Raw genomic sequence first — 779,916 nt, 5'->3', positions numbered from 1 at the left:
TGCACCCTCGCAAACTTTTTCTAATCTGATTAAAACACAAAAGACCCGTAAGAGGGCACTTTTTTCAAAGTGTCTATCTTACGGGTCACAGTTCATCTTACCAGGAAGCGGTCGTAATTTAAACGGATCTTTTCAGCTTACTCTTCAATCGGAATCCAGCCGGGAAACGACTCGAACCCCTCCCACATCGGCTCGGGGATTTCTAATTCTTCTATATCACAGGAAGATATCTTTTGCCGAATAGTCTCTTCTTGCCCATTTTGTATTTTTGTCACCCAATCCGGGTCAAGAATCAGTGCACGCCCAACTGCTACAAGCGGAATTCCTTTGTCTATCGCCTCAACAACCTGATCTGCCTTCTTGATGGAACCGACACCGATCAAAGGCATCTTATGGCCAATTCGCTCTTGAAGACGTTCAAGAACCGGTTGGGTCTCATTCTCATTGCGAATGGATTCTCGCCAAATTTCATTCAGAGAGAGATGGATATAGTCCAAATTTTTTCCACCCAATTGATCAACCAACTGGAACGTATCCTCTAGCGTAATCCCCGGCTCTTCTAGTTCTTCTGGAGAAATGCGATAACCGACAACAAATGGTTTACTGGAATGTTGCTTAACATTATCAAGGACAGACTCGACAACTGCCTTTACTTTAATGAACTGACGGGCAGGATATCATAACAATTGGCTAGCTGAATGAATTAATTTATTTGACGGATTGTAATATGAAGTGCGACACCTACTGGAAATAAATAAAAAAGGGCCCATGGCCGGATTCGTGTAGAATGAAGGTTCCTACACCACATTCACACAAGGATAATCCACCATGAGCTACACACATCTTAGCATAATCGAGCGCAGCAAGCTAGAAATCCTCCACCAGCAGGGGAAAAGTGCCAGGGTCATTGCCAGTGAATTGGGCAGGCATCATGCCACCATTTGCCGAGAACTCCGTCGAAACGAAACGCAGAAGCCCTATCGTGCCGAGCGATCTCAGGAGAATTATGTCCAGCGACGTAAGTCCTCCATCTCTGCCGGGAAATGGACACCGCAGCAGTTGCTCCTTATTGAAGAAAAGCTTCAAGCCACGTGGTCTCCCGAACAGATCGTAGAACGGCTCCGTCAAGATAATCAATCACAGACCACGAAAATGCTTGGGGTGGAGAACCGCTCACGAATCCTTTACAGAGGAATTGTCGCACTTGGTTTGACAATCCATCAATTATAATATTATAGATCTATTCACTGACCTAGATAAAATGGAATTTATTAACCTGACCTACCCGTTAGCTAAATGACTTAGAGAACAAAAGAATTTAGCTAAATGATTTTATAATCGGAAATTGGTACAAGTTCTTGTCCTTGGCTCGGGACACGAACTTGTACCGATAAAATAAAAAAGCCGCTAAAATAGCGACTTTAATGGGACTATGTTCTTATCCCTCGACAACACATGTTAACTCTTCTTCATAACTGTACATTCACTGTCTCCCCTTCCATAATCTCCAAGAAATTCTAGGTTTCTGTTTATTCCAATCGCAATTCTTGAAATTAAGTACTTTATCTCTAGCGTGACATTTTTATTATGTATTTTGATACTAAGAAAGTCTAATCTACATTTGTTTAATAGTTAGATATGCATCTAATCGGTTATCGGAATATGTTCTTGTCCATTCCGGTAATCGGTACAAGTTCTTGTCCTTCGACAAATTTGCATTTGAATTGTTCCATTTTTTTAGTGAAAAAACGCTGGGTATGACCAGCGTCAACAAATTATCACTTCACTCTTTCGGAAATATTTTCACTTATTTCTTCAGGATTATCAACACCAATGATCAACTTTGATATTTCGAACTTACCAACTTTAAAGTTATTCAAATCTAAATGAAGAGTTTTAAGCTCATTTTCAAAAAAGTGTAGTTGATAACCACCATTTGATCTAAATAACCCATTTCTCATTTCTCCTAATAAAGCACCATATAGTTTAAAAGCATTTGGTATCGGTCTACCTGTTGTTATTCCTTTGATTGAAGAGTATGGAATTTGCAACCCTTTATCTAATTTTAAAAAGGGTGAGTTTCCAAAGTCGATATTTACGTAGGTTTCCATTAGTTGAATTTTACGTTCCATATTTTGATTCCCCCATTTTCTTTTCAAATAATCCATTTATTTCGCAACCCATAATTACATATAATACCACAAAAACCTATTTTGTTCATGAAAGACTAAGCACTGCCCTCCGCCCCTTCGCGGGTTACGTCCTCCTTTTTATATTTCATTTCCAATCACCTAATAAAGAACCTACGCGTGTAGCATGTAGTGCTTAGACAGGGTAGCTTGCATTGTTTTTTCCTCTATATCAGTTCCAGATACCTCAAACTTACCTTGTTCCAGAGAATTAACCCAATATCCGCCAATTTTTGGATTCCACACTAGAAATAAAATATTTCATTACCTTCTTGCATTGGTGTGTAATCTTCATAATTCATTCTAATGCTACCCTCTTTATCTTCGATCACATAGGAAGGTTCAAATGTTACAAGCTCTGAATCGATCTCCTGTTTTGTAGAATCCTTATATACTTGGGTTACTTTCACCTTAGTTTCGGTTCTGCCTGAAGGCCCCCACTCGAAATTTTCAATGACATTTTTGCTTTCACCAGTTGCAATAACTCTAACTACAGTGTCTTATTGAGATTCTGCATCATCTGCGTTTGTGAAAATTGCATGGTTGGCTTCGATTTTATCTGTACGCACTACATTACCTGATTTCATCCAATGGTCGCCAGAGTGTGCCGGTGCATTCTCAAAATGATTTAAGCCGAGTATATGACCGATTTCATGTCCAGCATTCATGTATCTTCCGACTGCCCCCAGCCACTTGTCCAACCGGCATTTATTTGTTTGTAAAGGTAATACAAAAAGGATCGTCAGCATTTCTGCAACGATCTCTAATGTCAGCCCGCTAGTTGAAATCAGCAGCTGATCAATTTTGATGCCTTCTTAACTTTTATTAAGCTAACGTCACATGCTTAAAAAATATTTATCGAAGTATCCACTATGGTTTACAGTTATATGGTGTTTGACTGCCTTAACTGTATTTTTAACTTTGCTGTTTTGGAAAAACGGTTTAATAATTCTCCTTTCAGTGATTGTTTTATATGTGGCTAACGGATTTCGGGCGTGGAATAGTGATCGGAAATTATCTCTTGTATCGTTTGTATTGGCATTCGTTTTCTCTTATATCTTTTATCGGTTTTTGACTTTGTAGACGCTGTAGAAAAGGAATATGGCTTCCCGCCAAAAATTGCCGGAAACTGTGATGGTCGGTAGAAAGGCTTCTGTTTTCTGGATATTTGAATATCCTGCCTGTTAGCTAAAAAAGCTGCTGATACTTTTATCAACTGTTTTCTTTGTATCATTGAGTTATCGTTTCCCGTTGGTTTAACGAGTTTTAATAATTTCTTGCCAGTTAGGAGGCAAGTCATAATCCCTAATGTGCTTATACTCAAGAACCACTATTAATCCGGAGTTATCTATACTAAACCTCATCGAGTCGAGTCCAACATCCAAATGAGGTCCAACGTACGGGATTGTTTTAACCTGAACTTCAATATGTGAAGGATGATATTTAACGTCTACATCAGTTCCATCCAAAAAAGGCGTAAACGAAGGTGATACAGTTAATTTATTTTTGTAATAGTGGTTAATCTGTTCCTGTATTTTTGGAGCTAACAAAGTAAGTACAAGCAGTTTCAATTGTTCATCGTTTGGCTTTGCACAAACGGGCTGGATTGCCATCAAGAAAATGATGACTGTTAGCAATGATCCGATAAAACTTTTCATTTCTAAAACCCTCATCTTCAGCATTTTTAAGGGTAGTTTCCACTAAATAAAGTGAATTTATAATGCTACCCTGCCCGTTAGTTGAACAAAGGCAGCCGATCACGTTGATCATCTGCTTTGTTGGTTTTATTGAGCTATCGTTTCCCGTTATTTTAATGAAAAAATAGCCTCTCACTTGAACGAATTCATTACGTCACATTATGTTTTTATCATTCAAATATTCAATTAAGGCACTTAAATCATACTTAGGCAGCTCTAATATGAATGATAGTCCGATAAAACAAAAAAAGCCGCTAAAAAAATAGCGACTTTCAACGGAATATGTTATTTCCCCTAGAGAATTATCAAAATACACTAGTCACGATAATATGGTCATAACTCCTTTATTGTTTTGCTCTCAATTTTGGATTTTGATATTAACTGTTCTACAGAGTCATATCTAAGTTGAACTTCTTCATTTTGTTTAACGCAATACCATCCATCTTCATTATAACTGATTAAGAACAGCGGTATATAGACGCGTTTTGCGTTCAATCAACGTCGCTACGCAGCCCTTACTTTTCCCACGACCCGATAATACGACGGTATCCAGTTCCCAGTGCCCAAACGTTTCACGGGAACGGACTTCTTTCGGACGATCTGAAATGGTTCTGCCAATGGCGAATTTACTGTGAGTTTCTGCGGGTTTCTGACGCTTCCCTTTGTGACGGAGAACCTGTAATGTGCCTTGAACCAGGCGTCCTGCGTAGATCCAGCGATAGATGGTTTTAAAGGAGACCGCAGGTAGGCGATCGGCGAGGAAACGTTCTGTGATTTGTTCTGGAGACCACGTTACTGCCAGTTTTTCCTCTAGTAGAGCAGCCAAGGCGTCTGACCATTTACCGGGAGATACCGAAGCCTTACGACGTTCCTGATAAGCATTCTGGTGGATTCTCCTTGTGTGAATGTGGTGTAGGAACCTTCATTCTACACGAATCCGGCCATGGGCCCTTTTTTATTTATTTCCAGTAGGTGTCGCACTTCATATTACAATCCGTTCTGCATATAAAAACCCATCGTTTTGAATAAAATTGTTCAAAACGATGGGTTTCTTTTGTTTTTTAAAAATTGTTTTTATTAAAAAGTTTGTTCTGGAGTCACCATTTAAATTTCTGGTTCAAAGGCCAGTCTATCGCCCTCCGTATTTGGTTTGTTCACCCCCAAATTGCGACGAACTTCCAATTCAGGTGATTCCGCTAACTTAACAACTAACGCCGCAACACTCTTACGTGAAACTTCTGTCCCTTTAAATGGCTCATTCTTTTGAGTAATCTCATAGTCAATTTCATCATAATCCGTGAGCCAGGCAGCCCTTAACACTGTATAGTCAAGGTCTGGAGCCTCAATAATATCAACTGACTTTCGGTATGGGCCTAAATATTGACCGATTGTCCGCTTATTCCATTCACCAAACTCCCCTGGGATTTCCTCATAAATTCCAAGCGAAGTGATAAAAATTAAGCGTTTCACTCCAGTCGCACCCATTGCTTCAACAATATTTTTGGCTTGTTCTTCTAAGTCTCCATTTAGATTAGCATACACGACATCCTGTCCAACCATTGCTTTTTTTAATGCCTCAAAATCTAGAACATCACCTTCAATTACTCGTACACGATCGGAATCAAGGTGGTTTAATCTGCTAGAGTTACGCAAATAAAGTGAAAGTTGGACATCAGTTTCGTTTAGAAATAATTCAATTGCATAACGTGCAATTTGACCGCTTGCTCCTAAAATCAATACATTACTCAAATTCAAAACTTCCTTTCATATCTTTTATAAAAATTATAAATAAGGTAGTAATTCTACAGCCACATTATTAGTTACAGACTTAATGAATCACTTCAATTGAGTCATTGACTCAAAAAACATCTTGCTTTAAAAATAAACTTCAGCTAATTTTATTCTTCGATCATAAACCATGGTCCAGAAGCTTGGATGACACCCCAAAGTTTTTCCGGAAGCTCAAGCTCACTAACCTTGGAAGCCTTTATAGTAGTTTGAATTTCGGACTCTTGTCCACTTTGAACTTTTTCAACCCAGTCTGGTTCTGTAATTAACGCGTGTCCGATCACTGCTAGGTTAAGCCCTTTATCTAATCCTTTTGCAACATCATCCGGCGTTACCATAGAACCCGCAGCCAGTACGGGAACCCGGCTATTTACATGTTCAACGATCAACTCTAGATACGTTTTTTTATCTTGGCTATCGACTGGCTTTGAAGAAAGAGCATCAGCTAGTGAAGCATGTACATAATCAACACCCGCTTCAATCAGTCGGTCAATCAATACATAAGAGTCCTTCATTCTTAAACCGCCTTCTTGATGTTCGTCAGGAGAGATTCGGTAGCCCAAAATAAATGGTTCTGTAGCATGGTTTTCGATGACGTTTTTCATTTCCTTAATCACGGCTAGTGGGAAACGTAGGCGGTTTTCAAGTGATCCTCCCCATTGATCCTCACGTCTGTTGAAGAAAGGAGAGAAAAAGTTTTGAAGCAAAAATCCGTGCGCACCATGGATTTCAACGCCATCAAACCCTGCTTCAATGGCTCTTCTTGTTGTTTCTCCAAACGCATGAATCACTTCCAATATTTCATCGTGCGAAAGTTCTCTTGGCATAACGGAAGGAGCAAATCCAGTTGCTTCCGTCTCTACTGCGCTGGAACTAACCAGATCCCCATTTGGTGTAAGATCCGGCAGTGCTTTGTTGCCTGCGTGGAAAATTTGAAGTACCACAGGGGCTCCACCGCTTTTCGCTGCATCCGCCAATTTACGTAAACTTGGGATGAATCTATCGTCATATGCTGCAAATTCATTTGTAAAACCTATTCCATTAGGTTGGACATGCGTACATCCTGTTATGACTAGACCCACGCCTTTTACTCTTCTTTTGTAATATTTCACTTCATCATCTGAGATGGTGTAATCATCATTACTTGCCCAAGTAGTCATAGGCGCCATTACAACTCGATTTCTAAGGGTAATTCCATTTTTGAATGTGAAGGATGCAAACAAATTTTTATAATTTGTATTCATTTTCAAACCTCTTTCTAATTTTTTATAAGCTTTATTAATAGTTGTCTGAACTTAAAGCGTTTATTCTTATTCCAAATTTATCACCAAAAAAACATCTATGTTTCTTATTTGATAACTGCGAAACGAAGAAGTTAATTTCCAGTTGATGGGCGTTCACAACATTGGTAGAATAAAATCATAAAGTATTCGAGTAACTCGAAGTCAATAGCATGGAGGTGCGAAATTTGAGTCAGACATTACATGAACCAAAATATACGGTAAAAGATGTATCTGAAATAACTGGACTTACAAAACATACGATCCGTTATTATGATGACCAACAATTGATACCTTTCGTTTCAAGAGACGGCAGAAATAATCGTTTATTTTCTGACCATGATCTGGATTGGTTACGAATGGTGCACTCCTTTCGTATTTCAGGATTGCCAATTTCAGAAGTCAAACATTACATTGCTATGTGTTTGCAAGGTGATAAGACGATTCCTGAAAGGGCTGAGCTTGTTGCAAAACAAGAAAAACAACTAGAATCGAAGATCTATGAGTACAACCTTCAATTAAAACACATCAAAGAGAAGAAGGCTTACTACAACAGTGTCTTATCTGGTCAATTGAACGATACCTGGAATCCTGTTAACAGTAACCCAGAATGCGGAGAAAAATATGATATTCCAGAACATATCAAATCAGCATCAAAAGTTCATGTTTGACCTTAAATGTGAGTCTAAGGCTTCGTGTGCACACGAAGTCAATTTTTTTTATTTGATTGATGGGTATTGTACTAACCTGCCCGTTAGTTTAATGAATTGAAGGGCAAGATGCCGATTAGATACACGCCTAATCGGCAATAGGAACATGTTCTTGTCCATTCCGGCAATCGGTACAAGTTCTTGTCCTCAGTAAGGGACAAGAACTTAGTTCCTTAAAACAAAAAAGCCGCTAAATAAGCGACTTTGAATGGAACAATGTTCTTGTCCCGCGACATCTTTTCAGATTAACGGCTTTCAAAAATTCAATTTTTTCACAAATCGATAAGGTCAGTTGCTCTTTCTCAATTTATTAACATTTGGCGCATCCCATCCAACTAGCAAATGGCCATTGTAACACCTTATAAGTTTATTGATCTCTCTATACCTGTTAGAGGTATTCCTATTACCAAAGGTTCAACTGCACCTCATGTAACCTTGTATTAGGATAGCCGATGAATCGACCATACTATATCCGTACTGAATCCAATGGGTAGACCATCAGCTTCGTAATATAACTCGACTTGATCACCTGCCTGCAGCTCTACATCACCGGTTAACGTCACCGTCGCACTACCTAGTACAGTTCTCATTGTTAAAATTAACGCTATATTAACGTCAAGGAAAGGCATATAACCTTTTATTAAATCAATATTGCCATTCTTCTTTACAGTAAAAACCGGATCAATGCCTCTTCCTATGCTTACACTGATTGGCGCGTCAATCTTATAATTAACAGTTGCATGTATGGAATATCTACCAGTGTCCGGTGCCGTAAATATCCCTGTAGCAGGATTAAATGTAGGGCTTCCATAATATGGAGACGCCTCGTTCCAATTCGAAAATAGCGTGCTACTATTGATTGAGTATGTCGTACCGGTAACAGAAAATCCTTCCGAGGTAAAAGAAGTCCCCGCTGGGCCTGGATCTCCCTGCGGTCCCGCCAGACCTGCTGGACCTTGTGCTCCTGCTGACCCTGGATCTCCTTGCGGCCCTACCGGACCTTGTGCTCCTACTGGCCCTGGATCTCCTTGCGGCCCTACCGGACCTTGTGCTCCTACTGGCCCTGGATCTCCTTGCGGCCCTACCGGACCTTGTGCTCCTGCTGGCCCTGGATTTCCTTGCGGTCCCACGTGGCCTTGTGGTCCTGCTGGCCCCGAAGCTCCTTGTGCTCCAACTGGTCCAGTCGCTCCGGTATCGCCTTTATCTCCCTTGGCTACATCGCCTGTAGAATTCTGCGATTCTTCGACAACCGATTGCAAAGTACTAATGATTATGGTTTTAATGGTGGGATTCCATACTACTTTTGCTCCGAATAGTTCCGCAATAAAACGTACTGGTACCATAACCCGGTTCTGAATGATCTTAGCAGGTTGATCGAGTACCACCTTCTCCTCTACATCACCGATTTTAACGCTGGCAGTCGGGTTTCTAATAATTAGAACACCCAATGCATCTCCTTTAAAAACCGTTATGGTTTGTGTAGAACTATTCCAGTTAAGAGACACACCGAGCGATTCTTCAAGGACCCTTAAAGGAATAAGTGTGGTTCCTTTATGGACAACGGGTTTAACGTCACTCTGGACTACACTATCATTAACAATAATAGAGATCTCATCTATTTGGCCAACTGGAGCCGCCTGAGCAGCAGAAACCACAAACAACGTCATTACAAGCACAAATACAATAGATAATTTCAATCTTCTTATCACTTAACTTTCCCCCATATTAATGAATTTTTATCCCTTAATCCCGGTTGCGATCATCTGCAGAATTCGAGCCCTGCGATTTCAACTAAAGCTCCAAACAACGGATAGAACGTTCCTCATTATCTTCGAGCAACAAAAGAATCCTATCATTCCCCACGTAGACATTGTAGACAAAATTATAGAAGTTGTAGTCATACGAAAGTAGTACGCTGCCCTGAAAAAACGATCGTTCGGGTATACGCCGTATATAGGGTTTGAATAAATTCAAAATTATGAGACTCACTACTCAGACTTAGATATACAACTAATAGGCAATCGGATAAAACAAGTGACTCATTCAATCGGGCTTACTGCTACTTCCTATGCAGATCCATTTACCGTTGCCCGACAGATGGCTTCTCTAGATAAAATTAGTAAAGGACGTGCATGATGGAATGCCATCACTTCGAATCCGGGAGGATTAGCAAATTATAGCCGCATCCATCTTTCAAAAGCAGATTTGTATCCTATGAAAAAAGAGTTTTTAGAGATTGTTGAAGGCCTATGGAATTTCTATGAGGATGATTGAAATGTGGCTTTTATATCGCCACCTAACTTCCATCATAATGCTGTTTAGATAACTACCTAATCCGAAATGACACAATGTTCTTGTCCTTTTCGGCAAAGGAACCAAGAAGCCGCTATGATAGCGACTTTGAATGGAACAATGTTCTTGTCCCGCGACACTGCCTCACGTACTGGTTCAATCTCAAAAGCACGCATCAATAGTAGAGCCATGAGCTGGCGCTTGATGCTTTCATTGGGATGAAAAGAACCGTCTGGATATCCTGTAATCATCCCTTGACTTGCTAATTCCTCAAACATTTCTTTTGCCCAATGTCCTGAAATATCGTCAAAAGTTACAACGGGTAGTTCAGATTGTGGCTTAAGATGACCTCCTATCACTTGACTCCATCTAGACATTATAGTCTCATCACAGGATATTTAAGTCCTACTAAAGTAGTACACCATAAAAGTTTGGTACATAAATTAATCGGACCCATTTTTGTGCATTTCTAAGACTTCTTCCTTTCTACAATATGGAATGACCAAAGAACTCGAGTTGTCGTCTGTTTGAAAACAAACAAAGAAGCGGCCCTTTCAGGCTCGCTTCCTTGTTTGTCACTCTATTAATTTCAACTCTCTAGCACGTACGACAGCTTGTCCCCGCCGTTTTACACCCAACTTGCCGTATATTCTAGAACTATGTGTCTTGACCGTCGTCTCTGCTATACCAAAGAGATTAGCAATCTCCCTGTTCGACAAGCCTTTTGCAATCGCTTTAATAATTTCCGTTTCACGTTCAGTCAGCGGTTCAGTCAGCCCCGGTTGTATGAGACAAGGCACCACGGACAAAGCGTTACTGTCAAAAGCCTTCGGGAATGTTGTATCCGCAGTTTCGTCTTCCAGCATCTTGAGATAAATGATCCGTGTCGCAATAAGCTCCATCATCTGAACATCCCTCTTTGTAAACACACCCGACATCTGTCGATTTTCCAAGTATAGTAGATAGGAAGCTTGTTTTCCCGGAACATCGATTGACATGCACAGAATCGACCTCTGTTTTTTTGCTGCAATATAAGCATCCCTCACCCAAAAACTCTGAAGCGCGTCATGCAGAATTAGCGGTTTCGCCGTCATCGCTGTATGACGTAAGACGCTCTCCGCATACAGGTCGGCTTCTTTTTCCTTATCAGTCCAGTAAGAAGAGTTAGCTTCAATAATGAACTCATTATTTTGACGCTTCAACAACAGACCACGCTCTGCTCCGGTTTGTCTTAGAGCCGTTTTTAAGAGATTTAACCTCCAGTCTGCCTTACTCGTCTGTGCTAACCCATTAATGATTCGTTGTAAAAGCTCGAATTGCTCTTCGCTCTTCGAGCCTTCACCTATCTTGGGGCCGTTCTGCCAAGCTAACTCTGTGATGGTTTGAGTCATATGTGCTCGCTCCTGTAATACTGGACCCTCATAACGTTTGTAAACCGGGTCCAGCAATTCAGCGTGTCTGCTTCTAATTTGAGTTACTTTGGAGGTGATTCCCCATTCGGCGTATGCCGCACAAGCATCCATCATCGTAATTGCCGCTCCGGATCGGCTAAGCAGATCATCTTGATAACATACAGCAAGCCGTTCGCAAGCAATGGCTTCGAGCAATACGTATTTTTCTGTTCTCGCTCGCTTAATTGCAGCCGTATATTGATTCATGGCGCCAAACGAATTCCCTGCAATTTGTTCACTTTCTGCTTTGATTAGCAAATATGCGGAGGACTTACTGTCTAGAAATCCTCGCCAACTCTTCATCAATCGCAATTGCGCGCGTATGGTCTTCCGAATCCGCTTACGATCCTCCCTATTCGTCTCAAAATAAAATCCAGCTAATGCCAAACTCTCGTAAACACGTTGTTTACGAACTCGCATCCAATCCAAATGAAATTCGTTTACCCTTCCTCGTTGCGACCAATACAGCGCTTCCCTGTACCTGCCCGACAGCAACGCCACCTCAAGCCGACAACCGCAACTATAGTTGTCTTCGCCCCGGTGATCCAACTCACTGTCAGTCGACACCAGTGGAATAGAAACAAAACTGTCGATCAAAGAATCGTCTTGCAGCACTGCTGTGTAACTACTCGTCAGCAGCATCATTTCCAGTATCTTGTCGTCGGCAATCTGTCGCATGTTCTCCTCAAAGTATCGGAGCAATTCATTTATGACATATGCATTCCCATGATTACCCATAACACAAAAAATTAAGGCAGAATTAGCAAAGTCATGATCGCCTGCTTCCATCCCTTGACGCATCGCATTGAACAAGACAACAGAAGATTCCAAAGGACTGTCCATTTGCTTGATCATTCCGCTCAGAAAAGTAAAAACATGCTTTTTCCTCAATGTAGAGGTGTTCGCAATTTGCAGAAACACCCCCTCAGCAATCGAAGTCGCTCGAGCAAAGCTCGGAAATGTCCTTTGCACAATCAGCTCATATCCTCCGATCATTGATGCTAACGACTCATTCACCCCTTTATGCAACCCATAACGAATAAATGGGGCATACAATTCCAGTAGCGATCGTGCATCGTGTGTAAGTAATGGAAGAAACAACAGCTCCATTAAATGGCATAATTCCTCATAATCCTCGTCAAGTGGGTTGGACAGCAGAAGGTGCTTCTCCCGTTTTCGATGTAAGAGGACCGCGGTCGAGGCCATTTCCTTGGCGATAGACAACAGGGAACTCTTCTTCCCAAGCTTCCAGCCGTACGAGCCTAGCGCCTCCATTCCAAATTGAACCGCAGTCTCATTGTCCACGAATGCATGAAATTGTATCAAAGGTGCCCAGATTTTGAGTCGCTCCGATCGGCTCAGTCGATCGCTGCTTTGGTTCAAGTCCACCAACAGTTCTTTCGCCCGTGCGCTATTGCCACCCATATACTCCGTCCAAGCTAATACCAACTGCAACTCGACATCGAGTATACCTGGTACTTCCGCCTTGCATATTGCCAGCAGATGAAGCCCATTTTCTGCATAATACTTCCCTTTTGCATAGCGCGCCGCTGCCAACGCCTCTTGTCCCGCTTGAAGATTGTACTCAATCAATTGCTTCGTTTCTTGGTCTGATAATGCCGAAGCTGCCAAGTTCAGATGATCAATCGCTGTTCTTGACAGGTCATCGTGTGACTCCTGAGTGCGATCCAGTAGGAACCGTCCAATTACCCGGTGTCGGTGGATATTGCGTCCTGAATCGAAAGCATATACCATTCGGTGAATGAATTCATGGGCAAACACATAGATCAAATCCTGTTCATCTTCTTGCTCTGCTTCGTCTTCCCGATAAATAAACCCTTCAGCTTCCGCCTCTTGAAGATTAAGGAATACCATATCCACTGATATGCCGCACACTTCGGCCAAGAGTGTTAACTGAAATACCGGACCAATTGCGGCAGCCATAGCCAAGAACTCCTTACGATCTTCCTTGAGCTTGGAGAAGCCTACCTCCAGCAAACTCAGATGTTCTTTCGATCTGCCTAGTTGCCGGGTTATTTCAGAGTCCCATACCCACTGACGTCGTCTTTCGTCAAAACGTAGTCTGTTCTCCTTTATCCATCCCTCCAGCAAGAGACGAACCGAGCCAGGATTACCACCTGTCTGATCGTGGACAGACCGCGCCAGAAGTTGAATGCGACCGGATTTCTCATATAGAGCATCAGAGATCAGCTGCCTCACATCCTCATAAGCCAGCGGTGGCAGAGTCACTTGTTCCTCTGGATTGGCACGGCATCTATAGGTTAACCATGCCAGCAAATCCTCTTGATCAAAATTCGCTACATCCCCCGTGGAAGTGATCAACTCCTCCGTACGATAAGCCCCTATTAGGAATAACCCATGCGCTTTTTGTGATAATGCAAGTTCACGAATTACCTCTTGTGTACCATTGTCGACCCACTGCAGATTGTCCATAAATAAAACAAACGGTGGCTTGCATTCAGCCATACAACAGATCAAGTCTGGCAGAAGTTCTTCAAACCGTTCCCAGACCTTCGCATCGTCCGAGATATGTGCTACCTTCGCATCGTTGTCGAACAACAGCTTGGCCTCAGGCCAGCAGGATACGATTACCTGCATTTCTGGACCGAAACCGGCTTGTAGTTTGGCTTTCAGACGTGTAATGATTTCAATCGGCTCACTCCACAGTTGATAGACCCATTCCCGCATTCCCTGAAGGATCGGCCCACATCGAATATTTTTTTGGGAAAGTTCCACTTTCATAGTGATCATCCGGCCACCATGTCGAACGACGTTTTGTTCGATTCTATGGACAAGCGCCGTTTTACCCGTTCCTTCTTTGCCTATCACCCAACGAAAGGCATTCATTCCTTGAAAAGCCTGCTCCAGCCCAGCCTCCATTTGCACCACTTCGGCACTACGTCCATACCACGATTCGGATAGGGAAAGCGTACGGATTTTATCTAAACGTCCCACTTCCAATGGCTTAAACGCTCCATCGTTATCCATCATCATATTCTGATACAATTTCAGATCTTCAAGCACCCCATATATACTCTGATAACGCTCCACCTGTGATTTGGCAAGTAATTTCATCAGTATAGCTTGCAGTGTTTCGTCTAAACTCGGTCGAATATCGGATAAAGATTGAGGTACCTTGCGGGTATGTACGGTACCCCAGTCTTCATCATTGTCAGCATGAAAAGGCAAATGTCCGGTTAACAACTCATAGAGAATAACCCCTAATGCGTAAAGATCACTGCGTTCATTCGGCACCAGATTGAATCGTGCAAATTGCTCGGGAGAACGATAAGCTGCATGACTTTCCGTATGCCAGGATACTTGAGCTGTTTTCCCCTCCCACTGCACGCTGATATGGTCAGGGCTAAGGTATCCAATTATCCTATTCCGCTCGTGTTCACGATGCACCATTTCTGCAAGTATAATAGACAGTTCAATGAACACCGCCAACTCTAAAGGGGACTGCGTTATGTACTCTCTTAAAATCTTAATAATGATGCACACCTATCTGAGTTATATTTGCGTTTCGTGAAAAGGATATTTTTGAATTTAATAATAATTTCGGCTGGATGAGATCGATTTATAAACCTAAAATAATCTTAATCCATGATGCATTTAGAGTCTAGCCACCGATATATATGCTATATATTTGCGAATGGCAAATGGTGGAATAAATAACCGCAAATATAAGTCGTTTTTTTCCTCTACGCATATATGCAGAAATAGAGATGAGCTGCGGCTTAAGAATAGCTGTCTCTATAAATTAAATCATCTTGTACAGAATGAAAAAAATAAAGAGCACCTGATTAGGTGCTCTCTAGTAACCACTATTGCGTTGCAAGTAAATCCTCTACATTGACGTTGGAAGAGGCTTGAATATCGCCATACGTCCAGAACCATTCGGCAACGTCGTTCCACTTAATGGTACTTCCCTCAATTGGCTCGCGACCTAGAAGCTTATTTAGAATAACAACGGCCTCTGCTCTTGTTAAAGGTGAATTAGGATCTTAAAAATGACTGTGCCGAAACTAGCCAATAACACTCATCTAATTTAGCTATTATCTATGGTAATCTGCTTTTATCACGCGCGTTGATTTCCATCATCTAACTGTTTAAATAGTCATCTAATCCGAAATGACACACTGTTCTTGTCCTGCGACATTTTACTACTTTTCAAGATCCCCATCACAGAGCCCACTAGTAAACTTTTCAACAAAAGTTATATTTAGCATAGTTTTACTAGTGCGTCTCTGATCAAACCATCGCAGTAAAAAAGAAGGATTCTGTCGAAGTGTTAACGTTTTGCACGGTAACGCAATCCATCTACAAGAAGAGAAACAATATTTTTCGCATGCGCTATATCACCGTTGTCTACTCCCGTACAGAGACTTGCTACCGCCCACAACAATTCATCTGGTGTAATCTTGGCACGTACTTCATCTGCAGCTGTTGCTGTTTCAATCAAAGTCTTCAGAGCTGGACTTAATTCCTCTACAAAACAAAGTGGACGCACTGATCGAAGCCGAATAGCAGCAGCTGGACATTCCTTCGGTGGCCAAACGGCGGGCAATCTCTTGGGATTGCGAGTCCTCGACCCAGAAACTAAGAAGGACGTGGACCTGTTTGACTCGCGCATCAAAGCGGGCGTGCTGTTTGCCACCGCTGGACAAGGTGGCGACAGCCTGACGACGTTCGCGGCCGAGAATATGCCGCACTTGAACGTGAGCTTCACGCACATGATCACACCCACACTTGTGATCGTCGGGGACCAGGACTATACCCCGCAAAAGTATCAGTTGACCGTCCGCGGCCCGGAATGGATGTCCGACCCCTACTTCTTAAGCCCAGGGGCCGAGAGCCTGCTCACCCTATTCGGTGCAGAACACTCACTTAGCGGAATCCCGGGTTATGAAGTTACGGAAACAACAGATGAAAATCCAGAACATGTCGCCTTAATTCAGCTGGTCTCATGGGCTTATCTTTGTCATGCGCTCGATATTGAACATGACAGCTGGACGGCAGTTCAAAAGGCTTTATCAGAAGATCCAAATCCAATCGGTCGAATTGAATCCAAGTAAACTTTCATAAGATCTAGATATGCTCCTTTACCCACCTCTCACTGGTAAAGGAGCTTTTACGTATATACTCAAAGGACAATTTACAGTGAGGGAGGTATGAAATCATTTCTTTCTGAATCCCATATGTGCAGCAAAATTTGCTCCATATATGATCGAGTTGGTGTTAGCCGCCATAATCGTTATATTGCGTCCTACAAGACTTACAAAATCAAGATAATCATCTAATAGGTAATCGGAATATGTTCTTGTCCATTTCGGCAATCGGTACAAGTTCATGTCCTCGGCTCGGGACACGAACTTGTACCGATAACATAAAAAAGCCGCTAAAATAGCGACTTCAATGGGACCATGTTTTTGTCCCTCGACAACAAAGACTGAATTTTTTTAAAGTTCCCTACTTTCATGCAATTATGCCCTTTAGTCTTTATTTAACTGAGCAGAGTTAGAACTTGATCTGTTGGTCCCCTTTCTTGCAGTACAATTTTATTTATTATCCTCAAATTTATGTGGCTCTTTAACAAAACTTTTTAAAATAAATCCACACGTTATACAAATTACATGAGTAACATCTGATCCTAATGTTAGCATCTTTTTCATAGGATATACCCTAGCTTCGCCGTGCGACTTGCCCTCCCCTAATTTTGTTCCTCCACATTCAGGACAACATTCTTCGTTTCTCATCTCGAACCTCCTTCAATGAAATTAATCTTATCATTGCTTCTATATAGACCATATGTAACTTTCTATTATCAACGTAAAGCCTATTTTTTTGTAAAAGGCTATTAGATCAACGTGTGAAATCGTATCATCTGAAACTATACCATCAGTAATATGAGTCACACCTTCTTTAATACCGATTTCAATTAGACTGTCACGAAACAAAGGAACTACCTTGAAAAATGTGCTACAACCCAACGGATCGCTACTATTTCTATAGGCGTCAGTTAGTACTCCTGCAAGGTTATCCCCTTCCTTCTTCAAAATAGAAAATTAACTTATAGCAGCTTGCTAAGCGGTAATAAGGCATGATGCATATGTCCTGCCATATGGTATTGGTATTTACGAACTTCTAAACGAAGATACTTCAGTCGTATAAGAGACACCCGTTAATTCCCAGAATTCTTGCCCATCTAGTTGATAACCAATATAACATGGATCTCCAAGTTGTATCTTAGTTACATTTTCTGACGGAATTACTACGTAAGAATTATCTTTTGTTTCTTTCGAAAACGAATCCATTATATGCACACTCCTTGTTTGATTAATGAAACTATCATTTTATTCTTTTATTAATGTGGCTGAAAGGGTTCTCTTGTTTATTGTTTGGTAACTTTGTGTCATTGTACATCTGCATTATATCTATAAATGAATTAACAGGCAAAATAACGATTAGATAAACGCCTATCGCAATGAAAACATGTTCTTGTCCCGCGAAATAAACAGCTCCCTTTCTTTCACTTCTGTGTTTTATTTTGCATTCCTCGGTCCGTCCTGTTGCAAACTTTATGCCGTGTTCTTTATCTGATAAGCCACATACCACGGAAATGTCTGGGCTGGAGGATGAAAAAAGAAGCTGCAACAAAAGGTCCGAGTAACGCCAAACCTCTTGATGCAGCTTCTTTTGTATTTCAACTCGCTTTGCACAGCGAATTCATAATCACTTTAAGCCTTGCGAAGCATTTGTCTCTCGCTTAGCTGTGAAAGCATATCCTTCGTCATGGCCTTCAGGTCGTAGCGGGCATGAAATCCCCATTCTGTTTTCGCTGCCGTCGAATCAATGGAATGCGGCCAGCTATCGGCAATTGCCTGTCTCTTCGGATCAACGTCATAATCGAGGATAAAGCCGGGAAACTCATCCCGAATCGCTGCAGCAATCGCCTCCGGATCCACGCTCATTGCGGTGACATTAAATGAATTTCGGTGTATCAACCGGGAAGAATCCGCTTCCATCAATTCGATGATAGCGTTCAGGGCATCCGGCATATACATCATGTCCATGTTTGAGTCCTTAGCGATATAAGATGTATACCGTCCAGCCGTCACAGCTGCGTAATAAATTTCCACGGCGTAATCCGTCGTTCCTCCGCCGGGAGGCGTCATATAAGATATTAAACCCGGGAATCGCAGCCCCCTAGTATCCAGGCCGTATTTGTGAAAATAATAATCACAAAGCAGTTCGCCGGACACTTTGTTCACGCCGTACATCGTATTGGGCCTCTGGATCGTATCCTGCGGGGTATTGTCTTTCGGAGTCGAAGGACCAAAAGATCCAATAGAGCTTGGAGTGAAAAATTGGCAGCCGAGCTCCCTGGATATTTCAAGTGCATTCATCAATCCGCCCATATTCAAATTCCAGGCAAGCAGCGGTTTCTCCTCTGCGGTAGCCGACAGCAGAGCAGCCAAATGGATGACGGTATCAACTTCGTACCGCTTGGCGATTTCGAACATCGCCTTATCATTCGTCACGTCCAGCAGCTCGAATGGCCCGGATCGGGTAATTTCGTGGGCTGATGACCTGAGATCCGTAGCAACGACGTGATCCGCACCATAGATTTCACGTAATTTAACAACTAACTCAGAACCAATTTGGCCCAGTGCTCCGGTCACCAAAATCTTGTTCATAAGACATTCCTCCCGAAATATACTCCCGCGAATGCAGCTAAATCAGCTTCATTTCCTTGCCAACTTTCTCATAAACGGAGATCACCTGGTCGAGCATCTCCTTGGTATGGGCAGCTGTCGGCATGTTGCGTATTCTTCCGGTTCCTTTCGGGACCGTCGGAAACACGATTGCCTTGGCGTAAACGCCTTCTTCATAGAGCCGTTTGCTGAACTGTTGGGTGGTTACTTCATCGCCAATGATACAAGGTGTGATCGGCGTTTCGCTTTGGCCCACATTATATCCAAGCCGGCTCAAGCCGTTTTTCAAATCATTGCCGTTCTCCCACAGCTTCTCGATCAACTCTTTGTCATTCATCAAAATGTCGACAGAAGCGCTGCAAGAAGCGATTGCAGCCGGAGGTAGCGATGTCGAGAACAGAAACGGACGGCTTCTCAGCTTCAACCATTCAATCAGTTGTTTTTTACCCGCCACATAACCGCCGACAACGCCGATCGCTTTGGAAAGAGTACCAATTTGAAAGTCAATGCGGTCGGACAATCCAAAATGCTTCACGGTTCCCGCACCTGCTCCGAGAACGCCCGAACCGTGGGCATCATCCACATAAGTAATCAGATCGAATTCTTCTGCTATTTTCACGATTTCGGGCAGCTTTGCTATATCACCATCCATGGAGAAAACCCCGTCGGTGATGACCATAATTTTACGGTACTGACCGGATTCCTTGGCATCTTTCGCCTGCTGTCTTAAATCATTCATATCCGAATGCTTAAAGCGAATCACCTTGGCTCTCGACAGGCGGCAGCCATCAATAATCGAAGCGTGGTTCAGCTCATCTGATAAAATCGCATCATGCTGGTCCATTACCGCGGATATAGCAGCCATATTGCAGTTAAATCCCGATTGATACACGATAACGGCTTCCGTTTTTTTGAAACGGGCCAGTTTTTCTTCAAGCTCAATATGAAGATCCATCGTACCATTAATTGTTCTCACAGCCCCTGCGCCTGCCCCGTATGTCTGCGACGCCTTAACTGAAGCATCAATCACGCGGTGATCTGTTGCAAGTCCCAAATAGTTATTGGAAGACAAATTGATTAGGGACTTTCCGTCGATACGAATAACAGGACCATTTGCACCCTGCAGCGTATCGATGACGTTATATAGACCTTTAGTCTTTAGATCTTCGATGTTCGAACTTAAAAATTGGTCCAATGCTTGACTTGACATCCCATTCCCTCCTCGATATACGTATGTCCTCGTACAGGAGACATAAGAATTCTCCAAAAAAACCTGTTATAAAAGGGATTAAACTAATTTCAATGTATCATCTTTTTTATTTATTGTACACATGTGGCGGACAAAAAAATAAAAATATCCGCACAAAAACATAGCGCGTTCTAAAAGGAGCCTCCACTTCTACTTAGACATTCATCTAATCAGAAATCGGATCATGTTCTTGTCCATTACGGTAATCGGTTTAAGTTCTTGTCCCTCGACACGCAATAAACTTTTTGATTATCTTCTTTCATCGTAATTATTAGGCCGAAATGATTTTATACTATTTATACACTAGCCAGCTTTCATGTTAAACTATCCTGCCCGTTAGTTTAACTTCGCCCTCGATTTGCGCATCTACTTTAATTTCTCATTCTAAGTATGGAATGGCAAACTCCGACCTGATGTTATCCTGATGGACCTGTACTTGCCAATAATGGACGGCATTGAAGCCAGTCGCCTCATATCGGAAGCGTATCCGGATACACGAATCATCATTTTGACCAGTTTTTCCGACCGCAGTCATATCGTACCGGCCCTTCAGGCAGGAGTTATAGAGAGGGGAGTCTTAAGAGGCTTTCCAAACGTAGCATGATGATCCTTGTTTGCGACTTTAGTAATAAATAAAACGACCGTTTCCAGGTAGAATCTGAGAAACGGTCGCAGCTTAAATAATTTTGAATAAAAATTTATATATGGGCTACGTAATGTATTTAATCTCAATGACATCCATAATTTCAATTGGAATATCTCAAAATATGGCTTTTTTGCTCAACAAGAAAGATTTCACTATGTAAAGATTTCATGTGGATTTGATTTTAATAACAGCTCATACTTTTTCTGTAATCCCCACAACTTCATTTAACCAAAGGATCTTTTCCATATCGCTCATTATCTTTAATCACTCAAAAGAGATCACCACTCTCACTTAGATATTCATCAAATCGGAAAGACAAATAACCTTGGCACTGTAGTTCTTTTTAGGACTCTTGACAACTTTCTTCCAGCCCCACTCATTTACATACCCTAACTCTTTAATTTTCTGGGCAGTCTCTTTAAATGGTATAATATCCCTTGTGAGGTGATTTGATGAACAAGATTTTAGCGATCTCGATTTTGGGAATGGGTTTAACAGGTGCTGTTTTAATCATCTCAATTGCTCTGTTGTTTAACCCTCCAATAGGAAATGTGTTGAAGATGGTTACTGCTGCTTCAACATTATCTTTTATTATATTTGCTGTTTCGGCTTTGGTATTTCGTCAGCGATTAGATAATGAAAAAAGAGAGTAATATATTTATACTTCCTCGATTTAGGACGAATGATACCCAGTAGCAATCCTAACAATGTTTCTACTCAAGAAAAAAAGCATCTCCTTCAGGAGATGCCTTTTTTCTGCTTATCTTCAGAAAATAATGAAATATATCTCCTCCAACATGCATTCTCCCCTACAAGCACCCATGCCAGAAAATAGAATCTTCTGTTTTAAGATATATAGAGTTTGTTTCTATTGAGCTGTGTCCGGCTCTAACCTCAAATATCTTACTAATGTCCTTGATCATCTCATCAATCTGATCGATTCGCCTAACATTCTCCGATTCATTTTCTTCAAGCTCTCTGGAACGTTTCCCGTTAGCGTAACGATGGATCAATACTTTTCGAGTTCCTTCTCTAAATCATTTAGTAGCACTTGAATCTCAAGAACTGCAGAATTATCTCTGTTCCAAAAGATCGACAGCTTATGCTGATCCTCCACCATATTGGGTAACCAGTCACTAATGAACTCGTCTAATGAGATACAATGTGCTTTATAATTTAACCATTCTTCATAAGCACAGTACTCTGCAAACTCTTTCCTAGGCCAGAATGAAATAAGCAATCTCTCGTTATCATCTGAAGACATTGCCCAACCGTCATCATACAACCCCCAAATTTCTTCTGAATCAGTAACCTTCTTTATAAAATATTCATATCGAATATTCGCAGGGAGTTTAATAACAGCTTCAAACTCTTTCGAGGTTATCGAATTCATTTGCGACCTCCTTGTTAGAACTTTAAATTAAATATACCACGCTAATCTGCCCGTTAGCTTAATGAATTAGCAGGCAGAGATCGAATAGATATACTTCTAATCGGCAATCGGATCATGTTCTTGTCCATTACGGTAATCGGGACAAAAACTTGTCCAAGTTCCCTACTCTCCTCCTGTTTTGTTGGAAATTTATATTAATATGATGCAAAATATCTGACAGAGCATTGCCTAATCTGTACTGATTAATAGACTCATTCTTTGAAAGAATGAAGATACATGTATCTTCATCAAAATAATACTGAACATAAGTGCTTATCCCAAGGTGATCTCCCCCATGGGAGTACCGATCGAAATTCATCTCCGAAATTATAAATAAACAACCTCATTTATGTTGCTCTTTAAAAAAATCCATCATCAAATAAGAATAACTAAAAGAGTCCGCCTAATAATTAGGTGGACTCTTACTCCTATTTCCCGTATAACTTTTGGGAAGTGATTCTTTTTTGAGTAACTACTGATAAATGCAGACTGGATATTGAGTTTAAAAATGCTGAGATGAAGAGGTTCACGGTATGGCAACAGCCAAGTACCGAGGTCTATTTCGTATGCGAATACAGACATATCTCACAGCATTTGTTGTGAATGTGAAACGAATGGTAAAGCTAGTCGAGCAAAAGCAGTCTTTGGCATTTTAAATAAATCAACAAAGCTTATGACTAAGACAAAATTCCTTTTACAAACAATGAGACACTGTGCTTGTAGAAATCTTCCTCGGTGACGAGTTGGGACTGATATTGCCCGTGAATCAGCTCGCTCATCTGAAATCCGTAGCACATCGAGAGAAAAGACATGGCGGCAAGGGGCTCATCCTGTCTGGCTATAACTTTTTTCTTCTGCAGGCGTTCAAAATATTCAACCAGCAAGGAGTGCAGCTTCACCGGTGGATCGGCCAGCACTCTGTCCAATTCGGGAAACATTCCTTTGTCGCGGATGCCAATCAAAATGATGTCCGCATTTTTATGGAAAAACAATCGGTACTGCTGACTTACATTCAGCAAATCGACTTCCGGATTATCGGTCGCGTCCTCTTTTAACAGCTTCTCAAATTGCGGAATATCCGAATGTCTTTCAATGATGGCTTCCAATATGCCTTGCTTGCTTCCAAATTGCCGGAAAATCGTAGATTCATTGACTTTAGCTTCCGTTGCAATGGCTTTGGTGCTTACTCCACGATAGCCATTCTTTTTGATGAGCCTTGTCGCGGCTTCAATGATTCTGTCTGAAGTTTGCATTGTATTTCTCCTTTTGCATATGTTAAACCTATTCTACTACAAGTTTTGTATATGCAGCAGGGTAGGGGTTCATTATTTTCATAACGTTTATTTAAGGTAAATCGCATCTCTTTTCCCAGCGGCTTGGTTCCGTAATCTTGACACGATCAGGCACCAATTGCGTGAGCGTGCCTAATTTATCAAATGTAATCTGGATTCGGTCAGAGGGCAACAGCCATTCTTCGGTCTCGATTGCGCAGCAATCCGGTATCGTCCCCATTCCTATAATCGTGCCCGGGAGTGGCGTGAAAACTTTGAGAACCTCCTCCATCACATTTGCAGGGTGTGCAGAATACTCGGATGTGCTTCCCTTCCAGTGCAGTCTCGCCCCGATATGTACATCCACATCCAATGCCAGCGGGTTGTCGATTTCATCCGGCGTTACCAGAAATGGTCCTATTCCTTTGCTCCGATCGAAATCTTTGCAGCGCGTCGGTCCGGTCATCGCCTGGAAATCCGGCCACTTCACATCGCGGACAGTACTGTCGTTAAAAATAACATAACCTGCAATGCAGTTCCCCTTCCCTGTAACAAAAGCCAGCTCCGGTTCGATATCCAGGTAGGAAGAGTACGAAGGCCAATGAATTGTATCCCCATCGCCAATTAATGCATTATGGTTACACTTGTAATAACTGAAAGTTACTTTATTCAGATCTTGCTGGAATTTTTCGGAAATTTTACGTGTGAGCTCTTCTCTTTCCGGCCCTCTATATTCTCTTTGCAGCAGATTTACGCCAGCATTTCTCAGATGTCTCGGCGTTAGCCCGAAATCGATAAGCGCAGCCGGATTCGGAACCGGCGGTAGCAGGGTTACCGCTGCAATCGGGCTGATTTCATTTTCATTGAATTGATGCAACTGTTCGATAGCATATTGCATCATTTCCTTAGCGGCATCATCACTTGCCGGCAAATAATGAAGATAGCTGTCCATACTTTCAAGACTGTCAACGAATGTTCCCTGATTTTTCATGATTGCGGCAAAAGACACGACAAATTTCTCGTTTATTACAAGCCCAAACAACGGTTCCTGGGATGTATTGGTTTGAAAGGTTACTAGTTTCATGGTTAAGCGCCTCCATCCATGTAGTGTGATGTTGTTCTGTTACTATCATATTGCATAGAACGAATGCATGCAAGTGCATGCTTGCATTTCTGTTTTCCATTCTCTACAATAAGACATAGTCAGTATGCCTTACCCCAAAACAAATACGCAAAGGAGAATTTTCATGAAGTATGGACGTGTTATTCAAAAACCTCGTGTTAAATTTATTGAAGTCGCAGATGGCGTTTTTGCCGGTATTTCGCCGTATCGCGGCATCAGTTGGGCCAATGCCGGGTTTATCAACAAGGGTGAAGGGCTGGTGTATGACACGTTCTTCGATTTGTTCCATGCGCGGGAAATGAGAGAGGCTTTTATGGAAGTAAGCAACGGCGGCTCTCCCGCATATGTGGTGAACTCGCACTATAACAGCGACCATGCCTGGGGAAACAAAGTGTTTGAAGATGCTTGCATTATTATGCACAAGGAAGCCTCCAGAGAGCGCCTCACCGAAAATATCGCCTGGATGGACAGCGTCATTAGAAGAGGAAAGGATTCTACGGAATCTACTCCGGGCGAGCGGTTTTTTGCAGCGGAATTTGAAGGATTCGACCTGGAAGGCGTAGAATGGTTGCTCCCGAATATTGAGATAAAGGACGATATAAACATCCGTCTTGGCGATACGGAAGTAATGATTTACAATGTTGCTCCGGCCCACTCTGACAGTGACTTGCTGATGTGGATGCCAAAAGAAAAAGTGCTGTTCGCCGGCGATGTGGTGTTTAACGGGTGTACGGCATACAGCGAAGAGGGAACCCTCAATTGGGTTAAAGTGCTTGACCGCATTATTGATGAAATTAAACCCGAAATCGTTATTCCAGGACATGGCGCCATCTGCGGCCTGGACTTCGTGAAGGAGCAGAGAGACTACCTCCTGAACCTGATCAGCGAGTTCAACAAGCATTACAATGACGAAATTGATGCCTTGTCCCTGACCAAGCAAATTGATATTTCCCGCTTCCTTCATTGGATTCAGCCAGAACGCTTGTATGTTACAGTGGACATCCTATTGAAAAGCAAACGAGGGTTACCACCCCTTCCAATTTGGAACGAGGTGCCTGCTAAGCTGGAAGACATGAAAGTTTTTTTGGCCGGAAAATATGGTAATCAAATCAAGCCATGGGACCCTATGAGTGTTTGGCAAGAATGAATAGCAATTGATGCTAGCCTACGAAAAACAAAAAACGGCCCTGTCGCAAACGATGCGAACAGCGGCCGTTTTTTTGAATTGTTCCACGGAATTAAAATGGGTGCTTAAAAACCGATAATGAAGAAAAATGGAGTTGGACTTATGACTTACTAGTAGAACTCTTTTAAAACGATATAACCAAAATTTGATGTTAAGTATATTTCTCTTCTTTATCCGATAATCTAATAACACAAAGATCTATCCATAATTCAAAGCAGTTTTTAAAGATGTTACCATTATATGATAGAGTACCGCATCCAGCAGCTGCAATGCTATTTTACCGTTTTCAGCCGTTTGAACGACGTCGTTTTCTCTTCTCGGTACGAGCTCAATTAAATCTCTGATTGCGACTTCATCGTCAATGACAAGTATCTTCTTCAAGTGCACCCCTTCTAGCCTTGCTCCCCAGCTTGAATCATAATTTAGCTTCATCTTAGCACAGACACTTTAGATTCCTTCACCAACTGGAAGTTGAGGTATATTCCATTGAGCCCAACATAACTTGTAATAAACCCGAAGAAAGGAGAACAATCCATGGATCTGCTCTGGGTACTCATTGTTGGTGGACTTATTGGCTGGTTAAGCGGCAACTTGATTGGGCGGGACGTACCAGGCGGTGTACTTGGGAACATTATTGCGGGTTTTATCGGTTCCTGGTTAGGTACGGAATTGCTGGGACCAAGGGGGCCGGTGATTGGCGGATTTCATATTATTCCCGCCATCGTTGGCTCGATTATTGCCCTGCTCATCTTCTTCGCTCTGGCACGCGGCGGAGCCTTCCGAAGACGTTAACAAAGAGAGGCGGAAACCGATACCGTCGTTCATTAGATATTTTTATAAAGATGCTGCCAGGGCATAAAGGTACAGGATAAACAAAAAAGGACCGAAAGCAATCATCGATGGAAGATGAACACTTACGGGTCCTTTTTTTTATTTTTGTACTAATTTCATCCATTCTTTCAGTGCCTGAACAACCTGCTGAAGCTGTTCCTGACCTGTAACCTTAGGCGCGCTGTCTCCCTTTTGCATCCGGTAGGAGCCAAGTTGACCATGGTTGCCACCCTTTATACTCACGAATGTCGTGTTTTTCGGAAGATTGGTTTTGGCTTTTTTCCACGCTTCCCTGTTCAGAACACCATCATTACTTGATGTCACTCCTCAGTCAGGTTGGGAACTTTATGTCTTTCTACATTTTTATTTTTCTATATATTCCCGATTACATGAGCGTTTCTATTCCAAATTCTTTATAATTTTCCCAGGAACACCTGCAGCAATCGTATTGGGTGGAACGTCCTTGGTGACCACTGCACCTGCAGCAACGATAGAATTTTCTCCGATCGTAACCCCAGGCATGATCATCGTGCCTGCACCAAGCCAAGCGTTTTTCTTGATGACTATTGGAGTAGATATCGTGGAGCGTCTTTCAGCTGGTTCCAGCGGGTGGTTAATGGTAATCAGGTTAACTTTTGGACCTATCAATACGTTATCTTCGAGGGTTATCCCACCTCTGTCCATAAAAGTACAAGCATGATTGATAAACACATTTCTTCCCACTCTGATATTCTTGCCAAAATCCGTGTAAAAAGGAGGAAGAAGTCCAAACGATTCATCCACCTCTACTCCCGTTAATTTCGAAAACAATCCTCTGACTTCTTTCGCTTCATGATATGAGTTGTTTAATTGCATTGTAATTTTCTGTGCTTCAACAATAAGATCATGAATTTTATAATACTCCGGGTCATTTAAAGAAATTAACTCGCCATTTTTATCTCGTTCAAGAATGTCTTTGGGTTTCATTTCACTTTACTCCTTTTCCATATAGATAAACTAATCAGTAGTCTTCCTTCTCTAGATAACTTCACCTCTGGAAACATTCCTGCGGTTTATTCTGCAAGCGACCAGGTGACTTGTACATGCCCTGAACCAAGCGTAGCTGCCAAATTAGACGGATCGTCAACACTTCCGAGTAGTACATACCCGCCATAAGAATTGGAGAAAGTCTGATAAAAAAGCACCAAAGTGTTTCCGGACCAGGACATAATTTCACCGGCATGAATGGTTTCAGGGCGTTCGGTAGATGCAGCAGGAAGCTCCTCGGGCAGATCATTATACTTTTCTAGCCCATTCAGTTCTTTCATTTGGATGGTCATCGGAAATTGCGCTATCAGGGCTTGTGTCGTTTCATTGTTATTTAAAGTTGCTGTAAACGTGCTGCCGCCAACAATAATATGGATGGGAATCACGCTGTTTTCCTCCGTCTGATGATCTACTGTTTCAGCCGTTACCTCCAGATTTTACGAATCCTCTCCATTCGAACCGGTTCAGGGTTGTCTCTGCCGCAATGTAGTCGTTTAGTCAAACGCGATTTTGATCGTTTACACGACATGTGTATAATATTATATTGAATCTAGGCACTTACAATCGTTAAATGATCTGTGTTTGTCGATTATTCTACAAAATCCCCTGAATTGACTATTAACTAAGAGAGCTTGGTGTAAATTCGTGCCTAAAATAGATCGAAGAATACTCAAATCACAGGAAGCAATAAAAAAGGCCGTCATTGAATTGATGTCAGAAAAGAATTTCGATTCCATTACGATCCAGGAGATTTCCAACAGGGCAAATGTTCACAGGGCAACCATCTACCTGCATTACACAGATAAATTTGATCTGCTGGATAAACTGATTGAAGAGCATATTAACAACATGAAGGACATCAACCAATATGCATGTGAAATGGAGTGGAGTGAAGCGAATCTGGTCTATTTCGAATACTTTGAGCGCAATTATTTATTCTTTTCAACGATGTTGGCGAGTAAAGGAGCTCCTTCTTTTCGTGCCCGGTTCCTTGAGTTTCTTATTGAAGAATATAAAGGTGAAGTAAATATGAACGAAGAAAGAAACCAGGGATTGGATGAATTGATTGTGGGCTCCTTTATGGGAACAGCTTTTGTAGGAATAGTGGAATGGTGGATCACGAACGGGATGCCGTATCCACCTCATGTCATGGCAAACCAGGTTGGGGTCTTGCTTGAGAGGGTTGTATAAGAGGGATATCAAACGAACGAAACAAAAAAGCTGCTAATTCAGCAGCTCCAGGCTATCGAGACATTCTCGGCAGCTTGAGCCCTGTTTAGCAGAGAGGTTTTATCCGTGCCTATTCAATATGATTATACTCCTCGAAATCGTAATTCGTTCATCATGGCAAGCAAAGTCAATTTGAAACTAGTCGTATTTACAACAAATATCCCAACGGACACCAGACTCTATACCCTTGCGCAGAACCCATGGCATAATCCACGCCCCCATTAAAATGAACCAGGCCCGCTCGAAGTCCATCCGACATTCCCACCAGATCAAGCTTGGTATCCACCTGTAGCCCTGTCGTCATGAGGTAACGTTGAGATAGCGTATTGCCAGCCCGGAAAAAGCCACTTTCCTTGATAGGTCTGAATCCCTTCAGTCGCAAATGTCCCGGCTGTTCAGCGAGAGACCAGTAATCCGCCCATAAAATACCATTGTCCATCTGGTGTATGCCTTCCCCTTTATAACAATTCACATATACTCTGAATACTCCTTCATGATATTGAATGGAAACGCCTGCAAGCGATCATATGCCGGTTTCGTTTTATCCAGCTTGCTCTGATTTCGAATATCATAATCCAGCGATCCACTGGGACGGTTCCTGAAGTCCTCGAACGCACTCGCCCATGGCTCTGCACCAATGGCAACCTTCTCCTGCATTAGCTTCAGCGCATCACCAGTGAAACCCACGGAAGGATGTACGAATCCTGACGGGCTTACCGTCTCCAAGATTGCTGGCTGGGTATGGATAACCGAATCATCGGCGGCCACCCTGCCGGGAACGTAACTTATAACCGCACAGATGCTTACGACCAACACACGAATAACCATCCATTTAACAAGGTTATAGCACTACTTCATTTCTATTGCCTCCTGATTCGCTTAAATGTAGAATTCATCATTATTGCCTCTGGATTTTCTGCTGTCTTCTCCTTTCCTTTGGGATATTTTTCTTCATGAAGCGTAAATAAAATCCGGTCTGAAGTGAACCCAAATTTCAATAAAAAAAGTAGGTGAAAACTATTTTTTTCATAAATAAATCATCGACAGGCACCATACGAATAGATTTTTGCAAATATAAAAGACCGTTTCCCGAAAGAATACGGGAAAACGGTCATAGTTAAAAAGTATCTTTTTCCCTGTCTATTAACAGGCATATGAACATACTAGAAATCAAGGGCATCAGATATTCAGAGAATCGCTCCTCCTAAGTAAGGGAATATAACTTTAGCTTTGTTTTATAATCCTCCCTCGTCACCTTGCTCCTCCTGCACAATTCGAGCAATGTGAATCATCAAATATAATAATTCCTCGTTCGATATGGAGATATCCAGCATGTTTTGTACGTAGGTTTTGATCATCTCCGCGCATTTGTATTCAAGCGGATGCTCCTTCGCCATGTGTTGAAATATAAAATCTTTCGCCGAATTGCCCAGACGCCCTTCTTGTAAACGCTGGATGAAGAATTGCAAATGTGTGACGAGTCTCACATAATGGATGGAATTTTTGTTCAATTGTATATCAAAGGTGTATTGAATCAGGTTAAAAATATCTTTTAACATCTTAACGGATTGCATCGTGCGCTCCATATTCTGCTCATGTGTTTGGGCATTCACGAAATGAAAAGCGATATTACCTGCTTCTTCTTCCGGCAGTTCAATGCCCAGTTCTAGATTCAGCATCTGAACGGATTCAACCCCCAGTTCGAACTCGACAGGATGAAACCTCTGGATCTCCCATAACATGCGATTCTGTAATGCTACCCCTTTTTTCCATCGCTCAATAGCAAACGACAAGTGATCCATAAGCGTAAAGAAGATTTGATCGTCAAGAGACAGCTTTTCTTTGGCATTGGAAATCAGTTTGTTTATGACATTCACATGTTTTTCTGGCATGTTTTCGATGGTTCGTACGTAAGCCTGGGCAGACGGATTATTTTGCAGAATGAATCGTTTCTGGATGTGCTCCTCATCGAGTCGCTCGCCGACTTTGCCTTTGAATGCCAAGCCTTTTCCCATGACAATCATTTCTTGTCCCTGTTCATCTTTGGTCAGAAGCAAGCTGTTATTCAATATTTTGATTACTCTCATGCATTCATCACGATCCTTTATTCTTTCGTGACCGCCTGATCCGAGTTTCCGATACATCTGCCATTCTGTTTAATGACCTCCTGATACCACGAGAAGCTTTTCTTCTTCAAGCGCTTCAAGTCTTTCAGATCCTGTTCACCGCGGTTTACATAGATCATGCCGTAACGTTTCCCATAACCTTGATGAGTGCTTACCACGTCAATCACGGACCAAGGGCAATAACCAATCACATCTACCCCATCCGTTAGAGCCAGTCTGACCTGTTCCAGGTGTTTCTTAATAAAATCAATCCGGTACGTATCGTTAATGGTGTGATCTGCCTCCAGTACATCCGGAGCACCTATACCATTTTCCGTAATTAGAATCGGGAGACCATATCGTTCACATACCTTACGTAATGTTAGCCTCAGGCCAACCGGGTCAATGACCCAGCCATATTTTGTTTTTTCGGTATAAGGATTCTCCGCGGCCCGGTATACTCCCTGCTCGCCAAGCATGATTTGCTGATCACCCGCACGAGCTGTAACATCCGACGCATTGCCCGTACTGGCGGCAATGGTTGCCGTCGAATAATAATTGATTGCTACCAGATCGGGGCGGCCAGACCGGATATCATCCATGTCACCCTGCTCAATAACCGGCTCAATGCCACGTTCATGTAAATAACTCCAGAATAATGGGTTATACCGTCCCCATACTGATAAGTCGAGAAAACCCCATCCGCGAATCGTCTCCCAGTTATGTGCAGCGATTGCATCTGCTGGTCTGGAGGTTGCCTGGTACATGGAAGTCATGTTCAATGCAGGACCGATCTTGCCTTGCGGGAGCATGTCATGAAATAGTCGCATCGTTCTGCCTTGAGCCACAAACATGTGATGATTTTGCTGATACAGTTCCTTACTGGAAGGCAAACGTCCGCCCTTCGGTGTGCCAATGGCTCCCGGATGAAGAATCATCGTATTTTGCTCATTAATGGTCAACCAATATTTCACTTTATGCCCGTAATGCTCAAACAAGATACGCCCGTACTCGACAAAAGCATCGATCGTTTCCCGGTTGTTCCATCCTCCCGTTTTCTCAAGCTCGTAAGGTAAGTCGAAATGGTACATGGTCACAATGGGTTCGATACCATGGAGCAGCAATTCGTCAATCAATTGGTGATAGTAATTGAGTCCTTTTTCATTAACAGCTCCTGTGCCCGAAGGCAAGATTCGAGTCCATGCAATCGAAAAACGATATGCTTTGAGGCCCAGCTCTGCAAAAAGCTTCACGTCTTCTCTGAATCGGTGATAGTGGTCGCTCGCTACTGTGAAATCGGCGGTTCCGGCCGGATGATCACACATATCGATGACGGACAGACCTTTGCCATCTTCGTTCCAGGCTCCCTCCACTTGATAAGCAGAGGTAGAGCCTCCCCACAGAAATTCATTGGGGAACGGTTTGATGTGTTGATATAACATCTCAAGCACTCCTTCATTTTAATGTTTATGACGGACCGTATTAAGCTTGTTATGAAAGGTGGATAATAGTCGCTCCAACCTCCACAGGACTCTGCTGCTCCAGCTTAATATCCGGGAAACGATCCGAATTGGCGATAATGATCGGGGTTATAACTTCATATCCTTCCGCCTTGATGGCATCGATATCGAAGCTGATCAACAAGTCACCCCGTTGTACCCGATCCCCCACTTTAATGGAAGAGTTGAAATGTCTCCCCTTCAGGTTGACGGTATCCACTCCAATATGAATGAGTACCTCTTCTCCATCATAACCATTTAATTTGACCGCATGTTTGGAGTCCATGAAAGCCGTAACTTCACCTGTGATTGGTGCATACAGTTCTCCTTTTGCAGGGATAATTGCAGCGCCTTTACCCAGCAATCCCAAAGAGAAAACATCGTCTGGTACACGGTCCAGATGGACTAATTCCCCTTGCATCGGGCTGGCGATCGTAAGTGGGCGTAATTCATTTTGGCTCGGTACATTTGCATTTGTTGTTGCAACAGACTGCGTGCCGGCCGTGTTGTCTTTAACAGGCTGCCCGGAAAGCATCTTGTCATCGTTAACATTGGAATTGCCTTCTTCTTCATCGTCTACTGGATCTTCAAAACCAATGATCCATGTCAGGGCAAAGGTAACGATAAAAGCAATCAGACAAGTCACAATAGCATGAACGATGTTCATCGGATTGCTGCCAATGAAGGCAGGTAACGCGGCAAGCCCTGGAGAAACGAAGGCATAACGTACTAATCCGGTCAGACCAGCGTATATCCCTGCTACGCCACCACCAATCATTGCGGCAATTAAGGGTTTCTTCAGTTTCAGTGTTACACCGTACAAGGAGGGTTCCGTGATGCCCAGCACAGCGGTGAAACCGGATGAAGCAGCGAGCTGTTTCAGTTTTTTGTTTTTGGTTTTTAATGCTACAGCAAGCGTAGCCCCACCTTGAGCAATATTGGACGCTAGCATTCCCGGACCGTTGATCATTTCATATCCATTTTTGGTCAGTTGGCTAGTTGCAATCGGCGTCATCGCCCATGCAGTGCCTGTCACGATCAGGAACGGTTGCAAAGTTCCCATTAACAAAGGAATCAGCCAACTGGCTCTGGCATTAATCGCTTCTGCACCCAGCGCAACCAGATCATTCAGGTACGTTCCGAAAGGCCCGATCGCCACCAATGCAAGAGGTGCTGTAATCAATAGCACAATCATCGGTTTCGTGAAAAATTTGATCATTGAGGGCGATACTCGATCCGCGAAACGTTCAATATAAGACATGAGCCAAACGACAATAATAATTGGCAGCACGGAACCTGCGTAATCGGTTAGTCGAACTGGAACACCGATGAAAAACACGTCTTTTCCTTCCGCCATCAGGGCGCTCCATCCCGGGTGTAACAAAACACCAGCAACGGTCATCGCCAGAATTGGACTTGTTTCGAACTTAATGGAAGCTCCATAAGCCAGCAGAATAGGCATGAAATAAAACGCCGCATCCGCAATGGTGTTAAGGATGTAATAGTTTTGGCTTTCTGTAGTTACGAGGCCTGTCAGCACAAGTACGGCTAATATCGCTTTGATCATACCCGCGCCAATAATTGCCGGTATTACCGGAGTAAATGTCGTCGAGATTACGCTTATGAATCTGGAAATCCAGCTCTGTTTCTGCTTTGGTCCGTTATTTTTGCCGGAATCTGATTTGGACTCCGCACTTTGGGTTGCTGAACCCATCTGCTGAGTGATAACTCGGTAGACCTGCTGCACCTCATTGCCCACGACAACCTGGTATTGTCCACCATTGTTCACAACGGTAATGACACCTGGAAGAGCTTTGAGTTTTTCTGTCTCCGCTTTGGAGATATCGTACAGTTCGAACCGAAGTCGGGTTGCGCAGTGCGTAAGCCGAGCAATATTATCCTTCTTTCCAACCAATTCCGTAATCTCTTGTCCCAACTTGCGATAATCCATACCTTTGCCTCATTTCTGAAATTGGATATAAAAAAGACCAAAACGATATGCCTCCCCCTACTCACATAAGGAAAATGCAAAATCATTTTGGTCATGCCTGCTTTACCAGTAACAGCCAAACACTGCTAATATTCAATTCATTATTGATGTAAACGTTTACTGGATCATAATATCACACAACAATTTAGTTAGCAATCACTTTATTCGACATTTTTCTTTATACCTATTAACAGGAACGAGAGCCGAATGACCCGAAGCGTGAATATGATGTTAGCTGATGGATACGCCTTCTTTGAACTACTTACTTACACTTTCCCCCTTAATCAACTTCTTAAAAGCAGTGTATTCTTTATTAGATCTTATAAAATTTAATATCTCATTGGCACACTCACTCGATCTCATTATTTCAGTATTAAATTCAAGATCATATTCATTAAAGCAATACACGTTATCGTATTGTGAATTTGCTAAACCAATCTCCCTGTCTCCTCTAAGTTGTTCTCTTCTAGCAAGTTCTTCCTTTGAACATTTAACTTCTACGAATATGACAGAGTGATCTGATAATAATTCAATACAAGTATTGAACCATTTGTCATTACCTATAACAGAATCTACAATTACGTTGTTTCCCATCGCAGAAAATAGTTTTATTGTCGAGTAGTATAATGAAATCAACGGATCTGCAAGAATTTGATTTACTACTTGTCCATCCTCTGCACCATTTGCTTCCATACTCGGATATGTGCTATTAATGAAATCTTTATAACTATGAAATAGTCCATTAATAAAATTATCAAATGATAAATGTTGAAATGGGATATCACTTTGAGTTAATAATTCATTAGATATGCTTGTCTTTCCAGAACTTGAAGTACCATTAAGAAGAACTATAATCCCTGGCTTCAATAGAATCCACCTTTCATCATTTTATTTTTGCGTATCTTTCAGCTAATACTGAACTTCATGAATTATCCATTTTAAAGTATTCGCGAAGTTATTGAACAATCCTGCCCGTTAGTTTAATGAATTGACAGGCAAACTAATGATTAGATATAACCCTAATCAGCAATAGGACCAAGTTCTTGTCCCAAGTCAAGGACAAAAACTTGTACCGATAAAACAAAAAAGCCGCTATAATAGCGACTTTAATGGGAATATATTCTTGTCCTTCGACACTTACCCTTTATGTATACAGCTCCAATTACGTGGAAAGTTGCCAGACTATTCCTCATTCCGCGCTAACGGAGAACGTTAGTCAAAACGACAACAGCGGCAGTCTAAGACTTTATTTATCAAGTCTTGGTCCGCCGCTGCTTCTTTTAATTGATCAGTCCAATTCTTTATTTCAACCGAACATTTAGTGTTATCTATATTGTGCTGCTCTAGACAGTTTTGGACCCTATCCCATACTGAAAGTACTTAGGGGTGCAATGGACATGCAATTCAATTCCCGCACTAGCAGCAATTTGCTCAATCTCTTTATCGCCAAAGAAATTCTTCACTATAGTAGCATGATCACCATTATTAAGCTTCCGAACCATCGTTTGCCCAGATGTCCCCACTACATGAGACTCACGGGTTCCTGCTACTTCTCGATCATCGATAAAGAACATTTTCCCTCCGGGCTTCAAACAGCGTGATACCATGGTGAAGAAGCTCGCCAGTCTCTCTCTGGGTAAATGAGATATCCAAAAAGTAAAAGCAACTGAATCGTATAACTGATCCGGAGACCAACTGAAAAGATCTGCAATGATCGTTCTTACATTGGGTTCAGATACTACCGGATTATGCGAAAGCATTTCTTCGGAACCGTCTACAAGGGTCAATATAAGGGCTTCTTTTAAGAACAGACTACTCCAAGTGCCAGTCCCCGCCGCAAGTTCAAGAAAGTCACCATGAAAATGTTCAGCTTTAAAAGCATTCTTAATCGTACTGATCTCATCGAACCAGATTTGGTTAGCTTCGTCTCCTTGATTAAATGTGCCTCGACGGTACCACCAGTCATCATACTCTGGAGCTCGTTCTTTATAATATTTCAACTGATCTTGAAGCTGCTGATCTGTCACACTTTCGTACGAAGCACCGTTGGTTTCCTTGCTGTTCATGCAAACATCCTTCCCTTCTCCCATCCGGAATTCAGATTCCTACATAGTAAAACCGTTCAATTGGAAGCAAGCACTTCTGGTTCGCGTTTGAGCCGTTCTCAAGTAACGGAAACGAATTATCCAGAACACTCTCTTGCTTCAATTCCCTGCATTAATACTCTGTGTAGCATTGTTAATATTATAATCATAGATACAACAATTATATGATACATCAACTTTAAAACTTGAAACTTTTTATTCTAAAATCATTATGTAATTCGCATTCAATATAGATGATCTAACGTTGTTTCTTTAGGGAAGGATTTCGTGGCTACTTGTCGAAGTAATATAGACAATGATTCAGACAGGCAGGGGAATTTAATGGACTATAAAGCATCCATTCAAGAGATCGAAACCGCACTCCTGTGCTTTTATCTCGCCAGATGATCTACATCATGATACTATTTAGATAATTAACTAAACCGAAATGACACAATGTTCTTGTCCTCACCTTGGGACAAGAACTTGATTCCTTAAAACAAAAAAACTGCTATAATAGCGACTTTGAAAGGAATAATGTTTGTGCGCCGCGACAATAACCCTTAAAGACCGTTCACCCGAGTATCGGATGAGCGGTCTTTTTATTTTACTTCTTGTACTGATTGCCGTGTAAATCCCCACTTCTCGGTTTAAGGATCATCGATTGCATTTCTTATTTAGCATTTTCATGTTGATAAGGACATTTGCATTTATTAAAGAACGGTTCTTTTTATTTAAAAGTTAATACTCAATGCTGCTGGATGAACTGCGCTCATCAAAGTTGTATTTGAATGCAACATGGAAGAAGACTGATCCTTCATCTGCTCAATTGATTTTCATTTGGTAACTGACAACTTGATCAGAGAACTGGCTAGCGATTTTCATTGGTAATATTTACTTATTAAACTGTGTTCTCTTCTTTGTTAAAGTGGATAAGCATTATCAAGACAAAGATGGGAGTTTTAATAGACATGAACGTTCTCACTAAATCCATCATTGGTCTGCTTTGCGCGACGACACTAGCGGGCACGTATTTCAGTTATACGGAGCATCAGGATAATCGACAATGGGAGCAGCAACAACAGCGCAATACGCAATACTCGTCGCATATGCAATCGATCTACTTGGGCAATTTCGACTATGCGCTTGCGGAGTCCCTTGCGGCACCTACGTTTGCAGATCGGCAAGCAGCACTTCAATCTGCGATTGAAAATGCCAATCTTATATTGCAATTAATAAGGAGTGCATCCGCTACAACGAACATTCAATCTTGGCCAGCGTATGAATCGTTTATCACGAACGGCAGTCGCTACTTGGCCTATCCCGCCAGCGAGAAGGAAATTTCGCTTAACCAGAATCAATTAGAACAAATTCAGCGTCTGAGAAAGTTCGCGAGGACCGCCCTACCGTATCTTGATCTGATGAGAGAGAAAGGTGACGGCACCTCTTTATCGGATATAGAACGGATCTCGACCGAAATGGAAGAGGCCTTGTCTCAACTCGACTCGGTGTCCACGTACGGTAATAAAGCCTTTAACGAGTTCCTGTACAATCAGAATCCTTACGCACCTCCGAAGCCAGGAACCGTTTTCGCCGGTGAAACCACTTATAAGGCTACGGAGCTTGCGGCCAAAGCAAAAATCTTTATGGGCGAAGCTTGGAATACAGGAGCAGGTAAGCAAATCGTCAACATGGTCTCAGGCGGGAGCAGCCCCCAATTAGGAGAAGTCATGGATTTCAAGTTATCAGACACCGCTGGAAAACCAACCAGCACCTATATTGCAACACTGAGTAAAAGCGGACACGTGCTCCAAGTGACACGCGACGCCTCGACCTCCGAAGAAGAAGCTGTGGAGCAATCGATGAACTTAAAGCAGGCTATCTCGGTAGCAGACACCTGGATGGCGCGTTGGTCTGACGAACGTCTGACAATAGTAGCAAAAGAAATAAAAAACACCTCAATTCATATCACTTATATTCCGGTTCGGGAGCAAGTTTCCATTCCGCAGATGCAAGTTTTATGGGAGTTTGATCGCCGTACTGGTGCGTTAAAGAGCTTTAATGCGTATAATTATTTTTACAATTACAATAAAACCTTTCCACTTCACCCGAAACTGACAGCGAAGCAAGCCTTTGAGAAGCTCGGACCAAAAGTAAACGTCTCGGGTAAGCCAAAGCTGGAGATCCACAACAGCAAGCTTGTATACGCATTTTCTGTCACTGGAATCGAAGGCGTTTCTCACGTATACATAAACGCCCTCACAGGCGCTTACGAAGACATCGATTACAGCTTATAACCACAACAAAACTAGGCAACCCCACGTACACCTCGCTGCGGGCAGCCTAGATTTTTGCGTGCCGATGTGGGGCCACCACAATTCAACTATTCTATCCGTTAGTTGAATAAAAAGCAGCAGATCACATTGGTCAGTTGCTTTCTTGGTTTTATTAAGCTAACGTTTTCCCGTTGTTTCAATAAGACCAGCATCGCATATTTGAAAACTGGTAAGATTTCAGCTCGATGCCACCAAGTGCTAACAGACCTAGTTTATTGAACGGTGTTGATTTTAGGTTGTGTTATGTCTTATTAATTGAAACACTTTTAACAGTTTAGTTAGTACTATCAGTTACTGAGTAAGCCGTTTTAAATGCGAGTATATTTGCACAAATACTATAGCCAACCCTGCCATCAGTAGCCCCAGCACCTCAACAAATGATAAATTACGATGTAAGAAGAGAACATCTAATACAGTGACCTCCAATAGCATCAAATTGTTGATCAGACTATTTTCATAGGCTCTTAAGTGCTTTTGACTCCAAGTCCATAAGGAGAATGCAAATGAACCATTTATGATCCCCAGCCAAAGTAGAATACCGATAAGTGGCCAAGAGAAGCTCGGTAACCCTTCAAATAATAGTCCTATTATTAACATACCAAAGGCACCAATCGACATAGGAATGAGAACAAGATCTCCCGGCTTTGCTCTGCCGTTTTTTAGTAAGTGCCTCGTAAAGGCCAAATGGATAGCATATCCAGCACAAGAAGCAAGTATTAATACAATTCCGCTAAAATGGCTTTTCCCAAAATCCCAAGGGAAATAGAAAACAACAATTCCAGCAAGTGCAGCCATTATACCTATAAATGATGAGCGACCACGTAACTCTCTAAGCCAAAAAACGTCGAGTATAAGTAAAGCTGCAGTATTACCAACGGAGAGTATCATACTCGTTTGTGTTGGTGTTATAAACATTTGGCCAGCGTACTGTAGTCCCTGTGCCATTAGATATCCGGTTACTCCAAGAATAACCAAATAATAGGGTCGTAATTTGATACGTGCATTTCCCTTTTGAGTATCCGGTTTTGGCATGATCATAGTTCGATTCACCAGAATCAACCGAATTAGCAGCAATGTAATTGCAGAAACAGTGTATCGTAATCCAGCTAATGTAAAAGGTCCAATATTATGCTGAAACGCAAACTTATTCAAGATATAAGAAGTCGACCAGAGCAAAGTGACCAATACGGCTGCACCAATGGCGAGAAAATAACGATCTTTGACTGTACCTACACGACTTGAGTCTTCCTTAGTCAATAGAGACACCTCTTGCTTCGTGAGAAATGAGCCATTCTTTGATACACTCCGTTGCCTTTGCTAAAGCCTGCCGATGATGATCATTAATTTCAATAGTGGGTGATCCTTTTTCAGCAATGGTTAAACCGCTAGGCAACTCAAAAATGCGAGAATAACCACTCGCTAGCTCACCACGTGGACTGAACGCAATTCTTCCTTCTAACTTTCCATATGTAACTGAACTACTACCATCCGGGAAACGGATTACGATTACACTCATAAATCGTGCGTCACGAAGTGGAGGGTTATGTACATGTTTTAATTTTTCAAGCAATTTTAAACTTCGATCATCATCTGTACCTGGAGCCCACCGGGCAGTACGAACACCAGGCTCTCCATCCAAAACACTTACACATAACCCTGAGTCTTCCGCAACTACTATCCTATTCGATGCTAGCTGTACTGCACTGGCCTTCAAAAGCGCGTTTTCTTCAAAAGTTACTCCGGTCTCGTCAACTTCGTTCACTTCACCTGAAAATAACGCCCTGGTTTGGATCGGTAATTCCATTAGTCCTTCCTTAAGCCATTTTATTTTCCTCGTGTTCCAAGTGGCTAAGACAATTTCCATAACGTTCTCCTCCTATTTAGCTACACTTATAGTTCGTATGTTATGATTGTAGTTAAAAAAAGGGAAATAAAAAGAGTATACTTTTTAATTGGAAACTTCCCCTTTTTATTGTGGAGGTGAATCTTTTGCAGTTATCGGAACATTTCTTCAATCTCAAGAACTTATTTGGTAAGCTCGAAGCGCAAATTTCACAGAAGACGACATTACAGGAGCTCGGCACAGTATGGAACTGTACACCACGAAATGTAAAGTGGATCATCCGTCGTTTGTGTGCGGCTGGGTGGATCGCATGGTCCCCAGGTCGCGGACGAGGTAATCGCTCAACGTTGACTATATTAACTTCGGAAGCCGAGGTAGCACTTGCACTTGCCCAGGAAGCAACGAATAAAGGAAGATTTCATGATGGAATAAGATTTCTTGAAGAGCATGACGTAGACGATGCAATACGTGGTCGTTTTGTACAATGGCTGGAAGGACAGTATGGTTACCGAGTAGATAAGAATGAGAATTATCAACTTGATACGCTGCGTCTACCCTTTTACCGTAGTATGACTAATTTAGATCCGATTTTCACACTTCGGCGCACGGAGTGGCATATGGCTCGCCAACTCTTTGATACGCTTCTTACCGAGGATGACAACAGCGGAGTCCTCCCTCATTTGGCTTATTACTGGGAGACTGACGAAACTGGATGTATATGGACTTTTTACATACGTAAAGGGGTACTTTTTCACGATAATACTGAACTGCATGCTAAGGATATTGTCTATACAATTAAACGTTTAACGTCTACAGATTTTGGACGAACGGAATGGACTGAGCTTCCATTGGATAATATCCAAGCGCAGGGCCCTTACTGTGTTGAATTTAGACTTAAACGACCTTATCATCTTTTATTACAACTGCTCGCTTCTCCGCGGGCTTCGATCCTCCCCCTTTCTTCCGCAGAACGTATGCTTGGGGATTTTGCACGTCTTCCAATTGGAAGTGGACCGTTCCGAGTGATTGAGAATGATAACTCCCAAATTGTTCTCGAGGCCTTTCCTTCTTATTTCTCGGGACGAGCTCAACTCGACCGGATTGAACTGTGGATCATAGCAGAGACACGTTATCGTCCATTGCCGCTAAAGGAAATAGCAGGAGAAACCCTCCCTTATATTCACCCTTTTCAACTTCACACACGGAACAATCATCCGCCTGATATTAAACAAGTAGAAACGGGATGCACATATATGACATTTCAACTGAACAAGCCGGGACCTTTGGAATCTAACGATTTTCGACATTGGCTTTGTCGTGCGGCCAACCCACACCGCATGAATGTTGGTCTCAATAATCATACCTATTCCCCTGCGTACAGTTTTTTTCCCAATTGGAGCATAATAACCGAACAAATGTTAAAGCGTGAATATATGAATGATGGCCCCAGCTATTTTAATACTGAACCAGATCCTCTTAATGCACCTCCCTTTCATCCAGAGCAACCACTATCAATTCTGACTTATCATATACTGGGTGATTCCTTGGAGCGAAATGCTCGCTGGTTTAGCGAACAATGCGCTGAATATGGAATAAAGATTAACGTGGAGGTTCGAGATTATGAAGATTTTATTCGTCCGGAGATTATCGATGCCGCGGATCTTGTATTAGCTAACGCTGTTGTTAATGATAATTCGGTAATTTCTTTCTTACGTCTTATGTTTGACGATCGTCACGTCATACGTAGGCATCTATCCCCTGAGATTTATGAACATCTAATCATAAGATTACGCAAGATCGAAAATGAGCTTGAAGCAAACAAACGGATCCGAATGACTCAGGAAACAGAACAATGGCTTAAAGATAAATTGGCTATATCCTTTTTGTACCATCTAGATCAGTTTACTTACTATGACAATCGTTTAATAGGAATGCAAACAAACGCTTATGGTTGGGCAGATTTTTATAGACTTGCGTTACGACCGTCCAAGCACTAATGATTTTTCCATATCCAGGAGTAGTAAACTTGGGAGGTTTTGATTTAGGTACCTTCAATCGTTAATCTGAATAAGTTCCCATCCTCGTTTCGAGACAGGAACTTATTCAGATAAATAAAATGGTGACTTTATATCAAATATCAAACACAGTCTCCTTTCTATACGGATAAGCATATCAACAACCTTCGAGTTATCATCTGATTTAATGGTGAAAGACTTAAGCAATTGATTTTCTATCGCAAAGTAAATTTTCTACTAAACTAAAATATCACAAAAAATTTAAGCAAGATCAAGAACACCCTAGAAACTTCCTTTTATTCAACTAACCTACCCGTTAGCTTCATGAAACAGATGAAGAATCTTATTAACATTAATACCATGTTCTTAACCTTTTCAACAATGAACTAGTTCTTTGGCTTTGGTCGAAAAAACCTAGTTCCTGAAATGAAAAAATCGTTATTCAAGCGAAGTCTGATAATCGTATGCTTTTATCTAGTCACATGATCTCCATCGAGTTCTATTTAGATAATAACCTAATCCGAAATGACACATTGTTCTTGTCCTCAGCTTGGGACAAGAACTTGATTTCTTAAAACAAAAAAGCCGCTATAATAGCGACTTTGTATGGAACAATGTTTTTGTCCCGCAACATCTCTGTTTGCCATTTCATTTCTATGGCTTTCATCTTTAATTCCACCGGATAACTCACTCTGAGGTTTTCATTAAAAAACACCTCCAAGATGATCTCCCTATCTTACGACAAGGTTTCATTCTCTTGAAGGTGTTTTATTTGTCTCACGTTATGTGATCAGTCCATCCGCTTCGTTGGTCTGTCACTGCTTTTCTATATAACATACATATTCCTAATGAATATAATTGCAATTAAGTAAGTACGGTCATCGCCTCTCTTGTAAATGGAAGCAGATCATCGGTACGTCCTTCTTGAATTTTCTTAGCCCATTCAGGGTCGACCAGAAGAGCACGCCCTACAGCAACCAAATCAAACTCATCATTCTGAAGTCGTTGTACCAATCCATCGATACCGACGTTACTTGCACCTTTACCTTCTGTGAACAGACTTGTAAAGTCACCATCAAGACCAATCGAACCAACGGTGATTGTCGGTTTGCCAGTCAGTTTTTTGGTCCATCCTGCAAAATTCAGATCAGAACCTTCGAATTCCGGCTCCCAGAAACGTCGTGTGGAACAGTGGAAGATATCGACTCCAGCTTGAACCAACGGTGCGAGAAGCTGCTCCAGTAATGCCGGTGTTTCAGCCAATTTAGCCTGATAATCATCTGTCTTCCACTGAGATAAACGCAGTACAATTGGGAAGTCCGGTCCAACTACTTCACGGCAAGCCTCAATCACTTCAACTGCAAAACGTGTGCGAGCCATCATATCTCCACCGTAACGATCCGTACGAGAGTTGGTTTTCTCATACAGGAATTGGTCGATCAGATAGCCGTGTGCTCCATGGATTTCAACACCATCGAACCCAACGCGTTTCGCTTCTGAGGCTGCTTTTGCGAATTCCTGAACGATTGTAGCAATCTCAGCTTCCGAATAATCATTAACATGACCTTTGGCTCCCATATGCCAGATCTGTGGAATAATTCGACCGCCAGCTTCATGTACTTCAGATACAACATGTGCCCAGCCATGCATTGCAGCTTCGCCATAAAAGTGCGGCACATTAGCTTGATTGGATGCATCCGGATGATTAATTATTGTCCCTTCTGTCACAATAAGCCCCACTGCGTTCTCTGCTCTGCGGCGGTAATAGCCAGCAACATTCGAACCCGGGATACCGTCCGGAGAAAACTGACGCGTCATCGGCGCCATCACGATCCGATTGGATAACTTCAAGTGACCTAACTCTATAGGTTGGAACAATGCTTCTACGGATTGAGAAAAATTCATAATAACCTCCACATATTTAGTTTTATATAGTTGACCTAGGAGATGTTAAACAGCAACCAGCCTGTTTAACAGCTAGACGTTACTTCCAAATGATTTTTATCGAAAAGCCCCACCTCCTTCAAGGTTTCATGGTGTATTAATCCGCCTTCAATTATTTTTGACTTCATAGTCAAGAATTTCACAAAAAAAAGATCAAGACATGATCATGCCAAATGAAGTACGCAGAACCGTCTCGATCTGTTCACGGGATGAACCTGATTTCTCCATAACTCTCACACCAAGAATGGTGTTATTTAGATAAGATGCAAGCTCTATACTCGTATACCGGTTGGAAATTAACTGTTGTTTCTGGCCACTACTTATGATCTTCTCTAATACCAGTTGAATCTCTTCTGCCATGAGTTCAGCTTCGCGTGTGATTTGCTCGTCATCTGTTCCGAATTCGAGTGATGCATTCACAATTAGACACCCTTGGCAGCCAGTTTCATCGTCTAAAAGGGAATATCGTAAGGCATCCAGTTTATCACCGGGAGACGAATCCAGGGCTTCAATCTCCTTCAGTTTCGCTATAACCTGTTCACGGTAAAGTGCCAGCGCCTTCAGGAACAACGATCGCTTGTCTTTAAAAACACAGTACAAACTTTGCTTTTTGACTCCTGTAGTACGCGTAAGGTCCTCATAAGAAGTTGCTTTGAAGCCTTGATTCCAGAACACTTCCATAGACTGGTGTAATACACGATCGACATCAAATTCTCTTGGTCTGCTCATGGGATTAATATATCAGTTATTGACCATGCAGTCAATAACTGATCATCTTCCATCCTAATCTCTAAGGAAATTTCCTCCAGGTCTCTTGAATGCGGTCTAACTCTTCCGGTAAGCAACCTTGTGAAAAGCATTGATGTATCGAAACAGTGCCTCACCATCATCAGGCACATGCGTGCTTCTATCCAGTGGCAGCATCATTGCCTGATACGGCTCCGGCACCATTCTATATTGATGGACATAGGAGGTCAGGATGAACCCGTTACGTTGCCAGAACTGAATGCGTTCCTGATGAGCCTCCGTTGTCCCGGACTCCGCCTCGATAATCATACCTTTGATCTCGTGTTCCCTTAACGCCCAGGCTCTGAGCTGCTCTAGCATCCAGGTCCCTATGCCCAACCCGCGCAGCTTCTGATTAACCGCGAGGTAATCGATGATCAGGATGCGGTCCGCAGCCTGCCCCTCCAGTCCAGTAACAGCCATCGCAACCACTTCTCCATGATGCACGCCCGTGTGTAAATAACCAATCCCCCGGTCAAGCATACTGCGCAGAATCGCTTTTGTCTTAGCACCGCTTTGAAAAGCCTCGTGATAGATTCGCTCCATCCGCGCCCACAATGCTTCATCCCACTCCTCTATAGTAGTAAACTCTAATTCCAGCATCTCATTCGCCTCCAGATTTCTATCATAACAATTTCCGCCTCTGCTAATAACACTGTTAAACGTTTGTAGAAGGGACTCTACTGTCTAGTTCTTTTATAAATGAATCAAAGAAAAAGCAGAGTACACCACTTGTACGCTGCTTTTTACTCGCTTTATCAGCTTACACCGAATTCAAGACATGTAAGAGATATTCCTTCCGATTTAATGGATTATGATCGTATCTTGTACATGATGGCACTTCACCATCGAAGGGCTCATAGCCATAAAATTCGGATAGCAATACACCTTCACCTTGGGTCCAACCCGGAAGTTGGTTCTTGAATGACTGAATATTCTTAATCGGGATCATGCCATATATCATAAATACCTGGTCATTCTGAATCGGATCCTGATAGGTTGAAGAGGCTTGAGTTAGTTTAAATAAAATCCTACTTAGATAATTAGCAGGAACCTCTAATTCGAACCGATGAATGGGTTCATAAATTTGAGTAGTTGCCTCAGCTAGTGCTCTCATTAGCACAAGAGGCGTTAATTTTCGAAAATCACTAGCTGTACTAACTGCACTTGCATAGGCGGTATCCGTAAGTGTCACGATTAGATCGCGAACTTCCCAACCATATAGTCCTTGCTTAAGCGTCTCATAGACGGTTTCTTCAATTGCCTTATGAAACGATAAAGGTAGGGAGCCAAGCTCTACTTCTAGATGATATTCAATACCGGTTGAACGAGGATTCGGATCAATACGAAAGCCTATAGTACTATAAAATGGGTTTCCCTTGTCTCCCATTCTCTCAACTGCCTCCCCTGTAAAGATAGGCTTTTCAATATAAATAGGCTGTGTCACAAGAAATTCGATATCGATTTGAGCGTCTTTTTTCAGTTGATCCCGAATCACTTCTTTTTGAATTTCACCATAAAGATGAATAGATAGCTCCCTTTGAAGAGAATTCTGTTTGATATGAATAAATGGATCCTGTTCGGCTAATTTTTTCAATGCTCTGAATAAATGAATGGTCTCGTTTTCGTCAGAGGCTTTGATCGTTGTTACTAAACTAGGCGGCGAGAACAGAGTTTCAGTCGTTTCATTGGAAGGAACACCGATATCATCGCCAACCTGACAGTCTGTTAACCCCATAATCTTTACGATATCTCCACTTGCAGCAATTGTTCCATCTGTTGTTTTTCCAGAAAAGAAGTGTTTCAACCCCGTGACCTTGTTGGTAAATTTAATAATTTCTCCTGTTTGATTCATCCGATAATAGGAAAGACTCTCACGTATCTTGATTTCACCAGAGAAAACTCGTACGTAAGCAATCTTTTCGTCGTTTTTCCCACGTTCAATTTTAAAAATTCTCCCTCTTGTAAAAGGAGTATTTTCATGATGAACGGAAGAATGGCAATTCTGTATGGCTGTAATCAAATGGGGAATGCCCTCACCAGTAATTGCCGAACCAAATAGCACCGGATAAAGCTGTGCTTGCTTGAACTGTTCTAGAAACTCCAATTCAAAGTCAACGGGGGCTACGTCTTTAGCGCTGTAAAGATATCGTTCGAGAAAGCGTTCATTATTATCAGCTAAACGATTTGCTAGGCCCTCCATAAATTTCTGATTGTTTTCCGTGAACAATTCCATATGCGCGGCTGATGTACCGATATTATTAACAAAGCCCATTGCTAAAGCATGGGGTGTCAATTTATCATGGATCTCAGTTAGTAACGATTCGTACCTTGCACCCATACGATCTATTTTATTGATAAAAAAGATTGTAGGGATTTTCAATTTAGCAAGTGTCTTCATCAAAACTCGTGTCTGAGTTTGAATACCTTCGACAGATGAAATGACAAGGATGACTCCATCTAATACTCGTAAAGCCCTCTCAACTTCAGAGATGAACTCGGGGTGACCTGGTGTATCAATCAAATTCACTTTCACATCATTAACGGCAAAAGAAACGACAGCAGATTGAATGGTAATTCCTCGTTGTCGTTCCATTTCCATAGAATCTGTTTGCGTATTTCCTTTATCTACACTGCCGATTTCAGATATGATACCCGTTTCAAAAAGTAATCTTTCAGTTAAACTCGTCTTTCCTGCGTCTACATGCGCAAGAATCCCTATATTTATATTTCTCAATCGTTATCATCCTTTTTATTTTCATATTATTCTCCTTTTGTATAGTCATAGTATTTTTTCGCATACTATTCACGCTCCTTATATGTAATACTCTTATTATACTTTTTATGAATTTTATTACAAACCTTCAACATCAGATTCGTTATCCATCTAGATAAACTCAAAATGAAAAAGACCGTAAAGAAACTAATTCTTCACGGCCTTTTATAAGGTAGGTCAATGATTCATATAATAGTCATATAGTTGCTCGAAGTTTGTAAAACGTTTGACTTCTCTGCCCACCTTATCATACTCGTCTAGATATTCATCCATCACTTCAAGGAACTTCTCTTTCATTACTGGTAAATCACTTGCATCAAAGTACTGCATAAGATCAAATTTCTTGATCCCCTTCTCCACAGCCATTTCATCAAGATACCCTTGTGCTCCAAAGGCCGAAAGAAAGACGTAGGAAGCATCATTTGTTGTAACACTGTTCAAGATTTTATTGTAGTAGTTGCACCACAATTCTTCGTATGTTCCCCTCAGATTATCAAAGTTAGGTGCAGGTTTAACAATGAAGTTATCGCACATCGTACTATGTAACCTTGTAACGCTATTCAACATATGAAATGATGCTATTCGGATATCTTCAATGGTATGAGCTTCGATGACTGACATGTATAAGGATTCGAGATCATCAGGAACATAGCGAAACGAGCATATCTCTTCCAAATATCGCTTGATTCCTCGTTTGATACACGTGTTATTCATACTGACCAAGGCATTAACTAGATTGTACAGAACGTCGGCAGATGCATGTCGCACTGAACCGATATCTTCACCTAGCATCGTATCGCTGTATGCTTGCTTAGCCAGATCGATCCATTTTTTTGCTCGATTAAGACACGCTTCTCCTATCGGACTCGCAAGTGCATCAAGAGCTTTTTGCCTGAAGTCATTCAATTTCTCCAAATCCTCAGGTTTAACATAGTAGAGTATTTTGAGCTCGGTTAGGCTCGATACGGTGGGACTCTCTAATGTGGATTGCTCTTGTATTCTTGAATCCCATGGCGTGCAATAGATGTCATATCCAACGTCATCCAAGATGAAGCAATCGGATATTCCCCATCCCCTTTCTGTATTGTTGATAATAATCAAATCAAGATCGCTCTTCTCGTGAAAGTCCCCGGTGCTAAATGAACCCGTAAGCCCAATAATGGCGATATCGTCTAGAAAATCTCTTTTTGCGCGTTCGATAACCATGTTAATCAGCAGTTCATTTTTGCCCAGTAGCTTCTTCTTCATGATTTCGTTCATTCGTTACACCCCTTCGTATAAGCAGGCCGTTCTTCATCCCAACAACCTTAACTTGAGTTTATCGATGTAGAGGTGCGGTTACTATGTATAAGTTGATTTAATCCAACTTTGCACAAAACCCGCTAAACCGTCGATACGACCATTTAGCGGGTTTCATTAGTTCTTACTATAAACAATTTTCTTTATGCTTTCGTAGGACAAGAAATACTGACCCGCCAAATCCTCTATGCTGACTCCATTGCGAAACAAGGATTTGATCTCAGCGTTTCGAGCAGAGACCCTACTTTTGCTTTGTGTTTTCTCGCCCCATTTTAGGTGTGCCTCTTTGGGTTTGGGAATATAAATCAATTCGCCTTGAACGTATTCTTGAATGATACGTAGCAGTTCTTCGGGAAAAACAAACTCGGCATTTGAATATTTCATGAGCCTCACTCCTTATTTAATAAATCAATAAGGTGCAAAGCCAGTTAGTAGAATATTACGATTTGTCGTTGGCAATGTGATTGTCCCTAAGCTCTATGCAAAGCATTGCCATATCCTTTACTGGCTTTGCATAGAGCCATGCATATAAGAAACCTACCCCGATTGTTTTCAATAGCCTCACCTCCATACAAAATAGTTAGATTAACCAAGAAATCGCTAATGCGAATATTAAGTATCTCCGTCTTTATCCAATTCCCCAGGTAACCGATAAGTTTTGATTTAAACTTTTGAATATTATAAACAACTTATTGGTTGTCGAATAAGACCTCTGCGGTTAGTTGGATGTGTGCTCTAAAGATCTGTGTAGCACGTTCACCATCGCGGCTAAGAACTGCATCTGCTAATGCCTTATGTTCAGCGAGCCCATCGCGGACTTGCTGTTGCGGGGGGGAACAATGTCGATAAAATTCGCTCAAATCCCAAAGGTTACTGCAGATATCCAAGAGAACTGGATTCGGACATGCGGCAATAAGCTCGTAATGAAATTGACGATGAATCTCGGACCATTCTTCGCGGACAACAAGCTTTTCATTCACTTCCTTGTACTCAGCCGTTTGCGATAGCTTGTGATGCACGGCAATTACATTGGATTCCCATGTGAGATCACCATGGGCGATGGATAGGCGTAAAGCTTCGGATTCATTGATTAACCTCGCTTGTATGATGTTGTTCAGTTCTTCTTCCGACGCCGTCTTTACTGAAAATCCGTGGTTAGGATTTTGCTGTACCAGACCCTGAGTCGCCAATCGCGTCAACGCTTCGCGAACAACAGCAACTGAGACTTCGAAACCTTTAGCTAATTCCGCAACTTTTAATGGAGAACCCGGTTCATATTGTCCAGTCAAAATATCGGATTGTAGTTTCTTCCTGACATTCTCGCTTAAGGTGGACGAACCATTCCTTTTGGCCATGAAGCAGCACCTTCCTTCATACACATTATAATTCTACGTAATTGTATGTAGATAGTTTACACCGTTATCAATAAAAAACAAACATTAAATTCGATAGTGAATTATAAAAACGATTATTATTTACAGAATCGATTATTTAATGTATTATCGAAAATGAAAATAAAAGGAGGTAATTTACAATGAACAACAATCCATTTTCCAAATTGCCAGAAGTAGCAATCTTTCAATTGGAGAGTAATGACATTATGGAGGGACATCCTCTACCGACCCAGCATTATTCGGAGATGTCAACACTTGAGGGAAGTAAAGATCTCTCGCCCCATTTGAAGTGGTCAGGTGCACCCGACGGGACAAAGAGTTTTGTCGTAACTGCATATGATCTGGACGCCCCAACTGGATCGGGGTTGTGGCACTGGGCCGTTATCAACATCCCTGCCAGCGTAACCGAGCTACCTACAGGCGCAGGTGACGAGTATTCCAGCGGTTTGCCGCAAGGCTCCTTGCAACTACCGAATGATTTGAGACTTGAACGCTTTATCGGTGCAGCGCCTCCAGCGGGACACGGTCCGCATCGATATTATTTTGTCGTTCATGCGCTGGACGTCGAAAATATTAGTGTCGCCCCTAATTCCACGCCAGCTCTCCTTGGATTCACCATGCTGAGTCATACGCTGGGGAGAGCAGTTCTCATGGCAACAGGGGAAATCAAGTAAACCAAGATGTTGAAGCATAGGAAAGAATGATATGAAAAATTCCGAGTATCTTATGCGTGTTTACGATTTTTTTTGCACACAACAGGGTTTGAAAAATAAGTACTCCATGCAATGCGGAGTCAAGTACGGAGGAAGTGGTGAAGCTGAACGATCACCCACATCATCATGTATGCCCCAATTGCCAGCAGCCAATTATAATTTTGAAGCATACCGTCATTTGCGGCTGTGGGAGCAAGATTAAAAACAAAGTGAAATTTAGAATATATCCAGAAAAACTGAAAAGTCCTCATCATTGAGGACTTTTCAGTAAATTAGCGTTGACCATCTCTACCAGCGAAGTATTTAAAATATTACATTGTCGGCTTAATCAGATGAAACTTTTATCATCAAAGGAATACAGGCTCGTTATTTCATCAATACAGTTTTATCCTATAGAAATGAGGCTTTCCAATGCAAACCAATCATAGCGTTCAAAAAAATAAAGGAGAATTATTACTTGGTTTACTTGTCTTTACACTCATCATATCCGTCATGAATGCAACCATGTTTAATATTGTACTCCCTAATATCAGTAAACAATTTCAAATTTCTTCATCACAAGCGAGTTGGATCATCACAGGCTATATGATTGTGTACGCAATTGGCTCGGTAACTTACGGTAAATTGACAGACAGATACAGCTTGAAGAATTTATTGACGTTTGGCCTACTACTTTTTGCAAGTGGGTCTGTCATCGGCTTAGTGGCTAGTGAATATTGGATGGTCATTGTGGGGCGAATTGTACAGGCAGCTGGTGCATCAGTCATTCCGGCGATTTCTATGATTGTACCCGTTCGTTACTTTACATCTGAAAGGCGCGGTCGTGCATTAGGTACCGTTGCAATCGGATTTTCATTGGGTTTGGCCATTGGTCCGATCATTGCCGGCGTGGTAAGCAGTACATGGAACTGGCGGGTACTATTTGTAATCTCGCTTTTATCATTACTAACTTTGCCGATGTATCGGAAATATTTAGATGATGAAAAGGGAGTTTCCAGAAAAATGGATTATATTGGCGGAATACTTCTGGCCGGTACCATAGCCATTTTGTTACTGGCTTTAACAAACGGAAGTGTTTGGCTTGCCTTAGGCGGGATTATTATTTTCATTTTTTTCGTACTACGTATACGCTATACTCCAAACCCATTCATAAACCCGGCCATATTTCGAAACAAACCGTTTTCATTCGGTCTAATTATTACCTTCGTCATGATCGGGATTGGCTTTGCCTTTCCATTCATTACACCTCAGCTACTTTCTTCTGTACACCACTTGTCACCGGTTTTCATCGGAATAGTGATGTTGCCGTCGTCTTTAATGGCCGCGCTTTTGGGTCGACAAGGCGGTAAATTAGCAGATGATAAGGGAAATCGTTTCCTTGTGTTTACTGCAGCTGCACTTCTTATTATCGGTTTTCTCTCTTTGTCTTCAGTCGTTGGTATGTCGCCAGTATTTATAGCGATCTTTCTTATTTTTGGTGTTCTTGGTCAATCGTTCATGCAAATTGCAATGTCAAACACGGTTTCACGTACACTCTCAAAAGAGAATATCGGCGTAGGGATGGGATTATTCTCGATGGTCACTTTTATTGCTACGGCCACATCAACAGCTGTTATCGGCAAGATACTAGATTTGGGCACATCGACCATTAACTTAAATCCGATACCACAAAACAGTGCAACTTTCGTATATAGCAATATTTTCCTGACACTTCCCATTCTTATCGTTGCCGTAGCTGCATTATATTATGTCCAATTCAGGCGAACAGGTACAATGGCTAAGGACGAAAAGATGAATAGCGAACCAGTTACTTAGTCACGGTAATATGGAAATGCTAGGTCAGATCGGGTTAGATAACTTCAATAATCAAATCTAGACTGCTTAATCAAAAAATCTGCATACCAGTTCATTTAAAGTTAATATGAGACATTCTTCTTGCTGAGAATCTATAACTCTTAGGTTCTATGCTGTTAATTAGAATCACAATTATTACGGTTTCTCCGTGCTGTCTGTAACGGCAAGTTTAAAGGCCATCCTTTATGGGATGGCCCTTCCTTTTCTGGCTTTGTTAAAGTATCGTACCCGTTAACACAAAAAGTCCATATCAATATAGGGAGTGTTATTTAACAAATTTTCATAGTAGAAGCGTCGGGCTTGCTCATCCCATTCGCTCCAATCAGGAGCGTTAAAATCTCTGCTTCTATAGAACGCGGCTAATACTCTAGCTTGCCTTAAATTAATAAATAATGGGATTTTGTTTAACCAACTTTGACTCACCGTATTTTCCTTACAATAGCCGTTTAAAAAGTTGCAATAGTAACGCTTTGCAATCTCCCTCCTTACATCTCCAGACACAACCCACGGAATAGGAATTTCATAAAGTAATGGTGTAGCAATATCAGAAACAAACCAGCTATATTCCGCATCGTCATAGTCAATAATAATAGCTTTGTCCCCATCATTAAGATAATTTCCAGGGCTGATATCCCCATGAATAAGACCGTACGTATCTTTTTCCTTGGGTAGAGCGCTAACTTCAGTAATTAAACGATCAAAGTTATCGTGTAATTCTAACGGACAGTACTTCTTGAATGAGGCTAATAGGGCATTATCATTCCATTCAAAGCGTGAATGTTGGGACGAATAATGAAGTGAAAACTTATGTATTTTCCCGACCATTTGACCGATATTCTCATAAAACGTATTGCTCTCCTCGGCTATTACTGCATTTCTGCCGGGTGCTTTCTCAAAAGCTGTCACAACAAAGGACTCGTCAATGATATGAATAAAATCCCCGGATAAAGACTGAATGGGCCTCGCTACTTTCATTCCTCGTTCAGCCAGGAACATGATATAATCTAGTTCCGCTCTTGTTAATAATTCATTTCGATGTGTGACATGGGCAATTCTTAAAATAACTTCTCGATCTCCAATAACCCCGGAATAAACGAAATTTTGAAACCCATTTAATTCGAAAATGGAGTCTTCACGTATTCCAAAACATTGCGCGGACTGTCTCAATATATCTTGTGTGTATAGTCGTTTAATCTTTTTATCCATATTTAACCTCACCCCTTTACTTTTATGGTAACAAAAGGTGCTGATAGAAAATATACTGAATTTGATTCAGAATCAAACTCTACACAAAAAGCCACATCGGAAAGCTCGATGTGACTTACAAGTGAATCTATTTTTTAGAATAAAAGATTTTCTTAATGCTTTCGTAGGAAAAACCGATTTTTGTGCAATTTTTCAGGGGTCGGGACATACCATACAAACAACCGCCATTGTTTATAGAAAAGACTTTGCATGGAGCAGATTGTGGATTTTCTCACCAGTTGAAACCCTCGATCCCTCACACACATAGCGTCATTTAATCAAGTACGTTTTTCCGTGAGATACGTTCTGACAGGAGGAGCAGTATACATTGAAAATTGATTAAGTATCCCTTCCGGAGTTTGATCTATTAAGACCATATCCCGAACGTTCGGTTGCATGAAACGTTCTCGGTCCATAACATTAAACATGGATACAATGGGATCGAAGTACTGATTAACATTCAATAAACCACAAGGCTTTTGATGCAGGCCAAGCTGGCCCCAAGTAAATATCTCAAAATATTCTTCCAATGTCCCTGGCCCGCCTGGGAGTGAAATAAATCCATCTGCTAATTCAGCCATTTTGGCTTTACGTTCATGCATAGAATCGACCATAATAAGTTCAGTCAAACCTTTATGCGCAATCTCACGAGTTTGTAAAAAATGAGGAAGCACTCCAATTACACGGCCCCCTTTTTCCAACACTGCATCAGCAACTTCTCCCATGAGCCCAGTAATAGCTCCTCCGTAAATCAGAATGATTTCTCGTCTGGCTAGTTCATGACCCAGTTCTATTGCAGCTTCTTTGTAAATTGCAGACTTTCCTTCTTTGGAACCACAGAATACAGCGATTGATTTCATAGATACATTTTCTCCATTTCTTTTGTTAACTGCTTCATACTTTCTATATATTACAGGTGAAACTATGACATCTTTATGTCATAATTAGATTAAAAATTTTGGGGGATCTCCATGAAAATTGAAAGGATTCTATCGATAGTGTTACTTTTGTTAGAACGTAAAAAAGTGAGTTCCTCTGAATTAGCGAAAATGTTTGAGGTCACTCCTCGTACTATCTTTCGAGATATCGAAACTATTACCAAAGCCGGAATTCCAATCACCTCTTCCCCTGGTGTGAATGGAGGCTTCAGTATTATGGAACGTTACAAATTTGAGAAGAAGATCTTTACTCAAGCGGAGATACTAGTTTTAATACTTGGATTAAACAGTATCCATTCGACTGTTTCTAGCGACGAAGTATTGAATGCCATTGCTAAAGTGAAATCTTTGATCTCGGAAGATGAAAATCGACTGGTAGATAAACTAATAGCAATAGATCCTTCACCTTGGTTCGGAAGTACTCATGTCAAACCACCTGAATTGGGGCAAATTCGAACCGCAATTGAAGAGGACCGCTTAATTACATTTGAATATCTAGATCCTTTTGAAGGTATGACTCCTTTGGAACTCACCATTGAGCCTTGCCGATTAGTATTGAAGAATTCAGTGTGGTATATGCAAGGATTTTGTACAGATAAAGGGGGATTCCGAATGTTTAAGGTTTCCCGTATTTCTTCTCTTGTTACTCACCATGATACATTTAGGAAAAGACAAATCGAAGACGAGGTTTTAGATATTACGGAGAAAGAAATCATTCATTTAACTCTGCTTTTTGACCAATCACTTATTCCTTATATGAACGAGTACTGTGGAGAGAACAACATTCGCTTATATGAAGGTGCTAAGTGGATAGCAAAGTTCCCCTTCATTGCAAATGACCATGGATATACTCATTTACTTAGCTTTGGGGACAAATGCGAATGTATTGAGCCTGAACATGTAAGAAGCGAGTTAACCAAACGAATTGAGGGTATTCACAAAATCTATTCCACTTAAAAAAACGCATCGATTTCTTCCATAGGCACCTTTATTACGCCTTTCAATATCCCCTGCCTCGTGTTATATCGCTCTGTAAAAAAAGAAAGGCTCGCACAGGCAGGGTATTATTACTTCCCTGCCCAATACGAGCGTCTACGTCAAATTGCACTCAAACGGTTGATCCGGGTGTGTACTTTTAGCAATCGTTTCATTTCATGTAGCGATATTCTAGTAGATCCTTCAAATTTGAGATTTTCTGCAGCAGCTTCTCCCCGACATTGGTTTCCCTCACCAGCTTCCGCTCCAGTTCTTTGTCCACTAATCTTTTTACAGATAACACGTCTATTCCGTTACATAACACATCTTCTTTTGAATTAAATTTCTTATGGGCGACGAGCTGCATGCCAAAGGAATTGTACAACAAGGTGTATCCGGCAATGCCCGTTGTGGATTGATAGGCTTTGGAAAAACCGCCGTCAATCACGATCATTTTCCCGTTTGCTTTAACAGGGTTCTCTCCACGAATTTCTTTGACTGGCGTGTGGCCGTTAATGACATGTCCATGGTCCGGATTCAAATCAAACTCCAGCAAGATTTTTCGACAGATCTCTTCATTTTCACGTAAATGGTAGTAAGGATTCTTTCTCTCCTTATGTGCTTCTTTATCTTGGATAAAATACCGTTCAAAAGTGGTCATTTCTCTCTTTCCAAAGAGCGAGGAACATTCCCCTGTCCAGATGTACCATACCATATCCGTCGCCAGATCTTCTGTCTCTTCCGGGTGCGCATAGGCGTAACGTAAATAATCTTCAAAAACATCAAGCAATTGACGGCCTGCATATGTCTTGTCTTCAATCTGCATTTCTTCCATATTTCCTTCTTCATCCAAAGGAATACAGCCGTGGATTAACAAATTCCCGTTGTATTTTAAATAAAGGCTTCCCTTTTTCATGAGAAAATTCATATGTCTGGCCAGCTTTTCGGAATGCTGAACGGAGAACAGAAGCTTTTCCATCACCTGGCGTTCTTCCTCCAGCAATTGTTCAGGATTCTGCGGATTTACTGTTGCGAAACAGGTGTTTTCCAGCAGGTACGTTTTTCCGCAGATTTTAATTTCATTTTTGTCGTAATCAATCTGCTCCAGCAAAAGTCTTTCAGACATATTAAAGTATGGACGTCTCTTGATAATCGGGATTTCAAGTTTAAACTGGATCATGGCAATGGCTTGGTGAATTTTGGTGATCTGCAGAATTTCCTGCTCCGATACGTTATGGCCAGCCTGTAGCTTAGGTCTGAAGGGCGAATTGTCTTCATAGTATTTCTCCGCCAAGTTTAGCAGTGGGCGTAGATTGATTCCGTATACATCTTCAATAATGTCCAGATTGTCGTATCTGGCGCAGATCCGGATAATATTCGCAAGGCAGACCAGAGAACCTGCGTAGGCACCAATCCAGAGGACATCATGGTTCCCCCACTGAATGTCTACAGAATGGTAGTTGATTAACGTATCCATAATTTTATCGGGGTCCGGCCCCCGGTCATAGATATCTCCAACCACATGAAGATGGTCAACCACCAGGTGCTGGGTTGTATAAGCAAGGCCGATAATGAGCTTGTCCGCCTGGCCCAAGGATATAATTTGCCGATATATTTCCTCATAATAAGGATCCTTATTGTTGGTCGAATCCGTCTTGTATAGAAGCTCTTCTACAATATATACATACTGCTCCGGCAGAGCTTTACGCAATTTCGAGCGCGTATACTTGGAAGAGGCATAAGAAATAAGCTTAAGCATTTGTTCAATCGTTTGTCTATACCACTGGTTCAAAGCCTGTTTATTGCACAGCTCCCCTATAACCAGCTGTATTTTTTCTTCCGGATAATAAACCAACGCCGCAAAATCATTGATTTCTTGATCCGTCCAAACCTCCCGGAATATTTCTTTGATTTTCTCTTTGACGGTACCCGAACCGTTTCTTAGTACATGCTGAAAAGCCTGGAACTCCCCATGCAAATCACTGACAAAATGCTCGGTTCCCTTCGGGAGATTGGAGATCGCTTCAAGATTGATGATCTCTGTTATAATTTTTTCTTCCGTATCATATTTCTGGGCCAATAAATCTAGAAACTGCTCATCCAAAACAGATGTCCCCCTTCAAGGAAGTTATGTGGCATTAATTTTACAGGAAATTTCAAAGGACGACCCTTTTGAACCATAGCTAAAAAGAAAAACATTGGGTTTTTGCTAACTCGTTACCTGTATGGTTAACAATAAATATAAAATTATTTATATGGTGATTATCAGAATTGCCTTCCCACATCATACTCCAGTTTCTCATATATGAACAAATTTCATTAAAGGGATGTATTTTGGAGTTGCTCATTTAAGTCCACTGACTCACGTGTTATCCCGCTGCTTAAAACTTTTGAAAACAGGATTAGGAAGGAAGCGAGAATATGAACAACCATTCGTTAAAGGGATTAGCTCCTTGGCTTGGGACACGAACTTGCACCGATAACATAAAAAAAGCCGCTAAAATAGCGACTTCAATGGGACTATGTTCTTGTCCCCCGACAGCAGTGCCGTCTCCCTGCCCCCCATCGCGTTGCAGATTCCTTAATAATTTATTTTGCTTTCTCTAGATTTATTGAAACCATCCCATCATTATCTTCATCAATTAAAGCAACTTCAGAATCAGATATCCATTTAAGCTCACCTAGATGTCTAGCATATGCAAATTCATCTGGAAATTCTGAAATTACTTTTTCTAACAGTATTTGTGTCCCGTCTCGGTGCATAATAGAAAGATATATATCCATGCTTTCTACATTGTGTTGACAAATAACCTTAGCACTGTAGTTCTTTTTAGGACTCTTGATCACTTTCTTCCAGACCCACTCATTTACATACCCTAACTCTTCAATTTTCAGAGCAGTCTCTTTAAATGGTGTAATATCCCAATTTTTATCCAAAACCAGTTTTTCTATTCCATTCATAAGCAGTTGGAGCGTTGTTCTTTTTTTCTCCGTCTCATTTTTTACGCTGAAGTCATCCAAATTAAATTTGATTTGTACTACACAGACTCCTGAATCATTAATAATCCTCTCATCCGAAATATTTTCAACGCAATCCACAAGAATTTTCCAACAATCTTTCGTTTTTTGTTTTCCGAATAAACGTTCAAACATAGCAGTTATACAACGCGTCTCCAAACTAAATGAACGCCGTTTCCATTTCCAATTTAACTCGTAATCCTTTTTTGTCGCATCGTCATATTCGCATTTTTCTTCTTTCATTATTGATTCAACATTTTCATCATCAATTATATAAGGTAAATCTAGAACAAATGCTTTTAGATACAATACGCTCATCTCCCTCTATTTTTCCCATGGAGTTCTTGTTGATGTCTACTCATAGTATTGCCTTTTTTCCATAGTCTCATAGCATTCGCTTTCTCCCAATCGAGGGCTTCTCAGCCTGGTTGGTTTTTACTACTTTTGCTTCGTATTTTATGCTTCCTTTATTTTTATTCCATTTAAAAATCGGTCACACAAAAAAACCGTCGATCTCATTTTTAGATTATCGACAGTTTTTTGGAGCATTTTATGTAATGTTTTTGTCACCCTACAATTTATTTTTCTATTCTTACTCCATCTAGGTCTACATTTTTTTCAATGCATAATGATAATGAAAAAACCTCAGCTGAGTTAACCAAGCTGAGGTAAATAAATTAACTTTATTTAATAACTTCAACCTTTTTATCCCCTGCTGACTTCGCTACTTCTAATGTTGTTTGACCTTGAAGAGCGACTATTACGCCAGTAGCCAGCATAGAAACGATTAAAGCTGCGCTGAGGGCTTTGGAAATTTTCTTCTTGACCATAACTACACCTCCTCCGATATCTATTATGTAATAAGGACTTCACTAAATAATTACACTATTTCACTTTTTATGTTGGGTAATCCACCTGGTGATTGTATTATAACGTACTGACAATGATTGTAAAAGGGATTTTTTCCTTGTATTCAAATAAAATAAAGTATTAGACTCGGGCTATTCAACAGCATCCGCCGAGCATAGAGAGGAGACCTGAGATGATTCGCTGTAAGCCTTGATTTTATACATAAAAGGAATTAATTCTGTTAGTTCAAGGCCACTCACTCTAATTAGAGCGTCTCAACTAATTTCTGAATCTTTGAGTGGGAAATTAAATATACAGGACCCATTATTTCTATTTTGCCGTCCTTTACACGTATAGCGCTCTCCTGCTCTGCCGCGTAAACATCAATCTCTTCAGACAAGGGGAACAGGTAGCCTTGAACAAACGTGGCGTAGTCGCGTTGAGAATGAGATTCATAGGCAAAATGATCAAAGCCAATACCATCATAAATAGTACTTGTTTCAACTTCATCAGTGTTATTCAAGCTTAACCATTTTGCAGCCATGTTTAACGCACCGGCGCTGGCACCCATTATAACGGCATTGCTGTTCTTAATAACATTCGATAACTCATATTCCGCCAAAAAATCGTTCTGCAAAGCAGGATATCCACCACATAAAAAAATGACAGAAGCATTTTGAATGAATCGCCGGGCATCTTCCTTCTGCATGCGGTAATCAATGAAATGATATTCATCAAAAATAATATTAGCCTGCTTCAACCATGTCCATTCAGAAACATCATCAAAGTTAATTTGCTCACCTGTATAACCAGACGGATCAGCGCTAATCATAACAAGCGATTTTCTGTCTGTTATATCCTCATGCAACAATTTGACCAGCTTCTCTGGAAAGAAATCATTAAACCAACTGAGATAGTAGTGAGATTTCAAACTTAATTACCTCCATATGTACTATTTACATTCTTCCATTCTTAACGATAAAACATAGTATACACGCTAGAAAGACGAACGGTTTTTCAGCCATTTCGTTTACACACACTTGTACACTTTTCCTAAATCCAACTCTATATTACCATAAAATGGAATTTAAGTATGAGAAATATGCTTCCACGTTAACCTGCCCGATAGCTTAATAAGACATCATCACTCTAATATAATATTCCCGTTTTCTGATCATTTTGATGCCTTCTTCTTAGTTTTATTGAGCTAATGTTCCCCGTTAGTTCAATCATATCAACTCTGAGATAAACATTGGTGTAGCTCCATCCTCTGTATTAAAGCCCAATTTATTATAGAAATCCACTGCATAAGGATAAGAAATTAATACTTTTGTTTTACACCCTTTATATCTATCAAGCATTATATTCATCATTTCCTTACCTATACCTATACTCTGATAACTCGGATTAATAAGCATATAATGAAAATATACCGTTAAAACACCATCTGACAAAGCATTTATTAAACCAACAAGCTTTCCTCCCTCCCAAGCGGTAACAATTGAATGAGACCCTCCGATTGCTTGTAAAAGCTCGTTTGGATACTTGCCAGACTCCCATCCTACCGAAAGAAATAACTCCTGGAGTGCATCCTTAGTGATATCCTCTTTGCTTGAATCGTAATAAATACTCACCCTTATAACTTCCTTTCATAAAACTAACTACGGCACAACATCTGTTTTAAACCCCCATATTTCGATGGTTTTACAACCCGTACGAAGCCATAAAATATTACCGACAAAGCAGTTTCGGATTTATCAAAGTGAATGATCACTTTATTTACCTCAATATACTATCAAAAATATGTAGAGAAAATGGATTAACTGAAGTGGAATTTGGATTTGTTTACATTAGAGAATTCATCAGAATACTTCTTGATGCCTCTTTTATACATAGGCTATATGGTTTTATTCTCATTCTGTAAACGAAAAACATCCCTTGCTGCTTCAATGAAAGATAACATGATTGGTGAAAGCCACTTGTCTTTATGCCACAACATCTGTGTATACACCTGCAAATCAGGAATTTCCCATGGAAGGACAACAAGTTCTCCGCGTTCAATTTCAGCTTCCACGACGATTTCAGGAAGAAAGGCAATACCGATTCCAGAAATCGCACATTTTTTAATGGCTTCAGCACTTTGAAACTCTAAATACGTAATGCTATCAACGCCTTCTTTCTCGAATGACCGGTCAAACATAGTTCGATATGGACAACCCTTCTCATTGGTCAGGAACACTTCTTCATGAAAATCTTCCAATTGCAGCACAGTTCGTTTGGCGAGCGGGTGATCTGGAGCAGCTAACAATCTGAAATGTTCTTCCAGCAGCGGTTCCACGGAAAGTCCACTCGAGCGAATGGGTTCATCCAACATATAAACAATATCCGTGGTTCCCTCAAAAAGCGTTTGCTTGAGCTCTTGATTTGGAACTGAGCGAAAGATCAGACGAACTCCCGGATGTTGCGAACGAAAACGTTGAAAGACAGGCGGAAGCCGATAGGAGCAAATAACCTCATTGGCACTTATCGTTAGGGTGCCACTTAGATTTTCATTGTCATGAACAGCACTACGAGCTTCCTCCAATTTGTCAAGAACGCCTTGGGCGTGTGTTAAAAAGCGTTTACCCGCAGTTGTGAGCGCGAGTTGCTTGCCCAACCGATCAAAGAGGCGAACACCTAGCTCATCTTCCAATGCTTTAATTTGCATCGTGACGTTGGAAGGAACGTAGCTCAGCACTTCTGCTGCCCGCGTGAAATTTAATGTTGTTGCAACCGTACAAAACGTATTCAGTTGACGCAATTCCATCCGATGCTCCCCTTCCTCTTTCAATAATATTGAATACTATCTTGAATTCTATTCACTTTTATTGATGGTATCACGGCTCTATACTGAGCACAAGAGATCACAGTGAACATGTGGTTTTTCATTTTGAAGGGAGCGACTGTACGATGGACTATGAAATTTTTAATTTGGGTGATGCACTCTTACAATCAGGAGTGACGTTACCAAACGCTTTTCTTGCTTATAAAACTTACGGAAAATTAAATGGACAGAAAGATAATGTTATCGTCTATCCAACTGCTTTTGGGGATCAGCATATTCAAAATGAATGGCTAATTGGCAGCGGGATGGCATTGGATCCAGAGAAATATTTTATTATCGTTCCAAATTTGCTGGGCAATGGACTATCTTCATCTCCCAGTAACACACCTCATCCATTCGATGGGGCTAATTTTCCACAGGTAACCATCTATGACAACGTTAGATTTCAGCAGCAACTGCTGACCGAGAAATTCGGCATTCAAAAGATTGCTCTCGTCGTAGGGTGGTCCATGGGCGGCATTCAGGCATTTCAATGGGGTGCAAGTTATCCAGAGATGGTCGAACGAATTGCACCTTTCGGGGGAATCGCCAAACCTTGGCCTCACACATATGTAGTTCTGGAAGGTGTAAAAGCTTCCCTGCTATCTGCAGTCCGCTTCGACTCAAGTAAACTAAACCAATTGACTTCTACTGACATGCGCGCCGTTGGCCGGGTCTATGCAGGATGGGGACTATCGCATGCGTTTTATAGAGAAGAGCTTTATCGTGAGATGGGATTTGACACATTGGAGGATTTTGTAGCTGGTGTCTGGGAAGAGAGCTTTATGAATATGGATCCGCACAATGTTCTGTCCATGTTATGGACAGGCCAACATGCAGATATTAGTGCCAACCCTTCCTATAAGGGAGACTTTGATAAAGCACTTCAGAGCATAAAAGCTCTTGCCTGTATCATGCCGGGGAGCACGGATCTCTTCTGCACAGCGGACGACAATGAATACGAAGCTGAGCGCATACCCAACGCTACCTTTAACCCAATACAATCGAAATGGGGCCATTTTGCCGGTCGTGGAATCAACAGTACCGATAATCAATTTATTGATGACAATCTGAAGCAATTGTTGTCACATAGCGCAAAAGAATAGATCGTTACCTGTATTGGATGTCTGTCAGGCATAACAAGATCCCTATTCTTTAGCCGGTATATTTCTCTCATGAATTAACAACCTAATCTAACGTATTTGAGGTCACCAGATCCTACTGGTTCGACCTCTTCTTTTTTTTCTGTGTTTTTACTAGCTTTAACGAATTAAATGAAGTCTGAAGTTCTAGTTTTTATCCACATTGAATGATGTTAGGTTTTGTAAACAAAGAGACTGTAACCTGTCTTAAATCTTGTAAGTCAACCTTACTTTTTTTATCGTTCGCATACTTGAAGTATGTGACAAAATTCAATTAACCTTCCTATGAATAGGAACAAGTTCTTGTCCTCGGACAATTTTTTCTTCAGTTGTCATTTTAGTGGCCACATTGTTCATCGCATAGTTTAATGCTGCTTCTTGCCATCCCTCCCTAATAGTTAAGGTTCCATCCGTTGAATAACCACTTGATATCCATAATCCGCACAATCTCTGGGTTCAAATCAATAATTAATAATGCTGTTTTTTTAGGATTGAAATTCATTTTTATTCTTCCTTTCTTTTAGGCACATCCTATTCATTCGTGATTACAATTTTGCCATTTGCTGAGTTACTCTCCATTAACAGATGAGCCTCTGCTATTGCTTCTAGTTTGAACACTTTAGCAATGGGCGGAATAAGTGCATGGTCCTTTATATGATTAAATAGATCGACCAGCACCGTTTCTTTAATAACTTCACTTGTAAAAGCCGTAAAGAAAACACCTGTTGTAGAGTTTTTAGCCTTTACTTGGTTCTATGTAAAAATCCGCCAAGGAAATGTAGCGGAAATTTTTTAAAGCTTACTATATTAAACTAAGAATGCTTTAGAAATGATGACTAACAGGATGAAGAGTACTAATATTGCACCTGTGCTACTATAACCTCCACCAAACCCTCCGATATTTCCATTGCCATACTCGTATCCAACTTCACTCATATTTCTTCCCCCTCATTTTCGATATATATTAAGCTATTCAGAAATGTTTAATTTGACACGGCTAAAATGAAAGGTTTCCACAAGAGAGTTTAGTTCAATCTCTGTGTTGTTATCTTATTCACGAGATATGTTAGAATAAGAGTATCACCCTTTTTCAATTCGACAAACAAAAACTCCGCCATAGCGAGGTTTTGGAATACCAATGAAGAAAAAAAGGTGTTACTTTAAGATATGCTAATAAAAATAAGATGTGAATAATAATTATCAAGATTTTCCCTCAATTACATCTTCTTATCTTACAAACTCAAGAAAAGTTCCATCAGAGTTTCTATAACCTTTCCAATCCTCTTTCGGCACAAGTTATTTCTCGAAATCTTTATACTGACGGCTCCCGACAATGGGAACGAACGTAATTGCGCAGCTCTGTCAGAACGGCCATTTCGTAATAATGCCGGTTGATCGTTCCTCCATCATCGTAGACGTGCTTTTGCCAACGGTTTGAAATGAAATTTAGCGGTCATTTAATAAACACAGGCTGTTTTCGGCGTTCTCTACAATGAATGATTTTGTACTGAATTATTTTTTTAAACCAGCTGCATAGAATGGACCATTAACTGATATGGTCGTTAGGATACGAGCCATTTCTTGAGGAGTTTCTTTCGTACCACTTTCCAACCATTGCTGAATTACCCCTATTATTGCAGTCCCCATATAAGCAGCTAAATATTGTCCTGGAACAAGAAGATTTTCTTCTTTTACAAATGAGTTTGGATTATTTCCATAGAGTGTTTCCCACATAAATTGTTTCAATCTTGTTTGAAATGTTAAATCCCCGTTTGGACCTAACACAGCTTTCATAAATCCACCATTCAAATTTAAATACTCAAATATTGAAACGGTTAAGGAAAATGGAATTAATTTTTCAGAGTCACTTTCAAGTGCGGCAATAACACTTGGATAGTTTTGTTTTGTAATTCTGGACATATCAAGCATAATATCTTCCTCACATTTAGTCATTAAATCAAATTTGTCTTGATAGTGAGCATAAAACGTACCTCTATTAATGTTCGCCTTCGTTGTTATGTCTTTAACCGTAATTGCTTTAAAACCTTTTTCATTTATTAGTTCAACTAGTGCTTGTCGAATGGATTCTTTTGTCCGAATGACACGTAAATCAGGGTTAATATTGCGCAAGTAAATTCCTCCTAAATTTTATCCAACACAATCATTAAAGGTGTTCCGTAACCAACACATTTGGCATTTTTAATTATTGAACATAGACTTCTCCAATTTTATAATTTGAAGTGTAATAAACAACAGGTTGTTCATTTATTATAACTTATCATCTGGGAGGGGATACAGGCAAAATTTAAACGAATATAAATGCTAAGCAAAATTCGATATAAAATAAACGGAGTTTTCATGCAAAGTTGAAACCAACACATCCCCATGACACTGTATAAGGTTTGAGCAAAATAGTCGTGACTACTTCACTTATGAAAATCAAGAGATAATCATCGAAAAGGATGTTCCCCTCAAAATTCGGGATGATATTATAATATATGTAAATTTATTACATCTGGACAAGCCTGGTAAATTTCTCCCGTACCCCAAACGAGGTTTTCTAAAATGCGAATAACGTTTTGATGCACGGGGACGATATCAACTAACGAGTGAAGATTTTTAAATCAAAGAATGCAATTCAATTTTAAGGAGGAAGCAACTATGGATAAAGTAAAAGAAATGATGTTATTCAACCCATCATTCGAATATATCGATGATGGAGTAGAGCATGGTATACTGAGCAAATTTAACCCGGGTACAGCGGTGCTAAAGAAAGGCTATCAAGTAGATCAACGTTTTATGCCACTGCCGTGTGATGTGATTTTTGAAAAAGATGTACCGGTAAAACTTAGAGATGGTGTTACAATCTACACTGATGTTTTCCGCCCCTCTGGAGCAGAAAAGGTTCCTGTTATTATTTCTTGGAGTCCTTATGGAAAGGCAGCCGGCACAGCCCCAAGATACACAAATCTTTTTGGTATGATTGGTATACCTGATTCAGAACTTTCGGGTCTTCATAAGTTCGAAGGCAGTGACCCCGCTTACTGGTGCAATCATGGTTATGCAGTTTGCAATCCTGATCCGAGAGGAATTGCTCATTCTGAAGGCGATATATATATGATTGGTACACAAGAGGCTCGTGACTGCTATGATCTTATTGAATGGCTTGCAGAACAGGAATGGTGTAACGGAAAGGTCGCTACAAGCGGTACTTCGTATCTTGCATTTTCACAGTGGTTTATTGCTGCTGAGCAGCCGCCCCACCTTGCAGCAATAAATCCGGAGGAAGGCTTGGGAGATGCTTATCGTGACCTCATTCGTCGCGGTGGTATACTTGATGTAAACTTTGCATCTCGTCTGCAGGTTAACCATGTACATGCCGGTGAAGCTGTTAGGAGAGAAGATGTACATGATGAAGGACTTAAATATCCATTTGCCAACTGTGACTTATGGGAGGATAAAATTGCTAGATTCGAGAATATAACTTGCCCTGCTTATGTTGTAGCAAGTTACAGCAATACATTGCACACACCAGGCACATTTCGTGCTTGGAGAAATATGCCAAAGGAAAACAAATGGCTTCGTATCCATGACAATCAGGAATGGCCGGATTTCTACAAGGAAGAACAGCAGGAAGATCGCCTTAAATTCTTCGACCATTTCCTTAAGGGAATAGATAATGGCTGGGAGAAAACACCTGTGGTGCGGTATGCGCTTCATGATTTTGAAGGCGGTCATTACGAAGGTATAGAAGCTGAAACGTTCCCACCAGAAGGAACGGTATACAAGAAGATGTATCTTAACGGAGTTACTCGTACTCTTTCAGAAACACTTGCCCAAACAGATATACCTGCAATTTATGATAGTGAGGCATCTCCTGCACAGGCATCCTTCCTCTATAAAGCAGAGGAAAAGACAGAACTTGTCGGTTATCCTAAAGCAAAACTTTATGTTGAAGTTGATGGAAGCGATGATATGGATATACTTGTATATCTCTATAAGCTTGATAAATTCGGAAATCACCTTCAGCAGTTTGTAATTCCAAATATGACTGCAAGGATGCATGATCTAACAGACCGCGGCGGAAGTGTTTTAAGATATAAAGGAAGCAATGGTCGTCTTCGTGTATCAATGAGACACCTTGATGAAGAAAAGAGTACAAATGAAGTACCTGCATATACTTTTGATCGTGAAGAAAAACTCCACAAGGGTGAGATTGTAGAGATTGAAATTGAGATGTTCCCAATTGGAATGCTCCTTTATCCGGGAGAGCAACTTCGCTTTATTGTAAGCGCCAAGGATGAAGTCGGTGGCATAATGCCGGGTACACCTGCCGCACCACCGGTAAATCATGGTAAGCATATTATTCACTGCGGCGGACAGTATGATTCGTATTTGCAGCTCCCTTTTAGAAAATAATTTTTAGTCGTCCGTCCTTGAGAAACGCAGTCTGCATGTCCCATTGGGGGTACCTCCAACAAAACGCGAAAAACGTACGATAAATCAAACAAGCTGGAAATTCTGTACGCTAAGGAATTCCGGCTTGTTTTGTGTAAGTGCTGTGAAAGATCAACTTTTAACCTCGTAATGCTTCTTGCTTCCTTTCCCTTCATCATCCCTTCTTCGTACTGTGTATCAGACACTATGCTCCTCAACAGCACTTCTATATAGCTAAATGTGCTGTTGAGCGCCTGTTCTTGTTAAATGAGGGTTATTGGCAGGAACATTGTCACTGACGGACAGGTGGTACAAAGACTAGAGCCAATCTAGACGGATGTACCTTTTCCCCGATACTATATAACTCACAAAAGTTCATTATTAGCAGATTCCACTTATCTGGATCGATATAATTCTCCTCTCCATGGGAAGTTTTTTTATGCGATAAAAACTATAAGGATATTTTGTAGACCATCATTTAAATCACGAGTTCCAAATCGTGATAACGTTGATATATTTATGTCTTATAAATAAAAACTATAAGAACACTTAACACTCAGCTTAATAGCAGAAAATTTGCACATCAATATGTATTACCTTCATCACACATTTAAACGTGTCTCACGCATAACGATAATTGGAATATGTCATGAAAAAACATTTTGAGAAGACGAAACAATTATTGGAAAACTCAAATTACACTATAACGCGTTTTGCTGTTATTATTGGACTTTCTAGCGCTGCGCATTTCACGTCAACCATAAACATCTATAAATACCATAAAGTATCAGGAATGTCTGCGTTAAGCGATTATGTGAATGCAACTGATATGCAAGATTTACCTACGAGGCTGATGCAATCCCCTTTTTATAGTACAAGCACTGCTGAACATAAATTCTACAGCTGACAGCTCATTATTCTTCCAGTTGAGATACTCGGCATTCAGGATGCCCCGCTGACCTAGTGTAAGTGTATTCAAATTCATTTGTGGCTGCCCCATGTGATCCATTTATTTCTTGGCTTCAGCAATACCTACAGCCTGTGCTTGCTTAATACCACTACGTTCCTCTTAGGCAAGCCAGCTAAGTATCTCACAAGATCCTTAATAAGCTGCCCGATCCCCCCAACCGTTTAATGGACTTAACAAATTATTTATCCCCCTCACGGATGAAACGCTGTACAACCTCACCTTCTCGAAATTTCATCTGTATGTTGACCAGAGCTCGATTATATGTCATTTATTTTATCCCTAATTGGAAATGTCCTCGTTCAGTGAGTAAAAAATAACAAAACACTTACCATTCAATGATATATATTGCGCAATTATTTCTTTTCTTTTTTTCGTTTTTTATCATCAACTGATGTTGGATAGCTAACGTGCAAGAGTCTGGTTTAGTCAGCCTAATGCACGCCTTGTCGCCATCATATAATTGTATAAATGATCAAAAGAAGGCTGAGAACCTTGAAATAGTTACATGACCTGCGCTGTTAGCTATTACTGATGAATTAGCAATGGTAATAGGAAACCCAGATATATTCCTAAATTGAATTGTATCTCCAACAGCAAAGGACTCAACTTGAACTAAAACCAATTGACCACTTGTTGCCGTGGTTACAGCAGCAGCCAGATATGCTGTAGAATTATTTAGCGATAGCCCAATTGTTGCTCCTGGTAATGTAGCAGCTGCAAGATTTAGCACAACACTTATGTTGTACAAACCTGCATTTTGTATTGTGAAAACACTTGTTGCTGCATTATAAGTAAGTGCAGTAAATTGGTTTGGAGTAATATTTAAAATATTTGATCCAGAAGCAATTGTCTGAGGTTGAATATTACCATTAAAGTATGAGTCTACAAACGTAGGAGTTGCACCTGTTGCGCCTGTTACCCCAGTAGATCCTGTCGCACCAGTGGCGCCAGTAGCCCCTGTTCCCGTTGCACCTGAGACACCGGTTACTCCAGTAGAACCCGTCGCTCCGGTGGCTCCGATTCCCGTTGCGCCTGTCGCACCAGTTACACCTGTAGATCCTGTAGATCCTGTTGCACCAGTCGTCCCTGTTCCTGTGGCACCAGTCACACCGGTCACCCCAGTTGATCCTGTTGCACCAGTAGCTCCAGTCGTTCCTGTTCCCGTTGCACCAGTCACACCGGTTACCCCAGTTGATCCTGTTGCACCAGTAGCTCCAGTCGTTCCTGTTCCTGTGGCACCAGTCACACCGGTTACCCCTGTTGATCCTGTTGCACCAGTAGCTCCAGTCGTTCCTGTTCCCGTGGCACCAGTCACACCGGTTACACCCGTTGATCCTGTCGCACCAGTAGATCCAGTCGTTCCTGTTCCCGTGGCACCAGTCACACCGGTTACACCTGTAGATCCTATTGCGCCAGTAGATCCAGTCGTTCCTGTTCCTGTTGCACCAGTCACACCGGTTACACCTGTAGATCCTATTGCGCCCGTTATACCCGTGGTTCCGGTCGCACCCGTGCTGCCTACAGACCCTGTAGAACCTGTTACTCCTGTTGTTCCCGTTGTTCCCGTTATTCCAGGATCGCCCGTTGTACCCGTTAAACCCGTCGCGCCGGTGGCTCCTGTTACACCTGTTGATCCCGTAACTCCTGTAACTCCTGTTACACCTGTTGATCCCGTAACTCCTGTAACTCCTGTTACCCCGGTGGCGCCTGTTGCGCCGGTTACACCTGTAGATCCTGTTGTTCCCGTTATTCCAGGATCGCCCGTCGTACCCGTTAAACCCGTCGCGCCGGTAGCTCCGATTCCCGTTGCGCCTGTCGCACCAGTTACACCTGTAGATCCTGTTGCTCCAGTCGTTCCTGTTCCCGTTGCACCTGTGACACCGGTTATTCCAGTAGAGCCCGTCGCTCCCGTTGCGCCTGTCGTTCCGGTTACACCCGTAGATCCTGTTGCACCAGTAGCTCCTGTTCCGCTGGCTCCGGTGGCTCCGATTCCCGTTGCGCCTGTCGCACCAGTTATACCTGTAGATCCTATTGCGCCCGTTGTACCTGTGGTTCCGGTCGCACCCGTGCTGCCTACAGACCCTGTAGCACCTGTTGCTCCGGTTCCACCGGTATCTCCTGTTGTTCCCGTTATTCCAGGATCGCCCGTCGTACCCGTTGAACCCGTCGCGCCGGTGGCTCCAGTCATCCCTGTTCCCGTTACGCCGGTGTCTCCTGTTACACCTGTTGAACCCGTTATTCCTATTGCACCAGTAACACCAGTGGTACCTGTAGATCCCGTAACTCCTGTTACACCAGTGGCGCCAGTAGCCCCTGTTCCCGTTGCACCTGTGACACCCGTTACTCCACTAGAGCCCGTCGCTCCCGTAGATCCTGTTGCACCAGTAGCTCCAGTCGTTCCCGTTCCTGTTGTTCCTGTCGCACCGGTCACCCCAGTAATCCCCGTTACACCAGTGGCGCCAGTAGCCCCTGTTCCCGTTGCACCTGTGACACCGGTTACCCCAGTAATCCCCGTTACACCAGTGGTGCCAGTAGCCCCTGTTCCCGTTGCGCCAGTAGCTCCGGTTCCGGTGGCTCCGGTGGCTCCGATTCCCGTTGCGCCTGTCGCACCAGTTTCACCTGTAGATCCTATTGCGCCCGTTGTACCAGTGGTTCCAGTCGCACCCGTGCTGCCTACAGACCCTGTAGCACCTGTTATTCCGGTTCCACCGGTATCTCCTGTTGTTCCCGTTATTCCAGGATCGCCCGTCGTACCCGTTAAACCTGTCGCACCGGTTACTCCAGTAATCCCCGTTACACCAGTGGCGCCAGTAGCCCCTGTTCCCGCTGATCCTGTGACACCGGTTACTCCACTAGAGCCCGTCGCTCCCGTGGCTCCGGTTGCGCCTGTTGCGCCGGTTACCCCACTTGTTCCTGTTCCGGTGGCTCCGGTGGCTCCGATTCCCATTGCGCCTGTCGCACCAGTTACACCTATAGATCCTGTTGCGCCCGTTGTACCTGTGGTTCCGGTCGCACCCGTGCTGCCTACAGACCCTATAGCACCTGTTACTCCGGTTCCACCGGTATCTCCTGTTGTTCCCGTTATTCCAGGATCGCCCGTCGTACCCGTTGAACCTGTCGCACCGGTTACTCCAGTAATCCCCGTTACACCAGTGGCGCCAGTAGCCCCTGTTCCCGCTGATCCTGTGACACCGGTTACTCCACTAGAGCCCGTCGCTCCCGTGGCTCCGGTTGCGCCTGTTGCGCCGGTTACCCCACTTGTTCCTGTTCCGGTGGCTCCGGTGGCTCCGATTCCCATTGCGCCTGTCGCACCAGTTACACCTATAGATCCTGTTGCGCCCGTTGTACCTGTGGTTCCGGTCGCACCCGTGCTGCCTACAGACCCTATAGCACCTGTTACTCCGGTTCCACCGGTATCTCCTGTTGTTCCCGTTATTCCAGGATCGCCCGTCGTACCCGTTGAACCCGTCGCTCCGGTGACTCCAGTCGTTCCAGTTCCCGTTACGCCGGTGTCTCCTGTTACTCCTGCGCTTCCGATAGCTCCGGTGGCCCCTGTAATCCCAGTCACACCTGTGGTACCTGTAACTCCTGTTACCCCAGTTGCACCTGTCGGACCAGTTGCGCCAGTCGAACCCGTCGATCCAGTCGTTCCTATTCCTGTTGCACCTGATGCACCAGTGACTCCCGTTGAGCCTGTAGCCCCTGTCAATCCACTGACTCCTGTAGCTCCCGTTGTCCCGGTTGTTCCTATGGTCCCATTGGCTCCTAACAACTCTGATGATACGATACGGTGAGGCGTTACAAGCTGTCCTGAAGAATTTTTTCCCCAAACTGAAATTTCTATCTGCTGTTCTGCTAAACCACTTGTTGTAAAGACAAATTCAAATACATCCAGATCCGCAAAATAATCTTTCCTTATTGCTTGATTTGGATTTACACTAATTAATTCGAGTACATATTCCGTTCTAGTCCCGTTTAGGTAATAACCCTGAATCAAGATAATTGCATTAGTGGCCACATTTCTATTATCAATATTGATGGTCAGCTGTTGTGTTGGTCTTACACCATTGACCGGATTATTCTCAATCGGTCCAGTTGATAAAATAGTCATTATTCCCTCCCCTTTTGTACATTTTTTAGAAACAGGAGAGATATCTACATTCCTTATATACTAATACTTCTCTGACTCCTATAGACCGACAATTTTAATTGCCTGGTCTTCCTTTTCCCTGTGCCACATATTTTTGTCCATACATGGTATACTTTTATTTTTCAAGAGTGTGAACAGTTGAAGACAGTTCCGCTTATAAATTTTCTCCTGCAACATTCAAAATGCTCAATTTATTCATCCGACTCTTTGTTTATTTTTATAAACCACCAAGCGTCATTTGAAGATAACCAAAGTAGGGATGAACGCGATGGATATTAGATATTAAAGTAATCTGGCTGTTAGTTTAACTTCGCCCTCGATTGCGCATCTACTTTAATTTCTCATTCTAACTATGGAATGGCAGGTAAAATAGCAACATCTCATTGTTTGTTACGGAGCTACAATCCTCCATGACTCGTAGTAATGATACGAATAAGGAATCCATTTCTCTGTGGACTTTTTCATTTTAGCCTCAATAGTTGCAGTTCTATAGGAGTAATCTCCGGTCTGCCATTCAACAGAATATTTAACTTTGAATTTATCGAACCCTTCCCAAGTTAGAGCTCCAGCAAGTTCTGCACCATGAGCTTTCTCAATAAGCTCAGTAGCTCTTTTACCTTAGAAATGGATTACAAAGCCATTTTTAATGCGGCACTCGTATCTAATGGAGCAACTGAGTCATAAAAATGACTATTACTTGCCATAAGATTCATCGGAACCCATCCAATGCGATCATTACCAAAGAAATTATCGTTTAATTCACGAAGTTGAACATAAACTCTCTTCCGTCTAAAATTTTGACATAGGGACCAACTTTAGCAACTAGCTGCTCGCCAGTTCACCTAATAGGAGGTTTAGACATATCTATAGAATACTCAGCACGTCAGTTGAATAAAAGCAGCCAATCACAATGATCGGCTGCTTTCTTTGTTTTATTGAGCTTACGTTTCCCGTTAGCTAACTTGCTCTGGGTCATGATACTTTAGTTTTATTGAATTTTAGACAGTGCCCAAAGCTTTCATATGAATAGATGGTGACTGTATACATTTATTATTTTCGTATATAGCTTTGATTATTGATACTTCAACGATTGTAGCACTTATTCTTTCGATTCTTTTAGTGCAGTAAGACATCGCTTCTTTTAAATTCTCATCATTTAATCTGTTAGCTATGGTACAGTGAGGCATCCAGTTATTCGGAAGATACTGAGACTCAGCATTCATTCGATATTTTTCAAAGAAACTGTGATGATTATCATGAAACGTTAAAAACTCTTTGGAAGGAACAGGTGCAAGGAATAAAATCCCCGTGTTCAAGAAGGTTCCTAGCGAGCTCATTGTAATTGAAAGTTGTTTTTTAGATTCATAAAAGCAGTCAAAATCGCTTATGAATTGCTCGATATCTAGGTCAGAGTTATAACCTGCTATCGTAATGTGAGGTCGTCTATCTTGTACTTCCTCTGCATATTTGGAAAACTGCATTATTGCTCAACTCTTTCCAAACCTGCTTTATATAAAGCTCTGTATTCTGGTCAAAATGAGCAACTACTCCGAACACTTCTATAACCCCCTCAATATCTATAGCCCCTGCAATGAAGAGTATTCAACAGTAACATTGAGCAATCCTGCCCGTTAGCTTAACGAATTAACAGTCGAAAATCGATTAGATACATGCCTAAAGTTAATCGGACTATGTTCTTGTCCTTGGCTCGGGACAAGAACTTGCACCGATAAAATGAAAAAAAAACGCTAAATTAGCGACTTCTATCAACCGCTCGTTTTAATCAAAAATCCGTTCCAACTTTCTTCTTTCGTCATTTCTATCTTTCTCATTGAGATCCATGTTCAATCTTACGCATTTAGTTCCTCCATCAAAATCCGGTAGATCTCATATCAGGCTTTTTAACCCATAACCAGATATTCACCTTTGTAATTAGGTAATCTATTTTTCATTTGTTCCATCATCCATATGTATTGTTCTGGAAACATTAAGTGTTCAGAGCTTCCCTCCAAGCAACCTGATTCTTGGGCTTGTTTCCAAACCACTAAAGTCTGTATGCTCCAATAAATCATTTTCTTGGGTACCTCCGTGATTTAAATTTCTCGCCAGTCTTCCCCATATTCACGTTCTAACTCATCTTTAAATTTAAAGTATAGATCTTCAATTTCCTGATATACTTGCTCCTCTCTTAACTCCAAATCATTGTATCTAGCCTCAATCAAGTAAAATAACAGAGCCTTTTCCCTAAATTTTAAATCCATATTACATGCCTCCTTATAAAACATAGTTCTACTAAGACAAGTTTTGGATCTCTCTGAAGTACAAACACCTCATCTTCTTTGCATAATTCCATAAACAACTCCAATTGCTCTTCATATTTATTCTGAGACGGCGTTGCAAACTACATTCCCTTCTCTCTTTGTATAAAGCACCTTGCCCTCTCTCTGTTCTATAACTGAATGAACTTCAAAGATAAACTCCTTATAGCACATCGTAACGCTTTCTAGCTGAAGTGACAAACTATAGTTTTCTGTTAGCTTAACAAATCACATCAGTAAAAAAATGCTTACTTTACTAATACATATATGTTCGTGTCTCTTAATTCGCTTCCATTAACAGACAGAACTTCAGGTGGTTAAAAGCAAAATCAGTGATACCTTGTACAGCAGCTTCACATACTACCTTTCCATCACCTGGTTTAGGCATTCTAATCAGTATGGCTACAACCACGTTAATCTGCCCGTTTGCTGAATTAGGGGGTAGAAAACCGATTAGTTATGTACCTAATCAGCAATCGGATTATGTTCTTATCCCTCGACAGTTTATCATCATATTACATAAAAAAATCAAATTTCAATATTTTTCAATTGCAATAAATCGTCAAATCATGTTTTTTTTGCAGTCTTCTGAAATGTATTCTTGTCACGGTTATCGGACGTCTTGCTTCGTATGGGGATCATTTTGGACTCTTTAAATCATCATTCACCTGAGGGTGCTTACATTTTTTAGACTTATTATTGTACTCATTGATGATCCGATCAAGAAATTGAGACTGTTTGATCACTAATGGATGTGCTAAGCCGTGGTGTTTGATGAGATTATGTAACTTTTTTCTTTCAACTTCTAGTTTTATATTTGTTAAATAACGATCATTCACAGTATCACACTCCTATACTGTTATATATTATCTTTTTATGTAAAAAGTTAGAGAAAAAAATGAACATCATATTTCTTACTAAAACAGAAAAAGGCACCCATTGGGTGCCCCAAGACATTTATAAATTGTAATAGCTACCAACCTCCAGAACCATGACTGCTTGGAGAATATAGCGGTATTGGAACAGGTGGTATTTCGTCAGAAGCAAACGCACTTAATGGTACTAAAGTAATTACTAAACTCAAAATCAGCATAACTAAGGACAACTTTTTTTTCATGTTAAACCCTCCTCGTAAATCGTCATGATTGTCGTATATCTTTTTAACGAAGTCTCATCAATAAAATAACGAAACTTCTCAAACATGCATATACACCTCACCATGCATGCGGTATTGTTAATTTTAGCTGATATTGCCAAACTCTCTAGGACGTAATTAATTCCAATCCTATATGCACCTTTTTTAGTATAGTAAGAACCCACATCAGCTAAAAAATTTGCTAAACCATCGTCTATAATCTCAGCCGTGTACGTTCCCACTTGACCATTTCCCTTAATTTGATTCAATATCACCTGTTCAAAACGCTCAAGAATACTGTCTATATTAAGTTTATACATTTCAGCTGCTTTCACAATTTTGAATAGAGCTCGTAGTATTTCATTTTCATTTGAAGAGATATATTCGACATACTCTTTAAGTACACTCACTTCTCCAGACATAAGCCTATACAAGTATCTATTAGCTTTCGCCCACTCTGCAAATTGATATTTAGTAGCCTCAGCGGATTCATCTGTCTCTACAATCCAATCGTGAACCTCATAGCGAGTCACATAATTTATGGCATTCTCAAAATCATTCTTTTCTTCGGAAATCGTACCTAGAATTAGATTAGAGTAAAGAATGTAACCAAATAGAGGCTTTTCAGTTTTAGTTAGTTTTGGATTTTTATGAGTTCTTTTATGCTTTTGTTTATAAAAGTTTTCTGCTATACGACCCATTTCTTCTGCTAAGTATTTTGATTTATCCCACCTGTGCAAAGACATGAGGAGATTTATAAGGTCCTTTAATGCATCCAATTGTTCTGCCTCGCCCAACCTTTTAATAAAGGGTTCAAACTGTGCTGCGCATTCCAAATTGATCTCTTGATTATCAGTTAAAGAATTTTTAAATATCCTGTATTGGCAAGTAGCCAAACGCTCGGCATGTTGGAAGCGTTCACTTTCTGCAACCTTCTTATATATAATTAAAGCAGCTTCACTATAGTTCTTGTTATTCAGAATTTCAGCCACGTCAAATAGCATAGGTAAATAATTTAGATTGTCCATCACTATACTAACCAACTGATCAAGACAATCAAGTTTATTCAGTTCAGCACATCTATTAATTAAAGGTTTACACCTTCTCCAATCCGGTGAACTCTCATTAAAAAATTCATATATATATATTTCATATAATGCTCCAGGCTCTAATTTCATAGCTTCAGTAATTTGATCGAGGGTCCGGACAGGGACCGGAATAACCCCGTTCATAATTTTACTCAAAGAGCCTGGATTAATACCTGCTCTCTCAGCAAAATGAGAAATGACTATTTGATTATCTTTTATGTAATTATACATTTCTGATCGGATCGTCTTAATTGAAAGTTCCAAAATATACCTCCTCCCAAATTAAAAACCCAATATTTTCAATATAAACGCTTATTTAGAAATATAATGTAAAAGTTAACCATCGGTCAATAGATCGAATTCAATTTTTAATATTCTATTGACTCTCCCCGTTCAAGACAGGAACATTTCCAGCATATCCAGAGCATAAAGCTCAACGTCCACCAAATTTTTACGAGGCAAACATTTGGCCCCCCAAGTGCTTTCCATTTTTTCTTAGCGTTAGCAAAACATTCAGCCTGTGTTTGCTTAATGGAATTACTTTCCTCTTCCGTAAGCCAGCTAAGTATCTGTAGCACAAAATCCATAACAAGCTGCCCGATCCCCTCTAACACCTGGTACTTCCACTGCCATCAAGCCAGAATGGATATGTTTAGCAGTAGCTTCACGATGAACACACCAGCTCAGCCAAATAGCCCCCGGCCTTATCCTTAAAAAATCGTCGTACAGATTACGCTTCGCATCACATAATTTGCCATTGACTCGACCGTATGGACGTAACTTCTTTGGTGAAATGAACAAACTATGAATTCATCAGTTATCAGATAGAGACTCATGCTACGGCCATGAGTCTCTTATATGCACAAAAAACTGGAATTTGTCCGGTTTAAATCCCTTATATATTCCCGTAGAATTAAATTCACAACAATACAAAAATATATAAATTATCCCATATATTTATATATTTTTTTGTATGAAAGAGGGTGATACAAGAAAATTATTTGCCCAAAATAAGATCTAGGCTTTCTTATTCAGGTTGATAAAATTTCGTTTTAGAGGAGAGTGTACGTTTTGTTATTCAAATTGAAGAAGTCAATTAGTGTTCTTTTGGCCCTCCTGACTGCCCTGCCGCTGATATTAACTCCAATTCAGGCTTCGGCTGCCAGCGATGTTACTGTAAACTTGTCTTCTCAAAAGCAGCTTATCAAGGGATTTGGGGGAATCAATCATCCGGCCTGGATAGGAGATTTGACACCATCGCAAAGAGATACAGCATTTGGTAATGGACAAAATCAGCTGGGTTTTTCAATTTTGCGTGTCTATATTGATGATAATAAAAACAATTGGTATAAAGAATTGCCTACCGCAAAACGAGCGATTGAACAAGGGGCAATCGTCTTTGCGTCACCATGGAATCCTCCAAGTGATATGGTGGAGACATTCAATCGTAATGGGGACACCACGGCCAAGCGACTTAAATACGATAAATATGCTGCGTATTCACAGCATCTTAATGACTTTGTTTCTTACATGAAATCCAACGGTGTTAATCTCTATGCAATCTCCGTACAAAATGAACCGGATTATGCGCATGATTGGACGTGGTGGACGCCTCAAGAAATGCTTCGATTCATGAAAGATTATGCGGGCTCCATTACAGGAGCGAAAGTAATGGCGCCAGAATCCTTCTCCTACCTAAAAGAAATGTCAGATCCCATACTGAATGATCCTCAAGCTTTAGCAAACATGGACATTTTGGGTGCACATACGTATGGTACACAATTTAACAATTTCCCTTACCCACTTTTTAAACAAAAAGGTGCAGGAAAGGAACTTTGGATGTCAGAGGTATATTACCCTAATAGTAACGCAAACTCAGCAGATAATTGGCCAGAGGCGCTGGATGTCTCCTATCACATCCATAATGCCATGGTAGAGGCAGATTTCCAGGCTTATGTATGGTGGTATATTCGTAGACAGTACGGTCCCATGAAAGAGGATGGCACCATAAGCAAACGGGGATATAACATGGCGCATTTTTCCAAGTTTGTTCGACCAGGTTTCGTGAGAGTTGAGGCGACGAAAAATCCGGATACCCAGACGTTTATCTCTGCATACAAAGGAGACAACAAGGTGGTTATCGTAGCAATTAACCGAGGAACATCCGCTGTAAACCAAAAATTTGTATTGCAGAACGGGAACGCCTCAACCGTATCTTCCTGGATTACAGACAGCACAAGAAATCTGGCTGCCGGCTCTTCGATTAACGTCACTGGCAATTCCTTTACTGCTCAAATTCCTGCTCAGAGTGTTACTACATTCATAGCTCCATTAAAGTAGTAACAATCCCGATCAACCTACAGTTTACTTTTCATCAATATTGATGTCATCATATTAAAATTTTATTGCAAATAAACGCAAAACCCTTGAGACAACTTCCAATGATATTCAATGGGAGTTGTCTTCATATGAATGGTCAAAACCAGAACAAAAAAACAAAAGCGCTCCCCTGTCTAAAACACAATAGGAGTGCTCTTGTCTTTTTGTTCTTGTCTATTTCTTGAACATGAACTCGTTATAGGCTTTTCCTTCCACTCCTTTTAATATTGAAAAATTAATTTGGAATATTGATACAGATCGTTCTTCCATACAGGCCAATCATGTCCACCGCTTTCCTCATACCAAATATGAGGTACTTCGTGTTGTGTCAAATAACCGTGCAACTGTTCGCTGATTTGCTTGAGGTTATCTTGGTCACCGCAGGACAACCAGAGCAAACGGAGAAGCGATGACGCTTCTGATGGATTCGGGAGGAGCAACTCCGAGGCTTTGGTGTTTGGAGCTGCGGAGAACGCACCGATCCAGGCAAAATGGTTCAGATTGTTCAATCCGATATTTAAAGACTGGCCTCCGCCCATGGACAAACCTGCAATTGCCCGGTTCTCCCTTTTCGTCCGAACATGGTAATTCGATTCAATAAAAGGAATTAAATCGTGAAGTATATCGGATTCAAACGTCTCGAATGCTTTTATTTTCTCAGGATCAAACAGATCTCCCTCAGCCCTGTCGTTTGGCATTGCGCGACCATTAGGAAATACGACAATCATCGGCTCAAGCTTTTTATCGTCGTACAGATTATCGAGAATCACTTGTGGATTGGCATGATTATGCCACTCGGCTTCGTCTCCACCGATCCCATGCAAAAGGTAGAGGACGTTATACGTATACTCAATGGAATATCCGGGTGGAGTATACACCATTGTTTTGCGCGAGTTCCCAACGGTTGCCGAGAAATATTCCACCATTTCCATGTTGCCGTGTAGTATGTTTTCCCTGTACTGGTCATACCCTTCTGGTGCTGTAGTTATCATCATATTCTCCCCTTCCAACATGCTTCTTTTGTTGCTGCTAAACAGGATGTTGTGACTAATCAACATAACCAAATCCCAGAATCGTAAATCGTTTGCCCTCGTGGCCTTCAGCCATCTCAATCTCCACCGTGTGCTCTCTGGAATGCTTTTCATCGTACAGGATTACGGCATGGCAGTGTGTCCAGTTCACTTGATGCGGATCGGCTGTCTTCATCAGTGTTCCGTCCACTCTAATATTCGCGGTTCCAAAATCCGCCCTTCCGGAATCCTTGAACACCAGAATAAGGCGCTTGCTCCGGAGGATCAGCTTAAAGCTGTCTTTACCCGCTACGTTCTGCCCCGTATGCATCCAGTTATTAGGAAATAGCGGTGTACCGTGTGCATGATCATCCATCTCTGTCAGTTGCAGATCGGTATCCGTCTCCCGAAACCCACCCGCCTCAATCCGGGCGATCCTGTCGCCATTCAGACGGTCAAGCAGCTTCGTGTCAACAAAGGCATTTCCGAGCAGCGGTGGCTTTTCATTCGCGTTATCTTCCTCGTCCGGGGCGGATCGATCCGTTACGTCGAACAACCAGCCCAGACAGTCGGCCATAATATGATGTCCGGCATTGGTCGGATGGTAGATGTCTTGGAAAAATTGCTTTTTGGTAATGACATTGCCCTGTTCCTTCGTCCACTGGAATTGCTCCACCACAGCATCTTTTACACTCACCATAGGCAGATCATAATGCCAGCCAACAGGAGTCAGGCGATCCTGAAGATTCCAGTCATTCTCAAACACACTGAACAGCAAAATGACGGCTGGTTTGTTGTTAGCGCCAAGTGTCTTGAGCACCAGGCTCTCGTAACAAATGCCTTTGGTCTCATCGTCTGCATCATTGACGGCAAACTCCACAATGACAATATCAGGCTGGACTGTCCCGTCCCGCAGCACATCCCGATCATAGCGGACAATGCCCAGCTGTGAGGGCGTGCCGCCTACGCCTGCCTTGATCAGACGAATCGGACTGTCATCCGATGGAGCGAACATATGCTTGAAAATTTCATGCGAGCGATAGGCGTAACAATTCAGATGAAGAGGAACGGCGCCTGCGCCGTGGGTAATCGAGCCGCCAATGTAAGCGATGGTGACCGGCTCGCCGCGTTTTGCTTTTTCAATAGCAGCCTTCAATCTAGTGTTGTTTCCTTTGTTCAATAGAGATTTACCGATCATATCACGATAAGCCTGTGACTCGGGATCAACCGGCGGCTCATTCCCAGCTTCAGCAACCCCAACAGGGTCACACGGTGCCGTCGGACCTTCCTTTTCATTTGCCGAATCCGCTGAATTGTTGAGCATGGACATCCATCATCCTTTCCATCAACAAAGGGTTTAATTGGGTTACTGAAGCATATTATGAAGCACGCTAATAAACTTCAGGTATACTCCAAAAGCCTTGCTTAAATTTGCTAAGCCGGGCTTTTGGAGATACATCTTAATTGTTAACTGCGACAAATTTCCATTGCTGATTGGTTGCGTTTGTAAAACCGTTTTGCTGTAATTTGGCACCGTCTGCCGTTGAGGAGCCTGCGACCTCTATGGCCTTATTGCTGTTGACGTTTATAATACTCCAATAGCCATTGCCCAGATCGTTGATTTTAAAATGCTGCGCGGTGGTATTCAAATTGCTCATGAGTTGTACTGCCTCTCCGTTGTTACTTGTCCCATTACGAATGTCGATGACCTTATCGGGCGAATTTACACTCGTCAAACTGTAAATTCCACTAGCAATCTGGGTCAGGACCCACTTTTGAGGGTTGCCGCCCAGATCAGACCATTGCTGAAGCTGCAAATTGTTCTCATTTACCCCACCCGGGACATCTATAACTTTGCCCGAATGTCTAGCCACGATCTTGTAGGTTGCCCCCGGCGTCAATCCCGTTGATGGAGTGCCACCGTTCGGGTAAGACTGTGCGCGTTCATAGAACCAATCGAACAGAAAACGTCCCATCGCGCTCCGTGAAGCATCACCGTCCCATTTCAGGCCTGCCGTCGGATCGGCAAAGGAGCTTCGTTCCCCGGCATCCAAAATGAAGCCGTTCATATGTGCTGCAATGCTGACATTGCCTGCCGCGTTGAAAATGGTCTTCGTATTGTTGCCAAAACCTTCATTACTGCCGTTGAACAGATTCCAGTATTCGGAATCGCCCGGCTTCGTTTTGAACCACGTGACTTCGGTGATGTTAATCGGATATTTATCAGCCGCAGCCTTCACATTCGTATTCCACTGATCTTGCAGAATCGACATGTTGTCATGCGCTCCGTACCCCGGATACCAGTGAACGGCATAACCGTAATTGTTCAAAGGGTCTGTTAAGGGATGGCTTGCTGTCAGACTATAGAATTGGTTGTACCCCAAACCAGCGGCCCAGATAACATTATCCGCGCCTTGGCTGCGGATGGTTGAGATGATGGAGTTCTGGAAATTGCGCAGATCATTCCAGTGATCCACAAAGTCGTTCTCGCCGTTGTAGCCGCCCCAATGACCGTTAGCATACGATTTAACCGGCTCATTGATTAGCTCAAAGTGTACGTTGTCTGCGCTTTTAATTTCCGGGCGAGAAGCGAGATAACCCCAGATTTGATTGAACTTTTGCAGATTGGCTGCGGTCGTAGCTTGATCATCCTTCAATGTGAAGTCAAGTCCGAGTGTAACATAAACACCCTTTGTTTTTGCATATTGGATATAAGGGATAATGACGTTCTGCGTTACAGTTTGTACACCAGCAAAATTATAAGTGCCTGCTGCTATGTCTCCCATGTCCTCGCGGTCAATGAACAGACGAATCTGATTCATATTCCAGCCGTGGCTGCTTCCGTATTTAGGACTTGTACTTGTAAATGTATCGGTAATTTCTTTCAGATAAGCCAATGTAGCGGCATGGCGGTTGTTGCCGTTTCGACTAAGATAATAATTGCTGTTCTGGTAGGTCCAGTAGGCTCCTGAGGGCTGATGCCAGCCACTCATTACGACGGGTTGGTTACTGCTGTTCACTAGATTTTTCCCACTGACGTGAAGCTTGCCCATAGGCATGCCAACCCACGCGTCCGCGCGACCCGATCCGAGTGGCGTGATGGACAGCAGCAAAGCCAGAATGAGCATAAATTTACAGTAATTCAACATCTTCTTCAACATAATCCCTCCTGAGCTTGAATGGTGAAACGTGAAAACAGACGGCATCACCTCCTTCACTGAACTATATTGGGCTCGCCTTCGTAGCCCTTCTGATGGAGAAGCATCATCCAACGATGCCCGTGCGTTCAACACTCTCCACGAAATAACGCTGTACAAACAGGTAGATGATGATCAAAGGCAAGATGGCCAGTAAAATCCCGGTATCCTGTATCATGCTTAGATAAAAAGGATCGGCTTTGGATGCACCGTCGCTTACCTGCTGGGCCAGATTATACGGTAGCGAGGACAGCTGGGTGGACATCACTTTGCTGGACGTCAGATAGGTTGTCGTATAGAAGCTGTCATTCCATTGCCAAACGAAGGAAAATAACAGCACGGTCACAATGGACGGAATCGCATTGGGCAGCATGATGCGTGCAAAAGTGCGGCTGATGCCAGCACCATCAACGTAAGCCGCTTCCTCTACTTCCTTGGGAATACCTCTGAAAAACTGGCGGAAGATAAAAATATACAGCCCTGCCTTGAGCGAATTGGCCGTTATGGCAGTCAGAATAAACGGCCAGTACGTATTCAGCAGATTTACGGGTTTGCCAGCGATCAGCGTCATCAGTCCCATCAGATCAAAGCTCTTCAAGTTCAGGTACACCGGAATAAGAATGGTCGTTGGCGGAACCAGAATGGTCAAGATGACTCCGGCAAACAACAGATTGCTTCCTTTGAATTTCAAGCGGGCAAACCCATATCCGGCGAGCGCGCAGGAAAGCGTCGTCAAAATGGTCGTTGTTGCAGACAGTGCAAACGTATTGAGCAGCGTGGCCCAATAATCCATGACACGAATGGCCTGCTTGAAATTGTCGATGGAGAAATTTTGCGGAATCCAGACCACGACGGCCGAATACAGGTCGCTCTTATCCTTGATGGACGTCGATATTTTCTGGAAGATCGGGAACAGGATCACGAAGGAGAGCCCGGTAATCAGCGTGAACCGCACAACGGACCACAGCCAGCTTTTCCACTGCTCAAGTGAAAACAGCCTTGATATCATCAATCTGAACAACCTCCTTTCTAATCTTGATAGAAGACACGTTTGGAGAAAATAAGCGATACGATGATCAGAATTACGGCAATCGCCACGAAGTAGACCCACGCCATAGCTGAGCTCAGTCCAAAATCAAATTTGACAAAGCCAGTATCACGAATGAGCGAAGTCATGGCATTGTTGGCAAAGGAATCGACAATGGTATAGATCACGTTAACGAAAATAAGCGGGCTGACCATGGGGAACGTAATTTTCCAAAAGGCTTCATACCCCGTAGCCCCTTCCATTTTGGATGCCTCGTACAGCTGGGGCGATATGGTTTGGATGCCTGCCAAAAAGATCAGAATCTGCACGCCTGATTGACTGACGATCTGATAAATGCGATCTACGGCGCCGCTCAGATACATGACAACCCACTCGCTCAGCCCCGCGTCCAGCATCAGGTTTTCAATCTCAAATGTGCCCAGGGCACTGCCACCCGTACTGCTCTGGTTAACGGCCTCGATCAGACTGGTGCTTTCCAGCGCCATGATGACACCTGATGCCAAAATCACCGGCAGAAAAAAGATTGACCGCGCTATGGCCCGCCCCGGAAACTTCTGATTGAGAATGACGGCAAGGAACAGGCTGAATATAACGATGAGCGGCACATTGACGAATACATCCGTTATGGATCCGATCAGCGCTCGGTTGAAGCTGGTATTGACCGTCAGCGCCTGAATATAGTTGGCGAGACCTGTGAACTGGATGGATATGCCCTGCGCGTTCGCCTGAATTGAACTCAGGCTGTAGCGCAGGGAAGCCAGCAGCGGAACAAAGAAGAACAGGACAAAGCCGATAAGCCAGGGAAGCACATAGATCACTCCCCAGGCCGCCTTCTGCTGAGCATAGGTTCGGCGTCCCCACTTTCCTTTCAGTAGCGCTTTCAGAGCTGCTCACCACCTGTCACGTAACTTTTGGCTTCTACGGTTCGGCCTGCTGCCTCCACGGGGAAGTCGTTATAATTCACCAGAGCGAAGCCTCCGTTTTCGTATGTCGTTTGAAATATCCCTTCAGCCAGCTTCTCGTGTGCGACCATGTTCAGCCCGGCGAATGAACGATTGGCCTGATTGACCTCTTCATACATCTCGGCTGCCAGGTCCATCCACTGCTCGTAATGGGCGGCGTACAGATCGTCGTAATCCGTTTCCTTCACGACATGGTTCGGCGCGTTGAACCATGTGAAGTAGGGGCTTGCTCCATACTCAACAAGCTTCAACACATATTGTCTTGCATCGGTATACGTTGACAGATTGTAGGCTGCTCCGGTGTAGCTGATGCCACCGTGAACAACCAGTTGGAAGAACGGAATCTCTTCATCCTCCAGCTTGAAGTGGCTGCTGGACATCGGCGCATCCGTCAACCCCGTCACATATGGCAGCGCATAAGCATTCCCACCCTCCGCCACAAGGGGCATCCCCTGCTGTGTAATTTGCTTCAATGCCTCCGTGACAGCAACTTGCGCTCCGGTTCGGTCCAGCAGTTTTTTCGGATTCATATCGCTGTTCAGTTGCTCGGCCAGATCACGCATAGACAATCCGACTGTCTCATATGGCTGGAGTGCTTTTAGCATGTCTTCGGTCACATCACCCAGCAGGTTTGGAGAAAGGATATATGCCGGTTGTCGATCCCGGTCACGCCGCTGTCTTGCCGGGTCCATCGGATACAGAACCGCTGGCTCCTGCGTAAGTGTTCGGGAAGCTTCCGAGGAAGGCTTGAAGCCGCTCTTCGCATGCACGTTTAGGACCGCTAAATCAGGATAAAATCCGATCCCGGCCTCACGGATATAGTCGCTAAATGCCTGCATGCCTTTTCGTCCTCCCACCGCCCCGTCCACCTTAATGGAATCCGGCAAACGATGAAGGAGTCCTCCGTTGAACCAACCCGCGTAACGCACCTGAATGTTGGATACGTGTTTTTCTTTGAGCTCGGACAAGATTTGCTGCGCCTCTTCAAACGTGGTCAACGCCTCATTCGATTCGTAAGGTATACCCAGCAGGTGTTTTTGGGTGGTCATACTGCCGACAAGCTTCAGGTAAAACGGAATGCCCTTTTCTCCCTCAGCCGTTTGCTTCGCCGGAAGGCCGTCCGTCCGGGTTAAATAATTCCGGTACAGAGAGGCAAGACCGGAATAGGACGCATCCTCTGCTCCGGCAAAGGCGTAACGAACGACAAAATCGGATGCCGTCGGCTTCTTCTGGAACTTGGGCAGTGTCCGTAGCATGTCGCTCGCCTGAAGCGTCACATCACTTTTGTTCACAACGTAAAAGCTTGGATACACATTGTTGTAGCTATTCAGCTTTCCGCTGATATCCGCATTAACAAAGGCTGTAGCCGCACCTTCCTCGATGATGCCCAGGAACGCACCGCCCGAGTGAATCAGTCCGAAAACCGGCAGCCTGGCCTTTTCCTCAGTCGAGTCCACTTCACGAAGCTTCATCGTCAGGTCCGGTCCATACACGTCCTGCTGATAGGCGGGATATTGAACCTTGCCATTGTTGAAATGAATGAGTGCTCCCGAACCGTCGGGTACAAACAGGGAACCTTCTTCGTCCGCTGCACCAGCACCGAAATAATCCAGCACCGATATGCTATTGATCGGATATTGCTCGGGAAAATGAATGCCGGATGCCGGCACGCGTACGACCAGTGTTTCGTCATCCAGCTCGTATTCGATGGATAACATAAACATGCGTGGTCCGCTTTTTTCCTGCTCGATGCCATGCTCGACATTGTCCAGTTCAAGGTCCTCTGGTGTGTAACCGGCTGTCTCAAAAGCCTTGAGGGCACGCGTTAGCTGAAGTCCCTGCATCGCCTTGTCGATTCGGACGTAGACGCCTTCGTCCTTGTCCTCGGCATAGCCGGCCTTTAAGGCACGCTGCCCGGCCTTATCGAGCGCGGCAAGCAGCTTCTGCTCGAAGCGCTCCTTGCTGATTTTCACAGGCAAATCCTCTATGGAGCTCTCATTACTGCCAAACTGGTAGTTCACCCGAACGCCATTTGGCAATACTTCGTAGCTTATCTGCTGGTGGGCTACACTATCCGTATAGGAGTTAACCGAGCTGCTCTGTCCCTGACTGTTATAAAAGCTGAGCTTGGCCTGCGAAGACAGCAGGTCCTTGTTGATGCCCGCCGCAAGCGTATCCAATTTGCGCTCTTCCGGATTGCTGCGCCAGATCTGCCCGCTCTGCTTGTGAATCACCGCAATCTCGGCTGTCTCTTCCTGGATGAACAGCTGCAGCGCTTCATTCTGGGCAAGCCCGATCATGCCCGGAAGACGTGTATCGTTGAAGGATGAGGCCAGCTTCTCTCCGGGCGGCAGCGCAGGCACTTCCGCTTGTTCATCCGAGCTCGCAGACATCCTGGCTTCAGGCACAGAAGAGGGCTGACACCCGCCAAGAAGCAGGCCGAATACGAGCAGGATCGCGATCATTTTTTTAGCCACGTACAAATTCATCTCCATTCTCCTTCCTTAGCCCCGGAGTACAAGTTCCTGATAGATGGTGGCTGCAAAGGACACAATCTGCTGCACCAGACTGAAGAACAGCAGGCAGAGAAATGCCATGAAGGCCATGGCAACCAACGTCAGAAGCATGGTCAGCACCGTTTTGGCGGGTGAGTATTGATGCACCGTCATATTGCCGACAAATAACAGGTATACCGTCCAAGCCGTGGCAGCCATGTTAAAGAAATAATAAAAGGCGGTTTCCTGCCCGGAAATGATCAGACTGAGCCAAATCCAAGGAAACTGAATCAAAATCAGCGGAACCAGTGCAAAACACGTGGACATGAAAATTTCCGAGAATTTGCCCTCTCCGTCCATAAGTGTGGTGAGCGACCAGTTCGCTGTACACCAGAACAGCACCGGAACAATGACATAGACCATTTCCAGCAGGCTGTTCAATCGTTTCGGGTTATTGAAATTAACCAGGAAGCCGCTGTATTGGGCCTGAAGGATCGTTGTTATTGTCAACAAACCCAAAATGACCAATGCGATCATCAGCGTTGTTCTCTGATTTCGCTCGTATTTCAGCTCCCAATACCCGTCAAACGGATGAAATATGAGATGCAGCGGATATTGGATCAGCTGTCTACTTGATACCTGCATTCGTTGTCCCCCTTCTCTGTCTGCGAACGATGGTCACGGTTACCAGCACGGCAACAATCAGAAATAATCCCGACATGATCCATGAGAAATGCTCGCGGAGCAGCTCTTTGCGAAACAGGAGAAACGCTTTGGAATACCCTTCCCGCTCCATGCTTCGCTTAAAATATTGCGCAGATTCTGCATAATCCTTCTGACGCAGCAGCGCTTTTCCGATGCCTGCGTAGGCGTATTCAAGATTGGCATTCATATCTGCCGCTTTCGCAAAGCTTGCCGCAGATCCTTCCTCGTCTCCGTTGAAATAGCTTCGCACCGCTTCATGCAGTGTGCGTCCATATTCTGTCGTTTGAAATACGGTGATCTCGCCCAGTGCTTTGTCCAGCACAAGCATGCGGTCTCCTGCACGCTCCAGCGAAACAGGAGTGTTGAATTGTCCCAACCGGTTGCCGATGCCTCCGAACATGTGGAGCAAATATCCATCTCCGTTATAGGTAAACACTCGCCCCATCTTGGCATCAAGCACGGAATACATATCGCAGTCCCCCACGTCCACATCAACCAGCCGGGAAGGCCCTTTCTCATTGGTGTACAACAAATCCCCCTGCGGCGGATAGTAGCCTTCCCTTCTCAGGATGTCCGCGCCCTGCGCATTCAGTTTCTTAATCGGTAATCCCTTCTGGTCCCCGCTCGTTGCATAGATGAATCCTTCTTCGTCAATGTCCATATTGGTGAACTCGGTTGGTGTGAACATGACCATCTGGCTGCGCTGTTGACGGGTTGCGAATCGTTTCCAAAGATACTCCACCGGGTCGACCGATACCCTGTTGGCTCCGATAAACGAGGCAAAGGAACCGTCGGAATTAAACTCCATGAAGCCGTCAAAAACACCTTCAGCCATGACGTAAATCCGTTCGCCTTTATCCATAACAACCCGGAGCGGCTTGAATTGAAAGTCCGCTTTCAGCAGGTCGGATTGCGGCTGCTCCACAATTTTGATCAACTGCCCCTGCTCATCCAGATGAACCACCCGCTGATGATCCGAATCCGCAACGAGCAGCTGCCCATTGTCTGATACATACAATCCCTGCGGATTTTTGAAATAATCCTTCTGTCCGTCATGATCAAATGAATCGATAACTCGTCTCAGCTTCAATTCCCGATCCAGCTCGACGATTCGGCTGTTGCCCGAATCCAGCACGTAAACTCGCTCATCGGCTGTGACATGCATGTCGTTTGGTTCTTTGAATGTGCCAATCTTCAGCTCGGTGCCCGTCACTATTCGGGTCGCCTCATACGCGGCAGGAGAGCGAACCGCTTCTCCCCAGTAGGAGTAGTTGTACGCATCCGTCTGACCATCGGCAAAAGCCGTTGCCCCCGCATTTCCCAAGCACAGGAGGCAGGCAAGGCCCATCGTGAGCCATCCGCATTTTTTCCACATGTTTTTCAATATGTTGCTGCCCCCCTTCTACTCTTTCATACCGGAAGTTGCCATCGTCTGCATGACACTGCTCTGGGAGATGATGAACAGGACGATCGGCACGATCATGAGCAGAAGCGCTACCGCAGCGCCGACGCCTGCACGGGCAATTCCTCCCTGGATAATTTGACTGAGCGCATAGTGCAGTGTTTTCAGATTTTCACTGTAAATGAAGCTTCCGCCATCGGTCCCCCACAACGCCGGAAACTGTAAAATCATAAGCGTGAGCCAGGCTGGCTTCACATTGGGCATCACGATACTCCAGAATATCCGGTATTCGTTAGCCCCGTCGATTTTTGCGGCCTCCAACAGCGCATCCGGTATTTGCTCCATGAACTGCTTCATCAGGAAGAGTCCCAGGGAAAAGGCAAGCGAAGGCACAATAATGGATGCATGTGTGTTGATCCATCCTAGCCAGGACATCACCATGTAGTTCGGAATCGCCGTGACGTGTGGTGAAAACATCAGGGACAGAATGACGATGGTAAACAGCACCTTTGAACCGGGAAACCGGTATTTGGCCAGCGGGTACGCTGCTGCGGAAGCCAGCAGGATATGGCCTGCCGTTCCGAGCAGCGTAATAATCAGCGTATTCGCAATGTATCTGGATAAGGGAACCCAGGAGTTCCCCATCAGATTGATCAGGTCTGCAAAATTTTCTGTCGTCGGATTGTTCACCCAAAAGCGAGGCGGAAAAATAAACAGCTCATCCAGCGGTTTGAAGGCATTGTTAACCGTGTAGATCAGCGGCAATACCATGAATGAACCAAACAGAGCCAGCAGTGCAAACAACATCAGGCTGACGGTAAATGACCGATTCAGTTTTCTGGACATGCCGAAGACGGCGCGTACCTTGCTGGTCATGTCATTCACCTATCTTTCTCAGCATTTTTTGTGTCAGTATGTTCGTTCCGAGCATCATGGCGAACAAAACAGTCGCAATGGCGGACGCATAGCCCATCTCGAAACGGATGGTGCCATAGTCCATCAGATGTGTTACTACGGTATGTGCCGCATAGTTGACGCTTGGAAAGCCAGCCAGCGCGATGGAGATTTCGGCCACGGCGAACGAGGCTGTAATTTGCATCACTGCGCCGAACATAAGCTGCGGTCTCATGGAAGGCAGTGTAATGTACCATAGCTCCTGCCAGCGGTTTTTGATGCCATCCACAGTGCCCGCTTCAACCAGCGATCGGTCGATGGTCTGGAGGCCCGCAATAAAGGCGAGGAAGCTCGTGCCAAGGCTGAGCCACAGCTGTACGAGGATGACGATCGCCAGCACGTACTTCTCATTTGCAAGCCACAGGATTGGCTCCAGAATAACGCCGAGGCGCATCAGAAAGCCGTTCATATATCCATAGCTGTCTCCTGAAAAAATGATCAGCCAGATGAAAAAAACGTTGCCTGAAATGGAAGGCGCATAGAACACAAGCGTCATGATGGCCCGAATTTTGGGCGACAGCTCGTTGATGATCCACGCAAACAAAAAGCAGGCAATATAGCTGACTGGACCCGTAATAACGGCAAACAGCAGCGTATTTTTAAGGGCGATCAAAAAAACATCGTCGTTCAGGAACAGCCGCGAGTAATTTTGCCAGCCGACAAATCGGGGCAGCTCCAGCATATTGAAGTGAAAAAAACTGAGGCCCAGCGAGAGTCCGACCGGAATGACCGTAAACAAGAAAAAGATCAGCATAAACGGTGCCATCAGTACGTAATAGTGTCTGCTTAGGTACAAATCCCTTTTCAAAAGGGACCACCTGCTCGCCTGCCTGGCGTTGATGGCAGGCGCAGCGGGTGTCTTGGTGATTTCTGCCTGCAACCGTTACCCTCCCTTCCTTCTACTTCAGATTAAATTCCTTGCGCTTGAGCTCGATCTCATCGTCGATGTACAGAACATAATCGGACAAGGCTTCACGCGGATTCTCGTTTGCATTGACCACCTTACGGAACGCGTTGTCGAGATGTCGGCCCGTGAAATATCCACCGGGAACCTGGGGAATGCCCTCTACCCACTCCCACTGCTGCTCTAGGTTTTGATAATCCTTGACCGGCCAGGGCAACTGCTCCAATGCCTCGATGTTGGCGGTCGGATAACGCGCCGCTGCTCCCATCAGTCCCTCCATTTCCCTGCCATATTCAATCTGGGTCTGCTTGTCGGTCCACCATTTCATGAACGACCATGCAGCCTCCTTGTTCTTGGCGTTTTCCAGCATCATGACTGCACTCGTCGTGCTTGCCACCTCATGCCTTACGGAACCATCCTCCAGCTGCGTGCCCGGAACGATGGTGAAGTCCCACAGATTGCGGATCTCGGGCGCCATAACGGTCAACATGTTATAGGTTGTGTAATCCGCGATACCAAGCGGCATCTCCCCAGTACGGAAGCGGTTTGGAAAATCAGCTTTAAGCGGGAATTTGTAATTTGTATAAAATTGGGTCCACCTCTTGAACGCATCCATGGAAATTTCTGAATTCAGCGCGCTCTCCTTTTGATCTTCCGTATAGAACTCGCCATCGTTCTGGTATAGCAGCATGGCGAAGGTGGCGTTGGGTATCATGTTGGCATTGTTTGTTGTATCCTCGATTGGCAAATAGAACTCCATATTGTGCTTTTGCAGCACCGAGATGGCATTATAGACGTCCTGCCACGTTTTTGGCGGCTCCAAGCCAAGCTCGTTGAGGACATCCTTGCGATAGAACAGCATCGGAAAATGCTGCTGCTCTGGAAGAGCATATACCCCGTTGTTATAGCGGTAAGGCGTCAATCCGCTCTCGCGAAATCGGCTTGCAACCTGCTCAAAGTCCGGGAATCCGCTCAAGTCGGCTGCCGCATTACGCATCGCGTAATTGACCGGAATATCCTCGCCCATCTGCATCGCCACATCCGGGCCTTCCCCGGCCAGCGTTGCAGGCAGCAGGATGTTGGGCGGAACAAGGCGCAGCTGCACCGAAATATCGGTTTCCGGTGTAAAGGATTCATCAATCAGAGCTTTCAGCACCTGTGCCTGATCACGTCCGGTTGTAATCCATACGGTGATGGAATCCTTTTTCTGCTCCATGTTGCCGATGCTGTCATAATCCTCCGTGTAGGAAGCGACGTAGGCACCCACTTCATGCTTCATCTGTTGCAGCACAGTTGCCTCAGCCTCGGGCAGCTTCTGATCCGGTGAGGATACCAGGAGGTAATCCAGTGCTATAGGCTGTTCACGAACCGATAGAATCCATGTTCCCAACCCGCCCACGTTGATTTTGAAGGTATCCAGACGTTTGGGCACCGTTTCCGCTCTTGCCGCCATATCCTCCAGCTGCACGACCATCGCATGCAATACGGCTACCTTGTCGCTCTGCTCACCTGTCGCCTTCTCCAAATAGTCGGCAACGGAACGGAGAATGTCGGCCTGCCGCTGGAATACCTCGGTCATCTCGGGAATGCGCTGTTCAAGCTGGTAATCCCTCAAAGGATCAGGATTGTTAGAGGTAATCATCAAAATTTTGCGGTACATCTCATTCAGATCCAGCACGCTGGATTCCACCGTGCGCAGCAGCGGAGCGATATCGCCCAGCGTAACCGTCATTCGCAAGCGATGTGTTCCTTTTGAGAGCTGGAACAGGTAAGGCTCGCTTTCACCAAGAACCCGTGTCTGCCATTCGGGGCTATAGTTAAAGCGAATGCGTTCCATTTCCTTGAATGGAACCTTCCCGTCGATCATCAGACTTCGGGTGGCATAGACGCCGCGAAGCTGATCCTGTTTCACCTTGAGCGCAATCTGGTACAGGCCATCCTCCGGCACGTCTACATCCCATTCGATCCATTCGCCGGGAAGCTTCCAGTTGATGCCTCCAATGGCGTTGATCCGAATTTTGGATACATCATAGGGCTCAAGTGAAGGACTCGACCGATCCGAAATGGGGGCAAGGGTTGGTGACGATTTACTCACCGCCTGTTCTCCCTGTACCTTGAGCATGACAGCTTCCGCTGGCTTCAATCCTGCCGATTCATAAGTGGCCTGCAGCTCTGCGTAAGATGGAATGTCCTCTTCCTGGTACAGCTCGATATAATCGATCGCCATGCTTTCGCGCAGCGAGGTAAGCGACAGCTTCTGGTTTCCCTTTTCAAAATAAAACTGGTACGGCTCCTCGAAGTAACCGGCGCTGTCCTTGAATGCAGCAAGCTGCCAAACGGGCTTCTCCACCTGCCGTGGTCTGAGATCATTGCCACGATCATCCCTTCGCACGCTGTCTTCGCGGTTCCCCCATACCCTGTCAAATAGCAGCACATCGGCTCCCCTGAACGGAACCTCTCCGTTCAGGGTCAGCTTCCGCTCAATGCCGGAGCTTTTGCCCGCGACGGGATAATAATGAACGCGGATCTGGTATAAACCGCTCGCCTGTACAGGGACCTCCCAGCTGATAGTGCCGACTTCCGGGGTGATGACCGCTTTCCCGTCCAGTCCGGCATATCCATTGACAACCTCGAACTCATCTTCCGCAGCCTGAATGAAAGATTCTCCTTCGATTCTTACGGTCTGCTCCGGCTTGTCTGCGTTTGTATGCGTTGAGAGATAATGCTCATAGCTGCGTAGATCGTCTGTACCCGACACGGCTTCAAAATCCTCGCGCGCCTGAACGATGCCCGGACTGCGATCCCGCGCAGAGTAAATGCTCCATATGGAGAAGATCAATGCAATGGCGAGCAGCAGGATCAGTCCTTTTTTCTTTCGTGACCGCATGTTCCAATATGTCCCCCTTCCTTCTGGCGTGGAGCATGGTTATGGTGTGTCACTCTCCGGGGACGGTGCGTAGGGCTTTGCAACCGTTCCGGAGAGAACAGCATCATTTCTTTTGCTTGTATACCTCATCGATGGCTGCCTGGAACGGCGCCTTGTATTTTTCAATGACTGTTGAAACGGAAACACCATCGACCAGCTCGCCGTTGAAATCCCAGAAAGGCAATGACGGGAACGTATTGTGGTCAAGCACCAGCATGCCATCAGCAACCGTTCTGGCATTTTCTATGTCAGCTTCGTCCGCCAAGTGAGTCTCCAGGGTCGATTGTCCGGGGTAATCGTAGATTGAATCGATCTCATTGATTTTTTCCCAGATATACATCAATTGCTCGGGATGCTCGACTGCTTTTGGAATCGTCAGCGCCTGATATTGCGACTCGCCAGAGTGGTACGCGCTTGCACTTGGCCCTTTCGGGAAAGGCAGGAAGCCGATATCATAGTCCTGCATATCTGTTTTGAAGCCTTCGATCTCGTACATGGCGCCCGAATACATTAGCGTATTGCCCTGACGGAAGAACGTGGCCGGTTCAGTCCAATCCCCGCCTTCCGAGGCTCTGCCGACTTGCTCGGTAGCCATTTTGGAAACGAAGCTCAGTGCTTCTTTTGTTTTTGGATCATCCAGATTTTGCTTGTCACCATTGGTCAGTGAGGCTTCATTGGAATACAGCACCGGTTCAAGCAGTCCCCTTTGGGCCAATCCCCAGGTATCGAGCTTGCCGTCGTTATTGCGGTCCTTGTTTGCCTTTTTGGCTACTTCAATAAACGTATCCCAGTTCCACTGATCTTCGTCCACATATTCCTGCAACGGCTTCATACCTAGCTCCTGCATGAGCGTGCGATTATAAAAAATGCCACTTATAAATGAAGATTGATCCTCGGTAAATCCGTAGCCCCTACCTTCGTACTGCATGTATTCGTTGGTCGTTTTCTGGTTGAACACCTTTTCGTTCTTGGTATACTCATCCACGGGCCATAACAAGTCTTGCTTGGTCAGTGCCGGAATAGCGTAGCTTTTGCCCAGCCGGACAATGTCGCCCAGCGGTTCTCCCGCCATCAGGGAAGCCACGACCTTCTCCTGGTATTCGCCAAAATCAATCGAAATGTATTCGATGTCAAAGTTGTGCTTTTTCTTCAGTGCTTCCAAGTTCTCGATTCGCTGAATGTTATCCGGGTTGCTATCGGTCATTTTCATGTCCCACCAGGCAACCACCTTGATTGTTCTTCCCCCCATGTCAAAATCCATCTCCGGCGTTGATGTCTCATTCTTAGGTTCTGTTTCATTCGTAGTTTGCTCCGTCTGCGGCGCCTTCGTTTCCGGCTCTGTCTGTGCGCTGGAGCCAGGGCTGCACGCGGTAATCAACAGCATCATTACAAGGACCAGGCTCATCAGCATGTACGTTTTTTTTCTCATCGTTGTCCCCCCTGAATGTGTTTTACAGTTATCTATCAAAGTGTAGCTCTTGAATGAAAGCGCAAACAACCCGTTAAAGTAAAGAGGCTTACCCTGTCAAACTATGGGTTTTGGCAATTTGAATCCAGGTTGAAGCATTTTCGGCTTGAATTGGTAAACAAATGGTCCCTCCGCAAAGAGATGCACATTGTATGCGCTTTCTTTTATTCCCATAATGAAATTAAGACATGAGTCATACTAAGGACCGAGGGTTTTAGAGTGGTTCAGAGAGATTAAAATCAAGCGAAAGTGAGGTTTTGCTTCATGCATGACATCTTACTTGTGGACTTCAGCGGCCACACGCACGGAGAATTGCAGAAGTTGCTGCGGCGCAGCAACTCCGATCACGTCATCGGAGACTGCGTAGTCTCTGCGTGCGCCGCCTTGTCAGCTTTGGCCGGTCGAGAATTTTCTGTCGTGCTCGTGAGCACCGGGGGATTTGCTGCTGCAGGTTTGTGGTTATGCCACTATATTCGAAAGAAAAGCCAGATTCCGATCCTTTTCATGGGGGGAGGGGATCATTTCAGGCTTGTACGCAAAGCGTTAGCATATCAGGTCAGCGATTATTTGCCAGGTCCGTTCCATGCCTCCGCCCTCCTGAACAGTCTGGATCGGCTCAAGTCCAGGCTTGATTCGGAGCCCGCGAAGAGACTTCCTTCTGCCTTCAGATCGCTGGTTCATTTGGAAGGCAAGCACGTGCATTCCAGCCAAGTGATCAAGATGGTAAAAGCTTATGTGCTCGATCACCTGAGCAGTGACATTACACTAAAGAGGATTTCCGACTTGCTTCATTTTAATTGTGCGTATCTTGGTCAAAAATTCAAAATGGAAGAGAACGTGTCCTTTAATCATTATTTAATGCAGCAGCGGATGGAAAAAGCCAAGTTGCTGTTGATATCCACCAATTTGCGGATTTACGAAATTGCCAGCGAGGTTGGATATACGGATACAGACTGGTTTTATAAAAAATTCAGAGCATATACCGGGGAGACCCCCAATGTCTATCGAAAGCAAAAAACGTTCACCGCTTAGTTGTGGAGCCGCCCCTTTAGAATTCATCAAACAAAAACAAGACCTCAGGTTCATCTCACCTGAGGTCTTGCTGCTGTTCATATCTACTTCTATTTTAACGGACCAAAAGGGATTCCCGGAATTCCTGGGGAGTCATGCCTGTCACCTTTTTGAAAAAACGAGTAAAGGAATGCGCTGCCTCATAACCAACCTGGAGTGCAACCTCCCGAACCATGAGATCGCTATTCGTCAGCAGTTCCTTTGCTCTTCTAACTCGCAGCTCGTCAATAAATTCGGAGAGGTTGATGCCCATCTCCTGTTTGAAGAAACGGGAGAGATAGGATGGATTGAAATGATGAAGCTCTGCCAGCCTCACTAGGGAAAGATCTTCTTCCAGGTGCTCCTTGACGTAAGTACACAGGGAATGAATGACCGCATTCGCTCGCTCCTGCTCATCCGAGCCCTTGAAGCGTACGAGCTTGTCGGTTGCCTGATACAGCACCTGCACGGCGTCCTTCATAGATGCGTACTCGCTCAGACGAAGCAATCTGCGCTGATCGGGAATATCCTGATACAGTCCCCATCGATTGATAGTCGAATACAGATACAGCGCCAGATTATAATAGGTTTCCATCGCCCTCTCCATCGTCACATCCTGTTGAAGCAGTTCATTGGCCAGCTCTTCAAACACTTCGTAAAATTGCTGAATTCGTCCCGTTTCCAAATACCCTGACATGACCTCAATTCGGCTGCTGACCCGTGTGAGCTCCCTTTGGCCCTGATTCGGCAAAGCATCATCAAGATCGGTAAGCACCATGGAAATGCCATCACCAATCTTCATCCAATGCAGCTGCCTCAATCGCTCGTATTGCCGAGTAATGTCGTACCAGTTGCAGCTTTTCCCGCTTAACGCAAAAGCCACCGATATGCCAAGTGAAGCCATGCAGGCTTCCTGCACCAATTCGAGTATACCCTCCAGATATCGGATCAGTGAATGGCCTGGCTCTGCTTCCGGATGTTTGGGCTGAACCAGCCATACCACATCTCCATAATGGTCTGTTACGCTGGCGTGAAGGGTGTGCTCATCCATCAAGGAAGAACCGATCCTTCGCGCTGATGCCTGAATCTGTGCGCGCTCCAGGTGCAGAGGTTTATCCTTATAATCAAATCGACCCAGCACAATGTAAACAGGGGCCGAGAGATGAAGACTCATGTCTCGCCTTGCCCATTCATCCTGAATCTCACTGGAGCAACCTGCCACATATGGTGTGGAGTTCTGTAGCACGTTCCTCAAATACTCTTCCTGCTGAAGCACCTCCAGCTGACAGGTTGCCTCTTGGGACTGCTCCAGCAATTCGTGCATGCGGTGACTCTGCCGAACCTCTTGCATGACCTCCTCAACCACAGCCATGATCTTGTCATATCCTTCCGTTTTGAGTAAATAACGTACATTGGGCATTTGAAAAGCCTTGTAGGCATAATTAAAATCGCTGTAGCCGGTGAGAAAAATGACGCGGCAGTGCGACCAGTAAGCCTGGATCTGTTCTGTCAGTTCAAGACCGCTCATGCCAGGCATACGAATGTCTGTCAACACGATATCGATCCTTGAGCGTTCCATCCACGTTAATGCCTCCCTGGCTGAATAAGCCTTGCATACATCAAGCCGTTCCGGCATATGGCTTGCAAAGGTTTCGTAGAGGCTGTCCGTAATAATTTCCTCATCATCCACAATCAAAAGTCGATACATTCGCTTTCCCTTCCTTCCTTTCGGATTCGAATCGTGACCTTCAATCCCTGCAGCTCGCTTCTGGCCAAAAACAGGCCGCTTCCTTCCCCGAATGTCAGCACCAGGCGCCGATGAATATTCATGAGTCCGGTCATTTCATCCGAGCTGCCATCTTCAAGCAGACGCTCCTGAAGCGCATGAATGTGCAGGTCCGTCAACTCATGCCCGTTGTCCTCTACACTAATTTCAGCGATATTCCCCTTCATGCTGAACCGGACCCTAAGCATGCCCTGATCCGTCATTTTTTCAAGACTGTGCTCGTAAGCATTCTCAATGATTGGCTGTATGATTAACCGAGGAACACGAATCTGCTTCATATCCGGTGGCAGCTCCCCGAAGTCGGCCTGTATTCGTCTGGAAAAACGCAGCTTCTGAATTTCCGTATACACACTCGAATGGGCAGCTTCCTCCTCCAGTCTTACATGATCTGTCCCGTTTCGGGTAATGAACCTGAAATATTCACCAAGCATGTTGGCAAATTGCTCAATCCGCGCTGTATCCCCCGTTCTTGCGAGCGAATTGATAATGAAAAAGCTGTTATACAAAAAATGAGGATTAATCTGCGACTGAAGCTGCTTCAATTCGGCGCGCTGCATCATCATCGTCTTTTTGAAATCCCGATCGATAAGCAGTTGAAGCTTCTCAAGCATCTGATTGAACCGGGAGTACAGAAAGCCAAATTCATCCTTGCGCTTGTGCACGATGGGAATGTCCAGTACACCTGTCTCCATTTTTTTGAATCTTTTGACGAGCAGCAGCAGCGGAATGTGAATCAGCTTGTAGCTGGAATAGAGATAAGCCGATATCGCGACGAAGGATGTCATTGCAAACAGCCAAGCCCAATGATAGAACTTGCTTAGCGGCCTCTTCACACTTTCCTCTGGCAAATACGTTGCTACCGATAAGCCCAATGGGCCCATATGGCTCTGGCTGACATAATAGCGTGTACCCTCGACCTTCACCTGAAAGCCGCCATGATCACTATCGGTGATGTGATCACGGTAGTAAGGGAGGATAAAGTCACGCTTGGAAACGTCTGTGATAATATGGCCCGTCTTTTCCTCAATGAGGAAGGAGCCACTGTCCGGGTAAAGATTAAGCTGGGTCAGTGCATTTTGAAATTGCTCCGTATCCAGCTCGACCTGGACCGCAAACAGCGGTTCTTCTCCCTTCTTGCCAGTCAGGCGCACGGCACTCAGATTCATGGTGTCCTCCTTCACCGTAAAGCGCGCGCCTTTCCCCTGCATGCCGGAGCTAAAGTATTCATAGGAGGCTTTGTCATAATCATCGATGCCATGGGTGGCGGAGATGCTCTTGCCAATCGTGCGGATATGCACATGAACGTTCTTGATGTAAGCACTGCTGTTCTTGAACGTAGCCAGCCGCTCGGACAAATAATTCAATGTATCGCGGCGCTCTACCTGATCCATCATTCCCCACAGAATGGCGAGCCTGTTCAGCTTCCTGTCCTCAACGATGTCGAACTGCTGCAGCTCCAGCCATTCAATTTCCCGATTCAATTCATCCAGATACCGGGTAAGCCGTCTTTCTGTTGACGAGGATATTTCCTGGCTGGCATTGTCATAGCTCCAATTGTACAGATACAGGCCCAGGAGAATCAGTGGAAGAACAAAAATCAGATAGGTGATAACCAACCGGGCGAAAATGCTGCTGCGCCAGGATTGGGCAGGAAACTTAATCAACTCACTCCCCTCCATTGCTACAGGCTGGATTGTCTTTTTGCACATTTTGCATATGAAGGCACTATTGAGGAGCGGTCAGCGTTCCAGTGCTGTTTTGGTTTTGAGCCACGCATTAACCTCCGTTGTGATCTGTTCTCCGCCTAACTTGAGCCAACTCTCCACAAACTGGTCGAACTCTTCAATCGGTCTGCCGAGAATAATGTTCATGTATGCCTCAAGCTGAAGATCGTTCAGGATCATCTGACGGTCGACCATCGTTTCTGTAATCCCCCCCGTGAATTGGTCATATAAAAGCTGTCCGTTCCGCTCGTAACCATCAGCTATGCTAAATGCGCCTGTCGGTCCGTAGGTTTGATTCCAGCCCCAGCCGCTTTCGACACCTTCTGTCGCATAGGCTTCGATTCTTTTTTGAATAGCGGATGCTTCATCCTGAAGAACAGCAAGATTGCCGGAACGCTGCGCCTCCCGAATTTGCCGGTAAGCATCCAGATTTTTGGTTCCCGGAAAGGGGGTCACCGGCGATAGCATCCACACTGCCTTGGAATCGTCATTGTAGTACGTTTCATACTGTGCCTGCTCCCCCCAGTTGGTCTGCAAATGAAGATTCATAAGCTTCATCACCACTTCAGGATGAGCGTAGTCCTTTCTGACGGCGAAATATTGCCAGGTGTTGGTGCGAAGTGGCACTTTAATCTGATTGCCGGATTTAGCTACTATGGGGTAAGACTGCCAGTCCGCTGCTGCATCGTTCTCTCGGCTCGACTGAATCATGAAGGGTGTCCATTGTTCACCGTACAGCATGCCGATTTTTCCGTTTTTGATCAGTCGTACGGCCTGTGTTCCCTTCTTATAGCTGAATTCAGGGTCAAGCTGCCCCTCCAGGTACATCGTTTGCAGAACCTGCAGCGCCTCCCGGACTTCAGGCTGAATGCCGCCATAAACGAGCTTGCCATGTGCATCTTTAATCCATATATTCGGGTATGCACCATACCCTGCCATCAGACCGGCAACCCCCATGACCGGGTCCCACAGATGATTCGTTAGTGCAAGGCCGTAGGTATCCTGCTGGCCGTTGCCGTCAGGGTCTTCTTGTGTAAACGCTTTCGAAATCTCAAGTACGTCCTCCATCGTCTCAGGCGGCTGAAGTTCCAGACGTTCAAGCCAATCGGTTCTGATCCACAAGTACTGGGCTGTCTCGATGGAGGAGGCCGTTTCAGGTATCGCCATCAGCTTGCCATCGATGGTTGCCGCGTCAAAAGGCCCGCTTCCTTCCGCCTCCAATATGCTCTTCGCAAGCGGCGAAGCATACGTTGTGTACACCTCGGACAGATCCTGGATCAGCCCCGCATTGCTCAGCTGCCTTAATTGGTATGGATTTACCTTCACAACGTCCGGAATTCGACCTGCAGCGAGGGAAACACCCAGCTTCTGACCGTACATCTCTCCTTTGGCGATCCAGTCATAGCGAAGCTTAATCCCAAGCTCTTGCTCATATAACCGGGTCCAGCGATTGTCCAGCAGTGTCTCTCCCGGCAGCTGGCTGATCATCGGCTCCAGATCATCCCCGGCCTCCCTGACAAAAGATACTTCTACCGGAGAACTGTATTTTTCGAAAATGGAATGATCCCCGGATGGCTGCCCATCCACCACGGGCATGCTTTGTCCTGAATATCCGCTCGTATGGTCTGTTGGTATACATGCACTGAGCAACAGAATGACAACCCATTTTGTTTTGGTTAAAGCAGAAATACGCACATCATGCACCCCCATTCGTCTGTAATGGACAACGTTTTTTGGCAACATCAGGAATTTTAACCTTTCTGATATTATAAAAAAAGCCGCCGGCTCGGCGACTTCTATGCATGTTTGTTCTCGTCTTCCGACACGATCACATCATATTTAAAATTCGAAAAATCAGCGCTGCCCCCGGTCACTCTCGTCGAATATAAAAACAACCCGATCCGGCAGCCCATAAAATGATCCAACTTATAAATCATTTTGTGGGAAATGCCAAGCGGCTTCCACTCTGTCCCCGCCAGATAGGAGAATGTACAGTCGTCCTGATTATTCACGAAGTTGCCAAAAGCCTTGAGCGTAACTACGGATCCTGAAACAGGTATCCTGGCATACTCGGTGGCAGGCTCCGTATCAACCAGATTGCCAAATATCGATGAATCCTCGCTGTTTCTTGCCAGCATGACCAGGTAAAATTGCCCTTCAGTCTTCGTCAGCGCAATTAAACCGTATGTACCGATCAGGAAACACAAGCCTGCATAATCACCATCCTCCAGCCTGCTGCCATCCAGCGTAACGATTGCTTCACAGGCAGGACCCATTGCACGCTGCGTCAGCGTATTAACCGCAAAGGTCAGATTGGGGCTGATGTGTGCGGTTTGAATCCGATACACCCCAGGCGGGTCGGTCACCGACCAGAGCGCATCATTCGGAGTGTGATTCCATTGCCAGACATCCTTGAGCCGTACCTTTCCCTCTTTATTCACTTCGCAGTAAAAATTATCGCTGTCAACAAGAGGCCTGTATACATAATCGGGTCTTGTACTCGGCACAACGATTTCTTTTGGCGCTTCTCTGGCGAACACCGGGATATCGTTCTCAAAGTGAAGCGGAACCAGCACAGGGATGCGGCCAACCGCCCCGTTATCCTGAAACAGCATGGCGTACCAGTCGCCATCCGGTGTATCCACGATTCCGCCCTGGGCTACACCTGAATTAAAATAACCCATATCGTCGTTAAACACTTCTCCGCCAACAAATTCGTCTTCCAGGGAATCCGCCATGTAACACGCCTGTGTTCTTCGGCCGGTAGCTTGTGAAATATGAATCAGAAACACATAGTATTTTCCATTAATTTTGTAAAAATGGGCCCCCTCGTAACCGAGGAAATAAGGCTCTTTTTCTTTTACGATCATGCGCAGCACTCCACCGGGCTTGGGGCCGGACAGATCAGAGCTTAACTCGGTCAAATGAATTTCGGAATTACCATGGACCAGGTAAATTCGGTCATCTTCGTCGAAAAACAGGGAGCAATCATGATAAAAGCCTTCCACATACCGCTTGGTCCATGGACCCGAGATTGTATCGGCCGTGTACAAATATGTCTTATGGGTATCGTTTGCCACAAAAATGACATAGAACTTATGCTTGTGATATCGAAGCGACGCTGCCCACATGCCTTTGCTGTAAATTTGCCTGCCTTGCTCCAGCCGCTGCGCGGGTGTATCGTCAAGTCTGTCGTACACATGCGTAGCCACTTCCCAATGGATCAGGTCATAGGAACGCAGGATGACGCAGCCTGGCATCATATGCATGGTTGTGCTGACCATATAATACGTGTCTTCAACCCGAATCACATCTAGATCGGGATAATCAGCCCAAATAATTGGATTTGCATGCATGTTGGCCATTCTTCCTTTCTAGCTTTATTGGCCACACAATCTCAGCAGATATATTAGGCCCAAGTCTAGTTCCTTGCTTATTCAAAACTCCATTCCCTAATACTGATGCCTTGCTTGCCCAATGCTCCCCCAACCACCATATAGATGTCATGAACTCCCTGTGCATCAGTAATCCCGGTTGAATGCTCTTTCCATCGAGGTGATATGCCCGATTCAGGTGATCCACCCGATGCCGGAATCTCAAGCTGCCCAATCAGCAGTCCGTCCGGGCGATCCAGATGAAGCTCCAGCACCGCCTCCGCGCCTTCATTGGAGATTGCAGCTGTAAAGCATGCTGCCCCTTCATTGCCAAAATCAACCTTCGATAACGCAATCCAGCTGCCTCTTTCCATCTCGGTAACAACAACCTCAGAATCGGCACCAGCCGTAGGCATTGATGTACTTAATCGCTCCGTCTTCACCCCTGCGCTCCATCCCATTGTGGCAGCAGCTACCCTCTGATAAGGATTGAACAGCTTGATCTGTTCAACACCTTCATAATCGGCGGCCACCTCGTTCATACGACCATCTGCTTCGTTGAAGCTAATCTGGTTCAGATGTGTCGAACGATAACCATCAGGAACCTCCATCGCCTGTGATAACGTCTGGGCGTGATAAGCAATATACCAGTGATCCGCAAATTGAAATATGGCATGATGATTGTTGCCGCCAACGCCAAAAAAGTGACCCGGATTTCGCAGGACCGTTCCTCTGTACGTCCATGGACCCATGGGCTGGCTGCTCGTCATGTAAGCAATCTCGCCGGGTGGCGGACTGCCCTCTGGACGAATACCCTCGTCAAAGTTAGAGCAGTAGGTAAAATAATAGATATTGTTGAATTTGTGAATCCCCGCATCCTCAAACATGTACGGAGCAGGGATAACCCTCGCCCGGCCCACCACACTGGTCATATCTTCACCCAATGGCATAACTCTTGCGGTATCCGGCCTATCTGCTCTCCCTTCCGGTATGCCACCCCCAAAATAGATATAAGCTCTGTGATCATCATCTACCAGTACGGCCGGATCGAACAGCCACGTCACATCCTCAACACCCGGAGTCTCTCTGGTAATGAGCGCTTTTCCAATAGGATCTGTCCAGGGCCCGACCGGACTCGGGGCTGACAATACGCCGATGCCGCTGGCATTGTTGGAAAAATAAAGAAAGAATCGATCCTGCCCGTCAATGATCTGATGGGCAGCGGCTGGTGCCCAGGATTGAGTGGCCCATGTGGCTGCGCCTTGGGGCCCTGCCACATGAATCTCACCATGATCTGTCCAGTTAACCAAGTCGTCTGAAGAGATGACTGTTATGCGGTTAATCGAGTGGAAACTGTTTTTCTGCGGATTGCCCTCAGAATCATATTCCAGCTTATCACTCGTCATGTACAGATAGACACGCCCCTCGAACACCAGAGCATACGGATCGGCTCCAAATTTATGAGCAACCAAAGGATTTTTATTTGGTGGAAGTTTCCCTATGGCCTTACTGATCTTCACAGCAGCTATAGATGGATGATTCTGTTCCGTTTGTTCCCTCGCATTTGAAGCAGAATTGTAGTTCATCAGTCGTTCCTCCATTTGAGTTTGATATACATCTTATCGCCGCTCTGCAATTTGCCAGATCCAGGCCTAAAATGCAGGGAAACGCTTGCAATAGCAGATGCAGCATGTTAGGTTGATTACAGTTTAAGGTAAAGCTGATTACATTTTCATTGCGTATTCCGCTCTATTTATTGCGCGAAAGGACAAGGAGGTGCTATATGAACGGATCCACTGAATATTTTTACGATCCCATCCAGTCCGAGCTTTTATATCTTCATCGCGTAACTACGTATCCATTGGAAACAATCTATCATCGACATGATGCATACGAGATCTACCTTTTTATTCGCGGCAATGTCAACTTTTATGTGGAGAACCGATGTTATCATCTGGAGCCGGGAGATTTGCTTATTATGTCTCCGGAGGAAATGCATCGCGCCTTTATTTTGGATGGAACCGAATATGAACGAATTACTATCAATCTAAAAAAAACATATCTTTGTCAGTTGTCGACTTTATCAACCAATCTATCCGCATGTTTTGATCATCGTCCAAAGGGACAACAGAACATCGTTCACTTAGATGATTACCATATGAAGCAGATTTTGCATTTAACTAGCGAACTGGAGGAATTGCTTGATTCAAATGTATATGGAACGGATGTTAAAACCAATGCAGTCATTGCACAGTTGTTGGTTCTCATAAACAATTCGTTCCACAATAAGTCCTCTATACCAATCGATATCATGCCAGAGATGGTACGTAAAACAATGGATTATATTGAAGCGCACATTTCCCAGGAGATTACGCTTCGCAAGCTTGCCGAGGCATTTTATATGAACAGCACGTATATCAGCCGCCAGTTTAAAAAGCATACCGGACTAACGATCCGCTCTTACATCTTGAACCGTCGTATTGAATTGGCGAGATATTACCTATCCGGCGGGATGAGCATTACGGATGCCTGCTTCCAATCGGGGTTTCGCGATTATGCCAATTTTATTCGAACCTTCACCAAAATTACCGGAGTCTCTCCGGGCAAATATAGCAGACAAGCACAAAATATTCCTGATCCATCCTTTGCACACTATGCAGCATTAAACCCGGCAAAGGATGGTCAAAAATTAAGCGACGGATTTAAATAGCACATCCACTCTACCATAAAAATTGCGCCCCAATATAACTGATCAATTGTTGTCGCTTCATAACTTTTTTAACCATGAAAAAGCTCCTTCGTTAAACAAAATCAAGACTATCTTATAAGATAGTCTTGTTCTTATCTACTAAATGGGGATAACTATCAATAGGGTGTCTATTTCCGCTTATTATTTCATCCTTAGACATTTAAAATGCTCAATTTTTCATCCGAAAACGAGTAACAAAGCAGCACCGAACACTTCTATAACCCCCTCAATATCTATAACCCCTGCAACGAAGAGTATTCAACAACAACATTGAGCAATCCTACCCATTAGATTAACGAATTAAGAGGAAAAAATCGTTTAGATACATGCCTAATCGGTAATCGGAATATGTTCTTGTCCATTCCGGCAATCGGTACAAGTTCTTGTCCTTGGCTCGGGACACGAACTTGTACCAACCTTCATATCGTGCATTCCCTTAAAAAACGCAGTGTACAGTCCTGCAGGACCGGACCGCCGCCCACAATCGTTAGAATTTATAATTCAGTCATCGTCGTCCTGTCCTTCTCCTGTTTAGTCTTGTTTGGATTGGTTACGTTCAAGAGGCTTGTGTTGCATACAATCGTGCATAAATACCTCCGCTATGCAGCAGTTCCTCATGTGTACCCATCTCGGCAATCTCTGTACCCTCCAGCACAACGATCTGGTCGGCATGACGGACCGTCGATAGCCGATGGGCAATCACCAGTGTTGTGCGATCCTTCGATATTTCATCCAGTGCCTGTTGGATCTCTTGCTCGGTCTTGGTATCAAGCGCCGATGTCGCTTCATCCAGAATGAGGATCGGTGCATTGCGCAGAATCGCCCGTGCTATCGAAAGGCGCTGTTTCTGCCCTCCAGACAAACGCACACCGCGTTCACCAATTACCGTATCATAGCCTTGCTCCATCTGAGATATAAATCCATGTGCTTTAGCTGCTTTAGCTGCGGCAATCACATCTTTCCGGGTCGCGTCCTTCCATCCATAAGCAATATTGTCATACACCGAGCCATCAAACAGGAACGTATCCTGCAGCACCATTGAAATATTGTTACGCAGGCTGGAGAGCGTCACATCACGAATATCGATGCCATCCACTCGAATCGATCCCGCCTGCGGGTCGTAGAATCGGTTAACGAGACTGGCCAATGTCGACTTACCCACTCCTGTGGTGCCTACAAGAGCTACTGTTTTTCCATGTTCAATGGTCAGGTTCAGCCCCTCTAGTACAGGCGAACCATCTTGATAAAGAAATGTGACATCTTGAAAGGAGATCTGTCCTTGTACACGCGGCAAATGGACTGCGTTTCGCTTCTCCTTTATGTCTTCCTCTTCTTCCAGCACATCATATACCCGTTTAAGGCCAGCCGAGGCTCGCCCTGCCATTTCCACCAAGCCGGAAAAAGACTTTATCGGTTGATAAAACATACCTAGGTAGGCGATGAATCCGATGATATCAGCAATGCTTACCTCGCCTGTTGCCATCAATCTGCCGCCCAGTATCACGACAAATACAGTCCCCAGTGTGGTCACAAATGCCAACAACGGCAAAGAGGTTTCATAGAACAAACTGGCGCGTAAATAGGTCTTCGAATATTTCATAGCCAGACGAGAAACGTTGACCCGCTCCTCCTCCTGTCGATTGAAAATTTGGATTTCTTTCATGCCCGACAAATTTTCCTGCACCTTTCCAGCGATATCTCCCCGAGCTTGGGAACTCTCTCCCCACAGCGGCGACAAGTGCTTGCTTTGCCATACCGTGATTACAAGCAGCAACGGAATCGTGATCAGACTGATCAGTGCCAGCTTCACATTGATCGTCAAGAGCAGGATGCCTACTCCGATAAAGGTCAGTCCGTTAACGATAAAGTCAGGTATAGCATGGGCAATGAAAATTTCCGCTTCCATCGCATCATTCACAACGCGCCCGGTCAAGTCACCCGTCCGGCTTCGATGGAAATAGCGCAAACTCATCTGCTGATATTTGCTATACAATCTTGTTCGTAAATCCGCCACGTAATGAAGTGCGGCATAATGGTTCATATAGCCTGCCAGTGATGTTCCGATGGCTTGCAAACAGGTAGCTCCAAGTAGCAATAAACCAATCTTCAATGCTTCTGCGGCAAACTGACTGCTACCTTCGGTCGCCAATTGTGTCAACGAACGGAGCGCCCAGGGCAAATAAAACCCGGCAATTGTGGCCAGCACGACACCGACTAATCCAATGCCTAACTGCAACCAGTATTTTCGTGCGCCCAGCAAGACACGCCATGCGATTTTCATGTGGCAATCTTCTCCTTCTGCTCCTTATCATTTAAGAATCCTTGATCCGCCCCTTGGCCTCTACGCTTATCACGCAATATCTCGTACGTCACATACACTGGTCGCCCCGTTCGTGGTTCCAGCATAATTTCGGCATCGATGGCAAACACCTCACGTAGCGTCCGTGCCGTCATTACGTGCTCTGGCGAGCCATGCTCCACCACCTGACCATCACGAATCGCCACCATATAGTCGGAGAAGCGTGCTGCCAGATTCAGGTCATGCAGCACCATCACAATCGTAACCTGCTGACTGCGATTCAGTTCATAGAGCAGCTCCAGCACTTCAAGCTGATGTGCCAGGTCCAGATAGGTGGTGGGTTCATCCAGCAGGATCAGATCGGTCTGCTGGGCGAGTGCCATCGCAATCCATACGCGCTGACGTTGACCGCCAGAGAGCGTATCGACCTCGCGATGCTCAAACGCTGTAAGCTGTGTAACTGATAGGGCCCAGGCAACTACTTGCTTATCCTCTTTGGAGAGCTTGCCGAAGCCCCGTTGATGAGGAAAACGCCCATAGGCCACTAATTGACCGACCGTCAAACCGCTCGGTGCAGTAGGCGTCTGCGGCAGAATTGCCATCTGCTTGGCCACTTCTTTGGTGGACAGTGTGCAAATATCAGCACCATTCAGATAAACCGTGCCATTTTTTTGTCTTGAGCAGCCGACCGACTGCCTTTAGTACGGTTGATTTTCCGCAACCATTGGGGCCAATAATCGAGGTAATCTGTCCACGCGGAATCTGCAAATCCAGTTCTTTTACGATAAGCGTGTCATTATAGGCAATATCGATTTGTTGCGCTGTAATACTCTCCATGACGTCCTCCTAATTGGCCTTCGATAGTAAATAAAGAAAGTACGGAACACTGATGACCGTAATGACGATTCCCGTCGGCACATCTCCCCCCAGGCTAACCGTGCGCGTAATTGTGTCAGCCAGCACCACGACTAATCCACCGGTCAGGCTGGCAGCCGGAACGAGCAATTTGTGATCGGGCCCGACTAGTTTTCTTGCCATGTGCGGAGCGATCAAACCAACGAAGAAGAAGCTTCCGCCCACGGCCACACTGCCAGAGGATAAAGCAACAGCAGCGATCGACAACCCCAAAAACTGCCGCTTCACGGCAAGACCCAGTCCTTCTGCCGTCTGATTGCCCAGATGGAGGGTGTTGAGCATGCGAGACTTGTAGAAAATATAGCCGAGTAAAATGAAGACCCATGGTGCCAGTACGGAAATATAGCGCCAATCAGCGCCCCACAAGCTTCCCGCCAGCCAATGAAGCATGAAATCCATCTGCGAATCATTCAGCTTGAGTGTCAGGAAGGTGGTCAGCGCTTCATACCCGCTTCCGAGCGCGACCCCGGTTAAGATCAAACCGATTGACGAGATATCTCGCCCACGGCGATACGATAATAAGAAGATCAGTCCCGCCGCCAACAATCCACCAACAAAGGCCAATAGTGGCAGGGCAATAAAGGAGCCCTTTCCTGTCGATGCAATGAATACGACGAAGATCAGGACAAACAAACCTGATCCCGAACTAATCCCCAGTGTCCCCGGACTAGCCATGTCATTGCGCAGCAAACTCTGCATCACGACCCCAGCCGCTCCCATTCCCAGACCCACCAAGATCGACAGTGCGATTCGTGGCAAGCGAAAATCAAACACGATCAGATTTTGCTTGTCGGTGCCGTTTCCCACGAGAACATTCAACACTTCTAGCGGTGAAAGATTCATCTTGCCAGAATTCATGCTAATGACAGCAAACATAAGGATGAGCACCATAAGCACTACATTGATGATGATGCCCCGTTGCATCGTATAACGCTGCTTGATCATTCAGATTCCCTCCTTTGTCTGCGAGCCAGGAAGAGAAAGTACGGGACACCAATGATAGAAAATATAATGCCAATCGGCGTTTCGAACGGCTTATTGATCAAGCGTCCAGCCAGATCGGCTGACACGGTCAGCAACGCACCATATAGCGCAGCCGCCGGAATAATGTAACGATAATCGACACCGACCATGTATCGCACAATATGTGGGGTAATCAGACCAACAAAACCGATCGGGCCAACCACGACAACAGCCAATCCAGTCAGGACGAGCACGATAATCGTCGATAATCCCTTGACCAGTCCGCTACGAATACCGAGTCCACTTGCCACATCATCCCCCAAACTGAGCAGTGTAACAGAAGGAGATAGCGCCAGCGCCAGCAGTACACCACCAACAAATAGCGGTGAGATAATCAGCAATTCACCCCACTTGACCCCCGCTGTACTGCCTGCCGTCCAGAATGTCAATGCTCGACCCAAGTTATAATTGATCGCTAAATACTGACTGAGTGCACCAAATAGCATGGAGATGGACAGTCCTGCCAGTACCAGCCGCTGAGGCGTCATCCCGCGCTTGCCCATTGATGCGATGAAGTAAGTGATCCCGGTCGCGAGCGCTGCTCCCAGACAAGCAAACAGCATCATCTGTCCATACGAATAACCCGGCAGAAAGGCCAGGCAAAGAGCAATCGCGAATGCTGCCCCAGAACTGATCCCCATCAGCCCGGAGTCGGCCAGCGGATTGCGCGTCGTTCCCTGCATAATAGCCCCGCATACCGCAAGGCTGCACCCGACGATCAGATCGGCTACGGTACGCGGAAGACGTAGGGTTTGAATAATGTGATGCTCAGTGAGCGTTGGATCAAATCGGAAAATAGCCTCCCATGCAGTCGCTAACCTCATGTCGGCGGCGCCGAAGCTAATCGACGCCGCCGACATGAGAACCGTTAATCCAAGCCCTACCACCATGTACATGGTGAAGTTCACCGCCCCACGGCGTTTTTGTTCAGGCTTGTTTTTCATCACGTTTTCCTTTCCTTACCTACTGAAAGTCATATTTGTAAATTGGAGTACTTCTTTATACCTCGTCAAAACTCTTATTTAGCCATTGTCAGCAATTGATTTACAATATGATCAATTAATGCACTGGAAGTCATTATATCCGTGGACCAAGATAGCGATGTACCCACTGTTACGATCCGATTATGTTGCACAGCAGGTAGCGATTTCCAGACCGTATTATCAGTAGGAACTTTCGTATCTCCTATAGCGATTAGATAATCCCCTATGTAAGCAGCCAAGACCTCCATAGAGATATCTCCCCAATATTTATCTGAGTCAATAATATCAGTTTGAACTTTCGACGGTGCCTTCATTTTAAGTTCATTATAAACAAGGTCGCCAACCGCATGCTTGGCTCCAGCGATGTAGTTACTTTTATCACTGAATTCCCCCATAGTAATCGTCACGTCTGAAAGACCTGCATTCTGAAGGGCTAGCTTGGCTTCTTCGATTTTTCCGGCATAAGCACTCAAAACAGCCTTAGCCTCTTCCTGCTTGTTCAAAACATCGCCTATAAAATGTATCCGTTCTTCTGTAGTCATATCACCATAAGGGACATAAATTGTCGGGGCAATTTTGGATAAATCTTCATAATTTTCATCGCCCCATGCTAAAATGATCAGATCAGGCTCAAGAGTCATGACATCTTCCGGCTCCATAGCTACTTTAATGGAGTCTGTAATTTGGTTAGCAAAAACAGCCTCTTTCCCATCCCTTGCTGCTCTCGCCACACCTAGAGGAGTTACACCTAGAGCCACCACATCACCAACCAAATAATCGACTACAACACGCTGAGGGTTGTTAGGCACCTTAACGTCACCCTTTACTGTGGATATCGTTCTCGTCTGCGAAACTGCTTCTGAAGCTTTCGTATCCGATACTTCCGATTGTGTTGTCTGTTGTGTCTGCGCAGGGATTGGATTCACCGTTCCCCCGTTATTCGATGGCGTTCCCGACGCACATGCCGACAATAAAAACATCAAGCTCATTGCCGCCGCCAAGATCATTTCTTTACTTCTTACTTTTCCAAACATAGTTGATTCCCCTTCTCTATAAGACTGGACTAGACCCGCTAGTTCCCTCTCATAGTAAAGAAAATGAGAATGATTATCAATACCATCAACCTGCATGGATAGTGCGTTTATTTTCCGATAATCACTTGGCGTCATCTTGTAATACTTCTTAAACATCCGAAACAGATTTTTCTCATCTGTAAAACCAGTTCCTGTTGCAATCTCTTTAATGGTTGCTTCTGTATGCTTCAATTCCTGACAGGCAGCTTCAATCCTTTTCTGAATGAGGTACTCCTGTAAGCTCATCCCTTCCTTCTTTTTGAACAGCCGCGTCAATTGCCCACCACTGATCCCAAACATATCGGCAATTTCTTGAAACATAATCGGCTGCATGTAATGTTTATCGAGATATATCTTGGTAGAACAGGCTGGATCTGGCTGGAGATACCGAATCTCACCGCTCTCAAAATCTCTGTATACCCCATGAACCAATTGATATAGAAAACTTTTGGCCTGCAGCTGATCCATCGCCTTGCCGCGGTTCCAACCATTCATCAACTGTTGAAACCAATCGAGTAGCAAGATAGGATTACTTGGTGTATAACCAAACTGTTGAACGAATGGATTCACTTCCTCCAGTAATTGCTGCAGGTGCCTCTGGAAAAAAAGAGGGGATTCTGCTTTATAAAACACCATAAAGATCTTCACAATCTCCCCTTTAGGCGAAATACTGAGCAGGCTTCCTTTCCCGCCGTGAACTAAACCGAAGCGTTCCATTCCAAATGTGGTTTCATTCAGTTGAATTTGCGCTTCTCCTCCATATGCATAGATAAACATGCTACTAGGCATTTTATACTGCTCCAAAGGGGTTTGGGACGCTACATTCTGAAAGCGTACATCTATTAATGTAATGATCGAACGTGTCCAAATACGGGCCACCGTATCGATCATCTCCGGTGTAAATACCTGGCTTGCTTCTGCTTCTTCTTGCATCTATCCGCGCTCCCTTATCACACTTTTTCTATATAACAGCCATTAATTGATATTGATTATCAATATCATGATTCATGAGGTAAGTATATCATCATTAAGTGATATTGGGGGAGCAGGCAACGGACGTTATGCTTTTACAACCGAAAATGGCCACAACGGAAACTAAAAAAACTGACGCCGGTAGAGTACCGTTGCCAGTTTGCTGCCTAGGTTCTTTTTCAATATCTACAAAATGGGGAATTGGCCAGTACCAACGAGAGGACTCGAACCTCCACGGTCTCCCAAACAATTTTGAGTATTTCTCGGGTTAAGCCATTAAAAATATAGCCGTCGCAGAAATCGTCAAATGATTGGATATTACATCGAGTCAGTGCAACGACGATTCCCGTCCTATCCTTGCCTGCAGCACAATGTATAATCGTCTGACGAGGAAGCATGGCCGATAGAACCTCAATAGACCGGCAAGTTCGTGTCGCTATGAAGATGGAGAACAAAAGCCTACGTGCGGCTGCATCATTATGGACAGCAGCTGCAAGTTGCCAAAGTGCAAGGTCTATTTCCGTAGTCGGATTGTTGGGCACGCCACGTATACGGCAGTGATTTCGGAGGCACCCGCAATATGAGGAAGAAGCCTAGTATTACATTCCTGTTGCAGAGTAACAGGATATTCTTGTGACATTTTGTTTACATGTTGATCAAACTTTCGCGACAACTGCTCGATATAGTGGGAAAGTATGGATATACAAGGTCAAGCAATTATTGCACCTAAAAACAATTAAGGAGGAATTGGAATTGTCAGTTAGTTTGCAGTCGTCGGATGAATCCGACAATAAAATCGTGCCCGATCTCAAGGAAAAGCCAACACCTAAACATTCGCGTGGGGTAGGACGTCTTATCGCGCTTGATGCAGCGAGAGGTTTTGCTGTTATCGGAATGTTTTTGCAGCATTTTGCCTTAAATGAAAGGAATGCCTTCGTGTCTGGTAACACGACGCTGTTGTTTGTTCTCTGTGGCGGTATCTCCTACTCTATTATGGCTCAACGTGTGAAGGAGCGTGGAACGGATGCAACCGCTTTTCGGTCAAAAATGCTTGCTCGCGCAGTATTCATCGATCTGATCGGATATATGCTCATTCTCCTGAACACCCCTTATGGTATCATTCTTCCTGCCTACGCAGCCTTGTTCGTGCTGGCGTTAACACTGGTTTACCGTTCGACTCGCGTACTTGTGTACACCACACTTGCCTTGATGTTTTTGGCTCCACCATTCATGCTTATGGGAATGAGCATCATATCGGATTCATTTCTACTTCAAGATATTGCCGGTGGCCCGATGTCTGCTCTCGCACTTACCCCTGTTTTTGTTGCAGGAATGGCGATTGCGCGATTCAACCTCACCAACAAGCGAATAGCAATATCAATTGCGATCTGTGGTTTCATTATGCTCGTTATCGGTAAAGTACTGGGTGCTTACCTTCTTCCAGACCTAAGATTATCCTTTGAGTCGTGGCTCCTTAGTGTTCAAGGTTCAAACGCCAGCCCGCCTGACCCATATGCCATCTGGCCGCTAAATGCAGATCCGCCGCTCTGGCTAATGCTTCTACAAACAGCTCCGCATACCGCATCAACGTTCCAAACGCTTATCGGACTTGGTATAGCATTTCTGGTCGTAGGACTTATGTTTCTGGTACCGAAAAAAATGACCGTTCTCTTAACTCCTTTTGCAGCAGTAGGGCGCGTGGCCCTCACGATGTATGCTTTACAGTTTGTCGTGGTTTGGGTACTTACCCTCTTGGAAATTGATTACGGCCTAGGTGAAATCCCATTTGGTGACCTGCTCGTCATCGTGATAACAGTGGGAATCGGTTGGATTATTGCACGTTTACCCAATGGTCCACTGGAATCACTTATGCGACGTTTCGACCAGATATTCAGTTCCTCCGGCACAGCACCGACACCCAAATAAAAGTCCTAATGAATCTATCCTAAATTCTTCCGAAAAGTCCACCCTTGGGTGGGCTATTTATTATGTTCAAATAGCGTCAAACCCAGAACTACGACCGTACCTACCTTCGACCCTGTAGTCTTCAAGTCAACGTGCAAAAGAACCGGATTTATCCATAAATAACAAACGGACTAATGAGCTGTACTTGAGATGTATATCATGGAAATCTTTTTAGATCCCATTAAAAACGTCATAGGTCCCGTGATACAACGTACTCACTCAGGGAGAGTCCGCTCAGTGATACGCTTTTGGACGACATTGGAGTTTTCCTGGGGGCTTTAGCTTTTCTTTTTGAGCAATATGCAATAAACCCCACTCGAATTCAAATGGGGTTTATTACTTAATGGCGCGGTTGGGCTGTTATTGATGTGCTGAGCCCCCTTTTTCATCGGGATCTGGCTCATCGGCTTCAATAATATTCCGAACATACTCTTTTAGATCATCGCTGCTTGTTACGCTCAGTACCGCTGCTTTTCCAACATAGGTTTCCTTGAGCAACTTCATTGGCGGGATTTGTTCACTTGCCTCCACCTTGCACTTATATCCGACCGATGCCAATTGCCACATGTTGTTAACCGACAGATTTGTATCAATATACGGACTGATTTCTTCCAGTATGGACGGCAGCTTCATGATGGACGTTGTGCTTTTCATTTTTTCGACGATGGCATCGGTGAAATCACGCTGGCGCTTCGTTCGAGAATAATCGGACAGGGCATCATGACGAAAACGAACATACTGAAGTGCTGTCTTCCCGTCTAAATGCTGCTCTCCTTCTTTCAGGTTAATATCGTACTCATGCTTATCAGCGTTACTCTTATAGATCATGTCCTTCTCGACATGAAAATCAACTCCTCCTACAGCATCCACAAGTTTGATGAATCCCTGGAAGTCTGTGTACACGTAAAATTGGATCGGAATACCAAGCAACTCACTTACAGCACTCATGGCCGCCTTAGGTCCATGCGTAATCGCAGTGTTAATGCGGTTTTTTCCATAATCCGGGATATCGGTATAAGTGTCACGGAGAATAGAGAATACATGGATACGCTTATGCACAGGATCTAAGGAAATTACCATCATGCTATCAGATCTGGGAATCTCGCCTTTTTTGTTTCCGCGAGCATCTACTCCCATTAATAAAATATTGACTACCTCTGTGCCTAACCACTTCGGAGGTTCTACGACTTTCTCATCGTTTTCCATCCCCTCAAAAAAGGGGGAGTTTTCCGAAGTTTTACTTAAGCCTTCCAACCCTTTATAAATAGACAAGAAATAATAAAGCCCAAAAGCGACAAATGCAAACAGAATGATGAGTAGTATAGCTGCGATTTTTCTCTTTTTTAGCGACATGTGTTACTCCTTTTTTTCGTCTTCGTTTGTAAAATTCAACTTACTTTTCCTGCAAGCCCTGTATGAGAAGCGAAGCAAAAAATCTGCTGCCATCCGGCTTCAGGTGCACCCCGTCTTTGTAAAAATAATCTTCTTCCCCTTCGCTCGCTGCATACCAATCCAATACTTTTGCATTATCAAATTCACTAACAATATCCTTAATGTTCGAATTTACGGTATCTTGCCATCTTTTTGGAACTCGGGTTGTCATGACTAGAACCTGCTTTGTTTCCGCAAGGGATGCTAACAAACTGCGAAGTTGATCTTTTGAGAACGGACCGTTGGTTCCAAGTTCTATAATGATGTGGTCTCCCAATTTTCCTTGTGTTCTTAATTCTTCTATTACTGTTCTGGCCTGGGACATCTGTCTGCCGACCTTTCCTTCAACAGTTATTTTCGGGAGCATTTCCTTCAGGTAGGGCTCAACTCCAACAATCACAGAGTCTCCTATGACCGTAACTCCTTCCCCGCTGATTGACGCCGATTCCGAATGTTCAGCCTCTTTCGTATTCATGTCTTTCTTGGGTTGAGACTGAGTTAGGTTCGGGGCATTCTTGAATGATTCAAAGGATTTAGTATTCGTTTTCTCTTGTTCACCTTTGGAAGATGCCTGTGAGTGAAAGCCCAAATATCCCAGGGCGAAAATCAGGAGAGCAAGCCCCAACACCATATATATTTTTCTTTGTTTCATCTTTCATTTCATCCTTTCATTCATTTCTCTTGGTATGGTTATCTATGAGTTTTGTTTGAGCTGTTCAACCAGTAGAGAGGCATAATAGCGAGCTCCTTCCGGAGTTAGATGAACACCATCATGAGCAAATAACTCACTTCTGTTCTCACTGGCAGAATACCAATCAATAATTTTCACATTCTGATATTCATTTCCGACTTCTTTCAAAGCATCATTGACAGTATTCTGCCAACTTTTGGGGACCCTTGTGGTTACGAGATAAATCTGCTTGGTCTGTAAAGAATCCAGCAAAGATCGAAGTTTACTTTTGTTAAAGACTCCATTGCTTCCCAGTTCTATGATGATGTGGTCTCCTAATTGTCCTTTTGCTCGCAGTTCATCCACAACTTCTTGAGCACGCGACATCTGTCTACCAACCTTGCCGTCAACCACGATGCCGGGAAGCAACAATTTCACATATGAATCCACATCCAATGTAAGGGAATCACCAATAAGCGTGATGCCCTCCCCTTCATTGGGTGGATTGACGAATTCATCGTCATGGCTCGTTTGTTGATTGTCATCAATGAATTGCTGATTATGATTGTTGCTTGGCTGATCGTCATTTTGCACGATATTTTGAATGCTTACAGGTTGATCCAGCTCAGGTTTAACCTTGGTTGCATTGGTTATCCAGGATTGAGCGATGAAGAAGGCGATCAGCGTTACGCTCAACCCGATCATTGGTTTAAACCGATCATGACGCCAAATATCACGCCATTTCGTAAGGAAATGTCCCCTGCGAATCGGTTCTTCAATGAACTCGTACGATAAAATGGACAGCACTACAATGATGGTCAGACGCAGTAAGATCTGTGTAAATCCAAGCCCTTCACTACTCGCATCTGGTCGCATTAAGATTATGACGGGATAGTGCCAGATATAGAGGCTATAAGAATGCTTACCAAGCCAAGTCAGTGGTCGACATCCAAGGATTTTGCCCAGACGGCTGGCCGGATGTACCAACGTTGCAATAATTACCGCCGTGACCAAGGATAGATAGAGAAAACCGAACTGGTACAACGAATCATCATACTCATTCGTACGATGAATCAGTATGACTAACACGAGCAATCCTAATGCGCCGATCATATCAAGCGTTGTACGCGCTGCAGGTGAAATCTTCTCGTTCAGCTTCCAGCTCGACCATCCAACCGCCAAGGCGGCTCCAATCAGTATGGCGAAGGCCCTGGTGTCTGTCCCGTAATAAACTCTGCTGGGATCTTCTCCTGGCACATACTTTAAAGTCATGGCCATCGCCGATATGGAAGCCAATACCAAGATGCTCAACAGCAGCTTCCCACGCCGCGGTGCAAACCTTATGCCGATGAACAGTAAAATGGGCCAAGCGACGTAAAACTGTTCCTCGATGGAAAGTGACCAGAGATGTCCAAAAGGCGAAGCAGGACCAAAACTCTCAAAGTAGGAAACTTTATGAAATATGAGATACCAGTTATTCACGTAAAAAACAGAAGAGATAAAATCTCCTTTTAGTGACAGGATTCTATCAGGGTTCGTAGCCATTAACCACAACGCAACCAGAATGAGCATGCTTAACATAGCAGGCAATAGTCTGCGAAACCTTCTCATCCAAAAGTTCCAAATCGCTACGGTTTTATTCACTTTCCACTCCATTAGTAGCTGATCCGTGATCAGGTAGCCGGACAGGACAAAAAATACGCTTACTCCCAGTAATCCGCCTTGCGCCCATTTCAAATCAAAATGGTAAGCAATGACAGCCAGGACAGAAATGGCTCGTAAACCATCGATTCCAGGCATATAACGCTTCTTCGGTTGATCCAGTTTCCCACTCATTATGTTTCATTCCTTGTCTGTATATGGGCTATATCTCTTTAATTAATATAATCAGTGGATGTCGCCAAAGTTTGATCAAGATGTAAACAATTTGTCATAACAGATACATCCTTGTTGACAAAGAAAACCCTTAATACGGATAATGGTCCGTATTAAGGGTTTTTGAATGGAGTGATGCTATTCGAATTCGATAATGAATGAAGGGCCCTCTGTGGAATCATTTTGAATGGTTTTCAGATTCGCAAATATCTTGGGCCCTTGAAGAAATAAACTTGTATTTTCCGAATTCCATTTCATATTCATCGGTACAATACCATGGTAAACGGGCTCATTGTACAGCACATTTCTTCCTTGCATTTTGCCGACATAAACAACATCTTCATCTTGCAGCGAGTATGCAATAAATTTTTTGTCTGGAGAGAATTCAAATACAGTCACTCCTTCCAGAATAACGGAGAGCTCACCGTTTCGCAGATCGTATTCGTACAACGTGCTGTCACTTCCCAGAAAAGAAAACTGATCATTCCCGATCCAGGTCATCTGATTTTCTCCAATTTGGCGTTTGTACTTGGGCTCAAAGTGACCATCTATCAGTTTGCCAAGTACAATGGTTTTCTTGCCCGAATGATTGGAATCATACAGCGTAATTAATCCACTGCGGCCATCATTGGATACTTGAACGCCAAGAAGCGTTTCACCCTCTTTGAATTCATTTAGTGCGTAAGATTTGGTTACCCTAGATTTCGTGTCATAGATCCGCAGGCTGTTTTTTTCTCTTTCAGCGGCGTCCAAGATCAGATAACTTATATATTGGCTGTTGTCAGACCAGGACATGTCCTGCAAGTACTTCTGACCTTTCGAGTTGAATGTATCGATTTCCGTCTCTTTCCCATCCTTTATGGAAAGTAATTTCAAACTTGCAACGGTTCTCGTCATGCGAATATCAGCCACATGGTTACCGTCCGGCGAAAGCGCCATTCGGGTATTATTTATTTTGATCTCCGTCATGTTTTCACTTTGTTCATACGGATGGGCCAATCGTTTAAGCAAGAAACTTTCAGGCGAGCCTGCAGTCCTGAATGCACCAACAAGCGAGTCGGTTGAGGTCCAGCCCATCCAATACCCCGTATCAGCATTTTCATCTGACAAGCGATAGATATTTTTGACTTGAACCGGACTTGAGTCCTGAGGCGCTTGATCAATCTCTTCGTTGTCGTTTATAACAATGGTTTCGCTTTGTAATCCGGTGCTGCAGCCTGACATCAGAAGGAAAAACAGAACAATCATGATTAACCCCCGTCCACCACATTTAGTCATGACTGTTCCTCTCCTTTGCCGATTTTAAACGGTTAAATTCTACAGTAACTGTGGTATGGTTATCCTGGCTGACGATGGAAATTGAACCTTCCATTTCATCCACAATAGATTTAACGATACTTAACCCCAGCCCGATACTGCCCTCTTCTGAATCCTTGGGATGAGCCAGATAGAATGGTTCAAACAGCTTAGAGAGCTGTTCGGCATCGATTGGATCACTTGGATTGTAAATAATAAAACGGACTTTCCCGTCCACATGAAGACCTTTTACCACTATTTCCGAGAAGTCCAAACTATATTTGATTGCATTGTCCAGCAGATTAATGAAGAGTTGACGCATTCTGTCTTTCTGTGCCATCACATATAATTCGTTCTCAAGATTGAATGTAATTGTTTTTTTATAGCGCTGCGCACGAATAACCATCGAATCACAAACAGCCCGAAGTACAGATCCCGCTTCAACTTTTTCCAGTTCATACGCCTGACGCCGCGAAACCTCTAGGAGCTTCAATACCATCGTATGTAGACGCTTGCTCTCTTCGATGATGTGATTGGTGCCTTTTTCAAAAAACTTTGGGTCACGCTCTCCGTTGGCTTTGATTAACTCGGCATACCCTAAGATTGACGTTAAAGGGGTTTTGAGTTCATGAGTAATGTTGTCGAAGAAACGTTTTTCCTGCTCATGCAGTTCTATGAGTTGATCTCGATCCTTTCGGATGATGTTAATCTGCTGACTGATTTGATAAACCATATCATTGAAATTTTCGGCGAGCCGGCCAATTTCGTCCTTGCGTTTAAATCGGATGCGAATATCCAGATTCCCATTTTTCACCTCGGACGATGCTTGGGTAAGTTTACCAAGCGGAAGCGTGATATGTCTGGATAGAATGTATGAAAAGAGAAAGGCTGCTGCAAAAATCGCCAACGTAATGTAGAGCGTAATATCCAGAATTCGATTACTTTGTTGGAACATTAGAGTAAAATCTTTGGAAAATCGCAAAATGCCAACTTTGGACCCATCAATGACCACAGGATACGAAAACAATACAGATGTTTGGTTCTCACCGGAACGAATGGTAAATGCTGTCTTGCCGTCAATTGCTTCTTCCAAATCGTTTTTCTCCAGCAGAGTAAACGTTGACTTATCCGAAGCATATAGTAATTCGCCCTGCACAGTATATACGCCAACGCTGTTTCCGCTGGCATGCTTCAGGTTTTTTCCCAGTTCCTCGGCCATCTCTCCGAAATACAGTTCATTATTTGAAAAGTGATTAATCAGGAACGCTTGACGGACGTAAACGTTGCTGTTGTTTTTAAGCCCTACCAACTCGGTCGTAATCAAACTTTGATTGCTTGTTCGAATGAACTCCTTCACCGTTTGATTCAATATGACAAAAGAAAAGGAGAAAATTAATAGAAATCCGAGCAGAAATTTGAGGCTGATTTTACGTATCAAGCTTAATCACCTGTCTTCTTGAACTTGTATCCGATCCCAAATACAGTCACGATATATTCCATGGCTTCAAGTTTTTTACGAAGGCGCTGGATATGTGTATCGACTGTACGGGTATCCCCTGCAAAATGATATCCCCATACCACGTCAAGCAATTCGGAACGCGTAAAGGTTCTCCCTGGATTCCTGACCAGTATCATGAGCAGATCATATTCTTTAGGAGTTAAATCAACAGATTGATTGTTTTTTTTCACATCCCGTTCATTAGCATTTATTTTAACATCCTGAAAGTGAATTAATCCTTCATCTGAATCGTTTTTAACTCCGTAATTTGCTTGCTCAACGCGACGAAGAATGGTCCGGATCCGGGCTACTACCTCACGAAGATCAAAAGGTTTGGTAATGTAATCATCCGCTCCAAATTCAAGGCCAAGAACTTTATCAGTAATATCCGACTTTGCAGTAATCATGAAGATTGGTATATTAAACTCTGAGGTGACATTTTTACATATATCTAGCCCACTTTGATCAGGCAGCATCCAATCTAGAAGCAATAAATCAGGTTGAAACCAACGTATTTCACTCATTCCTGCTGCTCCATTTGTCGCAATTCGCGTTTGAAACCCTTCCAAGGATAGTCCATATGAGAGTAAGTCCGCAATGGGTGCGTCATCTTCAATGATCAAAATTTTTGCGTTATTCATTATAATCCCCGTCTCTCTGATTACTTATGTCTTTTACCTTCAAGACATCGAATCCTATGTTAACGATTTGCGTAGAAATAATCAATTCTGATTGATTATTGACTGTTTTAACTACCGTTAAATTAATGTCAGAACTTATAAGCTTTAGATAACAAGGATTTGGTTCTTTAAAACGAAAAAAGCCGCTATTTTAGCGACTTTGAAAGGAACAATGTTCTTGTCTCGCGAAAATCTTGAACTTTTATATGAAGATTGCTTCGCTATTTTATTCTACACTCTTCTTGTACTCCGCTAACATTATATCCCAGTATTCTTTATCTGAGTCTGTGATTGTTCTATGAACTCTACAGGGATTACCAAGAGCGATAACATTTTCAGGAATATTTTTGGTAACAACAGAACCAGAACCAACAATACTCCCCTTGCCAATTGTTACTCCTGGATTAATTACGACATCTCCCGCTATCCAAACATCATCCTCTATGACTACGGGTAAGGCATATTCTAATCCTGTATTCCTTACTTCTTTATCAATGGGATGAAGAGCAGTGTAAATGCTAACTCTTGGACCAATGAATACGTTATTTCCTATATCAATCGTATTAAGATCCAAGAAAATACAATTGAAATTACAGAAAAAATTGTTTCCTACATTAATATGGGACCCATGACTACAATAAAAGGGTGGCTTTACTGTATAATTCTCACCTATTCTACCAAATAGATCTTTAATTAAGTCCTTTCTTAGTGAACTTTCCTCTTCTGAGGTTTGATTAAATAATCTAGACAGATACCGCCCTTTATTTTTCATCTCTTGGATCTGATCGTCCGTTTTATATAATTTTCCCTCAAGTAACCTTTGATATTGTTTACTCACAATAAGCTCAACTCCTTGTTAAATTGTTATTTGAGTATTTCAAAACCCAAACTTCTTCCACTCTCAAACGAACTGTCTCTTTCTTCATTTCTTCGCTGTATTGATTAAAAGTTTGGCCTATCTTTGCTGCAATAATAAAAAATCTTGGCATGTCGGATTATCATACATTTTTACAATGAGTTTTTCATCTATGAATGAATAACCACTGATCTAGAAAGTTGCTTTGTAGAAGTATACATGTTTTTTCTTAACATAATAAATACCATACTGTTTTCACTTCGGTAGGAGTCGGATTTTAGTTTGCTACTGGTTACGATAAACGGGTGGCACATACTAGACCCTATTATCGGAATTATTCTGGCTTTCTACATCATGTGGGAAGCTTTTAAATTGATGAATCAAACTTTCCCGCCATTAATCGATGCTCGATTGTCTGAAACGGAAGAAGAAGGAATCTTAAGTATTATTCATTTGTTCGAGAAAGATTTCATTGAAATTCACGATTTTCGTACCCGGCAATCCGGTCCAGAAGAAAATATTGATTTTCACCTTGTAGTCCCATCTAACATGGATCTAAATGCTTCACATCGACTCTGATGAAATTGAGCAGTCCATTAAAAAAGTGTTTCATCATGCACAGGTTCTAATTCATGTGGAACGCGAGCATGAGCAAATAGCAAGCCAAACTCTAATACAATAGTAGTTATTCAGAAGAAAAAAGAATATGGAATGGCGAAAGAATAAAATTTCCTTTTCAAGTACCACTAAGTGTTAATGTGACCATCTTGCAAAGTGACTTATAAAACAAAATCCCTTCTATATTAACCCCTCAAATATATCTCCCCAAGAAAGGTTACACAGAGCCGTTCCAGAATTTCGTCAGGCGACAACCCGCGCACTTCTCTTTGAAACAAGTAAGCATCAGTCGTAAAAGCTCTAAAAACATATCTGCTCTGGACGAAGTGGCTCAATGTAACAGCCAGGGGTTAAATTTCCCTCCCATCCTTTGAAGGCCTTCTAAGAAATGTTTATACATTGGTTTACTGTCTTTAGCTCTGAATAATCTCCATTCAACACTCCTCCAGTCAAGTGGGCTACTTTGGGGAAAGCATCCAAGCATTACTCTATTTTAAGCATTGGGTTACATGGCTGGCCCCAGGTTGATCAGGGTGACATCAGACAATGTAATTGTCGTATCACTGTCTTCCGTCCCGGAAATGTTGCCCATGTCAAAAACAATTCGAGTATTCGCATAGCTTGGTTCGGTAGCTTCGAACTTGTAGGAATACTCTTGTTCCTCTGTGGACAGGTCCACTCGCTCTCCAAAAAAACCGTGCCAAGCATAGTTGGCGGGAACGTCGACCCAGCCGATGCCTAAGCCCAGTTTTCGCGCCTTATCCGCTTTGGCTTTGAAGGTAAGTTTGTAGGTATAACCTTGCTGAACGCCAAACCCTTCATTAATGACCTGTCGATCCCATGGATTGCTCCCTACTTGGCCGATTCGAGCTAGCAACTGTTGATTCGCAACACTAATTGCGAGATCTGCAGGATTGCCGTCTACATGTGTGAACCAGCCTTCGCTTCCTTTCGCAAAGTCGCCGTTCGGAATCAGATTGACAGACACCGGCTGTCCGCCCTGATCAGCACCTGGATTCACTTCAAATAAGGTCACGTTTTGGATCAACACGTCATGCGGTTTAGACAACGGATATCCCAATCCAAAGGCCAGCACGGCCTCTGAATCGGAAGTGCCTCCCATCGTAAATGTATACGCATACTGCTGCTTCTCCTCAGTCAGTTCCACCGTTTCTTCCATATACTTGGCGAATTCTCCGCCGCTCTGCGAGATCACGGCCTGCATTGATTTTGGATCGGATACGGAAGCCTCGAAGCTCAGCCGGTATGTCTTTCCGGCATTCAGCGCAAGTTGGCCTTGCTGCAATAACGCATCCCACCAATTTCCGGTTGTCACTGGCAAGGCAATGCGGATACCAGTTTGACCTTCATGCGAAGCCGTGAGGTCGGCAGGAGTCAGTTCCCAATAGGTTCGATCTGCTGCCAGCTCGCCATTCTTTAACTTATTCTGTGAAATGTCCAGCCAGTGTGTATTGTACTCATTGCCTTCAAAATTTACGTAATACTGGCTTCCCGCTTTCAGCGAAACCGGTGGTAAATACACGGTTTTGTAAGTTTGCCAGCCCCCCGTGTTTCCAAGAAGAAGATCGGCGCTTGCAATCGTCGTCCCTTGTTCATCCTTGACGCTGAAGCGAACCTTTGAATCACTCTTAGCGCTGGCTAACCGCGTGGAGAAAGTGTAAACTCCTTCGTTCGTCACATCGATCTTGTATTGCAGCAAGTCTCCTTCATCCATGTAGCTGACATGTTTGCCACCTTCATCGGAGTTTTCTATTTGTAACCCTTGCATCATCCAGGCATCTACTGCAGGAATGTGCGTGTACCCATGAATCGTTACAGGTTTACCACGTTTCGTAAGGCGAACATTGTCTACATAGACCTTGCCCGTGGAACTGCCGAATAATAGACGAAGTTCGGACATTGCTGTAGCTGTACCCTCTCCGATCACAATCTCACCGGTGTAGTTCTTCATCTCTTGCCCAAGCCGGATCTGCTGTCCTTGATGAACCTGTACGGCATGACCATCGCTGCTGGTCATGTCGATGTCCATTGTGCGAGGCACATCGGACTTGGCGTCGAACGAGAAACCATAGGTCGTGCCTGCTTCCAGTTCCATGTCCGGCTGAACCACAACTACTTGATCAGGCCGGCCATTGGTTTGCGCAACATCAACCACGAGTTGTCTTTCCATGATCGGGAATTTCAAGAAGTTGTTTACGGAGACCTGGGCTTCCGCACCCGACAGGATCTGAGTGGACCAGAATCCCAAACGGTTTTTGCCTTGATCAAACGTGCCGTTGAAGACGTAATTGCCATCCGGTAGCGCTTTTCGTTCTATCGGCAGTGGATCTGCTTCGCCAATTTCGATCAGTCTGACATTGGACACAGTCACGGAAGCGTCACTCAGTCCCAAATTGAATTCGAATCTGGCATTGTTATCCGTTCCATCCCGCATATTGAAGGTGTATTCGTACGGGTTCCAATCCGTAGTTAAGGAGAAAGATTTTTCACCGGAATAGTTCGTCCAGCTTTTTTCAAACTGAGTCACTTTGGATCGTATTACCCGGTTTGCAGATGCCTTGGCATCAAACTGCACCTTATATTTTTTATTTTTCTTCACGTAGATCGGCATTTGCGTTAGTTGCACGGAATAATTTTCGGTTCCTGCCTGCGTGATCGTAACTTTCGCAGCTTTACCTTTCTGTTCATCCTCAACGACCTCTACCTTACCAGCCCCGCTGGCATTCGTGATGAATTTCCATTGGCTCGGCACACCATCAGCACCCAAACCTTCGGCAAAGCGTTCATTATAGATCTGGTTGCCATCCGCTTGAGGTTCGCGTTGTCGTTCAGGCTCGATCGGATTCGATGTTACGTCCGGCCATTCGTTCAGGTTTTTGTACGAATACACCCGGACGAAATCCACATTCATCTTTTCTGAGACAAACTCGCTTTCTGGTGATCCCGGCCAGTCTCCGCCTACCGCCAAGTTCAGGATCAGATAGAACGGACGATCGAACGGTGCTGGGAAGGTGTAACTCTCCGGCTGGCCCGCAGCTGTCGTCTGCCAGTTATTCACCTGATGATGCAGTTTCCCGTCAACGTAGAAGCGAGTCAAACCTGGTAGCCACTCTACCTGAAAATCATGATATTCGTCTGCAAAGGACTTGCCTTCGGGCAATGTAAACTTCCCTTGATCATGACCGTGTGAACCGTCAGCCTTCACGGCATCATAGTGGAGTGTGCTGTATACTTCGTGTTCGGCCTCTTTGCCGCCGATCAACTCCATGATGTCGATCTCTCCGGATGACGGCCATCCTCCGTAATGGGCTTCCTCCGTAGGCATCATCCAGATTGCGGGCCACATGCCTTTCTGTACAGGAAGTTTGGCGCGCACAACCACTTTGCCATATGTCCAGTCGCCTTTCCCCATCGTCATCAATTTGCCCGAGGTATACTCTTTGCCGCTCTTCGACTCCCGTTTTGCCTCGATTTGCAACACGTTTCGTTCGCCATCCTTGACGACGCGTGTATTGTTCGGGCTGTAATACTGCAATTCGTTGTTGTAGACGAGCCCGGTATCCTCAACGATCCATTTGGAAGCATCCACGGAAGACCCGCTGAATTCGTCGTTCCAAACCAGTTCCCATTGTTCATTCGGAATTGTCGTTGCAGGAATCGGCTTTTCACCTGCTGGATTTCCGGGAACGGATGGCGTCTGTCCGCCCGGTATCGACGATATCGGATCATTCGACCCATTGACGGGCGTTGATGGTTTGGATGGCACAGTCTGCTCAATTTCAGGCGTCATCATCGTGTGCTGCCCTGGAGTGATTTTTTTTCCGTTAACGAGTACGTCCGTTGCATCCGCCTTCAGCAGCTTGATCTTGCCTTTTGTATTAATGCGGGTGTGCCGAGCTTTGTCCAAAATCGTAAGCGCATCGACGATGGTGTCGGAAGAAAGTTCAACCGTTGCTTTACGCAAGACAAGCATCTCTTCAACTTGACTGCCTCCTGCAATCTCCAGGTGTACTGGAACGGAAGCATTGTCGACCACGACGCGCTTCAGTTTGGAGTTGCGGATATAAATAGAGTGGCTTCCGCCGCCTTTCACGATTACGCTTCCGGTGACGGTCACACCATCCAGCGCCACGGTACCATCACCAATGACTTCAGTTAGTAACAAGTTACCGTTTACGGTTGTGTTCTTTAACGTCGCGTCGGCAGACCGAACGATTAAATTACCCTCGACCTTGGATTCATACGTACCCGGAGCGCTTATAACATCCCCAATCATAGAGGACAATAACATTGCTGCTTCTGCTCGCGTAATGTTCGACTGCGGAGTAAGTTTACCACTGTATCCGTTTACAATTTTCTCGCTGATAAAATAACTGAGTGCTTTTCTGGCATACCCTGCTACATCTGTCTCATCTTTAAAACTTGACACTACTCGTTCATCTTCCTTGCCTGTCGATAGCTGAAACGCACGATCCGCCATGACAGCAGCGTCTTGCCGGGTGATCGGTCGTTGCGGTGACAGGTGCGCTGCATCCGTTCCCTGGATGATTCCCGAACCATTTGCCCGCATTAATGCATCATAGTACCAGTCCTCTTCATAAACGTCCGAAAAAGATGCTGATCGTGGACCGCCTGCAAATCCGAATACTCGGTCCAGCATCACCACAAACTCGGCCCGGCTGATGATTTCATTAGGCTTAAATGTGCCGTCCGCATAACCACTGGTCAAAGCAAGATCTTGCATGCGCGCCACGGCAGTTTCTACCCAGTGTCCCGTCAGATCCTTATAAGCGGCGGAATGCAGGCTGTTCGCCTGCACATGTTTCGCCTCCGCTTGCTGCTGTGCGCTTTCTGCCCCGACAATTGCCGGATAAATCAGTGAAACCATCATGCTTCCTGCTACGAGACATGCCAATCCCTTTTTCAATCGTATTCCCCCTTCATCGTATTGTCATTGCCAGTCAGTGCTATTCTTTCACTGCCCCAATGACGATTCCTTTCACGAAAAAGCGTTGCAAAAATGGATAGACCAGCAAAATAGGCAATGCGCCGATAAAGATCTGTGCCGCGCGAACCGTACGCTGGGAGACGTTCTCCAGCATGGACGGGTCCACATTGATTTTACTGAGGTCTTGTTGCACGATAATCGTCTGAAGCAGCGAAGCTAGTGGATAATTTTTAACATCCGACATATAGATCATGCCGTCGAACCAGGAGTTCCATTGATACACCATGGTGAACAAGGACAGTGTGGCGATTGCCGGAAGGGACAGCGGGATGTAGACCAACACCAGAGTTTTGATATGACCCGCGCCATCCAGATAGGCCGCCTCCTCCAATTCTTTTGGCAACCCCCGAAAGAAGTTCATCATGAGTATGACATTCCACACGGACAATGCTCCCGGCAGAATAAGCGCCCAGATCGTATCCATCAAACCTAGTTTCTGGATCAGAATATAACTCGGTATAAGACCGCCGCTGAATAAAATCGTGAAAACAAAGAACCACGTGTACATCGAACGACCCTTAAAACTAATATCTTCCTTTGATAACGGAAAGGCCGTAATCAGCATAATGACCATCCCGATAATGGTAGCAATTACAGTACGTTTGACCGAGACCATCAAGGAGTTGATAAAGTTCGAATTGCCAAACGTCTTCACATAGGCATCAGTCGTAAACCCGATGGGCCAGAAGCTGACCAGATTCGAAGAGGCCGGTGCCATGCTGCTGAACGAAACAGCCAAAATATGAATGATAGGTAATATGCAGAGCAGCGATAACACTCCGAGAAAAATATAATTGGCAACACTGAATATTCGATACCCTTTTGTTTTGTAATACAAGCCCTTTTCTCCTCTCTAGAACACTCGGTAGTTAGCCAGTTTATAAGCGAGTCGGTATGAGATAATAATCAAAATGGTTGCAACCACTGATTTGAACAACCCTACCGCTGTGGCAAAACTCATCTTGCCGTTCAGGATACCGAGTCGATATACGAAGGTATCGATAATGTCTCCTTTGTCATAAACAAGTGGATTGTACAGGTTGAACACCTGATCGAATCCCGCATTCAGAATGTTTCCGATGGAGAGTGTCATAAGTACTATGGTGATCGGCATCAGCGCAGGAATGGTAATATGCAGAGTCTGCTTGAACCGGTTGGCTCCATCCACTTCTGCTGCTTCATACAGTGAGGGATTGATTCCTGCGAGAGAGGCCAAAAACACGATTGTTCCAAAGCCGAATTCTTTCCAAATATCACTAATTATAAGTGTTATGCGAAACCATGTCCCATCCCCCAGGAAAAATATCGGGTCCCCTCCCAGGGCAACAATAAGCCTGTTCACCATGCCTCCTTGCGGAGAAAGGATATCAAGCAAAATCCCGCCCAAGATAACCCAAGAGAGGAAGTGAGGCAGATAAACGAGTGTTTGGCTTACTCTTTTAAAAGCGACCAAACGGACTTCGTTTAACAAGATTGCGAAAAGAAATGGTGCGACCAATCCTGCGACAATTTTGAAAAAAGCAATGATTAAGGTGTTCCAGATTACTTGGCCGACATCGGGATATAAAAACAAATATTTAAAATTGTCCCAACCCACCCATTTGGATTCTGAAAATCCAAGGTAGGGTTTGAAATCCTGGAAAGCGATAACAATCCCGCCCATTGGTATGTACTGAAATACTACGGCCAGCAAAACCGCCGGAACGAGCATCATATGCAAGGACCAGTTTCGTTGTATATTCCAGCGCTGTTTTACCTTGATGGCCCCCCGCTTGCTCGGCGTTTCTATCGTATGTTCCTTCACCCCAACATCCCCCATGTTCTAAAAATTTATATTTTACAAGTCCCAGGAACTTGTATATTAAAATTATAGCAACGGTCATTAGCAATCTATATCCTAATATTGCAACAACGATAACAATATTTTAATGAGTTGAGGAGGTTGAACTTTGCTCACCCGCTTGAATGTCTTTACCAAAATTACGCTGCTGTTTGTGATACTGCTTATTCTGGTTCTGTTTCTCTACACATACTCCAACAGAGAAAGCGTGCGTGTTATCAAACACGAGATTCAGAACAACACCATGAATCACTTGTCAACCTTTGCCGATTCTGTAGAATCCAATATATACCAACTATCCCTCTACGGAATGTCTATCGGACAGGATTCCAGCATTCAGGAGTACCAGCGCCCGGATTACAAGGATGTCCCCTATGAACGTGTCAAAGTCGGAAGTGCCATTTTGGAAAAAATGAATCTCTACAACGCGGCCAGCAAATGGCATTCGACTATCACGTTGTATTTTCCGCGTCTGCATAAAGTGATTTCAACGGACTATTATGCATTCATCCCGTACAGGGAAGATGAATTTACAGAACCGCTCTCGAAGTCATGGACGTATACCCATAATCAGTTTGAGTGGTATACTACGGAGCCAACTACAGCGATTGGCAAGCCGGGCAAGGCCAGATTAATTACCAAAATCAGCTTCCCTGTGCGTCACTTAACTGCCATGCTGGATCAGAACAAATTAAACAACAAAGGTGATCCCTTCATGTTTCATCCTGAGTTCGGCTTAATCACCAACAGCAGCGGAAAGGACACCCTGAATGCTGTTCAGTTCAAGCTGCAAGAGGCGAATTTACAGGCAAAAGGAGGATTCACCACCAAGATGAATCAAACGGAATACTATGTCTCGTATATTCAATCCGACAGTCTGAGATGGTACTATGTAGACTATGTTCCTATGCAGCAGATCCTAAGACCGATTACGAGCAGCCGTAACCTTTTTTACGCATCAATTGCTGTTCTGATCGCCATGAGCGTTGTTGTGTTGTATGTGCTGTATCGGAGTGTGCAACTCCCACTTCTTCAATTGGTGAAAGGAACGAATCGATTGTCGACCGGAGACTTTTCCGTTCGCCTGCATCATTCCTCACGCAATGAATTCAGCCTGTTGTTTGCACGATTCAACATCATGGCACAACGAATCCAGGAGTTGATTGAGAATGTGTACGAAGAAAAACTGAGGAGTCGCGAAGCCACGCTGAAACAGCTTCAATCTCAGATTAACCCGCATTTTCTCTACAATTGCCTCTTCTACATCAAGAACATGGCCAGGATGAAAAATGAAAAAGCAGTCGTAGCCATGGCTCTGAATCTGGGCGAGTATTATCGATACATAACAAGGTCTGAGAATGATCAGGCAACGATCAAGGAAGAACTGACGATGGTCAAAAACTATCTGGAGATCCAGTCGCTAAGGTTGGAACGAATGCATTTTACAATCGACGTGCCCCATGATATTTTAGATAGGACCGTGCCCAGGTTGACGCTCCAGCCCATTATTGAGAACGCTATCATTCACGGGATTGAGCCCCGAATAGAAGACGGCGAGATCAGCATTCATGCAATTTACAAGAACGATATGTATACGATAACGGTCGAAGACAGTGGTCTTGGTATGACCGATGACCAACTCGATCAATTGAGGAGCAACCTTCACAAACCGCTCGACGGAAACATGGGTTGTGGTACCTGGAATGTCCATCAACGTTTGTATTTTCTGTATGGTGAAGGAGCAGGTCTGAATTATGAGCATTCGACCATGGGCGGAGTGAAAGTCAGCATCACATGGCACGACAATACCAACGAGTAGGTGACACTTATGTTACAGATTTTATTAGTCGACGATGAACGTTCGGTCGTGGAGACATTAGCCGAAACCATTCCATGGGAAAGCTGCGGAATCAGTGTAGTCCACGAAGCGTTATCTGGTGATGTAGCGCTGGAGATTATGGAGAATCACGACATAGATATCGTAATTACGGACATACGTATGCCGGAGATGTCTGGTATCGCCCTTATTACGGCAATCCACGAACGATGGCCGCATGTGCAGACCATCCTTTTGTCAGGATACGCCGATTTTGAATATGCGAAGCAGGCTATTGCAAAAGAAAGCTTTGATTATTTGCTGAAACCGGTGAGCGATGAAGACCTGATCGAAACCATGCAGCGTCTCGTGGACCGGATCAAGAAAAAGTGGGAAACCGCGGCGTCATACCAACGGGCATTAAATGCTTTTCAGGATAACCTGCCTTTATTGCAATCCACTATGCTTCATGAATTGCTGACGGGTAAAACCTATTCCTCAGCAGTGCTGGCAGACAAGCTCGAGCTGCTGGAACTACCCTACTCGATTGATGAAGATCTAGGTATGCTGGTCATACGTATGGAGGAATACTTGTCCGAAATGGCACACAGCGACCTCTCATTAATGGAATATGCCATATGCAATATCATTAGCGAAGTGACGCATAATCATTTTCATATCTGGCACACACGAGATGTTCATGATTATCTTGTCGTCCTGGTCAGCGTCAAACATTCCGGCGCCAAGAATTTTAACAAGGATGAGAAGCCGCAAACGCTGCTGGAGCATTATGCGGCCCAGATCCAAACGAACGTGCAGTTGTACTTGAAAGGCGCCATCTCCATCTCAGTTTCCCGATGGGGCAAGTTTCCTTACGAAATTGGAGAAATATATGAGGGTGCCGTAAGGTCCATGCGAAAGCGGATGGGTCAAACACAAGGTTTGTTCGTGACGGCTTCGGATGAAACGGATGTCCATCCACTGCCAGCAATCCGTTCTCTCTACAAGCCACCAACACTCATTAGTCTGTTGGAAGCCGGACGTTTCGACGATGTGGAACAGAAAATCGAGGTGATTTTTGAAGAGCTGCTGCATTCGGGAGAGCATCATGATATCGTGGAGACGACGATTGAAGTGTACCATGCCTTAGCCGGGGCCTTTGCATATATAATCCACAAAAACGGGAAGCAGATCTCTACCCTCCTGCCCGCTGAAACATATCGGTATTTTCAAGCACCAAGTTATGGTACCGCACAGCAGTTGAAAGACTGGTCCATCCGGACACTCCATTACATAAGCGAAGATGCTGAACAAGAGCTGAAGGACAATCACAGCACCATCGTCCGCAGTGTCAAAAGCTTTGTGGACCTGCACCTGGCTTCAGACGTATCCTTGCCAGCGATTGCAGATCATGTTCACCTGCATCCTGTTTACTTATCCAAAGTCTATAAGGCAGAGACTGGAGAAGCCCTTACAGCATATGTATATCGATTACGAATGGAAAAAGCGGCCTATTATTTGCGGACGTCAGGCGCGAAGGTATTCGAAATAGCCGATCTTGTCGGATATAACAATACTGCATATTTCATACGTGTTTTCAAAAAGTTCTATGACCTTACTCCGCAAGATTACAGGGAGAATCTACCCGTCTGAACCTAACATCGTTCCGTCCATTTGCTATCTTAGCCGCTTTTCATGACGTATCTCCAAAAAAGGCATTGCCGGAGATCTTCTCCAGCAATGCCTCTTCAATTTGTTTAGCGCGTTTACAAAAATGCGGTGTTTTATTCGTTCTTATTTTCCGCTGGTTACAGACTGATACCACTCGTTCACTTCCTGCGTGATCTGATCCCCGCCAGAAGATTTCCACTTCTCAACAAAGGAGTCAATTGCGTCAATCGAAGTTTTGCCATAGATAATTTGAGCAAACATGTCCTTCTCCATCTTGGCTAAAATATCATTGTTCATCTGCATGGTCATCGTAGGAGCGCCAGTGAACATCTGGCTGTAAACAATGTCCTTTTGATCCAAAACAATCTTGGCTGCCTCCAGCATCGGTGCCGGTACTCCAGAATTGATTTTTTTCTCGAAAGGCGTCGTGGCCTCTTCGCCGCCGGCAAGCTTCGCTAGCGTTGTCATGCTCAAATTCGGAATTCGTGCTCCGTCAAAGGTCAACGTGTATTTCTCAGGAGCATAACCGTCTGTAAGGCTTGCATCCGTAGAAGGTTTACCATCTACCATTACCCAATCATATCCTTCGGCGAAGCCATGTTCGAATTCATCACCCTCCGGCGGATTGGCATAATGATCAAACAGATAATTTTGGTACGTGAAAAATGTTTCCGGGTTCTTCATATCCTTGTTAATCAGGATCACGCCGTTACCATTAGATGTACCATGTCTGCCTGCTTTGCCCTCAGGTCCGGCCGGAATTGGATACGCCTTGTATTCAGCTTCAGGATAATTTTTCTTCACGTCCTCCAGCGGCCATGACGGCATCCAGTGAGGCCCCACGACGATACCTGCTTTGCCTGCAGTAAACTCTTCAGCAGCCTTGGTCTCATCATATACGCCCGCTTCTTCAGGAATATACCCCTTGCTCATCCAATCTTGCAATGTAGCAAGAGCCTCTTTGGCGCCTGGCGTCACCGAGCCGTATTCAAGCTTTCCGTCTGCGGTCAGGTTCCACTGATTCGGCATCGTGCCATAAGCTCCAAAAATCCAGCCTGCATCAGACATCCAAGTATTTATCCAGTTCTTGAATCCGATCGTCAGTCCGAACGTATCCTTTTTTCCGTTTCCATCCGGGTCTTTATTTGTAAACGTTTCCATAATAACCTCAAGATCACTTAATGTTTCGGGTGCCTTCAGATTAAATTTCTTCATCCAGTCTTCCCGAACCCACATGACTGGGTCTCCGTTGTAAGCATAATCCAGAATGGGAATACCGATTCGTTTACCGTCCTGCATGTAAGGATACCACACGGAAGGATCTTCATTCACAGCTGATTTCCATGCATCGCTCGCATATTTATCAAATAATTCGCCGGCATCGACAAACTTGCCGGTTTCGATCAACTCACGCACCAGATTGAACTCGCCGCGATACGAAATAATGTCTGGCATTTCTGCATTGGAAGCAAGCGACAGACGCAGCTTCGTTTCAAAAGCGTTATTGGTGGACGGAGATACCCACTGATTTTTCAGTTCAATCCCCAGCTTGTCTTTTGCCCATCGGGTATGAACGTTGTTGTCCTGATCCTCTCCCGACTTGAACTTCACATCTGGTCCCCACGGCCGCAAATATGTGATGCTCACTGGCGGATCATATTTTCCATCCTTCAATTCCAATGCAGTACTTGGTGCACTTGGCTCAGCTTCTTTGCTCGGCCCGCTGCTACTGCATCCACTCAGGACGGCTGACAACGCGAACATCCCTGCCAGCGCCAAACTACCTATTCGTTTCTTTTTGCTAGTGTCCAACCTTTGTTTCCCCCTGTCTATGTAATGTTGTTTACAGAGTACATCATAATGAATAATCGATGTATAAGCCCATACTAATATTGCAACATTTATTGCATTAATTTAGGATATTGGAAAATGGATATGAATCTTGTATAAATGCAATCCTCTTGAGATACAAAAAAAAGCAGCCTGACGAACGGCTGCTTCTTCATGTGATTCTAGTTACTCGTATATTTCACCCAATCGTATTCAGCGTAGAGCGGATTAGCCCCGTTATATGGACCAAGCCAGTCGTCAACGCCAGTTCCGTTCCATAGGTTCATCATGATTTTGCCGGGTGTAATGGGAATGTTGGACGTTGCAGTATGTTTCAGCACACCGTCCACATACCATTTGATATAACCTGGTTGCCAATCGAAAGCATACGTATGGAAGCCTTGGGACGCATCAAAGCCAAGATTAATAATCTTCTCATGACCGCCGACTCCGTTCGTATAATAATTGAATTGGACTTTCGTAGTATCTTTTCCCAGGAATTCAATATCAATTTCATCCCACTGCGTGCCATTTGCAGGCCCTGTATAGGTGAAGAAGGAAGAAACGATTCCCGTATTCTTCGCAGGCTTCATGCTCACCTCGTACAAGCCATATCCATAATTGTTGGTTGATCGATATTCCCCGCAATCGAATTTGTTGTATGCAGAACTTGTTAAGCCGAGTCTGAGTTTACCGTCACTCGTAAAATTAACATTGTTAGCCCGCCAAGTACAATTGAACATTGAACCATTGGAGTAACCGTCTGCTTTTTGCCACGTACTCGGGTTGAAGTAACTTAATGGCTCCCAGAACACATACCCGGCGAAAGCGCTTACGGAAAAGAATAAAGAAACGAATCCTGACATAATTAATGTGTACCATGCCTTTCTTTTCATCATACACCTCCATCACTGATTCCAACCTGCAAGCAATCGTTATAAGTCAATTGGCATAAGTCATTCGTGAAAATCAACTACATTAATAGCCTTTCAACTTATAAAACGCTTTCATGGTTGGTGCTTCTATTTTATATGGATCAGGATAGGCGAACTATAACAAACTTTAAAGAATGAATATTCAATTTTCAAGATAATCATTTCTACATAGATTCTTTTCAAGAACTTCTGCCCAAAATAAATATGGGTTCATTAATCAGGGCTTTCACTACTCTTTCGAAGGAATCACCGGTACCAAAAGGAATGAATCATACTTTCCACCGACATAAATGGAATGAGTTCCTTTGTTCACTGTATCGGTGTGCCCATAACCCCTTGAACCTGTTGGGTTGTCATCGATAATGAAATCGCTACCTTTTATAACCAGCACCAGACTTTCCCCACTTTTGAGGAAGACGCTTAAAGGCAATATTTCAATTTCTACCGGCACGATCTCACCTTTAGTAAGCTTCAATAATCTCTTGTGCTTCAGTACAGGCTGATATGGCGTAGATTTCACAGGATCCAGCTCTCTATGGGAAACTCTTAACCATCCACTAGCCACCCGACCGTTTTCAAGATGGTTGAAGTCAGGCAAGAATACTTCATTACCCCGTCTGTCGAATTTCTTAATGCCGACAAAAAGATTCATTCTCCATACCTTTCAGGAAATAATCGAAGAACTCCTTCTGCTGTTCCAGCGATTCACGCAAATAGTAGGTTTCCCATTCCTTGCGGCCATGAACCAGCAGCCACTTGTCTTCGGATGGAGATTGTTTAAATCCTTCAAAGGTACCGCGGTTATGCAAACCTTGGGTGGACCAGCTGGCGCAAACAAACATGGGTACCTTTATATTGGACAATTGGACTTCTCTTTCCTCCCAGTGCTCATCGAGTAACGGATGCGCTTTTTGCTCCGCTACCATTTCTTCTATGTTGTTATTTGGCCACCGGGTATGCTGCAACTTCTCGAAATCAGCTGAGAAAAGCGTCTCCGGTATTCCACCGTGGAAGTACCATTCCCGGTAGAGATCAGAAGTCCCTTCCCACGGAATAATCGCCTTCAGATGAGGCGGATTCATAGCGGCTACCCGCCATTGGGTCATGGCCAAATAGGACACCCCGTTTAGTCCCACATTGCCATCGCTCCATTCCTGAACGCCGGCCCATTCGATGACTTCATAATAATCTTGAGTTTCCGTTTTCGTCCAAGGATAGAGATCCCCTTCCGAATTGGAACTGCCACGCGTTGCGATTTTAATCAATACATAATCGTTTGGTACCCAAAAACCGGGATCAGGTGACTCAAATGGTGCATAAAGAGAGGTCACGATCGTACCTACTGTCGGCCAGACTTGACGAAAAGTTTCATATGGAGGTAAACCGTCCTTATTATATGGATCCATGCTCATGACCACCGGAAACTGCCCAGGTTTATTCGGTCGGAAAATATTGACGTATATTGTGACCTTATGCTCACTATCAAGACAAATTTGATTTAATGACAAAATGCGAAGAGGAAATTATGCTTGATTTATCCAGACTTACGAAAGAAAGCTACCCAAGTGTTATTTCCGCACTTGAAACTGATTCAGAAACGTTAATGCCATTTACCTTTACTATTTCATTTTTTGAGTATTTAAATATAAATAGCGGATTTATGAAAGCCGTGTTAGGTCCAAATGGAGATTTAACATTTCAAACCAGATTGAAAGAATTCATGTGGGAAACACTCTATGGAAACAATCCAAATGCTTTTTTAAAGGAAGAAGATTTCCTTGTTCCAGGACAATATTTAGCTGCTTATATCGGAAGTGCGATTATAGGGGTATTTCAACAATGGTTGGAAAGTGGCACAAAAGAATCTCCTCTTGAAATGGCTCGTATCCTAACAACCATTTCGGTTAATGGTCCCTTCTTCGCAGCTGGTTTAAAAAAATAATTCACCCAGAGAATCTGATTTTGACATTAATCATGGGTCGTAAGGAATGTGAATACTAACCGACAGCGCCAGGAATCAGGACTATTGTCGAATTCTTGCGAAACTAAATAACCAGCCGCCGGTAGGATTACGGCGACTGGTTACTTAAAAGAACAGTATTATATGAAACTCTACACTAATATGCCAATGATCGGCACGTAGTTGACGCTGTGTAGGGAAACTTCGAATGCAGCCAGCTTGCCTTAAACCAGGGACGGATGATTGCTCATCAACCCCTTTTAACATATCCTTCTCAGTGCTCTACTCTCAAATTCACTTTGACAGCTTTTCACCGCTTCTTACATTAAACAAACAATTCTTCTAAAGTGTGAGCAAATTCCTGCGGCTTTTGAGCATAGCCTAAATGAGCGCCTGCGATGGAGTGAATCGGTAAACCAAGTTTCTCGGATAAGTCTTTGACTACATCTTGAGGAAAGGAGCCAACGGAATCTGTTCCATTAAATAAGACAATTTTAGCTTTTTGATCGGTCAGCTTGTTGATATCGATTTTACGGCTAGTATATTGGCGAATTTCATATTTGAACCAATCAACCATTCCTTTAACCACGGGATTATCAACATTTTCAATCGAAACTGCTGGCTTAGCCATCATCTGGGTATCCATCGGAACGGTATGCATAGCTTCAGCGAATAGTTTCATGGCTGCTGCCATTCCCTCTGTTTGAAAAGTTTCAACTATTTTATCATTCATTGCTGCCCATTCTGCGGAATCAGCCAAAAATGTGTTAATAGGCGGTTCATGGAATGCAATTTTTTTAACAATATCAGCATGGTCTTGCAAGGTTTCCATTGCGACAATTGCTCCTGAACTGCTGCCTAAAATATATATAGGTTCATCACTTAGATGTTTTGCCAAAGCAGCTACATCATTAGCGTCGGTTTCAAGACGGTACGTGCTATGTGGATTGTGAGCATCTTCTGGCAACGGTGATGTTAATTCACTCTGTCCGTAGCCGCGGCGGTCATATGTTACCACAGTATATCGGCTTTGTAGAAATTTTGCGGTGCCCGTATAAATATCCCCAGTGCCATTAGCTCCCGGAATAAAGAGGAGAACAGGACCTTGGCCCACTGTTTCATAATGTAAATTGGCACCATTAACTTGTAATCTGCTCATTGGAAATCGCTCCTTTAAAAGTATTTGAAAACTATTGCTAACTCATGACATGAACTATATACTCATGGTATGAGTTGGTCAAGTCAGCAAACAAAAAAGGATGGAATTATGACAAAGAGAATTAGTTTATCAAGAGAACTTGTCCTTGAACAAGGATTAAAAATCAGCAGTGAACTGGGCTTTGATAAGCTGACCTACAACGGGTTGGCCCGTTCATTATCCATTCAGCCACAGTCGTTATATCGGTATGTAAGTAATTTGGAGGATTTAAAAAGTGGAGTTGTAGCTATCTACATAAAGGGCTTGGTCGACTTAATCTACCATGAATTATTAGCGTACTCTGGAAAAGACGCGTTACGTAAATTCGCATTATGCGTAATTTCATATTCACAATCTAAACTCACATTCCCAGAAATGGTTGGAGGACTGGCTGAATTCAGCTATACCGAAGCCGTTTCGCAACAAATGGAACATTTGCATAACATTTTAGTTGAACTTATTAAAGCCATTACAAAAGATCAATCAAAGATTGAACAAAATGAACAATTATTTCTGAGTTATGTACTTGGACATCTGCAACTCATGAATAATGGGATTGCTCCGAAAAAAGTAAATATTCAACAAAACTTTGAAGAGAACATTGAACGATTATTCTCGTTATTTTAATGGAGGCGACTTTTATTATCCTTATCTGAATTACAATTATTCCTTAAAGTTACTCATGCGGATCAGAAAGTTGGACTCCATCCTCATAGCAACAAACTATTAATGAGAAGAGTCAATGGTCCTTTATAGGAAGGAAGAATCATTACCTACTGTTCTAAAATAAAAGCACCCCAAGTGAACCACTGACTACGACAAGAGCTATCAAGAAATCAATGCAATAAAAAAGACACTGATATTTTATTCATCAGTGTCTTTTTTATGGATACTTTTCAACCAACATCATGTTTCATCGTTGAACTCAAGACTAATTCACTTTAAAGCAACTTAATTAGCTCTTCTAGCTCATCGACCAAACCTTTTGCAAGTTCAAAATTCGTATCTTTTAAAGCCAATTCTATTTTCATTTCAACAGACTTTTTCTTTTGTTCAATTTCTAGATAGTCTTCATTAAAATGACTCGCATAAATCATCTGTCTAAATTCTAGTATACTCATTTTACTAATCGTCTTGTCCTCAATAATTAAAACATAATCCATACCATTAACAACAGAATAGAAATCATGAGAAATCATGAGAATCGCACCTTTGTAGTCCTCAATAGCTTTCTCCAATGCGATTTGTGTATAGATATCTAAATGGCTTGTCGGTTCATCAAGAAGCAGTAAGTTTGCTTGACTGGCAGAAACTTTAGCCAACTGAAGCATATTTTTTTCTCCGCCAGATAACGATTCGATCTTTTGATCCAGGATTTCTCCTTCAAAGCCATAGTTTGAAAGATACGATCTAATCTCATCATAAGTTTGAAACCCGGCATCTATGAATTCATTTAGTATAGTATTCGAATCTTTTAGCATTTCGCCTTGAACCTGAGATAAATAAGCCACATTAACCTCAGCATTTATTTCAATGGAATCCTGATTATTTTTAAAGATTTCTCGGAGTAAAGTCGTTTTCCCGGTACCGTTCGGACCGATCAGGGCTACTTTATCTGTCGATTTGATCTCGAAGTTCACTTTTTCCAAAAGCAACTCGTCAAAGGAAACGCTATAATTATTAACGTTAACCACAACGGTGTCTTCCATTTCCTTATCGATACCAAAACTGATATTCGGCTGCTTGATATCGACAAATGGCTCTTTGATTCGACGTGCTTCCAATCTCTCTTGAAACTTGACTCTGGCTTTTAACGCTCTGCCTCTGGAGGCTTCCGAATTATACGTGGCAATCTCTCTAAGATTGTCGATGATGTGATCGTATCTCTCAATTTCTTCAGCTTCAGCAACCGCAATTTCTTGCAGCTCGATCTTAGTCTGAAGCAGCGAGAAGTTATAATCGATATACCGCCCATCAAACTCTTGGATCTCCGTGTTTTCAAGGTGTATAATTTTGTTGAAACAATGATTCAATAGATATCGGTTGTGTGTCACAACTAGCAGCATTCCCTTGTGGGAATTAATCAATTTTTTGAGCGCATTTAGGTTTTCAAAGTCTAAAAATACATCGGGTTCGTCCATAATCATTAAGTCTGGACGACTGAGCATTTCCTTCATCACTTGAATAAGTTTGAATTCCCCACCACTCACATCGGATATACTAAGATCCTTGAGCTTCATGAGGTTGGCCAGGTTTAGCTGCTTATTAATGGTGTTTTCGAAATTATCCCCATCCATTGCCTCGAAGGCATCCAAAGCCAATTGAACCTTTTCCAGCAGCGAATCCATATCCGACGTGGTAGCCATCTCCGCATAAATGGCTGTGATTTCATCTTGCATCTTGATGAATTCTTCTCCGATATATTCAAAAACGGTCATTTCTTTCGTTTTTTCGATTTGCAAGAACTGACTTACATACCCAATTCTGCAAGTTGGGTCTATCTCTAACTTGCCATCGAACAAATATCTTTCCGGATCCATCAGTATATCTATCAGTGTACTTTTCCCACTGCCACTTGTTCCGATAAAAGCGCAATGTTGTGCCTCTTCAAACGTAAATGAAATGTTATTATATAGTTCCTTTTGTGGAAATGAGAAGGATAAGTTATCAACTTTTATCATAGTGTTACCTTTCTTTACAACTAAAATGGTGACTATTATTAAATATATTGTCGAACACAGACTTTTAGAGTAACACTGTTTACCCCCAAGTTCAATCTATTTGTAGCCCCTTACCCTCACTTCGAAATTCTAGTACTTTCTTTAAAATGGTGACTTGTTGGACGATTCTCAGAATTAACCATTGAACTTGTACCGTAAAAACAAAAAAAGCCGCTAATTGCGACTTTCAAAGGGATCTACCTTTCCCCCGACACATGTACGTACCGGTTCCAGTCATTTATAACACTCCCTTCACTCTTTCTTTTTTTTGAAGAAATCGAACTTGATCACATAATCAAAGAGAAAGGTGATTGCAACAGCTCCAAGTGGAATCATTGCATAGGCCCAAGGCGGATTATTCGGAGCTTCACCAGGGGGTGCGTCAATTAAAATCTCAAAAAGAACAACACAGTAAATTACGGCCAAAACAATACCTGTTACGTTCCTATCTTTTTTACGCATAGCTACTTTCACCTCCCTTACTTACGTTATTCTTCCCGTTAATCGACACCATGTTCTTATCGATTCCAGCATTCGGTACAAACTCTTATCCCTTGCCATTATTTTTCAGGAAAAAAAGCCCCAATTTGGGGCTTGTTATTGAGTCACACTATTAACATATACCCCTACATATCATTTTTATAATGCAGAGGATGTACCACCATCTATGTTCACGGCAGTTCCTGTTACATAGGAGGCTGCACCCGACACAAGAAAAGCAATCACTTTTGCCGCCTCTTCTGTTTGACCTATTCTCTTGAGTGGGATACCGTGAATGGGGTTAGAAGCGAACTCCTCCCAACTCTGCTCTGGTGCTGAAGCCTTCCACATCCGCTCAATCTGATCGCTACGAATCAGACCGATGCACACGGCGTTAACACGAATATTGTCCTTGGCGAGGTCTTTGCTCATGGCCTTCGTTAGTGCAAGTCCTGCCGCCCGACTGACTGATGTTGGCAAAGATGATGCAGATGGTGTCTTCCCTACAGTCGCCGTCACATTAAGGATGGAACCGCCACCTCTTTGACGCATATGAGATACTGCTGCCTTAGAACTGTGGACTGCTCCTAACAATTTCAAATCCAGATCTGAATACCAACTTTCGCTGCTAACCTCTTCAAACGGATTAGCCGCAGCCGTTCCAGCATTGTTAATCAAAATATCCAATCCACCGAAATGCTGCACAGTCTGCTCTACCACACCTCGTACCTCTGCTTCTACTGAAATATCTGCAGAGATGACCAGTGCATCTGTCCCTGTCGTTTGCTTAATACGTTTCGCCGCAGCTTGAAGCGCCTCTTCGTTGCGGGCAACGATTGCCACCTTTGCGCCTTCCGATGCTAGAACAACTGCTGTCTCTAGTCCAATTCCTTTGCTACCGCCTGTTATTAGTGCAATTTTATCCTTTAATCCTAAATCCATTTGTATTTCCTCCCTTATTGCCTCCACTAATTGAACTAGACTGGTTATATTCAACTATCATTCCCGTTAGCGTAATCATCTTAAGTGACAAGGTCATCTTACCGTCTGGTAAACGAGGCCTATCGCTCCAGAATCAAAGGTCTTGTTTTCGATTAGCTTAAGATTGATCTTCTCCTTGAGACCTTGGAATAACGGCAATCCTTTACCGATCAGGACAGGAGAAACCGTAATTTTATACTCATCAATTAAATCAAGCTGCATAAGATGGTGTGCGAACCTAGGACTACCGAGGATGACCATATCCTTGCCTGGCTGCTGTTTGAGACTATTGATCTCTTCCTCGACATTTTCTTTCACGAGTCTGGAATTATTCCATTCAACTTTCTCCAGCGTCGTGGAAAAAACGATTTTGGCTGTGTTTTCGATCCACTCGGCATGATTCCGTTCATGCTGCGAAGCTGATGGGTTTGAAGGTACAGATGGCCAGTAACTGTGCATCATCTGATAAGTCCCACGCCCCCAAATGACAGTGTCGGCAGTACTCAGAATTTCTTTCGCGTGTTTCTCCAAATCAGCATCGTAGGAAACCCAGCCAATGTCCATTTCACCATTCGGCCCTTCTACAAAACCGTCAAGCGATGCGTGCAGAAATAGAACGAGTTTTCTCATTTTCAGTTCTCCTTTGTTCAAGAGGGATATTTACATTTTACATTTACTACATTTTACCATAATTTAAGTTGGGTTGTTTCTTATGGATTGCTAATCTCTAACCTGTCCGTTAACAAAAATAGCAGCTGAATTTGGTATTACCCCCTTTTAGTCGATAAGGGATCAAAGACATCTTTAAGATGGACTTATCTTGCCTAACGAAGGGGATAACACCAATATTGCCACTTTCAAAGTTGATCAGTTTCATATCCATCGATATTTATTCCCGACCGTAAAGTAAATTACACCATCAGTCTATTAATAACTACAACGCCTTTCGCGAGTGTAGTTCATTTATTGTGCTTGTTGTTCATCTGCATAATACCTTTCATATTCTTTAGTCAACGTGTAACGCTGTACACCTTTGCACGCATTCATCGCTTCCTTAGCGTGCTGGATAGCCAGTTCGCGCCGACCCAATTTGCGTTCTAACTCAGCAAGAAGTGCAGATAGCATCCATTGTCTTCTAATCGATTTCAGGTGCTCCCTTGCTTGCTCACTCTTCTCTTCCTCCAAAAGCAAAAACGTCTCGTAATATGTACGGTAATCTGATCTGCGCATCTGGAGTACCGCTTGCCGAACGGCAGTTATGTCCTTGCGATAAGCACCGTAAGCTGCCTGATATATCGCTTGCCTCGATTTTTTCGTCGTCTGTTTTCTAAGTTTCTCCATCGTGAACTCGACTTCATCATCCAGTCTGTTGGCAGTCACATAATAAATATAAATATAGGGCGTATGATGATTTTTACGTAAAAAAGCTTCCACACGGTCCATCCGGGTTTCCCATGCCATTGGGTATAAAACGTGAATCGTAAACGCAATAACTGTGGCGACCATCACCGTTCCTACGATAAGATAAACAGATTGTTCATTCCACAACATCACCAGCACAAATACAAATACAACGGAATAAAACGCAACATTCCACCTACTCATTCTCATCTATCATTCCCTTCAGCATCTAAATCATGAAGTATCTATTATATCAGAATTAAAACTATATATTGTATAAATTTAGGAGACAAAGATTGATATCACCAACAAAATAGAATTTCAACAGATATGGTGAAAACAAGTCTTCGATTGCCACTTCACACATTGCACTTTGGAAAATCAAATGATTTATTGCTTCATAATTATACATATCTGTTCAGGATCCTCGCGTTTAAGTGTTGCCGGGGTTTTGTATTGAAAATATAGCCACTCACTGGGATTACCTGCTACCCCTGGTGAGTACAATGCATATTTGAGAAACGTGCTTCCTGTACGCTGTGAGAACCATACGTATAGCTCGCTGTATGTAATGACAACAAAACAGGGCATCTTCAGTAGATGCCCTGTTTTGTTTCAAAAAATGGTCTTCCATTCATCACACTTGTTAAACACCCAAATTTGTTTTGTATTCAGCATTTTGCAAATGTCCGAACTGCTGAAATATTCATCCCCGTCCCAGTTTCTAAATGAGCCACTGAAACAATACAGATTCCGCTTAAGGTCCGTATTAGGTTTAGGTTCTGGGTTGAGATTAGAGTTGAGATTGGAATTGAGATTAGAGCCTGATCGAATCTCGATTCTTATTCTCCTTCATCGACATATTTCATTATCAGCTCACTGCAAATGGAGTTGGCCCAGGCGAACCAAGGTCTGGTGAATTTCCCGGGATCATTGACATCAAAACCTTCATGCATAAACCCGGTATCGGCATCTGTTGTCTCCAGCAGAACCAGCAACTGTTCCAGCTCTTCAGGGTCCTCGGTAGTCAGCCCTTGCATCGCCAAGGCAATATGCCAGATGTAATTATGCGGGGTATGCGGACTACCAATCCCCTTTGCTTTTTCACCAGCAAAATAATTGGGATTATCCTTACTCAGAATAAACCGTCGGGTGTTCAAGTACACCGGATCATCGGCCTTGCAATATCCAAGATAAGGAAGGGACAACAGGCTGGGCACATTCGCGTCGTCCATCAGATTGTAGTTGCCCATTCCGTCCGTCTCATAAGCATAGATTCGTCCATATACGGGATGCTCCGTGATCGCATACGTCTGAATGCCTTCTTCGATCTCATCCAGCAGCAGCTGGGACCGGCGGCCGATATCCTGATGTCGTAGTACATCTTTATTAATCTCCACAATATAGCGCAGAGCCACGGCAGCGAACATATTCGCCGGAACCAGATACCCGTAAGTGCAAGCATCATCGCTTGGACGGAAGCCGCTCCAGGTCATCCCGGTATAAGCTACAGGCGTGCCGCGCCCACCATAACTCAGCGTATCCGTCTCCGGGCAGTTCAATCGCTCAAACGTGTACGGAGATTGCTCGTGGCGCTGTTCTTTTGTCCACAGATCGAGGATATTCAAAACTGCTTCCTGAAAAACATCGTCGAAAATCTCAATATCGCCGGTTGCCTTCCAAAACAGATACGCCAGCTGTATCGGGTAACATAGGGAGTCGATCTCGTATTTGCGTTCCCACACCCAAGGATTATGTTCGGTAATATCGTCCTTGTGGCCGTGATTATTGCCTTCACGGTTGAACGCATTGGCATACGGGTCCAGATTAATGTAAAACATTTGCTTGCGGATTACCCCTTTGATCATATCAGCTAGCTCGGAGTCCTTCACGGCATCGCCAATATAGTGCCGCACCTGGGCAGAGGAATCTCTCAGCCACATTGCCGGTATATCTCCCGTAATTACAAAAGCCGTTCCGTCTTCAAGTTGCTGAAAGGTGGTCTCCAGCGTGTTGGGATAACAGTTCTGGAACAGCTGCGCCAGTTTGGGGCGGTGGGAAAGCTTGCTTGTTACACGTTCAATCGTCTCCTTGATAGCGGTGATGTCAGATTTCATTTCCATAATCCTCCGTTGTTAATTATTATTCTATCTATATTTGGGCTGAGCCAAACTCAGCGGTTCACGTTGTGAATAAAGACGCTACATATTCAAAAGGTTCTTATGCTCTATTCGCACTTTATATCAACCTCTGATTCTTAAATTCAGCCTCTATATCAGTTCCAGCTAAAATAGCCCGAGCAGGCTTCGATACTCCCCTTATCCGTCCAGTCATAATCTGAAATTACCCCACCCGATTTCCAGCGGGAAGGTGCCATATTGGAGAGCCAGTCCAATGGCTCAGAGACTGCTGTAGCTATAGCTGCCCGTTCAAAGGCTTCGGTGACCGCCTTGCGCTGTTCACTGCCCATGGCTTTGGGATCGGCCGACACGAAGAGCGGGGTGCCGCTGCGCGACAGAACATCCAGCCACTGTCTGTTCATTTTCCAATCCACATTGTTTGTCAATCCCACACAATCAGCGTCAACGGCATAGAGCGTGTCATGCTGAGGCATTCGGAAGGCCAAGGTGTTGATCCCCATCCGGCGAGTGCGTTCCCATTGAAGACCACTGGTATCGTCGCCGGTACGCTGAATTTCAAAGATGCCTGCCGACAAGTGGGACAGTGTGTTGCAGCCGATAATGAGCGTATCTCCAGCATTACGTTTGATCGCCTTGTACAACGCAAGAATAATCTCTGCAGATGTTCTGGAACGGTCGGCGAAATGCCAGCCGTCATCGGTAATACCCATGCCAAAGCGGCTGCCCCAACGACCAAACAGATCATAGGTTGTAAAATCATGCTTCAGCAACTTGTAGCCCCAGCCTGTATAACGGGCTACATAGTCTGCGATGGACTCCAGCACCTCCGGAATGCTGGGATCCAGAATGTAACCTTCCGGCTGTTCCGCTTTTGCTAATGGATTGTTTAGCAGCCACTCCTTGGGCGAATCCATCGTTGTCAACAGCGGGCGGAACCACATGCCAGGACGCACGCCCGTCTCTGTCATTTGCCTGGCCAGCTGTTCCATATCCGGGAACAGCTGCTCGTCCGGCAGCCATGGCTGATGGCGGCTCGCGGCAAATTTGCCCCAGTTTTTCTGCCAACCGTCGTCAATGACCATGTATGGACGATTGACAGAAGAAGTGGCCAGCGAGGACATCAGCTTGCTGTCTTCAAGAATCTGTCCATGGGAGCTGTGCCCATAGGCATAATACCAGTTGTTTCCCCCGTAGACGGGGAATTTCGGCAGCACCGGTTGCTCGCACATTACACGGCAGAACGCCTGCGTTGCCTCAAATGGTGTCTCTCCAAGCTCTCCCTTACGGCTGACCACTTCAGCCGCCTCGAGCTGGCGACCACTCAGTAGCACGCCCGTACCCCCGCATCGCACATCAAGGACCAGCGTCACCCAGTGGGCGTCGACGAACCAACAGCATAGCGAGGCAGGCCCGGTCTTCACGCCGTAACCATGCGTGATGCCGTCTTGGAGGGCCATGAAATACCAGGGCATCTCCCGGTCTGGCATAATACCCGCCCATTGCAGATCACCATAAGATCTCTCCCAGTGGTCGCCGAGCAGTCTAACATGCTCGCCGATCTCCCGGTTCCATCTCAGCGCAATCCGGCTAACCGGAGTCTGATCGGCAGATAGACTCACGCCTAGGCTTCCGGTCTGCTTACGTACCTCTACCCGGATATCCTTATCCGTATATACGCCGCTTTGTGACTCCATGCGGCTCCAGCTTTTGTCCTCCTGGACCAATACGATTTCGGGAAGTTCAATAAGATCAAGATAAGCCATACCATTCCTCACCCTTTCACAGCACCCGATGAGATGCCTTTAATAAATTGTTTCTGGAAAATCAGAAATAACACAATCATAGGTGCCGCCGACATTAAACAACCCGCCGCCACCCAGTTCATCTGCGATTGGTACTGCCCAACGAATCTGGACAAAGCCACCGTAAGATTCTGCACATCCTTGTTCTGCAAAATATAGAGCGACATGCCGTACTCGTTCCAGATACCCACCCCTTGTAGAATTACCACTGACGCCGTAATCGGCTTCAGCAGCGGCAGAATCAGCTTGAAGAAAATACCGATTCGGCTCGCACCGTCAATATAACCGGCTTCATCCAGTTCTTTGGGGATCGAACTGATAAAGCCCGTATAAAGAAAGATGGACATCGGCAGTGAGAAGGCCGTCTGAACCAGAATCGCTCCCCATAGCGTGTTCAGCGCATGCATTTTGATCAAAATCATATACAGTGGCACAATCAGCGTCAACGAAGGAATGATCATACAAGCGATAAAGGTGGTATAGATCGCTTTATTCAGTTTAGACTTGTTTCTTGACAGCGGGTATGAGGCCATAGAAGAGACCAAAATAACAAGTAGTAACGTAAAGATCGTAATAATAATATTGTTCATGAAAGCTGTGCCGAGACCCGCGCTTTTCCAAGCATCCACAAAGTTCGCAAATACAAACTCTTTCGGAATGCTGATCGTTGACTTGTAGTCGGTTACATCCTTCAGTGAGATGTTGATCATCATATAGAAAGGGATCAGCGGAATCAGGCATATAATTAGACTGACAACGGCAATGAAGATTTTCTTGACGGTATTATTCCGCTTCATCAATATTCGACCTCCCGTTTCCGCAGATTACCCAGCACAAGCAGACCGACGACACCGATAATGACGAACATAAAGTTTCCGACCGTTGTGGCATAGCCTGCATCCTGCTGCCCCGAGTAGACGGAGTACATGAACGTGGACAGGGACGAGGTTGTATATCCAGGTCCGCCATTCGTCAAAGCCATGATAATATCGAACAACTTGAGACCGCCGATAAGATTGTACACGACATTAATGGTGATGGCTGGCATAAGCAGCGGCAAGGTAATCGATCTGAACTTGGCAAAAGCAGAGGCACCATCCAGATCGGCCGCTTCATAGTAATCGGAAGATATCGACTGGAGTCCAGTCAGATAGATAATCATCGCCGGTCCAATGAACTGGAACGTATTCACAATAATGATGCTGGTTACAGAGCTGCTCCATTGATTAAGCCAGTTCTTCGGCTCTATGCCGAACCAGGAAATCACTTCATTCATCGTTCCGCCGTTATATTGGAAGAAATAGTACAAGATGTACCCCATAATGAGCGGTGAGACAATAACGGGCAAATACACGATCGTGCGGACAACGCCCCGCAGACGGAATTTCATATCCACAAACAGTGCATACAGCAGCCCGAATAAGTTCTGGAAGACGGTACTCAGAATTCCATATAAAAAGGTATTGAAAATGACAAGCCCCATATCTTTATCCGCAAACAGGCGGGCGTAATTTTTCCACCCAATAAAATTCCGTGCTTCAGAGTAACCGTTCCAGTCAGTAAATGAGATCATAATACCCTGAATGAACGGGTAGGCAATAAAAACAAAGAAAAAGATCAGTGCAGGAATGTACATCACGTTGATGCTTGACTGGGAATGTCTTATCTTTTTGAAGGTGTTCATTCGGCTTTACTCCTCCTATCTGTATTGCTTATCTTTGGCCTGAAATGAAGATACCTTCATCAGTCCCAAAGAGGGAACTTATGAAGGTACGTTATCCATCAAACCTTATTTATCGAGCAGCCGGGTATAACTATCATTCATGTCCTTGGCAAATTGATCCACGGAGTACGACCCGGTGAACAGCATTTGACCGTATTTGGAGATAGCATCCCACATTCCACTTGGCAGGAAGGCCCGGTCAAAATAAGGCACAATTCTCGCATTCTTGGAAGCTTCGTAATACGGCGTCATCTCACCCAAGTCCACATTGACATCGGTAAAGGCCGAGCGGATATTCGCTTCTTCACAGAGCTGCTTGTTGATCTCTGGCTTGGCAAAATACGCGATGTATTTCTTGGCTGCTTCCATATGCTTCGTGTTCTTCGAGATCCCCCAGGCATCAGTCTCTCCACCAACCAATACAGGCTCATCCTTATCCGAGAAGGTTGGAATTGGGAAGAATCCGATTTTCACATTGGGATTGTATTTCACTGCGGAATCCTTGATTCCAAATCCGGTGATAGCAATAAGCGCCTCATTGTTAGCAATGGCTTTGGCAGTATCGTCATTCTTGGCCGTAAGAATATCCACGTTGACATAACCCTTGGCTTTCATAGTCTGGAACAGCTCGCCAAGCGGCTTATAGTGATTCCAATCGAACGTGCCGTTCTTCAATTCTTCGCCGTAGTTATTGTTGCTGTCTGTCGTAAGCAGTGTGCTGGAGAAAAAATCTACAGCCTGGCCGATCGGCCAGCCGTCGCCACCGCCAATATGGATCGGAACTACTTTACCACCACTCTCGGTTTTAACCTTCTCACACAATGCCAGCAGCTCATCTACCGTCTTCGGCACTTGAAGATTGTATTTCTCAAACAGATCCACATTGTAAGCGATTGCAGAAGTGTCAGAATCAATCGTCATAGACAGCACCCGGCCATCCGCATCCGTTACCTGCTCTTTCAGGGAAGGAATTAAGCGGGGTACCCATTCCTCATTCGAGAGATCGGCCAGTTGGTCGCTGTACTTGCCAATGGCCCAGCCATGTGTTGACCAGATATCCGGCATCTCATCCGATGACATCTTGATCTTCAGGATGTTCTCATATTCCTTACCCGGGGCATTGAAATCAATTTTGATGCCTGGATTCTCTGCTTCGAATTGTCTCGATACTTTCTCCAGAGCGGCTGCACCTTCACCACTACGCTGGGTCCATACGGATAAAGTAATGGTATCTTCCTTACTGGAACCTCCAGATTCCTTGCTGGAGTTGGAGCTGGAACAGCCGGTAAACAGTGCGGCAACCATCGTCAGCATCATTGAAACCGCTAACATTCTTTTCAATCTTTTTCCTTTTGCCATCTGTCTGATTTCCCCTTCTGCATTTGTATTTGTAAGGCTTAATTCAATTCTAGGGCAGCCGCAACTGAATGTGCAGATAGCCAATCTACACTCCAGGTGCAAATTTCTATAATATCGGAGGGCTCACTTCGCTCGAAGCTCCGCCCTAAACTCCGAGGGGTAACTTCCACTATGCTCTTTGAACAACTTGGCAAAATGTTTGGGACTGTTAAAGCCCACTGCTGCCGCTACCTCCTGCACCTGAAGGTCATGTCCAGCCAGCAGTTCTTTGGCCTTAGCAATACGCAGGTGGGTCACATATTTGACGAAGGTGCTGCCTGTTTTTTTATGGAAAAGTGAGCTGAGATAATTGGGCGTGATACTGAAAATCTCTGCTACCCCCGCCACGCCTATATCTTCGGCATAATTCCGCTCAATGTATTCGACGACACGATCAATCATATCCGTACTGCCTTCGGTATCACGGAGCAGTTCCTTCTCTCCACGTTCGAGCAGTTGTCTCCAAGATGCAGCATCAGGTAGCGACTTTTCACGGGGGTCTGTGCCTGTAGACAACGCATTGTTGAGAAAAGATCCGGCGTGATTTCTGGCCTGAATCGGCAGGCTGTCGTACCCTTTATCCAAGAAGCTCCCGATCCCTCGGCTAAGCATGACATACCGGTAGTAATCCTTTTTCCGATAAGTGTCAGCAAGCTCCACCAGCGCTCTGGACCATTCCCTCGCTTCCTTGGATAGCGTGCCCACCAGCCCGGATAGCTCCTTCCAGCGGATTAGATCATTGCGAGCCAGCAAAGCCTTTATCAGCAAAGCAGCTTCAATAATAGCGATATGGGCCTCCAGTTCATGCAATCCGGCGCAAGGTTCGCCTGCCAAGGCATAGAATCCCAGACTACCACCACTCAAGCGTCCCAGCACCTTATTGATTTTGCTATAAGCGCTCTGCATCACCCACTGCTCCGTATGTTCATCTTCCCGGTCCCAGCCAAGCATGATTCCCACCGTACCTCCGGGTACAACGACCAGCGCAGCGCGCAGGCTCCGATTATTCAATTGCTGGACTGCGTTCTCCATCTCCGTATACCAGCCGGTAAGTTCCTCGGAATGTTGCCCCTTCTCCACATACCTGTCCAGTGCAAAAAGGATAGGCACATAGCTCAGTTGCTTCAGCTCATGTCCCTCCGGCAGCGTTCTGAGGCTCAGCGTGCGGTTAAATACAGCCGTCAAATTCTGCTTGAACGTGCTGCAGCGAACCTCGGTCTGTGCCAGCATTCGCTTCCTAATATCAGCCGTAATCAGCTCCAGTTGCTCCGGGGAGACGGGCTTGAGCAAATAATCTACCGCGCCAAGCTGTAGCGCTTTTCTGGCATATTCAAAATCAGCATAACCGCTGATCACAATCCATTGCGTCTCCGGAGACAGACCATAGGCCTGTTGAAATGCTTCAAGACCGCTCATCCGTGGCATCTTGATATCCAGGAACACCACATTCGGCTGAATCTCCCGAATCTTGTCCAGTACCTGGTGACCATTCTCCACCTCAATAATGGAGTACTCCTCCGTCAAAATTTCTTCCAGCATTTTTACCAGCCCGATCCGAACGTAGTACTCATCATCAGCTATGACGATCTTCATCGTTATCATCCTCCAGTGGAATGGTTATTGTAATTCGGGTGCCCACGTTCACCCTGCTCTGAATATTTAAATCGGCTTTCTTATAGGCATATTGAAGTCTGTTCTTCACATTGGTCAATCCCACACCCATCCATTTTGAACCTTCGGTCTGCTCCAGACCGGTGCCAGAATCCTCGATGACAATGACCACACAGCGCTGGAAATGCACAGTTTCTATACTCCCCAAGACCGTCAGTTGACCCGTTTCGCCAAGCGGCTCAATACCGTGCACAATCGCATTCTCCACCAATGGCTGAATCAGCAGTTTCGGGATTTTCATTGGTTCCGCTTCTGGGTCCAGTTGGATGGTGTATTCCAGCCGATTCTGGAATCTGAGCTTCTGTAGATAGCAGTATTGATTCAGCATCTGGAATTCTTCGTTCAGGGTTGTCCAATCGGCCTGCTCTGTCATATAACGCATCATACCAGTCAGTGACAGGATTGCTTGCTCCAGCACCTTGCTGTCGCCCAGACGGTTGATGCCAATCATTGTATTGAGCGTGTTGTATAGAAAATGAGGTTCAATCTGGGATTGCAGCGCCTTATACTCTGCGGATTGCTTGCTCAGAACTGCCCTATATTCACGATTCAACAGGTTGTTCACTTCGCTGAGCATCAAGTTGAAGGAGCTGCCAAGGATGGCTATCTCATCTCTTCCCCTCACTGGGACACGTACATTGAAATTGCCGGTCTCTACCTTGGCCATCACATTCACCATTTTTCGCAGGGGCTTCATCATACGTTGTGACAGAAGCGCCACCAGAAGTACAGAGAAAATCGAGACTAGAACATACACCCCTGTAACTGTGGCCTGCATAACATTAATTCTGTTGATATATTCCGTCTCAGAGACCATAGCCACCATGTTCCAATCCGTCTTCTCAATATGCTGGGTTGTTACACTGTACACCTCGCCGTGATCATCAATTTTGGAGGAATTGCTTTTGTTGCGGAGTTCTTTTAGCATCGTGTCCGATAACGGCTTGTTGGAATAGATCACATTGCCTTGCTCGTCGATAACGGACATAATCGAAGACACATTCAGTTTGATTTTATCCAGTATGACAGACAGCACCCGAGTATCCGCATCCGCCTTAACAACGGCGATTGGCTGTCTTGTATCCAGATCCTTGACCAACTTCACTATAGAAAAAACTTTATCTGCGGCCGGATCTGTCAGATAGTCCTGCTTATGCGAGCTGATGAATACCGTCTTGCCTTCGGCTGCTAACGCTTGTTTGTACCAGGTCTGTTCCGTAAAGGGATAGTCGCTGACCAGCCCACTATTGTTGGTGTACACAGCGAACACGGTCTTTGGAATGAAGCACACTAGCGTCCCTGTTATATCCTTACGCAAATTCTGTGTGTAATTGGGCAGGGTCGTGTTCATCGTTCTTGTGGCTTGCAGCTGCTCTAAGAGAGATACCGTCTTTCCGCTGTCAATCTTCCGAAAAGTGTTAAAAGCATCCATAATGGAATCATTCAGATAAGGCACCACGACGAGTCGCTCCAGATCCTCGATGTACGTGTTCAGGTTAATGAGCGCAGATGAAATCGTAGCCTGCGTGGCGAAATTTATATCATGGGTCATATTCTTGTTATAATAAGAGGGTACGAATAACACGAAGGCTAATGCTGGTATAAGTAATCCAATTAGCGAGATACCGATCATTTTGAAGCGGACACCGAGGCGGGGTTTCAGGGTTGGTCTCATCGTTGCACCCTCTCCGGCTGGTGATTACTCAGTTGCAGTTTTATCCAATTAGTCCTCATCTTGTTTTTCCTCCTTCATCCAGCTTGCCCACCAGGGACAGGGCTCTATTCCAGCATTATAGCAAAATAGTCATGATACTTAGGTCAGAATCTACTTCAGAAGAAACTAAACAACCGTCCCCCGGTAGACTCCGGGAGACGGCCAAAGCGTAGTAATGACATTCTAATCCTATCCTACTCGAAGGAGTTATTGCGTCGGTCCGTATACCTCAAATTCCCAAATTGAATACCCATAGATCGTAGCTCGGACAGTCCCGTACATACGAACATAACGTGCTTCCACTTCGTTAAAAGTAATCCTCTCTAAACCACCTTTGCCGTTAGTGGTGCTATAAACGTCGCTCCATTTTGCCTCCTGGTTTGGAGCATCGGCTACCTGTATGCGATAACTTTTACCGTACGCGGCTTCCCAGTACAACCTGACTTCATTGATCTTTTTAGTTTCTCCGAGATCCACATAAATCCAGCCTGGGTCCACCCCGCGCTTTGAACCAAAGCGGGTTGTTAAGTTTCCATCGGTCACATACGGTGCGGTGTTCTCAATTCCATCATTGGATGAAGCTACCGCTGGGCGATGGAGCGCCAAATTAATTAAGGGAAGCGGCTCAGTATCCTGAACCGGCTTAATCGTAACTCCGCTGTAATGCTCTTTATTTAGGAAATTCATCTCTTGTAGCGTACGAGCAGGAGTGTTGCTACCAGGCATGTAGACGTTCTCAAACGTCAGATCAGTAATCATGGCTCCTTCCAATCCTTTAATCTTGGCAAAGCTTTCCCCTGCGTCACGGACCGTAATATCTTTTACTGTGACTCCTCGAATGGGTCCCACTCCATGGTTGCCACCATTAACCGTGAACAGGGTCATCCAGGCACTATTGTCTTCGTTACTTCCACTGATGTCCTCGACATCCATTGATTCAAACCTCACATCACTAACGATTCCGGTCCCATATTTATGATGAATAGCGAAGCCCACTGCGGCTTTGTAAACGACTCCGTTTCTGAATACAATATTAGATTGATCTTGCATAACTCCTTGACCAATCTTATAACCATAACATAACGTCCACGCTATCGTATCCTTGAATAACACGTTTTGAACCGGTTCTGGATTCCCCGGCCAAGGTACTTTACCTGAAGCGATGTCTGTGTCCGCTTTCCAGGCTTTCGTAGAAAATGGATCATCCAAGGAAATACCGATCGCATTTTGTACAACTACATCCTGGGATTCGCAAATATCAATGCCGTCATTCTCGCCCATTCCCAGACTATTGAACAATTTCAAATTTGTGAAGGTCAGATCGTTAGAGCGCACCGTAACAACGGCCCAGCCAGATGATTCCCGTATAAGGATACCATCCATGACAAAATTGGAAGTGGCAATGGGAACAACCAGATTATTGATCATTCCTTTACCATTGCTAGTCTTATCATCGTGCAAGGCTTGCCCGTTGCCATCAATAGTACCCCGTCCATATATCCGAATATTTTCGGATTGAAATGCAGTTGAGATCCACCAGGTAGCCGGCCTTCCCATGGAATCCTTAAACCAGTGCTCCGTATAATCAACTGTCTTTCCTGTACCGATGAACGTTGCTCCAGGCTCCATGTAGACAGCAGTATTACTTTTTAATACCAGATTACCAATATAATAAGTTCCGGCCGGTACATAGACAATGCCCTGTTTACCGCCTCCTCGAAGGGTTCCGTATTGGCTGGCATCATTAATTGCTTGCTGAATGGAAGCCGTTCTCGTGCTTACTCCGGTTGCTGGTGTGCCTGAGGACACCACATGATATGGAGCGGATGTAACATTAAAAATGCCTTCTCCGTTTGAGGCGGGAACATCCTTCTCCATCGGATCTGCAGCGATAACCATGCGTGTTTGGCGATTATTCATTGTCACGATCAGGTATTCGTCAGATTGTGTTGTGAAGGTTATCGTCCTTCCCTCTATCTTTTCAGCTTGTATACCGAGCTTCTTTGGACTTATAGAATATTCATGTACTTTATCGGTATTTAAAATCGTTAATTCATACGTAACAGGCCCTTCCGACATGGAAAAATGAGCATAGTCGTAATCACTAAATCCTTTGACAACCGGCACAACGACCCCGTTTGCTTTTAGCGTATAATTAGCCGAGTTAGTATAGCGCACTGATGGTTGATAAGTGTGAATCGTTGCTGGTGCCAAGTGAGTTTCTTCCGCATTTTCTACTCCAGATTGGGCGTTCGAGGTAAGTGTAAAAATGGTAGCAACTAGCATTACCACCAGAGTAGAGCATAAAAATTTTCTAAACATTGTCATCACATTTGCCTCCTTTAATTTTTTGAAAGCCCTTTCAAATTAAGTTGGACTGAAATTGCAGTCCCGCCGGCATGCAATTTCTCCCAGCACAATCATTATAAACTGCATCTAAAAATCGAATAATGAGGGTAACTCCACAAAAAGGGCAGATTTCACACATTAATTATGTGAGCATCTGCCCTGAAAGGGAATCATTGATTAACACGATATGTCCTTTTATAAAGCTCAAACAGACCACTCTTCTTGCTCTTTCAAGTCATCATAACTATTCGTGGTAATGAACTTAGTCCAAAGCGAACAAAAGCATAATGAGATTGATACAAATTAATATCTGGGTCTAGGTCTCTATCCGTCCAACCGACTCTATTTTTAAAACTGTCTGGGCCAACCTTCATTGGTTCACCTTTCACATGATGGTGAGGTCCAAGCAAGTTTCTACAACTGCCGGTCAGCTCCAGCTCAATCAGATTCTCTCCTTGTTGGAGATATTCTGAAATATCTGCTTCATAGGGTTCCCATAAAAAGGTACGAACTTCTTGTCCGTTAATTGATAATCTTGTGACAATCGCATTCGGATGTGAGCCGAATTGCCATACCCGTGAAACACTGTCTTCAAAATGTATTGCAACCTTCTGCACAAGTTGAATACTGCCTGCAAAGAACGGTAATCCCTGACAACCTAGATCAGATATCAAGGAATATTGATGAGGGAGTTCTTCAAGTATAAATGGACCATCTGTATATATAACACCATGCTCGCCATTTTTATAAGGAGATTCCGATTTCACTGCAAAATGTCCAACTAGATACACGCTTTCAAGCTCCGTATCGAATTTCAGCTTATTCCCCTCAGACTCAAAACTTTGAGCACGTTCAATAGCTGCATACGTTTCAGCAGAATTCCAAAAATCCAATGTTAACCTGATGGTATTTCGACCATGCTGAAGGAACCCACTTAGATCAATTTTCTTGAAGGATACATCTCTCCACCAATCACAGCTATGAGATGCTATCTTACTGTCATTAATAAGAATTTGCGCTTTCTCTGGATTTTCCATCACCAGATGCATTTCCCGCACGATCGCAGGATCAAAGGTGATCTGAAATTCGAATTCCAATTCGACTTGAACAGGATATCCTATCTGAAGCAGTTCTTGTTGAATAAAAATAATAGGCTTAGGTTCCGACCAATCACCATTCTCCAGCCTGTACCTGCAAGTGTCCATCGTCAAGCTATTGTGATCGATATGGTCAATTTCCCATAACTCACTTAGTTCCTGAATGAACCTAGCTGAATTGTCTGTTTGGAGTAGAGTTACCTCATCCGTTTCCAGTTGACCTTTCGTCGGAACTAGTTTGATAACATAGGATTGGGTAGGATACAGAGTCATGTTCAATTTGACGCCGTTACCTACCCTGGTATAGTTAAGTGGCCTGATATCACCACTCTCCAAATCAATTAGGGACAGTATACCCCTTCGAGGGAGAGTCACCTCTACATCTGGATAACACTTTTCTCCGGAATTCACCAGGTAATAGAGATAGGAATCTTCTAACTTAAGCGTCTGGATATTGACCATGTCCGATACGATAGGTAGTCCTTCCCTGTCAACGATAGCGATCGATGGAGAAACGGTTCTGGAAACAGATTCTACCAAGGCGTTGCGATTCCAATCGAGTTTTACTGCACCATTCACTAAACGACGGATTTCTTCACCCGGTTGTCCATTGATGAGGAACGGAACGGGTTCCAATACAACTAAGCTTCCTCCATGAAATACAAACTGATGGAGCAATTTCACCGTCATCTCGCTTAAGGTCACACTCGGTGGAACGACAACAACTCGGTAACCTATCTCTCCTACAACAAAAAGATTCCCCTCTACTCTGCCATGACGTTCAATAATTCCCTCGCTTCCATAATCATGCTCGATAAACGATTGGCACAACCAGCGAGAAAGCTGTGCAAATGATTCATGATATTGCTCAACCTGTGATGAGTTAGAACCCTCCAGTTCCACCCAAGCTGTTCGAATGGGATGAAGCAGTAATACCTCAGCTTGCCGTACTCCTTCCACAAGGAGCATGGACAAACGGGCAAAGTAATCATTAAAGTGATAATAGTACCTCCACCAAGGCTGCTGATAAAACAAAGATGGTGGATAATCCCGTTTACGAAGTCCCCTCAGCGTATAAGCTTGCAAGTGTTGACACATTAGATTCATTCCATGAACAAATTGCCATTCCCCGATCCGCTTTAAATCCTGAAAGCTGACATTCCAACCGGAACAGCCGTAACTCTCCGTGATGGCTTGCTTTTTGCCCAACTGGCGAACAACGGAGCTAACTTGCTTAGGAACAACCGGCTCTTCACTCACAGAACGTCCAAGCCAGTCACAACCGGGGATTTGCAAATATTCATAGAAGAGCAGTGGATCGCCCACTGAAGTCGCTTGACTCATAAGGGTTTGCTCGTCTACAACATGACCCGTAGCTAACCATCCCCTTTGCTCGCACCACTCTCCAATTTGCTTGGCGTAGGACTCAGTAAACAAGGTGGTGACACATGACCAATAATCATACCTGACCCTGCGGCAGTCCTTCGTTTCCAAGAACAGAGCTGGAAGTACCTTACGTAGCGAATACCCGTGCTGGTTCTGAAAGGCATCTTCGAGTTCTAACGACCACGGAAGATCTCCGCGTCCAAACTGCGGTTCATCCGTGAATATTCCTTTCAACACAGAGCCGAATTGTTCACCGAACTCCGCCCAGTAAGCATTATAGGTGGAATCAATGAACGCAGCTACAGCCTTTTTGCTTAACGTGTCGATATAATAAGGATTCAACTCGTAATATACTCGAAAGTCAGGTTTGCGTGTGTCGCCAGTAGTAAGCAGATGCAATTCTTCCTCAGACTGGACATAGGAGGCAATTGTCACTCTATTCCCCCGATTAAAAGGAGCCCATTCATAAGCTAACCGCTTCTGTTGATAAGCCACTCCAAGTGCAGGCACCTTTCCGTCAGCAAAACCACTAGGCCAGCCATTTTCATCATAGAGCCATGTTTCCATCCCAAGTTCCTGACTTTTCTTGATGCAGATCTGTATGGCCTCCATCCACTCTTTGCCCATGTACGGAACAGTAAGGCCTCCCCTGGCATGTATAAAAAAACCACCGATTCCCGCACTATGCATTTCTTCGATCTGCCGTACGAGTTCATTGTGATCTAGATCGTCATTCCAAGACCAAAATGGCACCGTACGATAATCAGCAGGAGGATGTTGTAGGAGATCCCATATGGTCATTGTCTTATTCCCTCCTGTTAACCCTTCAGACATAACTGGATCAAATCATCGATATGGGCTGTTGCGAGACATTCAATCGTGTCTGCTGCACCATAATAAATCTTAACCTCACCATCATCTTCGAGTACCATTCCGCCTGGGAAGATGACATTGTTACGGAATCCTCCTTCGATCTCATAGCTAGCTTCTGGGGCCAGCAGCGGATTCTGATACATGCCGATTATTTTTTTGGGATTCTCCAAATCAAGCAGCATTAAGCCTGCTGTATACCGTTTCTGCCATGACGTTTCCCATCCGTTCTTGCCTCTTGTAGGGTCAATATCAACGGCATGAAATGTAGTAAGCCATCCCTGCTCTGTCTTGATGGGGGGAGCTGCAGGACCGATCTTATCATTGGCAAATGGTACATCTTCAACAGCAAGCAGCAAGTCAGAATTTCCCCAGTACCTCAAATCCGGGGATTCTGAAATCCACATGTCGAATCGGTCAACTCCCCCGCGGCTGTAGACTGTGAAAGGCCGTTCAAGCCTCATAAATTTTCCGCCAATCTTCTCCGGGAATAGTACCATGTTTCGCAAATCCGGTGTCGACAAACTCAGTATTTCAAATTCTTCAAAATCGTCGGTAACGGCCACACCACCGCGGATGCCATGCTGCGTGTCTACGGCAAAGCACATATAGCAGCGTCCGTCAATTACGGTAAGCCTTGGGTCATAGGCACGAATAATTTCTTGGTCATGTAGCTTAAAACACGGCTTCGGTTGCACCTCCCAATGAATTCCGTCATCGCTGAAGGCAACACCAAGATCTGTTGTATGATGAGCCTCGATCGTCTGCTGCTCCAAAGACCCATAGTCGTTTCGAAAAACCATCACATATTTCCCATTGAATTTCGTTACGCCTGCATTGAACACAAGTGCAGTGGGATATGGGACGCGAGAAGCATCTAGAATCGGGTTATTCAGATAACGTTTAATTACAGAACTTGATGCGAGTTTTCCGATATAAGGTGAATTCATTTCCATTCCTCCTGATGATGTTAAGAATACCACTAGCCCTTTAAGGAGCCCGCAGTCATTTGCATAAAGGATTTGTTAGCAAAAATATAAGCAATAAGGATCGGGAGAATGGACAGACACGCCCCCGCCATCATGAAGTGTGTCTGTGAAGCAGCGGCTATTCCGTACTTCAGATTGGCTAGTCCGACGGTCAATGTCTGCAGTTCGGGTTTACTGAGCGTAAACACAAATGGAATCAGGTATTCGTTCCACGCTCCCCGGAAGGCAAACAAGGCACACACTCCTAGCCCAGGCGTAAGCAGCGGAATAATGATTCTCCAGAATGTTCTGCCCGGAGAGCACCCATCGATGCGTGCAGCCTCATCAAGCTCTTTAGGAATTCCGTTCATGAAGCTGAGCAGGATAAAGAATGCCGAAGCATGTGTGCTGATCAGAATCAGAATTACGCCCCACAGCGTATTATGCAGATGAAGTTTAATCATCAGCTCGAATTGAGGTCGAAGAACGACTGCTCCGATCGCTACAAACATAGTAAATGCCTGGATGCTGACGTATAGTTTTTTGCCAATAAAGTCCATTCTGTTCACGACATAGGCTGCCATGGACGAGACAATTAATGTTCCTATGGTTGACGCGACGGCAACAAATACACTATTTAGTGTGTATGTTGAAAAATTAGCCTGTTTCCACGCTTCGATATAGTTGGTGAACTGCCAAATAGCTGGCAGAAAAGTCGCTCCGGCAGTAAGTTCGGCATTCGTTTTAAAGGAACCGAGCAGAGTGATAATTATAGGAAACAGCGTTAGAAATGCTACTATTAACAGAAACGCCCACAGTACGGTATTCCATGCAATTCTCATGAACGTTCCTCCCTTATTCGTTATGACTCATTCGTTTTGATCCATAAAAGTAAAGTATCGTGATGATGCCAACAATAACAGCTGTCACAAAAGCGACAGCACTACCATAGCCAAATTCTTGAATTTGTGTAGATGCCGTGGAACCCGCAGGCGGGAAAAATAATTTATATACATATAAGAACATGACATTGGTTTTTCCAATTGGCCCGCCATCAGTCATCACCATAATACTCTCATAACCTTTTAGCGCATTAATGATGGCTAGCATAATGATCATTTGCATGACAGGGCCCAGCATTGGAATGGTAATGTAACGAAATTGTTGGAATTTGTTAGCCCCATCCAGAGCAGAACTCTCGTACACATCTTCGGGAATATTTTGTAGCCCTGCTAGAAACAAAAGCATATAATTGCCTACCGCCCCCCATACAGCAACGAGGATGATCGTCAGCATGGCATAATCAACGCCCAGCCAATCTATAGCACTGCCGATCAATTTATATTTCAGAAGGAACTGATTGAGGATGCCATTATACGAGTTGAAAATGGTGAAAAATACGACCGCCATAACCGCTGTACTAATGATCGTAGGCATAAATATAATAGCTCTCAGCAGATTTCTCCCTTTAATTTTCCAATTCAGGATGACGGCCAATATCAGAGCGAGCGGTATCGATAGCAGGAGCTTGCCTCCAGCATAAACGAACGTGTTGGATACTGAATCCCAAAACTGATGATCTGTCATTACGCGTTCTAGATTTGCCAGTCCTACAAATCGTGCAGTCCCAAACCCTTTGTAATCGTAGAACATATATCTCATGGCCCACATAATCGGGTAGATGCCCAGAACAATGGTAAGAATATAGCTTGGCAAAAGAAAGCTGTATGAAAAAGCTAGATTCTTTGCTTTATTCATATCCTCTCAACTCCTTGCAATCTCTGTAAGATTTAATGAAAGGATGGAGCGTGCCCCACCCTTTTTAAACACCTCTATTTTATTTTACGTATTTTCCTGCAAGTTCCGCTGGATCGAAATCTGCAATAGGCTCGGCCTTCGCTTCTCCACTCGCAATTGCTGTATCCAAAGCAGCGTTATAACGAGTATTCAAATCGTTGATAATGGTATCCAGATTACCTCCGCTTAGAATGTACTTGACGAAGGCATCGTCAGATTTCATACCGTGTACCGGCACTGTAGGGTAGACCGGCCAGACACCGTCGTACTTGTTCGGCAGAAAACCTTCTATACCTTTAACTTCCGGTTTCGCTGCAACAGCACTTACTGAAGGGACCATGGATATGCCAAAGCCTTTCTCTTGATATTGTTGAAGAACAGATTCATTATACATATACTCCAGGAACTTCCAGGCTTCTTCCTTATTTTCTGTCTCTGAACTTATTGCCAACCATTGGCCCCCTAAGAACCCAGAAGCACCATTGAAATTTCCGTCAATGGATGGTGCAGGTGCTGCAGCCCAATCAATTTTAGCTGGAAATTGAGATTGGTAGACTCCCGCTTCAGCAGAAAAGGATAAGTACATCCCGATTTTCCCTTCAGCGAATTGGGCGCGCAATGGGTCGATATCAAGCGATTCGACACCGGGCAACATACTTCCGTCATCCTTGATTTGCTTAAATGCTTCCATGATGGGTTTAAAGCCACTATAGTCATATCGAGCTGTCTTAAAATCATAACCATATCCGCCGTAACCACTTACTTCTGCAATAACACGGGCAGATCGGCCCAAGGCACTGGAAGGATTTTTAAAATTCTGTGCGAAACCGTAGGCTCCGTTTGATTTACCCACTTGCGTAATTTTCTTGGCTGCCTCAACCAACTCATTCAGTGTAGTCGGAGGTTGTTCAATACCTGCTTTGGCGAAAAGCTCTTTGTTGTAAATCAGACGCATCGTTGTCCCATAGTTCGGCAAGCTATAGCGTTTTCCATCGAAGCTGTTCAGATCCTCCATGACAGGAAATGTATCTTTCATTTTATCTGTGAGAAACTCGTCAATTGGAGCTAGGAATCCTTTTTTATAGAAGGTCTGTATGGTGTTTTCTTTAACACGAATGACATCCGGTGGTTCTGAGGTCTGAAAAGACATATCCAGCGCTTGATCGAAATCATCTCCCTTGATAACCAGTTCCACTTCGATGTTATCCTTATTGGTTTCATTGAATTTATCGATCGTTTCTTTCACGAACTCAGAATCATGGCGGTCTCCAGTCCAGTAGGTGATCTTGGTTTTAGCCGCTGCGCTTCCTCCTTTATCTGTGGACTTAGGGCTACTGCAAGCCGCTAGGCTTCCCGTGAGCACGATACACAGTGCAGACATAAGAAATTTCTTGTTTAATTTCATTCGTATTACCTCCCCTTTTTATCTGTTATTCTCTTTCTTCTTCATTATAGTTTCTTGTAATCGTTTACATAATGCGGTAAACCACACATCAAGGGCAGGTTTTCTTATGAATCTGTCATTAAAAAACTAGCCCTGCATCCGAAACTTTCGGAAACAAGGCTATCTTTCGAGTTATGATTGATCATAGGCCAGATCCACAGGCGGACTGATCTTCCCTGTACTATATAATTTGAATTCGGATGGTGTCATATTGGTATGCTTCTTGAAAATTTCGCTAAAATAACGTCGATGCTCATACCCCAATTCCCTAGCGATCTCCTGTACCTGATAATCATTGATTAGCATTTCTTTAGCTTTTTCCATTCTTTGATGGATTACGAATCGCTGAAATGAAATATTTAGCACTTTTTTGAACAGATTCGAAAAATATCCGGGACTTAAATTGAACTGCTTTGCACATAAATCAAGTGATAAATTTAAATGCAAGTTGGCACATATATAATCCTTCGCCTGATAGATCAACTTGGTCGTTTCATCCGAACGCTCGTGCTCAATCCACGAACACGCTTCAAGACAAAGTTCTTTTACCGTATCCCGCATAATCTGAAATGTAACCACACCTGTGCGCTTTACATGGTTCCACTGCTTCTCAAGGTTCTTCACCCGATCAGGCGGAAATTGTTCTAACATGACTCGACATATCTTGGATGACAGCTCATAACAAAGGTTTTCGACTTGTTGCGGTTTGGGAAGAGGATCTCGCTGCAATAAATCATTAAAGATCTGCTCCAGAATAAGTCGGCATTTTTCTCGATTGCCCGAGCGCAAAGCCATTAAAAACTCGTGCTCCGTGGACGCAGTATAATGAAGCAAGGTTTTCTCATCATCGGATGTACTTGAATAACTGTTAACACCATTACCATCTGTATAAAAATGATAGGCCAGAGCACTTAAGGCTAGTTGATATGAATCCGGTAATTCATCGATAGATGTTACACAACTACCAATACCGATTGAGATGGTAGAGTTCGTGAATTGATAAATATTTAATCTGCATGCTTCAGAAATCTGCTCTGCGATTCTCATATCTTCACAATTGATCAGACAGATGAACCGATTTAACGCTTCACTAAAAACAACACCACTGCTAAAAGCTGTGATAGTTTCCTCCAAAATATTTCGAAGGCTGAATCTGATCAACTCCACTTCCCTTGAGGGTTGTGCTTTATATTTGTCCATAAAACGGTCTAGCTCCACAATAAAAAGATTGAAATTCTGAGGAGCAAGTTGAATGCCGAGTGTTTGCCATTTTTGAAAGGCTACGACAGCATTCGTCCTATGATGAACTAGCAAGGACAAATACTCCTGCTGCAATACAGGTAAGCTTTTTCTTACATGTTGCTTCAGTTCTATCGCCTTGCTCTGCTCCCGCCATTCTTCTTCGATCGCTGCCTTTGCTTTCAACACGACCTGAATGATTTCATCTATAGAGAATGGTTTCTTTACAAAATCAAATGCGCCTAATCGAATCGCTTGTCTCGTAAATGAGAAATCGGTATACGCGCTGAGAATGACAATTTTCGTAAAAGGAGCGTTTACGAGAATTTCTTGCGTCATGGCCAGCCCATCCTTTTTGGGCATCCGTATGTCTGTAAGAACAATATCCGGTTTGGTCTCTTGGATTAGGCGAATGCCTTCCTCCCCATCGAGTGCCGTACCAACCACTTCAATATGATGTTCTTCCCAGGGCGGCTTCTGAGAAATCATATCGACTACACTTCGAATATCATCAATGATGCATAATTTAATCCGTTGGAGTTCTTCTATCATGATTCAACTTCTCCTTCTCTAATCGGAATCCAAATGTCAGTTCTCGATCCCTTGCCAGGACTGCTGTGAAGTTCGATTCGTGCTTCTTCTCCATAAAATAGGTTGAGCCGATTCACGATATTGTTCAGAGCATAACCCTTCTTGGAGACAGGCGGCTTCAACATCGCTTGACTTACCATAGCCGCATCCATGCCTGCACCGTTATCCTCAATAATCAAATGAACCCAATTGTTTTGTCTGTCCACCTGTATATGAATCTGACCTCCAAAAGTAATGTCCTTAAAGCCGTGTTGAATGCTATTTTCCACAATTGGCTGCAAGAGAATCTTTGGCAAAAGGCTGTTCAGCACAGATTTATCAAGTACAGTAACTTCAAACACAAACAGTCCTTCATAGCATTTTTGTTGAATTAAACAATACTGCTGTGCGTGCAACAATTCATCCTGCAGCGTGTTCCAATCCTTCCCCCCACTCAAGCCAAGCTGAAACATCTGGGACAAGGAGAGAATCATCTCATTGACTTCCTCATTTTCCCCTAGAACGGATTTGCAGTAAATCGTATTAAGAGTGTTATACAAAAAGTGTGGTTCCATTTGCGCAGTTAAAGCTCTCATCTCGGCCTTACGTTTTCCGGATTCGCTCAACCTTACATCATCAATGAGTCTGTTGATTTCATCCAACATGCGATTGAATTGAAAACCGACCTGAGCTACTTCATCGGACGAACGGCTGGCAAAGCGAACATTCAGGCGGTTATTCTCTACCTCGCGCATAAGTCGTTGAAGCTTGTATAGAGGATTTAGCAACAGCGCCGTCAGTTTATTGGATAAAAGGCTAGTGAACAGCAGAAAGAAAAGCATTATATAAAGGGTTGTGCGCTTTACACCGTTCATTTGTTCAAGCAGTTTATCCTTCTGTTGAATACCGAATAAGCTCCAATCTTTGACAACTGTTGATCTTGTGTAATTGACTAGGTAATCCGTTTCATCAAAATTATGAAAGAAAGAGCCCATATTGCTCTCAGATACATTGTACAAGAAAGGTTTATCTTTCATTAGATTATGGCTGGATGACCATGAAGTTCGGATGACTTCCTCGCCATTGGAATCGATTACAAAATAGTCGCTGTCATCATTCGAAGAATGTTTGTTAACCAGTCCTATTAGTCCACTCTCATTTACATTCACGACAATGTATACATTTGTATTGGGGACATTCTCTTGAGTTCCCTTTGTAACAAATGAAATAGCACGCTTATTACCAGAAAAAAACTTATCAGAATGCCCTTTTATCCACTTTCCTCCATAATTCTCAATCATATCGAAATACATACTGGATTCATAAAAGGATTGTGTCTGAGAACGTCTTTGTGAAATAGGATAAAAATCTCCAATGGGCGTGGCAATAAGTATACTTTCGATTAGAGGTTCGTTGAAATAAACCTGTGAAAACACATATTGGAGCTCTGACAAATGCACATAGTAATTGGAGATATCATTACTCTGTACATCCAGCATCATATCTTTGAAGGCATAGCTAAAAGTCAGTGAACGAATGGAGTTGGAGATCCCCGTTAATTTATCATCCAGTATCTGAGTGGTTTTGTTTACGGTTTCTTGACTAGTCTCAAATGCATTTTTCTGGAGCTCTTTGGATGCAATCCAGTAGGTTGTCAGGCCTACCGCCCCAATTGCAAGCGTTATCATAGTTATGATGGATAAGCGAATTCTCTGTTTGAATGAACTGCTGTATATCAAACGATTGAATTTTTCAGTGATGTGCTCTGCCCAAAGTCGTCTCATAAATTCGGTATCAACCTCTCTTGTAAATAAAAGAAGTCTTGCTGAAATTAAACTTATCTATTTGCGAATCATTTTACATTAAAATATCAATTTAGCAATACATTCTTCATGTCAATACGGATTTATTAAAAATATACTGTTCCATTCGGATCATGAATTAAACAATTCCACGCTCCGGTTTAATATGTTTCAATTCTTTTGTTGCCAAGAAGAAAAAATTTATATCAACTTAAATTTATTTGACTCGCCGATATAATCATTTTACTACTAAGGGGGGCTGAGGTTTTGCCGATCAGGGAGATTTTTTGTTTAGTTCGTTTCACGCACTCAATTGGCTTAAGCCATAACAAAAAAGCCGCTATATAGCGACTTCCAATGGAATCATGTTCTTGTCTCTCGACACTTCCCTTAAACCATCGTCTGTCTAAATAATCCTTCTATTTTTGTCAACGTTGTTAGCCTTATGAATACCACATCATACGTTGGTTTAAATCACTTTAATTGTTTTAAATATTGCTCCATTACTTGTAACCACACTCTTAATTGACTCAAATGTTCTACTGAATGAGAGCCATATGGAAACAATTCAAATTGATATAGCTCTGGACTTCCAAATACATGACTAAAATTAACTTCAATTTGGTCTTTCGTAAAATTTAAACATTCATAGTAGCTCGTAATTTCTGCTTCACTATATTCATCTGGGCAGATGTAGTCGATTGCCTGTATGATTTGCTCATAATTATAATCTTCGGCTTTTACTTCAAATATGACCCTATCTTCATGTGAAAACTCACGAAACATGGTTGTCACCTACCCTAATCATTTTTTGGTGAACGTTGCTGCCTTAATGGGGGTTATATCGCAAACTTTGGGTCATAGAAAAAGAGCTAGTTGTACGTAATAGCATATCAAAATCGGTAGCCTGTTTGTAATTTATAATAGCGAGGTTACGAACTTCACCTCCGGAAAACGGCTGTCCGGTCCTTTCATTAAGATTCCGCCTTGATTCTTCAAATACATATCGAAGAAATCCAGCATATAGGCATTGATAACGGAGTTCGCTCTTTCTGGCACAATCTTTCCTGTAATGCCCAGCATATTGAAAACCGGAGAAATGAACTGTACATCGGTAAAATTCAAATGCTCTGTATTTTCGATATAGAGGATTTGTCCTCCTTCGTCGACCGTTTCGCGCATCCGTTCAAGCTCCAACTTTTTATCTTCCGTTACTTGATCATTCCACTCTCTTATTGAGCCCCTACGGTTAAGCTCTGCATCTGTATAGACCCGGTTATTTATCACCCTGTTTAATTCTTCGAAATAGCTTTCAGAGTTGATGAACAAAAACGGCTTTTGCAGATCCTCGCTTTCACGCAGTCGATACAGCCCTCCATCCAAGTCTATTCCGACCGCGATTCGTGGATCGTAAGAAGCGTCGTAGGCCGTCGCTCCGCCGATGGAATGACCGAACACCCCGATATGACCGAGATCAATCCTCCCTTTTAAAGGACTTGGAATCTGTCCAGATTGGATGAGCTCGAATTGGTCCAGCGTAAACGCCACATCGGCGGTTAACACTTTTCCCAACTTGTCGCGATTTTCTCTTCCCGTTCGGTAATCATCATCGGGAGAGAATAAGACGTTGGTTGTGCTAGTCGTGATTTGACCGTCCGGAAACTCGGTTGCAAATGTATTGTAGGTGTGATCGATCACTGCCACGATATATCCGTGACTCGCGAGATTCTCAGCTTGCGACGTATGGAGGAACCTGGACGAGCCAAAGCCGGGATTTGCAAGGATCAGCGGATATGAAGTCTGTGCCGAGGAGACCTCGGCCCCCGAATAAGCATGACTGGATACGTACTTCAAGTGCTGAAGAGTAAACTCAGGAAGGCCATAGTTCGCGGCCATATAACGTAAAATTGGAGTATCGGGAATAAAGGGAGCATACTTGCCGGTGCCAACTTTAACCGGATACCATACCTGAACCATCAACTCTCTCTTACCCTCTCTGGCTTTGTCGAAAATCTCTTCCCTATTAGTATCCACGAGATGAAAAGTTTGCGTTCCTACCTTAAATTCGCCTGTCGGTTCAGGTAGATTAAATACTGGAAAAGCATACATGAGACCCGCTGTTACGACCAGCATTACCGCTATAGCGGTATAAGCTGAACCCAACATGAATCGCGGGATTTTTTGGGGGCCTTTTTTTCTAAAATAGCTATAACCTGAAATGGCTAAAAAAAAGATCGTTATGCAATATGAGAAAAATAGCTGAACTCTGTATCCTTCCACCGTCCAATGAATGACCAATAAAAGAGTGGCGATCCCGCTTGCAACGAATAGCAGAATTCTGGGCCGTCCTTTTTTTAATAACAATGTTAATGCAAACAAGCCGATGTTTGACAATAAAAGCAACAGCTCAAACAGCCTCATCTCGATTCTCCTTTAAAAAAATTTCTATTTTCGTTTGTTCCAATATTATCCTGGCAGGTTGGCCTAAGCTATCGATTCAACTTACATCTACCTTACAATTTTGTAATTCCACCTTGCAGTACTGGAGGACTCGGAAAACGGAAATGACACAATGTTCTTGTCCTCAGCTTTGGACAAGAACTTGATTCCTTAAAACAAAAAAAGCCGCTATATAGCGACTTTGAATGGAACAATGTTCTTGCCCCGCGAAAACTGATAAATGACCTAATTGGTCTTTCAGTTTAGGGACATCGTTGTTATCCTTATAATATCGAGTTACACATTTACCTTAATTAAAAAACTTGAGAGCAATGAGCCCATTAAGCTTAAATTGAACATAAACTAATTTGTATAAATTAACTCATTATAGTACGTGTCCCATTCTCCAGTTATAAATCTAGCATTGGCTGCTTTTTCTAGACTAACAGGTGACCAAGACTCCAGTTCGGGGACTTCTTCAATCTCCGAAGCACTGGGATCTTCATTCACAACATCACCCTTATGATCTACCAACATATATCCATCTTCAGTTTCCACTTTGTACAACGGAAATGTCATGCTTGGTATTGGCCCATTTCCAATCACATTCCAGATACCATCTTCAATCCTAGAGTTTACAGTCTGTATTAAGAAAATGATGGGTTTCGAGGTGATTTCACTAACCGTTGGGTGTTCCATTGATACCAAATCATATACAATCATACAATCTGATATTCTTCCTTCAGAAACAACTTGTCCGTAACAATAACGACCCTGATTAAGTCTTATTGCGAAGATATCTCCTAACTTCAACTTAGGCACTCTTAGTCTCCCTTGCTATCTCTTTTTAGGTGAACTAATACTATATTCTTTCCACCTTTTCTCACTAATCTGAATTTGTTTATTTTGTAACACCAAAAAAAAGTTATACGAAATCCTTGTAAATGCAGAATTAAACTAGAGCTATCGTTTCCCGTTAGTTTAAAGACTTATTAGTCCTTTTGGGAGTTGGAAATTCCACAACTTGAATTTCAAATAGATCCAAAACCGCAATTATAGACAAAGCGAAACCACTGTTCCAACCCTCATCTATCCAATTTTCTTCAAATTTCTCCGTACATTCATTAATAAAATCTTGATTGATCAGGATTGAAGATGTTTCTGCCACTTCAGAGTATAGATGTTCCTTAACTCCAATAGTATCTATCGTCCATCTTAGCCCTGCCAGGAGTCCCTTATTGTAATCGCCTGTCGCGTTTTCTTGTGAAGCTATCCATTCAAGCAATTTATTTCTTCGATCTTGAGTAATTTCTACAGTAACCGTGTACATTAAATCAACTCTTTTGATGTAGTTTAACAGTCTATATAGTAAGTGTACAAAACTTTTGGAAGGATGAGGTGTTTGAATCAACTATCGTTTTTCTTTATCCAAGAACGCAACTTATCAGCATAGAGAGAGCGTTCATCTGGATCGGACTGAGAACCCTTTGACAGATAAAGTTGATCATTCATATATCTAGGATAAACATGGAGATGATAATGCCACACGTCTTGATTGCCAGCAGGCTCATTATGTTGGCGTGTAGAAATCCCATCACATCCATATGTACTTTTCATTGCAAATGCTGTGAGCTGCGCCGCGCGGTGAATTTCAACAGCGTAATCCGCAGGGAGGTCAAAGATGTTCTCGAAATGTTGATTCGGAACAACAAGAACATGTCCTTTATTGTTTGGCCACCATTTGCTCGCTATAAAAGCCGTTACCTTTTCATTCTGATAGATGATATCCCTTTGTTTTGTCCCCTGGTTAGGTCGCTCGATACCCCAAACACAACAGAATGGACATTCGTATCCTTTGGGCTCATGTGAAAATGATGCTGTCATCTTTCTCATTCCACTCCTCTCATATTTTTCCAACTAGCTATTAGGCGCAGGCAACTTTTGTTCGTTGCGTTATCCTCAACATCGGTAATCAAACTGAGCTCGCTTTTATTCCGGCATGCGTGGCTCTCTTCCCATGATAATCCGTTGAATTTAAAAGAAACGCAAGTAGTTCAGCTATCGCCAGAAATATGATTAAGCTGCAAGGTGGCACGGTAACATTAAATCATGCGAACAACATTATTGTTGAGACTGTGCCACTTGATCACCACTCCTGAATATATCCACCTTATCAAGTCTTGCCAGTAAGTTGGCAAGGCTTTTTTGTCTTGAACGTACCGTAGTTGTATCGCTTTGATTATGTAATCTTTAGATTTTCTTCAGAATTATGCTTATTAATTCCTTAGTTTTTTTCATTATGATTTCTATATCGACAAGAGAGGAGGCAAAACAATGATCAGTAATACGATCTTAGAGCTACTACATCAGTATGGATATCTGATTTTTTATTTTGCCTTCTCATTAGGGCCATTTGGCATTCCAATTCCGAATGAGATCACGATTATCAGTGGTGCCATTTTAAGTCACACGGGTGTTATCAATTCATGTATCACATACTTCTGCATTTTAACAGGACTATTAACTGCCATCACCTTTGCTTATTTTGCAGGGAAGTTATTTGGGCCCAAGACAAAACACAGATTTCAACATAATAAACACTTCGTTAAGGCTGAACTGATTCTGAATAAGAGTGGCAATTGGGCGATGTGCATCGGTTTATTCATTCCAATCGTGCGATATGTTCTCCCTCTGGTCATTGGACTGAGCGGCGTTCAGTATCGGAAATTTGCTCTCATTTCATATTCCAGTGCTTTGCTTTGGACCATAACGTATTTTACAGCGGGAATCTACTTCGGCGCTCCCATTCTATCAATGCTTCATTTATTAAAATTTTGATCGATTTTGATAACATACCATCACGTATACGGAGGAACCACAAACAATGAATTCCAATGAACCTATTTTATTTCTGAAAAGCTTTCTTCAAAGCCCAAAACATGTTGGCAGCATCATACCCAGTTCCCGGTTTCTCGCTAACAAAATGGTGAACCAAGCGCCTTGGCTTGACGTAAAAGCAGTCGCCGAACTCGGATCGGGCACAGGTGCCATCACTCGTTATATTCATCAACAGGCACAAGATTCGACCCAAGTGTTATTGTTTGAGATGAACGAGACGATGAGGAATAATCTGAAGACTGAATACCCTTCATTCCCCTGTTATCCAGATGCCTCTCGATTAGTGGAATCCATGAAGCAAGAGGGCGTTGAGCAACTGGACTGTGTATTTAGCGGGTTGCCTTTCTTCAACTTTGAGTCTGAATTGAGGAATACGTTGGTAGACCAGATCCATAAGGCGCTCAAACCCGAGGGGTTATTTATCGCCTTTCAATATTCACTTCAAATGAAAAAAACACTATCCGAAAAGTTTATCATCGAAAAGATAGAATTAGTCCCCTTGAATGTCCCTCCTGCCTTCGTTTATGTCTGTCGCAAAAAGGAAACAATTTAAACAACTCAGGCTATGGTTTACACTGATATTATCCTCTCTATAAGGATTTAAAATTTTATTTAAAACAGTCTAAAAGGAGTGTTCGATTGTGAGTACCGTTCTCATTGTTGATGATGAACCCGACATCCGTGATGTCATTCATGTCTATTTACGTAACGAAGGATATCAGGTCATTGAAGCCGCCAATGGTGAAGAAGCACTAAATATTATCAAAACTACATCGGTCCAGCTCGTTATACTGGATGTCATGATGCCCATTATGGACGGAATCAAAGCCTGCTTCAAAATAAGAGAAGTATCAACCTCTCCCATTATTATGCTATCCGCCAAAGAAGAGGACATAGATAAAATTACAGGCCTGACTACCGGGGCTGACGATTACATGGTCAAACCGTTTAATCCGTTAGAATTACTAGCTCGCGTTAAGGCTCAGCTACGACGCCAAACACTGATTGGCAAAGCAGAATTCAATTCACTTATCCTGATCAAGGACCTTGTCATTGATACAAGTAAACATTCCGTGAAGTTAAAGGAGAATGACATTCCACTAACTCCACTGGAGTTTTCCATTCTGGTGCTGCTTGCCAGCCATCCTGGACAAGTATTCAGCTCCGAGAAGATCTACGAAACCGTATGGAAAGAACCTTACGGGTATTCAGATAATACGGTTATGGTCCATATTCGCAATCTGCGAGAGAAACTGGAAGTGAATCCACGAGAACCTCAGTATATTAAAACGGTATGGGGAGTGGGTTATAAACTTGATTAGACGATTGCCACAGTTTAAAAAAAAGATACAGATTAACATCCTATATCGAATGTTGATCAGTTTATTAATTTCGTTTGTTGGCTCTGTGGGTGTAAATAATATGTTGATCATAGGAGCCGCAAAAATTAGTGAAAGATTTGAATGGCCATCACTTCTCTACATTTTCCCTTATGTTCTAACACCAATCTTCATCGTAATTTTCACGTTAATTTTTTTATTTTCCACACGAAAAATTGTACGAGATCTCATTACATTGGAGCAAGGATTGCAATTCATTTCAGAAGGAAATCTGGACTACCGGGTGCCCGTTAATCGACAAGATGAACTTGGGCGAGTCGCTTCCAACATTAATCACATGACTGAACAGTTGCAGCTGCAGATGGTTAAGGAGCGCGAGCTGGAGAAATCCAAGATGGACATGATCACGGGCATTTCACATGACCTGCGCACACCGCTTACCAGCATCATCGGCTATATTGAGCTTCTAAGAACAGAATCATTTCAAGACAAAGCAGAGTATGACCGCTTCATCCAGAACACCTATAACAAAGCAACGCATTTAAAGAAGCTGCTCGATGACTTATTTGAATACACACGTCTAACCTCAGTAGATACCCAATTGGATTTGAAAAAGGTTGACCTATATCAGCTATTGGACCAGTTGCTGTTTGAATTTGAACCTTTAGCTCAGGAGAATGGAATTCATATTGAGAAAGAGATTGGCGATTCCCCAATCATGGCCTGCGTGGATAGTTATAAGATTGCTCGGGCCATCGATAATCTTCTTATGAACGCCCTGAAGTATTCCTTGAAACCTGGTGCGATTCATATTCGAATGAGTATGCGTCATGAGTACATTATCATTAAAGTCGAAAATAAAGGTGAGCCGCTCACAATAGAGCAAAAAAGTAAGCTGTTTGATCGATTTTATAAGGTTGATTATTCAAGAAGCAGCGAAGGTATTCAAACGGGGTCTGGTTTGGGTCTTTCGATTGCAAGAAATATTGCGGAGTTACATCAGGGTACCTTAACGCTTCAACATACGCATAACGTATTTACGTTCCAGTTAAGCTTGCCTGCCAACATCAAGTGAAACATTATTGAATTCAACAATGGAGGATACCGCATTGAAAACATCCGAACCGTTTCTTTTCCTGCAAGGATTCTTAAAGAACCCCAAACGAGTAGGAAGTGTCCTGCCCAGTTCCAAATTTCTAGCCCATAAAATCGTCCAGTCTGTACAATGGGAAGAAGTTAAAACCATTGCAGAACTGGGGCCAGGAACAGGTGTTATCACACGTCTTATGAGAGCAAAATTACCGAAATCTTCAATCGTGTTTTTATTTGAGAGAGACCCCAAAATGAGGAGTAATCTGAAGAAAACATATCCTGAATTCATGTTCCATTCGAATGCATCCTATCTTTTGAAAAGGATCAATCATGAACATGTGCATCAGTTGGATAGTATCATTTGCGGACTACCATTTTTTAATTTTTCCAGAGAAATGAAACAAAACATCCTTTCACAGATGCATACAGCGCTTCGACCTGGAGGGAGGTTAGTGTTGTACCAGTACTCACTTCATATGAAGAAACGATTGGCTGATTTATTCGATATTGAGAGAATTAAATTTGTGCCCCTCAGCTTCCCTCCTGTTTTTGTCTATACTTGTCGCAAAAAGAAAGATGAAGGACACAGTGAAACGAGGGAATCAGTATACTAACCATAACCATATGAAGTGATGTGAAAAAAAATGAGAAGTCTCTCTCTCTTCAAGCTCGAAGACGATTCTGCGTTTCCGCCCGGCTCAAGCTCGATTTTGGTAAAAGCTTTTATTCACTTCTCCGGACGGGTCCAGTTTCATCTTGATTAGAGTGCCGTAGCTTCCCCGCTTGTTGGGACGCAAACGTACTGCTAAATCGCATCTCATGATGAGACAATTTAATTGAGCTTATGAAGTGTACCGTTCTTATGTTCATTGAGCAGCTTTGAGAAAAGCTTGCTAGAGTAATCAATCCTACGCTCTGGAAACTCGCCTGTAAGTATAATCTTCAACATATGAAGCAGACGTTTACCCGTTAGTTCAGTAGGCCCGAGAGACCATTGTCTAATACTGGGATATAAGTATATCAACCCAGAGTAACGAAATGCTGCCCTCAATCTTTCATAAAAATCATCATAGCTAAGTGATATACCGTTTGCAATTAATTCCTTGTAATAAATTTTGGCATCCTCAAGGTTAAAATAACTAGCCAGATCAATATAAAAGGGTGCATAATAACACCACCCGAAGTCAATAAAATAGGGTTTTCCATTGTAATAATGGATGTGGGAACCGTCTACGGATTGCAAATCTCCATGCGTAAGAGTTAGGCTTTCCTTCTCATCATACAAAGCCACCATATCACGTGCAAAAGCGTTGGCTTTTTCACGTAATAATGGCAGATACGCGCCAAATTCCCTGTAAAATTCGGGGTTCTGCTCTATAAGCGTTTGAAAATGGTCCACAGACACTTGTGTAACTAAATAACTTTCCCAATAATGACGGTCAGCATGGGGGAGCCACAGCATCTCCGAACCTCTATGCATATTAAGGGCATGGATTCTGGCTAATGCCTCCGCAACTCTTGGCGACCAGTCTACGCCAGGCGGAGGAGATTTAACACTACCCAAATCTTCTATCGCCATCCATCTAGGCTCATCTGTTTCTAGATCTAGTGAAAAAGTGGCGGGTGTGTTCTGATGGCCCTGGTCAGTTAACGTTTTCATTGCCATGCGTTCTTTTAGGGCAGCTTCTTTAAATATTACGCTCTCCTTTTGACCATTTTCATAAGTAACCTCTATACGACGTACATCCGCACCAGACCACCCACGTTCAGCATCCGTCATATACCCTTGCTCTAAATGACGGATCTTTCCACGTTGTAGTTCTTCGGCTAAACCTTGAGCAATTATGATCATATTATGTTCCAAATTAATCTACCTACCGATCTATTTAATTTAGGTTTACTCAATAGAGAATTTTTTTTTTGAAGTTCTAAGAATATCTCTAAGCAAACAGACAATCCTTTTCTATTATTTAGTGCATGGAATCATGGGAGACATGCTGCTCCTTCAGTTGATGCCCGTCGCGTGCACGAGTCTCTTGCTCCTCATTCGTCCTGCGGCCCATGAAAGGCCACCAGTTCGCTGGTCCGAACGTACGGACCATAACGGGAATGAATAGCGGCAGCATGAGCAAAGCGTATATAAACAGTCCACAAAGCACAATTGTTGCAATTTGCAGGAGTGACATTACGCCAGAAGGGAGCATCGCCGCAAACGTACCGCCCAGAATAACCGCTGCAGACATAATGACTGTTCCCATGTTTTTCATCGCTTCAAGAATAGCTTCCTGCGGCGAGAGATGGCGGTACTCCTTGAACCGATCCATCAGGAAGATACTATAATCGATGCCGAGTGCTACCAGCATGACGAAGCCGAAGAAAGGAACCGCCCAGCTGATGCCCGATTGGCCTAACAGCCGTACAAATATGACCTCTGCAATCGCCATCGAGGAATAAAAGGTAATCAGCAGTGAGGCTATCATATACAATGGCATAACGATCGACCGGAACAAAATGATCAAAATAATCGATATTCCGATCAACATCAAAATAACTGTACGCGAATAATCTTGTTTCGATATGTTGCTCAAATCGTTGTTCATGCTCGTTATACCGCCACTCGCCACCTGCGCGCCGCTATATGCAGAGCCTTGAATTGCGCGATTTACAGCCGCTTCAAGACCGTCGATTTGCGCCATTGTTTCTTGGGAGTAGGGGTTACTGCCAAATACAACATCGAACTTAGCTGTTTGACGATCCTCCGACATATACACATCAAGCGCCGTTTGGAATACCTCGTTCGCAATGGCTTCTTCCGGGATGTACCAGCCCGTCATTTGTTTATTCGGCGATCCGGCAAGGCCATTCAGGTAGCCTCCTGCCGAAGCGAGCCCATCTTTTACCTCAGTCAAGCCATCTACACTCTGATCAAGGCCGGTTGTAAGCCCGCCAAGCTGAGCATTAAGTGAAGCAAAGCCCGCTTGCAACTCTTTCTGGACATCGGTCAGCTCGTTAAATCCTTGTGTTACGCTTGGTAGCTGAGAGACGATTTGTCCTTGGCCTGTAGCGGCCTGCGCAATCCCTTTTTGCAGCTCGGACAGTCCAGCTGCCAGCTTGCCAAGACCCGCAGCCAGTGACGACTGTCCTTCTACTGCCTGTAAGAAGCCTGCATTGGCCTGCGTCATGCCAGATGAAATGCCGGCAAGCTGCTCGTTCAGCTGTTTCAATTGGCCGCTAATGCTTGAAGCTCCCACTTGCAGTTGAGCCAGTGTGCTTAGCGCTTGTTTGTAATTTGCATCGTTTTGCAGCTCTGGGTAGCTCTCTTGAAGATCTGAAAGCCCTTGCTCGACCCCTGACAAACCACTCGCAAGCTTCGCTTGGTCCGATGCAATGGCAGTGTAAGCACCTGTCAATGTTCCAAGACCTCCGCCCAGCTTATCATAGCTGGCCTGCAGCTGCTTGCTTGCGCCAGCCAACTGCTCGGCACTAGCCTGCGCTTGCTTCAGGCCTTTGCTAAGCTCGCCCGCACCAACCGTGCCGTCCTTCAAGCCTTGCTGGATTCGTTTCAAGCCATCACCAAGCTGCACAATGCCATCCTTCAGCTTATTGGTACCTAAAACGAGCTGCCCGGCGCCATCTGCTGCCTCATTTAATTTTGGTGCATTTTCATTCAAGGCGCTGCTTGCTTCTGACAGCCCATCCCCAATTTTACCTAAGCCTTCGCCGCTTTGGCCAAGGCCATCCTCCAAAGACACCACTTGATCGGAGACAAGAAATTGCTCCATAACCTCGCCTGTAGGGCGAGTAGCGCTGCGCACGGCTTTTACGCCTTGCGTATTTGCCAGTTCTCGGCTTACTTGCTCCAACGTAGCAAGCCCCTCAGGTGTATCCAGCGGCTTATCGGTTTTGACAATTACAGTTGTCGGCAGTGAATCCCCTGGGCCGAAGCTGTCTGATATGATGTTAAAAGCTTTAACCGAATCGTATTTATCGCCAATCTCGTCTAACGAATTAAAAGAGATCGTGCCTTTATAAGCTGTTAAGAACGGGACAATAATGACAGCTAATATAATGAGCGCCCATAATGGACGTTTCAAGGAAAATTTGCCGACCGCTCCCCATAGCTTGCTTGGCTTATGCTCCAAAGAACCTTTTGCCGGCCAAAACAGCTTGCTTCCGAGCAGCGCCATAAAGAACGGTACAATCGTAAATAATGCGATGAGCAAAATAGCTACGCCGACCGCAACGGCAACCGCCGAACGATAAAGCATAAACGTAGAGAAGCCAATAGCCGAAAAACCGACCAATACAGCTAATCCAGAAAACAATACGGTTTTTCCTGCTGTACGGTACGTATTGACGATCGCTTCCGTCGTATCACCGCCATTATGCTTAAGCTCTTCCTTGAAGCGGCTGATGAGCAGAATGCAATAATCGGTTCCTATACCGAACAATACGGCGACCAAAAAGATCTGCGTAAAATTAGACAACGGGAAGTCGAAGTATTCGACCAGAAAAGCAATAATGGACTGCGAAATTAAATAAGTAAATCCTACCGCTACAAGCGGCACGAACGGTGCGATGGCCGAACGGAATACTACGAACAAAATAACTAGAATAAAACCAAGTGTAATGAATTCTGTTTTCTTAAGTCCATCTTGCGAGCTTTGGAGAACGTCCTCGGAAATCAGCCAGTTACCCGTATAATAATGCTCCACTTTTACGTCCGAGATCGCCTCGTATAGGCCATTGTGTAGCTCAGAGATCTCACGGTCGCCGGCCTCGACATTCACGAGGGCAATGATGGTGTTGCCATCCTTTGATACCATCTGCTCTGCCAGCCCTTTGGTATCAAAGTGGGTCGTGACCGACAACACGCCGATCGATTTCCCATCGCTCTTAAGCTTGTTGATACCGCCCTTCACCTCTGCAAGGTCTTCAGCTGACAACCCTCCATCCTTATGGAACACAAGCACAGTTGGCATTCCGCTGCTGGTGCCAGAGCTGTCGTTCTCTCCAATGGCTTTTTCTAATTCGCGGGCTACGGTCGAGGAGTACCCATCTGGAACATTAATCTGCCCCTTTGTTCGTACCAGATCCTGCATCCCCGGTGCGGTAACCATCAGTCCCACCGTTGCAATCAGCCAAACCGCAAGTACCAGCCATCTAAACTTCAGTATTGTTCTCATTTCTAATCTCCCTCTTAATAAAGTAAAACTAAGGATTCATCATTTCCATTGCGAGTCTCTCGAAGGAAGATTAATTCCCGTTCTGTGTATTCTTTTTGTTTTTAATCAAAATTGCACTCGCGAATGTACCAATTATTAAGAAAATACCAATCAATAGTGTTACATTTTGCATACCTGAATTAAAAGCATTAAACACGAGTGACTTCATTTCATCAAAAGCTGGCATAGCTTTAAATGCTTCAGCTTGCTTGCTATCAAAAACTTGTGAACCTCCAAAAGCTCCAGCTTTATGGAAAACATCCAGCATTTGATTTCTAAACTCGGTAGGAATATTGGCTAAATTCATGATACTTGTGTTCAATGAAGCGTTATAACCTTCCGTTAATTTAATTCCAAGCATTACAACACCAAAGGAAATACCCACTTGTCTAAAGACATTTAAAATACCAGAAGCCATACCTACATACTTTTTATCAACTGAACTCATAGCAGCATTAGTAATAGGTGGATTAACTAGAGCATTGCTAATACCTAAAAGAATAAAACCAGGCATCAGATAGCTCCACTCAAACGGAGCTTTGATCATATAACGCATAACAAATATTCCGATTGCACCGATCAATAGTGCTCCACTAACTAACCAACGGTTACCAATTTTCCCCGAGATAATTCCTGCAATTGGACCAAGAACTATCGTAAAACCACTAATGAGTAACATTTTTGCACCTGTATCAAAAGCCGAGTAACCCATGTAATTTTGCATAAGAATGGTTAAATAGGTAAAGCCTCCATATAGTCCAGCACCTAATACAAAAGCTGCGATATTAGCCCCATTAAATGTCCAATTTCTAAAAATAGATAATTCAATCATCGGCTGTTCTACTTTTTTTTCGGTAATGATAAAAGCTATAAGTAAAATAAGTGATAATCCAAGTAGACTTAAAATGTGCCAATCAGTCCATGCGTAATCTCCATTCACTGACTTTTGAATTAAGGCTAAAATCATCGTAAAAATCATCGCTGTGCTGAAAATCAGTCCCCAAATATCAATTCGTCCATTTTTGTTTGTTTCACTTTCTTTAATCACAAACATTCCTAATATAATTGCTACAATCGCAACTGGAATGTTAACAAGAAAAATAGATCTCCAACCAAAAGCATCGACTAATGCTCCACCGACCAAAGGACCACCGGCAATAGCAAGCCCAACGGCACTACTCCAAATACCTAGTGCAAGTCCTCTTTGATTTTCAGGAAATGAAGAAGTAACTATCGTTAATGATAATGACATCATAGCTGCGCCACCAATTCCTTGAAATCCACGGAAGATGTTTAACCAAATATCACTGTTTGCCAATCCACTGGCTAAAGAGCCAATCATAAAAATACCCAATCCTAATAAAAAGACTTTTTTACGTCCGATAATGTCGCCTAATTTTGAAACTGGCAACAACATTGCCGCATAAACTAAAGTATAGGCATTCAACACCCATTGGAGATTTGAAAAACTCGATGAAAAAGCTTGTTGTATATCTGGTAATGCAACATTGACAATTGTAATGTCTAACATGGCCATAAATACGGTCAAACTAACCGTGGCTAGAACCCACCATTTTCTTTTTGATTGTGTCAAAATAAAAACTCCTCTCATGTATACGTGCGTACAAATGCATATATATATTAAAATGAAGAGCACTACATTATTTCGAATTCATGAGTGCTTTCATATTGTTAGATGTTATCTGAATGTCAACAGAGGAAAAGTTATAAAAGTACCCTGCAAGTTCACTTCATATTCCGATAATCCAAATCATGCATCTTTGATTGAATTAAAATAAACATCTTTATCGTGTATACGTGCGTACCAATGCATATATATATTAATATAAAAAGCACTGCATTATTGCAAATTCATGAGTGCTTTCATATTGTTAGCTGTTTGTTCAAATTTATCTACAATGAAATTGTTATTCGTTTTGTAATAAACTTCTCGCCCTTCTTTTCTCCTTTGAACGATACCAAAACGACTCATGAAGTCAAGGTGCCGAGAAATAACTGAACGATTCTGTGGAAAATATTCTGCAATACCACCGATTGTCATTTCACCATTTGCAGAAAGAAAAATTAACAACTCACTCCGCACTGGATCAAGTACCGCTCGAAAAAACTCAATATCAATATTGTCTTCTATCAGCTTTTTACATTTATTTGGATCAAGATTTAATCCCATTGCCATACCCCCTGAATTCATTATATGCATTCGTGTGCACATGTCAATGTTTTTAGAAAAATTCAATGAGCGGAATTTTATATTTCATACTCACACCTCCATAAAATCAGTCAGGGAGTCTCTCTATCTTTTGATCAGCTGTTATTCATTTTTCTTACCTACTGCTCAATCCCAGTGCTTTTCCATGGCTTCTTCACATCGAGAAAAACCATTTTTTGAATAAAACTTTACACTCTCACTACTTGGCCAAAGTATAAGAAACTCAACCTCATTTTCTTTTGACCATTTTTCCATAGCTTTATGAATTTCTGAGCCGATACCTAGATTCCTGAAAGCAGGGCGAGTATAAACATTCGTAACGTAACCGTAATAAGGATCTGGTGATTTCCCTGGCCTCGGAACTTTATGTATTAATTGCATATACATATGTGAGACAAGACTTCCACTAATCTCTGCAATCCAAATATACCAATCTCCACTTTTGATAGCTTTCACCAAGAACTCACTACAAACCTGGTTAAATTCCTCAAATGTGACCGCAGTATCCACACTTTCCTCTTCCGAGAAGTCCCAACGCATTTGAACAAGCTGAGGCACATCCTCCAATGTTGCCAAGCGAATTACCATCATACATCCCACCTTGCTTTTAAATATCTTTAAACTTCATTTTATCATATCTTTGCGCTAACCAGCCCGTTAGTTGAATGCCTCAATAGAATTAAATGCAAACATTATTTCTGCTTCACAAACCAATTCATTGTTTACCTTTGCGATGCCTGTTCCTTTGACAATCTGTCCCTTGGCTCGGGTCACTTCGAATTCCAGATGGAGTTGATCCCCTGGTTTTACTTGCTTTTTGAACCGACAATTATCAATACCAGTCAGTAACCCTATCTTATGGTTATTGCTCTCTACGTTGGACATAGCGATACCACCCACCTGTGCCAGTGCTTCTACAATCAAGACTCCAGGCATGACAGGATAATCGGGAAAGTGACCAAGGAAATAAGGTTCATTGAAAGTCACATTTTTGATTCCAACAGCTTTCTTTCCCTCAACGATTTCTAAGATTCTATCGACCAAAAGAAAGGGATATCTATGGGGAATACGCTCTTTAATTCGATTAATATCAAGCATGGATTTCCTCCTCTAATATTGGCTTATAACCATTCTAACGTCATTTGGAGAAATCAGCCATTTTTATACTAACCTGCCCCCTGACCTTTCTCTTCTTTCACCAACCCTAATCTTCCCAGCCGCTACAAAAGTCGGACATGCTCGAGTACCCGGTAATAAAGAACAAGGAAAGTCAATAAGCAATTGGACTTCTGCATTGTGGCTATGAGTATGAGAAATAACGATGCTCCTATTCCTAACAATTAACAGCTAACATAAATACCGCTTTAACAGAACGTACGTTCCTGTTATGATGTTATTATAGTGTTTTTGTTCTGGATTATATTTCTACTTAGAAAGGATACATAATATGAATTTATATAAGTTTGAATTAACGGTTAACGGATTTCTTTTACGCGTTCATTTTAGTGCATCTGAAGAAAGTGGGCTAAAATGGTGTAAACGAATTGCTTCTGAATTCCAGAGTCATGTTGCTAATTTGGAGATAAAAGTTGATATACATAAAAAGGAGAAGCAAAAGAATGCATGGGAATATCACGGAAAACCTTATTTATATGATCGAACACTGAGGAAAAAGCCGCTGACAAAGAAAAACAATGTAGCTGAATCAACTGCTGCTATGTAAAGGGAATTAAAGAGACGGAGAATTTAGCATACTGGAACATTTATTTGTTGTGTTTGAATTTCACGTTAAGTACGATACTGAAAATAAAATATTTTTATTGAAATCGAGGAATACTTTCACCATTAATATTACCTTCTCGCCAAAAGCTCAGCTCAAGCATAGTTATTTTAGGATTTAGTGTGGGCGGATTTTGGGCTATCTCTATTGCAGTTAATATACCCACAAACCCAATCTGGGTATAACGGATCGAACCCAGCTTTTTTTACAAACCCGTTCAATCAGGCCGGAAACATGCCGACAAGCAGTACGATCAGGCAAATCGTGGCTACGACTGACAGAGCCGGGATCATGATACCGATCACTCGGGTCCCAGATACCCGATCGTGGTTATGATCCATTCTTTTCCGGCAATATCCGCGTCAGTTGCTATGAACTTGATAATCTAGCCCTGTTTGCTGTCGTAAATTTTTTTCAGCAGGTCCGCAAACTGCTGTTTATCGCTTTCGGACAAACAATTCGTCATCTGAAGGCTGAACTCATCCAAAATCTGTTTCAGCATAGGTTCGAAATCTTTCGCTTTTTGCGTTGGATAAAGCAGGTAAGAACGACGATCGCGAGCATCCACTGAACGGTAAACGTACCCAGCCTCCTCTAGCTGCTTGACGCAACGCGTTGTAGTCGCTTTATCGAACTTCACTTCATTTGTGAGCTGGTCCTGGTTGAGCCCGGGATTCGACAAGATCGCCTTAAGATAACTGTGGTGCCCGCCCCCGCCGATATCAAATGGTTTTAATATACCAGCCAATTCTTTTTGGTTAATACGATGAACGTAGGACAACATTTTGCCAATCGAAGGTTTCTTCAACCCAGTACCTCCTTAAAATCTTTTGTATCCAAAAATTTTACCTCATGCAAGTTGCGTACGCAACTAACTTAAAGTATAATCAAAACCAAATTAGTTGCTAATGCAACTAATTGTTTTTGATGATAGTAAGGAGTGATTATTTAGTGAAACTGAAACTGGAAGACGAGAATCGTTTCATTACTTATCAAGATGACCCAGTTATCCAGAAAAGGCGTTGGATCATCCTGATAGTCCTGAATTTATTTACATTTATGTCGACGCTCGACGGCAGCATCGTCAATATTGCTCTGCCCGTTATCGCGAAGCGGATGGATCTGACAGTCGCTGAAGCGGAATGGATAGTCACCGCTTACCTGATGACCATTTGTGCAGCGATCCTCTTTTTCGGTAAGCTTGGAGACATTGTTGGTAAAATTAAAGTGTTCAAATGGGGTATGATTATTTTCACGCTTGGTTCCCTTCTGTGTGGGTTCAGCTTCAGCCTGCCGCTTCTCCTGGGTTCACGACTACTCCAAGCCCTGGGCGCAGCGATGACGATGGCCAACAGCCAGGGCATCATTACAGACATCTTCCCAACAACAGAACGTGGAAAAGCATTGGGATTGATCGGGACATTTGTCTCCCTTGGCAGTATAGCTGGACCGAGCCTGGGCGGTTTTATCGTATCCGGACTGGGTTGGGAGTATATATTTTTGGTGAATATTCCGGTTGGGCTGATCGCGATTGCGATTGGGTGGAAGGTACTTCCTGCTGATCGCACCAAACTGAAGGTCCGTATTGATAAGGCCGGGGGTTTGCTATTCCCTCTATTTATCATAGCTTTGTTTTCAGGTCTACTGCTCGGGCAGCAGGTCGGTTATGGAGATATGCGGATCGTCGCTGCATTAATCATCTCCGCCATTGTTTTTGTTATTTTCCTTTTCGTTGAGATTCGTAAACCAGAACCCATGCTAAAGCTTACCCTGTTTAAAAATCCGCTGTTCAGCTTAAGCATTTTATGCGGCTTTCTGGTATTTGTGGCCAACTTTTGTTTTAACATCATCGCACCGTTCTATACGCAAAGTATTTTGAATCTTACACCCTCCCATGCTGGGCTCTTGCTAATGCTGTTTCCGATTGTCATGGTGATCGTAGCTCCACTCAGTGGCGCACTATCGGACAAAATTGGTTCCGAGCTGCTCACTTTTGCAGGACTCATTGTGATGGTTATCGCTCAAGTCGGACTTGCACGACTTCATAGCGGCAGCTCTATCATTCTGGTTGGGAGTTGGATTGGTATGCTCGGTCTCGGCAGCGGTTTGTTTCAATCACCGAACAACTCGTTGGTAATGTCGAAAGTGCCCAAAACCCAGCTCGGAATTGCAGGGAGCATTAACTCGCTCGTCCGCAATATGGGCATGGTCGTGGGAATTACGGTTGCTACTACTACCCTATTTGGTGTTATGAGCAACTTGGCTGGTCGTAGGGTTACAGGACTTGTGCCGGGCCGCCCCGATCTTTTTCTATCGGGCATGCACGTGGTTTTCATGACATCCGCTTCAATATGCTTAGTAGCTGCAGTACTTACGGGTTGGAGGCTGTGGTCGGCAAAACGGACTTTACGCCGCGAACATTTACGGTCTCGATAATAATATACTGGAACTGTAAATCAACTGAGGTGCTGTTCTAGTCAAAAAAATAAATTATGTGAAAAGTAAAAATATTAATTAGTAAAATTATTTATGTACTCTTTTTTTTCGGGCATAAATTAGATTGATACGCAATCATAAATAAAGGCACTCAGTAATTGCGTGCCTTCTATGCCCGAAAGATACAATCCTTTTCACTTCTAATCTCCGCAAAATGGAAAAACCCTCTCTAATACAGCGGACCTCGTGTTAATTGTTAACCGTATTTTTTGCGCTATCGATTACCCAAGCCATGTTCAATAGATTAGGGGTTATTCCAGAAAGTTCCTCGGAATTTTGACTATAAGGTGTGCCTGAAACCAGGTTTACCTTTTTTTAGTCGGCTCCCAAGTGTTTTCAAACTGCTTTTCACATCGAAAAAGCGAATAAACTCTTCAAGGATCGTATCCAAGAAGAGTTTATTTCAGAAGATTTAACTTACAGAATCAATGTTGATGAGCATGTCGATTCAGGACGGTATATCAGTAAAGGATAAATGTCCAATTTATACTAATGGATGTGGTATATAAAGTTCTTCTAAACGGGTAATTTCTTCAGGCGTTAATTTAACCGTTAACGCCGAAACCGCATCTTCGAGATGGCTGATTTTGGTCGAACCGATTATTGGTGCTGTGACCTCTTCCTTTTGCAGCAACCATGCAAGAGCAACTTGTGCGCGCGGAATCCCTCGGTTAGCGGCAACTTCTGCTACTCTTTCAGCAACTTTGCGATCAGCTTCTTCCGTTTTAATAAACAACGCTTTTGCTATTTGGTCGTTCTCGGATCGCGAGGTCTGCTCATTCCAGTCCCGGGTTAACCGGCCTGCCGCCAAAGGCAGGTAAGGAGTGATGCCAACGCCCTCATCTTTGCAAAGGGGGAGCATTTCTCTTTCTTCTTCCCGATAAAGCAAGTTGAGTCTATTTTCCATGGAAACGAAACGTGTCCAGCCATTGCGCTCCGCGACATGATGCGCTTTCGCAAATTGCCATGCCAACATGGAGGATGCTCCGATATATCTAACCTTTCCCGCCTTAACTAAATCGTGAAGAGCCTCCATTGTCTCCTCGATTGGTGTATTAGGATCCCACCGATGGATCTGGTACAAATCGACGTAGTCCGTTCCAAGCCGTTTTAGACTGTTATCAATTTCGGTCATGATGGCTTTACGGGAAAGTCCCATTGCATTCGGACCTTTGCGCATCGGAACAAATACCTTTGTAGCAATGACGGTTTCATCACGACGGGCGAAATCCTTTAATGCACGTCCAAGAAATTCTTCACTTGTTCCATCCGAATACATATTAGCAGTACTAAAAAAATTAATGCCCATTTCGACTGCTTCTTTAATGATCGCTCTGCTGTCCTCTTCATCCAATGACCATGGGGTATTGCCGCGTTCAGGTACGCCGAAGCTCATGGTTCCAAGACTTAACTTCGAAACATCCAAACCGCTTTGTCCCAGTTTCACATATTCCATTTAATAACACACTCCTTATATTTGTAGGCGTTACGCCTTATATTATCTGTAGATCTTCTGGTGAGTCAGTACTAGAGATTAAATCACCAAAGGAACTGGCGTATCTCATTTGAGAACGTTCCCGTCGGCCTGTCTTCGCCGAGCATAGCAAGGCGCACAGGATGACGAGCAGCCTGTTGGACGGTGCCCGTGCCCTCAAAATTGTTTTAAATTCCGTTGCGATGAAGCTCCGGCATACAGCATTGACCTTAATTCCTGTGGACTCAAGTTCGATTGCGAAAGCAAGGCACCGAACACATTCGTTTCGAAAACTGTGCGTATCTCGTCGAGAGACGCGATGCTTGGGGAGCGGACCTTCCAACTTCCTCCAGTGGCCTACCTGGCAGACCTGCGGATGATATACCCGCGTTGTTAACAAGCACGTCAAGAGAGCCCAGTTCGCTGCGAATACGTGCTGAAGCAGCTGAGATGGAATCCTGATTCGTGACGTCGAGCTGTAGAGCACGAGCATCTTCACCGATACTTTTCGCTGCAGCCTCCCCTTTTTCGAGATTGCGCGAGCCGATGAGTACCGCAAAGCCTTGTGACGCGAGATCTTTCGCTATTTGAAGCCCGATTCCTTTGTTTGCCCCAGTGACCAAGGCGACAGGTTTATGCATTTTTCACTCCTTCCTTTACATCCTTTGCAGAACTTTATAATTTTCATAGGTTGACATATCAACCTAAAGACAAATTCAATTCCCTTGGTTGATATGTCAACTAACAAAACAAACTGTACCATCTTGTGGTTGACGTGTTAACCATGGTATTATATTGGCATGGATATTAATGAACTAAACGAAGACGAAATGCGACTATGGAATACATGGAAAGGCTCCTTTAAACGAGTCTTTGGCCACGTTGTAAAAGAAATGTCTGAATATACAGGACTATCAGAAGGTGATTTTGGAGTATTAGATCGTTTAGTCCAATTTGGGGATGGAAAACTTCGCCAACAGGAATTAGCTGACTCGATGGACTGGGATAAGAGCCGACTATCTCATCATCTAACGCGTATGGAAAAACGAGGTCTAGTTCTGAGAAAACCACTGGACACAGATCGCGGTGTGCAAGTCATTGTTACTCCCGTCGGAAAGTCAGCCTTGGATGAAGCCCTTCCCATAGTCTCAAAGGCAATACGCAAGTATTTTCTAGATCTATTAACTGATCAAGATATTAAGTCAATAACTGAACTGGCGGAACGAACCAAAAAAATTGACAGATCGCCTAGTAACGACTCTTCATCATGATCGCTGTTTTGGATGGCATGCACAACATATAAGTACTGCAATTGACAAGTAACGGGCCTCTCTCGCTAAAAATAGCGGAGGGGTCGGTTTAATTTTTCCAGTTGAAGTCGTATAGGTGTAATGCAGTCGAAACTTTATTGAATAATCATCAAATCAGTAATGTTATTGTTTTTTTATTTGGCACTAGTGTCCTAAAACAAGATTAGGGCAGCGCGATAGAACACATCGATAACTTCCGTAATTATCATCTTTCTATGCTTGAAGCCCAATTTTTAAAGTAAACTAGTATCTCTTCTAGATTCGTTGCTCCGCCTGCACCATGAAATACTCCATCCCTCACAATGCAGTAGAACCAATCTTCATCACTTCTCTCTTCTTCTATCGAATCAAATGGCGTATCCTCTAAATAAGTTTCCGCCAAATTGATTTCAACAGACCAACCGGGATTATCCACTGTATCAATTTTCACACCATATGAATGTTCCCAATCCCCATTACAGTTTTCATAATACCAGTTTTGAAGCCATTTTAATGTATTCATCATCTCTACCTCTTCTTTGGAATTCCATCTGGTCTAGTTAGTCTTACTACTACAGATCCGTTCAATCTCCTCAACTGGAAAAATCGTAGTTCTGCTCATCGAAACAAGATTGGTGTAGAAATCATTCATCACTACGGCTATTGGAGCGTACCGCATGATAATCTTTGCTGCTGAATCCATCAGCTCTGGCAACTCGTCGCGCTCAGCACAACGGCGTATGTAGTCTATACGTTCAGTTCGGTTTACCATGCCAACCAATGCCGTTACAAGCCAGTTCACTAACGTTGTTACCACATAACACCCATCATGAGTCTTGTTCGCTTCAAGAAAATTCAATTCGGAATCGGACAGTTCAAACCGAGAAGAGGTCGCAAGACCAAAGTCCGAAATATAAACACGGTTTCCGTCGGTTAAAACATTCTTAAAATGAAGATCGAAATGATGTAACTTGTTTGCATTCATAAAGGAGACAGCGGATCGCAGATTCAAATCCACCATGGATAGTGCTGAAGCGGCTTTACTCTCACCAATAGCAATCTGTTCGGAAAGCCAGTCGTGCAGGTTGTAGGGAATGTACTCACAGAACAGTACAACACTGTACTCGGATTGTTCAAGTGCCTCAATACGGTCACGCATTTTTGAAGTATCCCAAAACTCAACCATACGGGAAACATCGCTCAGTTCATCAGAGATTGGAGTTCGTCGTTCTGGACTTTTTAACACCCGCCAGTGGTACATTAACGGAAAACTCGCACAGTGATTTGCCAGCACCCAGTTGGTGGTCATGGTATGGGCTGCAACCTCGCGCCACACACTATAACCTGGAGAACCTATGCCGTACTGGCAATATGGAGGAAGTTTGAACACGTTTTCCGTGGACATGGCATTTTCAGTGAGCCTTTCTTTTTCCGTAAGTGGTATTATTTTCACGAAGATGGGCGTTTCCTCAATCTGCATCAAAGCCGTTGCACCACCAATGCCAGTATCAAGACCCGTAGCATCTTCTACTCGTTCTCGAAGCTGTTCATCACTGAGCAATGTTACGGTTGTGGACACGATAGCATAGCGGGTAAGGCGAGTGTCATGAGACACATAAGACTCCTTCGGTGATGATTTCATAGGGGGTATTCTCCTTTTTTCCCAGATCGGATGGCGTGAAGTATGTACATTTTGTACATTGACATAAAGTTCCCTAACTTTCTCTGATCATAGCATATTCAACGACGTTCCATTGCCCTTGCCGGTAAGCAAGTTTCATGTCTAAAGAGATTGATCCCTCGTTTGCACGATACTTACCAACCTCAATAGTCATCTCATCTACGTTGATCGATTGCTTCTGCTTTTCAATGGTTAGAAGAATGCCTTTAAGCATCGTTTTCCCCTGCTCATATAACTTTTGCTCTATTAATTGTTCATAGGTGTAGTTATAAATCTTCATGTTATATTCTTTTTGTAAGTATTCTTCAATAACTTGTTTATCAGAACTTTTCAAAATAACTCCATCTTCCCAAACCAGAGAAATGTACTCCATATCGGCATTAAGAGCTGTATCATTTGAAATCACTTCATCCAACGCTACGCGATAAGGTTCAGTAAGATCCTCCTGTGAACCTGAACTAGTCAAACTGCTGGAGCAAGCTGATGTTAGAATAATCAGTATAATGTTGAGAATAAAATATAAATATTTTACTTTTATTATAATCCTCCCCTTTAAAGTACTCACTTAAATGAACGCAATACAACTATATGATGTTGCCAAATAACGAAACAATGCTCTTGTCCCGTGACACGAAATGGTTGGGGTTCTGGATTAATTACTCTTCTACGGTCTCTCGAGTCCCCCAAATAAAAAATAAAGTGTCGAGAAAGTCCCTAAGACTTTCTCGACACTTTAAGGAACTGTGATCACAGTTCTCTAACATATATAAGCTACATCTCATTTATATAAAAATCTAATTTATTCAGTGAACGATTCGCTAACAATGATGTGTTACAATATCTGACGACTATCTTTAAGTAGAACATCGTGTGCACTACCCTCAACAATACTTGTAGAAGAAACTAAGGTTATCTTAGCATTTTTTTGTAGTTCAGAAATTGTCAGGTAACCACAATTACACATTGTTGAACGTACTATGCTTAAAGAAAGTCCAACATTATCTTCTAAACTTCCTGCATAGGGTACAAACGAATCAACTCCTTCTTCAAAAGAAAGTTTTTCGTCACCGCCTAAGTCATATCTTTGCCAATTTTTTGCCCTTGTACTTCCCTCTCCCCAATACTCCTTCATATAATTACCGTTTATATTCACTTTTTTAGTGGGGCTCTCATCAAATCGGGCAAAATATCTGCCTAACATTAGAAAATCTGCTCCCATAGCTAGCGCCAATGTAATATGATAATCGTGTACAGTACCTCCATCAGAACAAATTGGTACATAGATTCCTGTCTCATTAAAATATTCATCACGAGCCTTCGCTACCTCAATTAATGCGGTAGCTTGACCTCTCCCTATGCCTTTTTGTTCTCGTGTAATACAAATTGCACCGCCGCCAATTCCTACTTTTACAAAATCAGCACCAGCTTCGGCTAGGAAACGGAAACCTTCTTTATCAACTATATTTCCTGCCCCAATTTTTACGGTATCACCATAATTCTTCCGGACGTATTCAAGAACAATCTTTTGCCATTCTGTGAATCCTTCGGAACTGTCAATACAAAGAACATCTACTCCAGCTTGAAGTAATGCTGGAATTCGTTCAGCATAATCTCTAGTATTAATGCCTGCACCAACCATATATCTTTTTGATTCATCAATCAACTCATTCTCATTATTCTTATTAGTATTGTAATCTTTTCGAAACACCATCGAAATCAATCTTTGTTCATCATCAATGATTGGAAGACAATTTAATTTGTGTTCCCATATAATATTATTCGCTTCTTTTAATGTGGTATCTTTATTACCACAGATTATTTCTTCGAACGGTGTCATAAAATCTTTAACTTTAGTGTCTAAAGTCATCCGACTAACTCGATAATCTCTGCTAGTTACAATGCCTACTAATTCACCTCTAGAACTTCCATCAATTGTTACTGCTACAGTCGAATGATTTGTTTTCTTCTTTAACATTAACAGTTCGTCTAAAGTAGCTTCAGGAGATATATTTGAATCACTAACAACAAATCCAGCTCTATAACTTTTAACACGAGCAACCATTTGTGCCTGACTTTCAATAGATTGTGATCCGTAAATAAACGAAAGTCCACCTTCTTTTGCTAAAGATATTGCCATTGTATCATCAGAAACAGACTGCATAATTGCTGATGTCATAGGAATTTTCAAAGACATAGGAGGTTTATTTCCCTTTTTAAATTTCACTAAGGGTGTTTGTAAGCTAACATTTGCCGGTATACACTCTACAGATGAGTAACCTGGTATTAGTAAATACTCACCAAAGGTGCGCGATACTTCATTCAGATAAACTGCCATATTATTTTCCCCCTTGTTCTTGAGCTGTTTTTTCCATAAGTTTATATAGACCTTGATACAATCCCATAAGCATCTCATCATCGAAGTCAGTAAATAACTCCTCTATATACTGTTCTTCCTCCTTACCTCTTTCCAAGTAATACTTTTTACCCTCAGATGTTAAAGCAACACGTAAACTCCTTCTATCAGTTTCATCTTTTCCTACTGTAGCAAAACCTTTTTTCTCAAGAATATCTATGATTTTTTTCACATTCTGACTCGAAGTACCGACAATTTGAGCAATATCTTTTAGGTTAAGAAAGTAATCATCATAAAGAGAAATATTCCACAACACAAAAGCTTGTTTTAATGAAAGATCCTTATATCTTCTATCACCTAAAAGTTGCAAACGGTTAGACAATGTGAAAATTGATCCATAAACATAGGCTTTAGGTGTGATTTTTTTTTCCATTGGAAATTCCAATATTTCCACCTCCAAAATAGGTAACTAGTTATGTATTAAAATATCTAACCAGTTACCTTTTGTCAAGTAATTAAGAGGATACAAAACGAAAGATTTAATAAGAAAAGTGGATTTTTGCCGGCTGCCTGCGTCACTTCGTTTACTTATAATGATAGGGAATGAAGATATAATTGCATTGCTTGAAAGTGTTAAATGGTTTGGTAAAACTGTTCATTCTAATTTTTTGCTCGAATTACTTCTTAGCTAAATATCTCCAGTGTTGTTCACTCTGTACTTCAGTTCAACAAAAAAATCGCTATATAGCGACTTTAAATGGAACAATGTTCTTGTCCCTCGACTTTCCCCTTTGAACACAGTCTGTTAAACGTGTATAAATCATTGTTGTTAGCCTTATGAATACCACATCATACGTTGGTTTAATTCACTTTAATTGTTTTAAATACTGCTCCATCAATTGATTTATAAAAAAAATAGATTTTGATGCTTGCGAATATGCAAGGATCAAAATCTATTCATCTATTAGCTTAGATGATCAATACCAACTCATCTTATACTTTACTCTTTCAATCCAGCTGATATGGCTTGCCAGAACCCTGAATCTTCAGTTCCCATAGACCAGATGGAGATACCCGCGAGATTATACTTTATTGTTAAATGAGTTTTTTCCTGGATACTTGCTGCATTTTCGTACCAAACCACATGTTTTGAACCATCATCTGCCTGATAGCGGAGAGATATTGAAGACGAAGACTCATCCCATTCTGGTTTAGCGCCTGTTGAAGCAATCAAAGCAGGGATATCTTTTAAAGCTATAATATCTCCATTCTTCTTCGTTTCATTCCAATTATATCCATAAGCTGGCACTCCAATAATTACTTTTTGAAGAGGAATTTCAGATATAGTGTACTGAATGGCAGCCTCCATCCAATCTTTACCTGCTACTGGTCCAGAAGGTCCCCATGGACCATTCTGGTCATAAGTCATAACTTGAATATAATCAGCATGCTTGCCTAATTCCTTGTAATCGAAGGCACCTGACCAGCTATTAGTAGGATCATTTTCAAACTCAGCTGGAACCGATACCATTGTGAGATATCCCTTAGGTCGTAACGTTTGAGAAATCTCTCCAATAAAACTACTGAAAGCTTTACGATCCTTAGCCTCAATATTCTCAAAGTCGATATTAATACCTTTATAATGATTCGTTTTAACTAGGTTAAGAATACTCTTGATAGCCTCTTTCCTTACTTTCGAATCGCCTACAATTTTGTGAGCTAGTGCCGCATTGAAGTAATCTCCTTGCCAATTGGAAACCGCTGCAAACGTTTCGATATTTTTCTTATTAGCAAAAGAAATAGCTTCCTTGGGGGCAGAACCAACAATTTTACCCTTCGAGTCGAATGTAAATGAATCTGTGGAAACTTGAGTGAGGTAAGAATAATTAGTAATAAGAGAGTCATAAGCATTTTCATCTTGAGCATAGTATCCCAAAACTATTTTGGAGTTGGAACCCGCTGAAACATTACATGGTGATAAAAGAAAACTACTTAATATTGTGCTGATTATGGATAGATATAAAAGTTTTTTCATTACAATACACACACCTCGTATTTAGTTATTTATTAATTTATCAGTATTTATGAATTGATTAATCTCTGGCATGACGTCATACCCAATTTCCCTAACGAACGCTCGTTAAGCCACTGTAGCATAGCGTTTTTTTGAATACAATATATATAGATATAATCTCATATTATTAGTAATTCACTAAGAATTTAGGATAGACACATATAAGTGCCCCCCATTCCTTTCCATTTTGCACTCAAGAAACTAACTCTTTTTATTTTAAAATTGTAATGAAATTAACTTTATTTTCTCTTTTGCAACAATTTCACATGTTGCTCCGTTAGAGGTGCTGAATACATCCTAGGAGGAAAACATATGAACACTCGTAACAAAAAAATAGCCTTAACTTTAGCCGCAACGATTATAGCAGGAGGAGCTTTGTCATTTACTAACTTTAACAGTTCCGATGCGGCAGAACTTAATTCAACTAAGGAAATCCACATTCTTCCTATGAAGATTTCAGAGCAACTGAACAATAAATTAAAAAATGTTAAGCTCTCATATCAAATTCCGAGTATCGTTATTTTCAACAAACATCTCAGTGATAAAGAATATAAGGATTTAGAGAAGAAGATTGGCAAGTTCCACATCAAAAATACGTATAGCAAAGTTCTTGAAGGATTCTCTGCAAATCTCACAAAAAGACAAATTGAGCTATTAAATAATGTCTCATTCGTGTCTTTAATTGATTTAGATTCAAAAATTTCATTGGGTAAAGAAATTACCATAACATCGGATTTTGTTAAGAATAGCGACCAATGGTCCGCCGGATTCGCAGATTACCCCAAAAAGGATCGTTCAATCTATAAACTGAATTATTCGTTTAATTCACTACCGAAAGAAATCAATATGAATCAAAAGGGGCTATACCTGAGTGGTGTTAACCGTAGTGATGATTTATTCATGTTCGTGAAGAAAAAAATAGATAAGACATCTAAATTAAAGCCGAATCAGACCTATCTTGTAACCTTCGATTTTGATATTGCGACTAACGCAGCGAAGGATAGTATGGGTGCTGGTGGTTCTCCAGGAGAGAGTGTGTATGTAAAAGCTGGAGTAACTAAGAAAGAACCCAAATCGATTCTAAATAAGGATTATTTCTATCAAATGAATATCGATAAGGGCCAGCAGTCTCAAGAAGGAAAGGATGCTTTTGTGCTCGGAAATTTATCGAAGAGTACATCTACAGATCAAACATATGAAGTAAAAACGTTCAATAATAAAAACCGACCTTTTCTCGTGAAAACGGATGCGAAGGGAGAATTGTGGATTATCCTTGGCACGGATTCAGCATTTGAAAGCGAAACCAGTATTTATATCACAAGAACTAAAATAACCCTCAAAGAAATTTAGATTTTGAGTAAGGAGCTGTGCTAATGACAGCTCCTTTTATCTTCTTACACTCCAGACGAAAAGTCTCTTTCTTCTTTCTTCACTCCGGTTTTCAGTGTTGAGATCGTCCAAACATGATCTCTTTTTATTTGGGATCCTTACCTCCCATGGAAGAACTGCGGCAAATATTTACGGTTCTGCTCCAGCATTTCATTCAGCATCTCTTCTGATATACACACGGAATCGGTTAGCGGATGAGAGCTAAGGGCGAGCAGTGCCTTCTCCCTGCTTCCCGAGACCGCCGCTTCGATGGCCAGACTCTCATAGGTCTTCACCGCTTGAATCAGGCCAACTGCGGCATCCGGTATTCGTGTAATAGGTACCGGAACAGCTCCTTTCTTCGTTACCAGGCAATTCACTTCGATACTGACATCCTGTGGCAAAAAGTCCAGGGTATCGCCGTTCATGACGTTTAGCGTTAGAACCTCTCCGCTATCCGTATGAATCGCCTTCATTAGATTGACAGCTGCCTCGGAATAATAGGCACCTCCACGCTGCTCCAGCTGCTTCGGTTTCTCCACTAGCTCTGGCCGCTTGTAAATCTCAAACAGTTCATCCTCAAGGCGCTTGACCATCTCAGCCCTCGTCTCGCCTATGGTTGCGGCAGCCTGCTGCTCCGCCAACATCTCACGGTGAAGGTAATAATATTTCAGATAATAGGACGGAATAGCGCCAATCGCCCGAATCAGCGTAGCGTTCCAAGCAAGCTGCGGCACGTTACTGGCCGAGTAGCTCCCCCCTGTGTCCAACAACTCCTCCAGCTTGGACTCTCCATCAATCTCGATCCGACTGATCCAGTGCAGATGATTTAACCCAACAAACTCGCAATAGATGCGTTCCTCAGGCACCTGGTAGAGCGCAGACAGCCACTTGTAGGCGGCGATCGGGGAATTGCATAAACCAATGGAGCGGATGCTGGAATTCTTCATGATGGCTTCCGTTACCATTCCGGACGGATTCGTGAAATTAAGTAGCCAGGCGTCAGGACATAATAACTCCATATCCTTGCATATATCCAAAAGTACAGGTATGGTACGAAGAGCCTTCATCATTCCGCCGGCTCCGGTCGTCTCCTGCCCGAGCATTCCATATTTCAACGGGATCGTTTCGTCCCATGCTCTAGCCTCCAGCAACCCTACCCGCATCTGTGTAGATACATAATGGGCATCCTTAAGTCCTTCCTTGCGGTCCAAAGTTAAAGTAATATTAATCGGCAGTCCGCTTCGTTCAACCATTCGCTTCGCCAGCCCGCCAACAATGGTGAGTTTATGAAGGCCTTCCGGGATATCCACTAGCACGATATGCTTAACCGGAAAGCTCTCATAATGACGGATGAAACCTTCGATCAGCTCAGGGGTATAGGAAGAGCCTCCCCCAATAACAGCAACCTTTAATCCAGGGCCCATTTCACATTCCTCTCCTTTACAGCAAGTCCTTGGTGCAATTGTTCATATACAGTGGAATCTGATTTCACTCCGCTCTCATCCATTGCGAGCAGGATGGCACCCGCTGCTGGCTCAAGGTCCAAGATACGCAACCGGCATTTCGGTGCTGCTGTAGTAACCTGAGACTCGATATGCCGAACCACATAATCTCCTTCTCCACGAGTTAGCACGCTGCCGGCCAATACAACATCAAAGGAATCATTGCCCATACCTAGTTTATGAATAACTGCACTGGCGACTTTCCCCAGCTCCAAACCTTGCCTTTCCAATATTTTTCTTGCGACTTCATCCCTAGGCGCAGCCTGAAACAGCAGTTTCGCCAGCGTATGTGGTACCCTTCTTCCATCGTCCAAAAATCGGTGGTACATCTCTTCCACGGTCTCGAAGGTAAGCGCATTCAACGTAAGCGAAGTCAATGTAGTAGGCTGCTCCCTACCTTCCCATGAACGAATGACTGTCCGAAACACCTCGACGGCCAGATCACCGCCTCCGCCGAAATCGCCGAATTCATAACCGAATCCTCCGATCTGAACCTCCTCGCCTGCAACGTTAACACCATATCCATTCGTCCCGCTTCCGCATATAAGGACAACCCCATCCGTCTGCCTTGTGCCGGCTCTCATGGCAATGACAGTATCGCATACGATACGATGTTTCTTTAAACCCATTGCACCTATTATTGGACGTAAGATGCGGAAATCCGCCTCACGATCGGCTCCCGCAAGCCCGAATGTAGCGTAAGTGATATTCTCTTTGTTAAGCCCCGCCTGTGCATAAGCCTCATCAACGGCCTGGGTTATACTACTCTCTGCAATGGCAGCACCAAGCTGATGATTGCCACAGCCGCTGATTCCCCTGCCTAATATTCGTCCCGTTTCGTCCGCCACGACGGCCAATGTCTTACTACCTCCACCATCTACTCCCAAGTAATAGTTCAAGTATGATCTCTCCTATGTTTCTCGGCTAATGAAGCCGCCAGCCAAGACTCTCGGGCGAAAGCTAAAGCTTCCCGCAAAAGTCTTAACGAAAGGGCTGCTTCCAACCATAATGTTTATTTCGCAGCTGCCATTTTCGCCTTATTCTCCTGCCATCTCGCTGTTTTGTACTTCAACAACTTGTCATAACCGGATTTTTGCGCATCCGCCTCAGCCTTATCCAGAAGCGAAAGCACTTCCTGATCCGAGGTCGTGGAGCTTATCGCTTTAGCTCTAACTTGCTCATAAATCTCAAACACGCGCTGCGCAATAATGCCTTCTTCCGAATCGCTTGCAGGATCCAGATTGGCGAACTCCGTTGTGTTCATCTGCGTCTTCCATGTAATCTCCGATTGCCAGTACGTTTCAAAATTCCGCTTCTCTGGCGGAAGAGTAGACTCGAATTTCATCTTAGAATTGTCCACATAGACCGTGTTGCCGTTCCATTGAAAGTTGACCGTTGCGTTCATCAACTCATCACGACCTTTAGCGTCGCTTGTGAATTTGTCGGTGAACAGCGGCATATCCTCCTCGTCCGTTCCATCCCAATATAATCCTTCAGGACCCCACATAATCGTACGTTGGCCATCAGGACCTGTGAACCAATCCAGGAAGGCGAAGATGGCTTCTGGATCTTTGGCCGATTTCGTAATGACGCTGACATTCCAGCCCAGCTGTTTATAATCGCCAGGGAAAATCTTGTTGCGATCCAACTCGGCTTTGTGTACAGGCCATACCATGATGTAACCAGCATCCGGGTCTTGCGCTTTAAGCAGATTGTTGCCCTTGGAGCCAAACTCGGTGGGACTGGACGCTACATAAACGGCTACTTTGCCGTTTATAACCTTCTGCTCGACCTGCTCCAGCTTCTGTGTGAAGGCATCCTGAGTGACAAGTTTTTCACGGTACAGACGGCTCATATACTGCAGCAGCTCACGATAGACAGGATCCGTGAACAGGGATACGAGTTGATCCCCTTGTGGAACGGCGATCATACTGTTGAATGTATGTGGGCGATTTTCTGCAAACGCAGATACCATGATGTCCACTCCTGCAGCAGTTTGACCAACCTCCAGCGGAACGACATCTGGATACTTTGACTTCACTTGCTTCAAATAGACGTACAGATCCTCTGGTGTTTCCAGGCTCGGCGAGCCGAGTTCCTCGTAAATCTTCTTATTGACGAGATATCCTGCGTTGCCGTTTGGCTGCGTCGTATACCAGTTAGGGAACTGATATAGCTTACCGTCAGGTGAGCGAAGCAATTCGAGCGTAGACTCCCCAGCCCACTTTTTCAGATTGGGGTATTTATTCAGATAATCATCGAACGGGACCAACATTCCCTCAGAACGGAGCTTTTCGACATCCGCTCCACGATCCATCCATATAACATCCGGCAGTTCACCGGCCACGATCATGGTACTGAGTTTGTTCTTGGCGACGCCACCAGAGCTGATCGGCACGACGTCGATCTTTTTATTCTCTTTGATCCACTTCGTCGCAGCATCTTTACCCCAATCCGGCATTGTGTACCAGTCATAATGGCCGTAGAATGAGAATTCCAGCGGTTTCTCTCCCAGTACAAAGGTATCCCCCGAGACTGGGTAATTCTTCTCTTGGCTTGCAGTATTACCTCCTGAACCCGAACATCCCATTAAAGCCATGACAATGATAAGTGTGACTGACAAGCCAGAGAGAAGGTTCTTTTTCCCTTTTTTCATTATGAGTGCTCCCTTCACGATTCATCTATGGTCAAAGCAGACGCTTAAAGCCTTGGCCGGGATTTGCTTGAATTACTCCTTCAAAGAACCGATTAATACGCCCTTCACAAAATATTTCTGTACGAATGGGTAGACGCAGAGGATCGGAATGGTTGCTACCATCATCGTCGACATGGACAACGATTTGGTAGTTACGGTTTTCATCGCGCTCATCCGGCCCTGTGCAGCAGCATCCATGTTCTGCATCTGTTCCATCATGATATTGGCATTAAGTATCTGCTGAAGCTTAGTCTGAATGGGTAGAAGATCCGTGTTGGATATGTAGATACTTGGCGCAAACCAATCATTCCAGTGATACACTGCCGTAAACAGCGACAGCGTTGCAATGACCGGTCCCGATAAAGGAAGCACGATTCGGATGAATACCCCCCAGTTCGAGGAACCGTCGATACGGGCGGACTCCTCAAGCCCGGGCGGGATTCCCTTAAAGAACGTCCGGAATATAATCATATTCCACACGCTGATAATGCCTGGTATGACCATAACCCAAAAAGAGTTCATCAGACCCAGCTCCCGAATGAGCAAGTAGTTGGGTATAAGTCCACCGCTAAAGTACATCGTTATGATGCAAGTTACCATATAAAAGTTGCGACCCATCAATTCGCGTTTAGAAATGCCATAAGCTAATATGGCTGTTGCCACAATGGAGAGCAGTGTACCCAGCAGCGTTCGGAGCACCGAGATGATGAAACCGTCAATCAGTCGCTCATCCTTAAACACCACATGATAATTTTCAAGTGTGAATTCACGCGGCCAGAATGTAATGCCGCCCTGCATCGTATCTGTCCCGGAGTTAAATGAAATGGCAGCAGCGTTCCAGAACGGATATAGCGCAATAAATGTAAACAAAGCCAATAAGACGTAAATTATGCCAACAAACCATCGATCCCCATTCGACAGCCTCATGTGTATCTCTCCCCCTTCTCTCCTACCAAAGGCTGTTCCCCGATCGACGAGCCCAATAGTTGGCTCCGGACAATAACACGACGCTGATGATGGCCTTAAACAGCCCTGCCGCCGTTGCGTAGGAGTATCGGCTGTTCTGAATGCCAATTCGATATACATAGGTGTCCAGCACGTCGCTAACATCTCGCAAAACCGGATTGCCTCCCAGCAGCAATATGTCCTCAAACCCTGCATTTAGGAAATTACCGATAGCCAGAATCGAGAACACAACGATAATTGGCATAATGGATGGAATAGTGATGGAAAAAATCTGCTTCAGACGGCTCGCACCATCAATGGAAGCGGCTTCATACAGTTGGGGATTGATGCCCGCAATTGCCGCCAAATACACAATGGAGGAGAAACCAATCTCCTTCCACACATTCGTTACCGTCAAAATACTCCAAAAGTACTTTGGCTCCGACAGAAAGTTAATCGGTTCATCGATAAGACTCAGCTTCTGCAGCAGTATGTTTAGGCTGCCGTTGTCCGTAGACAAGATGGAGATCACAAAGCCCGATACGATGACCCACGACAAAAAGTGAGGCAAATAGCTGATCGTTTGAACAATTCTTTTGAAAGAATGTTTCCCTACTTCATTGAGCATCACCGCGAGAAGGATGGGGGCAGGAAAACCGATGCACAGTTTAAGCATGCCAATGACGAGAGTATTCCGCATAATGGTCCAAAACTCCGGCGTCCCGAAAAACGCGTCAAAATGTTTGAAGCCTACCCAGGGACTGTTCAGAAACCCTTTGAATAAACTGTAGTCCTGAAACGCCATCAGCACTCCGTACATGGGAATGTAGCTGAAGACCAGGATAAACATCATGGCCGGAAGCACCATAAGTTGAATATCCCATTGCTTCAGAAAGCGGTGCAGGTGACTTTTCTTAACAAGCGGCTTCGTTTTGCTGCTCATCTCCACTTGCGGCATTGGCATCTCCCCTTTTTAATTTAGTGTTAGATTTATTAACATAATTATGAGATGCTTGCCACTTCATTGTATCTCCTGCACCAGTTCATTTCTCTGCTAAAACCAGTAAAATATAGCACTATATTACTGATTTCTAGGGATTTTGCTTTTGTGAAGTCTTTGGCGTCATGCCGATGTGCTTTTTAAACAGCCGATTAAAGTTGGTCAGCGTGCGGAAGCCACATTCCAGAGCAATATCCATTACCTTCATATGGCCTCCCTCCAGCATTGTGACAGCTTGCTCCAGTCGAATATGGATCAGGTACAGCATCGGAGGCATGCCGACTGCACGTTTGAATATTTCGCTGAACCTTGAAGGACTGAGATAGACAAGAGAGGCCAGCTCCTCCAGCGTCCATGGATGGGCGAAGTTTTGTTCCATAACCATAATCACCTGACGTATTTTCTCATACTGTCTCTCACTGATGAGGTGTTGACTACCGCAAATCCCCTCTATTCGACACTCCCGATTTACTATAGTCAGAAACTGGAGTATAAGCGAATATACAACCGTAGCGTAGGAACGCTGCTCCCTCTCATGCTCCAATTGGAGTTCAAGAAGAAGTGACCGCAGTCTGTCCATGGCCGGATGATCACGGTGGATTAGATTCGTGTAATGTTTGTCTATGTCGCGGAACGGGCTGAATAGCTCCGGATCGAATCGGAGATTATGAATAAACCAGGTCGAATCGAACGTAATGACAGTCATGACAAGATCCTTCGTTTCGTAAGCGCAGTGAAGATCATTCGAATTGATGAGCAGCACATCTCCCTGCTGGAAATCAAATTTTTGACCGTTGATGATGTAGTAGCCCGTGCCGGATTTGATATAATTAATCTCCAGAACATTATGCCAATGAAGCTTTTGATAATGGATAGTCACACCAATCGTGTCGCCGATATAAACTGGATAATTCTTATTCATTTTTACCTTTTCCTTCGGAACCACTTCTTCCCTCATGATAGATGGCATTCATAACTCCCCCCACAACTTTTCTTGTAAGCGCTACCAAATACATATCTTGTAAAAAACTCTATCACCTATATTCCATTGTTGTAAATAAAAAAGCTATCCCAAGAGCCACTACTGACCCGGGACAGCTTTTTAAAAGGTCACTACAGAGTAAACTCTGTAGTGCCTTTCATATACACCTTATCGCTGCTAATTCTTCAGGACTTCAACTTCTGCCATATCGTTCAGAGTTATATTCAGATTATTTCACCTTATTTGTAAGTTTCGTTATAAATTCCATCTTTCGAACGTCAGTTGGCCGGTTTAAATTTGATCCAATCAAAATAGGCCCGTACCGGCATACCTGGGTAATTGAATTTTCCTGTCCATATTTCAGCCGGTCCCGAGCCCGACCATAGATTAACCATAATATAGCCAGGACTGGTCGGAAGTGTTCCACGTGATCCAGTCTCCGTGTGTACCAGTTTACCGTCTACATACCACTTAATGGATGATGGCGACCATTCGAACGCATAATTATGAAAATCGAGCGAGGCATCAAACCCCAGATTGATAATCGTGCTATGCTGGCCTACGCCATTCGTAAAATAATTAGTTTCCATCTTCGTCGTGTCTTTGCCCAAAATTTCAATGTCGATTTCGTCATTGGATGTGCCTGTTCCTTGCCCGGAATACGTGAATAGGCTTGTGACGAGACCGACTCCTGAAGCCGCTTTTAAACGTGCTTCAACCCGGCCATAGCCATACTTCACATGGGTCGAATATTCAGCGGAAGCATAATTTTTCCCCGAGCAACTGGCGGGACACCCAGTATTGTCAAGTCGCAGAGCCATAATTCCATTCACGAATTCCTGATTAACCGCCTTCCAGCCCACTCCGAAATCTGGACCATTAGCCCATCCATCTGAGGTATAGAACAAATTAGGATTCACGCCGTTTAAAGGTTCGTTAAAAGCAATGTCTGCCGCCGACGCTTGAATGGGTAATAGCATCGCGCATATCAGGCCACTTGCCATTAACACGGCCGACATTTTCTTTCTAAAATCCATTAACTTTTTCATGAACAACACCTCTTCCTTGGGATGTAATTAAGAAAACATAAGCACGACAAGTTTGGGATTCCGGAATGAATAATTCCACTCTGAATCCTCTTCATACTACATGTAAAAATGTAGTAAATCTCAATCATTTCAATGATTAAACTGCACTATTTAACGGTTTTTCGCATTAGCCCTTTTAGTGAAAAAGTTTACAAACACCCTATAGTTCCTTCCTGTTACGGCCTTCTTAAGCCACATTATCTAATCTTAGGTAGCGATGTGCGATAGTATTTTGCAAATATTCTCGGAAATCTGTGCAGATTGGAGTACTGTAGTGACGCTATTGCCAATGAACTCTCCTGTCGGTTAGTGAAACAAGAAGACAGCCGATCGTGATCGGCTGTCTTCTTGTTTTTTTGCTCTATCGTGTCCCGTTTGCTTAATGATGTGTGTTGCTTTATTTCTTGTATCATGTATTCAACGAATGCTAGAAAAATTTGTAAGTCAACATTACTAGTATCTACCTGTTTCTCTTTTATCTTAGTTAAGATCCATATTTCGCATCATGAGCACTTGCTCAACATTTGTTGTGAAACCTAATTTTAGCAATAGATCGTTCAGAGGTTGATTGGATTTACGCAGGTTAGATGTCCCTCGTCTGCAAACATAGTCTAACGGGGCGAACAGTTCACTGAGTGCAAGCTTATAAATCTCCTCTGCATCTTCCCGCCCAGGAAGGACCTCACATTGATAGAGCGAAATGGTTACCAATTTACCCTCATGATCAAATGTTCGCTTATACAACGCATAGCATACAGGCTCGCTATCTTGTCTAATGATTATAGATTCACCCTCCTTCATGCTAGGCCATTGTGTCTGCCAAGCGGATAAACCTCGATAGAAGTCTAGCGCATATACATCACGGGGCAATCCTTTGGTGATAGAAAAGGGATGCTCAACAGATCGCTTCAATAATTGGGGATCTATTGTACCCGTATGTTGTAAAATCATTAATCGATCCGTAATTTCATACCCCACATACTGATATAGCTTGATCGCACTCTCATTCTGGGTGAGCGCTTCAAGTAACGCAAGTTCCACGCCTTGTTCTCGGTACAACTCTAGATTTCTTAACATGAGCGCTCTGCCAATGCCCTGCCCTCTAAATGCAGGCGCAATACCTGTCCCACCGTTCCATGCCACTTTCTTTCCATCTACGTCACGAAATCCATTCATGACAAACCCTGCAGGTTCACCATCCACATAAATAGCGAGTGAATTCTCCAAGGAAAGTCCTTCGTTAACAATCCTGGTCATCAAAGCATCAATCGTCATGACCATCTGTATAAAATAGCCCTCGAATCCTAGATTCCAAATACGTACATTTTCCTCCATCGATAGCTCACTTAGTTTCCTAAACGTCATTGTCATAAGTACAAACCTCTCTTTTACTTCGTTTAATGTGATCATTTTCGTATTTTCGTCCAACCTATATGCATTCTACTTTAACCGCTCGATAATGAAAAGCAAGGGAGCCATGGTCGAGTCGACAACTAGCTCAAATCTCCATCTCAACGCTACCGGCTTCATCGCTTTTTTATACCGTTTATTGGAACTATGTTCAATAAATATCAAAATCTATCCGAAATATTGAAGAATTAACTGGTATATTGCTATAGAAAGCCCTAAAATACTCGCTTTCATCTTAGAAGGATGATTTCTTTCGCTGCGAAACAAGTAAAAGAAAACCGTAAAACGTCTTGTTTCTAATTGCTTGCTCCACCTTATTAAAAAGAAAATAATAATTATTGCGATAATTGTAATGTGTAAAGGGGGTAGAAGAATAGCAGCGTCCCCAAACTTGAATTCCATTCTACATCGTCCTCCTCATCTTTAGTACATCGCCAAATTTGATCAATATGCAAATCTTGATCCTATTCAAACTGCATATACAGCTATCTTAAGATAGATTAAGAATTAATTACAGGTTAAAGAAGGCCCCACTACATTTATTCCGAACTTCAAATTAATCTGTTGTAGTTGGACAATAGTTGATGCATGACTATTTCGGCCATATCTTCGGGGGATTCGCGTTGTTATTCTTAATCCACTGGACCAGCACACCAATCGATGAACCAACATAATGAAAAAATAAGTGAAGACAGCTTATATTTAAATGTATGGTCAGGTGCTACATCAGATCAGGAAAAGCTGCCTGTATTGGTGTACATCCATGGAGGGGCATTTAAAAACGGATCAGGTTCCATGGACTTGTACAACGGCGAAAACATGGAAAAAAAGGGAGTTGTATTCGTAACGATTAATTACCGACTCGGTATTTTCGGCTTTACGTATTGGGTAAATTTCGCCAAGAGTGGCGACCCTAACGATGATACACTACCATTTTTGGGCGCCATATGATTCTAAAACGGACCAGGTTATGACACTCGGAACGAAACTGGGAATGATCGAAATGCCTCGCAGAACATATATGAATTTCTTTGACGATTATGAGAGAAGAATCTACAATTACACCCTGTATGATCAATTCGATAAGTTTCTCAGATCCTCTGTTTTTTCTGGATACAACCTAGTTCTTGTCTCGTCTCGTATTAAGAACTTAATATTATGTAGCAAAAAGGACGGCTTCGCCGTCCCTTATGGGAACTATAATTGAAAGCAGATTCACTAGTAACCCTTCTTCTGTGCAATAATGATATAGACGGGTTGGTTAGCAACTTGTGTTGGTGGATGAATCGTATCAATAACTGTAAAACCTGCCTTAACGATTTCTTCCTCCATCTCCTTCGATGAAACCCTTGGAGCATTAGTCATCTCCGTCTTCTCTAATTCAATGCACAAAAAGATCCCTTTGTCTTTTAAAACTCTGTGGATTTCATCCAACACCAATGAAAGAGGTTGAACCTCGTGTAACGAGATTGAAGCAACAGCTTTTTCGAATCTATCGTTCTCTAATGGCATTTCTTTAAAGTTTGCAGCGGTGGTCTCAATATTGGTTATCCCTTTTTCCTTAGCTTTTAGCTCTAGATACTGTAAAATATCATTATCGTAATCAAACGCAACTACCTTTTTCACATATTTAGCAAAAGAAAAGCTTATATAACCTGTACCGGCTCCAAGATCTAATAATTCGTCCTCTTTATTAAGCTGTATAAACTTAAATAACTCCTCTGCTGGGAACCTCTCAATATTCTCCAAGTGCTCAATTTTTCTTTGTAGTTTTGGATTCATTTTTATACTCCTTGTATAATCGTATTTGTAAGAATATTTTGTTTTTTTCCAGCTGACGTCGGGATAGGTCTCAGTCCTGCCTGTGGGACTAAGGTGTCAAAAAGTTCTGCTTAGGAGATTTTCTATAGGCTTTTTAGTTCATATATTATTCTAACCACCGAAATTACATCTCTGAGCATATTACAGATATTCATTATCCCCAATAACTATAATACACGAAATAAGATTTGTAAATAACAATGTTTATCACAGCAACCCCTAATTTACCTACACTTGACTCCAGAGTTGACCTAACCCGATATTTCACACAAATTGGCAGAATCCTTCATCTCTCACCAACGATCCAAGCTGGAATGAAACATGGAGTAAGGTGCTTGCTATCGTTCTCCTCAGTCTTGTGAGTCTGTTGGGTACTCGACCATGAAGCCTAATAGCCCGTCGCTCCAATCTCGACGAAAACGTAAAAAGAAGTATCGTTTTTCGAGCATATTTAATTATTTTATCCTCATATCGCCTTGTCGCCAGAAGCTCTGCTAAAGTTAATGAATCGCGATCTGCTCATTCAGAGAACAGGCCGTTTGCGTATGACAGTCTCTTGGTAGGCGAATTTTATTGAATTTTTATCCATAAAAGAAAAATATATGATATATTTGATAAGTCACTTAAAACATATTCAGGAAAAGAGGATGTTCTATGAAAAAAGTCTTTTTATCATGTATTGCCATGCTCTTGTTTTTGATTTCATTTTCCCCTGTGACTTCCGCCGCCAGTGGAGATCGTCTGATTTATGACACGATGTATAACGTCGCCGGTGGAGGGTTAGTGTCAAACAATATCAGGTTTTCGTTTCAATTTGATAATTATGGTGATGCGCAGATCTGGGACGTCAAGGCACGCAAGATGATATGGAACAGCAAAACCAAGGACACAAGAATACATAAACTCCAGATTAATTATTTCAGCGGGAAGTTGGTTATATCAGATCCGCAAAACACACCTTATTGGACGTCGGATAACCTGGCGTGGTCTAAGACATATTACGGAACAGACAATGTGCCTGCCAATCTTAGAGGCAATGTGCTGATCATGCAAAATGACGGCAATCTGGTACTGTACAACAATGAAAATCCGGCCTTGGGCTGGTATCCTGTCTGGGCTTCCGATACAGGTGGACATTAAACACCATAACAGTACCTTGCAAATGGATTCACGCACTCATCTGTCATCATTATGTAATGTAATCTGATACTCATTAAACAGATGTTGTACACCAAAAGATCTCTTCAATAGTGAAGAGATCTTTTGATATTTCACATATAACAAACAGTCATCTTCAACTCAAAAATTCAATGATTCTCCTGCTCACTACATGGGAATACAAATTGAGGATGGGACTCTTCTTTATCCACGATTTAAATCTATTGCGCCACCCCAGACTTATAAAGATACACAGCTTTATCGCTTTCGTATCGGTATCCATATCTCGCTTCTGTATTGCAAAGAAGTAACATCCTTGTGCTCATTCCACAGGATTTCCGGTCCTTCGCTCAGCTCATAATCTGAAGAAGGAAACCACTCGGAATAGATTCTTCCCCAGATATCCTGAAGCGTGCCGGGAAAAGGACCAACGACAGTAAACACTGCCCATGTCGAGGAAGGCACTTCCAGTTGTGCCAAACCCTCAGGAGCCTTTTGGGTCGTAGCCGCACCGATATAATAATCTAGTTCCCCCTTTTCCTCCATCCGTTCCTCACTAAAATGAGCCGAAGCACTAATTAGCCCAAGCGGCTGAATATTGGATATCCTCTTAATCGTCTCAATTAATTCCGGTGTAAGACGTTGATACATCGCAGCAATGTCCGGGTTTACCCCATTGAACACGATCGGCACCCTTTTACTGATACCCACAACCCGAAAGGCCTCTTTGTCTTCAATACGGTAGTTCATTTCGCTTCCTCCTTGAATGGTCAATTGGAATGTCATTCGAGGGAAGGCCTTGAGTGATGGACCATGATTTTTCGCTTCCGAGGGCGTAACCCCATGCATGCTCTGAAAAGCTCTAGCGAAGGAATCCGGAGAAGTATATCCATATTTGAGGGCAACATCAATGATTTTACTGTCATTCCGGCTTAGTTCCAGAGCTGCCAGCGTCAAGCGCCGACGTCGGATATACTCTGACAAAGTAATGCCGCTTAGAAAGGAAAACATACGTGTAAAATGGTATTCCGAGCAGCAGGCGATTCGTGCTACCTCTTTCATATCCACAGAATCCGTTAGATTCTCCTCAATATAGCTCAAGCCCTCATTCAATCGTGCTAGTGCATTCATGATCTTTCCCTCCCTCGTTGATCTAAGCATATCAGAGCCTTTCTTCTCGTATCCGACATTCCCTGCACCATTTTGCAGGCATTCCTACTTTCATGATTTCCTGACCAGCCCCATTAAACGCCTCTCCGCTCTTGTCCAACACTGCTCAACGTCAAGTTGATGGCCCATGGCAAACCTGTATTAATTTACGTCTACTTGTTATTAGATAATATATTAAATTACTAATCGTGTCTTTTTAAAGCATTTGCAAAAAGGAGCGCCTTCAATGGGAACATGTTCTTGTCCCCCGACCAAAAAAGCCGAATGGATTGTTCTCATCCACTCAGCTTTTTTGGTGATTTTACAATAATTTGTATAAATCACTTCAATAACTCGCATGTATACTAACTGGCATCATGTAAGCCTGTCGCAACACCACTATTATTCAGAAAGTGTCGTTTCACCTGGCGCCTCATTTGCAAGCAGCTCTGAACCATCGGAATGCCGTTCGAACATAACTGCGTCAACTCTCGTATAGATCATATCCGCAGGAAGCGTTGGCGGGTCTACCGTTGTAGCAGTAACCCTGGTTAACCGGACATACTCGCTACCGTCACCCGTAAAGTCGAACGTTCCTAGATTAACCCAACCCGATGAGCCGATCGTTGCATCGATATAGGTGACCTCGGTACCCGTCTTATGCTTCACTTCCACTTTGACATTATTATCATTTCCCGTAGTATGGACGAGCTTGTAGATCGAGACTGTATATTTCCCCTCTGGAAACTGGCCTTTCCACGTTGCGGATGATCCTTGAACTGTAGAGTAACGGGACTTAACCCCAATTTTGTATCCGGCTAAATTACTTTGACTCCAAGAGCCTTCTGTCGTGTATAACCCAGTTGTATTTGTACTATCGACGATAACCGTTAGGTCCTTGATCGTGATGTTCAAAGGTGGTGTGGTTAAGGTCACTCCGTCAATCGTGACAGTAGCCCATACCTCAATGTGATCCGTGTCCCCATCGAGATTAAGAAGGGTCAACACCCCACTGCTATCCACTTCGGCCAGATCCGTACGATCAACGAAATACTGCACATCGGCCTGTGTTAAATCACCGATCAAACCGTTATCCAAATAGCCGGTTACGCTCAGCTGTGCGGTTTGAGTCATCTGCAGCTCGTTCCGATCGGACAGGATCACAGCAGACTCCAATTGCGGTATCCTGTTCGGGTCCACCCACATGATCGCATCAGCAATGACCCTGGACTTGTTGGCCTTATTGGTTAGTTCCACGTACCCACTATCGCCTGCAGCAAAAGGATAATCCCCTAGGTGCACCCAAGTACCATTCGCCGCTGACTCATCAACAGTAACCGTCTCGGAGCCCCCGCTATAATAAACAGTAAAAGAAGCATTCGTTGCCCAATTTTCACTCGCAGCGGTGATTTGCGGAATCTTGTAATACACACTGTAAGTGACACTTTCCGGCAGCTCAGGCCGCCATCTCATTTTACTTGTCGCTGCACCGGTCGTAGATTTGGCATACACATAGTTATCATAGTAATAGTTGTCAGCCGTCGTATCCCTTATCCAGACGCCTTCTGTCTCAGCCTCCGTATTATCCACAATGATAGATGAACTATCCTGCCCTTCGGGTTGGACTGGAGTTTCCGTTACCTCATCAGGCAGATAAAGTGTCCGCTTGCGGGTCTGTTTCCCCTCCGATTCCACGTAATACGTGAAGGTTTGGGATAAATCATTCACCCGTATCGACCATTCCATCGGGTATATCGTATCTGGGATGGTCGTGTACGTGGCCCCGCCATCCAGGGAATAATGGATTGTCGCTGGTTTCGTCGTTTTGGCCTGCACATAAGCATCATAGACCGTTTCGTCGGGCTTAACCATCAGCATACCTTTAACCGCATCGATTGGACTGTGGGTATCAAAGAAGTAGCTTGCATCCGATGTATCAGCCGTTCTGACCTGATGCAGCGGCACATTAATGTTAAGTCCTTCTACAATGATCGCGGTGATTCCCTTGCCTGAAACCGTCGCTTGAATGATTCCGTCACTCATAACTGCTTGCTCTGGTGTACCATTGTCGCGGATGATAGTTACGGTGTAATCCTGTGCCGGGTTGAATCCAATGATTTGTTCATTCAATTCGATCGGAGTCTGAACTTCATCTGACGATGCATTGCTTAGCCCGATGTAGAATTTATCCCCGCTCTCACCTGTTATCCAGTTCAATTGTGGATGGTTGGTCTTAATAATCCCCTTGGGCATCCAAAGCCAAACGTCCGAATTACCATAAAATTGACCTGGTTTATTCCCATAAAGGTGATATTTGAACCATAAAAAATTCGTTTCAAATACGGAAGGAAATGTAATGCTCCCGTTCGATTTTAATGATTGTTCGCTGATCAAATAATCCATCGTTTGCCCGAGCTGCCCCGGAATATGGTGATAATAGATGGATGTAGCCCCGCTTGGGCCTTCCAGAGGAAAGTCCGGTTCAAGTTGGCTAACGGCGAAGCCTTTATAGTAATAACCTGGATAACTGGAATATCGACCAATAACCGCATTATGAGCAATATCCTGCAGCAGTTTATCCCCTGTATAGAGCGACAATCTCAGCATGAATGGAGCTTCCTGAGCATTCATCCGATAATAGCCGGTTGTACTTCCTGCTTCAAACGTCAATCCGCTCGGTGAAACAAGCCAACGATCCGCTTGAACGCCTCCGGCTATATCTTCTGGAAGCTTGAGCCTAGGATATTGAAATTTACCACTTTCCGGCCAATGGAACGACTCCGCGTAATTATACGTCTCGGGCTGAGGAATCGTAACGTTACCTTCAGGGACTGGACGAGCAACGAACATGGTTGCATACCGTTTGGCTTCCTTATAAGCGGCATTCAAGTATTTGGGATCCTGAGTTTCCTCATATAGCTCCAAGATTTCCATCCACAGCTTGCTATAATAATAAATGAACTCATTTTTACTCACATCCACGGTTGCAGGCGTATCGATATATTGCAAGATATAACTATCGGCTGCATCCTTGGCAGCCTGCAAATACTGCACCTCTCCTGTCATACGATACATCATCAGGGGTTGAATGACAGGCCCCCGGTCTTTCTGGTCCGGGTCTCGCATGAGGTACTCTTCCTGTGCCAGCGCCCCAATTCCTGCCGAAGTGCCCATCATCTGATTGACGGCGGCTACGCTTGAAACATCGAACGGCAGAGTAGCCATTTTCCATAAGGAAGGCACACCGTATACTTTCTTCTGCGTCGGCGACCAACCGATACCATTTCGCGATACGCCATACTGGACGGACGGCAGTGCTCTCGTATCGTAAAGCTGGTCATCCCCAGTCAAATAGTAAGCCCCCAAAAGAACCGCATTCGAGCTTGTTCGGACGCTATCCTCGTTTTCGATATCAATAAAGCCCTTGGCACGGCTCCACCACCCGCTGGGTGACGGGACATAATTAACAGAGTCGTCCCCTTGCGGCTCAATCTTAAGTAAATCGATCATATTGAACATCGCGTCAGTAAGCGACTGATCTGACACATTTTCGCGGTATGCTGAATAACCGTACTCATTGCGAAGAACATCCGCGTAGGACTCATACAGATTGCTTTTTTGAGCGATTAGCCCCATATGAAATTGATAAGTGCTCTCTGCGGTCATTTGTGAATAAGTCCCTAATTGAGGCGCATACAAGATTGGCTGCACGCTGCCTTCGTTGTTGACCAGGCTCATGCCAAGCCGTTGTTTCGTAACGCCTCCCGTCGGTTCAAATTCAACCGGAAGCTCTGCCGAAGGTACAAATACACCATACGTTAATGGATTTCCCGAACTATCATTTTTCTCAACAAGGCTCATCGGAGCGCTCAGCTCTCTCAAGCTTGTTGATTCCACTGTACCTACCATTTTGGCATGTGACCTGAATCCATTTAACACTTCATTGATGCCCGAGACTGCCTCTGTTGTGAAGGACTGATATCCTATCACATAATTGCCGTCGCGGCGAGGCGTAAAGGCAAAGGAAACATCTGGTTTATCCCCTGCCATGGACCAGTTCACTTCAAAATCGTAATCACTGTTATGCGCAGAATCAGTTAATACCGCCGTCTGGCTGTCGGGAAAATGGACCCCGTCGAATGTAATCCAGCGTTTGTTCATCGTATCGTAGTAATTGGTTCTGCTGCCCGCATTCCCATCTAATAAAACCCATTGCTCCTCAAGTCTTTCCGATACATTATTGATTGGCGTCCAGTTTCCCGTATCCGTGTCCTTGTAAAACATGTCATGAACGATGGATTTGCCTCCATCCCATGCCGCTTCATAGAAGGTCGCTTTATAGTTCGCATTTTCGATGCTGCCTTTCTCCGTGTAACTGAGATTCGATAATGTGCGGCTCCGCAGCGGGGGCAACGGTGGTGCTTGCTGTCGGATATTCCCTTCGAACTTGACTGCATCGGCTCGTGTAATAATTGTACCCGTCGTAGGTTGCGTTCGAGTCAGCCTGACAAATTCGCTATCATTACCACTAAACTCATACTCCCCCAGATCCACCCATCCAACCGATGGACCTGACGAAGGTCTTAGATCCATAAACTTGACATCCGTTATCCCGTTATGAACAATCTCAATCTTCACATTACTATCTGCTTTATCCGCCCAATCCAGTTTATAGAATGATATTCTCGCGGTCCCTGCTTCCAAGCGCGGATTCCATGTGATAGTTCTACCTACAGCGTCTGTATATTTGGAACTGGAATTATTGTATCCCTTTACTCCTGCGCTTGTGGTCCAATAAGGAGCAGAGAACCCGTTATTGACGTTGCCTGAATCAACAGTGACGACATTATCAATTGTGAGACTTCCATCATCAATGATGATCGTCTTATGTGGTTCTTTCTGCCTTATATTCCCTTCGAACTTAACCGCATCCGCACGCGTAAGGATCGTGTTCGTGGTGCCGGTAGACCGGGTCAATTTAACGAATTCTTCACCAACTCCGGAAAAATAGTACTCTCCCAAATCAACCCAACCAGCTGGAGCGCCAGATGAGGGTCTTAAATCCATAAAGACTACATCCGTCGTTCCATTATGAACAATTTCGATTTTCACATTGCTATCAGCCTTATCCGCCCAATCCAGCTTATAGAAAGATATTTTCGCCGTTCCTGCTTCCAAGCGTGGGTTCCATGTTATCGTTCTGCCTGCTGTACTCGTATATTGGGTGCTGGAAAGATCATACCCCTTCACCCCTGTGCTTGTGGTCCAATTTGGAGCCGAATATCCATTGTTCTCGTTACCCGCATCAGGTGTCACAACATCATTAATCTTAATGCTCCCGTCATCGATGATAATGGTCTGATAAGGTAAGGTCTCCGCATAAGCAGCCCTTATTCCGATCAGGCTGGAAGGAACTACTATCGTCAACATGAAAACGATGAAGAAAAACAGCTTCCTTTTGACCATACAACTCACAGCCTCTCCTATTAATGATAACGCTTCCAAAAAAAGATTACCCTTTGCTCAAATGATCGTAAAAAAGCAATTAACCTGGTCTTCTGGCTAATCCCGCTCTGTCGTTTCTATCTTAGCATGTCACATCACCGTGAAATTTCTTTCATTTTAAGAATTTCTTATACGATTTTAAGTAAAAAAAGAAACCTACATCCTAATTGAGCGCTCATTGCAGTCAGATAGAATATAGGTCTTCCAAGTAGACCAATCAATTATAATGGCGGCTGCACCAATAGCAACTTCCCAAGCTGAATGACCGTTTGATCATACCAAGCCGGATGTTGTCGAACATGTTCCATACCTCTTTCATTGCCACTTGCCTCAAATACGGCCGCTTTGTCTGTCTTCTTGTGATCGATTTCGAAGCGAACCGTATGTTTCCCATTCGGTAGCTCCGGTAAGTAAACATATTGATTTCGATTATGATCGTTATATGAAGTGAATCGATCGATAAGAAAGGGTTCACCCTCATCCACCGTCACCTTCAATCTGCCGGAATCCGGCCCCCCAATATCGAATAATCCGATGTGGGTTCCCTCAAACTCCACTGTGATCGTCTCTCCGGGATCGACTGCTCGCCATAGACCGGGGAACAACCAATCATACTCGCGCACTAAAGCAAAATCATCAGGGGTCATGTAAGACCACCCCGCGGAAAAATGAGTAAGACTATCCAGTGGCAGCATGGTTGCATACTCCCAAGGGTTGGCCGGGACCAAAGGATCCTGCGGCAAGTGATGTTCGACTTTTCCTACGTGATCTCGAAGCTCTCTGATTTTCTCAAACGACCGGGTGATTGTATCCGTGTAAATCTGATGTCCTTCGGGAATCGTTGGATGGATCGAATCATGCGTAAAAATAACGGCTCCTGGAATAGATACGTCTGCTCTTAAGGTGAAAATGAGCTTACCTTCCAAAACCAATTGACTGACTGCTACGCCCAGATGAATCGAAGGAATGCCGTAATAGTCAGCGACTTCCTCTTGCATACGAGCGCCCTTCTGGTATTGGCCGGATTGAAATGAGGTCAAATCCCGTTCCTTAACCGTGTACACAAACAGGATATCGGTAAACCGGCTGTGCTTGCGAATCTGTCGGACAATACCTTCGATCCGCGCCTTGGATTCGGGAACTCCGCCATCATTACCAACAAATTCAACAAACACGAGATCAGGGTGATGACGCAGTACATCTTTCTCCAAACGGGCGCAGCCGAGGTCCGATCCTGTCCCATCAATGCCTGCGTTCACAGAGCGGATATCTGCATTGGGATATTGCCCTCGCAGCCAATCCGCCGTCATGACCCTGTATCCTTTAGAACGTGTATTACTGCCGCCAAAATAGACAATTGTTACTGTTTCCCCATTTTCCAACTTTTGAATGACATTAGGCAGCCCTCTTCGAGGGAAAAATTCCTTCATCGTGACTTCACCCGCCCTCACTTAGCGTTTTTAGGAGCAAAAAATTTGACAGCAAACACTTCATAATAAGGCGAACCATACGTTGCACAGAAATCAAACCGGATTCGGGTTACACCTTTTGCATGCACCTGATGTTTATTCAACGAAAGATAATTACCACGGATATTCATTTCACTCTCGGTTCCGTCTTCTAAGGTTAAGATCACATCATAATCTTGAATCAACGGCTCGATCGGATCGTCGAAATGCTCCAAGTTCAGCTGCGAATTGAAAACAAGATGGATTTCATCCAGATTCTTGGGGCTTGCAAAAGCAAATTCCAACCATTCCTGTCCTTCCGAACATTCAGAAATCCAGCCGTTCGGTAGACCATAAGGTCTGGAGAAGCCGTTGACGACATTCTCAGGGCTATACATATTTTGGGATGGCGATAGGTCTTTGAAGCAAATACTCTTATTAAGCTTCTTCAGTCTGGATGGCTCTTCTGGTCTATAATAGAAGCTCACCGCTCCAGTCATTTTCTCTTCATTGCCGTGTACGGCAAGGCTCGCCGCACCTTCCAATACGATGTAGATTTTGTCGTCAGCTGGCTTCTTGCAGCTGAGGTCCAGTGTAATCCAGTCATCGTGACCCGCTGAAACCACCAAGTTGTAGCCTTTCAGCTCGCTAGCGGGAATATAGTTTTCCTTCCGCTCCCCGCCAAACAGCTTCACTTGCAACGTTTCCGATTGCTCGGATCTATTTTTAATTTTGATCTGCACGCTTTCAGCTATGGATGTCTGAATCGGCAAGACCAAACATAACGTTTTCTCCAAGGAGATCTCTTCGGTTGGATGAAGATGTTCATAGCTTCGCTGAGACGAGGCTCGAATCGTTAATCCGTCAGCAAAATAAGGATCCATCTGCTCTTGAAGCCCTACAATCGTTTGCCCGTCTCGAAGCAGCTGCGTCTGAAGCTCATCCATATGCGCTTTGACGATGTCCGCGGGGTCTGTATCATATTTTACGCATAACGCAGCAGCTGTTCCTACTGCCTGCCCCATACAACCACAGGTTGCCATCACCCTTGTAGACCCGAAAGCCACATGGGTAGCGCTTATATTGCGGCCAGCGAACATGAGATTGGGAATATTACGTGAAAATAAGCTGCGGAAAGGGATATTATACAACCCCGGCACAAAATTCCAAGCTGTAGCCGGCCCTTCATCGTAGATGCCTTTATTCGCATGCAGATCCATATACCAGCCTCCGACGGATACAGCATCTTCGAAGTGAGTCTTTGCTGTAAGATCGTTCTGAGACAGCATGTGCTCCCCGATAAACCGTCTTGACTCCCGCTTTCCCGGAATCGGGCATACATAATCCAAGATGAGATTGTCTACATCATCAAACTCACCGCTATTTTTGATATAATCCCAGATTCCGTACACCAATTTCCGCAGTTCCAATGCGATGTCTTCATTATTCTTGATAATATCCATATGTCCGCCGTATTCCAGCCACCACAATCCGCCAAGCCCGTTGATTTTCCTTGGAAAAGACCGATGGTTTAATCCTTTTCTGATACTATCGAAAAACTCCAGCTTCGTGATATCATACGCAAAGCCAGGCCTTTTGTAAGGAACGGAATAGTTTACGTCACGGGCTTGAAACAGAATCGTATCGCCCATGGTGTAATGATCCGCCACTTCTGGAGCGAGCTCCTCCTTGTATTCATGCTTCGCTTCTCTTCCCCATCGGAAGTGAGCGCCTGCTTGGTACCCAACAATTCCATCACCGGAGCAATCGATATAGGTTGGGCTTTCAAAACGAAATTTTCTTTCGGAAGCTAATTGAAGACCCTCCACCCATTGAATTCTGCCGTTCTCCATGCCCGTTTCATGTACACATGTATTCAGAAATAGAGAAATGTTAGGCTCATCATAAACCATGTCGAGCAAGACCGTATCCGAAAGCGAAAGCATAAGCTTCTTGTTGTATAACGGATTATAATGAAAGGTCTTCAGCTTGAGTTCTTCTACCAACCCGCCCTCGCGGGCATAATAGGATGGACTATTTCCGAGATATGCCGACCCGTTGATATGAACTCTGACCTCGCTGCTTGCATTTCCCCCAAGCACCGGCCGATCATTAATAAGTGAAACCTGCAGACCTTGGCGTGCAGCTGCAATGGCAGCGCATATCCCTGCAATACCTCCACCTACGACGGTTACATCTGCTTTCATAAGCTCCATTTTGATAACCTCCATGATTAGATGCTCCTATCATGGTAATAGTTTTGGCGCCTTTTTTTTTACAGGATTTCGCGAAAAAATCATACATTTTTTGCATCCTTATTTGGATTCGTACCGTGTCATTTTTATCCGATATTGCTTAGGTGTATCACCCGTATATTCTTTAAACAGTTTGCAAAAGTAACCTTCATTGACGATGCCTACTTCCTCGCACAATTCCAATAAAGAATAATCCCTGACGTTTAACAACTCGAGAGCAAGATGGATTTTTTTACGGTTGATGTAGCTGATCACGCCTTCGCTCATTGTTTTTTTGAATAAGCTGCTAAAATACGATGGCGCTAGATTCACTTCCTCCGCAATTGCCTCCAACGTTAAGCGTTGTTTCAGGTTTTTCTCGATAAAATGCATAGCACTCATGATTTCTGCACGATGTAATAGTTGGCCCGCGTGTACGTATTCGAATGTGAAGTCACCAATATAGGCAAGCTGCTCCTGAAAAGCCATAAATTCCATGGGGAAGTCTGGGACTTCCGTGGCCATCTTGTTGCCTGATTTAAACTTTACGGTAATGTCTCTGTACAAGTCTCTAATCATTGGCGCCATGATGGACTTGTGGATTTTATGGTCCGAAATAAATTGAGACAGATCGGCAAGTGCATTCTCCAGCTCTTCCTTGGAAATCTTCCTTTTCATCCGTATAAGAAAATCAGCCAGCTTCTGCTGAAAGTCTGCTTTTTTGTCATTATCGTATTGGAACCGATGCATCGGTGTTTTTACTACTTTCTCGGTATGATAATAGAAATCCTCACTCACATTTTTAGCTTCCGTGTATGCCTGTTTGATCGATTCCCAGCCTCGGTGTGGACCACCAAAAGCGACGGATACCCTTTGATTCAGATATTGATGCAAATGAGAGACGATCTGCCTTCCCAAGGATAGGCAAGCATATTCCGTTTCCATATCACTGCGGTTATTTTCCCAGGATAGAAAGCCAATAAAACGATTATCGGACAGATCCGCAGCTACCCCACTACCACCATTCATTACCGTTTCTTCGATGATATTCGTAATCGCATATTTCAAGATGTTTTGATCTGCGGCAGCGTATTCGTTACGGAAACTTTCATACGTATTCATCTCAACGATGAAACAGCAATAGTTGGCCTGAAAGAAATGGAACTGCATGCGATTAGCAAAATCCGATGCCCGATGAGAAGGAATTTCGCCTCTGATCAGTTCGTTAAAAAATTGCTTGCGCACTCTATATTTATTTTCAAGCACGGATACGTTTAACGATTGAAATTCCGCTTCTTTTTTCTTGAACTCATTTAAAATTCCGGCTGCCTTATCCAAAGCTCGATTCAAATCCGCTTCCCTCAGCGGAACCTTTACAATGTACTCCAATACGTTGGCTTGAATCGCTCGCTGGGCGTATTCAAAGGATGAATAGGCGGTCAAAAGTATGTATTGCGTATGGGGGAGCTCCGCCTTGAGCTGCTCAATCATGGAGATTCCGTCCATTCGCGGCATAACGATATCGGATATGACGATGTCCGGCTTAAGTTTTATGATCTCCTCGATCCCATTTAGCCCATTATTCGCTTTGCCAACTAGAACAAATCGCTTATCCCTATGAGAGAGTTCATTAAAAAACAATTCCAATCTTTGAATGATCAGGTCTTCATCGTCAACAATGAAGCAGGTATAGTCTCTCACCATTATGCATCTCCTTTTTGCAATTCGGCCGGGAATAGAGCGCGTACACGGGTTATTTCCTTAGGTATGCTAATGATTTGCAGCCCGAATTGTTCTCCGTAGTGAAGTCTTATTCGGCCATGAATATTATTTAGCCCGATTCTTTTCCTTTTCACTTCCATTTCACTCGGTTCTGAGATTAAAATATGCTTTATTTTATCAGCTGGAATTCCCTCGCCTTGATCAACAACTTCTATGATGACGATACCGTCCTCCCTGTACGCATGAATCGTAATCGGTCCCTCAATTCCCCCTCCGTTATAACCATGGAAGATGCTATTCTCCACAAGAGGTTGCAGCAGCATTCGAAAAACAGGAAAATCCATTAACCCTGCTTCGATATTTTCAATCAAGTGGAAGTTTCGGTTATACCGAATGTTCTGGATCTCGATATAGTCCGCTACATTACGTAGTTCCTGACTTAAGGAAACCTTCTCTGAAGCATCGTCTATCCCGTATTCCAATAATGAAATGAGCGATCCGATCACCACATCTACTTTCTCTATTTGTCCGAGACGTATAACGTTGCTGATCGAACCAAGTGTGTTATACAGAAAATGAGGGTTAATTTGAGACTGTAGCACCTGGATTTCCAACTTCCGCTCAAGTTCATTATGAAGTTCCGCTCGCCGAATCAGTTCCACAATTTGTTGCAGCATACGATCGAATGCTCGTGAAAGATCTCCAAACTCATCATTTCGATTAATCGTTATTGTCGTTGTGAGTAAGCCTTGCTCCACTTGCTTCATTTTTGTTTTGAGTGTATAGAGTGGTTTCCTTATATATTTGGCAACCAAAAAAGAAATGATCAAACTCAAGAGAAGACCTGCCGCTAGAAGCTCAATATAATAGGTTTCCAATCTGGACAAAGCTGCTTTCAAGCGTGATTCATCGTTGATTGAGATGATGGTCCAGTTGAATTTCTCCGTCGGTTTTTTTAGAAGGGAGACCGGAATGCCATCCATGGTATGCAGTTGAAGACTTGTTTCTGTCGTATCCAGGATTTGTTCAGCTGACGTTTCCCCGATTGAAAACGTATGATCTTGAATATTCAGTAGTCCTTTATTTTCAGAAAATCCGGCAATGATTTTACCTGAAGCTGTAATCAGAGCCAGATTCATTTGTTCTTGTTTATTAATCTTGAACAAGGTTTCTTCAATGGCATTTAGATCCAAGTCAACCGCAATGGCCATTGGAAACGGAGCGCCGTTCAGATATCGAACCATCGTAACGGTCCAGCCGGAATACTTCGATTTGTAAGGTTCACTAACAAAGGTAGTCCTTCTGTTCTTGTCAGCCGCATCAAACAAAGGTGCTCTTTCAGATAAAGGTTCATCGAATATTCGAGTAGCTGTACTGCCGCCTAGAATGGATAAATCGCTTTTGATCAAATAAATATTACTGACGTAACTACTATTGAGTTCATACAGTTCTCTTAATTGCTTTTTAATCACTTCCGCATTGTCAATATTGGCTTTCACTGATGTTTCGACTGAGAAGAGAATCGTCTGGAAGGAAGAAAAATTAACAGTGAAGTACTGGTCTACCTTGTCAAGGATTTGGTTGGTGTAAAAAATGTCATTGGTTCTTATTTCCTTTTGGACATAGCGATAAGACAATTGGCTTATCAAGATGATGCACCCTAACACAAACGCAAACACGAGAAAAAATAATTTTAAAGGCAAGCTGATTCTTCTTCGCATCCATCATCTTCCTTTTAATTCTATAGTAAACTAAGAATAGCATATGATAATAAAGAGAGGGGCTACGAATAGCCACTCTCTCCGTTTATTTTACTTGATAAGGCCGGCCTCTTTAAATTGCTTGATTGCTGTTTCCTTATATTTCTGCATGTCAAACTTAGTATCCAACGTTTGGAGGAAATTGTCCCAGTTCGAAAGAGGTTCTTTGCCCGTCATAAATTTAACTAAGCTTTCATTAATGAATCGAGTTCGGTCAGCATCCAAAGTATCGTTGGGGTCTGGAGTCAATAAATTTCCGGGCAACGTTGGCCCCACATATTGCTGATTGTCCTTGAAAGCCTCCGCCGTCTTAGGATTCTGGAAGCTGAAGTACTCCGCATCATCACCACGGCGCGGCATTCTATAATGATCGACCCACAGGTACTTCTCTTTCATTTCCTTCGATAACTCGGAGGTTTTATTTTTGATCTTGCCGTCCACCACATCCCAATGAATACCTTTAATTCCGTATGCAAAGTTAGGATAAGCTTCTTCGTCTGTAAAGAGATAATTCAGCATGGACAAGATCCGAATGATTTTGTCCTTATCCGCTTTCGCGGAAATGGCCCATGAATTACCTTGGAATGATTTTCTTTCTACAATTTGATCCCCGTAAGGACCTTTCATCGGAGGAATGACGATCCATTCCGGCACCTCGCCACTAATCTCTTTCATTTTCTGCTGATAATCCGGCTCCAGCCTACGGGCATCTCTGATCATGAAGCCAACTTTACCCTTAAACATCTTTTGGTCCAACAGATCAGGTGAATTCATCGTCACCCAGTCTGGGTCTACCACGTTGGCGGCCATCATTTTGTTAATGTAAGCAAGCGCCTCTTTCATTTTGGGATCGATAAACAGAAATACCGGTTCATTATCTTTTATCTCAACGGCCGAAGGAGGATTGACACCAAACATCCACATCAAGCTATCGAAGCCATAGGTTTGCAGATTACCTTCTTTATTCATACCGCCGATAAATCCGTACGTATCGTTTTTACCATTCCCGTCCGGATCTTTCTCTGTAAAGGCTTTCATAACTTCGAACAACTCATCCGGTGTCGTTGGTACCTCCATATTCAGCTTTTTCAGCCAATCATTGCGGATGAAGAAGCTTCGACTGATACCGTTAACATTATCATAGCCTGGAACTCCAATCGTTTTTCCTTGATAGGACATTGCATCCCATGAGTCGTTGCCAAACCGTTTCTTTAATTCAGGGAATTGATCCAGATACGGTGTCAAATCCGAAAGAACGCCTTGGTCGTAATATTGCGCGAGATCAGCCCGACTCTTCAAGAAGATCAAATCTGGAATATCTCCGCCTGCAATGAGTGTATTCAGTTTGGTTGTTGCTTGCCCAGCTTGAGGAATCATCATATCCAAGTCGATGTTCATCTCTTTTTCCAACATTTGACGTTGAACATCTTCATCACGTGGAGGTACCGGAGCAGCAGCGTTGAAAGTGCCTTGGTTAAACATTGAGATTTTCATTTTGGTTGCAAACTGGCCAGACTGCCCTTGAGAATTACCCGAAGCTGTCGATGTAACTTCTTCATTTCCCCCACATCCTGACAGTAGCGTTCCCAATCCTAAGATTGCCGACAGAATAGCAAATGAAATCTTCTTACGCTGCATATTGACCTCTCCTTTGCTTGTATATTATCACGGTTTCCCCGTAATAAGTTAGGTTGGAACACTTTTAACCTTTAACGGATCCCAAGAGCACACCTTTGGTAAAATGCTTTTGTAAAAATGGGTAAACGATCAAAATCGGAATCGTAGTCACAACAACTGTAGCCATCTGCACAGCGAACGTACTTACAGCTCCGGAATTGGCGAGCGACTCAGCGCTTTGTGTTGCGACGTTAAGCAGGATGTTGCGCAAGACTACTTGAAGCGGCATGAGGTTGGAATCATTGATATAAACAATAGCATCAAAATAACTGTTCCAATGCCCCACTGCGTAAAATAAAGAAATGGTGGAAATGACGGGCAAAGACAGTGGTAAAATGATCCGCCATAACGATTGAAGTTCACTTGCACCATCAACCCTCGCTGATTCCTCAATTTCACCAGGCAATTGCTCAAAAAAGCCTTTAATGATCACCAGATTAAATGCACTAATGAGATTTGGAATAATCAATACCCACGGACTGTTTAGCAACCCTAGAGAGCGAATTAGTAGATAAGTCGGAATTAACCCCCCACTAAACATCATGGTAAACACAATGAATAGTAAAAACGGACTGCGTCCCGGCAAATATTTTTTGGATAACGGATAAGCTGCTAAGACCGTAAATAACACATTAAGAATCGTGCCTACAATCGTTCGAAACAACGTAATTTTATACGCCTGCCAGATCCCATGAGAAATGAACACTTCTTTATAGGCCAGAAAGGTAAAAGATTCTGGTATAATCACAATCCCTCTTCTTAACACTTCCGATTCTGGCGTCACGGAGACAGCAATCACATACAGAAAGGGTAGTAAGCAAAGTAGTGATAAGAAAATAAGAATCACATAAACGACGGATTGCCAGACTTTTTCCCCGATTGTCAAATTGATCATTTTAAAAACCACCTCACCAAATTTGCCCATCGAATTTTTTGGCGAGCTTATTGGCTGCCAAAACTAAACCAAATCCAATGACAGCTTTAAACAATCCTACAGCAGTAGCCAAGCCAATTTTAAGACGCTCCAACCCTTCACGGTATACCCATGTGTCGATAATGTCGATCTTCTCCTGGTTAAAGGTGTTGGCAAACATGAATATTTGGTCAAAGCCAGCATCCAGAATATGGCTTAATTTAAGAATCAGCATCAGAATAATGACTCCTCGAATGCCGGGTAAAGTGATATGCCAGAGCTGTCTCCATTTGGAAGCACCATCCATTCGAGCCGCTTCATATAAGCTTGGATCAATACCTGCTAATGCGGCGAGGTACAAAATCGCTCCCCATCCAATGTCCTTCCAAATTTCAGATGCGATGACCAGCAGTCTCCCCCAAGCAGGCTCCGTTAGAAATGAAATGGGCTGAAAACCACTTTCCTTCAAAATCATATTAAAAAGGCCATCACCTGGGGCTAATAAGGCTACCATCAATCCATATACAATGACCCAAGACAGAAAGTGGGGTAAATAAGTAATGGTTTGTACGATTTTCTTAAACCATTGGGTATGAACTTCATTGAGCAGTAAAGCAAGTAAGATGGGAGCGGAAAAACCGAACAATAGCTTATACAGCGAAATAACAATCGTATTTTTCATGATGTCCCAGAAATAAACGCCGTTCATAAAATCCGTAAAATTTTTGAATCCCACCCACGGGCTATCCCATACGCCCAAAGCCAGGTTGTAGTTTTTAAAAGCAATCAATATTCCCGCCATAGGAATGTATTTAAATACGGCAAAGTAAATTAAGGCTGGTAATAAGAGAGCATACATCACTTTATATTTTTGGATCGTCCTTATCCATGACTTCCGCTTTTTGGAGAGGGGAATGGCGTCCGCTGCCAATTTCACTTGCATATCATCACCTCGTCTTTGTTTGTATTTGTATATTAGCACCCCCCTATCGGATAAATTTCTGAAATTTCAAGAATTTCTTATAAGATATTAAGGAAGTCTGCCTTGGATCGTTCCAACAGCTCATACCGGAAAGTGGGACAAGAACTTGTATCGCTAAATAAAAAAAGCCGCTAAAATAGCGACTTTCAAGGGGAGTATGTTCTAGTCTCTCAACAAGTGTTTGGAACACAGCGAATCTTAACCAACAATAACATTGTTTTTTCAACTGTTGACTTAAAAAAAACATGCTGTTAATATTAGTTTCACAGTCTAACCGTTAGACAATGAAACTAATATCGTGAAGGAGCAATCAACTATGGATATGGATAGAAAGCAATTAGAACAACATATTGATCTGTATACTCAGAGAGCAATATCAATTTCAATCAGTATGCAATCTATTCAAAAGAATATTTCAAAAGATAGCAGTGTTACTCCAGACCAGTTTAATTTATTGAATGTCATTAATACGACTGATCATTGCACAGCCAGTTTTTTAGCTAAAGCACTTAATGTCAAAAAAAGTTCTATTACTGCTATCGTGAATCGATTAACGGATAAAGAATTAATTAAACGTGAGTACAATGAAAAAGATAAACGCGTGGTCTGGCTTGAATTAACAGAAAAAGGACAGCACATTGTGTTGGAAGAGAGACAGAAAATACTGGCTGTATTGATGCCTTTAGGAAATAAGCTCACTGTTAAAGAGCTGGAGGAATTAAACCAATATTTATCTGTGATTGATACACAATTAAATAATATAAAGAAGGATATGGTTAAAAATGAAATTTAGTATGAGGTTATACGGAGTTATTGTAGGGTTAATTACGATCTTATTGTCTTGGTCACAGTCATTTTTTATCAATTATCTTATCCCATTAGGAATCGTAGCCATGGTTGTGTCTGTAGTTAATATTCTAGTCGTTAAGAAGCACTTAAATGAAAAGATCTATCGTGCCTGGTTAGGTATCTCGGCTTTGTTTATAGCTACTGAAATCCTCTGGATGATATTTGATAAAATCGGATTATTTGTAGTTGCACAAGTTTCATTTGCAGTAACCGGGTTTGCATTAATTATTTTTGCCTTAGGCATGCATAAGAAAATGAATCGAAGTTTCAAATCATTAACGTTGAGAATTAGCAAATGGGTTCTCGTCCTTGTTTTAATGTTGGGGACATCCATATTAATATTATTTACAGCTACGCCAAAGCCAGTTGCTTTATATTTGCAAAGCAGTTCTGGAGCAGAAAATACTTACACAGCAGAACCATCTACTACCACAACTATTGATAGTAAATATCAGTTAACAACGAATATTCAATACGGAGAAAAGTATCCAAGAAGTTTTTTAAATATCATTACATCCAATGGTCAATTGGATGAAGAACGTCCAACATACTTTTATGTGCATGGCGGTGGCTTTATAGCGGGAGATTCAATCGGAGGTGATCCTAACGCAGGAGCGGCTTCAAATACAATGTTATATCATTATGAATTAATGGTTGATCATGGTTATAATGTGGTGACCATAAATTATGCTTTAGCTCCAGAATATATACACCCTACACCCATAAAACAATTATCAGAAGCGGTGCAATATATGCAGCAAAATGGCAAACAGTACGGAATTAATATGAACAATGTAATCTTTGGCGGGGGAAGCGCAGGTGGATTTATCGCTGCAGACTTTGTGACAATTCAAGCTAACCCTGAGTATGCGAAAGAAATCGATATTAATCCTGTCATAGAGCTTACGGATATCAAAGCTTTAGTATTAGAAGTACCCATTCTTGACTTTAGTCGGGGCCATAGAACCGTAACCGAAGACATCGTGACTGACTATATTTTCGCTCAATCAGGAAGTGCATACATTGGTCAGCCGGTGGTTAGCGCTGATAAAGATATCTTACAATCCTTAAATGTAATACCAAGAGCGACGAGTAATTTCCCTCCAACTTTTATAACGGATGGAAACACGGGGACATTCACAGATCAGGCTGAAGATTATTATAACCGCTTAAAAGAATTAGGGGTCAAGACAGATTTATATATTCCTGATATCCATGAGAGCAAAGAAGTTCATGGATATATGAACACGATTGATACTAAAGCAACTCGAACTTATATTCAGAGAAAATTAGCCTTCTTGGATAGTTTAGATTAATGGTGTTAGACATTTATAAACAAAAAGTCGTTGCCTACTTATCACTTAGGCAACGAATCAACATCTAGGCGTACAATCGTTAAAAGGCTCTATGGACGTAAACTCCACAAACATACCCAGCTATAGCTTGATGATATAGCTGGGTATCATTTTGTTGATCTATACTTCTCCCCAAAAAATCTCAGTTTCATAATCGAATTCAACAATACCATCTTGATTATTTTTATCAAATAAATTCCGCAGTTCTGTCATCATAGGATCGTAATTTGCATGCCCGGGTACAGGGCTGTAGGAAGATGATAGCAAACGGCCTTTCAAACCCTCGAAATCGAACTCCTGACTCATTCTGAATCGCATTTCATGCATTGAACCTTCCTTGAAAAAAGAGAGCAGAATCGTCTTAGAAATATTTTTATGATTGACTTTTTCGTAGTCGGTTCCGTATGTATGAAGCAGTTGATTGTACTCTTCACGAAATGGAGTACCGTTTGTAAGACGTGAATTCCAGATGAGTATTACTCTCCCACCTGGCCGTAAAATTCTGCGAAACTCCATTTGGGCTGCGGAGCGATCGAACCAATGAAACGCCTGAGCGCAGACAATAAAATCAACCGACTGATCAGGTAACCCAGTAGATTCTGCAGAACCTGATGTACTCTGAAATTTCGGATTACTTTCTAACATTTGCTCGGCGGCTTCCCGCATTGCCTGATTTGGCTCGACCGCGATAACATAGCTTCCGTGTTCCAGAAGTAGCTTTGAGATGATCCCAGTACCTGATCCGATGTCTGCTATGTTACTGTTCGCACGTAAACCGACGACGTCGTACAAATGGTCAATAGCCTCTTTGGGATAGCTCGGGCGGTATTTCAAATACGAATCGACCCGATTCGAAAACCGTTCTCTGTTGTTCATCGATCGTCACGCTCCCATCAATATTTTGACATCCTATATATCGGCCTCAGTAACAGCTTCAAAATCTTACTGCCCCAAAAAGCAAATACCGTCGTTCCGGTCCATGAGCTGCGCTTATCTTGGCTATATTGATCGTTGATCATATAAGTCCGAGTCGAAATAGGACTCTTCAGACCGAACTGTTCCCATTTCGCCGGATCATTCGAACCTCCGAGTTTTCTAAGCATATTCGCCGACTCATGATCTATTTTAGCCGGAATTTGCTCGAATGCTTGGGTAATTTGCGTATGAAACTCGTCGATCGGGTTACGACTGGTAATGCTCTCGAGATGGATGCTTTCGCGAATGTAAGAAACGTATGCCAGATGGTCAGCCCAGAATTCGTCGATATAAAAAAGCCGTACCCGCTGCTCTGAAGGACTCATCTTCCTCTCGCCTTTCAATATTTCGAGCCGCTCCTCGTAAAGGATTCGCCGCTGATCCTCCACCATATCCGAATAACCGTTCAATTCCCGCTGAATATCGAAGTTTTGGCCAATAATCACGCGCTGAATATGCTCGATTTTGCTGCGGAGCGCCGGATCATTCAGAACCTCGTCCTGCCTGGGGGCACGAAACAATTTATGAATGCCGAAGCGAAGCATCAACTCGTCTTCCAGGCTTATATAGAATACGGAAGCACCCGGATCACCTTGGCGGCCGGAACGCCCGCGCAACTGGTTGTCAATCCGCATGCTCTCGTTCACATATGTACCTATCACGTATAATCCGCCCAGCTTGGCAACCACTTCTGCCTGCGCTGGGTTGCCTCCACCGAGACGAATGTCGACGCCGCGCCCTGCCATATTCGTAGATACCGTTACGGCCCCGATTTCTCCCGCTTTGGCGATGATCTCGGCTTCTTTCGCATCGTTTTTCGCATTCAGAACCTGACAAGATACGCCGGCAATCGCAAGCGCCTCCGCCAGCATGTCAGACTCCTCGACGCTTGACGTACCAATAAGAATGGGGCGTCCCACCCTATGGACGGAAGAGATTTCTTGTACAAGCGCCTTATATTTGGCTTCTTTATGGGTGTAAATTCGGTGCTGGTGGTCGATCCGTATGTTTGGCTGGTTCGGCGGAATTTGCACGACCTGCAGCGCATAGATATCTTCGAATTCCATTGCTGAAGCGAGCGCCGTAGCCGTCATTCCGCAAATTCCCGAATACAGGCTAATGAAATGTTGAATGGTGATCGTACCGAGAATTCTACCACCGGCCTTCCACTGCAACCCTTCTTTCGCCACCAGTGCAGCTTGCAGCCCGTCCGGCAAATACCTGTTCTCAGCCACACGGCCGGTATGTTCTTCGATTAACTCAATTTCACCATCCCGGACGATGTAATCGACGTCTTTTTTTAATAACGCTTCCACATGCAGCGCACAATTCAATGACGTTAACAAATGACTATTATGGCTATCGTACAAATTGCCGCATCCCAGCAGCAACTCCGCTTTCGCAGCACCCGCATCATTCAAGTAAACGTTCCGCTGGAACTCGTCAAAATCGTAATGCTCTGCTGGCTGAAGCTGCCGGGCCACTTCTGCGAAAAGAATACCGTCATTCTTGGAAGCGCTCGAATCGCCACTAATGACTAGCGGCACCCGCGCTTCATCAAGAAGCAATGAATCCGCTTCGTCGACGATGACGTAGTGGAAAGGACGGTGTACGGTATCAGCTTCATTTAATGCTATTGTGTCACGCAAATAATCGAACCCTGCTTCTTTAGCCGTAACATAGGTTATATCCTTGGCGTACGCTTCCGTTTCTCCAACAGGCTCATGCCCGCTTGAACCGAGCTTACCGTTAATCCGAGGAAGCGGTAGATCGGGCCCATCCACTCCGCATCTCGATTTGCCAAGTAGTCGTTAAAAGTGAGTACATGAACGCCTTCGCCTGTCAACGCGTTGAGATAAGCAGGCATAACAGCAGAGAGTGTTTTTCCTTCACCGGTATGCTGCTCGATCAAAAATCTCTCGTGCAAAGCGATAGCAGCCATAATCTGGACATCGTAAGGCTGTAATCCGAGTGTTCTCTTCGCAGCCTCGCAGACTAACGCATAAGCATCAACAAGCAGCTCATCCAAATGCGTGCCTGATCGTGCTTCTTCTTGCAGCCGAAGGGATTCCACTTGTAGACGCTGATCTTCCCACGCTTCCAAATTCCGTTTCCTGATAAGCTCCACTTTGTCTCGATAATCTTTCAACAAACGCCGGGTATCGCGCTCCTTGAATTCACGTATCAACTTGACGACTACATTCATCGGAATTTGATTCCTCCTCAGTAGAAATAAGCGGTTCTATAGTGGCTTTTTAAGCAGCATCCATTCCGTATATCCTCATATCCCCAGTGAAAAGAAAAGACTCCTTATGGAGTCCTTCACTTCGATAGTTAATACGCCAACCCAATCATTCATTCCCGCTCTAGCTTATGAGAGACAACTTCATCACTTCTCCGATGGGAGCGGTGTAAAGAGTAGATTAACCGGCAGGTTGCTTCCTGGCGCGGCAGAGAAAAGAATCGTTACGCTCTCTCCATATGCCCCTGTGCGGTAAAGAACGCTTTGTTCACTTGAATTGCTAACAGCAACGTTACCATCGGCAATGGATACAACCTGATTGTTCACTAGAGCCACTCCTGAGTATTTCCCTCCACGAGGGTTAAATGAGATTAACGTACGCGGAGCCACATTATTCAGCGTGATTTTGTACAATACGCCAAAATTACCCGCGTTGGATGCGTCTGTGTAAGCCATTGGATCTGTTCCAACCAGATTGGGATCGCTTGCGTTATCACCCAGTGGCAGACGAGCAGGTTTGACTCCCACTAGCTGATCATACGTAATGATACGAGTCGCATTCGGGTACGTTCCACGGTTGTGCACACCGTCACGATCAAGCACAGGTAGCATTGGTAAAGTCTCGAACGGATCTTTATTTTCTTCGACGAGGATAACGTTATAGTCCAGGGAATAATCACTATAAGCATCCGAATAGAGTGAGATCACTTGTCCTTCTTTCATCGGAGTTTTATTTAGCTCGGTCAAAATCAGTTTGCTTTCTCCAGGTTGAATAACCTCTTTCTTTTGATCGGCTCTGGTCTGAATCGATTTGAACCATTTATCAATCGATAGTTTCCCAGCTACGGTAGCATACGGTGTAGGCCCAGCAAAGCCCATATTTTGTTGTTCGAATACGGCCGGATTGGGGTTGTTATTGGTTGCAATAACATACATTTTTACTCTTTTGCCTGTATTGTTAACATGATGAATCATGAAACGGGTCTGCCCTGAAGATGATTCTTTATATACGATGCCTTCCGTATTAACCGTTTCCGGACTGTTGCTGCGGATCAGCAGACTTGGCTCATCCCTGTACGTATAAGGTGCTTTTTCCATAGAAGTCACTTCGCCACCGTTGAAGGTGAATTTCTGTCCTACCGGCGTGAAGAGTAAATTGAAATCGGAAAATGAATATAATGTCTCATTGGTTATGGTTATAACTTTGGAGTACGTGTTCGTCGCGCCGTGATTGTCAGTAACGGTGAGTGTTACCGTTTTTGGACCGGGTTCAAAGAAGGCCAGCGAATTGTTTTCCCATACCGTTTTTTCAATACTGTTTTCATCATCTGTACTTTGGTCGATGTATGTTATTTTTTCGCCCATTTTATATTGTTCCTTGTCTGTAGTGAACATGGCTACAGGAGGAAGATTAGGACTCAGTACTTGAATCGTCATCGAATAGGGATCGCTCCATTGACCATTGGAATCCTGTACTTGATATGAAATCGTATATGTACCCGCTTGATCAAATGATTCCTGACGACCTGTCCAGCGTTCGTCTAGGATATCCAGACCATTTGGAGAACTGGAAGAAGTCACATAGTCCACTTTATCGCCCGCAAAAATTTCCTTTTGGGAAATCACAAAGCTTGCAACGGGTTTAGTATTGAGATTCAGCACAACCGTTTTAGCCGACTGATTCACTTTATAGGTGATGTTCAGAGCTTGAGTAATGGAAGTTAACGGCACCATGAACGTATTTTTTTGCTGATAAGCAGGGCCTTTCATTGTTCTGGACTCTCCATTTACGGTATAGACCGTGCTGTTGGTTTTGAATCGGAGCTCATTATCACCACTGATGATGATCGTTTCTTTGGTTTTATTATCGTATTTGACCCCGTATCCCACACGGTCCACCAGTGCACGGATCGCAACATAGGATACGCCGTTTTTTACAGTCATGGGCTGGCCAGCAAGATACGTTTTGCCATCCTGCTCCATTTTGTTGCTATTCATGTACAACGTCAGATTGCCGCCTGCTGCTACGGCAGAATTTCCATCAATAGATGGTTGCTCTATTTGAGCTGGCGTAGCTGGCGTTTCAACATCCTCGGGGGTTCCCTCTTGGTTTACAGGTTTCGTACTCGTTTCGTTTGTAGTCGACCCTTCGCCATCAATGGCGGATTTCTCGATATCTGTTTTGGGTGTTGCCTCAGTGCCTGTCAAAGTTCCGGTTTCTTTTCCTTTAGTGGACGGCGTATTGGTGGATGCATTATTGCTCCCTGTCTTTACTTCACTCTCAGCGATCGGCTGCTCCTGCTTCAATACCTCAACCGATTCTACTTTGGCCGTATTTACTGATGCTGTGTCATCTTGCGGTGCTGATTGCGCACTCACTGAACCGACTGCAAATGCTTGAAAAACGGCTAAAGCGGTAAAAATGGACAATTTCTTCTTCATATTCATGCTTTGTCTTTGGCTCCTTCTGCTCCCAAGTAATTGTTATCCTCTCAAAAAGTCATACTATTAGACGCTAGATTTAGGAAAAAGTTTCTAGTAAACTTGTAAATTATGGATCGTGTTCAGCTATTTTCAATGGAAATGCTATTTATTCAACAAATGAATTATAAAAGAATCATTTAAGAGTCTTCAAAAGATTACCTTTTAAGCAGCGGATAGCGCAAACGTATAAGCCTTCACTAACATTACTGGCTAACCGTAATAATACAAAAAGCCGCTATAAAATAGCGACTTTGAATTGGAACAATCGTTTTCTCCCTCGACAATTGATTTTTCTTACGTTCTTTATGCATCGATTTTACCAGCCAGAATGTACTATAATGTTCTACTTGCTAGCAAATCTAACTTAGTACTTTTCGTAGTATCTTCTGCCAGCGCTCTTGTGTGTCTGGAGATGTATATTCCAGATGATGAAGCAGGTCGCCATATGCATCGGCATTTAAATTTCGAATGACTCTGATCATCGTTTGTTCATTTTCTACGTGAGACAAAAAATGGACTAATTCATACCGCATTGATGGACTCCCTCCTCATAACCCACAACCTTGTGGACATCTGTACTCATGACATCTGTAGACAACCAAAAAAGACGTCTTTCCCCTGAAAAAGCATAGGGAAAGACGCCTCCATAATTATGCAAATTATGACGGTTCATCTAACACCTTCCTATCTCCCGTAGGTACAGCAGTGCTGTCGAAACAGGCAGGTCTCCTGGCTCCGGAATCGTCACATGGCAGCGGCCTTCCCGATTGATCTCAATCAGTGGCTAAGTAGGCTACCTGCTCCTCCGTCACAGTGGCGGGACCGCGTCGGCATCGCACCGACTTCCCTTTTAAGTTTGGCCGACAAGCAATGTTTGCGACCAGACACCTGTTCCCGATATTTAATTTGGGTATTTTAAAATCTCTTACATCTTACTCGACAACGAAAGACAAATACAAGCGTTCAATTACAAAGGAGTAAATACCACATCCTGAACACCCTTTCAATTGGCAAATAATTTAGTGAGCTTTTTGACGAACACTGTGAATGCCATGCATCTGATCAACACGCCAAACGTCAAGTTGCCTCTGCACTTCTGTCCGCACCTCGTCCAGACCTGCCTGCTTCAGCTCCTCATTAAATTTGGGCAGTACCCTGTCCACATCCACACTGCCGGTCATCAGGCTTGGATAGTACTTTTCCCAAACCATTTTTATGAGGTTGACCTGAATGGACATACTGGTTAAATTCGGCGTAAATCCGAGCAACTTCGATGTAACGTATTCCGCGTTTGCTGCTCGGTACTGATCCCACTTATCCAACGGATCGGGATATTTTCCACCGATCGTTTTGAGAATGAACCAGTTTCCTTGTGTATATTGCACACCTTCATAGCCGACTTCTGATACCGGATCATTGCCGCTGTCTCCCGAAGATTTCAGCAGCACCTGCCCGTTCTTGTCCAACGTATAATGCACACCTTCAATACCGTAATTAAACAGATTGCGGATCTCCGGGTCCGTGTTGAGCAAATTCAAAAACTTTACGCTTTCAACGGGGTGCGCTGACTTTGCGTTTATTGCCATAATCCCGCCGCGAACGGATTCCGTCGTGATTAGTGGCGGGGTCACAGGATAAGCAACAACCTTATAGCCGCGATCCTTGCTCCAGCTGTTTTCCGAAAGTGGTCCCCCTCCCGCAGATTTCCAGAAAACCCGTTCTTCGCGTTTGAGATTTTGGCTCTCCCGCAGGGCCGCGTCTTCATTGATGTAACCCTTGACGTAATAGCTGCGGAGTGTATCCAGCACCTGCCTTGCTTCCTTGGCCTCAAATATATTGATCACATGCGCGTCGGGATCCAGAGAACGCACCATGAGCGGTAGCGGTTTGTCCAGCACATATTCGTAACCGTACATGGCGAAGAAGTTCTGGGAATCCTTGTCCATCTCCATCAACTGATAGGAGGGTTCCTTTTCCTTGATCATTTGGAACAGCGGATCCAGAGATTCCAGGCTGTTGTACTTCGTAATATCAATGTCATACTTTTGGACAAGCGTCTCCGGATACATCCATTGCATGCGGACCGCAAGCTCCTTATTCGTGGGCACGCCGTAGATGCCTCCGTCTTCCATGCGAACGCCCTGCCATAGAACGGGGTCGATCGCGTCGTACATATCCTTGCCGAAGTTGGATAAGTAGCTGTCCAGTCTCAGCCATGCTCCCCGTTGAACATAGCTTGAGTAATCCGTGGTAAAAGCGATATCAAAAGGAGTTCCCGTCGAAATTAGTGTATTGATCCGGTCATTGTACTCCTGCCAACCAATCTTGATATATGTAATAGTGATTCCGATTTTTTGAGCCAACAATTCATTGATTTTATCGTTTACCATCTTCAGATCCGGATCAGAATTGCCAAGCGTATAATAAATCAGATTCACTGTGTTGATATTTTTGTCGAATTCCTCGTTCTTGCCCGATATGGAGATACACCCGGACAGAAGCAGCGTCAACATCACTGTAATCAGGATAGCCTTGATAAATGTGTTCCAGATACATGAATGTATCATTTCTGAACTACTCCTTTCTCCGCAGATCGGAAGGCGATTTGCGGAAGTAGGCTTGGAAATGCGTGTAAAAGTAGTTTAGATTGGCGTAACCGACGGAAAGCGCAATCGTCGATATCTTCTCGTTTGTAGCCTGAATACGATCTCGCGCACATAACATCCGGTAAGCCATAAGGTACTCCGAAAATTTCATCTTGGTTTCCTTCAGAAACAACTGTCCAAGATAGGTTCCGTTCATGCGAAAACGGCTCGCCAACTCTTTGAGATTAAGATTTTGATTGTATTCAGCCTTAACCATTAGCAAAATGCGGTTGGTTAGCTTGGATAAGCTGTCGTAGCGCACTTCCAATATGGGGTCTATATCACGGTGGCTCAGATTTCTTCCCTCCAGCGTACCGTTCAAATTTTCGACGATGACTCGTTCAATCAGAGCTTGAAGCTTTGCTCGCTCAACGGGTTTGAGTAGATAATCCTTAACCCCACAATGAATAGCCTCCAGGGCGTATTCGAACTCACCATAACCGCTCATCATAATATAGGTAGTCGGGAGCCCGAGCTCATTAAGCTTGTGAATGGCGTTATAGCCGCGATCCTTGCCAATGCAAACGTCAAAGATTGCTAGGTCCGGCCAAAACTCCACGGCCTTTGTTAGCGCATCCCCATAGGTTTCGCTGGTCTCGATCTGTCTGAAGCCAAGCATTTCCCAATCCAGCGTTCGCTTGATTCCTTCCAGAATTAGCGGCTCGTCATCAACGATTAGAAGTTTGTACATACGTTATGCCTCCTTCGCTATGGTTAAGGTAACTTTGACACCAGCTTCCACATTATTTTCAATTTGCATGGTAAAGCCTTTCCCATAGAAAAAATGAAGCCGTGTATAAACGTTGCGTAGGCCGATGCTCTCCGATGCCGAGTCCCCGACAAAAGACAGATTGCGGCGGATATCAGCTAATCGATCTTCCGAGATCGAGTTCCCATTGTCTACAATCTCCAATACGTATGAGTGGGCATTTTCCAATCCATTCACAACAAGCAGATTAAATTCGTGGTCCGAATGGAAGCCGTGTACGAAAAAGTTCTCGGCGAGCGGCTGCATCCAGAACTTAACGGTAGGTAAAGCCAGCAGTCCCTGGTCCACATTGATTTGATAATAGAATTTGTCCGGATATTTAAATTCCATGATCTTTAAGTATTTTTCAAGCAAAGCCAGCTCACTGCCCAACAGAATAATATCTTCGTTCTTCACGATTTCACGATATAACGAGCCCAGTGTAGCTACCGCTTCAGCCGTATCAACCGCGCGGCCCGCCAACGCAAACGATCGGATTATTTCAAGTGTATTGTACAAAAAATGAGGGTTAATTTGATTTTGAAGCGCTTTCATTTCTGTTTCCTTCTGTTTCAGTTTTAGCAAGTACTCGGTTCGAATATGTTGGTTGAGCTGATGCGTCATATCGTCGAGTTCCCTCGCGATCATTCCGTACTCATTCTTTCGATAGCGGGTCGGACTGATTGGCGTAAAATTGGCGGATTTTACACGTTGGATGGAATAGATAATTCGTTGCAGAAAACCTGCGTCTTCACGAAGATTGTATCCGATTAAAAGGAGAAAACTGACCATAGCTGCCAAGAAGATCAAGAACACGATAAGCAGCATACCGGTTTTTTGTCGGATAAGCACTGCCATGTCTACAATACTAATCAATTGGTAATCGTAAGCATTGGACGAATGGGTCACATAAAATGCGCGATTCAGCTTGCCTAACTGCATAAACCCCTTGGTACGTTCTTTTGAAGCAGCCTTTATGAATAATTCCTGGGTGGCTCTGCCTCCAACGTCCATGAGATAGACATCTCCAGCCGCGCTGACGACTCCGTTTTCGATCCATTGATTGTTCTGCACGCCTTTGAATAATACATCGCTGCTGACCAAAAAACGAAACTCACCGAGCTGGCGTGAGATTTGATTTTCGTCCAGCAGCTGCTTACGGATGACGAAACCTCTTTGGATTGTCTCTCGAAATATATCATCCGTGTTAGGCAGATTAAACAAAAAGCTCGTCGCACCGTTACTGGCGAAACGTACTACGTTGCCTCGTTCCTCGGTATGCAGACTCACCTGGATAATATCTTCCTGCCCACTGCCGAGAAAAGCTTTCACATCCTCTGGAAACGATGCGAGAGGCTGATCATAGCGGCTGTTCTGGAGTCTTCCCGTCAGATAACCTTCCGCGCTGTTGGCGAGAAAATAACGAACGTCTGCCACCAGACCGTTATTGGAGTAAACTCGCTGTAAATAGGATTCGATCCGCTCAGCATCGTTTTGAAGAATGCTTTCAACCCGGGAGAATGCATCTGCCGCTTGATTCTGAGCATTCTCTAACCACTGCTGCAGCAAAACAAATGTGGTCAATACGCTTAAAATCAGACCCATGAATAACGTAAAAATCGCGTAAGCAATAAATTTGCGGCGGTAGATTTTGATTTGAAAGAAGGAAAACATGCAGCTCTCCTTAGCAGTTGGATTATATTGAGACTTATAGTTTTACCATATAGCTATTTGTCGGACAAATCAATCCGTTATAAACTCAAATTAAATGCAAATGTCACCAGTAAGATTGGAAAGCCCGAACGGCCACAACGGCTCCGTTCGGGTTATTGTCGCAAGTCTCAAGGATTATGATTTGAAATATGCGTTGATCTGTTCTTGTGCGGCTTCCATAATCTTATCCAATCCAGCTTTCTTCAACTCTTCTATAATTTGCGGTATCTTTTTTTCCGGATCGGATGCGCCAGTGATCAGCTCATAATTGTATTTGTTCCATACAGCCTTCACATTGGCTACTTCAGTGCCGAGTTCACTAATATCCAGTGCAAAGCCAAGGATCGAAGATGAGGTGGCTGCTTCATTCAGCTTGCGGACCTGATCCCACTGATCTTCAGGTGCGCCTTTTGTGACAGCCATGTTGAAGAACGTTCCTTGTGTATAGGCCGCCAGCGGCCACGAATCCGTTTTCCGTTCAACTGTATTGTCGTTTACATAATCGAAATCGACACCCTCTTCGCCATAAGCAAGCATATTGCGCAGCTTGGGGTCGGTGTTTACCAGTTCCAGATATTTAAGCGCTTCTTCCTTGTACTTGGAGTTGGCAGAGATTGCGTTCATGGATCCCTGGATTGTGCTGGTTGTATAGATCGGACCCAGAATTTGAACCATGTCGTATTTATCAATACCCGCCGAGATCTGCCAATTCACTTCTGCACCAGGGAACGCCTGCGCACTGAAGAACGGGCGATAAGGGTCGGCCTCGATCTTGGTTGGCGCATCCGGATTGATAATGCCGTCCTTGTACCATTGATGCATGAGCTTCAGTTTTCCCTGTATATCCGGTTGTTCCAGAACAGAAACGACTGTTCGGGATTCATCTTCGGCCTTTACGCCGATCGGCTGAAAGCCGAGAGTCATATCGTCATAGTCATTAAAGAAACCGTTAATGCCCTCTCCTTGAGTCAAGGAAAGTGGATAGAACCCTTTGCCTTCACCAGCCTTGATGTCACGGAATGGCTTGTCCAGATCCTGTAGTGTCTTGATGCTGCCGAGGTCGACATTGTACTTTTGAACGAGCGCATCGTCAAACACCCAGTACTGGGTTAATGAAGAATCCTTATACGTTGGAACAGCGTAAATCTTGCCACCGACTTTCGTTCCATCCCACACCAATTCTGGGATATAGCTGTGCAAGTCCGGTACCGTACTTGGCACAAGGTCGGTAATATCCGTGAATGCGCCCATGTTGACCTGTTGACTGTATTTTCCGTTATTCGTAAACATAATGTCGAAAGCTTCACCGGAGTTTACAATCGTATTGATCTTCGTGTCCCAATCGCCCCAACTGGCAACGCGGAGATCGATTTTTACACCAATCTTCTCTGCCGTATATTCGTTTATCTTCTCAATTGCCTTATCAAAATTGGCTGGCACTTGTCCGCCGATCGTCCACCACACCAGCGTAGGTACCTCGCCGGAACCTTCGCCTGCATTCGATCCTGAGTTTTCCGCTGACGTGTTGTTTGACGCGTTATTGTTGTCTGAGCCGGAACAGCCTGTTAAACCAAAGATAGCCAGCGTTACCACTCCAATCAAAAGCGGAGTTTTCATCCATGCTTTAAACCTTGTCCTCATTCCTCTATTCCCTCCCTTAAGTTAACACGCACCGATCCTGCGAAAAAATTATGATAAACCTGAAATTTCCAGATTTATTTCGATTTATCCCTTAACTGCACCCACCGTCAAACCGGAGATAAAGTATTTCTGGAAGAAGGGGTAGGCCAGAGCAACGGGCAGTACAATAATGATCGCAACAGCCATACGTGCCGATTCTTTGGGCATGGTGGCGACAAGCTCGGCGTAGCTTATGCCCATCGTCGAGGCGTTTTTAGCCAGCGCATCAACGTTGCTCATCAGGCTGTTCAGTAGCGCCTGCAGCGAATACAAGCTTTGGTCGTCAATATACAACATCGATTGAAACCAGTCATTCCAGTACGAGAAGCAGAGAAACAGACCAATCGTCGCTAGAACTGGCAGTGAGATCGGGAGCACGATTGTGAAGAAGATGCGGAATTGACCTGCTCCGTCAATTTCAGCCGATTCGATCAGCCCGTCCGGAATGGTCGTCTTGAAAAAAGTTTTGCAGATGATTACATTAAAGGAAGAAACGGCTAAGGGTAAAATCAGCGCCCAGACTGTATTGCTTAATCCCAACATCGTCGAATTGATGTAATAGCTGGAGACAAGACCGCCGTTAAAAACCATCGGGATGAACACAATCCATGTCAAAAGTCCTTTTAGCTTAAATTGGGGACGGGACAATGCATAACCCATCGTAGTGGTGAGCAGTACGCCGATCAGCGTGCCTATTACCGTAACGAATACGGAGACTCCGAGCGCACGTACAATCATCGAGCCCTGCTTAACGATATAGTTGTAGGACTCTGCCGAGAATGCCGACGGCAGGAGTTGGTAACCGGTCTCTCGAATGGATGCTTCGCTAGACAGTGAAATAGATAGCACCACGACGATAGGGACTACGCATAACAAAGCTAAAATGATAAAGATGAGGTGAAAAAAAATGTTCGTTCCTTTGCCGACTCGGTTAAACTTTTCAAGACCGGAATCGTAGCTTGATTGTGTTGACATCTTCCTGCCTCCTCTCTAAATCAGTGCGCTTTCTGGATCAACTTTGCGAACGATCCAGTTCGCGAATAGGATCATTCCGCAGCCCAGTACAGATTGCATGAAGGCAGAAGCGGACGCCATACCGACCGTCGCGGTTTTGAGTTGTTTGTACACAAGCACATCGACCGTCGTGGTCACGTTATAGAGAGAATTGGAGTCCCGTGGCACTTGGAAGAACAAACCAAAATCCGTGGAAAAGATGCCTCCGACAGACAGGATAAACATCAGCACAATAACAAATTTCATCAAGGGCAGCGTAATATACCGTGTCTGCTGCCACTTGCTAGCGCCATCAATAACGGCCGCTTCGTAATATGTTGAATCCATGCTTGTGATTGTCGCCAAATAGACAACCATCCCGTAGCCGAGGCCCTTCCACATGTTCATAAACACAAGGAGATAAGGCCAATACGATGGTTCCATGTACCAATTTTTGGGATCCTGATTGAAATGGGTCAGAACTTGGTTGGCTATCCCTTTGTCATAGCTCAGGAATGCCCAAAGCACCGCGGAAACGACAACCCACGATAGGAAATACGGCAGAAACATCATCGTCTGATAGATCTTGGCTGCCTTGCGGCTGTGCAGCTGTCCAACCATCAATGCAAGTGACACAGGCACGATGATACCCAGAATAATAAAAATCATGTTGTAACCGATTGTATTGCGAATTACGATCCAGACGTCGTTCGAACTGAACAGGAATTCAAAGTTTTTGAACCCAATCCAGTCGCTGTTTATAACATTACTGAGAAAATTCCCGTGAATCTTGAAATTCTTAAAAGCGATAATGACACCGAACATCGGCAAGAAGCTGAACAAAATGTACCAGATTGTGGTCGGAAGCACGAGCAGCGTGAGCTCGGTGTCATGCTTGCGCCAGCGTGTTCGTACTCTTTTGCGGGTGACTTTTGCTCCCATATCATTCTTCCCTTCTTGTAGAACCTATCCTGGATTAGTTGTAATTCTATGTAAATCACCAGATAATTCCTAGATCAAAAACGTTAGATAATAGTCAAAAAACAATAGGTTTTAATATATTTAACATCGATACTGGGTGAGAGAATATAAGAAAGACCTTGAGAGTTTACCACCCTCAAGGTCTGGAACTATCTATTAACTTACGGACGAACCACAACACCATTTTTAAAATTCATCTGCGGAAAACTCCCACCTGCTATTTCATTCTCTGGAATTGCGGCTTCAATTCTTTTCAGGTCACTTTTAATAAATTGGACATCCAGAGACCGGATTGATAAAGATCGATATATTCTACGTTTAACCGTTTTAGCGTGTAGGCCAGATAATTTTTTATATGTTGAGGCCTAACATCCAGGCCGTACTTGAATCCGTCTAGCGCCACTAATGCTCCAAACTTTACAGCTAAAAAAGCCTTCTCTCTTTGGCTGCCTTTAAGTGCCTCGCCAATAAGCATTTCGTTATGTCCGCTGCTATAAAAATCAGCCGTATTTAAATGAGAAATTCCAGCATCCAACGCGGCAACCACTGCTCAAAATAATGAATAAGGGACTCGATTTCTCCACGAAACTGCTCTAAGCCCTTAAGTTTTAGATCCGTCTCAGCAAGGTGTTCACGAAGGGTCTCATCGTGAAATCGACATTATGATATCCTGGGTATCGCTTAAAGAAACAAACCAGTTTTGTAGAAGGATATTATGATGTGTAATGATTTGATCTGCAATTAAAAAGGAAGAGTCCGCAGTACTGTGACCATCTTCGGCTAAAATAACATCATATCCTAAGCTAAATGCTCTACGACATGTAGCATCAACACATATCTCAGTCTGAATTCCTGCGACAATCAGTTGATTAACGTCTAGCTGATTTAAATGTGATTCAAGGGTGGTATCTTGAAATGAATCTGGAAAGTCCTTTTCAATTTTCACATCTTGAGCGATCAAGGGTAAGGCGGGATGAAGACTCCACCCTGAGGATTTTTTTGAGGTTAGCGTCCCTAATTTCCCATTATGCTGCGTAAGTATGACTGGAATCTTACTTATGTGGGCCCACGTAATAAGTTGTTTGATATTATCTAATAATTTTTCACTGTTATGTATAAAGAGAGGATTCATAAATGATCCGATTTGTACATCTATGATCAATAATGCTGGCTTATAGATCATAACTTTCCCCTCCTCATCCTAGATACTTCTTCATTCATTCATTCTAGAGGTTAGAATTGCCCGTAAGCATAATTATATTCATCATTTTTTACACCTAATCAGTTATGAGACAAAGTTCTTGCCCTCTGTTTTGTACAAGAACTTTGTTTTGAATAAACTCTGAAATACTCATACTTCTTATGAATTCCATGCGTGTTGAGGAGGCTCAAAAAAAGCTGCTTCAAAAGTATGTCTCTATAGATATTATTGATAAGGTGTTTCCAGAGGATATCTCTAAGCAAACGTACTTGGATGGACAACTTTACAATTTGTTATTGCTTGTCCATCGAGCTATCGTAAAGGATCTTAAACCAGACCATCCTTTCATACAGCAGCAGTTGCATGGCATATTTGCAGATACTCCATTAGGTAATCTCATTTTCAATGACGAGGCAAATAACGAAGAACTGTATAAAAACGTAAAACCCTATGAGTCGGTGCCTAAGCATACTATGGATTTTTTAATAGAAGCATTTGAGGTATTAAATACGAAGAAGAATTCTTCTCTAAAGGATTAAACCGAGGGCTACATATAAAAAAGGAGAGCCGCCTTTATATAAGCAGTTCTCCTTTTTTGGATTAAACCGTTTCTTAGTGGTCCAGGAATACAAGCTGGATGAAGAACAATACCGCAAAAATGTAGAATATCGGATGAACATCCTTGCCCTTTCCGCGAAGCAGCTTGAGTACCGGATAGAAAATGAAGCCTACGCCGATGCCTGTCGCAATACTGTGCGTCAACGGAGTAAGTATGATAATCAGGAAGGCAGGAAATGTTTCTTCGAGATCCTTCCAATTGATTTTGCTGATTACGCTAATCATAAAGTAACCCACAATAATCAGTGCCGGAGAAGTGATCGCCGGGATACCTGATATCACACTAACGATAGGTGTAAAGAACAAAGTAAGAGCAAGCAGTACACTTACCGTAACCGCCGTCAGTCCTGTTCTTCCTCCTGCAGCCACCCCTGTGCTGGACTCGATATAAGCCGATGTTGGGCTTGTTCCGAGCAAAGCGCCAGTCGTAGTCCCTACAGCATCTGCCAATAGGGCGCCGCGTGAGCGCGGAAACTTACCTTCCTTCAGCAGTCCTGCTTGTTCAGCAACGCCGAGCATTGTCCCCGTCGTATCAAACAGCGTGATCAACAGGAACGTGAATATGATGGTATACAAACCATTAGAGAATACGCCTGCCAAATCCAGTTGGAAAGCCGTTGACGTGAGGCCTTGCGGCAAGGATACAATCGACTCCGGCATTTGAAATAGTCCCATGATCCAGGCAAGAACCGCTGTTACCACCATTCCGATGAACAAATAACCTTTTACATTGTAAGCCATAAGCACAACCGTGATAATCAAACCGATAATGGTCAGGTAAGTCATAGGCTCTGCCAAGTTCCCGATCGTAATCAAATTTGATTCTGAATCGGCAATAATCCCGGAATTTTGCAGGCCGACCGTTGTAATAAACAATCCAATCCCTGCTGTTATCGCGTGCTTAAGACTCGCAGGAATGGCATCAAGCAGCATGTAACGAAATGAAGTAAGCGATAAAATAATAAACAAAAGCCCTGCTATAAATACAGCTCCTAGTGCAACCTGCCAAGACACCCCATATCCAGCAACTACACTATAGGCAAAGAAAGCATTCAGACCCATGCCAGGCGCTATGACAATCGGATAATTGGACCCGATTCCCATAATCAGCGTCGCCACAATACTCGCCAACACCGTAGCAATGAATACTCCGTTAAAGTCCATTCCTGTGCTGCTGAGTATTCCTGGGTTTACGATAACTATGTATACCATTGTGAAGAAAGTCGTGATCCCTGCGATGATCTCTGTTGAAACGGTCGTACCTCTTTCTTTTAGTTTGAACCAATTATCCATGATTAAAGCCAGCCTCCAACTTTCAAATTATTCTCCAGAGCAAAAACAAAAAAAATCCTAATCATCGTAATAGGATTGTAATATTACCGCTCCTATATTCGTCATTAGGATTAAAAAGCTAAGATTCTAAACCAATGATAAGGATATTCATATCTGCTTTACCCTGATGCCCTTTCGAATTTTAATAAATATAACACTCATTGTCAATGAATTAACGTATTGTTCACAGTTATTTACGAACTATATAGAGATGACATTAAGTATTCATTCGTTTTTCCGGAATAAGTTATACTGAATTTAATTCCCAATTCGCATGTATTTGCTTAAATGTTTTTAATTACGGCGATCAAAGAAAACGCCGATATACGGCAAAAGAAGCCCATTCCTTTAATACTTATACCCATAAAACAAAAAGCCGCTGAAATAGCGACTATAAATTCGGACTATATTTTTGTCGTGGATAAAGTAAAATTCACAATAGAAAGTTCCATTGTTGTTTGATACCCCAAGCCTTCATATAAGCGAACAGCAGGCAAGTTATTTGCCAATACACCCAGATAGACATCTGGTGACAGTTTTTTACCGAGGTGTGTCAATTCACTGGTTAGGCGTTTAGCTAATCCTCTTCCTCTGTAATCTAACCTGGTAACAATGTTCCCAAGCTCTACTAGCTGAGAGTCATAAAAATGGTATCCGCCCACAGCTATGAAATCTTCACTTTCCTTAATTCCAAGAAAAGGATAATCCACTAACTCACTCCTTGTGAAAAACCTCATTTCCCCACTATGTAAAAAATCAATTACCTTAGAATAATCATTTTCATTTATCCTTTTTGCAATGTTAGATTCAAGGAGTTTCGATTCATTCTGATGTTTCATAGTTAAAAAACGTTGAGGAATTCCTTTGATGAGACCGAAGGATTGAAAAACTTCAAGGTCCCGTTGACAGAGTATCGTGCCACATACAGCACTTTCGTCAAGTTGGATCGTTTCTCTTGTAAAAGCAATGAGTTCTGGAAAAAAGATATCACGATCTTCAACTCGGAAGAAAGAAAATGCAGGAAAGGATAGTTCGCTAAAATAAGCTAATACGGCTGTAAGTTGACTATTCGTAAATTGACCAACATATTGAGCCTTATCCTTACGTTGCGTTAAATAACTATAAAAAAGCAAATTCTGTTCTGTATTAATGTGGGGCAATAATTCAAGAATTGTATCGTGAGTAAGCAATTGATGCGAAACCATTTTAACACCTCTCAAACTATAATTTCTATTCTGTTTTTTTATATTTTTTTCTTTCAACAAATACCCAGATATAGTACGTCAACCAAAATACAATAGGAACTAAGAATACATAAGCTCTCTGATTTACTGGAAGAAAATACATTATAAACAGTCCAATTATTAACATCGGTGGCATCAGGATAAAGTACTTTTTCTTATCTATGTTCATCCCTCCATTTGTTCAATATTCATAATAATAACATTCATTTATTTCTTTGATAAGATTCGCATCTGCTGCCAAAAGTAGAGTATAGTAGGCGTAGTTAAAATTATATTCTAGGAGGCTACAACCATGTCACAGGAGATCTGGATTAACCTGCCTGTCAAAGATGTTGAGAAGTCAACTGCCTTTTTCAATGAAATTGGATTCCATGCGGTGAGCGTTGGGAACGAGAGAGCCCAGCTTTCCATAGGTCAAACAACGATTTTGCTGTTCCCGGAGTCGGCGTTTGAGAAATTCACAGGTTCAAAAACAGCAGATACTTCCCATAGCGCTGAAGTAATATTTTCCATTGGCGCTGATAGCAGAGAAAAAGTAGATGCCTTTATTCAAAAAGTAGAGTCTGCCGGAGGAAGCATCTTTGGCAAACCGAGTGAAATCGACGGCTGGATGTACGGCGCAGGATTTGCCGACCTGGACGGTCACCGCTGGAACCTGCTTTACATGGATGAGAGCAAAATGCCGAAAAAATAAGTGAAAACGCCGGTTACCTGTTTAAGGTCATCGGCGTTCTAAGTACAACGCAGCTGCCGGAGCATACATGTGACGAACAAACTACAAAATGGATTGAGATGGATGAGTTACCCCGTTTGCTCTTTCTTCGACATCTCCCTCTGGGCTGTAATCAGTGTGTAGTAAATGCCCTTTTTCTCTATTAGCTCGGCATGAGAGCCAATTTCCGCAATCTTGCCTTTCTCCAGTACCATCAGCCGGTCGGCATTGCGGAGAGTTGACAGCCTGTGGGCAATCGCAATCGTTGTCCTTCCTCTCATTACCCGCTGGAGCGCCGTCTGAATGACACTTTCCGTCTCAATATCGAGTGCAGAGGTCGCTTCATCCAGAATAAGAATTGGCGGGTCATTCAGAATCGCTCTTGCAATTGCCAGACGCTGGCGCTCACCACCTGATATATTGTTCCCGTTCTCCTGAAGTAGCGTGTCGTACCCATCCGGCAGATTGATAATAAATGAATGCGCATTAGCAATCCTGGCCGCCCGGATGACTTCTTCCTCCGTCGCTTGCGGCTTAGAGTAACGGATATTATCAAGTATCGTGCCTGTGAATAGGAAGGTCTCCTGAAGCACGACACCAATCTGGGAGTGAATGTCATCCTTCTGGATGTCCCGAACGTCTACACCGTCAATTTTAATTTGACCTTCATTCACATCATAGAAGCGGGAGACGAGATTAATCAGGGTGGACTTGCCCGATCCCGAATGACCCACCAACCCAATCATTTCCCCTTTACGAATATCAAAAGACACATCCTTCAGCACCGGCTCATAGGAGTTATAGCCAAAGTACACACCGCGGAACGAAACCTCGCCATGAATCGTATGTCTCACTGTTTTATCAGTCTCCACTACCTCTGGCTGCTCGTCAATGACCGAAAAAACGCGGTCAATGGAAATCATCGCATTGGAGACCCATCTTGGCATGAACATCATCCAGGCGATCGGTCCAAACACCATGGACGCATACATGCTGAACTTGATCAGTTCACCTACATTCATCTGATTGTTCAAAATCATGTTAGAGCCAAGCAGCAACACAACATATTGGCCAAGCTGAATTAAATAATTCGTTATCGGGGCCAGCATGTTGAACAGACTCTCGGTTCTTATCGTAGCGGCAGCAAAATCACTGTTATGGGACCGGAATTTTTTGATCTCCGTGGCTTCCTTGCCGAATGCCTTGACAACCCGGATTCCGCTCAGCACATCATGCAGAAAAGAACTCCCCCGGTCGTAGATTGCCCACTGTTTTTGATACAGTTTCCAGAGCACATGTTTCCAGATGTACATATTCATGTAGGCGACAATAGGGGCAGGCAACAGCACAACACATGCCAGGCGCCAGTCAGCGCTGAAGAGTAAGCTACTAGCCGCAACCAGCAAAATCATTTGATAGATTGCTGTTGTGCATAGCTCTTGAATCAATTGCCGAATCCGGTCTGTATCCGCCGTTACCCGGTTCATTATATCTCCCGCCCGTTGAGAGGTCATGAAGCCAAGCGGCAGGCTCAGTACTCGTTCATACACCATTTTGCGCAGATCGGCGGCAATATTGGAGCTGACATTCGCCATGACCCGTGCCCGAATAATCGCCAGCAGTTCTCCGGCCACAAGTCCTCCGATCATGGCGGCAAGTGCGAGATAGAACAGCTTCATGCTCGGACTATGTCCGTCAGACGGCTGCAAGACACCGTTAATCAGAATTTCCTGAAAATAAGGTCCTGCCAGTGCAATAGCGGAAGCCGCTATCATGACAATAAGACCCATCGCCAGCGGCTTCCAATGCTGCTTCGAGACACCGAACAGCTTTTTGAACGCCGCGGACTTGCTCATGCATCTGGGGCATACACGGGTTCCTTGCACTAGTCGATCACCGCACTTAACACAGACGTTTTCCTCATCATTATTGAAAATCCGAACTTTGCGGGCTGCTGATTTATCATTCAGCACTTGTGCAATATAACCGAAGCGTGGAGCATGCTCCATGGAGGAGCGGACGAGGATACGCTTTCCCTGCTCATCTTCGGTCTCCAGCACAATATTTCCGATAAGCGGAATGACTTTGTACTCCCATGAGTCAGCAATAATACCGGTTTCCTTCGCTTGACCACGCTCGATGTAAGCCCATTTATTCTGCCCGATAACCAGAAATCCGGCCGTACGGTAGCCAAGTAGCGACAGATTAGCGGGCACACAATATTCAATGTCAGTTCCGACAGCCTGCACAGCAGCTTTCACATCCGGCTCTGCAAGCGAAAAATTCAAATCCATAGGCATTCACCATCCTTCATGTCCGCTCTAGTCAACTTGATTAACCATACATACATAGCTCTACCATCCGGTATTCCTTGTCTGTCAGCTTATTTATATTTGGGATGACAAACCGATTACCGTCCACGTCAGTGACGAGCAGTCGGTCTGGGGTTACCAGCTTGGCGTTGCCACCACCACCTCTGACTGTGAATCGGCATAGTCCGCCTGTCGTCTCTGCTTCCCAGTAGGAGTAGCCAAACTCCTCCTTCACGTTAATCAACCTGCTAATTTCTGGAGTGAAATAACGGATTTGCAGCTGCTCCTCTAACAGCTGCGCTGTCTCTTCCGTAAAATCCTCCAGACTGTGGATCATACCAATTTCCTTGTTTTCAACCGTCCGGATGGACAAATACATGCGTCTATTCGTATGAGGGAAAGAGCAATGTACATACACGACTGGATGCGTCTTTTCCCCCACCGTTACGGATAACATCCGACCTTCCGTTTTATGAAATGTTGCATTATCCTCTGTGAGATAGTGAATGTCGGCGGCATCGGACAGCGAACCGGCCACGCCCTTTTCCTCCTGTAGCTCTGTATCCTGGGCTGGAGTTGTCTTCTTCTGTGATGCAGACGAACTCATGCTTAAATCACCTCGCTTATTTTTAATGCTTCATCATGCTTTTTCACCAATTGATAATAAGCGCCCTCGGTACTCATTAGCGATTCATGTGTTCCTTCTTCCACAACCTTGCCCTGATCCATCACGACCAGATAGTCGGCATTGCGAAGCGTGGAGAGCCGATGCGCAATGGCAATCGTTGTACGTCCCTTGATAAGTTTATCCAGCGCCTCTTGGATTTGCAGCTCGGTCTCCGTATCCAGAGAAGCTGTCGCTTCATCTAGAATCAGTATTATTGGGTTATGCAGAATTGCCCTCGCAATGGAGAGGCGTTGCTTTTCACCACCTGACAGATTGTATCCGCCCGTACCCACGATCGTATCGTAGCCGTCCGGCAGCTTCTCAATAAAATCATGGGCGTTGGCTATTTTCGCCGCATGAACGATATCCATGACACTGCAATCCGGCTTGGCATAGGCAATATTTTCAGCAATACTGCCTGATAGCACGTACACATCCTGCGATACGATTCCGATATTGGAGCGCAACGATTCAGCAGCCAAATCCTTCACATTTACTCCGTCGATCGTAATTGCACCTTCATTCACATCGTATAGCCGGGAAATGAGGTTGACGAGAGTTGATTTTCCTGCTCCAGATTGTCCGACGACGCCAATCATTTGTCCTGCCTTCACCTGCAGCGTAACATTCTTCAGAATCGATTTATTCGGCTCATAGCCAAATACAACATTTGATACTTGAATATCTCCCTTCATGACTGGAATCCGAATCGCATTCTCCTTCTCCTTCACATCAGGGCTTGCGTCCACAATTTCAAATAATCGCTGCGAAGCCGTCATGCAACGCGACCACCAGCCTACAATATTGTTCATAAACTCAATGGGCCCATATAACATATACATATAATTGACAAAGGTCAGCATAAGCCCGAACGAAATTTCACCCTTGAGTATCATCCATCCTCCAAATCCCCAGATGAGCATACCGCCCATTTGAGTCAGCCCATTAAGTACTGGAAAGATCGTACCGCTCAAACGGTTATAATTTTGCTCCGAGCCGGAGAAGTTCGCATTTGCCTGCTGGAAGCGCTGCATTTCTTTGTGCTCCATGCCAAATGCCTTGAGGACCCGGACACCTTTGATCGAGTCACTAATGATGGAGTTCAATGATGATACCTGGCGGTTCATCCGCCATGATAGCCTCGACAGCTTGGGGAATACTTGGCGTGCCAGAAAAATAACAATCGGCATCGGCAAAAAACATAGCAGTGTGAGCTTCCAGTCCAATACCAGCAAAATGACGGTAATGCCGATGATATTCATTACATTCACAACAAAATAGGACAGTACATCAATGAAAAATATTTGCAGTTCAGCGGCGTCGTAATTAACTCTGGTCATCAGCTGTCCGGTCTGCTTCCGCTTGAAAAAGTTTAGTGATAAGCGCTGCATTGCAGTAAAAATGACAGATTTTATATCAAAAACAATGTTTGCGGCCAGCCTCGCATTGATGATTCCGAAGAAGACACCAAATAATAGGGATATAGTGCGAAAAATAATGACTAGCAAGATGACTAGCCCTACCTGTCCGCCAAAATATCCTTCGCCTTTTAGCGCCTGATCAAATAAGGCCGTACCCGTCAAATATGGAATGACAAGCCCAGTCACGGAATTTAAAAGCATCAACACAATAATGAGCAACAAAGAGGCTCTATAGGGCTTGGCAAACGATAGCAGCCGGAGGATCAATGCGCTTTTCTTCATGCATTTCGGGCAAATCTCTCGACCTTCTTCCGGGTAAATCCTCCCGCATTTGGGACAAGAGGCATTTGCCTCCTCATCCTCCAGTAGCTCGCTGTCCACCTCCTCCTGCTTTTTCAGCTTCGTAAAGATTGCTGCCAGCCTGGATGCTTTGCTCATCAGTCCATTCGTGAACGCCGCTATGATTCGCTCGTCTGGAGCCTTCATTACAAGCATCCCGGATGCAACAAGGTTCACAATGAAAACGGATTCAATTCCACTGATTTTCAACGTTTGAACCGACCATTTCCCCTCCTCCTGCGGATCCTGACGTGGATAACTTTTGACAGGGATCGAATAGCCTTTAAAGGTCTTTTCGTGATCCGGTTCCTTGAGACTTGTTGCAATAAGCATTTCATGCTGGGACAAGGCTATGTATGTATCGAGAAAATGCCCCTCTGGCGTACGATCACATGTCATTTCGAACAGGATATCCTTCTCCGCCCATTTCTGCTGCTGCAGCAATATTAATTTTTCTGTAGAATGAATAGTCATCAACTCCATATAAAATATCGAAACAAAATCCTTTTTTTACTAATTTTATTTTTAGAATGCTTCTATCTTATTTTCGGACCTTTACTTTGTCAACATTTTTGTTTAAAAAGTGTTGGATTCTGAATGCTCAATTCACATCGTAAATAAATTATCTTAAAAGTGCGTATTGACACTGAAATAATTGTGTATTAAAGTTACGTCATACATTTTACACTTTTATATTTAAAAAGTAACAAAGTGAATATTGATAGGTTTTTGCTGAAAGAAATGAATCTGAAGTAGACGCTCAATAATCGAGATAGAGAGGAATTTTGAAGGCTTTGTTGTTCAAAAATCAAGGGACTATGTTATATAAAGAAAGACTATCCATAAGTTCTGGATAGCCTCGTCATAGGATTCAACATTTTTAGCTGACAAAATAGAATATAAATCTCACTTCATGAATACTTAACTCACCGTTTCTTCCGTATCGATGTATCTATTTACTTTTAGTCCATTCCTCCGATACGTAAGAGCACCGATAAAGGAAAGAGAAAATCCAATTGATGCGTAGATGTAGAGCGTTTGAATACCTACAGTATCCGCTAACCAACCAGATAATAATAATGATACACCATATAGAATTGAGGTAAGTGATGATTGGGCCGCAAATAACGGTGGAAGCTCTGAAGCGGGAACGCTTGTTTGGTAAGAAGTACGTTCCGCTAAATCCTTTATGGCTTGAGAAGCCCCGATTGCGAACATGATAAAGAGTGTCACTAACGGGCTAGTAGAAAAACTGAATGCGAGTGTTAGCGCAGCAACGCATCCACTGCCCACCGCTAGCATGCCCCCTAGATTCCAGTTTCCGTTCGATAAACGGCTCATAAGAATGCTAATGAGAACGAATCCACCTAAATTGGCGCCATTCATCCATCCCCACCATACTTCACCCACATGTAGTCGTTCTCCTACGAACACGAGCAATAGCGCCCCTGCGAATGCACCTCTAAATAAGCCTTCCCATACATCCATCCATAACAAAACACGTAACTGCGGTAACCTAAAATAATTCTGCCATCCATCTTGAAGTGATCGTCTCCAAGAACCCACTAGTGTTTGGTGTGTACTGTTTCTGGTTTCGTATATCATGGAGGATGATAACCAAGCACCGCCTAATAACATTGTAGAAAGGAGCAGCACTTGACTTGCTCCAAGCCAACTGACTGTCATGGATCCGAACGCCCATCCGGTCAGAGAACATGACTGTACAATACCCACTAGCACGCTGTTCGCTTTAAGCAACGATGCTTCAGGCACGGTTAGAGCAACAAGAGAAGATCTTACTGGGCCCACTACCCCCTCCAGAATTGATATCCCAAAAACCATTCCGATCAATATAGCAATATTAGGATTGTCTTTGCCCATTAAAAACATATATATGGTGAGCAATGCCAAGCCAATAGTTTGCCCTCCAAGACTAGATGCAAGTAAGCGGTTCAAGCGCAACTTACGCATGATAAGAGGAGCCGCGATGCTGCCGATTGTCATACCAGCAACTCTAAGTAGGGGATACAAAGCCGTTACGGTAGCAGAACCAGATAGATGGTAAAGCGTGACGACAAGCGCCAAAATGTACCAGATGTCTCCTAAAGTAGATAGAGCCTGACTAAGCCAGAGTCTATGAAATGATTTTGTAAGCATTGTACTCATCCTTTTCAATATTCAGTTGTATTCAGGAAAAGGAATGAGATTCTACAATGGTCTGCCTCCGATCAGATTGAAAAAGATTTTTTTATTATAGCATTTGTTTTTGATTTTAAATAGTTTTTGTACCTACTTTATATGTTTTGAAACTAATCATGTTATGACCTTCATGATCACTCTCATTCATTGGGGATACTTCTAACTCACCTATTTGTTCAGCTAGTTCATTCTCTGAGATGATATCATTGCTTGTTATATAGACTACTTCCTTTAGATTTATCATTTTGTAATGTAAGATCTAATTGTTCTTTAAGTTCTTCCACATTATGACAAACAACTGAAGAATTCATCAACATGAGTTGTCCCCATTGATTGATATCGAATTCACCTTCATGTAGACAAAAGATAGGTTTCTTATGCGCATAAGCATAACCAATCTCCCAGCAGGTATTACTTAAATTCAAGCCATTGTTGTTTATAACAGCGACAAACATATCACATTCTTCTATCGCCTTAACAGTGAATTTGAACATTTCATCTCTACTTTTTGAGTCCAGAAATTGAGTATCTATGTCTCTATGTGGTAGATGTGTTGTTAAGAAATGTGCTTCCATAATCGTATTTAACCGTTCCAATTTCCGTCGTTCCCCAGAAGTAAGTATAGAGCCTGACAAATATACATTTTTATGCAAATATCACACGCTCCTTTTCACAGCCTTTGTCATATAGTAATTTCTATTTGAATGTTTAGAGCCAGTCCTACTGTAAATCCATCATTTTTTGAATGGTTATTAGAACGCCGTTTTCTTCATTAGATTTTGTGATGAAACTTGCTGCTTTTTTGGTGTTCTCGCAAGCATTGCTAACAGCAAAGCTGTATTTAGCAATTGCCATCAGTTCAACATCGTTCTCTCCATCACCGAACGACATCGTTTCCTCCGCAGTTACCCCCAGCATATCCTGTAATTTTTTTACCGTTTCGCCTTTATGGGTATGAAGAGCAGTAATATCGAGCCACCTGGCTTCAGAGTCGACAATGTAGATTTGGCCATTTAACGTCTGTTCCACATGTTTTCTAAGCATTGTGCTTCTGCCTTCTGTATCAAATACGGTTATTTTGATAAAATCACTATCGATTTCGGAGAAGGAATCCATTTTTATGACTTGTTCATAAGAGCCTTTAACTACGTTGTACATATCATCAGAGATAGAGGAATGTACGTATGCTGCATCGCTTGCACATACAATGATTGTCATGTGGGGATCAAAACCTTGAATTTCTTCAATGGCTCGCAGAACGAGTGTGCGATCAATGCTAAACTCTTTGACGACTTTTCCATCTTTCTTGATTCTGGCTGCGCTATCTCCAAGAATCCAGATCCCTTTTCCATGGTCACCAAACAACTTTTCTACTCGTTCACACTGTTTTCCCGTGCAGGCTACAAACGTTATTCCTTTCTTTTGCATTTCATCATGTACTTCATTAAAAAGTTCAATATCAAACGAACCTTGATTATTCAGAAATGTTCCGTCCAGATCAGTTACTACGAGTTTAATCATTTAAAATCCTCCGAGTTCAAGTTGGATTTATTATTCATCTTTATAAAGTTAACTTATTAAGTATTCATGGCAAAGCCTTTATCTATTCAAAGAGATCATTAATTGATCGAATTGGCTTCACTTCTATAGGCTGATTCGACGATTTCAAAGCCGCATATGCCCCAATCCAAATGATAACTGCTAAAATTATATATACCATAACCCTCACCTCCCGTATTTCCGTAGATCCTTCTAATGTAGCCAGCGCTTTTTGTAATCCTCTTTATAAAACAACTTTATAAAGTCAGTATGCAGCAAACCTTAATGCTCTGTCAAAGGGTAATTAAGGAATCTTCTATAGCCTCCGCCGTATGTAAAAGAAAACCTCTACATCAATGAAGAAGTCTTCAATGATATAGAGGTTTATTTCGATTTGAAAATTGGTTTTCAGGTAAATTATCTTTTATCTGACCTGAATTAATGTGCGGTATAGCCTCCATCAACAAGCAAGGTAGTACCATTCACGAAACTAGCATCATCGCTGGCTAAGAACAACACAGCTTTTGCGACTTCTTCTGGTCGTCCAAGTCTGCCCTGTGGATGAAGTGAAGTTAAATATTCTTTGCTTTTTGCATCTACGTTCTTCAAGAGAGGCGTTTCAATGTATCCAGGACATACGGCGTTAACACGGATTCCCTTACTGGCATAAGCAGTACATAAATTCTGAGTTAACAGTTTAACGCCTCCTTTTGCCGAGGCATAAGCTGTCGTTTTAGGCAATGCAACAAAGCTGTGGATTGAGCCAGCATTAACAATAACGCCGCCATTTCCTTGCTTAAGGAACTGCTCAATAGCATATTTATCGGAAAGAAATACACCTGACAAGTTAATATCGATGGTTCGTTTCCATTTATCATATGACAATACATCAGCGGCTTCGTCATCGGCAACCCCTGCATTTGCATACATAATATCCAACTTACCATATTTCTCAACGGTTTCATTAATCATGTGTTTAATATCTTCTTCTTTAGTCACATCTGTTTTGACAAATAACGTATCATGACCTTCCCCATTGAGTTCGGCAGCTAGTTCTTTACCATGTTCAGAGAAGTCAGCAATGACCACTTTTGCTCCTTCTTTTGCGAAAAGGCGAACGGTGGCTTCACCAATTCCACTAGCACCACCTGTAACAATAGCTACTTTTTCATTTAATTTCATAAGATTCAACCGCTCCATTTCTTCATAGTAAGATTCATGAACTTGTACTCCTCAATCTTACTCCTTTAATTTTGAAATACTATCCTATAAAGTTCTGTGTAATAATGGATTGTATACCCCCCATTTGTAGGGTATTTCACTTGAAGGGAACGGCTTATTATGACACAAAATTTTCATCCATATACTGAAATGACTTTTCAGGAATTTGTATTATTTTTCAAAACGCATAGCAAACAGCTCGAAGAAAACACAAATATTTACCTGATCTCGGAAGCTAACATCTCTGAGACACATCGGAACGAAACGGGAGTACTGATGAGATCCTTTTTTCAGATGTTTACTTATTCAGACTTGGATCATATGGATAATCATTATTCTTCTTATTTGGATACCTGGGTTCAATCCCAGCTAACCATTTTAAATATGGCAAGCTTACAATGGCTTCAAATTATATTGGAAAAAGCTTTAATAACACTATTAATACAACTGAAACATCAACGGATGATGGACCCGCTCATGTTCCTGTTATCTGTCTTTTCGTATCTGATGCATAGCTTTCATAAGTGGGCTGATACGGTGTCTGGTAATCATGAAACGGAGGAAAATGAAGAATTAAAAAAACTGCGTTTGCTGGACCAATTAAACCAACTCCTAGTCAGTTCTTCCGGAGCTTCAGATCTCGCCTTTATCCTGAAAAAATGTGAGAAGTATTTCAATTATAAACGCTGTGTCTTCTATGCATATGTACCTTGGTCCAACCAGTTCTATGGGGTCATTGGCGAAGAACTTCCGAAAATTCAGAGCATGAAAGGACAATTGACTGAGCAAAATCTGATCTTCAACTCTAAAAGACCGATCTATTTGAAAGACCCAAAACCTTATTTAAGGGACGAGCATATCCAGTTATTTCAGTTGTCTTCGATTATTTTTATACCGATTGCCCACGATCATCAATTGTACGGCTGGGTCACTTTTGACCAAATGGGAGAATCATTTAATTGCACAAAGGATGAGCTGGATTTGCTTGAACAAGTGGGAAAGAGAATTGGTTTGTTTTTATCCAGGAAAGAGAAGGAAAACACCGCCAAAACGATGGCCATCGCTTTAACAGAAAGGGAGTCTACCGTGCTCGAACTTCTGGCGGAAGGTTATGATAACAAGAAAATCGCTTCCTTGTTGTTCCTCAGCGAGTATACAGTAAGAGATTACGTAAGCAGCTTGATGACTAAGCTGCGTGCAAAAAATCGAACACAGGTCGTTGCCTATGCTTTTCGTTGGGGGTTATTGAGTTAGTACCTTTGAATTTAGTTCGTCAAAAAAATAAGATCACCAACATGTGTATCATGTTGGTGATCTTTTATTCATTCAGCCCTTCTTGGGTAAATGCACAATAACGTTGAATTGATCGCCGTGAATCTCGACCTTAATCTTGCCTCCATGCAACTCAACGATGCTTTTCACAATAGCCAGCCCTAGTCCCGAGCCTTCTGTCTGGCGGGATTCGTCTGCTCTTTTGAAACGTTCGAACAGTTCTTCCGCATCAAAATCAATCTCATAGGCAGAGGTGTTTTGAATTTTAAACCTTACCAGATCATCCGTCTCGTCCAGATAAATATAGATGCGGGTTCCTGGAAGCGAATATTTCTGTGCGTTGCTAATTAAATTTTCGAATACACGCCATATTTTATTACCATCCAAATTCGCATGGATCGGAAACTTGGCAATCCTCTCCCGAATTTCGAGCGACGCTTGTCCCATATGGGTGTTTGATTCTGCTATCGCTTGTGTCAATAACGTTGCCACATCGACATACTCCATATCCAGCTCTATTGTACCGCTGGCCATCTTAGAGATATCGAACAGGTCTTCAATTAATAGTTTCAGTCGAAGCGCCTTGCGTTCCAGCGTTTCAATATAGGCTCGGGTTGTTTCCGAAGGATGATTTTCTTTTTTTAATAAATCGACATAGTTGATAATTGAAGTAAGCGGAGTCTTCAAATCATGCGATACGTTGGTAATCAGTTCCGTTTTTAACCGCTCGCTTTTCATTTGATGTTCCAACGCGCTTTGATACCCGGCTTTCATATTGTTAATATAGCCGGCAAGTTCAGATAGAGAATCGTTTCCGTTATCTTGAATTGAGTTCTGAATATTCCCTTTGGCAATCTCTTTACTTCCATTGATGATGGCCATGAATCGCCCAAGCTTGGAGAGCATATAAGGAACCAGAAACAGCACAAATAGCAACAAATAAAGGATGAGCCATCCCTGTCCGTAATATGTGACTGCTTCCCAAAAACAAATGCCGGCTAAGGCGGTCAGCAGAAACATAAGAATGAGGCCAAACGTTAGTCTCCCATTTTGCAGACTGGCTCTAAAGCCGGTTCTCCAAATATGAAAATAATCTATCAACACACTGCCATCCCAGAAGGAACGTTTATTATGCGGTGCCTTAAAATAACGAAACAGTCTGGCTACCAACAAACCCAAGATAATACTGGAAAGCAATTCCCAGATGAAACGTGAAGTTGAAAATCTCAGACTCAACCCCAGGTATGAATACTCGTTTATAAGTATAAAGATCCCTATAATAACTGCGATTATGATGACAAGAAGGTCGATTCCAATCTTTCGATCTTCTTTACTTTTTCTCGATTTTGTATCCAATTCCCCATACCACCTTCAAATATTTTGGGTCTTTAGGATTGATCTCAATTTTCTCACGAATGTTTCTCACATGTACGGCAACCGTATTCTCTGAAGCAAAGACCGGTTCATTCCACACGCGCTCATAAATCTCTTCAATCGAGAAAACTCTGCCCTTGTTTTCCATTAACAACTCCAAAATTTTGTATTCCTTCGCCGTCAGTCTAACGTCCTCTCCATCCACTTCAACAGTCTTGGAGCTTTTGTTCAGCACAAGTCCTTTTACTTGAATGATCTCTTCTCCAATGGAGTGAAAGGAACCTAAATTCGTAAACCGGCGCAGCTGGGATCGGACTCTTGCGATCAGTTCCAAGGGATTAAACGGCTTCGTTATATAATCGTCAGCTCCAACATTAAGTCCCAAAATCTTGTCACTATCCTCCGATTTGGCGGAGAGCATAATGATTGGTATATTTTTATCTTCACGAATTTTAAATGTCGTCTTGATTCCATCAAGCTGCGGCATCATGAGGTCCATGATAATAAGATGAATCGTTTCTTGTTCAAGGATCTCCAGTGCCTCCACTCCGTTAGAGGCCGTAAATACGTCTACATCATTGCTTTTTAAGTAAATAACGAGAGCTTCTCGAATTTCCGGTTCATCGTCTACAACAAGAATATTATTGATCTCCATATTTCTCACCTTCATCGCGTAATTGCTCCTACAACTCTACAATACTTTCTGCGGAGGCACCAGTTATGTAAAGCGAATACATTTTTCCATTTTCGTTTCATCAGACCATCATACACAATCTACATGAAAAATCTCTGGTATAAAAACGAAGGAATTTATGAAGTTTTAATACATCGTTAGATAGTGATTGAGAACTTAATGAATCTCATGGGCAATGTTTATTCAACATGGTTATTCCCTTCGCATACGTTTATGCGTGTCGAAAAAAAGGATGAAATCGAATAGATATCATTTTCCCTCTATGCACCCTTACATTTCAATAGAAAAAAGCGGGGCATTAAGCCCCGCCAATAGTAATGTTTGTAATCCAGCCTTCAGGCGCTGGGAGAACTCCCATCTGGATACCAGTAAGAGTTTCTAGTAGTTTCTTTGAAATAGGTCCCATTTCTGACATACCACTTGGGAAATATATTTCTTTACCATGGTCATCTATTTTACCCACAGGAGAAATAACAGCTGCAGTTCCACATAAACCACATTCTGCAAAATCTTTTACCTCTTCGAAAAGAACTTCCCTTTCCTCAACTTCAAGGCCGAGATATTTCTCAGCAACGACCATTAAAGATCGTCTGGTGATGGACGGAAGAATACTTTCTGACTTAGGTGTAACAACTTTATTGTCTTTGGTTATAAAGATAAAATTGGCCCCGCCTGTTTCTTCAACCTTGGTTCTGGTTGCAGCATCCAAAAACATATTTTCATCAAATCCATTTTTTTGGGCTGTCCTTAGCGCATGAAGACTCATGGCATAATTCAACCCTGCTTTGATATGTCCTGTACCATAAGGCGCAGCACGATCATAATCACTAACACAGAGGGTAAGGGGCTTGGCTCCTCCTTTAAAATAAGGGCCTACTGGTGTAGTAAATACTCTAAACTGATACTCTTCAGAAGGTTTAATCCCAATAACAGGACCACTTCCGAATAGAGTAGGTCGTATGTATAGTGTAGCACCAGAGCCATACGGTGGTACATATGATGCATTTGCTTTTACTGTCTCGACAATAGCATCTATAAACCTATCCTTTGGAAAGGGTTGCATATGAAGTCTTATAGCGGAATCCTCCATGCGCTGTGCATTTAAATCGGGACGAAAAATAGCAATTTGTCCGTCTTGGGTGGTATAGGCTTTTAAACCTTCAAAGCATGTCTGCGCATATTGGAGAACGCCTGCCGATTCGTTGAGCACTACATTGGTATCCTCTGTTAAAATTCCATCATCCCATTTTCCTTCTATAAAATTTGAAACATATCGTTTTTCAGTCTTTCTGTAATTGAATCCGAGGTTACTCCAGTCCAAATTTTGCTTTTCCATTTTGTCACCATACCTTTATTTTATCATTTCATTTTTGAACCATTTACTGCGATACTGCCTTTTCTAAAGCTTTAGGAATTCTTCCATTTGTAAGTTACACAATTAAATTCTATTGTCAAAATAACACGTTCAAACAATTCAGGTCAATTAATAACAATAAAAAGTTGGAGTTGTTTAAGTCTTATACATATCTAACAAAATTTTATTCATTACAAGCTATAAAAAACATAAATAATAGATACAGACCTAAAGTGAGGCCACTGGCTGACAATGTTTTGACATAATGATTTTTATGTTGAGTTTCTAAATCTTTTTGAAATCGTTCGTCGGACTAACTACTTTAGTCCTTTCAGCATAGAATAATTTAATTAATTTCCTACGGGTTAACATGTTGTTCCATTCGCTCTTCTCATAAATTCTAAGCCATTGCCTCTTCTCGCAGATCATGCTCCATGAAGAGAATATCACGTTTCATTTCTTTCATGCCCTGTCTTGAAATCCGCCCTGTCTCAAACATAGATTGAATGTTGTCTCGCTCCAGTTGAATTCCGACCCGGCCCAGATCCTGCATCGACAAGTCGAACTCTCGTCGGGAGTATGTGTCCGATTCGTTTCTAGTCATACGCAGCAGTATACTTTCATATTGCAAGATCAGTGAGCTGATTGCCTCTATATCCGATTCGCCTTCTGAAAGCAGACCTTTTAGCTGCTCAATGACATAAGCCATATTTTGAATTTTGAGTCTGGTCAATTCAGCGCGTCTTTCTCGAATGCTTAGTCGGGCAGGATTCAGCATCCCGAACATTTCGACCCATTGCTTAATAGGAAAAACCTCTTTTTTATAGCGGACATCTCTTGTGCGCATAAACAACAGTTGGTTAATTCTTTTAAGGTAATTGTACGCTGTATATGGATTTACTTCTTTCTTTTCAAGAGCAAGCAACGTATTCTCTCTTTCCCATTTCATGACAGACAGACCCAAGGACCGCTGTGTCTTATCTTTCTTTTCATCTTTCCTAAGTGTTCGGATTCTGGAAGTATACATATTGATAATATGGGCGGTCGCAAGCCGGTTCTGGTCCGTGGTCAGTTCATTTAATCCGGTAACCACATTCCTCAGAATCTCAATTTTCGCCTGAATTTCGTCCTCTTCCTGCTCCGTTTGTGTTTCTTTACCTAATAAAAGCGGCAACAGATAGTTGGATGCCAGAAGAGTCCACAAGATTACTCCAGCCGCAAGGAAAATGATCAGATCTCTGGCTGGAAATGCAGTTCCATCATTCAGAAAAAACGGCAGTGACAAGGTACTCGCCAGTGTAATCGTTCCCCGGACTCCCGATAGACTGAGGATAAGCGCATTCTTCAACCGGAGTCGCCAAGGTTCGCGCGGTTTGGCACCTTCAGGATTATCCATTAGCATTGCCCAGATGAGACGCAGCCCGAGTACAGCTAAAGTCAATAATAGTGTGTACATAATGACTTTAAAATTCCCTATGTCCGGGTTACTCCAAATCGTCTGGATAATATCAGGAAGCTGTGTTCCAAGTAGTAGGAAAACCAGTCCGTTCAATACAAAGATAATGACCGACCAGGTGCTTTTGGATACAACACTCAGCTTGGCTAACTCGGGGTTCATTTTCTTGTAACCAAAAGAATGGGCGATTCCTGCGGCGACAACAGCCAGGATACCGTTGACCCCTAATTCCTCCGCAGCCATGAAAATCAAAAAAGGAGTCAGGATCTCAATCAGCATGTGGAGCGTGACATTTTCCATCCCCAATTTGCGCAACCACTTCACCACACCATATTTTACTAAGGTAAGCAGAAGGCCTAACACCACACCGCCAAGTGAAATGGCAATAAAACTGATACTGGCCGTTTTGAAAGAGAATACACCTGTGACCATTGCAGCTACAGCGAATTGAAAGGAGACCAGCCCTGATGCGTCATTTATTAACGACTCTCCCTCAAGAATTTGCATCGTCTGATGGGGGATCTTCACTTTCTGCTCCAGTGCACCCACGGCCACAGCATCGGTAGGTGCTAGTGCAGCTGCCAATGCGAAGGCTGCCGCCAGCGGGATGACCGGAAGTAACCAATTCAGGAAATATCCCATCACGGCTACCGTTACAAACACCAGATCCAGCGCTAGCAAAAGGATCGGTTTCTTCAGCTTCCAAAGCGCTTCTTTATCCGCATGCCTGCCATCATTGAATAGCAACGGGGCAATGAATAAAAGCAAAAACAACTCTGGATTTAATTTCAGTTCATAATGCAAGGGCAGCAAAGTAATTAACATCCCCAGCGCAATTTGAATAATAGGCACGGAGACCGAAGGGATAAACCGGTTTACTAAATTGGATAAAGAGACTGCCGCCAGCATCAACAAAATAAATTCAAACAATTCCAAACGTATCTTACCTCCATATTTATCTGCAATAAGCAGCTTTTCGTAAAACAGGTTTCTAACAAGAAGTCATCTTATTTTAAAATGCATTTATGAACTGTATATGAATCGCTTTGCACCTAGCCTGCCCAGAGCAATATTCTATAATCCACATAGGTATTTTTATCGGAATTGCCGATAATTTCATTAATACTTTCTAATCGAATTTTTTTTCTGGAGGTACCCCGCGCTGTTGAAAAACAAAAGCAGCCGCTTAGCGGCTGCTTCTGCATAACTACATTCATATTCAGTTCACAAAGCTATTTTATTCTATACAACATCATTAGAAATATTATGGATCATGGGAGGAACGAATATGAAAAAAAATATTCTAGTTAGCGGGGCGAGTTTCGCCGGAATTTCAACAGCCTACTGGATGAAGCAGTTTGGCTACAACGTGACCGTTGTTGAGATCGCTGAAGGTCTTAAAAAAGGCGGCACACCTGTAAATATCCGCGAAGACACCGCCGACATCGCGAAACGTATGGGGCTTCTAGACCAAATCCAGTCGAACAAAATAGACATGGAATTGATGGAATTCAAAAATTCCGATGATGTCACTGAAAGAGTCGAAATCCGTGAGCAGCTTGCAGAAGATGAATATGAAATCGAGCGAGATGTATTGCTGGATATCATGTTCGAGGCTGTCCAAGATGACGTTGAGTTTATTTTCGGAGATAGCATTACGTCATTAAAGGAAGAAAGTGATGGCGTTGAAGTAGTTTTCAAAGGAGGACAAAAGCGCTCGTATGACCTGGTATTCGGCTGTGATGGTATTCATTCGGCCGTCAGAAAATTATACTTCGGCGAGGAAGCGGAATTTTCGCATTTTCTTAAAACGTATTTCTCTATCACGATCGTGGATAAGTTGTTGATCCGGGAGAATACGACACAGATGTACAACGAGCCGGGCAAGGCGGTCATGCTGAACTCTTATAACAATAAAACCGATATCGTGCTCTGCTTTTCTTCGGAGAAGGAACTCCCTTACGACTACCGAAACGTGGAACAGCAGCGGGATATCATTTTGAATCAATTTTCCGGACTAGGCTGGCGAACGCCGGAATTGCTGGAAGAAGTGAAGAACTCAAAAACTTTTTACTTTGACAAGCTGTGCCAAATGAAAATGCCGTCGTGGACAAAAGGCAGGGTAGCCCTAGTCGGTGATGCTGGATACTGCGCCTCTCCGGCTGCTGGCATGGGTGGATCACTCGCAATAGATGGAGCGGCAGCCTTGGCTGATGCTTTCCAAAAAAACCATGGGAATTATGAACTTGCGTTCCAAGAATATAATCAGAGTTTCCGTCCTTTCATCGAGGAAGTTCAAGCAAACGCAGAAATGATGGTAGATTTTCTAGTCCCACGAACTGAAGAAGACATTCGCGAAAGAATTTCGCAAACGGCATCCATCAAGGACATATAAGGACCGATCTGTAGGATATTGAGACTATCCTTTGAGGGTATTTTTTCAGTGTGTATTTGTTGAGTTTAATGATTAGAATCAAGTTCTTGTCCTCAGTTTGGGGCAAGAACTTGACTCCTCAAACAAAAAAAACCGCTAAATTAGCGGTTTTCAATGGATGCATGCAAAGTTTATTGGTGATTTATCATATAGATCAATCCTATAAGATTACCTTTTACCTCGTATACCAAGTTAAAGGTGTAATATCCTTTTTCTTCATTGGACATATCTATAGTGAACTTGTCGGGGCTCTTTTCCCATTCGCTCACATTGATCAGTGTTTCTTTAAACGTTTTATTGTTTCTAACACTTGCTGAATAGGGGATCACTTTATTACCATCTATTCCTGTAACCAAATTTGTGACTTCAATGCTAGGGCCCGTTAGCTCTCCTACTTCAATGATTTGAGGATTTGCCAACAAGTTAGCGAGTTTGGTTAACCCTTTTAATGGCGAGAAATCCGTAATTGCATTGCCTGTGATATCTAACGTCACCAAGTTATTTGCGTACTGCAACCCCTCTAGGGATTTAACTCTTCCAGATTTACTATTAAGTGTTGTCAACTTCAGCATATCGCCAAGGGTTAGATCTCCCGTTATTCCTAGCGTTGTCTTAATAGAGTCTCTTAAATATTCATCTTGTATGACAATCGACGCAGTTAAATCAACTTCGGTTAATCCAGCTATTGCTGCCTGTAATGCCGCTAGTGCTGTATCCACTTCTTCTTGCTTAACTTCCTTATTAGCCAGGATCTCCTCGGCGGCGGATAAGCTAGCGGTGAACGCCGCAGCACTCTCCTCTGTGTACCCATCAAGATTAATCACTTTAGCATCTGTAACAACTTGTTCCAGATCTCCAGTATATAGTCTAGCCGCGTTGACAAAATGTAGCTTTGTATCTCCCCATGTGGCATGGTCAGATCCATTGCCATTTCCACCATCTGTCACGACTAATTTAAGCTCTTTCGCTCCGTTAATGTCTACTTCAATGAATTTTTGCGGATCTCTAGAGTTCATAACTCCACTGTCGAATTTCTTATCTCCATCCACATAAACCTCAAAGCTTACAGAGCCGACAGAACCATACATTTGCCGATCTACACCCACATAGGACGTGAAGTAATCATAATTCTTATCGCTTAAATCATACACAATCGTAGAGTTCGAATGTGCTCCAATGCCTCTGTCATAGATTACTTCACGATTATTCTCATCCGTTAATCTCAAAGCATGATTACTAATCGAAATATCCTTTTGCGGAGCAGCATAGCTATTTTGGGTAGAAGTCAAATCAACATCTGTCAGATACTTGTAATCCTCCATGTTAACGACAGCGATCGTACGTGTTTGCGTCACTACATTACCATCGCTATCCGCTACAGTGTAAGTGATTGGATATTCTCCAACTCGATTGAAATTCACTTGCTCTCTTCCCGTAACCACTACACTAGAAGTTAAATCCCCATCCTCAGCATCCGCGGCTTTATAATTTTCATCGATCTGGAGGGTTTGTCCTACTTTCATCGATATCGATTTCGGTATCGTAAGTGTTGGCACACTATTTAGTACAAGGAACTTTGCATCTGCAAAATCAGCATGATCAGAAGCATTTCCGTTACCTGCATTATCTACGATTAGCTTCAATTGCTGTACACCCGCAAGCGGGATTTGAACCCTTTTGGCTTCCGTACCATATTTCATCAATCCACTGTTATACACTTCTTGGCCATCTGCCAGAATACTGAACTTCACGCTAGAGTTATTCTGCTCCGGAATATTGCGATCGACACCTACGATCGTTTCAAAATAGGCGTAGTTATTATGGGCAAGATTATATACGATCTCCGAATTGGCGTGTGTTCCAATTCCCTTTTCAAACTCTTGAATTGCACCATTGACGAGTAACTTGATTGGATTGTTCGAACTGGCTTTATCTTTTCTAACCACATTATAATCTGTTTTAGCCGACTCCCAGTTCAAATCGCTTGCATAGGGGATGGCGCTGTAAACAACGATTTGTCGTATCTTTGTAATGGCATTTCCATCGCTGTCAGTCACTTTGAATTGGACTTGATACGTTCCAGACTTACCTGGATTGAAACCATTCAAGTTCACTTCAACTTGTGATGTTAAATTACCATCTTCGGCATCAAATGCTTCTACGCCCTTCAGCACATCAAACTCACTATTTAACTTCACTGTAGCCATTTCTTCAGGAACCGTTAACGTAGGTAGGCTAGCATTATTTGTGAACTTTGCATCTGCCCATACCGTGTGATCCGCTGTATTTCCATTGTGGTTCGCATCGGTTGTGACGAGCTTCACTTCTCTTGCGTCTGTTACAGGGATCTGTACAAATTCATGTTCTGTACTCGATTTGAACACATCACTGCTAAATTTCTGTTCCCCATCGACGTAGATTTCGAACGTTGCAGAGGAAGCTGCATTACCTTTCACAGCCTGATCGATACCAATATAACTCTCGAAAAAGTCATACCCTTTGCCTTCAATGTTGTACACAACTTCAGAGTTGGCATGAACACCTAACCCCTTAGTATACATTGCAGCTAGACCTTGTCTTACTAAAGTAATTGCGCTACCTGATGGTGCCTTGTCCTTCTTCAAGGAGCCCCAGCCTACACTAGCTGATGCCGTATCCAGATCGGAGGCGTACACATAATCACTTGTTACGGTTACGTGCGCCGTTTTGGTTTCGGTAGTTCCTTCATTCTTGATTTCAAAGACAACCTCATAATTTCCTTTTGTCGTGATATCCACGTTATTTGATTTTACAGCGATAGTATCGGTAAGATCTTTCCCTTGATAATTCGCTGCCTTAACGTAGCTGATTGGATCAAAAGCCTGATTCAGCTTGAGCGTAATATGCTCTTCAACCGATAGCATTGGTTTGAATGCCTTAACCTCTACCGGGCTCAGCGCATTCAATTTTTTATCATAACCAATGATCTTATAGGTATAGTTTTGAGCCATATCGACATTGGCGTCTACAAATTGGTCCGTACCCGTAAATCCAACTAAGACATTGTCCCGGTATATTTCATAACCCAGGAAATCTTCCTTGTAGGCTTTATCCATATTAAAGGTCAACGTATTCGTTTTTGCTGCTGCATTCGAGCTAATATTGATGTTGATAGGAACATTTTTATTAGCGATCCCTGTTCCTTCATAGTGGACGACTGAATTATTTAAATACCATAACTTGTTGGACGCCGGGTATTTGCTTACCTTCACTTTGGTCTCGGGATTGACTGTAAAACCGTGTCTAGCAAAAAAGCTGCTCAAATCCTGACCTAATACTTCTGACGAGAATTCTACTAAATATTGTTGTCTGGAGCTTTCCCCATTAGGAAGGGATACTTTACGATCTCGATATAGACTATTTAACTCCGCCCAGTACCCTGGATGGGCCAATTCTAATTGCCAGAATGCGCCGAGTCTCGCAAAAAGACCCTGCTGTTCCATCGCTACTTTATTTTCTTGAATAACATATTTATAAATATCCGATTCAAATGGGATGCGTGTATCTATGGAATTACGCTCTACTGACATCAACATAGGTAACATGTTATTGCTGACCTCACCATACTCCCGTTCACCTACAGCCATGCGGTGCCCGATCTCATGCGATAAACCCCAACCTGGATATACCTTGCTGAAATCTTGTAGCATCAAAGGTATGGTTTCAGCCTGAATTCCAGTATGGTCACCTGCTGCATACATCGCACCATACGGCTGCATTAATCTAATATTCTCTCGAATAAGCCTAGGATCATGGTTCTCACTGCGGCCATCTAGACCAAAGTAATCAAATAATCTATTAATCCATACATCATAACCCGTTAAGGTAGCCACAGGATTTTGACTCTTCGTAATAAACTCATTGTAGGCTTGTGTAGCCGTACCTGTAAAAATAATACGATCACTCACCATTTCAACTACGTCGATCATTTCACGGTCTTTAATGTTCGGATGGGCTGCTTTATCTGCATCTAATCTTTGTTTATAATCGTTCAAGAAAGCTACAAATTCGGCCGGATCAGAGTCCTGCGTCATCATCGGGAACCGTTCTACACCTTCAAAACGAATACGAGGCGCTTGACCTTGTTCTTCAGACGTATAAGGATTAACGATGTAGATAGGTCCACCTTTTGTTACATCATGGGCGTAAGCACTGGTTGTAGGGTTTTCAGGTACCACGATCGTATTTTTTCCAGGACGCAATTGCACCCCCTTTGCCCAGCTATTCCAAGCACCTTCTTGCTGCGAAAAGATCAATGAAGGCACTTTATCAGTAGAATCGACATCCACATATACGTTAATCGTATCGCCCGGCATGGCTACAAGTCCGGTAGGCTGGTTATTGGTGCCCATACTAAATCTTAAGTTTTGCTGGGCATGCTTCTTCATATCGCCATGTTGTTCAGCTGTAATGATCATTCCTGCGGTTTGCAGTTCACCGCTCACGATCTTTTGGGCTACATCAAGCTGAGCTTTAAACTGAGAATATAAAGGATGGGACTTTGCCTCATTTTCCAAAGCAGTTATTTTCTCTACTGTGTTAAACTCCCCGCTAACCTGACTATATGTATTATCCGTAAACAGTTTGTTCATCTTATCCGACAGAGCATCTTCTTTATAAAAAGCAAACTCAGCCGCACTCGCCCAATCTTGATTTGCCTTCTTGAAGACAAACATGATTCGCTTAAATGCTGTTGGCGCAAATTTCATTTCAACTACGTCACCTGTGGAGCCTTTATACTCCCCCGTGGATACTAACGTGAAATCATCGCCTGCATCCGTCATTGAACTGTAAATCTCAAACTCTTGAGCGAATCCTTTCCCTTTAGCTCCAGTTTGTCTAGCTGCGTACACGATTCTATTTAATGTAGTCGATTCATCCAAAAGAAGTACGACCTCATTTGTAAATGTTGAAGAATTGGGTTTACCTGTTTCCCAGTGTGTATTTATATCTCCATCAATCGCCTTATTTATGGTAGAACTTGAGTAGTTCCCCCCATTATTAGTGATTGACTTAATATGAGTAGTGTTCATTTTAAAGACATCATTATAAGCATTTAAAATGTCTTTTCCGTATAAATCAAACAGTTTAACGGATGCCACAGTGGGTACAATAGTGCCACGATCCCCTGCCTGGTTTGTCACAGTAGCATTAGAAACACTGGATAGTTGACTTGCTGCAGCATACCCTGCTTCACTTGACAGGCCAACGAGTAGTGCTGCAGATGTAGCGATTGCAATCATTTTTTTCATAATTGTTTCCTCCTGATGAATGATAGTTATGACAACTGACCTAAAATAGCGCAAAAAAAAACTACCCATAAGAGTAGTTTTATTGCACGCAAAGCTATTAAAAGATGAAGACTTCACCTTTTATAAACTTCTAAGAACAAAAAGCATCATATACTCTTTGGCAACTGGCTGACATTGTCATAAAACTTGAAACTTTAGTCCCTGTAGCTTTGCGTCCCTACGTTTCCATAGGTTTGCCTATTCAGTTGTAAGTACATTTAGACATATTATCACAGCAATACATCAATCACATGGTTAATTAGTATGATATAGGACTAGGTAATTTAAATTATTTTTTAATGATTCTTGGCAGCTAATCACGTTGATTAGCTGCCTTCTTGATTTTATTGATCTATCGTTACTCGTTAGTGCAAAGTTTTTAAACGCAAACCCACTTACAATTAAACACGCTTTTGAAGCTTGACATCACATTCTGACATATTCCCAGTGACGTATTCGATATAATTCACAGAGCCATTAAAGTTCAAATATGCTTCATAACGCATGCGGATGGCGGGTAATGTAATCCAATCCAGAACATTTTCCTTTGGAACCCAACTACATTCGCTCGTTTCATCAGAAGTCGCTAACTCTCCACCTACAGCTTTGCACACGAAATCAAACATAACCTTTGTGGGAACATCCGTCACACCGTCATACCACTTATGTATCGCTGTATTCGAAACAACATTAATTAAATGGTTAACCTCCGCGTCAATTCCACTTTCCTCTTTTATTTCACGAATCACACCATCAATCAGATTTTCTCCAACTTCAGTTATGCCACCAGGATACACCCAACCATCATCATGGGCTTTTACTAATAGGATATTTCCATTTCCATCTTCTACAATTCCACCTGATGAGACAATATGTGTCGGAAACGTCATTTCACAACCTCCAATTTCAGTAAATTTGTATATTTATTCCACAGACTCCCTGAATTGTCCTCCTTTTGTGAACATACTTGAAAGTGGCTTAAACTCAGCTTAAGCTTATTTCCCGAACAAGATCAATGTATGGAGATCGAAACTTTAGTTTTTGATATTCTAAGGACCTTAGTCGACGAGGATGGCACCATAAATCGTGAGGTATAGGCAAAATGAGCTGAACCTACACGAAATTGCAGTAAGCAAAAAGTCATTTGTATCTAAATCTGAAATTTGATTAAAATCATTAAAATTCAAAAAAGGATCTGAGATAATTTGTTTAATGTCCGAATCTTAATCTCTGGACCATCCTCCACAGTCCGCTCAATTCATTAAGTTCGTGCACGCTGTACGCGCTTAATTCCTGTTCGCAGTGAAAGCCCAAAGCAAAGAATCAGGATGATTCCGGCAACCACATAAGGGTAGTTAACATTGATATCAAACATCATTCCAGCTACTACCGGCCCGATGATATTGCCAAGGCTGGTAAAAGCGGAGTTAAGTCCAGCCAAATATCCTTGATGTTCTTTTGCGACCATGGACATTTGAGTGCTGATGGCCGGACGCAAAATATCGATGGACAAGAAGACAACGAAGGTGACCGCGAAGATCAGCCAATATTGGTGTACGAACAACGTCAACAGAACAAATACCCCGGCAAGGATCAAGCAGACTGTAATGACTGTTTTCTCACCATAACGGCTTATAATCCAACCGAAAATGGTTAACTGAATCAACGCGCCCCCAATAGAGCCGAATGTGAAAATGAAGGCAATATCCTTTGGTGTGAAGCCAAACTTATGGTCAACGAACAGACCGTATACCGCTTCATAGTTGGCAAGTCCAAAGGACATGACGAACACAATAATTAAACTGATAAAATAAGGCTCGCGGTATGTAAACCTTAACTGTTGAATTAGACTTCTTTTGGGTTCCAGATTAGGCATTGCTTTGTCGCTATTCCCATTACCCTTTACAAGGGATGAAAGAGATTCCGGCAGGACAATCATAGTAAGGATCGCAGCGATTAGACCAGCAACCCCCGCAGCATAGAACGGAACACGAATGCCGAATTCGGCAATATAGCCCCCGATGCCGGGGCCAATGATGTAGCCTGTCGAGATCGAGGCATTAATGAATCCCATTCCCTTCGCACGATCTTCCTCGGAGGTTACATCCGCCACATAAGCCATAACCGTTGGCATGATGAGTGCTCCACTAACGCCACCCATCATCCGGGATACAAAAAGCAGCAAAGCTGAGTCGGCTAACCCAAATATCACTTCAGCACAGGCGAAAACTAGCATTCCGGCGACAATCATTCGCTTGCGTCCTAAGGAATCGGATAATCGTCCCGCCAGTGGTGAGAAAATCAACTGTGTAAATGCAAAGGAAGCAGTAAGCATCCCAGCAATCGTACCGTTAATATCTAAAATAGTAATATATTGCGGTATCACTGGTATGACCAGACCGATACCAGCAAAAACTAAAAATAGGTTAAACATCAGAAGCAGCAGAGCGCCCCGATTTTTGAATAATAAAGCCATCTAAATTGTCCTCCCTAAATCAAATATTGAATATGTATGCTAAATATGTAACTTCCGCAGACGCTGATCTAACCCATTGTGAAGTGAAGAATAACCAACATATGATACCTATTTTCATTCAAAGATACTTTTTAAAGATAAATGTTTAAAAAGTGTGGAGTTAAATGTAATACACATTTTTTCCGCTGTCAATATATACTTTCTTAAATTTAATGTGTTGATCGGTGAGTGAGCCGATTCCCTCGATCAGACGTATTGGACTGACAGTCTGTAATTATTCAATGTACAGTTCAGGCTGAAAACCCCGGTCTGACCGCTCGTGACTATATAGACAGCAACCGGTTCGTCGTCCCGAATATGAGCAAACAGACGAAAAAAAAGCCGCTAAAATTAGCGACTTTTAATGTGATAATTTTTATGTCCCTCTGACATCAACTGTCTTTTTGGAACAACTCCAATTCGAGTTCAATGGTATTCAAAATAGAAATAATTCAACTAAAATATAATTCCGATAATTATAGCGGATAAAACGCTTACAAGTGTTGCGCCATATAACAGCTTCAATCCAAAGCGAGCAACAATATTCCCCTGTTTTTCATTCAGCCCTTTTACTGCACCCACGATAGTACCAATGGACCCAAAGTTAGCAAATGAGATTAGAAAAACGGAAACAATAGCTGTAGTACGGCCACTTAAACCGTCTTGAATCTTAACAAAGTCTAACATGGCAACAAATTCATTCGCAACCAGCTTCGTTGCCATGATACTCCCCGCATGAACCGCTTCATGCCATGGCACACCGATCATAAAGGCAATTGGTGCAAAGACATACCCTAGAACTCCCTGAAATGATATTCCAAATATGCCACTAAAGACCCCGTTAATTAAAGCAATGATTCCAACAAAACCAACTAACATTACCCCAACTACGATGGCTACTTTAAATCCATCCATAATATATTCGCCCAGCATTTCAAAAAACGTTTGTTTGCCCTCTTCCTTAACTTCAACGATATCTTCTTCTGCTGTAACTTCATACGGATTAATGATGGATGTAATGATAAAGCCGCCAAATAGGTTTAAAATTAATGCAGCTACTACATATTTAGGTTCCAGCATCGTCATATATGAACCAACAATGGACATCGATACCGTCGACATTGCAGATGCACATAATGTATACAAGCGATGTTTTGGCAATAATCCAAGCTGATTTTTCACAGAAATAAATACTTCATTCTGTCCTACAATTGCGGCTGCAACCGCATTATAAGATTCCAATTTGCCCATGCCATTTACTTTACTTAGCACCAGACCAATATACTTGATAATGAACGGCAGTATTTTGTAATGTTGCAGGATTCCTATTAATGCTGACATAAAAACAATTGGCATCAACACAAACAGGAAAAAGGTATGAGCTCCTTCATTGGCAATCCCACCAAAAACAAAGTTCGTTCCTTCGTTAGCATATCCAAGTAATTTCGAAAAACTATCGGCAAACCCTTTAATTAAAAATTCGCCTATACTCGTTTTTAGTATAATTAATCCCAAACCTAACTGAATAACAATCATTATGATGATTGGACGATATTTGATTTTCCGCTTATTATTACTCGCAAGCCAGGCTAGTAATAGAACAATAACCAGACCAACAACAGAAATTAGATAATGCATAATTAACCCTCCAAATTATCGATACTTTTTTTGGAATCCTCATATCGATTTGCATCTTTCCACATTAACCCTTGTTCCAAAACAATCGCCAATAGACTTCCGCAAATTAACCCATTATTCAAAATGGCTATTACAATCGGAGATAAATGGCTCGTAGCGGATGTAGGAATAAACATTAAACCCACACCAACTAAAAGAGAAACTCCGCTAACAACAAATGTTCGTTCTTCATGCAGAACCTTCTTCAATTCCTTCAGCGATAATCCAACCATCTTCACAAAGATAACGAATGTAACGGCATAGCCTATAGGCGCTGGAATACCGGATATTACGTTCATTATTGGCGGAAACAAGGATACAGAGATGACTAAGATGCATCCAATTAAAAACGATTTCCGTTCCCTCATCCCTGTTTGTTCAACATATCCCGCCGCTCCCGAAATAGGCACTGAGCCAATCGCTCCGAAACTGCCACCAATAAAATGGGTAATGCCAGAAATAAATCCGGCACGCAAATAACGCTTATGATCCAATTTCTTTTGTTTCATAACGGTCTCCATCAACCGAATAGACGCAAGCGCATTGGTTATTAACAATAGTGTTAATAGAAAGGCAGTTGTGACTGTCCCGCTATCAAATCTTGGACTTCCAAAAGGAAATAGTTTTGGCAGTTTAAATAGTGTATCCGCCGGTGAAATCACCGGCATCTTGTCGCATATGATAAACAATAAGCAGCCTATCGATATACTGATTATTACTGAAAATTGGCGCAGCAAAACAAAGCGACTGTTCCCTAACCCAAAGGTAATGCAAATCACAATCACACTCAGCACGAACACTTTAACATCTAACAAGGTGTGGCTAGACGTGATCCCCATCATACCTTTCATAAAAGAACCGCTTAATTGAAAGATCAATAAGAGCAAATATATAAAAGTGACCGTTGGCGTAAATAGACGAGCGATTTTATCCATCAGCTTAAATGCTGAGATTAGGATAAATAAAACTCCACTACAGATCATTCCCCCACTTAAAGCTTGCAGGGCAGCAATATTCGAAGAATACAATACCCCCACTAAACTTGCGTAAATAGTGAAAATGCTCCACCATAACCCTGCTGGACCTTCATGAATAGGGAATTTATGGCCGATGACGCCTTGTAAAAATCCAGCTATTCCTAAAGTAATTAGTGTGCTCTGGATGAGTCCAGAAGCCTCCATGGGTGTTAGGTTATATAAATCTGCGATAGCAATTGGCGCAGCAATTGCACCTGCGATCATAAAAATCATCCACTGCAATCCAGACAGTACTACCTTCATTTCTTTCTCACTCTCTTTTCTTACTACACCACTCTTATCGGTAGATTAGCTCTCAATGGCTGTGTTAAGAGCGATTTCGACCATTTCATAAAATGATTGTTCACTTTCTTGATGAGTTAAGTGCTCCTGTGTTAACAATTGACTACCTACTGTCAAAATAGATAGCGCTTTCACGCCATATTTAGCGGCTAACGTATATAGGGCTGTGCTTTCCATTTCAACTCCTAATACACCAAAATCCATAAACTTGTGAAGTCGATCTAAGCTCTCACGGTAGAATTCATCGGAGTTATAGATGTTGCCGACAAAGACATTTACTTGTTTAGCTTGTGCTTGTTGATACGCTTTCATTAACAATGAGAAATCTGCTGTAGGTGCATAATTACAGCCATGGAAGATCTTATCCGTCATATTACTATCTGAAGACACGGATTGGGCTATTACAATATCGCGGATATTAATTTCTTTCTGCATCGCGCCACATGTACCAATACGAATCAATTTCTTCACTTCATAATCGACAATCAATTCCGTTGCATAGATGCTCATCGATGGATTTCCCATCCCTGTCCCCTGAACTGATACCCGTATCCCCTTGTATAATCCAGTGTACCCATACATGCCTCTTACTTCGTTATAACAATTGGCCTCATCTAAAAAGTGTTCTGCTACAAATTTTGCACGTAAAGGATCTCCTGGAAGCAAAACGATGTCCGCTATTTCTCCTTTTTTCGCGCCTAAATGCCTACTCATATTTCTGCCTCCTACTCTCAATGTTGAACTCAGGCTTACCGAAATCTCTTCCGCTTGCCTTCAAGAAAATCTGTTCGGAAAGTACATTGAGCATAAGATTTTTCAGCATAACAAACTAGACCAAAATCTTACGAAGGATACGGGAAATAATTGATCAAATTATAAAAGTAATTCTTTACGAATATTGTCCAGATCTCTTTTAGACGGGATCGTAGAGATAATAACAACAGGCACGGTCTGCAATGCAACAGGGATATTACTAATGACAAAATCGATCTGATGTTGCTGCATCATTTCGTCGGAGAGCCCTTTCATTATGGAAGTATTGATGATCAGCTGATCCCCAATTTCCTTCTTGATCAAATCCGCTATGTAATGACGAATTGAAAATTCTTCTCCAATTACCAAGAAGGCCCTTTTCCTTTTATAACGTAAATTGGAACGAACAATTAAGGTTAGCTTGGTTAAATGAAAATTATTGTACAAGACGGCTGGATAAGCTTTACTCCACGTTTGCATGCAGGTTTGCAGTTCTTGATAAAGCTGTTGGCATTCCTTTTGAACATAAGCCGTTAAATTACTTTGTGAAATCATCATCCATTCAGGAATTGCATTATCGATTAATAACTTGTCAAAGAATGCGTATATCTCCAATAGAAATCGTTCTTCCATTTCCAAGTTAGGGTATACTTTGGCTAGTAGCCTTAGAAGCAGATTACCCATTTGATATTCTTCTTTGTCCTTATGCAATTCAACTTCTTTCATCGGCGTTATTTCTGATCCTTCATAATAATGATATTGGCTGAGACTGACCAGGGATTGCATAAAGTAAATTTCACTATGGGGAAAATCAATGGTAAGCTTCTCTCCAAGACTCTGGGCGAGGGTCTTCACAGGCATATAAAACATCCCCTTTTCCCAAGGGTAAGCACTTTCGTCGATTTTTACGTATTTCCCTTTAGCGACTCTTTCCACAACAATGGCCAACAAAAAGGATAATCTCCGTTTGGAATTGATAAAATACACAATATTTTTCTCATTCTCTGTATTTGTGATTAACTGATTGATATATGCAAAATCGACATTCGCAAAGGGCCATCCTGTGAACTCATACGCATCACAATATAACTTCCAATAGAAATATCGAATATTCATTTCATTCCCTTTGATCATCGGGGTTGAATATGTAATGCGTAACTTATACGCTTTTAGATCATTATTATTTAATTGCACGATCAGTTTCTTCAACGACGAGGTACTCATAAACATAACTCCGGCAAGCTCCTCCACGGACAGTCGATCCACATTCGTGAACAAAATATTCATCAGTCGATAAAAGATGGTTTGTCTGAACATTGAAGAAATCACTTCACTCATCGTCTCACTTCGTCCATCACGCCGAAGAACGATTCCCTTTCCTCTAGAAACTTCTATGGTTACCGTAGGGGGTAATTGCTTGCTGATTTCCTCTACCATTTTACGTATGGTTTTATCGGAGATACCTAAACTTTTTTCAACTTCGGCTAAGGTAAACCATCTTTGTTCCGTATCAAGCAGCGTTAATAGTTGATTAGCTAATGTAAATCCTTTATCCATGTTTCCACCCTATTTCAATGTGATTTGAATGTCATCGTGTTTTTGGCTAATGAAACGTCAATTCCCTCATAAGAAAAGAATCGGCTCTTTAATGTATTTAAATACGATCTATGATAAACCAGTGTGAATAAGCTTAAGCTATCCAATGCGTTAGTTCAATCCATATACAAGTCGACCCTTTCGGCCACACCATTGATATGATTTTCCTTTTTTATCCATGAAAAAATCCCCTCCGCTAGACAAGATTAAGTCCATCTTAACAGATGTCTTTTTTTTCTTGTCTACGAAAAGGGGATAAAAGCAATTTATATCTATAGATCTTATACTTTAATATTCAATTTGTGTTGTCTTCATAAAGATTAAGATTTCTTTCAAATTGTTCTTCTAAATGCTCTGCGTAACTGACAACTCGTGGGGATTCCAATAACCTACCTACTACACAATATAATCCAATCAAAATACATACAGATATAATGATTTCAACAATGAATGGCATCATTCTTCCATATTCTCTCCTTACCAGGTAACGTCTAAGTCAGCCCACGTTAGATTTGATTATTTGCTTGGTTATCCACTACCATTCGACTTGGTCGAAACGCATGTTTTTGTAGTAATACTCTCTGTCATGATCGGTGATTTCACGAAGGACCCTGCAGGGATTACCCACAGCGATAACATTACTAGGAATATCCTTGGTTACCACGCTTCCTGCACCGATCACACTACCCGCACCAATAGTAACTCCTGGCACAATCACAGCGCAGCTACCGATCCAAGCACCATTCTCGATGACTACCGGTAGGGCGAACATTCCACCTTCTTTGCGCTTTTCTGGATGTACTGGATGATTGGTTACAGCAATCGTGACATTCGGACCAAACATGACATCGTTTCCAATCGTGACTTTATAGTCATCGACAACAGTTAAATTAAAGTTGATATAGACGTTGTTGCCTACTGTAGTGTTTGATCCATACGACATCCGAATAGGAGGTTCCATCCAAACATTTTCACCAATACTACCGAAAAGTTGTTCCATCAGAGTCTTACGCATTTCAATATCATCGGGATGTAAGCGATTGATCTCATAACATAGTGCCTTTCCTCGTTGACGCGCCCGAGCCAGATCAGAAGCTTCCTGTGGATAATTCGCATCGTGATCCGTAAACAGTTGTCGGCTTGCCATTCGTTCTGTAATATTCATGCCTTAGTCTCCTCTGAATTTAATCTAATCTATTTATTTTAGTTGACCTTACATTCTTTGACCGTCTATTTCTTAACCTACTGGTGAAAAAGTCCTTGTAATATTATTTAGCCATTTGAATTGGCGATAACGGTAAAATGCCAATGGCAACTTAATGATCTCATCCAAACTAATGACGATATATAATACAAGGGGTGATACGTGCCAGACAAAAGCACAGAGATAACCAAGCGGCAAAATAATACCCCACATTACAATCGAATCACACCAAAAGCCAAATTTAGAGTCACCACCTGCAGTAAATATTCCTGAGATATTAGTTGCATTAATGGATTTAGCAATACAATAAAATGCACTGATATATAACATTCCATCCAAGTAGTTTTGAGAAATGACATTTAGATTTACTACGGAGAAAACAAGCGGTTTTATCAGGATAATTGTACATCCTGCTAATACTCCAAATAGTAAAGCATAAAGATTCATTCTGCTTCCCACCTGTTTTGCTTTGTCGATCTCCCCTTTACCTAGATATTTCCCAACCAATATAGATCCCCCACTAGCAATACCTCCACACAGGACAATGGTTAAATTCTTAACCACGGATGCAACAGAATTCGCTGCAACCATATCAGCACTTACATGTCCAATAATTGCGGCAGTCGCAGTTAGTGCCCCTCCCCAAACAATGTAATTGCCTTGTACAGGCATGGTGTATTTCAGGAAATCCTTTAGGAGATTGCGCTGAATTCCATCCCATATGGGAAAACGAAAACGAATCGATCCTCTCGTCACTGAGTATATAACACAGCAGCCCAACTCAATAAACCGAGCTAAAACTGTAGCAAGAGCTACCGCCATGATTGCCATTTCAGGTCTGTCTGGGAAAAGGACAAAGATACATAACGCATTAAACAAAATGTTTAACATTAAACATAGTGAACTAATCCAAGCGCTTAGTTTTGCATTTTCCATACTTCTAATCACGCTAAGATACATTTGTGAAATGCCCATTGCAAGATAAGAAAACGAATTCATCTTTAGAAATATTGAACCAAATCGAATTAATTCACTATCATTTGTAAAAAAACGCATTAACGTTTCAGGATATAAAAAAGATACTAAAAAAAACAAAATAGAGATACTAAATGAGAACAAGCAGGCCGTGCTGAGAATACGCTGTATGGTTTGTACATCCTTCTTCCCCCAATATTGTGCAGTCAAAACCCCTGCTCCCGTAGCCATTCCCATGTAAAACAATGTTAATGCGAAGGTGATTTGTCCCGCTAGCGATACGGCCGACATTGTAGATTGGCTAATCATTCCCAACATAACTACATCAGCTGATATAACTGTGGCTGAGATTAGATTTTGTAATGCAATGGGAATGACAAGCGTGATTAATTCCTTATTAAAATCTCGCGTCATAGGAGTAGTTAACTGTATGCGCTTTTTCTTTTTAACGTACATCCACTCCTCTCTGTTGGTATCCATATTATCAAGATAGGATAAATTCATTGTCCTTTCCATAAATATTGGCTATACTTTTGTCAAAATCGTATATTTATTGGAGGCACTTTGTTGGATGAAAAATTTAGAGGTATTTTCTGATTTATCGGAAAGATTGAATTATAATCTACCTGACCTACCCTTGTATGTCCGGAGAGGAAGCTTGAATGAATTTGATAATTTTGCAGCTGCCGCTCATTGGCATTCGGATGTTGAGTTCATTTACATTCTGGAAGGCTCCATGGAGTATTCTGTTAACGGACAGACCATTAAATTAGAGCAAGGAAATGGGATTTTTGTGAATAGCCATCGTTTGCATTTTGGTTTTTCTCACAGTCATTGTAATTGTTCATTTATCGTTATAGTGATCCATTCCTCTCTCATCGGGGAAGGTTCGTTCATACGAGCTTACTGGGAAGAGAAGTTTGGGCCAAACATGGATGATTTTGTATTACTAGCAGAACAGATCTCCTGGCAGCACGAGATATTGTTATCCATTCAAGCGATCTATGCTGAAATGCATAATAGCTTTGCTCCAAATCCGTTCCGCTTAACTTCTCAGGCTTTATCTTTATGTGCTGGTATTGGAGATCACTTGCAACCGAAGGTGGGAGATAGCCACGATGTGCAATTATGGACAAATATTCAGCAAATGACTCGATTCATTCATCAAAACTACGAGCAAAAAATAACTCTTGAAGACATTGCGTCCTCAGGAGCCGTTTGTCGAAGCCGCTGCTGTACTTTATTTAATAAATACGTGGGTCAAACTCCCAACAACTATCTAACTCGATACCGCCTTCATAAAAGTTGTGAGATGTTGAGGGAAACCAAAAGATCTGTGAGTGAAATCGCACTTGCCTGCGGCTTTCAAAGTGTGAGCTACTTCTCATCCCTTTTTCGCAAGCACATAGGATTAGTCCCGCTAGCATATCGAAAAAGCGACATAAATGGCTTAAGTAAAACGGAGAATTAAACCTATAAATTACTTACAGTGGACCTTTTAACAACACGATTTAAAGTTCAGTTCTGTCCCGCCAAGCAAACCAGTATCTAAAAAAAGATTTTCCACAGTTAGCGATCTTCCCTCGCGTGGGAAAAGAACTTGTAGCAATAAAACAAAAAAGCCGCTGAATTAGCGACCATCTTTATCTTTTTTTCATTTTCAACGTATCTATTCTCGGGTTAACGCGACCCTCCTTAGAATCCTTTCACGGGCTTTGCCTTTGGTGTTCTTGGTGTTCTCCCTCTTATGAGCCAGATACTTCTTCCGTTTTCAACTCACTCTTTGCGATATCGATGAAGGCAGCCATTGATGGAGAAATCCATTTCTCACGATGCCAGAGCATCTGTGCGGAAAAGGATACATCCGATAAATCCCACGGTAAAGCAACTAGTCTACCCTCTCTTAATTCTTCCTTCAAAGCCATCTCAGGTAACAGGGCTATCCCAAGACCAGCCCCAGCACATTGTTTAATTGCTTCGACACTATGAAACTCCAGTTCTGTCAAAGCATCGGCGCCTTTTTTCAATAAGGACTGGTTAAAAGGAGTGCGATAAGAACAGTTTTTTTCAGTCAACAAAAAATGCTGTTTGTGAAAGTCATCAATGATCAATGAGGAGTGCGTTGCTAACATATGATCTGGAGAAACCACCATTTTAAAATACTCATCTTTCAAAAATTCTGAATGAAGATCTTTGGCTGCAACGAATTCATCCAATACAAATATCACATCTGTAAGTCCTTCTCTTAGGCTGTTTCTAAGCTCTTGTCCGGACAAGGGACGAAACAAAAGACGAACGTCTGGGTAGTTCTCCCGGAAGCGTTTGAACAAAGCAGGAAGAAAGTATGCACAAATAACTTCGTCTGCCCCGATAGTAACCGTTCCTGTCGTTTCCCCGTGCTGACTTGATACACACTTGGCCTCTTCTACATCGTTCAGGATTTTAGTAGCATAAGGCAAGAATTGTTGGCCGGCATCCGTTAACATGACATTTTTGCCTAGTCGATCCAGCAATTTTACGCCCAACTCTTCTTCCAAGGATTTGATCTGCATGGTTATGGTAGATGGTACATAGCTCAATAGTTCAGCAGTCCGACTAAAGCTGCGTGTAGAAGCCAGAGTCCAAAAGGTTTTTAGTTGACGTATTTCCATAATCGAACACCTTCTTTGTTCAAAAAAATTGAATGTTACCTTCAAAAACGTTTCGTTGAATTGATGATAAGCGTATTGTAGAGTGAAAATCAAGTTATTACTAATTTGGTTATGAAGGAGCATCCATCAATGAAAGATTATGAAACGTATCCCCTTGGAGATCTATTGCTTCAATCTGGTCAGCAACTCCCTCAAGCATTTATTGCTTATAAGACCTACGGTACCTTAAATGCCGCAAAAAACAATGTTATTGTGTATCCGACTTGGTTTGCTGGTCTTCACACCGATAATGAATGGTTAATTGGAGAGAACAAGGCACTAGATCCTAATCGATATTTTATCATTGTGCCCAATATGTTGGGTAACGGATTATCGTCCTCTCCCAGTAATACTCCCGCTCCTTTTGATAAATCCAATTTCCCTCTCATCTCTATGTATGACAATGTACGTGCTCAACATCAACTCATGACTGAAAAATTCGGTATCAGCAAAATCAAGCTAGTTGTGGGTTGGTCTCTAGGAGCAATGCAAGTTTTTCAATGGGGAACAAGTTATCCTGAAATGGTCGAACGTATTGCACCATTTGGCGGAACGGCGAAAACGAGGCCGCTAGCACAACTGGTATTCCAGAGTATGATCGCAGCACTACAAGCGGATTCAAAATGGGAAAGAGGACTTTACAAGCAACCACCTGTTGACGGTCTCGCAGCGATGGGGAGAGTTTATGCCCCTTGGGGATTTTCAAATTCATACTATTTGGAGAGATTGTATCAATCCGAGGGATACAGCTCATTGAAACATTATGCAGAAGAATACTGGGACCAAGTATTTTTGTCCTTTGATGCGAATGACTTGATTGCCATGTTACGTACAGGAATAAGTGGAGACATTAGCGATAATCCCGTCGACCAGTACAACTTCGAACAGGCATTACGTAAAATCTCCTCTCCTGCACTCGTTATGCCGGGATCAAGTGATTTGTTTTTCACTCCAGAGGATAGTAGGTATGACGTTCAACATATGTCGAATGCTGTTTTTCAACCCATAGAATCCAATTGGGGACACTGCTTTGGAATCGGTGCAAACGAAGCGGATTCACTCGTTATAGATAGTCATCTAAAGCGATTTTTGGAATTAGGCTAATTAAATAGGGACTTTCAGTGGGACTAAAACCTTTTAATCAGCCATCATTTCATAGGGAAGTGTCTTCTTTATATAGTCTCATTGATTTTGATCAACAATTTCTTTAATACTTGCTTCTCTTCGTCGGTAAGGACTTGAATGATTTCTTCCTCCACCTTTTGGAAAGAGTCTTGAAAATCTTCAATCAGTTCAATCGCTTTTGGCAATACGTATATGTTTTTTTGCCGTTCATTATTGGCCGGGATTTTACGCTCGATTAACCCTTTTTGCTCTAGAGCTTGAAGCATACTTGTAATGCTGGCCCGACTTAGATGAAACCGATCTGCAAGATCCATTTGAATAATATGACTATTTTGGTTTTCGTAAATATAATCGATTACTTTTCCTTGTTGAGCGTTTAAGCCCAGCTCTTTTATACTCTCGTCCGCTCTTTTCTTTAACTTAAGACCGATAATCTGAAATAAATCCAGATAAGGTGTTTCCTTTCGGGATTTCATAATCTTCCCTCCTGTGATTGTTAGGAATCTAATTGTAAGTAAATAAACTATACAGCGATCCTATTGGCTTGTCAAAAAAACATTAGCTCCTTGACAGTTAGAAGACTAACAGTTATGATTCGAATTGTTCGATAAACAAACACTTGGGAGGAATTCAAATGGAGAAGGTAACTCAAAATGCTGCGTTAGAACAAGTTACAGTGATTACAAATGTACGTATCTTTGATGGGGAGCAAATCATTGCGCCTAGACATGTTGTCATTAAAGGGAAGTCTATTGTTTCAGTCGGTGGAGACCTTCCGGCGGATGCAACAATTATCGATGGAGAAAATGCGACTCTAATGCCTGGTCTGATTGATGCACATGTCCACACTTCCATCGGCGGATTACGAGATGCGCTAAAATTCGGCGTTACCACTGAACTCGAAATGAACGGTGATTTTACTAAACGAGGGCGCGAAATTCAGTTGAAAAATGTGAATGACATCGCAGATGTCCGTTCCGCTGGCACAGCAATCACCGCTCCGGGTGGACATCCGGATGAATTATTGCCGGATGGAGATGAAATACCTGAATTCGTATTAAAGGAACTAGAGAAGTTATCGGAGGAAGATCGGGAAGCAATGTTAGCCGCATACGCTCACGATCACGATGAAATACCGCAAGTGACAACCGTCGAAGAATCGAGTAAACATGTGCATACCCAAGTCGAGAATGGGGCCGACTATATTAAGATCATGATTGAAGAAGGAACGGTCATGGGTGCACCTGGCCTGCCTGTATTAAGCGATGAGATTCTAAAAAAAGCCGTGACAGAAGCCCACAAGTCCGGTAAGCTGGTTATCGCCCACGTCTTGACAGCTCTTTCATCGCAACAAGCCATCGATTTTGGAGTCGACGGTTTGGGCCACTTGTTTATCGACAGACCCGAGTACACCTCCGAGTTAGTGAAATCCATAGCAGCTTCAGGCGCTTTTGTTACACCGTGCTTGGTGTTGAATTCGTCGATTATCGGTAATCCGGCATCCGAATTGGCCAATGATCCGCGTGTTCATTCCAAATTAAATTCTGATTGGATTGATATTTTGAACTCAAGCTTCAATACGTTCCCACAAGGCAATATGGAGAACAGCTTTAAAAATGTGATGGACCTTCACCGAGCCGGAGTTGATATTCTGGTAGGGACGGATGTCGCGCCGGTTCCCGTTCCAAACCTCGGTGGCCTTGCTCATGGGGCAAGTGTCCACCACGAAATGCAACTGCTGGTGAAGGCTGGGTTCACTCCGATGGAAGCTCTTCAGTCGGCCACTTCGAAACCGGCTCGTTGCTTTGGTCTCCATGATCGCGGCCGTATTACTGAAGGTGCGCGCGCAGATCTTATTCTCGTGGACGGTGATCCAACAACTAATATTTCGGATACCTTGTCGATCAAATCCGTGTGGTTTAATGGTTCGCAGCAACTAGGTTAATCCCATTCGATCTGCCCGTATATTGGAAAACTCCGTGCTTTGGCACGGAGTTTTAAGCATTTTCCTCTTTGAAAACCGTATCCTTGCCCTGAAATGCGTATTCACTCTAGGGCTCTTCAGGATCTACAGTTATAGGTAAAAGGATACGGGTTACCGTCCTATTCACATCCATTTCACTTGTCTGGATACGGATCAATCATGCGAATCGTGCCATCCGGATTGTACGTTAACTCAGCAAACTTTACGCAGCGCTTGTAATCGACGCCGCCAGAAAGGGAACAATCGTGATAGAACAAATACCACTTTTCCCGAAATTGTACAATCGAATGATGCGTTGTCCAGCCCATGACTGGCGGCAAAATGGTACCTTGGAATGTAAACGGACCCATCGGATTGTCGCCAATGGCGTACACCAGCTTGTGCGTTGTTCCTGTGGAGTAGGACAAATAATATTTCCCGTTATATTTGTGCATCCAAGGGCCTTCAAAATATCTGCGATCCTCATCCCCAGCGGTCAGCAGCTTTCCATCCTGATCCACGATGGATAACTCCAGCGGCTCCGACACCATCGAGAGCATATCTTCACTCAGCTTTACAACTTTTGGGCCGATCGCCGGAGCATCTGGAGCAGGGCCTTCCGCATGTTCCACGTAGCTTCCTGTCTGCCATTTCTCCAACTGTCCCCCCCACAACCCGCCAAAGAACATATAAGCCTGCTCATCATCGTCTACAAACACAGCGGGGTCAATGCTGAAGCTGCCCTGAATATATTGCTCCTCCGGTTTGAACGGCCCTGTCGGTGAAGACGATGTAGCCACGCCGATGCGGAAAATGCCATCATGGTCCCGAGCCGGGAAAAACAAATAATAGGTGCCTTTTCTGTATGCGGCATCCGGAGCCCACATTTGACTGGACGCCCAAGGGACATCCTTCACATGCAGAGCTTCGCCATGGTCCGTCACGGCTGAATTCATGTCCGCCATAGAGAGTACATGATAATCCTCCATCTTGTACTGATCTCCATTGTCATTCACCGGACCGTCGTGATCCAGATCATGGGAAGGATAAATATAAATACGATCCTCGAATACATGCGCTGACGGATCAGCAGTAAATATATGGGTAACTATAGGTTGATGCGGTTTAGGTAATTCAGACATACAAATGGCTCCTTCCAATAGATATGTACTCCCAAGTATCTCTTCGAGATGCTGTGGGTTAAACGAATCGATATTGATCCGTTTCATGTCACTTGGGTACAATGATTCGCGCAACACGCTGATACGCTTCCTTTGGACGATGCAACTCATCGAACAGGAATGGCCAGTTTTTTCGCCCTCGAACAGGGAAATTGTCAAGCCAGGTGTAGTCGTCGGCAGCCCCCCAGAATGTCACAGCGCTAATATGCTCCTTATATTCGTGGAGCAGGCGGAAGATGGATTCGTATTGCTCGGCTTGCAATTCCAGCATCTCTTGCGATGGCTGAACGAGATCTGTACGTCTGTCTTCAAAGCGAAATACCGATACATCCAGTTCGGTGAGCTGAAGCTGCAGTCCAAGCTGCGCATACCGCTCAATTGCTGCGCGCATATCATCCAAGGACGGATCATACAGATTCCAGTGCGCCTGCAGACCAACGCCATGAATTGGCACGCCTTGATCGAGTAATGAACGGACGAGCCGATAGATGCGTTCCCGCTTATGTGGATCAGATTCGTTATAATCGTTGTAGAACAACAACGCTTGCGGATCTGCTTCATGCGCGAATTCAAACGCTTTGGCAATAAAATCCTCTCCGGCGATATCCAGCCATTTGGATGGGCGCAGGAATGCATTTGCATCATCCGCTTCATCGGAAATAACCTCGTTTACAACGTCCCAAGCATAGATAACGTCCTTATATCTGCCAACAACGGTCTCAATGTGCGCCTTCAATCGCTCCAGCAATACATCGCGCTCCACCAGTTCGCCAGTTTCATTCTCGAACAGCCAATCCGGAGTCTGGTTGTGCCAGACCAGCGTGTGACCTCGCAGCGCCATGCCCTGCTCTCTGGCAAAGGAAGCGATGACATCCGCATCCTCAAACGTATACCGTTCCTGCTGCGGATGCACACTGGAGAATTTCATTTCATTTTCTGCCGTCAGACTGTTGAAGTGATAGGCGAGCAATGAACGCTGGCTGTCAATCGTCTTCGGACTCACTGCTGCTCCAATGTGGAACGCATCCTTGTACAATTCCTTCAGTGAAGCCTCTTCTCGAAACGAACCCATAATTTCCCTCCTCTAAATTTCCTTCTTCGCATTGATTTATTAGCAACTGAATCAGACCGAGTACTCGAACCAATCAAAATGGGCAGGTGTGCTGCTTGCCTTACCATTGCCGGTAGCATATAGTCCGACCACCGCTCCAGTAAAGCACATTTTGTGCACAAAGTCCTCCGGTGATATGGCACGTGCCGAGCCTGAACCCAATGCTGTCCAGTTCTGTCCGTCCTCGGAACAAGTCAACCTATATTCCTTCTCTGTCGATTCGATTCGGAGCGACAGCCGCTCTGTTACAGTCTCGCTCTCGTGAACCAAGTTCGACTCTCCGCGCACCGTCAAGCGAGCAAAGAGAATGTTTCGTCCGTTCAACCGTCTTATGCCAATCTCATAGTGTGCATCCTCATCCCGGCGAACACACAATCCCGCTTCTTCTCCATCGGCAACTGGCCTGAAAGTCAGGCAGGTTGTAAAGCTGGCATGAATATGCTGCTGCCTGCGCCCAACAAACGTAATCTGACCTACGTCTCCAAGACCTCCTGCCTGACCATACAGCGTTAGGAAACCTGGTTTTTCTGTAAGCGAGCATGTTCCTTCTGTCGGGTTGCGCACATACATCCATTGCGGCCCGAGTTCTCCGTCGAATTCGTCCCTGCCGACAACGATGGAAGTATGGCTCCCGGGCAAAGAAGGTAATGTCATTGGCAATCGCTGGACCTTCATGTCCAGACTCACTATTCCTTCATTGTTGTCAATGTGGGGCCACCCCTCGTTCCAAACGACCGGGGCGATGAAGGTTTCACGTCCAAGCACACTATATCCTTCCTCTGTCAAACGCACGCCAAGGAAAACGGCCCACCAGTCCCCGTGGTGATCCTCCACCAGATCGGCATGACCCAAATACTGGATCGGATGGTCCAGATGGCGATGGGTCAGGATCGGCTCAGGATAGCGTTCAAACGGACCATAAGGTCGATCGCTTCGGCCGATGATCTCACGATGCTCCTTGGCCGTCCCGCCAGAAGCAGACATCATGTAATACAAACCATTGATTTTGTACAGATGTGGCCCTTCGGTCCATGGCCCTCCATCTCCGTGCCAGACAACTTGTGGTTCAGAGAGAGCCTCACCTGTAGCGATGTCGATCTCATACTGGATGGCATGAGAATCGTAATCGGCACCTTGTTGTGCGGTCACGTACACTTTGCCATCGTCGTCAAAAAACAGCGATGGGTCAATTCCACCGTATGGAATACGAATTGGATCAGACCAGGGGCCAGCAGGGTCGGTTGCCGTCACGTAGAAATTGCCGATGCCTCTCACATCTGTCGTAATCATGTAAAATGTACCTTCATGGTAACGCAGTGCCGGAGCATAAATGCCGTCTGAGCTTTTCCGTCCGGTCAAATCAAGCTGGCTGACCCGATCCAACACATTGCCGATTTGCTCCCAGTGAATGAGATCCCGGCTCCGAAAGATCGGCACTCCGGGAAAATACTCAAATGAACTGCAAATGAGGTAAAAAAATTCTTCAGACTTCACAATGCTGGGGTCCGGATAGAATCCAGGAAGGATTGGGTTGGCATAACAGATGGTATTAGCTTGGAGTTGCTTCATCTATTCCTTCACACTCCCTACATTAAGTCCCACAACAAAGTATTTTTGCATAAACGGATATACCAGCAGAATCGGTACCGAAGCAACAATTGTAACTGCAGCACGAATGGAAATTGGAGTTACCTGTGTTGAATGCTCCACCCCCACGCCGTTCGCAACGGAAGGATTACTGTTGGCATTCATACTGGAAGACAACAGCTTCATCAGTTCGTATTGCAGTGTGCTGAGCTCCTGACGTGATGACGTGTACAGAAAAGCATCGAACCAGGAATTCCACGCGCCGACTGCGACAAAGAGCGCAATGGTCGCCAGCACAGGCTTGCACAGTGGAAAAATAATTCTCCAGAAAATTCTGAAATCTCCTGCTCCGTCAATTTTGGCAGATTCAATCAAGCTTTCAGGGATCGTGTATATATAAGTACGAATGACGATCAGGTTAAACGCACTAATCAGCGATGGTAAAACATATACCCAGAATGAATTGATTAAGTGCAGGTCCTTCATCAGGAAGTATCCCGGAATAAGCCCTGCGTTGAAATACATGGTGAGTACAAAAATGGTCGTAATCAGCTTGCGGAAAATATAATCGCGCCGACTCAGCGTATAAGCCAGCATGGTGGTCAAGAAAATGTTTAAAACGGTGGATAGTACTGTACGTGCAACGGAAACCAAAAATGCGTTATAAATTGTGCCTGATGCAAATACGGCTTTGTAATTCTGCATGGTGAAATCGCGGGGCCACAAATATAAGCCTCCTCGAATGGTGTCATTCCCTGCATTAAACGAAACCACAATGGTGTTCAAAAATGGATACAACGTCACAATCACCAGCAGAACCATGAAGATGGTGTTAAAGGTGTTGAACAGAAACGGTTCCATGCCTCTGCCACCTGGGCGGCGTACGGAAAGTGCCGCTGTATTTCCTAAACCAGACAATGGTGTTTTTTTCGTCATTATAACAGCCTCTCTTCCCCAAGCCGCTTGGCGGTCCAATTCGCTACAAGTAACATCGTAATGCTGACCACGGTCTTGAATATTCCGCCTGCAGTTGCGAGCGAATAGTTGCCCTGTGCAATCCCGTATTTGAGCACAAAGATATCAATCGTTTCCGACCAGTCCACAACAAGTCCGTTGCCCAGCAAATACTGAACCTCAAAGCCGGCTTCCAGAATATGTCCAATCGACATAATCAGCAGGATGACAATGGTAGGCTTGATTCCTGGCAAGGTGACATTCCACATTTTTTGATATCGATTGGCTCCATCAATATCGGCTGCTTCATACTGTGCCGGGTCAATAGAGGCCATGGCCGCCAAATAAATAATGGTGCTCCATCCGACTTCTTTCCAAATATGAGAACTTGCAACAACGCCCCAGAAATACTTCCCTTCCGTCAGCCACAAGATCGGCTCGTTGATTAAGTGCAGTTTCATGAGGATATCGTTGACAATGCCGTCAGAAGCAAGCGATGTCGCTACGATGCCGGTAACGATAATCCATGATAAGAAGTGAGGAAGATAAGAGATGGTTTGTACCGTCCGCTTCCACATGATCTTCTTGATCTCATTGAGTAACAATGCCAAAACAATAGCGGTAACGAAACCCAAAATCATGTTGATGATACTCATGGCAAGCGTATTACGAAGCACGCGCAAGAAATTGTCATCCGTGAACAAAAATTGAAAATGCTTGAACCCTACCCACGTTTGCTGCGAGAAACTTCTGGCCGGTTTGTAATCCTGAAAAGCCATCGTCCAGCCCCAGACAGGCACATAAGCAAAGATGATAATGTACGCAAGCAGAGGAACAGACATCCATATGAGCTGTCTCTGTGCTTTGATATTTTGCCAAGTAATCCGCCTAATTTTCGGTTTTTTCTTCGGGCGGAGCGGCTTGGTTCCCACTACAACTTCCTCCATAATATCAGGCTCCTATCCATCTTTATATTGAAAGGAATAAAGTCCAGCGATTTGTTCTTCAAAAAAATCAGGAAGGAAGGTAGCCTTCCTTCCTGACAGCAATTTCTTATTTCACAGACCAGTTATCGATTCTCCACTGCAATACTTCATTGATTCGATCTTCATACGCTTTGATATCCAGCTTTTGAATTTCGGAAACGTATTCGCTCCATACACTGCTGAATTCAGACGGGTTAGCCAAAATCGCTTTCGGCAAATATTTGGTTGATAACTCGTTCAACTTCGTATTGGCAATCTTGGCTGGAGATCCCTCTACCACATCGACAGACCAAGCAGGGTAAGTCACCGGATTCTCTGGTGGAGCACTGAAGAAATCGACATAGCTGTTGAAACCGTAGGCCTCCAAAACTTCCTTATCAAACGGTCTCAAGCTGGCTTGATATTCTTCTGGCTGATTGCTTGCTGAAGTGGCGTTGCCATCGCTAAAGTAACCTTCCATCTTCGGTGCGGTTCCATAGAATGCATCTGCTTTGTTGGCCAGTTTCCAGGCCGCATCTGCGGCATTGTCGCGTTGTTCTTGTGTCTTCATGAAGCGGCCTTCTTCATTGACATAATAGTCTTCATCCTGAATGCCCCAAGTGAGTGTTTTCTGCCAATCTTCTTCCATCAGTTTGTCGAGCGCTTTGAGGATTTTTACAGGGTCTTTCGCACTCACGGTAATACCGAAACCATTGTTGAGATTCAATGCTGCGCGATCACGATAATAGTCTTTGGTGCTGCTGTCATACACAAGCGGGAAACCTACATAAGTGCGTTCAATTTTATCTTGCGTTATGAGTGAATCTTCCGCGCTTTGGAAATTCCAGTGTTGATCGAACATGCCGAGTACGGCCCCACTGGACAATTTGGCCATATATTGGTCGTAGTTCTGTGCAAACGCTTCCTTATCAAGCAAGCCTTGGGCATTGATTTCATTCAGCTTCTGATAGTACTTTTGGGCATAATCCTTGTCTGCAAAAATCTCCGCTTTGCCATCGTTGACGACCACTCCACCATCATTCGGATGACCGATCAAATGCTGCGGCGGATTCAGCAAGCCCCAGTTTTTCCAATCATAGTTCAATACCTCGAACCCGACTGTCGGTTTGCCGTCAATGGTTGGATACTTTTCCTTGTATTTCGCGATCAAGTCAAAGTATTCGTCCAGTGTTTTGGGCGTCGGATAACCGAACTCTTTCAACACGGCTTTTTGAATCCAAAAGGCAGGTCCGCTGTAGTACGTATCAGCCACTTCGCCGTTGTATGCACCGTAGTTTGGCAGGTAGTAAATGTGTCCATCATTCGGGTCCTTCATTTGATTCCAATACTTCTCGTAATGCTTCTTCAAATTAGGCGCGTGTTCTTCAATCAGATCTTCCAGCGGTATGACTGAACCGGCTGCCGTAAGTTTGGTATCGGCTGAGATCAGATCTGGATAGTCTCCACCGGCGATCATGACGCCGAGCTTCTGGTTTTTGTCACCAGCCAAAAATTCAAATTTGAATGTAACGCCAAGCTCATCCTTGATTTTTTTGTAGATTTTGTTGTCTGCGGTTGGCTGTTGTCCGGCCTCGTTCAGGAATACCGAGATTTCTAACGGATTGTCAGCCCCCACCTCACTTCCTTTACTGCTTTCTTCTCCGCTGCCTGAATTGCCACCTGAGCAACCTGCTAGCACAACGCTCAACGACAATAACAGTGTTGCCCCCATACGGAAGAATGATTTTTTACTGTCCCCCATAAAGCACCTCCAAAATTTGATCTCACTATATGAAAGCCCTTTCATTTGAATAATTTAATTATAAATTTACATCTCCATGGAAACTATATTCGAATTATAGCTCTTTCCGAGAAAAGCTCAGGTTTTCTTATATTCGTTAGGAGACATGCCCATGCGTTTCTCAAATTGTTTTAAAAAATGATGGTAATTGGCGTATCCAACCTTTTCCGAGACCTCGCTATTTTTGTACTGATTCATCTGTAGCAACCGACATGCCTCCTCAACCCTCAGGTTATGAAGCAGCTCATTGAAGCCGATTCCATTTTTTCGTATCAATAGTTGTCCCAAGTAGGCCGGATGCAGGAAGAAACGTTCCGATAGCATCTTAATGGTCAGTCCCTCCCGGAAATGCGCATGAATATAATCGTTGATATCCTGTACAATACCCTGTGCTTCGAAGACGCTCTCTTTAAGCAAAAACTCAAAGCAGACTCTTCCGCACGAATGCAGTATGCCAATCAAATCATCAAAGGTTAACAGTGCTTCATCCAGATCCGGGATTTCGAACGAACGGTAATTCTCTGAATCTTCTGCCATTTGCGCCCTCATGTAAGCACGAATTTCATGAAGAAGGTAAATCACAAATTTTCGGGCTTCATCCGGGTGGACCCGCATCTGTCGAAAGGATTGCTCAATAAACTCCACAGCGGACTGGTAGTTGGCGTAATCAATGAGCTGAAGTGCTCCCAGCACTCGCTCGATCAGTTCAACCTGTTGGTTATGCCTTTGAAAATCGTGGTTCTGGATATCGGCATAATCCATTATGCTGTTCTCTTCCGCTTCATAAAAAGCGTGCAGCAACGCCTTCTCTGCTGTTATGCGGGAGTTGCTGATGTGATGAAGAGAGGATTCGGTTGAGCCAATCGCCATATATGTACGAAAGCCCGCCAGACGGCGAGCCAGTGTTTCTAATTGTTTTCTAAAATTTCCGCTCGTTCTCCGAGGTCCGGGGGAAACATCGCCAAACACAATGGATACAAGAGCATTTCGCATACGAATGAAATAAATGACATGCTTGCCGTTCAGGACCTCTGAAGCAAGACTACTCCACCGGCCAAACTCTTTCTCCGATACCTGAACCAGGCATACAATCCAGGATTCAGCTGACTGGGAAAGGGACTGCATCAATTGAGTACCCTCAGCAGACAGCACTTTGCCTAATAAAGCCTGCTTCATCGTCAACATTTCCTGCTCTCTCAATGCAATCTGCCCAATATAAAGCTGCTCTTGCTCCTTCATCAGTTCCATGCCCATCATGCGAATCTCGGACTCCGCCTGTTCCTCATCCAATGGTTTTAACAGATAACCGGAAACTTTGAATTTAAGCGCTTTTCGCGCAAACTCGAAATCGCTGTACCCCGTAAGAATAATGAATTTGGTCGACCAGTTTCCTCTACGTCGCCATTCTTCAATCATCTCTAGCCCATTCATAATTGGCATTTGAATATCAACCATGACAAGATCCGGCTGTAACTCTTCCATTCGTTCCAACCCTTCCGCACCGTTGCCACACATAGCGCATACCTCAAAGCCAAGACTTTCCCATGGAATCCACAGCTGCAAGCCCTCTAGCGCCCATGGCTCGTCATCAATCAGCAGCGCTCTAAATGCCATTGTCCTTACCTCCTTCTTCACCCTGATGATCTAACAGTTGCAATGGAATTTCGAAGGAGACCTCTGTCCCTTCTCCTATTCTGCTCACCAAGTTAAAATCCACTTTATCGTCATAATACAATTCAAGACGGCGATATACGTTACGTATGCCAATGTTACTCCCTCCGCTCTCCTCCTTGCTCCGCATATGATACAGAACCTCTTGCAGCCGTTCCTTATCCATGCCCTTACCATTATCGGATACAACGACGCGCAGGCGTTCGCTCACAACTTCCGCTTTAATCTTCACATACCCTAACCCCTCAATAGCCTGAATTCCATGTTTGCAAGCATTCTCGGCCAACTGCTGGATACTCATTTTTGGAATTCTATACTGCCTCGCCTCTTCGCTAATATCAATGTAATATTCAAACTTGTCTCGAAAACGGAATTTTTCAATTCCCAGATACATGACCGTAAAACTCATTTCCTCTTCCAGGGTGACCACATCGTCCTTCCAATTCAACAGACGGCGAAGCAGCTTGGATAGGTCCTTGATAATATCCTTGACATCCGCATAATTGTTTTTGGTGCTGACCACCAGCAGCGCATTGAGCGTATTGAATAAAAAATGGGGATTCATCTGGCTTTGCAGCAAATTCAGTTCAGCGCGAATGCGCTCAGCCTCCTGGCTCCGCTGCTGAATTTCAAGCTTGTACACATTATTGATCAAGGAATGGATCTGAGCGGTCATCATATTGAAATTACGAATCAGATGACCTATCTCATCCTGTCCCCCATCAATGTTGATCAGATCAAATTTCTCGTTCCCCACCTTTTGCATATGTCTGGACAGACGTTTCACTCGATAATTGTATGAGCGCAGCATGACATAGATGAAGATGGAGGTAACCAAAGTAATGATACCAGCGAGCATGCCGAAATAAAGCTTCATGGAGAGCATCGCTTGTTTGACACGTGTTTCCTGAGGTACGCCAATGAGCTTCCAACCTTTCACATAGCTGGCCTTGCCAATCGCTACGATATGTAGGTCCTTGTCCGCCGCCTTGCTCGTATCAAATAACGCATAATCACTATCTACCTCACCCTGATACTTGTCATCTGTGGACACGATAATCTGATTCTTCGCGTTGACCAGATACAGGTCCAGCGAGCTTTTCTCTCTCGCAATAACGTCATAGAATCGATTAAGGTAAAAATCAATGCGCACTAACTTCTCGTAAGAGTTATCTGCGTTATAATAGTCCATTTTTTCAATCACGCTAAAATACGACGAGGTCGCCGCGCGATCATTCGCTGCCTGATCGCGATAAGCGAGTACACTTAGTGATTCCCCTGCTGCTTCCCATTGTCTGAACCAGGCACTGGCGTTCATTGAGCTGTCCAGATAATAATAATCCCCTCCAGACACAATCGTTGGATTATCTGTGTAGATGCCGATCCGCTGGATTTGATTGTTCACGGGAATATAGGAAGTCACTCGATGGCGAAGCTGTTCATCGAATGTATTGTAGAAATCCAATTGGTCTTTGTATACACGATCCATGGATTCGGACAACAGCTTGTCCGTGATTAAGGCGTGACTGACAGCGATCCCCCCGTCAATCATGGTGTGAATGTCCTTTCTCGCCCGCTCCAGCGATATTTGCAGATTCTGCTCTTCCCGCTCCTTGATTAGCCCCGACATACGATCCATGAACAAATAATTGCTTGCTATGATCGGAAGCAAAATACCGATAACATAGATCAGCATAAACTTGTAGTTCAAAGGAATATCGTTCACGATGCCGCGAAATCGAAATTTCTTAAACATGTCTTCCATCGCCATCCTTCATTCATTACTTGTCGAGTCCCAATCTATGGTTGTTTTCGATACGCGGAGGGAGCCATCCCCGTCATTCGCTTGAACTGACTTACAAAATAGTCGGCATTAGGATATCCTGAATGGACCGCAACTTCGGCTATGCTACAACAGCTCTGACGTAACAGTCTCTTCGCCTCCTCGATCCGTTTATCATTCAGATATTCCCGAAAAGACTTGCCAGTCTGCTGTCTGAAGGCTTGCCCCAGATAGTTGGCATTCATATGAAATTTCTGTGCAATCTCCTGGAGCTGCAGCTTCTCCCGAAACTCATGGTTAACATATTGCACTACACGAAAAATCGTGCTGCATTCTTTTTCTTTCCGCTGCTCCTGCAGAGCTCTCAAAGCGTTGAGACTTAATATAAGTGCATATTCCCTAAATGCAGGAAAGGAATCAATGTCAGATAAATCGCCCAACATATGTTGTAACTGCAACACAAACCTGTCTACATTCCCATCCAGCTCCTTCATTTGCTTGAGAACTCCCATTTCAAGAGCAAGCAATTGTACCCGAACATATTCTATATCCGACACAGACAGCCCTGAATCTGGACTCGCAAGCAACTCGTGTACCTCTCTCTCCAACCCATTCTCTTCACCCGTTAAAATGGTTTTAAACAGGTTACTCAACGCTTTTTGATTTACAATCGCCATGTTACTATGCCGTGGCAAATCTTGATCGCGAATAATGCCGCTTCCTTTTTGATAACGCTTCCATTTCAAAGCAGATAACGCTTTTTCAAATGCTGACCGCATAGCGACTACTCCACCTGAGTGATATCCAAATGCCACAATAATTGATCCATGACCGGAGTAAATCTCAAACAAGGTTCTCCCTAGCCTCTCAAGCCAACTCAGAGAATCTTCAATTACAGCAGCAAACACACCCATTCTTCCTTCAGCATCCATAAAAAATTCGTAGTGATGAGCGCTAGCAAAACGCTGTACCTGTGACTTTATGTCTTCATTGCAAATATCCGTTTCAATTAAAAGACAGGCCATATTCTCATGACCCTCCATTTGCAATATACTTTCCACTTCGGCTTGCAGTTCGCTGCTATCCTCCCCCTGAAACAGACGGTTGAACAAGCAATTTACATATAAAGTACGCTCATGTTGATGCAATTTCTCTGCGACAAGCTCGTTCTGAATTTTACGACTCATCTGTTCTAATACGTTTTCAATCTCAACCTCATCAATGGGTTTGAGTAAATAATCCTCCACACGCTGTTCCAGCGCTGTTTTCGCATAATCAAAGCTATCGTATCCGCTTAATATGACAAATCGCGGCGGTTTGGCTAGTTTTTGTATCGAGCGGTCAATCAGTTCAAGTCCGCTCACTGAAGGCATATGAATATCTGTAAACACCAGGTCTGGCCGAAGGTTCTCAATAATGGACCAAGCAGCGTTCCCGTTCTCAGCCTCTCCACAAATTTGAAAACCGTATTTGTTCCAATCTACCATTGTCCGCAGACCTTCCAGTACCCATGGCTCATCATCCACTAACAAAACATTCATCATTCTTGTTCCCCCCCGTTAATAGTGATGAATAATCTGCGTTTACCTTGGACAAAACATGGATCATTGTACTTTGGAAAATGTTTACCTATAGCTTTATGTACCACATTCGACGGTTATTCTGGTTCAATTCTGTCATTGTTCACCTTGAATTTGCGACTTTTATATAATCATAACATCCGAGCAAAGAATGCCAATACTTCAAACCAATATACAATAATTTTTAAAGAAAGTACTTTAATTTGAACAGTAACTCTGCTTGTATACACTCCCTGACAACTGATTTAATGTCTATGAGCAAGGATATTGATCAACTTACCAAATGGATCACGGACATAGAATCGACGAACTCCCCAAGGCTCATCCGTAAGTTCATATTCTATTGTATAACCCGCGCTTTTCATGCGTTCGTACACTACATCGACATCATCAACTTCAATTGAAAGGTCAGGTGTAGGTGTATTGGAGCCACCTTGTGTGGCGATACTTATTTGAACGTTCTCCTCTCCAAGTAATCCGTATGTTTCAATCCAACCATGATTCATCAATAAATCAAGTTCAAGCACATCCTGGTAAAAGCTTTTTGCTGCTGGAACGTTTTGTGTATTAATATTGGTGACAATTCGTTTCACCCTCATTTTCAGAACCTCGATTCAATTAGTATATTCCCCCAACGAGGAATCCTCGCCCTTATTTTACATTATCATCTAGTACCGCGTTATTCAATCGACAAAAAGACCAACCAAGGGATTCTGGCTAGCCTGATAATACAAAAGTGGGATGCATCCCTTATGAAATTATAAATTTGGTTAATAATAAGAAATTATTAAGGTGAAAACCTATGGGAGTGATTCGATGCTGGGGAATGTCATTTTTGGTTTGATTATCCCCATCTTAATCGGTGGATGGATTCTCCGTAGAAACTTCAACATCCTCTTAGCTTATTATCCGCTGGGAGTAGCCACCTCTTCTTGTTTAAACAGTGCGGGCTTCAATTTTTTCTGGAATATCCTTCCCAATACCCGTAACCAATCATATGCGGGGCTCCCTTTCGACTTAGGTATATACCCTATTGCTGGATGCCTCATGATATACATGATTCTTGAAAAAAATACGAAGTCGTGGCTAGCAATCTTAATAACCTCTTTTACATTAACGCTGATCGAATGGTTGGCTAAAGAAATGGGTAGAGTTCTTTATTTTAATGGCTGGAACATCTATTGGACTTTCTTTTCTTATTTTCTTCCTTTAGTCGTGGTGTACGGATATAGTAAAGTACTCACTCTGATGTACAACGTTTCTGATAAGAGGAGAACATAAAGTTTGGTTCTTTCCAACATAACAATTATTGCGATGCAAGAATATATCGATTCCATTTCTGTTGCCAGGGGATATCGTCCCAGAAAGGATGATGCGGCGCACAGTTAGAGCATAGAGTCATTCCCCAGAAGCCAAGTGCCATTCCTTTACGCAGCGCGTACTCTGCAATGAATTTCCCAACAGGCCCCTCTTCGAATCCCGCTAACAGCGGCGTATAACCAACATATCCTTCCCCAATAACGACCGGCAAGCCAGAATGAGCCGCCCATTCGTGAGCTTCCTCGAAGCGCATATCTGCCTTTTGCAGCATAGCCAGCTTATGTTTACTATAATTGTCGTATAAAAAAAGATCCCATTTATCCGGTTCCACCCAGTCATGCAGATAGAGCAGCCTTAACCCTACCGGATTACCTTCCATTCTCCATTCTTGGTCGCGCGGTAGCGTATACTCTTCAAATGGAGGCGCATCCTCCCGCAGGAGCGATTGGACAAATGAGCCGGGAAAAGGCGCCTGCTCATCATCAATTCCAGCCGCTTCGGTTAATTCATTCAATACCCCTTTGATATAGAGATGGAAATGTGCAACCTGTAAATTTCCCGCTACATAGGATTTGGGATAGGCTTCATTTAGTGTATAGCTTGCTGTCATCAAAATATCCGGGTGGACACTTCTAAGATAACCTACGGCCTCTTCAATATAAGGCTGCATGGCTTCCACCAGTGCTGGTACATTGGACGGGGCAATGCCTCGAGCGGTTCCAATCTCGGTCAGTTGCCCGAACTCCACCTCATTATGCAGCTCCGCGTAGACGATCTGCTTGTCGTATCCTTCCGCTTTTATATACCGGATAAGCTGATCCATGGATCTCGCAATAGCCATAAACCGCTCCTCCGGAGCTATGGCAGCCAGTTCATCGCGCAACCCGGGAAATGCCAGGAAGCTGGGGCTCTGCTGATATTCCCAAGAAGACAGGATGATATAACAGCCATGGGCCTTGGCCTGTCTGAACAACTCCAGTAAATGCGCATGTCCATCCAGCTCGGCGCCGCCCCGGCAGTTGTACCAGCGTGTCCGCTGCCCGATCTCTCCAAGACTGCCGAAGTATAATGGACCCGGCCGCTTGCCTTCCGCCGTGAACAATAAAAAGGGCATCGCACAGATTCGGATCGTATTGTAGCCCCTCTCCACTGCTTCCTTAAATCTCGCCTCAAGGTCGCTATAGGGTTCTCCCGGTAAGGTCATGGTGTACCAGGAAAAATCCCACATCGTGATGGTCAGTTTGCGCGGCAACTCCCTACGCCCTACATCCATTATCATTACACCTTCCTTTTTGTTTGTAGCAATACAGGTTTATTCTCTATAATACAGCCAAAAAATATCTCTACATCTCTTTGATGATGGAGCATTAAGGTTGAAATCCTTCGCGCAGTCGTTGGGAATACCGTCTATGAACCATTGCCCCTTGATGATTAGGCTCCATTTTCAGAGCCAACTCAAGTTCGGTTCCGGCTTCTTTGTCACGGCCAAGCCCCAGAAGTCCCAATCCCCTCATGTACCTGCAATGGATTACATTTCGCCGGTTCAAATCATCCTCAAATACCAGGAAATCCGGCAATGATACCGCAAAATAGTCCATTTTGATATCGTCAAAAATATGCTTTTCAGCATAATCAATCAGTTTATTAAAACGGCGCTTAGCTTCCTTCCTGTTACGGAGCTTTAACCAGGCCAACCCTTGGTAGAAGATCATTTCTGGCGGCTGATCGTTGTAGAACAACGCACTTGTCGGCTCGGCTAGACCCTGTGAAGCTATGGTATAACTAGCGATAGCTTCTGTTTCCCGATGCAGACCTTCGTAAGCCATGCCTAGATAATAATAAATATTATTCTCCTGAGTTCCTTCCAACTTACCTTCTCCCAGATTCAACGGATAGACTAATGCTTGTTGTAAATGCTGAACTGCTGCTTCATAATGACCGTTTTGCAGCGCTTGTTTACCAAGCTCAGTATGAGCCAACTTATATTGCCCAGTCACTTTCCCTTCTCCACCTTCCCACGGATGGAAATTGCGCAGAGACAAGGCTGCGATTGCCTCTTGATAACGTTCAAGATTGTTTAGCAGGGATACGTATTCCACATACAGATCATCTCGCTTCTCGACCAGATCTCGCCGCTCTTCAAGGAACTGGAGGCGTTTGTCTGTTGACCACGCAAGCTTCTTACGCAGCTGATCCAGTTCAAAGAAAATACGACCATCATCCGGTGCATAAGCAAAGGCCTGTTCAAGCGAAGCTAGGGCCGCTTGCGGATTGTTCTGTTTGTTGTAATAGGCCAGCCCCAAGTTGCGGTGTACCGTCGGAAAATCATCCCGCAGTTCGCGGGATTTCTCCCAGCTCGCAATCGCCTCGATAGGTCGTTTTTTGTCATAATAAAAGTTTCCGAGGTAGTAATGAGCCTTGTCGTCCTTCGGGTTAGCATGAACTGCACTTACCAGCAGCTCAAGTTCAAACAACGTGTTCGGGAAACAATAGGTTGGATTGGCCAATTGTCCCTTACGACGTGCTTCTTGAGCATGTTCATGTTGTCCGATACGTTTATATAATTCAGCCAGTGCATAATGCAGCATCGGATAGACTGAATTTTCCGGGTCCACTATTCTTTTCCCTACTGCAATGGCTTCTTCATAGAAACCGCTGTCCATATAATCTGCGATGACATTCAGATAGTTGTGGGCGTCATCTCTCATCAATTGCTGTAATTCAGTCAGAATACCTTGTGCAGCATCCTTGTCTCCCATAGCTGTATGAGCCAAAGCCAACTCATTATAAGCTCCAAAATCCGCAACATCCAATTCAAGGGTTTCAAGCGCATAGGCCTTTGCATTATCAATCAGACCAAGCTTGCGCAGCAGTGCGGCTTTCAGATTACGTGCTTTGTAGTTTCGTGAATTGCGGATGAGTGAACGTTCGATCTGCTCCAGTGCCTCGGTGTACTGGCCTTTCAGGCTGGAAATCTGAGCAAGAGAGAAGTACCCAGCATCCTGCCACGTTGCCGACCAGACCGATTTGTGGAAAGCAGTAAACGCTTCATCCAAACGGCCTTGGCCACGAAGTGCTCTTCCCAGCTGGTAGTAGGCCTCGCTCTCATATGGGTTCGGATTACGCCAGGTCAACCGCTCAATAGATTTACGGAAATACTGCTCGCTGTCTATGTATAATCCACGACGAAGTAGTAACGTTCCATAAGCTACATTTAACCGGATATCTCCGTTATCCCGCTTCAATCCTTCCAGATAGTACGCTTCAGGCTCAAACGTAGCATGCCGATATTGCTCCAGATGCTTGCCTGCCAGATACAGTTCTTCGGTCGAACGCAGTTCTTCTGGTGCTGCCAGTGGTTTAGCAGCTTCAGGAATCTGTTCAATATCTGGACGTTTCGGTTGATAGGAAATCAGCACTCTGCCTTCCCTATTTCGAACCAAAAGCTTCAGATCATGCTCCTGCTCCCCGCTCTCCAGCGGAATAACCTTCTGATATACATCTACAGGGGACAATTCAACCGTTTCCTGCAAATACCGGGTTGCCGCCCCACTCAACTCCACAACGGCATGTTCGAGTTTAGATGTTGCATATACCTTGATCACTGCCTCTCCGGCTTCAGCATCAACTTCCAGATTGATGGCTGCTTCGATGGAGGCATTTTTTACGACACCGATGTTTTTGTAAGGCATGAAATACTGGGTAAAGGTCTTCTCCTCGTAGGGCTGTAGCCAAGTGAAGTCGGGCTGATTGTCTGTGTACACTCCAGTCATAAGTTCAATGTATGGGCCATCTTCATCCGTCAATTGACGGTCCCACGCCTGACCGAACTCCCCATTCCCCCAAGTCCATTGTTTCTTGCCGGGAGAAATATGATGATTCGCCACATGCAGCAATCCGGCCTCTACGCCGTGATCATATGCGCCGACGAAATTATAATCGGATTTATAAGCCATGTACGAAGTCGGAACCGGGATGTTCTTATACCGGGAAATATCAACGCCTTCCGAGTAATCCTGTTTGTAATAAGTTCCGGTAGCAATAGGAAAACGGGAGACATCCCTTTTGCCATGATCGAATACAGCCGTTACGTCTGGTGGAAACACGGATTGTGTATATTCATTAACTGCTACGGCCGGATTTGCCCACCACAGAAAGGTCTGTGGCTCAGGTGTCCGGTTGTATAATTGAGCCTGGATCTCCAAATAGGCTTTATCCGGATAGAGTTTGAAGGCTGCAGTGACTTTTGTACCGTACATCCGGTCAATCTCACTAACCCATACTGTAGCACTGCCATCGCCAGTTACTTCGTATTTGTATTCAACCGGACCAAATGTATTAGGACGGTGATGCTGCGGCCAGTTAAATTCAATTCCTCCGGAGATCCAAGGACCAGCAAGGCCCACCAGTGCAGGCTTAATGACGCGGTTATAATAAACAAAATCATAATTGTTCGTTTTATCAAGCGCACGATAGATTCTACCGCCGATTTCCGGCATGATCTCCATACGGATATATTGATTCTCCAGAATAACCAATTTGTAATTTTTATCATGCTTCACATCCGAGATACTCTCGATCACTGGATGCGGATACACACGACCGGTGCTTCCCTGATAGACTCTTTTCTCCAGAAACATCGGATTTGGGTCAGCTTCACCCGCCTCATATGTAGGTATCAACACGCTTGTCTCCCACACTTGTACCTGACTGGATCCGGTTGGATCCGCCTCCAGCTTGTGATCCACAGCCTCATGCTTCATGTTAGAACTGCCTCCCTTGTCTTGATAGTTATACTGTATATTCTGGCAAGGAAGGTTCCAATTGACGAAATGCGGGAAGTGATGGATTATATTCTTATTCGGATTATGAATTACGGGGGTAACTGGAATGAGTCCTGACCACATACGCAAGCGTGAAGGATTTGCAGAGGAGAAGCTATATGTACTTCCTGAATACTGGATGAAAGAACTGGAACAAGAAGAACTAACCTCTACCTTATTTATTACGGACATCGGCTATTTCCCCAACGCTCACTATCATTTCAGGGAGCGTCTGGAGGGCAGCCCCTCGCATATTTTCATCTTTTGCGAAGCGGGAGAAGGATGGGTTGAGTTGAATCATGGAGAGCGATTAATCATGCAGCAAGGAGATATGATGATAATCCCACCCGAAACTGCACATCGTTACGGGGCAATGCAGGAGAATCCATGGAGTATCTACTGGTTTCATTTCAAAGGCAGCCATTCGAATCGATTGGTGAAGATGTTTGGTTTATCTAACGCCACACTCGCTTTATCCCCAAGCGGCAAGGCCCGTTTAATGGAATGGTTCCTACCTACCTATGAAATGCTGGCCGAGCGGACATATGCCCTGACTACCCATGTACATGTGGCCCAAACTACTAGACAGTTGCTCTCCGGGATTGGCTTAAATGCCGTCAAATCGGCACAAGAGAAGAAACGTGAAACTTATCTGGAACAGGCCATTCAATACATGAATGTACATATGAGTGGCTCTATTTCTCTTACGGAGTTGGCTAATCATGTCGGGGTGTCGAAACAGCATCTGATCTTTCTGTTTAAATCTGAAACGGGCGTCGCTCCGATCGAATATTTTCTACAGCTCAAAATTCAGCGGGCAGGTCATCTTCTGGATCTTACCGAATTGAGTATTAAGGAAGTCAGCTATGCAGTGGGCATTAGTGATCCCTATTATTTCTCCAGGCTCTTCAAGAAGATATCGGGATTCTCCCCTTCCAGCTACCGGAAGATCCCGAAAGGCTAGCCTTTCAAAAGTTCTTTGCCGTCTTTCCTTCATTACCATAATAAAAAACCGTTGAGTCTTTAAATTAAAGATCAACGGTTTTTTATATCTAATAGGATCAATCCCTCATATTCTCAATTAAAAGTTAGCATCAGACTGAGCATGCTGAGGTGTGTGATGCGATATTTTTTTAACGAGTAGGAAGTACGTAAGAATCGCAACGAGACTGGTCATTAATAAAGTGAGTCCAAGTGGGACGGCAGTGTCTTCACCTGCGATACCAACCAGAGGAGCAACCAGCGCGCCTAAAAGGAAAGGAACAACTCCGAGTAGCGCTGCTGCACTTCCAGCCATCTTGGCTTGGCTCTCCATCGCAAGCGGAAATGCTGCAGTAGACGTAATACCTATGGAGCAAACAAAGAAGAACAATGGAATGACCAATGCGAACAGCGGGCCATGAACTATGGTTACCACCAAAGCTGCAACGCTTGCCGCTAGAGCAAGCCACAGTCCAGATAATAGAAGAGTCTGCTCAGGTATACGTTGTGCTAACCGACCCACAATTTGGGAACCGATGATCAAGCTGATCCCGTTCGAAGCAAACAATATAGCAAATACAGTTGGTGTGACTCCATAAATATTTTGGTAAATAAATGGTGTTCCTGCTACATATGCAAATACCCCAGCCGTCATGATTCCCTGTGCAAGCATATAGCCGACAAACTTGCGGTCACGTAGTAGCGTTCTGTAATTGCCCAACTGTTGTTTGAAGTTGGGAGCCATACGTCGTTCAGGTGGGTTAGACTCCTTCAAGCCCCACTTTGTCATTATTAATAAGAAAACGCCCAAAAATGAGAGTGAGATAAACACTCCAATCCATGTCGTGAATGAAAGAATGCCACTTCCAGCGATCGGTGCTGCCAAAGGCCCTAAATTCCCTACAAGCAACAGCAAAGAGAAGAATTTAGTGAGTTCATGTCCACTGTACAGGTCTCTAGCTATCGCGCGAGAAATAACAATTCCTGCTGAAGCCGCAAACCCTTGAGTGAACCGAAACAAAATCAATAGTCCGATATTAGGAGCAAAAGCGCACGCCAAGGAGCAAATAATATAGGCTGCCATGGAGATTAACAACGGTTTACGTCTACCGTGAGCATCACTCAAAGGACCCATAACGAGCTGCCCCACACCTAGACCTAATAAACAAGCAGTAAGACTAAACTGAACAAGCGATGCACTTGTATTGAAATTCTTTGCAATCTCAGGAAAAGCCGGTAAATACATATCAATAGTAAATGGGCCTAATGTTGAAAACAAACCCAGCAACAATGCCAGGCCAAATACATTCCAATTATTACTCTTTATCATTGTTGATTAAATCTCCAATTCATTACGTAATTTAGTTTATTTGAATCGTCATTACAATCCATTTAGCGTTACCTATCCCCCGTTCACACCCCACATCTATGATCCTAACAAATTGTAACTGCCCTACTCCAGAAAAGCCACTTATTTTTCTTTCCTATTCGGAGTATAAGACATAGAGTTAACTGTAAGTCAATAGTTCGTTTAAAAGCAATCATAAAACCCCCTACTAGAGCAAATTATAGTTTTGCTTTAGTAGGGGGTTTTAGACTATTCATGCAACTCGTGTTCCGCATTAGTATATCAATGCATCAGCCTTGCAGTTTCCTAAGGATTTAGTGCACAATGAGCACTGGGCATTTCGATAACTGTGAAACCTTGTGGCTGACACTTCCAAGCATCATTTCTTTTATGCCACTTAGCCCCCGGCTACCAATAATAATAAGTTGCTGCTCAGTATCCTTAGCATATTTTAATATTTCATGTGAAGGATCTCCCTTAAGATGAACTGTTTCTGAGTTAATCCCCGCAGATTTTAATTTGGATTTGGCGTGTTGCAACTGTTCCAGACTCGCTTTCTTCATTTCGTTCAATATTTCTTCCAAGAAATTCTCTGGTAAATAGGTCATACCACTCGATACATATTCCTGGCTAACATTAACCAAGGTAACTTGGCTTTGTTTGTCTCGGGCTATTTCAACGGTTGCATTGAGAAGTTTGTTCGTTATTCCAGCTTGATCAATTGCCACAATAATTTTGTCAAACATAGTTATCGTCCTTTCCGTGGCAGCTCGTAACGACTTCCGCTACCTACAAAACGGTTTCTTGCTGCTCCCATTCCGGCTAACAAAAGTAAGACCGAAGCGCCCAGCAGAATGAAAAGTGGCATATCCCAACTATTTGTCGCATCATGCAGATATCCAATAAGGGCAGGACCAATTGCGGCAAGAAGATATCCGATCGATTGCGCCATGCCAGACAATTCCGCTGCTTGATGCGCATTTTCAGTGCGTAACCCAAAAAACATCATGGATAAACTAAAGGCGAAACCTACACCAATTCCCAGTATTATGATCCACAATAATATAATATTGGAGCTTCCGTAAAGAAGCCCGAGTGTTCCCGTCAAAAGCAAAATGGTTGTGATAACCACTAACAAACGTTGGCTAGACATGCGCCCAGCAATAACAGGAACAATAAATGTAAATGGAAGCAGTGCTAACTGCATTATCGAGAGGTACCAACCTGATTGGGTTGAATCAATTCCTTGCTGCTTTAAAATTTCAGGTAACCATGCGATCAACACATAGAAAACCATGGACTGTATACCCATAAATAAGGTTACCTGCCATGCAAGAGGAGACCGCCAAACATTCACATCGTTGCTGGCCCTCTGCTGACTGGTCGTGACTGTTTGCTTCAATTGATTTCTTAATTGGGGTAACCAACAGAGAATGGCTACAAAACTTAGAATCCCCCATATTCCTAATGCTCCCTGCCATTTTAGACCTGCGTTCACAGCTAGCGGTACACTGATTCCTGATGCAATGGCTCCACATAAACACATTGAAACGGAGTAAAGACCTGTCATAGAGCCAATTTTATTGGGGAAATCCCTTTTGATTATACTTGGCAATAATACATTACATATGGCAATTGCAAATCCTAGAATTACTGTTCCAATATACAGATTAGCTGCACCAGATAAAGAACGTATTACAATGCCAATTGTCAAAAAGATTAGGGCAAGCAAAATGATACGTTCAACCCCATACTTTCGGCCTAATTTCGGTACTAGAGGCGATAATAAAGCAAAGGCTAGCAAGGGTAAAGTCGTTATCAAGCCCGCTAATGTATTTGAAATATGAACGTCATCCCTTATTAGACTCACTAAAGGACCGACTGATGTTAAGGGAGTACGTAAATTAGCAGCAATAAAAATAATGCCGAGAATGATAAACCCTATAGAGGAAGGTAGGGCTTTTGTATTTTGATTGTTCAGCATTCTTCAATTCTCCTTCCTGAAATCACAGGTATTATTTGTTCCCTGTTGATTGTAAAAATGGTGCAATAATTATCCGCGCGGACAATAAAAGTATAGTATAGTATATAATTATTTACAATAAGTATTTTATAATATAATTAAATTGTCTAAAAAAACAAAAATACAACTCTGAATTCCGGTGATGGAATTCGGAGTTGTATTCATAAGTGGAATTTGCGACTTTTAGAAACCATACTTCAAGGCTATATGCAGCACGGTTTCACTATTCGTATGATTGGTATAAGAGTGTGGAGAATCAGCACGGAAACTAATCGTATCGTATTGATTCAAGATGTGAATCTCTCCATTGACTTGAATTTCAATGGATCCCGTCATTACGGTCGCAATTTCAGTTGTATTCACATGATGTCCTTCAGGGTGGTAGGAGCTATTGGGCTGTAAGTAAGCCCGACACATTTCAATATCGCTGCTAGCGTTTTTAAACACGGGTTCAATAACCCAATTTTTTTGTTCATTAGAAAACCGCAGTCCTTCGCCTGCTCGATACAAACTTACAGGGTCTTCTGATTTGAACAAAGCCATGAGTGGTAAAGATATGCCTTTTGAGATTTTCCATATCATCGCCAAAGTTGGATTTGTCTCGCCACGTTCAATATTTCCCAGAGTAAGTTTGCTTACGCCTGTCAATTCCGCTAAGTCGTCTAAGCTCATGTTGTTTTCTTTTCTGTACCTTTTCAAGGCAGCGCCAATTTGTAATACAAGTTGTTTGGATTCGTCGACTTCTTCCATTAGATATTCACCTCAACAAAAAAGCAGTTATAAGCTAGTATATCGTTTATCTAGATTCTTTTCCATACGATTAGAGTTCAGAAGAAGAAGGCGAGATTTCGGCCAATCATTTATTTGTGGATGCTAGCTGCGGAACACGGGTGCCGTCATCTATAAGAATCATATAGTCGAATTTCAAACACTTCTGCCCGATCGCCACCGTGCGTTTCCTTAATGATCACCCTAATCCGTTTTGATTGGATCGGATTCTCAAGACGATGAATCTTTTTGCGAGTAAGGTTATGGCTATCACCAGCAAAACGTTCCCATTCCCCATTAATATATGCCTGCACCTCGTAGCTCTTAACCAACTCGGGAATGATCAGAAACGGTGTCTCGTGATGATGCAAATTGATCAAATCCTCATTAACATCGTCATTAAAGGTAAGGTGAATTTCCCGAATATCCACTGGTTCTGGAAGCTTGACTTCAATCCATTCTTCACGGCCATTAGTGATGGGCTCCGATATCCACAACTGTGGACCGCTAAACGGGCGGACATAGCCGTTGATGACTTTATCAGGTGAATACGCGCCAGTCTCAACTGCAAAACAGAATGGCTTTCGGACAAGTCGCTTCATCGACCATTCGATAATGGGCTGATTCGGCTGATGATCCTCCAGATCAGAGCTGACTATTGGCTTGACTCCCCGCTCAAACGCGAGGACACCGCTGATCGGAACAGCTGATGTATAGAGACTGGCTGCTTCATTCGCACGAACAATGATAAATACATTAGAAGGATCCCCTCCAAACATTGCACTGTCTGCAGGCACATCCAACCATTGATTTTCACCTGCATCGACCTGGATATGCAAAGCTTGCTTGAAGTTTGCCGGTACATAATTCTCAGGGCGACCTGTATCCCATAGTTCTATAGTGAGACTTGTAGCCTCACGGGCAGAGACCAACAGCGTAAATCCCTCAATTCCACCCTCGGTCGGGAACAGCCATCCAACATCAGTGACCAGCCGGTATTCCTCGGAAGGTTCGTTGATCAAAATTCGGGTCATCATGCTTGAAGCCGTGATGATCCCCTTTCTCGCAATGTCAGCAGAATCCATATTTCTCAGTCCTATAATTGAGGCATCGGTCCGTAACATCGTTTGCTGCAATTCGGTTAAATGCTGCTCACGCAGCTCACGAGGCGTAACGCCTTTGATTACCGACAAGGCAGCGCCTACACCTGCCGCTTCTCCCATTACCGCACAAGTTGCCATGACGCGGGTTGTTCCGAATGCAACATGCGATGCACTGATATTACGTCCCGCAAACAGCAGATTGCTGACATTGCGGGAGTACAGACATCCAAACGGAATATGATAAATGCCATCCGCATGCAGATGCTTGGAGCCGCTCTCGCTTGCATACATCCCTTGTGGGGGATGCAGGTCGATGGACCAACCACCAAAGGCGACCCGGTCTTCGAATGGACGTTGAGAGATAACATCATTTTGCGTCAGAATCGTATCACCAAGGAAGCGGCGGTATTCGCGTTTGCCTGGAATCGAGCCTACCCATTCCAACGTCATCTCCTCGGCCTGAAACTTGCCGGAGTTCTTAATATAATCCCAGATGCCATAAATAACAGACCATAACTCATCCCGAATCTGCTCATTCTCATGTACCGTATCCAGCTCGCCGCCCCATTCAATCCACCAGTAATGACAGCCAGAATCTCCACTGCGGATCACACGCTTTAGCGGAATTGGGGTTGTCGTAATGTCTTTAGCAAACGATGGAGCTACAAACCGGACCGGTTTTCCGGTATCTTTCGTATAGAACAACAGTGTGCTGCCAAGCGTAATATCATCAGCAACTTCCGGTGCCCATTCTTCCCCGAACTCATGACGGGCTTCACGGCCAATCCGGTATGCTGCTCCAGCGAGAAATCCGACGAGTCCGTCACCTGTACAGTCAAGAAAGATCTTACTTTCAAACGTAATCTCACGCTCGGAGCCCATCATCCAGCCTTTCACGCTACGAATTATCCTTGCATCTTTCTCACCGTCTGCTTCTACTTCTCTAACATCCGTATTCATAAATAGAGTCAGATTAGGTTCGGCTCTTACCGCCTCCAGCAAAGTAACGTCCCACAAATAGGGGTTGCCTTCCGGATTCCGTTGTTGATTCTGAATGAACAATTCACCCATAATACCGGTCTCCCGGGCATAACGATTCACGCCATGCCCCGTTGCACCGCATACCCATACACGTACCTCGGAGCTGGAATTGCCGCCAAGTACAGGACGATTATGCACGAGGGCAACCTTTTGACCTAATCTTGCCGCTGCAATAGCGGCACAAATCCCGGAAAGTCCTCCGCCAATGACCGTAACATCGAATAATAGTTTCTCGCGTCTCATTATATAAGCCTCCTTTGAATTAGCCTTTTACAGCTGAACTGGATACACCTTGAATAATATATTTCTGACCAAGCAGAAAGATTAAAATCATAGGGATAATCGCTGCGGAAGAAGCTGCCATCATTCCGTTATAATCAACGTTGTTTTCCAGAACGAAATTTTGTAGACCAAGCGGAATCGTATAAAGCTTTGGACTCTGCAGGAAAACCAGAGCATTCTCATAATCATTCCACTGCCAGGAAAAATCGATAATCGCAAACGTTGCAAGCGCTGGTTTGGCTAACGGTAACACCAGCTTGAAGAAAATTCGAAAATGACCCGCACCATCGAGTAATGCAGATTCTGTAATCTCGTTCGGTATACTGAGAAAGAATTGACGGAGCATAAATACGCCAAATATCGAGAACATGGCTGGCAGAATTAATGCCCAATGCGTGTTATAAATATGAAGCCAGTTAAACAGGATAAACTTCGGAACAAAAACGACTTGAGGAGGAATCATCATCATGGATAGATACACGATGAAGAGGGTATTACGTCCTTTAAATTCCGTACGGGCGAAGCCATAAGCAGCAAAGGCCGACAAAAAAACGGCACCTACTGTACCAATCACGGCAATCTTAATTGAGTTCAAATAATAAGGGAGAAAGTTATAGTTTCCCGTCCAGATTCGCTTATGGCTGGTCCAGTCCAGCTTCGAAGGAAGCCATTGGCGGAATACTTCACTTGGGGTCTGGAAGGAAGTACTGAGCATCCATAAAAAAGGGACAATCATAAACAACCCTGCAATCAGCATAAGGATCGTGACAGAAAGCTTAACCGAGCGTGTCTTCGTTGTTCTAAACATAGAGCCAGCTCCTCTCTAGTAATGGACCCAGCGTTTTTGGCCGACCCATTGGATAATGGTAATGACAAGAATAACCGCAAACAGGAACCAGGAAATGGTTGATGCATAGCCCATCTCATAATAGCTAAATGCCGTTTTGTAGACGAACAGCGACAGAATCGTAGTGCTTCCGCTTGGGCCGCCGCCCGTAATCGCTTGGATAAGAGAGAATGATTTGACTGTCATAATCAGCCCCGTAATCAATAGCATAAATGTCGTTGGACTAACAAGTGGCCATACAATCCTCCATGTAATAGTCACTTTCCCTGCCCCGTCGATACGCGCCGCTTCAAGTTGCTCGGTCGAAATCTCTTGCAGAGCTGCCAAATAGATAATCATGTTGTAACCTAACATAAACCAGATTTGCACGACGTCAATGGCATACATTGCCGAACTCGAATCGGCGAACCAACCCGGAGGCGATACAATGCCGATAAAGCGAAGTACTTCATTAATTGGCCCCTGGGACGGCTGGAACAGCAGCATCCATACAAAAGCAACAGCAACACCGCTTGAGATATATGGCAGGAAGAACATGCCTCTAAGCAATCCTTTCAAATACACGCTCCGGTTAAGCACAAGAGCAACGAGAAATGCAATTGCTAATGAGACCGGAACGGACATCAGGAATATGATCGTATATTTGATTGAAGCATAGAACTGATCATCACCAAAAAGGCGTTGGATATTATCTAATCCGGTGAACGTCCAATTCGGATTGGCGAATTGATAGTCCGTGAACATCATAAAGAAGGAGTACAAGGCAGGCAGAATAAAAAATGCCAGGATACCGAGCATATTAGGCAAAATAAATATGTAGCCCACCCAGCCTTGTTTCCGAATCCAGCTGTTCCTTTTCACAGAAAACGCCGCCTTTCTTCTCGTATGAAACTTTTTAAATACAGCAAAGAGAGAAGACGGAAGCGAAGAATCCTTCTTCTCTCTTAAGGATATTGTCAATATTCGATTATTCGATTATTTGATTATTTGATATATTCCTGATGGCGTTTGGCCATATTCTTAAGCGTTGTATCAATATCCTGCTCATTCAGGAAGTATTTCTCATATTCTTCCTTGCGGGCATCCAGCGCTTGCTGCGGTACATTCAGCTGGAATGATGGGAACTCACCGAACACAACGCTATTCATCGACTCTGTATCGTATTTGTCTTCAACACCTTTGAGCAGCAGGTCCATCGCCTGCTTGTTATCAACGCTCTTCGAGGATGGAAGGCGCCCTCCACTTGCCATCGGCAACATTCCGCCGTCCGCATACCACTTTGCGAACTTCCATGCCGCATCCTGATGTTTGGATTTTGCGTTAACGGAGAGCATATCACCTAAACCACCAGCATACTTATAATCCTTCTGATCGGCAGATACTTTCGGAATTGTAGCGAATGCGATTTTGAAGTCATGTGGAAAATCCTTCAGGTTATTGGCGTTGCGGAAAATAAATTCTCCTGCGGCTAACATAGCTGCTTCCCCTTTAAGAAACATTGTGTCTACCGGCATCTTGCTTGTTACTTGTTCTCCATATTCGGGCGTCGATTTGTCCACAAACATCATGTCATGTACGATTTGAAGCTGCTTTTTCCAAAGATCATTATTAAAGTTAGATGTTCCTTCCGCCGTGGTTACCCCAAGACCCGCTATGGTACCGTCAATTGCGGCGGTAAAGGCAGCATCATGCTGCATAAGACCGTACACATTTGATTTTGTTAGCGCTTTCGCATATTCTCTCAAGTCATCCCATGTCCAATCAACGGGAGGAATCGGAAGACCGGCTTCATCCAGCATGCTTTTGTTAAGCCAGATGAATAACATGTTTTTCTTTGTCGGAATGCCATAATACTTATCCCCGATTTTCCATTGAGCGGCGTCTACCCCCATTTGCTCGTCGATGTTGTAATCTGTTCGGCTGCTCAGATCCAAAGCGACTCCTGCATCAACACGTTTCTGTAAACGGTTAAGCGTGTAGTTGACGAACAAGTCTGCGTCCTGACCCGTCATGAGCGCCGTATCCAGCTTTAGGTTACCGGGGTCATCATTTACATAACGGAAGTACTCGACCTGAATGTCGGGATTTTCTTTGTTCCAGCTGTCAATCACTTCTTGAGGTCCAGCCTCGGCAGGAACAGCTCCCCAAAGCGTGAGGTTGATGGTCTCACCGGCATTTTGATTTGCCGATCCTGCACTCGCTCCCTCGTTGTTAGCCCCTCCGCACGCGCTGAGCATCGAAGCTGTCAAAGTCGTAATCAAAGCTGCCTTTAACCAATTTCTATATTTCATTTACAGTCCCCCTTATCGAGTTGATAAGCTGCTTGCTACGTCTTTAACTTTATCACCAGACTGACATTGGGGGTATGAACGGTGTTTGGATATTCATAGAACGATTTTTTGTTCTTTCCGGTATTCGTTCGGGGTCAACCCACACCACCGCTTGAATATTTTAATGAAATAATTGTCGTTCTCGAAGCCTACCAACCTGCCAACTTCACTCACCGTTTTCTCCGTCTCTGTCAGCAGCATTTTCGCTGCTTGAACGCGGCGGTTCTGAATAAAATGCGTCATCGTGATCCCCATCTTTTTCTTAAATAAGTCACTGACATAACTGGCATCCATGCGAACATATTCAGCCAATCTCTTTAATGTCACATCCTCGGCGAAATGCCCCTCAATGTAGGTAATCATTCGGTTCAGCTCTGGATGATCTGTTGGTTCTTGGGTAGTCTTATCCGGGAACCATTTATCTGCCAAGCGAAGCTTATCCATTCTTGTCAGCTCTCCGGCTACTTTGTCCATGGTTTGCTTCAGTTCCTTCAAATCCAGAGAAAGTTTCATCAAATAACCTGAAGCCCCGTATTCCAATGCTTGTCTGGCATACTCGAATTCACTTACTGCCGTCAACATAACGAATCGGCATTCATGTCCTTCCTTTCTCGTGAGCTGGAGTAAACGGATGCCATCCATTAGCGGCATGAAAATGTCGGAAATGACAACATCAGGCTGCAGTTCCCGAATCAACTGCAAACCTTCCTCGCCATTTACCGCCTCACCGATAATTTCAAACGGAATATTCGCCTTTGTAAACAATTTGCGCAAGCTTGCTCTTGCGTACTGTTCATCTTCAACGATCAATGTGCGCCACAATGGTGCTCCCCTCCTTCAAATAGGGTTTGGATAACAATAATGGGAAATGCATGATGACCTGCGTCCCTTCGTCCGTCGACTCTATCCGAAGTCCTGTTGGCTGGTTCTTAAACATAAGCTCCAAACTCTCGCGAAGGTTCTGTACACCAATGCTTTTTCGTTTCCGGTAGGACTGATTCGCCTGGGATTTTTTCATTCCTATGCCATTATCCGCGACCTCCAAAATAAGCAGAGAGTGGTGGCTTGATGCACGAATGTCGATCTGCCCCTCAAGCTGTGTTTGTCCAAACCCGTGAATCAATGAATTTTCTACCAGCGGCTGTAGACAAAATTTCGGAATCAACGCATACTCCAGATCTCTGGAAACTTCATAGTGGAGCTCGATGCCATGTCCAAACCGTTTCCGTTGGATATCCATATAGGATTCAATTAGCACAATTTCCTCCTTCAGAAGAATAAGATCAACCTCCAAATTCAGCGTAGTTTCTAATATTTTTCCTAGCGATACACAAATCTCGTAAATCTCATCTTCATCCTTATCCAGTGCAATGCTCTTGATTGTATTCAGCGTATTCAGCAAAAAATGAGGGTTCATCTGACCAAGCAACACCTGAAATCGGACAAACTGCTTTTGCCGCTCCTCAAGCTTTAACTGTTCCAATAGATTATTGATGTCTGCGATCATGAAATTGAAGCTTCGGGTTAGGGCCAGCAATTCACCTTTACCTTGTTCCGGCAGCTTTGTCTTCAAATTCAATTTTACGGTTGTCTCCATCTTTCGTTGAAGATGCTTTAAAGGACCGGTAACGGTTGAGGAAATGAAGTAAGTCAGCAACACAAACAGCAGCAGGATGGCCCCATATACGGTATAGAACCTCAGCTTCTGTTTGTTCACTTCTTCAAATAACAAGGACAAGGGAATCTTTTTCACAAGATATCCGTCAAGCTCTTGAATTTTGTTATAGGTATACATCATATGATTGTTCACAATGGATTGGGAGGAGGTATCCTGTCCCTTGCTTTGACTTGCTGCTGTTATGGCAGATGACACGGTAGAGGGTATGTTCTGCCCCGACTTGGATTGGAGCATAATATTCCCATATCCATCCATTAGAAAATAGGCTCCTTCGCTATCGCTGCCGAATGTATTTCCCTCCGTTTTTTCCTGAAACCATGCTTCATAATCGATACTAAAACGTCCATAAGCAAATGGTTTTAGTCCGTCGTCACGCAGCACTTCGTAAAGGCTCAGCATCCGATTTCCTTTTCTCTCACGAACGCCAGTCGTCAAATCATTGGATTTCCATACGTACCGCTGTCCCTCAGTCCTCTTCAGCTCCTGTACCCAAGGCTCGGAACTGATGTGGGCATAATTCAGAGAATTCTCTGGCGTATACGAAGTGTAAGCGTTTCCTTTTAAATCGATCAATGTGTAGAATACGGTAGCTCCTGTAAGGAAAAAGCTGTTTTCAATACTAGCGAATTTATTTTCCACAATCCGCTTTCGATGGATAGCATCATATAATTCCGGCTTCTGCATCACTTCCCGGAGGACAGAATCCTGATCCAGCAGCATCCCAGTCTTCATCACAAGACTCATCAAATCAATAAGATCGGCTTTGATGCCTTCGAGTTGCTTGACGTTAATGTCCGAAGCATCCCGCTGGAGCATAACTTCCGTTTCTCGGAAGTTGTAGAGAACTAATATGGCTATAGGCGTCAGGAGGAATAACAGAAACGAAAATAGTATTCGGTGTTTAAACGTGCCTGGCTTTATTCGTCGCAGCCATCTGGTCAACATGTTTATTGCTCAGCCCTCCCCTCGGTGTATACCTCCCAATTTACTGAACATTATGGGAGATCGCAACAGTAAAATGTAAGCGCTCATATAAGAAGTTGGGAATCTCCTCTTTCCTATGGATAAAAAAACGACAGCCAAATAATTGACTGTCGTTAAGTTGATGCTATTTCCGAATCGACTTGAAGGACTCCGTCTGCTGTGTAATACCTTTCTCTGCCGCAAAGCGCTCGATGCTGGATGCGCCGAAGAATCCATCGATGCCCTTCGTTCTCTCAATGACATAGGCCGCATCCTCCGGCTCTGCAATGGGTCCACCGTGGCAAATAATCATGATCTCCGGGTTCACAGCCCGCCCTGCTTCAATAATAGCTTCAATTCGTTGTACACAGTCGTCCAGGGTCAGTGCTGTTTTTGCACCAATGGAACCCTTGGTCGTCAACCCCATGTGCGCAACCAAAATGTCAGCCCCCGCCTCCGCCATAGCTTTTGCCTGAGCAGGATCAAAAACATACGGCGTAGTCAGCAAATCCAATTCATGGGCGATACGGATCATTTCAACCTCCAGGTCGTACCCCATACCGGTTTCCTCCAGGTTTTGTCTGAACACCCCATCAATCAAACCAACGGTTGGGAAGTTTTGAACTCCGCTGAAGCCCTGCTCCTTCAGCTGCTTCAGGTATACCTCCATTATTCGGAAAGGGTCGGTGCCGCACACCCCTGCCAGAACAGGCGTATGTTTGACGACGGGCAGCACCTCGGCTCCCATCTCAACGACGATTTGATTGGCATCTCCATAGGAGAGCAGGCCCGCCAGCGAGCCGCGGCCCGCCATTCTGTACCGACCGGAATTGTATACGATTAACATATCTGCTCCGCCCGCTTCACTGCTCTTGGCCGTAATGCCTGTACCTGCCCCGACACCTAGTAGAATTTTACCCTGCTTTACCTCTCCCTTAAATTTGTCCATAATTTCTGATCTGTTCAGCTTATTCATTTCGATATCCTCCTTTTTGGATTGATTAGAAATTTGATGTCATGAGAGCGATCAGCTTTTGTGCTGCGGCTTCTGCAAAGGCTGGATCGTTGATGGCGCAATCCATTTCAATCACTTCAACAATTGAGCGATCGACATGCTGGCGCAGGGTATCAAACAACATCCGGTCCTCCTCCGGTCCGTAGAAAGGCTCCCCCTCCACATCAATTGCGGATACGCCTCTAAGCGGTAGCATTAGCACGGTGCGTTCCTTTGCCATGTTCAGCTTCTCCGCAAGCTTCCTGCCGATCTGCTCATTCTCTTCCACTGTGGTTCTCATCAGGGTTACCGTCGGATTATGCTGATAAAACGTATGATCCTTGAATTTCTCCGGTACAGTATCGCTCGGCCCAAAATTGCACATATCCAAGGCGCCCACCGAGACTACCTGCGGAATGCGATTGTGGCCTGCAGCCTCTAAGCGATTCGGCCCCGCATTTAAGACACCGCCGATGATTTCATCCGCCCACTCCGTCGTGGTCAAGTCCAATACCCCTTCAATGAAGCCTGCTTCAATCAACGCCTCCATCGACTGCCCTCCGATGCCCGTAGCGTGGAACACAAGCACCTCATAGCCCCGCTCCTCCAAATATTTTCTTGCCGCTGTCACACATGGTGTTGTCACTCCGAACATCGTGGCTGCAACCAGCGGCTTCTTATCCGGTTTGTGCGTATGCTCAAACTTGAGCATGCCCGCCATCGCAAATAATGCATTTGTAAATATTTTCGTAGAAATGGAGTTCAATCCGGCTACATCCACCACAGACGGAATCATGACAATATCACTCGTGCCTACGTATGGAGCTGTGTTTCCAGAAGCAACGGTTGATACCATCACCTTAGGGACTCCAATCGGCAGAGCTCTCATGGCAGGTGTGACCAGTGAGGTCCCACCAGTGCCACCAAAGGAAATGATTCCGTCAAATTTACCTTGTTTGTACAACTGTGGCACCAGCTTCTTCAAGCCTATGGACAAAACCTCTGTAGCCAAAGCCCGATCCTTCTTTGCCGCAAGTTCTTCTATGACCATGCCTGCGGCGTGGGCGACTTCCTGATTGGACACATCCGGAACAAAGGATGGTTCAAATACACCTGTATGAATCATCAAAGTCCCCAACCCAAGCTCCTCTGCAATGCTCTTGATGTAAAGGTATTCATCACCCTTTGTGTCAAATGTTCCAATGATTGCGACGGTCTTCATTCCACGGCCTCCTCGTATGACTCTTTAGAAACCAAGCTCGATCGCAGGTAGCACGCTGATTTTTTTTGCTAACAGAAAAACCAGTACGATCGTTATAGCTTCATCATACTGGTCCTGTTTATTTATGAAAACGCTTTTAAGTTCTATGTTTTTGTGTTTAGGTTAGATCTGTACTTTTTGGGAGAGCAGCCCTTAAGCTTTTTAAACATTTTGCTGAATTGTGCGTAATTGGGATACCCTACCATCTCAGCCACCTCGGATAATTGAAGCTGCGGCGCATGAAGAAGCGTGACGGCTTTATTGATGCGGAAGCTCACCAGATAGGTCTGAAAGCTGCAGCCAACCTCCTTTTTAAACAAACTGCTCAAGTAGCTGCGGGAAACATGAGCAACCTTGGCCAGATCCGAAAAAACAATTTCACTACTGTAGTTTTGCGCCACATACTCTTTGACAAACTCAACGTAATCATAATGCTGGGTGATGCCTTTCAGCATTTTGACCATAAAATCGTCCTCATCCAGTTTACCCAGGCGTTTAAAATCGCGTGTAATTGCCGTAATCGACTTCTCGGAAGGAATTCGTTCAAATGCAGACCCGCCAATATAGCCCATAATGTCTGTGTTGTCGCTATACATGTACTGGACATCGACCGGCGTCTTTACCGGACCGCCATAAATCATCTTGATCAAATCCGGCTTAAGCTGATTGCAGGTATCAAAAATACGCAGTGCCTTTGATTTGGCGGCCTCCAAGGATACAACCTTCCGTGCACCCAATAACCCGCCTTCGGTTAGGCCAAGATGAGCACAGATTACATCTGCCCCCGCTTCAATCATCTGGGCAGCCTGAAGCTCATCAAATACGAACGCCACCGTAAACAAATCCTGTCGATGGGCCAGACGTATGGCCTCAACCTCGACGTCATAACGAATCCCGTCTTCCTCCAGAGCCTCTCTGAATAATCCGTCGATCAAGCCGACCGTAGGATAGTTGTTGACTCCAGAAAACCCTCTCCTCTTGATTCCCTCTATATAATCAGTCATTTCTATGGTTGGATCATTTGCATTCAGTCCAAAGAGTACGGGAGAATGCCTCACCAGCGGCACAATTTCTCTTGACGCAAAATCCATCACCATATCATTACTGTTGCAAAATGGAAGAAAACCGGCAAGAGAGCTCCTCCCCATCTGGCGAAACTTGCCGGAGTTCAGCATTAATATAAAATCCGCTCCACTCTGAGCTGCATACTTGGCTGTAATCCCCGTGCCTGTCGAGACACCGATGATGTGATTTCCCTCGTACAGCTGTGATTGAAGACGCTCCAGTATGACTGTTCTGTTCAAACTCCATCCGCTCCTCATCACAATTTACCAATTGTAGTTTTTGTTCCTCAATATTATTATTGTACATCATTCCATATAGCTCATTCCCTCCTTCCTCGATCCGTTTGGTTAAAAGGCATCAAAAAAAGCCGATTTCCCAGTTGGGAAATCGACCTTAGACATGCTCTTGATATTATTGTGTGACAATGATCGGACCATTTTTAGTAAGGATAATCGTATGTTCCACTTGAGCTACATAGCTTTTTTCTGTAGCAAAGGTCCATTCGTCTTCTTTTTGATACACTTGTTCTTCTAAAGTTGAGATAAATGGTTCGAATGCAATAACCATGCCTTCTTTTAATAACTCATCATCCGATGTATCGTTATAATTATAAATATGGTCAGGTGCTTCGTGTATGTTACGTCCAACACCATGTCCTGTAAGGTTTTTAATAACGGTTAATCCATGCTGTTTTGCTGTTAGGAATACCGCTTTTCCGATGCCGCTTTTTTTGGAACCAGGTTTTGCTTTTTTAAGACCTGCTTCAAATGCTAGTTTAGCAACGTCGCATATTTTCGTTAACACTTCTTCTCCTTCGCCTACTACAAACGAGATTCCTGTATCAGCGAAATAACTGTTCTTCGAGCCAGAGACATCTATGTTGACTAGATCTCCTTCTTGAATAACCCGTTGCCCCGGAATACCATGTGCTACTTCTTCATTAACACTAATGCAAGTATAGCCAGGAAAATTATATGCACTTTTTGGAGCTGAGACTGCGCCTTCTTTCTCAAAAAGCTCTCCAGCTATATCATCAAGTTCCTTCGTCGTTATGCCAGGAACTGTTCTTTGCACCAATTCATCTCTGATAAAGGCAACAATTCTGCCAATTTCCTTCAAACCATTAAAGTCTTCCTCTGTTTTTGCAATCATTGTTTTCTGACCTCACTATCTTTTATCATCAATTAAATGTATAAGCTGAAACAACCAATTAGATAATCATATCCAAATGGTCAAAGCTTCGCAACTTTTTTTATCAATAACACCTTGACACTAAAAAAAGAAAAGCCCCTTCCGTCTTCAAAGGGGCTGAATATTGCATTATACCTCTTGTTCTTCGGCCTGACTAGGCGGAGCCATCAGACCTTTGACGGCACCCATAAACGGATGGATGGATTTGATCATGCCGTAGCCCATTTTCATGACCGGCATGAATTGCTGGATCATGCCGAATATCCGCATTCCGCCGCCAAGCATACCGCCAGCCGAAGCCGCACCGCCAAGCCCGCCAAACAGCGAACCCATCATCGGTAGAAAGGACGAAACCTGCGCACGCGACACTGTGCGCGAACGGGTAGACGGCTTGCGCGTACCATTCACCCGTTTCCGGTTCTGAGAACGACCGCTCTTGCTGGGTGCAACCTTTCGCTTGGAACGCTGGGAACTGTCCCCTGTGGTCGCCGTGCGCGATATTTTTCCTCCCCCGGTAAGCACCACGCCTCCGCTATTCACGTCAGAAATGTAACCGATATACGTTTCACCACTATGAAGAGTCACGCAGACGGGCCGGGCCTTATACCGCTTTGCCTTTAGGCGTATTTCGTTGGTTTTAGCCATTGAATTTCACCTCGCTCTACTGAATCTACTTCAGTTTACGCGATAAGTGGACTGCTTGCCTGTGCGAATGGGACATCTGTGCGGTATTCGCTATAGGTCAATTCATCAATTTAAGTGATACGACTGGAAATATAAATGCAAGATCATTGAGCGCAACCAATCTAAACCTTCGCCTTCTCCTCTTCCGCCATCGACCGGATGTAGAAAGCACCCAGCACCGAGCAGAGCAGGAATGAGAAGAAAGCAATCGCTGCGGCTTGTTCACGCTCCTGGAAAACGCTGAATACCTGCTGCATGGAGACACCAAGCATCTGCGGAGAGTTGGCTCCGATCAGATAGGGTGCAGTGAACGAGCCGATGACCCCCATGAAGACAAAGGTCAGGGCAACAAGAAATGTCTTGTACGACAGCGGGAAAATAAACCGGGTAAATAGCGTCAGTCTGCCTACACCCACGTCCTTTGCACTCTCAATGATCGATGAAGGAATGCCCGACAGCGCGGAACTGAGCAGCATCGTCGTAAATGGAATGTTGAACCACAGGTTGGCGATGATGATTCCTTTCTCGTCAAAGATGATGCGTGGCAGCGTAATCCCGACCACCTCAAGCATACGGGCGAGCCAGCCATGATTGCCAAGCAAATTGATCAGACCGTAAGTTGCAATAACACCAGGGATAAACAGCGGAATCATGTACGTTTTACGAATCAGATTGACGATCGGCCCCTGGTTGAAGCGCATATAGATCGCCAGGGTGTAGCTGATCAAGATTACGGCAACACACGTAATGGCAGTGACCCGAAGTGTAAATACGATATTGCTGCGCATCCCCTTATCTGTGAACAGATAGGTATAGCGGCTCAGATCGTATCCACCCGAGCCGTTGCTCAGGCTCATGATGAAGGATTGAACAATCGGGATAATGACAACGATCAACAGGATGGCGAAGGAGGGGAGCACCATCGCCAGGCCTGTGATCGACTGTCTGGCTTCCTTACTCATTTCGCGGCAACGTCGCTCTGCCAGCGTTTGTTAATTTCCGTGCCCAGATCCCCGATGTTGAACGTACGGAAGCCTTCGGCCACACCGTCGAACTTATTCTGCATTTCCTGTGACATATTGGAGAGCTCAATGCCCGGGAAGCCATTCATTTTGTCAACGATCACTTCCTGCGCTTCAGGGGACAGAACAAAGTTCAGGAATTCATTGATCGCTTGCTTCTTGTCCGACTCCTGGTTGACCATCAGGTACGTTGGTCCGCCGTTGAAGCCTGGCGTGATCTGCTGCATCTTAATTGTATCCGGCAACAAACCTTCGTTCAGCTGCTGCAACACCATGTCGGACCAGGCCGGAATTAAGGACACTTCGCCATTCATCAACAGATCCAGCGTGCCCTGGTTTTTCTTCGGATAGATGCCCTGCCCATAGACATACGGTCCGATTTCTTTGAGCGTGTCAAAACCGCCATCCCACTTCTCCATGATCGCCGGATCGGAGTTGTGGATGTCCTCTTCCGGCAGGTCCTTGTAGACAATCGTCTGCACGAACGAGCTGCCGGAACCACCCGTTGACGGGTCATTGTAGGCGAACTGCTCGGGATTGGCTTTGATCCACTGCAACAGCTCGTCCAGCGTAGTTGGCGGATTGGAGATTTTGCTGCTGTCATAGGCTAGAACCACGGCGGACGAACGATACGGAACAGCGAAGTTGTCCACATCCTTCATCGTGTCTGTGTTGACTTTGCTCAGGTTAGGAATGTCCTTCTCGTTCAGTTGCTCCCAAATTCCATCCTTGGTGCCTTGCGCAACGGAGGTGATTCCGTCCTCATACAAGTCGATGTCTCCTGAGCCCTTACCGGCTTTCTTGGCGGCCACGATCCGGTCGTAGGTCGGCTCAGCACCAGTACCGGACGGGATATAGACCAGATTCACGTCTATATTCGGATGCTGTTTCTCAAACATTGGCTCCAGCGAATCCCACAGATCCTTGACGTTCTGAGAGCCCGTAAAGTAGAAGTTAAATTTCACCTGATCGCTTGATGCAGCAGCGTTCCCCCCGGTGGTGGTTGTACTTTTTATCTCACTTCCGTTTCCACACCCGGCCAGCAATGACATTGATAATCCCACAACAGTCAACAATGATAAAAATGGCTTTTTCATACGCATATCATTCATCCTCCTCAGTTCGATTCATCGACCGGGAATCCGGTCATTTTCGAGATCGAGACGCCGACGTCTTTTCCTACCTGCAGTTGCTCAACGAATTCCTTGTTCAGAAAAGCACGTATAATGCCGAATTCCACCAGTTCCACGGTAACTTCGGCGTAATGGCCAAGAATCATGACCTGCTTGACCTTGCCCGCCAAAGTACCTTCACCCATCATAGTACTGCTCACCTGTACGTCTTCTGGTCGGACCGCAGCTGTCACCTGTCCACTTAACCCCTTCTCGTTGGGCAGGCGAAGATGTGCAATCCGGATGCTCTCCCCTTCCGCCACCCCCTTAAGGAAATTCATTTTGCCGATAAAACCGGCGACGTATAATGAAGCGGGCTCATCGTAAATCTGCTGCGGATGAGCAATTTGCTCGATGCGCCCGTGATTCATGACGATAATGCGGTCGGACAACGACAGTGCTTCTTCCTGATCATGCGTGACAAAGACCATTGTCAGCCCGGTCTTCATTTGGATCTCACGCAGCTCCTCGCGCATTTCGTGCCGCAGCTTGGCGTCCAGCGCCGAGAAAGGCTCGTCCAATAGCAGTACCGCCGGATTCAGCAGCAGAGACCGAGCCAGCGCAACCCGCTGCTGCTGTCCTCCCGAAAGCTCGGCCGGATATTTCTTCTCAAAACCCGACAGTCGGACCAGCTTGAGCGCATCCTCGACCGCTGTGCGGATCTCTTCCTTCGGCATTTTGCGGATCTTCAGGCCGAAGGCCAGATTGTCGTATACCGACATATGCGACCATAAGTTATAGCTCTGGAACACCATCGAGGTCGGCCGTTTCTCCGGTGGCAGTTGAATGACACTTTTGCCCTCGATCAGGATGTCACCGGAGTCCGGTTCGAGAAACCCGCCGATGCTCCGTAATACGGTAGTTTTCCCGCATCCGGAGGGACCAAGAAGGGTGACCAGCTCGCCTTTTTCAATATCGATGTTGATGCCGCTGACCCCGTCACCCGTTTTGTAACGTTTGGCTAACTCTCGTACAGACAACTGCATACTTCTGCCTCCCCTTGCTTCGGTATATTGACCGAAATATTTTTATTTCATTTGAAAACCACTCGCCAGCACGTCCGCGCTCACCAGCCGCTGAGCTGCCACTAGCAAAATAATAGTAGGCAGCGTCAGGATGATCGAGAATACGGCTCCGGCGCTGCTCGGAAAGTCGGAAATAATGGAGTACATGACGATTGGCATTGTTTTGTAATCGGGAATACCAACCAGGAACGTGCCCTGCGCTTCGTCGAGCGAATTGAGGAACGTGAAGATCGAAGCGACCATGATGCCGGGCATCGCCATTGGCAGGGTGATGCTGCGGAACACTTTGAACGGGCTTGCCCCAACGTCCCGCGCCGATTCTTCCTGCGCCCGGTGCACGTTGCGAAAGGCGGAGGTCGGAATCCAGGTCATGAACATCAACACATTAATCATATGGATAAGCACAACGCCGAGCAGCGTATTCATCAGTCCAATCCGGTAGAAAAGAACCGCAATGGAAACATACAACCCCATTTTCGGAAAAGCATGCGTCAGCAGGAACGAGAACAGGAACATCCGCTTCAGCGGAAACTGGAGTCTTGCGAAGGCATACGCTGCTGGGATGCAGACGACGATGGACAGCAGGGTCACCAGAGTAGCAATAAGGAACGACAGTGAGATCGACGAGACAATATCGTCCTTCGCCAGTACGAACTCCCACCATTTGAAGCCCCATACCTGGGGCAGAATATCCGGATAATTCCACTTTTCACTAAAGGCAAGCACTAGCAGGTTGACCAGCGGACCCGCGAAAAAAATGGCGAACACGGTCAGCAACACAAATTCGATTATTCTTCTCGGACCTACGTGTTTCCAGTACCAAGACATGTTCCGTCCTCCCTTCCATTTGTCGATTGACGAACAATCACTTCGCTTTCGTATTCAATCAGGCGCGGCACGCTCCCCTCGCCGCAAATCAGGCGATCCAGAATCGATACCGCGTCTCGGCCAATACCAGATGCATCCACGCTGACGGTAGTCAGCGATGGGTGGTACATGCCAGCCACTTCGGTATTGTCGTAGCCCATAACGGATACTTCCTCCGGAACGCGGACTCCACGCTCCAGAAGCACCTTCATCGCACCCAGTGCAAGCATGTCATTTGTACTGAACAGAGCGCTGTATCGTCCCTCCCGGAATGTCACATAATGCTCCTCCATCAACTTCCGACCGGAATCGAAGCTCGATTCCGATGACTCGACAACGGTAAATCCGTCCTGTTCAGAACTAACGCCGAGGGACTCCAGCCTTTTTCGGAAGCCCTCCAATCGCAGCGAGTGGCTCCGATGTTCGCCCGGTCCAGCGATGATAAAGAATTTGCGGTGTCCGCAGTCATATAAATGCTGTGCCGCCCGTTCTCCACCGGCTTCATCGTTGCTCACGAGATGCACGACGTCCGGATCTTCCGTCGATCCGTTGACCATCAGATAAGGGATATTGAAGTTTTTGACGTAATCGATGACGTTCTTCTGCAGCCGGCTGACCAGGATGAGTCCATCCACCCGCTGTTCCAGCATATAATCAGTGGAGCGCAGCGACATTTCCCTATCGGTCTTCAGAAAAATTGAGTAGCCCATCTCTTCAGCGGACATCAGTATCTCGTCAATGATTCTGCCATACAGCGTGTGGGACACGATCGGCAGCCTGTCACGGAAAACGATGACTCCGATGTTGTACGTGCGCTTGGCGACCATCGCTCGGGCGACGGCGCTCGGCTTGTAGCGAAGCTGCTCGACCGCCTTGAGAACGCGATCCCGGACTTCAGGACTCGCATATCCGTTTCCGGAGATAACCCGAGAAGCAGTCGATTTCGATACACCAGCCAGTTGAGCCAGCTCCCGCAAACTATGATTCAGCTTATTGTCCAATCCCTATTCTCCTTTGCAAAATCCGTCTCTTCCCGGACGGCAATTAGCTTCGCCGGATCACGGGTTGTTATCGAGTCGACGCCCAACTGTGCAAGTCGCCGCATATCGTCCGCCTCTGAAACCGTCCAGACGTAGATAGCCAGACCGCTCCGCTGCACAGCTTCCATAAGTTCTGGCTGAACGACCTGATACGGCACGTTAATCCCAAAGCAGCCGGCTTCGCGAGCATCTGCACACGCCTGGAACACTGCCTCGTCGTAGCTCAGACTGCCGAAGCTTTGCTTGTTCACATTAAGAAGCCTGCGTATGCTTGGAGCGTAACGACTAGCTTTAACCGCTGACCCGTAATCGCAGCCACTGAGAAACACCATCTCCGCCATACCCATCCGATTCACCAGAGCTGAGACCGGCTCCAGAGCGCTGTCTGTTTTGATATCAAGGTTCATCACTTTACCGGCTGCGCGTATCTGCTCAAGCACATCCTGAAGTGTTGGAATAGGCGATAGTCTAGCGGTGTTCAACTCCTTCAGTGTCATTTCTGCAAGACTGCCGCAGCTTCCATCTGCCAAAGTGATATTGTCATCGTGGGCAAGCACCGGCACATGGTCCCGAGTCGAACGGATATCGTCTTCGTAAATATCTACGCCAAGTGTTAGGGCTGCCTGAAGTGACTCGAAAGAATGATCAGGATGGCCCATACAGCCAGTATGGGCTGTGATCAGCGGGAATTTGTTCATCGCGGGTATCCTCCTTCTTCGAAATAGATCGCGTTGGTAAAGGCGATCAGTACATGGACTCCTCGTACGGTTCCCCACAGCTCGGCACGAATCCAACTGCGGGGGATTTCTGGAGCGGACTCCCTCAGTTGGGCTTCAAATTGCATCATCTGTTCGTCCGATGAAGACGGAACTTCAAGATTAAGCTCCTCGCCCAGATTGGAACATAGCTTCAATCTGCAGACCTGCTTCTGTAGCGACCAGAGTCCGGAACGGACCGAGAAGTCCAGCATCAAGTTCGCCCGGACCGGATCCTCTGCAGCTTCCCGTCTCTCGACTACCGTTGGAACGGTAGAGCCGATTGCATACAATGCATCTCCAGCTTCCAGCGTCAAGGTCAGCAGAGGACCTATCGTTACCGACGCGCGCCCTTCCCGCAGCGCTTGGATAAGCGTTTCTTCATGGAGCGAAAGGGCTGTCGAGCCTCCGTTCCCCGCCACTGCGTCGTCCTCAATCCCGAGATAAGTAACTGAGATCGGATCGTCTGTCTCGCCCTGCGCATGCCAGTCCCTGCCTGAAGTGGCTGCAATCCGATATCCTTCGTTCAGCTTGTGAGTCCACAGATCAAAAGCTCGCCGATTGTTCGTCTGAATGGAAGGGAACGTGCCGGACCAGACTTCGATGTAATCGACAGCGGACCAGTTCCCAATCTCGTATTCCCAGAAGCAACCGGTACAGGCAGGACTGCCGATTCGGAAGGGATGAGCAAGCCCGGCGATTCCACCGAGTCGATGCACGTTCTCGATCCCCGCATCAATTCCATCCCGATTCGCTTGACGCCAGTCGGCAAAAGCGCTAAGTCCTATCGTCACCATATGACCGTAAAAAGTTGTCCACTCCATACCGGGAATGATTCGTAGTCCGTACCTCTGCTCGATTTCCGCTTTGCCGCTCAAGCCGGACATCGTGTTGTGATCGGTCAGCGCGATGGCGTCGAAGCCCAGATTGGCTGCTCCCGCTGCCAGTTCTCCCAGCGTCTGACTGCCATCGCTGTGCAGCGTATGTGTATGCAGTTCACAGGCGAACCACTTCATATCGAGTCCTCCTCTGTCGTCCAGACTTCCAGCCGATAAGTGCACGTATCGGTCACGATGCAATGCAGGCTTAATGTGACGCTCCAGGGCCCCGGAACCAGCTCACCCGCCATAAGGCCGGGAGAAGCTTCTCTCTCCGATACATATAGATCCTGCACCTCGTCTTGGCGGTGGCACGCCCCTCGGTATCCGCGAGCATCGTCCAGCGAGAGTGTGATCAGATTTTTCAGAGGGAGATGCCGATCAGCATTGGCAATCGCGTATTCCCGATGTTCCGGCAAAATGTATAGATCGTAACTTTCCTCGAGCAGCCGTAGCGCATTCTCCCGATTCTCAAGCGTCTTCGGCGTATATTGTAATCGCAGGTTCAGCTTCACGCAGCCCTCTTCCAACTCAAAAGGAATGTGGATATGTGTTTTGGAATCCTCCGGAGATGCGTATCCTTGTAGATCCAGCAGCTTCATTGCGGCGCACCACCTTTCATTAATCCGTTATCTTCATGACTTACGTTATGCACGTTTTGCTGAATGTGGGACCGTTCCCACATCTAATACTTATGTTACGGGTTAAAAATCAGGTCCATATCTGCATCGTGTTAATATTCTGTAAATGCAAAAAAGACCGAACTTCTATTAAAAGAAGACCGGTCTTTGTATTTTTTTATCGCTAGATTGTTTTCGCACTGCATACAAGTGGCAGCACATAAAATTTCTCTTGAATGGATTCTTAAAATCGATTGATTGAAAATGGAGAAATGTTATGTTCCGTTTTCCCTGATATAATCAAATCACTTAAAATCTGTCCAACTACACTACTAAATTTAAAGCCATGTCCTGAGAAACCTGATGCAATGGCAACGTTTGGATAGTTAGGATGTGTATCTATAATGAAATCTTCGTCAGGAGTCATTGTATACATACACGTTTTACCGAACTTCAATTCTTGTGCTGAGGGCATATAGTGTTGCAAAAATTGTTTTAAATCTGTCGTGTCTTCCTCTAGTTCACCAAATTCCAGGATGGCTTCATCTGGATTGATTGTATCTCCTCCATCATGTCGGCCTAATTTTAATCCGGAACCATCAATGCTTGGGAAACCATAATAATGTCCGTGAGATGTTTCAAACGAAAAGGCTGGGAACTCCTTATGATTATATAAATCATCTTTAGTATCAAACCAGGCAAATGTTTTTCTTATAGGATTAAGAGGAAGATTTAGATCCAACATGGAAAGGAGACTTCCTGACCAGGCCCCTGCTGAAACTACTAACGCATTAGCACTAAAAGTATGATCTTCGGTCTTGATGGTAACTCTTTTATCATGAACCATAATTTCTTTTACTTTACTATTGGTTATGATGGTAGCTCCGTTTTGCTCTGCGAGTTCTCGATATGCTTCAATGCATTCCTCACATTTCAACACTCCTGAGGTTGGTTCGTAGCAACCAATGTAATTGTTCGGTAAATTGATGCCTGGCCAGCGCTTATTTACTTCATTGGAATCTAAAATCTCAAGTGGTAATGAATAGGTTTTTGAGCTTGAAATGATATTTTGGATAAAATCTGTTTTCTCGTAACCCACGTTTATAACCCCAGTAGGGAGAAATAATTGTTTTCCCGACACTTTCTCTAAGTCATTCCATAATTCTTGAGCCTTGAGTGCCAACGGAACATAATTTTCACCTTCACCATACGCGTGCCGAATGATTCTTGTCTCTCCGTGATGACTGCCTTTGTTATGGGGCGGGTTAAAGGAATCTATTAATAGTGTACTTTTCCCACTCTTGGATAAAAAATAACCCGCCGCCATCCCCATTGAACCTGCTCCTATTACAATTACGTCATAATGCATTGCAAGTTGCCTCCTTGTAAGAAATCCCCATGTAACTTAAGTATTAAGTATGGCTAGTATTCTTCTATATTACTAATGATATTAACACTTAACAATTGCGCTATCCTGGACATGATACCCAAGTCATAATAAAAAAACCGCATAACAATGCGGTTTTCTTAGATTCGTAAATTTACTATTACTGAGCCGTTAAAATCAGCGGTCCATCCGAGGTGATTGCGATCGTATGCTCATATTGTGCCGACAACTTGCCGTCGGCCGTTCTCGCCGTCCACTGATCGTCGTCGATCCTGATACGGAACGTTCCTTCGTTGATCATCGGTTCAATCGTAAACACCATGCCTTCTTTTAATCGAATGCCTTTGCCGGCTACGCCGATATGCTCATAGGTCGGTTCCTCATGCAGGCTCCGCCCAATCCCGTGTGCCAACAGATCACGTACCACCGAGTACCCATGCGCTTCCGCATGCTTTTGAATCGCCGACGTTATGTCGCCGAGCCGGCCTCCGGGTATAGCCCGAGCAATTCCCAGATCCAAGCATTCCTTTGTCACCTTCATTAACTTTTGCACTTCCGGCCGAATATTGCCTACCGCATAGCACACACACGAATCGCCGAACCATCCCCCGTATTCCACGACGATGTCGAGTTTTAGCAAGTCTCCATCCATGATTACCCGTTTCGAAGGAATGCCGTGGGCCACCACATCGTTGATCGAAATGCAGGTTTCGGCGGGGAAACCATTATAGCCTTTCGTAAACTGCTTGCCACCCAGCTTGGTGATGTGCCTGGCAACAAAATCATTGATTTCTAGTGTGGTGATGCCAGGCTCGATTAGTTTGGTCACCTCGCGGTAACAGTCCGCAACGATTTGGCTCGCCGGCTTCATTTCTTCAATTTCCCTAGGTGATTTTATAATGATCATCTTTTGTATATTCACTCCTTAGGCATCCTATAATTTTAAAAACCCGACGATATCCCCTGCCTCCTCGTGCAGCTTTTCGCGACGCAGCGAAAGCGAGGCGCACCCAACCAAGGCAGCCATCAGCATTTCCGCGCGCTGTAGCCGATACGGCTGCTCCGCCGCGTTTCCGCCGGAAGCATCATCCTCGTCTGCCGCACGCCCGGTGTCCACCAGCGCAGCAAACGTCGAGAGCACCTCATCTTGAAAAGCAGCCATAAGCTTGGTCGAGCGTGCTTCAGGTAGCGAGGCAAACCCCTCAAGAGCCAGCTTATACAGCAGGTATATGGCGTGGTCCTCCGCCCAAAGCTGCAGCAACTGGACGCTGGCTGCCGCGACGGGGCCAAGTTCTGCGGAAGCGGTCGTTTCGTAGTTTCCGCTTTGGGAATCCGCGACAGCAAAGTTTCCGGTATTCGCCGCAGAAGCAAAGGCGAGGAGCCCATTCGCTGGCTCATCCCCCGAATTCGAAGCGTGTGGGGCTGCCGGTGCTCCCCCGGCCCGCTCCAACGCATCCCACAGCAGATCGTGGAGCAAATCGCCTTTATTACTGTAATAATGGTATACCGTGCCATATCCGAGTCCCGCCTCAATGGCCACATCTCGGATTTCGAGTAAAGACCCTTTATTCAAAAACACATCGGCAGCGGCTTTACGAATTTGCGCCAGGCGCCGCAGCCGGATCTCTTCGTTTTGTTCTTTTGTGCGTGGAGTCATCTCGTCCGCTCACCTCTTTTATTTTTGACCTACTCTTATGTCAATATAAAACATTAGCTTGCAAATAACAAGAATTAGCTGGAGGATTACGGAAAAACAGACATACTAAGCGGGTGCCCCGGCTTAATATGTCTGTTACTTAACGAGTATATAGCTTTACCACAACATAATGACAAAGCCTTTTAACACTTCGTTCTTGTCCTTCCAAATTAATTCGCGCCATTTTACCCCTTTGATTAGCCGTTGAATGTTACTCTAACCAAAATACATTTGGATACCATTGCTTTGCAGATGGGATTACCAGGCGTACACGCCTTGCTCATTCAAGAATTCGCCGTTATGATGTTTGCCATCTGTCGCATAACCCACGATAATCGCAGCAGCTGCCTCTTTTGATTTACCGCCTTCAGCATTTCCGTTGAGGTCTGTTGATGTGAATCCAGGCGTTACCGCAAATACTTGAGCCCTGCTGCTTTTAAGTTCATAAGCCATCGAAACTGTCATAGCATTGTTGGCCGTTTTGGATGAGTTATAATCGAATGCGTTTAAAGCAAATCCAGCATTTTGCATATGATCCAGAGAAGCCATGTCGGTCGATACATTAACGATTGTGCCTTCGTTATCTTTGATTAACGGGAACAAACGCTGGTTCAGACGAAAGGTTCCGAAAAAGTTGACTTCAAAAGCGCTCCTCAGATTCTCTTCTTTGGTATCCGTAAAAGAACGGGCGAAAGCACCCGGCATACCCGCATTATTGATCAAAAGTGTTAAGTACGGATAATCCTTGGCAATCATATCGGCTGCCCTTTCGATAGTTTCCAAGTCACTCATGTCAATTTGCACAAATTCTATGTCTAACCCCTCAGAAGTTAACTCGGTAACAGCTGCTTCGCCCCGTTCAACGCTGCGTGCACCAAGGACGACTTTCCAGCCGGCTTGTCCTAACTGCTTAACGATTTCGAATCCGATTCCTTTATTTGCTCCAGTTACAAAAGCGGTCTTCTTCATGTGAATCCTCTTTTCTCTAATTTGATTTCATTAACAATACATAAGTTACTATGCTACACTTAGTGTAGGTCAACTATAAATTTTGATAAAAAAGAGGGTTAACATGTTAACGATTGGAGAAGTAGCGAAGAAAGTCGATATCGCTATCGGGGCGATACGCTTTTACGAAAGAAAGGGCCTGTTGAAGCCTGCTGCGCGAAGTGAGCAGAATAACCGTCTTTACACGGAAGATGATCTGAACTGGCTGGTTTTTATCAAATGTCTTCGCGAAACCGGGATGAGTGTGGAGGATATCAAAACGTATTATGACAAAGTAAATGAAGGAACCTCGACTCTGCCGGAAAGAACCAAACTGATTCAAGATCAAAGGCAAAAGTTGCTGGAAGATATCGAGGAGAAAAAAGCGCAGCTCGTTCATTTGGATCACAAATTGGAGCGCTATTATCGCGGAGAAAATTATTAAGATAAGTCTTTTCCTAAAGACAAAACTTTTGAATTTCATGTAATTAGAACGTTGAACCCAAAAAAGGCAGACGATCACGTTTGATCGTCTGCCTTCTTCATTTTATTTAGCTATAGTTCGCATAAGCTAAAGTTTCAACATCGATGAAACTATTGTTTAAATAGGTTGACAATGAGAATTGTTATCAATAATGTGGAGTGAGTTACTATCGAAATGAGGTACACAACGTGAAAATAGATGTGAATCAGTTAGCAGAACATTTTGCACACATTCCTTTTCAAGTAGAGGGAATATATAGATATGCTACAAATCCAGGAGTGAATCACGCTGACTATACCGACTCTTTTCCTGGATTTGTGTTTCCCCTTACAGGAAAGATACAATTTCAATTTAATGGAACACCTTATATTCTTTCGCCAGGAAAAGTGGTGCATGGTGGTGCAAAAATGAAATTGGATGAAAAAACGTTTGATAACTCCAACTGGGAATATATCCTTGTTTTATACCGTATATGTAGCTCAGAACTAGAAGAGTCAAGCTTTTCCCATCAGCATTTTGAATTATCAACGGGACAATCCCCACGTCTTATCGAATTAATTATGCAGCTTTGGCATGTGTATAATCAGCGTGGAGGCATTTCAAAATTTCAGACTGAAATGCTGTTTCGCGATGTGCTGAACGAAGCCTTAATAAGTGTGTCGAATAGGCAAATGAGTAGTGAATCACATACTTTATTCGAACGGGTATCTAATTATATTCATGAATACTACTATCATGGCCTTACCATAACATCGCTCGCAGAACAATATAACGTTAATCGAAATCGACTTTCTTACGTATTCAAAAAACATGCAGGGATGGGCCCGGCAGAATATCTATTAAAATACCGTATAAACATGGCACAAAAAATGCTATTTACAAGTGATGTGCCAGTACAGCAAATTGCACAAGCGGTTGGAATTGCTGACCCTTTTTATTTCAGTAAAGTGTTCAAGAAACAATTTGGCTTTTCTCCTACTGAATATCGACGGAAGTTCATCAATAATCCATGCTAACTTCAACAGGCATCCATTTTAAAGCAAAAATTAAATCAGTATACTTATGGCAGACCAAGAAAAACATCATCATGTCTTGAGTTGCGTATGCAGCATTGTATCGAAAGTGAAAAATAAGGAGGGCTTACTATCCATCATCAAGCGATTAAACTAAGCGAGGAACTATCTAAAATAAAAGATAATTGGTCACCCCAATTAATTGGTGAAATGAATGACTATCAATTTAAAATTGTTAAGATTGCTGGCGATTATGAATGGCATGTTCATCCCGAAACCGATAAGTTATTTTTCGTGATTGAAGGCGAGATGATCATTGATTTTCGTGATGGTCAGGTGAGAATTTCCAAGGATGAGATGTTTATTGTCCCGAGGGGACTTGAGATCAAACCCTCCGCCGAAAAGGAATGTCATATCATGTTGATGGAACCTAAAAGTGAAGGCAACACTGGCGGGACTGAGTCCGCATAAATACCCTACTACGTTTCATCGAACGGACATTGTAATAAACGAATCTAAGCCCCTTCAGCAATGAAGGGGCTTTTGCTTTTTAAGATAACACATGTCACTAAACAGTTGAATGGTTTTATTAACAAACCGATTTTAAATAAATAGATTATGATTTGCATGAGCTGCCTGCCCCAGATAGTAGCCCACTCCACCGATGTTAACCGAATCCATTAATTCTTCACGCTGAATCCCCATTAAATCCATGGACATCTGGCAAGCGACAAACTCAACTCCCTGCGCAGTTGCGGTCTGCATCAGTTCTTCCAGAGAAGCAACATTATTATTCTTCATAATGCCTCGAATAATCTTTGGGCCAACTCCAAGCATATTCATTTTGGACATGCCTAGCTTGTGGCTGCCGCGCGGTAACATCATGTCAAACATGCGGCCAATCATTGTTTTGGATACAGGCTGTGGCTGATGCTTACGGATAATATTCAATCCCCAGAAAGTGAAGAACATGGTTACTTTACGTCCACTTGCTGCTGCCCCATTTGCAATAATAAGAGAAGCAATCGCTTTATCTAGATCACCACTGAAGACAACCAGCGTGCTCGCAGGCTCCTCTTTAGGAGTTTCCATAGCTGACGATGCGGTCTGCGCAGTATTTTTGGCAATTACAGCTTCAATAGTACCGCTTTGGGATCGTTCCAAGTGTAGAAGTGAGGAACCAGACATCGTTGCCCATGCTTTCACATCTTCATAAAATCCTGGATCGGAAGCTTTCACCCGTAGAGTCTCTCCATTCGATAGTTGATCCATTTTCTGCTTGAGTTGTATCAGCGGACCGGGACAACTTAAACCGCACACGTTCAACTCATTATCAATACGCTGTGGCTCTGTAAAGATTGGATTGGAGAGCTCTGCTTCCTTTACAGCATGTTTCGGATTGTTGTTCTGACCCTGTCCATCATTATTATCATGGTTTCCGGTAGAAATTGGAGCAGGCCGAAATTGTGCTTGGCGGTATGTTTTATAACCTCCACTCAGATTTTTCACATTAAAGCCATGCTGACGCAAAATCTGCGAAGCTGTATATCCACGCAGACCAACCTGGCAGTATACCCAAATATCTTTGGTTGAGTCTAATTCATCTAATCGCTGACGAAGCTCATCCACTGAAATATTTATGGAGTCCGGAATATTCCCATTGCGATGCTCCAGCTCACTGCGTACATCCAGCAATATCGACTGCTCCGGCTGGCGTTCAGTTAGCTGATCATAGGTGAACGTTTCAACACGTCCAGCCGTAATATTTTCAGCTGCATAACCAGCCATATTAACTGGATCTTTCGCAGAGGAATACGGTGGCGCGTAACTCAACTCAAGCTCTGATAAATCACTGATGTGACCCCCAAAATGAATGGCTACAGCTATGTCATCAACCCGTTTATCCACACCGTCATAACCAATTGCTTGTGCACCTAAAATTTTACCTACCGGAGTAAACAGCAGTTTAAGTGTAATCGCGCTGGAACCCGGATAATACGATGCATGAGATGCAGGATGCACAATTACAGTTCGATAATCGATGCCGAGACGTTTTAGTGTTTTCTCATTACTACCTGTAGTTGCTCCGGTCATTCCAAACACTTTAATAATTGCCGTTCCTTGTGTTCCTTTGTAGATGGAACTTAGTCCGGCGATTTGATCTGCAACAATTCGTCCCTGTTTGTTGGCAGGTCCAGCAAGCGGAATAGCTGTCTTTGTGCCATGAATGGTTTCAGTTACTTCGATGGCATCGCCAACAGCATAGATATGTGGCACACTGCTTTCGAGTGCTTCGTTGACCATAATATGTCCACGTGTTCCTAGGGAAACTCCGCTATTTCTCAGAAAAGCTGTATCTGGAGTTACTCCTATCGCAAGAATAATTAGGTCAGCTGTCAGAACACGACCATCTGCAAGCTCAACACCAATTCCCTGCTCAAGTGCCTGAAAGCTCTGAACCCGCTGGGAAAACAACAGCTTCACCCCATTTTGCTCCATTTCCTGTGCCAATGCTGCTGCCAACTCAGCATCAAATGGTGTGAGCAGCTGACCATTACCCTCTACCAACGTTACATCTAATCCGGCTTCCTTCAAATTTTCCGCCATTTCAACACCAATAAATCCCCCGCCTATAACAATCGATGATATGTTGTTAGAAGAACTTATTTGTTCCTTGATGCGATCAATATCTGGAATGCTGCGCACTGTATAAATCAGTGGATTATCCGTACCCGGCAGATCGGGAATAATTGGCTTGGCACCTGGTGACAAAATCAATTCGTCATAGCTTTCTTCATATTGACCGCGCTCCTGGCTTTGTACCTGAACTGTACGAGTATGCGGATCAATAGCGACGACCTCACTTCGCGTACGCACATCAATATTAAATCGATCGACCATACCTTTGGGAGTTTGTACTAGCAAACGCTCTCGATCCTCGATCGAGCCACCAATATAATAAGGTAAGCCGCAATTGGCAAACGATATATAGGGTCCTTTTTCAAATATGATAATTTCGGCATGTTCATCCAGGCGGCGCAGACGGGCAGCTGCTGATGCACCACCCGCTACTCCGCCCACAATCAGTACTTTTTTACTCATGATTCACAATCTTCCTCTCCAAACAAAATAGGTATCATCTGTTCAATCCGTTGGTCGGCAAGCACGTAATTTACTTCAAGGCCATTGCGCTCAGTCGTTACAATACCTGCACTGCGTAGCTTCTGCAAATGCTGGGACACTGTTGATTGGGGAAGGTCTAGACACTCCTGCATATATGAAACATTACATTTCTTTTTTCGCATCAACCCGCGCACAATGCACAGACGAATTGGATGAGATAGAGCTTTCAGTAGATTAGCAGGTTCATCGAACTGTTTTAAATTAGTGCTATCAAAAGCTTCTGTATTCAAAAATACCCCTCCTGAATCGTTATATCGTAATATTACGATATTTGAATTGGGATGTCAAAATATTTTCATCTTATGCTCATGGCCCTATAAAATTTTAACCAACAAATTTATAAGGCAGCTGAACGTATTCAATCAATAATCAATTAAGTAAAGTATTTCTTTTAATATGTTAATCCTAAAATTAATACCTGAGGATACATAAAAATATTCCTTATATCTAGAAGCTGATTTCCCCCTCTTACTCTCCCCAATCTGTTAGTCACATCTAACATATAGGGGTTTATTTAATACGTCCACTTCAAAAATCGGTGCGTTCTTCCATGTCGCCCCCTACTTCTCTTCTAACTAAGTCGACCTTCATTAAAACAACAATCCCAACAGTTTTATCGAGTTTTAGTCCCAGCTAGTGTAATTCAGTTTAAGTAACAATTCTCGAATGAAAACATATCAATCACGTTTACTATGTCCCATCAATATGTTATATAACACCCATGGCTAAAATAAACATCTCCATACTAAATCCGATCATACTAATAGAATGGCTTCTCTCCACAATGTGTCGTCCTCTGTTTATATGACTTAAGCCGCTCGGCTTATACACGAATTTAACGTTTTTTCCCCACTAAAATCTAGAATAAATATAAGAAAACAAAATCATTTTTCGGAGGCACTTTTCTTTGTCTTCAAGTGTTATAGGGATAAAAGGTCAAGGAGGTGTTGGCATCGCCGCAGGAATACATTAACTCAGAAGAAGTGGAAACGCTTATCTCCAACATTCAACAAGGAAATACAAACGAATATGAAGCGATCATCAAGATATTTCAACAGCCGATTTTCCGCTATTGCTACCGTTTGCTGGGCAACAGACAAGACGCTGAAGACGCCGTACAGGATGTATTGGTCAAAGCCTATCAATCGCTGCATCAATACAAGAAAGAGAATCATTTTTCGGCTTGGCTGTATCGGATCGCCTATCATCATTGCCTGAATCTGCTGCGAAGACGCCGTATTTATCTTAATGTATTGAAGATTATTTCCTTAGAATCCGTTGTAATAAGCTACGAACAGGAGCTGGATAATATATTGTACAAGCCTCTATGGGCTGCAGCACTGTCTCGATTATCACTGGAGGAACGAAACTTGCTTATACTTCGGGTTTTTGAAGACAAGACTTTCGCGGAGATCGGCACCATTTTGAAGGTCAACCCTAATGCGCTTGTAAAGAGAATGAAACGGATCCAGCAGAAGATTCGGAAATCCATGAAATTGAAGGAGGAATTCGTTTGGAACGAAACAGAGTTGCCCATGAATACCAAGATTTAAAACAAGCATTGAGCAACGAGAGGATGCCTGAAATCGACGTCACCTGCCAGGTAATGCGCAGAATCTCTTTAATTGAAAGCCGCCGTCATTCGGTCTTGAAAAAAACAACGAGAAGCACAGCTGCAATGGGTGGTATGCTCGCCCTCATTTTGCTAATCTCAGTCAGCGCTTATGCCGCTTCGGAATACATCCAGCTCTTTACTCGTGACGGGGTCGTTAAGGTCCAACATGTTGCTTCGGATGAACCTGCTACTGGCACGGCAAACGTATATGATTATTCTGCTGCCCAGGTACAGGACTTTGCTAAGCCGGGGGAATTAATCGCTTTTTTTGTGAAAAGCGACAGAATTTCAGAAATTACAGAGCTTGGACTACGTTTTGAGTATAAAGAACAGCAAATAACTTCGTACTCCGACTTCTTGAAGGAAATCAAACGTACAGGAGCTCCTAACCTGCCTCTAACCGCCATGGGCTATTCCTTCGAGTACGGAAAGATAAACCCAAAATTTCCAACAATTGATGTGCAAAAGGAAGACTCCTATTACCAGAAAGTATATAGTGATCTTAGAGTTCAAGCTGCCAAATCTTCTTCAGAGCAAAAGGTGTTCATGAAGACCGTACCATGGTCAGAGCCTTTAAGCATTAGCGGAATATATTCAAAAGGAAAGGCCCATATCGGAATTTCTGTCATCCTCATGAATGGAGGAAATATGGTTGTAGAGCAGGAGAAAGAGAATTCAACGGACAAAATTTTAGTCGCCGGAACGGAAGTTGTCTATAACAGTATGAAAAAAAATGCCGTAAGTTATCATTACCTAAACTGGTACAATGAAGAGCAAGATGCATATTACACACTTTCCAGCTTTGGGGACAAAGAATTAACCAAAGCACAATTTTTACAATTGGCCGGAGAGTTACTAAGAAAAGGAACATCATAAGAAAGCCGATAAACACACAGAAGCTGTTGTGTTTATCGGCTTTTTTAACTACCCTTATATTATGAATGAATAATTCCCAATCTTCGGAATCAATATAAAATTAAAGACCTGATAAGAAAGAACGTACACAAAACACCCAGCAATAAAAACATCATTGCTGACTGACGTTCATTCTTCCACAATCGAATTGTATTAGCAATATTTAAAATTACCAATGCAAGCATATTAATTCTAGTATTCATTTCAAAAAAATTAATACACAGTAGAATAAATACCACTATCCCGACAAAAAGAAACCATATCGGTATATTCTTAGTAAGCCGTTTAATCATTTCATTCCCCTTTTAAAATTTATATTCTATCTCTAATAGGGTATTCTTCAACTTTATTGAAATACCTTTATAATTTTAAAAAAGTAGGAATCGTAGGTGTCCACGCTTTTTACGAAGATTTTTTACGCTACAGCCTCAAAACTCTTCCAAAACCTTGGATTTGTCCCCATGAATTTTCTCCAGATGTTCTTCTCCCCAATATCACAAATGATCTAGCGCGGGTTTTAAGCCCCATCCGTAGGCCGTTAACTCATACTCCACTTTGGGTGGGATTTCTTTATAAACCTTTCGTGCATTCTTTTCTAAACGTCTTAATTGAGCGTTCAGCATTTTTTGCGTAATATCAGGTATTAGCGCCATACTCATTGAAAAATTCACTCTTACTGTGGATGTTAAATAAACTTAAATAAACTTTTTCCACATATGACACTGTGTCATTTTTATTGTTGACTTGTGACACAAGTGTCATATATAATTCATTAATCAGCAATTGTGACACGGTGTCACTTATTAGGATTGGAGGATCATATTTGCCCAAAAAAACATTTTTTCACTTATCGAAAGATAAACAGGACACGTTAATTCAATGTGCTAAAAGGGAATTTTCTCGAGTTCCATTACACGAAGCATCTATTGCCAATATCATCAAAGACGCGGGGATCTCTAGAGGAAGTTTTTATCAATACTTTGAGGAAAAAGAGGATCTGTATTATTACCTGTTGAACCAGTCCTCACAAAAAAATAGTGACCGATTTATCGCAGCTTTAAAGGAGAACAACGGAGATATATTCGAAGCTTTTATCGATTCATTTCAATTTATGATTCAGAATCACACTAATCAAGAACACAAAAACTTTTTTAGAAATGCCTTTTTAAATATGAATTATAAAACGGAAAAAACATTTACGAAGAACATTTATGAAGAAAATCGGGATAGCCATCTTTTACCTATCATTGGGTTAATGAATACGGAAACTTTAAATATACAAGGGGACCGAGAATTGCAACATATTTTAAAAATCATTATAGCTGTAACCTTTGATAACCTTATTCAAATATTCGTAAAAGATTTAACCTATGATGAAGCTTTAAAAAATTATGGTGAGCAGATGGAACTGCTAAAAAAAGGATTTAAAAAAATTTAAATAAATAGATGTTTATACACAAATATTTAAACGACTAAGGGATTAAATGAAGTGTAAAAAAGGAGAAAAGACATATATGGATTCAGCTTTACAAGAAAAAAAACCACCCTATTTAATGATTGCGATTCTTTTTATTGGTGCATTTGTTTCATTTCTAAATAACTCGCTCTTAAATGTAGCGCTGCCATCCATCATGGTGGATTTGAACATTAAAGATTATTCCACGATCCAGTGGCTTTCTACTGGCTATATGCTGGTCAGTGGTATATTGATTCCGGCGTCAGCATTTTTATTAACACGTTTCTCCAATAGAAGTTTGTTTATTACTTCCATGACCATCTTCACTTTAGGTACGGCCATAGCAGCCGTTGCACCAAACTTTGGCATATTGCTTACAGGAAGAATGGTTCAAGCAGCAGGCTCTTCAGTAATGGGACCACTGTTAATGAATATTATGCTGGTAAGTTTCCCACGCGAAAAACGCGGAACAGCAATGGGTATTTTCGGATTAGTTATGATTACAGCCCCTGCAATCGGGCCAACATTATCAGGTTTCATTGTAGAATATTATGACTGGCGCTTGCTTTTCGAAATGATTTTACCGTTAGCCGTCATTAGTTTACTATTAGGGATTTGGAAATCCAAAAATATAATGCAGCAAAACAAAAATGCAACACTGGACTATTTCTCGATCATATTATCTTCCATTGGTTTTGGTGGTTTGTTATATGGGTTTAGTTCTGCAAGTTCAGATGGCTGGACAGATCAAGTTGTCTTAATCACTTTAATCGTCGGAGCTATTGCTCTGATCTCCTTCGTTGTCCGTCAATTGAAAATGGAGACGCCATTATTGGATTTACGGGTTTACAAGTATCCGATGTTTGCCCTTGGCTCTGTTATTGCGATTGTAAACGCAGTGGCGATGTTCTCCGGAATGATTTTAACACCGGCATACGTACAAAACGTAAGAGGTATTACACCACTTGATTCAGGTTTAATGATGTTGCCTGGTGCGATAATCATGGGGATTATGTCACCTATTACAGGTAGACTATTTGATAAATACGGCCCACGTGTTCTTGGCGTAATCGGACTTACGATTACAGCGATCTCAACGTACATGTTGGCAAACCTACAAATCGACTCGACTCACACTTATATTATCCTTGTGTACACTCTGCGTATGTTTGGTATGGCAATGGTGATGATGCCTATTATGACAAACGGCCTAAATCAATTGCCAACACGCTTAAATCCACATGGTACAGCTGTCAACAATACAGCTCAGCAAGTGTCCGGTTCGATTGGTACGGCTATTCTGATTACGATTATGAACTCGGTGACAAAAACAAAAGCTGAAGATTTAATGACTGGTGTTGATCCAACAACTTTGACAGCAGCCAATAAAGCTTTATTAACCCAAGAAGCGTTACTAGCCGGAATTCAATATTCATTCTATATCGCACTTGGAATTAACATTGTTGCATTAATATTAGTTTTCTTCATTAAACGTGCGGAAGTAAGTGATGAACCTGTCGAGGCTTTAAAAAATCAGCAGGGTAACACTAAAACTAAAACCGCAGTAAATTAATTAAAAGCATTTGATCAAAAAAAATACAGACAATATCAAAGAAATATAATAACTAGGGGCCTACTATCTTAAGGATAGCAGGCTCCATTTTCTTTTCTCTAAACTTACATGTTATGTATGTTTTCAATCCAATAGACCGGGTATATATTCATCAATGATTTGTTCATTGGGGAGGTTAGATAAATATGTTTATGGAATTAACCATCAAACTAGTGATTAGCTTTTTTGGGCTACGGGCCATCACTTTTATTACAGGTAGAAAAACCGAACGATCATTAGAAATACCACTAAACGATAAGAAACCTGTAGCCGTTTAATAGGCTACAAGTTTCTTATACTTAAAAAATGTTAGGATTACTTCTTAAGAAAGTATAATTCCTTGTAGAGAGTTTTTCTTGGGTTTCAATACTTAACCTCAATCATCAAGTCTGCTCCCTTGCCTAAAACCTGTACCTCTTTCACTATTTCTTGGCCGTTTGGAACAATAACTGGACTCAATAGTTCATATCCAGCCTTCTTGATTAAAGGAATATCAAACTCAAGCAGCACTTGACCTTGTACGACACGATCTCCGGTTTGTACATGAGCAGTAAATCCTTCACCTTTTAAAGATACCGTGTTCATGCCGACATGAATTAGAATTTGAACACCAGAATCGTGCTCAAGAATGAGTGCATGCTTGCTCTTCTCCATGATATGGGCAATCTTACCCGAAAATGGCGCTGTCACTTTTCCTTCGGAAGGTTCAACTGCAAATCCGTCGCCCAACGCTCTGCTGGAAAAAGCTTCGTCTTCTACCTCATCCAAAGAACGAGTTGTACCTTGAATTGGGGAAAAAATCTCCAGTGTATGTTCTTGTTTTCTTTTAAATCCAAACATGTTGTTTCCTCTTTTCCTTTGCAGAAGTCTGCCTCTAATCCCATTACTGTCTTCAATCTTCTAAATGCTCACCGTTACTTTTGATACAATTTTGATACCAATAAAATGAATCCTTTTTATACCGTTTATTCGTACCCTGTCCACGGTCATCCCGGTCAACGTAGATTACACCGTAACGCTTCCTCATTTCGATCGTACCACAGGAAACAATATCAATAATCCCCCACATCGTGTAGCCGATTAATTCAACTCCATCAATAATAGCCTCTTTCATTTGTTTGAAATGTTCCTTGAGATAGTCAATTCGGTAAGAATCATGAATTTCGCCTTCATTCAATTCATCAAGGGCACCTATTCCATTTTCCGCAATGAAGATGGGCAGTTGATAACGATCGTACATTTGGTTTAAAGAAACCCTCAGACCAATCGGGTCAATTTGCCAGCCCCAATCACTTGCTTTTAGATACGGATTTTTGTTTCCTGTCACTAGGTTCCCGCCGGTTCGATCCCAGTTTTTATCGGTTGTCGCTACCATGGACATATAGTAAGAAAAACTCAGGAAATCAACAGTGTATTCCCGCAAAATATTATCGTCATCCGCTTCTTTATGGATATTGATGTCGTTGTCATTAAAGTAACGTTCCATATAAGCGGGATACTTGCCTCGCGCCATAATATCCGTATAAAAATAGTTGGCATATTGTTCATCTAAAATAGACTGCATTACGTCTTCCGGCTTACAGGTCGCAGGATAAGTCGTGAAACGGGCAATCATGCCGCCTACCTTAGAGCCCGGGATGATCTCGTGTGCCAGCTTAACGGTTAGGGCATTCGCTATGAATTGGTGATGTAGACATTGGTAAATTGCATTTTCATAGTCTTCTTCCTGATCTTTTATCAAGCACACACCGTTATAGGGGTTAAACTTGCCGGCATTGATCTCATTGAATGGCAGCCAATAATCCACCCGATCTCCCAGTCTTTCGAACAGCACTCTGGCATATCGCAAGTAAAATTCGATGGTTTGCCGGTTTTTCCAGCCGCCGTATTTCGTAACCAAGTTAACCGGAATATTGTAATGCAGGATTGTGGCAAAGACTTTCATTCCTCTTTTGCGACATTCATCAAACAAATCAATGTAAAACTGTATACCTGTCTCATTCGGCTCTGCATCATCACCGTTAGGAAAGATTCGAGCCCAGTTAATGGATGTCCGGAAGATTTTTAATCCTAATTCTTCCATCAATCTTAAATCCTCTTTATAGTTGCTGTAAAAATCAATTCCCCAGCGAAATGGGTAATGAGTCATATCTTTGTCCAATAATGCTTGCTTGAACCGCTCACCAGTCATGTTGATGTTACGATGATGGTCACGCTCCTCTTTGGTCCAGTTGCTGTCAAAATAACGCAAGTCTTGGGTATCCAAACCTTTTCCGATCACGTCATAGGCACCGTCCGCTTGGGATGCTGAAATTGCCCCGCCCCATAAGAAATCTTCCGAAAATCCTGTTCTCATATTCATATCCTCCAATCAATATTTACATTTTTCTATTTTTGAATGGGGTTTAATCAGAACCCTCATCCTTATCATATAAAGACTTAAGGTGATGGAACAATGTCAAAAGATCAAATAAAAATAACAAAAAGTAAGATTGTAATTCTAATGTTTAGTGTTTAGATTTTTTCAACAGTACGGTTGTTAAGAAGTAGGACAGGATAAAACTGATGATAGCGCCGATAATTGCATACACAAGATTCATCGCATGATTTGGATCTGCAAAAATGGGTAGAGTCAGTAATCCAGTCGGAGCAAGCGCCAGTCTCTTAACTCCCATAAGGCCAACAAACAATCCACTAATTCCTCCGGCAACCAGTACGGCATAAAATGGTTTTTTCAGCTTGAGATTCACCCCGTAAATGGCAGGCTCTGTTACGCCGAGGAGAGCGGTAAAAGCCGCGGAGTTAGCCAATACTTTAAAATCCGGATCATTCTTGACGTGTCTGGCCACCGCAAATGCAGCTGCGCCTTGTGCAACGTTAGCCACCAGAAATCCGGCGCCAATCATATCGAACCCATAGGTTGTAATGGATTGAATGACAATGGGTATGGTAACAGCGTAATGCATACCCAGCATGATAAATACCGGCCCGAAAATACCAAAAATGAAAGGTGAAATCCACACGAGATGGTTATTCAAAAAATTGATTCCCACTGCAACATATGTTCCAACGATGTTACCTAGTGGAGCTATAAAAATTAGGGCAACCGGTGCCATTACAAGTAAAGTGATTAACGGTTTCATAAAGAAACGAACTGATTTTGGGGTTACCCGATCCGCAAACCGTTCAACATAAGAAGCAGCCCAAATCACCAAAATAATCGGGATAACGGATGAACCATAGCTTACCAAGGATACGGGTATCCCCAAAAAGTAAACAGGGTCTTTGGCTTCTACCATAGCCACAAAACTCGGGTGTAATAGAACGCCGCCTAAGGACACAGCCATCATTGGATTCATCTTAAATTTGTTTGCTGCCGAGAATGCCAGCATAACCGGCAGGAAATAAAAAGCCGCATCTGTAACAAAGTTAAGAATGGCATAGGTTTGTGTTTCTTTGGACATAAGATGAGTCATCGTTACAATGATGAGAAGCGTTTTGAGCATTGCAGCCCCAGTGATAGCAGGCAGTATGGGCGTGAAAATCCCAGAAATCGTACCCAACAAACGCGAAATGACAGACTCTTTTCTTGCAGAGACGTTTGAATCTTCGGTTTTGATCTCTTCCTGGTCAGAAGTGTTATCGCTTAACAATGGAACGATCTCATTGTATATTCGCGCCACCTCTTGTCCTACGATAACTTGGAACTGTCCACCGCTGTTAACCACTCCAAGGACACCAGGAATCGCCTTCATCTTCTCTTGATCTGCCTTAGCTGAATCTTGAAGCGTAAAACGTAATCTTGTAGCGCAATGCGTTAACTGGTTGACATTCTCTCTGCCCCCGATTTCTTTTATGATGTTACTTCCTGTACGCTTGTAGTCCATATCTTCTTCCCCCTATTCCCTGACTTAATATCACTTTTCAATTTGCGGAAAATGTATGACCAGTGATACACTTAAATTGTAAAAGGCTTTGGAAGCGGTAACAATATCATAAAGAAAGCTATACTATATCAAAAGGTAAGGTTGGGTGATATGGACTATAACCAATTGGATTTTTTTCTAAAATCATACACCGATAGTGAAAAAAAGTATTTGGCTAATCCGGATGCGGTAAGCCCGATCTACCAAGATATGATTCAGGTAGATGTCCGGGGGCATATGGTCTATCGCTTTAAACCTCTAAATGTCATTGAAACCGGAATCGCCATTAGTAAGGACTCTCGCTTTACTAGCGTTCCTCTTTACGTTCATACCAATGTCAATATGAACTATATATACTCAGGAGAATGCACGTATGTGGTGGATGATAAAACCATAACGTTAAAGGAGGGTGATGTTTGTGTTTTTGATAAAGACGTTATTCGTATGAAAAACAAGATCGGGGAAAACGATCTTGTCATCAATATCAGTATGAGTGACCAATTTTTATCAAGTAATTTCCTCAGCCGATTAGCTAAACAAAGCATTGTATCCAACCTAATCCTTTCAGCCATATCCAACAGTCAAAATCATGATAACTTTCTGATCTTCCGTACTAAAGGTAACCATAAAATTAAACGTTTGTTTGCCGATTTGCTTTGTGAGTATTATGACTTGCGTATGTACTCAAGTGAGATTATCAATTCGTATCTGGTGATTATTTTTACAGAGCTACTGCGTATATATCAGGATGATTCCGAAAATCAGAAAATTCAGTTATCCAACGATTCTTCAGGCAATATAGTGGATATCCTGCGTTATATTGAAAAGGAATATTTGAACTGCACCTTAACGTCATTATCTAAACAGTTTGGTTATCATCCGAAATACCTTTCATATCTTATCAAGGAAAAATCGGGAAAGAATTTCAAAGAACTTCAGGTTTCTTTGAAATTGAAGTTAGCTTGTTATTACTTGGCTAATACTTCATTATCGATTCAAGAAATTGCAGAGAAGGTTCAAATCAGCAACCTGAATTCGTTTTATCAAAAATTCGGAGTGACTTACAATATGACGCCAAAAGCTTATCGCCAGGCTCATAGTTAACCGATTTGGAGAGAAACGTATGAGACCACATCATTAGCTATGGTCTATGCATCCTATTCTTGCCCATGAATTTAAAATGTAATAAAAAAGCCGCTGATCTGTTCAGACCAGCGGTGGTACCCTTTGCTTTTTGCGTTATGTTTAACAGCAGTTTGAACCTCCATTAATGACTCGCGTTAATCTCTTGCCACCACATCACTCTCTAGACTTCAGTCCACTTCTTTAAACTGTCATAACTAACGGCTTCTTTGGGTTCCCACGGTATAATCACGGTGTGGTTATTCGAAGCTTTCTAAATCTTCTTAATCCATTCCCGCTCAGCTATTGCTCCCTCTAAGTATTGGATCCATAATGTTAAGTTGCAGGAAAGCTCTGTTTGTGTTATCTGCCTGTTTCAGCGAACGTCTTCATGCGCTCCCCAATCTGGTCACGAACCCTTTGGAATACAGCCCATCTCTCTTCTTCTGTACCTTGTGCTTTCGCGGGATCATCGAATCCCCAGTGTTCTCGCTTCACTTGTGGAGGGGTCATTGGACATTTATCTGCCGCATCCCCGCATAATGTGACGACGAAATCTGCACTGTTCAGTAGCTCGGAGTCAATGATGTCCGAAGTTTGGCTCGAAATATCAATACCTACTTCGTTCATCGCTTCCACAGCTTTTGGATTCAAACCGTGTGCTTCGATTCCTGCGCTATAAATGTTCCAGTCCTCACTCAGGTATTTCTTAGCCCAACCTTCAGCCATTTGGCTCCGACACGAGTTGCCTGTGCGTAGGAAATAAAGTGTTTTTTTGCTCATGTTCATCATCATTACTTGCAATTTGCAAATAAATTTCGAGTTATCGACTAGAATGATGCAAAGCGCTTCTCTGTTTTTTCTAATGCTTTCGTTCTAACTTCTAGTGTACGACCATCCATACCAGCATAGTTATACCATTTCAACTTGTGAAACCCCATTTTCCGAAATGTACCACGAAATAGTATTTTAGTTATGGGATTACCAAATATCCATCTATAGAAGAACCCTGGAGTGGCCATTACTGTTAATAGCGATACTCCCTTAAGCTTTTTTAACTGGCTAACAAAGGGCCTACCTTTTTTAGGTTCCTCATAAATGATTCCTTTGGCAAACACTTTATCCAAAAAGCCTTTCGTTGATGCAGGCATCGCTTCCCACCATATTGGGAAAATAAAGATTATATGATCCGCTGCAAGCAATCTTTTTTGATAATCTTTTACCAGAGGATCAAGGGTTTTCTTTTGTCTCCACGCCGAGAGTTCTGCCCCTGACATCACAGGATTAAATCCATCTGCGTGCAAGTCAATGAGATCTACGTTGTGTCCACTGGATTGAAGCCCTCTAGTAACCGAAGCCAATAATGCTGCTGAATAGCTTCTATGATGAGGAACATTCTCAGAAGAATTAGCTGTGTAAGGATGGTCAAATATAATAAGCACTTTCATAGGACTCTTTTTCCTCCTGTTATTCACAAATAATAGCGTCTTTGATGTTGCTAAAGAACATCTGTTCCCAGAGACCTTCCTGCTGATGTACCTCTTGCTTCCCATTCTCATTGACGGTCAACTTAACTGTCCCTATACTACGAACGTATGTTGGATTTATTTTCAAGACTTTTACAGCCACACGCATCGGTAAAGAAAGCTTCATGCCCTCCAATAGAGAACTTGCAACGATATCCGCTTCCCGATGATACTCAATTTGATAAGAAGTGTTATTGCCAGAGGACTGAATAAATTTCAATTGGTTATCCATGAATTTCTTTGTAAAGGGATGCTTAATCGTATCCGTTCGTTCTATCCTCGTGTTCTCCTCACGATCTTCCAGAATCACACCGTCTTTAGCAATCATGATGATAGGCATGCGTGTATAACCATACTTTTTCTCCGCAATGATATCGCAAGATATCACGGTATACGGTCCAATATTAGCACGGCACCAGTACCAATGGTTGATGAGCTTGTTCATTTCTGCGTTTCCCCAATTATGATCGTGATATCCGTTACCAACTAATTCACGGCGTTGTCCATTTACAGTAAGTACGGCCTCCAGATCGGCAGAAGGCTGGGCAACGAACCATGCAAAGAAGTCCTTTTGTTTTTCTCCAAAAAATATATGTCCTGTTTTAGGTCTCCACATGGGCACGATAGATTTCATGGTACAGCGATATTCAATGTCATCGTCAACGAAATGGATTATATAATCCCCATTGGAGTATTGGATACTACTTCTATCAATTTTCACATCACATGTTTCTTTGGAAGCGCGGATTGTACTACCTTTCTCTTCGGATATTTTTTTCGAAATGTTTCTACCATCCGGCATCGTCAGATCAAACCTTATTGTTGGGCATGCCTCACCTTTGAGGTCTAACTCATACTTCGTGTAGAACACGACCACAATCTTAGTACCATCTGTAAATTCGGCGTCAAAATACCACCACTCATAACTACCTGCTTGACCATCTGTTCTCATACCATCTTCCCAATTGGCAGGTTCTTTATTAATCCCTAATCTTTTGTAATCTTCATAGGTATGTGCTAAAGTCACTACCTTGTTCATCCTAAATTCCTCCGCTTCCCATTAGTGTCACACTTGTGTAACTTGTTGGGTTCGATTATAATTGGATGTCTATAAAGCAGTCAATACGTGTGACAGAGGTTACACATTAGAGGTGATTTGTGACATGTCTACTCGCGTTAATCCTATTGCTCAACGATCAAAGAAATGGTTATGTGATGCTTTAATTGAACTTTTACAGGAAAAACCCTATAGCGCAATCACGATAACAGAGATGTGTGATAAAGCCGGTCTAGTAAGAAAAACCTTTTACCGCAACTTCACATCCAAGGAATCTGTACTCGTCGAAATCATTGATTTAATGTTTCAGGATTTTTTTGAATATATTAGTGATCAAAACTTAGGGCCTCATGAAATGCCCCTTGCCTATTTCACATTTTGGGAGAAACATAACGTTTTTCTGCACATTTTAATCGAAAATCAATTATTTGGACTTCTTAACGACCAATACGTTCTTTACTTGGAAGCGATGGAGCATATCATAGGTACTAAGCATGAGTACCATAGCGAAATTGAAAAAGATTATATGAGAACGATGGTGGCTGCGGGGTTATGGAGCATATTAAAAAAGTGGATAATACGCGGTTGTACGGAGTCAAAAGAAGAAATGGCCAAAATGACACTTGATTTTTTTGATATAGAGTGAAACTTATATTTAGGTTAGACCATACTCTAACTAAGAACTAAACATAGATTATAGAAAGAGATATCAACAAAATGTCAATTTATCTTCATACTATTACGACAATCCTTTGACTTGTCTGTGACAATAGTCACGTTCTTATGATAATTCTGATATATTAGTACATGAGTGAGATGAATGATCTTGATCGTAATGTTATGAGTAGATAACTACCATCATTACTGTATGGATATTAGGAGGAATAAGATTGTGTTATTGGCGATATTAAGTATAGTTATGGTCGTACTTTTTACAGCATTCATTGTTCTTAAAACGTATAAGCGAAAAGAAAAACTTACAGGTATGCCTGGCATGATGATCGCTATGACCATTGGCATGATGTCCAGCCTTGTACTTGGTGTACAATTAGGCATTGTGTTTCCTCGTGATTTAACAGTCCCATCCATTGCCGCCATATTGTTTGGCTTGGGAGCCGGATACTTCACAGGCAAACCTATCAGCATATTGGCAACTTTGGATGGTATGTTGGCAGGAATCATGGGTGGCATGATGGGCGCAATGCTCGGGGTAATGATTGGTCCGTCCTATATCATGATGATATTTGTTGACATCCTATTCATTTTTATTTTGAGCGTTGCTCTTCAATTGTCGAATCAAGAAACGGATACTAGCGCTAAAACAAATAAAAGTGGAATTGGTGTGCCGTTTATTGGAGGTATACTCACTGTAGCTTTTGGAATTGTAGCTGTGGGTGCAACGTTATTTTACCAATTCCAACCGAATGATACATCGGCAATTAAATTACAAGAATCACAGAGTGAGCAAGCTAATTCTGTTCAAGAAAATTCAGGATATCAGATTGTTTCTGTCGACGTAAAATCAGATGGTTTTAGTCAAGAAAATATTAAAGTAAAAGCTGGCGTTCCGACGAAAATAAATTTTATAAAACATTCAGGTTATACATGTATAAGAAGTGTTCAGTCTAAAGATTTAGGAATAGATGTGTATCTTGAAAAAGGAGACAACTTCATTACCCTAAAAGATCTGAAACCTGGAACGTACAACTTCAATTGTGGCATGTACATGTATTATGGAACGATCACCGTAGTATAAGCGAGAAATGTAGGATCATGTTAGGGAACTTTATGTCAGTTAATCATGACATAACGTTCCCTATTTAAATTGCTTTTGTTGACCTTTATATAACAAAAAAACCGCCAGCGAAAGCCAGCGGAAATTCTAAGCTTAATATTAAACTAAGAATGCTTTGGAGATGATAACCAACAGAATAAACAATACCAGAATTGCACCAACGGACGTGAAGCCACCGTATCCTCCACCAAGTCCGCCTACATTTCCATATCCAACTTCGCTCATGTTTCTTCCCCCTCTTTTGTGGTATGTGTTAGATTATTCAGGATTTGTTAATTTGACAAGGCTAAAAACAAAAAAGGCTACTGCTCCCTCTTCCCTTTCAACCGTAAGATTTTTGTAAGAATGAATTAATAAAAAATCAGGATTCACACTCTAGAATGAAGATAAATCAGTTGATATCATTCATATCTATGAGGAGGACAATAATGAGTTTAACGAGAGAATTAGGTAGCTTCAAGAAGTACATAGTAGGGTTCATGGCATTATGGATTGTGTTAGCATGCGCTACAGGTACCGGTTATGCAAGCATTGAACCTGCGACAAGGCAGACGTTAGCGCTTGAGCATGCGACGATTGTAGATGTAAGGTCCGGAAAGTTAGCCAGCGATCAGACCATTATCATTAAGGATAACAAGATCAGTTACATTGGAAGTAGCAGTCAAACGGCCATTCCCGATTACGCGCAAGTACGGAATGCTAAGGCCCAATACATCATTCCCGGTCTGTGGGACATGCATGTCCATCTGGAAGATAACTATAAAGACGCTTTTCCTCTCTTTCTGGCTAATGGTGTAACCGGAGTAAGGGAGATGGGCGCGGCGCTGACAAACGTCGATATATGGAAAACGAGTATTCAAGCCGGGATGCCTGCACCACGTCTTTTCTATGCAGGTTCGACTCTAAATGGAGATCCTGCTGACGAAGCCCCACACATGTTCTACCTGAGCACAGAGGAACAAGCGCGGGAAGCTGTACGTCTCAATGTGGCAAAAGGCGCGGATCATATCAAAGTGTACTCTTGGTTGCCGCGTCCTCTGTTTCTAGCAGTCATGGATGAAGCCCAAAAATACGGTTTGCCAGTTGTCGGTCATTTGCCGGTAGAGGTTCGAGCCAGCGAAGCCGTTCAGCTAGGATTTAAGAGCATAGAGCACCTACACGGGTTGTTTATTGCCACTTCGAGCATCGAGGATGAACTTTTCAAACATGCCGACATGAGTGATTTGCTTGGTTATTCGCTCGCAGAGGTCGAGGCTTCCCAATCTTATGATTCAGTAAAGGCTAACAAGCTGTTCCGCAAATTCAAAGAAAAAGGTGTCTGGCCTGTACCGACCATGGTTACCTATTTGAATATGGCCAAAACCGAAATCGATCCGCGGTCCAAATACGTACCGACGGCCGTGCAGAAGCAATGGGCCGAAGTGATTCGCGCAACCCCTCCCGAACAAACGGAATTAATGGAGGCCATCAATTCCCTAACGCCAGGCATGGTCAAAAAGTTAAATGATGCTGGCGTGCCTATGCTTGCAGGCACCGATTCCAGTTACGAAATGACTAACTTTATATACGGCATTTCCTTGCACGATGAACTTGAATTGCTAGTTAAAAGCGGCCTCACCCCACTCCAGGCCTTGCAGTCAGCAACGTTGAATCCGGCACGATATTTGGAAAGAGAGCAGGAACTGGGCACCGTAGAAAAAGGAAAACTTGCCGATCTCGTAATTCTTGATAAGAATCCGTTAGAGGATATCCGAAATACGACAAGCATCTCAGCCGTTATCTTGGATGGGAAACTGATGGAGAAACAAACTTTGGACCATGCAGTTCAAACCTATCCCGTGATAAAAGTGGCCGATGTGAAAGAGGAAACGCAATAATCTGGGTCTTCTGCCAATAAAAACATCCTTCATTAATCATTAATGCGGACAAGCCCTTCTCTTCCCGAATATGAAGAGGAAGGGCCTTATCCTGTTTCGATACTTTGATCATATTAAAATGAAAACGACAGCCCAGTAAATTACTGTTCTGCCGTTAAAATAAACATGATATTTATCGGATCATGGTAATCAAGCAAGCGCATGTGCCCTTACAAGTTCAGATCATCTGCAAGTGCTTCAACTCCTGTGAAGATAGAATCGCCGTAACCCCAGAAGTTGTTGAAATCGATAACGTAAATTTTCTTGTTTTTAATCGCGTTAATACTTTGCAATTGCTTGTTGGCTAGCAGCTTTTCAATCGTTTGTTCTGGATCAATACCGCCGGCATATTTCGAAATAATCATGGCATCTGGATTGATCTCGATTAGCTTCTCCAAACTGAGGGTGCCTTCTTCGTTAATCAGCATATTATGCATATTGATTAATGACATTGCACTTTCAATAAATGTGTCTCCATTTCCGTTGTACACTCCAATGGTTCCATCACCATTATCAAAGAAAGATGCATAATTGATCGTTTCAGCGCTTGCTCGAGCCGATAACGCTTTCTCACGTGCTTTGAGCTGATCGATATATGCCGCTGCATTCGCTTGTACGTTAAATATTTTACCTAGCTCAGTGATATCCTGATATAGATTATCTAATTTTGCGTCAGTAACACTGGTACTTTGTACAAATGTTTTGATATTCATCTCATTCAGACTGTTTACAGTGCCAACGCCCCAATCAGCATCTTCAAACAATCCCCCGCGCCCCATAATCAGATCAGGTGAAGCACCTATGGTCACTTCTTTACCTACATAACCTTCAGATAACACAGGAATTTTTTTGAAATCTTCAGCAATATCATCAGGTACATTGCCAAACAACGCCGCTACGCCAACAATCTTGTCAGTCAAACCAAGACGAATCAATAACTCTGCTGCACCTTGTGTATTGGCAACTACTCGTTCAGGTGCCTTATCAAAGGTTTGTTCCTTTGCCACCCAGGTGCCGTTTTCAGTTGTATAGTTTGACACAACAAATGGGTACGTTGTTTGAGCTGCGCCTGTAGCATCCGCATCCGTTTTTTGCTCATCTGTTGAAGCATTCGTAGCGGTATCCGTCACTGCTCCCTGTGAGCTAGTGTTTGCATCTTTGCTGCTGCCATTACTACTGGAGCAAGCTGCAAGCACAAAAACAAGTGCAGTAATTAAACAAAGGATTGCTCCTTTTTTCACTCGTAAAAACATTCAAAATCTCTCCCTTTTCCTTTTTCTTTTTGGCCATTATGTATCATAGTCATTGTCAGTATACAGCAAATGTCGAACTACGTAAATGAGAATGATAACTATTATCATATAAAGAAGTTGCGATTTATAGAGCCCCACATTCCATTGGTGAAATTTCCACGACAGATCAACTATCCATGCCCTCGAGATCTTCCGTTTCTAGTAGCACATCCAGATAAAACAAAAAAAGCCGCTATAATAGCGACTTTCAATGGAGCCCTAACCGATTGTGCCAGTCGGAACGTGCCGTCTTCGAACCTTCTACTCATCCGTTCGTTACATTGCCGCTGATATTAAACATTAATTGTATTGACGAATATCAGGCGGTACATAAGTACTTATAAAAGTGTTAATTTCGTCTAAAGAATCTGTAACAAGTATCTTTTGTCTATCTGTTTTCGTTAAGAAACCTTCTTCGACCATTTTGTCATAGAATTGGCCAATCAGATCATAATATCCGTTCACATTGTAGAAGATGCATGGATTGACATGCTGCCCAATTCTCCCCCACGAAATGACCTCTGTAATTTCTTCAAGTGTCCCTGGTCCACCTGGAATTGCAATATAGCAGTCTGCAAGTTCAATCATTTTAGCTTTTCTCTCATGCATATTAGACACAATAATGATTTTGTTAAGCTGCTCATGGGCCAGTTCTCTCGCTTGCAAAAAGGTGGGTATAACCCCAGTAACAATGCCACTACGTTGAATCACAGTATCAGCGAGTACTCCCATTAATCCTGCTTTTCCGCCACCATAGACTAGTTCATGTTCCTGGTCAACAATCCAGTTACCTATCTGAACGGCAGCTTTCTCGTAAATAGCGTTGTTACCTTTACTTGCACCACAATATACCGCAATCCGTTTCAATTCAATTCCCCCGTCCATAGTAAATTAGCCGCGCCAACTGCTTACATCACATTGACCATATTCATTATCCCCCACAGCCACCACCGTGCCGTCTGATTTAATGCCAAGAGTATGAGCACAACCCGCAGCTACCGCCACAATATCACACCAGCCCCCTACATTGCACTGTTCATGCTTATTCAACCCCACAGCCACAACCGTACCGTCCGATTTAAGGCCAATGGTATGATTACTTCCTACCGCTATCGCCGTAATATTACCCCAGTCGCTTGTATCGCATTGGCCATGTTTATTCCTACCCACGGCAACCGCCTTACCGTCCGATGTAAGCCCCACGGTATGAAGATACCCTGCCGCTACTTCGACAATGTCGCTCCAACCGCTTACTTCACATTGGCCATACTGATTATTGCCCACAATCGTCACCGTTCCGTCTGATTTAAGTCCGACGGTATGCCAGTCACCCGCCGCTACCGCCACCATATCACGCCAGCTGCTTACATCGCATTCGCCTTCATTATTTCGTCCCACTGCAATCACTGTGCCGTCTGATTTAAGACCAACGGTACGACGCCACCCCGCAGCAATTGCTACAATATCGTGCCAGTCGTTGACTTCGCATTGATCGTGTATATTCCAACCCACAGCCACTACAGTGCCCCGAGACGTTAGGCCGATAGTATGCGCATTACCCGTGTTCGTTGCCATGTGAACATTACCAGCAGCTACCGCCACCATATCGCGCCAACCGTTTACATCACATTGTCCAACTTTATGATCACCCACTGCCGTCACCGTTCCGTCCGATCTAAGACCAATGGTATGACGTCGCCCCGCCGCTATGGCGGTATATTTAGGGCGCTTCACCTTTAATGCCGCTTCAATCGACGAAATGTAATCCATCTTTTACCTCCTTAAAATAAATTACCAGAACCCCGTTGGAGTATGAATATTATTTTTTTACATCTTACTCTACAATAAATAGTAAATACAACGATTAGAAAGGTCAAAAAAACCGTTAACTCTTTTCAGAATTAACGGTTTGGAAATCGTACCCTATTTTAATTTAGCCGGTGGAATACTTTGCGGGTTATTAAACACATTTTTCGGATCATATTTCGCTTTTACTTTTCTCAATCTGGCATAGTTCTTGCCATAATAGGTCGGCCCTGGATTTTTAATACCTTGGTCTGGTACGTTAATGTAGGACCCTACAATATAAGGTTGCAATTTCTTTCTCGTGTTCCGAGTCAAAGCAATATTTTTAGCTGCACGCGATGGCTTCACCCATGAGCTGTTCCATTCCACATAAAATTCAGCTCTTCGCCAATAAAACGCAGTGGCTTGAGGAGCGACTCGACTTACAGCACCGCCCCAGTTAAGGAAATAGAAACCGGCTGGTGTACCTTCCTCTGCATTTTCCAGAAACTCACGCATGACTTTGAAGGCTTTATCCGGGAATGGCTGTCTACCAAAGCCACTGGAAAACTGGTTGCTGTACCTTTGAGTGAGTACAGGATCTGGGGCTAGCAAAAACTTCGTGGCTGCCCTGTATGGCAGGTACAGAATGCTTTTTTTGGTAGGCGTTCCTACGCTAAGAATGGGTTCCAACTGACGGAGGGCTTCACTCTTCGAACCGAGGTATACCCCTATCATGCTAACATTTCCGCCTTTTTTGGGACCAACACTTAATTCACTTCCCAGCTTGGTACTGGCATTAGGCGCCCATACTTGCCATTTCTTCACGACTTTTTCGAACTGATTCCATGGCCATGTGATACTAAATACAGTAGCTTTGGCTGGAGAGCGCCGCACCTTGAATTTATATTTAGTGTATACACCGAAGTTACCGCCTCCGCCGCCACGTGTAGCCCACAGAAGATCGGAATTTTTCTTTTTGTTCGCCCGAATAATCCGCCCTTTAGCGTCAACCATTTCGAGCTCGATTAGATTATCACAGATGAGACCCGTTGTCCTTTGCAGTGGACCAATTCCACCACCAGGTGTTATTCCACCAATTCCAACCGTTGGACTGTCACCAAATGGGGCCATATATCCTTGTCGAGCCAACGTATCCACGATTCTTCCTACCCGATTACCTGTCTCCACGACGGCCGTTCCGCTTTTTTTGTTTAATTTGATTCTCTTCATTTCGCTAACGTCGATGACAATACCACCATTGACCTGTGACAGGTTGGGCTCTAAAGCGTGCCTCCCACTTCTCGGACGAATAGGGACCTTATTTTGACGCGCCCATCTTATGGCATTGGCTACATCCTGTGTTTTTTGAGCAAATACAAAAACTTTAGGGAATCTGTCCGTATGCGGATCCCAGTTCTTCCGAGCCACTTCATATCCAGGGTCACCTTTAAACACCACTCGCCCTGTAAGCTTAACTTTGGAAATCACGTATCTATCCAACTCCTTAGTTATGAAAACACATAATTTTCATTAACAAATTAGGCTGACTCCATATAACCTATGAAGGGGAATCATGTTGTGTTTGGGCGTATAAAAAAAGAAAAATATCGGATCACGAGCAACCTACGCTCAGATCCGATATTTTCGAATGAAATCATTTTTCCTTATGCAATCACTTTAGTTGAAGCTTGAAGACATCTCCCGCTTCACCACCAAAGACGATAAAACCACCTTCGGGAAGCAGCGTTGATTGTTGATTGGTTGCTTTCGAGAATTGAACCACTTCACCTTTATCGTTATATACCGCATAACCTCCACTCTCCGGAGAATCCACGGTTAACGTTTTGTTCGCTGATCTGGAGTCGATGGCATACCACCGAGCTTGACCGTTTGAAGGGATGGTGGTGATGCCTTTTTTCCCACCGAAGATTGGTGTGATGGCTTCCTCCGCAATATACTCCTGTCCATCCTGAGTTAAGTACTCCGCTTCGTTCTTCGTACGGAAATGCAGATCGAAAGCATCTCTTCCGTTCATCACAGGAATCTGGGCAACATTCTCTGCATTATCCGGATCTACAATTTGTGTGCCATTCGCATAACCGTTCTCCACATCTACGGTCAGGTTTTTGATCAGCATCGATGGCACCAGATAGAAGATCGACGTTATCTTTTCATCCAGCGCGTAATATTTCGAGCCGTTTCTAGCCTTCCATTTCTCTTTCGATGCTGTATCCAGTGAATTATTTTCCAATTTTTGATAATCATATGTGTTCATGACCGTTTGGCCTAATCCAGGCAGCGTGATATTCGCCTGAACTTTAAAATATACCTTGTCGTTGCTTTCTTTCTCGAAGCTGACCTTCACACTTCCATCGTTACTCGTAAATTCCCCTTCACCTGTGTACACGTAATTCTGCTCCGGGATAAGTCCTCCCTGCATAGCCGGAAGTGCGATCTCGCCATTCTTAACCTCTATATCAAGGGTTGAACCTACCGTACCATAGTGGCCTGAATACGCCGTTAATTCCGATGGCATCGTTGTTTTGACAGGTGGTGAGAAAGTTTGTTCAGGCTCTATCTCGTCGATGATGCCTTGATCCTGAAGAACCTCCAGCAGAACTTTAGTGGCAAACATCTGATTATAGATAGAAGACCCGCCCGAAGATAGGACCGCTATTGATATATCATGTTCCGGTATAGTGATTAATGAGGCATGATACATCATGGTGTCTCCACCTTTGGCAAGTGCGGTAATGCCATAATCGCTGAACGGTGCTAGTGCTACAGCATCCCATCCGAGACCATAGTTGAAGGTATTTCTCTCTTCGGACACCCATATTCCCCGACGATATTCATGATTTTGCATGGACTCTGCTGCTGATTTGGACAGAATATCCGGTTTGTTTCCTATCAACACTTCAGCGAACTTGCTTAATTCTTCTGCAGTCGAGTAGACTCCACCTGCACCGATGATATTGGCATTTTCGACAGGCAGTTTCGTTTCAAACGAAGGCCAATAGGTTTCCGATAATTGTTTTCTATCAAAAGAATCAAGCGGTGTCTTGGTTGCTTGCAGCTGTAACGGCTCACTGATGAACTTGGCAATAAATTCGCTGTAGCTCAATCCACTCACACTTTCAACCAATATCTCAAGCAACTGAAAGCCATCATTGCAATAGACGGAAAAGGCCCCCGGGTTTGATTTCAATTTCTCTGACTTTAGTTTGAGCAGTAATTCATCATGATTGCGGGTATCGGTATCGTCAAATAACATACTGTTTCCATAATGGGTGCCATAAAGCCCGGAGGAATGGTTCATGAGCATTCGTGGGGTTATTTGGGTATACCGGGCGTCTGCCATTTCAAAATCTTTAATATAGGAAGTGAGGGGCTGATCCAGATCCACTTTACCGGAATCCACCAGCATCATGGTGGCAGCCGTGACAACCATTTTGCTAACGGAGCCTATTCCAAACATGGTATTCTTGTCGACTGGTGTCTTGGATGCTTTATCCTGGAATCCAACACTGTCGGACAAAATGATCTTCCCTTCATCCATGATCGCATATTGTAAACCTGTAACACCATAATTCTTCACCATCTCTGTGGCGAGTCGCCCAGCCTGATCTTCAATCGCTCCCATCTTGTTCGTCTCTGCACTGACATCTGTCATCGGAATGACTACAAGTACAGCCGTACATAGCATACTGATTAGTTTCTTCATGATAATAACTTCCTCCCTTATGATACTGCTCATATAATTACATTCATCATATCTGGGAAGAAGCATATAGAACGATAACGAACCCTGAATGGAAAAAAACAATCCCCGAACGGTATGATCAGTGACTGTTCATGTCAAAAGGAAGAACGACCATGTTATTAAATGTCCGATGATGATTCTCGATACTCATATGTCCGCCATACTTGTCGCACATTCTCGATATATTGGTTAAGCCGATCCCATGGAACTCGGGATTGGGCTTCTCACTCTTGAGGTGAGTCAATTTTTGCTCCACATGATTTAGAATCTGGATTACGAGTGCAGACGCCGTGGAGTGAATTGCAACCAGGATATACCTGTCTTCGGCATGTCTAACTTTCTTGGAAGCTTCGATGGCATTATCCAACATATTGCCGAGCACAACGCACAGATCATAACGATCGATATGGAGATGTTGTGAATGGAGTTGAATACGGGTGTCGACTTTGATCCCATTTGCCTTCCCCACGGCGATGGTATTCGTAACAAGGGCATCGATAACAAGATTGCCGGAGTTCACCCGCTGGTACGCTCCTTCAATCTTATTCAATGTGAGTTTAATATGCTCACCTGCGGCATCAAGCTTGTTTTGCTTGATACACTCTTCAATGTACAGGAACTGCTGATTGGTATCATGGATGATGCTTTTCACGTTTTTGAAACTGTGCACTGTCTTTTCATAGTTGGCATCCTGATAGTCCATCTGACGCTGTAGTTGAACATTTTCATGTGCGAGCTGAACCTTTTCCACCATATTATCGAATACATAAACAATGAACACATTGAGAAAAAGAGAGCCCAGCACGGAAACGACGTAATATATATTTTTTTCACTATAAGTCGAAGCCACATTGATCTGATAGATCGTAATGGTGGGTACGATCAGAAACAAGAAATAATAACGATATTGCACAGCGAAACTTCTCCGTTTGGCAATCAAACGCACAATCTGGATAACAATGAACATGATACTGCAACCAAGCAACATCACTTTGGAGAACACCCAGTGATAATCCACGTTGAAATGATCCCATATGCTGTAATCCGTGGAATCGATCGCACTCATAATATATACGGCAATGTAATTTACCGTTGTGAGCAGTACTGCATAGAGGATGGTAAAAGCAAGTTTTATGATGAATTCCACCTCATAGGATTGTGCCAGGCTGAAGATGAATAACAATGCAAAAACGGATGAAACGACAGGTGAAAATGAAGATACCAAATAGAAATACCCGAGTACAACAAATACAATGAAATAGATTGCTCTATATGGCTTTCGTCTGGACTTGCCCAGCACGGAATTGAAATAAAAATTCACCTGAAATGCCATAAGTAAAGGAACGACGAAGACGGACAAGATTACATACATATCCATATCACTGAATCCTCATGATCATATATTTGGTATAAGCATCCTTGACTTCCTTTACTTTGGAGCGGCCTATAGGCAATTCCGTACCATTTAACATGATGACTTGAGTACCCGCAAACTTCTGAACATGCATCAGGTTGATAATAATCGATCGATGAATTTGCAAGAAACCATGATCTTTCAAAGCGGTAGCGTAACCGGATAAGATGCCTTTGCTCTCATGCGAATTTTCCTGAGTCACCAATTTTAATTTGTTCTTGATCGTCAAACTCTTCATGACCTCAATCCAGAGAATATCATCGTATTTCAATAGAAGCTCTTCATAGTCTGATTTAATCAGTACATACTTTTTGTCCAGCGCTATAAAATATTGGCACAGCTTAATCATTTTCTCCTCGAAGATATCCGGCAGGATTGGTTTGATCAGATATTGAAAAGTAACCACATCAAAACTCTCCACCATATACTCGGGGTAGCTGGTCAGAAACATGATTTGCACATCCAGATACTTCATATTCCTGATTTCTTTGGCTGTCTGGATTCCGTTCATTCCGCTCATCTCCACATCCATAATGAGGATATGAAACGTGTCTCCAACGTTTTTATAATGTGAGACGAGCTGCTCACCGGATGCAAATAATGTAATTTGAAAATCAATATTCGTTTTTAGAGATAAGGAGATAAGCATCGTTTTTACAAGTTCTCTTTGGTTCTCCTCGTCATCACAGATTGCAACATTGAACATGTTTGAACATCCGCCTTTCATCGACATCGATGCTGAATTTCACTCTCAAATATACTATTTTATCACAGGTTTAAGAGCGAGATTCGGATGAAACGCATGATTCAGACCCTAAAGCGCAACAAAGCCGATCAATTTTCTCATTGATCGGCTTTTCTTGATATCTATTCCTACTTCATTCAGGCTCAATACTCATATACAGCGTTGTGTAAAATCATAACACTACTTTAAAACTACTGTTCTATTTACGCTTACCAACCGCGGTTGGACATGCGCTCTTCTGGAGCCAATTTAGAAATTTCAATGCCTTTCATAGGGGCACCCAAGTTTTTGGATACTTCAGCAATCAGTTTGTAATCCGTGTAATGTGTTGTAGCTTCAACGATTGCACGAGCGAATTTCTCAGGGTTATCTGATTTGAAAATACCTGATCCTACAAACACACCGTCTGCTCCCAGATGCATCATTAGTGCTGCGTCTGCCGGAGTGGCTACACCGCCTGCTGCAAAGTTAACGACTGGAAGTTTTCCATTTTCATGAACATCGCGCAGTAATTCATAAGCTACGCCCAGATTCTTGGCTTCAGCGTACAACTCATCCTTAGACATGTTTTTCACTTTGCGGATCTGGCTGTTAATCAGACGCATATGACGAACTGCCTCAACAATGTTGCCCGTTCCAGGCTCACCTTTTGTACGAATCATCGAAGCACCTTCGCCAATACGACGCAGAGCTTCTCCCAAATCTTTGGCTCCACATACAAAAGGTACAGTGAATTCATGTTTATCGATATGGAATACTTCGTCTGCAGGCGTAAGAACTTCACTTTCATCGAGATAGTCCACACCTAGGGATTCAAGTACTTTGGCTTCTATGTAATGACCGATACGAGCCTTGGCCATAACCGGAATAGACACAACCTTCATAACCTCTTCCACGATGGTTGGGTCTGCCATGCGAGCTACACCACCGGCTGCGCGAATATCGGAGGGTACCCGTTCAAGAGCCATAACAGCTGTTGCCCCTGCTGCTTCAGCAATTTTAGCTTGTTCTGCATTCATAACGTCCATGATGACGCCGCCCTTTTGCATCTCAGCCATTCCTCTTTTTACACGATCTGTACCTGTTTGCATAATTGTAGTCCTCCTAATTAAATTTATTGTTTCACTTCAACCTATGATTTAGTATAGAATGAGAATGGACAACTAAAAAGATCCAATAATTTCGGTTTTTATTGTACCACTTCTAAATTAACCTCTGGAGGGCATATGCAATTTCATGTAGCTTACAGTTCATATTTGAACCGAAAATATACCAAGATGAAGGCTCTCTATCATGCAATTCGTGATGCTATTCATGAAGGTAATCTGGTGCATGGCGAGAAGTTACCATCTACGAGAGAGTTAGCTGCGACGTATCACATTTCCCGAGGCACAGTGAATCAGGTATACGATACGTTGACTGCTCAAGGTTACATTCATTCAGAGCATGGAAGAGGAACCTTTGTTGCTTATCAGTTGGATTTAAGTAATGATGCGTCCACCGTGAAAGCTTGCGCTCATCACTTATCAGCCTGGGGGAATCGTATTCAGCAGTTTGAACAGCATACAACTCAAAGGAATTCACAAACCAATGCACAAACAAGTAATTCCAGAATAGAAAGCGACGAAGTTATTGATTTTAGCAAATACCAGCCTGATTTCTCCAAATTCCCTTACGATGAATGGAACAATCGATTGTATGCTGAGATACGAAATCGAGAGCATCACATAGAAACAACCTCTGCTCTTGTTAGTTCAACAGGAGAGCCGAAATTGCGAGAAGCCATTGCTGCCTACCTTCGGCGGATGCGGGGGATTCAAGTCGATGCGGATCATATTGCAGTGACTGCAGGCTCTATGCAAGCTATAGCTCTACTCACTCAATTACTTGCAGATCCCGGGGATCATGTAGTGACGGAGAGTCCTTGTTATATCGGGATTTCTCAAGCCATTTTGGCTGCAGGTGCAACGTTGATTGAAGCCAATCTCGATGGTCAAGGCGTTGTTCCCCAAAACTGGGAAGCACGTATGTTGTTTGTCACGCCGTCCCGACAATTCCCTACTGGCGAAATGCTCAGCCTTGAACGCAGACAAACATTGCTGGACTGGGCACATCGTCATGATGCCATGATTGTCGAGGATGATTATGATAGTGAATTCCGATATCGCGGAATGCATGTTGAACCGCTGAAAACATTGGATAAAGCGGGGCGCGTAATCTACCTGGGTAGCTTCACGAAAACCTTGCCTTTGGAAGTACGGCTTGGTTATGTGGTTCTCCCCCCTACTTTGGCAGACACCTTTAGAAAGGCACAGGCATTATACGAGCCAAGACCCGTCAATCTGATCGAGCAGCGGGCGTTAGCCGCATTTATGACAAGCGGCCAATATGAGCGTCATCTGCGCAGGATGAATCGTTTATACAGTCGCAAATTTCATCTGTTACTCAAACTTTTGAACCAGCAACTCTCAACATGGTTTGATTGGGTGGAAAATGAAGCCGGTCTGCATGTGTTTGGCTGGTGGCGAGGTGATGCGTCCACTTATGAAGTCTTTCGTTCGTCGGCTAGATCAGAAGGGGTTGTATACGCAGAAGTCAGCAGTTCAACGTCTGACGGTACGAAGTATGGTATCTATTTATCATTTGCACATTTGTCAGATGTTCAATTACAGAAAGGCGTATCCAAATTAAAAAATGCCGTCACAGCTCCATTGTGAGGTACTCTCTCTCGTCTCTATCTCGAATTTCAAAACGGAACAACAAAAATCCCCTCTTTTGTACAGGAAGATTCCACAATCATGGAATCTCTATTGACCTGTTCACCCTGAGGGGATTTATTGGCTAATGCGAGGGCTATGGTTGATGCATCGCACTTTTTATTTAATTATTTATTGAACGTAACCTTCTCCGAACCACCTTCAAGAATGATTGACGTGTCTCTCGGTTTTGTTTCCGCGATTTTGCGGCCACTTCTATACGAGTACAGTACACCAGCCTGTTTGCGAACAGCCTCATATTCGTTCTCTGCTTCAAGAACGATGAAGTTGGCAGGTTTTCCTACTTCAATGCCGTATACATCCTCGATATGCAACGTTCTTGCGCTGTTTTTCGTAATGAGATCGACCGAATTTACGATTTGATCATAACCCAGCAACTGCGAAGCATGAATACCCATATGCAGTACTTGGAGCATGTTGCCCGTCCCTAGCGGATACCATGGATCGAAAATGTCATCATGACCGAAGCACACGTTAAGACCAGCTTCCTGCAGTTCTTTGACGCGAGTCAGACCTCTTCTTTTTGGATACGTGTCGAAGCGCCCTTGCAGGTGAATGTTGACCAACGGATTGGAGACGAAATTGAGGTCAGCCATCTTCAGCAATCTGAACAATTTGTACGTATATGCGTCATTATAAGACCCCATCGCCGTCGTGTGGCTTGCTGTTGTACGAGAGCCCAGTCCGCGTTCGTAGGCTTCCTTGGCAACGACTTCCACGAAGCGGGATTGCTCGTCATCGATCTCGTCGCAATGGATGTCGATCAAACGGTCGTATTTTTCAGCAAGGTCAAAAGCAACCTTCATCGAATCGACGCCGTATTCTCTCGTGAATTCGAAGTGCGGAATGCCGCCGACCACGTCAACGCCCATTTTCAGTGACTCTTCCAGCAGTTCTGCACCGTTTGGATAGGAATGAATACCTTCCTGTGGGAAAGCCACAAGCTGAATGTCGATGTATGGTGCCATCTCTTCTTTTACTTCAAGCATCGCTTTGACTGCAGTCAAGGTTGGGTCTGTAACGTCCACATGTGTCCGCACATGTTGGATTCCTTGCGCCATTTGCCATTTCAGTGCTGTTTTGGAGCGAGTTTTAACATCTTCATGTGTCAAGAATGCTTTACGTTCCGACCAACGCTGGATGCCTTCAAACAGCGTCCCACTCAAATTCCACTCCGGCTCGCCAGCCGTTAACGTTGTATCCAGATGGATGTGAGGCTCAATGAACGGTGGCAATACAAGTGAACCGTTGACGTCAAGTACTTCCTCATTTGCAGTGGCTTGTAGCTCCTGCGTAATTTGTTCGAACTTCCCGTCTTTTACAACGATATTCCATAGACCTTCTTTACCCCGCAATTTTGCGTTCTGTATAATCATTCATTTTCCCCTTTTCTTTAATGGATTCTTTGTTAGGAACGATCAGCATCAATACGATGTAGGCCACTGCCGTACCGATCAGTGCATTCAGTGGTGTTACGCCTGGAGCCAACTGAGCAAACGCAACGCCGATGGCCCAAGCCACCATTGCTACCCAGTTTACAGTTTTGAAACTCATCTCAGCAAACGGTTTATAGTTTCTGCGCTTCACGAAGAAGTAGTCTGCGATGATGATGGCCCCAATGGACGGTACTGCCGCGCCCAGCACATTCAGAAAGCTGACGAAATTGTTGTACATCCACATGGCAAATACTGTACCCACAATGCCGTTTACGATGACGAAGAACTTTTTCGAAATTTTAGTGATGTTGGCAAAACCCAATCCGGAGGCGTACAAGGCGTTATCGTTGGTTGTCCAGATATTGAGTCCAAGAACGATAATCGCAGGAATGAGCAGGCCTTGCAGGAACATGACCTCTGAGATATCAGCCAGGTTATATGCCATTGCACCAACTGCCCCGAACAGGAACATAAGCGAGTTCCCAAGGAAGAAGGCAATAACCGTTGCGGTAACCGCCTGCTTGGACGTCCGGGAAAACCGAGCAAAATCGGGCGTCAACGTTCCGCCACTAATGAATGAACCGATACAAATGGTCAATGCTGCTGCCGCGGTGAGTGTCTCTGTCGGCGTGTAATCGAGCAATCCTTGCAGACCTCCCAGCGAGCCTGCACCTTCGAACATGGAGTAACCGCCGAGAATGGCAATTGCCGGTACCGCGATATAACCCAAGATGACGAGCGATTTCATACCGAAGATGGCTGATGCCGTCATAGCAAGACCAAACAGGATAATCAGCAGGTACACGTTCCAATCCATTGCTTTGGCAACCGGAATCGCGAACATGGCCACGCCTACCCCGAACCATCCGACCTGTGTGAAGCCGAGCAGGAACGATGGCAGGTACGATCCTTTCGCACCAAACGCATATTTAGCAAGTAAATGTGTGGAAAGGCCTGTCTTGGCAGCGATATGCGCCAGTGCTCCTGTATAGATACCGAGCACCAGATTGCCCGCAAGTACGATGCCAATGAATTCCATGAACGTCAAACTGACTCCAAGCGTACCCCCTGCCAACATACTCGCCGAGAAGAAGGTGAAACCCAACATTACGGATAACGTCTTCCAAAAATGATTTCTCTGCGTTTTTGGCACCTCTTGCCATGAAAACTCTTGATCTTGTTTGCTCATCAGAATACCTCCAGCTTAAAGTGTATCTGATACCAAAAAAAAGCAGAAAAAAGAGGCTACTCGTCAAGTTACACACTGACAAGTAGCCTCTTTTTACATCATAATCCGCGCGAAGACGCAGAGCATCCCTGAGGAGATATGCCCTGATTCACGCGTGATTATAAAATCCGCTGCCCTTGCCAGCCTCTCTGGACTGAATTAAAGGTACCAGTATTCAATTACATTTATTATTTTAGAAAACGCCGCAGATGTCAATGTCATTATTATCCAAATGTTATGAATCCCTTCTACAGTAAGCTTTTTTATACTTCTTTATCTTTTAAATGAACTAGGATTTATTAATAAAATCAAAGACCACGTAGTTTCCTTCAGAAGGGTTAACGTGGTCTTTTATCATTATCTATACCTTAGCTATACTGCAGTCTGTCCTTGTACCAGACGTCGGGAATCATATCACGTTCCAGTTCCAACAATTCATGAATGATCTTGTCCGCGTCACTGATGGAACTCACGAGTGGATCAGTGAGCATCGCCCTTCTCAGCTTCTCGTAGCTCTGCTCCAGAACAGCTTCGACCGTCAGCTCATGTGTATCCAGTACAAGTTCTTGCATTCCTCTTACTCCACGCGGCATCTCGCCTACATGAACTGGCTTAACTCCGTCCATTCCCACATCGCACAGCACTTCCAGGAACGAATCGGCATTCATATTGGTTACCGCGCCTTGATTAAGCGTATTGATGAAAAACTTCTTCCCCAAATTCCCTACCATGTTCTCAATGATATCAGTCGCATGGTCTGGCCCAAAGGTGCTCATGTAATCGGCAATCGGGATGTTCCCCGCAAGAAAGTCATCCACCTGACGCCACATTTCGTCGTGACGCTGATACCTGTCCTCTGTCTCCCAGATGGATAATGGCGGAATTGCGTCTGTAGTCTTACCCAGACCTTGCCAATACCGAACGTATTCCTTCGTATGAGCCGTGCAAGTGGGGATGATTCCAAAAATATCATACAGTTCGTAGGTAATCGCATCGTTAAAAATAGCTTTTGCTCCGCGATCACCGCCGTTGTTCTCATCACCTGCCATTTTGCGCATGGCTTCCGCGATTAGGGGCATCACATTTTCCCCTTCGAATTCCGCTTTAAGCAGCCAAGTGAAATGATTGACGCCAGCGATGCGGAAATCGAATTTCTGGTCGATCTCATTGGTGAACTCGTCTGTCTTTTCGATGATTCCAGCTCTTACAGCGTAATAGGCTTTCTTATGCGGCATATGATGACTATCGCACAGGGCAAACGATTTTAACTTCGGCGCATAGCGATGTAATGCGATGCCATGAACGGTAGACGGGTTAATATAATTAATTACCCAGGCATCAGGACATAGCTCTTCAATGTCTCTGGCGCATTCCATAATAACCGGAAGCTCTCTCATTGCCCTAAAAATTCCGCCGGGGCCAATCGTATCGCCGGAACACATACGAATGCCATACTTTAGAGAGACTTGGCAGTCAATTCCCCGATATTTGACTGATTGCTCTGCAAAGCTAAGCACAACGAAGTCAGCTCCCGGAAGCACTTGTCTTCTGTCCACCGAGCCCTCAATCTTTAAGGATACATTGTTTTCCCGGGCGACCCTCTCTGCAAGTGTTACCATTTTCGAGAGCCGCTCCTCGTCCGTATCCACTAAAGCTAAAGTTCCCTGGTTCAAGTATGGTGAGTGAACCATCTGCCAGATGGACTGACGACCGAAAAACAGGCTGCCCGCCCCAATAACAACTACCTTTGGATGCTGTGTGTTTGTAGCATTCATCAATAACCCTCCTCGTAACGATATAAGTTCATTATAGGTGAGTGGGCTGGAATCGGAATGTGTGATAGTTTTCAAAACATGTCATATGGTACGATAGATAACAAGAGATAAAGCCTTGGTTATATTAGTGATAAATCGAAGGATGTCATAAAGTGGAGAGAGATGAGTTGAATTAGATGCATGCAGGGACTGTAAATATGAGTATAATCGATGAACTTTCGGAGTACATCACACTTCGCATGAGCTCTTATTTGGAACAAACTCACGATAGCAATTGGATGGAGCACAAGTCTCATTCCGATTATGATCTGTGGTTCATTACAGCAGGCTCCGTCCAGATCACCATCGATGGAATCGCGCATACAGCGGACCAGGGTGACGTGGTGTTTTTTTATCCGGATATGCCCTATATTGCTTCTACGACTGGAGAGCTGTGCCGATTCATATACATGCACTTTGATTTCAGCATTGCCGAGCAAAAGCGAATTCTAGGCGAGTTTCAACTGCCGGGCATCGTACCTGGCAACCTGGTTCGGGAGGAATCAACACTGTTCACCTCGTCCTATCGAAGGTTCAAGCAGGACAGCGGCGCTTCCGGAAGTCCACTCTATTTGAAGGCTTCCCTGCTTCTCGTCATTGCAAAAATTTTGGAGCTTCACGGGCAAGGTCTGTATAACGGTGAATTTCTAAAAGACCAAAAACCGAGGAAAACGGAAGGAAGTCTGGAGGTTCTACAGAACGTCTTCCCCTACGTGGATGCGAATCTGCACCGTGTCATCCGAGTTAGCGAGCTTGCGGCCATTGCCGGTGTCTCTGAGAAATATTTCATTTCTTTGTTCAAGAAAATTCTGGGCATTACGCCGGGACAGTACATCAATCAAATCAAGATGAACCGGGCACGTGACTATCTGTATGAGAAAAAATATACGGTCCAGCAAATTGCCGGATTTCTGGGCTATCCCGATCCCTTCACCTTTTCCAAAGCATTTAAAAAATTTTACAACGTGCCTCCTTCCAAATTTGAATAGAGTGCCATAGCTAAACGAAGAGGCAACCGGTCTATGCCGGCTGCCTCTTCGTTTAGTCACTGGTTATTCATGCTTCAGGTGTATGTCACTTCAGCGGTCCTCATAACGTAAAGGGTGCTTCACTCGAATACATGTCATGGAAAAATCCCCTGTACGGTATATCCTCTTCCAGACATTTAATGAGATACAACACTTCTTCGTTATCCTCCGGTTCTTCGCCCGTATGCTGCATTTCCTCCAATTGACCTAGGATATTCTCCAAAAGGGTAACTTGAATAAATAAAGGCAGCTTCTCCGACATCGAATCTTCGATCTTGGTTTCGGAAGTATAACCAGCGAGGGCGGTTTCAAAATAATCATGCATGAACGCTTTGCGTTTACCAGCGTCAGGTTCGAATTGTATCCAGCCCACACCGTGTGTCCATAGATCTGCTAGATCATACATATACCAACCGAAGCATGAATTATCGAAATCATACACCGTGATCTGACCGGTATCAAAATCGATCGAGTAATTCCCATCGTTATAATCGAAATGGATCATTCCGAATGTTTCCTGGTTTGTATCCAAACCTTTTAAAGTATTCAGCAGTTCGAACATCTTCTCCTTAAGCAGCGAGAATGATTCAGGTATCAAGTTGTTGATATATTCACCTTTGTAATTATCAAAAAAATGATGCCGGCGATGGACGGGTACATAGCTTTTGGATAGCTGATGCATTTTGCCCAGAACTTTGCCGCTATTATAATAGTATTCGGTAAGTGGAACACCTTCTCGGTACTGATAATTATTTTCTACCAGCAACTTTCCCTTGGCCTTGTTAAACAGGCTGACAAAAAACGTATGATGATCATAAGTGATCTCTTCTAACAGACTGCCCTTCTTGGAACTCACTACATTCGAAACGCTGGCTCCATGATCAAACAGATACTGGACATATTCCAGCTCGGCAATGTAATCTTCCCGCTTTCTGTCAGGCAAAAAAGACACTCGGAGAATTAGCGATTCATACCCCTCTTGCTCACAGGTATAAACGACATTTCGCCCACCCTCATGAGGTGGAATAAGCTGGATGTTGTAACCCTCCAGATCGAACAACTCCGATACCAATGCCAGTACATGCGTATTGCTGATGTTAACAGCTTCGTTAAAGTTAATAATAATCTCCTCCAGTAAACATTGATGGGACGGTTTCCCGCACTGCAATGTCCACAAAAGGAATCCCCATGCCGCAAATATCCTTCTGTGAACCTAAAGCACAATCACCTTGTTAGTCATTGAAATTCGCTCCTTTTTGTTCAGATGTATATATCTTAACCTAAAATTCCAGATTCTTCTATTGTTTTTGTTAATACTGCCGCCACGTAATAATATCGAATCAAAATATCTGGGTCGTTGTCATTGGGCCATGAGTAAAAAAAGATTTGGTGAAAAGTAAAAAAAGTGCACAACCCACTTTTATCATTTCTCCGCTTTAACCCAAAAGTAAAAAAACATGTGGATTCTCGTCAATAACCTTTATATCCCGTTCTCCCTTTCTCGTTTAGACTATTTTCAAGAAAACGTATTCAAATATGACGCTTAAGGGGGAAAGGAAATGAACAAGAAAACCAAGACTTTAATGTTGTCTTTATGCCTGTCGACCTTATTGGTCGCCGCCTGTACAAATGGAAGCAGCACCGAGAAAAGTACATCCAATACCGATTCGGATGCCAACGAGGGCGGAATAACAACCATCCACACCGTAACGTCAGAATATACTTCTGCCAAATATCCAAAGGGCGATGATATCACAAATAATGTGTGGATTAAGCGATACAAAGAGCAGTTTAATATCGATGTCAAAACAGACTGGGTCAGCGATGAGTATGATACCAAATTGAATTTGGCTATAGCATCGAATGATCTCCCCGACGTGTTTAGGGTTAATCCATCACAATTAAGGCAGCTAGTCGAAGCAGATATGGTAATGGACCTTACCGATGTCTTTGAACAACACGCTTCAGAACGTCTCAAAGGCTATATGGAAACGGATGCGGATAGCTATGAGTCTGGTAAAAAGGACGGCAAACTGTACGGGATACCGCAGATGCACTGGGGATTAATTGAACAACCCGATTTCATCTGGATTCGGAACGATTGGAAAGAAGAACTGGGTCTCCAAGATCCGAAATCGGTGGAAGACATCAAGAACATTGCACTGAAATTTATGGAAAAGCACGGCGGATATGGCATAGCAGTAGATCAATCACTCGATTACCTCAACCTGCTCGCCATTGCATGGAATGCGCATCCAGATATGTGGATGGAGGATAACAGTGGGAAATTAGTGTATGGCTCAGTCCAGCCTGAGATGAAGAATGCACTGGCTGAGTGGTCGGAATGGTACAAGCAAGGTATCATTGATCCGGAATTTGCAATCAAAGACTTTAATGCGATGAACGCGGATATCGTAGCCGGCAAAGTGGGCGTACAGCCTTATTACCAGTGGTGGGGTTATAATCCTGGCGTTGATACAGTAGCCAATCTGGGTAAAGACGCGATCTTTTATCCGTATATCATCCCTACCATTGATGGTAAGGAAGCGAAACAATCCATCTTCTTCGCCAACAACAATTATATTGTCATGAAAAAGGGATTTAAGAGCCCTCAAGAAGTGATTAAGATTTTGAATGACTATGCTTATATCGTTGATGAAGGCAATGGTAAGGAATCCAAAGAAACACTATCCGCTTTGCTCGACAATGATATTGCCCATGTGGTCGGGGCGTTCCGTGTACTTAATCCGAATTCAGATTACGAGCAGTTCGAGGCTGTATCAGCAGCCCTTCAATCCGAGGATACCAGTGGGCTCACAACTTCGGGAATGTGGCAGAAATATAACAACAGCGTTGAGTTTATGAAGAATGCAACACCGGGAGCAGTTGGTGATTATCTGCAACAGGGTGCTCCAAAGAATGCGTATGGTCTGGCTAAGAAAGTACTCGATAGCGAGAACTACACAAAGACGGCGCTATGGGGTGTTTCACCGGAGGTGCTATCAAGTTACGGTACAACGCTGGATGATATTCTGACAGAAGGCTTCACCAAGATCATCATGGGTAGTGAACGTATCGATTATTTCGATGTTGTCGTCCAGAATTGGCGAGCGGCCGGAGGCGATGAAGCAACCCAGGCAGTTAATGATGCCTACGGAAAATAATAATGCGGTTGCCAAGAACGGAGGAATATGAATGCTGAGAAAATGGAAGCAGCAGAGTCCCTACCATCTCATGTTGATCCCAAGCCTAGTCTTGGTCTTCATCTTTAGCTACATCCCTTTTTATGGGCTTATTATTGCATTTCAAAAATACAATCCGGGTCTCGGCTTTAACTCTCCATGGGTTGGATGGGACAATTTTTCCCATGTATTTAGTCAGCCAAACTTCGTAAGAACCATCTGGAATACACTGTATATGTCCGTCTTTAAGATTATCGGGGGCATTATCGTGCCTGTTATTTTCGCATTACTGCTTAACGAAGTGCTGAACAGTGGTGTCAAACGTACATTTCAAACCCTGGTTTATATTCCGAACTTTCTGTCTTGGGTCATTATGGCTGGCATCATGCTGGATATACTTAGCTCCGATGGCATCATCAACACATTTCTAGGCGTATTCGGGATTGCACCTATCTCTTTTCTGGGCACACCGTCCATATTCCCATGGACGATGATCGTGAGTGATATCTGGAAAGGCTTCGGATTCGGCACGGTTGTATATCTAGCAGCCCTGACCAGTATTGACCCTGGTCTATATGAGGCTGCGGTAATTGATGGAGCCAAACGATGGAAGCAGACCATCTACATCACTTTGCCCCTCCTCATGCCAACGATTGTCTTAATGACTGTGTTGTCACTTGGTAACGTCCTCAATGCCGGATTCGATCAAATCTATAACCTGTATTCCCCTGTCGTGTATCAGACGGGAGATATTATTGATACCTATGTATACCGTCTGGGAATTCAGCAGGCACAGTATTCGATTGGTACGGCTGTCGGATTATTTAAATCCATCATTTCCAGTGTTCTCGTTGCCGTATCGTATTTCCTGGCTTACAGGGTAGCCGGCTATCGTATCTTCTAAGGAGGAACGTTCATTATGATCTATGATAAAAGTATGAGCAGGCGTTTGTTCCATATCCTAAACTACATGATATTGCTTCTAATCTCCCTACTCTGCATTCTCCCATTTATCAACCTGTTGGCTGTATCATTCAGTAGCAGTTCCGCTGTATCCGCGGGCAGTGTTACGTTCTGGCCAGTTGAATTCACAACTAAGGCTTATGAATTTGCATTATCTGGAGGGTCATTTTTCTCCTCTCTCTGGGTGGCGATCCAACGAACCGTTCTCGGTACGTTTGTAAATCTGGTTCTGATCGTGCTCACCGCCTATCCACTATCCAAATCCAAACAAAAATTGATGGGCCGTAATATCTATATGGGATTTTTCATTGTGACCATGTTATTTAGCGGAGGATTAATTCCTACCTATCTGGTGGTCGTCAAAATGGGCTTGATTGATTCGATTTGGTCTCTGATCCTGCCCGGAGCTCTGCCCGTATTTAGTATGATTATTCTTATGAATTTCATTAGAGGTTTGCCGGAGGAGATAGAAGAATCAGCGATCATCGACGGTGCAGGGCCTGTGCAGGTATTGCTTCGTATTCTACTGCCGCTCCTCAAGCCCGCTCTCGCTACGGTCGGTTTGTTCAGTATCGTCGGCCATTGGAATTCATGGTTCGATGGCATTATCTATATGAACAATCCAGCCAATTATCCATTACAAAGCTACCTACAGACCCTGCTGCAGAGCTTTGAGCAAATCATGCTGAAATCCGGCTCCGATTACACTCAACTGTTATCGATGATGAACGCCAGAACTGGACGCGCTGCTCAAATGTTCTTGGGTGCCATTCCGATTTTGCTCGTTTATCCGTTCTTGCAGAAATACTTTACCAAGGGTTTGGTACTCGGTAGTGTCAAAGGATAACCAAAAGAGCTTGCAGTTAATCCTGCAAGCTCTTTGCGTGTGTTTAACCTACGAAATATACTTGGAATCGTTCTAACATTGTAAACGTTTGCATGATAATTTCTATGACTACAGTGTTTCTTTGATGGCAGGTAGCAGAATGGTAAAAGTCGTACCTTCTCCAATCTGACTAGCCACCTGTATTCCATAAGGCTTGCCAAAATGAAGTTGAATACGCCGCTGCACATTATGCAGGCCGATGCCTGTTCCTTTGTCTGCTTCGAGCTTATCTTCCATAAAGTTCTGGATCGTATGTTGATCCATACCAATGCCATTATCGCAGACTTCAATCACAATATCTCTGCCCCGTGATTGAATCCGAATGGTAATGACTCCGTCTTCTTCAAGTTCGGCCAGACCGTGAAAGATTGCATTCTCCACAATGGGCTGCAGAATCATTTTGGGCATACGATAATCGAGCAGTCTATCCTCAATCTCATATTTCATTTGAATACAGTCGTAGTACCTGACATTCTGGATCGTCACGTAATTCGCTATATTATCTATTTCTTCACGAATCGTTACGAGGGTTCCATCGGATCTAGTTGCATAACGAAGCATCGAGATTAATGCATCGGTCATTTCCACGATTTTGTCAGCCTGCTGCATGGAGGCGATCCATTTCACTGAACCCAGAGTATTATACAGAAAATGAGGCTTGATCTGGTCGTGAAGCGCACGCATCTCGGCCTTTGCCTTCTCTATTTCTTCCTGTTGCATCCGCTCAACCATACGCTTCAATTCATGTGACATCTTGTTAAATCGAACTGATAAGTGCCCAATCTCATCGCGAGAACGAATATGTTCAACTTGTTCAAACTGCCCCTTCTCGACCAACGAGATATTGCGCAGCAGCTTCTTGATGGGGGTGGTGATGACATGAGATAGAAAAATCGAAATAATGGCAGCAAAAAGAACCAGGACAATGGACAGTGTCACCAGATTATGCCCTAATATTTTGCCGTCGGCAGTCAGCTCATCCAAAGGCATGTATAAGTAAGTAGTCCATTTCTGCTGACTAAGTGGACTGGTCACCACAACATTTAATGATTCGGGAGGACGAACGTTGTCCCGGAACAATGTACCGATTAAGCGGTCATCTACATTATAAACAATTTTGTCATTCTCATCGACAATCATGAACCTGGAACGTAGCCCTTCCTGCAAGTTACGATTAACGATTTCGATGAACTTTATATCAATGCTGACGACAATCACGCCTAGCAGTTCCCCGCTAGCCACATCATGAATTTTACGAGCGTGTGACACTGCCAGAATTTTATTCTCCAATTGCTCATCGATTCGGGTTGTCAACGTGATGGTTCGATCATTATCATGCATGAACTTTTTAAACCACAATTCGTTCGCCACTTTGAAGTCCGGGTCAATAGGCTGGTTAGGACTGACGAAGAGATCTTGTCCCCCGTTCAAATTATAGAGGTAGATGGAAAATACGCGATCCTTCATCATGATATAATTCATCAAAATATTGTATGCGGCAATCTCATTTTGTTCATCACCCTCTCGCAGGAAATCCTGGATCGGAAAGCTTCCTTCATGGGTTGCAGATAAATTATCGCTAAGTCCATTACTGGCAAGCAGTGTGATCTTCTCAATCTCCTTTAGGAACTCGTCAATGCGAATATTCGTCTGCTTGGCCAGATCGTTGAGCAGATTTGTATAATTCTGTGCCAGTAATCGCTCAGAAGAGTAATACGAACTAATCGTCATCACAAGTACTGGAAGAATGATGACAGTTATACATATCACCATGATTTTGTACTTGATTGGTAAGAGCCGGGCATGCTTCATATGCTGCACCTCTATTCACGGATTACATGAGTCCCTGCTGTCGATCTCGATATTCCTCAGGAGTGAATCCTACCGATTTTTTGAAAATCTTACTGAAGTACGTGTAATTATGGTAGCCCACCTTGTCAGCGATTTCATATACTCTCAGTTCCCTGCTCAATAGGTAAGCCTTGGCATGTTCAATCCGAACTCGTGTCAGGTATGCGATGAAGTTCTCTCCTTTTTCCTGCTTAAACAATCGGCTAAGATACGAAGGATTGACACTGATCTGGCTAGCAATACTATGCAACGAAATATCCTCAGCATAATACTTGTCCATTAACTCAATGGCGAGGTCTGTGTAGGAACGTTCCTGCATGATCTGGGAATCGGTTTTAAAGTAATACGCGATATGAGCCAGCATATCTTGGTGAATATCCTCCCAATACTCTCCTCTCAAAACGATTTCGTAAGGCGATCTCTCGGTAAATGAAAGCTTGCCTCTTTCAGTAACTCGTGAGAGATGGGAGTGTATGGTTTCCATCACCATGATATATTGCTTGCGAATACTGCTCTCATCTGCTCGTTGCACCTCCAGATCAGAGCGAATTTCTTCAAGGAATTCCTCCGCCTTTTTGTTATCTTTACTCACCCATAATTTGAGGAAATCTCGTTCTTGCTCCGGACTGAGCATTCCATTCACTTCTCTCCGAGCTGGAGCTTGAATCACGTCCGCGTAGTACAGTATCTGGTTGCTGCCTTTAAAGAAACTTTGCCTTAGGGCGAACTCCACTTCTCGACATGCCTGTCTTATGCCATGGAAATCGGAAACGATTGTACTTACACCCGCTGAGAGTGACAGATTCATAAAATCTTTGATTGAAGACAGAAGCTTATTACATAGTTTGTTTAGATCAGCTTGTACAGACTCACTCCCAGGAAGAACATTGACAATAACCCAATATTCAGAGGAGCTTTCCACGAAAATCTCTTTCTCCCATTTGGATGGAATGATCTCTTCCATAATATTCAGAATAGAGAATCGAAGTAGTTTTTCCCCCTTCTCGACATATTTCCTCTTCGCTTCCTCGTAATAGTCCACAATAAACTGGATGACGACCAACTTGTCTGATCGTATACGGAAATGCATTTCTTCAGCTTTGGGAACCATATCCTTTTCATTTATGAATCCGCTTACAAAATCTTGGAAAAAGCTATCCTTTAGATGTCTCAGGCTCTTGAAATAGTCGTGTGTCATAAATGGTACGTTGGTCTTAGTGTCACGTTCACTTATTAATTTCTCTTCAATGGTGATAAGAAGATCAACTAGAGAGGTTTCTGTAATCTCACTTTTAATCAAGTAGTCTACAGCCCCAAGCTTCAGTGCCTCTTTTACATAATGGAATTCGTCAAAATTGCTCAGGATGACATATTTACAGGTTTTCAATAAACAAGATGCCTCTTGTATGAGCTCTAACCCATCCATGATCGGCATCTTGATATCGGTAATAATTAGATCAGGGGTCACTTCTAGCGCGAGTTCCAACGCTTCCTTCCCGTTCCCCGCTTCTCCCGCAACATAGAAATTGTAGTCTTCCCAGTTTAGCATGGAACGAATTCCAACCCGCATGAGCAGTTCATCCTCTACGATCATCAGTTTATACATGAGCATCCTCCAACATGAACCATTTTCACTATTTTACCATTAAACCGTTTATTGCAAAGATGTCTAGCCGCCCTATTAATTGTGATTTCTAATCAAATGGATGTCCCTTTCGTTTTTGTTCTCAACAGATGTATCCTATGATAAACTTGGATTGCTTAATGATGTAAATGAAAAAAGATAATTCAGAGGAGATGTCACTTGGGATTGAATGCAGAACAATTTGATTATATTTCAGAGACAGAACGGTTAATAATAAGACCTTTAAAGAAAGACGACTATGAAAATTGGTTAAATGCATTTGAAAACCGTTTTCCCTCCCAACACCGAAACGATAAAGGGAAAATGGATATGACTGAATGTACACCGGATTGGTTTCATCATCTTGTAGATCGACATCAAGAGTTAGCGCGTACAGATGCCGTTTATGTATTTGGTGTATTTAGAAAGGAAGATGGTACACATCTGGGTATGATTGATATTGCGACTTTAGCAAGAGCGGATTTTCAATGGGCAAGCTTCGGATATACCATCCATAATCAGTATTGGAGAAAAGGCTACGGCAAAGAAGCCGTGAATGAAGCTCTTCTTATTGCATTTGAACAACTGAAATTCCACCGTATAGAAGCCCATATTAATATGGATAATATACCTTCTATGAAACTTGCGGAAAGTGTAGGCATGGAATTTGAATGTGTTCGCAAAGGTTTCATACACGAAAACGATGAGTGGACAGATCATTTGGTTTATTATAAGAATTTCAATAAATCAATTCCAACCGTTGATTAAGAAGAGCGAACAAAGCACTGGTGTGCCCTGTTCGCTCTTCTCCTTGTCTTCATATTACTGTCTTCGTCTTATTCGGCCCAATGTTTTTTCGTATCTGACCAATTAGCTGGTTGCTTACCTTCTATCGCTTCCTTATGAACACTTGACTGTTATCTCAGTATCTAAGATAATTACAGTTTGACTAAAAAATTCCTTACAAGAAGATCATTCATTTGGAAGAGGGGCGATCGTTATGAATTGGTTAAATGAACTCTATACGATAAATAAGCGGGAATCGAAAAGGGAAATCGAACGTTCTTTGGTTAACGCCATCTTCCGAATCTATGATCGGTTCCCTCGAATTGGTCTTAGAGAGCGAATCGGGCAGCAAGAAATGTCTCTCGATATAGCCGAAGCTTATATCCACGGGCATAACGCCATGATTGAAGCTGGTGTTGGAATCGGTAAGTCTTTTGGCTACCTGATACCGAGCCTGCTCATGAATCAAATGTCCCAGAAACCGGTCATTATAGCTACATCCTCCATTCAGCTTTCGGAACAGATACATAAAGATTTAAGAGTCATTGGTAGCAGGTTGGGCTTCACAACAGTTCGCTCTGTCGTTGGGAAAGGTATGGGGCAGTATGCGTGCCGAAGTAGGGCCGCGGAATGGAGCAGGCCTGATAATCCGAACTCCTCACTGTCTACCCTTGCCCAGCGCATTTTAGATTTTGAAATTGATGAAAGAGCGGATATTAAAGCTGGAATTAGTGATGCCGAATGGTCCAACTTTTCCGTAAATGATTGCAAATTTGAACGTTGCCATCATAAAAATGCGTGCTTGTTTTACGATATGAGAGCTAAATTAAATGCAAAGGCTCATGAGATTGATTTTATTATTGTGAACCAGGACCTGCTCATACGGGATTTGATGAAGAAAAAAGAAGGAACCAAGAGTATCATCTCAGAACAGCCGGCTCTGATCGTCATTGATGAAGCGCATAATCTGGAAGCAAAAGTTCGAGATGCCAGAACGCTTGAGTTCACTTATCGGGGAATCAGCCGCATTCTGGATAATACTGTACAGCTTCTAACGAAGCAGTCCGGGGATAAAAGTCTCTTCTCACAATCCAAGCTTATAAAAAAATGTATTGAACGCATCTTCCAACAGATAAATGCGGATCTGCTCCACCATGCCAAGCAGGATAGCGACCGTATAAAAGTGTCGGAGATCAAAGGAATACCGTTATATCAAGTCTCAAACGATTTGAAAGATCTCAGTCTTCGCCTTTCCATTTTGACCTCCCGCCACGAGCGGGAGATTGATGACGCTTTCGAAGCCATAAACGGGCTTATTACCCTCATCCATGTTTTGGCTGAAATAGAGGATAACTATCTCATATGGGCAAGCAGTCCCTTGGGAGTAGCCACGATCAGCATCTGTCCCAAAGATATAAGCCAATTTCTGAAGTATGCTTTATTTAATGGCAAAGCGCCTGTTATCCTAACGTCGGCAACGCTGTGCCAAGGCGGGGATACGCTGGAGGAACAATACTCTTATTTGACGCAGTCCCTCGGTTATAAGGGTGATTTTATGGATCGAAAATCCTCCTCTTTTGATTACACCAACCATACCATGATGTACATCTCGAACGTAGTCCCATATTACCACCATGACCAGCGCGAAGACTATCTTGAAGCAGCCTACAACGAATTGGTTCAACTCTGTGATTTAACACAAGGAAGAACGATCGTCCTTTTTTCAGCAAAGGAAGACATGAAATACATTCATAAGAAGCTGATTTCAAGGCCTGATGAATATACATGGGCAGTTCATATTCAGAAAGAAGGATCTTCCCAGGACAGTGTTATCACCGAATTCAGGAAAAGCAAAGGTGTGCTCCTGGGTACAGGTGTATTCTGGGAAGGCGTGAATATCGAGGGTTCTGACCTGTCACAGGTCATTATTTTCCGGCTGCCCTTCCCTGTTCCTTCGGACCCTATTTATGAATATAAGGCATCTGTAACGAAGAATTCGTTCATGGAGGTGTTTGTACCGGATATGCTTCTCCGGTTAAGGCAAGGAACGGGACGCTTGATTCGCAGTGAAACGGATCTTGGCATACTCAGCATACTAGACTCCCGTCTCAGCGCAGCGGCAAAAAAGAATTATCGGGAACAGGTGCTGGACACACTACCATTCAAAGAAGTGACTGAGGATTTTTCGATTTTGGAGAAATTTGTTCAACAAAAAGGGATACGACGTACGGATTGAATGTGGAACAGCCCAACCATAAAACTGTGCAAATCACATGAAATCGGCCCTTCCGCCCATAAAGCGGAGGGCCCAATTTCAATGCTGGAAGTAAGATATATGCTACAATATATTCCAGAGCTATGAATCCCAAAGGAGGCATTTACATGGTTGAAAGACCTACTACAGCGGAATATGCAGCTTTTTATGAAGGTTACATCCGGCTTATTCCTGAAGGAAATATCATCGAAAGGTTAGAGCAGCAGGCCAACATCGTACAAACTTTGCTTTCTTCATTAACAGAGGAGCAAGCAAATTATCGTTACGCCGAAGGCAAATGGAGCGTGAAGGAGGTCATCGGCCACCTTTTGGATAACGAACGCATCATGAGCAGTCGATTGCTTCGCATCGCCAGAGGTGACAAAGCGAATCATCCTGGCTACGATCAGGACGTGCTTATGCAGAGCCAACCCTTCAATGCGTATACCGCAGCCGATCTGAACGAAGAATATGCCGTCACACGCCGCTCAACCATTCTTATGCTCCGTCGCCTCACACCAGAAGCTTGGCTCTGTAGAGGGATCGTCAGTGATAATCCTGCTTCAGCTCGATCGATCGCATTTGTTATGGCTGGACATGAGCTCCACCATTTGTCAGTACTTCGCGATCGCTATTCGCTGGATGTGAAATTATAATCACTACTAAATGATTGCTCTGGCTTCTTCTACCATTTGATTAATGATATCGCTTGCAGATTGGTTATCTGTTAACATTCTCGTTCCCTGACCTGCCCAAAGGGCCATATACTCGGGATTATTTTGCTTAGCAGAAGCATTCCTGATCTCGCGAGTTAATGTATTTTGGGTAGGAAAGGTTAGCGGCTTAATACTGGATGCTTCCCAATGCTGTATAAAGTCGTTCTTGATGCCACGCGCTGGCCGTCCAGAAAAGGCATTTGTAATTACAGTGCTTTCCTCTGTGCTATCAAGCAACACACGTTTATATACCTCATGTGCACCAGACTCAACTGATGTCAAGAAACGAGTCCCCATTTGCACCCCTTGTGCTCCCAAAGCAAGTGAAGCCACCAGCCCTCTACCATCCATAATTCCGCCTGCCGCAAGGACTGGAATATGAACATGATCTACAATTTGTGGGACAAGTGCCATGGTTCCGATATTTGCTCCACTGAGCTGAGATGATATATCAAAAGTTCCTCGATGCCCTCCTGCTTCACTACCTTGAGCAACAATGACATCACATCCGCGCATCTCCGCTTGAATAGCTTCCTCTACCGTGGTGACCTTACTCATAATTTTGATGCCTAACGATTTTGCCTTCTGCATATGATGCTCGGAAAGTAATCCAAACGTTGTACTAATAATCGGAACTTTTTCGTCCAACAAGATGTCAAACTGTTCTTCAAAATGATTGGGTGTACGTATTTCATCTTGAGCACGCTGCTTCACACCCAAGAATTCTCGAATCGGGGTCAACTCTTCGTTTACCGCATCAAAATTCGTATAATGATCCGGTCCAACATGAGCAAAAATATTTACGGCAAACGGTGCTTGCGTCCGTTTTTTAATCTCGTGTATGGTGCCTCTTAGTTCCTCAGGACTCATATACGCAGCGCCTAACGTCCCTAACCCACCTGCATTAGAAACCGCAGCGACTAGGGGTGCCATGTTTGCAATACCGGCCATCCCCGCAAGAACGATTGGATAACGAATATTGAAGCTTTCACAGAGCTTATTGTTTAATTGAATAGACATCGAGGTTTCCTCCCCATCAATTCAGATTCCATTCTTTATAGTTTACATCGAGTTTATCCATCTTGTATAATCCGTAAATCAGATGTTACATATCATGATTTCAGATAGATTGTTTTCTAAAGGAGGGTCAACTTGGAAATTCACTTACTGGAAATTTTCATTCAAACCGTTCATGAAGGAAGTATTTCCAAAACAGCGAAAAAACTAAATTATGCTCAGTCCAATGTTACAAACAAAATTCAACAGTTAGAGGCGGATCTTCAGACCGCATTATTTTACCGTCACAAAAAGGGAGTTACACTTACTCCTTCAGGACAAATTTTAGTCGGTTACGCCGAAAAGATTCTACATACCATTAACGAAGCCAAAGCCGCAGTAGGAAGCAGCTCCATTCCTTCAGGTCCTCTGGTTATCGGTTCTATGGAAACAACTGCAGCGGTCCGGCTGCCTTCCGTGTTCGCGCAATATCATTTGAAATATCCGAATGTTGATTTCTCTTTAGTTACAGGGCCAACAGAAAAGCTGCTTCATGGAGTTCTGCATTATGAACTGCATGGAGCTTTTGTTTCCGGTCCGATAGAACACGCAGATCTCACGCAGGACAAAGTCATCAATGAGAAACTTGTTCTTGTCACTTCACCCAAACATCCCTTGATACAATCGATCCATGATTTACAAAATCATACGATGCTGGTTTTTCCCAAAGGATGTTCATACCGAGCCAAACTTAACACTCTCCTGCAAGAAGAAGGATTATTGCCTGTGAAATTAATGGAATTTGGAACCCTCGAAACGATAATTGCTTGTGTTAGTGCTGGTATGGGTATTACTTTACTGCCTTATTCCATCATTGCGGATTATGAAGTCCGTGACAAGGTAACCTGCCACTCCTTACCGGAGAAGTATTCTTCAGTAACGACCATGTTTATTAAACGAAAAGACACCCTCATTACACCGGCGCTATCTGCTTTTTTAGATGAAACCAAGAAAGAGATTCTCCAAAGCTAGTTGCACAGATAAAACAAAAAAAGCCGCTAATACAGCGACTTTCAATGGGGCTATGCTCAGCTTCTTCCACATGCACTTTTGCCCACTTCAATACTCTCTCTTGATTACAAAAAATGAGCCCCGAATGGTTCCAGCTAACTTAGATTTCTGTCTGGCAAACTTAAACTTGCCTTCTAACTCCGCTGGAACTTCCATCCCCTCAGAAAGCTTAAAACCCACGGCCCGCTTCTTAGGGTCATCCACCGTATACATGACATTGAGTCCAAGACCATCTTCATAAAAGACGTAGGAGAATCGAATGTTTTCCACTTGAAAAGCTGATGTTTCCAAGGGCTTGGCTGCAAACTCAATATCACGTTCTTCCTTCAAAATTCGTGTTACATAGTCAAGGGTGTCCTGACTTTCGCTAGCAGGAACAACCGTAAATTCATGCTTATATTTGTTCATAAAATAACGGGCTTCATTTGCACGCAAACCTGCAAGCGCTGCTGCTACTGGTGAGGACTCTAGACCGACTGTAGACACATTTTTAAAATCAACGATATATGACATTCCGATCTCTCCTTTACCTTATTTCCTAACAACAGGAATCCATATTTCACCAAATAACAAGCCGTTTTGTTGTCCCATCTCAACCGTAGTATTTGGCCCACCAACATATGCATAATTCGTTTCCGCTGGTAGAACTTGTCCGAATGCAACGCCAGTAAGGTTATTACTCAACTCATCAGATGTTGTCCCTTCCCCTTTAACGACCAGGTATTCTCCCTTGGGGAATTGGATTACTCTGGTTGCTTCTGGCAGTGTTTCTTCTGTCATGACGCCCGCATAATGCATCATCTTGTTATTCACCGCTTCGTTCACGGCAAAAATATAGTCATTTGTCGCTATAGCTTTTAAAGCATCCAGGCTTCCATCTTCTTTCACAGCCGACCAAAAATCCACCTTTTCTTTGTTAATACCAGCAAAGTCGGTGTAGTGGCTCTTAAGCTCAGTTCCTATACCTAAAACGATAAAGCTGTCTTTTTCCTCAATATTGTAATTACTCATTCCTAACACCGTCCTCTTTAAATTTATCAATGGATTTGTCTTTTCACTTGATGGGTTTATAATAACCTTAAATCATGTCAAATTATGATACTGTTTAGGGGGACCCATGAAAAAAGTTGAACGGATCAATATCATCATGAGGTATATCAATAACCGCGCCCACTTTACCATTTCCGAAATCATGCGGGAATTTAACATCTCTCGTTCGACCGCTATTCGAGATATCCGAGAAATTGAAGCTATGGGTATGCCGCTTGTCGCTGAAGTTGGGAGGGATGGGGGTTATTTTGTCATGAACAACTCTGTCCTGCCTACGGTCCGCTTTACGGATAATGAAATCAAAGCTCTTTTTCTCGCCTTTATGGCAACCCGAAATCAACAACTTCCTTATCTGAAGAGTCGTCAAACTTTAACCGAAAAGTTACTGGGCCTCATCTCCGAAAATCAGCAAGATGACCTTGTTCTTTTAAATCAAATATTGCTTTTTGAAGGAACCAACCCCCATAATCCCGACTTGCTTGATCTGTCAGACCTGCCCCACCCTATGTTGGAAAAACTCATACAGCTTCTTCTTATAGAGAACTATCTGTTGGTTACCGTCCAAGAAGAGATGGAAATAAAGTCTTATCCCATTTATCTTTTGCACCTTTATCGTGAAAAAAGCCTATGGCTCATTGAAGGCTTTGACTTAGAGGAAGAAAAGAGACGGATTTTATCTGTCGATAATCTCACCCATATAGAATTATTCCCTGTGAAAAAAAAGTTAAGTAAGAAAAAGATTTTAGAACAACTAAGTAAGCAGGAGGAAATGATTAACCTTGTCCTTGAACTGGGTCCAAAAGCGATTGGCCAATTCAAGAAATACCATCCTTTAAAGCTTTCACTTTCTTATACGAACCCTTACCAAACCACAGCCGTTATAAAGACCTTCATCAATGTTCATCATGCAGAAGAATTAACCGAAATAACCAATTGGTTACTTTTCTTAGGTGGAGATATCAAGATCAAGGAGATGCCAGAAGAAATCTTAGCAGGTGTACAAGAGAGATTAAGCTTTTATTGCCCGTAAGTAGTGGATAGTTAATACCAAATAACTTTGAGCATGGCCGTGTTTTTATTATCTGCTGTTTCTACTGAGATCTACTATGGGACATTATCCCAATTCCCCTAAGCTTTAAGGTAACAATTTAGCGATAAAAAAAACGCATTGAGGAATTATATCCTCAACACGTTTTCTTGGCGATCTACATACTCGGTTATATCATCTGTTATTGTTAAGCTCTTCAAAGAACTTAATATTAGTCTCGAAATTAGGCACAGTTTGAGATTCTTCAGCTTGTTTGACTAATCTTACAACCATATCATTATAAGGTGTTGAGATTTGTTTGCCTGAAGCTGAGCGCGGAACTACTCCATTGATATAATCAATTTCGGTCTTCCGTTGCTTTTCGAGATCCTGTAGCATGCTTGCTTTTAACAGTCTGGACGACTCCATGAGAACCCGAAGTGTTTTAATTCGTTCCGGGATATCCTCTTCACTTTGTATTTCCAAAGATTCAATATCAAAGCCACTCATCGTGGCAAATTTCACACCATTTGCGTGTCCAACTTTGATCGTTTCATCGGCAATAAGGACGGCACTCACAATACTAATATCATGGTCAAGCACGACACCATATTCCACATTTAGTGATGCAGATAGGCCGCTAAAAGCATTGTTAATAAGCAATTTAGACCACTTCGTGCCCACCAGATTATCGGAAATATGTGTTCCACCCACAAGGTCTAGTATAGATTTGATCTGTTGAATTCTTTCGGTTGTTTCACCATTTAATTCACCAATTTGAAAAGCATACTGCTTAAAGCGGCTAAACTCTGTTGTAAGTCTTGATACTCCTGGTTCAATAAACGTAGCACCAAATTCAACAGATCCGGCAATTACCCGTTCTCGGCCAACAATGGAAGCCACCTTCTCTTCAGGGATACCGTTCTGCAAGGAAAGCACAACACTTTGGTCGTTTAAAAACGGCAACAGATCTTGAAGGACAGACTCGTTATATAGCTGTTTAGTTAAAAGCAAGATTAAATCATATGTTCCTGACATATCCTCAGGAGTAATGGCAGTCACCTTTGCCTGGAAATCCGTAGTGCCAGTAATTTGGGCCCCTGTCTGGTTTAATGCATCAACATGTGCTTGATAGACATCGATCAACTCTACATTTTGTCCGCCGGCAGCAATATATGCACCAGCGATGGTTCCTAAGGAACCTGCTCCTAAAATTGCAATTCTCATATGGAATTCCCCTACCTTTTATGTTTGATTGCTTTTAATGACGTTTATTTTTCATCAGCTAAATAATCATATATAACTGTTGGAGAAGGCAGCGAAAGCTCTGTTATGATATGGGAAGCTGAAACAACCTCAAGTACAGGCAAATCTGCCATTGGCGCAAGAGCATGAGCGAATAGCTCCAGTCTTGCAGGACCTGACCAGGCGCCCTGAATTTTAATATCCGTAATTTGGCTCCGTACCAATTCACAGATTCTTGGATATCCGTCATAATCAGGCATCTTTTTCAGCATATAATTTGGTTTAACAATCTCTTGTAGCGCCTCCGAATGATCAAGCGGAAAATGCTTATATCCCATAGTCGCGGTAGCCACTCTCAAAGAGCCATAATCCATAAGTCCAACCAATGTGTCGGAATCTACATACAAACTGGGTTTACCCATTTTTTTAGGATAGGCTCCTATTTCCCTGCCTGATGCGATTGCAGGAAAACTGTCTACGTACATTGCGTGGAGATAATCTCCTTCCTCCCCTTCAAAGTTAACAGGTATCACCTGTCCACACTCTGTATAGGAACCAAGGCCTGTTACATCCGGCATTTTCATAATCTCAAACCTTACAAGCGGAGAGGTAACTTCCAATGGCTCCGGAACGATTTTTCTTAAGCGTTCCAGATCGGTTCTATATAAAATGTTCAAGTATTCGCGATTATAGAAACGATATGGTCCCAAAGGAAATGCCCCTGCATCCAGCGGAGTTGTAAATTGCTTAATCACTTCTTCCTTTCTCATCTGAACGACACCTTCCGATCTCTAATTTCTTCATTCTGTTGTCTGATTTCTCTACCGAAATGATGATTACAAAACCCATTTTACATCTCAATTTACATTTAATCTAATACATGATAATATATAAACTCATTTATTATAATAAATATAAGAGGTGCACTATAGTGGAGCTGCTTCAGTTGAAATACTTTCAGACCGTCGCTTATATAGAACATATATCTAAGGCTGCCGAACAATTAAATATTGCTCAGCCTTCTTTAAGCCTGACGATAAAGAGACTTGAGGATGAATTGGGTACAACCTTATTTGACCGGAAAGGAAGAAATATTCAATTGAATGTATCCGGAAAAATCCTCTTGAAACATGTCAACAGGATTTTCACCGAAATTGAAAATGCAAGAATGGAAATACAAACGCAGGATAACGAAATGGCCCATACCATCAAAATATCGATTTCAAATCCCAGATTCCTATCAGGACTGATCACCAGGTATATTACCCAGTGTCCGGATACCAATATACAACAGGGACTTGGAGCTAGAAATGACATCCTTGCAAGCTTAAAAAAAGGGGATATTGATTTGGGGATCGCAGGTCCACCTATAGCGGACGATGAGATTGAGAGTTGTGTCCTTATTAATGAAGATATCGTGCTGGTTTTACCTTCCACACACAAGTTTGCGACAAAATCTGAAATTTCGTTAAGCAAAGTCGCCGATGAATCTTTTATTTCCCTTGCTAATAATGAGGAATATAGCTTTTTTACAACCGAGCTTTGCAAAAAAGCAGGATTCACTCCCAAGAATATATTCGAGGTGGACTCTCATTTACTCGCGGAGATTATTAAGGTCAATCAGGGTATCTCGTTAATCCCTATCTCGGTCTGTAGAAAGTTGGATTTGAATTACGTCAGAATCGCAGATATTAATCCCACCTATCCAGTGGGGCTATCTTGGGTGAAGGATAGACATTTATCCTCCTCCACCAGAAATTTCCGGGACTTTATTATTGCATATTTTAATGATCATTATGCATTGTACAAAGTTTAAAAAACTACATATTCGGAGCATTCTGTGACTTTTTGCGACTTGAAATTAGTCATTGGTTTTCATCTAAAATGCAGTAAAATATCGTTCACTGATTGTTCAGCGGACTGCTCCGAACTATCCAGCCAAAATCCGATTTGAGGCGTTTCCTTCAAAAAGTCTGAATACAAATTCTCTACCGTGAAGCCAGTGTACCCCACTTTTCCTCTTGATTTTTCACGCTCTTTTACCACTTCTACCTTCGGACACAGCACAACTAACTGAACCGGGTAATCCTTTAACTGCTCCATCATATAGACTAATTCCGCGCCGTAGTAATTATCCTGCAAAACAACAGAAAAACCATTCTCATAATAGGTTTTTGCGGCATTTGCGGCTAACTGATAACGCAAATATAATTGACGGAATGCTTCTTCCGACGGTTCAGCGGACATGTCTTCGCGGCCGGATACAATCATGCGACGGAATATATCACCACGCAGATGCACGGCTTTTCCCAGCTTGGAAGCCAGCAGCTCCGACACTGTTGACTTACCAGAAGCCATTACGCCTGTAATTAAGTAGATCGCTTTTTCCATAACTAAATACCTCCTTCTTATCATAAAAAGAGACCGGCCTATACAAAGAAGAAACATTCAACAGAATTAAGATATGGGTTCTTAGACATATTTATTTATCATGGCATTTAGAAACTCTCGAAATTCTTCAACATATGCTTTAGGTTCTATGATTTCCAAATCCGTTCCAAAGCTAGCTAAAAACCGGAATCCAAAGTGGTTTTGCGGCATATCTATTTCGGCTATAAGCAGTTCGGAATTGTGAGCCTTAATCCTTTTTTGACCGTATCTTTCAATAAATTGATCTTTTATTCGATGTGAGATCAATACTTTAATTGTAATTAGATTCGGTTGATAATATTGCTCTGTTTTCTGTTCAGTCATATAATCTCTAGCAATAAATGTTTTAATATCGATATTCAGATTATCCGTTCTGGACAGTTTAAACGTTCGATACTCCATTCGATCTAAACAAAACCCCTTCAAATACCAACTCATTTCACTAAAATGAAGTTGGTATGGCTCGACCCGTCTCTGTGACTTGACCCCACTTTGATCTATATAATCGAATGTAAGTAACCTTCCTTGCTCTATTGCTTCCTGACAGGTCTTTAAGATTTGGACAATTTCAGGACGACCATCCCAATTATAAAAAGACAGTTGAATTGTACCTCCCGAAATCGTTGAACCTATCATCGATTCAATCTTTTTAAGCGTTGATTCTACTTCGTCACTAAAGAGAATTTTCCCTAATCCGCCCAGTGCAGTTAGTATATTTTCTAAATCATTGCTACTTAGAAGTCGTTTGTCTATTTTGTATTCATCCATAATCCCATATCCACCGTTCACTCCATTTATAGAATAAATGGGAATGTTAGATAATCCAAGTGTTTCCATATCACGTAGAATCGTTCTTTTGGACACATTGAATAATTTTGCAAATTCGGTAGCTGATACGACATTCTTTTGCAGCAAGATCATTATGATCGATATTAATCTTTCAATTTTGTTCATGATAGTCCTCTTTAGGTAAATAAATTTCGAATATAGCTATAATAGGTGACAATCTAGCTGTCACCTATTATAGCTTACACTTCATGTATTACAAGAAGGAGGTTTTATCATGTCAGTTATTGCATATTTAAATTTTGATGGGAACACAGAACAGGTCATCGCGTTTTACTCAGAAGCTTTAAACGCAAGTAAGGTGAAAAAAGTGAAATTCAAGGATTTTTCACAAGATCCAAACTATCCATTGCCAGAAAATGAGTTGAATATGATTATGGAGTCATCGTTAGAATTCGCTGGTGGGAAAATAATGATGTCGGATGTTCTTCCTTCGATGAAGAATGTAACGGGTGAGCTGGTTAAAGGTAACAATGTAATCATTAGTATCATTATTGATGATAAACAGGCAATGAAAAACTACTTTACTAATTTGTCTGAAGGCGGCTATGTGATCATGTCATTATCAGAGATGCCTTGGTCTTCCTGCTTCGGAATGTTGGTTGATAAATTTGGTATCGTTTGGAAGTTTAATCGCGACGCTAACACATTCCTGGATAGCGTAATTTCTAATGCTACTTAACGAACTGCTTCCAGCAAAGTCAAAAAGCGAATTGAGATCTTGGTTTCAAGAACATTGCCTGACTGAAAATTCTTGCTGGATCGTTGTGAGTATGAAATCAACACCAGGTACGCTGCTATATCTGGATGCTGTTGAAGAAGCCTTGTGTTTTGGATGGATTGATGGACAAAAAAAGAAAATTTCCCAGACTCAATTAGCTCAAAGGTTATCTCCTCGAAGCAAAAAAAGTTCGTGGACTGAATTGAATAAAGAACGAGCCCGTCGCCTTGAATCGTTGGGATTAATGACAGATGAAGGTCGAAAGGCTCTCCCTGATCTCAGTTACGAATCATTTAAAATTGACCCTATTATTGAGCAGAGGTTGAAAGAGGACACGGATGTGTATCAGAATTTTGCGGCATTCCCAGATCTTTATAAAAGAATTCGAATCGACACCATCCAAAGCTATAAAACTCAACCTGAGTTATTTAACAAAAGATTAGATAAGTTTATAGCAAACACCAAACAAAATAAAATGTATGGTAATTGGAATGACAATGGGCGCCTATACAACCAAAACACCTCACCTTGAATATTCAAGGTGAGGTGTTTAACCTGTTAATTGCCTGTCTTTTTCTTCTCAGATTCGGGATAGCGGTCACCCACAATTTGGATCTTGCTAATCTCATCATTAATTGTCATCAATTCCTGCTCGGTGAAGACAATATCAGATGCTGCAACATTTTCTGAGATTCTACTGACATTTGTTGTGCCTGGGATAGGTACAATAGAGGGTTTCTGAGCAAGAATCCATGCTAGTGCAATTTGCGCTGTGGTTACATTTTTCTTCTCAGCCAGTTTGTTTAGGTACTGAACAACCACCTGATTTGCTTCCATCGCTTCCTTTGTAAACCGCGGAAGCTCGCCCCTGTTGTCGTTCTCCGTGAATGAAGCATTCTTGTCTAATTTCCCGGTAAGAAATCCACGACCCAAGGGACTATAAGCTACCAATCCGATCCCCAACTCATCTAGTACGGGAAAAATGTCTCTTTCAAGCTCTCGCCACCACATCGAGTATTCACTTTCCACTGCCGTCAGTGGTTCAACGTTATGCGCACGACGAATCGTTGTAGCGCTCGCCTCTGACAAACCCCAGTGGAGAATCTTACCTTCTTTTTTCAGCTTTTGCATCGTCAACGCCACATCTTCAATTGGAACCTTTGGATCAACACGGTGGATGTAGTATAAATCGATATAATCTGTTTTTAATCTTTTTAATGATCCTTCAACCGAACGAATAATGGATTCTGGTCGGCTGTCCAGTTCATTTGTTGTGCTAGCAATCTTATGGCCTCCTTTCGTTGCAATCTGTACCTTATGCCGATGCCCTGTGAGCGCTTCACCAACAAGCTCCTCATTGGTGTATGGCCCATAAACCTCCGCTGTATCAAACATCGTGATGCCAGCATCAATAGCTGAGTGTACAACGGATATCATTTCACCCCGGTCTTTTGCCGGTCCCCGATGGTAGTTCAGCCCCATACATCCAAATCCAACTTCAGAGGTTTCCAAACCGTTGACTCCCAACATTCTTTTCTTCATCATCGTTTCCTTTCTTAACCGTTTTTTTTATCAGGCTTATAAATTTGTTTAAGAGTATCTACTCCTATGGTAATTTCCAAAGTGAAAGATTTCTAATACCTATGATGAATGTTTTATCATGCCTAATATGTATCGTATAATAATCTGTAAGTTATCCATTAGTGGACTTATGGAAGGATGATTAGAATGGATATTCGTGTTTTGAAGTATTTTTTAACTGTGGCTAACGTAGGCAATATAACAAAAGCAGCAGAAATCCTTCACATTACACAACCAACACTAAGCCGACAGCTTATGGATCTTGAAGAAGAGATGGGTTCTCGTTTGTTTGTACGGGGCAAGAGGCAAATTACGCTGACCGATAGCGGGCTACTTTTTCAACAACGGGTAAAAGAAATTATTTCCCTTCTAGATAAGACAGAAAGAGATCTGGCAGAACAAAAAGATTTGATTGGTGGCGTTGTTTCTATTGGATGTGTTGAGTCCGCCGTTTCTAGAGCGTTGCCAGAATTATTAGAGGAATTCTCCAATCGGCACCCTAGGGTACAATATGAATTGTACAGCGCAGATGGAGATGACATTAGAGAGAAACTTGATCGAGGAAATATCGATATCGGTATATTTTTGGAACCAATTGAAGCTGTAAAGTATGAATATATTCGATTACCCTATGAGGAAAAGTGGGGGATTCTGATGAGACGTGATGATCCTCTTGCTCAGAAAAAATTTATTGGTATTGAAGATATTCTTGCTTTACCCTTAATTCCGCCCCGACGTACAATTGTACAAAATGAGATTGCAAGCTGGCTTGGAGTTGAGAATGATAGCCTGTCAATTTTTGCAACACATAATTTACTGACGAATGCTATGCTGTTGGTAGAACGGAAACTTGGATATGCCATTTGTGTGAGTGGATCTTATACGATCCGGGAAAGTAGTCGTACTTGTTTTGTTCCATTTGAACCTGAACGAACCACTAGTCATGTACTCGCTTGGAAAAAGAATAAAATATTCAGTTCAGCTACTGCACACTTTATTCAGTTTATAAAAGATACCTATCAAACTTAATCTCCATGATTATTTAAATAACCCAAAGCCCACGTTCTGCTCCAACTTGAGCAATACGTGGGCTTTTACGATCTTAATTTTATCTGAACAGTTAGGTGACCTTCTCCGGTATTTTTGGATTCAGCATCAAGTCATCTCCCTAATCCTAAATGTTCATCAATCGCTAGCTTCGCCTTACTTGCCCAGGCTGTTCCAGAACGCTTGGAAGGCACCTTTCTCGATTTCGAAGAATACCGGTACATTGCCGTAACGCACCAGACCTTCCCCAAACAGAACTAATTGGACCTGCGTCTTATCTTCGAGCGTCAGGTAGATGATCTTGCGATTTTCCTGCCCGTAAAGGCGCTCCTCCAGTTCAGGGCTTGTTGCTATCGGTTTAGCCGCGTAAAGCGCTGAGATAAAGCTGTTAAGCGATTTGTCCGCTGCGAGCGGCTGCAGCTGCTGCAAGCCGTTGTTCCAGCTGGCGAAGGTCTCCCACTGCGCCGAAGTGACGTTGCCTTCGAGATGAAGCTTGCCGATAAGGTCTTCGCCGCTGCCGATAGTGATGCCGTTGCTCTGGTCAAACAGTTGGGCATATACCTGACCATCGATCTCGGTGTAAGACATGATACGGAAATTCGTGTCGTAGCCGTTGACCGCATAGATGTCCGCTTCTCCAATGTTGGAGGAAAGCTCCGTGTACTCACCCTTGTCGCTCAGCTCATGAATGCCCCCTGTTGTAGTACCGAGCTTCTCGCCTCGCAGGGCAAGCGCATCCGTACCGTCAAGCGATGTAGCAGACTGTGTATAGACGTTGCCCTGATAAACCACCAGTTGAAGCATATCGGCCTTCACGCCGTTCTTTGAATCCGGCAGCTCTGTCTTCGGAATCACCACAGGGTCGAATGATGCGCCCGGAGTGACCTGTGCCACCTGCGTCGCTGGCGCGGCCGGTCCGCTCACTTGCTGCCATATGCTTGGCGCCGCGAGTACAACACTGGCAGCAATGACGACGCTCGCTGCAATATATAGAGGTTTTCGCTGGCGCTTTTGTTCATGGCGTTGTGCGTTCAAGGTTTGCTCTATCCGTTTTTTCATTTGGTCATTTGTTTTCATATGGTCCACCGCTTTCTTATAATTTCGTTTGAATTGTTCCTCGTTCATTGGGGTTCTTCTCCTTCCAGCTCCAGTTTTAACAGCTGTCTTCCCCGCTTCAATCGCATCTTCACTGCAGACTCGCTGATCTGCAGAATCTCGCCGATTTCCCGGATCGGATAATCTTCGTAATAGTACAAATGAACCACCGATCTATACTTGACGGGCAGTGACAACACGAGTTCGATCAGTGCCTGATCTTCGGGGTCGTCTGTCGTAAGGGGATCTGCTCCCTCCAACTTGACCTCCCGTTTGCGCCAGCCTCTGCCTAATAAGGATTTACAATGATTGGTGATGACCCGGATCAACCATGCTTTCTGATGTTCTGCATCGTTGAATGTAGGGGCTTTTTCCATTAACTTGATGAAGGTATCCTGAGTGGCTTCCTCCGCGTCCTCTCTCCTGCCGAGGTGCACCATGGCAATCCGGAACAGCGTATCCGCGTAAGTCTCATAGACTTTCATCATATGATCTCCCCGTTGGGGCATTGATCGCTGCATGGTTGTTCTGCCCTCCTTTATATCTCTAACACTCTCAAGGACGGCATTTGGTCACATTTTGTTGTAAATTTAATATTTAGATATTTTTCAAACGAGTGACCAGATCAACCTCTTGTTCTCAAGGACGGATATAGATTTGTAAGATAAAACAATAAAAAGCCGCTAAAATAGCGACTTTGACGAATAAAATCCAATTGGGATTCATCATATAGCGAGCCTTTTGGCCACAATTAAACTTACGGAAATTTAGACAGACAAAAAGCCGTCATTATGACGGCTTACACGATTTAACGCATCTATGGTAGTTACAGCAATAACAGAAAGCGTGTTAAATACTTCTATGGATTACACTTTTGGTCACTGCTGCCTCAAAAATGGTCTCAATCAGTACAAGTACTCTGTGAACTTCATCATTCTTAATTGCAATTTCAGATTTCCCTTCGAGTACAGAGACGAAATTTTCATAGAAGCTTTGCTCCTCCAAATCCAGCTTTTCAATCGCAAACTTTAGTGTGGACTGTTCGGACGGCGGTGCCATCGTTTTGGTCAATCCCTGCCCCGCTTTGATAGGTTTCGGCTCTATATGAGCAACATCCGGATTTCGAGTGATAATCTCTCCACTTAAATCCCAGTCCCTAATCACTGCTGTACCTTCCGTTCCTTTGAGATACCATCTCGGTAACTTCACATAATTGGTCGTTCCCACTTCAATAAGTGCCGTAAGGCCATCTTTAAATGTTATATAACTCGTAAAGCCATCATCCACTTCGGTTCCCAAAATATAACTTAAATTAGCCGCTACACTTTCGATTTGGCTATCTGTAATCCGTAGCAGTTGGTCCAGCAAATGCACGCCCCAATCCAGCAGCATACCTCCACCGTAATCCTTCAGCTGGCGCCAGTCGCCAGGAATGCCATTGGCTCCTTGAACCCGAGATTCCAAATGGAACAGCTCGCCCAATGTCTTTTTATCGATGATGTCCTTGGCAGTCCGGAAATCTTCATCCCAGCGACGATTTTGATGAACCGTAAAGACAAGTTTCTCCTCGTTCGCTACCTTGACAATATCATTAAAATCCTTGCTGGTTATTGTAACCGGTTTTTCGCAAATGACATGTTTACCCGCCTGCAGAGCTTGAATTGCTATATCTTTGTGAACATCATTAGGTGTAGCAATCAAAACGATATCCACCAGCTCATCTGTCAGAACAGCATCCAGACTTGCGTATGTTTTATAGCCGGCTTCCTTTCCCAATTCCATCCGATATTCAACAGTATCGTATACCCCGATTACGGAAATCTGTGATACAGGATCAATTAACTGGCAATGATAGCTGCCCATCCCCCCAAAGCCAACAATTGCTATATTATAAATTCGGTTATTCATCTTCATCGTCCTTTCCCTTTTTGAATATGCCTACATGTTAGATTTCTCACAGCAAACTTTATGTAAAAAAGATGAGTGGCTGCGACCTTGATTTATGCAAGATGTATAGCACCTCAACTTGTTTAATACCCTTATCATACAAGTCTCATAAAAGACTATCTTCCTATTTTCTTGCTGTTTTATTCCCGGATATTGTCATGCGATACTTTAAAGGCGATGTCCCCGTCGCTTCCTTGAAGAAGTGATGAAATGTCTTAACGCTATTGAATCCGGCTTGCTCTGCTATTTCGGTAATCGAATAGTTTTCATTGAGCAAAATCCATTTCGCTTTATTAAGTCGATATTCATTTAGAAAAGTTACGAAGGTCATTCCTGTATTTTTCTTAAAAAACTTAGTGAAATAATAAGGACTGAACCCTATATAGTCGGCAACGTCTTTTAGTATAATTGATTCCTGGTAATGGCTTTCTACATATTCAAAAATTCGTTCCAGCTTTAATAGCATTTCTTTGGTCGGAGTTAGGATATTTTCCGAGATTTGTGGTCGATGTTTCTCATTCCCCCTTGGTACTTCTCTTAGAATAAAAGCCAACATTTCATAAAGTTTGGCCTTGATCATATATGCATAGCCCTCTTTGCGCTCGTAATCTTCTGTGCTTATGTTTTGAAGAAGAGGAAGAAGCTTGTTTGCCGTTTCACGAGGCCAGTTCCTGCTGGATTGCTCTATTTGAGTAAAAATGTCACGAAGCGATCGATCATCGTAAATTAGTGTGGATACGTCTTGGAACAGGCTCAGATCAAATTGAATAACAATTCGCTCACTATCAGGGGATGACAAAAAAAAGTGGACGTCACCGCCATTAATGAATTGGACTTCCCCCTGCTTCAGACGGATTACCTTGTCATTCAACCCCAAATCCAGGCTTCCCTGGGTAACATAAATAATTTCAATTTCCTTGTGCCAGTGAGGATAACAGAGCACATCTCCTTTATGAATAAAGCTTCGAAATGGGAGTCTTTTGTCAAGTTCCGGGATTTCTAGATATAAACTCATGTACGCTAGCTGTCCTCCTTATATGTGTTGCATTCAATAATATATCTTGTAATCGTTTTCATAAAAACTTCCTGTGCAAATTCCTTCTGTTCATTCTCTGTAGATCCTAATAATAATTCAAAAGGATATGTTTATAAATGTTTTTCTCATAAGAATTGTTGCTGAGTAGCCCTGCGTCATCAAGTCGATTTTGAAGGTAACGGTGCAATATAAGATTAACAATAAGCCTTATCAAAAACCGCACATCCGATATCCTGATGTACGGTTTTTTTGCATTCTAATTTTCTTGTTCCTTTATCACCTGATCAATTCCCGACAAAATCAGCTTCAAGCCGAACTCAAACGCTCCGTCGCTCCCCATCATCTCAAACAACCCGCCCTTGTGCATTCGCCGGAACAGTCCTGCTTCCGTCTCGCTCATGGAGTCCAGTAGCTGGATCATCTCCCCGCCCGGAAGCTCTCCCTGGTTCTTAATCATTACGGAGACCGTGCGCTGGTGCTCATAATTATCCAGAACAAAGAAGAAAACATAGTTCACAAGCGTAAGAACGGCTTGCAATTTCTGCTCTTGCTCAAGTGGCGTAGATTCCATACAGAGCAGCATACGGTTGGTGAAGCGAATCATGTCCGGCTCATGGGGCAGCGTCTGCATCATAAGCTGCGTGGAGCAGGGATACCGGCGGAGTACACTCCGTATCGATATCGCAAGGCCCTCCATTTGCACCTTCCAGTCCCCGTCGGATTGGAATTCATTCAGGATCATTTTCGATATCTGGTTGGCCAGATGCTGGTAGAGATGCTGCTTGCTCTTAAAGTACCAGTACAGAGAAGGAGCCTGAATACCCAGCCGATCGGCCAATCGCCTCATACTGAATTTCTCAATGCCTTCATCCCCAAGAAGCTCCCAAGAAGCTTCCAAAATCTTATCCTCCGAAATCTGAGGCTGTTGTTTTTTCATCCATATCCGCCCTTTTATCTAACAGTGTAAGATTATGCTTTACAGGTTCATAAGTTCATGATAACATCTAACACTGTAAGGCACAAACTAACACTGTTAGATTGAAAATTGGAATATCGTTCGAATTTCAAATCATTTCAATAAAAAAATGAAGAAAGTAGTGACTCACACATGGATGCAGAAAACCTCCATTATTTTGAAAAAGCACCGATCGCAAAAGCCATAGCTCACTTCGCTGTACCGATGATGTTAGGCACGTCGATGAGTGTCATCTATTCTATCCTTAACGCCTATTTCCTTGGTACATTAGGCAATACTGCCATGTTAACTGCACTCGCTCTAACCTTACCGTTATTCGCGGTGATTATGGCCCTCGGCAACTTGATTGGTATGGGTAGCGGTACATTTATCTCCCGTTTGTTAGGAGAAAAAAGATATGATGACCTAAAACATGTTTCCTCATTCGCCTTTTACAGCAGTTTAGTTCTTGGTCTTATCGTAATAGCCATCGGCCTCCCGCTGATCGATCCAATCGTTCATAGCTTGGGAGCAACGGCTGAATCCTTCGGATTCACAAAAGACTATGTCACGATTATGCTTATCGGTTCACCATTCGTCATATTATTCTTCACGCTGGAGAACATCGTGCGCTCGGAGGGTGCGGCAATCACTTCCATGATCGGTATGATTCTTAGCGTGGTTGTAAATATTATTCTTGATGCGATTGTCATCTTCATCTTCCATTGGGGTGTAATCGGCGTTGCTTCTGCAACGGTCATTTCTAACTTGGTTGCCAGTGTTTTTTACGCATACCATATGGGATATAAAAGCCAATTCTTGACTGTCTCCGTAAAATGGTTTAAGGCTTCCAAGGAAATTATGAGTAATGTTTTCAAAATCGGAGTTCCCGTCTTTATCATGAGTATCTTCTTGGGTGCAATGTCGCTCATTTTGAACCATTTTCTTGTCGAATATGGAGATCAGGCCATAGCGGGGTACGGAATTTCATCACGTTTGTTGCAATTTCCTGAGTTTATTCTGATGGGCTTATGCGAGGGAGTTGTGCCGTTGATTGCCTTCTCTTTTACAGCAAATAAATTACGCATGAAGCATACCATTGGATTTACGATCAAAACGATTGTTGCGTTAGCTGTTGTGTTCGGCGTTGTCGTCTATTTGATTTCCGATCACTTAATTGGTTTATTTACGAATGACCCGCAATTAATTGAAATGGGTAGCTACATTCTACATGTGACGTTCCTATCCTTGTTCATTACAGGAATGACCTCGTTGTTTGTGGGGATCTTCCAAGCAACAGCGCAAGGAACCGCCGCGTTTGTTATGTCAGTCATTCAAGGAATTACTTTGATTCCTGTACTCTATATCGCCAACCGATTGAATGGCTTCCATGGGGTTGTATGGTCACTCGTCATTGCGGATCTCGTCGCGTTCCTTGTTGGAGCTATCATGCTGTATATTCTGCGCAACAAATTGCAGCCAGATTTAGAGAATCTAGTACATTAGAAAACAGTTAATAAGCTTTCCACCTAATCAACGAAATACTAATCAAAATAAGAAAACCGTTCCTCTTGTCTAGGAACGGATTTCTTTTTTATGTGTTTTACTCAATTACGCTGCAATCAGCCAGAACTTCCGGTTTATAACGCATGCTGTCCGATTCTGTGATGGGACGAATGACTCTGCAGGGTACACCCGCTGCAAAAGAGCCTTCAGGGATATCTTGGGTTACTACACTTCCAGCGCCAATGACGCATCCGTCTCCAATGGTAACACCGCCGCATACGGTGACGTTAGCCGAAATCCAAACATCATTTCCGATGGTGACAGGTTTAGCATAACAGAGCGACTTAGGTTCCCCATTTTGGTCCAGCATTTGTCGACGTTCTGAAGCAATGAATGGGTGAACCGGTGTAACAATGGTCACATTAGGTCCAAAGCTGACGTGATCACCAATGGTAACCTTAGCATCATCCTGGACGGTCAGATTGTAGTTCGCAAAAAAGTGGTTACCGATTTCTGTGTGAACGCCATAATGAAAGAAAATGGGGCCTTGTATAAAACAACGCTCTCCTTTTCGACCCAGAATCTGCATGAGTAATGATTCGCGTTCCTCCGTTTGATCCTCAAAAGTACGACTGTATTGACTACTTAAATTGTGAGAGCGAAGCTTAATAGCCTTAAGGTCAGCATGGCCGGGACTAAATAAGATCCCATTAAAAATTCGTTCTTCTTCAGTCATGTTATCAACTCCTGTTATGATTACTTCGATACATGAATCAACCTAAAACTTTGTACAATACCTTTATAATGAATATTTATAAAGTGTATAAAAAGCATCCTACGAAATCAACTACAAAACAAGTGTATTTATCCACACCATTTCTGTCAATGAATACTCGGAGGCTTTTCGTTCTTCCCAAAAAGTTTATTTTCCCTACAAACTGATTCCCTTTTCATTTCGTACTTTGTCCGGTGTTACATCATTTCCATCTGGATCAAGTATGGTAAGCACTGAAAAAGTGTTTAGAACTTGCCCACGAATTTCCCGTAAATAGTCTTCTCGTAATACTTGTTGTTCAACTCGTTCCGCATTGGTCAAACCTTCTTCACGCTCTTTTTTCGCCAATTCATTAATGCGACCTAAATGTTTAATCATCCTTTTCCTCTCCTTCTTTACAATTAATCTTACTGGTAGTCTAGCACCGAAATGCATACATTGCACCTATTTATTAGATAACGCCGGGAAATATGGAACCACTTCCTCCCCTAATTCTTGAATCACCTCGTCAACCGGACGTGTTCCATATTTCAAGTTGAATGCAAGATGATTCACACCGATTCCTTTTAAAGCATTGAGGTATTCAATTAAAAATTTATATCCGCTCCTAAACCCTAAGTGAATAGGAGTTGGATCTTCATCTGGATTTTCTGATAAATCGATATATAAAGACTGATTAAAAGGCTTAAATTCATCCGTTAATGTACGCCATTGTTGAATAAGTGATGCTTGATCAATGATATTTCGTGGGTAATACAGCCAGCCATCACTGTGTTTTGCTATCCATTCCGGTGTCTGCGAAGAATGGTCTGTTACTAAAATTGGAATATCCTTTAACTCCGGTTTGGGTAACAAATCGCCACCCTGAAGGTTAAGGCTTGGTGAATGAATTACCGGGAAATCTTCATTCCAGACTTTTCTCATGACTTGCAAAGATTCTTGAAATAATTCACCACGTTGTTCTCGCTCCACTGAAAACGCTGAAAACTCGCTAGGGCGATCCCCCGTAGCAACGCCCAGCACAAGACGTTTTCCGGAAATTCGATCAACAGAAGCTGCCGCTTTTGCTACATGTAACGGATGGCGTAGTGTGGTGATCATACTTCCGGTACCCAATGAAATCTTTTTCGTATGAGCTGCTAAGAATCCAAGAAAAACCCATGGATCATATATTTGTCCCACATCCCCAAAGCTTGGAACATTTAAAGGAACATCTCTAACGAATAAGGAAGCAAAGCGCGCTTCTTCTGCCTTTTTCGCCAATTGCATTTGTTGCTCTAACTGCATCTCTGGGATACTACCCTTATAAGACTCTATTGGAAAATATATCCCGAGCGTAAGTTGGTCTTCTTTAAACATGTTTGTATAGCCCAGATGTGATTCAAATTTATTCATTTCCTGACCTCCGCATAAATATCCAATATTCATTTGCAAAGGCAATGATAAACCATATAACCTTCAGAAAATAGTACGCACAATTTTGTTCTATAGGATAAAATTTGTGATATTGTATACTTTTTTATACCAAACGGGAACTGTCACGTTCGACAGTCCCCGTCTCCTATTTACTGCTTGCCTTGAAGCTCCTCATGCCATTCCTGTTTGAGCTCACTCCAATGTGCTCGTTTTTCCAGTGCAGCCTGAAAATCACTCCAAGCCTGTTCAAATTGTGAGTCATCCTTAGCCATAATCAGCTTGGCTTTATACTCTTTTCGCACATTATCAAGTTCAGGCAAATATTTCTCCCATAAGCCACCCGGTTTGGCCTTCACCATATCGTAGTTTTCAGCAACCCGGGTCCCACCCATTTTGCCAATCTTTTCGGTGAATTCGATCGTTTTGAATCTTCCTTTCGGATCAGTAACCCCATAATTCCACCATGGGTACCAGTCATTACTATAGGAAGATGCCGCATAAAGCTCTGGCGTCGTGCTTGCCTTCTTCGCTTGATCTCCAGAGTCATGCAACGCTTTATATTTCTCGTCCGTGTACACCCATTTTCCTAACGGTTTATCCACCCAATCCCAGAACACTCCTGGCGGACCTTCGTTCACAACCTGCTGCTGTTCGGGCTTAGGCTGTAGTGTGTAATCGAAGAAAGCAAGAATGGAATCGAGATTTTTAGTATTTTTATTGATAAAAACGTCATTGGCAGGATAAGGATTGATAATCTGATTAGCGCCAATCTCACTCACGCCATCCACTTTCGGATAGGGAATGACATCATAGTACCATGCCGGATCGGTTGGCCCATCGAGAACCTCCCATAACTGGGCGTCCATATTAAAGAACCCACCTGCATTCATGGCTACACGTCCAGATTTGTTTTTCTCTTTGTAGCGCTCCTTCTTGTCTGTAATCGCTTCGTGATCCAGAAGCCCTTCCCGGAACATGTGGTTCATCCATTGGTAAGCCGCTTTATAATGTGGATTGTCATAGATAAACTGAAAGTCATTACCTTGCTTCTCTACTGGAATGACGCCACCCGCTGTGCTGACCGTAACGCCAAATGTACTTAGGATGACATTTTCATCGCTTGCGTCAGAGAGAAAACTAAGGGGAATCAACGGTTTCCCGTTTTCATCTTTCTGTTTAGCCGACAATCTCAAATACTTCTCTATACCGTCCAACGATTTCAGATCATCCATCGTCATGCCGGTTTTCTCCAGTACATCTGTACGGACAAACCAGCCGTAGGAAGCCCAACCGGGCCAAGGATCATCGGGATTTTGATCAAACCATGTCGGAATGGAATAGATATGTCCGTCCGAAGCTTTCATCTGATCCAGATAGATTTTCGGAATGGAGGCCAATCCAGGATATTTATCCGGCATATCGAAGTATTGCTCCAGCGGAAGAACGCTGCCCGAACGCGTCATCGCAGTGGTCACGACATCACTACGTGAGAACAGAGCTGCATCATCAAAACCACCAGTATTCAATTTCAGGTTCAGCTCTGTCATTACATCGCCCTGCGTAGCCTCCAGCCGAACGTCTATGCCCGGCTCCTTTTCTTTCCAATACATTTGGACCATACTTTGGTTATTAATTGTTGCATTCCATCCCAGCCATAGCTTAAAGGAATTTGCAGAACTGCTGCCACTCTCCGTACTACTGCTTGAGCATGCCGTTATCCCAAACATCAGTAGAGCCAAGGATAATAGCGCCAGCTTTCTTCCCTTTTGTTGACGTAAACTCATCACATGCGTCCCCCTCGGTTATTTTGAAATTGTATAGGATTAGAAAACCCATTCTGTTACTTCATTTTTCATTGGGTTATCCTTTTACTGAGCCGATAAGCACACCTTTTACAAAATACTTTTGCAGGAATGGGTACACACACAAGATCGGAAGCGCGCTTACCATGACTGTCGCCATTTTGATGGACATGAGTGTAACGTTAGAGAGCATGGTGCCCCGGGCAAGCGCTTCCTGATTATTGTTGGATCCGAGGACAGTCGAGATATCCTGGGCAGACAGCAGTTGTTGCAAAAACGTTTGAACCGGAATCAGATTCTGATCTGAAACATAAAATGCGCCAGAAAACCAGTCATTCCAGTGCCCCACTGCAGTAAAAAGGCCAATGGCTGCAAGCATGGGTTTCGAAAGCGGCATAATAATAACGAAGAGAATGCGGACAGGATTGGCGCCATCAATCTCAGCCGATTCGATCAGTGCTTCCGGAATCCCCTGGATGAATTTCATCATCACAAACATATTCCACGCCGAGAAAGCGGACGGAATGATATACACCCAGAATGAGTTTAATAATGACAAGTGATTAAGCTGGATATACAAAGGGATTAATCCGCCACTAAACAGCATCGTAATCAGCACGTATCCCAGGAGGGATTTCCTGAAAGGAAGCTGCCGATAGGACAAGCCATAAGCCGCCAGTAGTGTGATGAGTAAGCCGACAAAAGTGCCTACGATCGTTCGGGATATCGTAATTAAGTAAGCATGTTGAATAACCGAATTCCCAAGCACAACCTCATAATTGTACAAAGTAAACTCCCTAGGCCACAGATAGACACCGCCTTTTGCCGCATCGCTGCCAACGTTTAAGGAAACGGCAAGCATATACGTGAATGGATAGATTACCGAGATACAGAGAAGTGCCAATAGAAACACAATAATTGTCTGGCCCACCCGTTCCCTCATAGAAGTTCTCATATTACCAAAGCCCCTCTCCGTTGAACTTTCGCGCCATCTGATTGGTGCATAGTACCAACACCAGACTGATGACCGAAGAAAGGAGACCCACTGCAGTGGCCATTCCAAAATAACCTTGCTGCAAGCCATTTCGTAAAATATATGTGTCTAGCACATCTGCGACTGGCTGATTGGCCGGATTCATCAGAGGATAGATTTGATCCATGCCTACTGCTATCAGTCCAGGCATACTGAGAATCAACACGATAGAGATGGTCGGCATTATACCCGGCAGTGTAATGTTGCGAATTTGTGCAAGCCGTCCTGCTCCTTCTACCCTAGCGGCTTCATAGAGCTGCGGGTCAATCGTTGTAATTGCCGCCAGATACAAGATTGTATTCCAGCCGACCTCCTTCCATAGACCGCTCACTACGATCATGGGCCGGAACCACTCCGTGGATCCCAAGAAAAAGATTGAATCTCCCCCGAGCTTCTCTATCAACTGATTGACCAATCCGCCGTCCAACGTCAGCAGGGATTGCAGAATGTAAGCCACCACGATCCACGAAAAGAAATGCGGAAGATAACTTACGGATTGGACAAACCGCTTGTATTTGTTGTTTTTCACCTCATTGATGAGCAATGCCAAAATAATAGGAGCTGGAAATCCGAACACAAACTTGAGAATCGCGATGTAAATTGTATTCTTCACCACAATCCAGAACTGTTCATCTTGCAAAAATGAGAAGTTTTCCAAACCAACCCATGCACTACTCCACATCGTGCTGCCGATGTGAAAATCCTTGAATGCCACCTGGATGCCCACCATCGGAATGTAGCTGAAGAGAAGCAGTAGGATTGCACCAGGTAGAATCATTACATATTGCCAACGGTATTTTGCCAGTCGTTCAATCATTTAACCACCTCTGCCATCAGTATAGAGATCAATTGAAAGCGGTAACATATAATAACGATCGGATATCTATCGATTGGATTGGCAATATCAGAAAAGGCGAAGTAACAACTTACAAATCAAATACACTGCGTACGATTAGCTGTGATTGCAGTTCTTCAAGGGATGCCGGTTTGTTGAGATCATCTTTCTTCAGAGAAATGGTCCTTCTTTCACCTGCTGACAAGTCAAAATAATTGTTACTGAAAATACCGTCTAATTCACTGAAATCCAGCTCCACAAACCGTGCAAAAGCTTTCGAATCAACCGTTATAACAAAATGATCCTCTTCTTCTGTCATCGTGGTCTCAATCGCAGGATCAATAAAACCAAAATGCTTTGGCTTCACAAATAATACTGTACCTTCGCTGACAACTTCACCATCCACCACAAAGGAAAACTGTAAATACGTATTCCGTTTCTTAGCAGTTGTATCAAGCATCACAGTGAAATCAAGCTGTTCAAATAATGATGTTGATAACGCTTTCAAATCAATCACTTTTGAAGAAGCTACGATTTCATTGGATTGCGAATCCATGAGCCTCCATTTCAATTCTCCTTTTACAGCACTCCTACTCTCATTCGACACGTGAAGTTCTACCTTCGAACCATCTTCCTGAGCCGATACAAGAACAGGTGCGAAAAAGCGTTTGGCTGCATAATGCAGTGCTTTCCAGCGACCAAAGTAATCGATACTGGACCAGGAAGCAACAGGCCAGCAATCATTCAATTGCCAGTACAGTGCACCCATACAGCGTCCACGATGTCTGCGCCAATGCTCTACCCCACATGAGATACCTTCAGCCTGAATGAGCTGTGAAGCGTATAACAGGGAATTGAAATCTTGTGGCAAGCGATACGTCTCCCCGATGTAATACAGAATTTTCTCATTGCCCGTACCATTCTTCTGATGAGATTCCATGACCGGTGAGAAGATATTGCGGTCTTCCGGCAACGTAAATGTCTCTATGGTCTTGTGATTCGGAAAGGATTGCAATCCGAATTCGGACATGTAGCGCGGGAACAATGTGCGGAATTCGGTAAAAGGTTTCTTGCCATGCCACACATCCCAGTAATGCATGTCTCCGTAATTTTCATCGTTCGGATTGTCAAAGCTGCCTTTGGATGAAGGTGAAGCTAACCAGTAGAACGTGTTCGGATCATATTCCTTCGCAATAGCCGGAAGTAATACCTCATATTGCTTAATATAGTCTGCTTGTAACTGTAAGGATGTTTTCTTCGCCCAGTCCCATTCAACCCAAGCCATCTCCTGCTCATTGTTTCCACACCAGATTCCTAATGAGGCATGATGACGCAAGCGTTTCATGTTATCGATGGTCTCTTTAGTAATCGATTGCTTAAATTCCTCAGTCAGTTCATATACCCCGCAGGCATACATCAAGTCCTGCCATACAATCAAGCCGTATTCGTCGCACAAATCATAGAAGTAATTCTCCGGATAATGTCCCCCACCCCAGACACGAATTGTATTGAAATGGGCTTGCGCACAGCTCTTGATCAATCGTTCTGTCCGATCTGGGTTACAGCGCGGCAAGATGTTATCTTCCGGAATATAGTCAGCACCCATCGAGAAAAAAGATACACCGTTCACTTCGAATTCGAAGGACTCACCCCACTGATCCTGCTCTTGCTTCACAGTTAATGTTCTCAGTCCAATGCGCTTATCATCACGATCCAGCTCCACGTCTTGTTCTATAAGCGCAACGCTCAGCTGATACAATGGCTGTTTGCCCAGACCATTCGGCCACCATAACTCGGGATGGTCCACTTCAATCCAGATATGATGATCCCCATCATTCACGACAGACGTGCATCCTTTCAACGTCTCCCCGGATGGTGTATCTAATGTGACCATGATCTCACGCTCTGCTTGGACCCAACTAGATGCCCTTACGCGAACATCTAAGGTTACCTTACCTTCGCTATGCATCTGTGTAATGTAGACATCTTCCAAACGGGCATGATCATAGCCTTGAATGGAGATATTCCGCCAGATTCCCAAATCAGGTAATTGTGGACCCCAGTCCCAACCGAACATGGAGTGTGCTTTACGCAAATGGGAGATTCCTTCTACTGCATCACTGCAGTTAATCAACGGGCGCTCGGCTTGTTTACGCAGTACATACTCCACAGGGGAACGAAGAATAATGTGTATGGTATTTTCACCTTGTTTGATAAAGGAGGTAATATCGATTTCATAAGTACTATGCATATTACTTACATTCGCGATATTCATTCCATTCAGAAACAATTCGCCAATCGTATCCAACCCTTCACATAACAGGATGATCCGGTCATGCTTGAGATCCGCTTCGCTTACTTCAAAAGAGTGTTTGTATTCATAATCATAATTGCACAGTTCAAGTGCCACCCGCTCTTGCTCGCGGTAGTAAGGGTCTTCCATTTGTCCAGCTTGTAGCAAATCATTAAAGACCGAACCTGGAACCGTAGCCGGAAGCCATTCGGCATGATCCACTCTCTTCATTTGCCACCTGCCATTGAGATCGATAAGCAACATTTGTGATACCTCCTGATGTCTTTGTAATCTATTTCATTCTATCAAGAGGCCTCCATACTTTCTTATGTTGTGTTCACGGAATTCGTGTGCTATTTTGACATTAACAATAATTGGAGAGGTTAGAGCCATGATCAAATACACAGCGTCTACTCACATCCATCACGACCTGCTCGTAGATCCGTTCTGGGTCGATTCCTTATCGAAAGTATCACCCGAGCATACCCATGACTTTTACGAGTTCTTCATTCTAAGTGAAGGGCAGTGCCAACATATCGTCAATGGAACAACCCAGCATTTAAGGCCGGGCTGCCTTGTCTTTATTCGACCGCATGATATTCACCGTTATGAGCCGGAAGGCACTCAGGACTGCCGTTTTCTGAATAGCCCGTGTCGATCCGCAGTAATAGATGAAGCTTTGGCCTACTTGAATGAACAGAAGTATGCGCAAGGACTCTTGCAGGCTCCCGTTCCCCAGATTGCCATGTTATCTCAGTTAGAAATGACAGAGATGGTTCGAAGCTTTGAACGGATTATGATGCTCTCCACAGTGGATAAGAAGAAGGCTCGCGTATACGCAAAAGGGCTGATTATTCAGATTTTTACGCAGCATTTCTTTGAGTTGGATACCATTGAACAACCCATTCTCCCGCTGTGGCTTGAGCATGCGATCTCCAAAATGCAGCTGAAAGAAAACATGATTCGTGGTCTTCATGCGCTCTATGAATTGTCAGGTCGAAGCGTTGGTCATGTGAACCGTGCCTTTCGTCAATATCTGAATCAGACACCAACAGAGTATATTAATCAGCTTCGGCTGAATGTAGCCAAAAACTTGCTGCTCACGACTGAGATTCGCGTGCTTGAGATTGCACTGGAAGCGGGATTTGAGAACGTCAGCCACTTCTACCATCAGTTCAAAAAATACTATAATCAAGCTCCGCTAGATTTCCGTAAAAACGCGACAATGAATAAGGAATCGCTGCTGCCATAAGGATTCAAAGCATCCATGTAGTGGTATCTACGGCATCCCATCCCATCACATCCGTACTCAAAACTCAAAAAAAGCTCTCCCTATATGGCAGGGAGAGCAGAGTACACACAAAGCAACTTATGCGAAGTATTTATATTGGCGATTGGCGACACGAACCCCTCCGAGCATTTGATCTATTTCTCTCACTTCGAGGTTTGGTGCAGCTAGAAGGATATTGTTGCCGTCCTTTCCTTTCAGACACGCTGGGCCGCAGGGAAGCCAAACGAGATTACAGCTCCTCCCTCCTTACGGTTGGTGGCCTGAATCAGCCCGCCGCAGCGTTCCACAATGGCCCGGGCAATCGCCAGACCCAGTCCGGAATCACCATCTTTTCCTTTGACAAAACGGTGGAATAAGGTGGGCAGCAGCTCCTGCGGAAAGCCGGGACCGTCATCCGAGACGGATAGCGCGATCTTCCCTTTTTCCAAGTTCGCAGTGATGTGAATTTCTTCTTTGGCGTATCTTGCGGCATTCGTCACGACGTTGAGCAGTGCCTGCAGCAGTTTATCCTGATCAGCCATGATGAACAGCTCTTTATTCTCCGGACAAGCGATATGGAGTGTAAGTCCTTTCTTTACAAGCAGCGGATTGACACGTTCGGATGTTTCCGTCAACAATTCGTTCAGACTGACCTTGGAAGGTTTGAAGATATCCTCTTCACTATCCAGCTTCGCAAGCAGCGTCATTTCGGTCACAATCTTGCCTAATCTACCGCTCTCCCCCAGGATCACGTCCAACCCTTTACGAACGTTCTCACCTTCAAAGATTCCATCTCGAATGCCCTCCGCATAGCCTGCAATGGACATCAGAGGGGTCTTCAGCTCATGAGAAGCATTCTGGAAAAACTGCTTCTGCACCTCATTGAACCTGTTCAGTTCGCCAGCCATCTCGTATACCGTCTGTGCCACAGCTCCAATCTCACCGCCAGCCTTGACCAGCTGCACATCCGTGAAATGACGTTGTTTGACCTTCTTAAGTTCCTGCTTCAGATTCATCAATGGCTGAATCAGCCTTTTCGTAATAAACAAACTGAGCAGGAACATAATGGCTCCAACGATACAGATCACCAGGATGAGACGCCCCAGAAGCGCCTGTTCAATTGCTTTGATCTTGCTCATGGGCGTCAACAGAGTCAGGGTTCCTTGGGGGATGGGACTGACATCCATCACATAACGCCCATCCGTTCCCTTCCACAGATCCTTGATGCTGGACGAAGTGACCGCTGTGTATTTCGACAAGTTTGCTGGTACAGCTTCAGTCAATGTGTTACTGCTCGCTATTCCGGTTGTACCACTCACAGACAAAGTCCCTGACAGTACATTTCCGTTAAAATCAGTGACAAAGGCTTCAACATCCGCAGGAATGAGTGTTGAAGGAGCACTCGTAACTTCTCCCGTTACCAACTGGACGGACTGCATACCCGTAATATTCGAATTAGGCGGCATCGTGACCGCAGCTCCAGTGGAAAGTACAGGACTCATTGTGAGATCCCCCGTTTTCGTTATAGAAGCGGACATCGCCGCACTTAACGTCTTGAGATCATTCTTCTCTGTCCCAATGAAATGATCCAGCAGCACATAATGAAGTAAAACGGCCGTGACGGAGAGGATCAGAACCAGTGACAATCCGAACGCAAGGTTAATTTGATGAACAAGTTTCATATTAAACTTCACTCCGATCTGTACGCATACGATACCCGTGTCCCCACACCGACTCGACGGGAAGTTCCTCAATTTTTTTGCGAATCCGCTTAATTAAATGATCCACGGCACGGTCACTGCCAAAATAATCTTCTCCCCAGACAAAACTGAGCAGCTCGTCCCTCGTAAACGCACGATTCGGATGTTCAGCCAGTACCTTGAGCATGGTGAACTCTTTGCTGGTCAGGTCCACTTCTTCCCCTCTCCATATGGCCCGCCTCTCTTCCAACATTAATTGAAGATCACCGGTATCGATTCTTGGCGTCGCAGCTTCGCTTACAACAGCTCTTTCTTCCGCACCGGTAAGTCTAATCCAACGTTCCAGCTGCCGCTTGATGCGGGCTACCAGCTCACGGGGGCTGAAAGGCTTCACTAGATAATCGTCACTGCCTAGCTCAAGGCCAAGTATTTTGTCCACCTCATTATCCTTCGCCGAGATCATAATAATGGGTACCTCTCCTTCATTACGGATGCGTTTGCACAATTCATAGCCATCCATTCCGGGCAGCATAATATCCATCACCCACATGCTCGGCGGACTTATTCTATATAAAGACCAGGCATCCTCGGCATTAGCAAGGCCTATCGTTCGATAGTTCTCTTTGTGCAAATAAGCTTGAATCAGTGTGCGTATATTCTCGTCATCATCTACAACCGCGATGAGGTAATCGTTATTCATGAACGGGGCCTCCTGTACTTTTCTCTATAGTGAGTATACCAAAGGTATATATATGGGAAGAGCTTTGCCATTGTTTTTCCACAATTACACCAATATTGTGCCACACTCCTTCGGTAAATTGATAACTGTAAGACAAACCAAACCATAAGGAGTGTTACGAAATGAACTACAGTTTTAAATTCAGAAATGTTGCCCTGTCCGCCCTGCTGCTCACTGCGATCTCCGCACCGATTGTCGCGAATGCCGACAGCGCCGCTAACGCAAATGCTGTTACAAATGGAACTGCTACCTTGAAAGAAGCTAAATCCGCCATTGCGACCTTTACATTGGCTAATCCGGTGGAGCAGGCCAAAAAGTACGCGCCAGAAACAGTAAGCGAATGGGAAAAAACGCTAGCCCGTTACAATAAACTGCTTTCACAAAACTATACATCCCAAGTAATGGCCACTTTGGTTGCTGTTGACGTAGACTCTGACGAATGGAAGAAAGTTTCCGAGAACGCCAAACCAGGTGAGATCAAAGAAATGCAGGCCTTAAAGGTTGAGGAAGGCAAACTTACCCCAGTTGAGAGTGTAAAAGCCGAAAAATTACCTAATTCCGAAAATAAGAACACCTTGTCTTTCTCCATTACCACAAGCAGTTCGGATCTGAAAGGATTAGTTGAGAATGCAGAATCTGGAGTGGCAATTGCCGTCAGCCCTCTGAATCTTGACGAAAAATCAACCGGAACAACAAGCGCGGTTATAGCAAATGCTGAAAGTCTTCAATTTAGCGGTACTACAGCTGCCAGTGCATTCTTCTTAGCACAAAGTAATTTGAATAATGCTGTAACAGCTAAGGACGAAGCGGCAATCAAGACTTCCCTTGCCGACCTTCTGAAGCAATACAAAGCGCAAATTACTGAGCTAGAGGCAGCTCAAGAGTAGGTTTAAATACATTTCAGCTTTAACTACATCATTAAGCAAAAACGCCAAATCTTACACGAACTAAAAGACCGAACGCCAACAACCAGCAAGCCTCCACATGGAAGCCTGCTGGTTGTTGTTTTGTTGGCTATAAGCTATATCTGCTACGTGTTATCTACTGCCTGCCCTGATCTTAAATGAGTCAGGGCTTTTGCTCTTCGGTTTATTTTTCGTTAACCCGGGTAACTACAAATGGCTCGTTCAACGCCTGCAGAGCTGCGGCCATATCTTCAGCTGAAAGTCTGCTGCCAGCCGAAATATGATATTGAAACTCATAGAAGCCGCCCAAGGTCGCTTTGAAATTCGTTTCCCAATAATTTGTCATCAGCCAGGCATAGGCTTCCGGTTGAGCGTCAGGTGCTTGCTGGGTGTGGACCTTTCTGGTCCCGTAATCCAGCGTTCCCCATTGTACGAGAGGTGTGTCCGGGACAGCAAGCAGCAGACTGCGGTCATGATCCCGCCAGGCAATGCCCGACTGTACAGCGGAATAATCCAGGCAAGTTCCCGGAATCTGATCCTTCCAGGGGCGAACGAGGCCTCCTGGCTTGTCGGCAAACAGGGTAACCGGCCCAGTGCCTCCCGGGTTGAACGGCAGGGCCAGATAAACGTTCTCCGGATTCCAGATGCTCTCTTTATGGAACCGCGCCGAAATATCCATCCGGTTTTGACGGGTATAGATCCGCAAGTGTAGTGAAAAATAGGCGATACCCTTGAGCTGATAACCAAGCTCAACGGTAGCATACAGCGGTCCATTATCCACCGCTCGCACGGAGATAAGCTGACCAACCGAACGCTCCACGTTCAAGCCTTTACGGTTGCGTCCCATTTTGGAACGGACGCTCCATACCTGAGATGCATCCGCAGGGTTCGCCGGATTGGTCACCTCATAGATGGGTGTAAATGCCCCATACAGATCATCCGCTTTCAACAGTTCGCGTCCTGTCTCCTTATCGATCCACGACACAATGCCGCGCTCTTTCGACCAAGTCAAGCGTACAAAAGGGGACTCCAGCCCAGTTTGGCAAACGGAGATCGGCGCTTGCTGTCCGCCTGTCGTTAAGGAATACATATCCTCCATATCGTACACCTGGTCAGCGCCGATCAGCTTTGAATTGGAGGTTGACGTTAAGGAAGAATGACTCTTCTGCGCTGCCAGGAGTGGGCGCAGAATCAGTATGCAGCTCTCCATGCCTTGGAGTTTAAGCTCCGCAATAATCGTCTGCGGGTGGCTTGACTGCTGGATCAGCACCTGTCCCGTGTCCTCACGGATTACTTCTACTCCGTTTAATAGCTCATCCGGTTCCCATCCTTCAAGCTTCAACTGAACCAACTCGGTTACCTCCCGCTCCGAGAGATTCGTTACCTTGAAGCGATAAGGACGCCCCGGGTACAAGGTGGCGGCATTATCGGCAAGCAGCACCTGATCTAGCGCGCGGTAAGCAAGCTTGCTTGCCTCTGCAGCGTGAGCTGTCTTGCGAACCTCAAGCATCTGCACATTTTTGTGCCACGGTTCATAAACAGAGGAGTGATACCCCCAAGTGTGTTCGGCATAAAGAGTAAGCGCCTGCTCTACAGCCTCGATTTCCTGGAGACTAACACTTTTCTGTTCAGGGTCGAGCTTTTCCACCTTGCGAAGTGTCCGCTGTGCGTCACGGTAAATCTGAGTGTGCATCGGTGTGGAGCTTACACCGTCCGACCACCAGTCAGGCCAATCCCCTTTATGCACAGGCAGACCATCCGTCCCTTCCTCCTTCAAGCGGGCAAAAAAGCCACTCAACGTACTCATCTCCACGGAAATCCCCTCGCCGTTTTGACGGTTCCATGCATCGATCCATTCCATGATTGCGCTATTGGGCGATCCGTTGTCTGTGGGCAATCCGGACAGCATCATCGGCACGAAATCGTATGGATACTGCTCCGCCTCAAGCTGGGCCAAGTACCGGTGGATGCGAATATTGGCGATTTGATTATGAATGTTCGCTGTTTCCACAAGTCTGTGGCCGAATTCATCACGAATCATGTATTTGCCAAGCGCACCAGGACAGAAACCAAGCTCGTTGCCAAGCATGTAGTGGTCTCCATTCCAGACCAGCAGGCGTTCCCCACTTGGAGCTTCCCACCAGAAAGGGGACTGCTTGCGGCCCAGCGCATACATGCCGTGATGAGTATGTATACAGCTGAATAAATGTCCGATTCCGTTATTTAGCAGGCTATCGGCATATCCCCAGCTGTAGCCATTGATATCCGCCGTCATCGCACTGTCTATTGGGTGACCGATAGATTTGGTATATGTCTGAGCTTTGCTGTGTATTTTGTTCAACAACTGTAGGTCGGGCAGCTCAGTCATATTCAAATACGTGCCGGAGAGCTCGATATCGCCGCGCCGCACGGCATCAGCAAATGCAACTTTTTCCTCGTCTCGAGCCTGCTTCAGGAATTGCTCCACAGCCCAGAAGGTCTCACAGGTCCAACGGAACCCTTTCCACTCGGGGTTTACACCGTTATGGGCATCATTAACAATACGCAGCGCCTGACGGATAAAATCGATATGATATTGTTCAATCTTCTCCTGCCGGTCAGTATAACCAATGTCAGTATGGGAATGGTGAATGACATATATTTTCCATTTCCGTTTAAGCGTCGGGATGGCGGCCTGTTTGATTTGTTGTTCGAGTGTCATCTTTTTTTCTCCTTTATTGGTGGATTAGGTACCTTTTACGAGTTGGAAAATCCCGTGGAACACATGCTCTTGCATTTGTTTCTCATTATGCTGAGAAATCTTCTCGGGCAAGAGCGCTTCCGAAAGCGCGCCGCCAAATAGATCATGGGTTTCGGCAATTTGTCCCCCCAGGATCAGACGAGCGGGGCGAAACTCTGCCACGTACGGACGCAACATTTCCCCAAGCCGCTGGCCGTAAAGCTGCCATACACGGATGGCGGAGGAATTTCCCTGTCTGGCCGCTATGGCCAGATGGTACACGTCCTCTCCCTGCCTTCGAGCATCATGGCTATCTGCCAAGGCCAAAATCCCTCGGCTTCCGAACAGATCATCCACGGTTCCTCCGTTGTATTGCTCGGCATACAACATGCCTGAGTCGGGAATTCCCCATTTTCCACTGACAATGGACCGGTTCTCAACGAAAGCGGAGCCAAGACCCGTTCCCAATGTAAGGCAAAGCAATCTGTCCTGTGGAAAAAGCCTGCTGACCCCCAGAGCGAACAGGGCAGCATCATTGCCAAAACGAATATCTGCGGCGGCAAGCTGGGTCATCCATGTAGGAGCAGTGGGCTCCGCTGCAAGCGCCGTTAATTCACACCGCAGCAGTGTTTTTAGATTGAATTCATAAAGCTGCTCGTATTTATTCAATCCCTGGATACGGGAAACGCCAATGTCGTATTCAAAAGGGCCGGGGAAAGCAAAACCGATGTGAAAATTGGCAAAAGTGCCCCGGGTCCCTTTATCGGTACTTAGCCTCTCCATGTAGGCGACGTATGCCGCGGCAAGCTCCTGGATCACGCCAGCCAGATTGGAGGCGATTTCATACGCGCTACTGTCGGAGTGCGATGACCTTTTGACATAAAGTTGTGGTAGAAGATTCCCGTCACTCAGTACAACGGCACCCTTCAAAAAGGTCCCCCCGGCATCAATGGCAATCGTTACGTCAGGGTTCATAAAGGTTCACCAGATTTCCAGTGATGCGGAAGCAGAGGCGTGTTCCAGTCTGGGGAAACCTGTGCCCGGATCAGAGTGCACGATCGGTCACCCAGAGACTCCAGACGGAAACCTCCGACGGAGGCAGGAACGATATACGCTTCCGCGTACCCCCACTCCACAGCCGCTGCCTCATCATCCAGCGGAGTCAGCCGCACACGATCGCCTTCTACGAGGTTGAACATAACAAACTCTCCAGCCGTGTCGTCGATCCACTCTCCGTCCAGTTTTAATCTTTTGATCTGAAAAAGCAGATCCTCCCGTTCGCCCAGCAGCTCTTCCTTGCTGTCTCCCTGTACCCGGCTTTCCTTTGGAACCGCTATCAACTGCTTCTGAACGTATTCCGTGTCAAACTGTTCCTGCATGTTGGCTCTGGCATGATCGCCGTTGATCGGACGCGGCCGCCCGTCTCTGTCTAGCCGCAAATGGTCGTATATTTTGAAGGTAAACCACCAGGTTGTCGAAGAGATCTCCAGCACCAGATTGTTTTTGCCCGAAAAATGTACGGCTCCCGGCGGGATCAGAAACAGGTCACCCTTATTCGCATCCCAAATATTCACATATTCTGGGATCTTCAGCGGTTGTCCCAAGGTGTGGGCCGATTCAACCGCCTGAAGCAGCTCCTCCCCGGTTGTACCCTCTGTGAAACCCAGTCCCACAAAAGGTTTGGTGCCTTCCTTCTGTTCCATAATGTAATAGGATTCCTGCTGCGTCATCGTTTCGTTGAAGCTCTGCTCGATGTAAGCCTGCTGGGGGTGGACCTGCAAAGACAGATGATCCCCGTCAATCGTATCGAGATAATCAAACCGGATCGGAAAATAGTCGCCAAACAGTTGCACATTGCGCTCGCCCATAATTGCTTCTGGATGAGCAGACAGTAATAGCGGGAAAGGAAGCTCCACTATAAAATCCCGATAACCGATTAATATCGTGTTTTCCGGTGCGATAGGTTCAAACCCCCATGCGCAGTTATTCCAATCCTTAGGTAGGTCGCATAGTTCTTTTAAATACTGTCCGCCCCAAATCCCCGGTGCAAAAAACGGCTTTACTCGAAAAGGCTGCTGGGCTGTTGAAGCCAAAAGTCGGCGCAGCATAGGAACGGTGACCAAAATGGGTCGTTCCCGGTTGTTCGTATCCACGTAGTAGTCAAAGTCATACAAGTGGCGTTTGCGATATTCCTCCCAGACGGGCCACTCCAGAAACAAGGCCTGTTTATAGGTTTCGACCGTATCCAGGCAAGGACCTAACCCCAGAGACCCCATCCCCTGCTGATGCAGTTTCTGCTGTGCTTCTCTCGATAAGTCGCAAAATAGAGAAACGTTCGTTAAACCTGATGCTGTAGAAAGGAAACCAGAGCCAGGCCCAAAGGTCACAACGATGGGGGCTAACTGATCTACGTTCGGCGACTGGGCCTCTGCATGTTCAGCGGAATGATAAAGCCGAAGTTGATCGTCTACATCACTGAGCCAGACCGACTGTGCACGTGGTCGGAAATAATCCTTAACGCTGACGTCCGAGGCTACAACGCCAAAAGCACGGTTATCCGTCAGATAAGGGTGAAACTGCTGAAGCAAATCTGCAGAAGACTTTAAATAATCAGCGCTGTCAATCTCAATTAAAGCCCTGCTCTCTAGGTGGCAGCGCGACCGAAGTATTTCCAGACATTCGCTGAATGCGGCACCATGCGTACCGTCAATGACCATATAAAAAGGAAGCAAATCATTCTGTACACATTCGGGCCAAATTAGATCAAGCCATTCTTCATACGCATTCCAGATCCCCGGTTCTGCCTCTTGGTCGGGCTGAAGCTGAATGAAATTAATTGGGTTGGTTTGAAAGGCCAAAGGGGCTATTCGGGGCATGTTTAAAACCTCCAACTCTATATCGATTTATGTTCATCATTGTATAGGGAGTTGGAGGTGCTGTCTTTAAACGATCAAGCTGTGTTTTTGTACAATCAGGACATTCGGGGTGGGTAATGCATTTTGCCAGAGCGGCCTTCGGCAAACTGATTGCGTCGGAATTTGGCCGGGGAAACACCAAGCTCGCGGGTGAATATCCGGGTAAAATAATGCACGGATTGGAACCCGCACTGGATGGCGATATCTTTAATTGGTGTCTGTTCATTTAACAACAGCCCAGCGGCTTGCCGCACGCGCCGTTCCTGAATGTAATGAACGAAGGACTGCCCCAGATTTTCCTGAAACAATCGGGTCAGGTGACGGGATGAAATGTGGAGGTGCCTTGACACCGTCATAAGCGTAAGCTCATTGATCAGATTATCATCAATGTACCGTTTGGCCTGTCGGAACAACGTATTTGGTTCCACGGGCTGCTCTCCCGTGTCAGCCGAGTCTGTTCGAGTCGGAACGTGCAAATCTGCTATCGATAACAACAGAGAAGCGGAAATTTGCTTTACAGCAAGAGGAAGGGTTGCCCCAGGCTGGTCGAAAGAAGTAATGAGCGCTTGCCATAAATGGCCAGTTGGCGTAAGGTCCGCTTGCTGGGCTACGCTTTGTCCAAGCTCGGCAAGGCGACGGAAGGATTCAGTATAATAAGCATCTGTGTGGGTCTCATCCAGTTCGAAAGCCACATAAGAAAGCGTCAATCCGGTCTGGCTGCGGATTTGATGCCATACGCCCGGAAGAGATAGAAATGCTGTTCCTTTATTTAAAGCATAATGCTGGTTTTGTTCTATGTAGCTTCCTTCACCGTCTACCACATAACAAGCCTCAAAAAAGGAATGCCGGTGGAAGGCATTGTCGAAATGATCGGGCATGAATCCCCAATACAAAATGGACAATGAAAGCCCTGTTTGCTCCACTTTTGTAATATAACGATTGCATATTTGATTGGCCCGGCGGAAGCTGGCTTCGATGGTCATGGCGTTCCTCTCCCTTCAAGCTCTCATTATACGTTTGCATGGCAAAAAGGCAAACCGGAAGTCGGTCTGCCTCTTTGAATATTTTTCAACTAGGTAAATCAGATGATGCTCTTTTCACAATACGTTAATAATCTGCTAAATAAAACTGCTGCCTCAGCCCGGGTCAGATTACGTTTCGGATTAAGCTTGTGATCTGGTGTTCCTTGAATGAGTTCAAGCTCAATGCAAATCGCTAATGCTTCCCTGGACCAGATTCCAGCCTTATCCGCATCTTTGTATTTAGACAGTACCATTTGCGTTGTATCGGAGACTTCTGGCAACCTCCCTTTCATCTCAAGGGTTCTTACTATTATAACGGCCATCTCTTCACGGTTTAAGGGTTTCATAGGTTCAAATAAATTACCCGCATACCCCTTAAACAAACCTGCATCCGCCACAGCACGAACATCATCCTTATACCACTTATCTTCGGTTACATCTTTAAATGATGATGACCCTTCAGCCTTAAGACCAAATGCTCGGGTTAACATCGCTGCAATTTCAGAACGGTTTATCGTCAGATCTGGAGCAAATTTCTGATCATTCATGCCCTTGATAATCCCTTTGCTCACAAGAGCTTCAATTTCCTTGCTTGCCCAGTGTCCAACCGTATCGAGAAATGCTTTGGGTTTGGTGTTACCCGTATCCGGCTTAGCTCCAGTTTGGTTATCCTGATCAGACCCATTATTTGTTCCTGTACCAGGATTAGGCTTGGTATCGGGTTTCGTACCAGTGCTTGGATTTGATCCGGTGTCTGGGTTTGATCCTGTTCCTGGATTTGTACCCGGATTGCTGTTGTCTTTCGCCTTTACTTTGACAGTCGCAATCGCTTTAATGTCCGTCCCATTGACCGCGCCTTTCACCTGAAAAGTACCTGCCTGTGCATAAAGGGAAGGATCAATCGCTTCCCATACAACGGTAGCATTCTCAGTCGTATCATTACTCAATGTCACAGTCACTTGCGAAGGCAATATCGGTGTAGAACCAGCTTCCGTTTCAACCTGTACATTCTCAATAGATACGATATTAACTTCCGATTCTGATTTAATGTAGAAATCATCCAGAATGAAGGCGTAATCAGAAGTAGGGCCTCCAGCGCCTTTGGATACCATTTTGAAAATAACTTGGTAATCGTTTTGAGCACCTGTTGTGAATTTTTTCTGGAAGCGAATATAACCCCCATCTTCACCCGCTTTATTACCCGGATTAGGTAGCGTGCTCAGTGTTTCCTTCAGCACAATTTCACCAGTGGAGCGTGATTGTACAGAAACCTCATAACCAGCATACTTTTCTAAGGTGTAAATAAAGCCTAAGTCATATTCTGTGTTTGGTTCCATTTTCACGCTGGATTCATTCGTTTTTATTAATTTACCAACATCGGTTTCATTAACTTTCAACGAATTCTCACCATCCAGAACCCAGGTCATTACAGGACCAACCTTGTTCTCAGATGCGGATACAACGGGATTGTTATCCTGTTTATTACTTTGATCGGTTGCAATATGAATTTGCCTATCCCCACCACCGTACTCAAAAGGACCCCAGCCTTCGTACACATTTTCAAAATCCTCATATACAACATAGCTCTTATTCGTAGGGTCTTTCTCTACAGTTGTATGTTTCCAAATTCGCACATCATCAAATTGAACAGTACCCGCTCCCGGATCAGCTACAAGCTTAACTGTCGCGGAATTAATGCCTGCTGGAACCTTGAATTCAACATTCATTCTTTGCCATTTGGTGTCCACGTACTTGAAGGATGATTTATGGATGCCATCCTGACCTGTCACATGATTGGAATAGGTTTGACCATTAATCGTGACCTGAAGCGAGGATTCCCTCCCCTTTTCAGTCTGTGTCCACACTCCGACGGTGTAATCCTGACCAGGCTGCAATCCGGTAATCTCCTGTGAGATTACACCTGAATTACTACCGACCTCTGCGTATCTGTTCCAATTCGATTTGTTCATTTCTTTAGTGATATCGTATTCTGTATCCCCTTGAACAGTCTTGATTGTAATGTTTGCTGGATCATCGACTGTCCATGAACCTGGAACATTGAACTTCTCTGAATTGAAGGCAAAATCCTTGATCAAACTGCCTTCTCCCCAATTCCCTGCATTAGGCACCAAAGTCAGGGCATCAGCAGTTGCTGGATACAATACATAAGGCGTATTTTTCTTTGCCTTCGTAATCGTAAGAGATTCATTCCGAGCGACCAGCGTATCCACCAGAACTTTACCTTGTTGGGTCAATTCGTACATATTAAACTGTTTCACATCTTTAAATTCATCCGTCAACTGCCAAGTGGTAGAGTTACCTGTTGTGTTCCAATGGTACAGCTTCGCACCATCGTTAACACCCAAGATTTGATTAGCTTTGATATCCCAAACCCATGGAATTAACGAGTTAGCCTCACCTGTATGGCGCACTGATTCATCGGTAGTCGTTCCGGTATCTTTCCAAGAAGAGATCAGCTTGCCATTCTTGGTAAGCTCAATCATACCAGTGGATTTATTTCTCTTAGAGACGACATTATTATCAAAAGTTACTTGGTCCTCTTCATATTTCAGTACACCGAAATGCTGTATATACTTCGTCGGCAATACTTCATTGAAGAATACTGTTACACCCTGCTGTACGTCTGGCTTAGAATCGCCCCAAGTGGTCACACCAGGGATTTTTTGTCCTTTAAATAAAGCATTCCCTACAAAAATATCGAGATTGTTCTTCACCATTCTAGAAAGGATACTCTTGTTCCCTTTATTGGGATATCCTAAATCCGGACCCCAGTGAACGAAATCCACACCTGGTTCAATCGGACCTGAGAATTCTGTTCCTACTTTGACTCCAAGACCATTGGCATATTGCAACAATTTATAGGCATTGTAGTCATTGCCGGTATACACGTCTACATAATAGAAATCTAACGCAGGATCATTAGGGTCGTTGGCGTCCTTCGTGAGATTATATAGATTGGTTAACCGTGATTTCAGTTCACCACTCAGGACATCCTTCGTTTGATCTACATAATAAGCCGTATCGATCCAATCCCAACCTTTGGAGAGCTTATCTGTCTTCGGTCCATTAGCTGTAGCCCCAGTTAAATTGGAGTAATCCAGTTCGTTGGCATCGAGATGATATTCGGTTGCATTCAAATGTACGCCGACGTGAAGGTTGTACTTATCCCCCTCATCGATCAAATAATTGAAATCATCCAATCCACCTTGTCGTACACCAATATTAGAGTAGGAAGGAATATCATCATCATGCCCTTCCGCCTGATACCCCTTATGCAGAATCATCTGTCCAAAACCGTCTGTAAAATTGTACAGAACTTTCCCCGTATCCAAACTGTTCAAGAACGGATCATTGGCTTGACTCGCAAAGTTGAAAGCAATGTACATCATATTGTTCTTCATATCCTGTGCGCCAAATGGCTCATTGTAAATTTCCGTTCGGTAAGCAACAGCCGCATCTTGCCAATCTGTCTTTTCGTCGTTATTGCGTTCCCCAGTGACGACCACTTCATACCATGGCAACTCTTCAGTCTCACTACTTTGAAGATGTCGATACGTCCAACTGCCTGGCTTCACCGTTATTTTATTGACAAGCGGTTTTTTCTCTGTGGTGATTATCAATTTATTGCCACCACTCATGACGTTGTCCTCTGCCGATGTTGCCAAGCCATCTCCACTCACCATAACCATCGTTACACCGGTCGTACCGCTTTGCTTCATAAGAGACATATCGTCAACCAGTTCCTCTGAGACTCCGTGCCACTCCCCGTTTGACTTACTCCATGCATACGATGCATCTTTCATTGAACTATTCACATGGATCAGAGCGTTGTTCATTTGAATCGAACGCACTAAGAAATCCGGGCCGTCGGAAATTTTATCAATTTCAAATCGCACTACATTGTTCGCCTTTGCCTCGAGATGTCCATCAATCACAACGCCGATCTCATCAAACGTCATCGTGTACTGATATGTGCTAGCACTGTCTTTCTTCGATACTGTACGCGGTACATAATCCTTATTATTAATCTTCACGCTATTCGTTTGCTCCACGTCGGCCTGTAGCGTGTGATGATTCACTTGATACTCTACAATGCCTGGAAAATCTTTATATACAGTAACGGTCATACCATCATTCTCAATCGTATCTGTCTCTTGCGCCAGTTTCAGCTTAGGTAGCGACTCAAGTTCGACCATTTTGAGGTTTCTCACCGTCATTTGTTTGGTTCCATACCATGAACGAAGACCAAACCAACCCGGCACAACAGCCATCGATTCTTCAGATATCGAACCCATATCTGTTGCTACGCCATCAGGACCCGTAATGTTGAGACTAACCGTTGTTCCCACCAAACGAAGCTCAATATGATAATTTGTATTGGCCTTTATCTGATACGTATTGGGAAAGGCTATCTCATTCCCGTTACTTGTTGTGACCTTCCACTTCCCATTAATATCATGAACGACACCTACATATTTGTCAGCTGCCGAACCTCTCACGATAAAACCATAACGGCCACCATCTGCTCCAGCGGAAACATTGGTGTTAAATTCAAAAATGATTGCCTGATCAGCGAATTTAGGGCTATCCTTATCCACGGCTAATGAAACCCCTGGCATGTTCAATCGGATTTGGCTGTCTCCATTGGCGAGAACCTCTGGTTTACTGTTATCAAGAGGACCCCAGTTCTGCGCATTATAATCTGGTGCATACACCCGAACCTCTTCTGCAGTGATCGCGTCTATCTTGGCTTGAATCGCATGGGTCACAGAATTGTAGATGCCAAATGAACCTGGTGTATATCCAGTTACATTCACACTGCCAGCCCTAATTCCATTCACGTAAAGGCCTAGCTCGTTCTCGATCATTTCTACACGTAGCGTGTAATCTTTGCCAGAAGCAAGTGCAGTAGTAGCACCAATCGCAAAGGCATCATTACTGCCTTCCAGCTTGTATTTCCAATTCCCCGGACTTTCTTCGTAAATCACGATATTTCCAAGTGTAATCCCAGTAGCTCCATCCGACTGCATTTTCACTTGATATATGCCGTTGGCTACTGGTGTTACATCCTTATTGATAGCAGCCGTTCCAGCATCCAACATCCCTTGCAAATATCCACTAGAAACTTGCGGCGTATCCTTGAAGCCTTCCCAATTTACGATTGAATCACCTTCATAGTACTCTTCATATCTCAGCTTGCCAACATGGGATGAAGACGTATTCATATCAAGGAATTCTTCAGTAAAAACAACATTATCAATATAAATGTAATTCTGCGCAACTACCCCAAAAGACCCTTCCCCGAGTTGCTGCCCTGTCGGTAAGTTTGCTTGCAATGTAGCGCCATTAATACTTAAGATCACAGAATGATCAGAGTATTGAAGTCCAACTTTGTTCCAGGTATTAGGTAAAGGATTGAATTCCATCGCATCAGAAATGACAAAGTCAGTGCTGGTCCCATCCTTATTCAACAATACCCATTTCGTGCCTTCATATTTCACAATAGCACCATCGCCTATAACAAATCCGATATCCGATGTTGCTGGCTTCACATTCAACATATATGTGGCGCTTTGCAAGGACGGTGCATCCAAGTTCATTACATTGTCTTTGATATTGGATAGTCTCAATACCCGATTACTGCCTTCTGTAATAATAGTAGAATCAGCACCAGTCCAAGTACCTTTAATTCCATCCTCAAAATCATTACTGTATTGTGCAATTTGTTTGGGTTCAATGATCTCATTCGTATATTGTACATTGTCGATTTGTAGCTCTACAGTGCTTCTAATGCGAAGTCCGAAACGCCCAGCTGCTTCAGAATACTGTTCAAACGTAATGTCGCCAATCCGCTTTTTATTCAAAAAAACCGTTATTTTCTTACCATTAAAATTAAACATGAGATTGTTCCAACGCCCTTGAATCGGATAAGGAATCTCTTGCTTATCTCCCCAGCCCGTATTGGACTCCGGTATCCAACTGCTCGGATCAACCCCGAGTTCATTGAAAATACTTGCTGAATCATTCATTCTGAAACCAAAAGCAAATCCTTGTCCGCTAACCAATTTGTCCGGATTTACCAGTTTGAAATCTAATGAAAGAGTTCCTTGTTGAATTCGTGGCGAATCCAGATCCACACCTCGTTCGCTAGATCCTTTTTTAAGGGAGAGAACTTTATTGCCCGTAATATCCGTCACGACCGTTGCTTTCAGCCCCGACCAATGGGGTGTATAATTGGGGTCTTCATAATCTTGAACATAATTAACAATGTTTGAAGGCTTCTCCCTCGTGCCCACACCTTCAATTCTCACACTCTTGATGGCAATCTCTCCTGTAGCATAGCGCTTATACAGCCCGACTTGACCTAATCCAGACAACGAACTCAATAAATCAGTATTCTTATTGTAATAAGTCACGTCGTCTACAATGATCAGAAGCTTCATACCATTAAAGCCGATCTGAATGTGATAATCTGTGTCCATTTTTAGTTCTGGTCCGTCAAATGTTTCCCACTTACTTGTACCATCCGGACTCTGAATAACCCAGGTTGTGCCGGCATCATAACGAATAGCTATGCCTTGGTTACTATCATTAGATCCTAGAACAAATCCAATATTGCTTTGATTTGTGCTGGTATACCGCATCGTTGTATCTATGACTCCGCCGGAGAGCCAAGGAGCCTTATCCCATGTTGCTATAGCTCCACTGCCACCCAGATTGTTAATCGTTACTGTCAATCCATTGTTTACTGAAGTATTTCCATTTCCTTTGACGAAAGTCATGGCTTCCGGTTCCATAGACTGATAGTTATTCATATAAGAAACAACCTCTTGATTACTTGGAACATTATTTTTTAATTCTGCCAAGAATGTATCTATATCTACATTTCCTGTTGTTTCCTTACTCTTTTCAAACACCGTGATTGCAACTTCAGCTTTAATACTCGTTCCCTCTACAGATCCCTTTACGGTAAATGTCCCTACCTGCGCATAGTCAGAAGATTCAATTGGATCCCAGCTCACCATGACTTCTGCGGTAGTGCTGTCACTGTATACTGCCTGTATTACCGATGGAATTGATGGCTGCTCATCAACGTATGTTTCAACCTTAATCGGGGGGATGCTCTCGATCGTTTTTTCCTGTGGCTCAATTGGCAATTCACCAAATTCTCCTGAAATAGCATAAGCAGTATTGCTAGGGAGTACCATCAACTGACTTGAAGCAACCAATAAAACCATCATCCAAATCCATAATTTGAATATCATTTTATTATTTTTTTTCCGCATCAAATCATTCCTCCTACAATAGAATGCTGGATTTTTTATATTTCGTACCACTTGATCTCATTTGCATCCAGCTTCAGTGAGAAGCTGGAGCCATCACCGCGGTAAACGACTGTTTCCTGTGGCTCATACGTATTATTCACGACGCAGAATTTGTCCTTTTCCACATAAGCATGAACCTCAACATTATAGTTCTCACTGAACCAGCTGTTCAGCTCCTGATCGCTGTGGGCGCTCCAGAGGATCGCACGGTACAGCAAGCGGCTATTCTCGAAGCAATATGGTAAACCGCTTATATATACGCTTCGCCCGTCGCCGAATTCGTTCACCGCAAGTTGAACTTCCTTGTCCGTTTGACGGAGAATCGTAGTATCTTCAAGGGCAAAAATATTTTTTTTGCCTTCTCCAAAGTTGATTTCCTTGCTTCCATCCGGATTGATTTTACAATCTGCCGTAATGAAATGTTCATGCTCATCCCAGTTATATTTATCATAACCCAGCGTAAAGCCACGTTCTTCCTCTACACCGAGGATGTTGGCCAGTTGGAAAAAGCGCCCATTCGCCTGATGCGCTGTGGGTTCGCCAACACCGATAAATCCACCGCCTTCATAAACAAACCTTTTTACGGCGGTAACAATATCCGTATCCAGCCACCATTCTCCACCCGTATAGGCCGTATCTGCATCTCCGACGTTTAATATGACGTCAATATCATCTAAAACGGAAGGATTTTCTTTGATATCGTCGAAGCTGATGAAGCTCACTTCGAAAGGTGCACCAGAGAGAGCTTCAATAATACCGGCATAACTGTAATTTTGCTTGTAATAAAGTGCATGATGGACCATATGGTTCCCCCAGGCCCGCATTTTGCCCCAACAGTTGAGCACGGCTACTGACTTGACGCAATACGGCGAGGTTCCCTGTACATTGTCATAGAGCGTACGGAACTCATCCGTAACGCTTTCTACATAATCAATAAACTCGGGAAAATCAAGGGCTAGCTTAAGATATCCGCCGTAGCCGATCCGATCGATCGGTTTGCGGAGAATCGCACGTCGCGCGGTGACCCAATTTACTTTGGCTTCCTTTACGGGGTCCCCGCCTGTATGAAAGGTATCCGGGAAAAAGTAAGGTAAGAAACGGCCTTCCGTATATTGCACGCCCGGGATATCGCTGATCAGCCTTAGTGTTGAACCGTTTCCTACACTGCCAACTACGGCATCCAGACCGATTGATGCAAATTCCTCCATGAAAGGCTCTGTGCCGATCCAATGATCACCCAGGAACATCATGGCCTCCTTACCACATTCGTGGGTAATATCGACCATTTCTTTGGCAAGGCTCGCCACTTCCCGACGCTGGAATGCTTGAAAATCACGGAACTCTTTCGTAGGTATTCGATAGGTGTTATTGTAGTATCCTTGGTCGATAATAAATTCAGGTCTGAACCTGTACCCGATCTCTTCCTCAAACTGTTCGAGGATATAAGGGCTAACTGAGGCTGAATAGCCGTACCAGTCCACATATTTTTCACGAGCGAGCTCATCAAAAACCAAGGTGAATTGGTGGAAGAAGGTTGTATAGCGAATCACATTGACATAAGGATGATCTTCGATAAACTTGCGAATTCGCTCCATCGTATACTTACGAGTCTTCGGTTGACGAACATCAAAGGTAATTTGATGCTCGACATCTTTCCATTCATTGGTGACCGCATTGTACATATGAACCGGATCCCACATAATATAAGCCAAAAAACTAACGGTATAGTCATGGAACGGCTGGGTTGTGATGGTGACATCGCCGATTTTGTCGTCATAGCTCCATTGTTCGGTCGGAACGACCTCTCCGGTTGTACGATCGATGACTTCCCACCAGCGCTGAATATCGTCGCGACAATTCACTTTGAGCATGTCGGGATAAATCCCCTTCATAAGGGAAATGGAAATGCTTTGGCCTTCAGCCGTATGAATGGGAGTCATCAAATACATTTGTTGAATCTCTTCAGGGTTGGCATTAGCCCATACGTTATCCTTACGGGTTGTATAATAAGTGGAATAGACCTTGGCATCGATATCCCGCAGTTCGGCGGGAAAGTCAGTTCCATCACAATCACGTACAGCGTCGGCTCCCCAGCGTTTCATGATCTCCAGGGTTTGCGGAATAACGTCTAAATCAGTAGGGATCGTTACACGTCCTCTTTTTGTACTCATGGTTGAAAACTCCTCTATTTATATTTTCGGTTATATAGCCATAGCAGACCGATCAGCATAGCGAGCCCAAGCAACATGAGACCTAGTCCGGGAGCTCCAATGTTCTTTTGGCCGACAATGACCAATCCGATACCGACGATAAAAACAATCAGCATCAACAAATTACGCAAATAATTCTTTGTAGAGTCTTCCATCATCGCACCTTATCCTTTCAGCCCGCCCATCGTCATACCTTGGGTTAGCTTTTTTTGTACCAGAATATATATAATCAAGGTTGGAAGCATGACCAGCACCAGACCTGCATACATCTGACCATACTGAACTGCGGATTTTTGCGCCGCCATCAGGTTCATTAAGCCGACAGGTAATGTCTTCAGGGTCGGTTTGGTTAGGAGCGTCATAGAGATAATATATTCGTTCCAGTAGGACAGGAAATTGAACAGAATAACCGTTACGATACTGGGTTTGGCCATAGGCATAATGACTTGCACCATAGTACGAAAATAGCCAGCACCGTCCACCGAGGCCGCTTCCTCAAATTCTTTGGGCAGCGATTTAAAATATCCCGACATGAGATAGATCGTAAATGGCAGTGCCATCGCAGCATAAACCACCGCGAGAACAAACAGGTTGTTCAGCAAAAAAGGGTGTCCCAGTATGCCGCGGAGCATCTTGTCGCCGTTATTAAGCATCAGAAAGATAGGAACAATGATATAGTTTACATTAATAAACAAACCCGCCATAAACATCATATTCCAGAATCCGTTCCCTCTAAATTTAAAACGAGAAAGTACATAGGACGCAGGCAATGCCACAATAAGTAGAAGCACCAGTGCGATTACCGTCACCAATACGGAATTGAGCATAAAAGAACCCATTTTTGCCTTGAGCCATGCATCAGCAAAGTTCTGTAAATGCATCCCGGCTGGTAGTGCCCAGGGACTGCCGTAAAACTCACTGTCTTGTTTGATGGAGGCCATGAATGCCCATAGAACAGGGATGAGGATGAGAATAGCTAAAGCGATCAGTATCACGTAAATGAAGCCTTTATATAATTTGTCGCTAACACCTCTCCGTGAGCGGTTGTTTGTATTCATCTTATTCCCTCCTAAAATTCCAAATGCTCTCGTCTGGTAACTGCGTTTAGTATCCCAGCAAGCGCAAACGAGAACAGGAACACAATTACACCGATGGCCATCCCATAGCCATAAGAGGAATTAGTATAAGCTTCTTTATACATATAACTGAGGAACACTTCGGTGGCACCGTCTGGACCGCCGCTTGTCATCGTCATCACGAACAAGAAACTCATGTTAATCGTACTGATGATGAAAAAGGTGAGCGTCGTCCGTATGTTCGTCCAGATTAACGGAATGGTTATCTGGAAAAACTGAGCCATTCGCCCTGCCCCCTCAAGTCCTGCCGATTCATATAAGCTCTCTGGAATGTTGGCCATACTAGCCATATACATCACCATGTAATAGCCGATGGCCTGCCAGATCATAGCGCCTGCAAGACTAAAAATAACCATTTTCTGATCTCCTAGCCATAGGACAGGCTCTGCTTGTAACCCTCGAAATAGCTTTAACAATGAATTCAAAAGCCCACTGTTCGGATCGTAAATTGCTGAGAAGATTGCACTGATGACAACCACAGACAGAATGTTAGGAATATAGAAGATTACGCGTAAAACATTTTGCCCTTTGAGTTTTTCACGTGTGAGCATCGATGCAAACAGAAGTGCCAGAGCAAAGGTCACGATTGTAACCAGAACAATGAGCAGAACACTATTTTGAAAGGTCTGATAAAACTTATCGCTATGAAACAGTCTATTGAAATTCTGCAAACCTACGAAGGTTTTGTTATCGGTATAGCCGCCCCACTTGTACAATGACATCCGAAAGACATCGATCGTAGGAATAAGTAAGAAAATTGCAAAAAGGAGGACGGCGGGTGCTAGACAGAAGAAGATAAAACGTCCTCTTCCTTTTTTCATATCCATGGCTTTCTCTCTCCTCCCAAAGGTCAGATCATGGTGGTCAGCCCAGGTCGCCCGCCATGATCCTGATACATTCTCAAGGCCCTCGGCCTCTTTATTATTTCAATGCTCCCCGCAAGGCGTCGCTTGCTTTAATGATTCCCTCAACCCACTGTTGCTGTGTTTTAGCACCTGTGACAAGGGAGTCAATGGAAGCAAACACTGCATCCGATATATTCACCCCTTCGACAGGGTCTGTTGTTGCAAATGCACCCATAGCAGCCTTTGCCCCATTGTCATAGATGCTGTAGAAAAGCATGTTGTCTCCATCCAATTTGTCGGACATACCTTTGATCGGTTGAATCGCGCCAACCTTTGCAAAAATGGCTGCTGCCTCATCGGAATAAAGATAAGCAATAAATTGTTTTGCCAGATCTGCGTTTTCCGCTTTGGCAGGAATCCAAATTTGTTCGAAGAAGGTATACGAATAACGGTCGCCACCGTCTTTTATTGCCGGAAGAGCTGTGAAGCCCCATTTGAAGCCTTCTGCTCGCGGAGCTTTGCTCATTTCGCCAACGACCCAAGTACCGTTAGGCATGAAGAGTGCTTTATTGTCCAGAATCAGTTGTTGGTTTTTGGTAAAGTTATCTTTGTTGGCATTTGCGGGAACCGTTTTTTCGGTGTAAGTAGCCAGTTTACCGATCAGTTCAACCGTTTGTTGAGCTTCTGGGGTTTGCCAAATGCCTTCGTTGTAATGCGTCACTTTAGTGAAGAAATCCGCGCTGCCCACCTCGTTGAGCAAAGCATAGAAGAAAGAGTCAAAGTAACCTGACGTCGGATAAGCAAATAGTGAAATACCCTCGGCTTTAGCTTGATCACCTAGAGCCCACATTTCGTCCCAAGTCGTAGGAACTTTCCAACCTTTTTGTTCAAATAAACCCTCGTTATAAAACAAACCGGTAGGGCTGTAGAACATAGGCATGAGATAGGTCTTTCCATCGTTATACGGATTCGTGATCGTTGTATCAGTGAAGCCTGGAATCAGCTTATCCTTGACGGTTACACTTTCGCCGGGTATGGTCATGGACAGCACATCTGAAAGGTCAGTTAGGTTATTATCTTTGACAAAGGTTTCAGTCAAGCCCTTCGGCTGGCCCGTTGCCAAATGGATAACATCAGGAAACTCACCAGATTTCATGCCGGGTCCAATGACATCTTCAATATTTTTGTCAATCGTCGTTTCGACTTTCACGCCAGGGTTGGCGCTTTCGAAGGCAGCCGTAATTTCTTTCCATACATCAGCCCCGTAAGCGGTTTCCAAAGCAGCTAGCTTAAGAGTACGTTGTTCCGTAGATGTTGCCGAGTTCGTGCCGGTTGAATCCTTTGTTGAATTAGAGCCATTTTCAGAAGAGCTGCCGCAGGCTGCCAAGCTAAGAGTCAATGCTGCCGTGATCGCAAGGCTAAGAATTTTTTTCATAAATCCATTCCCCCTATATTTAGTGATCATACGTAACCGCTTACATTCTTTCTCGCCCTTTTAATTTATCTTAACGGCCTCTTTATATCTACATACATGTTGTCGTTGATTTTATATATCTTGCTAATATAATAAATTTATAAATTAACAATTTTTTCACAACATAAAACGTTGAAATTGGTTTAACTGTAGTTCACTAAATGAGATTGAGGAAAGGACGGACTGCAGATGGGAAATGTACGCTATTGGCTTCCCGGAAAGGGACGTGGAGAGATTCCCGCAAAGCTAATCTATGTTAGCACTTCCATTTATGAAGGAGATTGGTTCAGCATTCGTCATTCTCATAACTTCGCGGAGCTGTTTTATGTCCGAAGTGGACGAGGGAATTTCATCGTAGAGGATGAGATTTTTTCGGTGCAGCAGGACGATCTTGTCATCGTGAACCCGAACGTAGAGCATACCGAAGTATCCATTGGGAGTGACCCTTTGGAGTATGTAGTGCTTGGGGTTGAGGGGATGAGTTTTGATTTTGGAAAGCAAAGTGGAACCCGTAATCATGAAATTATCAATTATTCAAAACAGAGGAATGAACTCTTGTTGTATTTCAACGCTATGCTCTCGGAAACCGAAAACAAGAATGAGAACTATGAGGACGTCTGTCAAAACTTACTTGAGATTGTAATCATTAGTTTAATGCGAAGATCTGGTCATCCCTTCTCTGTTGTAACCACGCAAAGGGCTGACAAGATATGCAGTCGGATTAAGCGACATATTGACTCGAACTATGCGGAGGAAATCTCGCTCCACTCTCTGGCAGAAAAGGCGCATATCAGCAAATATTATCTGGCACATACTTTTGCTAAATATTACGGTATGTCACCTATTAATTATCTCAATGAGGTCAGGATTCGTGCGAGCAAGGAGCTACTAGAAACCACAGATCTTTCCATTGCTCAAGTTGCGGAATCCACTGGTTTTTCCTCTCAAAGCTACTTCTCACAAAATTTCCGCCGGTGCTGTGGCCTAACTCCAAGCGGTTATCGTCTTCAGACAAAAAAATGAGCTCAAATTAATCGCCAACTAGGTAACTTCTAATGCAACTATATGCTTGTCTCCCTAGAGCAAAAAAGTCCGATTGCGCTCAGTATCAGCAATCGGACTTCTTGTATTATGAATTATTGTTCAGCTAATTTCAGGAAATACTCTGAAGCCAAACGAACAGCCAGAATACTCGCACTATTGAGGGAATTATCAAAGATAACAACATGGTTATTTTTTACTGCCTCCAGTGAGTTCCACACCTTCGAAGTTTCCTTTTCCTTAACGGCTGCCTTTGCGACATCAATATCATGCTGGACAATAATATAATCGGGATTCATGTCGTATAGTCCCTCCAGCGTAAGCGCCTCGCCACCCTCAGGATATCCCTTCGGTGCCAATAATCCAAAGCCTGCAGTTTGATTGTAGTACATTGTATTTTTAGATCCTTGAGCAATAAAATTAGCTTTTCCATCAACCCGTAACAAGGCAAAGGTCTTATCCTCAAGAGTACCTAAATGTTCTTTCGTTTGTGCTATCATTTCTTGGGTTTCCTTAATCAATTGTTCTGCGAGCTCTTCTTTTCCAACAACCTCAGCGAGGAGCATCGTTGTTTTTTCCCAGGTATCGGTGTAGTCGATTAAGATGACTGGAGCAATCTTGTTCAACTCATCATAGATGGTATCCACAGACCCCTTAAAGGTTACAATCACATCAGGCTGGGCCTCAATAATCTTTTCCAAATTCGCTGAGTCGCTACCCAAATCAATAATATCAGTAGACCCGGCGTAAGGCTGTAAAGTTGCAAACTTCTCCATCGCTTCCGAAGCGCTTATTGATGCGATTGGAGGTGTATCCAGAGCAAAAAAGTAATCTAAGTATAATGGATGCAGCACCGCTATACGCTCTGGTCGTTTCTCAAGCATCACCCCATTATCGCTGGCATCCTCAATGGTTCTTGGCCATCCTTCACCCTCGATCTTGCTGGCCTCAGGAGTAACTGCAACGGGCGTTTCGGAGCAACCAGCCAGTATCCCCCCTGCAAGTAAAATTACAGTTAAAATCAATCCAGTTAGTCTTTTCATATGTCCTCCCCAATTACTGTGTATGCAGTGTTTTATGAATTTCCTAAATGATCTCGCAACGTTTCCCCGGTATATTCACTTCTGAACAGACCTCTTTCAACTAACTTTGGAATCAGCTTTTCAAAAAATATTTCCATCGATTTTTCTGAACCGCCTGGCAGGGCGATGAATCCATCAATAGCACCAGCCTCAACCCGCTCAATAATATCATTCATTACAGTCTCGACTGTTCCCACAGATACCCAATGGGCAGATCCGACAACCTCAGGCCGATTCAGGATATCTTTTACTGTAGGCTGATATTTTGTAATATAACGGCGCAACAGCTCAGCATGTGTGCGACTGCGAACAGCCTGATCAGGATCAGGCAGCATATCCTCGGTTACGCGTTGATCTAAGGGGAAACTGCTTAAATCAAGACCCATCAACGATTTCAAAGATCCGTGTCTGCGCTCAAGACTTAAATGGGCATGAGCAGCCTTATGTAATTCAAGCGCTTCTTCGTGCGTATCGGCCAGGAAAAAAAATAACCCCGGCAAAACTTTAATCGTGTTCGGATCGCGCCCATGTTCTACAGCTCTTTTTCTCAAATCACTTCGCAATTCCACGCCCGATTCAAGATCCGGCATTGCCGCAAAAATAGCATCCGCTACGGAAGAAGCAAAATTCCGTCCAATATCCGAAGCACCAGCTTGAAACAGAGGAATGGTTCCCGATGGATGAGAAGGTAAAGTGAGTGGCCCTTTTACATTGAAAAATTCACCGGAATGATGAATAGCAGTCACTTTTTCCTTATCTGAAAACATGCCTGACTCACGGTCAATAACAATAGCCTCATTCGGAAAACTATCCCAAAGCTTGCATACCACTTCCGTAAATTCTATTGCCTTTGCATACCGTTCTTCCGGTGATGGCATTGGCGAATTCCCGAAATTATCGGCGCCTTCAATAGAAGTGACAATATTCCACCCGGCACGCCCATTACTTAGCCAGTTTAAGGACTGAAGCTGCCGGGCAACAACATAAGGCGGATTAAACGTGGTAGAAATGGTCGTAACGAGTCCGATGCGGTTGGTTTCACGAGCTATTGCTGCAAAAAACAAAGTAGGATCTGTGCTGCCGAAATTGGAAGAATCGCCTAACATCTGCGGGCTAATATACAGATAATCAGCTCTGAAAAGAAAATCGAGCTTAGAGTTCTCCGCCATTTTTGCCCAATGAATATAATAGTCAATGGTTCCTGTCTGCTCTACTCCGCTATCCGGGTGCCGCCAACCGTCACCTTTATTCCATGTTGCATTTAAGGACAATCCAATACATAGTTGTCTGTTTGAAGTCATTTCTACCAACCTTTCTTATTTCTTATCATTGTTTTGCTCTAGAAAGCCCTCCGGACAAATTTTGCCCCCACCAAATAATAATGATTCTCATTATCAAAACAAAGTTTAGCAAGGATTCAAGCAAATTTAAATACACAAGTTACAAATTCGATATGCACAATTATCTAAACTATGGTTGGACGGCAAAAGGTCTGGTTCTTGCCCCACGACAAAACAAAAAAAGCCGCATCAATGCGACTTTATCTTTCAACACTCTAACTTGTGTCATTTGTACTGCTTCCACCCTATTGTCTCGGTTCCGATTCGACCTCTAAATTAGTCTTATAATCAAAGTAACTCCAGAGCTTTCAACAAGGCATACTCACTAGAGGTGGCACCTATTTGAGAAAAATGTGCATTCGGAAACATTGGCGCCAAATGATGATATCCAGGAAGTACTTGCAATTCGATCAAAACACCGTCAAAGGCAAGTTGTTTGGCAAATAATAAGGTTTCATCTATGAACAAATCAATGCTGCCTATGCTCATATAAGTGGGAGGTAAACCGGCAAGAGATTTTGCACGCGCTGGCACGTAATATTCACTTGTTTCCTCTTGTCCGGGTTCGTGACCTAAGACAGATTTCCAGCCGAAATAATTGCTTTTTTTGGTCCAAACAAACTCGCCGGCATAAGGATGGTCTGGCAAAATACTTGTACGGTCATCGAGCATTGGGCTGCGCAGTCTTAGATGATGGATGTCGAATTCCTTCTGGTCGCGAATGTACAGGGCTAACCCCGCTGCTAATCCACTACCGGCGCTGCTGCCTGCAAGAGCGACTTTTTCGGTATCTATCCCTAATTCCTCGGCATGCTCGATGCACCATTTCAGGCCGGAATAACAATCCTGTAATTGACTTGGCTGAATATGTTCTGGCGCTAGCCGATAGTAAACAGATACACAGCAAAAACCATGTTGCACAGCCAGTGCCGCATTGCTTTGGCGTTCACCGACCGGACTGCCCATAACCATTCCCCCACCATGAATCGAATAATATAACGGCAACTTACTGTTCTTTGGTTGGCGGGGTTTAATAATTTCGATACGAATATCAGGACCGCCAAAATAACTTGGCACCGCCCTTTCTTCGAATGTGACTGGAAACAGCTGCGTTACATCGATTTGCTGCATCATTTTTGTTTGACTTTTCCGTGCTTCCATTAGTGTGGCAGCGGAAAGATCGGTGGCTGGTATTAAATCAATTGCACTTATTATCTCCTGATCGATCAGATGTCTGCTTCTGCTTTTTGGTTCATTCATATTTACTGTTTCCTCGCTCTCTTAATTATGTCCAATGAAGTACTGCTCTCTCCAATGGTCCAGTATTCCCGATTTGAATCCAGATCAAAAGTTACATTTTCTCTCACTGTATCGACTCCTCTTCTGCCTAATCCTATTGTAAAGAGTGCAATAAGCTATTTAAATGAAAACAATAAGTTAGAATCGTTTTTGACATAAAAAACACTGATGAATTTCTTCATCAGTGCCGTGTACTACTTATTTTTGGAATAAACAATTTTCTTAATGGTTTCAACAGAGAGAAAGTAGTCCTTAGCAAGTTGCTCAATGCTGCTATTACTCTTAAAGGCTTGTCTAATAGTGGCATTTCGGTGATCTAACCATTGCCTTCCGCCACTCAAACTTCCCCAATGATTATATTCCTTTTCCTGTTTTGGGATGTAAATCGTCTCTCCCTGGACATACTCTTGAATCATTATTATTAACTTTTCGGGCAATATTTTTTTAGCGTTTGTATATTTCACTCTGCTTCACTCCTTATTTCTGAAAATAAGGTGCAAAGCCAAAATATTAGATAAGCTTATTTAGCGTTAGAAAAGATTTAACCCCATGCAAAGTAACGCTTCTCCAATACTGGCTTTGCACAAGTGAAGCAAGTCACAGACAATCTTAACAGATTCTCCATCAGTAAAGCACCTCCCTTTTACGTTGCCAGTATAGCATATTTCTAATTACTTCGGACCATCTCATGAACAATAGTTAGTCGCTCCTATGGATATATTTGATTAACTTAACCTTACGTGTATCGATGTCGAATGTAATAAACTCCTTCGCATTTGGAGGATTGTGTGGACTAAACCATAACTTGGTTGCGGCTTCTGAATTTTTTGATAATACTGAGTAATCGCCATTTGTATGGACGGATTAAGTAACGTCAAAGATACCCTTACCTATCAAGTTTCCCAATGGTTGATTTTTTTAACACAAGTCAACGACAAGTCGCTTGGGAGTTGATTTTATAAACCGTATAATCATAAGCAGAGGTGACGTTAATGAACGAAATTAATTTAGCATCGATCCTTGTAGCAAAACGCAGAGAAAAAGGATTAACACAGGATGCGGTTGCTGCATTTATCGGTGTTTCCAAAGCGTCTGTTTCCAAGTGGGAAACGGGACAAAGCTATCCTGACATTACATTTCTACCACGGCTTGCGGCCTATTTTAACATTAGCATTGATGAATTGATGGGTTATTCCCCGCAAATGGAGCAGTCGGACATCGCAAAGCTTTACACCCGACTGGCCAATGATTTTGCTGCCCTTCCTTTTGATGAGGTAATCGCTGAATGTACGGCGATCATCAAAAAATATTACGCCTGCTTTCCGCTTTTATTGCAAATGGTTAAGCTGTACACAAATCACTTCACGCTGGCGAGAACACAAGAGCAAAAAGAGACTCTTCTTAACGAAAGCGTGACCCTGTGTGAACGGATTCAGGGCGAAAGTGGCGATATGCACCTTTCCAACGATGCGATTTTGTATCAGTCGGTTTGTCATCTTGCGTTAAGGAGCCCTCAGCCTGTCTTAGATTTACTTGGGGAGACTGTCCGGCCCGTGATGCCAAAGGGCGTGTTAATTTCACAGGCATATCAGCTTATGGGCAACATCGGCAAAGCCAAAGAAACCTTGCAGGTTGAACTGTATCAGCACGTAATGGCAGTCTTTCAAGGGCTACTGAACGTCCTGCAATTAAATATTGAACATATTGAAAAAGCCGAGGAAGCTTTTCTGAGAGCGTCCGAATTTGCACGGATTTTTGATATGAAACGGCTAAATCCCAACAATGTCATTCTGCTTTACGCACTAGGCGCTCATCTATATTGCGTGAACAAATCACCCGAAAAATCGATTGAACTACTTGAAAAATATGTGGAAACCTGCGTGGAAGGATTCTTTCCTTTTGAGCTCCGTGGAGATTCCTTTTTTGATCTGATTGATCCGTGGCTGAAAGATTTCGACGTCGCCGCTCCCCGCAGCGAGCAGGTTATAAAGAATAGCATGATGAGGGATGTGCTGATGAATCCAGCATTCGATTCTTTACGTGAAGTTCCCGAATATCAACGACTAGTTCAGAAAATGAATCATTTTTTAGAAGAAAAATGTTAATTGGAGGTTATGGGAATGAACGAAAAACTAATCATTGGCAAAGAAACGAATTATCCTCTAAATGGAATTTTGTCACTGCCGGAGGATTGCTCATCAAAAGTTCCGGCAGTGGTACTAGTACATGGCTCTGGCCCTGCAGATATGGATGAAAAGGTGGGGAATAACTTCCCTTTTAAAGACCTCGCAGAAGGGTTGTCAGACAAAGGAATCGCCGTGCTGCGATATGACAAAAGAACATTCGTCTATGGAAAAGAAATGAAAAACGATACCGGCTTATCTGTTAAAGAAGAAACGATTGAAGATGCTATCCTCGCAGCAGATTTATTGCGCAAAGACCCACGTATTGATACCAACCAAATATTCATTATAGGTCATAGTTTAGGCGGGATGTTAGCTCCACGAATTGATGCAGAAGGTGGACATTTTGCTGGGATCATTATTATGGGTGGGTCTCCACGCAAGTTAGAAGAGATTCTAATGGATCAAAACAACGATGTTTTAGACTCATTAAATAAGTTTTTGAAAATGATTGCGAAGAAACAAATAGCAGCACTATCAGCTAAGTTTGATAAAATTTATAAATTAAGTGATGAAGAAGCGAAATCAACTGTGGTTTTGGGGAAATATTCTAGAGCCTTCTACTTCAAAGAGATGGGAGAACATCCCTCCATTAATTACCTTAACGTATTAGATAAACCCGTACTCATTTTGCAAGGAGATCAAGATTTCCATGTATCCGTAGACAAAGATTTTAAGGTTTACAAAGACCTATTGGGTGAAAAACCAAACGTAACGTTTAAACTTTATCCCAACTTAAATCATTTATTTATGCCAGCTGTTTATGGAGAAATATTAAAAATGAAAAAAGAGTACAAAGTTGCACAGCATGTAGATAAGAACGTGATCAATGACATTTCCGAATGGATTCATTCAATTTAGGAAAAAGCCATCAATAATCAGTAACTGACTGATTTCTTCAATACTTCTATACTTTCCTGAAGGAACGATTGATTTCTTTCAACTCCTCTGTTTTTACACCAAACAACGGCACTGAAAGCATCATAGAAATTATAAAACGGCAATACGATTTCGAGATTTAACATGTTCCGAATGGTTTGATAACCTTCGAAGTACGGGGACTTCGTTCTCGGGTTTACTTCCCAAATATATCTATTGATTTTAGTAAAGTCTATTTCAGAGGAGCCACCCCGAGCACTCTCAAAATCAATAATGCCAGTAACCTTGTTACCATTCACCAATATATTTCCAGGTCGAAAATCCATATGTACAAAACAGGGTCCGTCAGGATCAGGTAAAGCAGAGAACACGCCATCAAAATGAAGAATACATCGTTCATACAATGCTGGTTCGAGGAGCTCTTTGCAGGGCTCTTTCCACTTTTCAAAATTATTTTTGATATGTAGTCTCCAATTATTTTGGTCAAGAATATTAAATCCATCGTTTGAATGGTATCCATATCCTGGAGTTTTTACCTCATGAAGCATTGCATGATATACACCCATTTGAAAAGATAGCTTTTCATCCATATTTTCTGTACAAGGCACCCCTTGAATTGCAGAGAGAAGCAATGCTCCAGTATTACTTTCATCCCCATACCAAATGTCCAATACCTTAGGAACAGGTATGACGTCCTTCAATATTTCAAGCATCTGAAATTCGCGAAATAGCTTATCCTTGTTATATGGAATCTTAACATATACGTCTTCTCCACTAAGAAGAGTAAGTTTATATACATCAGAACTAAATGATTCCGGAACATTTTCAATATTCAAGACATTCAATTTCAGCTTTTCTATAACGTTTAGAATGGAACTCATGTGGCACCTCCTTTATTTGCGTTCTAATATAAATCAGCGAGCCCTTTTGATGTGGCTCGCTGATTTTATGGGCTCTTATATTAACATATTTATCCTGGAGTTGGCTAAAGAAATTACAGAAAAAGCGGATATAATGCTGCTAAACAGCGATCAATTCTTTACTTTTTCAAGCTTTCCATGAAATCGTGCAGTGCGTTGGATACCCACTTCTTCGGATGAAGAACGAGCTGAATTTCGAGTTGAAGCTCTGCATGTTCAAGGGGTAACACTTTCAGCTCCCCCCGCTCGATTTCTTCCATTACAGCCATTTGCGGCAGAATCGAAATACCCTCACCTGACTTAATACTTCTTTTGATCGCTTCCGGATTGCCAAGTTCCAGACCGATCCGATAAGGGATTGAATTTGCGCGAAGCACTCTTTCAAGCAGCTGCCTGTAATTACAGGTATCTTCAGGCATAATCCATTCCATATCCTTTAGATCATTCAATTCAATCTGCGTTTTGGCGATCAGCGGATGCTGCGGATGGACGATCAGCAAAAGCGGTTCTTGGCGAATGGTAATCCACTGCAAAGCCGGATCGCTCGAATCATCTGCGAGAATAAGCCCAATATCAGCTTCACCCTCCCTAACCTGATGTAAAATCAACCCCTCACGATTCGTATGCAGTCGTATGTTTAGATCCGGGTATTCCTTACGGGTGGCTTGCATATATGGAGGTAAAAAGTAAGAAGCGATAGAGTCCATCGTACCGATCGTTAAGGAGCCACCACCCTGCTTCGCCATTTTTTCCTTGGACTGCTCAAACAATTCCAACATCTGTCCGGCAAGCTTGAACAGCTCTTCCCCGGCAGAAGTCAGACGAATCTTGTTATTGCTATAGCGTTCAAACAGTTTGACTTGATATGCTTTTTCCAGCTTCTGAATTTGCGTAGTAACACTGGATTGTGCATAACCCAGCACCTCTGCGGCTCTGGTGAAGCTCTCGCGAATTGCGACTTCTCTGAACGTCTGAAGATAGATTAAATCCAACTTGCTCACCTCATCGAAAATATTGATGACAACTATCATTTGTTATAGGTAACTGTGATGCTGGTTCCTATGTTACATTAGTTTCAATATAACGGGAAGAGGTAGTTGATTATGATGAACGAACAACATGTTCAAGGAATTTATATACCGGTAATTGCCCCTTTTTCGGACGACAACAAACTCGACATTGAATCGTATCGCAAATATGTTACCCATCTTGCCAAACACGACATTCAGGGATTGGTCGTAAACGGCACGACTGGAGAATCTCCGACTGTCTCCTGGGATGAAGTAAAGCTAATGGTCGAAGTAACGAAAGAGATTTTGATAAGTCTGAACAAATCCATCCCCCTCGTCGTGGGAACAGGAACGAATGACACCTATTCGACGGTTCATCGGACCGAAATGGCCGCTGAATTAGGAGCAGATGCTGCTCTGGTGGTCACTCCTTATTACAACAGACCGACGCAAGAAGGAATTCTAGAGCATTTCTCCAACGCATCCCGGACAGGATTGCCGATTCTAGTCTATGAGATTCCGGCTCGAACCGGTAGTCGCATGACCTTGGATACAATGAGAAAAGTCATGGATCTGGATGGGGTTATTGGCCTGAAGGACAGCACTGGCGGTTTGGATCTGCTGCTCGCGCTAACCCAATATGAGACGAAGCCTGTACTTTGCGGCGAGGATGCGTATTTCCATGCGATGCTATGTCAAGGTGCCGCAGGTGGGATGGTGGCCTCTGCCAATATTCATACCCAACGGTATGTGGACGTGTATCAACGCTTTGTATCTGGTGACGTGAATGCATCAAGAGACAGCTTTAAGCAACTGCAACCGCTGATTAGTGACGTGTTTGCAGAGCCTGCTCCAGCCTCGATCAAATGGTGGCTGGCTCAGCAACAGCTGATTGCTTCTGCAAAACTGCGTCTGCCGCTGACTGTCGCATCGGAAAAAGCAAAACAAAGGTTGTCGGATACACTCGCAGAGATGGTCGTACCTTCTTAAACAAGCGCATATCTTGCTACGATTTATGTATATATCCAGTCTGATTTATTGAGACATCATGGAATGAAAATCAAAAAACAACCAGTATGGATAACATCTATACTGGTTGTTTTAATTTTAAACAGAGGTCTCCAGACGGAGAACGAGATATTGCCAATTCATCATTCATCAGGGAATGCTGATCATTACTTTGAATATTAAAAGTAATCCGAAAAGTAAGGCGCCTGCTGCTCAATAGCATCTTCTAACAAATCAAGCGTTTCTGGATCACATTTAATACGGCCAATCTTATGCAAATACTCAGGACGCTTATAACCTAACAACATGGTCGTCATGGTTTGGATACTTATGCTATCTTCACTACGTCGACTTTGACTCCGAATTACTCTTCCGCTTCCATTCGGTTCAATCTGTAGAGTAAATGTGCCTTGATTCCATGACAGCAAAGGATCTTGCAACGTAAACGTCCACTCTCTATCCATCGCTGCGGGTTTGAACGGATATTTTGAGATAAATTGCTCAATGTCCACGATCCGTGCCATAAAGTAAGGCGAAATGGTTTCCTTAATATCCGCATCTTCCAGCAAAAAGGCAAGCTGTTCATCGGTATGAATATTGCCTACCACTTTAGATATCATTGAAAAATGTGCACTAATGAAATTCCACAGTCCACTTCGTGCCTCTTCATGAATGAAGATCATATCTTTGACGTGGAACACTTCTTCTTCAATCCAATATAAAATGTAGCCATCCGGTTGACCGTCTTCTCCATAATAGACAGCTGCAGTTAAATCATCTGAATCCCATCGCCAATACTCACTCCACGCAAGTTCTTTCCGCAGCATGGCTCCATGGGTTTGCATTGAAAAGCGTTCATAAGCCACCTTCACATCTTCGCTGTCGGGTTCGACACGTGCCACATCGCCAGGAACAGGTTTGTTTTTGGGCAATTGGAAGTCTTGAACCTCAAACACGATTTTATCAGAAATGATCTCCCATCCTTTACGGCGATAATACGGTATGGAGTAAGGATACAAGTAAGAAATGGATTGTTTCTGTTCACGCATATTGGTGAGAGCTTGCAGCAGCAGTTTATTCATTAAACCTTGACCCGAATATTCAGGAAAAGTCCCCACACCAGTGACGCCACCCATAGCGTATGTTTCGTTAAATATTCGAACTTCAAATGGATATATGGATACCTGAGAAATCAGTTTTTCTCCATCGAACCATCCAAGTACATCTGCTTGTTGTAAGACAGGTGATTTTTCATGGAGAATTTCGCTTTCTTTCCAGCCATGTTTGTGAAGATCATTATGAGTGACCTGAAATACATAGCGTAACAGTTGACTATATTGTTCTAAATGTGATAAGTCTACTTTTTTCATTTTTAAATTTTGCTTACGATGCATGCCAGTTATTCTCCCTTGGTTTTAAATTATATTATTTACCAATTGCTGCAGAATAATGCTGGCTCTGATCTAGATCAAGATAATTATTAAGATCTTGTTTTTACCTCTCTAAGTTTCCCTGTCGAATCTCTAAGGATAATATCCAGAAACTTATGTGCTGCATTATGTGAGAAGCTGAGCTTAAGATTCATATCTGACTCCAGTGTTGCTTTAGAGCTATATGCAAACATTTTTTTCTCGTAGTGCTCTAAAGCCGTTTTTAGATCGCTGTGATTAGCAAGAGATAAGCCTAACTCAGCTGCATCAAGCATGGCAATATTCGCTCCTTTTCCTGCAAATGGAGACATTAAATGCGCAGAATCTCCTATGAGAGTGACCCCGTCCTTATGCTTCCAGCTGTGGTCGATTGGCAACATATAGATTCTACGAGGCAACATCTCGCCATCAGAATAGCGAATGTAATTTTTCAAGTCATCACTCCAATCGGATAATAATTGGAGCAGAGATTCTTTTGCCATTGTTGGTTGTTCAAATTTAATACCGCAATTATCCAGCCATTCTTTTTCAATCCTGAAAGCCAAATAAACTCGGATGCGGCCGTCACCATTAAGCTGAGCCATAATCGCTTTTTGATCTTGGAATGCAAACATACTCCCTTTCCCGTTGAATTCAGCTAAATCCTGGTGAATTTCATCAACATTTGATATCCCCATCTCAACCGCGCTTATTCCCGTATAGATCGGCTGCACATCCGAGAGAAACTCGCGAACTCTTGAAAAGGCACCGTCAGCACCAACAACAAGATCAACAAGTTCTGTGTGCTCATTCTCAAAATGCAACTCAAGCTGACCGTTTTCTAGTGAATTTATACTTTTTAGGTGATGGCCCCATTTTATTGTGTTTGGTTCAATAGAATCCAATAACAATTTGCGAAGTACGCCACGATCTATCTCAGGTCTATGGTTATCTTCGGGACCTGATATTTCGTCCCAATAGACTTTTCCGGTTTTATCCAGAAGCCGTAAGTCCTGGCCTTCATAACGAGCATTCACTTCGAATTCTTGTATCAGTCCAGCTACCTCCAATGCATATTGACCTGACTCAGGATGCATATCAAGTGTGCCGCCTTGTTGACGAGAGTTGGAGGATGGTTCACGCTCATATACAGTAGCTTTCATTCCATTTTGCTGCAGAATTCGAGCAAGCGTTAATCCGGAAGGACCTCCACCAATGATAGCAATACGGGCATTTTTATTTGACATACGAAAATCTCCCTTCAATCATATTAATAGTTAAGATAAATGAAATACCATCAAACGTATTATTATTTACCTGTAAACAATAATAATTGATAAAGATTATCATTGTCAAATGTTAACGTGATAATATCTATATCTTAGAATACTAACTTTTGTTTGAAAAAGTCATGCTAGGATTAAGCGAAATGGGCATTTTGTCTACACATTCGATCTGAAGTTGATAAAATTATCGCTATGGTTCCTTTATCCAATTTAAATGCTACTCATGTGATCATAAAATATTTCAAATTATAATCTATTTTATTGTAAACTAGTTAACTAAATTACATGAACGAAAATGCTATTCACAATCCGTTTAAAACACATTATGTCTTCTGCTTATAAAAAATCCAGACATGTGTTGATCTTCTCATTTGGGACAAGATTTCGTACCAACAAAACAAAAAAAAGCCGCTAAAATAGCGACTTTCAATGGATCCATCTTATTGCCTCGCACCAAGTAATTAATTTTTTAAGTCCAATGTAAATCCTTCCAGCTCTTCTTCAGCTTCATGCATCAGATCCAACAACTGATCTGCGTACTCTCCAAGAGACTTCCGACTTGCCTCAAAATCAATCCACTGAATGGTAAGTGGCATAGGAAGAAATCCAGTTAGGCAATCCCATAATGCGTCCAAATTCCGCCCATACGTTTGACCTAACTCAAGACTGGTCTGAAGGACATCATGTAACTCTTCTTTTCCATGAATGTCCTTTCCATTGATGACTACTGTCTTCATATGATCACCCTTTCTCTATTCGATTTGCTCGAACGTACGATAATGATCGGTTGTTTTATAGATTAATCCATCATTGGAGTATAAAATCCGATCACTGCCCCGCGTTCCTCCCGAATAGTTAATATCTGCTTCGTACCAAGTCCTTCCTTTTTTCTTGGGCAACAGCCCTTCTCGATTTTGAAATACGTCACCGCCAATGCTTTTGCCTGGAGCCACTTTTTCCAAATTACCTTTACTAGGCTCCCATCCTAATTCTCTAGCTTCTTTCTTGGTTATATAATTTTCCGGGAGTTCATTATGCTCCGAAATATACTTGGCTACTTCATCAAATTGCGTTAGAGTTGCATTCTCTTGAGATGAGCCATTTAATGAAACCGTTTCGAGTGAGCAGCCTGTAAACAGGATGGTCGCCAGAATAAAAAGTAAAGCACCTAACCACTTTTTTACAACCATTGATTTTGATCTCCTTCTGAAAAATTAGCATCCTCCCTATCATAACATGTTCCTTTCGTATACTCCTCTTTATATTCGTTTCTCGCGGCTTTCAGCCATCCCAACAGAAAAAGGCTGGAGCAGGGATATCCCCGCTCCAACCTTTACTATGCTTGCCTGCTTACGGCTCAATTCCCCAAACCAGTTGACCGTTGATATAGCCGGTAACCTGTTCATGGTTTGCGAACTGAGTACTCGATGCCTTAAACGAGTAATCGTTAGCCTGGTTGTAATTGGACCAGTTATTTTTGGAGAACCGTGCTTGAATTTCTGCGCTTTGTCCGGCATTAAGCGTTCCGGCAGAACTCGTAAAACCAACTTCCAAAACATAATCCGCTCCGGCAACTGGCGTTGCCAATTTAACGAATTTGCTGGTTACATTTGCACTTCCGATACTGGCCCAGTCAGACCAAAAACTCTGTGCTTCTTCCCCGTCGATCGTATAGTAATACCGGAGCTTTACATCACTTAACTGAATCGCCGAATTACCGGTATTGACCACTTTGAATTTAGGTGAGATTCCGTTGGTGGACGCACTTGTATTGCCGTTAAAGGCTTGGATCGTCAAATTCCCAGAGGGTACAGAAACACTGCTGTCCACTACGTTTACTGTTAGAACAGCGTTATTTCCTCCATTAAAATGAAACGTTATCGTATTTTGGCTTAGCGGCAGCGTGGAAAGGTAGGATTTGCGCAGAACGATGGCATTGCTTGATGCCGTATAATCCTGGCCTGATACAAGTGTATAATTCCCATTCGTTATGCTTGTAAGCTGTCTTCCGTTTAAGGTAAGAGTCAAGGAAACATCCTGTGCTAGATTCGCTGCTTTATCAAATGTTGCATTCACGGGCGAAATTACAGCGCTTGTGCTTGGTGTTGAATCAACAATTTTAACTTTTAATACAGGATCTTGCCCTTGATTAAAATCAAAAACGATGGAATGTTCGCCAACCGGCAGTCCGGCTAAGAATTCTTTTTTCAGCAGTAACGTACTTCCGCTTAACGTATAATCCTGATTTGCAGTCAATGCAGAGGTACCTATCCGTAGACCGGTTAACGTATTACCGTTAAAGTTCACGGTTATGGCCTTGTCGCTTGGATTGGGCGTGTGTTTGTCAAATTCAACGGTTGTAGGTGTGAGGGACGCGTTTGATGTTGGATTGTTAACCTTCAAATTAGGCAGTTCATCCAGCGTAATGACATAATCGCTTTGATAAAGCGTTTTCAGAGTTGCCGGATAATTAAAGGATGAACTCATGAGATGCTCGCCGTACCACGGGCAGAAGTAGAGCCATCCTGATTTTTCCTCTGTCAGATTCTGTACACTTGGGACGGTATCATTCTCCGTCATGGCCACCATTTTCTTGCCGCCCGTTAAATCAACCAGTTGATAGAAGATCGAGGTAATGGCATCCTCATTCGGTACGCCGGACAACCCGTCAGTGCGGTTGTAGATCGTATTGTATTTATCATAACCGACAATATCTACCTGATCGTCACCAGGGTACCATGCAGGAGAAGTGTTATATACGTAGCTGTTGTAAGTCCAAATCAAGTTGTGCAAACCGTATGTCTCTGTAAGTTCAGTGTAGAGCATATCCCACAGTTGTTTGTACACATCTGCACCTGCGGAAGCCCACCAGAACCAGGCGCCTTCTCCATTTAACCCACCGTTGCCCTCCGCCTCATGATAAGGACGGAAAAGAACGGGCACATTGTTATCTTGCAGAATCAACAGTTGTTCCGCCAGATCATCAATCGTACTCATTACGTATAGATATTCTTTCGTACCAGGAATTACGGCGTTGGCTGTATTAAAATTGGTTTCTGTTGGTTTATAAGTAGCCTCTTTCCAATCCACATGGTCACCAAGCTGGTAGGTCGTGAAATTTCGGGGTACATTAATATGCCAGGAAGCTGTCGCAATTCCATCCCGATTATTCACCCAATCGATCATTCGATCGGTTGTGCCGTCTTCCCATCCGTAGAGCGGATTATAGTTCATAAAATCAAATCCACGGATAGCCGGATACTTTCCGGTTAAATTATGAATCCAATCAAACTCCAACTCCGTATTGCCATCGTTTCCACCACCGTATATCTCCTGTTGACCTGAGATAATATGATTGCCATAAACCTCCGTTAAATAATTCATCAGAAGTTGTGTTTCCGGTGTGGCTTGGGAATCAGTAAGGACAGGCTGAACATCCAGGGGATCAAGATTGGCATAGTCCACAGTGAAGGTGTCAAAATAAGCGAAGCCCCAACCAGCCTTCAATTGAATCGTGTTACTTCCTTGATTCAGCTTCTGATAACCAAAATTGAAATCAGACCATGTTGTTGTGTATGGCAGCATATACGAGCCCTTGGTAACGCCATTAACGGATAAATATTGAAGTCGGCCGTCAGCACTAAGCTCCTGCATGTATCGGGTGGAAATTGCATACATGCCTGTTTCGGGGACAGTCACAGTGAAGGTTATCGTGCCGGAATTCTGCATCCAGACAAATCCACTTCCAGAAAATCCGGGCTTGGGTTGTCCGTAAATTTCTGTCGTCACTTGAAGATCGGAGGAAAGTAAAGCGTTTTCGCTTTCGATCGTAAAAAGTGGTGAATCTGCATGAACGGGTACTGTCATCAATCCAAGAAGCAGAGTCAATGCCAGCATTAATACGCCTGTCTTTTTGAGCAAAATCATCATCATCATCTTCCTTCCCTTTTTAAAATATGATAAAGAATGATCCCTCTGTTTACTCATGATGGCGCTTTCATTGTAAACATAGCATATGTATCAAGTTTTGCAAATATATGGACGAAAAAAAGCCGCAATTTGCGGCTTTCAATATGTTCATCCATTCATTTTCGGAAAATTTAATCCTCTTATTGGGCGGTGTATCCACCATCCACGATTAGACTATTTCCTGTCATATAGGATGAATCGTCGCTAGCTAGGAACAGTACGGCTTTGGCCATTTCATCTGCTTGACCAAGCCGCTTCATTGGTGTTGCCGAAGAAAGAGCCTGTTTGCTCTCTTCTGGAATAATCGGTGTATCGATGAAGCCTGGGCAAAGTGCGTTCACCCGAATATTTTTCTCAGCATACTCCAGCGCGAGTGAACGAGTCAGATTCACAACGCCACCTTTTGCTGCATTGTAGGCTGCAGAACCAGGTGAACCAACCCATCCGTACATGGAAGCCGTGTTGACGATAGTCCCTCCGCCAATTTTGAGCATTTCTCGGATTGCTTCACGCGCGACCAAGAATACGCCGTCCAGATCTACATTCACCGTATTGCGCCATTCAGCATATTCAAGCTCATGCGAAGGATGAACACGCCCGATTCCTGCATTGTTAAATACGATATCCACTTTACCGAAAACCTCTACGGTTTTTTTGAAAATCTCAGCAACCTCTTGCTCACTCGTGATGTTCGCTTTAATAAACAGAGCGTCAGCTTTAAGCGCTTTCAGTTCTTGCTCAAACGCCTTACCTTTTTCTTCATTCAGGTCCACCAAGACCACTTTGGCTCCTTCTGAAACGAATAAGCGTGCTGTCGCTGCGCCGATTCCGGATGCCCCTCCCGTAATAATTGCCACTTTGTCTTGAAGTTTGCCCATGATTAAATCCTCCAGTATACTATTTTGAATAGCACCTATTTGCATATGTGCTATATGACGTTTACAAACATAATTGTATGCTTAAAATTGTAACAATCCAATCATTAAGATACGATGATATGTCTACTACATAGACACTTGGTGAAACAATGTCTATTTTTATAGGAGTTTTTATGTATGAATGATGAACAAATTTTGAAATCTCAACAGCGCAATCGAACAGAAAAGCATCTTAAAAGCGCTCTGATCCAACTCATTAAGAAAAAAGGCTATCATGCCATCTCTGTCAAAGACATCGTTGATCAGGCAGGTTATAATCGCAGTACTTTTTACTTACACTACCAAGATAAATTCGTGCTCGCCGAAGAATTGTTGAATACGAAGCTCGAAGGTTTGAGACTCGCCGTAGGCAAGCCATATTCGCATGGTCAAAAGGTCTACACCAACAAGCTTAATTTTGAATCCTTTCAAATCATCGATTATATCTATGAAAACCGAGACTTCTTCGAACTGATTCGATATGGTGATACGTTACCTGGTCTGCATACAGGTTTTCCTCAGACAATCCTGAAAATCTATGAGGAGCAGTTTATCTTCGAGACGATCAACGATTCCCCCGTTAACATGGAGTATTTTAAGTACTATACGGCTTACGGTTTTTTTGGAATATTGAACAATTGGATATTAAGCGATTTTCGTGAATCACGTGATATGTTTATCAAGAACGTAATCGAACTATCTAAAACACATATTCATTCTTTTCATTATGTGGGGGACAATTAGTTAAATTTCATTTAGAGACAAAGAAGAGGAATCGTATCCTCCACTCTTTGTCTTTTTTTGTCTTTCCCCCTCTTTTTCTTATGGAATTTATTGAATGATTATTTCTCAATTTTCTTATCTATAAATTTGCCTCTTGAGTAAATTTGCACAATGAGCAAATTAAAGTTATGATAATTTCGAGTAAATACTAGGGAGTTGAGTGAATACCAAATGAAAACAATCTACTATCGAGAGAGTTATTTTCTCCAGAAGCATGCATGTGGAGGTGTACGTATCTGATGGCCAAGCAAACCCTGCGACATTTAAAAAAAGAAGCTACTGAAAAAGCGCTAGCGACTACAGCATTTGAACTAGCACTTGAACATGGGTTGGACGGTTTTGTTGTCGAAGATATCGTGCAAAAAGCCGGTTATTCCAGAAGAACTTTCGCAAACTATTTCACATGCAAGGAAGAAGCAGTAGCCATTGGAGCTACTTCAGTTAATAACACAACTGAGTTTGAGAATTTGATCACCAAAATTCCACCAAATGCCTCTTTGCTTGACATTTTGTATCAACTAATCCAGATGCAGCTTACAGCAGACCTTATAGGAAGATTGCGTGAACTTCTGTTACTTTCCCAAAAATATCCTGTTCTCGAACCGCATTTCCTTGGAGTAGTACACCAAATGCAGACGACTGCTCAAGAGACATTATTAGACTTATCAAACGGGAATGATGACGAGGTATATACTTATCTACTTATTAACGCGGCCTACGGAACCATTCTTCCATTAATTGACGGAAGACTTAATGTGCTGTTACCAGGACAAAACATAAGTGACCACCAAAGAACTGGGGCTGTATCGTTCGATGAGTTTTTAGAAAACATGTTTGGTCACTTGCGCAAAGGATTCTAATACAGCAGCAATCCATATTCACCATAGAGGGAGTGTAAAACAAAGATATGTCTACATTATTATATAGAGTGGGGAAAACCGCTTTTCGCAAACCGGGGTACTTTATACTCGGATGGATTTTAATTTTAGGAATTGTCGTCTCGATGATCAGTGTGAATGGTGTGCATATCAGTTCCGAAATGAAGATTGAAGGCACAGAATCTCAAAAAGTTCTGGACCAGTTAGCCAAAGAATTACCTGCGGCCTCAGGCGGTCAAGGGAGTGTTGTGTTTGAAGCACCTCCAAACGAGCGTCTAGATACGCCAGAACGATTGGCAGCAATCACAAAGGGTGTTAATGATGTTTACGGGATAAAAGATGTGATTAACCCTGCAGATTATGCTGCTGAAGCCAGCGGATCAACTGCTGAGATGGCTCAGGCTTCCAATACAGAGCAGTCTGCAACAGTGGCTGCTCCCTCCTATGGTCCTCTGATGGTGGATGGTGTTCCTGTGCCGGGTGTTCTTCTCTCTCCCGACGGCAGAATCGCTTTGTTCCAATTTCAGTTTACCATTGAGCAGTCTGCTATCACGCAGGATGTTTTTGACTCCGTAATAGATTCCGTCATGACTGTTGAGAAAGGAACCAATATTACGGTCCTACCAGGCGAAACACTAAAAACCGTATCCATCGGTGTAGGATCCGCCGAAATCGTTGGACTTGTTATTGCCGCGGTTGTTTTGCTGGCCACACTTGGGTCCGTTGTAGCGGCAGGACTGCCTCTTGTAACTGCACTTCTTGGTGTCGGCATCGGAGTGGGCGGAGCATTCTCCATTTCCAAATTCATTGAAATGCCTAGTGTCACTTCGGTTTTGGCTCTTATGGTTGGACTAGCAGTTGGAATCGATTACGCTCTATTTATTGTAAATCGTCAACGCCGGATGATTATTGATCAACGTCTGAGTGCACAAGAAGCTGCTGCCAGAGCTATTGGTACATCGGGCAGTGCTGTATTTTTTGCAGGTTTGACGGTTATCGTAGCTCTATGCGGTATGCTAGTAATCGGTCTTACGTTCTTATCGACAATGGCGTTGGTAGCTGCTGCAACCGTGCTCATCAACGTATTTGTGGCCTTAACCCTTTTACCGGCGCTGCTCGGGTTGGTGGGTGAGCGTATCTGTTCGCCTAAAGCTCGTGAGAAAAGCGCCAAGTCTAACAAAGCGGCTGGTCGAGGCGCAGCTGACAGATGGGTTAAATTCGTTATCAAGTATCGTTGGGCCACAATTGTCGCCATCATCGTACTTCTTGGTGTCGCAGCAATTCCGATTACAAAAATGGAGATGGGCATTCCTGGAGCTGCTTCAGCGAATCTGGACACGACTGCAAGACAAAGTTATGAAGCAATTTCCGAAGGCTTTGGAGAAGGCTTTAACGGACCACTTATTCTGGTCGCCGAGCCCAAGGATTCTTCAACGCAGGTCTCTCCCGAACTCGTAGGTAATCTTGTGAAAGAGCTTCAAAGTCAAAAGAATGTTGCGCAGGTTTCACCTTTAGGCATGACTGAGGATATGGCTATTTTTAGTCTGATTCCTGAAACTGGCCCTAATGATAAAACCACCAAAAACCTGGTAAATGATTTACGTTCTTCTGAGTCGAGTATTGCACAGACGTATGACGTTAAACTTGGAGTTACCGGATTCACTGCCGTAAATATCGATATGTCGACTAAGCTGGCAGAGGTATTCCCTGTATATGTAGGAATTATTATTCTGTTGTCCCTTATCATTCTACTCTTGGTATTTCGTTCAATCATCGTGCCAATCAAAGCAACCATCGGCTTTCTTCTTAGTATTCTTGCTACGTTCGGAATCACGACAGCTGTGTTTCAGTGGGGCTGGCTCCACTCTCTCTTCGGCTTCGATACAGGTGGTCCGCTGCTAAGCTTTATGCCGATCATTGTTACGGGTATCCTTTATGGACTCGCAATGGATTATCAGGTTTTCCTTGTCAGCTCCATGCGGGAATCGTATGTTCATGGTCATCGGGGGACTGAATCCGTCGTTCACGGGTACAAACAAGTGAGTCGTGTCGTAGTTGGAGCCGCTGTAATTATGGTTTCTGTTTTTGCAGGGTTTATTTTCACGGATGATGTCATGATCAAACAAATTGGATTTACGTTAGCTGTAGGAATCTTGATCGATGCCTTCATTATTCGAATGGGATTGGTCCCGGCCATCATGGCTATTTTCGGGAATAAAGCGTGGGCGCTTCCGAAATGGCTGGACCGTATTCTGCCAAACCTTGATGTCGAAGGCGAGAAACTGATTGCTTCACTCAATGCTAAAGATAACGAACATCACAAGTCTTGATGCGGCAAATTATTTAGATTTGAATTCCTTTGGATGAAAAATAAGAAACAGCGACCACGTTCTGGTTACTGTTTCTTATTTTTTTTCATATTAATTTAGCTTAATGGATCTGGAGTTCCGCCACCAACATGATGGAAGCTTAGTTCCTGAAGTACTGCCTCTTGGTCACTTTCGGTGATTTCAACAATAACACCCCGAATTTTGATCGCAGGGATACGAATAATTGCCTTATGACCTATATGCTGCCCTTCATAAATGGTCACAGGTCGTCTTGACTTTTGAGTAATGATGTCAATCTTGAAGCTTCGTATATTTTCACCAGATGTAAGATCCTCTTGGATGATAACGTGGTCGATTAACTGGGGCACCTCTGTCTCGTAAACCCACGATTTTTCAGATCTTCTGCATTGCTCAATTGTTGCAAATGGACGTTCGAAACGGCGAATTTCCGAACCGAATTCCAACAGTCTCTCTACATCTTTCTCCGGAAGCAGACCGTTGCGATTCGGTCCAATATTCAGGAGCAGGTTTGCACCCCGGCCAACGGAATGATAATAAATGCCCATAAGTTCTTCCGTACTTTTCAGGGTAAGTTCATTGCTATCGCTATAAAACCAATCTCCCCTTATTTGGACGTCACATTCCGCTGGCAGCCATAGGTGTTCAAGCAATTGCTCTTTCTTTTCCGTCATAATTGAAAACTCCGTTGAGTCAACTTCATTCCAGCATGGAATAGGTGCAATACCATCCTCATTCCCAACCCACCGAAAGTCGGGGTCACCCATATTAAAAATTAAAATATGAGGCTGCAAGCGGCGAATTTCATCAATAATACGTTTCCAATCATATGAATGTGCCTCAGAGCCACAACCGTCAAACCACAGAATATCGATGTCGCCATATTGCGTGAGCAACTCTGTGATTTGATTGACGAAATAATCGTCGTAGGCCTTCGCATCTTGGGTGTAAAAGTCAGCTGAACCATCATACGGTGAATAGTACAAGCCTGGTTTCATATCATATTTTCGGCAAGCATCAACAAATTCGCGTATGACATCCCCTTGCCCACCCTTCCACTGAGAAGCCGCCACACTAAATCGACTGTAGTCGGAAGGCCAATTGGAAAAGCCGTCATGGTGCTTCGCAGTTAACACAGCATAGTTCATTCCGGCTTCTTTGGCCGACCGGATCCACTGCTCACAGTCTAAGTCAACAGGATTGAAAGCAGCCGGATCCATCTGCCTTTCATCGAAATCGACATATCCTTCATAAAAGGTGCGAAGTCCGAAATGAAGAAACAATCCAAATTCCCATTTTTGAAAAGCAAGTTGTTTGGCTGATGGCGTTAATTTTTGAACAAGATTCATATGATCACACCTTTCTCATCCCATTGTTTAATACAGCTGTTCATTCTGTTTGTCCGTTCTCAATCTCATATAATCGATCGTAGTCCTCGATATTAAAACTGTATAATTGCATGGCCGTTTTGCCAGAGGAGGGTGCAAGCTCTCTCGGATGATCGAATCGAAATACTCGCTGGAGAATCTTTTCAACCTGCTCTTCCTGTCCATTCTGCTTTGCTATCTGCATATATTCATAATCGCGGATGCCTCGCTGCAGCCACTTATAACGTAGTGAAAGCAGCGGTTTGCCCCTTTTTCCCGGGTAAACGAAATTGGTATCCCCAGCCTTCCAAATCATAGGACGATAGGAAAGCCTCTCCAGAGGTTTATCGGGCCACACGGTATAATTCCACCGTAGAAAGCCATCCAATTTCAGCTTTTCTGCGAGCCAAGGGATCACCCGAGACTCAATTGACGGCGAACTGAGGAACGTGTTGGGTTTCTCTGGCGAGCAGCAAACGTAAAACGTAAATGTCCCCTTCACTTCTTTTCTTAGCTGCTCTAGCTGTTCATACTCTTCTGCAGCACAGTCAAGCACAGGCACATAATCAACGATTCCTTTAATATGTTTACGAATAAATTCGGTATGATTGATTGCTGCTTTATAGAGGAATGATGGCGCCATCTCGCGTAAGCATGCTAAACTTTCCTCAAATAAGCAGATATCAGCCGGTTCATCCGCAACAACACGAACGCGGTCAATCCACTTTTTCGAGATAAAATGCTGCTCTAATGCCACTACATAAGCGCTAAGATCTGATTTATTTCGGATAAACTTATAGCTCCCGGTTTCTTCATCATAATAGCGGACGCGAATGGCATCGGGGTAATCATCCACAACTCCCCCAAACCCTTCATCCTCATGCTTCCAAATATTGATCAAGCCGAATACTTCTATTTCTTTGCATATTCCGTGCTTCTCTCCTATCTCAACATACCGATCCAAGTGCGTAAAATCATAGTCAAATCGACCGTCGCTCCGTCTCACGATTTGAACGATACTGTATTCATTCAAGTCGGATGGCTCAGCATCGATAAATGATCGTTGTCCGCTCCATGGCTCCTCTGAAACAACAAGCGTCAACGCCTTTTGTCCGAGCTGAGATAAGCTGTGAAGATACGAATCAAGAAGCGTAAAATGTTCATCGGTCCAATAGGAAACATCATATTTTCTTGCAATATTACAGTTATGCTGCCACAAGTCCAAAACGAAAGTATAATTTTGAGGCTCTGGCAGCACTTGTTCACTGATCGTTAAACGAAACGTCAGTTCTTTCTCCAAAACCTCATCCTCGAACATCGTATGCGTGTAGAATTTCAGCTTGCCTTCATATTGACCGCTTACAACGGAATCATCGGCATGAAGCTCCACCCACAAAGGTTGGATCTGACGCTTCCTAAGCCATTGATAGGGTTCATCCAGCAGAACATCTGAAGTCATAACGCGATTATCGTCCTCAATTAACCCGATTAGCTGAAGATCGATCTTGCAGGGAGCATCCGTTTCCACCTCACAGCGCACGATTTTGATCGGCCCGCCCTTCCATAACAATGCATCCCGGTTAATCGTAACGAGCATATCCTCTTGATCTGAGCTGACCAATGCCTGGAAGGCGGCGCTGTCATTTTTACAGCAGCGAAGTTCCAAGTGTTTCACCTGCGTGTCTTCACGTCCCTGATTCCACCAATTGGACGACCACATATACTTATAGAACATGTTTTGCAAACCACAGTTCACTTTAAACTGCACCTCCGAGTCTAATCTGAAATCCTCCAGGTCCTCCTCCAGGTCAGACTTGAAGGTAGAATTATTTAGGGGAAATTTCGAATTATTTCGTATCAATTGCCTTCTGGTAAATTTCTATATACTGACCAAGCTGCAGACCATCCAGACCTTTTACATAAGAATCCCATTCTTTCTCGATGTCCTTGCTGCCCGTAATGAACTGAGCCATGTTTGACTTGACGTAATCTCGGATTGATGTTTTTAGTTGAGCCGCAACCTGAGTGTCTTCCAATGCTATGAATACGCTGGATGGATAATTCTCCTTCGATTGGAACGGCTCATATTTGGCTGATTCACGCTTCAGACGAACCTCGTAAGCGCCTTCAGCAAGCGGATCCTGCAGAGCTGCCCATGAGTCACGATACTGGTATGTGCGGAGGGACGGTCCAAGCTGATCCCAGCGATCATTATACGTAATTTTGGTTTCACCATCAGAAATAATTGCATAAGTTGCCGGTTTGCCGTCCATACCCAGCTCGCCATCCTCCGCTTTGCGCCATCCTTCACCTTCTGGACCATGCTCTTGATTCACAATGGCTTCTTCTGTATATAAATAGTCGGCCAAACGGATTGCGGCAATTTTCTGTTCATCAGTCGCTTTGTTCGTAATGGCCATTTGCGACACACTTACTCCCGCAAAGTATCCTGCTTGCTGCACACCGTTCGGTCCTTTAAGGGGAGGCACGGTGACATACTCTTTATGACGCGGGTGTTTGTCATCTGGGCTGTGGGCGTAACTGATTAGAGCGGTTGTAATGCTGCCAATCACATTCGCGTCTTGACGGTTGCCCAACTGCTGGATGGCATCGGAGTTCTGTGTGAATGATGCTGGATCGATCAGGCCTTCCGTATAGAGCTTGTTCAGGTACAATAATCCCTGCTTCCATTCTTCCTTATTGGCGACGAAATCCACTTTGCCGTCCTTTACCTGGAGAAAAGTCCCGTTGTCTTTGTCCACCTGATCGTCGATGATAAACGAATTCATCAAGAAGGAAGCGACGTTCCCTGCCCACATGTCGTCAGCGCCGGTAAGCGGAATTTCGTCTTTTATACCATTACCGTTCGGATCATTTTCTTTAAAAGCTTTTAGCACTTCATAAAACTCGTCCGTTGTTGACGGCATCTTCAACCCAAGCTTATCCAGCCAGGACTGATTGATCCATAGCTTCTGTGCATAGTTGCAGTGATAGCACTCGTTCACTTGCGGAAGTGCATATATGTTGCCGTCCGGTGAAGTGATAGAGCTTTCCAGGTACGGCAGTTCAGCCATTGCTTTTTTGAAGTTAGGCGCATATTTATCAATCAAGTCGTTCAGTGGAATAAACACACCCTCTTTGCCGTACTTCATCTGCTCTTCTTTGGTTAAGGTCCCATGCAAAATTACTTCAGGATAATCACCGCTTGCCAGCATCAATTGTTTACGGTCGTTTAGTGCTTTTTCAGGTACAAGATCCCATTTTATTTGAATATTCGTCTTGTCCTGGAGGTATTTCGTGAATGTATTGGTTTCCATATTCTCTATGACGGCGTACTGCGGAGCAAACATTTTGATCGTCATGGGCGTATTGACAATCGGATATTCTCCAACGGGCGTAAACACGTCGCTTGCTTCTGGTGCACTCGCAGAAGGTGTATTCGTAGTTGTGCTCGAATCCCCGCTACAGGCGCTCAAGACGAGTGATAAACAGAGTGCAGCTCCGAGGACGCAAGAGAATGACTTTTTCCATGTTTTCATAGTTATGACCCCTCCCATTTATCGAACATTAATTTCAATTACGGAAGCATTCTATCTGGTCTTCAACCCCTCACCCCCTTAAATGCTGGTTGAGCTACCTCCCCGTCACTATCCTTTTAATGAACCGATCATGACACCTTTAACAAAGTGCTTCTGCACGAACGGATAAATGATCAGGACAGGTGCACTTGCGACAACGATAAGTGAATATTTAAGCAAGTCCTTCAATCCTTGCTGCGCCAACATCTGATCAACATTGGTCACCATAGTCGGATCGATCGAGTTTAGAATAAGAATGTTACGCAACACGATCTGTAACGGGAACAAATCTGGAGATTTCAGGAAAATCAATGCATCGAAGTAAGCATTCCAGTGGCCCACAGCATACATCAACGTCAGCACAGCCAAAATGGGTTTGGAGAGCGGAATTACCATACTGGTAATGAACCGGATGTCACTACAGCCATCGAGTTCGGCAGCTTCCGCAATTTCCTCGGGAATCGTGGTCTGAAAAAAGGTCCGAGCGACAATCACTTGAAACACCGCCATGGCTCCTGGCAAAATCATCGCCCAACGTGTATCGAGGATATGAAGGTTTTTTACTACGAGATATAAGGGGATAAGCCCTCCTTCGAACATCATCGTGATGACTAGAAGGACCATGATGAAATTACGGCCGTAGAACGTTTTTCTGGCGAGCGGATAAGCAAGCATAACAGTCAAAGCAACGTTGACTGCTGTACCTATGACTGTATAATAGAGCGAGTTCAAGTAACCGAAAACGATTTGTGGATTTCGAAACACCGCTTTATAGCCTTCCAGCGTAAAGTCGACGGGTAACAGCCACACCTTGCCGGATACGACGGCTTGCGGTGAGCTAAACGATGATGAAATGATAAAGATGAGCGGAAAAAGGACGACAATCGTCACTACGCTCAAAAAAGCATAGACACCGAGTAGAAACAAACGATCACCATACGATTCCCGAATCCTTGACGCTTTGAACATATTTGTTCCTCCTTTCTGCTGATTTGCTGCTACCATAAACTCGAATTGGATAATTTCTTGGCAATGTAGTTAACGCTCACAAGAAGAATCAGATTGATGATCGAGTTGAAGAAACCGATTGCAGTCGAAAAGCTGAAGCTGGAGCTGAGCAGTCCCACCTTATACACATAGGTAGAAATGACTTCAGAAGTGCTGATGTTTAGGGGATTTTGCATCAAATATACTTTTTCGAAGCCAACTTTCATGAAATTCCCTAAATTCAATATGAGCAGAATGACGGATACAGGGATAAGGCTCGGTAAGTCAATATTAATAATTTTCTGCATCCGGGACGCACCATCCACTTTTGCCGATTCATATAGTTCAGGATTGACTCCTGCCAAAGCTGCAATGTAGATAATCGCACCATAACCTGAAAATTGCCATACATCCGACCAGACATAAATCGATTTGAACAAGCTCGGAATTCCCATGAAATTTGTATTTTCAATGCCTAGTAGTTGTGTGAACTTGCTAATAATCCCAACACTTGGCGACAAAGTTACGATGAGAATAGAAACCATGATAACGGTTGAAATAAAGTAAGGCGCGTAGGTGATCATTTGTACACTGCTTTTGAAAAAACCGTTACGAATTTCATTTAATGCAAGTGCCAATAGAATCGGAGCAGGAAAACCAACAAGCAAACCGTACATATTAATGCCAAGCGTGTTCTTCAAATACAGCCAAAAGTTCGGTGATTCAAAAAATTGTTCGAAATATTTCAGTCCGACCCATGGGCTACCCCAAATACCTTGGATGACGTTGTACTCTTTGAAAGCAATGACAACGCCAGACATAGGTATATACTTGAAAATGACCAAATACAGCAACGGCAGAAATACGACCAAGTATAACTGCCAGTGACGCTTCATTTTTTTCCCAATGAAGCGTAATGATGATTTGCTGTCAGGCAATGCCGGTTCATGTGGCTGGCCTTGCATTGAAGTTTCGGGTTTCCTGATTCTCTTTTGCATGCTTGACATATGCTCCTTCTCCTTTCGTTCGATCTGATTGTTTGCGCTTACATTCTACATAGTAAAGTAGGATAACGAGGTGCAGCAAGAAACAATAATCGTTAACTTAACCGTCTTCGCATGGCCTGAAAATGCGCAGCAGCTCCGGTGTTTAGCCGGAGCTGCTGCATGAAATACATTATGAAACTGCTGGGTAAGCAGGCGTAGCAAACCATTTTCAACCAGTTAACCAAATTCAACCGATCTGTCTGCGTGCTGCTTCTTCGCGGAATTCGCTTGGGGAGTAGCCTACCACTTTCTTAAACACACGGCTGAATGAGATCGCGCTTGTATAACCTACCTTCTCAGCTACCTCCTGCATGGAACCTTGTGTTTCCGTGAGCAAGCGCTTTGCGGCCTGCAGGCGGATGTCAATCAAGAAGTCGACGAATTTCTGTCCGGTCTCTTCCCTGAACAGCTTGCTTACATATTTCCCATTAATGTTAAAGATTGAACTGAGATATTCAAGCGACATGTTCGGATTGGCATACTCCTCTTCGATCATTTTCCGCATATCTCGAATGGTAGCTGCATGCAGACGCCTGTTTTGCGCTTCCTTTAAATCTGTGAAAAAGCTGTTCAACACGCTCAAAGATTCTTCCCGCATTTGCTCGAGTGAATGGCACTCATCTATGATTTTACTGAGCCTTGGTAACCCATCTCGCATCCATATTTCTTGGACCTCTTTTGTCATCCCGGAGATTTCCAATCCCAAATAGTAAATAAAATAGTTCATCAGATTTGTAATTTCATCTTTCGTTAACAATCCTAGCTTCATTTCATTCATGAGCTTGTCATACTTCGTCTTCCATTCGTCCTCAAGAAGTCTGAACGACTGGATGATGGATCGAATTACGTTTAATTGTGAGAACACCTCAACCTGACCGTGATTTGCGATGTGTTCGCTAGTAATGAGCCTGTTTTCTCCTAACACTATTTTATATTTAAGCGCCCTAAGCGCCTCTTTATAAGAATTTGCGACGCTGGAAAGCTCTTCAACCTGCTCACCGATACCTACCGTTACCGTAAACTTCAGATTTTCCTGTACCCACACACGAACGCTCTCGAAAAGTTTGAGTGTTATGGAAGTACTTGCTTCCTCCTCGCTGTCCATAATTACCATGACGCTTAGCTGAAATGCCGAAGTCCACTCTGACCAAAGCGCGAGCCCATATTTTGGAGCAAGCTCCTGAATAACACTGCGTAGCGCGAATTTAAGAAGGTTTTGGTCTCTGCGGGAGTATTGGCAGCAAAAATCACTGTATTTATCCATTTCGATCACAAGTACGACTTGTTTATTAAACGAGTATGGAAGCTGAAGACTGTTTGTTTCTCCTATCCATTCCTCATGGGTTAAACCCATGTCACCTTCAATGAGTTGGTGGAACAAGTACCTTTTTCGCAGATGCAGATCTTCATCGTGCTTTTGCTGATACTGATTCGATTGCTCAATAATATTGGACAAGGCCGATTCGATGAAGGAAAATTCATCTCCCAACTCCTTGGACAAAGGGAGACGGTAACCTCGGATACGCGCCACAATCTGTTCCAGCGGTCTTGAATTGCGTCTGGTAACATAGAGCAGCCATACAAAACCACCTCCGATCGTCACGATACCGATGATAAACCAGACATTATATAATGAAGAGATTACATGGAACAACTTGCCATTTATAAGTCCACTTTGGTAGGACCATCCGGTATAGCTCGATACATAATTGGAGAAAATCTTTGATTGCTCTTTAGAATGCAAGTCACTAAACAAATCGTTTCCCGCGGCGTCCCGAATTCCGATAAAGCTTGTTTTTGAATCGTATAGGTCAGCAATACTGTTCTGCAACGAATCAGTGGCCACATTGACGACGATCATGCCTTTCTTGCCCGTAATAAATGGCGCTCCCCGTACCAAACTAACGACAGGCTTACTCCCTTTTGTAGAAAACTGCTCGAAGGTTCTTATGCCCGACCATTGCTTGGGTGCGAGCGGATCCATAGCCTTTTTAATAAATGGCTCGTCTCTGTAGTTGCTAAGTTGATCACTTGTCGCATTACTGAGCACGAAATTGTCTTCATAACGCACAAAATAGATCGAATCAATCATGGGGTAATAGGATATCATATCCTGCATTTTTTTAACTGCGCTTATGTTGATGAAAATGTTATTCTTCTCTTCATTATTGAAGAAATCAATCAACTGCTTATTATTTATGGTTTCCGACATTATCATATTGTCTATCGCCTTCAGGGAAGTATCGATCAGACGCATCGCCTGTAATGATAGCATTTTGTTGGCGTTAAGCGCCTCCTTACGGCTTTGTTCGCTTAATATCTGAAAAAAAACAAAAAACGTAAACGTGATCACGACAATAAAAATCGGCATATAAGAAAACAGCAATCGATTAAATAACGTTTTCCTCATATCCAGCCCCCAATTTTTTAAACGGAATGATATATATTTACATATTGTACACGCTTACATCTGAAGACGTCCATACAATACGGCATGTCCACCCCTCAACAGTATGTAGATTAATCGCCTCTTTTTTTAGCCATACAAAAATGCACCCCCTAGAATTTCATCGGCCAAACCCAGGGGTTTTTCCAATGTCTATTCTAAGGGGTGCATTTCACTCAACAGTAAGAGTCATTCTCTTAACTGTCTAACTGGAAGGGATGGCTGACCTTCTTTACCCTCCCGAACCGGTAGGGTTCACACTCACTAAGATGCGGTCGATATCTGGGGCATAACCCGTGGGCTGTGAGAACAGCAACGTATTGGACCCCGCCTGCAGATGTACTGTCGTCTCCTGTGAAGCCACTGTTGTCCAAGCGCCGGAACTTGGGAAGCTGAGCGATGTACCAGCCGCTCCATTTACACTTAATATGGCGGAGCGGCTCGCTTCACCATTCAAGTACTGGATCATCAATTTGTAGTTGCCTGCTGACGGCACGGTTACACTATTAAACTTCAGCGTGCCGCTACCGTTGCCTAAATAACCCACCTTTGCCCCACCTGAGCAAGTCGTGCAGTTCGCAATGACCGCTGAACCTGCTAACGTGTTTCCCGCTGCCTCTGCCTCATAGGTGCTAACACCTGAATTCGGAGGTGTGACTGGCGTCACGGGCGGGTCAGCCAGTAAAGTAGAAGTCGTAGCACTCCCAGAAACGTGGAAACCGGACAGTGTTAGCCAGCCATTTAGGTTCGCGTCCTGACGCGTGTTCGCAAAACGAATGGTCTTGCCGCCGGTGAGTGGATTGACAATCCGCATGACTAACCTGTAATCCCCTGCGGGAAGGTTGTGATTCGCACTATACGAGAAGGAATAGTCCGTGTCTCCAGGCAAGATGCTTTTCAGATTCCACGATTTTGTGCCAAGCGACTTAACCCATGTGTCGGAGGAATTCAGTACGCCGAACTCGACCTCCCAATTGTAGTAAAACGGAGCAACGCCCTTGTTCTGGAGTTTGACGTTGACTTGCAGTGAGGACGCCGATGAATCACTCAGCTGCACCGATGAATTGTACAGCGTATAACCAAGCATTTTATGAGCTCGCAGCGCATTAAGCTTAGCCGTCTCGTCAGGCAAAGAATTTTTGTACACACGATCGTACATTAGCCAAGAGGCGTGTGTCGTTTCGACTGAGGTCTGGAAGTCTTCACCGTTTTGGTTGGGCCAGTGCTGCCAAAAACTCGTATCCTGCTGGAGGGGTGGGTATAATTCGCCACCAATCGGATGAGTCTTCCAGATGTTCTGCAGGCCGTTCTGCGTAATCAAACTCCAGAATCCCCAGTCATTTGCGAACAACGTTTCGTACGAAAAAGAATCATCATGGTAGCCGAAAGCGTTTTTCAAATCTGCTGTACTCGCCGAATAAGGATACCTGGCCAGTACCTGGGTCTTCTGGAATGCGCTCTTGAATGCCGAAAGCAGTCCGTCACGGTTACTCTGGTTCATCTCCCAATTCGTTGGGTCTGTATTGTAGGGCCATGTATGCCACTCTCCCCAAAATCCGTATAATCCTGTTGTCAGGAAGCCAATCCGAGGATCGCCATCATAGCGGGCCCCAAGTGCGGTGACGAACTGTCGCAAAGCCTGATTCAGATTTGCGTCGTTCCAGTCGGGGGCCAGACTGTGAGTGGATGTATCATGATTGCCGTTCTGATCATAATCTCGGGTCATAAGCCCGCCATTAATTAGAAACTGCGGAATACCGCTTGTACGCCCCGGGTAGTCAACGTAGACACGGAAAGCCGCCTGGTTGCCCCGACTAGCGATATCATTTAGATAGGCATCCAGCGGTGCCCAGTTGTATGTGTTCCAATCCGTCATCAGGTCACGAAGTGAAACGTAGAACCATTCCATGCTGTGCGGAAAACTGTTGTTCGGATCAACACTTTCCGAGGGAAGCTTGGAGAAGGGTAAAAAGCCCTTCAGTGGATTTAGCTCCAGCCCTGCTTTGTTCGGGTCATAGGTTTGGGCTTGCCACTCCCCTGACGCATAGGCATGGTTGGGCTTGAAGTTCATAAACATTATTGAACCAAGTAGACAAAAGACGACCATCATCAATCCTAGCCTTGCAAGCCTTGCATTCGACATTGCATCTTTCACTCCTGTTCGCATGAGATTAACTATTAAATATGGCAACGAACTTGCTCGCCAGTCTCACTCACCCCCTCTCCAGCTTAAAACTCCACGCATGAACGAGAACACACCTCGTCTCTACTTGATGCAAAAAGCTTAGTAAACGTGGTGGTACGCTCAATCCATTTTCACAGATTACATCGGCGTAATTCAAAAAATCATCCCTTACTGGCACTGAAGGCGACACCCTCAATAAACCGCCGTTGGAAAATAAAAAACAGTATGAGCATCGGAATAACGGCCATGAACGCCCCAGCCATCAATACAGGATAATCCGTACCGAACATGGAGACAAGTGTGGCAAGGCCTGCCGACAGCGTTAATTTTTCCGGTGAGCTGTTGATGATAAGTGGCCACTGTAGTTCATTCCATGACCAGAGTAGTTGGATGATGACGACTGCAACCAGTGCTGACTTGACAAGCGGCAGCATGATGTAGCGAAAGATTTGGAACGGATTGCATCCGTCGAGCACTGCCGCCTCCTCCAATTCTTTGGAGATGCCGAGGAAAAACTGGCGCAGCAAAAAGGTAGCAAATGGGCTGACGAGCGAAGTGATCCAAAGTGCGGTCGTCGTATTCACCAAGCCAAGTTTGCTCATCATCAAATATTGCGGGGTATAGAACACCGGGTTGGGAATCATCATGACCGAAATGATCAGAAAAAAACACAGACCTCTACCCGGAAAGCGAATGCGTGCAAATGCAAAGGCCGCCATCGCGCTGAAGACGACAGGGAATAATGTCTTCATGAACGCAGCCATCAGCGTATTCGCATAATAATGCAAGAAGGCCGATTGCCTAAGGGCGTCTATATAGCCTCGCAAGCTCGGCTCGGCAGGTAATATCGTAATCGGAATCTGGGTCGCCTCCGTCGTCGTCTTGAGCGACGTAAGAATCATCCAGAGAAATGGAAGCACCATGACGGCTGCGCCAGCGATCAGAACCAAATGAATAATTAGGTTGCTTCTATGCTTCGAAGAGACAACTCTGCTCACTTTCGTACCTCCTCAATCGTAAATCACCCATTTTTTTTGCAGCATGAACTGGATACCCGTCAAAACCAGGTTGATCACCAGCAAAATGTTGACAATCGCTGCTCCATAGTTCTGATCGTAATAGATAAATGAATTTTGGTAATAAGCGTATACAAGAGAACGCACGGCCGGTAGCGCAACGTTCGTTTTACCGATAATCAGATAGATACTGTCAAAAATTTGTGTGGCACCGATCACAAGCACGATCGACGTAAAAAATAGTGTTGGTGTTAATAGCGGAAGCGTGATGGAACGAAACTTGCGAAAGCCGACAGCGCCATCAATCTCAGCCGCCTCATACAGAGTACGTGGAATGCCTTGAAGCCCAGCTAGGATCAGCAACATGTTAAAGCCAATCGCTCCCCAAACACCGACCATGACAAGAGCATACATGGCGAACCGATTGTCAGAGATCCACGCGATGTGTGTGCCGAGTACAGAGTTTAGTAGTCCGTAATCCTGAGCGAAAATAATGACCCACACCATAGCAGCCGCGGCCGCCATCGTAACCTGCGGTAGAAAATAAATGACCCGGTAGACAGCCTGACCCTTGATCTTAGCGTTCAGCAGTACGGCGAAGAACGTCGAAAGTATAATCGTCGTAGGTACAAACAGCACAACATAAAGTATCGTATTACGTAGATTTTGCCAGAACTCTTCGTCCATAAATAATCTCTCGTAGTTGGCCCAACCGACCCAGTGGTTGACAAGGCCGAAGTTTTCGGACTTCAGGAAGCTCAGATAGATGGAATAGACTGCTGGCCAGCTCCAGAAAACGAGCGTTCCGATCAATGTCGGAGCGATCATCATATAAGCCCATATATATCTGCTTTTCGAATGCATTGCCTTCACCTCATTTGTGCCATAGGTATTCCGTTAACCGGAATACCATCGACAATTTTGCCTGACGTAGGGCGCTTACTTTGCGTCCTCAATCGTCTGATTCATCATTTCCGCCACTTTCTTGGCACCTTCTTCGATTGAAATGGCGCCGCCCCATGCCTGTGACATGATTTCTGCTTCTTTCGAGAACCAGACTGGGTACGATTTTGAACCACTCGGGTACGGAGTAGCGTCCGCAGCCTGATCAATAAATACCTGCAGGTTCAAATCGGGATTGTTCTTCACCCATGCGTCTTGCGTATTATTGAATGCCGGAATCGCGGCACCCATCTCTGCCGTGATCTCAGCGGCCTCCTTGGAGCCGAGGAATTTCAGGAACTGCCATGCTTCATCCTTGTGCTTACCCTTTGTAGACATGACGTTGCCGATGCCATTAATGATATTGCCACGCTTGACCTTCCCCTTCGGCAGGGGTGCCCAGTCGTACTTTCCTTTGATAATTTCACTACTCGCCAGATTGCCGTTGTCCCAGGACCCGTCGAAAATCATCGCGAGCTTGCCGGACTTGAACATTTCGACCGAATCCGTGTCGGTCATCTGCTGGTGCGTCGGCGAAGCCTTGTCAAGAATCATCTGGTAACGGGCCTTTAGTGCCTCAATCGAAGCCAATTCGTCATAGCCGGATTTGGTCATGTCGTCATTTAAAATAAAACCACCGTTCGCTAACATGTCGTTCCAGTAGCCCGCTTGGGTGTCCAGCTTTGCGCCAAAACCGTAAATGCCCTTGTCTGGCTGACTTAGCTGTTTGGCGACTTCAGCAAGCTTGGCATAATCCCATGTATCGTCTGGATAAGGAATGTTCGCCTGATCGAACAGCTCCTTGTTGTAGGCCAGACCAATGGTATCGAAGTCCTTTGGAATACCGTATTTTTGACCGTCCATCGTATAGATGGAGACGAGGTTGGACGCGTAGTTGTTCAGATCGATTTCATTGGCCTGCACTTTGTCCGTGATCGGCTCGAGGAACTGGCCTTCTGCGTACTTCATAAACTGACCGCCATGCATCCAGAATACATCAGGCAGCATTCCCGCTGGCGCTGCGGCGGACATCTTCGTCCAATATTCGCCCCAAGGAATAGCATCAACTTTCACCTTGATATTCGGGTACTGCTCAGTGAACGCATCGGCGATCGCCTCCATTGCCGGCTGCTGGTTTTTGTCCCAGATCGTATAAGAGATCGTAACGTTCTTCTGGGCACCACCGTCGGTAGCCCCGCCCCCGTCGTTAGAACTATTACAGCCCGCCATCAACGAGACAAGAAGTAAGCTGGCGATCCCTGCTGCCATTTTTTTTCTTATATTCATCATCAAACTCCCCTCGACTTTTCTTAAAAATGAAGTTGTACTCTTATGTCCAGCAATCATGCTCCAAAAGCTGGAGGACGGAAAAAATGCGCGTTTTTTCCGTCAGTCGATCGTCGTGAGCTCTTGACGTTCTCATCATAAATCAGGAAAAATCCGGTTTAAATGCCCAGATTTTAAGATTCAAACCACATTTTTAAGATCCCCTTCCCAACTGCGGATGATCTCTGCATAATAAAACGCGTACCTAAATTCAAACGATTGGGGCAAATCATCCACAAGATTTTGTCCGCAATTCCAAAGGAGAATTCTCCCATGAATAATATCTCAATCACCCGGTTGCCCGGTGAGTACTGGTGGGGCGGTGTGATCAACGATGGCAGCTCCATGCCGTTTGGCCAGACAACATATACGAGGGATTTGCGTGTGACGGATGACAATCAGGCCTCGCCTTTGCTGCTCTCCAATAAAGGCAGATATATTTGGAGCGAGGAACCGTTTGCTTTCCATGTGGACGGGAATGGACTCTCGGTCTTTGATAACGCAGGTGAAGTCGTCGTGGAAGAGGAACATAGCTCCCTGCAGGGAGCATACCGTCATGTTGCTGGCACACACTTCCCTCCTTCCAAGCAAATGCCCTACGCTCTCGTCTTCACAGCCCCGCAGTACTGTACCTGGGTCGAGATGTTCTATAACCCCACGCAGGACAGAATTATCCGTTATGCAGAATCAATTCTAGCGAACGGGCTACCGCCCGGCGTCCTCATTATCGACGACAATTGGATGATGGATTATGGCATGTGGGACTTTGACAAGCACAGGTTCCCGAATCCCCGGGAGATGATCGATACGCTTCATGGCATGGGTTTCAAGGTGATGCTCTGGATGTGCCCATACGTAAGTGCGGACTGCACCATGTTTAAGGAATTGCGGGCGGGTGATCTGCTTCTAATAGGCGTGGACAACGCGCCAATCATCCGACATTGGTGGAATGGGTACAGCGCAGTTGTGGATTATACGAAGGAGGAAGGTGCGGCCTGGTTCAAGCGGCAGATGGATCGTCTGATCACTGATTACGGTGTTGATGGTTTTAAGCTTGACGCCGGCGAGCCGTTCTTGCCGGGCGGAGCGGACACGACCCAGCCCGTTGCATGGACTCGTCCCCTGCGTCAGCTTGAAGACTGCGAAGCATATGCTAATCTCGGAGTTGGCTACTCGCTGGTTGAGTTGCGGATGTGTTGGAAACTCGGTGGCCAGGGACTCATCCAGCGCCAGCGGGACAAGACACATACGTGGGACGCCACTGGGCTCAGCGGACTCATACCCAACGCGATTGCTCAGGGACTGCTTGGTTACGCATTTAACTGCCCCGATATGATCGGCGGCGGTATGGACGGCGATATCAACTCCCCGGAATTTCACTTTGACAGCGAATTGTTCATACGGTATACCCAGTGTGCCGCACTGTTCCCTGTGATGCAGTTTTCCATGGCACCCTGGCGCGTGCTGAAAGGTGAGGAGCTAACCTGGTGCCTTGACGCTGTACAGCTAAGATCCGAGCTTGGTCCCGAACTTCTGGCGCTTGCTCGCCAAGCCACTGCAGACGGTTTACCGATACTGCGCAGCTTGGAGTTCGAATATCCCGACTGCGGCTATGAGCTCGTAAATGACCAGTTTCTCCTCGGACAGAATCTGCTCGTTGCGCCAGTTGTCGTCAAGGGCCTGACATCCAGAAACGTGGTTTTTCCTGAAGGTCAATGGCAGGACGAGGATGGAAATATCATCAACGGGCCTACCGAACTTCAAGTTGATGCGCCCCTCTCACGTTTGCCTTGGTATCGCAAAATCCAATAGGAGGTATGTATATCTCCATGAAAAAATAAAGCTGGCTCTGATTGGCGCAAACGCCCGAGGGCTGCCTAGCTATGCTCCCTATTTACTCGCCCATTCGGACGAGGCCGAATTCGTAGCAGTCGCCTCCGCTCAGGCCTCGCTTGACAGCCATCTGATGGCATTCGCTGCCGAGGTGTCAAGGCTGAGGCAGGGATTAGTCGTCGAGATGAGCGAATTCAAGGCAACGATTCTGGCGTCTTCAGCCTGCAATTGACAAAGGAACAGTTCTGCTCAGATAATAAAAAGGTTGAAGATACGTCAACCGTAACAAGTGAAAACTGACTGGGGGATTTAAGCATGTATGAGCTACTAATTGTTGATGATCATGCTCATCTCGTGGACAGTCTCGAACGCACCATGCCGTGGGAAGCGCTCGGCATTGGCAAGGTTCACAAGGCTTTCTCTGGCGAAGAGGCACTCGAACATTGCAAGAGCTATCCCGTCGATATTATCATCACCGATATTCGAATGCCCGGGATCTCCGGCCTGGAGCTGATCGAGCATATAAAAAAATACGACAAACACTTCAAAAGCATCCTGCTATCCGGCTACGGCGAATGGGACTACGCACAGGAGGCGATCAGACAACAGGTGGATGGTTATCTGCTCAAGCCAGTCGACCAAAGAGAGCTGGCCGACATGCTGCGCCAACTTACGGAAGCGCTTCATCTGGAATGGGACGAACGGGGAAAACAGGTGAAGGCAATGAGCATGCTCAGCGAACATATGCCATTGTTTCGAGAAAAGCTGCTTATGGATCTGCTTCAAGGTAGGAAGCTTGCTCCCAAGCTTCTCGAAGAAAAAATGGCTTATTATCGGCTGCCGTTCTGTCCGAGCGACGAAACTGCAATATGCCTCCTACGCATTGAATCGTCTGCTGAGGAGTTGAACTGGAAGGACCAGTCCCTGCTCTCCTCGGCCGTCGCAAATATCGCTGAGGAAACCTTCTCGGAATTGTTTCATGTCTGGCACGGGCGTGATGCGTACGAGCATGAAGTCTTCGTTCTCAAGGTACGGGAAGAGTCATGGCTAGCGCGGGAGAAGGAGCCGGAGCTTAATCGGCAGCGATCCCTCGAACATTTGGCGGCCAGGCTGCAGCAGCACGTCAGACACTTTCTCAAAAGCAGCATTTCAATCGTCGTGAGCCACTGGCAGGTCATGGCTCATGGCCTGCGTGAAACTTACCAGGACGCACTGGCTATACTCACCCGCCATCTTGGCGGTGAGACGGACCTCTTAATCCGCCTGCAGGACGCCTTAGTGCCGGAAAAGCCCTACCGAGTCCATAGTCTTTACGAGTCACCCACGTTGATCCAGTTGTTCGAAATTTACCAGTGGGAGGCGATCTCTGCCAAGTGGGACGCCATTTTCCTTGAGGTGACAAACAAACGAATGGATTCACGGGAAACGCTCCTTGAGCTCTATTATCACGCGATGGGCGCCTTCAGCTTTTTTGCCCACAAAAACGGACTCAGCCTGCTTGAGATCATCCCTCCAGAGCTGGAAAAGGCCTCTGAAGCCAACCGTTTCCGCCATATGTACCAGCTTCAGGATTGGATAGTACTCACGCTCGAGCGATTGCGGGAGATGACCAAAAGCGAATGGAACAATGAGCAAGTAGCGCTCATCCGTAAGGTCCAGCAGTTCATCACAGCGCATCTCGCGGACGCCACGCTGCAGACGGCAGCGGATCACGTCGGCCTGCATCCCGCGTATCTGTCCGCTCTGTTCAAAAGCAAGGCAAGCGAAAATATTAGCGAATATTTGTACAAAGTGCGCATGCAGCGCGCGCGGGAAATCCTTATCGAGCAACCAGAACTCAAGGTTAGCGACGTTGCGACGGCAATCGGCTACCATAAGCCGCAGTACTTCATCAAGTTGTTCAAAGAGCATTGTGGACTGACACCGCAAGACTTCCGTCATCAATCCTCCTGACCGAACGGGGACATTATAATGAAACTAACCATTTTCACAAAAATTGTACTTGTCATCTTTCTACTGCTCGTCTCTACCCTGCTTCTGTACTATCTGACCAATCGCTCCAGCGTGCGGCTCATCAAGCAGGAAATTCAAAGAGTGAAATTGAATGAGCTTACTTTCCTGGCCGGAGACATCGACAACAATCTGTCCAAAGTATCGTCCTTTAGCGATTTTCTCGTACTCGACAAAGATGTGCGATTGCTTGCGACTCCTTCCTTTCTGGAAGGAGATTTTGAGCTGAACAAGTTGAAACTGCGGGTATCGGACAAGTTGAACCTGTTGCATGCCCTGAACAACTGGAACGCCGAATTTATGGTGATTTACGATGAGGATAGTTCATCTTTCTCCTCCACGTCCTCTTCGTCAAAGTTAAGCGAACTGTACCTGGAGACGCACTTCCGTCCGTTCTGGCAGTATGAGCAGACGGGCGATGGCACGTATTTGACGTATTATTTGGCGCATCCGTACACCTTCCGCTTTGATCCGGAGGAAGTGTCTTATGTCGTCAGGGCCAAGATCGACACCAAAAATGTACTCGCCTACTTGGACCGCGCCAAGGGAACGAACGACAACAGCACAATCTTGTTGTCTACGGCCGGGGATGTGCTTGCAAGCGACACAGGGAAGCTTCCTTTCATCCGTGAATTGACAAGCCGACTTGAAGTTGGTAAAGAACTGAGTGGTAACCGACTTATTAAACTGAACGGTGAGCAATACCTCGTTAATTTCACTGCTCTGAGTAACTTTAAAGATTGGTACATCGCCGACTATACCCCGATCAGTGAGGTGCTCAATCCGATCTATGCCAACCAGCGTCTCTACTACTTCTCTAGCGTTTTCCTACTTCTGTTCAGTATCCTGCTCGCCCTGCTGTTATACCGGGACGTGCAGATTCCGATACGTAAACTGCTCTGGGGCGTGAGGAAAATCACATCCGGTCAATATTCCATCAAGCTCCACCAAGAGAGCAATGACGAATTCATGTATTTGTTTGAGCGCTTCAACGAAATGTCCAAAGAGATCAAAGAATTAATTGAAAGGGTTTACATGGAACAGATACGCTCCAAAGAAGCAAAGCTTCGGCAGCTCCAATCCCAGATCCAGCCGCACTTCCTGTACAACTCGCTTGCATTTATCAAGAGTATGACCGAGCTTGATGAGAAGCAGGCCGTCATTGACATGTCTATAAGCTTAAGCCGTTATTTCCGGCAAACGATCAAGTTCGAGAACACGTATACAACGGTGCGGGATGAGCTTGAGCTCGTCCGGTTATACCTGACGATCCAGAGCCTTCAGATGGACCGCTTCGTTTTCATCATTGATGTCGAAGAGCAGCTCCTCGATATACAGGTGCCGCGACTGCTTCTACAACCGCTCGCGGAAAATGCCATTCTGCACGGCATTGAGGCGCTGCGCATGGTTGGTGACATCCGAATTCGTGGCTATTCCAACGGTGAATATTGTGAGCTTATTGTGGCGGATAACGGCTGTGGTGTCGAGCCCGGTCGACTCGACACGCTTCGTAATGCAATCTACTACGGCGCGGACGCCAATACTGCGTGGGCGCTTCACAATGTATATGAGCGGATGAGAGCGATGCTCGGCTCAGAGGCCGATATGGAGCTGGCTAATGGAGAACTGGGTGGACTTCAGGTGACGTTGCGCTGGAAAGTGGTCCGTGAACAGGAGGTAACAGAGATATGTTAATCTGGAAATGGTTGAGGCAGACAGGTCTGTTTGGCCTCGCGATCATCTTGTTTCTAGTCGTTATGATTTTCTCGTTTATCTTTTGGGAAGATCCAACGGCACCCTCCCAACTACTGAAGAAAGAAAACACTTCTGTCAGGCCTGCCCCTTCGTTCATCGGTGGAAAATATGAGTCTCCCGTCGTCTTGACGACCGTTGGGCATCTGTACCCGGACATCGAGTTCAAAAACGGTGAGGATCTGCAAAACAACGTACTGAGCCGACTGTTTGAGGACAAGCTTGGCATCAAGGTCAATTACCTCTGGACGACGACTGGTGATGAGGATGTCTACATCAATAAACTGAACACCTTGATCGCGACCGGTCAGTCCCTTCCCGACATCGTCACATTCAAGGGTGGACAAAATATGTATCCACTGCTGCGCTCCGGTGCCTTCCGCGACGTAGGAGAGTTGTTCGAGCAGTATGCCTCACCCAAGTGGAAGGCAGCCATGGCGCAGGCACCCGAGTCGTGGGAGCGGTACATGATCAACGGCAAAAAAATGGCGATACCAATCCTCGACGGCAAGATGAATTCGAACGAGGTATTGTACATTCGTCAGGATTGGCTTGATAAGCTTGGTCTGAAGGCGCCCACCACCCTCGAAGAGATGGAATCCGTCATGGATGCGTTCGTTCATCTAGATCCGGACGGCAATGGTAAAGACGACACCTATGGACTTAGCATCAGCTTGAAAAATTCGTTTTTCACCTGGATGTCGGATGCGGGATTTGTATTTGGGGCTTATGGGGAGATGCCGGATATATGGAGCACAGACCCGGACGGGATGCTGTCTTACGGTACGGTCCAACCAAGTGTTCGGCAAGGTCTAACGACGTTAAAACGCTGGATGGAGCGAGGCTACATACCAAAGGATGCTGAGATTCTCGATGAGGTCCAAGCGACGGAATCATGGAAGCTTGGCAAGACAGGCATGATTGTGGCGCCGCTGTGGGCGGCCGGATGGCCGCTAGGGAACGTAACTGCGAACGTACCGGACGCCCGGTTCGAGGCATACCCGATCCCCGTCGGGCCGAGCGGCTTATCTGGTACGCGTGGCACACCACCAGAGTATGGGGCAATTGCTATCAACGCAGATATGGCGAATCCCGAGATTTTTTTCAACTATATGAACTTTGTTTATGACAACTTCATTGATCCTCCTGCTGGCTCACCGTATCGCTGGGGTATCGCTGAAGGCTACGACTACGGCTATGAGGATGGCAAGGTGACATTTCTGGAAAGCCAGGTTCCGGGCGGTTTTGCAGACCCCCAGAAGTATCTCTTAAGCCTGTCTCTCCCCTCTGTGCCTAACCTGCTCAGTGAATCGATTGCTCGCATCAACAGCGGTGTATCCGATCAGACCTCATATGACATTAAAAACAAGCTACTCCGTACACCTCAAGAGCTGAAGGGCTGGCAAATCGTTGAAAGCAATCCCTCCGTCTACAAAACAGATGCCTTCACAGGTGCACCTACGCATACGATGGAAAAGATCGGTGACGCCCTTGACGAGTTACTGCATGACGCGATGCTCAAAATCGTATACGGGCAGGAGCCGTTGTCAAGCTTCGATCTCGTCGTCGCTAGATGGCACAAACTAGGTGGCGATAAGATCACTGAAGAGGTGAACAACTGGTACACATCGCTGGAAAAAATCAATCAATAATCGTTGTTTTCTGTGGGTTATTTAAAAATTGAAAGGATCAGATAAAAACATGGCGCACAATGTAAGTTGTACGCCATGTTTGATGAAATATTAAATTAATGCAGCTCTGAAATGATGGGATAGATTGGGCTTCTCAGATTGAAATTGTAGTTCAGGTCTACAATCCCTACGACTTCGTTGTTATCATATAGATCTAACATGAAGCCTGCCATTTCTTTGGCAGTGTGGTATTTAGACATGTTTGCTTTGTAATCAAATTCTTCTGTGTCTAATGATTTCTTCACGAATTCCGTTTCCGTAATTGCTGGAGCCAGTACTTTTGCTTTTAATTTTGCCCCTTTTATTTCAAGTTCTTTGGCAAGCCCTTCTGTGAAGGCACTCACGTAATATTTCGATGCCGAATACGCAACACTCCCAACAGCGATGGCATATCCAAGTGCGGATGCAACGTTAATTAACTGAGTTCCCTCTACGTCTGCGTAATCTCGCACATACAGTGTGGAAAGGATCGTTAGGGACTCAATGTTCACACGCAGCATCGTTTCAACTTTCTCCAAATTCTGTTCTGCTACAAAAGAACCTTCACCGAGCCCCGCATTGTTAATCCAAGTCTCAATTTGGTATTTCTTAAGCGTGTTATAAAGTGTGTATGCCTGTCTTGTATCCGAAAGATCACTTGTATGAACAATAACATCTACTGTAGCATCAATATTCTGAATTGCTGATTTGAGTTCTTCTAATTTGTCCACTCTTCTAGCGACCAGGATTAAGTTTTTGCCACGTGCAGCAAATGCCAATGCTGTCTCATATCCAATCCCTGAACTTGCACCCGTAATAACAGTATATTTCATCCTATTTTCTCCTTATCAACATGTATTTTATATAGATAAGCTTTCAAAATAATTTTAGAACGATCGTTCTTGATATTGCAAAAAAAAAGTTAGATCTAACTTGCTATTTAGAATATCATTTCTAGAACGAACAGTAAAGAATTATTTTCTGACTACTATATAATGATGTTTGAACAGGGAACTATGAGTTTTGCCAGACATGCGATACAAGTTCTTTATAACGTTAACAGAATAAGAACCTGTATCACTAAAACAAATCAGCCTTCGTGGAGACAACTCCCTCTTTGCCATCCAAGCTATAACTCCACTTTCAATCTAAAACGGATAATGTCATATCCATAATATTTGTTAATTTTTGCTGATCCGTAGTGGTCTTAACCAACGTACGTATGCCCACCCATGCATTCATCAAATAATGAGAAATAACTACAGGATCAATGTTAGCCTTGATTTCACCCTTTTGCTGGCCTTCCAGAACAAGGTTTCTCAAGAATTCCTCTGTTCGCAAGTAACTCTCATTAACCAAGGATGCAACTTCAGGATCCAATACGCCCAGTTCTACGCCTGAGTTTACAAGAAAACATCCTAAAGGTTGTCCTTCATTTCTTATTGTTGACTCAAACAATGCTCGAATGATCTCTTTGATTGGTTTTTGTGTATCAATCAGAAAGCTCATTTTGTTGGTCTGCTTCGTTTCATATCGTTCAAGAGCTTTCATAAAGAGAGCATGCTTATCCCCAAATGTATCATAGATACTTCTGCGGTGAATGCCCATAAACCCTACCAAATCCTGCATTGAAGTTTTCTCATATCCTTGGGCCCAGAACAATTGTATGGCTTTATCTAATACTTCATTAACTTCAAATTCTTTGGATCTTGCCATCCTCATCACCTCGAATAATCATTATACATTGGAGTGAACCATCGGCAAACTAAAATGAACAAGTGCATAGATTACAGGGATGACATGCGCAAAAGAAGATTTATTTTTTCACAACGTCATCCATGGCTTGAACAGCTAATTCGAATGCCTTGATTCTTCTTCTTAAAAGCGTCTTTTGAGGGCTGCCCGCTTTGGACTTATTATAACTGTTCTCAAGTGATGGGAATAATCCAATCAGAACATTTCGAGCTCCTGCTAACTCTTCGTTGGTGTACTGATGAGCTTTTTGATTCCAGGCCATTTCCAGCATAGCCAAACCGACGTATAAGGCGTTAAGTCGTTTCTTTAATAAAGTAGTGTTATTCCCTTTCTGAGTCAAATTAGTCAAGGCGTTTTCGGATTTGCGTATGGTCGATTGGAAAGCTTGAATGGATAGCAATTGTTCTTCCTCTGATACATTTTCCATGTAGTGCTAACCTCTCCTTTTCTCATGCATACAACTAATTTACATTTCCCGCGAGGTGCGATCAATAATATAACGGGCAAAAACTACCGCAGGTTTCAATGTTAACTGTCTTTTTCACCGTAGCAGATGGATAAATTAAAAATCCCGCCCTAGACATTTTGTCCAGAACGGGACGTACTTGTTGAATTAATCGTTTGCGTTTTCCTTGGTCAACAGCTTCAATTCAGCAGGGATTGATTTTTCTACCTGCTTGCCGCCCAGTACATCCAGAGCAGCTTGCACCGCCAGCTGGCCAATCAGTACTGGCTGCTGAGCTACTGTTGCTGTCAACTTTCCGTCCTTAATGGATTTGATCGCATCATCATTGCCGTCAAATCCAATCACGGGAATGTCTTTACCAGAACTTTGGATCGCTTCGATCGCCCCCAATGCCATCTCGTCATTATGGGCAAATACAGCCTGCACGTCAGGATTGCCCTGCAGCAGATTCTCCATTACATTCAAACCTTTGGAGCGATCAAAATCGGCAGATTGCTTCGCAACCACATTAAGTTTTTGGTCAGCAATCTCGTGGAAACCTTTCCCCCGCTCTCTTGTTGCGGAAGCTCCGGGTACACCCTCAAGTTCAATCACTTTTGCTCCCTCGCCAAGCTGTTTTACGAAATATTCCGCCGCCATTTGTCCACCTTTGACGTTATCGGATGCGACCAATGCTGCCACGTCGCCTTTGTCTGCGGAACGGTCCAATGTAATTACTGGAATACCCACGCTATTGGCCGATTGAACAGCCGTTGAGATTGCCGCCGAATCCGCAGGGTTAATCAGCAGAGCATCCACGCCCTGTTGAATCAGGTCGTCCACATCATTGGTTTGTTTGGCTGAATCATTTTGAGCATCAACCACGATGACCTGAATTCCTTGTTTTTTGGCTTCTGCAACGACTCCGTCCTTGAGGGAAACAAAGAAGGGATTATTCAACGTAGAAACTGACAGGCCGATTTTTTTCTGTCCATTGCTTCCGGCAGAGTCGGGCTTAGCCCAACCCGGAGGCTCCAAAGAGCATCCTGCAAGAACGATCATCATTACGCTTACAAGCAATATGGTTAGTTTTTTCATATTCGCTTCTCTCCTTAAGCCGTTTTCTTGCGGTCCAGCAGGACAGCGATGGCAATAACGACACCTTTTACAACCATTTGATAAAACGAGTTCACTCCGAGCAGGTTCAAACCATTGTTCAACACGCCGATAATCAGGACCCCAATCAATGTACCGACGATCCGTCCTCTACCACCTGATAGGCTTGTTCCACCCAGAACAACAGCTGCAATGGCGTCCAGTTCATATGAAGTACCTGCCGTTGGCTGCGCAGAATTCAGACGGGAAGTCAGGATCGCGCCTGCCAGCGCTGACAGCATACCTACCAGGGAGTAAATCATGATTTTCACACGATGCACTTTAATACCTGAGATAATAGACGCTTTCTCATTGCCACCAAGCGCGTACGTTTTACGGCCGAAAGAAGTTTTGTGCAAAATCGTCCACAGAATTACGAAAGTAATGAGCATTGTGATTGCTGGAACCGGTATGCCTAGCATATAACCACGACCGAACAGTTGGAACAGCAGGCTATCGCCCAATCCGGTAATCGGATTACCGTTCGTATATACCAGCGTCAATCCACGGAACACCGTCATCGTCGCCAATGTAGCAATAAACGGAGCCATCTTGCCTTTTGTTATCATGAGTCCGTTCACCATACCCATGACACCGCCGAGCGCAACCCCGATAATGATCGACAGAATCGGATCCAGGCCAGATAGCATCATATTGGCTACAAAGGCGCTAGATAAAGCCAGAATGGAGCCCACCGACAAGTCGATGCCGCCTGTCAGAATGACAAATGTCATGCCAAAGGCAATCAGCGCGTTAATCGAAACCTGACGCAATAGATTTAATATGTTAAGCGGTTCCAAAAAGCTTGGATTTAATACCGATACGATGATAATCAGAATGATCAGTCCAAGCAACGGACCTAATTTCTGTGTTAGATTCGTCAAGCGGAAACCGCTTTTGGCGGGTTGGTTTTCCTGCAAAGTTGTCATATCATTGTCCCCCTGTAGCCAATGTCATAATGTTTTCCTGTGTTGCCTCTTCTTTTGCCAGTTCACCACTAATGCGTCCCTCATGCACAACCGCGATTCGATCGCTCATGCCAAGCACTTCAGGCAGTTCGGAAGATACCATAATGATGGCAACTCCGCGGTCAGTCAGCTCGTTCATCAACTGATAAATCTCTCGCTTGGCTCCAACATCCACACCGCGTGTCGGCTCATCCAGGATGAGCACACTTGGGCCAATGCCGACCCATTTGGCGATAACCACCTTCTGTTGGTTGCCCCCTGACAGGTTTCGTACCGCTGTTTCGGATGATTGTGTCTTAATTTGCAAACGTTTGATGAGCGTATCTACGAATTCCTGTTCTTTCTGGGTCGAGATGAACCCCTTACTTGAGAAGCTGAACAGATTAGGTAAGGCCATATTCTCACGAATGGAGAAATCTAATACCAAACCTTCATCTTTCCGGTCTTCCGTAATAAATCCAATTCCATGTTTAACCGCGTCGGCAGGCTTCCGAATATGAGCCTTTTTGCCTCGAATCATAATTTCGCCACCGTCCAGAGGCTCCAAACCGAAAATCGACCGCATGATCTCTGTCCGTCCCGAACCCATCAGCCCGGAGAACCCGAGGATCTCGCCTGCTCTCACCGTAAAGTTGATATTTTGGAACAATCCTTTGCTGCTTGCGTTCCTTACTTCCAGGACCACTTCACCATACGAAGGATTGCGTGCCGGATATCGTTCCGTAAGTTCCCGTCCGACCATCTTCCGCACAACTTCGTCAAAACTGGTCTCCGGGATCGCCTTGGTATCTACCGTTTTACCGTCACGCATGATCGTAATCCGGTCGCAAATGGTGAAAATCTCCTCCATCCGGTGCGAGATATATACGATGGAAACTCCATTTTCCTTAAGCGAAGTGATCACGCCGAACAACTTCTGAATCTCCCGCTCCGTAAGCGCCGCCGTGGGCTCATCCATGATGATTACTTTGGCGTCGGTCATCAGTGCTTTGGCAATTTCAATCATTTGCTGCTGACCGACAGAACATTCCCCGGCAGGACGATCCAGCGGAATCTGTACGGAAAGCTTGGCAAACTGCTCAGTGGCAAGCGCTTTCATTTGTCTTGAATTCAGCAATCCAAAAGACGAAGTTATTTCCTTACCTATGAAGAGATTATCAAGCACCGTCATTTCCGGCCAAACGTTTAACTCTTGGTGGATAAAAGCAAGCCCCATCTTCTCAGCTTCCTTCGGATTGGCAAAATAGGTTTCTTTGCCGTCAATGGAGATGGTTCCCTGATCCCGCCCATGAAGACCGATCAAAATGTTCATTAGCGTGGATTTTCCAGCCCCGTTCTCTCCCATCAGGGCATGAACCTCGCCTTCCTTTAGTTCGAAATCCACCCCGCTTAGCACTTGGTTGGTGCCAAAAGCTTTATATATGTCTTGCATCTGAATATGCATGATACCGTCCCCCTTTTAACCGAAAATGACGCCCGATTGTAAAATGCAATTGGCATACGGCGTAGCTTCGCCCGTACGAATGACCACTTTGGCATTCCGGGTCAACGCCTTGAATTGTTCATGATTAATGGAAACGTCAATGGCTTCATCGCCAAATTTCTCGGTAATAAACTGCATAGCTTCTGGATTCCCTGCCTTGATTTCTGTTGCCAAAATCACTTTCTCAACGACCATATCGTCCGCAATAAGCTCCACGATCTCTTGAAAACTCGGTGTTCCCAGTTTCAAGGACAAATCGATTTTGGGGACCCCTTCTGGAACCGGAAGGCCAGCATCCGCGATGACAATCATGTCCGTGTGACCCAAATCAGACAACACCTTCGAAATGTGACTGTTCAATATTCCCAGCTTCTTCATTTCAGGCTTTCCTCCACTTCATCCCGTGTCGGCATGCCTCCTTGTGCCCCAAACTTGGTCACGGATAGCGATGCAGCCCGGTTGGCGAATCTAATGCTGTCTTGTAGCGGTTTGCCTTCAGCCAAAGCCACCGCAAATGCGGCGTTAAACGTATCACCCGCTCCGGTTGTATCCACTGGTTCCACCTTATAAGTAGGTACAACGATTTCCTGTTCGCCGTCAAAATATCTAACTCCGTTGCTGCCCTCCGTAATAAACAACTTGTTTGGATATTTGCGCAGCGCTTCTGCCGGAGTCATGCCCTGAAACAATATCTCGGCCTCATGCTCGTTCGGCGTGATATAAGCAGCTTTGTCGATGACCTCATCCGGTACTTTTCTCGCTGGAGCTGGATTCAATAACAGCGGAGTTCCGCTTTGGGCGCAAATCTCGCTGACACGAACAACGGTTTCCTCCGGGATTTCCTGCTGAATCAATACAATATCGGCGCGGTGGATCACTTCTGCCGCTTCATCGACATAGGCTGGTGTAACTTCACGATTTGCCGCTTCAACCACCACGATACTATTATCACCTTCAGCCAGCACGATATGAGCCGTACCACTCTCCATATGTGTAACCGGTTTCACATTCTGCGTATTTACACCATTTGCTTTGAAATTATTTAAAATGGATGTACCAAAAGTGTCATCACCCACCCGGCCGATCATGGAAACGTCGGCCCCCAGCCTTGCGGCAGCAACTGCCTGATTTGCTCCTTTGCCGCCAGGAACTGTTTTGAAGCTGTCGCCAAGGACGGTTTCACCCGCCCCCGGCCGCCTTGCAGAAGTAACAACCAAATCCATGGAGCTGCTGCCAATTACGCATATTTTAGCCATCTGAATTCACCTTTCTTGTTGTGCCCCGTTCAATGAAACTGACCGGAAGCTGTATGTGTTTGTTTTCGATTGGAGCTTGTTCCACCAGTTTGATAAGCAAACCGGCAGCTTCCCTTCCCATCTCATATGCCGGTTGGCGAATGGTCGACAATGCTGGTGATAGCAGGCTGCTCATCGGGATATCGTCGAAGCCGATAATTTGCATATCCTCCGGAACTTTTTTACCGATGCGCAATGCCTCGTGCAGTACCGCCATAGCTGCGATGTCATTACTTGCAATGACTCCGTCTGTATCGCCGTACTTGCTAAAAAGCTCATCCGCCCATAACCCAACATCGTTAAAGGAAAAGGATGTCGTTTGGATTACGCGGTAATCCAGACCAGCTTGACGTATGCTCTCGATTGCGCCTTCAAAACGATCCTGCGCAGGCTTGATATGTGCCGGTCCCTGCATAACCGTAATTCGTCGACTTCCACGCTTGATGATCTCCCGTGCAGCCAGACGTCCGCCCTCTCTGCCATCCGCAAATACGGAGGGACTGTCCAGAGGTGTTCTGTCAAGAAACACCACGGGAATTTTCAAGTTCTCATATATTGAAGAATGAGGGTAATTCGTTGAAGAGATTACGCCGACTACATTATTCTGGATAAAAGTCTGGATGTAATCCTTTTCCTTCTGTTCATCCTCATCACTATTTCCGAAAATCAATCTGAAATCCTGCTCCTGCATCCGGTCCTCTACGCCGCGTGCAAGCTGCGGAAAGTAAGGGTTTGCAATATCGGGTAACAGCAGGCCAATCAATTTGGACTTACGCTTGTATAAAGAGCGGGCCACCTCATTGGGAGAGAAGTTAAGCTGCTTGACCGCCTCCTCCACTTTCTTACGAGTGTCCGCATGAACATAACCTCTTTCATTAATGACCCTTGATACAGTGGCAACTGAAACGCCAGCCAATTTAGCTACATCTTTTATTGTTGTCATGAACGTTCACTCCTATGTGTGTAACCGGTTACAGATATGAAAATATCATATTTTATTAAGTTTGACAATCCTTTTGTTACTGGAAATTTATCCAAGTCACCAGAAAGAGACCTGATTACACTTGCTTTATTATGCCCTAGCATCTTCATAAAATGACTACTTGCCTTGAATTCAACTTATCCATTAGAGTAGATATTGGAGGTGTACATCATTGAAATTTAACGAGTATGTTATAGGCGAGACCTATAGAACAGAGTCTATTCAATTGTCAAAGAAAGATATTATTGATTTTGCAAAAATATATGACCCTCAATATATGCATATAGATGAGGCAAAAGCCAAAGAAGGACGCTTCGGCAGCCTCATTGCTTCGGGTATGCAGACGATGAGCACGTCCTTCAAACTTTGGGTGGAACTCGGGATATATGGAGAAGATGTTATCGCAGGAACCGGCATGAATAACATAAAGTTTATCAAACCTGTGTTTCCAGATGATGAAATCAATGTTCTATCCGAAGTGATTGAATTGGCTCCAAGAAGAAGCAGGGGTGGAATTGTTACCGTGCTGCTCACTACTTTTAATCAAAATAATGAGAAGGTTTTTCAGGCAGAATTAAGTGCTCTGATTAGCAACTGAATTTGTACAATTCGTTTCCGTTGTTGACTTTGAAAACAAAAACGATCGCACATCAGGTCTGATGCGCGATCACTGCTGTACAATCTCAATTCGTGTATCATTTACAATATTTCGATATATCCTTCTGTTCCATGTACCCGAATTCGCTGCCCATCTTTTATTCGATGAGTTGCCTTCTCCACTCCGACAATGGCTGGCAAGCCATATTCACGCGCAATCACAGCTCCATGGGTCATCAGTCCACCCACTTCGGTAACTAGGCCTTTTATAGAAACAAATAATGGTGTCCAGCTCGGATCAGTATAGGGAGTCACTAGTATATCTCCATCTTCCAGATCCGCATCTTCAATATTGAAGATGACACGTGCACGGCCCTCTATCACTCCGGAAGAAACAGGCAGGCCGACAATGGCTTCGGCTGGCATATTTTCACGTTTATACTGACCTGTAATGATTTCACCATCAGACGTGAGCACGCGAGGTGGAGTTAGCTTTTCATAGATTTTATAATTGTCTTTCCGTTGGGTAATGATCTTCTCATCCAGTTTATTGGTGCGTACAACTTCACGAAGTTCTTCAAAAGTGAGAAGGTATATATCCTCTTTTTCGGCAATAACACCGGCTTGTGCAAGTCGTTCGGCTTCTTTCAATAAAGCCTGTTTATATACGAAGTAACGATTGATCATGCCGTATTTGGGATATTCCCGATAACCGATGAAGTTGCGAACTAGGTCAATCATTCGTTTCGTTTCCTTGGCTTTTTGTTCACCATCAGGCAATAGCTTCAATCGATCCAATATTTCCTGTTCTTTCTTCAATGCTTCCTGTCGTCCCTGCTCAAATTTTCGTTTGCTTGCATTAGGCTTAAAGTTTCTGATGTTACCCAGAATCAACGGTACAAGTGTAATGGGTTTTTCAATCCAACGGGTTCTGGTCAGATCGATTTCTCCGGCACATCGCATTCCGTATTTGTCCAGATAATCCTGGATCGCTTCCCTTGTTTCCTGTCCACCCTCAACCTTAACCAGTTCATCCATAAAGTCATCCTCTTTCACTTGCTGTAAATAAGCAATGACTTCAGGATACGGACGAATCACATCTGCAACATCCAGTAATGCCAGACCCATTTCCGAAGTGATATTGTTAGGTACAGATTGAGACAGCGTATCTGCTGCATTTTTCTCACCCAACCACTCTTTCATGTTTTCATTGATCCATGCTGAAGCATTCATGGCAGTCATAAATACATTTGAACTTCGTGGGTCAGATAGAAATCTCTTCAATTCTTGCAGATCTTCAAGGATAAAATCAAACAAATCCAATCCAGACTTATTTTGGATGTTACGTTTTAGCTCTTCTACTGAGGCTTGATTGCTTGTAATCAATTCAAAGACGATAGTCGATTCATTTTCAATATGTGCTTGAAAACCCTCAGACGCGCTCGGTTTATGGTGATTACGCGGAGTTGGTGCTGGATGATCAACAGGTAACGATTTTATGAAATTCCCGCGCTCGATTACAGTTGTAAGTGCGTCCTTAAGGAGCGGATCGGATTGTCCCATGGTATTTATGAAGTTTTCTCTCATGACAGGCGAAGCTAGCCTAGGCGTAATATCAACAAACAATCTTCCACCAGCTATACGCATGGGTGCCGGAGTCGTTAATAGAAAGAAAGATAAGCCCAGCGGTTTCATGGGATCAGTCATCATTTGTTGATGACCCACAGATAGGTACACATGATTTTCTTGGTCACTCGCTTCAGGGATCGGGTATAACGTTGTGATTGGCCGACTTTGGACAATATAAAACATATCATCCGCCAAACACCATTCAATATCTTGCGGGAAACCAAAATGAGCTTCGATCTGTCTTCCTATCCGTGCCAGTTCTAAAATTTGTTGATCGTTAAGTGTTTGCGTCTTTTGCAGCACGGGATCGATCTGATGTGTATACGTTCCACCTTCTTTCCGTCCATAGATACCCAACGTTTTGACGGCTATCCTCTTATCGACAATTTCACCTTCCCGGACTTTATAACAATCAGCAGATACCAATCCGGACACCAGCGCCTCACCAAGTCCAAAACTGGCGTCGATAGAAAGCAGTTTCCGGTTGGATGTGATCGGATCAGCCGTAAATAAAATCCCTGAAGCCGTTGGGAATACCATCTTTTGAATGATAACGGACAAATAAACCTGACCATGGTCAAATCCATTTTGCATACGGTAAATTACCGCGCGATCGGTAAACAGGGAAGCCCAACATTTGCTGATATGATGCATAATTGATTCTTTCCCAATGATATTTAAGTAGGTGTCTTGTTGACCCGCAAAAGAGGCATGTGGTAAATCTTCAGCGGTCGCACTGGAACGCACTGCATACGCATGGCCCTCTCCAAATGTGGAGAGATAATGAGCAACTTCTTTTTCAACATCGACTGGAATGTCTACGCCCAGAATAAGTTCCCTGATCTTCCTGCTGATTTCACCAATTTGCTCTCGTTCTTCTACTTTCAACAAGGTTAATTGATCCAGTAAAGCATGATACATTTCATTTTGTTCAATGGCTTTCTGATATCCAACGGTTGTAACACAAAATCCTTCAGGGACGTAAATTCCTTCAATCTTTGATAACTTCGCTAGATTTAATCCTTTTCCACCAACGAGTGCAAGCTGCAATTTTTCCATTTCCTGAAACCCGATAACCAAAGAACTCATTCCGAATCTCCCCTAACCAATAAATTGAGAAAAAAACATTTGACAAAGAGTTTACCGCCATGATAAGATTTAAATATAAGATAAGATATTTATGTCTTCGATGTCAAAAGAAATGTAATCTGATTATATCATTGTGTTTGTTTATATACAATATCGAAGAACTTGGGATAATTACCCAGGTTCTTTTTTGATTCAAATAATATTAATCCCTATAGAAACATGGCTCTCCTCAACCAGATCACTGTCGTGAACATGTTATGTACCACAGATGTTGAAGCCAACAGAAAAAGCAACCTGCCCTCAAATGAGGTTGGGCTGCTTTTTTTCAGTAATCGCCTTTTTAAGACAGTAAACATTTCAACAGGGTAACAAGATCTCAATTTTCGTACCTTGCCGCACTTTGGATTGTACATGAATTTCTCCGCCGTGTGCTTCCACGATCGTTTTGGCGATACTCATCCCTAGTCCAGAACCTGCCGTCGATTCCTCTGTATTTGTTCCCCGATAATAACGATTGAACAAATGCTGCAGCGTTTCCTCATCCATCCCTTTCCCATTATCAAATACGCGTATACATGCCTTATTGTTCATTCTGCCGATGGAGACGGTGACGTTAACGCCTGGCGGGTTATGCTTCACGGCGTTGGACAGCAAGTTATCCATTAACCGCAGCAGCCAGGTTTCATCAGCCTGTACCCACAAGGGACGCTCCTCCCCAACATAGTGAAACTGGTATTCAGACAGCGTAGCGTCATTGACATACTTCAGCACGGAGCAGCGCACCAGTTCAACCAAATCGATTTTCCGAATCTCCATAATCGAATCGCCCTGCTTAAGCTGATGAATCATGGAAAAGTCAGAGATCAGCTCAAGCATATAATCCCCTTTTTCCCGGATCGTCGCCCCCATGGTACGCATCTCTTCTCGGCTCCATTGTTCCGGTAAACTCTCCAGCATATATCCATACCCTTGAATGGTGGACAGAGGTGTGCGCAGATCATGTGAAATTCCTGACATCCATTCTCTTTGATCTTTCTCCAGCCGCTCGCGCTCCTTCTCGGTTTGGGCCAATTGATCAGCCATTTGGTAGAAGGATTCAATGACTTCCTTATAGAGCCTGTATCGGTTTCGCATCGTGCCATTGGAGCGGAATATCTTGCGTTTGTCCTTGGCGGTAAGTACCTGATCATACTGCCCCCGCCCCATACGTTCGAACCAGCCTGCGAACAAAATCAGCGGCTGACCGTAACGGTAGCCATGCCAAATCGATAAGGGTACTGCCAAGAGAAGAGCTAGACCTGCAAACCACATAAGTCTGCGCGTTGCCGTATCCATCGCTGGATGTTTCAAAGGGCCACCCGCTGGATTGGGCGTATAAAGAATCCAGGTCATTCCACTACGCTGGTCCCGATGGGCGACTATATTGGTATCATAGTTGCTGGGCGATTGCTGGATTGCCAGAATGTCCAGTGGACGGTACCCCTTCTGCAAATACGTTCCATCACCGATGGCTTGTTCGGTATGACCCGTGGAATTAATTACCTGGAGATAACTACCGGTTTCACGCAGTCGCTGATCCAGAAAGGAAAGCTTTTCGCTAGATACCATGCCTTGCTGCCCGTATTCGTCGAACCAGGCCTTGAGCTGATTAAGGTCAGAACTTTGGTAGCCAAGGATATACAGAACCGGCACATTAAAGGCAAAGTTCAGATGAGTTTGAACAGCATACGTCCCAAGTGTCCGTGTCTCCTGAATATCGAGCAGTTGGGCGATAGAGTATGATGGCGACAGCCCATCATGCGTATCTGTATTTACTTCGTAAATGACCCCTCCTTCGGCATTTACAACCTGCATCCACATTCCTTTTTCCTCAATGAGCTTATCCCACTTGGGGGAGATTTGAATGGTCCCGTCTTTTGAAGAAGCTTCTTGAGCAATCAGTTGTAAGGCACCCACCGGAAAGTTCCGGCGCAACTCACTATTGGTCGTGTTTTGAAAGAATATAATGCAAGCAATGAGAGTAATCGCCAGAATGATCAGGGCATAAAAGATCAATTGATACGTGAAGTGAAATGTCATGCGCTGTTGTATCTTCATTGCTCCTGAAACTCCTTTGACAGCTTGTAGCCGAGCCCGCGTACTGTCAGCAGCAGCTTTGGATTTCCTGGATCGATCTCGATCTTCTCTCGTATGCGCCGAATATGTACCATTACCGTCGAGTCATCTCCCTGTCCGTTGATCCCCCACACCTGATCGTAGAGCTGTGTTTTGGAAAATACGACTCCCGGAAACTTGCAGAAATGCAGTAGCAGATGGAAAACCTGTGCAGGACAAGGGACAGGTTGTCCCTCCACGATTAACTCGCCCTCCGCCTCATTCACGGTGAAGCGTCCGAATCGGTAAACCCCTGGTTCAGGGCGTTTCAACTGACTCACAGTTGGAGCTTCAGGCTCTAAACGGCGTATGCGCGCCTGAATTCTTGCAGCTACCTCCAAAGGATTGAAGGGCTTGGTAATATAATCGTCCCCGCCCATGGCGAATCCTCTCAGCACATCGAGATCGGATGCCTTAGCCGTCAGAAACAAAATATGCGGATTTCCGTATTCACGGAGCTTGGAACAAAGCTCCAGACCACTCCCGTCCGGGAGCGTGATGTCGAGCAGGACAATATCCGGGGCAACACGCTGTACCAGATCGAGAGCTTCCGCACAGGTGGAAGCATCGTACAGCTGATGAAACCCAGCCCTTCGAAGCACCATTTGCAGCATGGTGACTATCGAGGGTTCGTCGTCGACAATTGCAATTTTAATATCCGTTTGATTGGTCATCGTTTTCACCCATTTCATAGTAGCATACTCACATTAACAGAACCTAAACGGCTTGGGCAAACTTAAACGATTGTTCAGCAACTCGTTTAGGCTCTGTTTCAGTAACGCTGTTAGCATAGGAAATGAGAAATCTGATTCGCGACAAATCTATTTTATTTTAGGAGGAAAACATTTGATTATTACAACAACAGCTATAGTTGAAGGTTCCCCGGTTAGACAGTATATCGGCGTTGCAACCGGTGAAGTCATCATCGCAGCTAATGTCGGGAGAGACTTTCTCGCTTCATTTAGAGATCTTGTAGGCGGCCGTTCTCGTACCTATGAGAACAAGCTAAGAGAAGCAAGAGACGCTGCCTTTGAAGAAATGACCGAGCAAGCCGCACAGATGGGAGCCAATGCCGTAATCGGTGTGGATCTGAACTACGAAGTTGTTCGTCAAGGTATGCTCATGGTCGCAGTCAGCGGAACGGCAGTTATAATCTAAACTTCAACGGCATTATCGCGCTGTCCTAAAATAATCCTCACGCTTTATCAATTCACAATAAGGAGCTTACATGCAAATGAAAAAAATCACGGCTTCAATTCTGTCCTTATGTTTACTTACCTCAGGGCTTTCCTCCGTTCATGCAACAGAAAAAGTGATATCCGTATTATTAAATGGCGAGTCAACCCAGTTCAGTCAATCCTCAGCGATCGTAGACAAAGGGGTAACTCTCGTCCCCTCAATCATTTTTCACAACGTTAATTATATCTCTTAGTCTTGTTATGAAACGGGATTTCATTTTTTTGTTACAGCTACTCGCAGTTTGTGATATGGTCAGTGAGGTGCGATCAGCCCGTACACATTTACATATCATGCGAGGAGAAGATTGAAAGTGAATGAAATAAAAGCATTGGAGAACCCGAACAAGTTTAGTAATCCTTTATTTGTGACACTAGTTGCAAGTTTATGTTGCTTGTTATGGGGGAGTGCCTACCCGTTTATTAAGCTTGGATATAGTGCTTTTGATATCTTGACAGAAGATATTCCATCCAAATTTGTATTTGCGGGTTATCGATTTATTTTAGCAGGATTACTGCTTCTATTCCTGTTTCGTGTCATTAGTAAACGGAAATTTGAACTGTCTGGACGACAATTTTCAAGCTTAATATTGCTTGGCATGTTCCAAACGGGTCTGCAGTATATGTTTTTTTATGTGGGTGTAGCCAATACGACAGGTGTCAAAGGTTCGATTATGAATGCGACAACGACCTTTTTCAGTGTTGTTCTAGCTCATTTTTTATATAAAAATGATAAACTGAGCAAAAATAAAATAGTCGGCTGTTTGCTAGGATTTATTGGCGTAATTATTGTAAATTTCCACTCCAATCTGCTGGAATTCTCCTTCTCTCTCACAGGTGAAGGTTTCGTTATTATGGCGGCTCTTATTTTTTCCATTACGGCCATCTATGCAAAGCACTTGACAGGCTCCATCGACGTCCTCGTTATTACTGGAGTTAGCTTGTTTGTCGGCGGACTGGCACTCACCATACTGGGACTCCTGCTTGGCGGCCGGGTTACACATTTTACACTCGAATCAACGGGTATCTTGATTTATTTAGTTTTACTTTCATCAGCTGCATTCTGCTTATGGAATCTACTTCTGAAATACAACAAAGTGGGGAAAGTATCTGTGTATAACTTCCTTATCCCTGTCTTTGGTGCATTGCTATCGGCTTTGTTTTTGGGAGAAACGATTTTGGAATTCAAAAACCTAATTGCATTGCTCTTTGTATCCATCGGTATTTATATGGTTAATCGCGTAACCTCTCGAAAGTTCTCAAATACCCTGGAACCTTAGTTCAAAAAGAAAAGGAAAAAATAATAACAGGGGCGCGACATTGCTCGCGTCCCTGTTTGTTTCCAATTGTACGAATACTCAACATCAAATCGTTGAATTAAGCAAATATCTCGTCAGATTCCACTCCCGCATTACAAACAGGAGTAAACGACATTACGCAAGCGGCGATGAACATAAGGCTCCTGATTGTTCAGCAGATGCTGCGCATACATGACCGTGAGTTCAGAATCCGGATCAATGATGGCCATGCAGCCGGCAGCACCACTCCATCCAAATTCACCAAGTGGGCTTAACGAACCGCTGCCCGCTTTGGAGATATGCGTGCGTACACCCAGCCCATAACTATACCCTCCCATATGATCCCAGGAGTAATCATCACGGGTCAGATCGTTCAGATGGTCTGTGCGCATCAGCTCAATTGATGCCTGTGACAGAATGCGCACGCCTTGCGGACTGGTCCCGCGTCCAGTCAGAGCGTTCAGGAACAGTGCATAATCGCTAACGGTGGACAACAACCCGGCACCGCCGCTCTCCAAATCCGTGCCTACCCGGAATCCGTTTCCGTCCATTCGTACGGCTTTTTCAAGCTCATTATTGTAAGCATACTGCGGAATCAGGCGGGTCTGCTGTTCCTCGTTCAGGTCGAATCCCGTATCGTTCATACCTAGCGGTCCGATAATTTCTTCTTGCAGATATTTACCAAAACGTCTACCACTCACAACCTCCACCAAAGCTCCGAGCACATCGTGACACATGCTATAGTTCCAATGCGTACCTGGCTCAAACAGAAGTGGTTCCTTGGCGAGCGCTTTCGCAAATTCTCTTGTCGGTAATGTTCCGTTGGTGCTCTTCACAGCTTCCTGAATGCTTGGCGAGCCAACATCATAGGAGAACCCGGCAGTCATCGTAAACAAGTCACGTACTGTAATCGCCATTGTCGCTTTTTCCAATCTGACCTCGCCGCTCGATAATGTTTTCTTCACCGCCATCTCGGCATATTCCGGCAGATAGTCAGATAACGGATCGCTCAGCAGCATTTGCCCTCTCTCTACAAGTTGAAGCGCTGCCACACAGGTCATAATTTTCGTCATGGAGTAGAGATTGAAGATCGCCCCATCGCCGATGGGCGTTTGCTCCTCCAGATTAGCGTAACCATTCCGGTAACGGAAAACGGTATCATTTTGATGCATCACAAGGACCTCTGCCCACGGAATTCTCCATGATGTGATGCGATCAATAAATGAAGCAAGCGGTTTAAAGTCCATATTTCCCCGTCCTTCTATGTAGAATCGTTATCAATACACATAGTGGATCTGTGTTCATGCACATGGCCCACATAGTATTAATATACGACCATTCACATGCATTGACCATATCTAATAGTAAGCAACGTTTAAACAATCTGTACATTTTTTAGGATCGGTACGATTACTAGAGTGTCTTGACCATGATAAAATCGATTTGTTCCTCGTCCCCCATGTAAAAAGAGTGTGCGCCAGTCTGAACAAACCCCATCTTCTTGTAAAAAGCAATGGCATTGTCATTCTTTTCCCATACGCCAAGCCAGACTTCCTTCTTTTTGTGCTCCAATGCGGTCTCCATCGCTTTATTTAGCAGATATTTACCCAGTCCATGCATTTGGAATTTTTTCCTGATATAAATTCTCTCAATTTCTAGTGAAGCATCACTCATTTGTTCGGATTGGGCGCCCTCTCTGTTCACCTTTAGATATCCGGCAAGTTCCTTATTGTAGTAGACGAAAAAGATGTCTAAGCAGCTATTAGACAGTTCATCTTCCAACTGTTTAGCGTTAAATGCTCTTTCCAGATAGGCTCTCATATTGTCAGGGGAATTCTGATCTTTGAATGTATCGTTGAATGTTTCTATACTTATTTCTTGTAGTTTTTGTAAATCCTCGCGACTGCATGCTCTTATTTCCACTGTCATTGTGATGTATCTCTCCTTATATGAATCAATTACTTATTTGAAAACGCTTCAGTTTTTTTGTTGCAAATACAACATTTATTATGTTCTTAATCTACTCTAATTTTGTAGAGTTTGCAACATAAATTAAGTGAGACGAAACAGGTTGAAATACAAGGCAACTCAAAAACGTTTTGTACATACTATCTTGACGTTTATTTACAATCCACACCTCTATGTTTATTAATGAACAAATTTAATGAATCTAACAATTGATTCTACGATTCTCTCTTATATAATAATAGATAGATGTTCATTATTGTATTAATGTAAATTTAATTACACATCAAAGTAATACTACAGTAATGAATAATATTCACTTTTCCCCCTGCAATCCATTCATGTCGAAAGGAGATGCTACGATGGACAGACCCTATACGATTTGTCATATGCTTAGTTCAATAGATGGCAAAATTATCGGCGATTTTCTGGAAGATGATCGGTCAACCTACTTCATTAAAGAGTATGAACGTATCCATGACCGCTACGAGTGTAATGCTTGGATGTGCGGACGAGTCACGATGCAAGAACATTTTGCACATGAATATATTCCTCCACCCAATCAAGAGAAGCAGTCCCCGATTCCTCGAACGGATTATGTTGCGCAGCAAGACATTGGAACTTATGCCATCGCCGTAGATCCACACGGCAAATTGGCTTGGACCCATAACTATATATCCGAAGAGAATGGCAACAGAAAAAAGGATCACATTATTGAGGTGCTGACTGAACAAGTGCCCGATGCTTATCTCGCATATCTACAGGAATTGGGCATCTCTTATATCTTTGGTGGAACGAAAGAGCTGAACGTTGTGACGGTTGTAAAAAAATTGAAAGCATTGTTCTCCATCGATCGATTACTGCTTGAAGGCGGGGGTTTATTAAATGGTTCTTTCCTGAATGAAAGTTTGATCGATGAGTTAAGTCTCGTATTCGTTCCTTTTGCAGAGGCAAGCTCTCCGGCTTGGACCATCTTTGAGAAAGGTTCAAGTTCCAAAGAAACCTTCCCCGTTCATTTTGAATTGATAAGAGTCGAACAAATGGAACATAACGGATTGTGGATGACTTATCGAGTAGAAGGAAATTCTAAATAACTCTCAACCGAATTACGAATGGAGGATCACATAGCTATGGAAAAAAAACAAACTGCTGGAAGAGATATATTAGGTGAGTTTGCCCCGAAATTTGCAGAGTTGAATGATGATATTCTGTTTGGCCAGGTATGGTCAAGAGTAGAAGAATTATCTAGTCGTGATCGCAGTATGATTACCGTCTCTGCACTTATTGCCGGTGGAAATTTCGAACAATTAACCCCACACCTTCACAAAGCAAAGGAAAATGGAGTAACTCGTAATGAAGTGTCTGAAATGATTACTCATCTTTCCTTCTATGTGGGCTGGCCGAAGGCATGGTCTGCGTTCAATATTGCAAAAGATATTTATAAATAAAAAAGAAAGTAGGGAACCATTATGACAAACGAACATTTGAGTAACAGCACCATCTTCCCACTCGGAAAGAAAGTAGAAGCCAATTTTATTGGAGATGCGTATCTGGAGATGGTCTTTACAGATGAAACTCCACTTAACACTAGCATTGGAAATGTCACTTTCGCGCCAGGAGCACGCAATAATTGGCATTCGCATGCTGTAGGTCAAGTGTTACTTGTTACAGGTGGTGAAGGCTGGTACCAGGAAGAAGGTAAACCCGCACGATTGCTTAAAACCGGAGATGTTGTAAATATTCCTCCTAACGTGAAGCACTGGCATGGGGCAACAGCCGATAGTTGGTTTGTGCATTTGGCTATGACACCTGGACAAACCGAATGGTTAGAACCTGTGAATGATGAGTGGTACAACGCGCTCTAAGGAAAGAATCTGATCCAAATGAAAGGAATGAACTGAATATGTCTAATATTGAGGGTAAAGTTATAATTCTTACGGGAGCATCCAGTGGAATTGGAGAAGCTACCGCGAAAGTTCTTGCTTCAAAAGGTGCCAAACTGGTATTAGCAGCTCGTCGGGAAGAGCGTTTAGTACAATTACAAAAAGAAATTCAGAACAATGGCGGTCACGCTATTATCAAACCAACAGATGTGACTTCGCAAACTCAAATGGAAGACTTGGCTAAGTATGCACTAAGCGAATTTGGTAAAATCGATGTTCTAATCAACAATGCAGGAATCATGCCTCAAGCCTTTCTTTTCAAGAAAAAAATTGATGAATGGGACAACATGATCGATGTAAACATTAAAGGTGTCCTCTATGCTATTGCAGCGGTTCTTCCGTCCATGAGAGAACAGAAATCGGGTCATATTTTGAACCTTTCCTCTGTTGCTGGACATAACATATATCCGGGTGGAACTGTATACTGTGGAACAAAGCATGCCGTTACAGCAATCTCCGAAGGCTTGCGTCAGGAAGAAGCCATGAGCGGCACCAATATCAGAGTCACCAATATTTCTCCAGGCGCTGTCACAAGCGAGTTACTGGAAACGACAAGTGATCCTGAGTCCAAAGCAGGTTTAGATGAGTTCTACAAATCCGCTATTGATGCCGATAACATCGCACGTGCAATCGCATTTGCAATTGAGCAACCATCGGATGTAGCAATTAACGAAATGATCATTCGCCCAACGGTTCAAGTCGGTTAATGGTATTAATTTACTCAAAAAAAGGAACGAATGCAAGCTTCTTATCGAGGCTGCTTCGTTCCTTTTTTATAGTATACACTTACAATTTTCGAGCTGTCACTATAGGCTGGTAATAACCTGTGTCCGCAGGGAAATGCCACTCTACATCCATAAAACCAGTCGCCCTTAATACGTTGTTCATCTCTTCTCGCAACAATGCTCTGTACGGTGTGCTATTATGTTTTGTTTTCCATTCACCATTCATTTCTTGCACAATAAATTGGTTTGTCGTATACGTTTTCCCATCGTCGGCCCAGTCCCATACCTGAAAAACAACCCTCTTCCCCTTATCTAAAACACGCGGCTGCGTGGTTGATGGTCTCTCTTTTACCAATGCATCATAGTCTCTTATAGTAGCAATGAACAAGCCATTCCGATTAAGCTTTGTATATATATTTTGAAAGGCCTTATGTAAATCTCCGTCTGTAAGTAGATGTGGAATAGCATTGTCTGCGGATAGAACGATATCAAAAACTCCCGTTAGATCTGTATCCAACGAGCGAAAGTCGGCTACCCCAAAGTTTATGTTAACTCCGCGAGATGCGGCTTCTTTCTCAGCTCTTTTTACGGAATCAGGACTTACGTCAGTCGCACTTACGTTATACCCGTATTTCGCCAGTCCGATTGCTTGTGTACCTATACCACATGAACAATCCAAAAGTGAAAGGGTCTGGGTAGTAGAATGAGTCAACTTGGATTGGATGACTTGATCGAGAATCTGCGCTTGCTGTAAAATGGATTGATTCCAATCCCCCTCAAATGGTCATATTTCATGCTCATTACATTACCATACTTGGAACGATTCTGCCCGTTAGTTAAGATGCCTTTTTTTTGATTATATTCAGAAGTCCAAGCATACTAGTAACCTTTGAATATATTATCCTATCCCACTCATTAGGAGGTAGATTCAATGACAACTTTTCTTGATGCAAGAACATCGCAAAACGCAAGTTTGGCTAACTCGATTGCTATTCCGATTCTGGTAATCAACGCGCCGCAATTGTTTGGACAAATTGGTCTTCAAACAGCAGGTGCAGGTACTAACCCTAGAGTTCAATTTAAAGGAACGGTTTCTGTACAATTACCATTAGCTCTTGTCGGAATAACGATCACCATTGTAAGAGGTACCTTGTCGACTGACCCTGTAATTTACTCAGCAACTTCAACATTTGATTTGAGTCTTTTGGCTCCTCAAATCATTACGTTCTCTGCGGATGATTTCAATCCGCCAATTACCCCTCAATTGACATACACTGCATTCGTAAGCTCCAACTTGCTGGGTACGATCCGTGTAGGTCCTGAGAACTTTGATGGATTCGTCGTTTCAGACTAATACGACAGCTCCTCTTTCTAATCCTTTCACTCAGTCTCCTTCATCATAAAAGAAGAAAATCCAATCGCAATGTTATGAGCGATTGGATTTTCTAATTTCTAGGTATAGATCAAATGGTAAATGTCTTTACCGACAACTTTAAAACAATTTAAATTGTGCTAGTGTCAATTACGAATCTGTACTTCACATCAGAAGCTAATACACGTTTGTATGCTTCGTCAATTTGGTCAGCTGAAATGACTTCGATCATAGGAACAATACTATGTTCTGCACAGAAATCAAGCATTTCCTGAGTCTCACGGATGCCACCGATCATTGAACCAGCAAATGAACGACGGTGACCGATGAGGGACATCACATTTACTGCCAACGGCTCCCCAGGAGCACCCACATTAACCAACGTGCCATCCAGAGTGAGCAGTGAGAAGTATGCATTGATGTCGATATTTGCACTTACCGTGTTAATAATCAGATCAAAAGACCCGGCGAGTTTTTTGAACGTATCTGGTTCACTTGTGGCATAGTAATGATCTGCCCCGAATTGCAAACCATCCTCTTTTTTCTTCAATGATTGTGACAGAACAGTTACTTCTGCCCCCATCGCATGTGCAATTTTGACAGCCATATGACCCAGACCGCCCAGACCTACAACCGCTACTTTTTTACCTGGTCCAGCTCCCCAATGATTCAACGGCGAGTATGTTGTAATACCTGCACATAGAAGAGGTGCAGCGACATCCAGCTCGATGTTATCCGGAATACGAACGATGAACTCCTCAGTTACAACGATGTGAGTGGAGTATCCACCTTGTGTAGGTTCGCCGTACTTATCAACACCCGCGTAGGTGGGAACATTTCCTTTGAGACAATACTGCTCTTCGCCTTGGCGGCAGTTCTCACATTCGCCACAGGAGTCCACCATGCATCCAACTCCTACTCGGTCACCAACTTTGTACTTTGAAACTTCGGCTCCCACATCTGTAACAATTCCTGCGATCTCATGTCCAGGTACGAGCGGATAGTTTACGGGGCCCCATTCGCCGTGAGCAGTATGGATGTCAGAATGGCAAATGCCGGCATATTTAATCTCGATCAGGACATCGTGCAAATCCAAATCGCGTCGTTTAATCTCAGCCGCCCGGAATGATTGGTGCGGACCGTCAACAGCTCGTGCTTTAGCAGTTATCATCATAAAACCTCCTAAGATTGTCATTCTTCCTTTTCTCTTGCAAAACTATCTTAATCCCTCTAGTTAACTCTAGGTCAAATGTCTTTTGAAATTTTGACATCCTGCAGCCTGCGTGGTAGAATCCCAAAAGATAATCCTAGAGTTAGCTCGAAGTCTATATTAGTACGAAAAGGGGAAAATAAATGACGTATTCAATTAGCGAGGTTGCTAAAGAATTGAATTTAACCGTATATACATTGCGCTACTATGACAAGGAAGGACTCATGCCCTTTGTAGAGCGTACCCCTGGCGGAGCACGAAACTTCAAAGAATCAGACATCGATTTTTTAAAGATCATTCAATGTCTGAAAGCTACCGGGATGCCGATCAAGGATATCAAAGATTTTATTGCATGGTGTTCCGAGGGGGACTCCACCTTGCAGGAGCGATATGACATGTTCACCGAACGCAAGGCCAGTGTAGAAGCGCAAATGGAAGAACTTAGAAAGACCATGGAAGTTATTGAACATAAACGTGCATATTACAGGACTGCTCTCGATGCTGGAACGGAAGAGATTCATCAAAGCAAGAGAATGGGAAATTTCATTGCTAACTAATTACGTTATATTTAACTCACAAAAAAAGAGCCTAAACGTCTATAGACGTTTAGGCTCTTTTTGCTCAATCCACTTCAGCAATGACGTTTTCCTGTTAATAACCCATATCCTTTAATATTTTGGATAATGTGCGCAAACGCTCGCCAATCATTTCATCGTCATCACTCAGAGCTTGGCTGAACAGCTTAATATCTTCATTTATTCTCTCATTGTCCGTACAGATCTCCACGGACATTGCATCCCCTTGCAGGCCAACACGATCGATGACAGGCTGCTCTGGGTCATATAAATTCTCATATCTATAGGCCTCGCGAAAATGTTCCAAAGACCGACAGATCAGAATGGACAAATCCAGCACGCGATGGAGAGGCAGTTCCTCAGATTGTCTGGACCACTTTTCTCCAGTGTATCTCCATACTTTCGCTGAAATATCAACCTTTCCTCTATCGTTCCACTGGGCCAATCCCAGGGAAAGACCTTTTGCGTCCGTGTTTCCGGCCATTCGGCCATCAACCTTTTCATAATTATCCGAGACGATAACAGGTTTATGTTTTAACGTTGTAGGTATTTTCAATTACATTCCCTCATTCCGTTTACCTTTTTACTAATTTACTAAACGACGGTTTCATCTTATCTTGATTTTCACTGTTAGTCAAATTCGTTTCCTGTTACATTATTTTAATTCTGTGGAGGTCTATTATAGCCCTTGTCTCCGTAAGGTTGTAACTTCTGAAGCCACGGCTTCAGGATTTGTTTTTGTTCCCAACGTATATCCGTCACCTTATCGATGTCCTTCTGTTCCAGTACCTCATAAGTGAATGCGTCTTCTCCGAATTCTCTCCACTCTTTTTGTAACTCGGCATTTGCAAATCTTCCTTGATCCAGTTGCATCTGCAGCGTAAACCATTTGTTTTTCAAGTTGGGATAGCTGTCGATATAGATTTTACCGTTTTCTTTGTTTTTAATTTGGGCTACACCCATGTATGTCTTGATCTGCTTGTATTCCTCCAGTAGCTCCCTGCGCTTATTCATATCCATATCTCTCTCTCCTTATCGTTTCGATTCCCTTTCCGTCATGATGATGGAGTTTCCTCGGCTTTACTTCTCCTTTCAATGACAATAGGGAGCAATAGTAGCGCACCAATAATCACAAAAACACCACTCGCTATAAATACACTTAGCAGGGAAAACGTATCCTTGAGATATCCTGAAGTAAGCATGCCAATCACCATCATTCCCATAAAAATCGGCATGATCGCTCCAGATACCCGGCCAATAAATGCCCCTTCCGTATTCCGCACAAGAAGCGTCTGAATTCCCCCCTGAATACACGGGAAGAACAAACCGCTGATGACGAGCAGAATAATGGTTAACCAAATTTGTGTTGATGCGCCCATTCCAACCGTACAGATCGCACTAACAAGTAAGCCGACTAAAAGCAATAACTGTGGTTTTACTTTTTTAGCGATCGCCATGATCACAGCACCTCCGACCAACATGGCCGCCCCATTCGCCATCACCAGCCATTGTAAGAACTCTTTGTCCTGACCCAAATTTTCAATGACAAGAAAGAGCTGAAGCGGTTGAGTTAGTCCTGATGCCAAACCAACTGCCGAGAAGGTTAATCCAAGTGTTCTTAAGGATTTATTCGCCCCGATATAACGCAGGCCATCCGTGAGCTCTTTAAGGAAGCCGCCACTATTACCTGATTTCTCCTCCTCTACATCTCGGGGAAGCGATAATAATACGAGCGAAGAGCCCAGAAACATAACTGCTGTCAGGATGAGGGATACGTTAATGCCAAACTTAATGAAAATAAACGTGCCGATGACCGGCCCCAAAACCATAAAAACAGCAACAAGCGTTTGCGACATGGCCATGACACCCTGCAATTGTTCGGCTGGTACATGCCGTTTGTACAGTTTCATCGCCGAAGGCTGAGAAAACTGTGACAAGCTGGCAGAAACGAATGATCCAATCAGAAGTGCAATCCAGCCACCATTCATGACCGCAAGCAATACAACACCAACGGACAAACCTGAGAATAAATCGCTCCATACCATTGTTTTTTTCGGCCGCCATCGGTCGGCAAAGGTACCGCCAATCAGGCCAAATATAAAGATCGGTGAGAATTCCGCTACGGAAATCAGTGAAATATCAACGGGATTATTATGCGTCAATTCTGAAACATAAAGAAGAACGGCATAATTCCGGATCCAGATTCCGAGCTGCAATAGAACTCGGGAAAGGATAATTGTTCGAACATATGGATTGGCAAACATTTTAATACCCCATATCCTTTAAGATTTTTGCTAACGTTCGCAGCCGTTCCCTATTCATTCCATCATAAAGCAACGGCTTCTTTCATTTCCCCCTCCTATCCATCAACTTTTTATTTAGTAATTTACTAAATTACTAATTTACTAAATCACGGCTTCATTCTATACAGAATATCTTCCTTCGTCAATCGTTTTTTGAATACTTTCTTTTCACTTCTGTTTTTGAACAATAAAATGATGGATGGGAAAAGGGTGCTGTTCATCTCATTTCTACTGTAATTTTTGGGCAAGAAATGTATCCAAAAAAACAAAAAAGCCACTAAAATTAGCGGCTTTCCGTGCTCGAACATGTATGATTATGTCGTTTCAATTTGCTACCTCAATGAAAATTCACACTTATAGAGCGAAGAAGCAGCCTTCAGGATTTACTAATTAGTACTTGGAATCGAGTAGTCTACTATAGGAGCGGTGGCTGCTTCCGGTTTCAATTGAATGGATCGCTGGCAGATCGCTGTGATCCCAAAAGCCATCAGAGCTAGGATCACAGCTACTGGTGGTACCCACTTCACACCCCCTAAACTGACAGCAAGTCCGCCAACTCCGGAACCGATGGCTATCCCCACATTTGCCGCCACGGGCAGCAGCGTGGACGCGAACGGTCTGGAATTTGGCGCGATCGCTCCGGAGACGTCGAACAGATAGAGCTGGGACGCTGCGCTCATGGATGATGACAGGCAACCGATCAGGAACAGGAACGCCAAGCCCAGCCACAGATGAGACACAGTGAAGCTGAGTCCCAAAAAGATTGCAGCTTGAATGACGAAAAGCCACTTGAGCTTGGGCAAGAAATCTCCTTTGGCTATTTTGGCACCAATCCAATTGCTTAGTATGCTGCAGGCACCGTATATGAGGAGTACAGCGCTAATCCAACGTGTAGGTATACCCATGGACTGTCTCAGTAACGGAGTGATATACGTAAAGATCACAAAAATACAACTGTTTCCAAGAACCGGAATCAAGCAGGCCAGCAATATACGCGGCTTCATAAATAGCGCCATCTGATCACTGAATGAACCGGCAATGGTCGTAGTTTGTCGCGGAAGAATCTGGAACATGAATATGAATGGTACGACCCCGATGCATGCTGTAACAACAAACGTCATGGACCAGTTCAGATGCTGTCCAATGAAGGTTCCGAGCGGGACGCCAAGCACATTGGCGATGGAAAAGCCGCCCAGTATCCACGCTATCGCTTCCCCTCTTCGTTCCCGGTTAACTGCGTCGCTTGCAATCGAGATCGAAAGCGATATCGTAAGTCCGCATGCAACAGCTGAAACGATCCGAATAACCATCAAGGAATAGAACGTCGTTGAGAACATGGTAAGTACGTTTAAGGCAAGCACGACTGCAAACCCAATTAAAATGGAGTTTCTTCGAGGAATTTTGGCCAAGAAAGCAACAGCAAACGGTGTTCCGATCGCATAGGCAATGGCGAAGCCCGATACGAGCGCACCTGCGGCAGCCAACGATACTTTCAGATAGGTTTCGATTTCCTTCAATACGCCTACAATCACATATTCGGTTGTTCCCAATACAAAGCTAACTAAGGTAAGTGTTAAAATAAGTAAATTTTCTCTTTTTCTAGTCAAAAATAAGCCCTCACAATTCTCTCTAATGTTGCAAGCGTTTCATTTTCTTAAATAGATTCCATTCTTAACAAATTTTGCTTTCACATCCCTTCAATTCGATATATAGTACATATTATTGAATAGTGAAATTGTACTGTTAGACATGCTAGGCGACAATCAAGGTTGTTGTGATCTTCATCCAAAACATTATGTATGTTGTCATTTCACCACAGAATCTTGAAGGGAAGACATTAATGAATACACGCCATGAGCCCCACCGACTACATGAAGATCAAGATTGCATTATTATTTATGTAGGGAAGTTGGCAGACAATCCGCATTGGAGTTTTCCGACCCACAAACATGACGATTTGCATGAGATTATTTACGTTAATGAGGGTCAGGGTTCGTTCACGATTGATGGGACAAAGCACTCAGCCAGAAAGGGAGATCTTCTTGTATATAACAAAGGAACACTTCACGAGGAAAAATCCGACCCGGAATTCCCTTTATCCACCTTTTATTGCGGCTTTCGTTTCAAAGAGGGTACCCGTGCCAACAACGATTGGATTATTCCTCCCGGTAGCGAGCCAGTTGTTCGTGCCAATCGTTATTCGGAAGAGATCCGTTCGTTAATGCAGACCATGTTCAATGAATTTTCAATCCGGGAAGAAGGATATGACTCTATTTCCCATCATCTGCTGAATGCCGTTCTGCTCATTATCGATCGCATGTCTCACCATCAGCGCACAGCTAGTGAGATCGTTCGGAATAATACCCTCGCTGAAAGCATCAAAGACTATTTGGATACGAACTATCGTCAAAATATTAAGCTGAAGGACTTGGCGGACCAATTCCATATCGACTTCTACTACTTGATCCATATGTATAAAAATTGCTACGGTACCTCCCCCTACCATTACCTCATTCAGCGAAGAATGGGAGAAGCGACCCGATTGTTGGTTTCGACCAAGAAAAAAGTATGGGAAATCTCCAAGTTGGTCGGGTACGAGAACCCAAACTACTTTACAATTTTATTTACCAAAACGGTGGGTGAATCTCCGAGAAGTTTCCGCAAAAGATATCAAAAGGACATGTTTGGGGACCCTTCCAACTAAAAAAACAGGTAGCCCGAGGGCTACCTGTCCTGTCATACGTCAAGAAGAGACTATGTCCATGTTTACCGGCAAGTTCTTTTATATGCCGCTTATGTTTTATACTTGACCCACTTCGCTAGGGGCTTCGTCTGGTTCAACGTGAACATGAACTGTGTACACATCATGTTCTCTTAACAACTGGTCTTCTACATTTGTTGAAATATCATGAGCCTTCTGAAGATCCAAATCCGATCGTACAAGAATTACCACATCGACAACGGCATTATTACCGTAATTCCGGGCTCTTAAGTCTTTAACCGCCTCAACGCCATCTACATTGGCAATTGTACTCCTGTATTCCTTGATGAGCTCTTCATCAAATCCATCTGTAAGATGGTGTGTTGCTTCACGAAAAATGTCCCAAGCGGTTTTACATATTAGAAAGCCCACTGCTACAGCTGTTAATGGGTCGAGCCATGGCAGGCCGAATTGGGAACCAATAATCCCTATAACTGTCCCTATACTAACCCAGGCATCCGAGATATTGTCTTTTGCAGCTGCCATAACCGCCTGGCTCTTGATCTTCAAAGCAAGTCTTTTATTATATCTGTAAACCAGATACATCACAGCGGCACAGAAAATGCCTGTCCATGCTGCGATGATGTCTGGAGATTCGCTTTTCCCCTGGAATACGGATGTAATAGCTTCGTATAACACTTGAAGCCCTACTGCCATCATTATAAAAGAAGCAACCAGTGAGGCAACGGTCTCTGCTTTCCAGTGTCCGTATGTATGATCTTTATCAGCTGGACGCTGAGCAAGTCTCAGACCGATAAGAACCGCGATCGAAGCTATAATATCGGTAGCATTGTTTAACCCATCGGCTTTTAAAGCTTCTGAATTAGACATATAACCGATCATCATTTTAATTGCAGTCAAACAAATATAAGCAATAATACTGATGATTGCTCCCTTTTCACCCAATTTTAAGTTGTCGTACTTTATTTGCTCCACGAAACGTAATCCCCCTGATTCCAACTGTTTTCTAGCACTTTACGATGGTATCATCACGGTGTTGTGTGGGTCTAGAGAAACGTTTTGAACCAAGTAAAACAATGTCTGTACAACGAAAGAGTTTGACCTCGGCCAAAAAAAGTTGCGATAAGTAAACTTTTAGATATTGTGAATCGCCCCCCTTATCCACTCACAATGCTCCTCTTCACTTCGGTCTGCCCTACCTTTTCCGCCATATTGCTTGACTCTGGTATCGTACCAGGGTTTATCGTTGGTTTATAACAAATATGGCTTTACAAATCAGGAGTGGATTAAGTTGATGTTACAAAAACGCTTTGATCAAGTATTTGAAATTATGAAGCAGTCGTTTCCCGAAGCTGAATATCGGGAATATTCAGAACAGAAGAAGTTGCTTTCCCATTCATGCTACCGCCTTCTCACAGAGGAAAATGAACAGAATGAAGTGACTGGCTTTCTCGCAGGCTGGGAGTTCGAGTCGTTCAGATATATAGAGCATTTGGCTGTTTCTCCGAACATTCGTGGAGGCGGCATAGGCAAGCGGTTAATGGAACGTTTCATGAAGCAGACCGCCAAGCCGGTTATATTAGAAGTTGAATTGCCAGAAGATGAGATGAAGCGGAGAAGGATCGGATTTTACGAGCGCCTGGGATTCTGCTTGGGAGATCATTCTTATGTTCAGCCGCCTCTTCGTGCTGTCGGGCAGGAAACCCTCTTATTAAAGATCATGAGTTATCCAGCAAAGTTGAACCCAACACAATTTGAAATGGTGAAAAAAATGCTGTATAAGGAAGTGTATGGCGCGCCTTCAGCATACGCGCACGCATCTAATAATTAAGTGTAAACGAGGAAGAAAACCGATGAAAAACGATTATAAAATCAATGAAATTTCGAAGCTTTACGGAATAGGTGTTGACGCGCTGCGTTATTACGAAAAATTAGGGTTGCTGGTGCCTCGGCGGGACGGAAACGGGTATCGTCTGTATAGCCTTCAAGATATGTATAAACTGAATATCATCCGGGACCTGCGCCAGTTGGATTTTACCATGCAACAGATCAAAGCTTATTTGGATCAGCAAAGTGTCGAAAATACGCTTGAATTGTTATTGACTGAACAGGAACTGATTAAGGAACAAATTGCAAAGCTTAAAACTACGCAGCGTATTATTCAAGGCAGAATCAAGGTATTGACTGACGCAAGCAAAATTCAGACAGGAGTTTTCTCCATCAAAACGTATCCCGACCGGCCGTGTCTGCAACTCAATACACGCATAACTAGGGATGAGGAGATGGATTATGCAATTAAGAAGCTGCATCAAAAGCATAAAAGTCACATTCCGGACTTTGGAAACCAATTATATGGTGCATCCGTGTCCCTTGAGGAACTAAAGCATGGTGTGAGGGATGTTTTTAACTCCGTCTTCTTTATCTTTAATCCTGACGAAGCCGGAAAGATCGATTACGATTACAACCTGCCAGCTGGTGAGTATCTATCCCTTTTTTATCGGGGTAACTACCGTCAAAGTTATGAAAAAATGCTTGAGGTCGTTGCACATGCCAACGAAAAAGGGCTCCGTGTAATGGGTGATCCTTTTGAGATTTATGAAATTGATAATCGTGATACGATCATTACCGAGCAATTTCTGACTGAAATACAGTTGAGGATTTGCAAAGAATGATAAATTTCAAAGGGTAGAAGTTATTGAAGTTATTGGATCGGAATTGACACTATAACTTCTACTTTAAAACAAAAAAAAGCCGCTATATTAGCGACTTTTTGTATGTTATATGCTTTTCTATGCGACAGTAACTCATACTCATTTTAGTGATTAGTGAATATCTTTCTTTTTGAAATTTCCGCCCTTAACTTCTGCTACATCGTAAACTACAATAAAAGCATTGGGATCAATTTCGTGTATGATATCCTTGATTTTGCTTTCTTCCATACGGTTGATTACACAGGTAATTTCTTTAAATTGTTCATTGGTATAACCGCCGTAGGCATCGGTATAAGTTGCTCCACGACCTAACCGGTCACGAATGGTTTCGACCATGATCTCCGGTTGATTGGTGATAATTTTAAAGGTTTTGGAGCCGCTCAAACCTTCTTCAACAATATGTATCACTTTGGAAGCGATGTAATAAGCAAGTGCGGACAGGATCGCCCCTTGAAGACCAAATACAGTTGACACGACAATAAAGACAAACATGTTCAAGAATAAGATTAGATCACTGGTTCCAAAAGGTAATTTTCGTGAAAGCAGGACAGCCAACATATCGATTCCATCCAATGCCCCACCATTACGCAACGCCAAACCCATACCAAAACCGATGATAATCCCGCCCACAACGGTAATTAACAATGTATCCCCTTGAATAATCGTGGGTACATGGTGCATAAGGCTTGTACCCACAGCTAGCGAGGCAATACCGATAATGGAATAAATAGCAAAGCTCTTACCTATTTGTTTGTAGCCTAACCATACAAATGGAATGTTGATGATACCAATCAGCATCCCTAACGGTAAACCAAACAGTTGTGAGCCAACGATACTAAGACCTGTCACACCACCGTCTGATACATTATTTGGAATTAATACAGCTTCCAGGCCATATGAGGTGATAAAAGCCCCAATCATAATCAATAAAACTTTGGAGATGATTTTCAGTTTGTTCGATTTTTGCACGTTCCTTTGATTCATTCCTTTTCCCCCTTGATGAACAACCATAAAAAATAGTCTATAACAAAATTCACTATTTTGGCAATAGATCCTCATATATGTAACCACTGAATTCGCTCTGCTCGTTTCTTCGATCAGATTACATTATTTCCCGATTAATGCTCGATATGCCGTAATTTTATTCTCCAGCATCTGATCTGCTGCGTGAAGTGTGTGCATCTGCTGTTGAATCGCCTCTTTGTGCTCTTCCAGCAATTTCAAACGCTCTGCAGCCGTATGCTCACCTTCCTGAAATAACGATGCGTACTTTTTGATGATAGCGATCGGCATTTGAGTCTCTTTTAGTTTGATTACAAATTGCAGCCATTTCAGGTGCGATTCATTGTAGCGTCTGTCTCCACTAGCATCACGGAGCGGTACGATAATCTGCTCCTTCTCATAATAACGCAATGTGTGGGTACTGATACCGAGTAGTTCAGCCACTTCACCGATCGTGTGCATGGTGATCCTCCCTTCTATATTCCGCTTGACTTAGAGTAAGCTCTAATCAGTATAATCAACTCGTACTCATATCACAATAAATAATGAACCGAAAATCCAGGAGGAATATCTATGAAGTATACAGTGATTACCGGTGCCAGTTCGGGCATTGGCTATGAAGCAGCTTTGGCTTTTGCGGCTCGCGGCAAACATTTGATCCTGGCTGCACGCAGAACCGACGAATTGGAGAAGTTAAAATCAAAAGTAAGTGAAATTGATCCTGATCTGGACATTGTCATTCGCACGGTGGATCTGTCCATCGCTGCCAATGTCCATGCATTCTATGAAAGTCTCCATCATTACTCTATCGAGACATGGATTAACAACGCAGGGTTCGGAAATTTTGCTTCGGTTGGTGAACAACATCTACCTAAAATCGAACAAATGCTTCATCTGAATATAGAAGCATTAACCATTCTTTCTTCCCTGTATGTGCGTGATTATGCAGAGGTTGAGGGCACACAGATCATTAACATCTCCTCTGGAGGTGGATATACGATCGTGCCGGATGCAGTAACCTACTGTGCAACAAAGTTCTATGTAAGTGCCTTTACGGAAGGGCTCGCACATGAATTAAAAGGCAAGCATGCTGCAATGCAAGCGAAAGTGCTCGCGCCCGCTGCAACGGAAACGGAATTTGCGGAACGTGCTTTTGATCTGGACCAGTTCAAATATGAGGGCCGTGTTCCCCAATTTCATACAGCAGAACAAATGGCTGGATTCTTGCTTGAATTATATGACAGCGAAAGCGTCGTCGGTATTGTAAATGGATTGACCTATGAGTTTGAATTGAAAGAACCGATCTTTCCGTATGCCGCAAGAGCAGCCTCGAAACCCAACGATTAATCATAAAAACAGCCGTTAACCCATCCTATGTGAAACGTCAAAAGGGAACCTGTGATCAGGTTCCCTTTTGCTCTTGCTATATCTATAAAAGTATTAAGCCAATCTCATTTTGAAGTCCTGATAGCCGAACTCACGAACCACTTCGCAATCGCCATCTTTTCTTTTCACTGCGATGGCTGGCAGCGGCATGCCGTTAAATGTATTGGTTTTGACCATGGAGTAGATCGCCATGTCCTCAAATACCAATCTGTCACCCGTTTTGAGCGGTTGATCAAATGAATAATCTCCGATCACATCACCTGACAGGCAAGTTTGTCCCCCCAGACGATACAGATGGGCTTTCTCCCCTGCTTCTCCCGAACCGATAAGCGGCGGGCGATACGGCATTTCCAGCACGTCTGGCATGTGGCATGTGGCCGAGGTATCCAGAATGGCAATGTCCATACCGTTCTTGTGGAAATCGAGCACAGACGTCACCAGGAAGCCCGCGTTCAGCGCAACCGCTTCGCCAGGCTCCAGATATACCTCCAGGCCATATTTTTCCTGCATGCGTTTGATGCAAGCTTCCAGTCTTGGAATGTCATAATCCTCGCGTGTGATGTGGTGTCCACCGCCGAAGTTGATCCATTCCATTTGTGGCAGCCATTGTCCAAACTTCTCTTCTACCGCATTCAGCGTCGTTTCCAGATCATCTGAATTTTGCTGGCACAACGTATGGAAATGCAGTCCGGAGACTCCTTCCAACAGCTCTGCACGGAAATCCTCTTGTTTGGCACCAAAACGGGAACCAGGAGCACATGGATCGTAAATCTCATGCCCCTCCTGAGTAGAGCATTCAGGGTTAATACGCAGGCCTACTTTTCGACCAGCCTGAAGCGCTTTGCCCTTGAATTTCTCCAGTTGGGAGAAAGAATTGAAGATAATATGATCTGAAATCGAAAGGATTTCATCGATCTCATCTTCGCGATAGGCCGGGGCAAAGACATGATTCTCTTTGCCCATCTCCTCATGACCCAGGCGGGCTTCATACAGCCCGCTTGCCGTTGCACCACTCAAATATTCTCCAATGAGCGGATACATCGTGGTCATGGAAAATGCTTTCTGAGCCAGCACGATTTTGGCTCCTGTACGTTGCATGACACCGTTCAGGATTTTGAGATTTCTTTCGATAAGTCCTTCGTCAACAACAAAACATGGTGTCGGTAATTGCTCAAACCGCATCTTAACGAACAAGCTCCGATTCTTTGGCTTCTTCTGGCAGTTCGTCAACGAGTACTGGGTTGAAGTCTTCAACCCATGGGAGACCCCATTTGTTCAACTCTTCCATGAATGGATCTGGGTTGAACTCTTCAACGTTGTATACGCCTGGTTTGTTCCATTTACCAGTCATCACCATTGCTGCACCAATCATGGCTGGAACACCTGTTGTGTAAGAGATGGCTTGGGAACCCACTTCTTTGTAGCACTCTTGGTGATCACAAATGTTGTAAACGTAGTACGTTTTATCTTTGCCGTCTTTTTTACCTTTGAAAATGCAGCCGATGTTCGTTTTGCCCACAGTACGTGGTCCAAGGGACGCCGGATCTGGCAGTACCGCCTTCAGGAATTGCAGCGGAATGATTTGTTTGCCTTCGTATTCGATAGGTTCGATCGAAGTCATGCCCACATTTTCAAGTGCTTTCAAGTGCGTAAGGTAGCTTTGACCAAATGTCATGAAGAAACGGATGCGTTTCAGACCAGGCATGTTTTTAGCCAGGGACTCCAGCTCTTCATGATAAAGCAGGTACATGTCTTTCTCGCCAACTTCTTTGAAGTCATAGACACGTTTAATTTCCATTGGTTTCGTTTCGATCCATTCACCTTTTTCCCAGTATCTTCCGTTAGCCGAAACTTCGCGGATGTTGATTTCAGGGTTGAAGTTGGTTGCGAACGGATAGCCGTGATCTCCACCATTGCAGTCGAGAATGTCAATATATTCAATCTCGTCAAAGTAATGTTTCAGAGCATAAGCAGAGAATACACCAGTAACACCTGGGTCAAATCCACTGCCAAGCAGAGCTGTAATTCCCGCTTTTTCAAAGCGCTCTTTGTAATCCCATTGCCATTTGTATTCGAATTTTGCCGTATCTTCCGGCTCATAGTTCGCTGTATCCATGTAGTTCGTTTTCGTTGCAAGGCAAGCATCCATGATTGTCAGGTCTTGGTAAGGCAATGCCAGGTTCATGACGAGATCCGGTTTAACTTCGTTGATGAGGGCGATCAATTCGTCAACGTTGTCGGCATCCACTTGAGCTGTCGTAATTTTTGTTTTGCCGCCGTCCAGCTTGGCTTTAAGATCGTCACATTTGGATTTCGTACGACTTGCGATGCAGATTTCCTCGAATACTTCGCTGTTTTGAACGCATTTATGAACTGCTACTGAAGCTACGCCGCCGGCGCCGATGATTAGTGCTTTTCCCATTTTCCATTCTCCTAACCCAATATGAATTTTTTTTAAAATTAACTTCATTATTTTTCTCATTTTTCAACTTTTCGCCCGTTCTGAACCAACAAAAAAAGCAAGGTGAAAAATGCCCCAAACGCGCATCATCACACTTGCTTGTCGATATACATCATTAAAAAGACGCAAAGTTCCCATAACTAAAAAAGTTCAAAAGAACTCCTCTAGCGGAAAGCTTCTTCATGTATATCAATATCAGATCAGAGTCTATATAGCAAATAATTCGCCTTTACCACTCTTATTGACCGTTTCACAAGTTGATGTGCAGATGCACTGGTTGTAAAGTAACCAACTTATAAAATTTGAGCTTTTAACTCAATCAATAAGGCAACATAAGTTGCCAATCGGCGTTTGACCCGGCTGTCCGTATGGCCTTAACTTCCTTAAGAGAAGTGGTCAAAAATTATCTGCTGGAAAGACCTGATTTATGTTGATATATCTGCTTTCCAAAATCACAGGTCTTACAATATCAGATACATTGAAAAAAATCAAGCGATCTCTAAAAATTTATTTATTCATCATTTTGGAACACACATTTCGCTCATAAATATACTTGATTATTGTGGCGAATATTTCGCCTCAGAATGCCATTTTGAAACGCCTAAATCTAAAGGTTTCATAGCCCAAATCGTTCATTACAAATTTAATTTTTGATCGGAAACCATCCTGGAGTACTGATTATTTTTTTCCACAAATGATCAGAAATCCCTAATTGGCCCTGATCATTTAAAGTTATCTCCTTACGAATTTCACTTTCCCTGCCTTGTGCTATTTTTCCAACCCAATTCGGATCGATAATGAGTTCTCGTCCAAGTGCTATAAATGGGACACCAGATTGTAACGCTCTAAGGGCCTCGTCCGGTGTTTTGATTCCACCTACGCCGATAACAGGCACTCTTTGGCCCACGAGCTCATAAATGATTTCCATTCTGGAGCGATTGTCCTCTACTCCCCGTCTGGGCTTTGACCAAAAGTCCATTAAAGAAACATGCAAATAATCCAAATTTTTATTGGCGAGTGCATCCACCAATTTTAGTGTATCGGCCATCGTAATACCAGGTGTCATTTCTTCTTCTGGTGAACAGCGATATCCGACAAGAAACGGCCGTTTGGCGTGTTGATTCACCACTTTTTTTACTTCTTCTACAATAGCGAGCGGAAACGCCATTCGTTTGTCCACACTTCCTCCCCAACGATCATCACGTCGGTTCGTGTATGGTGAAAAAAATTGTTGAATAAGAAATCGATTGGCCCCGTGAATCTCTACCCCGTCAAAACCAGCCTCGATTGCCCTACGTGTGCTAGCCCCAAACGCATGTATCATCTCTAAAATCTCCTGCTCCTCAAGTGCTCTGGGCATCACACTCAACCCTTCTTTAGCAACGGCGCTCGCACTTACGATCTCGCTGTCTGGTACCACTTCCGGCAGACTTTCACGCCCCCCATGAAAGATTTGCAGAATAGCTTTTGCTCCGCCCTTCTTAATTGCTATTGCCAGGCGTTGTAGGCTTGGGATCATCTCATCACGATCTGCTGCCAGTTCTCCACCAAATACCGTGCCATTAGGTGCGACTAATGTACTCCCTGTGACAGCCATGCCAACACCATTTGAACGACTTTCGTAATACGCGAGCATCGCCTCAGACAGCGTACCGTCTTGCTGAGAGTAAGAAATTGTCATTGGTGCAAGAACGACACGGTTCTTTACTTCGACTCCATTCTTGAAAAGAAACGACTCCATTAGCGGTTGATATTTTGAGTTCATAGAATTCCACTCCTTAGTTAGTTTTATAATTTCACATTCGTTCGTGTTTGCTGCTTGTCTCCTCCTTCCCTTGCAGGACATATGTTATTTGTTGAAGTCGGCTCAAAGTCAAGACATGAATTCAAATGTCGTTTTATCAAGGTTAAAGACTTGACTTGGAGCCGACTCCAAGATGTACAATACCCCCAAGTCTCAATTTCCGGAGGTGCGGAATGATAACCGAGCAAACGTTCACGATAAAACAGACCGCGGAGCTAACTGGATTTTCCGAGGACACGATTCGTTATTACGAAAAGATTCAATTGCTTCGTCAGGCGGACAGGAAGGACAATGGGCATCGCGTCTACCACCAGCAGGACATCCATACGATCAAATTGATAGGCTGCCTTAAAAAAACGGGTATTTCTCTGGAGGCCATGAAGCCATTCTTGAAGCTCTCCACTAATGCTGACCCCACAGAATACGATGAGTTGGTGGAGGAATTAAGGAGCCAAAGGAATAATATTCTCGGGCAAATCTCATCCCTTCAGCAAATCGTTGATTTTATTGATATCAAGTTGGAGGAAGGTAGGCCACAGCCAGACTGCTCCGATCAAAGTTTAGACAACGTTCTAGAAGAACGCGACGAGAAAACGAACATAAAACCCATTTCAGTTGCAGAAATGAATTATTTCTCTGGAACAGCTGCGAAAATGGGTAAGATCCCAAGTTTAATTAGATAAAAAAACGCATCTAAAAATGCGAATTAAAGGATAATATGTACTGTAATTCTTGCACTAACCACAACAAACAGAGCTCAGAATTAATGAGCTCTGTTTGTTGTTTGAATATTTTTGTCTCCGAATGAGCAATTCACGTATATCTTATTCTCTTACCCTCCAACTTCTCCGATCATTTGCCGCTCGATCTTCTTCATCTCATAAAAATAACCTTTTTGCTGCATTAACTCCGTATAGGAGCCTGCTTCCACTACCCTTCCCTGTTCCATCACCACAATCCGATCCATCTCTTCCAGGCCAGTAAGCCGATGACAGATCAGTAGAAACGTATCCTCGGCTGCTTGTGCATAGAGATGTTTCATCACACGTTCTTCTGTAACGTAATCCAGTGAGGAAGTAGGTTCGTCGAGAAGCCATAATCGTCCCTTGCGAAGCATGGCCCGTGCCAGAGCCAGCCTCTGCTTCTCACCGTCCGACAGGTTTTCCCCTTTTTCATAGACTACATCAGTCAATGATGTATTGGGCAGTTGCACTTTTGCTAGCACATCCAATAGTTGCTCGTCCGAATGTTCATCATCATTCAACAGCAGGTTATCCCGGATCGTTCCCCGGAAGAAATGACTTTGCTGCAAGACAACATTGGCCGTTTGCCAAATGCTCGCCTCATCCAGTTCCTTCACCGAAATGTCATTTAATCGGATCTCCCCTGTTGTAGGCGTTCGCAGTTTAAGCAGCAGTTCAATAATCGTTGATTTGCCTGATCCGCTCGGTCCGACAATCGCCGTTTTGGAGCCGGGTAAAATATGCATTGAAATGTCCTTTAACGCCGGTCTCCACTCCCCTTCATATTGAAACGTAACATTGGAGAGATCAAGCGAAACAGCCTGATTGCCAGATAACGCGCCTTTTGGCTGCGTAGACACAGACTGCCTATCAGAGGTCTGTATGGTTTCCGTCAGTCGCTTGGCTGCGTGTTCGCTATCCTGCTTATACAAAGGTAATGTCGCCATTGCCGCAGCCTCTTCGAAAACGGTTAGTGAGGCCATAACCAGCATTGCAAGAAACACGCCAGCAAGCGCTCCATCCATAATCAGATAAGCACCAAGTGTCAGCACGCCCCAGGAAATAAGGAACGTAACCAAAGCATGCATGGATTGCCCACGCAGTAGGTGTCCGGCAGCCCGTTGCTGCTGGACCGTCAACGCAGCAGAAGCCTGCTGCAGCTGTTGCTCCCGTTGAGCCAGTTGTCCGTAAACTTTCAAATCCCGGAACCCATACAATACTTCGGTGACTTCTGTGGAAAGCAGCGCCCGCTGCTCGCGAACGTGTCCATGTATTTTCCGCTGCCCAAGCAAAACCAGTCCTGGTACAACCAACGCCGTTATGAGCATACCTAATACAAACAGCCCCGCAATCCAGAATGAAAAAGCAGAAGTAAACAACACTGTCGCCAAAAAGACCATGACAACAATGATCGGTGGGTAAGCGACGCGCAAAAAATAATGTTGCAGGCTCTCCACATCCCCAACAATGCGGGCTAGCAGGTCTCCACTTCGCTTTTTGTTCAATATACCCGGCGTCAAAGGAATGAGTCGGGCAAAAAAGGATGTACGCAAACGGCTAAGCATGGAGAACGTCGCCCTGTGGGAATACAAGCGCTCTCCGTATCGGCTCGCCGCCCGAAGCAGTCCAAGCAGCTTGACCAGCGAGGTGAGTACAATTAAGGTGTACAGCGGTGGCGCAAAGACCGTTTGCGAAATCAGATATCCGCTCGCCGAGAAGAGGGCCACTCCTGCTATCCCGGCAATAAACCCACCTAGAATGGAAAGGATGATATCCTTGCGCTCCTGAATCATGGCTTTGGACAAAATCGCTAGCTCATTCATGCCAAGCCCCCCTTTCGTTGAACATCAATCATCTCGGCATACTGGGGTAGACGCGCCATAAGCTCTTCATGGCGTCCCGTATCCACTAACACACCATCGTCCATAAACAATATGCGATCGGCATGTTGAATCGTATATAATCGGTGAGCCACTGTAATCATCGTCGCGGTATCTGCCAATGTGGCAATGGAACGTTGCAGTATCTGCTCCGTGCGCAAATCCAGTCCCACCGTAGGCTCATCAAACAATATGATGGAAGGCCGCTTCAAAAAAGCTCTTGCCAAAGCAAGTCGTTGCTTTTCCCCACCAGACAGTCCTCGACCTCCTTCACCAACCAAGGTATCGAAGCCATGCTCCAATTGGGCAGCAACTTCAGCAAGCCCGGCATCCTCTGCCGCCTGCTCAATTTCAGTCCTGGACACGTTCCGGCCCGCACCAATCGCAATGTTCTCAGCAAATGTACCTGCAAAAATATACGGATGCTGTGTAATGTAGCTCACATGTTCGAACCATCCAGCCTCATCATATTCGGATAGGGGTTGTCCATTTACCAGTACCTCTCCTGATTCTGGCTTCAGCAAACCCGCAATGAGATGGAGCAACGTCGTTTTTCCTGAGCCGCTTTTGCCGACAATGGCAATGTGTTCTCCCGGATCAAGCTGTGCTCGACCAGTCTCAAGGTCGAATGATTCGGGCGCATAATGAAATCGGAGATGGTTCAATATAATGGACGGCGGCATCGAACCGTCATTGGAACGGTGCATTTGTAATATCCCTATCCCGTTTTCCCTTTCAATCCGCTCCATGTTAACGACCTCGTCAATTCCATCGGATGTACCTAATCCTTCTTTGCTATCTGCCGATTGGTTCTCCCCAGCCGTTTCCTCAAGCATCTGCTCTACCTTACGAACCGCTCCCATACTTGTTCGCCCGCTGTGAAAAGCTGTTCCCGTATTTTTCAACAGACTGTAGAACTCGGGAACGAGCAGCAGCACGAGAAACGCGGTGTGGAACGACATCGATTTGAATACAAGCAGCTGGATTGCTAGTTCAAGAGCGACGATACCGATGCTTAGCATTACAATCGATTCCAGCATGAACGTATTGGTAAACGCAATCCGCAAAATGCCCATCGTGGCATCACGGTACCCCAGGCTGGTGCGTTCAATCTCCTGCTGCTGACGGTGAGCCCGTCCAAATATTTTCAACGAAACCAGCCCTTGAAGAGAGTCCAGAAACGTACCGGAAAACTCGGCCAGCTGCGCATATTTCTCCTCTGATTTGTTCTTCGTCTTCAGTCCTACCAAAATCATGAACAAGGGGATAAACGGGGCCGTAAACAGCATAATAAAGCCTGAATTGGCATGCTGCATAAACGTTACCACCAAAATCAGAATTGGAATGATGGCAGCCTCCATCATGCGTGGCATATACAGACTGAAATAACTGTCAGCCTCATCCACAGCATCCAGAGCAACACTGACCTTTCCGCCTGTTTGTCCACGAAGGGTTGATGGCATCGACGCATGGGTCAAATTTTTCAGCACGGCTGCCCGCATATTCGTCTTGGCACTGGAAGCCATATGCAAACCAACTTTTCCGTTCCCATAAGACAACCCTGTACGTACGACCATGACAGCCATGAGTATCCCGAGCAGCATGACGACCGACGAAAGGGAAGCCTTCTCCACGAAAATCCGTTGTACTGCTTCAGCAAGCAGCGCAGCCTGACTTACAATCGCTGCACCCAGCGCAAGTGAAATCACTGCAAGGAGCACGAGTCGTTTTCGTTGCCCAGACATTTGTTGAGAGATCAGGCTTGTTTTCCTCTTCATGTAAGCTCTCCTCCTTTCTATGAACCTGTGAGATTACTCCCTTACATCGCATAATGAATTCAATTTATTTTTTTCCCTTTACATAATCCGCATCAAACAGAAACAGTTTGAAAACCAGAATCAAGGAAGGAATCAACATACACATGCCACCAATAAACACAACAACCAGTGCGAAGCCCATCGCTGGTGAGGTTACACTGTTTTGAATTGTAATGAACGGATCAAGGATATAAGGATATTGACCAATTCCGTAAGCGAAAAAGGCACAGAAAAATTGCAGCATGATACATATAAACGCTAATCCGTAGCGGCGTCCGTTATAGATCAGCCACATCGCAATCATGAAGAAGGCAACGGAAAGCGCAAGTAGCCACCATAAATCCATCATATTTTGAAAATGTCGCTCATTGTGCTGTCCCAAATAAATAAATGCAGTCAGTGCGATGATAATCGTCGGTGTGCTCCAGAACAGGGCATAGGTCCGTACCAGCTTCAATGCAGAGTGATCCTCTGCCCGCGATGCATAAAAGGCTAGAAATGAGCTGCTAATGAACAATACGGACACAATCGCCAGTCCAACAATGCTCCATGATAACGGATTGGTAAACAGCGTCCAGTAATCCAGAGAAACCGTCGAACCCTGCTTCACGATAAAACCACCTTCAGACAGCGTTAGCGCCACTGATAGCGAAGCTGGAATCAGCAATCCCGAAGCTCCATATAGAAACAGATACACGATGTTATTTTTGGAACCATAGTTCTCAAAGGCATAAAACGACCCACGAATGGCGAGCAAAATGACCGCAATGCTTCCCGGTACGAGCAGCGCTGATCCGTAATAATACGCCGTGTCTGGAAAGAATCCAACGATGCCAATATAGAAAAAGACAAAAAATACATTCGTAATCTCCCATACCGGTGATAAATAACGGGAGATCAGACGATTAATCAGGTGATCCTGTTTCGTCAAGCGTGCATAAAAGGCAAAGAAACCCGCCCCGAAATCAATGGAGGCAACAATTAAATAGCCATACAAGAACAGCCAGAGTACCGAAATGCCAATCAGTTCGTAACTCATGCAAGCTCACCCTTTTCTGTAGACGGATTGCGCTTCTCCTTCATCCATTTCTCCATCTCGACTTCTGCCGGATTATTGTTGAATAAACGTCTTAGTACGAGAACACACATCACTCCCAGAACGATGTAGAGCATCAGGAAGAAGAAAAAGATCATTCTGATGTTGGGTGATGAAGTGGCAGCTTCCTCCACACGCATATATCCCCGAATAATCCACGGCTGTCGTCCCAGTTCAGCATAGAACCAGCCCAGCTCAACTCCGAGAAAAGCCATCGGTGCGCCTAGCGCTATGATCCCAAGCAGCCACTTATTCAGCTCATTGCGCTTTTTCCAAAATACAAACAGGAAATACAGAACTGAAATAGCCAGCAGCGTAAATCCGATTCCGGCCATTAAATCAAACAGGTAGTGAACGAGCAGCGGCGGCCATTCGTCCTCCGGGAACTCCTCCAGTCCGGTAACCTCTGCATTAAAGTCACTAAAGGCCAGGAAGCTGAGCAGTTTCGGCAAGTGAAGAGCTCCTATAATTTCATGCTCTGCATTCAGCCATCCCAATAAAATCAAATCTGCGCCACTTTCTGTCTCAAAATGCCATTCTGCCGCTGCAAGTTTCTCCGGCTGATGCTCGGCCAAAAACTTGGCGGACACATCTCCCGCTAACGTGTTCAGTAAGCCGAACAGTAGAACCACCGCCATCATGAGATTCAAGGCTTTTTTGTGGTATGCAGATGCCCCTTTTCTCAGCAGCGAGAAGGCTGCAATTCCGGCTAACAGGGCAGCTCCTGTCAAATATGCTGAGCTTAATACATGAAACACCTTGGAAAACGTCGCCGTATTCAGCATCGCCTCCACTGGGTTAACCGCTGTGAATTGGCCTGCTTCCATGACAAAGCCTCCAGGCTGGTTCATGAAGCCGTTCACCGTCGTAATAAACACAGCCGACATGCCTGCTCCCGTGACGATTGGAATCGTCAGCAGCCAGTGAATGTATGGATTTTTGAATCGATCCCACGTATACAAATAAATGCCCAGAAAGATCGCTTCAAAAAAGAACGCAAACACCTCCATGAATAACGGAAGTGCAATGACATTGCCTGCCAGTTTCATAAAATTCGGCCACACCAGGGCCAGTTGCAGTGAAATCGCTGTACCGGTCACCACACCAACCGCCACAGAAATGACAAACCCTCTTGACCACCTCTTCGCCATCAGTGTGTAATGGGGGTCCTTCTTGCGAATCCCCATGAATTCTGCAATTGCGATCATTAGAGGTATACCGACGCCAAGTGTCGCAAAAATAGCGTGGAAGCCCAGCGTCATACCTGTCACCAGCTTGCTCCACATCACCGTATCGATTGCCATTGTTTACTGCCTCCTTTCAAACTCTGTTCGATTTTCGTACTGATTTGAATCTTTTAATTATTAGGTCAGTCAGCCCTTGGACTGCGTTCTTTATCAGGTTGATAGAAGCCCCACTAGACTGGTTCAGAGTTTATCTACAAACCGTTCCTCCATCGTTGTATGTACAAAGAGAATTTTTTCACAAAGTAAGTGACGAAGGAGCTTTACCACACCATCATTGTGCATTGCTACACATAGTTATTGGACTGAGCATGGGTTGGCGAGCTGTGTTTTACCTGATACTGAAGGGCCAAAGTACTTAACAGGACCTAATAGTTAAAATTATTATATCTTTGTGAATTAGCAATTCAATCACTGACACGTCTTCGTCCCTAAATGTTCAAGAAAGGATCAACTCTTTCTGACAACTCGGTGAAAAGCATAAAAAGCACCCAAAGGGGCTATTGATTCATTAGGCACAACCGTGGTATTGCGATTTTCAATTCTACTATGCTTGCAAGATGTTCGGGAAAAATAAAACAAAAGAAGCCGCTCGTATAGTGAGCGACTTCTCGACTTTTTTTGTTCATAAGTCTGCAAAGCTTCAATTCCGTTGCTGTACGGTCTCCTCCAGCCATTGCTGCAAAGGAATATCCTTGGTCAACTCACCGAGCAGAATGTGACTAAATATACCTTCCTGGTCTATGATCATGGTCGCTGGCAACCCGGTGATACGATACAGGCCAGAGACCTTTCCGGTCACATCAATGATAATAGGGAAATCGAATTGCTGTTTCTCCATAAATTCACGAATGGTGCCCTTCGCTTCCCCCACGTTGACAAACAGGGTCTCTACATCGTTTTGATATGTCTGAGCAATCTGCTTAATCATTGGCATTTCCCTCACACAGGGCGTACACCATGAAGCCCAGAAGTTAATCATGACGACTTTGCCCCGATAATCGGAGAGCTTCACCTGTTCTCCGTCTGAATTAACCGCAGTGAATTCAGGAGCAGTTGCACCGGCTTCAATGGCACCGGTTATTTTGGGCTCGGATGATGAAGTCCCCTGGTAAATTGCCCACACAGCGGTCAGTAAAGCAGCCATTCCAATCAGGATAGTAAGCAAACTTCTCATTTTCGCACTCATTTTTTTACTCTTTTTTTCCAATAAATTCACCTTCATTTTAAGCCAAGACTATGATGAAATGCAGCATGAAGCGACCCGAACTGTTGACGAAAGTCCTCAGTAGAGCCATCTCCCACATTACGTCCTTGGTTCATAAAAACAATGTGATCGGCAACATCATCTGCGATCTCAAGCAGGTGGGTGGAGAACACGACCATATGCCCTTCCTCCTTGATCTGTTTTATCAGATTTGCAAACTCCTGCATCCAGAAGGGGTCCAGTCCATTCGTCGGCTCATCCATGATCAGCAGTGGAGGCTTGGACAGCAGAGCCTGGGCAAATAACACACGCTGCCGCATACCTTTGGAAAAGGTCGTGACCCGTTTCTTTTTTTGATCGGCCAAGCCTACCATGGTTAGCACTTCCGTTACTCGCGCTTTAGGCACTTTCCTTAACGCCGCCCAGAACTGGAGCGCCTCCTCTGCCGTCAAACCCTGGTTGAAATGATAATCATCCGGCATATATCCGATCTGTTCCGAATATCGCTTTCGTTCTTTGGACCAGCGCATCTTGTTTACAATGATTTCACCCGAGGTAGGTTGAAGAATACCTGCAAGCATACGCAGAACGGTGCTTTTTCCGGCCCCATTTCCGCCGCATAAGGCAAGCACATGACCGGAAGAAACGCGAAAGGATATATCTTCAACAATCTGTTGTTTTTTTATGGATTTACACAGTCCAACAATCTCTGTTTCCACGTTATCCATGGGAACGTCCCCTTTCCCATATCCCGTATACTGCCACGATAGAACATGTAATCCACAGCAGACATATCCCCATAAAGATCCAGCTCCCGCTCGATGGATGTACCCAATCTACCCACTGATAATATTCAGGTCCCAGTATCGAGCCCCCGCCAAGTTTGATCACCACAAACAAACGTACCAACTCAGCCGGATTGATGAAGGTTAGAACGGTGAGTAAGGGTTTTACCCACTGATAAGGCATAAGTCCTAGCATGGAGATTAGAAGCGTGGGCCACCCGATCACAGCAAAAAACCAAACGGATACCGATATCGTTAACGCTTGCCAGCGATTTTTGGATAACGAACCGATGAACAGTGCAATAGTCAGAAATAGCAACACCAGTCCGCAGGAGAATACCAGAAACAAAAGATATGTCTTAACATCTAAAGGGCTACCCACCCATCCGCTAAGAAGTCCCATCAGGCCATATCCGAATGTAACTATCGTCATTAATACAACCGACAGCCCCAGATATTTGCCAACAATAAAAGACATCGTGCCAATGGGGTAAGTGGACAACAACTGCCAGCTGCCCTCTTCCTTTTCAGAAGTCAACGAGAACGAGCCCAGAAAGAGGGTCATCAGCGGCAACAGATAAAGAATAAGATTTAACATGGAACCTGTAGTCCCAGAGTATCCTGCTACAAAATTCTGAGAATTGATGATTAACAAACTCAGACTAAACACGCAGAAAAGAATCAAAAATGAATATGACCATGGGTTGCGAAATCCCATTTTCATTTCTCGTCGAACGACTTGTACCATATCTCCCATCATGCATCACCATCTTCATTGGTCATTACTTGTGGCCTGATTCTTCCGTTGATTCGCTTTCCCCATGTGTTTCTTCATGCATGCCTTCACCCATCCCCTCTTCGGAATGCCCATGCTCACCCATCATATCCATCGTCTCTGTGTTTTGTTTCCAGTCGTGGGAGGCAAGGTCTTCAGCGGTCATGATCGTTCCTACACCCTGCTCGGCAACAAAAGCTTCGGCAGATGGTTTATCCTTGAAATTGAGGATGCCGTAAGCCATCGGTGTACGCAGTGAAGCATCGTATACATAAGTAGCTTTGCTGTACTCAATCCATTCCTTGTCATTATAATCACGAACAAAATCCATTCCGATGTTATCTGTTCCGTTCTCTTCTTTCCACTGATGCATACAACCAATGTCATCAAATTTATAATTTTTACCGTCTTTCGTGGTAAGCTGCGTGGCATAGGCATCATCTTTCACCTGCATTTTGCAAATGGCACAGATATCCACGTCTTCATTGATAGGCAATGCCTCGTATTTTTTTCCGCAAGCTGTTAATAACAGCACCCCAAAGAGAAGCACCATAACTGTTTTCCAATGTGTTTTCATTCTCATTTTCGTAATACCCCCATATTGATCATAATAAAAGTGGCCAGGCCCAGCAGAATGCATCCGATGATCCAAACCCCGGTTATCTCTTTGACCACTTGTGTACCTACCTTCGTCGTCTGTGATACCGCTTCCATGCTCATTAATGGCGATCTGTCGCTTGTCCACTCTGCCTTGCCTTCCGTAAACAAGTTGCTCATAAAGATCATGCCTGGAGATTGAAAGAAAAGCTGATAGGCCGAATTCCGGTTGACCACTTGCTCATAAAAAGGATTAATTCCATAGGACAGTTCACTAATTCCATCATCGTTCAGGTCAAGACCTTGAAAGGAATCCCAGAAGTTTTCCTTCATCTCATTGTTCCGGCTGTCCATCGCTGAAGCTTCAATCACATTCGAAACAAATTGGTTTCTGGTAAACTGATTATCCTCCGCAAGAACGAGCTGAATTCCGATGAAATTCCGGAGCACCGCATTGCCGCGAATTTGATTTCCTGAGGATTCAGCAATGTTCATGCCAACACGGTTACCTTCCACGACATTGTTATGAACCGAGGATTGCTGTACGTCATACAACAAAATCCCTTGTGAATGCACATTTTCGTTCTGTTTGCGAAAAGAGTTTCCCGATACGACCGTATTCTTGACGCCCATGACCATGGCTCCGGTACTGTTGTTCTCTCCCACATTGTCCACAACAGAAGAGCCATCGATATACATACAATGAATGCCATACCTGGTATGTAACAGCGTGTTAGCCTTAACCGTAAGATTGCGACTGTTCTCCAGATATATACCATCCCGCATGCCCGTAATTTTGTTGTCTTCGATGTGGGTACGATGGGAATTGTACAGATCAATGCCATTCCCCTTTTGACCACTGGAAGCAGACTCCGGTCCAGCCCATGAAATAGTATTGCTATGTATGAGACCATCGACAGAACCCCGCAGCACGATTCCAAAACTTTGACTCTGAATATCCAGGCCCGTGATCTCTACTCGATCTCCTTCAACCTGAATCGCTGCAGTGGGTTCATTTGTTAAGTGTCGTACCGTGAAACCCTGCAATGTCACTCCATCTGAACGAATGGTAATGGTGGATTCAGCATCCGTATTCAATACCAATACGGATGAGTCCCCTCGAATGGATATATTCTTGTCTATACTTACGGGACCAGAATAAATACCCGTCTCAAGTACAAGCACTTCTCCAGGTCTAGAACCATCAATGATTGGCTGGAGTGGAATAGCATCTTTGGTTTCAGGAGCAGCATTTGCAGTGTCCAGCGGGTAAGATAGCGGGATCAACAGTATCCCTATAAGCAGCAATATGCTCAGGACAATCCGTTCGCGAAACATCATAACCTCCTTCATGAAACACACTGCTCATAGTGTACATAAAAACAAATTTTTACCATATAGCTCAAGCTAGCTATAGAGCTGGACGTTTTGTGTCCAAATTGTGAGGTCATTGTGGTAAAAGTAGAAAAATCACATCCACTTAACATGAAAATAGAAAGAACACACGGATATAGTAAAAAAAGCTTATTACAGACGATTATGGTCTGTAATAAGCCCTTGCTCCAATGCGTAACGTGTCAGTTGAACACGATTTTGAACCTGCAGTTTTTGCAAAATGTTTTTTAAATGATTCTTGACGGTATACTCTGAAATTGTATAATTCACAGCGATTTCTTTGTTCGTCCATCCTGCAGCCACGCCATACAGAATATCCTTTTCCCTTGTCGTTAGTGGAACGTCAGGTTCTTTTTTCTCCGTGAGTGAGACATCCTTCAGGATTTGGTAAGCCACCTCGCGGCTCAATGGAGCTTCTTCTGTAACGATGGAATGAAGATATTCCAGCCACATGGAGGGTTCAAGGTTTTTGAGCAGATAACCCTGAGCTCCCCGTTTCAACGCTTCCAGAAGGTGTAGTACATCATCCGAGACGGTAATCATGACAATTTTCACATAAGGAAACGCCAATTTGATCCGCTGTGTTGCTTCAAGACCGTTCATAATTGGCATCTGAATGTCCATGAGGATTAGATCGGGAAGCCACTGTTCTGTATAATCAATCGCTTGTTGACCGTCCGACACGACGCCAATCACTTCGAAGCTGGGGTCCATGGATAAAATTTCACATATGGCTTCTCTCGCATGAGCGTGATCGTCTACAACAAGTACGCGAGTATGACTCATAACATCTCACCATCCTTTGAAAATTCGACAACAGTAAGCTGCTGCTCCCTTCGGAATTGCATGTTATAGTTCAGCTCATTCATCCGCTCTCTCATGATTTTCAGTCCATATCGATCCTTTCGTTCAAAGGGATTCATCTCAAATCCTTTTCCATTATCTCGAATCGTGATATTCCAGCACTTCTTGTGCCCATTTCCCTGAATCCATCCTTGGGATGCAGATGCATGCTTTTGAATATTAAAAAGAGCTTCCCGAATACAAGCGAGCAGTTCTACTTTCTCTTTGTCAGTAAATGCATCATCCGGGATGCTCCAATCCAGTTCGATTCGGACGGGGATATCTTTGGCAATTCTTCGAATTTGACCAAGTAGTGTGACCGATTCGTTCGTAGTGAAGGTATTGTCAACGTTAGGATCATAACGTAAATCGGCAATGGCCTGACGCACATAACGATTGACTTCATGAACCGTTTTCTTGATCGAATACACATCGTCCAACTGTTGATCCAACTTGGCTTGTTCCTCTAAACGCCCCACTTTTACCGATAATAAAAAAAGGGATTGGGCGATTCCATCATGGAGTTCCTTGGCCATCTTTTCACGAGATTCCAATGCGGCTTTGGCTTCACGCTCATGCTCCAGCTCTTTTTGAATACGTTCCAAAATCAGAAACAGCCGAGTTAACAACGTTATACTCACGACATATACAATGACAGGCGTAAGCCAGTTGCCCAAATTCATTGATATGTAGGGGAGCAGAAACTGATGTCGTACATACTCCCACAGTCCAACGGTCAAGGTGGGAATGAGCAAGATCATCCACTTGATTTGTTTGTAAGACATATTCTCCTCCTGAACTGCAAGATAAGAATCAGTGAGGCAAACGAAGAATATAACCGAACCCCCACAGGGTTTGAATCAGATCTTCCCGATTCGGCACATACTCGGATAGTTTGTCACGCAACCGTTTCACATGGGTATCTACAGTCCGATAATCCAGATCTTCCTCATGCTCCACTTTCCAAACAATTCTCAGCAAATCCTGCCTAGAGAATGCGATTTCCGAGTGTGTCGCCAGATGATAAAGCAAATCAAATTCTTTGGGAGTCATATGAATCTCCTCTTGTCCTACTGTGACTCTACGGGAAGTTGGATTGATTAGAATGGAGGAAATCAACACCTCGCTCGCTGAATGATCTTTTGGCGCAGGTTCGATTAATCCGTTATAACGAGCCATCATAGTTTTAATACGTAGCACAACCTCCCTCGGACTGAATGGTTTCATGACAAAGTCATCCGCCCCTGCTTTGAAAGCTTCAAGCCGATCAGTTTCTTCTGACTTGGCTGTCAGAAACATGACGGGTATGCTTAAGTTGGTCCTAAGATAATGGCATATTTCAATTCCCTTAATATCGGGAAGAATCCAATCGAGAATGATCAAGGCATAAGAACCGTGATGAAGCTGCCCAAGGGCTTGCCAGCCTAGCGAAGCCTCCTCAACGATAAATTGTTCTTTCTCCAAATACATGCGAAGAAGTCTTCGGACCCGTTCATCATCATCTACAATCAATATTCTATTTTGCTGCAGGGTCCCGTTCATGTCTTACCTCCAAATCTTTGCGATATTCTGGTTATTTTCTTAGTTTCTCTTTGTAAAGCCTCAAGCCAGTGAGTGAACTTGATGTAATCAGCATACCTTCAACGTACTCAAAAGGCATGACTCCATAGAGCCATGCCTTTAATAATCTATCTCTGAATTGTAGACAATGTATGAACGATTATGTCCAGGCTTATTTCTTGCCAGTGACGGCTGCTACCACATCGTCTGCCACCTTGCCGTCTGCAATTGGGCCGGACATCATCCAATGTCTGGCTGACACTTTGAACACATGGTTGTCCTTCACAGCAGGCATCGTTTTCCATACATGAAGTTTCTCAACTTCCGTTGCAACGGCACTGTTTTCATTGAACTCTTCTTCCGTGCTAATCGATCCTCCGTAGATGGCAAACACATAATCAGCTCCAATAGAAGGCAGCTTCTCTAGAGATGTCGTGACTCCCCAATCGTCCTTAGTATCCTTCTGGAATGCTGCAACGCTTTCGTCTGGATTTAACCCCAATTCAGTGTAGATAAGTGGAGCGAAGCTCGGAAAGAACACCTGCAGATCCTTGTCCGATGGACGCATGAAGACAACTGTTTTGTCCGGGCCCACAGCCGAAATGATATCTTCCTTGGCCTGTTTCAGTTTGTCGGTGTTCGCCTGAAGCACCTCCTGTGCTTTATCTTCCAAGCCCGTTGCCTTTCCTATTTCCACAATGGTTTTCTCCCAATCATCCGGTGAATAGGCAATGGTTGGCGCAATCTTGCTCAGTTCCTCATACGCTTTGTCATCAATGGCGTTTCGCTGAACCACGATAAGATCGGGCTGGGTTGCCAGAATGGCTTCCAGATTCGGATTGAAATCCGCATTTCCAGCGAGCGGAATGTTCAGTGCTTTGAGCTGGTCATCCAAGTAGTAGCCATCAAAGTCGTATGCATAGACCATCGGTACACCCAGGGACAATGTAAGATCCTCCAGACCAAATACGGCAACACGTTTTGGATGCAGCGGAACTTCCGTTTTGCCCATGGCATGTTCGATGACCTGAGTCTGAAGCTCTTCGGCAGTTTGAGTCGCTGCGCTTGCGTTTGTCTTGGTCGTTTCTGTTGTGGCTTGCTCCCCTGCTGTATTTGTTTTATTTCCGCAGGCAACAACCATAAGTGAAAGAACCAATAGCAGGAGCGTCAATCCTGCAAATCCGCGTTTCCTTCCATGTGTAGCCTTTTTTGAACGATCTCTTCTAAAGAGATCATTATTTTCTGTGTGAGACATGAGTTCCCCTCCGCATTTCTGTATTGAGAATGATTATCACATGATGATTATACAGATGTTCCTCAGCGAAGAAAATAGAAGAAGATGTCTACTTTCGCCCATTACCGGGCACTAAATAGCAAGTTTACTTCCTGAAGCAGAAGTTCATGCCGATTGGCTGTATGTTCCAGGATCGGTTCGCTTAACCAATGTCCTCCCTGTGTCAGATAGACTTGTCGGTTTCGTACGGCATGCAGCTGTTTCCAGCTTTCCACATGTTGAAGCCTCTCCCACACCATCAGGGAATGATGGTCCTTCATAACACTAACGATGATGACGTCCGCATCGAATGCAGCAAGCTGTTCGGCTTCCACGTATCTGGTAAATTCGATCTGATCCACACCCGAAGCCGCGGCAATCTTCAAATCGTCATAAAATACGGTTCCTGCTCTTCTACCCCAGATCTGAATGCCCCGGGGAGACACACTTAATGCGATTAGCTTACCTTGCTGAAACGAATGAGGAATATAATGAAGAACCGTTTCCACCTTTTCCTCATATCGAAGAAGCCATCTTTCACTTTCATTCTCCCGATCCAAAAAACGGGCCGTTCGCCGCAGATGTTGCCGCCAATCCTCTCCGTGCCAACTTAGAAACAACACCGGTGCGATGTGCCGCAGCTTCTCTTTCTCCTCTTCGGGGATCATCTCGTCCAATGCAACAATCCGGTCTGGCCTGGCCCGCATCAATGCTTTGAGGTTGAAATCATAGTCGTGGCTGAGTGCTACCTTGACATCATAACGATATTTCCGACGGTAATCATCTGTCCAAAACTGATCAATGGGCGCTGCGAAGGGGATGATTTGCAGGGTCAGCAGATGCCCGATATTGGGCCAGCTGTACGCGGCTGTTTTGCATTTCCTGTTCGCAATATATGTACGAGGTGGTAATCCCACCTGCTTTTTGAATTGACTGCTGAAATAGTGTTGGTCCTTGAAACCTGCCAACAGAGCAATGTCCTTCAGCGGTTGTCCTGCTTCCATCAGACGCTTGGCCTCGTTGGTGCGAATCTCTGCCAGATAGTCCATCGAACTCTGACCGAACTTCTCTTTGAATGATCTCATGAAATAATAGCGGCTCATGCCCGCTTCATCGGCCAGGTTCTCGACTGTGATTGTATCCTGATAGTGATGCAGCATGTATTTCCGTGCTCTCTCGAGTGCGTTCTCGTGTTGGTTCTGCTTCTTGAACAGAAGATGCAGCAGGTCCTGGAAACCTGCTTGGCTTGCGAAACGATCTGTTGAATCACCGGTATGCCAGTAACAGACGATTTTTTCGCAAAGTTGCTGCACCTGTGCATCTGGAAACGTGATTGACCTACCAAGCTCCGTCAACAAATGCTCAAAGGACACCTTCTGTCCTTCATATGGAATGATGCCGATATGAATCCGGTATATGATCTGCTCTCCATCCGTTAAATAAACGGTCTCGACCCGTTGGCCTGGTAATACTAAATGGGCACTATTTGGAACGAACGGATGCGGTATGCCATCAATGACGATTTTGCCGTGACGATTTGTAGCAACAAGAATGACATGATCTGGTGTTTCTTCGTATACCAAACGATAGGCCTTGTCGACCGAATCCTTGAATACGTTCTTTAATCCATACCATACGAGATCTGCTGCTGTCTGTCCTTCACCCTCTGGGTGATTTTGTTGTAAATGTGTCATCATAGCGCATCCCTCTTTTCGAATCTTCTTCAAAATTCTAAATGATAACAATTCTCAATGTCAATCATAATTCTCTCATGCACCAAATATCGTGTCTTCGAATATAGATATCTACTAAGCCACAAATTTTTTAAACCTAGTAATAGAGCCCATTCATCCGGTTTTTCACAAAATTGATACCGATAAGCATTTGACAAAGCTATATATTGATATAAAATTAAGAAATAGATCTATATATAGTGTTTGTTTTTGATCACCTTTCATTTGTCAAGGAGGATATGATAGTGCTAATTGTGTATGATTCTATAACCGGGAATGTTAAGAGGTTTATTTCCAAGCTTCAACTGCCGGCTGTTCAGATTCAGAATCAAATGACGATTGATGAACCGTACGTACTTGTGACATATACAACAGGTTTTGGACAGATACCTGATAAGGTGTCTTCTTTTTTGCAAAAAAACTCTAAATACCTGATTGGCGTGGCCGCCAGCGGTAACCGTAACTGGGGTGAGCGTTTTGCCAAAAGTGCAGATTTGATCTCTGCATCTTATAACGTCCCGGTTATCAGTAAATTTGAATTATCGGGTTCCAAGAAAGACGTGGAGTATTTTGAACAGGAGGTGAGCCGCATTGCGACATATTGAATTAAATAACATGCTGCTAAAGCGTGACTCTGATGGCTTCTTCCAGTTACATAAGGATAAAGATGCTGTAGAGGAGTTTATGAAAGAAATCAAAAATAAAAGCATGGCGTTTGCCAACATTGATGATCAAGTCAAATTCATGATTGAACATGATTATTACGAGGATTTCTATGCTTCCTATACAGCTGACCAAGTTAGAACCGTATTTGAAATTACGCGTGGCTATCAATATACCTTTCCTTCCTATATGGCAGCTTCTAAATTCTATACTGATTATGCATTGAGAACATATGACCGCAAAACATACCTTGAGCAATATGCGGATCGAGTAGCAGCCGTAGCACTTCATCTGGGTCAAGGACACTTTGATACGGCTTGTTTGCTGTCTCGTTCTATGATGGAACAGCGTCTTCAACCGGCAACCCCTACTTTTCTAAATGCGGGAAAAAGTCGGCGCGGTGAACTGGTTTCTTGCTTCCTGCTTGAAATGGATGATTCACTGAACTCCATAAACTATGTACTAAACACTTGTATGCAGTTATCCAAAATCGGTGGTGGAGTGGCTGTCAACCTGTCGAAGTTGCGTGCTCGTGGTGAAGTCATTAAAGGGGTTGAAGGTGCTGCTAAAGGCATCACGCCTGTTCTCAAGCTGATGGAAGATGGATTCTCCTACGCTGATCAGATGGGTCAACGTAAGGGGTCTGGTGCAGCATACTATAATATTTTCGGTTGGGACGTTATGGAACTGCTGGATAGCAAAAAGATTAATGCGGATGAGAAAATCCGGCTGAAAACTCTCTCTATCGGACTTATTGTCCCTAATCGTTTCTATAAGCTGGCTCAAGATAATGAGCCCCTGTACCTCTTCGCACCTTATAGTGTCTACAAGGCGTATGGAACACATTTGGATGATATGGATCTGGACGTGATGTATGATACCTTGCTGGCTGACGACCGCGTGAAGAAGAAAAAATCGCTCAGCGCACGGGATATGCTGACCAAAATAGCGATGACTCAACTTGAATCCGGTTATCCCTACATCATTAATAAAACCAATGCCAATCAAGCACATGCCTTGAAAAACGTAGGACAAGTCAAAATGTCGAATCTTTGCACAGAGATTTTCCAACTCCAGGAAACTTCTGAAATTACAGATTATGGTCAACCGGATATTATCCGCAAAGATATCAGCTGCAACCTGGCCTCCCTCAATATTGTTAATGTTATGGAGAGTGGCAAGATCAAGGAATCCGTTCATGAGGGTATGATCGCACTGACCTCCGTCAGCGACATGACGCATGTTGCCAATGCTCCCGGTGTGGCAAAAGCCAATTCCGAAATGCATTCCGTTGGCTTGGGTGCCATGAACCTGCACGGTTACTTAGCCAAAAACAGGATTGCTTATGAAAGCTCAGAGGCCAAAGATTTTGTACGTACCTTCTTTATGACCATGAATTATCATTCTCTGGAGAAAAGTATGGAGTTTGCAGAGCAAACGGGTCAACGGTTCTATGGATTCGAGCAATCGGACTATGCGACTGGGGTATATTTTGATCGTTATGTGACTACGGATTACCGTCCCACCACATCGAAAGTACAAGAATTGTTTAACGGCATTGCTGTTCCGTCTCCCGAGGATTGGAACCAGCTTAAGTCTAAAGTGATGAAAAATGGCCTCTATCATGCCTATCGCATGGCTATTGCTCCAACGGCCAGCATCTCTTATATCCAAAACGCAACATCCAGTGTAATGCCCATCGTGGAACAAATTGAGACACGGACCTATGCCAATTCAACCACGTATTATCCAATGCCCTATTTGCAAAAGGATAATGTCTTCTATTACAAGTCAGCGTATCAAATGGATCAATTCAAGGTAATTGATTTGATTGCGGAGATTCAGCCGCATGTGGATCAAGGCATCTCAACCATTCTGCATGTAAACAGTGATGTATCCACGCGGGAGTTGGCTCGCTGCTACCTGTATGCTGCTCATAAAGGGTTGAAATCTCTGTATTATACAAGAACCAACAAGCTGACGATGGAAGAATGCATTGCTTGTTCAATATAAATAATTTCCCTTTAGGGTATTACGATTGGAGTTTGATATACCATGCCGGCAACTCAAGCTGTGAACTGGAATCGAGCGGATGATGATTTCACACTGATGTTCTGGAATCAGAATATTATGCAATTTTGGACCGATGACGAGATTCCTTTATCCGATGATAAAATGAGCTGGGGCATGCTCAGTGATATAGAAAAAGACGCTTATATGAAAGTTTTGGGAGGCTTAACCCTTCTGGATACGATCCAGGGCGGTGTAGGTATGCCGCAGATTATGGAGCATGTCGATGGACTGCAACGCAAAGCCGTACTTAGTTTTATGGCGATGATGGAACAAATTCATGCGAAATCATACAGTAGTATTTTCACCACATTGGCATCAACCGAAGAAATTGACAGTGTATTTAAATGGGTGGAAGAAAATCCATATCTGCAAACCAAAGCGACGATTATACGTCAGTATTACATGAATATTGAAACTTCAAAAGATCTGTATATGGCAATGGCTGCCTCCGTTCTTTTGGAAAGTTATTTGTTCTACAGTGGATTTTTCTATCCACTCTATTTAGCCGGACAAGGCAAACTTACATGCAGTGGTGAGATCATTGATCTGATTCTGCGGGATGAAAGTATTCACGGTGTATATGTGGGGGTGTTGGCCCAGGAAATATACGCAAGCTTTGATGAAACGCAGCGGAACGATGTGTATCAAGGTTTGGTTGATCTAGTACAGCTTCTTCATCAGAATGAATTGCAATATACGAAGGAATTATATACGCCCATTCATTTGACCGAAGAAGTGGAAACCTTCCTGCGTTATAACGCAAACAAAGCGATGATGAACCTCGGGTTTGAACCATTATTTGATGACGAGGAAGTCAACCCGATTGTATTAAATGGAATCAGTACACATACCAAACAGCACGACTTTTTCTCTAAAAAAGGCAACGGGTATATCCGTACTCTGAATGTAGAACCTCTGACGGATGATGATTTCAAGTTTGAATAAGTCATAAAGAATCATAGTAAGGCTGCTAACGTCTAGCCTATGAATATAAATCAAGAAGGCTGTTCCTCCCAGAGGAATAGCCTTCTTGATTTACTTTTCGAGCAATGAAATCAGTCTTTGCAGCAGAACAGGCTCTTCCTTGCGGAATTGTTCCAACCGAAGTCTTACCTTCGCAAACACGGCCTTGTCTTCACGAATTTCATGACGGATGTATTGATCCCTTAGCTTCATTGCCCTAGTGGTTATATCCTGATAACCATTCACAAGTTCTTCGTCGTAAGGGATTATCCCCTCATCTATCAAGTAGGTAATCCGTTCACTCATCATTTTTTTGTGCTCCCAGAGCACATGAAGATGCCTCACATCGTTACGGTCACCGAGACGAGGATCGTTGCTCTCTACTGCATCATAGTACATTTGCAAATAGTCGTAAACGTCAATTCCGAAAGCCTGTTCGTCATCAGGAATGTAATTAATGCGATTCAGATGAGTCTCTCCGTTCAGGTAATCATGCAGTTGGTCGAGTGCTACGATTCTATCGAAAGGATAAGGAGAATGCGGCTCGTATTTGTAAAAATAAGTGTGATGATCCGCGGTGAGTCCCTCTCTGAGCAGATATCTCATGGAATGGACAGCATCCAGGAACTCCGTGAACGGAATCTGTACATTGCGGTAAACTCCCGTATGGTCGAACATAGAAGCATCAAAGAAACGTTTGTCCCAATCGAAACCGTACAGAAAAAGATGATGAGGAAACGGTTCCTGCTGATAGGCCGCCGCTGGCGGTAGCTTGGCTTCGTCCAAAAACACGACGCAATAATAGCCGCTGCGAATCTGATCCGCGAAAAAATGGGGCCAGGCGTCCAGCGCCAAATGCTCCAGAATCGTATAATTCACAGAGCAAGTGAGTAGAAATGGATTATTGAAATTCAGTTCGTTGGGTTTGCCCCGAAAAAAATCGATATAAAACTGTCTGCCATCCTCCAGAAAGGTTTTCTTGCAGGACAACTGAATGAAATTGCTGTAATACCAAGGAATCGTTTCCTCATGTGCACTGGTAATCGAAAGCGTGTAAGCCCACCGCAGAAATCCTTTAAGCGGCGGATTTAACACGGGCAGCTGAACAGCATTCATTCTTTCTCCCCCTTAACTACTTGCACTACTATATCCCTTCACAGCCTGTTTCCAGAGCAATCGTATTACTGTGAAGAGTATAATTGAAGCGACCAGCGCCAGTCCTGTATAGAGCCAGCTGAGCTGTCCTAGCAGAAACATTGGTCCGAAATTGGTAATCAGGAACAGCGGAATGACAAAGGTACCGATCCGCCGGACCCAAGTTGGGTATATGGCCATTGGAAAATTGTTGGCGTCCCAGGCGGAATGAGCAATCTCCGATGCAGAGCCCGTCTGAACGAACCGAAATGACAGCAATGCAGGGATAATCATTAGACAATATGTGATGATAACGGAGACAAATAACAACAACATAAACCCGGCTAGCTGGAGAAACGTCAGGGGGATGTCCATGGCATGCCAGCCAATACCAATCATGACGAAACCAACTAAAATATCGGGGATTGGAAGCGCCAGATCGACATAACGCAAAGAAGCCATGAATTGAAGAGAAACCGGCTTCGTTAACATTAGATCAAGTGAGCCGTCCTTAATATATTCCGGAATTTTCGTGAAATTGGTGAAAAACAGACCCACATACATTCCTGTCACCACGGTGTGCATGCCTATAAATAGAAGCAGCCCTTCTGGCGGTATGCCGTCGACGTGAAGATCGGTTCGGAACACAACCAGTACATATAACAGTTTGGCGAGCAGGTAGACGGATTCCACCAGCAGGCTCATCATGAAATTACCCCGAAACTCCATCTGGGCAATGAGACAATTTTTGATGAACATGCCATACAAATGTGCGTATTTTCTCATGGCTCTAAACATATGGAATCTCCGCTACCCCCCAACCGCTGAATATTTCTTCATGGATATGCGCCACGTTAGACGGGATAGCCATAAGAACAGGAGTATCCACCCCATCTGGATGAGCAATCCTTGATACATCGCCGCCACTTCCGTTTTGCCACTGAGCACATTGACCGGAAAATAAATGGTATACGGAAACGGCGTGTACTGAAGTGCCTCCACTATCGAATCCCCGAAAATCTCCAACGGAAACATACCTCCGCTCAGAATATTCACGAGCAGACTCGTAATGACGAAAAAATAAGAGATTTCATTTAGATAAAAAGCACTTGCACAGATGCAATAAGAGATCAAGAAATTGAGCAATAGCGCCCCCGACAACGTAACGACGAACAAGATTAGCCGTATGACCTGGAACTCAAGCACACCACCGGCAGATGATATCCAGATAATCCCGACAAGCAGCACAGCTGTAACGCCGTAATAGATCGCCTTCTGTCCGAAAAAGGATACTAGCCGATATCCGAAGTAACTAACCGGTTTGATCAAATACTTGTTGAGACCGCCGTTCTTGATGTCATCGACAATCTGGTGCTCGAACTGGGTAGCGATCAGCTTGGAAACCAAGCCCGCCAAGATCGTATACAAAATAATTTGATTATATGAATACGAGAATAGCGCCGTTTCGCCGGAATGTTGGTACACCGCTGTCCATATAAAATACTGGACAAGAATCGGAAACGCGGCTCCGAGAAGACCGAGAAAGAAGTGAAATCGGTATTCCATCGATTGCTGCACACCCATCGAAAATACAGCCGTATACAATTTGCGTCCATTCATCCGACGGATTCCTTTTGGTAGAGCATCGATATACTCTCCTCGATCGGCACATCCTCAATCGTCCAGTCAACGATTGGAAACGAATCGAGCATAGCACGCGACACTTCTTTTAGACGGTGTTTGGGCAGTTCCAGAACAACGCTGTAGTCGTCTGCGCTGATCATTTTTCCGAATTTGGCCAGCCGCTGCTCGGCAACCGGTTCCGAGAACTGCAACTTTACAATTTTGTGCTCGCCAAACAGATCATTAATCTTATGAAGATCTCCGTCATACAGAAGACTTCCTTCGTTAATAATGATTGTCCGTTTGCACAGGTCCTCCACGTCCTTCATGTAATGGCTCGTCAGCAGGATCGTGGCGCCAAACTGCTCATTATAGTATTTCAGAAATTCCCGCACCCTCTTCTGAGAGGGGAAATCCAGGCCGATCGTTGGCTCGTCAAGATACAGCAGCTTTGGTCGGTGGATCAGAGCTGCGATTAGCTCCATTTTCATACGTTCACCCAAGGACAGCCTGCGAACCTGTACATCCAGCAAGTCTTGCACATCAAGCATCTCTGATAGTTCGGCAAGACTTCGACGATAGAGATCATCCTCGACGTCATATATACATTTGTTCAAATAAATCGAATCGCTGGCAGGAAGGTCCCACCAAAGTTGATTTTTCTGACCCATTACAATGGAGAACAGCCGTTTGAATTCGTTCTTTCGCTCCCAAGGTACATAGCCAAGTACGTCGGCTTCTCCGCTTGTGGGATATAGAATGCCCGACAACATTTTGAGCGTTGTGGTTTTACCTGCTCCGTTCGGACCCAGAAATCCAACGCACTCTCCAGGGCCGATATCGAAGGAAACGGATTTAACCGCTTCCTTGACAAGTGATTTGCGAGCAAATAAGTTTTTCAGTGAATGTTTGAGTCCTGCTTCTTTCCGGTAATATACGAACGATTTGTGCAGTTCCCGTACACGGATAAAGTCCATCCCCGCTCCTCCTGAATGATTGCATGTTTTCCCTTATTGGCAGCTTAAAGTTAAAGCGATTAAACTCCATTGTTATACAGAAGCACGCATTTGGAGCAAATCGGTGTCAGACCGCAGGCCAGAATCTCGCGTTGTTTTCGCAGATCCTCACCGTGGAAAATATCGGCCACACTTTCTTCGTATAAATTACCGACACTGAATTCCGGAAAAAATTTGCATGGATTGACCTTACCGTCTGGCATCACGTCCATCCGGTTCGAGATCGAGAAACACTTGGTCCGATTCATGGCTGGCTTTTCGCTACCTCGAATAAAACCTTCTACCTCTTCGGGCTCCAGCGCAGGCTGATAGCGGATACGTACATTCCACACTCGTGAATTAACTCGTTTAAATTCCTCGATTAATGTGTCAAAACGGTCAGGTGAGATGTGAAACGTGAAAGAGTGCCAGCTATTCTTGTGGTCACTCGCAAAGCGGGAGGCAAGGTGCGGAAAGTGCGCATCAAAGTAGGTGTCCATTTTTTCCGCCGTATCGGAAGGGATGTACCATGGGAAGCAGAAGTACACGGAATCAACGCCCAGCTCTTCAAAGAATTCCATCAAGCTATACAGCTGATCGACCATCTGGTCATTTACTGTCAGGGCTACGGACACTTTGCCTTTGTACAAGCCCTGCTTTTGCAGATCCAACAGCAGCTGTATGGCGTGAATCACTTTTTTGAAAGTGCCTTTACCCCGAATCGCGTCATTCTCCTTCTCGAATCCTTCCAGGCTGACCAGCATGACTAAATTTTTAGACATTTTCAAAATGGAATCCAGCTTTTGTTCAATGAGAATCGCGTTTGTGCAAATGGTCGTATGCCGGTCTTCCTTAGCCAGCAGTTCTGCCAGTTCATCGAACTTAGAGTAAAATAGCGGTTCTCCGCCCCACAGGAATACACGTGATTTGCGTTCTCTCGTTTCGGCGAGCAGTTTCTCCACGACGGGAATCTCGATTTCGTCTCTCTTCACTTCACTGGCAAAGCCGTGATGGAAGCCATCTGGATTCCATTCAAAGCAATGCTTGCAGCGCAGGTTACAGCCGTTATTAAGCTTGATTCCGATCTCATAAGGCACGGGTGCGGCATACGTCGGGTCCTCCCGGCGTTTCCTTCCCGTTTCCGCGAGTGGAACGAGGGTTCTTTTCATATTTTGGAATGTCAGCTTATCAAACGTAACTGCTGTTTTCGGCTGCATGCGTTTTCCTCCCCAAATGATTGATTTTTGATCGTTGTTCCAGTAAACGTTCGTACATTTCTTCGAGATGTTGTTCCGAGTAATCTAGGGCTTTCCATTCCGCAAATCGGATACCGAAACCACAGGATTCCCAATACTTTGAATTCTGAAGCTCATGGTCACCAAACGGCTCTAACATGACAAAAGGTATTCCGTAGGACAACGAATCGTTCAGTGTCGCTCCTCCGGGCTTGCTGATAATGGCAGCGCAATTTCGCATCAGATCCGTGTAAGCAGAGTAATCACGGAGCGGAATTTCCCGAAGAATGCCCTCTTCACGAACATATCGGTTCATTGGTGGAAACGAATGCCGCCCCTGGGCATCCCGACTCCACGGATTCCATGAAACCTCTGTTCCGAAGTAGCGTGTGCTCCCATCGTCCTCCTCCACCTCGGAAGGATCGTAGACGATCACATCCAGCAGGTAACCAAATTGACGAAGCTCTGCAATCGTTGACGCGTATGTTCCTATCCCCCAGCCGCCGCCATGGATCAGAATGCGCCTGTCACGCTGTGCATAAGCCAGGAGCTCCTTTTCATCTGAGGCAATATAGAAGTCTGGAGACAACCTTGAAGGCTCGTAAAGCCAAACGTTCTCGTAGTCCGGATACAAGGACTTGTGTACCTTAAACGATGGCGTATCGCACACATCCAAGCGGATCAGTTGAATATCCAAAGGCTTGTGCGCAATGGCTTTGTACCTCTGCAGGATCGGAAGCCAAAAACCGGTAAACACAACAAAATGAGATACCCCATCACGTATCCAGGAGTCCAACAGGAACTGGACTTCCGCTTCATTCAGGGAAGAGTCTACAGGCTTGGCCAGTTTATGCCCCATAAGGGCAACGGAGAAATCGGCATGAAATGCTTTTTTGGTGGAATTAATCTTGCACCTGATTTCTTCATGATACAGGTTCTCCAGAACGTGAACGTCCGTTCTAACACCTCTATCTTGCAGGTACGTGTTTAGATGCATAGCCGGAATGTATGCACCAAGCGAATTGCCCGACGCAAGCAGGGTAACCGAAGATGAATTCATGCGCAGCCTCCGCATTCCAGAATTAGTTGTACACTTTAATGGACAAGTCAGCGAGTACCTGCCTCAGACTTATGATCAGTTCATTACGATGTTCGTCATCACGGCCCACGACCGAGATATACAATCGTCCCTTCGGCATACCCCGATGGCTCTGGATTCCCTCGGATATACGCCGAGAGGTCAGAATATCATTCACCATTACGGTGTTAGATGAAATAGGCATAATTCCGTACTCACCTTGCCCTTTGAATAGAAGACCGGATACATGCAAAGCGTCCAGCAAACTTCCAAACGTAAAGCCTTCAGGTAGACCGAGAGACAGAAAGGTAAGCAGGCCGCTATGGCCGTACGTTTCCCAGCCTTTATCGAGATATGCATTAATGAGACCCATGGACTTGCGTGCGTTAATCTCGACAATGGGTACGATATCGCCGCCCTCCAAAATCATGGAGTCGAAACACACGAAGCCGTGGTATCCATCCTCGAATAATACCCGAAGTGCCTTTTCCATCGTGTCAAAATAACCTGCGTGCTCCAGCAGAAGGAGCAAAGCCTCATCTGCTCTAATAGACCCGCCGTAATTCTGCTGCTGATTCAGCATACGCTGAACCGAAAGGAAATCCCTCTCACCGCTCTTATGAATGAACCAATGTGAGCTGAAATCGATCTCTTTTCTCAGCAGTGGTTCCAACAGGAATTGCGAGCGCAATCCTCTTCTCTCCTGCTTATCCAGATGCTCTGCTATCCTTCGCTGCATGGCTTCATTTTCAATGAGCATATTGCCCTTGCCGGAAACACCGAATGGATCTTTCAGCAAATACGCCCCTCGCTTCAGTAACGTATTTCCGACAGCCTGTACTTCTACTACATTGTTCACTTCTGTGCCATAACACTTTTCCCCGATCCTGGTCAGCAGTCGGTTGGAGTAAAATTTGGAATTTACATACTTAACCGTCTCAAGGTCGGGCAAAGACCCCAACGACCCTTCGGCACGCAGGTACTCCTCCGTATCAGCCGTAATGGCATAAGGAGAGAGCTGTTTTACGTTGTGGGTCAACATCGCTTCACGCTGTTGATCGTCTGAAGCAAGACTGAACATGCACTGCTTAAAAACGTCCGGTTCGGGTAAGGAACTCTGTTCATCGTTCAAATCAAAGTGGTAACGGCTATGAAAGGAAAAACCTAACCCGTTCAGATACTCGTACAGCTTTGGATCAATTTTGCAGCGGGTGTAGAGGATATCATCAGGCCCACAAAATGGAAATAACAGCTCGTCCATACACAGGACAATGGATTCCCTGTCCTTATCAGGCATAGCAGGTAGCTTGGACAAGTCCGAATCCCTCCACCGCGTTTCGGGATCAAACGTCCCCATAACGATCGTTGGAATTACCCCGGCCTCACTTCTGGACATCTTCGTACAATGATTGCTCTTGAGACTGGCAGCTTTTCAGAAAGGTTATAAATGTGTCGATCGATTGGAGATGCTCGTAATCGAATTCGTCATAGTCAATGATTACGTTTAACTGATCCTCGACTTTGAGCATAAACTGGATCATTTGCAGAGAATCGAGACCAATATCGTTATTCAGTTCCGTTGCTGGGGATAGGGATTGGCGTAGTTCCGGTTGGTCTTCTTTGATAGCGCACAAAATATCTACAATTTTATCGTACATGACTACACTCCTTTAAAGTGATAATTGTGTGAGGTACAACCGAAATTATTACGCTTACATATGCATTCAAATCAAACCTAAATTCGGTTTTGATTTCTCCTCCCTCTTCCAAAGTTACAATTATTATCTTTATAATGACATTTTATGTCAAGGGATAAAAACCTATGATATTCTACTCATAACAGGGCTTCTACCAACTAAAAAATCGCTAAATATAAGGGTTTTCCCGGGTCTGCCCTCCTCATTTCGTTTTAGACGATTTTCTCCCTTTGATAAGATCAAGACAAATTGTTAAAATTTATGTACTAACGTTAGAACCCATCCATTTAATAGAAAATGAGGCGAGAACATGATTGAAATTACGATTGAACTGGTTCGTCAATTAGTCGATAGTCAATTTCCGAAATGGAGAGGCTTAACGATAACACCCGTAGAAAAAAGCGGGCACGATAACCGCACCTATCGATTGGGAGACGAAATGACAATTCGTTTACCCAGTCATGAACGTTACGCCTCTGCTGTAGAAAAAGAACTGACGTGGCTTCCAGTTTTCAAGCCTCTTCTGTCCTTGCCCATTCCAGCTCCCATTGCAAAAGGTGAACCTTCGGACGACTATCCCCTTCCCTGGTCGATCAACCAATGGATCGCAGGCGAGACCGTCACGCATACCAACGTAATCGACCTAAGCGTTTTTGCAGAAGACCTCGCTAAATTTCTGAGAGAACTCGAAGCCATTGATGCTAGTTACGGCATACCCGCAGGCATTCAAAATTTTCATCGCGGCGGGAACTTAGCGGTTTACGATACAGATACAAGGACTGTCATTGGAAAGGTATCCGGCGAATACGATCCAAAGCTTATGACTGAAATATGGGAGCTTGCCCTGGCAACGAAATATCAAGCGGCACCGTTATGGCTCCATGGTGATGTTGCGGTAGGTAATCTGCTCGTGCAAGATGGACGACTATGCGGAGTCATTGATTTTGGAACTATGGGCGCGGGCGATCCTTCTAGTGATCTTGTGATGGCATGGAACTTTTTTGATGATGTAAGTCGTGATATATTCTTAAGCTCCATGAATGTTGACCAAGATACGGTTAATCGTGCCCGTGGCTGGGCTTTGTGGAAAGCACTCATCTCCTACCATTGGAATGAACCAGGCTCGGAAGCCTCGAATTGGGGAAAGCATGTCATAGATGTCATTATTCGTGACTATAAATCGCTCTAAGCATATGAGCCAACCAAAACCCTATGCAGGGCGCACAGCCCTGCATAGGGTTTTCTTTCTGCTTATCCGTAGGTTTGTTTTGCATTTTATTTTATCCATGCCATTTATCCTCGAAATCATCTGGCAATATTAATTGCAAATCAGTGTTGACATGAAGCCGAGGATAAGGAAGTTCGTTATAACGAGCTGGTGAGATGGTGTAATGGAGATGCAGGTATGTACAGGGGAGCGTAAATTGATTTTTCTATTGTGAATTTTTCATATGTTGAAATAATAATATAGTGTACGAAGACAGGTGCAGGTGAGTTAACGTTTTAAGCTACACGATTAAATTTCCCCTTAATTCTTGGATGGAAATCTGGCGAAAGCACCCCCTCCCTATGGAGATAGCCAGTTCTCTTTTATTGTTGCGAATTTTTCATATAATGAAAATATAAGGTTGTTGCGAATAAAAAAAGCCGCCTTTGAGGCGACTTTAGGATAATCACGCTATTTTTATAGCTGAAAGAATTAAGTTCGTCCAGTCCAGTCAGCTCCCGCAATTTCTTTCCAACGTTCTCTAATCTCGTCATATAACTCCTTACTCCCTTGGCGACAAGATCGGCATTTTGCTGCCAACGGTTAGGTTTTGCTGTACCCACAATCGCCGTGTCTACCCCTTCTGTACTGAGCGTAAAACGTAATGCGGTTTCAACGGCTGCTTGTGCATCTTCGCCCAGAAAACCATACCCAAGTTCGCTCAAGCGTTTCCAATATACAAAGGCATATGCTTCTTCCGGAAGCGAGTCATACGTCCATGCCGCATTGGCAATGGGGCGTTTGGCAATAACACCCATATTTCTCTTTCTCGCTTCTGGCAACGTCAGATCAATGGCTTCCTGATCAGCAATGTTCAGCGAGGTTTCCAAGCTGTCGAACACGCCTGTCTGAATCGCATAAAGAGCATCCGTCGTATCGCCGCTATATCCAATAAATCTCGTTTTCCCAGCTTCCTTGGCTCGTTGCAGCACTTCAATGACCGCTCCTTGCCGAAGTACTTCTTCAGAGCAACTATGAAGATGGATTACATCAACGTATTCCGTTTTTAGTCGTCTAAGACTACAGTCAATCGTTTGCTCTAATACTTTGGCGTCCCAATCTGGGCCATCTACCCCAGCGGCATGTCCACATTTGGTAAACAAATAATAATCGTCTCTGCGATGTGATAGCACATCTCCAATTAACTCTTCACTATCCCCATAACATTCAGCCGTGTCAATGACGTTTAACCCTGCATCCAACGCACTGTTAAGCAATGTTTCTACATCTGCTTTGGATACGTTCTTGCCGATCTCCGCCCCACCAAACCCAAGTGTACTTACTTTCATTCCAGTGTTTCCGTAATTACGCAGTTCCATGGATCATTTCCTCCAAGCTTCGTGAATTTGGTTACAGATAATGAAAGTACATATAGTACAAATTAGTCTTCGGTATGTATTACCCTTATGTTGGGTATTACACCCACTTGTTCATCTTACTTTATTTCCTCCAACACGGATACATCCGTTGAATCAGGTTACGAAGAACTGACTCGGGTTCCCCAGTTCAGGATGAAATTTCTCACGAAAGCGGCCTCCCGTGTATTCCCCTATGATTTTCCGCCAGAATGCTTGAGCAATGACATTGTTGCGAACCTGGGTTACTTTCCACCTTCCCGGAAAACGTTCAAACAGCTCATAAGCTGCCCGGGTACCCACTCCACTACGCCGGTATTTCTGCATTACAAAAAACTCGGTCAAATAATAGTCATTATCTTTGCTGCCTGGTTCGCAACGTTCTACTAATGCAAACCCGGCGGGTGCCTCATCACTCGTAATCAAAAAAGGAAACTTACGGTCTTCCTCTGACCAAAAAGCGTCCAATCCGGGATACTCCGGGAAAACACCGTTACTATCCACATCAATATTCAAATATTTAGTAAAATCATATAGATAAAATTGCATTAAGTGCCGAATCACCTGACTGCGTTCCCGGGGAACCAGCTCTATTTTTATATTCATCCGGTTCACCTCCTCTGCTCTACTTATAACTCATACTTTAAAGCTTTACACCGCCAAGGGCAAGGAAGCATGAATCTGCTTATTCCGGTTCGGAGAACAGACTGTGACGATTTAAATATGGTAAAATAGGATATAGCATATTTTAGAAATTATTTTATCATGGGGGTGCCGAACTTGACCAATGTGCAAAAAGAGATTGACCGACGCAAGCTGGATGACAAACTACCTTCCATGCCTTGGTTCGTTCAGCAATTCATTGACTATAAATTACCCGACTTATCTCCTTCTACTTTGCTTGAATATTTAAGAGATTATGAAGCCTTCTTTGGCTGGTTACGCGCAGAAGGATTATCCGAGGCAAGCTCTAATAAGGAAGTTACATTGCTTGAACTGGAAGTCCTTCGAATGGAATCAGTGACATCATATCGATTATTTTTGGCCACCAAGCGTGAAGGAGCCAACTCCAGAATCACGGTTTCCCGTAAACTTTCTTCTCTGCGTTCGCTCTTTCATTATTTAAGTCAGATTGCAGAAGACGAAGATTTCTACCCCCTGCTGAAACGAAACATTATGGCGAAAATTGAGATCAAACGTACCCATAAACCCAAAGATACAGCAGCCAAACTAAAGGGTAAACTTCTGGAAGAAGAAGAGTTACTGGAGTTTATCGGATACATCCTTGAAGGATATGCCGTGGATATGGAAAAGAACAAACAGGCGATTTACTCACACGAGCTAAACAAAGAACGGGATGCCTGTATCGCCAGCCTCATTCTGAATTCGGGTTTGCGTGTATCTGAAGTGGTGAACCTGAACGTGGATGATCTGGATCTCAACAATAAGCTGCTGTATGTATATCGCAAAGGTAATAATGATGAGACATTTAAGACGCCCGTGTATTTTAGAGAACAAGCCAAGGATGAACTCGCAACTTATATCAATCTGCGCCAGTCACGTTACCGCACACCCAAACGGGAAAAAGGGTTGTTTATCGCTCTTCGCAATGGAGATTCCGAAGGAAGTCGGATGACCAAACGGGCCATACAGGCCATGATCATGAAGTACGCCAAACAATTTGGCAAACCGTATCTGACAGTGCATAAATTACGCCATTCTTTTGCGACCGACTATTATTTGCAAAATGATATCTATAAAACAAAAGAACAGCTTGGACATGCTTCTACGGAAACAACCGAAATTTACGCGCACCTCACGGATAAAACGATGTCTGAAGCAATTGAACGTCGTACAGACGATGGGATGTAGCCTATTTATACACCTCAGCAAGCCGATTCGTTTAGATTCGTTAGATTCGTTAGATTCGTTAGATTCTTTACAAGGTAACTTAAAAAAAGCGATTCTTTCAGGAGAATGTCCTGCAAGGATCGCTTCTTCATATTTATTGCTTTGTAAAATTAATGAAAACATACTCTTTTCCTTACATTTCATATCATCAAGTTTATATAATAATTATTTCGTCATAATTTTCTTTTCTCTTCATGACCCTCAAGCGAAACCAGCCATCTTGCTATATCCTGTGTTTCATGGACAGAATGCCAAACGAGGCCCTCTCTTTCCTCCATACATTCACTCTTGTCATGCGTCAGCCATGAAACAATCCCGACCACATCCTGTAATGTCTGGATCAGAGAAAAGTCTTTTTCTTCACGGACCATGACTAATTTGGGATATGGCGCTTGTTTGTATCCCTCAATGAGAATCCAGTCGTACGCTGACAGATATTTTATCATGTCTTCCAGCGGCGTCGCTTGTCTTTCAATGAGTGCAGTACGTTTCTCCGACATGACAACGACTGCATCGGCTCCTGCTTGAGCAAAGCTGTAGGAATCGGTTCCTTCGTGATCCATCTCAAAATGATCATGTCCATCATGTTTTATTACAGCCACTCTTCGTCCAGCAGAGGTAAGGTACCTCGTAAGCGCAGCAATTAAGGTGCTTTTGCCTGTGTTCTTATATCCAACAATCTGCATGATATGTGGTGAAGTGCTGCTTGTTTCAGCCATGTATGACCTACCTGACATGACCTGTGGGAAGTCTGAGAATTCGAACCTGTTCACCTGCAGGAATACCCTTTTTCTCGGGTGGAACAACGATCAGGCAATCGCTATCTTTAATGGTGATCATAACACTGGATTCATCCACACGTGCGGCAGAAGGCTTAGCATACACCATTCCGTTACGTATCTCTGTCCGTCCGCGTACAAATCGCGTGAAATTGTTGACCTTTGTATAGTCATCATCCAATATGGCTGTCCATTCCTCCAAATATGGATGAGCATCAGCCTGCATCGTACGAATCGTTGGCCGAACAAACAATCCAAAGCCGACAAAACAAGCCCCCGGATTGCCAGAAAGCGCAAATAGCAGCTTGTCATTAACCACAGCAGCCGTCGTAACACTGCCGGGACGCATAGTCACTTTGTTAAACAGCATCTCCATATTCCCTTCCCGAACCAGGTCACCCATAATATCATAATCTCCTACGGATACCCCACCTGTTGTGACCACCATATCATTATGTTCAAGCGCTTCTGCAAGCTTCGTACGTGCCGTATCCACATCATCTGCAATCGAACCATACATAACCGGCTCGCCCCCCGCTTCAACGACCAGAGAACGAAGCATATAGCTGTTACTGTTCCGAATACGCCCGGGTTGCAACGGCTCGTCCACTTCCAACAGTTCTGTACCTGTTGCAAAAATGGCTACCTTGGGGCGTTTGTATACAGGCACTTGGCCTAAGCCGAATGTTGCCAGCACGGATTGTTCACCTGCCTGAATGATCGTTCCTGCCTCAAGCAGCAATTGCCCCTCATGAACTTCCAATCCAATTGGCGTAATGTTGGCCTCCGGCTGAATCTGGCGCTTCAGGGCAATCCATTGTTCCCCATGCTCTTCTTTACTTTCAGTCATCTCCATCATAACAACAGCATCTGCACCTTCCGGCACCTGAGCTCCTGTCATGATCCGAGCAGCTGTACCAGATGTAATCGTAAGATCCGATGTATACCCGCAAGGAATTTCATCAATGATACGGAGCCAAATCTGCTGTTCGCTGGATGCTTCAATCGTATCCGAACTTAAAATCGCGAACCCATCCATTCCGGAACGACGAAAGAATGGGTAAGGATGGGGAGCATGAATTGTCTCAGCAAGCGTTCGACCATGTGCTTGCTCAAGTGTTACTTTTTCTATTGAACCCGAACTGACATGAGCAGCAACTTTCGCCTGCGCGTCCGGCACCTGTATAGCTTTACGGATAAATTTCGCAGTCGTCATATCCGTTAAATGTGTATTTATTTTCAATGGTGATAGAACCTCCCTGAGTCATTTGTTCATATTAAAAAGTGTAGCCCGAAAGCCAGGTCATGACAAGTACTCTCCTACACCCCATTCACATGAAAGACGAATACACAGACCATAATATGTAAGAGAAAAGGAGCTGACCTTGATGAACCAACGATGCGAATTATGTGGAAGGGAGCCTGTCGAGACAACAGTCCACCACCTGACACCAAAGGAAATGGGCGGAACGCACATGCCTACTGCCGATCTCTGTATCCCTTGCCACAAACAAATTCATTCTCTGTATACCAATCGCGATATTATAGCCTTAGGTTTAACTGAGATACAGGCCCTAAGGCAAGATGAGCGCATCGCTCCTTATATCCGCTGGATTCGCAAACAACCAGCCACAACCATTCCTCGTGTTCGAAAGTCCCATCATGTCCGCAAATCGTAAAACAAAAAGAACAGCCTCCAAGGTCATTTTCAGTGGCATAGCTCGCTCCACCTTACCTTTTCACTGTTCTTCTGCGAATGATTTAATATTGCGGGCCCCATTCAAGAGATGTGCTACCTACGCCTCATGATTCGGCCACCGCCAACCCTCGTTTTGGGCTTTTTATAAGAGCTCTTGGGTGAATCAAACAATCCTCCAAGACCGCCACTGCTTTTATTACGATCAATTGTGCCTTTGCTTTGTTCCTTATTTCGGCTGAATAATCCTCCACCGGACCCTACGCTCGAATCCTTATCGCTGCCACGCCGGGTAATTGACCCTTTTCGGTCAACGGTAATCGGTGGAGCAGCCTTTTTATCGCTGCTCGTCGGTGTCCGATAGGAGCCTTCCCTTGGTTTGTACGTGTCCTTGTTTGTATACCCGCGATACGTACCGGACCCACTACCCCCAAAAGAATCAAACAAACTTCCGATTAATGTTGCGGTTAAGTAACCTTGCAAAAAGGACGAATCATAATTCTGCCGAACATATTCTTTGGAATCCACTTCAACCAAGGTGTCTTCCGCTTTATTCGGGTCTTGCTGCAAATGATAATACTGGTCCTGATATACCAGGAACATCCGCTCTGTATTTTCCGCCGAGATCTGATCCGGCTTCCGCTGTTCAGATAATTCCTGAGCGACCTCTGGAACGGTACGATCGGCAGCTCGGTACACATAGGATGTCGTGTTACCACTGCCGCTGACCGATTCAAGCGGATATGTGTCCTGAACGGAAGGTGCTCCGCACGCGGACAGCAGCGACATCACAAGGCTGAGGACCAGCATTAATTTTAATCCATGTGCCAAGCGCTTTTTCATTGGAACCTCTCCTAGCTCGAACGAATCACTTTGATATCCGCAGGAAGAATGGACTCACCCTCATACAGCGTAAATCTTCTGTCTTGCCACTCCACACGCAAAAGCATGTTATCATCAGACTGATATTGCCATACTAATTGTTCCCCAGCCTGACCATAGGGTGTCCTGCCTGCAGTGGTTACCATTCCTCCGTATTCTTCCTCCAGATGATACGCACGTCCATCCAGATCCAGCAATGTGGGCACCTCATCCGGTGCATCGAGACGGCCATCAATGGGTGTATAGAGGGCATACCGGGTCATTTCCCGTTCTTCAATATGCAAATGTCGGATTGCCGTACCATCCTGCAACGTGAGGACAGCCGCATTCCGTGCTCGATGATGTACCCGCCCAACCACTTCATAGGTGACCAGCGAAACCTCACAGATATCACCTGGTGCCAGCTGAAGCATTGTTTTCTCTGCCTTAGGCGGTTCAGGTTTGGCCATTATTCCTTTAATCCGTTTCCACACACTCATGCCCATTACTCCTGTTCTTTATCTTATAAACAAGCTGCAATAATTAATGCGCCCACGATATGTAGTGCACCCGAGAACAAACCGTAACCTGTCTTGCCCTGCTGTATTCCCGTATCCAGATCCAGGTTGGCCCATCTCCGAATCATAAAGTGAACCACACTCTCCAGAATTAGCAAAATGATAAATGAAACAACGGATACCAGCAACGCTTCTCCAAGATGACCCGCTGTCGAAATGGAGGTGGCGAGTACATATCCCTGAGCAAACAGCTTCATAACCATACGTGTTGTAACGGCCATATTGCCTGCCTTCACTTCGGCAAAATCCTTATACTTCGTGAACAAAGAATCCACATACATTAAGACAAACAGCAAAACCGAACCCGATAACGTCCAGACCAGCATTGCCAAAATGTTCAAATCCATTTACATAGCCCCCACATCTCAACATGAACCGCAATTAAAAGCGAAGGAGAAACGCTGGTCTCTCCTCCGCTGGTGCCCCTGCTTGCTTACAAGGTTTTAGTTCTTATTTTCGTATTGCTTCATCAGTGCTGCCAGTTCATCCTCAACAGCCTGATCTTTGCCCAGCTTCTCAAACTCATCATCCAGCGATTTTCCTTTGGACGACATCTCATTGCTGGCTTCGGCCTGTGCTTCCATCTGCATCATTTTTTCTTCCATACGCTTCATGCCGGCACTTGCAGTGTCGGAGCCAAATCCGTTCAGCGCCTTGTTGATTTCGGTTTGAGCTTTTGCAGCGTTGTAGCGCGCAACCAATGTTTCACGTTTGTTTTTCATTTGCGTCAATTGTTTGCGCATTTCGTCCAGCTTGCCACGAAGGTTATCGGCAGAAGCCTTGTTTTGATCGTAGCTTGTTTTGTATTCGGCCATCTTCTCTTCAGCGACTTTTTTCTCTTCCAGTGCCCGACGGGCCAAATCCATATTCTGTGCACGCGCTGCTGTATGTGCTTGCTCCTCACGTTTCTTCACGAGAGCTTCCTGTTCTTCGAACAGCTGCTTGAATTTCTTCTCAATAGCGATCTGTGCAGCAACAGCTTTCTCCGCATCTTCCAGATCTTCCTGCATATCTCGGATATATTGATCCGTCATCTTGATCGGATCTTCTGCCTTGTCAATAATAGAGTTAATGTTAGACATCGTTAAATCGCGCAATCGTTTGAAAATGGACATTATGGTATTCCTCCTAGTCGATAGTTCATCCTTGTATATAAACATACATACGTGGCAATGTTCTACTCGTTTCAATTTTAACAAAAAAAATCATAAAAAACGATTTTAGCCTACTTAGCGTCCATCGAACTATTGAATCAGTTGACTAGTTTGGCAGAGCTCTTCATCAAGCAGCTTCTCTGCAGTCTGTACAATCTCATCAATCTGCATGCGCGTAATTGCATCAAAGTGAATCCCCATAATCACGGTCACGGTTACTTTTAAATGTAGGGCGGCCTTACGTGCGAGCCTTTCACACAGCTCTTGCTCTTTATGCCCCGGAATATGCATCGTAGCCCCGCTTACCCGCTCACGGTCCGGATAAAATGTCGCTACTGCTCCAATATGTGATCTGCCTCCAGTTACCATAAACACCTTGTCTTCCCCTGCCTCAATCACCTGTAAACGAACGGAATTTAAGTCGTATGTACTCATCCTGCTCCACCTGTCCTTTTCTATATATATATGGTGGAATTATGGCTCCGATTTAATAAATCAGCAATGAAACATCTCACATTATGCATAAATACGGATGGCCCCGGGCATACCAAAGAGAACGCAATTTGGGAAAAGGAGGCACTAACATGCGTATACGCCTCATAATGTTATCCATCATGGTCATTCTTCTGGGAGGAAGTTACGCTCCTGCTCAGTTATGGGCTTCTTCAAGCCCGCAAACCGAACCTGCTTCGAAGTCTGATTCTTCCGAAGAAGAACAGTTGACTCTGGGACAGCTCAGACAGAAATATGCGGATACGTTCAAAACCAATGGCCCCTCAACAAAAAAGGTCGCTCTGACTTTTGATGACGTACCTGATCCACGGTTCACCCCGCAGGTGTTGGATATTCTAAAAAAATACAAGGTGCGGGCTACGTTTTTCATTGTGGGACATCGCGCTGAGAAACATCCGGATTTAGTGAAACGCATGGTAAAGGAAGGGCATATTGTTGGCAATCACAGCTACAATCACCCGGAGTTCAGTAAGCTGTCTATGAATGCATTTCGCAAACAAATCTTACATACCGGGGATATTATTCGGAATCTGGCGGGCTACACTCCCAAAATGATTCGTCCACCTTATGGCGACATTAATGAGCAACAGCTGCAATGGGCGGCCAAACAACATTACAGCATTGTGAATTGGAACGTCGATTCCCTGGACTGGAAGGGCCTCTCCAAAGAGGAAGTCAAACAAAACATCCTGTCGGCCGTTAAACCAGGTTCCATTGTTCTGCAACATGCAGGAGGCGGTGTCGGATCGAAGCTGAGTGGTACCATCGAGGCGTTGCCTGAAGTTATCGAGGAATTGCGAAACCGCGGGTACGAGCTGGTGACTTTGGACGAAATGCTGGAACTGCCAAAGGGTAAATAGATTTAGAATACGGCAGTCGGATATTCAAAAGGGTGTCCTTCATTCACATTATCGTGATTGGAGAACACCCTTTATTGTTTAATTTAGATTTAGTTGGAGTCACATATGATGATGTGCAGCTACGCTTTGATTTTATTTCAAAATGTAAAGTTCAACATCCTGAATACCAAATGTGCTCACGGATTGCTTGCTGCCAGGAATAAAGATATCGATCTTGTGACCTTTAATGGCACTACCCACATCACGAGCCGTTGCTACAAATGCCTGTTTTGGCAGTCCTGGATGTGTATGACCTGTCACCAGTACCTTTGTACCCAATGGAATGATACTTGGGTCTACTGCAATGGTACCCAATTCAAGCGGATTACCGAAGTAATCCACGGCACCCCATCCTCCATTTTCGGAAGCGTCTGCGGAGTATGCTGTTGCTTTGACGTCGACAGCTTTGCTGTAATCAAACGTTTTACCCCAGGCTTGTACAACTTTACTATCTGCATTAACGTCAAGGCTTGCGGCAGTTACCGTTTTGGCCTCCGTTTTAGCTGCTGCAGCAGAAGCTGTGTTCGTTGTTTTACCAGGGATCGTAATTTTCAAACCACCATAAATGTTGTAAGCTGAAATGTCATTGTTAGCTTTAATAAGAGCGTTAAGTCCAACTCCATATTGTTTGGATAAGGTGTAGAAGGTATCCCCCTCTTTGGCCACATGAACTGAATCAGCATGAGCCGGAACGGCCTGAATGAGCATTGCTGCTGTCAGCAAAGCTGTTGCTGTTTTGGCTATACGTTTCTTGTTAATCATGGTCTTCCTCCCTCATTATGCCTGCGAAGTTAGTTGTCGGATTCGGATGGAGGAAACCACCCTATAGGTTCAATTACATTAATAATTTATGTAGCCCTAATTCACCCCAAGCCGTGTGCAAATGATTCTTCCCCAAGCACACTCTGCATCGTTACATCCCCCACACTCCCAACTCCGGAAGTTTCGGCAGGAACAAATATATCACAACTTTGTAACCAAGAGTCGTAGTAAATGTTACCATCTGGCTAATTCACTTCAATATTTTTGCTGAATTCAAGCGACTTTTTCAAAAAAATGTCTATTTGAGCTTATATCGTTGATGACAGAAACGTTACTTTTTATGTAAATCCGTGCGTATTTACACGCAACAAAACAATCCCTGCCGGCAGGTCGCCGACAGGGATGTATGAGGGAATAAGAATTCTCATCCACAGTATATACTTTACATTTACATGCAATTAATCCTAATGATTACTCGGATGGATTAGAGCACTTTAGCAAGGAAGTCACGTGTACGTGCATGCTTGGGCTCACCAAACACTTCAGCAGGCGTTCCTTCTTCTACAATAACCCCGCCATCCATGAACAGGATGCGGTCCCCTACTTCGCGTGCGAAGCCCATCTCATGCGTTACAATAACCATAGTCATGCCGCCCTCTGCAAGCCGCTTCATGACATCCAGTACTTCACCGACCATTTCAGGGTCCAGTGCTGAAGTAGGCTCGTCAAACAGCATGACATGCGGCTGCATCGCAAGCGCTCTTGCAATAGCGATCCGTTGTTTCTGTCCACCGGACAGCTGATTTGGATAAGCGTCTTTTTTGTCAGACAGGCCCACCGTCTTCAGCAAATCTGCGCAGATTTGTTCCGCTTCCTGTGCAGATTGTTTTTTCACTTTAATGGGAGCAATCGTAATGTTCTGCTGCACCGTTTTGTGCGGGAACAGATTGAAATGCTGGAATACCATCCCCATTTTTTCACGAGTTGCATTAATGTTGTGTTTAGGGTCAGTGATCGAAACTCCCTCAAAGTCAATCTCACCGGAAGTAGGCTGCTCCAATAAGTTAAGACAGCGCAAAAAGGTACTTTTCCCCGATCCGGACGGACCGATGACCACGACAACCTCGCCTTTGCCAATTGTTACGTTAATGCCCTTGAGCACATCGTTATTTCCATATGATTTGTGTAATTGTCTAACGTCTATCACTTGCACTCAACTTCCTTTCCAGTCGACCCAGCAGCTTGGACAAAATGAACGTCAGCACAAAGTAAATGGCCGCTGCAATCAGGAATGGATTCATTCCTTGGTACGTAATGTTTTTGACTACACTTGCCTGGTACATAATGTCCACCATACCAATAACCGAGATGATGGAGGATTCCTTGATAATGGTCACGAATTCATTACCGATCGCCGGCAACACCGCTTTGAACGCTTGTGGAAGCACAATGAAGCGCATTGCCGCACCTCTACCCATTCCCAGGGAACGAGCTGCTTCCAACTGGCCTCGATCCACACCCTGTATACCAGCGCGGAAAATCTCGGCAAGATAGGCACCACTATTAATGGATAGTGTGATAATCCCCGCCTGAAGCGGCGTGAAATTAATCCCCAACGTTAGAGCAAGACCGTAATAGATAATCATCAACTGAACCAGCATTGGTGTACCACGAATAACTTCAACGTAAGCTGTTCCGATCCAACGCAGAATTGAAACGTCATGCAGACGTAACAGACAGATGATCAAACCGATAATTACCCCGAATATTACACCGAGTGCAGACAGTAAGAGGGTGTAACCTACGCCTGTTGCATAAAAGCTTTTGTATTCCCAGAACACTTGAAAAATGTTTTGATCTTTTTTCACCTTGTCTGCCATCAACTGGCTTGCCTCGGTAACCAATTGATCGATTTTATTTTCGCTTTTCAGACGTTCGAGCGTTCCGTTCACTGCATTCAGCAATTCCGTATTGCCCTTACGAATCCCGATTGCCGCTTCGGCCTGCTCTTCATCCGGAATAGCCGGTGCTAATCCAATCACATCATCCAGATACCCGGCAGCCACCGTATCTTCAACGATCGCAGCATTTACACGATTGGTCTGCAATTGCAGCACGATATCAGATATTTTATCAAGTGCTGTCAGTTTTGCGCCTGGGATTCCCTGGCCAATCGTTTCCTGAATGGAGCCTTTTTGAACACCAATTTTTTCATTTTCCAGATCAGCCATGGTTGGATATTTATCTTTATCCGCATTGCGAATCATGATGACTTGCTTTGATTTATAATAGGTATCGGAGAAGTCAATGCTTTGTCTACGATCATCTGTTGGCGTCATTCCCGAGATGACCATATCCACACGACCACTCTGCAACGCAGGAAGAAGTCCGTCAAAACCCATATCCTCTATTACAAGTTCTGCGCCAAGATCGACAGCAATTTCTTTAGCAATCGAAATATCAAATCCGACAATTTGGTCTTTACCTTCAATCACTTTATGGAATTCATATGGTGCAAAATCGGCACTTGTACCGAGCACCAGCTTTTTACTGCCTGAATTGCTTGTAGTTCCCGTTGCCAACGCAACAGGTGCAACCGTAGTAAGCAAGACCACAAGAGCTAGCAGCATCATGGTGTAACGACTAATCAATTTCAACCCTGTTCTCCCCTTATAATACTTTGTATGCTTTCTGTTGTTGATGCCTGAGTCATTATAAATTAGAATGCATGATTATGCAATGAATTTCGACATTACAAATCCTGACTAGTTTCTGAAAAATAACCGCAACTATGATATAATTATTGAATTATTTTCATTTTTGCTTAAGGAGTCCACCATGACACATACCAAAACACAAATTTTAACTGTAATTGATCAATATGCTTCCCGTTTTAAAGAGATTTCATCATACATTGGTGCCAATCCGGAACTTGGTAACGAAGAATATCTCGCCTCTGCTCGGTTAAAAGAAGAACTTGCCTACCACGGTTTTTCCGTAGAAGCTCCTGTTCTTGGCTTAGACACCGCATTCATCGGTACGTATGCTGCATCCAAATCAGGTCCAACTATTGCCCTGTTATGTGAATACGACGCACTTCCGGAAATCGGTCATGCTTGTGGACACCATCTAATCTGCATGATGAGCCTCGGAGCTGCGGTAGGTCTGAAGTCCATACTGGATGAGGTGGGCGGAACATTAAAAGTATTCGGTACACCAGCGGAAGAAACGCGTGGCGCTAAAGTTCCTATGGCTGAAGCAGGGTTATTTGATGACTGTGATGTCGCGCTAATGGCTCACCCTTACTACGCCTATGAGAAATCTGGAAGCTCCCTGGCTATTGATGCCGTACAATTTGAATTCCATGGGAAATCTTCACATGCTGCTGCAAGTCCACATGAAGGCATTAATGCCCTAGATGCGGTGATCCAGACATTTAATGGCATTAATGCGTTCCGACAACAAGTGAAAAGCACGGTTCGTATTCACGGTGTTATCAATAGCGGAGGACAGGCAGCCAATATCATTCCTGACTATGCTTCAGCCCAATTCTATGTACGTGCCTCGACGAGAAAAGAGTTGAATATTCTCACTCAACGCGTAATTCAGATCGCGGAAGGTTCTGCTCTGCAAACCGGATGCCGGCTTGTTACATCTAATTATGAGACTTCCTATGATGAGATGGTCACGAATGAATCATTATCTGCTGCTTTTAGTACTAATCTGCTTGAACTCGGCATTTCTCAAGAGGAGATCGTGAGTGGGAACGACCATGGTTCTATGGATATTGGTAACGTATCCTTGCGTTGTCCTGCGATCCATCCTTATATCCGTGTTGTGGACGAAGTTCATACGCTTCATTCCATTGAATTCCGTGATCTGGCGCTTCAGGAACGGGCCCTGGATGGTATGATCCTTGGAGCCAAGGCACTTGCTGCAACTGCTTATGATGTTCTTACACAGCCTGAATTGCTGCAAACCATTCAAACAGAGTTTAAGCAAGCAAGTCGCTAAGTTTTTCGCAAAATGCTGCGTCTTAACAGTAGGGTGTTCTGCAGGACCTGCATTTGGGGTCTTAAGGAGCGCCCTTTTTGTTATCATAAATACGTATATACGGACACAAGCTGGAAATGCTGTGAAAAGAAAACGTTGAAAAATGTTGAAATTTTTACATTTAGCGGCTGTACTTATGGTTCACATGCTGTCTAACTTGGTTATTTATAGCTATAACTTTATCTTAAGTTCAGGAGGTGTTGTCATGCTGCTCGAAGCGATGTACCACGTTCCCCGCGATAAATGGGCTTATGCTTATAATCCCTCGACGATTCACCTGCGTGTACGAACGAAGAGAGACGATGTACAATATGTGACTGCACTGACTGGTGATAAATACGATTGGAATGGAACCTATAAGGAAATTCAATTGGAGAAAGCGGCTTCCGACAGTATGTTTGATTATTGGGAAACGGCAGTTAAGCCCAAATTCAAGCGTCTGACTTACATCTTCCGTATCACCGCAGGTACCGAAAATATATATCTGGCTGATAACGGAATTCATTATGCTCCCCCGTACCCTACAGGAGGATATTATGAATTTTCCTACATTCATGAAATCGATGTATTTAAGGTTCCCGAATGGGCCAAAGAAGCCGTGTTCTACCAAATCATGACCGAAAGGTTTGCTAATGGCAATCCCGACCTGAACCCTGAAGGAACCCAGGAATGGGGTGGCCGACCTGAACTGGATAACTACTTTGGCGGAGACCTGCAAGGTGTGCTCAATCACCTGGACGATCTGACTAAACTCGGTGTTAATGCCATTTACTTTACCCCGCTGTTCCAAGCAAACTCCTACCATAAATACGATACCGTTGATTATAAAAAAGTAGATCCTCATTTCGGGGATAATGAAATGCTCAAAAAAGTAGCAGAACAATGTCATCGCCGCGGAATCCGTGTCATGCTTGACGCGGTTTTTAACCATTGCAGTGAAGACTTCCCTCCTTTTCAGGATGTCCTGAAGTATGGAAAAAACTCCAAATATGCAGACTGGTTTCATATCAATGAATATCCGGTACAGATTAAGGATGGTATCCCTACCTACGATACATTTGGGTTTTATGGCAATATGCCCAAGTTCAACACCGCCAATCCCGAAGTAAAAGACTATTTGCTTGATGTGGCTGAATATTGGATCAAGGAGATTAAACTCGACGGTTGGCGACTCGATGTTGCGAATGAAGTGGATAACCATTTTTGGCGCGATTTCCGCAAAGTGGTCAAAACCGCCAATCCGGAAGCCTATATTGTAGGCGAAGTTTGGAGTGATTCCCTGACCTGGCTCATGGGAGATCAATTTGATTCCGTAATGAACTACCCTTTTGCTGACAAGGTGCTTGAGTTCTTCTGTGGTTCGATGGATGGTTATAACTTCGCTAACGAGATGGGATCACTCATTATGCGTTACCCGCAACAGACGAATGAAGTCATCTTCAACATGCTGTGCAGTCATGATACCCCACGTTTGCTTACTCGGGCTGGAGAAGACAAACGCAGATTAAAATTATCGGTTGTGTTTCTTTTCACTTATATTGGTACACCCTGTATATTCTATGGGGATGAGGTTGGTATACGCGGAGAGAGTGACCCGGATTGCCGTAAATGCATGCAATGGGATCCTGCCAAGCAAGATCAGGAGCTTTATGACTTCTACCGCCTGATGATTGATTTGCGGAAAAGTAATGAAGCTCTGCGTAAAGGTCGCTTCCGTTTTTTGAAGGCGGATCACAATGATCCATGCATCATTTATGAACGTATGGATGACACTCTTCACTTCACAGTGTGGATGAACAATACTCCGCAAGAACGTACCCTGTCACATCCGATGGAAACCAAGGACTGGAAGGATGCACTAACCGAAGATGCTGTTGTTCCCACCAATGGAATGATGAATATTAAACTTGATCCTTACGGATACCGTATTTTGTATAGACAATTGGAACCGAGTTAACTAATTTCCAGAAAACTCCTGAAATATTGAATAACTCTTTAATAATCATTGGATTCTTCAGGAGTTTTCTAACGAAAAACTGAACTAAAGCTATAACTTCGTCGTTTTTAAATCTCCTTTTGCATCTATAGTTATTCTCCATCGTGTAGAATTCGGACCAAGCATGACAATTTCATTTACTAATTGATATAACGTTCCATTATTATCTTTAACCAGATCAACCACTACGTTTTTCCCATTTGTAAAAGGACTTGCGCCAAAGAGATAACGTCCCGTCGCACTTGCCGCAACCATCAGCATGTTATCTCTTATGATGTTTCCCTCCACCGTATTATTAACAATATCCAGATGCACTGCCCACCATGTCCCCTCATATTTTAAACGATTTCCAGTTATGATATTGTTCGAGCCACGTAATTGTATACATGTACCTTTTCCTGCAACTGAATTATGAGAAAAGGTACAATCATTATGCAAACTGACCATTCGGTCAGGATTGGTCGTCTCAAAGCCAGGCTCAATGATGTTGCTTGATGCAATCACTCCATTGGCAATATCCATGGCTATGCCCGCTTGGGCAATGTAATTACCTTTTACGATAATATGACCATCCGCGACAATTCCCCAGCGTTTTCCTCTTGGAATGATGATGTTGTCAGATATAATTCCGATGTCCATGCCTTCTGCACCTGTACTGGTTTTAGCTTCAATGGCAGCAGTAGCACTTGGTCTTAAAATGGTGTCGATCAGGTTGCCCTGGATTACAAACAAATGGTTGCTCAGACCGTTGGGATTGTATCGGGAGGGAAAGAAAGATACCGAAATGACAGAAGTGATTTTGATATCCTTAAAGACATTGGAGGTTACAAAGGCACCTTCGAAACCGATAAGCCCCACGCCAAATGCTGTTCCATTCAGGCTGTTTCCATGTATATGCAGATTTTTGGCTCCAGTCTCGCCACCCTCATTGTTACAGGTAATCCCGCCGCCTACTGAAGGCATATTACTCACTTGTTGTCCGCCTGAAAAAGCAGCATAATCTGGATCACTGGATAATACAGGAGTGTGCAGAAAGTTATCGGTGATCGAAACATGCCATGTTCCCTTGACCAGAATGCCATCCCCAAGATATCGGTAACAGTCATTCTCACGAATCACCACAAAAACCAAATGACTCCGAACTGCAATCGGTTCTTCTCCCAAGTGATGAAGTTTATTGTTTCTTATCACGACATTTCGGGCGGGATTGTCTTGACTGCTGGAACCATTGACTCCAATGCCATCGGTAAATTTACTAATATCGTTATTTTGCAACAATACATTGCTTGAATTCTCGATGTATAAACCTGTCTTGTTTTTACTCCAAGCTGCTTGAGTCGTACGAACCAAAGTCACGCCACTAATCTCTACATGATTGCTTCCTTCAATTCGGATTCCCTGATCCGAAACCTCCAATATTGCTCCTGGCAACGCCTTGATGATGACAGATCTTCCACTAAACGTATAGAACCAGCCCGCCTTGATTACTTTATAGTGCCCTGGCGTAAATAATAAAACATCACCATCCTGTGCCGAGTCAAAAAAAGCTTTGATCTGGGCTGTCTGATCGCTTCCATCTCCCGGAGCAAAACTCCTCACATCAATAAGGCTGCCCGTCAGCGTGGATTGCACAGCGGCGATATTCCCCATGATCTGGCCAAACATTTCATTCATTTTAACGGCATTATACCCGTCGGTACTGCTTAAAGCCTGCAAATTAGGATTGTAAGTAGAGGTAAAATTAATGTAGTTGTTCATTTTAAATTAAATTCGCCTCCTCCTTATGATCGTACAAAAAAGCCGCAGTACGAATATACTGCGGCTCATTTGTGCAAATCTATTTCACAGATTCAAGCATTATGCGTCGATAAATATCCATATACTCTTCAGCTGAGACGTTCCAGCTGTAATCTCCGCTCATTGCATTTTTCACGATCTTTTTCCAGTGCTCTGGCTGATGGTAAAATTCTTCAGCACGGCGAATGGTGTTCATCATATCATGGGCGTTAAAGCTGGTGAAAGAGAATCCATTCCCCTCACCGCTGAATTCATTGTATGCCTGCACCGTATCGTTCAGACCCCCTGTTTCCCGGACAAGTGGTACACTGCCATAACGGAGTGCAAGCAACTGGCTAATACCACATGGCTCGAACCTTGATGGCATCAAGAACAGATCGCTGCCGGCATAGAAACGGCGGGATAACCCATCATTGAAGGTGATCTGAGCAGACATTTTCAGCGGATAACGATTCGCTGCCTCACGGAACCAGTGCTCATAAGCCGGATCCCCGGTACCCAATACTGCGAATTGAATGTCGTCATAGTACAATAATTCATCCAATACACGACATACCAGATCCAAACCTTTGGAATCCACAAGCCTTGTAACCATCACCATAAGTGGAGCATCCGGACGTACAGGCAATCCTAATTCCTTTTGCAGCTCGATCTTGTTCTCGATTTTCTTGGACAGGCTGGTTCTGTATTTAACCGCAATTTTATTGTCCGCTGCCGGGTTGTAACTCTTGGTATCAATACCGTTGACAATCCCACTGAAACGATCGCCCAATGAACTGAGCAATCCATCCAGACCATAGCCATAATAGGAGGTTTGTACTTCCTTGGCGTAAGTAGGACTGACGGTCGTTACATGATCCGCAAAAACGATTCCTGCCTTAAGGAAATTGACATTTCCATAATATTCTGCCCCGTCCACCGTGAAATACCGATCATCCAGCTCAAGCAAATCACTGAACAAATCATGTGGAAACACACCTTGATATAACAGGTTATGTATCGTAAAAACGGTTTTCATCTCACTATAAAAAGGATCATGAGCAAAGTGAGCCTCCAGTAGTAAAGGAATCATACCCGCGTGCCAATCGTGACTGTGCAGCACATCCGGCTTGAATTCAATTTGTGGCAACACCTCAAGAACAGCACGATTGAAGAAGGCAAAACGCTCCCCGTCATCCATATACCCATACACGCCATCCCGTCCAAAATAGTATTCATTGTCTACAAAGTAGACAGGAATCCCGTCATGAACCAGCATCTCTATTCCACAATAAGGTCTGCGCCAACCAAGAGGAACATCTGTCGTGATCACAGGCTCCATCGCCTCTTTATACTCATCCGGGATGCCCTTGTATTTGGGTAAAATGACACGAACATCTGCCCCACTCTTCTTTAGTGCCTGTGGTAATGCACCGATGACGTCAGCAAGGCCTCCTGTTTTGATAAATGGATGTACTTCAGCAGCAGCAAATAGAATATTCATGCCTTCGTCCTCCTTTTGGGTTTAACTGTAGTGCTTTCTTTTGTTTTACTGGTTTTAGTGGTACTGGCTTTTGCTCTGACGGATTGAACTTCAAGGGGCAGTGCATCCGTTTTCCGACGTGTGTTCTTTTTTAAAATAACTACACTTAGCGGTGGCAAAACAACTTCCAGACTATGTGGTTGCCCATGAAAAGGAATCTTTTCTGTAGTAAGCTGCATATCATTGATAATGCCTGATCCGCCGTAATCGGAATGATCACTGTTCAGTACTTCGGTATACATACCGGGACGCATGACACCAATCCGGTAACGCTCCCGCTTGACTGGCTGAAAGTTAATGAGCACAAGGAGTGTATCCGCAGATTTTTTTCCTTTGCGCACATATGAAATGACACTTTGGTCCTGATCATCCGGAGTGATCCATTCATAACCGTCAAAGGAATGATCAAGCTCCCACAAAGCTTTTTCGCCCAAGTATAGCTCGGACAGATCCCGTTCAAACTTGTGGAGTTTACGGTGACTGTCATAGTTCAGCAAAAACCAGTCCAGTTGATCTTCATCTTTCCATTCGATAAACTGGCCGAATTCTCCACCCATAAACAGCAGTTTCTTGCCTGGGAATGTCATAAAGTACCCCATGAAGGCACGCATGCCGGCAAACTTCTGCTCGTATGTTCCTGGCATCTTGTCTAGGAGCGACTTTTTGCCATGAACGACCTCGTCATGAGACAGAGGAAGCACGTAATTTTCAGCAAAGGAGTATACGACTGGGAATGTCAGCAAATGATGTTTGGAAGGACGTTCGTGAAAATCCGATTCCATGTAATCAAGTGTATCGTTCATCCAACCCATGTTCCATTTGTAGTTGAACCCTAATCCACCCTGATCTACTGGCGAAGTAACCATCGGCCATGCACTGGATTCTTCTGCCATCATCAGAGCATAGGGAAAGTACTTGAAGATCGTTTCATTCAACTGCTGCAAAAAAGCAACAGCTTCCTTGTTTTCCAGGCCACCTTCGTTATTCGTTCGGTATTGTCCTGGCTGCTTTTCGAAATCCAACTTAAGCATACTGGTTACCGCATCGACCCGAAGTCCGTCGAAATGGAACATCTCCATCCAATACAACGCATTAGAGATCAAAAACGAACGAATTTCAGGTTTAGAGTAGTCAAAGCTGAGTGTGCCCCAGCCTGGTCTCTCTGCTAACAGTGGATCTGCATATTCATACAAGGGCGTTCCATCAAACAAACGCAAGCCATGAGCATCCTTCGCAAAATGTGCGGGGACCCAATCGAGCAAAACGCCTATTCCTGCCTGATGTAGAGTATCAACTAGATACATCAGATCTTTAGGCTGCCCGTAACGGCTGGTTGGCGCAAAAAATCCTGTGTTTTGATACCCCCACGATAGGTCGTAAGGATGTTCACTTAGTGGCATCATCTCAACATGGGTATATTTCATTTCCAATAAATAAGGAACAAGCAAGTCCGCAAGTTCACGATAACTGTAGAGTGTGCCGTCCTCTTTCCGTTTCCAGGTTCCAGCATGCATTTCATAAATATGTAGAGGTTTGTTATAAACGCCTCGTTGTTTGCGTCTCCACGCGCCATCATTCCATTTGTAACCTTCGATGGAGCTAGTGACCGATGCCGTACGCGGACGAACTTCAGCCTGGAAAGCATAAGGGTCAGCTTTAAGCAATTCGGTACCCTCTTCCGTTAATATACGGAATTTGTATAATGTTCCTTCACTGATTTCCGGAATAAAACGACTCCAAAATCCAGAATCGGGTATCTTATATAAAGGTTCCTGTTCACCTTTCCATCCATTACGGTCTAAAGCCAGGCCTACTTCTGTGGCATTCGGAGCCCACACGGTAAAACGATACCCCTGACGATGATCTTCGATCGCAGGCTGTGCGCCCATTATTCGATAACTGTGATGAAGGTTTCCTTCATGAAACAAATAAATGTGCTCCGGCGAAATTTCCGGGTTTGTTAACGGTTGAATGGCCAAGAGATCACCTTCTTCTCCAGAAAATAGATATAACATTAACCATTACCCCATTCTAGCCAAGTTGAAAAGAAAAATGCGGTGTGTAAAAAAATGTTGTAATTTTTCAGGATTTTTACAGTATACATCGTTTCAATAGCTCCGCATTGCGTTTATGTATGTACTACACTGGACAAATATCTTGGGAGGGAAACGATTATGTTTAATAAAGATTGCATCGCTATGCTGTTGGCGGGAGGAGAAGGGAAGCGATTAGCCCCTTTAACCTCAAGTATCGCAAAACCCGCTGTACCGTTTGGCGGGCACTACCGGATTATCGATTTTCCTCTCAGCAACTGCGTAAACTCAGGCATCGACACTGTAGGTGTTCTGACGCAGTATCAAGCTGATTCATTACATGATCACATTGGTGGAGGAGAACCTTGGGGACATGGTACTTCAAGTGAGGCAGGAATTTCCTTACTTCCATCTTATCATACAGGAAATGACGAATACTTGGGAACCGCGGATGCTATTTATAAAAATATTGACTATATTGACCAACAAAACCCCGAAAATGTTCTAATTTTGTCGGGTGACCATATCTATCATATGAATTATCGTGAAATGCTGGAAGCTCATACAGCGAATGAAGCGGTAGCGACGATCTCCGTTATGGAGGTTCCTTGGGAGGAAGCCCATCGCTTCGGCATTATGGCAGCGGATGAGAATCTGAGAGTTACCGAGTTTGCCGAGAAACCGGCCGAACCGAAAAGTAATTTGGCTTCCATGGGCATTTACATGTTCAAATGGGAATATCTGAAGCGCCACTTGCTCGAAGATGCCGCTAATCCGGAATCCAGCCATGACTTCGGTAAAGATGTGATTCCTCAAATGTTGAATGAGAATACCCCTCTTTTCGTATATAACTTCAATGGTTATTGGAAAGACGTGGGTACCGTGAAGAGTTTATGGGATGCGCACATGGATCTGCTTCATAACGATGAAGACTGGAGCCTGCAAAAAGAAGACTGGCCAATGTTTACTCGTGACTGGAGAACTAAACCAAGTGCATACAAAGCACGTAATACACGTGCTGAGCTCCTGCACTCCATGATCCATGAATCCTGCTCCATTGATGGCCGGGCTGAACGTTCTGTTATTTTCTGCGGAGCCGAAGTTGGTAAAGGTTCTGAAGTTAAAGACAGCGTGATTATGCCAAATGCACGGGTAGGTCGCGGTGTTCACATCGAACGCGCCATCATTGGCGAAGGTGCCATTATTAAAGACGGTGCCATTGTCAAAGGTACGGCGGATGAAATCGTGGTTGTCGGACCAAATGAGATTGTCTCCGCCAAACCGGCTGTACGTACACAACCTGTACGCATGCTGAAAGATGTTTATGAAAAAAGTGGGCGTCTGCGCGCTGGTGAACTTTCTTCATAAGCTAAAGAAAAGGCGAGCCATATATGGCTCGCCTTTTTGGTGCGAAAACAATATTTATGCAAAAATTCAATTTTTTTTCGGATCAGACTCACCTTGAGTTAACTTCGTATCGAGAGTCACTTCGGCTTCATCATTCTGCATTATGGATTCCTCCACCGTCTCTTCCTCCGGTAAAGCTGGTAATGTCACCGTAACAGTTGTTCCCGTTCCGAGTTCACTTTGCATGATAATTGTTCCCTCATGCAGTTCTACCAGTTCCTGCGTAATAGCAAGCCCGAGCCCTGTTCCACCATTCTGGTGATTGACCTGGAAGAAGCGATCACGCACCTTGATTAAATGCTCTTCACTGATACCAATACCCGTATCCTGCACAGCAGCTATAATCTGCCCGTCTTCTTCTTTGACCGATAAAAAGATCCATGAATTCTCATGGGAGAATTTGATCGCATTGTCTACAATGTTCAGGAAGACTTGTTTTAGTCTGTTACCATCCCCAAAAACATTGAAAGCACGATTTTCATCGCTTTCCAACTTGAGATGTATCTGTTTTTGCTCAGCTTTTGCCCAAACATTCAACATAGTTTCCTGAACAATCTCACGAATGCTGACGGTCCCTTTCACCAACTTCATCTGATTTTGCTGCAATTTGGAGAAATCGAGCATCTCTTCTACGAGTCCGATCAGACGCTCCGTTTCTTTAGAGATAATACTCATTCCAATCCTCGTTTCATCCGGATCGTATCCACCGGAGTCCAGCGTCTCACTCCACCCTTTAATACTGGTCAGGGGCGTTCGCAATTCATGAGAAATGGAAGAAATAAAATCGTCTTTGATCTGATTGCTGCGCACAATTTCATGTGCCATAAAATTCAGAGTGGATGCCAGTTCGCCTAATTCATGTTTGTAGTTGCCCTTAACTCTCACATCCAGACGTCCTCGGGCCATCTGAGCGGACACTGCCGTAATATTGTTAATCGGTCGTACAATGGAATTGGCCATACCTATACTAATAATCAAGACAATTGCCAGTACGCCAACACCTACTGCAATCGCAAGCATCCCCATGAACAATAACTTGGAATTCACATTTTCGAGCGATGTTAGGTATCGAATAACATACGTATTTTCGCCGCCTAGATCAAACTTGTGGGAAACGGCCATGACCTGCTCTCCCGTGGCGGGTTGTCTGCCTACCCAACGTCCCATACCGCCATTTAACGCCTGTTGAATATCACTCGTTTGCAGAACGGCACGGTCAGATTCAAATGCAGTCGAACTCGCTAACACATGACCGTTCAGATCCAGAATCTCAAGTTCTGTATTAGATAATTCCAAATTAACAAGTAGTCTGGACAGGTTATTTCCATCTTCCGAATTACTCTCACGAGCTAGAGGCTCAAAAAAATCCTTCGAATTGGAGATATGGGTACTGATTGTATTGTAGATACTCTCATAATAATATCGTTGCACCGCCAGCATAAATACGAATTCCACCAACAGCAGAGCCAGAAAAACTACAATGAAGTAATGTAGTACAATCTGTCGTGTGATGCCTTTTTTGATCATTGATCCCGGCCCTTCCATTTGTAACCGTGACCCCATACAGTCTGCAGGTATTCAGGTTCGGAAGGATTGTTCTCAATTTTCTGGCGCAAGCGGCGAATATTTACGTCCACGATTTTGGGATCACCCATATACTCTTTGCCCCATACGTGATCCAGCAGTACATCTCGACTAAGCGGTGTGTTTTCCTTTTCCAAGAAAAATTGAATCAAGGAAAATTCGGTTGGTGTTAACTCAATTAATTCATTTTGTTTCTTAAATTGCTTGGAGATTAGATCCAGCGAGAACGGCCCTGATTGGAACGTTACCTTTGCAGCCGTCTCCCGGTGAACATTGACTCGGCGCAACAAAGATTGTATACGTGCAATCAGCTCGGTTGGACTAAACGGCTTACTTACGTGATCGTCCGCGCCAACGGAAAGCGCATATACCTTGTCCTGCTCCTGTACTTTGGCTGTGAGGAAAATAATTCCCAGACGTTCATTCGTTTCACGAATACGACGACACACTTCAAATCCGTCAATTCCAGGAACCATAACATCCAGCAAAGCCAAGTCGATATCTGGTACGGATTGTAAAATGCGAAGCGCCTCGTGTCCATCTCCCGCTTCAAGCACTTCAAACCCGTTTCTTTTCAAATTAATAACAATAAAACTGCGGATGGATTCTTCATCCTCTAGAATAAGTACTTTACTCATTAAGTTCTTCCTTTCTATTCAGTTGCGGTATATTGTCAAGCAATCCATCATCGGCATCCAGTTGTGCACCGCGGGAAGCAATGACCCGATCGTTCGTTCGGGTAATCTCTTTCCAACTTTTGCCTTTTTCCTGTTCCCACTGAGAAAGCGTGAAATATTTTATTTCACCTACGGTTTCATCCGTATCAATCATTTTAAAACGAATGTATTTTTCTTTTTCCGATTTGGTATCAATGGTAATCTTCCCATACCACTCTGCCTTCAGATTCAAGTGGAATAAGTCAGCATCATCCCGATATTGGAATGAGACAAATTTCTTATCATCCTTGCCATCCCATTGATAAAAGGTATAGAACCACATCCGGGAATCAAATACGTAATGTTCCCAGCCTTTAGGCGTTTCCTTCAAGCCAAACTCAATAATACCATCATTGTCGACATCACCGCTTAAAATTTTGTCATCTCTGTAGGTTTGATCAGGCGATTTAAAAGCATTCACTAACTTGTTATCTTTTACGTATATGATCTGTGAGAATGTACTACGGTCATCCAGCTCTGAATCCAGTACAATACCCACTTTATCTTTGGCAATCTGACCACCGAGAGCATTATATATCTCTTTCACAGTATAGTCCGTCTGCATTCTGTCAACTTCCTTGAAACTTCCTTCGTCGTACTGATACAACGCAATAGATGCAAATCCGCTATTGTTCAGGGATACGATTGCGAAATCATTTTTCTTGTCCCCGTTTAGATCGAGGGTGTTCCCTTGAACATCATCTATAATATATTGATTATACGGAACACCACCCAACACTTGTTCAAGTGCTCCAGCTTTATAAGAATAAGCAGTTAATGCTTTCTGTTCTTGTAAACTTACACCCAAGATAATATCCGGATTCCCATCATTGGTAATGTCCAAAACTTTGAACGATTGCAGTTCATTCCCCGGAACATCAAATGTCAACTTCTTAACCCATGAATCCCCCTGCTCTTCCAACAACATTCCATGAATTCGCACGTTCTCATTCGGGGTCTCATAGAAAACGATGGCTTCCCGAGTACCATCTCCGTTTAGGTCTTCAACACGAATCATACTGGTATTATTCATGTCTTTGGGGCGAATCAATTTGCTTTCGGGTGGCTGTTCCCGCTGAACCACATTTAATAATTTTTCCTTGTCTGTAGACATCATTGGTTTTCTCATCAAACCCTTAGGATCGCTTATGACAGTACATCCGCTAAGGACTGAACCGAGCAAGATACTTACTGCTCCCCCCGCTAACAGGCGCCCCCACCGTGAATTAAGCAAATTCATCACTCTTTTCAATAGTTTAAATCATATTTTTTTCTTGCTGTGTCAACCGACGTCCACGTATATCAAAAGCAATCTTGCCTTCTGCAAGACCCCAGATGCGGGTCGCATGTTTCTCTGCCATCTCAATCGGCAATACTGCAATTACGGTAGCCCGTTCCTCTTCGCACAATTTGCGCAGTGTTTCCAGCACCGTATCTGCGGTATGAGGATCAAGTCCGATGACAGGTTCATCCGCCAAAACAACTTTGGCGCCATGCGCCAGCGCTCGGGCAATCGCAACACGCTGCTTCTCGCCACCGCTGAGTTTCTCTGCCGTCTGGTGTGCTTTATCCAGCAATCCGAGCCCTTCCAGATAATCCATCGCACCCATATAATCATCGGAACGAACCATACCTGTTACCATTCTCCATAGAGGAGTTTGACCAGAACGACCGATCAATACATTTTTCAAAGCTGTACGTCTCGGATACAATTGCGGATTCTGTTCCAAGTATGCCCATTCCCGTTTAATTTTCCGTTTTCCAGACCAACCTTCTTTTATAATCTCGGCGCCGTCCACCGTAAATCGACCACTGTCCCATTTTTCCATCATAGCAAGGCATTTAAGCAGCATGCTTTTTCCGCTGCCACTTGAGCCCACTACACCAATCATTTCTCCCTGTTGCATATCGAATCGTATATCCCGCAGAATCGGAACCCGGTCCGCTCCAACGGATTTGCTTAAACCCTCAACTCTGATCATCGCGATGTCTCCTCTTGTCCATGTTTTTCCCTACTACTAGTGTACTCGGAAATGGACATCAATTTCCATGCGAACACCAGCTTCTATTTTACCACAGATTCGAGCATAGGTTTACGACGAAATAATACACCTGCTGCACCAAAAAGAAGATACATGAATCCAAGCAAAATAAACATGCTTCCTGGTGAAATCCAGTTAATCACTTGCCCACCCAGATTCGGTCCAATGATGCTTCCAATTGTAAAATGAAATGAGGCCACCACGTTCGCTGCAGGCAGCAGCGCTTTTGGCAAAATATCTGCGGCATAGGCCAGGCCAAGCGAGAAAAATGAACCTACCAGACCTCCTGCTATGGTCAACAGCACAAGTGTCCACCAGAAATGTGTGCCGGCCACAGGAACCAGCATGAAGATGATACCTCCTGTAATACCAGCAAACATTAACGTTTGCTTTCGACCATAACGGTCACTCAACATACCTAGAGGTAATTGCAGAAACAGACCACCTATTCCGACAAAAGGCAGCAAGGACGATATCTGATTGGCATCCAAACCAATACGTAGCCCGTATACCGGAAAATTGCTGTTCATCCCGGCTTCCATGTAGCCATACAATAACGCAGGCAACAGCGCATACCATGCCCAGGCCAAGCTGCGACGGAAACGGCGTTCAGGCAGTTGTCCATGTTCGGCCTTTTCCGGCTTCGTATCGGGAAGCTTCATTAATACAAGCATAAGTACCGCAGCCATACATACGAATAATACCCAGAATGGAACGGCATCCCCAAACCCGAGCAGCTTGATTCCCAATGGGCCAATACTAAATCCTAAACCATAGGACATACCATATAAAGAGATGTAACGTCCGCGTTTTTCGGGTGCGGTCACCAGTAGTACCCATAACTGGGCAGAATAATGGAGTGCACTATCACCGATTCCGACAACGAGACGCAAAATAAACCAAATTTTGATATTCGGAAAATAAGGAAATAGAATCAGGGGAATCATGACAAATAACAGTCCGCCGATAATCAGCTTTTTGAAACCAATAGCTCCCAGCAGTCGTTCCGCCACCAAGGTCATGGCAAAAGAACCAACGTACAATGCGGCTGCATTCAATCCGTTCAAACCCGGCGAGACTCCTTTTTGCTCCAAGAAAATGGAGAGCACCGGCAATAAAAGTCCCTGGCTGATCCCCGCAACAACAATAACGGTAATCAGAATGAGATAGTTTGATGTAGAATGTGATAATTTGGGGGTGGTTATAGATGACACAAAATCATTCCTCCTGCAAGCATACAAAGAAAAATCGCCATCACTGACGACCTTTCGCATGTTATAACTATTCTATTGATCATGTATGGTTACGCCAGGCGTTTTGCCCTGGACTTGAACATTATAGTGGACAACGCCCTGCAAAACAAGCCATAATAGTACTTAAGTCGCTGCGTACATTTAGATGTGACGGGAGGATTCTGCATCATATGGCTTATCATGTTAAAATCGATGTTTCACCGATATATGAAATGCTCAACAGCTTTTTGGTATATGTAACGAAGAAGTGGATTCAACATCTGGATGTTGGCCCTGAATGGATCATTGAGGTGGAAGGCAAACTAAGTTCCAATGTTCGAGCAGCGCTCGCACCTGCTGCCACCTGGCCTTTTGATGACTTTGATGTATTATTTGCATGGGCGGCCTATCGGAACACTTCTAATGAGAATATTGATTTTCTGGATATGCTTGCTGGACTAACAGCCGAAGAGCTGTTCGCACGCGTATCTGTTCTGCTACCCCATCTTACAATAGAAGAATCTACACGTATTCGGGATAGCTATGTGCCACTTTTGCGACTCTGGGATCAGCATTACTGCCAGAATATGAGTGAGGATTATCGTACCTGGCTGGAGGAAGACGCTGAAGAGAAACGCGTACTGCTTGAAAAAATGGGGCCTGAACTCCTTATTGAATACGCTACTGCGGGTGTTCTGGTTGAACCGATGCCTGGACTGGATGAAGTTATCCTGTTTCCAACCGTCCACAACCGCCCCATTAATATGTACTGCTTCTATGAGGGCATGATGATCATGCAGTATCCTGTAGACGCACCCGAAGAGGATGAAGACCAACCACCAACCTGTCTGCTTCGTTTCACACATGCCCTGGCTGATCCGGAAAGACTCCGTCTTCTACGCTACGTGTCAGGTGAACCGAAGTCACTCGCTGAGATGTGTGAGGAGCTGGGTAAAGACGAGGATATGGTTAAAGATCAGGTTATGGCACTGCGCATCGCCGGACTGCTGCGAACCCATCTGCTCGGCAGTAATCGCAAGGAGAAATACAGTATTCGACCAGATGGCGTATCTGAATTGAATATGTTCCTGGAATCTTATATTCGCATATAAAATATGAACAACTGTGCTGCTGCTGCAAGGAGTGAATTGGATATGAAAATAATAAAACAACATATTTTGTTTGATCTAGATGATACACTCGTGTATTGCAATAAATATTTCAACCTAGTGCTTGGTGAATTCTTCGAGAATATGCAGGAGTGGTTTGATGGACATGCCCTAACGGTTCAACAAATTAGGGAGAAACAGCTGGAGATTGATGTAACCGGGGTCAACAAACTGGGATTTGCAAGTCACCATTTCCCGCAATCCCTTATTGATACCTACCGTTACTTCTCCCAGAAGTTCTCAAAGCCAACCTCTCATCAAGAAGAGTCTTACCTCACCAAATTGGGAATGAGTGTTTATGACCAAGAGGTTGAACCTTATCCTCATATGGTCGAAACGCTGGAGAATCTTAAATCAGCTGGACATGCCCTCTACCTGTATACAGGTGGAGAAACCGTAATTCAGCAGCGGAAGATTGACCAGATGAAGCTCTCGGCTTATTTCGATGACCGGATCTATATTCGGCAACATAAGAACATTGAAGCGCTCGAAGGCATTCTTTCAACTGGACCGTTTGAACGTCGTGCAACTTGGATGATTGGAAACTCACTGCGCACAGACATCATGCCAGCAGTGACGGCCGGCATCCATAGCATATATATCAAACAGCCGAACGAATGGCAATACAACATGGTGGAGCTTCAACCTAATCCAGAGACATCGATGTATACCATTACTGCCCTGGAAGAGGTACCGAAGGTCATCCATGAAAATATACAACAGCAGCAACAAAAAAGGACCCTTGGATAAGGGTCCTTTTCTTATTTAATTATAATAGGATTTGGCGCTGGTATATCAGCCTTCACGTTCTTCTTTCTGCTTTTACATCCAATACACCTATGCATCCTGCTTTTCCGCAGATAGCTTACCTGTTACCTTATCTTGCAAAATAATACGTGCCTTCACCGTACTTCCGTCTTTTCGTTTAAAAGCCAGTACTTGAGTACTTCCCTTTTCAATTAACGCTTTTAACATCGTACTGGTGATTTTCTTGCCGACGTACTCTTTCCATATGACAAAGCCGCAGCCTTCCTTAAACCTTGTACAGCCATAACCTTTTTTTCCTTCAATAATCTGACCGGTGCAACCCGGTGATGGACAGGATGCCAGCGTTTCACGAACGCTCGGTTGACTGGAAGTCGAAGTTCGCGTTTGTGCCGTTGCATTCGCAACACTGCCAGTTCTGGATGACGCTCCCGACGTTTGACGTGAAGGCTTCGAACCTACAATGGTACTTGAGCCAGTACCTGATGTCTTGGTAGAAGTAGTTCTAGTGCTGGTTCTCTGGGTTTTGGCTCCTTTGCCTTTACCCCGTCCCCCACGTGTGTCTTCCCCAAAAGCATCCGCTGGTGCGGGTGCCTGCACACGTACTTTATCAATAATGGACATCGTAAATTTTTTGACATTCTCCATAAACTTGTCCTGGCCCGCTTCACCTTTGGAAATTTGGTACAGTCTTCTTTCCCATTGGCCCGTCATTTCAGGAGAAGTTAACAGATCTACGCCTGCCTTACGAATTAGCTCGATAGCTGTCCGACCCTTCAACGTCAGTTGCATCTTTTTACCCTGCATCGTAATGTAACCCACGTTTTTGAGTCGTTCGATCGTTGCCGCACGAGTCGCAGGTGTACCCAGTCCACTGTCCTTCATTGCATCACGTAGCTCTTCATTCTCGATCTGTTTCCCTGCACTCTCCATTGCTTTTAGCAACGTTCCCTCAGTATAACTCTTGGGAGGCTGTGTCGCCTTCTCCTTGAATTCACTCTTGGTACATTGAACAGGCAATTCAGGTTGAACGGCAAAGGCCTTGTCCGTCCATTCCTCTGCTTCCTCTTCTTCGTTGCTATTTTTCTTTGTCTTTTTCTTGCCTGTCTGCTCCTGATCCGAAGTTCCCAGTACCACCTTCCACCCCAGTGACAGCAGTTCTTTCACAGATGTCTTGAACTGGTGCTTCTCAACGTCAGTGAGCACGGTATGCTGCTTATACTCTGCTGGCGGATAGAAATGAGATAAGAAACGTCTTACGATCAGATCATAGATATTCTGTTCATCCTTGGATAACGTACCCGGTCGTTTCAATGTAGGCAAAATCGCATGGTGATCCTCAACTCTGGATGGGTTACATACACCCTTGTTACCTTTATGAACAAGTTCAGGTTTCGCTCCTTGCGCCAGTTCACTATAAGGTCCATTTTTAAGCAGATTCAGCGTTTTGTGCATACCTTCAATATTCTGTTCCGTAACATAGTTTGAATTGGTCCGTGGATAAGAGATCACTTTATGTTTCTCGTAAAGCGCCTGTGCAATATCCAACGTTTTCTTCGCTCCATATCCATACTTGGCATTTGCTTCACGCTGCAAAAGGGTCAGATCATACAAGCGGTATGGATACTCCTTGGTCTGTTTTGCTTCGTACTTGGTAATTTGTCCCGTCTTCCCCTTCACACTGGTCGCAATCGATTCAGCAATGGCGGGGTCGGATAGCTTGTCCCCTTGACGTAATCCCCTGTACTCCACTCCTTCTTGACGAAACCATGCGGCTACTTCATAAAAGGTCTGGGACTGGAACGCTTCAATCTCGATTTCCCGATCATAGATCAAGGCCAGTACCGGAGTCTGCACCCGGCCTACAGAGAGCAAGGCATTATGTCGAGTAGTGAAAGCCCGGGATGCATTCATGCCAATCAGCCAATCCGCTTCACTACGAGCCCTGGCAGCATGGGTCAAATTCTCAAATTCCGAGGCATCTTTCAAACCGTCAAAACCACGTTTAATACTCTCAGCGGTCAGGTCCGATATCCACAGACGTTTGACAGGCTGACGCAGCTTCAACTGTTGTTGAATTAAGGCAAAAATATACTGTCCCTCTCGCCCTGCATCACAAGCATTAACGATGGCCGATGCCCTTTTTGCAAGTTCTCCGATCATTTTCAGTTGATCTTTCGTTCTGGGGTTGGGTACAATCTTGAACTGATCCGGAATGATCGGCAGGTCGCCGATATTCCAGCGCTTGTACTTTGAATCATAGGCATCCGGTTCAGCAAGTCCCAATAGATGACCAATCGCCCAGGTGATAATGTAATGCTCACCTTCCAAATAATTGCGATTGTTCTTGGCTCTTGGTTCTATGACGGCGGCAATGGTTCGGCCCATGTCGGGCTTTTCCGCAATAACCAGTGTCTTCATCCGTCCATCTCTCCTCCTTCACCGTCCAGATGACGGCAAAAAGGGGCCTTCCGCCCACGGAAGCCCCTTGCTTCTGAAACTTATTATATCAGATTTTGGTTGCGGGAGCATCCTCCCCATTGGATTTACCCTGCTGCCTGTTCATTCAAAGCCTGCTTCGCTCTGCACTCTTTGCATACGCCCTGAAAATCAAGACGATGGTCTGTAACGGCAAAGCCGTACTGACGCTCGATTTGTTGTTCCAAACGAAGCAAGCCATCCTCCATGATCTCTTCTACAGTGCCACACTCTGTGCAAATCAAATGATGATGGTGATGTGAGCCATCCGTACTTCGCAGGTCGAAGCGCGCAGCACCGTCCCCAAAGTTAATCTTTTCTACGACCTGTAGGTCACTAAGCAGTTCAAGCGTACGATATACCGTAGCCAAGCCAATCTCGGGGAATTGTTCCTTGACTAGCAGAAATACTTCCTCTGCGCTAAAATGATCCTTCTCATGCTCAAGTAACACACGTACCGTAACTTCTCGTTGCTGTGTCAGCTTATACCCTTTTGCAACCAACTGTTTTTTAATGTCATCAATCTGTTCTGAAATGGATTTGTCCCGGTTACTTGCCATAAAGATTGCACCTCCGGATATTATAATTTCACAATTCGTGTAGTTTTTAATTAAGTGTCATTACGTTTCTTATTTATAATCATTATAATGTAATAATAAATCTTTATGAGATAAAAAGCAATGCTATACCTCACAGTTGTCTAAAATAATTGTAGCTGAACGTCTCATGTTATCTTAAAAACAACAAAAAACCCCCGCTAATTGCGAGAGTTTTATTGAATCAGTTATATATTTTATTAAAAAATTGCAAATCCATATCCATATGCGGCTCATTATTCTTTATACGAGAACTGTAGCACCCATCAAGTATTTGTCCACTTCACGGGCAGCTTCACGGCCTTCATTAATTGCCCATACAACCAGACTTTGACCACGACGCATGTCACCTGCTGCAAATACTTTATCCACATTGGTATTGTATTTTCCGTAACGCGCCTTAACATTGGTACGACGGTCTGTTGCAAGTCCGAGTTGCTCCACAAGAGTCTGTTCCGGTCCGTCAAAACCGATAGCAATCATGGCCATTTGAGCTGGGAAGACGCGCTCTGTACCCGGAATCGGCTGATAGATCTTACGTCCCGTCTCATCTACAATACGCTCGATTTGAACGGTGTGAAGTTCTTTGAGATTACCCTCGTCGTCACCCACAAATTTGGTCGTCATGATGGAGAACTCACGCGGATCGTCACCGAACAATGCTTTCGCTTCTTCCTGTGCATAATCAAGAGTATATACGTTCGGGAATTGTGGCCAAGGGTTGTTAATGCGATCACGTTCCATAGGAGCCTGAGTATGTGTACCAAATTGTGTAATGCTTCGACAACCATGACGAAGTGATGTAGCTACACAGTCGGAACCTGTATCCCCGCCACCGATGACGATAACATCCTTGTCCTGTGCTGACAGGTAGTTACCATCCTCAAGGTTGGAGTCCAGGTAACTTTTGATGCTGCCATTCAGGAAATCCATGGCGTAATGTACGCCTTTCAAGTCACTGCCTTCAATGTTAAACTCACGTGGTTTGGTTGCACCGCCGCACAGGACAACCGCATCATAATCATCCACCAGTTGCTGCGCAGCAATATCTTTACCGATCTCCGTGTTTGTTACAAATTGAATGCCTTCTGCTTCCAACAAATCAACACGACGCTGAACGACGTTTTTGTCCAATTTCATCGTAGGGATACCATACATCAGCAAACCGCCGACACGGTCGGAGCGCTCGTATACCGTTACCGAGTGACCTGCTTTATTTAACTGAGCTGCTGTAGCCAGTCCTGCTGGACCTGAACCTACAACTGCTACACGTTTACCCGTACGTTTCTCCGGTGGCTGGGGAACTACCCATCCTTCTTCAAAACCCTTTTCAATAATGGCTTCTTCAATCGTTTTGATGGTTACAGGTTCACCGATCAGTCCCACTGTGCATGAACCTTCACAAGGAGCAGGACAGACACGACCTGTAAACTCAGGGAAATTATTCGTTTTGTGCAGACGATCAAGCGCCTCTCTCCACAAACCACGATACACCAGATTATTCCATTCTGGAATCAGGTTATGCACAGGGCAGCCCGACGTTCCGCCAGTCATATCTATACCTGTATGGCAATACGGGGTACCACAATCCATGCATCGTGCACCTTGTGTTCTGAGCTCTTCTTCAGCCATATGTTTATGAAACTCTTCCCAATCCTTAACCCGCTCCGCTGGTTGGCGGTCCGCAGGCAGCTGCCGTTTGTATTCCATAAATCCAGTAGGTGTAGACATCTTACGTTTTCCCCCATCCGTTCTTGTCTTAATCCCTTCATCTGCATGGTTCTATATGAAATGGATTACTCATGTTTGAGTTTTTGTATATTGTATCACAAAATCTTCTCGAAGATATTTCAATTATAGTAGCACTTTGCATGCTGAATATTAAATGGATTATCCGAATAATTATTTGTATTTTATACATCATATCGTCCAAGTCTACCCATGGTCAATACCCTTAAAATGGTTATTTCTAAGGTTTGGCTGTACAAAACCAGGCGTTTAATTGATGAAAAAACGGACGAAACGTCATTTAAATGTGAGGTAATTTGTCATTAAAAACAACAATTTATGCTGTTTTAGGCTTCCAAATCCGAACAATAACTGATTTTAGGGCTTTACAACGGTGAATTCCCACAATTTTTATACTTTTTTACCACAGAGTGATTAAGGGGATATGTATTGCATTCATTTTTTCGTTATTTTTACGTCATATTTATGTCATTTATATGTTAATTCGTATTTATTTCATTCTATTTCTAAAAGAAAAGACGCTGTTCACGAATATTTCGCAAATCAGCGCCCCTATACTTCGTAAATAGCATATGTTTGGGCTCTTCTACTTCATCTTATGACCCTTTTACCGTTTTCGTTCGTAGAACTCAAACGTATATGCATAAACATTTTTTTCATCTTGCTCGCCTTCGATCTGTTCTGTTAGATCCCACTCCGACCAATCCACATCCGGGAAAAAAGTATCCCCCTCAAAATTCTCATGGATTTTGGTCACCACCAGACGATCTGCGAGCGGCAAAAACTCACGATAGACCTGGGAACCGCCAATGACGCAGAGCTCTTCGCCTTTTGTAACTTCCAGACCCTCTTCAATCGTATGCACCACTTCAGCCTGATTCGCTTGGTAGTTCAGATCTCTTGTTACAACAATATTCCGACGTTGCGGAAGCGGCTTGCCTCCAAAGGACTCCCATGTGTTACGTCCCATAATAATCGTTTTGTTCAACGTACGTTGCTTGAAAAAGGCCATATCTTTAGGCAAACGCCACGGAATGGAATTATTCAATCCAATGACACCATTCTCGCCCATCGCCCATACAAGTTCAATGCTCAAGATTTCACACTCCTTCAATCCGTGTCTGTTTATACGGCAATCGGGGCTTTAATACCCGGATGATGCTGATAGTTCTCAAACTCAAAATCATCAAACGTATAATCGAAAATGGAATCCGGCTTGCGCTTGATTACCAATTTAGGCAACGCGAACGGTTCACGCTCCAACTGCGTTTTCACTTGTTCCACATGGTTTGAGTAGATATGAACGTCCCCACCGGACCAGATGAACTCTCCCACTTCAAGATCACACTGCTGCGCAATCATATGTGTCAGCAGCGCATAGCTGGCAATGTTAAATGGCAACCCGAGGAACGTATCTACAGAACGCATGGTAAGCATACACGATAGTTTACCCTCAGCCACATAGAACTGAAACGCGAAATGACAAGGAGGCAATTTCATGTTGTTAATCTCCGCCACATTCCAGGCACTAACGAGGTGACGCCGTGAATCTGGATTATTCTTGATCGAATCAATAACGGCAGCAATCTGATCGATCTTCTCCCCGTTTGGTGCTTCCCAAGTACGCCATTGTGATCCATATACCGGACCTAGGTCGCCATTTTCGTCAGCCCAATCGTCCCAGATCTTCACGCCGTTTTCCTTGAGATAGGATATATTCGTATCCCCGCTCAAAAACCACAACAACTCATGAATGACTGATTTCAGATGGATTCGCTTAGTTGTTACCAGCGGGAACCCTTCGGATAGGTCGTATCTGAGCTGTCTGCCAAATACCGACTGTGTTCCAGTTCCGGTGCGATCTCCCTTATGCACGCCAGTATCCAAGATATCCTGTAATAAATCGAGATAGTTTTTCAAATTATATTCCCCTCGCACTTCTAATTTCATAGCAATAAAAACAAACAAGAACATTCACACAACTGGTGTTTGCTCCAATTTGCCTTATTTTTAAAAAAACAGCATCGACCTAAGCCCTCCGCTGTCATATTGGTTGTTACAGTGTACCACATTAAGCTTCTGATTGCATGGTGCTTAATTGATTTAAGTGCTACTGAACCTCATTAATTCATGTCATTAACAGGCTCTCTCTTTAGGTGTTCACATAAAAAAAGGGACAGACAACGCTGTAACACGTTATCCATCCCTTCTTGATTTACGTATAATGCCGGACGAATCCGAAGCTTAGACGATATTAGCGGGAAATGATGTGGATCGGATGACCCATAACCAGTTCCGCAGCTTCCATCACGATTTCACCCAAAGTAGGGTGAGCGTGAATAGTCAGCGCCAAATCTTCCAGAGTAGCACCCATTTCAATTGCGAGACCAAGCTCAGCAATCAGGTTGGAAGCTTCCAGACCTACGATTTGGCAACCCAACACGAGGCCGCTTTCTTCGTCAGCAACGATTTTCACGAAGCCTTCAGCGTGGTTCAAAGATACAGCACGGCCATTACCCGCATATGGGAATTTGCCAGCTTTTACTTTGTAGCCTTTTTCTTTAGCTTCTTTCTCAGTGTAACCTACGCTGGAGCACTCAGGATCTGTGAACACAACTGCAGGCATACATTTGTAGTCAACTACAGATGGTTGTCCTGCGATCGCTTCAGCAGCCACTTTACCTTCATAAGAAGCTTTGTGGGCAAGTGCCAGACCGGATACGATATCACCGATTGCAAAGATGTGAGGAATGCTAGTACGGCCTTGGTGATCAACTTTAACGAATCCACGCTCGTCAACGTCTACGCCAATCAGGTCCAGACCAAGCTCTCCGTCTGTATTTGGACGACGTCCTACAGTAACCAGCAGGTAATCTGCAGTTACTTCTTTGGATTCACCATTTACGGAATATTTAACAGTTACATCTTTATCCGTTTGCTCAGCACTTTCAGCTTTTGCACCCGTTACGATTTCGATGCCTGTTTTCTTCATGTTTTTAGCTACGAGGCTAGTCATGTCTTTATCGAAACCTGGCAGTACAGTATCCAAACCTTCGATGATTGTTACTTTAGCACCGAATTTAGAGTACATTTGGCCAAGCTCAGCACCGATATAACCGCCACCGATAACGATCATGCTTTTTGGAACTTCAGGCAAGTTCAGAGCTTCTGTAGAAGACAGAATGCGTCCGCCAAACGGGAAAGGTTTCAACTCGATTGGACGGGAACCTGTTGCAATGATTGCATTTTTAAATTTGTAACGTGGTGACTCGTGATCGTTGAATACACGAGCTTCGTTTTCGTTGATGAACATGCACTCACCGTTGAAAACTTCAACTTTGTTGCCTTTGAGCAAACCAGCTACGCCGCCAGTCATTTTCTTAACAACGCCGTTTTTGAATTCTTGAGTTTTGCTGAAGTCCACTTTTACGTTCTCTGCAGAGATACCAAAAGCTTCGCCATGCAATGCAGACTCATATTGGTGTGCAGCCGAGATCAGGGCTTTGGATGGAATACATCCGCGGTTCAAACAAACGCCGCCCAGTTCGGATTTGTCTACGATCAATACGCTTTGGCCCAGTTGAGCAGCACGGATGGCAGCTACATAGCCACCAGGACCCGCACCAATTACTAATGTGTCGATATTGAGAGAAGCGTCGCCTACTACCATATCTTACACCTCCATAACAAGCAGCTCAGGGTTAGCGAGCAGCTGTTTAATGTAGTTCATAAAGTTTTGTGCTGTTGCGCCATCGATGATACGGTGGTCGAAGCTCAGGGAAAGAGCCATTACAGGTGCTGCAACTACTTCGCCATTTTTGATAACGGCTTTTTCGCTGATGCGTCCAGTTCCGAGAATTGCAACTTCTGGGAAGTTGATGATTGGAGTAAAGAACATACCGCCAGCAGAACCAATGTTACTGATGGAGATTGTGCTTCCTCTCATTTCGTTCGCGCTCAATTTGCCATCGCGGCCACGAGCTGCCAGATCACGAATGGAATCAGCGATCATCCAGATGGATTTACGATCAGCATCTTTGATAACAGGAACGATCAAGCCGTTGTCTGTATCTGTAGCGATACCGATGTTGTAGTATTTTTTGTATACAATTTCATTAGCTTCTTCATCGATCATAGCGTTCAATGCTGGGAACTCACGGGAAGCTGCAACCAGAGCTTTAACGATGAATGGCAGATAAGTTACTTTTGTACCTTTTTTCTCAGCGATAGGTTTCATGCGAGTACGGAAAGCAACCAGTTCAGTTACGTCCACTTCGTCCATGATTGTAACGTGAGGTGCTGTGTAAGCTGATTTAACCATCGCATTGGAGATCGCTTTACGGATACCTTTGAATGGTACGCGCTCTTCTTCCACACGTTGATCAGCTGCAGCTGCTGCTGGTGCTGCGGATTTTTTCTCTTCTTGAGCCGGAGCTTCGGAAGATGCCACTGCGGAAGAACCGCCACCGTTTTTGAAGGATTCAACATCTTCTTTAGTAACTTTACCATTGTTGCCAGTACCGTTAACTTGAGCGATGTCTACGCCTTGTTCGCGAGCAAATTTACGCACGCTTGGTGTTGCCAGAACGTCCTTGGCAGGTACTGCCGGAACGCTGTTGTTTCCGCCTTCTTTAGCTGCATCCGAGCTGGAAGCTGCTGCTGAAGAACCGCTTGTGTCAGCTCCGCCTTGAGCTGCATCTTTTTCTTGATCGTCTGCAGGAGCGTCGTCTTGCTCAGGAAGCTCGCCTTCAGCATCGATGATTGCAACAACTTCGCCAACGTGGCAAACTTGGCCATCTTTTGCGAATACTTCTGTTACTGTGCCGTTAACCGGACAAGGTACTTCAACGACCGCTTTGTCATTCTGTACTTCCATGATGATGTCGTCGTCAGTTACTTTGTCACCGACTTTGATGTGCATCTTGATGATTTCGCCTTCGTGAAGGCCTTCGCCCAGTTCAGGGAATTTGTATTCAAATTTAGCCAACTGAAAAACCTCCTTGATTATGTCTCAATCCTGAAAACAACCCTTAACTCCAAGAAACAACCGTTACTGCTAGTGCAATAAACTGTTACTCAAGGGGCTAATGGCTGTTTACAGTGCAGCTTGCGCTGCGGTGTGGATCACCATACTGCGCCTTGCGGCATGTCAGATGATTAAATTAGAAATTTACGACTTTGTTAACCGCAGCAACGATACGTGCTGGGTTAGGAAGCCATGTATCTTCGATTTGTGCAAATGGATATACAGTATCCGGACCAGCTACACGCAGAACCGGTGCTTCCAAGTGCAGGATTGCTTTTTCATTGATTTGGGCAATGACTTCAGCTGCAACACCTGCGCTCTTTTGAGCTTCCTGTACAACAATTGCACGGTTTGTTTTCTTAATGGAAGCAACGATAGTATCGATGTCGATTGGGCTAACCGTACGAAGGTCGATAACTTCAACTTTGATTCCTTGTTTTTCGAGTTCTTCTGCTGCTTTCACAGAAGTGTGAACCATCATACCGTAAGTAACGATAGTTACATCAGAACCTTCACGAACAACGTTCGCTTTACCCAGCTCAACTGTGTAATCTTCTTCAGGTACTTCTGCACGGAATGCATGGTACAAGTTCAAGTGCTCCATGAAGAATACAGGGTCGTTATCGCGAATAGAAGCGATCATCAGACCTTTTGCATCGTAAGGGTTAGAAGGTACTACCACTTTAATACCCGGAGTTTGCGTAAGCAAACCTTCGAGGGAATCTGTGTGCAATTCTGCCGCTTTTACACCGCCACCGAATGGTGTACGGAATACGATTGGAGAATTATATTTACCGCCGGAGCGGAAACGCATACGAGCTGCTTGAACTACCATTTGGTCAAGGGCTTCGAAGATAAAACCAACGAATTGGATCTCGGCAACCGGACGGAAACCTTGAACACCCAAACCAACAGCCAGACCGCCAATAGCGGACTCAGCGAGTGGAGTATCAAATACACGCTCTTCGCCAAACTCTTTTTGCAGACCTTCCGTTACACGGAAAACGCCGCCTACATTACCTACGTCTTCACCGAAAAGCAGAACGTTAGGATCACGTTTCAACTCAACGCGAAGCGCATCACGGATTGCTTCTTTCATGTTCATTTGTGCCATTTGCTTCATTTCCTCCTTAAACATTGACAGTTCACATTTGAATTCATACATGTATACCGGGACACCGGAACCCGTCCCGGATGTTTATGCTTTATCGGAAAAAACTTATTGGAAATCAGCTTTTTGCTCTTCCAAGTGCTTAGGCGTTTGTTCGAACATGCTGTCGATCAAGCCTGAAATCGTCATTTTCTCGGTTTTTTCCGCTTTTTTGATCTCTTCGTTCACTTTTGCTTTTGCTTCTTCTTTCACACGTGCTGTATCTTCTTCAGTCCACAGACCTTTTTTCTCCAGATATTTAGCAAAACGTGCGATTGGATCTTTAGCATTCCATTCAGCCTCTTCTTCTTTTGTACGATACTTGGAAGCATCGTCAGAAAGGGAGTGAGGACGGAAACGGTAAGTTACTGCTTCGATCAGAGTTGCGCCTTCGCCGTTACGACCACGTTCAGCAGCTTCCTGAACCGCTTTGATAACTGCGAAGATGTCCATACCATCAATTTTAACACCTTTGATACCTGCTGCTACCGCTTTGTGAGCGATGGACAGAGCTGCCGTTTGTTTAGCAAAAGGAGTTGTGATGGCATAACCATTGTTTTGTACAAAGAAAATAACAGGCAATTTGTAAACACCAGCGTAGTTCAGACCTTCATAGAAGTCACCTTCTGAAGAACCACCATCACCTGTGTACGTAATTACAACTTGTTTTTGTTTCTTCAATTTGTAACCCATAGCAATACCCATTGCGTGCAGGATTTGTGCACCAATGATGATTTGCGGCATCAATACATTAACGCCATCCGGAATTTGTCCACCATGTTGGTGTCCACGGGAGTACAGGAACGCTTGATAAAGAGGAAGTCCATGCCACACGAGTTGCGGAATGTCACGATAGCCAGGACATACAAAGTCTTCTTTTTCAATTGCAAATTCACTACCAACCATTGTAGCTTCTTGACCAGATACTGGAGCATAGAAACCAAGACGACCTTGACGGCCCAGGTTTACTGCACGGTCATCCCAAGTACGGGTAAATACCATGCGATACATAATTTCTTTTAATTGATCGTCGGAAAGCTTAGGCATCATGTCTTTGTTAACGATTTCGCCGTCAGGAGACAGCACGGACAGAGCTTCTACATCCTCCGTATATACTTCATAAGGAACCTTGCTCATTTTTTTCTTCACCTCAACAAAAAATTTGAATATCAAGTTCCGCTGTTATAATATTATTATACACCTGTTTCACTGCATACGTCAAAGATATCCGTAATTTTTTTATGTTTCCTTCCGGATTGTATGTATAACAGGGGCTTAATATTGGTATAACAGCATAATACATGTTTGCGTATTTGACCTATCCCCGCACAAGGTTAATCTTACCGTATTGCGCGGTCGAATGCAAAAATTAACCGAGAAAGGTGACGTTTTATGACGGATTCCCGCTATTTGAAACGCACGATTGTAAAGGAAGAGATTGAGAGCCGCTATCTCGGAGAGAAGCGCACATTACGAATTTATCTTCCCCCAGGCTATAACGAATTGTTATCTTACCCTGTCGTATATTGTCAGGACGGTGAAGAATTTTTCAACTTTGGACGTATCGCCACCACTGCCAACCGCATCATTCTCGACGAGGGAGCCGAACCTTTCATTATAGTAGGAGTTCAGGTTGACGTGTCTGTAAGAACTCAGGAATACGCCCCTTTCGGCGATCGGTTCAAGGCGTATACCTCATGCTTCGCTGAAGAGATTATTCCCTATGTAGAAGAGAAATATCCTGTGCGCCGCTCTCCGCAGGAACGTGTTCTTGCCGGAGACTCACTGGGTGGCAGCGTTTCACTTCATCTTGCTCTACTCTATCCAGACCTGTTTACACGTGTCATCAGCATGTCTGGGGCTTACTACTCCGCTTCCCAGGAGATCTACGCTGCAGCTGAAGACTTGTCCTGGTTATCGATCTGGATGATTGTTGGTTTGCAGGAGACTGCCTTTGAAGCCGATACCGGCACATATGATTTTGTTCAATTGAACCGGGATACCCGTGATTTGCTCGAAAAACGAGGTGCGCTTGTCTCCTATCAGGAGAAAGACGGGCATCACCAATGGGGATTCTGGCAGAACGAGCTGCCGGAAGCATTGCTTTACTTTCTTCAAGAAAATTAATTGGATTATTGAACAGGCGGCTGAAATGCCGCTTTTGTTTTACATTCATGGTACCGCTTACATGAACGTTCAAAAAAGAAGCAGGCTCACCTGCTTGTCCGTTCCAGCTTCTTCTCTTGTATCACACAAGTCATTCCTAGAGAACATCACCGATTGTTATATCAAAGAATGTTCCTTCTCAATCCGATCCATCAACACGTCGCAGCCTGCATCAACCAGCCTGTATACTTCTTCAAAATTCCCTGTATAATACGGGTCGGGTACTTCACGGAGCGTCTCGTTCGGCAGCAGATCCATCATCTTGATAATTTCCGCATCCTCACCACCTGTTACACTTTTTACGTTAGCTGCGTTGGAATCATCCATGCATATAATGTAATCAAAATGTGTGAAGTCCGCACTCGCAAATTGTCTTGCCGCCATGTTGGCATAAGAAATTTGATATGAATCCAGCAATGATCGTGTCCCCTCATGCGGAGGTTTGGCAACATGCCAGTCTCCTGTACCTGCTGAGTCCACTGAAATCTGCTGATCAAGTCCTCTTTCACTCACTTTATGACGGAGGACAGCCTCAGCCATTGGTGAGCGGCATATGTTGCCCAAACATACAAACAAAACGTTAATCATGTTATTCCCCCTTACTCAAGGTGCGGTTAAGTGGCGCTGGTGTTGTCTGAGGTTTCACACTCTCCGTTTGTACCAGAGAACGACGAGGCAGCTTCCATTTATAATGAACAGAACACATTCGGAAGAACACAACTGCGGCGAAACATATTAACAGCCCAACGTTGGTTGTGAACCATCCCATACCTATGGCAAAACCAGCTGTTATTGCCCACACGGCATAAATTTCATCACGCAGTACCAATGGCTTCCTGCCAGCCAGCAGATCACGAATGATTCCTCCGCCTATACCGGTCATCACTGCGGCTACAATAACCGCACTAATGGGATGTCCCATATTGGCTGCGTATAACGCCCCTTGAATCGCAAATGCTGCAAGTCCAATCGCATCGAACAGCGCTTCTGTCCGCTTCCAGTGACCAATCCACTTAAGAGGTAGTACGAAAGCAATCGCTACAGATATAAGGGCGAGCATAATCAGCATTCCCTGGCTCCACAGCATCGTTACGGGTACACCAATGAGAACATTACGAATGACTCCGCCTCCAAATGCGGTCACGAGTCCCAGTACCAGCACACCTAAAATATCATATTCCTCTTCCATTGCCACGAAAGCTCCGGACATTGCAAATGCAATGGTACCTATAATGCTGAATACTTCAAAAATGTGCAAGTCCAACCTGTTCAAACCTCACTTTTCAAGTCATCTCCATGTTGCTCTACCCATTGTATCCGCGCATGCCGAAATTGTGCAACCACATTTTGTGGATTATACTGGTTTTGTGAATGATTTTTGCATCATTCTAACACCTTAATTAGAAGTGAATTGTTTCTTTATTGATTAGGAAGGATGAAATAGAATGACTAAGAAACGAATTGTTATTTTTACAGGGGGAAACCTCTCTCCTCAATTTCTAAAAGAAATCGGTAAGGATGACATCATTATCGCAGCTGATCGTGGGGCGTTGTTCTTAATAGAACATGGGATTCAACCACATATCGCAGTAGGTGATTTTGATTCCATTACCGAGCAGGAACGGGAGAAGGTACGAGATAACAGCGAACGGATAATCACCTGTGATCCTGTGCATAAGGATTTGACCGATACCGAGATGGCATTTGAAACAGCATTGGATCTTGAGCCTACTGACATTCTTATGTTGGGCGCAACGGGCACACGCATGGATCATACACTGGCTAACGTACATATTATGGTCCGCGCTATGCAGCATCATATTTCCTGTACTCTGCAGGATGAACACAATTATATGATGCTAACGACCTCCGAAGCTTTTGTGGAAGACCGCGGATATGAGTACATCTCCCTGCTCCCACTTACTAATGAAGTAACAGGTATCACACTGGAAGGTTTCATGTACCCGCTAGATCAAGCTACTATACGCATGGGACAATCTTTGGGGATTAGCAACAAACTGCTCGGAAAGTCTGGCACCGTCTCTATTGATAGTGGGTTATTACTCATTATTCAGAGCAAAGATTAACCTTCTGCCTATACTTATTACGTTTTTGTAACCTATGATTTTGATTAAAAATAAGAGTATAAAACAACAAAGACCCTTGAATATCAAGGGTCTTTGTTGTTTTTGTAACATTCGAGCTTCGTCAATGATTAATTTTTTGACATTTTTAATGGTATTTTAATAAACAAACCCAAACCGTTGCGGCCCTAGGGAGAATCAGGTTCCATCCAATTTCTAGGCTGTTACAAAGCTGTTATACTCGCTCTAGCAACTAAACGAAAACGAATTTTGGAGGTACTCACATGAAAACAAACATCTTTGTCCAAAAGGCCGTAACCGTCGGGTTGTGCGCTACTCTAGGTTTTGGAGCTGTATTAATGACTAATGCACCTGTCGCACAGGCAGCAAGCGCTTCTGTATCCACAGGACAACAAATCGTGAACTATGGTAAAACCTTTACAGGAACTCCATATAAATTTGGTGCGTCAACTTCTACAACCAAAAATTTTGACTGCTCTTCTTTTATGAAATACATCTTCAAAAAGTATGGTGTAGACCTGCCACGTACATCCGTTAAGCAATCCCAAGAAGGTGTAGCTGTTTCCAAAGCTAATCTGCAAGTGGGAGATCTGGTCTTCTTCTCCAGCGGTAGTCGCTCTACAGGCTCCAATATTACTCACGTAGGCGTATATGCAGGCGACGGAAAAGTTCTGCACACGTACGGATCACCAGGTGTAACTCTCTCCGACTTGAACTCGGGGAACTGGAAAAAAACATATATTAAAGCTCGCCGCGTACTGTAGCTCATATTTTAAAGATAACGAAGCGAGTGGGGCCGGATCTGATGATCCGGTCCTTTTTATATTTACCCAATGAAGTTCTCTCTCCAAACAGGAGTTATGTGGAAAACACACACTGAGTTCTTTGAGACGACCTCTTTTATTGGGTATGAAGCATATAACCGATGCCACGAACGGTATGAATTAATTTGACACTCCTCCCCTTATCCACCTTCACTCGTAAATGTTTGATATATACATCCACCACATTGGTATCCATTGCAAAATCATACCCCCATACTTCCCTCAAAATAACGCTCCGGGGACACGCCTCATTCACATGACGAGCCAAAAATTCCAGCAATTCGTATTCCTTCGGAGTTAATACCAGATATTCGCCTGCACGACTTACACGACGTGAACGCAGATTGACCTTGAGGTCATGTACTACAATGACTTCTTCATCTTCCTGTGAAGCATGCGAGAACACACGTAAAAGATTCCGTATTCTGGCCATCATCACATTACCGTGAATAGGTGCTTCCATCACATCATTAGCGCCGTAATCGAGTAATTCCACAATCAATTCAGGCGATATCTTGGGAGTTATCACAAGTAATGGGGAGGTGACACCTACGTGCACAAAAGACTCTAGTCCATTTTTCAGGGTATCTTCATGACATCCTTCATTCATTAATATGATCATATTGAGATTCGTGAGTGTTAGTTCAGAAATACGGTTCAGATCTGTCCATTCCATTTGCTCCACTTGGTACCCTTCTGCACACAGTATGCCTTGAATAAAAGAAACCAGATCGCCCCTGCCAACCAGTAATATGGATGTTTTCATTTTTTTCACCCGGCCTGTCTTATACGCTGCTACATTTGTTGGTAAAAACTACACTTGGTCTCCTTATACATACTTGTGACCACTGTGCTTCGCAGCATTGTTGTATGTTTATCATGCCGTAAAATGAAAAAGTCCATTCCCGGAAGGAACGGACTCGGAACATTCATTTGATTTTTCTCTAACCAAAGTACCGGTGAACCAGCGTACGCGCCTCTGCCGTGTCTTTTGTTCCATGAACAAGGACGCGACCATCCTGAAAAATGACCATCCTGTGTGCTCCCGTTGTAAAAGAAACCAAGAATGCATTAGCCTCCACTTGGCCTTCTTCCAGCTTGCCGAGGCGTTCAGCCGTATGCTGTAAATCCAGATTCATTCGCCGTGAAGGGCGAATCTGTACCGTATCCCTACCACATAATACGTCTGTTTTTTCCAGGTTTGAGGCAGAGAGGTATGGATAGTTAGCCTTTACCCCGCAGGAAGGACAATCTTCTTTTCGGGCACCGTCGACGTTAATGGATATGTATTCATTTCTCCACACATCGAATGATAACAACTTGCGTCTCAGTGCACCTGAATTACCACTGAGAAGCTTCATTGCTTCGGCAGTCTGATTAGCCGTAACCATCTGCACCGCCTGAGGGATTATGCCTGACGTATCACAGGTATCCCCACCTAACGGAACCTCACCCAACAAGCAGTTTAAACAAGGCGTTTCTCCAGGCAGAAACGTGTAGGTAATTCCATAACTGCCCACACATCCGCCATAAATCCACGGAATACGATACTTCTGAGACATATCATTTATTAATAGCCGGGTATCAAAATTATCTGTTGCATCCATGATCAAGTCTGCGTTCTGAACCAGTTCTTCCAGTTCATCTACTCTGACGTCCATCACTTTGCCTACAACCTCAACGTTAGAATTAATGTCAGATAGGCGCTTCTTCGCTGCCATCGCTTTGGGTATTCGTTGAATGGCGTCTTGCTCAATATATAATTGCTGTCGCTGTAGGTTGCTCCACTCCACATAGTCACGATCTGCAATAGTAATATGGCCAATTCCTGAACGTACCAATGTTTCCGCAATACCCGTACCAAGCGCGCCCGCTCCAACAATTAATACTTTGCTGTTATTCAATCTATGCTGACCTTCCTTACCGATAGGTGCATACCGTTCCTGTCTGGAATAGCGGTCTCCCTGTTCAGAAGATCGTGTCTGATTAGTCATGTATGAACCATTCCTTCCGCCGGACTACTCGCTGCCGCATAGCGCTTAACGGGAATCATGCCTGCCTCATAAGCCAGTCTGCCTGCTTCAACCCCCATTCGCATTGCCTTCGCCATCTTCACCGGATCTCCGGATCCGGAGACAGCCGTATTCAACAATACACCGTCAGCTCCCAGCTCCATCGCATGAGCAGCATCTTTAGGTGCTCGAAGTCCTGCATCCACAATAACAGGAACGACGGCTTGTTCAATAATAATCTCCAGATTATAGGGATTAATAATTCCTCTCCCCGCCCCTATGGGTGAAGCCCCAGGCATAACAGCATGTACGCCGAGTAGTTGCAATCGCTTGGCCAGAATAACATCGTCCGAGATATAAGGCAGTACCGTAAAGCCCTTTTCAAGCAAGATCTCGCAAGCTTTATAGGTTTCAATTGGGTCAGGAAGTAATGTGATTCCATCCCCGATAACTTCTACTTTTATCATATCACAAAGTCCTGAAGCCCGAGCTAGTTCAGCGATTCGCACAGCTTCCTCTGCTGTTGCAGCACCCGCTGTATTGGGAAGCAGGGTATACCTTTTCAAGTCCAGTGTGTCCAGAAAGTGCTGTTTGTTCCGATCTTCCAGATTCAAACGCCGAACCGCGAACGTTAATACATCCGTACCTGAAGCCTCAACCGCCTGACTCTGCACTTCCAAGTCCGAAAATTTGCCTGTACCCAGCAGCAATCTAGATTCAAACGTATAATTTCCAATCCTCAGCATAATTCAACCGCCTCCCACAAAATGTACAATTTCAATTCGGTCTCCGTCTCTTAACGCCGTCGTTTCATGATATTCCCGCGTTAAAATTTGACGATTCAATTCAACCACGACGGTTTTTACTTGCAAATTAAATGAATGGAGCAATTTGTCTACACGATTTAAGCTATCTTCAATTTGCATGGTTTGTCCGTTGACAATGATGTTCACAGCAACATCTCCTTTCTGTTCAAACGTTCTGGACTAAGGTCCTGAATCCCCAGCTCTTCAGAGGTTTTACCACAAATCAAGTCAGCCATGAGGCTGGCTGTAATCGCACTAAGTAATATGCCGTTACGATAATGTCCAAAAGCAGCGAATAAACCAGGAACACTTTCACAAGCCCCTATATACGGAATTCCATCCGGAGTCGAAGGACGTACACCAGCCCAGGCTCGGATAAAATGTGCTTCCTTCATGCCAGGTACCCAGTTTGTTGCAGCTGCGAGCAGCTTCTGAATGCCTTGTACCGAAACTTTCATGTCTGTTCTTCCAGGAAGGCTTGTTGCACCGATCCATACTTCTCCATTGGCTTTGGGAACAATATATATATCCTCTGCATACACCGTTTTGTCTGGCCTGTACCCGGCATGGTGGGGAGAAAATTGCACGGCTGCAATCTCCCCCTTTACTGGTAAAACAGGCGATTTCAGACCCACATGTCTCATCAATTCTTCACCATGTAACCCTGTAGCAATAATGACATTTCTCGATGTCATCGTTCCTATTGAAGTCTCGATCCCTTGCACTCCATTCACATCAGTATGCAAACGGACATCCTGTACACCTTCCATCACCCTTGCACCCATGGCTTGAGCCGATCTGACATAAGCCTGCGTTAAGTTGACAGGAAGAACCTCGCTCTCGGAAGGTCTGTGAAATGCTCCATACGTATCCCTGTTTAACCATGAAGCTTCCTGTTGGACAGAAATACGATCCCACCAAATATGTTCTGTAGATAAGGTAGACGATCTACGATCATTCTTGTAACTGCTGACCTCACTGTATGAACGAAAAGGAGTAATAAATCCATGCTGTTGCAGCCCCATTTCCACTCCGCTAAGCGAACTGATCCGTTCCTTCTGCTCATGAAGCAAAGCTCTGCTCTGCCTTGCAAGCTTTGCCATTACAGCATGAGTGAATTCCTCACTATCAGCAGCAAGCATGCCTGCGGCTGCACAGGAAGTTCCCCCAGCGATCCGCGCCCGCTCAACCAGAAGAACGTCATGGCCTCGAGTAGCGAGTTCACATGCGATGGCACATCCGATAACTCCTCCACCTACAATAATGGTTTCTGCATGAAGCTTGCCTCCAACTTCCGCTCCAACTTTACTTCCCGAAACTATTCCTGGATGATAGCCTGAACGATTCCTGCTTCGACTTCTTGCTTCCTCTCTCAAGATCTTCATCTCCTTGGTCCGGCGTACTTGTCTGAATCCGTGATCGCCTGTCGCAATGAAGCGGCAGCTACTTCCGGCTTATCGGTCGTCCAAATCGTTGAAATTACAGCGGCTCCTCTAGCACCAGCAGTTCGAATGGCAGCAATATTCTCATGACTAATCCCGCCAATCGCGATCACGGGAATCGAAACATTAGAGCATACCTCAGCTAACGCACTTAGCCCTCTGGGTTCGCAATTCGGTTTACTATTTGAAGCATAGACATGCCCATAAAAGAGATAATCCGCTCCCTGTTCTTCTGCAACTTTTGCTTCTTCCAGAGAATGAACCGATATGCCTACGCGCAGCCGATCGACTCTCCTCAACTCATCCTTATCATAGCTGCGAGTAACTGCTTGACCCCAATGCACACCACCAATTGAAGCATATTGATCCAGCTGATCTGAGCCATTCATAATGATTCGGTCAGATGGAACACCTTGTGTTTTTAGACCTTGCGCCCAATACATCTGTTCTTCAAGGGTCAGCTTTTTTTCCCGAATGTGGATATAATCGACCCACCGCCATATACCCTTAGCAATATTCAGAAAAGAGCCCAAGTCTCCTGTACCTGGTGAAACCACATGCAGTTCGAATGATCTTGTTATTACATGTTCGTGGAAGATTACCGTCCTATTCGCCCTCCTCTTGCATGATTTAAGCTGATATACAACAACAAAAAAGCCACTCCCGTAGGGGAGTGGCCACGAATTTAAAATTCATGGATCAACTGAATGACTGTCGCATGCAATTACTCTATACATAACGCACAACAACTATAGAAACCATCCATAGTCGCAACGCTGTATACATAGAACTGCATGATTCATCTTGCAGGCAATATCGCAAAGTCAACGATAAAGCTCTTTGTCATTAGCTGAAACGCGCCACTTCCCTACGCTGGTATGATCCAGATCAGGTACAAAGGGTCCGGAATCGCATTCTTCCATCTCAGCCGCATCGTGCGGCCCCCCTAGTGTTCATATGAAGCTGTAGCCTATGTTACCATAGACACCTTTTTTTGTCACCGTACATTTCCATGAATTACGTTGTTCACCATTGCTGAAGTCATGTAGTTAACGAAGTTGCTGTTTCTGGTGCAAAGAATTTCGTAGAAACTATTGTTTGTCGGACCAAGCTTCAACATCCCACGTTTTGGTTACCCAACCTTCATAAAATTCAGGTTCATGGGATACGAGCAGCACGGTACCCTTGAATTCCTGCAGGGCACGTTTCAGCTCTGCTTTAGCGGTTACATCCAAATGGTTTGTAGGCTCATCGAACAAAATCCAGTTACTTTCACGCATCAGAAGCTTACATAAACGAACCTTGGCTTGTTCACCACCACTAAGCGCGTTAAGCGGGCGGGTGATATGCTCATTTTTTAATCCACAACGTGCGAGATGGCCCCGGACTTCATTCTGTGTCAGATGAGAAAACTCATTCCACACATCTTCGATCGGGGTAATATTACCTGCACGTACTTCCTGTTCGAAATAGGCTGTTTCCAGATAGTCCCCCAAGAAAGTCTTACCGCTAATTGGTGGGATTTTCCCCAAGATCGTCTTGAGCAGTGTGGATTTACCTACACCGTTACATCCAACAATGGCAATTTTCTCGCCACGCTCAATAGTCATCGTCATTTTAGGCAATAATGCATATGAATATCCGATTTCAAAATCAATACCCTCAAAGACGGTTTTACTACTCGCCCGGGCATCCTTGAATTTGAATGTGGGTTTGGCCGCTTCGTCTGGACGATCAATCCGTTCAATCTTGCCGAGCTGCTTCTCACGGCTCTTGGCACGACCGGAAGTGGAAGCGCGGGCTTTGTTCCGCTGAATGAAATCTTCCTGCTTCTTGATAAACTCTTGCTGTTTCTCATAAGCATCAATATGTTGCGCCTTATTCATGTCGGCCATTTCAAGGAATTTGTTATAGTTCGCTGCATAACGCGTCAACTTGGCAAATTCCAGATGATAAATAACGTTAACGACCTCATTCATAAACTCTGTATCATGCGAAATCAGAATAAACGCATACGGGTAATCCTTCAGGTAACGCGTCAGCCATTCAATGTGTTCCACATCGAGATAGTTCGTCGGCTCATCCAACAAAAGAGCTGTGGGTTTCTCCAGTAAAAGCTTGGCAAGCAATACCTTCGTACGCTGACCACCACTAAGCGCGGCCACATCACGATCTAGACCGATGGCGGACAATCCAAGTCCATTCGCCATCTCTTCCACTTTCACATCGATCAGATAAAAATCACCTTGCTCCAATTGCTCTTGAATGTCACCCATTTCTTCCAGCAACAATTCGAGCTTGTCCGGATCGGCGTCTGCCATCTGATCCGTAATAGACATCATTTCTTTTTCCAACTCAAGCAAGGGCAGGAACGCATCCTTAAGCACATCACGAATCGTTTTTCCAGGCGTGAGCTTGGTATGCTGATCCAGATATCCATAACGAACTTTTGGGGTCCATTCGACCTTCCCTTCGTCCTTTAACAATTTCCCGGTAAGAATGTTCATCAGTGTGGACTTACCCACACCATTTGCACCAACAAGACCTACACGCTCTCCGGCAAGTAAACGAAAAGATACATTTTTAAATAACGTGCGGTCTCCAAAATTGTGACTCACGTTCTCTACTGACAATAAACTCATAAGATGAGGTTGCTCCTATCTATTGGACATTACTATCGTTCCGAAACCCTATTTTAGCACAGGTGTCGCCTTTTCTGAAAGTAATGTAAACATCTCATGCAACCTCGCTTTTATATTACAAACAAACTGCCTTTAATTTATGGAACAGTTATACTCAAAATAACCTTGTGCTGCCGCTTGTTTGGCATTTGTAAACACTTCTTCGGCTCTGTAACCATTGCTACATGTGGAAGGGTAATAGTATTTAATTCCACTTACAGGATCAACTCCGCCAACGATCGCTGTTTTCTTCACCAGTCTGCCACCACCAATGGCATAATTGTTAATCTTTTGGTTACCTACAGGTATTCCCTGAATAAACGCCATCAGCCCCGTATCATTAATCGAATTGTACCAGTCTTCCTGAGAAATCAAAGGCATGGTAAAGGTGTAGGAAACGCCATTCCTTCTTGCAAACTCATTATGCCGGTTAATAACATCTGCCAAATCTTCCTGCACACTTGTCACGATTCGGCCTCGTCTGACCTGCTCAAACGTCTCGGCATTCTGAAGCAGAGGGATTTGTGTGCTGGAGGCCAGTTCTTTCTGGAAACCCTCAACCCACATGCCCAAGCCTGCATCATAGGCATACACATACCCATCGAGTGTGAAGTTAATACTGCTACCATTTGAATCAGAATATGTATAGGGCTTTTTAGGACTCCAAACTTGCCGGAATGAATCTTCAAGATCACCCGTCATCTCAGTTTCGTTCGCCAAAATATAATAACCATCATAATCCAGCACGACCATTGCAGGAATGTAATTAAACATGGCCCGTATAGCAGCAGGATCATCCTGAATCCCCATATTTAGCGCCAGTGTTTGGGTAAAGGTAGTCAAGGCAAGCTCTTTGTCCGCTTTTACAAATTTGGTCGAATCATACCCTGCTTCATCGTCTTGCTTCTCATTTTGATGCATCACAGCCCCTGCATCCAGTACAGCAGTCTGAAGTGCCATCTTATATCGATTGCTTAAATATTGTGCCTCTTGGGCATTGTCTGTATTATGAGAAATAACCCAGAATATAGGTAAAAAGATAAGCACAAACACAATAGAAAGATCAGTAATCTTCATTGAGCACCATACCCCCATATGTGGTAAACACGGCTGCAGCCTGTGCAGACCCGTTCAACCACTCACGAATCAACATGGCAGGTGTGCGATTGGTATTTTTGACGGTTACAGTGAAGAAATCCCCCATTGCCAGTGTATATCTGCGCCCAGGATCGTCTAAAGCTAGCACACCGGACGAAGGAAACAGCTTTGCTTTAATTTGGGCTGAATAATAGCCATCTTGTACAGTTTCATAGGTGCCAGAAAATGTGCTCTGATCCATCGGATCTGAGTAATGAGGAACATATTTTTTGTGCAAATGCTCCATGGAAATCTCATAGGCATTCCCCGTTCGGGCCATCTGTTCTTCGAATTCTGTATACATGACAGGGGAAATGTATCCCTTTGTTCTGACTGCATCAACAAAACGGGTAACCGTCTGAACAACGGTCATGCGTGCCATGTCATCCTGTCGATCTGCAGTCTCTGCTGCCGGATATACATAAAGCAAAATCACTGCCAGCAAAACAGCAAGCAGCTTGGATGCAGCGTTAATCAAGGTGTACTGGCCTCCTTCCAAAATGCAATCTTCAGCAGTTCGCCAGCCTCACTTCTTATGAACTCGGGTCTATACGAAGCAGCAAGCTGGACAGGAATGGTTCCTCTTCTGTTTACAAGGGGATCAATGACATATGCAATCCCGTCCACCTCCACGCTGACCGTTGTCCCTGTCATTTGCCTCACAGTGTGCAACACTTCCGCACCACTATAACGGATTGGCTCACTTATACGCAGAGTGGTATTAAGCCGTCCTTCCATATCTGCTGTCGTCTGCACCAAGTGATTCAAAACGTCTGATAGAACCCGAACATTCTGCTGCCCATACAGGCAGGCTGTCACAAATAGGACAACCGCCGTACAGAACAACATGAGCTGCTGTGTATTCTGGGACATGTTAAACCAACTCCTGTCAGGATTGCTGGAAAATAAGCCCTCTTACCACATTGGATCTGTCTTTTACGATAATTGCTTTGAATTTACCACTTGGATTGACATATTGGTTGTCTTTTTCACTCATAGTTTGATTAATAATCCCTACTTTATCATCTGGAGAAATCACTGAACCGTAATCTGCATTATTGAGATCCTGGGATATGTTCAACTGATTGCCATACCATTGACCTCCCTTGTTTTTACCTGTAATAACTTGAATACCGAACTGATCCTTGTCCGCATATTTACGCAACGCGTTTGTGACTTGTGATCCACTAATGGTTGTTCCGTCATACACGGTAAATGCAGCTTGGGACAACTCGGTCTGAATATCGGCAAAATTGTTCTGTGCCGTTTTGGTTGCCTCCTGAGCCGAAATAAACAATAGAACCACAATCGTAATAAGGGCGATGGTCAGAAAGATGCCTGCTGCCACCTTTAAAGCGCTTGATGCATTGTTCATGATAAATCCTCCTATTTCGTTTTTAATTTATTTCAGACTGTGACGTACATGGTCGTTACAGTTTCTGAATCTGTTCATAATAAATGTTCATTTGCAGGAAACTCATGCCTACCAGCGGAATGACCAGATAGAGGAAGATCAGGGCATACATCGGTGTAAACCCGATCATTCTTCCCCATGATGCTTTAACATCAATCATCTTGGTGTATTCCTGCTTCCGTTGTTCAAAATAAAAGGCCATCATACTATCCAGATCATCAAATGCCTCTCGAATCGAAATTTTCCCAAGTGCAAGTTGCAGTTTTTCAACCAAACGCTGAAATTCAGGCAGACCTGCATCTTCTTTCAATTGTTCAAGTGCATGCTCCGGCCCATGTTCAAAGTGCAACAGACATTTTTGCAGTGGTCTTTTGAAAATAACAGCAAAGCGATTGAGCCATTCCAGTATTTCCTCTACAGACATACGGTCCATCTCTCGCAAGATTGAGATAACCGTCTGAAACTGATAGATTTCATGCCTCATGTCCATGCTTCTCATCTTGCGCTGGAACATCATGAGCCAGATCGGCATGTGATAACCCGCTAAACCTATCATCATTGCAATAATTAACTCCCACCAGTGGAGATATTGCTTGTTGTAACCTTCCAGCTTCTGCAGGATGCGTGCGATAGTTTCAGTCTGTGCATCATGCTCCAGTGGAACGGGATTTACGGACTGCAATGCATTGGATATCTCATCAAAAGTTGCTCCTCGCTTCATTTCGATGCGCTCGAGTACAGCTTGATCCAAGCTTGTCTTCTCGGTAGCCTGCTTCAACTCCGCCTCTCCCATCGCGCCAAACATCCGGTCATCTCTCACAGGATCATGTAAAATATGATTTCGTTCAACCTGATGCAGCAGAAAGACACATCCAATGGTCAGGACAAAACAACTTACAAATAACATCAGCCTTCGTATCGCCAGCCATTCATATTTCAGTTCCGAGCTACTTTCCCGCATCAGTCTTACGGTTTGACTGTAATTGGTACTGCCAGGTTTGGCCACGAACAACATCGCGACTTTACGAATGAACGTCTGCCTGTATAGAAACTGATCGATTCTGGAGTGTTTGCGCCCTGTCCGATAGCGGGTTTCATCATATTGCTGAAGTCTTTGCAAAAGCAGGTAGGCAAGTATGATAATGACATAGATCGATATTTTGGTTACAAACCCGATTTTGCTGCGATAAAATTCATCCATAGTCGGAAAACTTCCTCTGGCCCAACGTTCGATTGGAGCTGTGAATAGAACGGGGGCTAGGGCGATGATATTCAACCCTTTTAACAGATAGTCCAATTTGTCCCGCCGCAAAATCTCCAGATGAATTTCCTGTGTCAGATTCCCCAAGCCTTTCAAGTAAATCGAACCCTGTGCTCTATCTTTATCCCCGAACTCCATCACCATATATGAAATACCGGCAAAACCTTTAAGAAAGCGATTTGGCGCAATCTCATAGTACCGTTCCAAAGCTTCGTTCGGATCCGGAGAAGTCAATGCTTCATAGATCAACAGCACTTGCTCGGCAGCCTCTCCTTTACCTGTTTCCGCTGCTTCATAAAGTGCCTCCTCTACCATTCCATGCTGATGATACCGATGTCTCACGTCGGCAAACAGGTCCAGCATCTGTACCAAAAGTCGCTTCTCCATACGATTCAGACACATATCCAGTACAAGGCTGTTTAGAACTACAGCGCAGAGTACCGACAATATAACAAAGGCGATACCCGGCTGCATAAGGAAAAGGATTACACTGATACTCCCGTATCCTCCGAAGATAATTAGAACCACGTTCATAGTCATTCGTCTTAATGCTGGTTCGTCGCCTACATGCCGGAATGAGATTCGTTTCTGTACTTGTAAAATATAAGCAGAGAATAGCGGCACTTTCATGCCCCACCGATAAGACTGTAACAGGACCGATCCCCACCGCAGCGTACGAGTGCCGTTTAGCGTAGCGATCCCGATAGATTTACTTGCATTGTCTCCTCCTCTGTGACGTAACAGGTTCAGTACAAGTAGCGTGATTATCAGGCCACCTGCACATATCCCCAACACCAACAGAAGAGCTATCTTAACGGTCATAGGTATCACCCCAATGTTGCTTGATGAACTGTTCGAACAGCGCAGCGTCCTGCAGTGTCATCTGATCCCGCATATCCGTAATGCTTCCTATGGAGATCGGAGCTGTGATGACGTAATTGCCATCCTTGTACTCGATCACATTGCGAAACGTAAATCCCGCCCGTTCCTCCACGCTATCCCCTTTATTCGCACGTGGCAGACACTCCGTAATTCGTTCGATATATCTTCGTCCCTCTGCGTCCTTTTTCATATGTACATCGAAATTAATGACACTTACTACTTGCTCCTCGGCAATATGTTCATGTTGGAACATACCTGTTTTGAGCAGTGAATTACGGAGGGAGAAAACCAAATCACGAAACGTTTTGGCATGATGGGTAAACAGGGTGAACAGACTGGCAACCTGGGACATCTGAATCATCCATGCGGCTACTTCGTCACTTGCGACCTCACCGAGAATATTTACAGTACCATCCGTCTTTTTCTGTAAGTCCAGTCCCTGTTGACCTGAGATGTGCTCCGTCTCCCGGAAGCTTAGTATGTTACGCCGACTGTATATACGCCGAAGCTGTAACTCGAAAGCCATCTCCTGTACACGCAGGGTATACGAAGCGTAAATATGCTTCACCATTGCCATAAGTAGTGTCGTTTTACCCGATCCCTGTGCTCCTGTTACAGCTGTGATTCGACTACCTTTCATCAAATATTGCAGCAAAGTGATTGGCAGATCTGCGTTGTTACCAGTAATCAACTGTTCCAGTGAAGCATTGGGAATATCAAATTTCCGGACAAAGAATGCCCATGATTCGGCAAAGGGAGGACGCACAACAACGACACGTGATCCATCCTTCATCTCGTTCACCTTGTATCCATTTGCTTCCGAAAGCTGTCCCGGATAGTTGTATTTATAAATATTTTGACATACCCTCTTCAGTTCACGGATATTGCCAAACGACAGGAAGGACAGATGAATGGACTTACCTTTATAGAAAATCCAGACACTTTCCATTCCAGTAAGTGGTTCTTCAAGGGGAGCATCTTCAAGTCCATCCGTGAGCAGATCATTCCACGAAGCTGGCTGCCGTAGCCCCATATCCTGAAGTGCATCCAACATGCCACTTACACCACCACTAACGCCATCTATTCGTTGATCTCTTATTTCATCAACCACCGAGAAGCCTTTGTAATGCTGGTAGATGCGTTGAACAATGATATCCGTTTTTTCTCTGAAGCCAAGCTCTCTATACTCACACTCAAACACATATCGGATGTCCTCCTCGGAGATATAGTAACTTCCTCCGTCGTCTGCACCTTCACTCAGCCTCAATCTGCCAAGATCATAAGTGTCAATCATGCGTGACAAGGCATCGACACCAAATTGCTGCCGGTATAGATAAAACACGATTTCGAATTGATCCTGAACCGTCAGTAACTCAGCTTCTCCAAAATATATGACCTCATCGATATTTGACTTATTCAGTCCTATACTGCGGGTAAGCAGATCACCTATCAGGTTTTTGACATACGTTTTATCACTGATGCTTCCTGATACACAACCTTTAAGCGCCTTGCGCATCTCGGCACGCTGATTGATTCTTCGGCGATATTCTTCTTCATGCAATCCTGCATCAGCAAGTTGACTATGACTAAGCTCATGAAGCGAGTTCTTTACTTTCTCTGTCAGCACTTCAATCGTGAAGGATTCGCGCTCAGGAGCACGGTTATTTTTTTCACGATGGGAAGCTCTGTATTTGAACCAAACATACGCAAGACATAACAGCAAAATTAAAATTAACCATAGGGTATTCCAGAGCATCAGATGTTCAGGCTCCCCTTTCCAGCCTTTTTAGTACGGTACGCATCCCTGCTCCATCCATAATAAGACGAGCGAGTTCAGCCATACTTGCGGCAAAGCTCCCTTTACGAATATCTTTATTGTTGCTCAGACCTTCCAATTGCAAGTACGCAGCCGCATCACGACGATTGAAGGCATCCAGAAATCCGGTGGTATAAGGCAACACTGATATCGAGCCTTTGTATCGAAAACGCCGACGAATATTGGTGATGGTTGCGCGTGAATGAGGATCATACTTATTCAGCACGATGTGCAGTTTCTGATCACTCATGCTCTCGGGTCTGATTTTTTCAAAAAAATACTCCAGATCCCTCATATTTTGATTCAGGTTCACCACAACATAGTCAGCTTGATCCAGCAGAACCTGGTCACAAGTGCCTGCGCGATCTGCATCGAGAAGAACCAGATCATAATATTCATTGGCTACGTGCAGCAGCCTTTTTAATGTCTCCACATGCTCTTCTGTTGAACGTTCCAATCGATTAATTCTGCCAGTCAACAAATCCAGACGGTCATTGAGGAGCGGCTTGGTATAATCCCTCAAATTATGCTTGTTCAGACTCCCGCTGATATGCAGCCGTTCCACAGCATCCCATCCCCCCTCCTCGAATGTAAATACGGATCCCGTGTCCTCTATTTCTTTAGGTGGAAGGGCAGCTTCTGTGCTGCTCCCGACTGGACCTGTATTTACAAGCAAAATTCTTGTCCTATATTGAAGGGCCATCGCATAGGCGCCGATCAACGCACTTGAGGTGCTGCCTGTTCCTGCAAAAGGACTCCAAAACGTAATGGTGCTCATGCCCTCATCCTTTCTGCTTCTTTAATGGCCCGGCGACTCTGGACATTTTCCCATCCGGTCAACTGCTCCACTAACCTGCATAACGATTTTTTATAGTTCCGTGATAACGGCCCCAGACGTATCCGACGATGATGCTCGTTTTCCAGTTTGACTGCTGCAGTCAGTTCATCCCAAGGCAACATCAGCGATTCTCCTATCCATACAAATGGACTACCTTCCAGATACGCCCACAAATATCGAGCTTCCAGTTTGCAATCAACGGCATTAATCAAAATGCGCTGAAATGGTAGTTCTGCTGGTAGGGACTGTTCTTCAAGCAACCGCTTGAGCCAGCCTTTGCCCCGTTCCAGATTGTAACGTTCATAATCACTGACCCAGACACGGATATCTGCCGTGAGCCATAGATCACGTGACGCAAAGTGTGATGTTTCCATGTCGTAAAGGACGTAATCATAACTTTCCAATTTCTCGCCACTCGCTTCAAGATGACTCTCAACCGCTGTTGAAGTTACGAACTGACATGCGATATCAAAACCTTCAAATTCTGTAATACGCAGAGATTGCTGACTTTCCCCAACGCCGTATCCATATTTCTGCTGTAATGTTCCATCAACAAGCAAGACACGTTTACCGGAGGACGCCAGTATTTTGCAAAGGTACAGCATCAGGTCATTCTTCTCGCATAACCCAGCAAAGATCCATGTTTGCATAGCTATCGAATCTCCTTTTAATTTCTTTTAAACGTTGTTACATGAATAATAAATGGTTTTTCCTGCTTTTTACTCCCCGCCCGTCAGCAAGCTTTTCTGCTCATCCGCACTTGAAGCAGATGCTGAAGAATCATTGCTCCCTGTACCCGTCGTTCCGCCGCTACCAGAACCATCATTCCAGATGACCCCATCAGTAGATGAAGAGTTATTCGCTCCAGGGCGACTATTGTATGAAACGGAGGACTGTGCAACGTCCTGCTCCACACCTTGGGAGGGCGCTGAGATGGATGCGGCGAGTGAGCTTTCTAACGAACTCCGTACTTGCCGCGCTAACTCCACTTCAGCCCGACGTACAAGATTAGGATCACTCTCCAGCAGTTTTAACACTTCATTGTTAGCAGGGTATGTCGGAATCGCTGGTGTCTGGAACTGTGGTTCTACATAGGTTAAGGCATAGATTGAAGCTTTATGTAAATAGGCATCTACAATTGCACTTGAAAGGGAAAGGATCTCCTCCTCCGTCATCGTAATCCATAGTGTAGCTGCATTTAATCTTTGGACTTTCTTTTTGGACAGGAGAATGTAGTCTTGACCCGTTGGAAACTGAATACGAATATCAATGATGTCTCCCTTAGCAAGTGAAGAAGGTAATAACACAACCTGTAGTTCACGATTCCTTAGATCCGGCGGTGCCGGGGTATCTTCATACACCATTTCAGTTGTAATGGCTGTTCCCTTTTTTAATTCTATTTTCGCCACTTGACCATCCATCTGCTTGGAGCTGGACCAAAGATTCCTTGGTGCCTGTGCATCCGGAACGGCTATGAGTTTGATATCCTCGGGCAATATCGACTCTCCTGCTTCAACATCCCGTATTGTCACCCATCCCTGTGCCCCCGAGTTCCATTGTTGCATCAATTCAGCTTCTTTTTGTTCGTAGGCTGATGAGTATCGGGCCTCCACTTCAGACCTCGTATCACTCATGGTTTTGACATTGTAAATGACATATGCCCCAAACAACAAACCGATTGCTCCTGCTCCCGTCAATCCAGCGTAAATCAGTTGGCGGCTTTGTTTTCTTAATTTAGACAAAAGAGGCTCTCCTTTCGCAATCTCTTCTAATCATTTACTCTTTTTCTTGCAAAGAAAGAACGTTTCTTGGGTAGCTGCCCCATCATATGAGTCAGAATATGAGCAAAAACCTTATCCATCTGCGGTTCCCGATCAAAGGGATCGATATGTAAAGGCAGACCGTAGACACTGGAAGTGTCCAACGTTTTGCGCATGCGCTGAACTGCGTCAGCTGCTGCGAGTGGCAGGCAGTAGATCCATTTGTCTCTCGGGTACCGGTTGTGTGAACGGACAAAAGATCCAATCTCAGCTTGTCTCCATTCGGCACCGGAACCTATAACAATGGGCAAGTCAGCTCTGAGAAATTCTTCAAGCCGGTTCTGATCCTGACCACTGCCCAGATCCATCACAATGAACTGATAGCTGCCTCCCAATAAAGACAGGATGTCTGCACGTCCCGATTGTTTCCAGTAATGTACACCATCCACTGCAAACTGTCTGCCTGCTGGCACGGGTTTACCTGCATGCGCGACTTGTTGAATCCGTGCAAACGATTGGGAACGTGGCGACATCTCGATTATAGCCACTTTGAAGTTCTGCCGCTCCAGATAGTGACTGATGGCTATGGCCGTATGCGTAACCCCAACTCCGGATGATGCCCCCGTCAAAGCGATCACTCTAGTCCCTCCGCTTATCGTCACCGTCGTTTCTGAACCACCAGCCGCTATTCCCGGTCTGCGCAGCAGCTCCTTACGAACTTCATCAGCCGATTGAAAGCGCTCATTCGGGTTCAGTCGCAACAACCTTCTCGCAACGGGAATATAGGTACGTGGAACATCACTGCGAATGGAGCTCTCAACTCCCTGAATCCATTCCGTATACACTCCACAAGTCATGAGATAGAGTAGCAATGCTCCAAGCCCGTACAGGTCAGAACGCGCATCAGTCTGTCCTGAACCATATTGTTCTGGTGCAGCGAAGCCGGCCGTTCCCAATTTAACCGTATCATCGACTCTTTGTGCTTTATAGCTCCGCGCTATTCCAAAATCAATCAGTCTCACTTCATGTTCCGGTGTAATCATAATGTTGGATGGTTTCAAATCCCGATAGATGACAGGTGGGTCCAGATTGTGCAAATAACCTAATACATCCAGCAGCTGAAGCACAAACTCCGTCATATGTTCAAGCGGAATCTTCCCCCGACATTGCTTGAAATAGTCACTAAGTGTCAATCCCTCAATGTACTCCATAACAAGATAGGTATACCCCAGCTCATCCGGTACAAAAAAATCTACGATTTGCGGTAATCTGGGATGCCTCAGAGATGTAAGAAGAGCAGCTTCTGACTCCATACTGCCTTCGTATGGCATCGCCGTCACGCTTTCTTTGATCGCCCAGGTTTTGCCTGGCAACTTCAAATCCTCTGCTTCATATACATGACTCATTCCACCCGAACCGAGAATGGACACAATACGGTACCTTCCCCCCAGCAGGCTTCCACGCTCGAGCCTAGCCGGATGTCTCATATAGACTCCTCCTTGTGTGCATAACAAAAAAGGGAAAGCTTCACCGAAGCGGAACAGACCGGATATCCGGACTCTTCACTTCGGGATGCTTTCCCTCAACTTGTTATGGTTAATATTGGTATCATTATAGTATAGGCAATAAGGTATTGTAAAGCATAAAGTTTAATGCCTTTAATAACTTAATACTTAATCATATATAGCGTGATTTCTTCACGGTTGTGAAACAACTGTTTGGAACGCTGAATCTGCATCCGGGAGCGCTCAAATGTATCGATGACTTCTTTAATCAAAGCGAGCGGCTTCTTATGCAATAACTTCACCGTTACAACCGCTGTTCCCCCTGATTGAAGACTGTATAACAGATCCGATATAAGACGGCTCATCAGCTTGGGGCTCCAGCTCATATCACATACGAGCAGATCGAATTCCCCTTCGCGGAAACGTACATCACCGGCATTTTTTTTCAAAAAGGTCAGTTTGGGCGATTCCAGCAGGGTCGCATCCATCTTGGCCGGATCAACAGCTGTAACTTCAAGCCCGCGCTCAAGCAGGAAAGAGGTCCATCCACCTGGTGCAGCACCGATGTCCAATGCTTTGTGAAAAGAAGTAAAGTCGATGCCAAATGTCTGCTCCGCTTCAAGCAATTTGAATTTGGCGCGGGAGATTTGCCCCTCTTCCTTCTGAAAACGAACTGCTCCGCCACTCCAGTCCGATAGATTTTGATCAGGTCTGGATACACCGGCATAAAACATGTCATCTGTTACGAAGACAGATATAACATGATCCGCATCACGAACAACCCACTCACACCCAAGATCATCCAGCTTCTCAGTCAATAGCTGTTTCAAAGAAGCAGCGTTCTCCTGCCAGAAGGCACCTTCGGTTTTACGAACTTGTAATGTAACTTTAGTGCCTGTTAACTCCGTATGGTTCAACACAAATGAAATCAATTTTTCCATTGCTTGCGCTGAATCTTCCGTATTTTCCTGAAATTGAACAGGTTGAATATGACGTAAAAACGTCGGGCTTTCTTCCAAAAGCTTGATCGCTACCTCTTCTTCCGCAATCGGAAGACCGGCAAGCAGAATCTCACCTGGTACGAGTACCGTGCTCTTTACTGCCCCGAACGTACGGCGCAATTCCTCCTGAGCATAGGGCGCAAAACCATGATTGGCTGTGCAAATAAAACGGGAGAAGTCTCCTTCACCCCAAGATGACTGTGTACTCAAAATGTGTTACCCTCCAGAACGTACGCGAATCCAGGGACGTCCATCATCCCACTGGATATCAACCGGAACATCGTACGTATGCTTAATTGTATCTTGTGTTAAAACTTCATGTTTGGGCCCTGCCGCAGCAATACGACCATCGCGGATCAAGGCCACGTGTGTGAACAAAGGTACGATCTCTTCGACGTGATGAGTCACATAAACGACAGTGATATTTCGCTTACGGAGTCGATCAATTTCGGCCAACATTTTCTCGCGTTCATACAGATCGAGTCCGGCACAAGGCTCGTCCATAATCAGCAATTTGGGATCTGCCATCAATGAACGAGCCAGCATTACTTTTTTGCGTTCCCCTTGAGAAAGGGTGCCGAGCGGATGATTAGCCAGTTTTGCAAAGCCCATTTCATCAAGCAGGTTCAATGCTTTGGCCTTCACATCATCCGGGATCGTTTGATAGAAACGCAAAAAAGCATAAGCTCCTGTTGCGACAACTTCCCACACCGGATCTCGAGGTGTCAGTTTCTCAATCAATGTCTGACTGATATAACCAATTTCTTTCCGAACCTCCCGCACGTCACATTGACCATACAGATTGCCCAATACTTCAATGCGCCCCTGACTTGGAAACATATATCCATTCATCATTTCCAGCAACGTTGTTTTACCTGAACCATTACGCCCAAGAATCACCCAATGCTCGCCTTCTTTAACATGCAGATCGACGTCAGCCAGAATCTGATTGTCTTCGCGTCTAAGAGAGACATGCTCCATCGAGATTACACTCATTTTAGCACCGCCTTTCGGATTTCCCCTAACAGATGCTCGACAGAGTTCATCCGATAGACCATTCTGGGCACATCATGTTCTCCATCAAACAGCATAACCGCAGGCACGCTCGAAATCTGAAACTGCTGCACTAGATCCGGGATATCGTGAATATTCATCTCGGTCAAAATCCCTTCGGGCAGCAAATGTTCGGCGATCTCAAGCATTCGACGTGCTGCTGCGCAGGTTCCGCATAGCGGGGTAAAGATAAATACAGCCTGAGGCATGCCTTCCCATACACCACGCATTAACATTTTCGTTGTAATTGGCTTCATCAGCTTTCTTCTCCCGCAGCAACACGCAGCATAACCTCACCCGACATCGGACCATTATGGACGGTAACAGAGTCTGGTTTATTGCTGTACAACAATTCGTACATCTGACGTTTGCCATACATGCTGGACGTGTGCAAATAGATCTGGCGTGGAAACAAACCTTCCCGGACGATCGAAGCAGCAACTTCTCCGCCATTCGGTGAATCTGGACCCAGTTCAAAATCCAGGGATAGAATGTCCACGTCACCTTCTCTAAGCAGCATCAGGCATTCTTCTGCATTGGTAGCCAGAACAAACCCTTTCGGACATGCCCGGTAATCATCCAAAAAAACATGCATTACAATCGCTCCTCTCCCATTTAAAGCCAGGAACGCATGAGTTCAATGTCACCACGTTGTGTTCCATCTTCGCCTGATTCTGTTTCCAGGACAACTACCGCTTGCTGAAATTCAGGCGCACATAACAGTTCCTGCATGGCTTTTTTCCCTATATAACCCTGTCCAATCCGTGCATGTCTGTCCTTGCATGAACCGGAAGGATATTTCGAATCATTAAAGTGAACAGCCGCAAGAGCATCCCAGTATCCCAGCAGTCTGCCTTTCTCCAGCATGGATGCCTCATTGCCTGACGTCCACATGCCTGAAGCAAAAGCATGACACGTGTCAAAACAAAAAGCAATATGTTCAGGATACCGGCTTAGCTTACGAATCTGTATCAACTCTTCCATCGTCGTACCCATGGGACCATGATCCCCAGCCTGATTTTCAAGCAGAACCTTAGCCTGTCCATCCCAATCTGCTAAAGCGGCATCCAGACAGGATATGAGATTCTGATACCCTTCAAGTGGTTCATTACTCTTGAGATGTCCAAAATGGACTACAGTCCCTACTGAACCGCAGGCATCTGCAATATGCAGATCATTTTGTATCGATGCGATGGTTGCATGAAAACCTGCCTCTCCTCGGGTTTTGCCCAAAGCCGGATTCGTAGGATAGGGTGAGTGAGCAATGGAAGATATCCCCTGCTTCTCACACCAATCCCGACACTGTTCAGCATCTTTGAGGTCCAGTTCTTTCAAGCCAAGGCTCCGCGGGTTCTTCGGAAAATATTGAAATGCCGTAGCCCCCATCTCATATGCTCGCTTGGCTGCCTGAAGAAATCCACCTCTGGTGCTGACATGTGCCCCGATTCCACTTTTAAGCCTCATGCTGGCAATCCGGACAGAAGAAAGCCTTCTTGCCCGTAATTTCCACGCGCGCTATCGTTCCCCCACAACGAGGGCAAGTTTCCCCTTCACGATCATACACTCGGCACTGCTCGTCAAAACTTCCCGTCTTGGTATCTCCCTGCATCAACGGCATTTCCATATAACCGCCTTCCGAGGCAGCTTCCCGCAACACGGATTGCACAGAATGGTACAAACGTGCTGTGAGTTCAGACGAAGCAGCAATATTTTGCGTCTTGGAGCTTGGTCTCAGGCCTGCTGCAAATGCAATCTCATCCGAATAACAATTTCCGATGCCTGCAATAATGTGTTGATTGACCAGTGTAGTTTTGAGTGTACCCCGGCGTCCTTTCAAAAGGGCAGCAAAACGTTCTGCATTCATGCGCCGATCAAGAGGTTCAGGTCCAAGGTCAGACATGGCCTCTTCCGTCTCTTTGGAAGTAAGCAGATGCAGATATCCTAAACGGAGCCCAATAAAGAATAAAGTATATTCTCCAAACTGAATTTCCACTTGAGTGGAACGATCAGGGCGTTCAGCTTCTGTACCCCAGAAAATCATTCCGCCCAGCATAAGGTGCAGCACAAGCCGCTTGCCATTAGCCAGATGAAAAATCAAATGTTTGGCCCGGCGCTCTACAAATATGATACGATTGCCTGTCAGTTCACGGGTGAACACATCAGGATCCGTATTAATCGACTTTTCACGGTTAACCACCACACCTGTAATCGGCAAATCGAGTATTTTTTCGGACAGCAAGGTCCGGTAGTTTTCCATTTCCGGCAATTCCGGCATCGTACATCTACCCCTTCTTGGATGCTTGGCTTGTCGTCTGCGACAGCCACTCAATCAGTTTATGCAAATCTTCAAACACATGATCAGGACGAACCTTGGTCGCCTGGATGTGGCTATCCATATTGTCCCGTGTCGTTATTCCAGTAAGAACCAGCAGGGTCTCGCAACCCGCAGCTGCTCCTGCCGCAATATCTGTACGCATATTGTCTCCGATTACAGCAACTTCATCAGACTTTAAGTTCAATCGGCTAATAGCCGACTTCATAATAATACTTGACGGTTTGCCAATGACGGTAGGATGAACTCCGGTTGCTGCTTCTATCGCTGCCCCAATCGTCCCCGCTCCCGGCGTAAGCCCATCATCAGAAGGTAGCTGCAAATCAGGATTGGTCATGACAGATTTAGAACCGCCATTGATCCAGCGAAGCGCTTTGGTCAATTTATGATAGGAAAATTCACGATCAATTCCTTGTATAACGTAATCAGGTTCATCATCTGTTAGTGTAAGCCCTGCAGCTTCTATCGCTTGCAACAGCCCTTCTTCTCCGATACAAGCCACTTTCGCACCCGGAGACTCTTGGGCCACGTATTCCGCAGCCGCCACCGCAGAAGTACATACCTGAGATGCATCGGCGGGGATACCCATCCCGTTCAGATGATCTGCCACACCTTGCGGTGTACGAGAAGAATTATTAGTCACAAACAAATAAGGCATGCCTTGTTCATTCAATGTCTGAATAAGCTTATCGGCTCCTTCGATACGATGTCTGCCATGATAGAGCGTACCATCCAGGTCGATCAGATAGGCCTTAATCATATACAGCACTTCCTTTCTTTATTCCATTAACATTTCATGTCCTTAACCATTTGCATCGAACTTCAATGCTAACCTATGTATACAGTACATAAAAATGGCTTGCTCGCATCTGCACGCAACACGTCGAACCGAATCGAGCACGGACGTATAGCCCCGCGCGTCTTCTGTACAAGCTTGTCATTTCCTGCGCTTTCCCGGAAAATAATTGAATCATTTCCCTGCTCATATTGCCCATCCTACACGCTTTCCGGCCAGATTGCAAAAGGGACCTCGGGAGTAACTTCCCCTCAGTCCCGTGCAATTAACGGCTTGTTCTCCCGTCTTGTTTGGCTGTACTGTTTCGCACATCCACCATTAGGATTCGCTCTTACGGTGAACAACTGGAATCAGCTCATGTTCAATCGCAAGTTTCGTATTTGGGAATATCAACTGCGCTTCTTCCAGAAGTGGCTGCAACTGATCCTCATCTTTGTAGCGAGAGCTAAAATGGGTCATGATCAGCTGTCCTGCATCTGCCGCTCTCGCCGCCTCAGCCGCTTGCTGCGAAGTACTATGATAGTACTCATGAGCCGTATCAGCCAAATCATGCAGAAACGTGGCTTCGTGTACAAGAACATCCGCATTTAGTGCAAGTGGCTGTACATTATCACATGGGCGCGTATCTCCCAAGATGGTAATGACCATCCCTCGCTTGGGTGCACCCAACACATCTTCTGGGCGAAGGAAGTCCCCGTTGTCGAGGGTAATCGTTTCTCCCCGCTTCAAGCGACCAAATAGCGGCCCCGGCTTCAAGCCATACTCAGCCAGTTTTGCAGGGTCCAAGCTGCCTGGACGATCCTTTTCGGTAATCCGATACCCGTAACTGTCGATACGATGTTCCAGCAACGCAGATTCCACAATGAAGCTCTCATCTTCGAAAAGCACTCCGCCTGTATGTTCTACAATGCTTAGATCATAGTTTAGACGTGACTGGCTCAGCTCCATGGTTGTCATGATCATTCGTTCAGTTCCTGGCGGACCATACACCGTTAACGGTGTAGTGCCACCCTGATATGCTCTGCTGGAGAGCAGACCTGGAAGTCCAAATACATGATCTCCATGTAAATGGGTGATAAATATTTTCTCCAATTTGCTCAATTTAAGCGGAGAACTTAAAATCTGATGCTGGGTTCCTTCCCCGCAGTCAAACAACCACAATGCTCTGCGCTCATCCAACATGCGCAGCCCTATGGAAGTTACATTCCGCTGAAGCGTAGGTACACCAGCGTTAGTTCCCAGGAAATATAGTTCCATCTGGATCGCACCTCTTTCTGCTGCCAGCAAAAAGCCTCCGACAATGCGGAGGGCTTTGCCTGACCTTTTACTTTTAAGCCTTCTCCACGTTAAAATACTTCGCTTGCGGATGGCTGAATACCATCGCCGATACGGATGCTTCAGGTTCCATCATGAAACCTTCAGTCAGTTCCACACCAATATCCTCAGGCTGTAACAACTTAAACAGTGGCCCTTGGTCTTCCAAATCGGGACAGGCCGGATATCCAAATGATACCCTGATTCCCTGATAGCGTGCTCCATGACGTTGCTTCATGGTCATCTGTGCTGAATCCGGAAATCCCCAGATATCTCTCATCATATGATGAACCCGCTCAGCTAATCCCTCTGCTACTTCAAGCGCTACGGATTGCAGAGCATGTGAGCGAAGATAATCACCTTGCTCCTTCCAAGCTGTCGATAACTCCCGTACACCGTGCCCAGCCGTTACGACCATGAAACCAACGTAATCCATTTGTCCAGATTCCACTGGCTTCAAGAAATCGGACAGACACAGGTATGGTTCAACTTTTTGACGAGGGAACGTAAATGTATGCAAGATATTACTTGTATTCTCCGGGTCATAGATGATGACGCTGTTACCACTGGACTGAGCCGGGAAGAAACGATACATCGCATGCGCCTGAATAATCCCGTCACGAACAGCTTCCTGCATAATATCATCCACTACCGCTTTCAGGTCAGTGGCTTTCCGATCACCCGAAGCAAGTAGCTGCTCTACTGAGCCACGCAAACCAAGATGGTGACCTAGCAACATCTGCATGTTCACATACGGTAATATGTGTGATAGCGGATAGTTCCGCATAACATGTCGCTCCAGATCCGGTGGAACGAGAACCGGGTTGTCTATTGCGATATCCGAACGCTCTACCCGAGTTAGCTCGGGAAGGGATTTAACAGTTTCTGCGCCAGCTGCGTCAGCCTCTTTTTCAGCGTCCATCTCCAACTGCATCACTTCTCGAGTGCTTGGGTTCATCAGCTTGTTGGCCAAATCCAGTCCGTCCATCGCATCTTTTGCATATACAACCATGCCGTTATATTCCGGGCGTATACGATTCTTGGTGAATTTGCGTGTCAATGCCGCTCCACCAACCATAATAGGTACATCAATTCCTGCTGTGCGTAAGTCCTGAGCTGTAAGAATCATCTGTTGCGCCGATTTTACCAACAGACCGGATAGACCGATCGCATCGACTTTCTCTTCTCTGTATGCCTCAATAATTCGCTCTGGTGGTACTTTTATACCCAAATTAATGATCCGGTAACCGTTATTGGAAAGGATGATCTCCACCAGGTTTTTGCCGATGTCGTGTACGTCGCCCTTAACCGTTGCTAGAATAATCTTTCCTTTAACTGACGTCTCATTCTTCTCCATGAACTGTTCCAAATATGCTACCGAAGCCTTCATAACTTCCGCGCTCTGAAGCACTTCTGCTACGATCAGCTCATTATTGTTAAACAGTCGCCCTACTTCTTCCATGCCCCGCATCAACGGGCCATTGATTACTTCAAGGGCTTTATATTTGGCGAGTGCCTGCTCCAGATCGGGCAGCAAACCTTCTTTGCTTCCTTCAACAACATACGATGCGAGACGTTCTTCCAACGACAGGTTCGAAATCTTTTCTTTTTTCTCAACCTTTTTGTTACGGAACGCCGCTACGAAGGCAGCTAGTGTTTCGTCATTCGTATTATATAACAGCTCTTCCGAGAGTCTGCGCTCTTCTGCCGGAATGGATGCATAACGCTCTAGCTTCTCTGTGTTAACGATGGCATAATCGAGACCTGCTTTGGTACACTCATATAAAAATACAGAGTTTAGCACTTCACGCCCTGCTTCAGGCAATCCAAATGAAATGTTACTGATTCCCAGTATCGTATGACATTCAGGCATCGCTTCTTTAATGACACGAATACCTTCGATTGTTTCTTTGGCCGAACCGATATACTGTTCATCGCCCGTCCCTACTGGAAACACCAGGGTATCAAAAATCAGGTCTTCGGCTTTTAATCCATATTTGTTCACCAGCAAATCGTAAGACCGCTTGGCTACCTCCAGCTTGTCCTCACGACTAATGGCTTGACCGCGTTCATCAATCGTTCCGACAACGACAGCACCGCCGTATTTATGCAACAACGGAGTGACCAGCTCGAACTTTTCCTCGCCGTCCTCAAGGTTAATGGAGTTAATTATCGCTTTACCCTGAGAGTATTGCAGTGCAAGGTCGATGACGGCTGCATCTGTCGTATCGATCATAAGTGGCACCTTTACTTTTTTGACAACAAGTTCAAGGAACTTCTCCATGTCTTCGGCTTCTTCACGGTCCGGGTCTTGAACACAAACGTCGACAACATGTGCCCCATTTTTCACCTGAGCCCGAGCAATTTCCGAAGCTTCTTCATATTTCCCTTCAACAATAAGACGCTTGAACTTCCGTGATCCAAGTACGTTTGTACGTTCCCCAACCATGTAAGGGCGATTGTCCTGTTCAACGTAGACTGGATCAATTCCCGACAATGCTGGTGGATGTGTTCCGTTCATTTCTCTTGGAGGGTACTTGGCGAGTGCATCCCGCATTGCCCGAATATGTGCAGGTGTTGTTCCACAACAGCCACCCGCGATGTTCAACCAGCCCTGTTCGGCAAAAGCACCGATCTTCTGAGCAAGCGATTCAGGCGATTCATGGTAATTACCGTTTTCATCCGGAAGCCCTGCATTTGGATAACAACTTACTGCAACTGAAGCCATCCCGGAAAGCGAGCGAATATGGTCACGCATGAATTCCGGACCTGTAGCACAGTTTAGTCCCACTGAAATTGGGTTAAGGTGTTCTAGGGATATATAAAAAGACTCAATGTTCTGACCAGCGAGGGTTGTACCCATCGGTTCGATCGTTCCTGAGATCATCAAAGGAAGCTTGATACCACTTTGTTCGAATGCCTGTTGAATTCCAATGCTACCTGCTTTTACATTAAGCGTATCTTGTGAGGTTTCGAGCAGCAGCGCATCAACGCCTCCCTCAATTAAAGCAAGCGCTTGCTCAAAATAACTGTCGATGAGCTCTTGAAAAGTTACTCCGCCTGTTACTGACAGCGTTTTGGTTGTAGGTCCCATGGCACCTACCACATAACGTGGAGACTCCGGTGTCGAAAATCGATCCACGGCTGCTTTTGCAATTCTGGCAGCTTCGAGATTAATTTCACGTGCACGGTCCTGAATGTCATATTCAGCAAGTACAACAGAAGTTGCACCAAACGTATTTGTTTCAATTAAGTCAGCACCGGCTTCCAGATATTCCTCATGAATACGCTGGATTAGCTCTGGACGTGTAAGTACAAGCATTTCATTACAACCATCCAGGTCTTCTCCGCCAAAATCTGCGCCTGTGAGATCTACTTGTTGAATCATGGTCCCCATTGCACCGTCGAGGATCAATATTCGTTGTTTTAATGCATCATGTAGGCTAAGCTTATCCAATATCGTCACCTCCGCAAAACGTTAAATCTTAGTTTAACAGAAACTAACTTAATGTGAAAGATCGGGTTTGATCAGTCCCCTGGCGGTTTTTATGAAGGTAGAATGAATTTGTGAATCGACAAAAATAGCGAAATCCGATATAATAGCAATTAAACCAAGTGGAAAAGAGGGAAAGAACATGGCTGAAATTGTAATCCGAAATACGAACGAACGTATCACTGGAGACGAAAATGTTCGAAATTTCTTAAACAAATATGAAGTACTATTTGAAAAATGGGACGCGTCCAAATTAAACACGGATCTGCAAAACAACTTTGGACTCACCGATGAACAAAAAGAAGAAGTACTAAACACATTTGACTATGAAATCAGAGACTTGGCTGCACGTCGCGGGTACCAAATCTGGGATGTAATCACGCTGTCTGAACAAACACCAGATATTGAAGAGAAGCTTGCAAAATTCGAAGAGATTCATACTCATGCTGAAGATGAGATCCGTGCTATTGTAGCCGGCAAAGGAATCTTTGTCATCAAAGCTACAGATGATGTAGGTTACTTTAATGTAGAATTGTCTCCTGGAGACGTTATCTCGGTACCTGAGAACACCCCACACTTCTTCACTTTGATGGAGAACAAACAAATCATTGCCGTGCGTCTGTTTATTGAAAAAGATGGCTGGATCGCAGATCCTTACCCAGATCCAACGTTTATCAAACAAGCCTAATAAGCAAATTCTATTATTTGCTCAACAAACCCCTGTTCAATTCGAACAGGGGTTTCTGCATATTCAGATAGTATACAACATTAGATGTTCTATATAAAATAATGTGGATATTTTGCCTTCATCTTCTCTTGTTCAACAACAACTAGTCTGAGATGAGCTTCCATAACCTCAACAGCTCGCTCGGTTTCACGTTCCGTGATAAGTCGGTATATTTCTTTATGTTGTGAAATAATAACCTCTGCATCGGAATCTTCAGACAAGCGTAATAAACGAAGGCGATTAAAGGGAATATTGAGCTGCTGTAGCATTTTCCAACTTCTCATTTTTCCTGTGCCTTGAAACAATATCTGATGAAACTCTTCATCCAGTTCAAAAAGCCGATAGAAATTATTTTTCCCTATACATACTTCCTGCATGGCAATATTGGTTTCAAGTCTGAATCTGAATTCTTCCGGAAAAGAAGCACAAGCCAGAGTGACAATTTCCTTCTCCATCTTTTCTCTCATAAACCGGCCTTCTTCAACATGCTCCAGATTAATATGGGAGACAATAGTTCCACTCTGTGGAATGATATCCAGTAATTCTTCCTCGGCAAGCTTCATGAAAGCTTCACGTACTGGCGTTCTGCTTACTTGCAATTCATCCGCAATTTCCTTCTCGGAAATCTTGGTACCAGGCTCAAGTTCAAGGTGCAGAATTCGTTCCTTTATCAGATTGTATGAATAAGCCCGGGTCGAACCTCTAATCTTTTGATTAAGTGACATTCCTTAACCTCTTCCTCTCAGCCATATTCATCCATCTTAGCACAATTTGCCGCTCCACTAAAATTCCCTCAGTGAAACGGCAATGGGCAAATTTCAGTTTACAACTATTGTTGCTTGTTTTCTTTGTACTTCTTATACGTGTCATTGGAAAGCTGCATATACTGAGGCAAGCCTTGGCTCTCCAGCTCTTTTACAAATGCATCAAACTCAGAAAGTTTGCGTTCTCCCAAAATGAATTTAAGCGTATTTTGATCCGAAAAATCCTTAAGCGGTGTGCTAAGCAGTGTCACCTGTTCACGATCGATATCCGAGTAAGGAATTGGCGGCTCCGCAGGAACCACTTCTTTGATATCTTTCATGTCTTGCTGGAATTTCAGTTCTTCCTCACTAAACATGGAGTGCAACAAATCTGTGGTTCCTCCATAGGCAAACACACCACCGGAGAATCCATAGTCGATGCGCAAGTCCTTTGTGCCTTTTGGATTCAATCCGTTATAGTTCACATCTTCGGCCAACTTACGAACGCCATCCTGTTTGGTGAAGGTTTCGCCTTCTACACCCCATTTGGCAAATTCTTGACCTTCATCACTATAGTATAACCAGTCAATAAATTGCATGGTTGCTTTGAAATTCTCGTTGTCTTTAATTTTCCCGGAAATCATGACACCGTTTTCAAGTCTGGAGCCAGACATCAATTGACCTTTTGGACCACCAGGAACTGTAATTTTGGCGATAGAGAAATTTCCTTCTCCCAACGTTTTGTTCATGTCATTTCGATGAAGCACTACCGTTTGCGAGTTACCATTAATAATGAAGGATTTTCCAGAAACAAACTTTTGAATAGCCTGGTCATCGTCCTGGGTGAAGCTTTCCTTATCCAGCAGCCCCTCCGATACAAGCTTGTTAAAGTAAGTTAACATTTCCTTGTATTCCGGCGTAGTCGAAGTGTATACAAATTCATCCTGATCTTCTTTATACGTTAAACCATTGCCAAATCCCCACCCAGCTTTCGTTCCAAAACTGGTAGCAGCAATATTCAATGTACTGTTAAATTGGAAACGATCTGAGAACGGAACGGAATCTGGATAGATTTCTTTTAGCTTTTTGGCGGCATCATACAATTCGTCCCATGTCTTTGGAATGGCAATGTTATTTTTCTCAAAAATATCAGTTCTCACAATAAGGGTGTAGTCCGGCCAAACCTCTTCATGTAAACCTGGGAGTACATAATATTTCCCATCTTCTTGTCGAAGACCCTCAAGTTCATCCTGAAGTCCCCATTTCTCAACCTTATCTTTGAAATTGGGCATCAAATCAACATAATCACTCACTGGCAAAATCGCACCAGAGGATACAAAAGCAGATTCTTCACCCGGATAGGTTTTCGGAATAACCAGAGGGGCATCTCCAGAGCTGATCAGAAGGGATCTTTTCTGGGGATAGTCACTCATCGGAACGATGGTAGGCTCCAGCGTGACTCCGGTTTTTTCCGTGATTTTTTGGAACAGGAGCCAATCCTTTTTGTACGGGTATGCTGGCTGGTCGCTGTACAGAATAGATAGATTAAATGGTTCAGCGGCTTTGAAGGTCTCTCCTACACCATAGGATTCCATGGCCCCCTTGGATTCTGGTTCAACTTTCTCTCCACCAGCACCGCTGCTACATGCTGCCAGAACGACACTCATCATTGTTGCCAATACCATCTTGCCTACAAGCTTACGTGGTCTATGTTTCATTCATTTCTCCCCCTGCATGTGGTTTAGATTGGCCTTACAATCAAGATGTTGAACTATATCGGGTTAGGATTACTGTTTAACAGATCCCAACATGATACCGGTTACAAAGTATCTTTGAACAAATGGATAAATCGTTAAAATAGGCAAAATGGTGAGTACCATCGTGACCGATTTGATATTTGCAGAAATTTGAGTCAGATTATCCGCTGAAGCACCAGCCGAAGCACCTCCCGTTGCACCTGCAATCATGTTGCGCAAGTAGATCGTAACGGGAAATAGTTCCTTTTTGTCGAGATACAGGAAGGCAGGAAACCAGGAGTTCCAGTGTCCCACAGCGTAAAACAGAACCATAGTTGCCATGACAGCTTTACTCAACGGTAGAATGATCCGTAACAAAATGCCATACGTATTCAAACCGTCAATGGCTGCCGCTTCCTCAAGCTCCTCAGGCATGTTTTCGAAAAATGATTTCATAATTAACATGTTATAAATGCTGATTGCACCAGGCACAACCAGTGCCCACATCGTGTTATTGAAGCCCAGAGAGTTAATCAGGACATAGTTAGGAATCAAGCCGCCACTGAAAAACATCGTGAACACGGCGAACATCGTCAAAAATTTTCGTCCCATCAATCTTTTCTTGGATAGGGCATAAGCGAAGATGGTCGTCATGAACATGGAAATCAAAGTACCTACAACGGTATATATAATTGTGTTTTTATAGTTGGTCCAGAACATGCTGTCGCGAGAGATGGTCTTGTAGGTTTCTACATTAAATCCTCTTGGGATAATGCTTACCTTGCCTGAATTGATATAAGCCTCGCTACTGAAAGATTGGGCCACGACATTCAGAAACGGATAGAGCGTGATGAATACCACAAGCAGCAAAAAGATAGCATTGAAAACTTTAAATACTTTGTATGATTTTGATTCCAGCATATTGCTCCTCCTTTACCACAAGCTTCGTTGTGTCAGTCTGCGTGAAATGGCATTAACCGAGAATACCAGGATCAGTCCAATAATGGATTCGAACAAACCAATGGCGGTAGCATAGCTGAAATTGCTCGACTGCAAACCTACCCGGTACAGATAAGTAGAAATCACGTCAGATGTCTCGTAGATCAGCGGATTGTAAAGGAGCAAGATTTTCTCAAATCCAACCGCGAGGAAATTACCCATATTCAAAATCAGCAATGTAACGATCGTTGGCAAAATGCCCGGTATGGTTATATGGAGGGTTTGCTTCCAACGGTTCGCACCATCGATCCGTGCAGCCTCATACAAAGAATCATCAATTGTTGTCAATGCAGCTAAATATAGAATGGCTCCCCACCCCATACCTTGCCAAACCTCAGAGGTGATATAGATTGTTCTGAACCATTCCGCACGCTGCATGAAAGGAATGCTATCTCCAGTAAAGAATGAAACCATTCCGTTAATGGAGCCATTAACTGCCGTTAATTGCAGAATCATTCCGGCAACGATGACGATGGACAAGAAGTGCGGAAGATAAGATGCGGTCTGCACAAACTTTTTGAAACGTTTGCTTTTCACCTCATTCAGCAGCAATGCAAAAATAATCGGAACTGGGAAGGTGAAAAGTAACGCAAGTCCACCAAGCATAAGTGTGTTCCCAAATACTTTCCAAAAGGTTGGGTCTTGAATGAACATCTGAAAATACCTGAATCCAACCCATGTCTCTCCAAAAATACTGCCTCCCGGTACAAATCGTCTAAATGCGATTACATTACCGAGCATGGGCCCATATTTGAAAATAATAAGATAGATAATTGGAAGAATTAACAGTGAGTACAGCTGCCAATCTTTGCGAAGCAGAGCTGTAACAGTTCTTAACCTGCTTTCTTTACGTAAAGATGTCATCGTTAGCGTGGTTTTAGCGGTTTCCGACTCCATATGTTATTTCACTCCGATCCTAAGCTTGATAAAATAAAAGCGCTTTCGATCAATTCTTATCATCTCTTCTTTTTGTAGAAGACAAGTAATCAGATGAACTTCACCCCCACCAGTAGAATAAAACAAAACAAATAATGTAAGCGATATCAATTATGGAGATCACTAGAGACACATATTGGTTAAGATGCTTACCCTCATTTTCTTACTAACCACTTCATGTTGTATTTCCAGAACTAAATGGTTACTTCGATTATGTAAAGCGCTTACAAACAATGTGAAAATTATAGCGAATAACTCCCGCTTCCACTTCATTCAAGTAAGTCAACAGATATTCGCTACATTCATTCGCATACTAGTCATACTAGTATGTTAGTTATATTCTAAATCAGCAGTTCTATAATTTCAATAACTTTTAATAAAAAATTTCATCTTTTGTTATTACGGTATAGTTCAAGCTGTCCCAACACAAAAAAAACATTGTTAGGTTTTATGGATAAAATACATCTCATAAAACCTAACAATGTTTGAGTAGTACACTAAAAATACGATTTATGATGCACTCATTGAGAATTCAGCAATGATTCGTTCCAATTCGGATAAATGCTTGATTTGATGGTCAGGCACATACGATTCGCTATTCACTTTATTCTCACGGTTAATCCAAACAGATTGAATACCTGCAGACAATGCTCCACGAATATCAGTCGTAAGCTTATCTCCAACCATCATACTCTCCTCAGGTTGCACTCCCAGCTTACTCAATGCGTGCTCGAAGATCGAAGGATCAGGTTTGCCTTTACCGAACGAACCCGAGATAATAATTTCGTCAAAAAAAGGAGCCAATTCAGGAACGCCATCAAGCTTCTCTTGTTGTAAAGCAGGACATCCGTTGGTTAAAAGCAAAAGCTTGAACTTCCCTTGTAGATGACTCAACGTTTCCATCGTTTCTTCATAGACATGGGGTCTTGATCTCCGCTCCGCCCCAAATTGTATGGCGAGTTGTTCCGCCAGATCTTCACGATCAACACCCAACTTTAACAAGCCACGACGCCATGACTCTTTACGATATGCGGGTGCAAGCTGCTCCAACTGGCGAAACTCCGGCTGATCCCCACCCGTGAAGTTAGCCCAAAGACCTTCAAACGGGTTAATCCCAATCATTTTGGTAAACGAAAAAGTTTCATAAGACTCATACAGATTACGTGCCTCATTACGAACAGCTTCTTCAAGGTCTTCGGGTTTAACGCCCGTCTCTTGAGCTGCGATCAAGCAAGTCTCATGAAAGGCCTCTCGAACACTGCGCTCATCCCACAGTAAAGTATCATCTAGGTCGAACAAAATCGCTTTTAACGCCATTTCGGTCATCTTCCCCTTTATGCAAAATTACTTTTTCTCGTATGTTTCCACGGTGATCTGATGTGCTTTGGCGAATTTCAGAAGACGTTCAGTAATTGCATCAGTATCATAACGATTCAGTAGTTTGGTAAATACCCATCTCTTACCTCGTGCATTATGCTCAATCACAACCGTACCTGGCTCAATTCTGAATTTCACGATATCGTCGACTCCAATTGAACGCTCACGGTTCCCTTTTGTCGTCAAAATCCGGTTACTTCCTATTTTGACATAAGGACGACGGAGCATGAAGATGACTGCCAAAAATACATACAGCAACAAGGTCACCCAGTCCCAAGTGGTCATCGGAGCTTTGACAAGAAATGTACTCATAAAGAGGTACAGGAATGCTAGTCCGATCAGAAAAATAGGAAACAGAAGACTGCGTCCTTTAAATACGTCCTCACCTGGTGTGCCAGAAACCGGTTTACCGCTTTTTTTACGTTGCTGATTCAACTGCTTAGAATTTTTTCGAACCGTTCTCTCGAACGAACGCGACATGAGAATCCCCCTTAGATGTTCTTTGTATCGGCTTACATAACTGCAAACCAACATTTCCCCTATAATTTGCAACCTCTAGATAACAGGAAAAAACCTAAATATCATAATGATATCATTAGGTTTCCTTAATGTTTGAGTTTGCCTTGGTGGCCTTGATCGTTCTCATCATCTACAATTTCAATCGTATCCAGTTGTTGTCTGAAATTGCTTCGAATGTTATTCAAATAGATTTCTCTAAGTTTGGCACGTTCAGCGAGCTCTTCCTCTGTCAATCCAGTGGATTTTTGCTTACGGGCCAATTCATTAATACGTGCTACCAGACTATCTATATCCAAGCTTGTCCCCTCCAAAAATACAAAGTCATATTAACTTTGACATGTTAAGGGCAGCTTGTCAAGCTGACACGCATTAGCGCGTGTGGATATGCAGCTTTAATCTGTGAATTGAGGCAGTATTAAGACTTGCCCCACCTGTATTGAAGTTGAATGAAGTTGATTCACTTTCTTGATTGCTTCTATATATACACGTGTATCCATTGTTTCAGGTTTGTGATCCAATGATATACTCCATAGCGTATCTCCTTGTGAAACTGCCATCTTCCCCCCAGGCAACAGATCGTTCTCATTGCCAGCGAACACAGTCAATACTGTACTACATCCAACCAGTATAATTAAGCTTACGATTATTAATTTCAAGACCCAAGTTGGGACATTACCTTTTGCAAAAACCTTTTTAAAATTCCTTATGTTAGTTTCAACCACTTCTGAATGCACCGGTTCGTAAATACTTTGATAAGTAGAATATCTCATTAAATATCGACCTCCAAACATTTGTTCCCATCTGTTGAAATCAATATAACACGAACACATGTTTTGTACAATAACTTTTTAGAACAATTGTTCGCTTTTTTGTTGATCCTACATTCTATTATCTTTCTTCTATTGTATTGGAATTGTCATTTGCAGTATTTGATTAGACTAAAAGAAAATTTTCATCTTAATTTGCAAAAAAACATTGATTTTATGGCATTTTATTTAGAACTTATGTTTGTACGAACGGAGGTTCTATGTTATAATTTTCCCAAACGTTACTAAAATGGGGTTGATACGGTATGTCGAAGATATCCAGCAGGCAACAGGCTATTCTGGAGTTTATACGCAATGAAGTCCGGTTGAAGGGGTATCCTCCTTCCGTACGCGAAATTGGTGAAGCCGTTGGGTTGGCTTCCAGCTCTACAGTACATGGACATCTGGATCGTTTGGAGAAGAAAGGTCTGATTAGACGTGACCCAACCAAACCAAGAGCCATTGAACTTCTCAGCCAGGAAGAGTCAGAGCATTCACATCAGTTTGCTCACAGCGTTGCTCGCATTCCTGTCGTGGGTAAAGTTACTGCAGGGGTTCCGATCACAGCAACAGAAAATATCGAAGATTACTTCCCTCTTCCTACGCATTATGTAGGCGAACAGAAAGTATTTATGCTTTCGGTCGTGGGAGACAGTATGGTTGAAGCAGGCATTGTTAACGGAGACTATGTTATCGTACGTCAGCAGCAAACTGCAGATAACGGCGATATCGTAGTAGCCATGACTGAAGACGATGAAGCAACGGTTAAAACGTTCTACAAAGAGAAAGATCATATTCGTCTTCAACCGGAAAATTCGACTTTTGAACCGTTGCGTTTGAAACACGTTAGCATCCTGGGCAAAGTCATTGGCCTTTTCCGTGATATTCATTAATATGTATTGAAGTTGTACAGAGCTCTCACAATAAGATACATAAAGAGGTTGTCCCGTTCAACGGGACAACCTCTTTTTTCTTATACAACTTATATTGTTCTACGTTAGTAGATTATTCGCTGCGTTTAAGAATGCTTTTATGATGAGAAAACACATCAAAACTCTGTTGACCATGGTAGGAACCCATTCCACTTTCTCCTACGCCGCCAAACGGAAGATAATGTGATGTCATATGAGACAATGTATCATTAATGCAACCACCACCAAAAGATACTTGATTCAGAACCTGATTCTGCAGATCCTCATCCTGAGTGAAGAGATATAATGCCAGTGGTTTTGGACGACGAACAATCTCATCTAGCATGGGATCGAGGTCGGTATACTTAAATACAGGAAGAATTGGACCAAAGATCTCTTCTTGCATCACTGGGGATTTCCAATCCAATTCCCCGAGAACTGTTGGTTCAATGAGCAGCTGATCACGTTCAGAACGTCCACCGATCATTGCTTTGCCATCTTGGAGTAACACCGATAAACGATCAAAGTTACGTGCGTTGACAATGTGCGGGAAATCAGCATTTCTCATCACATCGTCTCCAAATTTGTCTTGAATTTCTGCACCGATCAATTCCAATAATTTGTCATGTACTTCCTCGTGCACAAGCAAATAGTCTGGAGCGACACAGGTTTGCCCAGCATTCAGGAATTTACCGCGCACAATGCGCTGAGCTGCCAGCTTCAAATCTGCATCCTGGTGGACAATGACCGGACTCTTACCACCTAGTTCTAACGTAACTGGAGTCAAATGCTCAGCAGCTGCCTTCATAACAATGCGGCCAACACCTGTACTGCCTGTAAAGAAAATATAATCAAACTTTTCTTTCAACAATGCCGTACTCGTCTCGACTTCCCCTTCCATAACTGCCAGGTACTCACTAGGAAATATCTCATGAATCAAATCATAAGTCAGACGTGACACGGCTGGGGTTAATTCAGACGGCTTAATAATGGCACAGTTACCCGCAGCAATGGCTCCAATTAGAGGGCCGAAAGCCAGTTGGAACGGATAGTTCCATGGTGCAATAATAAGAGCAACTCCATAAGGTTCAGGATAAATTAAGCTTGTTCCATCAGGTATAGCAGAATTTGTAGGCACAGGTTTTGGTGTAGCCCATTCCTCCAAATGTTCCAATGCAAAATCTAGTTCACCCAACACGATCCGAATCTCAGAGCCATAAGCCTCTGTTTCAGATTTATTTAGATCCGCACGAAGTGCGTCAAGAATACGTTGCTGATATTTCTCAATTCCCTGTCTTAATTGCTGAAGAGCACGAATACGGTACTCAATAGACTTAGTCTGACCTGTATAAAAAAATGTCCGCTGTGCGGCAACCAGTTGCTTCTCTTGTTCCATATTAACATCTCCAATTAATTGTTCAAAATTTAATTTCTAAAAACATAAATGAATTATAACGCAATTATATGAAACTATCAACATATAGATACTGTAAAAATAGAGCAAACAATTAAAACATACTCTCGCTTCAACGATATGATCATAATTTAATTAACCATTCTGGTTCTTATTGACTACATAAAAAGCCTTAACACTAATATGCCAAAACTTATGCTACGAATGCCAGCTTCCTCTTTACATTCTTATTCCAGTCCCCGTTTTAGTCCAACATGATGTATCCATCCTTCCAAATGGTGGGCACGTGTTCTGTCTATATTTTCTCTTCCTGAATTTTTTCTTCATTATATACACTTTGAGGGAGGATACTTACTGACATCTCTTTATCAGAATAGGATTGACAAAAAAAGAGGTCATTGTTATAATCGCCCTCATATCTTAAGGAAGGATGATTCAGATGATTCGTCGTCTAAAAAAACTAAAGAATGTGGCTACCGCATCACGCTTCTAAGTTACTCAGAAATAAAACTTAGAAGCGAGGAAACTAAAATGAATATAAACCAATTTAATCACTGGTCTGAAATTAAGTATTTAAAAGATATTGTAACCAATCCATTAATCGAAGTTGGCGATTACTCCTATTACTCTGGTTATTACGATAACAATTCTTCTTTTGAAGATGGATGCGTGAGATATTTATGGGGAGATGAAAAATCGAGGAGCTTATTCAACCCCATTGAGGAATTTGGATGGCAAATAGATCGATTGATTATTGGTAATTATGTATGTATCGCAGCCGGTGTCGTTATTCTTATGGGAGGAAATAACAATCATCATGCGGAGTGGATCACAGTTTATCCGTTCGCTGATCAAATTAGCCATTCCTTCTCACCCAAGGGAGATACCATTATAGAAAGCGATGCATGGATCGGCATGAATGCAATGATTATGCCTGGTGTCACCATTGGTGAAGGTGCGATTGTTGCAGCAGGCTCAGTTGTAACAAAAGATGTCGCCCCTTACACGATAGTTGGTGGAAATCCTGCAAAAGAGGTAAAGAAGCGTTTCTCAGAAAAAGAAATCATGAAGTTAAAAAAAATGCGCTGGTTTGATTGGAAGAGAGAATCAATTGAAGCAGTCACTCACTTACTTTCTAGTTCTTCTATTGATGAGTTATATGAGTACTATTTATCAGAAATTAAGGACTGAGCTCCTATAGACATAAAGCTAGGTAGAATAATATTCTACCTAGCTTTTTTTATATCTCCTTGCCCATATAAAGAAAAACCCCTCAGCGCTAGAGCGCCAAGGGATTCAGCTATTAGTACAACGTGATATATTGATCGCGTTCCCATTGGTGGACTTGTGTACGATACATATCCCACTCAATTTCTTTCAGCTCATAGAAGTGAGCCAGGGCGTGGTCGCCAAGAGCATCACAGATGACTTCGCTGCGGATCAATTCGTTCAATGCTTCTTTCAGGTCAGCCGGCAAGCTTGGAATGCCTTCTTCCACGCGCTCTTCTTCTGACATGATGTAGATGTTACGGTCAATCGGAGCTGGCAAGGACAGCTCACGTTTGATTCCATCCAAACCTGCTTTCAGCAAAACAGCCAAGGCAAGGTAAGGGTTCGCAGCCGGATCCGGGTTACGTACTTCAACACGTGTGCTCAGACCACGGGAAGCTGGAATACGGATCATTGGACTACGGTTACTAGCAGACCAAGCTACATAACAAGGTGCTTCGTAACCTGGTACAAGACGTTTGTATGAGTTCACAGTTGGGTTCGTAATTGCTGCAAACGCACGCGCATGCTTCAAAGTTCCAGCCATGAAGTGACGTGCAGTTTTGCTCAGACCCAGCTCGTCCGACTCGTCTACGAATGCGTTCACTTTGCCTTGGAACAAGGATTGGTTACAGTGCATACCGGAACCGTTCATACCAAACAGTGGTTTCGGCATAAAGGTAGCATGTAGACCATGCTGACGTGCAATCGTTTTAACAACGAGTTTGAACGTTTGGATCTGGTCTGCTGCTTTTAGAGCATCAGCATATTTAAAGTCGATCTCATGCTGACCTGGAGCTACCTCATGGTGGGAAGCTTCGATCTCAAAGCCCATTTCTTCAAGTGTGATAACAATGTCACGACGACAGTTTTCACCAAGATCCGTAGGCGCTAGGTCGAAATATCCACCTTGGTCATTCAGTTCGTTAGTCGGGTTTCCTTTTTCGTCTGTTTTGAACAAGAAGAACTCTGGTTCAGGACCGACGTTGAAGGAAGTGAATCCCATTTCTTCGGCTTCTTTCAGGTTTCGTTTCAAGATGCCACGCGGATCTCCTGGAAACGGATTACCATCCGGAAGATATACGTCGCAAATCAGTCGAGCAACACGGTTCTCGGCTACCCAAGGGAAAATCAGCCAAGAATCGAGATCCGGATAGAGGTACATGTCGGACTCTTCAATACGCACATAACCTTCAATGGAAGATCCATCAAACATCATTTTATTGTCCAGAGCCTTAGTAAGCTGGCTCACAGGGATCTCAACGTTTTTGATTGCTCCAAGCAAATCGGTAAATTGCAAACGAATGAATCGTACATTTTCTTCTTTTGAGATACGTAGTATGTCTTCTTTAGTAAAACTCACGATACCCTCTCCCTTTCTTCTCTGCGTATTTGGCTTGCCTGTTATATTTGTACATTAGAATATTGCATGGGTCAAGGAGTCCTCCTACCCAAAAGCAGGATTTCCCCTGACTTACGAGGTTATACGAACTTATTTTTTATTAAAGAAACGGGAAAGCTCTCCCTGGATGAGAGATACTTGTCCAGGTCTCTTACCTGACACCAGTTGTTGTTTAAGCAGACGGTGTAATTGGGAGTCCGATAGTTCTCTACGTTTCACTTCCGTATCAGCTGTAATAACAGTCGCTTCTTCTGACTCTTTAGATACAGGATTCATCACTTGTTTAATGCCTGCGATGTTAACTCCTTTTTCAATCAGAGCCTTGATTTCCAGCAATCGTTCTACGTCATTGAAAGAGAACAAACGCTGATTACCTGACGTTCTCGCAGGAACAATCAAACTGTGCTGCTCATAATAACGAATCTGACGCGCGGACAGATCCGTAAGTTTCATTACAATACCTATCGGGAATAAGGCCATATTTCTGCGAATTTCGTCACCCATCATTCATCAACCTTCCAGTCATCTATTCTTCACTCTATTGTACATTTAGTTATTACTAAGTGTCAATGATGTGTTAGATAAACTCACAATAATTTGCGTTCTTTCATGGTCTGTAATGACATCAAAACGCCATATTTAACATGAGAGTACGTTAAACCGCCCTGCATATAGCCAATAAAAGGCTCACGGATAGGCGCATCTGCAGATAATTCAAGGCTTCCACCCTGTATAAACGTACCTGCCGCCATGATGACAGGGTGCTCGTAACCCGGCATGTCCCAAGGTTCAGGAACTACATGGCTATCTACTGCAGCAGCCCGCTGTATCCCTTGAACAAAGGCAATTAAATGCTCGGCCGAACTGAATTGAACAGCCTGAATCAGATCTGTTCGCATTTCGTTCCATGCCGGTTTGGTTACAAATCCTGATGCAGCAAACATCGCCGCAGCGAATGTGCTCCCTTTAATGGCCTGTCCTACAATTGTCGGAGCCATGTAAAGTCCTTGGTAGATGCCACGAGTTGTTCCCAACATCGCGCCAACCTCACCGCCAATTCCAGGAGCAGTCAAACGATAGGCAGCCAATTGCACGTACTTTTCCTTCCCGCATATGTATCCACCGGTTTCCGCTAGACCTCCACCGGGATTTTTAATCAGTGAACCTGCCATCAGGTCTACCCCGATTTCAGTCGGTTCACGTTCCTCCGTGAATTCACCATAACAGTTATCCACAAATACGATGACATCTTCCTTGATCGCCTTTACACGTGCAACCATATCAGCGATTTCTTCAATACAGAAGGAAGATCTCCAATCATATCCTCTGGAGCGTTGAATACCAATGACTTTTGTCGCTGCATTGATACTTTTCTCTACCGCCGCCCAATCTACTCCGCCATCTTCTAACAGAGCCGTCTCTTGATAGCCAATTCCGAAATCCCGTAATGATCCTGTTCCATCACCAGGCTTGCCAATGACTTTATGCAATGTGTCATAGGGCTTACCCGTAATGTACAACAACTCGTCACCTGGACGAAGTACACCGAACAAAGCTGTAGCAATAGTATGTGTACCTGATGCAAAATGGGGACGCACCAATGCCGCCTCTGCACCAAACACATCGGCATACACTTCATCAAGCACCTCACGCCCGCGATCGTTATAAGCGTACCCCGTTGAACCCGCAAAGTGAAAATCACTGACTTTTCTACGCTGAAAAGCATTGATTACTTTCCATTGGTTATGATCGGTGATCCGGTCAATCTGTTGCAATTGCCCCTCAATCTGACGTTCAACCTGTCGTTGAAGTTCAATAATCTCTGAATCAAAGCTTGCCATCTTGCTTCATTCCCCTTCATAGCACGAATCTGACGTCAAACATCAATTATCGTGTCAACTTATCATACAAATATGTCATCGATGTTACAGTTGTATGAAATCTTCAAGTAAATAACCGAATTTCTCATATTCGCCTTTTTGCAGTTCCACTTCATAAATTACATCATTATCTTCAAATGTGGTCTCAACAACATCGCCTATTTTGTAAAGTACAGATGTAAGATCCCCACGCTCAGCCGGAATACGGAACCGTTTGGTAGCGCCAGTCAATTCAGCCTGGATAAGCTCACGAATTTTCAGCAAGTCATCTGCATCTAGAGCGCTCACTTTGATATGTTCTTTATCCAAAGGAAGCATCTCAAGCTGCTCCGGTGTACAAGCATCCTTTTTGTTATACAATACCAATTGAGGCTTGTCCCCTGAACCCAGTTGCTGCAAAATCGTGTGTACAGTTCTCATCTGGTCTTCACGCATTGCAGATGATGCATCGACCACATGTAATATAAGGTCCGCTTCATTCACTTCCTCCAGCGTTGCCCGGAAAGCCGCAATCAGATCATGAGGAAGGTTTTGTATAAACCCAACCGTATCTGTGAGTACGATTTCTTTACCACTTGGCAGTTCCATCGTCCGTGAGGTTGGATCCAGTGTGGCAAACAGCTGGTCTTGAATATACACATCTGCGGCCGTTAATTGTTTAAGCAAGGTGGATTTACCCGCATTCGTATAACCTACAAGGGCTACCTGAACGATCCCCGTCTTCTTGCGACGTTCCCGGTGCAGCTTGCGATGACGTGTCACTTCTTCCAAATGACGCTTCAAGTCATCTATGCGGCCACGAATATGTCGACGATCCGTCTCCAGTTTACTTTCACCTGGACCCCGCGTTCCAATTCCGCCACCAAGTCTGGACAAATTCTTTCCGTGACCCGACAAACGTGGTAACAAATAGCTCAACTGAGCCAACTCAACCTGGATAATACCTTCTCTTGTGTTGGCGCGCTGCGCAAAGATATCCAAAATCAGCTGGGTGCGGTCAATAATTTTGAGATCCAACGCTTCTTCCAGGTTACGAACTTGAGCACCGGACAGCTCCTGGTCAAAAATAGCTGTTGTTGCTCCCATTTCCTCAGCCACTGCACGAAGTTCTTCCACTTTCCCCTTACCAATGAACCATTTGGTGTCCCGGGTTTTCAGGTTCTGTGACAATACACTCAGCACTTCCACGCCTGCCGTCTCGGCCAGTTTTACCAACTCCTCAAGGGAGTACTCCGGGTTAATACCCGAACGTTTGACCTCATCGGTAACCAGACTCACCAACACGGCGCGATCCTTCTTCACCATATCTGTATCATGTGTTCCATTTGTCATCGTGTATATTCACTCCTTCTATTACGTTTCCGCATATATTCTGTGCCACCATGGTTCCATGGCATGCTTTAAGCCGAACCGGTTAACCCGGCCGGCTGCGTTAAAAATTATATTATCGCTTACTTTTGCTCAAACTTCAAATCCTCTGTGCGGATGGTCATCAGCTCTAGTTTTCCCGGATTTCCCTGGGTATACTGTTCCAATAGTCGAACTGCCTGATGGCGAATCGATCGTTCAATGGCATTTCGGACATATCGGGCATTGCTGAACGCATGAAGAGATTCATTTTTTTCCTGAAGCAGATGCTGCTTTAGTTTGAGTATGGTCTGTGGCATGAGAATATAGTCACGTTCCTTAGCCATAATCTCGGAGATTTGAATCAATTGATCAATGCTATAGTCCGGAAATTCAACCTGGATCGGAAAACGGGAAGGTAATCCGGGATTCGTCTGCAGAAAAAAATCAATCTCTTCCGAGTATCCCGCCAAGATGAGGATAAATTGATTCTTATTATCTTCCATTGACTTCACAAGTGTGTCGATAGCTTCCTTCCCAAAATCCTTCTCGCCCCCGCGAGCCAGACTGTACGCCTCATCAATAAATAAGATTCCACCCAATGCCTTTTTGACCAAATCCCTCGTTTTTTGTGCCGTATGCCCGATGTATTCCCCGACCAAGTCTGCACGTTCCACTTCAATCAAATGACCCTTACTCAATACACCCATCTTCTGAAACAGCTTCGCAACGATTCGTGCTACCGTTGTTTTTCCCGTTCCCGGATTGCCTTTGAAAATCATATGATACACGTGCGCCCCACTTATCAGTCCAGCTTCGGTACGCATTTGGGCAATCTGTAAGAAAGCATAGATTTCAAATACTAAATCCTTGATATTTTCGAGTCCAACCAGCTGCTCCAATTCACCTTGAATCTCCTGAAAATGCGCATGTTTGGCTAATCCTTTTGCCGCTTGTATTGCCGTCTCTTCTTCTTTGACCAGCATCTGAGGTTCCTGGTTACGCAAAACAACATTAATTTGTCTGGATGGTCTGCCTCCCGGTTGTCCTCCTGCAGCCATGACCCGTCCGTTCATTCGCCATCACCTCTATTTTATCGGGCTGAACTCTCCTGATTATTAATGTATTCTATCAGGTGCTCTAATATTAGAAGGATGGCGAAGAATTCTGCGACTTTTCCATGACTTAAATCTGAATATTTTTTCTGAACTCCCCATTCTCAAACAAGGATTGTCTATGCTTCAAAGACAGTTGGAAATAAGGAAACACATGAGCATCAATGGCATGCAACAATTCCTTGGCTGTCCGGTTAGCCAGATCATAATCCCCCGTCGTAATGTGCTTACGTGAAAGAGCATCTTCAAGTTCATCCTCGTCCAGCAAAAATATTTCTCCATCCTTCAGGACAACGACATCCAGATACAGATCATCAAACCACGGAACACCCTGATCGGTTATGCCCTGGCTGCGGCATGTATCAATGTACCATTCAACGATCCGCTCCTGATCGTCAAACATGGCCGTAACCACAAAATGCTCGCCCTTCGGATAATACTGCAACCAGGAATAACCTTTATCCGCAATGCAAAATGTACTTCCTCCATAGGTTTTCCACAAAGGCTCTTTCAAATCTTGTATCGTATACAACGTAATGTAACCCGTAAAAATTTTGGATTGAACGAACCGGCATGTAAATTGTCGGTTCGTAATCCGGCGCCAGTTCGCGCGGTCCCCGAATTTCCGTTTCATACGAACCCCTCTTTGCCGACCACAGGTCCGTGACCTGCTGATATTGGTGAACAGCGAATAACGTCCGCATTACCGATTCCACAAGTGCCTGAATCCGCTTTGCACAACGTATTACGAATAGTTACAGCTTACCATATTTAAGTTATACACTCAAAATCAAGCTTTGCCCCATCTATTAGAGAGTTATGGTTCCACTCCAATGGTTATACAAACCAAAAAACCTGCTTCCCCAATATGAGGGAGCAGGTTTTAGGTTGTAATGATTTAATGCGCCTTATTCTTGTTAACCGCCAGTTCCAGTTTGAGAATCTGTCGGTGCATTCGTTTCTCCATTGTTGCCGTTGTTTCCACTATCTGGTGGCGCGACCACTTCGCCCGGTGTCGTCACAGATCCATCATTGGAACCCTCACCCGTACCTCCAGGTTCTGTTGTTCCCTGTCCAGGCGGTGTGTTTCCTTCTCCGGTCTGTCCGTTCCCTTGACCTGTCCCGCCGTTGTTTCCGTTGTTTCCATTATTGCCGTTACCATTGTTGCCATTTTCATTTCCGTTGCCATTGTTACCCTCAGAACTTCCATTCCCCGGCGAACCGTTGTCTGGATTTTCTGTTCCAGGCTGTTCTGTGCCCGGTTCCGTCCCTGGCTCCGTGCCCGTATCTGGCTGTTCCGGTTCCAATTCCTCCGCTTCAATCATCAGCGATATGATGTTGGACGGATCAGTCTCCAGTCCCGTAGCTGAATCAACAGCTGTCACATAGTATTCGTAGGTGAGACCCGGGAGTGCACCTAGATCCTGCGCACTGGTCGAACCAACCGCATCTAATAGATGGGTGAACTGTCCCTCAGATGTCTCTTTTCTGTAAATCCGATACTGTGTCGAGGAATCTCCTGTTGCAGTCCAATTCAACGATACAGTTTGCGTAGATGAATCATACGCACCATTCAAACCACTCACTGAAAGTGTTGGTTTCTCTGGTTCTTTCTCCGGTGGAGGTGTCTGGGCTCCTGCTGGAGCTTTGAAGTCCTTCACAGGAACTCCTTTTAACGCATCCCCCATAACTTTGGCAAAGAACGCCGCTGATAGCTTACTGCTATTCTTAAGCATATGGGTTGCATCAGGATTGTCGTAACCCATCCATACTGCAGCAGTCCATTCTGGCGTGTATCCGACGAACCAAACATCACGGTTGGCACTGTTGCCGGAGATACCACTTTGAACAGTTCCCGTCTTACCAGCAACTGGTCGATCCAGACGTGCTGAACGACCTGTACCGTCATTCACAACATTTTGCAGCATCTTAGTCAGGGAATAAGCATTTTGCTCACTCATGACACGTGTTGTTTCCGATTTATCGTGTTTATAGGTCGTTTTCCCCGCGCTATCCTTAATTTCCTTAATGGAATACGCCTGCTGGTACTCACCGAGATTGGCGAATGCACTATAGGCTTGCGCCATTTCCAGTGTATTCGTACCTTTGCTAAGACCACCCAGTGCAATCGCCAGGTTTTTGTCTTCATCCGTAAGTTGGATACCTACGCTTTTTGCAAACTGAACACCTGTATTCACACCAATTTTGTTTAGGAGCCATACTGCCGGGATATTCTCCGATTTTGTAATGGCATCCGTCATACTAATGGTTGAAGAATAACCATGCAAGTTACCCGGACAGTAATTCCCGAAGCATTGCTTTTCATTACTGAGAGCTGAGTTTGCATTGTAATTACCTGATTCAAGAGCCGGTGCATAAGTCACAATCGGTTTAAATGCCGATCCAGGCTGTCTGCGGCTCTGTGTTACCCGGCTGTAGCCTTTTGTTTGATAATCCCGTCCGCCCATCAAGGCGACGAGACTGCCATTTTCATGGTTCATAATTACCATGGAACCTTGAACTGGCTGATCGTCTTTACTTGACTCAAACAAACTGTCATCCGAGAAAGCACTTTCCATGGCTGTTTGAGCCTGAGCATCCATCGTCGTGTAAATTTTGTACCCGCCGATATTCAGATCATCCTCCGTTTTACCAGTCACTTTTTCCGCTTCACGAAGAACATAGTCGATAAAGGCTTGATACTTTTGATCTTTCTCAGGCGGTGTATAGTCATAGTCTACTTCTTTGGCTTCATCCATTTCCGCCTTGGTGATGTAACCTTGCTCGTACATCAGCTGCAATACCACAGCACGTCGTGCCTTGGAATCGTTGGGATTGCTCAGCGGGTTATAGGCAGAAGGCCCTTTAGGCATCGCTGCCAATGTGGCAATTTGCCAGATCTTCAACTCATTAAGGTCAGACACTCCAAAATAAAATTCAGACGCAGCCTTAATTCCATAACGCTGATGACCGAAGAAAATCCGGTTCAGATACATCGTCAGAATTTCGTCTTTTGAGTACTTGCGCTCCAATGCCATTGCAATGGAAACCTCTGTCGCTTTACGGAAGAAGGTCTTGTCACGGGACAAGAACATATTTTTCGCAAGCTGCTGAGTCAGCGTACTGCCACCCTCCACCATGGAGCGGGCCATGACGTCTTTAACCGCTGCACGTCCGATGGACCAGATATCCACGCCCTGATGCTCGTAGAATCGTTTGTCCTCCGTAGCAACAAAAGCTTCCTTTACTAGATCCGGAATATCTTCTTCATTGACCGGCTCCAGCTTTTGAATGGACAACTCGCCCATTAACTGTCCGTTACGATCATATACTTTTGAAGTTTCATTGATTGTTGTTTTGTCCTTGTTGGCTTTGAGCAGATTTTCCCCACTCACCATAATAAATAAATATCCACCCAGTGCACAAAATATGGCGATTGCCATGGTGAAAAACAGTGTCCATCCAACGCGTTTACCCGTAATTTTTTTCTTTTTAGAGGTCTTTGGCTTCGCTTTTTTGGTTGACTTGTTATTGCTGTTGCGATTGTTAGACCTCGACAACGGATCGTTTGGCATGTTACCTCCTGACTCCCTTTCAGTTGCATAATTTCTATTCGACTACTGGCTCAAACTCCTATAGAGCTTATTTTGCCCGGAATGAAAAGAACAACCCTTATTCAGGTTGCTCTGTTTCGATTCCTATACATGTAGACGAAATGGTTGATAAAAAGGTTTCGTAATTTTTTAAGCTTCGCCGCTATTATCTTGCTGCATCAGCGATACGCTGCGTTGCGGCGTGAACGTGGAGATGGCGTGCTTGTAGACCATTTGCTGGCGTCCGTCGCTGTCAATGACGATCGTAAAATTGTCAAATGCCTTGATCGTTCCGCGGATTTGAAAGCCATTGGTCAGATAGACCGTAGCTGGAATGTTTTCTTTCCGCAGTTGGTTCAAGAACGTATCTTGGATGTTGATGGACTTGTTCATTAGCCGTACCCCCATTGGTTCATTTGAATTCGTGTTATAAGTAATATTCAATATCGCTGAGTAGCTTTCGTGCTATTATATCATGAACGGATTCATATAATCCACAAAAACCCCTTGCCTGCTATTTTGCACCTATGCCTGAGCTTCGCTTGCAACTAGAAGACTTATCCATTATACACCGCTTGTCAGAATTGCAAAAGAGGGACAAATTCTACCTTTTTCCACGTTTCCCTTCTACTTTTCTGGATCTGTATATGTTCTCCCTTCTTCTCTGGCTAACGTCATATTTTTCCGATTTTTTCTATCATGGATTAAGAGTTTGAGGTATGTATTGGTATTGATGAGAACAATAATTAACCAAATTAAGGCGACAAGACCTCCAATGGCAAAACCAATTCCAAATAATCCTGAGAAAAAGAGATATAAACTCGCTACTCCGCTCGGTTCTGCACTCATAAAATCTCCCCCTTCACCTTACAAACAAAATCAAATGGCCTGTCATGTGAATTCATTTTAATATTTATGTTATTTTTTTACAATGCATTTCTTTGCTTAAATCTACATAGAACTCCGAATATTCCCTCTTTTAATAACATCATTTCATATAAAAAAATAAAAACCTCTACCTTTTATTTCTAAAAGATAGAGGTTCTAAAGTCCTAATCGTTGGCAAATTCCAACTTCTATATTCAGTCAAACTTACGTTTGATCATCTCACATACATGGGCATAATTCCCTGCAAAATCTTCGGTATCCGTCATATCCACCCATTCAATGTCTTTCATATGCCGGAACCAGGACAATTGCCGCTTGGCAAAACGACGTGTATCCCTTTTCAGCCACTCTACCGCAGCCTCCCAGCTTACTTCACCCTGAAGATAAGCCGCAATTTCCTTATAACCGAGCCCCTGCATGGAGATATGTCCTCTCGCTACGCCGCGCTCAAGTAAAGACTTGACCTCATCTACCAAACCCTGCTCGATCATAAGATCAATTCGCTCTTCCACTCGGGCATACAGTTTCTGACGATCCATTGTCAAACCCACAATAAGCAGGTCATATGGAGACTCTTTCTTCTGGGAAGCCAGCTGCTCGGACAACTTCTCACCTGTAAGGTGATAGATCTCCAGTGCACGAACAATTCGGCGCTGGTCATTCGGATGCAGTCGTTCTGCGCTAACCGGATCAATGACCCTCAGCTTATCATGTAACGCCTGCGGGCCATGTTGCTCTGCATAACGGAACTGTTCATCCCGGAACGCTTCATCTGAGCCGCTGTCCGAGAATTGAAAGCCGTAACATACCGATTCTACATACAGACCGGTGCCACCAACAATAAAAGGCAACTTGCCGCGCTCATGGATTTCCCCAATCAGACGTGTGCAGCTCTCCTGAAATTCCGCCACGGAATAGGGGTATTCCGGTTCATGGATGTCGATGAGGTGATGAGGCACACCCTTCATTTCATCACGAGTAATTTTGGCCGTCCCGATATCCATTTCGCGATATACCTGCATGGAATCCCCCGAAACAATCTCACAATTGAACGCCTGTGCAAGCTCAATACTCATTCTTGTTTTGCCTACCGCTGTTGGTCCAACCAGCACAAGCAGCTTCGGTTTAACTTCCGCTTTCAACATTAATCACTCCGTACAGTGTTTTTGCATTGCCCCGGTCATGTACTTCAAAACCGAGTCTTGTGAACTCCGCGCTGCCGCGCTTCTCTTTCATAACTACCCGCTTGCGAGCAACTCTTTTCGCTTCAATAATGCTCTGTTCATCCAGTGCATTTGGATTCGCATAATCTCGCAAAGGCTGAATGGCGCTTGAATCGAGCATTGGTTCACGGAACATCGGATCAAAATATACCGTGTCACAGCTTCGGTCTGGCAAGGAACGCAGCAAATCGAGATGATTCGCATGCCGCAGCTCAATGCGCCGGAAAGCTTCGTTTACCGCAGGCTTAATACTCTCGTACTGAGACATGCCTTCTACTAATAACGTGTACAGCGGCAGGGAACTTTCACAGGCGATGACCCGACCACTTTTGCCTACAGCAACCGAGAATACCAGTGCATCGGTGCCCAATCCTGCTGTACAATCGATAACGGTATCCCCTTCAAGGATTGCCCCCGCGTCCAGCAGCGGATCAGCTTCTCCTTTTAACACACGTTTGGCCCGAACAAATCCCATACTGGGGTGAAACTCAAGCAGCGGTGAATCCGGACGAAACAAACGAACTTTACCCTGAAGCACAACTATAATCTCATCAATCTCATAATGTGCAATCATTGCAGGTAAAGACATCCTTTTGCGTGGTACATAGGTTCCTCCCGTTGTTTCCGCAAGGTTTCGTGCACGTTCCACAAGGTGGCCTGCTTCCTTTTCACCGGTTGTAATATACATAACTTCCTCCTAAATAGCTACATGACCCGTTTAAACAATTTCTCCAGATCATAGGTTGAAAATGACACCACAATCGGTCTCCCATGTGGACAAGTATACGGTTGACGGCAAGAACCAAGACGCTGAATCAACACTTCCGCCTCCTGATCCGTCAATTTCTGATTGGCTTTGATGGATGCCTTGCAAGAGCACATGATCGACGCCGCTTCTCGCATCTTGGCAACATCAATACTACGTTCACTCAGCACCCATTCAGACATCTCTTCAATAATGTCTTTCTCATCCCCCTTGGGGAACCAGAACGGGTGGGAACGCACCCGGAAAGTCTGCCCGCCGAAATGTTCCAAATAGACACCTGCCTGCTCGAACCAAGCCAGTCTTGTTTTGAGCTTTTCCGTCTCGGATGGTGTGAACTCCAGTGTAATGGGCAGCAGCAACTCCTGCGAAGCCTGAGCCGGATTGCCAAACTGCTCGTAATAATACTCATAATTCACCCGTTCATGGGCTGCATGCTGATCAATCAGATATAGACCATCTTGATTTTGTGCAATCAAGTACGTCCCGTGGTGCTGCCCAATCAGGCTTAGTTCAGGAAACGCAGGCATAGAAACATCCGATTTAACGGCAGATGCCAGCCTTGCCGGGTCAGGTAAACTTGGAGCTTTCCAGCTCCGCTCTCCTTTTGCAGCCACCGCAGACGGATTATAAGATGAACGCCCTTCTCTAACCGGAGAATTCATCGAATTGGAACGATACGCAGAAGTCGGAGCCTTTGAAGTCGATAGCCCCTTATCTTCAGTTGAAGGTAAGGCATCTTGCGCAGCACGATCTGTAGCAGCACCGGTACTTCCACTCACAGCAGAAGCTGAATCGCTATGGGAATTTTCGTCATCACTATAATTACGCTTCAGAACATTAGATCCTGAGTCCCCGCTCACCATACCAAATGGATCATAGGATGGTGATATCTCGGGTGGAGCTTCAGGCAACGGCAGCGTCTGACCCTCACCGTTTCCATCAGGCTCTGATTGCACATCAGCCGGAGCCACATCAGCTGGGGCATCCAGATCATCGTCCTCTGAAGTCATTTTAGCGAGTCCAGTATTTTTCCCTAATGGACCCTGTTGCCCATACCCTGCGGATTCCGTTTCCTCCTTTAGAGGACCTCTAGGGAACAGGAACTGTTCCTGGATAAAGGAACTGTTATCTCCACGTCTGATTTGCTGCTTGGTTACCTGTGGAATGAGCACTTCCTTCCGCAAAATTCCACGCAGTGTCGTTTCCACAAACTCATACAGCTCCGCTTCCTTGCTGAAACGAACCTCCAGCTTCGCCGGATGCACGTTCACATCGACCAGGGATGGATGCATTTCCAATTGCACCACAACAAGTGGGAACCGATTAATGGGCAGCAACGTATGATACGCCTTCAGAATAGCCTGGTTGAGCCCGTAATTCCGAATAAAGCGTCCATTCACAATGGTCGACATACCGCCACGATTGGCACGAGTCCATTCCGGCAAACTGATCAGCCCGCTCACTCGATAGTCCAGACTCTCTCCCTGAATGGGGAGCATCGCTTTGGCGGCACTAGTACCATAGATCGCTGCAACCACTTGCAGCAGATCCCCATTGCCCAGCGTCTGAAGCAGTGTATTTTCATTATGACGCAGCGTGAACGAGATGTTAGGATGAGACATTGCCATACGATAGAGAACATCCGAGATATGTCCCAGCTCGGTCTGGATCGTTTTCATATATTTAAGCCTGGCTGGCGTATTGAAAAATAGTTCTTTCACCTCAAAGTCCGTGCCTTGGGGTGAGGTTTCATCCTCATGTGAGAGAAGTTTGCCTCCCTCAATCAAGATTCGTCTTCCTCGCCCATCATTCCCGCTGGCCGATAACACCTCCACTTTGGAGACAGCGGCAATACTCGCCAAGGCCTCTCCCCGGAATCCAAGACTTGTGATCTGGAACAAATCGCGGCCATGAACTATTTTACTAGTTGCATGACGATAGAAGGCCTTTTCCATATCTTCCGGCTCGATACCGGAACCATTGTCTTTGACCCGAATACGAAGCAATCCGCCCTCTTCCACCGTAACATCAATCTTGGAGGCGCCTGCATCCACCGAGTTTTCGAGCAGCTCCTTAACGACTGAAGCAGGCCGTTCGACCACCTCACCTGCTGCAATCTGGTTGGCAATATGTTCATCAAGCACATGAATTTTCGCCACAGGTTTTCCCCTCCCCTATACTCAGGATAATTGCTGTGCCTTCAATTTGAGATCATTCAGTATTTGCATCGCCTGAAGCGGTGTCATGTTCATTACATCAATATCCTTCATATTACGAATAAACTCCCGAGCAGGCTTGTCAAGGGCAACTACCTCCGTTTTCGGAGTTACACTTGGCTCTTCATCTCCAAAGATGGACAATTGAACCACATCAGCATATTTGGAGACTGCCTGCTGCTTGCCATTTTGTTTTTTGTCCTGTTGTTTCTGTACTGGAGCTTCAGTCGCAGCAGTGAGTTCGACAGGTTCTGTAGATTCCTGCTCCCAAATCAACGATGAATGATCTGTGGACTGGAACTCTGCACCGACTCGAGCATGATCACCCGATTGCTGCTTGTCATTCCCGGCAAATTCGCTGCCAACCGCAACCTGAGCCGCCGCATGCTCGAAACCGTGCAGCAAGCCATTCGCCCGCTCAATGATACTGTCCGGCAGTCCTGCAAGCCGTGCACAATAGATCCCGTAGCTGCTGCTGGCAGCCCCGGCAATCAATTTACGCAGGAAATTGACCTTGTCCCCGCTCTCCTGAACGGCCATGGAGTAATTCGCCAACTTGTCCAAACTCTCTTCCAGATGAGCAAGCTCATGGAAATGAGTTGATACCAGCGCTTTGCACCCAATGATATCGTGCACATATTCAATGACAGACTGGGCAATCGCCATTCCCTCACTGGTAGACGTTCCCCGACCCAACTCATCAATAATAATCAGACTGCGTGGTGTTGCTTTATCCGTCATGACCTGAATGTCGGCCATCTCCACCATAAACGTACTTTGTCCACCAATGAGATCGTCTGCCGCACCAATCCGTGTGAAAATACGATCCATAATCGGTACTTCAGCTTGTCCTGCCGGCACGAAACAGCCGATCTGAGCCAGAATCGAAATCAGCGCCACCTGCCGCATATACGTACTTTTCCCCGCCATATTCGGACCGGTAATCAGCAGAATTCGCGCCTCTTCCTTCTGCATAGCAGTATTGTTGGCAATGAAAGCCCCATCTCGCATTACTGCTTCAACCACCGGATGGCGCCCCTGTTCCACGACCAGATCGTAACCATCGGTCAATGTAGGCCGTACAAAATTGCGCTCTGCACTGATGACAGCAAAGGATTGATACACATCAATCTCCGCCACCAGTTCAGCCAGTTTTTGCAACCTGGCGATCTCCTGATTAAGCCGTTCCCGCAGTTCCGCGAACAAGCCGTACTCAATATCGACCATCTTGTCCTGAGCTTCCAGAATCAGCGTCTCTTTTTCTTTCAGCTCCGGTGTAATATAACGCTCAGCATTCGCAAGGGTTTGTTTCCGCTCGTAACGGCCTTCTGGCAGAGAAGCCAGGTTCGACTTGGTAATTTCAATATAGTACCCAAATACTTTGTTGTAGCCAATTTTCAGCGAGCGAATGCCGGTCGCTTCACGCTCTCTGGCTTCTAGTTCAGCAATCCACTGCTTGCCATTCACCGAGGCTTCCCGAAGCTCATCCAGCCGCTCGTGGTATCCTTCACGAATTAAGCCACCATCACGCACGGACACAGGCGGCTCATCAACGATAGCCTGACCAATTGCATCTCGCAGATCACTGCAATCATCCATAATGCCAGCAATGTGCTGTAGCGTCGTGGAAGGCGAGCCTGCACAATACTGACGAAGCCCCGGAATTTTGTCTAGTGACAGCTTCAGTGCATTCAGATCCCGACCGTTGGCATTACCAAAGGCAATTCGTCCCACCAGACGTTCCAGATCGTAGATGTCTTTGAGTTCTGCACGCAGATCTTCCCGCAATATAAACTGGTTATACAGCGTATCTACCGCTTCCAGACGTTCATTGATTTTCCCTTTTTGCAGCAAGGGTTTATCAACCCAGCGACGCAGCATGCGGGCACCCATAGACGTTTCTGTGCGGTCCAGCAGCCAGAGCAGCGATCCTTTTTTCGAACGTTCACGTACTGTTTCCACCAGTTCCAGGTTACGCCGAGTAAAGGGGTCCAGAATCATAAAGTGATCCGGCTCATACGTTGAAACCTGTGTCAATTGTCCAAGTGAACGTTTCTGTGTCTCACTTAAATAGGAGAAAAGACGCGCTATACAGGCTTGACGTTCAGGCTCCAGACGTGCCCATATCGCTTCGCCGAATTGCTGACGCACCAAATCTTCCTTGCTCTTCGTCCATGGTGTGTATACCACAGGCCGACCAATTGGAGATGCCTGGGTAGCCACCGTATCCAGCAACGCAGCATCCCCCACCAGTTCCGAAGGTTCATAGATCCCGATCTCATCCTTGAGCCACTCTTGCGAATATGGAACAGAGGTTACGTAGAGCTCTCCTGTGGACAAGTCACAGGCAGCCAGTGCAAGTGTGTTCTGATTCCCTGTCAGGCAAACCATATAGTTGTTGGACTTGTCCCCTAATGTCTTGCCTTCCATTACCGTTCCGGGTGTAATAACTCGTACAATTTCACGCCGCACCATGCCTTTGGTTACCGTTGGATCTTCCATCTGTTCGCAGATGGCTACTTTGTATCCTTTTTCAATCAAGCGCTGTATGTAATTGTCAGCCGAATGATAAGGCACACCGCACATCGGGATTTTATCTTCTCCCCCTCCTGCGCGTGCTGTTAATGTAATCTCTAGCTCACGGGAAGCATTAACCGCATCCTCAAAGAACAATTCATAGAAATCACCTAATCTAAAAAAAAGAAAAGCGTCCTGCGCTTCGGCCTTCACTTGCAAATATTGTTGAATCATTGGCGTATACTGAGCCATGAGTATCCTCCATCCGTTCCAATGTTGTCAGGAAGAGAAGCTGTCTCGGAAGGAACAATAAGGCGGTCAGGCACCTTATTCGTGCCACCGCCTCATGTTTCGGCTTCCGCCGCTTCCCTCACAGGTTGCTGTTCCATTTCTTCCGTAACGATGATTAAAATCGACTTATTTCTCATTATACCAAAAAAGTGCCCACTCTTCATGAACCTGCTCGAATATTCCAGAGTTTACGTATATCCCGACTCTCGTCCCATGTTCTACCCTGTCTTAGCTGGCTAATTAATGGAGCGGCGTAACGTTCATAACGCTCATAACCGTCCATTTGCGTCAGGTCATCCAGCAGTGCCGGAATATGCGCCTGCATTACCTCACGGTTTCCTTCATAAAAAGCAGTATGAATAGCAGCCTTCGCCAAAGGACGTTGACGCAGCTGATGATAACCTCTCGCGATAAGACCAGCTAGAGCAACAACACCTTTGGCAACCAGAGGAGATACCAGAAAACTGGGTAACGTGCGGTATTCAAATCCACCGTAAGATTTCAGTCGAAAATCCCCCAATGCCCCATAACGTGGACGCCGGCCTGAACCTCGTGGGTCCTGAAGAACGGCAAGCGGCAATGCTAGATAATTGTCAAATGCGCGCAGCAGTTCCCCGTTTAGTGTAACGCCACTGAAATGGATATGTCCGCCGAGCGGCAATCCGCGCTGGGGCATTCCCCCTGCCTGCCAGATCAGCGAGTGATCACTAATACTGCGGGAAGCGGCCGCAAAGGCTCTCATCAGATGAGCCAACAACTCACGCGGCTCAGAGCTGGGGGCAGGTCGCAGTTCGGCTACAGGATATATTCGCCGTCCATTAATCGTCACGGAATCACACCCGGCTACGCCTGTTCGTTCGAGAAATCTGGAGGCGGGCACGATTTTGGATTCTGGCATTTGCACAAGTAGGAATTCAGGGTCCATTCCAAGTATGGGGGCTGCATTACGATGCCGCTCTTCATCCAGTTCGGACTGAAGCTGTTTCCAGCCTGCACGGTACATGGCAGAGAGATCTGTCATGCCCTTCCATGGCCTTGGGTCAATCGAGATGACAGAACAACCGCTCTTTCCTGATGCTTCCAGTCTTACAGCGCCGTGATCCAGTCCAACCGTATACAATGTTTTGGTGGCAAGCCGTTCAATACGTTTGAATAACGTTGATGCTGCTTCACGATCCAGCACACTTTCTTGCGCTCCACCCATGCCACTGGTGTCCCTACGTTTGATGCGAATCGCTTGAAGACAGCATATCTCTACATCATAACGTACACGCAGACCCAACTCCCGGTCACGCCTGTCCTGCGAAGCCAGCACTTCAATCCCGGATCGTTTCAGGCGATCTGCTCGTTCACGAGGGAGCATGCGTTCATATCGGCGCACCGCCTCCTCGGCCTCATCTATCACATTCATCCTGTCCCTCCTCCCAATTCTCGCCCAAAATGAAAAAAGAGGGCTTACGCCCTCTTCACTGCCGCTTGCGGCGCATATGATACCTTAAGTTTATGAATCCAGATCGCTGAGCTTACAGCTCATCGTCAAGCAGGTCGGGATCGAGATCGTCATAATCTCCATCACCACTGCCGAAGTCATAATCCTTGTCTTCATAATCTCCACAGCCATCCGTGCACACTTTCACACAAACTTTGGTCTCGGCGACCAGTTCAACAGCGAATTCCCGTTCTACCCGGATAATTACGCTGCCTCCACCTGCCGACACCGTGGCTTCCACACAGCTCGGTTCCTGCGTTGCATCCGCAGATACCTCTACAGTGGCGGCCCGGTGTTTCGGGTCCAGATAGGACAAAGGCACATGTTCTACATACGACACCGTTTCTTTGGCTACATCCGTCTGTGAATTTTTGTCATAGGAATACCAAATGTTGATATCGTAAGTACCAATAACTTCAATTCCGTCCCCCGCTGATACGGCTTCATATTGGTGGTTGATAATCCAAGCCCCCAAAATACTGGTCGGACCATGTGGCGGAGTCACGGTATGTGTTACGGTAGAGAACTTACGACCTTTCCCGCAGATCGCCTTCGTGATGATCTCTCTACATTGATGTTTATGACTCAATGACATCTTTAAACCTCCTCCATACAATCATTCTTTACAAGTGTATGCAGGGCATCCGTCTAGGGTGACAACTATTTTCTATTATTCATTTGTAGATTGGGACCGGTCCGATACCGGAGACGGAGCTTTGTCCTTCTTGGCTATTTTCAGATACAGCGCGAGTTCCCGGCACAGCTGGAGAATAGCTGAACGAATCTCGAATTCTTCCCTTGTATCCGGCAACTCCATTCGCTTGAATTCTTCTTGCACATCTGCGAGAAGTTTTTCTGTACGTCCGGTGTAAGATTCAGTGAGTACATCCTGACTGAGCTGGTCGAACAGCTCCGATACCATTTCCGCATGCGGCATCTTCTGATAGATCTGGGATACCAGATGCATCATATGCTGGATGGAATCCAATTGCGTTTTGCGCATATAAAAGTAAACACTCCATCCCTCGTTCGGATGGATGACCTGATTCTCCAATGAACGTTTGGCTGCTTCAATGCCGCCCAGTACAGCTTTGTCAGCTTCGATCAGTTCTTTCCCTGCCCACACTTCATTCGGATTACGTAGCGTAGCTGCAAACTCCTTAAAGATAACCGAGAATAACTCATCAATTCTTTTGCGAATACGCAGCATCTGCGGGTCCGCAGCCGGCATATACGCCAGATTGACAACCATCGCGGAACCGAGACCAATCAGCAACAGCCCAATTTGGACCAAAACCACATGTACGTCCATTTCACCGCCGCCAAATACCCGGAACACCACGACAGAACCCGTCACAATGCCTTCTTTAAATCCGGCCCGAACGATAACCGGAAATGCAATTAGTATGTAGAACGCCAGCACCCAATAATGGAAGCCAAGAAAGTGAAAAAGTACACTTGCAAATAAAAGCCCCACTACGGAAGCGAAAAATCTCGCAGATATGGTGCGAATACTTCTTTTCCGTGTCACATCAACGCCGAGTATGGCTAACAAGCCCGCCGATGTTGGTCCGGGCAAGCCGCACCAGTCCGCAATCAGCACGGCCATCAGCGCGGCTATTGCGGTTTTAATTACCCTAAAACCCATTAACTCCCTCTCCTCTAAGCTGCAAAAATGTCAAAGCCAGCGAGCCATACCTATCCAAGTGAGCGCTTGTCCAATGCCTGACAGCGTGTATCGTCATATATCATATCCCTAGTATTACACATCCTGCCAAAAACCATTTCTTATCTAATCAAAAGAATCATTCAGGAAGAACCGCATTTCGGAATTAGCTGCTACAGTCATAAACGGCATCAACCGACATGCATATGCATGTCGGTCTCAATAACGCGCCCCGGATGAGGGACGCTGGCAATTTGATTGATGCGACAGAAGCCTCTAGGCCCTCTTCTCCAATCGTCGCATTCATTCCGGACTGCGCGGAATATTCGTAATAGTATGGTACTTGATTTTTCGGGTTCGGGCAACGTGACACCTCTTGTGAAATTGTATACATATCATGAAGCATTCTATTTTGCACACGCATGTTTTGTAGAATTACCTGCGTCCTGCCAGCAGCTTGCGTTCTACATATACAACGAGCTGGTACATCGCTGTAGCTACAGCCGCAATAATCAACAGGCTCGATAAAACAAGGGTAAAGTTAAACACTTGAAATCCGTAGATGATCAGATAGCCCAATCCCTGCTTGGCGACCAGAAATTCACCCACGATTACACCGACCCAGGCCATGCCCACATTTACTTTTAAGGTAGAGACAATGGCAGGAAAGGAAGCGGGTAATACGACTTTGCTGAAAATCTCGGAGCGATCACCACCAAACGTACGGATAACCTTAATATAGTTCTGATCTACTTCATTAAAACTGTTATACACGACAAGTGTAGTAATAATGACCGTGATTGACAAAGTCGTCATGACAATGGCCGTAAATCCTGCACCAAACATGACGATAAAGATTGGACCCAGCGCTACTTTGGGCATGCTGTTGAACACAACCATATAAGGATCAAGCACTTTGGACAAAAAAGGAGACCACCAGATCAGAACCGCAAGCAGTGTTCCGACGAGTGTCCCCAGCAAAAAGCCGACTGCCGTTTCCCCTACGGTTACCCCAACATGCGCCCATAGTTCTCCACTGACGATGTCCTTCCAGATCTGATTGAAAATTTTGCTGGGATAACTGAACAAAAGCACATCAATCCAGCGCAGCCTTCCCGCCAGTTCCCACAGCAAAAACATAAACACCAACATGGACAGCTGCACCGTCAGCACTTTATGTCGCCATCTGGCAACCTGCTGAATATGACTTTGGTGCAGCTGTCTCATCCAATCATCACGCATTTCCTGCTTCTGGTTCGTCTGATTCACCCGTTCTTCTCACCTCCACCGGACTGATCCAATTCACTCCATAACGCCTGAAACAGCTCATTGAACCCTGGCTGCTCCCTCGCGTGAAAAGGCTGTGCGTTCCGCAGATCTTCGGGAATGATAAACTCCTTCCGAATGCGCCCCGGATTACGATCAAGCACAATGACGCGGTCACTGACAGCGATAGCTTCGGACAGATCATGGGTGACAAGCACCGAAGTTTTGCCGGATTTCTTCAGTGTGTCTGAGACCAGATCCTCCAGCTGCAGCTTGGTTTGATAATCGAGTGCGGAAAAGGGTTCATCCAGCAACAGTATTCCCGGATCCGTAGCCAGTGTACGTACCAAAGCCACCCGTTGCCTCATGCCCCCGGATAATTCGGAAGGATACTGGCTTTCGGTGCCAGCTAGACCCATACCTGCCAGCAGCTCACGTGTGCGCTCGCGACTCTCGTCATTGAGCCCACCTGTCAATTCAAGTCCGATCAGGACATTATCCAAAATGGTACGCCATGGAAACAGATAATCCTGTTGCAGCATATAACCATTCTGGGCGGACGGACCTTCGATACGTTTACCTTTAACCTTGACCTCGCCTGCGGTCGGTGTGAGCAGCCCGGCGATGATCGACAGCAATGTCGTTTTACCACATCCGCTTGGGCCAACAAGACTAACGAACTCTCCTTGCTCGACCTGAAGATTCAAATTTTCGATAACCAGAGATGCTTCACGCTCGCTGACATAGACTTGCGAAATCCCTTCCAGTTTGATCACCGTTTCGGATTCAGGCATACATGCTCACGTCCTTTCCTGAATACCTGGTTACTTCGCTGATGCTGCTTGTTCTGCATAGGAATTATCCACAATCGTTTGAGAATCCACACGCTGTTTCAGTTCTCCCGCAGCACTCATGACGTCTAGCAAGTTATTCCATTCGTCCTCATCAATGATTGGATCGGTTGCATATGTGCCCTGTTCCTTGTAACGGTTCACACTGCTTACCAGAATGGCTGGATCAATATCTTTGAAATAAGGCTTGATGACTTCAGCGATCTCTTCAGCGGTGTGGGAATCCACCCAAGCTTGGGCTTTGTGCAAGCCGTTAGTGAACTTCTGAACGATGTCCTTGTTGTCATTAATATAGCTTTGTTTGGTCATGAAGACCGTATAAGGCAGATGACCACTTTCCGTTCCAAACGAGGCTACAACCTTGCCGCGACCCTCTTTCTCAAAAATGGACGCCTGAGGTTCAAACAGCTGCACGTAATCCCCCGTACCTGAAGCAAATGCAGAAGCGATGTTGGCAAAATCCACATTTTGAATCAGTTCCAGATCATTCTGCGGATCAATGCCATGTTTTTTCAGCGTGAATTCGCCTGCCATTTGAGGCATGCCGCCTTTTCTTTGTCCGAGAAATGTACTCTGTTTCAATTGATCCCAATTAAAGTCACCTTCAGGATTGCGGGCAAACAGAAACGTTCCGTCCGTCTGTGTAAGCTGGGCAAAGTTAATGACCGGATCTTCTGCGCCTTGTTGATAGACATAAATAGACGTCTCTGCTCCGACCAATGCGATATCTACTGAGCCTGCAAGCAATGCGGCCATCGTTTTGTCTCCACCAGCCGTCGTCTGAATGTCCACTTCAATCCCCTGTTCCTCAAAAAAACCTTGGGCCACGGCCACATACTCCGGAGCGTAAAACACAGAACGTGTGACCTCACCAATCGTAATTTTGGTTTCATCCTTATCTTTATTGCAGCTGGTGAGAGCCACGATGATAATGAGCAAAATGACGATGGCCCGGATGAACCAGGGCGTGTATTTCATGATATTTCCCTCCTTCACTGGTTTCAGCTGTTCTCTCTACTATGGATATGCTGATGCCCAGCAAAAGGTTAAGAACTTGCATGCAAAAGAAGAGCCGGGCAATGATGCCCCGCTCTTCAAGAATTTGATAATAATGTTATAGCTGTCTACAGCTTGTAAATCTCAGCATATTTCGCTTCCAGATAATCGGCCAAATAGTCTGGGTTCAACTCTTCACCCGTTACGGCCACAATCAGTTCGGAAGGTGTACGGCTTTTGCCATAACGATAAATTTTGTCAGTCAACCATTCCTTGATGGGAATCAGGTTACCTTCGGCAATATGGGCATCGAACTCAGGCATTTCTTTGCGCAATGTATGTAGAATCTGTGCAGCATACATATTGCCGAGCGAGTAAGAAGCAAAGTAACCAAAGTCACCACCCGACCAGTGAACATCCTGAAGCACACCCATACCATCATTCGGCGGCACAATGCCAAGATATTCCTTGTATTTTGCATTCCAAGTCTCCGGCAGGTCCTTGACTTCCAGACCTTCGTTAAACAGCATTTTCTCAATTTCATAACGAATGATGATGTGCAAATTGTACGTCAGCTCATCGGCTTCAATCCGGATCAGAGAGCTTTCAACCCGGTTAATTGCCCGGTAAAAGTCTTCCAGCCCAACCTCGTTTAATTGAGGGAAGTGCTGTTGCAAATCTTTATAATAACGCGTCCAGAATGCAAGACTGCGGCCAATCATATTTTCCCAAAGACGCGACTGGGATTCGTGGATACCCATGGACGTTCCTTCGGCAAGAAGAGTACCAGCCAGGCTATCGTCAATATTTTGCTCATACAGAGCGTGTCCGCCTTCGTGTAGTGAACTGAAGACCGCACTCGTCACATCATCCTGCAAATAATTCGTCGTGATCCGCACATCACCTGGATTCAGGCCCGTTGCGAACGGATGAACACTCTCATCGAGTCTTCCGGCTTCAAAGTCATAACCCATTTGTCCCAGAATAAACAGACTGAATTTCTCCTGTTGATCCTTGTCAAACAGCTGGTTCAAGAACTCCGTGTTCGGCTTGTTCGCCGAAGCATTGATCTTCTCTTGCAGCGGAACCAAACGGGCTTTGAGACGGGCAAATACCGCATCCACCTTTTCTACAGTCAGTTCCGGTTCATACATGTCCAGAAGGGTATCATAACGAGTATCTTTCACACCCCAATAGTCAATGAACTCTTGTTTGAGCTTCACAATATCGGTGAGGTAGGGCGAAAAACCTGCAAAATCACTGTTATGCTTGGCATCTTCCCAAGCCGTTTCTGATTTTGCGGTAAGTACGGTATACGCTTGTACTTTTTCTGGTGGTACGGACTGACTGCGATTATATTCTTTCTGGCAATCTTCCACCTGACGACGGTCGATATCTTCCAGCTGTTCCAGCACGGCTGGATTTGTTAATGTATCCAGGTAGGATTTCATCTCAGCTGAGGTTTGCAGTTTGAATGCTTCGGTTGACAGCATTCCCAGTGTTTCCGAACGTGTCGGGACACCTTTTTTGGGCGCACCTGTGCGCAGATCCCAGTGAAGCAAACCAATGGCTTCATGATAACTCTTGATTTTGCGAGCCAGATTACGGAAGGATTCCAGCTGTTCCTGTGTGTGTTGTTCCATTGTTAACGTTCACCTCTTCAAAAAAATGTTGGTTTCCCTATTGATGATACTTTTTGCAATGCGTATAATCAACTTTTAACAGATGCAAATTGCATTATTCCTCCAAACCGAGGAATAATGCAATTTGCTGACCGTGGTATAATAAAAATACCAAAGGGCGTAGGACAAGCTGCATTTGATGCAAGTGGCCGTGCTCATCGTATTGGATAACAGGAGGCAATAGACATGAACAACATTCAAGAGATTCTGGCTTACAACAAATCATTTGTCGAGACTAAAGAATACGAAAAGTATACGGCAGGCAAGTTTCCAACCAAAAAGATGGTCATCATCACTTGTATGGACACTCGTCTGGTGGAAATGCTGCCCAAGGCCATGAACCTGAAGAATGGCGATGTGAAAATCATCAAAAACGCTGGCGCAATCATTTCTCAACCTTTCGGGTCTGTTATGCGTAGTGTTCTCGTCGCCATCTATGAGCTTGGTGCCGACGAAGTACTGGTTGTTGGACACACGGAATGCGGTATGGCTTCCCTACACGCAGAGACCATGATTGGACATATGGTTGAACGGGGTGTATCTGAGGAAGTCATGAGCACACTGGAGAACTCCGGCATACGTTTACAAAAGTGGCTACGCGGGTTTGACAGCGTTGAAGAAGGGGTAAAACATACTGTGGAAGTGATCAAGAAACATCCATTGCTTCCACCTACTGTACCCGTTCACGGCATGGTCATCGACTCCTACACAGGTGAACTTGATCTTGTCGCAGATGGGTATGGGCAATAGACATCTCTCTAAATGGTTTTGGGTGCGGACCTCGAGGTCCGCACTCTTTTTTTGTCTAAATTGAGGCAGTTGTTCTGTCAGGTTGTCAAACCATACAGTTTCAGTGTACACTTTTATGAAAGCGGTCAAAGAAAGCAATTTTTATTGTTTTTGCTGGCCCAGCCCTAATATTAAGGAGACATGTGCATGAACATACTTTCCTACGGATTGCTCGGGCTTCTTACCCGCGAGGAGTCATCAGGTTATGATCTAATGCTGAAGATCCAGCCGCATTGGCAGGCTAAGCACAGTCAGATCTATCCGCTCCTCTCCAAAATGGAAAACGATGAGCTTTTAGCCTCCCGCTGGGTGCAACAGTCTGACAAACCAGACAAGAAAATGTATGCAGTCACGGAGAAAGGTATTGAAAAACTGCTGGGATGGATGATCACTCCCGTTACCGCTCCGGTTACGCGTGACGAGTTCAATCTGCGCATTTTATGTGTCGGCATTGCAGAAGACGGAAGCATGAGACGCATTCTGAATGAGCGCAAAAACTGGTTCATGGAACGCATCCGTTATTTCGAGGATTTGAAGTCCCGTATCCCTCAGGATAATCTGCGAGTAGGCAGTCGGGAATTCGGAAGTTACATTCTGGTACAAAAAGGGTTAATGAACGCACAAACGGGCATCGAATGGTGTAACTGGGTAACCCAATTACTCGATGGTCAGGCGGCAATTCAGGACCCTTGTCCAAGTATTTCAGAAAAATAAACAAAATTTGAAACGTTCCTGTAAGTTGACCGTATTACTTGAGTAAGGCCCATTTTTGGGCGAATCAAACAAATTAATCGGGGGGTTACGATCTTTACAATGAAGAAAAAATTCGGAATTAAACATCTCATGATGGTTTTCATGGCCTTTACATTACTGTTTGCAACAGTTGGAGTTGCGAATCCGGATTCTGCTGATGCTAGACGTGGTGGCGGTTTCAAATCGGGAACAAAAAGCTATACCAACACACCTAAGAAATCCGATTCCAACAGCAATGTGAGCAAATCTAATACGAATAATAACTCCAATGGAGCAGCTACAACGAACCGTGGCGGATTCTTCGGCGGTGGCGGTGGATTTATGAAAGGTATGATGCTAGGTGGTCTTGCTGGCATGATGTTCGGCGGATTGTTCGGTGGCATGGGCGCTCTGGGTAACATTCTTGGATTGCTCGTAAACGTAGCTGCAATTATGCTGATCGTGATGCTCGCGATGGCCCTGTTCAGAGCCATTACGAATCGTCGTAAACCAGCAGCAGATGGTCGTTATGACCGCAAAAATGATCGTGATGATGATGACCGTAACAGAAACGGACGGTACTAATCTCTATGGTTCTGAGCATGGATGAAATTGTCAACGCGATCTGTATTCACATGGCTGAACGCAAGGGTGTTCGCCCAACCGATGTCAATGTGGAACTGAGCTGGGAAGAAGATACGGGATATTCCGCAGAAGTCTGGATTCAAGGCCGCAGTCAGTATCTGGTCGAATCCAACATGATTGAAGCGATCCTGCGCTATCTGCACAGTGAATACGACATTCGGGCTTACCGTGAGAATGTAAGACTGGATCTGGATGAAGAGATCACAGCGATTGTGAATCAATAAATGAATAACTAATAAGCCATTTGCGGATGGAATATAAAAAGGACCGTCTCCATGATGTCATTGACATGATTGGAGACGGTCCTTTTTTGTGTTCCTTGGGAAGATGAAACCTTTGCATCTACCTTCCCAAGATTCATAATGTAATCTTATGGCTACTTCAATTTCACCAGACTGTAGTTTTTCTTGCCTTTACGGATAATGATGAATTTACCACCGATTGCGTGCTCTGCAGAGACCGTGAATTCCAGTTCCGTAACTTTCTCACCATTCATGGAAATGGCCCCTTTGGTGACATCCTCACGCGCCTGACGTTTGGATGGCTCCAGGCCAAGATCCACGAGCCAGTCTACAATATTTTTTGCTTCACCATCGGTTTCGAAGGTCGGCATTTCTTTAAAGCCCTGCTCGATTTCGTCAGCTGTAAGGGAACGAATGTCTCCGCTGAAGAGTGCTGCGGTAATGCGTTTCGCCTGCTCCAGCATGTCGTCGCCGTGAACAAATTTCGTCATTTCTTCACCGAGTGCCTTTTGTGCTTCACGCTTGTGGGGCTCCGTTTCTACCTTTTCAGCCAAAGCTTCAATTTCTTCTTTGCTTAGGAATGTGAAGTATTTAAGGTATTTGATTACATCACGGTCATCCGTGTTCGCCCAGAACTGGTAGAATTCGAATGGAGTCGTCTTATTCGCATCAAGCCAGATGGACCCGCCTGCGGATTTACCGAATTTCGTTCCGTCGGATTTGAGCATCAGCGGGATCGTCAGACCGTAAGCTTTAGCTTCTGGCCCTTCTTTTTTACGGATCAGGTCCAGACCGCTTGTAATGTTGCCCCATTGATCGGAACCGCCGATTTGCAGCTGTACATCCTCATGTTGGAACAGGTGCAGGTAATCGAGCGATTGGAGAATCTGGTAGGAGAACTCGGTAAACGAAATTCCATCTTCCAGTCTGCTCGCAACCACATCTTTGGCTAGCATCGTGTTGAGGTTAAAGTTCTTACCGTAGTCACGCAAAAATTCAATCACATTGATTTTGTGTGTCCAGTCGTAGTTATTGACCATACGTACCTGATTGTCGCCATCCGTTACGAAAAGCTTTTTCATTTGTGCAGTCAGAGCATCTACATTGGCTTGTACCTCTTCCAACGTTTGCAGGGAACGTTCCGATTGACGACCACTTGGATCACCAATCGTTCCTGTTGCCCCACCAATCAGAATGACTGGACGGTGCCCAGCGAGTTGGAAACGTTTCAGCATCATGAACGGAATCAAATGTCCGATGTGCATGCTGTCTCCTGTAGGGTCAACTCCGCAATACAATGAAACCGACGTGGTCTCTGTCAGCTCACGCAGACCCTCCGCATCTGTCTGTTGATTAATGGCGTCGCGCCATTCTAGTTCATCAATAATATTCAAAACAAACAACCCCTTCTCTATGCATTAGTATTAGGCCATGATCTACGTTAATTCACAAGGAGCTAAGCCGGGCGAGGCTTTTTTGGACACAAAAAAATCGCCGCCTTGTCTTCAATAGACATAGGGACGATTATCATAACCGTGGTACCACCCAACTTGCACAGACAACAACTCACACGCTGTCCATACCGCTTTCAGCAAAATATCGTTTGCCATTCCGCTTGGCATTACCCAAGTACTCCAGAGTGTAATTCGCAGCCCTTGTATGTATCAGGTTCCATCAACCCCTGACTTTCTGTAACAGGGACAAAGCCGCTACTGCGCTCTATCAACGTAATTCATGTATTCAATTTATAGCCAGTATAGCCGAACGTTAATATCATTGCAAGGCCAAGTATTTAATCTTTATATAGAGCAACAGATGAATGCCTACGCCAAAGTTTATAAAGACATCTTGTTCAACTTCTCGTGGTAATATGCATAAGCCTTTTCTGCAATCTGATCTTCATTGTTCCAAAATTGCTGATCCAGCACATCAAGATGTTGCTCCTCCTCTACTGTTAGAAACGTAGGAATATCCCACAGTTCAGCAAGTCTTTCATCCTCTCCCAAATGCTTAATGCAGCCATATGCTGACTTTATGATGTCCATTACTTGAGTCGCACCAATGGTATGTAATGCCTGCAACGCGTATAGGTATACCTCTTCGCCCCAGTTGCAGAAAAATTGAACAAAACCACCGTTAAAGACGTCCATCTCTAGCAGCCATAAAGCAGCAATTTCCTGTTCATTCGTTGTTAACGCAGCCCAGCCCTGAGCGGATTCATTCTTTTTCCCCACAAAGGTTAACGCATATTCATACCACACATCATTAATATCCTGTTCACTCATGTCAATCACCTCTCTTTTCTTGGTTCCAGCCTCTCCAGATCTTGCCTTTTACCCGTCTGATGCCAATACAAGTAAGGATCTCCAAGCTGTTGGAAAGCCTTCTCAACACTTTGGGTCAATTCTTGCGTCACTACGTTTGTGTAATTCAAGTGTGTCTGTTTATTATTCACACCATATCGTTTCAGCAATTCCACATGCGCTGCCGTAAAAATGATATCCTCCAGCAGCCAGTAGATTACTTCTTCCGTCTGTTCCATTCTTTTTTCCAACATGACCATGCCACGCTCGTATATACGAACTATATATGCATCATTTTCAATCTCTACATATGGAACTCCTTCCCCTTTAAAGCTCTCAAACAAGCGGTTAACATAGTCCTCAATCTGCTGCCTGCGGAAGGATGTCCGCTCAAGCAACTGAAAAAGAGTTTTTGCAATCTCTGTTTTGCTTAGTATGTTGGACATAAAATCTCCTTTTGACATGATAATGAAAAAGCTGCCAATGGCAGCCTCTTCATAACAAGTTTTCAATCAGGTTCCACAGAAAGTCCGGTAGGAGGTATCGCACTGCGTAGGCAGTTCCGCGTACTCAGCTTGTTCGGTAGAATGTGCAAACGGGTTTGAAAGAACAGCAAGAAGTTTCTCCATCACACTAAGATCTCCGTGATTCTCCGCTCGGTCCAGTGCTTCTTCCACCCGATGATTACGAGGAATCACCGCTGGGTTGCTAGTTCTCATCAATTGCTGCGATTCTTCCTTCCCTTCCTGCTGTCTGCCTAATCTTGCCTGGCGACGCTCATTCCACTCCGCAAACTCTGAAGTATCGAATAAAGGAGCTCCGTTGAGCGTATCAAAGGTCAGTGCGAGAAACGTATTTGTGTAATCTGCACTATGCTTCTCCATCAATTCAAGAAGATCCCTGATTAGCGCTTCATCCTCAGCCTCTTCATTAAACAAGCCCAGCTTGCTCCGCATTCCCGAGAGCCAGTGGTGGTGATACAATTCAGAGAATTGTGCAATCGCATCCTGAGCGATTTGTACAGCCTGTTCTTCATCCTCATGCAGCAGTGGCAGAAGCGTCTCGGCAAACCGAGCCAGATTCCAGCCGCCAATATACGGTTGATTTCCATATGCATACCGACCTTGCGTGTCAATGGAGCTAAATACCGTCGCTGGATTGTAGGCATCCATAAACGCACACGGCCCATAATCGATAGTTTCACCACTGATGGCCATATTATCTGTATTCATTACGCCATGAATGAAACCAACCTGTTGCCACTTGGCGATAAGTGAAGCCTGTCGACGAATGACTTCCTGAAGTAACTGGAGATAGCGATTATCGGCTTCGGCAATATCGGGAAAATGCCGTTTCAGTGTATAGTCAGCCAATGCTCTGAGCTCATCAATCGATCCCCATCTGGCTGCGTATTGGAAGGTTGCTACACGTAAATGACTTGAAGCCACCCGAGTCAGGATTGCACCAGGTCGCTCTGTTTCGCGTGTAATGTTTTCTCCAGTAGATACAACCGCCAGACTTCGCGTTGTTGGAATACCCAGTGCATACATCGCTTCACTAATAATATATTCACGCAGCATTGGCCCAACAGCAGCACGTCCATCGCCTCCGCGAGAATATGGGGTTCTTCCCGAACCTTTCAGCTGGATATCCACTCGCTCGCCTTGTGGCGTGATCTGTTCTCCCAGCAGCAAAGCCCGTCCATCACCAAGCATGTTAAAATTACCGAATTGATGACCCGCATAGGCCTGAGCGAGAGGCTCGGCACCTTCCGGAATCAGGTTACCTGCAAACACCTCCGCTCCTTCATCACTGTTAAGAGCCTCAGCATTCAGCCCCAGGCTGGCTGCAAGCGATGTATTGAAGATGATCAACTTCGGTGATTGAACAGGTACCGCACCCTGATTTGTAAAAAAGGTCTGTGGCAAACGTCCATAACTGTTGTCGAAGTGCCACCCTTTTTTCAGCGTTTCTTGTTGCATGTGATCACAACTCCTTTTCTGTAACCAAGCGATATCAGGATATCCCTTCGTTTTATTTTAGCCTTGTGAACCAATGCTCATTTATGTAGTCGCATGGAAATTCAACGGAAAGAACATGTAGCATGTTCATGATGAAACTTTAGCATATTTATATCCCTTTTGCATTCATCCTGCTGTAACTTTCATACCCGGGACACCGTTTAGAGATCAAGGGGTGATCAAATTGAGAAAATACATCTATTGGATTGGGTCTATAACACTTTTGTTTATGTGCCTTACGGGTTGTTCAGCGGACAACATACAATCAAAGGGAAATCAGGTTATCGTTCAACAACCGGTTGAGAGCTCCAATCAATATACCCTGTATAGAAAAATTACCGATCCAGCACAGGTGCAAGCCATCAGGAACATCACCGCCTCTATCCCGTCGAACAATACTATAGCGGATATGGTGCGACCTCCGGATTATAAATTCTTTTTCGAGAAAAAGAACACAGATTTCTCAGATAAAAGTGTCATCTATAACCTCTGGATCAGTCCCCATCAGGATCAGGTTGAAATAATCATTGAAAGTAAACCTACTTATGTTCAATTAACTAAGAAGAAATCTGCAAAACTTTTCGAACTCATCACAGGTGAAAAGCTTCCGGGGTATGTTGAGTAAAAATATCCAATTGTACTCTGCAGTTCACCCAAAATAAAGACCCAAGAGGTTCATTGACAAGGGGAGTCATTCCGATCATTCCACCTCAACCAATACATCTTGGGTCTGTTCCATTTATTCAGATCGCATACCTGTTACAAGACAATCTTAAGTATGTGCTTCTTGAGCTTGTACAGGCTGTACGGGCAGACTCTCTTTTTTAAATCCGAGGTTAAAGAAAACATTGAGCAGGATGGCACACAGACTGCCTGTGATAATACCATCACCAACAATAATGCGGATACTTTGAGGCAGCTGGGCAAACAGATCCGGCACAGCCGTGACGCCAAGACCGAGTGAAACCGAACAAGCAACGATTAACAGATTGGATTGCTTGCTGAAATCCACATGTTGCAGCATTTTAATCCCGGATGAGACTACCATGCCGAACAGAACAACCGTTGCCCCGCCGAGTACCGCGCTGGGAATAATCGTTGCGAATGCCGCAACTTTGGGGATCAGTCCAAGAAAAATCAGAATACCTCCGGCTGCAACAACCACATTGGTCGTTTTCACTTTGGAGAGCTGAACCAAACCGACATTCTGAGCAAATGTGTTATACGGAAAAGCATTGAAGATACCACCAAGTACAAATGCCAGACCTTCTGCGCGGTATCCTCGTGCCAAATCCTTTTCGTTAATCGGTTGATCACAGATTTTGCTCAAGGCCATAAACACACCTGTAGATTCGATAATGACAACTGTGCCGACAATAATCATGGTAATGATCGGACCGATTTCGAAGGTAGGCCATCCAAAGTAAAAGGGCTGGGGCAAATGAAACCAAGAGGCTTCCTGTACAGAGCTGAAATTCACTTTCCCCATGATGGCAGCGACGAGGGTACCCACAATAATACCGAGGAGAACTGCGAGGGATTTGACAAAGCCGCGAGCATATCGATTCAGCACCAGAATGAAGAGCAATACCCCGAATGAGAGCGCCAGATTGTCCAGACTTCCGAAATTCTCACTGTTTGCTCCACCTGCCATGTTCTTGATGCCTGTTGGAATTAACGCCAGACCAATAATGGTTACGACTGTTCCAATCACAACGGGAGGAAACAGTTTGACGATTTTACTAAAGAAAACAGCACATATAACGATGAATATCCCTGCTGCTATGATGGAACCGTAAATGGCCGGAATTCCATATTGTGATCCAATCGCAATCATGGGAGTCACAGCAACAAATGAGCTTCCAAGAACCGCTGGCAAGCCAATCCCCAAATACTTCCCTTTACGTGCTTGAAGCCATGTCGCGATACCACAGGTTAACAGGTCAATCGATACCAGATACGCCAATTGTTCCGCAGTCAGGTTTAACGCTCTTCCCACAAGCAGCGGAACCAAAATGGCCCCGGCATACATCGCCAATACGTGCTGAATTCCCAGTGAAAAAATCCTCATTCTCTTGGTTTCTCTCATCCCTACCTGCCCCCTGTAATTTAGAATCACTTTACCGCTGCAAAAATCATGTTATGTTGATTCACATTATATAAACAATTGCGGGAAGTTCCATGATCCATAACATAGAATTGTTGCAGGTTATAAAGAGACCTCATTATATTGGGCATTTTGTACAAAAAAGGGATGAGCACAGCTTCTTTTAACGTTATATTACCTCACATGAAATCCCGAAACACCTTTACTTCTCCCGATCATCCCCATCGAAAAACGTAAAAAGGCCAGCCAGAAAATTCTGGCTAACCTAATCATTTCAGAGCCACCGGCAGGGCGACTTCTTATGCGTATTATATTATGGACAATGAGCAAACTCAGATCGGATAATCGACCACAATTACATTCTCTACCCACTCATTCAGGGAGGCTACAAATGCCTGATGTGCAGGATGCGGCCCATAAGCACGCAGTGCTTCCTGATCTTCAAATGTCACTCTCAGGCCAAGTGTGAAGCCCTGAATATGATCCGTCTCCTCTGTTACATTAATACCTGCGGTGAGATCCACAATTCCAGGAATCTGTTCCTGTAACGCGAGCAATTGAGCTACCAATTCTTGCTGTTTGACCGTAGTGATTTTATCGTTCAATTTGAATGCGACCAAATGTTCATACATTATCTTTTCACCTCATTCCTTTAACGAGTAGTGATTTAGCTTTTTAATACCCTGCTCTGAACATGATGCAGAAGTTTCTGAAGCCAGATTATATCGCTCTGAATGGAGTGGTACGCGTGATCTCGCATCAACAACAGTGCATCTTTCAGATCCTCCTGCACATCAATCTCCTGAGGTGTATGAGATTCAATATATTCCAGCCTCTTATTCATCTTCTCAATAATATCCTCAATCAAATACGCGATCTTCTGATTATCCACCTTATCCAAATGGACCAACGCAGCGTATAAGGACTGTACATTCGTAAACTTCTGGAACACCTTATATATGCTCTGTTCAAGGGACTGACGTCCTTTTTCGGTAATTCCATATGTCGTTTTGTCTGGTCGATTTTCACTCTGAATTGTTTCTACCTTCTCAATAAGACCCTTCTTCAGCAACACTTCAAAATTATAATAAATGGTGCCTTCGGTAATCTTGGCATCCGTTTGATCCAGATGTTTCCCAATTCGCTTCTTAATATCATAGGGATAATAATTCCCTTCACTTAGTGCACCGAGTATAAATATTTGAATCGACATGTGACTGCCCCCATTCTGCTAATCGAAGGGCATAGCTTCTTCTTCATCGCCTACCCTCATATCTTCTATTTTATATCATAACGGGCTGTTGTACAGACTCCTGTGTGGTACTAGTTTGCTTGGCTTTTTTGAAATGATGAATGGCTGTATTGATAACAAAGGCTCCCACACCAACCAATGCCAGCCCAACAGCATAATGCACCGTTCGTCCCCCACCGAAGAGAATATTGTAATCCAGATGCGTTGAATAGAACATCGGTGTGATTTGACTTACGAATTTGAAATATCCTGGCATCATCTCCGGTGACATGGACGTCCCGTTTGCAATGGATTGGCTGAGTACGAATATCATATTGATCAGCATTCCGCCTTGACCCAGAAGCATGATAAAGATACTTGTAAACTCAATCGACACAAACAACTGCAAACTATGCACCATCCACAGTTTCAAAAACGCTTCCACGCCATACCCTTGCACCATAAAATAAATGCCTATCCCTACAAGTGGAGCAAGGATGGAAACAAGCAGGTTGACTCCTCGCATTGCAAAGAATGCTTTCCATTTCCCCATCTGTCCTTGCAGTTGTTTCATTCCGCCAATGCTTTGCATCGCATAGATCATGGCTCCAACATAGAGCGCCATGGTGATAAACATCGGTGCCATCTGATTTTGCATGCCTGCTGGTTGCGGGTTGCTCAGAACGATGTCGGATGATACTTTGTCCATGGTCGATTCCACAATCTGTTTCGATTGCTCCGCAGGAACCTGCATACTGCTCAGTACACCCTCGAAGCTCTGTGCCTGAACCTGAGCACCGATCTGCGCAGTGATTTGAGCAGCTACATTTTTCATTGAACTGGTGATCGTTGTTGGGTTCGATTCATTAATCAGGTACTGGAGCTGAGCTTTACCGCCCTGTTCAGACAGTTTCTCCGTAAAATCACCCGGTATACGTATGATCATATGAATATCCCGATCTTCAAGCCCTGTCTTTGCCTGTTGCAATGATTCGTTGGTTACTACCTTAAATGGCAACTGTTCTTGCAATTTTTGTACAAATTCAGTACCGGATTGCTGGTCCTCGTTGACAATGGCCACCGTAAGATTGGTTACATTTTTAGGGATTGCACTATATCCCGACATAAAAACGGTCAACATTACAATCTGATAAAAAACGATCATGAATATGCCTGCCTTGACTCCGCCGTGCTTCAGTATGTTCTTCACTCTTTACTCCACCTTGTTGTTTTAATTTAACTACTTGAATTAAAGTACTCTTATTTGTTATATTTGTCAATGAGACCAACCAAGGAGGCGAAACGAATGACGAAGAGCTCTATTATTTCTCTGTCAGAAATCACGAATTTCCAATCGAAAGAAGAAGAATTCAGTCCCTACCGTTGGTATCGCAGCATGTTGAATCAGGAACCTGTCATCTACAATGAAGAGACCGATTCCTGGCATGTATTCAAGTATGATCTTGTCAAAACCGTGCTTAATGATCACGAGCACTTCTCCAGTGTGAGAAAAAGATCAATTGTGAACGTCGGATATTCAAGTGAAGAAAAAGGTGCGGACAGTGAGCATCACATGCCGGACAAGCTGGATATTCACAATGTAGATCCGCCGGATCATCGCAAGCGGAGATCATTGCTGGCAAGTGCGTTTACACCGAGAAGTCTCAAGCTTTGGGAACCGAGAATAGAGGCAGTGGCCGAAGAGCTAATTAAAGAGTTTGAGCATCAATCAGAAGTGGACATTGTTGAAGCTTATACGAGCATGTTTCCTGTCATTATCATGTCTGACCTGCTTGGCGTTCCCTCCAAAGATCGTCATTTGTTCAAGGGTTGGGTGGACACCATGTTTATGCCCACTACCGATGCCACCTTTGATCAAATTAACGACATGAAAAAGATTGCCGGCGAAGAATATTTTAAATACTTGTATCCCTTCGTTGTGTCCAAAAGATCCAATCTGGGAGAAGATATCATATCCGACCTGATCCAGGTGGAAGTGGATGGCGAGCACTTTACGGATGAAGAGATTGTGCGAACCACCATGTTTATTCTGGGTGCTGGCATAGAAACAACAAGCAACCTGCTGGCCAACTCGTTCTATGCCCTTCTGTATGATCAACCGGAATTGTATGCCGAACTCAGGGATAATCTTGAGCTTGTTTCAGCCGCCGTAGAGGAAATGCTGAGATATCGCTTTCACATCAGCAAAATGGACCGGATGGTCAAAGAGGATAACGATCTGCTTGGTGTTAAACTGAAAAAGGGAGACGCTATCGTAGCGTGGATGAGTGCAGCCAATATGGATGAGAACATGTTCGAAGACCCGTTTACCTTAAATATTCATCGATCGAACAATAATAAACAGCTTGCATTTGGTTTTGGTACTCACTTCTGTCTGGGGGCACCACTGGCGCGTCTGGAGGCCAAAATTGTACTGACCACATTTCTAAAAACCTTCACCAGCATTGAACCCGTGGAAGGATTCAATCTGGAAGAAAATCTGACCGCTTCTGCGGCCGGACAATCTTTAACGACCCTTCCGCTGAAGCTATATACGTAAATTCATCTGACGTAAATTCATTTATGAATTGATAATCTTCACTATATTTTCGATGGATAAAATCAAAACAAAAAGAGCAGATCTCATCTGCTCTTTCTTTCTACATTCGTTAATTCAGTAAACCTGTTCCATTCATCATAAATGGCACCACTCGCTCAGCCAATTCAGCCGGGGATTCCTGTCGCTCACCTGAAGCACTTGCTACGTTGCTATAACAATAATTTAGGTTCAAATTAATATTGTTATCCGTTAAATGAGCTATAATTGAACCAAAATACTCGTCATCCATCTAGTTAGGGACAGCGGGTATTTTGGTTTTTTACATGTTTGAACAAAACAGAGCGAGCAATATCGTCCAAGAAAGTTCCTTCTTTTCATATTATAATGACATTTAACTTACCAGAAAGAAGGTGCAGCAGGTGACTCGCGAAGTGCGAACCGTCGTGTTCGATACCGATTTACAGCTCGAAGCCTATCAATTCGAAGGCATTATGCAGAAATTCCCCAATCATTTTCATGACTATTACGTCATTGGATTTATTGAGCAAGGCAAGCGCCATCTCGTATGTAATAACGAAGAATATATCCTGAACACTGGAGACATGATTATTTTTAATCCGCATGATCCCCATGCCTGCGAACAGGTGGACGGCAGAACTCTGGATTATCGCTGCATCAACATTCAACCTGAGGTCATGCGCCAATATGTACTGGAAATTACCGGACAAGATTATTTGCCACGGTTTACTTCCCCTGTTCTCTATCAGAGCGAACATGTTACTTCTTTGCATGAGCTGCATCAGATGATCTTGGAAGAGCAAGCTGACTTTCACAAAGAAGAACTGCTGCTCTTTCTGCTGGAACAGCTGATGAGAGAATATGCCGATGCCGAACCGCCCATTTCCGCCCAGGACGTCACCATCGAGATTAGACTCATATGCGAGTACATAGAGACTCATTATATGGAGAGCATTACGCTGAACCAATTAGTCGAGTTAACAGGGCTGAGCAAGTACCATCTATTGCGTTTGTTCACTCGTCAAAAAGGGATATCTCCCTACCGCTACCTGGAAACAATTCGCATCAATCAGGCCAAACGGCTATTGGAACAAGGCCAGCTCCCGATTGAGGTTGCAGCGCAGACCGGTTTCAGTGACCAGAGTCACTTTACGAATTTTTTCAAAAAGCTAATTGGCTTGACCCCCAAGCAATACAGACGCATCTTCAACCATGAAGTGGATCCAAAGCGCACAGCGGATGATCTGTCATGACAGGTCAGAACAAAATTTCCACTGGACACCTGCTAGCCTTACTTACGATCCTGATCTGGGGAACAACGTTTATCTCCACCAAGGTGCTGCTGATCGATTTCACGCCGGTGGAGATTCTCTTTTTCCGTTTCGTGATTGGCTATGTGGTGCTCTTCCTGATCTATCCGCAGTTAATGCGAATTACCTCACTCCGAGAAGAAATGCTGTTTATCGTTGCTGGATTATGCGGGGTTACGTTATATTTTCTCATTGAAAATATTGCACTGGTGTACACCTTAGCTTCCAATGTAGGTGTTATTGTTTCGATTGCCCCTTTCTTTACCGCAGTCCTTGCACATTTCTTCCTGGATGGAGAGAGATTGCAAAAGCGGTTTATCTTGGGCTTCGCCATTGCCTTGTCTGGCATTATCCTTATTGGATTCAACGGCAGTTTCATTCTGCAACTGAATCCCCTGGGGGATCTGCTCGCTTTCGTGGCACCTGCTGTATGGGCGATCTACTCTGTTCTCATGCGCAAAATAGGTGAACTTCCCTATCACACCATCGGTGCTACACGCAAAGTATTCTTTTATGGACTATTATTCATGCTGCCGGCTTTGTTCCTGTTCGAATTCCACTTCGATCTCGGGCGCTTCGCCAACATGACCAACCTCTCGAACCTTCTCTTTCTCGGACTGGGTGCCTCGGCCTTATGTTTTGTAACCTGGAACCGGGCAGTGAGTCTGCTGGGAGCCGTCAAAACAAGTGTGTACATTTATTTGGTGCCTGTCATTACTGTCGTCGCTTCTGCACTGATTCTACATGAACGGATTACCTGGATAACGCTGCTTGGCGCTCTATTAACGTTGCTCGGATCATTTATTTCAGAGAAGAAAGTACACAGAAAAGACCACCGTAGTACGTTGCCAGAACTTGAATAGTATATGGTTTCATCGTCCAAAACTCAAAGAAAGGCATTAATCCATTACGGATTAGTGCCTCTTCATTTTGCCAGGACATTGAGCAGATACAACTTTCTAATTCAACATGGACAGAAGATTCTCCAGCTCCTGCTTCTCCAGATGTCTCCATTGTCCACGTTCCAGTCCATCCAGCGTAACATTCATAATTCGGATGCGCTCCAGCTTGAGCACTCTGTATCCCAAGGCTTTGCACATTCTGCGGATTTGTAGATTAAGCCCCTGAGTCAAAATGATACGAAATACGTTCTCACTATGCTTATATACCTCACACGGTTTCGTCACCACATTCATAATCTCAACACCTTGCGACATCGCCCGTACGAATTCGTCTGTCACTGGTTTATCTACGGTTACTACGTATTCCTTGTCGTGGTTATGCTCCGAACGCATCATCTTGTTCACAATGTCCCCGTCGTTCGTCAGAAAAATTAATCCCTCGGACGCCTTATCCAGCCTGCCAATCGCAAAGATACGCGAGGGATAATTCACATACTGAATGATGTTTCCCTCCACCTGTTCTGCTGCGGTGCAGACAATGCCGATGGGTTTATTCAGAGCAAGGTACACAGGCTCGCGATCATTGTAAGAAATCTCCTGGCCATCAATGAGCACGATATCCTCGGGCTCCACGTCCGCTCCTTTTTCACATACCTTACCATTAATCGTAATGCGCCCGGCTGCAATTAATCGGTTCGTTTCCCTGCGGGAGCAGTATCCCGTTTCACTTATGTATTTGTTAATTCGCATGCTCCACCACCACTTTGTTCAATAGGTTAGTGCCTTGTACTGATTTTCATCACACATCATCTCACTTATAATGAAACGAAGCAAATGAATTGTTATTCGGAGGTACATAGGTAATCCAAAATAAACTATGGAAAGGAGTTAACCATGGACAAAAAGTGTATGAGAGTCCTTAAAAAGTTATATTTTCACGCCAATGGTGATTATGACAGAGCACGTGAAGTAATGATCTATCAAACGGATACACTAACTCCTGCCGAACAAGATCTACTGACTTCAGTGGGCTGGGTGGCTAATGATCTCGAGATGGTCCACCATGATGATATCATTCAACGACTAATCGCTTTCCAGCAGAATGAACGTCTATCCTGGTCAACGATTACCCAAGCATTTATTGCAGGTGTCGGGGGCAGTTATCCTCGAGGCATATCTACGCTCGCAAGCTACCATATGATGATTCACTCAGAGCCACATGCTTACGAAGAGACTGAACAGTTCCTGGCTTGCAGAGTTTGCGGTTTCAGTCATAGCGATGAGAGCTGGAAGAATCTATCCAATATCCGTTACGCCCTTCACCAGGGTTATGATTACAGTGGCACAAGCGTAGGTGCATACGCCGATCTGACAGAGTTTGTCACCATACTTGAGCAAGGACCAATTAAACCGACTCCCGAGGATATCACCACATTCAATCAACTGCTTCGCATGCTGGATCAGGCTGAAGACGAAGAGTCTCCGGGGAAATTTGAGAAACGACTCACTGCAGAGAAATTAGTCAAAGGACACGCCGGGATTCGCCGAAGTATTCTTCAAGCGCTGTCCAGAGTAGGTGTACTGCCCAATCAGGTTCTCTCCCTCAGTACAGACCATTGGACCAACAACGAGCATATCCTGAACGGTGAGTTGCTGCTTAATAATACCAAAGGCCGCTCTGATATGGAGATGCCTTGGGCTGGCTGGCAAGGTAAACTAGGCGTCGATTGGGACAAAGCACGCAAGCTGTTTGGAAATGCGATTCAAGTCAAAGACTGAACGGTCAGCCCGTCATAATTAATGTGTTGTCCGTTTAAACAGCTTAATCCAGACACAAAGAGGAGTTTACCATGCACAAAGTTAACCAGCTTTCAATTGACCCTGATGTTCTGAACCAGAATACTGGCATATGGATTGGCGGAGAAATCGCATATGTTACAGATTGGCCGCTTAATCAGGAGAGCCAACCCTTGTTGCATCTGTTCTCCATTGATTGCAATACACTTTTACAACAGATGCATGTCCCTTCGTTGCCACCCGGGAAGTACATTTCGGTCTTCTCCACCTATTCCGCTTCGGAATACTTTTTGGACCAGGTAACCTATACGGGGGATGAGCTGGAATGGAAGGAGAATATTCTCGCTGGATGTACATATGTATCCGTATCTTCAGAGCCACTAACTTCCGTATGTCCCATTCAATCCATTCCTTTATGCGGAGTAGGATTGACGGAAGTAGAGATCGAGGAACAGGATTTCCCTGCCTTTTCATTTTTCTCTTCCATGCTACCAAACGGTGTGAACGGAATTAGCCATTTGTTAGAGGACTATCAATTCGTTGGTCAGATTTATTCCGGGGATTTCCCCCATCTCTATCAGGATATACTGGGACTTTCCGATGCAAACGGATATTTGTTATTACGAACTGGCCCTGCGACTGCTCAGGCACCCTTGGATGGAATTTTCTTTGTGCAAACTGCTTAGTGGGACGACAGCTTAAGTTAAATCATATTCGGATTAATGTTTCCGAACGTCAAGAAGTTTCCTGTCTATTACAGATAAGGAAACTTTTTTTGCTTCGACACGAAATCGTTTTAGGTTGAACATTGTGTGAGAAAGATCATTCATTCGTCAAAAGTTAACATTATTTTACAATAAAAAGCATGTACAATTGCATAATTATGGTATAAGTTATATACGAAAGAAACATTATTTACATAATATAAAATTTATATCCATCTTAGGAGGACAACTTATGAGAAGAATTTTCGCTTTAAGCTGCGGTTTTTATCTGTTAATCGGCATAACCAGCGTTGTACTCGGTGCACTTCTACCCGTTTTATTGACACATTATGAGCGTGGTTATAGTGATGGCGGATTTTTGTTGTTTCTGCAGTTCCTCGGTTTTCTTGTCGGGGTGCTCGTTGCTCCTTCCATGACTGCCCGCATCGGCAGAAAATCCATGTTAACCATCGCACTGATCTGTATTGTGGCCGCCTATGCCGTTCTCGGATTCTTGCCATCCTGGACAGTTGTTCTTCTTCTAACCATTATTGTCGGGTTTGGGTCTGGTATCATTGAGCCCTCCGTTGGTGCGTTTACGATAGAATTTACGGAAAATCAGAAAGCAGTAGCAATGTCCAAGCTTGATGTGTACTTTGCCCTCGGAGCACTTCTCATTCCGGCAGTCGCTGCCTTATACATTTGGCTGGATCTTTGGCATCTTACGTTTTATACCGTTTCCGCGTTATCCCTTATTCTCATGCTGTTATGGGTGACCATGCCCACCTCCGCCGCTTCTTATCTGAAACAAGCTGGTGAAAACACCGTTGGACATGCAACGGGCAGGGCCCAGTATTCCAGAAAACATATGGGGCTGCTCACCATCTTCGTCATCTTTTTCTTCGTTTACATGGGTCTGGAGTTAGGCCTGATGAACTTCCTGCCTTCCATCCTGGTCGAACGATTGCAGTTACAGGAGTCTGTCGCTTCACTCAGCGTATCCATCCTATGGATTGCCATGATTATCGGTCGTCTTTTTTCCGGAAAAATTGCTGAAGCTGTCAACTACATGCCTTTCCTGATCTGGAGTACGGTAGGTACACTTCTGTTCGCCGTTGCCATGGTGTTCGTTACGGGCCAATGGGCAACATACCTGCTAATCTTCGGAACCGGATTGTTCATGTCAGGGCTGTTCTGTATTGCACTGGTCTATGCCAACATTTTGATTCCGGGCATGACTGAGCGCACAACCAGCATCCTGATTGCATCAGGGGGTATCGGCGGCGCCATTCTGCAGTATGTAACCGGATGGAGCATGAGTGCATGGCCTGTAGTGAACACGATCTGGATTTTGGCCGGATTTTGTCTGATTTTGCTACTCACTCTCGTACTCTCTCATCTCTGGAATGTAAGGAACAGCGCCGTAAGTGGAACTCTCGCACATCAGAGTAAAGAGATTTAAACGTTGCTTCTTGAGAGGGGTGATGCCCGCGTAATCCGGAATTATTGATCTTCGTTCAGGCTAGTACATTACATTTATGGAGGGAATCGTATGCAAACCTTAACCAAAAACCGTTTCAGAACCGGACAAGGGATTAAGTTGATTGACGATGCAGGCGTTGAATATCTGGATGGTGTGTCCGGTACGTTCAACCTGTCACTGGGCTACAATCACCCGCATGTCGTGAGCAAAATTCAGGAACAAGTCGGCAATCTGACGCATATGTCTTCCTCCTTCACAGAACCGTATGTGGATGAAGTGCTCGATCATCTGATTGAATATGCTCCAAACGACATTAATGCCGGATGGATGCGGGATATTACGGGCTCAACCGCCAATGAATGTGCCACCAAAATTGCACAGAAATACACGCAATCCACAGACATTATCAGCCTGTACCTGTCCCATCATGGTCAGACCCAGTTTGCAACAGGGATTTCGGGAAATGCCTTCCGGCGGAAACGGTTTCCAAATTCGGCTGTTGCCAACTCCGTTCATGTGCCTGCACCATACTGCTATCGTTGCCCATTCAAATCCTCAAGCGGAGACTGCGGATATCAATGCGTTGAAGCTATCTCCGATGCCATAGAATATGCGAGTTCCGGCTCAGTCGCCTGCATGATTATTGAACCGATCCTCGGCAATGGCGGCAATATCATTCCTCCTGCTGGTTATTTCAAGCGCCTGCGTAAACTGTGTGATGAGTACAATATCATTCTTATTGCCGACGAAGTACAGACGGGAATCGGACGTACCGGGTATATGTTTGCCAGCGAACTGTTCGATATCCAGCCTGACATGATTACCCTTGCCAAAGGTCTCGGTGGTATCGGTGTGCCTGTTGCTGCGGTATTGATGCAGTCCCGATTAAATGTACTGGAAAAGCATGAACATTCCTTCACCTCAGGAAGCAATCTGATCTCTGTAACCGCAGCCAAATCTACCCTGGAGGTTGTATCCGAACCCGGATTCCTGGATGACGTGAAACGCAAAGGTGAAATTTTAGGTGGATTACTGCAAGATTTGGCCATGAAATATCCAAGCATTGGTGAAGCTCGCGGAGTTGGCCTGATGTGGGGATTGGAAATGGTGGGTGACAATAACGAACCGGATACGGATAAAACCAACGCCATTATCGACCGTGCCTTCACGGATGAGCATCTGATTTTAAGAGGATCACGTTACGGCTTCGGGAACGTAGTTAAGGTCAGACCATCGCTTACCACAACAGAAGATGAGTTGGTTGAAATTGTAGAGCGACTCGATTCAGTACTTGCCAGCGTCCATTAAAACATTTCAATGCCATTGCTCGAAGTGGTAGTTTCGGTTACGAATCGTTCTTCTGATCGCTGTTATCCCCGGATTTTATTTGATTTCCCTTTTCCGAGGGAAAAATCCGTTGATAGCGTATGCTTCCGAAGCAGCTTTCTTTCAGAAAGCTTTAAGGCGAACGCTCCGCTTCTCCAGAATCGATTTCGTCTCCTTCACTACTTACGTATCTTGTCAGAAACTGTTTTTAAAATGAATCGCTATAGTTACATTTCATATTATTATAAGGAGGTTTTAACATGTTAGCATTGGTATACAAATCGGCTTGGGATGTAGTGCTTGAGGAACGGCCTGTTCCAGAAATCGCAAGAGACAATCAGGTGCTGGTTCGAATCCGGGCAACGGGTGTGTGCGGTACCGACCTTGGTATTGTTAGCGGTAAATATCATGCGGTTCCTTCCGTTATTCTGGGTCATGAGTCTGCCGGGGAAGTCATTGCCGTGGGCTCTGCTGTAACGACACTGCAACCGGGCGACCGGGTTGTCATCGATCCTACCTATTATTGCGGGCAATGCGACATGTGCAGAACAGGCAGACAAAATCACTGCACACATAAGTCGGTTACAGAGACAGGTGTGAGTGCTGACGGTACATTTACGGATTATTATGTAACCGAGGATCGCTTTTTGTATAAATTGAAGGACCATGTGAGCTATGAAGAAGCGACCTTGACTGAACCACTGAGCTGCATGCTTACAGGCATTAATCAGATCCATCTGCTGCCGAATTTTAGAACGATTATCCTCGGCGCAGGGCCGATTGGTATTCTATACAGCTACGCCCTCGCTTCCAAAGGTGTCACTGGCTGTCTCGTCGACATCTCCGAAGAACGCCTGGCTATTGCAGGTTCGATTGCACCGGATCGCTGGGAGGTTCATTCATCCTTTGAAAATGCGATAGAGTCGCTGGCACCAACAACTAATCAGGTTGATATGATTGTGGATACGACAGGCGTTGTCGGCACACAAGTGCTCTCGCAACTCGCCAGCGGCGGTTATCTCATGCTGGTCGGTCTGAGAGATGGAAACACATCGTTCAATCCCAAGGAAGTTGTGGACCGCAGTCTGAAAATCATTGGCTCCATCGACTCCCTGGGTACATTCGCAACAGCACATTACATGATTGAGCAACAGATTATCCCGGCGAAAAAAATTATCACCCATTCGTTCCCGTTGGAGGATTACGAAGAGGCATTCCGCACGCTCGGCTGCGATATTCAGGGGCGCACACTTCAAGCTTCTTCACATGCCATCAAAGTGGTGCTGCAATCCAGCGGCTCCAGTATCTAATGTAGCAAGTTAATCATGATTGAGATAAATTAGAGATAATTGCTTACAGAATCCTGGAGGAGGAATACAACATGGTAGCAAACAAGGAGTTTGACGGGCTGGGAGAGTCGAAGGATGACAGCATTCAGGCAGTCATTTTTGACATGGATGGCGTACTGATTGACAGCGAACCGATTTATTTCGAGATTGAGCGCAGCTCTTTTGCCCATTTTGGCGCAAAGATGACGGAGGAAGAACATCACACCTATGTTGGAGTTACGCTGGAATCGATGTGGCGGCAAGTGTTGGACAAGCACCAGTTGACGGCTACCGTGGAAGAAGCCCTCGCCTACCATCAACATAATGTGATGCAGACGATGCTGGCTCACCCGAAGCTGACAGCCATACCTTCCGTAGAACGCTGGTTAAGCTGGCTGCATGAGCAGCACATTCCGATAGCCGTTGCTTCTTCATCTCCACGTGCACTGATCGATCTGATCATGGACAAGACCGGACTTGGAAAATACTTTGAGGTCCGAATGACAGGTGAGGAAGTCACGAACGGCAAACCGGCTCCGGATATTTTTCTGACTACAGCTGAAATGATTGGAGCATCCCCTTCGAACTGTCTTGTCATTGAGGATTCGCGCAATGGTGTTCAGGCCGCCAAAAGTGCAGGCATGCGCTGCATCGGATACCGTAATCCGGGATCAGGTGACCAGGACTTATCCAAAGCCGATCTTCAGATTTCCAATTACGATGAGTTATGGACGCTCAAGGATACACTTCCGTTGGAAGGCAGATCGCCAAGCTTGTCGGAAATAAACTAAGACGAAAATAAATAACCCAAACGGCTTCAATTCAATGGAATTGGAGCCGTTTGGGTTTTGCTTGCTGCAAATTTAACGCGAGAACGCAAACTCAAATATCGTCTAGACCGAAATATCCAGACTTCCACCCAAATTAGGATGAGGAGCCGGAACCGACTTTAACATTTCTGTTAGTTGTTGACCTTGCTGCTCTGCCATGTCTTTCGACATTGACATAACTTGCAAGCTCGCCGACTGCGCCACTGAGACTTGACTCATAGCCATTGATAATGCTGCAATATCCATGTTCTGCACTCCTTTCGTTTTCTGGTCAATAGGCATACCTATTTTATATCGGTCAGGTGGGAGGAAATATGTAATTCTCTCCTTCATGTCCATCAGCTTAACATTCGCCCCACCCTAAATCCCCCCGAAGATGCTATAGCAATACAAAACATCAACCAATACGTATATGTTAAAATCATGGGGGAGGGTTGTTTATGAACGGAAAAAAATTTGTTATCCTTTTATCAGTCATCGCCGGACTTTGCGTCGGGTTATTTGGTGGATTTATCTACTGGGCCTTGTCCGGAGTCTAGAACATTTCTATGAAAAAGAGTCCCTAACCCAAGTATTTTAATACCCCCTCCGTTTCCTTCGCTCTCAGGGTTACTTTGGCTAATAACTGTTCCGGCTGCTGAAAATCCTCTTTGATCTCTGCCATCATTTCCTTCAACATCTCTTCCAGTTGCGCTAGTGTAGTCTCTTTAGGTAAAATCCGAGTTCTTGCGATCTCATGTTTACGAAACGAATCATCGTACGATGGAACTGTTTCCTGACCGAATGCACTTATTTCTAGCTCAACTTTTATTCCTTCCGACATTGGTTTCACCTCTTCCCACTCATTTGAAGTTGATTAGGACTCAATCAATCCATATTTCACAAAACTGTGGTACAAACCATCTTCTTCGATAGTCCCAGTTATATCATCTGCAATGGCTTTGAGACCTGGCTTGGCATTGCCCATCGCAATCCCTACAGCACAGTACTCCAGCATTTCCGCATCATTCATGCCGTCCCCAATGGCGAGTGTATCTTCACGTGACATACCCAGATGCTCCAATAAATCTGCAATAGCAATGGCTTTATGAATGCCCGGGATCATCAGTTCACCGCTCCCTTCACCGAAGATGGGCACTGTGCACTGAATGACTTCAAATTTGCCTTCGAACTCCTGCTTGATTCGATTGAACGGAATCGTAGAGCTTTCCAGAAAACAAACTTTGTTTACGTCGTCCTTGTATAAATCGGCTTCACCATATGTCAAACCAGCAATAAACGGATGTGGCTTTTGTTCTTTTTTCGCTCTGGCACCGGGATCATTCTCTACATCCCCATAAATGCGACGTTCCAGATGAGATTGAAGATTGGCGCTGGCGTACAAAGCCGAATTGGATTCGAGGTAGAAGTCAATCTGGTGTTCATTGAAAAAATCGACCATATGTCGTACATCTTCTGCCGTTACCCTTTTGTGATACAGCACATCCTGACCGAATTCAATATATCCACCACCAGCACCGATCAGACCGTCAAATCCTACGTCCCAAATAGAATCATAGATTTCCGCCTTCGATCGTCCTGTACATAAATAAAGCAGATGTCCATTTTCACGTGCCTGTTTGCATGCCTGTTGTGCGGAAACCGGAATGTTGCCGTCATCATCTACCAATGTGCCATCAATATCTATAAAAACAATCTTTCGATTCGTTGTACTCATCTCGTATCCCCCATTAAAGTAATCCAAACGCATCAACCTATATTCCCCTTCAGTATCCGCAGTTCGTACATCAAAGTAATCATAGTCATAATCACTTATTTTATAGCAATTTGTCCATATGCACCGTCTGCCAATCATCGTCCTGCTCCACTACAACCACATATCCCTGACGTTTCCAGAAATCCACGGCACCAGGCAAAAAGCGATGTGTATGCAAATACAAGGTTGTGTAGTGCAGCTCTGCCAACACTTTCTCCAGTTCTCTTACGAGGAGTGAACCGATACCGTATCTGCGATATTTAGAATCCACATAACATTTTACAATTTCGGCGGCAGACTGCTCAGGATATTGTCCATTCACAGCTTCGATACGCCCATCATAAGGCAGGATACCGATGGAACCCACGATCTCATTTTCTTCCGTGACCGCAACTAGAAAGACAGTAACGGCTGAATCCAGATAATGTTCTTTGAATTGCTCCAGATCTACAGGTAATTCCTCATGATCCAGCATTGGAAATACTTCTTTGCGTACACGCATGGCAAAATCAATTGCATCTTTCATTTGGTGCTCTTGAATAGCTATCACTCTCGGGACCGCCTGAAGCTGTGTCACAAAATCCACATTCCTTATTCTTAGATTCGAGCCCGTTTCAGCTCCGTATACGAACCCAACGAAACGCAAGTTCGCTCTCTGCTTACAATTCTACCGAAATAAACTCTTCCTATCAATCTATCTAAACTCCTAACCAAAATAGCAGAAAGCCCGCGCGATTTGATAGGGTTCGCATACGATAAGGCGTGTCATCAATCAAATTCGAGGGGGAAGAACATATGTGGTTATCGCTTGGAATGTCTGCTGCAGCTCTGCTGGCAATTGGGTTCGTCTATCGTTATGTGGAAGATAAACTTGCCGCCAAAAAGTTTTATCCCCACGCACCCAAGCAGCTGTTAATCAAGTTCAAGGAAGGTACGACAGCTGACGAGATGCACACTCTGCATAAAAAAGCAAAATGCAACGTAGCCGAAACGTATGAAGATCTGGGCTGGTATCGCCTTGAATCAAGAAAGAAAATGCAACGTATGTTAAAACACTACAAGGATCATGTGCTCATTGAGCACGCTGAACCTAACTACTACCTTCAGGCATCGTTTACACCAAATGACCCGTTTTTCCCTTACCAATACAACTTGCAAAAAATCAATGCTCCTGCTGCCTGGGATATTTCCCAAAGTAACACTTCGGTGAAAATCGCGATCATTGACACTGGTGTGCAATTAAACCACCCAGAGCTCGCTGGCAAGCTCCTTCCCGGATACGATTACGTTGATTATGATAATATTCCCGAAGACGGTAACGGACACGGTACCCATGTAGCTGGAATTGCGGCTTCTATAACCAATAACGGAGTTGGCATTGCAGGTGCGGCACCACTCGCTTCGATTGTCCCGCTGCGTGTGTTGGATAACAATGGACAAGGTACAACGGGTAACGTCGGAAACGGACTTGTTTATGCGGCCAACAACGGTATTCAAGTCGTTAACCTGAGTCTCGGTGGACCAACGGGAGAAGCCTTTCTTCAGGCTGCCGTGCAATATGCATGGGATCGCGGCGCTGTCATTATCGCGGCAGCAGGTAATGATAATACTTCGTATCCGATTGTACCTGCATCTTATCCCAATGTCATTGCGGTAGCTTCAACCAATCCTTCCGACCTCAAATCGAATTTCTCAAACTATGGATCGTGGGTAGATATGGCTGCACCAGGTGATACCATTCTGTCCACATACCTGGGCGGCTCTTATGCCTATCTAAGCGGAACGTCCATGGCCGCTCCTCATGTAGCGGGAGTGGCTGCATTGCTGGCTTCCCGTGGGAAAACTAATGCGCAGATTCGTGATGCCTTATGCTTCGCATCCGATCCCGTATCCGGCTCTGGTGTCTACTGGACATATGGGCGACTGAATGCCTATCAGAGTCTGCAAGTGCCATAACACAATTACATTCACTCCTAATGGCATAGATCATCGCTATTTGCATTTCTCACGAATAAAGAAATCAAAAAAACCATGGGGCTTCATCGAAGCTCCATGGTTTAAATAAGTTTATTTGGTTCTACACTTTTGCTGCCCATATTTCGATTTCAATTTTAATTTCGGGTAGACCTAACTCCGTAATATATCCAATTGTCATCGCAGGATAATCCTGACTGAATAATTGTCCCCACTCAGCGTATAAGAAATCCCAATCGATTTTCTCCGTCGCCCATACGTTAACTTTGATAATATGGTCAGCATCTAAATGCTCGGATTCGAGTACTCTTTTAATATTATTGAATGTATTCGTGACTTGCTCATTCAGACTGTCCGGAAAGTGTCCCCTACGATCTGCTCCAATTTGACCCGATGTCACGAATAACTCTGCATTCCTCGGAATTCTTGTAATATGCGTGTACTGTCCTACAGGAGCTGGCATATTAGCTGGATTTTTTCTAGTAATTTTGTCGGTTTTCATGTTGATTACCTCGTCATTCTTAAGATTTTTCTGCGATATTCCCTAGTTTTCTTCCTCATTTGGGCACACTTCTCCCTTGGAATAGATTCTAGAAAAAGACAGCAGTGGAGTATCCATATCCCGGAGATATAAACGCAAGTGATTTTTTCTTCATGATTGGATGCTCCTCCCTTCTTAAGTGACAAGATTCTCTTGATCTTTTCATTATATATATGAAACAAATTATGAGTCAAATTCATCCCTCATAAGCAAAGAGCAATCCCGTGTCAACGAGACTGCTCTTTGTAATATTCGAAAGGGACTACACCTGGAGTTAAAAATATTGCGCTCCATTATTGGCAATAACCTCTTTGTACCAATGGAAACTTTTCTTTTTCACTCTGCGAAGTGAGCCGCTTCCATCATTGTTCCGGTCTACATAAATGTAACCGTAACGTTTTTTCATCTCCCCTGTACCCGCGCTGACCAGATCAATCGGTCCCCAGCTCGTGTAACCCAGAAGCTCAACCCCATCCTGAATGGCTTCAGCCATCTCGGCAAAATGACGATTCAGATAATCAATGCGGTAATCGTCTTCAACGATGTCATTGTCTAGTAAAACATCCGTTGCACCAAGCCCATTTTCCACAATAAACAATGGTTTGCCATAGCGATCATACAGCTGGTTACAGGTAATTCGAAGACCCTTCGGATCAATCGTCCAGCCCCATTCGGAAGCTTGAAGATACGGGTTCTTCACTGAACCAAACACATTACCTTCGGTCGAATCCTTCAAAATCTCCGGATCGGTACTTGTACAGCGGCTGGCGTAATAACTGAATCCGATATAATCGACTGTATTCTGCATGAGAATATCTGCATCTTCCGGCTGCATATCAATCACAATTTCGTGTTCTCTGAAGAAACGCTTCGTATACCCAGGATACGCTCCTTTGGACTGAACATCGATAAAGAAGAACGACTCCCGATCCTGCTCCATGGCTTTCCATACATCGTCTGGATTGGAAGTGTACGGATAAACCATGCCTGCTGCCAGCATGCAACCAATCTGTGCACCTGGAATGATCTCGTGACAGGCTTTCACAGCCAAAGCACTAGCAACCAATTCATGATGCGCTGCCTGATAGAGAACCTGCCCTTTATTCTCACCTTCCTGGAGAACAATACCCGCTCCAATGTACGGAAGATGCAGCAGCATATTGATTTCATTAAACGTCATCCAGTATTTCACCTTGTCCTTGTAACGATCGAACAATGTCTTGGCATAAGTCTCAAAGAAACCAATCATCTTACGGTTCTTCCACCCGCCATACGTTTCGACCAGATGTACAGGGACATCAAAGTGACAGATTGTGACCACAGGTTCAATATTGTACTTCAATAATTCGTCGAAGACATCATCGTAAAACTGCAATCCCGCCTCGTTCGGCTCAGCGTCATCGCCATTAGGGAAAATCCGTGCCCAGGCTACTGAGAGCCTGAAGCACTTGAATCCCATTTCCGCAAATAGTGCGATATCTTCTTTGTATCGATGATAGAAATCAATCGCTTCATGCGAAGGATAAAACTCGCCATCTTTGGGCTCATATGAATTGAGATTTCCCAAAGCAATCGGGAAGCGATTAGCCCCCGTGGGGATCAGGTCAACCGTAGTTAACCCTTTGCCACCTTCAAGATAGGCTCCTTCAAGCTGGTTCGCGGCCGTTGCTCCTCCCCATAGAAAATTCTCCGGGAAGGCTGTTAATTTTTCATACATTCACGTCTACCTCCTATCCATAATGAACGTTCATTTAACCGAGCACTGTAAGCAATTTGTCTTTCTCTTTCACAGATGCATCCTTCGTGCCTACTACATCCAGATAATTGGACGTGTTCGTAATAATAATCGGTGTAACCGTCTCATATCCGGCATCCTTGATCGCTTGCAGATCAAATTCCATGATCAGATCGCCCACATTAACGCGGTCGCCATCTTTTACATGAGCTGTGAAATGCTGACCTTTCAATTGCACCGTATCCTGTCCGATATGAATCAGCATCTCAACACCATCATCAGTGACAAGTCCAATGGCGTGTTTGGTGCGATATACCGTTTGTACGACACCCATGATTGGAGATACGACTCTGCCGCTGGTTGGACGAATCGCAATCCCTTTACCCATATGCTCTCCTGCAAAGGTAACATCATTGATCTCTTTCAGTTCAACCACTTCACCAGCCATTGGGCTGAAAATTTCATATCTGTTGTTCGGGTTTGGATCAAGTACAGGTGTTGGCGCTGGAACTGCGTCTGCTTTGTCTTTGAAACCAACAACATACGTAAGAACAAAACCAAGGATGAACGCAACCGCTGTAGCTACAAGAGCCATGTAGAACCCGGAATCAACGCCTGTTTTTGAGTTGATGAAGGTCGGATAGCCGAATACGCCAAGTCCGCCAAACATGTACATTTTCGATCCGAATAATCCTAGAATTCCGCCTCCAATACCACCTGCGATACAGCTCATGATAAATGGTTTTTTCAGGGGAAGTGTCACACCATAGATGGCTGGCTCAGTTACACCGAAGATCCCCGAGATGAAAGCTGGAATACTTAATGATTTCAATTTGGCATTCTTGGTTTTTAACATAACAGCGAGTACTGCACCAATTTGGGCAAAGGAAGCGGCGAAAGACATCGCAACCACTGGGTCAGAACCGGACGTACTCAGGTTCAGAAGCATGACTGGTACGAGTCCCCAGTGAAGACCAAACAATACAAACACTTGCCACAAACCGCCAATGACCAAACCTGTAACGAGTGGGCTTAATTCATAGATGCCTGTTGCTCCCGCACCAATCAATTGACCTGCCCATGTGGATATTGGACCAATTACAAGGAATGTTGCAGGAACGATAACCAGCAGTGTGAAGAATGGAACCAGGAACGTACTAACCACTTTAGGAATAACATTTTTGAAGAATCTCTCTATTTTCACTGCAAAGAATGTAGCGATAATGATCGGAATAACTGATGATGAGTAATTCATCAGGATTACAGGAATACCCAAGAACGTAATGTGAATTGGTGATTCAAATAATGTACCTGCGAACAACGTATACAGTGGATCACCCGCAGTCAAACCGGACAGCGTAGGATATACGAGTGTAGCTCCAATCGCCATACCGAGGAACGGTGAGCCGCCAAATTTTTTGATGGCCGTATAACCCAGGAATACCGGGAAGAAGTAGAACAGACAATCGCCCGTTGCATTCAGCAGATGGTACGTACCTGATGTGTCCGCTATCCATCCGAAGGACAAAAACATGGCTGTAAAACCTTTGATCATCCCCGTCGCAGCCAGCAGTCCAAGCAGCGGAGTGAAGACACCAGAAATCATATCAATAAAGCGACTAAACAAACTTCCCTTGTTACCAGAACTTTCCTGCTCTTCTGGAACCTGGCCCTCAGCAGGCAGATTACCAGCTTTTACAACGGCTTTATATACATCCGGCACTTCATTGCCGATTACGACCTGATATTGTCCACCACTCTGCATGACGGTAATGACACCCGGCAGATTTTTAAGTTCTTCCGTTTTAGCAACGCTTTCATCTTTGAGTTTAAAGCGCAATCTCGTTACGCAATGGAATACACTGTTTACGTTTTTAGCTCCGCCTACACCAGACAAGATGTCTTTGGCCAGTTGATCGTAGTTCATAGTAATTCTCCCTCTCTAAGTAGACTCCCGATGCTTGTGAAACAAAGAAAACCTGAACTACTGAACATACACAACGCACCGAAAAATCCGGAAACAAGTCGTGATATTCAGCAATTCAGGTTTTGCCCTTAACGGTTGCAACCCTGTAAGGCTGTACACAGCGATATTCAGTTGTAGCATTAACAACTTCATCTTAAAGTAAGTTGCAACCCATCTTTACGGACCCAGAGTGGTCGGAAGTATCGGAATTGCCTGATTGAACAGTTACAATCCGATTGATGTATGCGCTTACTTTATGGATTCATAATATAATAACTTCTAATCTTTTGCAAGCGTTTTTTTAAGAATCTTTATTTTGTAATATCGTTACTCTGAAGTGGCATGCACCACACGCTCAATATGAATGGTTAAATACATCATTTCTTCGTTAGTCAGTTGATACGTGTAGTTATTTTCAATGAATTTTCTAATCTTCTCCGAGCACTTGTGCGCTTCAGGATACTTTTTCTGAATCATCTCGAATAACTCATCGTCGTTGTTGCTCTTATAATGCTTGCCTTTTACCAGCCGTTGGGCGAAAAACTTCAGATGAGTCACAAATCGATAATAATTCAATGAGTTCTCGTCAAAGTCCATTTTGAAATGATATTTGATGATCGTCAAAATCTCCTGCATGACCTGAGTCATGCTTCGGATGTTAGGCATCTCTTCGTTAAGTGCTGCATTTACAAAATGAAGTGCCATAAACCCCGCCTCATCTTCCGGCAAAAGCACACCAAACTGATCACAAATCATATTTAACGCTTCCAGCCCTACCTCATATTCGTCCTTGTAGAGTTGCTTGGTCTCCCACAGCAGTCCATTACGGATGGGCAGATTGTTACGATAACGTTCAATGGCAAAATGAATATGATCCGTCAGATGCAGATAGATACTCTCGTTTAGCTTTTTCCCAAGCTTCAGCTTGGCATAGGCAATAATCTCTTCAGACACTTTCATGTATTCCAGTGGTATGCTCGCGATTAATGCCTTGAAATTTTCCTGAATATTTTCATTCTGTAAAGTAAATATCTTATCAATATGCTGCTCCGACACCTCATCGCCGGCTCGCTTCTGAAAAGCAATTCCCCGGCCAATAACGATGACTTCACGTTCATCTTTAATCGCAACTACAGCATTATTGTTTAACACCTTCTCGATCTTCACTTTATCCACTCCAATATACAGAAAAAGGCAAACCGTGCCTTCCATGAGGTCACTGGCCTTGCCCATTTCACTTCAATGTTAACTATATGTGCGTTCATGGTATTACATTTTTCTACATTGTGCAACAAAAAAATCGATGATGCTTTCCACCTAAAAAAACACTTTCTGATTGCATAAATGAATCTGTTTATCTGCTTTGTATTTTTTTCTGTTTGCGAATAATCATTCTGTATCTATCTACCTTCCCATTATAAGCACTCCCTTAGCATGACGCCTTATCCAGGGAATTATACTTGCACCCAGAGCTCCAGATCCAGAATTTCAATACCTGTCTGTATTAGATCTGTATCATTCAGCCTACTCCTCGCCTTCCACTTCGTCCATTAATAAACCAAAATTTATAGATACGTTCATGAACATTTTCGCGCCAGTTCAGATAAAAAGTGCTTGCACTTATTCACTATATTTTGGCTAATATGCTTCTTGAAATTCTGTTGAATTCGGATCATAAATAAACAAAAAAGCCCTCCTTAGAGGAGGACTTAATGTGTCCGAATGATGAAAAATTGCATACAAAAAAAATTAATTATCATTATTTCGTCACGCTTTTCTCACTTTTTTGCAGACATATATCATCTCTCGAATCCATTGGCACCCTATTTTTCCCTTTTCGTGTAGTCGGTTCATCATGATTTATTCTTTTTACTTTCCTTCTCCAGCTCTGCTTCGATTCTTCGATTAATGATCTTCAACTGGTCCGAATCCAAGTGTTCGATATCCGTTAACTGTTTATCGATCTGGTACTCTTCCGCTTCACCCTTGTGCATCAATCCCAGATGATGCTTGATGGAATGAATATCCTCGCGCATACTCATGGTCTGACGATAATTGTCTGCAACAAGTGCAAAGATAATAGCGCCTGCCAGAATCGTACCATATGGGATCAGAAGACACAGAACAAATCCTACTATTAAAGCCAAAATGATATACATGCTTTTCCCCTCCACTTTCAATTACAGTTTGAATCGTTCTTGGATCAGGTGCGCCACGTCTTTCGGGCTCTTGTCGGTGTTATTAATCCGAATATATTGCTCATACGTAATTTCTCCGGGCTCAGAGTTCAATCGATTTTTCTCCATGCTCGAAAGCAAATCCTTCTCTGACCATTCGACATTACGCTTCGTTGCTTTGTGCAGCAGCCGATGTGGACTCCTGTTACGCTCCAGTCGTTCCGTCGGATCAGCCTCCAGTTCAACATAACATACCTCTGCACCTCTGGACTCAAACAACGCGCTGACTTTGCGAATGTACTCCCAATCCTCTTTCATATCAAATGCCCACACAAATGTAAAAATCAAACCGGGCAGCTCGCTCTTCGCCACTTCTTCAAAAATCTCCTGACGGAACAGATTAACAAGTCTCTTTCCTTGAGGTGTACCATAACTGAAATAAGGGGACACCAGTTCAATCGTCATATGATTGTGAAACAATTTCAGATCGGTGATCTTCTCCAATTCCTGACCCACCGTCATTTTCCCTACAGCCTGTGGACCAAAAATAATGATGAACTTCATTCCACCACTCCTGACATTAACAACATGTATTCCATTAATTGAATTTTATGGACATTAGCCCATAATAACGCCTCTTCGACAAATAAAAAAGAGATTTCAAGTCACCCGCTGAATGTTCAGGGCTTGAAATCTCTTTTTCGGTTTTACTTTATATTCATCGTTACACAGTCTGCCCAACGTTAACGTCCGATCAGAACCCATCCCCACTTCATTCGACGAAGTCCCATGGCAATAATCCATGAGAGCAAAATCGCCACAACATAAGACAGCATAATACCAAGACTGAAGTGTGGGGCGAGTTCCACGGTGAGTTCTCTTCTCCAGAACAAGAGCACTAACGGGTGTATTAAGAATACACCAAACGCCACCGTACCCAAAGAGTTCAGAATGCGAGTTGTCCGATTAGATCCATTCTGTTTCCATGCACCTATTCGTTCACATACGATCAGTAAGAGTAAGCAGGCTGAGAGAGTAAACAGATTACGGAATAGAAATAGCAACGTATAGGTTAGCGCCGGAGTTGCGGCGAAAGCCGTTTTTATATAAGTATTACCGTAAATAAACACTGCTCCTCCGCTCAACAATGCAGCAATCAGCACATAACGGTACGAGAACAATTTCTTCAAAGCCGCATCGAAGTTCAACCCAATCCATGCACCGAATCCAATAACAATTAGGTAACTGGGCAGCAAACTCCCCATCCGTGAGAAATGAAACTGCAAATGCAACGCGTAAAAAACAGCCTGCGCAGCAATAAAGAACAAAGGTAAATATCGATTAAACAAACGATAACGTGTTAACGATAGAAGTAGTGGAAACACCACATAAAATTGCAAAATAATCAGAAAAAAATATAAATGCGTGTGTGCAGTACCGGTTAACAATTGCTCCGAGAACTGCTTCATATGTGCCAGAGGCTCTTTGCCTGCTAGCCATTGTTTGACGATAAAATAAATGAGTGACCAGGCCAGATAAGGCACAAAAACATAAAATAATCGCTTTTTATAAAAAGCGGGCATCCAGCCCTTTTCCTTCATCTTGGAGCTGTAATTGTAGAACAACACCAATGAGGACAGAAACAAAAATGCAGGTACGGCGAATTGCAAAAAGCTGTTCCAAAAATAATAAAAGTTATGATCCAACGTGTGCTTGGGATAATGTGCAACTGCTGTTGAAGTCGCATGAATGGCGACCACTGCCATAATTGCAAAAGCACGATAGAGATCCAGATACTCAATACGCCGGGGCCGATTAACCGGTTGATTCATAATAAAACCTCACTTATGCCTGATAGGATGATAGTTTCCGGCCGCAATCCAGATTCTAACCTTTATTTTAATCAGCAGACGTGGGTATTACAATCATGATCTATATTATTTTGTTAAATTACAACAAGATTCAGCATTATTCGACATTAGCTATTTACCTATCCAGAACCGCTCAACGATATTCCCGTCAGGTTCTACATAGTCTTGATCCTGGATGCCCCCGTTACGAAGAATAACTCTTCTGGATGCCTCATTATGTGCGTCACATACGACTAATACTTTGGGAATCCCAAGATCTTTGGTAATTTCCAAGGAAAGCTTGAGGATCTCTGCACCGTATCCGTTTTGCCTCTCGCCTGGACGAATTCCATAACCAATATGCCCTCCGCTATGGAACAGCTTCTCATTCAATTCATGTCGTATATTTACGGCTCCAACAACTCGATCACTCTCCGTCACGAGCCAGTATGTACTGTCCCTAACCCAGCCCTCAGGAATATCGATGCCTTGTTCACTGCGTTCCAAAAAAGCTAACATCTCTTCAAAAGGATAAGGTTCTTTCGAAATGACCCACGGCACCATCGATTCTCCGCATGCAACCCAATCTTCATAAAATGCTGCATACGTTTCTTTATATTCAGCTGAAGGTTTGACTAGTCTAACTTTCTCTTTGCTCATTCTAAATACGTCCTCCTTACTCATATTGATATTGCTATGCTCCTTCACCCTAATATACTAATTCACAGTCATGATGCTCCCAGACGTCGAACAGATTACCGTCCAGATCCTCGAATGTAAAGAACTTTCCGTATTTGCCCTCATCACTAACTTTGCCAACACGAACTTGACTAGCAGTGAGTTCAGTATGGAGTTTAACGATATCGTCTGTAAAAAAGGTGATGACCCATCTCTTCTTCTGCTTCACTTGAAATACGGCTCTGGATTCATGATCACTTTCAATCAGATCGAGAATTGGTCTATTGTCTCTAAAGAGGCTGATATAGCCTTCTCTTGGCTGTCTAATATTAAATCCAAAATGGTTCACGAACCATGCTGCTGACTGCTCTACATTTGTTACAGGAATGACATTGTAGGCAATACCTAGAATTTTTCCAGTCGTCAACTTTATCTTTCTCCCTTCATTGCATTAATATTGTGGTCTTCGTATCAAAATGAAGAAAAATTTCTCTGTCCAAGTAAAAAAAAGAGAACCTGCGTGTGCAGATCCTCTACTCGGTCCAGCTTTCGCTATTATATTAGTTCACGATCCTGCTTGCTTATTCCTCTAATGCACACTAGTTATACTGATTCCACCTGTTGTGCGTGCACTTCCTGATCTGCTTTAATTACCTTGTATGTGAATTGATAGCTTCCTGATCCCAGAGCAATTCGTACATCTGATCCCTGCGTTTGAATTTCGTGAATGTCCGCTACTTGGTCCACAGCTTTTCCGTTCTCCAGGACCGTCTGCACATCTGCTCCAGGAAGAAGGACCGTGCCTGTCGTATTGGCAGGAATGGTCACACGAACCTCCATCTCGTTATTATCGCGGCGATACCAGTTGGATGTGACAGAACCGTACATGGTCTCGAAACTCGCTTCGACCCACTCCAGTCCTGGTCCTGGTTTGGGCTCGATGTGTACGATGCGGAACCCGGGCTGTTGCTCATCTGTGTTAATTCCGGCAACATAACGATATAACCACTCCCCTATGGCACCGTAAGCATAATGGTTGAAGGAATTCATGTCTGCACTCCACAGACTGCCATCCTCCCTGATTCCGTCCCAATGCTCCCAAACCGTAGTTGCACCTTGTGTCACTTGATATAACCAGGATGGATAGTCTTCCTGAAAGAGCAGCGTATAGGCCAGATCATGATTTCCCGTATCACTCAATACCGGATTCAGATAAGGTGTTCCAACAAATCCGGTGGTTAAGTGGTTTCCAGCGTCCGCAACCAGTTTTCCCAACTGATCAATGGTACGTTTCCGAGCTGCAGAATCCAATAGGTCAAAATGCAAAGCAAGTACATGGGCAGTCTGAGTGGGAACTGCAAGTTTGCCCGCAGGTGTCACAAATTCATCTTGAAAGGCAGCAACAATGTTGTCATGCAGATTATCAAAATAAGTTACATCTTCCGCTTGCCCTAACACCTCAGCCGCCTTCCGTGTTAGAGAAACAGAATAGGCGTAGAATGCAGTTGCTACGAAATCCTTATCTGTAGCCCCAATATAGCTGTCCGGCTTGGAATCCAGCCCGAGCCAATCCCCGAAGTGGAAGCCAGTATTCCACAAGTAAGGATTCTCTCCTTGAGCATGAATGTAATTAATCCAGCGCTTCATGCTGTCATATTGCTCGGCCAACAGCCTGACATCACCGTACATCTCGTAGATCGTCCATGGACAGATCACCGCGGCATCCCCCCAGGCAGCGGAAGAATGATTCGTATCCCCCCATCCGTCTGACGTGGAACTTCTCAAATCAGGAACGTAGAAAGGAATGCCTCCATCCTCCCCCTGATCCGCCTGCAGATCCCTCAGCCATTTGGTGAAAAAAGGCGCCGTATTCATCAGGTATGAGGATGTTCGTATAAACATCTGCGCGTCTCCCGTCCAACCCAGCCGCTCATCACGCTGCGGACAATCTGTCGGTACGTCAACGAAATTCCCTTTTTGCCCCCACAATATATTGTGATGAAGCTGATTCACGAGTGGACTGGAGCTTTTGAAATCACCGGTTCGCTCCATATTGGAATGCATAACTACACCTGTGAAATCCTCGAGCCGAATCTCGTCTGGGAATCCAATCAACTTCACATAACGGAATCCCTGAAATGTGAAACGTGGCTCGTACGTCTCCACTCCACCGCCTTTTAGGGTATAACGAATGCACTGCGTTGCACCACGCAGGTTGTCAGTGTAGAAATTACCCTGATGATCCAATATCTCGGCATGTAGCAACTCAACCGTATGCCCCGTTTCACCCTGAATTCTGAATCTCACCCAACCGACCATATTCTGTCCCATATCCAGCACACGTTCTCCCAGTGGAGTTGTAAGCAAGGCGATAGGTTTAATTTGCTCTATTGGCGTTACGGGAACGTTCTCTTGTGCAATAATAATCTCCTTCGAGTAATCCAGCACACGTACTGGCGACCATTGGACTGAGGATGAATCCTGCCAATCAGATTCCATACGTGCATCATACGTTTCACCCATATAAATGTCCGAGCTGCGAATGGCGCTGCGGGAACTCTTCCAGTTTCGATTCGAAATAATATGTTCTTCTGAACCATCGGTATAATGAATATGAAGTTCCAGCAGCAAGCCTGCGTTCGTACCGTATATCTCCTGCTTTTTCTCCCATCCCAAATGTCCTTTGTACCAGCCATCTCCCAGATAAGCACCGAGTATATTCTGTCCATTCTGAAGCTGATCGGTAACATCATAAACCTGATATTGCAACCGCTTACTATAACTGGTCCAGCCCGGGGTGAAGTACGCTTCGCCCACTCGCTGATTATTCAGATGAAGTTCGTACAATCCAAGTGCAGTCACATATATTCTTGCCGAAGCTACAGGCTTTTTCAATTCAAACGAGGTACGCAGTCGTGGGCAAGACTCATCCTGCTGAGAGGAAGGATCGACTGTGATCCACTCCGCCTGCCAGGCATCTTCACTACCCATGAATCCCGTCTCGAAATACGCTGTCTCCGACCAGTCTGATTCATCTCCTGCACGTTCCCAGGCACGAATGCGATAATAGTAGCGGGTTCGTGCTTCGGGCACCCAGTGCTCCAGTTCAACATGAATGGACTGATCAGAGCTTTTTTTGCCGGAATCCCACTCCATCTGAGCAAAATCTTCCGTCCGTGACAACTGAATTTGATAATCTGACTGTACACAATTTCTGTGATCGGATTGCAAATGCCAGCTTAATCTGGGTGACGTGATATCTAGTCCAATCGGATTTACTCTATACTCACAACGCAGATGACTTATGGTCAACATCAGAGAAACATCCCTTTCCATCGTGGTTTCCAATTCAAGGTTACGATATAATTATATCGATTCTGTGATCGGAAATACCCGGTAATGAGGACAGTTTAACCCGGTTATCTGGTCATTCCAACTAAGGAGGCTATTCCGTGAATCCAACCATTCAGCTGTTCAAGAGTGAATCCTTTTTCCAGAATAATCTGAAGCTGTTCGTGAACCGATGTTCCGAGGATTTTATGGTTCCCTTTCACGCACACGAGTTTGTTGAGTATAGTTATGTGGCAGAAGGAAAGGGCTTTCATCACATTGGTGACGATATTATTCCGGTACACAAAGGGATGTTATTTGTCATTCCAGTCGGCGTTCCTCATGTATTCCGCCCAGCTACTGCGAATGTATCAGAGCATCCACTCATTATCTATAACTGTCTGTTCAATTCCGAACTGATCCACACCCTGTCCATTATTATTCAGGAGCAGGAGATTCGAAACCATCTGACAGACCTGGAAAAGAATCGGGTTCCTTATGTATCCATCACAGATTACAGCCAACGGATGGAAGAATTAATGGTAAAACTGTACCGCGAATCTGCCGTTCCGGGAATCGGCTCTTCCACGATCCTGTATACGCTTGTTAGCCAACTCGTCGTGACGACTTACAGACAGATCCATCAAGCTACCTGCAAAGAGAAGGAAAATGCGACTGATATGGAACATATCCTTCATTACCTGGACCAACATGTTAACGAACGAATCCGTCTAAGCGAACTGGTGAGTATTTCTGGTTGGAGCGAAAGACATATTGGGCGCATGTTCGTGACCCATACCGGGCGGACATTTGGTGCTTATCTACAACATTTGCGCATACAAAAAAGCTGTGAATTGCTGAAGAATTCACAACATAAAGTCAGTTTAATTGCTGAACTTGTAGGTTACCGGGATGTAGATTCATTTTACGCTGTCTTTAAACGAATTACGGGAGAAACCCCGCAGAGCTATCGCAGGAACTTCAGAACTGAACCATTGAATTAAGTGTTCCTGCCTTCCGTTCCTTTTCCAGGAATCATCTCTGTAGCGAATCAAGCTTGCTATCTGCATGTTCTGTTTCAAGCAGACGATCTACATAAGCCTTTGCACCTTTCCAAGAGGTCATTAACGGAAACTGATGCTGCTCCCGTTCGTTTATATTCCAAGGATGAGGGATACAGATGACTTTTTTTCCGTCATTCATCGCGGGTATCAGATTATGTGCTCCATCATCAATTAACAGATCGAAGTTAATCAAGTTTTTCCGTTTACAGGTTATAAACTGTTCTGGAGATATGTATGGCATGTGCTTCTGAAGCCAATTCCACTTCTCCACAACCGTTTTGGGCTCAGCCGCCGTTAGGATTAGCAGATCATAGGCTTGATGGAGCTTTTCCACCTCTTCTACTACATATTCATCGTAAATCTCCAGTTCCTCAAACAGCCCTGGCCGACCGTAAAATACATCATGTGTACATTCCGGATGGCGCATATGGGATGTGTCCCAATGTATCATATCCTCATATCGCAGCGGATGGGTTGGGAAGTTGATGTTGTTATGATAGATGGCTCGCTTGACCAGATGACATATGGTGTCATCCATATCTACAGCAATAATAGGTTTCTTCATCTTTATCCCCTCCAATAGGATCACAGTATATCATCATCGTTGTAACAGCGCTATCCTTTTTGAGCTCAAAATAAAAAGCGGCCCCTGCGCCGCAATAACTGCTGCGCAAGGACTGCCCCCGAAATCAACCCAAATCTTCGCCATTCGTAGCGATGACGTTCTGATACCAACCAAAGCTCTTTTTCTTATAGCGATTCAATGTGCCTTGTCCGTTGTCGTCCTGATCGACGTAGATTACGCCATAACGCTTGGACATTTCCGAAGTGGACGCACTGATGATATCAATCGCACCCCAGTTGGTATAACCCATAAGGTCTACCCCATCCATGACTGCTTCTTTCATTTGTGTAATATGTTTTCTCAGATAATCTATCCGATAATCATCATTAATGGAACCATCGGCCTCTACGGTATCCTTGGCCCCAAGTCCGTTTTCCACGACAAACAATGGCAATTGATAACGATCATACAGCTCTTTTAGCGCCACACGAAGTCCGATCGGATCAAGCTGCCAGCCCCATTCTGTACGCTCCAGGTTCGGGTTCTTAATCGTGCTGTACAGGTTGCCTCCAGTTACCCCATATTCCTCCGGATTCACTGCGGATACCAGCGATGTGTAATAGCTGAACGAGATGAAATCAACCGTATGCTCTTTCATGATCGCTTCGTCTCCTGCTTCCATCGCAATGGAAATGTCATGTTCAGCCCAATAACGAGCCATAAAGGTTGGATAACTTCCTCGCACTTGTACATCAGTATGCAGCAGGTTCAGCTGATTATCGATCTGAGCTTGCAATACATCCTCCGGCTTCGACGTGGCCGGGTAGTGAATCATGCGCGCAAGCATACAGCCAATCTGGAAGTCCGGGTTAATCTGACGCGCCTTCTGCGTTACCAGACTGCTGGCAACAAACTGATGGTGAAGTGCTTGATAGGAAGCTTGCATCACATTATCGACACGATCTTCAATGATGCCTCCACCCGTGAATGGCTCAATAATGGTTGTGTTGATCTCATTAAACGTCAGCCAGTATTTCACCTTGTCTTTGTAGCGATTCATTACGGTCTCGGCGTATTTTACAAAATGTCCGATAACTTCCCGACCTGCCCAGCCGTTGTACTTCAATACCAATGACATCGGCATTTCATAGTGAGAGAGCGTCACGAGAGGTTCGATATTGTGTTTACGCAATTCGTCGAATACTTCATCATAGAAACGCAATCCTTCTTCATTCGGCTCTGCGTCGTACCCGTTCGGGAAAATACGCGGCCAGTTGATGGAAAGACGGAATGTCTTGAAGCCCAGCTCGGCGAATAACGCAATGTCCTCTTTGAAGCGGTGATAGAAATCAATACCGTAACGCTTCGGGTATCCCTTCGCACTGTGGTGAGCCATCGCTTTCTCAACCGTTGCACTGGTCACGTGCATCAGTTCTCTAAGGTTGGTGTAATCCTTTTTCTCAAAATAAGGAACCATATCCGCTGTGGACCAACCTTTGCCCCCTGCATCAAATCCACCTTCAGCCTGGTTGGCAGCAATTGCGCCGCCCCACAAAAAACCTTCTGGAAACCCTTGTCGATTGATCATGCGTATCTCTCCTCTTCTTATTGATGTCGTCTATTTCTTCTTAAGTTCGTCTTTAGACTTTAAATTTCAGCTTTCAATACTTCTTCACCGATTGTAATTGCACCCAATTTCACAGGCAGAACCTGCTTGTAATCTGCTGTATTCGTAACGACCATCGCCGTTGTAATGTCATATTCCTTGGAGATTTGATCAAGTTCAAACGTGAGTAACTTATCTCCGGCCTGTACACGTGCTCCCGTAGCGACATGGGCCTCAAAATACTGACCGCGCAGTTTCACAGTGTTGATCCCCACATGGATCAGAAGCTCCATTCCGTTATCACTGCGGACCACGATCGCATGTTTCGTTTTGAACACATTCATGATGGTACCTGTAACTGGTGACACCAGTTCGCCAACCGTTGGAACAAATGCCACACCTTTACCCATCAATTCATCGCCAAACGTTGGATCATTAACTTCTTTGAGTGCAATCGCTTTACCCGTCATCGGTGCGATGGCTACCGCATCACTTGTTGGTGTTGGAGCCCCCATATCGTCCACGTTCACAGTTGCAGCATTGTTGGAAGGTGCTGCCGCTGGTGTCGTAGAAGCGCCTGGTGAGAATTGAGCCAATGCCTCGGCATCGCCCTCTTCTTCCTTGATCCCGAACACAGTTGACATAATTGCACCCACGACAAAGGCAAGAATCATACCGCCAAAGGAGTACCAGAAGGTTTGTCCGATCAGGGATGGCAGACCCGGGAGACCACCGTTACCTGCAAGCACATAAGCTTTGGCTCCAAAAGCAAGCGCGAATCCGCCACCCACTGCACTACCAATCATCGCAGCGGCAAACGGTTTTTTATATTTCATGTTTACGCCGTACATGGCTGGCTCGGTTACACCCATCAGAGCTGTGAAGCTGGTGGACAATGCAACGGTTTTAAGCTTTTTGTCTTTTGCACGGAAGAATACGCCTAACGTCGCTCCTGCCTGTCCCATATTGGAGATGAACGTCAGTGGCAAGAATTTATCGAAGCCTAATGTAGCAATATTGCTCAGGATGATCGGTACGAGCGCATAGTGCATACCTGTCATAATAATGAGCGCCATCGCGCCGCCCAGAACAATCCCTGCAATTAATCCGCCTTCGTTCAGCAGCCAGTTAATACCACCGGACAAGCCGCTACCTACAAATGTTCCCAGTGGACCGATCGCAATCAGTGTTACCGGAACCATAACAAGCAAGGTAATCAGTGGCACAAGCAGCAACTTCAATGCTGCTGGAATAACGCGGTCAACCCATTTCTCAACATAAGACATCAGCCATACGGCAAGCAAAATCGGAATAACCGATGAGGCATAGCTGACAGCCGTTACCGGAATACCAATAAACGCAACCGATTCACCGCTGGATAGCAATGCGCCCATATCGGGATACATCAGCGCAGTACTTAGCGCAATGGCTACAAACGGATTACTGCCGAATTTACGAGCGGCACTAACTGCGATTAGCAGCGGAAGGAAGTAGAATACGCCATCCCCAATGGCGGAAAGGATACGGTACGTGTCAGTGCCTGCTGACATCCACTCCAGGGATACGAATAATGCAAGCAATCCCTTGAGCATACCCGCAGCTGTAATCGCTGGAAGCATTGGTGCAAAGACACCCGCAATCGTCTCAAAAATATTAAGAATTACATTTTTACTTTTTTCCGGTTTAGGCTGTTTATTTTCTGTACTTTGCTGTATTGCCGGATGTTCCTTCACCATAGCATCAAATACTTTGGACACATCATTCCCGATAATCACCTGGAATTGATCTCCTGAGATATTTGTTCCCATGACTTTATCCAGTTTCTTGAGTGAATTATTATCCACTTTATCGTTATTTTTCAGATCAAATCTCAGTCGTGTGACGCAATGATACACTGAGTTGATATTGTTTGTTCCCCCAACGGCTTTGATGATTTCCTGTGCCGTTTCCTGATGTTTCATGATCATTTCCTCCTCATTTTTCCAATAAAAAATACCCGAACAAATAGCCACGTCTTCTACGTGTCATTCATTCGGGTATTGCCTGATTGAACAGTAACAAGCCCATTTGATATTTAGTTAGGTTCTGGTTCATGTGCTGATATTTCATTGGTCACGCTTCGATTTCATTAACCGCTCCAGATGAAGGGTCAGATACAACTGTTCCGAATGCGTCATATCATACTGATAGTTCTTATGGATAAAAGTCTCAATCTTGCCGATACATTTGAAGGTTTCGGGATAGTTTTTCCGTACAACCTCGTATAAATACTCCTCCGCATCGTCATGTGACGAGTGGGTAATTACCCGTTGGCAGAAATACTTCAAATGAGTAATGAAACGGAAATAGTTGACGCTATCTTCATCCAATTCGACATTGAAGTGATATTTGATAATGTTCATGATCTCTTGAAGCAGCTGCATCAAATGAGTAACATCGTTCATGGAATCATTGACTTCCGCATTGATGAAATGCAGCGCTATGTTGCATATTTCATCCTTGGGAAACTCCACTTCCAGTCTTTCCTTCAGCAAGGTGAGCGCTTCCCGGGCCACGTCGAACTCGGCCTTGTAGAAATGCTGTACTTCCCAGGAGAGTGGATTGCGTGTAATCATTCCCTTTTCCAGACGCTGGACAGCAAAATGAATGTGATCAGACAGTGAAACATAAATCCCGTCACTGATGGTTTTGTTCAATTGCGTACGTGCCAGTGTCACAATATCATCTGTCGCCTGCAGAATTTCAATCGGCACTTCCGTGACGATGGACTTGAACTTCTCATAGATCGATGCATCCTGAAGCCGGAATACTTTCTCAATCCGTTCTTCATCAATCTCATCGCCTGCCTTGAACTTAAACCCGATACCCCGGCCGAGGATCAGCAGTTCCTGGTTTTTGTCATCCACGGTACTGACAATATTGTTATTAAATATCTGTTTAATAATCATTATGGACCCACCTGTTTTTTTTGAGGATTAAAAAAGGGCAAAACCAAAATAGAAATAATAAAATCATTTCCATAGTGGTTTTGCCCGCATTACCGGTAACAAGCCTCGGATATAATCTATCACAACCTGAAAACGGTGTCAACCCAAAATGCTACCACTGCTATTTCACTTCATCTTGCTTTCAAGAAATATTTCCCTACAGTTCCACGGGTGAGGGGTATGCAGTCTTAATATGTACATGTTGATACAGAAACAAACTGGAGAAGTCTTCTACTCAACGTGGGAATGTTTTCTTTTCACGGTAACTCATCTGACTTGAGCACAAATAGGAGCCCTTCTTCCGAAGGGCTCACTGTTACTCATATCGCTAATTATTGTTGGAACGTCACATTAATCTGTACAATCTCCGAACGACTGCTAGTGCGAATCGGAGGTCCCCAGAAGCCAAATCCAGAGGTTACGATGGAGTGCATGGAGCCCTTTTGCAGATAACCCCAATCATTCTCGTAGATGGCCTGTGTAATAAACTGAGCGGGTGCGATCTGACCACGATGGGTGTGACCAGACACAACCAAATCTACGTTGTTCTGTTCCGCAATATCCAAATCATAAGGCTGGTGATCCATCATGAGCACAGGCTTACTCAAGTCGGTATCCTGCATCAACGTCGCTACTTCTGCACGATCCTTCTCTGTCCGGTCTTTCCGTCCAATCAGCGTAATCTTATCGTCCAATGTAATTTTATCATCATACAGAACTTGCATATTACTCTTCTCCAGAGCAGCAATCAAATCCTCGATCGGACCATTATACTTGTCGTGATTGCCCAGTGAGGCGTACACCCCGTAAGGAGCCTGAATGTCGCTAATAATATCCGCAATCCCACTCTTGAGATACATATCCAGGTTATCATCGATAATATCACCAGGATACAGCACCAAATCCGGCTTCAGTGCGTTAATTTCTTCCACCATGCGTTTAGCGTGAGCAGGGCCGGACAGCAGGCCAAAGTGCATATCCGCAGCCATCACAATGTTGAGGCTGTCGACACCTTCCACTTTTTTATCAATCTGAATGCTGTATTGTCTTACGACTGGACTATAGGCGTTATAGATACCGTAGCCCAACGTGGACAGCAAGAGCACGAGAGTGACCACCCCTGCCCATTTATGAGCGTAATGTCTTGGAATACGGGTTAGTCTAAGCAACCAAAGCGTTAGATGAACCACGGGCAGAATTAATAATAGCAGAGAAAAGATTGCAAGCCAGTATGAACCAATAACACTCAGGAAGGAAATACTTCCAAACAACCTTGCCAGTATGAAAGAAATTGAAAGGAATACGAGCGCAACGATGTAAAACCAACGAAATCTCGCAGATACAACCGGCTTCATCCAGCTCCATCCGCTCCGTCCTATGTAAAACACTAATAAACCGTACACTACCAAAAACAAGATGCCTGCAAGTACGAACATGCCTCCGTTAACCTCCACGTCAATAAGTTGATCGCTGAATTTTCTCTTAACCAAATTCCAGTCCATCTGCACAAGTATAACGTAGTTAAAGGGGTGAGGACATCTGTTTCCATTCCTCAGATGCGTACAATTTATTACAATTTGGAATACTTAAATTTCAATCATATATTAGGCGATACATCGACCCATAGCCTGTCATCTGAATAAAAAAGCATTCCTGCGTCCGCTCATGACTAACTAACATCATGAACGAGCACAGGAATGCTGAATGATCTCGAATTACATATTACTCGTTGGTGTCCATCCATTGGAAGTGGAATGAACCTTCTTTGTCCACACGTTTGAATGTGTGAGCGCCAAAGTAGTCACGTTGTGCTTGCAACAGGTTCGCAGGCAAACGTTCAGTGCGGTAGCTGTCATAGTAAGACAACGCGCTGGAGAATCCAGGAACTGGAATTCCTTGAGTTACCGCAGCTGCAACGACTTCACGCCATGCACCTTGGTAGGATTCAACAATGTTTTGGAAGTATGGGTCCAGAAGCAGGTTTTTCAATTCTGCATCCTTGTCATATGCTTCTTTGATGTTTTGCAGGAACTGCGAACGGATGATACAGCCACCGCGGAAGATCATGGCGATGTTGCCGTATTTCAGATCCCAGCCATATTCCTCTGAAGCTGCACGCATTTGAGCAAAACCTTGTGCGTAAGATACGATTTTACTTGCAAACAGCGCTTTGCGCACATTTTCGATGAACGCTTTTTTGTCGCCAGAGAATGCTTCAGTTGCTGGTCCGTTCAAAATTTTGCTTGCTGCTACGCGTTCGTCTTTCATTGCAGACAGGAAACGGGAGAATACGGATTCCGTAATCATGGACAATGGTACGCCGAGATCCAGCGCGCTTTGGCTCGTCCATTTGCCTGTTCCTTTTTGTCCAGCTGCATCCAGAATGACATCAACCATTGGTTTGCCGGTTTCCGGATCGTATTTGGAGAAGATGTCTGCCGTGATTTCAATCAGGTAGCTATCCAGCTCGCCTTGGTTCCATTCAGAGAAGATTGCATGCAATTCTTCAACGGACACATTCAGAACGGATTTGAGTAAGTGATATGCTTCACCGATCAACTGCATATCCCCATATTCGATACCGTTGTGCACCATTTTCACATAGTGTCCGGCACCGTCTGGTCCGATATAAGTGCTGCAAGCATCGTCGCCTACTTTAGCGGAAATGGCTGTCAGAATGGGTTCAACGAGCGCATACGCACTTTCTTGTCCGCCTGGCATGATTGCCGGGCCTTTCAGAGCGCCTTCTTCCCCACCGGATACACCTGCACCGATGAAGCGGAAGCCTTTGGCTTCCAGATCTTTGCTGCGGCGTTGGGTGTCAGGGAAGTATGCGTTACCTCCATCAATGATGATGTCGCCTTCGTCCAAGTGTGGCAGCAGTTGTTCAATAGTAGCGTCCGTTGCTTTACCTGCTTGAACCATGATCAGGATTTTGCGTGGGGATTTCAGGGAAGCTACGAACTCTTCAATCGTAAATGCGCCTGTCAGGTTTTTGCCTTCGGCTTCTTTGAGAAGATCGTTCGTTTTCTCCGGGGAACGGTTAAATACCGATACCGAGAATCCTTTGCTTTCAATATTAAGGGCAAGGTTCTTACCCATTACTGCAAGTCCGATGACACCGATCTGTTGTTTACTCATTATGTCCTCCCAATACTCTTTATATATAGTAGGTTAAATTCGAGATCAACAATCCTTTATTACTGAACTGTTTTTTTCCAGTCTGCTGCGAATTTCTCCATGCCTTGATCTGTCAGCGGGTGTTTGGAGATTTGTTCAATGACGGAGAATGGAACAGTAGCAATATGTGCTCCTGCCATTGCTACACGTGTAACGTGGTCCGGATGTCTTACAGAAGCCGCAATAATCTGTGCATCCAGGTTATGTGTACGGAACAGCTCAGCAATTTTGGCAACCAATTGTACGCCATCTTCGGAGATGTCATCGAGACGTCCCAGGAACGGGGATACATATGTTGCACCGGCACGAGCAGCAAGCAGCGCCTGGTTCACTGTGAAGATCAACGTTACGTTGGTTTTCACACCTTTTTTAGTCAGGTAACGGCAAGCTTCCAGTCCTGCAAGTGTCATTGGCAGCTTGATTGTGATGTTTTTGTCGTTGTTATTGATTTTGATCAGTTCGTCTGCTTGAGCAATCATCTCTTCAGCTGTGATCGCATCTGGTGTTACTTCCGCAGATACGGATTCAACTTCAGGTACTTCACGCAAAATCTCTTCAATACGGTCTTCGAATTTCACGCCTTCTTTGGCTACCAGAGAAGGATTCGTTGTTACACCAGACAGGACGCCGATTTTGTATGCTTTTTTGATGTCTACCAAGTTTGCTGTATCGATGAAAAATTTCATATTCAATTACCTCCAAGGGATGTGTTTTATTGTTTTTTTATGTTACAGATTTGCATTAACAGCCAAAGGAACTTCAATATCATCTTCAGCCTGCTGATCGGCAGGTTGGTCAAACCACCAGTGGTGCCCTTCTGCAGCGAGCATCTCATCCGACTCTGCTGGTCCATAACTTCCAGCCGGGTACAGATGAAGCGGGAGCAAATTCTCCTGGAATGCATCCAGAATAGGTTGTACCCAAGCCCAAGACAGTTCTACTTCATCCCAATGGGCAAAGAACGTTGGATCACCATGCAATGCGTCATGAATCAAGTTCTCATAAGCCTCGGCCAGATCCTCACGATCTGGTGACAGATCGATATGAACAGGTTTGAACTCCCCTTTGTTTTGCGGGTCGCTGGCATTCAGCTGCAGCGTCATGCTCTGGTCAGGACTCATCTCAATCACAAGCAGGTTCGGTTTGGAACCGTTAACCACGTTAGCCTGTCCAGATGGTTCCTTGAATTCGATGACGATGCGAGTTGATTTTTCCTTCATTCGTTTACCGGTACGGATATAGAAAGGTACTCCGCGCCAGAAGAAGTCATCAATCTGCAATTTGGCAGCAATAAAGGTATCATTCATCGTATTCTCGGCAACACCCGGTTCAGCTGCATAACCGCTAACGGATTTACCTTGAATGTTTCCTGCAGCATACTGTCCGCGAATGACACTTGCACCCACGTTTTGCTTTTGCAGTGGCTGAATCGATTCCATAATGTGTTTTTTCTTCAAACCGACTTTTTCCGTGGTGCTGTTATATGGAAGCTGGATCGCCATCATCATAAGCAATTGCAGCATATGATTCTGGAACATGTCACGCACGGCGCCTACATGATCATAATAGGATGCCCGTTCTTCCACGCCAACAGTCTCATTAGCGGTGATCTGCACATTGGAGATATAACGGTTGTTCCACAAAGCCTTCATGATCGGATTGCTTTGATGCAAGGTTTCAAGACGCTGCACCATCGGTTTTCCCAAATAGTGGTCAATCCGATAAATTTCTTCTTCTGTGAACGCCTCGCTTAATTTGCGATTGAGATCACGAGCCGATTGTAGATCATGTCCAAATGGCTTTTCGATCACAAGGCGTTTCCAGCCCTCAGTTGATCCAAGTCCACTACCCTGAATGTTCTCTGCAATGGGTTCGAAGAATTCTGGACCAACCGAAAGGTAGAACAGACGATTGGATGGAATGCCAAGTTCAGCCTCTCTTTGTTCCACTAAATTTAACAGCTCTATATAATCTTCCTTATGGCTTATATTCAATACACTATAACGGAAAGACTGCACAAATGATTTCACAACTTCAGGATCAGCAGGGCGTCTGGAAAATTCATTTAATGATTTTTCAACTTGTGCCTGAAAGAATTCATCAGACCATTCTCTGCGTCCTAAGCCAATCAGCGAGAAGGATTCCGGAAGTTTCTGCTCAATGTATAAATTATATAAGGCTGGATATATTTTTCTTTTGGCTAAATCGCCAGTCGCACCAAATAAAATAATGCTCGTTGGTTCCATCTCACTATTCTCCTTCCAAGTAACTCTGGTTTCTTTGCTGTAGTTACACTATAATACGTTTCATAGCCATACAAGTAATTAATATATTTCACAGGAGCTATAGACGATATCTATGACAACAAATTATGAATTATATAAGGTATTTTATTGGGCTGCCAAAACAGGAAGTTTGACCCAAGCCGCCAAAGCGCTATATATTACTCAACCAAGTGTCAGCCACGCCATCAAACAGTTGGAAGAAAGCTTTGGTCTCACGTTGTTTTACCGGAATTCCAAGGGAGTCGCGTTAACACAGGAAGGTGTGAGTTTGTATTCCTATATTGAACAATCCCAGATTCTGATCTCGCTGGCCGAGGAGAAAATGGCTGCATTGAAGAGTTTAGACAACGGAGAGCTAAGGATTGGTGGCAGTGATTCGCTGTTCAAGCATTACATGCTTTCCTATCTGGAAGAATTCCATGTGCTCTACCCTAACATCAAGCTGCATCTAAGTCATGGGACAACGCCGGAAGTCATCACGTTTTTGAAAGAAGGCAAAATTGATTTGGGTGTTGTACGGATGCCCATCGTTGATCCGCAACTTGAGGTCAGGGAAAGTATCCAGCTCAAAGACTGCTTTGTCGCGGGCGAACGTTATGCTCAACTGAAGGATAAAGTTATGACATTGGAAATGCTGCTGGAGCATCAACTGATTCTTTTCTCCAGAAACAGCCGGGTTCGAATGGCAATTACGGAGCTTTTTAACAGCTATGGCTACACGCTCAAACCTGAGATTGAGGTCGGCAGTGTGGATTTGTTAATCGAATTTGCACGTAGGGGATTGGGCATATCGTATGTCACCCGTGAATTTATTTCCAAAGAGCTGGAAGAAGGCTCTCTCTTCGAAATTCAGCTGGATGTAGCCCTGCCCCCTTCACATGTTGGCATCATGACAAAGCGTAATATGCCAATTTCACTTGCAGCCAACCGGTTTATGGATCTGATTTTCAAGGCGGATTAAGATTCGTCGGTCTACTGGTCTACAAAAAAATGCCTCGTCACCCCAAAAGGATGATGAAGCACTTTTTTTGCTATATTCATTTTTCTAAGTAGACAACCTACCAATTCTCATCTTAATTCAAGTTCTCTCAATCTGCTCTCAATTCTCTCAGGAATCATAGTAAACAGTTGCTGCCAAGGCATGAATAGACTCGGCTCAAGCAAAAACTCCTCAAACTCCATAGAGGGAACAAACGCCTTGGTCTGCAGAAAACTCCGCACGCTGGCGTCAATTTCTTCATTGGTCTGGAAATAACCTTTGAACATCTCGTTCACGAGCAGTCCGTCACAACCCGCATTGGCGCCTGCTGCACTATACAAATCCGGCAACAATTCAAACACCACAGGGATTGGAGAAAAAGCATGTTTGCCTGGCTGCGAGTATAGACACACATGGCGTCCAACCACATTAACTCGATCCTTCAACAATCCCCGAAGTACTCTGCCATGGAAGCTGGCTTCACAATCCACGACTTCACCGTCATAGCCCACATATATCCACACATGCTCCATTTCGTACAAATGCCCTATTTCATAATCCCACCAAATCGAAAATTCAATTACATATTGGACCGCCTCAACCGGAAAATGAATTTCCCGCTGGAATGACGGTGAAGGTCCTGATTGATCCAGAATGGAAACGCCTACAAAATCAGGGTAAAAGGGTTCATTTCGATCAAACATCAATACAGGTGCATAGCTCATCGCGGTTTCCAGCATTTCCTGCTCAGTCATGGTCATGGATCGTCCCTCCACATTCTTTGAGTGCTACTACTGTAACAAGCCAATGTTATGCCTATCTTAACAGAGAATTCGGAATGTGTTAATTGGAACAAAATATAAGCCCGTAATCGGAAAATTTTCCGGTCACGGGCCTGAAATCGGTCATTTGATAGGGAACGAGATAACTTTATCCCTTTGAGTTTTTGGATGATTTAGAAGCTTTGATCGCCTGATCGGAAACAGAATCCACACATCCAATCGGCGGTCCCAAAATAGCGTCATTTTTGATGGATGCCACTGCCGTCCTGTACGCCTCCTCATCAATACAGTATGCACGATGGGCAACTTCAGGCGGTGTTGCAGCCAGGAAGTCAGCCCCCAGCACAATGTCCGGTGTAGGTTGGTCAAAAATCGTCAACAAGTGCACATCATCGGTCTCCGCCACAAACCAGTGAAACCATCCTTGAGGGAATATCGAAACCTGACCTGGCTTCAAGTGATAACTTATCCGCTCCCGCTTGAACGGATCGTAGACAGAGGTGGTAATTTCCCCGTTGATCAGAACGACCATCTCGGTGACATTTGTATGCCAGTGTGGCTGCACAATAATTCCTTTGCTCATGTGTACATTAAAGAAACCATTTTTGATCGTAGGAAGCTGCGGTCCAAATAACTGGGTAATATAATTGCGCGAATCACGCTGATAATTCAACACCGCTGTCGAATCGGCCGCCAACTGAACATTCGGGGCTTGTAGAATCGGATTAGTCATACCGCTGTTTCCTCCTTGTAGGCGTACATCTCATTGTTGTACTGTATGCGCTAATTAGCGGAGATAATACCGAGGACACGGTTCCAATGCAATTTTTATCCGACCGTGTAACTTCATTTGTCAATTAGGTGAAGATCATCCACTCGTAAGTAGAACACAAAAACACCCTTTTCCTGTTAAAGGGACTGCACCCCTTTTGTGAGACAGGGATCAAAACACCTTGCAAGTTAAGTAGCTAGTCTTCGGAAATCCATCGGAGACTGGTTATTTAGTTTTGTTTGAATCCGAATTGAGTTATAGTAAGTAATGTAGTTTCGAACGGTCTGTTCAACGATGGCCGTCGTTGTAGACATCAGATCTTCGAGGTAGAACGTTTCAGACTTTAGTGTGGAATGAAACGACTCTATGGGGGCATTATCAGCGGGCGTTCCTTTTCGGGACATGCTCATGATAATGCCCTTTCCCTTTACTACAGCCTGGTAATTCTGGGACGTGTACACGCTACCTTGGTCGCTATGGAGCAGCATATTGCTTCGCTCTGGAAGTTGATTCAATGTATCCAGAACTAAGCATGTGTCCTGCTTGTCCGCTATACTGTAAGCGACAATTTCTCCGTTGTACAGATCCAAAATGCTTGAAAGGTACAACATTTTGTTACCAAACGGCAAATACGTAATGTCAGTCACCAATTTTTGCAACGGAGCTTCTGCATGAAATTTTCGTTTAAGCAGATGTTCCGCTGGTTGTGCCGGTTGCCCAGTCGTTTTTCGCTTCTTGATCCTCACTCGGCATTGTAATCCCTCGCACTGCATGATTCGCTGAACTCTCTTGTGATTAATTGGACCTTCTGATCGAAGTAAGGCAGTGATCTTTCGATACCCATACCGAAACTTGTGTTGAGTGCAAAGTTGGATGACTTTCTCCACTGTTGGATCTGGGCGCTTCCTCTCAACGGCTGCCTTCCAGCGGTAGTAGGTCGCACGAACAATTCCAAGCCATGTACAAGCCTCAGATATAGTTACTTCTTCTCGAATGGATTCAATCCAGGCGATGACGACCTCAGCTTCCACCTCCGTTCCAATTCCTTGTACTTTTTTAGCAGTTCCAATTGTTGCTTCAGGAAACGGTTTTCTGCTTTAACTTTTTCGAGCTCTGTGGAGTGTCCTGGGCCTTTTCCATAGCTATATTGCTTGCCTACGGGTTGCTCCAGGCGATGAACTTCTCCTTTTCGATACCACCTCATCCACGTTTTCAGCTGTGATTCATTCCGTATCCCCAGCTTCTCCATAACTTCTTTTACGGGTACTTCTGCTAATCTCATTTCTATGGCTTTCATCTTTAGTTCCACGGGATAACTCACTCTAGTTGCCAATGCAAAAACACCTCCAAGATGATCTCCTTATCTTACGACAAGGTTTCATTCACTTGAAGGTGTTTTAATTTGTCTCTCGTTATGGGGTCAGTTCCTAAAACAGGTCTGGGGCGTTAAGTGTTTTATCTATAGGCTTGGCTTATATTAAGCAAGGCCAGGGTATCTTCCCCCTGCGGCAAATCCTTTGGGAGATATCCGTTCAATCTCAGCCCATTCATCATTGGTGAAAGAAACGTGCAAGGCACCAAGATTCTCATGAACTCTCTCCAAACTGCGAGTACCAGGAATCGGAACGATATGTTCTCCCTTTTCGAGTAACCAGGCGAGTGCAAGCTGAGAAGCAGTGCATTCTTTTTGCATAGCCAGTTCTTGGATCAGGCGCACCACCTCCAGATTTTTCTCGAAATTCTCACCCTGGAAACGTGGATAATGACGACGATAATCGTCCTCTGGCAGATCGTCTATCGATCGGATCTGACCAGTTAAGAAGCCGCGCCCTAATGGACTATAGGGTACGAGCCCAATGTTCAACTCGCTGAGCAATGGCAATATCTCATCTTCGAGCTCACGACTCCACAATGAATACTCCGTTTGGAGTGCTGTGATGGGGTGAACGGCATTCGCACGACGAATAGTCACTGCAGACGCTTCAGACAGACCTATATAACGGATCTTTCCCTGCTGTACCAGATCGGCAAGTGTTCCCACCGTTTCCTCAATGGGAGTATTGGGATCAGGGCGATGTTGATAATAGAGATCTATATAATCCATGCCCAGGTTGTACAGACTGGCATCTACTGATTTTTTGATATACGCCGGATCTCCCTTGGGCCCCTGGGTATGTGTTATACCGAACTTGGTCGCTACAATAGCATCGGCTCTTCGCCCTTTGAGCGCGCGCCCAAGCAATTTTTCGTTGCCTCCAAATCGCTGCTTTTCATATTCACCGTACAGATCAGCTGTATCGAACATCGTTACTCCCGCATCCAGTGCACCCTGGATTGTATGAACGGATTCTTGGTTGTCTGGCATCATCATCACGCCCAGCCCAAGCCCGGATACCTGCAATTTATCGCTTCCCAACGTTCTTGTCTTAATCATGTGGTTCCCTCTTTTCGTTAATAAATAGAAAGATATTGAACTTGTATTCATTCTATTTCACGAACAAAGACCCAACCACAGTCTGTTTATGCTAGTACTAGAATTACCACCCTGATCGTTATTGTCACTCCACAACGGGGATGTACACACAACAATGAATACCTGACTGTTCGTTAAGATTGCTCATGGAAAAGATATCATAGGCATGGGCAATACCATCCGTCCGATCTGTTGTCTCGAGAAAGATCCGGTTGACTTTTTTCTGTTTAATCTGGTGCAGGCTCCAAATATTTTGAAAATCCGTGCTGTCTTCGATCAATTGTTGAACTATCTGGTAAAACTCAGGTTCACCCGGGTACTTGTCATAGTACGTACGAAACACCGCTACCGAATGCCGTGCAAATTCATCCCAATTATGCATACGTTCCCGGAGCGTTGCATCTAGAAATAACATTCGCATCATGACACGGTCGTTCACGTTCATCGAGGAAAAGTCAAAAAGCTTCTCATTCGCTGCCTCATTCCATGCAAGTACTTCAGACCTTTCATTCGTAATAAATGAAGGGTATGCAAGTTGACTAATGATACTCTGCCATCCCCCTTCGAGATGTGAATAGGAGGCAGGGAATTCATGCTCTGCATTGGGGTCCCATAAACGAAATAGGTGTCCCTTCTCTTCCTCACTTAACTGGAGTGCACCCGCTATACTTTCCATAACCTCTCTAGACGAGTTAACCTCTCTCCCCTGCTCAAGCCACGTATAATAAGTTGCACTGACACCCGCAAGCACGGCAACTTCCTCACGTCTTAATCCCGGCGTTCTGCGTTGTCCATACGATCCGGTGATCCCTGCTTGCTCTGGCTGAATCCGGCTCCTCCGAGATTTCAAAAATTCACCTAGTGTTTTACTTCGGCTAATACCAGTAGTCATGAATAACCTCCCTTAGATATTCAGATTTCTATGAATTCAAATACGGCTCTATCCAAAATGGATGTGATTGAACGCCTTTGATATAATTCTTTTATCATCATTTTGCAAAATCCTTAGTTTACAAGAAGCTTAGCATTGATTTATGCAGAACGAAAGGAGCACAACATGGTCCCAACGATCGGAGACATTTACTGTGTATACGTCGAAAGTTTACAACATTATGCTGCCTGCCAGGTAACTGATCTGAAAGAAACCGGGAGTAAGGGGTCCCGCCAGCTTGCCGCAATCCTGCAATTGGACTGGACAGGAGATCAGCCGCCCGATGAAACGGAACTTCTGGATATGAAACCGTTGAGCTGCAATTACTATTTTTGGAAAGGCAATTGGGATCACAGCTTCGTGAATGCTGAGGTTCCAACGCATTATGTTCTTGCAGGTAATCGGGCTCCACTCATAACGGAAGAAACCCGAAGTTATAGCGCAGGATGGCAGATCGGAGAGAGTCTGTATCGGCAACATCAATGGGATGCCATCGATGAATCACGAAGGGAACACTTCAAACAAGCTGCCGAAGACTATAGTGAAATTCCACTAGGTGATGCAATGGTGAGAAAAAATACCAGTATCCTGCGCAACTTCAGACCAACTTCTGCCGAGGATGTCGTCGCACTAGTCCAGTTTCCTTGTCTTACACATATCGAAATGTGTGGATATACGGAAGACATTATTCCTTTTTTGGAGCAGAATCCCTTTATATATGAACTTCATATTCATGAACATGGACAAACCGCGCTGGATTTAAGCAAAACACATCTAACCAAACTTGTGCTGGATATGAACCGTGTGAACAGCTTGACTCTTCATTCCAGGATCGAGTTTTTAAGCTTTATGGGAGACGTGTCCCCTGACTTGCATGTGAATGCTTATGAAGAAGGCCACCAAATGACGTTGAATGTAGCAGCGACCGTACCTCAGATTACAGCGTTATCTCGGCTTGGAGGTTTGTATGTTCGAGATATTACGGAGCTTGATTTGCAGCCTGTTGTACATACTTATCCTGAGCTTTCAGAATTAAGATTGTGGGGAAAACCCGGCAACGTAAGCAATATACAGTCAATTCAGCAATTGACCTCTTTGCAGACCTTATCCATGAACGATCTTTTTGGATTTAAAGGAGAAGATTTCCCTGGCCCCGAGCAGCTTCCCGAACTAAGTACACTCAGGCTGACCAGCCTTCCCTCAGACGCCGCCAAAACCATTAAGGCAAACTATAAAAAGGCAGCTCAAACCCGAATCGATCTGGAGATTGGCAAACCACGCAAACCGGAATGGCTCGCAGAGAATCTAACGAACCCTTTTCGAGACTGGGACGTACGGGATCATATAAAGTCTGCTCATGCCAAGAAGGCAGCGCAACTGTACAAACAATGTCTCAAGGAAATTCGCCAGCTGGCTCAAAGTCAGATAAGCAACGAATTTATCCAGAAGCAGCTATCTTCTATGGTTGAAACCTACACGCAAACCTTCAACAAAATGGATTCCAAAACTGGCTTTATTGAAACGATTGAACGTGAGGAAATCTATGTTGTGCTTGCGAGCTTGCTTGATCAATTGGAACAGGAACTTGGCAATGAGCGTACTATTAAAGTTAACCGTGAGGCGTTATATGAGGTGTTTGATCAGTTGAGGGATTTCTAATTTGTATTGCAAATTCTAATCAATCGAACAAGAAATACAAGAAAAAAACCAGGTTCATTAGAATCTGGCTCTTTCTTGTTAATTTACATATACATCAATGATTGAATATTTAATAATTGCATTATCCAAACTTAGTTACATTTGATCGAAGAATTCTGTGATCCGCTTACCCGGGTCAGCTAGAAACTCAGGGAACGTGCATATATTTCCATGCTCCTGATGTTCAATATCAGCGTAACCAATCATTTTTTTGCTGGGATTCCAGACGATCAGAATATGGGAGTACTGCTCCACGTCAGAGGATATGCGCAGCAGTTTCTGTCTGCCCAGCTTCATTTCTACGGTATCGATCAGATGGAAGAATTCGATGTATCCCACGCCGGACGGATTGTCCGGCAAGTCGATTCTGCGGGGACCTTCCGTTAGAAAACGGATTAATGCATCAGGCAGTTTGTACGATTTGAGCACATGCAATTTATTGCTCAAATTGTGAAATTCTTGCGGTTCATGAGATTTCAAATACTCTGCCATTTCTGCGTTCTTCTGACTAATCGCAATCGTGTATGCTCGTTCCCCGTCCTTCTCCTGAATGGTTACATCCGCCCCATGTTCCACTAGGAATTTAACCATCTTCATATTATTGTTGCGAGCCGCTACCGTAAGCGGTGTGGCCTTATAGGGATACACCATATCAGGTTCATTATAGTTAATATCTACACCCTCATCCAGCAAGTACTGAATGGTTTGCAGATCGTGGTCTGACACTGCTCTTCGCAGTGTTTTTCCTCCGTATTTTCGAATATCCAATCCTAGTTCTTTCACAACGGCTATATTCTTTTTGTTACCGTAATAGGCTTCATCATATGCATTCGACTTCACCTTGCTCAAACCGTTCAATTTGGCACCCTTCTGATGCAGATATCGGATGATTTCTTCCCCGCCATATCTGACCGCCTTAAGGATCGCTGGATTATCCTTTACATTCAAGTTTACTCCGTTATCCACCAAAAGCTTGACCACTGGAAGTTGATTGGTAATAAGGGCAATATCCAATGGCGTAAATGCTATGTATTTGCTGAGCGTAATCTCTTTTTCGAGATCCATGCCCTGTTTAATGAATTCTTCTACAGCGATAACGTCTCCCTTGTAAATCGCCATGGCGTGATCAGGCAACGTTTCAAACGTACCTTGGTTTCCGATTTTGAACAAAAGGTGTAACCTCCCTCTGGTTAATATCTACACGACTATAATCCTTTTTTTCATACTCTTTGCTATTAGTATACCTGCTGCAACTTGAATAAATAGTGATAAAACAGATAATCTCCAGTCTATCAGCGTCAAAAGCGGCGATAAAATCATGCTCATTTTGAGAGAAGAATCTAATTTGCCTCTGATATGTAACTCACCATTACTCCATACTGATATAATCGCAAATAAAAACATAACACCAAGCGAAATTGTGATAAATAAAGTTCCTAAATAGAATTGATTCAATACACTAGTTTCTAACGTTGCAAGTAAAATGAACCATATAGTAACAAAGAACATAATGAAAATAATCAGAATAGGTTTAAAGGGTCTGTATAGACGAAAAACAGAATCGAACGAATCTTCTGAGGCATCCTGAGATTCTATTCTATTTTTTTGTCTATCTAGCTTTCTGGTCTCAATTTTCATAAAACTCATTAATGTTACCAAGATGGAGGTATCTCTCCGAGAATAATAATCCCTTATTAACTCTCGAATATCCTCTGAGAAATATGAACTGCATTCTCCAAATTTGTCATATAAACTCTGTGTTGCTCCTGAATGATTTTCTTGAGATAACACTTTAGCTATCGCGGCTTCAACTTTAGTATACGACTCCATTTTCTTTTGGATATGAGCCAGTTTGTTCTTGTTATCCGATTCAATATTGACTTTAAACTCTTTGTATAACCATATAATGACTGTACATACCACTGTCGAAGCCAGGGACCATCCCGGATTCGCTTGAAAATAACTTAATACATCCTGAAGCATTTGACACCACACCTTTATTACAATATTTTTTGATTTGTTCAACACATTTGTATCCATACTACACTACTGAACTAAGCTGTCCTATGATTCAAAACATTTCTATTTAGCTGTAAATTTCTTATTTTCTCTCGATACTAAACGACACGTTGCACAATAGATCCTTCCGGTTAAGATTTAACGTAATATTATAAATCCCCCTTTTAAACTTTTGCTCCTTTCTTGGATATTGTATATGATTTGTAGAAATTTGGGAGGATATATTTAATATTTTCATATGCTACTAAAGCCTTTCAAACAAACCAGCCCCGAAACATAAAATTCCGGGGCAAGCATCCTCCTTTAAACTACACCAACTCAATCAATCATGCGCTAAATTTGTTGGGTCTGTTGGCACAATATCAATCCCCTTCTCTAACCCCTTAATGGATTTAAGTTGAGAAGTGATGGCTGCAATAGCGATAACAAATACTCCTGCAATAATAAACAACAACGCAATGCCTCTTCCCGGACCAACGCCGATATATGATCCTACGGTCGAAGCTAGTGCTCCACCTTCCACCAAAAGCGGGTTGAAGACACGGTCTGCCAAAAAAACTGCGAGACTATAGGATACAATAAAACCCAATTGCGATAATATGCCGATGATTCCCCACACCCTGCCTTGCTTCTCGTTGGATATGTTATTACGCACTAATACATCTGCACTCATATTGACAAAAGGCAGGGAGGCCAAAAACAGGAAACCTGCAAAGATAATGATAAAAATATTGGTGGAAAATCCCAAGAGGGAGAATGATATTCCGGACATAACCAGACCCAGAACAAGTATTTTTGAATATTTTTTACTCTTGGTGAACATGCCAATGCACAGGCTGCTAATCAGCATACCGATCGCGCTCATAGATAGAAACGTGCCAAGCATCCTTGAATCCGAAAATGATAAGATCATAGGACCAATGAGTGTCTCAAGAAATCCAAGATAAAACGTGATGATTGAAATAATAATGACGAGCAGAAGCACGCCTTTATTCGTCGTGACTTCAATCCAGCCATCGTTTAGCTCAACAAGCCAAGGCTTCCTCTCATCATCGCTTCGCGCTGCTTTATTGCTTTTCCGGATAACAAGCACCGCTAGAATGGCAACCATATACGTCAACATATTAATGACCAGAATGACTTCAATGGTTGTTATACTGAGCAGAATTCCCGCTATAATGGGCGAAAATAGAAACTTGGATGATTCAGCTAGCTGCATCAGGCCGCTGCCCTTTGAATATTGATCTTTATCGAGTAAATCGGTGGCTGAAGCCTTATAGGCTGGACTTTGAATAGCCGAGAACACGGAACAGAAAGTGACGCCAACATAGAGATACCATAGTTCAATATTTCCGATCAGGATCATGATCCAGATAAAAACGAGACCACCGGCAGAACCAAGATCACCTATGACCATCATCATGCGCCGGTCAAAACGATCTGCAAGGACTCCACCTATAGGACGCAACAAGATATTAGGCAAAAAGGTAAACAGTGTAATCAGCGCCACAGCTGTCGCCATATGGGTTTTCTCAAATGCGTACACTCCAAGGGAGAATGCCGTCATTCCGATCCCCATTGTAGATATGAGCTGTCCGAACCATACCATCAGAAATTTGCCAAATGACTTGTTCTCCATCTGTTTCATTGGATATACCCCTCTCCAATTAACCGTGTTAGAACCCGTGATCCGTTAGCCATTTACCTAAGCTACTCTCTCTCGCTTTAAGGTCATGCTGTTTGTTAAACTTGCCCATGGTACGATCTGCCATCAGTTTGCCGTCCATCATGAATAAAACCCGTTCAGATCGAGCTGCCACTTTGACGTCATGGGTAACAATTAATATCGTTGTTCCAGAAACATTAATGTCTCCAAGAATATCCATGATTTCATTGGTTGAACGTGAATTCAGTGCTCCCGTGGGTTCGTCGCCAAACAGAATATCAGGCTGATTGATCAGTGCCCTGCAGATGGCGATCCGTTGCAATTGCCCACCCGACGCCTGAGTGATATTGTGGTTGGCCAGTTCATTAATTCCCATTTTTTTCATCAAATTGAGTGCTCGTGTATTAATGGAATCTCTACTGCTTTTTTTGGCCAGATAAGCAGACAGAATGATATTGTCGAGTAGATTCAGACTTTTCAACAGATGTATGTTCTGAAATATAAATCCCATCTTGTTCAAGCGAAGCTGTGCCAATTCTTTTTCCGAGAAATCCGAAATTATCTTGCCAGCAAAATAAACACTCCCGCTACTTACCTGATCCATGCCGCTGACATTGTATAGCAAGGTTGATTTTCCTGATCCCGACGGACCCATAATCGAGACAAATTCGCCCTTCTTCAATTGAAAATTAATATCCTTCAAAATAGGATGCTTCTCACGCTCACCAGTACTGTACGATTTGTTCACGTTTTTGGCTTCCAGGATTATAGTCATGGTTGTCCCCCTATTCGATAATCATTTTGGAAATGCTGGATTCTTTGATGGATTGAATACTGATTAGAGCGGTACAGATAATCGTTGCTGCCAGCAGCAGCGGACAAAGTACGTACGCCTGTAGCGGGTCAATGACAAAAAACATATGAGACGCTCCGAAAGAAGCCATTATTGCACTGATCAACCACTCGCCTGCAGTATTCGATAGCACGGTTCCTACAAAGACGCCAACACCCAAAACAATAAGGGACATTGATACATATTTGAATTTAATTGTGGAGATGGAAAATCCCAGACTTCTGAAAATCGCGATATCACCGCTGTCCTTTGCGACAAGCATTTTCAGGAATAATGATGTAATCAAGATCGTAACCAATACTGCTACAACAAGCGCCAACACCGTAACCAGCTTAAGCTGATGAATCGTTCCTCCGAGTGTTTGATATAAGTAGCCTTTTAAATCGGTCACCTTTGCAGGTGAGAACGCTTGCTCATATTCCGCAATTTTATCTGAAATCTTACTACCGTCATCTTTCAAATCCAAACTTACGACATACCAGAGCACGCGATCCTTGTTATAGGGCAGCCGTGCTTTGGCAGTCTTTCCACCATTGGTCACATCCTGATATACACCACTCACAGTCATAGTTTTCTCCTGTCCATTTACGATCAGTACCAGGGTATCTCCCGTCTTCTTCTCCATGTCTTTACTGTTCGCATCAGACAAAGCAATTTCATTTTCATTTTTCGGTGCCGCGCCATTCACGTAAGACAAAGGAAAAACATTAAAGTCACCTGTCTCTACGCTTAAATGATCGTAGCTACCTTCACTGTTCAACACTTTGAATTGACTTGTGACAAGAGGTGAGTATCGAAGTACATTCTTATCCTTTTGAACATAATCAATTAATTCAGCGTAACGCTGTTCGATATCTTCAGAGTGCCTCAGATCAATACGCATATCGCTTTGACCTACACCCATGTAAGAAATGAAACTAGGAGCTTGTAACGTATGGAGGAAATTTATAGGTACGATCATAATAAATGAACTTATAATAAACACAAACAACAGCAAACGGAACATTTTCATTCGTTGGATGACTTCTTTTAAGCCTAGAAAAACTGGAACCGATAACCACCGATTTTGGGACAGGCTTAGTCTGTTGTGACTTATTTTCGTCTCACCCATACTGCCCGAACGTAATGCCTCAACAGCTGAAATGTGATTAAAACGCCGAAGCACACGGTTGCAGAAAAATACAACGATGGCAAAAATTAAGACAGCTGCAAACAATGTTATGCCGTAGTGCAACCATGTCTTGGGAGCCGCCCCCATGTAGAGCAACATATTGGACATGAACAAACGGTTAACCCATAGTGATGCTAGAAATCCTACGATAGAGCCCAATCCTGCCATAACAACATATTTACTCAAGTAAAGTTTCTTAATATCACGCTCGGATATGCCGATAGCTTTCATGACGCTAATCTCTCGATAATCTTCTTCAATGGTTGCGAGCATGGTGAAACGAATGCAGAGTACAGCGATCACAATCAAGATCAAACTGACCAGAATGACTACAGCTGCGACTACCCCGTCGGTCAACGCATTCAACATCTGAAACAGATTGTAGTTCACAATAGGACCAGCGTTCGGCAAACTCGTATTTTGATAGGCTTGGGTAAAGTCGCTAATCATCTTGGAATCTCTAAGTCGAAATTCAATCAGATACTCCGACTCTCCCGTATTTTGTTTCAAGGTTTGGAATTCACTCTGACTGATGACAAAACGTTTGGAGTGAATGATCGATGGATTCATTTGAGCATCACGTACAAATTCCACAATCTTGTATGTTCTGCTGAAAGAATCATCTTTAATATGAATACGGTCACCAATGCTCAATTTCTTCTGCTGCAAGTAATAAACGGGAACCGCAATTTCTCCATCATTCACCCGCACAATCTCACTATCCAGATTCAGCAGAAAATCAAAATCCTGATTTTGTACAACAAAATCAAGATCCATAATGCTGTTTTTCTCGGCCTCCGCTCCAAAAAACAAATGAGAACCGTCAATGTTAATCATTTCTACGATCTGGTGTTTATCTACCATCTCATTGTCCTGTGCCCATTCATTCACTTTCATTTTATCCAGTTTACCTGCGTGCATTTGCACAACATGAGGCGTCTTGGATTCTGTAAATAAATAGTGAATTGAATTGGTTAACTCCATAATCATTCGTGTACCTGAAGAAACAAGTAAAGCCGCTAGTAAAATAAAAACAAATAGAGCGATGTTGATTCCTTTTTTCCTAAAAAGATCATTTCTCAACATACGTAATAGCATGAATAACACTAGCTCCTTTGTATGGAACACTACTTTGGAATAATCAGGTACACTTTATGTAATTACTTTTACCGATATGTCCAACCCTACTGACCAAAGCTCATGTTCCTCTTTTTCTGTAAAATAACCCCATTTATTATGTGACCCGATTGTATCAATAAATATGAACAACTAAATCAGTCTGCGGTCCAGTTCTTACTAATTCCTAAGTCTGAGGTGGATGGATTGAGAACTTATTTATTCATATGCTAAGATAATGATTCAAACCTTTTTCTAATCAACACTCACTTTATGGGATAAGTCCCAAATAAGAAAGGACACTATGAATCCTTCATCCATACCATCCATATTGCATCGAATCATCCCACCGCTGGATCTGCGCAGTTGCTTAGTCAGCGTGCGTGATGAGATCATATACGAACACTACCGTAATCAAGAAGCAGCTACCCATATTGCCAAAATCAATTCCTGTACCAAAAGTGTGCTGTCCGCGCTCATCTGTATTGCTATGGATCAAGGGGTGCTGCCTGAGGCTGACACGCCGATCTCCACCTTTTTCCCTGAGCTGGTATCAGACTCTGACCCCCGCAAACCTGAAATAACGTTAGAGCAGTTATTAACCATGACAGCTGGATTCAACTGGGAGGAATTCGGAGGACAGAATTCATTTCCGCGTATGACGCGTACGGATTACTGGGTGAAGTTTGCGTTGGAGCAACACTTAAGTCATGTGCCAGGTACATATATGGAATACAATTCAGGGGTATCACAGATATTGTCTGCCATCCTCATGCAAAGTACAGGTATGTCCGTAGCTGGGTTCGCGGAACGTTACTTATTTGGCCCGTTGGGGATTCAACAGTATGAATGGGAAAGTGACCCACAAGGTGTACATACCGGGGGGTTCGGTTTAAAGATGTTACCGCAAGATTTACTGAAATTCGGACAACTGTTTTTGCAGCAGGGCATGTGGAACGGGCAGTCGTTGATTTCGAGTGATCTTGTTACCCGCTCTACAAAACCTGCCATTACGGTTACACCACCCAATCATGGCAGTTACGCTTGGCATTGGTGGGTAGATGCCTATACCAACGAAACTTCTGAAGCTGAGGTTACAGAACAGCTCGCCCCCATACTCCACTATTACTACGCCCGTGGATTTGGTGGTCAATTTGTATATATCGTCCCGACTCTGGAACTCGTTGCTGTGCTCACCAATGACAAACGAAAAAAGGAAAAACCTCCACTGGATGTGTTCCCCAAACGGATTGCTCCTGAACTGTTAAAATGCTTGTAGCTTTCTTCGTTTTCATTTAATGGGCAATAAATAACCCCCAACCGTTAGGGAGTTTTCCCGAATAGTTGAGGGTTATTTGATTCGGCTTTATTAGAACCAGACATGCCAGGTTTTAGATTATCGCAAGCCTTGCAGATCAGCCTCTGAACTTCCGACCTCCGTCTTTCTATCACGGTAAGATCTGGTATTAATTAGATAGTATAACGTTGCGTAGATCGTAAGAATAAACGTGCCAAAGAACATACAGAAAGCCAGCGATGGACGACTTACACTCTCATGCATAAGTTCAACCAGCGTCTCTCGATTGGTTAACGCATCCCAGCTGTTCAAGCGATATACACGTCCCAGCAGAACACCGTAACTCCCCAGTGCACAACCCGCTAGCACAAATATCCATGAAAACCATCGTCCCAGTTTGTGATGGATCACTTCCTGAAGCTGATACATCGAAAGAAATCCGAGCAATAAACCCGCCCAAACGAACATCAAAACCACAATTAAGTCATACCAGTACTTGTAGTCCAATCCATTGCCTCCGCCATAATAGCGGGAACTGCGTGCCGTCAGGTGGACAAGATCCGTTACAATGTAGGAAGAGTTCGGGAAGAACAATAGCCAGAGCAGTCCGCTTGCAACGGCAAACCATGTTGCCCCTTTCCATTTAACATGGCTAAAGCCATAGGCCACATATGAAAACACAAAAGGAATCCAGCCCAAAAACAGATTCCAGATAAGGAAGCGAAAATAGCGCTGATCCAGCCAATCCGCAGCTGCGTAATACAAACCTAGAGTCACCACTGTGACCACACTAAGGAAAATAAATACTTTGATATAATTCAGTTTTCTCAATGATATTTACCTCACTTGATCCAATGAAATACATTCAGTTCCGAAAATAACGTATAATCTCTTCCTTGTTCTTTTCCACACGCAGATTCAGTCCACGTTTATCCTTTAACCCATATTGCTGTAGTTCATGTCCCGGATCAAGCACCAACGGTTTTGTTACTACATCCTCCAACAAGTTCATTGTCAGTTGATAGGCTTCACGCAGCTTATCCACCGGAATAATCGATTCATATCGCTTGATCAACTCAATCAGACGTTCCGCATACACTAGACGCACCATACTGTCCGCACTCATCAGTTGTCTTGATGCGAATGCTGTGACTGCAGCAATAATCAGCGGATTTGCATGATATCTGGAAATCGACGTAAGCTCATCAACCGCGTCCCAATTCATGATGGATAATTCAGAGATTAACTGACCTATTCTTTCTTCCATCCATGTCTGCTCCAGCTCTTGCGGCACATCCCATTGTTTATATTCTGCATAAACACCACCACGATGCATCTGAACAGCGCTCCCATAATGTTTAACGAATAACGCTTTGGGAACACTCCAATCGGTTTCCATCCAACCACCACCATACCTGTCTCTATTTTCGCTTATAACCAGCACACATTACATAAATTCACTGTTGAAGACCATACTAGGATCATACCATTTCCCAAAGGAGAATCAAATTCACAATGAATCCAAATTCAATGCAGCCTCCAAACCGAATACAACCTGCTAACAACACAAATTCAGACTTCACCCCCTACTTGAACCATGGCGGGCATGAAATGTTCGATATGCATGAAATTCTGTCAGGAGCCATCAACGTATTGGATCAATACATGATCTTCAGGACGTTTGTACAAGATACTGAACTTCTTCATATTCTTGATCGTCAATACAACTTCATGTTATCCCAATATAATCTGACTGCAGAATGTTTCTCAACTGGGCACAAGCCTCATCACGAGACTGCAACCTACATGATTCCGAACATCGTGCAACCTGTGTATGGCCTCAAGCCGTCCGCTCCGAAAAAGCCAAATCAATCCCTTTCGGATGTCAAAGATGCAGGCATCAGCGGTCATATGCTGGGATTAATCAAGTCTCACGCCTCTTTGCTGGCTATGTCTGCACCTGAAATTACGAATGGCGCCGTACGCCGGGTCATCGCTTCGCAGGTTCAACAGTTTATCGAGATGGCTTACGAAATTTTCACGTATCAAAATCAACATGCCTACTATCAAGTGCCTCAACTCAGTGCAAATGATACCACACAGATGCTTCAGGCCTACGTTCCAGCAAACGGCACACCTCAGATGCCAATCAACAATAAACCACCTCTCCATTAATTTAAAATAAGCTTAATCAACAAAGAACAGTATCTACAACCCACTCAAGGTTGAAAGATGCTGTTCTTTGTTATTTCCAGAATCATCTAATGTTTGCAGCATGTCTTGAATAACACATTTTATTTTAAAAAAATTCTACCTTGATTCGATTACCAGAAACTGGTTTAATCAGAATGTGGTCACAATTACTCATTATGTAACATGGGAGGTTTTTGAATGCGATTGAATCCATTGATTAAACTTGGTTTTCTAGCCATTACATTAAGCTTTACGGCCATCTTTGCAACTCTGATAACATCCCAAACTACATTGGCTGCACCTGTCCCAGCTTCCAAAGCGGTATATCATCAATTTCAAATGTATTCAAAAAATGCAGTGAAATCCACGCCCAGCCTGGTTCAGGCACGTAAATATCTATTGAATCATATCGATGAAGTCGGACCTTGGCAGGCTACCTTGATGACCCTTCAACTGGAGAATTTGCAAAAGATCAGACTGGCTGACTTGGATCAAAAAATGTATACGGAACTGTTTCAAAGCGTTCTCTATGAAGCCCATTCCAACATAGGTTATGAACAAAAGCTTACATATAGCAGTCTGCTCAAAGTGATTAAAGATCCGTCCGTTCGCAAGCTCTTGCAGGAAGCTTCCGATCTGGGATTCAAACTGGAAACTAGTGAAGGTCTATACTATCCCATCATCAATTATGAGATGTCCAAAAAGTTTCAGCCCTACGTGAAACCTGACATTGTTGCTTACATTGATATTATGGCTGCGGAATCCAACCAGCCCACAACTTCCGATGCGGCCTTTATCATAACCTGGGATGAACTCATCCGGCGTACTCTAGAGAAGGAAGCTTTCCTGAACAACTTCCCAAGCTCTAATCGTACGTCAGCAGTTAAGAATTCACTTTACGTTGGTTACCTGTTTTATGGAAGTGATAATTCTCCCGCCTATGACTGGTACACGGAAGAAGAAATTCGTACTATCGATCCAGAAGTGAAAAAAGCATATGAAAAGGCTGTGGCAAATAGGGAGACTAACACGAAGAGTGTACTTCTGGATACAGTGGAGAAGATTTTGCATCTACTCGATAAGAGTAATGACGAACTTACCCCAGAAATCAAAGAAATCACTGACCATGTTGAAAGCCTGTTTGCCAATGATTAATAAATATAACCAGTCCAAAGTGGATGTTGTTAGTTCACAATAAAATCAGGTACAATCTCAAAGCTAAAAAGAAGCGGCACTCCTCTTTACAGGATGTGCCGCTTTAACATGCCTTGTACCCTTCTTATTCCATTCCAGAATAGTATTATCTCGATACCGATGTAAGTTTGTCTGGATTCACAACGAGATAGAACCCCTCAATTCGCTCTCCAAGAGAGTCCAGTTCCAAACACAGAACTTCGGACAACTGTCCGTTTTCCAGTAACACAAGGTGTTGTTCTCCGTTGATAAATGTGGGCACCCACTCGCGTTTTCGCAATCGGGTAAGCACCCGGCGAGAGGTCAACAAGGCAAGTACACCCTTACGAACCCTCAACGTTCTCATGACCGTATGCACACGTCCACCGCCATCTGCCGTAAATATCGGTTGTTCAGCAAGCAGCTCCAGCATCTCGGAGACATCATAATTCAGAAAAGCCGTTGTAAAACGAGCCAACAATTGCTCTTTTGCAGCATAATCTGCAGAACTCTGTTCCAACGCCGGAAGTCTATCGGGAAGCTTGCGTCTGGCCCGGCTAAAGATCTGACGGCAGTTGCTCTCTGATTTGCCCAGCCAATCCGCTATTTCCGTATATTCATACTGAAAAGCCTCACGAAGTACAAAAACGGCACGCTCTATTGGGGAAAGCTGTTCCAGCATAACCAGATAAGCGTAGGAAATCATCTCCTTCTGCTGCACGGTTTCTTCCGGAATGTTACCCATTTTACCGTCACTCATCGGCTCGGGAAGCCATTCTCCAACATAACTTTCCCTTTGATTGCGGGCAGAGTTTAGCAGATTCAGACTCCGGTTTACGATTAGTTTAGCAATATAGGACTTGGCATTACGGATATCATCAAGAGACTTGCTCTGAAGCTCTGCAAAACAATCCTGCACAATATCTTCAGCCTCCACAACACTGCCAAGCATGCGGTAAGCAATGGAAAAGGCATAGGCTTTGTAACGAATATACAATTCACCAACTTCCAGAGAAGACACTTCTGGCTCATTGGTGAGGGAATTGAATTTCATGAGAATGGCCTCCTCTGGCAGATGGTCGAATGTTTACTTAATTAAAGCAGCCTGGATACATCCCTGTTGTAATGGCAATCCGGTTCCAGCTATTAATCGTGTTGATCGCCATGATCAGATCCACCAGTTCGGCCTCACTGAAATGTTCTCTAACTTTTTCATACAATTCAAGTGGTACGCCTTGTTCCGAAATTAGTGTTACGGCTTCAGCCAGCTCCAGCATAACACGTTCTTTTTCCGTAAACAAAGGCACCTCGCGCCACACGCTCAGCAGCAAAATGTGATCGGCATAATCTCCAAGCTTCAACAGATCTTTAGCATGCATATCAAGACAGAACGCACAACCATTGATTTGGGATACACGGATTTTCAGTAGCTCATATAACGGTTTGTCTTCAAACTGACCTGAAATGTGCTGCTCCAATGCCATCATTGCTTTGAAAGCACCCTGATTAGCCACTCTATAATTCACTCTTAAACTCATTGCATTCGCCTCCGTATTTTGGTCTACAACCTTAAGACAAACCAAGGCTCACATCTGTGACATTATTCTATAAAAAATTTCTTCAGCATATTCAGGCACAGAATATAGCTCGATTAACAATGAAGTAATTAATCTGCGTGGAGCATAACCGACATGAATATAGTTCACGTAAAGCGTTATGTATAAACAGGGTTTTCCGTATTTATGTTAGCTGTTTGATGTTTTGTTTGTGATTTTGAACAAATAATCATTATACATATTGATACACGAAACAAAAGAGTAGTAACATACGGCTACAAAGTAAACTTTCCTGACATAAACAAATGAACGATTCATATCCTAGCAAGGAGTGACTTCCATGATAACTTCCAATTCCAATCCTCAACTTACATCTGAACTGCCTCGCGGCTGCACGTTCTCCGCTGAAGACTGGCATGTATTATCTCAATATTGGTATCCGATTGCTCAGGCAAGCGAAGTGACAGATAAGCCACTTGCCGCTCAATTGCTTGATGTCCGTTTGGTCCTGTATCGCAGCAACGACAAGGTCGTAGTTGCTAAAGATCTTTGTTTTCACCGTGGTGCACCGCTTAGTAAAGGTTGGGTAGAAAATGGGGAAATTGTCTGCCCATATCATGGTTTCCGTTACAACTGTGAGGGCAAATGTACCGCCGTACCTGCACACCCTAGCTCCAAAATCTCTCCCAAACTGAAACTTATCGTATATCCTGCGGTTGAACGTTATGGCCTGATCTGGACTTCACTCGCCGGTACCGACGAGCAGATTCCCGCATTCCCGGGATGGGATGATCCAGATTATATTAATATCCTGCCCCCGAACTTTGATATCGCAGGTTCAGCAGGACGTCAGATGGAAGGATTTCTGGATGTATCCCATTTTGCCTACGTGCATACCGAGACGTTCGGCGACCGGAACAACACCGAAGTGCCCCAATACAAAGTAAAACGCGAAGGCAATGAACTGCTTGCCGAATACTGGAGTTCTGTCAGCAACTATGGCAAAGGTCAGGATAATGTAGCACCCGAAGGTTTTCAGTGGCTGCGTGAATTCCGCGTATTTCCACCATTCGCCGCATCACTTACGGTTCACTTCCCGGAGAACGATAAGTTGAACATTCTGAACTGTGCCTCTCCCATCTCAACACATTTTACGCGGTTGTTCTGTCCGATTACCCGTAACTTTGACAAGGATGCTCCGATTGAAGATACAATTAAGTTTAACTTGCAAGTATTTGAGGAAGATCGGGAAATGGTGGAATCACAGAAGCCAGAGGATTTGCCACTGGATCTCCATGCAGAAGCGCACATTCCCGCAGACCGTACCTCTATCGCTTATCGTCAGTTATTGACAGAGCTTGGTTTGGGACGGAATTACACATCATAAATTGAAAACAAATGGACAAAAAAAGAAGCGTTTCCACGAACGCTTCTTTTTTGTATAATTGCTACACTTTCACTCGTGACAATGTACTGGGTTTTACCCCATTTAAATGCCTTATATCGTTCACTTACCCTTGATTATTCGTGTTCACGGGAGGTTCTGTATAATACGGACAGCCTGGTTCGTGAATAATGCGAGGATCAACCCATGTTCCCCAATATGGAAGTCGATTCACATAAGGCTGCACGTTGGGATGGCTATTCGAGTTAGGCATGTTGGTGCTCGGGGAAACTTGAGTAACACAGTCCACTGGCGGACCAACGATTACCGTTTTTTGAATTGGAGCAAGCGTTTCCTTCACCTTGTTCTCATCCAGACAATACGTATGGGCCAGAACACTCGCAGGTGTCAGTCGTAAAATATCCGAACCAAATATGGCTTCAGGAACCGGGGCATCGAAGATAGCCAGCAGATGAGTCTGATCTACCGTTGCAATTTCATAGTGCCACCAGCCTTGCGGAACATTCGCTACTTGACCCGGTGTGATCGTAAAATTCAACAACTCTTTGGTAAACGGGTTAATAAGGGAAACGACCGCTGAACCACTGATACAATACACCAGCTCGGATGCATTCTGATGAATATGAGGATCAACCACATTGCCCGTGCTAAGAAAAATGTCCAGCAAGGATACGTTACCCAATGTGTTTAATTGCTGAATGGAGAGAACATTAATATAGTTATTTCCGTCTTTTTGGAAGAAAGAATTCTGGTTCACGTCAGCTGTAAATTGGGTGGTAGGTGAGGTGAAGTCCATATAAGAGGTTGCCAAAATAAAACGCCTGCCCTTCGCTCTCGGTTTAGGTGATAACCTATAACGCCAGCTTATGCTCTGGGCTTCTATGCGTGAGCCCATTTCTGAGGTAGGGTTACGACACAGCTACCAAATCATATCCCCCTTCACCCATACCACGTTCTATTAAGCCCTCTGTGTCACTCCATTGCATCGCAGCATAGGCTAATATCATCAATCAAACACTGGAGGCATGCATCATGGCATACGGACCTGGTTCAGTTCCTATCCCGCCAACTGCGGGTTATCCTTACCCTTATTATCCACCGCCACCCTATCCATACCCCTACCCTTATCCATATCCCTATCCACCCATCGTACCTTTTCCGCTGCCCTTTCCCATCGGACATATCGGAGGCCCAGGATGGCATGGCGGTTACCCGGGTGGTCCGCACGGTCCATTCCCTGGAGGCGGCTATCCGGGCGGACCACATGGCGGAGGACCTGGCGGAGGTTTCCACGGCCATCGTTTCTAATGGTAAAATAGCAATGCAGGAGCTGCTATCGGCAGCTCCTGTCCTTGTTCAACTTTCTTTTAAAATATCCAATGATGCCCTTCTGTTGAACAGATTCTACCTGCTCAATACTCAATCTCATCCATAATCTTCAGATTACGGTTGGACACTTCCAGCAAGTCTGTAAATGTCTCAGACACATAATAAACAAAGTCCGGATCATGCACATACATAATCACTTGCCCGTAGGTTCCTTTCTCTGTCGGATCAAAATCAAGCATCAAATACAGCGAGCCTCCCGCCATCGTTGCAAAAGGAATCCACTCTTTATGGAATAAGTAGGGCTTAATCTCCGGGTCCAGTTTGCTGATCTCTGCCGCGGAATAATACTCGTCCAACTTCTCATCTACTTCACAGAAGTATTGTTTGGTTTCCCGAATTTCCTTCAAAGACATCAGATAAAACGGATTACATTCCTCTGCCTCCGCATCACCCGGATACAAGATATGAAATGCATAACCACTGCCGTCTTTACGCTTATAGAAGGAACGGAAATCCTCCGGCAGCCGGACGCCATGCTCCGTTTCAAATGCGGTTAGACTGTGCTCAGAAGCACCCTCCCGATGCTGGTATTCCTCGTATAACTGCCGAATTTCATCATCTTTGATTTTTTCGTTCAGGAGCTCATTCAACTCTTCAAACAAATCATTCCATTTTGCATTAGCCTCAGGTGTCATACACATCCCTCCCTTTTCAACTCTTCTCTACTCGTTCCCGCACATATTCCTGATATCCCCAGAACGCCTCTTCTTCCCCTCCGTCTTCGATCAGAACCATAACAGCGTAGGAAAACAGATCCAGCCACCGTTCCATCAATGCAATCTGTTCATTTGAGATCAATTTATTACTCTGCAACATTCCTTCAGGTTCGACGGCCCATGCACGTCCAAGGTGGGTAATTCCCCATAGTGAAGCCATAATTTCACGATCCAGCGTAGATTGTTTTAGTTCAGGAGCCAAAACATGCAAGATTTCCATGAGTTCATGAAAATTTTCTTCATTCAGGTTACCGCGAACGGGGCGCAAGCTACCAAGAAAACCGGTTTCCATTGTCGAATGATTCAGATCATCGTAGGCAAAGGCATGACATTTCAACAAAATTACTGCTTCTTCACGCTTCATTTCAACCTCCACTTTACCCATCCTTACTTTATCCAATCTTAATCTTCAAACATTGGTGTTTACCAACGTAAAGGTTCTTCTCCACGCCATAACACGTAGCGCTCAATTTCACGGAGGGTGCCTGTGCCTATGCCATACTCATCCATCTGATCAGAGCTCAGATCAAGAATATGCAGCATGCCCCCGAACGTACCGACTGCAAGCTTGGACTGGTCAGGAGAGGTCGCCAAGGAGTAGATGGTGCTGCCTACAAAGTGTCTCCACACTTCCTGCCCATCACCATTCACACAATATAAATATCCGTATGCGTCACCAAGCACCATGCCTGCATCCAATTCCACTGCAGCGTATACACGGGCATTCTCATCCATTACAGGCCAATCTTCCTTACTTTCATTCCCATCGATCGTTTCCAGCTGAACTTGTATTGTAGCACCGTTATAAAAGTGACATGCATTAAACCATACCTTCAAACTGTCTGCGGTGAATACCGCATAGTGAGGATAGCTGGATTCAGGATAAAGCGAATATGTCTTATTCTGTTTGCGATCCAGAACCATATGGTTACTGACCTGGCTGCCGTAGGCAATCCAGCGACCGTCACGTGAGACTGCTGCATGACCCATATCAATCTGCGTATCTTCCAACTCGTATTCTTCGATCTCTGCAGGATCTGGGTGCAGCAGGGATACCTTGTCTTGCTCTACCAGGTAGATTCCATAATTGGAGAAGATAAGAACGGATTTCCCATCATTGAATGGAATGAGTCCTTCAAGTGTGCGTTCCGGATCCTCACAGTCAGCAAGGGATTCGATGCGTGGCAAAGCCTTCTGGATACTGGATTGGATATCTTCCCAGCGATACACCGCAAGCTCTTGTCCTTCCAGATGGCGATCTAGTTGTCTGATGATACGAATACCTTCTGATCCGGCCAGCGCAAAGTCACCACCATTTGGCGAACAACCTGCGAAGGTATATTGAGAGAAAGGCAACCATCCATCTTGATCAGCCGTATATACACAGCCATTCTCCGTGAAGGTGGCGGTTGAGAATACAATTGTTTCTGCGTTCAGATAACCAACCACCCGAACGGCCTGCATGGAAGATTGAAAATGTTCATTCAATGGCCATGTTGCAGCAGGCAGCTCAAGCCGAAGCCGTTCCAAATCCCCTTGAAGATTGGCTTGCTTCACCATATTCCACACTTCAGTACTAATCGAGACTCTACCATCCACCTCCAGCTCCGATTCGTTCACTTGCTCTCCTGCCATGCTTCTGCGCACAAACGCATTAACATCTCTTGCATATCGTTTGCCTTCACTTCGCCACGTTTCTGCAATATTTTCTTTCAACCAATTCAATTGTTATTCCTCCACTCCGCCTCTATTGATGACTGTACAATGATTTGCCAGCAAAAATTGATCCAGATCGTCCTGCATCATGATTTGATTTAGTTCACCTTTTCCAGAAACCGAGCCGTTGGTATCGCCATATCACTGAGACTTGCATAGATAGATCATTTAATGTTGAATCAGGACTTTCAATGACAAGATAATCGTCGAGGACGATGACCAACTCACCGATTAATCGATTACGCTCATTTAGTAATGCCGTAATTGCAGGGTTTAATGATAGCGAAGGTCCTTTTTCAAGCTCTATTGTTCGGCCAAACCTGTTGTTTACCGATAGTACACACAGCGCTACTTTTATAGATCCATCTTAAGGTCCACACCTTTTTTTGCTTCCTCTGCTCTTGGTCCAATTGGTTTCGCGGCATACGATAACAAACCAGCAACAGTTACCCCGATAAGCACGACAATTAAGGCGCGAAGCAACCCCACAGATTCCCCTATAACTCCCAAAATAGGCGGACCTACAAGGAAAGCAAAGTAACCGACCGTTGTAACAGCCCCCACCCTGGCAGCGACTCCACGGGGATCGTCTCCTGCCGCTGACAGACCCACTGGAAATCCAAATGCCGCACCAAGTCCCCATAATACAACGCCGATGGCAGCAATCGCATAGCTTTTTCCCGATATTACAATGAGTAATCCTATGATTGCAAACAGCGCGGATGCACGCAGGACAACAACTCTTCCGAATCGGTCAAGTAACCTATCGCCTACTGCACGACCAATCGTCATAGCGGCTACAAACAGACCATATGCAAACGATCCTGTGGCCGGCGTGACATTATAGCCATCCACTATAACGATCGGAAGCCAGTCGTTCGCAGATCCTTCCGCAAATGCCATTCCCAAAACAACGATACCGATAAGGATTGTTCGCGGCTCTTTCCATACAGCCATGCGCTCCCTTGTAGTCAAGGGCGGTTCGTCAATATCGGCCATGTTATCCCGCCCTGTTCCAACAGGCACTATACGATACAAATAAACAACCGACACGACGACGACGATTGCGACAAACGCCAGATGAAGAAGGACAGGAATATCGCTTTTGATCGCAAGTGATCCGGTAATAGCGCCTAAAAAAGAGCCTACGCTAAACGCAGCATGAAATCCAGTCAAGAGCGATTTTTTGGCTGCATGCTCGACTGCCGTACCCTCCACATTCATTGCTACATCGCATATTCCAATCCCGAAACCGAATATTGCCAATCCCAAAAACACAATGATCCCTTCCGAAAGCCATGAGCCGCCTATACCCACAGTTCCAAGTCCAATGGCACCGACTGTCAATCCTGTTACCATGACAAAGCGCCCTCCATAGCGGGCAATAAGATGGCTTGCGCTAAGCAGCCCGAGTATGGAACCTGCTGCCAGCCCGAAAATAATCCAGCCCATCTCGGTCGTTGAAGCGCCCAAAGTATCCCGGATTGTGGGTGTTCGCGATATCCATGATGCAAAAGCGAATCCAGACAGAGCAAAAAAGAAATAGATGGCGATACGCCATAAATGAATTTGTCGGCTGTTTAGTAAATGCGCCATACAAGTCTCCTTAAGAAATCAATTTGATAATCGTCCGTCATGAATTAGGCGACCATGCTTCTGGCCGCCGCTCTCTCTATATTTCACTATGTCACTGGGTTGAAGCAGTAATTATATGTTCATAAATTTTTCTCATTATTTACATTTACCCATGCTCCTGTTTCGTTACTTTCTAGGATTGCGTCAGTAATACACATCGATAAATGTCCTTCTTCAAATGTGGAAAAATTAGCCTTATCCCTCGACGGGTCCTTCCCATCACGAATATAAGAATAGAAATTGAGCATCATGTTTTTAAGTGCATCCGGCCAGCCTTCGTTATGACCTCCGGGGTAATGAATCGAGGAGCGAGCTTCCGGTGCAAATAGCGAGGGATCTGCCAAGAGTACTTCGTTCGCGTGATCTCGATGGCCTATCCATAACTTTTCTGGCTCTTCCTGGTTCCAATGAACCGACTTTTTGCTGCCATTCAGTTCAAAGCTTAATCGATTTTTCCGGCCGGCACTTACCTGAGAGACCGTAAAGACCCCTTTGCTGCCGTCATCAAACCTAATGAGGACTGAGGCATAATCTTCCGTCTGGATCGGAATATCTTCATATGCTCCAGCTTCTTGTGTCTGGTTCTCATAGGTTGCCAAGTGCTGCTTTGCTTTCTTCCTGACGGGTATGATCGTTGCTAAATCACCAAATACTTCTACGATTTTCTTCCCTGTCACATATTGGACCGTATCACACCAATGGGACCCAATATCCGCTACCGCCCTAGACTTACCGCCTACTTCAGGAGCCAACCTCCAATTGTAATCCGTTTCGAAGAGCAGCCAATCCTGCAGGTAGCTACCGTGAATGAGATTTATCCTCCCTAGTTCCTTGTGCTCAACCATAGACGCTAATTGCCTAAGAATAGGGAATTGTCTGTAGTTAAAATTGACGCCGTGTACGATTCCACGTTCTTTAACTAAGTTCAGCAGTTCTGCCGATTCTACACTAGATACCGCCAATGGCTTTTCGGAAAGAACATGCTTACCAGCAAAAATGATATCCTTATTTATTTGATAATGAAGATGATTCGGCGTACAATTATGTACCACACGTATCTCCTCATCCCGAAGCATATCCTTATAATCTCCATAAGCTTTAGGGATGTTTAGCAAGGCGGCTTTCTTCTCCGCGCTGCTCTGATCTGTTTCAGATAGCGCTACCACATCGACAAAGCCAAGTCTTCGGATCGCTTCGATATGTGAAGGGCCTATAAAGCCGGTGCCTATGATCCCTACTTTTATTTTCTCCATTCGAATTGCCCCCATTCCCTTTTCTCGACTTTTATCTATCAATGTAAACGTTTAGACTTTTCTCCCTGTCATAAATATTACTTTAATGCATCGATAATCATTTTGAAAATAGCCAAGTCTTCCTTGTAGTCTTCTGGTGTTGTTTTCGGTGTTAAGTCTTTAGTGATTACATCGTATAGATATTGAAGCTCTAACGTATACGGATCTGTTAAAGTAGGTCTGATCACAGATTCCGTATACGTTTCACCTACAGTTTCGTTCACAAATATTTTTACGGGCAAATGCCGAATATAAGGTGTATCGTATTGAACTCTAACGGATTTACTGTCTGCATACACTTCCAAGTGGGCATCGAAGCGTCCTTGCCCGTCAATACCGGTTTCGAAAGTGACAGCGAATTGCTCGTAATCCAGGATAGCGCTGAGAAAAAGGTTTCCGTTGTTCGTCATTTTTGCCCCGACGACGCCTCTTGGCATCCCAAGGGTTTCCCGCATCAAAGACAGATCATGACTAGATAGACCACAAAGAAAACGATATAAACTGAAATAAGGGGATCTGGCATCTAGCCCAGTCGCTTCTTTTACTAATCGTTCTGCTCGATCCAGTTTATCAGCTTTCAATACCTCTGGGATATCGTCAAAAGATACAACATGGCTTGTTGGCTTCACAAAATATCCGTTCGGACCGATGATATCCCTGACTCTCGCATATTGAATTTTGCCAATGCCCCCGATTTGCTTCGCTGCCTCCAGGAAGGATGCCGAGTAACGTCTCATGTAGCCGACCAATACCTTTACGTTGTTTTTGTTTTGCGCTTCAATAATGGCATCCGCTTCCGCTTCGGTAAGGCACATTGGTTTTTCAATCAATACATGCTTGTTGTTGTTAGCTGCTGCGATCGCACACTCTGCATGATACTCATCGCTGTTCAGAACGAATACGACATCCAGATCAGCCTGCTTTACTAGCTGCGCAGCATCCGTATACAGATTCCTCACTCTATACTTTTCTCCTAGATACGTGACAAGCTTAGGGGAGATATCGCATAAAGCCGCAATCCGGTATTGATGGGGAAGTGATTCTAGTACGGGGAGATGGATAACCTGTGCAACTTCTCCAAGACCGATAATACCAACATTTAAAATTTTCTGTTCCATGATTGATACTCTCCTTTAAGTTTAATTCTTCTATGTTTATGTTTTTAGCCTTTTACGGAACCTGCTGCGGAACCATATGCCATGTATTTCTGGACGAAAAATAAGAAGATAAGCACCGGCAGTGTCGACAAGGAGGCGGCAGCGGTTAAGCTTCCCCATTCAGTGGAGTTTTGCTGCATAAACAGCTGCAAACCTACTGGTACCGTCATCAGACTTTCTTTTTTGACGAACGTATTTACGATTAAATAGTCGTTCCAAGAGAATAGGATGGAGAAAATGGATACTGCAGCAATGCCGGGGCCTGAAATAGGCAACACAATTTTGGAGAAGGTGATCCAACGGCTGCAGCCGTCCATCCAGGCGGCTTCTTCAATTTCTTTAGGAATGGTGTCGAAAAAACCTTTGAACATCAGTACCGAGAATGGTAAATTTGCAGCTGATTGAATGATGATGACTGATGTCAGCGTATTGTTCAGATGCAAAGACCGAAAGGTGATAAACAATGGTAACAGCACCAATATGATCGGGAACATCTGAAGCAGCAGAAGCAGAACGGAAAATGTTCCGGAAATAAATGTGCGGAATCGGGATATAGCATAACCGGCCAAGGCTCCGATGATGATTGTTAACACTAAGGAAATGGCGGTTACATATACACTGTTGCCGAACTGCTGCCAGAAGGCGGATTTCTCATTCACGAATTGATAATTATCTAGCGTCCAATGTACTGGAAGCAATTTGTTCGAAATCATAATTTCCGAGTTGGATTTGAATGAATTCAAAACCATCGTAATGATAGGAAGATTAGCAACAAGGGAAGCGAGGATGAGAATTAGAAAAACAAGACTGTACGTAAATCTTTTGGTCATATAAATCCCCCTATTCGCCTTTTTTCTGAACTCTTAATAAGATGAAGGCAAGGGCCATTAAGACAATCAAGCTAAAAATGGCAAGTACAGCTCCTATACCGACCGAATCCTTGACAAAGGCGTATTTGTAGCTCATAAGGATCAAATTTTGCGAAGCGTCAATCGGTCCCCCACCGGTTAACAAATAAAGAACGTCGAAATCGTTGAAGCTCCAAATACTCATCAAAATCCAACATACGAAGCTTACAGTTTTCAGTTGCGGAAGCGTAATGCTTAAGAATGAACGCCATTTCCCGGCACCATCAATGCTTGCAGCCTCATACAAATCGTGACTGATCGTTTGTAAAGCGGCTAGCAAAGATACCATCATGAACGGGTAACTTCTCCAAATCTTAACCATAACGACGGAAAATACAGCCCACTTTTCATCGCTTAGAAATAAGATGGGCTCTATACCCAAGGATTGAAGGAAAGTATTTACGATACTTGACTGGCTGCCAATCATCCACCGCCACCCTACCATGGATACGACGGAGGAAAGCACCCAGGGAATGAGCAAAGCTACACGAAAAATTCCTTTTCCCAGGATATTGAGATTAAGAAGCAGTGCCAAGAATAGCCCTATAACATAACTTCCGATAACTGAGAAGAGCGTAAACCAGAAACTAAAGGAAAACGCGTGCCACAGTTCATCCATTTTCAGTACTTTAAGATAATTAGTAAATCCAATAAACGATCCCGGTTTTAATAGAGTCCCATCTTTAAAACTATACAAAATACCGGAGATAAATGGATAGATATTAACCAACACAATAAACAGTATCGCTGGGAACAAGAATCGAATTTGTAACCACTTAACTCCTTGTTCGTTATTCATATCGTAACCTACTTTCTTGAGGCACGTAATGAATGTCCATGTGACATCCCCGCCTGCTTCCTGTTGTGATTACTTTTCCTTCATTATTTCTTTAATCTTCGTTGTCGTTTCTTGCATGGATTCTTTGATCGGTCTGCCGCTAATGATCTTCTGAACCAATTGGCTCATCGAGCCATCCCCCTCAATTTGGTTAAGCTCCGAGAATCCGCTTGTGTACTTACTCCCTGTAATTTTCATGATCGGCAAATATTTTTCTGTAATCATTTTAAGGTTGGCATTATTGTTCCAATATGGGTCTTTTGTGGAAGATGTCTTTGCCGGGAAGCCGCCCGCATTCCCTTCCGTCCACAAAGTCTTGTTGTTCTCGGACCACCACTTAAGGAAAATCTTCGCTTCATTAGGATGCTTGCTTTGCTTGTAGATCATAATATTGTTGATCCAGCCCAGCGTCTGCTTATCGCCATGCGGTCCGGCAAGAGGCTCGAGAACTCCCAGCTCATCTTTGAGATCAGGGAAGTTATCCGAGAAGCCTGAGGTAGCAATATATACTGCAGCATGACCGGTACCAAACTCTTTGATCGCATCTGCTTCTTTCATTCCTACCATTGCGGGATTGATGGACCCGTCTTTAACCAAATCTGATATGAATTGATTGGCTTCAACATTCCGATCGTTCATCATATCCACTTTTTTATCTGCCGTGAACAAGCTTCCACCATTATTTAGCATGAGAGTGAACATCCCCTGGATACCGGTTGAATCATTTCCAGGCAACGAAAGACCATAGTTACCGTTTCCGGATACTTTCTTCAAGGCTACTCTTAATTCATCCCAAGTTTTCGGCAGGTTAGTAATACCGAATTTCTCGAAGATGTCTTTCCGATACCAGGGTACTCGAATATCGATCATCCAAGGGAGCGCAACATAGTGACCATTATATTTTAGAGCTTCTACGCTTCCTGGAGCATAATCATCCAACTTGCCCGCTTTCTTCAAGTCCTCAATGACATCGTCAATCGGAAGAATCTCATTGGAATCCATAAACTGAAATGCCTGATAGCCAGCGCCCGTGCTAATATCCGGTGGAGATCCAACAGCAATCGCGTTCGCGAAAGTTTGATACCAGTTTGACCAAGGTGTCGATTGATACGTCACTTTAATATTCGGATTTTCACTATTAAATTTCTCAACAAGCTTCTTACCCGTATCAGCATAGCCGGTTGGTCCCCAGACCATATCCCAGAATGTTATCTCGACAGGCTTCGTAGTGGCCGTGCCTGTTCCAGCTTTGGAAGCAGAGTAATCCGCCTTAGACTCACTTCCGTTCGAACTTGAGCAAGCTGCAAGCAATACAACAAGAGCGGTTGTCATCAATACACTGAAACTTTTCTTAACCATTCTCAGTCCCCCTAAAGTGAATTTGTACAAAACATATTTGATTGACATTGAACGACAAGCCGCAATTCATTCCATTACTTCATATGTTCACCTCCAGTCTAAGTAAAATATATTTTATAATGTAAACGTTAAGACTTTTCCTGATTCTAATCTGATTCACTAGATATGCGAACCGACAACATATAGACAGGCTTACATGGCATTATCCGTGTGAATTAAAGGATTGTTAATGATTGAATTATTGAATTTAATGTAAACGTTATTACAATGGCTTTAAAATAAAATCCATTGATTTGAAATCGCTTTCAATAATGGATTCAGTGTACCTTTTTTGTATAGGTAAAAGATAAACCTTGCAATTCAACTTGTCAAGTTTTTTTGGGGGGACCGCAGCTTTGACGGATAACAAGCTCCATTGGAAATGATATATTCTTTTGAAGGTACCTTTCGATTGGATTTTCAATTTGCTCTAACAGTATATCGACTGCTGTGGCGGCCATTTCTTCAATGGGTTGTTTGACCGTGGTCAAAGCCGGACGATATAAGCCAGCCATGTCAATGTCATCGAATCCAACAACTGCCTTATCTGAAGGCACGTCTAATCCTAGCTCATCAAGCGCTTTAATGGCTCCGATTGCGATTAAATCATTAGAGCAAAATAAACCACTAAATTCCTTGTTCTCCAGCACGAGTTGCCGAACACATTGATAGCCATATTGACTGAAATTTCGAACATGATCCTTCCTGTTGCTGATAATTAAATCCTCATTAACAGCCATATTATTAAGCATTAAAGCATTACGATATCCCAATTCCCTTTCAATACCGGTAGAAAGCGATCCGATAAAAGCTATTTGTTTGTGTCCGAGGCGAATTAAATGTTCAACGGCCTCGATTGAGCTAGTTAGATCATCCCCCGTAATAGAGGTAATATTATTCTTAACGGACGAAAAGGAAACGATCGGGATGTCTTGTTTGATAAATCGCTCCAAATATTCGCTAATATCCTCCTCCATATTTTTCGTAAGCGTCCCGGCAATTAAACCATCCACCTTGCGCTCAAGAAAAGTACTGAGACAAGGATTATCGCTTTCTGATTCATAATAGGATGTGCTCACAATCAATGTATAACCCTTTTTCAACAGTTTTCTTTGTATGAATTCTGCTAACTTAGCCCAGTACTCATTTGAAAGAACAGGAACAACCATACCAATTGTTCTTGTTTTTTTATTGATCATCGTTCTTGCCGCTTGGTCCGGCACGTAATTCAATTTATCAATGGCTCGTTGGATTTTCTCTCGGGTTTCTTTTTTCACCCGGTCTTTTCCATTGACAACCCGAGAAACGGTCGCAATAGACACATTGGCTTCTTTTGCGACATCTTTAATTGTCTTTGTCATCTTTTTTTCCCCTAATGTATAAACGTTTACATAAATATTACACACTACAATTCACTTGTCAATAAACTAGAGCTATAGTCTTGATTTATATGGACTGGACTGGCGGTAACCACTTCGTATAAAATCGATTTACAAATTAAGTTTTGAAGCACTTTTTACAAACCGGTCTGAGCTCTGGCATCCTCCGCGAGCTCCGATTCATCCAGTTGCTCTCCTGCCATGCCTCTGCGTACAAATGCATTGACATCTTTTGCGTATCGTTTGCCTTCAATTCGCCACGTTTCTGCAATATTTTCTTTCAACCAATTCAATTGTTATTCCTCCACTCCGCCTCTATTGATGACTGTACAATGATTTGCCAGCAAAAATTGATCCAGATCGTGATCCCTTGCACCTTCCGTCCCGTGCATCTCTTCATAGAAAAGCGCAATTTCCCTGCCGTTCGCATAATTAAAACGTAAATATCCACCCATGGAGACCATAAAAAGCTTACATGTGTACTCATTTTCCATCACTGCATCCCACTTGAATTTACTCTTACACAAATCGGCCAGTTCTTTCATGGAGCCTTCACGTTCAACGTTAACCAAATGGTAGAACGTGTGGTTTCGCAGCTCGTTCCACGGTTCAAAATACGCCGGGGTCAGCGGTTTATCCTGATGGTAATATCCGCAATAGATCCGGTCCAATGTCTCTCCAAAGTCAGCTTCTGAGCAAGTCCACAAGATAATATGCTCATCATGACGCGGGAGCCATAACAATCCCTTCACCTCTGGATGAATCGCCAGGAAATCACCATCCACCGAACTGCCGATACTGATGCACTCCTGAAGCTGATCCTGGGTAACCGGTGTATCCTCCGTGTGCATCCAAAAATCATATTCAGCAAAAGGTTTCAATACCTCCTGGTCCGGCCGCTGCACATTCATCCAGCCCGTATACGTGCCTTCCCCGTATTGTTCCAGCCATTGGCGATATGACGCAGGTAACGAGGTAGAATGCTGTTCTTCAAAATGATCCAGTTCCTTAGCCGGTATGGGCTTCAACGCACGAGTTACTATATACATTCACGACATCTCCCTACGATCGTTTCGTTCAATTCACCAGTCATTCAACCGGTCAGCAAATTCAACTAGCCTAAGCCAGTTCTTCCTGCACAATTTCGGTTATTACGCCTTTGCGGTTTACAATGCGTATGGCAAATGCATCATAGCCGTCACGTTTCACCTGCTCAAAATCCATGCGCTCTCCCGTAATTAATTCGAAGGTTCCATCTTCACCCACATCTTCCCCGAACTCATCATCCCACGGCACGTTGTAAAAGGCAGATAGTTGTACTTCAAATATATCTTCCCCTTCGACGTCCAGGTAGGGCCGTAGAGGCCTGTTATTCAGGTCTTCCTCCGGATATGTCTCACACAGCATGGCATCATAACCGTATTTGGCTGAATCGATGAGTAGGTAACGTTCCCCAGTTACGGTATGCTCTGCATATACAATGAGCGGTGTCGAATCATGCCAGGTTATCAGATCATCTTCGGTTAAGTCACCATAATAAAAAATATGGAACTTGTCATGTCCGTCGCTCGTCTGCAACTTGCCTTTCCATTCGACTTCATGAGTCTGAACATCCGAAATCTCCCGAACCAAACCTTCCAAATATGTAGGTCCTTTATGTACACCGAATAAATTCATCATCTCGCCTCCGCTTTATTCATTCGAATAGTTACGACTTTATGTTCTTCATCCACATCCAGCTTCATATCGATGTCTAACTTATCATGGAACAAAGCCGTAACGTTGATATAAGGATCACGAGCAGCTTCACTGCCTCCATTGCTAGAACGACTCATCCCCTGATGAATAATGGATTGTACCAGCTGTCCATCCCCTTTTCCAGTATTTTGATAAGTATAAATCACCTCTTTGTCCTTATTATAAAAATTCAACACCGTTGTAAAATCTTTGGCATTGGTATATTGCTTTTCGGATTTTACATATTCATTTTCTGTGGATTGATAGCTCACTGTACCCGCCAGATAGGGATTATCTTCACTGGGTCGAACATCAAACTCCTGATAAGCGATGTGAAAAAGGTATTGAATATGATTCATATCTACACGGAATATAATTGCCTGTTGTCTTCCTCCTTGTCCATGGCAGCGAAACTGTTGATGAGCGGCCAGGCTTCATAGGATCTTCCATTCACGTCGACAGCAAGAGCATAGTCAAAATTGTTCTTGGCATTGTACTGATATTCCGTCTCTTGCACTGCATCATGACAATCGCTAAAAGCAATCACTCAGCATTTCCCAGTTGTTCTACCTAAAATTATATGTAACTCCAGTGCTTAGCACAAGAAAACACAACGTAAAAAAGAGCACCTTACTCCAGATCATCATCTGAAAGGTACTCTTTCCCCTATTAAATTGAATGAATCAAAGGTCAAGCAAAAGGGATACAAGCAATCCCATCGAAGCGATAAAGCCTACTACTGGCCCACCTTCTTCGAACGCTTCCGGCATCATGGTGGAGCAGATCATTGCAATAATGCCTCCTCCGGCAAATGCCCCAATAGCCGCGGCCATCTCATCAGGAAGCTGCTCCAGGAACAGGTATCCTCCCAATGCTGCAAGTGCAGAGATGATCAGTACACCCAGCCACAAGAGAATAATCTTGGAGCGGGAGTATTTATTGCGTTGAAGTCCAACCGTACTGGACAGACCCTCCGGAATATTACTCACAAAGATAGAAACAACCAACACAACACTGACACCGTTCCCGGCGAGTAGACTGGCCCCCAGCATGATTGATTCGGGAATAGCATCCATGACCGTCCCTGCAAAAATACCAAGTCCGCTCTGGCTGGAATCTCCGTTCCCGGTGTTTTCCGAACGCTTGCGCCCTGCTCCCCCTTTACTGGAAATGAGCAAATCGAATAGCGTGTACACTACGGCCCCTGAGGTAAATCCAATTGCCGTCGGCACAATCCCCCCATCATTCAGGGCGTCCCCAATCAATTCAAATGCGGCTGCACCAATCAGGGTCCCTGTACCAAAAGCCATGATCCAGCCAATAACTCGTTTCGGAATTTTCAGAAACAGCGCAGCAAGTGCTCCTAAGACAACAGCCGAGGCGGAGATGCCGCCCCACATGAATGCAGTCCACATCCGGGATGACCCCTCTCATGTTCATATATGATCTATCACTCCATTAACCGGAGCATAGAGAACAAAAACAGGGGACATGACCAGATTAATATAAAACCGCTAACTTTAAACCATCATTTTGCGTAGTGAAGATATATATCTTGAACGAATGACGAAGAAATAGAAGGTCTGTGCCAGCAGAAATGCACCAAACACGGTTAATACCGGAACAGTATAATTCGTAATACCGAATTCAGTCAGAAACGGCTTAACAACAACGAGCGTTTCAACAATTGAGATCAGGATTGGGAAGAAAAAGAGAACCGCGATCTGAATTGTGGATGATCGTTTCATCTCCTGAAAACTGAGACCCATTTTAGACAAGGAATGCACCATTTTCCCATCTGCCTCCAGATCCGTGTGTAGCCTGAAATAGAGAAAGCTCGCTGAGGAGATCGAGAAGATCAGTCCAATGAATATCCCCAAAAAGGTGAAGAGTGCCGTTGTCTGTCTGAATTCTTCGAAGTCAGCGTATCGCGTCGTGAAAAAGCCCGAAAAATCTTTATCATTAGAGTTATTCCTAATGATTTCATCCATGCCCGCCAGCCGATCGCTTACCATCACTTCAGATGATTGCCGATCGGGCACCGATCCCCCCCATGAAGGGATATGATAAAGATATTTACCGGAAACAGCATCTTTGTCCAATTGTCCGGCAAGAGCCTTAAACTCTTCATCACTTACAATAACTAGGGCTGATGTATACAGAAGACCGTTGAATTCCGGTTCATTTTCAGTATATTTAATATCGAATGTAACAGGCCCTGAATTCATATCCAGCGTTAACTGATCGCCCTTGGCATAGGAACGAAATCTTTCTTCATGTCGAGGCTTCTCCACATTGCGTGAATCAATGAATATACTGGAATGAGCTGAGAGCTTATAGGTCGGTTTGTTCTGGATTGTGTTGAACTGGTTGAAATCACTTAGAGACATCACACTGATGCCGCTATCATCCGTACTTGTCCAAAAATATTCCAGATAAGCGTTCTGATATTGAAGACCCGCAGCGTCAAGAACCTCATTGACGGGTGCCATGTTAGGTTCTTCCGATGCACTGTACACGTTATAACGAATCGGAAAATGATTGTCTCTAAATACTTGTCGATTCTGTTGATCCAGCGACAAAATGACCACTGCACTCATGGAAGCAATCGCAATAACCACCGTCACCATAAACAGCATGCGTGCGTTATCTTTTATTTTGTAACTCATCTCGGAAATCCATAGCAAGCGTGTACCATGCCACACCCGTTTGCGGTTACGTTTCAACAGACGAATGGCCAGCACGGAAAGCTGCGAGTAGAAAAAATACGTACCTGCAATGCCTGTCACAGCAGCGATCAGAATACTCTCACTCGACAAACTGCCGTATAGCGCAATGAATCCCGTAGCGAGAAACGCAAGCCCAAAAATAGAGAATACCCATGATGCTTTAGGTTCCTTTTTGGGTTTGCTCGTGCCCGTTAGCAGCTCCAATGCGCGCTTATTTCCGATAAAGATCAGTGTGAACAGGGAAATGCAAAAGAACAGTACTAAAAAAGCAATCACTGTAATCAACATGGCCTTTACCGGGAAATAAAAAGGCAGGTCTTCCATACCGATAAATCGGGTGGTTAACATCAGGAACAGCTTGGATAATAACATGCCTCCACCTATTCCAGCCACAATGGACAGACATCCGATAAACATATTTTCCAGAATGACCAGTCTTCGAATCTGTCCTGGTTCCGCGCCCAAGATGGTTAAAATACCGAATTCCTTGTTCCGTGATTTCAGAAATGCACTAATGGAATACATAACAAAGAAGATCGCGAAAACGTATACGATGACGGAGGCAACCTGCATTCCCGCTGCCGTAGTCTTACCAATCGGCAATTTCTCAACAAACGGATGATAGATAAACATCGCATACGCGAAGAATATCATGACCATGAATGCACTACTTAGGAAAAAGGCGATGTACGCTCGCCCGTTTCGGCGAATGTTGTTAAAGGCGAACTGAGGAAAGCTCATGCGAATTCCCTCCCCAGAAGGATAATGTATCAATAATCCGTTGAAAGAACGTCTGTCGGTTATCGCCACGATGCACTTCGGCTGCGAGCTTGCCATCCTTGATAAACACAATCCGATGACAATAACTTGCTGCAAGCGGATCATGTGTGACCAGCATAATGGTTGTTTTCTCTTGCTGGTTGATCTGTTCAAGCGATTCCATTACCGCTTGAGATGACGTGGAGTCCAGCGCACCCGTCGGTTCATCGGCCAGTACAATGGATGGCATGTTAATCATAGCTCTTGCAATGGCTGTTCGCTGCCTCTGTCCGCCCGAGATTTCATAGACGCGTTTATCCAGAATGTGATCAATTCCAAGCTGAGTGGTAATCCGATCGAGTCTGCTCTCCATCTCCTTCAGCTTGACCTTGTCCAGCGTCAACGGAAGTACTATATTTTCAGCAACGGTCAAGGTATCGAGCAGATTAAAATCCTGAAATACAAATCCGAGTTCCCGACGTCGGAACATGGCGAGTTCTTTCTTTTTCATATCAAACGGATCCATGCCATTAATCAGCACCTTGCCTGAACTTGGCTCATCAATGGTCGAGACCATATTGAGCAACGTCGTTTTCCCACTGCCCGATGGTCCCATAATCCCTACAAATTCACCCTGCTTGATGGTCAGATGAATATCACTAAGGGCTTGAGTCTGCACTTTGCCCTGATACACTTTGTTTAGTGCCGAAACTTGCAACATTTCCATGGTGTTTCCCCTCCAAATAAACTATGCTTTCTTTTCATATCCTTATCCTAAACGACCTCATACAACCCTGCTATCGATTTACCTTAAACTTTCCTTACACAGCGTTTAAGGTTATGTTCCCCCTTCTTCCTATTCCATAAAAAAAAGCACCTCGCCCATAGGCAAAGCACTTCTATTTTCGATTCATCCAGCTGAATCGGACCAATGTTCCTTCATCGGGTTTGGAGAACAATTCTATCTGGTTACCCAAACGTGTACTGATCTCACGGACCAGATATAGTCCCATACCTGTAGATTCATGATACTGTCTTCCCCGCTCTCCGGTGAAGTAAGGATTAAACACACGCTGAATATCTTCAGCCGATATGCCGATACCCTGATCCTGAATATCTAATACGATTCGTTCTTCTTCAATATAGCCAGTAATCATCACTTTTTTACCTGCTTTGCTATCAGAGTAATTAACGGCATTGGTCAAAATCTGGGTAAACATGAACCGCAGCCATTTGGAGTCACTGTAGACATGAAGGTCGTTATCCATTCGGATATCCGGCGTAATTCCTCTGCGAATAAACAAACGTCGATTCTCAGCTACGCTGCTTCGAACCACCTCGGGTAGAGACAGAAGCTCTACGCGAAAATCCCCTTCGAACTGTTCCAGACGTGAAGAATGAAGTACCATTTCCAACCCTTTGCGCATTTTATCCAGCTCATCCTGTATACTGCCAGCAGTTTTATCATCATCCACATCTTCCAGGGTCAACTGAATAATGGACAAGGGTGTCTTCATCTGATGGACCCAACGGTTCATGAATACAACCTGCTGCTCACTATGCATGCGCAATTGCCCCATCTCATTCTGACGGTTACGCTCCAGTTCATGCATCAATTCCTGTAAAGAATTAGCCACAGGGGCATTACCAAGTGATTGGAAAGGCTCCTGTACCAGCCGTTGTGACTGCTGGAGCACACGGTAATATGGATGAAGCTGGAAATAACGTACGGTCAGATACACGAGCAATACAACTGTACTGAGAAACATGCCATAAAGAACAATCCTCATGGGGCGATCCTCACCTGAAAGCCAATATACACTTGGGACAAGCAGCATTTGCAGCAAATAAAATCCGATGAGGGGTAGCTGATCTCTTAAGAACAGTTTCATTGTCGGTCCTCTTGGACAGGTGACTCCAAATCAAGCAATCGGTAGCCCGCTCCGCGAACGGTTTCCAAAACCTCTTCTGCCCCCAGATCCTTCAGCTTACGGCGAACACGTGTAATGTACACATTCAACGTATTATCATCAATAAAATGCTGACCTTCCCACATCAGTTCGAGCAAACGTTCCCGGCCCACCACCCGACCGGCCTTGGCCATCAGCGCTTCGACCAATATGGATTCCTTCTGAGTCAGCTCTACGGAAAGACCATCGAACTCCAGTACATATCTTTCGGGGTACAGCAGCATAGAGCCATTTTTCACTTTCATTTCTGGTTGAACAGCTGCATACATCCCATATGCTCTACGCAGGTGACTACGAACTTTAGCAAGTACGACCTCGTATTGAAAAGGCTTCGTAATATAATCATCCGCCCCATGTTCCAGCGCCATAACCTGATCCATGCCACTGTCACGAGCCGAAATAAATAGAATGGGACATATGGAATGCGAACGGATCTGTCTACACCAGTAGTAGCCATCAAATTGAGGCAGATTTACATCCATTAATACCAAATCCGGACCGATCTGCATGAATTCATCCAGAACATGACGGAAATCTGCCACAATCTGCACTTGAAAACCATTTCGGATCAGATATTCACCCAGCAATCCTGCGAGCTTGGCATCATCTTCAACCAGCAATATCGATTGCATCGTCAACCTTCTTTCCGTTCACTGACATATCTTATACATCTAGTTTACCATTCTAGTCAAAAACGGATTGGAAATAAAGGATTAGACCACCAAACGTCCACGTTTCTCTGCCAAGCCAATAGTCGCTTCCACTCCGGAATTAAATTCAAGAAAGTCCTGTTCTACCCCGTCACTGAAAATAACGCCGTCCTCCGGCATCTGGGAGACAATCTGCAAAGGCTGTTTCGGATGAATCTGTCCAAACACCAGATTGGCTGCAGTCGTCCGGCTGGGGAAGGGTTCACGTACTGTAAAATACAGATAAGGCGCATCCCAGCCAAAGTGATTCATGTCGCTCATGCTCTCCTGTGCAGAAGCAGTCGCAGCGATATGTGCTTCTGAATAACCTTTCCCTCTAGGGTTCGAGTTTGAATGTGAGCTTCTGCTGTCTCTATCGGAGATGAACGCTTCACCCGATTGGATGTGCTGCCATGCTTCCGAGCCCACGACTCCAGCAGCACCTGCCAGCACACTTTTGAACCAGCCCGTCGATCCCATTCCCGTGGATACAATCACTCCGCTGGAGGATTGTTGTTCTACCGATGAACCCATGCGAACTTCATAACGAGCAGATACATGCGTCTTTCGGCCAATGAACAGATCGTTGACGCCATAGAGATATTGCCCATCATTCAGCTCCACTTTGGCCAGAGTCACTTCTTTCAGAGAGCGACGTTTACGAATAACATCGGGAATAATGAAGCTCAGATCCTCTACCGTAAATGGCAGCAATACCCCATCCCAACGCATGGGGTCAGGATTAACACCAATGAGCGGCTGCTCGGTTACATACTTGAGCGTATTGGCAACAAGACCGTCCTGTCCAATCACTACCACAATGTCCTGTGCTCCAAAAATAAAGTTGGGCACATGTTCCCGATCAATGGTCTGAACCCGGCCCAGTTGGCTGAGCTCCTTCTGAGCTTGCTGCACGGAATGATGATAACGTCTGTCCTCCTCCAGGTAATCACTGAAGTCTGCTCCCAAGCGTTCGATATAGAACTGCGCTTGTTGGACCGTATTATAGCGGACCACCAATTCTTCCAGCCTCGTTCTGCGTTTGACCAGAATCAACTTGTATTCGGTCATCGGTTCTCCTCCAGTAATGTGTGCGGCTACAGTCTGGCTTGCCTTCCCAAGTCTCATCGTGCCCGACCTCCCTGCTGCTCTCTTGTCGGTGGATTCATCAATCCATGCAGCAGATCCGGCGAAATGTTAAGCTGTCCAATTTTCCCGGCATTCTCAGCCAGCTCCTGGAATGCAAGGGCAATCAGTTTATCCGAGTTCATACCCATGTTCGCCATCGCCTGTAGCACGCTAGGTTCCACCTCTTGTAACGAGTTCATCACGGCAGCAATTTCATAGGCTTTGGCATCAGCTTCGGCATTCTGATTGGCAATCGTCAATTCAATAAGCTGTTGTTTCCGTTCCTCCATCGCCGTATTGAATTGGAGTTGTTCCTGTTCCATCTCATTTTGTTTCTGTTTCACCGAACGCTCGGCATGTAATTGCGTTTCTCGAATCTGCTGTTTTTTCGTCTCTACGGCAATTTCCGTGTTCAGTTCGTTCTCCTTCACTTTCCGCTCCTGTTCAATGGATGCGTTGCGACGTACATACAGCGCTTCGTCGGCCTGGCGTAAAATCTCTTCCCGCGCTTGTGCTTCCAGTGCACGCATCGTCTCTTTATTGGGCAAAATGGCCAGAATGGACAGACTCATCAGCTCTACGCCCAATTTCTCCAGTTCCTCACTCTGCACCACTTCCCGTTTCATGCTGCTAGCCAGCCGTTCGCTCGATTGAATGGCTTCCTTCAGGGGCATTTGCTCCAGATGTTTTTTGGTCAGCACTTTGGCGGTCGTAATCACACGTTGATCCAACTTGCCAGGATCGTCGGAAATATATCTATTTTTGCGCAAATTGTACGTGTAGTTCAAGCTTTGGGTGATTTTCATATAATCAACGATACGATAGCTCAGTTGACCCTGAACCGTAACGGTTTGATAATCGGCTGTTATTTCTTCGAACATAAAGGGCACATCCACCGAAGATACAGGCAGAACCACCACCGATGTCGTCGGCTCATAATAGTAGAAAGACAAACCCACACCTTGACGCTGCACCTGCCCATTCTTCACTTTCATTACGTACTCACTGGGTTGAAACTTCACGAATCGGAATCCAAACATCACTCATTCCCCATTTCTTAATATTGTCGTTTTGATATTATCGAAATGATAACAAATGAATTCGATATTGTCAATGTGACATTAACAACTTTTTTTGCTTTTATATAATAAAAGACCTACCTTAGGCAGAAGCCTTAAAGCAGGTCGATTTTCTATAATTATAGTCAGTAATGACAACTCATTATGGGTTAAGTTATGCGAGGCGCTAGCCTAACATTAGAAGTCACCACGTTGTTAAACAACGTTCATCATTTATTTGTTTTGTTCAGCGCTCTTCAAGATCAGATCAACAAACAAATCAATCTGGGCTGTAATGGCGATCGGATCATATCGATAGAATGTGTCAAAATCATTCTCGAAGAACCGGTGATTCTTCACCGCATCTAGACCATTCCATACTTTGGACTGTTTGAATTCCTTCAGTGCTTCGCCTTTTTTCTCAGGATCGTACACCGTCATGAACATGTAATCCGTAGCGTATTCAGGCAGTACTTCGAGCGATAGCTGCACGGTCTGATTGTCTTTACTCACTTTGCTCGGCATTTTCAGCTTCAAAGCATTGTATACAACTTGCCCGCCCCGGCCTGCGTTGTCGCCAAAGATCCACAGATCCCCTTTGTCCGTCAACTCGTATAATCCAACGGTTGTATTTTCGTCCACGATACCTTTCAGCTTCTCGCGTCCCTCTTCCGCCTTTTTCTCATAATCGGCAATGAACGCCTTCGCCTGATCAGGTTGACCCATTAAATCACCAAACAGCTCAACTGTCTTGTAGATATCTGTGGCTGTACCATATGGGATATGCACAGTTGGTGCAATTTTGGACAGTTCCTCGTAGTTATCATCATACATCACAACGATCAAGTCAGGCTGTAATTCCAGCGTCTTCTCCACGTTCACCGGATAACCCACGTCTGTGGTGTCTTTCAGCTTGTCCTTAATGAACGGATTATCAAAGGCACTTGGCTCCACACCAATCAGATTACCGCCTACAGACAGAATTTCGCCCCCGTAGTAATCGGTCACGATGCGTTTCGGATGTGCAGGAATGGTAACCGTCCCTTTATCCGTCTCATATTCACGTGTTTCACTTTCCGCTGATTCATTCTGAGCTGTATCGGTTCCAGTGGATTCCTGATTCTCACTCGTCTGTCCTGAGCCGCTCCCCGTTTCATCCGTTGTCTTTCCTGCATTTCCGCAGCCCGCAAGAACTAGCGTAAACACAATGAATAACGTGCAGATGGAAAGAATCGATTTGGATTTAAACATAAACATGATGCCCCCTATAATTCATTGCTTTTTGTGATAATGGTAATCATTATCATTTGAATCATAGCAGAATTGATTACTAACTGTCTACCATTTTAATTGAAATCCATAAACATAGGGATCGAGCCAGAAAGACCCGATCCCTATACATATATACACTTAGAATTTATAAATCTGCTCCAGCATTCTGGCTACAGCGACCGCCCCCTGTGCACGGTTGGCATGCTGTTTTGGCGCAAACGTGCCATCCGCCATTCCTCTAAGTAGACCTTGCTCCTGCATGGATGCAACAGCTTGTTTTGCATATTCAGCGATATCTGCGTTGTCATTAAATGTGGTGCTGTTGGGTGTTGAATCAACGGCTGTACTGGTGTTCTGCTTCATGACCTGTATCGCACGGTTTAACATCACCGCCATGTCCTCGCGGGTGATACGTTCATTGGCTGCAAACGATCCGTCTGCTCTGCCTTGCACGATTCCCATCTCCAGACCAAGGCGTACGGAATCTGTATACCACTGATCATTCTTCACATCCGTTAGAGCTGAAATGGATGTATCCGGCAAACGTGATTCGCCAATCCCCTTCATGATCATTTGCAGAAATTGTGCTCGTGTCAGCTCTGCTTGCGGACTGAATCGGGTATCTGTCATGCCTGAAATGATTCCTTTGCCATACAAATTCTGAACCTCTTTAATGGCCCAGGAGTAGGATTGTAAGTCATTCAACGGCACCTGCACTTCAGTAATCACGAAACGGCCTGATTGAAGCGGCTTGAAAGCCAGACTTTGGGTCATTTCATCATATTGAGTAAAGGTTACTGGTTTCATTTCACCATTTGCCAAAAGGGATTGGATAACCAGTACAACGTCTTCTGCATTTGAATGTTGAACATTCGACATCGCAATTTCAATGGATCTATCAGTCCACTGTAACGGCTGCCCGTTCAACAATAGATCCACACTGACCACGTTGCGGTTACCGATGGTTTTCTTTTGCGCTTCAGACAGATTGGCTGTGGAGTCTTCGACCAGAATGACATCCATTGTAACTCCATCTTCATTACGAGCATCCTTCAATACACTTAACGAGATGCGGACAGATGTCTGCTTCATGATCAGCTCCAGCGACTGTAATGCCTGAGTACGTGCCCATTCCTGAAGTTGGTTTGCATTGAGCCGGAAGGTCGCAGCCTTTGTATCCTTAGGAACATCTGCAATCAAGGTGAGCTTTTTGCTGCCTGCTCCCATTCCGTCAATCGTTTGAGACAACTGCTTCATATCAGGTTGAATCACATAGGAGCCCGCTCCGGTGCTTGTACCTTTGAATGTAATGGAACCACTTTCTCCTGGATTACCGGATTCAACAGGTGGCGTTACAGAAGGATTGCCGGGATTCTGCGATGACCCAGGCGTGGAAGGCTGTGCAGGTTGACCGGGCTGTGACGGCTGACCCGTAGTCGACTCTTGCCGTACAAGCTGACTAACCGCCTCTTTCAACGCGTTATCTGCAGCACTGATTTCCTGTGCACTGGCTTCTGTATCATCCATAAGCACACGGGCAAACGACAATGCCTGTGCAAACACATTCCAGCTTGCGGCCGTGTAATCATTTTGATGCAGCTTCGCAGCGGAATCCACTGTAGTTCCCAAGGCAGATTTGTCCGCCGGGAACATGCCATAAGCTTCAAAATCCATAAAGCCTACCCACTGAGAACCAGCGGTAATGGTCAGTTTAATATAACGCGCCTCCGTGCCTGCGGGCAGGATATGTCTTGGACTGGTGGATACAACCACATCACTTGTTGTATCTACGACTTTGACAAAATTCTTGTTATCATTGGATACTTCGATCTTGTATTTAATGCCTCCACTCCACATGGACATTTCCAACTTACGGATCACAGCGGTCGCCCCCAGATCCACTTGCCACCAACTATCCACACTTTGGTCTGTTCCCCATGAAGTAGTGGGGTCACTGTCAATCGCTCCCCCAGGTGAGTTGTCTTTTCCACCACCAGTACCGGCACTGCTTGATGCAGTAGCTGTTTTACCTGCTGTTAATGCCTCCAGCAAAACAAGGTTGTTATTGGCTTTTTGAAGTGTTGTCAGAGCCCCCTGCACTTCGGATTGTACGGCATCCTGCTTGTCTCTGACCGTGATTGCCGTTAACAATACCGCTTTCAGGTTTGCCCAGCTTCGCTGAGTATACGAAGATTCGGTCAGCTGCTGGATTTCACCGATAAACTGTGTCAGCTCAGTTTTGTCTACGTTGGACAACCCATGGATGGCTGCTTCCACTTGTTTTGCTGCTGTATTCACTTCGGTCTGGGTAGCTCTTGGATCTGTCATAACCTGTTCTGCACGAGTAAGAGCCTTGGTCAGAACAGCCCATGTTGCAGCAGACCAATCTGCTTGTTTATATGTTTTGGCTTCGGCAATGATTGCCTCGAGACCGTTCCGATTCGCCGCTATAACATCAAGCTGCTGCATAACCTCATGAAGAGTGGCAGTCGCAGCGTCCGTATCCTGTTGGGTTATACCACCAGATGTATACGCCAATTTGTACGTATTCTCAGCTGCTGCAATGGCTGGAGCGAGTGTGGTCCAGCTTTCAGATGTAAAATCACTGGATTCCAGCGCCTTTGCATGCGTAATGGCTGCCGACAAATCTTTCCGATCTGCGGGCAGAATGTCTAAACCACGTTTGTACACATCCAGCGATGGCAGGGCACGCCCTTCATACGAGTAACCGCCATTAGCCGGATATTCGTCATAATCAAACATGGCGTGATTCTCCCATGCGTCTCCCTCGGAAGCAATCCAGCCTACATTGGCCGCAATCCATGCAGGCTCCCAATAGAAGAAACCCGCTCCCTTCTGATCCGGAACTTGTGAGATCATGTCCATGATGCCTGCAATCGCATCGTATTGTCCCTGCACGGTTGCCGGGAAGGTAGCACCTCCCACATTCAGCGTTTCCGGGTTGCCAATAATATTGCCGTGAGCGTCCCCGTTTTTATACGAGAATGGATATGACGTTTCAGCAATAATGACTTCTTTTCCATATTTCGCGGATACCTCATTCATCGTTTTGCGCACATCTGCGAATGTTCCGTGCCAGAATGGATAATAGGACAGCCCGATAATATCGTACTGCAGCCCCTTTTTCTGCAATTCGCCGAAGTACCAGTCAAATGTATCCGCTTTGCCCCCTTCAGCCAGATGGATCATAATTTTGACCTGATCACCTCCAGGGACATCCCGTACGCCGTCCACACCGCGCTGAAGCAAAGCTACATTTTCATCAAAATTGACGTTACTCTTCAATCCGTTTAACACGCCACTGTTAATTTCGTTACCGATCTGAACCATGTCGGGCATCGCGCCCGCATCCTTCATCTCGCTTACCACTTCACGCGTGTAATCATAGACAGCGTTCTTCAATTCGTCGAATGAAAAGTTTTCCCAGGCCTTTGGACGAAGCTGTTGGCCCGGATGTGCCCATTCATCAGAATAATGGAAGTCGAGCAGGACCTTCATGCCTTTTGCCTTTACCCGCTGGGCCAGACGAATCACATCTTCCTTGTCGTTGTACCCATTGGATTTCTGTGGATCATTCCACAGTCGAAGCCGCACATAGTTCACGCCACGGTCTTTGAGAATATCGAGCAGATCGCGCTCAGCTCCATTGCTGTCCAGATAATAACCTCCATTATCCTCAATGGCTGTTAACGTGGAAATATCCACCCCTCTGACAAAATCACTGCGATATCCTTCTACCGTAACGGTAGCTTCAGGTTGAATGGGAGCTCCATATATATCACCTGTAACGGTAAAGCTGCCTGCTGATGCATATTTTGAAGGATTAATTTCCTCCCATGCAACCGGGACAAGACCCGATTTCCCGTTCCCGTAATGTGCCATGACTTCATTAGGCAGAACTGGGGCAATCCGACTTACGGTTGTTACGTTGACTGCATCATAACTTGCGATTCCTGCCGGGTCACGACCTTCTTCCTCTCCCCAGATTTGAAGCTCGGATATAGCAGACCATTTTCCTGATTCACCGTAGAAAGGAATCCTGACTCTGACATAACGGACCCCCTCTTCCTGAAAATCAAGATCGACCTTTTGTTTAGCTGTGACATTGTTACTGTAATCAGCTACAACGGTCCAATTCGCCTGGTCCATGGATGTCTCGACGACAAATTGCACAATAACGTCATCCTTCCACAATACTTCGGCTCCAGTTAAGCGGTGGGCGCTGAGCAAGTCAATCATCACCCATTGTGGCTGATCAACTGTTGTTCCAGTGCTCGCACTCCAATACGTATCTCCTTTGCCATCCACCGCTTTTTCTTTATTGCCCCCCCATTGTAGATCCTCCGAGCTGACCGTAACCGCCTTATTCAGCGCAACGTTTACTTTCGCCGCTGCCGCTGCGGGCCGAACTACCAGACCCAAATCGCAGAACAACATCAATAATACGAGACAGCCACTTATGTATCTTTTGTGCACGCTTGATCTCCCCCTAATCGTATTTGGTTCAACTTGAACAATGAATGTTGTAAATCATTATTATTGTAAGCGCTTTACATTAATCGAGGACACGGTATTATGCCAAGGAAACAGCAGTTATTTTAACACATCGAATGGTAATTCCTTGCTCACTGTGGATCGATTCCCATTCCTAACAAAAAAAACTGTCCCTCTGCCTGATTAGACAGATTGGAACAGATTTTAGCCTTACTATATGCTTACTTGCTGAGCTTCAGCTCCAGTTGAACCTGAATGTCATTTTCAGTAGAAAGGACCACCGAATGTGGATTCTCCATACCAAAATCTTCAAAGGTAACAATCGTTGTGGCGGACAACAACACCTGGTCATTTTCATAAGCGGCTTTTACGTCAAACGTTACCTCTTTCTCAATCCCTTTTACCGTTAGGGTTCCGTTCATTTTAAAATCTACGGTCTGCCCTGCCGGCCATTCCGTGGGTACACCTTCAAATGAGGTAGCCTTAAATGTAGCTTGTGGATAAGTACTTGCATCGAAGAAATCAGCCCCCTTCACATGTCCATCCCGCTGGCTATTGCCTGAATCAATGTCACTCATCTCAATCTGTCCATCCGCCTTCATCTGGGACGCATCGTCTACATTAAGGGTCAGGTTACCACTCACCTGCTCGTCGGCAAAATTGACGGTTTCCTGTGATGTCGTTACCGAGAAATATACTTTTGAACCTTCGCTGATGCTCCATTCTCCATTCAGTTGCTCTGCTCGCGCTGCATCGTTGGATACGCTTGTACCACTGTCCGATCCGGCTTCCGTTGTGGACGCGGCGGTACTGGCAGGAAGCACCTGTTCAATCTCAACGTTATTGCCCAGGTAACTGTTTGCGAAATAATACCCTCCGCCTCCAAGAATAACAATTGCTGCCGCCCCTGAGATCATCCATGTTTTTGTCTTTTTATTCATCTCTATTTTCCTCCAATGGGTAACTGTATAAGTTGGTTATTTATCAACATCTTAACAGCCCAATGTGTCAGGATGACGTCAAGAAATGACATACAACGCATTTTTTTCTGAAAATAATTGCCTCATTGGCATTGTGCTTCCGCTCATGTAAAATCAGTACACAAGCTTCTGAAGTGAAAGGAGACACCTTCTTGAAATCCATACTCATCGTCGAAGATGAACAAGCTATCGCCCGTGTGCTGGCTGCCTATCTTCGAAAAGCGGGATTCGATGTTCGTCATGCAGCGGATGGACCCACTGCTTTAACTCAATTTGATGCGGATGTTCCTTCCTTGGTTTTGCTGGATGTGATGCTGCCCGGAATGGACGGTTGGGATCTGCTGCGAATCATCCGCGAAAAAAGTGCTTGTCCCGTCATCATGCTAACCGCACTGGATGATATTCAGGACCGACTGAATGGGCTGAATGCCGGTGCTGACGATTATATGAGCAAACCCTTTGTGCCCGAGGAAGTGGTCGCCAGAGTCAATGCTGTGCTTCGCCGCAACCCACACTGGACAGCCGAAGGTGAGGGCAAACGTTACTTTGGCAATCTGGTCATTGACCTGGCTGCCAAACAGGTACTTTTGAACGGCGCCGAGGTTGCACTGACACCACGTGATTTGTCCCTGCTCCTGTTTCTATCGGAATACCCCAACCGCACATTTACCCGAGACCATCTGATCGAACAGGTATGGGGCATGGACTATGACGGAAGTGATCGGGCTGTGGACCTGTCGATCAAACGGCTGCGTCAGGCGTTATCTCACTGGCTACCGGAAACGGGAGAAATCCGGACTTTACGGGGAATGGGGTATCAATTTTGGATCGCCAACTAAAACGAAATACACCGAAACGTAAAACATCCATTCTGTCTTACTGGACGCTTCGTTATTTTCTAATCCTCTGCATCGGCTTTACCATTATTGTTGCAGGGGCACTTTACTGGATCAGAACCACTTCCATTGAGAAAGGTCTCAAAACGGCCCAACTATTAGGTCTGGAAATCGCCGAGAAGGTAACTGGCACAGAAAACAAACTGTATATTCCCCCGGATCTTGACAGACTGGCGGACAAACGTACCAAGCTTTTCAATACAGATAATTATTTTTGTATTATGGTGCTCGACAACAATAATCAATTGATCTATTCCAAACCAAAAATGACGCAGCAGGATGTGTATTATCGGCTGTCTGACGACCTGCGCGAACCAAGAAACAATAAATTCGCCGGGGTTACGGTTAACGTCACAGATGACGATCAGACGCTCGGTAAAGTGTGGGTCATGCAATCCAAAAAGTCCATTGCATACAATCCGGAAACGATGCTGGTGGTGTGCATCCTGTTCGTTGCTTTAATTCTGTGTGGTTGGTTTACCATCTACCTCCTGTCCCGCAAGCTCTCCAGGCCTATTCGCCAGGTCGCCCATGCCGCGGAGCAGATTCGAAACGGAAACTATGAAGTCAATTTGGATCTGAATACACGGGAACGGGAGATGAATGAACTCGTCGAATCTTTTCGCGAGATGTCCATTCGTTTACAGCAATTGGAGGAATGGCGTGCCCTGTCACTTGCTGGGGTAACCCATGAATTGAAAACACCAGTAACGTCCATTAAAGGACTTGTGATGGCTGTCCGGGACGATATCGTCAGTCCGGAGGAAGCAAAGGAATTTCTCGACATCGCACTCAAAGAATCCGAACGTATGGAACGAATGGTCGCTGACCTGCTGGATTACAATGCGATGAGCGCTGGAAGTGTTGCTATTCGTCGGGAACGCATAGATCTGAATTTGCTGGTGGGTGAGATTATCTATCAGTGGAAAATCGCTTATGAGGACAAGTCTCCCGAAATTGAATTGCATACACCTTCGGGTACGCTCTATACCATCGGTGATACCCTTCGGATTCAGCAGATCATTGTCAACCTGCTCAATAACGGACTGCAAGCAGCCGCTTCCGACCATGCTGCCGTCTTTCATATCCGTTTGCGTGCGGAGGAGGACAACCTGTTTGTTAATGTGCAGGATAACGGTACGGGTATCACCAAAGACGATCAACCCAAGATCTTCGAACGTTTCTACCGTGGCGAGATCAAAAAACGCCGTACCCGTGGACTAGGTCTGGGACTGACCTATAGCCGCTTGCTTGCTCGAGCCCAGGGAGGGGAGCTGTCCCTGACCTCCAGCAGTCCTGAAGGCAGCCTTTTCACCTTAACTTTGCCACGATGGTCTGGTCCTGAAAAAACAGAGATAGAACCATCTTACCGCGCAACGGCTAACGCTTAGCAGGACACGATGTCTGCATGTCATAAACGGGCTTTCTTCATCTGCCAAAGAACCATGAGCAAACGGCCCAAGTAAATTGCTGAAATATCGAATAGCCCGACATTCCTTCATAGGAACCGGGCTATTCATTATGTGAGAGTGTTTGCTGATATTCATATACAAGCTATGTGGCCAGTACCCGCGGCTTATATTCTGCATACGCATCATTAATGAATTGCTCATGTAATGGGATGTTGGCAATAATGGCTTTCCGTTTAGCTTTTAAGACAATCTGCTCTACATCGGCATAACTGCATCCTGTGAGGCGTTCACACGTGAATTCTTCCAGTCGGCTCTCCTGCTCAAACTGCCCCATCAACTTGCTAATATATAATCTACGGCTCGATTCATCCGGCATCCCATAAGTCATTTTGGTATCAAATCGCCGCCATATCGCATGATCCAGCTGGGTCTCCAGATTCGTAGCAGCAACCAGAATGCTGTCTCCTTCGAATTCGTCCAGGCATTGCAACAATGTATTGACGACACGAGCCATCTCTTTAACCTCATCATTACTTTCACGCGTACGACCTACGGCATCAAATTCATCTAGAAATAGCACACAGGGGTTAGCCCGTGCATATTCGAATAGTTTACGGACATTGCTTCCCGTCTCCCCAAGGTGGCTGTGTATAATGGCATCGAGTCTTACAAGAACCAGGGGAAGCTGAAGTCGGTGTGCAAGATGAAAAGCAGTTAATGTTTTGCCTGTACCCGGAGGACCAAACATCACCATTTTGTTCGGCATTGGCACATCATGTTCTGCAAACTGATCTTTCATACCGAGAATCGTAATAAACTCCTCCACAACCCGTTCATTGTCTGCGGAGAATACAATATGCTTTGCCTTGCGTCCACACTCTTTCGGTGAATAAAAAGAGGCCATATCGATGCCTTTCGCTCGGGGTATCCGGTTTACATGGTTGGTTTTGCTCATCGTTGATCGTTCTCCTTCTTCTATGTCTCAGGGGATCATCCAAGTTAAATGCTATCGATTCATTCTCCTCCATATTTAACGATCTTTTAATCGTAATTATTACTATTAAATAATAACATAAGACGGCCTCTTTGCAAAGTTTCCGTGACTTGTCCATCATTTTGCGTAAGGTCCCGTCCAATTTGTTGCAAGAGGAAGCAAAATTTGCTATTCTAAATATGCATCGTTGTGTATAACGCAAAAAAGCCCTCTATTTACTCGAGAGAGCACAAAATTTTTCCAGATTTGCAAGCGGCAACTTGCCATTTCCGGAAGTTCTTTTATACCAACGAATGTAATCCAATCAAAGCGAGGTTATCAATCATGGCAAAAGACGTATTATGTGAGGTAAATTCATGTCGTCACTGGGCTCAAGAGAACAAATGTAACGCATCTTCAATCTACATCGTGAGTCACAGTTCCAAAAAAGTAAGTGAATCCGCTGAAACGGATTGCAAAACATTTGAAGTAAAATAAAAATTCAATTTGTACAAGCTAAAGGAACCCTTGTGGTTCCTTTTTCTTTTTCTATTGTAACAAGAATGATAATTATTATCAAGCTCTTTTCTGCAAAATCTGAACTCCCCTCTCTACATGCACATTGGACTGCCTATTAACGTACACTACGAGAGCAGTCAAACTGCCCATGAACGAATAGATCATAGAGGTGAGTAACGATGCCCGTAAAAAGTGGCAAACAGTATATCGAACGTATCGATGTCCAGACAGTCCCCTGCTGGTACAAAGGAGAGCTTATTACCGGAAAACGTTCTGAACATTTTGCGTTTGCAGGTTTGATGGAAACACAAGCGAAGTTGTACGATCTTCAGTCTGATCCACATCTAATCGATACGATGACTTATGCATCTCCTGCTGACGGAAAACCAGTAGGTATGTCCTTTCTGCCTCCAACCAGCGCAGATGACTTGCGCAGACGCCGAGAAGCAATGAATATTTGGTCAGGGACTCACCATGGTTTTTTGGGACGATCACCCGATTATATGAACACAGCAATTATGGCCTTTTATACTGGGGCAGATATTCTTGAAGAAGTATCGCCACAATACGCTGAAAATTTGAGAAACTACTATGCCTACTGCCGTGATAATGATATTACCCTCTCCCATGCCTTTATCCAGCCTCATGCCAGTAAAATTTCAGGACTATTGGACGCGACCGAAGATGCCATTGCCGCCAAAGTGGTTGATCGCACTGAAGAAGGTCTGATCATTAATGGTGCATTCATGATGGCCACTCAGGCCGCCACGTCAGACGAAATCCTGGTGTATCCTTCCCCTTCACCGGCACCGTTCGAAGATGAAAATCCGTTCGCCTTTGCCTTTGCTGTACCGAATGACTTGCCTGGAATTAGCCTGATCTGCCGGGATACCTACGCAGCCGAATCTAATTTCAACTATCCACTCAGTTCCAGATATGAAGAGATGGACAACATCGTCATTTTTGATCATGTGCTTGTTCCTCATGAACGGATATTCTTCGCAGGTAATGAGGAAATGTCTGGCCGCCTCTTTAGCGGAAGCCATTTTCACATTCACGCAGGACATCAGGTCGTATGTAGGTATATTGCTAAAACGGAATTTGTTCTGGGCACCATTCAGTTACTCGCTGACACGCTCGACCAAGCTGCTGAAACGCATGTGGTAGAGAAAACAGCCAGGGTACTCGCCGGTCTTGAAACGTTAAAAGCACTGGCTCTGGCAGCAGAAGCCGGTGCTATGGCAGATGGACGGGGATTTATAATACCTGCCTCCAAACCGTTAATGGCAGCAAACCTTTTATTTCCCAAACTGTATCCAGAGATGATTGAAATTTTGCAGCTCTTGGGTTCCAGCGGCGTAATTATGGTGCCTCAGGAAGAAGAATTCCGCTCCGAAATCGCGCCGCATCTGGATACGTACCTGAGAGGAACCGACATGGTATCTCAGGAACGCACAGCATTGTTCCGCCTAATCTGGGAGCTTGGAGCAGGATCATTCGGAGGCAGACAGACCCAGTTCGAACGGTTCTTTTTTGGCAACACGATCACTGTGTCGAATCGGATGTATTCAGCAAGCTCAGCAGATCAATCGTATCGTCAGCTCGTTCGTAATTTTATTGCCAAGACCGGCAAATAAGAATGAGGGATGATCCCCTCGTTTAAACCAGATGGTCGTAGACCGTCATCAGTTCAGAGGCTGGTCTGCCTGCGTCGGTGTCCCGAAGTGCAGACTGGTCTCCGTAACCGATGTGGAATACACCCAATACCTTTTCCTCACGCGTTAAACCCATCAAATTCATAAACACGGGATGCTGTTGATAATCATTGATCTTCCAGACGGCATTCAAACCTTGTTCCGCTGCCAGGATGCAAAAACGTTTGCTCCAGGCTTTTGCAGGCAATAAATGGTCCTCCCTGGCACTTGAAGGGGCGACAACAACCAGATGTGCCGGAATAGCTTCTGTATATTGATATGTAGCCCAGTCCCCGTAACGATCTGCCAAATGTGGTGGGTAACTCTGTCTGACCGCCTCCAGATACAGTTGACGTCCTTCACTCGCGAACAACATAAACCGCCAAGGCTCTGAACTCATCACATATAAAGATGGATCTGCTTCATCCAGCAACCGTCTTATAACCAACTGTGGTACAGGCAACGGGCTGAATTCACAAGTTCCTGTACGTTTCTTGCCTCTTGCTGCATCTTGTCTCAAACCGGTAGACATGGCTCATCCCTCCTTAATCTGCACGATATATCACAGCATCCCTTGTCATTCTTTACATCAACCAGTTTTTTTTCGGTTCAGTCTCACTTCTCCACCGATCGACCTCTTCATGTACTCTGGCTTTGTCCTGAACCGTAAATTGATCAGATTCCACCTTCTCTGCGCTCGGAATGCTGTCACGAATCAGTCGAATATAATCCATCGAACGGATAAGTGATTGTCGTCCCGGGATATATCGAATCTTGCGACCTTCAAGCAAACAATAGATTTCGATCATGCCTGGCAGCTTGCCAAATGCTTCCCAGCAGAACACGCTCACCATATGCTGGAACGCCTCAACCACGTTTGGATCATGGACAACCATATATTTTTGGATGAGAAGCGAATCCCAGCCCTCTGGCTGCCAGGCCGCCTGGAAGATCATGGACAGATGCATCGACAAGGTAGGAAGCTCCGTTCGCCATTGTTCAAACAGAATGGTCGGATGCTTCAGATCATCGTTCATGGCAATTGCAAGGGATAATTCATCGGTAATTTTGTTTTTTATATCCCAGTAATGAAGTACTGATTCGAATCCGGTTGCCTTTCTAGGCCACCACTTTTCGAGTAAATACTGTACAGGCACCTCTTTGCGGACTTCCGGGTCCATACTGTAAAAAGCATTAACTGCATGGCTGACTGCATATTGTACACGGTGTCTCCATTGCAGCGGAGAGCGCTGTTCAGCCTCCGGTTCCGGGCGGATGAACCGATGCGGGCTGCGCAGCATCTCTTCCAATCTGTAATCTTCAAGCAGCCGTACCGGGGCGTCTGACATTCCCGGCTGCAGAGCTGCCTGAACATTATGTCTTAACATGAGTTCTTAGGACACCTGTAATCCGGCAGCAGCAAAACGTTTGCCAAAGTCACGGCACGTGTCCTTCTCCTGCTCCATCGGACTGTATTCAATCTTCAGCATCTCTGGAGATACCTCCGCCCCACGTTCCACCAGCTTCGCTGCCGCGAGATCTACGGCTCCGCAGTACTGCTCGTAAGAAGTATCCCCGCTTCCGAACACCGCTGCCCGTTTGCCACTCAGATCAAGCTCATCCAGCTCTTCGTAAAAATCGAGGAATTCATCCGGCAGTTCACCGTCTCCCCACGTGTATACTCCAATGAGAAACCCGTCATAATCAAGCACATCAGCTGCATTGCAATCCGTTACGGACTTGAGATCCACTTCATGCCCACCTTGTTTAATTCCTTCGACGATCAGTTCCGCAATCTCTTCCGTATTTCCTGTCATACTTGCATAAGCCACTAACAATTTAGCCATCTATTTTTCCCTCACTTTTTATTGATCATGTCATACTGTTCCTGAAGAAGTAACATTTGAATTTATCAAAATCATATGTGATAATGATTATCATTGTCAAATTAAATTTTCAATCGGTTTCCATTTCAGTATATGGTGATGGACCAAATTCAACACCATATTAGGCACTGCACCCTTTCAGGCGCCTACCACAACTGGCGTACAGGCCCTTTTTTGTTGTACAATAGTATCCAAATGACTTTTGAAGGATGGATAAATCATTATGTACGTAGCAAAGAACTGGAAGGACTATGAAGTAATCGATACAGGAGGCGGCGAAAAGCTGGAGCGTTGGGGCGATGTGATTTTGCGTAGACCCGATCCACAGATCATTTGGCCCCTTGAAAAAGAAACCAATGAATGGCGCCAGGTTCACGGCCATTATCACCGCAGTTCTTCGGGCGGCGGCAGCTGGGATATGAAAAAACCGATCCCGGAACGCTGGACCATCGGATATGAGAACCTGAAATTTCATATTAAACCAACCAGCTTCAAACATACCGGTCTGTTTCCTGAACAAGCAGCCAACTGGAGCTGGATGATGGATAAAATTGCTGGGGCAGGTCGTCCCATCTCTGTACTAAACCTGTTTGCCTATACAGGCGGTGCAACAGTTGCTGCAGCTTATGCGGGAGCTTCAGTTGTGCACGTGGATGCAGCTAAAGGCATGGTACAGTGGGCCAAAGAGAATGTTCAATTATCTGGCCTCGCGGATCGTCCTGTTCGTTTCATTACAGATGATGTATTCAAATTTGTACAGCGCGAACAACGTCGCGGCAATCGGTATGACGCGATTATTATGGACCCGCCTTCCTATGGCCGCGGCCCTAACGGAGAGACATGGAAGCTGGAAGAGAACCTCTACCCTTTCCTGAAATCGTGCATGGAAATTTTGTCGGATAACCCATTATTCATGCTGGTCAATTCCTATACAACCGGTATTTCGTCTACAGTTCTGCGCAACATGCTGACAATGACGATGTCTGCCCAATACGGCGGTCAAATTACAGCTGGTGAAATTGGTCTTCCAATTACCCGTAGTGGTCTGGATCTGCCATGCGGCATCTTAGGCCGCTGGGAGTCCTGATGATGTCCGAACATTCGCAAACAACGGGAAATATTCCGATTCTGTTTGAGGACAATCACTTGTTAGGCATTACGAAACCGGTCAATGTACCTACCCAGGAAGATGCATCAGGTGATCCGGATTTGCTTACACTGCTGAAACAGGATTTGAAAGAACGCTATAACAAACCTGGCAACGTTTATCTCGGATTAGTACATCGTCTTGACCGCCCCGTTGGTGGTGCGATGATTTTTGCCAAAACATCGAAGGCGGCTTCAAGATTATCCGAGACGGTTCGGGGACGTCATTTCCGCAAAATATATGCGGCTGTTGTACATGGCAAGCTGTCTGCACAGCACGGGACGTTAAAACACACGCTGCTGAAAGATGCGCGTACCAATACCGTCACCGTTGTGCCTAAGGGTACAGCTGGTGGTAAAGATGCTGTTTTGGATTACCGGGTCATCGGCGAAACCGACCGTTACAGTCTGGTTCACATCGAACTGCACACAGGCAGATCTCATCAGATTCGGGTCCAAATGAAAGAGATGGGCTGCCCCCTGTTTGGAGATCAAAAGTACGGTGCAGGTGTGAATAAGCCTGGACAACAAATTGCTCTCTGGTCTGCCATTGCTGCTTTTCCCCACCCGGTAACGAAGGAAGAAATTGTCCTTCAGTCCCTGCCTCCCCGTGAATTCCCATGGGCAGAGTGGCCGGCTGCTGTGTATGACAAAACCTTTAAAGCAGAACATTAATTGATATATTAAAATAATCATTCACAGGATCAGGTCAAATCTGACCGTAAACCGTGTCATCCAGATTCCTTATCTGAATGACACGGTTTTTTACTTAAATGGAAAGGAAGACATACTACTATGACACCTTTTACGAAACAGGTCGTCGCCATCATCGCAGCAATCCCTGAGGGAAAAGTCATGACCTATGGACAGATTGCCGCTCATGCAGGCAGCCCGAGAGCTGCCCGACAGGTTGTGCGCATTCTGCACTCCATGAGCCGGAAGGAGCGGCTTCCCTGGCACCGCGTCGTCAATGCCAAAGGTCTGATAGCCATTCCCGACGAGCATTCACGCCTGATGCAGGAGACGGAGCTTATTAGCGAGGGTGTTGAATTTCAGATGGATGGGAGTATCAACCTCAAACTCTTCGGTCATGATCCTGGTCCTACCTTCCTCCTTGATCTATCGACAGATGAAGAATAACGTCCAAACAAGGCATAACAAAAAGAGAGTTCAAGCAGTGTGATCTGCCTGAACTCTCTTTTGTATCTATAAGACTTTTATTGAATGAATAATAACAGTAATCTAAGTTGATTTATGCTGTTGCATTCACTTTCTGTTGCTCAGTTGTTACATGTTCAGTAGCCGGTTTTGTTTTACGGATGAAGAAGGCCAGAACCAGAGCAACGACTGTCATTGCGGTCGCTATAATAAAAGCATAGTTTACCCCGTAGATGGTTGCATCTGCGGTAGCACGAAGCATTGCAGCCTTATCATCTGTAGCGATTTGGCCTGTAGCCAAGGTATCTGCCAGATGGGATTTCAACTTGCTACTCATAATCGTAACGAGAATCGCTGTACCAATCGCACCCGCAACCGTACGCAGTGTGTTGGACATCGCTGTACCATGCGCATTCAGACGCTGTGG

656 protein-coding genes, 9 pseudogenes, 4 riboswitches and 1 other annotated feature (1 of these 670 cut by a window edge) are annotated in these 779,916 nt (G+C 44.1%); of the genes and pseudogenes, 151 read left to right on the top strand and 514 right to left on the bottom strand.

Annotated features, from left to right (window positions below):
* Positions 1–137 precede the first annotated feature (137 nt).
* The gene (locus CRO25_RS05835) at positions 138–659 is read right to left on the bottom strand and encodes a hypothetical protein (RefSeq protein ID WP_079693609.1); all 522 of its coding nucleotides are present in this window, start codon (positions 657–659) and stop codon (positions 138–140) included.
* Between the two features lie 169 nt (positions 660–828).
* Here CRO25_RS05835 and CRO25_RS05830 point away from each other — a divergent pair, with 169 nt between their 5' ends.
* Positions 829–1,230 carry a helix-turn-helix domain-containing protein gene (locus CRO25_RS05830; protein WP_256863528.1) on the top strand — a complete coding sequence of 134 codons (402 nt, stop codon included), beginning with the start codon at positions 829–831 and terminating at the stop codon, positions 1,228–1,230.
* Positions 1,231–1,778: 548 nt separating this feature from the next.
* Here CRO25_RS05830 and CRO25_RS05825 read toward each other — a convergent pair.
* From CRO25_RS05825 to CRO25_RS05800, 7 genes are all read right to left on the bottom strand, one after another.
* The gene (locus tag CRO25_RS05825) at positions 1,779–2,132 is read right to left on the bottom strand and encodes a hypothetical protein (RefSeq protein WP_063563786.1); all 354 of its coding nucleotides are present in this window, start codon (positions 2,130–2,132) and stop codon (positions 1,779–1,781) included.
* A gap of 302 nt (positions 2,133–2,434) precedes the next feature.
* On the bottom strand, positions 2,435–2,599 hold the full coding sequence (locus tag CRO25_RS33230) for a hypothetical protein (protein WP_179132060.1): 165 nt from the start codon (positions 2,597–2,599) through the stop codon (positions 2,435–2,437).
* Positions 2,600–2,689: 90 nt separating this feature from the next.
* On the bottom strand, positions 2,690–2,938 hold the full coding sequence (locus CRO25_RS33225; protein WP_079693610.1) for a hypothetical protein: 249 nt from the start codon (positions 2,936–2,938) through the stop codon (positions 2,690–2,692).
* A 507-nt stretch (positions 2,939–3,445) separates the two neighbouring features.
* On the bottom strand, positions 3,446–3,847 hold the full coding sequence (locus CRO25_RS05815; protein ID WP_256863529.1) for a DUF3888 domain-containing protein: 402 nt from the start codon (positions 3,845–3,847) through the stop codon (positions 3,446–3,448).
* 487 nt (positions 3,848–4,334) lie between these two features.
* Entirely contained in the window at positions 4,335–4,778 is a 444-nt protein-coding gene (locus CRO25_RS05810) for an IS30 family transposase (protein WP_373560306.1), read from the bottom strand.
* Between the two features lie 212 nt (positions 4,779–4,990).
* A complete protein-coding gene (locus CRO25_RS05805) occupies positions 4,991–5,635 on the bottom strand; it encodes an SDR family oxidoreductase (RefSeq protein ID WP_079693611.1) in 645 nt (214 codons plus the stop codon).
* Between the two features lie 149 nt (positions 5,636–5,784).
* Positions 5,785–6,918, bottom strand: a complete 1,134-nt coding sequence (locus tag CRO25_RS05800) for an NADH-dependent flavin oxidoreductase (RefSeq protein WP_079693612.1) — start codon at positions 6,916–6,918, stop codon at positions 5,785–5,787.
* Positions 6,919–7,142: 224 nt separating this feature from the next.
* Between CRO25_RS05800 and CRO25_RS05795 the strand changes: the two genes are divergently transcribed.
* Positions 7,143–7,625 (top strand): MerR family transcriptional regulator, encoded by a 483-nt coding sequence (locus tag CRO25_RS05795; RefSeq protein ID WP_072732985.1) that lies wholly within the window; start codon positions 7,143–7,145, stop codon positions 7,623–7,625.
* A gap of 479 nt (positions 7,626–8,104) precedes the next feature.
* Here CRO25_RS05795 and CRO25_RS05790 read toward each other — a convergent pair whose 3' ends face one another.
* From CRO25_RS05790 to CRO25_RS33220, 4 genes are all read right to left on the bottom strand, one after another.
* On the bottom strand, positions 8,105–9,373 hold the full coding sequence (locus CRO25_RS05790) for a stalk domain-containing protein (RefSeq protein WP_079693614.1): 1,269 nt from the start codon (positions 9,371–9,373) through the stop codon (positions 8,105–8,107).
* Between the two features lie 621 nt (positions 9,374–9,994).
* Positions 9,995–10,333: an S-layer homology domain-containing protein gene (locus tag CRO25_RS05780; protein ID WP_063563779.1), complete on the bottom strand. Its 339-nt coding sequence runs from the start codon at positions 10,331–10,333 to the stop codon at positions 9,995–9,997.
* Between the two features lie 198 nt (positions 10,334–10,531).
* On the bottom strand, positions 10,532–14,776 hold the full coding sequence (locus CRO25_RS05775; RefSeq protein WP_179132061.1) for a BREX system ATP-binding domain-containing protein: 4,245 nt from the start codon (positions 14,774–14,776) through the stop codon (positions 10,532–10,534).
* A 946-nt stretch (positions 14,777–15,722) separates the two neighbouring features.
* Complete coding sequence (locus CRO25_RS33220) at positions 15,723–15,941, bottom strand: hypothetical protein (protein ID WP_179132057.1); 219 nt, start codon at positions 15,939–15,941, stop codon at positions 15,723–15,725.
* Positions 15,942–16,002: 61 nt separating this feature from the next.
* On the opposite strand from CRO25_RS33220, the gene CRO25_RS05770 reads away from it, so the two are divergent.
* The gene (locus CRO25_RS05770) at positions 16,003–16,506 is read left to right on the top strand and encodes a hypothetical protein (RefSeq protein WP_197521399.1); all 504 of its coding nucleotides are present in this window, start codon (positions 16,003–16,005) and stop codon (positions 16,504–16,506) included.
* A gap of 483 nt (positions 16,507–16,989) precedes the next feature.
* Here CRO25_RS05770 and CRO25_RS05765 read toward each other — a convergent pair whose 3' ends face one another.
* From CRO25_RS05765 to CRO25_RS05745, 3 genes are all read right to left on the bottom strand, one after another.
* Entirely contained in the window at positions 16,990–17,187 is a 198-nt protein-coding gene (locus CRO25_RS05765; protein ID WP_063567440.1) for a hypothetical protein, read from the bottom strand.
* Between the two features lie 981 nt (positions 17,188–18,168).
* Positions 18,169–19,128 (bottom strand): L-threonine 3-dehydrogenase, encoded by a 960-nt coding sequence (locus CRO25_RS05750; RefSeq protein WP_079693617.1) that lies wholly within the window; start codon positions 19,126–19,128, stop codon positions 18,169–18,171.
* Positions 19,129–19,165: 37 nt separating this feature from the next.
* Positions 19,166–20,356, bottom strand: coding sequence for a glycine C-acetyltransferase (locus CRO25_RS05745; protein WP_079693618.1), 1,191 nt, complete (start codon positions 20,354–20,356; stop codon positions 19,166–19,168).
* 451 nt (positions 20,357–20,807) lie between these two features.
* On the opposite strand from CRO25_RS05745, the pseudogene CRO25_RS05740 reads away from it, so the two are divergent.
* Both CRO25_RS05740 and CRO25_RS05735 read left to right on the top strand, forming a co-directional pair.
* A pseudogene (locus CRO25_RS05740) lies at positions 20,808–20,999 on the top strand (response regulator); the annotation flags it as partial.
* Positions 21,000–21,493: 494 nt separating this feature from the next.
* Entirely contained in the window at positions 21,494–21,694 is a 201-nt protein-coding gene (locus CRO25_RS05735) for a hypothetical protein (protein WP_063567445.1), read from the top strand.
* 356 nt (positions 21,695–22,050) lie between these two features.
* Here the strand turns inward: CRO25_RS05735 and CRO25_RS05725 are convergent, their stop codons facing one another.
* Entirely contained in the window at positions 22,051–22,434 is a 384-nt protein-coding gene (locus tag CRO25_RS05725) for a DUF2750 domain-containing protein (protein WP_079693620.1), read from the bottom strand.
* A gap of 534 nt (positions 22,435–22,968) precedes the next feature.
* Here CRO25_RS05725 and CRO25_RS33800 point away from each other — a divergent pair.
* Positions 22,969–23,129, top strand: a pseudogene (locus CRO25_RS33800) (transposase); the annotation flags it as partial.
* Between the two features lie 21 nt (positions 23,130–23,150).
* Here CRO25_RS33800 and CRO25_RS05710 read toward each other — a convergent pair.
* On the bottom strand, positions 23,151–23,726 hold the full coding sequence (locus tag CRO25_RS05710; RefSeq protein ID WP_079693622.1) for a TetR/AcrR family transcriptional regulator: 576 nt from the start codon (positions 23,724–23,726) through the stop codon (positions 23,151–23,153).
* Positions 23,727–23,817: 91 nt separating this feature from the next.
* Entirely contained in the window at positions 23,818–24,828 is a 1,011-nt protein-coding gene (locus CRO25_RS05705; protein WP_079693623.1) for a fumarylacetoacetate hydrolase family protein, read from the bottom strand.
* A 163-nt stretch (positions 24,829–24,991) separates the two neighbouring features.
* On the opposite strand from CRO25_RS05705, the gene CRO25_RS05700 reads away from it, so the two are divergent.
* Positions 24,992–26,014, top strand: coding sequence for an MBL fold metallo-hydrolase (locus CRO25_RS05700; protein WP_079693624.1), 1,023 nt, complete (start codon positions 24,992–24,994; stop codon positions 26,012–26,014).
* Between the two features lie 237 nt (positions 26,015–26,251).
* Here CRO25_RS05700 and CRO25_RS33795 read toward each other — a convergent pair whose 3' ends face one another.
* On the bottom strand, positions 26,252–26,485 hold the full coding sequence (locus CRO25_RS33795) for a response regulator transcription factor (protein ID WP_257018530.1): 234 nt from the start codon (positions 26,483–26,485) through the stop codon (positions 26,252–26,254).
* Between the two features lie 102 nt (positions 26,486–26,587).
* Here CRO25_RS33795 and CRO25_RS05690 point away from each other — a divergent pair, with 102 nt between their 5' ends.
* Positions 26,588–26,845 carry a GlsB/YeaQ/YmgE family stress response membrane protein gene (locus CRO25_RS05690; RefSeq protein WP_024630063.1) on the top strand — a complete coding sequence of 86 codons (258 nt, stop codon included), beginning with the start codon at positions 26,588–26,590 and terminating at the stop codon, positions 26,843–26,845.
* Between the two features lie 138 nt (positions 26,846–26,983).
* Here the strand turns inward: CRO25_RS05690 and CRO25_RS05685 are convergent, their stop codons facing one another.
* From CRO25_RS05685 to CRO25_RS05675, 3 genes are all read right to left on the bottom strand, one after another.
* Positions 26,984–27,208, bottom strand: a complete 225-nt coding sequence (locus CRO25_RS05685) for an alpha/beta hydrolase (RefSeq protein ID WP_079693625.1) — start codon at positions 27,206–27,208, stop codon at positions 26,984–26,986.
* 75 nt (positions 27,209–27,283) lie between these two features.
* The gene (locus tag CRO25_RS05680; protein WP_079693626.1) at positions 27,284–27,850 is read right to left on the bottom strand and encodes a sugar O-acetyltransferase; all 567 of its coding nucleotides are present in this window, start codon (positions 27,848–27,850) and stop codon (positions 27,284–27,286) included.
* An 86-nt stretch (positions 27,851–27,936) separates the two neighbouring features.
* Entirely contained in the window at positions 27,937–28,296 is a 360-nt protein-coding gene (locus CRO25_RS05675; protein ID WP_079693627.1) for a cyclophilin-like fold protein, read from the bottom strand.
* A gap of 259 nt (positions 28,297–28,555) precedes the next feature.
* Between CRO25_RS05675 and CRO25_RS05670 the strand changes: the two genes are divergently transcribed.
* Entirely contained in the window at positions 28,556–29,101 is a 546-nt protein-coding gene (locus CRO25_RS05670) for a TetR/AcrR family transcriptional regulator (protein WP_063567455.1), read from the top strand.
* Between the two features lie 187 nt (positions 29,102–29,288).
* Here CRO25_RS05670 and CRO25_RS05665 read toward each other — a convergent pair whose 3' ends face one another.
* The 7 genes from CRO25_RS05665 to CRO25_RS05635 form a co-directional block, all read right to left on the bottom strand.
* Positions 29,289–29,579 (bottom strand): hypothetical protein, encoded by a 291-nt coding sequence (locus tag CRO25_RS05665; RefSeq protein WP_143806487.1) that lies wholly within the window; start codon positions 29,577–29,579, stop codon positions 29,289–29,291.
* A gap of 29 nt (positions 29,580–29,608) precedes the next feature.
* The gene (locus tag CRO25_RS05660) at positions 29,609–29,968 is read right to left on the bottom strand and encodes a hypothetical protein (protein ID WP_143806488.1); all 360 of its coding nucleotides are present in this window, start codon (positions 29,966–29,968) and stop codon (positions 29,609–29,611) included.
* Between the two features lie 407 nt (positions 29,969–30,375).
* Complete coding sequence (licT, locus tag CRO25_RS05655) at positions 30,376–31,227, bottom strand: BglG family transcription antiterminator LicT (protein WP_064640837.1); 852 nt, start codon at positions 31,225–31,227, stop codon at positions 30,376–30,378.
* 17 nt (positions 31,228–31,244) lie between these two features.
* Positions 31,245–32,687, bottom strand: coding sequence for a glycoside hydrolase family 1 protein (locus tag CRO25_RS05650; protein ID WP_079693629.1), 1,443 nt, complete (start codon positions 32,685–32,687; stop codon positions 31,245–31,247).
* A gap of 49 nt (positions 32,688–32,736) precedes the next feature.
* Positions 32,737–34,695, bottom strand: a complete 1,959-nt coding sequence (locus tag CRO25_RS05645) for a beta-glucoside-specific PTS transporter subunit IIABC (RefSeq protein ID WP_079693630.1) — start codon at positions 34,693–34,695, stop codon at positions 32,737–32,739.
* A 297-nt stretch (positions 34,696–34,992) separates the two neighbouring features.
* Positions 34,993–35,601, bottom strand: a complete 609-nt coding sequence (locus CRO25_RS05640) for a chloramphenicol phosphotransferase CPT family protein (protein WP_079693631.1) — start codon at positions 35,599–35,601, stop codon at positions 34,993–34,995.
* A gap of 476 nt (positions 35,602–36,077) precedes the next feature.
* Positions 36,078–36,800 (bottom strand): class I SAM-dependent methyltransferase, encoded by a 723-nt coding sequence (locus tag CRO25_RS05635; protein WP_161490639.1) that lies wholly within the window; start codon positions 36,798–36,800, stop codon positions 36,078–36,080.
* A gap of 989 nt (positions 36,801–37,789) precedes the next feature.
* Between CRO25_RS05635 and CRO25_RS05630 the strand changes: the two genes are divergently transcribed.
* The gene (locus CRO25_RS05630; protein ID WP_079693633.1) at positions 37,790–39,115 is read left to right on the top strand and encodes a hypothetical protein; all 1,326 of its coding nucleotides are present in this window, start codon (positions 37,790–37,792) and stop codon (positions 39,113–39,115) included.
* Between the two features lie 330 nt (positions 39,116–39,445).
* On the opposite strand, the gene CRO25_RS05625 is transcribed toward CRO25_RS05630, so the two are convergent.
* Entirely contained in the window at positions 39,446–40,411 is a 966-nt protein-coding gene (locus CRO25_RS05625; RefSeq protein WP_244552084.1) for a DMT family transporter, read from the bottom strand.
* Positions 40,404–41,018, bottom strand: coding sequence for a non-canonical purine NTP pyrophosphatase (locus tag CRO25_RS05620; protein ID WP_079693634.1), 615 nt, complete (start codon positions 41,016–41,018; stop codon positions 40,404–40,406). The genes CRO25_RS05625 and CRO25_RS05620 overlap by 8 nt, the downstream gene beginning before the upstream one ends.
* A gap of 125 nt (positions 41,019–41,143) precedes the next feature.
* Between CRO25_RS05620 and CRO25_RS05615 the strand changes: the two genes are divergently transcribed.
* Positions 41,144–42,994 carry an ABC transporter substrate-binding protein gene (locus tag CRO25_RS05615; protein WP_143806489.1) on the top strand — a complete coding sequence of 617 codons (1,851 nt, stop codon included), beginning with the start codon at positions 41,144–41,146 and terminating at the stop codon, positions 42,992–42,994.
* An 882-nt stretch (positions 42,995–43,876) separates the two neighbouring features.
* Here the strand turns inward: CRO25_RS05615 and CRO25_RS05610 are convergent.
* The 7 genes from CRO25_RS05610 to CRO25_RS05580 all read right to left on the bottom strand — a co-directional run bounded on the left by CRO25_RS05610 (position 43,877) and on the right by CRO25_RS05580 (position 51,172).
* A complete protein-coding gene (locus tag CRO25_RS05610; RefSeq protein WP_179132062.1) occupies positions 43,877–44,917 on the bottom strand; it encodes an NADH:flavin oxidoreductase in 1,041 nt (346 codons plus the stop codon).
* A gap of 192 nt (positions 44,918–45,109) precedes the next feature.
* A complete protein-coding gene (locus tag CRO25_RS05605; protein WP_079693636.1) occupies positions 45,110–45,685 on the bottom strand; it encodes a TetR/AcrR family transcriptional regulator in 576 nt (191 codons plus the stop codon).
* Between the two features lie 96 nt (positions 45,686–45,781).
* Positions 45,782–46,345: a GNAT family N-acetyltransferase gene (locus CRO25_RS05600; protein WP_079693637.1), complete on the bottom strand. Its 564-nt coding sequence runs from the start codon at positions 46,343–46,345 to the stop codon at positions 45,782–45,784.
* A 160-nt stretch (positions 46,346–46,505) separates the two neighbouring features.
* A complete protein-coding gene (locus CRO25_RS05595; protein WP_218670764.1) occupies positions 46,506–48,479 on the bottom strand; it encodes a translation factor GTPase family protein in 1,974 nt (657 codons plus the stop codon).
* A 216-nt stretch (positions 48,480–48,695) separates the two neighbouring features.
* Positions 48,696–49,778, bottom strand: coding sequence for a nucleotidyltransferase domain-containing protein (locus tag CRO25_RS05590; protein ID WP_079693638.1), 1,083 nt, complete (start codon positions 49,776–49,778; stop codon positions 48,696–48,698).
* 156 nt (positions 49,779–49,934) lie between these two features.
* On the bottom strand, positions 49,935–50,201 hold the full coding sequence (locus CRO25_RS05585; RefSeq protein WP_079693639.1) for a CD3324 family protein: 267 nt from the start codon (positions 50,199–50,201) through the stop codon (positions 49,935–49,937).
* Positions 50,202–50,506: 305 nt separating this feature from the next.
* Positions 50,507–51,172, bottom strand: a complete 666-nt coding sequence (locus tag CRO25_RS05580; RefSeq protein WP_063567471.1) for a GntR family transcriptional regulator — start codon at positions 51,170–51,172, stop codon at positions 50,507–50,509.
* A 179-nt stretch (positions 51,173–51,351) separates the two neighbouring features.
* On the opposite strand from CRO25_RS05580, the gene CRO25_RS05575 reads away from it, so the two are divergent.
* Together CRO25_RS05575 and CRO25_RS05565 are read left to right on the top strand one after the other, a co-directional pair.
* Positions 51,352–51,885: a YbhB/YbcL family Raf kinase inhibitor-like protein gene (locus tag CRO25_RS05575; RefSeq protein WP_079693640.1), complete on the top strand. Its 534-nt coding sequence runs from the start codon at positions 51,352–51,354 to the stop codon at positions 51,883–51,885.
* 450 nt (positions 51,886–52,335) lie between these two features.
* Positions 52,336–53,739: an MFS transporter gene (locus tag CRO25_RS05565; RefSeq protein ID WP_079693642.1), complete on the top strand. Its 1,404-nt coding sequence runs from the start codon at positions 52,336–52,338 to the stop codon at positions 53,737–53,739.
* Between the two features lie 270 nt (positions 53,740–54,009).
* On the opposite strand, the gene CRO25_RS05560 is transcribed toward CRO25_RS05565, so the two are convergent.
* Together CRO25_RS05560 and CRO25_RS05555 are read right to left on the bottom strand one after the other, a co-directional pair.
* Positions 54,010–54,984 carry a phosphotransferase enzyme family protein gene (locus CRO25_RS05560; protein WP_079693643.1) on the bottom strand — a complete coding sequence of 325 codons (975 nt, stop codon included), beginning with the start codon at positions 54,982–54,984 and terminating at the stop codon, positions 54,010–54,012.
* A 317-nt stretch (positions 54,985–55,301) separates the two neighbouring features.
* Positions 55,302–55,883, bottom strand: coding sequence for a TIGR00730 family Rossman fold protein (locus tag CRO25_RS05555; protein WP_072733013.1), 582 nt, complete (start codon positions 55,881–55,883; stop codon positions 55,302–55,304).
* Positions 55,884–55,994: 111 nt separating this feature from the next.
* Between CRO25_RS05555 and CRO25_RS05550 the strand changes: the two genes are divergently transcribed.
* Entirely contained in the window at positions 55,995–56,918 is a 924-nt protein-coding gene (locus CRO25_RS05550; protein WP_079693644.1) for a YafY family protein, read from the top strand.
* A gap of 190 nt (positions 56,919–57,108) precedes the next feature.
* Here CRO25_RS05550 and CRO25_RS05545 read toward each other — a convergent pair whose 3' ends face one another.
* From CRO25_RS05545 to CRO25_RS05525, 6 genes are all read right to left on the bottom strand, one after another.
* Positions 57,109–59,040, bottom strand: a complete 1,932-nt coding sequence (locus CRO25_RS05545) for a fructose-1,6-bisphosphatase (RefSeq protein WP_079693645.1) — start codon at positions 59,038–59,040, stop codon at positions 57,109–57,111.
* A 485-nt stretch (positions 59,041–59,525) separates the two neighbouring features.
* Positions 59,526–60,263, bottom strand: a complete 738-nt coding sequence (locus tag CRO25_RS05540; RefSeq protein ID WP_079693646.1) for a hypothetical protein — start codon at positions 60,261–60,263, stop codon at positions 59,526–59,528.
* A 374-nt stretch (positions 60,264–60,637) separates the two neighbouring features.
* Entirely contained in the window at positions 60,638–60,784 is a 147-nt protein-coding gene (locus CRO25_RS33215) for a hypothetical protein (RefSeq protein WP_179132063.1), read from the bottom strand.
* 284 nt (positions 60,785–61,068) lie between these two features.
* Complete coding sequence (locus tag CRO25_RS05535) at positions 61,069–61,734, bottom strand: Type 1 glutamine amidotransferase-like domain-containing protein (protein ID WP_079693647.1); 666 nt, start codon at positions 61,732–61,734, stop codon at positions 61,069–61,071.
* Between the two features lie 298 nt (positions 61,735–62,032).
* Positions 62,033–62,437 carry a GNAT family N-acetyltransferase gene (locus tag CRO25_RS05530; protein ID WP_072733020.1) on the bottom strand — a complete coding sequence of 135 codons (405 nt, stop codon included), beginning with the start codon at positions 62,435–62,437 and terminating at the stop codon, positions 62,033–62,035.
* A 263-nt stretch (positions 62,438–62,700) separates the two neighbouring features.
* Positions 62,701–63,609: a LysR family transcriptional regulator gene (locus CRO25_RS05525; RefSeq protein ID WP_079693648.1), complete on the bottom strand. Its 909-nt coding sequence runs from the start codon at positions 63,607–63,609 to the stop codon at positions 62,701–62,703.
* A 143-nt stretch (positions 63,610–63,752) separates the two neighbouring features.
* On the opposite strand from CRO25_RS05525, the gene CRO25_RS05520 reads away from it, so the two are divergent.
* A complete protein-coding gene (locus CRO25_RS05520; protein ID WP_079693649.1) occupies positions 63,753–64,772 on the top strand; it encodes an alpha/beta fold hydrolase in 1,020 nt (339 codons plus the stop codon).
* A gap of 567 nt (positions 64,773–65,339) precedes the next feature.
* Here the strand turns inward: CRO25_RS05520 and CRO25_RS34260 are convergent.
* The 3 genes and pseudogenes from CRO25_RS34260 to CRO25_RS05495 all read right to left on the bottom strand — a co-directional run.
* Positions 65,340–65,516: pseudogene (locus CRO25_RS34260) on the bottom strand (zinc-binding dehydrogenase); the annotation flags it as partial.
* A 99-nt stretch (positions 65,517–65,615) separates the two neighbouring features.
* Complete coding sequence (locus CRO25_RS05505; protein ID WP_079693651.1) at positions 65,616–65,744, bottom strand: sporulation protein YjcZ; 129 nt, start codon at positions 65,742–65,744, stop codon at positions 65,616–65,618.
* Between the two features lie 576 nt (positions 65,745–66,320).
* On the bottom strand, positions 66,321–66,938 hold the full coding sequence (locus tag CRO25_RS05495) for a TetR/AcrR family transcriptional regulator (RefSeq protein WP_079693652.1): 618 nt from the start codon (positions 66,936–66,938) through the stop codon (positions 66,321–66,323).
* 531 nt (positions 66,939–67,469) lie between these two features.
* Between CRO25_RS05495 and CRO25_RS05490 the strand changes: the two genes are divergently transcribed.
* Both CRO25_RS05490 and CRO25_RS34255 read left to right on the top strand, forming a co-directional pair.
* Positions 67,470–69,227 (top strand): CocE/NonD family hydrolase, encoded by a 1,758-nt coding sequence (locus tag CRO25_RS05490; protein ID WP_079693653.1) that lies wholly within the window; start codon positions 67,470–67,472, stop codon positions 69,225–69,227.
* Between the two features lie 378 nt (positions 69,228–69,605).
* Positions 69,606–69,779, top strand: coding sequence for an Ada metal-binding domain-containing protein (locus tag CRO25_RS34255; protein ID WP_079694253.1), 174 nt, complete (start codon positions 69,606–69,608; stop codon positions 69,777–69,779).
* Between the two features lie 908 nt (positions 69,780–70,687).
* On the opposite strand, the gene CRO25_RS34125 is transcribed toward CRO25_RS34255, so the two are convergent.
* From CRO25_RS34125 to CRO25_RS05465, 6 genes are all read right to left on the bottom strand, one after another.
* Positions 70,688–74,326: a collagen-like protein gene (locus CRO25_RS34125; protein WP_079693654.1), complete on the bottom strand. Its 3,639-nt coding sequence runs from the start codon at positions 74,324–74,326 to the stop codon at positions 70,688–70,690.
* 1,037 nt (positions 74,327–75,363) lie between these two features.
* Positions 75,364–75,846: a 2'-5' RNA ligase family protein gene (locus CRO25_RS05475; RefSeq protein WP_079693655.1), complete on the bottom strand. Its 483-nt coding sequence runs from the start codon at positions 75,844–75,846 to the stop codon at positions 75,364–75,366.
* Positions 75,847–76,458: 612 nt separating this feature from the next.
* Positions 76,459–76,626 carry a hypothetical protein gene (locus tag CRO25_RS33210; protein WP_161490661.1) on the bottom strand — a complete coding sequence of 56 codons (168 nt, stop codon included), beginning with the start codon at positions 76,624–76,626 and terminating at the stop codon, positions 76,459–76,461.
* Positions 76,627–77,321: 695 nt separating this feature from the next.
* Entirely contained in the window at positions 77,322–77,522 is a 201-nt protein-coding gene (locus CRO25_RS05470) for an aspartyl-phosphate phosphatase Spo0E family protein (protein ID WP_063567974.1), read from the bottom strand.
* 134 nt (positions 77,523–77,656) lie between these two features.
* Complete coding sequence (locus tag CRO25_RS33205) at positions 77,657–77,800, bottom strand: hypothetical protein (protein WP_157258438.1); 144 nt, start codon at positions 77,798–77,800, stop codon at positions 77,657–77,659.
* The gene (locus tag CRO25_RS05465; protein WP_256863533.1) at positions 77,797–79,170 is read right to left on the bottom strand and encodes an XRE family transcriptional regulator; all 1,374 of its coding nucleotides are present in this window, start codon (positions 79,168–79,170) and stop codon (positions 77,797–77,799) included. Before CRO25_RS05465 ends, CRO25_RS33205 begins: the two co-directional genes overlap by 4 nt.
* Positions 79,171–79,977: 807 nt before the next feature.
* Here CRO25_RS05465 and CRO25_RS05455 point away from each other — a divergent pair.
* Positions 79,978–81,246, top strand: a complete 1,269-nt coding sequence (locus tag CRO25_RS05455) for a glucuronoxylanase (protein WP_079693657.1) — start codon at positions 79,978–79,980, stop codon at positions 81,244–81,246.
* A gap of 260 nt (positions 81,247–81,506) precedes the next feature.
* Here the strand turns inward: CRO25_RS05455 and CRO25_RS05450 are convergent, their stop codons facing one another.
* The 12 genes from CRO25_RS05450 to CRO25_RS05395 form a co-directional block, all read right to left on the bottom strand.
* On the bottom strand, positions 81,507–82,277 hold the full coding sequence (locus CRO25_RS05450; protein ID WP_079694255.1) for an esterase family protein: 771 nt from the start codon (positions 82,275–82,277) through the stop codon (positions 81,507–81,509).
* Between the two features lie 55 nt (positions 82,278–82,332).
* On the bottom strand, positions 82,333–83,619 hold the full coding sequence (locus CRO25_RS05445; protein ID WP_079693658.1) for an SGNH/GDSL hydrolase family protein: 1,287 nt from the start codon (positions 83,617–83,619) through the stop codon (positions 82,333–82,335).
* Between the two features lie 136 nt (positions 83,620–83,755).
* Positions 83,756–85,444 carry an RICIN domain-containing protein gene (locus CRO25_RS05440; RefSeq protein ID WP_256863582.1) on the bottom strand — a complete coding sequence of 563 codons (1,689 nt, stop codon included), beginning with the start codon at positions 85,442–85,444 and terminating at the stop codon, positions 83,756–83,758.
* 115 nt (positions 85,445–85,559) lie between these two features.
* On the bottom strand, positions 85,560–86,501 hold the full coding sequence (locus CRO25_RS05435) for a carbohydrate ABC transporter permease (protein WP_079693659.1): 942 nt from the start codon (positions 86,499–86,501) through the stop codon (positions 85,560–85,562).
* 20 nt (positions 86,502–86,521) lie between these two features.
* On the bottom strand, positions 86,522–87,424 hold the full coding sequence (locus CRO25_RS05430; RefSeq protein ID WP_079693660.1) for a carbohydrate ABC transporter permease: 903 nt from the start codon (positions 87,422–87,424) through the stop codon (positions 86,522–86,524).
* Entirely contained in the window at positions 87,421–89,979 is a 2,559-nt protein-coding gene (locus tag CRO25_RS05425) for a DUF5696 domain-containing protein (protein ID WP_306454207.1), read from the bottom strand. The genes CRO25_RS05430 and CRO25_RS05425 overlap by 4 nt, the downstream gene beginning before the upstream one ends.
* Before the next feature lie 27 nt (positions 89,980–90,006).
* Positions 90,007–90,642: a Yip1 family protein gene (locus CRO25_RS05420; protein ID WP_072733035.1), complete on the bottom strand. Its 636-nt coding sequence runs from the start codon at positions 90,640–90,642 to the stop codon at positions 90,007–90,009.
* Positions 90,626–92,077, bottom strand: coding sequence for an SMP-30/gluconolactonase/LRE family protein (locus CRO25_RS05415; protein ID WP_372828747.1), 1,452 nt, complete (start codon positions 92,075–92,077; stop codon positions 90,626–90,628). The genes CRO25_RS05420 and CRO25_RS05415 overlap by 17 nt, the downstream gene beginning before the upstream one ends.
* A 27-nt stretch (positions 92,078–92,104) precedes the next feature.
* Complete coding sequence (locus tag CRO25_RS05410) at positions 92,105–92,980, bottom strand: carbohydrate ABC transporter permease (RefSeq protein ID WP_079693663.1); 876 nt, start codon at positions 92,978–92,980, stop codon at positions 92,105–92,107.
* A gap of 1 nt (position 92,981) precedes the next feature.
* Positions 92,982–93,938, bottom strand: a complete 957-nt coding sequence (locus CRO25_RS05405; RefSeq protein ID WP_072733036.1) for a carbohydrate ABC transporter permease — start codon at positions 93,936–93,938, stop codon at positions 92,982–92,984.
* 19 nt (positions 93,939–93,957) lie between these two features.
* Positions 93,958–96,849, bottom strand: a complete 2,892-nt coding sequence (locus CRO25_RS05400) for an extracellular solute-binding protein (protein ID WP_079693664.1) — start codon at positions 96,847–96,849, stop codon at positions 93,958–93,960.
* A 103-nt stretch (positions 96,850–96,952) separates the two neighbouring features.
* A complete protein-coding gene (locus CRO25_RS05395; RefSeq protein ID WP_079693665.1) occupies positions 96,953–98,317 on the bottom strand; it encodes an extracellular solute-binding protein in 1,365 nt (454 codons plus the stop codon).
* A gap of 303 nt (positions 98,318–98,620) precedes the next feature.
* Here CRO25_RS05395 and CRO25_RS05390 point away from each other — a divergent pair, with 303 nt between their 5' ends.
* Positions 98,621–99,388: a helix-turn-helix domain-containing protein gene (locus CRO25_RS05390; RefSeq protein ID WP_079693666.1), complete on the top strand. Its 768-nt coding sequence runs from the start codon at positions 98,621–98,623 to the stop codon at positions 99,386–99,388.
* Between the two features lie 94 nt (positions 99,389–99,482).
* Here the strand turns inward: CRO25_RS05390 and CRO25_RS05385 are convergent, their stop codons facing one another.
* From CRO25_RS05385 to CRO25_RS05365, 5 genes are all read right to left on the bottom strand, one after another.
* Positions 99,483–101,114, bottom strand: a complete 1,632-nt coding sequence (locus tag CRO25_RS05385; RefSeq protein WP_079693667.1) for a response regulator — start codon at positions 101,112–101,114, stop codon at positions 99,483–99,485.
* Positions 101,099–102,856 carry a sensor histidine kinase gene (locus tag CRO25_RS05380; protein WP_079693668.1) on the bottom strand — a complete coding sequence of 586 codons (1,758 nt, stop codon included), beginning with the start codon at positions 102,854–102,856 and terminating at the stop codon, positions 101,099–101,101. The genes CRO25_RS05385 and CRO25_RS05380 overlap by 16 nt, the downstream gene beginning before the upstream one ends.
* Positions 102,857–102,931: 75 nt before the next feature.
* Positions 102,932–104,512: an extracellular solute-binding protein gene (locus tag CRO25_RS05375; RefSeq protein ID WP_079694257.1), complete on the bottom strand. Its 1,581-nt coding sequence runs from the start codon at positions 104,510–104,512 to the stop codon at positions 102,932–102,934.
* A 200-nt stretch (positions 104,513–104,712) separates the two neighbouring features.
* On the bottom strand, positions 104,713–106,272 hold the full coding sequence (locus CRO25_RS05370; RefSeq protein WP_079693669.1) for a glycoside hydrolase 43 family protein: 1,560 nt from the start codon (positions 106,270–106,272) through the stop codon (positions 104,713–104,715).
* A gap of 77 nt (positions 106,273–106,349) precedes the next feature.
* The gene (locus tag CRO25_RS05365; protein ID WP_079693670.1) at positions 106,350–107,876 is read right to left on the bottom strand and encodes a glycoside hydrolase family 43 protein; all 1,527 of its coding nucleotides are present in this window, start codon (positions 107,874–107,876) and stop codon (positions 106,350–106,352) included.
* Positions 107,877–108,073: 197 nt separating this feature from the next.
* Here CRO25_RS05365 and CRO25_RS05360 point away from each other — a divergent pair, with 197 nt between their 5' ends.
* Positions 108,074–109,000: an AraC family transcriptional regulator gene (locus CRO25_RS05360; RefSeq protein WP_079693671.1), complete on the top strand. Its 927-nt coding sequence runs from the start codon at positions 108,074–108,076 to the stop codon at positions 108,998–109,000.
* Between the two features lie 595 nt (positions 109,001–109,595).
* Here the strand turns inward: CRO25_RS05360 and CRO25_RS05355 are convergent.
* The 6 genes and pseudogenes from CRO25_RS05355 to CRO25_RS34250 all read right to left on the bottom strand — a co-directional run bounded on the left by CRO25_RS05355 (position 109,596) and on the right by CRO25_RS34250 (position 116,846).
* On the bottom strand, positions 109,596–111,320 hold the full coding sequence (locus CRO25_RS05355; protein ID WP_079693672.1) for an ABC transporter ATP-binding protein: 1,725 nt from the start codon (positions 111,318–111,320) through the stop codon (positions 109,596–109,598).
* A pseudogene (locus tag CRO25_RS05350) lies at positions 111,317–112,175 on the bottom strand (ABC transporter ATP-binding protein). Before CRO25_RS05350 ends, CRO25_RS05355 begins: the two are co-directional and overlap by 4 nt.
* Positions 112,176–112,184: 9 nt before the next feature.
* The gene (locus CRO25_RS05345; protein WP_079693673.1) at positions 112,185–113,198 is read right to left on the bottom strand and encodes an iron ABC transporter permease; all 1,014 of its coding nucleotides are present in this window, start codon (positions 113,196–113,198) and stop codon (positions 112,185–112,187) included.
* The gene (locus CRO25_RS05340) at positions 113,195–114,220 is read right to left on the bottom strand and encodes an iron ABC transporter permease (protein WP_063568420.1); all 1,026 of its coding nucleotides are present in this window, start codon (positions 114,218–114,220) and stop codon (positions 113,195–113,197) included. The genes CRO25_RS05345 and CRO25_RS05340 overlap by 4 nt, the downstream gene beginning before the upstream one ends.
* 74 nt (positions 114,221–114,294) lie before the next feature.
* Positions 114,295–116,265 (bottom strand): AraC family transcriptional regulator, encoded by a 1,971-nt coding sequence (locus CRO25_RS05335; RefSeq protein WP_079693674.1) that lies wholly within the window; start codon positions 116,263–116,265, stop codon positions 114,295–114,297.
* 218 nt (positions 116,266–116,483) lie between these two features.
* The gene (locus CRO25_RS34250; RefSeq protein ID WP_143806490.1) at positions 116,484–116,846 is read right to left on the bottom strand and encodes a tyrosine-protein phosphatase; all 363 of its coding nucleotides are present in this window, start codon (positions 116,844–116,846) and stop codon (positions 116,484–116,486) included.
* Positions 116,847–117,099: 253 nt separating this feature from the next.
* On the opposite strand from CRO25_RS34250, the gene CRO25_RS05325 reads away from it, so the two are divergent.
* Entirely contained in the window at positions 117,100–118,230 is a 1,131-nt protein-coding gene (locus CRO25_RS05325) for a DUF418 domain-containing protein (protein ID WP_256863583.1), read from the top strand.
* 399 nt (positions 118,231–118,629) lie between these two features.
* Here the strand turns inward: CRO25_RS05325 and CRO25_RS05320 are convergent, their stop codons facing one another.
* The 7 genes from CRO25_RS05320 to CRO25_RS05290 all read right to left on the bottom strand — a co-directional run bounded on the left by CRO25_RS05320 (position 118,630) and on the right by CRO25_RS05290 (position 126,557).
* Positions 118,630–119,622 carry an LCP family protein gene (locus tag CRO25_RS05320; protein ID WP_079693677.1) on the bottom strand — a complete coding sequence of 331 codons (993 nt, stop codon included), beginning with the start codon at positions 119,620–119,622 and terminating at the stop codon, positions 118,630–118,632.
* A 40-nt stretch (positions 119,623–119,662) separates the two neighbouring features.
* The gene (locus CRO25_RS05315; RefSeq protein WP_079693678.1) at positions 119,663–120,352 is read right to left on the bottom strand and encodes a hypothetical protein; all 690 of its coding nucleotides are present in this window, start codon (positions 120,350–120,352) and stop codon (positions 119,663–119,665) included.
* Positions 120,353–120,394: 42 nt separating this feature from the next.
* Entirely contained in the window at positions 120,395–122,206 is a 1,812-nt protein-coding gene (locus CRO25_RS05310; RefSeq protein WP_079693679.1) for an acyltransferase family protein, read from the bottom strand.
* A 177-nt stretch (positions 122,207–122,383) separates the two neighbouring features.
* The gene (locus CRO25_RS05305) at positions 122,384–123,523 is read right to left on the bottom strand and encodes a hypothetical protein (RefSeq protein WP_079693680.1); all 1,140 of its coding nucleotides are present in this window, start codon (positions 123,521–123,523) and stop codon (positions 122,384–122,386) included.
* Positions 123,516–124,979, bottom strand: a complete 1,464-nt coding sequence (locus CRO25_RS05300) for a HAMP domain-containing sensor histidine kinase (protein ID WP_079693681.1) — start codon at positions 124,977–124,979, stop codon at positions 123,516–123,518. Before CRO25_RS05300 ends, CRO25_RS05305 begins: the two co-directional genes overlap by 8 nt.
* A 2-nt stretch (positions 124,980–124,981) precedes the next feature.
* Positions 124,982–125,680 (bottom strand): response regulator transcription factor, encoded by a 699-nt coding sequence (locus CRO25_RS05295; RefSeq protein ID WP_079693682.1) that lies wholly within the window; start codon positions 125,678–125,680, stop codon positions 124,982–124,984.
* 265 nt (positions 125,681–125,945) lie between these two features.
* Positions 125,946–126,557, bottom strand: coding sequence for a sugar O-acetyltransferase (locus CRO25_RS05290; RefSeq protein ID WP_218670765.1), 612 nt, complete (start codon positions 126,555–126,557; stop codon positions 125,946–125,948).
* A gap of 393 nt (positions 126,558–126,950) precedes the next feature.
* On the opposite strand from CRO25_RS05290, the gene CRO25_RS34245 reads away from it, so the two are divergent.
* Entirely contained in the window at positions 126,951–127,154 is a 204-nt protein-coding gene (locus CRO25_RS34245) for a cation transporter dimerization domain-containing protein (RefSeq protein ID WP_372828748.1), read from the top strand.
* Positions 127,155–127,698: 544 nt separating this feature from the next.
* Here the strand turns inward: CRO25_RS34245 and CRO25_RS05280 are convergent.
* From CRO25_RS05280 to CRO25_RS05270, 3 genes are read right to left on the bottom strand one after another with little or no spacing between them, the layout of a single operon-like run.
* Entirely contained in the window at positions 127,699–132,141 is a 4,443-nt protein-coding gene (locus tag CRO25_RS05280; protein ID WP_079693683.1) for a carbohydrate binding domain-containing protein, read from the bottom strand.
* A 40-nt stretch (positions 132,142–132,181) separates the two neighbouring features.
* Positions 132,182–133,060, bottom strand: coding sequence for a carbohydrate ABC transporter permease (locus CRO25_RS05275; protein ID WP_063563774.1), 879 nt, complete (start codon positions 133,058–133,060; stop codon positions 132,182–132,184).
* Between the two features lie 15 nt (positions 133,061–133,075).
* Positions 133,076–134,041, bottom strand: a complete 966-nt coding sequence (locus CRO25_RS05270; protein ID WP_079693684.1) for a sugar ABC transporter permease — start codon at positions 134,039–134,041, stop codon at positions 133,076–133,078.
* 130 nt (positions 134,042–134,171) lie between these two features.
* Here CRO25_RS05270 and CRO25_RS05265 point away from each other — a divergent pair, with 130 nt between their 5' ends.
* Both CRO25_RS05265 and CRO25_RS05260 read left to right on the top strand, forming a co-directional pair.
* A complete protein-coding gene (locus tag CRO25_RS05265; RefSeq protein ID WP_079693685.1) occupies positions 134,172–135,881 on the top strand; it encodes a sensor histidine kinase in 1,710 nt (569 codons plus the stop codon).
* Positions 135,882–135,890: 9 nt separating this feature from the next.
* Positions 135,891–137,531: a response regulator gene (locus CRO25_RS05260; RefSeq protein WP_079693686.1), complete on the top strand. Its 1,641-nt coding sequence runs from the start codon at positions 135,891–135,893 to the stop codon at positions 137,529–137,531.
* A 141-nt stretch (positions 137,532–137,672) separates the two neighbouring features.
* Here the strand turns inward: CRO25_RS05260 and CRO25_RS05255 are convergent, their stop codons facing one another.
* From CRO25_RS05255 to CRO25_RS05245, 3 genes and pseudogenes are all read right to left on the bottom strand, one after another.
* Positions 137,673–139,361 carry an extracellular solute-binding protein gene (locus tag CRO25_RS05255; protein WP_079693687.1) on the bottom strand — a complete coding sequence of 563 codons (1,689 nt, stop codon included), beginning with the start codon at positions 139,359–139,361 and terminating at the stop codon, positions 137,673–137,675.
* Between the two features lie 200 nt (positions 139,362–139,561).
* The gene (locus tag CRO25_RS05250; protein ID WP_063563771.1) at positions 139,562–140,275 is read right to left on the bottom strand and encodes a glycoside hydrolase family 16 protein; all 714 of its coding nucleotides are present in this window, start codon (positions 140,273–140,275) and stop codon (positions 139,562–139,564) included.
* Between the two features lie 268 nt (positions 140,276–140,543).
* Positions 140,544–141,777, bottom strand: a pseudogene (locus CRO25_RS05245) (CocE/NonD family hydrolase); the annotation flags it as partial.
* A gap of 62 nt (positions 141,778–141,839) precedes the next feature.
* Here CRO25_RS05245 and CRO25_RS05240 point away from each other — a divergent pair.
* Positions 141,840–142,256, top strand: coding sequence for a TetR-like C-terminal domain-containing protein (locus CRO25_RS05240; RefSeq protein ID WP_256863534.1), 417 nt, complete (start codon positions 141,840–141,842; stop codon positions 142,254–142,256).
* 343 nt (positions 142,257–142,599) lie between these two features.
* Here the strand turns inward: CRO25_RS05240 and CRO25_RS05235 are convergent, their stop codons facing one another.
* Positions 142,600–143,433: an alpha/beta fold hydrolase gene (locus CRO25_RS05235; RefSeq protein WP_079693689.1), complete on the bottom strand. Its 834-nt coding sequence runs from the start codon at positions 143,431–143,433 to the stop codon at positions 142,600–142,602.
* Positions 143,434–143,502: 69 nt separating this feature from the next.
* Between CRO25_RS05235 and CRO25_RS05230 the strand changes: the two genes are divergently transcribed.
* Positions 143,503–144,099, top strand: coding sequence for a TetR/AcrR family transcriptional regulator (locus CRO25_RS05230; protein WP_143813178.1), 597 nt, complete (start codon positions 143,503–143,505; stop codon positions 144,097–144,099).
* Between the two features lie 314 nt (positions 144,100–144,413).
* Here the strand turns inward: CRO25_RS05230 and CRO25_RS05225 are convergent, their stop codons facing one another.
* From CRO25_RS05225 to CRO25_RS05105, 25 genes are all read right to left on the bottom strand, one after another.
* Positions 144,414–146,153 carry an ABC-F family ATP-binding cassette domain-containing protein gene (locus CRO25_RS05225; RefSeq protein WP_079693690.1) on the bottom strand — a complete coding sequence of 580 codons (1,740 nt, stop codon included), beginning with the start codon at positions 146,151–146,153 and terminating at the stop codon, positions 144,414–144,416.
* A 291-nt stretch (positions 146,154–146,444) separates the two neighbouring features.
* The gene (locus CRO25_RS05220) at positions 146,445–146,654 is read right to left on the bottom strand and encodes a hypothetical protein (protein ID WP_063563765.1); all 210 of its coding nucleotides are present in this window, start codon (positions 146,652–146,654) and stop codon (positions 146,445–146,447) included.
* Positions 146,655–146,831: 177 nt separating this feature from the next.
* Complete coding sequence (locus CRO25_RS05215) at positions 146,832–147,614, bottom strand: SDR family NAD(P)-dependent oxidoreductase (protein WP_079693691.1); 783 nt, start codon at positions 147,612–147,614, stop codon at positions 146,832–146,834.
* 93 nt (positions 147,615–147,707) lie between these two features.
* Positions 147,708–148,283 carry a dihydrofolate reductase family protein gene (locus tag CRO25_RS05210; RefSeq protein WP_064637762.1) on the bottom strand — a complete coding sequence of 192 codons (576 nt, stop codon included), beginning with the start codon at positions 148,281–148,283 and terminating at the stop codon, positions 147,708–147,710.
* 333 nt (positions 148,284–148,616) lie between these two features.
* Entirely contained in the window at positions 148,617–149,258 is a 642-nt protein-coding gene (locus tag CRO25_RS05205) for a hypothetical protein (protein ID WP_143806491.1), read from the bottom strand.
* A gap of 638 nt (positions 149,259–149,896) precedes the next feature.
* Positions 149,897–151,171: a glycoside hydrolase family 125 protein gene (locus CRO25_RS05200; protein ID WP_079693693.1), complete on the bottom strand. Its 1,275-nt coding sequence runs from the start codon at positions 151,169–151,171 to the stop codon at positions 149,897–149,899.
* Positions 151,172–151,329: 158 nt separating this feature from the next.
* Positions 151,330–152,958: an alpha-galactosidase gene (locus tag CRO25_RS05195; RefSeq protein ID WP_090806720.1), complete on the bottom strand. Its 1,629-nt coding sequence runs from the start codon at positions 152,956–152,958 to the stop codon at positions 151,330–151,332.
* Positions 152,959–152,966: 8 nt separating this feature from the next.
* A complete protein-coding gene (locus CRO25_RS05190) occupies positions 152,967–153,794 on the bottom strand; it encodes a carbohydrate ABC transporter permease (RefSeq protein ID WP_079693694.1) in 828 nt (275 codons plus the stop codon).
* Entirely contained in the window at positions 153,794–154,681 is an 888-nt protein-coding gene (locus CRO25_RS05185) for a carbohydrate ABC transporter permease (RefSeq protein ID WP_063563759.1), read from the bottom strand. The genes CRO25_RS05190 and CRO25_RS05185 overlap by 1 nt, the downstream gene beginning before the upstream one ends.
* 105 nt (positions 154,682–154,786) lie before the next feature.
* Entirely contained in the window at positions 154,787–156,052 is a 1,266-nt protein-coding gene (locus CRO25_RS05180; protein WP_218843439.1) for an ABC transporter substrate-binding protein, read from the bottom strand.
* A gap of 150 nt (positions 156,053–156,202) precedes the next feature.
* The gene (locus CRO25_RS05175; RefSeq protein ID WP_179132064.1) at positions 156,203–157,711 is read right to left on the bottom strand and encodes a response regulator; all 1,509 of its coding nucleotides are present in this window, start codon (positions 157,709–157,711) and stop codon (positions 156,203–156,205) included.
* Positions 157,692–159,464: a sensor histidine kinase gene (locus CRO25_RS05170; RefSeq protein WP_072733064.1), complete on the bottom strand. Its 1,773-nt coding sequence runs from the start codon at positions 159,462–159,464 to the stop codon at positions 157,692–157,694. The genes CRO25_RS05175 and CRO25_RS05170 overlap by 20 nt, the downstream gene beginning before the upstream one ends.
* A gap of 246 nt (positions 159,465–159,710) precedes the next feature.
* Entirely contained in the window at positions 159,711–161,831 is a 2,121-nt protein-coding gene (locus CRO25_RS05165; RefSeq protein WP_256863535.1) for a discoidin domain-containing protein, read from the bottom strand.
* Positions 161,832–162,082: 251 nt separating this feature from the next.
* Positions 162,083–165,136 (bottom strand): glycosyl hydrolase, encoded by a 3,054-nt coding sequence (locus CRO25_RS05160; RefSeq protein ID WP_179132065.1) that lies wholly within the window; start codon positions 165,134–165,136, stop codon positions 162,083–162,085.
* Positions 165,137–165,153: 17 nt separating this feature from the next.
* Complete coding sequence (locus CRO25_RS05155) at positions 165,154–166,155, bottom strand: glycoside hydrolase family 130 protein (protein ID WP_079693698.1); 1,002 nt, start codon at positions 166,153–166,155, stop codon at positions 165,154–165,156.
* A 32-nt stretch (positions 166,156–166,187) separates the two neighbouring features.
* The gene (locus CRO25_RS05150; protein ID WP_063563753.1) at positions 166,188–167,015 is read right to left on the bottom strand and encodes a carbohydrate ABC transporter permease; all 828 of its coding nucleotides are present in this window, start codon (positions 167,013–167,015) and stop codon (positions 166,188–166,190) included.
* A gap of 13 nt (positions 167,016–167,028) precedes the next feature.
* Positions 167,029–167,931: a carbohydrate ABC transporter permease gene (locus CRO25_RS05145; RefSeq protein ID WP_063563752.1), complete on the bottom strand. Its 903-nt coding sequence runs from the start codon at positions 167,929–167,931 to the stop codon at positions 167,029–167,031.
* 79 nt (positions 167,932–168,010) lie between these two features.
* Positions 168,011–169,375, bottom strand: coding sequence for an ABC transporter substrate-binding protein (locus CRO25_RS05140; RefSeq protein ID WP_079693699.1), 1,365 nt, complete (start codon positions 169,373–169,375; stop codon positions 168,011–168,013).
* 171 nt (positions 169,376–169,546) lie between these two features.
* Positions 169,547–171,205 carry a response regulator gene (locus CRO25_RS05135; protein WP_079693700.1) on the bottom strand — a complete coding sequence of 553 codons (1,659 nt, stop codon included), beginning with the start codon at positions 171,203–171,205 and terminating at the stop codon, positions 169,547–169,549.
* A complete protein-coding gene (locus tag CRO25_RS05130; RefSeq protein ID WP_179132066.1) occupies positions 171,202–173,007 on the bottom strand; it encodes a sensor histidine kinase in 1,806 nt (601 codons plus the stop codon). The genes CRO25_RS05135 and CRO25_RS05130 overlap by 4 nt, the downstream gene beginning before the upstream one ends.
* 492 nt (positions 173,008–173,499) lie before the next feature.
* Positions 173,500–173,811: a hypothetical protein gene (locus CRO25_RS05125; protein ID WP_079693701.1), complete on the bottom strand. Its 312-nt coding sequence runs from the start codon at positions 173,809–173,811 to the stop codon at positions 173,500–173,502.
* Between the two features lie 132 nt (positions 173,812–173,943).
* The gene (locus CRO25_RS05120; RefSeq protein ID WP_079693702.1) at positions 173,944–175,446 is read right to left on the bottom strand and encodes a dienelactone hydrolase; all 1,503 of its coding nucleotides are present in this window, start codon (positions 175,444–175,446) and stop codon (positions 173,944–173,946) included.
* Positions 175,447–175,827: 381 nt separating this feature from the next.
* Positions 175,828–176,286 (bottom strand): Imm26 family immunity protein, encoded by a 459-nt coding sequence (locus CRO25_RS05115; protein ID WP_079693703.1) that lies wholly within the window; start codon positions 176,284–176,286, stop codon positions 175,828–175,830.
* Positions 176,287–176,440: 154 nt separating this feature from the next.
* Positions 176,441–176,794 carry a hypothetical protein gene (locus CRO25_RS05110; protein WP_079693704.1) on the bottom strand — a complete coding sequence of 118 codons (354 nt, stop codon included), beginning with the start codon at positions 176,792–176,794 and terminating at the stop codon, positions 176,441–176,443.
* Between the two features lie 77 nt (positions 176,795–176,871).
* Positions 176,872–177,357, bottom strand: a complete 486-nt coding sequence (locus tag CRO25_RS05105) for an HIT family protein (protein ID WP_256863536.1) — start codon at positions 177,355–177,357, stop codon at positions 176,872–176,874.
* Positions 177,358–177,798: 441 nt separating this feature from the next.
* Here CRO25_RS05105 and CRO25_RS05100 point away from each other — a divergent pair, with 441 nt between their 5' ends.
* The 5 genes from CRO25_RS05100 to CRO25_RS05080 all read left to right on the top strand — a co-directional run bounded on the left by CRO25_RS05100 (position 177,799) and on the right by CRO25_RS05080 (position 181,408).
* Positions 177,799–178,302 carry a DedA family protein gene (locus CRO25_RS05100; protein WP_079693706.1) on the top strand — a complete coding sequence of 168 codons (504 nt, stop codon included), beginning with the start codon at positions 177,799–177,801 and terminating at the stop codon, positions 178,300–178,302.
* A 46-nt stretch (positions 178,303–178,348) separates the two neighbouring features.
* On the top strand, positions 178,349–178,915 hold the full coding sequence (locus CRO25_RS05095) for a class I SAM-dependent methyltransferase (RefSeq protein WP_072733075.1): 567 nt from the start codon (positions 178,349–178,351) through the stop codon (positions 178,913–178,915).
* Between the two features lie 88 nt (positions 178,916–179,003).
* Positions 179,004–179,684 carry a response regulator transcription factor gene (locus CRO25_RS05090; protein WP_079693707.1) on the top strand — a complete coding sequence of 227 codons (681 nt, stop codon included), beginning with the start codon at positions 179,004–179,006 and terminating at the stop codon, positions 179,682–179,684.
* Complete coding sequence (locus CRO25_RS05085) at positions 179,671–180,777, top strand: cell wall metabolism sensor histidine kinase WalK (protein ID WP_079693708.1); 1,107 nt, start codon at positions 179,671–179,673, stop codon at positions 180,775–180,777. Before CRO25_RS05090 ends, CRO25_RS05085 begins: the two co-directional genes overlap by 14 nt.
* Before the next feature lie 34 nt (positions 180,778–180,811).
* Complete coding sequence (locus CRO25_RS05080; protein ID WP_256863537.1) at positions 180,812–181,408, top strand: class I SAM-dependent methyltransferase; 597 nt, start codon at positions 180,812–180,814, stop codon at positions 181,406–181,408.
* 218 nt (positions 181,409–181,626) lie between these two features.
* Here the strand turns inward: CRO25_RS05080 and CRO25_RS05075 are convergent, their stop codons facing one another.
* The 6 genes from CRO25_RS05075 to fabZ all read right to left on the bottom strand — a co-directional run bounded on the left by CRO25_RS05075 (position 181,627) and on the right by fabZ (position 189,347).
* On the bottom strand, positions 181,627–182,646 hold the full coding sequence (locus CRO25_RS05075) for a phosphotransferase (protein WP_143806493.1): 1,020 nt from the start codon (positions 182,644–182,646) through the stop codon (positions 181,627–181,629).
* A gap of 118 nt (positions 182,647–182,764) precedes the next feature.
* A complete protein-coding gene (locus CRO25_RS05070; protein WP_079693710.1) occupies positions 182,765–185,980 on the bottom strand; it encodes an efflux RND transporter permease subunit in 3,216 nt (1,071 codons plus the stop codon).
* A gap of 70 nt (positions 185,981–186,050) precedes the next feature.
* Positions 186,051–187,613 (bottom strand): MFS transporter, encoded by a 1,563-nt coding sequence (locus tag CRO25_RS05065; RefSeq protein ID WP_079693711.1) that lies wholly within the window; start codon positions 187,611–187,613, stop codon positions 186,051–186,053.
* A 267-nt stretch (positions 187,614–187,880) separates the two neighbouring features.
* Complete coding sequence (locus tag CRO25_RS05060; RefSeq protein WP_064637734.1) at positions 187,881–188,210, bottom strand: helix-turn-helix transcriptional regulator; 330 nt, start codon at positions 188,208–188,210, stop codon at positions 187,881–187,883.
* Positions 188,211–188,375: 165 nt separating this feature from the next.
* Positions 188,376–188,837, bottom strand: a complete 462-nt coding sequence (locus CRO25_RS05055; RefSeq protein WP_256863538.1) for a GNAT family N-acetyltransferase — start codon at positions 188,835–188,837, stop codon at positions 188,376–188,378.
* 69 nt (positions 188,838–188,906) lie between these two features.
* The gene (gene fabZ / locus CRO25_RS05050; protein WP_079693713.1) at positions 188,907–189,347 is read right to left on the bottom strand and encodes a 3-hydroxyacyl-ACP dehydratase FabZ; all 441 of its coding nucleotides are present in this window, start codon (positions 189,345–189,347) and stop codon (positions 188,907–188,909) included.
* Between the two features lie 349 nt (positions 189,348–189,696).
* On the opposite strand from fabZ, the gene CRO25_RS05045 reads away from it, so the two are divergent.
* Positions 189,697–189,972 carry a hypothetical protein gene (locus CRO25_RS05045; RefSeq protein WP_063563735.1) on the top strand — a complete coding sequence of 92 codons (276 nt, stop codon included), beginning with the start codon at positions 189,697–189,699 and terminating at the stop codon, positions 189,970–189,972.
* 442 nt (positions 189,973–190,414) lie between these two features.
* Here CRO25_RS05045 and CRO25_RS05040 read toward each other — a convergent pair whose 3' ends face one another.
* Positions 190,415–190,837, bottom strand: a complete 423-nt coding sequence (locus tag CRO25_RS05040; RefSeq protein WP_079693714.1) for a MarR family winged helix-turn-helix transcriptional regulator — start codon at positions 190,835–190,837, stop codon at positions 190,415–190,417.
* A gap of 119 nt (positions 190,838–190,956) precedes the next feature.
* Here CRO25_RS05040 and CRO25_RS05035 point away from each other — a divergent pair, with 119 nt between their 5' ends.
* Positions 190,957–192,465, top strand: coding sequence for an MFS transporter (locus CRO25_RS05035; protein WP_079693715.1), 1,509 nt, complete (start codon positions 190,957–190,959; stop codon positions 192,463–192,465).
* Positions 192,466–193,009: 544 nt separating this feature from the next.
* Here CRO25_RS05035 and CRO25_RS05030 read toward each other — a convergent pair.
* Both CRO25_RS05030 and CRO25_RS05025 read right to left on the bottom strand, forming a co-directional pair.
* Positions 193,010–193,981, bottom strand: coding sequence for an aldo/keto reductase (locus tag CRO25_RS05030; RefSeq protein WP_079693716.1), 972 nt, complete (start codon positions 193,979–193,981; stop codon positions 193,010–193,012).
* Positions 193,982–194,244: 263 nt separating this feature from the next.
* The gene (locus CRO25_RS05025) at positions 194,245–194,640 is read right to left on the bottom strand and encodes an SDR family NAD(P)-dependent oxidoreductase (RefSeq protein WP_256863539.1); all 396 of its coding nucleotides are present in this window, start codon (positions 194,638–194,640) and stop codon (positions 194,245–194,247) included.
* A gap of 159 nt (positions 194,641–194,799) precedes the next feature.
* Between CRO25_RS05025 and CRO25_RS05020 the strand changes: the two genes are divergently transcribed.
* The gene (locus CRO25_RS05020; RefSeq protein ID WP_079693717.1) at positions 194,800–195,270 is read left to right on the top strand and encodes a MarR family winged helix-turn-helix transcriptional regulator; all 471 of its coding nucleotides are present in this window, start codon (positions 194,800–194,802) and stop codon (positions 195,268–195,270) included.
* 244 nt (positions 195,271–195,514) lie between these two features.
* On the opposite strand, the gene CRO25_RS05015 is transcribed toward CRO25_RS05020, so the two are convergent.
* The 6 genes from CRO25_RS05015 to CRO25_RS04990 form a co-directional block, all read right to left on the bottom strand.
* Positions 195,515–195,811 carry an immunity 53 family protein gene (locus CRO25_RS05015; protein ID WP_064637725.1) on the bottom strand — a complete coding sequence of 99 codons (297 nt, stop codon included), beginning with the start codon at positions 195,809–195,811 and terminating at the stop codon, positions 195,515–195,517.
* Positions 195,812–195,844: 33 nt separating this feature from the next.
* The gene (locus CRO25_RS05010; RefSeq protein ID WP_079693718.1) at positions 195,845–196,930 is read right to left on the bottom strand and encodes a protein kinase; all 1,086 of its coding nucleotides are present in this window, start codon (positions 196,928–196,930) and stop codon (positions 195,845–195,847) included.
* Positions 196,931–197,003: 73 nt separating this feature from the next.
* Positions 197,004–197,384, bottom strand: coding sequence for a hypothetical protein (locus tag CRO25_RS05005; RefSeq protein WP_079693719.1), 381 nt, complete (start codon positions 197,382–197,384; stop codon positions 197,004–197,006).
* 417 nt (positions 197,385–197,801) lie between these two features.
* Positions 197,802–199,304, bottom strand: coding sequence for an IMP dehydrogenase (locus CRO25_RS05000; protein ID WP_079693720.1), 1,503 nt, complete (start codon positions 199,302–199,304; stop codon positions 197,802–197,804).
* A gap of 1 nt (position 199,305) precedes the next feature.
* The gene (locus CRO25_RS04995; protein WP_079693721.1) at positions 199,306–199,767 is read right to left on the bottom strand and encodes a MarR family winged helix-turn-helix transcriptional regulator; all 462 of its coding nucleotides are present in this window, start codon (positions 199,765–199,767) and stop codon (positions 199,306–199,308) included.
* Between the two features lie 555 nt (positions 199,768–200,322).
* Complete coding sequence (locus CRO25_RS04990) at positions 200,323–201,357, bottom strand: glycosyl hydrolase family 18 protein (RefSeq protein WP_079693722.1); 1,035 nt, start codon at positions 201,355–201,357, stop codon at positions 200,323–200,325.
* A gap of 351 nt (positions 201,358–201,708) precedes the next feature.
* Between CRO25_RS04990 and CRO25_RS04985 the strand changes: the two genes are divergently transcribed.
* Complete coding sequence (locus CRO25_RS04985; protein WP_079693723.1) at positions 201,709–202,746, top strand: hypothetical protein; 1,038 nt, start codon at positions 201,709–201,711, stop codon at positions 202,744–202,746.
* Between the two features lie 137 nt (positions 202,747–202,883).
* On the opposite strand, the gene CRO25_RS04980 is transcribed toward CRO25_RS04985, so the two are convergent.
* The 8 genes from CRO25_RS04980 to CRO25_RS04945 form a co-directional block, all read right to left on the bottom strand.
* Positions 202,884–204,191, bottom strand: coding sequence for a 6-phospho-beta-glucosidase (locus tag CRO25_RS04980; protein WP_079693724.1), 1,308 nt, complete (start codon positions 204,189–204,191; stop codon positions 202,884–202,886).
* Positions 204,176–205,168 (bottom strand): N-acetylglucosamine kinase, encoded by a 993-nt coding sequence (locus CRO25_RS04975; RefSeq protein WP_079693725.1) that lies wholly within the window; start codon positions 205,166–205,168, stop codon positions 204,176–204,178. Before CRO25_RS04975 ends, CRO25_RS04980 begins: the two co-directional genes overlap by 16 nt.
* 113 nt (positions 205,169–205,281) lie before the next feature.
* Complete coding sequence (locus CRO25_RS04970) at positions 205,282–206,925, bottom strand: extracellular solute-binding protein (RefSeq protein WP_079693726.1); 1,644 nt, start codon at positions 206,923–206,925, stop codon at positions 205,282–205,284.
* A 72-nt stretch (positions 206,926–206,997) separates the two neighbouring features.
* Complete coding sequence (locus CRO25_RS04965; RefSeq protein WP_079693727.1) at positions 206,998–207,891, bottom strand: carbohydrate ABC transporter permease; 894 nt, start codon at positions 207,889–207,891, stop codon at positions 206,998–207,000.
* A 22-nt stretch (positions 207,892–207,913) separates the two neighbouring features.
* The gene (locus CRO25_RS04960; protein ID WP_072733090.1) at positions 207,914–208,867 is read right to left on the bottom strand and encodes a sugar ABC transporter permease; all 954 of its coding nucleotides are present in this window, start codon (positions 208,865–208,867) and stop codon (positions 207,914–207,916) included.
* A 133-nt stretch (positions 208,868–209,000) separates the two neighbouring features.
* Positions 209,001–209,879 (bottom strand): AraC family transcriptional regulator, encoded by an 879-nt coding sequence (locus CRO25_RS04955; protein WP_064637708.1) that lies wholly within the window; start codon positions 209,877–209,879, stop codon positions 209,001–209,003.
* Between the two features lie 290 nt (positions 209,880–210,169).
* Positions 210,170–210,940: a glycoside hydrolase family 16 protein gene (locus CRO25_RS04950; RefSeq protein ID WP_063563719.1), complete on the bottom strand. Its 771-nt coding sequence runs from the start codon at positions 210,938–210,940 to the stop codon at positions 210,170–210,172.
* Positions 210,941–211,459: 519 nt separating this feature from the next.
* Positions 211,460–212,350, bottom strand: coding sequence for a GNAT family N-acetyltransferase (locus tag CRO25_RS04945; protein WP_179132067.1), 891 nt, complete (start codon positions 212,348–212,350; stop codon positions 211,460–211,462).
* 699 nt (positions 212,351–213,049) lie between these two features.
* Here CRO25_RS04945 and CRO25_RS04935 point away from each other — a divergent pair.
* Positions 213,050–213,340 (top strand): carboxylesterase family protein, encoded by a 291-nt coding sequence (locus tag CRO25_RS04935; RefSeq protein ID WP_079693730.1) that lies wholly within the window; start codon positions 213,050–213,052, stop codon positions 213,338–213,340.
* A gap of 267 nt (positions 213,341–213,607) precedes the next feature.
* On the opposite strand, the gene CRO25_RS04930 is transcribed toward CRO25_RS04935, so the two are convergent.
* Complete coding sequence (locus CRO25_RS04930; protein WP_079693731.1) at positions 213,608–214,171, bottom strand: class I SAM-dependent methyltransferase; 564 nt, start codon at positions 214,169–214,171, stop codon at positions 213,608–213,610.
* A 693-nt stretch (positions 214,172–214,864) separates the two neighbouring features.
* Between CRO25_RS04930 and CRO25_RS04925 the strand changes: the two genes are divergently transcribed.
* Positions 214,865–215,350, top strand: coding sequence for a hypothetical protein (locus CRO25_RS04925; protein ID WP_079693732.1), 486 nt, complete (start codon positions 214,865–214,867; stop codon positions 215,348–215,350).
* Between the two features lie 276 nt (positions 215,351–215,626).
* On the opposite strand, the gene CRO25_RS04920 is transcribed toward CRO25_RS04925, so the two are convergent.
* On the bottom strand, positions 215,627–216,499 hold the full coding sequence (locus CRO25_RS04920) for a GyrI-like domain-containing protein (protein WP_079693733.1): 873 nt from the start codon (positions 216,497–216,499) through the stop codon (positions 215,627–215,629).
* Between the two features lie 420 nt (positions 216,500–216,919).
* Entirely contained in the window at positions 216,920–221,947 is a 5,028-nt protein-coding gene (locus tag CRO25_RS04915; RefSeq protein WP_143806495.1) for a hypothetical protein, read from the bottom strand.
* Between CRO25_RS04915 and CRO25_RS33200 the strand changes: the two genes are divergently transcribed.
* Entirely contained in the window at positions 221,946–222,083 is a 138-nt protein-coding gene (locus CRO25_RS33200; RefSeq protein ID WP_179800933.1) for a hypothetical protein, read from the top strand. The two genes, CRO25_RS04915 and CRO25_RS33200, sit on opposite strands and share 2 nt — an antisense overlap.
* Before the next feature lie 160 nt (positions 222,084–222,243).
* On the opposite strand, the gene CRO25_RS04910 is transcribed toward CRO25_RS33200, so the two are convergent.
* The 7 genes from CRO25_RS04910 to CRO25_RS04880 form a co-directional block, all read right to left on the bottom strand.
* Positions 222,244–223,452 (bottom strand): SGNH/GDSL hydrolase family protein, encoded by a 1,209-nt coding sequence (locus CRO25_RS04910; protein WP_079693735.1) that lies wholly within the window; start codon positions 223,450–223,452, stop codon positions 222,244–222,246.
* Positions 223,453–223,469: 17 nt separating this feature from the next.
* Positions 223,470–225,701 carry an FAD-dependent oxidoreductase gene (locus CRO25_RS04905; protein ID WP_079693736.1) on the bottom strand — a complete coding sequence of 744 codons (2,232 nt, stop codon included), beginning with the start codon at positions 225,699–225,701 and terminating at the stop codon, positions 223,470–223,472.
* An 84-nt stretch (positions 225,702–225,785) separates the two neighbouring features.
* Positions 225,786–227,408, bottom strand: a complete 1,623-nt coding sequence (locus tag CRO25_RS04900; protein ID WP_079693737.1) for a response regulator — start codon at positions 227,406–227,408, stop codon at positions 225,786–225,788.
* Positions 227,408–229,075 carry a histidine kinase gene (locus CRO25_RS04895; protein WP_257018528.1) on the bottom strand — a complete coding sequence of 556 codons (1,668 nt, stop codon included), beginning with the start codon at positions 229,073–229,075 and terminating at the stop codon, positions 227,408–227,410. Before CRO25_RS04895 ends, CRO25_RS04900 begins: the two co-directional genes overlap by 1 nt.
* A 162-nt stretch (positions 229,076–229,237) precedes the next feature.
* Positions 229,238–230,824 carry an extracellular solute-binding protein gene (locus tag CRO25_RS04890; RefSeq protein ID WP_079693739.1) on the bottom strand — a complete coding sequence of 529 codons (1,587 nt, stop codon included), beginning with the start codon at positions 230,822–230,824 and terminating at the stop codon, positions 229,238–229,240.
* 64 nt (positions 230,825–230,888) lie between these two features.
* The gene (locus CRO25_RS04885) at positions 230,889–231,758 is read right to left on the bottom strand and encodes a carbohydrate ABC transporter permease (RefSeq protein WP_079693740.1); all 870 of its coding nucleotides are present in this window, start codon (positions 231,756–231,758) and stop codon (positions 230,889–230,891) included.
* 13 nt (positions 231,759–231,771) lie between these two features.
* On the bottom strand, positions 231,772–232,719 hold the full coding sequence (locus tag CRO25_RS04880) for a sugar ABC transporter permease (RefSeq protein WP_053781115.1): 948 nt from the start codon (positions 232,717–232,719) through the stop codon (positions 231,772–231,774).
* A gap of 355 nt (positions 232,720–233,074) precedes the next feature.
* Here CRO25_RS04880 and CRO25_RS04875 point away from each other — a divergent pair, with 355 nt between their 5' ends.
* Positions 233,075–233,551, top strand: coding sequence for a MarR family winged helix-turn-helix transcriptional regulator (locus CRO25_RS04875; protein ID WP_063563706.1), 477 nt, complete (start codon positions 233,075–233,077; stop codon positions 233,549–233,551).
* On the top strand, positions 233,541–234,923 hold the full coding sequence (locus CRO25_RS04870) for an alpha/beta hydrolase (RefSeq protein WP_079693741.1): 1,383 nt from the start codon (positions 233,541–233,543) through the stop codon (positions 234,921–234,923). The genes CRO25_RS04875 and CRO25_RS04870 overlap by 11 nt, the downstream gene beginning before the upstream one ends.
* A 159-nt stretch (positions 234,924–235,082) precedes the next feature.
* Here CRO25_RS04870 and CRO25_RS04865 read toward each other — a convergent pair whose 3' ends face one another.
* From CRO25_RS04865 to CRO25_RS04815, 12 genes and pseudogenes are all read right to left on the bottom strand, one after another.
* The gene (locus CRO25_RS04865) at positions 235,083–235,838 is read right to left on the bottom strand and encodes a class I SAM-dependent methyltransferase (protein WP_079693742.1); all 756 of its coding nucleotides are present in this window, start codon (positions 235,836–235,838) and stop codon (positions 235,083–235,085) included.
* 17 nt (positions 235,839–235,855) lie between these two features.
* Positions 235,856–238,143 (bottom strand): annotated as a pseudogene (locus tag CRO25_RS04860) (DEAD/DEAH box helicase).
* Positions 238,144–238,326: 183 nt separating this feature from the next.
* A complete protein-coding gene (locus CRO25_RS04855) occupies positions 238,327–240,627 on the bottom strand; it encodes a stalk domain-containing protein (protein WP_079693743.1) in 2,301 nt (766 codons plus the stop codon).
* A 395-nt stretch (positions 240,628–241,022) separates the two neighbouring features.
* Positions 241,023–241,196 (bottom strand): hypothetical protein, encoded by a 174-nt coding sequence (locus CRO25_RS33195; protein WP_161490550.1) that lies wholly within the window; start codon positions 241,194–241,196, stop codon positions 241,023–241,025.
* Between the two features lie 168 nt (positions 241,197–241,364).
* Positions 241,365–241,570, bottom strand: a riboswitch (cobalamin riboswitch).
* Between the two features lie 112 nt (positions 241,571–241,682).
* Positions 241,683–243,230, bottom strand: a complete 1,548-nt coding sequence (locus CRO25_RS04850) for an ABC transporter substrate-binding protein (protein WP_079693744.1) — start codon at positions 243,228–243,230, stop codon at positions 241,683–241,685.
* Between the two features lie 7 nt (positions 243,231–243,237).
* Positions 243,238–243,999, bottom strand: a complete 762-nt coding sequence (locus CRO25_RS04845) for a response regulator (RefSeq protein WP_079693745.1) — start codon at positions 243,997–243,999, stop codon at positions 243,238–243,240.
* A gap of 3 nt (positions 244,000–244,002) precedes the next feature.
* The gene (locus CRO25_RS04840) at positions 244,003–245,730 is read right to left on the bottom strand and encodes a sensor histidine kinase (RefSeq protein ID WP_079693746.1); all 1,728 of its coding nucleotides are present in this window, start codon (positions 245,728–245,730) and stop codon (positions 244,003–244,005) included.
* Between the two features lie 174 nt (positions 245,731–245,904).
* Positions 245,905–247,386, bottom strand: coding sequence for an ABC transporter substrate-binding protein (locus tag CRO25_RS04835; protein WP_097115731.1), 1,482 nt, complete (start codon positions 247,384–247,386; stop codon positions 245,905–245,907).
* Between the two features lie 108 nt (positions 247,387–247,494).
* Positions 247,495–248,424 (bottom strand): carbohydrate ABC transporter permease, encoded by a 930-nt coding sequence (locus CRO25_RS04830; RefSeq protein ID WP_079693748.1) that lies wholly within the window; start codon positions 248,422–248,424, stop codon positions 247,495–247,497.
* A 15-nt stretch (positions 248,425–248,439) separates the two neighbouring features.
* Positions 248,440–249,384, bottom strand: coding sequence for a sugar ABC transporter permease (locus tag CRO25_RS04825; RefSeq protein ID WP_063563694.1), 945 nt, complete (start codon positions 249,382–249,384; stop codon positions 248,440–248,442).
* A 292-nt stretch (positions 249,385–249,676) separates the two neighbouring features.
* The gene (locus CRO25_RS04820) at positions 249,677–249,970 is read right to left on the bottom strand and encodes an aldo/keto reductase (protein WP_256863541.1); all 294 of its coding nucleotides are present in this window, start codon (positions 249,968–249,970) and stop codon (positions 249,677–249,679) included.
* A gap of 96 nt (positions 249,971–250,066) precedes the next feature.
* Positions 250,067–250,606 (bottom strand): cysteine hydrolase family protein, encoded by a 540-nt coding sequence (locus tag CRO25_RS04815; protein ID WP_079693749.1) that lies wholly within the window; start codon positions 250,604–250,606, stop codon positions 250,067–250,069.
* A 188-nt stretch (positions 250,607–250,794) separates the two neighbouring features.
* Between CRO25_RS04815 and CRO25_RS04810 the strand changes: the two genes are divergently transcribed.
* Positions 250,795–251,163 carry a hypothetical protein gene (locus tag CRO25_RS04810; RefSeq protein WP_079693750.1) on the top strand — a complete coding sequence of 123 codons (369 nt, stop codon included), beginning with the start codon at positions 250,795–250,797 and terminating at the stop codon, positions 251,161–251,163.
* Positions 251,164–251,236: 73 nt separating this feature from the next.
* Here the strand turns inward: CRO25_RS04810 and CRO25_RS04805 are convergent, their stop codons facing one another.
* Positions 251,237–252,535 (bottom strand): NCS2 family permease, encoded by a 1,299-nt coding sequence (locus tag CRO25_RS04805; protein ID WP_063563691.1) that lies wholly within the window; start codon positions 252,533–252,535, stop codon positions 251,237–251,239.
* 443 nt (positions 252,536–252,978) lie between these two features.
* Positions 252,979–253,779, bottom strand: a complete 801-nt coding sequence (locus CRO25_RS04800; protein ID WP_079693751.1) for a GNAT family N-acetyltransferase — start codon at positions 253,777–253,779, stop codon at positions 252,979–252,981.
* Positions 253,780–254,110: 331 nt separating this feature from the next.
* Here CRO25_RS04800 and CRO25_RS04790 point away from each other — a divergent pair, with 331 nt between their 5' ends.
* Positions 254,111–254,512 (top strand): VOC family protein, encoded by a 402-nt coding sequence (locus CRO25_RS04790; RefSeq protein WP_079693753.1) that lies wholly within the window; start codon positions 254,111–254,113, stop codon positions 254,510–254,512.
* Positions 254,513–254,619: 107 nt separating this feature from the next.
* On the opposite strand, the gene CRO25_RS04785 is transcribed toward CRO25_RS04790, so the two are convergent.
* The 7 genes from CRO25_RS04785 to CRO25_RS04755 form a co-directional block, all read right to left on the bottom strand.
* Complete coding sequence (locus CRO25_RS04785) at positions 254,620–256,824, bottom strand: ABC transporter ATP-binding protein (protein ID WP_079693754.1); 2,205 nt, start codon at positions 256,822–256,824, stop codon at positions 254,620–254,622.
* A 40-nt stretch (positions 256,825–256,864) separates the two neighbouring features.
* Positions 256,865–257,449 carry a DUF1854 domain-containing protein gene (locus tag CRO25_RS04780; protein ID WP_063563686.1) on the bottom strand — a complete coding sequence of 195 codons (585 nt, stop codon included), beginning with the start codon at positions 257,447–257,449 and terminating at the stop codon, positions 256,865–256,867.
* A gap of 2 nt (positions 257,450–257,451) precedes the next feature.
* On the bottom strand, positions 257,452–259,743 hold the full coding sequence (locus CRO25_RS04775; RefSeq protein ID WP_079694262.1) for an ABC transporter ATP-binding protein: 2,292 nt from the start codon (positions 259,741–259,743) through the stop codon (positions 257,452–257,454).
* 447 nt (positions 259,744–260,190) lie between these two features.
* Entirely contained in the window at positions 260,191–261,426 is a 1,236-nt protein-coding gene (locus tag CRO25_RS04770) for an MFS transporter (protein WP_079693755.1), read from the bottom strand.
* Between the two features lie 245 nt (positions 261,427–261,671).
* A complete protein-coding gene (locus CRO25_RS04765) occupies positions 261,672–262,121 on the bottom strand; it encodes a nucleoside 2-deoxyribosyltransferase domain-containing protein (protein WP_079693756.1) in 450 nt (149 codons plus the stop codon).
* 67 nt (positions 262,122–262,188) lie between these two features.
* Positions 262,189–262,989, bottom strand: a complete 801-nt coding sequence (locus tag CRO25_RS04760) for an HAD-IIB family hydrolase (RefSeq protein ID WP_063563683.1) — start codon at positions 262,987–262,989, stop codon at positions 262,189–262,191.
* 456 nt (positions 262,990–263,445) lie between these two features.
* Positions 263,446–264,189, bottom strand: coding sequence for an SDR family NAD(P)-dependent oxidoreductase (locus CRO25_RS04755; RefSeq protein WP_064640818.1), 744 nt, complete (start codon positions 264,187–264,189; stop codon positions 263,446–263,448).
* A 159-nt stretch (positions 264,190–264,348) separates the two neighbouring features.
* Here CRO25_RS04755 and CRO25_RS04750 point away from each other — a divergent pair, with 159 nt between their 5' ends.
* Positions 264,349–265,482, top strand: coding sequence for a LuxR C-terminal-related transcriptional regulator (locus tag CRO25_RS04750; RefSeq protein WP_064637648.1), 1,134 nt, complete (start codon positions 264,349–264,351; stop codon positions 265,480–265,482).
* 72 nt (positions 265,483–265,554) lie between these two features.
* On the opposite strand, the gene CRO25_RS04745 is transcribed toward CRO25_RS04750, so the two are convergent.
* The 4 genes from CRO25_RS04745 to CRO25_RS04730 all read right to left on the bottom strand — a co-directional run bounded on the left by CRO25_RS04745 (position 265,555) and on the right by CRO25_RS04730 (position 271,314).
* Entirely contained in the window at positions 265,555–266,856 is a 1,302-nt protein-coding gene (locus tag CRO25_RS04745; RefSeq protein ID WP_072733121.1) for a sensor histidine kinase KdpD, read from the bottom strand.
* The gene (locus CRO25_RS04740; RefSeq protein WP_064640817.1) at positions 266,831–267,529 is read right to left on the bottom strand and encodes a response regulator transcription factor; all 699 of its coding nucleotides are present in this window, start codon (positions 267,527–267,529) and stop codon (positions 266,831–266,833) included. The genes CRO25_RS04745 and CRO25_RS04740 overlap by 26 nt, the downstream gene beginning before the upstream one ends.
* A gap of 337 nt (positions 267,530–267,866) precedes the next feature.
* Positions 267,867–268,904: a branched-chain amino acid aminotransferase gene (locus tag CRO25_RS04735; protein ID WP_063563680.1), complete on the bottom strand. Its 1,038-nt coding sequence runs from the start codon at positions 268,902–268,904 to the stop codon at positions 267,867–267,869.
* 418 nt (positions 268,905–269,322) lie between these two features.
* A complete protein-coding gene (locus tag CRO25_RS04730; protein WP_079693757.1) occupies positions 269,323–271,314 on the bottom strand; it encodes a Na+/H+ antiporter in 1,992 nt (663 codons plus the stop codon).
* 352 nt (positions 271,315–271,666) lie between these two features.
* On the opposite strand from CRO25_RS04730, the gene CRO25_RS04725 reads away from it, so the two are divergent.
* Positions 271,667–272,773 carry an FAD-dependent monooxygenase gene (locus CRO25_RS04725; RefSeq protein ID WP_079693758.1) on the top strand — a complete coding sequence of 369 codons (1,107 nt, stop codon included), beginning with the start codon at positions 271,667–271,669 and terminating at the stop codon, positions 272,771–272,773.
* A 170-nt stretch (positions 272,774–272,943) separates the two neighbouring features.
* On the opposite strand, the gene CRO25_RS04720 is transcribed toward CRO25_RS04725, so the two are convergent.
* The 9 genes from CRO25_RS04720 to CRO25_RS04680 all read right to left on the bottom strand — a co-directional run bounded on the left by CRO25_RS04720 (position 272,944) and on the right by CRO25_RS04680 (position 288,661).
* Positions 272,944–278,103: an NPCBM/NEW2 domain-containing protein gene (locus CRO25_RS04720; RefSeq protein WP_179132068.1), complete on the bottom strand. Its 5,160-nt coding sequence runs from the start codon at positions 278,101–278,103 to the stop codon at positions 272,944–272,946.
* Between the two features lie 156 nt (positions 278,104–278,259).
* Positions 278,260–278,351: riboswitch (cyclic di-GMP riboswitch) on the bottom strand.
* A gap of 192 nt (positions 278,352–278,543) precedes the next feature.
* The gene (locus CRO25_RS04715) at positions 278,544–279,032 is read right to left on the bottom strand and encodes an NUDIX hydrolase (protein WP_079693760.1); all 489 of its coding nucleotides are present in this window, start codon (positions 279,030–279,032) and stop codon (positions 278,544–278,546) included.
* A gap of 371 nt (positions 279,033–279,403) precedes the next feature.
* Positions 279,404–280,618: an MFS transporter gene (locus CRO25_RS04710; protein ID WP_079693761.1), complete on the bottom strand. Its 1,215-nt coding sequence runs from the start codon at positions 280,616–280,618 to the stop codon at positions 279,404–279,406.
* Positions 280,619–281,113: 495 nt separating this feature from the next.
* Positions 281,114–282,295, bottom strand: a complete 1,182-nt coding sequence (locus CRO25_RS04705; protein ID WP_063563670.1) for a NupC/NupG family nucleoside CNT transporter — start codon at positions 282,293–282,295, stop codon at positions 281,114–281,116.
* Between the two features lie 2 nt (positions 282,296–282,297).
* Complete coding sequence (locus CRO25_RS04700; RefSeq protein WP_079693762.1) at positions 282,298–283,614, bottom strand: purine/pyrimidine permease; 1,317 nt, start codon at positions 283,612–283,614, stop codon at positions 282,298–282,300.
* 45 nt (positions 283,615–283,659) lie between these two features.
* Entirely contained in the window at positions 283,660–284,367 is a 708-nt protein-coding gene (gene deoD, locus CRO25_RS04695; RefSeq protein ID WP_064637627.1) for a purine-nucleoside phosphorylase, read from the bottom strand.
* 159 nt (positions 284,368–284,526) lie between these two features.
* Positions 284,527–285,963 (bottom strand): helix-turn-helix domain-containing protein, encoded by a 1,437-nt coding sequence (locus CRO25_RS04690; protein WP_079693763.1) that lies wholly within the window; start codon positions 285,961–285,963, stop codon positions 284,527–284,529.
* A gap of 574 nt (positions 285,964–286,537) precedes the next feature.
* Complete coding sequence (locus tag CRO25_RS04685) at positions 286,538–287,167, bottom strand: DapH/DapD/GlmU-related protein (protein WP_079693764.1); 630 nt, start codon at positions 287,165–287,167, stop codon at positions 286,538–286,540.
* Positions 287,168–287,239: 72 nt separating this feature from the next.
* A complete protein-coding gene (locus CRO25_RS04680) occupies positions 287,240–288,661 on the bottom strand; it encodes an MATE family efflux transporter (protein ID WP_256863542.1) in 1,422 nt (473 codons plus the stop codon).
* 91 nt (positions 288,662–288,752) lie between these two features.
* Here CRO25_RS04680 and CRO25_RS04675 point away from each other — a divergent pair, with 91 nt between their 5' ends.
* Positions 288,753–289,652, top strand: coding sequence for an AraC family transcriptional regulator (locus CRO25_RS04675; protein ID WP_063563665.1), 900 nt, complete (start codon positions 288,753–288,755; stop codon positions 289,650–289,652).
* A 274-nt stretch (positions 289,653–289,926) separates the two neighbouring features.
* Here the strand turns inward: CRO25_RS04675 and CRO25_RS04670 are convergent, their stop codons facing one another.
* The gene (locus CRO25_RS04670) at positions 289,927–290,832 is read right to left on the bottom strand and encodes a LysR family transcriptional regulator (RefSeq protein ID WP_079693765.1); all 906 of its coding nucleotides are present in this window, start codon (positions 290,830–290,832) and stop codon (positions 289,927–289,929) included.
* A gap of 129 nt (positions 290,833–290,961) precedes the next feature.
* Here CRO25_RS04670 and CRO25_RS04665 point away from each other — a divergent pair, with 129 nt between their 5' ends.
* Positions 290,962–291,975 (top strand): alpha/beta fold hydrolase, encoded by a 1,014-nt coding sequence (locus tag CRO25_RS04665; protein ID WP_072733132.1) that lies wholly within the window; start codon positions 290,962–290,964, stop codon positions 291,973–291,975.
* A 68-nt stretch (positions 291,976–292,043) separates the two neighbouring features.
* Here CRO25_RS04665 and CRO25_RS04660 read toward each other — a convergent pair whose 3' ends face one another.
* Positions 292,044–292,472: a MarR family winged helix-turn-helix transcriptional regulator gene (locus tag CRO25_RS04660; RefSeq protein WP_063563662.1), complete on the bottom strand. Its 429-nt coding sequence runs from the start codon at positions 292,470–292,472 to the stop codon at positions 292,044–292,046.
* 158 nt (positions 292,473–292,630) lie between these two features.
* On the opposite strand from CRO25_RS04660, the gene CRO25_RS04655 reads away from it, so the two are divergent.
* Positions 292,631–293,941, top strand: a complete 1,311-nt coding sequence (locus tag CRO25_RS04655) for an amidohydrolase family protein (protein WP_079693766.1) — start codon at positions 292,631–292,633, stop codon at positions 293,939–293,941.
* A 173-nt stretch (positions 293,942–294,114) separates the two neighbouring features.
* On the opposite strand, the gene CRO25_RS04650 is transcribed toward CRO25_RS04655, so the two are convergent.
* From CRO25_RS04650 to CRO25_RS04605, 10 genes are all read right to left on the bottom strand, one after another.
* Positions 294,115–295,101 (bottom strand): glycoside hydrolase family 43 protein, encoded by a 987-nt coding sequence (locus tag CRO25_RS04650; RefSeq protein WP_063563660.1) that lies wholly within the window; start codon positions 295,099–295,101, stop codon positions 294,115–294,117.
* Between the two features lie 88 nt (positions 295,102–295,189).
* Positions 295,190–296,212 carry an endo-1,4-beta-xylanase gene (locus CRO25_RS04645; RefSeq protein ID WP_072733134.1) on the bottom strand — a complete coding sequence of 341 codons (1,023 nt, stop codon included), beginning with the start codon at positions 296,210–296,212 and terminating at the stop codon, positions 295,190–295,192.
* Between the two features lie 51 nt (positions 296,213–296,263).
* Positions 296,264–297,820 carry a glycoside hydrolase family 43 protein gene (locus CRO25_RS04640; RefSeq protein ID WP_079693767.1) on the bottom strand — a complete coding sequence of 519 codons (1,557 nt, stop codon included), beginning with the start codon at positions 297,818–297,820 and terminating at the stop codon, positions 296,264–296,266.
* Positions 297,821–298,774 carry a carbohydrate ABC transporter permease gene (locus tag CRO25_RS04635; RefSeq protein ID WP_079693768.1) on the bottom strand — a complete coding sequence of 318 codons (954 nt, stop codon included), beginning with the start codon at positions 298,772–298,774 and terminating at the stop codon, positions 297,821–297,823.
* A complete protein-coding gene (locus tag CRO25_RS04630) occupies positions 298,774–299,739 on the bottom strand; it encodes a sugar ABC transporter permease (protein WP_079693769.1) in 966 nt (321 codons plus the stop codon). Before CRO25_RS04630 ends, CRO25_RS04635 begins: the two co-directional genes overlap by 1 nt.
* 106 nt (positions 299,740–299,845) lie before the next feature.
* The gene (locus CRO25_RS04625; protein WP_079693770.1) at positions 299,846–301,519 is read right to left on the bottom strand and encodes an extracellular solute-binding protein; all 1,674 of its coding nucleotides are present in this window, start codon (positions 301,517–301,519) and stop codon (positions 299,846–299,848) included.
* 117 nt (positions 301,520–301,636) lie between these two features.
* Entirely contained in the window at positions 301,637–303,172 is a 1,536-nt protein-coding gene (locus CRO25_RS04620; protein WP_079693771.1) for a response regulator, read from the bottom strand.
* On the bottom strand, positions 303,162–304,985 hold the full coding sequence (locus CRO25_RS04615) for a sensor histidine kinase (RefSeq protein ID WP_079694264.1): 1,824 nt from the start codon (positions 304,983–304,985) through the stop codon (positions 303,162–303,164). The genes CRO25_RS04620 and CRO25_RS04615 overlap by 11 nt, the downstream gene beginning before the upstream one ends.
* Before the next feature lie 44 nt (positions 304,986–305,029).
* Positions 305,030–306,556 (bottom strand): helix-turn-helix domain-containing protein, encoded by a 1,527-nt coding sequence (locus CRO25_RS04610; protein ID WP_064637578.1) that lies wholly within the window; start codon positions 306,554–306,556, stop codon positions 305,030–305,032.
* Positions 306,557–306,837: 281 nt separating this feature from the next.
* Positions 306,838–307,191: a VOC family protein gene (locus CRO25_RS04605; protein WP_063563652.1), complete on the bottom strand. Its 354-nt coding sequence runs from the start codon at positions 307,189–307,191 to the stop codon at positions 306,838–306,840.
* A 217-nt stretch (positions 307,192–307,408) separates the two neighbouring features.
* On the opposite strand from CRO25_RS04605, the gene CRO25_RS04600 reads away from it, so the two are divergent.
* Entirely contained in the window at positions 307,409–307,873 is a 465-nt protein-coding gene (locus CRO25_RS04600; RefSeq protein WP_079693772.1) for a CBO0543 family protein, read from the top strand.
* Between the two features lie 25 nt (positions 307,874–307,898).
* Here CRO25_RS04600 and CRO25_RS04595 read toward each other — a convergent pair whose 3' ends face one another.
* Both CRO25_RS04595 and CRO25_RS04590 read right to left on the bottom strand, forming a co-directional pair.
* Positions 307,899–309,185, bottom strand: coding sequence for a cellulase-like family protein (locus tag CRO25_RS04595; RefSeq protein WP_079693773.1), 1,287 nt, complete (start codon positions 309,183–309,185; stop codon positions 307,899–307,901).
* A 94-nt stretch (positions 309,186–309,279) separates the two neighbouring features.
* Positions 309,280–312,675, bottom strand: coding sequence for a DUF5107 domain-containing protein (locus CRO25_RS04590; protein WP_079693774.1), 3,396 nt, complete (start codon positions 312,673–312,675; stop codon positions 309,280–309,282).
* A 127-nt stretch (positions 312,676–312,802) separates the two neighbouring features.
* Between CRO25_RS04590 and CRO25_RS04585 the strand changes: the two genes are divergently transcribed.
* Entirely contained in the window at positions 312,803–313,699 is an 897-nt protein-coding gene (locus CRO25_RS04585) for an AraC family transcriptional regulator (RefSeq protein ID WP_079693775.1), read from the top strand.
* 117 nt (positions 313,700–313,816) lie between these two features.
* Here CRO25_RS04585 and CRO25_RS04580 read toward each other — a convergent pair whose 3' ends face one another.
* From CRO25_RS04580 to CRO25_RS04450, 27 genes are all read right to left on the bottom strand, one after another.
* Complete coding sequence (locus CRO25_RS04580; protein WP_063563647.1) at positions 313,817–315,046, bottom strand: multidrug effflux MFS transporter; 1,230 nt, start codon at positions 315,044–315,046, stop codon at positions 313,817–313,819.
* 332 nt (positions 315,047–315,378) lie between these two features.
* Positions 315,379–315,810, bottom strand: coding sequence for a universal stress protein (locus CRO25_RS04575; protein ID WP_079693776.1), 432 nt, complete (start codon positions 315,808–315,810; stop codon positions 315,379–315,381).
* Between the two features lie 2 nt (positions 315,811–315,812).
* Positions 315,813–317,048: an MFS transporter gene (locus CRO25_RS04570; protein WP_079693777.1), complete on the bottom strand. Its 1,236-nt coding sequence runs from the start codon at positions 317,046–317,048 to the stop codon at positions 315,813–315,815.
* Between the two features lie 222 nt (positions 317,049–317,270).
* Positions 317,271–317,837, bottom strand: coding sequence for a helix-turn-helix domain-containing protein (locus tag CRO25_RS04565; protein ID WP_079693778.1), 567 nt, complete (start codon positions 317,835–317,837; stop codon positions 317,271–317,273).
* 146 nt (positions 317,838–317,983) lie between these two features.
* Positions 317,984–320,242 (bottom strand): FAD-dependent oxidoreductase, encoded by a 2,259-nt coding sequence (locus tag CRO25_RS04560; protein ID WP_079693779.1) that lies wholly within the window; start codon positions 320,240–320,242, stop codon positions 317,984–317,986.
* 19 nt (positions 320,243–320,261) lie between these two features.
* Entirely contained in the window at positions 320,262–321,089 is an 828-nt protein-coding gene (locus tag CRO25_RS04555; protein ID WP_079693780.1) for a carbohydrate ABC transporter permease, read from the bottom strand.
* Between the two features lie 15 nt (positions 321,090–321,104).
* Positions 321,105–321,989, bottom strand: a complete 885-nt coding sequence (locus CRO25_RS04550) for a carbohydrate ABC transporter permease (protein WP_079693781.1) — start codon at positions 321,987–321,989, stop codon at positions 321,105–321,107.
* A 122-nt stretch (positions 321,990–322,111) separates the two neighbouring features.
* On the bottom strand, positions 322,112–323,419 hold the full coding sequence (locus CRO25_RS04545) for an ABC transporter substrate-binding protein (protein WP_063563643.1): 1,308 nt from the start codon (positions 323,417–323,419) through the stop codon (positions 322,112–322,114).
* Between the two features lie 93 nt (positions 323,420–323,512).
* On the bottom strand, positions 323,513–324,280 hold the full coding sequence (locus tag CRO25_RS04540; RefSeq protein WP_079693782.1) for a response regulator: 768 nt from the start codon (positions 324,278–324,280) through the stop codon (positions 323,513–323,515).
* Positions 324,258–326,081, bottom strand: coding sequence for a sensor histidine kinase (locus CRO25_RS04535; RefSeq protein WP_079693783.1), 1,824 nt, complete (start codon positions 326,079–326,081; stop codon positions 324,258–324,260). The genes CRO25_RS04540 and CRO25_RS04535 overlap by 23 nt, the downstream gene beginning before the upstream one ends.
* A gap of 163 nt (positions 326,082–326,244) precedes the next feature.
* Positions 326,245–327,075, bottom strand: a complete 831-nt coding sequence (locus CRO25_RS04530) for a phosphoenolpyruvate hydrolase family protein (RefSeq protein WP_079693784.1) — start codon at positions 327,073–327,075, stop codon at positions 326,245–326,247.
* A 25-nt stretch (positions 327,076–327,100) separates the two neighbouring features.
* The gene (locus CRO25_RS04525; protein ID WP_063568304.1) at positions 327,101–328,315 is read right to left on the bottom strand and encodes a Tm-1-like ATP-binding domain-containing protein; all 1,215 of its coding nucleotides are present in this window, start codon (positions 328,313–328,315) and stop codon (positions 327,101–327,103) included.
* A gap of 143 nt (positions 328,316–328,458) precedes the next feature.
* On the bottom strand, positions 328,459–329,658 hold the full coding sequence (locus CRO25_RS04520; RefSeq protein ID WP_256863543.1) for a phosphoenolpyruvate hydrolase family protein: 1,200 nt from the start codon (positions 329,656–329,658) through the stop codon (positions 328,459–328,461).
* 172 nt (positions 329,659–329,830) lie between these two features.
* Positions 329,831–330,571, bottom strand: coding sequence for a type I methionyl aminopeptidase (gene map, locus CRO25_RS04515; protein WP_063568306.1), 741 nt, complete (start codon positions 330,569–330,571; stop codon positions 329,831–329,833).
* A gap of 168 nt (positions 330,572–330,739) precedes the next feature.
* Positions 330,740–331,255 carry a hypothetical protein gene (locus CRO25_RS04510; protein WP_079693786.1) on the bottom strand — a complete coding sequence of 172 codons (516 nt, stop codon included), beginning with the start codon at positions 331,253–331,255 and terminating at the stop codon, positions 330,740–330,742.
* A gap of 161 nt (positions 331,256–331,416) precedes the next feature.
* Positions 331,417–332,256, bottom strand: a complete 840-nt coding sequence (locus CRO25_RS04505) for an ABC transporter permease (protein WP_079693787.1) — start codon at positions 332,254–332,256, stop codon at positions 331,417–331,419.
* A complete protein-coding gene (locus CRO25_RS04500; RefSeq protein ID WP_079693788.1) occupies positions 332,253–333,419 on the bottom strand; it encodes an extracellular solute-binding protein in 1,167 nt (388 codons plus the stop codon). The genes CRO25_RS04505 and CRO25_RS04500 overlap by 4 nt, the downstream gene beginning before the upstream one ends.
* 14 nt (positions 333,420–333,433) lie before the next feature.
* A complete protein-coding gene (locus tag CRO25_RS04495; RefSeq protein WP_079693789.1) occupies positions 333,434–334,474 on the bottom strand; it encodes an ABC transporter ATP-binding protein in 1,041 nt (346 codons plus the stop codon).
* Positions 334,475–334,516: 42 nt separating this feature from the next.
* Positions 334,517–335,341: an ABC transporter permease gene (locus CRO25_RS04490; protein WP_076289304.1), complete on the bottom strand. Its 825-nt coding sequence runs from the start codon at positions 335,339–335,341 to the stop codon at positions 334,517–334,519.
* Positions 335,317–336,381 carry a LacI family DNA-binding transcriptional regulator gene (locus CRO25_RS04485; RefSeq protein WP_079693790.1) on the bottom strand — a complete coding sequence of 355 codons (1,065 nt, stop codon included), beginning with the start codon at positions 336,379–336,381 and terminating at the stop codon, positions 335,317–335,319. The genes CRO25_RS04490 and CRO25_RS04485 overlap by 25 nt, the downstream gene beginning before the upstream one ends.
* Complete coding sequence (locus tag CRO25_RS04480; protein WP_063568311.1) at positions 336,366–337,118, bottom strand: glycerophosphodiester phosphodiesterase; 753 nt, start codon at positions 337,116–337,118, stop codon at positions 336,366–336,368. Before CRO25_RS04480 ends, CRO25_RS04485 begins: the two co-directional genes overlap by 16 nt.
* A complete protein-coding gene (locus CRO25_RS04475; RefSeq protein WP_079693791.1) occupies positions 337,115–338,191 on the bottom strand; it encodes a CehA/McbA family metallohydrolase in 1,077 nt (358 codons plus the stop codon). The genes CRO25_RS04480 and CRO25_RS04475 overlap by 4 nt, the downstream gene beginning before the upstream one ends.
* Complete coding sequence (locus CRO25_RS04470) at positions 338,188–338,655, bottom strand: hypothetical protein (protein WP_079693792.1); 468 nt, start codon at positions 338,653–338,655, stop codon at positions 338,188–338,190. Before CRO25_RS04470 ends, CRO25_RS04475 begins: the two co-directional genes overlap by 4 nt.
* 262 nt (positions 338,656–338,917) lie before the next feature.
* Positions 338,918–340,042, bottom strand: a complete 1,125-nt coding sequence (gene solA / locus CRO25_RS04465) for an N-methyl-L-tryptophan oxidase (RefSeq protein ID WP_079693793.1) — start codon at positions 340,040–340,042, stop codon at positions 338,918–338,920.
* A gap of 178 nt (positions 340,043–340,220) precedes the next feature.
* Positions 340,221–340,967 carry a type I methionyl aminopeptidase gene (gene map, locus CRO25_RS04460; protein WP_079693794.1) on the bottom strand — a complete coding sequence of 249 codons (747 nt, stop codon included), beginning with the start codon at positions 340,965–340,967 and terminating at the stop codon, positions 340,221–340,223.
* Between the two features lie 27 nt (positions 340,968–340,994).
* Complete coding sequence (locus tag CRO25_RS04455; RefSeq protein WP_079693795.1) at positions 340,995–341,717, bottom strand: TetR/AcrR family transcriptional regulator; 723 nt, start codon at positions 341,715–341,717, stop codon at positions 340,995–340,997.
* Between the two features lie 297 nt (positions 341,718–342,014).
* Positions 342,015–342,725, bottom strand: a complete 711-nt coding sequence (locus CRO25_RS04450) for an SDR family NAD(P)-dependent oxidoreductase (RefSeq protein ID WP_072733155.1) — start codon at positions 342,723–342,725, stop codon at positions 342,015–342,017.
* 103 nt (positions 342,726–342,828) lie between these two features.
* Between CRO25_RS04450 and CRO25_RS04445 the strand changes: the two genes are divergently transcribed.
* The 3 genes from CRO25_RS04445 (at position 342,829) to CRO25_RS04435 (ending at position 344,711) form a co-directional block, all read left to right on the top strand.
* On the top strand, positions 342,829–343,188 hold the full coding sequence (locus CRO25_RS04445; RefSeq protein ID WP_063562626.1) for a MerR family transcriptional regulator: 360 nt from the start codon (positions 342,829–342,831) through the stop codon (positions 343,186–343,188).
* Between the two features lie 227 nt (positions 343,189–343,415).
* Complete coding sequence (locus CRO25_RS04440) at positions 343,416–344,243, top strand: AraC family transcriptional regulator (RefSeq protein ID WP_079693796.1); 828 nt, start codon at positions 343,416–343,418, stop codon at positions 344,241–344,243.
* A 129-nt stretch (positions 344,244–344,372) separates the two neighbouring features.
* Positions 344,373–344,711 (top strand): cupin domain-containing protein, encoded by a 339-nt coding sequence (locus CRO25_RS04435; protein ID WP_079693797.1) that lies wholly within the window; start codon positions 344,373–344,375, stop codon positions 344,709–344,711.
* Between the two features lie 132 nt (positions 344,712–344,843).
* Here the strand turns inward: CRO25_RS04435 and CRO25_RS04430 are convergent, their stop codons facing one another.
* On the bottom strand, positions 344,844–347,342 hold the full coding sequence (locus tag CRO25_RS04430; protein ID WP_079693798.1) for an FAD-dependent oxidoreductase: 2,499 nt from the start codon (positions 347,340–347,342) through the stop codon (positions 344,844–344,846).
* On the bottom strand, positions 347,339–347,653 hold the full coding sequence (locus tag CRO25_RS04425) for a helix-turn-helix transcriptional regulator (RefSeq protein WP_064637503.1): 315 nt from the start codon (positions 347,651–347,653) through the stop codon (positions 347,339–347,341). Before CRO25_RS04425 ends, CRO25_RS04430 begins: the two co-directional genes overlap by 4 nt.
* A gap of 717 nt (positions 347,654–348,370) precedes the next feature.
* Here CRO25_RS04425 and CRO25_RS04420 point away from each other — a divergent pair.
* Both CRO25_RS04420 and CRO25_RS04415 read left to right on the top strand, forming a co-directional pair.
* Positions 348,371–348,976, top strand: a complete 606-nt coding sequence (locus CRO25_RS04420; RefSeq protein ID WP_063562631.1) for an RNA polymerase sigma factor — start codon at positions 348,371–348,373, stop codon at positions 348,974–348,976.
* The gene (locus CRO25_RS04415) at positions 348,937–349,914 is read left to right on the top strand and encodes a hypothetical protein (RefSeq protein WP_079693799.1); all 978 of its coding nucleotides are present in this window, start codon (positions 348,937–348,939) and stop codon (positions 349,912–349,914) included. Before CRO25_RS04420 ends, CRO25_RS04415 begins: the two co-directional genes overlap by 40 nt.
* 467 nt (positions 349,915–350,381) lie before the next feature.
* On the opposite strand, the pseudogene CRO25_RS04405 reads toward CRO25_RS04415, so the two are convergent.
* Positions 350,382–350,600 (bottom strand): annotated as a pseudogene (locus CRO25_RS04405) (winged helix-turn-helix transcriptional regulator); the annotation flags it as partial.
* 176 nt (positions 350,601–350,776) lie between these two features.
* Here CRO25_RS04405 and CRO25_RS04400 point away from each other — a divergent pair.
* The 3 genes from CRO25_RS04400 to CRO25_RS33780 all read left to right on the top strand — a co-directional run bounded on the left by CRO25_RS04400 (position 350,777) and on the right by CRO25_RS33780 (position 353,299).
* The gene (locus tag CRO25_RS04400; protein WP_063562634.1) at positions 350,777–351,391 is read left to right on the top strand and encodes a TetR/AcrR family transcriptional regulator; all 615 of its coding nucleotides are present in this window, start codon (positions 350,777–350,779) and stop codon (positions 351,389–351,391) included.
* 76 nt (positions 351,392–351,467) lie between these two features.
* On the top strand, positions 351,468–352,982 hold the full coding sequence (locus tag CRO25_RS04395; RefSeq protein ID WP_063562635.1) for a DHA2 family efflux MFS transporter permease subunit: 1,515 nt from the start codon (positions 351,468–351,470) through the stop codon (positions 352,980–352,982).
* Positions 352,983–353,167: 185 nt separating this feature from the next.
* Positions 353,168–353,299 carry a hypothetical protein gene (locus CRO25_RS33780; RefSeq protein ID WP_256863544.1) on the top strand — a complete coding sequence of 44 codons (132 nt, stop codon included), beginning with the start codon at positions 353,168–353,170 and terminating at the stop codon, positions 353,297–353,299.
* 85 nt (positions 353,300–353,384) lie between these two features.
* Here CRO25_RS33780 and CRO25_RS04390 read toward each other — a convergent pair whose 3' ends face one another.
* The 3 genes from CRO25_RS04390 to CRO25_RS04380 form a co-directional block, all read right to left on the bottom strand.
* Positions 353,385–353,861, bottom strand: coding sequence for a PTS glucose transporter subunit IIA (locus CRO25_RS04390; RefSeq protein ID WP_063562636.1), 477 nt, complete (start codon positions 353,859–353,861; stop codon positions 353,385–353,387).
* A gap of 52 nt (positions 353,862–353,913) precedes the next feature.
* The gene (locus tag CRO25_RS04385; protein ID WP_079693801.1) at positions 353,914–355,377 is read right to left on the bottom strand and encodes a glycoside hydrolase family 1 protein; all 1,464 of its coding nucleotides are present in this window, start codon (positions 355,375–355,377) and stop codon (positions 353,914–353,916) included.
* A gap of 151 nt (positions 355,378–355,528) precedes the next feature.
* Positions 355,529–356,908: a PTS transporter subunit EIIC gene (locus tag CRO25_RS04380; protein WP_079693802.1), complete on the bottom strand. Its 1,380-nt coding sequence runs from the start codon at positions 356,906–356,908 to the stop codon at positions 355,529–355,531.
* 150 nt (positions 356,909–357,058) lie between these two features.
* On the opposite strand from CRO25_RS04380, the gene CRO25_RS04375 reads away from it, so the two are divergent.
* The gene (locus CRO25_RS04375; RefSeq protein WP_079693803.1) at positions 357,059–358,051 is read left to right on the top strand and encodes an AraC family transcriptional regulator; all 993 of its coding nucleotides are present in this window, start codon (positions 357,059–357,061) and stop codon (positions 358,049–358,051) included.
* A 381-nt stretch (positions 358,052–358,432) separates the two neighbouring features.
* On the opposite strand, the gene arsC is transcribed toward CRO25_RS04375, so the two are convergent.
* The 3 genes from arsC to CRO25_RS04360 are packed head-to-tail and all read right to left on the bottom strand — an operon-like array spanning position 358,433 to position 360,634.
* Positions 358,433–358,852, bottom strand: coding sequence for an arsenate reductase (thioredoxin) (gene arsC, locus CRO25_RS04370; RefSeq protein WP_079693804.1), 420 nt, complete (start codon positions 358,850–358,852; stop codon positions 358,433–358,435).
* 47 nt (positions 358,853–358,899) lie between these two features.
* A complete protein-coding gene (locus CRO25_RS04365; protein WP_079693805.1) occupies positions 358,900–359,517 on the bottom strand; it encodes an NAD(P)H-dependent oxidoreductase in 618 nt (205 codons plus the stop codon).
* A gap of 19 nt (positions 359,518–359,536) precedes the next feature.
* Complete coding sequence (locus tag CRO25_RS04360) at positions 359,537–360,634, bottom strand: lipocalin-like domain-containing protein (protein WP_079693806.1); 1,098 nt, start codon at positions 360,632–360,634, stop codon at positions 359,537–359,539.
* Between the two features lie 124 nt (positions 360,635–360,758).
* Here CRO25_RS04360 and CRO25_RS04355 point away from each other — a divergent pair, with 124 nt between their 5' ends.
* Positions 360,759–361,298 (top strand): TetR/AcrR family transcriptional regulator, encoded by a 540-nt coding sequence (locus CRO25_RS04355; RefSeq protein ID WP_064637477.1) that lies wholly within the window; start codon positions 360,759–360,761, stop codon positions 361,296–361,298.
* A 246-nt stretch (positions 361,299–361,544) separates the two neighbouring features.
* On the top strand, positions 361,545–362,408 hold the full coding sequence (locus tag CRO25_RS33775) for a cupredoxin domain-containing protein (protein WP_256863545.1): 864 nt from the start codon (positions 361,545–361,547) through the stop codon (positions 362,406–362,408).
* 138 nt (positions 362,409–362,546) lie between these two features.
* On the opposite strand, the gene CRO25_RS33665 is transcribed toward CRO25_RS33775, so the two are convergent.
* Positions 362,547–362,672 (bottom strand): hypothetical protein, encoded by a 126-nt coding sequence (locus CRO25_RS33665; protein WP_063562644.1) that lies wholly within the window; start codon positions 362,670–362,672, stop codon positions 362,547–362,549.
* Positions 362,673–362,875: 203 nt separating this feature from the next.
* On the opposite strand from CRO25_RS33665, the gene CRO25_RS04345 reads away from it, so the two are divergent.
* Entirely contained in the window at positions 362,876–364,324 is a 1,449-nt protein-coding gene (locus CRO25_RS04345; protein ID WP_179132069.1) for an amidohydrolase family protein, read from the top strand.
* A gap of 209 nt (positions 364,325–364,533) precedes the next feature.
* Here the strand turns inward: CRO25_RS04345 and CRO25_RS04340 are convergent, their stop codons facing one another.
* The 8 genes from CRO25_RS04340 to pdxS form a co-directional block, all read right to left on the bottom strand.
* The gene (locus CRO25_RS04340) at positions 364,534–365,616 is read right to left on the bottom strand and encodes an ABC transporter substrate-binding protein (protein WP_063562646.1); all 1,083 of its coding nucleotides are present in this window, start codon (positions 365,614–365,616) and stop codon (positions 364,534–364,536) included.
* Between the two features lie 339 nt (positions 365,617–365,955).
* Positions 365,956–366,540 (bottom strand): TIGR00730 family Rossman fold protein, encoded by a 585-nt coding sequence (locus tag CRO25_RS04335; protein WP_072733167.1) that lies wholly within the window; start codon positions 366,538–366,540, stop codon positions 365,956–365,958.
* 6 nt (positions 366,541–366,546) lie between these two features.
* Entirely contained in the window at positions 366,547–367,425 is an 879-nt protein-coding gene (locus tag CRO25_RS04330) for a chromosome condensation regulator (protein ID WP_063562648.1), read from the bottom strand.
* Positions 367,426–367,578: 153 nt separating this feature from the next.
* On the bottom strand, positions 367,579–368,931 hold the full coding sequence (locus tag CRO25_RS04325) for an FAD-binding oxidoreductase (RefSeq protein WP_079693808.1): 1,353 nt from the start codon (positions 368,929–368,931) through the stop codon (positions 367,579–367,581).
* A 184-nt stretch (positions 368,932–369,115) separates the two neighbouring features.
* Positions 369,116–371,167 (bottom strand): serine hydrolase, encoded by a 2,052-nt coding sequence (locus CRO25_RS04320; RefSeq protein ID WP_079693809.1) that lies wholly within the window; start codon positions 371,165–371,167, stop codon positions 369,116–369,118.
* A 118-nt stretch (positions 371,168–371,285) separates the two neighbouring features.
* A complete protein-coding gene (locus tag CRO25_RS04315; RefSeq protein ID WP_097115715.1) occupies positions 371,286–372,584 on the bottom strand; it encodes an ATP-binding protein in 1,299 nt (432 codons plus the stop codon).
* Between the two features lies 1 nt (position 372,585).
* Positions 372,586–373,326 carry a LytTR family DNA-binding domain-containing protein gene (locus tag CRO25_RS04310; protein ID WP_079693810.1) on the bottom strand — a complete coding sequence of 247 codons (741 nt, stop codon included), beginning with the start codon at positions 373,324–373,326 and terminating at the stop codon, positions 372,586–372,588.
* 248 nt (positions 373,327–373,574) lie between these two features.
* Positions 373,575–374,459, bottom strand: coding sequence for a pyridoxal 5'-phosphate synthase lyase subunit PdxS (gene pdxS, locus CRO25_RS04305; RefSeq protein ID WP_211754044.1), 885 nt, complete (start codon positions 374,457–374,459; stop codon positions 373,575–373,577).
* A gap of 132 nt (positions 374,460–374,591) precedes the next feature.
* Between pdxS and CRO25_RS04300 the strand changes: the two genes are divergently transcribed.
* The gene (locus tag CRO25_RS04300; RefSeq protein WP_079693811.1) at positions 374,592–376,082 is read left to right on the top strand and encodes a PLP-dependent aminotransferase family protein; all 1,491 of its coding nucleotides are present in this window, start codon (positions 374,592–374,594) and stop codon (positions 376,080–376,082) included.
* A gap of 167 nt (positions 376,083–376,249) precedes the next feature.
* On the opposite strand, the gene CRO25_RS04295 is transcribed toward CRO25_RS04300, so the two are convergent.
* The 3 genes from CRO25_RS04295 to CRO25_RS04285 form a co-directional block, all read right to left on the bottom strand.
* A complete protein-coding gene (locus CRO25_RS04295) occupies positions 376,250–377,518 on the bottom strand; it encodes a cytosine deaminase (RefSeq protein ID WP_079693812.1) in 1,269 nt (422 codons plus the stop codon).
* On the bottom strand, positions 377,487–378,767 hold the full coding sequence (gene codB, locus CRO25_RS04290) for a cytosine permease (protein ID WP_079693813.1): 1,281 nt from the start codon (positions 378,765–378,767) through the stop codon (positions 377,487–377,489). The genes CRO25_RS04295 and codB overlap by 32 nt, the downstream gene beginning before the upstream one ends.
* Positions 378,768–379,174: 407 nt before the next feature.
* Positions 379,175–380,581: a glycoside hydrolase family 4 gene (locus CRO25_RS04285; RefSeq protein WP_079693814.1), complete on the bottom strand. Its 1,407-nt coding sequence runs from the start codon at positions 380,579–380,581 to the stop codon at positions 379,175–379,177.
* A gap of 176 nt (positions 380,582–380,757) precedes the next feature.
* Here CRO25_RS04285 and CRO25_RS04280 point away from each other — a divergent pair, with 176 nt between their 5' ends.
* Positions 380,758–381,609: an AraC family transcriptional regulator gene (locus tag CRO25_RS04280; RefSeq protein ID WP_079693815.1), complete on the top strand. Its 852-nt coding sequence runs from the start codon at positions 380,758–380,760 to the stop codon at positions 381,607–381,609.
* 100 nt (positions 381,610–381,709) lie between these two features.
* Here the strand turns inward: CRO25_RS04280 and CRO25_RS04275 are convergent, their stop codons facing one another.
* The gene (locus CRO25_RS04275; RefSeq protein ID WP_256863548.1) at positions 381,710–382,816 is read right to left on the bottom strand and encodes a phosphotransferase enzyme family protein; all 1,107 of its coding nucleotides are present in this window, start codon (positions 382,814–382,816) and stop codon (positions 381,710–381,712) included.
* Between the two features lie 391 nt (positions 382,817–383,207).
* Here CRO25_RS04275 and CRO25_RS04270 point away from each other — a divergent pair, with 391 nt between their 5' ends.
* From CRO25_RS04270 to CRO25_RS04260, 3 genes are read left to right on the top strand one after another with little or no spacing between them, the layout of a single operon-like run.
* Positions 383,208–384,812: an extracellular solute-binding protein gene (locus CRO25_RS04270; protein WP_063562659.1), complete on the top strand. Its 1,605-nt coding sequence runs from the start codon at positions 383,208–383,210 to the stop codon at positions 384,810–384,812.
* A gap of 31 nt (positions 384,813–384,843) precedes the next feature.
* The gene (locus CRO25_RS04265; RefSeq protein ID WP_063562660.1) at positions 384,844–385,734 is read left to right on the top strand and encodes a sugar ABC transporter permease; all 891 of its coding nucleotides are present in this window, start codon (positions 384,844–384,846) and stop codon (positions 385,732–385,734) included.
* 15 nt (positions 385,735–385,749) lie between these two features.
* On the top strand, positions 385,750–386,640 hold the full coding sequence (locus CRO25_RS04260) for a carbohydrate ABC transporter permease (protein WP_063562661.1): 891 nt from the start codon (positions 385,750–385,752) through the stop codon (positions 386,638–386,640).
* A 108-nt stretch (positions 386,641–386,748) separates the two neighbouring features.
* Here CRO25_RS04260 and CRO25_RS04255 read toward each other — a convergent pair whose 3' ends face one another.
* Both CRO25_RS04255 and CRO25_RS04250 read right to left on the bottom strand, forming a co-directional pair.
* Entirely contained in the window at positions 386,749–388,491 is a 1,743-nt protein-coding gene (locus CRO25_RS04255; protein WP_072733175.1) for a sensor histidine kinase, read from the bottom strand.
* A gap of 22 nt (positions 388,492–388,513) precedes the next feature.
* The gene (locus CRO25_RS04250) at positions 388,514–390,136 is read right to left on the bottom strand and encodes a helix-turn-helix domain-containing protein (protein WP_179132070.1); all 1,623 of its coding nucleotides are present in this window, start codon (positions 390,134–390,136) and stop codon (positions 388,514–388,516) included.
* Between the two features lie 198 nt (positions 390,137–390,334).
* Between CRO25_RS04250 and CRO25_RS04245 the strand changes: the two genes are divergently transcribed.
* From CRO25_RS04245 to CRO25_RS04235, 3 genes are all read left to right on the top strand, one after another.
* The gene (locus CRO25_RS04245; RefSeq protein WP_079693817.1) at positions 390,335–390,922 is read left to right on the top strand and encodes a GNAT family N-acetyltransferase; all 588 of its coding nucleotides are present in this window, start codon (positions 390,335–390,337) and stop codon (positions 390,920–390,922) included.
* Positions 390,923–391,154: 232 nt separating this feature from the next.
* A complete protein-coding gene (locus CRO25_RS04240) occupies positions 391,155–393,176 on the top strand; it encodes an ATP-dependent DNA helicase (RefSeq protein ID WP_079693818.1) in 2,022 nt (673 codons plus the stop codon).
* 146 nt (positions 393,177–393,322) lie between these two features.
* The gene (locus tag CRO25_RS04235) at positions 393,323–393,850 is read left to right on the top strand and encodes a DinB family protein (RefSeq protein WP_063562666.1); all 528 of its coding nucleotides are present in this window, start codon (positions 393,323–393,325) and stop codon (positions 393,848–393,850) included.
* Between the two features lie 6 nt (positions 393,851–393,856).
* Here CRO25_RS04235 and CRO25_RS04230 read toward each other — a convergent pair whose 3' ends face one another.
* Positions 393,857–394,930, bottom strand: coding sequence for a nitronate monooxygenase family protein (locus CRO25_RS04230; RefSeq protein ID WP_079693819.1), 1,074 nt, complete (start codon positions 394,928–394,930; stop codon positions 393,857–393,859).
* A gap of 132 nt (positions 394,931–395,062) precedes the next feature.
* Here CRO25_RS04230 and CRO25_RS04225 point away from each other — a divergent pair, with 132 nt between their 5' ends.
* Positions 395,063–395,938 (top strand): LysR family transcriptional regulator, encoded by an 876-nt coding sequence (locus CRO25_RS04225; protein ID WP_079693820.1) that lies wholly within the window; start codon positions 395,063–395,065, stop codon positions 395,936–395,938.
* 87 nt (positions 395,939–396,025) lie between these two features.
* Here the strand turns inward: CRO25_RS04225 and CRO25_RS04220 are convergent, their stop codons facing one another.
* Together CRO25_RS04220 and CRO25_RS04215 are read right to left on the bottom strand one after the other, a co-directional pair.
* On the bottom strand, positions 396,026–396,490 hold the full coding sequence (locus CRO25_RS04220; RefSeq protein WP_064637420.1) for a hypothetical protein: 465 nt from the start codon (positions 396,488–396,490) through the stop codon (positions 396,026–396,028).
* Between the two features lie 18 nt (positions 396,491–396,508).
* On the bottom strand, positions 396,509–396,988 hold the full coding sequence (locus tag CRO25_RS04215; RefSeq protein ID WP_063562670.1) for a GyrI-like domain-containing protein: 480 nt from the start codon (positions 396,986–396,988) through the stop codon (positions 396,509–396,511).
* A gap of 106 nt (positions 396,989–397,094) precedes the next feature.
* On the opposite strand from CRO25_RS04215, the gene CRO25_RS04210 reads away from it, so the two are divergent.
* Positions 397,095–398,057 carry a YafY family protein gene (locus CRO25_RS04210; RefSeq protein WP_079693821.1) on the top strand — a complete coding sequence of 321 codons (963 nt, stop codon included), beginning with the start codon at positions 397,095–397,097 and terminating at the stop codon, positions 398,055–398,057.
* Between the two features lie 192 nt (positions 398,058–398,249).
* On the opposite strand, the gene CRO25_RS04205 is transcribed toward CRO25_RS04210, so the two are convergent.
* Together CRO25_RS04205 and CRO25_RS04200 are read right to left on the bottom strand one after the other, a co-directional pair.
* Positions 398,250–399,281 (bottom strand): ketopantoate reductase family protein, encoded by a 1,032-nt coding sequence (locus CRO25_RS04205; protein ID WP_079693822.1) that lies wholly within the window; start codon positions 399,279–399,281, stop codon positions 398,250–398,252.
* Between the two features lie 44 nt (positions 399,282–399,325).
* Complete coding sequence (locus CRO25_RS04200; protein ID WP_079693823.1) at positions 399,326–400,069, bottom strand: acetoacetate decarboxylase; 744 nt, start codon at positions 400,067–400,069, stop codon at positions 399,326–399,328.
* Positions 400,070–400,230: 161 nt separating this feature from the next.
* Here CRO25_RS04200 and CRO25_RS04195 point away from each other — a divergent pair, with 161 nt between their 5' ends.
* On the top strand, positions 400,231–401,115 hold the full coding sequence (locus CRO25_RS04195; RefSeq protein ID WP_079693824.1) for a LysR family transcriptional regulator: 885 nt from the start codon (positions 400,231–400,233) through the stop codon (positions 401,113–401,115).
* A gap of 59 nt (positions 401,116–401,174) precedes the next feature.
* Here CRO25_RS04195 and CRO25_RS04190 read toward each other — a convergent pair whose 3' ends face one another.
* Both CRO25_RS04190 and CRO25_RS04185 read right to left on the bottom strand, forming a co-directional pair.
* Complete coding sequence (locus tag CRO25_RS04190; protein WP_063562675.1) at positions 401,175–401,690, bottom strand: AAA family ATPase; 516 nt, start codon at positions 401,688–401,690, stop codon at positions 401,175–401,177.
* An 81-nt stretch (positions 401,691–401,771) separates the two neighbouring features.
* A complete protein-coding gene (locus CRO25_RS04185) occupies positions 401,772–402,683 on the bottom strand; it encodes a YafY family protein (RefSeq protein ID WP_079693825.1) in 912 nt (303 codons plus the stop codon).
* A gap of 109 nt (positions 402,684–402,792) precedes the next feature.
* On the opposite strand from CRO25_RS04185, the gene CRO25_RS04180 reads away from it, so the two are divergent.
* Together CRO25_RS04180 and CRO25_RS04175 are read left to right on the top strand one after the other, a co-directional pair.
* Positions 402,793–403,257: a VOC family protein gene (locus tag CRO25_RS04180; protein WP_079693826.1), complete on the top strand. Its 465-nt coding sequence runs from the start codon at positions 402,793–402,795 to the stop codon at positions 403,255–403,257.
* The gene (locus tag CRO25_RS04175) at positions 403,247–403,828 is read left to right on the top strand and encodes a YdeI family protein (protein WP_079693827.1); all 582 of its coding nucleotides are present in this window, start codon (positions 403,247–403,249) and stop codon (positions 403,826–403,828) included. The genes CRO25_RS04180 and CRO25_RS04175 overlap by 11 nt, the downstream gene beginning before the upstream one ends.
* A 26-nt stretch (positions 403,829–403,854) precedes the next feature.
* On the opposite strand, the gene CRO25_RS04170 is transcribed toward CRO25_RS04175, so the two are convergent.
* Complete coding sequence (locus CRO25_RS04170) at positions 403,855–404,838, bottom strand: aldo/keto reductase (RefSeq protein WP_079693828.1); 984 nt, start codon at positions 404,836–404,838, stop codon at positions 403,855–403,857.
* A gap of 186 nt (positions 404,839–405,024) precedes the next feature.
* On the opposite strand from CRO25_RS04170, the gene CRO25_RS04165 reads away from it, so the two are divergent.
* A complete protein-coding gene (locus CRO25_RS04165; RefSeq protein WP_079693829.1) occupies positions 405,025–405,906 on the top strand; it encodes a LysR family transcriptional regulator in 882 nt (293 codons plus the stop codon).
* Between the two features lie 174 nt (positions 405,907–406,080).
* Here the strand turns inward: CRO25_RS04165 and CRO25_RS04160 are convergent, their stop codons facing one another.
* From CRO25_RS04160 to CRO25_RS04140, 5 genes are all read right to left on the bottom strand, one after another.
* Complete coding sequence (locus CRO25_RS04160) at positions 406,081–407,049, bottom strand: hypothetical protein (RefSeq protein ID WP_079693830.1); 969 nt, start codon at positions 407,047–407,049, stop codon at positions 406,081–406,083.
* A complete protein-coding gene (locus CRO25_RS04155; protein WP_076289255.1) occupies positions 407,046–407,540 on the bottom strand; it encodes an RNA polymerase sigma factor in 495 nt (164 codons plus the stop codon). Before CRO25_RS04155 ends, CRO25_RS04160 begins: the two co-directional genes overlap by 4 nt.
* 328 nt (positions 407,541–407,868) lie before the next feature.
* Positions 407,869–408,933: a Gfo/Idh/MocA family protein gene (locus CRO25_RS04150; RefSeq protein ID WP_079693831.1), complete on the bottom strand. Its 1,065-nt coding sequence runs from the start codon at positions 408,931–408,933 to the stop codon at positions 407,869–407,871.
* Between the two features lie 157 nt (positions 408,934–409,090).
* The gene (locus CRO25_RS04145) at positions 409,091–409,981 is read right to left on the bottom strand and encodes a helix-turn-helix domain-containing protein (RefSeq protein ID WP_079693832.1); all 891 of its coding nucleotides are present in this window, start codon (positions 409,979–409,981) and stop codon (positions 409,091–409,093) included.
* A gap of 277 nt (positions 409,982–410,258) precedes the next feature.
* Entirely contained in the window at positions 410,259–410,939 is a 681-nt protein-coding gene (locus CRO25_RS04140) for a TetR/AcrR family transcriptional regulator (protein ID WP_079693833.1), read from the bottom strand.
* 171 nt (positions 410,940–411,110) lie between these two features.
* On the opposite strand from CRO25_RS04140, the gene CRO25_RS04135 reads away from it, so the two are divergent.
* Positions 411,111–412,463: an MATE family efflux transporter gene (locus tag CRO25_RS04135; protein WP_079693834.1), complete on the top strand. Its 1,353-nt coding sequence runs from the start codon at positions 411,111–411,113 to the stop codon at positions 412,461–412,463.
* Positions 412,464–412,560: 97 nt separating this feature from the next.
* On the opposite strand, the gene CRO25_RS04130 is transcribed toward CRO25_RS04135, so the two are convergent.
* From CRO25_RS04130 to CRO25_RS04100, 7 genes are all read right to left on the bottom strand, one after another.
* The gene (locus CRO25_RS04130; protein ID WP_079693835.1) at positions 412,561–413,199 is read right to left on the bottom strand and encodes a sugar O-acetyltransferase; all 639 of its coding nucleotides are present in this window, start codon (positions 413,197–413,199) and stop codon (positions 412,561–412,563) included.
* 195 nt (positions 413,200–413,394) lie between these two features.
* Entirely contained in the window at positions 413,395–413,616 is a 222-nt protein-coding gene (locus CRO25_RS04125; protein WP_076289250.1) for a DUF896 domain-containing protein, read from the bottom strand.
* A gap of 66 nt (positions 413,617–413,682) precedes the next feature.
* Entirely contained in the window at positions 413,683–414,633 is a 951-nt protein-coding gene (locus tag CRO25_RS04120) for an LLM class oxidoreductase (protein ID WP_079693836.1), read from the bottom strand.
* Positions 414,634–414,803: 170 nt separating this feature from the next.
* The gene (locus CRO25_RS04115) at positions 414,804–416,438 is read right to left on the bottom strand and encodes a hypothetical protein (RefSeq protein ID WP_063562692.1); all 1,635 of its coding nucleotides are present in this window, start codon (positions 416,436–416,438) and stop codon (positions 414,804–414,806) included.
* Positions 416,439–416,514: 76 nt separating this feature from the next.
* Positions 416,515–417,411, bottom strand: coding sequence for a carbohydrate ABC transporter permease (locus tag CRO25_RS04110; protein WP_063562693.1), 897 nt, complete (start codon positions 417,409–417,411; stop codon positions 416,515–416,517).
* A gap of 1 nt (position 417,412) precedes the next feature.
* The gene (locus CRO25_RS04105) at positions 417,413–418,306 is read right to left on the bottom strand and encodes a sugar ABC transporter permease (RefSeq protein ID WP_079693837.1); all 894 of its coding nucleotides are present in this window, start codon (positions 418,304–418,306) and stop codon (positions 417,413–417,415) included.
* Between the two features lie 109 nt (positions 418,307–418,415).
* Positions 418,416–420,881 carry a glycoside hydrolase family 2 protein gene (locus tag CRO25_RS04100; protein ID WP_079693838.1) on the bottom strand — a complete coding sequence of 822 codons (2,466 nt, stop codon included), beginning with the start codon at positions 420,879–420,881 and terminating at the stop codon, positions 418,416–418,418.
* A 127-nt stretch (positions 420,882–421,008) separates the two neighbouring features.
* On the opposite strand from CRO25_RS04100, the gene CRO25_RS04095 reads away from it, so the two are divergent.
* On the top strand, positions 421,009–421,869 hold the full coding sequence (locus CRO25_RS04095) for a helix-turn-helix domain-containing protein (protein ID WP_179132071.1): 861 nt from the start codon (positions 421,009–421,011) through the stop codon (positions 421,867–421,869).
* Between the two features lie 233 nt (positions 421,870–422,102).
* On the opposite strand, the gene CRO25_RS04090 is transcribed toward CRO25_RS04095, so the two are convergent.
* Positions 422,103–423,569, bottom strand: a complete 1,467-nt coding sequence (locus CRO25_RS04090) for a HAMP domain-containing sensor histidine kinase (RefSeq protein ID WP_079693840.1) — start codon at positions 423,567–423,569, stop codon at positions 422,103–422,105.
* A 1-nt stretch (position 423,570) separates the two neighbouring features.
* On the bottom strand, positions 423,571–424,287 hold the full coding sequence (locus CRO25_RS04085; RefSeq protein ID WP_072733199.1) for a response regulator transcription factor: 717 nt from the start codon (positions 424,285–424,287) through the stop codon (positions 423,571–423,573).
* A gap of 161 nt (positions 424,288–424,448) precedes the next feature.
* On the opposite strand from CRO25_RS04085, the gene CRO25_RS04080 reads away from it, so the two are divergent.
* Complete coding sequence (locus CRO25_RS04080; protein WP_072733200.1) at positions 424,449–425,213, top strand: hypothetical protein; 765 nt, start codon at positions 424,449–424,451, stop codon at positions 425,211–425,213.
* 202 nt (positions 425,214–425,415) lie between these two features.
* On the opposite strand, the gene CRO25_RS04075 is transcribed toward CRO25_RS04080, so the two are convergent.
* From CRO25_RS04075 to CRO25_RS04030, 10 genes are all read right to left on the bottom strand, one after another.
* Positions 425,416–427,932, bottom strand: coding sequence for a glycoside hydrolase family 38 C-terminal domain-containing protein (locus CRO25_RS04075; RefSeq protein ID WP_079693841.1), 2,517 nt, complete (start codon positions 427,930–427,932; stop codon positions 425,416–425,418).
* A gap of 24 nt (positions 427,933–427,956) precedes the next feature.
* On the bottom strand, positions 427,957–428,925 hold the full coding sequence (locus CRO25_RS04070; RefSeq protein WP_079693842.1) for an ROK family protein: 969 nt from the start codon (positions 428,923–428,925) through the stop codon (positions 427,957–427,959).
* A complete protein-coding gene (locus CRO25_RS04065) occupies positions 428,922–430,826 on the bottom strand; it encodes a class I mannose-6-phosphate isomerase (protein WP_097115714.1) in 1,905 nt (634 codons plus the stop codon). Before CRO25_RS04065 ends, CRO25_RS04070 begins: the two co-directional genes overlap by 4 nt.
* Before the next feature lie 95 nt (positions 430,827–430,921).
* A complete protein-coding gene (locus CRO25_RS04060) occupies positions 430,922–431,848 on the bottom strand; it encodes an AraC family transcriptional regulator (RefSeq protein WP_063562703.1) in 927 nt (308 codons plus the stop codon).
* Positions 431,849–431,946: 98 nt separating this feature from the next.
* Positions 431,947–439,194 (bottom strand): endo-alpha-N-acetylgalactosaminidase family protein, encoded by a 7,248-nt coding sequence (locus tag CRO25_RS04055; RefSeq protein ID WP_079693843.1) that lies wholly within the window; start codon positions 439,192–439,194, stop codon positions 431,947–431,949.
* Between the two features lie 35 nt (positions 439,195–439,229).
* On the bottom strand, positions 439,230–441,404 hold the full coding sequence (gene gnpA / locus CRO25_RS04050; RefSeq protein ID WP_079693844.1) for a 1,3-beta-galactosyl-N-acetylhexosamine phosphorylase: 2,175 nt from the start codon (positions 441,402–441,404) through the stop codon (positions 439,230–439,232).
* A 14-nt stretch (positions 441,405–441,418) separates the two neighbouring features.
* Positions 441,419–441,598: a hypothetical protein gene (locus CRO25_RS04045; RefSeq protein ID WP_079694269.1), complete on the bottom strand. Its 180-nt coding sequence runs from the start codon at positions 441,596–441,598 to the stop codon at positions 441,419–441,421.
* Positions 441,599–441,607: 9 nt separating this feature from the next.
* The gene (locus CRO25_RS04040) at positions 441,608–442,501 is read right to left on the bottom strand and encodes a carbohydrate ABC transporter permease (protein WP_079693845.1); all 894 of its coding nucleotides are present in this window, start codon (positions 442,499–442,501) and stop codon (positions 441,608–441,610) included.
* 11 nt (positions 442,502–442,512) lie between these two features.
* The gene (locus CRO25_RS04035; protein WP_079693846.1) at positions 442,513–443,406 is read right to left on the bottom strand and encodes a carbohydrate ABC transporter permease; all 894 of its coding nucleotides are present in this window, start codon (positions 443,404–443,406) and stop codon (positions 442,513–442,515) included.
* A 94-nt stretch (positions 443,407–443,500) separates the two neighbouring features.
* Entirely contained in the window at positions 443,501–444,859 is a 1,359-nt protein-coding gene (locus CRO25_RS04030; protein WP_079693847.1) for a carbohydrate ABC transporter substrate-binding protein, read from the bottom strand.
* Between the two features lie 228 nt (positions 444,860–445,087).
* Between CRO25_RS04030 and CRO25_RS04025 the strand changes: the two genes are divergently transcribed.
* Positions 445,088–445,921 carry an AraC family transcriptional regulator gene (locus tag CRO25_RS04025; RefSeq protein WP_079693848.1) on the top strand — a complete coding sequence of 278 codons (834 nt, stop codon included), beginning with the start codon at positions 445,088–445,090 and terminating at the stop codon, positions 445,919–445,921.
* A 113-nt stretch (positions 445,922–446,034) separates the two neighbouring features.
* Here CRO25_RS04025 and CRO25_RS04020 read toward each other — a convergent pair whose 3' ends face one another.
* The 4 genes from CRO25_RS04020 to CRO25_RS04005 all read right to left on the bottom strand — a co-directional run bounded on the left by CRO25_RS04020 (position 446,035) and on the right by CRO25_RS04005 (position 450,124).
* A complete protein-coding gene (locus tag CRO25_RS04020; RefSeq protein ID WP_079693849.1) occupies positions 446,035–446,982 on the bottom strand; it encodes an ABC transporter substrate-binding protein in 948 nt (315 codons plus the stop codon).
* 32 nt (positions 446,983–447,014) lie between these two features.
* Positions 447,015–448,322, bottom strand: coding sequence for an NtaA/DmoA family FMN-dependent monooxygenase (locus CRO25_RS04015; RefSeq protein WP_079693850.1), 1,308 nt, complete (start codon positions 448,320–448,322; stop codon positions 447,015–447,017).
* Positions 448,323–448,649: 327 nt separating this feature from the next.
* Positions 448,650–449,621 (bottom strand): alpha/beta hydrolase, encoded by a 972-nt coding sequence (locus CRO25_RS04010; RefSeq protein ID WP_079693851.1) that lies wholly within the window; start codon positions 449,619–449,621, stop codon positions 448,650–448,652.
* A gap of 233 nt (positions 449,622–449,854) precedes the next feature.
* Positions 449,855–450,124 carry a CD3324 family protein gene (locus CRO25_RS04005; RefSeq protein ID WP_079693852.1) on the bottom strand — a complete coding sequence of 90 codons (270 nt, stop codon included), beginning with the start codon at positions 450,122–450,124 and terminating at the stop codon, positions 449,855–449,857.
* A 528-nt stretch (positions 450,125–450,652) separates the two neighbouring features.
* Between CRO25_RS04005 and CRO25_RS04000 the strand changes: the two genes are divergently transcribed.
* Together CRO25_RS04000 and CRO25_RS03995 are read left to right on the top strand one after the other, a co-directional pair.
* On the top strand, positions 450,653–451,765 hold the full coding sequence (locus tag CRO25_RS04000; RefSeq protein WP_079693853.1) for a helix-turn-helix domain-containing protein: 1,113 nt from the start codon (positions 450,653–450,655) through the stop codon (positions 451,763–451,765).
* Between the two features lie 15 nt (positions 451,766–451,780).
* Complete coding sequence (locus CRO25_RS03995; RefSeq protein WP_063562715.1) at positions 451,781–452,704, top strand: S9 family peptidase; 924 nt, start codon at positions 451,781–451,783, stop codon at positions 452,702–452,704.
* Positions 452,705–452,721: 17 nt separating this feature from the next.
* Here the strand turns inward: CRO25_RS03995 and CRO25_RS03990 are convergent, their stop codons facing one another.
* Both CRO25_RS03990 and CRO25_RS03980 read right to left on the bottom strand, forming a co-directional pair.
* Entirely contained in the window at positions 452,722–453,603 is an 882-nt protein-coding gene (locus CRO25_RS03990; RefSeq protein WP_079693854.1) for a phosphotransferase family protein, read from the bottom strand.
* A 158-nt stretch (positions 453,604–453,761) separates the two neighbouring features.
* Positions 453,762–454,634 (bottom strand): LysR family transcriptional regulator, encoded by an 873-nt coding sequence (locus tag CRO25_RS03980; protein WP_072733217.1) that lies wholly within the window; start codon positions 454,632–454,634, stop codon positions 453,762–453,764.
* A gap of 111 nt (positions 454,635–454,745) precedes the next feature.
* Between CRO25_RS03980 and dapA the strand changes: the two genes are divergently transcribed.
* Positions 454,746–455,642 (top strand): 4-hydroxy-tetrahydrodipicolinate synthase, encoded by an 897-nt coding sequence (gene dapA, locus CRO25_RS03975; RefSeq protein ID WP_079693856.1) that lies wholly within the window; start codon positions 454,746–454,748, stop codon positions 455,640–455,642.
* A gap of 197 nt (positions 455,643–455,839) precedes the next feature.
* On the opposite strand, the gene eis is transcribed toward dapA, so the two are convergent.
* The 6 genes from eis to CRO25_RS03945 form a co-directional block, all read right to left on the bottom strand.
* Entirely contained in the window at positions 455,840–457,054 is a 1,215-nt protein-coding gene (gene eis, locus CRO25_RS03970) for an enhanced intracellular survival protein Eis (RefSeq protein ID WP_079693857.1), read from the bottom strand.
* A gap of 86 nt (positions 457,055–457,140) precedes the next feature.
* The gene (locus CRO25_RS03965; protein WP_079693858.1) at positions 457,141–458,316 is read right to left on the bottom strand and encodes an NAD(P)/FAD-dependent oxidoreductase; all 1,176 of its coding nucleotides are present in this window, start codon (positions 458,314–458,316) and stop codon (positions 457,141–457,143) included.
* A 500-nt stretch (positions 458,317–458,816) separates the two neighbouring features.
* Positions 458,817–459,092 (bottom strand): barstar family protein, encoded by a 276-nt coding sequence (locus tag CRO25_RS03960; protein ID WP_063562721.1) that lies wholly within the window; start codon positions 459,090–459,092, stop codon positions 458,817–458,819.
* A 15-nt stretch (positions 459,093–459,107) separates the two neighbouring features.
* Positions 459,108–459,545 carry a ribonuclease gene (locus CRO25_RS03955; RefSeq protein WP_063562722.1) on the bottom strand — a complete coding sequence of 146 codons (438 nt, stop codon included), beginning with the start codon at positions 459,543–459,545 and terminating at the stop codon, positions 459,108–459,110.
* Positions 459,546–459,705: 160 nt separating this feature from the next.
* Positions 459,706–462,285, bottom strand: coding sequence for a glycosyl hydrolase (locus CRO25_RS03950; RefSeq protein WP_079693859.1), 2,580 nt, complete (start codon positions 462,283–462,285; stop codon positions 459,706–459,708).
* 179 nt (positions 462,286–462,464) lie between these two features.
* Complete coding sequence (locus CRO25_RS03945; protein WP_063562730.1) at positions 462,465–463,202, bottom strand: SDR family NAD(P)-dependent oxidoreductase; 738 nt, start codon at positions 463,200–463,202, stop codon at positions 462,465–462,467.
* A 177-nt stretch (positions 463,203–463,379) separates the two neighbouring features.
* Here CRO25_RS03945 and CRO25_RS03940 point away from each other — a divergent pair, with 177 nt between their 5' ends.
* The 3 genes from CRO25_RS03940 (at position 463,380) to CRO25_RS03930 (ending at position 467,232) form a co-directional block, all read left to right on the top strand.
* A complete protein-coding gene (locus CRO25_RS03940) occupies positions 463,380–463,985 on the top strand; it encodes a TetR/AcrR family transcriptional regulator (protein WP_079693860.1) in 606 nt (201 codons plus the stop codon).
* A gap of 278 nt (positions 463,986–464,263) precedes the next feature.
* Positions 464,264–464,884, top strand: a complete 621-nt coding sequence (locus CRO25_RS03935; RefSeq protein WP_063562732.1) for a TetR/AcrR family transcriptional regulator — start codon at positions 464,264–464,266, stop codon at positions 464,882–464,884.
* A gap of 47 nt (positions 464,885–464,931) precedes the next feature.
* Complete coding sequence (locus CRO25_RS03930) at positions 464,932–467,232, top strand: MMPL family transporter (protein ID WP_079693861.1); 2,301 nt, start codon at positions 464,932–464,934, stop codon at positions 467,230–467,232.
* 95 nt (positions 467,233–467,327) lie between these two features.
* Here CRO25_RS03930 and CRO25_RS03925 read toward each other — a convergent pair whose 3' ends face one another.
* The 10 genes from CRO25_RS03925 to CRO25_RS03880 form a co-directional block, all read right to left on the bottom strand.
* Complete coding sequence (locus CRO25_RS03925) at positions 467,328–468,599, bottom strand: alpha-L-fucosidase (protein ID WP_079693862.1); 1,272 nt, start codon at positions 468,597–468,599, stop codon at positions 467,328–467,330.
* Between the two features lie 40 nt (positions 468,600–468,639).
* Positions 468,640–470,352 (bottom strand): DUF4091 domain-containing protein, encoded by a 1,713-nt coding sequence (locus CRO25_RS03920; RefSeq protein WP_256337897.1) that lies wholly within the window; start codon positions 470,350–470,352, stop codon positions 468,640–468,642.
* Between the two features lie 112 nt (positions 470,353–470,464).
* Entirely contained in the window at positions 470,465–472,156 is a 1,692-nt protein-coding gene (locus CRO25_RS03915) for an ABC transporter substrate-binding protein (protein ID WP_179132072.1), read from the bottom strand.
* Between the two features lie 108 nt (positions 472,157–472,264).
* On the bottom strand, positions 472,265–473,164 hold the full coding sequence (locus tag CRO25_RS03910; RefSeq protein ID WP_063562736.1) for a carbohydrate ABC transporter permease: 900 nt from the start codon (positions 473,162–473,164) through the stop codon (positions 472,265–472,267).
* 29 nt (positions 473,165–473,193) lie between these two features.
* Entirely contained in the window at positions 473,194–474,180 is a 987-nt protein-coding gene (locus CRO25_RS03905) for an ABC transporter permease (protein WP_371129236.1), read from the bottom strand.
* Between the two features lie 235 nt (positions 474,181–474,415).
* A complete protein-coding gene (locus CRO25_RS03900) occupies positions 474,416–476,638 on the bottom strand; it encodes a helix-turn-helix domain-containing protein (protein WP_072733227.1) in 2,223 nt (740 codons plus the stop codon).
* Positions 476,639–476,906: 268 nt separating this feature from the next.
* On the bottom strand, positions 476,907–478,751 hold the full coding sequence (locus CRO25_RS03895; RefSeq protein WP_179800932.1) for a DUF4832 domain-containing protein: 1,845 nt from the start codon (positions 478,749–478,751) through the stop codon (positions 476,907–476,909).
* Between the two features lie 269 nt (positions 478,752–479,020).
* The gene (locus CRO25_RS03890; RefSeq protein WP_072733229.1) at positions 479,021–479,857 is read right to left on the bottom strand and encodes a carbohydrate ABC transporter permease; all 837 of its coding nucleotides are present in this window, start codon (positions 479,855–479,857) and stop codon (positions 479,021–479,023) included.
* Positions 479,858–479,869: 12 nt separating this feature from the next.
* On the bottom strand, positions 479,870–480,739 hold the full coding sequence (locus CRO25_RS03885) for a carbohydrate ABC transporter permease (RefSeq protein WP_079693866.1): 870 nt from the start codon (positions 480,737–480,739) through the stop codon (positions 479,870–479,872).
* Between the two features lie 75 nt (positions 480,740–480,814).
* Complete coding sequence (locus CRO25_RS03880) at positions 480,815–482,104, bottom strand: sugar ABC transporter substrate-binding protein (protein ID WP_179132074.1); 1,290 nt, start codon at positions 482,102–482,104, stop codon at positions 480,815–480,817.
* 312 nt (positions 482,105–482,416) lie between these two features.
* Here CRO25_RS03880 and CRO25_RS03875 point away from each other — a divergent pair, with 312 nt between their 5' ends.
* The 4 genes from CRO25_RS03875 to CRO25_RS03860 all read left to right on the top strand — a co-directional run bounded on the left by CRO25_RS03875 (position 482,417) and on the right by CRO25_RS03860 (position 489,390).
* Entirely contained in the window at positions 482,417–483,955 is a 1,539-nt protein-coding gene (locus tag CRO25_RS03875) for a glycoside hydrolase family 31 protein (RefSeq protein WP_079693868.1), read from the top strand.
* Between the two features lie 336 nt (positions 483,956–484,291).
* On the top strand, positions 484,292–485,929 hold the full coding sequence (locus CRO25_RS03870; protein ID WP_063562743.1) for a response regulator: 1,638 nt from the start codon (positions 484,292–484,294) through the stop codon (positions 485,927–485,929).
* A gap of 18 nt (positions 485,930–485,947) precedes the next feature.
* Positions 485,948–487,681 (top strand): sensor histidine kinase, encoded by a 1,734-nt coding sequence (locus tag CRO25_RS03865; RefSeq protein WP_079693869.1) that lies wholly within the window; start codon positions 485,948–485,950, stop codon positions 487,679–487,681.
* Positions 487,675–489,390 carry an extracellular solute-binding protein gene (locus CRO25_RS03860; protein ID WP_079693870.1) on the top strand — a complete coding sequence of 572 codons (1,716 nt, stop codon included), beginning with the start codon at positions 487,675–487,677 and terminating at the stop codon, positions 489,388–489,390. The genes CRO25_RS03865 and CRO25_RS03860 overlap by 7 nt, the downstream gene beginning before the upstream one ends.
* A gap of 95 nt (positions 489,391–489,485) precedes the next feature.
* Here CRO25_RS03860 and CRO25_RS03855 read toward each other — a convergent pair whose 3' ends face one another.
* The 9 genes from CRO25_RS03855 to CRO25_RS03815 all read right to left on the bottom strand — a co-directional run bounded on the left by CRO25_RS03855 (position 489,486) and on the right by CRO25_RS03815 (position 497,452).
* Complete coding sequence (locus CRO25_RS03855) at positions 489,486–490,241, bottom strand: SDR family oxidoreductase (RefSeq protein WP_072733233.1); 756 nt, start codon at positions 490,239–490,241, stop codon at positions 489,486–489,488.
* 310 nt (positions 490,242–490,551) lie between these two features.
* Complete coding sequence (locus tag CRO25_RS03850) at positions 490,552–491,124, bottom strand: TetR/AcrR family transcriptional regulator (protein ID WP_079693871.1); 573 nt, start codon at positions 491,122–491,124, stop codon at positions 490,552–490,554.
* 100 nt (positions 491,125–491,224) lie between these two features.
* Positions 491,225–491,590: a hypothetical protein gene (locus CRO25_RS03845; protein WP_079693872.1), complete on the bottom strand. Its 366-nt coding sequence runs from the start codon at positions 491,588–491,590 to the stop codon at positions 491,225–491,227.
* 186 nt (positions 491,591–491,776) lie between these two features.
* Positions 491,777–492,706 (bottom strand): ribose ABC transporter substrate-binding protein RbsB, encoded by a 930-nt coding sequence (gene rbsB / locus CRO25_RS03840; protein ID WP_063562748.1) that lies wholly within the window; start codon positions 492,704–492,706, stop codon positions 491,777–491,779.
* A gap of 14 nt (positions 492,707–492,720) precedes the next feature.
* Positions 492,721–493,692, bottom strand: a complete 972-nt coding sequence (gene rbsC, locus CRO25_RS03835; RefSeq protein WP_063562749.1) for a ribose ABC transporter permease — start codon at positions 493,690–493,692, stop codon at positions 492,721–492,723.
* Position 493,693: 1 nt separating this feature from the next.
* Positions 493,694–495,175 (bottom strand): sugar ABC transporter ATP-binding protein, encoded by a 1,482-nt coding sequence (locus CRO25_RS03830; protein WP_079693873.1) that lies wholly within the window; start codon positions 495,173–495,175, stop codon positions 493,694–493,696.
* A gap of 15 nt (positions 495,176–495,190) precedes the next feature.
* Positions 495,191–495,592: a D-ribose pyranase gene (gene rbsD / locus CRO25_RS03825; RefSeq protein WP_072733236.1), complete on the bottom strand. Its 402-nt coding sequence runs from the start codon at positions 495,590–495,592 to the stop codon at positions 495,191–495,193.
* Positions 495,589–496,470, bottom strand: a complete 882-nt coding sequence (gene rbsK, locus CRO25_RS03820) for a ribokinase (protein ID WP_079693874.1) — start codon at positions 496,468–496,470, stop codon at positions 495,589–495,591. The genes rbsD and rbsK overlap by 4 nt, the downstream gene beginning before the upstream one ends.
* Positions 496,463–497,452 carry a LacI family DNA-binding transcriptional regulator gene (locus tag CRO25_RS03815; RefSeq protein WP_063562753.1) on the bottom strand — a complete coding sequence of 330 codons (990 nt, stop codon included), beginning with the start codon at positions 497,450–497,452 and terminating at the stop codon, positions 496,463–496,465. Before CRO25_RS03815 ends, rbsK begins: the two co-directional genes overlap by 8 nt.
* A 211-nt stretch (positions 497,453–497,663) precedes the next feature.
* Between CRO25_RS03815 and CRO25_RS03810 the strand changes: the two genes are divergently transcribed.
* Positions 497,664–498,089, top strand: a complete 426-nt coding sequence (locus tag CRO25_RS03810) for a MaoC family dehydratase (protein WP_063562754.1) — start codon at positions 497,664–497,666, stop codon at positions 498,087–498,089.
* A 101-nt stretch (positions 498,090–498,190) separates the two neighbouring features.
* Here the strand turns inward: CRO25_RS03810 and ppsA are convergent, their stop codons facing one another.
* The 3 genes from ppsA to CRO25_RS03795 form a co-directional block, all read right to left on the bottom strand.
* On the bottom strand, positions 498,191–500,806 hold the full coding sequence (gene ppsA / locus CRO25_RS03805; RefSeq protein ID WP_079693875.1) for a phosphoenolpyruvate synthase: 2,616 nt from the start codon (positions 500,804–500,806) through the stop codon (positions 498,191–498,193).
* A gap of 357 nt (positions 500,807–501,163) precedes the next feature.
* Positions 501,164–502,903 (bottom strand): HAMP domain-containing sensor histidine kinase, encoded by a 1,740-nt coding sequence (locus CRO25_RS03800; protein WP_063562756.1) that lies wholly within the window; start codon positions 502,901–502,903, stop codon positions 501,164–501,166.
* Positions 502,900–503,652 carry a response regulator transcription factor gene (locus CRO25_RS03795; RefSeq protein ID WP_240321268.1) on the bottom strand — a complete coding sequence of 251 codons (753 nt, stop codon included), beginning with the start codon at positions 503,650–503,652 and terminating at the stop codon, positions 502,900–502,902. Before CRO25_RS03795 ends, CRO25_RS03800 begins: the two co-directional genes overlap by 4 nt.
* A gap of 154 nt (positions 503,653–503,806) precedes the next feature.
* Between CRO25_RS03795 and CRO25_RS03790 the strand changes: the two genes are divergently transcribed.
* Positions 503,807–504,118 (top strand): YbjQ family protein, encoded by a 312-nt coding sequence (locus tag CRO25_RS03790; RefSeq protein WP_076289201.1) that lies wholly within the window; start codon positions 503,807–503,809, stop codon positions 504,116–504,118.
* 391 nt (positions 504,119–504,509) lie between these two features.
* Positions 504,510–505,475: a DMT family transporter gene (locus CRO25_RS03785; RefSeq protein WP_218670768.1), complete on the top strand. Its 966-nt coding sequence runs from the start codon at positions 504,510–504,512 to the stop codon at positions 505,473–505,475.
* A 131-nt stretch (positions 505,476–505,606) separates the two neighbouring features.
* Here CRO25_RS03785 and CRO25_RS03780 read toward each other — a convergent pair whose 3' ends face one another.
* A complete protein-coding gene (locus tag CRO25_RS03780; RefSeq protein ID WP_079693876.1) occupies positions 505,607–506,740 on the bottom strand; it encodes a serine hydrolase in 1,134 nt (377 codons plus the stop codon).
* Positions 506,741–506,906: 166 nt separating this feature from the next.
* On the bottom strand, positions 506,907–507,422 hold the full coding sequence (locus CRO25_RS03775) for an N-acetyltransferase (protein ID WP_079693877.1): 516 nt from the start codon (positions 507,420–507,422) through the stop codon (positions 506,907–506,909).
* Between the two features lie 398 nt (positions 507,423–507,820).
* Between CRO25_RS03775 and CRO25_RS03770 the strand changes: the two genes are divergently transcribed.
* Genes CRO25_RS03770 through CRO25_RS03755 form a run of 4 tightly spaced genes read left to right on the top strand, consistent with a single transcriptional unit; the run spans position 507,821 to position 510,108 of the window.
* On the top strand, positions 507,821–508,552 hold the full coding sequence (locus CRO25_RS03770) for a dihydrofolate reductase family protein (protein WP_072733244.1): 732 nt from the start codon (positions 507,821–507,823) through the stop codon (positions 508,550–508,552).
* Positions 508,553–508,588: 36 nt separating this feature from the next.
* Positions 508,589–508,906, top strand: coding sequence for a carboxymuconolactone decarboxylase family protein (locus CRO25_RS33770; RefSeq protein ID WP_063562761.1), 318 nt, complete (start codon positions 508,589–508,591; stop codon positions 508,904–508,906).
* Positions 508,907–508,927: 21 nt separating this feature from the next.
* Positions 508,928–509,323, top strand: coding sequence for a cupin domain-containing protein (locus CRO25_RS33765; RefSeq protein WP_079693878.1), 396 nt, complete (start codon positions 508,928–508,930; stop codon positions 509,321–509,323).
* A 38-nt stretch (positions 509,324–509,361) separates the two neighbouring features.
* The gene (locus tag CRO25_RS03755; protein WP_072733246.1) at positions 509,362–510,108 is read left to right on the top strand and encodes an SDR family oxidoreductase; all 747 of its coding nucleotides are present in this window, start codon (positions 509,362–509,364) and stop codon (positions 510,106–510,108) included.
* Between the two features lie 79 nt (positions 510,109–510,187).
* Here the strand turns inward: CRO25_RS03755 and CRO25_RS03750 are convergent, their stop codons facing one another.
* Complete coding sequence (locus tag CRO25_RS03750) at positions 510,188–510,805, bottom strand: class I SAM-dependent methyltransferase (RefSeq protein WP_240321289.1); 618 nt, start codon at positions 510,803–510,805, stop codon at positions 510,188–510,190.
* Positions 510,806–511,057: 252 nt separating this feature from the next.
* Here CRO25_RS03750 and CRO25_RS03745 point away from each other — a divergent pair, with 252 nt between their 5' ends.
* Positions 511,058–511,480: a hypothetical protein gene (locus CRO25_RS03745; protein ID WP_063562764.1), complete on the top strand. Its 423-nt coding sequence runs from the start codon at positions 511,058–511,060 to the stop codon at positions 511,478–511,480.
* A 148-nt stretch (positions 511,481–511,628) separates the two neighbouring features.
* Here the strand turns inward: CRO25_RS03745 and CRO25_RS03740 are convergent, their stop codons facing one another.
* Positions 511,629–512,669 (bottom strand): NAD(P)-dependent alcohol dehydrogenase, encoded by a 1,041-nt coding sequence (locus tag CRO25_RS03740; RefSeq protein ID WP_063562765.1) that lies wholly within the window; start codon positions 512,667–512,669, stop codon positions 511,629–511,631.
* A gap of 182 nt (positions 512,670–512,851) precedes the next feature.
* Between CRO25_RS03740 and CRO25_RS03735 the strand changes: the two genes are divergently transcribed.
* Complete coding sequence (locus CRO25_RS03735) at positions 512,852–513,265, top strand: MerR family transcriptional regulator (RefSeq protein ID WP_063562766.1); 414 nt, start codon at positions 512,852–512,854, stop codon at positions 513,263–513,265.
* Positions 513,266–513,359: 94 nt separating this feature from the next.
* Here the strand turns inward: CRO25_RS03735 and CRO25_RS03730 are convergent, their stop codons facing one another.
* The 4 genes from CRO25_RS03730 to CRO25_RS03715 all read right to left on the bottom strand — a co-directional run bounded on the left by CRO25_RS03730 (position 513,360) and on the right by CRO25_RS03715 (position 517,193).
* Positions 513,360–513,839, bottom strand: a complete 480-nt coding sequence (locus CRO25_RS03730; protein ID WP_063562767.1) for a DUF6530 family protein — start codon at positions 513,837–513,839, stop codon at positions 513,360–513,362.
* Between the two features lie 104 nt (positions 513,840–513,943).
* Positions 513,944–514,303, bottom strand: a complete 360-nt coding sequence (locus CRO25_RS03725; RefSeq protein ID WP_063562768.1) for a GIY-YIG nuclease family protein — start codon at positions 514,301–514,303, stop codon at positions 513,944–513,946.
* A 35-nt stretch (positions 514,304–514,338) separates the two neighbouring features.
* Positions 514,339–515,547 (bottom strand): MFS transporter, encoded by a 1,209-nt coding sequence (locus CRO25_RS03720; RefSeq protein WP_079693880.1) that lies wholly within the window; start codon positions 515,545–515,547, stop codon positions 514,339–514,341.
* A gap of 425 nt (positions 515,548–515,972) precedes the next feature.
* Positions 515,973–517,193, bottom strand: a complete 1,221-nt coding sequence (locus CRO25_RS03715) for an MFS transporter (RefSeq protein WP_079693881.1) — start codon at positions 517,191–517,193, stop codon at positions 515,973–515,975.
* 233 nt (positions 517,194–517,426) lie between these two features.
* On the opposite strand from CRO25_RS03715, the gene CRO25_RS03710 reads away from it, so the two are divergent.
* Positions 517,427–518,290, top strand: a complete 864-nt coding sequence (locus CRO25_RS03710; protein WP_063562771.1) for an AraC family transcriptional regulator — start codon at positions 517,427–517,429, stop codon at positions 518,288–518,290.
* 96 nt (positions 518,291–518,386) lie between these two features.
* On the opposite strand, the gene CRO25_RS03705 is transcribed toward CRO25_RS03710, so the two are convergent.
* The gene (locus tag CRO25_RS03705) at positions 518,387–519,283 is read right to left on the bottom strand and encodes a cation diffusion facilitator family transporter (protein WP_079693883.1); all 897 of its coding nucleotides are present in this window, start codon (positions 519,281–519,283) and stop codon (positions 518,387–518,389) included.
* A gap of 319 nt (positions 519,284–519,602) precedes the next feature.
* On the opposite strand from CRO25_RS03705, the gene CRO25_RS03700 reads away from it, so the two are divergent.
* Positions 519,603–520,139, top strand: coding sequence for a GNAT family N-acetyltransferase (locus tag CRO25_RS03700; protein ID WP_179132094.1), 537 nt, complete (start codon positions 519,603–519,605; stop codon positions 520,137–520,139).
* Between the two features lie 22 nt (positions 520,140–520,161).
* On the top strand, positions 520,162–520,980 hold the full coding sequence (locus CRO25_RS03695; RefSeq protein ID WP_079693885.1) for a MerR family transcriptional regulator: 819 nt from the start codon (positions 520,162–520,164) through the stop codon (positions 520,978–520,980).
* 150 nt (positions 520,981–521,130) lie between these two features.
* On the opposite strand, the gene CRO25_RS03690 is transcribed toward CRO25_RS03695, so the two are convergent.
* Both CRO25_RS03690 and CRO25_RS03685 read right to left on the bottom strand, forming a co-directional pair.
* A complete protein-coding gene (locus CRO25_RS03690; protein WP_063562775.1) occupies positions 521,131–522,003 on the bottom strand; it encodes a YitT family protein in 873 nt (290 codons plus the stop codon).
* Positions 522,004–522,126: 123 nt separating this feature from the next.
* Positions 522,127–522,483 carry a MerR family transcriptional regulator gene (locus CRO25_RS03685; protein ID WP_079693886.1) on the bottom strand — a complete coding sequence of 119 codons (357 nt, stop codon included), beginning with the start codon at positions 522,481–522,483 and terminating at the stop codon, positions 522,127–522,129.
* Between the two features lie 111 nt (positions 522,484–522,594).
* Between CRO25_RS03685 and CRO25_RS03680 the strand changes: the two genes are divergently transcribed.
* The gene (locus CRO25_RS03680) at positions 522,595–523,368 is read left to right on the top strand and encodes an SDR family oxidoreductase (protein WP_063562777.1); all 774 of its coding nucleotides are present in this window, start codon (positions 522,595–522,597) and stop codon (positions 523,366–523,368) included.
* 93 nt (positions 523,369–523,461) lie between these two features.
* Here the strand turns inward: CRO25_RS03680 and nspC are convergent, their stop codons facing one another.
* From nspC to CRO25_RS03665, 3 genes are all read right to left on the bottom strand, one after another.
* Positions 523,462–524,589: a carboxynorspermidine decarboxylase gene (gene nspC, locus CRO25_RS03675; protein WP_079693887.1), complete on the bottom strand. Its 1,128-nt coding sequence runs from the start codon at positions 524,587–524,589 to the stop codon at positions 523,462–523,464.
* A 1-nt stretch (position 524,590) separates the two neighbouring features.
* A complete protein-coding gene (locus tag CRO25_RS03670) occupies positions 524,591–525,829 on the bottom strand; it encodes a saccharopine dehydrogenase family protein (protein ID WP_063562779.1) in 1,239 nt (412 codons plus the stop codon).
* A 682-nt stretch (positions 525,830–526,511) separates the two neighbouring features.
* Positions 526,512–527,633, bottom strand: a complete 1,122-nt coding sequence (locus tag CRO25_RS03665; protein WP_079693888.1) for an NADH-dependent flavin oxidoreductase — start codon at positions 527,631–527,633, stop codon at positions 526,512–526,514.
* Between the two features lie 212 nt (positions 527,634–527,845).
* On the opposite strand from CRO25_RS03665, the gene CRO25_RS03660 reads away from it, so the two are divergent.
* A complete protein-coding gene (locus CRO25_RS03660; protein WP_079693889.1) occupies positions 527,846–528,355 on the top strand; it encodes a MerR family transcriptional regulator in 510 nt (169 codons plus the stop codon).
* Positions 528,356–528,504: 149 nt separating this feature from the next.
* On the opposite strand, the gene cydC is transcribed toward CRO25_RS03660, so the two are convergent.
* From cydC to CRO25_RS34235, 15 genes and pseudogenes are all read right to left on the bottom strand, one after another.
* Positions 528,505–530,238, bottom strand: coding sequence for a thiol reductant ABC exporter subunit CydC (cydC, locus tag CRO25_RS03655; RefSeq protein WP_079693890.1), 1,734 nt, complete (start codon positions 530,236–530,238; stop codon positions 528,505–528,507).
* A complete protein-coding gene (cydD, locus tag CRO25_RS03650) occupies positions 530,235–532,073 on the bottom strand; it encodes a thiol reductant ABC exporter subunit CydD (protein WP_079693891.1) in 1,839 nt (612 codons plus the stop codon). Before cydD ends, cydC begins: the two co-directional genes overlap by 4 nt.
* A 64-nt stretch (positions 532,074–532,137) precedes the next feature.
* Positions 532,138–533,151 carry a cytochrome d ubiquinol oxidase subunit II gene (locus tag CRO25_RS03645; protein ID WP_063562783.1) on the bottom strand — a complete coding sequence of 338 codons (1,014 nt, stop codon included), beginning with the start codon at positions 533,149–533,151 and terminating at the stop codon, positions 532,138–532,140.
* Positions 533,148–534,512: a cytochrome ubiquinol oxidase subunit I gene (locus CRO25_RS03640; RefSeq protein WP_079693892.1), complete on the bottom strand. Its 1,365-nt coding sequence runs from the start codon at positions 534,510–534,512 to the stop codon at positions 533,148–533,150. Before CRO25_RS03640 ends, CRO25_RS03645 begins: the two co-directional genes overlap by 4 nt.
* 583 nt (positions 534,513–535,095) lie before the next feature.
* Positions 535,096–535,641, bottom strand: a complete 546-nt coding sequence (locus CRO25_RS03635; protein WP_256863551.1) for a TlpA disulfide reductase family protein — start codon at positions 535,639–535,641, stop codon at positions 535,096–535,098.
* 32 nt (positions 535,642–535,673) lie between these two features.
* On the bottom strand, positions 535,674–536,387 hold the full coding sequence (ccmA, locus tag CRO25_RS03630) for a heme ABC exporter ATP-binding protein CcmA (RefSeq protein ID WP_079693894.1): 714 nt from the start codon (positions 536,385–536,387) through the stop codon (positions 535,674–535,676).
* Positions 536,380–537,201 (bottom strand): ABC transporter permease, encoded by an 822-nt coding sequence (locus CRO25_RS03625; protein ID WP_079694273.1) that lies wholly within the window; start codon positions 537,199–537,201, stop codon positions 536,380–536,382. The genes ccmA and CRO25_RS03625 overlap by 8 nt, the downstream gene beginning before the upstream one ends.
* Before the next feature lie 25 nt (positions 537,202–537,226).
* Positions 537,227–537,802 (bottom strand): nitrous oxide reductase accessory protein NosL, encoded by a 576-nt coding sequence (locus tag CRO25_RS03620; protein ID WP_256863552.1) that lies wholly within the window; start codon positions 537,800–537,802, stop codon positions 537,227–537,229.
* Positions 537,799–539,154, bottom strand: coding sequence for a nitrous oxide reductase family maturation protein NosD (locus CRO25_RS03615; protein WP_256863553.1), 1,356 nt, complete (start codon positions 539,152–539,154; stop codon positions 537,799–537,801). Before CRO25_RS03615 ends, CRO25_RS03620 begins: the two co-directional genes overlap by 4 nt.
* Before the next feature lie 189 nt (positions 539,155–539,343).
* The gene (locus CRO25_RS03610) at positions 539,344–539,997 is read right to left on the bottom strand and encodes a response regulator transcription factor (protein WP_063562787.1); all 654 of its coding nucleotides are present in this window, start codon (positions 539,995–539,997) and stop codon (positions 539,344–539,346) included.
* Complete coding sequence (locus CRO25_RS03605; RefSeq protein WP_063562788.1) at positions 539,994–540,839, bottom strand: sensor histidine kinase; 846 nt, start codon at positions 540,837–540,839, stop codon at positions 539,994–539,996. Before CRO25_RS03605 ends, CRO25_RS03610 begins: the two co-directional genes overlap by 4 nt.
* A 28-nt stretch (positions 540,840–540,867) precedes the next feature.
* Entirely contained in the window at positions 540,868–541,596 is a 729-nt protein-coding gene (locus tag CRO25_RS03600) for a response regulator transcription factor (protein WP_064637232.1), read from the bottom strand.
* Between the two features lie 190 nt (positions 541,597–541,786).
* Entirely contained in the window at positions 541,787–542,869 is a 1,083-nt protein-coding gene (locus CRO25_RS03595; protein WP_079693896.1) for an ABC transporter substrate-binding protein, read from the bottom strand.
* A 101-nt stretch (positions 542,870–542,970) separates the two neighbouring features.
* Positions 542,971–543,717, bottom strand: a complete 747-nt coding sequence (locus CRO25_RS34240) for an ABC transporter substrate-binding protein (protein ID WP_373560305.1) — start codon at positions 543,715–543,717, stop codon at positions 542,971–542,973.
* A gap of 105 nt (positions 543,718–543,822) precedes the next feature.
* Positions 543,823–544,047 (bottom strand): annotated as a pseudogene (locus CRO25_RS34235) (helix-turn-helix transcriptional regulator); the annotation flags it as partial.
* A gap of 818 nt (positions 544,048–544,865) precedes the next feature.
* Here CRO25_RS34235 and nrdI point away from each other — a divergent pair.
* From nrdI to nrdF, 3 genes are read left to right on the top strand one after another with little or no spacing between them, the layout of a single operon-like run.
* Positions 544,866–545,225, top strand: a complete 360-nt coding sequence (nrdI, locus tag CRO25_RS03585; protein WP_076289163.1) for a class Ib ribonucleoside-diphosphate reductase assembly flavoprotein NrdI — start codon at positions 544,866–544,868, stop codon at positions 545,223–545,225.
* Positions 545,212–547,296 (top strand): class 1b ribonucleoside-diphosphate reductase subunit alpha, encoded by a 2,085-nt coding sequence (gene nrdE / locus CRO25_RS03580; protein WP_079693897.1) that lies wholly within the window; start codon positions 545,212–545,214, stop codon positions 547,294–547,296. Before nrdI ends, nrdE begins: the two co-directional genes overlap by 14 nt.
* 42 nt (positions 547,297–547,338) lie before the next feature.
* Positions 547,339–548,301, top strand: a complete 963-nt coding sequence (gene nrdF / locus CRO25_RS03575) for a class 1b ribonucleoside-diphosphate reductase subunit beta (RefSeq protein WP_079693898.1) — start codon at positions 547,339–547,341, stop codon at positions 548,299–548,301.
* A 90-nt stretch (positions 548,302–548,391) separates the two neighbouring features.
* Here the strand turns inward: nrdF and CRO25_RS03570 are convergent, their stop codons facing one another.
* The 8 genes from CRO25_RS03570 to CRO25_RS03535 are packed head-to-tail and all read right to left on the bottom strand — an operon-like array spanning position 548,392 to position 556,042.
* Positions 548,392–549,435: a hypothetical protein gene (locus CRO25_RS03570; RefSeq protein WP_079693899.1), complete on the bottom strand. Its 1,044-nt coding sequence runs from the start codon at positions 549,433–549,435 to the stop codon at positions 548,392–548,394.
* A gap of 12 nt (positions 549,436–549,447) precedes the next feature.
* Positions 549,448–550,239, bottom strand: a complete 792-nt coding sequence (locus tag CRO25_RS03565) for an ABC transporter permease (RefSeq protein WP_246318102.1) — start codon at positions 550,237–550,239, stop codon at positions 549,448–549,450.
* A 24-nt stretch (positions 550,240–550,263) separates the two neighbouring features.
* The gene (locus tag CRO25_RS03560; protein WP_079693901.1) at positions 550,264–551,073 is read right to left on the bottom strand and encodes an ABC-2 family transporter protein; all 810 of its coding nucleotides are present in this window, start codon (positions 551,071–551,073) and stop codon (positions 550,264–550,266) included.
* Complete coding sequence (locus CRO25_RS03555) at positions 551,070–552,053, bottom strand: ATP-binding cassette domain-containing protein (protein ID WP_072733265.1); 984 nt, start codon at positions 552,051–552,053, stop codon at positions 551,070–551,072. Before CRO25_RS03555 ends, CRO25_RS03560 begins: the two co-directional genes overlap by 4 nt.
* Before the next feature lie 59 nt (positions 552,054–552,112).
* The gene (locus tag CRO25_RS03550; protein WP_063562798.1) at positions 552,113–553,288 is read right to left on the bottom strand and encodes a radical SAM protein; all 1,176 of its coding nucleotides are present in this window, start codon (positions 553,286–553,288) and stop codon (positions 552,113–552,115) included.
* Positions 553,260–554,366, bottom strand: a complete 1,107-nt coding sequence (locus CRO25_RS03545; RefSeq protein ID WP_079693902.1) for a hypothetical protein — start codon at positions 554,364–554,366, stop codon at positions 553,260–553,262. The genes CRO25_RS03550 and CRO25_RS03545 overlap by 29 nt, the downstream gene beginning before the upstream one ends.
* A gap of 22 nt (positions 554,367–554,388) precedes the next feature.
* A complete protein-coding gene (locus CRO25_RS03540) occupies positions 554,389–555,780 on the bottom strand; it encodes a hypothetical protein (RefSeq protein ID WP_079693903.1) in 1,392 nt (463 codons plus the stop codon).
* A complete protein-coding gene (locus CRO25_RS03535; RefSeq protein ID WP_064637210.1) occupies positions 555,767–556,042 on the bottom strand; it encodes an acyl carrier protein in 276 nt (91 codons plus the stop codon). Before CRO25_RS03535 ends, CRO25_RS03540 begins: the two co-directional genes overlap by 14 nt.
* Before the next feature lie 349 nt (positions 556,043–556,391).
* Between CRO25_RS03535 and CRO25_RS03530 the strand changes: the two genes are divergently transcribed.
* Positions 556,392–557,270: an aminoglycoside phosphotransferase family protein gene (locus CRO25_RS03530; RefSeq protein ID WP_079693904.1), complete on the top strand. Its 879-nt coding sequence runs from the start codon at positions 556,392–556,394 to the stop codon at positions 557,268–557,270.
* Between the two features lie 510 nt (positions 557,271–557,780).
* Here the strand turns inward: CRO25_RS03530 and CRO25_RS03525 are convergent.
* Positions 557,781–558,667: pseudogene (locus CRO25_RS03525) on the bottom strand (aldo/keto reductase).
* 153 nt (positions 558,668–558,820) lie between these two features.
* On the bottom strand, positions 558,821–559,309 hold the full coding sequence (locus CRO25_RS03520; RefSeq protein ID WP_079693905.1) for a GNAT family N-acetyltransferase: 489 nt from the start codon (positions 559,307–559,309) through the stop codon (positions 558,821–558,823).
* Positions 559,310–559,483: 174 nt separating this feature from the next.
* Here CRO25_RS03520 and xerS point away from each other — a divergent pair, with 174 nt between their 5' ends.
* Positions 559,484–560,575, top strand: a complete 1,092-nt coding sequence (xerS, locus tag CRO25_RS03515) for a tyrosine recombinase XerS (RefSeq protein ID WP_257018525.1) — start codon at positions 559,484–559,486, stop codon at positions 560,573–560,575.
* 212 nt (positions 560,576–560,787) lie between these two features.
* Here xerS and mobB read toward each other — a convergent pair whose 3' ends face one another.
* Complete coding sequence (mobB, locus tag CRO25_RS03510; RefSeq protein ID WP_079693906.1) at positions 560,788–561,333, bottom strand: molybdopterin-guanine dinucleotide biosynthesis protein B; 546 nt, start codon at positions 561,331–561,333, stop codon at positions 560,788–560,790.
* Between the two features lie 7 nt (positions 561,334–561,340).
* Positions 561,341–562,609, bottom strand: a complete 1,269-nt coding sequence (glp, locus tag CRO25_RS03505) for a gephyrin-like molybdotransferase Glp (RefSeq protein ID WP_079694276.1) — start codon at positions 562,607–562,609, stop codon at positions 561,341–561,343.
* 172 nt (positions 562,610–562,781) lie between these two features.
* Between glp and CRO25_RS03500 the strand changes: the two genes are divergently transcribed.
* Complete coding sequence (locus CRO25_RS03500; RefSeq protein ID WP_079693907.1) at positions 562,782–563,072, top strand: restriction endonuclease; 291 nt, start codon at positions 562,782–562,784, stop codon at positions 563,070–563,072.
* Between the two features lie 113 nt (positions 563,073–563,185).
* On the opposite strand, the gene CRO25_RS03495 is transcribed toward CRO25_RS03500, so the two are convergent.
* The 5 genes from CRO25_RS03495 to CRO25_RS03475 all read right to left on the bottom strand — a co-directional run bounded on the left by CRO25_RS03495 (position 563,186) and on the right by CRO25_RS03475 (position 566,117).
* Positions 563,186–563,932, bottom strand: coding sequence for a DUF4247 domain-containing protein (locus CRO25_RS03495; RefSeq protein WP_079693908.1), 747 nt, complete (start codon positions 563,930–563,932; stop codon positions 563,186–563,188).
* Between the two features lie 11 nt (positions 563,933–563,943).
* Entirely contained in the window at positions 563,944–564,450 is a 507-nt protein-coding gene (locus tag CRO25_RS03490) for a DUF4178 domain-containing protein (protein ID WP_079693909.1), read from the bottom strand.
* A 23-nt stretch (positions 564,451–564,473) separates the two neighbouring features.
* A complete protein-coding gene (locus CRO25_RS03485) occupies positions 564,474–564,875 on the bottom strand; it encodes a DUF350 domain-containing protein (RefSeq protein WP_063562809.1) in 402 nt (133 codons plus the stop codon).
* A gap of 96 nt (positions 564,876–564,971) precedes the next feature.
* Positions 564,972–565,643, bottom strand: a complete 672-nt coding sequence (locus CRO25_RS03480; protein ID WP_024634017.1) for a PspA/IM30 family protein — start codon at positions 565,641–565,643, stop codon at positions 564,972–564,974.
* A 129-nt stretch (positions 565,644–565,772) separates the two neighbouring features.
* Positions 565,773–566,117 carry a hypothetical protein gene (locus CRO25_RS03475; protein WP_072733274.1) on the bottom strand — a complete coding sequence of 115 codons (345 nt, stop codon included), beginning with the start codon at positions 566,115–566,117 and terminating at the stop codon, positions 565,773–565,775.
* Between the two features lie 149 nt (positions 566,118–566,266).
* Here CRO25_RS03475 and CRO25_RS03470 point away from each other — a divergent pair, with 149 nt between their 5' ends.
* Positions 566,267–567,055, top strand: coding sequence for a polysaccharide deacetylase family protein (locus CRO25_RS03470; protein ID WP_072733275.1), 789 nt, complete (start codon positions 566,267–566,269; stop codon positions 567,053–567,055).
* Between the two features lie 132 nt (positions 567,056–567,187).
* On the opposite strand, the gene CRO25_RS03465 is transcribed toward CRO25_RS03470, so the two are convergent.
* The 3 genes from CRO25_RS03465 to CRO25_RS03455 form a co-directional block, all read right to left on the bottom strand.
* Complete coding sequence (locus tag CRO25_RS03465) at positions 567,188–567,856, bottom strand: 3D domain-containing protein (RefSeq protein WP_063562812.1); 669 nt, start codon at positions 567,854–567,856, stop codon at positions 567,188–567,190.
* A 2-nt stretch (positions 567,857–567,858) separates the two neighbouring features.
* A riboswitch (cyclic di-AMP (ydaO/yuaA leader) is annotated at positions 567,859–568,055 on the bottom strand.
* 285 nt (positions 568,056–568,340) lie between these two features.
* Positions 568,341–569,063 (bottom strand): amino acid ABC transporter ATP-binding protein, encoded by a 723-nt coding sequence (locus tag CRO25_RS03460; protein ID WP_072733276.1) that lies wholly within the window; start codon positions 569,061–569,063, stop codon positions 568,341–568,343.
* A complete protein-coding gene (locus CRO25_RS03455) occupies positions 569,050–570,513 on the bottom strand; it encodes an ABC transporter substrate-binding protein/permease (RefSeq protein ID WP_079693910.1) in 1,464 nt (487 codons plus the stop codon). Before CRO25_RS03455 ends, CRO25_RS03460 begins: the two co-directional genes overlap by 14 nt.
* 181 nt (positions 570,514–570,694) lie before the next feature.
* Here CRO25_RS03455 and CRO25_RS03450 point away from each other — a divergent pair, with 181 nt between their 5' ends.
* Positions 570,695–571,870 (top strand): M20 family metallopeptidase, encoded by a 1,176-nt coding sequence (locus tag CRO25_RS03450; RefSeq protein ID WP_079693911.1) that lies wholly within the window; start codon positions 570,695–570,697, stop codon positions 571,868–571,870.
* A 244-nt stretch (positions 571,871–572,114) separates the two neighbouring features.
* Positions 572,115–573,866 carry an alpha-glycosidase gene (locus CRO25_RS03445; RefSeq protein WP_079693912.1) on the top strand — a complete coding sequence of 584 codons (1,752 nt, stop codon included), beginning with the start codon at positions 572,115–572,117 and terminating at the stop codon, positions 573,864–573,866.
* A 90-nt stretch (positions 573,867–573,956) separates the two neighbouring features.
* On the opposite strand, the gene CRO25_RS03440 is transcribed toward CRO25_RS03445, so the two are convergent.
* The 3 genes from CRO25_RS03440 to glgB form a co-directional block, all read right to left on the bottom strand.
* On the bottom strand, positions 573,957–575,663 hold the full coding sequence (locus tag CRO25_RS03440) for a right-handed parallel beta-helix repeat-containing protein (RefSeq protein WP_079693913.1): 1,707 nt from the start codon (positions 575,661–575,663) through the stop codon (positions 573,957–573,959).
* 79 nt (positions 575,664–575,742) lie between these two features.
* Complete coding sequence (gene glgA / locus CRO25_RS03435) at positions 575,743–577,185, bottom strand: glycogen synthase GlgA (RefSeq protein ID WP_079693914.1); 1,443 nt, start codon at positions 577,183–577,185, stop codon at positions 575,743–575,745.
* Entirely contained in the window at positions 577,182–579,239 is a 2,058-nt protein-coding gene (gene glgB / locus CRO25_RS03430) for a 1,4-alpha-glucan branching protein GlgB (RefSeq protein WP_256863555.1), read from the bottom strand. Before glgB ends, glgA begins: the two co-directional genes overlap by 4 nt.
* Positions 579,240–579,398: 159 nt before the next feature.
* On the opposite strand from glgB, the gene CRO25_RS03425 reads away from it, so the two are divergent.
* Positions 579,399–580,625: a glucose-1-phosphate adenylyltransferase gene (locus CRO25_RS03425; protein WP_063562819.1), complete on the top strand. Its 1,227-nt coding sequence runs from the start codon at positions 579,399–579,401 to the stop codon at positions 580,623–580,625.
* Positions 580,626–580,691: 66 nt separating this feature from the next.
* Here CRO25_RS03425 and CRO25_RS03420 read toward each other — a convergent pair whose 3' ends face one another.
* From CRO25_RS03420 to CRO25_RS03400, 5 genes are all read right to left on the bottom strand, one after another.
* Positions 580,692–582,191, bottom strand: coding sequence for a cell wall metabolism sensor histidine kinase WalK (locus CRO25_RS03420; RefSeq protein WP_079693915.1), 1,500 nt, complete (start codon positions 582,189–582,191; stop codon positions 580,692–580,694).
* The gene (locus CRO25_RS03415) at positions 582,188–582,886 is read right to left on the bottom strand and encodes a response regulator transcription factor (protein ID WP_063562821.1); all 699 of its coding nucleotides are present in this window, start codon (positions 582,884–582,886) and stop codon (positions 582,188–582,190) included. The genes CRO25_RS03420 and CRO25_RS03415 overlap by 4 nt, the downstream gene beginning before the upstream one ends.
* Positions 582,879–584,078, bottom strand: coding sequence for a hypothetical protein (locus tag CRO25_RS03410; protein ID WP_079693916.1), 1,200 nt, complete (start codon positions 584,076–584,078; stop codon positions 582,879–582,881). Before CRO25_RS03410 ends, CRO25_RS03415 begins: the two co-directional genes overlap by 8 nt.
* A 142-nt stretch (positions 584,079–584,220) precedes the next feature.
* Positions 584,221–584,946, bottom strand: a complete 726-nt coding sequence (locus CRO25_RS03405) for a phosphonate ABC transporter ATP-binding protein (RefSeq protein ID WP_079693917.1) — start codon at positions 584,944–584,946, stop codon at positions 584,221–584,223.
* 83 nt (positions 584,947–585,029) lie between these two features.
* A complete protein-coding gene (locus CRO25_RS03400) occupies positions 585,030–586,220 on the bottom strand; it encodes an MFS transporter (protein ID WP_079693918.1) in 1,191 nt (396 codons plus the stop codon).
* 209 nt (positions 586,221–586,429) lie between these two features.
* On the opposite strand from CRO25_RS03400, the gene CRO25_RS03395 reads away from it, so the two are divergent.
* A complete protein-coding gene (locus tag CRO25_RS03395; RefSeq protein WP_063562824.1) occupies positions 586,430–587,350 on the top strand; it encodes a helix-turn-helix transcriptional regulator in 921 nt (306 codons plus the stop codon).
* Between the two features lie 42 nt (positions 587,351–587,392).
* The gene (locus CRO25_RS03390) at positions 587,393–588,157 is read left to right on the top strand and encodes an HAD family hydrolase (RefSeq protein ID WP_072733280.1); all 765 of its coding nucleotides are present in this window, start codon (positions 587,393–587,395) and stop codon (positions 588,155–588,157) included.
* 87 nt (positions 588,158–588,244) lie between these two features.
* Here CRO25_RS03390 and CRO25_RS03385 read toward each other — a convergent pair whose 3' ends face one another.
* The 9 genes from CRO25_RS03385 to pdhA all read right to left on the bottom strand — a co-directional run bounded on the left by CRO25_RS03385 (position 588,245) and on the right by pdhA (position 600,308).
* Complete coding sequence (locus CRO25_RS03385) at positions 588,245–590,593, bottom strand: type IA DNA topoisomerase (RefSeq protein WP_079693919.1); 2,349 nt, start codon at positions 590,591–590,593, stop codon at positions 588,245–588,247.
* A 125-nt stretch (positions 590,594–590,718) separates the two neighbouring features.
* Positions 590,719–591,186, bottom strand: a complete 468-nt coding sequence (locus CRO25_RS03380; protein WP_024633997.1) for a Fur family transcriptional regulator — start codon at positions 591,184–591,186, stop codon at positions 590,719–590,721.
* Positions 591,187–591,489: 303 nt separating this feature from the next.
* A complete protein-coding gene (locus CRO25_RS03375; protein WP_024633996.1) occupies positions 591,490–592,977 on the bottom strand; it encodes a glutamate synthase subunit beta in 1,488 nt (495 codons plus the stop codon).
* A gap of 625 nt (positions 592,978–593,602) precedes the next feature.
* A complete protein-coding gene (locus CRO25_RS03370) occupies positions 593,603–594,091 on the bottom strand; it encodes a dihydrofolate reductase (protein WP_079693920.1) in 489 nt (162 codons plus the stop codon).
* A gap of 29 nt (positions 594,092–594,120) precedes the next feature.
* On the bottom strand, positions 594,121–594,915 hold the full coding sequence (gene thyA, locus CRO25_RS03365) for a thymidylate synthase (RefSeq protein ID WP_063562828.1): 795 nt from the start codon (positions 594,913–594,915) through the stop codon (positions 594,121–594,123).
* A 334-nt stretch (positions 594,916–595,249) separates the two neighbouring features.
* The gene (lpdA, locus tag CRO25_RS03360) at positions 595,250–596,665 is read right to left on the bottom strand and encodes a dihydrolipoyl dehydrogenase (RefSeq protein ID WP_024630356.1); all 1,416 of its coding nucleotides are present in this window, start codon (positions 596,663–596,665) and stop codon (positions 595,250–595,252) included.
* Between the two features lie 3 nt (positions 596,666–596,668).
* Positions 596,669–597,982, bottom strand: a complete 1,314-nt coding sequence (locus CRO25_RS03355; protein WP_072733282.1) for a dihydrolipoamide acetyltransferase family protein — start codon at positions 597,980–597,982, stop codon at positions 596,669–596,671.
* Between the two features lie 175 nt (positions 597,983–598,157).
* Entirely contained in the window at positions 598,158–599,135 is a 978-nt protein-coding gene (locus CRO25_RS03350; protein ID WP_072733283.1) for an alpha-ketoacid dehydrogenase subunit beta, read from the bottom strand.
* A gap of 105 nt (positions 599,136–599,240) precedes the next feature.
* The gene (gene pdhA, locus CRO25_RS03345) at positions 599,241–600,308 is read right to left on the bottom strand and encodes a pyruvate dehydrogenase (acetyl-transferring) E1 component subunit alpha (protein ID WP_053780908.1); all 1,068 of its coding nucleotides are present in this window, start codon (positions 600,306–600,308) and stop codon (positions 599,241–599,243) included.
* Positions 600,309–600,563: 255 nt separating this feature from the next.
* Here pdhA and CRO25_RS03340 point away from each other — a divergent pair, with 255 nt between their 5' ends.
* Complete coding sequence (locus CRO25_RS03340) at positions 600,564–601,298, top strand: esterase family protein (RefSeq protein ID WP_063562831.1); 735 nt, start codon at positions 600,564–600,566, stop codon at positions 601,296–601,298.
* Between the two features lie 156 nt (positions 601,299–601,454).
* Here CRO25_RS03340 and CRO25_RS03335 read toward each other — a convergent pair whose 3' ends face one another.
* Positions 601,455–601,925: a low molecular weight protein-tyrosine-phosphatase gene (locus CRO25_RS03335; RefSeq protein WP_079693921.1), complete on the bottom strand. Its 471-nt coding sequence runs from the start codon at positions 601,923–601,925 to the stop codon at positions 601,455–601,457.
* Position 601,926: 1 nt separating this feature from the next.
* Entirely contained in the window at positions 601,927–602,595 is a 669-nt protein-coding gene (locus CRO25_RS03330; protein ID WP_064640785.1) for a trimeric intracellular cation channel family protein, read from the bottom strand.
* Between the two features lie 187 nt (positions 602,596–602,782).
* Between CRO25_RS03330 and CRO25_RS03325 the strand changes: the two genes are divergently transcribed.
* Both CRO25_RS03325 and CRO25_RS03320 read left to right on the top strand, forming a co-directional pair.
* The gene (locus CRO25_RS03325; RefSeq protein WP_063562833.1) at positions 602,783–603,424 is read left to right on the top strand and encodes a thiamine diphosphokinase; all 642 of its coding nucleotides are present in this window, start codon (positions 602,783–602,785) and stop codon (positions 603,422–603,424) included.
* A 281-nt stretch (positions 603,425–603,705) separates the two neighbouring features.
* Entirely contained in the window at positions 603,706–604,206 is a 501-nt protein-coding gene (locus tag CRO25_RS03320; RefSeq protein ID WP_053780904.1) for a C40 family peptidase, read from the top strand.
* 136 nt (positions 604,207–604,342) lie between these two features.
* On the opposite strand, the gene CRO25_RS03315 is transcribed toward CRO25_RS03320, so the two are convergent.
* The 26 genes from CRO25_RS03315 to metH form a co-directional block, all read right to left on the bottom strand.
* Positions 604,343–605,032 (bottom strand): response regulator transcription factor, encoded by a 690-nt coding sequence (locus CRO25_RS03315; protein WP_064637160.1) that lies wholly within the window; start codon positions 605,030–605,032, stop codon positions 604,343–604,345.
* A 178-nt stretch (positions 605,033–605,210) separates the two neighbouring features.
* Positions 605,211–606,260 carry a ThiF family adenylyltransferase gene (locus tag CRO25_RS03310; RefSeq protein WP_079693922.1) on the bottom strand — a complete coding sequence of 350 codons (1,050 nt, stop codon included), beginning with the start codon at positions 606,258–606,260 and terminating at the stop codon, positions 605,211–605,213.
* On the bottom strand, positions 606,257–607,024 hold the full coding sequence (locus CRO25_RS03305) for a thiazole synthase (RefSeq protein ID WP_079693923.1): 768 nt from the start codon (positions 607,022–607,024) through the stop codon (positions 606,257–606,259). The genes CRO25_RS03310 and CRO25_RS03305 overlap by 4 nt, the downstream gene beginning before the upstream one ends.
* A 3-nt stretch (positions 607,025–607,027) precedes the next feature.
* Positions 607,028–607,231 carry a sulfur carrier protein ThiS gene (thiS, locus tag CRO25_RS03300; RefSeq protein WP_063562837.1) on the bottom strand — a complete coding sequence of 68 codons (204 nt, stop codon included), beginning with the start codon at positions 607,229–607,231 and terminating at the stop codon, positions 607,028–607,030.
* The gene (thiO, locus tag CRO25_RS03295; protein WP_179132075.1) at positions 607,228–608,460 is read right to left on the bottom strand and encodes a glycine oxidase ThiO; all 1,233 of its coding nucleotides are present in this window, start codon (positions 608,458–608,460) and stop codon (positions 607,228–607,230) included. Before thiO ends, thiS begins: the two co-directional genes overlap by 4 nt.
* Before the next feature lie 5 nt (positions 608,461–608,465).
* Positions 608,466–609,083 carry a thiamine phosphate synthase gene (locus CRO25_RS03290; RefSeq protein WP_179132076.1) on the bottom strand — a complete coding sequence of 206 codons (618 nt, stop codon included), beginning with the start codon at positions 609,081–609,083 and terminating at the stop codon, positions 608,466–608,468.
* A gap of 291 nt (positions 609,084–609,374) precedes the next feature.
* Positions 609,375–609,484: riboswitch (TPP riboswitch) on the bottom strand.
* Between the two features lie 133 nt (positions 609,485–609,617).
* Complete coding sequence (locus CRO25_RS03285; protein ID WP_063562839.1) at positions 609,618–611,168, bottom strand: ABC-F family ATP-binding cassette domain-containing protein; 1,551 nt, start codon at positions 611,166–611,168, stop codon at positions 609,618–609,620.
* A 132-nt stretch (positions 611,169–611,300) separates the two neighbouring features.
* A complete protein-coding gene (locus CRO25_RS03280; protein ID WP_079693926.1) occupies positions 611,301–612,284 on the bottom strand; it encodes a hypothetical protein in 984 nt (327 codons plus the stop codon).
* The gene (locus CRO25_RS03275; RefSeq protein ID WP_064637150.1) at positions 612,271–612,822 is read right to left on the bottom strand and encodes a hypothetical protein; all 552 of its coding nucleotides are present in this window, start codon (positions 612,820–612,822) and stop codon (positions 612,271–612,273) included. Before CRO25_RS03275 ends, CRO25_RS03280 begins: the two co-directional genes overlap by 14 nt.
* Positions 612,819–613,217, bottom strand: coding sequence for a hypothetical protein (locus tag CRO25_RS03270; protein ID WP_079693927.1), 399 nt, complete (start codon positions 613,215–613,217; stop codon positions 612,819–612,821). Before CRO25_RS03270 ends, CRO25_RS03275 begins: the two co-directional genes overlap by 4 nt.
* 16 nt (positions 613,218–613,233) lie before the next feature.
* The gene (locus tag CRO25_RS03265; RefSeq protein ID WP_063562843.1) at positions 613,234–613,719 is read right to left on the bottom strand and encodes a hypothetical protein; all 486 of its coding nucleotides are present in this window, start codon (positions 613,717–613,719) and stop codon (positions 613,234–613,236) included.
* 55 nt (positions 613,720–613,774) lie between these two features.
* Positions 613,775–615,841, bottom strand: coding sequence for a hypothetical protein (locus CRO25_RS03260; protein WP_063562844.1), 2,067 nt, complete (start codon positions 615,839–615,841; stop codon positions 613,775–613,777).
* Complete coding sequence (locus CRO25_RS03255) at positions 615,831–617,657, bottom strand: ATPase, T2SS/T4P/T4SS family (RefSeq protein ID WP_063562845.1); 1,827 nt, start codon at positions 617,655–617,657, stop codon at positions 615,831–615,833. The genes CRO25_RS03260 and CRO25_RS03255 overlap by 11 nt, the downstream gene beginning before the upstream one ends.
* 7 nt (positions 617,658–617,664) lie before the next feature.
* A complete protein-coding gene (locus CRO25_RS03250; RefSeq protein WP_079693928.1) occupies positions 617,665–618,495 on the bottom strand; it encodes an AAA family ATPase in 831 nt (276 codons plus the stop codon).
* Positions 618,492–619,205 (bottom strand): hypothetical protein, encoded by a 714-nt coding sequence (locus tag CRO25_RS03245; protein WP_063562847.1) that lies wholly within the window; start codon positions 619,203–619,205, stop codon positions 618,492–618,494. The genes CRO25_RS03250 and CRO25_RS03245 overlap by 4 nt, the downstream gene beginning before the upstream one ends.
* 69 nt (positions 619,206–619,274) lie before the next feature.
* Positions 619,275–620,297, bottom strand: coding sequence for an SAF domain-containing protein (locus CRO25_RS03240; protein ID WP_063562848.1), 1,023 nt, complete (start codon positions 620,295–620,297; stop codon positions 619,275–619,277).
* Positions 620,298–620,323: 26 nt separating this feature from the next.
* Positions 620,324–621,802, bottom strand: coding sequence for a serine/threonine protein kinase (locus CRO25_RS03235; RefSeq protein ID WP_079693929.1), 1,479 nt, complete (start codon positions 621,800–621,802; stop codon positions 620,324–620,326).
* Between the two features lie 179 nt (positions 621,803–621,981).
* Complete coding sequence (locus tag CRO25_RS03230; RefSeq protein WP_079693930.1) at positions 621,982–623,031, bottom strand: SAM-dependent methyltransferase; 1,050 nt, start codon at positions 623,029–623,031, stop codon at positions 621,982–621,984.
* 6 nt (positions 623,032–623,037) lie between these two features.
* Positions 623,038–623,817 carry an ABC transporter ATP-binding protein gene (locus CRO25_RS03225; protein WP_079693931.1) on the bottom strand — a complete coding sequence of 260 codons (780 nt, stop codon included), beginning with the start codon at positions 623,815–623,817 and terminating at the stop codon, positions 623,038–623,040.
* Positions 623,814–624,131, bottom strand: a complete 318-nt coding sequence (locus CRO25_RS03220; RefSeq protein WP_079693932.1) for a thioredoxin family protein — start codon at positions 624,129–624,131, stop codon at positions 623,814–623,816. The genes CRO25_RS03225 and CRO25_RS03220 overlap by 4 nt, the downstream gene beginning before the upstream one ends.
* A complete protein-coding gene (locus tag CRO25_RS03215; protein WP_063562852.1) occupies positions 624,131–624,469 on the bottom strand; it encodes a cyclic-phosphate processing receiver domain-containing protein in 339 nt (112 codons plus the stop codon). Before CRO25_RS03215 ends, CRO25_RS03220 begins: the two co-directional genes overlap by 1 nt.
* A 20-nt stretch (positions 624,470–624,489) precedes the next feature.
* Entirely contained in the window at positions 624,490–625,338 is an 849-nt protein-coding gene (locus CRO25_RS03210) for a deoxyribonuclease IV (RefSeq protein WP_079693933.1), read from the bottom strand.
* Entirely contained in the window at positions 625,328–626,149 is an 822-nt protein-coding gene (locus CRO25_RS03205) for an Fpg/Nei family DNA glycosylase (protein ID WP_063562854.1), read from the bottom strand. The genes CRO25_RS03210 and CRO25_RS03205 overlap by 11 nt, the downstream gene beginning before the upstream one ends.
* 7 nt (positions 626,150–626,156) lie before the next feature.
* Positions 626,157–626,966, bottom strand: a complete 810-nt coding sequence (locus CRO25_RS03200; RefSeq protein WP_063562855.1) for a TIGR01457 family HAD-type hydrolase — start codon at positions 626,964–626,966, stop codon at positions 626,157–626,159.
* A gap of 354 nt (positions 626,967–627,320) precedes the next feature.
* A complete protein-coding gene (gene rnz, locus CRO25_RS03195) occupies positions 627,321–628,259 on the bottom strand; it encodes a ribonuclease Z (RefSeq protein ID WP_079694278.1) in 939 nt (312 codons plus the stop codon).
* Positions 628,260–628,332: 73 nt separating this feature from the next.
* Positions 628,333–631,773: a methionine synthase gene (gene metH, locus CRO25_RS03190; protein WP_079693934.1), complete on the bottom strand. Its 3,441-nt coding sequence runs from the start codon at positions 631,771–631,773 to the stop codon at positions 628,333–628,335.
* 178 nt (positions 631,774–631,951) lie between these two features.
* On the opposite strand from metH, the gene CRO25_RS03185 reads away from it, so the two are divergent.
* Positions 631,952–632,497 carry a cupin domain-containing protein gene (locus CRO25_RS03185; RefSeq protein ID WP_079693935.1) on the top strand — a complete coding sequence of 182 codons (546 nt, stop codon included), beginning with the start codon at positions 631,952–631,954 and terminating at the stop codon, positions 632,495–632,497.
* Positions 632,498–632,586: 89 nt separating this feature from the next.
* Here CRO25_RS03185 and CRO25_RS03180 read toward each other — a convergent pair whose 3' ends face one another.
* The 8 genes from CRO25_RS03180 to CRO25_RS03145 form a co-directional block, all read right to left on the bottom strand.
* The gene (locus tag CRO25_RS03180; RefSeq protein WP_063562858.1) at positions 632,587–633,261 is read right to left on the bottom strand and encodes a GntR family transcriptional regulator; all 675 of its coding nucleotides are present in this window, start codon (positions 633,259–633,261) and stop codon (positions 632,587–632,589) included.
* 104 nt (positions 633,262–633,365) lie between these two features.
* Complete coding sequence (locus tag CRO25_RS03175; protein ID WP_072733298.1) at positions 633,366–634,997, bottom strand: extracellular solute-binding protein; 1,632 nt, start codon at positions 634,995–634,997, stop codon at positions 633,366–633,368.
* Between the two features lie 69 nt (positions 634,998–635,066).
* The gene (locus CRO25_RS03170; protein ID WP_024630394.1) at positions 635,067–635,936 is read right to left on the bottom strand and encodes a carbohydrate ABC transporter permease; all 870 of its coding nucleotides are present in this window, start codon (positions 635,934–635,936) and stop codon (positions 635,067–635,069) included.
* A gap of 12 nt (positions 635,937–635,948) precedes the next feature.
* Entirely contained in the window at positions 635,949–636,878 is a 930-nt protein-coding gene (locus CRO25_RS03165) for an ABC transporter permease (RefSeq protein ID WP_371121626.1), read from the bottom strand.
* A gap of 582 nt (positions 636,879–637,460) precedes the next feature.
* Complete coding sequence (locus CRO25_RS03160) at positions 637,461–638,267, bottom strand: HAD family hydrolase (protein WP_079693936.1); 807 nt, start codon at positions 638,265–638,267, stop codon at positions 637,461–637,463.
* Between the two features lie 27 nt (positions 638,268–638,294).
* Entirely contained in the window at positions 638,295–638,807 is a 513-nt protein-coding gene (locus tag CRO25_RS03155) for a hypothetical protein (RefSeq protein ID WP_072733301.1), read from the bottom strand.
* A gap of 125 nt (positions 638,808–638,932) precedes the next feature.
* Positions 638,933–639,142, bottom strand: coding sequence for a DUF896 domain-containing protein (locus tag CRO25_RS03150; protein WP_024630398.1), 210 nt, complete (start codon positions 639,140–639,142; stop codon positions 638,933–638,935).
* 96 nt (positions 639,143–639,238) lie between these two features.
* Positions 639,239–639,616: a LysM peptidoglycan-binding domain-containing protein gene (locus CRO25_RS03145; RefSeq protein ID WP_063562863.1), complete on the bottom strand. Its 378-nt coding sequence runs from the start codon at positions 639,614–639,616 to the stop codon at positions 639,239–639,241.
* A 302-nt stretch (positions 639,617–639,918) separates the two neighbouring features.
* On the opposite strand from CRO25_RS03145, the gene lexA reads away from it, so the two are divergent.
* Entirely contained in the window at positions 639,919–640,545 is a 627-nt protein-coding gene (lexA, locus tag CRO25_RS03140; protein WP_024630400.1) for a transcriptional repressor LexA, read from the top strand.
* 112 nt (positions 640,546–640,657) lie between these two features.
* Here the strand turns inward: lexA and CRO25_RS03135 are convergent, their stop codons facing one another.
* A complete protein-coding gene (locus CRO25_RS03135; RefSeq protein WP_079693938.1) occupies positions 640,658–641,959 on the bottom strand; it encodes an aldehyde dehydrogenase in 1,302 nt (433 codons plus the stop codon).
* Between the two features lie 549 nt (positions 641,960–642,508).
* On the opposite strand from CRO25_RS03135, the gene CRO25_RS03130 reads away from it, so the two are divergent.
* Positions 642,509–643,168: a CatB-related O-acetyltransferase gene (locus CRO25_RS03130; RefSeq protein WP_079693939.1), complete on the top strand. Its 660-nt coding sequence runs from the start codon at positions 642,509–642,511 to the stop codon at positions 643,166–643,168.
* A gap of 112 nt (positions 643,169–643,280) precedes the next feature.
* Here CRO25_RS03130 and glnA read toward each other — a convergent pair whose 3' ends face one another.
* From glnA to CRO25_RS03030, 20 genes are all read right to left on the bottom strand, one after another.
* Positions 643,281–644,609 (bottom strand): type I glutamate--ammonia ligase, encoded by a 1,329-nt coding sequence (glnA, locus tag CRO25_RS03125; RefSeq protein WP_063562869.1) that lies wholly within the window; start codon positions 644,607–644,609, stop codon positions 643,281–643,283.
* 129 nt (positions 644,610–644,738) lie between these two features.
* A complete protein-coding gene (locus CRO25_RS03120; protein ID WP_063563200.1) occupies positions 644,739–645,152 on the bottom strand; it encodes a MerR family transcriptional regulator in 414 nt (137 codons plus the stop codon).
* A gap of 83 nt (positions 645,153–645,235) precedes the next feature.
* Positions 645,236–646,489, bottom strand: a complete 1,254-nt coding sequence (locus CRO25_RS03115) for a methionine gamma-lyase family protein (RefSeq protein ID WP_079693940.1) — start codon at positions 646,487–646,489, stop codon at positions 645,236–645,238.
* 84 nt (positions 646,490–646,573) lie between these two features.
* Positions 646,574–647,860, bottom strand: a complete 1,287-nt coding sequence (hflX, locus tag CRO25_RS03110) for a GTPase HflX (RefSeq protein WP_024630468.1) — start codon at positions 647,858–647,860, stop codon at positions 646,574–646,576.
* Between the two features lie 119 nt (positions 647,861–647,979).
* Positions 647,980–648,951 (bottom strand): AAA family ATPase, encoded by a 972-nt coding sequence (locus CRO25_RS03105; RefSeq protein ID WP_024630469.1) that lies wholly within the window; start codon positions 648,949–648,951, stop codon positions 647,980–647,982.
* 109 nt (positions 648,952–649,060) lie between these two features.
* A complete protein-coding gene (locus tag CRO25_RS03100; protein WP_053780865.1) occupies positions 649,061–649,624 on the bottom strand; it encodes a DUF402 domain-containing protein in 564 nt (187 codons plus the stop codon).
* 283 nt (positions 649,625–649,907) lie between these two features.
* Positions 649,908–652,565 carry a penicillin-binding protein 1A gene (locus CRO25_RS03095; protein ID WP_079693941.1) on the bottom strand — a complete coding sequence of 886 codons (2,658 nt, stop codon included), beginning with the start codon at positions 652,563–652,565 and terminating at the stop codon, positions 649,908–649,910.
* Positions 652,566–652,733: 168 nt separating this feature from the next.
* A complete protein-coding gene (gene hfq, locus CRO25_RS03090; protein WP_017687918.1) occupies positions 652,734–652,976 on the bottom strand; it encodes an RNA chaperone Hfq in 243 nt (80 codons plus the stop codon).
* Positions 652,977–653,210: 234 nt separating this feature from the next.
* Positions 653,211–653,432, bottom strand: coding sequence for a hypothetical protein (locus CRO25_RS03085; RefSeq protein WP_079693942.1), 222 nt, complete (start codon positions 653,430–653,432; stop codon positions 653,211–653,213).
* A gap of 233 nt (positions 653,433–653,665) precedes the next feature.
* A complete protein-coding gene (gene miaA, locus CRO25_RS03080) occupies positions 653,666–654,613 on the bottom strand; it encodes a tRNA (adenosine(37)-N6)-dimethylallyltransferase MiaA (protein ID WP_371129240.1) in 948 nt (315 codons plus the stop codon).
* The gene (locus CRO25_RS03075; protein ID WP_079693943.1) at positions 654,597–655,382 is read right to left on the bottom strand and encodes a class I SAM-dependent methyltransferase; all 786 of its coding nucleotides are present in this window, start codon (positions 655,380–655,382) and stop codon (positions 654,597–654,599) included. The genes miaA and CRO25_RS03075 overlap by 17 nt, the downstream gene beginning before the upstream one ends.
* Positions 655,383–655,399: 17 nt before the next feature.
* On the bottom strand, positions 655,400–657,619 hold the full coding sequence (gene mutL, locus CRO25_RS03070; RefSeq protein WP_079693944.1) for a DNA mismatch repair endonuclease MutL: 2,220 nt from the start codon (positions 657,617–657,619) through the stop codon (positions 655,400–655,402).
* A 21-nt stretch (positions 657,620–657,640) separates the two neighbouring features.
* Positions 657,641–660,445 (bottom strand): DNA mismatch repair protein MutS, encoded by a 2,805-nt coding sequence (gene mutS / locus CRO25_RS03065; RefSeq protein WP_079693945.1) that lies wholly within the window; start codon positions 660,443–660,445, stop codon positions 657,641–657,643.
* Between the two features lie 199 nt (positions 660,446–660,644).
* Positions 660,645–661,895 (bottom strand): hypothetical protein, encoded by a 1,251-nt coding sequence (locus CRO25_RS03060; protein ID WP_256863556.1) that lies wholly within the window; start codon positions 661,893–661,895, stop codon positions 660,645–660,647.
* Positions 661,896–662,007: 112 nt separating this feature from the next.
* Positions 662,008–662,568, bottom strand: a complete 561-nt coding sequence (locus tag CRO25_RS03055; protein ID WP_053780858.1) for an outer spore coat protein CotE — start codon at positions 662,566–662,568, stop codon at positions 662,008–662,010.
* A 75-nt stretch (positions 662,569–662,643) separates the two neighbouring features.
* Positions 662,644–663,621: an aromatic acid exporter family protein gene (locus CRO25_RS03050; RefSeq protein ID WP_063563085.1), complete on the bottom strand. Its 978-nt coding sequence runs from the start codon at positions 663,619–663,621 to the stop codon at positions 662,644–662,646.
* Positions 663,622–664,074: 453 nt separating this feature from the next.
* Complete coding sequence (locus tag CRO25_RS03045) at positions 664,075–664,866, bottom strand: ABC transporter permease (protein ID WP_371129241.1); 792 nt, start codon at positions 664,864–664,866, stop codon at positions 664,075–664,077.
* Positions 664,867–664,904: 38 nt separating this feature from the next.
* Positions 664,905–665,699 carry an ABC transporter ATP-binding protein gene (locus CRO25_RS03040; protein ID WP_079693946.1) on the bottom strand — a complete coding sequence of 265 codons (795 nt, stop codon included), beginning with the start codon at positions 665,697–665,699 and terminating at the stop codon, positions 664,905–664,907.
* A 30-nt stretch (positions 665,700–665,729) separates the two neighbouring features.
* The gene (locus CRO25_RS03035) at positions 665,730–666,734 is read right to left on the bottom strand and encodes an ABC transporter substrate-binding protein (RefSeq protein WP_079693947.1); all 1,005 of its coding nucleotides are present in this window, start codon (positions 666,732–666,734) and stop codon (positions 665,730–665,732) included.
* Positions 666,735–666,880: 146 nt separating this feature from the next.
* A complete protein-coding gene (locus CRO25_RS03030; protein WP_079693948.1) occupies positions 666,881–668,395 on the bottom strand; it encodes a carboxypeptidase M32 in 1,515 nt (504 codons plus the stop codon).
* 225 nt (positions 668,396–668,620) lie between these two features.
* Here CRO25_RS03030 and CRO25_RS03025 point away from each other — a divergent pair, with 225 nt between their 5' ends.
* The 4 genes from CRO25_RS03025 to CRO25_RS03010 all read left to right on the top strand — a co-directional run bounded on the left by CRO25_RS03025 (position 668,621) and on the right by CRO25_RS03010 (position 670,824).
* Positions 668,621–669,184: a carbonic anhydrase gene (locus CRO25_RS03025; RefSeq protein WP_063563089.1), complete on the top strand. Its 564-nt coding sequence runs from the start codon at positions 668,621–668,623 to the stop codon at positions 669,182–669,184.
* Positions 669,185–669,370: 186 nt separating this feature from the next.
* Positions 669,371–669,937, top strand: a complete 567-nt coding sequence (locus CRO25_RS03020; protein ID WP_063563090.1) for a PadR family transcriptional regulator — start codon at positions 669,371–669,373, stop codon at positions 669,935–669,937.
* 99 nt (positions 669,938–670,036) lie between these two features.
* The gene (locus CRO25_RS03015; RefSeq protein WP_063563091.1) at positions 670,037–670,540 is read left to right on the top strand and encodes a hypothetical protein; all 504 of its coding nucleotides are present in this window, start codon (positions 670,037–670,039) and stop codon (positions 670,538–670,540) included.
* Positions 670,541–670,545: 5 nt separating this feature from the next.
* On the top strand, positions 670,546–670,824 hold the full coding sequence (locus tag CRO25_RS03010) for a YxcD family protein (protein WP_024630486.1): 279 nt from the start codon (positions 670,546–670,548) through the stop codon (positions 670,822–670,824).
* Between the two features lie 152 nt (positions 670,825–670,976).
* Here the strand turns inward: CRO25_RS03010 and tyrS are convergent, their stop codons facing one another.
* The 4 genes from tyrS to CRO25_RS02990 all read right to left on the bottom strand — a co-directional run bounded on the left by tyrS (position 670,977) and on the right by CRO25_RS02990 (position 675,127).
* Positions 670,977–672,236 carry a tyrosine--tRNA ligase gene (gene tyrS, locus CRO25_RS03005; RefSeq protein WP_079693949.1) on the bottom strand — a complete coding sequence of 420 codons (1,260 nt, stop codon included), beginning with the start codon at positions 672,234–672,236 and terminating at the stop codon, positions 670,977–670,979.
* A 119-nt stretch (positions 672,237–672,355) separates the two neighbouring features.
* Positions 672,356–672,577, bottom strand: a binding site (T-box leader).
* A 100-nt stretch (positions 672,578–672,677) separates the two neighbouring features.
* Complete coding sequence (locus tag CRO25_RS03000) at positions 672,678–673,127, bottom strand: DUF4375 domain-containing protein (protein ID WP_079693950.1); 450 nt, start codon at positions 673,125–673,127, stop codon at positions 672,678–672,680.
* 5 nt (positions 673,128–673,132) lie between these two features.
* Positions 673,133–673,591, bottom strand: coding sequence for an Imm63 family immunity protein (locus tag CRO25_RS02995; protein WP_179800930.1), 459 nt, complete (start codon positions 673,589–673,591; stop codon positions 673,133–673,135).
* A 66-nt stretch (positions 673,592–673,657) separates the two neighbouring features.
* Positions 673,658–675,127, bottom strand: coding sequence for a YdiU family protein (locus tag CRO25_RS02990; RefSeq protein ID WP_063563095.1), 1,470 nt, complete (start codon positions 675,125–675,127; stop codon positions 673,658–673,660).
* A gap of 223 nt (positions 675,128–675,350) precedes the next feature.
* Here CRO25_RS02990 and CRO25_RS02985 point away from each other — a divergent pair, with 223 nt between their 5' ends.
* Complete coding sequence (locus CRO25_RS02985; protein ID WP_079693952.1) at positions 675,351–675,791, top strand: hypothetical protein; 441 nt, start codon at positions 675,351–675,353, stop codon at positions 675,789–675,791.
* A gap of 147 nt (positions 675,792–675,938) precedes the next feature.
* Here the strand turns inward: CRO25_RS02985 and CRO25_RS02980 are convergent, their stop codons facing one another.
* From CRO25_RS02980 to CRO25_RS02965, 4 genes are all read right to left on the bottom strand, one after another.
* On the bottom strand, positions 675,939–677,255 hold the full coding sequence (locus CRO25_RS02980) for a nucleobase:cation symporter-2 family protein (RefSeq protein WP_063563096.1): 1,317 nt from the start codon (positions 677,253–677,255) through the stop codon (positions 675,939–675,941).
* A gap of 350 nt (positions 677,256–677,605) precedes the next feature.
* Positions 677,606–677,905: a Dabb family protein gene (locus tag CRO25_RS02975; RefSeq protein WP_079693953.1), complete on the bottom strand. Its 300-nt coding sequence runs from the start codon at positions 677,903–677,905 to the stop codon at positions 677,606–677,608.
* A 35-nt stretch (positions 677,906–677,940) separates the two neighbouring features.
* The gene (locus tag CRO25_RS02970) at positions 677,941–678,486 is read right to left on the bottom strand and encodes a PadR family transcriptional regulator (protein WP_072733332.1); all 546 of its coding nucleotides are present in this window, start codon (positions 678,484–678,486) and stop codon (positions 677,941–677,943) included.
* A gap of 70 nt (positions 678,487–678,556) precedes the next feature.
* Positions 678,557–679,714, bottom strand: coding sequence for a YhgE/Pip domain-containing protein (locus CRO25_RS02965; RefSeq protein WP_079693954.1), 1,158 nt, complete (start codon positions 679,712–679,714; stop codon positions 678,557–678,559).
* 96 nt (positions 679,715–679,810) lie between these two features.
* Between CRO25_RS02965 and CRO25_RS02960 the strand changes: the two genes are divergently transcribed.
* From CRO25_RS02960 to CRO25_RS02950, 3 genes are all read left to right on the top strand, one after another.
* The gene (locus CRO25_RS02960) at positions 679,811–681,064 is read left to right on the top strand and encodes a cytochrome P450 (protein WP_079693955.1); all 1,254 of its coding nucleotides are present in this window, start codon (positions 679,811–679,813) and stop codon (positions 681,062–681,064) included.
* Positions 681,065–681,483: 419 nt separating this feature from the next.
* Complete coding sequence (locus CRO25_RS02955) at positions 681,484–682,335, top strand: AraC family transcriptional regulator (protein ID WP_079693956.1); 852 nt, start codon at positions 681,484–681,486, stop codon at positions 682,333–682,335.
* A complete protein-coding gene (locus CRO25_RS02950; protein ID WP_063563102.1) occupies positions 682,332–683,255 on the top strand; it encodes a DMT family transporter in 924 nt (307 codons plus the stop codon). The genes CRO25_RS02955 and CRO25_RS02950 overlap by 4 nt, the downstream gene beginning before the upstream one ends.
* 96 nt (positions 683,256–683,351) lie before the next feature.
* Here CRO25_RS02950 and CRO25_RS02945 read toward each other — a convergent pair whose 3' ends face one another.
* Entirely contained in the window at positions 683,352–684,044 is a 693-nt protein-coding gene (locus CRO25_RS02945; RefSeq protein WP_079693957.1) for a pseudouridine synthase, read from the bottom strand.
* Between the two features lie 159 nt (positions 684,045–684,203).
* Here CRO25_RS02945 and CRO25_RS02940 point away from each other — a divergent pair, with 159 nt between their 5' ends.
* The 6 genes from CRO25_RS02940 to CRO25_RS02915 all read left to right on the top strand — a co-directional run bounded on the left by CRO25_RS02940 (position 684,204) and on the right by CRO25_RS02915 (position 690,723).
* Positions 684,204–685,073, top strand: coding sequence for a hypothetical protein (locus CRO25_RS02940; RefSeq protein ID WP_257018524.1), 870 nt, complete (start codon positions 684,204–684,206; stop codon positions 685,071–685,073).
* Positions 685,074–685,144: 71 nt separating this feature from the next.
* Positions 685,145–685,777, top strand: coding sequence for a hypothetical protein (locus CRO25_RS02935; RefSeq protein ID WP_079693959.1), 633 nt, complete (start codon positions 685,145–685,147; stop codon positions 685,775–685,777).
* 271 nt (positions 685,778–686,048) lie between these two features.
* Positions 686,049–687,257: a sugar MFS transporter gene (locus tag CRO25_RS02930; protein ID WP_063563106.1), complete on the top strand. Its 1,209-nt coding sequence runs from the start codon at positions 686,049–686,051 to the stop codon at positions 687,255–687,257.
* Positions 687,258–687,347: 90 nt separating this feature from the next.
* Positions 687,348–688,586 carry an aspartate aminotransferase family protein gene (locus CRO25_RS02925; RefSeq protein WP_024630502.1) on the top strand — a complete coding sequence of 413 codons (1,239 nt, stop codon included), beginning with the start codon at positions 687,348–687,350 and terminating at the stop codon, positions 688,584–688,586.
* Positions 688,587–688,864: 278 nt separating this feature from the next.
* Positions 688,865–689,914, top strand: coding sequence for a zinc-binding dehydrogenase (locus CRO25_RS02920; RefSeq protein WP_079693960.1), 1,050 nt, complete (start codon positions 688,865–688,867; stop codon positions 689,912–689,914).
* A 71-nt stretch (positions 689,915–689,985) separates the two neighbouring features.
* Entirely contained in the window at positions 689,986–690,723 is a 738-nt protein-coding gene (locus CRO25_RS02915) for an HAD family phosphatase (protein WP_079693961.1), read from the top strand.
* A gap of 102 nt (positions 690,724–690,825) precedes the next feature.
* On the opposite strand, the gene CRO25_RS02910 is transcribed toward CRO25_RS02915, so the two are convergent.
* The 4 genes from CRO25_RS02910 to CRO25_RS02895 form a co-directional block, all read right to left on the bottom strand.
* Entirely contained in the window at positions 690,826–691,008 is a 183-nt protein-coding gene (locus tag CRO25_RS02910; protein WP_024630505.1) for a YjfB family protein, read from the bottom strand.
* Positions 691,009–691,324: 316 nt separating this feature from the next.
* On the bottom strand, positions 691,325–691,585 hold the full coding sequence (locus tag CRO25_RS02905) for a hypothetical protein (RefSeq protein ID WP_079693962.1): 261 nt from the start codon (positions 691,583–691,585) through the stop codon (positions 691,325–691,327).
* Positions 691,586–691,618: 33 nt separating this feature from the next.
* Positions 691,619–692,479 (bottom strand): Cof-type HAD-IIB family hydrolase, encoded by an 861-nt coding sequence (locus CRO25_RS02900; protein ID WP_079694281.1) that lies wholly within the window; start codon positions 692,477–692,479, stop codon positions 691,619–691,621.
* A gap of 100 nt (positions 692,480–692,579) precedes the next feature.
* On the bottom strand, positions 692,580–693,068 hold the full coding sequence (locus tag CRO25_RS02895) for a GNAT family N-acetyltransferase (RefSeq protein ID WP_256863558.1): 489 nt from the start codon (positions 693,066–693,068) through the stop codon (positions 692,580–692,582).
* 245 nt (positions 693,069–693,313) lie between these two features.
* Here CRO25_RS02895 and CRO25_RS02890 point away from each other — a divergent pair, with 245 nt between their 5' ends.
* Positions 693,314–694,474, top strand: a complete 1,161-nt coding sequence (locus tag CRO25_RS02890) for a S8 family peptidase (RefSeq protein ID WP_079693963.1) — start codon at positions 693,314–693,316, stop codon at positions 694,472–694,474.
* A 121-nt stretch (positions 694,475–694,595) separates the two neighbouring features.
* On the opposite strand, the gene CRO25_RS02885 is transcribed toward CRO25_RS02890, so the two are convergent.
* From CRO25_RS02885 to CRO25_RS02840, 10 genes are all read right to left on the bottom strand, one after another.
* Positions 694,596–694,994, bottom strand: a complete 399-nt coding sequence (locus tag CRO25_RS02885) for a RidA family protein (protein ID WP_079693964.1) — start codon at positions 694,992–694,994, stop codon at positions 694,596–694,598.
* Positions 694,995–695,307: 313 nt separating this feature from the next.
* A complete protein-coding gene (locus CRO25_RS02880) occupies positions 695,308–696,750 on the bottom strand; it encodes a 6-phospho-beta-glucosidase (protein ID WP_079693965.1) in 1,443 nt (480 codons plus the stop codon).
* Between the two features lie 34 nt (positions 696,751–696,784).
* The gene (locus CRO25_RS02875; protein WP_079693966.1) at positions 696,785–698,695 is read right to left on the bottom strand and encodes a beta-glucoside-specific PTS transporter subunit IIABC; all 1,911 of its coding nucleotides are present in this window, start codon (positions 698,693–698,695) and stop codon (positions 696,785–696,787) included.
* A 366-nt stretch (positions 698,696–699,061) separates the two neighbouring features.
* Positions 699,062–699,901 carry a BglG family transcription antiterminator LicT gene (gene licT / locus CRO25_RS02870; RefSeq protein ID WP_063563219.1) on the bottom strand — a complete coding sequence of 280 codons (840 nt, stop codon included), beginning with the start codon at positions 699,899–699,901 and terminating at the stop codon, positions 699,062–699,064.
* A 686-nt stretch (positions 699,902–700,587) separates the two neighbouring features.
* Positions 700,588–700,893, bottom strand: coding sequence for a hypothetical protein (locus tag CRO25_RS02865; RefSeq protein WP_079693967.1), 306 nt, complete (start codon positions 700,891–700,893; stop codon positions 700,588–700,590).
* Positions 700,894–700,914: 21 nt separating this feature from the next.
* Positions 700,915–701,475 (bottom strand): AAA family ATPase, encoded by a 561-nt coding sequence (locus CRO25_RS02860; RefSeq protein ID WP_079693968.1) that lies wholly within the window; start codon positions 701,473–701,475, stop codon positions 700,915–700,917.
* 179 nt (positions 701,476–701,654) lie between these two features.
* Positions 701,655–702,743 (bottom strand): acyltransferase, encoded by a 1,089-nt coding sequence (locus CRO25_RS02855; RefSeq protein WP_079693969.1) that lies wholly within the window; start codon positions 702,741–702,743, stop codon positions 701,655–701,657.
* A 150-nt stretch (positions 702,744–702,893) separates the two neighbouring features.
* Positions 702,894–703,421 (bottom strand): GNAT family N-acetyltransferase, encoded by a 528-nt coding sequence (locus CRO25_RS02850; protein ID WP_079693970.1) that lies wholly within the window; start codon positions 703,419–703,421, stop codon positions 702,894–702,896.
* Positions 703,422–703,470: 49 nt separating this feature from the next.
* Positions 703,471–703,866 (bottom strand): VOC family protein, encoded by a 396-nt coding sequence (locus CRO25_RS02845; protein WP_079693971.1) that lies wholly within the window; start codon positions 703,864–703,866, stop codon positions 703,471–703,473.
* Positions 703,867–704,042: 176 nt separating this feature from the next.
* Entirely contained in the window at positions 704,043–706,754 is a 2,712-nt protein-coding gene (locus tag CRO25_RS02840) for an alpha-L-rhamnosidase (RefSeq protein WP_079693972.1), read from the bottom strand.
* Between the two features lie 137 nt (positions 706,755–706,891).
* Between CRO25_RS02840 and CRO25_RS02835 the strand changes: the two genes are divergently transcribed.
* A complete protein-coding gene (locus CRO25_RS02835) occupies positions 706,892–707,773 on the top strand; it encodes a helix-turn-helix domain-containing protein (protein ID WP_079693973.1) in 882 nt (293 codons plus the stop codon).
* A 31-nt stretch (positions 707,774–707,804) separates the two neighbouring features.
* On the opposite strand, the gene CRO25_RS02830 is transcribed toward CRO25_RS02835, so the two are convergent.
* From CRO25_RS02830 to zwf, 8 genes are all read right to left on the bottom strand, one after another.
* On the bottom strand, positions 707,805–708,398 hold the full coding sequence (locus CRO25_RS02830) for a hypothetical protein (protein WP_063563119.1): 594 nt from the start codon (positions 708,396–708,398) through the stop codon (positions 707,805–707,807).
* Between the two features lie 124 nt (positions 708,399–708,522).
* Complete coding sequence (locus CRO25_RS02825) at positions 708,523–709,986, bottom strand: glycoside hydrolase family 1 protein (RefSeq protein WP_079693974.1); 1,464 nt, start codon at positions 709,984–709,986, stop codon at positions 708,523–708,525.
* Positions 709,987–710,045: 59 nt separating this feature from the next.
* A complete protein-coding gene (locus tag CRO25_RS02820) occupies positions 710,046–711,965 on the bottom strand; it encodes a beta-glucoside-specific PTS transporter subunit IIABC (RefSeq protein WP_072733348.1) in 1,920 nt (639 codons plus the stop codon).
* 144 nt (positions 711,966–712,109) lie between these two features.
* The gene (gene licT, locus CRO25_RS02815) at positions 712,110–712,952 is read right to left on the bottom strand and encodes a BglG family transcription antiterminator LicT (RefSeq protein ID WP_079693975.1); all 843 of its coding nucleotides are present in this window, start codon (positions 712,950–712,952) and stop codon (positions 712,110–712,112) included.
* Positions 712,953–713,323: 371 nt separating this feature from the next.
* Complete coding sequence (locus CRO25_RS02810; protein WP_079693976.1) at positions 713,324–714,427, bottom strand: metallophosphoesterase; 1,104 nt, start codon at positions 714,425–714,427, stop codon at positions 713,324–713,326.
* Positions 714,428–714,713: 286 nt separating this feature from the next.
* Entirely contained in the window at positions 714,714–716,132 is a 1,419-nt protein-coding gene (gene gndA, locus CRO25_RS02805; protein WP_079693977.1) for an NADP-dependent phosphogluconate dehydrogenase, read from the bottom strand.
* A 59-nt stretch (positions 716,133–716,191) separates the two neighbouring features.
* The gene (gene fsa, locus CRO25_RS02800) at positions 716,192–716,857 is read right to left on the bottom strand and encodes a fructose-6-phosphate aldolase (protein WP_079693978.1); all 666 of its coding nucleotides are present in this window, start codon (positions 716,855–716,857) and stop codon (positions 716,192–716,194) included.
* A 42-nt stretch (positions 716,858–716,899) separates the two neighbouring features.
* On the bottom strand, positions 716,900–718,417 hold the full coding sequence (gene zwf, locus CRO25_RS02795; RefSeq protein ID WP_079693979.1) for a glucose-6-phosphate dehydrogenase: 1,518 nt from the start codon (positions 718,415–718,417) through the stop codon (positions 716,900–716,902).
* A gap of 112 nt (positions 718,418–718,529) precedes the next feature.
* Here zwf and CRO25_RS02790 point away from each other — a divergent pair, with 112 nt between their 5' ends.
* Positions 718,530–719,417 (top strand): LysR family transcriptional regulator, encoded by an 888-nt coding sequence (locus CRO25_RS02790; RefSeq protein ID WP_063563125.1) that lies wholly within the window; start codon positions 718,530–718,532, stop codon positions 719,415–719,417.
* A 107-nt stretch (positions 719,418–719,524) separates the two neighbouring features.
* Here the strand turns inward: CRO25_RS02790 and CRO25_RS02785 are convergent, their stop codons facing one another.
* The 5 genes from CRO25_RS02785 to CRO25_RS02765 form a co-directional block, all read right to left on the bottom strand.
* The gene (locus CRO25_RS02785) at positions 719,525–720,196 is read right to left on the bottom strand and encodes a hypothetical protein (RefSeq protein WP_079693980.1); all 672 of its coding nucleotides are present in this window, start codon (positions 720,194–720,196) and stop codon (positions 719,525–719,527) included.
* Positions 720,197–720,365: 169 nt separating this feature from the next.
* On the bottom strand, positions 720,366–720,950 hold the full coding sequence (locus CRO25_RS02780; protein WP_063563127.1) for a cupin domain-containing protein: 585 nt from the start codon (positions 720,948–720,950) through the stop codon (positions 720,366–720,368).
* A gap of 227 nt (positions 720,951–721,177) precedes the next feature.
* Positions 721,178–722,322 (bottom strand): IS3 family transposase gene (locus CRO25_RS02775; protein ID WP_097115712.1). Its coding sequence is split into 2 segments (ribosomal slippage): positions 721,178–722,049 and positions 722,049–722,322, totalling 1,146 coding nucleotides; the frame shifts between segments, so codons are not numbered across the junction.
* 144 nt (positions 722,323–722,466) lie between these two features.
* Positions 722,467–723,420: an aldo/keto reductase gene (locus CRO25_RS02770; protein ID WP_063563220.1), complete on the bottom strand. Its 954-nt coding sequence runs from the start codon at positions 723,418–723,420 to the stop codon at positions 722,467–722,469.
* Positions 723,421–723,547: 127 nt separating this feature from the next.
* Positions 723,548–724,354, bottom strand: coding sequence for a helix-turn-helix transcriptional regulator (locus CRO25_RS02765; RefSeq protein ID WP_072733354.1), 807 nt, complete (start codon positions 724,352–724,354; stop codon positions 723,548–723,550).
* 165 nt (positions 724,355–724,519) lie between these two features.
* Between CRO25_RS02765 and CRO25_RS02760 the strand changes: the two genes are divergently transcribed.
* The gene (locus CRO25_RS02760; protein WP_079693982.1) at positions 724,520–726,052 is read left to right on the top strand and encodes a hypothetical protein; all 1,533 of its coding nucleotides are present in this window, start codon (positions 724,520–724,522) and stop codon (positions 726,050–726,052) included.
* A gap of 135 nt (positions 726,053–726,187) precedes the next feature.
* On the opposite strand, the gene CRO25_RS02755 is transcribed toward CRO25_RS02760, so the two are convergent.
* The 5 genes from CRO25_RS02755 to CRO25_RS02735 form a co-directional block, all read right to left on the bottom strand.
* Positions 726,188–727,261 carry an ankyrin repeat domain-containing protein gene (locus tag CRO25_RS02755; RefSeq protein ID WP_079693983.1) on the bottom strand — a complete coding sequence of 358 codons (1,074 nt, stop codon included), beginning with the start codon at positions 727,259–727,261 and terminating at the stop codon, positions 726,188–726,190.
* A 27-nt stretch (positions 727,262–727,288) separates the two neighbouring features.
* Positions 727,289–728,074 (bottom strand): hypothetical protein, encoded by a 786-nt coding sequence (locus CRO25_RS02750; protein ID WP_079693984.1) that lies wholly within the window; start codon positions 728,072–728,074, stop codon positions 727,289–727,291.
* Positions 728,075–728,432: 358 nt separating this feature from the next.
* On the bottom strand, positions 728,433–729,758 hold the full coding sequence (locus CRO25_RS02745) for an MFS transporter (RefSeq protein WP_079693985.1): 1,326 nt from the start codon (positions 729,756–729,758) through the stop codon (positions 728,433–728,435).
* A gap of 28 nt (positions 729,759–729,786) precedes the next feature.
* Positions 729,787–730,551, bottom strand: a complete 765-nt coding sequence (locus CRO25_RS02740; RefSeq protein ID WP_079693986.1) for an ABC transporter ATP-binding protein — start codon at positions 730,549–730,551, stop codon at positions 729,787–729,789.
* A 10-nt stretch (positions 730,552–730,561) separates the two neighbouring features.
* A complete protein-coding gene (locus CRO25_RS02735; protein ID WP_079693987.1) occupies positions 730,562–732,898 on the bottom strand; it encodes an ABC transporter permease in 2,337 nt (778 codons plus the stop codon).
* Between the two features lie 322 nt (positions 732,899–733,220).
* Here CRO25_RS02735 and CRO25_RS02730 point away from each other — a divergent pair, with 322 nt between their 5' ends.
* On the top strand, positions 733,221–734,195 hold the full coding sequence (locus CRO25_RS02730; RefSeq protein WP_079693988.1) for a serine hydrolase: 975 nt from the start codon (positions 733,221–733,223) through the stop codon (positions 734,193–734,195).
* A 117-nt stretch (positions 734,196–734,312) separates the two neighbouring features.
* Here the strand turns inward: CRO25_RS02730 and CRO25_RS02725 are convergent, their stop codons facing one another.
* Positions 734,313–735,044 (bottom strand): DUF1361 domain-containing protein, encoded by a 732-nt coding sequence (locus CRO25_RS02725; RefSeq protein WP_079693989.1) that lies wholly within the window; start codon positions 735,042–735,044, stop codon positions 734,313–734,315.
* Between the two features lie 34 nt (positions 735,045–735,078).
* Positions 735,079–735,612: a hypothetical protein gene (locus CRO25_RS02720; RefSeq protein WP_079693990.1), complete on the bottom strand. Its 534-nt coding sequence runs from the start codon at positions 735,610–735,612 to the stop codon at positions 735,079–735,081.
* Positions 735,613–735,743: 131 nt separating this feature from the next.
* Here CRO25_RS02720 and CRO25_RS02715 point away from each other — a divergent pair, with 131 nt between their 5' ends.
* Both CRO25_RS02715 and CRO25_RS02710 read left to right on the top strand, forming a co-directional pair.
* Positions 735,744–736,388: a spore coat protein gene (locus tag CRO25_RS02715; protein ID WP_079694283.1), complete on the top strand. Its 645-nt coding sequence runs from the start codon at positions 735,744–735,746 to the stop codon at positions 736,386–736,388.
* A 216-nt stretch (positions 736,389–736,604) separates the two neighbouring features.
* Positions 736,605–737,561 carry a hypothetical protein gene (locus CRO25_RS02710; protein ID WP_079693991.1) on the top strand — a complete coding sequence of 319 codons (957 nt, stop codon included), beginning with the start codon at positions 736,605–736,607 and terminating at the stop codon, positions 737,559–737,561.
* A gap of 145 nt (positions 737,562–737,706) precedes the next feature.
* On the opposite strand, the gene CRO25_RS02705 is transcribed toward CRO25_RS02710, so the two are convergent.
* Complete coding sequence (locus CRO25_RS02705; protein WP_079693992.1) at positions 737,707–738,633, bottom strand: sigma-70 family RNA polymerase sigma factor; 927 nt, start codon at positions 738,631–738,633, stop codon at positions 737,707–737,709.
* Between the two features lie 37 nt (positions 738,634–738,670).
* Entirely contained in the window at positions 738,671–739,117 is a 447-nt protein-coding gene (locus CRO25_RS02700) for a carboxymuconolactone decarboxylase family protein (RefSeq protein ID WP_079693993.1), read from the bottom strand.
* Between the two features lie 358 nt (positions 739,118–739,475).
* On the opposite strand from CRO25_RS02700, the gene CRO25_RS02695 reads away from it, so the two are divergent.
* Positions 739,476–740,522: an aromatic ring-hydroxylating dioxygenase subunit alpha gene (locus CRO25_RS02695; RefSeq protein WP_079693994.1), complete on the top strand. Its 1,047-nt coding sequence runs from the start codon at positions 739,476–739,478 to the stop codon at positions 740,520–740,522.
* Positions 740,523–740,646: 124 nt separating this feature from the next.
* On the opposite strand, the gene CRO25_RS02690 is transcribed toward CRO25_RS02695, so the two are convergent.
* Positions 740,647–741,351 carry a cupin domain-containing protein gene (locus CRO25_RS02690; protein ID WP_063563142.1) on the bottom strand — a complete coding sequence of 235 codons (705 nt, stop codon included), beginning with the start codon at positions 741,349–741,351 and terminating at the stop codon, positions 740,647–740,649.
* 221 nt (positions 741,352–741,572) lie between these two features.
* On the opposite strand from CRO25_RS02690, the gene CRO25_RS02685 reads away from it, so the two are divergent.
* Positions 741,573–741,848, top strand: a complete 276-nt coding sequence (locus CRO25_RS02685; RefSeq protein ID WP_097115711.1) for a hypothetical protein — start codon at positions 741,573–741,575, stop codon at positions 741,846–741,848.
* A gap of 104 nt (positions 741,849–741,952) precedes the next feature.
* Here the strand turns inward: CRO25_RS02685 and CRO25_RS02680 are convergent, their stop codons facing one another.
* The 25 genes from CRO25_RS02680 to CRO25_RS02565 form a co-directional block, all read right to left on the bottom strand.
* On the bottom strand, positions 741,953–742,564 hold the full coding sequence (locus CRO25_RS02680) for an SMI1/KNR4 family protein (protein WP_079693996.1): 612 nt from the start codon (positions 742,562–742,564) through the stop codon (positions 741,953–741,955).
* Positions 742,565–742,580: 16 nt separating this feature from the next.
* Positions 742,581–743,030, bottom strand: a complete 450-nt coding sequence (locus CRO25_RS02675) for a hypothetical protein (protein WP_256863561.1) — start codon at positions 743,028–743,030, stop codon at positions 742,581–742,583.
* Positions 743,031–743,068: 38 nt separating this feature from the next.
* Complete coding sequence (locus tag CRO25_RS02670) at positions 743,069–744,370, bottom strand: hypothetical protein (protein ID WP_079693997.1); 1,302 nt, start codon at positions 744,368–744,370, stop codon at positions 743,069–743,071.
* A 345-nt stretch (positions 744,371–744,715) separates the two neighbouring features.
* Entirely contained in the window at positions 744,716–745,957 is a 1,242-nt protein-coding gene (locus tag CRO25_RS02665) for an MFS transporter (protein WP_079693998.1), read from the bottom strand.
* 119 nt (positions 745,958–746,076) lie between these two features.
* Positions 746,077–747,249 carry a Gfo/Idh/MocA family protein gene (locus CRO25_RS02660; RefSeq protein WP_079693999.1) on the bottom strand — a complete coding sequence of 391 codons (1,173 nt, stop codon included), beginning with the start codon at positions 747,247–747,249 and terminating at the stop codon, positions 746,077–746,079.
* Positions 747,250–747,326: 77 nt separating this feature from the next.
* The gene (locus CRO25_RS02655) at positions 747,327–748,406 is read right to left on the bottom strand and encodes a Gfo/Idh/MocA family protein (protein WP_079694000.1); all 1,080 of its coding nucleotides are present in this window, start codon (positions 748,404–748,406) and stop codon (positions 747,327–747,329) included.
* A 44-nt stretch (positions 748,407–748,450) separates the two neighbouring features.
* The gene (locus CRO25_RS02650; RefSeq protein ID WP_079694001.1) at positions 748,451–749,275 is read right to left on the bottom strand and encodes a carbohydrate ABC transporter permease; all 825 of its coding nucleotides are present in this window, start codon (positions 749,273–749,275) and stop codon (positions 748,451–748,453) included.
* 10 nt (positions 749,276–749,285) lie between these two features.
* Positions 749,286–750,152, bottom strand: coding sequence for a carbohydrate ABC transporter permease (locus CRO25_RS02645; protein ID WP_079694002.1), 867 nt, complete (start codon positions 750,150–750,152; stop codon positions 749,286–749,288).
* Positions 750,153–750,221: 69 nt separating this feature from the next.
* The gene (locus CRO25_RS02640) at positions 750,222–751,550 is read right to left on the bottom strand and encodes an ABC transporter substrate-binding protein (protein ID WP_218670769.1); all 1,329 of its coding nucleotides are present in this window, start codon (positions 751,548–751,550) and stop codon (positions 750,222–750,224) included.
* Between the two features lie 368 nt (positions 751,551–751,918).
* Positions 751,919–752,950, bottom strand: coding sequence for a LacI family DNA-binding transcriptional regulator (locus tag CRO25_RS02635; protein ID WP_079694004.1), 1,032 nt, complete (start codon positions 752,948–752,950; stop codon positions 751,919–751,921).
* A gap of 155 nt (positions 752,951–753,105) precedes the next feature.
* Positions 753,106–753,261 carry a hypothetical protein gene (locus CRO25_RS33190; protein ID WP_179132058.1) on the bottom strand — a complete coding sequence of 52 codons (156 nt, stop codon included), beginning with the start codon at positions 753,259–753,261 and terminating at the stop codon, positions 753,106–753,108.
* Positions 753,262–753,264: 3 nt separating this feature from the next.
* Entirely contained in the window at positions 753,265–754,017 is a 753-nt protein-coding gene (locus tag CRO25_RS02630; RefSeq protein ID WP_072733369.1) for an SMI1/KNR4 family protein, read from the bottom strand.
* A 70-nt stretch (positions 754,018–754,087) separates the two neighbouring features.
* A complete protein-coding gene (locus CRO25_RS02625; RefSeq protein ID WP_097115710.1) occupies positions 754,088–754,645 on the bottom strand; it encodes a hypothetical protein in 558 nt (185 codons plus the stop codon).
* Positions 754,645–755,064, bottom strand: coding sequence for a hypothetical protein (locus CRO25_RS02620; protein WP_079694006.1), 420 nt, complete (start codon positions 755,062–755,064; stop codon positions 754,645–754,647). Before CRO25_RS02620 ends, CRO25_RS02625 begins: the two co-directional genes overlap by 1 nt.
* Before the next feature lie 2 nt (positions 755,065–755,066).
* Positions 755,067–755,222, bottom strand: coding sequence for a hypothetical protein (locus CRO25_RS33185; protein ID WP_179800929.1), 156 nt, complete (start codon positions 755,220–755,222; stop codon positions 755,067–755,069).
* A gap of 166 nt (positions 755,223–755,388) precedes the next feature.
* Positions 755,389–756,120, bottom strand: coding sequence for a ZIP family metal transporter (locus CRO25_RS02610; protein ID WP_064636978.1), 732 nt, complete (start codon positions 756,118–756,120; stop codon positions 755,389–755,391).
* A gap of 105 nt (positions 756,121–756,225) precedes the next feature.
* The gene (locus CRO25_RS02605) at positions 756,226–758,175 is read right to left on the bottom strand and encodes an ABC transporter permease (RefSeq protein ID WP_079694008.1); all 1,950 of its coding nucleotides are present in this window, start codon (positions 758,173–758,175) and stop codon (positions 756,226–756,228) included.
* Entirely contained in the window at positions 758,150–758,920 is a 771-nt protein-coding gene (locus CRO25_RS02600) for an ABC transporter ATP-binding protein (protein WP_079694009.1), read from the bottom strand. Before CRO25_RS02600 ends, CRO25_RS02605 begins: the two co-directional genes overlap by 26 nt.
* 172 nt (positions 758,921–759,092) lie before the next feature.
* Positions 759,093–760,085, bottom strand: coding sequence for a HAMP domain-containing sensor histidine kinase (locus tag CRO25_RS02595; protein WP_079694010.1), 993 nt, complete (start codon positions 760,083–760,085; stop codon positions 759,093–759,095).
* Positions 760,082–760,795 (bottom strand): response regulator transcription factor, encoded by a 714-nt coding sequence (locus CRO25_RS02590; RefSeq protein ID WP_079694011.1) that lies wholly within the window; start codon positions 760,793–760,795, stop codon positions 760,082–760,084. Before CRO25_RS02590 ends, CRO25_RS02595 begins: the two co-directional genes overlap by 4 nt.
* Before the next feature lie 81 nt (positions 760,796–760,876).
* Complete coding sequence (locus CRO25_RS02585) at positions 760,877–761,980, bottom strand: sugar kinase (RefSeq protein ID WP_256863562.1); 1,104 nt, start codon at positions 761,978–761,980, stop codon at positions 760,877–760,879.
* Entirely contained in the window at positions 761,977–763,020 is a 1,044-nt protein-coding gene (locus tag CRO25_RS02580; RefSeq protein ID WP_079694012.1) for an SPFH domain-containing protein, read from the bottom strand. The genes CRO25_RS02585 and CRO25_RS02580 overlap by 4 nt, the downstream gene beginning before the upstream one ends.
* A 252-nt stretch (positions 763,021–763,272) precedes the next feature.
* Positions 763,273–764,289: an iron-hydroxamate ABC transporter substrate-binding protein gene (locus tag CRO25_RS02575; protein WP_063563156.1), complete on the bottom strand. Its 1,017-nt coding sequence runs from the start codon at positions 764,287–764,289 to the stop codon at positions 763,273–763,275.
* Positions 764,290–764,448: 159 nt separating this feature from the next.
* Positions 764,449–768,807, bottom strand: a complete 4,359-nt coding sequence (locus CRO25_RS02570; RefSeq protein ID WP_079694013.1) for a glycosyl hydrolase 53 family protein — start codon at positions 768,805–768,807, stop codon at positions 764,449–764,451.
* Between the two features lie 239 nt (positions 768,808–769,046).
* Positions 769,047–769,766 carry a YceI family protein gene (locus CRO25_RS02565; RefSeq protein ID WP_079694014.1) on the bottom strand — a complete coding sequence of 240 codons (720 nt, stop codon included), beginning with the start codon at positions 769,764–769,766 and terminating at the stop codon, positions 769,047–769,049.
* A gap of 191 nt (positions 769,767–769,957) precedes the next feature.
* Here CRO25_RS02565 and CRO25_RS02560 point away from each other — a divergent pair, with 191 nt between their 5' ends.
* Together CRO25_RS02560 and CRO25_RS02555 are read left to right on the top strand one after the other, a co-directional pair.
* A complete protein-coding gene (locus CRO25_RS02560; protein ID WP_079694015.1) occupies positions 769,958–770,644 on the top strand; it encodes a response regulator transcription factor in 687 nt (228 codons plus the stop codon).
* Positions 770,629–772,092 (top strand): HAMP domain-containing sensor histidine kinase, encoded by a 1,464-nt coding sequence (locus CRO25_RS02555; RefSeq protein ID WP_079694016.1) that lies wholly within the window; start codon positions 770,629–770,631, stop codon positions 772,090–772,092. Before CRO25_RS02560 ends, CRO25_RS02555 begins: the two co-directional genes overlap by 16 nt.
* A 163-nt stretch (positions 772,093–772,255) precedes the next feature.
* Here the strand turns inward: CRO25_RS02555 and CRO25_RS02550 are convergent, their stop codons facing one another.
* Positions 772,256–773,068, bottom strand: a complete 813-nt coding sequence (locus CRO25_RS02550) for an AAA family ATPase (RefSeq protein WP_072733377.1) — start codon at positions 773,066–773,068, stop codon at positions 772,256–772,258.
* A gap of 363 nt (positions 773,069–773,431) precedes the next feature.
* Here CRO25_RS02550 and CRO25_RS02545 point away from each other — a divergent pair, with 363 nt between their 5' ends.
* Both CRO25_RS02545 and CRO25_RS02540 read left to right on the top strand, forming a co-directional pair.
* Positions 773,432–773,584 (top strand): DUF1540 domain-containing protein, encoded by a 153-nt coding sequence (locus CRO25_RS02545; protein ID WP_072733378.1) that lies wholly within the window; start codon positions 773,432–773,434, stop codon positions 773,582–773,584.
* 200 nt (positions 773,585–773,784) lie between these two features.
* Positions 773,785–775,242 (top strand): 4-hydroxyphenylacetate 3-hydroxylase family protein, encoded by a 1,458-nt coding sequence (locus CRO25_RS02540; RefSeq protein ID WP_079694017.1) that lies wholly within the window; start codon positions 773,785–773,787, stop codon positions 775,240–775,242.
* 22 nt (positions 775,243–775,264) lie between these two features.
* Here the strand turns inward: CRO25_RS02540 and CRO25_RS02535 are convergent, their stop codons facing one another.
* The 3 genes from CRO25_RS02535 to CRO25_RS02525 are packed head-to-tail and all read right to left on the bottom strand — an operon-like array spanning position 775,265 to position 777,146.
* Positions 775,265–775,831 carry a nitroreductase family protein gene (locus CRO25_RS02535; RefSeq protein WP_079694018.1) on the bottom strand — a complete coding sequence of 189 codons (567 nt, stop codon included), beginning with the start codon at positions 775,829–775,831 and terminating at the stop codon, positions 775,265–775,267.
* Between the two features lie 52 nt (positions 775,832–775,883).
* The gene (locus CRO25_RS02530; RefSeq protein ID WP_063563165.1) at positions 775,884–776,687 is read right to left on the bottom strand and encodes a hypothetical protein; all 804 of its coding nucleotides are present in this window, start codon (positions 776,685–776,687) and stop codon (positions 775,884–775,886) included.
* A gap of 6 nt (positions 776,688–776,693) precedes the next feature.
* Positions 776,694–777,146, bottom strand: a complete 453-nt coding sequence (locus CRO25_RS02525; protein ID WP_064636952.1) for a flavodoxin — start codon at positions 777,144–777,146, stop codon at positions 776,694–776,696.
* A 262-nt stretch (positions 777,147–777,408) separates the two neighbouring features.
* Between CRO25_RS02525 and CRO25_RS02520 the strand changes: the two genes are divergently transcribed.
* From CRO25_RS02520 to CRO25_RS02510, 3 genes are all read left to right on the top strand, one after another.
* Positions 777,409–778,272 carry a class I SAM-dependent methyltransferase gene (locus tag CRO25_RS02520; protein ID WP_024630567.1) on the top strand — a complete coding sequence of 288 codons (864 nt, stop codon included), beginning with the start codon at positions 777,409–777,411 and terminating at the stop codon, positions 778,270–778,272.
* The gene (locus CRO25_RS02515) at positions 778,272–779,006 is read left to right on the top strand and encodes an RluA family pseudouridine synthase (protein WP_097115709.1); all 735 of its coding nucleotides are present in this window, start codon (positions 778,272–778,274) and stop codon (positions 779,004–779,006) included. Before CRO25_RS02520 ends, CRO25_RS02515 begins: the two co-directional genes overlap by 1 nt.
* Positions 779,007–779,126: 120 nt before the next feature.
* Positions 779,127–779,471 (top strand): MGMT family protein, encoded by a 345-nt coding sequence (locus CRO25_RS02510; protein ID WP_064636948.1) that lies wholly within the window; start codon positions 779,127–779,129, stop codon positions 779,469–779,471.
* Between the two features lie 112 nt (positions 779,472–779,583).
* Here CRO25_RS02510 and CRO25_RS02505 read toward each other — a convergent pair whose 3' ends face one another.
* Positions 779,584–779,916, bottom strand: the final stretch of a protein-coding gene (locus CRO25_RS02505) for a DHA2 family efflux MFS transporter permease subunit (RefSeq protein WP_063563169.1). It continues 1,179 nt past the right edge of the window; the window shows 333 of its 1,512 coding nt (coding positions 1,180–1,512); its start codon lies off the right edge, out of view; the stop codon is at positions 779,584–779,586.

Origin of the sequence: Paenibacillus sp. RU5M (genome assembly GCF_900221055.1) — a bacterium.
In the GTDB taxonomy this organism is placed as follows: Bacteria; Bacillota; Bacilli; order Paenibacillales; family Paenibacillaceae; genus Paenibacillus; species Paenibacillus marchantiae.
This window is presented reverse-complemented; position numbering and strand designations above follow the sequence as displayed.

Coding starts and splice junctions, on each gene's coding strand:
- CRO25_RS05830 (WP_256863528.1), top strand. CDS start 829: ATGAGCTACACACATCTTAGCATAATCGAGCGCAGCAAGCTAGAAATC.
- CRO25_RS05825 (WP_063563786.1), bottom strand. CDS start 2,132: ATGGAACGTAAAATTCAACTAATGGAAACCTACGTAAATATCGACTTT.
- CRO25_RS33225 (WP_079693610.1), bottom strand. CDS start 2,938: ATGCTGACGATCCTTTTTGTATTACCTTTACAAACAAATAAATGCCGG.
- CRO25_RS05815 (WP_256863529.1), bottom strand. CDS start 3,847: ATGAAAAGTTTTATCGGATCATTGCTAACAGTCATCATTTTCTTGATG.
- CRO25_RS05800 (WP_079693612.1), bottom strand. CDS start 6,918: ATGAATACAAATTATAAAAATTTGTTTGCATCCTTCACATTCAAAAAT.
- CRO25_RS05780 (WP_063563779.1), bottom strand. CDS start 10,333: ATGTCTAGATGGAGTCAAGTGATAGGAGGTCATCTTAAGCCACAATCT.
- CRO25_RS05765 (WP_063567440.1), bottom strand. CDS start 17,187: ATGAGAAACGAAGAATGTTGTCCTGAATGTGGAGGAACAAAATTAGGG.
- CRO25_RS05750 (WP_079693617.1), bottom strand. CDS start 19,128: ATGAACAAGATTTTGGTGACCGGAGCACTGGGCCAAATTGGTTCTGAG.
- CRO25_RS05745 (WP_079693618.1), bottom strand. CDS start 20,356: ATGTCAAGTCAAGCATTGGACCAATTTTTAAGTTCGAACATCGAAGAT.
- CRO25_RS05735 (WP_063567445.1), top strand. CDS start 21,494: ATGAACAAGATTTTAGCGATCTCGATTTTGGGAATGGGTTTAACAGGT.
- CRO25_RS05725 (WP_079693620.1), bottom strand. CDS start 22,434: ATGAATTCGATAACCTCGAAAGAGTTTGAAGCTGTTATTAAACTCCCT.
- CRO25_RS05710 (WP_079693622.1), bottom strand. CDS start 23,726: ATGCAAACTTCAGACAGAATCATTGAAGCCGCGACAAGGCTCATCAAA.
- CRO25_RS05705 (WP_079693623.1), bottom strand. CDS start 24,828: ATGAAACTAGTAACCTTTCAAACCAATACATCCCAGGAACCGTTGTTT.
- CRO25_RS05700 (WP_079693624.1), top strand. CDS start 24,992: ATGAAGTATGGACGTGTTATTCAAAAACCTCGTGTTAAATTTATTGAA.
- CRO25_RS33795 (WP_257018530.1), bottom strand. CDS start 26,485: ATGAAGCTAAATTATGATTCAAGCTGGGGAGCAAGGCTAGAAGGGGTG.
- CRO25_RS05690 (WP_024630063.1), top strand. CDS start 26,588: ATGGATCTGCTCTGGGTACTCATTGTTGGTGGACTTATTGGCTGGTTA.
- CRO25_RS05680 (WP_079693626.1), bottom strand. CDS start 27,850: ATGAAACCCAAAGACATTCTTGAACGAGATAAAAATGGCGAGTTAATT.
- CRO25_RS05665 (WP_143806487.1), bottom strand. CDS start 29,579: ATGGACAATGGTATTTTATGGGCGGATTACTGGTCTCTCGCTGAACAG.
- CRO25_RS05660 (WP_143806488.1), bottom strand. CDS start 29,968: ATGGTTATTCGTGTGTTGGTCGTAAGCATCTGTGCGGTTATAAGTTAC.
- licT (WP_064640837.1), bottom strand. CDS start 31,227: ATGAGAGTAATCAAAATATTGAATAACAGCTTGCTTCTGACCAAAGAT.
- CRO25_RS05650 (WP_079693629.1), bottom strand. CDS start 32,687: ATGTTATATCAACACATCAAACCGTTCCCCAATGAATTTCTGTGGGGA.
- CRO25_RS05645 (WP_079693630.1), bottom strand. CDS start 34,695: ATGGATTATCGCAAGTTGGGACAAGAGATTACGGAATTGGTTGGAAAG.
- CRO25_RS05635 (WP_161490639.1), bottom strand. CDS start 36,800: ATGAACAGCAAGGAAACCAACGGTGCTTCGTACGAAAGTGTGACAGAT.
- CRO25_RS05630 (WP_079693633.1), top strand. CDS start 37,790: ATGAACGTTCTCACTAAATCCATCATTGGTCTGCTTTGCGCGACGACA.
- CRO25_RS05620 (WP_079693634.1), bottom strand. CDS start 41,018: ATGGAAATTGTCTTAGCCACTTGGAACACGAGGAAAATAAAATGGCTT.
- CRO25_RS05610 (WP_179132062.1), bottom strand. CDS start 44,917: ATGAATTTTTCTCAATCCGTAGAAGCATTGTTCCAACCTATAGAGTTA.
- CRO25_RS05605 (WP_079693636.1), bottom strand. CDS start 45,685: ATGAGCAGACCAAGAGAATTTGATGTCGATCGTGTATTACACCAGTCT.
- CRO25_RS05600 (WP_079693637.1), bottom strand. CDS start 46,345: ATGCTGGAATTAGAGTTTACTACTATAGAGGAGTGGGATGAAGCATTG.
- CRO25_RS05590 (WP_079693638.1), bottom strand. CDS start 49,778: ATGAACGAAATCATGAAGAAGAAGCTACTGGGCAAAAATGAACTGCTG.
- CRO25_RS05585 (WP_079693639.1), bottom strand. CDS start 50,201: ATGAAATATTCAAATGCCGAGTTTGTTTTTCCCGAAGAACTGCTACGT.
- CRO25_RS05580 (WP_063567471.1), bottom strand. CDS start 51,172: ATGGCCAAAAGGAATGGTTCGTCCACCTTAAGCGAGAATGTCAGGAAG.
- CRO25_RS05575 (WP_079693640.1), top strand. CDS start 51,352: ATGAACAACAATCCATTTTCCAAATTGCCAGAAGTAGCAATCTTTCAA.
- CRO25_RS05565 (WP_079693642.1), top strand. CDS start 52,336: ATGCAAACCAATCATAGCGTTCAAAAAAATAAAGGAGAATTATTACTT.
- CRO25_RS05560 (WP_079693643.1), bottom strand. CDS start 54,984: ATGGATAAAAAGATTAAACGACTATACACACAAGATATATTGAGACAG.
- CRO25_RS05555 (WP_072733013.1), bottom strand. CDS start 55,883: ATGAAATCAATCGCTGTATTCTGTGGTTCCAAAGAAGGAAAGTCTGCA.
- CRO25_RS05550 (WP_079693644.1), top strand. CDS start 55,995: ATGAAAATTGAAAGGATTCTATCGATAGTGTTACTTTTGTTAGAACGT.
- CRO25_RS33215 (WP_179132063.1), bottom strand. CDS start 60,784: ATGGTCAAGAAGAAAATTTCCAAAGCCCTCAGCGCAGCTTTAATCGTT.
- CRO25_RS05525 (WP_079693648.1), bottom strand. CDS start 63,609: ATGGAATTGCGTCAACTGAATACGTTTTGTACGGTTGCAACAACATTA.
- CRO25_RS05520 (WP_079693649.1), top strand. CDS start 63,753: ATGGACTATGAAATTTTTAATTTGGGTGATGCACTCTTACAATCAGGA.
- CRO25_RS05505 (WP_079693651.1), bottom strand. CDS start 65,744: ATGAGTGAAGTTGGATACGAGTATGGCAATGGAAATATCGGAGGGTTT.
- CRO25_RS05490 (WP_079693653.1), top strand. CDS start 67,470: ATGGATAAAGTAAAAGAAATGATGTTATTCAACCCATCATTCGAATAT.
- CRO25_RS34125 (WP_079693654.1), bottom strand. CDS start 74,326: ATGACTATTTTATCAACTGGACCGATTGAGAATAATCCGGTCAATGGT.
- CRO25_RS05475 (WP_079693655.1), bottom strand. CDS start 75,846: ATGCAGTTTTCCAAATATGCAGAGGAAGTACAAGATAGACGACCTCAC.
- CRO25_RS33210 (WP_161490661.1), bottom strand. CDS start 76,626: ATGGATTTAAAATTTAGGGAAAAGGCTCTGTTATTTTACTTGATTGAG.
- CRO25_RS33205 (WP_157258438.1), bottom strand. CDS start 77,800: ATGAAAAAAAAGTTGTCCTTAGTTATGCTGATTTTGAGTTTAGTAATT.
- CRO25_RS05450 (WP_079694255.1), bottom strand. CDS start 82,277: ATGATAACTACAGCACCAGAAGGGTATGACCAGTACAGGGAAAACATA.
- CRO25_RS05445 (WP_079693658.1), bottom strand. CDS start 83,619: ATGCTCAACAATTCAGCGGATTCGGCAAATGAAAAGGAAGGTCCGACG.
- CRO25_RS05440 (WP_256863582.1), bottom strand. CDS start 85,444: ATGTTGAATTACTGTAAATTTATGCTCATTCTGGCTTTGCTGCTGTCC.
- CRO25_RS05435 (WP_079693659.1), bottom strand. CDS start 86,501: ATGATATCAAGGCTGTTTTCACTTGAGCAGTGGAAAAGCTGGCTGTGG.
- CRO25_RS05420 (WP_072733035.1), bottom strand. CDS start 90,642: ATGCAGGTATCAAGTAGACAGCTGATCCAATATCCGCTGCATCTCATA.
- CRO25_RS05415 (WP_372828747.1), bottom strand. CDS start 92,077: ATGTGGAAAAAATGCGGATGGCTCACGATGGGCCTTGCCTGCCTCCTG.
- CRO25_RS05410 (WP_079693663.1), bottom strand. CDS start 92,980: ATGACCAGCAAGGTACGCGCCGTCTTCGGCATGTCCAGAAAACTGAAT.
- CRO25_RS05400 (WP_079693664.1), bottom strand. CDS start 96,849: ATGCGGTCACGAAAGAAAAAAGGACTGATCCTGCTGCTCGCCATTGCA.
- CRO25_RS05395 (WP_079693665.1), bottom strand. CDS start 98,317: ATGAGAAAAAAAACGTACATGCTGATGAGCCTGGTCCTTGTAATGATG.
- CRO25_RS05390 (WP_079693666.1), top strand. CDS start 98,621: ATGCATGACATCTTACTTGTGGACTTCAGCGGCCACACGCACGGAGAA.
- CRO25_RS05385 (WP_079693667.1), bottom strand. CDS start 101,114: ATGTATCGACTTTTGATTGTGGATGATGAGGAAATTATTACGGACAGC.
- CRO25_RS05375 (WP_079694257.1), bottom strand. CDS start 104,512: ATGCCCGTGGTGGATGGGCAGCCATCCGGGGATCATTCCATTTTCGAA.
- CRO25_RS05370 (WP_079693669.1), bottom strand. CDS start 106,272: ATGCATGCAAATCCAATTATTTGGGCTGATTATCCCGATCTAGATGTG.
- CRO25_RS05365 (WP_079693670.1), bottom strand. CDS start 107,876: ATGAACTACAATTCTGCTTCAAATGCGAGGGAACAAACGGAACAGAAT.
- CRO25_RS05360 (WP_079693671.1), top strand. CDS start 108,074: ATGAACGGATCCACTGAATATTTTTACGATCCCATCCAGTCCGAGCTT.
- CRO25_RS05355 (WP_079693672.1), bottom strand. CDS start 111,320: ATGAAAATCGCATGGCGTGTCTTGCTGGGCGCACGAAAATACTGGTTG.
- CRO25_RS05345 (WP_079693673.1), bottom strand. CDS start 113,198: ATGATCAAGCAGCGTTATACGATGCAACGGGGCATCATCATCAATGTA.
- CRO25_RS05340 (WP_063568420.1), bottom strand. CDS start 114,220: ATGAAAAACAAGCCTGAACAAAAACGCCGTGGGGCGGTGAACTTCACC.
- CRO25_RS05335 (WP_079693674.1), bottom strand. CDS start 116,265: ATGCAAGAAGAAGCAGAAGCAAGCCAGGTATTTACACCGGAGATGATC.
- CRO25_RS05320 (WP_079693677.1), bottom strand. CDS start 119,622: ATGTCGCTAAAAAAGAGAAAAATCGCAGCTATACTACTCATCATTCTG.
- CRO25_RS05315 (WP_079693678.1), bottom strand. CDS start 120,352: ATGAAACAAAGAAAAATATATATGGTGTTGGGGCTTGCTCTCCTGATT.
- CRO25_RS05310 (WP_079693679.1), bottom strand. CDS start 122,206: ATGAGTGGGAAACTGGATCAACCGAAGAAGCGTTATATGCCTGGAATC.
- CRO25_RS05305 (WP_079693680.1), bottom strand. CDS start 123,523: ATGACTAAATGTGGTGGACGGGGGTTAATCATGATTGTTCTGTTTTTC.
- CRO25_RS05295 (WP_079693682.1), bottom strand. CDS start 125,680: ATGAATAACGCAAAAATTTTGATCATTGAAGATGACGCACCCATTGCG.
- CRO25_RS34245 (WP_372828748.1), top strand. CDS start 126,951: ATGAATCAAACTTTCCCGCCATTAATCGATGCTCGATTGTCTGAAACG.
- CRO25_RS05270 (WP_079693684.1), bottom strand. CDS start 134,041: ATGGGGGATGTTGGGGTGAAGGAACATACGATAGAAACGCCGAGCAAG.
- CRO25_RS05260 (WP_079693686.1), top strand. CDS start 135,891: ATGTTACAGATTTTATTAGTCGACGATGAACGTTCGGTCGTGGAGACA.
- CRO25_RS05250 (WP_063563771.1), bottom strand. CDS start 140,275: ATGAAAAGAAAGGCATGGTACACATTAATTATGTCAGGATTCGTTTCT.
- CRO25_RS05240 (WP_256863534.1), top strand. CDS start 141,840: ATGCTTGATTTATCCAGACTTACGAAAGAAAGCTACCCAAGTGTTATT.
- CRO25_RS05235 (WP_079693689.1), bottom strand. CDS start 143,433: ATGAGCAGATTACAAGTTAATGGTGCCAATTTACATTATGAAACAGTG.
- CRO25_RS05230 (WP_143813178.1), top strand. CDS start 143,503: ATGAGTTGGTCAAGTCAGCAAACAAAAAAGGATGGAATTATGACAAAG.
- CRO25_RS05225 (WP_079693690.1), bottom strand. CDS start 146,153: ATGATAAAAGTTGATAACTTATCCTTCTCATTTCCACAAAAGGAACTA.
- CRO25_RS05220 (WP_063563765.1), bottom strand. CDS start 146,654: ATGCGTAAAAAAGATAGGAACGTAACAGGTATTGTTTTGGCCGTAATT.
- CRO25_RS05215 (WP_079693691.1), bottom strand. CDS start 147,614: ATGGATTTAGGATTAAAGGATAAAATTGCACTAATAACAGGCGGTAGC.
- CRO25_RS05210 (WP_064637762.1), bottom strand. CDS start 148,283: ATGAGAAAACTCGTTCTATTTCTGCACGCATCGCTTGACGGTTTTGTA.
- CRO25_RS05205 (WP_143806491.1), bottom strand. CDS start 149,258: ATGAGTAGGTGGAATGTTGCGTTTTATTCCGTTGTATTTGTATTTGTG.
- CRO25_RS05200 (WP_079693693.1), bottom strand. CDS start 151,171: ATGAAATCTGACATCACCGCTATCAAGGAGACGATTGAACGTGTAACA.
- CRO25_RS05195 (WP_090806720.1), bottom strand. CDS start 152,958: ATGGCTTATCTTGATCTTATTGAACTTCCCGAAATCGTATTGGTCCAG.
- CRO25_RS05190 (WP_079693694.1), bottom strand. CDS start 153,794: ATGAAGCGGAATAATACCGTCAAGAAAATCTTCATTGCCGTTGTCAGT.
- CRO25_RS05185 (WP_063563759.1), bottom strand. CDS start 154,681: ATGAACACCTTCAAAAAGATAAGACATTCCCAGTCAAGCATCAACGTG.
- CRO25_RS05180 (WP_218843439.1), bottom strand. CDS start 156,052: ATGTTAGCGGTTTCAATGATGCTGACGATGGTTGCCGCACTGTTTACC.
- CRO25_RS05175 (WP_179132064.1), bottom strand. CDS start 157,711: ATGAAGATCGTCATAGCTGATGATGAGTACTACGTTCGGATCGGGCTG.
- CRO25_RS05170 (WP_072733064.1), bottom strand. CDS start 159,464: ATGAGACCAACCCTGAAACCCCGCCTCGGTGTCCGCTTCAAAATGATC.
- CRO25_RS05165 (WP_256863535.1), bottom strand. CDS start 161,831: ATGACAATGTTTAGAAAATTTTTATGCTCTACTCTGGTGGTAATGCTA.
- CRO25_RS05160 (WP_179132065.1), bottom strand. CDS start 165,136: ATGACCATATGGGATCTCCTACAACATCCTCCTGCTGATTATCGTACG.
- CRO25_RS05155 (WP_079693698.1), bottom strand. CDS start 166,155: ATGAATTCACCTTATATCGGAAAACTCGCATCAAGTTCTGTAATTAAA.
- CRO25_RS05150 (WP_063563753.1), bottom strand. CDS start 167,015: ATGAGAATTGCATGGAATACCGTACTGTGGGCGTTTCTGTTAATAGTA.
- CRO25_RS05145 (WP_063563752.1), bottom strand. CDS start 167,931: ATGAATAAAGCAAAGAATCTAGCTTTTTCATACAGCTTTCTTTTGCCA.
- CRO25_RS05140 (WP_079693699.1), bottom strand. CDS start 169,375: ATGAAATTAAACAAGAAATTTCTTATGTCTGCACTGTGTATCGTGCTC.
- CRO25_RS05135 (WP_079693700.1), bottom strand. CDS start 171,205: ATGATAGAAGAACTCCAACGGATTAAATTATGCATCATTGATGATATT.
- CRO25_RS05130 (WP_179132066.1), bottom strand. CDS start 173,007: ATGAGACGACTTTGGGCAGAGCACATCACTGAAAAATTCAATCGTTTG.
- CRO25_RS05125 (WP_079693701.1), bottom strand. CDS start 173,811: ATGTTTCGTGAGTTTTCACATGAAGATAGGGTCATATTTGAAGTAAAA.
- CRO25_RS05120 (WP_079693702.1), bottom strand. CDS start 175,446: ATGAGGCTGTTTGAGCTGTTGCTTTTATTGTCAAACATCGGCTTGTTT.
- CRO25_RS05110 (WP_079693704.1), bottom strand. CDS start 176,794: ATGTACACGGTTACTGTAGAAATTACTCAAGATCGAAGAAATAAATTG.
- CRO25_RS05105 (WP_256863536.1), bottom strand. CDS start 177,357: ATGAGAAAGATGACAGCATCATTTTCACATGAGCCCAAAGGATACGAA.
- CRO25_RS05100 (WP_079693706.1), top strand. CDS start 177,799: ATGATCAGTAATACGATCTTAGAGCTACTACATCAGTATGGATATCTG.
- CRO25_RS05095 (WP_072733075.1), top strand. CDS start 178,349: ATGAATTCCAATGAACCTATTTTATTTCTGAAAAGCTTTCTTCAAAGC.
- CRO25_RS05075 (WP_143806493.1), bottom strand. CDS start 182,646: ATGATCATAATTGCTCAAGGTTTAGCCGAAGAACTACAACGTGGAAAG.
- CRO25_RS05070 (WP_079693710.1), bottom strand. CDS start 185,980: ATGAGAACAATACTGAAGTTTAGATGGCTGGTACTTGCGGTTTGGCTG.
- CRO25_RS05060 (WP_064637734.1), bottom strand. CDS start 188,210: ATGGGATTAAATCTTGATCCAAATAAATGTAAAAAGCTGATAGAAGAC.
- CRO25_RS05055 (WP_256863538.1), bottom strand. CDS start 188,837: ATGGTAATTCGCTTGGCAACATTGGAGGATGTGCCTCAGCTTGTTCAA.
- fabZ (WP_079693713.1), bottom strand. CDS start 189,347: ATGCTTGATATTAATCGAATTAAAGAGCGTATTCCCCATAGATATCCC.
- CRO25_RS05045 (WP_063563735.1), top strand. CDS start 189,697: ATGAATTTATATAAGTTTGAATTAACGGTTAACGGATTTCTTTTACGC.
- CRO25_RS05035 (WP_079693715.1), top strand. CDS start 190,957: ATGATAGTAAGGAGTGATTATTTAGTGAAACTGAAACTGGAAGACGAG.
- CRO25_RS05030 (WP_079693716.1), bottom strand. CDS start 193,981: ATGGAATATGTGAAACTGGGACAAAGCGGTTTGGATGTTTCGAAGTTA.
- CRO25_RS05025 (WP_256863539.1), bottom strand. CDS start 194,640: ATGCATAAACCTGTCGCCTTGGTCACTGGGGCAAACAAAGGAATCGGG.
- CRO25_RS05020 (WP_079693717.1), top strand. CDS start 194,800: ATGGATATTAATGAACTAAACGAAGACGAAATGCGACTATGGAATACA.
- CRO25_RS05015 (WP_064637725.1), bottom strand. CDS start 195,811: ATGAATACATTAAAATGGCTTCAAAACTGGTATTATGAAAACTGTAAT.
- CRO25_RS05010 (WP_079693718.1), bottom strand. CDS start 196,930: ATGAAATCATCACCGAAGGAGTCTTATGTGTCTCATGACACTCGCCTT.
- CRO25_RS05000 (WP_079693720.1), bottom strand. CDS start 199,304: ATGGCAGTTTATCTGAATGAAGTATCGCGCACCTTTGGTGAGTATTTA.
- CRO25_RS04990 (WP_079693722.1), bottom strand. CDS start 201,357: ATGAAAAAACTTTTATATCTATCCATAATCAGCACAATATTAAGTAGT.
- CRO25_RS04985 (WP_079693723.1), top strand. CDS start 201,709: ATGAACACTCGTAACAAAAAAATAGCCTTAACTTTAGCCGCAACGATT.
- CRO25_RS04980 (WP_079693724.1), bottom strand. CDS start 204,191: ATGGGCCCTGGATTAAAGGTTGCTGTTATTGGGGGAGGCTCTTCCTAT.
- CRO25_RS04970 (WP_079693726.1), bottom strand. CDS start 206,925: ATGAAAAAAGGGAAAAAGAACCTTCTCTCTGGCTTGTCAGTCACACTT.
- CRO25_RS04965 (WP_079693727.1), bottom strand. CDS start 207,891: ATGAGGCTGTCGAATGGGGATCGATGGTTTGTTGGCATAATTTACGTC.
- CRO25_RS04960 (WP_072733090.1), bottom strand. CDS start 208,867: ATGCCGCAAGTGGAGATGAGCAGCAAAACGAAGCCGCTTGTTAAGAAA.
- CRO25_RS04955 (WP_064637708.1), bottom strand. CDS start 209,879: ATGCCATCTATCATGAGGGAAGAAGTGGTTCCGAAGGAAAAGGTAAAA.
- CRO25_RS04950 (WP_063563719.1), bottom strand. CDS start 210,940: ATGAAAAAGTTAATGGATTTTAGAAAGAAAATGTCGGCCGTGTTAATG.
- CRO25_RS04945 (WP_179132067.1), bottom strand. CDS start 212,350: ATGACAATGACGTTTAGGAAACTAAGTGAGCTATCGATGGAGGAAAAT.
- CRO25_RS04935 (WP_079693730.1), top strand. CDS start 213,050: ATGAACCAACATAATGAAAAAATAAGTGAAGACAGCTTATATTTAAAT.
- CRO25_RS04930 (WP_079693731.1), bottom strand. CDS start 214,171: ATGAATCCAAAACTACAAAGAAAAATTGAGCACTTGGAGAATATTGAG.
- CRO25_RS04925 (WP_079693732.1), top strand. CDS start 214,865: ATGAAAAAAGTCTTTTTATCATGTATTGCCATGCTCTTGTTTTTGATT.
- CRO25_RS04920 (WP_079693733.1), bottom strand. CDS start 216,499: ATGAATGCACTAGCACGATTGAATGAGGGCTTGAGCTATATTGAGGAG.
- CRO25_RS33200 (WP_179800933.1), top strand. CDS start 221,946: ATGAAAACGATGAAGAAAAACAGCTTCCTTTTGACCATACAACTCACA.
- CRO25_RS04915 (WP_143806495.1), bottom strand. CDS start 221,947: ATGTTGACGATAGTAGTTCCTTCCAGCCTGATCGGAATAAGGGCTGCT.
- CRO25_RS04910 (WP_079693735.1), bottom strand. CDS start 223,452: ATGAAGGAATTTTTCCCTCGAAGAGGGCTGCCTAATGTCATTCAAAAG.
- CRO25_RS04905 (WP_079693736.1), bottom strand. CDS start 225,701: ATGGAGGTTATCAAAATGGAGCTTATGAAAGCAGATGTAACCGTCGTA.
- CRO25_RS04900 (WP_079693737.1), bottom strand. CDS start 227,408: ATGGTGAGAGACTATACCTGCTTCATTGTTGACGATGAAGACCTGATC.
- CRO25_RS04890 (WP_079693739.1), bottom strand. CDS start 230,824: ATGCAGCGTAAGAAGATTTCATTTGCTATTCTGTCGGCAATCTTAGGA.
- CRO25_RS04885 (WP_079693740.1), bottom strand. CDS start 231,758: ATGATCAATTTGACAATCGGGGAAAAAGTCTGGCAATCCGTCGTTTAT.
- CRO25_RS04880 (WP_053781115.1), bottom strand. CDS start 232,719: ATGCAAGTGAAATTGGCAGCGGACGCCATTCCCCTCTCCAAAAAGCGG.
- CRO25_RS04875 (WP_063563706.1), top strand. CDS start 233,075: ATGGATATGGATAGAAAGCAATTAGAACAACATATTGATCTGTATACT.
- CRO25_RS04870 (WP_079693741.1), top strand. CDS start 233,541: ATGAAATTTAGTATGAGGTTATACGGAGTTATTGTAGGGTTAATTACG.
- CRO25_RS04865 (WP_079693742.1), bottom strand. CDS start 235,838: ATGAACAACAGAGAACGGTTTTCGAATCGGGTCGATTCGTATTTGAAA.
- CRO25_RS04855 (WP_079693743.1), bottom strand. CDS start 240,627: ATGAATATGAAGAAGAAATTGTCCATTTTTACCGCTTTAGCCGTTTTT.
- CRO25_RS33195 (WP_161490550.1), bottom strand. CDS start 241,196: ATGCGGTATGAATTAGTCCATTTTTTGTCTCACGTAGAAAATGAACAA.
- CRO25_RS04850 (WP_079693744.1), bottom strand. CDS start 243,230: ATGATACATTCATGTATCTGGAACACATTTATCAAGGCTATCCTGATT.
- CRO25_RS04845 (WP_079693745.1), bottom strand. CDS start 243,999: ATGTACAAACTTCTAATCGTTGATGACGAGCCGCTAATTCTGGAAGGA.
- CRO25_RS04840 (WP_079693746.1), bottom strand. CDS start 245,730: ATGTTTTCCTTCTTTCAAATCAAAATCTACCGCCGCAAATTTATTGCT.
- CRO25_RS04835 (WP_097115731.1), bottom strand. CDS start 247,386: ATGAAAACTCCGCTTTTGATTGGAGTGGTAACGCTGGCTATCTTTGGT.
- CRO25_RS04830 (WP_079693748.1), bottom strand. CDS start 248,424: ATGTCAACACAATCAAGCTACGATTCCGGTCTTGAAAAGTTTAACCGA.
- CRO25_RS04825 (WP_063563694.1), bottom strand. CDS start 249,384: ATGGGAGCAAAAGTCACCCGCAAAAGAGTACGAACACGCTGGCGCAAG.
- CRO25_RS04815 (WP_079693749.1), bottom strand. CDS start 250,606: ATGATCTATAAGCCAGCATTATTGATCATAGATGTACAAATCGGATCA.
- CRO25_RS04810 (WP_079693750.1), top strand. CDS start 250,795: ATGCGTGTTGAGGAGGCTCAAAAAAAGCTGCTTCAAAAGTATGTCTCT.
- CRO25_RS04805 (WP_063563691.1), bottom strand. CDS start 252,535: ATGGATAATTGGTTCAAACTAAAAGAAAGAGGTACGACCGTTTCAACA.
- CRO25_RS04800 (WP_079693751.1), bottom strand. CDS start 253,779: ATGGTTTCGCATCAATTGCTTACTCACGATACAATTCTTGAATTATTG.
- CRO25_RS04790 (WP_079693753.1), top strand. CDS start 254,111: ATGTCACAGGAGATCTGGATTAACCTGCCTGTCAAAGATGTTGAGAAG.
- CRO25_RS04785 (WP_079693754.1), bottom strand. CDS start 256,824: ATGGATTTGAATTTTTCGCTTGCAGAGCCGGATGTGAAAGCTGCTGTG.
- CRO25_RS04780 (WP_063563686.1), bottom strand. CDS start 257,449: ATGAGTTCGTCTGCATCACAGAAGAAGACAACTCCAGCCCAGGATACA.
- CRO25_RS04775 (WP_079694262.1), bottom strand. CDS start 259,743: ATGACTATTCATTCTACAGAAAAATTAATATTGCTGCAGCAGCAGAAA.
- CRO25_RS04770 (WP_079693755.1), bottom strand. CDS start 261,426: ATGCTTACAAAATCATTTCATAGACTCTGGCTTAGTCAGGCTCTATCT.
- CRO25_RS04760 (WP_063563683.1), bottom strand. CDS start 262,989: ATGATTAAACTCGTAGTAACTGATCTGGACGGAACATTTCTGAATAAT.
- CRO25_RS04755 (WP_064640818.1), bottom strand. CDS start 264,189: ATGAAATTAAATGAAAAAGTAGCTATTGTTACAGGTGGTGCTAGTGGA.
- CRO25_RS04750 (WP_064637648.1), top strand. CDS start 264,349: ATGACACAAAATTTTCATCCATATACTGAAATGACTTTTCAGGAATTT.
- CRO25_RS04740 (WP_064640817.1), bottom strand. CDS start 267,529: ATGGAGATCAATAATATTCTTGTTGTAGACGATGAACCGGAAATTCGA.
- CRO25_RS04735 (WP_063563680.1), bottom strand. CDS start 268,904: ATGGAAAAGCAAAATTTGGACTGGAGTAACCTCGGATTCAATTACAGA.
- CRO25_RS04725 (WP_079693758.1), top strand. CDS start 271,667: ATGAAAAAAAATATTCTAGTTAGCGGGGCGAGTTTCGCCGGAATTTCA.
- CRO25_RS04720 (WP_179132068.1), bottom strand. CDS start 278,103: ATGAAAAAAATGATTGCAATCGCTACATCTGCAGCACTACTCGTTGGC.
- CRO25_RS04715 (WP_079693760.1), bottom strand. CDS start 279,032: ATGACGTTTCCGACACATATTGTCTCATCAGGTGGAATTGTAGAAGAT.
- CRO25_RS04710 (WP_079693761.1), bottom strand. CDS start 280,618: ATGGCTTTATTATTCAAAAATCGGGGCGCTCTGCTGCTTCTGATGTTT.
- CRO25_RS04705 (WP_063563670.1), bottom strand. CDS start 282,295: ATGCATTATCTAATTTCTGTTGTTGGTCTGGTTATTGTTCTATTACTA.
- CRO25_RS04700 (WP_079693762.1), bottom strand. CDS start 283,614: ATGAAGGTAGTACTGTCTGGATTGCAGTGGATGATTTTTATGATCGCA.
- deoD (WP_064637627.1), bottom strand. CDS start 284,367: ATGAGTAGGCATTTAGGCGCGAAAAAAGGAGAAATAGCGGACATCGTT.
- CRO25_RS04690 (WP_079693763.1), bottom strand. CDS start 285,963: ATGGATAAAGGATTTACATTAGCTAATCAACTATTAACGCTGCTTGAT.
- CRO25_RS04685 (WP_079693764.1), bottom strand. CDS start 287,167: ATGAATATTACAGAACGAATGGCAAGCCGACAACTGTTTACGGATCAC.
- CRO25_RS04680 (WP_256863542.1), bottom strand. CDS start 288,661: ATGGATACCAACAGAGAGGAGTGGATGTACGTTAAAAAGAAAAAGCGC.
- CRO25_RS04675 (WP_063563665.1), top strand. CDS start 288,753: ATGAAAAATTTAGAGGTATTTTCTGATTTATCGGAAAGATTGAATTAT.
- CRO25_RS04670 (WP_079693765.1), bottom strand. CDS start 290,832: ATGGAAATACGTCAACTAAAAACCTTTTGGACTCTGGCTTCTACACGC.
- CRO25_RS04665 (WP_072733132.1), top strand. CDS start 290,962: ATGAAAGATTATGAAACGTATCCCCTTGGAGATCTATTGCTTCAATCT.
- CRO25_RS04660 (WP_063563662.1), bottom strand. CDS start 292,472: ATGAAATCCCGAAAGGAAACACCTTATCTGGATTTATTTCAGATTATC.
- CRO25_RS04655 (WP_079693766.1), top strand. CDS start 292,631: ATGGAGAAGGTAACTCAAAATGCTGCGTTAGAACAAGTTACAGTGATT.
- CRO25_RS04650 (WP_063563660.1), bottom strand. CDS start 295,101: ATGTCTGAATTACCTAAACCGCATCAACCTATAGTTACCCATATATTT.
- CRO25_RS04645 (WP_072733134.1), bottom strand. CDS start 296,212: ATGGGTTCGTTTCGAGAAGAGGCTTCACTGAAGGAATTGTACAAGGAT.
- CRO25_RS04640 (WP_079693767.1), bottom strand. CDS start 297,820: ATGAAGCAACTCCAAGCTAATACCATCTGTTATGCCAACCCAATCCTT.
- CRO25_RS04635 (WP_079693768.1), bottom strand. CDS start 298,774: ATGACGAAAAAAACACCATTGTCTGGTTTAGGAAATACAGCGGCACTT.
- CRO25_RS04630 (WP_079693769.1), bottom strand. CDS start 299,739: ATGGAGGAAGTTGTAGTGGGAACCAAGCCGCTCCGCCCGAAGAAAAAA.
- CRO25_RS04625 (WP_079693770.1), bottom strand. CDS start 301,519: ATGGGGGACAGTAAAAAATCATTCTTCCGTATGGGGGCAACACTGTTA.
- CRO25_RS04620 (WP_079693771.1), bottom strand. CDS start 303,172: ATGGCATTTAGAGCGCTGCTGATTGATGACGAGCCATGGGCGCTAGAG.
- CRO25_RS04615 (WP_079694264.1), bottom strand. CDS start 304,985: ATGTTTAAGAAATTTCGATTTCGCGGCATCGTGAACGATATTCCTTTG.
- CRO25_RS04610 (WP_064637578.1), bottom strand. CDS start 306,556: ATGATGAATGTTTTGTTAGTGGATGATGAGCCATGGGTACTGGAAGGT.
- CRO25_RS04605 (WP_063563652.1), bottom strand. CDS start 307,191: ATGAGGGTGAAACGAATTGTCACCAATATTAATACACAAAACGTTCCA.
- CRO25_RS04600 (WP_079693772.1), top strand. CDS start 307,409: ATGCTGGGGAATGTCATTTTTGGTTTGATTATCCCCATCTTAATCGGT.
- CRO25_RS04595 (WP_079693773.1), bottom strand. CDS start 309,185: ATGGATGTAGGGCGTAGGGAGTTGCCGCGCAAACTGACCATCACGATG.
- CRO25_RS04590 (WP_079693774.1), bottom strand. CDS start 312,675: ATGAAGCATGAGGCTGTGGATCACAAGCTGGAGGCGGATCCAACCGGA.
- CRO25_RS04585 (WP_079693775.1), top strand. CDS start 312,803: ATGAGTCCTGACCACATACGCAAGCGTGAAGGATTTGCAGAGGAGAAG.
- CRO25_RS04580 (WP_063563647.1), bottom strand. CDS start 315,046: ATGATAAAGAGTAATAATTGGAATGTATTTGGCCTGGCATTGTTGCTG.
- CRO25_RS04575 (WP_079693776.1), bottom strand. CDS start 315,810: ATGTTTGACAAAATTATTGTGGCAATTGATCAAGCTGGAATAACGAAC.
- CRO25_RS04570 (WP_079693777.1), bottom strand. CDS start 317,048: ATGCTGAACAATCAAAATACAAAAGCCCTACCTTCCTCTATAGGGTTT.
- CRO25_RS04565 (WP_079693778.1), bottom strand. CDS start 317,837: ATGGAAGAAGTCGACGAATCCAAACAACTTGTATTACAAATTGGCGCT.
- CRO25_RS04560 (WP_079693779.1), bottom strand. CDS start 320,242: ATGAGACGCGAGAAACTATTATTCGATGTTACGGTCATTGGCGGAGGA.
- CRO25_RS04555 (WP_079693780.1), bottom strand. CDS start 321,089: ATGTTTAGAACAACGAAGACACGCTCGGTTAAGCTTTCTGTCACGATC.
- CRO25_RS04545 (WP_063563643.1), bottom strand. CDS start 323,419: ATGAAATATAGAAATTGGTTAAAGGCAGCTTTGATTACGACTTTGACA.
- CRO25_RS04535 (WP_079693783.1), bottom strand. CDS start 326,081: ATGTTGACCAGATGGCTGCGACGAATAAAGCCAGGCACGTTTAAACAC.
- CRO25_RS04530 (WP_079693784.1), bottom strand. CDS start 327,075: ATGAATAAGCTGAACAGATCAGAAATTATGGACAAATTTAAGGGAGAG.
- CRO25_RS04525 (WP_063568304.1), bottom strand. CDS start 328,315: ATGAAGACCGTCGCAATCATTGGAACATTTGACACAAAGGGTGATGAA.
- map (WP_063568306.1), bottom strand. CDS start 330,571: ATGATTGCAAAAACAGAGGAAGACTTTAATGGTTTGAAGGAAATTGGC.
- CRO25_RS04510 (WP_079693786.1), bottom strand. CDS start 331,255: ATGGCTAAAACCAACGAAATACGCCTAAAGGCAAAGCGGTATAAGGCC.
- CRO25_RS04505 (WP_079693787.1), bottom strand. CDS start 332,256: ATGAGTAAGGAAGCCAGACAGTCGATCACAGGCCTGGCGATGGTGCTC.
- CRO25_RS04500 (WP_079693788.1), bottom strand. CDS start 333,419: ATGCGTATGAAAAAGCCATTTTTATCATTGTTGACTGTTGTGGGATTA.
- CRO25_RS04495 (WP_079693789.1), bottom strand. CDS start 334,474: ATGCAGTTGTCTGTACGAGAGTTAGCCAAACGTTACAAAACGGGTGAC.
- CRO25_RS04490 (WP_076289304.1), bottom strand. CDS start 335,341: ATGTCTTGGTACTGGAAACACGTAGGTCCGAGAAGAATAATCGAATTT.
- CRO25_RS04480 (WP_063568311.1), bottom strand. CDS start 337,118: ATGAACAAATTCCCGCTGATCACAGCCCATACTGGCTGTATGGGCCAT.
- CRO25_RS04475 (WP_079693791.1), bottom strand. CDS start 338,191: ATGAAGTGGTTCGCCTGTGAACTGCATACACATACGCTGCACAGCGAT.
- CRO25_RS04470 (WP_079693792.1), bottom strand. CDS start 338,655: ATGAAGCTGCTGGATCTACAAGGATACGCATCTCCGGAGGATTCCAAA.
- solA (WP_079693793.1), bottom strand. CDS start 340,042: ATGCATTATGACGTAATTGTAATAGGAGCAGGTTCAATGGGGATGGCG.
- map (WP_079693794.1), bottom strand. CDS start 340,967: ATGATCATTATAAAATCACCTAGGGAAATTGAAGAAATGAAGCCGGCG.
- CRO25_RS04455 (WP_079693795.1), bottom strand. CDS start 341,717: ATGACTCCACGCACAAAAGAACAAAACGAAGAGATCCGGCTGCGGCGC.
- CRO25_RS04450 (WP_072733155.1), bottom strand. CDS start 342,725: ATGAAGAAGACCGCTTTTGTAACTGGAGCAAATAAAGGAATCGGATTC.
- CRO25_RS04445 (WP_063562626.1), top strand. CDS start 342,829: ATGTTAACGATTGGAGAAGTAGCGAAGAAAGTCGATATCGCTATCGGG.
- CRO25_RS04430 (WP_079693798.1), bottom strand. CDS start 347,342: ATGAGTAAAAAAGTACTGATTGTGGGCGGAGTAGCGGGTGGTGCATCA.
- CRO25_RS04395 (WP_063562635.1), top strand. CDS start 351,468: ATGGATTCAGCTTTACAAGAAAAAAAACCACCCTATTTAATGATTGCG.
- CRO25_RS33780 (WP_256863544.1), top strand. CDS start 353,168: ATGTTTATGGAATTAACCATCAAACTAGTGATTAGCTTTTTTGGGCTA.
- CRO25_RS04390 (WP_063562636.1), bottom strand. CDS start 353,861: ATGTTTGGATTTAAAAGAAAACAAGAACATACACTGGAGATTTTTTCC.
- CRO25_RS04385 (WP_079693801.1), bottom strand. CDS start 355,377: ATGAGAACAGGATTTTCGGAAGATTTCTTATGGGGCGGGGCAATTTCA.
- CRO25_RS04380 (WP_079693802.1), bottom strand. CDS start 356,908: ATGGACTACAAGCGTACAGGAAGTAACATCATAAAAGAAATCGGGGGC.
- CRO25_RS04375 (WP_079693803.1), top strand. CDS start 357,059: ATGGACTATAACCAATTGGATTTTTTTCTAAAATCATACACCGATAGT.
- arsC (WP_079693804.1), bottom strand. CDS start 358,852: ATGAGCAAAAAAACACTTTATTTCCTACGCACAGGCAACTCGTGTCGG.
- CRO25_RS04365 (WP_079693805.1), bottom strand. CDS start 359,517: ATGAAAGTGCTTATTATATTTGACCATCCTTACACAGCTAATTCTTCT.
- CRO25_RS04360 (WP_079693806.1), bottom strand. CDS start 360,634: ATGAACAAGGTAGTGACTTTAGCACATACCTATGAAGATTACAAAAGA.
- CRO25_RS04355 (WP_064637477.1), top strand. CDS start 360,759: ATGTCTACTCGCGTTAATCCTATTGCTCAACGATCAAAGAAATGGTTA.
- CRO25_RS33665 (WP_063562644.1), bottom strand. CDS start 362,672: ATGAGCGAAGTTGGATATGGAAATGTAGGCGGACTTGGTGGAGGATAC.
- CRO25_RS04345 (WP_179132069.1), top strand. CDS start 362,876: ATGAGTTTAACGAGAGAATTAGGTAGCTTCAAGAAGTACATAGTAGGG.
- CRO25_RS04340 (WP_063562646.1), bottom strand. CDS start 365,616: ATGTTTTTACGAGTGAAAAAAGGAGCAATCCTTTGTTTAATTACTGCA.
- CRO25_RS04335 (WP_072733167.1), bottom strand. CDS start 366,540: ATGGACGGGGGAATTGAATTGAAACGGATTGCGGTATATTGTGGTGCA.
- CRO25_RS04330 (WP_063562648.1), bottom strand. CDS start 367,425: ATGGATTACATTTCGTCGATTGAAGCGGCATTAAAGGTGAAGCGCCCT.
- CRO25_RS04320 (WP_079693809.1), bottom strand. CDS start 371,167: ATGAAGAAACTAATCAGTATGCTATGTACGGCTGTACTTGTAGTCATT.
- CRO25_RS04315 (WP_097115715.1), bottom strand. CDS start 372,584: ATGGATATGTATGTAATCTTGTCCGTCTTCGTCGTTCCTTTACTTATG.
- CRO25_RS04310 (WP_079693810.1), bottom strand. CDS start 373,326: ATGTTCAATGTTGCAATCTGTGATGACGAGGAGAACCAAAGAGAACTT.
- CRO25_RS04300 (WP_079693811.1), top strand. CDS start 374,592: ATGCAATTTCATGTAGCTTACAGTTCATATTTGAACCGAAAATATACC.
- CRO25_RS04295 (WP_079693812.1), bottom strand. CDS start 377,518: ATGATTATACAGAACGCAAAATTGCGGGGTAAAGAAGGTCTATGGAAT.
- codB (WP_079693813.1), bottom strand. CDS start 378,767: ATGAGCAAACAAGATCAAGAGTTTTCATGGCAAGAGGTGCCAAAAACG.
- CRO25_RS04285 (WP_079693814.1), bottom strand. CDS start 380,581: ATGAATGCTACAAACACACAGCATCCAAAGGTAGTTGTTATTGGGGCG.
- CRO25_RS04280 (WP_079693815.1), top strand. CDS start 380,758: ATGCATGCAGGGACTGTAAATATGAGTATAATCGATGAACTTTCGGAG.
- CRO25_RS04270 (WP_063562659.1), top strand. CDS start 383,208: ATGAACAAGAAAACCAAGACTTTAATGTTGTCTTTATGCCTGTCGACC.
- CRO25_RS04265 (WP_063562660.1), top strand. CDS start 384,844: ATGCTGAGAAAATGGAAGCAGCAGAGTCCCTACCATCTCATGTTGATC.
- CRO25_RS04260 (WP_063562661.1), top strand. CDS start 385,750: ATGATCTATGATAAAAGTATGAGCAGGCGTTTGTTCCATATCCTAAAC.
- CRO25_RS04255 (WP_072733175.1), bottom strand. CDS start 388,491: ATGAAGCATGCCCGGCTCTTACCAATCAAGTACAAAATCATGGTGATA.
- CRO25_RS04250 (WP_179132070.1), bottom strand. CDS start 390,136: ATGTATAAACTGATGATCGTAGAGGATGAACTGCTCATGCGGGTTGGA.
- CRO25_RS04240 (WP_079693818.1), top strand. CDS start 391,155: ATGAATTGGTTAAATGAACTCTATACGATAAATAAGCGGGAATCGAAA.
- CRO25_RS04235 (WP_063562666.1), top strand. CDS start 393,323: ATGGTTGAAAGACCTACTACAGCGGAATATGCAGCTTTTTATGAAGGT.
- CRO25_RS04230 (WP_079693819.1), bottom strand. CDS start 394,930: ATGTCTATTCAATTAAACAATAAGCTCTGTGAAAGCTTCAATATTCGT.
- CRO25_RS04220 (WP_064637420.1), bottom strand. CDS start 396,490: ATGTCATATATCGTTGATTTTAAAAATGTGTCTACAGTCGGTCTAGAG.
- CRO25_RS04215 (WP_063562670.1), bottom strand. CDS start 396,988: ATGAGTAATTACAATATTGAGGAAAAAGACAGCTTTATCGTTTTAGGT.
- CRO25_RS04210 (WP_079693821.1), top strand. CDS start 397,095: ATGAAAAAAGTTGAACGGATCAATATCATCATGAGGTATATCAATAAC.
- CRO25_RS04205 (WP_079693822.1), bottom strand. CDS start 399,281: ATGAGAATTGCAATTTTAGGAGCAGGTTCCTTAGGAACCATCGCTGGT.
- CRO25_RS04200 (WP_079693823.1), bottom strand. CDS start 400,069: ATGAGAAAGGAAGAAGTGATTAAGCAATTTACAACTCCGCTGGATGCA.
- CRO25_RS04190 (WP_063562675.1), bottom strand. CDS start 401,690: ATGGAAAAAGCGATCTACTTAATTACAGGCGTAATGGCTTCTGGTAAG.
- CRO25_RS04185 (WP_079693825.1), bottom strand. CDS start 402,683: ATGAACAAAATTGAAAGATTAATATCGATCATAATGATCTTGCTGCAA.
- CRO25_RS04180 (WP_079693826.1), top strand. CDS start 402,793: ATGTCAGTTATTGCATATTTAAATTTTGATGGGAACACAGAACAGGTC.
- CRO25_RS04175 (WP_079693827.1), top strand. CDS start 403,247: ATGCTACTTAACGAACTGCTTCCAGCAAAGTCAAAAAGCGAATTGAGA.
- CRO25_RS04170 (WP_079693828.1), bottom strand. CDS start 404,838: ATGAAGAAAAGAATGTTGGGAGTCAACGGTTTGGAAACCTCTGAAGTT.
- CRO25_RS04165 (WP_079693829.1), top strand. CDS start 405,025: ATGGATATTCGTGTTTTGAAGTATTTTTTAACTGTGGCTAACGTAGGC.
- CRO25_RS04160 (WP_079693830.1), bottom strand. CDS start 407,049: ATGAACGAGGAACAATTCAAACGAAATTATAAGAAAGCGGTGGACCAT.
- CRO25_RS04155 (WP_076289255.1), bottom strand. CDS start 407,540: ATGCAGCGATCAATGCCCCAACGGGGAGATCATATGATGAAAGTCTAT.
- CRO25_RS04150 (WP_079693831.1), bottom strand. CDS start 408,933: ATGAAGATGAATAACCGAATTTATAATATAGCAATTGTTGGCTTTGGG.
- CRO25_RS04145 (WP_079693832.1), bottom strand. CDS start 409,981: ATGAGTTTATATCTAGAAATCCCGGAACTTGACAAAAGACTCCCATTT.
- CRO25_RS04140 (WP_079693833.1), bottom strand. CDS start 410,939: ATGAAAAAACAACAGCCTCAGATTTCGGAGGATAAGATTTTGGAAGCT.
- CRO25_RS04135 (WP_079693834.1), top strand. CDS start 411,111: ATGGATGCAGAAAACCTCCATTATTTTGAAAAAGCACCGATCGCAAAA.
- CRO25_RS04130 (WP_079693835.1), bottom strand. CDS start 413,199: ATGACTGAAGAAGAACGAATTTTTAATGGGATCTTATTTAGTCCCGGC.
- CRO25_RS04125 (WP_076289250.1), bottom strand. CDS start 413,616: ATGATTAAACATTTAGGTCGCATTAATGAATTGGCGAAAAAAGAGCGT.
- CRO25_RS04120 (WP_079693836.1), bottom strand. CDS start 414,633: ATGAATAAATTTGAATCACATCTGGGCTATACAAACATGTTTAAAGAA.
- CRO25_RS04115 (WP_063562692.1), bottom strand. CDS start 416,438: ATGAGTTTACGTCAACAAAAGGGAAGAAAGCTGGCGCTATTATCCTTG.
- CRO25_RS04110 (WP_063562693.1), bottom strand. CDS start 417,411: ATGAGAACTTCTATGAGGGAACGGGTGGGCCAGACAATTATTGTGTTT.
- CRO25_RS04105 (WP_079693837.1), bottom strand. CDS start 418,306: ATGATTGAACGACTGGCAAAATACCGTTGGCAATATGTAATGATTCTA.
- CRO25_RS04100 (WP_079693838.1), bottom strand. CDS start 420,881: ATGTTGCTTATCGATCTCAATGGCAGGTGGCAAATGAAGAGAGTGGAT.
- CRO25_RS04095 (WP_179132071.1), top strand. CDS start 421,009: ATGATCAAATACACAGCGTCTACTCACATCCATCACGACCTGCTCGTA.
- CRO25_RS04090 (WP_079693840.1), bottom strand. CDS start 423,569: ATGAAACTTGTTCATCAAATTAACCTTGCGTTCGGATTGTCACTGGTT.
- CRO25_RS04085 (WP_072733199.1), bottom strand. CDS start 424,287: ATGAATAACGATTACCTCATCGCGGTTGTAGATGATGACGAGAATATA.
- CRO25_RS04080 (WP_072733200.1), top strand. CDS start 424,449: ATGAACTACAGTTTTAAATTCAGAAATGTTGCCCTGTCCGCCCTGCTG.
- CRO25_RS04075 (WP_079693841.1), bottom strand. CDS start 427,932: ATGACACTCGAACAACAAATCAAACAGGCCGCCATCCCGACGCTTAAA.
- CRO25_RS04070 (WP_079693842.1), bottom strand. CDS start 428,925: ATGAACCCTGACGTAACGATTGCCATTGATGCCGGGGGGACCTTTTTG.
- CRO25_RS04065 (WP_097115714.1), bottom strand. CDS start 430,826: ATGCCCCGAATAGCCCCTTTGGCCTTTCAAACCAACCCAATTAATTTC.
- CRO25_RS04060 (WP_063562703.1), bottom strand. CDS start 431,848: ATGACCATCGAAGCCAGCTTCCGCCGGGCCAATCAAATATGCAATCGT.
- CRO25_RS04055 (WP_079693843.1), bottom strand. CDS start 439,194: ATGCGGAAAAAAAATAATAAAATGATATTCAAATTATGGATTTGGATG.
- gnpA (WP_079693844.1), bottom strand. CDS start 441,404: ATGAGTACAAAAAGAGGACGTGTAACGATCCCTACTGATTTAGACGTT.
- CRO25_RS04045 (WP_079694269.1), bottom strand. CDS start 441,598: ATGGAAGACTCTACAAAGAATTATTTGCGTAATTTGTTGATGCTGATT.
- CRO25_RS04040 (WP_079693845.1), bottom strand. CDS start 442,501: ATGAATACAAACAACCGCTCACGGAGAGGTGTTAGCGACAAATTATAT.
- CRO25_RS04035 (WP_079693846.1), bottom strand. CDS start 443,406: ATGGATATGAAAAAAGGAAGAGGACGTTTTATCTTCTTCTGTCTAGCA.
- CRO25_RS04030 (WP_079693847.1), bottom strand. CDS start 444,859: ATGAAAAAAATTCTTAGCCTTGCGATCACGGCAGCATTGACTCTTAGC.
- CRO25_RS04025 (WP_079693848.1), top strand. CDS start 445,088: ATGGGAAATGTACGCTATTGGCTTCCCGGAAAGGGACGTGGAGAGATT.
- CRO25_RS04020 (WP_079693849.1), bottom strand. CDS start 446,982: ATGAAAAGACTAACTGGATTGATTTTAACTGTAATTTTACTTGCAGGG.
- CRO25_RS04015 (WP_079693850.1), bottom strand. CDS start 448,322: ATGACTTCAAACAGACAACTATGTATTGGATTGTCCTTAAATGCAACA.
- CRO25_RS04010 (WP_079693851.1), bottom strand. CDS start 449,621: ATGAATGAACCAAAAAGCAGAAGCAGACATCTGATCGATCAGGAGATA.
- CRO25_RS04000 (WP_079693853.1), top strand. CDS start 450,653: ATGAACGAAATTAATTTAGCATCGATCCTTGTAGCAAAACGCAGAGAA.
- CRO25_RS03995 (WP_063562715.1), top strand. CDS start 451,781: ATGAACGAAAAACTAATCATTGGCAAAGAAACGAATTATCCTCTAAAT.
- CRO25_RS03990 (WP_079693854.1), bottom strand. CDS start 453,603: ATGAGTTCCATTCTAAACGTTATAGAAAAGCTGAAATTGAATGTCTTG.
- dapA (WP_079693856.1), top strand. CDS start 454,746: ATGATGAACGAACAACATGTTCAAGGAATTTATATACCGGTAATTGCC.
- eis (WP_079693857.1), bottom strand. CDS start 457,054: ATGCATCGTAAGCAAAATTTAAAAATGAAAAAAGTAGACTTATCACAT.
- CRO25_RS03965 (WP_079693858.1), bottom strand. CDS start 458,316: ATGTCAAATAAAAATGCCCGTATTGCTATCATTGGTGGAGGTCCTTCC.
- CRO25_RS03960 (WP_063562721.1), bottom strand. CDS start 459,092: ATGAAGACAGTAGTCATCAATGGAAAGGACATTCATGGAAAAGAAGAG.
- CRO25_RS03955 (WP_063562722.1), bottom strand. CDS start 459,545: ATGGTTGTAAAAAAGTGGTTAGGTGCTTTACTTTTTATTCTGGCGACC.
- CRO25_RS03950 (WP_079693859.1), bottom strand. CDS start 462,285: ATGATGATTTTGCTCAAAAAGACAGGCGTATTAATGCTGGCATTGACT.
- CRO25_RS03945 (WP_063562730.1), bottom strand. CDS start 463,202: ATGGGCAAACTTCAAGACAAAGTGGCAATTATTACGGGAGGGGCATCC.
- CRO25_RS03940 (WP_079693860.1), top strand. CDS start 463,380: ATGAATGATGAACAAATTTTGAAATCTCAACAGCGCAATCGAACAGAA.
- CRO25_RS03935 (WP_063562732.1), top strand. CDS start 464,264: ATGGCCAAGCAAACCCTGCGACATTTAAAAAAAGAAGCTACTGAAAAA.
- CRO25_RS03930 (WP_079693861.1), top strand. CDS start 464,932: ATGTCTACATTATTATATAGAGTGGGGAAAACCGCTTTTCGCAAACCG.
- CRO25_RS03925 (WP_079693862.1), bottom strand. CDS start 468,599: ATGAATCTTGTTCAAAAATTAACGCCATCAGCCAAACAACTTGCTTTT.
- CRO25_RS03920 (WP_256337897.1), bottom strand. CDS start 470,352: ATGTTCTATAAGTATATGTGGTCGTCCAATTGGTGGAATCAGGGACGT.
- CRO25_RS03915 (WP_179132072.1), bottom strand. CDS start 472,156: ATGAAAACATGGAAAAAGTCATTCTCTTGCGTCCTCGGAGCTGCACTC.
- CRO25_RS03910 (WP_063562736.1), bottom strand. CDS start 473,164: ATGTTCAAAGCGTCAAGGATTCGGGAATCGTATGGTGATCGTTTGTTT.
- CRO25_RS03905 (WP_371129236.1), bottom strand. CDS start 474,180: ATGCAAAAGAGAATCAGGAAACCCGAAACTTCAATGCAAGGCCAGCCA.
- CRO25_RS03900 (WP_072733227.1), bottom strand. CDS start 476,638: ATGAGGAAAACGTTATTTAATCGATTGCTGTTTTCTTATATGCCGATT.
- CRO25_RS03895 (WP_179800932.1), bottom strand. CDS start 478,751: ATGTTTATGAACTTCAAGCCCAACCATGCCTATGCGTCAGGGGAGTGG.
- CRO25_RS03885 (WP_079693866.1), bottom strand. CDS start 480,739: ATGCATTCGAAAAGCAGATATATATGGGCTTATATGATGATCGCTCCG.
- CRO25_RS03880 (WP_179132074.1), bottom strand. CDS start 482,104: ATGAATATAAGAAAAAAAATGGCAGCAGGGATCGCCAGCTTACTTCTT.
- CRO25_RS03875 (WP_079693868.1), top strand. CDS start 482,417: ATGAATAATATCTCAATCACCCGGTTGCCCGGTGAGTACTGGTGGGGC.
- CRO25_RS03870 (WP_063562743.1), top strand. CDS start 484,292: ATGTATGAGCTACTAATTGTTGATGATCATGCTCATCTCGTGGACAGT.
- CRO25_RS03865 (WP_079693869.1), top strand. CDS start 485,948: ATGAAACTAACCATTTTCACAAAAATTGTACTTGTCATCTTTCTACTG.
- CRO25_RS03860 (WP_079693870.1), top strand. CDS start 487,675: ATGTTAATCTGGAAATGGTTGAGGCAGACAGGTCTGTTTGGCCTCGCG.
- CRO25_RS03855 (WP_072733233.1), bottom strand. CDS start 490,241: ATGAAATATACTGTTATTACGGGTGCAAGTTCAGGGATTGGATATGAG.
- CRO25_RS03850 (WP_079693871.1), bottom strand. CDS start 491,124: ATGGCAAGATCCAAAGAATTTGAAGTTAATGAAGTATTAGATAAAGCC.
- CRO25_RS03845 (WP_079693872.1), bottom strand. CDS start 491,590: ATGGAAAATGTATCAGAGGAAGAACAATTGCTATCCATTCAAGCTTTC.
- rbsB (WP_063562748.1), bottom strand. CDS start 492,706: ATGAAAAAACTAACCATATTGCTTGTAAGCGTAATGATGATCGTTCTT.
- rbsC (WP_063562749.1), bottom strand. CDS start 493,692: ATGACAACTTTGCAGGAAAACCAACCCGCCAAAAGCGGTTTCCGCTTG.
- CRO25_RS03830 (WP_079693873.1), bottom strand. CDS start 495,175: ATGCATATTCAGATGCAAGACATATATAAAGCTTTTGGCACCAACCAA.
- rbsD (WP_072733236.1), bottom strand. CDS start 495,592: ATGAAGAAGCTGGGAATATTGAACAGTCACATTTCGAAGGTGTTGTCT.
- rbsK (WP_079693874.1), bottom strand. CDS start 496,470: ATGGCTAAAATATGCGTAATTGGCAGCAGCTCCATGGATTTGGTTGTT.
- CRO25_RS03815 (WP_063562753.1), bottom strand. CDS start 497,452: ATGACAACAATAAAAGATGTAGCTAAATTGGCTGGCGTTTCAGTTGCC.
- ppsA (WP_079693875.1), bottom strand. CDS start 500,806: ATGAGTTCTTTGGTTATCGGGTTTCAGGAAATGGAAAAATTGCAGCTT.
- CRO25_RS03800 (WP_063562756.1), bottom strand. CDS start 502,903: ATGAAGATACAACAGCGCATGACATTTCACTTCACGTATCAATTGATC.
- CRO25_RS03795 (WP_240321268.1), bottom strand. CDS start 503,652: ATGAAATGGGTGAAAACGATGACCAATCAAACGGATATTAAAATTGCA.
- CRO25_RS03780 (WP_079693876.1), bottom strand. CDS start 506,740: ATGGACTTTAAACCGCTTGCTTCATTTATTGATCGCATCACATCATGG.
- CRO25_RS03775 (WP_079693877.1), bottom strand. CDS start 507,422: ATGACAGTGGAAATAAGAGCATGCAGTCGCGAGGATTTACAAAAACTA.
- CRO25_RS03770 (WP_072733244.1), top strand. CDS start 507,821: ATGGACAGACCCTATACGATTTGTCATATGCTTAGTTCAATAGATGGC.
- CRO25_RS33770 (WP_063562761.1), top strand. CDS start 508,589: ATGGAAAAAAAACAAACTGCTGGAAGAGATATATTAGGTGAGTTTGCC.
- CRO25_RS33765 (WP_079693878.1), top strand. CDS start 508,928: ATGACAAACGAACATTTGAGTAACAGCACCATCTTCCCACTCGGAAAG.
- CRO25_RS03755 (WP_072733246.1), top strand. CDS start 509,362: ATGTCTAATATTGAGGGTAAAGTTATAATTCTTACGGGAGCATCCAGT.
- CRO25_RS03745 (WP_063562764.1), top strand. CDS start 511,058: ATGACAACTTTTCTTGATGCAAGAACATCGCAAAACGCAAGTTTGGCT.
- CRO25_RS03740 (WP_063562765.1), bottom strand. CDS start 512,669: ATGATAACTGCTAAAGCACGAGCTGTTGACGGTCCGCACCAATCATTC.
- CRO25_RS03735 (WP_063562766.1), top strand. CDS start 512,852: ATGACGTATTCAATTAGCGAGGTTGCTAAAGAATTGAATTTAACCGTA.
- CRO25_RS03725 (WP_063562768.1), bottom strand. CDS start 514,303: ATGGATATGAATAAGCGCAGGGAGCTACTGGAGGAATACAAGCAGATC.
- CRO25_RS03720 (WP_079693880.1), bottom strand. CDS start 515,547: ATGTTTGCCAATCCATATGTTCGAACAATTATCCTTTCCCGAGTTCTA.
- CRO25_RS03710 (WP_063562771.1), top strand. CDS start 517,427: ATGAATACACGCCATGAGCCCCACCGACTACATGAAGATCAAGATTGC.
- CRO25_RS03700 (WP_179132094.1), top strand. CDS start 519,603: ATGTTACAAAAACGCTTTGATCAAGTATTTGAAATTATGAAGCAGTCG.
- CRO25_RS03695 (WP_079693885.1), top strand. CDS start 520,162: ATGAAAAACGATTATAAAATCAATGAAATTTCGAAGCTTTACGGAATA.
- CRO25_RS03690 (WP_063562775.1), bottom strand. CDS start 522,003: ATGAATCAAAGGAACGTGCAAAAATCGAACAAACTGAAAATCATCTCC.
- CRO25_RS03685 (WP_079693886.1), bottom strand. CDS start 522,483: ATGCACACGATCGGTGAAGTGGCTGAACTACTCGGTATCAGTACCCAC.
- CRO25_RS03680 (WP_063562777.1), top strand. CDS start 522,595: ATGAAGTATACAGTGATTACCGGTGCCAGTTCGGGCATTGGCTATGAA.
- nspC (WP_079693887.1), bottom strand. CDS start 524,589: ATGCGGTTTGAGCAATTACCGACACCATGTTTTGTTGTTGACGAAGGA.
- CRO25_RS03670 (WP_063562779.1), bottom strand. CDS start 525,829: ATGGGAAAAGCACTAATCATCGGCGCCGGCGGCGTAGCTTCAGTAGCA.
- CRO25_RS03665 (WP_079693888.1), bottom strand. CDS start 527,633: ATGAACTCAAAATATCAACCGCTAATGGAGTCGTTTCTTTTCAAGAAT.
- CRO25_RS03660 (WP_079693889.1), top strand. CDS start 527,846: ATGATAACCGAGCAAACGTTCACGATAAAACAGACCGCGGAGCTAACT.
- cydC (WP_079693890.1), bottom strand. CDS start 530,238: ATGAATGAGCTAGCGATTTTGTCCAAAGCCATGATTCAGGAGCGCAAG.
- cydD (WP_079693891.1), bottom strand. CDS start 532,073: ATGAAGAGGAAAACAAGCCTGATCTCTCAACAAATGTCTGGGCAACGA.
- CRO25_RS03645 (WP_063562783.1), bottom strand. CDS start 533,151: ATGAGTTACGAACTGATTGGCATTTCGGTACTCTGGCTGTTCTTGTAT.
- CRO25_RS03640 (WP_079693892.1), bottom strand. CDS start 534,512: ATGGCAATCGATACGGTGATGTGGAGCAAGCTGGTGACAGGTATGACG.
- CRO25_RS03635 (WP_256863551.1), bottom strand. CDS start 535,641: ATGAGTGCGAAAATGAGAAGTTTGCTTACTATCCTGATTGGAATGGCT.
- ccmA (WP_079693894.1), bottom strand. CDS start 536,387: ATGGATAACGTGGAAACAGAGATTGTTGGACTGTGTAAATCCATAAAA.
- CRO25_RS03625 (WP_079694273.1), bottom strand. CDS start 537,201: ATGGGAGATATGGTACAAGTCGTTCGACGAGAAATGAAAATGGGATTT.
- CRO25_RS03620 (WP_256863552.1), bottom strand. CDS start 537,802: ATGAGAATGAAAACACATTGGAAAACAGTTATGGTGCTTCTCTTTGGG.
- CRO25_RS03615 (WP_256863553.1), bottom strand. CDS start 539,154: ATGTTTCGCGAACGGATTGTCCTGAGCATATTGCTGCTTATAGGGATA.
- CRO25_RS03610 (WP_063562787.1), bottom strand. CDS start 539,997: ATGAGTCATACTCGCGTACTTGTTGTAGACGATCACGCTCATGCGAGA.
- CRO25_RS03605 (WP_063562788.1), bottom strand. CDS start 540,839: ATGTCTTACAAACAAATCAAGTGGATGATCTTGCTCATTCCCACCTTG.
- CRO25_RS03600 (WP_064637232.1), bottom strand. CDS start 541,596: ATGAACGGGACCCTGCAGCAAAATAGAATATTGATTGTAGATGATGAT.
- CRO25_RS03595 (WP_079693896.1), bottom strand. CDS start 542,869: ATGTCTCACACAGAAAATAATGATCTCTTTAGAAGAGATCGTTCAAAA.
- nrdF (WP_079693898.1), top strand. CDS start 547,339: ATGCCGGCAACTCAAGCTGTGAACTGGAATCGAGCGGATGATGATTTC.
- CRO25_RS03570 (WP_079693899.1), bottom strand. CDS start 549,435: ATGAATGCTGTTCAGCTGCCCGTGTTAAATCCGCCGCTTAAAGGATTT.
- CRO25_RS03565 (WP_246318102.1), bottom strand. CDS start 550,239: ATGAGAAAATACGCACATTTGTATGGCATGTTCATCAAAAATTGTCTC.
- CRO25_RS03560 (WP_079693901.1), bottom strand. CDS start 551,073: ATGAATGGACGCAAATTGTATACGGCTGTATTTTCGATGGGTGTGCAG.
- CRO25_RS03555 (WP_072733265.1), bottom strand. CDS start 552,053: ATGGACTTTATCCGTGTACGGGAACTGCACAAATCGTTCGTATATTAC.
- CRO25_RS03550 (WP_063562798.1), bottom strand. CDS start 553,288: ATGCAGCCGAAAACAGCAGTTACGTTTGATAAGCTGACATTCCAAAAT.
- CRO25_RS03545 (WP_079693902.1), bottom strand. CDS start 554,366: ATGAATTCATCTTCGGTTACCCTGCTTGCGTCGGGCAATTCGCTTGGT.
- CRO25_RS03540 (WP_079693903.1), bottom strand. CDS start 555,780: ATGTCCAGAAGTGAGGCCGGGGTAATTCCAACGATCGTTATGGGGACG.
- CRO25_RS03535 (WP_064637210.1), bottom strand. CDS start 556,042: ATGTACGATAAAATTGTAGATATTTTGTGCGCTATCAAAGAAGACCAA.
- CRO25_RS03530 (WP_079693904.1), top strand. CDS start 556,392: ATGATTGAAATTACGATTGAACTGGTTCGTCAATTAGTCGATAGTCAA.
- CRO25_RS03520 (WP_079693905.1), bottom strand. CDS start 559,309: ATGAATATAAAAATAGAGCTGGTTCCCCGGGAACGCAGTCAGGTGATT.
- mobB (WP_079693906.1), bottom strand. CDS start 561,333: ATGGCTGAAACAAGCAGCACTTCACCACATATCATGCAGATTGTTGGA.
- glp (WP_079694276.1), bottom strand. CDS start 562,609: ATGACGACTGCGAAATTTATCCGTAAAGCTATACAGGTGCCGGACGCG.
- CRO25_RS03500 (WP_079693907.1), top strand. CDS start 562,782: ATGAACCAACGATGCGAATTATGTGGAAGGGAGCCTGTCGAGACAACA.
- CRO25_RS03495 (WP_079693908.1), bottom strand. CDS start 563,932: ATGAAAAAGCGCTTGGCACATGGATTAAAATTAATGCTGGTCCTCAGC.
- CRO25_RS03490 (WP_079693909.1), bottom strand. CDS start 564,450: ATGAGTGTGTGGAAACGGATTAAAGGAATAATGGCCAAACCTGAACCG.
- CRO25_RS03485 (WP_063562809.1), bottom strand. CDS start 564,875: ATGGATTTGAACATTTTGGCAATGCTGGTCTGGACGTTATCGGGTTCG.
- CRO25_RS03480 (WP_024634017.1), bottom strand. CDS start 565,643: ATGTCCATTTTCAAACGATTGCGCGATTTAACGATGTCTAACATTAAC.
- CRO25_RS03475 (WP_072733274.1), bottom strand. CDS start 566,117: ATGAGTACATACGACTTAAATTCCGTTCGTTTACAGGTGATTGAGGCA.
- CRO25_RS03470 (WP_072733275.1), top strand. CDS start 566,267: ATGCGTATACGCCTCATAATGTTATCCATCATGGTCATTCTTCTGGGA.
- CRO25_RS03465 (WP_063562812.1), bottom strand. CDS start 567,856: ATGATTAACAAGAAACGTATAGCCAAAACAGCAACAGCTTTGCTGACA.
- CRO25_RS03450 (WP_079693911.1), top strand. CDS start 570,695: ATGACACATACCAAAACACAAATTTTAACTGTAATTGATCAATATGCT.
- CRO25_RS03445 (WP_079693912.1), top strand. CDS start 572,115: ATGCTGCTCGAAGCGATGTACCACGTTCCCCGCGATAAATGGGCTTAT.
- CRO25_RS03440 (WP_079693913.1), bottom strand. CDS start 575,663: ATGAACAACTACATTAATTTTACCTCTACTTACAATCCTAATTTGCAG.
- glgA (WP_079693914.1), bottom strand. CDS start 577,185: ATGAATATTCTATTTGCTGCTGCTGAAGTACATCCATTTATCAAAACA.
- glgB (WP_256863555.1), bottom strand. CDS start 579,239: ATGTTATATCTATTTTCTGGAGAAGAAGGTGATCTCTTGGCCATTCAA.
- CRO25_RS03425 (WP_063562819.1), top strand. CDS start 579,399: ATGTTTAATAAAGATTGCATCGCTATGCTGTTGGCGGGAGGAGAAGGG.
- CRO25_RS03420 (WP_079693915.1), bottom strand. CDS start 582,191: ATGATCAAAAAAGGCATCACACGACAGATTGTACTACATTACTTCATT.
- CRO25_RS03415 (WP_063562821.1), bottom strand. CDS start 582,886: ATGAGTAAAGTACTTATTCTAGAGGATGAAGAATCCATCCGCAGTTTT.
- CRO25_RS03410 (WP_079693916.1), bottom strand. CDS start 584,078: ATGTCTACAGACAAGGAAAAATTATTAAATGTGGTTCAGCGGGAACAG.
- CRO25_RS03405 (WP_079693917.1), bottom strand. CDS start 584,946: ATGATCAGAGTTGAGGGTTTAAGCAAATCCGTTGGAGCGGACCGGGTT.
- CRO25_RS03395 (WP_063562824.1), top strand. CDS start 586,430: ATGGCTTATCATGTTAAAATCGATGTTTCACCGATATATGAAATGCTC.
- CRO25_RS03390 (WP_072733280.1), top strand. CDS start 587,393: ATGAAAATAATAAAACAACATATTTTGTTTGATCTAGATGATACACTC.
- CRO25_RS03385 (WP_079693919.1), bottom strand. CDS start 590,593: ATGAAGACACTGGTTATTGCGGAAAAGCCCGACATGGGCCGAACCATT.
- CRO25_RS03375 (WP_024633996.1), bottom strand. CDS start 592,977: ATGTCTACACCTACTGGATTTATGGAATACAAACGGCAGCTGCCTGCG.
- lpdA (WP_024630356.1), bottom strand. CDS start 596,665: ATGGTAGTAGGCGACGCTTCTCTCAATATCGACACATTAGTAATTGGT.
- CRO25_RS03350 (WP_072733283.1), bottom strand. CDS start 599,135: ATGGCACAAATGAACATGAAAGAAGCAATCCGTGATGCGCTTCGCGTT.
- pdhA (WP_053780908.1), bottom strand. CDS start 600,308: ATGAGCAAGGTTCCTTATGAAGTATATACGGAGGATGTAGAAGCTCTG.
- CRO25_RS03340 (WP_063562831.1), top strand. CDS start 600,564: ATGACGGATTCCCGCTATTTGAAACGCACGATTGTAAAGGAAGAGATT.
- CRO25_RS03335 (WP_079693921.1), bottom strand. CDS start 601,925: ATGATTAACGTTTTGTTTGTATGTTTGGGCAACATATGCCGCTCACCA.
- CRO25_RS03325 (WP_063562833.1), top strand. CDS start 602,783: ATGACTAAGAAACGAATTGTTATTTTTACAGGGGGAAACCTCTCTCCT.
- CRO25_RS03320 (WP_053780904.1), top strand. CDS start 603,706: ATGAAAACAAACATCTTTGTCCAAAAGGCCGTAACCGTCGGGTTGTGC.
- CRO25_RS03315 (WP_064637160.1), bottom strand. CDS start 605,032: ATGAAAACATCCATATTACTGGTTGGCAGGGGCGATCTGGTTTCTTTT.
- CRO25_RS03310 (WP_079693922.1), bottom strand. CDS start 606,260: ATGACTAATCAGACACGATCTTCTGAACAGGGAGACCGCTATTCCAGA.
- CRO25_RS03305 (WP_079693923.1), bottom strand. CDS start 607,024: ATGCTGAGGATTGGAAATTATACGTTTGAATCTAGATTGCTGCTGGGT.
- CRO25_RS03285 (WP_063562839.1), bottom strand. CDS start 611,168: ATGAGTTTATTGTCAGTAGAGAACGTGAGTCACAATTTTGGAGACCGC.
- CRO25_RS03280 (WP_079693926.1), bottom strand. CDS start 612,284: ATGAAGATTACTGATCTTTCTATTGTGTTTGTGCTTATCTTTTTACCT.
- CRO25_RS03270 (WP_079693927.1), bottom strand. CDS start 613,217: ATGTCCCAGAATACACAGCAGCTCATGTTGTTCTGTACGGCGGTTGTC.
- CRO25_RS03265 (WP_063562843.1), bottom strand. CDS start 613,719: ATGAACAATGCATCAAGCGCTTTAAAGGTGGCAGCAGGCATCTTTCTG.
- CRO25_RS03260 (WP_063562844.1), bottom strand. CDS start 615,841: ATGACCGTTAAGATAGCTCTTCTGTTGGTGTTGGGGATATGTGCAGGT.
- CRO25_RS03255 (WP_063562845.1), bottom strand. CDS start 617,657: ATGCTCTGGAATACCCTATGGTTAATTTTAATTTTGCTGTTATGTCTT.
- CRO25_RS03250 (WP_079693928.1), bottom strand. CDS start 618,495: ATGAGCACCATTACGTTTTGGAGTCCTTTTGCAGGAACAGGCAGCACC.
- CRO25_RS03245 (WP_063562847.1), bottom strand. CDS start 619,205: ATGCAAACATGGATCTTTGCTGGGTTATGCGAGAAGAATGACCTGATG.
- CRO25_RS03235 (WP_079693929.1), bottom strand. CDS start 621,802: ATGAGACATCCGGCTAGGCTCGAGCGTGGAAGCCTGCTGGGGGGAAGG.
- CRO25_RS03225 (WP_079693931.1), bottom strand. CDS start 623,817: ATGAGTGTAATCTCGATGGAGCATGTCTCTCTTAGACGCGAAGACAAT.
- CRO25_RS03220 (WP_079693932.1), bottom strand. CDS start 624,131: ATGAAGCCAATTACAACGAAAATGTTAATGCGTGGTGTATGGGAAGGC.
- CRO25_RS03215 (WP_063562852.1), bottom strand. CDS start 624,469: ATGCATGTTTTTTTGGATGATTACCGGGCATGTCCGAAAGGGTTTGTT.
- CRO25_RS03210 (WP_079693933.1), bottom strand. CDS start 625,338: ATGAGGCTTAAAAGTGGAATCGGGGCACATGTCAGCACCAGAGGTGGA.
- CRO25_RS03205 (WP_063562854.1), bottom strand. CDS start 626,149: ATGCCGGAATTGCCGGAAATGGAAAACTACCGGACCTTGCTGTCCGAA.
- CRO25_RS03200 (WP_063562855.1), bottom strand. CDS start 626,966: ATGATTAAGGCCTATCTGATCGACCTGGATGGTACGCTCTATCATGGC.
- rnz (WP_079694278.1), bottom strand. CDS start 628,259: ATGGAACTATATTTCCTGGGAACTAACGCTGGTGTACCTACGCTTCAG.
- CRO25_RS03185 (WP_079693935.1), top strand. CDS start 631,952: ATGGCTGAAATTGTAATCCGAAATACGAACGAACGTATCACTGGAGAC.
- CRO25_RS03180 (WP_063562858.1), bottom strand. CDS start 633,261: ATGTCACTTAATCAAAAGATTAGAGGTTCGACCCGGGCTTATTCATAC.
- CRO25_RS03175 (WP_072733298.1), bottom strand. CDS start 634,997: ATGAAACATAGACCACGTAAGCTTGTAGGCAAGATGGTATTGGCAACA.
- CRO25_RS03170 (WP_024630394.1), bottom strand. CDS start 635,936: ATGCTGGAATCAAAATCATACAAAGTATTTAAAGTTTTCAATGCTATC.
- CRO25_RS03165 (WP_371121626.1), bottom strand. CDS start 636,878: ATGACATCTTTACGTAAAGAAAGCAGGTTAAGAACTGTTACAGCTCTG.
- CRO25_RS03160 (WP_079693936.1), bottom strand. CDS start 638,267: ATGGCGTTAAAAGCGATTTTGTTCGACCTAGATGATACTTTACTGTGG.
- CRO25_RS03155 (WP_072733301.1), bottom strand. CDS start 638,807: ATGTCGCGTTCGTTCGAGAGAACGGTTCGAAAAAATTCTAAGCAGTTG.
- CRO25_RS03145 (WP_063562863.1), bottom strand. CDS start 639,616: ATGAGATATTCTACTTATCAAAGTATTTACGAACCGGTGCATTCAGAA.
- lexA (WP_024630400.1), top strand. CDS start 639,919: ATGTCGAAGATATCCAGCAGGCAACAGGCTATTCTGGAGTTTATACGC.
- CRO25_RS03135 (WP_079693938.1), bottom strand. CDS start 641,959: ATGGAACAAGAGAAGCAACTGGTTGCCGCACAGCGGACATTTTTTTAT.
- CRO25_RS03130 (WP_079693939.1), top strand. CDS start 642,509: ATGAATATAAACCAATTTAATCACTGGTCTGAAATTAAGTATTTAAAA.
- CRO25_RS03120 (WP_063563200.1), bottom strand. CDS start 645,152: ATGGGTGACGAAATTCGCAGAAATATGGCCTTATTCCCGATAGGTATT.
- CRO25_RS03115 (WP_079693940.1), bottom strand. CDS start 646,489: ATGGCAAGCTTTGATTCAGAGATTATTGAACTTCAACGACAGGTTGAA.
- hflX (WP_024630468.1), bottom strand. CDS start 647,860: ATGACAAATGGAACACATGATACAGATATGGTGAAGAAGGATCGCGCC.
- CRO25_RS03105 (WP_024630469.1), bottom strand. CDS start 648,951: ATGAACGGACGGGTCATGGCTGCAGGAGGACAACCGGGAGGCAGACCA.
- CRO25_RS03100 (WP_053780865.1), bottom strand. CDS start 649,624: ATGAAACGGAAATTCGGGGACCGCGCGAACTGGCGCCGGATTACGAAC.
- CRO25_RS03095 (WP_079693941.1), bottom strand. CDS start 652,565: ATGCCAAACGATCCGTTGTCGAGGTCTAACAATCGCAACAGCAATAAC.
- hfq (WP_017687918.1), bottom strand. CDS start 652,976: ATGAACAAGTCCATCAACATCCAAGATACGTTCTTGAACCAACTGCGG.
- CRO25_RS03085 (WP_079693942.1), bottom strand. CDS start 653,432: ATGAGTGCAGAACCGAGCGGAGTAGCGAGTTTATATCTCTTTTTCTCA.
- CRO25_RS03075 (WP_079693943.1), bottom strand. CDS start 655,382: ATGTATATTACAACCGGTGAAAAGGAAGCAGGCCACCTTGTGGAACGT.
- mutS (WP_079693945.1), bottom strand. CDS start 660,445: ATGGCTCAGTATACGCCAATGATTCAACAATATTTGCAAGTGAAGGCC.
- CRO25_RS03060 (WP_256863556.1), bottom strand. CDS start 661,895: ATGAATGTGATAGATGAGGCCGAGGAGGCGGTGCGCCGATATGAACGC.
- CRO25_RS03055 (WP_053780858.1), bottom strand. CDS start 662,568: ATGTCATTGAGTCATAAACATCAATGTAGAGAGATCATCACGAAGGCG.
- CRO25_RS03050 (WP_063563085.1), bottom strand. CDS start 663,621: ATGGGTTTTAGGGTAATTAAAACCGCAATAGCCGCGCTGATGGCCGTG.
- CRO25_RS03045 (WP_371129241.1), bottom strand. CDS start 664,866: ATGAGACAGCTGCACCAAAGTCATATTCAGCAGGTTGCCAGATGGCGA.
- CRO25_RS03040 (WP_079693946.1), bottom strand. CDS start 665,699: ATGCCTGAATCCGAAACGGTGATCAAACTGGAAGGGATTTCGCAAGTC.
- CRO25_RS03035 (WP_079693947.1), bottom strand. CDS start 666,734: ATGAAATACACGCCCTGGTTCATCCGGGCCATCGTCATTTTGCTCATT.
- CRO25_RS03030 (WP_079693948.1), bottom strand. CDS start 668,395: ATGGAACAACACACACAGGAACAGCTGGAATCCTTCCGTAATCTGGCT.
- CRO25_RS03025 (WP_063563089.1), top strand. CDS start 668,621: ATGAACAACATTCAAGAGATTCTGGCTTACAACAAATCATTTGTCGAG.
- CRO25_RS03020 (WP_063563090.1), top strand. CDS start 669,371: ATGAACATACTTTCCTACGGATTGCTCGGGCTTCTTACCCGCGAGGAG.
- CRO25_RS03015 (WP_063563091.1), top strand. CDS start 670,037: ATGAAGAAAAAATTCGGAATTAAACATCTCATGATGGTTTTCATGGCC.
- CRO25_RS03010 (WP_024630486.1), top strand. CDS start 670,546: ATGGTTCTGAGCATGGATGAAATTGTCAACGCGATCTGTATTCACATG.
- CRO25_RS03000 (WP_079693950.1), bottom strand. CDS start 673,127: ATGAGTGAACAGGATATTAATGATGTGTGGTATGAATATGCGTTAACC.
- CRO25_RS02995 (WP_179800930.1), bottom strand. CDS start 673,591: ATGTCCAACATACTAAGCAAAACAGAGATTGCAAAAACTCTTTTTCAG.
- CRO25_RS02990 (WP_063563095.1), bottom strand. CDS start 675,127: ATGCAACAAGAAACGCTGAAAAAAGGGTGGCACTTCGACAACAGTTAT.
- CRO25_RS02980 (WP_063563096.1), bottom strand. CDS start 677,255: ATGAGAGAAACCAAGAGAATGAGGATTTTTTCACTGGGAATTCAGCAC.
- CRO25_RS02975 (WP_079693953.1), bottom strand. CDS start 677,905: ATGTATGAACATTTGGTCGCATTCAAATTGAACGATAAAATCACTACG.
- CRO25_RS02970 (WP_072733332.1), bottom strand. CDS start 678,486: ATGTCGATTCAAATATTTATACTCGGTGCACTAAGTGAAGGGAATTAT.
- CRO25_RS02960 (WP_079693955.1), top strand. CDS start 679,811: ATGACGAAGAGCTCTATTATTTCTCTGTCAGAAATCACGAATTTCCAA.
- CRO25_RS02950 (WP_063563102.1), top strand. CDS start 682,332: ATGACAGGTCAGAACAAAATTTCCACTGGACACCTGCTAGCCTTACTT.
- CRO25_RS02945 (WP_079693957.1), bottom strand. CDS start 684,044: ATGCGAATTAACAAATACATAAGTGAAACGGGATACTGCTCCCGCAGG.
- CRO25_RS02940 (WP_257018524.1), top strand. CDS start 684,204: ATGAGAGTCCTTAAAAAGTTATATTTTCACGCCAATGGTGATTATGAC.
- CRO25_RS02935 (WP_079693959.1), top strand. CDS start 685,145: ATGCACAAAGTTAACCAGCTTTCAATTGACCCTGATGTTCTGAACCAG.
- CRO25_RS02930 (WP_063563106.1), top strand. CDS start 686,049: ATGAGAAGAATTTTCGCTTTAAGCTGCGGTTTTTATCTGTTAATCGGC.
- CRO25_RS02925 (WP_024630502.1), top strand. CDS start 687,348: ATGCAAACCTTAACCAAAAACCGTTTCAGAACCGGACAAGGGATTAAG.
- CRO25_RS02920 (WP_079693960.1), top strand. CDS start 688,865: ATGTTAGCATTGGTATACAAATCGGCTTGGGATGTAGTGCTTGAGGAA.
- CRO25_RS02915 (WP_079693961.1), top strand. CDS start 689,986: ATGGTAGCAAACAAGGAGTTTGACGGGCTGGGAGAGTCGAAGGATGAC.
- CRO25_RS02910 (WP_024630505.1), bottom strand. CDS start 691,008: ATGGATATTGCAGCATTATCAATGGCTATGAGTCAAGTCTCAGTGGCG.
- CRO25_RS02905 (WP_079693962.1), bottom strand. CDS start 691,585: ATGTCGGAAGGAATAAAAGTTGAGCTAGAAATAAGTGCATTCGGTCAG.
- CRO25_RS02900 (WP_079694281.1), bottom strand. CDS start 692,479: ATGAGTACAACGAATCGAAAGATTGTTTTTATAGATATTGATGGCACA.
- CRO25_RS02890 (WP_079693963.1), top strand. CDS start 693,314: ATGTGGTTATCGCTTGGAATGTCTGCTGCAGCTCTGCTGGCAATTGGG.
- CRO25_RS02885 (WP_079693964.1), bottom strand. CDS start 694,994: ATGAAAACCGACAAAATTACTAGAAAAAATCCAGCTAATATGCCAGCT.
- CRO25_RS02880 (WP_079693965.1), bottom strand. CDS start 696,750: ATGTATGAAAAATTAACAGCCTTCCCGGAGAATTTTCTATGGGGAGGA.
- CRO25_RS02875 (WP_079693966.1), bottom strand. CDS start 698,695: ATGAACTACGATCAACTGGCCAAAGACATCTTGTCTGGTGTAGGCGGA.
- CRO25_RS02865 (WP_079693967.1), bottom strand. CDS start 700,893: ATGTATATCATTTTGGCTTTAATAGTAGGATTTGTTCTGTGTCTTCTG.
- CRO25_RS02860 (WP_079693968.1), bottom strand. CDS start 701,475: ATGAAGTTCATCATTATTTTTGGTCCACAGGCTGTAGGGAAAATGACG.
- CRO25_RS02855 (WP_079693969.1), bottom strand. CDS start 702,743: ATGAATCAACCGGTTAATCGGCCCCGGCGTATTGAGTATCTGGATCTC.
- CRO25_RS02850 (WP_079693970.1), bottom strand. CDS start 703,421: ATGAGCAAAGAGAAAGTTAGACTAGTCAAACCTTCAGCTGAATATAAA.
- CRO25_RS02840 (WP_079693972.1), bottom strand. CDS start 706,754: ATGTTGACCATAAGTCATCTGCGTTGTGAGTATAGAGTAAATCCGATT.
- CRO25_RS02830 (WP_063563119.1), bottom strand. CDS start 708,398: ATGAAGAAACCTATTATTGCTGTAGATATGGATGACACCATATGTCAT.
- CRO25_RS02825 (WP_079693974.1), bottom strand. CDS start 709,986: ATGATCAATCGACAAGGGTTTCCAGAAGGTTTTTTGTGGGGCGGCGCA.
- CRO25_RS02820 (WP_072733348.1), bottom strand. CDS start 711,965: ATGAAACATCAGGAAACGGCACAGGAAATCATCAAAGCCGTTGGGGGA.
- licT (WP_079693975.1), bottom strand. CDS start 712,952: ATGATTATTAAACAGATATTTAATAACAATATTGTCAGTACCGTGGAT.
- CRO25_RS02810 (WP_079693976.1), bottom strand. CDS start 714,427: ATGTTCGTACTTGCAGGCATCTTGTTTTTGGTAGTGTACGGTTTATTA.
- gndA (WP_079693977.1), bottom strand. CDS start 716,132: ATGAGTAAACAACAGATCGGTGTCATCGGACTTGCAGTAATGGGTAAG.
- fsa (WP_079693978.1), bottom strand. CDS start 716,857: ATGAAATTTTTCATCGATACAGCAAACTTGGTAGACATCAAAAAAGCA.
- zwf (WP_079693979.1), bottom strand. CDS start 718,417: ATGGAACCAACGAGCATTATTTTATTTGGTGCGACTGGCGATTTAGCC.
- CRO25_RS02790 (WP_063563125.1), top strand. CDS start 718,530: ATGACAACAAATTATGAATTATATAAGGTATTTTATTGGGCTGCCAAA.
- CRO25_RS02785 (WP_079693980.1), bottom strand. CDS start 720,196: ATGACCATGACTGAGCAGGAAATGCTGGAAACCGCGATGAGCTATGCA.
- CRO25_RS02780 (WP_063563127.1), bottom strand. CDS start 720,950: ATGACTAATCCGATTCTACAAGCCCCGAATGTTCAGTTGGCGGCCGAT.
- CRO25_RS02765 (WP_072733354.1), bottom strand. CDS start 724,354: ATGACTACTGGTATTAGCCGAAGTAAAACACTAGGTGAATTTTTGAAA.
- CRO25_RS02760 (WP_079693982.1), top strand. CDS start 724,520: ATGGTCCCAACGATCGGAGACATTTACTGTGTATACGTCGAAAGTTTA.
- CRO25_RS02750 (WP_079693984.1), bottom strand. CDS start 728,074: ATGCTTCAGGATGTATTAAGTTATTTTCAAGCGAATCCGGGATGGTCC.
- CRO25_RS02745 (WP_079693985.1), bottom strand. CDS start 729,758: ATGAAACAGATGGAGAACAAGTCATTTGGCAAATTTCTGATGGTATGG.
- CRO25_RS02740 (WP_079693986.1), bottom strand. CDS start 730,551: ATGACTATAATCCTGGAAGCCAAAAACGTGAACAAATCGTACAGTACT.
- CRO25_RS02735 (WP_079693987.1), bottom strand. CDS start 732,898: ATGCTATTACGTATGTTGAGAAATGATCTTTTTAGGAAAAAAGGAATC.
- CRO25_RS02730 (WP_079693988.1), top strand. CDS start 733,221: ATGAATCCTTCATCCATACCATCCATATTGCATCGAATCATCCCACCG.
- CRO25_RS02720 (WP_079693990.1), bottom strand. CDS start 735,612: ATGGAAACCGATTGGAGTGTTCCCAAAGCGTTATTCGTTAAACATTAT.
- CRO25_RS02715 (WP_079694283.1), top strand. CDS start 735,744: ATGCAGCCTCCAAACCGAATACAACCTGCTAACAACACAAATTCAGAC.
- CRO25_RS02710 (WP_079693991.1), top strand. CDS start 736,605: ATGCGATTGAATCCATTGATTAAACTTGGTTTTCTAGCCATTACATTA.
- CRO25_RS02705 (WP_079693992.1), bottom strand. CDS start 738,633: ATGAAATTCAATTCCCTCACCAATGAGCCAGAAGTGTCTTCTCTGGAA.
- CRO25_RS02700 (WP_079693993.1), bottom strand. CDS start 739,117: ATGAGTTTAAGAGTGAATTATAGAGTGGCTAATCAGGGTGCTTTCAAA.
- CRO25_RS02695 (WP_079693994.1), top strand. CDS start 739,476: ATGATAACTTCCAATTCCAATCCTCAACTTACATCTGAACTGCCTCGC.
- CRO25_RS02685 (WP_097115711.1), top strand. CDS start 741,573: ATGGCATACGGACCTGGTTCAGTTCCTATCCCGCCAACTGCGGGTTAT.
- CRO25_RS02680 (WP_079693996.1), bottom strand. CDS start 742,564: ATGACACCTGAGGCTAATGCAAAATGGAATGATTTGTTTGAAGAGTTG.
- CRO25_RS02675 (WP_256863561.1), bottom strand. CDS start 743,030: ATGGGTAAAGTGGAGGTTGAAATGAAGCGTGAAGAAGCAGTAATTTTG.
- CRO25_RS02665 (WP_079693998.1), bottom strand. CDS start 745,957: ATGGCGCATTTACTAAACAGCCGACAAATTCATTTATGGCGTATCGCC.
- CRO25_RS02660 (WP_079693999.1), bottom strand. CDS start 747,249: ATGGAGAAAATAAAAGTAGGGATCATAGGCACCGGCTTTATAGGCCCT.
- CRO25_RS02655 (WP_079694000.1), bottom strand. CDS start 748,406: ATGGAACAGAAAATTTTAAATGTTGGTATTATCGGTCTTGGAGAAGTT.
- CRO25_RS02650 (WP_079694001.1), bottom strand. CDS start 749,275: ATGACCAAAAGATTTACGTACAGTCTTGTTTTTCTAATTCTCATCCTC.
- CRO25_RS02645 (WP_079694002.1), bottom strand. CDS start 750,152: ATGAATAACGAACAAGGAGTTAAGTGGTTACAAATTCGATTCTTGTTC.
- CRO25_RS02640 (WP_218670769.1), bottom strand. CDS start 751,550: ATGGTTAAGAAAAGTTTCAGTGTATTGATGACAACCGCTCTTGTTGTA.
- CRO25_RS02635 (WP_079694004.1), bottom strand. CDS start 752,950: ATGACAAAGACAATTAAAGATGTCGCAAAAGAAGCCAATGTGTCTATT.
- CRO25_RS02630 (WP_072733369.1), bottom strand. CDS start 754,017: ATGTATATAGTAACTCGTGCGTTGAAGCCCATACCGGCTAAGGAACTG.
- CRO25_RS02625 (WP_097115710.1), bottom strand. CDS start 754,645: ATGAATTTATTCGGTGTACATAAAGGACCTACATATTTGGAAGGTTTG.
- CRO25_RS02620 (WP_079694006.1), bottom strand. CDS start 755,064: ATGAATCATATTCAATACCTTTTTCACATCGCTTATCAGGAGTTTGAT.
- CRO25_RS02610 (WP_064636978.1), bottom strand. CDS start 756,120: ATGTGGACTGCATTCATGTGGGGCGGCATCTCCGCCTCGGCTGTTGTC.
- CRO25_RS02605 (WP_079694008.1), bottom strand. CDS start 758,175: ATGAGCTTTCCTCAGTTCGCCTTTAACAACATTCGCCGAAACGGGCGA.
- CRO25_RS02600 (WP_079694009.1), bottom strand. CDS start 758,920: ATGGAAATGTTGCAAGTTTCGGCACTAAACAAAGTGTATCAGGGCAAA.
- CRO25_RS02595 (WP_079694010.1), bottom strand. CDS start 760,085: ATGAAACTGTTCTTAAGAGATCAGCTACCCCTCATCGGATTTTATTTG.
- CRO25_RS02590 (WP_079694011.1), bottom strand. CDS start 760,795: ATGCAATCGATATTGCTGGTTGAAGATGATGCCAAGCTCGCAGGATTG.
- CRO25_RS02585 (WP_256863562.1), bottom strand. CDS start 761,980: ATGAGACTTGGGAAGGCAAGCCAGACTGTAGCCGCACACATTACTGGA.
- CRO25_RS02580 (WP_079694012.1), bottom strand. CDS start 763,020: ATGTTTGGATTCCGATTCGTGAAGTTTCAACCCAGTGAGTACGTAATG.
- CRO25_RS02575 (WP_063563156.1), bottom strand. CDS start 764,289: ATGTTTAAATCCAAATCGATTCTTTCCATCTGCACGTTATTCATTGTG.
- CRO25_RS02565 (WP_079694014.1), bottom strand. CDS start 769,766: ATGAATAAAAAGACAAAAACATGGATGATCTCAGGGGCGGCAGCAATT.
- CRO25_RS02550 (WP_072733377.1), bottom strand. CDS start 773,068: ATGAGCAAAACCAACCATGTAAACCGGATACCCCGAGCGAAAGGCATC.
- CRO25_RS02545 (WP_072733378.1), top strand. CDS start 773,432: ATGGCAAAAGACGTATTATGTGAGGTAAATTCATGTCGTCACTGGGCT.
- CRO25_RS02540 (WP_079694017.1), top strand. CDS start 773,785: ATGCCCGTAAAAAGTGGCAAACAGTATATCGAACGTATCGATGTCCAG.
- CRO25_RS02535 (WP_079694018.1), bottom strand. CDS start 775,831: ATGTCTACCGGTTTGAGACAAGATGCAGCAAGAGGCAAGAAACGTACA.
- CRO25_RS02530 (WP_063563165.1), bottom strand. CDS start 776,687: ATGTTAAGACATAATGTTCAGGCAGCTCTGCAGCCGGGAATGTCAGAC.
- CRO25_RS02525 (WP_064636952.1), bottom strand. CDS start 777,146: ATGGCTAAATTGTTAGTGGCTTATGCAAGTATGACAGGAAATACGGAA.
- CRO25_RS02520 (WP_024630567.1), top strand. CDS start 777,409: ATGTACGTAGCAAAGAACTGGAAGGACTATGAAGTAATCGATACAGGA.
- CRO25_RS02515 (WP_097115709.1), top strand. CDS start 778,272: ATGATGTCCGAACATTCGCAAACAACGGGAAATATTCCGATTCTGTTT.
- CRO25_RS02510 (WP_064636948.1), top strand. CDS start 779,127: ATGACACCTTTTACGAAACAGGTCGTCGCCATCATCGCAGCAATCCCT.